Genomic DNA, 922,746 nt, shown 5'->3' on the forward strand with positions numbered 1-922,746 from the left:
TAGATGAAAGGATACCATTATCAATAGCTTCCTGACCTAATGACGGACCTACTACTTCTGACTGAACGATATCAGCAGACGCAGGAAGTTTACCAGCTCTTAGGATGTTAGCTAAATCTTTTGTTTCAGTTACGTCAAACGCACCTGATATCTGAGAGTTACCACCTGCAATAGGACCTGTAGATACACCCGGTGCAGAATATACAATGTTATCAAGAACAATAGCAATGTAACCTTGCTCCCTGTATGCTTTACCTGTCATTTCTTCCCAGGTCTGAGCACCTTTACTGTTCATCTGCATTTCTACTGACGGTTTACCCATTTGGTCAAACGCAGCATTAGCACCTGTAATTACGTTACCTGCAAGATCAGGAATACCTTCTCTATTAGTTTTAAGCGCATATAGTTCAAGAATACCTTTCGATTTTCTTGCATCTTCTTTACCCCATGCAAAACGCGCATAACGCATATCGCCTGAAAGTAATGAACGTATATCAGATCTTTTTAACCATCCGTTAATAGCAGCAGTATCTTTTACAGAAGCCATACCAATAACCGGACCTCCCTGGCTAGGGATAAGTTTATCAAATAATGGGTTAGCACCTTTAACCGGAGCAACCGCAGAATCTTTAGCTTTATTTGTAAGTAATGTATCTGTAGCAGAAGTTACAGTAGCTTCAGTTTTCACTTCAGCTTTTTCTGTTTTCTTAAGAATCTCATTAGCACCCATCAGGAAGCCCTGAAGGTCGTTAATTTTATAAGCTTCCCAGAATTCAAGCTGAGCAGTACTCTGTAATAGTTTTTTTACACGGTCGATATCTTTAGCACCTGGTAATTCTACCATGATACGTCCAGACTCACCCAATTTCTGGATGTTTGGCTGAACTACACCAAATTTATCAATACGCTCAGTTAATACACCGAAAGCACTGTCAATAGACTCACTTACTTTCTTTCTGATAACCGCTTTAACCTGGTCGTCAGTCATTTTTGTATTAACCGCTTCACCCATTATCCTGTTAGTGAATAATTCAGGAGAAGCAAGTTTCAGACCGTTAGACTCTTTATCAAACGCAATGAAAAACGCTTCAAGAAAGTCCTGGTTACCCTGCCTGTTTTTCTTAGCGTCTTCAAGAGCTTTGTTTAAAACAGGATTTTTAGAATTGTTCGCAAGGCCTTTAACGATATCTTTTACAGATATCTCAAGCATTACGTTGATTCCTCCTTCAAGGTCAAGACCTTTGTTGATTTGTTTGTTCCTTACTTCATCGTATGTATAACCTAGATATACAACTGAATCCTTCAATGATTCAAGATAAGCAACTTCTTTATCAGAGTCGCCACCTGCATGAGCCTTAGCATCATCTTCGATGCCATTTGAGACAAATGTGAAGGAAAGCTGGTAAATACATACTAACGCAAATAGTATTGCGAAAAATTTAATGAGTCCCTTATTCTGCATTATTTGTAAAAATTAATTTATGTTCAATTTTTTAAAAACGAGCAAATATATAATTTACGATAAGATTAACCAATTTATTTACTAATTATATCATAAAAAAAAGACTGCCTGTGGCAGTCTCCTTATTTTACTGGTCATTTCGTTATACAAGTACCGATTTCAGATCGGCATTCATGCTTCTTACAGCGTCTGCGCTTTTAGCAAAAAGGGCTTTTTCGTTGTCGTTAAGCTTAATATCTACAATTTCCTCAATTCCGTTTTTACCGATAATACATGGTACACCAAGGCAGATATCTTCCTGTCCATATTCCCCTTCAAGCAATACCGAACAAGCAATCATTTTCTTTTGGTCATTAAGAATACTATCCACAAGATATGCCACAGAAGCACCCGGCGCATACCATGCCGAAGTACCTAAAAGCCCTGTTAACGTAGCTCCACCAACCATAGTATCGGCTGCTACCTTATCCAGCGCTTCCTGCGATAGGAAATTAGAAACCGGACTACCATTGTACGAAGCAAGCCTTGTAAGCGGTATCATTGTTGTATCGCCATGCCCTCCTATTACCATACCCTGAACATCATTTAATGGCTTATCAAGTGCCTTACCTAAAAAGTATTTAAAACGTGAACTATCCAACGCTCCACCCATACCAATAATCCTGTGTTTAGGCACTCCGGTGGCTTTTAAGGTAAGATATGTCATTGTATCCATTGGGTTAGATACGACAACAATTATAGCTTTAGGCGAGTGTTTAAGCACATTTTCAGCCACCGACTTAACAATACCTGCATTTATCCCGATAAGCTCTTCGCGTGTCATCCCCGGTTTCCTGGGAACACCCGACGTTATCACTACTACATTACTATCTGCTGTTTTAGAAAAATCATTTGTTACTCCCGAAACACGGGTATTAAAACCTGTAGTAGTAGTACACTGAGAAATATCCATAGCTTTACCTTCGGCAAAACCTTCTTTAATATCCAGTAATACCACCTCGCTGGCAATTCCCCTGTAAGAGATCACATCGGCACAGGTAGCGCCTACGTTGCCGGCGCCTACTATTGTTACTTTCATAAAATAATCGTTTTATTAGGTTAGTTTGTTGTTGTTTTAAAATCCTAAGAACGTATTGCTTTTAAACGATTGTGCAAAAAAATGCACAACCAGGGTTTAAAAACACCAATTTACTAAATTATTTCGGCAGTTTTGTACTATTTCCTTTAAATATTTACCTTGACATATTATAAAACGAACCCAATAAAAAAAGGGCACTCTAAAATAGAATGCCCTTGTGTGTTTGTTTTGTATAATGAAGCTATTACGCGTCAATCTTAGCATAAACAGCGTTCTTTTCAATGAACTCTCTCCTTGGTGGAACTTCATCCCCCATAAGCATAGAGAACACCCTGTCAGCCTCGGCTAAACTATCGATATTAACCTGACGAAGCGTACGGAATTCAGGATCCAGTGTTGTTTCCCAAAGCTGCTCAGCATTCATCTCTCCAAGACCTTTATAACGTTGTATCGCAGAACCATTACCCAGTCTTTCTGTAGCCTGGTCACGCTGAACATCGTTCCACGCATATTCTTTCTTGTTACCTTTCTTAACCATATATAATGGCGGGGTAGCAATATAAACGTGGCCGTTCTCTATAAGCTCTTTCATGAAACGGAAGAAGAACGTAAGGATAAGCGTAGCAATGTGAGAACCATCAACATCGGCATCACACATAATAACTACCTTATGATAGCGCAGCTTTTCAAGGTTAAGCGCTTTACTGTCTTCAGCAGTACCAATGGTAACACCAAGCGCAGTAAATATATTACGAATCTCTTCGTTTTCAAAAACCTTATGGTGCATAGCTTTTTCAACATTAAGGATTTTACCCCTTAGTGGAAGAATTGCCTGAAAAGCCCTGTCACGTCCCTGTTTTGCAGTACCACCCGCCGAGTCACCCTCTACAAGGAATACTTCGCATTTTGCAGGATCCTGCTCAGAACAGTCAGAAAGTTTACCCGGAAGTCCTCCGCCACCCATTACGGTTTTACGCTGCACCATTTCACGCGCTTTTTTAGCTGCATGACGTGCCTGCGCCGCAAGGATAACCTTTTGCACAATGATACGCGCATCATTAGGGTTCTCCTCAAGATAATTTTCAAGCATTTCACTTACCGCCTGGCTTACAGGAGCTACAACCTCACGGTTACCCAGTTTGGTTTTTGTCTGTCCCTCAAACTGAGGCTCAGAAACCTTTACCGAGATAATAGCCGTAAGACCTTCACGGAAGTCATCGCCGGAAATCTCAAACTTCAGTTTTTCAAGAAGCCCGGAATTATCGGCATATTTTTTAAGAGTATTGGTAAGACCTCTTCGGAAGCCCGAAAGGTGTGTACCACCCTCATGTGTATTAATATTATTTACATAAGAGAAAATATTCTCTGAGTAACTTGTGTTGTAGATAAGTGCAACCTCAACAGGTACTTCACCTTTATCAGTCTCCATACTTATTACATGAGCAATAATAGGCTCACGGTTACCATCAAGAAACTTAACGAATTCTTTAAGACCTTCCTGAGAATGGAAAGTTTCAGAAAGAAATTCCCCTTTATCATCTTTCTCCCTTTTATCAACAAGTGTAATGCTTATTCCTTTGTTAAGGAAAGAAAGCTCACGCATACGTGCTGCAAGGGTATCATAAGAATACTCTGTAGTTTGTGTAAAGATCGTGCTATCAGGCCTAAAGGTCACCATAGTACCCCTTTTCTCTGTTTCACCTATCTGTTTTACAGGATAAATCGCTTTACCTTTTTCGTATTCCTGTTCGTATATTTTACCTTCTCTAAAAACAGTAGCCCTAAGATGGTCCGATAGTGCATTTACACACGATACACCTACCCCGTGCAAACCACCCGAAACTTTATAGGAATCTTTATCAAACTTACCTCCGGCACCAATTTTGGTCATTACAACCTCAAGCGCAGAAACACCTTCTTTTTTATGTAAATCTACCGGTATACCACGGCCATTATCTTCAACGGTAACCGAATTATCTTCATTAATGGCAACATAAATAGTATCACAATGTCCGGCAAGAGCCTCGTCAATCGAGTTATCTACTACCTCATAAACAAGGTGGTGAAGACCTCTTGTACCCACATCGCCAATGTACATGGAAGGACGCATCCTTACGTGCTCCATACCTTCAAGGGCCTGAATACTGTCTGCCGAATAATTGTTTTTCTTTATTTCTTCACTCATAAAACTATCTGTTAACGAAATTTTAAGTTTAACGAACAAATATATGAAAACAGAAGGGATAAAGCTACTAAAACAGCCTTTTTGGCACCTAAGTTATCAACAACTTATCAAAACCCTACATACCTTGCTATAAAGCCATTAAAGTGTTAAATACAGTGCATAAAAAATGCCCCAGAAAGGGGCATTTTCTTTTTACAAACAAACAAACTAAATTCCAAAATAAATTACTGAAATTATACTTCTTCCCTAATCTGGGCTATTTCTGTATCTGCCTGAACATGTGCTGCATTAGCACGTCCGCTCGGATCTGTATTTTCCTGCCATTTTGGTATCCATTTACGCACGGTCTGCGCTGCACTTACCTGCGGAAAATGCCTGTGGAACAATGTCCTGTAAAAGTAGGCTTCTTTGGTTGCAGGAGTATTGTAAGGAAAACGTTCTTCGGCAGTTTCCAGTTCCTCGTCCGATACCTGAAAAGCACAGTAGTCAATCAGTGTATCTATCCAGTTGTAGCCCACCCCATCGCTAAATTGTTCTTTTTGCCTCCAAAGTACTTCATTTGGCAGATAAGGATTTTCGGGTGTATCAAACGCTTTACGCAATATGTATTTCTCTACACCATTATATGTTTTTGGCTGCTTTTCTTCCGGCTTTATTTTTATAGCCATTTCCAGGAACTTCTTGTCCAAAAACGGTACACGAGCTTCAAGGCCGTGCGCCATGGTAGACTTGTCCGCCCTTAGTAAATCTGCAGTAAAAAGCTTTTGCACCCTTTCTATAGTTTCCTTCTGAAATTCTGCCGCAGATGGCGCGTTTCTAAAGTACAGATAGCCTCCGAAAATTTCATCGGCTCCTTCTCCCGAAAGCACTACTTTAATCCCTAAATCTGTAATTGCTTTGCTTAAAAAGTACATCGGAGTACTTGCCCTTATAGATGTAACATCATATGTTTCAAGGTGCCAAACCAATTTGTCAAGTATTTCTATGCCCTCCTCTATAGTAAAATGAATCTCGTGATGTTCTGTTCCTAAAAACTCTGCTACTTTTCGCGCAGCAACAGCATCGGGAGCATCAGGCGTAAGCCCAATAGAAAATGAATGCAGCTTCTTACCCGAATCTTTTAGCAGTCTTGAAGCTATAGACGACGTAAGCGAAGAATCCAGTCCACCTGATAGCAGTACGCCGATTGGCACATCACTCATAAGTCTTTTTTCTACAGCCTGTGTAAGTGTGTCTCTTACTACCTCATAATCTACCGCCTCAGCCGCTTTTGATGCATCTTCCCACTCCGGCCTGTAATATTTCACAAAACCTGTTTGTGGTGTATAATAATGCCCGGGAGGGAAGGTTGAAAAACTACGGCACTGATCGGTTATTGCTTTCATTTCAGATGAAAAGTAAATCCTTCCTCTTTCGTCAAGCCCGTAATAAAGGGGCTTAACACCCAGCGGATCGCGTCCTGCAATATAATCGTCGCCACTGATGACTACAAAGGCAAAGATACCGTCGAGCATATCGCAGAATTCATACCCGAATTCTTCATAAAGATGAACAATAACTTCAGAATCAGATGTTGTCCTGAACGTATGGTGGCTTAATACGGTATCTCGTAAATTCTGATGGTTATAAATTTCACCGTTGTGTACCATCCAGGCTTTAGATGTTCCCTGAATAGGCTGCCTTCCCGTATGAAGATCGATAATGGATAAACGTTCGTGGCTTAGTATATGCCCCTTTTCTGTTACAAAAAGATCACTTTCGTCTGGCCCACGGTGTGACATCCTTTTAGAAAGTTGTTTTACTAATGCCTCGTCTTTTCCTTTACCTATAATTGCTAATATTCCACACATAAAATTCCTGTTTAAAATTTATGCTAAAAAGCATATTTTCGTTATTTTCAACAAGACAAATTTGACATATTACTTTAAATTATAAAACTTAAAACAGTAATTAGGTTTTAAATTGAAACAAAATACTAAGTAATTATGTAAATCTATAAGATTAGTAGGTAATTTCTTTAGAGAGAAGTTACAAATCATAAAAAAACCATTCTTAAAAGAATGGTTTTAGGTTAGTGTATAGCTTCAATTACATATTTCGTACCGCTTATATCAAATTCGCCACCGGTTTCCATACCCATTAGCTTAGTTCCTAATGGAGACTGTGGCGACAACGCTATGACAGTAACGCTATCTATCGTTATCTTAGGCAGTGCGGCACTTACAAACAAATACATAGTATTTGCCTTTACAAGGCTGCCAACCGCCACTTTTGTATTTAACGCATCGGGATTTATTTTATCCAGAATATTTTTGTGAGCAATAAACTCTCCCAGTTTATGATTGAGTTTTTCCTGCTCCAGATGCATCATAGACAAGGCTGTTTCATGCTTATCCCCGGCTGATCCTTTTGCATCGTTAGCAGCATCTTCTGTAAGCGCAGCGATCATATCCCTGAAAGCATCAATACGGTCATCCGTCTGCTGTTTATAATAATTAAGTACTTTTTGTTTTAGCACTGATTTAATAAATTTAAGGATTGAAAATCAAAAGATTCCCTTTCCTGGATAGCTATATGGCTTCGCCGAAAAGAGAATCTCAATATAATTATTTTTAAATACCTGTTAGAAATTAAACTTATATGATGCTCCAACCAAAAACTGGAACCCCTGTACCGGATAATTCACCCAACGCTGGTAATCCTGGTTTGCTATATTGTTCAGTTTAAGGAAACCTGTAAGGCGCTCGCTGTATTTATACCCTACATGCGCATTTACATCAAAATAGTTTTTAAGGGTAACCACCTGAGTATTATATTCGCCTGCCAGTTGTACAAACGTATTATTTGGCAGCACTAAATCTTTTCTGTCTCCAACAAAGAACACATTGGCCCCTGCATACCATTTTTCTGTAATATCTACATCCAACGTGGCTCCTACCTGCAATTCAGGAAGGTTCCATGCCTCTGCCTGATTGTCCATTGAGTAGCTGTTGTAAGTACCGTTAATTCCAAAGCTTACACTTTTAGAGAAATCGGCTTTAAGCTCCCCAAAGAAGCTTACAGTTTGCACCTGATCATAGATTACACTAAAAGAGTTTCCATACTGAAATCCTTGCAGATCTGCTCCCGGACCCGGTAGTGACGAAGGGTTAAAGTTTACAAACAACGATTTGTTATCTTCATTCATATACGACCCGCGGATGTTGTACGAAACCGCATCCGCCAGTTTACCCTTTAGACCAACATAAATATCATACTGCTGGTTGGTAGGCGTAACAACCTGCATTGGAGAAATAAACTGATTCTGACTAACAAAATCGGCGTATGAATTTTGCTTTAGCGCACCTTCTGCACCAGCGTACGCTACCATAAGGTCGCCCACAACTTTGTATGATGCTTTTATCTGCGGATAAACGTAGAATTTGTTATTGGTCTCATCGCCTATTTTACCCATACTGTAGAATAAGCCTGCACCAAGCTGTACAGAGAAATCATCTTCCTGAAATACAACACTTGGCTGAAGGCCAATATTAAAGTTGCTGTATTCTGAAGGGAATTCTGTATCATCTGCCAAAGTGCCTCCAACATAATCAGCGACAAAATCAACTTTTATTCTTTGCTCTGCTACATCTACATCCAGTGACGGCTTAATAAAGAAGCGGTTTTCGGCAGATCCGTAAGCATCCCAAAAACGCTTGTACTGCGCCGATGCATCTCTGAAGAAACTATCTTCAGCAGCAATTTTACCACCTATATAAAATGTATTATAGGTCTGTTTAGGATCAATAGACCTGATAACGTCAGCATCAAATATCTGGTATTCTAACGGAAGTCCATACCAGTTATACACCTGGTTTTGGAAACCTAAATCGGTATTCCAGCTATAAGCCTTCTGGCGGTTACCATAGGTAAGGTCTATAGATGTGTTATAGTACTTATCGTCCAATGCAACCTCATCTAACCCTCCCTGCGATGAAAGGTGACGGAACATTCCGCCAACATACTCGTTACGGTTAAGATTTTCGGTAACAAAAAGTTCTGCGTTTACCGTACCATAATTACCAATACCTAATGCAGCATAGTTATTATAAAGGGTTTCGCGCTTGGCCTTGTCTACCCCTGCAGCCCTTCCTTTAGAAGGCGTAAATGTGGAAGCAACCGGAAATGAGAATATGTTATATTCTATATTTTCCTTCTGAGTGTTGTCTTCGTCCTCGATAACAGGTGTTTCTTTTACTTTAAATGCATCAGATATAGTAGGTGTGTACGGTTTTACCACATTTACCACTTCTGTACCTATGTTTTCGTCTTTCTTTTGCGCATAAGCCCCGCTTGCCGAAGCAAATGCCGCTATTATGGCTATATATTGAAATTTGATCTTCATGGCTCTAATTAATTTTGGATGGATGAATTACGTTTCGCTTCTTCGGCTTTAATAGTATCAAGTTCTTTTTGCGCTTCGGCAACCACGTCCTGGTAAGACGTAAAGTTCTTAATAACACTTTCCAGTATGTATGTTGCCTGGAAGCTGTCTTTTAATCCGTAGAAGTTTTTAGCCATTACAACAAGGCCTTTGGCACCAAAATATTTGTAGCCCGAATAATCTTTAGAAAGCTTTTGCACCGCAGTGTTAGAAGCTTCATATTTACCGTCTTTATTTTTAAAGTAAGCATCATAATACAATGCTTCCGCAGCAAGTTCGCCTTTAGCAATAGTCTGTAACTTAGCATAAACTTCTTTTGCTTTGCCTTCGTTACTTGTTTTGATAGCCGAACGCGCTACAATAATCTGCGCATCACTCTTAACCCTGTCTTCCGTTTTGTTGTTAGCAAGTACTTTATCGGCATAGACCACAGCATTAGCATAATCCTGCTGATCGTAGTACGCCTTCATAAGATTAGATTGCGCAAATGTTACGTTCTGAGGGAAGTCAGCTTCTGCCTCCAGGCGTTTTAATACCGGGGTTGCCTTAGTATAATCGTTTTTCTTTAAGAAAATCTGCGACAATCTTGCCAACGCCTGCTCTGTAAACTCACTTCTCGATTTACCAATTACAAATTCGTAATGAGGTATAGCATTGCTTTCCAATCCTTCTGCATAGTATGCCTGTGCAAGGTAGAAGTTTGCTTTAAGCGATGAAACTCCGTTAGGGAATTTACTAACATAGCCGCTAAGTGAAGAGATAGCCTGTTTGTTGTTGTTTTGCAGGTATTGTTTTTCTGCAGCTTCAAATGCTGTATTATCAAGATCGGCATCGCTTACATCAACAAAGTCAAGTGTTTTAACCCACGAAGCGTACTCATCTGTACGGCCGTTATCTACATAGATAAGACGTGCCGTAGAAACTGCTTCCATAGCCTCCGGCGTATTAGGAAATTCTGCCACTACTTTCTTGAACTTAGACAGCGCCTGTTCATCTTTTTCTGCGTTATAATAAATAAGCGCCTGACGCATAATTGCTTTAGACACATACGAACTCGTCTTATATTCGTTTATAAGCCTGTCGTAAGCCGCGATACCTTTGTCGGTTTGTTTTTCGGTTACATAGGTGTTCCCTATTTCGTATAAGGCATCGTCTGCATATTTAGATTTAGGATACGTAGCAACAAATTTGGTAAGGTCTTCTATCTTTTTCTCGTTTCTAGCCACAAAACCATAGCTGATACCTTTCTGGAAGAACGCATAATCGGCGTCAATGCCCTTCATCTCTATAGCTTTGTTGTAAGCCTCCATCGCAGGCCAGTATTTACCACCAACAAAGTTACTGTCTCCTAAACGCAGGTAGGCATCATTAAGGCGTACTGTATCAGCTTTCGCTGCTGCCGAAGACACATACTCCTGAAAATATTTAGCAGCATTGTCATACTCCTTCAGTTTAAAGTAGGTGTAAGCAATGTTGTAATTATAATTTTTAAACTCCGGAGTGTTTTTGGCTTCTGCCGATCCTCCAAACTGTTTGTAGCTTAGTAATGCTTCGCTAAACGCATTAAGCACATATTCTGTTTCGGCTTTCCAATAGGTAGCGCGTGCAGTAATCTTAGTATCGCGGGGTTCTGCTATCGATTTTTTAAACATAGCCATTGCCTCCTGATAATTACCATCAGTATACAATTCTAATCCCCTGTAGAAAGTTACCTTTTGATATGCCGGCCTGTTTGCTGCCGATTTATCTTTTTCAAGAAGCACTAGCGCCTCTTTATAATTTTTAGAAGTAATGTATGAGTTGATTAGTAATGTCTGTACTTCCTGCTTAAATGGCGTTGCAGGATATTTTTGAAGAAATGACCCCAATACTTCAGGTACACTTTGGTATGGGTTACCAATCTCGTAGCTAAGCTTAGCATAATTTAAATAAGCATCTTCCTGAATTTTCAGGTCGTATTCTTTTTCCGAAGCATTTTTAAAGGCATTGAGTGCCTCCTGCTTTTTACCCGATTTAAGGTAACTTTCTCCTAAATGATAGTAAGCATTTTGAGCTACAACATCATCTCCGCCGATAATCTTATTGAATTCGGCAATAGCATTGTTATAGTCGCCTTGCTTATAGTGAGCATACCCTAACTGATAGAAATCGGTGTTATTCCATTTTCCTTTTTTGCCACGGTATTCTTTAAGGTAAGGTATTGCCTTGTCATACTTGCCAAGGTTAAAATAGCTCTCCCCTATTATCTTGTTAAGCTCTGATTTCTCGTTAGCGTCTGACTTTGCCAGCTGAGGCACACCAAGATCTATTGCCTTTTGAAAATTGCCCAGCTTAAAGTTCATGTCTGCCTGAAAATACGACATTTTCTCTTTGTACTTATCCTGGTCTTCCACTTGCTCGAACAACTGGGTTGCCTTTTTATAATCGTCGCTTTCGTACGACATAAATCCTAGATAGTACTTTGCCTGAGAACCATACTCTTTAGAATTGATTACTTTATTCAGGTATTTTTCAGCCTGTTTTTTATCGCCTGCGCTAAAGTAGCTATAGCCTTTTTGGAAGTTATAACGCTCCCTGTCGGCCACACTCATATTGTTTTCGTCTACTTTGTCATACCACTGCAAAGCCTGCGGATATTTACCCTGGCTAAAATAATAACCCGCAACCTCAACATAGGCCTGATTTTGCTTTGTACTTGTTGGATAATCTTCTACAAAGTTTTCCATTAGCATATCGGCATTCATCTGGTCAAGGCGAATGGCACAATTGGCAATATAGTAAGCACAGTCTGCCTGTACTTCCATTTCTTTGTTTTCGCCTTTTGTCTTCTCAAAAAGTATTTGCGCGGCCTGGTATTGCTTGTCGTTATACAGCGTAACAGCCTTGTCATAATCCTTTAGTGGATGTGTGTAAATAGTAGATTGCTGTGCCGAAAGGCTTAAGCCCCAAAGGGGTACAGAAAATAGGAGTAGCCTGTTTAGTCTGCGCATGTGTGTTCTAGTTTTATGTAAGCCAAATATATCAATTCTTATTGTATTTTAACGGATGTTATTTTCGTTTAGTATTGCCGTATACAGGATAGTTTTGTACCCAAAAACCGCAAACCTGCTAATTATGTGAGGCATTACAATAAAATTTTAACCCAACTTTAACCGTTTCTGCCAACAATACGCTAAAAACAGTAAAGCATATACCCATAGCGGGAAATAAAATTTTGAATACAGGCGTTATCTTATTACTTTTACCAAAACAAACACATATATTCTTATGCCGCAACCTGTATTGTCTTTAAAAAATGTTACTATTTTTCAGGATAGCAATGCCGTTTTAACCGATATTAACCTTGAAGTTAACCACGGTGAGTTTATTTATATAATTGGTAAAACAGGATCGGGAAAAAGTAGTTTGTTAAAAACCCTGTATGCCGACCTTAAACTTAAAGAAGGCGAAGGCTCTTTTGTCGATTACGACCTAAAAACACTTAGGGAAAGAGATATCCCATACCTACGCAGAAAAATAGGTATAGTATTCCAGGATTTTAAACTTTTACCGGACAGAGATGTTCATGATAACCTTTTATTTGTACTTAAAGCGACAGGCTGGAGTGAAAAACAGGAAATGGAAGTCAAAATAAACGAAGTACTTGACAAGGTTGGACTTAAGAGCGCAGCACATAAAATGCCGCATCAGGTTTCTGGTGGAGAGCAGCAAAGAATTGCCGTTGCCCGAGCCCTGCTAAATGATGCCGAGATCATTCTTGCCGATGAACCCACCGGTAATCTTGACCCGCAAACCAGTGTAGAGATTATGCAGTTGCTTCGTGACATTAACCAAAATGGTAAAACCATTATTATGGCGACACACGATTATGCCCTGCTAATGAAGTTTCCGAGCAAAACGCTGAAATGTGAAGGTGGTAAAATATTTGAAGTAGTACAGAGAACAGTGTAAAAACAATTATTGGATTTTTAGATTCTTCATATAAAAAGGCTCCCATGGGAGCCTTTACTTTTATATTTTATCTTTATCATCTTTTTTGTACACATGAGGGTTATCCACTATACCCTTTTTAAATACTTTTCTAACCCCCATCCTTAGCCATGTATCAACCTGTAAAACTGCATCGGTCAACCTGTTTTCCGGTCTCCCCCTAAACGAGGTTACGTGAAACGTATCGGTTTCGTGTATCGGGAATTTGGAAAAATAATAATTAGACACACAACACCTGAAACCGTCCTTAATTACCGGCGAAACAGAATGCAATGATTTATTATGGGTAGCCATTACCGCAAGACGGTTAAATTTACTGTGTATTGTTACTTGTGGCTGACGCAGTCCGTCCGGCCATAATTCAAGATTACCTCCATAGCTTTCTTCCCATTCCGGAGTTACGTAGTATAGCAGGTTTAAGACACGCCATAACTCTCTATCTTTATCATGTGAATTATCAAGGTGCGGATTTAAGAACTGCTTATGCCCCATCATAGAGATACCTCCAGCATAAAGGTTGTCATCGGGAACAATATCGGTTAGGTGGCATATTTCTGAAACAAGAGCTACTATTTTATCTTCCTGGAAAGCGTAAATAATTTCTTCAAGCAACGGATTATATAAATTCATCTGGGCTGCTACATACTTATCTTCCTTCATACTTTTTTTAAGCAACATCTGGTCTGCCTTAGGAAACGCATTGGTTATTTCTAAAGCCAGTTCTTCCGGCAAAAGATTATCGAGGTAAAAATAGCCTATTTGTTTTCGGCTCAAATTATATTGTTCCTTTAATGCTTCTTTATTCTGAAGAAGGGAATTATATATAATCTCAGCGTAAAATTTTCTGTCTTTACTCATCGTTTTCAGAAATTAATTTGTCAATAAGTGTTGCGTTATGCAAATCGTTAAGATAATGCTCAAGAATATCTGCTCGTTGTTTTGCGCCATTAAAAGGTGAAAGCTTCAATCTGTTTACAGCTTCAACTAATTGGTTCTCTGTGTTGGCTCTTTCACACAAACCTGCTACCGCTGCATCATCAATAATATTATCATTGATAATACAATGCCTGCTGTGAAAAAGTGCGTTTATTAATTTAAGCTTGGTACCCGATCGCTGCAGTGACCATATTATATTTATATGAGCCTGATTTAGCAGTTCCTTTAAATGCGAAAATCCCTGCAATTTAATAAATTTTATATTCGATGCATCTCCTGCCAATCGTTTAATGTAAGCTTCGTTAGAACTGGACGCTATAATTAATGAGTAGTCTTTAATTTCTTTGAATATTGCTATTATTGCGGCAGCCGCCAGCCGGTTATCGGGCGTTTTAAGATCTCCGTGATACAGTGCGTAGCCTCCTGTTCCAGATAATTGCTCAACCTTACTATTACCGTGAAAAACGGGAATGTAGTGCGAGTTACCAAATAAATCACTTACATGCTCGTGTTCAAAATGAGATAAGGTAAGAACATCATCAAATTCAGAGATTATACTCTCATACTTTTTAAATTTAATACCTTCCAGCCTGTATAATAACTTTTTTATGGGATCTTTTTCACTGCTTGCAATTCCTTTAAAATAATCCTGCTCAACATTATGAAGACGCAAAATTTTTGTATACTCCTTTAGTTGGCCCTTTTTAACCAAGAGGGTTGTTTTTAAGCTTTCGAAAAGTATGGGTGCCTTTACTTTCTTAATATTAGTAAGTAAAGCAGTACTATTTCTTGACACTACAGAAAAAGGCAATTTACTTAAAAGCTTAAAAGGATTGTAGCTATACTTATAAAAATACACCTCAGCTGTAATTGCTTTAAGTTCCTCGGAAACCTGAGTTTCTTTTAAAATAAAGCAATGCAGATGGATAGTATAACCCAATTCGCTTAACGCCTTTATTTTATAATAAACCTCAATTGTTCCTCCATATTTAGGCGGATAAGGGTTATCAAAGCTAATAATGTGTAGCGGCTTTAAATGCATAGTAGCAAAAATACAATTATTAAAATTCTATCTCGTAAAATATAGTAATTTTGAAAACTATAATTGTAACGGATATTAAATCCTCATGAAAAACCCTTTCTTTTCTGTAATTATTCCGCTCTACAATAAAGAGAACCATATACAGGCTACTCTACAGAGTGTTCTCGCGCAAACCTTTACTGATTTTGAAGTAATTATAGTTGATGATGTTTCAACAGATAACAGCCTTAACTTGGTTGGGCAAGTTAAAGATGAGAGGATACAGATAATAAACCACCCCGTAAACAAAGGCCTTTCTGCATCACGCAATACAGGTGTAACTTATGCCAAGGCAGATATGATAGCCTTTCTTGATGCCGATGACTTATGGAAACCCCGTTTTTTAGAAAGAATATCTTTTTTAATTGATGCTTATCCTGACGCTTCAATATTTGCAACACAATATGAAGAGTTTCATCAAAGAAATATTACAGTGCCAATTAAAATTGATCGATTACCGGTTACAGAAAATAAAACATACCTGTTAGACTTTTTCCCTGTTAATATGGGAAAATTGATTGTTAGCTTTTCCAGTATCTGCATCCGAAGGGAAGTTTTTGAAAAAAGTGGTATGTTTAATGAAGAAGTTACCTTCGCTGAAGATGTAGATTTTTATATCAGGGCATTTTCTAATAATCAGTTGGCCTATTATAATGAATCATTAGCAATCTATATGATCTATGACAGCCAGCAGATGTCTTTAGCAGGTTTAGAAAATAGGGTAATCCCAGATTTCGATTCCTACGAATACATGGCACAAAACAGGCCCGACATAAAGCGATTTCTTGATTTTTACCGTTATGTAATGGCGAAACACTACAAACTTTCGGGGGATAGTGTCAACTACAGTAAAATGCTGAGAGGAATTAGATTAGATAGTCTTAATTATAAACAAAGAATACTGCTTTATGCTCCCATCTATATTTTAAAATTAATTAAAAGATTAAAAGGGGCGCTAATGAAAAAAGGTATAAGCCCTAATTCTTATTAGCTTTTACATATTTTAAATAGTCATCATAATTTCTTATGTAATCGTCTTCGGAGTAAATTTCCGATGCGACTACCATGCAAACTGCTCCTTCAGAAAAATTACTAAGTTCACTCCATAATCCTTCATGTATTAGTACTCCTTCATCCGGTTTACTTAGCTTAACAGTCTGCACATTTACACCATCATTAATCTCAACTTCAAAACTGCCTGATATAGCTATAAGAAATTGCTTTAATTCTTTATGAGCATGCCTCCCCCTGGTAGAGTTACCCTGAATGTCATATAAATAAAAGATTCTTTTAATATTAAAAGGCAAACAATCACCTTCAATTACCCCTACATTACCTGTAAAATCTTCAATTTTTGGAATCGTTATTTTTTCTATGTTCATTTTCTATTGATTAATTTTGAGGAATTTCATCCATTGCCCACCAATATTTTCTAAAGAAAATTTGGATATACTCGTTTGTGCATTTTCCTTACATCTGGCGTAAAGCTCTTGGTCTTTAAACATCATATCTATTCCTTTTATAAGTTCCTCAATATCTTGGTCTTTAATGAGTAGTCCGTTTTCCTTGTGAACAATAATTTCCGAAGGTCCGGTAAAACAATCAAAGGAAACAACGGGAGTTCCATTTGCTAACGACTCCAGCAGTACCATTGGCAATCCTTCATTTTTGCTTGAAAGAACATAAAAAAGAGCATTACGCATATAAACATACGGATTTTCCTGAAATCCTTTAAAGATTACTTTATCCTTTAGACCTAGTTTTTCAGAAAAATCCTCCAGTATATGTTTTCGGCTTCCTTCTCCCAAAATTAAAAGTTTTACATTATTTCTAGGAAGTCCAGATTTTGCATATGCTTCTATAAGCTTGTCAAATTGTTTTATGTTGTGTTCAGGCATGCTACCTGCTGCCAAAATATAATTGTAGCCTGGGTCTGTAAAAGTTTCATGAGACCTTCTGTCAATATAATTTGGATTTACAGGATTATATATATTTTTTACATTCTTAAGATGGTAATGATTTTCAATATGTGTTTTCATCCTATTGGTAATACTTATAACTCCATATGCTTTGCCATAAATTAGCTTTGTAAGCCATACTTCTTTAGGCATGTACCATTTTAAAACACCACTATGTATAGTATATATTGTTGGAACTGTGTAAACAAACTTTGATATAAGTAAATCCTGTATATATTTTTTACGCATTCTAAAGTCTATTACATAATCAAAATTATGTCCTTTTATGTAATTTCGCAGTACCCTGAAACGTTTTATTTTATTAATGATTCCGTTTTTATCATCTTTAAGCAACCCAAGGTTGAGTAGCTCTCCTGAAAAATTATAACTAATACTATCCTGAACCAACACGTTGTAAACTTCTATTCCCTTACTGCTAAAATATTCCGAAAGCAACGCATGAACCCTTTCCGCCCCCCCGCCGGAAAGAGCGTCACCTACAAGACATATTTTAATTTTTCGGGGTTGCATGGTTAGAGTTTATTGGTTATTTTCACAACAAATATAAACATTCATGCGGATTTTACTTATTGGCGAATATAGCAGGCTTCACAATTCTTTAAAGGAAGGTTTACAGGCTTTAGGTCATGAAGTTACCCTGGTTAGCGACGGCGATGCCTTCAAGAAATATCCCTCTGACTATTTTTATATCCCAAAAAGCACTACAAAAGGTATATTAAATATCGCCAGGCAGGCAATATTCAGGATATTTAAACATGATATTTCATATTGGGAAAGGGGTATCCGGTTTTACAGACTACTACCAAAACTTAAAAATTATGATGTAGTACAACTAATTAATGAAGCTCCTATAAAAACAGTTCCACGTTTTGAAAAATTTCTTTTAAATAAAGTAATAGTGCAGAACGGTAAAACCTTTATGCTTTGCTGCGGAATAGACTATACAGTAGTAAAATATATGCTCGATAAAAAGCCTAGATATTCATTAATGGATCCCTATTTTAAGGATAAATCATTATTACCTGAGTATCGATTTATTTTTGAACACATCAGTAAGTCACATAAAAAACTTCATGATTTTATTTATCAGAAAGTAAATGGTGTTATTGCTTCTGATATGGACTACACCTTGCCTTTAAAGGGAAACCGTTCTTTTATTGGTCTGATACCTAATCCGGTAAATCTTAAGAAGTTGAATTATACAGAACCCTATGTCGATGATAAAATAATTATTTTTCTTGGTTTTAACCAATGGACTTACAATCATAAAGGAATTCCTTATTTTGAAAAAGCATTAGAAACAATCAAGGAAATTTATTCTGATAAAATTGAGATTATTATTGCAAAAACATTACCATACAACGAATATATAAACATATACAATAAAGCTCATATACTTTTAGATCAGGTATATTCATACGACCAGGGCTATAATGCATTGGAAGCTATGGCTAAAGGCAAGGTAGTTTTTACAGGTGCCGAAGAGGAATTCATGCAGCATTATAACCTTGATGAAAGAGTAGCCATAAATGCATTACCTAATTTAGATGCATTGGTAAATGAGTTATCCCACCTGATAGAAAATCCTAATGAAATCATAGCCATAGGAAAAAGAGCGCATGACTTTGTAGTTAAAGAGCATGAATACGTAACAGTAGCAGGAAAATATCTAGAAAATTGGCACAATTCCTCCATATACAAACGTAATCAGAATTTGAATTTATAAAATAATCTTTCGAAATAGCGGTTACATATATAAGCAGCTATAACAGCTACTATAAAGCAAAATATATAATATAACAGACCTTGTTGCAGCTGAAAATTTCTTTTATTGATTAATTCAAAATAACGTAACACTAAATGGTGTAACATATAAAAACTAAAACTTATCCTTCCAAGCCTAGACATAAATGGAGTAGAAAGTATTTTTTTTGAGATGAACCCTTTTTCAAAATAAAAAGTTACAATTACTAGGCCAACTGGCAACCAGAGCAATAAGGAATATAAATAAGGCCGGAATAAATCTGGATAAACATTGAGTATTGCAAACCATGTAGCTAAAAAAACTAGAGCAACAACTTCTAACAAGGATCCCAATTTATAACTAACATGAATCTCCCTATATTTTATGATCCTGTATAAGTATATACCAAATATAAAATCTAATATTCTGAGGGGGCTTATATAAAAGAGAAAATGGTGATACGCTTCAGAAACGAAATTCATCAATATCACTAAAAATAATACAATGCAAATCATAACAATAGTAAAAGCCTTATTACTAAAATCTGAAAGCCATTTTATTAAAAACGGAAAACATGCATAAAAAAGCATTAGGTCTGCAGCATTCCATGATACACCATTAAATGAAAAATAGTAATTGATATCAGGAACAAATGTCTGTAAAAAAAACGCGTTTAATAAAAGTGCCGAAAACCATTTTAAATGACTCTCATTAAAAAAAAATATCGTTAACGGCAATGAAAGCAACAGCGTAAGCAGATGTAAAGGATAGATGCGTACCAATCTTTTCAAAAAAAAAGTTTTTGGTAGAATCTGTTGATTTAGTATACTAGTTTGATATACCATCGATAAGATAAACCCACTTAGGACGATAAAAAAAGCATGCCCAATTGCTACGGTAAATACCTCTATGTGTACCAAAAAAACCAGAATTGCGAAAAAAAACCTTAATGATGAAAGAGATTTAATCATGTGCAAATTTATTAAAGAAAAAACTTATTTTTGTTAAAAAAACTTTGATTTTTAACAAAATAAAATTTCAGCCCTCTGTACTTATATTACTCTGTTTGTTTAGTTGTGCACTACTTATACACATCGGAAATGGCTACCCTAAGACCACGGCGTTAATTACAGTACTAACTGCCCTGCAATTTATAAATTTTAAATTGTGGTGGCCTACACTATTTACAATTCTAATATTTCTGTCTACCGAGTTAATTAAATTTCCGCGTATTCCAAATCATGCCAATCTCGAAATTTTTATAAGCCTTATTATTATATTCTTCATTTGCCTATTGTTGTCAGGAAAAAAAACAAAGTATATAACCGCAGAAAATCTCCCTCTAATATTTAGATATTCTCTTATTACAATTTACTTTATTGCAGGTTTTCATAAGCTTAATAGTGGCTTTTTTGATGTAAATGGCAGCTGTATAACACATATAGGAAAAGAATTGAACCAACTTGTTTTTGGCAGAGATTTTATACTATCTCAAAATACGGCTTTGTTCTTTAAGGTAGCAATACTAATCATAGAAATGATTGTTCCGTTTGGACTTCTATTTTACAATACACGTAAAGCAACAGCTTATTTATTAGCAGTATTCCACATATACTTAAGCCTTTGTGGTTTCGCTAATTTTAGTTCACTGGCAGGATTTTTTCTTGCAGGATGTATACTGGATTTTTCAAATGCTAATCTTCAATCAGTTATTCTTAAAGGACTAAGATGGTATATTTTTTTTACTATCATATCCTGCGTAGCAATACATGTAGCATCCCGATTGAAAATACTTGATGATAATATGGAACTTCGTTTTCTAAACGGCATTATTTTTAACATCGGATGGTCATACTTTTTTATCAAACTGTTAAATAATCATCCATTTATAAAAGCTAAATATTTTCCCTCATTAATACCTGTAATGGCTTCTTTAGTTATTAGTTTGTGGGGTATGCAATGTTATATAGGTTTATCGTCAGCTGGAAACCTTAGTATGTTTAGCAATCTAATTACTGAAAAGAGTAGGCAAAATCATTATATAGTAAATGGTGATATAACTAAAATATGGAATTTCGAAGAAGATTTTGTTACTATTTTAGAACTTCCTGAAAATTTAAAGTGGCAGGGAATATTAGATTTAAAAGGATGTGATCTTCCTTTAATTGAATTTAAGGTGCAAACAGAGAGATGGCTGACAGAAGATTCTAAAACAATAAAGTGTAAATTATTATACAAAGGCGAAGTAGTGCAAATAGACGACCTAAGGAACTCAGAATTCGGAAAAGCCAAATGGTGGTATAAATATCTACTATATAGAAAAATACCTGCTAAAAATGAATGTTTATGGTAAATAAAAAAAGGCTGGTTAAACCTAGTCATCGTTGGAAGAAATTCCGACCATTTTCATTTGATATTTTGAATACCTTCAAAGAGTACCAACAATAGGCAAACCATAAATATCTGAGCAAATACTTACAATAAATATTTTCTAAAATAAACCGAAAGCACAATCCAGTACACAAAGTAAGTCAGTGCATATCCCATAACAGCACCTTCAGCTCCATGATTTTCTATGAGTAAAGTGCATGATATGTACAACAACAAAGAAGATAGAACTTCTGTAATTATAAAAGCTTTGGTAAGCTTCTTTGCAAAAAACTGATACGCTAAAATAAGCGACCCTACTTTGAAAAAATCGCCTAATAGCTGCCAGAAAAATAATTCTGTCATCGGTAAAAAGTCTCTTTTAAATATAACAAGTATCACAAACTCTCTGAGAATATACAGAACAATAAAGCCAACGGCAAATAATGGCAACATTGATTTATAGTAATCCCAAAAAACCTTTTTTGTTTCGGTACGGCTTTGTGCCTGAGCGAGTTTCGGTAAAAAATAAATAGAGAGCATGGTCGAAGCAAACATAAGGTAAAATGAAGCCAGCCTGTTCACAGCTTCCCAGTGCCCTGCAGTATCGAGGCTATAATTGCTCATTAAATTGCTACGTATGCTGTGGTATATAAGCGGACTCAAAAGTGCTGTAATCAGGCTCATAAAGCTATAAGCTAACAGGCTTCGCAGTATTGTGGTATCGAAATATTTTAAATTTAAAAAAGAGAATCCGGGAAATCGCTGCCATACATTATAAAATGCAAAAACAAAAAATAAGGCCTGAAAAAGTATAAGTGCCAGCAAAGCCCCATTGGTTTGAAACTTCCACATTAGCAACACCGATAACACAACTCCTATAACATTCCCGCTAATATTTAACCATATAACCTTTTTATAATCTCCAAGACCATTTAGCACCGCCATAAAAACAAGGCTGCCTGCATACCATGGTAAAGAAAGTGCCAATACTTTAAATAGCCAGGAGTACTCATCGCCCTCGGTTTTAAAAACCCATTCGCTAAAATATCCGGAAAGCGTAAGTAGCAAAACGCTTATAAAAAGTATTACACCTAACAGCGTAAAAAAAACAGTAGATAGTATAGTGTAAAGCTTCTCCTCATTTTTTTGGTTTTCTGCGGTATACTTTATAATACCATTTTGCATACCTAAGGTCGAATAGCTTTCAAGCGTGGTAAGAAAATTACGGAGATTGCCTGTAATAGCAAGTCCACCTGCACCAATATATTCTGCTATAGCTTTAGATGTCACAAGACCGCCGAGTATACGTACTATGACACTTATGCCGTTAAGCGAAAATATCTTTACTACAGGCTGTTTTAATATGTTAAACAGTAATTTCAATAGACTATATAATTACATTATCTAACAGATAATGATTGGCAGTTTCTACCTCATAAAAATCCTGTAAGACAGTACGTGCTCCATAACTCTCTTTCCAAAACGAAAGACCGTTATTGAGTTTCCGCCCACTCTCTTCGTTAGAAATTCCGAAGTCAAAATATTTTTTATGGCTGAATTCTGTTGTAATCAAATGATAGAACAGATAATCCAGGCTTCCGAGCTCATTTTTGTCGGCACCGGATGCGATATACTGTGCATGAACAACAGTATCAGTTTCAAACAATACAGTGCCTGCTGCAATCCTGCCTTCATGTTCAATTACGTACAGCTTAATATTATCCGGAAAAAGTGTTTTTAACCGTACAATTTCTTCTGCCGAATGAACAGGATTTGCATTATGTCTTTCCTTAAGGTTTGGGATAAGCAATTCATTCCAAAAACGATCAAAATCTTCTGATTGCTGAACGCTAAACGTATTGGCAATACCCTTTTTTACACCTTCCATACGGTTGGATGCAATTTTAATTTTTGATGCATTTTCGATAACTGAAAGCGCATCGCGCCTTACTGTCTTACCATGTACCAAGAATAATGCATACTCTGTTTCTTGAGAAGGTATTCTATTATAAATGTATGGCAGCTGTTTATAATGGAACTTGGTAATACCGTTATTATTTAGAAATAAAAGTAGTGCATTAAATATCTCTAATACAGCAGCCTGCTTTAATTTCTCTGTATATACAAGACCGCCATAAGTAAGTCCCTGATGCGAATAGACTTCGTTTCCCGAAATATTAGCAGGTAGTAAGGCTACCAGTTTTTTACCCTCGAACACCATTAACGAATAATCGTTAAAACGGTCGCTATGGTACTCCATGAAATCTCGCTGGAACAGGAAAGTACCATTTTTTGATTTGAGAATAAAATTGCTCCACTCCTTTTTATAGTCAGGAGAATATTTTATTATAGAATAATGCATCATTACTGGTGTTTGTGGCAATACGGTAAAAGTAAAAATAATCCTTCAGTAATTATCAACGCATTATAATAATAACGCGAATTCATAATAATGTTGTTTTACGTTAAAAAATTGAGTGTTTATAAATAATTGTTAATTTTAGAAAAAAAATGCCGTGAAAAAAAAACTACTTGTATTTTTTTTAATGATAATTTCCTTATCTGCCAATAGTCAGGTAGATGTAGCGCTATATAAACAATTTAACGGCAGGTACGATTTTACTTTTGTAGGCAATACGCTTAATTTAAAAAGTAATGGAGCAAACACTACACCCTGTACGTTACTTACAACATCATCACAATCGTTAAACCTGCCCGCAGGCAATACCATTGAAAGCGCCTATTTGTATTGGGCAGGATCCGGCACCGGCGATTTGGATATAAAGCTTAATGGACAGAATATTACTGCCGAGCGTACATTTGATGTAATTTTTGATAGCGCTGGTGACAACATTTCCCGTCCGTTTTTTAGTGCATTCGCTGATGTTTCGGCTATTGTAAAAAACCAGGGCAATGGCACGTATACAGTATCTGACCTTGATCTTACCAATGTTATTAATGAAATAGGGCAAACACCTGCACAAAATATTTATTGCAGAAATGGCACAAACTTTGGCGGGTGGGCTATTGTTGTAATTTACGAAAACAATAGTTTTGCGCTTAATCAGATTAATGTTTACGATGGCTTGCAATTTGTTCCTGACGAGGTAAATATTACACTTGATAACCTTAATGTTTATAACAGCATAGGTGCTAAGACCGGTTTTATAGCATGGGAAGGCGATAGCGCCTTAGACGATGGAGAGAGCCTGAAAATAAACGGTTCGGTTTTAAGCAATACGCTCAACCCTCCTACCAATGCTTTTAACAGCACCAACACCGTTACAGGATCAAGCAACCTGTACAATATGGATCTTGATATTTATAACGTTGAGGACTATATAATTCCCGGCAATCCTACCGCCGACATACAACTTACTTCTGATGCCGATTTTGTTATGATAAATGTTATTGTAACGAGACTAAACAGTATATCTCCAGATGCCACAATTACTATTGACGATGAATTTAAAGATTGTGTATCGCACATATTAAAACTGGATTACACCGTTCACAATGATAATGCAACAGATGTTTTACCCGCAGGAACAATTGTTGCTGTATATCTTGACGGCGACCTCATTACCACTTTTACCACACAAACAGAAATTGCTATAAACGGTAGCGAAAGCGGCACGCTTATAATACCGTTGCCTGCTAACCTAACGGGCAGCGTACAATTGCTTTTCGTAGTTGACGACGATGGAACAGGTACAGGTGCTGTTATAGAAATAGACGAGAGTAATAACTCTTATGTACACAATACAACCCTTTGGGCTTTAGAACCCATTAATCCTGCTGACATAACAGAATGCGAAACGGCAAGCAACACCAATGTGGGGATTTTTGACTTTTCTGATTATGAACAATCCTTGAAAACAGACCCCGCCCAAATGGTTACTTTTTATCATACCGAAGCAGGTGCACAGGCAGAAAATGCAGCCGACCAGATTACTACTACTTCTAGCTATCTTAGTATCCAAAACCCCGAAACCATATATGTTAGGCTGGACGACCCAAATGGCTGTTCTACCATTGCTTCTTTTAACCTTATTGCTATCGACTGTACCTTCCCGGATGGTACTATCATTATCGATACTATTGTTACTACCTGCGATTCTAAAATCTTACAGGTTACTTATACCGTAAACAATTTCAATAGTTTTGATATCCTGCCTGCTAATACTCCTGTTGCCATTTATGCAAATGGTATTTTACTAACAACTACAACAACATCGGCAGATATTACTATTGGCGGTAGCCTTACAGCAACTATTACAATTACGATACCTGATAGTGTACCCCAAAACTTCAATCTGACTTTTGTTATAGATGATACCGGCACCGGTACTGGTATTGTGGTTGAAACAAACGAAACTAACAACAGCTTTACAACACCATTCATTCTATGGGTTTCGCCTGTTTTACCTCAACCTGAAGACATTGAAGGCTGCGAAACCTTTAACGGATCGGGTATTGGAGAATTTGATTTTTCAGCATATGCCGAATCATTGAAAATTAATCCCACGGATGTAGTTACTTTTCACATTTCACAGCAGCATGCGGAAGATAATACTGACGCTATAGCTCCTACAGGTTATAACGCAACATCGGGAACTGAGATATTTGTACGACTTACCGATAGTAACGGTTGTTATGATACGGCATCGTTTCTATTGGAAATTATAGATTGTTATTTCCCTGATGCTACTGTAATAATAGATGATGTTTACAAACAATGTAACTCGCGCATACTTCACATTCACTATACTGTAAGTAACCTCAACGGAACCGATATGCTTCCTGCATTAACCCCGGTGGCCATATACGCTAATGGCCAATTAATTGCAGTAACCAAAACAATTGGCGAACTTGCTATCGGCGAAAGCGAGCCGGGCTTTATAGAAGTTACTGTCCCCATTGGCATTCCACTCGATTTTGAGCTTGGCATTACCGCCGATGATATTGGCAACGGAACAGGTATAGTTATAGAATTGGATGAAACTAATAATGGCTTTATTCAGGATGAGAACCTGCCGTTGTCTCCCGAATTAATTCAGCCGGACGATATTGAAGAATGCGATAAAGGCTTTGGGCTGGCAACTTTCGATTTTTCGCATTATGCAGAAAAGTTAAAGAATTACCCTAACGAAACAGTTACTTTTTACAGGACACAGCCTAATGCCGACCAGGATCTTGACCGAATTTACAACATTGGAAATTATAGCACAGACGAGAACCCTACACGCATATACGTTAGATTAGATAACGGAACCTGCCATACTACAGCATCGTTCCTTTTACGTACTAAAAAATGTAAACCTGTTACACACAATTACCTCACGCCCAATGGCGACGGTTATAACGACGAGTTTTTTGTGGAGGGGCTGCGTAATATTTTCCTAAACTTCAAGATGTCCATCTATAACCGCTGGGGTACGCTTGTATGGACAGGCGATCACAGCAGGGCCGACTGGAATGGCATTGCAGATGTGGCAAAAGTTGGTAGCGAGAACCTCCTCGTACCCGAAGGAACGTACTATTTTGTACTGGAGCTTAACGACCCCGATTTCCCTGATCCTATTGTAGACTGGGTATATGTAACGAAATAAAAAACATAAAATAAATTAAAAGGCCTGTAAAATTATATTTACAGGCCTTTTAAAATTTAGTTGTTTGTAACAGCTAACTTAACTTCTATATTACCGCGCGTAGCATTAGAGTATGGGCATATTTGGTGTGCCTTATCGGTAAGTTCCTGTGCCTGTTCAATAGTCACTTCCGGAATGTTTACATCAAGTTCTGCTGCAAGGCCAAAACCACCATTCTCTAATTGAAGGATACTAACGTTTGCCTTAACTGTAGTCTCTCCGGTTTTGATTTTCTGTGTTTTGATTATCAAGTTAAGTGCGCTGTCAAAACACGCCGCATAACCCGCTGCGAATAGCTGTTCAGGGTTAGTGTAATCATCGTTTGCACCGCCCAAAGCCTTTGGCATCCTCACTTCAAGGTCTAATACTCCGTTATCGCTTTTTACGTGTCCGTTTCTTCCGCCTGTGGCAGTAGCATCTGCTGTATATAGTGCTTTCATTGCTTGTATATTAAATTATGTATAATGGAATTATTCTGATTTTAAAATTTTATTGATGATGCTTCTTAGCTGTACTAATTCATCGATAGTTATAGTAAGTGAGTCCGCCAGTTGCTCAGGAACGCACACAGCTTTGCTTTTAAGCGCCTCACCTTCTTTAGTAAGCGATACATTTACAACGCGCTCATCAACAGTACTCCTATTTCTTATAACAATACCCTTTTGCTCCAGCCGTTTTAGTAGTGGCGTAAGTGTTCCACTATCAAGGCGTAGCTTCTCTCCCAATTGATTTACCGTCTGATGCTCTTCTTCCCATAATACAAGCAGTACCAGATATTGCGGATACGTAAGTCCCAATTCATCCAGTAGTGGCCTGTACATCGCGGTTATCTCACGCGATAAGGCATATATAGGAAAGCACAATTGATTTTCAAGTTTTAAGTTAGCTTTCATCATGTTCTATTTACAATGCAAAGATATATATTGTGCACAATATAATTTTGTAAAATACATTTAAATATTTCTTAAATTAAATATCAGATTAAATTGAAATCCATTTGGGGTTTTACTATTTAGAAATAAAAAGCAGGGTTTTAAGTCCAAAACAAAAAACGCAACATTGTTTTTAAAACGACTGAATATCAAACAATTGTATTGTTTTAATTTTACGCACAAAAACGTAATTTTGGAATTATAAAGTGCAACTTTAAAAGTGTTATTTTCGCTCTATAACAGGCATAGACCACTTATAATTTACAGCTAACAATCTGATGATTATAATAATACCCGAAGTTGCCAGGTACAAAACATCCTGTTGTACGTTCCATTGCTTTAAGAGAAAGAAAAAACAACCGCCAATAATACATATGGTAGCGTAAATTTCCTTCCTGAAAATAACAGGAATATCGTTGCATAAAATATCCCTCAGTACTCCTCCAAAGCAGGCTGTTATAGTACCAAGAGCGATACAGATTACCGGATGTAATCCTGTAGCAATACCTTTTTCAAGACCAATAAGTGTAAATACCCCGAGCCCAATAGTATCGAACAAAAACAGGGAAACCCTGAGTTTATCAAGCTTCTTCCTGAAAATAAGTGCTATGACAAACCCGGTCATAATAAGATAAACGTAGTTTAGGTCACGCATCCACCCTACCGGAGTGCGTCCTATAAGCACGTCACGGAGCGTACCCCCTCCTACCGATGTTACAAACGCAATAACCAGCACCCCGAAAGGATCCATTTTTTTACTCATAGCAGTAAGGGCACCCGACATGGCAAATGCCATAGTACCAAAAATATCAAGAAGGTAAAACATTACATTTTCTGGGTATAGAAGTTATAATCGTGCAGTACAGTATCTACAAAAGCAGTAGGATTTGCCGAAACCGACTTTATGCCCGTAACCGACTCTATCTTTGTCTGAAGTTTGGCTATCATCTCAAAATCAGTAGTTTTGAGGCTTATTTCATAGGTTTCTTTTATAATACGCATATCGTTATCCGTAAGCTTAATAACAAGCGGATATACAGGTACATAGCTATTGTTAATTTCTTTAAGGATAGTATGGTTTATATTAATATTATTCTTAAGGCTTATTACAGCAGTACCGGCTGCCATATCGCCAAGACGCTGTGTTTTGCCATTTATCATCATGCTGATGAGCCCGATAAAACTAAGAGGGGGTGTAACTTCGACAATGCGCAATATCCATCGGACGAGGTAATCACCAAAACCTGCCTGGTAGCCGTCTATTTTAATAACTTTTATTTTCATAATGCGTTTTCCGACAGACTGTCCTTCCATAAGTGCCTCCTGCCACAGTGCATAGAATAGAACCGGCAGCGAAATGATGCCGTGAATTGCATTTTGCGACCACATATCAAGGCCATATACCAGATCTCCCATATGCAAGAGTCCCAATAGCAGGTAATAAATTACAATGTAATAGGCAATAATAATCAAAGCGTCAAGCAGATACGCAAGTACGCGTTCTCCTACAGAAGCTGTATTAAAATTTATATTAACATTTTGCGTAGTTGTTATGGAAAGTTCTGACATATTTTATATTTTAGCTAGGTATGAGAGAAGTTGCATTCATAAAACAAAATAAAGAAAAATGGCTTGAATTTGAACAGGCTATTTTTGGTAAAGCTAAAAAAAATCCTGATGAATTGGCTAGCCTTTACATTCATTTAATTAACGACTTGTCGTACGCACAAACATATTACCCTAAAAGCAAGACGGTTATCTACCTTAATCACCTTGCATCTATTACCTATCAGAAAATTTACAAGACTAAAAGGGAGAAAACAAACAGGATTGTACACTTCTTCAAGACAGAGGTACCCCTTATTGTGTATGAAAACAGGCGTTATGTGCTATATGCTTTTCTTTTGTTTTTCATTTTTACGTTAATAGGTGTGATTTCTGCTGCTAAAGATGATTCTTTTACCCGCCTTATCTTAGGAGATGGCTACGTTAATATGACTCTGGAAAATATAGAAAAAGGCAACCCGGTGGCCGTTTATAAAAGCGGAAGCAACTGGGGAAGCGCTATCGGCATTACCTTAAATAACCTTAGGGTTGGTGCACTTTCTTTTGCTGCCGGTATTTTTGGCGGTGTAGGTACTGTATATATTTTATTTAAAAACTCTGTCATGCTGGGCTCATTCCAATACTTTTTTTATGAGCGTGGCGTATTTTGGGCAAGTGTAAGAGGTGTATGGATACATGGCTGCATGGAAATTTTCGCCATTGTTATTGAAGCCGCTGCCGGGCTTATTTTTGGTGCAGCATTGCTTTTCCCAAAAACATTTTCAAGAATGGCATCGCTTAAAAGAGGTTTTAAAAACGGACTCAAAATATGGTTCAGCACTATACCGTTTACCATTGCGGCAGGCATACTGGAGGGTTTTGTTACCCGCTATTCTCCTGTAATGCCAAGAGTTCTTAATGTATTTATAATACTGTTTACATTGGCGGTAATTTCATATTACTACTTGGTATACCCATACATTGTAAACAAAAAATCGAAGATTAATGTTCCAACTCTATAAGTCGCGCAACTTTAACGCAATAATAAACGACACCTTTGGCTTTTTTAAGACGGAGGGAAAAAACTACATAAAGAACTACATTATAATTAATGGCGGACTATTGCTTGTGCTTGCCGTGCTGGCCTTTATTATTGGTAAAGTTTTTTTTGAGAATCTTTTTTTCGGAGCTGCCGGACAGGACTCTGCCGATATGGCGGGAGAATATTTTAGCGAGAACTTTGGTTTTATGGTAGGACTTGGAGTACTCACAGGGATACTTATACTTTTAGTTACTATTATAAACTACAGCTATCCGGTAATTTACCTTAAGCTTCTTGAAACTAATGAAAAGCCCGACACCAAACAGCTTATTTCAGCAATAAAGAAAATTTTAGGCAAGGCAGTACTGTTTTCGTTATTATCACTAATCACGTTTGTACCGCTTGCTATACCGCTATTTGCAGCTTCTGCCCTGATGATAGTACTGGTAATTACAATTCCGGTTGCTATAGCCTTATTTGCTGCTTATACTTGCTGGATATATTTAACTTTTTATGATTATTTAAGTACAGACAACGGTTACTTTACCTCTATGGGTAACGGATGGAAAATGCTGTTTAAGAATTTCTGGGCACACATGGGTAGTACTGCTATATTTTACGTGATATTATACATTTTTCAGATGCTGCTTATGTTCCTTGGTTTTATAATTGAAAGCATTACAGGACTGGTGGATTCAAGTACAAATCCACTAGGTAAAATGGATTCTGCCGAAGCATTATCTTTCTTTGGTATTTTGGTACTAATAGGCTTCCTTATCTATGTTTTTGTGGCCTTTATTGTTGGTAACCTCATACTGGTAAACCAGGGTATTATATATTACAGCTGCCGCGAACAGCAGGAAAACAAATCGCTTTATAAAGATATTGACCTAATAGGATCTGACGTTGAATAAATTACTACTATACCTGCTGCTAAGCAGTGCACTTACGCTCTCTGCCCAAACTACGGCGGATACAATTCCTGTAGCTGAAAGTCTTGTTGAAGCAGAGCTTGGCGACACACTCATTCCGCCACCGCCGGTTGTGGAAAAAGTGTTTAAAGAGCGTAGTTTTGCTCCCAATTTTAAAGAAAAATATAACACTCCGGAATTTAAGTACGAAACTAAGACTGCAGCCAAATCTACCTGGGATCGTTTCTGGGAATCTATTGGCCGCTTTTTTGACAGGCTATTCGGTACAGGACAGCGATCTACCAACAGCATTAGTTATTCGATCATATTACGTATACTGGCATTTTTAATTATAGGGTTTGTAATTTATATGATCGTAAGGGTTATACTGAACAAAGAAGGTATGTGGATCTTTGGACGATCGAACAAAAGAATTAAGGTTCAGGATGCTTTACAGGAAGATATACACCAAATGGACTTCAGGCTGCTTACTGAACAGACCAAAAAAGACGGCGATTACAGACTAGCTGTACGTTACTACTACCTGTGGCTGCTAAAAAAATTATCCAACAAAGAGATTATAGACTGGCATTGGGATAAAACCAACAGGGATTACCTGTATGAAATTAAGAACGATACACTGAGAAACGATTTTGAATACCTTTCTTATGTATACGATTATAGCTGGTATGGCGAATTTCCGCTGGACAGCACTGCTTTTGCGAAGGCCGAAAAAGCATTCCTGAAAACCTTAAATACTTTATAAGATGAACAGGAAACTAATTATATATATAGTATTTATAGCATTGGTGGTTGGGCTATTGGTTATGATAGATTCTTCAAGGCCAAAACCTATAAACTGGATGCCGACCTATGCCGTAAAAGATAAAATTCCTTTAGGGCTTTATGTGTTTGATAAAGAAGCACCAACGCTTTTTAAAGGCAACGCCATAAACAAGCTTAATGTTACGGCTTACGAATATTTTGACAGCCTTTACGATTATAAGACCAAACGCTATAAAGCAAGCGGGACGTATCTTACTATCGCCGAAGAAAATAGCATGGACAGGGAATCTGTAATGGAAATTATCTATTTTGCCGATCACGGCAATACAGTGTTTTTAAGCATGAAAGATTTTCCATCTGCATTATTAGATACGCTAAAAGTACAAGTGTCGGGAGCTTTCTCTTTAAAAGATACTCTAAGGCTAACATTGCCGGGCAAGACCGGAAATAAAGCCTATAAGTTCAGCCATGGCGCAGGAGAAACGTATTTTGACTCTATCGATACTAAAAAAATAAAGGTGTTGGGCTATCAGCAGGTAGCATCTAAACAACGCCCTAATTTTATAAAAGTGCCTTTTGGTAATGGTAATTTCCTGTTGCACACGCAGCCTGCAGCCTTTAGTAATTATCATTTATTGAAAGATGATCATTCAACTTATGCAGAAGGGCTATTATCTTATATTCCGCAGGGCGATGTGTTTTGGTATTCTGATTATTTCATGAAGCGTAAAGATATATCAGATAATAGTTTGCGATACATATTAAGCCAGCCGGCGCTTAAATGGGCAATGTGGATTGGGTTGCTTACATTTATAGTGTTTGTACTGTTTAACGCTAAAAGAAAACAACGTATTATTGAGGAAATTGTTCCCCTTAGAAATACTACGGTAGATTTTGCGAGAACGGTTGGAAACCTGTATTACCAGGAAGGTAATCATCATACTATTATAGAGAAGAAGATAATTTATTTCCTTGAAAAAGTAAGGAACGATTATAATATAGACACTTATTCGCTTGACGATGCTTTTGTAGAAAAACTACATTTAAAAACCGGCAAGCCTGTAGAAGATATTGAAAAAACAGTACGTTTGATTAAACAACACAGGCATCAGTTTGTTAGCACAGAGGCTGATGTAATAGCTATTAACAAAGCAATAGAAAATTTAAGGTTATGACAGAATCTTTTGAAAACGAAAATATGGAGAATACAAATCCTGAAGGTGTAACACCACAGGCTACCAATGAAAATGAGATTGCAGGCGGTATCAATATAGAAAAAACAAAAGCACCGGAAAGTGAAAACATAAACTTTCAGTCGAGGCTTAATCTATCTGAACTGCAACAAAGCATTGCCGATGTTAAGAGGGAAATAAGCTCTGTAATTGTTGGGCAAAGCAAAATGATTGACCAGCTTTTGGTAGCTATACTTTCTAATGGGCACGTGCTACTTGAAGGTGTTCCGGGTGTGGCCAAAACCATCTCGGCAAAACTACTTTCTAAAACACTATCGTTAGATTTTAGCAGGATACAGTTTACGCCGGATTTAATGCCATCGGATATTTTAGGTACATCGGTATTTGATATGTCTAAATCGGCTTTTACCTTTAAAAAAGGACCTATATTTTCTAACTTCGTACTCATCGACGAGATAAACAGGGCGCCTGCAAAAACACAGGCTGCATTATTTGAAGTTATGGAAGAACGCCAGATAACTGTTGAGGGTACTACTTACCCTATGGAAGCTCCGTTCTTAGTTATAGCGACACAAAACCCTATTGAGCAGGAAGGTACTTACCGGCTTCCGGAAGCTCAGTTAGACCGTTTCCTTTTCAAAATCAATATAGATTACCCTAATCTTGATGAAGAGATAGCGATACTGCAAAGAGAAAACGCGCTTCAGGACAGGGAGAAACTGGATAACATCAAAAAAGTGCTTTCACAGTCGGATATCATTAAATATCAGGGCATTGTAAAACAAATTGTTATCGAGCCTCAGTTACTTGAATACATTGCTAAAATAGTTACCAATACCCGCGATAACGCGTTCCTTTACCTGGGTGCATCGCCGCGTGCATCTATTGCTATACTTAATGCATCTAAAGGATATGCCGCACTTAGGGGCAGGGACTTTGTAACTCCGGATGATATTAAAGAATCTGCCATTCCTGTACTACAGCACCGTGTTATGGTTGCACCGGAACGCGAAATGGAAGGCTTAACAAGCGAACAAATAATTAAGCAGATAATAGATACTGTAGAAATTCCGCGTTAATGAAGTGGTTTAAACGCATATACCTCAACAACTTTTTTTTCTATGTGCTCATGGGCATAATAGTATGCTTTATAGTATCTTACTTTTTCCCTTCGTTGTATCGCGCTACATGGATGCTGCTGTATATCTTCCTTGGTTTTACAGCTATAGATTTTATACTGCTTTTCCTGACAAACCAACGGTTTAATGCAGAACGTAATGTACCCGAAAAATTAAGTAACGGAGATGAAAACCCTATCCTTTTAAAACTGGATAGCGGTTACTCCTTCCCCGTTAGTATAAAAGTAATAGATGAAATACCGGTACAGTTTCAGGTACGTAACTTTGAGGTAAAACGAAAAGTTCCATCTGGCGGAAGCGACAGCTTTGAATACTTTTTACGGCCATTAACCCGCGGAGAATATTTTTTTGGCAGTCTTAATGTATATGTATCGTCTCCCCTGCACCTTGTGTGCAGAAGATTTATATATGACACAGGACACATGGTACCTACCTACCCTTCTTTTATTCAGCTTAGAAAGTACGACCTTATGGCGTTCTCGAACAGGCTGTTTCAATACGGGTTAAAAAAGATACGCCGTATTGGCCATACTATGGAGTTTGAGCAGATTAAAGATTATGTTGCCGGAGATGACATACGAACGATTAACTGGAAGGCTACCGCCAAGAAAAACCAGTTGATGGTGAACCAGTTTCAGGACGAACGATCGCAGAACGTATATATGGCCATAGATAAAGGCCGTATTATGAAAATGCCTTTTAACGGACTGAGCCTTCTGGATTACGCCATAAACTCTACACTTGTACTATCAAACATTATCCTTAAAAAACAGGATAAGGCTGGTATGTTTACCTTCTCTAAAAAAGTAGAGAACCGTGTGGCTGCCGATCGCCGTTCGGCTCAGATGCAGCGTATACTGGAAACACTCTACAATGTAAACACCAACTTTTTTGAGAGCGATTTTGGACGTTTGTATGCCGATATTAAAAAGAATATTACCCAGCGAAGTTTAATCCTACTTTATACCAATTTTGAAACACTTGACGGATTGAAACGTCAGTTACCTTATCTAAAAGGTATTGCACACAGCCACCTGCTGGTAGTAGTTTTTTTTGAGAACAGCGAGTTGGAAGAGCTTACCCAGGCTACACCTGATAATGTTCAGGAGATATACGACCAGGTGATCGCAGAAAAATTTGCTTTTGAAAAAAGGCTGATCGTTAATGAGCTTAAGAAATACGGAATTTATTCGGTACTAACAAAACCCGAAAACCTTACCATAGAAAGTATTAACAAATACCTTGAAATTAAAGCAAGGGGTATTTTGTAATAGCTGTGGTTTGTTTTTAGGGAAGTAACGGTTTTCCAACTGAAAATATTACTATGAAAACAAACCATATTCTATTGCTGGCAGCCCTTACACTGCTGGCTTCCTGCAAAAAAGATTCCGCCTCCGATGGAGCTTCACATACCGTTGCGGTAGAAGAAGCAAGAGATACCACGGCACCTGAACCTGAAATTATTATAAGAACGTATGAGCTAAAGCAGCTTGTAGATCCGTTTACGGCAGAAAAAAAGCTTGTAGAGCTACAACTTAAATCAGCCTCTCCCGAGGAAGCCAACAAACTGTACGATAGTTTTTTCGAGTCAAACAAAAAACTGTTATCTAAAATGATGGCTAAAGAGCAGAATATACTGGATAACTTTTACAGCTATTTTTATGGAGAAAAAGGCCCGGTTAGCCCGCCCGATTCTATTCAACGAAAGGTTGTGCAGCTTAAAAATGCAGGGCTTGAATTTTGCGAACAGGGCGAAGGCTACGTGGATATATGCCTTGGACATGATTTTTACTACAATATGTTCAAAAAATATGTCACAGATGATTACAAAGAATATCTTCGCATAAAAGCAGACGAAGACAAAGTGTTTTACTCGGCAGATGCAGGACTTCATGTAACATTTAAAGAAGTATCAGACAGGGTATTAAATTGGGAGAACTTTATAGCTAAATACCCTAAAAGCAAATTTATTAGCGAGGCCAAGGAAGATTACAGGATTTATCTTGACGATTATTTCTTTGGACAAGATAATACGCCTGCCCATGACGATTCGGGAAAATACTATGAAGAAAACGTGACAGAATACCACCGTTATATTGCCAAAAACCCAAACAGCTTTGCCGCAAAATTGGCTAGAATCGCCTTAGAACATACAGGAAGCGTCGATGAGCTAATAAAGATTATAAGGACAGAACATCAAAAATATATCGGCAAATAGTTTACAAGGCTTGCTAACATCGTAAATTTGCCGTATCACTTAAAAATCTCGATTTGAAACAGATAACAAGCGCACAGAATCCTTTTATAAAATCGTTAGTACAGCTTCAGGAAAAAGCAAAGGCGAGACTCCAGAGCGGTACTTTTTTAATTGAAGGCCAGCGTGAAATTCAATTGGCGCGTAAAGGCGGATACATTATAGAGACAGTATTATTTCTACCTGATATGCTAACTGAAGTTCAGGTTGCAGCGCTAGCCGGCAGAAGTACCGATATTATAGAGGTTAGCCGTGAAGTATATCAAAAACTGGCCTATCGCGATACCACCGAGGGAATCATTGCAATTGCCAAAACCAAAAGCCTAGAATTAGCTGATCTTGAACTGGGTGAAAACCCATTAATCCTGATCGCGGAAGCTCCGGAAAAACCGGGTAACCTTGGCGCACTTTTACGTACTGCCGATGCTGCAAAGCTGGACGCCGTTATTGTTGCCAATCCAAAAAGCGATATGTTCAATCCCAACGTGGTAAGATCCAGCGTTGGCTGCCTTTTTACCAACCAGATAGCTACCGGAACTACAGACGAAGTTATTGAATACCTGAAATCTAAAAACATTAGTATTTATTGTGCTACGCTTCAGGATTCTACGCAATATCATACGCAGGATTATACAACGCCGTCGGCACTTGTTGTGGGCACAGAGGCTACAGGCCTTACGCAGGAATGGCGTGATGCATCTACAAAAAATATAATTATACCTATGCAGGGCGAGATAGATTCTATGAATGTATCTGTTGCCGCTGCCATCTTAATTTTTGAAGCTAAAAGACAACGGGGATTTTAATCCCCTTAAATTTTACCTATGAGGAATATAAGCATATCTCAGAACTTTAAGCGAAGTGCCCAAAAAGCAATACTCTCAATTATCTTTTTTGTCTTTACCTATATTGTTTTAGTGGTGTTGGCAATAGGATTTACCATTGCCTGCGGATACGGAGGAATTATGCTTATTGCACTTAAGCCTTCTTTACTAACACTTATGCTTGGGTTGGGTGCAATAAGTATTGGTTTGCTGATATTGTTTTTCATGGTGAAGTTTATATTCGCCAAAAACACGACCGACCGCTCTAATCTGTTAGAAATAAAAAGAGAGGAAGAGCCAAAACTGTTTGCTTTTGTTGAGGATATTGTAAACGAAACGGGCACCGATTTCCCTAAGAAAATATACATATCGTCTGAAGTTAATGCGTCTGTATTTTACGATTCCAGTTTTTGGAGTATGTTTTTACCGGTAAAGAAGAACCTGCATTTGGGTGTAGGACTTATGAACACCGTAACTGTAGATGAGTTTAAGGGTATTGTAGCACACGAATTTGGACATTTCTCTCAGCGAAGTATGAAAGTGGGCAGCTATGTGTATAATGTCAATTATATACTTCATAACATGCTGTATGATAATGCATCTTATGATGCCATTATTGGCAAGTGGGCTAACCTTAGTGGTTATTTTTCGTTAGCCGCAGTAGTTGGTGTTAAGATTATTAGTGGTATCCAATGGGTGCTTAAGCAGGTATATGAAGTTGTAAACCTTAATTACCTGGCATTATCACGCGAGATGGAATTCCACGCCGATGAAGTTGCCGCAAATGTAGCGGGATCTCAGGCACTGGCAACCTCTTTAGTGAGAATGGATCTTGCAGCACATGCCTACAACAACACGCTTAATTTTTACAGCACACTTATAAAAGAAAACAAAAAACCGGATAATATATTCCCACAGATGGGCTTTATACTATCATACTGGGGTAATGAATTTAAGCTGCCTGTTGCTAACGGACTTCCGCAGCCTACGCTAACATCTAAAACACGCTTTAATAAGTCGAAACTTAGTTTTGATGATCAGTGGTCATCGCATCCAAGCGATAAGGATCGCATAAAAAAGCTGGATGAATTAAATATTCCGGTTAAAGCTGCTAACACTTCAATCGCAACCGTATTGTTTGCAGATGCTGAAAAAACAGAGCAACGTGTAACAAGCAGGCTTTTTGCAGAAGTACCTTATACAGCGGCAACTACCGCCCATGCCATTACAGAATTTAAGCCCGATTTCTTAAATAAGATACAAAAGAACACATTTGATAAAAAGTATAACAATTACTTTGACGATCAACCGCTATCCTCTGTAAACTTTGACGACCTGCCTGAAATAAGCGCAACTGAAAAAGAACTATTCAGTCAGCAGTCGGTGGACAGTATATATTATTCGATAGGCCTAAAAAATGATATTGCGACGTTAAACCAGATTGTAAACAAAGAATTTAAAGTAAATTCTTTTGACTATGATGAGCAGCGTTATAAAGCTTCTGATGCTTCGGAACTTATACGAAACGCCGAAGCAAAATTAGAAGAAGTAACGTTACAGATAGAACAGCACAACAAGCAGGTATTTGCCTACTATTACCAGGTTGCCAAAAAGGCGAACCAAAGCGTTACTTATTTAGAGAAGTACAGTAAATATGCCGATTTTGAGAAAGCAATCGAAAAGGAGATAGAGATTTTGACTGCGCTTTACAATTCGACTTCGTTTACGCGCCATACGTGTTCTTTTGAAATTATAAGAGCGAATATGCAGAAAGTACATCAGTGCGAAGAATCCTTCAAAGCGTCTTTAAGAACGCTCCTTGAAAATGAAGCACAAACCAAAACTCTTGACGAAGAAACGAAAGAGATCTTTACAAAGTATGTAACTTCAGAGCTGGTGTACTTTAGCAACGAAACCTATAACGAGGAAGCACTCGGACTTTTATTTGACAGTATGAGCCTGTACAATAACGCACTTAACGACATATTATTTATGTACAAAAAAGAGTTTCTTGACTTTCAGGCATCGCTAACAGAAAGTAAAGTAGTAACTATTGATGAAAAGCAAATTTTAAATTAAAATCTGCATTTGTTATAAATGCAAAACTGACGAGATGAAATCCTTTTATTTTTTAATTGCCCTTATTACTTTTTCGGCGAATGCCCAGCAAAATGAAGCTATTGACTGGAATGAAGCACGCATTAACGGAAAGCTGGAACTGACGATATCTAAACGTGACTTTGAAGCTATCTACAAAAAGGCAGATAGCATTGTTACACCAAACTATGAAGACATATGTGGCAGCGATGAAGACAGCAGGTTTCAATACTACCATTACAAAGGTTTGCAGTACGAGCTTGATAATGGCATTATGAATTTCAGGCAGATAACATTCGGTAAAAAGAACCCAATGTTTTTTACCTACAAAGGTCAGCGATTGGATGGCTCCACAAAAATGGATGATTTTGCAAAGCTGTTTCCTGAGTCTGCAAAAACTGGCGAAAAGGATCAAAAAGAAATTTATATCGTGCTGGCATCGTCAGACATTATGGATGATAGCAGCTGGAGGTTTACCTTTAGAAACGGTGTACTTGCAGCTATAGAATGCTTTTTTCCCTGCTAATGGCAGAACCCCAAACATATTACAATCCGCTTAATGGAGAATATACGAAGATACTTGAATCTTCGGCAGATACCAATGGCGAATATTCATTGCTTGAAGTATCGCTAATGCCGGGAGGTAGAAACCCGCCGCATTACCATACGCGTTTTACCGAAGAATTTATTGCTGTTAAAGGCCGCCTTGGATTACTTTACGATAAGGAAACGGTTTACCTTGAACCGGGGCAAAATAAACTGGTACCTATTGGTATTGAACACCGCTTTTTTAACGACGGAAAAGCCCCCATCCTATTCAGGATCATTTTACGTAGTGGACAGCCCGGTTTTGAGAACTTTATTAAAGGCCTGTTCGGTTTGGTTAATGATGGCAAGACCACAAAAAGCATGATGCCTTTAAATCCGCTTTACGGCGCAGCACTGCTACATTGGGGTGATACACAGTTAAAGAATACCTACTTCCGTATTTTTAGCCCGTTTGCCAAACTGGCTTACTGGTTCTCCAGGAAAACAGGCTTAGAAAAAAAACTGCTTGACAAGTATTGCAAATAGCTGTCTAACTATCGGTTATGAAACAATAGAATTATTCTATGCTGCGTTTTGTTATTGATAAAAATAATCACTAATTTTAAGCCTATAGTTACAGGCAATATATGATTGAGATAGATACAGAACAGGAAAACAAGGCGATTGCCAAAGAATACAAGGAATTACTCCGCATCAGTTACCAGACACTTAGTGAAGACGATAAAAAGCTTATACGAAAAGCTTTTGACGTTGCTGTGGATGCGCATAAAGACCAGCGAAGAAAATCGGGCGAAGCCTACATCTTCCACCCTATTGCCGTAGCTAAAATTGTAGCTTCGGAAATTGGGCTTGGTGCCACTTCTATTGCCTCTGCCCTGCTGCATGATGTTGTTGAAGATACCGATATTACCGTTGAGGATATAGAACGTATGTTTAATCCTAAAATAGCGCAGATCGTTGAAGGCCTTACCAAAATAGCACAGGTTAAGACCGATCAGGAAATATCGATGCAGGCAGAGAATTTCCGTAAAATGCTGCTTACCCTTAACGACGATGTTAGGGTTATCCTGATCAAGATTGCCGACAGGCTGCACAACATGCAGACTATGGGATCTATGGCCGAATACAAACAGGCTAAAATAGCATCTGAAACACTATATATCTATGCACCACTGGCACACCGCCTGGGGCTTTACAACATAAAGAACGAACTGGAAGACCTTGGACTAAAATATACAGAGCCCGCAGTGTATAATGACATTGTGAGCAAGATGAAGGAAACCAAGGAAGAACAGGATGCTTATATCAAGGCAATATCTGATGTTTTGCAGTCGTCCCTCGATGCCGAAGGTATTGAATACACTATTAAAGGCAGGCCAAAGTCGATCTATTCTATTCGCAGGAAAATGCTTGCACAGAACGTTACGTTTGACGAGGTGTATGATAAGTTTGCCCTTCGTATTATTTATAATTCAGACCAGCATGACGAGAAATTCGTTGCCTGGAAGATATATTCTATTGTAACCGACCATTACCGACCAAGCCCAAGCCGATTAAGGGACTGGATATCATCGCCTAAATCTACAGGATATGAGGCGCTGCACATTACTGTTATGGGGCCGAAAGGGCGTTGGGTAGAAATTCAGGTTCGGAGCGAGCGCATGGACGAGGTTGCCGAAAAAGGTTACGCTGCCCACTACAAATACAAACAGGGAGGTGCCGGCGAAGAGCACGGACTTGAAACATGGCTTAACCTGCTTAAGGAAGCCCTGGAAAACACCTCGGGCAATGCCGTAGATTTTGTTGAAGATTTTAAGTTGAACCTTTATGCGAAAGAGATTTACGTGTTTACACCGAAAGGAGAAATAAAATCGCTACCAAAAGGTGCTACATCACTGGATTTTGCTTTCAGCATTCACTCAGAGATCGGCGTAAAAACAAGGGGAACAAGGGTTAACGGAAAATTAGTGCCGTTGAACCATGTGCTTAATAGTGGCGACCAGGTAGAGGTTATAACATCGGCAAACCAAAAACCAAACCCGCACTGGCTGGATTATGTTACTACAGCACGTGCCAAGAATAAGATAAAGAATGTTCTTAACGAGAGCACCAAAAAAATTGCCGACGATGGTAAGGAGCTGCTTACACGTAAGCTTCGCCACCTGAAAATTACGTTGAGTGAAACCGTAGTTAACGAACTGGTAAATTACTTTAAGCTAAAAACCAGCCTTGACCTTTTTTACCGTGTTGGCGTAGGGACTATAGACAATCAGCAGCTTAAGGACTACGCAGCCCTTAAGAGCAATACGTTTATGAACTTCTTTAAGAACAAGATTAAACGTACGCCAAATGTTCCGCAAGAGCAGATTCAGAAAGAAGAAATAAGCCGTAATTATGACCTGCTTGTATTTGGTAAGAACGAAGACAAGCTTGACTACAAATTATCAAACTGCTGCAACCCTATTCCCGGAGATGATGTTTTTGGTTTTATCACCATAAATGAAGGAATCAAGGTTCACAAAAGGGATTGCCCTAATGCCATAAGGCTTCAAAGCAACTATGCGTACCGCATTATGCCCGCTAAATGGATAGATTCATCGCAGGAAGAATTTAAGGCTACACTAAAAATAACAGGAATGGATATACTTGGACTTACAAACGAGCTTACCAAGGTAATATCCAGCAATATGCACGTTAATATACAGAGTATATCGCTTAGTGGTAATGCCGGTATTTTTAATGGACAGGTAACCGTGGTGGTACAGAACAACACCATTCTTAAAAAACTTATAGACAACATTAAAAAAATTGAGGGCATAGATAAAGTGACGAGGATTCATAACAATTAAAAATGAACAGCCGTTTTTTAATACATAAAGCGAAATATATATTTGCGATAACTGCAAGCTTAACATTTACATTAGCTGGCATACTTTTTGACACAAAATTGGGCTGGCTTCTAACTATATTTTTCGGAATATGCAGTTCTTTGTTTATATACATGTTTTTAAATCCTAGGAAAAAGGATACACTATATGCACTATATGACGAAATGTTCTTATTGCAGGATGAAGTGGGAACTGTGCAATACTACAATTGGGGATTTTATAACAGTAGTCAGAAGACTAAATTCTATTGGAACAAAATACATGCTATAACCGCATTTAAAAGAAATCTTATAACAGCGGAGGAAATATACCTTAGCATCGAACAGGAATTTGATGTTTTAATTGTAAGCGAATTTTCTACAGAATGGGATAGATTTAAACAGGAAATCGCAAATCGGTTTGATACTGAAGACCCTGAGTGGTTTGAAAAAATGGCAAGCCATGCATTTGAAGATGACGAAATAATACTTTATAAAAAACAGATGGCAAACAAATCTTTCACTTAACGAAAATTAGATTATCTTTGCACCATCGATACAAAAACCATGGAAAATAATAAAAACCAGGACATTGTAAAAAATGTTTTTACAAAGTTTCTTGAAGATAAAGGCCACAGGAAAACTCCTGAGCGCTATGCTATACTTCAGGAAATATATGACAGCACAGAACATTTTGACATTGAATCGCTGTACATAAAGATGAAAAATAAAAACTATCGTGTAAGCCGTGCTACACTGTACAACACGATAGAGCTGCTTTTAGAATGCGGCCTGGTAAGAAGGCACCAGTTTGGCCAGAACCAGAGCCACTACGAGAAATCGTACTTTGACAAGCAGCACGACCATATTATCATGACAGACACAGGAGAAGTTATTGAGTTTTGCGACCCAAGGATACAATCTATTAAAAAAACGATAGAAGAGATTTTTGGCATTGAAATTCACAACCATTCTTTATACCTTTACGGCCATAAAAAACAACCTGTAGCAGAAACAGAACCGGTAGCGGAGCAGCCTGTTGCAGAAAATTAATAAAGGGCTCGTTTAAAGAAACGACAAACCAACCCTGAAAAGGATTGGTTTTTATTTTTATAGATTATCCGAAAAACAATTAGTTCAATATAACAAACAAATAAAAGGAATGACCGTAGATTTGCTGCTTGGATTACAGTGGGGCGACGAAGGCAAAGGAAAGATCGTTGACGTACTCACCTCTAAATATGATATCATTGCCCGTTTCCAGGGCGGACCAAACGCTGGCCACACACTGGAATTTGACGGAATTAAACACGTTTTAAGAACTATACCTTCCGGTATATTCCACAAAAACTCAGTAAATATCATCGGTAACGGTGTTGTTATGGATCCGGTTGTTTTCCAGAAAGAGATTGAAGGACTTGAAAAATTCAACATTGATATTCAGTCTCGTCTCTTTATTTCGAGAAAAGCACACCTAATCCTGCCTACCCACAGACTTTTGGATGCTGCATCTGAAGCGTCTAAAGGAAAGGCTAAAATTGGTTCTACCCTTAAAGGTATTGGCCCAACATATATGGACAAAACCGGAAGGAACGGTCTTCGTGTAGGTGATATAGAACTTGAAAACTTTGAAGAACTTTACCGCCACCTTGCTGATAAGCACCAGGCCATGATAGACTTCTACAACGTAGAGCTTGAATATGACCTTGCTGAACTTGAAGCAGAATTCTTTGCTGCGGTTAAAGAACTTAAGAAACTTAAATTTATTGATAGCGAAGAGTACCTTAACAAAGCTATGAAAGAAGGAAAAACGATACTTGCCGAAGGTGCGCAGGGATCACTTCTTGATATTGACTTTGGTACTTATCCGTTTGTTACCTCTTCTAACACTACTGCTGCCGGAGCCTGTACAGGTTTAGGCATTGCACCAAACAGGGTTAAAGATGTATTTGGTATCTTTAAAGCATATACTACACGTGTTGGTAGCGGGCCTTTCCCTACAGAACTATTCGATCAGGATGGGGAAACTATGGCACGCGTTGGTAACGAATTTGGTTCGGTTACAGGCCGTGCAAGACGTTGCGGATGGTTAGACCTTGTTGCGCTTAAATATGCAGTTCAGGTTAACGGTGTAACACAGCTTTATATGATGAAAGGTGACGTACTTTCAGGATTCGATACCCTTAAAATATGTACATCTTACAAATATAAAGGTGAAGAAATAAACCACCTGCCTTACAATATTGAACCGGAGAATGTAACTCCTGTTTTTGTTGAGAAAAAAGGATGGGCGGCAGATCTTACAGGTATGACAACGTATGAAGAGCTTCCTGTAGAACTTAAAGAATACATTGAATTTATTGAAAAAGAAGTGGAAGTGCCTATCAAAGTTATCTCTGTAGGCCCGGACAGGACTCAGACAATATTAAAATAATACTAAAGCCGCTTGAAAGAGCGGCTTTTTTTTATCCCCCTGGCTAAAGCTATTTAATTGCAAATCATTCGCACCCCTGGCTAAAGCCAGTGGCAAAACATAAAGTGCTCCAATATATACCGGTCTTACTTCGAAATGAGTCACCTCTAACATTAGTTAGGAAATAATTTAACAAACAAATTTTAACTGTTGATATGTTTTAACCTTACAATAAAACGCGGCACACCTATTGTTATAGTTTTTACGTAAATTTGTTTCAAATTTTTAAAAATTGAAAAAGCTTCTTTTCTTACTTATATCTTTCAGCTTCCTTTACAGCCCTATTACATTGGCGCAGCAGGGGAAAAAGCAGATCATCATAGAGCACGCCGATTTTACCGACAGAGATCAGACTGAGGTACCTGATGCTGTTGTGCTTACAGGTAATGTAAGGGTACTGCACGACGGTATTAAAATGAACTGTAACAAAGCCTACTACTTTACAAAAGAGAATTATATAAAACTTTTTGGAAGCGTAAAAATGAACCAAGGCGACAGTCTTTTTATGGATGGACGCTATGCTGAATATAACGGCGACAGGAAATTTGCTTATGCTACAGGTGATGTAGTTATGCGCTCTCCTGAAATGAGGCTTACTACAGACACTATAAATTTCGACAGAAATATACAACAAGCCTATTACAGAACTTACGGTACTATTGTAAACGGGCAAAACACACTGAAAAGTAAATCGGGTAGATATATCGTTGCCGAAAAGAAATATGAGTTCAGGACTGCGGTAACATTGACTAATCCGCAATATGTATTGAAATCCAATCATTTGGATTATTATACCAATTCGGGTCACGCCTATGTATTTGGACCGACAACCATAACAAGCAAGGAGGATCTTATTTATACCGAAAAAGGTTTTTACGACACTAAAAAAGACCTTGCCCATTTGCTCACCAACTCGTATATAAAATACGGCACACGGGTTATTAAAGGCGACAGCCTCTATTACAACAAACCAAAGAATTATTCTTCGGCCACAAACAATGTAAAGATTACCGATTCGATTAATAAATATGTTGCCAAGAGCCATTATGCAGAGATCTATCGTTTTGCAGAGTCGGATTCACTTATCATGACAAAGCATGCTGTAGCGATGACATTGGTGGAAACAGATACCTTATATACCCATGCAAAGCGTATGGTGATAACGGGAAAACCGGGACAAAGGATCGTGAGAGGTTTTAACGATGCCCGTTTCTACAAAGTAGATATGAGTGGTAAGTGTGACTCTATACATTCTGACGAAGCGAAAGGACTCACTAAGCTTATCAAGCGTCCCGTAGTCTGGAACGGCGATAGTCAGCTTACAGGTGATATTATCCATATTATATCGAACAGCAAAACCGAACAGATAGATTCTCTTAAAGTACTTACAAATGCTTTTATTATTCAGAAAGATACTATCGGTACCGGTTACAACCAGGTGAAAGGTAAGAACCTCTACGGTAAATTCCGGGATAACAAACTATATCAGGTAGATCTAATCGGTAATGCCGAAAAGATATTCTATATGTATGATAAAGGCGAGCTCTTTGGAATAGACAAAGGAAAAGGAAGCAGTATACGCCTTGAAATAGAAGACAATAAAATTACCACAGCGACACTTTTCAGGAAAACAGAAAGTGAAATATACCCTGATAAAGATTTCCCGGAAAGCATCCGGAAGTTTAGGGGGTTTGTTTGGCGGGGCGATGAAATGATTAAGAATCAGGATGACATTTTTCCGCAGGAAGAAAAAGACCTGCATGAAAAAATACTGCAGAGAACCAGAAACAAAAGCAAGAAGGCAGACACTCCTATGGAGCCGCTCAAGCAAACACTGGATTACGACAAGAACAATCCGCAGCCTAAGCCTAAACCGGTTGCCGAAGAGAAATAGTTTTAGTTTACAACAAAAAGAGGTTCTCCTTAAGAATGACAATTTTAGGTCATCTAGTCACGGAAAAGACGATCTCTACTATAGCATACACAATGATCAACGATTTTTTAAAGTACCAGGCGCAAACTTCCCCTTATCCATTGGGCATGGAAGTGTCTCATGCAAAAGGCTCTTATATATACGACACAAAAGATAAAAAATACCTTGACTTTGTAGCCGGCGTTTCGGCTACAACGCTGGGACATCAGTCACCAAGGGTCAACCAGGCTATTATAGACCAGCTGAACAAATACAGCCACGTAATGGTGTATGGCGAATATGCGCAACATCCTGCTACCGAACTTTGCAGGTTACTTGCAGAAAATATGCCTCCCCAGCTTAATAAGACGTATCTTGTGAATTCGGGTACGGAAGCTACAGAAGGCGCTTTAAAACTGGCACGAAGGGTTACCGGAAGAAGTCAGCTTATTTCGTGTTTCAATGCGTATCATGGTAACACTATGGGATCTATGAGCGTAATGGGCTTTGAGGAGCGTAAACAAATATTCCGCCCATTGATACCTGACGTTGACTTTATTACTTTCAACAATGAAGAAGATCTGCAAAAGATAACTACCAAAACAGCAGGTATCATCCTTGAAACCATTCAGGGCGGTGCAGGCTTTATACAGCCATATAACGACTTCCTTAAAAAAGTAAGGCAGCGTTGCGACGAAGTTGGAGCCATAATGATCCTTGACGAGATACAACCGGGCTTTGGACGTACGGGTAAGTTATTCGGGTTCCAGAATTACGATATAGTGCCCGATGTTGTCGTTATGGGTAAAGGAATGGGCGGCGGAATGCCGGTTGGTGCATTTACAGCATCTGAAAAAATGATGGATCTGTTGAGCCACGACCCGAAACTGGGACACATAACAACTTTTGGCGGACATCCTGTTATTGCTGCTGCCTGCCTTGCAACGTTGCAGGAACTGTTAGAGACTGACATAATGGCGCAGGCGCTGGAAAAGGAAAAATTATTCAGGAAACTGCTTGTACATCCATTAATAGAAGATGTACGCGGCGAAGGGCTAATGCTTGCTGCTATGACCCCAGACGCCGAAATTACAAATAAAGTAATACTTCGCGCACAGGAAAAAGGTCTTATTTTATTCTGGCTGCTGTTTGAAGGCAAAGCTATAAGGATAACTCCTCCCCTTACTATTAGCGAAGAAGAGATTGCAGAAGGATGTGGCATTATTATTGAAGTTATGAATGAGATTCTTGCCGAGCAACACAATAATTAACAATAATATTTGTTAATTAAATTGTTCAAAAGAAATCTAAATTATTTCCTTTTCACCGTTACATTTCGTAACTTTAAGAAGGATAATTTTAAACAATTGAGTATGAATTTGAGCCACGAAGAAGAAGATTACAGTTTATCCTTATCAAAGTTTGAGTCGATGTTGAAAACCAACAAAGTCCTATTCTTTGACTCTGAAGAGTTCGAGGACATTATTCTTCACTACCTCGACACCGGAAAAATCAATTTAGCTAAAAAGGCCTTAAAACTAGGCCTGGAACAACATCCCAGGTCAACAGGTTTAAAATTAGTACAGGTTGAGCTTCTTGTTTTTGACGATAAGCTTGATCAAGCCGAAAGATTATTGAATGACTTATACGCCATTGAGCCTACTAACGAGGAAATATACATACAAAAAGCAAATATTTACTCTAAAAGGGACCAACATGATAAAGCCGTAGAGCTTTTGGAAATTGCCCTTAAATATACAGACGATTTCGCCGATGTATATTCCTTAATTGGTATGGAGTACCTGTTTATGGACAATTTAGAGCTGGCAAGGGACAACTTCATCAAATGCCTTGACGAAGACACCGAAGACCACTCTGCACTATATAATGTAGTTTACTGTTTTGACTTTCTAGACCAAAATCTTGAAGCCATAGATTTCCTTAACGGATTTATTGATAAAAACCCGTATAGCGAAGTCGCATGGCATCAGCTTGGAAGACAGTACTACGCCATTAAAGATTATGAAGGGGCGTTACGCGCATTTGATTATGCTACCCTTATTGACGACAGTTTCCTTGGGGCTTTTCTTGAAAAAGCAAAGACACTTGAAAAACTGAAACGTTACGAGGAAGCTATTGAAGGCTATAACGCAACAATGGAACTTGACGACCCTACCTCTTTTGCCCTATTGCGCGTTGGTAAATGCCACGAGCGTTTAGGTAATTTTGAGCAGGCACTTAAGTTTTACCTTAAAACAGTTCATGAAGACCCATTGCTGGACAAAGCATGGATAGCGATTACAGATTTTTACATTCGCCGTAAAAATTACCAGAAAGCCCTTTACTATGTAAACAAAGCTATTGGTATTGATAACGAGAATAAACTTTATTGGAAGCGCTATGCCATCATCAACAAAGCACTGAGCTTTCACGAAGAGGCTGAGGAGGGATACCGTAAAGCAGTAGAGTTTGGTGATTACCAGCTTGATACCTGGCTGTTCTGGACTGATACACTTGTAACCCTTGGAGAGTATGACACGGCTATCACGACACTGCTTCAGGCATCGGAATATTTCCCTGAAGAGTATGAGATAGAATATCGCCTTGCAGGATTATATTTCATGCAGCAGGAAGAAGACAAAGCTGTTTTTCACCTAAGCAACGGACTAAGGCTTGGCTTTAAGCACCACACGCTTATTGAAGAGTACTTCCCCGCGATATGGTATTCTGACATCGTTCAGGATGCGATTAAAAAGCAAGAGAAGCGAAACGACACTAAATAATTTTACCTTATAATATTTTAACCTGATCATAGAAATGTGGTCAGGTTTTTTTATTTTTATGAAATGAATGTATCTTATTGGGGATGCGAACATCACAATCGTCTCCAAAATGGAAACCCCGAGTAAATATAGTGTAACTACAAGATCATCTTATATTAGACCTGTAATAATTACCTAATTTGAAATCAAAACGTTTTGGCCTAATAGGCCGCAATATAAGCTACTCGTTTTCGGCGGGTTATTTTAAAGACAAGTTCGAAAAACTTGCACTTAAAAATTATACCTATACCAATTTTGATATTGCAGACATATCACAGTTATCGGAAATAATAGAGAAAACAAAACGGCTAAAAGGGCTCAACGTGACTATTCCGTATAAAGAAGCGGTTATCCCCTTATTGGATAAGGTTTCTAAAACCGCTTCTGTTATCGGAGCTGTAAACACAATCGTTGTTACCAAAAAAGGAACTAAAGGCTACAATACTGATCATTACGGTTTTAGAAAGGCATTGACCCCCCTACTTTTACCGCATCATAAAAAAGCGTTGATTCTGGGTACCGGAGGCGCATCGAAAGGAATTGCGTTTGCTTTGCGCAGGTTGAAAATTGAATACGACTTTGTTTCAAGAACTGCCACCGATGTTATTTATGCCTACGAAGACCTTAATGAAGACATTTTTAACGAATATCAGATAATCATAAACACTACTCCACTGGGCACATTCCCTAATATAGATGAATGTCCGCCCATTGACTACAGTTTATTTACGAATAAGCACATTGCATTTGACCTGGTATACAACCCTGCGGAAACCGAATTTTTAAAGCGTGCAGCCCAAAATGGGGCTGTTATTAAGAACGGCTACGACATGCTGTTACACCAGGCAGAGAAGGCATGGGAAATATGGAACAGGCAGTAATACCTTACTTTTAATAAATCATTATTTATATCTGAAATTACTATCCAATCATTTAGAAATTAATGTTTTTCTTTGAATTTTAAACTGACTTTAGTACCTTTCGGCAATAAAGCTATTAATCCCTTAAGCATTTTTACGATGTTAGAAGAAAAGAATGATAACCTGCACCAAGCAGATGGAGAGCAAGTAAACGAAGTGAACGGTACCTTACATACCGATTATTCACCTGAAAACGACACAATTGAAAATGGCGATGCACCACTTGTGCACGAAACAGAAGGCCAGTTACCTTTTGCACCTAAAGAAATACTGGAATCGGCCAAAGTAGCTGACGAGCCTATAGATGACGCCATTGCACCTGTTGTAGTTGCCGATGAAACAAAGGCTGACGAAGTTGCCGCTGAAACCGCTGAAGTTCCTGCTGAGGAGAAGAAAAGATCGGCTGTTGAATCTATTGAAGACAGCAATGCAGAAGAAGGTGAAGACGACTCATTATCAGATAGGCACGATATACCGATGCAAAACTACGAAGAGCTTTCCATGGAAGAGCTTACTACAGAACTTGAAAAATTTGCAGCTGTAGAAAAAGTAATGTCGGTTAAAGACCATGTTGAAGAAATAAGAAAAGAATTTTATTCTAAATACAATCACTTTATAGAGGAGAAAAAAGACGAGTTTAGCCATGAAAACAATGGCGACACTACTGATTTTGAATACCACTTCCCGCTTAAAGCTAAATTTGATGCTCTTTACAACCAGTACAGGGACAAGAAAAATACGCACTTTAAAAAGGTACAGACAGATCTTAAGGGTAACCTTGAAAACAGGGTTGCAATTATAGAGGAGTTGAAAAGCCTTGTTGATGGCGAAGAAAATATTAAAGATGCCCTTAAGCATGTTAGCGAGCTTCGTGAGCGCTGGAAAAATGCGGGTCCTATTCCGCGTGATAAATACAATCACGTATGGAATAATTTCCATTTCCATATAGAGCGTTTTTACGATCACCTGCACCTAGACAGGGAAGCAAGGGATATGGACTTTAAACATAACCTTGAGCAAAAACAAAAAATCGTTGCGCGTGTTGAAGAACTTGTTCAGGAACCGGATGTAAACAAAGCTTTCCGTGAATTACAGGCGCTTCATAAAATCTGGAAAGAAGAAATAGGACCTGTATCACGCGATCACCGTGAAGAAATATGGAACCGCTTTAGCGAACTTACCAAACAACTTCATGATAAACGCGAGGCACTTGTTGCAAAAAGCAAAGAACTTGAAGAAGATAACCTTTCAAGAAAAAAAGAGATTATTGCTCAGATAGATGCAATTTCAGAAGAGAAAATTACTGCTCATAACGCATGGCAGGGACAAATAGACCGTATTGAAGCTTTAAGGGAGCAATTTTTTAAAGCTGGGAAAGTTCCGGCAGAAGTTAATGAAGAAACCTGGGCTGCGTTTAAAGCTTCGGTAAGGAACTTTAATACTGTTAAGAACTCTTTCTACAAAGACATTAAAAAAGACCAGCAGGATAACCTTAACAGGAAACAGGCATTGGTAGAAAAAGCAAGGTCGCTACAGGATAGCGAAGATTTTGCAGGCACTACACAGATCATGAAGCAAATTCAGGAGGAATGGAAAACCATTGGCCATGTACCAAGGAAATATTCTGACAGTGTTTGGAAAGATTTTAAAGCTGCATGTAATCATTTCTTTGACAGGCTGCATGCGCAGCGTAATGAAGCAAACAAAGATGAGCTAGAAGCTTTTGAAAAGAAAAAAGAATACCTTGAAAACCTTAAGGAATTTGAACTTACAGGCGATCATAAAACCGACCTTGATGCTATTAAAAAACACATAGAGAACTGGAAAGGCCTGGGCCGTGTTCCGCAGGCAAGAAGGCATATTGAGGGTAAATTCAACAAAATACTGGATGCCCTTTTTGACAAACTAAGTCTTTCCAAGAAAGAAACCGATATGGTTAGGTTTAACAACCGCTTAGAGCAACTTGCAGAAGGTGACGATAGCAGAAGACTTGAAAATGAGCAATTGTTCATTATGCGTAAAATTGATGAAGTTCAGGGTGAGATATTCCAGCTTGAAAACAACATACAATTTATCTCTAATGCAAAAGGTGACAACCCTTTTGTAAAAGAGGTTCAGAAAAGCATTGAGCGTCATAAGGAAGAACTTAAAACCTGGAAAGACAAGCTTAAACAGATTAGAACACTTAAGCAACAGCAGCAACAGGGAGAATAATAGTCTTCACTCAAAAAATATAAAAGCCTTTCGCTATAGCGAATGGTTTTTTGTTTATATGGACTACTTGGTATTTTCTGTACCGCTAAAATTTACAGGAATCCAATTATAGCCTTCGTCAGATTTCTTTAATCTCCCCAATCCCGGAAACGGAATATGATCGGCTGTGATAAGGATAAGGTAATTTTCAACCCCTGATTGTGTGTAGATCTTTCTGCAATACCGTAAATATGTCTATAACATGTAAAGAAATTTCACTGCGGTTTGAGTACCACCTGACAAAAAAAGGGCTGGAACTTTCGCCTATACTAAACCTGAGACGCTATGGAATAATAAATATTCTCCACCAGCAGAAACACAATCTGCTTCTAAATAAAAAAGCCCCCGCAATAGCGGGGGCTTTTAGTATCAACCTAATTGCTTATCGTTTTACAACTTTAAGTGTTGCAGTAGCACCACCTTCAGTTTTAATCTGCATAACATAAGTAGCCTGAGGTAGTGAAGCAATGTTCACATTACCTTTAGTACCGTTAACATCTTGGCGGATAACTTCCTGTCCAAGAAGGTTAAATACAGATACCTGAGCTATAGTTTCGTTAGCTTCTACATTAACAATATCAGAAGAAGGGTTAGGATATACTACAAGATTTTTAATATCAAAAGTATCAGTACCTAATACCAGATTTGCTTCGATAGAAAATTTAGGACCTTCGCAACCGTTAATTGTCTGGCTAACACCATAAGTATTACCATCAACAAGGATACTTCCGTTAGGAATACTTTGCCATTCACCATCTACAAGGATGTACCATTTAATAGTAGCACCTTCTGTAGCATCGATATCAAAATGGCTTAAGTTATCTCCAAAAATAAAGTCTTGTTGAGCGCTACCTGTTGGAGCAGCAGGGATCGGGTTGATAGTAACCAATACCGCTGTAAGTTCACTTTCGCAAATACCAATGCTTTGCGTTAGTATATAAGTTCCGTTAACAAGCGGAGTATCTAAAGTTAATGGTTGGCTATTAGCATCATACCAATTAGCTGTAGCGTTTTCAGAAAGTCCTGCATCAAGATCTCCAACTACTGCACTTCCACAGAAATCCTGTAAAGATTCCGGAGATGGTATTGTAATTGCCGAAGTAGTTAATACGATCTGGCTTCTCGCGCCTTCACAACCGTTTACCACCTGAGACACATAATATGTACCCGAAATTACTTCTGAAGTACTTTCAAATAGATCTGTTCCAATTTCAGAACCATACCATTTAAATGTAGCACCTTCAGCACCTTCAACAGTTACATCACCAAATGTAGAACCGTTACATGCTGTTTGCTCACCACTTACAGGAGCCGGTATTACAGATATTATTATAGCAACGGCCGCTCTTGGACCTTCGCAGCCGGCAATAGTCTGAGAAAGATATAATGTACCTGCAGACACAGCAACTGTGCTTGCTAATGGATTAATTGAAGTAGCCGTAGCATACCATTTAGCAGTAACACCTTCAGCATACTGAGGGTCAAGATCTGCTACAGTTGAATTTACACATACAGAAACACTTGTAACCGCCGGAGCCGGAGTAGGCTCATTAATTGTTACCTCTACAGCAACTTTTGCACCTTCACAATCATTATGCTGTAATGCAGCAAAATAAGTACCTGTTTCAAGTAATGCATTTGGAGATAATTTTATAGTACTTTCTTCTGTAGCATACCAGTTCACTGTATCTTCTTCAGAAACATCAGCTTCTAATGCTGCTACTGTTGATGCAGCACATAAAGTCTGATTTTCAATTACCGGAAGACCTACATTATTTATAGTTACAGTGTGTGCAGATCTACCGCTTTCACAATCTCCCATTTGTTGAGATACATAATATGTACCAGATTCAACCACTGTTGCAGCATCAAGTTGTGTTGTAGCATCGGCAGTAGCAAACCATTTGAAAGTTGCTGTAGCACCACCAAAAGCCTCAAGATCAGCTACTGTAGAACCTGCACAAAGCTCCTGCGCGTAAACCGTAGGATTAACAATTGTACCGATAGTTGCAATAACCGGTTTTCTAGCACTTTCACAACCTCTTAGCGTTTGAGTTACATAATATGTAGCAGTACCTATTGCATCTGTAGATGCTAAAGCAGTGCCACCATCTGCAGCAGCGTACCATTTGAAAACACCACCTGTTTCACCAGAAACTAGCAAGTTACCCACTGTTGCTGAAGAACAGAAAAACTGATCTGTCGCTACAGGAAGTGGAATAGTATCTACAGTTACAGCAACTGCAAGTCTTACACTTTCGCAACCTGCTACTGTCTGAGACACGTAATATGTTTTAGTAACCAATGGCGTTGTACCTGCCAATGGAGTACTATCGTTTTCTGCATCATACCAATTTAAGGTAGAACCAAAAGATCCGTTAACAGTAAGATCCTGAACTTTAGAAAGTCCACAAATAGCGATTGGACCAGATGTAGGAACCGGTGTAGGTTCAACTGTTACAGCAACGGGTCCTGTTCTCGGACCTTCACAAGTACCTGTAACCTGAGATACATAATAGTTTCCTGACACTACAAGTGTAGAATAAGGTATTTCTGTACCGCCTGAAGCCGTAGTATACCATCTAAAATAAGTATTAGGTACGCCCGTAACACTTAATTGCCCAACAACAGATCCGGGACAAATTGACTGAGTTCCGGCTACCGGAGCAGGAGGAGCCACACACGTTGCAGCAGGTGCAAGTGTAAGTCTTATTTTCCACGTACCTGCGTCTACTTTGTTATATGTAACACTACAGTTTGGCTCACCACCCTGCCATGTTCTCCATGCTCTCATCTGAATGTTGATAGTTCCTGTTAGATCATTAGCAATATTAATTCCTGAACGGTTATAGCTATAGGTACCAGATTGACCAGAACCCTGAGCTAGAGAAGCTTCTCCAACACTATTGGTTAAATTATAAAGCATACTGCGTTGTTCTGACTGGTAACCATTATTCCAGGCTGTCATAGTATACGTAGTGTTCATTCCCGCAACTTTATATCCAGCAGGAACTACAATAGCCATACTGGCAGGACAGTCTGTTACTGAATTTACGTTAGGTCCACTGTTATAGTTTGTACTGATTTCACCCCCTGTATAGGTGGTTTGTTCTGTAGAAACACCTGTAGCAGTTTGTACCATTCTCCATACACCTTTATCTGTACCACTACAATTCGATCTCACCCAGAAATAATAAGGAGATCCAACTGTTAAGCCGGAAGCATAATATGTTGAAGATGTTGAGGCAACATTTCCTAAAGGAGTTGTCGTAGTTGTAGGTGCTGTATTAGCAGTTGAATAATATATATCATAACCTCCTGCCGGCGTAGTAACAGCCGGTGTCCAGCTAATAATTGCACTGGCAAGGCCGGCAGTAGCCGTTAAATTTGTAGGAGCGGGACAGCTAGGCACTACATCTGCTGATAAAGCGAAGATATTTGTAGCTGCATCACCAGTTGCTGCCGTCTTAGTAAACTTAACACTTTTAATAGATTTACTCTGGTTACCCGGAGTAATTGATAAAGGTATTTGATACATCCTTGGGTTAGATGAATCAACATCAAGTCCGTCAGTACCTCTGTTAACACGGCCTAAGCCTTGTATAGCAGCACTTCCGCCCCAGTACCAGTCACCAACACTCACATTATTAAAATCCTGTGTAGTATCATCCGTGAAAGTAACAACAACGTTTACAGCACCACTACCGCCACCGGTTACACCTAGTACATATAATGTAACTACGGGTTTAGGCGTTGTAAGTACAAGCGTTCCCGTTAAGGTTGTTGCATTAGCTAAACGTAAAGAGTTATTACCACTTAATGGCCCCAATTGATATGTAAGACCCTGTGTACCTGTGACTAGCGTAGTTATAACTCCGCTTACAGGTACACCAAAATTTATTGCCGGACTTGATGCTGTAGGCTTAAAATCTGTAGCAACATAAGCATAGATAGCATCAACGCCATGTGTACTTGTAGTTGCGGAAGACCCCACACCATTGGCTATAACGTCGGCGTTATACCCCGATGTTATGGGGAGTGGTTGGTACTCCTGCCCACTCGCCGACACAAAGGACAAGGCGGCAATTAAGCACGATAAGTAATAAGGTAGTTTTTTTGACATGAAAGTAAATTTAGGTTAACATAATTTTTAGAAAATTAAGAATTAAATACCAAATTATCTAAAAAATTATAAGTTTTGAGATTTTATAACAAAAAACCTAATTTCAACAAAAAAAATACAATTTTAAGAACGTATTGTTAAATTTAAAACATCAATATATTCAATACAATACTAATCAGATGATTATCTTTTCACGTCAGATGACACCGGAATCATGCTTGCAACAATCTTAGGCTCCCTTATTATTTTCTTTTCATACTTTGGTGTTATCGCTTTATCTGTATACTTCTCGTCTTTATATTTTATATGCTCGATAATAGCAGAAACTTTCACATTTACATCAATGGGCTGCACATAATTGTCATTATTAAGCATAATGCTAAATTTACCCTGAAGAACATTGGCATCTACAAATCTTTTATACGACGCTACGCCTTTACCACTATCCAGCGATTTATAAGTTTTTTGCTGTGTAAAAAGCATGCTATTTGCATCGTTTAAAACTACATATTCCACATCTTCCCCATTTACAGGCATCACCAGATTCGTAAGCGCACCTGCTGCAATACCACCTAAAGGCGTAGAAAAATATGCAGCAGCACCTTGCACTGCACCCACTATCATTTTACGGTTTTGTTTCCAAAATTCATTACTTTCCTCTCCTACTCCTACCCAATATGCCCAGGCTACAACCTTTTTAGTTTCATATTTAGTAATGCTATTTACAGGAAGTGAGAACGAAATAGACGTTGTCGACTCCCCAAACGTAGCCTTAGAATCTACTCTCTGGCTTTTATCGAGTACCACTTCTTCATATTTTTTCTCTGATGCCGTTACCCTTCGTACTTTTTGTAGATATAAAGTATCGTATCCTACTACTACATCTTTTGTGATTGAAGTATACACCGTGTCCTGTGTTGTGATCCACTTTACTGAAGTAACAAAATTCTCTGTCTGCTTAGAAGCCGGCACGCGAACAATCTTTACATTACATAAACGGATGTCTTTTGCCGTATTATTAAACCTGAATTTATATACCGCCTTACGGTTTATTATAAACTCACGATTCTTTTCCTTTTTCACCTCATGACCTTTATATTTATAAACATCAGGATACTCCAAAACCGTTACTTCGTCTATCGTATTTCCATTAGCTTCCTCAACGCTTAGCAAGACTTTATCGCCTTCTGCAAAACAATAGAAAAGTTCTTCAGCAGCCGCCGGATTGATGCGAAGTTGTACTTCGGCTACATTAATTTTTTGTCCGTAACAAACACCTGCAAAAAGTAAAAACAGGATTAGAGATTTATTCATAGTAAGGGAATAATGCTATAGTTTTTTTGCTTCGTTCCAGAAAACATCCATTTCGGCAAGCGTCATATCTGCCAGGGGCTTGCCCAGTTCAGACGCTTTGCTTTCAAGATACATAAAGCGTTTAATGAATTTTTTATTGGTACGCTCAAGAGCATCTTCAGGGTTTACATTCAGAAATCTTGCGTAATTGATCATCGAAAACAAGACGTCGCCAAACTCAGCTTCTATCTTATCCTGGTCTCCATTTTTAACCTCTTCCTGAAATTCCTCAATTTCTTCCTGAACCTTATCCCAAACCTGATGTGGCTCTTCCCAGTCAAAACCAACGCCTTTGGCCTTATCCTGAATACGGCTTGCTTTAACAAGTGCAGGCAGGCTTTTAGGAACACCTTCCAACACCGACTTTTTACCTTCTTTTAGCTTTAGCTTTTCCCAGTTTTGCTTTACCTCTTCTTCATCCTGAACGACCACATCGCCATAGATATGCGGGTGGCGATGTATCAGCTTTTCGCAAATTTCGTTGGCAACATCAGCAATATCAAAATCAGCAGTTTCGCTTCCTATTTTAGCATAAAAAACAATATGCAGCAATATATCGCCAAGTTCCTTTTTAACCTCATTAAGGTCGTTATCAAGAATGGCATCGCCAAGTTCATACGTTTCTTCAATGGTAAGATGGCGAAGGCTTTGCAGCGTTTGCTTTTTATCCCACGGGCATTTTTCACGAAGCTCGTCCATTATATCAAGAAGCCTGTTAAAGGCATCAAGCTGCTGCTGTCTTGTGTTCATTATTTTTTTGTGTAAAAATAAAAAATCCTGCCACTTGATATACAAAAGGCAGGATAAATTATATAACTAAGAAAATGTACTATTCTTCGGTCTTAACTTCTTCTTCCTGTGCAGGAGCTTCTACAGCAGCAGCCGGTTTGTCTTTACTTACAAGACCTTTAGCCTGTAGCATACCGTACCAGTTAAGAATTTTTTTAATGTCAGATGCATATACCCTGTCTTCATCAAACTCAGGAAGTACTTCTCTGAAATAAGACTCTAACTTAGCATTGTCTTCTTTATGAGAAAGTGCCGGACCATTATCTTCTTTTTCTGCAATAGCGCGGAAAACTTCAGAAAGACGGATCTCTCCATCATACGTGTATACTGATATTTCAGATAAAAGGCTCACATTGCTCCTTAAACCTACAGTCACTTTTTTACCGTCGATAAGTGATTCTGCAACAAATCCTGTACGGGTTTGTAGTTTAAGTTCGTATAGTCCCGGTTTTCCGGATATGGATAATATTTTCTCTATGCTCATTGTGTTATTTTTTTAAGGAAGGCAAATATCTAATCTTTGACTTAAAAAACAAAAATTATCTGCCTTTTTTGGCGATAAATTTCATTTTATAATCAGGCCTTGTTTTCCCCTCCATTATATTTTGAAGTTTCTTCTTAATCAACGTCTTTTTAAGTGAAGATATTTTATCTGTAAACAAAATTCCCTCAATATGGTCATACTCATGCTGTATTACCCTGGCAATAAGCCCGTCGTATACATCTGTATGCTTTTTAAAGTCTTCGTCAACATATTCTATCGTAATTTTTTCTTTACGGTATACGTCTTCGCGAACCTCAGGAATACTAAGGCAGCCTTCGTTAAAACCCCATTCTTCACCTTCTTCTTTTACGATTACAGCATTAATAAAGGTCTTTTTAAAATCTTTAAGCAACTCCTGCTCTTCTTTAGAAAGATCTTCGTCATCGCTAAACGGACTAGTATCTATAACAAATAGACGGATAGCAAGGCCTACCTGTGGCGCTGCAAGGCCCACACCATAAGCATTGTACATGGTGTCATACATATTGGCAATGATTTCTTTAAGACCAGGATGGTTCTCATTTACCTCCTCACCTTTTTTGCGTAACACCGGATCGCCGTATCCTACAATTGGTAATATCATAATCGCGTAACTTTTAAAATTTGCAACGTACAGTAAACACTACTGTTTTGAGACTGCAAAAGTAATAAATTAAAATGATTTGCCACTGTCAGTATAAATGCTAAAATTTTGTGAGAATTGCTTCTGCCGTACGGCGAATGATTTTAACATTCATTACCTTTACCTCATAGTTACCAAATATGCTCCAGAGGATACGCAATTTTACCGACAGTACTAATTTTACAAAGGCCGTAATCGTAACCGTTGCCGCCGCATCTCCGGTACTTATCCTTTCTCAGCTTGGCTTTTTTGAGATAGGTTTTGCCATTGCGCTAGGTGCTTTTTTAACCTATCCGGCAGACATTCCAAGTAACCTTTTACACAGAACTAAAGGGCTCTTAACCGCCGCCGCCATTGTTGCCGGCTGCGTATTGCTTGTAAACCTGCTACATCCGTTACCTTATATATTTTATCCTGCAATACTTATATTGGTATTCTTCTTGTCTATGATATCGGTATATGGGCAACGGGCAACGATGGTTTCGTTCTCTGCCCTTTTAGCTACCGCCCTTGCAACAGGCCATATACATACCGGATGGGAAATACTGCATTACACAGGCTATGTGTTTGCAGGTGGAATGCTCTACACCTTTATATCCGTTTCGTTTAATTACCTGAGTCCGCACCGTTATACCGAACTGCAAATTGCAGAATGTATGAAGCTTACTGCTAAATACATGAAACTTAGGGGTGATTTGTGGAATGCAGATGCCGACAGGGCCTCCATTGTCGAAAAGCAATTGCATCTTCAGGTAGAAATAAACCTTACGCACGACAACCTGCGCGAAATGCTTATGCGTAGCAGGTCGAACACAGAAAATTCTAACAGGAGCCGTAAAATGCTACTGGTTTTCATCTCGTTGATGGAAATTCTGGAGATCGCATTATCCACTTCGTTTGACCATAGCAAGCTTCACCAAAAGTTCAGCGAGCATCCAAAGGTGTTAAGCACTTACCAAAACCTCGCTTATAACCTGGCTTCATCCCTTAAAAAAATATCCAAAAGCATAGAGAACCGAACTAAGTATACACCTAAACATCAGCTTTTACAGGATCTTGAAGCTTTAGAAAAAGCCATTAATACCTACGAAGAAGAATTAGGCACGGAGGCTGCTTCCGAAGGTGTGTGGATGCTTTCCAATATGCTGCACTATGCCGAAAAGCAAATTGAGAAGATTAAAATCATTGAGCGCGCCTTTACCAATAAAATCAATTTTAAAGATCTGAAGGGAAGGGATAAAGACCTTGAAAAATTCCTTACTCCGGAATATTACCCTTTCCATACATTAAAAGAGAACTTAAGCTTTTCGTCTACTATTTTCAGGCATTCGCTGAGGCTTAGTATGAGTATAGCCATAGGATTTGCCATAGGCTTGATTTTCCCACTGCAAAATATATACTGGATATTACTTACCATAATAGTTATCATGCGTCCCGGCTACGGACTTACCAAACAGCGTTCTTATCAAAGGATCATAGGTACAATTACAGGAGGTATTGTCGCTTTTGCATTCCTAAGTTTTGTGCACCAGCCGGTCATTATCGGTACGCTTGCCATTGTGTGTATGCTACTTGGTTTTACATTTACCGCTATCAATTACCGCATAGGTGCCACGTTCGTAACTATATATGTTGTGTTTTTGTATGCGTTACTTACTCCCGATATCGCCGATGTGATTCAGTACCGCATACTCGACACCACAGTTGGTTCAGGTATTGCTTTTATAGCCAACTACTTCTTATGGCCCTCATGGGAATTTTTAAACATGCCGGCATTCATCAAAAAATCTATTGAAGCAAACCGCAATTACCTTACCGAAATATCGCTATATTATAACCAAAAGGGCAATGTTACCACCTCGTACAAACTGGCGCGTAAAAACGCATTTGTAGAGCTTGGCAATTTAATGTCGTCTTACCAGCGTATGGCACAAGAGCCTAAATCCAAACAAAAGCAACAGAACCAAATGTATAAGCTTGCGGTATTAAACCACACACTGCTCTCATCTTTAGCATCATTGGGCACCTATACGCAGTCGCATAAAACATATAAAGCATCAGAAGCTTTTAATGTAGTGGTAGCTACGGTTATAAAAAACCTTGACCATGCCATCGCGTTATTAAATATGCAGGTTCAGGCAGAAGAAGCCCAACAGGCCAATAACGAAGAGCTAGCCATACGTTTTACCGAACTTAAAAACATACGCGCCCGCGAGCTCAAAGAGGCACATATAACAGATGAGGAAGAATTTCGACTTAAAATGGAAGAAGCCCACCTGATTATAGAACAATTGGTATGGCTTGGAGGAATATCTGAAAAAATTGTAAAAGCAGCCCGCACACTGGATCTTAAAAACTAATTCCAAAAAATATCCCGCCATGTTGACGGGATTGGGAGTAAGGAAATTGAAATTGGTGTTTATTTTAATCGAGGGCAATAGTAAATTTCCCTTTCGAGATTTTCAACATTTCTGCTGTAGGCAATGCTTCTCTATTATCCATTTGTACAAAAATTTCATACTCAGATTTTTTCATATTGCCTTTCTTTACTTCTTTTTTAAGAAGTTTATTCAAATCATTAAAATACCTGTTTTTGCGTATCGCAAATTAATACTCAGGCTTGGAAGATCATAAAAGCCTACATATTTAGTAATCCTCTCTTTTGAAGGATATCCATATTTCTCAGTAATTTCAATAAGCGCTTTTGCATTAGCGTTATTAGCCTTTCTGATAAATGATTTCGAATCAGAAGGAATATCTTTCTGCACGTATACTTCAAGATATTTAAGTACATCTATAGATGGCACAGGGTTGTTCGCAATAATATTCTTTTTCAAATAGTATTGAAATGTTTTTTCAACAGCAATTCTCTCGTACTCATCCATAGTATATAGATTTAGCACAGCATCCTCGAGGTAATGCATAAACTTAAGTTTCTTGTAAACTTCGTTGTAATCTTTTGCCAATAGGGAGTCTTTTTCCGCCTGTGAGTAACCGGAGAAAGCAAACATAAATACAAAAATAAGTAAAGCTTTTTTCATGCAATGCCTTTAATTACACTACAATACTATAAAAAATTTCACAAAGTAGGCTACGGAAAACTGTAAAACGGATAAAAACACAAAAAATGCCACCCTTCGCAGGATGGCATATTATGAATTTGAAACTATGTATATTACTAGCTATCTAAAACAGCAGTTAAACCAAGCATTTTATCTGAGTGTTTACGTAATTCTGCAAGCAGTTCAGGGTTGGTGTTAAGTGGTGTACCGTATGAAGGTATCATTTCCTTAAGTTTTTGCTGCCATGCTTCGGTTTTAATCTGTTCGGGGAAGCAGCGTTCTATAAGGTCGAGCATAATCGAAACTGCTGTACTTGCACCGGGAGAAGCTCCTAAAAGCACCCCAAGTGTACCGTCGGCACTGTTTATTACTTCGGTACCAAACTCAAGCTTACCGCCCTCTTTCTCGTCTTTTTTAATAACCTGTACACGCTGACCCGCTGTTTCCAGTACCCAGTCTTCTTTTTTAGCATCCGGAAGATACTCTCTTAATGCTTCAAGCCTGTCTTCCTGAGATTGTGTTACCTGCTGTATAAGGTATTTGGTTAACGACATATTATGATAACCTGCGGCAAGCATAGGCCCTATATTGTTCGCACGGATAGATGTTGGCAAATCAAGGTATGATCCCTGTTTTAAAAATTTAGTACTAAACCCTGCATAAGGGCCAAACAACAATTCTTTCTTTCCGTTTATCATACGGGTATCTATATGGGGTACCGACATTGGCGGCGCACCTACAGATGCTTTTCCGTATACTTTTGCGTTATGTTTTTCTATTACTTCTTCATTAATGCATTTTAGCCACTGCCCACTCACCGGGAATCCGCCAAAACCATTTCCTTCAGGAATGCCGGCTTTTTCAAGCAGGTGCAATGAACCTCCGCCCGCACCAATAAACACAAATTTACCATACACACGTTTTTTGTCGCCTGTAGTATGGTTTTTAATCTTAAGTTTCCATTTCGGGGTTTTGCGTGAACGCCTAATGTTGCTGACATCGTGGTTAAAATACATATTTACTCCCGGCTGATTGCCCAGCCATGCAAACATATCTCTTGTAAGCTCGCCAAAGTTAACATCGGTACCAATGCGCATGTTCGTAGCAGCAACAGCTTCATTTTTATCACGTCCCTCCATAACAAGAGGCATCCATGATTCAAGTGTAGTTTTATCCTCAGAATATTCCATTCCCTGGAACAGTGGATTTTTTGTTAGCGCTTCAAAACGCTTTTTAAGATACTCAACATTAGCTTCGCCCCATACAAAACTCATGTGCGGAATACTCCTTACAAAATCCTGCGGATTGCTTATACGCTTCTGCTCAACAAGGTAAGCCCAAAATTGTTTAGATACTTCAAACCACTCAGCGATCTTAACAGCCTTTACTGTTTCAACCGATCCGTTTGGCAATTCGGGGGTGTAGTTCAGTTCACAAAAAGCAGAGTGTCCTGTACCCGCATTGTTCCATGCATCAGAACTTTCAGCGGCAGCCACATCAAGCCTTTCATAGATGTCAATTTTCACTTCCGGCATCAGTTCTTTTAAGAACATGCCAAGGGTGGCGCTCATGATACCTGCGCCTATAAGAACCACATCCGGTTCCTGATTTATAGTTGTGGACATTGTGTAAATTTGAGTACTGCAAATTTACTTTGAATAACTTAAAATTTAATCTTAAAAAGGCAGGATTAGGCATAATTTTCAATTTTTATTAAAATTGAATTAATTATGTTTATTTTTTTCGTGATAAATAATCCTGAAGCATTATTGTTGCAGATATCTCATCAATTAACCCTTTATCCTGACGTTGCTTCTTTTTCAGACCGCTATCTATCATTGTCTGAAAAGCCATCTTACTTGTAAAGCGTTCATCTACCCTTTCCAACTGCATATCAGGAAACTGAGCAATGAATTTTTCAACAAAGGCTTCTATAATTGGCGCGCTTTCCGACGGAAGCCCGTTCATCTGCTTTGGGTCGCCTATAAGCACCTTTTCAACCTTTTCTTTAGCAAAGTAATCGGCAAGAAAATTTAATGCCGTTTCAGAGGCTATTGTAGTTAGACCCGAGGCAATAATCTGCATACTGTCTGTTACCGCTATGCCGGTACGTTTCATTCCGTAATCTATCGCGAGGATTCTTGACATATTATTCAGTTTAAAGTTCAAAGTTTAAGGTTTCCCATACAAATCTAAATCCTGGCAAATGTAACATACGCCAACCAACTTTAAACTTAAAACATCAAACTTTTAATCGTCCAATCCTCAAAAGTAAAGGAAAAGTAACTTCCCTGTCGCTTTTTTCCCAATATTGTTTTAATTCTTCCCGAACCAGGTCTACCGGATTGGTGCCATTCTTTTTAATATAATGTTGCACTGCCGACCACGTTTCGAGATAACCTGTAAGCTGTTCGAATGTCCATGTAAACTGATTAGTAAAACATTTAGTTTCTAATTCTTCAAACGGAAAAGGTATTGTAGTGTAGTTTTCGTCGAGGTAGCGGCGCTCTGCATCCCAATACGGCTCGGTGATATCATAATAAAAATGGTTCAGCAGTTTTCCTGCATCGCCATTGGCAGAAAAAAGTCCGTAACCCAATACCGCAAAAATACAGTCTGGCTTTAGTATGCGATAAATCTCTTTATAAAACGTATCAAAGTCGAACCAATGTATAGCCTGTGCCACTGTTATAAGATCGAACTGGCTGTCGCCGAAAGTGGTGACCTCTGCCCTCTCCTCTTTATATATAATATTGTCTGCCTTTACCGCATTATCAAGTTGCTTTTGGCTGATATCCGTTCCATAGACGGTTTTAAAATAGTTTGCCAATGCTCCCGCCACCTGTCCATTTCCTGTTGCTACATCCAGTGCTGCATCTTTGTTACCGACAAAAGAAACGATGTGGTCTATCATTTCCTGCGGATAATACGGCCGGTACTGCGAATAGCCTTTTGCCTGTGTAGAAAAGTTGTCTTTCATGATTAAAATATCGTGTATCGTAAATATAAATCATTATGTTTGAAAACACATACCCCATTAAGCTAATATTACTTTATGCTATCTTAAAAATCCATCTTATATTTGCCCAAACGACTTATTTAACATGCAAAATTTACAAAGTATTATAGAACAGGCCTGGGAGAACAGGGCGCTGCTACAGGAAGAGACAACAACTACCGCTATTCGCGAAGTAATTGAACTTTTAGACTCAGGAAAATTACGTGTTGCAGAACCTGTTGAAGGTGGATGGCAGGTTAACGAGTGGGTTAAGAAAGCAGTTGTTATGTACTTCCCTATCCAGAAAATGGAAACTCTTGAAGCCGGTATATTTGAATATCACGATAAAATGCTACTTAAACGCAACTATGCCGAAAAAGGAATCCGCGTTGTACCAAATGCAGTAGCGCGTTACGGTGCATATATATCTTCGGGCGTTATCCTGATGCCCAGCTACGTAAACATTGGTGCTTATGTAGATGAAGGTACGATGGTAGATACATGGGCGACAGTGGGAAGCTGTGCACAAATTGGTAAAAATGTTCACCTTAGCGGCGGTGTTGGTATTGGTGGTGTATTAGAACCGCTTCAGGCTGCTCCTGTTATTATTGAAGACGGTGCTTTTATCGGATCGAGATGTATCGTAGTAGAAGGTGTTCGCGTAGAGACAGAAGCTGTTCTTGGTGCTAACGTATGCCTTACCGCTTCTACAAAAATTATCGATGTTACCGGAGACGAACCTGTAGAAATGAAAGGTATTGTACCTGCACGAAGCGTAGTTATACCGGGAAGCTATACTAAAAAGTTCGCAGCCGGAGAATTCCAGGTTCCATGTGCACTTATTATTGGTAAACGTAAGCCATCTACCGACTTAAAGACTTCACTTAACAACGCATTGCGTGAATATGATGTAGCGGTTTAATTATCATTTATGATCGACCAGAAAATTAAAATATCTGCACTTGCAATTGTTTTTAACGAAGAACACAATATAAGGCAATACCTGGACAATATGTCTTTTGCCGACGAAATTATTGTTGTAGATTCTTTCAGTACCGACGATACTACAAAAATCATAAAAGAAGAATACCCGCAGGTGCGACTGTACCAGCGGGCATTTGACGATTTTTCATCGCAGCGAAACTATACTCTGGATTTTGCCACGAACGACTGGGTAGTGTTTTTTGATGCCGATGAAAGGGTGTCGCAAAAAGGTATTGATGAAATTTTAGCTACAGTTAATAGCAACCCCGAAGAGGCAGCTTTTTGGTTTAAGCGTATCTTTTATTACAAAGGACGCCCAATGGTTAACAATAGCTTTAATAAAGACAGGGCAATACGGCTTTTTAGAAAGTCTAAATGCAGGTACTCCGAAAAACTGGTTCATGAAACCCTTACCATCAATGGCAGAACAGGAAGCCTAAAGGAGTCCATTCACCATTATTCTTTTAAAAGTAAAGAAGAATTTTTAGAAAAAAGGCTTCAATATTCTAAACTTAAAGCAAAAGAGCTTTACCAAAAGGGCGTAAAAACTAATCTATACCACCTTTCGGTAAGGCCTGCTTTTCGTTTTTTTAAATACTATATAATAGGGCTTGGTTTTCTTAACGGTAAACGCGGTGTAGAGATAGCACGCATATTAGGCTACCATGTATACATGAGGTATGTATACCTTAAAGATTTTACTAATCATAAGCCCACCCCAAAAGTATTGGTGATTCAGCAAAAAATGATTGGCGACGTTCTTGCCAGCAGCATTATCTGTACCAATCTTAAAAACATGTATCCTGAAGGGCAGATAGATTATCTTATCTATCCGTTTACACAGCCGGTTATAGAGAACAATCCGTTTATAGACAATGTTATCCTGTTTGATAACGAATACAGGCATAGCAAAGCCAAATTCATGAAGTTTGTATTTGCGCTGCGCAAAAAGAAATACGACATTGTTATAGATGCTTACGGCATTGTAGGCAGTAATATTATGGTTGGTATGTCTGGCGCTAAAACAAAAATAGGTTTCTTTAAACCTTACACAAGTTTTGTATACACCCATACCGTTAAAGAACTAAAAACCCCTTTAACTAATGCAGGTCTTGCACTTGATAACCGTTTACAGCTTATTAAGATTCTTGATCCTGAAGTCCCTTTGGTTAACAGGCCGGTAATCTACATGACCGATGATGAAATTGCCAAAGGTAAAAAGATTCTTGATGATAAAGGCATTAGCTCTAAAGACAAAATATACATGATAAGCGTACTGGGAAGCCTTAATATAAAGACCTACCCTGCCGAATACATGGCACAGCTTCTTGACGGGATTGCGCAAAATAGCAACGCAGCACTTATATTCAATTATATTCCATCACAGCAAAGCGAAGCGGAGGCTATATACAATTTGTGTAGTGAATTTACTAAGCAGAAAATACGTATGGATATAACCCCGGGAACCATACGCGATTTCCTTTCGGTTCTATACCACTGCAATGCGCTTATTGGTAACGAAGGTGGTGCGGTAAATATGGCAAAAGCGCTGTTTATACCTACTTTTACAATATTCTCTACCTGGATCAAAAAAGAAGCATGGAACTCGTTTGAAGATGGAACCACAACGGTATCAGTTCATTTAAAAGACTTTAAGCCTGAACTGTATGGAAAAACATCTCCGAAAGAAATGAAACCAAAAGCCCAGGAATTATATCAGGAATTTACTCCCGACCTTATTATGCCTCTATTAGAAAAGTATATAGAAATTAATTAGAGTCGATCCCTATCGGGGTCTTAACCACTTTATTATCGCGGGTGTTTTTACGGATGGCGTAGTTTTTCTTCCACGTTTCTTTGTTTACATAGCCACGCGCATGGTCTAAGTGCACACATACCGCACTATAGCGTATCTGTTTTGATTTAAGCCCTTTGTTAAACAGCCTTTCCCCTAGTTCCCTGTCCTGCCCGCCATATTGCATTTCCTGGTTAAACCCGTTTATAAAAACAAGGTCGGTTTTCCAGCCCGATGCATTATGCCCGTTCCAGGTAGCTTTAGTAGGCGTAACGAGGTTAAGAAACCATGACTTAAATCCGCTTGCAGAAAGTTTGGATGTATTCTTAGAAGAAAGTCCCATGCCTTTAAGCCATTTTACGTCAAAGCATCTTTGGTTAAAGATATCGTCTTTAGAAATAGCCTGCGATATATTCATAGGCAGCTTAAAATAGCCTCCCGAAAGAAAATATCCCGGTTCCCTGAAGTTAATATGCGTTTCTACAAAATCGTTACGCGGTATGCAGTCACCATCTGTAAAAATAAGGTAGTCGCTGTTAGCAGCCGTAATGGCCTTGTTAAGTATCTGCGACTTCTGGAAACCTTTATCTTCCTGCCAAACATGCACAAGCGGCATGCTTATTTCGTCACGAAGCCTGTCCAGTAATTCTTTGGTTTTTGGGCCGGAGCCGTCATCAGCAATAATAATCTCAAAATCCCTCTCCGTTTGTACGCTAAAACCCCATATTACTTTTTCAAGCCATGCTTCGGCATTATAGGTACTCATTATAACTGATGCTTTCATTCTATTCTTTTAATAAGTGCAAAGATATTTTTTAACCGTAATCTATTTACCGAATTTAAAGTATTTCTTTATCCTTCTTTTACGCTGTAATCCGCTATGAAAACTATTAACACTTTCAATTAGTGCGTTCTTTATTTCGTCATAGCTCCTATTATATAATTTTGAATATTCATCGCTCATAGTCAAAAGCATACCTTCAACATGCGTAAGCCTTCTCATATTATTAATACGGTCTTCAAAGGTCATTGGCCCGTCGTGAAACTTCATCCTGTTAAGGTCTACAAGAAAAAACGCATACTGCCCATTCTCCAGTTTCTTTATTAGGGTATTTCCGGGTGAATGGTCTAAGAACTCTATACCTTTTTCGTGAAGCTCAAAACAAAAACGGGTAAACTGTCGTAGTATATTTTCAGCATCAGGGTAGTTAGGTATATCTACAAGTTCCCTAAAAGTAAGCTCTGTAATTAAGTGTTCACTTACATAGTAGCTTTTGTTAAGCAAACCAAATAAAGCGGTTTCTTCGGCATAAGCTATGGGATGCGGCGTACCAATTCCCTTTTCGATAAGCTTAAGCGCAAAATTGTACGAACGCTCTGCTTTAGACTTTCTAAAATACCTGTAGGCAACCTTATTAAAAATATGGGGAATTTTAAACGACTTTATATTGATAGTTATATCTCCCAAAGGATACAACTTAATTACATTTCTTTTTCCGTTGCCAAACAACTGTCCTTCAACATTAAAGTTTTGTATTTTTAAGTAGATAGCTTCTTTCTGAGACTGATAATCCGGATGGACAATGAATTTCATTAATTAAATAGGATTATGATATATTAGGCAAAATTAATCAATGATTTTTATACTTTTACAACAAATTGAATAAATGAGAAAAACGGTCATTCTGGAAACTCATAATATAAAGAACCAATATACAGGTTTCGGTGTTTTTAATCATGGACTTATTAGTGGCTTAAGCCATCATGATCACAGCAACTTAGATATTGTACTGCTAGCCTACAAACCATCTGTTCTTAAAGATAAGTTTGGAAATGCTTTCAGATATAAAAAAATTTACAGTTTTAATCGTTATAAAAATTTCAGTGTCAGGAAAAAGCATGATCTATGGCATTCTGTGAATCAGAATTTAAAATTTGAACCTAAAAAAGTTTCAAATTACCTGCTAACCGTGCACGATGTAAATTTTGCAGAAGGCTCAAGCCGCGAAGACACTACCAGTAAGCGTAAGAAGCTTTTTATTGAGAAACTCAACAGAAGTTCTGCTATTACCTATATCTCTGAATTTGCAAAAGAGCAGACACATCGTTATTTTAATGTTCCCAATGTACCCGAATATATTGTTTTTAACGGCAACCCAATAATAACTATTGCGAACACCTCCGACTACAAGCCTAATACGCCTGTAGATAAGCCCTTTTTATATTCTGTAGGCGACTTTTTGCAGAAAAAAAACTTCACCTCAATTATTCAGATGATGTTGCATGTAAAGGATTTTAACCTTATCATCTCCGGAGATTACAATAAACCATATGGTGAAGAAGTGAAAAAATGCATTTTGGATAATAATCTTTCAGATCGTGTGTTTCTTACCGGAAGAATTTGTGAAACAGGCAAACAGTACTATTTACAGCACTGCGCTGCATTTTTATTTCCATCGAGAGGAGAAGGCTTTGGGCTTCCACCAATAGAGGCAATGAAATTTGGCTGTCCCATATTTTTAGCAAACTGCACTTCGCTACCCGAAATTGGCGGGGAATATGCTTTTTACTGGGACGAATTTGATGCAGAAAGCATGGCGGCAGAATTTTACAAAGGCATGGATACCTATCACAACAACCCCGATTTATACAGGCAAAAATATGCCGAGAGGGCTAATTTTTACAACTGGGATAAGACCGCCAAACAATACCTTGACATTTATAACTCTATTTTACAATAAGCTTTACCTGAATGAATATATTAAATGTAACCACAATTACAGAATGGCGTGGAGGCGATAAGCAGATGTACACTATTTTCAAGCTACTTGAAAATACACCCAATATAAAACAGTTTATACTTTGCCCCGAAAAATCGGTGCTGGCAAAAATGTGTAAAGAAGATAATTCTGCTTATTATACATATACCAAGAACAAGCTAAAGCTTATTAATGCTACACGCAGCATTATAAACATTTGCAAAAAAGAGCATATCGATGTTATTCATCTTCATGACTCGTCTGCTTTAAATGCAGCTATACTGGCTTTACCGTTTATACCCAAATCAGTTAAGCTTGTTTTTAGCCGAAAAAGAGACAACCCTATTAAAGACAAATATTTAAACCGTAAAAAATATACGCATCAAAGAATCGTAAAAATTGTTTCGGTATCTAAAGCTGTAGAGGCTATATTTTACAATGTTGTACAAGATAGGGAAAGACTGGTTACCATTTATGATGCTATAGATGTGGATAAATATGCATCTAAAACCAACAAGCACCTGTTGCACAAAGAGTTTGACCTTGATGCAGATACGAAGATAATAGGCAATATTGCAGGGCTTACCAAACAGAAAGATATTTATACATTCGTAGATACCGCCAAACAAATACTTACCGAAAAACCGGAATCACTTAAACTTAAATTTATAGTTATTGGTGCCGGGGAAGAAAAGGAAGGGCTTGAAGCCTATACTAAAGAACTCGGAGTTGAAAATGATGTAGTGTTTGCAGGATTCCGTACTAATGCAGAGGAACTTTTACCTGAGTTTGATGTATTCTTAATGACGTCTATCTCTGAAGGGCTGCCTCTAACCATTTACGAGGCTTTTGCAAGCAGGATACCCGTAGTGAGCACTGATGCCGGCGGCATTAGGGAAGTGCTTGTTACAGGAAAAACAGGTATCTTAGCAGCTATAAAAGATACGGACACGCTAACAAAGGGTGTTTTAAAAATATTAAATGATTCCGCTTACGCTGATATGCTTAGGGAAAATGCATACCAGCTGGTAAAAGACGGTCATGACCTGGATGTGATAAAGCAAAATTATATTGCTTTTTATACGTCACTCTGAAACAAACAAACAAACAAACAAACAAACAAACAAACAAACAAACAAACAAACAAACAATTTAATTAATCTAAGAACATCTTAAAACTATGAAAATTTGCCTGATAAGCTTTGATTATTGGGGTTTTGACAGTTACATCTTAAAGGAATTACAGCGCAAAGGGCATGAGGTTTCTCATATAAACCTCAACAATTTTAGGTATGTATATCCTTCACTACCTGTGCGTTTAGGCAATGCGCTAAGTAAAATTCTATTCAAAAAGAACATTAAAAGGCTTAAGCGTCAGGAGTATGTATTGGTTGAACTGAATAAGTTGGGTACTATGGACAGTATACTTGTAATACGCCCGGACTTATTAGACAGCGACACCCACGAAAAGATACGACTAAAAACCAATCAATACATTGCGTATTTATACGACAGTACAAAACGTTTTCCAGTAGATCATTTACTGGACGGGTTGTTTGATAACGTTTTTTCGTTTGACGAAGACGATGTAAAGAAGTATGGTTTTACACATGTTACCAATTACATCTACCTGCCTAAAAAGGAAATCGTTACAGATAAAGAATATAAACAGAAGGTTTTTATCGTGGTATCTGGCGATGAAAGGCTTAAAAGCCTAAACAAAATTGCTAATGAACTGGCCAGAATTAACATCAGCTATAAATTTATAGTAAGGGCTTCCAGAAAACCTAAAGGACTTTGTAGCAGTATTGAGCATTCTAAAAGAAATATTGAATGCGATGAGCTTATGCAGAACCTGGATGAATCTGAAGTTTACCTGGACCTTATACGCTACGGGCATAATGGGCTAAGCTTTAGGGTTTTTGAATCGTTAGCCCACCAAAAAAAGCTTATTACAACTAATGCTTCTATAAAAAACTACGATTTTTATAACCCTGATAACATTTTGGTTATAGACGAAAATAATGTTAGCATTAATGCCGATTTCTTCGGAACACCTTACAATCCTCTAGATGTGGCTATTTACAATAAATATACCATAGAAAACTGGGTACATACCGTATTCAATCTTTAAAGACCGTGCAGCAGGCGGATAACTGCCTGCTCTACATTTTTTAATGAATATGGTGCTATAAAATCGGCAGAAGCATGGCTGATTTCATTCCAAAGAGTTTCATCGTTATACAATTTAATAATCAGGTTTGCCAGCTCTCCTGGAGTTTCGGCGACCATATTTCCCCTGTAGTCTGAAAAATCAAACCCCTCTGCACCAACAGCCGTTGTAACCAACGGAAGGCTGTACTCAAGGCTCTGCCCTATTTTACCTTTTATACCTGCACCATAGCGAAGTAACGCTACAAACACTTTCGCTTTAGCAAAATAAACAGAGGCATCTTCTACATAACCTACAATAACAAACTGCTCTGAGTTAAGGTCTAGTACCGCTTTGGTTGGGTTGCTGCCCACAATGTTCACTTTTATAGCTGGGTGTTTTTCCCATACCAATGGCATTACCTTATCGTGTAAAAAAAGTACGGCATCTTCATTAGGTGCATGTGCAAAGCCACCTATAAATAGAAGGCCATCTCTTTCGCTAAAAGTTTTAAAATCTGCCGGCCTGTTAATATGGTCGTGAATATTACCTATAACTTCCATCTTAGCCTCTTCATTGTAAAATTCAAGCAGAGCGTCTTTATCCATATCAGATATTACAATGATCTTATCGGCACGTTTACAGTTTTCCAGTTCTTCCTTAAGGTGTTCCTGTGCAATTTTATGCTTCGCCGGATCGTTGGTAAGTTCGGCTTCGCGTTTCATTCTCAGGTAATGAAAATCTACCATATCAAAAACAACAGGCAAATTGGGATTAATGGCTTTAACAAGAGGATAGTATTTTGTAAAAATACCCGGCCTGTGGAGCCAAACATAAGACAAGTCCCCAACAATAGTTTTAAGAAACCTTTCTTTTGTTACCAGTTTTCCATCTGGCGAAACTGCCGGCTGGTAAACGTTTACGCCCAATTTTCTAAAATAACTAACGTAAGTTGTATTAAACTTGTACTCTTTTACATTAGCTAGTAAAGAAACTTTATAGCCATTTTTAATCAGGATCTTAATGATCTCCGTCAGCCTTCTTGAACCTGAATCTTTATCAAATTCCGGTACTTTATCATCTACAATAAGTACATGCTTTTTGTCCTTTTCTTTAAGGGAAAAGTCTATAACTACATTTTGCTTTTTTAGCTTTTGCTTTAGCAAATGATGTTTAAAGAAAATCTTTACGGTATTGTACATTGTGTTGAGATATAAACTGACTGATTAAGCGAACAAAGATATTATTTTTACCTAAACCTGAATCTAAAATAGCAAGCATCAAAACCGAACTACAGAAAACCTTATTTTTATAGATTAAAAAGCAATTAATATTCCGAAATTTGCAACACCATAATCAATCGAAATGATAAAGTTTCTCGACCTTCAAAAAGTGAACCTCCTGCATCAGGAGGAGATTGAAAACCGTCTTCTTAAAACCTTTAGGAGCGGCTGGTATCTTTTAGGTGAAGAGGTAAAGCAATTCGAGAACAACCTTTCAGTTTATATTGGAGCGGAACATGCCATAGGGACTGCAAATGGCCTTGATGCGCTTCGCCTTATTTTTAAGGCTTACATAGCGATGGGAATAATGCAAGCCGGCGACGAAGTTATAGTCCCCGCTAACACCTATATAGCATCGTTACTGGCAATTACAGACAATAGTCTTGTGCCGGTTTTGGGTGAGCCGCAACTTTCCAATTACAATATTGACAGTAACCTAATAGAAGAAAAGATTACTGCTAAGACTAAAGCTATAATGATAGTCCATCTTTATGGTCAGGCCGTTTTTAATACAAGTCTTCGGGGATTTGCCGAAAGGCATAACCTTAAAATTATTGAAGATAATGCGCAGGCTGTCGGCGCGCAATGGAACGGCATAAAAACAGGTAACCTTGGCGATGCAGCAGGGTTTAGTTTCTATCCCGGTAAAAACCTTGGTGCCCTTGGCGATGCAGGTGCAGTTACCACCAATGATGCTGAATTAGCAAAAACGATAAGGGCATTGGCCAATTACGGATCGGAAGAAAAATACGTGAATAAATACCAGGGACTCAATTCGAGGCTTGACGAAATGCAGGCTGCTGTACTGGACACCAAACTGAAATACCTGGATGCTGAAAATGAACGCCGACGCGAAATTGCACAATTTTATATTGAGAACATCAATAATCCACTTGTTATTTTACCCGAATGCCCATCGGATAAAGACAGCCATGTCTGGCATCTCTTTGTTATACGCACCGCCGAAAGGGACAGGCTGAAGCAATACCTGTTAGATAACGGTATACAAACGCTAATACACTACCCTATACCACCGCACAAACAGCAAGCATATCCTCAGCTAAATGCATTATCTTTGCCCATTACGGAACAAATACACCGCGAAGTACTAAGCTTACCTATAAGCCCCGTACTTACAGATGAAGAAATTAAAACAGTGGTTAACACCATAAACAGTTACAAATAACGCATGAGCACATCTGATATAAATAACGAAGTACACAACGCTTTTGAAGTCATAAAAAATGGCGGAATAATTCTTTACCCTACCGATACGGTTTGGGGTATTGGCTGTGATGCTTCTAACCCTGAGGCGGTTAAAAAAATATATGCTTTAAAGCAACGCGAAGAATCGAAAAGCATGATCGTGCTTATGAATACCGACCGTATGATGCATACCGTATTTAGCCAGATACCCGAAGTGGCATGGCAAATACTGGATCTTTCTGAAAAGCCTACCACACTTATACTGGATAACCCGCGTAATGTAGCCGCTAACCTGATAGCTGAAGATAAAACACTGGGTGTACGCCTGGTAAAAGAGCCTTTTTGCTTTAAGCTGATGGAACGCATGAAAAAACCATTGGTTTCTACATCGGCAAACATAAGCGGCATGCCTACACCAAATTCTTTTAAAGAAATTAACCACCTTATTTTGGACGGCGTAGACTATATCGTAAATTTGCACCACGAAAAAATTGCCGCTAAACCATCTACCATTATAAAACTGGGGAATGATTTACAGGTAAAAGTGATACGACCTTAATGGAAAACAAAACTTCATACAAAGAAGCATTAAATAACAGGATATTTAACATTACCTCTCAAGCAGCTAAAGAACTTAACGTAAACAGTTATGTTATAGGCGGTTTTGTAAGGGATTTTCTTTTACAGAGAGATTTTAAAAAGGATATCGATATTGTTGCCGTTGGCAGCGGTATTGCCCTTGCCGAAAAAGTATCTTCATTATTAGCAAACAAACCTAAAGTACAGGTCTTTAAAAGCTATGGCACTGCCATGCTGCGTTTTGACGATATTGATATTGAGTTTGTTGGTGCACGTAAAGAATCGTACACACGCGATAGCCGTAACCCTATTGTAGAGACCGGCACACTGGAAGATGACCAGAACCGCCGCGATTTTACCATTAACGCTTTAGCCCTGTCTTTATCTGAGGATAATTTTGGTGAGCTGGTAGATCCGTTTAATGGTGTGGAAGACCTTCACAATAAAATTATACGCACTCCCCTTAACCCGGATATTACCTATAGCGACGACCCGTTACGTATGATGCGCGCTATACGCTTTGCGTCGCAGCTCAACTTTACAATTGAGAAAGAATCGCTAAAGGCAATCGAGAGGAACAAGGAGCGTATTAAGATAATATCGGGAGAGCGCATTGTAGATGAACTGAACAAGATATTAATGTCGGAAGTACCTTCTGTTGGTTTCAAATTATTACACCAGACAGGCTTACTGCATATTATACTGCCCGAACTTACCGCACTTCAGGGTGTTGAGGAAGTAGAAGGACAGACCCATAAAGATAATTTTTACCATACCCTTGAGGTGGTAGATAATATAGCGCCTAATACCGATGATGTATGGCTGCGCTGGTCGGCACTTTTGCACGACATCGGTAAAGCACCGACCAAGAAATTCCACAAAAAAGTGGGATGGACATTCCACGGGCATGAGTTCTTAGGCGGTAAAATGGTTAAGAAACTGTTTGAAAGGCTACACATGCCTTTGAACCAGAAAATGAAATTCGTTTCTAAAATGGTTATGCTTAGCTCCCGCCCTATTGTACTGGCGCAGGATATTGTGACCGACTCAGCGGTGCGAAGGCTTATTTTTGATGCCGGAGAAGACGTAGAAGACCTAATGATTTTGTGTGAGGCCGATATTACGACCAAGAATCCATCAAAATTTAAAAAGTACCATAACAACTTTAAGATAGTACGCCAGAAAATAGTTGAAGTTGAAGAGCGTGACCATGTTCGTAAATTTCAGCCGCCTATTACCGGAGAGGAGATTATGGAGATATTCAATCTTAAACCGGGCAGGGAAATTGGTGTACTTAAAGAAGCAATTAAAGAGGCCATTCTTGAAGGTGAGATTCATAACGACTATGATTCGGCGTATGCCTTTATGATGGAAAGAGCGAAGAAGTTGGGGTTGAGTGTAGTGAAGTAGTTGCGGGTTTAGAGTTGCGGGTTGCCTATGTTACGTGTAAGTTGTCTCTAAGAGAAACGAAATAATCTAAACAGAGGTCGACATGCTACAGTTATACTTTCTGCCATTCTGAGCGAAATGAAATGGAGTCGAAAAATCTCAATAGAGAGACTCATCCATCGTCGGGATGATAACAACACCATTCGAGAAACGAAATACCTAAATAGAGATTGCAACGCTACGTTTCACTACACTCGCAACAGAACCGGTAGCTACAAAAAACAGATAGCATCAAACCTGACATATATCATAAAATAGGTTACTGCTTTACCCGTAATTCGCAAAAAATAAAAAAATGAAACTAACCTTTCAAAAAATAACAAAAACCGCCCTCATCCTCGTTTATCTTGTAATCGTTGCCGGTGGATTGGTACGTATGACAGGCTCCGGAATGGGCTGCCCTGACTGGCCGAGATGTTTTGGCTACTATATCCCTCCAACAGATATTAAAGAGCTTATGTGGTCGCCAAACCACGAATTCAATAAGGGGCAGGTTATTATTAAAGATGAAAAGCTTTGGGTAGCCAAACAAACTTTTACGACTACCGACACCTATAACCCAGAAAACTGGGAAGTATACACTAAACACGATTACGCCGAGTTTAACCCGCTACACACCTGGGTTGAATACGTAAACCGTCTTACAGGTGCACTTGCCGGTGTTGCTGTGTTTGCAATGGCTATAGCATCCTTCCGCTTTTGGCGTAAAAAATCGAGCATCATACTAATGTCCTGGTTAACGGTATTTATGATGGGTTTTCAGGCGTGGCTTGGCGCAACAGTGGTTTACTCGGTATTAAACCCGGTTAAGATTACCGTACACATGGTTGTGGCATTACTAATTGTTGGAATGATACTTTACATCCTGGATAAATCTAAAAACCTTACAGCCACAGCTATTACTTTTAAGCAGGATAAGTTATTTAAAACACTATTGATAGTATCACTAGCGATAACTTTAATTCAGGTCGTTCTCGGTACAGAAGTACGCCAGTTTGTAGACGAACGCGTTAAGATGCTGGGCTATGAGAACATGCACCTAATTATGGACAGCCCACTTGTTACCTTCTATTTTCACCGTACGTTCTCTTTTGTGGTGTTTGGAGTAAACCTTTGGCTATACCTTCGCAACAGGAAACTGAATCTTGGTTTTTCAAAAACCAATTGGGTACTATACCTGCTGTTGGTAGAAATAGCGTCGGGTATTGGAATGTACTATTTTGACTTTCCGTTTGGTATGCAGACAACACACCTTGTTATAGCCTCGGCCCTTTTCGGACTACAGTACTATATGATACTTGAAAGCGGAAGAAAACCACAACATTTAGCATAGTTTTACATTTCTCTTACCACAAGTTTAAGAATTTTGAAGGTAACTTTACATTGTAACGAAAAATAAAGAAACCATGCCAAATTCAACTGAACTTAAAGGAAACTGGAACGAATTTAAAGGAAAACTAAAACAAAAATATGCTGAACTTACAGATGACGATGTTACCTACGAGGAAGGCAAAGAAGATGAAATGTGGGGAAAACTTGAACAGAAACTAGGCAAAGCGAAAAAAGAGATTTTATCTTTATTTCAATAGTCTGATTCCTTCAGGGTAACAACCACATATTCCGAAACTGTTCTATAAGTAGTATTCTGCTTGTCGAACAGTTTTTTTTTTATGTCATTACCTCAAGTCATTATTATGTTTTCTATTAAACACCCCACAACTCCACAAAGGCCATACAACCAGTAATGGATGCAGGAACAGGCGTGTAAGCCTTAATGTATCGGTATTTAGTCCGAAAGCGTCTACCCTGTTTACATATTGTGCATAATTACCCGGAAAGATGGCTACGAAGAATAGCGCCGCCAGCCAGCCAACCGCTATGCGATAACGTGTTAAGAATATCAGTAAAAAACCAAGTGTAATTTCTACTATTCCCGAAAGTACAACAACAAGGTCATCTTCCAGCGGAACCCAGTCAGGAACCTGGGCAAGGAAATCGGTACGAACAAAAGTAAGATGCCCTGTACCGGTAAAAATCAGAAGGCAGCCCAAAAGAATCCTAAAGATGTTTTGGGTTTTAGTGTAAGATGTTTTCATAATGTAAGTGATTGGTTTAACCAAAGTTAGAAACAAATCACTTACAAAATACTGGTTTACAGATTTTTGTCAGATTATCAAAATACTGAATTAAAATTTGTCAATTCTATTAGCGTAATGCTTTTTGCTTTTTCTTATTAAGTGCTCCCGAGCCCCACAACGCCCATCCTATAAGTACAGGCTGAAAGAACAATCGCGCAAAACGTTTGTTATCGGTATCTAATCCAAAGGCATCACGATGGTTTTTATATTGGGAGATATTTCCCGGAAACACGGCTGCAAAAAAAGAGGCTGCCACAACGCCTACGGTTTGTCTTTCTTTTTTAAGCGCAATAATTGAAGCTCCCAATGCTATCTCGGCAACACCAGATAACAATACTGTAGTATCTTTATCTACAGGAACCCAGTCGGGCACCTGAGCCTGGAATTCTTTTCTTGCAAACGTTAAATGGCTGATACCTGCTGTAACCAACATGGCACCTAGTGCTATTCTTGTAAGGTTTTGGGTTTTGGTATATTGTTTTTTCGCTGCTGTCTTTTCCATAATAATCGATTTTATTTAAAGTTACCCACTACTTTTTAATAAGTAACCGACTTTAAATCAACTTTATGAAATACGGTAGTTTAGCCTAGCCATTCCCTGAAATCACCTACACGCTCGCGGCTCACAATAACCTCATCCTCTTTGTAAGTAGGCAAGATTATTTTAAGGCGGGAATTGGTATACACTACAATATCTTGAATTGCATTAATAGAAACTATGAACTTTCGGCTAACGCGGTAAAACTTAGTCGGATCCAGTTCGTTTTCTAACTGCTCCAGTGTATTTTCCAGCAAGTAATCCCTTCCTTCTGTAGTACGAATGTAGGTTCCTTTGTTCTCACTATAAAAGCATTCCGCATCTTCAATATTTATCATTTTAAGGTGCTGCCCCATTTTAATGGTAAAACGCTGTTTATAGCTTTTCTCTGCCGGATTAGCCAGCATTCGTTTTATCTGGTCAAAATCAAGTGACAGGTTCGGCGCTTTTGGCTGGCGTGCACTGAATTTGGCAACAGCAGCTTCAAGATCATCTTCGTCTATTGGCTTTAGCAGGTAGTCGATACTGTTCAACTTAAAAGCGCGAAGAGCGTACTCATCGTAAGCTGTGGTAAATATTACCGCACTATTTATTGTTGTGCTTTCAAATATTTCGAACGAAAGGCCATCAGACAATTGTATGTCTAAGAATATCAGGTCGGGATGTTGGTTACTCTTAAACCATTCGATAGATTCCTCTACCGAATGCAGCATAGTATCTGCTTCTATCCCTAGTTTTGATAATTTACGCTGCAAAAGTCGAGCTGCCGGTTTTTCGTCTTCTATAATTAAAACGTTCATTTTTGTTTTGGTTGTCGGTTGATGGTTGATGGTTGATGGTTGATGGTTAATAACTGATCACTGTAAACTGATTACTGCTAACTGTCCACCTCTACTCCCACTGTTGTTTTTTAGTTTTTTCGCGGTCCATATATTCCTGGATTTTACGTTCCTCCCAGTTTTTACTTAACAATGAACCTGGTTTAAAAGCGCCTAGCCAATGGCAGAACAAACCAAACCCCCAGAAAAAGGCCAGTGAAAGGTTACTCCAACAAAAAAAACTCTCCCCGGCTTTTATGTCGGCAATATGCATAACCCAGAGTATTACATTGACTATAATATAAACAATAAGGTGTCTGTAAAATTCCTTCATTGCTTTTACCTTTTTTATTGCACGGTCAAGCTTTACAGTATCTTTAAATGTTTCCATGACTATTCGTATTTTGTTCTTTGTTCATCTTTTCTATCCATCTTATCCATAAGCTCTTTCAGCTTTCTGTCTTCCCAGTCCCTTCCTAAAAAAGGATAGTAACTAAATGCATTCATAGCATGGCCAATAACACCTACACCCCATCCCACCATAGAAAACCAAAACCATTGAAATTCGGGCATATATCTTAAGTTCACAAAAATAAGTATCGGCATTACCATCAGATAGCAGGTAAGGTTAGCATAAAAGCTTTTTATCTCCTTTACTTTCCGTTTCGCTTTGTCGTAAGCAATCTTATCAAAATTTTCCATAATCGTTATTTCCAGCGGTTAGACTTTTCTTTCTCCATTATTTCTTTCACCTTGCGTTCTTCCCATTCTTTATCAAGAATAGGCATGTAGTCAAATGCTTTCATACCGTGTGCAACTACACCTAATCCCCATCCCAGTGCAGGATACAAAAACCATAAATGATTCGGAGAACTAATAATATTAAGTATAGCCAGCCCTGTAATTACAACAATATAAGAGCTTAAGTTTGCGTAGAATCCTTTTATTTCTTCTACTTTTTTCTGCGCTTTAAAATAGCTGCTGTTTTCTTCTTTAAATGATGTTTCCATAACGGTAACCTGTTTTGTTAATATAGGTAATTTAACCTTAAAATATTTTTCTGTTTCTTCTACCAGTACATTTCTGGCAGTTAATATGGCATAGCGGCTTACTATATTCTGAAGACCTACACCACGCCTGTCCTGTAACACTTCTTTTTTCTGAAGGTTGTTCTCAACCACCAGATAACCATTTTCTACGAATATTTTTATGTTGAGCGGACGCTGTGGGCTTACCACATTGTGCTTAATCGTATTTTCCAGCAATAGCTGAAGTGAAAGTGGCACTACCCTGCATTCATCAGTTGGTACTGATTGAGGCAATTCGTAAAACACACTGTTCTCAAACCTCATCTTAAGCAGGTTCATATATGTTTTTGCAAACGAAAGTTCCTCTTCCACACTTACCAGTTCTTTGTCTTTCTGTTCCAAAACGTAGCGGTAAATTTTTGATAGCGATGTCGTAAACCGCTGCGCGTTATCGGGATTCTCCTCTATAAGCGAACTCAGCACGTTAAGACTGTTAAACAAAAAGTGTGGGTCTATCTGATTCTTTAATGTTTCAAACTGCGCCGAAGCTGTTCCTGCAATTATCTTTTGCTCTTTAACCCTGTTTTCCTGGTACCTCTTATAGAAAAAGATAGCATGAACAATGAGCGTAATAATAACCGTGAGTATCATGGCAAGATAATAATTGGACATCTTTTCGGTGGCCAAAAATTCGCTCAACGATTTTTCATTTACGGCAATTTCTTCAAATATCCTTAGCAGGAATATTATTAACAAAGATACTATCAGTGTACTTGCAATACCAACAGCCAGACGTTTTACGGTCATTATACCCTTTCCGTATTTTTTATCAAATGCATGAAAAAGCAACGTGTTGGCAGTGTACAATGAAACAGAATACAGCATTACGAAAGAGAAACTCATTAACAGATCTTTATTCCAGGTAAATGACTGCCCGCCTGCCATAGCTATAAATAACAGCACAATAAATATTATAGTGCCAAGGGCAATAGACCTGAATATTTCTCTATAAATTATTTTCATCGTTACTGTCTGCTTTAATACTATCTACCTTTTGCTTTACTTTTTGCATTCTTTTAGCTTTTCTGCTGCCCTGTCGGCACCCCAGTTAGGATGAAAAGCTGTTTCGGGTTTAAAGTTAGCAAAAAGTCCTACAGAACGCTCCACTTCTTTACACATTGGCGCAGTATCCTGACCAAAATAAGCTGCACTGCCAATTTCAAATTCCGCTTTTGCATACACAACCCTTGGGTTGTTTGGTGCTATAGCTAAAGCCTTTGCGTATAGCTCATTGGCTTTGCCAGAATATTTCATACCGTTGGTCATTGGGTCGTAAACTATCCAGGCTGTATAAATTAAACACTGTGTAACCATAAGTTCCGGATTATCGGGAGAGATGCCCATTGCAGCATCCTGTGCCAATTGTGCTTTGGTTAGCAGGCCATTTAGCTTCACTTTGTCCTTTGTCTGAAAAGCTTCCATTGTATTTATAAATGCAACATAATAATCAGGAAGCCAATTTTCTTTTTCTACAGTAGCAATCCTCTCGAATAATGCGGCTGCCTCAACAGGTTTGTTATCGCTCCAAAGTGTAAAGGCTTTCTGCATGCCTGCTTCATATTTAGACTGTGCGCTTACAGCGTTAGTTACCAGCAAAACGAATAATGTAATAAGTCGTATCATAATAATAATTTTTGGTTGTTATATTTTGATGAAGCAAATTTGCCAACAAAACACCTATTTAAAAAAAGTGTTTTACCGAGTTGTAGATTTTAAAGGATGAATTGTAGTTTCTATCACTTTATGCTGGCACTACATAGTTAAAACCGTAACGAGTGTGAATAAAATGAAATAAATGGTTATAACAGCTGTGGCAGATTTTATAAGACAAAAGTTTTCTAATTCGTGACAGAACCTAGACAATCCTGAACTTAAATGATATAAAAACTTAAAATAGTAAATAATACATATTTTTTTTACACGTTAAGTCACTTGAAACTAAAAACATATCGATTAAGTTATTATATTTGTTAAAACATTTGTAAAATATTTCGCTATTTGCGAATTAAATGTAAATAACGATGAAAGCAAAAACTTTACTTAAAACACTGTTAGGTACAGTCTTTTTTATTTCACTTACAGGATGTGGCAGCAGTGGCAGCGACGATAGTACCGGTGGAAATAAAGGGATAGGCTCTTCGAGCTCTGCAATAGGCGGATCGTATCATATAATATCTATGATTTCTGATAAAGGCGTAGACCTCAACAATGACGGCTTAATTTCTACTGATCTGCTTAATGAAATCGACCCTTCATTTTTTGATCCGAATAGTCCTGAATTAGTGATAAATCCGGTTATTTATAATAATCAGCTTGAAGAGATGATGAACTTTTACCTACCTCATCCTACAGTCACTGTAAACACACCCGGAAAGCTCGGAGGAGTAAAGTTTACCAGAAACGGCCTGGGATATATCTATAATATAGACGAGAATACCCAAGCTATAAATATAAACAAGGGCGGTTTAGGCTCTACAGCTACCGGAGTAATGAATAGTATAAAAGTTACAGGTAAAAATACGCTGCAGGCAGTATTGCAAAAAGATTATTACGACTTTTCAACTGCAAAATGGCAATTGCTGACAATTACCGTAATATACAGAAAAGTATAACTACATACAGTTTAAATAAAAACGGAGCCAATTGGCTCCGTTTTTATTTAGCAGATCCTACAAGGCTTCTATGTACAAAGGCACTGAGTCCTAAAGCTGTTTTTACATGTAGCCACTCTTTACTTTCGCCCAATAGTTGTACAACATCGTTAGCTTTAAGCTCGCCCAGTTTAGCCGCTTTAGCATCGGGCATAAGCCTGAGATTGGCAGTTGCCGACTTTATTTTTAATACATCGCCTTTTTGGCTCTTTGTAAATTCTTTTATCGTTACGATATCATTTTTAAAAACAAATGGCAAAGGATTCACGGCTCCGTAATTTCTGTATATTCCAAAATGCAGGTGTGCCGGTGTAAACCTGGCATTACCGGTATTGCCAACAAAACCAAGCGTATCGCCTACAGAAACCTTCGCCCCTAATGTTGTTTTAATACTATCTAAGTGAGCATAGTATAGCGAGCTCCCAAAATCTGAGTCCCGCAGCCAAACCTGTTTACCACCTATACCTTTTTCTCCTGTATAATTAACAATTCCGCTGGTTACAGCTACTACAGGCGTACCTTTTTTAGCGAAGATGTCTATACCTTCATGGCTACGTTTACCACCATCGCGTTCCATTCCCCAAAAGCTGCCAATAGCAGTATTTCCTTTTCCGGCCACAGGAAAAACACCATACAAAGGCTTTTTATTAAGGCTGATAAAAAAATTGGTATCGGCTGCCATTTCGGGCTGAATAATAACTTTATAAACGCCTGTGGTCTTTGCACTATAAACCAAACCTGAAGCGGTTAGTGATGCGCTTTCTACCTTTTGATATTCTTTATCACGCTTTTGAAATATGTCGATAAATACACGCTGATGCACAGAGTCTTTAACAATTCCCGCAATTAACACTTCACCTTCCTGTATTTGTACATTGTAGCTATACACGTGGTCTTCCACAGCATTAAAGGCGCCTCTTTCACCGTAAGGAAGCGGTACAGAAAGGCTATCACCAATTGCCGACTCGTACGCTGCATTCCAATCATTGTATACCGCCTGGTTATCTTTAAACTCCCTGGCGTACACCTGGCGCGCCGAAGGATTGGTTATAACATCGGTCACTTTTGTTATGCCTGAGCAGCCTACTGCAAAAATTAGCAACAGTAGTACTGATATTGAATATGATATGTTTTTATTTTTCACACTACTGTATATGCATATTGCGTGCCATGTTTTGTTAAAAAAAATTACGATATTTAGGTTTTAAAAATGTAAGCCATGAAGTATTTGTTTTTAGCCCTTGTTTCTATTTCCCTTATCAGCTGTAACGAGACCGAAAAAAAGGATCAGCCTTTTGATAGCTTTGTGTATACTTTTTCAGCTCAGGCACTGGATTATTCTATAAAATTCAACAATAGCGACACCGTATATTTTACCAAACGCCGACCGGAACCGGCTGCTAACAGCTATGCCATAATTGATGGTGCTCAAAAAGACAGCCTGATTGCACTTGTAGAAAAACTTGATTTTTCTAAATACCAGAGCGTTTATGAGGATAACGCCATAATGGACGCCAGTGCATTTAAACTTTACAAGCATAAAGGTGGTAAAGAAAATGCTGTATACGTTTACGGAACCAAAGCTCCCGAAGAACTTTACCGCTATGCTGCCCAGTTGAATGAATATTCAAAACGTCTTAACTTTAAGCCGTACAATGGCAAGAACCCCGATTTTGGCAACGTAGGTAAAAACTAAACCGCTGTTTAAATTTTACAACTCTTAAAGATTATCAAGCTGATTTGTTTTCTTATCGTCGCTTATGGTCCAAAAGAAGCCCACAAAGAAAAATCGGCTGGCCGGTTGTGTTATTGCCTGCCTCGCAAACTGGCCATTGGCATCTGCGTTATTGGCATATGTATAACCAAATACATTATTGCTGCCTGTAATGTTACTAACCGAGAAATACAATATTTTCTGCGGGCTCATCAACCATGCCCAACTTACACTAAGGCTATTATAGGCTTTGGTTTTACCATTCATAAATAACGTTTCGTTCGGGTTGTCGTAAGGCCTGCCGCTATTAAAAGTGTGTGTTACTCCTACCTGAGAGCGCAGGTCGTTGATCCAGTATTTGGTTACAATAGAAAAGTTATGCTTGGCAATATAGCTTGGCGTTACACTGTACTCGTAATTTTTATAATCCCTTTTGCTGTCTATGTACGAATACGACACCCAGTACTCCATATTTTTAATGGATTTATTATCTCTCCAAAACAAGTCGATACCCTTTGCAAATCCATTCCCTGAATTAGAATAATTAGAATCGTAAGCGGCTATTACACCATCATACTTTACAAGATTGTTATAATCTTTATAATAGGCTTCTGCCCTAAGCATCCTGCCATCTGTATTATATAAGTAATTGAAAATATAGTGCGATGTTTTCTCCGGCTCGAAGTTTTTATAATATTTAAGGTAGTCCTGTTTTGGGGTTTGATTAAAGTCGCCATACGCAACCGAAAATTGACTTTTAGCACTCACTTTATACGCCAGGGCAGCACGGGGCTCAACGGTTGCATTACCCAGTACACTGGTATTAGAAGCCCTCACACCTGCCTTAAAAGCTAATTGCCTTGAAAGGAAAACATCTGTCTCGGCGTATGCCGCAGCTATGGCATTATTATAGCCGCTATTGTAGGCAAATCCGGTTGGTTCTAAGTAGTCTTCGGTGAAATCGGTTATAAAGTAATCACCGCCAAAGGTAAGCTTAACCCTGTCGCTAAACTTTTTCTGAAGTTTAAGCTTTAGATGGGAACTATGCTCGCCGTTAGTAACGTTATTCTGATTCAACCCGATTTCGTTATGGCTGTAACCATAGACCAAGCCTGTATGAATTGTCCATTGCGTGCCAAACATACCTTTGTAGGACGTATTAAAGTAAAAATTATCATTTTGCATGTCGACCCTAACAGGCTGCGGCTCATTTATATCTTTCTGATCCAGGTTAAAAGTTGCGTGGTCAAAAGCGGCATACACTTTTAGCATCCCGCTATTAAATTTATAGCGATACACAGTTTCCCCTGCAAGCGACTGATAGGGTTTGTTCCAGCTTACAGCTTGTGGCACCACCCATTGATAGGGTTCAAGGTTAATATAGGACAGGTTAAAACTAAGCGAACTCTTATCCCACTTTTGGGTATGGCCAAGGCCAAGCCCTACTGTCATTAAAGAAATATCTGTTTGTTCCTGCACGGGCTCTTCAATAGTATTGAGCAATAAAACACTGGAAAGCGCCTCTCCATATTCTGCAGAATAGCCACCCGTAGAAAATGTCATACCACTAAACAAGAAGGGTGAAAAACGGCCACGGGTTGGCAGGTTGTTAGCCGTAGCCCCATAGGGCTGCGCCACACGCAGGCCATCTACAAACGTCTGTGTTTCGTCAGACTCACCGCCACGAACAAACAGCCTGCCACTCTCCCCTACTGTTTGCGTACCGGGAAGCGTGTTAAGTGCGGCTACAATATCACCTGCAGATCCGGCAGTAGTAACAATATCTAACGGCTTTAGTGCTGTTACCTTACTATTATCGCCTGCCTGAAATGTGCCGGCAGATATAACTACAGCATCGAGCGTATTTACGCTCTCTCTCATAGTAAATGATTGTGGTGTGTAACTTTCAACAACAATAGACTGCCTTACCTCTTCAAAAAACATAAGGGAGATCACTAAAACCTGAGCGCCTGTCTCAGACGTTTCAAAACTGAATTTTCCGTTTTCATCGGTAGAAGTACCATCGTACGTGCCATCAAGATATACATTTACCGATACGAGAGGCTTACCTTTGGCATCTGTAAGTGTTCCTTCAATTTTTGATTGTCCCTGCACCGCAAGCGAAGCAAAAAGGACTAATAGCGTAAATATAGATTTCATAACTGGCTGTTTTGGTTGGGTCAAAATTGCAGCAGTTATTTATTGTTTCATAAAAAAGGATTCTGAACTGTAGAATTTTAAGGATGAATCGTGTAAACTAATTTTTGAAATAATTGTGCGTAAATACTGAAAATCATCTATTTTCGCACCAACCAAAACAAACACCAACCTCACAATGAAAAAAGCTATCGCACTTCTGCTTTTGCTATGCCCTGTAATTACTTTTGCACAAATAACCTTTGAACCGGGCTATTTTATGCAGAAAGGTTCTAAAACCGAATGCCTTATTAAAAACCTGGCATGGAAAAACAACCCTGTATCTTTTGAATATAAACTTACAGAAGGTGAAGACATCAAAATAAAAACCATTAACGAGGTTACAGAATTTAATGTTGGCAGTGCCTACAAATACAAACGCTTTACAACAAATTTAGACCGTTCTGCTATTGTATTAGATCAGTTAAGTACACTTAAAGACCCACAATGGAGTAAAGAAACCCTGTTTTTAAAAGTACTTGTAGAAGGTAAAATAACCCTTTACCAGTATGAAGACAGTAACTTTGTAAAATATTTTTACAGCACAGGCGATCACACAGTGGCAGAGCAGCTTGTTTATAAAGAATATATGAAAGATGGCCGTATTGCAGAAAATAATATGTTTCGCCAACAGCTTTATAACATAATGAAAGATGATGGTAACAGCGTGAATAAATTTGAGCGTTTAAGATATAAAAAAGACGTCCTGGTTAAACTTTTTAATGATTACAATGGTACTGACGGGCAAACTGTAGTCAATCTTTCGGCAAGGCAGAATCAGGGGAGCGTAAATCTTAAATTTACTCCCGGAGCAACTTTTTCATCATTAAGTGTTGGGAATAGTTTATTACCTAGCTATAGCTATGAGTTTGAAAATGCGAGCAGCTTTAGAATAGGTGCAGAACTTGAATATATAATGCCCTTTAACAACAACAAATGGGGATTGTTTCTAGACCCAAACTATCAATCGTATAGCAAAAGTGGCAATAGCGGTAACCGGAAAATGGAAGCGAAATATAATTTCGTCGAAATTCCCGTGGGACTTAGGCATTATATGTTTCTAAATCAAAACGCAAAGCTATTTGTTGATGGTGCTTATGTTATTTCTATACCGGTAAGCGATTCATACATAGTGCATGGCGGAAATGTTCTGGATATTGAGAGAAACTCAGCACTGGCTTTGGGTGCGGGTTTTAGCTATAAAAAATATAGTGTTGAATTAAGGCATACTTTTAAACACGGACTGATAGATTTTATATACTGGGAAGGAAGTTTTAGTACAACAAGTGTAATACTAGGCTACAAGTTCCTTTAGGCGTATTTATCACGATTTTGTTACACTATTCGCAATTTGATGCGTACTTTTGCAGTAAACAATACATTTACTGCAATGTTTCATCCTGCCTTAAAAGATAAATATGCCTTTGCCAAATATTCAAAACTAATTGTTGTTTCGCTGGTTATAGGCTTTTTGGCGGCACTTCTTGCCGTTTCATTAAAACACATTACCGAAAAATACGAAAGCATGCTGTTTCACCAGACCCAGCAACATCAGCTTTACCTGATCATATTTCCGTTTTTCGGATTATCGCTAATTTATATACTAAGGCAGTATCTCTTTAAAAAGAAGGAAAACAAAGGCATAAAAGAAGTTTTTGAAAGCACTGCTACAGGCAAAAACCTGCCATCGTATAAAATTCCGTCGCACTTCATAAACGGGCTGCTTACTGTCAGTTTTGGCGGAAGCACGGGTATCGAAGTTTCTACGGTAGTATCTACAGCCGCTATAGGTTCGCTGGCACAGGAAAAAGAAAAGATATTCAGAAAATATAAAACAGAGCTTATCTGTGCGGGTATTACAGCGGGTATCACAGCCTTGTTTTGCAGCCCGCTTGCCGGATTATTATTTGCTTATGAGGTTGTTGCCAAAAAAGCCAATAAAGTATTTTTGGTAACCAATATACTGGCAGCTGCCATGGCTTTTGGTTTTATCTTCGTTATTAAAGAAGAACCATTATTTTCACTAAACATTACCCAATGGAATCTTTTTGCCCTGCCCTACTTTATACTTCTGGGGGCTATATGCGGGTTAAATTCCATTTACCTTACCAAATGCGTAATGTTCTTTAAAGCGCAGTTTACCAAAATTTCCGGGCATTATTATAAAATACTAATTGCCGCAGCCATAATAAGCACTATGCTGTTTATATTTCCGCAATTGTACGGCGACGGGTACCACGCTATGAAAGAAAGCCTGCTTACGGCTAATACCCTCAAACTAACACTTCCGCACGTATTGGTATTTACAGGGCTGTTATTATTTAAGCCTGTTATTACCTCTATAACTTTATCTGCCGGGGGCGATGGTGGTGTATTTGCTCCAAGCCTGTTTATAGGTGCTTTTGTAGGCCTGTTTCTTGCCGCTTTTCTTAACACCTATTTTGATGCAGGAATTATCCCGATAAACTTTATGGTAATAGGCATGGCTGCTATGCTTAGTGCCAGTATACATGCACCATTTACGGCATTGTTTCTGGTATGTGCTCTGGTAAATGACTATACATTGTTCCTGCCTATACTACTGGGAACATTAGTAGCAAAATATTCAGCGAAAGCTATATATCCTTATACTGTTTACTCATTAGCACCTGCAAAAAAATAATGCCGATAAAAAAGATACACCGCAGCTACCGCAAAGCCCGCTATGTAATGTACAAAGAAACACTTGTAGATTACAAAGAACACTTTTGGGCATTTATAGGATCGTTCATTGGTATGGGTACTATAGCATGGCTGCAATACAAAGCATTTCCCGAACAGGACTTTGTGTTTCTTATAGGTTCGTTTGGAGCCTCATGTGTATTGGTGTATGGCGTGATACAAAGTCCACTGGCACAACCAAGGAATCTTATTGGCGGACATGTGATATCGGCCATTATTGGAGTAACCATGCAAAAGCTGCTGCCCGATATGATATGGCTTTCGGCACCGCTGGCTGTTTCGTTATCTATAGTCATGATGCAGGTTACCAAAACGCTGCATCCGCCCGGAGGTGCAACCGCACTTATTGCCGTTACCGGGAGTCCGCAAATTAAAGCTTTAGGTTATGAGTATGTATTGAATCCTGTACTCAGCGGCGTAACTATATTGCTTATTGCAGCACTGATATTTAACAACATAACCAAAAACAGGCAGTATCCTTCGACACCTGCCGTGCATAAATTCAGGCGTTTTAAGCATCATTTTAAAAAGTCAATAAAAGGATAAAATACTACTTTCTTATAATGATAGGCTGTATCTTTATGATACAAACCAAAACCTGTTGTTATGCATATACCTCCTAACTACCTTCCCGTTATGCCTCACCTGATACTGGATAAGGCACCTGAGTTTTTAGAATATTCTAAAAAAGTGTTTGGTGCACAGGAACAAATGATTGTTCCCGGCGATGAGCAAGGTTCTATAAAACATGGCGAAATAAAAATACACAACGGCGTTATTATGTTTGCTCAAAGCACGGCAGACTGGAAACAAAAACCATCCGGGATGTTTATTTTTGTTGAAAATGTAGACCGTGTTTACAATGCAGGAATTGAACAGGGCGGCACATCGTTACAAAAACCTGCCAAACAGGACTACGGTTATTCCGCAGGGTTTGAAGATCCTTTTGGTAACCACTGGTGGATAACCGAGGCCGAATATTTATAAGAATGCTACACATAAATAAGATACACCATGTGGCTATAATCTGTTCTGATTATAATGCTGCTAGACATTTTTACACTCATATTATGGGCTTTAAAGTTCTTGCCGAAAATTACAGGGAAGAACGACAATCGTACAAACTGGATCTGGCAGTAAACGATAGCTATGCTATTGAATTGTTTTCGTTTCCAAACCCTCCGCAACGTGTATCGCGGCCTGAAGCAGCCGGACTTAGGCATCTGGCTTTTGAAGTAGATAGTATTGAAACTTCCATACAATGGCTGGAAAGTAACGCTGTAGCCTGCGAGCCTGTCCGTACCGACGAATTTACGGGTAAACGCTTCACCTTTTTTGCCGATCCTGACGGGCTTCCCCTGGAGTTTTATGAAAGATAGGCGAGCGTTTTTATAGTACTGGAATCTTTGATTTTTAGTTCCGGAAAGCTCTGTGTGCTTGTTGTAAAATTTAGCGTTGCGAATCTTCACGTCTACTTTGCGAATCTTTGCGGCATAACTTTAAAGCACTATCATACTGCTATTTAAAACAAGCACTTATACTGGCTAGGACGCTACTAAACAAAATTTCTAAAATTCCAAAATCCAAAATAGGAATTTATAGATTACCTTTGAACTTTATAAAATATTTGAATCATGGTTTACAAATTCAGAGTTATACTTGATACTGAAGAGGATATTTTCAGGGACATCGCTATAATGGATTCCGATACACTGGAAGACCTTCACAATGCCATAGTTAATGCTTTTGGTTTTGACGGCACGGAAATCGCATCTTTTTACCGTAGTGATGATGAATGGTCGCAGGGAGAGGAAATACCTTTGTTTGATACTGGAGACGTACCGGGAGAGCAAAGAACAATGGCAGAATTTATTCTTGCCGATAACCTTGACAGGGTAGACAACAAAATTATATATGTTTACGACTTTTTAAACATGTGGACCTTCTTTGTAGAGCTTGCAGCTATCGAAGAGCCGGAAAGTGGTGCAACGTACCCGGACCTGCTTTTCTCTCATGGCGAAATGCCGGCTAATGCTCCTGAGCATGCCTTCGGTGCAGACGGTGTTGAAGACGACCTTTACGGTGAGTTTGATGACGACTACGATGAGGAAGACCTGGACATGTTTGACGACGACCAGAGCTTTGGCGAAATGGACGACCATAATTGGAATTAAAACAAAGTTACAAAGTACCTGAATTTTAAGTGGCAAAGTTTTAGAGCTGCGCCTTATCCTGATTAAAAAATAACTTTTACATTCATAGTTCTAAACTGTGCAATTGTGCAACTTTGTGACTATGTACCTTAAAAACGATGATCAACTTATTTAATACGCACATAGAGAGCCTTTCTGTTCACAGGGTAGGCAACAAGAGCCGAAGCGAGGCTATTTTTTTATCTGAAAAGCCTTATAGCCCATCAGATGAGATTGTACCCCTATTAAAGGAATATTTCTTTAAACCTTTCAGGGATAAAGAAGAAAACTATTTTCAGTTTGCCCACGATGTGCATTTAGATTACCACGACATGTATAACTTTGCTACCGAGATCTTTACAAATCCGGAGACAGTACATGAGGTTTCTAAAAAAATTACAAAGCACCTTTTCGAGCAGTCTAACCACCCGCACATTAAAAACGGTGAGGTGTATGTAGCTTATCTTACCCACCTTAGTATCGACAACAACCCTGTAGATGCTATTGGTATCTTTAAGAGTGAGATTAAAACCGATTTCCTTCAGTTTGAAGAAAAAGAAGCGAATATTGAAGTAATGCTTCAACAGGGTATTAACCTGAACAAGCTTGATAAAGGCTGTATTATCTTTAATTACAAAAAAGAAGACGGCTATAAGATACTTACTATAGACAGCAACCGTTATGATGCGCGTTACTGGCTGGAGCATTTTCTTTCTGTAGATGCTTTTCAGGATGAAAATTTCATGACTAAAAAATACATGAAGTTTGTTCAGGATTTTGCTAAAGACGTGGTGTTGCCTGCCGAAGATAAGAAACAAGAGGTAATGTTCATGAACAGGGCTATTAACCACTTTGCTAAGAATGACGAGTTTGAAGAAACTAAATTCTTAAATGAAGTTATCGATAATCCTGACCTTATTCCCGAATTCAAAAACTATAAAGTAGAAAAGGCACCAAAATACAGTATTGAAGATGTTACGTCTTTCCCTATCGCCAATGCGGCGGTTACCGATGCAAGGAAAAAGATAAAGAACGTGATTAACCTTGATACCAACATACAAATTAAAATGGACTTCATTAACCCGGAAAGTGCCGAGAAATTTGTAGAAAAAGGATGGGACGAGGAAAAACAGATGTACTACTACCTTGTATACTTTAACAAGGAAGAGAAAAGCTAGACTGCAAATAGATATTAAGAGGCCTTACGGCCTCTTTTTTGTTGTTAAAACAATGGTAAAACTTATGTTCTGCCACCCTTTTATATTTTTGGTAACCTAATATTTGCTAATTTCATTCTATAATTACCTTTTACGCGCTATGGCTCTAAAATTAAGGCTGTTTTTACTGCTGGCATTATTTGCCATTGCCCCGCTATGCGCACAGGTTACCCAAAAAAAAGACACCGTTCAGGAAAGAAGGGACCAGATGTATAAAAAGCTGGAAGACTACTCCAAGCGTAAAAAGTTTACCAAGTTTATACACAAACTAATATTCAGGCCGGTACAACCCAAAAAACCTGCTAAAGTAAGGGAAAAGATCAAGGAGAAAGCTCCTGAGATGACCAACAACTTTGCCACTTTTGAAGGCAAGATCGTTAGGAAAATAAATATAGAAACCCTCGATCCGTTTGGGTATTCGGTTAATGATACTACCAAAAAAGCACAGGTATGGGTACAGGATTTTGGTAACCGTATTCACCTTAAAACAAAACAGTTCACCATACGCAACCTGCTGCTTTTTAAGCGGGGAAAACCCTTGGATTCACTACTGGTTAAAGAATCGGAACGTTTAATCAGGAGCCAGCGCTATGTGCGCCGTGTAGCTATAAAGCCCGTACCTGTATCCAGCAGTAAAGACTCCGTAGATATAGACATTAGGGTACTGGACTCCTGGAGTCTTATACCCAATGGTTCGTTTTCTACCTCGCGTACCGCCTTTGAAATTACCGAAAGAAACTTTTTAGGGCTTGGACACGAATTTAGGAATGATTTTGACAAACGCTTAAATACGGGCGAAACTTCGTATTTAGCACGCTACAGGGTACCCAACATCATGAATACCTATATCAACGCTACAGTAAACTACGAGATTTGGCGTAGCGATAACTCACTTAAAAGTTTTGGATTGGACAGGGATTTCTTCTCTGCCTATACCAAATGGGCTGGTGGTGTTTATGTAGAATCGCGTGTAATGCGCGACTCGCTGCCGGACAGGACAGGCGATTGGGAGATGCTCAACTTCAGGTCGGATGCGCAGGATTACTGGGCGGGTTATTCATTTAAGATCTATAAAGGAGATACCGAAGAAGACCGTACCACAAACCTGGTAACCACAGGGCGTTTTTTCTCGCAACACTTTAAGGAGAGGCCATCTATAGCATACGATTCGGTTGGCTATTATGCCAACGAAAAACTTTATCTGGCAAGCATAGGTTTAACCTCACGAAAGTTCGTTCAGGATAAATTCCTTTTTAATTACGATATCGTGGAGGATATCCCTATAGGAAAAGTGTATTCCCTAACTTTTGGTATGCAGCATAAAAACGATGAGCACCGGGTGTACCTCGGCGGAAGGTATGCCTTTGGAAACTATTACAACTGGGGCTATCTTGGCGTAAATACCGAGGTGGGTACTTTTTACTACAAAGACCGCACAGACCAGACAACCCTGCGGATTGACGGGCTGTACTTTACCAATATTAAAGACTGGGGAAGGTGGCGTTTTCGTCACTTTATACAACCTGTACTGGTTTTTGGCGACAACAGGATGCCTATTATTAAAGACCTTCTTAACCTTAATAACGATAACGGTATTCAGGGTTTTGACTCGCGTACGCTTTTCGGAACTAAAAAATTACTGCTCACATTGCAAACGCAATCCTATTCCCCGTGGAATGTTTTTGGCTTTCGTCTTAACCCTTTTGCCAGCTTTACAATGGGTGTAATTGGCGATGAAGCAAATAAACTTTACGAAAGCAAAGTATATACCCGCTTTGGGCTGGGGCTTCTTATTTACAATGACTACCTGATATTTAACAGCTTTCAGCTATCGTTTGCTTATTACCCAAGCATACCCGACCGTGGCGATGGCATATTTAAAACAAATTCTTTCCAGAATACCGATATTGTACTGCCTGATTTCCAGGTAGGCAAGCCCGAAGTTGTGCCTTACAAATAATACTTGTTGTATTTTCTGTAATTTGTGGTAACAAAATAAGGCAATCCTCGTCTTACTTATAGAACCATAAAACAATTCAATTATTTTGGAAACTATACTAACCATTACTAACCTGCACAAAAGGTTTGGTAAAGTACATGCCGTAAACAATGTGTCTTTCGAGATACAAAAAGGTAATGTATACGGAATCCTTGGACCTAACGGCAGTGGAAAATCGACCACGCTGGGCATCATATTAAATGTTGTAAACAAAACGTCAGGCAGTTACAGCTGGTTTAGCGGCAAACTCGAAACGCACGAAGCATTAAAAAAAGTAGGCGCTATTATAGAGCGACCTAACTTTTACCCTTACATGACGGCATATGACAACCTAAAGCTTGTATGTAATATTAAAGGCGCTGCCCTGTCTAAAATTGACGAAAAACTGGAACTTGTAGGGTTACTGGATAGAAAAGACAGCAAATTCCGCACTTTTTCTTTGGGTATGAAACAACGCCTTGCTATTGCCTCTGCCTTGCTTAACGATCCTGAAATACTTATTCTTGATGAGCCTACAAACGGACTCGACCCTCAGGGTATCAGACAGATAAGGGATATCATCAGGAAAATTGCTTCTTTTGGCACTACTATTTTACTTGCCTCTCACCTTTTGGATGAAGTAGAAAAAGTATGCAGCCATGTGCTTGTACTTAGAAAAGGACAGATCTTATATACCGGAAGTGTAAACGGAATGATATCTAACGAAGGATTCTTTGAACTTCAGGCCGATGATGCCAATACATTGAAAAACCTTATGGCCAGCCATCCTGCAACAGATAAAATAGAAGAAACTGAAGGCAAACTATTGGTTTACCTTAAAGAGCCCCTGGAACCCGCCGAGCTTAACCGCTACCTGTCTACCAATGGCTTGTACCTTAACCATCTTGTAAAAAGAAAACACAGCCTTGAAGAGCAATTTATCCAGTTAACTTCTAATCAACCGTCAAACTAACACGCCATGAAACGTCTTTTAAATATAGAACTCCAAAAATTATGGAAAAACAGGGCAAGTAAAGTACTTATACTTACCTATTTTATCCTGCTTTCTTTTATAGCATTGCTTTCGTCGGTTAACTTTAGTTTCCTGGGAATAGACTTTCGCCTTGCCGATATGGGTATTTTTAACTTCCCATACATTTGGCATCTTAATACTTATATAGCTGCACTGCTCAAATTTTTCCTGGCTGTGGTAATTGTGTCTATGATGGCAAACGAATATACCTATGGCACATTAAAACAAAACCTTATTGACGGTTTAAGCAAAAAGGAATTTATAGCATCAAAATTCATAACTGTGACCCTGTTCGCTGCGGTATCAACAGTGTTTATATTTATCCTTTCGCTTATATTGGGATACTGTTTCTCATCGTATACAGAAATTTCTATTGTTACCACAGACCTTATTTATATTCTGGCCTATTTCGTTAAGCTGACAGCATTCTTTGCCTTCTGTTTATACATTGGTATACTTATCAAAAGATCGGCTTTTGCCATAGGTTTTATCTTTGTTTGGTGGATTGTAGAAGGTATTATAAAAGGACTTTTACGCTGGAAGATATTACGCGATGGCGAACTATCAGATACTGTTATGGGCTTTTTCCCGCTGGAAGCTATGAGTAACCTTATAAAAGAACCATTTACAAGGTTACAGGCATATAAAGCAATTGAAAATCAGGTATCCGGAAAAGAGAGTTTTAAATTCTATGGGGTTCATTGGTACGAATTGGTAATTGTAGTTTGCTGGATTGCCATTTTTGTATACTTATCCTACCGCACTTTAAAGAAAAGAGACTTGTAATATTTTTAGTTCAACTACAACGTAAAAGGGAAGATTTTTAACAAAAAGTCTTCCCTTTTCTTGTTAAAGTTAATATTGTGTTAATGTAAATTAATACATTTACGAAAAAAGACTAATTGTTACACTGCTATGAAACAATCGTTATTACTTATTCTGCTGTTTATTTTAAGCATAACATCCTCTTTTGCCCAAAGTGATTGCAGCAACGCCATTACCGTATGCGGAAACACCGGCTACTCCGGCCTTACAGCTACCGGAGCCGGAGATGAGGACGAACTTACATTTATTAACAATGATTGCATGGGAACCGAAAACAATAGTATCTGGCTAAGGCTACCCATAAATACCGGTGGCACACTGGGCTTTATACTTACACCTACCAATCCTGATATCCAGGTAGATTTTGATTTCTTTATTTTTGGACCGAATGCAACCTGCAATAATTTAGGTAAGGCGATACGCTGCTCAACCTCAAACCCTTTTGAAACCAATGCGCTTAATAACCATACGGGTATGTCTGAAGACGAAATAGACGCATCTGAAGGCCCGGGAGAATTTGGAAATAATTTTGTACAGTGGCTAACGGTACAACCTGGAGAAGTCTACTTTTTAGTAATAGACCGCCCTATTGGTGCAAGCGATTTTGACTTGCAATGGACGGGAACAGCAACCTTTTTTGAAGCTCCCCAATTCAATAATCCTCAGGCTGTGGCGCTCGATATATTACAATGCGATAGCGATGCTGTTGACGACCAGAAAACAGAATTTGACCTTACCATAAACAGTCCGATGCTTATTAACAGTCAGCCGGACGTAGAGCTAACCTACCACGAAAATATAAATGATGCCATTTTGGGCATTAACGAAATTTCAAATCCGGGTGCATATACCAATACCAGTAATCCGCAAACTGTGTTTATGAGGATGCTTCGCAGTGCGACTGAGTGCTTTGAAACACAGGAATTTAATATAGAGGTGACAAATCCTGTAGTAGCAGGGCAGCCTAATGACCTGGAGCTTTGTGATATTAATGAAAACGGGAAAAGAAGATTTAACCTTACGGCAAATGATGCCCTTATAAAAGGCAGCAACACTACAGCAGCAGTTACTTATTATACTGTAGAGGCTGATGCGCAGGCTGAGAATAATCCGCTACCTTCAACATATGAATCTGCAACAGGAACAATATGGGCAAGGCTGGAAAATACCATTGGCTGCCACGGATTTGATATTGTTTCATTTAAAGTTATAGTAACACCGCTTCCTGAAATTAACTATACACTCGATGTTGTAGACTTTACCAACAACCGCAATTCCATAAATATCAACATGCCCGATCCTGAAGATTATGAATTTTCAATAAACGGCAGCATTTTTAGTGATACCCACTTCTTTGGAAATCTTGAACCGGGACCGTATACAGTTACTATTAGTGCAAAAACCGGATGTAAAGCCGTAAGCGAAGATGTGCTAATTTTAAATTACCCAAGATTTTTCACACCGAATGGCGATAATGAGAATGAGATATGGAGAATTCCGTACTTAACACTTCAGCCTCAGGCCACTGTAACCATTTTTGATAGATACGGAAAACTAATCAAAGGTTTTAAAGGTAATAGTGGATGGGATGGTACGCTTGATAGTGAGAAACTTCCTTCAACAGACTATTGGTTTGTATTACAATTAGATAGCGGTAGAACAATTAAAGGGCATTTTGCGATGATACGGTAATTTTTTTCTAAATTTATTAAAAAATTAATATTGCTATGCTGTGAGAGTTACGTATGTTCTCATATTACTGTTATTATTTTCCTTTGCCGGTAATGCTCAAAATGATTGTCCCGATGCAATAATTGTATGTGGGGATGCTAATTATTTTGACCTTGAAGCGGAAGGAGAAGGCGAATTCCCCGAGATTACGCCCGAAAACGCATGCAGTAGTGGCGAGAACAATTCTATCTGGCTAAAAATACAGATCAATCAGGGTGGTACTTTAGGCTTTATACTTACGCCCGAAGAAGATGCTATGGAGATTGACTTTGATTTCTGGCTCTTCGGCCCCATTGAAGAATGCGGTGTTATAGGCACGGCAATACGCTGTAGTACTACCAATCCGTTACAGGCGGGACTCGATTATATTACTACCGGAATGAATGAAACAGAAACAGATACCTCTGAAGGCCCCGGCCCCAATGGTAATGCTTTTGTGCAATGGATCACCGTAGAGGATAACGAGTTTTATTATCTTGTAGTAGACAGGCCGCATGGTTTTGGAAACTTCTCTATGGAATGGACGGGTTCGGCTACTTTTCATACCGTTCCTATATTTTTAAATCCGGATAATATTCCGCTGGATATTGCACAATGTGACAAAGATGGTATTGACGACCAATCTACCCCATTTGACCTTACTATATATGAGGATATGTTTATAGGCACACAAAATCCTATGGCTGTAACATATCACGACGATTTAAATGGTGCTATAACAGGGCAGGATCCGATACTTGCGCCTGAAGCGTATGCCAATACATCGCCACAGCAGACGATTTATTTACGGATGACCAATACCGTTACCGGATGTTATTCTACCCATACATTCAACATAGAGGTGACTCCCGATATAACTGCAGGATTACCGGATGACCTTTTTGAGTGCGATGTAAATAAAAACGGAATTACACAATTTAACCTGGCATTGAATGATGCTAATGTAATAAGTACAAACCCTGCTACAACCATTGTAACCTATTATACATCTGCCGAAGATGCCCTATCCGGCGATAACCCAATTGGCCCGGTTTATACCAATACTACACCTTACAGCCAGACTATCTATTCAAGGCTGGAAGATGAAGACGGTTGCTTTAGCTACGATTTTAATTCTTTTACAATAAGCACGCTTGCTCTTCCTGTTTTTAATAATCCGGACGATATTTCGCTTGACATAACGCAGTACGACACCGACGGAGTAAACGATGGCAGTTCACTATTTGACCTGACTGTAAACGAAGCTATGCTTATCGACGGAATACTAAACACATCCGTTACCTATCATAGTGCCCAGGATGACGCTAACACCGGAAATAATGCAATTGCAGTTCCTACCGCGTATCCTGGTATAGCCGATCCGCAAACTATTTACATGCGTATGTACAGTACCGAAACAGAGTGTTTTGATACACTGAATTTCCAGATCAGGCTATTACGTGTACCTGTGCCTCCCCCTCCTCCTATTGAACTCTGTGATATAGATGAAAATGGCTTTAGGGAATTTGATCTTACAGTCAACGATGATCATATAAAATATGCACCAACTGACGAGGTTACTTATTATCTTTCTGAGGCTGATGCCTTAGCTGATACAAATGCGATAGGTCCGCTATACCAAAATGCAGTAGCTTATCAGGATGAAATTATATGGGCAAGGCTTGAAAAAAATTCCGGTAATCCTGTGGGGTACGGCGTTACATCATTTACAATACATATAGCACCGCTGCCGCAGATAAACAACCCTGATGATATCTCATTTGATCAGTCAAAATGCGATCAGGATGGCATTGATGATATTTCTACAGCATTTGACCTTACGCTTTATGAGGCGATTATGATTGGAAACCAGCATAATGTTTCGGTTACCTATTATGAAAACCTGACAGATGCAGGGGGAGGTACTAATACAATTCAAACTCCTTGGGAATATCCTAATATTTCCAATCCCCAAACTATTTACATAAGGCTTTTCGATGCCGTAACAGGCTGTTACCAAACAGGAAGCTTTCAGCTAAACATAGTGCCAACAACCCATATCGGGGAGCTGCCTCCGTTAATAGCCTGTGATGACAACAACGATACCTACGGACAATTTAACCTTGATGCCGTTCTACAGAATATAGAAAACACATTTAGCAGCGATAATGCTGTTGCTACCATTTATGAAACATACAGCGATGCCTATCTTGGTGTAAACGTTATACCGGATACTAATCTGTACGACAATATCGATCCGGTAACACAAACGCTCTATATTCGTGTGGTTTCAAATTTTGGATGCTTTGTTGTCGTTCCACTACAGCTTATTGTTGTTCCGAGGCCGGAGCCTGTTACACCTGCACAGCCTTATGCATTATGCGATAATGGCGAAAGTGACACCGATGGGCAGGCACTATTCGACCTTACTGTTTTTGATGACGAAATACTTGGCAGTATGGATCCTGCATTATTTACGGTAACGTACGAAACAAATGGGACAGTAATAAACACCCCGGGTAGTTACCTCTCGCCTACCGTACAAATAATTGCACGGGTAACCAATAATGCTACAGGCTGTACATACACTGTGCCTGTTAGCCTTGTTGTCAATCCTTTACCTGTACTTTTTAATGATGAATATATTTATTCTGTTTGCGATACCAAAGAGCCTACGGATGATCGCATTGAGTTTTTTGACCTTACCTCTACAATACCTGAGTTTATTACGCCCGATAACCTTAACGGAGTCCTTGTAACTTTTCATCGTGATCTGGAAGATGCACAGGCAGGCACCAATGCCATTGACGATCCTGAGAATTATCAAAACAACCTGGTACCTGCTGTTGAAAGCCTGTTTGTACGTTTTACTATTACAAACACAGGGTGTTATAGATTGGGCTATCTGGATATAAGAGTTGAACCACTACCCGTGCTCCTTGAGCCTACTGTAGAAGACCTTACTGTATGTGATAGCAATGGACAAGGTATTAGCGAATTTAATTTGGCAACGCTTATTCCGCAAATGCAGAATGGCAATCCCGATTTGGAAATTACATTTCACCTGACCGCCGCTAATGCGCAAAGCGGGCAGGATGCTATACCCAACCCGGAAAACTATACTAACGATCAACCTTTCATTCAGCCTATATGGGTACGTGTTGAAAATCCGGATACCGGTTGTTTTAGTGCTTATGCATTTACCTTAACAGTATCCCCTGCACCGCAGGCCCCTGACCTTGAAGATATCACCCTTTGTGATGACACCGACAACAATGGGCAGGACGGGGCGCTAAGGACAGACCTTACAGTATATGAAACACAGATAAAAGAAGCAGTAGCCCCTGTGGAAGTAACCATCACCCATTACCTTTCCAAGGCTGATGCTGATGCGGGTATCAACGGTATTGCCAGCCCTGCAAGGCACATTGCCAGGGATGGGCAGGTGATCTGGGTAAGGGTAGAGAATGCCGCAGGCTGCTATAGCCTGAGTAGCTTTACCATCCATATCAACAAGCCACACCAGTTGGTAACCCCAACACCCCTTGCCGTGTGTAACGAGGCATTGCCAAATGACGGTATTGCGGAGTTTGACCTTACACAAAAAGAGGATGAGATACTGGGCCCTGATGGGGTAGGCCTGGACTACGTTGTAGACTACTTTACCACCGACCCAAAAGCAGACAGCACCGCTGTGGCAATCGCTGACCCTAAGGCCTATGTAAATACAGACAGCAATGGAGCAGCCCAAAACCCAAGGACGATCTGGGTAAGGGTAACCACCACCCAGGGGTGTGTTAGCTATACCACCTTAACCATAAGGGTGCTTCCGCTACCTGTACCCAACTTTAACCCAGCCCCACTTGAGGTATGCGACCAGGATGCTACAGTAGTAGGCAGTGAGCCCTTTGACCTTACCCTTGCACAGGATGATATCCGTAACAACGGCACTAATTATGTGTTCAGCTATTATATTACAGAAGAGGATGCGCAGGCAGGCACCAATGCGATACCTGACCCAACCAGCCACAACAGTGCCAGTGGCAATGTATGGGTAAGGGTTGAGGCCAATACTAATAACCCATCTGATTTGAGGTGCTTCCAGATAGTGGAGCTTGAACTAATAGTGAACCCACTGCCACCGATAGCCGACCTTGCCGACTATGGTATCTGTAACGACACCCCTGCATCCCCTACAGCCTTTAACCTGAAGGAGTATGTAGAGACAGCCCTTGGCGGTAATACAGGTACCATTTACACTATAGGCTACTTTAGCAATGCAGCCCTTACCACACGTGCCACGCCAATAACAGGGTATGTAGTAACAGGCAGTGCAACGGTATACATAGAAGTAGTAAACAACGATACAGGGTGCAGGATCGTAAAAGAGCTTGAGCTTATCGTAGAGCAGCAGGCAGTAGCCAACCCTGTGGCAGACCCTGCGGCGGTATGTGATACCGACGACCAGAATGACGGCAGGGCCTCAGGATGGGATTTAACCCTACTTGCACCTGAAGTACTTGGCGCTCAGGACCCGGCTGTGTTCCTTGTAAGCTATTACGATATTGACCCGTCTACAGTACCTGCACCGCAACCGATACAAGACCCTGAAAACTATACCAACCAGACTCCGGAGAGCCAGGTGATCTGGATCGTAGTAACCAACAGCGATACGGTACAGGACACTCCATGCAGTGCCACCACTACGGTAACTCTCAGGGTAGAAAGGCTTCCTGAACCCACCCTTACAGGTGGTACCATCTGTGTGGATATACTAACCGAAGCTGTTCAGCGCAGCTACACCCTTGATAGCGGCCTTGATAGCAGCTATAGCTTTATCTGGGAGAAAGACGGTGTAGTTATCAACGGCCAGAATGGCCCAACCCTGGAAGTTGTTGAAGAAGGGGAATACACGGTAACGGCAATCAGCCCGAATGGCTGCGTGTCAAAACCAATAGCCCCTGTAACCGTGCTTAAGAGTGGGACAGCTGTAGCCAGCCCATCAAACCAAAGGGGGTACTATGTAACAAATTACTTTAGCGACAACCAGACCATAACTATAAACATATCAGGTTACGGCATTTACGAATATAAACTTGATGATGGCGCCTGGCAGGAATCCCCTGTATTCATCAATGTGCTGCCGGGCTACCATACTGTAACGGTTCGGGACACTAATGAAAACGCATGTGATGAACTTGTGCTGGGAGGAGTAAGCATAGTCGACTACCCTAACTACTTTACACCTAACGGAGACGGCATCCATGACACCTGGAATATCATAGGACTGGAGCAGCCCGATGCAAAAATTTATATTTTCGACAGGTATGGCAAATTCCTGAAACAGATAAGCGCGGTAGGTGAAGGATGGGACGGTACTTTTAACGGCGAGAATCTTCCTTCTTCAGATTACTGGTTTACTGTTGAATATCGGGAGTTTGATGGCACTACAGAAGCTATGCGTGAATTTAAAGCACACTTCTCGCTTAAGCGATAAAAAAAACTTATTTTTGAAAGGCTGATTCCCCACTACTATGAAAAAGGGCTTATGCTTCATACTGTTATTCTTTTCCCTATATGCATTCGCCCAGAAAGAAGCCAATAACTGGATTTTTGGGGTGTACGCAGGTATGCACTTTGAGGACGACGGAAGCGTAACTTTATTACAGGGAAGCAAACTCGCCACCAACGAAGGATCAAGCTCTATATCTGACACTTACGGAAACCTGCTTTTTTATACCGACGGTCAGAATGTATGGGACAGAAACCACATCATAATGCCGAATGCTGATTATGAAAACGGAAAAGGACTGTTGGGCGATCCGTCGAGTGCGCAGTCTGCCATCATAGTTCCAAATAGAAATAATCCCAATCAATACTATATTTTCACAATAGACGAACCGCATCATAATAACGCAGCTGTCTATCCTAACCAGTTTACGGGCACGTATCCCGAGGGTGGCACCGTACCGGGTGAAGACAATGGCTACAATGACGGGCTAAACTACTCTATCGTAGATATTTCAGTGACAGGAGATAATGGCAGTATTGGCGACGTCATTACCAAAAATTTGCATCTTATAACCTATAACCCAAATAATGCCACAGAAGCGAGTTACAAATGTTCTGAAAAACTTACCGCTGTAAAGAACAACGATGGAAGCGGCTACTGGGTTATCACCCAATTTATAGATAAATTCTACGCCTTTGAAATAACTCCCGAAGGTGTAAATGAGACCCCGGTAATTTCAACTGCCCCGCCATTTGTTACCTTGCAGGGTTACCGTAATAATGCAATAGGCTGCTTAAAAGTATCGCCTAACGGCAAAAAAATAGTTATAGCCCATCAGCAAATGGGAAATGTAACAGGCGAGGAGAATAATCACGGATCGGTATGGTTATATGATTTTAACAGTACTACCGGGGTAGTTTCTAACTCGCTACCCATTAGCCAGGACACATCACCCTATGGTGTAGAATTTTCACGTAAAAGCAGAAAACTTTACGTGTCTTACGGCAATGGCATTAATCAGTTTGGCGGTGTACATCAATATGACCTTTTAAGCGGCAATATCCCGGCGTCAGACCTATTTATCGCGCCGACATCACGATCCGGTACGCTTCAGTTGGCACCTAACGGAAAAATATACAGGGCTGCTACAAGTTCTTCAAAACTGGATATTATTAATTTCCCAGAAGAAAGTGGTTTTGCATGCGGTTTTGCAAGCGGCGGCATTACACTTACTCCCGGAAAATCATCTTTCGGGCTTCCGAATTTTATATCCTCCTATTTTTTTGCAGAAATCATTTCACGCAACAAATGCTTCGGAGATATAACCGAATTTCAGCTGGATTCGGATGATACTTTTACCAGCATAACATGGAATTTCGGCGATGGCTCTCCTACCACTCCACCTTCCACAAATACAGAAATTACACATCAATACCCATCACCCGGAAAATACACCGTTAGAGCCACTATAACTGCCCAGGGCGACACCTATTTTGCTGCTGCAGATATTATAATTGCAGAAGTACCTGTTGCCAACATACCGAACAGGCTTACCGGGTGTGATGAAAACAACGACGGTATAACCGAGTTTAATCTTTCTGAAAACACTCCTGTGATACTTGGTTCTCAAAGCAATGTTACTAACAGGGTTACCTATTTTGCATCGGAGAGCGATGCGCTAGCCAATACCAACGTGTTGGCTTTAGCCGGGTATGAAAACAGTTCCAATCCTCAGACAATTTATGCGCGTGTGCAAAACAGCGCGAATTCGGAATGCTATAACCTTACCAGTTTCACCATACAGGCACTAACGAGTCCGGTTGTAAAAGAAGCTTTTGAAAATAAAATAGTGTGCATAGACAGCGAAGACGGACTCTGGCTAAATGCAATGGAGAATAATGCGGCTGATTTCACCTATAAATGGTCGCCGGGCAACGAGGAGACTGTGAATATACAGGTTTTCGATGCGGGGCTTTATACCGTTACAATAACAAATGCTTTGGGATGCGAAACACAAAAGCAATTTGTTGTTACCGCCTCTGGAAAAGCTATTATTGAGGATATTATAATAAACGATCTTCGCGAAAATAACGTCGTGACTATTGTAGCGTCTGCACCACAGGGCGTAGACACAAAATACACCTATAGTATAGATAGACCCAACGGCCCGTTTACCGAAAGCAATGTGTTTGAATATGTTTCAACCGGATTACATACGGTGTATGTGCATGATACTAATGGCTGCGGAATTACTTCTGAAGAAATTACGGTATTATCTTTTCCTAAGTTCTTTACTCCCAATGGTGACGACACGAATGAAACCTGGAATATTGCCGGTATAAATGCAAAATTCTATCCAAAAAGCAAAATCTATATTTTTAACCGCTACGGAAAATTGCTGGCCGATGTAGACCCAAAAGGGCTGGGATGGAATGGCATGTTTGAAAGCGCAAAGCTGCCTGCAGACGATTATTGGTTTGTTCTCGAACTGGATAATGGGCGAATAGCAAAAGGGCATTTTAGTTTGATACGGTAAAAGTTAAAGGCTCCTTATCGGAGCCTGTAGTATTAATTTACTTTGGTTAAAATGTATTCACCAAATGGTATGCTATATTCAGTAAATTCTGGTTCAGCATCATCATACGTTATGTAGCCGGATATCGTCCTGAATTTTAATTTTAGTCGCTTGATTGCACCATTATCTATTCTCTCAAAAATCATTTGTGGATCATATCCTGGAATTTCACGATTTGGTTGAGTAAAACCCACCAAGACTTTCCTGTCATTAGGTCCACAATTTAAGCAATACGGCGAATTCGGCCCTGCAATAATATTACCGACAATATTATATTGATTCGCTTCCAGATTTAAATTCAGTTGAGGCAAAGTATTAACTTTTATGTTGCCATTTTCAATATACATATACTCGCCCACAAGAATATCCTCATAAAAATCATATACTTCATCTATAAAATGTTGTTCAATCTTTTTTTGCAGTGTAATTGTTAATGAAGTTGAACCATTACTGTATTTCCATTCACCGATAAATCTATCTAGATCGTTGTACTTATCTTTATAATATGCGCCTTTAATTGCATATTCATCGTCATATAAAGACTTTACAGGTGATTGCGATCTGCATCCCCACAAGAAGAAAATCAATATCAAATACAGTTGCTTCATATTATCAATTATACAATAGTAGTAACTTTTTCACAAAGTTGTTCACGGAAAAACATAAGTAATTACCTATAATTATAATTTTTAAGCATGAAACCAGGTAAACACTGGAAAAAGTTATTTGTTAAATTTTTAAATAATTGAAGTTAACATTTCCTGACCCCGTTTTATTACGGATAAAATTTAACGCATTTACTGTAACCAAACAGAATCAGAGAACTTTACAAAACTACACTAAAATAAAAAAGCCCACGCAATGCGTGGGCTTAGTGTATATAAAGTTTATTACTTTCTGACAACCATCAACCGACAACTGTCAACTATTAATAGTAATTATGCTATTTTAAAACGTTTCCTGTCAGTTTCAGTCAGGTAGATTTTACGTACACGTAGGCTTTTAGGCGTTACTTCTACGTACTCATCTTTCTGAATGTACTCTAATGCTTCTTCAAGAGAGAAGATGATCGGAGGGATAATTCTCGCTTTTTCGTCATTTCCTGATGAACGTACGTTAGATTGTTTTTTCATCTTCGTTACGTTAACAACCATATCATCGCTACGGCTATTTTCACCAATAACCTGGCCTTCATAAATCTCGTCGTTAGCATTAACGAAGAATTTACCACGATCCTGTAATTTATCGATAGAGTAAGGAATAGCTTTTCCGTTCTCCATAGAGATTAATGAACCATTGTTACGTCCTGGAATCTCACCTTTGAAAGGTTCGTAACCAATGTAACGGTGTGACATGATCGCTTCTCCTGCAGTAGCTGTAAGCAACTGGTTTCTTAAACCGATAATTCCACGTGAAGGGATGTTAAATTTAACGATCATACGCTCTCCTTTTGCTTCCATTGAAAGTAATTCACCTTTACGGATAGTTACAAATTCAACAGCACGGCCGGAAAGTGTTTCAGGTAAGTCGATAGTTAACTCCTCGATTGGTTCACATTTTTTACCATCAATTTCTTTGATGATAACCTGTGGCTGACCAATTTGTAATTCGTAACCTTCTCTTCTCATTGTCTCGATAAGAACTGATAAGTGAAGTACACCACGACCGAAAACCATGAATTTATCAGCAGAATCAGTTTCACCTAACTTCATCGCTAAGTTTTTCTCTAACTCTTTTGTTAAACGTTCCCTGATGTGACGTGACGTTACAAATTTACCTTCTTTACCAAAGAAAGGTGAATCGTTAATCGTGAACAACATACTCATTGTTGGCTCATCGATAGCGATAGTTTGTAATGCTTCTGGGTTTTCAAAATCAGCGATAGTATCACCAATTTCAAAACCTTCTACACCAATAATCGCACAAATATCTCCGGCAACTACTTCAAGTACTTTTTTACGGCCAAGACCTTCAAAAGTATGTAGTTCCTTAATTCTTGATTTCATTACTGTACCGTCTCTTTTTACAAGAGATATCGGCATGTTTTCTTTTAAAACACCTCTCTCTAAACGACCGATAGCGATACGTCCTGTAAACGCCGAAAAGTCAAGTGAAGTGATAAGCATCTGAGGCGTACCTTCAGATACTTTTGGAGCAGGTACGTGTTCAAGTACCATGTCAAGAAGTGGCTCGATGTTTTCAGTCTGGTTTCTAAAGTCTGTAGACATCCAGTTGTTTTTAGCCGAACCGTATACAGTTGGGAAGTCTAGCTGCCACTCCTGTGCACCAAGTTCAAACATAAGGTCGAATACTTTTTCGTGTACTTCTTCCGGAGTACAGTTTTCTTTATCTACCTTATTAACAACAACACAAGGCTTAAGGCCAAGGTCGATAGCTTTTTGAAGCACGAAACGTGTTTGCGGCATTGGCCCTTCAAAGGCATCAACTAACAAAAGTACACCATCAGCCATGTTAAGCACACGCTCAACCTCACCACCGAAATCGGCGTGACCTGGGGTATCTATAATGTTGATTTTGGTTCCTTTGTACTGTACCGAAACGTTCTTAGATGTAATTGTAATACCTCTTTCACGCTCCAGGTCGTTGTTGTCCAGGATAAGGTCGCCGGTATTCTCGTTTTCACGGAACAATTGGCAGTGATACATGATTTTGTCAACCAGTGTTGTTTTACCGTGGTCAACGTGGGCAATGATTGCAATGTTTCTAATGGACTCCATTAATATATTTTTTTTGAAGGTGCAAAGGTACACATTATTTTGACAAAAAAAACATTAGTTATGAGCAAGTTAGCTTTTATTCGTTTCAGATTTTCAGCTTGTTACGTCCATTATTTGCAAAATTAAAGCCCAACCCCTTTATACACGCTGTATAATGCGCTTTTAGAGTGACCAATTTCTTAAAACCGGTTACAAAAATTTAATGTGCATTTTTAACAAAATTTAATTTTTGGATATCACTTTTATTCAAAAATCAAACTGTAAAAAATCGAAAAAGCACAAAGTGCAACATTAATTACAACACCTTAAAATTCAACAGTATAGAAAACGCTAATTTTTAGCCAAAATGCACTTTTACAAGACACAAAGCGTAACATTGAATTAAAATTATGACTACATTTGTTTAACGATTATTTAAAAAATGTCAAACAAAATAAAGAGCGTGTTTACTATTAAAGACCTTGAAAACCTTTCCGGTATTAAGGCACATACCATACGCATCTGGGAAAAGCGCTATGCTATACTGGCACCTATGCGTACCGACAGCAACATACGTTATTATGACATTCAAAGTTTACAGAAACTACTTAACGTAGCCACGTTAAACACTTTTGGCTATAAGATATCTACCATTGCAAAACTCGCTCCTGAGAAAATACCCGTATTGGTAAAGGAGATCATCTCAAGTAAAAGCCTCACCAATCACGTTATAAGCAACTTTAAGCTGGCCATGATGAATTTCGACCTGGCTTTGTTCGCTACAACCTACACCAGCCTTTTGGCGGAAAAATCATTCAGAAGCATCTTCTACGATTTCTTTATGCCGCTTTTGGAAGAGATAGGCTACCTATGGCAAACAGGAACCATATCACCTGCGCATGAGCACTTTATAAGCGCACTTATTAAACAGAAAATTTCGGCTAATGTAGAAAAGCTGCAACTCCTCCCTCCTACTAAAACAGATCGCGTTTTTGTACTCTATCTCCCTGAAGATGAAATACACGAGATCGGATTGCTTTTTGTAAATTACGAATTACTGCTTAATGGATACAAGACCATTTATATCGGCGAAAGCATGCCGCTTAACTACGTAAAAGACGTTAAGTCTTATTTCGACGATATTACATTCGTCACCTACATAACACAGCAGCCCACAATAGAAGACATCAACAAATATATAAGTAATGTTACGACAGATCTACTGGACGACAACAGTACCAAGCTTTATATATTTGGAAGGACCGCACAATATATTAAACCAATCATATTAAACGATAAGATTACGATATTTGAGAGTCTCCCTTCGTTCTCTAAAACACTCTAATTAACATAAGTTTAGTTGTTTTTGTTTAACAATTTTCTATATTTGTTAAACATGAAACAGAGAATTAATATATTAGGTAGCGGAATTTCCTCATTATCAGCAAGTTGTTACTTATCTCAACAAGGATACGACGTAACAATATACGAAAAAAATTCTACCGTCGGAGGGCGTGCCCGCCAGTTAAAAAAAGATGGTTTTACTTTTGACATTGGTCCGACCTGGTATTGGATGCCCGATGTCTTTGAACGATTCTTTGCCGATTTTAATAAAAAACCATCTGATTACTACGAACTTACACGGCTTTCGCCTGCTTATAGCGTCTATTTTGATACGCTTGACTTTGTTACAATAGCTGATAATCTGGATGTTATAGCAGAAACCTTTGAATCTATCGAGAATGGCAGCGGTGCTCAGTTAAGAGAGTTCATAGACGAAGCAAAAAGCAACTACGATATCGCTATAAAAGACCTGGTATATCGACCGGGAGAGTCTGTTTTTGAACTGGTTACTACTCAGACAATGGCAAAAGTAGGGCAGTTTTTTGGCAACATTTCTAAAGATATACGCAGGCGTTTTAAGAACAAAAGACTGGTATCTATACTGGAATTCCCTGTGCTGTTTTTGGGCGCAAAACCTTCAGACACACCATCTTTCTATAGTTTTATGAACTTCGCCGACTTTGGTCTCGGCACATGGCATCCTAAAAACGGTATGTATAGTGTAGTTCTCGCTATGGAAAAACTGGCTAAAGAACTGGGTGTTAAAATAGTTACCGATGCCAATGTATCTAAAATAAATATAGAAAACGGCACAGCAAAATCAATGGTAGTGAATGGCCAAACTATTGAGGCTGATATCATTGTAAGCGGCGCTGACTACCATCATACCGAAACATTACTTGATCCTGAGTACCGCAAGTATAGCGAGAAGTACTGGGACAAACGTACGTTTGCGCCATCATCATTATTATTCTATGTAGGTTTCGATAAGAAAATCGCTAATACAGAGCATCATACACTATTTTTTGATACTGATTTTGATGTCCATGCGAAGGATATTTACGACAACCCTAAATGGCCTGAAGAACCTTTGTTTTATGCGAGTTTCCCATCTAAAACCGATGCAGATGCAGCTCCTGAAGGCAAGGAAGCCGGAATTTTCCTTATTCCGCTGGCACCGGGTATAGAGGACACGCCGCAACTACGTGATACCTACTTCGATAAGATAATAACACGTTTGGAAAAGCTGACGCAGCAGGATGTTAGAAAAAATATTATATTTAAGGAATCCTTTTGCCTTAATGATTTTGTAAAGGATTATAATTCATACAAAGGCAACGCCTACGGACTGGCTAATACCCTGTTTCAGACTGCCTTTTTAAGACCCAAGCTAAAAAGCCCTAAGGTAAAGAACCTTTATTTTACGGGCCAGCTTACAGTACCCGGCCCAGGTGTTCCCCCTGCCCTTATATCAGGAAAACTCGTTGCCGGACTGATAGATAAACACAACCCCAAAGCAATGCCCTTAACCGTAAAGTAAACCTTATGAAAGCTATTTTCGATAAAATATCATTTGAGTGCAGCCGGAATGTAACCCGGGCTTACAGCACGTCGTTCTCCTCTGCCGTAAGGATGCTTGCCCCATCTATAAGGCAGGACATTTACAATATTTACGGCTTTGTTAGGTTTGCCGATGAGATTGTGGATTCTTTTCACGACTACGATAAAGAACAGCTTTTTAACCTGTTCGAAGGCGACCTTACCAATGCCCTACGCGATGGTATTAGCCTCAACCCCGTACTGAATTCTTTTCAGCATACTGCCAATCGTTACGCTATTGGCAACGACCTGATCAATGCTTTTATGAAAAGCATGAAACAGGATCTTATTAAGAAAGATTACAGCACTTTTGAAGAATATAACGAATACATTTACGGTAGTGCCGATGTAGTTGGCCTTATGTGCCTAAAGGTATTTGTAAATAAAGACGACGCGCGTTACGAAGAGCTTAAGCCCTTTGCTATGCGATTAGGCTCTGCCTTTCAGAAGGTTAACTTTTTGCGCGACTTAAAGGCCGATACAGAAGACCTTGAGCGCAATTACTTTCCGCTGCTGAACCTTACCGATATGGATGATGCTACCAAAGCCCATATTATCGCTGAGATAGAAGCCGACCTCGCAGAAGGATATAAAGGTATTGTACGCCTTCCGGCAGAAGCCAAATTTGGTGTATACACCGCTTATGTGTATTATAAGAAACTACTCAAGAAGCTCAAGAACACCCCTCCGATGCAGATCAGGGCTACACGTATCCGCGTACCTGATTATGAAAAGTTTGGACTCCTGGCGAAATGCTACCTTGATTACCGTTTAAACATCATTTAAAAATTTATAGCTATGTGGCTGCATATACTGGTTTTTGTACTTACCTTTTTTATAATGGAATTCATGGCCTGGTTTACCCATAAGTATGTCATGCACGGCTTTTTGTGGAGCCTGCATGCAGATCATCACCGCAAAGACCATGACTCATGGTTTGAGCGTAACGACACGTTTTTTATATTCTACGCCCTTGTAAGCATTGGCTTTTTCCTTTTATGGCAAAACGACATCCTTGAAATTGGCCTTGCCATTGGCCTTGGAATATTTGCGTACGGCCTTACCTATTTTCTTGTACACGATATCTTTATCCATCAGCGTTTTAAAATTTTCCGCAATGCCAACAGCCGTTACGGAAAAGCAGTGCGCCGCGCCCACAAAATGCACCACAAGCATATCAACAAAGAACATGGCGAATGTTTTGGAATGCTTTTGTTTCCGTGGAAGTACTGGAAGAAAAGCTAATAACCTATAATTTTATATTATCTTCGTAATAAATCATTTACGATGAAATATATTTACATATCCCTGTTATTTTCAACCATCATAAGTTGTAAAAATGGCAACTCATCGCAAGAATCGTCATCAAATTATAATGATGAAATTGGCAAAGAAGGAATGTATAACGATGGAACCTATTGCGCCGAAGTTTCTTACTATTATTCTGAAACAGGGACTAATTCTACATATACTTTAGAAGTTGAAATTGAAAACAATGACCTCACTATAATTCATTGGCCCAACGGTGGCTGGCTAGACAGTTCACATTTCACACCAATTAATATTTCTAATGGCGAAGCCATATTTACAAGTGATAAGGGTGCCGAATATACTGTTAGAATAATCGGTTCTAGCGGTGACTGCATAACCGATAATTACATTGATAATGATACGGAAGAAGAAAATCAAGAAGATGACGTTTATATCGAGGAAAATGAAGAGTATTAAAAAGTCTTAATTAAATATACGACTACATAATTGTATATATTTGTGTTTCAACCCTACTGTAACCAATGAGCCGCTATTCTCAACGGTTAATAAAATAAACACTACAAATGAAACACGTAAAAACTACTCTTTTTGCCCTATTACTTGCTTCAACAGCTTCTTTTGCGCAAACTAAAGCTAAAAAAGCCAAACCTCAACCTCAGCAAACAGCGGCTGTAAAAATTGCTGTTCCTGCGTTTAACGATTTGTACAGTAAATATGTAAATGCTCTTGAAGAAGGAAATACAGGTATCGATTATCAGGAATTCAGGTTCAGCTATGTGTATAGCGAGCAATTTAAAGTAGCCAACGAGAAATCGCAGGAATATAACCGTCTTAAGAAACTGCTTAATGAGCAGATCGAAAAACGTAATAATGCCGAGATCATTAAAACAGCAAGGCAAATGCTAAGCATTAATTATACCAGTCTACCCGCGCAGACTGCTTTATTTAATGCGTATTCTGAAACCGGAGACACAAAGAATGCTGCCAAATACAAAGCTATCCAGTCGGGGCTTTTACAATCTATCACCACCAAAGGCAATGGTTTGTCATGCGCTAACGGATGGCCGGTAATACAGGAAGAGGAAGAATATTTTATATTGGAAAAGGTAGTAGGCACAGGTATTGTAACCTCTAACTTTTACAGGACTGATGGCATATGCAATGAATTTGTAACCAATACAGATGGGAAAAGCAAAAAGTACTACTTTGAAACGTCCCGCTTAGAAGATGGAAGAAAAATACTTACGCCTGTACAGGAGTAAAAAAGCATATAAAACGCAAATCCCCGTCAGTTACCTGATGGGGATTTTTTATTTTATCTAACTCTGTTATTTATTTCTGCATCAGGCTCATCAGCGGTTTAAGCTGTCCTGTATCCAGGTTTGATTTTTGAAGAAGCCCTACCATTGTAAGTACATTTTGCGGAGTCATGTCTTCTCCCAAAACCCTTATCACTCCAAAACCGGTTTCTTTACGGTTTAAGAAAACTACAAACTCTTCTATATGCTCGCCTTCGCCTTTTGTGCTGACAGACATTCCGCCTTCGCTGGTATTCACTTTCATAAGCTCTTCGTAGTTATCTGTTTTTAGCAGTTCTTTTACGTTAGCTTTTTCTTTATCAAATTCGGCTCCGTTTGCATCATTACTCTGAAAAACAAGCACATTTAGCTTTTTCATAGACTCAAGCGCTTTGGTTTCTTCAGCCGACAATTTCATTTTATCCGCTTTAATAAAGTTAGTGCCGAGATCGAGCGTTACAAAGTTTTTAGCTTCACCTTTTTCTACAAAATACTTCTGCAGTGATGGTTTTTGCTCACACGATACCAGGGTTAGCATCAATATCGCCAGTATATACAAATTGCGTTTCATAGTCTTTATTTTTTAGAAGCTTTTTTAAGGGCTGCACCACCGGGCAGTTTCATGTAATCGGTAAGGAAAGATATCTCGCTAAGGTCAAAATTACCCGTAAGCGACATTAACACTGTACTGTCTTTTGCACCATTGCCTTCTACAAACATTAGTAACTCTTTAACCTGAGACGATGTTGCACCCGATTTTACATATATCTTTATCGCCCTTCCTCCTTCATTAATACGCATCAGTTCTTCCAGCGGATACTTTTTAAGGTAACCATCTACCGTATTCTTCATATCAGAAACCACTTTACCGCTCGAGGTGCTAAACACTTTAAGGTTATCCAGTTTCTTGATAAGATTTAGGTATTGCTGTGCCGATTTGTCTTTTGGGTCCATTTTTACATTACCCATAAGCTCAAACATCTTCTTATTCACTACTACCGCATCTACACCTTCTTTTTCAAACTTATCGAAAGCCGAGTTGGTTTGTGCAAAAATTAAAGTTGGTAAAACGGCTAATAGTAATGTGATTATAAACTTTCTCATTGTTGTAGTGTATTACTTTTGTTTTTGTGGGGGATTGTTATATAATTATTTTGAGCCCTTATCGCCTTTGCTTCCCTTAAGTCCTTTAAAATCTTTTATGTCTTTAAGGTCGTTAAGGTTTACATTACCGGTAAAAGATATTAGCACGGCATCTTCTTTTCTGTCGTCATTTTCAACAAACACAAGCCCTTCTTTTATGATCGAATCGCTGCTGCCCTGCCTAACGTATATTTTAACCTTGTTGCCTTCTGTGCTTACACTCATAAGCTCCTGTAATGTATTTTGCTTAAGATATCCGGCTACAGCTTCTTTAATCTGTTTTTTAAATTTCTTTTCAGAAGTGGTAAATATCTTAACGTTATCTACCTGTCCTGCAAGATCCATATAGGTTTTTGTTTTTTCATCTTTAGCCGATGAATCCATACTTCTGAACATATCAAACATTTCTTTGTTGATGGATACAGCCTGAATGCCTTCTACATCTTCAAATTTATTGAAAGCCGTTGTTTGTGCAAAGCTAACAAAAGGCAATACTGCCAGTACCGATGTGATTATAAATTTTTTCATGATTTCTTTATTTTTTAGTTTCTTTAAAAATTGTCGTTTTAGATTTTTCGTACTCTCCTGTAACATAATTAACACTGCTCATGCCCACATTTACATTTTTAGACAGCATATTAAGCGCTTTCTGGGTTTCTTTAAAAGCCGTTTCGGGATCGTTAAAAGTGCCCAGCTCTTCCTGCGAAGGTTGCTGCTGTGTGTTATAAAAAGTAAGCATTCCGCCAAGGAGCACAACACTTGCCGCTACCGATAGCCACGCTCCGTTGCGCTTTTTGGCTTTTAATGGCAAAGGTTTATCAAATTGTTGTTTTCCTTCGTTAGAAAAATACCCGAACAGAGGTTTATATTGCTCCAGCTGCGGCGCCACATTGGGTGAAGAGAAGTAAAGCTTTAAATCCTTTTCTTCGGCAATAGTTGTTTCTCCGTCAAAATATTTATTCAGTAATTTTTCAATTGTTTGTAATTCCATAGCTGTGTGTTTTTGTGAGTTGTTCCCTCAATGTTTTCCTTGCTCTTGAGAGCGCCACTCTTACGGCGGTCTCGTTCATGTCCATTATCTTGGCAATCTCTTCAAATTCGTATTCTTCAACATCCCTCATCTGCATGATCAGTTTTTGCTGTTCGGGCAGTGTCTCCATAATTTTTTCAACCCAGCTCCAGCTGTCGCGGTCTTCTGCCTGCTGCTGTAGTCCTGCCTGCCTGTCGGTATAGTTGCTGTGCACAATGCGCATTTCGCTGGCACGCTTAGACTTTAACTGGTCCAGGCAGTAATTTTTTGTCATGGTCATAGCCAGTGCTTCTACGCTGGAATAAGCCTCTAGCTTACCCTTGTTGTTCCACAGCTTTACCAGAACTTCCTGTGTTGCATCCTCCGCTTCTTCGGTACTTACAAGCAGCCGTTTTGCCAACCGGAATACCCGGTCTTTAAAAGGAGAGATGACTTTTATGAAGTCTGACTGATTCATAATCGGTCTTTGGTTTGTTATTGGTTATAAAAGGAAGACGAATAGTAACTATTTTTGTTACAAGCAATATTAAAAATAATTAAATTTACGTTCTTATACTAAACAAAACTGCCGGATGAAAAAGATTAAATTACTGTTAGCGAGCCTTGTACTGGCCGCTTTTGCTTTTCAGGGATGTGAGGACATGGATGATCACGCTGTTCCTGTAAACGATTTTATATGGAAAGGGCTCAATCTTTACTACCTGTGGCAGGAAAATGTACCTAATCTTGCAGACGACCGTTTTGCTAACCAGGAACAGCTAAATAACTTTTTAGAATCGTACGGCAGCCCCGAAAGCCTTTTTGAAAGCCTGTTGTACCGTAAATTTCCCGATGGCACGAATGCCGACCGCTTTAGTGTAATGTTCCCCGATTTCAGGGTGCTTGAAAATGTATTGCAGGGCGTGGCTACCAGTAATGGTATAGACTACGGACTTGCTTATGCGGATGATGCCCGTGTAAATGTATTGGGTTATGTTAGATATGTACTGCCTAATACCGATGCTGCTGCTAAAAATGTAAAAAGGGGCGATCTTTTTTATGCTGTAAACGGCACCCAGCTTACTGTTTCTAACTATCAGCAGTTACTGGCACAAGCAAACTATACCTTAAGCCTTGCCAGTTATGTAGACGGCGTACCTACCCCTACAGGTGTTACTGTAGAACTTACTAAAGCAGAATATGCAGAAAACCCTGTACATACCGTAAGGGTTGTAGAACAGGGAGGTTCTAAAATAGGATACCTTATGTATAATGGTTTCTACGGAAATTATGATGCCGACCTTAATAACGCCTTCGCGGAACTTAAAGCTGCAGGTGTGAACGAGCTTGTGCTTGACCTTCGTTATAACGGCGGCGGATCTGTAAGGACAGCTACTTACCTTGCCAGTATGATTACAGGTCAGTTTACAGGACAGCTGTTTGCAAAACAACAATGGAACAGTAAACTTGAAGCCTACTATCAGGCAAATAACCCTGCGGCGTTACAAAACCTGTTTTCAGATAACCTTAGTAACGGTGCTGCTATAAACCACCTTAACCTAAGCAGGGTATATATTATTGCAACAGGCGATACTGCTTCTGCCAGCGAACTTGTTATCAACTGCCTTACACCTTATATTGGTGTAACTGTTATCGGCGAGAAAACTGTTGGTAAGAACGTAGGTTCGGTAACACTATATGACTCTCCCGATTTCAGCAGAAATAAAATTAGCGGAAGCCACCGTTATGCCATGCAGCCTATTGTTATAAGAACAGTTAATAAAGACGGCTTTGGCGAATACAGCGCAGGTATCAATCCGTCTCCGGGTATGGTACAGGAAGAAAAAGTGGACAATATGGGCGAATTAGGAAATCCGCAGGAGCCATTGTTTGCAAAAGCTATTTCAGCTATAACGGGAGTATCGTCGGGCAGGGTTGCCAAAAGTAACCTTCGCGATAACCAACTTATAAAATTCCAGAATACTAAAAGCATGAGGCGCTTTGGTACCGATATGTACCTTGAAGAAATGCCCGAAGGTTCGCTCAACTTAATGAAGCAACTGCAATAGTTATAAATTCAAAAGGCTCCCAATGGGAGCCTTTTCTGTTAAAAAATAAATTTAGTCTAAACCCTTATTTAATAACAATATTTATGGTCTGGTTTATTAAACCTCCAGGTAATACACTCCCTGGAGATATTTTAACTAACACAAATCAGAACATAGTATAAATTAGTCGTTAAAATAGAAACCGTTCGGGCCAACACCTACAGTATAAGTAGAGATTAGTTTTCCGTCAAGTGAATAAGTGTATGCTTTACTGCTTGAAGCAAAATCGCCACCATCAGCAATATAGATTTTACCATCATTTACGTTAAATCCGTACATAGCACCCCACTGAGAAGTTGACTCATAAGAGAATAATGGCGCAGTAGGAACCGTAGTAGCATTTTTGTCCATTACGTAAACAGCTGTATCGTTTGTAAAATAGATCTTGTCATCTTCTACCGTAAGGTGAGAAGAACCGGCAAGGTTGGTTGGTAATGCAATAGTACCTGCTAATGTATTGTTAGAAAGGTTAATTTTAAAGATGTTCTCAAAACCAAGAACGTAAAGTATACCGTCTTCTTCCTCGAAAGAATTTGGAGAATCACCAAGCTCAATAACTTTTTCCACTGTGTTATTAGCAGGGTTAAATACAGTAACAGAAGTACCGTCACCATAGTATCCGTTAGCAATATATAGTTTTCCGTTCTCCTCAATAACTTTTTCAGACCAGTTGTTAAGTGCTACTTTTGTAGTAGTATAGTCTGTAAGGTTAATTACAGTAAAGAAATCGTCTGCTCCTGTGCTGTAGTCAGCATAGTTAGTAATGTATGCTTTGTTACCAACAACAGCTCCAAATCTTGGATTGTCAAAATTAGTATCAACATTAGCAATGCTTTTAAAAGAGTAACGGTCTACAATAGTAACCTTGTTAGCCTGTCCTGAAATGATAAAAATCCTGCTATCATCCATAAACATACTCTGAAGATAAGAACCGGTTCCTATAGCTGAAGGATTTTCAAGCGTAAATACATCTTCTACAATAGTACCATTATCTCCGATGAATGTTACAGATGCACTTGATGGGTTACCGTTACCTTCGTTAAGTACAAAAGTACCATTGTCATAAGTACCTTGAGATTTGTTGCCATCATTGTCGTCGTCGCTACAAGAAACGAAAAATACCGATCCTGCAACCAAAGCTAAAAATAGTCTAGTTAGTTTCATTTATTAAAAATTTAGGGTTAAATACACATTATAATTTCTTCCCGGCAGCGGCCTGCTGTCCACACTTTCATACTCTTTATTCAGGACATTAAGCACCTGTACGCCAAGGCTTGCAACATCATTTTTACCAAAACTGTATTCAAGGCCTGCATTACCAACAGTGTAGCTGTCAATGTTATATCGGGAATCGTTGTCAGACCGGGTAAATACCTCTCCGTTATATAAGAACTGGTAGTAAGCCGTAATTTTTTTATATCCGTAAGATAATGCTGCTGTAGCCTTATGGTACGGTACATAAATAAGCTGCATGCCCGAATCTTCATTTTCAGATACCGTATAGCCATACGTACCATTAATTCCCAGCTCATGATCGCCAAACCTTCTTTTATAATTTAGTAAAGCTTCCAGCCCATAGGTTTTAACCCTGTCTGTATTTACCGGCCTCCATACACCACCCGTTGATGGCAGCCATCGAAGCATGTCTTTCAGTTTTATGTAATAGCCGGTAATCGAAAGCGTTGCGCCTTTATACGCAAATTCGTTACCTATCTCTCCCTGCCATGACGATTCAGGCTTTAGGTCTGTGTTACCACTGCCTACCCAGTAAAGGTCATTAAACGTAGGTATCCTGAAATTTTTAGAGGCATTAAGCTTTAGAGTGTAAAATGAAAAAGGTTTGTATCTGGCACCTGCCGAAAATAAAACCGGACTTTCATAATTAGAGGTTATTTCTTTTCGAACTCCTGCTTCATATGAAAGCTTATTTGTCACCTGATGCTTAAGCAGAAGGCTTGCCGCGCCAATTTGCCTGTCTTTGCCTTCAATATCGCTACCAAAACCCTTATTATTCATAAAATCCAGGACAGCGTTTACTACAAATCCGTTACCTGCATTAAAGGCAAGATCGTATTTACCAATTATAGATTCTACCCTTCCATACGTATGGTTTTCGTTATCTATATTGGCGTAATATTTATATTGCTCTTTTAAGTAGGCCGCTTTAAGCTTAGATGTGAATTTGCCGTAGGCACCGTCCCATTCCAACATATTACGGGTATTGGTGTCCTGATATTTAGTTTTTACCTCTGATGGAAATATCAGCGAAAAATGCCTCTCTCCATCAAAAAAGTAACTGTAAAACTTTAGGGTATTATTGTCGTTGAGCTTGTAACCAACAGCCACATTCATACTGTTATTATAAAACTGCCCGTTTAAATTTTCCCCTTTTCCGTTACTATACTCATAGTCATTATCAGAACTATTACGGGTTAAGCTTACCGATGCTGTAAACACATCAGATGCAACATCTGCCTTATAATGCAACCCTTTAGTATTAAAGCTGCCATAGTTGAGCTTTAGGGTATTATTGAACTTTTCACCGAAAGAAATATCATTATTAAGGTGAATACTTCCTCCAATAGCGCTGGTTCCGTAAATAACACTTCCACCGCCGGCTTTTACGCTTATGGAACTAAAATCGCGTGTCGTTAATGTATTAAAGTCGGTTTGCCCTAGCAGCTGTGAATTGATGTTGATACCGTTCCACAATACTGCCGTTTGCTGTGCTGTCGTTCCCCTGAATGAGGGCGAAGACACCATACCCAAACCATTTTCTTTAAAATAGATAACAGAATTATAATTTAGCAAAGAGGTAAGCGAAGATGCATTTTTATTGATAATAGAATCATTAAGCTTTAACACCGATTGTGATGCAGAGTAATCGCGAAGCTGGGTGTCAGATACTATAACTTCTTTTAGGGTAATAGTATCTGTTTGCGCCACAGCAAGCTGGCACAATAAAAGCAATAACGGTAAAATGAATTTTCTAAGTGTCATAATCCGTAAGCCTTTTTTCCCGAAGGCCCGATATAAGTTATTCCTAAGGCAGGTCTCCTGGCTTGCGTACTGTTGTTTACCTTCCCGCCCTTTACGAACAGTGGTTGTAGTTTACAACAGCCTCCCCTTTAAGAGGATAAGCTTACAGTTGCGGGAACAGCCCAGGCGTTAAACCTGATTCCCTTTTAATGTGATGGCGTAAAAAAACATCACAACCTTAAGTGCTGCAAATATAGTACTAATGTTGATATATTTAATTTATACATTTGCATTCCGTTGAACATTTTTTATGAGAAACCTATATTACCTTCTATTTTTTGTAGCATTATCAGTTTCAGGCTGCAAAAACGACACAAAACGCACTACCGATAAAAACGTAGCGGTTATCAATACTATAACACACGCCAATGGCCTGCAGATTTACCGTTACGACGGTTACACTGTGGTAAAAGTTACTAATCCGTGGCCGGAAGCACAGCAGGGTTTCACCTATGTTATGCATAAAAAAGGAACTACCGTACCTGATAGCCTTAGGCAATATATCACCGTTCAGGTACCGCTTAAAACAGTAGTGGTAACCTCAACAACCCATATTCCGTCACTGGAACTATTTAACGCCGAAACTACACTTACAGGTTTTCCTGGAACTGATTTTATATCTTCCAAAAAAACCAGGGCTCGCATTGACAGCGGAAAAGTAAAAGAAGCAGGTGCCAACGAAACCCTTAACACCGAAGTACTTATTGACCTTGCTCCCGATGCTGTAGTAGGTTTTAGCATAAGCGGTACCAATAAAGCGCTGGCTACACTGGAACAAAGCGGACTTAAAGTGTTATACAACGGCGACTGGACAGAGCAAACACCTCTTGGCAAAGCCGAATGGATCAAATTCTTTGGTGCATTATACGACCAGGAAGATAAAGCCGACAAACTGTTTGCCGATATAGAAAAACAGTATAACGATGCCCTTAGGCTTGCACAAAAAGCAACTACAAAACCTACTGTTTTGGGTGGGGCTATGTTTCAGGATCAGTGGTATTTGCCACAGGGCGGAAGCTGGGCTGCACTCTTTTTAAAAGATGCAAAATCCAATTACCTGTGGGCTGATACCGAAGGTACAGGAAGCCTTACATTGTCTTTTGAAACAGTATTAGACAAGGCTCAGGATGCCGACGTATGGGTAGGCCCTGGTCAGTTTACCACTTACAAAGAAATGACAGATGCTAATCCGCATTATGCACAGTTTAAGGCATTCAAAACTAAAAATGTATATTCGTACAGCAGTAAAAAGGGCGCAACAGGCGGACTTTTGTATTTCGAGCTTGCCCCGACCCGTCCCGATCTGGTGCTTAAAGACCTAATCGCTATCTTGCACCCCGAATTAATGCCGGGTTACCAGCTGCACTTTTTCGAAAAACTAAAATAACACCGCTTTGCACAACAAAAAACGGAATATAGCATTGTTTACCCTATTGGGCATTGCCCTGCTATTGCTGTTTCTGGTAAATGTTAGTTTAGGCTCAATCCGTATTCCGTTTCAGGATGTAGTAAAAAGCCTTACCGGTGGCGAAGCAGGTAAAACCACCTGGCAATACATCATAGTAAATTACCGGCTTCCAAAAGCCATTACCGCTGTATTGGTTGGCATGGCACTTTCGGTGAGTGGTCTGCTTATGCAAACACTCTTCCGTAACCCGCTGGCGGGCCCCGATGTTTTAGGACTAAGCTCAGGCGCAAGCCTTGGTGTTGCCTTTGTACTACTCGGCGCAGGTCTATTGCCGGGTATACTGGCAGGCTTTTTCCTTTCGCCGTATGGCATAGTAATGGCATCAACTATAGGAAGTTGTATTGTACTGCTTGCTATACTTGTTGTTTCGCAACGATTACGGGATACAATGGCTATACTTATAATCGGGCTAATGTTTACCGGCTTTACAGGAGCTATAGTGAACGTGCTGACTTATTTTAGCAGTGCCGAACAATTACAAAAATTTACGTTTTGGGCTTTAGGAAGCCTGGGTAACCTGCCGTGGCAGCATATCATTATACTGGCTGTTACGTGCGTAATCGGGCTTTGTATGGCGGCCTTCTGCATAAAACCACTTGATGCTTTATTGTTGGGTGAACGTTATGCCAAAAGCATGGGTATTAACTTTAACAGGACAAGGCTAATAATTATACTGGCTACCAGCCTGCTTACAGGAACAATTACAGCTTTTACAGGCCCTATAACTTTTATAGGCCTGGTAGTGCCACACATAGCCAAACTTATTTTTAAAACCAGCAGCCACCTCGTTTTATACGCAGCTACAATACTACTGGGTGCTATTATAGTTTTGATTTGCGATACCTGTACACAAATGCCGGGCAGGGAATTTGTACTGCCTATCAATGCTATAACATCTATTATCGGTGCGCCAATAGTTATATGGCTGCTAATGCGTAAACAGAAAATAATGTATTAGGCTATGGAAAAAGGTAATATCATACTATCGGCACAAAACATAAGTATTGGCTATCAGCAGAAAAAAGAAAATACTGTCATTGCCAATACTATCCATGTGGCATTCGCCGAAAGCAACCTTGTTGCCCTTATCGGTGCAAATGGTATAGGAAAATCTACATTGTTACGAACACTTACAGGGATACAAAAGCCATTAGCCGGAGAGGTATTGCTCAACAATAAAAACATAACAGCCTATAGTCCGAAAGAACTGGCGCAAAACCTTGCCGTAGTACTTACCGAAAGCCTTCCACCAAGTAACCTTACCGTTTTTGAGCTTGTAGCGCTCGGCAGGCAGCCCTACACCAACTGGCTTGGATCTCTAAGCCCCGAAGACCTCAATAAAGTTAATGAGGCAATTGCACTCACACAGATTGAGCACCTTCGCCATAAAAAGCATTTCGAGATAAGCGACGGCCAATTGCAAAAAGTACTTATTGCCCGTGCACTGGCACAAGATACTCCGTTAATTGTGTTAGACGAACCTACTACACATTTAGACCTGCTTCACAAAGTAAACCTTATCAGGCTGCTACAACAGCTTGCTGCAGAAACAGGAAAATGCATACTCTACTCTACCCATGACCTTGACCTTGCCCTGCAGCTAAGCGACCAGATCGTTGTAATGACGCCCGGAAATGTAGTACAGGACACCCCTAAAAACCTTATTGCCAACAAAACTTTCGATCGCCTTTTTAACGATAAAAGCATTCGGTTTGATGCTGAAAAGGGCGGATTTACCGTAAATAACAGCCAGCTTTAACAAAAGCTAAACAGAAATATATTTTGTATTGATTAAATTTACGTATCAACACAAAATAATATAACCATGGCAAGTAAGTTTACACTTAATTATTCAGGGGACAAAGAACAGCTTTTATCGAAACTTAAAAACGCCGTAGGCGACAAAGGTTCGCTTAGCGGAGACAGCCAGCTGGGTAACTTTAAAGGTAGCACCCCTCTTGGAAGCATAGAAGGATCGTACAGCATAGAAGGTGATACTATTACTGTAAATATTAGCGATAAGCCTTTTTTACTTTCTACAGGTACGATACAAAGCGAGTTTGAAAAAGCGCTTAAAAAAGCCTAACCATGCGAAAGCTTTTATCTTTACTATTCATCTTATTCGGGCTTTCTGTGTATGCACAGCCAAAACTGGAACTTACGCCACGCGGCTTTGATCCTGTTGAAGTTACCATACCAAGCATACCGCCCGAAAAATTTATAGAACTTTCTAAATCCTGGACTACAGAGTACAACCGAAGGCTAAAAGGTGCAGATGTTACCAACGTTACAGATAGTAGCTTAACTATCAGCGCTTTTAAAAAAAATGCCTTCTTTTTCAGGAACAGGGGCGAAATGTTCGAGTATACTATTAATTACAGTATGAAGATTACTTTTAGTAACCAATCGTATACGCTTCAGTTTATAGTGAATGATATTTACACTGACGATGATACGCTGGTTAAATACAAACTGCCTGACTATTTTAATTCGTCGGGAGAACTCAAAGAGGGCTATGCCGACCTTAAGCCGTCGTTAGAAAGAACGGTAAATAGCATTGTGGCATCTCACTATAATTTTATAGCGAATTTCAAATAAAACATCAACTAAAAAAAATATAGCTATGGCACCAGGAACAGACGATCCAAAAGATCTTGGAAATAAAAAAATGAATAATCAGGAAAAGCCAAGCAATAAAAACGAAGGTTTTAGCGGCGATAACCTCCCTAAAAATTACGACCCAAGCAAAGGCAAACTTAAACCTGAACAGGATACAGATACCGATGGCGATACCGAAACCGTACAACGCGCACGCGATGTAGATGAGAAAAAAGCATCCTCTGTAAGCGATAGCGATAACACAGTACGTGATGATGGAAAAGTAGTAAATAAAAGCAGAGGCACTGCAAGTGAAGCCGAAGACAAAGAAACGGTTGAAAACCGCGATTTCAATTCGGATACGGATGAAGAACGCTATCAGGGGTCACATCCTGATAATAAGAAACATAGGGGCAACATTGATCCCGGAAAATAAATTACCTATTCTCAGTTTCGTCATTGCGGGAAACAAAGCAATCCGGAACTTAAATAATAAAAGTTATAAAAGCCACGAATTACACGAATCTCACTACCTCAAGTTGTGAAAAATTGGTATAATTCGTGGCTTTTAATTTACTCTATCTTATTTGTAAACTGCACATTGGCATGCAGCTTAATATCTTCACCTAATACAAGTCCGCCTGCTTCGGTAACGTCAGAGGCATGAATATCAAAATCATTACGGTTTATGGTTCCGGTAATTTCAAAGCCGGCACGCTCAATACCAAATCCGTCTTTAGCTTCTCCGCCAAATAACACATCAAGTGCAATACTTTTTGTTTTGCCTTTGATGGTGATATCTCCGGTGAGGAGATGCTTGTCTCCCTCTACCTGAACAAATGAAGTCGATTTAAAATGTATCTGCGGATAAAGGTCGGCACTAAAAAAATCATCCGATTTTAAATGCTCGTCCCTCTCAATATTATTGGTGTCTATACTGTAAACATCGATATTTATATCAAAAGAAGCATCGTTAAAACTGTCATGCTCTTTTGTTTCTAATGTTCCCGAAAATATATTAAACGATCCTGTAATGTTAGAAATTACAAGGTGCCTTATTTTAAAATGTACTTCTGAGTGTGCTAGATCCAGTACCCATTTGTTTGTAGCCATAATGTGCAATTAAATTAGTGAATGCTTAAAGTTACACATTAAAAGTGTTTTTGAAAAAACTTTTACGCGTAATCCCCTGTTAAACGGATACTAATTTAATTACAGTTACTACGCTGAACATAAAATGCTCCGTGAATTCTTTGTTAAACTTTAACTGCGTGATACTTACACCTTATTTAAAAACCCGCATAACCACTGCCTATTGCGCTGACTGTTAAAGGTTTTTATAACGTTTTAGCTAAAAAGTAACGTTAATTAGCGTACGCTCCCCTTACTATACTGCCGAACTTTGTAATATAACCTTTTAAAAACAAATTATCATGGCATCATCAAACCAAACACCGGCACCAAAAGTATCAAGTAAGGCTACAATAGGCGATAACGTTGAGCCAAAAGATTCTAACTTAAAGAAAACTATGGCTGAGGCCGAAAAAGGTGCGGCTAAAAAAACTACTGCTACCAAAACACCTCAGAAGATTCAGGAAGGTAAAACAGCAGAAAAAAAACGTGAATATTAACAACCAAACTATAACGTCATGCAAACAAACAATAACGACAACCGTGATTGGAACAATAACGGCCGTCACGACAGAAACGAAAACACTGGTAATCTGGGCAACGAATCACGCGACATGAGCAGCCGTGGTAACGAAGACTGGGATAATGACATGAACCGGGGAACTTCTTCACCGGGACGCAGAAATGAGTCACAAAATATGAGAAGTGACAACGACGATTTTAACGATTCGGGAATGGATCGCGACAATAGGTCGAGAGACGAAAGAAACAATGAAGATTCCCGCAATATGGATTCTAGAACCTTTAATGAGGATGAAGAAAACTGGGAAGAGGAAAAAAGAATGGGTAACGCAACATCATATAACCGCGGCACCCAAAATAACGACTGGAACGAAAACGACCAGATGCAGCGCAGCCCGGGCAAATCGGGTAGCGAAGACCAAAGAGATGCTTCTTCAGGCAGCTATTACAGCGACAGAGAAGAAGAAAGAAGACGTGGAGACGACAGTAGCCGTAGTAACAACGGCGACGACTTTTAAATAGAATAGTTTTGAGTTATGAATTAGAGGTACGAATCGCGTAAATGGTTCCGAACCTAATTCGAAAAGGGCAGTCTAAATTATTAGACTGCCCTTTGTATTTTTAAACCCTTCTGTGATCGGGCTTCCAGTTTTCTATAGATTTCTTTATGGCATCTGCCGAAAGTTCCTCGTTAATGGCTTTCTTTATCAGGAATAGTAACTGATCATCCTGTGCGAATCGCAGGGCAAATAACTGGCCTTCGCTTAACATACCTTCATACATTTCAAGGCGTTCGCCTGTAGTGGCAAAAAAGCGGTAGCGAAGCTCCAGCAATACGATCCTGTTTTGCAGCGTTAGCGCATAATGCTGGCGCAGCATAAAACTGAGCATGGTTATAGCAACAAAAGCTGCTGCAATAAACGACCAGATTACATAATCATCATCCGTCCAGGCAAAGTAAGCCGAAGCTATAATTAATACGAGCATTACAGGATAAAACACGAAGTGATGCGGTGTGTAAAAACGTATGTGGTTTTTATAGCTTTGTTCTGCCATGAGGTTTGTTTATTTTGTTTCTTTTAAGAAAATCGGCAATTATGGTAGCCATTTCCATTTGTTTTGATGTATCGGTGAGATAGTTCCTGTCAATATCGTCGCTAAGGTAACCTAATTGTACCATAAATACTATAAAATCTGATTACAACCTCTTGCCTTCTGCACTGGCTTTTAACAGCTTTTCAAAACGGGACTGCCTTGTCTTTTCCTGTTTGGCAGATACAATCAAATGGATTACCGTTTTCTTGTAGTAAGGCGCCTGTTTATTAAAAAACTCCCAGGCCGCTGCGTTGGCTTTAAATTCATTTTCCATTTCAGCGGGCAGTACGGCGTCTTCTGTACGTTCATGCGAATATACCCTAGATTTACTTTCTGTACGTTTTTCGTAAGCTTCAAGACCGGCAGGCTCGACAAGCTTCTTTGCGATAAGGTTTTCCATCTTATCGATGTTTATGGCACTCCAGATACTCGAAGCCTTTCTAGGCGTGAAACGTATAGTATAGCTATCTGTATTTAAAGATTTACGTATGCCGTCTATCCAGCCGTAACACAACGCCTGATCTACCGACTCCGGCCATGTCATAGTAGGCTTACCACTGCCCACTTTGTAGAAACCAACAAGCAATTCAGTTTCCGTTGTGTGATGTTTATCCAGCCATTGCCGGAAATCGTCTTGCGTTTCAAAAAAATGAGGTTTCATACAGCAAATAAATTACGAAAGCAGCAACGGCAACAGTTGCGCTATGTTTTCTGCTTCCTTAAAATTTTCGTGTACGATAGTGTGGTCTATCTGTTCGTGCAGCCATGTAGTGTGAAACGGAATATGGCATGCATGCCCTCCTATTTCCAGTACAGGCAATACATCTGATTTTAGCGAGTTACCTATCATCAAAAATTCCGATGGTTCAATCTCGAGTCTTTTCAGCATCTTTTCATAGTCTATCTTTTGCTTGTCTGACATTACCTCAATATGGTGAAAGTAATGTCCTAAGCCTGAATCATGTAGTTTTCTGTGCTGATCTTTTAAATCACCTTTGGTAGCAACCACGAGTTTGTATTTGCCGTGCAGGACTTTCAGGGCTTCTTCCACGCCATCAAGCAGTTCTACAGGCTTTTCCAGCATATCTTTACCGTATTCTATAATTTTGCCTATAGCGGCAACACTAATAGTGTTTTCAGAGATATGCAGGGCTGCCTCGATCATGCTTAAAATATAGGCTTTAATACCGTAGCCATAAACATCAAGATTATCAATCTCAATCTTAAAAAGTTCTTTAGCAAGGCTGTGTGCCGGGAGGTAATCTCTCATGAGCTCGTAGAATTTCTTTTCGGTTTCCTGAAAAAACGGCTCGTTTACCCAAAGGGTATCATCGGCATCAAAAGCAATAACTTTAATATTCATGTAATGGCAATTTTCTTCAAAGTTAAAAGAAACAGATTGATTTTGCAGCGTTAATTATGCCGAATAGCTTAAGCCAGTTTCATATGCAATAGCGGAAAAGGCTTACCCATACCATCTGTTTCTGACCTTCCTATTACTACAAAGCCCATTTTTTGATAAAACGATAGGGCATGCAAATTTTGCTCGTTTACATCTACGGTAACAGCATGTCTTTCTTCGATAGCAAACTGCAATAGGTGGCTGCCTATTCCGCATCCGCGGAAATCAGGATGTATAAAAAGCATTTCGACAGATCCTTCCCCAAGTCCGATAAATCCGGCGATGCGGGTTTCGATCCTTATACAGTACAGGTCTACCGCCTTTAAATATTCATTTAAAATAAGCGGACGAAAAAACTGAATGTCTTCTTCTTTCAAAAAGTCGTGGGTTGCCCTTACCGAAGCTTCCCAGACATCAGTTATTTCAATAAAATCTGCTGTAGAGGGAATCTCTATTACATACGCTTTCATAATGAATAGGCATACTGCTTAGTCTAACTGCACCTGTTCTCTGGATACCTGTGTAGAGTGCGCTGCAATTACCTGCCAGTTGCCGCCGTTGTTTTTCCATACCCTTGTAAAACGGTAAAAACCAACTTCGGTACTGCCATAGAATGAGCCGCTTATATCCAGTAAAACCGACACAATAGCAACATCGCCATCTACTTTGATCTTTTGTTCTGAAGATTCAATAGTAAATATCTCGATGTTACCCGAACTATGTGCCTCTACGTCATCCTGCTTGGTAAGCAGCTGCCCGGTGTGCGAGGTAAATATAAGGTCGTCTGCAATAAGTGCATCAAGTTCCTGCACATTGCTTGTTTTCATAGCTTCAAGAAGCCTTGCTTCCGCTGTTTGAATTTGCTGGGTCTCCATAGGGGTTATTTGGGTTGAATCATGTTAAACAATCCTGGATAGTGGGTTACAAAACCATCATCATCTACCTGTATATCGGCAGTAAAACTACCATCATTATTTTCAAAGCGATAGGTATGGTTGTCAAGGCGCTCGTAACGCTGGTTTTCTTTACGGATTTCGTTGGCTATAATATCTATATATACGAGGTCGAATCCTGCTGCATCCGTATCAGACAGTTTAAGCCAGTTAACGGGTAGCGAATTGGTAAAAGGCGACAGCGAAATATCTATGAACGTACAACCCGAAAATTCGGGAAGTGCTTTACCTGAGAGGTCGCTCCATTCACCCTCTTCATCGCAAAAAAGATGATAGCTGTGCTGGGTATCACGCAGGTGAAAATTAATCTCAAATTCCTGAACATTCCATGACAGTCCGAGCTTTAGGGTATAGTCGGCATAAACAGGCATACCCTGTGCCCAGCCTTCAATTTCCGATCGCACCATAATGGCATCCGCCAGATAATTCACTGCACAATGCTCATCGGTATCGTTCAGCAGGCCATCCCATAAAATACTCTTTTGCATAACAGGAATTTTACTGCAATTTAGTTAAAAAACCAATCGGTATTCACTACGTTTTGTTAAAGAGGGGTTATATTTTACAACATAAAAAATACCCGCATATTACTATAACGGGCATTTTTTATAACGATAAGAAAAGCATGACAAACTTATTATTGTCTCATTTTTAGAAACCCTATTTTCTTGCCATAATTATTAACCAGCGTACCACCAGATGCTATATAAATATTATTATAGTCTGTATCTGTCAGCATCATTTTATATCCCGGTTTGTTTGACTGCGAAAGGCTCCCCACCAGATATACCCTATCATTATCAACCTCAACAAGGTTTCCTTTTGCCGTAACGTAAAATTTACCGTTTGGTTTAGAAACAAAGTACGCTTCTGACACCACATTTTTATCGTGCATTGCACTTTGCGCTATTTGTTGTGAACGGTTCATTTGTTTTATAGAAGCTACAGGCTGTTGCGGTATAGCCACAACAGGTGCCTTAACCGTTACCGGTACAACAGCTGATTTATATTCTGCCACGGCAGGCTGTTGTTTACCTCCTGCTTTCCCCCACCCTGCTGCAATTGCACTTAGGCGATTGCCTTTCGGCGGATGTGTATGCGAACCTTTTACCGAAGCAATCGCCGACATTGCCGCCTGCGCATCGGTTAGTGAAGCTCCCATTTTTTGAAGCACAAAACCTGAAAACTCATCGGCTTCCAGTTCAGTTGCGGGTTTACTGCTTTCGTTATCAAGAGTGTGCCCACTTAGGTGATGCCCAATTTCATGTGCCAGTATACTAACCGCCGCCCAGTTATTGCCTGTTGCCGATATGATATTATTCATAAACTTTGGGTTGTACAGTATATACCGCTTACCCTTTTTAACCACCGCAGCAGCAGTGGGTACATTGGCAGCGCGAAGCTCAAAATTGGCGCGAAGCCCAATGACTGACATAACATCTTCTACTACTTTTTCGGCAGTAGGGCTTGCAGCGTTCATGTTGATAACGCTGGCGGTAGTTTCGCCATAATAGTTGCACATAGCGGTATATTTCTCTGAAGCAAATGTTTTTTGTGCCGATGCCGGCAGCACATAGCCAAATATGGCTACAACAATACAGATACGGATACTTTTCATAAAATAATTAAGGGTATAAAGCTGTATCAACACAACCTTATACCCTTAACGCAAACGCCCTGCCAAATAGTACATTACAATTATCGCAGAACGTGTTAAATATTTTCTTTAACGCTTCGCTTACTTCTTTACCAAAAAGTTTGCTGCAATACATCCTAATAATACTATAACACTCAGTATAAGTATTATTTTACCATGGCCGCGGTCTTTATCGCTATATGTATAAACCGTTTGCCCATTAGGTAATGTTTTCTGAGACGTCCATAACACATAACCTGTAATAACGCCAAAGAAACCACCTAGTAAGGCAAATATATAGCCAAACAGCACCCAGGTTTTCTGGTCTTTTTCCGGCTTGGCAAGTTCATTGATACGCTCTGCCCTCATGGCTCTTATATGAGCTTCGTCTATAGCGTGTCCCCTTTCATCCAATAGTTTACGTGCAAGCATATAATCGAACTCGCTCCACTCATCATGTTTTAAGATTACATCATGCAGCTCTTCATCAGTAAAAGAAAGCAGGTAGTAATCTGCCGGAAGGTCATTAATCATCGATTCTGCATCCTTTTCAAGTAGCTCTTCTGCTTTCTCAAAATTTTCCGGATGCATTTGTAATTCAAATTCCTGCATCAGATCGCCTGACAGGCTTCCTAACTGCGAAGATGAATTCACAAAAATGCATTCTATTCCTTTTTCTAATAATAATTCCTGCTGTGCTCTTGCCTGTTTAGCATCGGGATATTTTTTGAAAGTAACGTAACTGTGCGACATTGGTTATTTGTTTGCCTCAAAGATATAATTTTCATCGTAATGGTTCCAAATTGGTTATTCCTAGCTATCGAACAAAAAAATCCCCCATAAAAATGAGGGACCTATTACACTACATGGTCTAAATGAGTGAATGAGAATGCTGAAAGTCAAACAAGGTGGCCGGCAATGCCAAGCACCCTACGCCCAACAATATCTATATCTAATTTAAAACATAACGTCTTAATTTACAGTTAATTAAAACCCAAGGTTTTGACAATTAAACTATTCGTGACTATGGTTGATAATTTATGTAAGAGAGGCCGTTAAGTTGGCACATTTCGAAGTATTTTATGTATTTTTACCTCTTACAAAAACTACTTCAATGCCCGATACTATCTCTTTATTACTCGCCTTTATTATTGCCCTTGCACTAGGCACTTACATCGGCAAAGTTGTATTTTCTTCTAAGGCTGCCGCCGATAAAAAAGTGTCCGAAGAACGCAACAACAGCCTGCTTATGCAGATTGAACAACTAAAACAACAATCGCAAAACGAACTTTTAGGTATAGAAAAACAGCTTGTACAGGCACATGCCGACCGCGACAGCCTTCGCCAGGCTAAAGATTCGCTTGCTATACAGCTTACTAAAAAAGAAACCGACTTTGATAACCTTCTTGAACGTATGCGCGAGCAACGCCAGGAAACCGATGAGCTCCGTGAAAAATTCACCAAAGAATTTGAGAACTTAGCTAATAAGATACTGGAAGAAAAATCAGTTAAGTTTACCGAGCAAAACCGCGAGAACCTTAAAAATATACTTTCGCCACTTCAGGAAAAAATACATCTTTTTGAAAAGAAAGTAGAAGACACCCACAAAGAAAGTATCGATTACCATGCGGCACTTCGCCAGCAGATACTTGGTCTGCGCGACATGAACGAGCAAATGAGCAAGGAAACCATTAACCTGACGCGTGCCCTTAAAGGCGATACTAAAATGCAGGGTAACTGGGGCGAGCTTATCCTTGAGCGTGTTCTTGAAAAATCAGGGCTTGAAAAAGACCGTGAATACTACGTTCAGCAGAGCCATGTTAACGATGAGGGCAGCCGTGTACAGCCCGACGTAGTTATCAATCTGCCGGATGGCAAGAAAATGATCGTCGATTCTAAAGTTTCGCTTGTAGCGTATGAGCGTTACATTAATGAAGAAGATGATCCGTTAAAATTGGTTCACCTTAAAGAGCATGTTAACTCTATTAAACGTCACGTAGACCAGCTTAGCGATAAGAATTATCATGACCTTTATAAAATTGAAAGCCCAGACTTCGTTTTGCTTTTCATTCCGATGGAACCTGCGTTTGCCATAGCGCTTAACGAAGACGCTACCCTTTATGGAAAAGCTTTTGAGCGCAATATTGTAATTGTTACACCAAGTACGTTATTGGCTACGCTACGTACTATCGACAGTATGTGGAGCAACCAGAAGCAACAGGAAAACGCTTATGAAATTGCACGCCAGGCGGGTGCGCTTTACGATAAGTTTGAAGGTTTTGTGGGCGACCTTACCAAGGTGGGCAACAAAATGAAAGATGCGCAAAATGAATACCAAAATGCTATGGGCAAACTGGTAGACGGCCGTGGTAACATCATTACCAGCATAGAAAAACTGAAGAAGATGGGCGCCAAAGCCAAAAAATCGCTGCCGGAAAATATCCTTTCACGTGCGCTTCAGCAGGAAGAAGATGCGGAAGATAACACACCTAACCTTTTAAACCCGTAAGCAATGGATACAGTATATAAAAAAGTAAGTGCCTCTAAAGTCACGATATCAGAATTGATGCTGCCGTCGCATGCTAACTTCAGTGGAAAGATACACGGCGGATACATCCTAATGCTTATGGACCAGATTGCTTTTGCATCTGCCTCTAAATACTCAGGAGCCTACTGCGTTACAGCATCGGTAGATACAGTAGATTTTCTTAACCCTATTGAGGTTGGTGAACTGGTTACTATGAAGGCATCGGTTAATTATGTGGGCACAAGTTCTATGGTGATAGGTATCCGTGTAGATTCAGAGAACATTCAAACCGGCAAGGTAAAACACTGCAACTCTTCTTATTTTACCATGGTCGCTAAAGATAATGGCAAGAGCGTAACTGTTCCTCATCTTATTTTAGCCAACGATAATGAGGTTCGCCGTTTTTGTAAAGCGGTTATACGAATCAACCAGAAAAAAGAACACAGCAAGCACAGCCAGACGTTCGACTATATGTCGCCCGAAGCACTGGAGTCGCTATCAAAATATAATATAAGGCTGGATCTTTAATACGATCCGGCGTTTATTTTTCCTAGTCCTCTTTGAAATTTAGACAATTACTATATATTTGCGCTACATCCATTGTTTTCGCAAAGATATCGTATGAAAAAAAACTATACTTTAAAGACTTTATTAATTTTATCGCTATTTTATATTTTATCATCCTGTGGATCATCTGATGATTCATCGGAATATAAAATGGTTTCACCTGTGGTGGTAGACCTTACAACAGTGCCATACCCTAAACTTTCTGACTATAAGTTTTTTGTGGGAGACCTTAAAAATCTTAATCCTGCATATAAAGTGCTTCCATACGACCTAAACAGCTCTTTGTTTACCGACTATGCCCTTAAAAAGCGATTTGTATGGATGCCCGAAGGTTCTACCGCAACGATTAGCTCTGATGATAAGCCTCTTAACTTTCCAAAAGGTACTGTATTCATAAAAAATTTTTACTATAACAATGTACTACCTGATAACCTGACCAAAATTATTGAAACAAGGATCATGATCAAAAAGGCAGAAGGATGGATCTTTGCCAACTATATATGGAATGATGAGCAGACGGAGGCTTTTCTTGACATGACCGGAAAGACGCTAAACATTAAGTGGATGCAGGACGGTGAAGAAATGAGTGCCAATTATACAATACCATCAGAAAATAATTGTACCACGTGCCACTCAAATAGCAACAGCTTTACACCTATTGGACCAAAGCCTCAAAATTTATTTAAAAATTATACGTACAGCAGTGCCGAAATAAAAAACCAACTGCAAAAATGGAAAGAAGAAGGGTACTTAAACACTGTCCCATCTAACGTAACGTCAACTGTAGACTGGCATGACACACAACAGCCGCTTGCTGTTAGAGCGCGCTCATATCTCGATATCAACTGCGCCCATTGCCACACTCCCGGCGGCGACTGCGATGATATGCCATTAAACCTTGCATTTAGTGCTACAACAAACCCTGTTAACCTTGGCATATGCGTGGAGCCTCATGATTTTGTATCGGGTAATCAAAAGTATATTATTGCAGGACAGGATTCATGGATGTCACTACTATACTTTAAGATGAACACTCGAATAAAAGCTGAAATGATGCCTCCTATAGGCAGGACTATTACCGACGGTGATGGCTTAACTCTGATTCAGGAATGGATAGACGGTATGGAAACACCATGTCCGTAATTCTTCAAAATATATAAAACAGAAAAGCCTGCCCGCAAAACGGACAGGCTTTCTTAATTAAAAACACATTTATTTTTTTATTACTGTCACACTTTCAAAAGCGTTGCCCGTAATAACTTTTACGACATATGTACCTGCCCTGAAGCCCGACATATATACTTTATTGATCGAATTACCCGATTTAGAATCCATAATCAGTTTACCGTTTATATCGTAAACCTGAATTTTATCAACCGGATTTTCAGCGTTTATCGTAAGGATATCCGTTACCGGGTTAGGAAAATACTCAAATCCAACTTTTTTGTTGTCTTTAACTCCCGCCACAGCCGATACAGTAATTGTTCCTGCCATCATAGGGTGTACATTACATTTGTATGATGTAGCACCAATGTTGGCAAATGTATGCGAGAACGTCTGTCCGCTACCCGTTAATTGTGCACTCGTAAAATTTTCTGCACCGCCGGCATTGCTGGTTACAGTATGGGGCGCACTGTCGGCCCATGTCCATGTTACGATATCTCCCTGATCTATTGTCGGCGAAGCCTGAGTGCTCGTAGTAGCCATTGACCAGTTGATATGATGTGTAGTTTGCGCGCTTAATCCTAAAGACGCTAAAAGCATTGCAAATAGTCGTTTTCTTTTCATGATCGATTAATTTAATACTACTAAGTTCTGCTATTTAAAAACATCATTATAAAGCAATTGAGCAGGATGGCATTATGAATTAGTATTTGCTGCATGCTGTTTAGTATTCGATAAAACTAAAAAATCCTGCCGTTAAGCAGGACTTAGTTATTATAAAATCAATTGATTATCGTCTAATTACCTTTTGTGTTTTAGAACCTGAACTATCAGAGACCTTTACAAAATAGATACCTGTTGCGTAACCTGAAAATTCAACAGCGGCCTGTTCTGAAGCCATATCGATACTTTGCAGTACTTTGCCGTAAATATCAACGACCTGTATGTTTGATATAACCGATCCCGACTGGATAGTCAGCATATCATTAACCGGATTGGGATATACTTTTAAAGTAGATGTTGCCGTAAATGTTTTACCTGAAAGCGTATTCTGATCGGCTGCTGTCCAGCTTGATGCCAAAGAGTTATCCAACGTAGTATCAGTAAGCTTAAGGAAATTGCCATTACCATCTGCATTCGGCCACGGATTGCCGTCATAATAATGTACCAAATCTATCCTGTTACCAAAAGCATCGGAAAGTACAAGATTCTGATTACTGTTAGACATATTGCGCACAAACTGGTCGAAAGGCGTAATGGTGTATTTTTCTTCAAACACAGAAAGATTACTTGCAAGGTATATTTTTTCTCCGGCATCAATGGTGCTTTCAGCAGGGAACTGATACGAAACACCAAGCTCAGAAAGATAAAAACCTGTCAGGTCAACTGTTGTAGTGCCGGTATTTGTAATCTCTATAAATTCCTGGTCATCAGATTCAGGAAATTCCTCATCTTCTCCCGGATTGTAATTAATACCGCTAATAACTAACGATGGCAGCAAAACTTCAGAGCAGCCTGTAAATTCACCGATATTAGCATCTATCCACTCAATCCTTTGGTCAACGAAACTTTTAATATAATCAACCTCACCTTCAAGGTTTACAGTCCCCCAACGCAGGCTTTCCCTTTCAGCGGCCTCACTTATGTATTCTGCAGTAGCATCAATAAAATCAGAAATGCTTTGCGCATTTAAAGGTTGGTTAGGCAGTGTAAGTTCATGCCATCTTTTTGAAAAGTAGCATTTGTAGCTATCATCTGCGAAAAGGTCTGTCCAGAATTTTGCACCTTCATTATCGCCATTGCTAAACTGCCATATATCGGTTTTACTCCTGTCTGCAAACACATCGTTACCAAAGCTCAGGTTAAAATCCCACACCGGCCCTGCCCTTAGCTTACCACCCCTGTCTTTATGAAAAAAAGTACTTATTTGGTATACATCCACGTTAGACGACAATTCATTTAAAATCATAAAATCAATGAATGTAGGCACATCTATAACCGACGGATAGCCTGTTGCTACGTCATGGTTATGTGCTCCTGCCGTGGTTTCAAGACTTGTAAAGACATCGTGTATATACGTATTCTGCTCTTCTGTAACATCTTCCGGCTTTGGCAGTTCATGAATAAAATCTGTTGTACCTGCGTACGAATCCATAGTCCACGCTACTGGGTCACCACCCGTGGTCTTATCCGCTTTCGTAATGTAGCCGCCGGTAAGATTTACACCTTCGGTATCGTCTTCGGTTATCTCTTCGATATTAACACGGTTAGAATCGTCCTTGATTTTTTCCTGAAGAATATACAATCCCCTGTAATCACCATTAATAACTACCTCACAGTATTGCGTACGTGTGGCATATTGCCCAATGCTTCGTGAAAGGTTATAGCTCATATAATCCCTCATCATAGAAGGGTCAAAAGCCAGGCCGTTAAGTATCCAGTCATTTTCTTTTGGCATACCTAACAGGCTTACGTTCTGTTTCGCACCGGCGGTGTCGTAGGTTGTCCAGCCGTATTGTTTTTTAGGCAGCGATTGCGAAGTAGACCCACGAAGCTCGATCTTAATACGCCCGTTATAGTTTAAAAATTCGGTGGTATTCTGATCTGTCAGATAATTTCTTGAGCCATCCGGATGGAAAATAATCTTTAAACTTGCCCATACCTTTGGGTCGTCCGGAATTTCCGTTGGAAGTCCCGTAACCGGATCAACTTCCGTATCAATAATAAATATCGGAAGGTTACTATCGGTAAAGTTTACCTGTCCGAAAGATAAAGCACTTATAAGCAGGAAAAGGCAGAATATCCCCTTATGTACGGAAAGCGAATTTTGTTTCATATGTTTTCGTAATTTTAACAAATATATAAGTAATTTGTTTACAATAAATTATAATTAAATTAACATATAGCAACAGAACTCAATTTTGTACACTTTTGAAAGATAATTATTACATTTGAAATTTATTTTTAAAACATGATCATAAAGTACATACTACCATCAATATCAATCACATTTGGATTTTCTGTTATTGGCATGCTCATTAACAACGCCATAAAGCACAAACCGTTTTATACATCACTAACGAATTTTAATTTTGTGGAAAGTGAAAAAGTCAATAAACTCTTAGGAGTTCTTGTACTTAAGTACATTATACTGCATTCATTTTGGGGAAAATTCAACCCGCTTTTAACCATTAAAGAAAAGAACAGGGAAACACTTGTACAATTGAGAAAAGAAATGACGTATGCTGAAATAAGCCATCTCATTTGTTTTATACTGATACTGGTACTATTACCTGTTTGCTATGTCTTAAAATTTCATGACGATATAATCATCCCCCTGTTTATCTGTAATATTATTTTTCATCTTTACCCACCATTGCTGCAACAATACAACAAACGAAGGTTAGATAAAGTAATAAACAGATTCGATAGAATAACAAGCCGCGTCAGATCATAAAAAAAGCCTCCGCAATGCGGAGGCTTTTTAGTATGCTGTAAGCAGTTAATTATCTGCTAAGGTACATTTTCCTTCTTGAGTAGAGTTCGTAGAACTGGTCGTCTTTAAGATCATCTATAAACAGGATGCTTTCACCTGTAGACTTCATTTCTGGCCCCAGTTGTTTGTTAACACCGTGGAATTTACTGAAAGAGAATACCGGTTGTTTGATAGCAAACCCTTTAAGTTGCGGGTTAAAGGTAAAGTCGGTTACTTTATTGTGGCCCAGCATTACTTTAGTCGCGTAGTTTACATAAGGCTCTCCGTATGCTTTAGCAATAAACGGAACTGTACGTGACGCCCTTGGGTTAGCCTCGATAATATAAACCGTATCATCTTTAATTGCAAACTGTATGTTTATAAGACCAACTGTTTTAAGCGCTATAGCGATTTTCTTAGTATGGTCTTTAATCTGCTGCATTACAAACTCTCCAAGGTTAAATGGAGGCAATGTAGCGTTACTATCGCCGGAGTGTACACCACAAGGCTCTATATGCTCCATGATACCGATGATGTAAACATTTTCACCGTCGCATATTGCATCAGCTTCCGCTTCAATTGCTCCGTCAAGATAGTGGTCAAGAAGCAGTTTGTTGCCCGGGATACTCTTAAGAAGGTCGATAACGTGCTCTTCAAGCTCCTGCTTGTTGATTACAATTTTCATACCCTGTCCTCCAAGTACGTAAGATGGCCTTACAAGTAGTGGAAAGTCTAACGTATCTGCTAATTTAGAAGCTTCGTCTGCGCTTTCTGCGATACCAAATTGAGGGAACGGAATTCCAAGTTCGGTAAGCAGGTCAGAGAAACGACCCCTGTCTTCAGCAAGGTCAAGCGCATCAAAGCTTGTACCTAATATTTTAATGCCATACCTGTCCAGTTTTTCGGCAAGCTTAAGAGCAGTCTGCCCACCAAGCTGCACGATTACACCTTCCGGTTTCTCATGGCGGATAATGTCGTAAATATGTTCCCAGAATACCGGCTCAAAGTACAGCTTGTCTGCCGTATCAAAGTCAGTTGAAACTGTTTCCGGGTTACAGTTAATCATTATGGTTTCGTAACCGCATTCTGCAGCAGCAAGGACACCGTGTACACAAGAGTAGTCAAACTCGATACCCTGGCCGATCCTGTTAGGACCCGATCCCAGTACCACTACTTTTTTCCTGTCAGATACTACACTTTCGTTGCTCACATACCTGGTACCGTCAGCTCTCTCGATCTCAGCCTCAAAAGTTGAGTAGTAGTAAGGCGTTTTCGCCTGGAACTCCGCCGCACAGGTATCAACCAGTTTGTAAACACGCTTAACGCCCATTTCCTCACGTTTGTTGTACACCTGGCTTTCAAGGCAACCCATCATGTGGGCAATCTGCCTGTCTGCGAAACCTTTTTGTTTTGCCTCAAGAAGTAATTCTTTAGGAAGATCATCTATTTTAAAAGTAGAGATCTCTCTTTCAAGAAGGTAAAGCTCCTCATACTGCTTAAGGAACCACATGTCGATTTTTGTAATTTCATGGATGCGGCTCAACGGAATACCCATTGCGATAGCATCGTAAATTACAAACACACGATCCCAGCTTGCATTTGTAAGCTTGTCTATGATCTGCTCATAGTTTGTATATCCTTTACCGTCGGCACCAAGACCGTTACGTTTAATTTCAAGTGATTGTGTTGCTTTGTGAAGCGCTTCCTGGAACGAACGCCCGATACCCATAACCTCACCTACCGATTTCATCTGTAGTCCAAGTGTTCTGTCGGCGCCTTCAAATTTATCGAAGTTCCAACGAGGTATTTTCACGATAACGTAGTCTAGTGTTGGCTCAAATAAGGCCGAAGTAGATTTTGTTATCTGGTTTTGCAGTTCGTCAAGGTTATACCCCAGTGCAAGCTTAGAAGCAATTTTAGCAATTGGGTAACCGGTAGCTTTAGAAGCAAGAGCCGAAGAGCGCGATACCCTTGGGTTGATCTCGATGGCTACGATATCTTCTTTTTCATCCGGGCTCACCGCAAACTGAACGTTACATCCACCGGCAAAGTTACCGATGCTGCGCATCATTTTGATGGCCATATCCCTCATTTTCTGGAAGGTAGTATCAGAAAGCGTCATTGCAGGCGCTACCGTAATACTATCTCCTGTGTGGATACCCATCGGGTCCATGTTTTCGATAGAACAGATGATAACCACGTTATCATTCTGGTCACGAAGCAGCTCAAGCTCGTATTCTTTCCAGCCTAAAAGTGCTTTATCTATAAGCACTTCGTGTATTGGCGAAGCTTCAAGGCCGCGTGTAAGAAGTTCATCAAAATCTTCTTTATGGTGTACAAAAGCTGCCCCTGTACCACCCAGCGTAAACGAAGGGCGAATTACAAGCGGGAAACCAAATTCCTGAGCGATCTCTTTTCCTTTAAGGAAAGAGTTAGCTGTTTTAGCAGGTGCAGCAGGAATTCCTATTCTTTCTAGAAGCTGTTTAAATTGCTCCCTGTCTTCTGTAATATTAATTGCATTAACGTCAACGCCTATCAGCCTTACATTAAAGTCGGCCCAAATGCCTTTTTCCTCTGCTTCAAGGCAAAGGTTAAGTGCCGTTTGTCCTCCCATTGTAGGCAGTACCGCATCAATATTCGGGTGTGCCTTCAAAATCTCCACAATAGATTTTGTGGTAAGCGGTTTCAGATACACGTGATCGGCCATTGAAGGGTCGGTCATAATGGTAGCCGGGTTAGAGTTTATAAGTATAACCTCTATTCCTTCTTCCCTGATTGAACGTGCGGACTGAGATCCGGCGTAGTCAAATTCGCAGGCCTGTCCGATAACGATTGGACCTGAACCGATAATTAGAACTGATTTAATTGAAGTGTCTTTAGGCATCTTGTCTTTTGAAAAGTTGTATTAAAGTTTACCCCCTGCGGAGCGTTTGCAAATTTAGTGTTTTATTTTCAAAAAAAGGCCCCTTTCTGTACGGGGCTATTTCCTGATTAGGTATAAAAAAAGGCGTTACCTATAATAGTAACACCTTTATGTATGTTTATTCAAACATTATTTTTTATGTCTAGGTTCGCTAGATACAGTTAGCTTGTGCCTTCCTTTAGCTCTTCTACGAGCAAGTACTTTTCTTCCGTTTGGAGAAGACATTCTGTCCATAAACCCGTGTTTGTTTCTTCTTTTTCTTTTCGATGGTTGAAATGTTCTCTTGCTCATTGCTTTGTATCTTTAAATCTTAGTGAATATCTTTTCGTTGGGCATCAGGAAGACCGTCTTTCCAAAACCGCGTGCAAATATACAAAGGTTTTTTTTGTCTGCAAGTAGTTTTTGAAAAATATTTTGCAATTCGTTTTATTACGTTTTCTTACCTTTGCAAACGCAAAAATAAAACAAAAATATGTTCAATAAAAATATCAAGCTTGCAATTGCAGCTTTACTGGTTGTTACAGCCGTATGGCAATTTACAGAAGGAAACATCGGAAACGGTATCTTTATACTCCTTATTACTCTTATAGTAATATTACTTTATTTTAAAAATGAGTACATCCTGCTTGCCTTCCTTAAATTAAGGAAACAGGATTTTGACGGTGCTAAAAAACTGCTTGATAAAATTAAAGACCCCGAAGGCGCACTTGTACGCAAACAACAGGGATACTATAATTACCTTAACGGACTGATGCTTTCGCAAACCAACCTTAATGCTGCAGAGAAATACCTTAAGAAAGCAGTTGAGCTTGGACTTAGCATGGATCAGGATCTTGCAATGGCAAAACTAAACCTTGCCGGTATAGCAATGAGCAAGAACCGTAAGATTGAAGCAGAGAAATTACTTAGTGAAGCGAAAAAACTGGACAAACAGGGAATGCTGAAAGACCAGATCGTTATGATGAAGGCCCAGTTAAAGAAGGGCCCTCAGACACAAATGAGAAGATATTAATATTAACCGCCCAACAGGGCGGTTTTTTTGTTTTATATAATTAGGTATATTTGGACTTATACATAAAGACTCTTTTAAATTATTAATTATTGCTCTACTATTCTGTTTTAGCAATTATGCTTACAGCCAGGATAAAAACCTAAGGGTAAATTTCTACTTAACGGCTCAGACTGAATTCACAAAACACCCTTAAACAATCCTGACAATTCTCTATTCATTAAAAATCATTCAATCAACATACAATGACAATAACAAAACCGGCTGTAAAGCTTATAGGGGTATCCCTAGGATTTAAAACAACAAACGAAAATGGAAAAGCCGCCGAAGACTGCGGCGGATTATGGCAGCACTTTAGCGGCAGCTTTATGGCTCCGCGAATTAAAGGCAAGCTGAACAAAGATATTTACGCCGTATACTATGATTACGAAGGTGACCATACCAAGCCGTACGCTTACTTTGTAGGATGCCCGGTTGCCGACGATACCGAAGTTCCCGCCGGGATGGAAACTATAACTATACCCGAACAAACGTATGAAGTAGTTGTTGCAAAAGGACAAATGCCAAATTGCGTTGCTGATGCATGGCAGGAAATATGGAAATCTGATAATGCCAACCGCGCTTATGGTTATGACTTTGAAGTATACGACTCTAAAAGCAAAGACTGGATGAATGCTGAGATCGACATTTATCTTTCAGTTAAAAAGTAATGAACCGCCCAATGGGCGGTTTTTTTTACGCAATAAAATTTTATAAGAATCGTTTTACATAAAATCACCTTATGAAAAACGTAAAACTATTTCTTGCTGCAACCACTTTCGTAGCATTTGCTTCTTGTAAAGAACAGGAATGCGTAAATTCTAATCCTATTTTAAACACTAGCGAACCTACTTCTGAAGCATATAAGTCAGCACTGCTTAAAGAGGTTAGTGCTGTAAAAAATATTGAGTGTATACTAACCGATTATCAGGAGAAAGATGGTGTTCCGCAACTATATATTGATATTTCAGCAGATAAATTGTGCGCAAAAACAATTGTGGTAGTTACTAAGCCCGACGAGAATATCGCAAAAGTAATTGAACATAAAGGAAAAGGCTACCTAAACAGTTATATGGAAAACCTTGAATTTACATTGGATACTACTTCTAACAATTTCATCTATCAAAGCGTTTCCGGCATCGTAGATTAGCACATTATTTAATTTCGCGAAACGTATTATTAATTTAAATATTTCGTTAATTAATAAAATTTTAACTAAATTTACTTATCTATTTTGCCAATACGATGAGAAGTTTATTACGTTTTATTATAATTATTCTTTTTTCAACATCTGCTTTTTCACAGGCAGACACCACGTATTTTTCTAATGCTATAAAAATAAACTTTGCGCATTATAAAAAGGAAAGTACGCTGGCATTTGTTATGGGAGATGTAGAACGGGGTCAGTTTTTGTTTGACTCTTTGGTAGAACACCGGCTGGTAGGCACAACCTTTGACAATCTGACCCTCAAAAAAAAATCAGGCTCAAGGCTTAAATTAAGTTCTATAGAAAAACCAATGTTCCTGCTTACGTACGCTTCATGGTGTGTGCCCAATCAGGGCGAGATACCCGCATTAAACAAGCTGGCGCGCAAGTATGGTAAAGACGTAAAAATAGTAGTCCTGTTTTGGGACAGGAAAGACAAAATAAAAAAGATTGCCCGTAAATTCAGCAGCAGGATTACTGTTTGCTATGCACATGAATACTACAGAGCCGACTCTAAAATTGTTGCAGCCCTTAAGCACACGCTGGGCTTCCCTACTTCCTACTTTCTGGATGCCAACCGAAAGATCGTAAACATTCGCCGCTGTGGCATATTTAAAGACCTCGAAAAACAAAACTATCAAAAATCCTTCGACCTTAACTACAACTCATACCTCGACGGAATTTCTACTATACTTACCAGTAAAGATATCCCTCAGCTTTTGGATGATACTAAGTAGATATGAGGTAATTGATTATAGATTTACATAAAAATCCCGCTACAATATTGTAACGGGATTTTATTTATTAAATAGTCTATCTTCTATCACTATTTTCTAATACCCCTGTAACGGAATATCAAGTGTATATTTTTTACCGGCAGCTACATCCAGTTTCCTGTCTCTTAGCCACGGGTTGTGAATTTTAAGTATCTTATAGTTAATTCCCTGTTCTTTAGAGAACACAGCCAAATCGGGTATTGAAGATGTTACCTCAACCTTTTTCACAGGCAGTATTGGATACAATTCAGTTGGTGCCATTCCAAAATTGTAATCTAACGGATGCTGCATAATTTCTTTCAGCGCTAAGATCCTGAAAACATAACGGGCAGTTTCATCTGTAAGCAACAAATCGTAATAATTAGTCACTCCCTGAAAGGTGATCTGCTTGTTAACACCACCAACACCACCATTATAAGATGCTGCAGCCAATGTCCATGATCCGAACTTTTTATAAGCATCATTCAGGTAACGGCAAGCCGCCTCTGTAGATTTCTCCAGGTGGTAGCGTTCATCTACCCCATCGTTTACTTCAAGTCCGCGTTCTTTGCCTGTTTCGGGCATAAACTGCCACACTCCCCTTGCACCTGCCGGAGACACAGCATTTACCAGTCCGCTTTCTATAACAGCAAGGTATTTAAAATCGTCCGGAATTCCGTTGCGTTTCAGTATCGGTTCAATAACCGGGAACGCACGGTTAGCACGTTTAATTATAATTTTAGTCGTAGCATCAAGGTTAGCATTAACCAGCAGCTCGCGGTCAAAACGCTCACGAACGTCAGATACATTCAATGGAGCCTTTTCGCCTGCAAAATCAATCTCTGAAGGAAACGTGTATTCTTTATTAACCGTTGTTTTATCCTCTTTCATGTGAGCCGTATGTACAACCATACCACCCATAAGCATTGCCGATGTTATAATTCCGGCTTTTTTAATCAGTTCCATTATTTCTCTATTTTTTGTTCTTATTTCTAATTTATGCTAAAATGATGCCAGGTAAATTTTCGGTAAGCCATTTAGCCTTTGTAATAATCATAATATGTGTACCGCCTTTTACAGGAATATATCCTTTAATGTACTTTGGCGGAAAAACCTCATCGGCATCGCCATGAATATGCACCACATTTTCTTCCGGCGCTGCCCTGTCCCACAATATAATAGTTTTTAACGCCCAGTCGAGGTATTTCTTATTCCGGACTGACAGAAATTTTTCATATAAATTCAGCCTCCTGGTAATCATATTATTACCCACCGCTACTTTAGCCAGCCAGTCTATTTTAGTTATCATTCCTGTAGGGAAAAACCAATAGGCCCTTGTCATCTTTGCAAAGCGCATCCTTCTCGGGAATTCGGTGTTGCACTTAACGCTCGATATAATGATTACTTTTCGCGCATTGATCATACGGGCAATTTCCTGCACCAGTACACCTCCAAAGGAGACACCTATTAACACCGGGTTTTCATGTTTTATTTCCTGGGCGATACGCGCTGCATAATCGGCAATGGGTTCATTATCAATTGGCAGGCACCATTCTAAATAAAACATTTCAAACTGTTCCTGCGGCAGGTGGATATTCTCAAATATCAGCGGACTTGCCGCCAGTCCTGGCATAAAATAAACCGGTATCCTGTCCATTTGCTGTGTTTTAACGCTCTAAGGGCTGTAACAATCAATTTTTATTCCGAAATTTGTATAAAATTAAAATTTTTATCCCAACAGTTACGGGTTATACTTTTTAATTTATCAATAACTTATGAGGACACGACTTTTCCCTAAAGACCAAAGAGGTACCGCAAACCACGGATGGCTGCAAGCCAATTTTTCATTCTCTTTTGGGCAATATTATAATCCGGAAATGATACAGTTTGGTATGCTTCGCGTATTGAATGACGATACTATTGGTGCAGGTATGGGTTTTGGCACCCATCCGCACGATAACATGGAAATTATTACCATTCCGTTAGAGGGCGGACTTACACATCGTGACAGCCTGGGTAACGAAGCAACGGTTCGTTTTGGTGAAGTACAGGTTATGAGTGCCGGAACCGGAGTGCAGCACAGCGAAATGAATGCCAGCCAGACCGAGCAAGCCAAGACGCTTCAACTATGGATATTTCCTGAAGAAAATAATGTTACACCCCGTTACGACCAAAAGGGCTTTAACCTTGAAGAAAGCCGTAACAGCCTTATAACTGTAGTATCACCAGGAGATAAGAATGATGGCAATGCACTATGGATTCACCAGCAGGCATTTCTGCACATGGGTGTATTTGACGCAGGGCAAACCATAAATTACAACGTAAAGATTACCGGAAACGGAATCTATCTTTTCCTTATAGAAGGTCAGCTTGAAATTAACGGAGAAACTGTAAACGAACGTGATGCTTACGGCATTGTTGAGTTTGACACTGTTACAATTGAAACAAAATTACCTTCGAAAATACTGATAATAGAAGTACCAATGAAGTTTAATGATTAGCTATGGAAATAAAAGACAACGAATTTTCAAGACAGTTTGAAACTACCGCAGACGGCAAATTGCTGTCTATAGAATATTCTGTACAGGAGCGTAAATTATTCCTTACCAAAGTAAATCTTCCTGAAGGTTTTGATAACGAAGCGCTTTTACATGAGTTTATCAAAACCATTTTGGATGCAGCTGAAGAAAAACGCCAGAGAGTAGTACCTACCCACCCTAAAGTAGCTGCATTCTTCAGGAAAAACCCGAAGTACAAAGAAATGCTTCCTCCGGGAATACGGCTATAAATGACAGGCAATTCTTGTCCGCTATGCAGTGGAAATTCAACACATTACCATACATTCAGGCAGAGGGTGTTTTTACAATGTGCTTTCTGCCTTTCTGTTTTTACACATCCCGATCATTACCTTTCCCCAGCAGAGGAACAGGCACATTACGAATGCCATGTAAATAATCCGGATGACCTTCGTTATCAGAAATTTGTAAGCCCTATTACCAATAGTATACTTAAGGATTTCAGCACAACAGATAAAGGACTTGATTTTGGTTCAGGTACAGGATCGCCCATCGTGAAAGTCTTAGAGTATAATGGTTATGATATCAGTCAATATGATCTTTACTTTCATAATGACATTGAAAAACTAGATCAAAAATACAACTACATAGCTTGCAGTGAAGTAGCAGAACATTTTAAAGAGCCTCATAAAGAGTTTGGCCTTCTGAGAAACGTGCTTCTGCCGGATGGCAAACTCTACCTGATGACGGAAATGTTTGATGAAAACCGTGATTTTGAATCGTGGTATTATAAAACTGACCCAACCCATGTTTTCCTATATCACGCAAAAGCTTTTGAATGGATAAAAGAAAATTTTGGTTTTAAAAATGTAATTATAGACAAGAGGCTTATAACCCTGGAATTATAAACTGTAAAGAACTCAAACAACACCTACACAATGAAATTTGATAAAATAATAGTATCTGAAAATGCTTTTAACAGCACCGAAATACAAGATGTAATTAATTCTAATATTTCTGTTGTAAACCTTATGCGCGAAGAAGGGGTAAATGATGAAGACATTCATGAAGACGCCCTGCTTAGCTATTACCTGGATTATTATACCACTCAGGTTAACACCGATGGCTTTGCGCAATTTGTTTACAATTCTAAGTGGACAGAGGATTTAAACATTATTTTGGAAAAAGCATTTGAGAAAGTTGGGTCGCAAAAACACCTGGATTTCTTTTTAGCACAAACCGAAAAGATCGATGCACTTACCCGCAAAGAATTTGACGGTTTTATGGATCAGGAATTTGGAAAAAGCCCTGTTAAAGCGCTAATTGATGACGACTATTATTTTGAAATTGAGGAAGGGCTTGTTGCACTTAATGCTTCGTTTCTTAGAAATCACCCCGACCTTAAAGTGCTATCTGTTGATGACATATATGCAGAACTTGAAAAGTTTATAGGCAAAGAGATTCAGAAATAAATATTAAAAAAATATCTAAAGACACCGCTAATTAGCGGTGTTTTTTATGTATATATTGTTTCTTAGACAAAACATTGTTACGGGAAATCCGCACTTTTTCAATTATCACAAAAACAACACTTTTTGTGATACTTGTTTTTTAAATAAATAGACCCTTACAATCATTAACCATATCGAGTTTTAATCTATTTTTCAAATAATCAGATATTTACTATATAAATAACACTAAAAAATCCTAAAATATTATCGATTTAAAAATGATTTAGCTTTATAACAATTAAATCAACCAAATCATTTTTATTATGAAAAAACAAATTTACACATTAGCATTTGCACTTTGCGTATCGTTAGGTTATTCTCAAAATAGCGACCCGTGGCCAACTAACGGCTATGTAGGTATTGGCACCTGGACGCCAAACTATATATTGGATGTCGTTGACACACACTCTCTTGCCCCTACAAGCATTCCGGTAAATGTTTCGTTTCATGGCAATAGAATTCAGAATGGAAGACTTGCTGTAAGTAGCGGCCTCTTAACCCAGGTGTATAGCCATGGCAGTATTGCTACAAGACTACAGTCTGTCGTTGCTAATTCTGATCGCGCTTATATGGATTTTAATGCTATTGCAACACGAAATACGGGAACCTCTGCTGTATTATTTGGTATTAAAAATACAGAACTCATGAGAATCAATGTGGACGGAAAAGTTAGAATAAGCTCAAATAGCGATTTAGGAACCCCTGACGGCTATAAACTTTTTGTTGAAGACGGAATTCTTACAGAGAAGGTAAAAGTTGCTGTAAAAACCACCTCCAACTGGGCAGATTATGTTTTCGCAGAAGACTACAAACTTATGCCCCTTAACGAAGTAGAAAAATTCACAAAGGAAAACAAACATTTACCCAACGTGCCATCTGCAAAGGAAATGACTATTAATGGTCTCGACGTGGCTCAAATGGACTCGAAACTTATGGAGAAAGTAGAAGAACTTACTCTTTACCTGATCGAGCAAAACAAACAGATAGAATTGCTTAAGGCTGAAGTTGAAAATTTAAAAAAGAAAAACTAGGTCTCTAAACATTCTACTTATGAAAAAATCAATTATAACCCTTTCATTTGCAATGTTTGCAACGATAGGATATTCTCAACTGGGAGGTCCAACACCCAACGTATTTCCTGCAACCGGAAATGTAGGCTTAGGCACATCAACTCCCGCTTATAAATTACAGGTAGCAAGTTCTAATGGCCTGGAACTAATTGGCAATTATACTGAAACTGCCGCCGCAATAGGTAAGTTCATAGACACATCTTTACATTTTCAGGCTTTAGGTTATTCGACCGGTGGCAGATTTGAAACTGTCAACAGGGCTTTCAGGCTCCAGATGATGGAAAGAAGCAGCATCAAAACCGGTTTTATTGAATTTAGTAAACCGGCGACTGCAAATACAGCCATTGCCGCGCTCTCTTTTGGAAGCAACGACGTAGAACTTATGCGTATAAACGAAAATGGTAAAGTTAGAATAGGTAACGGTGGAAGTGATCTCAGAACACCGGACGGTTATAAACTTTTTGTGGAAGATGGAATACTTACCGAAAAAGTAAAAGTAGCTGTAAAAACAACCGCTAACTGGGCTGATTATGTTTTTAACGATAACTACAAGCTAATGCCTCTCAAAGAAGTAGAACAATTTACGAAAGCTAACAGGCATTTGCCTAACGTGCCATCTGCTCTGGAAATGACTGAAAACGGACTTGATGTTGCCAAAATGGATGCAAAACTACTTGAAAAAGTAGAAGAACTCACATTGTACCTTATTGAACAAAACAAGGCAAACGAAAAACAGGCATTAGAAATTGAAGAATTAAAGGCAATGGTGAAATTATTAGCTGACAAAAAATAATAGTATTATGAAACAAATATATATTTACTTTTCCCTGCTACTTATTAGCGCGGGTGGCTTCGCACAGGGAGAAAATAACAATTGGTATTTTGGCGATAACGCTGCATTAAATTTTGCAACTAATCCTCCCACAAGCCTAACCAACAGCCAAATGACTCAATTTGAAGGGGTAGCTTCTATAAGCAATTCAAATGGACAGTTACTGTTTTATACCGATGGTATGACAATATGGGGAGCCAATCATTTACCGATGCCCAACACCGGTGATCTTACAGGAGATTATTCTACAACACAATCTGCTTTGATAGTGCCTCACCCTGCTAATTCTAACCTGTATTACGTATTCACACTTCCTGCTTCCGACGAAATTTCACCCGGAGTACTTTCATACTCAGTTGTCGACTTAACATTAAATGGAGGTTTCGGAGATGTATTGCCAAACCAGAAAAATATACCATTACTGGATGAAAATGGTAATACGTTTGACAACACCTCTGAAGGCATCACATCTGCGGTTAACAGCAATCAGAATGGGTACTGGGTGCTATTCCCTATAGGCAATACGCTTTATAGTTATCCCGTTACCGCAGCCGGATTTTCAAATACTCCGGTTACAAGCGCAATGACCTTGCAGGCAGCTCCAATTGATGGAACATCTCATATACGTGTATCCCCTGATAACTCAAGAGTAGCTATCTCTAAAATTGGTACTCCAAGAAGATTTAGAATCTACAATTTTAATAATGCTACAGGACAGGTAAATACTTCTTACGAATTTGCTGTTGATAACGCTCTTATATATACGTCGGAGTTTTCCGGCAATAGCAATGTAGCGTATGCGAACAGCCCGTTTGGTACACTTTATGTATTTGACCTTGTAAATTTGCAGGTAAGGATTGTGAATCAAAATCTAAGATGGGGTACATTACAGCGAACAAAGTTCAATGAAATTTTTGTGCCTCATGGTAACTTCAATTCACTAAATGATGGATCCGCATTTATATCACGTATAACGAATATTGATAGCTATGCAAACAGTGTAATAAATTTAAATTATCTTACACTTAGTGCGGGCTTGGGTCAGTTAGGCTTACCACAAACGATAACGGCTTTACCAAAGCCAGACTGCCCTAACAATATAACCCTGAGTACTCCCGAAACAAACACTTCGTTCACTTATAAGTATCTGGTTAGTATTACTGCAAACAATAACTATCAGACTTCGGCAGGACAAAACATTAATTTTAAAGCTGGAGAATTTATTCTACTACAACCAAATACGGAAATTAAAACTGGCAGTGTATTTGTAGCTGAGATTGAGGCTTGTAATTCATTTGCGCCGAAATCGTCAACAGGTCCAAAAATTAACGCTCCGGGTAAATTCAGTTTAATTGTTGATGAGGATGACGAAGCAAGCCTTCAGGTATATCCAAACCCAGCTAAAGAACTGGTAAATATCACTATGGAAAACACTACGCTACAATCTGTCACTGTTATAGGAATTGACGGTAAAACAGTGCTAAATGTAAACGTACCTGTTAATGATGGTAATTATCCTCTTAATATTAGCTCACTTCCGTCGGGTGTGTATATTCTAAATATAACAACACAGAGTGGAAAAGTTATTAGCAAAAAGCTAATGGTTCAATAAACCAACATGTTTTAAATAAACAAAAACACCGCTGATTAGCGGTGTTTTTTTATGCTGAAATATCTTTAAAGACACTTGTAGTAATAGCTTCTTCCTGCGGGTTTACAAACTCCATCCGTACCATACCATCTTCGTCAATAGTGGTAAGCTTTATTTCGTGAAGCGTGTTTACCAGTTCCGGATTCCAGGGCGTTTTTACTTTTACGTAATTCTCTGTAAATCCGTGAATATAACCTTCTTTGTTTTCACTTTCAAATAAAACGGTACGGGTAGTACCGAGCTGGCTCTCATAGAAAGCACGACGCTTTTTAACCGATAGCCCTCTTAGCATCTTGCTGCGTTTAGCACGAACATTAGCAGGAACCTCACCTGGCATAGAAGCCGCAGGCGTATTATCCCTTTCAGAATACGTAAATACGTGCAAGTAAGAGATTTCCATTTCGTTAAGGAAATTATACGTCTCAAGGAAATGTTCATCCGTCTCACCGGGGAAACCAACAATAACATCTACCCCAATACAGGCATGCGGCATAACCTCGTGTATCTTGTTAACGCGCTCGGTATATATTTCACGCAGGTAACGGCGGCGCATAAGTTTAAGTATATCGTTACTACCCGATTGCAACGGAATATGAAAGTGCGGCACAAATGTGCGGCTTTGCGATACAAATTGTATCGTTTCATTTTTAAGAAGGTTTGGCTCAATAGACGAAATACGCAAACGTTCTATTCCTTCTATTTTATCAAGCTCCTGAACAAGCTCGTAAAAAGTATGCTCATGTTTCTTGTTACCAAACTCGCCTTTACCATAATCACCAATATTTACACCGGTAAGTACAATTTCTTTTATATTTTGCTGAGAGATCTCTTTAGCATTTTTAAGCACATTTTCCAGCGTATCGCTACGTGAAATACCACGTGCCAGTGGAATAGTACAATAGGTACATTTATAATCGCAGCCATCCTGCACTTTGAGGAAAGCACGTGTACGGTCGCCTATAGAATAACTGCCAACATAAAAATCGGCTTCCGATATTTCGCAGGAATGCACCTCGCCCATATCGTTTTTAGAAAGGTCGTTTATATAGTCGGTAATCTTAAATTTCTCTGTAGCGCCAAGTACAAGGTCTACGCCATCTACAGCCGCAAGCTCTTCGGGCTTAAGCTGGGCATAACAGCCAACAGCGGCAACAAATGCTTTATCGTTCTTTTTAAGTGCTTTTTTTACAATCTGCTTAAACTGCTTATCGGCGTTTTCTGTAACCGAGCAGGTGTTTATTACATAAATATCCGCTGCTTCGTCTTCAAAATCAACACGGTCAAAACCGTCATCCTGAAAACTGCGGGCGATAGTAGATGTCTCTGAAAAGTTCAGTTTGCATCCTAACGTATAAAAAGCGACTTTTTTCCTGTTTTCCATAATCATAAGCTAGTAGAAGCTTCCAAATAAGCCTGCAAATTTACATACAATTTACCAGTAAATAAAATAAGCAATTGATTATATTTGTAAATCAATACAAAGGCAAACGTTATGCAATCTGTTCAACTGCAAAAAGATAAACTAGACCTGATTGAGTGGATAACCCAATTAGAAGATCCTGCTATGATCCAAAAGATCAAACAAATTATGATTGAGGAGGATAATTATGGTTTTAGCTTATCTGATGAACAGAAATTAATTCTTGAAGAAGGAACAGAAAAATATATATCAGGAGAAGAACGTGCCTATTCATGGGAAGAGATAAAAAACAGCAGTGCGCAATTAAAGAAACTCATTAATGAGAAAAAAGCATAAGCTTATTTACATTTCAAGATCGCACAAATGCATTTTAACCGCCTTTGAATATTATGAATCTGCCCAGAAAGATCTTGGCGACTATTTTCTTTCTTCGTTAGAAGAATGTATAGTTTCAATAGATACATATCCCGAAATTTACAAGCTTATATACAAAACATACAGGCAGGCAAAAATTAAACGGTTTCCGTATGTTGTAATTTTCAGGCTTAATGAAGATGAAATTATAATTGAAAATGTTTTCAACACGTATCAAAACCCAACCAAAAAAACGAAATAGCTTTGAAGCACACGTTATATTACAGCCTATATATAATCTCCCTTTTTTTAGTTCTTTCCTGCGGAAACAAAGAAACTATAAACCACGACAATCTGGTTTTTCGTTATAACGAAAATGCGGCTGTTAACTCACTGGATCCTGCTTTTGCTAAGATCCGTCCTTCCATATGGGTGTGCAACCAGCTGTTTAACGGACTTGTACAACTCGACGACAGCCTGAATATAAAACCGGATATTGCCAAAAAATGGGAAATATCCCCCGATGGAAAGACCTATACATTTACACTTCGTAATGATGTGTACTTTCATAAAAACATTGTCTTTGGTAAAGATAGCACCCGTACTGTTACTGCTGCCGACTTTACCTATAGCCTTAACCGCCTTCGTGATGAAAACATTGCTGCTCCCGGCGGATGGATACTACAAAATGTTGACACCTTTAAAGCAGTAAACGATTCGGTTTTCGAGATAAAACTCACCAAAACATTTCCTGCTTTCTTAGGGTTGCTTACTATGAAATATGCTTCTGTAGTACCGCGTGAAGCTTTTGAGGACAAGAATCAGGATTTCAGGTCGAACCCTATAGGGACCGGGCCGTTTCAGTTTAAGATATGGGAGGAGAATGTCAAATTGGTTCTTCGTAAAAACCCTCTGTATTTTGAAAAGGATGAAAAGGGTGTGAAGCTTCCGTATTTAGAATCGGTTGCCGTTACCTTCCTTCCTGATAAGCAAAGTGGTTTCCTTCAGTTCGTACAAGGCAAGCTTGATTTTGTATCGGGACTTGACCCATCCTATAAAGACGAGATACTTACGCCAAAAGGCGATTTACAGCCTAAATACAGCAAAGACGTAAAAATGATTACCGGCCCTTACCTAAATACCGAATACATGGGATTTAGGCTTGACGGTGCAGATAAAGCAGTAAAAAACAAACGCATACGACAGGCCTTGAATTATGGTTTTGACCGTTCTAAGATGATACTCTTCCTTCGTAATGGTATGGGTACAGCAGCCACAAGTGGTATGATACCTAACGGACTGGGTGGTTTTGGCGCTAAAGGCTACACTTTTGACATTGAAAAAGCACGCAGCCTTGTGGCCGATTATAAAAAACAAACAGGAGACAGCAAGCCAAAAATACAGATGAGCACAAGTGCGTCGTACCTTGATATTGCCGAATACCTGCAACGTGAATGGCAAAAAATAGGTTTGGATGTTCAGGTTGATGTTAACCCGCCTTCTACCCTGACGCAATCTATTTCTACCGGGAAAGTATCTTTCTTTAAAGCCAGCTGGATTGCCGATTACCCGGATGCAGAAAACTACCTGTCACTTTTTTACAGCAAGAACTTTTCTCCCGGTGGTCCTAACTATACGCACTTTAAAAACGAAAAGTTCGACAAATTATACGAAGCGGCTTTCCTGGAAACAGACGACAAAAAACGCCATGAGCTTTACAAACAAATGGATGCACTTATGATAGACGAAGCCCCGGTTATACCGCTGTTCTATGATAAGGCATCACGTTTTACACGCAGTAATGTTTCGGGGTTAGGAATTAATCCTTTAAACCTGCTTGTGTTAAAGAGAGTAAAGAAATCCTGAGGCAATGGATCTTTTTAACGATAAATACCGGATTAATTCCAGCCGATTACCTAATTGGGATTACGCCTCAAATGCTGTTTACTTTATAACTATATGTACATACGCTAAACAACATTTCTTTGGAACGATTGTAGATTCAACCATGAAGTTTTCTGAAGAAGGTAAAATAGCTAAAAGCTATATTTTACAAATACCAAAGCTTTTTAGTTATACTGAAATTGATGCATTTGTAATAATGCCGAATCACATTCATATTCTCCTTGTTCTTAATAATTTGACCTCACCTTCAGAAAAATTAAACCATCAAATCTCCCAAAAGGGAATTATTGACGAGGATATTTTTATTGATGTGCGGCAGACACCTCAGTATAACGTCGCTACTGAAGAAAAAAATGAATTTATGTCTAAGATATCTCCAAAGAAAGGTTCGGTATCAACAATAATCAGATCTTATAAATCTGCAGTTTCAAAAGAAGTACGCAAAATAAATCCGGATTTCTCATGGCAGGAAAGATTTCATGATCACATAGTACGAAATCACGTATCCTACCAAAAAATAAAATACTACATCATCAATAATCCAAAAAACTGGATCAACGACAAATTTTATTAATTCTGCCTGTAGAGACGTTGCACTGAAACGTCTATTAACCGCTACCATATTATTATCAAATCATCGTTGTACTACACTAATAATGGATGCAATATCATCTAAGACGTTGCATTGCAATATCTAATATACTGTTGCCATATTATCAAATCGTAGTTGCACAAAACTAGTAACGGCTGCAATATCATCTAAGACGTTGCATTGAAATATCTAATATACTGTTGCCATATTATTATCAAATCGTCGTTGTACAACACTAATAATGGATGCCATATCATCTAAGACGTTGCACTGCAATATCTAATATACTGTTGCCATATTATTATCAAATCGTAGTTGCACAAAACTGATAACGGCTGCAATATTATCACCTGAGACGTTGTACTGCAACGTCTTATAACCGCTACCATATTATCATAACAGCTGCCATATTATCACCTAAGACGTTGCAGTGCAACGTCTCTACTGGAAATCCTATAACCAATAATTAAATTTGAACACTATTACTCAATATGATTCTTACATACATTTACTACATTATTTACAAAATTTATTTTATTAATGTTAAACCTCAATTAAAAAATCACAAAACCAATATATCGGCAGATATTTTAGCTACCTTAGAAATCAAAATTACTGAAATATGAAACTACTACTTTTAACTGCCGGATTATTTATCGCATCATTATCGTTACAGGCACAGGAAACCGTATACAGGTCGGAGATACCATCGGGAGCACGATCATTGCTTTCTAAATTCAGGAGTCCGTTTCACCACGCTGTAAAGCAGGATACCGAAGAAGCAACGATATATAATATTACGCTTAACGATAAAACAGAGATAAAATTTGCAGATAACGGCAGCCTTACAGTAGTAGATGGCAAAGGAAAACCAATTCCTTATAAATTTCTGGACAAGACTATTGTTGAATACATGAAAGAAAATTACGCCAACGATAGTATCACAAGGGTAGAAATGTGCGACTCGGAATGCAAGCTTGCGCTTAGCAATGGCAAAGCCCTTAAATTTGACAGCAGTGGCAAATTTATAGCCAATAACTAGATCTTTTTCCCAAATCTTTCCAGAATTGAACAATACCTTGCAGGCATAATCTGTATATTTGGTATACAAAGCAATGCGCTGCAGTATGAAAATTCTAATAATTGAAGACGAACAGGGACTTAGAGAGGTAATTCGCGAATCGCTGGAAAAAGAAAAATACATTGTGGAAACCGCTCACGATTTTATATCGGGGCTTGACAAAATAGGCTCGTACGATTACGACTGCGTGCTTATTGATATAATGCTTCCGCATGGCAGTGGGCTCGACCTTGTTAGTGAGCTTAAAAAGCTCCGAAAGAAAGAGGCCGTTATTATTATTTCTGCCAAAGATGCAGTAGATGATAAAGTAGCCGGGCTGGATCTCGGCGCCGATGATTATCTTGCCAAACCTTTTCACCTCGCCGAACTGCACGCACGAATAAAATCTGCCATACGCAGAAAAAGCCATGATGGCGATACTGCCATTACATGGAACAACCTCAAATTATCGCCCGAAGAAAGAACTGTTTTAGTAGATGGCACTCCTCTTGTGCTTAACCGCAAGGAATTCGACCTGCTTTACTATTTTATTATCAATCCTAACCGGCTGATAAATAAAACTGCATTGGCAGAATCGGTTTGGGGCGACTATATGGATCAGGCAGACAATCTGGACTTTGTATATTCGCAGATAAAAAATCTCCGCAAAAAATTAAAAGACGCCAATGCCGAAGCCGATGTACAGGCTGTGTACGGCATGGGCTATAAAATGAGCTAATGAAACTTCGCAACTACACACTACGCTATTTAATTATTGCCCTTCTGGGTGTTATAGCCGTGTGGGCTGCCCTTTTTTATGCCGTCATCCTCGACGAAGTATACGACAACATTGACGACGGACTTAAGAATTCTAAAATTCTTATTATCCGTGAATCGTATGCTAATGAAAAGGTTTTGGAAACACGCGAATTTGGTATCAACCAGTTTAAGATTACTGCGCTTCCTAAAGGTAAGCTATATGACTTTTCGGATAAGTTCATCAGCACGTTTGAATTCATGGAATATGATGATGATAACGAGCCTGTACGCCTTTTAGAAACCGTTTTTAACGACTCAAAAGGCAATCCGTACAAGCTTACTATCCGTGCTTCTATGGTAGAGGAAGACGAACTGATGGAAGACCTTCTTACCGCGCTAGTTGCCTTATATATAATGCTTGTAATCAGTATCGCATTAATCAACCAGGTTATTCTGCGTAAAGCATGGAAGTCATTCTACGAAATGCTTAACGGACTTAAAAACTTTAGATTAGGCACAGGAAATACCTTTACAGCACCACATTCGCCAATTACAGAGTTTAAGACATTAGGGCTGGAACTGGAAGACCTTTTAAAGCGTAACGAAGAGATCTATGCCAGCCAGAAGCACTTTATAGAAAATGCATCGCATGAGTTACAAACTCCTCTTGCAATAAGCCTTAATAAACTTGAACTTTTTGCAGACAATAACAACCTGCCCGAAGACCAGATGATGGAAATCGGTAAAATAAGCGATACTCTAAACCGGTTGGTACGATTAAACAAATCGCTGCTAATGCTTTCTAAAATTGAGAACAGGCAATATGGCGATGAAGAAATCGTGAACTTTAACGAGCTCATCACTCAGCTAACTGATGATTACCAAGATCTTGCGGAATACAAAAATATTACCCTTAATATAGATTTCCAGGCGCAGCTAAGTTTTAGCATGAACAAAGGGCTGGCACTTACGTTAGTGAGCAACCTGCTTAAAAACGCTATAGTACACAACCATACCGGCGGCATGGTAAACTTTATAATTGCAGAAAACACCATTACCATAAGCAACTCAGGCAACAGCAAACCGCTCAACGCCGATGCGATTTTTAATCGCTTTTACAGGGACACCAATAACGAGCAATCTACCGGGCTTGGATTATCCATTGTAAATTCCATCATTGCAAACTACAAGATTACAGCCGCTTACAGCTTTAACGGATTACACACCTTTACTATAACATTCCCTGAAAAAAGATAGAAAAGTTTCTGTTTTTCCCAATTGTTTCCAGATTCAGGGTATAAGTTTGTATAAGAAATTTAAATATACCTATCATGAAAACGAAATTAAACCTATTATCGGCACTTGCTTTTACCCTATTGTTTAGCCTTACGGTATCTGCACAAAAAAAGAACATTGCACTAAAAGAACTTCCTGCAAACGCACAAACGTTTCTTGCAAAACACTTCCCTAATCAGGCTGCATCTTATATCATAGAAGACAAAGGCTATATCAATACTGATTACAAAGTAATGCTTACCGGCGGAACAGAAATTGAATTTGACGGTAAAGGAAACCTTGACGAAGCCGATGGCAACAAAAAAGCAATTCCAACAAGCATACTTCCTAAACCTATCGCAACCTACATAGCTGCCAATTATAAAGGACTGGAAGTAGAGAAATTCGAAAAAGAAAAATCAGGTTATAAAGTAGAGTTCCTAAACGATCTTGAGCTGAAGTTTGATAACGCAGGTAAGTTTTTAAGAATTGACGACTAACATAAAATAACTGACTATGAAAAGAGTAATTGCATTGGCTTTTACAGCCGTACTAAGCTTTACTGCACTATCATGCAGTGACGACGACAACGATAAAACTAACGATACAATAATTGAATCGGCACAGCTTCCCCAGGCAGCAAGGGATTTTATCGCAACACACTTTCCTGATGTAACGTATACCCGTATTGAAAAAGAATCAAGACCTGATGACGATGGTTCTATTTATGATGTACATCTTTCTAATGGCTTTGAGATCGATTTTGATGTTAACGGTAACTGGACTGATATAGATGGTAATAATCAGGCAATACCAACTGCAATAATACCTGTGCCTATTACAAATTATGTAACAGCCAATTACGCCAGTACAACTGTAAACACTATCGAAATTGAGAGCTATGGTTATGATGTAGAATTATCAAACGGAATTGACCTGGTTTTTGACGTTAATGGTGGGTTTGTCAGAATAGACAATTAAGCAAATCCGATATATAAAAAAACGAGGCACCCTTTGGTGCCTCATTTTTTTATTGCTGAAATTCAGCTTTACGCTTATTTTTAAATTTCTTGTCTTTCCGCCATTGCCACGGATCTATAGGGTTATCATCAACCCAAAGCCCAACACGCTGTTCACGCGCCTGACTCTCAAAAGCGCCGTAAGCTTTCTTTTTAGAATATTTGTAACGCCAAGCATAGCCGCCGGCAATCATTTGAGCATTAACATCTATAGTATCGTCTACAAAAATAGTTCCCAGTATTCGGCCGTACCTATCCCTCCTTTTTTTAGGCAATACGCGTACTGTTTTGCCAAAGCAAAGATCTGATGCATATTTTTTAGCCGCCTTTCCAAAAGGCTGTGCACTTTCAGGCGAATCTATATCTACCAGTCGTATCTTTTCGGGTTTCCCATCACGCAGTACTTCAAAAGTATCGCCATCCTTAATTCCGGTAACTTTGCCTGTAAATTCAACAAGGGTATCGCTAACAGCATAAGGCCCAGACTGCTCCGATTCAGTATCCCGATTTTCTTTTTGCCCATCCTTTTTGTCGGGATTACAGGCTATATAAAACACGAAAGCCAGCAAAAATAGCAGGCTTCCTATTGTGTATTTCGGTTGTTTATTACGCTTCGCCAATTCCTGAAATTGCTACAATATTATATTAATCGTCTTTCCTCCATTTTTTGCTGTCTTCGAAAATATACTCCATGATAGCAGCATCCTCTTCGGTAAACTCAACATTTCTGCGCGACATAACAATCTTAGCGGTTTCAAAAGCTTTTTTGGTTACATAGGTTGTAAAGCCGGAAGCCCCACCCCATGAAAAACTAGGCACAAAATTACGCGGAAAGCCACTACCAAATATATTAGCACTTACCCCTACTACTGTTCCCGTATTAAACATAGTGTTAATACCCGATTTACTGTGGTCGCCCATCATAAGTCCGCAAAACTGAAGTCCGGTTTTCACGAAACCTTCTTTTTCGTAGCTCCAAAGCTTAACCTCTTCGTAGTTGTTCTTAAGATTAGAGTTATTAGTATCTGCACCAAGGTTACACCATTCGCCAAGAACCGAGTTCCCTAAAAATCCGTCATGCCCTTTGTTAGAATAACCAAAAAGTACCGAGTTACTGACTTCTCCGCCTATCCTGCTGTGAGGCCCAACGGTTGTAGCACCGTATACTTTGGTTGCCAGTTTAACCTGCCCCCCTTCGCATAAAGCAAATGGCCCACGAATAACAGAGTTCTCCATTATCTCGGAGTCCTTACCAATGTATATAGGCCCGGTAGAAGCGTTAAGGGTAACAAACTCAAGTTTGGCACCTTCTTCAATAAATATATTTTCGGCCGATATAACATTTACGCTCGATGGTATCGGCTGCGATGTGCGTCCTTCAGTAAGTAATTCAAAATCTTCACGGATTGCCGCATCATTCTTTTGGAAAATATCCCACGGATTTTCTATTCTCAGGCATTCTTCAGTATAATCTATAATATCATATGTATCAAAATCTACTTCTTCCTGGTTTTCATGACTGTAGAAAGCAATAACATCATCACCCTGAAAAATAGCCTGGTTTTCTTCCAGTGCGATAACCATCTCGGCAAGCACTTCATTAGGAAGAAAAGAAGCATTTATCATTACATTCTCTTCCATCTCTACCATAGGGAATTTCTCCATTAGGTATTCCTCTGTTAAAGTAGTGGTAGTATAGCCAAGGTATTTTTCCCATTTTTCACGAATGGTTAAAATTCCGACACGAATATCGGCAACCGGCCTTGTGTAAGTAAAAGGAAGCAGGGCGTTGCGCACTGTCCCGTCAAAAAGAATGTAGTTCATTTTATAGTTTGTAAGTTATAAAGACTCAAAGTTACAAAGTTTCAAAATGTATTTCGCTAGGTTTTGCAACGAATTACACAATTACCCTAATTAATAAATGTGATAATAACTTAGTGTTTTAATTTTTGATCAGCTGATTCGTGAAAATTCGTATAGTTAGTGGCAAAAAACAAAGACAAAAAAAGCCTTCCGTTTCGGGAAGGCTCTTGTATATAATGTAGAGAATAAACTACTCTTCAGTTGTAGTCTCTGGTTTGCTAAATTTAGCATATTTAGTTTTGAACTTGTCGATACGTCCTGCAGTATCGATAAGTTTAGATTTACCAGTGTAAAAAGGGTGAGAAGTTCTAGAGATCTCCATTTTCACTACAGGGTATTCAACACCTTCGTGAGTGATTGTTTCTTTTGTGTCAGCAGTAGATTTAGTGATAAAAACTTCGTCGTTAGACATGTCTTTAAATGCAACTAATCTGTAATTTTCCGGGTGAATACCTTTTTTCATCTTGATAAATTTTTATTGTTTTGGCTATACCTCACTTTGAAGCTTTCATTACGAAAGGTGTAAATGATATACAGCTTTTTGTTTTTTAAACTTTTTATTTGAGTGTGCAAAATTACATTTATTTTTTTAATATCAAATATCTAACTTACTTTTTTTTCACTGTAACACAAATACATTTTTGTATACTCATTGTAGTGGAATTAGTATATTTGTCAATTAAAATCAAACCTATCAAAACCATGAATGAAATAGTAAAGAAAAACGGATTAAACTTTGGTGTAATTCTGGGTATTGTTTCAATACTTATAACTGTAATTATTTACGTTACCGACCCTACAAAATTTGTAAGTATTTGGGTAGGTTTAGGTATAATTTTAATGAACCTTATATTTGGAATATTTGTTATTGCAAAAACAAAACAGGCTTTAGGCGGATTTATTACATTTAAAGAGGCTTTTACTGTTTATTTTATAACAATGGCATTAGCATCACTGATTAGTATAATTTTCATGTACCTGTTATTCAACTTTATTGATCCTTCGATTAAAGAAACCATAATGGTAGCAACGACAGAAATGACTGTTAACATGATGAAGAATATGGGAGTTAAAACAGAAGAAATAAGAAAGACTGTTGAAGCTATGAGAGAGGTAGACAATTTTAGTATTCTAAAACAACTTCAGTCCTACCTGGGTGGATTGTTAATTCATACTATTATAGGTCTTATTGTTGCAGCGGTGATGAAAAAAAACAATCCTTATCCTTTTACACCATCTGACGAGGAATTAAACAAAGTTGGGTCAGAACAATAATAAATGAACATATCTATAGTAATACCCCTTCTAAACGAGGAGGAATCTTTAAAAGAATTACACCAGTGGATCGTAAAGGTCATGGCCGAAAACAATTTCAGCTATGAAGTTATCTTTATTGATGACGGAAGTACCGACAATTCATGGAACACCATTGAGCAGCTTGCTGCACAAAACCCCAATATTAAAGGTATTCGTTTCCAGAGAAACTACGGTAAATCGCAGGCATTACACGCCGGTTTTGCAAAAGCTCAGGGCGATGTTATCATTACTATGGATGCCGACCTTCAGGACAGCCCCGATGAAATTCCGGGTCTGTATGCCATGATTACCGGCGAAAACTACGACCTTGTTTCGGGCTGGAAGAAAAAACGTTACGATTCTGTCGTGGCAAAAAACCTTCCGTCGAAACTGTTTAACTGGGCTGCCAGAAAAACATCGGGCGTAAAGCTTAACGATTTTAACTGCGGCCTTAAAGCCTACAAGAATGTAGTAGTTAAGAACATAGAGGTATCGGGCGAAATGCACCGTTATATCCCTGTTCTTGCTAAAAACTCGGGCTTTGCTAAAATTGGCGAAAAAGTAGTGATACACCAGGCACGTAAGTACGGTTCTACCAAATTTGGTATGGAGCGCTTTGTAAACGGTTTCCTTGACCTTATAACCATTTGGTTCCTGTCGCGTTTCGGCAAAAGGCCTATGCACCTTTTTGGCGCACTAGGCGCCCTTATGTTCTTTATAGGTTTTGGTGCATCTATATATATAGGTGCCGTAAAACTATACAGGCTGGCACAGCACCAGAGCACCATACTTATTACAGATAACCCGTGGTTTTACATTGCGCTTACCACTATGATTATTGGTACGCAGCTGTTTTTGGCAGGATTTCTTGGCGAGATAATCCTCCGCACAAAAAATAACGAGGAGCGCTATAAAATTAGCGAAATTTTATAAGTTGTATTTTGTAACTTGAATCAAAATCAATCCTCTAAAATTTAAACTTAAAATGGAAATTGAAAAATCTATACTTGATAAAGTAAATATTTGGTTAACGCCTGTTTTTGACGCTGATACACACACCGCAATTAAAAATATGATGACTTCTTCGCCTAAAGAACTTGAAGAATGTTTTTATAAAAATCTTGAGTTTGGTACGGGTGGTATGCGTGGCATTATGGGTCCGGGGACTAACAGAATTAACAGATATACCCTTGGAAAAGCCACTCAGGGCCTTTCTGATTACCTTAAAACATCATTCCCCGGCGAAGAGCTTAAGGTAGCTATTGCCTATGATTGCCGCCACAACAGCGACACGCTTGCAAAAGTGGTTGCAGATGTATTTTCGGCAAACGGAATTAAAGTTTTCCTTTTCTCCGACTTACGCCCTACCCCTGAGCTTTCTTTCGCAGTAAGAAAACTTAACTGCCACGCAGGTATTGTTCTTACAGCATCGCATAACCCGCCCGAATATAACGGATATAAAGTATACTGGCAGGATGGCGGTCAGTTGGTTCCACCGCAGGACGGTGAACTTATTGACGTAATTGAAGCCCTAAACTACGACCAGATTAAATTTGAGGCCAATGAAGGCCTTATTGAATATATTGACGATGCTATTGATAAAGCGTTTATACAAACGTCTTTACAGGCAGCAACATTCAACACCCCGCAGGAAGCAAAAGACGAACTTAAAGTTGTGTTTACTCCCCTGCACGGTACATCGGTTACGCTTATCCCCGACCTGCTTGAAAATGCAGGATATAACAACGTACATATTGTTGCAGACCAGGCAAAACCAGATGGTGACTTCCCTACAGTAAAATCGCCAAACCCGGAAGAGCCTGAGGCACTTTCTATGGCTATCGCCTTAGCGGATGAGATCAATGCTGATATTGTTGTGGGTACCGACCCCGACAGTGACCGCCTTGGTGTAGCTGTACGTAATGGAAACGGCATTATGACACTGCTTAACGGCAACCAGACAATGGTTCTTATGACGCATTTCCTTTTGGAGCAATGGAAAAAGAAAGGACTTCTTAAAGGCAATGAGTTTGTTGCTTCTACGATAGTTTCTACCCCAATGCTTATGGAACTGGCTTCTGCTTACAACGTCGACTTTAAAGTAGGATTAACCGGCTTTAAATGGATCGCTAAAATGATTGTTGACTTCCCGGAACAGACGTTTATCGGCGGTGGCGAGGAAAGTTTTGGCTATATGGTAGGCGACGAAGTACGCGATAAAGATGCTGTTACTTCTACCCTGTTACTTTGCGAAATTGCAGCACAGGCAAAAGCAAATGCAAGTTCATTATACCAGGAATTGCTTAAATTATATGAGCAGTACGGTTTCTACAAAGAATATCTTATATCAATAACCAAAAAAGGTATTGATGGCGCTGCCGAGATAAAACAGATGATGCTTGACCTTCGCGACAATCCGCTTAAAGAAATTAACGGGCAGCGCGTGGTTATGGTTGAAGATTATAATGCATCTACAGCACGTAACCTGTTTACAGATGAAACAGAAGAACTGAAGCTTCCAAAATCTGATGTATTGATTTATTACCTTGAAGACGGTACTAAAATATGTGCCCGCCCTAGTGGCACAGAACCTAAAATTAAATTCTACTTTAGCGTAAACGATACGCTTGACGACGTTAAGAACTTTAAAGCCGTTGAAGCGTCTCTGGACGATAAGATTAAAAACATCATCGAAGAGATGAACCTTATTTAATGAGTAACTTTAAAAAAATAATGCGCTATGCGCTGCCGTACAAAAAGTATGCGTTCTTAAATATATTTTTCAACGTATTATATGCTTTTTTCAGCACGCTTTCATTCATAGCGCTAATACCAATGATCTCTGTCATTTTTGGTGACACTGAAAAAGTAACGGTTGAGCCGGTGTACAAGGGGTACGAACATATTCAAAGCTATCTCGAAGAATATCTAAACTACTATGTAACCACAACTACCGCAACCAAAGGCGTAGAATATACATTGGGGGCAATGGTGGTGGTTATCATCTCCATTTTCCTTATAAAAAACCTGTGTAACTATGTAGCATTATTTTTTGCTACATTTTTACGCAACGGTGTACTTAGGGATCTTCGTGATGCCATGTACAAAAAAGTGATCGAGTTGCCTTTATCTTTCTATTCGGAAAAACGTAAAGGAGACGTTATTGCCAGGATGTCATCAGACGTAAACGAGGTACAATCTTCTTATTTATCAATTCTTGAACTTATCGTTAAAGAACCGCTTACCATTGTTTTTTCAATTTTCCTGATGCTGAAAATCAATGTTAAGCTTACCATTTTTGTGTTTATATTCATTCCGGTTTCAGGGTTTATCATTTCTAAAATTGGTAAATCATTAAAGAAAAAATCAGGACGTGCACAATTAGAGCAGGGAACATTTCTATCTATAATAGAAGAAACCCTTGGTGGACTTAAAGTGATTAAAAGCTTTACTGCCGAAGGTTACTTTTCATCAAAATTCCGTGGCTCTACCGAAAGACACTATACATTGTCCAACAAAATACTTAACCGTCAGAACCTGGCTTCTCCATTAAGTGAATTTATGGGTATCCTTGTTATCGCAATACTGTTATGGTATGGTGGTCACATGGTGCTTGTTGAAGGCACGCTTAAAGGCGCTGCATTTATCGGGTATATGGGTCTTGCTTACAATATTCTTACTCCTGCTAAAGCTATCTCTAAGGCATCATATGATATCAAGAAAGGAAATGCGGCAGCAGACAGGCTTATGGATATCCTGGAGCAGCACAACCCTATTACAGATAGCCCTAAGGCTACAGATAAAAACACGTTTGATAGCCATATTTCTATTGAGAACATAAACTTCCGTTACGATCAGGAAGATGTTCTTAAAAACTTCTCTCTTACCGTACCGAAAGGTCAGACTGTTGCCCTTGTAGGACAATCAGGAAGTGGAAAGAGTACTATTGCCAACCTGCTAACACGCTTTTATGATGTACAGGAAGGCGCAATTAAAGTGGATGGCACTGATATCCGCGATTATAAACTTGATTCCTTAAGAGGCATGATGGGTCTTGTAACCCAGGACAGCATATTATTTAACGATACTGTTCGCAATAATATATCGCTTGGTAAACAGGACGCTACCGATGCAGAAATCATCGCTGCACTTAAAATTGCCAATGCTTATGAGTTTGTAGAAGGACTTCCTAACGGCATAGATACAAACATTGGCGATAGCGGCAACAAACTTTCTGGTGGACAGAAGCAACGCCTTAGTATCGCCCGTGCCGTGCTTAAAAACCCACCGATAATGATTCTTGACGAGGCAACCTCTGCCCTTGACACCGAAAGCGAAAAACTGGTACAGCAGGCGTTAGAGAACATGATGCAAAACAGGACATCGGTTGTTATTGCACACAGGCTTTCTACCATTCAGAAAGCAGACCTTATAGTAGTCTTGCAAAAAGGGCGTATTGTAGAGCAGGGTACTCACAGCGAACTTATATCCCGCGACGGTACCTACAAAAAGCTGGTTACTATGCAGTCGTTTGAATAGACATACTCAACTTCCCCTCCTTTGGAGGGGAAGTTGAAATAATAATATTTGGTTAAGGATAGCTGCATTTTTTGCAGCTATTTTTTTATGCCGTAACTTTAAACTTTTAATTCTACACCCGATACATGCCTAAGAAAGCCATTATTTACGACCTTGATAATACTATATTCCCCGTTAGCTCTATTGGAGAGAAACTGTTCGGACCTTTGTTTGATGCAATTGCCGAAAGCGGTCAGCATAACGATAGCATGGATGCTATTAAATATGCCATCATGCGAACGCCTTTCCGCATTGTAGCACAACGCCATAATTTAAGCGATGAACTTACACAAAAGGGAATTGATATTCAGGAAACTATAGATTATAAGGATGAAATGAATACATTTGAAGACTATCCTGAAATTAAAAATATTCCCGGAGAACGCTTCCTGGTTACTACTGGCTTTAAAACCATGCAGCTCAGCAAGATCAGGCAATTAGGCATCAGCGACGACTTTAAAGAAATACATGTAGTTAACCCTGTGGAGACTACCAAAAAAGACGTTTTTGCCGATATACTGAAACGCTACAACTACCAGCCGGATGAAGTGCTTGTAGTAGGCGATGATTCTGAATCTGAAATTGCTGCTGCCAAGGCACTCGGCATACCAACGGTGCTGTATGATAAGAATGATATGCAGGATGCCTCTGCCGCAGATTTTAAGATAGAACACTTTGCACAACTTAGAGATATTTACCTAAACTCATAACCGATGTACGTTCCTGATGAACAGATAAACCAGCTACCTAACGACACCGTCGTCTGGAAATATATGGATCTTTCCAAATTTCTGGATATGCTGCTGTGCAGGCAATTGTTTATGTCAAGGTCGGACAAATTTGAAGATCAGTATGAGGGGACATTCAGCGAACCTACTTACGAGGAGCTAAAGAAATTATCGGCAAACAATCCTGAATTCCTCGACCACCATAAGCACCATCGTAAAAACGTTGTTATAAGCAGCTGGCATATTAACGAATATGAATCGTTCGCCATGTGGCAGATCTTTACAAAGAATAACGAGGGGCTGGCTATACAATCTACCATCGGAAGAATGAAAGAGGCACTGGGGCCTGAAAATCGTTATGATCAGCACATTGGCGCAGTAAAATATATCGATTATAAAAAGGAGTATGTTCCTTTGGATAATAAGTTCTTCCCTTTCCTCTTTAAAAGAAAGAGTTTTCAGTATGAGCTTGAAGTGAGGATAATATCCGACCTCTCTGAACATAACCTCAATATCAACGAAGGCTTAAAGACCAATGTTGATATCCACAAACTTATTGATAAGATCTACATTCATCCAAAATCAGAGAATTGGTACAAGAACCTGGTAATACAGCTTATGCAGCAATTGGGCTTTGATTTTGAAATAGAAAAATCTGACCTGGAAAGCGATATTTTTGTATAGTAGGTAAACTGTATAAAACAAGAATCCCGATATAGTAGCTATATCGGGATTCTTGTTTTATAAATAGACTGTCGTTCGTCTTATCTAGCATCGAAGTACTGTAAACTAGTTCACCGGTTCGTAACTAACCACTTCCAGGTCAGATGAATTTAAGTTCACAAAATAATAGTGTACTTTATCATTCTTATCAAAAGCACCATTTTTATTGATATCCTCAATTGTACGGAAATACACCCTCGCCTGCGCCTCAATAAGGTTCCAGTCGATAAGCTCCTGAACATCCTGAGATAGCTTTTTAAAACCATGCCCACTGATATCACTGATGTATAACGACCTGATATCGTTAGAATCTACCTTGCCATCCTGATTGGTATCGGCATCAACAAGGGTATACAGTAATAATTGCTTTTTATATTTATCTGAAATAGTATTCAGGTAAGTGGCAGTTTGTATCTGGATCTTCTTATCAGTTAACGGTCGTAATGCAGTAGAATCGGCATGTTGAAATTTAAGATTTTCAAAATAGCCTGTAATCTCAAAACGGTTATAATTAGATATCGCATAGCTAACAGAATTATTGGTACGGCTCGTACCGTAGCTCCTGTTACTGTCATCATAGATTCTGATATCTCCTACCGGATGTATAAGGTATTTAGTCCCTTCCATGTGTACGGGAAGGTCGGCCACTTTAATCTCGGTCGAATCTATTTTCTTTGGCTGCGCCTTAGTAGGCTGACTACCATCATAAATAACCTTTGGCTTTGCCGCTTCTTCTTTACAACTTACTAAAAATACAGAAGACAAAGTAAGTAGTGCTATTAGGGCTTTTTTCATTTTCTAAGAGATATAATACCAAAAATACGCAAAATGTTTCAAATAACTATATGCTTACGTTCAGCTTAAGGCTAAATACACGGCTGGTTAAGTAATTTGGTATACCATACTGGTTTTTGGTATATACATCGCGCACCCATGTATTGGTGATTGAGTTTTGGTTATTAAACATATTAAATATCTCAAGGCCAAGTGTCAGTTCTTTAAACACACCCAACCAGTGCCCTTTAGGATGCTGTGTTTTAGCATCGGCAAATACATAAGAGAAACCGGCATCTACACGGCGGTAATCATTAAGCCTCGACTGATATTGGTATGAATCGGCATATGAAGGCGAACCACCCGGCAATCCTGTATTGTAAACAAGGTTAAGATACGCTCTTAAACTAGGTATATTAGGTACATAATCCTGAAACAGCACGCTAAACTGAAGCCTTTGGTCTGTTGGCCTTGCAATATATCCCCTGTCGTTTATATTTTCTTCGGTTTTCATGTAGCCGATACCAACCCATGATTCGGTACCGGGAACGAACTCACCATTCATACGAAGGTCTAGACCGTAGGCATACGCAACAGCATCATTATTGGCGCGGTAACGCATACGTACGTTTTCAAGCGTATAGGTATTAACGTTATCCATCTTTTTATAGTAAGCTTCAGACACCAGTCTAAACGGCCTCTGCCATAGCTTAAAGCTATAATCGTTACCAAAAACAATATGGATAGACTGCTGTGCTTTTACATTAGGCCTAACCTGTCCTAACGAGTCACGCATTTCGCGATAAAACGGCGGCTGGTGATAAAAACCTCCCGACAGGCGGAAAAGCATATCCATTTCCCATGCCGGCTTAAGCGTTAACTGTGCACGCGGACTGATAGTAGTTTGCGCTTTGCCTTCTACTTCACCGTTAACTTGCCAGTTATGCGCTCGTACACCCGCATTCATAAACAGATCGGCTTCTCCAAGTTTTGCCCTTTGGCTCCACTGAAGGAATCCTGAAAAACGGTTGATCGTTACAAAATTGGTTGATCGAATGTTTTGATAAGGAACAAGCGCTCCTGTAAAAGGGTTGTAAGGCTGGTCGTTGCGTGGCAAGTCAATAACCGGCGGCCTGATAGAAAATCCTGCTGAGTCGATAACTTCCCACTCTGACAAACGGTCACGAATATCTTCGCGGGTATATTTTGCACCCCACTCTAACCTGCTTCTGTCAATATTATGGTAACCCTTAACTTCTACGTTTGCAATAAGCGCATCAAGGTTATTACGGGCATGATTTAATTGCGAACCGACAGCGCGGGCATACTGTATATCTCCAAAAGTATCAGAACCTATGTTGGTATCTACTTCGCCAAGATTGTATTGTGCCAGAATATCAAAATGTTCCTGCTCCTGAGTGTGGTATAACGAGCCGATCACTTTAAACATGAAATTCTCTGATACTACATAGGTAGATTTTAATGCTCCGAAATACGTAGTGTATTCGTCTTTTTCCTGTCCGTTGTAAAATATCTGTAACGCCACAGGATCATCAATAGTACCAAAATTGGTTTGCCTTGTTAATGGTTGGTACTGGTATTTATTTTGAGAAATGTTACCCAGAAAGCTTAGCTCCCACTTATCAGATGGCAAAAAGTTGATCATCGTCTGCACATCCGTAAACCTCGGCTTAAAGTTGCTTTCCGTTTCCTGGCTGTTTACTAACAGACTGTTGTCCCTGTAACGCCCACCTACTATAGCACTCCATTTCTGGTCTTTACTTACGCCTTCGGCAGTAAGGCTTCCGCCAAGAAAACTGGCCTCAGCCTGAACACCATAGCGCACTGGCCTCCTATACGTGATATCAAGGACAGATGACATTTTATCACCATACTTCGCCTGGAAACCACCGGCAGAAAACTCAACATTCTGCACCATAGCAGTGTTGGTAAAGCTTAGTCCTTCCTGCTGTCCCGAACGTATAAGAAACGGACGGTAAATTTCTATATCTTCTACATACACAAGGTTTTCGTCGTAGTTACCACCACGTACCGAATACTGCGTACTCATTTCGTTGTTTGACCTTCCCCCTAAAAGTTTGATAACTGCCTCTACCCCACCATTAGCACTTGGTATATTCCTGATAACTTCACGCGGAATCCTTGTCAAACCCTGCACTTTCTGTCGGCTTGTTTCGCCATCAATAGTAAGTCCTTCAAGCACTTTACTATGCGAAGTTAACACAGCGTTTATCTCTGCTTTTTCTTTAGCATTAAGCCTGATAGGAATAGCCGCCGGGCTATAGCTTAAGTGTGAAAAATAAATAATAATCTCTTTACCTGCAGGAATTTCCAGTTTATAAAAACCTGTTTTTTCAGACAAGGTTTGTTCTTTTAGGCCTCCATCTTCATAAAAAACAGTAACGCCTTCGGCTGGCTGGCGGTTTTCATCTAAAAGTACACCGTATATAAGGGCTTTGTCCTGGGCAAATGCAGAAACGCTGATTATAAAGAGCAGCAGCGTAAAAAGTTTATTTATTGTTTTCAACAGAGGTTTGATTTTGTGTTCTGAAAAAATGCGTTTCAAAGGTAGCAGAATTTCCCACACTATCAGTAATCGTGACTTTTAAATCGTTACGTCCTTCGGCAACAACGCCATCGCTGAAATTGTGGTATATAATTCTTGTTTTATAATCGTAATGCATAAGTGTCCATTTTCCGTTAAGCCACGCATCAATTGTTGCAATACCTGATTTATCATCGCTTATTTTAAAGCTGAACTGCTTATTTTTGGTCAGCCACTTTCCTTCGGCAAAACTAGGGCTGAATATTTTTGGCGGATTATAATCCTGCGCCAGCTTAAAATCGCCAAGTGTTTTTACTTTGGCAGTAAGCCTTCCGTCCTGCAAATAGCTTGAGTTGTAAGACACTCTTTTATCTGTAAAGCCTGCAATAAACGTTTTTTTAAGCACGTCTTTAGAAAGGTGGCTCACATCAAACGAAACGGTAACCGGGTTATGCACCGGCACCGTCGCATTATGAAGGTGAAGTACAGAATCCTGCACATCAAAATCCATATAAAAATCTTCATAGAAGGCATTCGCCGGAATAAAGACTGATACGTTATTTTTAGTATAATTATGATCATTACCCACTTTTACAAGATATGGCGTAACCCTTTTTGTTTCGGTAACCGTTGCAGGAGCATCAGAATAATCAATGCTTCCGTTAATAACGGCTTTGTTTCCGTGGAAATCACTAACCTCTATCCTGTAATTTTTTGTTTCGCCCGATACAACATCAAACTGCCCGTTTGATGTATTGTTTTTTACCAATGACAGTGAATACGGCGTCTTGATGAATAGCTTTTGGTAACGCTGCCCCGTGCTGTAATACCTTTGATAGTCGATGTAATTATTTACGTAACGCGATTCATCAAACGCAAAGGTGTTAAAGGTAACATGAAAAGAAGGACTTCCGTTATAATACGTCTGAATGTTATACAACCCGTTGTTACCAACACTTCCTGTAGATTTATCGCTGGCGTTAACCGCAAAGCCTACTTTACCCCTCGCTGAAATTTTATCGGCAAGATAAGTACCGTCCTTTTGTAGCTTTAAGGCAACAAGCGTTGGTTTAACAGAAGCATTCACGACAGCATCGTCACTTAGCGGATATGCCATTAACCCCAAAACATTTGGCGCTTTGGTATCGCCCATTTTTTTATCAAGCCCAAACAGCAACGGGTTAATTACCCATTCTGTTTTGGTATCGCGGTATTCAAAGTGAAGGTGCGGCCCACCGGAACCACCACTGTTTCCCGAATAACCTATAAGTTCGCCTTTTGTTATCTTGATTTCCTCTTTAGAAGGAAAAAGCTCAATATCGAAGGATCTTTTTTCATATTGTTTTGCCCTTACATAGGCATCTATCCTTTCAGAATACGCCTGTAAATGCCCATAAAGGGTTGTAAACCCATTCGGGTGATCAATATACAATGCAGTTCCGTAACCATACGAAGATACCCTTACGCGCGATACGTAGCCATCGGCAGCGGCATACACGGGTAAGCCCTCACGCTGCTCTGTCCTGAAATCAAGGCCTGCATGAAAGTGGTTGTTACGCAATTCGCCAAATGTACCGGAAGGATAAACCGGAATTTCCATTGGCGACCTAAAATAGTCCTGCGGATAAGGCTGCTGAGCCCACAGCATCGTAGTAAGAAACAGTAAGGGGAAAAAAAGTAATCTCATAGAGGGCTAAAATATAAAAAACCAGTAAAAAAACCGCAGTGTTTGGCTTATTCTTATAACTGTTTACCTTACAATTTATTACGCCTCTACGAAAAATTTCGCATAAATTTTATACAAAGTATTGTTTCTAATTAAAGTAATATTAACTTTGTAAAATCATGTAATGAAAGTTGACTGTTATGAACGGATTATCCGATATAGTTGATGCTCTTGAGATTAAGCTCGAAAAGCTTGCCCAGAAACTGGACACGCTACAGAAGCAAAATCACGAGCTGGAAAACGAGGTTTCCCGGTCGGCTTTGGCCTTAAGCAGGCAGAGTGAGGAGGTTGCGTTGCTTAAACAGCAAAACGAATCTCTAAGGATGGCCAACTCATTACTGGGCAGTGACGAAAATAAAAGAGAAACAAAACTCAAGATAAATTCATTGATTCGCGAAATTGATTACTGTATAGCACAACTATCTGATTAATATAAAAGATGGACGAAAAGCTTAAAATAAAGATATCAGTTGCCGACAGGGTTTACCCATTAACAGTAGATCCGTCTCAGGAAGAAGGACTAAGAAGTGCTTCGAAAAAGATTGATACCATGATTAGGCAGTTCGAAGAAAATTATGCGGTTCGCGACAAACAGGATGTACTTGCCATGTGTGCATTACAATTTGCAGCACAGGTAGAACAAAAGCAGCTGGATAAGTCTGCTAACCTTGAAGAAGCTCTGGAAAGGCTTCGTAAAATGGATGAAAGAGCAAATGAGCTTCTCTCAAAATAATTAAAAATACGTTCTTTACATACGTCAAAATACTGCCTACATTAGTCCATATTTGATAAACTCAACGCCAATACTTTAAAATGGGTGAATCGTCGCTACTATAGCAAGCTGCCTTGAGCAGATCCTTGAACAGCGGGTTAGCCCAAAACTTGTCAATACGAGTTTATACAATTACTTCTGATGTAGGCTTTTTTATTTACATACATATACACAACCAAACATAATCTATGGACATTACATTAATAATAATCATCGGGATCGTTGGGGCCGCTGCCGGATTTGGAATTGCGAAGTTCCTTGAAAAGAAAAACGTATCAACCCTGATAAAAAACGCCAAAAAAGAGGCGGGATCAATACTTAAAACGGCTCAAACTGAGGCTGAATCTATAAAGAAAGACAAATTACTGCAGGCTAAAGAAAAATTTCTTGAGCTTAAAGCAGAGCACGAACAGGTAATTTTAGGCAAAGACAAAAAGATTGCCGAAGCAGAGAAAAGAACACGTGATAAAGAATCGCAGGTATCTAATGAACTGGCTAAAACTAAAAAGGTAAACGACGAGGCAGAGGCAAAAATTGCCGATTATAATGCCCGTGTTGAATACCTTGATAAAAAACAACAGGAAATTGACAGGCTTCACAAAAGCCAGGTAGACCAGCTTGAAGTTATCTCAGGCCTTTCAGCAGATGAAGCGAAAAACCAACTTGTAGAAAGCCTTAAAGCTGAGGCTAAAACAAGTGCTATGTCTCACATTCAGGATACTATTGAAGAGGCTAAGCTTACCGCTGCACAGGAGGCTAAAAAGATCATCATCAGCACGATTCAGCGTGTTGGTACAGAGGAAGCAGTAGAAAACTGTGTATCTGTATTCAACATTGAATCTGATGACGTTAAAGGACGTATCATTGGACGTGAAGGTCGTAACATCCGTGCGCTTGAAGCTGCAACAGGTGTTGAGATCATTGTAGATGATACCCCAGAAGCTATTATCCTTTCTTGTTTTGACCCTGTAAGAAGGGAAATTGCACGCCTTGCACTACACAAACTTGTTACAGACGGTAGGATTCACCCTGCACGTATCGAAGAGGTTGTTGGTAAGACAGCAAAACAAATTGAAGACGAAATTATTGAAGTTGGTAAACGTACCGTGATCGATCTTGGTATCCACGGACTTCACCCTGAACTTATAAAAATCGTGGGAAGAATGAAGTACCGTTCTTCTTACGGACAGAACTTACTTCAACACTCGCGTGAAGTTGCTAAGCTTTGTGGTATTATGGCTGCAGAACTTGGGCTTAATGTTAAGCTTGCTAAAAGAGCCGGTTTACTTCACGATATCGGTAAAGTGCCGGATGCTGAAAGCGACCTTCCTCACGCATTATTGGGTATGCAGTGGGCTGAGAAATATGGTGAAAAAGAAGAAGTGTGCAACGCTATTGGTGCTCACCATGACGAGATAGAAATGAAGTCTTTACTATCACCTATCGTTCAGGTGTGTGATGCTATATCGGGTGCAAGACCGGGTGCAAGGAGACAGGTTCTTGACTCTTACATTCAGCGTCTTAAAGACCTTGAAGATATTGCTTACGGATTCCAGGGCGTTAAGAGTGCCTATGCTATCCAGGCAGGACGTGAGCTTCGTGTTATCGTAGAAAGCGAAAAAGTAAGCGATGATATGGCCGCTAACCTTTCTTTCGAAATCTCTCACAAGATACAGACTGAAATGACCTATCCCGGACAGGTAAAAATTACCGTAATCAGGGAAACAAGGGCAGTTAATATTGCGAAATAAGTTGCTGAGGCACTAAATTTATTAGTAGCTTAGGCTTTAAAAACATAAAAACTCCGGAGGAAACTTCGGAGTTTTTTTGTGTAGATTTATATAAAGCTCCTCAGCAACTATTGAGTATCAGGCTCACCACTTAATTGTAATGTATATTATTTATAATTGGACACGAGCGGGACGCTCGCGCCAGCAGCAAAAAGTAATTAGTATGGAAAAATTCTTTAAATATCTCCTTTACTACCTGATAGCCTTTCTATTGGTACTTTATATAACTACAATAAAAGAAGGCATGGAAGTTTTTGGTATTAAAGACTATTACATACTTAAGAGCTTTGAGTATTTTATATTTTGGGTATTACCATATTGGTTGTTTATATTAATACTTGTTGCAGCTGTATATGCAATGATTACATTTGTAATAGTAAAGCTTATAAAGAAAATTTAATACGCAGTAGAGAGGAATATATTTAAATAACAATTTAGATTTCAAAAATGAAAAAACATCAATTCTTAATTATAGCAGTATTATTCTCTTTCGCCGCGATATCTTGTGATGGCTTTTTCATAAATAAAAAGACCTCTGAAATTATTCACTTAAGTTCATGCTGCAATTCTGATTCAACATGGACAAAAATTTATAATACCCACCGGATCGAGAACTCAGAAAATGCAGAGATAAGAGAAATAATTGCCGAATTTAAAAGGCAGCCATTTTCAAATACTGTTTTATATTTTAAAGATTACCCAGAAGAATATATTGGTATTGGCGATGGAGGATCCTCTATTAGGTATGTGTATAACAAAAAAATAAGTAGTCAGGTTTTAAATGGGTTGTCTCCTGAATTAAGCGAATCTGAAAAATTGAGAATCGCCTTAAGGGTAAATTCTATTCTTTTTAATTATGTAGGTGAAGAAAGCCGAAAAGAGTCAGCTATAATTCTTAAATATCAATGTGAAGATTTAATAGAAAATTATAAAGAATAATCATCACCTCTATAGATTGGATTTGCAATCCACATCCTAGACACAAAACCCTCCCCTGAACTAACAGAGAAGGGTTTTTCCACTTAAAACAATAACACCATTACCTCCAGCCTCCGCCGAGTGACCTGTATAACTGGGCCACCGCGTTAAGCTGGTCTCTTTTTAATGCCGCCAGATCCAGTTCGCTTTGCAGCACATTGCTTTGTGCTGTTATCACTTCCAGATAATTGGCCATGCCGCTTTTAAACAGCATGTCGGCATTGGTTGTAGCTTTTTGCAGGTTGGCCACTCTTTCCGCCGCAAACTCCTGCTCCTGTTTAAGTTTTTCTACCCTCACCAGCGCGTCTGATACTTCGCCTACGGCTATTAGTACCGACTGCCTGAAGGCAATAACTGCTTTTTCGCGCTCAACTTTGGCTACCTCGTACTGTGTACGAAGCTGCCTTCTTTGCAACAATGGCTGTGTAAGGCTACCGGCCACCATACCAAATAATGAAGCTGGCATATTAAACCAGTTATCCGATTTAAACGAATTGACACCGCCTTGCGCTGTAATATTTAGCGCCGGGTACATTGAGGCTTTGGTAACCCCTACCCTTGCATTGGCTGCTGCCAGTTCATATTCTGTACCCTTTACATCGGGTCTCTGACTTACGATTGATGATGGAACTCCTGCCGACAACTGCGTATGTAGCGGTGTCAGGTCTAAAGTTGTATTGCGCACTATTTCTGCCGGAAGTGCACCGGTAAGTATACTAAGGGCATTCTCCTGAATGGTAACTTCTTTTTCAAGCTGCGGTACTATCTGAGCAGCCCTTAAGCGTTGTGCTTCGGTTTGTTGTACCGCCAATGTAGTTACCTGTCCCGAACCGAACTGCATTTTTACAATACGAACTGTATTTTCATTCAGCTCCAGGTTCTTTTTAGCGATAGCCAATTGGGCATCAAGCATTAAAAGATTGTAGTATCCCTGCGCTACAGAAGCTACAATATTGGTCTGAACCAGTTTCCTGGCTTCTTCTGTTTTTAAATAAAGGGCTAAAGCCTCTTTTTTACGTCCTCTCAATTTCCCCCAGATATCGGCTTCCCACGAAAGTGAACCTCCCGCGTTGTAATCCTCTATATGGCTTGTGTTTAGAAAGTTGGCGAGGCTTATACCGTTTAAGCTATTTTGTGACGGAATACTGGTATTTGCCGTGACGCCCATACTAAGCTGCGGAACGTTATTCCATTTTGTTTGCCTTAGCTGAAGCTGTGCCGATTCAATGTTTTTAATCGCCGTCTGCATGTCGTAATTATTAGTTACGGCCTTACCGATAAGCTCCTGAAGGTTAGCATCGGGAAAGAACTGTTTCCATTCTATCGATGCAACACTTGTAGTATCGGTACTTGCAGTGGCATTTCTGTATGCCTGCGGAAGTTCCGGCTGCGGTGTTTCTATATCTTTAGACACTTTACAACCTGTAAGTATCAGGACTGCTGTAAAGAGAAGATAAATATTATACGTTTTCATTTTTAAATGGTGGTATATTTTAAGTTGCTTGAAGTAATGTTGTTGTATGCCAGCCCCACCTCCGGTAATAGGTATGAGAGGAAGGAGCCGACAAAAAACAAACAATAACCTTTAAGTTTATTTATTTAACTAGTTCTAATTCTTCTTTCAGATGCTCTACAGCTTCTGCCCCGGTGGCTTTGAATGGCACACCCGTAACTTTTTCCTGTAAGTACTGGAACACAATGAACAATACCGGAATGATGAACAATCCAAGTATTACCCCTGACACCATTCCTCCTGCTGCACCAATACTAATTGAGTGGTTACCCTGTGCAGATGGCCCTACTGCCCCCATCATCGGGATTAGACCCACGATGAATGCAAGCGATGTCATGATGATTGGTCGAAGCCTTAGCTTAGCTGCTTCAAGCGCTGCCGATAGCAAAGTCTTGCCTGCCCTTCGGCGCTGTACGGCAAACTCCACAATAAGAATGGCATTCTTGGCGAGCAACCCAATAAGCATTACAAGCGCCACCTGTACGTAAATGTTATTCGATATTCCCGTTAGCCCTATGGCTGCAAATACCCCGAAGATACCGGTTGGTATAGAAAGGATTACCGCCATTGGAAGGATATAACTTTCGTACTGTGCTGCAAGCAGGAAGTACACAAACAATAAACTCATTAAGAACACTACTGCCGACTGTCCGCCTGAGATGATCTCTTCCCTTGTCATACCTGAGAATTCATATGAATATCCTGGTGGAAGGTGTTTGGCTGCAACTTCTTCCACAGCCTTGATAGCTGCTCCGGAACTGAATCCCGGTTTCGGAATCGCGTTTACTCCCATAGAGTTAAACAGGTTGTAACGTGATGCATTCTCCGGTCCGTAAACCCTTTGCAGTTTTACCAGTGTGTTTACCGGAACCATCTCTCCTGTTTTATTTCTAACGAATACACCTCCTAATGATTCGGCAGTAGAACGGTCGTCTTTATCTGCCTGAACCATAACACGGTAGTATTTACCAAATCGGTTAAAGTCAGATACCTGTGCACTACCATAATAGGACTGGACGGTAGACATCAATTCGCGGATGCTAACGCCAAGCTGCTCTGCTTTAACATCATCAACTTCCATTTCATACTGCGGGTAATCTGCCCTGAATGGCGTAAATGCTACAGCAATTTCAGGACGTTTCATCAACTCCATAATAAAGTTGTTACCAATAGCACTAAATTTATCCAGTTTGCCTCCGGTACGATCCTGAAGTACAAAATCAAGTCCGTCGATATTACTGAAACCCGGTACGGTTGGGAAGGTAAACACAAAGAAGTTTGCCCCTTTCACAGCCGAAAGCTTTTGGCGCACATCATTCATGATCTGGTCGATGTTCCTTACATCGCCACGTTCTTTATCTTCCTTAAGCAGTACGAATGCCACCCCAAATGAAGGGCTTGACGACTGCGTAAGCATATTGAAACCTGCCAGTATGTTTAGCGTACGTGTGTATTCTGCCGGTCTTAAAATATTTTCAACTTCGGCTAAAGCCTGTGTTGTTCTTTCAAGCGATGTACCTGCCGGCATGGAAGCCGATATTGCAATAAATCCCTGATCTTCTGAAGGGATAAATCCTGACGGCGTGGTTTTTATCAACCAGGCTGTTGCCAATACAACTACTGCAAGTCCGCCTAAACTAAACCACCTGTATTTTATAAGGAATCGTAAGCTGCCCATATAACGGTTGGTTATCTTGTCGAAACCTACGTTGAAACCTTTAAAGAACCTGTCTTTAAAATTAGGTGCTTTATATTCGGCATGTTTATCATCATGATTGTGGCTGTGCGTATCATGCCCTTTTAAGAACAATGCGGCCAGTGCAGGGCTCAGCGTTAATGCATTTACTGCCGAAATTACAATTGCAATTGCCAGTGTTAATGCAAACTGCCTGTAGAATACACCTGTTGAGCCTTCCATGAAACCTACCGGAAGGAATACTGCCGACATTACCAGGGTAATTGAAATAATTGCTCCTGTAATTTCGCTCATGGCAGATGTTGTTGCCTGTTTAGGCTGATAGCCGCGCTCTAATTTAGAGTGTACCGCCTCGACGACGACAATGGCATCATCTACTACGATACCGATAGCAAGAACTAATGCAAATAGGGTTAGCATGTTAATCGAGAATCCGAACAGTGACATGAAAAAGAACGTTCCCAGGATTGCCACCGGAACCGCAATGGCCGGAATTAATGTTGACCTAAAATCCTGAAGGAATATATATACCACCACGAATACAAGTAAAAAGGCCTCTATAAGTGTGTGCTCTACCTGCTCGATAGAAGCATCAAGCATTCTTTTTGTGTTGTAAAGCGTTAGGTATTTTACATCTTTAGGGAAGTTTTTAGACGCTTTTTCCATCAGCTCTGCAATAGATACCTGAATATCATTTGCGTTTGAGCCCGGAAGCTGCATTACCGCGATATTTACACCCGGTTTACCATCTACCCTTGTAAAGTTACCATAGGTATATGCTCCGAATTCTACTCTTGCAACGTCTTTAAGACGAAGTATAGAACCATCGGTGTTTGTACGTACAATTATGTTTTCGTAATCGGTAGGCTTGTTCAGCTTACCTTTATATTTAATAACGTATTCGAAAGATTCGCTGCTGCTTTCACCAAATTTACCCGGTGCAGCCTCTAAGTTTTTATCCTGAATAGCAGCTGTAACTTCTCTTGGCGTAATATTGTAGGTTGCCATTTGAGAAGGCTTAAGCCATACCCTCATAGAGTAATCTTTGCTACCTCCAAATATCATTGACTGCCCAACACCCGGTATCCTTTTAATGTCGGGAATAATGTTTATCTGCGCATAATTCGCAAGGAATGTCTGGTCGTATGCCTTATTGTTTTCGGTATACATAGACAATACCATGATAAGGCTGTTCTGCTGTTTTGCAGTGGTTACACCCGCCTGTATAACTTCTGACGGAAGCTGGCTGGTAGCCTGAGACACCCTGTTCTGTACGTTTACCGCAGCCTGGTCAGGATCTGTACCCAGTTTAAAGTAAACGGTAATAACTAATGATCCGTCATTACTCGCTGTAGAGCTCATATAACTCATGTTCTCTACACCGTTGATTGACTCTTCCAGCGATGGCGCAACCGACCTAAGTACGGTTTCGGCATTGGCACCCGGGTATAGCGCAGTTACCTGTACCGCCGGAGGGGCGATGTCCGGGAACTGCTGCAATGGTAATTTTACGAGGCCTAATATACCTACAATTACCAATAGGATGGATATGACCGTTGCCAGAACCGGCCGGTCTATAAATTTCTTAAACATGTTTGGTTTTGCTTAAAGTGTTAGTTTGTAATTATTTAGCAGCAACTTCTTCCTGAACTTTCTCAGGGATAATAACTGTGCCGTCCTGTAGTGTTTCAAAGCCTTTATACACAAGCCTGTCACCTGCTTTAATACCGTCTTTTACAAGATAATCGGTTCCGCTTTTACCCATTATGGTAATTGGGCTTTTGGTCACTTTATTGTCTTTGTCTACTACATAAACAAATATTTTATCCTGAACTTCTGCCGTAACAGCCTGTGGAATAAGCAATACATTGTTGTGGCTTATACCAAGGCGAACCTTTCCTGTATTGCCCGAACGTAATAAGCCCTTAGCATTAGGAAAACTTGCCCTTAGCGTGATAGCACCTGTAGTTTTATCAAACTGGCCGTCTACCATATCAATTTTTCCTTTTTGTTCATATTCGCTGTTATCAGCCAATACCAATGTAACGGGAGGCAGTTTTTTCAATTTATCATCCAGTGTGTTACCTTCAAATTTATTTTTGAAAGCAATGAAATCAGCCTCCCCAATTGAGAAATAAGCATGTATCTCCTGAATATCAGACATTAGCGTAAGTGGTATCGGGTCGGCAGCAGAAACAAGGCTTCCCTGTTTTTTAGGGAGTCTTGTAATGTAGCCATCTACCGGAGCTGTAATAAGCGTGTACCCTAAGTTAATCCTGGCAGATGCCACGGCAGCCTGAGCCTGATTTCTGTTCGCCTCGGCAATTTTAACCGATGCTTTGGCATTTTTAAGCTGAAACTCAGAGATTACTTTACCTTCTACAAGCGGTGTCATTTTTTCAACCTCAAGTTTGGCGTTTATAAGAGCACCTTCTGCACTATTAAGAGCGCCCTGTGCATTGTTTAGCAATTCGCGGTAACGGCTTTCGTTTATCTTGAAGATAGGCTGGCCTGCTTTTACAAAGGCACCTTCATCTACAAAAACTTTGTCAAGGTAACCGTCTACCTGCGGACGTATCTCTACGTTTGTTCTTCCCTCAACAGTAACAGGATACTCCTGGTACGTAACTGCATCGCGTGCTCCTATCTCAAAAACAGGAACCGAAACAGCCTGAGGTGCAGCTGCCTGTTCTGCACCACTTCCGGAAAATCCATAAAATGCAATACCGGCAACAAGTACTATAGCTATGATTAAAATTATGCGTTTCATAATGACGTTAGATTATTTAATGATGTTAAGTAATGGTTCAAAAAAATTTAAAAGAAATGATTAATGTTTGGTATTTACTTCTTATAAATCATTTAACAGCGTTAAGTGATTTCTCAAAAAAAAGCTAATGCTTAGTGTTCATGTTCAAAATATATAGTGATTAAATTATTTAATGGTGTTAAATGGATATTCAAATTTTTTTATTCTTTTATATACCGGACAATGCCCGTTATCGCGTCTGTTAATATTTGCTTATTTATTTCATCAGATAAACCGTTTCCAACAATATTTATGGAGATCAACCCATGTATTACAGAAAAGAACAGGAAATACTTTTGCTTTATAACTTCCGGCTTAGGTTCTTTAACGCCCATTATCTCTGCGATAACATTTGATATTAGAACGTAAGGAGCATCAGTTTCGGTGTTACGCTGCGCACAGCACGTCATTTCTACACCATACATTAACTGATACATTTCCTTGTTCTTAAGGGCAAAGTTCCAGTATGCCAGCCACATTGCTTCTAACTGCTCTGCCGCATCTGTAGATTCTGCCTTTGCAGCCTCCAGGTCTTTGGTCAGGATTACGAAACCTTTACAGGTTAGTTCCTGTAAAATAGCCTCTTTATTAGAAAAATATTCGTAAATTATAGGAGCTGTATATTCAATCTTGTCTGCAATCTTACGCATACTCAGGCCCTGCCATCCTTCTTCTTTTACAATCTCACGGGCAGCCTTAAGTATATTCGAACGGGTTTCTTCCTTCTGTCTTAAAATTCTCTCTTTACTTCCCATTTTATAGCTTTTAAATTACTTAACAGCGTTAAGCAAAGGTAATACGTAATGTTTTATGTTATTAGATTTTTTCTATTATTTTTATTTATAGTCACTATAAGTATATCTTATACCACTAGGAAATAAAGATTTTATCAAGGTCTTCCTTGCAAATAGGCTTTAAAAAATAACCTCTCACAGCGCCGTTAAACTCCTTAGATCTGTTAATATCTACCTCATTATTCGATGAACTTATCATATAAATAGTCGGTCGCTTTGGTAAATCTGCGAGTTTACCAAATTCGTCCAGAAACTGCCAGCCGTTCATAATAGGCATATTAACATCCAACAATATAAGATCCGGCAGATTATCCTCTGTAGCGTTGTTTTTGATATGCTCTATAGCATCATGCCCATTCAGAAAGAATGTAGATGCCACATCGATTCCATTTTGCTTAAAAAGGTTCTTAAGCAAAAAATGGTATATTTTATCGTCGTCTATAACGTACAGACTGCTAATTTTCTTCATCAAAATAAATTTTAAAAGTGGTCCCTTTGTTTAACTCGCTGCTCACTTCTATCTTGCCTCCCATTGCTTCTACCTGGTTTTTGGTTATAAATAAACCTATACCCCTTGCATTTTGGTTTTTATGAAAGGTTTTGTACATACCAAAAAGCGAATTCTTGTGCTTTTTTAAATCAATCCCCACTCCGTTATCTGAAATAGAAAGGACTTTTTTCCCGTCTACAATCTCATAATCATATGATATCATAGGCTTCCTGTCGGGGCTGGAATACTTTATGGCATTTGTGGTAAAATTAAGCAATATACTCTCAAGATAAGCAGAGTTATAATTTACTGTTACATCAAGAGGTATATTAATTTCTATATTAACACTGTGCTTTTTAATTTCGTTATGTAATATATTAAGTATGTTTTTAAGGTAATGCCTTAAATTAAGCTTCTCCTTAACGTTCTTTATTTCTGTTTGTATCTCTACAAGTTCTTTTAGATGGCTTATGGTAATGCTAAGCCCGTCTGAAATGGCTTCAAGATGCTGAAGCATTTCCTCTTTTTCCTCTTCATCTGCTGTCTTAAACAGATCCAACAGCATTTTAAGGTTACTGGCGTGCGACCTTAAGTTATGCGATACTATGTGTGCAAAGTTGTTAAGCCTGTTGTTCTGGCTTACTATAATATTAATAGTGTTGCCTAACTCTACCTCTTTTTCTTTCAACTGCGTAATATCTTTTAATGTGCCAATTGCTCTTGTAGGCTTTCCTTCCGGATTATAAGCAGATATACGCCCCCTGCTTAATACCCAGCGATATTTACCTTGTGCTGTAAGTATCCTGTAAATACTTTCGTAGGTAGCATTCTTCTTTTTAAGGTAAATTTCTTTATTTCTTATATATGTTTCTTTGTCATCAGGATGTATATGGTCTGTCCAGTACGAAATAGGACAATTGCCCTCCACCTCTCTGTTACCTAAGATTTTCATAAGTTGAGCAGAAAGATAAACGGTTTCATTAGCCATATCATAATCCCAAATGCCTTCAGATGCAGCCTTAAGCGCATAATTATAACGCTGTTCAGACACATGCAGCCTTGCTTCCTGTTCTTTATGGTCAGTAATATCGGTAGCTCTGCCGTAAAAGCTTACAGAGCCGTCTTTTTCTTTTTCCGGTTTTGCAGTAACGCGCATCCATCGCAGTCCTTTTAATGGTAGATTCAATCTATAAGTATGATCCCACTTTACATTTTTCTTTCGTGAACTTTCAAGGCTTTTTATAAAAGGAGGGATATCTTCCGGGATAATTCTCTCAAAGAAAATCTTTTCCGGGCCTGATGCTATAGTTTCCAGAGATACTTCATAAAGATCGCACATACTGCGACTTAAGTAATTAATAGCATAAGAACTTGTAGCCTTTACCCAGCGTATTTTAAAAATAAGGTCCGGCACCTGGTCCAGGAGCTTTTTATAAAATTCAATTGGGTTTTCGCCATCAGGTAAATGCGGCTCATTAAAAATCTCCATGCGTATTTGGCAACGTTAGTATACGTTTTAAAATTAAGAACTTTTTATTAAAATATTTTATGTTTTAGTACAAAATTATCGCCTTGGATGATAAGTATTCAAAACATTATTAAGGAATTTACGATCTATGTGCATATAAATCTCTGTAGTCGTGATAGATTCATGGCCCAGCATTAACTGAATTGACCGCAAATCGGCACCATTTTCCAGCAGGTGCGTTGCAAATGAATGGCGAAATGTATGCGGGCTTATAGTTTTGTTTAGTTTTATTTTAGCTGCCAGGTCCTTAATTATAGTAAAAACCATAGCACGGGTAAGGCTTTTGCCCCGGCGGTTTAAAAAAAGTGTATCCTCATGCCCCTTTTGAATGGTGAGTTTATTCCGTTCTGCGTCCATATATATAGTAATATACTTTTGCGTAAAGCTGCCAATAGGTACAAACCGCTGTTTGTTGCCCTTACCGGTAATCTTGATAAACCCTTCTTCAAAAAAAAGGTCAGATACTTTGAGGGTAACAAGTTCAGAAACACGCAACCCGCAACTATACAATGTTTCCAGCATGGCGCGGTTACGTTCGCCCTGAGATTTGCCTTCCCTGTCGGTTTTATTTAGCTCAATAGCGTTGATAAGACTGTCAATTTCGGTTGTAGAGAGTGTATCGGGTAGTTTTCTGCCAATTTTTGGCACCTCAATAAGCTCCATTGGGGTCTCTTTTCGGTAATCTTCAAAAATTAAATAGTTAAAAAAACTCTTAAGACCGGAAATTATCCGAGCCCTTGTCCGCGGATTAAGCTCTGATGCAATATGGTAAATAAACTGTTGTATAATTTCTTCATCAATTTTTACAGGAGAAACATCAATCCCATTATTATCAAGGTATTCCACGAGTCTCTGAACATCAAAACAGTAATTTTCGACAGAATTTAAGGAGAGCCCACGCTCTATTTTCAGGTATGATTTATAGTCGTTTATAAATTTAATCCAACTTTTCATACGTGGTTAAAGTTATGTGAATTAAGAATGCTTTGAGAATTACGCCAATTTTAATGCTATAATTTTGAAATACAAAACTAAAACTTATAAAAAGATGAAACTATTTAAATTATTATCAGTTTGTGCATTCGGATTAGGTGTTGCAGCAACATCTTACGCACAGGATCCTAGTGGTTCAATGTCACCAAGCTTTGGTGTAAAAGGTGGTGTTAACTTTGCAACCATAAGTGGAGATGATTTTGACAGCCCCGATTCAAGAACTAGCTTTCACGTAGGTTTGTTAGCTGAATTTCCTTTAGCAGAAATATTCTCTTTACAGGTAGAGGCATTATATTCAGGACAAGGATTTAAAAGTGATATTGACGGAGGCTTTTTAGGTGGTGAAGGTAAAGCAGAATATCAGCTTGACTATGTTAATGTACCGGTACTTGCTAAAGTATACCTTATTGAAGGTTTAAGCCTTGAAGTTGGTCCGCAATTCAGCTTTAAAGTAAACGAGGAAATTGATATTGATGCAAATGCAGATGATGGTGACTTTGATCTTAACGAAGCTAAAGATTTCGAATTTGGTGTTGCAGCAGGTTTAACGTTCCAGACTAAAGTAGGATTATTTGCATCGGGAAGGTATAACCTTGGATTAACTGATATCTTTGAAAACAGTGATGCTAAAAACTCTGTTTTCCAATTAGGTATAGGATATAAATTTTAAGAAGTAGTTTCTTTTGAAAATCAAAAAATCCCATTCGCAGCTGCGAATGGGATTTTATATTTTTATAATCTCTTCTAATTAGAATTTGCAAACAATACCAAAGTTGATATTTGTTAAATCAAAACCAATATTGAATGAATCTGTAGATTCTGCACCGTCAACATCCGGTTTAGATGTATTGTAACCTAAGAATCCGAAAGTAGCTTCAAAAGCAATATGTTCAGACACAAAATAGCTTACACCCGGAGCAAGACCAACATTAAATCCATTATTTTTGGATTCTCCCGGTAAACCTTCAACTTCTGTTTTGTCTGTAACGTAATCAACACCTAATTGTCCGAAGAAAGAAAAGTTTCTTGCAGGAGTAAAGTAATATCTTCCGAAAGCACCTACCGAAAAACTGTTTGTATCCTGATCTACTGATCCGGGACCCAAAGGATTTTCTACAGATGTAGTTCTGCTTGTGTACCCTATCTGAGCTCCGATTGCAATGTTACTTGTTACAAAGTAACCTGCTTTAGGAGAGATGTTAAACTGATCTGATTTGTTATCACCGTTTTTAGTAGTTCCAAAACCAACAGAACCTGTCATAAATACATCTCCTTCAGAGAATCCTGTTACACCTGTTGTTTCCTGTGCCTGTGCATTAAAAGCAAATGCAATTACAGCCGCAGCTGATAGTAGAATTTTTTTCATTTTTAAATTGATTAAGGTTATTTTGAATTGACCGGTCAAAAGTAGATATTTTTTTACAGGAAAAAACCTCTTAAAATAATTTAGCTTTTATTTAGGATTTGTTTAACAAAAAGCCTTCCGTTACCGAAAGGCTTTCAATATAATTGCAATTGGCTGGTTTATTAGAACTTATAAGCAGCGCCAACACCAACAGTTGATATTGTAACACCATCCTGGGAGATACCTTTGTAAGAAGCGAACACATCTATCGTTTCCATTTGGTAACCTACCTTTGGCTGGTAGTAAAAACCGCCGTCTCCGTCACCGCTTCCTGCATAAATTGCATAACCTAAGTCTGCTCCCACAAAGAAAGATTCAGTTAGAGAATATTTAGCAGTAGCTGCAACAGGAATAAATCCAAAGTCTTTTACAGTTGCAGAGAAAGTCATTGGTCCTGCCGGAGTTATGATAGTCTCGTCAATGTCTTTACCTAAAAAATGTGTGTAACCTGTAGTTGCACCAACTTTAAAATCATCAGCAACATTCCAAAGGTAAGCTACATCTACACCAAAGTTAAAAGAAGAAACATCTCCTGCATCTCCAATTGGTGCTCCTACATGTATACCTGCTGTAAAACTTCCGTCCTGAGCCTGAGCAGCAAATCCAAATGCCATAACTGCAGCAACTGATAATAAGATTTTTTTCATTTGTGTTTAAATTTAATTGGTTTTGTGTTGAGGCAAACTTATTATTTTTTTTAACAAGTACTATACCTAATATTGGGTATTTTTTGTAACTTTTTTAACACACATATAGTCTAATATTCGAATTACTATAATTCCATAATCATAAAACCACATAAAATACATTAATTATCAATAAGTTAAACCGAAATACTTTTTACCAAAAAGACTCACGATATACTTGTTAAATTCAAGAGTCTCATTTATATATTTAATAAAATTTTAACATACTAAAAAAGCTAAAATACGGTTAAAAAAGTTTTATTAGTACTACTTTTCTCTACTTTTGCTTAAGTAATTTTAGTAGTTCAGTATGAAAAAAGCAGCATTTGCAGCACTTGTGTTCTTATTAGCTTATACATCTAATGCCCAATCATTTGGAATTAAAGGCGGCGTTAATTTTAGCAGCCTCAATGGAAGTGATGATGGTAGTTTTAAAAGTCTTACAAGTTTTCATATTGGTATGCTTAAAGAGTTTATATTGTTAGACAATCTTACGCTTCAGCCAGAATTACTGTATTCTACGCAGGGAGCACAGATTAAAAACAGCGACGATGACTATAAACTAAATTATTTACTGATGCCTGTTCTTGCGAAGATCTATTTAAACGAATCGTTCAACATTCACGCAGGGCCACAGTTTGGATTACTATTAGGAGAAACAAAGAATGTTACTCCTGTAGAGAGCAAAAGTTTTGACCTTGGCATTGCGGCAGGGCTTGAGTACGAATTAACCAACGGCATTTCTATAACAGGCCGTTACATATGGGGCCAGAACAGCTTGGCCGATAACGCCGATCTTAAAAACTCGGTAATACAGTTGTCTTTAGGATTTTTATTTTAACCAATTAAATTTGATAAACATGAAAAAGATCATTTTTTTATTTGCAGCGCTAGCAGGAAGCTTTGCTATGCAGGCACAGGCAATTAACTTTGGTATTAAAGCCGGAGCTAACTTTTCAAACTTCTCAGGAGATATTGATACCGATGGTATTACTAATTTTCACGCAGGTGCTGTGTTAGAACTAAACATTGTTCCTACATTCTCTGTACAGGCAGAAGGTTTATTCTCTTCTCAGGGTGCAACTTATAAAGATACCGCACTAGACATTGCAAGAGATATCAACCTTGATTACATCTCTGTACCGGTAATGGCTAAATTTTACATTCTTCCTGAAAGATTAAGCCTTATGGCAGGACCACAATTCTCTTTCCTTGTGAGTGATGCAAAAGATGCTTTTGAAACCAAAAGCTTTGATCTTGCAGCAGCAGGTGGTGTAGAACTTAAAATTATTGCAGGTTTATTTGCCCAGGCACGTTATACTGTAGGTCTTAACAACGTATCAGACGTTAGCGAAGTAGATGTTAAGAACAACGTATTCCAACTTTCTGTTGGTTATATGTTCTAAAAATTTTATATAATATTCAAAAAACCGGTCGTCTTTAAGGCGAACCGGTTTTTTTTATTTCTAATTATGTTAAAATAATCATTAACCCGCATACACACTTACCGCCTTATAGCTACATTTACACTACAAATTACACGCATGAACATTACTATTATCAACGGCCCAAACCTTAATCTTCTGGGTACACGCGAACCCGAAATTTACGGAGGCCGTACTTTTGAAGATTACCTAGCAGAACTACAGCAAAAATATCTCGGTATTAAGCTGCACTATTACCAAAGCAACATTGAAGGCGAACTGATAACAAAAATTCAGGAAGCCGGTTTTAGCCATGATGGCATAATATTAAATGCAGGGGCTTATACCCATACTTCTATAGGTATTGCCGATGCCGTTAAGGCGGTTACCGCACCTGTTGTAGAAGTACATATATCGAATACTTTTTCGCGTGAAAGCTTCAGGCATCAATCGTACCTGTCACCTGTTTCGGCGGGCGTTATTATAGGTTTCGGACTTAGAAGCTATGAGCTGGCAATACAATCGTTTATACTTTAACATCTATATGAAAAAAGCCATCTTACTATTCGTCCTGCTTGCAGGGCTTCCTGTCCTGGCACAGGTTAAAGGCTGGGTAAACTCTAAAAACGGAGAACCTATCCCCTTTGCAAGTATAGTTGTGGCTAATACCTACAACGGAACCTCATCTAACGAAGATGGAAGCTACTCCCTTATCCTTAAAGAAAAAGGGCGGTTTACTATTGTATTTCAATCTTTGGGATATAAAACCCGTGAGGTGACTATAGATGTGGTTTCACTTCCTCATACGCTTAATGTTACGCTGGAAGAAGAAAACTTTATCCTTAACGAAGTGGTTATTTCTAACAAGGATAATCCGGCAGATGCGATTATCCGCAATGCAATTGCCAACAGGAAAATCAATTCACAAAAGATAAATGGCTTTGAAGCCGATTTTTATTCGCGCGGTATCTTCAGGCTTAAAAATGTACCTAAAAAAATATTAGGACAGGAAATTGGCGACTTAGGCTCTTCGCTTAACGAAAAAGGAAGCGGTATACTTTACCTTTCCGAAACTGTATCGCACGTAAAATACCAAAAACCGGGCAAGATAAATGAGCGTGTTATTGCCTCTAAAGTCAGCGGTGACGATAGCGGCTTTAGTTACAACAATGCCGATGCTGCCGAATTTGATTTTTATGAGAACTATCTTCCGTTTGAAGTAAATGTGGTATCACCCATTGCCGATAATGCTTTTAACTATTACAGGTATCAACTGGAAAGTACTTTTTACACCAATGAAAAGCAGCTTATCAATAAAATAAAGGTTACTCCTAAAAGAGAGAAGGAACCTGCCATGACCGGATACATTTATATTGTAGACGATAACTGGCAGATCTATGCCACCGACCTTAATATTAAAGGAAGCCAGATAGAACAGGAATTACTTAACACCCTGAATATAAAACAAAACTTTGGCTACAACGCCAAAGAAAAGCTATGGACTAAAAACGTACAAACGCTTGATTTTGATGCGGGCCTTTTTGGCATTGGTTTTTCAGGGAGGTTTACCTATGTATATAGCAATTTCAGTATCAACCCTAAATTTGAGAAAGGCGACTTTAGTGCGGAGATTCTTTCGTTTGAAGAAAACGCCAACAAAAAACCGGACTCGTATTGGAATAGCAATCGCCCTATTCCGCTAACACAGGAAGAAAGCGATGATTACAAACGTAAAGACAGCCTTCAGGATATTCGAAAAACAAAAGAGTACATGGATGAAGCCGACAAAGTGCTTAATAAATTTACATGGACTTCTATACCTGTAGGATACACCTATCATAACACTTACGAAAACTGGGAAATAAATTACACCGGTATTGCCCGAAGGCTGGCATTTAACAGTGTACAGGCATACCACCTTTCGCCAGGATTCTATTTCACGCAGTATAATGCCGACAGGACATCGTATACTACTTTTGGTACCGACCTTAGTTATGGCTTCGCCGAAAAACGCTTTAGGGCTACCGGAACCATCGCACATAAATTCAATAATTTTTCTAAGAGGATAATTACCCTTCACGGAGGTAGCAGCATCGAGCAGTTTAACCCGGAGAAGCCTGTGAACAAAATTGTAAACAGTATTAGTACGCTGTTTTTCAGGGACAACTACATGAAATTGTTCGATAACAATTTTGTACGCCTAAGCTATGAGGAAGAGGTTACCAATGGGCTATACCTGTATGGTACGTTTGAATATACCCGTAAACGTTCACTATTCAACAATACTAACTTCTCAACGCTTAAAGACAAATACAAACCGTATACGTCCAACAATCCGTTATTGTTATATACCAACGACCCGGCATTAGAGGCAAATAACGATTTGCCTGCTTTCGAAAAACACAATATGTTTAAGGCATCAATTGCTACACGTATAAGCTTCGGGCAAAAGTACCGTACAAGGCCTAACGCCAAGGAGAATATTGCCGATGAAAGATATCCGCGCCTTTTCCTGAAATACGAAAAAGGTTTTGCATCCAGCATAAGCGACTACAATTTCGATCATTTTTCCGCACGCCTTACATATGATATTACACTAGGTAACAAAGGAGAACTAGGCACGAGCTTTAGAGCAGGAAAATTCTTTGGCTCTGATAATATTGCCTTTACCGATTACAAACACTTTAACGGAAACCAAACCCATGTAGGCCGTTCTGAACGTTACCTGAATGTGTTTAACCTGCTTCCGTATTATTCGCACAGCACAAACGACTCGTATGTTGAAGTTCACGCTGAGCATAATTTCCAGGGATTCATAACCAATTCTATTCCGCTGTTAAACAAGCTGAATTACTATCTGGTTGCGGGATATCATATGCTAGCCACACCAGACCGTAGTCCGTATATGGAATTTAGCGTAGGGCTTGATAATGTTGGTTGGGGAAAAGCTCGTTTTTTGAGAATAGACTATGTACGATCGTACGAAAGCGGCTTCTTAACTGATGGGGTAATCTTCGGACTGACGTTTTTGGATATACTTGAGTAGAGTATTCAGTATTCAGTGATCAGTATTCAGTGATCAGTATTCAGTGATCAGTATTCAGTGATCAGTATTCAGTGATCAGTATTCAGTGATCAGTATTCAGTGATCAGTATTCAGTGATCAGTGTTCGATGATCAGTGTTCGATGATCAGTGTTCGATGATCAGTATAAGTTGGCAATGATCAGTATTTAGCTCTGTCATTGCGAACGAAACGCAGTGGAGTGCGGCAATCTAATACAGATTGCTTTATCGTGCCTCCTCGCAGTCACCTAGACCATGAGCCAGGGCTAACTGTAAACTGATACTGATCACTGCAAACTGTGACTGCATACTGCATACTTACTTTTTCTTCTTCCTCAACACACTATCCCTGAAACCTGCTACCGGGTCTTTTTCAAGGTAGCGCACCATGTCTTCCCATGTAGTGCATCGTGTTGGGTATTTTACGCCATCAAACTCAATTGGCAGCGTAACAGATTCTACCCCCGAAAGATCTTCGTTAATATAATCTTCCAGGTCTTCTACAGAATAAAACCATTCTTTATCAAACTGTATTTTGTTTACCGTACTATCTTTTTGCAATACAGCTTCGGTCAGCTTCTTCATAGGTAACTGTGCAATTATTTATTTTTTACAAATACGTGTTTAATCTTTCCTTTTCCGGTGTCCCTTTCATCTACAACAAAACGGTCTATGCTTTTTATCAGCGCAAGCATTTTAGGGAATCCGTAGTTACGGGAGTCGAAATCAGGTTGTTTTTTAAGCATAAAGTTACCAAGCTCGCCCAAAAAAGCCCAGCCGTTTTCGTCGGCAATGTCGTTAATGCTGCTGGTAAGTAACTTAATAAGCCTTTTATCTACTTTACTAATGCTTTCTTTAGCTGCCCTTACCGATTTTCCTTCCTTAGCATCGTCTTCATGTTCATGGTCTGTGTCGGTTTTACCTAAAATTTCTATGTAGATAAACTTATCACAGGCAGATATAAAAGGTACGAGCGTTTTCTGCTCACCAATACCAATAACCTTCATTCCTGCTTCGCGTAGACGGGTAGCCAGTCGGGTAAAATCGCTATCGGAAGAAACAATACAAAAACCATCTACCTTACCTGTATACAGTATATCCATAGCATCGATGATCATGGCGCTGTCTGTAGCATTTTTTCCGGTAGAATAGCTGTACTGCTGAATAGGCGTTATGGCATTTTCAAGCAATACCTTCTTCCATCCTGCTACAGTTGGCTTTGTCCAGTCGGCATAGATACGCTTAAAGGTAGGCGTGCCATATTTGGCAATTTCCTCAAACATTTCCTTTACGTTAGCGTAAGGCACGTTATCGGCATCAATTAGAACAGCAAGCCTAAGATCCTGTATAGTGGTCATGGTAATTTATGTTTAACCCAAAGGTAGGCAAAACAATTAGAGGAGCAGAATTTTTAATAGTAGTTTATATGATGAAAAGGCCTGCACCACATGCTAAAACAAATACACCTATGAAAGCATTAAGTTCTTTTTGAAGCATAAGATAGTTTAGATTTCTGTCGCCAACAAAACATAGCCAGCGCACAGCAGCACCCATAACCTGGAGCAGTTTATGCAATCCATTAAATATAGGATTAGTTACAATGTTAGGTATATCGTCCATATTATTTAAACTCCAATAGTATAAAATTATTGTAAGGGTTTATCTCCACTAATTATTTTAGAGATGACGCCCCTCTCCTTCCCTGCATCGGCTATAAGAACACCGAAGGTATGCAATACAATAAACGGAACGGCAAAATAAAGCGACAGCACGTGTATCTCTTCCATGATATGTTCTGTACTCTCAGGACCTAACACTTTCATAAGTCCGGTAAATAGCGATGTACCTAAAAACAGGTAAAACAAGATATATACCCACGACTTAAATTTCTCATATCGTGACAACCCACTCTTTAACGGATTGGCAAATCCCATTCCCTGTATCCAGGTAAGTATAATTCGTACCACAAAAAGGCCTGTCATTACATATCCTGCTATAATATGGGTATGCCACATAGGCTTGCGTACTTTTTTACCAATAGTAGCAGCCGTATCATTGCTGATAGTTATATTCTGTTCGGCGAGGTTATCCTGAATTATGTTTCCCATACTGCCCTTGTTCATCCACCCCATTCTAAGCAATACGGTTAGTAAGATATATAAAAATGTAAAAGCGATAGCCCAGTGTAAAACCCTGCTGGCAAGGTTGAATCTTTTTTCTCTCATGGGTGCAAATTTAAATTGTATTCGCGGCTTATTACCATTGAAATTTAAAGGAATTGTTATTATTTTTTTGGAATATTGTAAGAAAACACAACCCAATGCGTTATCTCAACATAACCAATTAATTATTTTGCCCATGATGCAACCCTTTTAAGACAAATTACGTCTTCTATTTAAATACCAATTAACCTACTATAACCAAAAAAACCATGCACAAATTACTTACCGCAATTTTTCTTTTGCTGGGCGCAGCTTCTTATGCACAGATAAAAGGAAAAATTACAAGTGCTAACGGCGAGGGCATTCCTTTTGTTAGCATTACTATTGAAAACACCTACAACGGCACCACTGCCAACGAAGAAGGACAGTATGAACTGGCCGTGAAAACTCCGGGAAAGTATACTGTTATTTTCCAGTCCATCGGATTCAAAACCAAAAAAATCACTGTAAACGCTCAGACGCTTCCTTACACCCAAGATGTTGTACTTGACGATGAAAACTACGAGCTGAAAGAAGTTACCATCTCTAACACCGAAGATCCGGCGTATGCCGTGATACGAAAAGCAATAGAGAACCGTAAAATTAACTCCGCCAGAACAGGACGCTTTGAAGCCGACTTTTATTCTAAAGGTATCTTTCGTGTAAAAGATCTCCCTAAAAGAATTATGGGTCAGAAGATCGACATGCCAGAAGGTATGGTAGATTCAACGGGAAGCGGTATTCTGTATCTTTCGGAAACAGTGTCCCACATCACTTTTGAGCAGCCCGATAAACTTAAGGAGCGCATAATTGCGTCTAAAATTAGTGGTAACGACAACGGTTTTAGCTATAATACTGCTATGGATACCTACTACAACTTCTACGAAACTTATGTGGATATGGACGAAGTTCAGATAATATCTCCCATAGGATCGGGTGCTTTAGGCTACTACCGATACAAAATGGAGGGAACGTTTTTTGACGAGAACAACAACCAGATCAACAAAATAAAAGTAACGCCACGCCGCGATAAAGAGCCGGTAGTAGAAGGTTATATTTATATTGTAGACGACAGCTATGCTATTTATGCTGTGGATTTTAACCTGAAAGGTTACAGGATGCAGGTTCCATTTCTGAACAGTATGAACATTAAGCAGAACTTTACGTTTAATACCGAAAACAGGATATGGTCTAAAAACTCGCAGATATTTGATATTGATGCCGGAGCTTTCGGGATTAAATTTTCCGGGACATTTACCCACATCTACACCAATTACATTTTTAAAGATAAGTTTGAAAAGAAAACTTTTGGCAGGGAAGTAATTGTTATTGAGGAAGAAGCCAACAAAAAAGATTCTACTTACTGGAATACCACACGACCTATTCCACTTACGCAGGAAGAAGTAGCCGATTACACCAAAAAAGACAGCATACAGGAAAAATATAAATCGGTTACCTATAAAGATTCAGTTAACAAAGCTCATAGTAAATTTAAATGGCATAGTCCGGTAACGGGTTATACCTACAGAAACTCAAATGGGACATGGTTTAATTATGATGGTGTTTTACAGCTTCCGTCTTACAACACCGTTCAGGGCTGGAGCCTTGATACCAAACTTGCTATATCTATCCCTTTGGTAAAAACCGAAGACGAAACGAAGAAAAAGAATATCTATGCCAGTGCTGCCTTTAATTATGGTATTGCCGAAGACCGACTTCGTGTAAATGGTATGCTCTATTTATATGGCGTAAGCATTACCGGTGGTAACACAATAGAGCAGTTTAACCCGCAAAATATCACACCGCTTGTCAATTCGGTAAGTACCCTTTTCTTTAAGGATAACTACATGAAGCTGTACGACAAAACCTTTGCAAGAATTGCCTACGGAAAGACTTTATGGCCAGGCAGCAGTATTGGCGCCAATGTAGAATACCTTCGCAGAAGGCCGTTGTATAATAATGCCGACTGGACATTTATTAAGAACGACCATGAGTATACATCAAACAATCCGCTTGATCCGTTTAATTACACATCAGCGCCATTCCAGACACATACTTTGTATAAAGCCGCAATTGGTGCAACGTTTAACTTCGGCGTTAACTACAGGTCGTTCCCTGACGGAAGAAAAGACATTCTTAATTACGGCGAATACCCTACCCTTAACGTGCGTTACGAAAAAGCATTTGCAGGAAGCATAAAAGAGTATGAGTACGATCATGTACAGGCAAGTGCCTCGTATAAAACTACGTTTGGCAATAAGGGCGACTTTGGCATAAGTGTAAAAGGTGGTAAATTCTTTAATGCCGATGGTATCGCCTTTACCGATTTTAAACACTTTAACGGTAACGAAACCCATGTTAACTCCGGTAATCAAAACCTGAGCAGGTTTAACATACTGCCGTATTACAGCCTAAGCACTAACAATTCGTACTTTGAGCTTCATGCAGAACATAACTTTAAAGGCTATGTAATGAACAAGATTCCGCTACTTAACTACCTGCAATGGAACCTTGTTGTAGGCTACCACAATATCGCAACGCCTGACTTTAAACCATACCATGAGTTTACTGCCGGATTTGACAACATTGGAATCGGCAGCTTCAGAATGCTCCGTGTAGACTATGTACGTTCGTACCAGGGCGGTTTCCAGAGCGACGGTATAATGTTTGGGCTTAAATTTTTAGACGTGTTGTAATCTATGAAACATGTATTTTATTTGATAACCCTGCTGATTGCATTTTCAGCAGCGGCTCAAAACCTTGACGAAACCCAAAAGCTTGCCGCTACTGCAAAAATTTGGGGATTTTTAAAATATTACCATCCGCAGGTTGCCGCAGGAAAATACAATTGGGATTACAAACTGGTTCAGCTTTTACCCAAGGTAAAACAGGCTAAAACCAAAGAAGAACTAAGCACGTTATACCTTAGCTGGATAGAAGAGCAGGGTGATGTGCCCGTGTGTAAAAAATGCGATAAGGTTGGTAAAGAGTCTTTTGATAAAAATTTTGATATGTCCTGGATGCAGGACAACAAAATATTCACTCCTGAACTTTCGACTAAACTAAAATTTATAGAAAACAACAGGCTGCTGGGCGATAAATATTATGTTTCCCAAAAAGGAAAAGGCGGATCGCTGGGCATTACCAACGAAGTTACCTATAACAATTTCGGTTTTCCACCTGAAGAAGGAAGACTGCTTACGCTTTTCCGTTTTTGGAATGCGGTAGAGTACTTTGCTCCCTACAAATACATGACCGATGTAAAATGGGATGTTGTTCTTACGCAGTTCATACCAAAATTTGCAAATGCAAAAGATGCTTTAGAATATCAATTTGCGATAAATGAATTGGTAGCAACAACAGACGATAGCCATGGCACAATATACACCGACGCCAATCTTAAATTGTATGGTGCTAACCGCCCTCCATTTGCCAGTACGCTGGTAGAAGACCAAATTATTGTAACCAAACTGAATAACGATTCATTGTGCCGTATAGATGATATAAAAGTTGGTGATGTAATTACACATTCAGACGGAAAATCGCTTACGGAAAAATTTAAGTCTCAGTATAAGTATTACTGCGCATCAAATAATGCGATAAAAAACAGGCATATCGAATACATACTAACCAGCGATAATAAAACTCATAAAATAACCTTTGAAAGAAACGGTGTTATTTCAGAAAAAGAAATTCATCAATATGCACTCAGATCATATAAATATGACACCGATAAAAATGATAAAGGATACAAGATCCTGGAGAATAATATAGGCTACGCTAACCTGAGCATTCTATCGCCAAAAGATGTTGAGGAAATGATGGCAGCCTTATCTAAATGCCCTACAATTATTTTTGATATCCGTAATTATCCGCAATGGTCTATACATGAAATTTGTACTAAACTAACTTCTGAAAGCAAAGAATTTGCAAAATATATGACGGCAGATCTTAACTATCCCGGAAAGTTTAATTGGCAACCGCCCTTAAAAACCAAATCAGGGAGAAACGCATATACAGGAAAGGTAATAGTGCTTGTTAACGAAAATACACAAAGCCGTGCCGAATTTACCACTATGGCAATTAAAGCTGCTGCCAACGCAATAATTTTAGGAAGCCAGACAGCAGGAGCCGATGGAGAACTAATTTACGTTGACCTGCCCGGTGACTTTACAGCTACCTTTACAGGAAACGGAATATTCTATCCTGATGAAAAGGAGACCCAACGCATAGGTATAATGCCCGATGTTGAAATTCGCCCCACCATTGCCGGTATAAAAGCCGGTAAAGATGAAGTATTGAACAAAGCTATTGAAATAGCGAAGAAATAAAAAGTAAAAGCGGTTGTCTTAAGAGTTTCGTCCAACGGCTACAATCGAAGGAATCTCACTTTGAGATTCTTCACTTCGCTATCGCTGCATTCAGAATGACACAGCGTTATGGATAATCGCTTTCAAAGACATCCGCTTTATATTACTTTATACTGTATTTTATATTGTACGAAAATTTGATTTTCAATTTCTTAAAATCAGGTTCATTTTCTTCTATGGATTCGCCTCCATCGTAACGATTTACAACATTAGTTTGATAAAGAAGCGTACTGGTTACATAACTATTCTCTTCAACAATCATTAGAGGTTTACCCAATTGTTCGCCTATCGCTTCCAAAAGATATACAGCCTTATCTTTTGCCGCTTTAATAGCACTGATACGCACTTCTTTTCGTAGGCTCTCCATCTGAGTGTGATCGGTTTGTGTAACCTCTGCTTCATCGATATTAATGGTATGCAGCATTTCAAAAACTTTACTAACCTCTGTTGCAGAAGACACTTTCAGTACATAATTTTTACGCTCATCAAGAACAGATTTGTCTTTTCGCCTACGCTTAACAATATCTGAACTCGCACCCGATAAAGCAAGATTTTTTACATCAATTCCTATAGATCGTAATCCTTCTTTAAGCTTGTTATCCTGAGCAGTAATAGTGTAATTATCTTTATTTACTACTTTGTCGGCAAGAGAAATAGTAATATAAATAATATCGGGCACTACTTCTTTTTCGGCAGTACCTGTTACGTTAATAAAGGGAACCTCATTTTTTTCATCAATCTGGGCATTCGCAGAAATAGCAGCAAAAAGCATCGCTGCAAGTAAAAGTCTTTTCATTTTATTGGTGATATTGGTTAAGTGAGGATAACGTAATAGTATAGCAATTTCGTTTACTGTAAGGTTACTTTTATTAAATATCTTTAAGTTTCCCTGCTTGCTCTAATGTTGCTTTTAGTTCTTCAACTTTTTGCGTTCCTATCATAAAGCTGCTGCGCTCATGAAAACGTATCAGCATACCTTTGTTGCCCGATGTATTCACACACCCCAGACGCAATCCCCAGCCCCCATATTCAGAAAGAGGACTGTATTCTTTCACTTCTACACTGCTAATGCTATCCCAGGTAAAAGTACGCCACTTACCATGATAAGGTATAAAACGGTAGTGTATCCCTTCCGTATCAACCTTTGTTAATAAATGCTGCCAAAGAAAAAAAGCCACAAACAGTGAATATGCTCCTGTAAAAACAATTAACCCGGCATCGCTCATCGGCTTATCTCCAAAGGTAATACCCATGCCAATCTGCACAATGCATCCGTAAACAAACAAGGCCAACAGCCCCAATAATAGTACATATATCCACCATTGCCTGAAATTTTGCTTTTCGAAGAATAAAGGTTTGCTTTCCATAACAGTAACGTTTTGCCTTACAAATTTACATAAAAAAAGGACTGCATAAAGCAGTCCCTTCTGGTATAATGTGTTGACTAATAATTAGTCGAAACGTTCAATTTTAGCACCAATAGCACGAAGCCTTTCGTCTATTCTTTCGTAACCACGGTCAATTTGGTCACTGTTCTGTATAGTACTTACACCTTTGGCAGAAAGCGCAGCGATAAGCAATGATATACCCGCCCTGATATCCGGTGAAGACATCATAATACCTTTTAAGGTAGACTTAAAGTCGTGTCCTATAACAGTAGCCCTGTGCGGGTCGCAAAGTATAATTTTAGCTCCCATGTCTATAAGGCGGTCTGTAAAGAACAAACGGCTTTCAAACATTTTCTGGTGAATAAGCACCTCGCCTTTTGCCTGTGTTGCCACAACAAGGATAATACTTAAAAGATCGGGTGTAAAGCCCGGCCACGGAGCATCTGCAATAGTCAGGATAGAACCGTCTATATAGTTCTGAATTTCGTAACCATCTGTGTGAGCAGGAATATAGATATCATCTCCCCTGCGTTCTATTGTAATACCCAGTTTCCTGAAGGTATTAGGTATAACGCCAAGGTTTTCCCAGCTTACATTTTTAATAGTAATCTCACTGCGTGTCATCGCTGCAAGGCCTATCCAGCTGCCTATCTCGATCATATCGGGAAGGATACGGTGATCGCATCCGCCAAGATTGTCAACACCTTCTATAACAAGAAGGTTAGACCCTATACCTGTAATTTTAGCCCCCATGCGGTTAAGCATGTTGCAAAGCTGTTGCAGGTAAGGTTCGCAGGCAGCGTTATATATTGTTGTTGTGCCTTCGGCAAGTACAGCAGCCATAACAATGTTTGCAGTACCGGTAACCGATGCCTCATCAAGAAGCATATAGGTACCTTTTAGCCTGTCGGCCTCAACACCATAAAAATGGTCTTCTTTGTTGTAACGGAATGATGCGCCAAGGCTAATAAAACCTTCAAAGTGGGTATCAAGCCTTCTGCGGCCAATTTTGTCACCGCCCGGTTTAGGAATATATCCTTTACCAAATCGTGCTAATAATGGGCCAACAATCATGATAGACCCCCTTAGCGACTTACCTTCTTCTTTAAATGCTTCAGATTCAAGATAAGAAAGGTTAACCTCATCAGCCTGGAAGCTGTATGAGCCATGAGCCAGTTTTTCTATTTTAACACCCAGGTTACGTAATAAAGTAATAAGCTTATTAACGTCTATAATATCAGGGATGTTCGTAATGGTTACTTTCTCGGGTGTAAGAAGCACAGTGCATAATACCTGTAATGCTTCATTTTTTGCGCCCTGAGGCGTAATTTCACCTTTTAGCGGTGCCCCTCCTTCAATTTTAAATGTTCCCATGCAGTGTAATAATAGAATTTATGTTTTTGGTTGTTTTACTGTTTTGGCCTACGCTTTATGTTTGTGTTTGTATTTGTTTTGTACTGCATTTTTTGCTTAGGTGCGCCAAACTGGGTTTTGTTGCTCAGTTTTTTGTTTACCCTCATAAGCTCTGTAGAATTAGAAAGCTCTTCATCTGTCGCCTGCAGGTTCATTGTACCGCCCGATAGTTCGTAAAGATGTTCAAAAATAACATCATCTTTAACGGTGTCTTTATTCCAGCTCAGGTACGATTTCTTCATATGGTTAGCAATAACCATAACAAGGGCATTCTTCATTTCGCCATCTTCCCATTTGTTGGCAACATCAATCATGTACTTAATGTTGTTTCCGTAAAAACGGTATTTCGGAAAGTTTTGCGGATACTCGAGCCTGTCCGGCTTTTGCTGCAATAGCTCTCTTGAAGGCGTTGGGTACGGAGAATCTACATCAAGTTTAAAATCAGACATAATATATATCTGGTCCCAAAGCTTATGCTGAAAATCGGGTACATCGCGAAGGTGCGGGTTAAGGCTGCCCATTACAGATATTATGTATCTGGCGGCCTTGTTGCGTTCGTTCCTGTCTTCCAGTGCCACGGCCTGCTCAATAAGTTTTTGCAGGTGGCGCCCATATTCAGGAATGATTAGGTGCGGCCTTTCGGCATTGTATTCTAGAAAGTTAACGGCTTCTCCGGGATTATGTCGCGTCATCTGTTTTCTGGTTTCTTTATAATGATATAATACCCTCAATTGCTGAGAGCTCAATATATTTATCTATAACCGATTGTGCACTTACCATTCTTACATTAATAGAAACAGCGGTGTATTTACCGGTTTTAGACTGGTTAGTTTCTATAACTGCACCCAAATTATCGAAAGCTTTTTCTACTTTCTCTACATTTTCAGGCAGCGATGGCACAATAAATTTAAATAAATATTCGGAAGGCCACAGGGTAGAATCGGTAAGTTCCTGTTTTAGCCTTGCATAAAATTCTTCGCTTTTCTTATCCATTCGTCATAAAATAAACGCAAATATACGTATATAGAACCAAGTATCTAAAAAAATATATGTTACCAATATTTTATTGAAGCATTCACATTTTTTTTGATGCCTTAGCCCTTCCGGTTAGTAATTTATCAATTTTTCAGCAACAGGCATTCTGCTGTCTGAAACCTAAATATATTACATTCTGCCGCCACTGCCAATAAAAAAATATTTATTTCAGTTTTCTACGCAACCTTTTTATTTCATGTGCATCTAGTTAGTATAGGTTTAGGTTATGAATTGGTTATTTTGAAAATCCACCCGCACTCCATGCTGGGTGGATTTTCTATTTTACAGTACTTTTATTTTCTGTAAATTAGACGTTTTGTCAAAGATCAAATAAATGAAGTACCCTCTCTCACTGCTCATCTGCCTTATTTCCTGTTCATATAACTACGCTCAGAATCAGTTAAAGGTATATGCAGATTTGCCCGCCGGTGAAGTGGTTTATGATGATCCGGAAAACGGGAAACTTATACCGATAGAGCCATTGCTTTCTCCCGAAAATAGCCCTCTGAATTATCACGTAGAACAAAACAGTGACTTTACAGTAAGGGTAAGTAAAGATAATTCTGAATGGATCGACGTATTTGAGTACACGACATACGCAAGTAACGGATTGCGTACAGAGCGAAAAAAGGCTGCTTTTGTATCTTTTGATTTTAGCGGAACCGTTTTTATTGAAGTTACTTGTAAAGAAAATGTAGATTTTAATAACCCCGGTACATTGCTTATAAGGCCGCAGTCTAAAGGCATTGTTCCGTATTATAAATACGGGAAGACTTTTAGGTTCTCGCTATCAAATCCTTTAAAATTATCGATTGAAGTTAATGGAGAAAGAGATGGAAACCTGCAAATATTTGCCAACCCCATTATTAAGTATACCCCAGCAGGCGAGACACTAAAGATATTTGGCCCCGGTGTGCATACACTAAGCGAATTAAATATTGCTAATCCTGCTGCAAGTGGTAACAAAGTCTATATACAGAGCGGAGCTATTGTAATTGGCGATATAAAAGCCAAAAGCAACGACGAAATTTATATTGAGGGCGGCGGTATACTAAAAGGAGAAATAGCTATTGTAGATAAAAGCGACGTAAAGATACATGGTCATGGCATAATAGACCTCAGCAACTTTGCGAAACAATATACCGGAGATGGTGGCAATTTTTACCATAGAAACGGTGTACTCATTATTAATTCAGATCGTATATCCGTTAGTGGTATTACCGTTAATGATTCACAGCTGGCTGGTATATTCGCCACTGATTCGGAATATATTTCTATCGACAATTATAAAATATTTACACGGGTTTTATGGGGAGACGGTATACACATGAAAGGAACAAGCAATGTAACCATAAATGATTGCTACCTGAGAACTTCGGATGATGGCATTGCCATATATGCGTCCCGCAGAAATCAAACGAATAAACCTACTGCATCACTCGAAGCTGATTATCGTAACAGGCCTGCGGTAAATATATCAGTTACAAACACTTCATTATATACAGATGCTGCCCACCCTGTAGAAATTGGATGGCACGGCAATTACAATAAAAAAAATAATGGCCTGGAAATATCAAACCTGCATTTTGAGAACATAGACATATTAGAACAGGATGTTGCTTATTTAAAATCAAATGGAAAATATGATCGCGACTACGAAGGGGCATTATCTATAAATTGTGCCGATGGCAACAAATGCAGCGATATTGTTTTTAAAGACATCAGGATAGAAGATTTTTCTAACGGAAGACTTTTTTCTGTTAAGGTAGAACCTGCAGGACTTGGCGCCGCAACTACAAAAGGAAAAAAAGTAAGCAACATACGTTTTGAAAACATTAGTTATAACGGCACCGGAGAAAGTAAGTCCGTCATATCAGGGCTTAGCAGAAGCCGCCCGGTTGATGGTGTGCATTTTGTAAATTTCAGGGTAAACGGAAAGCAAATAAAAAAGCTATCTGATTATAATGTAAATGGAGTGAACATGATAGAAACAAACAGGTATTCCCGCAACATTACTTTTGAATAAATACTTACCTCAAACTATTTATTATAAGCACAACCGATACTGCAGCAGCAGCCATAAAACAATAAGAGTATAATATGATTTTATCTAATAGTGTCCTGTTTCTAAACAACCTGATAACAATAAACAGCGCTGAACCCATAATAAGGTTGGTGGCTATCCATTCCATAAACAGCATATCTAATGCGGGGTTGCTGGCACTACCATACGTATTAACCAGTGCCATGCCCAGCAAAATTGCAAAAACCGTTATCCATATAAAATAAAGCGCTACTACCACATGAAAGGCCAGGTGCCTGCTATCAATTTTTTTCATTCTCAATTACATCCTTAAATAAAACTCTTATTTACAACGTATAGTTCGCTAATTTTATTGAATGGTACGCCCCTATCTTCAAAACTTAATGATAATTTAATAAAATGGATCTTTTTTCTGACAACAACGGGCCTCAAAATATATTGCCTTATGATGGCGAAGCGCTGTATTATGGAAATATGTTAACCGAAACGCTGGCAACGCAGTATTTTAACATCCTGCTAAACGATATTCCGTGGCAGCATGATGAGGCTGTAATTTACGGAAAAAGGATTGTTACCAAACGAAAAGTAGCCTGGTATGGCGATGACGCATACGACTACACTTATTCGCGCACCACAAAAACGGCGCTACCCTGGACTCCAGCCCTATTGGAATTGAAAGAATTGGTAGAAAAAACCTGCAATACTATATTCAACTCTTGCCTTTTAAATCTGTACCACGATGGCGACGAAGGCATGGCATGGCACAGTGATGATGAAAAAGCGTTAGGGAAAAATACGGCAATAGGTTCTTTAAGTCTTGGCGCTGTAAGAAAATTCAGTTTCAGACATAAGCAAACCAGTGAGAAAAAAGAGATAATTTTAGACAATGGCAGTCTGTTAGTAATGCAGGGCACCACGCAAACCCACTGGCTGCACAGATTGCCGAAATCCACCAAAATAAAGCATCCGCGAATAAATTTAACCTTCAGGACTATCGTGCTACGATAAAAATTATAAAAGATTACTAATATTATCTTAAAAAAAATAAAAAAGCTTTTAAATATTAGCTATATTTATCATGTTAATTCTTTATATATAAAGAGTTATGGCTCCCCAAGCCCCGACAAAAATACTTACTACTTAAATTAATTTCTGCTGATAACTATGAAGCTAAAAGATCTCAAACTCTGGCTCAGCAAACTTACTGACGAAGAACTGGAAAAGGAATTGCTTTACAATTCTATGGATTACGGTATTTCGGGCACTGTGACTGAAATAAATAAATCTGATGACAACCTTTACTATGTAGGCGACGAGCCTGTATTGTTACACACCAAAGATGAACTAAAGCAGCGCGGCTTTAGCGAAAACCAGATTTCACGCCTTGATGTTGAAATTCCCGAAGGCTGCTATTATATAGAACTTAGTAACGAATACAGCATACTGGAGCGTTTTGCCAAGTAAGCAACAGGCTTAGTATTAACACACTCTTATGGCATAGGTACATTTATAATTGGTAAATTAGCTTTTACCAACATACTTTTATTTGCAATGCCAAAACAGATTCTTACTATTACCCTTAACCCAACTGTAGACAAAAGCAGTACGGTAGAAAACATTAAACCCGAAAAAAAACTACGCTGCTCTATGCCGGTTTACGAACCCGGAGGAGGCGGTATAAATGTGTCGCGCGGACTGGAACGCCTGGGCGTACCTTCTGTTGCATTTTTTCCTATTGGAGGGCGGACTGGGGAATTGCTTACAGAGCTTCTGGATAAAGAAGGCATTACTACAAAAACTGTGAATGTTACAGCCGACACCCGCGAAAACTTTATTGTGGTAGATACATCTAACAACGAGCAGTATCGTTTTGGCATGCCCGGAGAAGATATCACCAAAGATGAAGCTACGGCTATTCATGATGCTATTATGGGCATCTCCCCTTTTCCTGAAATTGTGGTAATAAGTGGAAGCCTTCCCGAAGGTATAAGCTCCGGGTTTTTAACTAAACTGGTTAAGGAACTTAAAGCTAAAAATGTTAAGGTTATTGCCGACACGTCTGGCGAAGCTCTGGAAGAAATAGTAAAAGAAGGCGTGTTTATGCTTAAGCCTAATCTTGGAGAACTAAGCAAATTTGTTGGCAAGGAAGAACTGGATAACGAATCGGCTGATGACGCCGCAAAACAACTTATAGACGAAGGCAAAGCCGAAATTGTAGCTGTTTCTATGGGTCCACAGGGTGCTTATGTGGTTACCAAAGACGAGACGGTACATGTTGGTGCACCATCCGTCAGAAAAAAAAGCACTGTGGGCGCAGGAGACAGCATGGTTGCCGGAATGGTAAGCGTACTGGCAAACGGTGGCAGTACGCAGGAGATGGCACGAATGGGTGTTGCCTGCGGTACAGCAGCGACCATGAGCAACGGCACAGGGCTGTTTACCAAAGAGAATGCCGAAAAACTATACAAATGGTTATCAAGGTAGTGGATTTGGTTATTTGCGGATTTGATTATTTAATGAACTTTAAATCTGACAATCAGCAATCGACAGCCAACCAGATAACCAGCAACCGACAACTAAAAAACCAACTTATGAAATACCTCAACGCAAAAGACGTTTACGAAGAACTGAAAAATTTTGAAGGCAAAGCCACTTTTAAAGGCGAAGAGACAGTTATAGATTATTTTGTCCTGCTGCCTAAAAGCGAAATAGATAATTTTTCACTAACCGATTTCCTGGAACGCTACCAGGCAAGCACTAGTTTTGAGATTGAAGGCAGTCACGAAGACGAAACCTATACCCTTTTAGGCATAAGCATCCGTGAAGAAAAATATTCTAACGATGTTGATTATTTCATGAAACTGCTGGTTTGGTAATCGTTACATTATTGACAACATTCTGACAATTAATATTTTATTAATATTCCGTTAATTACTAATTCACATTGAGTTAAGTATTTTGTATAAAACACGGGATATGAAAACTTTCATTTTAAAATATCTTATTTCCTTTAGGGAGTGGCTTTTCTTAAAAGCAATGCAGTCATCTTTTATGCACTAAGATGATATCCACACAAATTATTCTGATTAGTTCTTTTGGATGGATATAGACAATGCTTTTAAAATAACGAAAGCCCATTTTGGAGACAGTTTCCAATGGGGCGTTTCTACGGCTGCCTTTCAGATTGAAGGAGGCCACGATGCCGACGGCAAAGGACTTTCTATCTGGGATGTTTTTACCGCCAAAAAAGGACGGGTAAAAAGCGGCCACCACGCCATGACAGCCTGTAACTTCTACGGCTGCTATGAAGATGACATTCAGCTCATCAATGAATTAAATATTCCTAACTTCAGGTTTTCTATAAGCTGGTCACGACTGCTACCTAACGGTACCGGGGAGATCAACCAAAAGGGAATTGACTATTACAACAATCTTATCGACCATATGCTGCAACACGGTATAGAACCTTGGGTAACCATTTACCATTGGGATTTGCCGCATGCGCTTGAACTTAAAGGCGGATGGACCAATCGCGATTGCGTTGCATGGTTTACCGAATTTGCCACACTTTGTGCCAAAAGTTTTGGCGACAGGGTTAAGAACTGGATGGTTATAAACGAGCCATCGGTATTTACCGGTGCAGGATACTTTTTAGGCATCCATGCGCCAGGCAAACGCGGGCTGTCTAATTTTTTTAAAGCGGTGCATCATGTTACACTTGCTACAGCCGCAGGCGGAAGGATATTGCGCGAATTTGTTACCCATGCCAATATAGGTACTACCTTTTCGTGTACGCATATAGAACCTGTATCCGACAAAAAAAGACACATTGCCGCTGCCAAACGTGTAGACACACTGCTTAACCGAACTTTCATAGAACCCATACTCGGCTTAGGCTATCCAATGGATGATCTACCTGTCCTGCGAAAACTTAACCGCTATATGCACCCCGAAGACAGGAACAACATGGCTTTCGACTTCGATTTTATAGGGTTGCAATGTTATACCCGTGAAATTGTACGATCGTCTATGCTTACCCCTTATATAGGTGCTGCATTGGTCTCTGCCGAAAAACGTAAAGTGCCGCTTATTACAGAAATGAAATGGGAAGTATATCCTGAAGCTATGCATCATATACTTACCAAGTTCAACCAATACGAAGGCATCAAAAAGATAATAATTACCGAGAATGGCGCTGCTTTTCCTGATATAATAGAGAACGGAAAAGTAAACGACACGCTTAGAACCCAATATATTAAGGATCACTTAGCACAAGTATTGAAAGCCAAAAACGAAGGCATTAAGGTAGATGGCTATTTTGTATGGAGCCTAACCGACAATTTTGAATGGGCAGAAGGCTACCACGCCCGCTTTGGGCTTATACATATTGATTTTGAAACCCAGCAGCGCACCATCAAACAATCGGGTCGTTGGTACAGTCAGTTTTTATCGGATGAAAAATAAATTTCCTCAAACTATAAATACTATTACAGCATGAAAATATTGTATGCCGTACAGGGCACAGGAAACGGACACCTAAGCCGTGCTATAGATATTATTCCCTGCCTTCAAAAACACGGAGAGGTAGATATATTGGTCAGCGGTATTCAGGGCGACCTGAAGTTACCCTTCCCTGTTAAGTATGAGTTAAGGGGCCTTAGCTTTATCTTCGGCAAAAAAGGCGGGGTAGACTTATGGAAAACCTTTACCAAAACCAACATACGCAAACTGGTAAAAAGCATTCAGGAACTTCCGGTAGAAAAATACGACTTAGTAATTAACGATTTCGAACCTGTTTCTGCCTGGGCATGCAGCCTTAAAAATAAACCCTGCGTTGGGTTAAGCCATCAGGCGGCAGTATTAGATTCGAGATACCCGTTACCTAAAAATTCCGACAGGACGGGTAGGTTCATCTTAAAGCACTACGCCCCTGTCGATGTAAAATACGGTTTTCACTTTAAGGGTGACGACGAAAAAATATTCACACCCGTAATACGGCAGCAGGTACGTGAGCATGAGGTTACAAACGGAGGCCATTATACGGTTTATCTTCCGGCGTACGATGACAAAACACTTATAAAAAGGCTGTCGCAGTTTAAAGATGTGAAGTGGGATATTTTTTCTAAACACAATAAGAAAGAGATCGTACAAAAGAATATTATCGTTCAGCCGATAAACAACAAACTCTTTACGGCAAGCATGGCGGCATCTGCCGGAGTGTTGTGCGGAGCAGGCTTTGAAACCCCTGCCGAAGCACTTTACCTTGGCAAGAAGCTTTTGGTTATACCGATGAAAAATCAATACGAGCAGCAGCTTAACGCTGCCGCTTTAGACCAGATGGGCGTACCGGTTATTAAAAGCCTAAAACTTAAATATGATGCTGTTATTAATGACTGGATCGAAAACGGCGAGGTTATCCCAGTGAACTATAAAGACATGACACAGGACATTGTAGACCGTGTAGTAATGAAACACAGCACTATACCGCTATTATCGATATAGTTAACACCTGAATAACAACTTGTTAAGTATTTTCTTAAAATTATTTAATGTTTTATTGGCATTCCTTTACCAAAACTTTAAAGGTTTATCGCCCATCTTTGTAAAAGATAACCACCTAAAACAATTCGCTATGAAAAAGAACATTGACTTAGCAACGATCAAAAATTTTATACTTACTAACGCCTTAAGCGAAAATGTAATGCTTATGCTACACCCTTCTAACTTTGATAAACTGGTTAGCAACAGCAAGAAAAAAGCAAAATCGCTTTGTATTTCGGGCATCAACATTATAGCTGACGACAACAACGAAATTAACGAAGGCGAAATTGATGTACTTGAAGTAAAATTTAATTAGCACTTATCATCACCTTATATGAGATACTCCATAAGCTACGACACAGTACAGGAATTTATTATTGATAACGACCTTACTGATAACGATACAATAGTTCTTCACCCGCGCGATTATGATGTACTTGCTACAGAATACGCCAATGAAAATAACAGAATGATCTTTACGTCTCTTGAAATACTGGGTGTACCCGTAGTTGAAGATACAGAAGATGAGGTTAAAAAGAACGAGATATTTGTTATGCCTTTGGCAGCATCTTAAGACAGTAACTAATAATTACTTTATTGGTAAGCCATCCGTTAGCGCGGGTGGTTTTTTTTATGCCTGAAAATTAAATCCAACTAAGGCACTAAAAAACCTCCGTACATAAAATGCAGGAGGCGTCATTTGTGTGAGTGAAATTTTTAATTGGCAGTAAGTGTTGTTACTTCAGAACCTTCTACACCTGCACCAAAAATACCGGAAAGAAAATTATCCATACACCCCATATCTTTTTGGGTGCGCGGGTCTTTCTTTACTTTATTGGCAGCATCTACAAAATACTTTTCGCAACGGTTTACAATAGTTCTTGCCTGCATTGGCCCCATCACTTCAATCACTTTAAGATTGGTCACGGTAACCACATAGTTGTCACTTTCTTTTTTCACTACAAAATCAAACTTGCAGTTGTTTCGCATTACGGGGCTTCCGTCCTCGCAGGTATTTTTTACCTTATCTGCAGAGCCTGCGTATATTTCGTTTATAAATGTATCTATTTTAAGATCGGGCTGGCTGTCCAGCATTGCCTGCACATTTGTAGCAGCAGGGTATGTACGCTGCCACACCAGGCTTCCATTTTCGTTTCTGAATCCGTCCTGCGCCATAGTTATAGCGGGCAGTGCAAACAGCAATGAGAAGAGTAATTTTTTCATAGCTTGTTGTTTTAAAGGTAAATACTGTTTGTTTATATAGGAAGGTGATACCAAAATTAATCTATAAAACAGCCTGCAACCCTTTTTCACTACCTGTTTATCATTTATTTAGCACAAACACTTAAAGTTACGTTAACAATACAATAGAACTAGAGTTGCGCAGTTGCGCAGACATCGGACTTCAAACATCGGACATCCTACTTCTTAAGAAAACCACCCCAAACCTGATAATGAAAAAATAATAGTGTTAAGAAAACGGTTTTTAGCCACTCAAAATGTTTAAAAATAAATTTATTCTGATAAATTCAATAACCACTATTTTTAATTAATCTAAATAAATACATTTGTACCGAGATAAATAATTACCATTTCATGAAAAAAAGAATACTTTTTTTTACCGCCATACTAATGTTTGGCATAGCTAAAGCACAAACCACCACATGTAACGGTACCGAACCGGGACAAAACGCAGGCGATACCGGCTGTGTAGCTTTTACGTACAACGGAGAATCTGTACAGTACGCCACAGTAAGGGCCGCCGATGGCAACATTTGGCTTCAGCAAAACCTTGGAAGCACCAGCGTTGCTACATCTGCTACTGATGCAGAGGCCTATGGAGACCTTTACCAATGGGGACGCTGGAATGATGGCCACCAAAGAAGGACATCGCCAACATCTGACGAAACACCCGAGCCCAACAACCCGGCAGGACTGCAAACCACGGCTTTCCTGATATCGGACCCGGCATGGTGGGACGAAGAAACAGAAGGACAGCAATGGACTGCCGAAACTCCCCAGGCTATTGATGATTTAACAGGCTGCGACCCTTGCAAAGCTGCACTTGGCAACGGTTGGAGAATTCCTACCGAGCAAGAATGGGGATCTATAATTGAATCTGAAGGTATCACCGACATTGCGACCGCTTACAGCAGTAGCCTAAAGTTGACAGTTGCAGGTAACAGAAGCGGTACAAACGGTACCTTTTCTAATGTAGGCGCCAGAGGCTACTATTGGAGCAGTACACAAAGCACTAGTAATTTAAGTTATGCAAAATATCTTTATTATAGTAACGCTATTGTAAATGAAAGCGCAGGAGGATTCCGCGATCAGGGGTCATCGGTACGTTGCATTAAAGGTGCATCGTCTACACCGGGGCCTGTACTTCCAACAAGCCTTGCCCTTAATGTAGCAAATAACGCCGCTGCCGAAATTACCACAGATGGCGGAACATTACAACTTGAAACCACAATTTTACCGGCTGATGCAAGTCAGAATGTTATGTGGAATATTACCGCAGGTAATGAATTTGCAACCCTGAACAGTGCAGGACTGGTTACCGCCACTGCCAATGGCACGGTGACCGTACAGGCAGCGAGTTCAGTAAATGCGAACATATTAGACAGCATTGAAATTATAATTACAAATCAGGTTGTTGTACCGGTAAGTATTGCAATTGGCGTTGCCGAAAATGCAACTGCCGAAATCACGGAAAACAATGGTACACTTCAGCTTACTGCTGCAGTGCTTCCTGCACAGACAGACCAGTCGGTGATTTGGAGTATCACAGAAGAAGAAACGGAATTTGCAACCGTTAGCGAAAGCGGACTTGTAACTGCTATTGCAGACGGTACTGTAACAGTACAGGCGGTTAGCACCGTTGATGCAACTGTTATTGATACTATTGAAATCACAATTTCAAATCAGCTTATTACTCCGGAAAGCATTGAAATTACATACGAAGAAGATGATTCTGCGATATTTTACAAAGATGGAAGTATACAGCTTTATGCTAAAATACTACCGGAAGAAGTAAACCAGGAAGTTGTATGGAGCATTATTAACGGAAGTGAGTTTGGAAGCATCAGCGCAGACGGACTTGTAACAGGCACAGACGATGGTATTATAACGGTACAGGCAGTTAGCGCAGAAGACGATACCGTTCTTGAAACAATTCAGGTTAGAGTGAAGAATCAAAACCTTGCTTCATCGGCACCGTATTGCGCAGCAGCTGTAGAATATGATGTAGAACCGATATCGCATGTAGTTTTTGCAGGTATAAATAATGCATCAAGCGCGGTAGTTAACGAGACACCTGCATACGAAGATTTTACAGACATAAGCGGCACAGTTATTAAAGGACAAACCTACATTCTTGGCGTACAGGGAAATACTGTTGGATTATTTGAGCACGATATACGCGTATTTATCGACTGGAACCAGGATGATGTTTTTGATATGGATAATGAGTATTATGCTACATCTATACAAGCCACCAACGGCGTAGACGGTACAGAGGCAATATTAAATATTACAGTTCCGCAGGATGCTGTTACGGGCACTACCCGATTAAGAATAACAAAAGACCAGTGGAACCTTCGCGAAGCAGGAGCGTTTGATTCTTGTACCAACGCTTATTACGGTCAGGTTGAAGATTATTCGCTAATAGTAAATAATTTTGTTGCAGGTCTTGATGATGTTAACGCAACACAGTTTACCCTATACCCTAACCCAACAAACGATGTCGTTACGGTACAGGAAAACCGGGACATACAATCTATAGAAGTGTACAACCTGACGGGTCAGCTTATTGCTACAGGAACGGCTAAACAGGTAAACCTTGGCAACGCCCAGGCAGGAGTATACATGATAAAAATACATTTTGAGAACGGCTCGACTGCCACTCAGAAAGTGATAAAAAAATAAGAATAATTTGAGTTATAGTTTTTTAGTAAGTAGTTTTTAATTGTAGTGAAGTAAAATTCGTTAGTTAGTTTTTGTTTATTCATATTTTTTTTTGAGAGTCGCTGGGTAAAGACAGCGGCTCTTTTTTTGTGTTTTATAAGAACCTTAAGAATACTTTATAATATCCTTACCATACCGCATTTTTTATAATGAGTAACTTTATAATCAAGTAACAAACACTAAAAAAATCAATTATGGAAGCGAGCAACAATTCTGAAAAACAAAACTTTTCTAAGTATGATGTTTCGGGTACCGACCCGAACCGTTATGCATCAGTTTCCAATCCAAAAGAAGCTGACAGTTATTTACATAAAAACAAAAAAAGCATCATCCCGGGACTAAGGGTTAATGTAAGTAAAACCGAGCGTCTGATTATGATCGCTGCAGGTACATACCTATTGTATCGTGCTCTTAAGAAAAAAGACAGCAAGCCTAAAAAAATAGCTGAAGGCGTTACTGCCGGAACTATGCTATTTAGAGGCATAAGCGGCTACTGCCCTGCTTACGATCTTCTTGATAAAACAGGAACATTAAAAGGCAGCAAAATTGGCGTAACAACTTCACTAACCGTTAACAAACCTGTAGAAGAAGTATATGGCTCATGGAGACAGCTTGAGAACCTGCCGATGTTCATGAAACATCTTAGCAGCGTTGTAGAACTTGATTCGCAAACTTCTGAATGGAAAGCCAAACTGCCTGCCGGTATCGGAAGCGTTAGCTGGAAAGCACAGATATTAGCCGATAAGCCTAACGAATTATTGACATGGCAATCGCTTGCAGATTCTACAATTCATAATGCGGGAAGGGTTAAATTTACCGCTAACGGAAACAGCACCGATATTGAAGTAAGCATTGCTTACCATGCACCGGGCGGTAAAGCCGGAGAGGTGGCAGGAAAACTGCTTACTCCTGTATTCGAAAAAATGCTGCAAAAAGATGTAGAAGGATTTAAAGAATATATAGAAGCCGGCGTTGTAGCTGCTTCGTAAAGCACAATAGTGCAATTTCTTTTGAGAAGAAAAGGGTGTAGATTACTATCTGCACCCTTTTTTGTCTTCAGTTCAAACACATCCAAAGCAACCGTGTGTTAGAGACATCTTTCATTTAGACAACAAAAAAAAGGCACAAGCCTTAGCTCATGCCTTTTTATCCCACAGATAACTAAATTTTAGCTGAAAATCTGGTATATACCAGCAGCTGCAAACAGGGCAATGGCAGTAGCCCCTACTATTTCTATATAAGTTATAATAGCATCTTTTCTTTTAAAAGAAAAGTGCTGAGCGTATCTTTTTTTACCGGCAGTAACATATTCTGCCTGGCCAAATCCTGAGTTAGGTGATGTTTGTTTCATAGTAATTTCATTTATCATTAATATCAATCCCTGTAAAGATATATAACGTATTTCCGAATAAAAAAGTGTTTAACAAAGACTTAGGTTTTTTTACCGAAGTTTAAGAAATTCGGTAAAATCCAGATCATCACACCTGCTTATCGCGATAGTTATAGCATTACATCTAACTGTATGCAAAAAAAGTACCAAATTCTTAGTAACTTCGTACTCATTTTACATCACTATGCAGCAGGCACTGGAAATCCTAAAAAAATACTGGCAGCACGATACCTTTAGAGAACCTCAGGATAAGATAATCCAACAGGTACTTGAGGGTAAAGATACTTTTGCCCTAATGCCAACTGGCGGCGGCAAGTCGGTTTGCTTTCAGGTGCCCGCCATGATAAAAGAAGGCTTATGCATTGTAATATCGCCATTGGTTGCACTTATGAAAGACCAGGTTGCCAATCTTGCCAAACGCGACATTAAAGCTATTGCCCTTACCGGAGGCATTAGTACCGATGAACTAAGCAACCTGCTGGACAACTGTAAATTTGGCGGCTACAAGTTTTTATACCTTTCTCCCGAAAGGCTCCAGGCCGATTGGGTTATTGAGCGTATAAAAGAACTTCCCATAAACCTTGTTGCTGTAGATGAAGCACACTGTGTGTCGCAATGGGGACATGATTTTCGTCCCGCATACCTTAAGATCGCCGCTTTAAAAAAGCACCTGCCCCTTGTTCCGTTCCTTGCATTAACAGCATCGGCAACACAAAGGGTACAGGATGATATTGTTACACAGCTTGCGCTGGATAAACCTGTAGTATTTAAAAAGTCGTTCGCACGCGAAAATCTCGCGTATATGGTTTTTGAAACAGAAGACAAACTGCACCGCATTCAGCAGATACTTACTAAAAATCCGGAGCCTTCTATTATATACGTCCGCAACCGTAAGTCGTGCCATGATGTATCTGCCCAGTTAAATTCTTTGGGATATAAAGCAACATTCTATCACGGCGGACTGAAAGAAAAAGAGAAAGAAACCAACATGCAGGCATGGATGACCGAAAAAGCACAGGTAATTATTGCCACCAATGCATTTGGTATGGGTATAGACAAACCCAACGTAAAAACGGTGATCCATATTCAGCTGCCCGAAAATTTAGAAAACTATTACCAGGAGGCTGGACGCGCAGGACGTAATGGGGTAAAATCGTTTGGGGTACTGCTTGTAAATCCTTCAGACGTAAACATTGGCAAACAGCAGTTTCTTGAGGTGCTTCCCGACAGGAAATTCTTAAAAGAAATATACAGCAGGCTTAACAGCTTTTTGCAGATAGCCTATGGCGAAGGTATAGACGAAACCTTTCCGTTTAACTTTAATAGTTTCTGCCAGCAATACAAACTTCCGGCAGCAAAAACATACAACGCCCTTCAGTTTTTAGACAGGCAGGGAGTGCTTACACTTTCGCAGCAATTTACAGAGAAAGTGGTTATGCAGTTTATAATAGACAGCAAAGAGATTATGCGCTACATAAGCCTTAATCCGGCAGATGAAGAAATGATGCTGGCGATACTGCGCAACTATCCGGGGATCTTTGATATGGAAACATCGCTTAACGCAGGCCTTATCACCCGCAAGGCAAAAGTATCCGAAGAACAGCTTACCAACTTACTGGAACGCCTTGCCCAAAAAGATATTATTACTTACCGCAGCAGCGGAAACGACAGCAGCATTACATTCAACGAAGTTCGGGAAGATGAGCATACTATAAACCGTATTGCTAAGTTCCTTGAAAATCAAAACGAGATAAAAACTAAGCAGTTTGATGCCATAATTGGATATGTAACTACCACAAACAGATGCAAAAGCCTTATTATTCTTGATTATTTTGATGAGGAAGAAAGTACAGACTGTGGCATATGCTCTTATTGCATTACAAAAAACCGTAAACCTGCCAGCCTTTTGGATTCGGCGAATGCCATATTAGGATTATTAAAGGCTGATGCCTTAAATTCTAAAGAATTGGAACAGCAGCTTGACCTTACTCCGGAAGAAACCGTATTTGCGCTGCAAATTCTGCTGGAAAACCAAAGGGTTACAATAGACACGAACAACAAATACACACTGAAATAAATGGAACGCTTACGAATTGTATTTATGGGTACCCCCGAATTTGCCGTGGGAATACTTGACACGATATACCAGCACAACTATGATATTGTTGGAGTTATTACTGCTGCCGACAAACCCGCAGGCCGCGGACAACAAATAAAATATTCGGCGGTAAAAGAGTACGCCCTTGAAAAAGGACTGCGCCTTTTACAGCCCACCAACCTTAAAGATGAAGTTTTTCTGGAAGAACTGAAAAGCCTTAATGCAAACCTCCAGGTTGTAGTAGCGTTCAGGATGCTACCGGAAGCCGTATGGAAAATGCCGTCGCTGGGTACTTTTAACCTGCACGCATCGCTATTACCACAGTATCGTGGTGCAGCACCTATCAACTGGGCGGTTATTAACGGCGAAACCACAACCGGCGTTACTACCTTTTTTATAGACGATAAGATTGACACCGGAGCGATGATCCTAAAAGCATCGCTTGAAATTGGCCAAAACGAAAATGCAGGCCAGCTTCATGACCGACTGATGGATCTTGGTAAAGACACCGTTGTAAAAACACTAACGCTTATTGAGAACGGCAGCGCCGAAACTACAATTCAGCCGAATGACGATGATGTTAAGACTGCATACAAGCTAAACCGCGAAAACTGCAAGATCGACTGGACAAAACCCGGTAACGAAATTCATAACCTTATACGCGGGCTTAGCCCCTACCCTGCCGCATGGTGTTTTTTTAAAGACAACGGACAGGAATGGAACGTAAAAATATACGAGACAGCCTTTACCGAAGAAACACACGATAAACCTGCCGGAACGATACTTGCCGACAAAAAAGAAATAAGTGTTGCCGTTACAGACGGTTATATAAAAATACTGGCTTTACAGTTTCCGGGTAAGAAAAAAATGACAGCGAAAGAATTCCTTAACGGAATGACATTCTCGGGCGAAGCGACAGCCTCGTAACCCCCTGAATACGGGACTTTCACAAAAAATTAAGAAAAACAAGCCCCGCTGTCAACATTTTGGTAAAAGTTATTAACAATCGGTCGTAAAATCGCCTCAAACGCTTGCGTAGTTTGGATTTCCTATTAAATTTGTAAGACAGGAATGTAAATAACACTATTTTTAACCAAACAATTAATAACAATTATTATGAACAAATCAGAATTAATCGACGCAATCGCTGCAGATGCAGGAATCTCTAAAGGAGCAGCTAAAAAAGCATTAGAGTCTTTTGTAACTAACGTGAGTGGCGCGCTTAACAAAGGCGGAAGAGTATCTCTAGTAGGTTTCGGATCTTGGTCAGTATCTGCAAGAGCTGCAAGAGAAGGAAGAAACCCTCAAACTGGTAAATCTATCAGCATTGCTGCTAAGAATGTTGTAAAATTCAAACCGGGAGCTGAGCTTGACGGATCTGTAAACACTAAATAGTCTTTACAAAGTAAAATATAGAAAAGCCTCTCTTAAACGGGAGGCTTTTTTAGTTTATATAAATCACTTCCCAGCGAAAGCCATCATTTTTTAGAAAAAAACAAGATATTACTATCCTCCTCATTGCAAATAGATTGCGAAATAATTAACTCAAAAATTAAAATTTCGTTACGTTTTTGGAGGCTATTTTTCTAAATGTTTGTGAATATTTTTGCCAGTTTATATTTTTTCTTTTAAATTTATTACAAAATGTAAGAAGATGATTTCACTTAGACCTAAAAAAGGACACCTGCTGATAGCAGAACCTTCCACAATCGGAGATCTTTCTTTTAACAGATCGGTAATACTTCTTGCCGATCATAATGACGAGGGGTCTATTGGATTTATCATGAACAAACCGTTAGGCTACACCATCCATGATCTTATCCCGGAGATTAGGGGAAATTTCAAGATCTTTAATGGTGGGCCGGTAGAGCAGGATAATTTATACTTTATCCACAATGTACCGGAGCTGATACCGGACAGCATTGAAATATCCAATGGAATATACTGGGGTGGCGACTTTGAGTCTACCAAAGACCTGATAAACCAGGGGCTTATTAAAAAGAACAACATACGTTTCTTTTTAGGCTATACCGGATGGGAGGCACACCAACTTGATGATGAACTGGAAGAAAACTCATGGATCGTAACCCAGAATGGCTATGACAATAAGATCATAGGCAAATCCAGCGCTTCGTTCTGGAAAGAAAAGATAATGGAACTTGGCGGCGAATACCTTATATGGTCTAACGCGCCGGAGAATCCTACTCTAAATTAGCTAAAACGTATTTTGGCATTAAGCCTTTTTACAAGATCAGATGCCAGGGTGGCTACAAACTCCTTCTTACGGTATTTGGTTATGGGCTGAATGCCTTTTATTACGTTTGTAATAAACAACTCATCGGCCTTTTGCAGGTCAAACGGCGATATGGAAACCTCTGATACTTCAAGGTTTTCAATTTTCTTAGCCAGTTCCAGTATTTGTTTACGCATAATTCCGTTAAGGCAGCCATCGGCAACCGGAGGAGTAACAAGCTTGTTACCTGTAAGCATAAATAAATTCCCCTGAAGGGCTTCAACTACATTCTTCTCATCGTTAAGCAGCAGGCAGTTTTGCAGGTCATTTTCGCGCGCATACACGCTTCCTGTAATCTGTACCATCTTGTTGGTGCTTTTCAGGGTAGAAAGCAACTGCTTGGTAACATAAAAATCACGGAACAGATCTACCTCATACGCACCATCTGTAATTGTATACAATGGTTGCGTTAAGGCTTCGGCAGTTACAATAAACTCAACGTCGTTGTTTATTGGCAGGTAAAAACCGCCGGGTTTCCTGAATACCGATATCCTTACCCTATAGGCAGGAGCAGCAGGCAGGGAGTTTACGAGCAGCATAACCTGTTCTTCCACATACTCCATTGTGAAAGCCATAGGAATCTCCATCCTTACAATACGCAGGGATGCCATAAGCCTGAAATAATGGTCTTCCAGAAAAAGCACCTTACCATCAAGCACCCTTAAGGTTTCAAAAATAGAGTCGCCATACAGAAAAGCCCTGTTTTCGTGAATGGATATATTAGATTCGGCAACAAGCGCACCGTTGTAGTTGATCATAAAAAAAGCCCTGAAAATTCAGGGCAAATATAACTTATATAAGAAAGAATTCCTAAACCGATCCTAAAACATGCTTAAGGTCAGATATCTGGTTTTCCCAAAGCTGTTTAGACTCCTGCATATCGTTCTGTTCGGCAAAGTCTACAACCACAAGCGACACGTCTTTGGTTATTTCATCTACCTGTATGCGAAGTTCGAAGAAATACTCTCCGTCTTTATTATCGTCATCAATCCAACGGAATTTAACCTTCTCGCCCGACTTCTTAGAAGACATCCTTGCTTTTTCTTCCGCATCATCCCAGATAAAAGTAAAGAACTCTCCTCTTGAGTTTACGTTATCTGCAAACCATTCAGAAAGGCCTGACGGAGTAGATATGTACTGATACAAAAGTTGCGGCGACGAGGTTATAGGAAACTCTAGTTCATATTTAATTTTTTCGTCCATTGGTGTTTAAAATTTTTGGAAATATATAATATTTAACATTCATAAAAAAGGGTTTTGAAAAATAATTTTTTTCTTGCTTTTTTATTTGGAACATTTAAATAAAGCCTTATATTTGCACCCGCATTGAGAGATGTAATACAAACCGAAAATGGCGAGGTAGCTCAGTCGGTTAGAGCGCAGGATTCATAACCCTGAGGTCACGGGTTCAACTCCCGTCTTCGCTACGAAAACAACCCTAACTAATAATCAAAAGGTTAGGGTTTTTTATTGCCTTATACTTTCCTTTTTAATCGGCTATTGGTTATTTTTATTGACTGTATTTACTTTAAAACCAAATGTAACGATGAGCGATAGCATTTTTTTGATTTTTATTACATGCGGATTGGTTCTCGGCTATTTTGGCTATCGTATTATGAAAAGTCATATTGATAAACAAAATCAAAGAAAAGAAGCTGAACAGCTAAAAAATCAGGATTACCAAAAAGTCGTTAAGGCCCGTGAGGAACAAAAGTTGAATCAAACTAAACATTTTAGCGTCAAAGTACTTAACAACGCTGTGGCAAAAATGTATTTTACCTCCATTATCAAACAGTATCAAATTGTTGAATTAATTCCGGAAGGCGTTTATTCAGAAGGCTCGCAAATTATCAATATATTATTTGACGCCGAGGAGGTTGGATATATCACAGCAAGCTATAAAAATAATCTAAAAGAAATATGCGAAGGCGGGAATTATCTGGCTTACATTACCTATATAGATTGGGATTACGCTGACCCTTGCTTTAGCTTTATACATGCAGACATAACTGTAGAATACAAAGAGTAAAGCCAACCTACGTTGGCTTTTTTTATTTCTTCTCTAAACTATCGTCTATACTTTTTCTGTATTTTGTTATTTCGTCCAGTTGCTCCTTTGCTTTAGTGCTGGACTCTTTACCCAAGCTTATAGTATTTCCGCAACCCGGGCAGGTAAGCGGCACGCCCATTAGTAACTGGAAGGGATCAAACGGAATGCCTGTTTTGCACACCGGGCATGGTATGGTTTGTTTTATATCTGTCATTAGTAATTCATTTTGTTAGACACTGTAAACTTAGGTCTTTCTTTTAGTATAAACTATAGAAGTCATAGCCAAACGACTGCTACGTCGCAATCGTAGCGACAAGAATAGTCATTCAATTCTGCTATCTCAAGTGCATACTTTAACAAGTTTTTAGTGTTAATACAATAATAATTAACCAACTAATAACAGTACCTTTCTGCGATGATGATGAAGAGAGATTTTATTGAAGTGTACGACAGACTTAAAGATTTAAACAATGAATTCCTAGAGAAACAGGAGATTAAATATGAGGAAGGAAAATTAAAAAAAGCTACAGATGACAAGCTTGAATACATTATATATGAAAGCGCAACAATAATATGCTCCAAAATTGAACTTGAAGATATCTTTTTTAAGGGACGGAGCGATAGGTACAGAGCAAAATATAAACTCACAAGTATATACGAAGCTGCAAATTATAACGCATATATAACAGATTATTTATGGCAGCTTAAAAAACATATTATAACGTTAAACAAATTACCTGTCTATTAATGCTTCGCTACTTTTTTGATACCTTTAATGATAACAAATCAACGGAAACCAATTAATACGCAACCAGATGACCAATACTGATTATTTTATTTTTGTAGCAGCCGGATTAGTGCTGGGCTATATCGCTTATCGTATTAAAGCGAAACAGGACGCCAAAAAGGAGGGCAATAAAAAAATTCAGGATCCGACAGTAGCCAAAAATACTGTTTCGGTCGTGGAAAAATTTGAAGACGGCGAAATTGAACGCCTGCAAACACCGGGCTTTGAAAAAGTAGCCGAAATAAGGAACGAAAAAGATTTTGATGCAACTGTCAATTTTAAATTGGAAACTACTAATACCATAGATGCACAGAGACATTTAACTGCTATTATAAAGGAGTATCAGATTATTGACATTGTACCCGAGCCTAACAGTTTCGAAAACTCATTGGTAGTAAAGCTGGAGCGTACACAGCTTGGTTATGTGCCCGAAAGCATAGCCCAAAAAGTAAATGAGATTCACGAAAGCGGCAACTACCTGGCTTATATCAGCTATATAGATTTGGACATTACAAGTACTGATTACACCTTAAATGTTGATGTTGTTATTGAGTATAAAGAATAGAAAAAACGCCTAACTAACAATCAATGACCGATCAACAAATTATTATAATACTACTTTGTAACATTCTTATAGCAGGTATTATTATTTTCATAGTGTTTAAATACATTTATAAAAATGCAAAACCTACCGTAAATAATATTGCCTACGGGTCTGCTACCGTGGGCAACCTTTCGAATGCCATAAAAATTTCATCCCGACCATTTTTATTTGGTTTAGAAAAGAAATTCATCAATAGTGAAGAACTTTATTTTGATGATCAGAATTTATATGCAGCGAATAAAGAAGGCCAGATTGCGACTTTCAGCCTCCTTACAATAAAAGAACTTAGCCGTACCAGTGTTCAGATTAATAAGCGTCCCGTCTGGCAAATTATACTTTTACAGAATAATGCCGATGACATAAACCTTAAATTCACCCATAACTATTCGCTTTGGAATAAAAGCTTCTATCACTTTTATCTGAAAGTACAGGAGATAAATCCCGATGCTGTAAAATCGAAGTGGAGCTTGTGGAGAATGTAATTATCCATAGCCTGCAAACCTAAGTCGATAATCCCTCAAACTTATACTTTTCTTAAAGTAATTGGCTTTCCACCGGCTAATTTTTAAATTAGTAACAACCAAAAAATCAATTACCATGAAAAAGTTATTTATTGTACTATGCTGTGCAGCGATAGTTTCCTGCAAAAAAGAAACTAAGGCTAATCCGGCAACTTCGCCGGCACAAAACGAAGCTACACCCGCAACACAAAACGACACTGCAACCACTACCGAAGCTACACCTATAGATGAATCCGACCCGATTGCGGCGATCCGTACAAAGGTGGAACGCATCAACACTACAGAACTGAAGAAAAAGCATTTCGAATTTATGTGCGACGAAAAAATGAAGGTCGATTATTTTTATGAAGGTAATGAGATCGTAAAAATTACTGTCGATTTCGGAACCGTAGGCGACACCTATGCGCGCGAAGATTATTATTACGACAACGGAAACCTTATATTTAACTACGAATTTGTAGAGGGTGGCCCTGCCTGCGAAGGTTGCATTAAAACCAATGAGTACAGGTCGTATATTTCCAACAACAAAACTATAAAGTACCTGAAAGACAAAACAACGCAGCCGTGCAAAAAATGCGAGTTCGGAAAATCTGCACGACAGTACAAATTACTAACGGCTGGTACAGAGAACGAAGTAAAAGCGATATTGTGCCCTTTATAAGTTGCTATCTAACCCTAAAAAGCATGATTAAAAACACAGTAACTATTATAGCCTCCTCACTAATAGTTATTTTAACGGGCTGCTCGGGAAAGCAGAACTTCTACCACGGGTATGTGTACGACCTTGACACACGGAAGCCACTTAAAAATGTTACTGTAAAGGAATGTAATTTAAAGCCATTAACCGGAAGTACCGACAGCACCGGTTACTTTAATATTGAAAACAATACCCAGGGCATTAGCGATCTGGTGTTTATTACAACTACCCACAAACAGGACACCGCCCGAACTGTATGGTCACAGCATGGCGAAAGAATTGAATATTCTTTTATAAATAAAAAGCCCGATACTATTTATCTGAAGAAGCTATAAAACACGAACGTGCTTATAGAACTACTTACTAAGTGCAGCATTTTTAGCGGTCGGTACATCATCATAGGTAGCAGTTACGACTTCTTTGCCGTTGTGGTCTATGAATCCGTATTTACCTGCTGTAGATTGTACCAATGCCAGGTTTTCGCCGTGTTCGCCAAACTTGTAAATTTTACTATAAATGGCGGGAACAACTTCTTTACCCGAAGTATCTAAAAATCCATAGCCATCGCTAACGTTTTTAACTAACGCCCAGCCTTTATGCAGCTTGTCGAATTTGTCGATTTTATCGTATATAGGGGCAACAACCTGTTTACCGTCTTTATCAATAAAACCGTAGGTTCCGCTACTGGTTTTTACCAGTGCCCATCCTTGCTTATAATCGTTGTATTTATAGGTTTTTGCATACTGTGCTGACGCCGTAAAACCCGCTATCAGCGCTAATAGTGTGATGATATTTTTCATAAGTGATTGATTGATTATACCAATATTAAGAAAAAAATAAATATGGTGTACAAAAATTGCCCCCTATATTTACTCCATCACCTCTGTACTAAATACAATCTGAATTACCGTACCGCCATCATTATAAATTCTGAATTCGCCATTTAGGTCGCCGCTTAATCCGCTGATGAGCTGCATACCCAGCGAATTACAATTCTCAGGTTCAAAATCCTGCGGAAGGCCTTTTCCGTTATCACGGATTAATAGTTCGTATTTATTGCCTTCTACCTGGCACAATGCAATTTTAATTTTGCCTTTTTCGCCCGGGGCAAAAGCATATTTAAACGAGTTGGTTATCGCCTCGTTAAGTATTAGCCCGATAGGAATGGTCTGCGCTACATCGAGCTCTACATCATCTACTTTAATATCGAACTTAATAAGAGCGCTATCATATGAATCTTTTAAGTACGACACCAATTCGCTTACATACCTGTAAATTTTTATAGCCGACACATTGTCTGACTTGTACAATTGCTGATGGATAAGCGCAATAGAATGCAAACGCCGCTGGCTGTCGCCAATGGCACTTTGCGCAGCTTTATCTGTAAGGTAAGCCGACTGTGTATTGAGCAGGCTCATAACAATTTGAAGGTTGTTTTTTACCCTATGGTGAATTTCTTTAAGCAGCCACTCTTTATCCTGAACGAGTTTGTTTAGCTTCTCATTCTTATCTGTAATTTCGCGTCTTTTCTTTTCCAGCAGTTTGTTCACCTTAAGCTTATTACGATACGCCAGGTATATAGCAACAGCTGCAATAATTGCGACGATAAGCACTACAAAGGCTATGTTTTTTTGATTATTAGATTGAGTTATCCTGTGCCTTTGCAGTTCTTTTTCTTTATTTAAAAGTGAAATGCTGTTGGCTTTTAAAAGAATATCCTTGTCCTTTTTTTCGCTTTCATATGATATCTGAAGCTGGGATATCTCTTTATTCTTTTCGATATTAAAGATAGAATCGTCTGCTGTTTTAATCTTTTTCAGGTACTCTATGGCGCGCGGTAAATTGCCCTGTGCCGAATCCAGCTGATATGCCATAGTGTAGACATTCTTCCTGGCAGCAAAGCTTCTTTTATCAATAGCATCCAAATTCGCATCAAGGTATTTTCGGGATGTAGCATAATCGCCTTTTGCTAAATAAAAACGGCATAGCGATGAAATAGCGTAGGTGTATATCTGCTGCGGCATTTCCGCTTTCCTTGAGTTTAGCAGTGCTATCATTTCACGGCAATAAGGTTCACCCTTACTATATTGCTTCAACTTACTGTAAATACGTATAAAGCACGCCTGTACCGTAATAATATCTGATATGGTTACGGGTTTATGCTTAGCATAGATATTTTTAAGAAAACGTTCTGCCTCTCTGTAATTCGATTTATTAATAAGCCCCGACACGATGTTATTGGTCGCCGTGTAAATAGATTCCAGATTGCGCGATTTTACCGCATAATCAAACGACTTCCGTATGTACTTATCGGCAAGTGCAACTTCGTTTAACGCATGGTAATTTGCCGAAAGCTGATTGTTTATATGGGTCAGCTGCTCATTGTCCTCATACTCCTTATTCTCGGAAGCAACAACTGCCTTTAGTAAATAATCTATCGACTTTTTATAATCGCCCCTACCCGCATAAAGGCTGCCTGCAACACGGTAGGCATTTACCATATTACCATGTTTCGCCGCTTTGTACAACGCCAGAGCTTCATTAATATAAGCGATTGGCTTATCGCTTTCGCCCAGATAGTTATAATGTTCTGCCGCAATGGCAAGAATTTCGGCAAGCTGGGTTTTGGTGCTTTTTATCCTATAGGCGGCTATGGCCTTATCAAGGTACGATGTTTTCTGGTCTATCTCATCGTAGTAGTTAAACTGGGCGTACAGTTCCTGATAAGCCTCGCCACATACATCCTGAAAATTTGCTGCCTGCGCTTTTTCCAGTGCTGCATTGGCATACTGCATGGCCTTTGCCCTATTTTTCCTGCCCGTATAAATTTTAGCATATAACGCAAGGCTTCGGCACGATCCGTAGGGATAGTCAATACGCTTGCTTTCCTGTTCTGCCTGTTGCGTAAATGTATACGCACTGTCGATATTGGTTTTAATTTCTCCCGGCCTTGAAAGGTATACACTGCTCAGCTTAAGCAAAGTGTTTACCTTTTCTGTACCCTTAGCCGTAACAAGCTTGTCAAAAAGCTCACGTTTACCCTGCGCATTAACCGTAAACAGCGTTACGATAAACGTAAACAGGATTGTAAGGGTGGTTTTATTGTAGATCATATTTGTGGTTCAGACATTTATGTAAATGCAAATACATTCATAAAAAGATGTTAAAGTTAGGCAATTACAGTATATGATGCCACCTGTCGCTGTTAAAGGTTTTCCACATTTAACTATCCCCTAACACGTATACCCGTCTTTTTACTGGAACTTTATGTAACTAACATAATTACAAACAGCTATGAGCAGAGTAAAAAACATTGTTGCGGGTCTTGGCGGTGCCATTGCCCTTAATATAATTCACGAATCCTTGAAAAGGCGCGATAAAGACATGCCACGCGTAGATTTATTGGGTGAGGAAGCCCTTGAAAAAAGTCTTGATTTTTTTGATGCAGAGATAAAAGATGAAGATACCCTGTACAAGGCTACACTTGCGGGCGATATTATAAGCAACGCATTATATTATAGCGCTATAGGCGCGGGCAACCCGAAGCATTTACTAACAAGGGCTGTTACTATGGGCATTACTGCCGGAGTTGGTGCCATTACCCTACCCGAACCGTTAGGGCTGGACGAAAAGCCTGTTACCAGAACCAACAAAACCAAAGCACTTACCATTGGCTATTACCTTGCAGGAGCATTGGTTACGGCTGCCCTTGTAAAGGCACTGAATAAAAACAAACCGTAACACATTTCCGGTTTAAAATTGTAACAATACTTGCGTACTTTAGCTTCTTTAGAAATTAAATTTTATACGATGGATTTTAAAGAAGCTATAGAACGATCTCATACAATAAGGGAAGCCTATCATAAATTAGAACTGGAACATCACGGCAGCAAATGGTCTGTGGAAGAAGATGCCCTTGCATTTTTAACCGATGCCGGACTCGTGGGCAGGCTTGCCATGTCGCAACAGGGACGGTGGCCTAAAGCCAATACGGCCCCCGAATTGGAACATAAGCTGGGCGAATGCATCTGGTGGCTGATGGTGCTTGCCGAAAGAATGGACATTAGCATAGAACAGGCTTTTGAAAATTTTATTTCGAAAACCGAAAAACTGGTTACAAAATAAGACATCAAAAAACCCCGGAAGCATTGAGCCTTCGGGGTTTTTCTATATATAGACGCTGCAAGGAACAGCTGGAATATTAGGCAGTATGCTGAAGATCTAATTCGTCGTACGAAGTGTGTTCGTCAGATTGCGTTTCGGGCATTTCTACATATCTAATTTTAAACATCGATTTTACTATTAACCCCGAAAAAACCAAACACATTACCAATACCGACAAATGCAGCACGATAATTGCAAGGCTGTTAGTAAGCGTTTCGCCGGATAGTTCGTTTGAAAGGTTTACGCCGGATACGGCAATAAGCACTAAATTGGGTACAAGCATCAATAGTTTCATAATCGTCGGCATTTAGAATTAAACATACCGCAATTTCTAAATTACAAATCATAAATTTTGCTAACCATATCCTAATAAATGCTTAATTTTTAAAGTGTTATCTTTGATTAGCTTTTTACCCCATCCGTATATAATAATAGAAATGTATGCGCGTTAAAAAAAGTAAGTCATGCAATTAATGAAAATGAGAACATGAAGTTATACGACTATAAAAATTTACCGGACGATATACAGTACCAGATCCTGTGGGAAGACGGCGTACTGATAGATGCTTGCATGGAAGGGCACGTTAAAAAACTGCTGTATGCAATACATAACTTTTATGTAGAACTTTGGTGCCATACAATAACCAATAAGATCCTGTGGAAGCTCAGCTTCAAGCAAGGACGTCTTTTAGAGAAATACCTCGATAAATACCCTTTTCAGTTTAACGCAAACCCAAAAGAAAAATAACCTTAAAATACCTACAGTTAGGTATTTTGGCATCCACAATCTGGTTGTAGTTTTACAGTGTAATTAAAAATCAGTTTTTTAATTACAAACAGTTGTGGTCGTCTATCTAAGTTGGGGGACGAAAGATATATACGATGATCATAAACTTGGGGGCGGGCTACTATTAGCCCGCTTTTGTATTTTACATCTTTTACCTTTCGGCTTAAATTACTGTTAACAGCAGTATACACTGTTTATATATGCAGTAACTTTCATACCAATAATTACCCTTACAGGTATATATAACTCACCCAAATGGACCTGCACCAAATAATACTAAAGGTTATGCCTCCCTTTCAGGACATCCGTAACGATGTTGCCCAGCTAAAACAGGCCAATCCGCATAAAACACCCAAAGAGCTGTCGCGGCTTTCTGCCAACAAGGCAAGGAACAGGTATGCTTCGGTTGGAGCGGTAACGGCATTGCCGGGCAGTATTCCCGGATTGGGCACCATTGCACAGGTAGCGGTAGAAACCGGTGCTGTATCGGCAGATATTGCCTTAATGCTGCGCTGGATGGCAAGCACCTGCTATGCAACCGGACTTATTTACGGACGCGATACCGAACATGATTTTGAGCAGGAATTTACCCTTGTACTGGGTTTATGGGCAGGTGTTGTACTTCCCGAAAAAATAGCCCATGCAAAGGGCGATAAAATAACTATCAGCCATTTTGATAAGCACATTACCGACAGGATTAAAAATAGGATGAACCAGAAAATAGCCCGTAAACTGGTTACCAAATACGGTTCTAAACGTGGTGGTGCCGTATTGGGCAGGCTTATACCTTTTGGAGTGGGTGCTATTGTTGGCGGCACTTTTAACTACCTTACACTGGATAAGTTTGGCAAGTATGCCGATGATTATTTCAGCTCCCCCAACCACGAATACCGACTGGAAGAAGAATAGCTAGGCGTTTTTTGATGACTGTATTATAAACCAGAAGAGCGGTATCTGTACCAGGAAAATTATCACAATAAACATCCATTTGGTATCGGCTACGCCATCTGATGAAACTGCCGCCGATGTAGTAGAATATTCAATTGCTATAAACATAACACACAAACACATTTTTAGCGTTCGCATCATTCGTACGGCATTAGTATATTGCTTTAGGGCGTTGTCCTGCGTTATTTCTGTTGGGTAATTAAACCAATGCGGCTTTCGCTGCATAAAAGCGATGAATACAAACAGCACAGTTGCAATGACGGGCGACAGGAAAGTAGTTTCTTTAGATCCGTAACCATCGGGCTTGCCCCCTGCCCCAAAATGTATGGGAACAATGTCGGGCAATGACTGGTATGATACGTAAACATAGAGCCACAATGCTGCAAGGGCAATATAGCCCGCTATTTCCAATACAACATCTGTAGGTTTTGTTTCTATTGTAAGTACGGGACGATCGGGATTCTGGTTCTTAAAAAGCTTCATCATTGCTTACTGAATTTGATATAAATAAGGCTGTATCACAAATATAAATAAATTGCATTAACAGGGAAGCCAGACAGTTGTATTACACCCAGCTTAACAATTCTTACACAAAAATAAAATTATATTTACAGTATATGAAACAAAGTGCAGGCATATTGCTGTACCGAAACACAGCTAATGAAACCGAATTTTTCCTCGTCCATCCGGGAGGGCCGTTCTTTGCCAAAAAACACGAGGGCTGGTGGACAATACCCAAAGGCGAATTACTGCCCGATGAAGCCCCGCTAGATTGTGCAGTGCGTGAATTTGAGGAAGAAACAGGCTACACGCCATCTGCCCCATTTACAGAACTGGAACCCATAACCCAAAAAGGCGGAAAGAAAGTAATGGCGTGGGCTGCCCAAGGTAACCTCAACGCCGATACCATAACCTGTAACACGTTTACGATAGAGTGGCCGCCGAGATCGGGAAAGCAAAAAGAATTTCCCGAAGTAGATAAGGCCGGATGGTTTACATTATCAGATGCCAAAGTGCTGATTAATGAAAGGCAGGTTTCCTTTTTAGAACAAGTTGCAAACTTATAAATCTGGCTGAACGCTGGCACGAGCGTCAGCGTTTGTACTATATCAAAATATAAACCTGCTTTTATAGCCCTGCCCGTTTTATTATACCTACCTTTACCTAAATACTTAAAAATGAAAAAGTTTCACATTAACGACGAGGTATACGAGGCTGGTAAATTCGGATTAAAATCGGCAATATTCGTATGGAAAATAAACCGCTCTAAAGAAGGTGAAACTACCTACACCTGTTCGGCTATAAAAGGCAGAAACGAAGAAGAATTTACCGAAAAACAAATTTATTTCCTGGCAGAATTGTGGTAGTATAATTCAGTATTATCTATCTGGCACATTCATTAGTAACTGTCTTCACGATAAGGGCCATATTCGTTTGGATATCGCCTTTTATTTCGTTGAAGCGTGCCTGTGTAAACACCTCGCCTACTTTGGCGTTCCAGTTTAGCGGTAAGATACCCACAGGCTTAAATTTAGATTCTCCCGTTTTATGGTCAAAATCATAAAAATTGTAAGCTATTGCGTTACCATTAAAGGTGAATTCAAATTTAAACGTTACCTCTCCCGCCCATAGTTCAATATCGTCAACAGCATAGGTATAACTGTATGTTCCGCTGATACTATTCTTTTCGGTCGATTCAATATCCATAAAATCGGCAAAGTCGGCAACACATTCTTTCAGGTCGTCGGCAGATTTTCCTTTTGCAGGGATTGTGCCTTTAAAGGTTAGGTTTCCCTCGGATGTAGCTTGCGGCTGAACCTGTGCAAATGTTATTGCTGCTGTGATAGATAAGAAAAGCGATAAAAGTAATTTCATGATAATTATATTAGTCTTCGTAACCACAAATGGTTTTGCCTTTTGCTTTGGCATCGCTTAGGGTTACTTTAATAATTTCGGCTTTGCAATTGCCCAGCCCCCGGCAGTCTTTGGTAAAATGGTATTTCTTACCGCCCTTGCTATTGCAAAGATAAACATCTGCCTCTGTAGTAAACGATGTTAACCCTGCCAGTATTGCTATGAGTACTAGTTTTTTCATAAGTACAACAAATATAGGGGTTTGAAATTTAACATGTCGGCTGGCGCGTGCGTCAGGCTCGTGTTCACATTATTTTTTCATTCAGGCATAGAGCTGGCGCGAGCGTCACGCTCGTGCCCATATTAATTCATATCAATTTTCAAAATTGTACTATCATCGTTTCCGTAGTTTCTGGCACTGCTATATTTCCAGTCGATAGTGTTAGTAACAAAACCTGTTTCAACCGGATTATAATGAATGTATTGTAGTTTTTGTTCAAAAACACTCAACGACCAGATTTCTATCGGCTGATTGTTCTGTTGCCAAAATTGCATATTTTCCACATTACTATTTATTTGTCCTGCCCGTTTAAACATCCATAGCAACCAATCTTTTCTACTTTCCTGCGGATTTTCAGTAATGAGTTTAATTACTTTTCTTGACGTAAACCCTTTAAAATCTCTTATAAGACCGGACGGATCATTTAATGAAGAGCGAAATATCAAATGAATATGGCTGGGCATAATACAGTACCCATAGATTTCCATCCCTTTGTTTTTTCTACAATACTTTAACGAATCTATTACGGCAGCAAAATATTCATCTCTCGTAAAAACATCAATCCAATATACAATAGCAAAACTGATAAAGTAGGCTCCATTTTTTTCTCCGAATTTGTATTTTCTGCTCATTTTTCAAATATAAAAATTTTTGTTTTACTATTCTTACATAAATGTGACTATTAAGGCACGAGCGTGACGCTCGCGCCAGCAACAACCCTCAACCCTCAACCCTCAACCCTCAACCCTCAACCCTCAACCCTCAACCCTCAACCCTCAACCCTCAACCCTCAACCCTCAAACCCACAACCCTCAACCCTAAACCCTACACCCCAACCCTCAACCATCAACCATCAACCAAACCACCAAAAAGCTTATCTTTACGTTTCTAATAATTTGCTACATGAAAACTACCTATTTACTATTGCCGCTGCTTGCCTTATTTATTGGCTGTGGATCGGCATCCGATAAAGCTCCCGAAAAATTTACCGCATCGCCTGAAAAAGGACTTGCCGTAGGCACCATAACTTTTGAAAGCAAAGCACCCAAGAACGATATTTACCGCTTCTTTTATGAGCCGACAACAGACGATAAGAAGTTCATAAAAAAGAACGACGGTAAAGTGATGATAAAGGCCCGAAACGGAAAGAACGAACGCGCCTTTAATGGTGATTTTGCCGAAGGGCAGTCGTACGTATTTGTAATTGAAGGCGAACCCGGCAAGTATGCTTTTAACCAGCATACGGTGCTAAATCATATAGGGTCTATGGGTCAGGTGAGCTACAGTAAGAAATATGCGATTCCGTTTGAGATTAAAAAAGGCGAAATAACCTATTTGGGCGAACTGTCATATAACGATTTGTCGGAACCCGGTTCACCGCGTGTTGTGGTTTACGATCGTTTTGACCGTGATTTAGCCGAATTGAAAAAGAAATATCCAAATATCGACTGGAGCAAAATTGCCGATAACACCCCTAAAACGGGCAATAACGGCGAGGGAATAATCGATTTCAGATAGTATTTCTTACATTTTGATACATTAATACCATTTAGTCAGAAATTTTATATTAATACCTACTACAGCATAGCCTGATGTGTTAAAGTTAATTTTTTTAACATATTCTATAACTATTCGTGCATACTAATACTGTAATTTTATCTCACCTAAACAACATTATTAGCATGGAGAAAATTACTTTAGACGCAATGCGTAATTACATTATCGAAAATGAATTAACTGACAGTGTAGCGATTACGCTTCACCCGGACAGTTTTGACGAACTGGTACTTGAATACATCGATACCAATGGTATGCAGATTGAGCGCCCTTTTGAGATCCTGGGAATTGAAATCCTTCAGGACGAAACAGGAAATGTTGCTAAAAACAACATCAACACGCTTGACACAGTACAGTAGTTCGCAACCAACATCTTACTTGTAAAAGAAAAACCCACGCTTACGGCGTGGGTTTGTTTTTATAGGATAACCTGATTGCTATTTGTAGAGACGTTGCACTGCAACGTCTGTTATTTAATCAACAAAAATGACGGTAGACGTTGCAATACAACGTCGCTATAGTTACAAATGCAATTACGACAATTTAGCGATCAACTCGTCAAGGCTAACACTTTCCTGTTCGCCTGAAGCAAGGTTTTTAATTTTATAGGTAGCAGAATTAATCTCTTCATCGCCACACAACACCGTAAACGGAATACCTCGCCTGTCGGCATGGGTAAACTGTTTTTGTAGCTTAGCAGCATCGGGGTATAATTCGGCTTTAATACCAGCTGAACGCAATGCAGCAATAGCTTTCATTGCATACAATGCCTCTTTACTCCCGAAGTTGATGAACAACACTTTAGTGGCTTCGGTAACCGTTTCAGGGAAAAGGTTTAGTTCTTCCAGTACAAGATAAATCCTGTCCAATCCGAAAGAAATACCCACACCACTCATATTTTTAAGTCCGAATATACCTGTAAGGTCGTCATAACGGCCACCACCGCCAATAGAACCCATTGCCACCTCTTTAGGGGCAGTAACTTCAAATATAGCTCCGGTGTAATAATTCAGTCCGCGTGCCAGGGTAACATCAAGATCAAGTTCCGATTTACCCAGTCCAATTTCAATTACATTATCGCAGATAAAACGCAGCTCCTCTACCCCTTTCATGCCTTCTTCCGAAGAAGCAAGCAGGGTAGCTAACTTTTCCAGTTTCTCGTTGATAGACCCTGTAAAGTTGAACAACGGCTGTACCTTATAGATAGCATCTTCGGTAATGCCTTTTTCAAGCATTTCCTTTTTCACGCCGTCCTCGCCTATTTTGTCGAGCTTGTCTAAAGCCACCGTAAAGTCGATAAGCTTGTCTTTTGCACCGATAACCTCAGCAATACCGCTAAGTACTTTTCTATTGTTTATTTTTATCACTGCGCCGTTAAGCCCAAGTGCTGTAAATACATTGTCGTAAAGCTGCACAAGCTCTACTTCCTGCCATAGCGATGTTGAACCTACCACATCGGCATCGCACTGAAAGAACTCTCTGAAACGGCCTTTCTGCGGACGGTCTGCCCTCCAGACCGGCTGTATCTGGTAACGCTTAAACGGAAACTCTATATCGTTCTGGTGTTGTACCACGTAACGTGCAAACGGAACCGTAAGATCGTAACGCAGTGCTTTTTCTGATATTCTTGCTGTGAATTTATTCAGGTCGATCAGCTGTTCCTTATTGATGGTTTCCGAAGAATTTACAAGTAACTGATCTAATGATTCAGGCAGTTCTAATGTCTTTTTATCGAAGAAGAAATTGCCCGAATTCAAAATCTTAAAAATAAGCCTGTCGCCTTCTTCTCCATATTTTCCCATAAGGGTTTCCGAATTTTCGAAAGATGGTGTTTCGATAGGCTGAAAACCAAAAGTCTCGAAATGATGCTTTATCGCCGACATAATATATTGACGTTTAGCCACCTCTGCGGGTGAAAAATCTCTTGTACCTTTTGGAATTCCTGGTTTTGCTGCCATTTTTAAAATTGTTTAGAGTGCAAATATAAGAATTGCTACTCAGTTTTAGTCGAAAGCCGTAAAGTCGAGGTGGGATGTTGGATGCTGACTTATCAGATTAAGAAAGACACACCCCTAACCCCTCTCAAGAGGGGAACACTCAAACCCGCTCACTCTTGCTTTGGGATTGAGTGAAGCTGGTTCCCCTCTTGAGAGGGGTTAGGGGTGTGTTGTGTCGTGACAAAGACAAAACCCTATCCAACAGACCTCCGCTATGCTAGCGCGAGCGTCACGCTCTTGCATGTTATAATTAATAAGGGCACGAGCGTGACCCTCGCACCAGCAGCAACGCTGCAACTATCATCGAACACTACATACTGATCACTGAATACTGAACACTCAAAAAACCGCCCCCCCCGGTGAATTGTATTATCCGAAGGATCTCTTTCCCATTCGGGGGCATTTTCATTCTCATTAAACATCAAAAAAGAAAAGGAGAGAAAAGAAAAAACACTTCAAAAAGTCAATCCTTTGCAATTGTAAATGCAGATGTAATTGAAATTACAGTTTTACATAATTTTTGATAGTTTGTTTTGACACTTTTTTATAGCTTTTTATAGCATACCTTTATAACATAACTTTATATAGGTCGTGATTATTCTAAAATAGAAACAAAATGCAAATTGAAAAAATCATGGAAATAAGTACTGAAAAATAGAGTGAAATATGTTGTAAAAAGGCTAACTCGCTGCTTTAATTTCCCGCAGGACTTTTTGCACAAGGGCTTTTTCTTCAAGGCGTTTTTGTTTTTCTTTACGTGCAGCACGATCAGCTTCCGCAGTTTTAATCAGGTTTTCAAGAGTCATATTAAAACTCACATAAAAGCCGCGGGTATATCGGCTGTACGACTTTAATCCCCAATGGTCTTTAAGTTCATTCTTTATTTTTTTGGTCATATACTCTCCGGAATATCTTTTTACAGCATCGGTTAATAATTCGGTATCGCAGGTCTTTGCAAAGCCATCCATGCGGGAAAGCCAGAACGCATTAGTTATTTTACAGTACGATTTATCGCCCAAAATACTTTTAATAGCCAGAAAACCAAGCAGGGTGATCTTCTCAAAATCGGTTTTTTTATTGAGAAAAAATCTCATAAAAACATCAAGGTTAATTCCGGTCGTAGGTGTCTTGTCCGGCATGAATTCATAGATTTCCTGAGCATCAAAAAACAATCCGTCTGTACTGCTTAAAGGTACATTGTAATAATCGATTGCACACTGAAACTTCTCCATTTCATCTCCCTGATCAAGCCGAAGGGTATGGGAATACAGCGAATAGTACATAATTTTTGTAAGGCAGGCACCGGTATCAGTCATGAAATCCTGCAACAGCACAACAGGAAAGTTAAAATAGCGAACATCGCTCATTTTAATGGTATATAATCAAATCTTGAAGTAGTTGTAAAGACGTAAGCCGAATTCATAATGTTGCGGTTTGAAGGCACATCGTCTGTCTGACAACCAACAACTATCAACCGGCAACAGAAATACTTTACAACTTTAAACCTGAAACCTTAAACAAATTCATTATTTTAGTGGCATCAAAAAACGAACGTATGTTTAGCCTGTTCAGGGAAAATACAAAGATAGCAATTGATTCGATCAGGAGCCAAATGCTACGAACCATTTTAACGGTATTTATTATTGGCATTGGAATTTTTGCCCTTGTGGGAATACTCGCTGCTGTTGCCGTGCTGGAAAGCACCGTAACCAGCAACTTTGCCTCTATGGGTACCAACACATTCTCTATTAGCCGTTACGACAATTCGGCACAGCTACGCCGCAACAGTGCCGATGTTAAGGTAAATCCTATCATCAGCTATCCGCAGGCCACCGCATTCCAGTCCAAATACAACTTCCCGTCGGCTACAACTTCGCTGTCATTTACCGCTGCAAGCAATGCCGAGGTAAAACACGAAGGCAAAAAGACCGATCCCGAAATTACTATTGTGGGTGCCGACCAGTATTTCCTTCCCAATTCGGGACTCGAAGTTACAGAGGGACGAAACTTTAATAATTTCGACATCAGCAATAATAACTATGTGTGTATTGTTGGGTCTGACTTTACAAAAGGGTTACTGAAAGACATGAATCCGCTTGACAAGGTTATCTCGGTTCGCGGTGCGCGTTTTAAGGTTATCGGCGTACTGAAAGAAAAGGGGTCTACCTTTGGCAACAGGCAGGATTTACGACTTATCGTCCCTATTCAGGTAGCGCGTTCGCTGTTTACAGCTCCGAATATTGATTATGAAGTAAAGGTAATGATAGGCAACCACGACATGCTTAACTCCGCCGTAGACGAAGCCATACTTGCCATGCGCCGCGTGCGTAAGCTAAACCCTGTTGAAGACAGTAACTTCGGCATAGAACGCAGTGACGAGCTTTTAAAACAGCTATTATCCGAAACACAAACGCTTAACATAGCCGCCTGGGTTATTGGTATTATCACTGTTTTCGGCTCTACTATAGCCTTAATGAATATCATGCTGGTATCTGTTACCGAGCGTACCCGCGAAATTGGTGTACGTAAATCGCTTGGCGCTAAAAAGAATACTATAGCACTTCAGTTCTTCACCGAAACACTTTTAATAAGCCTTTTAGGTGGAATTGTTGGTATACTGCTTGGTATACTGGTAGTTGCATTGCCGGTATCCATTATTCTAAAAACCAGCTTTGTAATGCCATGGATGGCTGTTTTTGCCGCTTTTACTACTGTATTTATCGTTACCATCGTTTCAGGATTATACCCTGCAGTTAAAGCCGCCGCGCTTGACCCTGTGGAGGCACTGAGATATGAGTAGTTAGTTGATGGTAAAGTTTTATCATTTCCGCTGCTAGGGTGAGGGTCACGCTAGCAGCGGAAATGAAGTAAATGTTTTATTTGAGATTTAAGGCAATGGAGATTTCTCCATTCCGCTGCGCTTCAGTCGAAATGACAGAAACTAATTCATTGCTGTTTGTCATTTCGACCGGAATGAAATGGAGTGGAGAAATCTCAGAGTAAGTATTAAATTAAGTGAATATCGTTTTATGCTAAAAACATTAGGGACACATAATTATTACGTATATATACTTACAAATAAAATTAAGAATGTGTTGTATGTGGGTTTTACCAATAGCCTTCCGGAAAGACTGCAATACCATCAAAACCCGGAAGCTAATTCCAAAGCATTTACCGCAAAATATAAATGTTGTTATCTGGTTTATTTTGAGCACTATCAAGATGCCGAAACTGGTATCGACAGAGAGACACAATTAAAAAAGTGGAGCCGTGCAAAAAAAGACGCCCTAATTTCTAATTTTAATCCAGAATGGCGTTTTTTGAATGATGAAATTTGAGATTTCTCCATTCCGCTGCGCTACAGTCGAAATGACAAATCGCAATGACTTAGATGATCTCTGCATTTAGCTTCGCTGAACCACTACGTTATGTTTCGACCGGAATGAAATGGAGTGGAGACTAGAGGCTTTAGTCGACTGGCAAGGCAAATCTCAATTTTGAAATAAAGTAAAAACCTTACCAGATATGTAGATTTGAGGCAATTGAGATTTCTCCATTCCGCTGCGCTACAGTCGAAATGACAAATCGCAATGCATTCAGCCGCGAGCACGAGCGTGACGCTCGCACCAGCAGAGGGGGAACTGAAACTGAATACTGATCACTGTAGACTCGCACCTACCATCCTATCATTACCGTATATATCCTTTTTAAGGACAACGTTGGTAAATCCAAAATTTTCGAGCATTTGTACCGTTTCGGGTCCGAGGTACTGGTTGATCTCAAAGTACAGTCTTCCGTTTGCCGAAAGGTGAGTTTTTGCGAGCAATGCTATTTTACGGTAGAAAATTAGTGCATCATTATCGTCTACAAACAGTGCCAGATGCGGTTCGTATTGCAGTACGTTTTCTTTAATTTCTTCTTTCTCAAGGTTTCGCACATAGGGCGGATTCGACACAATAACATCATAAGTCTGCGGAAGTGTTTCTGCTGCCAGTATATCCTGAAGGATAAAGTTCACCTTTGCGTCATTGTGTTCTGCATTGCGTTTGGCTGTTGACAGTGCGCCTTCGGAAACATCTATAGCCGATACCGATGCATCTGTGAGGTTCTTTGCCAGTGAAACAGCAATGCATCCGGAGCCTGTGCCAATGTCTAATAGATTAATCTGACCCATATACTGGCTGTCGCCGATGATCCATTCTACAAGCTCTTCGGTTTCAGGACGCGGAATAAGAGTGTTTTCGTTCACATCAAACTCGAGTCCATAAAAGTGGGCTTTACCAAAGATATACTGAATTGGTTTTTGGGTTTCCAGTTGGGTAACAACGGCATTCCACTTTTCGATTTCTTCACCGCTAAGTTCGGCATCAGGATTAATGGCAAGGTCTGACCGCCTCCACCCTTTCAGTTCTTCCAGGGTAATGGCAAAAAAACTCTCAGCCTCCATGCTGTCGTACAGCGGAGTCAGCTTTTCTATAAAGTATGTACGGTATTCTCTTAATTTCATTTTTGAGTTTTCAATTTTTCTGTGATTTAAACTGTATATCGGGGAAATGGAGACTAGAGGCTTTAACAGACTAATAAATCAAATTTCTTATTATGAAAATTTATCGTACGTATAAGTATGAGATTTCTCCATTCCGCTACGCTGCAGTCGAAATGACAGAACTACCAAACATAGAGCAATCCGACAACCGGCAACTATCAACCGACAACCAGTTCCGCTAACATCCACACAGGGCAGGAGTTATGGCCAGTGTCACCCATTGGAGCGTCGAGATATTCAAATCCGCTTTTGCGGTACAGCTTTTGGGCGGCTTCCATATACGGCATAGTTTCGAGGTAGCAGTGGGTGAATCCTTCTGCTTTGGCAAATGCAAGGCAGGTTTCCATCATTCTGGTTCCGGTGCCTGTGCCACGTGCTTCGGGCAAAAAGTACATCTTTTGCAATTCGCTTATGTGTGCCGGGCCATTCTCTAACGGAGCGATACCTGCACCACCTATCAGCACTCCCTCTTTATCTACCACAAAATAAGCCGAGTGTTCTGTCGAATAAGCTTCGAACATACTATCCAGCGAAGCATCAGCGTATGCCGTACCCACTTTTGGAACGTTGTGTTCTATAAGCACACTGCGTATTAAAGCTGCCATATCGGCATTGTCTTTTTGTTCAATTTTTCGGATAATGATGCTCATTATGCAAAGCTAAGGATTTGAAATTGCATTCGGAATAATTTGTAAAAGTAACAAGCGGGCGTCAGGCAACATTTGCTTTATACAGTCTTACTATACGTCAGTCCAATTTTGTAAATTTGGTGTTTCCAATACCTTATAAAGTACAGACATAGCAGTGCTACGTCTCTACAGAAAACACGTACTACCTTGAAAACACCCCACGAAAACTACATGCAGCGCTGTCTTGACCTGGCACAAAACGGACTACGTGATGCTATGCCAAACCCTTCTGTTGGTGCGGTACTGATTTATAATGACCGTATTATCGGCGAAGGCCACACCTCCCCTTTTGGCGGTCCGCATGGCGAGGTAAACTGCATTAATTCGGTTTCCGAAGCCGACAGGCACCTTATTCCGATTGCAACATTATACGTGAGCCTGGAACCGTGTAGCCATTTCGGAAAAACACCGCCCTGCTGTGACCTTATCATTAGGAATGAAATTCAGCACATTGTTGTGGGTACGGTAGACCCGAATGAAAAAGTAGCGGGCAACGGCATACGTAAGCTAAAAGAAGCCGGAAAAGACGTAACCGTTGGCGTACTCGAAACCGAATGCCGTGAATTCAATCGTAGGTTTTTTACCTTTCACGAGAAGCAGCGCCCTTACATTATACTAAAATGGGCAGAAAGTGCCGATGGGTATTTGAGTCCGAAGCACACGCTACCCAAGGGCGTTCTGGATGTTAGTGTGACAGACCGCGCAGCTATTCAGAATTTAGAAGATAAAAAACCCGTATGGATCACCAATACCTATTCGCGCCAGCTTGTGCATAAATGGCGCAGCGAAGAGATGGCAATACTGGCGGGTACGCAAACTGTATTGGATGATAATCCGCAACTGGACGTAAGAACGTGGACAGGGAAAAATCCTGTGCGCGTTATACTGGACCGTACCGGAAGGATACCCGACACCTATTCTGTTAAAAATCAAAAAATAAAGACAATTATTTTGACGGAAATGACCAATTTCGTTAACTTAGATAACCTTGTGTATGAAACAATAACGTTTAACGACGAGCTGCCACAAACCATCGCCCAAGTGCTTTTTAGGCATAACCTGCAATCGGTTATTGTGGAAGGCGGAGGCAAAACGCTGCAAACGTTTATTGATGCCGGACTTTGGGATGAAGCACGCGTGTTTAAGGGCAGTGCTGTTTTTAAAGACGGTACACCTGCACCAAAGCTTTCTGCGGATGCAGTACACAGGCAAACAATTTTGGATGACGAACTAATAACGTACAGGAATTATGGTCAACGCAATTATATTTGATTTAGGTGATGTTTTTTTAAATAAGAATAAGGACGCTAAAGTTGAAGCATTTGCAGAACTTGGCCTTACCGCATGGACGGATGAGCACGAGAAACTGGAGAAAAAATTTGAAACCGGAAAGATAGATTCTGAAGGGTTTTTAAAAGGTATTCAGCAGACGATTCCCAATGCGTCGCTTAAAGAAATTAAAGCGGCATGGAATGCGGGTATCGATGATTTTCCACTATACCGACTGGAGTTCCTTCAGAATCTTTCACACAATTACCGCCTTTTCCTGCTTAGCAATACCGACCCTATCCATATTGAAAAATTTGAACGCGATGTTGAGGCTTCTTTCTATGGCGACTTTTACCAATGTTTTGAGAAAGTGTACTTTTCGCATGAAATCGGCGTTCGTAAGCCCGATGCCAAAGCGTTTAATTTTATTATTAACAAGCACGATATTCAACCGAAGCGTACCCTTGTGGTAGACGATAAAAAGTTCAATACCGATGCCGCCGAAGAACTGGGTTTTCAGGTATGGAATTTAAAAGTAGGCGAAGAAGATGTGGTTGACCTTTTTGATAAAAAAGTAATTAACCTGGATGAGAATTAGATTTTTTTTGTTGTCGGTTTATGGTTGTTGGTGGTAATAGAACGCGGATGACACGGATCCGGGCGAACAGCCGCGGATTCAATACCTGGACAACAAATATTATCTTTTAATTGAGATTTCCAATTGCTGGTGCGAGCGTCACGCTCGTACCTACAATACAGTCAAAACGTAATGCTATAACTTAAGGGCATTATAACTTTAATCGCATCATTATATCGGTTTGTTCGTCATCACCCAGCCTGAAGATGTGTTTATCAAACTCTACGAATCCATTTTTCTTATAGAAACTTATTGCTCTGGGATTTTCTTCCCATACGCCAAGCCACACATAGTGTATACCTTTTTCTTTTGACACTTCTATTGCTTTATCATACAGTAATTGTCCAACTTTATGTCCATGAAATTCTTTCACAACATAAATTCTTTCGATCTCAAGTGCTTTACTGTCTTTTAATTCGGTTTGCGAAGCACCAAAATTTAATTTTAAATACCCGATAATTTCACCATCGGTTTCGGCAAAATAAAACACTGAATTTTCATCACTTAATTCATACAAAAGCTTTTCAGTAGAAAATCCTTCCTCTAAATACTGGCTCATATTCTCTTCTGAATTTACATTTCCAAATGTTTCAGAAAATGTTAGCCTTCCTATGTGTTGCAGTTTTTCAACATCTTGTGCAACTACTTTTCTAATCAAAATATCCCCCATGATACGTACTAGTTTATCCGTTTAAAACGAAACGTAAAATTATGAAGAATTTAAAGCACAGGTACGATCGTTGCCTGAAATTTAAAAAGCTAGAGGATTAATTTATATTCAAAAACCAAAACATAAAATTTCTGTAAAATATTATATCAGCTAATCACTTAAATTAATGTAACTTACACTATTATATTTCTATAGTGGGGGCTATGAAATATATGTACGAATATCGGCAGCAACTTAATAATAGGTTGCTGCTTTTTTTGTGTCGGAAGTTTTAGGCACGAGCCTGAGCCTCGCGCCAGCGGGCAGAACTAATTACAATATTTTTGCAACGCCCACTGCAACAGCAAATAAAACAATTACCGCAAGTGCAATATATAAGTACAGTTTATTTATTTTTTGAACATCTGAATAATCTGTCATTTGTATTGTTTCAGTACTTACTGTAATTCCGGTTCTTTTAATAATATCGTCAATCTGTAGCCTGTCTTTATCCAATAGAAAATATCGCGTATAAGTACTCTTTTCCAAATGATACTGAATACCATTTTCATACAGCTCCGACTCAAATAGCAGTTTATCTTTAAAAAGTACTTCCAGCTTAAAATGGTTTTGATATTTTACGCTTGGGTTATTCATTGGCTCTAATTTTTTCTAATTTGTAAACTTTAGCAGAGAGAGATTATATTAAAAACTTATTTTGAATTATAAATATCGCAATCAATAAAAGCATCTATAGCGCTCACAAAATGTAAAGTTTGTTTAGAAAAACCCAAACCAGGAGTTTCATCCCCAATATAAATAACAATTTCTAAAACATATTCAATTTCGGGATATGCTGTTTTAAATTGAATAAATTCGGATGAGTGCTTTTGAAGTACGCCAACCAGCCTTTCAATTTCGTCATAATAAATCGGGTTTATCATATCGTAAATTCCGTATTCCCAAATCGTACATACAGGTACGTTACCCCGGGAGCGCATAGGGTTGTATTTTGACGGCTCGATCGTTAGATACTTTTTAAAAGTATCTAAATCTAAAGTTTCATCTTCAGTTTTTATAGCAAAGTAAATTTTTCCTGTCGTATCGGTCATATTATAATTAGTTACTTAATAAGGGTAAGGGATTTACTCTTTCAACAACTTATGCAGTTCTGCATACTCCATAAATTCGCCAGTAGAATCATTTGCACCAACGAGCACAAGACCTCCACATCCAAAGCATATTTTTGCAACTCCAACTGTTTTGGACTGTCTCTTAAAAACCAGTATATCACGGTAAATATTTAGACAGGCAGTGAAAGTATAATCATCATATTTTCTCTCCCTGAAAATTTCGTTTAGAGCTGCTAATTTACTTTTGTCTATTTTTTTTGATGTGAAACCTATACGCTTCATATTGGTTTCAAAAGTTGTATCTGTTAATTTAGACGGGGCATAGTCAATCATGATTGTAGAAATAAGAGAATCTTTAACAGGACGGGTGTTATTTTTTCTTAATTTAAAGTCCCTGTCAGCTGCCCTGTAAACTGTTGAATCCAAAATCTTTATATTATAATACATTACTTCATCAAAATCGAAATAGTGCTTACCTATTGCAACCCCTTCCTTGCTTTTTTCTATTTTCTCATTACACCCGGTAAATGCCAGACCCAAAAAAAGTATCGCTATAATCTGCTTCATTTAATTTTATACTTAAAGTAGTACAAGTATAGCGAATTTTCTTATTGAATATAGGCTTGTATATAACGAGCCTGAATTATTTCCTCTCCCCACCCTTCTCCAAAGGAGAGGGAGCAGCTTCACTCATCACCCAACGAGCCTGAAAGATTCGACACACTTAACCCGGGACATCATACTGTTTACTATCGCAGCACCAAGCTTCCGACAACCAACAACCAACAACCATCAACCATCAACCAAAAAACTTTTCTACCTTTGCAGTCCCTATGGAAAACGATACCTATAAAACCCTTGCGTCACCGTCTGAAGAAACGCTTTACAAAGAAAAGAACAGTAAGTTCTTTGGCTACGCGTTTCCGATTACTACCGAAGACGAGGTTAAAGGCATCCTTGACCAATTGCGAAAGCAGCACTATTCGGCTCGCCACTGGTGTTATGCGTTTCAGTTGGGTACCGATAAGATCTATTACCGCGCTAACGACGACGGCGAACCTAACAACTCGGCAGGCATGCCTATTTACGGACAGATACAGAGTTTTGGCGTTACCAATGTGCTTGTGGTATCGGTACGTTATTTTGGAGGTGTAAAACTTGGTGTTGGCGGATTGATCTCTGCCTACAAGACATCGGCGCAAATGGCGCTGGAAGTTTCGGATATTGTAGAGAAGACTATCGATGTACACTACACCCTGAAATTCGGCTACCAGATTATGAACAAGGTAATGCGTGTCATCAAAGAAAAGAATCTGGAGATCGTTTCCCAAAAAATGGAAATGGATTGCGAGATGGTAATTTCTACCCGTAAAAAAAATGCCCCTATGGTATTAGAGGCATTTGAGAATTTATATGAGGTGCGTTTGATTGCCGATTGATGTTTTCGGTTATCGGGAACTTTTATCAACCCAGCAACTGTTAACCAAAAACCGACAATCATCCGGGACGACCAAAAGCAAAAAAATACGACGAAAAACAGCCTAAAGTAAAGGCTTAAGCTTGTCTAAAATGTATTGCGGAGGCGATGTTGGGCGACCAGTTTTCATGTTGACAAACACCAAAATTGAGTTGCCTGTTGTTAATAACTCTCCGGCTTCATTTTTAATTTCATAGTCGAATTCTATCTTAACCGACTCCTGTTTTTTGAGTATCGTACGCACTGTTAACAAATCGTCATATCGGGCCGGTTTTTTATAATTCATTGTTAAGGAAACCACCGGAAGCATAACACCTTCCTCTTCCATACTTTTATAGCTAACCCCCAGATTTCGAAGCCATTCAACACGTCCCATTTCGAAGTACTGAGCGTAATTCCCATGATATACAACCGCCATCTGGTCGGTTTCTGAGTAGCGCACTCTTACTTTAAATTCGTGAAAATTCATATTCTAAAATTGTTAATTTTTTATTAAATCTTTACTTTAATACTTACAATATTTTTTTTGTAAAATCAATACAGCAATAGTTTTTTTTTACAAAAAAATGTTACCATATTTGTTCTCCCAAACAGGAGTAGGATGACTACTCTTTCTTTTGTAAGACAACCATTAATTAAACATCTAATATTCAGTATTCATGATTAAAACTGCGCAATCGGTATGGGACAACTGTCTTGTGTTTATAAAAGACAATATTCAGGATCAGGCCTACAAAACCTGGTTTGAACCGATCAGAGCAGTTGAGCTTACTGACAACGCACTTTATATTCAGGTGCCAAGTAAATTCTTTTACGAATGGCTTGAAGAGCACTATGTAAAACTGCTAAAGGTTGCCCTTACCAAAGAGCTTGGAAACAGCGCAAAGTTACTCTATAAAATTAAGATGGAAAACACTTATGGCAATAAGCAGCCTTTTACAGAGCAGCTGCCAAGTGCCCATCGCGCACCGGTTAAACCGCAGGAGGTAGATGTTCCCCTGCAAAACAAAAACCCGGAACTTAAAAACCCGTTCATCATTCCCGGAATACGTAACCTGAAGATTGAATCTCAGCTTAATGCAAATTATAACTTTGATAATTTTTTCGAAGGTGATTCTAACAGGCTTGCACGTTCTGCAGGTATGGCTGTAGCAAACAAACCGGGCGGAACTTCCTTTAACCCACTATTGATATTTGGAGGCGTAGGTCTTGGTAAAACCCACCTTGCCCATGCAATAGGTATTGAAATTAAAGACAAATACCCCGAAAAAACAGTACTATATATAAGTGCTGAAATTTTTACCCAACAATATATAGACTCGGTAAAACGAAATACCAGAAATGACTTTATTCATTTCTACCAGTTAATAGATGTGCTGATTATTGACGACGTACAGTTCCTATCAGGAAAAACAGGTACGCAGGATGTTTTCTTCCACATCTTTAACCACCTGCACCAAAATGGCAAACAGGTAATCCTTACATCTGATAAGGCTCCTGTAGACATGCAGGATATTGAGCAAAGGCTATTGTCCCGTTTTAAATGGGGTCTTTCTGCCGAGCTTCACCAGCCCGACTACGAAACAAGGATCTCTATCCTTAATAATATACTATACCGTGACGGCGTGGTTATGCCCGATGAAATCGTGGAGTATGTTGCCAAGAATATCAAAAGCAACGTGCGTGAGCTTGAAGGCGCCATTATTTCATTAATTGCACAATCATCATTCAATCACCTTGAGGTAAACCTTGAGCTGGCAAAACAGGTAGTAGAGAAATTCGTTAAGAATGTTAAGCGCGAAATATCAATAGATTACATCCAGAAAGTTGTATCTGATTATTTCCAGCTTGATGTAGACACTTTGCAGTCTAAAACCAGGAAGCGCCACGTGGTGCAGGCCAGGCAGCTAGCTATGTTCTTCGCTAAGAAGTTCACAAAAGCATCGCTGGCAAATATCGGTTCGCAAATTGGCGACCGTGACCACGCTACCGTACTGCATGCCTGCAAAACTGTTGACAACCTTGTAACTACAGACAAGCAATTCCGAAAGTTTGTTGACGATATCAACAAAAAACTATCGATATAATGCCCGTTAAGATATTAATGGTATGCCTGGGTAACATTTGCCGTTCTCCATTGGCAGAAGGTATTTTGCAATCTAAGCTCCCGGCAGATAAATTCACTGTAGATTCGGCAGGCACAGGCAACTGGCACGCCGGTCAGGGTCCCGATCACCGTTCTGTTGCTACAGCAAAGAACCGCGGGCTAGACATCAGCTGCCAAAAGGCACGCCAGATAAAACAATCTGACTTTACCGAATTTGACCATATTTATGTAATGGACAGCTCTAACCTGCACGATGTGCAGCAGCTTGCTCCAAATGCTTCGGCGAAAGCCAAAGTAAAACTAATGATGGATGAAATTTTTCCGGGTAAAAAGATCGATGTTCCAGATCCTTACTTCGGCGGCCCCGAAGGTTTCGATAAAGTATATGATATGCTGGACGAAGCCTGTGATATAGTAGCGAGTAAGCTTTTAAAGGAGCATTCAGTATAATATTAGAAGACATCTCCATTCCGCTACACTTCAGTCGAAATGACAAAACCCATTAATGTATATCTTTTTTAATTAGCTTGACTGAACCACTTCGTTAGGTTTCTACCGGAATGACTAACGGTCACTTTAATTGCAACCTAAATTAAGTAGTGTTATCTTTACCGCCATAATTCCAAACTATAATCACTATGAACCCAATAGGCAAGCTATATTTATTACCCGTACCCCTTGGCGATGATGCCGACCCAAAAGAAGTACTTCCGGACACCATAGCGCGCTCCATTGAATTTATAGACCATTATATTGTGGAGAATGAAAAAACGGCACGCCGTTTTATAAAGGCGATCCTTCCGACGAAAAAGCAACCCGATCTAAAACTATCGGTACTTAATAAGCACACCGTAGCTTCTGACCATCAGTCATTTATTCAGCCATGTATGGAAGGAAAAAATGTTGGCTTGATGAGCGAAGCCGGGTGCCCCGGTGTTGCCGATCCCGGTGCTGCTATCGTAAAAATTGCGCACGAAAAGGGCATTCAGGTGGTGCCATTGGTAGGGCCGTCGTCTATATTACTTGCAATTATGGCGAGTGGCATGAACGGACAAAGCTTTGCTTTTAACGGCTACCTTCCGATAGATAAATCGGACAAGAAAAGTGTTTTGAAGAATTTCGAATCACTATCGCAGAACAAAAGTCAGTCACAATTATTTATTGAAACACCTTATCGTAACAACAGGATGCTTGAGGATATTCTGGCTACACTTCAGCCAAATACTCACTTATGTATTGCCTGCGATATTACCCTGCCTACAGAATACATCAAAACCAAAACCGTTGCACAATGGAAAAAAGAAACGGTAGACCTGCATAACAGGCCATGTATTTTTATTGTGCATAAGTTTTAAAGGAAGTTACTGAGTAGCTGAGTTTCTTAGATGCTTAGGTTTTGGCTTCACTCTATAATAATATAATCATACGCAACCTGCAAGGTTTTTGAAACCCTGCAGGTTTTTGTTTTACACCATCAACACATCCTAATATACCTACAAGGTCTTAAAGACCTTGCAGAATAGCTATAGGCAGCCTCGAAGGTTTTTTTAAACCTATTGCAAATTATTCTTCACGAACACTTCGCAGTATTTTTTAATCTTGTTTCTTACCCGTTCGAATTCCTGCATTACCTCATCATCTGTTCCCTGCGCTTTTGCAGGATCGGGAAAGTTATAATGAAAACGCATCGCCTCTGTTGGAAAGTACGGGCAATTTTCATTCGCATTATCGCATACGGTAATTACAAAATCAAAAGGTACGCCAATGTACTCATCCACATTGTTAGAGGTATGGTGAGAAATATCGATACCTTCCTGGGCCATTACAGCAATCGCCTTCGGATTTACACCGTGAGTTTCAATTCCGGCACTATAAATAGCTGCATTTCCTTTAGCAAAATGCCTTAGATAACCTTCAGCAATCTGGCTTCGGCAGCTGTTGCCTGTACAAAGCACTAATACATTCTTCATCTAGCAGCAGTTACCGCCGGGAGTACAGCTTGCACCCTCTGCGTTATTAATTATTGTAAACGCACTTTTCTGTTCCGGCACCCCGCAGGCATCAGTGGCAAGGCAAGCCGTTTGCTTCGCTATAAGTATAAAGTCTTTCCCATCAAAATCAAGTCCGTACTTGCCAACAGTACCTTGCTGATATTCAACCTCTATCTCGCTGTCTTCCATACCCAGCACCCTTTCAGAAAGCGCGATGATATTCAGAAGTTTTTTGGGTTTCAGGCGGTGTTCGTGATCATCTGCATTCCATAGCTGAAAGTTAGCGGTATTCTCACGCCTTACGTTTCCTCCGCAGTCAATAAAATTTTTAGTAACCACACCTACTTCGGTCACATGAAAATGTTCCGGCACATACGTACCATCCTGTAATTTAAAGTTCACCGCTTCGGCAGTGGCAAGATGATTTTTAATTTCTGATAGTTTCATGATAGTATGTTCTTAACAACAGTTATTACTCTTTTTAGCCATGGATTGCTGAATATGGTCGAAAAACAACCGAATCACGTCAAATCCTTTTTCGTCGATACAGTAGCAAATCGCTGTGCCCTCAATATTCCCTTTTATAAGCCCGGCATTCTTCAACTCCTTTAAATGTTGCGAAACTGTAGCCTGCGCCAAAGGCAGTACATCTACAATGTCGCCGCAAATACAGGCATCTACCTTAAGCAGGTATTCTATTATCGCAATACGGGCAGGATGCCCTAATGCTTTAGCCATAACAGCGAGCCTGTTTTGCTGTTCTGTAAACCCATCTGTTTTTGACGCTCCCATTTCATTTATCGTTATATTGCAATATTACGATAAATAGTTGTCCGATTTCAAAAAATTTGACGTTAATTTGTAACTGAGTTGCTGAGTTACTTAGAAATTGAGGTTCTTAGTCCGTCAGGCTACTGTCACAAACACTTATAACACTTTGTATATTTGCAGCTCAAAACCTAAGCAACTCAGTAACTAAGACCCTAAGCAACTATGCCCTTCTTCGATCTCTCCCAAAAAGTAAACTATAAAAACGAACTGCTTGCAGGGCTTACTGTAGCAATGACAATGATACCAGAGTCGCTTTCGTTTGCAATATTGGCAGGTTTTCCGCCATTGGTAGGATTGTACGCCGCTTTTATTATGGGATTGGTCACTGCCATTTTCGGCGGACGCCCCGGCATGGTTTCAGGCGGTGCGGGGGCAACTGTAATTACGCTTATCGCCCTGATGAAATCGCACGGTATCGACTATGTTTTTGCTGCCGTTGCACTTGGCGGGGTGATACAAATTATGGTAGGCCTGTTTAAATGGGGTAAATTCATCCGTCTTGTACCACAGCCTGTAATGTATGGTTTTGTAAACGGACTCGCAGTTGTAATTTTTATTTCGCAGGTAGAACAGCTTAAAACAGGTGACGGTTGGCTTTCGGGCTCTCCTTTATATATAATGCTGGGACTAATAGGGCTAACTGTAGCTGTCGTACTGCTTTTCCCGAAGCTTACAAAAGCTGTTCCGGCATCGTTGGTAGCGATTATTGTGGTGTTTTTAGTGGTACTTGGCTTTGGTATCGAAACCAAAACGGTATCCGACATTGCATCCGTGCAGGGTGGCTTCCCTCCTTTTCACATCCCAAATATTCCTTTCGATTTAAATACGCTACAGATCATCTTCCCGTATGCCCTTATCATGTCGGCTGTAGGCTTAACGGAAGGCTTGCTGACACTGAATTTAGTTGATGAAATTACCGGAACTAAAGGCAACAGCAACCGCGAATGTATTGCCCAGGGAGCTGCAAACATTACCAACGGATTCTTTTACGGTATGGGTGGCTGCCCAATGATAGCGCAAACAATGGTTAACCTTTCGGCGGGATCTCGAGCAAGGCTATCGGGTATTATTGCTGCGATAACCATACTTATTATTATACTGTTTGGTGCGCCGTTAATCGGTATGGTACCAATCGCGGCATTGGTTGGGGTAATGGCTATGGTTGCCATTGGTACGTTTGAATGGGCAAGCTTCAGGATTATTAACAAAATGCCAAGGCAGGATATTATTACCGGAATTATAGTTGCCATTATAACCATCGTGCTTCATAATCTGGCACTTGCCGTACTTATAGGCGTGATAATCTCGGCATTGGTTTTTGCCTGGGAAAGCGCCAAACGCATCCGCATAACAAGCAATGTTGACGATAATAACATAAAACATTATGAAGTATCGGGCCCGTTATTCTTTGGGTCCATCGCTAATTTTAATGAGCAATTTAGTATTGATAATGACCCGGATGAAATTGTAATCGACTTTAAAGAAAGTCGTATTTCAGACATGTCGGCCATTGAAGCTTTAAACGTACTTAGCGGAAAATATCACAAGGCCGGTAAGACTGTGCGACTAAAACATTTAAGTCCCGATTCGAGGGCGTTGCTAAAAAATGCCGAAGCAGTAATTGACATAAATATTATTGAAGATCCCGACTATAAAGTAGCTACAGAGAGAACTTAAAACCCCAATTTCAGTAGGGAAAATCGTCCGTTTTCACTAAATTTGTAACTATGGCAAAACTCATCAATCTTAAAGTTTTTAAAGCTTTTTCGGACTCTTCATCAGCTGGCGGAATGCTGCTTATATTTTGCGTAATTATCTCACTTATAATTGCAAACACAGGCATTGCTACAGGATTTGAAGATTTTCTAAACTCAAAGATAGGTTTCACCTCTAAAAGCCTTAATCTGGACTATCCAGTACTTATTTGGATTAATGACGGACTAATGGCTATTTTCTTTTTACTGGTAGGACTTGAGATAAAAAGGGAAATTGTGGAAGGGGAACTCTCATCATTAAAGCAGGCATCGTTGCCGGTACTGGCAGCCATTGGTGGGGTACTAGTTCCTGCCGTTATCTTTAGCCTTTTTAATAACGGAACACCTACTGCCAACGGCTGGGGTATTCCTATGGCTACAGATATCGCTTTTGCTTTAGGTATATTATCTTTGTTAGGTAATAACATTCCATCGGGATTAAAAATATTCCTGGCAGCCCTTGCCATTGTAGATGACCTTATGGCAATACTGGTTATCGCGATATTCTATTCATCCGAACTACACCTGAATTACCTAGCATACGCCGGAGGTTTGTTTGCCCTTCAAATAATCTTTAACCGTGCGGGCATAAAAAACATCTTTTTCTATATCATTCCCGGTATTGTAATGTGGTATTTTATTCACCATTCGGGAATACACGCTACTATAGCGGGAGTGTTAACAGCCCTCACACTGCCTACCACAGAAGATGATACAGAATCATCCCTTGAAAAACTGGAACATGCGCTACATAAACCGGTCAACTTTTTGATCATGCCTATTTTTGCTATTGCCAATACCAATATTACTTTTGAAGCCGGAATGACCGAAGGCCTAATTAGTAATCTGGGCTTAGGAATTGTACTGGGACTGTTTCTAGGAAAACCAATCGGCATCTTTGCAATGTCATGGCTATCAGTAAAACTAAAGATAGCACAACTTCCGGAAGAAACCACGTGGACTCATGTACTTGGACTCGGTATATTGGGAGGAATAGGTTTTACAATGTCAATATTTATTGCCCTACTGTCGTTTAACGACCCGGCTCTACAGGCTGAAGCCAAATTCGCCATACTTATTGCTTCTATAATGGCAGGAATTACAGGATTTACGCTTTTAAAAACATATAATAAAAGATCTTGAACCTAAAATTCAAACGGTTTAGTACTGTTAAAATTTATTTTAAGACAGGCTTAACAACGAATTAACAGTCAGCACTATACCATTGCCTTACCACATCCGTTAGTAATTATAACCCCTGCTACAGTAAATTAAATTTGCTGGCTACCCAACAAAGCAACCCCCTTGCTACCCATTTATAAATTTAACAGAACTATTACTAATATGATAGTGGAGAAATATGCATATACGTGAAAAAAAAATTAAAATATAGATAAAACAGGTATTTTTACCTGCTTAAACGGGAATTAGACCCTGTATATTTGTGTCCCCTACATTTACTTTCTTGTTTGGAATAAAATGAGTTAAGTATCAGTAAAAATCCCCCCACCATAATTTTATCGGTTAATATTCGTACAAAAACTATAAATAGTTAGTAATTAATTATTTATAAATTGAATATTATTTATTATTTGACATTTTTAACTAATTTAGCAAGATCAATCTTTAATTTATGCCTTACGAAACAGAGATTACAATCGCAGCTATTGCTGCAGTAGGTACGTTAGTGTACGCGGTGAGACCACGATATACACAACGCAAAACCGCCCTGTTAGCGAAATACAGGCGGATTAGAACCAAATCGCTGAAAATTCAGGATGTTTTGAGTAAACACGTCATGGAGAATGACACCATTAATGACAACATTACCCCCGAAATGACTTATGGACAGTTTATTAAGATTATCAAGAAACAGCATCAACAGTATCTGTCCGAGAAAACGTATGTGAAGCTTAAGAACAGCACGAACATATTTTTCCTTAACCGGACAAAACGATTACTGGAGGAACAGGAACAACGATTAATTAAGTTTGAAAGACAATTACCAGCACCAAAAGACAAGATTGCCATATAACAGAAAACCGCCTTTAAGGGCGGTTTTCTTTTTGTATTCAGTTTGTTTTGTATTATAATCTTACCTTAGGCTGTGGATGCGCTACAATACCCGAAGTATCATAACCGCCAAACCTTTTGATATAGCTTTTTAACGAAGTACCAAAACCATCTCTAAAAGCTCTTTTTCCATTACTGTTTAAAAAGTTCTTTACAGAGTTAGCACCGGCAAGGTGAGCAGCCGCAAGTAATCCCGATTCGGTAATTTTAATGCCTTTTATAACCTTTCCGTCAAAACGGTGGATCTCTTTACGAAGTTCCCATTTATTTTTAGATAACAGCGCTTTAAAAGCACGCTCCTGAAGTCTTGGGTTGTTAAGGAACTCTTTTGAATCTTTAATGCCTAACGATCGTAATGCGCTTTTACCAAACTGGTATTTGCCCATGTATCCAAATCGGTTAACCAATTTGTAAAGTCCCTGCGATTCTTTAATGGCTACTGCCTGTTTAAAGCCTACGTAAGATTTTCCGGTGAAAGGGAAGGTATAATTGACTTTTGCGGTTTCGTCAATTGTTGGTACTGTGTAGTTGGTGATTTCGTCTTCTGCTAAGTGAAATCCTTCAATTTTTCCAAATTGTTTCGCTTCATTGGCCTTAAAGCCCGAGCTGATTGTTGCGATGAATAGGGTTAACCCTAAAAAGTATATCCATTTTTTTATCATGTATGTTTATTTCTCATAAGCTGTCACCTTGATGAAATTAGCGAGGCAAATATACGAAAAAATATAGACCTGATTTACAATCAGTTACAAACACACCTTACTTTAACATAACCTTAAGGACACATTTTTAGGGAGGAAAATTCCCTAACGCCTGCAAAACGTGGTGGTTACAAAGATTATTCTGTAAGACATTTTAACGGGAAAAAATTGCGTTTTGTCGACTTAAAAAATGCCAAAACCAATGGTTACAGATGATAAAAAAGAAAGAATAAGATTACATTTACGTGTTTTGAAAGTCGAATTTTGTATAGATTTATATGCCTGCAGAATATTTTAGAAAATTGGAACACGGATTTCGCAGATTGAGCAGATAATAACTGGTAAGAATAAATTGAGATTTCCCATCGCTAGTGCGAGCGTCACGTACCCAATTGATAACTATCCTTTTTTTCTTATTACATACTTAAAAAAGCTGTATAGAATTCAATTAATTAAGACTAAAAATATCACTTTTCATTTACTTCTACAAAAAAAGGTAGCCAATTGACTACCTTTTTTCTATATATTGTAAAAGCTTATCGCTTGATACCCATCTTGTTTACCCAAGCCACATATTTCTGGCGGTTTACTTCGTGCTGTGCAGGGGTTACTGCAAACTCATGGTAGCCGAAATTGGTTACGCTAGCGCAGAAGTAAATGTAATTGTGTTTCTCTGGGTTTAAAACCGCATCTATAGCCGTGATGTCTGGCATTGCGATAGGTCCCGGAGGTAATCCTTCATATTTATACATATTATAAGGAGAGTCGATTACAAGGTCTTTAAACAATACACGCTTGATAACCTGGTCGAAATCGCCCGACTGTTTTTTCATCGCGTAGATAACTGTTGGGTCGGCTTCCAGCTTCATGCCTTTCTGAAGACGGTTTAGGTATACACCTGCAACACGTGGCCTTTCGTCTGTTTTTACGGTCTCTTTATGCACTATAGATGCGAGTGCCGATACCTGAAGCGGCGTAAGATTTAATGCTTTGGCTTTTGCCAGTCTTTCTTCATTCCAGAATTTCCTGTACTCTTTCGCCATTTTATCCCTCACCTTGGTAGCCGAAGTATTCCAGAAAAACTCATACGTATTAGGTATGATCATACTTAGCACGTTATCTTCTGTGAATCCGTTTTCGTCAAGGAACGTTTTATCGGTAAACGCCTGAAGCAGCGTAAGGCTGTCCGGTTCTATCTGGTGCGATATACGCCCCACTGCCCTTTCCAGTGTTTCCTGGTTGTTGAATGATATGTTTACCGGTAACGGCTGACGAAGCGCGTTAACAATGTCGTTGCTGTTTGCTCCGTTTTTAATAACAAATTTACCTGCCTTTACATTGGTTGGGTATTCTTTCTTTTCGGCAACAGAATTAAATTTGTCCATATCTTCAACGTACGGACTAATAAGTTTCTGTACTTCTTCATAGGTAGATCCTGTTGGTACATAAACAGCCACCTGTCTGTCGCTGAATTTTGTATTAGGAGAAAATATCTGCTTATACATCATATAGCCGAAAATGGTACCTGCCGTTACCACCACAAGGGAAAATATCCCTACAATTTTTCTTAGATTCAAAGTATTAAAGTTTTTATTGCTGACGGATTAGCTGGTATAAGCCCTCGTCGTGATAGTTATTGTATTTTTTTATCCAGTCTTTTTTGATGCCTATCAAACCGAAGCCAAAATTAGTAAAAAGGCGCACACTTGCAACATTGGCACTATCTATATTAGCATACAGCTGATGCAGTTGTAATTTATTGAATGCGTAGCGTATAAGCAGCTCTAAAGCTTCGCCGCCCAGCCCTTGGTTCCTGTGTTCGGTATCCTGAATTATAATGCCTACCCCTGCCCTTTGGTTTACAGGGTCGAAGTCGAAAAGGTCTATGAGTCCGATAGCATCAAAACTGCCGTTTTTGCAAATGGCAAGCCGCAGCTGTTTGGCTTCATAAATATCCTGATGCGAATTCTCAAGGTACTGGCGTACAAGAAAACGGCTGTACGGAGTTTGCGTATTGCTAACCTCCCAAATGTCTTCGTTGTTTTCCAGCTTGTAGATAAACTCAAGATCGTCGGGTTCAAGCGCCCTTAGGTAAATAGTATTTCCGGTTAGGGTTACCATTCTATCTCGCCGCTAAATACAAATTTTGCAGGCCCGGTAAGGTATATGTTATTGAACTGCCTCCCCTCCTGGGTAAAAGAAACCTTTAAATTGCCACCCGGAGTAATAAGCTGAACATGGTCGGCATCGGTATTGCCTAATACTTTCATAGCAATGGCAACAGCGGTAACACCGGTACCGCAAGACAAAGTTTCATCTTCAACACCGCGCTCGTAGGTACGAACTGCAAATTTGTCATCTCCCGCAGGAGCAACAAAATTTACGTTGCTTCCTTTATCGCCATACAATCCGCTGTAGCGAATGCTGGCACCCACCTTAGCCACGTCAAAAGTGTCAAGCTCTTCCACCACTTCTACATGGTGTGGCGATCCTGTATCTAAAAACACGTAGTTTTCGTATATCGAAACCGTGTTTACATCTTTCATATGCAGCGAAACTGTACCATCTTCGGCTACGGTTGCATGGTGCCTGCCGTCTACCGCTTCAAATTCGGTTTCGTCTTCGATAACGCCCAGCTGTTTGGCAAAAGCGACGATGCATCTGCCTCCGTTTCCGCACATTGTACTCTCATTTCCATCAGAATTATAATATACCATACGAAAATCGGTACTTCCGTCGTTCTCTAATAATATAAGCCCATCAGCACCAACCCCAAATTTACGGTCGCACAAATGCGCGATGAGTTTGGTATCATTTTTGGGAAATATATTATCGCGGTTGTCTACCATCACAAAGTCGTTTCCTGTGCCCTGGTATTTGTAAAAAGTGTGTTTCATCATTACTATATTACCACAAAAGTACAAATATAAATGACATGTAAAATAGTAGGCACTGCCTAAAAAAGAAGCAAAAAAACTATTCATTAACCTTAATTAAATACTGTTTAAATTATGAAAAGAATTTCAGGTTTATTCTTGGTGGCACTTATGAGTGGTGCCACAACTCTGGGAGCTTACAAACTGGTATTTGATAATGACACGCCATCATCTGCCTTATCAATAGCTCCATCATCGCCTAACTATAACAAAACAGTGGCTTACAATGGTGCAGCCGCCGAGGGTACCGATTTTACCGCTGCCGCAGACCTTGCTGTACACACCGTTGTACACGTTAAAAACACTACCTATTCTAACGCTCCGCGAAACATGATGGAATATATGTATGGCTACCGAAGCGGCGAACCAACACCGCAGGTAGGTACAGGGTCGGGCGTAATTATTACCGAAGACGGATACATAGTTACCAATAACCACGTGATAGACAAGGCGTCTGAACTGGAAGTAACACTAAACAACAACAAAACCTATAAAGCGAAACTGGTAGGAACCGATTCTAAAATGGATATCGCCCTGCTTAAAGTAGATACTCCGGACAAACTTCCGTACGCTACTTTTGGCAACAGCGACGATATTAAAGTGGGCGAATGGGTGCTTGCTGTAGGTAACCCCTACAACCTTACCAGCACCGTAACTGCCGGTATTGTTTCGGCGAAAGCCAGAAACCTAAGTAAAGACGGACTACAGTCGTTCATACAAACTGATGCTGCCGTTAACCCGGGTAACAGTGGCGGTGCCCTTGTAAATACAAGAGGCCAGCTTGTAGGTATCAACACCATGATCACGTCGATGACAGGATCATACGTAGGATATTCGTTTGCCGTACCGAGCAACATCACCCGTAAGATTATTGAAGACATCATGGAATACGGTAACGTTCAGCGTGGTGTACTGGGTGTAACAGGCGGCGAACTTAACAGTGCTGCTGCTAAAGAATATGGTGTTACAGATACCCAGGGCTTTTATGTTAACGGTGTAGCTAACAATTCGGGTGCTAAAAAAGCGGGTATAAAAGAGGGCGACATCATTGTGAAAATTGACGATAAAGCCATTAACGGATTCTCTGACATTAACGCTTCTGTGGTAACAAAACGCCCTAACGATTTGGTTAAGGTAACCGTAAAACGTGATGGCGATTTAATTACTATGCCGGTTAGGCTTTCTAAAAACGAAATTAATACGTTTACCTATAGCGGGTTTGAACTGGAAGACCTTTCTGATGCCGAGAAAAAACAATTCAAAATTAACTATGGCGTACGCGTTAAAGAGATTACCGATGAAAGATACATGCGTTACTATGATGAGCTTAAAGGCGGAATCATATTAAGTATAGGCAGCGTAAAAGCGAAAGATATAGAAACGGTATCTAAAATGCTTAACGCAAAAGGCGAAGGCCGAAGCGTTAAAGTACAAATGATTACCCAAAGCGGCGAAATAGTTAGCTTCCTGATATAATTTTCATCCTTACTTTACAACCGAAGATCCCTGCTTTTTAAGCGGGGATTTTTTTTGAATATGTTTGCTGAAAATATACCATTATGCCCACCCACTACAACATTGACTGGCTTATTGACCGATATGAAAATGGCGACAACCTAAAGTACATTTACTTTTGGGGCAATACCAGTACCGGTAATGAGATAACAAAGGCATGTTTTAGCCAATGGTATGAAAGTTCTTTCGTAGTAAAGGATATAACTTACAAGACATCTGAACATTGGATGATGGCACAAAAGGCATTGTTATTTAATGATACCGAATCTTTCAAAAAAATAGTTGAGAGCAACAAGCCTGGCGAAGCAAAAGACCTTGGCAGAGAAGTTAAAGGATTTGAAGCTGAACTCTGGGAGAGCAGGAGGTTTGACATCGTTGTAGCAGGAAATATCCATAAGTTTAATCAAAATCGTGAATTAGGTACATTTTTATTAAATACAAAAGACAGGATATTGGTAGAAACAAGCCCGGTTGATACAATTTGGGGCGTTGGGCTTACGGCTGATAGTGATAGCATACATAATCTGTACTTATGGAGAGGCACTAACTTGTTAGGATTTGCGTTGATGGAAGCTCGTGATTTTTTATCTGAAACAGGCTTCTTTGAACCTCTAAAAAATGCGTACATCCCGCAATGGGAAGCCTTTAAAGAGCATTCGCCTTATTCATTGTTTTGGCGAATGGGCGAAGGTGAGACGTATGTTATGAAGATGGGAGAATACCTTGAAAAACTTTCGGACAGGGAAAAACGCATTTACTGGCTTTATAACCTGCCGCCGGCAGAATGGCCCGTGGAATCTTTCCGTTAAACACAACCTTATCATAACTCTTTGTAAATATTGCCACAGATGGTTTTAGCTATTTTTGTTTGAAACCAACACAACGAAATGAAGAAGAAAACTTTCCGAAAGCTGGAAATACTGCTGCATTTCATTACTGCTTTTATACTTCTTATTAAAGGAGCAGATGAGTTAGGCAGGCGGCTCTATTTTCCGGGATTTATAATCATCGGGCTGGCGTTGCTTATCCTCGCTATTACCATTTTCTGGAAAACATTGTACATAAGGCCCAAGCAGGCACGACAGGTTTGTTATTACCTGGAAGCTCCCGCCCTGCTGGTTACAGCCTACGTACTTCATCTTGAAAACAAACCTTTCTTACCTTCTATATTTTTAATAGCTGCTCTGCTGTATCCCGCAATGGGGTTTATATCATCTAAGAAATTCAGGCGGATAAAAAATATTAGCGATAGTTTTTGAGGATTATTGATTTTCTGATTGTTATATCTTTTGACTGAACAGCATTCCCTTTGCTGGCGCGAGCATCACGCTCGTGCTTTTACAATTAGGTACGAGCGTGACGCTCACAGCAAAAACCACCCATACTTTTTGGGCATAAAAAAACCCCGGAGTAACCAGCTCCGGGGTTGTGTCTTTAAACTAGTTGTGTCTTAAAGACCATTCATGTTCAAAAAATTAATTAACTATCTATTTTTAATTACCTTAACTACTTTTGAAGCATTATCTGTCTGCACTTTTACCATATATGTTCCTGATGCTAACTGACCAAGATCTACCTGCGCAGAAGTATTGTTTACATTTTTAACCAATACAAGCTGACCTACAAGATTGTATACTGAGATCTGGTTGATATTTTGAGAATAACTCACGTTAAGAACATCGGTTACCGGGTTAGGGTAATAGCTGAATGAAGCAGCATCAAACGAATCTGTGCCTAATGTTACCGTAAACGTAACTGTAGAAGGTTCGCTGTAACAGCCATTCTGTAAAACTCTTACATAATAAGTCGTAGTACCCATTGGTATTTCTGTTTCCTCGCTAAGTACAGGTGTCTGGTCAATCGCCGCCTGCTCGTTAGGATAATATACAACATCACCTTCAGCCTCAAGATCGTAATCTGCTAAAGTAGTAACGTCTCCATTTTCAGCTAAGACAACAGTGAAGGTCTTATCTTCTAATGCCTCAACATTTATAATTGTAACTTCAAACGAAGATTCTGCCGAACATACAATAGCACCATTAGTTGCTGTCTGAATGTATACAGTAGTACTTGCGCTGATTGGCTGTCCCGGAGGATATGATTCTCCCTGTCCGTTTGGTCCTGAGAAATAAACAGATCCACTTGGAAGATCAGGTAATATATACTCTTTACATGCTGTAACATCCTCTATCTCCAGTGGAGTAGCATTAAGAATAGTTACCGTAAACGTACTTTCTGCACTACATGCAGTAGTTCCTGTACCTTCTTGAGCAAAAATATGAATAGTACTTGTTTCTGTAATAGCATCACCTGCTTCATACATTGTTCCTAAACCGGAAGCACCGCTATAGTAAGTACCGTTTTCAATTTCAGGAAGTATATATTCGCCACATGCCGTAACATCATCAAGCTCATCTACTTCAACATAATTTACTGTAACAGTAAAGGCATTATCTGCTGTACAAGTTTCTAGACCTGCAGCCTGGGCAAATACATACAATGTAGTTGACTCCTCTACAACGTCACCGGCAGCTAACGTTTCTCCTCCGCCATTAGCGGCAGTATGGTAAGTACCGTTTGTTAAGGCAGGAAGTGTATATTCTCCACAAGAAACAACATCGGCAGGATCATCTGCAACAGCATTAGAAATAGTAACCGTAAAGCTGTTTTCATCTGAACATACAGGAGTTGAAGTTGTAGAAGCATATACATATAATGTAGTAGTTTCTGTAACTTCGGTACCAGCTTCAACAACTGTACCTGCACCGCCAGTAGCAGTACGGTAAACATTGTTAGCACTAAGCTCAGGAAGTGTGTACGATCCACAAGCCGAAACATCGTCAGGGTTGTCTGCAACAACACCATCTGTTATTGTTACTGTAAATGCATTATCTACACTACAAACAGGCGTTGTATCAGTTTCAGCATAAACATAAAGCGTAGTTGTTTCTTGTATCACTGTACCTGAAAGCACTACTGATCCTCCACCATCAACAGCAGTGCGGTAAGTACCATTTGTTAAAGCAGGAAGTGTATAAGGCTCGCACGAAAGCACGTCAGCAGGATCATCTGCAAGAGGTGTATTTATGGTCACAACAACCGGAGTCCTTGGACCTTCGCAACCACCAGATGTTTGTGATGCATAATACGTAGTGGAAACCAGTACCGATGCCGTTGGCAAAGCATTACCGTCTGTAGCTACTGCATACCATTTAACACCCGTACCTGTAACAGCAAGATCAGTTAAAGTTGCACCCTGACAAAACGTTTGTGTAGCAGTAGCAGTCGGTGCTGTTGTAGTACATGGCTGTATGTTGATCAGGTAATCTTCTGCCTGACCGAATCCTGAACTATTACACGCTGATTCCGGGTAAGAGCTAAATTTTTTAATAACCCTCATATTTGTAACACCCGTAAGCGCGCCCGGCGGTATTGTAATAGTGCCAGTTGCAGCTTGTCCATCAGTTCCGGTAGAACCCACGATTGAGCCGATCTCAAAAGACTCGCCGTCCTCATCTAGATTACCATTCTGATTGAAATCGATAAACACTTTGAAATAATTTGTATAATTTCCTGCCGTGTTACCTTGTAATGAGATGGGGTAAGACAATCCTTTTATTACTATAGGCTGCGGAGTAGGAAAAGATTCATTCTGCAAATTTGAGCTAGGTGATGTGGTATTGTTGATTGTACCAAATGTAACATTTGTCATTGCCTCCACACCTGAAGGAAAAGTCACATTACATAGACAGTTGAGTCCCGAGCTAGTAACCTGGACTGCAGCACTGGTAGTCGAAAGCGTACTTGCTGTACAGGTTGTAATTGCCCTGTACCATCTTGTACCCGCCTGTAGTGCCGAATAGGTAGTAGCTGTAGCTCCTGCTATATTAGTATACGTTACATTATCCGTAGAACTTTGCCATTGGTATGTAAGACCCGACGCAGTTGCAAAAGGGGTTAATGATAACGAAACCTGCTCTTGGTTACATACTGTTGCCTTGGCTGCCACAGCAGTATTTGCAGCCGGTTCACCTGTGCAACCAGTCGAAGCTGCCTGAACGGCAGTGATATTATCAATATAAACATAAACATCGGCATCCTCATCCAGCTGCTCCGTATAAAAGGCTAAATATACAGGCTGACCGGCAGCAGGTGTAAAGGTTACTGTTTTAGTGACACATGTTGTGGATGGCGTATGATTAGATGAATCTACCGTTTGAACAAGGGTAAACGGCGGAGTACCTGTGTCTGAAGTACCGTAATAAACCTCTAAAAAACCCCAGTCGGCTGAGGCAGCATCTCCACCATCATAATTAATGACTTTATAACTGTATGTTAAAGTTACCGGCATACCGTTAGAGATGCCTATTGATGGCGAGATAGTTTGCGCATAGTAGTCAAATAACCAAATATTATAGCGTATTGACCCATTTGCGTCACATGCATCCTCATCAGTAAAGTTAAAGCCGTCCCAGTCTGAAGAACCGGCGAAGCTTTGGGTGTAATTAATTTGCGAATACATCCGGTCGGAGCAAACCAGAACGATTAACAGCAGCAAACTGTTAAATAACAATTGTAATTTTGTTTTCATTATAGGAAGATATTTAATTAATAGGACGAAATTTAACCAATTTTTAAGACATACAACCAATACATAGCTAATTTTTTAACTAATATTTCACAACAAAGACACAATATCAGAAATTACCAACAAATAACAATATCACAAACAACAAGTGTTAATGTTATATTTAACACAAAACCATTAAGGATTTCTAATTTTATAATTCAGTTTTATAACAATATATGCAAAGAGACCCGTTTTTTTAACATTATATTGAAAATTCAATAATCAAATTATAGATCTACTATCGTTATAGCTAAATAGTAACGATTAATTAATCCGACGCTATTTCAAGAGCAATTTATCAATATACTTTTAACTGATTTACCTAAATTTTAAAAATACGTGAAAAATCATCTCAAAAACTTTTACGAAAACGTTTGAAATCTATACTTTTGCACCACTAAACAACACACTTAAATTTTTATCTTCATGAATAACAATGTTTTGTACGAAAAAGAGCTGTCTTTTCAGGCTGACAGGCGCAGGGCCGGTGTAGAATTCATTAAAATCGTTAGTGATTTATGGTATGACAAGTCAATTGAGCTTGTACTTTTCAGGAATCAGCTGATTGACAGGAATGTAAGCGACATTATCAACCTGCACGAATATGCAGGCGAATTTGTTCAGAAACCTATCAATGTGTTTGATTCTGTGGAGATTGCACGTGCTATAGAAGCTCTTGACCTACCGCCTTCACGTATCGATATCGGCAAGCTAACGTATGAGTATCACCTTGAAGATGACAAATATAACGATGCTACAGCCTTTGTAGTCGACAAACTTAAAGGTGCTAAAGCAAGCAAGAACATACAGCCAAAAGACGTTGTTTTATATGGTTTCGGACGTATAGGCAGGCTGCTTGCCCGCGAAATGATGTCGAAAATTGGCAAGGGTAACCAGTTAAGGCTTAGGGCGATAGTTGTTCGCGACAAGGCCGACGCTACCCTACTTGAAAAACGTGCATCACTATTGCGCTACGATTCGATACATGGTGATTTTGAAGGTTCTGTAATTGCCGATCCTGAAAATAACGCACTGATTATCAACGGAACTACAGTTCATATTATCACAGCAAACAGCCCTGAGGATGTAGATTATACCTTCTACGGAATCAACAATGCGCTGCTTATAGACAACACCGGTGCTTTCACTACAGAAGAGGCTTTACGTCGTCACCTAACGTCACAAGGCATTGAAAAAGTGCTACTTACAGCTCCGGGGAAAGGCATCCCCAATATCGTTTACGGTGTAAACCACAGCGAGCACAGCCCTGACGAGGTAGATATTTTCTCTGCCGCTTCATGCACAACAAACGCTATTACCCCTATCCTTAAGGCAGTTGAGGACACTTTAGGCGTAGTAAAAGGCCATTTAGAGACAATCCACGCGTATACAAACGACCAGAATCTGGTTGACAACATGCACAAAAAATACCGCCGCGGACGTGCTGCTGCCCTTAATATGGTTATCACCGAAACAGGTGCAGGAAGCGCCGTAGCAAAGGCATTGCCTTCATTATCAGGCAAGTTAACATCGAATGCTATACGTGTTCCGGTGCCAAACGGGTCGCTTGTGGTGCTTAACCTTGAGGTGGAAAGAGCTACCAATGTGAACGAGATCAACGAGATTATGAAGCATTACGCCCTTGAAGGCGAACTGGTAGAACAGATTAAATATTCTATGAATAACGAACTGGTATCCAGCGATATAGTTGGAACCTCTCAGCCTGCTATTTACGACAGCAATGCTACAATTGTAAGTGCCGACGGTAAAAATATCGTGCTATATGTCTGGTATGACAACGAATACGGCTACAGCCACCAGGTAATCCGACTGGCTAAGTACATTGCTAAAGTTAGAAGGTACACTTACTATTAATAGTTACAAACCAACAACTATATTTCTTCTTAAAATCCGCGTGCTACAACCGCGGATTTTTTCATGTTTTTTCTGTTTGATTTTTCTGTCATTTCGACTGAAGCGCAGCGCAATGGAGAAATCTCTAATCCTGTAAATTTAAACTGACTAAAACGTGTTAATGTTACGCTTTTTGTATCTCAAATGGACATTTCGTGCGTAATATTAGACTACCCTAAACACCTAATAATAAACAAACTAAAAAATAATGTTTCTCTTTTTGGTTTTCAAAAGAAAGTCGGTTTTTGAGTGTTAACGAAATGCGTTTTCATCAATTCCATTAACATTTTGACTTTTAACAATTTCACTGATTTATTTACTGAAAGACCCGCTTCAGTAATTTTTGGTTCAGTGTGGTGTAATTTTGCAAACTCATCATTTCGAATTTCATAGGCGAGACCAAGTAAAAATACCTGATTCAAAAACAGGTGTTTTTACCTACAGGATTAACTAGGTAGCTACATACATTTATGGCTTCTGGATTATAGCAATTATTCTTTATAATCCACAACAAAGAACCATTGAATTCTATACCAGTAAAACCTAAGTCATGATTGCTACTTCCCTAGAGCCTCGCAAAGCACTTAACCAGGCATTCCGTAAAATCAAACCAAATCGCACCGAAATTGAAGTATTTAAATCGAATATGATTTCAATCCTGGATGCCATAAACCCAGCCGAAAGCGAAGAGTTTCACAAGAACTTAGTTATTGACTTTTTAAAGAAGACCTATTACGATCCTAACCATTATATAAACACCAAAGGGCGTAATGATTTAGTAATACACAACGGAAAGGATGCTAAAAGTCATGTAGGTATTATCATTGAAGCCAAAAGCCCAACTAATAGAGCGGAGATGATCACCAAAACTAATGTTAATAACAAAGCATTACACGAGTTGATATTATACTATATGCGCGAGCGTATAACACATAAGAATACAGAACTTAAATATCTGATCGTTACAAATATTCATGAATGGTTCATCTTCGACGCGATTACATTTAATAAGTTATTTGCGGATGACAAAAAATTCCAAAAGCAGTTCATTGACTTTGAACAACAGCGTCTTTCAGGAAAAACTACCGATTATTTTTATAAGGAGATCGTAAAGCCGTTCATTGCCGATCTCGCAGCAACTGTAGAATACACGCATTTTGACATCAGAAGCTATGAAAAGCCGTTACGAAACAGCAGCAAAGCCGACGACAACCAATTGATCGCATTGTTCAAATTATTATCACCGCAACACCTTTTAAAGCTATCATACGCAAATGACAGTAATAGCCTTGACAAAAACTTTTATACCGAATTACTACACATCTTAGGCCTAAGCGAAACTAAAGAAGCCGGTAAAAAAATAATTCAGCGGAATAAGGAAGGGCTAAGATATTCAGGTTCATTACTCGAAAACACTATAAACCAGCTTGACAGTTTAGATAAATTATCAAGGGTTTCTAACCTTGCGAGCTATGGTACGAATACTCAGGAACGCTTGTTCACAATAGCTTTAGAACTGACCATTACATGGGTAAACCGGATATTATTTCTGAAACTACTCGAAGCACAACTAATATCCTATCAAAAAGGAAATAAAGCATTTTCATTCTTAAACAGCGATAAGATAAAAGACTATGACGATTTAAATACTTTATTCTTTAAAGTGCTTGCAAAAAAGCACGGAGAACGTGCGCCGGAAGCCGACTTACTATTTCCGAATGTACCTTATCTAAACAGCTCATTATTTGAAATGACTGAGCTGGAACATGCAATGTTTCCTATCTCACTTTTAGAAAATAATAAAACACTGCCGCTTCTTAAAACAACCGTTATAAAAGACACCAATGGAAGAAAAGCGGCCGGAGACCTTAACGCTTTGCAATATTTTTTCTCTTTCTTAGACGCTTATGATTTTGCAAGCGAAGGTTCCGAAGAGATACAGGAAGATGACAAATCATTAATCAATGCATCTGTATTAGGCCTTATTTTCGAAAAGATAAACGGTTACAAAGACGGATCATTCTTTACACCCGGCTTTATCACTATGTATATGTGCCGTGAATCCATTCGCCGTTCTGTTATACAAAAATTTAATGAAGTGAAAGGTTGGGACTGTAAAGACTTTATCGACCTGCAAAACCAGAAATATACTATTAAAGAAGCTAATGATATAATCAATAGCCTTAAGATTTGCGACCCAGCCGTAGGCTCTGGGCACTTCCTTGTTTCTGCGCTCAACGAAATAATCAGTATTAAGAGTAAGCTTGAAGTCCTGGCCGATAAAAATGGAAGACTTTTAAAACACTCAAAAGTCATTATTGAGAATGATGAGTTGATGATCTATGATGACCGCGACGGTGCATTCTTTAAGTATAATCCGTTGAACGATGAAAGCCAGAGGATACAGGAAACACTTTTCAACGAAAAGCAGACCATCATAGAAAACTGTCTTTTTGGTGTTGATATCAATCCGAACTCTGTAAAAATATGCCGACTACGCTTGTGGATTGAACTTCTCAAGAACGCTTACTACAAAGCACCAGATTACAAAGAACTGGAAACGTTACCTAATATCGATATCAATATTAAAAATGGTAACTCGCTTATTAGTCGCTTCCCTCTTGATGCCGATTTAAAAAAGGCATTAAAGGATAGTAAACTAAATATCCAAACGTATAAAAGTGCAGTCTCGGTTTACCATAATGCAGAAAATAAAGAGCAAAAATGGGAAATGGAACGGTTAATCGAATCCATAAAAGGAAATTTTAGAAGCGAAATATCAATTAAAGACCCAAAAAAGCTCAGACTCGAGAAACTAAATGGCGAATTAATAATACACACATCACAAACAGGTCTGTTTGAACGCAGCAAAAAAGAACAAACAGAATGGAATAAAAAAGTAAAATCACTAACGGAAGAAGTAAAAAAACTGAATTCAGAGATTGAAGAAATAAAAAGTAACAAAATGTATGAAAATGCATTTGAATGGCGCTTCGAGTTTCCTGAAGTATTGGATAGTACTACTGGTGATTTTATAGGTTTTGATACTATCATTGGCAACCCGCCCTATATTCAATTGCAAAAAATGGGACAGTCAGGTATCGACCTTCAAAAGATGAATTATGAAACCTATATAAAAACAGGTGACATTTACAGCCTGTTTTACGAGCTCGGGTGTAACGTGCTAAAACCTAAAGGAATTTTAAGTTTTATCACTTCTAATAAATGGATGCGCGCCGCATATGGCGAAAGCCTTAGAAAGCATTTTGTAGAAAGATCTAATCCTCTGATACTAGTTGACTTTGGTGGCGTACAAGTGTTTGATACTGCAACTGTTGACACCAACATTTTAATAAGTGAAAAAGCACCTTACGAAAATGCTACAAATGCGTGTATTTTAGGCAAAGATTTTAGCATAAATAATATCAGCGATTATTTTATACAGAACAGCACACTTACAGCTTTTACAACAGCTAGTTGGGTAGTGTTATCTTCCATTGAGCAAAATATAAAGGAAAAAATTGAAAAATTAGGGAAACCTTTAAAAGAATGGGACATAAATATATATCGCGGAATTCTTACAGGGTATAATGAAGCCTTTATTATAGACGCAGTAACTAGAGATAAACTGGTAGCAGCTTCGCCTAAAAATGCTGAAATTATACGACCAATTTTACGTGGCAGAGATATAAAGAGATATTCTTTAGGTGGCTCAACTCAATATATTATATATCTCCCCTGGCATTTTCCTTTACATGAAGATCCTAGCATTGTTGGTGCATCAGCTGAAGCTGAGAAGCAATTTCAATTACAGTTTCCAATTCTTTATGAGTATTTATTAGATTTCAAAATTCCTTTAGAGCAACGCAATCAGGCTGAAACTGGAATTAGGTACGAATGGTATGCATTACAGAGATATGGTTCAAATTATTGGCGAGAATTTGAGAAGAGAAAAATTGTTTGGGGAAATTTAAGTTTAGGAGGTGCTTATACAATAGCTGAAAAGAATGTATTTATAAATGCTCCATCAGTTTTTATTCCTACAGATAATCTATATTTATTAGCTGTGCTAAATTCTAAAGTTGCAAATTACTATATAAAGCAACTGGGAGTTACGCGCAATGGAGGCTATTTTGAGTATAAACCGATGTTTGTCGAACGGCTTCCAATACCTATTTTAAAAGAAAGTAAACAAATTGAATTTTATCCAATTGTTCAAAGAATATTAAATGAAAAGGCAGAAAATCTTTCTACAGCAGAATTAGAAATCATTGTAGATGATATGATTTATGATCTATATGATCTTTCAAATGATGAGATTGCTTTTATTGAAAGCAGCGTTTAACAGTCTTTTCTTGTACGAACTAACAAGTTCCAGTTCTATCTCATCTAAGCCAACAATATTAGCCCAAATATTATTAATTTCGTTATGAATGTCTTCACCGTTTAGTTGCTTTTTATGTATGTTACGGAGTTCTATTATTTGTTGATGATTTGGATTAGGAATAAATGTTTCTTCTAAATATGCTTTTTTGTAGCGAAAACCAGTACTATCAAATTGTGGTCCACTATAAAATTTAGAAAAAGCATAGAAGCCTAAATCAGATATGAGAAATAAATATATTATGTCAATATTTTCACCTGTCATCACAAAATTTGTTGCTTCTGCAAAAAAATCTTTTTCATCGAAATAAAAATATGGATAACCTTTAAGCAAGTTTTCTTGTCCTGGCATCCTCATAATATCCGGATATATTAATTTTTTTTTATAAAAATCCTCTAAATAAATACAACTTCGTAAATGGTATGGAGTAATTCCTTTATCTTGTCGCTTGGATAATTGTGGATAAAAATGATTCAAATATTCTTTTATAGCAGGATAATTATCGATTTCAATTGGAGCAATTATATTTCCATGCTGACTTTTATATCCAGTATGTGTATTGATGATGTATAAACCTGCCCAATCCGCTCTATATTTTTTTATATCTCTGCCACGTAAAATTGGTCGAATAATACTATCAGCTTCTGGACATTTTTCTACTAATTCGTCTCGTTTTAACTGATCAATGATAAATGCTTCATTAAGGCCTGTTTTTATGCCATAATTCAACTGAATATCCCAATCCTTCAAAGGTGTTCCAAGTTTTTCAATCTTTGCTTTTATATCTTGTTCTATAGACGAAAGCACTACCCAGCTATCAGATTTGAAAACAAGCTTTGTAAACTGTTGATTAAAATAATCGCTGATTTGGCATATTGAAATTATGTTTACTAAAATCATATTCTTTTTCTTACCAATAATTGTACATTTAATTCATATAATAAATTTAGACATATGAATTACGGTTACATTCGAGTAAGTACTGACAAACAAACCACCCAAAACCAAAAATTTGAAATTAAGAATTTCTGTAAAGAGCGGAATATTGTAATTGATGAATGGATTGACGAAAAGATAAGTGCTACTAAAAAGCTGGATCAACGAAAATTTGGTGCCCTGCTTACTAAAATGAAAAAAGGAGATGTGCTAATTGTTTCAGAACTTTCACGGATGGGACGTAACCTCATGCAGATAATGAAGATACTACATGACTGCATGGAAAAGGATATACAAGTATTTACTATTAAAGAAAGATACGAACTAGGAAACAATATAAATTCTAAAGTGCTTGCCTTTGCTTTTGGGTTGTCGGCAGAGATTGAACGTAACCTTATTTCACAACGTACTAAAGAAGCCTTAGCAAGAAAGAAAGCAGAGGGCGTTATACTTGGCAGGCCTAAAGGGAGTAAATCATCCTCATTAAAGCTTACAGGCAAAGAGGAAGAGATCAGGAAGCTTCTTAAACGTAAAATTTCATATAGTGCAATTGGCAGGATTTTAGGCGCGCACCGTTTAACGGTTTCAACTTTTGTAGAGGCTAACGGACTAAAAAATAAAGTCGCAAAAGTTTAGCGAAACTTACATCACCCCAAGCCCCGATAGAGCCGGTATCCTCGTAACGAAGAGAAGAGATAAAGGTGAAAGCGGGTGCGATGTTTAGCAATAAGCGCTTAAACAGCTGCTCCTTGAAAAAAATTGCCGCGTCGTTCCTCCTCGCAATGACAGGACGGTTACTTAGAACATAAAAAAAACTCCCGACTTGCATCGGGAGTTCTTTATTATATAACTAAAAACGTGTATTAAGCTTGTACTTCGTTGCTTGCTGCTGCAATAAGGTTTAGTGCAGATCCTGCTACGAACCAGCCTATCTGGCCTTCGTTGTATGAATGGTTAACAAGGATTACATCTCTTGTACCATCATCGTGGATAAACTCTAAAGTCAGTTGCTTGTTAGGCGCAAACTCTTTAAGGTCAACAAAGTTAATAGTGTCGTTTTCCTGGATTTTGTCGTAATCAGCCTCGTTAGAGAACGTAAGCGCTAGCATACCTTGTTTCTTAAGGTTGGTTTCGTGGATACGGGCAAACGATTTTACCAATACAGCCTTAACACCAAGGTGGCGCGGCTCCATTGCTGCATGCTCACGAGAAGATCCTTCTCCATAGTTATGGTCACCCACAACGATAGACGGGATACCTGCTGCTTTGTAAGTACGGGCTACTGCAGGTACTGCATCGTACTCACCTGTTAGCTGGCTCTTAACCGAGTTTGTTTTCTGGTTAAATGCATTTACTGCACCGATAAGCATGTTGTTTGAAATATTGTCAAGGTGGCCACGGAAACGTAACCAAGGTCCTGCCATTGAAATGTGGTCGGTCGTACATTTACCAAACGCTTTGATAAGCAGTTTAGCGCCTACGATGTTCTCACCATCCCAAGGGGTAAACGGAGCTAATAATTGCAGACGCTCCGATTCCGGGCTAACTGCAATTTTAACACCAGAACCATCGGCAGCCGGAGCTTGGTAACCAGGATCTTCAGCATCGAATCCTTTTGGAGGAAGTTCGTTACCAGTTGGTTCGTCAAGCATTACCTCTTCACCGTTCTCATTGATAAGCTTATCAGTGATAGGGTTAAAACCAAGGTCGCCCGCAATAGCAAGAGCAGTTACAAGTTCGGGAGAACCTACAAATGCCAGTGTGTTAGGGTTACCATCGGCACGTTTAGAGAAGTTTCTGTTAAATGAGTGAACGATAGTGTTACGCTCTTCTTTTTCAGCACCTTCACGATCCCACATACCAATACATGGTCCGCAGGCATTTGCAAATACTGTAGCGCCAATTTTATCGAAAGTATCGATGAAACCGTCACGCTCTATAGTGTAACGCACTACTTCAGATCCCGGAGTGATCGTAAATTGTGCTTTAGTTTTAAGGTTTTTCTCAGCTACCTGCTTAGCAAGTGAAGCCGAACGTGAAATATCTTCGTACGAAGAGTTTGTACACGATCCGATAAGACCTACCTGAATTTGTAGAGGCCAGTCATTTTTAATAGCCTCTTCTCTCATTTTAGATATAGGCGTAGCTAAATCCGGAGTGAAAGGACCGTTTAAGTGTGGCTCAAGTTCAGAAAGGTTGATTTCGATAACCTGGTCAAAATACTGCTCAGGGTTAGCGTAAACCTCGTCATCACCTGTAAGGTAAGAAGCTACTGCGTTTGCAGCATCAGCTACATCAGCACGGTTTGTAGCGCGCAGGTAACGGTCCATAGACTCATCGTAACCAAATGTAGAAGTGGTAGCACCAATTTCTGCACCCATGTTACAAATAGTACCTTTACCTGTACAAGACATTGCTTTAGCACCTTCGCCGAAATATTCAACTACAGCACCGGTACCACCTTTTACAGTAAGGATACCCGCAACTTTAAGGATAACGTCTTTAGGAGCTGTCCAGCCTGATAGTTTACCTGTAAGTTTTACACCTATCAGTTTAGGGAATTTAAGTTCCCAGGCCATACCGCTCATTACGTCAACCGCGTCAGCACCACCAACACCAATAGCAAGCATACCAAGTCCGCCTGCATTTACTGTGTGAGAGTCGGTACCAATCATCATACCACCCGGAAATGCATAGTTTTCAAGTACTACCTGGTGGATAATACCAGCTCCTGGTTTCCAGAAACCGATACCGTATTTATTAGATATAGAAGAAAGGAAGTCAAAAACCTCGTTACTTTGTTCTTTAGCACGCTTAAGATCAGTCTTAGCGTCTACTTTTGCCTGGATAAGGTGGTCGCAGTGTACAGTTGTAGGTACTGCTACCTTAGGCTTTCCGGCATGCATGAATTGAAGAAGCGCCATCTGTGCCGTAGCATCCTGGCAGGCAACTCTGTCCGGTGCAAAGTCTACATAGTCTTTACCTCTGGTAAATTTCTGTGTAGGAACACCTTCCCATAAGTGTGAATATAAAATCTTTTCAGAAAGTGTAAGCGGACGGCCAACAAGCTTACGAGCTTCGTCAACGCGTTCTGCCATGTTCTCATACACCTTTTTGATCATTTCAATATCAAAAGCCATAGTAAGTATATTAATGTTCGTTTGTAAAAAGTCTGTAAATTTACTAATTCTTAAATCAATTAAAAAATTTTTATCGTTTCTTTAGTTTCAAAGAATTATTATTTATAAACATTCTATTTTACTGAAGAAACATCAACAACTTTAGTAATCAGAACTGTTTCTTAAGAAATCGGCAATATTTTAATTCTATATTGTCAAATCGTAAACATTCTACTTAAAAAACAAACAAAGACACACGCAAACATTTTCGTAAACGATTCATTTTCGACAATTTTTAGATTATCAATGCGTCCTATTCAATAAAAAAAGCTGCCCTAAATTAAGGACAGCCGAATGTTTTCTTGTGATTTTAGAATGTTTTTTCTTTAATAAGTTGCTGTTAGCACGCTTTCGTCGTACCTGTTTTTGGCTCTTACATATTTGTAAACCATTGCTGCAGCCATAATAATTGCTACTGAGGAAAGCGCCGCAGATTTTGTTTGTAACTCCTGAACTCCGGAAAGCATCTCTACCAGATTAAACACAGAGAAAGTACCTAAAGCAATACCGTAAACCAGACCTGCAATCCTGTTTTTGTAAAAAAACTGTAAAAACAGCAGCCAGGTAACCAGTAAAGCAAAATAGTTTACACTTCCCAATGTAAAATAATTTTCTGCTACAAAGAACAATCCTCCGCCCATGAAAAACAATTCCGGCAAGATAGTAATTGTTTTTTTCATATTTTTTATAGTTGTATTTTAAACATATAACAATAATAATACTGTTCTATTACAAATACAAATTAAATATGTTATTTTTTTTGAAGATTAACAAAAATAAAAAAGCTGTATTAAAACAGCTTTTTTATTATCATTTCTTCAGTAATACCTTCTGCATCGGCCTTATAATTCTTAATTATACGGTGACGAAGTATTCCGGTAGCCACTGCCTGAACATCTTCAATATCCGGAGAGTACTTGCCATTTAGTGCTGCGTTGGTTTTTGCAGCCAATATTAAACTTTGTGACGCCCTTGGCCCTGCTCCCCAGTCAAGATATGTTTTTACATAATCTGTCGCCAGTTCGCTTCCCGGCCTTGTTTTACCAACAAGGGTTACCGCATATTCTATTACATTATCCGCAACAGGTATTCTGCGTATAAGGTGCTGGAAATCCTGAATTTCCTGCGCTGTAAACAAAGGCGTTATCGTAACATTGTTATCAGACGTCGTGCTTTTCACCACCTGAACCTCTTCGGCAAACGTAGGATAGTCCAGCTTTATGGCAAACATAAAACGGTCAAGCTGCGCTTCCGGAAGCGGATAGGTTCCCTCCTGCTCTATCGGGTTTTGCGTTGCCAGTACAAAATAAGGTAACGACAGTTTATGGTGATGCCCCGCAATTGTAACCGCCTTTTCCTGCATTGCCTCAAGTAAAGCTGCCTGTGTTTTAGGTGGTGTACGGTTTATTTCATCAGCAAGGATAATATTAGAGAATATTGGCCCTTTTATAAATTTAAACTGCCTGTTTTCATCGAGTATCTCACTTCCCAAAATATCGCTTGGCATTAAATCGGGGGTAAACTGTATACGCTTAAAGTCAAGCCCAAGTGCTTGAGATATAGTATTCACCATAAGGGTTTTTGCCAGTCCCGGGACACCTACTAAAAGTGCGTGACCTCCTGCAAAAACACTAAGCACAATCTGGCTTATAACTTCGTCCTGACCAACAATAATTTTTGCTATTTCCTGCTTTAGCTGCTTTTGTTTCTCTACCAGGTTTTGTATGGCTGCTACGTCTGACATATATTTTATTTCTGATTGATTTAAAAATTAAGCCACGCCTGATGGCGTGGCTTCAAACTTATAAATATTTTTAGTCTTTACCTAAAAGATTAAGCATATTAACCGGAATTATTTTTTCAGCCAGTTGTTTATAAACTTACAGTTTTTGTATTCTGCATTTATCTTAACATAGGTATCTTTAATTTTGGTATCACTCCATTTACCAATTGTTTTTCTTTGCTTTTCTTTAAGCGCAAGATCTTTAATTTTGGTATAATCGGTTGCATAATCCGCAGTATGATCATTGTAACGGTTTGTTACCATCATCAGCTTATATGTTTTCTCACCTCTTTCACCAATACTTCTTATCGGCTGAGACACTTCATTATCTTTAAGGTCTGCAACTTCATTGTAAATAGACGATGGCATTTTTGTCAGTTCAAACCTTGTTCCTAAAGTTTGTGGGTTTATTAATAAACCACCGCTGTTACGTGTTTCTTTTTCGTCCGATTCAGATTTAGCAGCATCTGCAAACGTAATTGCACCGCTTACAATCTTAGCCCTTATGGCCTCTGCTTTCTCTTTTGCTTTTGCCTCTGCTTCCGGGCTAACTTTTGGCGACATAAGTATATGCCTTACATCAAGCTCCTGACCCCTTATTTTTTCTACATATATAAGGTGAAAACCAAACTCTGTTTCTACAGGATCTGATATCTCTCCTTCTGCAAGGCTAAATGCTGCTTCCTTAAATTCTTTTACAAACTGCGACTTACGGTTCATTTTCATATAACCACCGCTGGCTCCCGATGCCCTGTCTTCTGAATATAATACCGCTTTACTGTAAAAGCTGGAACCATCTATTATCTCCTGCTTTATCTGCCTGAGCTTGTCTATAACCTTTTGCTTTTCAACCTGCGATATCTCGGGTTTTATTACAATTTGTGCAATTTCCATCTCTGCACCAAATACAGGCAGGTCTTCCTTCTTAAAACTCGCAAAGTATTGTCTTACCTCTTCTGGGGTTATCTGCACCTCGTCAATGATCTTTTTTTGCATCTGCTCCGTAAGCTTCTGGTTCTTGATCATCTCGAACAGTTCAGTCCTAAAGGTTTCCATGTTCTTCTTTTTGAAGTACTGAACCATTTTCTCTTCAGTACCAAGGTTTTCCACGAAATAGTCTATCTGCTTATTCATGGTCTCGTTCACCTCTGCATCGCTAACAATAATACTATCCTGTATAGCATGGTGTGCATACAGTTTATCTTCCATAAGCTTACCTAAAAGCTCACAGCGTGAAATTTCCTGGATTGGAATATTTTGCGCCTGAAACTCCCTGTACATAAGGTCGATATCAGAATCCAGCACTACGAAATCGCCAATAACAGCGATAACGCCATCTACTTTGCTTTTTCCTCCCTGCTTTACCGGGAACGAAGGCTTAACAGTATCTTTTTTTACTTCAGGAATTATTTCCTGACCTGCTGCCATATTTATACCTAATACAGCAAGCGCTAAAAAAAAGGTAATCCTGTTATTTATAAATTTCATAGTCATTGTTTTTAATCGCGTCATCCGTTATTTCTTTTTGAAACTTCTTTATTAACTCTAGTTTCCTATTATTTATTATCAATTGCTGCAAAGTTGGCTTAATATATTCAAAAGGCGAAACCTGATTCCTTTCCAGCACCTGCTTTACTTTTACCACATACACATCTGTAGAATCGGGATATTGGTACGACATGCTTCCCGCAATATACTTATCCCTGTTTTCGGGGGTAATAAATGGCAGTTTTGTGTACACCTGATTCATATCTACCCAAACCGAATCGTTAAAGGCGAAACTTTTAAACTGTATCGACATATCGCTTAACGCTTTAATATCTTTTTTATTACCGCTTAAAAATTTACTTTTTATACTGCTAAGTTTAGGGTGGTCTTTTACCAGGCGGATGTACTTTAAACGAACCAGCGTTCCCGATGTTTTAAAGTTCTCCCTATTCGCTTTATAATACGCATTTAGTTCTTCGCTGGTAACCACAGTATCCACACTGCGCTTTACAAGTTCTTCCAGGTAAGCACCTGTGTAAAGATCTATTTCATACTGGCGGATAAGCTTTGCATACTCTGCCTGCTTGTCTTTACTTAAGTTTACCTGCGCCGCACTGTACAATAATTTTTGCGATGCCCAACGGTCTATATAGCTTTTTACTATAGCAATACTGTCTTCTTTAGAAGTCCCGGCCGGCACAATACCTTTAAGCTCTGCAGCATCAAGATATTCTTCGTTTACCCTGGCCACGGCTTCGGGTTTATCCTCTTTCTTAAAGTAGCTGCATGAGCCTACCGTAAGAACAAGCAGTAACAGTATTACCCTCTTTATCATTATTGATTAAGCTGTTGTTTAACCTTTGCAAAAACGTCTTTATTAACCTCTACGTTAAACTCATTCTTAAGATCGCCCGCCCATGTACTTTCCAGCTGTTGCTGATAATCATTAATAACACGGCCTTTACTTTCTTCAAGCGTTTTAGCACCGGCAGGAATAACTTTTCTTACCTGTAGCACATAGTAGTAGTTGCCTTCTTTAATAACGTCAGACACTCCCGCTTTCCACTGGGTTTGTTTTGGCAATACATCGCTGTCTTTTTCAAAAGTGCCCCATTTCTCAAGAATTTCTACTTTCCCGTCTTTATTAAGTTCTCCTTTAATATAATCGGTGTCTTTTCCTTTTTTAAGGAACTTTCTTGCCTTTTTAATCACATCTTCTTTAGTAGATGAGTAAATATCTGCATCAAGCCTGTCTTTCCACTGGTATTTAGCAACGTTGGCTTTATAATATCCTTCAAGTGCTACAGTATCATTTTTAGCTTTTTCCCAGATTTCTTTTTCCATAAGGTCAAATAACAACAGACCGTCACGGTACTCTGTCATTACCATAGCAAATTCAGGAAACTCTTCTTCTAAATTATCGTTGTAATATGTGTTAAGTTTCTCATCGGTATAGGTATTAAATAATACCTCTACCTGTTTAGCCAATGGCTTGATTGTAAAACCTGCCTTTTGCTGAAGGTGCGCATACGTAAGAAATTCTTTTGCTGTAAACTTCTTATCGTTATTTATGGTAAGAATAACCTGATCGTAAGAATCTATATTAGCAGGAAGTTCCCATGTCTGATAGTATACTTTATCATTAAATGCTTTAACTATTCTTGCATAAACCTTAGCATCTTTCTTAACCGAATATTTCTTTTTTAGATTATCGGTAAGCGATTTTGCTATAAGCCTTGAACGCTCATCCTTTTTAATTCTGTTCTCAAAATCAGGCTTAACTTCATCAAACGACCTGATCTTATTTTTTTCAATAAGCTTTACAATATGCCATGCATACTGCGACTGGAAAGGTTCCGAAAAATCACCTGCATTTTTAAGTTCAAATGCCTGGTCTTCAAATTCGGTAGAGCTTAATTCGCCCGATGAAAAACGGTTTAGCTTTCCACCTGCCTGCGCAGAAGCCTTATCTTCAGAGAATTGTTTTGCCAAAGTTGCAAAATCTTCACCCTGCTTTAATTTTTTGTAAATATCCTGAATGGTAGATTTAGCTTTTGCAGCTTCTTCGGGATTATCTTTTTTAGGCTTCATGATCATAATGTGGGCAACAGTAACATCTCCCCTGTTATCCCTTATGTCGTTCACCTTAATAATGTGGTAGCCAAAACGTGTTCTTGTTATTTTAGAAATCTGACCTTTTGGTGTTTCAAAAGCAGCAGATTCAAACGGATATACCATCCTAAACACAGAAAAATACCCCAGGTTACCTTTGTTTTCTTTAGCAGAAGGGTCATTGGAGAATTCCTGAGCCAGTTTTCCAAAATCTTCTCCGGCAAGAGCCCTTTTTCTTAAATCGGCAATTTTATTGTAAGCCTTAAGCGTGTCTGCAGGAAGTGCATTCTCTTCAAGGTTTATAAGTATATGCGACGCGTTAATCTCTTTCTGAACCCTTGCATATGCCTCATCAACAAGCTCTTTAGTTACTTTACTATCGGTTAGATAGTTTTTTGCCAGTTGGGCACGGTACGACTTAAGTTCTGCAATATATTTTTTGTTGTTCTGAAGCCCCAGCTTATTTGCTTTGTTTACTTTTAATTTGTAACCAATAAACAGGTTAAGGTAGTTGTCCAGGTCTTTTTGCGAATCGTCTTTTACAAGGTCAAGGTTTTTTTTATAAACCCTTACAAATTCGTCTGTGTAGTATGGCTTTCCGTCAACCGTAAACAGTACTTCTTTTTTTACTTCCTGAGAAAAAGACAGCGCTGTTACAAACAGGCTAAGCCCTAAAAGAACTTTTTTGAATTTCATTATAAAACGTAATTTATATGCTTTAATCGGTTAAGTAAACGCATAGAAACATGAAAAAGTATGTCTCGTTATTTTTTGCGACCAACAAAAGTAACAATTCGCAAAGATTATACAAGGATATATTTAATTTATGTTAATCTTGAGAGGAGTGGCAAAGTGGCAAAGTTAAGAACCTCACCCCAACCCTCTCTGAAGGAGAGGGAGTCGTAACGTGAAAATTGATTTCACTATGTTGTATTATATTACTCTTCCTCTTATTCGGAAAGGGGTCATGTCCCAGGATTCTAAATTTAGATGTTTCATAAAAAAATGGGGAAGCGTTCCCCTTCAGAACGCTTCCCCGGTAAAAAAAACTGGTAATCAAAAAAGCCTTTATTTTTTTACGATAATAAAGTCAGAACGCCTGTTCTGGAAATGCTCTTCGTCAGTACACTGCACACCGTTTTTACACTTGTTGCGCAATCTTGTTTCACCATATCCTTTCACACTCTCTATACGTGTAGGTGCTATTCCGCGCGCAACAATATAGTCGTACGTAGATTTCGCCCTTTCGTTAGATAATTTAAGGTTATATTCGTCTTTACCGCGTGAGTCGGTATGCGATTCGATCTTTATAACAATAGCAGGGAAGTTTTTCATTACATAAACTACCTTATCCAACTCTACAGCTGCCTGGTCTGTAATATCAGACTTATTGAAATCAAAAAATATAGGCTGGATGTCTACTTTCTCCACGTTATCTTCTTTCTTAATAAGATCTTCGTAGTTAGAAAGTTCAAAGTCAATATTCTTAGTTTCAATATTTGGCTTCCTGTTCGTTTCAAGTTCTTTATCGGCCTTGGTATGTTCAGGCTTAGAAGCCTCAACTTTTATCTTGCTGCCACAGGGCACTTCTACCTTATAGGTACCATCTTCTTTGGTTTTTGTAGATGCAATTACATCGCCATACTGGTCGTACACCTTAACATCTGCCAGGTTAATGGCAATCTTGTATTTAAGGTTGGTAATTTTACCCGATACCCACTGGCTGCATGCAGGCTCCTGCCTTGTAAAATAGTAAATATCATCATCGCCTTTTCCACCCGGCCTGCACGATGAAAAGTAACCGTACGTATTGTCTTTATTTACAATAAACGAAAAGTCGTCGCGGCTGCTGTTTACCGGTTTACCCAGGTTTTTAGGTTCAGAGAAATCAAAATCCTTTACCCTTCTTGTTTCAAAAACATCAAGACCTCCAAGGCCGTAATGCCCGTCTGACGAGAAATACAGTATAGAATCATTTACAAAAGGGAACATCTCCCTACCCGATGTATTAATTTTAGAACCCAGGTTTTGCGGAGTTCCTACTTTGCCATCGCTAAAAACTTCGGCAACATAAAGGTCGGTTTCGCCAAAGCCTCCCGGCATATCAGATGCAAAGTACAGCCACTTTCCGTCGGTAGATAATGCAGGGTTACCCACAGAATAATCTTTACTGTTAAACGGGAGCTTCTCTTCGCTGGTTAGCTTGTTTCCATCCAGTGTACCTTTAATAATTTCAATATTATTGGTACCTGCCTTACTGTTTTTAAGCCTGTCGCTATCAGTCACTACATTAGAGCTGTAGTATACTGTTTTTAGATCGGGCGAAAAAGTAAGTGTAGCATTATGGTAACTGGACTGATGACCCGGTATAAATTTTACATCGTTAAAAAGCGATCCGTCTGCGGCATTCCTGTCGGCTACAAAAAGGTCAAGAAAAGGCTGGTCATTCCATAAATAGGTCTTACCGCCCACCTTGGTAGTATCTTTACTTGACGAGTACACTATCTTTTCTCCAAAAAATGCCGTACCAAAGTCAGACTTGTCGGTGTTAACCGCCAAGTTGGTAACTGTATAATTTTCGGGAGCCTGTACAAGGCTGTCAAGGTACTTTTTCTGAAGGATTAGCCTATCAATAGCCGCCTGGTCACCTTTGGCTTCCAAACGTTTTTTAAGCAGCTCGTCAGCCTTAGTATAGTTGCCTTCTGCACGCAACGACTGTATGTACCTGTTAAAGTACTGGTCGTCCATTCCGCTGGCGGTAACCTCATCAAGCTTACTATACCATCGCAATGCACTGCCCGTATTACCAGTGTAATAATAGGCATCGCCCGCATGTTTAAATGTTTCAATACCCGGATCTTTAGCATCCTTCAGGTATTTCTCATACTCTTTTGCTGCATCTACATAGGCAAATTCAGCAAACAGCCTGTCGGCTTTTTTCAGCCTCGCTTGTCCAAAACCGGCTGTAACACATAGTAGCAGGCTGAATAAATATATCTTTCTCTTCATGATGTTCGTTTTTAGAAAAACCTTGGCGATTTGATTCGGGTTGATTTAGGCATTAACTGGAATCGCAATACAATTTCGTGCGATCCGTCGTTATACTTATTAAGCTCCGTTACAGAATAGTCGTAAGAATACCCCACGAAGAAGTTCCTGCTTACCTGGAAACCCAATAGTCCGCTTACCGAATCATCAAAACGATAGGCTGCTCCCAAAGTTACCCTTTCTGAAATTAGAAAGTTAGCCGAAATATCTGCCGTAATTGGTGCTCCCGAAACTATTTTAGCCATAAAAGCCGGTTTAAACTTAAGATTCTCCGAAAGGTCAAAAACATAACCTCCTATAACATAGTAATGCAACCTGTCTGAAACCGCTGCTTCCTGAATATCATCATAATAATCAGACCTGATAAAGTTAGGTACCGATACCCCTGCATACCATCTGTCTGTGTAATAATATATACCTGCGCCTATAGATGCCATAACCTGGTTGTTTACATTGGTATTAAACAATGGGTCGTTACCCTGGTAGTAGGTTCCTTTAGACCAGTCTATATTAAGTACCCTTGCCCCGGCTTTAAGGCCGAAAGCAATTTTAGAATTAAAGCTTACCGGGATGGTGTACGAGAAGTTACCGTTTACGTGTACTTCTTCAGCCGGGCCTATCCTGTCATTTACTGCGCTTAGCCCCAACCCTATCTGCTCGTTAACCGGTGCGTGCACCGTTAATGCCTGTGTAGTTGGTGCGCCATCTATGCCCACCCACTGGGAGCGGTGCTGCAATGTTGCCTCGAGGTAACCGGGAGATCCGGTGTAGCCGGGGTTCACAGTAAGTGTATTGTACATGTACTGTGTATATTGCGGATCCTGCTGTGCCTTAGCGCTTATAGCTGTAAGGATGACACATATCAGGAAATATCTATTTATAATTTTTGAAGTGATTTTCATACTAAAAATTTTTATGTTGAGAAATTTTAAAGCGGCAGGCATACTGCCGCTTTATTATATTCCCGTTTATCTCATAATATATAACCATCCTGTTTTTGCTTCGCCATCAATTTCAAGCACATAGAAGTAAGTTCCTGCAGGCAGCTGCTCGCTTCTTCTTACTACTCCGTCTACATTAGCGGTTCCGTCAAAATCATTCATATAGCCTGATTTCCTGTACACCGGCGATCCGTATCTGTTAAATACTTCCAGCTTATTATTAGGGTACGATTCTATACAGTCTACTCTAAAGGTGTCGTTTATACCATCTCCGTTAGGCGAGAACTCGTTGAATACTGTTAAACACGAAGGTATAACTGCTACTCTTGCCGTGTTGTTGCTTAAGTTAGAATCCTGTGGCGATGAGTTTAAGATGGTAACCACATTTTCGTAGTCTCCGCCAAATAACACTTTCGTCTCAATATCTAAAGTAGCATCTATTCCTGCAGGAAGTTCCGGTATACTCCAAACACCCGTTACAACGTCATAAGAACCGTGGCTCACAATAGCATTTACAAACTCATAACCGCTAGGAAGTGGCTCACTTACAATCACATCGGTAAAGGCACTTTGTCCGTCATTACTTACTGTGATGGTAAAAATAACATTTTCGTTAATATTTGGTGCAACTATGTTAACAGTTTTTGTAATGCTTAGATCTGAACAGCTAGTAACCTCAATATCAAGGTCTGCCGAAGCAACTCCCGAACATCCGTTAGCATCTGTATAAGAAACACTTACAAAGGCCTGTCCAACTTCTGTCCACCTTACGGTTACAGTATTGTCTGCAGTTGTTCCACCGGCTATAATATCGCCGCCAACAACATCCCATACATATGCCGTGTTACCAGCCTGAGTTGTATAGGTAACTTCTTCGCCAAAGCATGCTGTTGGTCCGCCACCTGTTATGGTTGCAGTGCCGCCTTGGTTTATAATTACTGTTACAGCAAGCCTTGTTGCACTTGCACATCCGTTTACTGTTATAGATGCATAATACGTAGCATTGTTAGTAAGCGGAGCGTTAGCGTTTAGAGGAATACCACCTGTTGCGGTTGTGTACCAAACTACTCCCGGCTCATTTATCTGGATGTCTGCCAATGTAGGATTGTCTCCTGCACAGAACTCCTGAGTTGTATCTGCCGTAGTTGGCGTAACACCGTTATTTATAGTTACAGTTATTGCAAGGCGTACTGCGCTTTGGCATCCTGTTGCAGGATCTGTGTACGATGCATAGTATACTGTAGCATTAGTAAGTGGTGTTGTACCAGCCAACGCTGTACCTCCTGTTGCATCGGTATAGAACACAACTCCGGTTTGGTTTACCTGAAGGCTTGCCACTGTTGGACTATCTGCCCCACAGAATTCCTGAGTTGTATCGTTCGTTGTTGGTGTAGTACCATTGCTTATAGTTATTGTTACCGCAAGGCGAACAATGCTTTCGCAGCCTGCCGGCGATACAATAGAACCATAATAGGTTGCACCCGATACCAATGGAGTTGTTGCCGCAATTGGCGTTCCTCCCGCAGAAGTTGCATACCAAACAACGCCCGGCTCATTTACCTGAATGTTAGCAACCGTAGGGTTGTCTATAGTACAGAATGTCTGAGTCGTATCGTTTGTAGTTGGCGTAGCTCCGTTCTGGATAATTACCGTTATTGCCAGTCTCACTGAACTTACACATCCGCCTGCGTTTGTACTTGCTGCGTAGTATATAATTTCGTTAGAAAGAGGTGTTGCAGGATCTACAACTGTACCTCCTACCGGAGCTGTGTACCAAACTATTCCCTGTCCGTTAACCTGGATATCTGCAACAGTTGGATTATCTGATGCACAGAACGTTTGTATTGTGTTATTTGTAGTTGGCGCTGTGCCGTTATCTACAGTAACCTGTATTGCCAGCCTTACACTGCTTGCACAGCCTGTTGCAGGATCTGTGTATGATGCATAGTAAGTTGTACCATTTACAAGCGGTGTGTTAGCTGCCAGAGCCGTACCACCTGTAGCTGTTGTGTAGAATACCACACCAGGCTGGTCTACCTGAATGTTAGCCACTGTTGGCGATGTAACCACACAGAATGTTTGTGTAGTATCTGCCGTTGTTGGCGTAACACCCGGGCTAACCGTAACGGTTACCGCAAGCCTTACTGCACTTACACAGTTTCCTACTGTTATGCTTCCGTAGTAGGTTGTTCCGTTTACAAGCGGTGCAGTTGCAGGAACTATTGTTCCGCCCGTAGCCGCAGTATACCAAACCACACCCGGCTCATTTGCCTGTAGGTTAGCCACTGTTGGTGCATCTATAGTACAGAAAGCCTGAGTAGCATTGTTAGTAGTAGGCGTTGGAGCACTGTTTACCGTAATTGTCACTGCTAAGCGTACTGCACTTGTACAGCCTGTTGCTGCATCGGTTAACGAAGCGTAGTATGTTGCACCGCTTACAAGCACTGTAGTATTAGGTACTACTGTACCACCTGTAGCTGCTGTGTACCAAACCACACCTGTTTCGTTTACCTGTATGTTAGCTACTGTTGGATTTGTTACCGAACAGAAATCCTGAGTAGTATCTAAAGTAGTTGGCGTTGGCGCATTACCTACTGTTACCGTTACCGCAAGCCTTACAGCACTTGTACAGCCTGTTGTAGCGTTAGTTAACGATGCGTAGTAAGTAGTTCCTGAAACCAGTGCCGTAGTGTTAGCAACTACCGTACCTCCTGTTGCAGCTGTGTACCAAACCACACCTGCCTCATTTACCTGTATGTTTGCTACCGTAGGATTGCTTGTTAAACAGAAATCCTGAGTAGTATCTGTGGTAGTTGGCGTTGGTGCATCGGTTACTGTAACCGTTACTGCCAGTCTTACCGAACTTGTACAACCAGATGTCGCGTTAACAAGAGCTCCGTAATAAGTGGTTCCGTTTACCAGTGCCGTTGTAGCAGGTAAAGCAGTTCCGCCTGTAGCAGTTGTAAACCATAGTACACCTGTCTGGTTCACCTGTATGCTTGCAACCGTTGGGCTGTTAGCTACACAGAAGTCCTGAGTACTATCGTTGGTTGTAGGAGTTGGCGCATCAGAAACTGTTACAGTCACTGCTAGCCTTACTGCGCTGATACAACCTGTACCTGCATCGGCTAACGATCCGTAATAGGTAGTTCCTGAAACCAGTGCTGTAGTATTCGAAACAATTGTTCCGCCTACTGCTGCGGTATACCACACCACACCCGTTTCGTTCACTTGTATATTAGCGACTGTAGGACTGTTAGCCACACAGAAGTCTTGAGTAGTGTCAGTCGTTGTAGGTGTTGGTGCATTACCAACAGTTACTGTTACCGCAAGGCGAACTGCACTGATACATCCTGTACCTGCATCGGTTAACGAACCGTAATAGGTTGTTCCGTTTACAAGTGCTGCTGTATTAGCAACTACTGTTCCGCCTGTTGCTGCTGTATACCAAACCACTCCTGCCTCGTTTACCTGTATGTTGCCTACTGTAGGGTTTGTTACCGAACAGAAGTCCTGAGTAGTATCTAAAGTTGTAGGTGTTGGCGCATTGCCCACTGTTACTGTAACAGCTAAGCGTACTGCGCTTCCACATCCTGTAGCAGGATCAACCAATGAACCGTAATATGTTGTACCAGATACAAGCGGCGTAGTATTAGCTACAAGTGTTCCGCCTGTTGCAGCAGTATACCATACCACTCCGGTTTGGTTTACCTGAATGCTGCCTACTGTTGGCGCATTTACAAAACAGAAATCCTGAGTTGTATCTGCAGTAGTTGGCGTTGGCGCATTGCCTACCGTTACTGCTACCGCAAGTCGCACTGCGCTTATACAGCCTGTACCTGCATCTGTTAATGATGCATAATACGTACCGCTTACAAGGGCTGTAGTGTTAGGCACTATCGTTCCGCCTGTAGCTGCTGTGTACCAAACCACTCCAGCCTCGTTCACCTGGATATTTGCAACGGTTGGACTTTCTGACTGACAGAAGTTTTGTGAAGCATTGTTTGTAGTTGGCGTTGGTGCGTTGCCCACGGTCACTGTAACCGCTAAACGTACTGCACTTGTACAACCTGTTGCTGCATCTGTTAATGAAGCGTAATATGTTGTACCGCTTACAAGAGCTGTAGTATTGGCTACTACTGTGCCACCTGTTGCAGCTGTGTACCAAACTACTCCGGTTTCATTTACCTGAATGTTAGCTACTGTTGGATTGTTAATAAGACAGAAGTCCTGTGTAGCATCAAGCGTTGTAGGTGTTGGAGCATCGCCAACGGTTACTGTAACCGCTAAGCGTACCGAACTTGTACAGCCTGTTGCAACATCTGTTAATGATGCGTAATATGTTGTTCCGCTTACAAGCGCTGTTGTATTCGGTACTATTGTACCACCTGTTGCGGCGGTGTACCAAACTACCCCAGCCTCGTTTACCTGTATGTTAGCTACTGTCGGGTTGTTTACCAAACAGAAATCCTGAGTAGTGTCGTTCGTAGTAGGTGTTGGTGCGTTACCTACGGTTACTGTTACAGCAAGCCTTACTGAACTGATACAACCTGTACCTGCATCGGTTAGCGATGCATAATACGTTGTTCCGCTTACAAGGGCTGTAGTGTTAGGCACTATAGTTCCGCCCATAGCTGCTGTGTACCAAACCACACCTGCCTCGTTCACCTGGATATTTGCAACGGTTGGACTTTCTGACTGACAGAAGTCTTGTGAAGCATTGTTTGTAGTTGGCGTTGGTGCGTTGCCCACGGTCACTGTAACCGCTAAACGTACTGCACTTGTACAGCCTGTCGCCGCATCTGTTAATGATGCATAATAGGTAGTCCCGTTTACAAGGGCTGTAGTATTGGCTACTATAGTTCCGCCTGTTGCAGCAGTGTACCAAACAACACCAGCTTCGTTTACCTGAATGTTAGCTACTGTCGGGTTATTTACCAGACAGAAGTCCTGAGTAGTATCAAGCGTTGTAGGTGTCGGAGCATCGCCTACGGTTACGGTTACCGCTAAGCGTACTGCACTGATACAACCTGTTGGTCCATCTGCTAATGAAGCGTAATATGTTGTTCCGCTTACAAGCGCTGTTGTATTTGGCACTATTATACCGCCCATTGCAGCTGTATACCAAACTACGCCTGTTTCATTTACCTGTATGTTAGCTACCGTAGGATTGTTTGTTAAACAGAAATCCTGAGTGGTATCATTTGTACTCGGTGTTGGCGCGTTGCCCACAGTTACTGTTACAGCCAGACGAACTGAACTAATACAACCTGTACCTGCATCTGTTAATGATGCATAATACGTACCGCTTACGAGCGCTGTAGTATTAGATACTACTGTACTGCCTGTTGCAGCTGTGTACCAAACTACACCTGCCTCGTTCACCTGGATATTTGCAACTGTTGGGTTGTTTACCAAACAGAAATCCTGAGTAGTATCAAGCGTCGTAGGCGTTGGTGCATCGCCTACAGTTACTGTAACTGCTAAGCGTACTGCACTCGTACAACCTGTTGTTGCATCTGTTAGCGAAGCATAGTAGGTTGTTCCACTCACAAGGGCTGTAGTAGTAGCGACTATAGTTCCACCCGTTGCTGCTGTATACCAAACCACTCCGGTTTCATTTACCTGGATACTTGCAACTGTTGGGTTGTTTACCAGACAGAAGTCCTGAGTAGTGTCGTTTGTAGTTGGTGTCGGTGCATCACCCACGGTTACTGTAACCGCTAGGCGTACTGCACTTGTACAGCCTGTTATTCCGTCGGTTAACGATGCATAGTATGTAGTACCGGATGCCAGTGGCGTAGTGTCAGGCACTACTGTACCACCTGTTGCAGCCGTGTACCAAACAACACCTGTTTCGTTTACCTGTATGTTAGCTACCGTAGGATTATTTGCTAAACAGAAATCCTGAGTAGTGTCTCCTGTTGTTGGCGTTGGTGCATTACCCACGGTCACTGTTACCGCAAGACGTACTGAACTGATACAACCTGTACCTGCATCTGTTAATGATGCATAATACGTACCGCTTACAAGTGCTGTAGTATTTGGCACTATAGTTCCGCCCGTTGCTGCTGTGTACCAAACTACACCTGCCTCGTTCACCTGGATATTTGCAACTGTTGGGTTGTTTACCAGACAGAAGTCCTGAGTAGTATCAAGCGTTGTAGGTGTTGGCGCATCGCCTACAGTTACTGTAACTGCTAAGCGTACTGCACTCGTACAGCCTGTTGTTGCATCGGTTAGCGAAGCATAATAGGTTGTTCCACTCACAAGGGCTGTAGTGGTAGCGACTATAGTTCCGCCCGTTGCAGCTGTATACCAAACTACTCCGGTTTCATTCACCTGGATATTTGCAACTGTTGGATTATTTACCAGACAGAAGTCCTGAGTAGTATCGTTTGTAGTTGGTGTCGGTGCATCACCCACGGTTACCGTAACCGCAAGGCGTACTGCACTGATACAGCCTGTTGGCCCATCTGCTAATGAAGCGTAATATGTTGTTCCGCTTACAAGCGCTGTTGTATTCGGTACTATTGTACCACCTGTTGCGGCGGTGTACCAAACTACCCCAGCCTCGTTTACCTGTATGTTAGCTACTGTTGGATTATTTACCAGACAGAAGTCCTGAGTACTATCTAATGTAGTTGGTGTTGGCGCATTACCCACGGTCACTGTTACCGCAAGACGTACTGAACTGATACAACCTGTACCTGCATCTGTTAATGATGCATAATACGTACCGCTTACAAGTGCTGTAGTATTTGGCACTATAGTTCCGCCCGTAGCTGCTGTGTACCAAACCACACCTGCCTCATTTACCTGGATACTTGCTACTGTTGGGTTGTTTGCTAAACAGAAGTCCTGAGTAGTATCTAATGTAGTTGGCGTTGGTGCATCGGTTACTGTTACCGTTACTGCTAAACGTACAGAGCTTGTACAGCCTGATATTGCGTTAACAAGAGCTCCGTAATATGTTGCTCCGTCTACCAATGCTGTTGTAGCAGGTAAAGCAGCTCCGCCTGTAGCAGTTGTAAACCAAATTACACCTGACTGGTTAACCTGAAGGTTGGCTACTGTAGGATTGTTTATTACACAGAAATCCTGAGTAGTATCATTAGTTGTAGGCGTTGGCGCGTCAGAAACTGTTACAGTTACTGCTAGCCTTACTGCACTTATACAACCTGTACCTGCATCGGTTAACGATCCGTAGTAAGTAGTTCCTGAAACTAGTGCCGTAGTATTCGGAACAATTGTTCCGCCTACTGCTGCGGTATACCATACCACGCCTGTTTCATTTACCTGTATATTACCTACTGTCGGGTTGTTTGTTAAACAGAAGTCCTGAGTACTATCTAAAGTTGTAGGTGTTGGCGCATTACCAACTGTTACTGTTACCGCAAGGCGAACTGCACTAATACATCCTGTGCCTGCATCGGTTAACGAACCATAGTATGTCGTTCCGTTTACAAGTGCTGCTGTATTAGCAACTACTGTTCCGCCTGTGGCAGCAGTATACCATATAACCCCTGTTTCGTTTACCTGAATATTTCCTACCGTAGGGTTTGTTACCGTACAGAAATCCTGCGTAGTATCAAGTGTTGTAGGTGTTGGAGCATCTCCAACAGTTACAGTTACCGCAAGGCGAACTGCACTTATACAACCTGATGCTGCATCGGTTAACGATCCGTAATAGGTAGTTCCACTTACAAGCGGTGTAGTGTTAGCTACAATAGTTCCGCCTGTGGCAGCGGTATACCATACCACTCCTGTTTGGTTTACCTGAATATTACCAACTGTTGGCGCATTTACAAAACAGAAATCCTGAGTTGTATCTGCTGTAGTTGGCGTTGGCGCATTACCTACTGTCACTGTAACAGCTAAGCGTACTGCACTTATACAGCCTGATACTGCATCTGTTAATGATGCATAATACGTACCGCTTACAAGTGCGGTAGTGTCTGGCACTATAGTTCCGCCTGTAGCTGATGTGTACCAAACTACTCCCGGCTCATTTACCTGGATATCTGCAACGGTTGGACTTTCTGACTGACAGAAGTCTTGCGATGTAGTATTTGTAGTCGGTGTTGGGGCATTGCCTACAGTGACTGTTACTGCAAGGCGAACTGCGCTGATACAACCTGTACCTGCATCTGTTAATGAAGCGTAATATGTTGTTCCACTTACAAGGGCTGTAGTATTAGGAACTACAGTTCCGCCTGTTGCTGCTGTATACCAAACTACTCCGGTTTCATTTACCTGAATGTTAGCTACTGTTGGATTGTTAACAAGACAGAAGTCCTGAGTAGCATCAAGCGTTGTAGGTGTCGGAGCATCGCCAACGGTTACTGTAACCGCTAAGCGTACCGAGCTTGTACAGCCTGTTGCATCGTTAGTAAGTGCGCCGTAGTATGTTGTACCATCTACAAGAGCTGTAGTATTAGGTACTACTGTACCGCCAGTTGCAGTTGTATACCAAATAACTCCTGTTTCATTCACCTGGATGCTTGCAACTGTAGGGTTGTTTACCAGACAGAAGTCCTGAGTGGCATCGTTTGTAGTTGGTGTTGGGGCATCGGTAATTGTAATAGTTACCGCAAGCCTTACCGAACTGATACAACCTGTTACCGCATCGGTTAGCACTCCGTAATATGTAGTGCCTGATACTAAAGGCGTACCAGGAAGCAATACTGTACCACCTACAGGAGCACTGTACCATGTAACATCCGGCTCATTTACCTGAATGTCTGCAATAGTTGTAGAATCTGTAACACATAAGTTTTGTGTGTTGTCCAGTGTTGTTGGCGTTGGCACATCATCTACAGTTACTGTTACTGCAAGGCGTACTGCGCTTTCGCAACCGTCTACCACTAAAGCACCGTAGTATGTGTTTCCGTCAATTAGCGAATCTGTGTTAGGAACTACAGTACCACCCGTTGACGCTGTGTACCATATAACACCCGGCTCGTTTACCTGGATGCTGGCAACGGTAGGGTTATTGGCAAGACAGAAATCCTGGGTGGTGTCTGCAGTTGTAGGTGTTGGCGCATCGCCAACTGTTACTGTTACTGCCAGTCTTACTGAGCTCGAACAGCCGTTTGCAGCTGTTACCGAAGCGTAGTAAGTTCCGGAAACTAAAGCCGCAGTAGCAGGAACAATGTTTCCTCCTGTTGCTGCATCATAGAATACTACACCCGTTTCGTTTACCTGGATGCTGGCAACCGTTGGGTAATTAGCACTACAAAATGCCTGCGGATTAGTAATGGTTGTAGGCGTTGGCGCATCGTTAAGCTGCACTGCAATCGCCAGCCTTACCGGGCTTTCGCAATTGTCAGCGGTTCTAAACTGTGCTGCATAATATGTTGTGCCGTTAACCAAAAGTGTAGTTGCTGGCAATGCTGTACCGCCTGTAGCAGCTGCATACCATCTTATATCTGTTTCTACTACTTCAAGGTCTGCTATTGTAGGTGCATCTGCAACACAAAATACCTGTGTAGGCTCTAATGTTGTAGGCGTAGCTACAGGATTTATTAAACAATCGTCGCAAATTGTACCAACGTTGTTGTAGTTTCCTTCATAATAGTTATCAAGTACAAATACATCGGCAATATAGTTATTAAAGTCACCGTTAGCCATTCCGGGATCTGTAGACTGAGGATCGCTGTCGTTATTAAATAACCTTACACCTTCCACACAGCACTGCCCGCCCGGCAATGTGAATGTAAATAACAATAACTCCTGACCTGCCTGGAAGTTTACCATAGAACCGTTTGAGGTTACAGCATGGAAATCGTTAGCAGGTGCCGCTGCCGGAGCAAATACTCTCGAAGCATCTGTCCATACACCGCCATTAACCGTTATAATTGGTAGTGCAACATCTGCTATAGTTGACGGAAGCAATATGCCTGCCTGTGTACCACCCGCTATAAAGAAGTTTGAAGCACTAAAATTAGGTCGTGCATATACTGCATACGTACATGTAGCAGGGTCAAATTTAAGTGTGTACTCAATTTGTGGCGTTATAGTACAGTTAGGGTTACCCGGATTAGGGCTGCATGGGTTAAGCGGATTGCTGCCTGCTATTACCTCATCACCATCATTTATACCATCACCATCGGTATCGGCAACTGTAGGATTGGTTCCGATAGTTGCTTCTTCCGAATTAGAAAGTCCGTCGTTATCCTGGTCACACGTAGGTGATCCCTGATTTGGAGAACATGCATCTAACGGATCGCTCGCATTGGTAACCTCATCACCATCAAGTATACCATCACCATCGGTGTCGGCTACCAGTGGGTTAGTACCTAAGGCTGCTTCCTGAGCATTGGTAAGTCCGTCACCATCCTGGTCGCAAAATGCCAAGGTGCCGTTAGGGCTACATCCGTCAAGCGGATTACTACCGTTTGCCACTTCTGTTCCGTCGTCTATACCGTCGCCATCGGTGTCGGCTACTGTAGGGTTAGTACCTAATGTAGCTTCCTGGGCATTGGTAAGTCCGTCGCCATCCTGGTCACAGCCGGCAAAGTTTAAGTTAGGGCTACATGGGCTTAACGGATTACTGCCATTCGTAACCTCTACCCCGTCGTTTATTCCATCTCCATCAGTATCGGCAAGTGTTGGGTTAGTGCCCAGCGTCGCTTCCTGCTGATTCGTAAGGCCGTCACCATCCTGATCACAGGTTGGGAAGTTTGCATTTGGTGAACAAGGACTTAACGGATTACTACCCGCAGTAACCTCATCGCCATCGTTTACACCATCGCTGTCTGTATCGGCGTTCATTGGGTTTGTACCCAAGGCAATTTCCTGTTGATTAGTAAGTCCGTCACCATCCTGATCGCAAGTTGGGAAGTTACTGTTAGGGCTACATGCGCTTAGCGGATCTGAACCAGCTGCTACCTCTGCCCCATCAAGGAAACCATCTCCATCTGTATCCGGGTTTGCAGGGTCTGTACCCAGTGCAACCTCATCTGCAAAGCTAAGGCCGTCGCCATCCTGGTCGCATGCCGGCGAATTAGGATTTGGAGAACATGGATTTACAGGATCGCTACCTCCGGCTACCTCATCACCATCATTTATGCTATCGCCATCGGTATCGGCAACTGTAGGATTTGTTCCTGCTGCTGCTTCCTCGGCATTTGTAAGTCCGTCATTATCCTGATCACACAATGGTGAAAGCAGGTTTGGAGAACAAGGGTTTAGCGGATCTGAACCTGCTGTTACCTCTGCGCCATCCAAAATACCATCACCATCGGTATCTGCAATTGTAGGGTTTGTGCCTAATATCGCTTCGTCGGCATTGCTTAGTCCGTCGCCATCCTGATCACAGGTTGGGAAGTTAGCATCCGGCGAACATGGGCTTAGCGGGTTACTGCCTGCTGTTACCTCTGCACCGTCGTTTATTCCATCTCCGTCTGTATCGGCAACCGTAGGGTTAGTACCTAAGGCAATTTCCTGAGCGTTGGTTAACCCGTCACCGTCCTGGTCGCAGCTTGCAAAGTTTGCATTTGGTGAACATGCGCTTAGCGGATCGCTGCCTGCTGTTACCTCTGCGCCATCATTTATTCCGTCGCCATCTGTATCGGCAGCGTTAGGGTTTGTCCCTAAAGCAGCTTCATCGGCGTTACTTAATCCATCATTATCCTGATCACAGGTTGGGAAGTTAGCGTTTGGTGAACATGCGCTAAGCGGATTACTGCCCGCTGTTACTTCAGCGCCATCAGGAATTCCATCTCCGTCAGTATCAGCAACGGTAGGGTTTGTTCCTAAAATTGCTTCCTGTGCATTTGTAAGTCCGTCACCATCCTGGTCACATAAAGGAGAAAGAAGGTTTGGCGAACATGGGCTTAGCGGATCTGAGCCTGCTGTTACCTCTGCACCATCTAAAATACCATCTCCATCGGTATCTGCAACGGTAGGGTTTGTACCATTTACAGTTTCCTGATCGTTAGTAAGACCATCGTTATCCTGATCACACGCAGCCGAATTTGTATTTGGCGAACATGCGTTTAACGGATTGCTGCCCGATATTACCTCTGCACCGTCAGGAATAGTATCACCATCTGTATCGGCAACTAAAGGGTTCGTTCCCAGAGCTGCTTCCTGAGCGTTTGTAAGTCCGTCACCATCCTGATCACACAGCGGTGAAAGCGGATTTGGTGAACATGGGCTTAACGGATCTGAACCCGCCGCTACCTCTGCACCATCAAGAATACCATCACCATCAGTATCGGCTACTGTAGGGTTTGTCCCGTTTGCTGCCTCGTCCTGGTTAGTAAGCCCGTCATTATCCTGATCACATAAAGCTGAATTTGCATTTGGTGAACATGGATTTAAAGGGTTACTGCCACTTGCAAATTCTGCACCATCACTAATTGTGTCACCATCGGTGTCAGCAATTGTAGGATTGGTACCTAAAGCTGCTTCCTGAGCATTGGTAAGTCCGTCACCATCCTGATCACACAATGATGATAGCGGATTTGGAGAACATGGGCTTAGCGGATCTGAACCTGCCAGTACCTCTGCACCATCAAGAATACCATCACCATCGGTGTCGGCTACTGTAGGGTTTGTTCCATTCGCAACTTCATCCTGATTGGTAAGCCCGTCATTATCCTGGTCGCACAACGGCGAGTTAAGATTTGGCGAACAAGCATTTAGCGGATCCGAGCCTGATGTTACCTCTACACCATCCGGTATAGTATCGCCATCGGTATCGGCAATTATAGGATTTGTACCTGCTGAAGCTTCTTGTAAATTTGTAAGTCCGTCATTATCCTGATCACAAAGACCCGCTAACGGATTAGGGATACATGGATTCGTATCGTCCGGATCTGTTACTGCCGGCACACCATCGTGATCATCATCTGTAGGACAGCCTGCTGAAGGAACAGGGCTGCAAGGATCTAATGGGTTACTGCCTGCTGCTACTTCTGCACCATCATTTATAGTATCACCATCAGTATCGGCTACAAGCGGATTGGTTCCGATTCCTGCTTCCTGAGTATTTGTAAGTCCGTCACTATCCTGGTCGCATGGACCGGCTGACAGATTTGGAGAACATGGGTTTAACGGATCTGAGCCCGCTGTTACCTCTGCACCATCCAAAATGCCGTCACCATCGGTATCGGCAACAAGCGGATTAGTTCCGGCTGTTATTTCCTGTGCATTGGTTAACCCGTCTCCATCTGTATCACATAAAGGTGAAGCTGCACTTGGTGAACATGGGTTTAACGGATCACTTCCGTTTACTACCTCAGCACCGTCGTTTACACCATCACCATCGGTATCTGCAACTATAGGGTTTGTACCTATAGTAGCTTCCTGAGCATTTGTAAGTCCGTCTGCGTCCTGGTCACACAGTGGTGAAAGCGGATTCGGTGAACATGGGCTTAACGGATCTGAGCCCGCTGTTACCTCTGCACCATCTAAAATGCCATCACCATCGGTATCTGCAACTGTAGGGTTGGTACCTGCTGCAGTTTCCTGAGCATTGGTTAACCCATCACCGTCCTGGTCACATAGTGAAGAGCCTACACTTGGCGAACATGGGTTCAACGGATCTGAACCTGCTGTTACCTCTGCACCGTCACTTACACCATCACCATCAGTATCACCAACAGTAGGGTTTGTGCCTATTGTAGCTTCCTGAACGTTGGTAAGTCCGTCTCCATCCTGGTCACATAATGGAGAATTAACATCCGGTGAACATGCGCTTAGCGGATCAGATCCTGCTGTTACTTCATCACCATCGTTTATACCATCGCCATCGGTATCGGCTATTGCAGGATTTGTACCTGCTGTAATTTCTTCATTATAATTAAGTCCGTCACCGTCCTGGTCACATGAAGCCGAATTGATATTAGGCGAACATGGATTTAATGGATCTGAACCTCCTGCTACTTCCGCACCATCGTTTACACCATCGCCATCCGTGTCACCAACCGTAGGGTTAGTTCCTACAGATGCTTCCTGGGTATTAGTAAGCCCGTCACCATCCTGGTCACATGGGCCTGCCGCCGGGCTTGGCGAACATGGGTTTAACGGATCGCTTCCGGCAGTAACCTCAGCACCATCAAGAATACCGTCACCATCGGTGTCGGCAACCAGCGGATTTGTTCCGGCTGTAATTTCCTGATCGTTTGTAAGGCCATCACCATCCTGGTCGCACGCAGATGAGGCAGCGTTTGGCGAACATGCATTTAATGGATTAGAACCTGCTGTTACCTCAGCACCATCAGCAATACCATCACCGTCAGTGTCAGCAACTGTAGGGTTAGTGCCTATAGCCGCTTCCTGAGTATTGGTAAGTCCATCTGCATCCTGATCACAAGGACCGGCTGCCGGGTTTGGTGAACATGGGTTTATAGGATCTGATCCTGCGGTTACCTCAGCACCATCTAAAATGCCATCACCATCGGTATCGGCAACTGTAGGATTGGTTCCTGCTGCGGCTTCCTGAGCATTGGTAAGTCCGTCTCCATCCTGGTCACACGTTGGTGAAGTAGCGCTTGGCGAACATGCATTTAACGGATCACTTCCGTTAGCTACTTCTGTTCCGTCGTTTACGCCGTCACCATCTGTATCGGCAACTGTAGGATTTGTCCCTGCCGTTGCTTCCTCATCATTGGTAAGACCGTCATTATCCTGATCGCAAACAGGCGAATTTACATCGGGCGAACACGCATTTAGCGGATCACTTCCGTTAGTTACTTCAAGTCCGTCATTGATTCCATCACCGTCAGTATCGGCAACCGTAGGGTTTGTTCCTGCTGTTGCTTCCTGTGCATTGGTTAGTCCGTCGCCATCCTGGTCGCACAAAGGCGAATTAAGGTTTGGCGAACATGGGCTTAACGGATTACTTCCGCCTGTAACCTCTGCACCATCCAAAATGCCATCACCATCGGTATCTGCGATTGTAGGGTTTGTTCCCGCTGCAGCTTCCTGGGTATTTGTAAGTCCGTCATTATCCTGGTCACATGGGCCTGCTCCCGCATTCGGAGAACATGGGTTTAACGGATCGCTGCCATTGGCAAGTTCTGTTCCGTCATTAACGCCATCATCATCGGTATCGGCCACTGTAGGGTTGGTACCTGCTGCAATTTCCTGAGCATTGGTTAGTCCGTCACCATCCTGGTCACATATTGGTGTATTGGCATCAGGGCTACATGGGTTTAACGGATTGCTACCGTTAGTTACCTCTGTACCATCGTTTATGCCATCGCCATCAGTATCGGCAACTGTAGGGTTTGTGCCTAAAGCAGCTTCCTGGGCGTTTGTTAGTCCGTCGTTGTCCTGGTCGCAGGTTGCGAAGGATGCGTTGGGTACACAGGGATTGTTGTCATCCGGGTCTGTGGGTACACCAACACCATCGCCATCGTTATCTACAATAGGACAGCTGGTACCTATGTTGGCATAATTGGTCCCGTAATTATCCTGTAGGCTGTATACGTTACTAAGATAATTCTTAAAGTCGGCACCGTTCATACCTGCTGCGCCCGATTGAGGATCGGACGTGTTATTAAATATACGTGCGGAAGCCACACAGCCTTCGGCCAATGTAAAACGGAAAAGTACAACTTCTGTACCTGCCGTAAAATTAACCGTAGAACCATTTGTGGCTATACCGTGAAAATCGTGTGCTATATCTGCAGCAGGGGCATATATCTGTGAGTTGTCTGCCCACGGGCCGCCATTAACCGAGACCACCGCAATATTTGAATTGGCTACCGATGCCGGAAGTACAACTGTTACCTGGCTACCTCCCCCAAAAAAGAAATTGTTTTGGGTAAAAGTGGGCCTGGCATATACCTCGTACACGTTGGTGCCTTGTAAATATCTCAGGGTAAGGTCAATTTGCTGCGAAAAGAGGTACTGGGTGGGCATAAAGAGCCCAGCCAATACTAGTATTTTAAGTATAAAACTTTTCATACGCTAATTGTATATGGTTTAAAAATGGTTTGATATAAAATGAAGCTTATAACTGCATTTTATTGGGGCAGCTGCTCAAACATTCCGTTGTAGTTAGGCAGTACATTTGTGTTTAGCGGATAGGTAACAATAATATTCAGCATAATCTGCCTATCATTTCCGGCACCGTCATACAGTACCCTGCCATCCATATTTACATCTCCGGATGCATACAGGTTTGCATTTGCGTAATTTAAAATCTGCGATGCATTACCCGGATGTGATAATACCTGAGATGCAGTTACCTGCCTGTCGTTTGCCAAACCATCGTATTTTACCTGGTTATCAAAGTTGGCATTACCACAGTAAAGTGCTCTTACAGCACCAACTGTTGCCATTGCCTGATCTCCTGTATAACCTGTAAGTGCAAAAAGATTAGCACTTGTTGTGGTTGTAAAATCCAGCGTTACTGCCTGGTTGGCTACCGTAAGCGCCTGGTTGTATAAAGCACCAAAGTGGTTTCTGTGTTTTATAGATACCCTAAAAGTTCCGGGAAGGTTAGCAACAAGTGCACCGCCATTTGCAGCAACAACATCGCCATCTCTTTGTACAAGCGCAGATATTGTTCTTACTACCGTTTGCGGGTTTGCCGCATCGCGAACTTCTACAAATACCCAGTCTACAATTGCATTACCCGTACCGGCATTCGCCTGAAGTACCGCTGCTGTTGTAACCTCTGTACCGCCACCGCCTACATGCGTAAACCTTGGGCTTACTGTTGCACTATAAGGCTGGTTTAACGGAATAAGCCCGGCTACACGAAGGTCGTCGCGCATTAGTCCGCCCGAATTGCCAAATAATGCACCCTGAAGCATAACTTTAAGGTTTAGCGTTACATCGCAATTAGCATTTAATACTGCCGTAATAGCAAGACGTGTTGTGCTTTGGCAACCTGTTGTAGCACTGGTTAGCGTAGCGTAGTAAATAGTGTTATTAGTTAATGGTGTTGTAGGTGGCAACAATGTACCGTTGGTAGCGGCAGAATAAAATGTTACTCCCGCCTCATTAACCTGAAGGTTTGCAACCGTTGGCGAACCAAAGCCACAAAACTGTTGTGTAGTATTATTTGTTGTTGGTGTTGCCACAGGTGTAACTGTAACTACAACCGGAACCCTTGATGATTCTTCGGGACAACCAATTTTTGCAGCTGCCACGTAAAATGTAGTTGTAGCTGCTAATTGGGCAGTTACATACGGAGTTCCTGATGCAACAGTTGTTGCTGTACCTCCTGTTGCTGTAGTATACCAATGTAGTTCATTTCCTGCCGATGTTGTTGCAACCAACGATGCTGTACCGCCAACACATGCAAAATAATTACCTCCCGCAGGTAGTGTTATTGTTGGAGGTGCTACGGTTCTTGTTACACCAAAAAAGTCCAGGTTTTGAGCCAATGATAAACCTACTAACGACGTAAAACGGATGGCAATCCTGTCTATAGGTGCACCCGGATTTACAGGAACTGTTGTAATAACATCTCCCTGGAGGTTTAACAAATTAAGTGTTAAAAGCGTATTCAGGCTTTGGTTAGAAACCTGTGTGCCTCCGTTAAAAGTTAAAACGCTTATATTATTGGCTACATTTAAATCGAGTAATGTTGACGCAAGCCGTATACGTACGCCAAACTGGTCGGTAGCATTGGATAAACCTTCAAAATAAACCGTTTGCTCTATTGTAGATATAAGCCCCAAAACACCCAAACTTAATGTAGAGTGATTGGTTGTATTAGCATCAATAGCAAACTGAGGATTCTCTACCCCTGCACCGCCAAGGCCCAGAACATCCAGAGATAAACCCGGAGAGGTAAAACTCGTAAAAGCTGGCTGTCCGCAATTGGCAGGAGCCGATACATAATAAGCATCAAAAACGTTTAATACTTTAGTAGTGCCTAATCCTAATAATGCACCGCCTGTACGGTTAGTAATCCTTATACGGTTATAAGAGGCTGCTGGTGTTATTGCAATTAAATACTCCCCCGATGCATTAATTACAATCCTAAGCCTGTCTGTTGAAAAGTCTGCCACATTCTGGCTTTGCCCGGTAAGTACCGGTGTATTGACATTCTTTGCCTCAACGGTAAATTCCTGGGCTCCTAAAAGAACTGCCCCCAGCACATTGGCTAAGAGGTTTCCAAGGCTTCCGCCGAGTAACGATGGCAATAGCTCATCCTGTGTTGTAATTTTTACATAGCTGGTTGTATTTGCCGGCAATGTAGTAGCGAACTGCAGTTCTACGTGGCCTTGATAGGCACCAAGTCCTGCTGCAAGACCAGAACTCGCCCTTACCTGGGCGGAAGTGGTCATAACCCCGTCATATGACAAAGGAACGTTGTCTGAATTAGCTGAGCTGGATGCAGACGTAGCATAAACTCTCGTTTGAGCTAGTACCTGGTAAGGAGACAGGCATAGCGCCAGCATGAACAGCAGGCAGAGAATTTTGTGATTTTTGAGAGTAGTTTTTAATACCATAAACGTTAAAGATTAATTTAATAATTCATTGGTTCACGGTATGAAATTACTCCCACACACACGTATTCTTATAGCTTTATTGCGAATATCGCAGAAGTATCGACAAAAATTCAAATTTTATCGATGAATAACATAGTTAAATTCTGATTAAATTTCATCAAAAAATTAGCTATTTATTACAAAATTTTACTTATTTTATTTAAATATTAAATAAGTATTTAAGCCCCCGATTTAATTCGCTGCCTGACCATTGGGTTAGATATAACCATGCAATTTTTTGTAGTTACTTTAATAACATTGCTGTATTGCAGACATTGAATACCACCTAATGTTCTACTACTTACTCTTCTGTAAAAAGTATCCTGTGTTAAAATCGGAGGTTGGTATACGGGAGAATTGGAGGTAGCGATTTCTGCCCAGTCGGTCTGGTTTAAAGATGATTCCCATTTGTAGGTTATATCACTTCCGGAATCGTGCGTAATACTGGTAAAAGCAATAGGCGATCTTGTAAGGCATACTGTCTGTTCCCCACTGATAGTTCCGCCCGATGGTGTATTTATTACGGTTATGGTTACAGGGGTTATTGGCCCTGCGCAGCTACCATAATTTAATCGTGAATAGTAGGTAGTTGTAGCAGTGAGAGCCGGAGTAACGATACCCTGCCCCGAAGTTGTGGTTGCCAACACAGTTCCTCCCGCCGATGATGCATACCAATTTATGGAAACACCAGCCGGAGCGGTTGCAACTACTGTTGAAGCACCCCCTTGGCATATTGCAGGATTTTGCGTTATTACAGGTTCACCAAGCGTTCTGGAAACACCATATACATTAATACTGCCCGTTACCCCAACAACAGATGAAAGCCGTATTGTTATCCTGTCTACAGGTTGTCCCGGCGTCATAAATAATGTCATGGGCTGGTTAGCCTGTGGGGTAAGAATATTTAGGGCTAGTAAACTGCTAAGTGTATAGGTTTGCACAACGGTGTTTCCGTTAGATGCAATTACAGACACACTGCCCAATACACTGGCTATTGTTTGCGGCACACTCAATCGTACAGCAATCCTGTCTGATGCAAATGACAGCCTGTCAAAATACAACACTTGCTCTATTGATGAAGCCACACTGATATTTGCCATTTTTATGGTTGAATGGTTTGTATTGTCGGTATCAATTGCATAACTTGGATTAATTACCCCTACAGACCCGTTATTCAACAGCGTCACAGTTATGCCGCTTCCTGTACCGTTGTAAGAACTATACACAGGCGTTGTGGTACAAACCGGTATATCGGTTATATAATAGGCCTCATATACATTTATTGTTTTTACAGTTCCAAGCCCAATCAATGCCCCAAGCCTGTTGGTTACCCTTATACTTTTGTATTCTTTATCGGGAATTATACGTACAAGGTATTCTCCGGCATCATTTACCAGAAGTTTCATTCTGTCGGTATTAAAATCGCCTGCCGTCTGGCTGTTCCCGGTCAGTACGGCAACGCCATCCTTATCTTTGGCTTCAACAGTAAATTCCTGATTCCCGGAAAGTATTCCACTCAGCACAGTATTTAATGTACCGCTTAGCAATCCGTTTAAAATTTCGGTACTTGCCATATTTATTTTTACATATGATACCGTATTAGCGGGTAATGGCGTAGCAAACTGTAAATCGATATGTCCTGAATATGCACCTGCTCCCAATATAACCCCCGAACTGGCACTTACAACGGCAAAGGTTGTAAGGTTACCGTCATGGGCTTTAGCAGCATCTGTAGTATGTGCCTCGCTTATTACAGACGATGCATATACCTTTGTCTGCGCATTGGCATTCGCCGAAAGGCATAGGTAAAATAATACACAAAATGTGCAAAGGTAAATGTGTTTTATAATTGGATTCCCCGTAACCAATTGATAATAAGCTTTAGTTTATAAAAAAGGCAGTAACGGGTAAAACTAACCTTCTGTATCGCGCGCGAAAAAACTTTCAAAAAAGCATCGATATAAATACCGTTTTTATCTATGAAAGGAACATGTTATCTTTGCGGCTGTAAAAAAGGAAAAGACTATTTTTGCAAATAATTTAAGAACAGAGGCAAAACGATGAATTTTAATAAAGAGATTGACAGAAGGCGTACTTTTGGTATTATTTCCCACCCCGATGCCGGTAAGACAACACTAACCGAAAAACTCCTTTTATTTGGGGGCGCTATTCAGGAAGCGGGCGCTGTAAAAAGCAACAAAATTAAAAAAGGCGCTACCAGTGACTTTATGGAAATTGAAAGGCAAAGGGGTATCTCTGTTGCCACATCGGTACTTGCCTTTAACTACAAAGACAAAAAAATAAACATTCTTGATACGCCCGGCCACAAGGATTTTGCTGAAGATACTTTTAGGACCCTTACTGCAGTAGACAGCGTTATCGTTGTTATTGACGTTGCAAAAGGTGTTGAGGAGCAGACCGAAAAACTTGTACAGGTGTGCCGCATGCGTAATATTCCTATGCTGGTGTTTATTAATAAACTTGACCGTGAAGGTAAAGATGCTTTTGACCTTATGGACGAAGTGGAGCAAAAACTGGGATTAACAGTTACTCCGTTGAGCTTCCCTATAGGTATGGGTTACGATTTTAAGGGTATATATAATATCTGGGAAAAGAACATCAACCTTTTTAGTGGCGACAGCCGTAAAAACATTGAAGAAACCATTGCCTTTAGCGACATTAGCAGCCCGGAACTTGAAAAGATAATAGGTGAAAAACCCGCAACACAATTAAGGGAAGAACTTGAACTTATTGATGAGGTATACCCTCCTTTTGACAGGCAGGCCTATCTTGACGGAAAACTTCAGCCTGTGTTCTTTGGTTCGGCATTAAACAACTTTGGTGTGCGCGAACTTTTAGACTGTTTTATTGAAATTGCACCATCGCCAAGGCCAAAAGAGTCTGATACAAGACTTGTTGAACCGGATGAAAATAAATTTGCCGGTTTTGTATTTAAGATACACGCCAATATGGACCCTAAACACCGCGACAGAATTGCCTTCGTAAAAATTGTTTCGGGTGTGTTTGAAAGAAACAAACCGTATTTGCACGTACGCCTTAACAAAAACCTTAAATTCTCGAGTCCGAATGCCTTTTTTGCCGAAAAGAAAGAAATTGTAGATATCTCCTACCCTGGCGATATTGTGGGCCTTCACGATACAGGAAACTTTAAAATTGGTGATACGCTTACCGAAGGCGAATTAATGGCCTTTAAAGGTATTCCAAGCTTCTCTCCCGAGCATTTCCGTTACATTAATAATGCCGATCCTCTTAAGGCAAAACAGCTTGAAAAAGGTATCGACCAGCTAATGGACGAAGGTGTGGCACAGCTGTTTACATTGGAAATGAATAACCGTAAGGTAATTGGTACTGTGGGTGCACTGCAATATGAAGTTATACAGTACAGGCTGGAGCATGAATATAATGCAAAATGTTCTTACGAGAACTTTCCTGCCTACAAAGCATGTTGGGTTAAGCCTGATGATGCTAAAAATGAAGAATTTGCCGAATTTAAAAGGATTAAACAAAAGTTTCTTGCCAAAGACAAGTATGGACAGCTTGTATTTTTGGCCGACTCTGATTTTTCCATCTCAATGACGCAATCTAAATACCCGAGCGTTAAGTTATTCTTTACTTCGGAATTCGACTAATCGTCAAAAAGACCAAAAAATTACTTTTAAAATGAAGGGGACTACGAAAAGTACGAAAAAAGTGATTAACTTTAGAAGCACCTTAGCTACATCTAAGTATTAATTTTTATTAGCAATTTTCGTTATGCTGCTTTGGCAGCTGCGGGCTACTGTTAAGTTTTTTTTCCTGTAATCTTACTACTTACAGGAAGACAGTTTAATAGGTGTGTATACACACCGCATATAACACCAATGGTAAAAGCGTATGCTTGCTGCCCTGTGTGTTCGTGGTTTAAATTGAAGAAATTTTATCCGTTATTACGTATACGATTAATGAAACATAAAAAATTGATATTTGCAATGTTGCTATTGGTGTTTGCTGCCTTCATGTCATGTAAAGGCAACGATGACGCATCCGGCAATACCAAACCTTTACAACCTCACAACTGCGCTTTTGAAAACAAAGCACAGGACTTTACTTATAAGCGTATTTTAGATAGTGCTTTTTATTATCATAATGAAGCCAGAAAACATCATTTAACAAATAAAGATTCTGCCCGGGCTGTAAAGAACATCGCCCTTATGGCAGAAGTTCAGCTTGCAGCAGGCGATTATTTTGGAGCCGAAAAAACAATTCTTGAAAGCATTCCCCTCATACAAGGCAAAGACAGCAACAAGCAATTAGTTACGGCATATGCATTTTTAGCAAAGGTTTACAGGCATCTTTTTGATCATAAAAATGCTTTGCTCTATTTTGAAAAAGCGCACGACACATCTAACGACAGTCTTGAAAAGCTTAACATTTTGCAGTCTATTGCTCATGTTTACATAGAAATGGGCAATTACAAAGAAGCTATAGGCATACTGCAAAGCATTAACCAATCTAAGGATATAGAAAAAGATGCTTTAACAGAAGCAAAAATTTCAGACAGGCTTGGCTATGCCATGCTTAAAGACAATAGCGGCGGACTGGATTATTTGTTATCTGCCCTGGAGATTCGTAAAAAAGAAAATGATATAAACGGATTATTTTACAGCTACACGCATCTATCTGAATACTACGATGCTAAGAATGATAGCAAAGCAGCAAAGACATATGCAAAGCTGACCTATGAAATGGCTCTTAAGCTAAGGGATCCTGAGAAAATGCTTAACGCACTTTCATGCTTAGTTAGTATAAGTACAGATGGTGAATTAAAATATTATTCTAACGAATACCTTAAATATAATACCGAACTTAAAAAAACCAGGAATGCTTTAAAAAACAGCTTTGACGACATTTTAGAAAACGACATTAAAGTAGCAAAAGCCGCCGTTAAGCAAATTGAAGCAGAAGACAGGGCACTTTTACTTGAAATAAGCAGTGATAATAACAAGTTATTATTGTTAAGCCTCATATTCACAATACTTTCATCTATAACTGTATATTATTTAATACGAACACGACATAAGAAAGAGCGTTTTATGGAGTCGTACTCCACGGAAACACGAATCGCAAAAAAAGTACACGATGAAATTGCCAATGAAATTTACGGTACGATAAACGACCTTGCTTCAGATGAAGACATTTCATTAACCGATAAAGAAAAACTTTTATCACGTTTGGATTCCATCTACCTAATGACAAAAAATATATCGAGGGAAACCAACAACATTCCAACCGGGTATGAATATCCTGAGCATCTTAAGATGATGCTTACTTCTTATTCGGGATATAACATAAATGTTATTATAAAAGGTTTAAACGATATTAACTGGGATTACATCGATTCTATTAAGAAAATCGCAACCTATCGCTCGCTTCAAGAGTTTATGGTAAACATGAAAAAACACAGCCAGGCATCGCTTGTTGTTGTAGATTTTACGGTAGATAATAAAAAGGTAGTTATAAATTATACCGATAACGGCGTTGGCGCTACCAAAGAAAAGCTGCTGACCAAAAACGGATTATTAAATGTAGAAAGCCGGATCGCTTCGGTAGACGGAAATATAAATTTTGACACAGACACCGATAAAAAAGGTTTCCATATTACATTAACATACCCAGTATATACGCCATATGTTCAGAAAAATTTTAATAACAGAAGACATTGACAGCATTAGCCTTAGCATTACTGCTATGCTGGAAAAGAATTTTGACGCCGAAATTATTAATGCAAAATATTGCGATGAAGGTTACCTTCTTATAAAAAAAGCAGCTCAGGACGAAAAACCGTTTGACCTGGTAATTACAGATCTTTCATTTAAAGATGACCATAGAGACACTACGATAAGCTCGGGAGAAGACTTTATTAAAAAAATAAGGGAAGAATTTTTTGATCTGAAAATTATTGTCTACTCTATAGAAGACAGGCCGTTCCTTATAAAATCACTTTTTAACAACAGCTATATAAATGCATATGTTGCCAAAGGAAGAGACAGCATAAGCGAACTTACTGATGCCATACATAACGTATATTATGGTAACATTTACCTTTCTCCCGAATTTGCCGATGTTTTAAAAGACCAGTCGGTTTTTGAAGTGGATAAATACGATGTGGAAGTTTTAAAATTGCTTTCGGAAGGATTTACACAAGAAGACATCAGCGTTGTGTTTAAGCAAAAAAACTACCCATCGCCCAGTACGAGCAGTATAGAAAAGAAGATTAACAAGCTGAAATTCATGTTTAAAGCTAATAATAGTATACACCTTGTCGCAATAACAAAAGACATGAGATTAATATAGGTAAGAATATACACACCGTATCCTCTGATTATTGTGTAGTTCATCGATTTTAACATAATTTTAACATTTGTTTACGGTTTTCCGTAAACAACTTTAAGCTATACCGATGTAACTTTAGTTATGTTAATTTAAAAAACTAAAAGCCCCCAATGAATTAATAACCACAGATATAAGGACAATTTTGTGCTTTTTTAGAGAAACTGCATTTTTAATGCACCTACTACAGTCAATCTTTAAAATCACAACTTTGTTTATCGCCCCAAATCATAAACGCTAACCCCCCAACCTAAAAATGCCTATGGTATAACAAAAGTCACATCCAAACTACACACCTTCGTTAAAACCAACATTAAACCTAAAAATTACTACAACAATGAAATATATAATTATCAAAGGAGCCAAAAGTGCCGGCAAAGCCGAAACTATTAACGCCGTTTGCAAACGATTAAAGCCTGAAGCTATACGTAAAGTGTACTTTTCTGAATCGGGAAAGGTATCATTAGAGAGTGTTACTCCCGCAGCAGGCATTTCGGATGGTACTTATATAGTTACCGTAAGAAAGAAAAACATTCTTATGGTATCAGGGGCACCAACAGAACAAAAGAAAAAAATAACTTCAATAATGGAATCTGTTTTACACCTTAACCTAAAACCTGATTTTGCTATTATTGCAATGCGCGGCCTTGAAAAGCTAAAGGATTTTTCGACATCTACTGAACTTGAAAAATTTGGAAAGTGCATTTATGAAACAAAGATATGGAGGATTCCTTCCTATACTTTTCATATGACAGAAGAATGGAATAAAAGGGTATCATATATTACTGCAATAACCTTGCATAACCTCTGACATTTAGCATGAACTAAACTTACTTTATACAAAAACAGCTCCCGAAAAGGAGCTGTTTCTTTTTTATGATATAATCTATTATGGAAGTAAGGTCCATACCTGAACACTGTAAGGCTTCATATTTAAACTGTTACCCCCTTTTTGAAAAGTTATATTAGGAGTTCCCGAATATAGCTTCAGCTTACTAAAGCTAAGGTCTTTATCGCGGTCTACCGTTACAAACTGCTCTTTTGCAGATAGGTTTATCATTACAAATACTTTATTCTGAACACCTGTTTTAGCGTCGGTTTGAATTCTTAAAAATGAAACTACCGCATTATTGCTATTGTGAATATCCTTATATACTCCAACAGCCAGCGCCGGATGCGCTTTAATTTTTATAAGCTCTTTGTAATAATTCCATAGTGAGTTTTTATCTTTTTGTTGCGCTGCCAATGACGAAGCCCCAGCTTCGGTATATTGATCGTATCCTGTTGTTCCCAGTTCCTGCCCGTAGTATACAGACGGTACACCGCCAATAAGCAGGTTTAATCCTGCCAGTACTTTTAGCTTGCCTGCGTCTATTTTAGGTAATGAAGCCAGGCGGCCTGTGGATGCATCTTCAAGTTCAAGTATCGGGTATTTTCCGGCAGGCAGTGCGTTAAAAGTACTGTCGGCAGCAATAATTATTTTCGACTTATCAAGGGCGGTTATCGCTTCCTGAAGTTTCTGGGCCGGCACGCCGTCTGCGCCTGCTTTAGTATACAGCGAATAGCGGAAAGATTTGGTTTCTATCGCATCGGTGATGATCTGAACGCCGGGGTTTATCTTTTTAAGATGTACAGACAAAGGCTCCCAGAATTCTTTGAACAGGTTTGCATTTTTACCCGTTGCATCTACTCTATCCTGAACAGCTTTAAAAACAAAACCATCAGCACCATCGTAAAAAACACCGTTACCATCGGGGTCTGTCCAATATTTCAGGGCTTTTTTGTAATAGTCGGCTACTTTAGCATTTTTCAGGTTAACGGCTACGGTTGCTTCTGTACCATTTACAGGTTTTTCGTTTTTAGAATCAGTATAATAAACATAATCGCTATACACTGATTTTATGTTTTTAAACGAATCTTTAAACCATAAGTTCGCTGTATTTACATACTGAAGATTGATGGTTTGATACAGCTTCATCTTTCTGTTATGTACTTCCTGTATCAGGTCGCGGTATTCTTTAAAGTTACCGTATTTAGGATTGATCTTTTCCAGTTCTCCGATAGCTGCACCATCTGAATCAGATTCATAAACGGGTGATATTACAAGTGTGGTTATACCCAGGTATTGCAGGTCGTTAAGCTTTTGCCTTAGCCCTTTTAGATCTCCATGACCGTCACCGTCGCTATCAGCGAATTTGGCAAGGTCTACATTGTATAGTACTTCGCGCTGGGCAAAAGAAGTCGTAATACACAACAGGCATACTGTGATTATAAGTAGTATTTTCATATACAAATTTTGATTGGTTTCAAATATAAGGCATTTATGCTGCAACATGATGTTATAATAACGCCGTAAGAGCGGATATTTGTTATTTTTGCCTAAGTTTAAACAACACTAGAGATGCTCATAATAGGAATTGCAGGCGGTACCGGAAGCGGAAAAACCACAGTGGTACAACAAATAATGAATGAACTTCCGTCAGATGAAGTTGGCATTATCTCGCAGGATTCTTACTATCGCCAAACCAGTGGGCTGAGCTACGAAGAACGGTCTAAAACCAACTTTGACCACCCAAACGCTATTGATTTTGAACTGTTAGCTACTCACCTGGCCGACCTCAAAGCGGGCAAGACAATAGAACAGCCTGTATATTCTTTTATTACCCATAACAGGACAAGCGATACTATTATTACGCATCCGCGGAAAGTTATGATCGTTGAGGGCATCCTTATACTATCTGACGCACACCTTCGCGATATGTTTGAAATCAAGGTGTTTGTTTATGCTGATTCTGATGAACGTTTAATCCGTCGCCTAAAACGCGATATTGCCGAGAGAGGCCGTGACATGGAAGAAGTTTTAAATCGATACCAAACCACCCTTAAACCCATGCACGAGCAATTTATTGAACCCACAAAAGCCTACGCTGATATTATTATTCCGCATGACAGGTACAACACTGTAGCTATAGACGTGGTAAGGGCTGTTATACACCAGCGCATAAAATAGTAGTTAGGCTTTTGTCTGTAAGTATTTTAAAGCTGCCAGCACTTTAGGAATTTCTTTCACTTTTGCTTCAGTCCAGAAGTATTTATCGAGATAGGCAGAGTTATTTAAAATTACCGAGAACACTTTTGTATTGTTTTGTATCTCGAACTTAAGCGTAATTTCATCTGAATTAAAGATGTATTTTACCGTCTTGTTTTTACCTGCCGATGCCTCAAGATTCGGAATTACATATTGTTCCAGCCATACTATCATGTCGTCAATTTCCTCCATACCTATCCAGGCATCTTCTTTAACCCTGAAATTATCGGCGTGCTGCTGTGTTACGTCGTACTCAGAAGTAACATTCAGCCCATACATTCTTGTGTTTTGTTTCAGGTCTATTATTTCCGCCGGGAAAAACTGTACGGTTTCGTTCCACCCCGATTTAAAAATAGCTTTTTCGTTTTCATCCAGATTGATCTGGATATAACTGGAACTGTCAATAAATTCAGATGCCGAAGACATCTTTGCGTTCTGCGCGAAAGACGCTGTACTTATTATTACTAGAAGACAGAGGTAAACATTTTTCATAGCTTGGTTATCTTATTGGGTTTTAAATTGCAAAACAAAAGTTATTCCATTAATTGAATTTAGGAGTGCAAAAGTTTGCAATTTGGAATCTGTCTTTTGGTATTTTGATGTAATTTAGCGGCATGAACGCATTCAAAAAACTAACTTCACGCTATCCTATCCTTAAAATACTAGGGAACAGGTATGTATTGGTTATTATTTTTGCTGCCGTATGGCTTACTTTCCTTGACAATTACTCTTATTTTGAAAATCGTGTACTTGATAAAAAAATAGAAGAACTGGAAGCCAACAAACGTTACTATATCCAGGAAATAAAAAAGGACAGTATTAGCATTAAACAGCTAAATAATGCTGACCAGACCGAAAAATACGCGCGTGAGAAATACTACATGAAACGCGAAAATGAAGACATTTACATCATAGAATTTGAAGATGACGTGCCCGTTGCAAAGGATGAGGATACGAAATCACTTTAAAATTTTTCTGCATGAGCGACAACCTATTTAATGAATTTGATCCGGTTTCTTCCAAACAGTGGAAACAGCAAATACAGTACGAGCTTAAAGGAGCCGACTATAATGAAACGCTTGTTTGGGAAAGTCCTGAAGGCATTAAGGTAAAACCGTTTTATCATATAGACAACTTTATGCAGGGCCCTGCTGTAGCAGGCAAAGCAGCCGAGTTTACTATCTGCCAGAATATTTTTGTACATGATGCAGAGAAATCGGCAGGAAGAGCGGCTTCTACACTTAAACGAGGTGCAGAAACAATTCGTTTTACGATTACAGACGAAACTATCGATGTAAAAACCATTCTTGCTAAAATACCAAACGGCACCTCCGTGTATTTTTATTTGGGTTTCATATCAATCGATTTCGTAAAGAGTCTCGATACTATAGCCAAAGAAAGGAATGCCGATTTTTATGTACAGCTTGACCCTATAGGTCACCTTGCAAAAGACGGAAACTGGCATAAAAATCTTGAAACAGATATTGAGGCTTTAAATACTATAGCTATTGCATGCAGCAACATTCACTTTTTAAATGTTGACGGAAGTATATACCAAAATGCCGGAGCAAATATTGTTCAGCAGATTGCCTATACACTGGCGCATGCCAACGAATATTTTAACCGTATTGCTACCATTAACAAGCCAATTGTGCTTCAGGTAGCGTTGGGTACCAACTACTTTTTTGAAATTGCAAAACTGCGTGCCCTAAGAACATTATTCGATCTTATTGCTGCAGAATACGACCATACTTTTGACTGCCATATTATTGCTACGCCAACAAAACGTAACAAGACGCTTTACGACTACAACGTAAATATGCTTCGTACCACTACAGAGTGCATGAGTGCCATACTCGGCGGAGCGAATTCGGTAGCCAATTTAGCATACGATGCACTTTACCATAAAGACAACGAGTTTGGCGACCGTATAGCACGTAACCAACTTTTAGTATTGAAACACGAGAGTTATTTCGATAAGGTAAATAACCCTGCCGATGGTGCTTATTACATAGAAGAACTTACCCAGCAGCTTGCCGAAAAAGCACTTGCCTTGTTTAAGGATATTGAGGCTAACGGCGGTTTTCTGACACAGCTTAAAGAAGGGACTATTCAGCGCAAGATCCAGGAAAGTGCAGCCAAAGAACAGGAATTGTTTGACAGCGGTAAAGAAGTACTGCTTGGCACCAATAAATACCCTAATAAGGCCGACCGTATGAGCCACGACCTGGAGTTATATCCTTTTGTAAAGGCAAACCCAAGGAAAACGCTTATTCAGCCTATTATAGAAAAAAGGCTTGCCGAAAAAATCGAGCAGGAACGACTTGAAAGTGAAAAGGCCGACGCTTAGCAGTAAAACAAAATCAGTATTTTTATGAAAGAGATACCAGATTGGCAGAAAGAGCAGATAAGAAAACGCACCGAAGCGTATAGAGGTAATCCGTCATCAGCACAAGATTTTGATGAGGCAATAAAAGATGTCGAACAAATATTAGAATCTGAGATTAATAAACTATCAACAATAAGTTTCATTACTATCCCGCGACCCTGAAAGGGTCGTACATAATAACCCATGGCTGAGTCATGGGGATAAAAAAATGAGAAAAAACATTCAACACATACAGCTTAAACCACAACAGGAAAAAGAAATCTCTTCTTCAGGAAAGGAAAACTTTTTGTTCGCCGAAGGCATAGAGGTCAAAGAAAACTATTCTGAAAAAGATATAGAGAACCTGGAGCACGTAGAATTCGGTGCCGGGTTTGCACCTAACCTGCGTGGGCCATATGCCACAATGTATGTGCGCCGCCCGTGGACAGTGCGCCAGTATGCAGGCTTTTCTACCGCAGAAGAAAGTAACGCTTTTTACAGGCGAAACCTGGCTGCCGGTCAGAAAGGGCTTTCTGTTGCGTTTGACCTTGCCACACACCGCGGTTACGACAGTGACCATGAGCGCGTTGTGGGTGACGTTGGTAAAGCCGGGGTAGCCATAGATAGTGTGGAAGACATGAAGGTGCTATTCAATCAGATACCGCTGGATGAGATGTCGGTTTCTATGACTATGAATGGTGCTGTACTGCCCATCATGGCCTTTTATATTGTTGCTGCTGAAGAGCAGGGTGTTGCCGCCGAATTACTTTCGGGAACCATACAGAACGATATTTTAAAGGAGTTCATGGTGCGTAACACATACATCTACCCTCCTGCCCCATCAATGAAAATTATCGCTGATATTTTTGAATATACCAGCCGAAAAATGCCGAAATTCAATTCGATAAGTATATCCGGCTACCACATGCAGGAAGCCGGTGCTACTGCCGATATTGAACTGGCGTATACCCTCGCCGACGGTTTGGAATACATTCGTACCGGACTTGCAGCAGGCATGAAGATCGATGAGTTTGCACCACGCCTTTCGTTCTTTTGGGCTATCGGCATGAATCATTTCATGGAGATAGCAAAAATGCGTGCAGGCCGTATGCTTTGGGCAAAACTGCTAAAACAGTTTGAGCCTAAAGACGAAAAATCGCTTGCATTGCGTACGCACTGCCAAACCAGTGGATGGAGCCTTACAGAACAGGATCCGTTTAACAATGTTGCACGAACAGCTATAGAAGCTGCTGCCGCTGCCTTTGGCGGAACACAATCATTACACACCAACGCGCTGGATGAAGCTATTGCATTGCCAACAGACTTCTCGGCACGTATTGCACGTAACACACAGATCTTCCTTCAGGAAGAAACCAAAATAACAAAAACGGTCGATCCATGGGCAGGCAGCTATTATGTAGAGAACCTTACCGACGAGATCGCTAAAAAAGCCTGGGCACTTATAGAAGAAGTAGAAGAACTTGGTGGTATGACCAAAGCCATCGAGGCAGGTATACCTAAACTCCGCATTGAAGAAGCCGCCGCACGTAAACAGGCACGTATTGACAGCGGACAGGATATTATTGTGGGCGTTAACAAATACCGCCTTGAAAAAGAAGATCCGCTGCATATATTAGACGTAGACAACCAAATGGTTCGCCGCCAGCAGATTGAACGCCTTGACCAGATAAAAGCAACCCGCGACACCCAAAAGGTAAACGAATGCTTAGCCAGGCTTACAGCATCGGCAAAATCCGGTGAAGGCAACTTACTGGAACTGGCAATTGAAGCTTCGCGCTACAGGGCTACCCTAGGAGAGATAAGCGATGCGTTGGAATCGATTTTCGGAAGGTATAAAGCACAAATTAAATCATTTAGCGGAGTGTACAGCAAAGAGATCAAAAACGATGAGAGCTTTGAAAAAGCAAAACAGCTTGCAAACGAGTTTGCAAAGCTGGAAGGCCGTCGCCCAAGGATAATGATTGCAAAAATGGGTCAGGATGGTCACGACCGTGGTGCTAAAGTAGTTGCCACAGGTTATGCCGACGTTGGTTTTGACGTGGATATTGGTCCGCTTTTCCAGACTCCGGCTGAAGCTGCAAAGCAGGCTGTTGAGAATGATGTGCATATTCTAGGGGTATCGTCGTTGGCTGCCGGGCATAAAACACTTGTGCCGCAGGTTATAGAAGAACTTAAAAAATACGGCCGTGAAGATATTATGGTTATTGTGGGCGGGGTTATTCCGGCACAGGATTACCAATACTTATTTGACAGCGGAGCCGTAGCCGTTTTTGGCCCCGGAACAAAAATCAGCGAAGCCGCTATTAAGATACTAGAAGTATTAATAGAAGGATTTGAAGAATAAAACAGGCACCTGATAAGTAATTATCAGGTGTTTTTTATTAATTTTAAATATGAAAAAATTCTTATTCTTACTTCTGGTTTGCGGTTCATGCTTTGGGCAGGTTAAAACAACGGCACTTAAAGCAGCACAAATTCCTAAAGCTATAGCGTATCATGGTAATGTTGTAACTACATTACGATACACCGATGCTTTGGGTGATAATATACTTATAACTACTCAATCCGAATTGACAGACGGTGCAGAACTTTACGCCTACCACTATACGCTAAAAGGTAGTAACTGGACACAGACCTGGAAAGTATATGATTTTGTAAAGGAATGCCCTGTAGATATTGAACTGGAATTTTTAAAATCGGCGATCACGGTTACCGACCTCAATAAAAATAATAAAGCCGAAGTATGGCTTATGTATAAAGTTGGCTGTCATGGCGATGTTAGCCCTGTGAATATGAAAATCATCATGTACGAAGATGGCAAGAAACAGGCTGTCCGCGGAGAAAATAAAGTTCAGGTAGGTGCTAACGATTATTTGGGCGGCGAATATACTTTTGATCCTCTTTTTAAAGAAGGCCCAAAACAATTCAGGGACTATGCCACACAGCTTTGGAAGAAACACATTGATGGTAAATAGCAATGGGCTGTCCCAATTTTACAATTATCATTATTCAGGTTTATAGAACTTTGAATAAATTCTATGCTCATGAATGCCAACACCTTTTTTAGCATCTTTTTATTGTCAGTTTTATTTCCTTTTTCTTCTCGTTCACAAAACAATAAAGCGCAATACCTCAAAAACAATTCATCAGTTTTAGATGATTCGTATACCTTTCCTCAAAAAGAGTTTAATGTAATCGGCTTTGGTGCCTATCATGGCAGTGCCAAAACTGAAGATGCCGAAATGTTTCTTATTAAATCAGTACTTAAAAACGGCAGTCTTCATTATTATTTTCCAGAAACTGATATCAGCATTGCTTATTATTTCAATGAGTACCTGAAATCGGGTGATGAAAAATTACTCAAAAACCTTATTGAAACCTATGGAACGCGTGTTCCGCAGGAAAGAACCATTGAGGTTTTCAATAAATGGAAGAAACTCAAAACTATAAACGACAAACTTCCTAAAAATAAAAAAATTACTGTGTTGGGTGCCGACCCGATCGTGACCTATCAATACACCTACAGGCATCTGCTTTCGATGATAAAAGACCCCATTAAATGGGCGCTGGCTAATGAACTTCAAACTACCGTTGAAAAAGATACTACCGACTTCTCCCCTTACTACAACAGTTATACTAAAGGACAGCTAAAAGCTTTTGTTTCTGATTATGAAGCAAACTCTAACAAATATCAGTCTTCGATACTCAATAAAGAAATGTTCGCACACCTTATTTCTACGATTAAGGTAAGCTTTACAAATTACAAGCGCGAAAAAGAAATGTTTAATAACTATGCACAACTTGCTAAAATTTACAAGCTAAAAGATAAGGTTCAGTTTTTCAGGTTAGGATTTGGACATCTTTTAAAAGCAAAAGAAGGTAAGCATGAAAGTTTCTTTTATATGCTGTCCAGTAACGGTATTTACCCTAAGGATAAGATCGTTTCTGTTATCGGTTATTTAACAAAATCGGAAGTTATATGGGAGGATAAATACAAAGATGGAGAGTATGTTTCGTCAGTAAATCAGGGTGATGAAGGCATCGGCGACAGCCCGAATGAATATTTTAAAGGCATAGAGCACCTGAAAAAAGCTAAGGTTGCCGACCTCACTATTTTTAGGCTTACAGGTAAAAACAGTCCGTATCAACAGAAAGGCTGCGACCTCATCGAAGTGATTGAAACTCCGCAAAAAAGGAAGGTCAATTATGGCGATAATACTACTGGCAGTTTCCTTGATTATGCTGTATTAATTAGCGGTTCTGCTGCATCAAAATCTATTTATAGCCAGCCTTAACCTTTATTTAGAAGTATTTTTAATGATTAATTCTTATTTTTGAGTTACAAAACATACTACTATGGATATAAAACAGATCTTTAAAAACAACGAAGCTTGGATTTCTAAACACAGGCAATCTAATGATCAATACTTCGAGAAATTATCAGAAGGCCAGGCTCCTTCAATACTTTATATTGGATGTTCAGACAGCCGAGTTACCGCAGAAGAGATCATGGGCTTACAGCCGGGTGATGTTTTCGTACACCGAAACATTGCTAACCTGGTTCCAAACACAGATTTAAGTGCCATGTCGGTTATTAACTATGCCGTAAGCGTACTTAAAGTAGATCATGTTGTGGTTTGCGGACACTATGGTTGTGGTGGTATAAAAGCCGCTATGGAATCATCGGACCTTGGAATACTTAACCCGTGGCTTCGTAACATCCGTGATGTATACCGTATACACCGTGCGGAGCTTGACGCTATTACCGATGAGCACCAACGTTACCAGCGCCTTGCCGAACTAAATGTACAGGAACAGTGTATTAATACGATTAAAACAGCCGAAGTACAGCGTGCCATTTCAGAAAGGCAGCTTACCGTACACGGATGGATATTTGATATTGGAACTGGTGCACTTAAAGACCTTAACATTGACTTTGTGGGAATCATGAAAGATTTCGTTCAGATCTACACCATAGGTTACAAACAATAAATTACCTACCCGCTAAGATAATTAGCGGGTTGTTTGTTATTACGCACCATGTTAAAACTTAGGTAAACAAAAATGGTTGTGGCAAATATCATTGTAACTTTAAGTATAAAATATACAATTATGCCTGAAGGACCAAGTATTGTAATTGCCAGGGAAGACATTATTGCCTTTAAGGGCATGAAAGTCATTGCCGCATCGGGTCTTGCCAAAATTGATTTTGACAGGCTGGAAGATGAGAAGATAACCGACATTAAAACCTGGGGCAAGCACCTGCTTATTTGCTTTAAAGGTTTTACCATACGCATTCACTTTATGCTTTTTGGCAGCTACCTTATTAATGAACGAAAGGCTACCAACACCAATCCCAGCCTTCGGCTAACATTCGAAGACAGCGAACTTAACTTCCACACCAGTTCGGTAAAACTGCTTGAAGGCGATATCAACTCGCACTACGACTGGAGCGAAGACCTTATGAATGACAAATGGAATGCCGATAAAGCTGCCCAAAAACTGGAGGCAATTCCAAATAAACTTATTTGCGATGCCCTGTTGGAGCAGGATATATTTTCCGGCCTTGGAAACATTATCAAGAACGAAGTATTGTACAGGGCACGGGTACATCCGGAATCTGTTGTAGGGAAAATATCAAAAGCAAAAACCTTCGAGCTTATTGAAGAAGCCCGAAACTATAGCTTTGATTTCCTGAAATGGAAAAAGGAAGGAGTTCTTAAAAAGAATTGGCTGGCGCATACCAAAAAGACCTGTATAAGATGCGACCTGCCCATGATAAAGAAATACACCGGAACAAAAAAACGAAGAAGCTTTTACTGCGAAAACTGCCAGATACTTCACCAATGAAAAAGAAAATACATATAGGCCTGTCTGCTTACAACAACAGCTATTGGAAAGGTATCTTTTATCCTGAAGACCTGCCGGCTTCTAAGCGGTTTACTTATTATTGTGAGCATTTTTCCACGTATGAGATCAATGCCACCTTTTATAAATTTCCAACAGAAAAGAGTCTTAAGGCATGGTATGATAAGAGTCCGCAAGAGTTTGTGTTTTCAGTGAAAGCGCCAAAGGTTATTACGCACCTTAAAAAGTTCATTGATGTTCAAAACGAGATTGACGAATTTTATAAGCTGTGTAGCGAAGGACTCAAACAGAAACTGGGCTTTGTGCTGTTTCAGCTTCCGCCGAGTTTTAACTATAGCGAGGAGCGACTTAACCTCATCCTCAAAAGCCTTAATCCCAAATATAAAAATGTAGTAGAATTTAGAAATGAAAGCTGGTGGAGAGGAGACGTAGCGGATGCTTTAGCCAAACATGGCATTATATTTTGCAGCGTGAGCTATCCTAAAATTTCAGATGCTATACAGGCAAACACGTCCACAGCATATGTAAGGCTACATGGCGTACCTAAATTATTCTATTCCGCTTATAGTGATGCCTACCTACAAAACCTCATCAATGCCATCGAAGATGAATCTGATGTAACCGAAGCTTACATCTATTTTAATAATACTGCCGGTAAAGAAGGCATAGCTAATGCGATTGTCCTTCAACAAATGATCTCCAATAAAAAAGCCACTGAATAAGCGGCTTCTTTGGGTATAAAGGTTTAGGTAATTTATAATTCAACAATAATAAATTCGCTTCGGCGGTTCGCAAGATGTTCGTTTTCAGAACATTTTACGCCATCTTCGCATTTATTAAGAAGCATGCTTTCTCCGTATCCTTTTCCGGTGATACGATCCTGGGAAATACCACTGTCAATAATATACTTAACAATAGCTTGTGCCCTGTTGTCAGATAGCTTCTCGTTAGACACATCAGACCCTCTTGAGTCGGTATGCGAACGCACATCAATTTTAGATGTAGGGTACTGCTTCATAAAGTTTATTACTTTATCGATCTGTACAGCGGCATCATCTTTAATATTGAACTTACCAAGATCGAAATAGATATGTTCAATATTAAATTCTTTCGCAAGGTCCATACCTACTTTTAACTTAGCATCTGTGGCAGCAACCTTGGCAACAGGTAATGGTGCAGATGGTAGTACGGCAGCCAGCGCAATAGCAACATTAGTATCGCCCCAGTCTGCCGGGATGTTAGCAGTAGCTTCTTTAGCAATATAGTTTGCAGCTTCTGCCTTAACGTAATATGTTTTACCACATTCTACGGTAAATGCATACAAACCTGCCTGATCTGTTTTAACTTCTTTTAAAAGCGCGTGAGACGCATCGTATATAGACACTTTTGCGCCTGTTAGTTCTTTATTGGTTTTTGTATCATTTACAAGCCCTACAAGATGTTGGCTACAGGCAAAATCCTGCTCCACAAGCTCGGTAAGATGGTAAACGTCGTCGAGTCCCCTACCGCTTCGCCTGTTAGACGTAAAATAACCGTTTTTGGTGGTTTCGTTAATAATGAATGAAAAGTCATCATAACGGCTATTGATAGGCTCGCCAAGATTGAATGACTTTGTAAACATGCCATTGGTGTCCATTTTGGAAACAAAAACGTCAAGCCCTCCCAATCCGGGATGTCCATCTGATGCAAAGTATAGCTTATCGCTGACGGAAAACGGAAAAGACTCTCTGGCTTCGGTATTAACAGTAGGCCCTAAATTCTCAGGTTCACCAAAAGTACCGTCTTCGTTTATAGTAACTCTGTAAATATCAGAGCCTCCATAGCCTCCCGGTTTATCGGAAGCAAAATATAAAGTCTTCTCATCGCTGCTTAGCGATGGATGCGCCGTATTAAAGTTATTACTTGTAAAAGGAAGTTCCTTTACATTTTCCCATCCGCCATCGCCATCAGCTTCGGCTTTGTATATTTTTAGCAGGATGTGTTTTTTGTCATCCATCTGTGCCTTGCCCTCATTATAATTATTACGGGTAAAGTACATAGTCTGAAGATCTTTTGTAAATGTGGGTGTAGACTCGTGTAGTTTAGTTTCTACATTCTTAGAAAATTTCTGAGGGTTCTTAAGGTTTCCCTTAGGTGTAATGTTAGCCTTATACAAAACTGTAAAAGAACGTTTTGTCCAGCTATCCCTGGTTTCGCTTAGTCCCACACTATCCCTGTTTGTTGTGTATACAATAGTGGTATCACCATAGAATGCCGGGCCGTAATCTGATAATTTTGTGCTGGCATCTGTAACTTTTATCTTATACCTGCCCGAATTATTTTTTATGGTGTTTAGATAGTTTTTATCCTGTCCATACATAGCTGCCCTAAGATCGCTGCCATTTTTGGATACGAAATCTTTAAGCAAAACATTAGCCTCGTCATATTTACCGATAGACTTAAGCGATTGCGACAAGCGATAGTAATATTCCGGCTCAAGTTCTTTTTTAAGCTTAAAAAGTTCGGTATACCAACGCACGGCGTTATATGGCTCGTTCTTAAAATAATAGGCATCACCCAGTTTTTCATAAAGGGTTACGGTGCTTTTTCCTTTTTTTATAAGATCCATGTAGGTTATTATGGCATCGTCATATTTGTATTTGTCGATGTAAACCGCAGCAGCCTCCATCTTTTTCTCTGCAACCCTCTCTGCTTTCGACGCTTTTTTCTTGGCCTTAGACTGTTTCTGGGCATGCACAGACAATGGTGCCAGCAGCAATACAAGCGAACATAGTATGTAAAGTGATTTCCTCATAGTAACGATTAAAAGAATCGGGGATTCATTACCTTTTCGTATTTTTTGAACAATTCAAAACGCAGGAATATCTCGTGCGAACCGGAGTTATAATTAGCAAGCTTGGTTGTTTCTGTATCATAGGTATATCCTATAAACAGGCCATCAGACACCTGAAACCCTGCCAGTGCACTCACGGCTGCAGACCAACGGTAAGCAAGCCCTAATGTAAACTTGTCATTGTACAGCACATTGGCTGTTAAATCTACCTGTAAAGGAGCTCCTTGTACGACTTTTGCCAAAGCAGCCGGTTTAAATTTCCAGTTGTAGGCAAGATCAAACACATGGCCCGCCATTGCATACACGTGAAAACGCTCTTTTACTACAGATATCTCGTTATCGGAATAATTATTTGTTTCTAATATATGAGGTACAGATAAACCAAAATAGCTGTTCTCAGAATACATAAATGCTCCTGCCCCAACGTTTGGTGTAAGCTTGTTATTTATATTGGCCGAAAACCTCGGATCGCTGGGATCGTAGATATTTAGCTTTGTAAAATCTACATTAAACAACTGTACAGACCCTTTGATACCTAATGATAACTTGTAATCATTGTTTACCGGAATTGTATAGGAAAAATCTGCCGCTATTACATTTGTATCTGTTGGGCCAATCTTGTCATTTACGAAAGAAACACCTAAACCTACATTTTTACCCACAGGGGCATTTAAAGATGCCGAGTTGGTAACCGGTGCACCGTCAAGGCCTACCCATTGCGCACGGTGTAAACCAAAAATAGTAGTTACACCCCTGGTTCCTGCATACGCCGGATTAATGTTTATGGGGTTGTACATGTACTGCGTATACTGGGGATCCTGCTGTGCCCAAAGTGCACTGTTGCAAACCAGTAGCAGGAGTATAGTAATACATTTAAATTGTTGCATTGTCATTACGTTTTTTAATATTAATCTGAGGATAAATAAAGGTAGCCGGCCTTTTTAATTGTACGGGGCTTAATACCCGGCTTTTCATAAACATATTCAATTACGTAGAAGTAAGTACCTGTAGGCAGTACCTTTTCGTTTGTTACGGTAGCACGACCGCTTGAACTGCCTTTAAATACATTTCCGTTAGTGTCGTAGCCAACAGTATCATAAACCCTTACACCCCAACGGTTGTAAATTTCAACCGAATTTTTAGGGAAGTCTTTAATATTGTCAATAACAAAGTGGTCGTTTTTACCATCGCCGTCCGGCGTAACACCATTGTAAATAACAATGTCGCCGGGTAAAAGAAGATCATCTTTAATTCTTGCAAGGGTAAAAATACCATAGCCTTTAACATTAACAACTGTAGTAACCGTACCTGTTGTAGAAGAAAGCTGGTTGGCAATACCGCCCTCATCTACCCAAAGGTGCTGGGCTTCATCCCATCGGACAATATGAATTTCTCCATAAGGCTCTGCGATAATTTCAGCTGGTGTGGTAGCAGTATCCCAGCTAAGGGTTAGCATAACATTTGCGTTACCGCCTTCTTTGTCTACCCTCCAGTACTCTTTGTTGTTAATTAATTCAATAACAGCAGTTTTGTTGGTGTGCGGATAAAGTTCATCTGAATTTTGAAAGTAATATTTACCTTTAAAAGCACTTGAACTCTCTGCTGGAGCAGAAATAGCAGCATACCTAAAATAACGGGCTTTGGTAATAGAGTCCTGATCTCCTATAGGATAAATAAAATCAGTTTCTCCATTTTTGATCACAAAACCGTCTACATGACTTTCATTATCCACATTGCTATGTGTTGCGTTGTTTTCAAATACAATGATTCCCCCAAATACATCATCCTTGACTGTTCCGTTTACAAAATCTGCATTGCCGCTCACCGAAATATCCCCATATAGTCGGAAAGCTGCTTCTGTAGCAGTGTTGTTTGGATTGTTAAACAATACGTTATAAAAATCTGCTGGTATGCTGCCGGTAATATTCTGCTGAGAGAATCCCTCAAAGCGGGTGTACCCGCTTCCCTTACTAGCGTTATATGTTGTTATGCCATCATTATTAAAATTTCCGTGAAAAATTACCTCTCCGTTATTTTCATACTCTCCCATGTCATCATTATCAAAATCAGACATGATGGTCATAAGCGTACCCGGGCTAACATATAATGCGCCCTGGTTTACCGTCTGACCGGTATTGTTATTGTTTTGGGCAGGTAACATTGCCGAAAACAATACACAAACGATAAGTAATATATTCCTGTTCATTGTATATCTTTTAAATGCCGTAAAGCATTAATTTTTTACTTTTTGATAGATCATTGGGTTTGTTATCACTTTACAGTTTCTGACAGTGACAACTACTGTACCAGTCGTAGATGCCGATTCGCACTTTGAGGTGAACCCGTTTATAACAGAGGTAGAAATTGTAGTACGCCTGTATTGTGTCGTTTTACGTATGACAGGTGGCAGGTAAGATGCCTCTGAAGCGCCTGCTATGACAGTCCAATTAGTACTGCCCTCTACCTGAGATTCCCATTTATAAGTAATATCACCCTGGCCTGAGCCTTGTGTACCCGGACCGATACGCGCCGGTGCCGTATCCATACATATGTTCTGATCGCCCGAGATACTACCTTCTTCCACGCGCGACATAACCGTAATTACAACCGGTGTTGCGTAGGCCTCACACGATCCTGAGATTGTTGCACGCCTGTAGTATGTTGTTTGGGTTAACGGTGCAGTGAATTTAAAATCGGCTGTCGTTACACCTGTAGGTGTCCATGTATTGGCATTACCACTTGGTGAAGAGTCCCAACGATAGTTAGTCGTGCTTGTGCTTCCCGAAGGTTGTAATGTAGCCGGAACAGTATTATAACATATGATCTGGTTTGAGCCAACCGAACCTGCTGAAACTTGCGCGGCTACTGTTATTATTATAGTATTAGAATAAGCCTCTCCAACACATGTTGTAGATATGGTTACCCTTCTATAATGAGTTGTTTGATTTAAACCTGCCGAAAAAGTATAACCTTCTGTAGTAACACCTGTATTTGACCATGAATTTGCACTACCATTAGGTGACGATTCCCATCTGTAATTTGCTACAGATCCCGGCTGACTTGATGTTAAAGGATTAGGAACTGCACCGTAACAAACTGTTTGGGCCAGAGCTATAGTTCCACCTGTTGGAGCGGCAGATACGGTTACGGTTACGGTATTTGTAAATACCTCGCCATAACATGGGCTTGATGTTAGGCCTCGTCTATATAAAGTAGTAGCCGCTATAGGGTCTGAAAATACATAGTTTTGCGCAGTTACTCCTGTAAAGTTCCACGTTGTGCCATTTGTTGAACTATACCAACGGTAAGTACCTGTACCTCCGCCAGCCCATCCGGAATCTCCTGTAAGATCTGCAGGCTTGTTACCGGTACAAACTGATTGCGTTCCTGAAATTGATCCTGAATTAGGATAAGTGTTTACTAAGATCCTAACTACGTTAGTCCCACTTGAAGGACAAGTGTTATTAATTGTTAGCCTCCTGTAAAAACGTGTATATGTAGCAACACCAGGTTGATATGTAGAGGAAGTAGCGCCAGCTATATTAGACCAACCATCTGTACCATTATCCGAAACCTGCCATTGATAACCTGTTCCTCCTGTGCCATCTTCTACAGACGTTAGTAACGCAGGTATCGCATTATTACATACATTTTGGTCATATCCAATTTTACCATTTGTTGGTACTGAAGGAACTGTCATCGTTACAACATTTGATACCTCTGTACCAGGACACAATACACCACTTGAGTTTGAAACGCCAATCCTTCGGTAAGAAGTTGTGACATTTATTATGGGAGGCTGATATGACGACGTTGTTTCTCCAGCTATATTCGTCCACGTTGGGTTAGTAACACTTGAAACCTGCCAGATATAACCACCATTAGTATCGGTACCATCTATATCATTTAAAATTCTTTGAGGAGCTGTACCATTACATACAGTCTGGCTACTTTTAATTTTTCCCGGTGTGGCTATAGGCGCAACAGTTACCTTTATAGCGTTAGTAGGCGACGAAGAGCGGCATGTTGTAGTACCCGAGTTATATGTTCCTATCGTATATCGTCTAAACCATGTGTTTTGTGTGAGAGGCCCCGGCGAATAAGTTGGCCCGTTTTGTCCGGCAATGTCTCCACTATACGTTATATTATCTGTTGACGATTGCCATGCATAAGTAATAGGAGCTGTTCCTGTACCCGGACTTTGAGATTGTATAGTTGTTGGGGTGCCGCCACTACAAACTGTTTTGTTATCATCTACAAGTCCTCCTGCACCTAAAAATGCAGCCGCAGTTACAGTAATTGTATTACTAAACACCGACTGGCATGAGGTGCCATTTGTATTAGAAAACGTTACCCTTCTGTAGTATTTATTAATCGTAAGATTATTGGGTTCCTGGTATGTTTCTAAATTTGCATTACTTATAGGGTTAAAATCAACATTATTAAACGATTCGTACCACTGATAGGTTAAATTACCCGCCCCTGTTGCGGCAAAGCCTGCGACAGTTGTAAATAACGTTGGCGCGGTACCAAAACATACCGTTTGGCTGTTTCCTATTGTTCCCGGTGTGGGAGATACAACACTTATTATCACATTTCCAGACGGAGCCTCACAAGCTTTTCCGTTCAGTGTAGAAATCGTGATCCTTCTGTAGTAAGTAGTTAGAGATACACCTCCGGAAAAAGTATAATCAATGTTGGTAGCGGTACCCGCCGCGGTACCCCATGTACCTCCCGCATTGGTAGAGGACTCCCACCTATATGTTATGGCTGCTCCTGCTGTTGAACTGCTACCTGGTGTTGTGCTCGTAAGTGCAGTTGGGGTTGCTCCCGGACATATCGACTGGTCTCCCGCAATACCTCCCGGATTTACAATGCCCTGTACAGTTATCGTTACAATATTAGACACGCCGGACGTACATGTCCTCGAATTACCTGATACTGTTGAGTTAGATACAGTAGAACGCCTGTAACGTGTAGTAACTGTTAGTACCGGTGGTAAATAACTTTCTCCCGATGTTCCGGGACCAGTTAATGTTGACCAGTTAGTTGCATTTGATGGAAAATGTTCCCATATGTATGATAATGTTCCTGCACCTGTAGGTGCGTTACCCGCACCTGATGCTGTAGTTATAGAATTTGGAGCGGTATTGTAACATACTGTTTGGTTCGTGCCAATCATACCCGGTGTCGGAGCAGAAACCGTTACAGTAACCGGATTGGAACCTGAGGATTCACAATCTTTATTTATACCATTATTAGTAAGTCTGGAAATAGTGATCCTTTGGTACTGCCTCGTAGCAGTTATCGCTGACGGAGGAGTATATTCGGGTGAATTTGAATTAGATATATCTATCCAGTTTTCCCCATTATCATCAGAATATTGCCATCTATAACGGATAGTTCCGAATGTAAGACCTGCTGCCGAACCGTTATTACCGGCAGTAACATTGCTTATCTTACCAGGCGTAGTTCCCGAACATATATTTTGGTTACCGCTTATAGTACCAGGAGTTGGGGTTGGCGACACATAAACATCTATTCTTGCTCTTGGTCCTTCACAAGTACCATTTACCTGGCTTACCCAAAAACTTTGAATACCTCCTGCTTCTGTAGAAGGTGTTGGAGCGAAATCTGATGAAAAACCACCGGATTCAGAAAAGTACCATTTTAACGTATAACCAGATGTTGAAGCGTTATTTGGATTACGCGTAGCTGTTAACTGTAAAGGTGTAGATCCTTGACAATAATAGACATTACTAACCGTAGGCGGCAGTGGAATTGCATACACATTAGCGACAGATGTATTATTTGTTGTGTTGCCTGGTGATTCTATATTATTACCGCTACTATTTATGTAACTTGATACTGCCGTAGTGGAGTAAGCAGTATATGGCGTTGTTTTATTTATAGTAAAAATAATAGGATAACTATAGGAATTACCGGATGTGATCGTTTGTGACTGGTTTGACAATAAAGTATATGTAGCCAATCCATTATTTGTTGACTGACTTACCACATCCCAACCATCAAAGTTATAAGAACCTATAGAAAATCCAGTAGATGCCGGCAAGGTTATTACCATTTTTAGTCTGGCAGAATTATTACCTGTACCTACAATTAGACCATCAGTACCAACACTCGCTGCTCTAATTGTAAAAAGATTACTCCCGTCAGAACAAGTATGGTCTACAATATTTACCGCTGTAACATCGGCTCCTTCAGCCAGCACAGGCGTTTCAACAATTGATGTATTGTTGTTCATGTCTGTATCATACTGTGGTGTAACAACAACTTTATTTTTTAAAAGATTACCTGTAGGCACACCGGTTAGCCTACCTGTTACAGTTACATAAGCAATACCATTTGCAGCAATTGATAATAAATTATGGCTTATTTTTCCCGCTGCATTATCCCTCGTGAAAGATGCGGATTGTGGATTGCCAACAAATCCAGACGGGGTAATCGATTCAATTAAAAAGCCACCCGGTGTAGTTATATTTGTTACAAACGGAACAACTCCGCCATCGGCATTGGTGAGATAATCTTCAAATTTAATATTATCCACCTGCATATCAGTATCATTATTAATTTCTATAGTGTACTGAATCTGATTGGTGGCTGAATTGGTACTCGTAAGCCCCCTTAACCATTCTTTATTTCCTCTTTTTATAACACGAATATTATTTGGTGTGGTAACAAGTAAGTTACGTATTTCATGAAAGTTAATATCACCACCTGTAGAGGCAGAAAAACCGAGTTTTAATAAAGCCGGAGGTACGTCTGTTGTTATATAACTAGTAACTAATCTAAAAGGACTATTTACATCAGGCCTAATTTTCCAGCGTACACTAATTCTATAAATTCCGTTAGCACTAAGCCGCTCAATTTCAATCTGAATCCTTCTGTAATATATGTTATCAGCAGGCCTTGTAGTTACATTCGTATTATAATCCAGTGCATTCTGTGCTCTATCATTATTAACGGACGTGCCTGCATCTGCAAAGCTAAAGCTATTGTTGTCATTATTATTATTAAGAACAGTAATCGTTGAACCTGCCAAATACCTGTTTGTAGGCTGCACACCGTTAACTACATTATCTGTGTTATTTGTTGTTGTAGGCCCTCTCATTATAACTGCGTTAGCCCTTACTGCTTCCACACCATTTCCGGCTGGTCCACCACGTTTTGGTCCATTTACAGGGTTGGCAAAGTTACCGTAAGCATCAAGGCCAATTCCAACGTAACCGCCAGCAAGACCTGTTGCCGATCCATTACCTGATGTATATCCCATCGAACCACCATTACCTCCAAGTTTAAAAGCACTTGTACCGTCAAAAAGAAACACACCAATACCGTCCGCTCCGTCGGCATTTTTATTTCTCCACATTTTAAACTCAAAATCAACCAATACACCTAATGATGATGGAAATGATTTATTTACGTAAGCAGATCCTTTCTTATAGTTATCAGAGTTAGTAAGCCTAAGCCATCCCTGATTAACCGGATCTGCATTTCCTGAAGTAAGTGCGGCATCGTCTCCAATAATAATATCCGGATTACCACTTCCGCGAAAATCTTCTGTTACAGCAAACTGTGCAAATGCTCCTGTGGTACCAAGAGCTAAAAATAACCCCAGGCAAAACAATGCTTTTTGCAGCAAACCAAAACGATATATATGTGTAATTTTTAACATAGTAGTTATATAAATTAGCAGGCAGGCGCAAAGATATAGGGCCTGCCGCCAATTATTATTATTTTACCACAAAAACAATGTTCATGTAAGAGCCTTCAGTTCCGGGGCCTACAATATTACCCGTTAACACTCCTCCTGCTGTCATCTGAAGATTTTGGAAAACAGCAGTATCATAGTATGTAATATAGTAATTAAGCTCAGTACGGCTGTGATGAGGGATTTCTGAAGGAGCACCATTACTTTTTACAAAAGTGGAGTTTCCAGCCTCGGTAAACTGCGCCAAATATTCAGCATATAAATCCCTTGTAAAAGATCCCTGAGTAGACGTATTAAATACAACAGCAGGCATGTAAAATACTTTAGGCATCGCTGCATTTGCAGATCTTAAAACACCATTAGTATCAGCTAATACAACTTTATCTGTAGCAACTGTGTTATATGCAGCTGTAACATCTTTAACTCTTACCGTTCCACCGTCTACATCTAAAGAATGCTGAGAAGTAGCTCCTGAGAAATTACCTATGGCAACTTTACCTGTCTGGTATATAGCCTGTGTATTGCTTGCAGCCTGAGTTGTACCACCCTGTACTTGCCAAGGCTCGATAGCCAGTGTAGATTTATCAACCCATGTTACAGCAGTACCAGCATTATTTGTAGCTAGTACCTGATTTGCAGTTCCATTATTTATCTTATCTACAGTAACTGCTTTGCTACCTATTTTATCGCTTGTTACAGCTCCTGTAGCAAGCTTAGATTCTGTTATTCCTCCGTTAGCAATGCTAATCGTTACATCTTTACAGTGTTGAATTTCCTCCACTTACTCTAGCTGTAGATGTCTGAAGAAGTTATTCCTCCGGAGATCCTGAACTACGTTTACTAGCAAGGTTACACTCGGTAGCTGCATGATATCTTACAGTACCATCTGCATTTGCTGTAGCAACGTTTCCTGCTGTAGCTCCTGTGGCATTAAGATTAGATGCTGTAACAGTTTTAGCAGCGATATCTTCACCAAGTATAGTTCCGTTTTCTATTTTAGCGGTAGTCACCGAATTTGATGCCAGGTCTTCCGCGATAATAGTCCCGTTTGCTATTTTAGCACTTGTCACCGCATTTTGTGCTATAGCAAGTGTTACAGTTTTAAGTGCAGAGTTCTGTCCGTTACTTACTGTAATATCGGTAGACTCTATATTTCCTGTTCCTGTTACATTTCCAGCTGTTACACTCGGTGCTGCATACGTAACACCACCATTGCCATTTGCTGTTGCAACTGTACCATTTGCTGCTGTACCTGAAGTTAGGTTACCAGCCCCTACTGTTGCAGGTGCGATATCTTCACCAAGGATAGTTCCGTTTTTAATATCTGAACTCTCTACTGCACCTAAGGCGATTTTATCTGTTGTAATTGCATCAGCTCCAAGTTTTACATTAGTTACTGCACCGGTTGCAAGTTTAGTATCGTTAATCCCTCCGGCTGCAACTGTAATACTTGTATTTCTTAATGATTGCGCCTGATCCATCTGTTACAGTGATCGATGCATCTCCTGAAAGAGTTTGAGCACCCGTTACATTGCCAGCAGTTACACTCGGTGCTGCATACGTAACACCACCATTGCCATTTGCTGTTGCAACTGTACCGTTTGCTGCTGTACCTGAAGTTAGGTTACCAACTGCTACTGTTGCAGGTGCGATGTCTTCACCAAGGATAGTTCCATTTTTAATATCTGAACTTTCTACTGCGCCTAGAGCAATTTTATCTGTTGTAATAGCGTTTTCTGCTATTGTAAGTGTAACATCTTTAAGTACTGAGTTCTCCCCATTACCTACTGTGATATCTGTAGATTCTATATTTCCTGTTCCTGTTACGTTGCCTGCTGTAACAGTTGGTGCTGCATACGTAACACCACCATTGCCATTTGCTGTTGCAACTGTACCGTTTACTGCTGTACCTGAAGTTAGGTTTGCTGCCGCTACTGTTGCAGGTGCGATGTCTTCACCAAGGATAGTTCCGTTTTCTATTTTAGCGGTAGTCACCGAATTTGATGCCAGGTCTTCCGCGATAATAGTACCGTTCGCTATTTTAGCACTTGTTACTGCATTCTCTGCTATTGCAAGTTTTACAGTTTTAAGAGCAGAATTCTCTCCATTATCTACTGTGATATCTGTAGACTCGATATTTCCTGTTCCTGTTACATTGCCGGCAGTTACACTCGGTGCTGCATACGTAACACCACCATTGCCATTTGCTGTCGCAACTGTACCATTTGCTGCTGTACCCGAAGTTAGGTTACCAGCCCCTACTGTTGCAGGTGCAATGTCTTCACCAAGGATAGTTCCATTTTCTATTTTAGCGGTAGTAACCGAATTTGATGCAAGTTTAGCTTCTGTAATTCCGCCATCGGCAACTTTTATCGAAGCCTCTTTTAGAGTAGCGCCTGTTCCGTCGTTAACAACGATCGAAGTATCTCCTATTGCAGGAGTAAGGTTACCACCACCAAACTGAACATTACTTCCGCCAGTACCGTTTGTAAATGTATATTTACCTGTAGCAACATTATAACTAAGGTCTGCCTTGTTTACTGTTCCAAGATCTGTTCCGTCAGGAGATAGTAAAGAGATCGTACCATTTTGGTTATCTTTTAACTCCAGTGAATTTACCTGGTTAGTTAAATTGGCATTCACTTCAGCAATTGCAGCCTGAACGTTTGTTGCCGTAAGTCCCGTTCCTGAATTATCAAAATTTAGTGCCGATGCATTTGTATTGATAGCCCCTAAAACAGTTCCTGCATTATTAACAAAAGTATATACTCCGCTAACTGCCTCTGTAATTTTGACATCCGCAGGGTCAAATGTTACAGGAGAACCGTTACCATTGTTAAATGTATATGTACCGTTTGCATTTAAAGTAAGTGTAGATTTATCAACAGTTACTGCATCGCCGTTTGGCTTTATAAGTGTTACCTTTCCGTCATTGTTATCAACCAGATTAATCTGGTTTAATGCGTTATTTACATCCGATTGTTTTGTTGCCAGAGCTTCAATCGCTCCCTGCACATTATTCGAACCTAAATTAGTTGTCGTATCGTTATATGCAAGCGCAGATGCATTGGTATTGATGGTTCCTAAAACAGTTCCAGCAGCATTTTTAAAGGTATAAACACCGTTTAGTTCTGATATAGAAAGGTTACTTGTGTTTATTATAACATCGCTGCCATCTCCATTAGCAAAAGTATAAGTACCATCATTATTGTTGGTAATATCTCCTTTACCTACTTTTACTTTTGTACCATCTGCTTTTACCAGTGTTACCTTACCGTCATTCTCATCAATAAGGTTGATAGCAGATGAAGCCGAATTTATTTCTACGATAGCCGCTTGAACTGTTGTAGCCGCCAGTCCTGTACCGTTATTATTAAACGGAAGTGCGTTAGCGTTAACATCAATCGATGTGATTGTAGCTCCTGCCGCATTAGTAAAAGTATAAACACCATTATTATAGGCAACGCGAACCTGAGATGGATCTATTGTTACCGGTGTTCCTCCGTTGTTAAACGTATACGTACCATCTGTATTTGCTGTTATTGTACCTTTATTAATTGTAGATACTACTGTCGAACCATCTTTTCCTATAAGAGAAAAAGTACCGTCAGCATTATCTACAAGTTTAAAGTTGTTCAATTGGTCAGCTGTAGCATAAGCAAGCGCTTCAACTGCTTCCTGAACTGTATCAACACCATTACCAAATCCTGTAGTTGCATCATTATACGTTACATTTCCTGCGGCAACGGTTTTGTAAGATACTGTTCCGTCAGCATTTACTGTCGCGACTTTGTTTACGTCTGAACCATTTGCAACAAGTTTATCAGCAGTGATTGTTTTATCAGCAATATCCTCCCCAAGAATAGTACCGTTTACAATATTTTCTGTCTGAACTGCGTCGTCTGCAAGTTTTTCGTTGGTAACTGCATCTGCTCCAATTTTTAAGGTAGTAATACCACCATCAGTTACATGTAGTTTTGTATTTTTTAATGTAGTTCCTGTACCATTTGTAACGGTAATCGAACCATCATTTTGTGTAGGTTCTAGGTTAGCTCCTTCTACACCTGTTGAAGGGAGGCTTTCATATGTAACAGTACCGTCATTCTGAGCAACAGCAACCCTAACAGGCCCTGTTGTTTGTGCCGGTGCCTTTAGCTTATCCTGAGTAACTGCTGCGGGAGCAATTTTATCTGTAGTTACAGCGCCAGTTGCAATTGCAAGGATAACATCACCAAATGCTGCATTAGTACCTCCGTTAACATCAATATCCGAAGAAGAAATCGTACCTCTTGTTATATCATCAATACTTGTAATACGTACCCATTTGTTAACACTCCAGTAGTAAAAACCAGGTGTAACGCCAGTTGCTCCTGCTCCTGCCGTAGCTGTATTATAAATCCACAATGCTTCTGCCGGAGCCGTAACCGGGGCAGCAACATTAGTTGCGGTTAGCGCTATACGCGGAATCAAAACACCACGCTTAGCAGACACCATATCAATTACTGATGACGGATCGGGGTTATTTGTTCCAAAACCTTCCTGAGCATTTGCAGCGACACTAGCAAACAACGTTACTAAAACTGCCGACAATATATATTTATTTTTCATTGTTAACTTTTAAATTAGTGGTAAAACTTATTAAATACGACTGATTATAAACCAGCTGCTTCCATTATACTGCAGCACCCAACCCTGGTAAGGTAATGCCCCCGAAATAGTGGATAAACCTTCAATAGTTTTTCCGTTACCACTAATAGTTACTTTGTTGTCCGACGTATCGATTTTTTTAATGTTATACTTTTTACCCATCACTGGCTCAAGAGGTAAAGTGATTGTAACGCTTGTCCCCGCAGCGTCTGCCAATATTGTTTCGTCAGCTAATACGGCTGAATAGTCCTGAATTTCTGTACGTATACCTGGCATAGCAGATACCGTTTTAAGTACACCCTGTGCATCTGCCACAACTACTTTATCTGTTGCTATACCCGCAGAAGCGTTAATGTCACGTACTCTAACATTTCCATCTTTAACATCAAGTTTCTGAGAAACATTTTCTCCCGAAAAATCTCCAATACCTATATTTCCTGTCTGGTAGATATTGTTTGCATTAGATGTTGCTTTATCTGTTGAATTCTGATTGTTCCAAGGCTCAATAGCCAGTTCTGATTTATCAGCCCATGTTACTGTTCCGTTCGGTGCAGTTGTCAGCACTTTATCATTACCTGTAGATGCTATATCAGCAGTAGTTATAGTTGCGTCTTTTATTTTAGCCGAAGTGATACTTTCATCTTTAACCCTAAGGCTTGTATCTGCAAGTACCGCTTTAGTTCCTCCTACTACTTCAATAGTAGCATCAGCTCCATCAGCTGCTAATAAATCTTTCTTACTTGTAATAGTCGCTTCCGTAATTTCTGCAATTGCAGCCTGTACGTTAGTCGCTGTAAGGCCTGTTCCGTTATTGTCGAACGGAAGTGCGTTTGCATTTACGTCGATAGCTGTAATTGTAGCCCCTGCTGCGTTGGTAAAGGAGTACACACCATTATTATAAGCAACATGAACCTGAGATGGATCTATCGTTACCGGTGTACCTCCGTTATTAAAGGTATAAGTACCGTCTGCATTAGCAGTTACCGCAGATTTTTCTATTGTCGACACTACTGTTGTGCCGTCTTTGCCAATTAGTGAGAACGTTCCATTAGCATTGTCTACAAGCTTGAAGTTATCCAGTGAATCATCGATTGCTGTCTGACCTGCTGCTAATTTATCAATCGCATCCTGAACAGTTGTACTTGTAAGTCTTGAAATTGTATTGTCGTAGATAAGTGAACTAGCTCTAACATCTATAGTAGTATCTACACCATCCTCATTAGTATATGTATATGTGCCATTACCGTTGTTTACGAACGTTGTAAGGGTTTCTATATCTTTGAAATCTATTACAGTACTTGTACCGTCGGTATAATTAATTGTAAGAGTACCATCACCATTGTTTACTGTAGTCGTGATACCTTTACCTGCTTCTCCATCAGTTCCATTTGTTCCGTCAGCACCTTTTAATGCAACAAGGAATTCAGCTTGTGTACCTGTGTTACCTGCATTTAACCATTCCTGGTAAGCGCTGATTCCATCAGCACCTTTTAAGTTTGATGTTGTAAATGTCGTACCGTCACTATAAGTAAAAGTGAATGTACCGTCATTGTTATCCATAGTTGACGTAATTCCGTTTCCGGTTGCGCCCTGAGATCCTACGGCACCATCAGCACCTTTTAGGTTCGATGTAGTAAATGTTGTTCCGTCAGTGTAAGTGAAAGTGAATGTACCATCATTGTTATCTGTAGTTGATGCGATGCCGTTTCCGGTTGCGCCCTGAGCACCATCATTTCCTTTTTCTCCTTTTAATGCAGCAAGAAATTCTAACTGTGTACCTGTATTACCTGCGTTTAACCATTCTTGGTAAGCACTGATTCCATCAACACCGTTGGTTCCATCTGTACCATTTGTTCCGTTAGTACCTGCAACACCTTGCTCACCTTTTAAGGCAGCAAGGAAATCCGCTTTTGTTCCTGTGTTACCTGCGTTTAACCATTCCTGATAAGCACTGATTCCATCAGCGCCTTTTAGGTTTGATGTTGTAAACGTCGTACCGTCACTATAAGTAAAAGTGAATGTACCGTCATTGTTATCCATAGTTGACGTAATTCCGTTTCCAGTTGCGCCCTGAGATCCTACGGCACCATCAGCACCTTTTAGGTTCGATGTAGTAAATGTTGTTCCGTCAGTGTAAGTGAAAGTGAATGTACCATCATTGTTATCTGTAGTTGATGCAATGCCGTTTCCGGTTGCGCCCTGAGCACCAGTAGCTCCATCAGCACCTTTTAGGTTCGATGTCGTAAATGTTGTTCCGTCAGTATAAGTGAAAGTGAAGGTGCCATCATTGTTATCCGTCGTTGATGCAATTCCATTTCCATTTGTTCCTGCAACACCATCATTTCCTTTATCTCCTTTTAACGCAGCAAGAAAGTCAGCTTGTGTGCCTGTGTTACCTGCGTTTAACCATTCCTGGTAAGCACTGATTCCATCAGCACCTTTTAAGTTTGATGTTGTAAATGTTGTTCCGTCAGTGTAAGTGAAAGTGAAAGTACCATCATTGTTATCCGTCGTTGATGCAATTCCATTTCCATTTGTTCCTGCAACACCGTCATTTCCTTTATCTCCTTTTAATGCGGCAAGAAAGTCAGCTTGTGTACCTGTGTTACCTGCATTTAACCATTCCTGGTAAGCACTGATTCCATCAGCGCCTTTTAGGTTTGATGTTGTAAACGTCGTACCGTCACTATAAGTAAAAGTGAATGTACCGTCATTGTTATCCATAGTTGACGTAATTCCGTTTCCAGTTGCGCCCTGAGATCCTACGGCACCATCAGCACCTTTTAGGTTCGATGTAGTAAATGTTGTTCCGTTAGTGTAAGTGAAAGTGAATGTACCATCATTGTTATCTGTAGTTGATGCGATGCCGTTTCCGGTTGCGCCCTGAGCACCAGTAGCTCCATCAGCACCTTTCAGGTTCGATGTAGTAAATGTCGTTCCATCAGTATAAGTGAAAGTGAATGTACCGTCGTTGTTATCCGTCGTTGATGTAATTCCATTTCCATCTGTACCTGCAACACCATCATTTCCCTTATCTCCTTTTAAAGTAGCAAGGAAATCCGCTTTTGTTCCTGTGTTACCTGCGTTTAACCATTCCTGGTAAGCGCTAATCCCGTCAACTCCGTTAGTTCCATCTGTACCGTTAGTTCCATTTGTTCCCGCAACACCGTCATTTCCCTTATCTCCTCTTAATGCGGCAAGGAAGTCAGCTTGTGTTCCTGTGTTACCTGCGTTTAGCCATTCCTGGTAAGCGCTGATTCCATCAACTCCGTTGGTTCCATCTATACCGTTAGTTCCATTTGTTCCCGCAACACCATCATTTCCTTTATCTCCTTTTAATGCAGCAAGGAATTCAGCTTGTGTTCCTGTTTTACCTGCATTTAACCATTCCTGGTAAGCGCTGATTCCATCAACACCATTTGTTCCTGTAGCGCCAATAGCTCCTGCAGGACCCTGAGGACCTGTAAGGTTAGATGTGGTAAAACTTGAACCGTTTGTGAAATTTAAAGTGAATGTACCATTACCGTTATTTACCGCTGAAGCTATACCAACACCCGCAGAACCTGGTGTACCAGCCATACCTGAAGGCCCCTGAGGTCCAGTTGCGCCCTGAGCACCTGTAAAATTCGGTGTTGTAAATGAAGTACCGTTTGTATAGTTTATGGTAAACGTACCATCGTTATTGTTTACTGTATTAGCGATACCATTTCCGTTAGCGCCGTCTGCTCCGGCAGGTCCCTGAAGACCGGCAGCACCTGCTGTACCCGCAGGCCCCTGAGGCCCTGTTAGATTAGAAGTAGTAAATGTAGTTCCGTTTGTATATATAATTGTAAATGTACCATCCCCGTTATTAACCGTTGTTGCTATACCTACACCGGCAGCGCCTCCTGCAACACTTACTGTTGTAGAAACTCCTGCTTCATTGGTGTATGTCATTGTACCGTTACCGTTGTCAACAAGTGTTGTCACAGTTTCCGCTTTCTTAACAAGCTCTACAAGATTAATAACCGTATTTATACCTTTTTCGTCTGTGTACGTTAACGTGTTAGCCGCTGGGTTGTACATTAAGTATGTAAGCGTTTGGTTGCCCGGAACGTCTATAGTTGTAACACTCCCATCCGGATTTATATACGTATACGTACCATTTCCGTTGTCTACAATTGGTGCAGAAGAACCACCGGTAGGTGCTGTATCATCGCTTGTTACCAGCCTTCTCCATTTGTTAATGTACCAAAAGTAATAACCCGGTTTTACATCGTTGTTTGTAGCGATGTTATAAACTAACAAACTCTGCACATTACCTGTAGTAATGGTAGCAGTATCGGTTGTACTTGTTAACCTAACCTGTGGTAGTAAAACACCCTTATCACTTGACGCAATCTCCAATTGTGCCGATGCATTAGGTGCAGAAGTACCTATACCTACCTGAGCGCTTGCCGTATAAGCACCCAGTAAAGTCAAGAGTGCAGGTAATAGTTTTTTCATCATCATTAAAATTTAATTATTATTGGGGGGTATACTAATTATCTTATTTCTTCAATTTCATTTAAACAATGCGTGTAAGCATCGAAACCATATATCAGCACGTTAATCGTGTCGACATGATCTAACTAAATAACAAAAATTGCCCTTGGAGTTTCTTCAATCCTTAATAGCGGATATAGCGCACTATATGCGATGCTATTAATAAGACTCTAAAACCGACTGTTCCATTATCAGAATTGATAATACAAGAATCAGAAACAAATGAAGAAGGGGTAGAAATAAAATAAGCCTCACCCGTAGTTGCCAATAAGGCAGGGTAAAGCTCCGCGCTCTTAAGCGCACATTCTCCTTTATTTGAATTTAAAATAAAGAGTAGTAAAAATAGAATAGTATACTTTGGGGGCAGCTTACTGTTCATTTTAATTAAAATATTATTGTGCAAAGTTGCGATACAAATCTTAAAAAAAGGTTAAAAATAAATGGGTTATGCGACATCCCAATAATTTGAACATACATAAACCATAGACTTTTGAGCAAAATTGCTTGTGAAAACCTTTAATTATCAACATATACGGAAAACTTATAGTGTTGGATTTATAACGTTAATTTTTTTTTATTTTTTTATATGTATGCATATATTCTTTTGGGGTTGTGCCTGTGATATTTTTGAAATGACGGTTAAATGATACCTTAGAGTTAAATCCACAGTTAAAAGCGATCTGCTCAATAGAAAGAGACACACGTCGATCCTGTAAGAGAGTACAGGCATATTCTATTCTGAACTTGTTAATATATTGATTAAAGTTTTCACCCAAGTGAACATTAAATAGCTGTGTTAAATGATGCATTGGCATTCTCATTTTCTTTGCTAATATCTCTAAAGTAAGTTCGTTATCCAGATATACTTTGTCAACAGCTATCAAATTATTTAATTTAGCCTTATAATCATCTAACGCTACAGTAGACAAAGCAGACTTATTATACTTTTGTGTCTGCTGAACACTTTGTGCAATTTCTAACTCTGTTTCGAGTTCAGAATTCATTTGTATATTATCCTGTTCACGCTTTGTGCTGAAAGATTCGATTTCAACAACTTGTAGAGACTGCACAACACTAGTACTATTCACAATATTATTTATTGTAAATGTAAAAGCAAATATAACCGACATGAAAACACCTGTATAAATGACAATGGAAGGAAGTGTGATTTTTATAAATTCGGCGTTGATATCGTTGGATAAAAGAATGACTAAGAAAACAACAACCATTACTATTAGAGAATAGCCGGATGTTTTTATTAACTGGCGACTTTCGTTTATAAAGGCATTGCCTGCTAAGTTCCGTCTGTAAAGGAAGAACCATAGAATATACCCTGTCAGACTTATCGCAACATATGCGTATTGAACAATATAAAATGACATAAGATATTCTTCCCTAAGCGCAGAATTACTTATGATTATACTATATGGGATTAGACATATTATAAATGGTGCAAAATGAAGAATTAGCTCCTGCTTTTTAATATTTACTTCGTTAAGCGATTTACAACCTATTAAAAAGAAAGGACCATACCCTAATACAAAAGGCAAAGAAATATCTACTGCAAGTAAATTGTCCGAAGATAAGCGTATGATAAACGCAAATATTGCATGCAGCAACACAAAGACGAGATAGGCATTACATACTTTATTAAATAAGGATGAATAACCTTTTTTCCATCCGGCATAAAGCGTAGCAAAGGTTAGTATTATAATACTGCATAAAATAAATTCTGGCATTTCTTATTTACTTAAGGTAATTGGTTAGCGTCTGTTCTATATTGTGAAGGTGCAAACCCTGTTACTTCTTTAAAATATTTATTAAGACTGGTCTTACTATTAAACCCACATTCATAAGCAAGTGTTTCAATAGTTACGATATTGTCTTCCGCTAGCCTTTTCTTAGCGTAATCAACTCTGTATTCTGCTATAAGCTGGTAAAAACTTTTACCAAGATACGTATTAAGAAAATTAGACAAGTGATGCTTTGGTATGTTTGTCTTTTCAGCAAGCATTTCCAGTGAAATTGCAGAATTAAGGTACAGCTGATTGCTTTCCAGAGTAAGCTTGAGCGCAAGTATTACTTCATCAGAGGTTTTGTCTCCATAAATACTATCGCGCTGTGGCAAATCAGGTTTTTTCACCTGTAATGAATGGTCTTGATCATTAAAAAGGTAAAACACGATAACTGCAGCCAGAATTAAAGGAAAGATAAAAAGAAAATCCTGAATCTTCAACGCAAGCGTTAAAACATTTATCTTTTGTAATCCCGAAAAAATGAGACCTGTAGCATACCAAATAGAAATATAACTTAAAAGAAAGAGTATTTTTCTTTGAGATGCTTCCGGTATAGTTTTTTTTACGTCGATTAACAATACAAAACCATAAATCAATAATGAAAGTGGTATAATAATATAATATTCTATATACACAAATCGGGTTAACCCATATGCCCATGAAATAGAAAACTCAATGCCAAAAAAAGTTAATACATATATAAATAATAAAACTAAAAATGGGATGATATGCAGATATGAAAACGAAAGTGACTCACCTTTTGCACTTTTAAATGAAAGGTAAAGTAAAGGCCCATAAATTATACCAAAAGGCATGGCAATACTACACAAAAGTGAAATTGTATGAGCGAGGCCAAAAGCGAAGTGAATTGCTAAACTTCTTTTAAAATCCTTTTCAGGCACTATTTCTTTCAGCATCAATCATTAGTAATTTATTTAATTATTTGGCATTTCTGGGCACACAAAGGTATTCATTCGACAAATATTTAACTATAGATTTATTGTACATTCTTTGTAGAATTAATTCTACAAAACAATCCTTTTATTATATTTGGCATAGAACTCCCCCATAAATTAATGATTTCTTACTTCAAATCTCTCCTTATAACAGCATTTTTGTTGCTTACTGGCAGCAGCGTAAGCTATTCCCAAAATAAGTACCATGCAGTATGGTATTCTTCAGACAGTAATCACTTACCTCAGAACAGCGTAAAATCTATCGTTCCTGATAAATACGGTTTTATATGGATTGCAACTGAAAATGGAGTGGTTCGTTACGATGGATTAAATTTTAGGGCTTTTACTATAGAAAACACTAAAGGTATTACCTCTAACAGGATGCTTTTATTCGACGGAAGTATCGAAAAAGACAGCATCATTATATTAAATGAACATGATGAGACATTATTAATCCAAAAAAGAACAGTTAAAAGCATTAACTCTGTTACAAGGCCTGAAAAAGATTTAAAAAATATAAATAAAAACTCTTATTTATTATACCCCGGATACCGTTATACCATAAAAGAGAAACCTTTTGGCATAACTGCCGGCAATGAAACCTATATATTTGGAAATGATAGCTTACGAATATATAATAGGCCGCTATCACTAAGAAAGCAACTGCCTTACACTTCTAAAGATTCTGCACAGTTTTTTGTCTGCTGCGGATTGTTGTACACGCTTGCAGGCAACAACGATTACATTCAGATCCCTGAACAAAATAACGTCAGCAAAAAATTTGACCGCAACTTTTCTAAGCACAAAAGAATATACAATAATATACTGGCGCAACAGTCATTTATATACTCCGGTAAAGAACTATTTTTTATAAAAAGGAAAAACGGAGTGATAACTACAAAATCTATCTATAAAGGTTTTGATTTTACAGCTAACAATATCATATCATTATACTACGATGAAAAAAATGAGGTTTTATTTCTTGGAAGCACCAATAAAGGCCTTTTAATAGTGAAACCAAAAGATTTCAGGCAGAATTCTACATCTTACTACCACAGCGCAGGCACAGATGATGTATATTATGCTTTGGCTGCATATTCAAAAAATAGTATTGTCGCTTCTACAGGTGAAATTTTTAAGACAGATAATACAACAGGTCTGCTTCCTACCGGAGCATACACCGATAAGTACTTTATCATTGTAGATAATAATGGCGATATTTGGACCAAAACTGGAGATGAGCTATATCGGTACCATAAAAAGAGTAATTACGCTACATCCGATAAATGGATAATGCGAAATCCGTTATGTTCACTTTCAAAAGGGATTGACGGAACGATATGGATTGGTCTTTTTAACGACAAGGGGAAAAAGGGTGGTTTTCTCTACAAAATAGTACCAAATGAAGTATACCCATCACCAAAACTGGTTATGGAACTTGAATTTGCGCCTTCTGAACTGACCGAAACCAACAATGGTTTTATTTGGGCGGGTTCCTGGAAAGGACTTTACAAAATCTATCCTGAAAAACACAGTTACGAAAAAATAAAAGGTGTGCCCAACACACACGTTCGCAATATTTATTCACCTTCGACAGACGAAGCATGGATATGCACCTACGGCAAAGGCTTGTATTTATACAAAAACGGCAAAACTTCAAAATTACCTATCGATAACAGCCAGCATCTGCTTACTCCCCACTGCATAATCGAAGACAAGTCTGGTTTGCTATGGATAACTACCAATAAAGGCTTATTCGCTATTAAAAAGCAGGATCTTTATGATTATACAAATCACAAAAGAGAGAAAGTATACTATCATCTGTTTAAAAAGAACGCCGGGTTTACCAATAACGAATTCAACGGCGGCTGTAAGCCTTGCGGTGTTTTTCTCGAAGATGGAACACTATTTTTTCCGTCGATGGATGGAGTTGTATATTACAATCCGGATTCAGTAAAGAAGCGATTACCAAATAATGATATCTATATTGATCAGATCGTAGTTGACGGAAAAATTCATGAGACAAAAGACACCCTTGTAATAGACCGGAAATTTGGCAGGATAAAATTCTACATCACAAGTCCTTTTTTTGGCAATTCGTACAATCAGAATATAGAAACAATGCTGGAGGGTCCCGTAACACAAGATTGGACCGCCTTGACCGAAAACAATGTATCTTTTTCAACATTGCCACCAGGGGAATACACCTTAAAAACAAGAAAACTAAGCGGCTTTGGAAGTAATTGGATATATAAAGAACTGAATTTTTGTATACCGCCAGCATTTTGGCAGACAGATTATTTTACCGCTGTATTTACATTACTGGGAATATTCTTGGCATACCTCATATACTTGTTGCGCATACGCTATATAAAACATAAAAATATACAACTGGAAAAACAGGTACTTGTTAAAACAGAACAGCTTCAAAATACAATCCTGGCACTCAGAAAAACAAAGGACGATTTGAGCAAACAGGTAACAAATCATAAGAAGCTCATAAAGACAATAACCCACGACATAAAAAGCCCGTTACGATTTCTTGCTATAACAGGAAGGTTTGTTTACAACAGCATAGAAAAAGCTGATAATGCGCTAAAAGAGGATATAAAAGCCATACACACCTCTTCTACACAGCTATACCATTTTGTAGATAATTTTCTAGAGTATGCAAAGGAGACGGATATAGACACTTATAAATCGGACTCCTATTTATTGCGTGAACTGGCAAATGAAAAGTCGGCCTTTTTTAAAAATATTGCTAACGCTGCCAAGACTACTATTATAAATGATATTGAGAAAGACATTGTTACCACCGTTAACAGGCATTTATTATCTATTATTATTCACAACCTACTAGATAATGCCATTAAAAACACATTTAACGGCATTATATCTATTAGCGCGGCAAATGTTGAAAAAAACATCTCGATTATTATCAAAGATAATGGCAACGGCATGCCGGAACAAACGGCAATGTATTATCGTGATATCCTTGAAGAAAACGATACAAATGATTTTACCCACAAGGGAATGGGGCTTTCTATGATTATTGAACTACTTGCAATAATGAATGGAAAAATGACTATTAACAGTAAAGAAAATATAGGCACGACCATCATAATATTGTTTTTACAATAAGTTTAATTATTGGCATGAAGTCTGTATTTCTCGGCAAGGGAAACAACATTACTTACTCCCAGTTTCTCAAATATCCTACTTTTATACGTACTCACGGTAGACATGCGTATGTTTAGCTTATTGGCTATTTCAAGATTTCCTTCCCCGTTTACCAGAAGTAGTGTAATTTCCATTTCCCTGTTAGAAAGCAGAAAAAAAGGGTTGTCATACAACATAGCATCCGGATGCTGGGCCAGCATATTTTTTATGGTATCGCCAATATATAGCTCTCCGTTGAGTATGGTACTTACGGCCTCGATAATTTTCTCCTCAGAGCTCAGTTTATTCAGATAACCGTCTGCACCAGCCTGTATATAACGAAGGGCATATTGGTCTTCATCATAAGCAGAAAAAACAAGTATTTTTACTTTTAGCTGTATGGCTCTTATCTTATTAATCATGCTAACACTGTTACCACCGGGTAAATTGATATCTAATAGTAGTAAATCAAACTGTTCACGGTTTAGCATATCCAGCGTACTATTAAAAGTATCAACTTGGATTACCTTCATATCAGTGAAAAATTCACGTAATATAAGAGATACTCCCTGTCGCACCACACTATGATCATCCGCAATTAAAATTTTCATTTTTAATCGATTTATAATAAAATTAGAATCTTAAAGATAAGCAGAATTTAAAAAAACACAAGCACGTCTGCCAATAAGGCTGCCAATTACAGATTCAGAATATAAAACAAAGACTACAATATACTAGTTAGCAATACATTTACGAAACGTGAAACTTTTGTTAAATCTTAATGATGCAAAAACACGAAATGCAATTATTTTTTAGAAGATTATAATCCTAAAGATACTTTTCTTACATTTAATAAAACTATGATAACAATAAGATACAAATACAATTATGGCATATACAGATAGAATGCTTCGTGATAATGCACTACAGGACAAGGTTATTGTAGTTACAGGCGGCGGAAGCGGACTGGGAAAATCTATGACTAAGTACTTCATGGAACTTGGTGCTAAAGTAGCTATTACATCCCGCGACTTGGACAAGCTTAAAACTACTGCGGCAGAACTGGAACAGGAAACAGGAGGCAAATGCCTTGCTGTTCAATGTGATGTTCGTCACTACGACCAAGTAGAAAATATGCTGGCAGAGGTATTGGCTGCCTACGGTAGAGCCGATGTACTACTTAATAATGCAGCCGGTAATTTTATATCACCTACAGAGCGTCTTTCTGCAAATGCTTTTGACACTGTAATAGATATAGTACTTAAAGGCTCTAAAAACTGCACCCTTGCTTTTGGAAAGCACTGGATAGACACCAAACAGGAAAAATCTACCATACTTAATATTGTTACTACATATGCATGGACAGGATCTGCCTATGTCGTGCCGAGTGCCACGGCAAAAGCGGGTGTGCTTGCAATGACGCGAAGCCTTGCTGTAGAATGGGCAAAATACGGAATACGCAGTAATGCAATTGCACCCGGCCCCTTCCCTACTAAAGGTGCATGGGACAGGCTTTTACCAGGCGATTTAAAGGAGAAATTCGATCTTGCTAAGAAAGTACCGCTTAAGCGTGTAGGCGACCATCAGGAACTTGCAAATATTGCAGCCTACCTTGTTTCAGATTTTTCGGCATATGTAAATGGAGAAGTCATTACGATAGACGGAGGAGAATGGTTAAAGGGTGCAGGACAGTTTAACCTTCTGGAAGATATACCCGAAGAAATGTGGGACATGCTTGAAGAAATGATAAAAGCTAAGAAAAATAAGTAATCCAAAAAGGATAATCTGTATTCCATCGGCATAATTTTGATTATACCGATGGAATATTTTTTTTAAACATCTTAAACCAAAGGCAGTAAAACTAAAATATCTCCAATAAAACAAACGCGATAATAAATAATATTCAACAAAACTGTTATTTGAAAGTAATCCTCACACAAATATCATTTTCAGCTATTTATTTAGACTTAGTATAAATTAATTTCTATATTTGCCTTGAAATTTTATTCTTAATAAATCTAAATAAAACACCATGAAGAAAAATTTACTTTTAGTAGCTTCTTTATTTGCCGGTTTTTTTGCATCTGCGCAGGAAGTTGATGCAAATGGCTACACAACTGTAGCGGTGGATATGCTACCAAACTACGCTAACCAGGTATTCTACAAACTTTCTACCAACACGCAAACTCCGGTTGCTGCCGCAAGCTGGGATATTGCTTTCTACAAGGCAGAAGGTGGACAAAAAAGTCTTGGTGCTATCCGTACTAATGATCAAAAAGTTACTGCGCTATACGAATCTGGAGTTGCATCAACATATGCTACTACAAACGTTGCAAATGTAGCACAGTGGACAAAACTTTACAATTCGGCTACATCATGGAGTACAGGGGCTTTCAATACAGCTAGCGACACATCACCATTTGGTTACAACTGGGGTGTTTACAACATGGATACGCACCATGTAGTCGGTACAAGAGTATTTGTACTTCAAACTGCTGCCGGATATACAAAACTTATCATCGAAGATCTTGACCCTGCAAACCAAGAAGTTGCTGAAGGTCCGAAAGAACCACTTTATACCATTAAATCTTCAAAATGGTCTGGTACAGAATGGTCTGCCGATGTAATATCTAAAGTAAGAATTCTTAATTCTTCAACAGCTGATGCAGCTTATTTATCTCTTGACACAAATGCACTTGTAACTGTTGCTCCTGCTGACACTGAATGGGATTTTGTATTCACAAAATACATTGACGAAGTTACAATGGGTACAACAACTGCAATGTATAATGTAACAGGTGCTCTACACAACAAAAGTGTAAAAGTATCTGCTGTAGCAGGTGAAGTTGGAGAAACAGCTACTTTCACACCTCCAGCAGGAACTACTTATTCTGCAGACATCAACAAAATTGGTGACAAATGGAAAGCATTCTCCGGAACTGCTTACACAATTCCAGCTAACACGTACTATATCAAATCAGGAGATAAATACTACAGGTTATACTTCCTTTCTTTTGAAGGCCAAGGAACAGGTAAATTAAGTTTCAAATACAAAGAAATAACAGATGATATTGTAAGTGTTGAAGATTTCAACAAAACTTCTTTCAGCGTTTACCCTAACCCAACTGCAGACAAAAACGTAACAATCAGCCACAATATAGATGCTAAAGGTACAGTAAGCGTTTACACTCTTACAGGTGCTCAGGTTTCAACTGGTGAATTAAGTGCAGGTTCTCAAAACCTAAACCTTTCTTCTCTTTCAGCTGGTATCTACATCGTTAAAATTGAAGCTGGTAACCAAACAGCTACTCAAAAACTGATCGTTCAATAAAGAACAAACCAATCAGCACAATCTTTAAGCCCTGCATAATATGCAGGGCTTTTTTATTTGTCGTTATTGTTAACAATTTCCGTTTTCATAAACCATAAATAATTGTATTTTTACGGTTCAAAATTCACAAACATAAATGGGTAAGATTATCGCCATAGCCAACCAAAAGGGCGGCGTAGGAAAAACAACAACTTCTGTAAACCTTGCGGCAGCGCTTGGTGTATTAGAAAAGAAAGTATTATTGATTGATGCCGACCCACAAGCAAATGCCAGCTCCGGGCTTGGCATTGATGTAGAGACAGTAGAAATAGGTACTTATCAGATACTGGAGCATAGCAATACTCCCGATGAAGCAACGATAGATTGCTCTGCACCCAACGTATGGGTAATTCCTGCCCACATAGACCTTGTGGCTATTGAAATAGAACTTGTAGATAAAGAAAAAAGGGAATATATGCTTAAGCAGGCATTGGAAAGCGTTAAAGATAAATATGATTACATTCTTATCGACTGCGCACCTTCTCTTGGCCTTTTAACACTTAACGCACTTACAGCGGCAGATTCTGTTGTGATACCTATTCAGTGCGAATACTTTGCACTTGAAGGACTTGGTAAGCTATTAAACACCATAAAAAGTGTTCAGAAAATACACAACGCACAACTTGATATTGAAGGCTTACTGCTAACAATGTATGATTCACGTCTTCGCCTTTCTAACCAGGTGGTTGAAGAAGTTCAGAAACACTTCCACGATATGGTTTTTGAAACGGTTATACAACGAAATGTAAAGCTTAGTGAAGCACCAAGTTTTGGCGAAAGCATTATTAATTATGATGCAACAAGCAAAGGAGCAACAAATTATATTAACCTTGCTGAAGAAATTATAAAGAAAAACACTGTAGTACAATAGGTTTATGACAAAAGCAATTAAAAAACAAGCACTGGGAAGAGGCTTATCGGCATTATTAAAAGATCCTGAAAACGATATTTCATCGGTTGAGGATAAAAATGCAGATAAAGTTGTGGGCAATATTATTGAGCTTGAACTTGATGCCATTGAAATAAACCCTTTCCAGCCAAGGACTAACTTTAACGAAGAGGCCCTTCAGGAACTTAGCACCTCTATTAAAGAGCTTGGCGTTATACAGCCAATTACAGTTAGAAAGCTTGATTATAATAAATATCAGCTGATTTCAGGTGAGCGACGTTTACGTGCCTCTAGGCTTGCCGGACTTCAAACGGTACCTGCTTATATACGTATTGCAAACGACAATGAGTCGCTTGTAATGGCTCTTGTAGAAAACATACAGCGTCATGACCTTGACCCTATTGAAATTGCTCTTTCATACCAAAGGCTTATAGACGAAATACAACTTACACAGGAGCAAATGAGCGACCGTGTTGGTAAAAAACGTTCTACAATTGCTAACTACCTTAGACTGCTAAAACTTGACCCGATTATCCAGACAGGTATTCGCGACGGCTTTATTAGTATGGGGCATGGCCGTGCTATCATCAATATTGATGATCATGATGCACAGGCAGATATCTACGAAAAAATTGTTAGCGGAAATCTTTCGGTAAGAGAGACCGAAGCTCTTGTAAAAAGCTACCATGAGAGCTTATTGCCATCGGCAGCAAAAACGGTTAAATCAAGTTCTTTTGCTGTTCAGGACGAGCAGAAAAAAGCGTTTACAGGCTTTTTCGGTGCAAAAGTAGATGTAAAAGTAGATGCTAAAGGAAAAGGAAAAATAACAATTCCTTTTCACTCTGAAGAAGACTTCAACAGAATCATTAAACTTGTCAATAGTTAGTGAAAAAGCTGTCATTCATACTCATAGCAATACTATTCCTTTCTTCTTTCGGTGCGAAGGCACAAACGACGGAGGAAAGTTTTACTATTGAAAAAGACACAATGAAGCTGCCTGTAAATTATCCTGCGCCAAATCCGCTTGCTCCTGCAAAGGCGGCGTTCTATTCGGCTATATTACCGGGATTAGGCCAAGCTTATAATAAAAAATACTGGAAGATACCCATTGTGTACGGAGGAATGGGTTTAAGCCTTTACTACTACTCTTTTAATAATAAAAAGTACCACGAATACAGGGATGCTTATAAGCTGTTACTTGCAGGCGGACAACCAGGAGGCGAACTTACAGGTATTGATGCAGATCGTTTAATAAGAGCTCAGAAATTTCACCAAAAGAACAGGGATCTTTCTATGCTTATCACTGCCGGTTTGTACATCCTGCAAATTCTGGAAGCTAACGTAGATGCACACCTTATGCAGTTTAACGTTAATGAAAACCTCTCGCTGCGCCCAAATTTGCAGCAAAATGAAATAGATAACAAACATAATATGGGGCTTAAGTTAAGCTACCAATTTTAAGATATGAAAATTGCTTTATTAGGTTATGGCAGGATGGGAAAAGTAATTGAAAGAATTGCTTTAGAACGTGGCCACGAAATTGTACTTAAAAAAGGATCTAATGATACTTTTGATGGCCTTGAGAATGCAGATGTAGCGATAGATTTTAGTATACCTGATTCGGCTGTAGGAAATATTTCGGCATGCCTTAACGGAAATATTCCTGTTATATCGGGCACTACAGGCTGGCTTGAGCATTATCACGATATGGCTAAGCTTTGCGAAGACAAGAGCGGTGCCTTTATTTATGGATCTAATTTTAGCCTTGGCGTAAATATATTCTTTGAGCTTAATGATTACCTGGCTAAAATGATGGCTAATCTTAAGCAGTACAAAGTATCTATGGAAGAGATACACCACCTACAGAAACTTGACGCACCAAGCGGAACAGCAATATCTTTAGCTAAAGATATCATTGCTAATTCCGATTATTCCAGCTGGGCACTTGAAAGCGCAAAAGAAGACGAAATTCTTATTGAAGCCAAAAGAGAAGAAGGCATACCGGGAACGCATAGCGTGTTTTATGATTCGGAAGTAGATTCTATCGAAATAAAACATACAGCACACAGCCGTGAAGGCTTTGCACTGGGCGCAGTTATTGCTGCCGAGTGGATTTTTGGCAAACAAGGTATTTTTACAATGAAAGATGTTCTTGGTTTACAGTAACATTTTTACACAATTGTATACTTATATAAAAAACTTATAGAAGATGACACTATTACAATGGTTTATATTTTTTCTTGCTGTACAGGTTGTACACTTTTTAGGAACATGGAAACTGTATGAAAAAGCAGGCAGGAAACCGTGGGAAGCAGCTGTACCCATATACAATGCTGTAGTGCTTACGCAAATAATAAACAGGCCGCGCTGGTGGGCTGTACTACTATTCATTCCTATTGTTAACCTAATTATGTTCCCCGTAATATGGGTTCAGACACTTAGGGCTTTCGGGAAAAGGTCTGCGACAGATGCAGTTATAGGCATCGTTACACTTGGCCTATATCTTTATGTAATTAATTATACCGGAGAAGCAAAATATGACCCCGAAACGGAAAGAAAAGAAAGTACATTAAGCTCTCTTTTATTTGCTATCGTAGTAGCTACTATTGTACATACGTATTTTATCCAGCCATTTACAATCCCATCGTCTTCACTTGAAAAAACACTTCTTGTTGGCGATTTCCTTTTTGTAAGCAAATTTAATTATGGTGCACGTACTCCTATGACTACTATAGCGGCGCCAATGGTTCACGATACAATTCCACTAATAAACAAACAGTCTTACAGCAAATGGCCTCAATTGCCTTATTTCAGATTTCCCGGCTTCCAAAAAGTAGAGAAAAACGATATTGTTGTTTTCAACTGGCCAGCTGATACTGTTACCAAGTTCTTCGATAGATCCTCTTATGGTATCCGCAAGCCTATTGATAAGAAATCTAACTATGTAAAACGTTGTGTAGCAACACCCGGAGATGTTTTCTCTCTTAAAGATGGTATTGTTTACATTAACGATAAAGAACTTATCTTATCTGACAGAGCAAAACCACAGTATAACCACACCATTTATTCCAAAGCAGGAATAAGTGGACAAATACTGAAAGATAATGGTTCTACTGAATTTTACAGAACCTATATCGTTAAAAACCTAAGCAGCCAGGAACAGATAAATGCTATTACTCCTTATATAGCGGCTTCTCCGCAACAAAATGCTGACGGATCTTATACTATTAGCACATCGCAGAATGGTATTCCTTTAAAAGTTATCAGGGAATTCAGAATCGATGCGCAGGAAGTACTTCAAAACAATATCGTTGCCAACCTTACTCTAAAGGGAGCTGAAAATATTCGTAATACAACGGGAGTTGATTCTGTTATACGTTATATAGACCGCACGGCTGGTAATGCTGTGTTCCCATATACTAAGCCATGGAATCAGGACAACATGGGGCCTTTCTTAATTCCTGAAAAAGGAAAAACAGTTGAACTGAATAAAGAAACAATTCCGTTCTATAAAAAGATCATCGGAGAATACGAAAAGAACGACCTTAAAGTTACCGGCGATGAAATTCGCATAAATGGACAGGTTGCAACCAGCTATACCTTTAAACAGGATTATTACTGGATGATGGGTGATAACCGTCACAGGTCTGAAGATAGCCGTTTCTGGGGTTTTGTACCTGCAGACCATATTGTTGGTAAACCGGTTTTCATCTGGATGAGCCTTGATCAAAATGAATCATGGAAAAATATCGGCGATAAAGTACGCTGGGACAGGATGTTTACAACAGTGGGAGGAAGCGGTGAACCGGTTTCTTACTTTAAATATTTTCTTGTTGCACTTGTTCTATGGTTTGCCGGAAGCTACTTCTGGAAAAAGAAAAAAGAGAAAGCAGCTAAATTTTAAAATTATTCAATTTGAAGATTTGAAGATGAAGGAAACCTCCTCATTTTCAAATCTTCAAATTTTAAAATCATACCATTTTAATGGACATCCTACTCCACCCTACATATTTTCCTTCTATTAGTCACTTCGCTGCTATGGCACAGGCCGATAGTTTTACCTTTGAAGTTGAAGACAACTTTCAGAAGCAGACAAATCGTAACAGGATGTACATTTACAGTCCTAATGGTATCCAGCTTTTAAACATTCCGGTAAAGCATGCGAGCAAGCCGTTCCAAAAATTTAAAGATACACGCCTGGAAACTGCTTTCGACTGGCAAAAACAACATTTTAAGTCCCTTGAGGCCGCCTATAGAACATCGCCCTTTTTCGAGTATTTTGAAGACGACATCAGGCCGCTATTCGAGAAAAAACATGAGTTTATGATGGATCTTAATTTTCAGGCTATGGAAATTGTTACCTCATGCCTCGGGATGGATTTTTCGTATGGTAAAACAGACGAATACTTTAAAGAGGTGGAGAATTTAAAAGACTACCGTTATTTGGTTAACGGAAAAAAAGACAACGTGCAGTTTGAACCCTACACACAGGTTTTTGAAGAGAAACACGGCTTTATAAATAATCTTAGCATCCTTGACCTTTTATTTAACGAAGGCCGTTACGCAATGGAATATCTTAAAAACCAGGAAGTCTAGTTACTTGTCCTCTTCTTTTTCAAAACACAGTCGCGTCATTACCGGAAAATGATCTGAGCAGGCAAATTTGTCAAACGTAGTATACTGCTTTACGTCGATACTCTTATCGGTAAACACATAATCTATACGTGCAGGATAATATTTGTAGTTATAGGATTTTCCAAAGCCCTTTCCTGATTCTTCAAACCCGTCTTTCATCTTCCCTTTTACCACGCGGTAGACATAAGAAAAAGCACTATTATTAAGGTCGCCGCAAATGATCATCGGGTACGGGCATTCGCTTTTATGTTTTTCAACCAGTTCTGCCTGTAGCTGCTGCTGTTTAAAGGCACCGCTTATCCTTCTAAAGATAATTTTAGATTTCTCTTCGTTGATAGTCTCATGAATATCCGGGCTTATTTTAATCGACTGCATGTGCATACTATACACACGCAATGTATCCTTGCCCTTTTTAATATCAGCGAATACAACGTTATTACCCGTATCGGGAAATTCGATATGCCCACTATCTATAATTGGGAATTTAGATAGTATCGCCTGTCCGGTCTTTCTATCGCGCCCGAAAATAAATTTATGCTTGTATCCGCTAAATCGCACATTCCCTCTTTTATGTATAGTAGAAGACGGCATACGATATCGGGATTTTGCTCTTTTACGAATTCTCGAATCTTTTCAGGGATATCCGTATCAGGAAGCCATTCGTAGAGATTGAACATCCTTACGTTATAGCTCATCAGAGTAAAATCTGACTTGTCTTCCGGAAGGTTTTTGGATGAAAACTTATAGCATTTGCTGATAAATGTTATACCCAATAAAAGCACAAGGCCGGATAGCAGCATTTGTCTTTTAGTCTGCAGCAGCCAATATATAAAGAAGATGAAATTCAGGACCAGCATTAGCGGCATTAGTAGTGTGAATACCGAAAGTATAGGGAATAGCTTAGGTGCCAAAAAAGGTAGTATATAGGCAATGAACGTCAATACAGTTAATACTATATTGAGGAAAAACATCATCTTATTGAAACCCGATAGTTTTTTCATGAATTGCCGCTTCTATCCAAAGCTACTTAATTATTTGCCAACTTTACTTAAAAATTCCTTTTCTGCTGAAGTAAGGCTATCATATCCCGATTTACTGATCTTATCAAGGATATCATCTATTTGTTTCTGGGTAATATCTTTGGTAGCCGGCTTTACAACCCTTAAAGGCGTTGGTGGTGTATTGCGATATATTTTTTTAAATGGAGTCGATTTTCTCGGCTTAAACAAATTGGTGACAAAGTCAATACCAGCCGATACACCTTTAGTAAGGTCAGTTCCGTTCTGGAGAAGTTTTATATAAATGAATCCAAACAACGCACCCGCTAAATGTGCAAGGTGTCCGCCTGAGTTACCTGCTGACGCTGATATTAAGTCTAAAAGTACAAATACAATAGCAATATGCCATAGTTTTACCCGTCCTATAAGTAATAACCTAATCTCATAAAGTGGATTGTATACTGCCGTAGCTATCAAAATAGCCATAATTGCTGCAGATGCTCCAACCATTTTTGAGGCACCGCGTTCTGCAAGCAGTGGCAATGTGTTATAACTCAGAATAAATATAAATGCTGCAAATAATGCCGAAAGCAGGTATACGCCGAACATTTGTTTCTGAGTGAAAAAAGTAAGGAAGAGCCTTCCTGCAAATACGAGCATAAGCATATTAAAAAGGATATGCATAAACCCGGCGTGAAGAAAAGCGTAGGTTAATAACGACCAGGGCTTCCAAAGTAAATCGACAGGATCTGAGCTCACACTCAACCAATCCATTGTAAACGGAATATCCCATCGAAGGAATGGAACTTCAATCTTGAACAATGAAAGAATACTGAATAATACCATCGGTATGGCAAATAGCCCGACATTCCAGAAGATAAGCTTCTGCGTAATGCCGCCTATCCTATATTCCATCTTTAAGTCGTTGAGAATACTCATAAATTAATTCCAGCGATTGTTATTAAACTGATTTTTACTCCATACCCACATCATAATAAAACCTATCAATGCACCACCTAGATGGGCAAAGTGCGCAACGCCGTCTCCACCACTTCCAAATATAGCCTGCCCTTTTAAACCAAGGAATAAATCTATCGCTAAAATACCGGGAACAAAATATTTTGCTTTAATGGGAATTGGGAGGAACAGCATCATTAATTCTGCGTTAGGCACTGTAAATGCAAACGCAACAAGTATACCGTAAATTGCTCCTGAAGCACCTACTGTAGGGGTAAGGTAAGTTCCCATGAAATTAGTAAATTGAGAAACACTCATTACCTCTTCCCACTTAGGATTATATTTCCCTTCCGCGAGCAGCTGCATGATTTCCGCTTTCGCAAAACCAGCAGATTGTAATGTTTCAAGTCCGTTATAAAAAACTATATAATTTATCCCAATATGCAATAATGCTGCTCCTAAACCACAGGAGAAATAGAAAAAAAGAAGTTTTTTAGCGCCCCACATATTTTCAAGCAGTCCCCCAAAAGAAAACAATGCAAACATATTGAATAAGATATGCATTGGTCCGCCATGCATAAACATATACGTTATAGGCTGCCAGAATTTGAATTCAGGATTCTCAGGAAAATGCAGTCCTAAAATAGAAACCGCCGTCTTTTCCCCTACAAAGTACATCCCTATAAAAAATATAACATTGATTATGATTAACTGCTTAACAGTTTCTGTAATACGCATCATATAGCAAATCGTTTATCTAGATCTTCCACACTTACTGTGATGAAAGTTGGTTTATTAAAAGGTGATATTCCCGGTTCTTTGCATGCAAAAAGGGAATTAACCATGTTTTCCTGTTCTTTTTCACCCAAAGCAATTCCGGTTTTTATAGCCAGGCTTCTCGCCATAGACTTCGCAATGCTGTCAGTCTGGCTAAAACTGCTGTCAGGCACTTCCTGCTGAAGATCGTTTATAAGCTCCTCTAAAAGTATAGAAACCTCACTTTCAGACACATTCACAGGGAGTCCGGAAACAACAACGTGATCATTGTTAAACTCAGCAAAAACAAAGCCAGTATTCTCTAAAGCACCACGCATTTCTTCAATAAGGTCAAGTTCTGTTTTATTGAAATATAACATAAGCGGAAACAACAATTGCTGGCTGGCGGCATGGTGCACCGTTATGCTTGTAAGGAACTGCTCGTATAATATACGCTGGTGTGCCCTTTTCTGGTCGATGATAACAAGGCCCGACTTAATAGGGCTTACAATATATTTTTTATGGATCTGATAGGTTTTCTGAACCAACTGCTCCACTTCATGATCGTTAAAAAGTGATCCCGTAACTTCCTCCGATTCGAAATGCATCTCGGTAGCTACTGCAATATCTTCGGCAGCTTCCGATAGTCCCGTGTACAGACTTTCCCACACCGGAGCTTTTTCTTTTTTAAACATCGGTGGTGAAGAAAACCCTCCACCCGACGATCCCGAGCCGCCTCCACTCCTGATTGGCTTCTCGTCAGCAAAAGGATTATAAGAGCGGTCTACCACAACAGTAGGCATCACCGCTTCTTTGCCTTCATACTGGTATGGTGTATCCAGGTTAGAATCACGGTCGAAATCAAGTACCGGAGCCACATTAAACTGACCCAAGCTGTGTTTTATGGCCGAACGAAGAATCGCATACAGTGCATGCTCATCATCAAATTTAATCTCCGTCTTCGTTGGGTGTATGTTGATGTCAATTGTATTCGGCGGAACATCAAGGTATAAAAAGTAACCCGGCTGGCATCCGTCTTTTAAAAGTCCTTCATAAGCAGCCATGACAGCATGGTGAAGATAACCGCTTTTAATAAAACGATCGTTCACAAAAAAGAACTGCTCTCCCCTGTTTTTCTTAGCAAATTCAGGTTTGCATACAAATCCCTGAATCTCGACAATCTCAGTACTCTCCTTAACCGGCACAAGCTTTTCATTGGTACGTCCGCCAAAAACATTTACAATACGCTGGCGCTGGTTAGAGCCCGGCAGGTTGAACATTTCGCTTCCGTTATGATACAGGATGAATCCGATATTAGCATGGGCCAGGGCAACACGCTCAAATTCATCTACAATATGGCGGAATTCAACCGTATCGCTTTTAAGGAAATTACGCCTTGCAGGGATATTGAAAAATAGATTTTTAATAGAAAATGATGTACCCCTTGGTAATACCGCTACATCCTGAGAAATGAATTTACTTCCTTCGATGATTAGGTGCGTACCCAGTTCGTCCTGCTCCTGTTTGGTTTTAAGTTCCACATGGGCAATTGCCGCGATGGAAGCCAGTGCCTCTCCCCTAAATCCTTTAGTATGCAGTGAAAACAGATCTTCAGCATGACGGATTTTAGATGTAGCGTGACGTTCAAAACACAGACGGGAGTCGGTAACGCTCATGCCTTTTCCGTTATCTATAACCTGAACAAGGGTCTTCCCGGCATCCTTAACTACAAGTTTTATCTCTGTAGCACCGGCATCAACAGCGTTTTCAAGTAATTCCTTAACGATGGAAGCCGGCCGTTGTACCACCTCTCCGGCAGCTATCTGGTTGGCAACGTGGTCAGGAAGTAATTGAATGATACTGGACATGGGAATAGGTAAAGGGATTTATTGAGTAGCTCAAAGTTAAGCAAATATTGTGGATGGGGAAAGGAAGCGGTTTTCTAAATATTCACAAAATAAAAGTGCTCAGAATGAGGAAAGTTGCATTGTGTTGTAAGAAAAAGTTTGTAGGTTTATAAAAATTATATTATATGACAAAATATCATATTCTACTAAACATATTAGATACGATTGTAACTCAAGCTAATGGGAAATTTCCAAAGAAATACCCCCCAAAAAAAAATGCGTCTGACGAAGAATTAAATCAAGCTAGATCAAGAGCATTCATACATCTATTTTTAATGGTAAAATTTGGTATTTTGGATTTTTCTGAAAGAGAGCGTTTTTTAACTGATGGATCATTTGATGGAGGTATCGATGGATATTATATTAACTCTGAAAATAAAACAATTTATTTTATTCAGTCCAAATTTAGAACTAACATCAAAAATTTTGAAACAAAGGAGATTTTGCTCGAAGAGATTTTATTGATGGATTTAAACAGAATACTTAATGGTGAGACAACCGATGAAGATGGTAATGAATATAACGGAAAAATAAAGCAATTGCAGCGTGAGATTGGCAATACAGAAAATATTGCTCGATACTCATACCAAGTAATTATTTTAGCCAATTTAAACGATGTTAAGCAATCTGATTTAAGAAAACTAACTGACGGTTTCTCATCAACTGTGTTTAATTTTGAAAAGTGCTATACAGATCTGATATTCCCAGTTATTTCTGGAACATTTTTTCAAGCCTCTGACTTAAGTATTAATATTGACTTGAGTAATAAAAATGCAGGAAGCAAAATTAGTTATACTGTTCAAACAAAGAAAGGTGAATGCGAAATTACTGTACTTTTTGTGCCGACAATAGAACTTGGAAAGATAATGTATAAATATAAAAATTCGATCTTAAAATACAACCCTAGAAGCTATTTAGGCCATGAAGGTAAAAAAGTAAATACGGCAATCAAAGAAACAATAATTGAGAAAGACACTAATGAATTCGCATTATTTAACAACGGCGTTACAATGCTATCTGATGAAACATACATAAATGAAAGAATTGGTCAAAAAAACAAAGCACAATTAATCGTAAAAAATCCTCAAATAATTAATGGCGGTCAAACTTCCTATACTTTAAGTAGAATTTACGAAGAAAATATTAATAATGATGTTGAAGCTGTATTTCAAAACAAAGAAGTATTAATTAAAATAATCACGCTACTTGATAAAAATGATGATACAAATAAAATAGAGCTAATAAATGAAATTTCAAATGCGACAAATCAGCAAACCCCAGTTATAAATGCCGATAAATTTTCTAATGACTCAATGCATGTAAACATTCAAAAAATACTATTTGAAAAATTTGGAGTATTATACGAAAGAAAAAGAGGCGAGTTTGCTGATGGAATATACAACGGATATATTCAGGAAAAACTAATAATTGAAAGGAACTTGTTTTTTAGAATGTTTTATGCTGCTAATGGCTTTATTACAACTGGTAAACAAAAAAGATTATTTGTAAATCAAAAATTGGATTTCAACCAAATAAATGAAGATAATAAATTAGAAAATGCTTATTATGGTTTTGTTGTTTTCAAGAAGCTATTCCCTACCAAAAATACAAATCAAGTATTGGGAATAATCGATTACGCTAAAGTAAGAGCTATGACGTTATTATACAAACCTGAAGATACTGCAGATTTTGAAAACTCTGTCGACAAAAATCTGCATAAATTAATTGGCCCTTGGCAAACTTTTTTAGACACTTACAAGAATAAATTTGAAAATCAAAGAATAAAAAAAAATTCGAAAACGGGTGAAATTCGCATATATCAATCTTACGATTATGGAAAATGGTTTGATAGTGAAGATTTCGACTCACATTTAATTGAATTCTATCGTATATAATACATAAAAAAACCCACTCTCTCGAGTGGGTTTTGTATTTATTAAGCCTGTCCCGCAGGACCGAAACTCAAAGGAATAGAGGGTTGCTCCGTATCACTTATAGCGCCGTGTGTGGCTTCAAAGCGGTGGATGTTTTCCCCAAGTGCCTTTAGCAGCCTTTTAGCATGCTGAGGCGTTAACACAATACGTGATTTCACTTTTGCCTTGGGCGTACCCGGCATAATGCTTACGAAATCTACAACAAACTCAGAAGCCGAATGGTTGATGATTGCAAGGTTACTGTATGTTCCCTCAGCTGTTTTTTCATCAAGTTCGATCTGTATCTGTCCCTGTTGGTTATTCTGATCACTCATTATATTAGTAGTTATATTCCTCCTTAGGAGTTAATAGCTCATTGTATTCTTCTTTAGAACCTACGATCGTGTTATCGTAATCTCTCATACCTGTACCTGCAGGTATTCTGTGACCAACGATTACATTCTCTTTAAGTCCTTCAAGTCCGTCAACTTTACCTGCTACAGCTGCTTCATTCAGTACTTTCGTAGTTTCCTGGAACGATGCTGCAGAGATGAACGATTTAGTTTGAAGTGACGCTCTTGTAATACCCTGAAGAACCGGAGTAGCCGTTGCCGGAACTACGTCTCTTGCAGATACAAGGTTTTGGTCGTTACGCTTAAGTAATGAATTTTCATCTCTTAGCTCACGTGGCGTGATGATCTGTCCAGCTTTAAGGTTTTCAGAGTCACCTGCGTCTTCAACAACTTTCATTCCATATAGTTTGTCGTTCTCCACGATAAAGTCAGACGTATGTATTAGCTGATCTTCAAGGAAAAGTGTATCTCCCGGATCCTGAACTCTTACTTTACGCATCATTTGACGGATTACAACCTCAAAGTGCTTATCATTGATCTTAACACCCTGTAAACGGTATACTTCCTGAATTTCGTTCACTAAGTACTGCTGTACTGCAGATGGGCCTTGAATCCTAAGGATATCCTCAGGAGTAATAGCACCATCTGATAACGGAAGACCTGCTTTAACGTAGTCATTCTCCTGAACAAGGATCTGGTTAGAAAGTTTAACCAAATATTTCTTGATCTCTCCGAATTTAGACTCGATAACGATCTCACGGTTACCCCTTTTGATCTTACCGAATGAAACAACACCGTCAATTTCAGAAACCACAGCAGGGTTAGAAGGGTTACGTGCTTCAAGAAGCTCGGTAATCCTTGGAAGACCTCCGGTGATATCGCCCGCTTTAGATGAACGTCTTGGTATTTTAACAAGGATCTTACCAGCCTTAATTTTCTCACCGTTGTCTACCATAAGGTGGGCACCCACCGGTAAGTTGTAAGAACGGATAAGCTCATTGTCTTTACCGTATATCAATAAGGTAGGAATTAATTTCTTGTTCCTTGCCTCAGAGATAACTTTCTCCTGGAATCCGGTTTGCTCATCGATCTCAACCATGAACGATTGTCCCTGTTCGATATCTTCATAAGCAATTTTACCCGTAAACTCAGAGATGATAACCCCATTATAAGGGTCCCATTTACATATTACAGTTCCTTGCTCTACAACATCCCCGTCTTTAACGAAAATGCTTGAACCGTAAGGAATATTGTGTGTATTTAAAAGAATGCCTGTATTCTCGTCAACAAGTTTTAACTCAGTAGAACGTGATACAACAATATCAACCTGTTCTCCTTCAGTATTTTCACCTTTAACGGTTTTAAGGTCTTCAATTTCTAACCTACCACGGAATTTAGTAATGATGCTTGATTCCTCAGAGATACCACCCGCAACACCACCAACGTGGAATGTACGAAGTGTAAGCTGAGTACCCGGCTCACCAATTGACTGTGCGGCAATTACACCAACAGCCTCACCCCTTTGGGTCATTTTTCCTGTAGCAAGGTTACGACCGTAACATTTAGCACAGATACCTTTAGTAGCTTCACATGTCAATGGAGAACGTACTTCTACTCTCTCGATTGGCGCTGCATTGATAGCTTTAACTTCAGCTTCTGTAATTTGCGTTCCGGCATGTACAAGAACCTCACTTGTAAGTGGGTTAATAACATCCTGAAGTGCAACACGGCCTAAGATACGCTCACCAAGAGATTCAACGATCTCTTCGTTTTTCTTAAGGGCAGATACTTCAATACCCCTTAACGTACCACAGTCAACAGAATTTACGATTACGTCCTGAGAAACGTCGTGCAGCCTCCTTGTAAGGTAACCAGCATCCGCCGTTTTAAGAGCCGTATCCGCAAGACCTTTACGTGCACCGTGAGTAGAAATGAAGTATTCAAGAATCGATAGACCTTCCTTAAAGTTAGAAAGAATCGGGTTCTCAATAATCTCACCACCACCTGCGGTTGATTTTTTAGGTTTTGCCATCAAACCACGCATACCTGTAAGCTGACGGATCTGTTCTTTTGAACCCCTCGCTCCAGAGTCAAGCATCATGTACACCGAGTTGAATCCTTGCTGATCCTCTCTAATGTTTTTCATAGCAAGTTCTGTAAGCAATGCATTCGTAGAAGTCCACACGTCAATTACCTGGTTGTAACGCTCGTTATTGGTAATAAGACCCATGTTATAGTTAACAGAAATCGCATCAACCTGCTCGTTTGCATCGGCAATAAGCTCCTGTTTTCTTGCAGGGATAATAATATCTCCTAAACTGAATGAAAGACCGCCTCTAAATGCGAATTTATAACCCATGTCTTTCATATTATCAAGGAACGCTGCCGTTGTAGGAACGTCGGTAACACTTAAAATGGAACCGATAATATCCCTAAGCGACTTCTTAGTAAGGATCTCATTGATGTATCCTGCCGCTTCCGGCACAACCTCGTTGAATAATACCCTACCAGCTGTTGTCTGGATAATTTTATAAACTAACTCACCGTTTTCGTTGAAATCTTTAGCACGTATTCTCACACGGGCATTAAGTTCAAGACGGCCTTCGTTTAATGCAATATTTACTTCTTCTGCAGAATAGAAAGTAAGGCCTTCACCTAAAATTTTCTTCTCCGGAGTAGAAAGACGTTCTTTGGTCATGTAGTACAGACCAAGTACCATGTCTTGAGAAGGTACCGTGATTGGCGCACCGTTAGCAGGGTTAAGGATATTGTGAGAAGCAAGCATTAATAACTGAGCCTCAAGAATAGCCTCCGGTCCTAGCGGAAGGTGAACTGCCATCTGGTCACCATCAAAATCGGCATTGAACGCCGTACATACCAATGGATGAAGCTGAATCGCTTTTCCTTCGATAAGTTTTGGCTGGAATGCCTGTATACCTAGTCTGTGAAGAGTAGGAGCCCTGTTAAGTAATACCGGGTGACCTTTAATTACGTTTTCAAGGATATCCCAAACTACAGGTTCTTTTTTGTCTATTATCTTTTTAGCAGACTTAACTGTTTTTACAATTCCACGCTCAATCAGTTTCCTGATAACAAACGGTTTGTAAAGCTCAGCAGCCATGTCTTTAGGAAGACCACATTCAAAAAGTTTCATTTCAGGTCCAACAACAATTACCGAACGTGCAGAGTAGTCAACACGTTTACCAAGTAAGTTTTGACGGAAACGCCCTTGTTTACCTTTTAATGAATCAGAAAGTGATTTTAATGGTCTGTTAGATTCTGTTTTAACAGCAGATGCTTTCCTTGTGTTATCGAATAGTGAATCTACAGATTCCTGTAGCATACGCTTTTCGTTACGAAGAATTACCTCAGGTGCTTTAATTTCCATTAACCTCTTAAGACGGTTGTTACGGATAATTACCCTACGGTAAAGGTCATTTAAATCTGATGTTGCAAAACGTCCACCATCAAGCGGCACCAATGGGCGAAGCTCCGGCGGTATAACAGGTATAACCTTAAGGATCATCCACTCAGGGCGGTTTTCCCTGTTGAAGTTAGATTCACGGAATGATTCTACAACCTGAAGCCTTTTAAGGGCTTCTGTTTTACGCTGTTTAGACGTTTCTGTATTGGCATTGTGGCGTAACTGGTACGAAAGCTCATCAAGGTCAATCCTTGCAAGCAGATCCATAATACACTCAGCACCCATCTTAGCGATAAACTTGTTAGGGTCTGTATCGTCTAAGTATTGATTTTCCTGCGGAAGTGTATCAAGGATATTAAGGTACTCTTCTTCAGTTAAGAAATCTAATCGTTTAGCATTTTCACCATCCGGTCCTTTGGCAATACCAGCCTGAATAACCACATATCTTTCATAGTATATGATCATGTCTAATTTCTTAGAAGGAAGGCCCAGGATATAACCAATTTTATTAGGAAGCGAACGGAAATACCATATGTGAGCAATAGGCACTACAAGGTTGATGTGCCCTACTCTGTCACGACGTACTTTCTTTTCAGTAACTTCAACACCACATCGGTCACAAACAATCCCCTTATAACGAATCCTTTTGTATTTACCGCAAGCACATTCAAAATCCTTTACAGGACCAAAAATACGCTCACAGAAAAGGCCGTCTCTTTCTGGTTTGTGGGTACGATAGTTAATAGTTTCCGGCTTAAGAACTTCACCTCTTGACTCAGCAAGGATAGATTCCGGCGAAGCAAGTCCGATGGAAATCTTGTTGAATCTTTTAATGGTATTTTTATCTTTTAATCTCGTCATGATATGTAATCTATCAATTTATTAAAAAAGTATAGAAGGGAATGGTGCATTGCACCATTCCCGTAGAAATTTATTCTTCTAATCTGATGTCCAGACCCAGACCTTTAAGTTCATGCATTAATACATTGAACGATTCAGGTAGTCCTGGTTCCGGCATGGTTTCACCCTTAACGATAGCTTCGTAAGTTTTAGCCCTACCGATAACGTCATCCGATTTAACAGTCAGTATCTCCCTTAGAGTACTAGAAGCACCGTATGCCTCAAGAGCCCAAACCTCCATCTCTCCAAAACGCTGACCACCAAATTGCGCTTTACCTCCAAGAGGCTGCTGCGTGATAAGCGAGTATGGACCGATAGAACGTGCGTGCATCTTATCGTCAACCATGTGTCCTAATTTCAGCATGTAGATAACACCTACTGTAGCCGGCTGGTGGAAACGTTCTCCGGTTCCTCCATCATAAAGGTAAGTGTGTCCAAATCTTGGAATACCTGCCTCATCTGTAAGTTCGTTGATCTGGTCAAGAGAGGCACCGTCGAAAATAGGAGTAGCAAATTTCCTGCCTAAGTTCATACCTGCCCATCCAAGAACCGTTTCATAGATCTGACCGATGTTCATACGCGATGGTACACCAAGCGGGTTAAGAACGATGTCAACCGGAGTACCATCCTCAAGGAAAGGCATATCTTCGTGACGAACGATCTTAGCAACAATACCTTTGTTACCGTGACGACCTGCCATTTTATCACCCACTTTAAGCTTACGTTTCTTAGCGATGTAAACTTTAGCAAGTTTTAAGATACCTGACGGAAGTTCATCACCCACAGTAATTGTGAATTTCTCTCTTCTTAGGGCACCCTGAAGGTCATTCAGCTTAATTTTATAGTTGTGGATAAGGTCGTTAACCATTGCATTGGTTTCATCGTCCGTAGTCCACTGACCTTTAGTTAAGTGAGCAAAATCTTCAACAGCGTATAACATTTTCTGAGTGTATTTCTTACCTTTTGGTAATACTTCCTCACCCAGATCATTCATAACTCCCTGTGAAGTTTTTCCGTTAACGATATTGAATAACTTGTCAATCAATCTGTCTTTAAGTTCGATGAACTTAACTTCAAAATCCATTTCAAGTTTTCCTAAATCGTCTTTATCTTTTGTACGTTTACGTTTATCCTTAACGGCACGCGCAAACAGTTTTTTATCAAGTACAACACCATGTAATGATGGAGACGCTTTTAATGACGCATCTTTTACATCACCTGCTTTATCACCAAAGATTGCACGAAGAAGTTTTTCTTCCGGTGTTGGGTCAGATTCACCTTTTGGAGTAATCTTACCGATAAGGATGTCGCCAGGTTTAACCTCGGCACCAATCCTGATCATACCGTTTTCATCAAGATCTTTAGTAGCTTCCTCACTTACGTTAGGGATATCATTAGTTAACTCTTCGTTACCTAATTTAGTGTCCCTTACTTCAAGAGAGTAATCATCTACGTGGATAGACGTAAAGATATCATCACGAACAACTTTTTCAGAAATTACGATTGCATCCTCAAAGTTATAACCTTTCCAAGGCATGAACGCCACTTTAAGGTTACGTCCAAGAGCAAGCTCTCCGTTTTGTGTAGCATAGCCTTCACAAAGAACCTGACCAAGTCTTACCCTGTCACCTTTTCTTACGATAGGTTTAAGGTTGATACTTGTACTCTGATTTGTTTTTCTGAACTTGATAAGCTGATATGTTTTCTCATCCGGATCAAAGCTTACGCTTCTCTCACGATCAGTTCTGTCATATTTAATTGTAATCTCATTAGCATCAACATACTCAACAGTACCATTGCCCTCAGCATTGATAAGTACCCTTGAGTCAGAAGCTACCTGGCGCTCCAATCCTGTACCCACAATTGGGGCTTCCGGACGTAAAAGAGGAACCGCCTGGCGCATCATGTTCGATCCCATCAACGCACGGTTAGCATCATCGTGCTCCAGGAACGGAATTAATGAAGCCGAGATAGAAGCGATCTGGTTAGGAGCAACGTCAGTATAGTGAACCACGTTAGGGTCAACCACCGGGAAGTCACCTTCCTCACGGGCAATAACCTTATCTGCAGTTATTTTACCGGTTTCATCCATAGCAATGTTCGCCTGAGCGATCATTTTACCTTCTTCTTCTTCAGCACTTAGGTAGATTGGTGTTGACTCTAAATCAACTCTACCATCAGTTACTTTACGGTATGGCGTTTCAATAAAGCCCATTCCGTTTACCTTAGCGTAAACACCAAGTGAAGAGATCAAACCAATGTTTGGTCCTTCAGGCGTTTCGATAGGACATAAACGGCCATAGTGCGTATAGTGAACATCTCGCACCTCGAAACCTGCTCTTTCCCTTGATAAACCACCTGGTCCTAGTGCAGATAACCTCCTTTTGTGGGTAATCTCTGCAAGCGGATTGGTTTGGTCCATGAACTGAGAAAGCTGGTTTGTACCAAAGAAAGAGTTGATTACCGACGACAATGTTTTAGCATTGATAAGGTCGATAGGTGTAAACACCTCGTTATCCCTAACGTTCATACGCTCTCTGATGGTTCTTGCCATACGGGCTAAACCTACACCAAACTGAGCTGATAACTGCTCACCTACCGTACGAACACGACGGTTAGATAAGTGGTCAATATCATCAATCTCTGCTTTAGAGTTGATAAGCTCAATAAGATATTTTACAATGGTAATGATATCCTCTTTGGTAAGCACCTGCTTTTCCATCGGGATGTCAAGACCAAGTTTTTTGTTCATTCTGTAACGACCAACTTCACCTAGGTTATAACGTTGGTCAGAGAAGAACAATTTATCTATAATGCCTCGAGCCGTTTCCTCATCAGGTGGTTCTGCATTACGCAGCTGACGGTAAATATGCTCTACAGCTTCTTTTTCCGAGTTTGTAGGGTCTTTCTGTAAAGTATTATGGATAATAGCATAATCTGCCTGATTATTATCCTCTTTATGAAGCAATATTGTTTTTACGTTAGAGTCGATAATTTCCTCAACATTATCTTTGTCGATGATAGTATCCCTGTCTAATATAATTTCGTTACGCTCGATAGAAACTACCTCACCTGTATCCTCATCCACGAAATCCTCGTGCCAAGTATTCAATACACGTGCAGCAAGTCTTCTGCCGATATACTTCTTAAGACCGGTTTTTGAAACTTTAATCTCTTCAGCAAGATCAAATATTTCAAGGATGTCTTTATCTCTTTCAAAACCAATTGCTCTGAATAGTGTAGTAACAGGAAGCTTTTTCTTTCTGTCGATATAAGCGTACATAACACTGTTAATGTCTGTAGCGAATTCTATCCAAGAACCTTTGAAAGGAATTACCCTTGCAGAGTATAATTTTGTTCCGTTTGCGTGGAAGGATTGGCCAAAGAAAACTCCGGGAGATCTGTGAAGCTGAGATACAACTACTCGTTCTGCACCGTTGATAACAAAAGTACCGCTAGGAGTCATATAAGGGATAGTTCCCAAATATACATCCTGTACAATAGTTTCAAAATCTTCATGCTCAGGATCTGTACAATATAGCTTCAGCCTGGCTTTTAAAGGCACGCTATAAGTAAGTCCCCTGTCTATACATTCTTCAATTGTATAACGTGGCGGATCAACAAAGTAATCAAGGAACTCCAATACAAACTGATTTCTTGTATCAGTAATCGGAAAGTTTTCCATGAAGGTGTTATAAAGACCTTCGTTGCCTCTTTCATCTGATTTGGTTTCAAGCTGGAAAAAATCCTTAAAGGATTTTACCTGAATGTCAAGGAAGTCCGGGTAATCAGGGATGTTTTTTGTTGAGGCAAAATTTAATCTTTCAGTCTGATTTGTTATCATCAATGGACAAAATTTTGATTAAAATAATTTATTAAAAACGTATAAAAATGTTATTATACGAAAAATGGTTTAGGCCTTTGAGAGTACTTCTCAAGGCCTAAACCTGGGTTTTGTAACTTATGTAAGCTTATTTAAGCTCAACAACAGCTCCAGCTTCTTCTAAAGATTTTTTAAGACCTTCAGCCTCTTCTTTAGAGATACCTTCTTTAACGTTTGTAGGAGCACCGTCTACAAGATCTTTAGCTTCTTTAAGACCTAAACCTGTAAGTTCTTTTACAGCTTTAACAACGCCTAATTTAGAAGCACCAGCATCTTTAAGAACTACAGTGAACTCAGTTTGCTCTTCAGCAGCAGGAGCATCACCTCCAGCAGCAGGACCAGCAACTACTGCAGCAGCAGCAGGCTCGATTCCATACTCATCTTTTAATATTGTAGCTAGTTCGTTAACTTCTTTAACTGTAAGATTAACTAGTTGTTCTGCGAATTGTTTCAAATCTGCCATTTTTTCTATCGTTTTAAATAGTTTGTAATATATAATTTATAAAGTGCGTTCTGCGCGTATTACCTGATTATTTCTCAGATAATGTTTTAACAAGTCCTGCGATTGTATTACCACCAGATTTAAGGGCAGAAATAACGTTTTTAGCAGGCGATTGAAGTAGACCGATGATTTCTCCGATAACTTCGTCTTTAGATTTAAGTGCTACAAGGGCGTCAAGCTGGTTGTCACCGATGAACACTGCTTCAAAGATGTAAGCACCTTTAAGAACTGGTTTATCAGATTTTTTACGGAATTCTTTGATGATCTTAGCAGGAGCGTTTCCGTTCTCAGCGATCATTATTGAAGTACTTCCTTTTAGGATAGTAGGTAGTTCACCATAGTTGTTCTCGGCACTTTCCATTGCTTTTTCAAGCAGGGTGTTCTTAACAACTTCAAGTTTTATACCAGCTTTAAAACAAGCTCTCCTTAAGTTTGAAGTATTCTCTGCATTAAGTCCTGAAATATCTGTTACATAAACAACGTTTGTACCAGCCAACTGTGCAGTTAAATCTTCAATAACTCTTGATTTTTCTTCTTTGGTCATAATAAAACTTTTTAACTACCAATTATACTGCTTTAGGATCTAAAGCGATAGCAGGGCTCATAGTAGAAGAGATATGTATACTCTTAATGTATGTACCTTTAGCTGCAGTTGGTTTCAATTTGATTAATGTTTGAATAATTTCGTGAGCGTTCTCAGTTATCTTGTCAGCATCAAAAGAAATTCTTCCGATTCCTGCGTGAACGATACCGGTTTTGTCAACTTTAAAGTCAATTTTACCAGCTTTAACTTCCTGAACAGCTTTAGCCACATCCATAGTAACAGTTCCTGTTTTAGGGTTTGGCATAAGTCCACGAGGACCTAAGATTCTACCTAAAGGACCTAGTTTACCCATAACTGCAGGCATAGTGATGATAACATCAACATCTGTCCATCCGTCTTTAATTTTTTGAAGGTAATCATCTAAACCTACAAAGTCTGCACCAGCAGCTGTAGCTTCAGCTTCTTTATCAGGAGTTACAAGAGCAAGAACTCTTACATCTTTACCTGTACCATGAGGAAGTGTAACAACACCCCTTACCATTTGATTCGCTTTTCTTGGATCTACTCCCAGACGTACTGCGATATCAACAGACTCATCAAATTTTGCAGTAGCAACTGTTTTGATTAATGCAGAAGCATCTTTCAATGAATACAGCTTGTTCTTCTCAATTTTTGAAGCAGCCTCTTTTTGTTTTTTTGTCAATTTTGCCATTTCTTCTTTTTCTTTAGATTAAAAAGGAGCTGTTCCTGATACTGTTATACCCATAGACCTTGCAGTTCCGGCAATCATACTCATAGCTTTCTCAATAGTGAAAGCGTTTAAGTCAGCCATTTTGTCTTCAGCAATAGCCCTGATTTGATCCCAGGTAACGCTAGCTACTTTCTTACGGTTAGGCTCACCAGAACCCCCTTTAAGTTTAGCAGCGTCCAATAATTGGATAGCAGCCGGTGGCGTTTTAACAACAAACTCGAAAGATTTGTCTTTATACACAGTAATTTGCACTGGTAAAATCTTGCCTGGTTTATCCTGAGTCCTAGCATTAAACTGCTTACAGAACTCCATGATGTTAACTCCAGCAGCCCCCAAAGCAGGTCCAACCGGTGGCGACGGGTTCGCAGCACCTCCCTTAACTTGTAGTTTTACTACTTTACTAATTTCTTTAGCCATTTCTTTAAAAAAAATTTAGCACATCTTCATTGGAAGCGAATGATGTGATTTATAATAAGTGTAACAAAAATTATACTTTTTCTACTTGCATAAAGCTAAGTTCAAGCGGCGTTTTTCTTCCGAAAATCTTCACCATAACTTCCAGCTTACGCTTCTCTTCATTTACTTTCTCAACGCTTCCGTTGAAACCGTTAAATGGCCCGTCAATAACTTTTACAGTTTCACCAACCGAGAACGGTATAGCTACATTGTCAGTTTTAACAGATAATTCGTCTACTTTACCAAGCATCCTGTTAACCTCAGAAAGGCGTAACGGAACCGCATCGCCACCCTTAGTCTCGCCAAGAAAGCCAATAACACCTGTAATAGACTTAATAATGTGAGGTATTTCGCCAGTTAGGTTAGCCTCTACCATCACATATCCCGGAAAATAAACCCTGTCTTTGCTGATTTTTTTACCATCACGCACTTGAACCACTTTTTCAGTAGGAACAAGAACCTGAGAGATATAATCTCCCATTCCAAGTCTGTTAATTTCCGTTTCTATGTAGTTTTTTACTTTATTTTCCTGACCGCTTACCGCTCTAACCACATACCACTTTTTGACACTGTTATCAGTCATTGCAATAAAATTAATTTTTTAGAAACTTATATATATTCGCCACAAGAACCTCAAAGCCCTTATCGATACCAAAAGTAACTAAAGCAAATATTACCGAAAAAACAGCAACAATAATAGTAAGGCGCTGTATTTCAGCCCACTCAGGCCATGTTACATTAGATTTTAACTCTGTAAATGCCTCCGATATGTAATTAGTAACCTTTGCCATTGTATTTCGTTTTTTGCACGGGTGGAGGGATTCGAACCCCCATCAACGGTTTTGGAGACCGCTATTCTACCCTTGAACTACACCCGTTTGTTAAAAAACAGTCCGGAACCGGAGCACCGGACTGTTTTATATATTTAATATACTACTATAGGATCTCAGTTACCTGACCTGCACCTACTGTACGACCACCTTCACGGATAGCGAAACGAAGACCTACGCTAAGAGCGATTGGGCTAAGAAGCGTTACCTCAATAGTAAGGTTATCTCCAGGCATTACCATCTCTACACCAGCTGGAAGAGTGATAGTTCCTGTTACGTCTGTAGTTCTTACATAGAACTGCGGACGGTAGTTATTATGGAATGGAGTGTGACGTCCACCTTCTTCTTTTTTAAGGATATAAACCTCTGCATTGAAATGAGCATGTGGCTTAACAGATCCTGGCTTAATGATAACCATACCTCTTTTGATATCAGCTTTATCGATACCACGTAGAAGTAAACCTACGTTATCTCCAGCTTCACCTCTATCAAGGATTTTACGGAACATCTCAACACCAGTGATTGTAGAAGTAAGCTTCTCAGCACCCATACCAATGATTTCAACTGCATCACCTGTATTAGCAACACCAGTTTCGATACGACCTGTAGCAACAGTTCCACGACCAGTAATTGTAAATACGTCTTCAACAGGCATAAGGAATGGTTTCTCAACATCACGTACCGGCATTTCAATCCAAGTATCAACAGCCTCCATAAGAGCTAAAACTGTATCAACCCACTGAGGCTCACCATTAAGTGCACCTAGAGCAGAACCTTGGATAACTGGTCCGTTATCACCATCATATTGATAGAAAGATAGTAGATCTCTGATTTCCATTTCAACCAGCTCAAGAAGCTCAGCATCATCAACCATATCCACTTTATTCATAAATACAACCATTCTTGGAACACCAACCTGGCGACCTAGAAGGATGTGCTCACGTGTTTGAGGCATTGGTCCATCAGTTGCAGCAACTACAAGGATAGCACCATCCATCTGAGCAGCACCAGTAACCATGTTTTTCACGTAATCCGCGTGACCTGGACAGTCAACGTGAGCATAGTGACGGTTAGCTGTAGCATATTCTACGTGTGAAGTATTAATTGTAATACCTCTTTCTTTTTCTTCAGGAGCGTTATCAATTTGATCAAATGATTTTGCTTCAGAAAAACCTGCATCTGATAATACTTTAGTAATAGCAGCAGTCAAAGTTGTTTTACCGTGGTCAACGTGTCCGATTGTACCTATGTTAAGGTGCGGCTTCGACCTATCAAAAGTTTCCTTTGCCATGATTTAATAATTTAATCTTAGTTATATAATTAGTGTTCAAATTCTTTTAACTTGAGCCAATGACGGGAATTGAACCCGTGACCTCTTCCTTACCAAGGAAGCACTCTACCCCTGAGCTACACCGGCAACGTAACAGCAGGGCTGTTTTAGTGGGGAGAGAAGGATTCGAACCTTCGAAGGTTTCCCAACGGATTTACAGTCCGTCCTCGTTGGCCGCTTGAGTATCTCCCCTAACCTTTACTTTCAGTTGCTTTTTCAAAAAACGTTTGAGCTAAAATTATCAAAGCTTTATTTTAAACATCTCATCCTCAACGGAATCACAATTTAAGAAAACCAAAACAATAAAAACTCTTTATTTGAGCCGATAGAGGGACTCGAACCCACGACCTGCTGATTACAAATCAGCTGCTCTAGCCAGCTGAGCTACACCGGCAACTTACAATAAAAAAGTCCGCTATTTCTAACGGACTGCAAATGTAGAGAATTTATTTTTTAATCAAAACATTTTTCAACTTTTTTTTCTCTTTATGAGTATGCTCTGATTTTTTGTTTTCTTTTCATAAGTAAACGTTCCATAGAATCGGCCGCTAATTCAACAGCCTCCTCAAATGTTTTACACTGTTTTTTGACTATAAACTCGTCTCCCGGGACTGCAACTTTAATCTCTGCTATCTTATTTTGTTTATCACTGGTATTATCCAGTTTAAAATAGACATCCGAACCCACTACTTTGTCATAATACTTTTCAAGCTTATCCAAACGGTCCTGAACATAGCCCACCAGTTTCCTGTCAACATTAAAGTTGACTGCATGAACATTTACTTTCATAATCTCAAACTTTTTATTCGTTAAACATTTTTAAGAATCGCCACGGCTGCGAGGATGAGAATCTCCATACACCTTTTTCAACTCAGCAAGACTGCTGTGGGTATAAATTTGTGTAGACGATAAACTCGCATGCCCCAATAACTCTTTTACTGAATTCAAATCGGCTCCATTGTTAAGTAAATGTGTCGCAAATGTGTGCCGAAGCACGTGAGGACTCTTCTTTACCTTCCCGGAGACAACACTAAAGTAACTATTTATTAACCTATAAACAAAGGATTCACTGACTTTATTGCCACGGCTGTTTAAAATTAACACATCAGGATTTGTAACCGAAGTAAGCTTCCGTCTTTCAACAAGATACCTTCCCAACAATTGAGACGTACACTCCAATACCGGGAGTATACGCTCTTTATTACGTTTCCCTAACACTTTAAGCGTGTGGTTTCCCGAATCGAAACTATTCAGCTTAAGACCAATAAGCTCCGCACGACGAATTCCCGTAGTATAAAAAATTTCGATTATCAACCTATTCCTTATCCCCTCAAAATCATCAGGATAATCAACATCAGACATAACATCCTGAAGTTCTTTTTCTGAAAAAGGAACCTGTACTTTTTTTTCTGTTTTGAGGGATTTATGCTGCAGCAATGGATTCACCGTTATTTGCCTTGAGCGAAGTAAAAATTTATAAAATGATTTTAGTGAGGATATTTTACGGTTTACTGTCTTGTTAGCCATCCCGGACTCAACCAGGCTTACCACCCACCGACGTATAAAACTATAATTAATCTCTTCTAAAGAAACACCTTCATCCTCTTCTTTTATAAATTTCTCAAAAGAAGCAACATCGTCGGTATAAGCACGCAGCGTTAATAAGGAATAGTTTTTTTCCTTTAATAGATAATCTGCATATGCTTGTTTAGAATCGACCATAAAAAAAACCGTTAACAGCAAAGTTATGAAACTTTTCTGCTAACGGTAAGTATTTTTAATCCTATGGATTGATTAATTCTCTAGAGAATCTCTTAGTCCCTGGATATAACTTGCTTTCTGAACCTGAACTCTTCTTACAACTGAAGGTTTGATGAATGCCTGACGCTTTCTTAACTGACGTACAACGCCTGTTTTATCAAATTTTCTTTTGTAACGCTTAAGCGCTCTATCAATATTTTCTCCGTCTTTAATTGGTATAATCAACATAATATAACACCTCCTCTCGTTAAGGGTGCAAACTTATATCTTTTTTTTAAACCTCACAAACTAAATTTATATTTTATTTTACCGACCAAATAGTATATCCATGAGGCGGCGCCTGAACCTTAACCCAGGTATCTGCCTGCGTTACAGGCTCCCATACCGAATTACCTGTGTAGTCTTTAATTGTAGAATTCGCCCAATTGGTATCTACCCATCGCTCCTGCCAAGAATCGCTATTATTAATATAAACTATAATTCCGGGGCTGCCATTTCTTCGTGCTACATATTCATCGTTATCTGCATACAGATATGTTGTATTACCCGATGCCTTATTGTTGTGGATCCAAATAAGATTATTTAACTTGTTCTTATCCAGCCATTCCTCATAATCCCTGTAAAACATACATGGATATCCTTCGTGGGTTAGAATATAAGCATAGGCCAGTATCTTATTATTAAATATCTCATTAGTGTCATGATTAGATACAAACGTTACCGCTCTATATGGATTACGTTTTAACAACATATCACCATTTAGCTGTGTAAGATCGGCATTATTAAGTGCATCGCGCATCTTATAATAGCAGGCAAAATCAAAAGCACTTGATTCTGCACTATTTGCCCACGTCTCTAATGTAGCTGCATTACCATCCCAATATTCTCCAACCGTAAAACCTCCCACTGCATTTTTAAAGTTTTTCACCACCCACGGCTCAAAACCTTTTACATAGTCAAATCGCCAACCATCAAAATGCATTACATTTTTATAATATTTAGCTATAGAATTAGGATTATTATAGAGCCAGTCCTGAACATAAGCCTTATCATGACATAGATCCGGATAACCTCCAAAAGAGCCGGCGTCGGACGCATGAACATCATTTGGATGAAAATCATTATATGAACGTAAAAACAATCCTGAAGCGGGCGTAAAGCTTGTCCATGTATTAGCTCCTGTATAGGGATTAAACTCAGACGCACCACCACTATTATGATTGATTACTATATCAGCAATAACATCTATATTATTATTGTGTGCTGTATTGATAAGTGATTGTATTTCTGTCAAAGAGCCAAAACGGGTTTCAACATTTCCCATTTGATTATAACTCCCAAAGTCAAAGTAATCAAACGGATCGTACCCCATCGAATAACCCCCATTTTGTGCTTTGGTAGCCGGCGGCAGCCATATTGCATCAATACCAGCGTTAGCCCATGAAGGGACTTTTCCCGATATTGTATTCCACCAGGTGCCACCACCGGGAACATCCCAGTAGAAAGCCTGCATCATAACTTTAGAACCTGCAGCCTTGGCAGGAATACGGTTTTCATTTTGGCTATTTGCCTGATTGTTTTTTTCTGATACATCAGCATCACCGGAGCAGCCCCACATAATAAAAGCAGAGACTACAATTGTAAATATGCATTTCATAATTAATAGGTTTGATTATTACCTAATTTATAAAATTCAGTATTCACAATTACTTATTTCACACCAACACATCAACTACAACGTTATAGTGTTGATAAATAAAAATAAAAAAGGCTTCTGCAGATACAGAAGCCTTTAAAGCTATTTATATTTTAATTACCTAATCTTTAAGCAAATGACGCGAAATAACAAGTTTCTGAATTTCGGTAGTTCCCTCGCCGATAGTACATAGCTTAGAATCCCTGTAGAATTTTTCTACCGGGTAATCTTTCGTATAGCCATATCCTCCGTGTATTTGTACTGCCTCGTTAGAAACCCTTACACATACCTCAGAAGAATACATTTTACCCATTGCACCGGCAACAGTCATTTTCTTATTATTGTTCTTAAGGTATGCAGCTTTGTGAAGCAATAATTCTGAAGCTTCAATTTCTGTAGCCATATCAGCAAGCTTAAAGGCAATTCCCTGGAAGTTACTTATCGGCTGACCAAACTGATGGCGCTCTTTTGAATATTTCAATGCCGCTTCGTAAGCACCTTTAGCAATACCTAATGATAACGCTCCGATAGAGATACGCCCACCGTCAAGTATTTTCATAGCCTGAACAAAACCATCCCCTACCTCACCAAGCCTGTTGGCATCCGGTATGCGGCAGTTATCAAATATAAGTTCTGCGGTTTCGCTCGCGCGCATACCCAGTTTATTTTCTTTTTTACCACTTGTAAAGCCCTGCATGCCTTTTTCAAAAACGAAAGCTGTCATTCCTTTTGAATCTCCTTTTTCTCCGGTACGTACAATCACAACCGCTACGTCTCCTGATTTTGCGTGTGTAATAAAGTTTTTAGCACCGTTTACAACCCAATGGTCACCATCTTTAACAGCAGTAGTATTCATACCTCCTGCATCAGACCCTGTGTTGTGTTCTGTAAGGCCCCAGGCGCCAATATGCTCGGCAGTAGCCAGTTTAGGCAACCATTTCTTTTTTTGCTCTTCATTACCGAAAGTAAGTATATGATTAGTACATAAAGAGTTATGAGCAGCAACAGAAAGACCGATAGAAGGATCTACTTTAGAAATCTCTTCAACAACGGTGATGTATTCGTGGTAACCAAGACCCGACCCGCCGTATTCTTCAGGAACCAATACTCCCATATAGCCCATTTCGCCTAATTGCTTAAATAAGTCTACCGGAAAATGCTGGCTTTCGTCCCAGTCCATAATGTTCGGACGGATGTGCTGCTCTGCAAAATCCCTGATCGCTTCTGCGATCATGCTTTGCGTTTCATTATATTCAAAATTCATTTTTGTTTGATTTTTTTAGAATTCCAAATATAAGGCAATTATTTTTACTTTATCAACAGGAAAATTGCTAATCTTTAACAAATCATCAATTTTATGCAATTTTCCATTCATACTGCGTTCAGTAATTATACTTTTAGCCACATCTCTATTAAAGTACGGAAAACGCGACAGTTGCAGTAATGACGCTGTATTTACATTTATTTTTTCGACATCAGGCTGACCGATAACTTTAAAACTCTTTTTCAGTCCCAATTTAGCCTCCGGTGAAAATGCTGTAAAATCATCCATCTGATCCATACTAACGAATCCACCTAACATCGCCCGCCTGCGTAAAATCTCTTTAGCATAAAACGGCCCTATACCAAATACTTTTACAAGATCTTCCTCTAGTGCGGTATTTATATCACTTACTTTTAAAGCCATTTCGGATTTCGACTCCTTATTATATACCCTGCTTTCTTTAATTAAAGATTCAGTCTTTGTATAATCCGGTTTCACGCCAAATTTAAAATAGGCCGATAATTTCGTTAAAAGCGTGTCGTGTATGTGGGTTACTTTCTGAAAATCTTTAGCAGAATTTATATAACTGCCCGTTTTACGATATGCATACAACCTGTCTAAATCTTTTACAGACAGTCCAAGCACATAGCCCTTGTAATCGTTTAGGTAATTTGGATTGAAAAGATAAATCGTGTCTTTGTGCCCACGCTTCTTCGCTTTTAATTCATCAATTTTTGATTGAAGCGCCAGCCATTGTTTTTCCTCTGCCGATTTTTCTCTTTTTGAAGTAAAATCGATCGAAGTAAAAATGAAATAAAGAACCTGCACAAAAATCAGTAATGCAAATAAGGCAAGTATTCCTTTTTGCTGACTTTTTGTAAACAGGTGAAAGAACCGGAAAGGCTTAGGCATGCTTCTGATTATTACAAGTCGAAAACAGAACTTCTTTTCGTGTACACCATATCTTTAAGGCGTAGCCAAAATGCCAGTGTAAGATAAACGCCAAACCATAGACCAACAGTGACAAAAGAAATATAGATAAAAAACAACCTTACATTTGTAGCACGCATACCCAGCCTGTCTGCAAGGCGTTGCGACACTTCAAATCCGTGTTTTTCGAAGAAATGACGTATGTTGGTTATAAAAGACATTATCGTAATATTGATTTATTCAAAAGTAATCGTTTATGGTTTAGCTTGTATAATATCTGCTTACTTTTTTAGTAGCTCTAATCCAACGGCACATTGCAGGCAGCGCTTGTTTGTACAGTATTCATTCTTAAGCTGTAATAGCGATTGTGTATCATATGCCGACTGTATATCCACCTTAAACGATCTGAATTTATCAATAATCGTATTTTTCTCAGGCGATAATTGTTGCAAAAGCTGCACAAGAAAATCGGTTTCCTCCTTCCCTACACTTCTGCTATATGCAAACTTAAAAGGTATAATTGTATTTATAATGATAAGGTCTATAAACGAAGTCGTTAACGATTTACGCTTTTTTACACTCTCTTTATCAAAAGTATAATGGGTCTGCCAGTACTCTGATGCCTGAACATCAAACACCTTATAAATAGCTTCAATAGAAGTTGCCTCTATAATTTTAGAGAACAGGTTTTGATGTTTGTGATAAAGCTGTGCCAATTGCGACAGCCTTATTGTGGGGAAATTATCAGGACGATGCTTAAAGAACTGAAGCGGATTAACATGAGCAGGCTCTACTCTATATTTATGGCAGATATAATCGTAGCGCTGTTTTAAATCTTTTACGTACATATCTTCATGATCTATATCAAACTGCCCCGCTCTCCCGAAAAACAACGCTTCCAGATTTTCAAATTCAAAACTTTCCCTTCGTACTACTGAAAAAGGCAGCGACTGCGCAATCGCGAAAAAGGTTTCACCATTTGTATTAAGTCCGAAACTTTTTGCCAGAAAGTTAAACAAAACTGCTTCCCAATCATTACCAAGGCTTGCAGCTAACTGTGTAATCGGTTTTGACTTTCGCTCAAGGCGTTCAAAAAACAAGCGTTCTTTCCAATTGTCTAAAACAAAGCCATCCATATTTTCAAGCTCTTTCTCACAATAGATCCATGATTTAGCAGAAGACAGTGAATTGTAATTGGCAAGTATATCTGTAGCAACATAGTGTTTCAGTTCGATAACCGGAATTTCCGTATTGTCTTTCCTGAAAACTTCTGTGTTGTGTTCCCAAACCACATGCAGTATTACATTATCATAAGCCGTATCTGTTTCATGGCTGTGAATATACCAATCAGACGATTTTATATGTATCTCAACATTTCCTGCCCATTTTTGATTCCCAATGGCAACTTGTGCATTAAAGAAATCCGGGCCGGCCAGTTGCAGGTATTGTCCCGAATTGAGAATAGTTATAGGCTCTCCCTGTACTGTTTTCACATTCAGCACATCAAACTTTTTAAACTGCCATACATAGTGCAGAAAATCTTCTTTCATACAAATACTCTTACAGACACGAAAGTAATAAAAAATAACAAACTAAAATGTTTGCTATATTTGCCGACTAACTTATTTATCATGAAGCAGCTTTTTGCCTTAGCAGTACTTTTAGTTTCCTTTTTTAGCTATTCCCAAAAAAAGCCAAATGCCATTAAGGTAACGTATCAAAAGGTAAACATGGGTACTCCGGTTGAAGAAAACAATCCTATTCTCGTTTTTTCAAATTCAGAAAATTCAAGGATAAGCAGTAAATCTATTCTTGACAACAAAGCTGAATTCCCAATTGAACAACTCGTAATAAACTATACTGATAACTCATACATTAATATAGCAAAACTAAGTACCGACAAAAGCGTAGCAACACGTGATAGTTTATCGCTAAAAAAGCAATCGTTCGAATTACTTCCTGATACTAAAACAATTTTAGGTTATAAATGCAAAAAAGCTAGGACAATAATAAACTCGAATACGATTGAAGTCTGGTACACAAATGAGTTAGGGTTAAAAGGATCGCCATCTTTACTAGGCCAAAACCTTGGACTTGTGCTGGAAACCATCCGCAATGGAAACTATGTTGTAACCGCTATAAAAGTTGAAAAGCTTAGGGATGCTTCCACTTATCTCGACATCATTCCTAAAAATATTAAGTTAATCGATATGGTCACGCACAGGGATATGATCTGGAAAGCCAGATTTACAACTATAGAAGTTTTTAAAGATGAAGTGATTAATTTTTCGGATGCATCAAAATCAAATGACAGTATCTTACGATTTGCAAATGGTACTATTATCCTTAAAAAAGTAAAATTCCCCGAAATAAAACCGGGAAGCCAAACTTACGTTGAGCTTACTGAACAGTCTAACGGAGACGCCTACGACAGAACAGGATCTGTTTTTGCAATTCCTGCAGATGAAGAGCATTCTTTTTTCAACGGATTAAAAAACGGTATCACGGCATTGCCTTTATATGAAAATGGCAACGGAAAGAAATATTATGGCGTGACGTTAGATGGCAATTATACTCCTCTTTTGGAATTGATACGATTTTTTACCCCTTTTGGAATAAAGCGATACAACCACGTAAAGCTTAAAGATAAAATGTGGCATGACATAGTTCCTTACAGGGAAGAAATTTCAGAGCTGCAATCAAAACTTAGTAATAAAGAATACTGGATAGGAACGTTCATTGGCAATTATGATAAAGGCGGACACAAAATAAACCTGTCTATAACTATACATCAAGACAACAACCTAAACAACAAATCTAATTTTGTATTACCATTGTTTAACACAACCAATGTTATGGAAATGGCACAGCAGGACTACGGAACCATGTTTAGCAGCGACAACGGCCTTGAAGTAAATTTCGTTTTGGATAAAAATATTAAGAATGCAACTTTACGCTATATCACGACCGGACACGGCGGATGGGAAGCAGGTGATGAATTTGTACCTAAAAAGAATACTATATTATTGGATGGACAACAGGCTTTTGCTTTTATTCCATGGAGACAGGATTGTGGATCCTACCGATTATTCAATCCGGTATCAGGAAATTTTGATAATGGTCTTTCATCTTCAGACTACAGCCGTTCTAACTGGTGCCCAGGAACTGTAACCAACCCTGAATTTATAAGCCTGGGTGACCTCAAAGCAGGCAAACACACTATAATAGTAAAAATTCCTCAGGGAGCCTCAGAAGGCAATTACTTTAGTGCCTGGAATGTTTCGGGAGTTTTGATAGGCAATGAATAGCTTTACAGCAATTCAAGCTGTCCGTTATGCAGCATATACAACTTAGCACAGGCGCGTGCATCAGACAATGCCTCATGGTGATTTAGCTGAATACCGTTACGATCACTGCAAGCTTTTAAGTTTGCAGGTTTATAGCCTTTTGCTTTATATATTTTGCACGTGCATTCCCATTTATCGGCTAACTCCAGTTCATCGTAATACAAACCATAGTACCGCATAGTTTTAGTAAGCACGCTACGATCAAAAGATTCATTGTGAGCAATCAGCTTTCTGCCAAATATGCGTTGCCTTATTTCAGGAAAAAGATCATCAAAGGTTGGCAGATGCATTGTTTCTACGGGCTTGATGCCATGAACCATAATATTACGGTACCAATATTCATTATCCGGCGGCTGAATAAGCGTGTGGTATTCTTCAACTATAACCCCGTTCTCTACGGTAACAAGGCCAACAGCGCAGGCACTGTGTGCGTACCCTGTTGCAGTCTCAAAATCTATAGCTGTAAAATTCATAATCAGGTAGTAAAAAGCCCCCGCAAGCGGGGGCTGAATATATTATTTTATTGAGCTGATAATATCATGTTTGGTAATAATATGATGCTTACCATTTCCTAAATCTACTAATACCGCCTGATTGTCTTTATTAATCAGTTTTGATATTTCTTCGATAGAAGTATTAGCTCTTACAACAGGATAAGGTTTACCCATTATCTCGCGGATCGGTTTTTCTGCAATATCTTTGTCTTCCACATAACTTCTGAAAAGATCCGTCTCATCAATAGAACCAACAAAACCGTTAGTATCTATAACCGGTATTTGAGATATCTTGTATTTACGAAGGCGTTCTATAGCGTGAGAAACCAGTTCTTCAGTTCGCACAATTACAAGTGGTTTATCAGAGTGATCTTTAATTAAGTCTTCCGCTTTAGTAAGTTCCTCATCAAGGAAACCACGCTCGCGCATCCAGTCATCGTTAAACATTTTACCTACGTAACGGCTTCCGCTATCGTGGAAAAGAACTACAACTACATCACCAGGTTTAAATTCATCTTTAAGCTGGAGCACACCTTTAATCGCAGCTCCGGCAGAGTTACCTACGAAGATGCCCTCCTCAAGAGCAAGCCTTCGTGTATATACAGCAGCATCTTTATCTGTTACTTTTGTAAAACCATCTATAAGTGAAAAATCAACATTTTTCGGAAGAATATCTTCACCTATACCTTCTGTAATATAAGAGTATATTTCGTTTTCATCAAAAATACCGGTCTCGTGGTATTTCTTAAACACTGAGCCGTAAGTATCTATACCCCAAATTTTAATATTTGGGTTTCTTTCTTTTAAATACTTTGCAACGCCGGATATAGTACCTCCCGTTCCCACTCCTACAACAAAATGCGTAATCTTGCCATCCGTCTGTTCCCAAATTTCCGGAGCAGTCTGCTCGTAATGTGCTGCGGTATTAGATAGGTTATCATACTGATTCACATACCATGAATTTGGAGTTTCTTCAGCAAGTCTTTTAGAAACCGAATAATATGAACGCGGATCAGTTGGCTCTACATCAGTAGGACAAACAACAACCCTGGCACCTACAGCACGAAGGATATCCATTTTTTCTTTCGATTGCTTATCCGAAATAACGCAAATAAGCTTGTACCCTTTTACAATAGCACCTAAAGCAAGCCCCATTCCGGTATTACCAGATGTTCCTTCAATAATAGTACCTCCCGGCTTGAGCCTTCCATCAGCTTCTGCGTCTTCAATCATCTTGACAGCCATCCTGTCTTTAACAGAATTACCCGGATTAAAAGTTTCTACTTTAGCCAGCACAAGAGCCTCTATACCTTCTGTTAGCTTATTAAGTTTTACCATTGGCGTATTACCTATGGTCTCAAGTATATTTTTTGCGTATTTCATTTTTATAAAATTAGCTGCCAAAAGCTATGGCAATCAGCTGCAAAGATAATTATTGCTATTAAAACTATAGTTAAATAATTAAGAGAAGAAATCCCAAATTACACCAAAGCGAAGCGTAAAGTCTTTATACGGCTGATTTGGTGTTGAATAATAATTATATCCTGAAAAAGCAGAGTTAAGATGTTCTGCTTTTATAAAAAGCCTGAATTCCTGAATCTTTGCATTAATAAAGAAATCAAACAATGGGAAATTTCCAATCTTTTTGGCATCCTGTACATAAAAGTCACCCACCATAGCATTGTAATCATTAGCGTAGTACTTTGTAAAATACTGGAATGTAACACCTGCCTGAAAAAACAACGCATTTTTAAATACCCTGTCTGAATAATAAAGTGTATTTCGCGTTACGAATGACGGCACGTTCAGGATATTGCCTGTTTGTTGTACATTTTGGTATAGAAAAGTATTATCAAGGGCAAAATTTCCAAATTTAAATTCTCTTGAAGCCTTAACAGACAGATAATTTATGGTATTACCATTTTGAGTAGGTGTAACATATAAAGTGTCTATACTGGTTAACCCCACCTGACGACCAGTGACCTCATGCCCATCAAAATATAAGTGATCTTTTAGGATAGTATATTGTACAGAAGCATTAAGCCATTTGGTTTTTGCTTCAAATTCAAAATTATTAATTTTTTCGTTTTTAAAGTTCCCAATTACGTTATCGCCAACTCTTCTTGGCCAATTGTAACTTTTGTAATCGCTTTGAAGAAGGTTGTAACTGTTATCAGGGAGTTTATTCATGTTCTGATAGCGAGCCGATACGATATTCTTCTCATCAAAAGTATACCGGGCAGAAGCATCTATATTCGCCAATGACTGGTTTGTGATTGAATTAGAAAACAAAACACTCCCCTTCCATTTATCTTTCTGGTACGTATAACGCGCGCCATAGGTATTGATCCTGTCGCTAAGAGAATTCGGCGTTTCTATTTTCCCGTCACTTCCAAGAATTATACTCCTGTAAAAATAATTGTAATTAAAATCTTCAAGGTAAAATTCAATATTACCGATAGTTTCATTACTGTAAGCTGCCCCAATCATATTATACATACGATTATAGCGCGTCTTATTACTTATAGATTGCGAATACGTTTCGCCGTAACGGGCTACATAAGTAGGCTGGCTATATTCAAAAAATTTATTCTCGTAATTAAATTGGTGATGAAAAACAATACTATTAGGATTATCCTTATTCAACCTGAATGTATGATCAATAAAGTATCTGTTTCCTTTTAAAATAGATTTTCCATCTCTGGAAAAAACGTCAAGCCTTTCCCTTTGTGTGTAAGGTTCCTGACCACTTTCAAAAAGTGACGGATCTATGATTCCCCCATTTTCCTGATTGGTAAAATCCTGGCCTGTAAAATGAAGCCTCAGCATGTATCGTTTATCTTTGGTATTGTAACTTGATACAAAACGAAATATACCATTGCTTGAAAGCTGATTTATATAACGCCCCAACGACCTAAGTCCTTTGTAGCCTAGCGCAAAATTAAGGTTCTCTGAAGTATTAAGAGTTATTAAAGCATCAAGTATTTGACCTTGCTCTATAACCGATCTATACATCAGGTCGGTGTATGGTGTAGCAACATGGTAATAATTTACGTCCTCTGCTTCAACATAGGCATAATGTTTTCCCTTAAAGCCCATTTCGGGGAAAGGATTAAACTTTGTGAGTCCATAATCCAGAATATTATAAGCCTGCCCGTCATTATTCAGAGGTAGAAGTCCAAAATTATCTTTTCTCAGATAATTAAGTTCATATTCTTTTTTAAGGGTAAGTGCTGTATCTACAAAAGTTGTGTCCCTGTCAAAAGTAATTATCTTATACATATCTACCGTAGCTATAGAATCTTTCGATTTTGCAGATTTCGGTTTACCTATAAGACTTTTACGAGGTTTTTCAGTATCATTTTTCTTTACCTGTGAAAAAAGGAAAAGAGGAAATAGACATAAAAAAAAGACGACACACTTTTTAAACATGTAAGTTTTAGATTTTCGCAAAGGTACTTATTTTTATATATCAGCAAATGTAAAAATAACGCAAAAAAAGAGGCTTTCTTACGAAAGCCTCTTAAAATTTATACAATTAAATATTACAATTATTCTGTAATTTTTTCCAAAATAACGCCCATAGTCTGAGATGGTATAATACCACTAGCAGGTGTTAGGTTACCGTTGATATTAATTCTTCTTACACCAGTAGTTAAATTAGTGCTGAAAGAACCTCCGCCGGTATACAATAGCGTTTGATCATTACCCTGATATGTCCAACAATCTGTACAAAGAGCTTGCTGTACAGCTGTTAATGAACCAGAGTTCTTGTTTGTCCCGGCAGGTGCCATCGTAAATTCAAGGAATCTGTCTGTTGTAAAATCTCCTAAAGTTGGGCTTGAGCCAATTGGACCAGAAATTCTTATGATATTACAATCACCGTTATCATTTACATCAACTGTAGCGATACCAAGATCGTCACCAGTTGCTGTTGACGTCACATAGAATTCTCCAACAAAATCAAAGAAGTTAGTAGTACAGTCATCGTTAACAATCAGGAATCTTTTGAATTTAGAACCTTCGTCCTCTACACCTAGAGTTATGTTAGTATCTGACACCTCAGTTAGTCTTATCTCAAACGCTTTAGAATCGTTCTGAACATCGTTATTAATAACGTTAATTTTAATAAGCCCAGAAGTAGCTCCAGCAGGAATAACAACCTCTTTAGATTCTACGGTATAATCAACATTTTCTTCTGCTGTTCCTGTAGCACCTTTATCAACAGAAAACTTAACAATAACGTCATGGTTAACCGGGAATGCAAGATTGACAGGGATTTCTGAAACACCTAAATGTTCAAAAAATGTTAATCTGTCTGTAGCAACCCTTTCCAATGTAACGAAATTCTTACCACCGTAAGTTACAGTATCTTCATCACAGCTAATCAAAGTCGCCATACCCAAAATAAGCAGGGCCGACTTTAAAATATATCTTTTCATACTATTTATTATTAATTATTATAACCTGGGTTTTGTTGGATATTAGGATTTGCAGAAAGCTCAGCCCTTGGAACTGGCAATGTCCATCTGTGATCCGTCAAATTAAGAGAACAAGCATCAAACTGCTGACATTCAGAATTAACTCTATCAATACCAGCATTAGCAAATGCACCTAAACGTTTAATGTCGATATAACGGTGTCCTTCAAATGCAAGTTCAACTCTTCTTTCGTTAAGAATTGCAGCCCAAGCTTCCTGAGCAGAAGCAGGTGTAGCAATATCTCTACCTGTAGCATTAGTGAAACGTGCCAAACGGATTCTATTGATCTGAGCAGCAACACCTGCAAAATCACCACGGCTAGCCATAGCTTCTGCTTTAATTAGATACATCTCAGAAATTCTGAACACTTTAACATCATTTAACAAGTTAATATTATCAGACCCTGCATATTTACCTACAGGTCTAACAGTAAATCCAGTTAAATAAGAAGAAGGATCAACAACAACTATACGTCTAACATCATTTTCAGCAAGCCTGTTGAAAAGTGCAGTACTTACTTCAAAGAAAGCACCACCACTTGTTGAACTGTTTACAGAAGACCATGCCTGATAGAAGTTACCAGTACTACCACTGCTAACTCTGTCAAGTTTAAAAATAACTTCACCTTGCGCAGCAGGTACAGAAAGATCTCTAAACACCCTATAATAGTTGCTATTAGCAGCTGTATTTACAGGGTTAGCAGGATTGTAAGTGCCAAAAGTAGCTAATCCATACGCTGTAGGTTTTGCAATTAGCAAGTCAGCATAACCTTCTGCCTCAGTATATTGACCTCTATAAGCAGCAAGACGTGCTCTAATTGCAGTGATAACATCCTTGGAAATATAAGTTCTTGCAGGATTAGATTGGCTTATAAGATTTGCGTCAGCAAAATCAAGATCGCTGTTTATAAGCGTATATACTTCACCATTAGTATTACGTGGAAGTTTTTGATCTGTTGTAGGAACAAAATCAACAGCAATAACACCAGGTGCATTATCATCTTTCATATCAGTTGAAAAATAAGTAAGCAATTGTATGTGTGCATAAGCTCTAAGAGCACGAGCCTGAGCAATCACATCATTAAACACACCTTGTTCTTCCTCTGTAATCTCTACATTCTGAGAACCTAATATTAACCTGTTAGCGAAGTTAATTACAGTATAATTATTCACCCATATAGATTCGGCAGAACCAGAGTTACTGTTAAGAAGAAACGATAGTCCTCCATCACCAACACCCTGACCACCATTAGCAACACCAACTCTTACTTCATCTGTGAATATAGATGTAAAAAGTATAGCACTTTCTCCTCCAACTGCACCATATACACCGTTAAGACCAAGCTGAAGATCCGCTATAGTTTCGAATGTATCCTCCGGCAAAAGTTCACTAGGCTGCTTAATATCAATAGCGTCATCACACGCAGCAAAAAGAGATGCAGCAACAACAAATAATAATATTCTAAAATTTTTCATAATCTTTCTCGTTATTTTTTAAAATTGTAATTCAAGACCTACAGAAAAGATTCTTGGAGTAGGATACTGGTATTGATCACCGCCTCTGTTACTTTCTGCATCCCATCCTCTCCATTTAGACCATGTAAGTAGATTTTCACCCTGAACGAAAGCTCTTATGTTTGTAAAAGGAGTTTTCTCAAGTAATTGTTTATTGAAATCATAACCTAAAGTAGCATATCTTAATCTTACATAAGATGCATCTTTAAGATATCTGTCTGAACTTGAATCAAGTGCCTTATTTGTTAAATATAATGAAGGTATATCTGTAACCCTGTTATCAGGTCTCCATGCATTAAACAAATCAGTTGATTTATTGAAGATACCAATATCAGTTGGATCCTGAAGACCTTCTAAATCGTAATCAAATCTGTAAATATCAGCTACATAAGAGAACTGAGTTGTAAGATAGAAACCTTTATAGTTAGCTTCAAATCCAAAACCACCCTGGAAAGTAGGTATAGGAGCTTTTCCTGTCAATCTTCTGTCTGTTTCAGGATTAGGATTCTCTGTTAACTGACCATCAGCCGTATAGAATAATAGGTTACCATTTGTAGGGTTAACACCTGCATATTTTATAGTATAGAACTGACCAAAAGCACCGCCAACTACGTTAGCTTGTAAGCCGTTATCAATAAATCCTTCTTCACTTGGGATATCAATGAATTCATTTTTGTTATATGAACCGTTGAAAGTTAAATTAAGGAAGAAATCTTTAGATTTTATAAGCTCATAATTTAATAAAGCTTCAACACCACTATTTCTTAAACTACCATTATTAGAAAGAATAGAGTAAGTACCATTGATACCTGATATTGGAGTTGACTGATAAAGATCTTTAGTGGTTCTGATATAACCGTCAAGGTTACCTCTTAACCTACCAGAGAACACTTCAAAATCTAAACCAACGTTAGCTTGCTCTGTAGTTTCCCATTTAAGGTCTGCATTACCAAGCTGTACAACAGTATAAGCAGGAAGCTGAGAATATCCAGTTGTCTGGTCAAACAAAGTCCTTGAACTGTTTGGAGCAGCAAATATACTCTGACCTGCAATGTTTTGGTTACCTGTAGTACCATAAGAAGCTCTAAGTTTTAGCATATTGAATGCTGAACCCTGCATAAAGCTTTCTTTATCAATATTCCAACGACCAGAAACTGACCAGAAAGTACCCCATTTATTAGTATCTGAGAACCTATATGATGCATCCCTACGTACGGTAGCCGCAAGACCAAATCTTTGATCATAATCATAATCTACTGAACCAAAATATGAGAATAGACCGGCAGTTGCTTTTCCTGAACCTACATTCGGAACATAGAAGTTAGGAGTATTAGGGTTAAATGGTATATAACCCGCACCGTTACCCGGCTCAAATACTTTAGTATCTAAACCATTCTGTGTAGCAGAAAACGATTTTTGATGTGCTTTATAATACTCAGTGAATATAGAAGCATCAAGTGAATGTTTTTCAGCAAAAGTTTTTCTGTAGTTAAGACTGTTATTCATTGTAAATGAAAACTCTCTTGCAAAACTCTCATTTTGGAAACCTATAAATGTCTCACCTGGGTTCTGAAAAAGGAATGCATTAAATGATTGAGGAGCTTCAACGTTAAGACCATTAGCCTCTGTAAAATCAGCACCAATTGAAGTAGCTAATGTAAGATCATCAGTAAGCTTATAGCCCGCCTGAACATTACCAATCATTTTGATTTCATTAGTACGTAACGTACCTGTTTTCATCCTGTCTAAAAGCATAAGAGGGCTTAAAGCAAGTGTATTACGACCTATATCCGGCACTCCTTCAGGACGTGCACCAGTTCTATACCAGTTAAATAAATCCTGCCCATTAGTATACCAAGACGGGCTGATATAAGGAGCACCGTTGTTAGCACCAAGAATAGGGTTAATATTAACCGCACCTGTACCTAAGTTAGCAGCCTCATTCCTTACAGAGTAGTTAATAGTTACCGCTGTATTATAAGTAAACCTGCTATCATTACTTTTTCCACTTAAGTTGTTTCTAAAGTTAAATCTTTTAAGATCAGAACCTCTTAAAACACCTTCCATATCATAATAACCAAATGAAGTAAATGACGAAAGGTTTTCTCCACCACTAGATAAGCTTAATACGTGGTTTTGTGCTAAACCTGTTCTAAATAATTCTTTATACCAATCAGTATTAACACCATAAGCAGCTATTTCTGCATCAGTCATAGGAACTTTATTTCCCGCCTCTGAAAAACCACCTGTATTACCAAGACCTGGATTTCTACGACCTACCGCAGATTGACCGTATGTTCTTTCAAGAGTTAATAACTCTCTTGAGTTCATCTTGTTATAATCATTATTCTGCATAGCAGTAAAACTAGTAGTACCAGTATATTTAATATTCAAAGAAGAGTTAAAGCTTCCTCTTTTAGTTTTAACGATAATAACACCGTTAGAACCCCTGTTACCATAAATAGATGTAGCACCAGCATCTTTAAGAACCGACACCGATTCGATATCATTAGGGTTGATACTTCTAAAGTTATCAGAATTCAAAGGCACTCCATCGATAACATATAAAGGCTCAACGTTACCATTGATAGACCCAATACCCCTAAGGATAACAGTACTGTTAGCACCCGGCTGACCAGAACCTGTTGAAATATTCAAACCAGGAACCTGCCCTTGTAGTGTCTGAATAAAGTTAGCATTTGGCCTGCCTTCTATAGTTTTAGAAGTAACAGTTGTAACAGCAATATTTGAAGTTGCTCTGGTTGTTGTTCTGTAAGCTTCAACAATTACATCATCAAGAACTTTAGCGTCATCAGCCAATTGTACCGAAACAACACTTGAAGCGCCCACAGTTTTTGTTTGTGTGGCCATACCTACATATGTAAACACAAGCTTCTGCCCAACAGAAGCAGTAATGGAATATTTCCCATCAAAATCAGTCTGTACTCCTTGCTGAGAACCTTCAACAGTTACGTTAGCACCAGGTATTGGCATACCGGTAGCATCTGAAACGACACCTGTAATGGTTTTCTCTTGCGCAAAGGAAAACTGAATAAAAAACGCCAACAAAAGCGTAAAAATCCAAGTAAACTTTGATTTCATATTTAATTAATTTGAGTTAGTTAAGTTGCAAATCTATTAATTTATTTTAATATAACAAACTTTTAACATTGCCAGGCAACGCTAAATTTCAATATTTTTTAGTGTAAATGCAAAATCCACAACATATTGACAATAATTGACCACATACTACAGCTTTTTTTAAATTATAAAGAAACGTCAACAATTTTGTTAACGTTTCTTTATAGATGCAACAATTATAAAATGGTTGCGTAGTATAGATCTTTTTTAGAATAAAAAATTATTTTATTATAATCTTCTCAACTTCAGTTCTTTCACCATTGGTAACATTAACCATATATATACCACTAGCAAGACCTTGAACATTTAAGACCGTATCAGCATTTAACAATGCGGCAGACAGAACCTGTCTTCCCTGAGCATCATATACGATAGCAGATGCATTTTTCTCCACACCACCAGGAAAAGATATATTTAACTCTTCACCTGCCGGATTAGGCCATACTACAAAAGTCTTAGCGTTCGATTCATTAATTCCAACAGTACTGTTAGTAATACCCGAAATAATTAAAGAATACGCTTGTTGCGGCGCGCCATTAGGATTCTGTAACGTTGATTTTTTATGCTTAACAGTAATGGTATAAGCGCCTACTGGATTAACAACCTCCACTTTTTCAATATTATCAACATTATTCTGCCCGCGTTCAGCATAGTTACCTGTATCATCCAGTCTCCACGGATAATTTATCTCACTTCCTTTTGTAACCGTAATATCAAGATCATTTATCAAAACAGCAGTAGTTTTATTAACTGTAATAGCGCCTGCAGGATCTGTCCATGCTATAGTAGCAACTAATGGTTCACTACCTAACGCTGAAATCGTTTTTGTATACGTTTGATTTGGAGTAAGAACTAATTCTTCAACAGACGCAGTAGTATTGTTGGCTGCAGCACCAAGAACCTGAGCTGCTTTTTTAGCGTTAAGAACACCCCATCCAAATATATTATCCGGTCCATCAGCCAAACCTGCTTCATCTGCAGTATGAGCAACAAGAGCCCTTACAGTAGATGACCTCATATAAGTTTTCACAGCCGCTCCCTCAGGAGTATGAAGATTTGCGTAATATTGCTGAACCAATGCTAAAGCTCCCGTTACTCCCGGACAAGCCATTGACGTTCCGCTTTCATTAACATATAAATTATAACCCGCATTTGTAGCAGAATATACATCTACACCTTTTGCAGAGATATCCGGTTTTACACGATTATCATTTGTTGGTCCATAACTAGTAAAGCTAGCCTGCTCAACATCCTGAGGATCTGTATAATTATTAAGTTGCCTTATAGCCGCAACAGCAATACCATTTTTTGAGGTAGACCTATCGGTTAACCTGTCAGGTTGATAATCACCAGCATTTCCTGCGGCAAAAACCGGCTGATAATATGGATTATCAAAAGTAACTTTATCTACCTCTTGAGATTCTTCAATGTAAGAACCTCTATATTCCGTTAATGTCGGCTCAGGAAGCAATCTTTCATTAATACCATAGGAATGATTTGATAGTATTAATTGATCTGCATTAGCAACCATTTCCACATAATCATCATTGTAACTAAATGAAGCCGCCAAAGCCTTTTGTGCTAAACCTTTTGCTAATGCATTGGTTGCACCTCCAATAATTGTAGCTGTTACGTGCGTAGGATGATACTGTACATCGGCAGCTCCATCATAAACTATCGCTCTATTATCAAATGCCTGGTGATTAAGCAGCGGATGTCCTCCATCCCAAACACCTATTAGCATTTGCGTACCATCTTCATATTCTCCGGTTAAATTTAAACCAGACTCACCACCTGGCTGAAGGTAATTTGCACGTGAGGTTATAGCAGAACCTGCATTAGTAGTTGTTATATATATAGGAGTACCTTCTTCGGTAACTCTAACCAAAGAAGAATGTTTACCTGCCTCATCTTCTATAACCAGGGGCCAATTATTAAGTTTAGCAAGCCTTACAGCATTTTCATAATTTTTAGTTCTTTTTTCTTTAGCTTCCTGATATTTTTTTACAGCTAATGACTCCGAAATATTAGCCTTTTTAGTAGGCAGTGCTATTTTCTGTGCGGACGCTGAAACGCCAGCCAAAGTCATTGCAAGAACAAAAATTCTCACAGTATTCTTTTTCATAATTTATTCTTTAGTTTTAATAGTAATTAATAATGTAGCAATTTCTGTAGTAAGTAGTACGTAATGTTAAATAATTTAAAAAAGCGATTGTAAATATAACAAAAACATATATCTTATAGACGTAAAACCTAGAAGAAAAAGTCATAATTTCTACGAAAACGCTTTCAAACTCAAACTTTTCCCGTTATTTTGCACTTATATATACGTTTAAATCCTGTTCTTAGATGCTTTCATTAAATTTTTCCGGCTTTAAATATGAAACTGGCACAGACGAAGCTGGTCGCGGATGCCTCGCCGGCCCTGTAACCGCTGCAGCCGTTATCTTACCGGAAGATTTTAAACTTGATCTTTTAAATGACTCAAAACAGTTATCCGAAAAAATAAGAGAACACCTTCGACCACTAATTCAGGAAAAAGCACTTTGCTATCATGTTACAAATATTGAGCCTGAAATTATAGATGAGATAAATATTCTTAACGCCTCAATAAAAGCGATGCAGGAATGTATCGTGAAACTAACTCCTATTCCGGAATACATCATCGTTGATGGCAACAGATTTAAACCTGTAAACGATATACCGCACAGCTGTATTATTAAAGGAGACGGAAAATACCTGAGCATTGCGGCAGCCTCTATACTTGCTAAAACATACAGGGATGATTACATGAATATGATACACGAGGAGTATCCTATGTATAACTGGAAGAAGAATAAGGGCTACCCAACTATGGAACATCGAGAAGCCATAAGAAAATACGGAATAACCAAATACCATCGCAAATCGTTTCGATTACTGCCGGAGCAAATGGAAATTGACTTTGGTTTTGATTATTCCGGATAATATTTTACACCTATATATATTATAGGTGTAGTGATTTTTCTTTCTGGAGAATTTCAGCATCAAAAAGTGCAGCAAAATGCTTAAGCACTTTTTCTTTTACTTCTTCTTCGTTTACAACTTCAACACCAAGCTCTGCATTTAAAGTTGCCACCGCTTTACCTTTTATACCGCATGGTATGATATTATCGAAGTAGCCCAGGTTTGCATTTACATTAAGCGCAAAGCCATGCATAGTTACCCAGCGTGAAGCCCTCACACCCATTGCGCATATTTTCCTGGCAAACGGAGTACCCGCATCCAGCCAAACTCCTGTTTCACCTTCACTGCGAACTCCATTAAGACCATATTCTGCAAGTGTAAGAATAATTACTTCTTCCAGAAAACGGAGGTACTTATGTATATCTGTAAAGAAATTTTCAAGATCAAGTATTGGATATCCTACTAACTGTCCGGGGCCGTGATATGTTATATCCCCTCCCCTGTTTATTTTGTAAAATGATGCGCCTTTTACCTCAAGCTGTTTTTCATTGAGAAGCAGATTTTCTATGTCACCGCTTTTACCCAATGTATATACATGTGGATGCTCTACGAATAGTAGATAATTTGGTGTTTCAAGCGTAAGCTCTTCCCTTCTGTTTCTTATTTTTATATCTAATACGTCCTGGAATAATTTTTCCTGGAATTCCCATGTCTCTTTATAGTCTTTAACCCCAAGGTCTGAAAACTGAACTTTTTTATTCATCGTCATTAACTCTAAAATCCATTACAAAATTACGAAACTTATCGGTCGGGATTACATAAGCCCGGATTCATAACAAATAAGCGATTTTAGCAGCTATAACACCAATTGGTTATTTGTTAATAATCATTATCTTTGCGGGCTTAAAAACATTATAAATCATGCAGCTTTCAGAACAAGAAATTATTCGTAGAGAAAAACTGGATGCGCTGAGAAACCTCGGCATCAATCCGTATCCCGCAAACCTTTATCCTGTAGACCACACATCTAAGAAGGTTAAGGAAGAATTTTCTGAAGGCAGGAAGGTGGTTGTTGCCGGTCGTTTAATGTCGATACGAGTTCAGGGTAAAGCCGCTTTCGCTGAACTTCAGGACAGCGAAGGCCGTATTCAGGTTTATGTTAACCGTGACGAGATTTGCCCCGGAGAAGACAAAACCCTTTATAATGAAGTATTTAAAAAACTTATAGATCTTGGTGATTTCGTAGGTTTTAAAGGTGAGCTTTTCACTACTCAGGTAGGTGAAAAATCTATTCGTGTACACGAGCTTACCCTTTTAAGCAAAACCCTTAGGCCATTGCCAATGCCAAAAACTGATGCCGACGGCAAAGTGTTTGACAGTTTTAGCGATCCTGAGCTTCGTTACCGCCAACGCTATGTTGACCTTGTAGTTAACCCGCAGGTTAAAGAAGTATTTGTTAAAAGAACAAAACTGTTCAACGCAATGCGTAATTTCTTTAACGAAAAAGGTTATTTTGAGGTTGAGACACCTGTATTACAACCTATTCCGGGTGGTGCAGCAGCAAGGCCTTTTGTAACACACCATAACAGCCTTGACATTCCTTTATACATGAGGATTGCTAACGAACTATACCTTAAAAGACTTATAGTTGGTGGTTTTGATGGTGTTTATGAATTCTCCAAAAACTTCCGTAATGAAGGTATGGACAGGACACACAACCCTGAATTTACCGCAATGGAAATATATGTAGCCTACAAAGACTACAACTGGATGATGGAATTTACCGAAAACCTTCTTGAGTATTGCGCAATTGAAGTTAACGGTACATCTGATGTTATTTTTGGCGAGCACCAGGTAAACTTCAAGGCACCTTATGCACGCGTAACAATGACCGATGCTATTAAGCAATTTACCGGTTTTGATATTACCGGGAAATCTGAGCAGGAGATATACGAAGCTGCCAAAGGCATGGGCATTGCTGTTGACGATACAATGGGTAAAGGAAAACTTATTGACGAGATTTTTGGTGAAAAATGTGAAGGTAACTTTATACAACCTACATTTATTACTGATTATCCGAAAGAAATGAGCCCGCTTTGTAAAGAGCACCGTGATAACCCGGAACTTACAGAACGTTTTGAACTTATGATATGTGGTAAAGAGATCGCTAATGCATATTCTGAGCTTAACGACCCTATAGACCAGAGAGAACGTTTTGAAGCTCAGCTTAAATTATCTGAAAGAGGTGATGTTGAAGCTGCTCAATTTATTGATAATGATTTCCTTCGCGCACTTGAATATGGTATGCCACCAACATCGGGATTAGGTATTGGTATGGACAGGTTAATTATGTTCCTTACAAACAATCCTTCTATTCAGGAAGTATTGTTCTTCCCACAGATGAGGCCTGAGAAAAAACAGGTTGAACTTACGGAAGACGAGAAAGCGGTTGCAGAACTTCTTAAAGTAAGCGGACAACTTGCCCTTGATGCTCTTAAAACACAAGCTGGTTTAAGCGGTAAAAAATGGGATGCTGCAATGAAAGGCCTTTCTAAACACGGACTTGTAAAAGTTACCGTAGAAGGTGATAGCAAAACAGTTGAATTTAAAGGATAATATAATCCCTTATATATAGAAAAGGCTCCTGGTAGGGAGCCTTTCTTGTTTACTGTACATTGCAAAACCTATTCAAAAATAGCTTCTATCTTATTCTGCTGTCTTACTTTAAGCGCAAACTCACCAATGGCGATCAGCAGGAATATATTACCAAACAGCTGCATGTATAATGTAATCTTTTCACTTAGGCTGATGCAAACATCATTTACCTGCACCTGCATAAACACTTCATCATTAAACATAGCGGGCAAAAGCAATACAAGAAATAATGTAAAACTGGCAAAAGCATAGCTTTTAGTCTTATAATACACCTTAAAATCACTCCACAAACTGTGTCTGTATTTATATCCCTGAAGCCCTGTAAAACACAAAATAGTTATACCTATAAATAGACACAAAATATAATCTGAACTATCATAAAAAAATATACCCTGCTCCAGCAGTAACAGATAGGCCGAAAAGCCAAATAGTATATTAAAAATACTCTGATAACTATATGCCCTTTTAGACAGCGTATACCTTAAAGAAATCCCACTACAAATAATCAACAACACCGTTTGCATGCCATCTATAAAAGAATAGGCACTGGCAGACACCCCTGTAAAAGCCTCTAAAGCATCCTGCCTTACAAGGTGTATACCCAACAATAAAATAAGCGCATACAGAATTATTTTCTCTGCATTCTGCAATACATTTTTGCGGGCATCTATCTCGCGGTTTGTATATATAATTTTAGGTTCTATCCCCTCAGTATTGGCACCAATTATCTCTTTTGCAATAACAGTTTTCTGTTCACTAACAGAAATCTTTGTAATAACCCTCATACGATTGACTGATTTAACCACTGCAAAAGTAATTAATTATCAACTTATTTTTAATACTTTAGTTAGTAATCACACTATACAAAACGATAGCACATCGATACCTTGAAACCTATTAAAGACTGTAATTAAGATTGACTGACCAACGATAATTAGCTTCTACCCTGCCCCCTGTAAGATTTTGCGAGATAGGCAGCATGCCATTTACACCTACCGAAAACCGACCTGTTCCTGCTTCTATACCCAGCTTACCAAAAAGGATATCGCCTTTGGTATCGGGAACATCTTCGTTATACTGCCTGTTGGTTTCATACAACTCCCCGGCAAGTCCGGCCTGAGGGACGATCGCAAATTTTGGAGTATCTATCTCGTAAAAAAATGTACCTGAATAGTTAAACTGGTTTCCAAAACGATAATGATCGTTATTTTCGGTCTTCATGGCGTAATTAACCATCGTATTGAGTCCAATCGCTTTATGGCGGATAACGTATTCTGCTGCCATAAGATAATCCCAGCTGCCTGTACCCACCTGAAAGCTTGGGTTTACGCTCCCTTTATTTGCAGCATCGTAAGTACCTGTAGGTGCTTTTACCCCTGCACCTGCCTGAAGCGTATGTATAAAAACAGTGCTGTCTTTATGTGTTTGGTAAACAGTATACAATCCCAACACTGTTATATCTCCTAAACCATTAATTGTTTGCTTTCCTGTAGATAACTTCCTGTTATGGAAATGGTACGGAACCAGCGCAGATACCTGAAAATTTTTAAAAACAGGGATTCTTGCCCATAGCTGAATGGTATTAAAATTTTCATCTATCCAGGGCGAATTATTAAATATGCCATCCCTGCTGGTATAGCTCTGATTGAAATAACGTAAGCCAACAAAGTTCTTGTTCAGCATAGAGCTAAAACCCATACCTCCTCCGCTTGCAGAACAGCCACAAGCATCGCAATCGTCGAGGTATTTCATAAAATTAGGTGGCGGTGTAGCTGCAAACCCAAACTGAAAGGCCAGCAGTACCAGCACTATATATTTTTTCATGTTATGTTTTGTAATAGAATAAGGGGTTTTTGATGAAGTCCTCATCAGTAAGCGTTTTTATAAAAGCGATAATAGCCGTTTTTTCGTCTGCCGAAAGTGCAATACCTAAAACTGCGTTTTGATGCAGCAAAGTATCTAACGTTTCAGAGTCTTTTACTCCTGATGCATAAAAATTAAGCACAGACTCCAGACTCCCGAAGCGTCCATCGTGCATGTAAGGTGCTGTTAATTCTGCATTGCGAAGGCTCGGCACTTTAAACTTATAGCGATCGTAACCAAAACCTGTTACGTTTTGGCGTCCGTAATCATTGAGCAGCGGATTAGCCGGCAGTCCGTTATTGCGGTAGGAATTATCAGTAAACAAATCAGTTGCGTGGCACGAAGCACATTTTTGTGCAAAAAGTTCCATGCCCTGCAATTCCTGTACAGACAAACTGCCTCCCGGTTCGTTACGGACATACTTGTCATATCGCGAATTTGCCGACACCATCATAGTCATGAATTGCCCTAATGCTTTTAAGATATTTCCGGATGTAATATCGGCACCATTAAAAGCCTTTTTAAACATCTGCACATAAGTTTTATCTTTCTGCAGCTTAAGCGCTATGTTTTCAAGTGTTTCGTCCATCTCAAGCGGATTATGAATAGGCACTATAGATAGCATCTCTATGTTATCAGATGCTCCATCATAAAAGTATTCGCCCATAAACATAAGGTTTTGTACCGCCGGGGCGTTACGTGTTCCCTCCTGATCGCGTATACCGTGGCTTAACGCATGCCCATGATGGGTAAATGCATAGCCCTGCTCATGGCAAAACGAACATGATACGGTTCCGTCAGCCGAAAGATTGGCATCATAAAACAGTCTCCTTCCTAGTTCAAAACCTTTTTGAGTTGGATGATTTAAGGATAAATCCTGTACCATTGGTGGAAAATTGGCAGGTACTGTAAATACAAGTTGTTCGTTAATTTCCTGGTATTCTTCCTCTTTATTGCATGATAACAATAGTAATGACGATACCATCATTAGAATAATTTTTCTCATATAATGTGATTATAAAGCCTGAAGCCAACCATATCAGCCTTCAGGCTTATTAAAAATTACTCGTGGTGTGAACCTGTACCGTTATGAACGTGGTCTACTTGAAAAAACTTAAGCGAGTTCGCGGCGATATTAATAAGATTCTGACCTCCCATTATAGCCGATGCATTGCCTGTACCATCAAGGTTATCCTGTAAACGTATTTTAGTATCGCCATCCAGTAATACATTAACGTTTGTTTTGATGTGGATACTTGGCTGCTCGTTTTCACGAACCCTTGCCGTAGTTGGCAGATCCAACGTCACTTCTCTGTAGTTATCGGTAGCCGTGTTGCTGCCCTGATGCACCTGGAATTTCTTTGCATCGGTATTGGCTGCCGATGTAAATGTACCTTCAAAACTGATAAACCTGTATCCTGTAGACCATGTCCATGTAAGGTCGTTAGCTGCTGCTAAATCCCAAAAGCTTTGCTGTGCCGTTTCTCCCTGAAGGTAACGTTGTTTGTCTACCCCTATACCCAAACGTACTTTTTTGTAATCGCCTGCAGGTACGTTTTCAAGATGAACCGTGAACAATTTAGCCTCCTGACTGATAACAAAATAGCTCTCTTCTTTAGGATAAACGAATTCTGAACCGTCTTCTTTTATAAATACAACATTGCTTACAATGTAGCTTAAGCGGTTAATGGTTAGCGTTTCGCTATTTGAGTTTGTGTAGCTGCTACCAAGTATAAGCGCATCGCCTGCAACGCCGTTGTCAAAGAAAAGTTCGGCATCGCCTGTTGTACCTTCTACAATTTTAGATGCATCATCATCATTACTACAAGACACAAAAAGGGCTGTTGCAGCCATTACTGCAGCTATATTTTTAAATTGGAATTTCATTTGATTTATTTATTAAAGTATACGAATTGTTACCCGATAGCCGTTAAGCCACCGGATTGTTTGTTTGCATGAAAAATCGGCGTACATAAAATGCACGGCACGAAATGTTACTTTAAGAAATAAATATGGGAGGGTGAAAAACAGCAGCGGAATTTAAGTGAGAATATAAATTATTATACGCTGTTTCGTTGATTTGAACTATTGGAAAAGCAGTCTGGGAAAAGTTAAAACCTATAACTGTTTCACAAAATAAAACTTCTGCCTGCTGTTGTGCATTTTTCCTTTCAGATTCCTGTTTTTGCTCTTCGGCTGCTTTGGCAAGTTCTTTCATAAGGTGACACTTACCGTTACAGTGCATCTCCGGTTTTGCCTTGTTTTCACAGAGTTCTTTCACGATATAATCATAATTTACAATGTAATCTAAAACAGGCATAACCGGTTTTATAAGCAGCAGTGCGACAATTATGAATATAGCTTTTTTCACACCGCAAAAGTACATACCATTCGGTATAAAAAAAATTTAACACCTATAATTTTTAAACCTTTTGCCTGTCTCAATGTCTAATAGATATAACTTTTAAATTTAAGATTATGAAAATGTGGATTTTAGCAATGACGATGATGGTAGCTGTAGCAGCAAATGCACAAGACAAAAAACACCAGCGCGAGCATTTTACAACAGAACAAAGGGCAGAATTAAAAGCAAAAAAAATGACCCTTGCACTCGACCTTAATGAAAAACAGCAAAAAGAAGTGCAGAAATTGTTTGTCGAAAATGGTAGAACACAAGACGAGTACATAAAGCAGTACAGGGAAAAACAAACCGTAAAAAAGCTTTCTACGGATGAGAAATTTGAAATAAAAAGCAGAATACTGGACAAAAGGATTGCCATGAATAACAACATGAAAAAAATCCTGAATGAGAAACAGTTTGAAAAATATGAGCAAATGAAAGCAAACGAGCATCATAAAGTATTAAAAAGGCTGGAGCTACACAAAAATCATAAGCGAAGATAATGGGAAAGTTGGTCGTTGATACGGGAAAAATGACTACATTTAATACCGTATACAGACTAAACTGTCAACACTTTACCTATGAAAACAACAATTGCCGTTTTAGCTGTAATGCTTTGTTTTGGGCTTACAGCCAATGCTCAGGATAGCACGAACAATTCTAAGCCTGTTGAGCAGAAACAATATTCTGAAGCAGAGAACACATACAGCCGCGCTGCAATAAAGGATGTGGTGACACTCTCTAAACATGTAGAGTTGACTTCGGAGCAAAAAAATAATTTAAAGGAAGTATTTACACAAAAGCACCGCATGTTTGCAAAAAACATGACTGCCGATCGTAAAAAAACACTTTCTCAAAGTCTCGAAGCAAAACTTAAATCATCTTTAGAACCGGAACAGGTTCAAAAGCTTGAAGGCAATAAAGAACTCATGAAAACGCTTACTGAGTAATCAGTGATTAGTGATAAGCAAAAAGCTCCACGTGTTACGTGGAGCTTTTTTATTTTGCATACATATATCGCTATAGTGTTGCCGCTACTTTTCCTATCGCTGCAATTGTAGTGTCAAGGTCTTCATAGCTTAATGCGTCGGTAATAAACCATGTTTCGTAGGCTGATGGCGCAATATAAATACCTTCGTTAAGCAGCCCGTGGAAAAACTTTTTAAAGGTTTCGTTATCGCCTTTTGCAGCCGATTTAAAATCGGTTACAGGGTTAGCATCAAAATGAACAGAGATCATTGATCCTGTTCTGTTTATTGTATAATCGAGCCCTGCTTTATCTAATTTATGACGGATACCTTTTTCCAGGTAAGCTGTTTTTTCAGCCAGCCTGCTAAATATTGCGGCATCAGCATCAAGTGCTTTTAGCATTTCTAATCCCGCAGCCATTGCCAGTGGATTCCCTGATAATGTACCGGCCTGGTATACCGGGCCAAGTGGCGCAAGGTAGTTCATGATCTCGTTACGTGCTGCGAAAGCACCTACCGGAAGGCCTCCCCCTATAACCTTACCAAAAGCTACAATATCTGCTTTTATATTAAAAAGTTCCTGCGCTCCGCCTTTTGCAAGACGGAATCCCGTCATAACCTCATCAAAAATAAGTAACGTACCGTTTGCATCGCAAAGCTGCCTTAAACCTTCTAAAAATCCTTTAGATGGCGGTACGCAACCCATATTTCCTGCAACAGGCTCTACAATAATGGCTGCAATTTCGTTTTGGTTTGCTGCAAATAGTTCGCTTACGTTCTGCAGGTCGTTGTAAGTAGCCAAAAGTGTATCTTTTGCAGTGCCTGCTGTAACACCCGGACTGTTAGGCGAACCAAATGTAACCGCTCCACTTCCTGCCTGTATAAGAAACGAATCTGAATGGCCGTGGTAACAGCCTGCAAATTTTATTATTTTATCGCGCCCTGTAAATCCTCTGGCAAGACGAATGGCACTCATACAAGCCTCTGTACCTGAATTTACAAAACGTATTTTATCAATATTAGGCACCATTGCTACTGCCAGCTTAGCAATCTCTGTTTCCAGTGCTGTAGGCATGCCAAATGATGTTCCTTTTTTTGCCTTTTCTATAACCGCATTTACAACAGGCTCATAGGCATGACCTAAGATCATTGGCCCCCATGAGTTGATATAATCTATGAGCTTGTTGCCATCTTCATCATACAAATAGGCCCCTTTTGCCTCTTTTACAAAAATAGGTGTTCCTCCCACCGATTTAAAAGCACGGACGGGAGAGTTTACGCCGCCGGGAATTACCTGCTCTGCTTCAGCGAACAGCTGGCTGCTTCTTTGATATAACATAATATTTATTTAACTTTTAATACCTGACCGATTGATAATGCATTACTCGACATATCGTTAAGCTGCATTAGCTGGTCTACAGTAAGATTGTGTTTTTTAGAAATAGAGTACATGGTATCGCCTTTTTCTACCGTATAAGTTCCAAACATTGGCGTCTTGGCGGGTGTGGCGGCTACTTGTGGCGTATTTTGTACCGGTTTAGGAGCTGGAGCCGTGTAGGGCTTGTTTAGAACCTCAGCATCATACTTGTCAAGCTCATATCTTTCAATAAGCCCGATAAGCTTATCCGGATATTTAGGGTCTGTAGCATAACCTGCTGCCTTAAGACCTTTCGCCCAGCCTTTATAATCGTCTTTATCTAACTTGAAAAGTGCAGCATACCTCCCTCTCGTAGTAAGAAACAATGAATGATCGTTATATGATTCTGCCGGATCTTTGTATTTCCTGAAACATTCCTGCGCTGAATCATCATCATGGTAAACGCTTTCGCCTGTCCATCCGGTATGGCATTTAATCCCAAAATGGTTATTTGCATTAATACAAAGCGTTCCCCTGCCTGCACCCGATTCTAATACACCCTGTGCAAGCGTAATACTTGCAGGCACACCGTGGTTTCGCATGTTTTGTTTTGCCGTTTCTTTAAAGTCGAGAATGTATGCTTTTACAACCTCAGCATATACAACGGTTTTTGATGTAGCTTCTAATGTTTCACTATTTCGTGTGGAGCTTGAAGCTGTACTTGTTTTAGAATCAACAGTAGTCCTGATGTTAGGTTTTGAAGTTCTGGTTGTCCTGGTTTTGGCTGTACTGTTTCTTGATGTTTTTACGCGCGACTTAGATGTTCCGCAGCTCACCAAAAAGCTCAATAAAACTAAAGCTAGAATTTTTTTAAACATTTTCTCAGGTTTTAATTATGGGTAGTTTCTTTCTTCTCAATTCGTTATTCATGCCTGCAATTCCCTGAAGGCCGCCTGTATGTATCAGCAATATATTGGAGTTTTCAGGAAAATATCCTTTGTTTACCAAATCTATAACGCCAAAAACCATCTTTCCCGTATAAACAGGATCTAAAGGAATACCAGTCTCTTTATAAAAGCCATTTATAAACTGTACCAGTTCTTCTGTTATTTTCCCATAACCTCCAAAATGATAGTCTGTTATCAGCTCCCAGTTTCCCGATGGCACAAATTTACAAATATCCTCAAACAATCCTTCACCTTTCAGGGCAGGAAAACCCATAACCTTTTGGTGCGGCAATGCCGATTTAATAAGTCCAGATACGGTTCCGCCAGTACCTACAGCACAAGCGATGTGTGTAAATTGCGCATCCTCGTCATCCAGAATTTCTTCACAGCCTTTTACGGCAAGCGCATTCGTTCCGCCTTCCGGAACCAGATAAAAATCACCAAATTCAGCAGTAAGCTCTTCGATAAAAGCAGCTTCTGTTTTACGACGGTAATCATTCCTACTAACAAATTTAAAGATCATACCGCAATCGCGGGCAAAGGACAAAGTTGGGTTATCCCCAATTTTATTAACCAGTTCTTCTCCCCTTATTATACCAATTGTAGCGAATCCGTATTCTTTTCCGGCGGCTGCCGCGGCGGCAATATGGTTAGAATAAGCACCACCAAAAGTTAGCAATGCTGTTTTATTTTCTTCTTTTGCTTTAAGGATGTTGTATTTGAGCTTCCTGAATTTATTGCCCGAGATATGAGGGTGCAGCAGATCTTCCCTTTTTATGGTGATTTTTATATTGTGCGGAAGGCTAAAATGTATGGGCTGATTCATAAGCATTGCAGATACTGCAAAGTAAGCATAAAATACAAACACAGCAAAGCCTGAGCCTGTTAAAGCCTTAAAATTAGCCTTTGTAAGCACCACAAATACTGGCAGCAAAAAAATCTTTGTGTTTTAAAATTGCGTAATTTTGCAGGATATATTGTTATTATATGAAAATGGATTGTGAACAGAATAACTGCAGTCCGCTCATTGCACGCATCTCTTTCCATAAAGTGCTTGAAACACTGGAAGAAATTGCGGAATCTGATGTAGACTACCGCTCGGATTATGCCAAAGCACTACTAAGGCATGCCGAACCTTTTCCTGAGCTGCGCGAAGGAATTACAGACCTTTCGCTGCTGGATAAACATGAGAAACTTATAAAAAACCTTCTTGCCGACTTGTTTCCTACGGCACTTACAAAAAATGAGATAAAAGCTGCGGCTATACCTTTCTTTAATTTTACCTTTAACCGTACCGACCGTTTTAACGCTATACTGGAAAGCGCCGGTAACGACTTTGGCATGTCTATACGGGATTTTGAAGACCATGAATTTTATGTTTTTTGCTGCTGCCTTGTATTGAATGGCTATTACGGCTATCATTTTGATTTTAGTAAACCCTTGTTTTATGATATACCCGATAAGGATGGTATCATGAAACATTACCGCATTTTGTACAATGCCGATTTTCTTGAAGTTATCCCTACCGATAAAGCCATACAGCTTACACCGGAAGACATAGACTTACTAATGGATAATTTTGACGACCTGGATTTGTGGAAAGAGAAATTTCCACCGGAAAGCTGGGAAATCAGAGGTTTTGGTATTATTTCTTTGTTTGATGCTACAAGCGAAATTGCTATTTCTAACCTTAAGACCAACCTGCTTACGGGTGATGAATTTAGTGAAATAACCAAAGAGAATTTTGAAGGCATATTCAGGTCTATTTATAAAATACCCGATCTTAAAATAGGTTTTACCGAAGTAAATACAGATGATAACCTGTTTAAGCTTGCCCCTTTTAAAACCATAAAGAGCCATATTCTTAAAGGCGTAAGTGAGATGGACTGCAATACTATGTTTTGCGACAAATCACTTGACAGCCTTATGGAGGGTAAAAAATTCTTCATCATATCGGATGTTGAAGCTTATATCATCAGGAACCCAACCGACAGCGCTTTTGCAGAGCATCTGCTGGCACAGAATATAAAGAGTTGTATTCTGGCACCTATTGTTAAGAATGATAAGCTGCTTGGTTTTATAGAACTTGTTTCTGCAAGGCCAAAAGAGCTGAATACTATAAACGCCAACAAACTTGATTATCTGCTGCCGTTTATTACAGATACTTTAGAACGTTATTATTCTGAACTGCAAAACGAAGTTGATGCTATCATTCAGAATGAATACACAGCTATACACCAAAGTGTTTATTGGAAATTCAGGGATGAGGCATTGCAGCATATAAACAACCGCGATAGTGCCGATCTTGCCTACAAGGAAATTGTATTTAAGGAAGTATATCCTTTATACGGGCAGATCGACATAAAAGGTTCGTCAACAGCTAGAAATGAGTCGATAGAAAAAGACCTTATCCTGCAAACCGACAAGCTTTTATCTGTGTTCAGATTTATCTACCAACAGGAAAAACTTCCTCTTATCCAGCAACACATTTTCGAGTTGGAGAAGACGGAGGAAGAACTTACCAATACACTTAAAGCCGATACAGAGTCGATCGTACAAAGCTATATTGCAAATGAGATACATCCGGTATTAAAGCATTTTGATACTACTAATGATGCTATCCATCAAAAAATAGAAACGTACTTTAAATCGCTTGATTCTAAAGTTAAGATGGTATACGAAAGCCGTAAGGATTTTGACGAGACGCTATCTATGATCAACAAGCAGATGGCAGAGGTACTGGACAGAAAACAGGTAGAAGCACAGGCATTCTTTCCTCACTACTACGAGCGTTTTAAAACAGATGGTGTAGAACATAACCTTTACATAGGTGCTTCTATATCACCCAAGCATCCTTATAGCTCAATATACCTTAGCAACCTGAGGTTATGGCAGCTTCAGTCGATGTGTGAGATGGAGAACGAATATTATAAACTTCGCCCTTCGCTTGCATACGATCTGGATGTAACGTCACTTGTACTGGTATTCAGCTCGCCCATATCTATACGTTTCAGGATGGACGAAAAACGTTTTGATGTAGATGGCACTTACAATGCCCGATACGAAGTTGTTAAGAAACGTATTGATAAATCGAACATAAAAGGCACTACAAAACGTATTACCGAAAAAGGGAAGATTACCATTGTATACTCGCAAAAACAGGAAGAAGCAGAATACAGAAGATACATTCATTACCTGCAGCACAATAATATGCTAGACACCGCTGTAGAAAACTTTGAAGTAGAAGACCTGCAGGGTGTCACCGGGCTTAAAGCGTTACGCGTGGGCATTCTTTACAATAGTGAAGATAAATCCAGCGGAACTTTAAGTTATGACGACCTTCTAAAAGAAATATCACATAAATAAACTCCTTATTTTAGAGCAAAAAGGCAGCCAATTGGCTGCCTTTTTGCTTATATAAATTTGTGTTATACCATTACTTTAAATGCATAGACAAATGCTGCAACGCTGCTTAAAATACCCACAGTAAATATAGCATATGTCATTCGCAGGAGTTTATATTTTCGGTTAAGTACTAACCCCAGGAAATATAGGTCTTTAATCATACTTCCGTATAAATACTCCCTGTCTTTCATCATTTCGTTAACAGCCCACTCATATTCTGCTAAAGGCATCTTATAAAAATTACCAAAGAAAAGCAGGTTTACTTTTCGATCTTCAATATCCTTACGGGTAAACGTTCCGCTGGTAACTTTAGGACGTGTGGAAAGTATCGCAAAAACAATTGATACCACACTAAAAAATATTAGTATAAAGGTAGGCATAACAAGGTGCGCATTACTAGGGCTATCCAGTTTTGGCACCAGTGTACTAAGCGATACTGATATAATAATGGCATTTACAGACAGCAGGATATTTGCCTTACTATCTGCAATTTCGCTTAAGCGCGTATGATTGGTAAGTGTCACCTTAAACATGGTATCTATACCCCTGTCCGGTTTTGTTTCCTTATCCAGTTTTTCTTTCTCCTTCTTTTCTTTTTTTTCCTTCTTAGCCTGATTGTCTTTTACTTCACTCTTCTTTTCGGACTGAAGCTCGTAAATTATATTCTGAAGCCTTGCAATATTGGCTTCTTTAAGTGGTTGCAAAGTCTCCTTGCCATAATCGGAATAAAAACGATGCTCGTGAATAAGCACATTCCTGTTGATAAGCGCCCACTCCAGATCGGTAAACGTTTTTCCCTGGGTAATCTTCCATTCTTCGCGAAGCAATTGCGAAAGGTTACAATAATTCTCATCAGAAAAGTGCGAACAATCAGCATCACGCATTATTTTCTCATCACGCGTCTGTGGCTCGGCACCGAGCTTGGTAACCTTTATTAAATCGGCCACATGCTGTGCATTGGTTGTAGTGTAACCGTTAGCAGTTAAAAATTCAACAGCCATAACACCGCTACGCTCTTCATGGTTTAGCGGTCCTTCAATATATCCGGCATCATGAAACCATGCGGCAAGCACCAGCGCTTCGGTATCATCTTCGCCTACACCCTCTGCTTTTGCTATACTCCGCGCATTGTTTACCACACGTAAAGTATGGTTAAAATTGTGGTAAATATAATCGGGAGATAGTTTATCTTTGAATAAACCAAAAACATGATTTTCGGCTTTTTGAACTAGATTCATAGGGCAGGAATTTAATACAACCAAATTATGAAATTCTTTTGGCGTAACATAATAGTAAAGGCAAATATAAAACTTACAATTTGTCTTTTTATTGCACTATCATTAAATTCATGTGCTACGCACCATGCCCAGTATGGAAAAAGAGCTGCAGCTCCTGTTGCTGCTAACGATACTGTAACCCAAAAAGCCGAACACAAGCTGTTTTTAATAGGCGATGCCGGCTATGCCAACGAACCCAATTCGCAGCAATTATTAAAAGTTGTGGGTGATAAATTAAAAGCATCAGGTAAGAATACTTCACTTTTATATCTTGGCGATAATATATACCCGCTGGGAATGCCTCCTGAAGATGAAGGAGACAAAAGAAACGAAGCAGAGGCATCTCTTAACAGCCAGATAGCCCTTGCTAAGGTTTTTGAAGGAAAAACTCATTTTATCCCCGGAAACCATGACTGGTACTACGGACTTAAAGGACTGGAAGAGCAGGAAAAATATATTAAAGACGCCCTTAACGACAAAAAAGCTTTTTTACCGGGCAAAGGCTGTGGTATTAACGATATTAAAGTAAGCGATAATACCGTGCTTATAGCCATAGACAGCCAATGGTTTATAGAAGATTGGGATAAATCCCCTACTATTAATGATGACTGTACACTAAAAACACGCGATGGGCTTTTTGAAGAATTAGAAAGCCTTTTAAACAAGAATCAGGATAAGACCATATTGCTTGCCATACACCATCCTTTAATGAGCAGTGGCACACATGGCGGACACTTTTCGGCAGCAAAGCAATTATTCCCGTTAAAATATAAAATACCATTGCCGGTAATCGGATCATTTATAAATATCGTTCGCAAAACATCGGGATTCAGTAATCAGGATCTGCAAAACAAAGTATACTCTACACTTTCCAACAGGATAAAAACGTTAATTCAGGATAAAAGCAATGTTATTGTTATTTCCGGGCACGACCACAACCTGCAATACATCTATAAAGATAATATTCACCAGATAATAAGCGGATCGGGCTCTAAAGAAGAAGCTGCAACAGCGATAAACCCTACCGACTTTAGTTATGGGGGTACCGGCTATGCTACGCTTGATATTTACAAAGATGGCAGCACAAAAGTTACTTATTTCTCGGTTAAGAACAGTATCGAAACAAAACTGTTTGAAACCACAATGCTAAACAAGCATGATAAAGTATTTGCGCCTTATGCCGACAGTTTTCCAACCTCTATTACAGCTTCTGTTTACACAGAGCAAATGACTAAAAAAAGTCGTTTCTATAACTTTTTGATGGGCAGGCACTACCGCAAATACTTTAGTATGCCTATTGAGGTTAAAGTAGCCAGCCTGGATACGCTTCACGGAGGTTTGACTCCGGACAGGGCTGGCGGTGGACACCAGTCGAAATCATTGCGCCTATTAGACAAAAACGGTAAAGAGTATGTAATGCGCGGACTTAAAAAGAGTGCTACCCGTTTTTTACAGGCTGTAGCTTTTAAAACCCGTTATGTAGGGGATTCTTTTGAGGGCACTTATGCCGAAGACTTCCTTTTAGATTTTTATACTACAACGCATCCCTATACACCGTTTATTCTTGATGACCTTGCCAAAACTGTAGGTATCTATCATACCAATCCGGAATTATATTATATCCCTAAACAAAATATCCTAAAAGATTATAACGGCGATTTTGGCGACGAGCTTTATATGGTGGAAGAGCGCCCTGTAAAAGAGCATAAAGACCTGGCTTCTTTTGGCAGGCCCGACGATATTGAAGGCACAGATGATGTATTGCTCAACCTGCAAAAAGATAAAAAATACATCATTGACGAAAGGGCTTACATTAAAGCACGTCTTTTTGATATGCTTGTTGGCGATTGGGACAGACACTCTGACCAATGGCGCTGGGCGCGTTTCAATGAAAAAGACAGAGTAATTTACCGCCCCATTCCCCGCGATCGTGACCAGGCTTTCGCCAAATATGACGGCACGCTTTTATCTATCCTTATGAACATTCCTCCGCTTCGCCACATGCGAAGCTACAAAATGGATTTAGATAATGTTAAGTGGTTTAATCGTGAGCCATACCCTCAGGATTTGGCATTAATTACCCAATCGGGTGAAGAGGTTTGGCAAGAAGAGGCTAAAAAATTACAGCAGGAACTTACTGACGAAAGTATAGACAAAGCCTTTGCGGGTTTACCTAAAGAAGTACAAGACAATACAACTGAAGAAATTAAGGCCACATTAAAAAACCGTAGGGAACATATTGGCGAATATGCATCAGAATACCATAAAGTTCTAGCCAAAACAGTGCTTGTTGTAGGCACAGATAAAAAAGAGAAGTTTATTATTACCCGTATGCCTGACGGCGATACAGAGGTAAAAATGTACAGCTATAAAAAAGATGGCACCGAGACTCTGGCCCTGGATAAAAGATACAACCGAAAAGAAACCCGCGAAATATGGATTTATGGCCTTGATGATAATGATACTTTTGAAGTTAAGGGTAAACCGGAAAATGCAATTATGCTGCGTCTTTTGGGAGGCCAGAATAACGATAATTACATTGTAGAAAATGGAAAAAAAGTTAAGGTATACGACTTTAAAAGTAAAGATAACACCTATACCACAGACAATAAAACACAACTGCTGTTAACCGACGATTACGAAACCAATAGCTATGACTACGAGAAACCTGCATATAACGTCTGGGCAGGATATCCATCGATAGGGTATAACCCCGATGATGGCGTAAAAGCCGGTGCTCTGATTAACTATACGGTTAATAATTTCAACAGAAGGCCTTATTCCCGTAAACATGCTATAAAAGCGAACTACTTTTTTGCAACAGATGGCTTTGAACTTGGTTATAATGGCAAATTCATGAACATAGCCAGCAAATGGAATTTCGGACTTGATATATTATTTACAAGTCCTAATTTCAGTATTAACTATTTTGGATACGGTAATGAAACCAAAAATTTTGATGACGATTTGGGTATGGATTATAACAGGGTGAAGCTTCAGGTATTCAGGGTTGCTCCATCATTTTTTAAGCAGGGAAGAAATGGAAGTACAGTAGAGTTTCAGGCACCTTTTGAGACTATTGAAGTAGATGGAACAAGCAACCGTTTTGTAAACCAGCCGGGTGCCATATCTGAAAGCCTTTTGGAACACAGGCAATACGGTGGGTTAAGTGCCAAATACAGCTATGTGAATTTCGATAATAAATCGTTACCCGGTCTGGGCATGAGCCTTAACTTTCTGGCAGGATGGAAAACAAGTTTTGATGAAATAGAGCGTAACTTCCCCTACCTTGAAAGCTTACTGAACATTGTGCATAGGCTTACAGCAGACGATGCTTTAGTATTTAGCACTACTGCTAACGGCAAAGTAATACTTAACGATGGTTATGAGTTTTACCAGGCATCAACCTTAGGTGGCGATGCCGACCTTAGAGGATACAGGCGCGAACGTTTTACAGGAAAACATTCGTTTGTACACAGCAGCGATATAAGACTTACACTTGCCAATTGGAAAAGCAGTTTCCTTCCTATGAAATTTGGCATTTTAGTCGGTTTTGATTATGGCCGCGTATGGGTTAACGATGACAGTTCACGAAAATGGCATACTGCCTACGGTGGCGCGCTATGGCTTAATACTGCAGACGCTGTTACAGCAAAGCTATCCTATTTTCATGGAGATGATGGCGGCCGTGTTGCCTTTAGCTTTTTATTTGGCCTCTAAGCCCGACAAAGTAACTTTATAAAGTCTGCCTCCGGTTTTCTTTTCTCTTTCATCAGCAATTAGCAGGGTGTCGTCATCAGTAAAGGTAAGTCCTTCTTTTTGGGAAACATGCCCGAGATCGTACCTTGTCATTGTTCCGTTTGCAAAGTTGCCGTTCTTAAAATTTGTTATTACAAAAACATTACCACCAGTAAGTAACGCTGCCTTTGTACCATCGGGACTGATATCAGCCGCAGTTACAGCACACTTTTTATAAACGTCGCAGGTAGATAATGAACCTAACAGTTCGGCTTTATGGCTCCCCTTTTTGTTCGGAATTCTGTAGATATTAAATTTACCGTCAAACTTTGCACTCCTGTTTTTCGTGAACAGGTAAAAGTTGCCTTTGTGCTCAAAAAAAGCCTCACAATCATAAATACGATTTGACTTTTTAGGAGGAAACTCGGTTTGATCCGGATAATAAAATGCTATTTTAGAAGTAGCTTCTGCTGTTTTGCTATTCAGGCTGGCTTTATCAACCTTATAGATCGCAAGATCTTTTCTATCATTATCATTGTTACCAAAATCGCCAATATAAAGATTACCTTCTGCATCGCTGGTAAGCTCTTCCCAATCGCGGTTTGCAATATTTGTAATTACTATTTCATCTTTAGATTTGCCATCTTCACCAATCCTGTAAATTTTATTCCTGTTGCCACTATCTTCCAGTGCCCAAAGTGTTTTAGAATGTGATAAGTATTCTAAACCTGATATTTCTTTAAGGTCGGTAGTTGCAATTTCGGTTAGCTGACTGTTGCCTGAACAGGAGATAAAAAAGCTGGCTGATAACGATGCAATAATATATTTTGGGTTCATAGTATCTGTTTTTTGTAAAAGTATAAAGCATTTGCTTACAAATACCTCCTTTTAAGATACTTTTTACTTGTATAGATTCAATAAAAAAACCATTGGGGTTACCAATGGTTTTTACTATTAAAAAATCAAAAGTCCTAAAAAAGCGGGGATTCATACCATGGGGTATAACTAACACATATTAACTCACGCCCGGTTTCAGATACACCCTCAAAAACAAAGCGCCATTTATAACACAAAGGGAGCTTTGAGCCGGCTACAGAAACAACCGGAGGAACAGCATTAACGTTAGTTACACTAGTTCCTGGTCCCCATATAACCCTTCCTCCTATTTCACTATTTATATCATCGCAATCAGATAATTGCTGTACTTCAACTTTTACCTTGAACTTTCTGGTAGGAGATACAGTTGCATTTACACTGGAAGTAAATTGTACCACAGGATTTCCCAGTCCGCCTGAAACATTCACCGAAACAGATGCTGTAAGATCAAAACAAGATGGTAATGTGCTTTGAGTAGACGATACACTTTCAACAGCATTAAAATCAGTGACAGATGAATTCCCATGCTCATTTTGCACAATTTCGCTGCTATCATCGACAGAACAACTAAACAAGAGGGCTAACAACGGTAATAACATAATCTTCTTCATAATCATCAGTCTTTATCCGAAACAAAAATAAAAGTGTTATATAATCTGTAGGCAATTATGCAAATAAAAACGTTGAAAAGCAATTTTTTCACGATTATTTACAACTAGCAACAGCTTTGTTAACCAAGCGTTAATTGTATTTCTGTTATGACTAGATGTTATCGTCTATTCCTAACTTTAAATAAATATCAGATTAAACAATTATGCTTCAAAACATTGCGAAAGAAAATTATGACGAGGCGCGTGAGCTTAGAGGGTTGTTTGAAAAACAGCTTAGGGAATTATATTGGGCAGAAAGTATAATGTTGCCAATGCTTGACGAAACAATAGAAAACTCTTTCTCACACGACCTTATCGCTTTGGTAGAAGCACACCGAATAACGACCGCAGGCCATATTTTCAGGCTTGAAAAAATATTTGAACTAATTGGGCTGTCACCTGAAAAACTAGCTTACGAGGGAGTACAATGCCTTATTGATGAAGCACAGAATATATCGGGGCTTATAAAACATGGGGTTGTAAGAGATGCCGCCATAATAGCAATACTTCAAAAAATAAAACATTACGAAATAGCCTGCTATGGCACTATGAGAGCATATAGTATAGCCTTAAGAGAAGAAGATGTTGTAACACTGCTTGAGGAAACATTAACTGAAGAGAAAGAAGTTGATATGGCATTTTCGCACATTGCAGAATCGCATATTAATATTGAAGCCGCCGACAAAGAAATATAAAACAAAAACAAATAGTATGTCTAAACCTGAATCTTTCCCGGAACAAACACAAAGCCAGCCGGGCTATGAATATAAGATGACACCTGAACCTGAGATAATCAGGGAAGGTTATAAAGGCAGTGATAAACTAGAAGATAAAAAGGCACTTATAACAGGAGGCGATAGCGGTATTGGCCGTAGCGTTGCTGTGCATTTTGCACGCGAAGGTGCCGATGTAGCCATTGCATATTATGACGAGCATAAAGATGCCCTTGAAACTAAAAGGCTTGTAGAAGCCGAAGGCAGGAAATGTCTGCTGATATGCGGCGATCTGAAAGACGAAAACTTTTGTAAAAAGGTATTGTCTGAAGCCCTTGAATTCCTAGGCGGCTTAAACATACTGGTAAATAATGCGGCTGTACAATTTCCGCAGAAAAAGTTTGAAGATATAACAGGCGAACAGGTGCGTGAAACATTTGAGACAAACATCTTTCCTTTCTTTTATCTTACCAGGGAAGCTTTAAAACATTTGAACGAAGGCGATGCAATTATAAATACTGCATCGGTAACGGCGTACAGGGGAAGTTTTCACCTGATTGACTACAGCAGTACAAAAGGTGCAATTGTATCTTTTACAAGATCTACTTCAGCAATGCTTGCAGAAAAAGGCATAAGGGTAAATGCTGTTGCACCGGGGCCTATCTGGACTCCGCTAATTCCTTCAACCTTTGAGCCCGACGAAGTCGCAGCGTTCGGACAGGACACACCAATGAAACGGGCAGGACAGCCCAGCGAAGTTGGCCCCGCTTATGTGTTTCTTGCCAGCAAAGATGCATCTTACATTACCGGACAAGTAATACATATTAATGGCGGTGAGATTGTGGGTGGATAAATTATGAATCATTTAAAAATAAATACTTATGAATAACAATGTAAACGACCGTAATGATCAAGGCAATCAGGACAGTCAATTTAACCGGGATATAAATAGAGATAACGATACCGTAAGGCGCAACCTCACTCCGGACAACACACTTCCGTATGAAGACCCGGCAGTAACAAATCCGGAAGAGTTGGCATCTTTCCCTAAAAAAGCAAAGATAGTAGATGCTACAGAGGTTGAACGCGAAAGCGAAAACCACCTTGTAAATAAGAGGAGTCCTGTTAGGGAAGGCCGAAATATAATACGTACAGACAATAATCCTGACACTGATGGATTTATGTAAAAAGAAAAAGGACTTAATAGTCCTTTTTCTTTTTTATTGTCAGTTTATCGATAAATTATTAATTATTCGTTAATATTCTCATCTAAAAAGGCATCATTGTAATAAATTAATTTGTACCTTTAATCTATAAATCAGACGATTATGGCAAATTACACAATGAACCGCCACGATCTGGGAGACCTTGGCGGTAACCCGCACCAAACAAACACTTCTGCGGATAACTTTACTTTTCCGTATGAAGACCCGGCAATCATCAATCCGGACGAACTAGCCTCCTTCCCAAAAACAACCTGTTCTTCAGGTGGCCATTATCATCATGAAAGCCACTTAGTAAACAGAAGGACTGCTGTCAGGGACGGAAAAAACATCACCATAACGGATAACCATCCGGACTAAATGGTTCCAAATTCCAATCAGACTTTACTAAAAAACAAAGGGGCTTACGCCCCTAATCTATTTCCGGTTATTGCCTTTTCCTTGCAGGCTCATTCATTGTGGGTTTAAGCGTATCCATTACTGCCGGCTTAGAGGTGCTTTTAGCATGGTTCTGAGTTTTTAACTCATCTTTCCTGGGTTGTACGTCGCCCTGTACTTTTTGCTGTCTGGTAACAGCATCAGTCTGCATATCCGCTTCTTTAATAGGTTTCTTAGCTTTTACTGCTGTTTTAGCAGGTTGTGCCTGTGTCGCAGTAGGCTGTGCGGGTTGCGGTACTTGTTTCGGGTCGGTTTGTGCAGCAGCTATAGTAAGACTAAATACAGCAGCCACCGTTAAAATCAGCTTTTTCATAATTATTTATTTTAGTTATGTTATCTTTTCAGCAAGTTACTAACTATCAACACGTAGCCCTGTTAATCACGCGTTAATCATGAGTTAATTTAAGATGGAAAATTTAAGGTATGCCTAACTTTATACTCGATGAAAAAGTATATAGACATAACAGGTAATTCGGGAGTTACAGCTTACAGTATCAACACTGAAAGTATAAGTGTTGAGTTTAACCATGATGCTATATACTTATACACCTATGCAAGCGCAGGAAAGAGAACAATTGAAAAAATGAAGAAACTCGCAACCGAAGGCAAGGGTCTGAGTACCTATATAAGCCAAAATGTAAAAGAAAAATTTGAAACGCAGTTGAAATAACTTTCGCTTATGGATTATATAGAAGCTCTTGGCCTGCTGGCCGCTTTTTTCACTACCGTAGCCAATATACCACAAGCTATAAAAGTTATAAAAACACGTAATGTAAAAGATCTTTCTGCCGCTACATACAGCATGCTGTTTGTTGGAATGGTACTCTGGGTAGTGTACGGAATAATGAAGGAAGACCTACCTATTATATTAGCGAATTCTATTGCCGCAGCCTTATGCGGGGTAATACTGGTAATGAAAATAGTTTGCCGCAACGATCCTCAAAACCAAAATAAAGAATAGCTAAAATGTTATAGAATTGCCAATTAGATTTTTGTTAGCATACCCCCGTTAAATTTTTAAATAAATTTAGTGTACAAACCCTTTAAACCCCAAAGTCATGAATAAGCTAACAACAATAAAACAGTTGTTTTTCGCAGGTGTTGTAATTACAGGTATGAATATTTTTTCGTCCTGTGACAGTTGCAGCCGTAAAGAGTCAACTACCGAAGGAAGCGAAACAACAACTACCGATGCAGATACAACAAGCTATGAAGATTCAGCATACGATGACTCATTAAATACCGGAGCAAGTACGAATGATGGTACAAATACATCTACTCCTATACGATCTAAATCAAGTAATGGAACTGCAACGACCAAGCCTGCAACTACATCTTCATCATCTGATAATTCGGGAACTAAAACAAGTGGAATGACTGAAGAAGAAATCACCAACAGAATTGAAAATAGCGACGCCAAAAGTGCCGTTGATAAAAATGGTAAACCCATAAGAAACAGTGGTGCTGCAGGAAGCGGTTTGGGAACCGGTACAGGCAGTACAGGAAACAACTCGAGAGTTACAACGAAAGAAGCACAAAAAGGAAATTAATATGAACACTACAGTTAAAAACGCAGTATACATGTCCATGTTTGGCACAAGTCTTTGCCTAACCGCATGCGGAAAAACTAATAATCGTGATGAAAACAACAGTAATAAGGACAGTGTAAGTACTACACAGCCCATCGAAACAGAGATGGATTCTGTAGTATCATCCGATACTATTATGCCGGCGCCTTAATTGAAAAATAATTCTATTATCAATGATTTACGACAATAACGATCCTGCAAAAGGAAACAATGACGGAAAACAATCGGGCAAAGATGCATCTGATAAAAAACAGGAAGTAAGGCCTGATGATCCTAAAAAAGAAAAGGATGAAGATAAATTCAGCCCCGGTGAGCCTGATGATTATAATGCAGAAGAATTTTCAACTGACTGATAGCCGTTTTGGTTGGCTATAATTAACCTCAACATTATGCTTTCAGAACAAATAACACTTTGCAGTAACCGGATCGCCGAAAAAAACCTTAAGATAGCGGTTGCGGAAAGCGCTACCGCCGGCTGGCTGGCATCTGAATTTGCACTGGCTCCTGATTCGGGTAAGATATTTTTGGGAGGCATTGTTTGTTATGATGTGTGTACAAAAGAAGAACTCTTTGATATTCCTAGAAAGATAATTGACGAGTTTACACCCGAATCTGCCGAAGTAACCCAACTTCTTGCCGAAAGGCTAAGCAAATATTTTAAATGTGATATTGCCATTGCCGTTACCGGGCTAACATCTCCCGGAGGCAGTGAAACAGCCGACAAACCTGTTGGCACTATGTTTATACACATAAAATTACCCGAAAACAGGTATTGTTCGCACAGAGAAGTTTTTGAGGGAACACCAAAAGACATTATTTCCCAGACGATAGAGCGGACAGGGAAATTACTCTGCGGATTGCTGGATAGTTTTGATACTAATCAGGACTCCACTACTTCTACTGCCCTATTATAATTTTAAATTGTAACACAATGGATTTACCCTGGACCGAATTATCACTGCGGCTTGCACTTGCCGCTATTTTTGGTGCAGCCATTGGACTTGAGCGCGAGCGTAAAGACTGGGCTGCAGGAATGCGTACCCATATGATGGTTTGTATGGGATCTGCGCTTATTATGCTTGTCTCCTCATTCGGATTTAACGACATAGTAGGAAAAGATTATGCAGAACTCGACCCTTCGCGGGTGGCAGCACAAATTGTAAGTGGTATCGGCTTTATCGGCGCGGGTACTATTCTGTTTAGGAAACCTGCCACAGTTCTGGGTCTAACAACAGCATCCGGTTTATGGACTGTTGCCGGAATTGGTATGGCAACAGGCGGAGGAATGTACTTCGCCGCAAGTGCTGCAACAGTTTTGTCTCTTATAATTTTATGGGGCATGCACCCGATTCAGAAAAGAATTTCTAATAAATTCCGCCAGAAAGCATTATCCATACACGCGAAGGGCGATGTAAACCCCCGAAAGATAATAAACCGCCTCTTAGAAGATAAAAATCTTGACTTTGCTAATTTTTCTATCGAAAGGCGTAAAAAAGAACTTGTATTACTTGTTACGTTAGAACAGACAGCAAGCCACAGGCTTTTAGAAATTGTAGACAAATTACAGGCTGAAGAGTATATTAAAAAGATCTCATGGAGTAAATAAAAAGAAATAGCCGGCATCTTAACAGATTGCCGGCTATTTCTTTTATTCAGAATATACTATGTATATATAAGTGTATCTTCCTGCTGTAATTTTTGAACGGTACCTGTTTCCATATAGCGTTTAAAGCCCAGGATATCTTTACGGATTGTTTTTTCGAACATAGGGTTAATCAATCTTGCAATTTCTTCTCCCGCCACACCAAACGGCGCTTCGTACGAAAACACAACGTGTACCAGTGTACCTAATTCGCCTGCATCTTTAAATGTAACCTTTCCTGCGTTTTTAATGGCCGATCCCGGCATAGATGTCCATCCTATGTGCCTGTTAGGTTCATCATATACAATCTCTGCTTTCCAGCTTACAGCACCAACACCTCCCGGCAATTGCGCTCTCCATTCAGAATGTGTTTCACCTAATACTGTAACAGCTTCAAGATGTTCCATAAACAATGGCAGGTTACCAAGATGCCTCCAGAAGTTATACACTTCATTAACCGGCTTATTAACCACCATTCTCACATGGATATTGACATTTGAATCATGCGGTTTTTCAGGCTTATTAAAAAGACTCTTACTAACATCTCCAGCAAGGCAAAAGCCACTTACTCCCCTGTATATCATGTAACCGGCCGCACCTATTTGCGGTATGCTTCGTTTCTCTTTTTTTAGCGTATCATACAATAAATATGCTCCGCCAAGTATAGATATAAGACGTTCGAGGTTACCGATATTATTTTTTTCTTTAGGTTTTGTAAGTAGAGATGACTTTTTCATAAACCGCTGATTTTAAAGTTTAGATTGTAGATTAAAAATAACAAATAGCGTATTGATTTCCTTCTGTTTTAACACTACCTTAGCCATAGCTATAAAAAAGCCCTGCATAATGCAGGGCTTTTTTTAAATGCCATTATTGCCTTGGCTGCGTTGTTGGTGTTGGCACAGCCGGTTGTGGTGTTGTTGGCGGTGCTCCCGGTGGCGGGGTTGAAACCGGCGGCGTTACCTGTGGCATTGCCGATGAGTTTGTATTTACGCTTCCCGGTGCAGATGCAGGCGGTGTAGGCGTAGCATTGATAGGTCTTTCAACAGAATTTATATTTCGCTGTGTATCGCTATTAATCTGGCTTTGAGTACGTGTATCCTGAACCGATTTTCTTGATTTTTCTGTTTTAGCTTTCTGCTTTTGAGCAGGCGTTCGTGTTGTATCTGTCTGTGCCGATGCAATACCAAATACCAGTATTGCCCCCAGCGTTAAAAACATCTTTTTCATAGTAGTATCTTTTAATTATTTATTTTATCAAGGTAGTTTTCCCTGGTTGCTTGTTGTACTTGCAGGCAGGGTTGTTGTTGGGTTATTAACCCCGTTTACAGGTTGCGTTGTAGATGTTGGCGTACCGGGCTGCATAGTCCCCTGGGCTGCCGGATAGGCCGTTGCAGCACCCGGATAACTGTTAGGATTACTTATCGGGTTTACCGGCGCAAGCTGCTGCTCTTCTCTAACTGTTGTGGTAGACGTAGATGGTGTGCTGTATACAGGCGGAGCTGATACAATGGAGGTAGAGGCCCCGTTTCTCTGCTGCTGCTGTACCTGTTTATCTGTAGATTTTTCTATTACAGGTGTACCTGGTGGAGGCGATGCCGTTGTAGAAGCTTCTATCTTATTTTCCTGTGCTGATGCAATACCAAAAGCCAGTATTACGCCCAGCGTTGTAAATAATTTTTTCATAGCTTTTTCTTTTTACTATAAAGTTACTAAACCAAATTAACCCTAACCTACTGTTTCACAATAATTAACCTTGGTTTAACCCAATTTTACAACGCTGTTAAAATAATTAGGAAACCCGTACTACTAAAACATAGGCAAAAATAAAAAGGCATTGCTTCTGCAATGCCTTTTACTAACTAACTCAAAACTTATATTTCTCTTTTTCTAAACCATAACTAATGTGATTGATGATACTATAGTTAATAGCATAATGTATGCCAAAATGAAAATTTTAGAAAATTTTATTACCTATACCATCCTTCAAGTTTATAAGCACTATCCCAGAAAGAAAATTCCAGGCGGCTGGCTGTTATAAATGCTTCTGTCATTTTTAGCTGTTGCTGAGGTGTGCTGTTTTCTGCCGCTGTATCGCAAATAGCAATAGCTTTTTGTACAAGTAACCCAAATTCTTCACCACCATAGGTAGCAATCCAGTTTTGGTAACGATTTTCGTCTTTCTGCTGAATGCTCAATATGTACTCCCCTACCTTTTGGTAGATCCAAAAACAGGGAAGCACGGCCGCCATGCCAATTGCGGCATCGGCCATATAAACAGTGCTCTGTAGATAATGTACATAATGATGGCATGTAGGCGACATAGCCACACGCTCATCTATGTTATATTCTTTAAAATAAGAATCGTGCAATGCCCTTTCTACCACTATTGCACCTTCAGAAAAGCGTATAAAGTCTAACATAATATCTACATCCTGAGCTTTGGCGGCAATAATAGCCAACGCCCTTGCAAAATACTCAAGGTAATGTGCGTCTTGCTGTAAGTAATATTTAAATTTCTCGACATCCAGCGTTCCTGCTACCAACTCTTTAATAAAAGGCATAGCTGTTATATCATTGTATATAGGCAATGCTTCTGCCCATGCATTTTCAGACCATTTCATTCTTAATCATTTTTATGGGGTTATACGAATGGTTTAGCGGGCCGTTACCTTTTCCAGCCACAACATCTGCCGCATGGTAAATAGCACCGTGTACATACTCCTGCGCTTGCGCAACAGCATCGGTAAGTGCGTATTCCCTGGCAATGAATGATGCTATAGCCGATGATAACGTACAACCCGAACCGTGTACATTTTTAGTTATTATTTTTTCGGAAGTAAATGTTTTTATTATGCCACCTGCATCTGCTAAAATAGAAGTTAGCTGTTGTGATTGAAGATGCCCTCCTTTTAGCAATAAAGCTGATACTCCAAGACCTGTAATTTTTGTTACTGCTTCCTGCATATCCTGTTCATTCACTACAGCAATTCCTGCAAGCAAAGCAGCTTCGTCCATATTTGGTGTTATAAGTGTTGACAGCGGGAAAAGTTTCTCCACAATGGCATTTACTGTATCTTCTTCGATAAGGCGATCACCACTGGTAGCAATCATAACCGGATCGAACACCACAGGAATGTCAGGATATTGAGTTAGAACCTCAGCAATGACATTTACCAGTGCTACACTGTGCACCATACCTATTTTAATGGCATCGGGGCGGATATCTTCTAAAACCGATAATAATTGGGCTTCCACAAAATCAGGCGGAACGCTATGTATCGCTTTTACGCCAGTTGTGTTTTGGGCTACCAGTGCCGTAATAACACTCATGCCATAACAACCTAATGATGCAAATGTCTTAAGGTCGGCCTGTATACCGGCTCCCCCACTCGGATCTGTACCCGCAATGGTAAGCACAGTGGGATATTTATATAGTTTTTTCATAATGCTTTCTCTATTTCATTCCTAATTGCCCAAGCTGCCTGTGCAGGATTATCTGCCCCGCAAATTGCCGATACCACTGCAAGGCAATCGGCGCCTGCTTTAATAACATCATAAGCATTCGTCATGCTCATATTACCTATAGCGACCAATGGTTTATCAGTCAGACTTCTAATATTTCGTATTCCTTCAAGTCCCCACTCTGTAACTGTGTCTGTTTTAGTAGGCGTGCTGAACACTGGGCTTACTCCGAGATAATCGGCATAATGAATCTCATTGTTAGAAAGCTGTTCTATATATTCAACAGAATAACCCAGCAAACCGCATTCAGTCCAATCCCGTTTTATTACAGATGGAGGAATATCGGTATTGCCAACATGAATTCCGAAGGCCTTGCTCTCTATCGCAACCTGAAGATTATCGTTTATAATTAGGGGAACTGCGTGTGTATCGAGCATTTCTCTCAGCCGGAGGGCTGTCGCTATAAAATCATCGGTATCAAGATGTTTTTCACGAAGCTGAATAAGGTCTACACCGCCTTTTACAGCTTGTTCGGCAACCTCAACTATATCACGGCCAAGACAGGCTTCCTGACTTATAACCAGATACAGACGGCTTAAGAATGGTCTAGACATCCTGCGAATCGATTCTTAGATTTGTAAAAAATTCTTCCCGAGTGATGTTAAACAGTTTATCCAAAATATTTAACTGAAGGCTACCGGGTCCATTGCTTATTTTTTCGGATAGTTCTCCGGCGATGCCCAATAAGGCCATTGCTGAGGCTGTAGCATAAAGTTTATCGGTTGCGTTAGCGGCAAATGCAGCTACCAGTGCCGATGCTGTACAACCAAGCCCGGTTACCTTTTGCATAAGCGGATGACCGTTGTATATATGGATTTGTTTATTTCTAGACACTACTACATCTGTAGCACCGGAAATACAAACTATACTGCCCGTATTTTCATTCAGCCATTTTGCAGCATCAATAGCCTCGGTACTTTGGTGTACACTATCTACACCTTTTGTCGCAGATGCACCGAGTTTTGCCAACGCCATGATTTCTGAAGCATTTCCACGGATAACTGTTGGTTTATAAGCTAGTAATTTTGCTGCAACACCATCACGATAGGCAGTTGCCCCTGCACCTACAGGATCTAGTATCCAGGGTTTACCCAATTCATGTGCTTTTGCAGCTGCTTTTAGCATACTTTCTACCCAATAGTCATCTAACGTGCCAATATTAATTACAGAAGCACCGCAGATAGCCACCATATCTTCAACTTCTTTATGGGCATGTGCCATAATAGGCGATGCACCAACGGCTAGTAATGCGTTGGCAGTAGTATTCATAACCACATAATTAGTAATATTGTGTACAAGGGGAGCATTTTTCCGAACGGAAAGGATTGCATTCCAAAGAGACTCTTTCATATTTTTAACGATTTAATAAATATGGCTATAGAGTCTCCAAAATGGAGTTGAAGAAATACAATGTGTATTTCCTTCGCTTTTCCCTACGTCGGTCTAATCCGTATCAGGTTCAAAGGGACTGTCTCAATTCTTTTCAGAATACCCCTAAAGCCAAAAACCAAAGATACAGATTGTATCCCGGAAATAAAAAAAGGGCAGCGATTATATGCTGCCCTTGTTATTTTGTAATAGAAAGCTTTATCTATAAAAATGTAATTTCGATATCAAAATCAAATTCCTCACCTATAACAATATGCTTTACACCCTCATGTGTATCGCGTATACCTTTTACTGACAAGATGGTTTTACCATTAATAATAGGCCTCCAGTTTTCGGTGGTAATAATTCGACCTTTATGGTCTACCTTTTCGTATAGCTTATACTTTAAATAGTTTGTTTTTCCCGACTTAACAACTTCAAAAGCTATAAAAAACAGGTCTGAAAGCTGTATCATTTTAGATCGCCTGTAATCCAGCGTTCCTTCCTTAACCAAAGGCTCCAATACCTTTTTGCCAACAGTAAGGCTTTTAATATCTAATGTATATTTATTATAGTCGGATATTTCTTTTTTACCGGTGCCGAACACAACATAGCCTTCCGTGTTTTCGATATCCTTTTTTACCTTAAGTACAGCTTCTTTAGTAAATGGAATTTCAAAAACAGTATTCAGCACCTGTTCACGACCATTATAAAAGTGTGATTCAGGACAAAGCGAAAAGTTATTCTTAATGAACTTTTCAAGACCTTTCCAGATTTTAACCTGCTTTTGTCCTTTGTCGCCATAAGCAGTAAAATATTCTGCCGTTGTGATTGCTCCGGTAGATCTAAATTCCAATTTTGCAGTTACCTTATCTTTAACCGAACTGTATTTTTTAATGGAATCCAGATTTGTAAGTACAAAATCGTAAGTATTGACCTGTAGTTGCTTTACATTGCAATTATTTTCCTGCGCCAAGCCTTTAATTGAAGAAAGGACAAGCAAAAATGACAGCTGCAATAATCGGGTTATTTTCATTATGAGATAATTATGAGATAATTAAACGCAGCAGTAACAGCAATTGTTATGCCGATTATAAAACAATAAACTAGGTATATACCCTACTTCTGTTCTCGTAAAGTCAAATATACAAAACACAAACAAAAAAGGGCCGAAGCCCTTTAATTTATAACTATTAAAACCTGTTATCGCCATCCAGTAAATTACCGAGGCCACCAAGTATACTGCCTTCATCTCTTTGTTTTCCGCCACCCTGGGGTGCCGATGCATAAATTCTACCTGCCAGCCTGCTAAACGGAAGTGACTGAATATACACTATACCCGGGCCACGAAGCGTCGCATAAAATAATCCTTCGCCCCCAAAAATGCTGTTTTTAATACCCCCAATAAATTCGATATCATAATCTACTGTCTGAGAGAACCCAACTATACAGCCAGTATCAACCTTTAATATTTCACCCGGCTGTAATTCTTTCTTAGCCAGTGTTCCTCCGGCATGTATAAAGCCCAGCCCGTCGCCTTCGAGCTTCTGCATTATAAAGCCTTCGCCACCAAAAAGTCCGCGGCCCAGCTTGCGAGAAAATTCTATGCCTACGGAAACTCCTTTTGCAGCGCATAAAAATGCATCTTTCTGACAAATGAATTTTCCACCAAATTGTTTAAGGTCAATCGGAACAATTTTCCCCGGATAGGGTGATGCAAAGCTAACCCTCCGTTTGTATTTATCCTGATTTAAAAAAACGGTCATAAACAGGTTTTCTCCGGTAAGCAAACGCTTTCCTGCAGAAAACAATTTCCCCATAATACCTTCGGTCTGGTTAGCACCATCGCCAAAAATAGTATCCATTTGTATACCGTTGTCCATCATCATAAAGCTACCTGCCTCGGCTACTACAGCCTCCTGCGGATCAAGTTCTATTTCTACGTATTGCATTTCTTCACCATAAATATGGTAGTCAATTTCATGTGCCTGCATTTTATTTGATTTTTTGATTGTGATTATTACTGAATTAGTAGTACACTGCGCTTTTGTGTTACAGCGATATAAAAAATTTATTCCGGATCAAAAGTTGCCATATCGTGATACTCCTGTAGTTCCAGCGCACGCGTGCGAAAAATATTTGTCAGCCTTACAGCATGAACAACCAGCCACGCTTCGCTTTCCATATTTTTATATAGGGAGTTCGCAAATTCCATTTCGCTATCCCTATACATTATCCATTGTTTTTGGGCTGACTTAAAAACTTTTTTTTCTGCCGGTTTAAGAACTTTCAATAAAAGATCTGAATATTTATTTACCTCCTTCTCCCATGCAATTCTTGCAGAATATTCGCAGCGTATACTATTATCAGGATCCTGATTTTCTTTAGAGTTACGGCATTCTAGCCTTTGGGCATCAATAGGATGTATATCATACTCTGTTTGTGCCGAACTGACTGCTGAATAAAGTATAAACAGCAAGAGGTAATATTTTATCATAATAGATAATTTCTAAAATGAAGGTAGGAATTTTTCCCGAAAGTAAAATAGGGCGGCTAAATTTTAATGACAACAACCGTTAAAAACGCAAAAACCTCCGATATAATCGGAGGCTTAAGTGTATGTATACTGTTTTATGCTGTTTTATTTAATTTCCAGTATGATAATATATCAGCGATAAGTTTTTTATAGCCTGAAAATGTTACCGGCTTAGAAAAATAGCCCTGTATAGATCGCTGAGATGCTTTAGATATGTAGTCAACTCGATCTGATGTAGTAAGGAACAAATATGGCGAACACCTCTCTCTTAATTCAGGATCTTTATTTATCTGGTCTCTTAGTGTAAAGCCGTCAACTTTAGGCATATTGATATCTGACAAAAGCAGGAAAGGCCTTGTTTTTGTAGATTTAAGATAATTAATGACCACCGAGCTGTCTTCGATAACTATGAGCCTGTTGTCATAATTATTTTCCGTCATAACCTGGTCAAATGCCTCTATGAGTATTTCTCTGTCGTCGGCATCGTCTTCGATGAGTATTATATCGCCATTTGTTTTCATACCCAAATGTATCTAAATTTTAACTAAATAATACATGATTGTATTACATCATAAAGGTTTATGTATAATATTGATAATACAATCATTTTAACACTACTAATTTACGATGTGCAAACGCCTGTGGTTTCAACACGATACTGAAAAATGTAAATGATCGACAACCTGCATAAATAAAACGCTGACAGATAAACGTATACTAATCAAAAAACAATGTAATTTTATTTTAATATCTTAGCTTTAAAATTTTAGAGTTTTACTCCACTACATTTATAACTATGAAAAAAATACTTTTCCTTTTTGGAGCCCTTTGCGTGATTACATTAGCCTCGGCCCAAAAAATAACTACAGCAGACCTTCAGGGGCAATGGAGATTGTCTGCAATTGATAATAATGGAGCGCATGTTAATCTGCTTACCGAAGAAATTACAATTTCGCCTGAGATGAAAGCGCAGTTAACACCCGATATGGTGAACCAGCTCAGCGATGGACTAAAACAATCGATAAGCCGTTTAAAAGCTTCTGATGTAGTTTTTGCCAGCAACACCATAAAACAAAACATGGCAGGAAAAGAAAAAAAAGGCACATATGCACTTAAAGAATTAGGAGATAAACAATATGCAGCCTTTGCGTGGGATAATAATACCACAAGTGAATCGTCTATCTGGATTAAAAACAAACAGCTTCACATTGTGAAATCTGAAGGCGGACAGGTTTTTGAATTTATATATAGCAAAGGGTAATTTCGGGTAATTATCCTCTAATACAAACCGGAAGATTTATAATGAAAAAAATATTTTTAGCAATTGCTTTCTGTTTCTGCCTCTCACTATGGTCTCAAAATGCGACAGAAAAAGATCTTCAGGGAAAATGGCAGCTTATAACCTACACTACTGCCAGCGCCAGCCTTGATGTAGAGACAGGTAAGGTTACAGTAGATAAGTCTGCAAACACTTTTGGCCCCGAAATGGCAAACAAGCTTAAAAACGATATGGAATCGTATACAGAAATGCTTAAAACAGCCTACGTTGAAATAAATGGAAACAATTTCATGCAGGTAGTGTCTGATTCTGTAAAGGCTGGAACCTTTACTCTTGGAAGTCAGGGAAACTATCAAACAATTGAAGGAGTATTTGATGATGGCACAACAGGATCAATCCGGTTTCTTGTAAAAGATAATAAACTCATGCTTAATTTTCCCATTCAAAACAAGACGTACACCTATAAAAAAGTGTAATCAAAACTTTATAAAATCAAAAAAAGCTTCCTAACGGAAGCTTTTTTATATATCGAAACCTGATTATTCAGCGTTAGCAACAATTTTAACCGCACTTCTGTAAAGGTAAGTACCGTAAATGTGGCGACGTGCAAAACGTGCCTGAGAATCTGCATTTACCATTTTAATGTAAACCTGCTTAGGCACACCAAAGTATTCGTAGCAGCTTCCGTCAACAAAGTTGATATAAAGTGCCTGATTTTCCATATAGAAATCAAGAATACCTGAAGTTGATGTAGTTTTAGCATATTCAGCGCTATTTTTCTCTGCTGTTTCAGGAGCAATACTCACTAAAAAGTGGTACGCTTCAATAATCTCCTTACTTTTTTCTTCGGCAGCGTGGCGCTCCTCATCAGTGTTGCATGTATCAGGGTGACAGTCTTTCATACTGTTCCTGTAAATAGTCTTAAGTTCTTTAAGAGTAGCTGCTTTGGTAACGTCAAGTAACTTTCTGTACTCAACAATTTTCTTCATATTCATATATTTCCTTCGGTAATATGTGCCTTTGTTAGCGGCGGCAAAAGTAGTGAATTAGAATGAATTAGCAAGCTTTAATTACAAAATATCAGACAATTAGATAATTACATGCAAAATATAACCTTGTAGTAGCTTTAACCGAACATTCTGTAAACAAGAAGAGAACCATTGCTGATTCTCTTTTTACTTTAGTAGCGCGAACAGGACTCGAACCTGTGTCCGCCGCGGCGGATAAGAGCCCTTGACTTATGAACTACTTCATTATAAGACATAAAAAAAAAGACCCATTGCTGATTCTCTTTTCACTTAGTAGCGGGAACAGGACTCGAACCTGTGTCCGCCGTGGCGGATAAGAGCCCTTGACTTATGAACTACTTCATTGTAAGACATAAAAAAAGAGAACCATTGCTGATTCTCTTTTCACTTAGTAGCAGGAAATAGGACTCGAACCTGTATCCGCCGCGGCGGATACCTGACTCATAAAATTACTTTATCATAGGGCATAAAAAAAGAGAACCATTGCTGATTCTCTTTTTACTTTAGTAGCGGGAACAGGACTCGAACCTGTGACCTTCGGGTTATGAGCCCGACGAGCTGCCTACTGCTCTATCCCGCGATCTTCGGTGCAAATATACAATCTTTTTGTTGATATTCGGTGCTTATATTATTAAATTGTTATTTTCAACACTAATCGTCCCTGAATTTCTGCCTAATATATATCTGTCTAACCTGTTACATAAAATAATATTTTACAAAAAACAAGACTAGTCGCACAAGAGATAAGTGTTTGCCAGATGTTTTAAAACAAAAAGCTCCAGATTTCTCTGAAGCTTTACTTAGTAGCGGGAACAGGACTCGAACCTGTGACCTTCGGGTTATGAGCCCGACGAGCTGCCTACTGCTCTATCCCGCGCTGTTTCGAGTGCAAATATACAACCATTACTGATAACTGCAAGGGAAAACAGAAAAAAAACTTTTATTTCTACTATTGGCCTGATATACCTACCTTTGCAGGATAATTATTTTTTTATGACACACAAAGCAGGCTTTGTAAATATTATAGGTAACCCCAATGTGGGCAAATCTACCCTAATGAATGCCTTTGTAGGCGAACGACTGTCTATCATCACCTCTAAAGCACAAACTACGCGTCACCGTATTTTGGGTATCGTAAATGGTGAAGATTTTCAGGTGGTGTTGTCTGACACTCCCGGTATCATTAAACCGGCATACGAGCTTCAGGCTAGTATGATGGATTTCGTTAAGTCGGCTTTTGAAGATGCCGATGTACTTATCTATATGGTAGAGACCGGAGAGAAAGAACTTAAAGACGAAGCCTTTTTCAATAAGATCATCAATGCCAAAATTCCGGTATTGCTATTACTTAATAAGATTGACAAAACAAACCAGGAGCAACTTGAAGAACAGGTTCAGCTTTGGACGGAAAAAGTGCCAAATGCAGAGCTATACCCTATTTCTGCCCTCGAAAACTTTAATGTAAAAGAAGTTTTTAACCGTATTCTTGATTTACTTCCCGAATCTCCTGCATATTATCCTAAAGACGCACTTACGGATAAACCGGAACGTTTCTTTGTAAACGAGACTATCCGTGAAAAAATACTTTTACACTACGATAAAGAAATACCGTATGCTGTAGAAATTGAAACGGAAGAATTTATAGAAGATGACAACATCATTCGTATCAGCGCTTTGATCATGGTAGAGCGTGAGACACAGAAAGGTATTATTATTGGCCATAAAGGTGCCGCACTTAAAAAAGTAGGTGTTGAGGCAAGGATGGATCTTGAGAAATTCTTTGGTAAACAGATACACCTTCAAATGTTCGTCAAAGTGAACAAAAACTGGAGAAGCAATGCTTACCAGTTGCGCAGGTTTGGTTACGACCAGAAGTAAGCTCTTGTTTCAGGTTTCAGGTTATATGTTTCAGGTTATCGTCGCGTCCTTGAAACTTAGTTACTCAGCGACTTAGTAACTCTGCAACTTTATACGTACTTTTGCAAAAAATTAAAAAATAGGAATGAATAATATAGTAGCTATTGTAGGAAGGCCAAATGTAGGTAAATCTACTTTTTTTAACCGACTGATACAGCGAAGAGAAGCTATCGTAGATTCTGTTAGTGGTGTAACACGTGACAGGAACTACGGTAAAAGCGAATGGAACGGAAAAGAGTTCTCTGTTATAGATACAGGTGGTTATATAAAGGGATCTGAAGATGTTTTTGAAGCCGAAATACGCCGTCAGGTTGAACTTGCAATAGACGAAGCCGACGTTATTGTATTTATGGTAGACGTTGAAGAAGGCATTACCCCTATGGACGAAGAAGTATCTAAGTTATTACGTAAAGTAACCAAACCGGTTTTACTTGCTGTAAATAAAGTAGATAACTCTATGCGTGAAAAAGATGCTATAGAATTCTACAATCTTGGACTAGGAGAATACTATACCCTTGCAGGTATGAGCGGTTCTGGTACAGGAGAACTATTAGACGCACTTGTAAAATTATTACCGGAAGCAGTAGCCCCGGACGAGAACGAAGTTGCACTGCCACGTTTTGCAGTTGTAGGTCGTCCTAATGCAGGAAAGTCATCTTTCATTAATGCACTTATTGGTGAAGACAGATATATAGTTACAGACATTGCAGGTACTACACGTGATGCTATTGATACAAGATACAACCGTTTTGGGTTTGAGTTTAACCTTGTAGATACCGCAGGTATCCGCCGTAAGGCAAAGGTCAAGGAAGACCTTGAATTCTATTCGGTAATGCGTTCTGTAAGAGCTATTGAGCACAGTGACATTTGTATTCTTGTTATTGATGCTACACGTGGTTTTGAAGGACAGGACCAAAGTATCTTCTGGCTTGCAGAAAAGAACCGGAAAGGTGTTGTTATCCTTGTAAACAAATGGGACCTTGTTGAGAAAGACACTATGAGTACCCGTGATTACGAGCGCAAAATACGTGAAGAACTTCAGCCGTTTACAGATGTGCCTATTCTATTCGTATCGGCTATCACAAAACAGCGTTTAATTAAAGCGCTTGAAACTGCTGTAGAGGTGTTTGAAAACAGGAAACAGCGTATTGCTACTTCAAAGCTTAACGAAACCATGCTACCCATTATCGAGAGTATGCCGCCACCGGCACTTAAAGGTAAGTATGTGAAAATTAAGTTCTGTATGCAGCTGCCTACTCCTACCCCACAGTTTGTGTTTTTCTGTAACCTGCCTCAGTATGTTAAAGATCCGTACAAACGTTTTCTTGAAAATAAAATGCGCGAAATATATAACTTATCGGGCGTACCGATTGACATATACTTCCGTCAGAAATAATATGAAAAACCCCGAACAAACTTCGGGGTTTTTATTTTTTTATATTCTGTCTAATTCTTTTTTAGGCATGTCTTAATACCAGTCTTTAAACGATTTATTCGTTTTAAATTTATCCGTTAATACTTTATACACGGTATAACCAACCAATACCTGCCCTGCAAAAAGAAAGCTTAAAAGCACCGGCATTGACAGTTCCAACTGCGTTAGCACCACAAAAGCAAACAGGCAGGCAGTTGTAAACCAAACGAGTGTGATAGCGTAGTTCTTCATAATAATAGCATTTATAACACTTAAAGTTAGCCCTTCATAAAGTGACTTGGGTTAACAGGGTGCTAAATGGCTAAATTTTAAAACAGCTAAATCTCTTAAATTCAAATCAATATTTTTGCTTTTACCATACTATTATGGTTATTTAGCTGTTTTTAAAGAACAACCTTACATTATACCTAACTATGCATAAAATATTTACACTACTACTATTTCTATGCGCTACAACGGCTTTCAGCCAGACCATAACTATAAAAGGCAAAGTTACAGACAATCAGGATTTTCCTTTAGAATCGGCAACAATTTACCTCACTACAGTAAAAGACTCAACAGTTATAGACTATACCATTTCCAACAAAAACGGTTTATGGGAAATAAAAACAAAAAAAATAACCGATCCCGTATCCCTTAAAGTTTCTTACATAGGCCTTGCCAACCATAAGCAAGAGTTTAAAACACTGGAAGAAGACAAAGACTTTGGCACAATTAAGCTGGAAGACATGTCTACAGAATTAAGCGAAATTGTGATACAGGGGGAAATACCGCCCATCAGGATAAAGAAAGACACGCTAGAGTTTAATGCTGCCTCATTTAAAACCAGGCCGGATGCCAATGTTGAATCTTTACTAAAGCAGTTGCCTGGTGTAAATATTGATACTGACGGAAAAATAACCGTAAACGGAAAAGAAGTTAACCAGATACTTGTAAACGGGAAACCTTTTTTTGATAAAGACGGACAGATCGCCATAAAAAACCTGCCTGCAGAAATCATAGAAAAGGTACAGGTTAGCGACACCAAAACTAAAAAAGAAGAACTTGCCGGCAAAAATGCCAGTGGCGACAATTCGAGCATTAACCTTACCATAAAAAAAGACAAGAATAAGGGCTTTTTCGGCAAAATCATGGGCGGATATGGGTCTGACGAACGCTACGAAAGCAGTGCCATTGTAAACTATTTTAAAAATAAGATGAAGGTTAGCCTTTTGGCATCTTCCAATAATATTAATGCTTCGGGGTTCTCTCTGAATGAGATATTCGACAGTATGGGCGGAGGCCGTAACAGCGGTGCTGCTTCTCTGTACCTCAATAGTGGCGGTGGTGGCGGAAACAGCACAGGTATTACCCGAAGTGATATGGTTGGCCTAAACTATGCCGATGAGTGGTTTAAAGGCTTTGATGCCGGTGCGAGCTATACATATACTGGAAGTAATACAGAAAACAACAACCGTACCTCATCTATTAATTATCTGCCGGAAGGCCCCGATGCTGACAACCCAAACACAATTATAGATAAAAGCTATAGGACAAACGCTGTATCGCGCAGCGAAAGCGACAGATATACACATACTTTTAATAGCGATTTTCAATATAAAATAGACTCTACTTCTACCCTGCATTTTGCTCCGAAGTTTGTTACTGCAAATTCACAATCGTTCAATTCGTCTACGAGGTCTTCTCAACGTCTTTTTGATGATAAGTTAATGAATGAAAGCACATCTGAAAGCTATGGAGAAAATGACAGTAACACATTTAGTAATCAGCTAACATATTTTAAACAATTTGCAGCAAAAAAAGGACGCGGTGTTAGCGTAAGCCTTACCAACAGCAACAATAAAAATGATGATACAAGCCTAAATAAGTCTAACACTAGAAAATACAGTTATCCTGATGGCATAACCGAAACCGATGTTGACAACAGAGATCAGATACTATACACAACATCTACAGATGACAGTTACAATTTTGGTGTAGAATATACAGAGCCTATTACAGATTCACTCGAAGTAAATATTGGCAGCGGATATGACTATAACAAGTCGGTAAACAGACGTAACAGCTACGACTTTGATCCGGAAACAGGTAACTATACGGTTTATAACGATTCGTTATCTAACTACTTGACATCGGAGATAGGAACGTTTCAATCGAGGGCTGGAGTGAGTTTGACGAAAGGTAAATTTTATTTAAATGCAGGCGCAGGAACAAATGTTACCTCATTTAAAAACCATGCCCTTTTTATTGGCGATGACTATAACCTTAACACCAATTATATCCTGCCCACAGCAGATATGAATTTGAGTTATCGCCCGGATAAGGGTAAGTCATTTTCATTGAACTATAATTATACTGTTGATTTTCCCCAAGCAAGGCAAATATTACCCATTGTAGATAAAACCAATCCGTTAAACACTATTGAAGGTAACCCTGATCTTGACCCTAACAAATCGCACAGGATAAGAGCCGGATACCGCAATTTCGATTTTGCTACACGATCGGGTTATAGCTTTTGGTTTAACTCTACGATCTACGATTCTCAGGTCACCCAGTTTACAGTAACAGATGACAGCGGTATAAACAATACAACGTATCGTAATATTTCGGGAGCTATGAGTAACAGTGTTAGTGCCAACTGGAACAAAACAATAAAAAAGAACGCCCACAGCTACAGATTTGGTGTTAATATGAGTACAAGCTATAATATTGACAAAGGTTTCCTTAATGGCATAATGTACGACAGCAAATCTGTCCGCTTAAGCCCTGGTGCAAACTTTACGTACGAATATGGCGAGCTATTAACCATAAGCCCATCTTACAATTATAATTACAACCAATATAATTACACAAACTACAGAATAAGCTCAAATTCTAATTACGTACACCGTGTTAACCTGCAAACAACAAGCTATTGGCCTAAGCACGTGGTTTTTGGAAATGATTTTGGCTACACGTACAACTCTAACATTGCAGATGGCTTTAAAAAAGATTTCTATTTATGGAATACCAGTATAGGCTATAACTTCCTTAAAGATCAGCTGATGTTTAAAGTTAAGGTATATGATGTTCTTAATCAAAACCTTGGAACGTCGCGTACCATAGGACCTACAACAATTACAGATCAGGAAAATACCGTACTAAAACGCTATGTAATGTTCTCCTTAACCTATAAATTACAGCAATTTGGTGGCGCACCGGCAAAGCGTGAACGCAGGTTTGAAACGATGAGGGTAAATTAATTGTAATAAATTTAGTTTTTTAACAGTAGTAATCATACTAAATTGTTTATTTAGCAGTTTTTACTGACAACCACATCATCAATCAAACCAATACTATATTACAATGCGCAAGATTTTAACGTTACTCTTGTTACTATGCTTTTCTGTATCCTTTAGCCAAACCATCACTTTAAAAGGAAAAATTACCGACAATGACAATTTTCCTTTAGAATCGGCTACAATCTATCTTACAAACGTAAAAGATTCTATAATGGTAGATTACACCATTTCTAACAAAAACGGAAACTGGGAGCTTAAAATTAAAAAGCTTGACAAACCTGTTTTTCTTAAAGTATCGTACGTTGGCCTCGCCAATCACAGGGAGCAATTGAACGATGTAGCTGCAGACCGTGACTTTGGCACTATCAAACTTGCCGATCTGTCTACAGAACTTAATGAAGTTGTAATTGAAAATGAAATTCCGCCTATCCGTATAAAGAAAGACACATTAGAATTTGATGCTGCTTCATTTAAAGTAAGGCCGGATGCCAACGTAGAGACATTATTAAAACAGTTACCCGGCGTAGAAATTGACGACGAAGGTAAAATACGCGTAAACGGCAAAGAAGTAAACCAGATATTGGTAAACGGTAAGCCCTTTTTTGATAAAGATGGTAAGATTGCACTGCAAAACCTACCCGCAGATATCATCAACAAAGTACAGGTTACCGATACAAAAACTAAAAAAGAAGAGTATACAGGAAAAGATGCATCCGGAAATAATGCAAGTATAAACCTTACCATAGACGAAGAAAAAAACAAAGGCTTCTTTGGCCGCTTTTTAGGCGGATATGGTAGCGATAAACGCTATGAAGCCAATGCATTGGTAAATTATTTTAAAGGAAGTAGAAAGCTTAGTGTATTAGCATCGTCAAACAATATAAACACTACCGGCTTTACCATGGATGAAATATTTGACAGCATGGGCGGCGGACGTAACAATACTATTTATACCAGCAGCGATGGTAGTTTTGGTATAAACGATATGCGATTTGGTGGAAACAGGGGTATTACACGTACAAATATTTTTGGAGCTACTTATTCTGATGAATTGTTTAAAGGCTTTACACCTAACCTAAATTACTTTTATACTGCTGCCGATACCGAGAATGATAACAGAACACGATCTGAATCATTCATACCGGCTACACCGGGATCTGCAGACACGAACAGGAGCCTGATAAGCGAATCATCATCGCGTACCGATACAAATAAATATGCTCATAACATGGGTGGTGAGTTTGAATTTAAAATTGACTCCACATCTACTGTTTATTTTTCACCAAAGTTTATAAAAGCCAATTCTAAAACAGCTATAAGATCTGCAAGTTCTACCCGCAATCAGGACAACGCGCTTTTAAATGAAAGTTCAGGGTCAACTTTTGATGAAACAGACAACAATGCTTTTTCAGCCAATCTTACCTATAACAAGATACTGAATAAAAAAGGCAGTTCGTTAGCGTTTGAAGTTAACATGGAAAATAAGCTTGAAGATGCTTCTTCCTACAACAATACGTCTACTTATTTTTATGGAAACCCGGACAATCCTGAAGATGAAGGCCGATCTGATATTCGAAATCAGTTACAAAAAAATATAACTACCAACGATACCTACCGATTTAACTTCGAGTTTAATGAGGCAATTACCGATTCGCTTAGCATTAGTGCCGGAGCCACCTACAGCAAAGATCTTAATACAAAAAACCGTAAAGGATATAACTTTAATGATTTTACCGGTGGCTTCACCAATATTGCCGATTCGCTTACGAATTACTTAAGAAGCGATGAGACAAGAATTACACCGTATGCAGGTATAAACATAAGTAAAAGCAAATTTTACATGGGGGCAAGCTTTGGTACTGCGATAACCAACTACGGAACCTTTGGTTCTTATTTAGGCAAAGATTATGTGGTAAATAAAAATTATATGCTACCGTGGGCTAATGCTTATGCCAATATCAGGTTTACAAAATCTATGTATATCTACTTAAATTACAGTTTTAGTGCGGATATGCCAACGGTAGACCAGATATTGCCAATAACAGATGTGAGCAGTGCCCTATATACTATTACGGGTAATGAGAACCTTACTCCAAATAAATCGCACAACACATATATTGGCTTTGGCAACTATGATTATGCAAGCCGATCGGGATATTCTATATATGTGGGCGGTAATTATTTTGAAAGCAATGTTACCCAATTTACAACAATTGATGAAAGCGGTAAACAATTTATAACATACGGCAACCTTGGCGGAACGTTTTCCAGCTACGGAGGTGGAAACTGGAGCAAACAAATTAAAACTGAAGGAGCGCACAAATACAGGATCAATGCATCTATAAATGGGGGATTCAGTAAAAATAAAGGAAAGACTAATGATGTTTTATATGAATCGTTATCCTATAACATTGGCCCTAAAATAGGTTTCACCTATGAATACGGCGATTTACTAACCATAAGCCCTATTTACAGTTTTGATTACGAAGAAACCCATTTTGACAATTTTACAACTGATTTTACGTCCAGGTTTGTACATAAGGCAGGGCTTCAAACAACAAATTACTGGCCTAAGCACGTAGTATTTGGTAATGACTTTACCTACACCTATAATTCTAATTTAGGAGATGGCTTTAAACGGGATTTCTTTTTATGGAATACAAGTCTTGGTTACAGCTTCCTAGGTGATAAAGCCATGTTTAAGGTAAAGGTATATGACGTATTTAACCAAAACCTTGGCACTACGAGGAGCATTAGCCCTACCACCATTGCAGATACACAAAACACCGTATTGAAGCGATATGTAATGTTCTCACTTAGCTTTAAGATTGATAATTTTGGCAAAAAGAAAGAAAATAATGAAAACGAACGCCGCTTCTGGCAATTTTAGTATAGAGAAAGGCTGCGTAATGCAGCCTTTCTCTATATAATTCATAACAATTGTTACCAACTTCCTCCGGCACCGCCACCACTAAAGCCGCCACCGCCGAAGCCGCCGCCAAATCCTCCACCGCCTGAACTACCGCCACCAAAGCCTCCACCTCCGCCGCTGCCACGTCCAAGGCTGCTTAGAATTATCATTGAGGCTAGGTCGCTTCCAAAGCCGCTACCGCCGCCTCTTCCACCACGACCTCCACCTTTTTTAAGTATAATGATAACGATTATAAATATAATAATGAAGAAAATAATACCTCCTCCACCGCCGCTATCATTGCCTTTTCTAAGGTTTTTACGTTCTTCTTTATACTCACCTTTCATTACACTGATAATAGCTGTTGTGCCATTATCAATACCCGAATAATAATCGCCCGCTTTAAATGAGGGCTTAATATCATTCTCAATAATAAGTTTAGCCATGGCATCAGTAAGCAAATGCTGTACACCATCTCCGGCCGCAATAAAAATTTGCCTGTCGTCTTTTGCTACAAGTAGCAGTATACCATTATCCTTGCCTTTTTGACCAATACCCCATTTGTCTGCAATATCAAAAGCAAACTTCCAGGGTTGTTCACCTTGCGTTGTAGGCACAACAACAACCACAATTTGTGTGGAAGTACTATCGGCATAATTTATAAGTTTCTGCTCAATAGATTTTTTCTGCGCCTCATCAAGCAATGTAGTTCCTATTTCGTAGTAACTGGTTTGAAAGGCAGGCTTTTCGGGTATCTTGACATCCTGGCTAAACCCTGCTAATGTAAACAGCAGCGTAAAAAGGAGTACTATATTTTTTCTAATAAGGTTTTTCATTAGCTTTTTGATATTTCGTTTGGCAGTTCATCCTTATCCTCCTCAGAAAAAGGAAAATACTGTTTAAGGCGGTCTCCTGCCCTTACAACACCTTCACTTAATCCTTGTGCAAAACGGCCATTCTTAAAATGATCAATTACAACATCGCGTGTACAATCCCAAAAGTCATTTTCGACAACTTTATCTATACCTTCATCGCCTATAATAGCAAAGGTATGATCGTCTATCCCTACATAAAAAAGCACGCCATTTCTTGAGGCTGTCTTATCCATACCCAAATTAAAAAAAACCTCCTGTGCTCTTTCGAGAGGAGGTTTTTCACTATGACTTTCTATGTGCACCCTTATCTCACCCGATGTGTTCTTTTCAGCGACAACAATAGCATTTACTATCTGCTGTTCTTCTTCCGGGGTAAAAAAATCGTTAGCTGCTGACATATATTATTTAAAATCAAAATTTACATCCGGTGCTTTCTCTGCGCCAGCTTCTGCTTTAAACCTTGGCATTTTTTCGAAACCAAAAAGTCCTGCAAAAATTGAACTTGGAAATCTTTCCGTTTTTACTTCATAAGTACTTGCTGCGGCGTTGTATCTGTCACGTGCAACATTAATCCTGTTCTCTGTACCTTCTATCTGAGATTGAAGTGCCAAAAAGTTAGAATTAGCTTTAAGGTCGGGGTAACGCTCTACATTTACCAATAATCTTGATAATGCACCCGAAACACCTTCCTGCGCCTGTTGGAACTGTGCCATCTGATCCGGAGTAATATTAGAAGGATCTATTGTTACAGAAGTAGCTTTTGCTCTTGCTTCTATAACAGCCGTTAGTGTACTTTTTTCAAAATCTGCTGCTCCCTGAACTGTTTTAACCAAATTTCCAATAAGGTCATTTCGTCTTTGGTAGCTACTTTCAACATTAGACCACGCCGTTCTCGCTTCTGCCCTTACACCTACAAGTCCATTATATGATGATATTGCCCAAATTGCAAGTATCACAACAATAACCACTGGGATAATCCATTTTTTCATTTGCGTTCTGTTTTAAAGTTCGTTTTTAAGATTTATTAAATTGGTTTTTATAGTCTCTAATTTACGGATAATTTCAAACTTATCTAAAGTTTTTTTCTGTCCTTCTTTAAGGTGCACTTTTGCACCATCCAACGTAAAACCACGCTCTTTAACGAGGTGGTAGATAAGCTGAAGGTTTGTAACATCTTCGGGCGTAAACATACGGTTACCCTTAGCGTTTTTCTTTGGCTTAAGCACATCAAACTCCTTATCCCAAAAACGGATGAGCGATGCATTTACATTAAACGCTTTGGCGAGTTCGCCTATACTGTAATATCTTTTTTCGGGAAGGTCTAAATGCATTAGTCAAGCGATTGGTTTTCCTGGTTAGCTAATTTAGAAATTAAAATGAATTCTTTCGCAGAAATGTTTCCGTAATAGAAGTTAAGCGGGTTAACCACTTCTCCATTTTTATGCACTTCGTAATGCAGGTGGGGTGCCTCACTTCGGCCTGTACTGCCTACATAACCAATAACGTCTCCCCTTTTTACCTTTTGCCCGGCTTTAGCTTTGTATTTACTCATGTGTCCATACAAGGTTTCATATCCAAAACCATGACGGATTACAATGTGGTTACCATAGCCCGAAGATTTATTATCGGCAACGGTAACTACACCATCACCGGTAGCATAAATTGGTGTCCCTGTACGGGCAGAGAAATCCATCCCTGCATGAAACTTACGTATTTTGGTAAAAGGGTCGCTTCTATACCCAAAACCCGATGCCATTTGACGCAGGTCTTCATTTTTAACCGGCTGAATAGCGGGAATAGCAGTTAGCAGCTTTTCTTTATCTTTTGCCAGTTTAGCAATTTCATCAAGCGACTTGGATTGGATCACCAGCTCTTTAGAAAGTACATCAAGACGTTTGGTAGTACCAATTACAAGATCTGAATTGTTATACCCTTCCATTTCCTTGTATCGGTTAACCCCACCAAAGCCTGCCCTACGTTGTTCTTCGGGAATTGCCGTGGCATTAAAATAAGTGCGGTATAAATTGTTATCGCGGGTTTCTATATCGCCAAGCACTTCGTCTACCTGATCCATTTTACGGTTTAGTATTTCGTAGCGTATTTTCATGTTTTCAATTTCCCTTGCCTGAAGCCTGTCTTTTGGTGTCTCAAAAAACGGCGTGTTAAGCAGGGCAACAAAACACAGGAAACCAAACAGTGCCGATGCCACCAGAAAAAGCACAATATAGCCAATGCTTCTGCCGGCTTTGGGCTTTAATATCCTGTATGCTAAGTTTTCTGCGTCGTAATAATATTTTACCTTCGCCATGTTCTAAATTATTCTATTTTTGCACCTTACAGATTTTCTATAAAGGTGCATAACTGATAAACGAACAAATGTAATAAATGTTACGGTTTTACCGCTACTTTTTTCGGTTACGCCCTTTTAAATAAACGATAAATAAAATTTCAGCCCATATATGAAATCCCAGGATATCAGGAAACAGTTCTTAGATTTTTTCAAGGAAAAAGGCCACCTAATCGTGCCTTCTGCACCTATTGTTACTAAAGACGACCCTACGCTTATGTTCAACAACTCGGGTATGGCCCAGTTTAAGGAATTCTTCCTTGGCAACGGCACACCGAAGAGCAAGCGTATTGCCGACACCCAGAAATGCCTTCGCGTATCTGGTAAGCACAACGATTTGGAAGATGTAGGTTTTGATACCTATCACCATACCATGTTTGAAATGCTTGGTAACTGGAGCTTTGGTGATTACTTTAAAAAAGAAGCCATTAACTGGGCGTGGGAACTTTTAACTGAAGTATATAAAATACCAAAAGACATTCTGTATGTGAGTGTTTTTGAAGGAAGCCCTGAAGAGAATGTACCATTCGATCAGGAAGCTTATGATATCTGGAAAGGTCTTATTGACGAAGACCGTATTATTCTTGGCAACAAGAAAGACAACTTCTGGGAAATGGGCGACCAGGGTCCGTGCGGACCATGTTCTGAAATTCACGTAGACATCCGTTCTGCTGAAGAGAAAGCACTTATATCGGGTAAATCACTTGTAAATAACGATCACCCACAGGTTGTTGAGATATGGAACAACGTATTTATGGAATTTAACCGTAAAGCTGATGGTTCACTTGAAAAACTGCCTGCTCAGCATGTTGATACAGGTATGGGCTTTGAGCGTCTTTGTATGGTGTTGCAAAATGTTACATCTAACTACGACACAGATGTTTTCACTCCGCTTATCGAGAAAATTGAAATTCTTACAGGGGCCAAATACACTATTAAAGCAGCAAACGACGCTGAAGAGAAAACCAATATTGCTATTCGTGTTATTGCCGACCACGTCCGTGCTGTAGCTTTTGCTATTGCCGATGGTCAGCTGCCATCTAACGGTGGTGCAGGATATGTAATACGCAGGATATTAAGAAGGGCTATCCGTTACGGATTTACCTTCCTTGACAAAAAAGAGCCATTCATTAATGAGCTTGTAGCTGTGCTGGCTACGCAAATGGGCGAATTCTTCCCGGAGATCAAGTCGCAGCAGTCATTGGTTACCAATGTAGTCAGGGAAGAAGAAGCTTCTTTCTTAAGAACACTGGATCAGGGATTACAACTGCTTGACAACGTTATTACACAAACAGATGGTAAAGAAGTTTCAGGCAGTAAAGTATTTGAACTATATGATACTTTCGGTTTCCCTGAAGACTTAACAGCGCTTATCCTTAAAGAAAAAGGCCTTGAATATAACAAAGCCGATTTTGATGCTGAGCTTAAAAAACAAAAAGACCGTTCGCGTGCCGCTTCTGAAGTAGCGACAGACGACTGGGTTCTTTTAGCAGAAGGCAATATTGAAACCTTTGTTGGTTATGATCAGGCAGAGAACGAAGTGAAAATTACCCGTTACCGTAAAGTAGATTCTAAAAAAGATGGTGTTTTATATCAGATCGTTTTAGACAATACTCCTTTCTATCCGGAAGGCGGAGGACAGGTAGGTGACAAAGGATCTTTGGTAGCGGCAAACGAAACTATCGAAGTACTTGACACTAAAAAAGAAAACAACCTTATACTGCACATTGCTAAAAAGCTTCCTGAAAACGTAAACGGTACTTTTATTGCAAAGGTTAATGAGAAGCTAAGAAGTGATTCTGCAAGTAACCACTCGGCTACCCACCTCCTTCACCAGGCGTTGCGCACTATACTAGGCACGCACGTTGAACAAAAAGGATCGTTGGTAAGCCCTGGCTATCTTCGTTTTGACTTTTCGCATTTTGCAAAAGTTACCGATGAGGAATTGAAACAGGTAGAAGATTTTGTAAACGCAAGAATACAGGAACACCTTCCGCTTATTGAGCGCAGGAACATTCCGTTTAAACAAGCAGTTGAAGAAGGTGCAATGGCACTTTTTGGTGAAAAATATGGCGATAATGTACGCGCCATTAAATTTGGCGAAAGCATGGAGCTTTGCGGTGGTATACACGTAAGGAACACTGCCGATATATGGTACTTTAAAATTGTAAGCGAAGGTGCGGTTGCTGCCGGTATCCGCAGGATAGAAGCAATAACCAATGAAGCTGTTAAAGCTTACTTTGCCACACAGGAAAAAGAACTTGAAGAAATTAATGCTGCACTTAAAAATCCACAGGATACGCTTAAGGCTGTAGTATCGCTTCAGGACGAAAACACAAAACTTAAAAAGCAGCTTGAAGCACTGCTTCGCGATAAGGCAAAAAACCTTAAAGGCGAACTTGCAACAGAGCTTAAAGAAATAAACGGCGTTCAGTTTCTTGCAAAACAGGTAGACCTTGACGCCACAGGCGCTAAAGATCTTGCTTACGAACTGGGAACTTTAGGCACTAACTTATTCCTTGTACTGGCTACTGCCGATGAAGGCAAGCCAATGCTTACCTGCTACATCTCTAAAGAACTTGTAGCCAATAAAGGCCTTAATGCAGGACAGGTAGTACGCGAACTGGGTAAATTTATCCAGGGCGGCGGCGGAGGACAGCCTTTCTTTGCTACTGCCGGCGGTAAAAATGCTGCGGGTATTAATGATGCATTAGCAGCAGCAGAAAATTTCATAAAATAAATTAATGAAAATTATACAAAACCCCAACTGCTTTGCTTTTGGGGTTTTGTTTTTTTAAATTTACAGTATAATAAAAACAACATGCAGTTCTCAACTCAAATACCTGTTATCCCAAGCAATAATCCGATTGATTACAACTCTAAAATTGTGTCATTAGGATCGTGCTTTGCTGTGAATATTGGGCAAAAGTTTGATTACTTTAAATTTAAAAATACGACCAATCCTTTTGGGATATTGTTTCATCCGCTGGCGCTGGAAAAGTTTATAAGCTATGCTTTAAACAATAAGCAATTTACCGAAGCTGATACTTTTGAACAAAATGGACTATGGCATTGCTTTGATGCACATTCTGATCTCAGCCATATTAATAAGGCTGCGTTACTAGATAATCTTAATGCAGCATGCTCTTCGGCGAATGCCACAATAAAAGAAGCAACGCATCTTATCATTACCCTTGGTACGGCCTGGGTATACCGTTACATTACAACAGGGAACCTTGTTGCCAACTGCCACAAAGTACCTCAAAAAGAATTTACAAAAGAGTTGCTCTCAGTTGACACTATAAACCAAAGCCTGGACAGCATTATCACACAAATACAGGAAGTCAATCCTAATGTTCACATCATATTTACTGTATCACCAGTACGCCACATCAAAGATGGTTTTACCGAAAACCAGTGGAGCAAAGCAAATCTTATAAGTGCGTTACACCAGGTACTGAAAACTGACAGCCTGAAACTAAACATTGCCTATTTCCCTTCATACGAAATTATGATGGATGAATTACGCGATTACCGCTTCTATGCCGAAGATATGATACATCCGTCGGTTACCGCTGTCGATTATATATGGGAGCGCTTTACAGGCGCTTATACCACTCCACAGACACAGGAAACCATGAAGCTTGCAGATAGTATCCGGAAAGGATTAGCTCACCGACCTTTTAACCCCGATACAACCCAGCATAAACAATTTTTAGCAAAACTGGATGATAGGATTGCAGCACTGAAAAAGCAGCATCCTCACATTAGCTTCTGATTATTTATAGCAATTATAACATACCCTCTTACAAATTCTCCTTACATTTAAAATAAAAATGGTACGCAAGATCATCATCGTTATTGCCTGCATAGTGCTTATAGTACTCGCTTTCCGCTACTGCGAATTTAAAAAAGATAACACTACTCAAATTGAGGAAACAGCCCTTATACAGGAACAGATACGCAATGTCGGCAAACTTGTAGTTACCGAAGGCCATTTCTCGGAAGTGCTTACATATAAAGATCAGCAGAAATATTTTCTGGATATGATATCTGTTGAAAAGAAAGCTTTGGTAATTGTAAATGCTGATGTAACCGTAAGCTACGATTTAAGCAAGATTGAATATGATATTGATGAGGCAAATAAGGTTATCACGATAAAAAACATCCCAAAAGAAGAGATTAAAATTAATCCCGACCTTAAGTTTTATGATGTGAAACAGAATGGCTTTAATGAGTTTACCGGCGAAGACTACAACAAAATAAATGCAACGGTAAAAAAGAACCTGGCTAAGAAAATTGAGAAATCTACACTTAAAACAAATGCACAGAACCGCCTTGTAAGCGAGCTATCTAAAATACTCATCCTAACAAACACAATGGGATGGAAACTGCAGTATAACGGCGATATTATTACCACGAATGAAGAACTGAAGCTTTAAGGTGCTTTCTTCTTGGAGAGGTTGCCTACTCCCTTCATTAAGCCATTATAGTTAAATAGGACAAAGGCCAGATACGTAATAAACATCAAGCTCCAAACCATGAACATACGTATACCGCTTACTTCGGTAAACATCATTATCATCATGGTGATAAAACCCAGTATCCATGTTGCAAAAAGCGTTAGATAAACCACATTTGCAATGGCTTGCGACGCTTTTTTAAAACCTATCTTGCTCATTATAACAAAAGGCAAGGCTAACACCAACATGAGTGCAGGCACGCCAAATGCTCCCCAAATTACCATGTATTGCGGATTTTCTTCAAGCATCTGAAGAAAGTCATATAATTTAAAACTGAACTCCATTGTATTGTTTTTCCTGTTCTGATATCTCCAGCAGCGACTTTTCTTTATACCCCATTAGTTTCGCAAGAATTACCGGGGGAAACTCTGTAATGCCAATATTATACATAGTAACACTTTCGTTGAAAAATTCACGCCTGTCGGAAATTGCATTTTCAAGTTCGGAAACCCTTGTCTGTAACTGTGTAAAGCTTTGAGCAGCTTTTAAATCGGGATAGTTTTCCGACACGGCAAAAACAGTTCGCATAGCCTTATCCATTTCGTTAGATAACTCCACCTTCTTATTTTCATCTTTAGTATTTAGAAAACGTGTCCGAACTTCCGTAAGCTTTTCGAGTAGTCCTGCTTCGTAGCTACTGTACTCTTTAACCACCTTAATAAGATTAGGTACTTCATCGGCACGCTGCTTAAGCAGTACATCTATATTGGCGAATGCTTTGCCAACATTAAACTTAAGCATAACAAGCTTATTATATGCCGAAACAATTACGCTTATAAGTCCTATTACAATAAGTATAACTATTACTAATGCTAATATCTGATTCATACTTTTTTAGTTTAAAAAATTAAAAAAACTGTTCCAATCAAAGATGGCAGCACTCAAGTGCATAACCACTTCACCATCTTTTATCTCCATAGGAGAAACAAGTAATATGGCGACCATTATCCCCAAAACTCCCGAGAAGAAGGCAAATGAATTAAGAATTGGCTTATAGGTATTGTACTCCGTTACTTTGTCGAGCGGTGCTATTCCGAAGACATTTTTAATATTTTCATGTTCTATAATTGGCGTGTTGCCTCTCAACGACGCCTTGCCTATTATAAGCACATGATCGTTTTGCCTGAGTAGAAATTGCGAATACCTTCTACCTCCGGCTGAATGGCGCGAATCAACTTCTATCCATATGAATTCAATTTTTTCAGGGTTTACTTCTATGGTTCCGGTTTCATCTGTTATAAAAAAAGGATTGCATACCGTCTCGGCAGAAATTTGCGAATAGCTTTCCCTGCCATCATCATCCCTCGATATACTTTCTACAACATATTTGTACCCTATACATTCTTTTTTCTCTATACGGGCAATTACCGGCTGGTTGGTGGTAATCTTTCCTTCAACTTCTACAAGTCCCATAGCGAGCGACCTTATCTTTGATGTCGGCAATGTAGCCTGGTATTTTTTAAACCTGTTTTTAGAACTTGGCATTATGCCTCCAAAAAATGCTATCGCAAAAATTATAAGAAAAGCATATGGCCCAGAAGCGACAAATACAACGCAAAAAACAATTACCCATACCGCAATCAGAATTCTTTTCCACAGCGGTTTTTTCGGTTTCGGGGTAATGTAGTATTGTTTGGTTTCGGGATCTCCTTTTATGGCGGAGCGTATCATACCAATTATACCCAATAAGAAAACAGACGCTACCATAAGCCCAAACGCGGCTGCCATTAGTGCGGGAAGGATAAAATACGACACTAACAACACCAACGGATTTAAAGCAAAGAAAATCCATTTCGGCTTAAGGTTAACGTTATATAAAAGGGAAAATATAGCCGTATGAAAAATGGCGATCCCCATGCTAAACAGCATGAGAAAGAAAAGAAATTGGATAGGAATGTCGAGAGCTAAAAATTCCCTTATTTCATACATAAGTAAGGCTTCAAATTTTAAATAAATTTAGAGTTAAAGCATGTAAGAATTACCCTAATTAACATTTATTTAAAACTTGAAGCCTAAAAAATTAATTCACTCTCTCTTTTTCAAAAATAAGTTCAAGTCCGCCTTCAATAAGGTGTGCAACCTCCGGGCGGTTTGCCTTTACGGCATCCAGGTGCAGCATAACCTGCTGTAATAATTCCTGGTTGTTATTTTTATGGGCAAGCTCAGCTATTTCAACAGAAAGCAGCCAGTCGTTACCATGTTTTTCTTTAAGTAATGTAAAAATTTCTTCAAGGTTTTGATTAGCCTCTTTAACTTCACGAATGTTCCTTACATTTCTGTATAAATCTTCAAGATCTTCCCTTTCAACAGATTTAACCGCTTTAATGGTTTTGCTTGATGGCACATGCGTAATCATATCAAAACTATTAACATCGGCCGGGCCCGAAAAAGCAGAAACTACTTTTTTACCTACAGCCATATCATAAATCCCCCATTCCGGTTGGAACAATACAGTCTCGTTATGGGTAACCGTACAGTCTTTAAAGCTGATAAGGATAATTTTACCCTGAATGTTTCTTGTACCGGTGATGATCTCACCACTTACGGTAATATCGCCTTCAAATTCTAGTGTTACGCGTTTACCTTCGTAAATATCGTACGCCATTAAATCGCGCGGACTCATATCTTCAACCGAAAGGTTAATACCTTTAAGCTTACCAATCGGGCTACCAAAACCTTCTGCATGGTATGATGTGCCATGCCCTACAAGTTCTTTTTCTCTATACGATAATGCAGTCTGACCTGTAGTCTGTAAATAGACAGGTTTGCCTTCGCTCTCAATAACATTAGTAAATACACCCGATATCTGTATACCTGTACTAAGTTCTACAGTACCCAACGCTTTAGACTTTATCAGTTTCTCAACACTTCTAAGTCCGCCTGTACGAAGCGCCATTTTATTAGCGAATTCTTCCAGTACAAGGCTAAGATGGGCAAAGTCTGGCGTTACAAAAAGCTGCGGCTGTGGCTTTGTAATATCAAAACCCTGGTAAGCGGCTTCAATGTCGTAAGGTACTTTCTTAACGTTGTCGGTCATACACCAAGCGCTTTCTCCAATTGATGAAAGCAATCCTGCACCATATATTTTAGGGTCTTCAACAGTCCCTATAAGGCCGTACTCTACCGTCCACCAATGCAGGTTACGTATAAGTGCCATTTCCGAAGGTTCGGCAACATCGTTCTGTAATTCGTCAACACGTTTTTCAATCGCATCAATTTCATCCTGAGGTGTGCCTTCTGCTTCTTTTAATATCGATAGAAGCCTGATAGCTTCATAAATTTCATAATCTCTTGCCGACGAAATAGCCTTACAGCCAATTTCACCGAAACGTCTTAAATATTCTGCATATTCCGGATTGGCAATTATCGGCGCATGCCCTGCCCCTTCGTGGATAATATCCGGTGCAGGCGTGTATTCGATGTGCTCAAGCTGACGGATATCTGAGGCTATAACCAATACGTTATATGCCTGGAACTCCATGAATGCATTTGGCGGAATAAAACCGTCTACCGCTACAGCAGCCCAGCCTATTTCCTGCAATATCCTGTTCATACCATACATGCTCGGGATATTATCTACCTCGATACCTGTTTTTTTAAGCCCTTCAAGATAAGAACTGTGTGCTACCCTGCTAAGATAATCTACATTTTTACGCATTACATAGCGCCATACCGCCTGGTTTATAGGCGTATAGTCGTTGTAATCCTGTGGTTTTATAAATTGCTTTAAGTGCTTTGGCAATCTGTCTATAAGCGGGTTGCTCTCAATAGGTGCATTCATATCGTACAAACGTTATTTACATGGTAAATTTACGAATTTCTCACATAATATTATTAAACTGTAAAATTTATATTTTAAATACTCTAAAATCCTGCCGCTTGTTAAATATAAAGCAACACTTACAAAAGCAAAGCCACGGCTTTAGACCGTGGCTAACAGAAACAAAGTAATAATTGAAATAACAATTGATTAAAACAGTACATATATAACTTAAGTACTTGCTATTTTAGTATACAACTCCTGAAAAATTTTCTGACAATAAAAAAACCGAAGCTTTAAAGGCTTCGGTTCAGTATATTATTTCTTTGCTTTTTTCTCCGGCGGAAATTGTTTCATGATCTCTGCAACAAATTCGTTTATACGGGCTTGTTTCTTATCGCGGTCCAGTGTTAGCACACCCGAACCTATTCCCTGCCAAACCAATTCTTTTTTATTAGCATCTATCAGGTCTATAAAAAGTGTCCCTTCGGTAGAGGTGCTTACAGATGTGTAATTACCACCCCACATTCCGGGTCCGCCCCAGCCTCCCCAGCCGTAACCCCAGCCCCAGCCAAAACCGGCGCCGTAGCCCCATTGGTTTACGTCGACTTCTTTGTGGGCTTTGGTAAACATATTTATCAGCAATGCAGGTTTATCGCTTTTGGTAAAGCCCTTTTTCTGCATTTCTGCATCAATGGCACCTAGTATCCTTTTTTTATCAAGGTCAGATATCTCAGCCTTTTCTATAGCCTTATCAAAAAAGCCATAGGTTTTATATTGGTTAAAATCGGTGTTATCATCATAATCCGTATTAACCCGTACAGAACTGCAGGAGGCTGCAATAGCCATAATAAACAGTAGCGATAGCAATTTTAAAGTCTTCATAATCTTAAAAGTTAATGGTTCATAGCAATGTGGTAAAAAGCGCTGACGATTAACTTTCGCAATTATCAGCCCAGCAACGCGTCGTCTACTAAATTAGGCAGTGTTACCTTAAGCAGCGGTTCTACTTCCATAGCTCTTTTTATGGCAAAAACAGCTTCTTCGTTACGGGCCCAGCTGCGTCGTGCAATTCCATTATTTACATCCCAGAAAAGCATTGATTGTAAACGCCTTGACGCTTCCGGAGAACCATCAAGAACCATACCAAATCCGCCATTAATTACTTCTCCCCAGCCAACTCCACCTCCGTTATGAATACTCACCCAGGTTGCCCCGCGGAAACTATCCCCAATAACATTATGAATGGCCATATCTGCTGTAAAACGGGAACCGTCATAAATATTAGATGTTTCACGGTACGGTGAATCAGTTCCGGACACATCATGGTGGTCACGGCCTAATACTACAGGTCCTATTTCTCCATTAGCTATCGCTTTGTTGAAAGCTTCAGCAATGTTTATCCTTCCCTGAGCATCTGCATATAATATACGCGCCTGAGAACCCACTACAAGTTTGTTCTCCTGTGCCCCCTTAATCCATTTTATGTTGTCCTGCATCTGTTGTTTTATCTCATGAGGTGCAGTTTTAGCCATATCCTCCAATATTTTTGCCGCAATAGCATCTGTTTTGGCTAAGTCTTCCGGTTTACCCGAAGCACATACCCAACGGAATGGTCCAAATCCGTAATCAAAACACATTGGCCCCATAATATCCTGCACATAGCTAGGATATTTAAAATCGACACCATTAGCCGCCATAACATCGGCTCCTGCGCGTGACGCCTCCAGAAGGAAAGCATTTCCGTAATCAAAGAAATAGGTTCCTTTAGCGGTGTGTTTGTTTATAGCATCTGCCTGCCTGCGTAACGACTCATGTACTTTTTGCTTGAAAAGCTCAGGATTGTCAGCCATCATTTTGTTCGACTCTTCTAATGAAAGTCCAACGGGATAATAACCGCCAGCCCACGGATTGTGAAGCGAAGTCTGGTCGCTGCCCAGATCGATATAAATATCCTGTTTATCAAAAGCTTCCCATACCTCTACTACGTTACCCTGATAAGCAATAGAAACCACTTCTTTATTGGCTTTCGCCGATTCTACCCGTTTTACAAGAGCCTCAATATCTGTAACAACTTCATCTACCCATCCCTGAGAATGTCGTGTATTTACTGCCTTAGGGTTAACCTCTGCACAAACCGTAATACAACCTGCAATGTTACCTGCTTTTGGCTGGGCACCGCTCATACCTCCAAGTCCTGAAGTAACAAATACTTTTCCTTCAAGACCTTCGCCGTTCCTGGCGATTTTCCTTCCGCCGTTAAGCACGGTGATTGTAGTACCATGAACAATACCCTGCGGACCAATGTACATGTAGCTTCCTGCAGTCATCTGTCCGTATTGCGATACACCAAGTGCATTGAATTTTTCCCAATCATCAGGTTTCGAATAATTAGGAATAACCATACCGTTAGTAACCACTACCCTTGGCGCCTCTTTGTGCGAAGGAAATAATCCAATGGGATGCCCGGAGTACATAACAAGCGTTTGCTCATCGGTCATTTCACTAAGGTATTTCATGGTAAGCCTGTACTGCGCCCAGTTAGAAAATACCGCCCCATTACCACCATATGTAATAAGCTCATGTGGGTGCTGCGCCACAGCATAGTCAAGGTTATTCTGAATCATCAGCATAATGGCCTTAGCCTGCTGCGATTTTCCGGGGTATTCGTCAATTGGCCTTGCATACATCCTGTAATCGGGACGAAGACGGTACATATAAATACGCCCGTAAGTTTCAAGCTCATGCGAAAACTCTTTTATTAGTTCCGCATGATGCTCCGGCTCAAAGTAGCGAAGTGCATTTCGCAAAGCCAGCTTTTTCTCCTCCGCCGTTAGTATTTCTTTACGCTTGGGTGCATGGTTAATATCCGTTTCATAAGGCTTAACCTGTGGTAAAACAGAAGGGATACCTTCCTGTATTTGTTGTTGGAATGTCATATTTTATATAGTGTTCAGTGTTCAGTGTTCAGTATCCAGTGTTCAGACAGGGCGTTGCTGCCCGCTGATCACCGCCCACTGTTTACTTTTTAAATGTTCCTGTTTTTTTATCATATCCGTACGGGCAATGGCGGCATCCGTTTTTACAACAGAAGCCACGCTTTAAATGAAATTTTTCGGTAAACACCTTATAGCCTTCCGGCGTAAGGTAATAATCTTCACCTTCTATTATTTTTTTTTCAGAATTTTGCCCACTCATACGCGCAAATTTATGAACTTTACATTTAATGATACTAATTGCGTCTAAATATTTAATACCGAAAGGATATACCGGCATGGCATTGTTTCCTTTTATCCTGTTACGCGATAAAAGGATGAAAACAAACCATCGGCTCATTAATCATGAGAGAATCCATTTGCGCCAACAGCTGGAAATGCTTGTTTTACCTTTTTACATTTGGTACATAGCTGAATATTTAATATTTCTGCTAAAATTTAAGGATAAGAAAAAGGCATACTACCATATAAGCTTTGAACGGGAAGCCTATGGTAATGAGGCCAATCAGAATTATTTAAAAACGAGGCGTTTCTGGCATTTTTTAAAATACCTAAACACAAAGTAAATCGAACTTTACAACACAGCGCTATTAGTATTAAGTACTTATATTTGCCAACGCAAACAGCAATAACCCTCACTTGAAAAAGGATCTTACTTTTAAGCTTTACACTTCCTCATTGCAATTACCTGAAGGATGGGATACTATTGCCACGAAAAATATTTTCCTTTCAGCCGGTTATCTTGGTATTTTAGAAAAGGCTGCTCCTCAAAATATGCAGTGTCATTTTATAGGGTTATTCAATAATGAGACATTGTGCGGTATCGCATTAGCGCAGTACATTAACCTTAGACGCATAAACACTTTTGTAGAAGAAAAAAGCTTTAACCTGAAAGACTATATTTTCAAGAAATTTTCGTCGCACATTATAGTTATTGGCAACAATACCCTAACAGGACAGAATGCCTACTTATTAAATGATTTGATTTCGGAGACCGAAGCATTACGATTATTCAGGGAAGCACTACAAGTATTGAAGAAGCATTATAGAAAACAATGCATCTACATTAACCTGCTTGCAATTAAAGATTTTAACGAAGCCGAAATGCCCGATTTTAATGCCGCGGGGTATAGTAGCTATTATAAGTTCTGCACCCAGCCTAACATGATATTTGATATCCGTGAAAACTGGCATAGTATAGACGATTACCTGGCAGACCTTACTACAAAATACCGGACACAGTACAATCGTGCACGCAAAAAAGCAGAAGGTGTAGAAAAACGAAAATTGTCATTTGCCGATATAAAACTCCAACAGGAAAGGATACATCAATTGTATATGACCGTTGCACAAAATGCATCGTTTAATACATTTCACCTACCGAAAAATCACTTCGAAGTTTTTAAGGAACAACTCAAAGACAACTTTCTCTTATATGGCTATTTCATCGATGACAAACTCGTAGGCTTCAGCACAGTTATTAAAAATGGCTGCGATGTTGACACCTACTTTTTAGGTTACGATGATGCTATTCAAAAAGAAAAGATGCTCTATCTTACTATGTTGTATGATATGGTAGGCTATGCCATTAAAAAGCAATTCAGCCATGTTATATTTGCGCGATCTGCTATGGAAATTAAAAGTTCTGTAGGCGCACGTTCTGAAGAGGTGTATGGAATGATCAAACACACCAATCCCCTTCTCAACTTTTTTATGGCGAGACTATTTCAATACTTTGACCCGAAAGTAGCATGGAAAGCACGAAGTCCTTTCAAATAGCTATGGGATTGCCACACGCATTTGCCTGTGCAGTATTTTTACATCAAGTCGGTCTTCCTCACCGCAAAACTCACCGTCTATCTGAAAACATACCGGAACATTAGTGGTTATTAACGCTTGTTCGGTAGAAATAATCACGATATCTTCAACGTTATCTACAGGCATATTACCCGTTAATATTTTCCCGATAAGAAGTACGTCAAGGCTTTTAAGAATCACGATCTCAAATTTACCATCATCCATAATACCAATAGGATTAATGGTAACTCCGGTACCATACTTTTGCGTATTGGCTATAACCACCATCCTGGCTTCCGTCTCTATTGTTTCTCCATTAGCAACAATAGTAGCTCTGAAAGGATCATCAAGGTCGGTTAGCGTGCTAATTGCTTTTAAAGCATAACCCAATTTACCACGAATAGCACTTCCTTCATAATTACGTATTAGTTCGGCATTAACACCAATGTCGCTTAAGTGAAGGCTCTTTTTTCCGTTGATGCATACCATATCCATCTCCATAACATTGCCATGAAAAGCGATCTTAAGGTTTTCCTCTAAATCCGTAGGAAGTTTAAGGTCTACTGAAAGTCCGTTTGCCGATCCCGCCGGAAGCACCCCTATCACCACATCATTATGCTCAACGGCTTCGGCCACCATTTTTACCGTACCGTCACCACCCGCCACAAGTATACGTTCGGGTCTATGCTCGGCATATAACTCCCTTATACTTTTTTCATCATCCTCCCCGGTCGTTTCAAATTCAATCAAATTGATACCTTCCGCTTCGGCATATGCCCTGCTGGCTGTAATAATTTCAGTCTTATCATTACCTCCTGCAATAGGATTAACAACCAATAAACATTTCTTTAAGGCATCCATCTGAGTTTTTTTATTAAATTTAGATAAATCCAAACGTTTAACATCTTATCAAATTTATAAATTTTCATGAAGCCAATCTTAAAACTCTATCGCGGATATGCTAATGATCAGGAACTCATAGTATTTGGGCATGTATTTAAGCCCAATACTGCGGGCGGTTATGAATTTGAAAAGAAGCGTTTTAAAAATGCGAGGTCTATGATCCGCATGTTCAGAATTAAAACCATTGCCAATGCCGACGTTTATCTTGAACATAATGGCATTCAAATACACACTAAAGCGCTTGACGACGGCTATTTTAAATTCTGCATCCCGCTTAAAGACAAAGAGCAGACAGAATACGGGTGGAGCGATTATCATGTAAGTATTTTTCATAAAGGTGAAGAAATACGTGAGAAAGGCACTTTCATCCATCCGCCGGAAGGCAATCTTGGTTTTATCTCGGATATTGACGACACTTTCCTGGTTTCGCATACGCGGAATGCATTTAAGAAACTCTACATATTACTATTTCGAAATATAAACGACCGTAAGATATTTGAAGATGTTGTGCCGCATTATCAGGCGCTGAGTACATCCGGACGTAACAAGAAAAATGAAATGAACGCCTTTTTCTACGTTTCCAGCAGTGAATGGAACCTGTATAAGTTCATTGTAAAGTTTACTGAGAAACACCAGTTACCGCGTGCCGTACTTTTGTTGAAAGATATAAAGACCAGTCTTATGGACTTTTTTGTTACAGGCCGGGGCAATCACGGGCACAAGTTTGATAAGATAAAACATATACTGGAGTTTTACCCTCACCTTCAATATACCTTGCTTGGAGATGATTCTCAGCATGACCCGTTCTTATATGAAGATGTATGTAAGATATTCCCGGTAACGGTAAAAGCTGTTTACATAAGACAGACAGGACATCATAAAAAAGAGAAAGCACTAAAAGCGATAAAGAATATAGAATCAATGGGGGTAGCTGTTTGCTATTTTAAAGACAGCAGCGAAGCTATTGAGCATTCAAAACGTATTGGTCTGATATCATAAATTTAAGTTAGCAGAAAAACAATTACACTTTAAATGCCGTAAATTTAACAGTGAACCAAGTAACACTTTTAAACATGAAGAAGCTAATTTTAATGTCAGGCCTTGCCATAGTAATGATGGCTTCCTGCAAACAAAAAGAAGAGCCGGTACCACCTGCTACACCACCACCCGTTGAAGATCCGGCACCGCCGCCAACTCCCAGACCGGTAACGCAAACGCCACCGCCAGCTGTACCGCCAACACCACCTGTTGAAGATCCAGACGGAACATCTGTGAGCGTAGGCAGTGACGGTATAAGCGTTAAAAACAAAAATGGAGACGCTAAAAATAATGTTACCATCTCGAGAAAGAAAACAGAAATGGAAATTAAAACCGATAAATAAACAAAATGCTCCCAGTTAAGGGAGCATTTTTTATGCGTTGTCTATTTCGTCCTGAACAAGAGCCCAGTCTTCCATTAGTTTATCGAGTTCTTTTTTCTTATTCTCGTATGCAGTAAAGAAAGCAGCATCTGCCATAAGCTTTTCATAATTTCCTGCAAGCAGTTTATCATCATGCTGAATGCCGCGCTCCACTTCTTTAATCTGGCTTTCAATCTTGCTCAGTTTATTTTGAAGTGTTTTATTCTTTTTCTGATCCTGATATGAAACCTGTTTGTTATCTTTTGGCGTTTCTTTAGCTATAACATCCCTTTTCTCAACTTCACGCATATTTTGCATATTACGTTGCTCAAGGTAGAAGTTAATATCGCCAAGGTATTCCCTTATTTTCTGGTCTTTAAATTCGTAAACAATATTACTCATCCCCTGAAGGAAATCCCTGTCGTGAGATACCAATAATAAAGTACCTTCAAACTTTTGAAGCGCAGCTTTTAAAACGTTCTTAGATTTAATATCAAGGTGATTGGTAGGCTCATCCATTACAAGCACATTTATCGGCTGTAATAACAGCTTACAAAGTGCCAAACGGTTACGTTCACCTCCCGAAAGCACTTTTACTTTCTTCTCCACATCATCCCCCCTAAAAAGGAATGACCCAAGCATATCGCGTACTTTAGATCGGTTTGTATCTGTAGCCGCATCCTCCATAGTCTGAAGCAGCGTAATTTCGCCATCAAGGTACTCCGCCTGATTTTGCGCAAAATATCCAAGCTGCACGTTATGACCTAGCTTAATCGTTCCTTCATAATCAATATCTTTAGTGATCGCTTTTATAAAAGTCGATTTTCCCTGACCGTTCTGTCCAACAAAAGCAATCTTACTGCCACGTTCTACAAGAAGGTCAATATCTTTAAGTATGGTCTTATCGCCATACTTTTTAGTCACATCTTCCGCTTCAACCACAACACGCCCCGGCACCACAGAAACCGGGAACGATATGTTCATTACCGAGTTGTCATCCTCGTCAACCTCTATACGCTCAACTTTATCTAGTTTCTTAATCAACGATTGCGCCATTGATGCTTTAGATGCTTTCGCCCTGAACTTTTCAATTAACTTTTCAGTCTGCTCAATTTTTTTCTCCTGGTTTTTTTGGGTCGCTAATTGCTTCTCCCTAAGTTCCTGCCTTAATTCCAGGTATTGTGAATAAGGTTTATTAAAATCGTATGCTTTACCTAACGATATTTCAATTGTTCTGTTCGTTACATTATCAAGGAACATCTTATCGTGCGATACAATAACTACAACACCGGGATAAGTCCTAAGGAATGATTCCAACCAAATGATGCTCTCAATATCAAGGTGGTTGGTAGGCTCATCGAGAAGCAACACGTCGTTATACTGTAATAGTAGCTTTGCTAACTCGATACGCATACGCCATCCCCCAGAAAAAGTATCGGTAGCTTTATCAAAGTCCTCACGCTTAAAACCAAGGCCAAGTAATATCTTCTCGGTATCTCCAACATAGTTATAACCACCAAGAATTTCATAATGATGTGTAACATCACTTAAATCTTCAATAAGCTGGGAATATTCTTCACTTTCATAATCGGTACGGGTCACTAACTGGTGGTTTATCTTATCGATTTTAGCTTCAGCCCTTTTAATTTCTTCAAAAGCCTGATACGCCTCCTCAAGAACAGTACGCCCCTTGATAAAATCGATATCCTGTTTCAGAAAGCCAAGTTTTATCTCCTTTTCGGTAGCAATAACGCCCGAATCATATTGTTGTTCGCCCGAAAGTATTTTTAGCATGGTCGATTTTCCAGCTCCATTCTTACCTACAAGGCCCACTCTGTCTCCGGCACCAAGCCTGAAAGTAACTTCCTCAAACAAATATGTCCCGCCGAAAGAAACCGATAAATTATGTATGTTAAGCATTATTCTTATGTCTTATTTAAGTCGTAAATTTGTGTAACAACAAATTTTTTGCAAATGTTAAAAAAAGGATCCAAATTATATAGCATTTTAACAGGAACCTGTCCCCGATGCCATCAGGAAAGTATGTATGTAGATAAAAATCCGTACAACATGCTCAATATCTACAAAATGCACGAACGATGCAGCCACTGCGGACAACCTTATAAAATTGAGCCATCATTTTATTTTGGTGCAATGTATGTTAGCTATGGATTAGGCGTAGCAATAGCCATTGCAGCCTTTATAGTATCCTTCGCATTTATAAAAACCAGCCTTAAAACGGCGTTTATTGTAATAATTGCTGCGCTGATTATCCCTATGCCTCTTATTATGCGAATATCCCGAAATATCTGGATAAACCTTTTTGTTAGCTATGATAAGAACTGGAGAGAACTTAAGAAACCTTAAACCGGTGCAAGCCGACTTCACGCCTAACAGGTTCCCCTGTAATAATAGAATCATATAATTCCTTAGCCATAGACGGCCCGAGCATAACACCTCTTGTGCCCAATCCATTTAGTAAGTGTACATTTTTGTGTTGCGGATGCGTACCTATTAAAGGCTTGCGGTCTTTGACTGTTGGCCTTATACCTGCCAGGTGCTCTAATATTTCATATTTACAGGTAATTAGTTCATTAAGCTTTTCAAGCAATTCATTTTTACCTGCTTCTGTAGGCGTAGCTGTTTTATCATACCACTCGTAAGTAGCGCCAACTTTATAAATATCCCCTCCAACCGGAAGAATAAATATACTAGCGTTCACAGCTATATCAAGTTTTAAATCTGGTGCTTTAATTAGCAGTAATTCTCCTTTAGTACCGTCCAAAGGCAAATGCCTAAAATATGGATTGGCATGAATACCGAAACCCTCCGCGAATAAAATATGCTTAGCTGCTATACCCTTGTATGAAACATGATCTCCTTCCACAACCAAGTCGGAATGATTAAAAGTATCATTTATAAGCAAATCAATACTAGTAAGATATTTGCGATACCCATCAAGCAAAGCTGAAGTATCTACGTACCCTGTATGCAACACTTTACCAAAACCAAATGGTGCAGGAAGGCTGCCAAATTGATCATATTGAACTTCCGGAAAAAGGAAAGGCTCTAATGAAGGTTTGTCAGCAGCCTGAAACCAGTTATTCTGTTCCTCGATAGACGCAAATTTTCTATAAACAGGTAGTGGGTAGTCAAATTTTACATTGATCCTGTTATGAACCCTCTCATAGAAAGGAATCATATAATCAAGATGTATTGCTGAATCCTGAGGTAAACTGAAACGTTTTAAAACAACAGGATTATACAACCCTGCAGCTACCCTGGAAGAGTTTTGGGAATCATCATTAATAACAACAAAAGATTTCCCGTTTTCTATAGCTGTCTCAGCAAAACTAATCCCGGCAAGTCCCGCCCCGATAATTAAAAAGTCTTTCATTGTGTAAAAATAAAAAACTCTTACCACAAGGGTAAGAGTTTTTATTATTTAGAAGATATACTAATTAGTAGTTCCACATATCCTGCTCAAAGTTACGTATCTTATCTTTGATACGTTCTGCCTCAAGCAATTGTAATTGTGAATTATCTTTCATGTAGTCTTCGATAAGCCTGTCTCCATAAACATTCTCTTCTTTAACTATGTTAGAACTAAAACGTCTAGAGTTAAGTAAGTGATCAAATGTTATAGGTAAAGCCGAGTTTTTCTCATTAAACGCTTTTGCTTTGTGAAGAACGTCTCTTGCTCCAGGGTAAAATACCCAGAAAAGCTCGATCGGTTCAGCTTCAGATCCCTGTCTTAATTTAGTAAGGGCATCTACAGCCATTGGGCAAATACCAAGAATCCTGTACTTCATTTCACCTTGTCTCTTATCAAAATACCAAGTACCAACAATTTTATATTTGGTAACATCGGCACCTGTAAGCTCAGATGTAGTATAGTGTTCGTCAGTAAGTAGACCTTTAGCTTTTAAAGCTTCTTCAGATTTACCCGGATTTTGGTTCATGATCTCACGTCCGTAATCATTTAATTCTTTAAAGAAGAAAACCGACTGGATATCATCACCTGTTTTTTTCCTGGTAAAATAAGAGTCATCATAAACCTGAGTTAATGATCCATCTTTGATAGCAGAAATTAAAACACTGAATAGTGACCTTCTATCGCTACCTATGTTATCCTCAATAGGAAAATACATAGGAAAGTTAATTCTCTGGTCAAGATCTATTACTTCCCAAACTTTTCTGGCAAGCAAAACATCCCTATCACCCACATAACCGTAAGGCAGCGGCTTATCATTATCTAACGAGTCCTGCGCTGAGGTTTTTTTACCTATCTCATCCGGCGTTTTTGCGTTTAATAGGTTAGACTGCCCAAAAGAGCTTGCCACACCAGCAAAGAATAAAGCCGCTAATAAAAAATTTCTGCTATTCATTATTTTAATTTTAAACTGTAAAAGAAAAACGTTCTTTTAGATCAAATTATTGTACTTCCCAAGCGAATGAAGAAGACCTAGGTGGTTTATAACCTCCAGCACCTGTGATTTTAGTTTCTATGTTGTTGATAACGATAACGTCACCTCTTTTAGCTTTACCGATTGCAGCAAGAGCTTGAGCACCAAATCTGGCGCCTTGGTTAATGATTGCAGGGCTTCCAGGAACATAGATTTCAAATGATTCTACAGAAGTTTGGATATCAAACACGAAGTCAGGGAATGATACATTAACTGTAGAAGAAGAAAGGTCATTTTTATTTCCTTTAGCAGAACCTACTTTACCTCTTAGCATCGGAACCGGTGCAGGAATTGGCCTTACATTAAATGTCTTTTTAGAAGATACTGAAGATCCATCAGGTAACTTACCTGTTACAGATACAATAGCAGTAGTTCCAGAAACACCTGTAACATTCCAGTTATACTGACCTGATTTAGATCCTTTACGGAAACTACCACCAGCTGTTGCATTAACATTGTTATCAGATATACCAGCAAATGAAACAGTCATTGGGTTTTCAACACCACGGTAAACCGAGTTCATTTTGTCTGCAGAGATTGTAGCCTCATTTGGACGAGGTACAACTACATAGCTTCCTTCAATTGGAATTGGCACTTCTTTACCACCTTCCATGAAAACAAATTTACCAGTAATATCATGCTCTCCAGTACCAGCAGCACCGAAAGAGAATTTAGCCTGTCCGTTTTCAATTTTAGCTCCACTACCGTTTACGCTAACTGAAGTTGGAACTGTATTCTCGTCATAACGACCAAGTACTACCCTACCAGTTACAGGCTCACCAGAGAAAAACGCTGATTTATCTGTAATAACGATAGCTTTATATTTAGTCATTGAAACTTGAGAAGTAAGGTTACCTTGTAGCATAGCTCCTAATACTTCAGACTCTGTAGTCTTAACATCAGCCTGTAATTGAGTTAATTTCGTTAAAGAGGCAACCATAGGGAAACCTTTATAATGATAATCTAACCAGTCAATTTTAACACCATCCCTGTTAGTTACTTTATCAGTATTAAATTTAGCTTTAACACTAGCAGCAACGTTAGGAACAGTTGCAGCAACACCCTCTCTGAATGCAGCTATCTTGTCAAGGAAAGCCTGACCTTCTTTAGAAATCTTATCTCCAGTGAAGAATTTGTTATCTAAGAAATCACCTTTATCCATAACCTCATAATCCTTAGGATTTTCCACTCCTTTAAGCATTTCTGCTTTAAGGCTTGTAAGGTATCCGTTAAGATCATCAGCTAATACTTTTACTTTATCAGCATTTGCTTTAAGGGCAGCATACTGTTTTGCATTTTCTTTAGCTTTATCAGCAAGACCAGACATAAAAGCCTCGTTTCTTGCAGTAGCGTCAGCATTAGATGCCTCTAATTTTTCGTTCATAAGACCGAAAGCGGATAGTACCTCTTTCGACATATTTAAAGCCAACATGGCGATGAAAACCAGATACATCAGGTTAATCATCTTTTGCCTAGGGGTTAATTTTCCTCCTGCCATTTCTAATTAGTTGTTTTGGATTTTGTTAGTTATATATAAAATACTAATTAGGCTTTGTTACCCATAGCAGAAAGCATACCACCGTAAACATTGTTTAATGAAGCAATGTTTTGAGTCATAGACTGCATTTCTTGTTTTAGTTTAGAAGCATTGTCAGCAATTTCTTTGTTAGCTTCAGCATTACGAGAAGCACTTTCTAACTGCACTTTGTAAAGGCTGTTTAGAGACTCCATCTGAGCTGCAGCTGTAGACATTTCTTCGCTGTATTTTTTCTGAGAAGCGATTGAATCCACAGTAGGAGCAATTCCTTTAGCAGCAGATTCGAAGTTTTTGATGCTGCTTCCAAGGCTTTCCATTAGCGCGCCATCAATTTTAGCTTCTTTTAAAAGGTTGTCAAGTTTTTGAGAAAGTAAACCTTGAGCTTCAGCAGGGTTTTCTTTTTTAACTTCTTTTTTCTTAGCCTCACCACCAGCTAATTCAGGGTAAACAAGAGACCAGTCCAACTCGTTATCTACAGGTTCGAATGCAGAAAGCGCAAAGATCAATGCCTCAACGATAAGACCAATAGTTAACATTAGGTTACCTGTTAACGGTCCGATCTCGATGTGTGTAATTTTGAAAAGAGCACCTAGGATTACAACAGCCGCTCCCATTCCATAAGCGAAATTCGATACTTTTTTGCTTAAAATTGCCATAAAATTTTCAGTTTTTAGTTAAGTTAATTGTGTGATTAGAAAATATTCAAAAAAATTTGAGTTGGTTTAATTTTTATTGGTTGGTACCTGTATTCTGGGTACCCATGTAATCCTGTACTGTTCTGAAACCAATATAGCTTCTTGCAGAGTCAGCATATTCCCAGTCTCTTGTACTTACCTGAAGAAAGTAAGCAACATCTTTCCAAGAACCACCACGGATTACCTTACGTTTGTTTGATTGATCTGGCACGTTAGGGTTCATAGTAGAAACATATTCGTATGAAGAAGCATCATAAGAAGAGTCTGTCCATTCCGCTACGTTACCAGCCATATTATAAAGGTTATGATCATTCGGATCGTAAGACTGAGCCTCAACAGTGTATAAAGCACCATCAGCAGCATAGTCACCTCTGTTTGGTTTAAAGTTAGCTAAGAAACAACCACGGTCGTTTTTAGCATACGGACCACCCCAAGGGAATGTAGCCGACTGAAGACCACCTCTTGCAGCAAACTCCCATTCAGCTTCTGTAGGAAGACGGAAAGAGTTCACAAACTGTCTCTTTTTAGCTTTTTGGTATGTATTCTTGTTAAGCGTTCTCCATGCACAGAAAGCTTTTGCTTTTTGCCATGTAACACCAACTACAGGATACTCACCGTAAGCTTCGTGCCAAAAGTAATCGTTATGCATAGGCTCGTTATATGAATAAGCAAAGTCTTTAATCCAAACAGTTGTATCAGGATAAACCTCAACCTGTTCATGTTTCATATACTTACTTCTTTTAGACCTTGTGTTCTTAGATTTATCTTTTGCTGCTGCATCAATATCCATCCAAGAATAACGGAATACAAGTTTAGAAACATCAATAGTCCTTAAACCATTGTATGATTCAGATTCCGGTAAGTACATAGAATCCATAACTTCAACATAATACTCATCCGGGTATTTCTGAGGATCTGCAAACAATTTCGGCTTATGGTTAAGCTTTCTTCCTGCATACATATCATCATCAGTACCTATGCTATAGTAGTTCTCGTACATGTATTTATCATACGCTGACTGATCTTCTGTATTTTCCTGATCTTTGAACGCATACTCACCTATACCACCTGAGCCAGGCTTTTGCCCCTGCTCGTCTGCAAGTATCGCAAGTCTTGTTCTAATAGTAGAATCTTTAACCCATTCGATAAACTGACGGTACTCACTATTTGTAATCTCTGTTTCGTCCATGTAAAAAGAACGAACAGTTACTGTTTTTGTAGGAGCATCCTGAACATTAGCTAAATCGTCGTCAGACTTACCCATAATGTAAGCGCCACCCGGAACTAAAGTCATACCATAAGGCTTTTCCGGCCTCCACTTTCTTCCTTTAACACCTACCAGTTCCCCTCGGTCACTGGAACCACAGCTGATTAAAAATGATAAAGTTGCTGTTAATGCAATGAACTTCTTCATAAAATTGGGTTATTAATGTAATTCTATTTTTAAGGGCGTAAACCTATTTATTTATTTTTAAAAAAACAATTTTTTTATTAAAAAAACCTAAAGAAAAAGTAAACTATTGAAGAGTTCTGCGAAAACCCTTCCTTTTTGTAACAATTACGTTAAATAATGTTTTTTCTTTGAGCTTTCCATAATCTTTCAGGATACTCGCTATTACAGGCACTCAGGTAATCCTGATAATTACACGGTAATAACGTATTCCTTTTCAATTTATTGCTGAAATCTGACACAAAAGGAACCTCAATCCACCATCTATCAGTCTTATCGCTTTTGTAAAAGATAAGTTCTTCATCTTCTAAAGGCACAATATACTTAATATAGTTCTCTTTGCTGCCAAACGGATACTCGTTAGAACGATAGTGAACCCCTTCTATAAAATACCACATAATCTGGGCAATTAAAGGAGCTTCCTGGCGGGTGTCATCATGGTTGAAAATACCAAATGAAGTAACCTTGTCACTTATTCCTGCATAGCGTGCTAATGTACAAATTTCTTTGCCATCAAAACCATTTGGTATAAATTTAACAATATTACCCGAATCACTAGACTTAACTGACGCTAAATCAACACTTACAATATCCGCGTCCCTAAAAACGGGCTCTGCAATTGTGGGATTTCCACACACTTCGCCAAGCCTGAACGCGTCAAAATAAAGCTTTTCTACAAGATCAATCTCTTCCTGCGAGTTATAATATGTCTGATAACCCAGGTTACTATAATTGAAGAGATTATTAGGCTCATCAACAATCATTCGCGTAAGATATGATGTCGCAGAAATTTCATCTTCCTGGCTGCCAAAATCAAACTTGCTGTCTATAGCGACAAAGTTAACCATCTGTTCCAGTCTGTCGTACGCCCTGTAAAGTGAATAAGACAGATCTTGTGACCCTCCAATGACTACAGGAAGTATATTCTGCTTAATCAACTCTTCTGCGATTGACTTAAGCGCAAAATAAGTATCCTGCTGTGATTCACCTGCAGGTATATTTCCAAGATCAACAACAGCTTTATGCCAGTTACCCGGATAAAGGCTATAAAACTCTTTTCTAACGTAATTAAGATGTATATGGTGATCTTTCTTATCCGAAGCCCCCCTGTTTTCTAAAACACCTATAATTGCTACAGCCACCCCCTGAAGTTCGGGAAACTCGCCTTCGGTATGAAAAACAACTTTATGACCCAATGCCTGTGCCGAACCTCCTTCAATAAACTCAAGAAGCCCGGCATCTATAGGTTGTAAAAAATCAAATATCATTTATTATTTCTTTTTAGCGGCAGTTTTCTTAGCAGGTGCTTTTTTAGCTGCCGTTTTTTTAGCCGGCGCCTTTTCTTCAATCATCGCTTTAACCTTATCAAGGGTCAATGCTGCTGCATCTACATCTTTGCTAAGTTCTATTTTCACTTTACCTTTCAGGATAACAGAACGGCCCCAACGTGCTTTTTCAACGCGGATACCTTCGTCTTCCCAATTGTGAAGCACTTTGTCAATATCTTTTTGAAGTTTATCTTCAATCAGCTCTGTTAAGTCAGACTGCGAAAGACTGTCAAAATTGTATTTTTTGCTAACGTTGATGAATATACCATTCCATTTTATGAAAGGACCAAAACGGCCAACGCCTTTTTGGATAGGCTCGTTTTTATACGTACCGATAGGTGCATCGGCCTGTTGCTTTTCATTAATAAGCTCCTGCGCTCTTTCAAAAGTCACATCAAGCGGATCTTCCCCTTTAGGAAGCGAAATGAAAGTTTTACCAAAACGAACGTAAGGGCCGAAACGACCATTATTAACCTCTACCTCTTCGCCCTGATATTCACCAAGACCCTTAGGCAACAAGAACAACCCTAGTACTTCTTCAAGTGTAATTGTTCCGATATTCTGATCCTGAAGCAAGCTTGCAAATTGTTTATTTTCGTCTTCGGCATCACCTATTTGTGCCATTGGGCCAAATTTACCCAAACGAACACTTACAGGTTTCCCTGTTTTAGGATCGGTTCCTAAAATACGCTCACCCGATTCTCTTTCTGCATTTTTCTCAACATTCTGAACCGTAGGATGGAAATGCCCGTAAAAATCACCCATCATTTTAGTCCAGTCTTCGTTACCCGAAGCGATCTCATCGAAATCCTGTTCTACTTTAGCTGTGAAATTATAATCAAGAATTGTTTCAAAATGATTCACAAGGAAGTCATTCACAATAATTCCGATATCTGTAGGCACCAGCTTACCTTTATCTGAACCAACATTTTCTGAAAGTTCCTGTTCAGAAACAGAAGCCCCTCTTAAACTTAATTGTTTGTACTTACGCTCCTGACCTTCAAAACTACCTTTCTCAACATAATTCCTGCTGATGATAGTCGAAATGGTCGGTGCATACGTAGACGGACGACCGATACCAAGCTCTTCAAGTTTTTTAACCAGTGCAGCTTCAGTATAGCGTGCCGGCGGCCTTGAAAAACGTTCGGTAGCCGTAATATAGTTATTCGCTAACTTTTCGTTTACACGTAGTGCAGGCAGCATACCTTCCTGTTCTACATCTTCATCATCACTCCCTTCAAGATATACTTTTAGGAAACCTTCAAACATTAAAACTTCACCCGATGCAGTGAACAGCTCTTTATGATTATTTGCTTCGATCTTTACATTGGTACGCTCCAGTTCGGCATCACTCATTTGAGATGCCAGCGTTCTTTTCCAGATCAGGTCATATAGTCTTGCCTGATCACGGTCTATATTCACTGTGTGGCGCGACATATCTGTAGGACGGATAGCCTCGTGAGCTTCCTGTGCTCCTTTACTCTTATTAGCAAAATTTCTTGGCTTACTAAATTCTTTACCGTACGACCTGATAATTTCAGCTTCGGCCGCAGCCATAGCATCCTGAGAAAGGTTAACACTATCCGTTCTCATGTAGGTAATAAGTCCGGCCTCATACAAACGCTGTGCAAGCATCATGGTTACACCTACCGGAAGGTAAAGCTTTCTTGCAGCCTCCTGTTGTAATGTAGATGTGGTAAATGGTGCCGCAGGTGATTTTTTAGCCGGCTTAGTTTCAAGATCTGAAACCTTATAAGCAGAACCGATATTTTTATTTAAGAAATCCTGAGCTTCCTGTTTTGTTGCAAAATTCTTTGGCAGTTTTGCTTTTAAAGTTTTTCCTGCTTCGTTTACAAACTCGGCAGTTACGCTATAAGAAGCCTCCGCTTTAAAGTTTTGTATTTCGCGTTCGCGCTCTACGATAAGGCGAACAGAAACCGACTGCACACGTCCGGCTGAAAGTCCGCTTTTTACTTTTTTCCAAAGTACCGGAGACAGCTCGTAACCCACAAGCCTGTCAAGAACACGACGTGCCTGCTGTGCATTTACAAGATTATAGTTAATATCCCTTGGGTTATCTATAGCCTTAAGTATTGCCGTTTTTGTAATTTCATGAAAAACGATACGTTTGGTTTTTGCTTTATCAAGCTTCAGTTCTTCCGCCAGGTGCCACGCAATCGCCTCACCCTCGCGGTCTTCATCGCTCGCCAGCCAAACCATATCGGCCGATTTAGAAAGATCCCTAAGTTTTTTTACCAGTGCTTTTTTATCGGGAGACACTTCATATTTGGGCTTAAAGCCATTTTCTACATCCACCCCTATTTCCTTAGACGGAAGATCAGCTATGTGTCCGTAACTGGACTCTACCTGATACCCTGCCCCCAGAAATTTTTCAATGGTTTTTGCCTTTGCAGGCGACTCAACGATCACTAAATTCTTTGCCATATTGCTTTTCTTTGTGTCGCAAAAGTATATGATTTTTTTAAATATTAGTTTTTTGACTATTTTAAAAATTAATTTTGTGAAAAACTTAGTATATATATTAAGGTGTAAAATTTGAATATCAGGCATTCGCCTGATGTGAAAAACGCATATGATAAAACTTTAATTCTAAATCTGTCAACTTGTCATAATATTGAATTAAATAGTATCTTTGCCCCTTTGAACAGGCACTACAAGAGTGAATTATGGAAAAGATTATTGAAGAAAACAAACAAGGCCAAAGCCTTGTATTAGAGCAAAAAGAAGGTAATACAAAAAAGCTTTTTATTGAAAGTTATGGCTGCCAGATGAATTTTTCTGATAGCGAAATTGTTGCTTCTATACTTGCTAACGAAGGTTTTAATACCACCCAAAACCTGGAAGAAGCCGACCTTGTACTGGTTAATACCTGTTCCATCCGTGATAAAGCGGAGCAGACAGTGCGCAAAAGGCTTGAAAAATATAATGCAGTAAAAAAAATAAATCCGGGAATGAAAGTTGGCGTTTTAGGCTGTATGGCCGAGCGTCTTAAAAGTCAGTTTCTGGAACAGGAAAAAATTGTAGACATGGTTGTAGGCCCCGATGCCTACAAAGACCTGCCTAATCTTTTAAGAGAAGTTGAAGAAGGACGCGACGCAATAAACGTTATCCTTTCTAAAGACGAAACTTATGGCGATGTTGCTCCCGTGCGACTAAACAGCAACGGCGTTACCGCTTTTGTTTCTATAACACGTGGTTGCGATAACATGTGTACTTTCTGTGTAGTTCCATTTACACGCGGACGTGAACGCAGCCGTGAACCACAAAGCATCATGGAAGAAATTACCGATCTGCATGCACGCGGCTTTAAAGAAGTTACACTTTTAGGTCAGAATGTAGACAGTTACCTTTGGTATGGTGGCGGATTGAAAAAAGACTATGAAAAAGCATCTGAAATGCAAAAAGCTACTGCGGTAGATTTTGCTCAGCTCTTAGACATTGTTGCCAGAGCCTTCCCAAAAATGCGCTTTAGGTTTTCTACCTCAAATCCGCAGGATATGCACCTTGAAGTAATTGAAGTTATGGCCAAACACCATAATATTTGCAAATACATACACTTACCGGTACAAAGCGGAAGCACACGTATACTAAAAGAAATGAACCGTCAGCATACGCGTGAGGAATACATGCAGCTGGTAGATAACATATACCGTATAATTCCTGAAATTTCACTTTCGCAGGATATGATCACCGGTTTCCCAACAGAAACAGAGGAAGACCACCAGGATACACTTACGTTAATGGAACATTGCCAGTATGATTTTGGTTTTATGTTCGCTTATAGTGAAAGGCCGGGAACACTGGCTGCAAGAAAACTGGAAGATGATATTCCTGACGAAGTAAAAAACCGCAGGCTTACCGAAATTATTAACTTACAACAGCAAATGGCGCTTAAACGCACGCAGCGTTTTATAGGCCAGGTGGTGGAAGTGCTTATAGAAAAAGAATCGAAACGATCTGCCGCACACTGGAGCGGTCGTACATCGCAAAACACAACTGTTGTTTTCCCTAAAGGAGATTACAAACCGGGCGACTTTGTTAATGTGCTAACCAGTGATTGTACTACTTCTACTTTAATTGGTGAAGCATTAGGTTACTCCGAAATGCAATCGTAAGTTTTGTTTTAAGTTTAAGGTTTAAAGTTCAGGTTCCTAAAAAGCGATAAAAATAATGGAAAGCATACAAGCCATAAAACAGCGATTCGAGATTATAGGGAACAACCCTAAGCTTAACCGTGCCGTAGAAAAAGCCATACAGGTTGCCCCTACCGATATTTCGGTATTGGTTACCGGAGAAAGCGGTGTAGGTAAAGAAAGTATTCCCAAAATTATCCATGCACTTTCGCACAGAAAGCATGGCAAGTATATAGCTGTTAACTGTGGCGCAATTCCCGAAGGAACTATTGACAGTGAGCTTTTCGGACACGAAAAGGGTGCTTTTACCGGCGCAACATCAACCCGTGAAGGTTACTTTGAAGTAGCCGACGGCGGTACCATTTTTCTTGATGAAGTAGGCGAATTGCCACTTACCACCCAGGTACGACTATTGCGTGTACTTGAAAATGGTGAGTTTATAAAAGTAGGTTCATCTCAGGTGCAAAAAACAAATGTGCGCATTGTAGCAGCTACAAACGTAAATATGTTTGACGCCATAGAAAAAGGAAAATTCAGGGAAGATCTTTACTATCGTTTAAGCACTGTAGAGATTATGCTCCCGCCATTACGCGAAAGAAAAGAAGACATTCATTTATTATTCAGGAAGTTTTCATCAGATTTTGCGCATAAATATAAAATGCCACCTATTAAGCTTGATGATGATGCTGTAACGTTGTTGCAAAAATTCCGCTGGGGCGGAAATATTCGTCAACTTCGTAATGTAGCGGAGCAAATTAGTGTTTTAGAGGCTAACAGGAATATCACACTAGCTTCCCTTCGCTCCTATTTACCTGAAGAAGGCAGTAACCTTCCGGCAGTAGTAAGGGATAAAAAACCGGAAAGTGACTTTTCTACCGAAAGGGAAATATTATACAAGGTGCTTTTTGACATGAAAAGTGACCTTAACGACCTGAAAAAGCTTACAATGGAACTGATGCAAAATGGCAACACGACCAAAGTACAGGAAAGCAACAAAGGGCTCATCCAAAAGATATATGGCTCGCAGAATGGAAGTCATGACGATTTTGAAGACCTGCCACGTACCGAAGTATTAGCTCCTCAAAAAGTAGCGCGCCCTGAACCTCCGGTTATTGAACACGAAGAAGAAGAGGATGATGATAATTATCTTTTTGCTGAAACGGTTGAGGAAGAAGAAACACTTCGTTTGGACGAAAAAGAAATAGAGCTTATTAAAAAAGCACTGGAACGTAATAAAGGAAAGCGTAAAGCTGCTGCCGATGAACTTGGAATATCCGAAAGGACTTTGTACAGAAAAATTAAACAATACGATTTATAGCACAATGAAAGCTATTATGAAACATATAAAAATTATTACACTTTTTGCCATACTGCTTACTTTTAGCGGTTGCGGTGTAAGCTACAATTTTACAGGTGCAAAACCGGTAAATGCCAAAACATTCCAGGTAAATTACTTTCAGAATAATGCCGATGTTATTGAACCCGGTATTGACCTTACCTTTACAAGGGCATTGCAGGATCTTATTCAGAACCAGACTAACCTTAGCCTTACAAATTCGGGAGGAGAACTGGTATATGAAGGAGAGATTACACAGTACCGTATATCGCCAATGACAGCGACAGCCGATCAGCGTGCTGCACAAAACAGGCTGAGCATTACCGTAAATGTGAGGTTTACCAACAAAAACAAAGAAGAAGACGATTTTGAAAAGCCGTTTAGTTTTTACTATGATTTTAGCGGTAATGACCTTCCTACAGGCGGTGTATTAAGAGATGCCCTTGATGATATTTTTGAAAGGATAACACAGGATATATTTAACGAATCGCTGGCCAAATGGTAGAACAAGTATTCAGTCGGCAGTCAGCCACTGAACACTGAACACTTAAAAAACTGAACACAAAAGACTACACATACCTGCTTAACAAGCCTTATTCGCTAAACGAAAGGCAGACGGCCGAACTGGAGAAAATCCTTTCGGAATTTCCGTTCCTGCAAAGTGCGCGCGCCATTTACCTTAAAGGTCTTTACAATCAGGACAGTTTTAGGTACAATACCGAACTAAAGAAAACCGCAGCATATACCACAGACCGATCTGTTCTTTTTGACTTTATTACTTCAGAGCAGTTTCAGAGTGTCGATAAAGATGCGTTTATAGAAAATGAAAAAGCAGTACAGTCTATCGCTGTCAATGATAGTGAAGTACTGGAAGCTGAACCGGAGATAGTTGAAGTTCCGGCGCCTCAACCTGCAGAACAAGTTGCAGTCGTTGATAAACTTGAAGAATCGATAAAGCAATCGATAAAAGCCGTAGAAGAACCAAAACCATCAGAGCCTTCCTTTTCTACAGATACAGACACAAAACTGGAAGAATCTATAAAAAAGTCTATCGAAGCTGTCGGGGAAAATAAACAGGATGAGCCAGAATTACTGTCGGCTACCCAGGAAAAACCGCAGGTAAATTCAGTAGCGACTACCAAACCGGAAGAAGTTGCTGAAGAAACAGCACAAAAACTGGAAATTGGCAAACCTCTGGAGTTTAGCAAACAGGAAACGCACTCTTTTGCCGAATGGCTGAAATTATCTAAACTTACGCCGATAAATCGTGAGGAGGAAATGCCTGAAGTGCCCAAAAAAGAAGAAAAAACGCCCGAAATTAAAGAACCGATAAGCAAAAAAATGGAATTAATTGATAAATTTATCGAGACAAATCCTAAGATTGCTCCGGTTAAAAATTCGCCGCAAAGCCCCGTAAACATTGAGCGAAGCACACAAGACAACTCTATGCTTATGACCGAAACACTGGCACGTGTTTACCTTGAACAAAAAAAATACAGCAAAGCAATACAGGCATATCAAATTTTAATTTTGAAATATCCGGAAAAAAGTGTTTTCTTTGCAGACCGTATTTCAGATATAAAGATAATTCAACAAAATAACAATTTAAAGAACGATGCTTAACTTTTCAATTTTTCTGATACTTATAACGATAGTAAGCTTTTTGCTTGTAGTGGTAATTATGGTTCAAAACCCTAAAGGTGGAGGTCTATCTTCAAGCATTGGCGGATCCCAAATGATGGGCGGCGTTCAAAAAACAACTGATTTCCTTGACAAGAGTACATGGACACTTGCTACTATATTGGTTGCACTTATCCTTTTATCAAGCCTTAGCTTCTCTTCGTTAGGAGACAATGATTCATTTATTGATGAGTCTGCAGTACCTGCAGCGGCTCCCGCTACACCGGCAGCAACAACTCCTGCAAACGGTACGGCTGCTCCGGCAGCACAGCCAGCAACGACACCGGTAACTCCGGCTCCTGCGGCACAACCACAAAATTAATTTCTTCGTAAATAACGATATTAAAAATGCCAGCATCTTTAAGCTGGCATTTTTTTTTACATATCCTGCAAATTTGTCAGACAACAGATGACTGGCATAATTTCTGAAAAACTTAAAACATCAATTTTAATAACAAACAAAAAAATAATAGTAATATGGCTTTAAACATTAAACCTCTTTCAGACCGTGTACTTATTGAGCCGGTAGCTGCAGAAACACAGACTGCATCCGGAATATTTATTCCTGATACTGCTAAAGAAAAACCGCAAAAAGGTATTGTAGTAGCTGTTGGCAATGGCACAAAAGACCATGACATGACCGTTAAAGTAGGTGACACTGTTTTATATGGTAAATATGCTGGTACTGAATTAAAATTTGAAGGTAAAGATTACCTTATCATGAAGGAAGAAGAAATCTTCGCTATCATCTAATTTTACGTTTAATAATTTAAAAAACATACAACCAAATTCACAATGGCTAAAGAAATAAAATTTGATATTGAAGCACGTGACGGTTTAAAACGTGGTGTTGACGCATTAGCTAATGCAGTAAAAGTAACTCTAGGCCCTAAAGGCCGTAATGTAATCATCAGCAAATCTTTCGGTGGACCTACAGTAACTAAAGATGGTGTATCTGTAGCTAAAGAAATTGAACTTGCTGACACTCTTGAAAACATGGGTGCGCAAATGGTTAAAGAAGTTGCTTCTAAAACTAACGACCTTGCAGGTGATGGTACTACTACAGCTACTGTACTTGCTCAGGCTATCGTTAAAGAAGGCCTTAAGAACGTAGCAGCGGGTGCAAACCCAATGGATCTTAAGCGTGGTATAGACAAAGCTGTTGAAGCTATCGTAGCAGACCTTTCTAAACAAGCTAAAGTGGTAGGTTCAGACAGTGAAAAAATCAAACAGATCGCTTCTATCTCTGCTAACAACGACGAAACTATTGGCGAACTAATCGCTACTGCTTTTGGTAAAGTTGGTAAAGAAGGTGTAATTACTGTTGAAGAAGCTAAAGGAACTGACACTTACGTTGACGTTGTAGAAGGTATGCAGTTTGACAGAGGTTACCTTTCTGCTTACTTTGTAACGAATTCAGAAAAAATGGAGGCTGAACTTGACAGACCTTACATTTTATTATATGATAAAAAAGTGTCTTCAATGAAAGACCTTCTTCCGGTACTTGAGCCTGTTGCTCAGTCTGGAAAACCATTATTAATCATCGCTGAAGATGTAGATGGTGAAGCTCTTGCAACACTTGTTGTAAATAAACTTAGAGGTGCGCTTAAAATTGCTGCTGTTAAAGCTCCCGGCTTTGGTGACAGACGAAAAGCACTTCTTGAAGATATCGCGATACTAACGGGTGGTACCGTGATTGCTGAAGAAAGAGGTTATACTCTTGAAAATGCAACTCTAGACATGCTTGGTACTTGTGAGAAAGTTGTTATTGATAAAGACAATACGACTATCGTTAACGGTGCGGGTCAGCCTGAAGATATTAAAAACCGTGTTAACCAGATTAAAGCTCAGATGGAAACTACTACATCTGACTATGATAAAGAAAAACTTCAGGAGAGACTTGCTAAACTTGCAGGTGGTGTAGCTGTACTTTACGTTGGTGCTGCATCTGAAGTTGAAATGAAAGAGAAAAAAGACCGTGTTGACGATGCACTTCACGCTACAAGAGCAGCTGTTGAAGAAGGTATTGTTGCTGGTGGTGGTGTTGCTTTACTAAGAGCTAAAGCGGTATTATCATCAATAAATGCAGAGAACGCTGACGAAGCTACAGGTATCCAGATCGTTTCACGCGCTGTGGAATCTCCACTAAGAACTATCGTTGAAAACGCAGGCCTTGAAGGATCTGTAGTTGTTGCGAAAGTTGCTGAAGGTACAGGAGATTTTGGTTACAATGCTAAAACAGACGAGTATGTAGACATGCTTGCCGCAGGTATTATCGACCCTAAGAAAGTTACACGTGTAGCTCTTGAAAATGCTGCATCGGTAGCAGGTATGATACTTACTACAGAATGTGCACTTATAGACATTAAAGAAGATAACCCAGGTGGCGGTATGCCAATGGGCGGCGGTATGCCGGGAATGATGTAATTCATTTTAAATCAATCATATTAAAAGGAGCGTTTTTCAACGCTCCTTTTTTTATATATAACATTTAACATCTAAATATGGTTTTCCGTAAACAGATTATAACATAAAAATTATATTTTTATAACATATATTTTGAAAGAAAAATTGTACCAGCCAATGCCAACCATGAAAAAAAATTTAAATTATCAATACTAATAGTATGTAATCAACAGTTAATCTTTACTGTATCAAAAAGAGATTCAGACCAACCACCAATCTACCTTATGAAAAAAAATTATACAGCCATACAACTGGTAACCTTACTTCTATTCATTACCGCTGCCAGCGCCCAAAGCAAAAGCGATGCGATAATGAAATCTGTTACCGATTATTTCACTATGGAACGCGAGAACATTCACGTACAATTTGACAAAAATGTTTTTATGACGAATGAAAGCATTTGGTTTAAGGGATATGTATTTCACCGTAAAAAGAACATCCCTTTCTTTAACACCATTAATGTTTTTGGAAGCCTGATGGATGCAGATGGCAAAATTTTAGAAACACAACTCATTTATGGTAACATAGGAAGTTTTACTGGAACCTTTAATCTGGGTAATAAATTTAAATCCGGAAAGTACTATGTTCAGTTTTATACCAACTGGATGAATAACTTCATCGAAGACGAATCTGCTGTTTATGAAATTGCCATTGTGAATCCGGCTGAAGGCGCAGGAACAGCTTTGGCTAAGGCAGATCCTTCTAAAATAACTTTTGATTTGACTCCTGAAGGCGGCACAATGTTAAGCGGCACTGCCAATACTATTGGTGTGCACGTTGCCGATTGTAACAATAATCCTATTCCAATAACTACAATAGATATTGTAGATTCATCTGGTAAAGAAATTAAGAAAGTCCAGATAAACAAATTAGGGTATGGCAAGCTAGACCTTCCCGCCAACACTCCCCAGGGATACAAAGCTGTTTTATATTTAGGCGATAAAAAACACGAAAAAGCATTACCTGCAACAGCTTATAGTGGTATCTCTCTTGAGGTTAACAATTATGCCATAGCTGACAAGACAATAATTAAGGTAAAAACCAACAAATCTACATTAGATTCATTTGGCATCAACCCGTTATATATGCTTATCCATCAGGATGAAAAAGCCCTGGTTTTAGAACTTGACCTTAATAATGCGAAACTGGAGCAATCTTTAGTTATACCTAATACAGATTTTGCTCCCGGAATGAATACAATCAGGATATTAGACAACAATCTGTCACAACTGGGAGAAAGACTATTTTTTAACTATCCTAAAACGGGTTTAAATGCTGATATTACTAAAGCTGGCGAAACTACAGAGAGGCTACAGTACACCGGAAAAGTAAATTACCCCAATATGAACCTTAGCATATCTGTATTACCGGAAAACACGATAAGCTTTGACGACACAAACGATATTTATGGTTCCTTTTATCTGTTGCCTTACCTACAGAGCAGGCAGAAAGCATCGGGAAGACATTATTTTACTACACTTGCAAAAAATAAACTTTACGAACTGGATCTTTTCCTTTTAAGCCAAAAAAGCAAATATCAGTGGATAAATATTAAACAAAATCCACCGAAGAGCAGCTATTTATTTGATATGGGATTAACTCTGAAAGGTTCATTGCCAAAAAATATAGATGGTAAAAATGCAAGGGTAAGGCTATATTCACTTACATCGGGTATAGATGAAACCACAGTAGTTGATGACAATAAAGAGTTTACGTTTAAAAATCTTATCATCACAGATTCTTCTTATGTTAATTTCACGCTGCTCAAAAAGGGAGAAAAGCCAAAAGAGCTTACACTAGCCCCGCAGTTATTTAATGCTAGTACTAAGTATAACAAGCCCTATAAACCGGAACCTCATTTCTATGCCCCTCAAAATGTAAATGACGACTTTAAAAAACCAAATATTTACAACGAGACTATTGAATTGGATGAAGTTGAAATAAAAGGTACGGTTAATGCCCTTAAATATGCCAATAGTTTTGGAAATGGAGATTTACAAGGCTATAAAATAGATAGAGATAAAGCCAACAGCTACCAAAATTTGTTGCAATTTATTAAAACGTATGGTGGCTTTTATATTATAGATGATAACCAAACCAGTGAGTTAAAAATTTATGCCCGCACGAGAAACAGTATCAATGCAGCTCAAAGTGGGCCTATTATAATTCTTGACAACGTTCAGCTTAGAGATTATAGCATGCTAAATGTAATTTTGATGAACGAAGTTGATGAAATTTATATGAGTTCTACCAAAATGGTTCCATCGGTAAATAACTATATGGGTATGATTAAGATCTACCTAAAAAAAGGCGTTTCGGTAAACGGAAAAGGCAGCTCAACACCTAATATCGTTATCAAAAATGCCTTTGAAGTAGCTAAACGCTTTCAGAATGTCACCTACAATATAGTTGATGACAAAGGCTTTGAAAACTTCGGCGTTATAGACTGGGAACCTTCTATAATGACAAATGAGAACGGGGAATTTAAATTTTCGATACCAAAAATATCTTCGAAACCGCTCAAAGTACTTATTGAGGGCTTTAGCGCCGATGGTAAGTTAATATCAGAGATTAAGACTATCAATCCTAAATAACAACAAAACCCCAACGCTTAAACGTTGGGGTTTTTACATAATAACCAAATCTAAATCTAACTAAAAACGCTGATACTGTGCTACCACAGCATTAATCCAAATAAATACTAAAATTCTGGTTGCATCACGCAGTAACGCCCGGGTTAAGAAAATTATCTTAGAATTACTTCAAAGCTATCTTCATGTTTGCAGGATTTGGAGTTGTAGCAGGAACGTCAGGCGTTACCGGTGGCGCAATATAAAATGTAAATGATAAATTTTTTACGATTAAAAAAATGGAGTGCCGGCATACAAACAGGCAGGATGCGTCCGGCACTCCGGGCAATTAACACAATTTATTTTTCTTAATCATTTTACTGTTAGTAGTAATGCAACATTTACCGATAAGACTGTGATGCTGTATGACGTTCAAATATTATTTACCCGTCAAAATCTATTATTCGGTAAACAAAAGGATATAATCAACAATCCGGCGATGGAATTATTGAACTATGCAAGATGGAATTTCCAGTTACAATACAAATCATAAAGTGTATCGCTGTGCGATTGCTGATTTATATTAACCTTAGGAAACTGATATTTTTTATGGAAGCTGAAAACTATTTTAGAAGCAAAATCTCCGAAGATTGCAATATCTGCATCGTCAGGATCGAAACCTCTGTCAAGGCTATCGAAAAGGCCTGAATCTGAATCATCATCTGAAATTGCAGTAAGATGACATTTTGAACTAGCGTCCAGATGTACAATTTCTGTTCTATCTAAACTATGATGTGTCGCAGCCGCAACATTAGTAACTAAAGCCGTTTTAAGAAACAGCATGACTAGCCAAAAGGTATAAAGACCTTTATTTTTACCAATCATTTTTCTTATTACTTTCACCTACATTAGAAATTTTAATGTTACAAAGTTTGCGAATTTATTTTACAAAATGGCATTTACCAATCATAAAATTTATAAAAAATCCCGAAAATTTCTTTTCGGGATCTGTTCATGTTTTATAGTCGCTCATATTGGCAGCAGTGGTGAAGCTTTTCATAGTCAGCATCACTCGCTTTCATTTTGTCAGTGTCATGCCCTGCTTTTGCAACAGCAGCGTGTACATCATCAAGATTACATTTAGTTTCATCTATAATTAAATGCATATCGTGATGATCCTGGTGCCATTGTGCAGATTTAACCCCCTTAACGCTGTAAGCAGCTGTCTCAATTCTTTTTTTACAGATGCCACAGTTGCCGTTTACAGCAATTTCGTATTTCGCATTTTTGTTCTTTTTTACGTCTTTTTTGTCCTGTGCCTGCACCGATAAACCTACCAGCGTAACAAGCATGATCATAATTAGTTTTTTCATTTTGTATGTTATAATTAATTGATTTGTGTTTTATTTAATTTTAAATCGGATACCGGCATAATACATCTGCCCAAAAATTGGCGCATATATAATAGAACTATCAAAATACTGGCCAAACGGATCATCTGTACCTAAAATAGCTTTTTTCTGCTGATAATTACCTAGATTCTCTGCTCCTACGTAAGCCTCAAATACACTTGAAAATGTACGGGTTACCTGTGCATTCATTAACGAGAAAGACGGCGAATAATTGCCCATTTGCTCGTTAACAGGGTTACTACCTGTATACGGTAAACGCTGTTTGCCCATCCAGTTATAGGTAAAGTCAAATTTCCACTGCCTGCCGCCATCAACAATATGAGTCTCGTATGCCAGGTTTGTAAAGAACCTGTGCTTTGCCTGTAATGGTCTTTCTTGCATCCCTGTGCTGTACTGTGTTTTAATATCGTAGTATTTATAAGCTGTACGCACATTAAAATGGTGCGTAATTTCATAATTCAGCTCCAGTTGAAGGCTGTTAGCATATGACTTACCATCAAGGTTATAGAACAACGCTTGTTGTGGAGAAGCAAACAAGTCTACCACCGCCTGGTTTTGGAAGTCTGTCCTGTAGAAATCTACAACAAACTCTGTGTTTTTTCCAAACAGGGTAAAGCCCTGCACAAAGCTTACGCCATAGTTCCACGCAATTTCAGGATCAAGTCCGTACACTTTACCACCACCGTTAATAACATTAAGTGAACGTGAGCTTCCAAAAAGCGACTGGTTTTCAGCAAAAATGTTCGCTGCCCTTTTACCTCTTCCGGCAGAAGCTCTAAACGTACCTTTTTCCCACGGATTGTAACGCAGGTGCATCCTTGGTGTTACGAACGCACCCAGACGGTTATGCACGTCAAAACGTCCGCCAAGTACTATACTGAAATCGTTTGTATTATCGTATGTGTATTCAAAAAACGCGCCAATTGAGTTATCTATTCTGCTATAATCTATTGTATTAACGAATTCGCCATACTTATCATAGGTAAAGTTAATACCCGTGGCAAACTTATTAAGCGTGTTATTAATAATCGAATTGAATATTAAATTAGAGTAGAAGCTTTTCTGGTCGATATCGTACGTTTTGAAACCAAAATAAGAATCCTGTTTGTGCCAGTTGTATGATGTTTGAAGCCCTATACTCTGAAAAGGCATTTCGGGAAATACATACCCTACTTTAGCAGACACATCAAGCTTATCGGTATTGATCTCTGACCCCCAGTGATTGGTTGTGAATTTATCCTTATCCGGATCAAAATCCAATTCACCGGTTTGTTTCTCGTCACGCATGTAACGCAGGTTGATAAAACTTACCCATCCTTTCTCGGCATCTGTATACTGCCAGCGGTTCATTACATTAATTTGCTTAGCCAGTGGATTATCAAGGAATCCGTCATCGTTCATATCATTTTTACTAACCCTGGTATTACCATGAACAAAAAGGCTGCTGCTCCATTTATCCGAAATCTTTTTATTGAAATGAGTATTCAGCTCAAAACGGCTGTCGGTAGATCCGTAAGCATTTAAAAAGAAAGGAATATCATTTATAGGTTTTAAAAGCTCATAGTTTATCTGGCCCGAGATACTCTCATAGCCATTTACTACAGGCCCTGCCCCTTTTGTTATCTGTATGCTTTCTACCCAAGTTCCCGGCACGAATGACAAACCATACGCCTGAGAAGCTCCACGCACAGAAGGTATGTTTTCTTCAGCGATCATAAGGTACGGACTCGTAAGCCCCAACATCTTAATTTGCTTGCTGCCTGTTAAGGCATCAGAGAAATTTACATCAATTGAGGGATTGGTTTCAAAGCTTTCTGCAATATTACAGCAGGCTGCCTTAAGCAACTCTTTATGCCCCATTGTGCTGACGTTAGCAGCCGAAACCTGGCTTCTTTCGAGGCTTCTTCGGGTTTTATCTACCACGACCTCTTTAAGTTCGCTGCTTTCTGCAGGTTTCAGTTTGTGGTTTATAAACTGTGGTGATGCCACATCGAGTGTATCTGACGCGTAGCCAAGATAGCTTATTACCAGTTTTGTATATTCGGGAGAATACGGCAATGTAAATGTACCGTCTTCTATAGTTGAGGCAGATAGGCTGGTATTGAGCCAGTATACACTGGAACCGGGAAGCGGAAGGTTTTGCTCATCGAGCACTTTACCACTTATGGTTTCCTGCGCCTGTACGAATGATACGCACAGCAGCAGCATTAAAAATATTTTTTGCATAAAAAAAGTTATAACATTAATAATCATTTTCATTCCCATACGTGGGAAGGAATTAAGAATGTATAACTTAGGCGTAGAAGATGTATTGACAGTATAATTTGAAGAGCGGCGGCGCATGTGCCTCGCAATAAAATGAAGGTGTTTCTGAAACTGGCACAGGTGCCAATGCAGTAAATTGTGCAGGCTTCCAGTCTTCAACAGTGTAAAATGCACTCAGGTCTAACTGAAGTGATTTTACAATTATGTTATCCTGGCTGTCGTCCTGAAGTTTTACAAGGTCGTTCTTGCAGCATTTTTTATGGCTTTCGCTTGCTGCTGCACAACATCCTTTTACTTCGGGCTTGTGGGTATCGTTGCATAGCTCTTCAATCTTATAAGCCAAAGAAACCGACGATACTTCTCCATGACAATAATGCACATTAAGCGCGAACCCCATATTGGATGCCAATATCAGGAACGTTAAGAGTATGCTTATGTGCTTATTAAACTTCATATCGTGACAAAAATATAGATTTTATCTTAACCACTAGCGATTTACGATCGCCAAAAACACAAAATGTGGGAATTTTATAGTTTTAACCATATTAAAACATAAATGAAACCACTTTATAGTAATTTTGCAGAAAATATATTTACAATGACGTTTGAAGAATTACAACCGAAAGTTATCGACATATTAAATCACGATAATGTGTTAAGGGAAGACAAACTTTTACAGCTTTGCCATTTGCTTAGCGATAATATTGATTATTACGACTGGGTAGGCTTTTATTTTCGCAATGGCGAAAAAGAAGAGCTTGTATTAGGACCCTATGTTGGCGAGCCTACAGATCATACTGTTATTCCGTTTGGAAAAGGCATTTGCGGACAGGTAGCTGTTTCTAACCAAAACTTTGTAGTGCCAGATGTTACAGCACAGGACAATTATATTGCCTGCAGCCTTACAGTAAAATCTGAAATTGTTGTTCCGTTATTTGTTAACGGAGAAAACATTGGCCAGATAGATATCGACTCTGAAGTTATTGATGCTTTCTCTGAGCGTGATGAGCGTTTCCTTGAGTTTGTAAACCAGGAGGTAGCAAAACTTTTTTAAGAATTGCTAATACCTTAGATTTTGATATAGTAAGCCTGAAAATAATTTCAGGCTTTTTTTATTGGCTGATTTTCTGGATGAAAATTTCATTTAACTAAAACGGTTTAGTAAGTTTGCTATTGCTATCTAACAGCCATTTACAAATGAAGCAATTATTCTACTTACTGGCCTTTTACTTTTGTATAAATACAGCCGTTAATGCTCAGGATAAAACTCCTGTTGATTATGTAAACCCATACATTGGTAACATAAGCCACTTGCTGGTACCCACCTACCCTACTATACATTTACCCAACAGCATGCTACGGGTGTATCCCGAAAGGGAAAACTTTACAGGAAACGAAATTTACGGCCTGCCGGTTATAGTTACCAGCCACCGAGGATCGTCTGCGTTTAATCTTAGTCCGTTTCAGGGAAAAGAGCAGGATATGAAACCTGTAATAAGCTACGGATACGATAACGAAATTATCAAGCCCTACTATTACCAGGCCGACCTTGATGATTATGGTATTACTGTAAAATATGCGCCGTCGCAGCAATCGGCGCTGTATTATATCGACTTCTCTAAAAATGAAATTCCTTACCTGGTAGTAAATTCACGCAATGGGCAGATTCAGGCAAAAGGCAATATTATAAGCGGCTTTCAGAACCTTGATAACAACACAAGGGTTTATGTTTATATGGAAACCGATGCACAGCCTCTTACATCGGGAATTTTATCTAACGGAAATATAAATACCTCAAAAACATCTGCCGAAGGCAAAGACGCCGCCGCAGTGCTAAAATATGCATTAGGCACAAAACAAATAAAGGTTCGCTACGGCATTTCGTTTATCAGTGCAGATCAGGCGAAAGCAAATCTAAAAAGAGAAATTACCGATTACAACCTTGAAGCACTTACGCAAAAAGGCAGGGACATCTGGAATGCAACACTGGGTAAAATTAAAGTAGAGGGCACAAGCGATATCGATAAAACTGTTTTTTATACCTCGCTATACAGAACATACGAAAGGATGATATGTATATCTGAAGATGGCAGGTATTTTAGCGCGTTTGATGGCAAAGTGCATAGCGACAACGGAACGCCTTTTTATACTGATGACTGGATTTGGGATACGTTTCGTGCTACGCATCCGCTAAGGATAATCATTGAGCCAAAAAAAGAAAGCGATATGATTAATTCGTACATAAGGATGGCAGAACAAATGGATAATCATTGGATGCCTACTTTCCCTGAAGTTACAGGCGACAGCCGCCGCATGAATTCTAATCATGGTGTGGCTATTGTTGCCGATGCTTATGCCAAAGGACTCCGCAGTTTTAATCTTGAAAAAGCATATGACTATTGCAAAGCAGGCATAACCGAAAAAACACTTGCTCCCTGGTCGGGTAAAAAAGCAGGAACACTGGATGCTTTCTACAAAAAAGAAGGATATTTTCCTGCGCTGCCGGCAGGTGCACCAGATCCTGTTCCCGAAGTTCACTCATGGGAGAAACGCCAGCCTATAGCCGTTACACTTGGAACGGTGTATGATGAATGGTGCCTTGGTAAGATTGCGGGGTATCTGGGCAGGAAAAATGATGAGAAGTATTTTCTTGACCGAAGCCTTAATTACCACAAAGTATTTAATCCGGACACAAAATTCTTTCACCCAAAAGATGCAGAAGGCAAATTCATACAACCTTTTGATTACAGATACTCCAGTGGTATTGGTGCACGGGAAGCCTACGACGAAAACAACGGCTACGTATACCGCTGGGATGTGATACACAATGTTAGCGATCTGGTAAGTATGATTGGCGGTAAACAACAGTTTATAGATGGCCTTGAAGATATGTACAACACCCCATTAGGCAAAGGCCGCCCGGATTTTTACCATCAGTTTGGCGACCATACGGGAAATGTGGGTCAGTTTTCTATGGGTAACGAACCCAGTATGCATATTCCGTATTTATATAACTATGCCGGGCAGCCGTGGCGAACCCAAAAAAGAGTGCGTAGCCTAATGAAACAATGGTTTAGAAATGACCTGATGGGAATACCGGGCGATGAAGATGGCGGCGGACTTACATCATTTGTTGTGTTCTCCCATCTTGGCTTTTATCCGATAACACCAGGCTTACCGATGTACGTAATAGGCAGTCCGTTTTTTAGCAAAGCATCTATCACTTTAAGTAACGGCAAAACCTTCGAGGTTATATGTCATAATTATGTTCCTGAGAATAAATACATACAGTCGGCAACGTTAAACGGCACACCCTTAAACAAATCGTGGTTTAGCCATGATGACCTGATGAAAGGCGGTAAACTGGAGTTTGAGATGGGCAGTCATCCTAACAAAAACTGGGCTGCCGGGGAAAAGGCAATTCCGCCATCGTTTGAGATGCCTTAGAAGTCGCTAAGTGGCGCAGTTGCAGAATCATCTTTCTACTTGTTTGTTACTTTGGAACTTTGCCACTCTGAAACTTAGCGACTAACAAAGTTGCAGATAAAAAAATATTGTTTAACTTTGCACCCGTTAGGATAAACCTAACATACATAATAATCATTTAAATAATATTAGCATGTACTTAACTAAAGAAGTTAAAGCGGAAATTTTCGCAAAACACGGAAAAGCAGCAACTAACACCGGTTCTGCTGAAGGACAAATCGCGTTATTCACATTCAGAATTAACCACCTTACTGAGCACCTTAAAAAAAATCGTCACGATTATAATACAGAGCGCTCTCTAGTAATGCTGGTAGGTAAAAGAAGAAGTCTTCTTGATTACCTTAAGAAGAAAGAGATTAACAGATACCGTGAGATTATCAAAGAATTAAACATCAGAAAATAATCGAGATAAGAAGAGGTGCCCGCGCGCCTCTTTTTGTTTTTTAGAATATTGCAATAAAAAGTTTTGGTTTTTCATTGGGCACTAGACAACTACACAACAACAACACACTAAACAAACCCATTGTTTAATCAAAAGAATTAATTTATGATTCCTAACGTAACAAAAGAAATCATCGATCTGGGAGATGGACGAAGCATCTCGATCGAAACTGGAAAACTTGCGAAACAGGCCGACGGTTCTGTAGTAGTAAGAATGGGTGACGCAATGCTTCTTGCTACAGTAGTGTCTGCAAGAACTGCAAGCCCGGGTATTGACTTTTTACCCCTAACACTTGATTACCGCGAAAAATTTGCTGCCGCAGGACGTTTTCCCGGTGGATTTTTTAAGCGTGAAGCAAGGCCAAGTGATGGCGAAGTACTTACAATGCGTCTTGTAGACCGTGTATTACGTCCGTTATTCCCTAAAGATTACCACGCTGAAACGCAGGTAATGATACAGCTTATGTCTCATGACGATACTGTTATGCCGGATGCACTTGCCGGATTGGCAGCGTCTGCAGCATTAGCTGTTTCTGACATTCCTTTCGCTACACTTATCTCTGAAGTACGTGTTGCACGTATCAACGGTGAGTTTATCATCAACCCAAGCAAAGCTCAGCTTGACGAGTCTGACATCGATATGATGATCGGTGCGTCTATGGACTCTATTGCGATGGTTGAAGGTGAAATGAAAGAGATCTCTGAACTTGAAATGATCGAAGCAATTAAATTTGCTCACGAAGCTATTAAAGTACAGATCGCAGCACAGGAAAGACTTCAGGCTGCTGTAGGCAAAAAAGAAGTTAGAACATACGAGGAAGAAAGAAGTGATGACACTATTCTTGCTAAAGTAAAAGAGCTTTCTTACGACAAATATTTTGCAATTGCCCGTGAAGGTTCTGCAAAACATGAGCGTTCTGAAAAATTTGCTGCTGTTAAAGAAGAAGTTAAGGCATTATTTACTGAAGAGGAATTACTTGAAAACGGTGACCTTATCAGCAAATACCTTTCTAAAGTTAATAAAGAAGCGGTTCGTAACGTTATCCTTGATCTTGGCCTTCGCCTTGACGGAAGGAAAACTAACGAAATCCGCCCTATCTGGTGTGAAGTAGATTACCTACCTTCTACACACGGGTCTGCATTATTTACAAGGGGAGAAACTCAGGCGCTTGCTACTGTAACGCTTGGTACCTCACGTGAAGCTAACATCATCGACCGCCCTACAGAACAAGGCGAGGAAAGATTTTACCTTCACTACAATTTCCCTCCATTCTCTACAGGTGAGGCTAAGCCACTAAGAGGTACTTCACGTAGAGAAGTTGGTCACGGTAACCTTGCACAACGTGCTCTTAAGAACATGATACCTGCAGAGGTTCCTTATACTGTTCGTGTTGTATCTGAAGTATTAGAATCTAACGGTTCGTCTTCAATGGCTACTGTATGTGCTGGTACTCTTGCACTTATGGATGCCGGTATACAAATGACAAAACCAGTTTCAGGTATTGCTATGGGTCTTATCTCTGATGATGCTACTGGCCGTTGGGCTGTACTATCTGATATCCTTGGTGATGAAGATCACTTAGGTGATATGGACTTTAAAGTTACAGGTACTGCTGATGGTATTACTGCTTGTCAGATGGATATCAAAATCGAAGGCCTGAAATACGAAATCATGGAGAAAGCTCTTGAGCAGGCTCGTGATGGTCGTCTTCATATACTTGGTAAACTTATCGAAGTTATTGATACTCCGAGGACTGAAGTTAAACGTCATGCTCCGAAAATCATTAAAGTTACTATTCCGGGTGCATTCATCGGAGCTCTTATCGGGCCAGGTGGAAAAGTTATCCAGGAACTTCAGAAAGCTTCAGGCACAACTATCGTTATTAACGAGGTTGATGAGCAGGGAGAAGTTGAAATTCTTGGTACAAGCCCAGAAGGTATCGATATGGTACTTAAAAAGATCGACTCTATTATATTTAAACCACAAGTTGGAGAAACTTATAGCGTAAAAGTTATAAAACTTCTTGACTTTGGTGCAGTAGTAGAATACCTTGACGCTCCTGGTAATGAAGTATTACTTCACGTATCTGAGCTTGCATGGGAACGCACTGAAAACGTAACTGATGTTGTAAACATGGGTGATGTATTTGACGTGAAATACCTTGGTATAGATCCTAAAACAAGAAAAGAAAAAGTTTCAAGAAAAGCACTTCTACCTCGTCCTCCAAGAGATGAGAATGCTCCTCAGCGTGAAGACCGTGGCCCAAGAGAAGATCGTGGCCCGCGTGACTTTAACAGAGGTGGCGGAAGAGATAATAACCGTGGAAACTCAAGAGATGACAGAAATTCACGCGATCGTGCCCCTAGGGAAGAGCGCAGGAATGATGAAGCTCCTAAAGATGAAAATAAAGGTGATGAGCCTAAAGAATCTTAATTACTGATAAGGTTAATTCATAAAAAACCTGCTGCTGAAAAGTGGCAGGTTTTTTACTTTTAGCCTATACACCAATGCTATAAATTATATATTTTTGACACAAAATAAAGCTATGATTTTTAGAGAAGCTATAACACAAGACATACCCCAAATGCAAGTTATAAGGCACCTGGTAAAAGAAAATGTGCTTTCTGACCCTGCTTTAGTATCTGATGCCGACGTAGAGGATTACATAAGCCAACGAGGAAAAGGATGGGTATGCGAAATTGAAAGTAAAATTGTAGGCTTTGCTATTGCCGACCTTGTAGATAATAATATATGGGCACTCTTTATTGACCCTGAATTTGAAGCCAGAGGTATTGGAAAGACATTGCACAAAATTATGTTAGACTGGTTTTTCGGGCAAACGCAAAACACGTTATGGCTAAGCACCGGATTTAACACAAGGGCTGATGAATTTTACCGCAGGCAAGGCTGGAAAGAAGCCGGGCTGTATGGTACTAAAGAAACTAAGTTTGAAATGACTTTTGAAGACTGGAAGAATTTCTCTCAAAAATAATTTTACTTTCCTCATTGAAAAGAAATTAAAAAGGAGCATTATTATGTGCTCCTTTTCTTTACTGCCTGTAGTTTATTCCAAAACTTAAACTATGTGCTCCAAAGTCTGACTGTACATGCTTGCTAAATTGTCCGTACGGCGTGTAGTTGTAACTCAGCTGAAAGCCTATGTTATCAATATTAAACCGCACACCCTGTCCCAAATGAAAAGTACTAAATGCTTTAAGGCTGCTGTTTTCCTGTGACGTGTTTGGCGCATAATTATCGCGGTAGCTAAACCATGCATAACCAAACGAAGATATCCAGTCGATGCTCTTTTTATAGCGTATACTTTCTAATGCATACACTTTATTTAGCCTGACGCCTGCCATACCTGACACTCCGGTTGGCTTAACCTGATACACTGCACCTCTGTCTTCATAGTCAAAATACTTTGCTGCAGATGGAACATATATCGAACCGCCAACATCTACCAAATCGCCATTTCGAAGCCGCGACCTAAACCACATTCCTACTTCTGGTGAAATACTTATCTTGTCACCTAGCTTATCTAATGGCACTCTCATTCCTGCCTCAATAAGTACCCGTTCATAATATCGTATCTCATCTACATTTTTAAATTGTATCTCATTATTTTCCTGTGCATGAGCGACGAAGCAGCATAACAGTGCTAAAATTTTAAGTGTTTTCATAAGTTATTGAATTTACCAGTTAATAAATGGGAGTGAACGTTTGTTATTTATGTTCCATAATCCTAGTTGTAGGCCTCTTGATCTTCTTGTTTTATTAAATATCCCAATCTGCATCCCCGCCATATCATCAGATTTATTATAAATTCCCAACTGAAGCCCTTTAAATACATCTGCACTGTTAACCGGTGCAATCAATAGCCCTACCGCTCTGTCTGTAGAATTTGTAATGCCTGATATGTGCAACCCGTTAAGATTTTTAGACATATTGTAAAGCGCAGTTACGGTAAGGCCGTTAGACGAGTAGGTAACACTGCAAGCCGAAATCCCGACCCCATTATGGGCGACATTTCCTAAAAAACCGAATGTTGATATATGAAGTCCGTTTTGCCTTAATGTAATAGTATCATTCTTTAATTTCTCAGGATCTAGAAAACCTATTGCCAGCACGATTATCGGATTGACTTCAAGATTAAACCCGTTAATCGTTGCCTGTTTGTCCTGATCTAACGCCTGCCCTAGACCGAAAGCCATTCCGTTTACCTTATTCACCTTTTTTGATAAAGGCGTAAGGCTAAAAATTTGCGAATGCAGACTATCCGTTTGTTGCTGCGAAAAACTTAACCCGGTTGTAAGCAGTATTACAATTAAAAGTGCTTTTTTCATATCTGTAAGGTTTTAAATTCAAATCAAAGCTATTGCGAAAACAACAATTTAATTTGCGGTTATGAATTAATATAAACCATACATTTGTGAAAATCGCAAATATGAATAATCAGGATATTTTGCTGAAAGCCATCAGAAAGCATCTTGCAGTATCGGCTTCAATAATTGAAGAAATAGCTGCTGTGCTAAGTATAAGCTATGATGCAGCGCACAGGCGTGTTTCACAGAAAAGTAAATTTTCTATTGATGAAACTATCGCGCTTTGCAGACATTATTCGCTATCAATGGATTTGCTTTTTACTGACAGCACCAAAGTAATTGTAGAGAAAACTTCCGAGATCCATTCCCTCGCAGATATGGAGGCTTACTTTCGCCATTCGGCAGAGAACATCAGCAGTTTCTTAAATTATCCGGGAGCTAAGATGTACTATTCTGCCAAAGACATTCCGCTATTCTATACCATTGGCGGTACACTACTATCTAAATTCAAGCTGTATGTATGGCTCAACTTACTTGCAGGCACTCAAAATCAGGATACATTCGAGAATTTTACTGTAGATCAATCACTACTTGAACACAGTCAGAAACTGAAAAACGTTTACCAGAATGTAGAGGTTAACGAAATATGGAATGATACCACTATAAACAGCAGCCTGCAACAGATATATTACTTTTTCCAGTCGGGTTTACTATCACTTGCAAATGCCCGTTTGTTATGTGCCGATCTAAAAACCATTCTGAAATCGGTAGAAGACAGGTGTTGTAACGAAGGCTCCCGTTTTAACCTGTATTATAATGAATTATTGATACTCAATAATAACGTATTGCTATCGGCTCCGGAAAAACAATCCCTGTTTGTGCCTTACACCATGCTGGGGTATTTTATAACCGGAGATGCCGCTACCTGCAACAATACGCTCGACTTTTTTAAGCGTCAGATAAAAAGTTCCAAATCGCTTAACCAGTCGGGTACACGCGACAGAAAGTTATTTTTTAACCGCGCTTTGCAAAAAATAGATTTTTACCTTCAGAAAATAGAAAACGAAATAGACCTTGGGTTTTAAAATTAATTCCGAAATTAGAATCGCGAAACCAACACTACTATGGCAGACACAACTCACTTTTTAGAAACCATTACAAACGGTTACCAGGCAAAAGGCGCTACAATCACCTTAGGTACCGCAATGCTTAACGGCAAGCCGGTACAGGACGCTTTTATAAAGATTCCGCTTAAAACCCTTAATCGTCACGGACTTATTGCCGGAGCAACGGGTACAGGAAAAACCAAAACACTTCAGGTGCTTGCCGAACAACTTTCTGAAAATGGTGTGCCTGTTTTAATGATGGACATAAAAGGTGATCTAAGTGGTATTGCGAAAGCAGCACAGGAACAACCCTTTATAACTGAAAGGCATGCTAAGATAGGCTTACCATATGAAGCCAAAGCGTTTCCTGTAGAGTTGATGTCGCTATCACAACAGGATGGTGTGAGGCTAAGATCTACCGTGTCGGAATTTGGCCCGGTATTGTTTTCAAGGGTATTGGGGCTTAACGACACACAGACGGGAGTGGTAAATGTAATTTTTAAATACTGCGACGACCACAATATGCCATTGCTGGATTTAAAAGACATTAAAAAAGTACTGCAATATATCACTGACGAAGGCAAAACTGAAATTGAAAAAGAATACGGCAGGATATCTACATCGTCAACAGGTTCTATACTTCGCAAGATCATTGAGCTGGAACAACAGGATGCCGATCTGTTTTTTGGAGAATTGTCTTTTGACATTAACGACCTGATGCGTATAGATGAGCAGGGACGGGGCTACATTAATATTATACGTTTAACAGATATTCAGGACAAGCCAAAGCTGTTCTCAACTTTTATGCTTTCGCTTTTAGCCGAGATATACAATACTATGCCCGAGAAAGGCGATGCCGATCAGCCGGAGCTTGTAATTTTTATAGATGAGGCACACCTTATATTTGACGAGGCTACCAAAACACTTTTAGACCAGATTGAATCTATCGTAAAACTGATACGCTCTAAAGGTGTGGGCATTTTCTTTGTAACCCAAAACCCTACCGATGTGCCCAACGGAGTATTAAGCCAATTAGGGTTAAAAATTCAGCATGCCCTGCGTGCCTTTACCGCAACCGACAGAAAAGCCATTAAGCTTACCGCTGAAAATTATCCTATTTCTGAATTCTACAAGACGGACGAGATCATTACACAATTAGGTACAGGCGAAGCTCTTGTTACAGCGCTGAGTGAAAAGGGCAATCCCACCCCTCTCGCAGCTACTATGCTCCGCGCACCAATGAGCCGAATGGACATTCTGACTTCTGATGAAATCACACAGCTTAACGCCTCTTCTAGACTGGTTAAAAAATACAGCGCGGTAACTGACCGTGAAAGTGCGTATGAGATGCTCTGCAAAAAAATTGAAGCAGCCGAAGTCCAAGAAGCAGAGGCACAACAGCAGAAAGCTGAAGAGAGATCGGCAAAAACAGCATCAAAATCTTCATCTACCGGAAGCACCATAGAAAAACAGATCATCAAAACAGTAACCAGTGCTACTTTTATAAGAGGTGTGTTTGGTGTGTTGAATAAAATGTTTAAATAATATTTTTTGTATGCTAAGAGAATATATCATCGCAGTATCCTTCATGGTTTGCTTATCGATTACTGCCTGTACTAAAAAAAGTACTTCTGAAAAAAACATAGCAGCCGCTGCTCCCACTATACCATCTGTAAGCGGTAAAGAATTTGTAACAAATCTTGAAAAGCTTGGCTACTTTAAATATGCCGAGCCTAAAGATCTTGACTCTTTAAAGGCTACTATGATAAGGCTCTACGATCCAACAAATGAACTTGTTACTATTTGGGATGATGAAACTTCTTTACCAAAAGATTACAGGCTGTACTGGTGCGACAGTGAAGCCCTTTTTGAAGCCGGGGGATTCAGAGAAATGCTTGCCAGACTACAACCGACCTTCGATAGAATTGGCTTAAAAATAAATGTTACCAGCCATATTGAGGAATGGGATGCTAAAAATAACTGGCTTAATCACTCTGTTACTATTAATGGAACTAACTATACCATATTTAAAAAGTTTACAGGTATAGGCTGGGGCGAAGCAGCGCAGACATTTGCAGATATTCTTAACAATGAACTGAAACTGCAAAACAAAGAAGACCGTATCTACCTGATACATGGCGGTAACGACGGAAGAATCATCTTTTTAAACCCCGCACAATTTAAATACATAGACAGCGTTTACAACAATAAAGAATGGAAACCTTTAGAGGTAAAAGAATGGTGCAGGGAGATGAATGTAACGCCTATAAATGTTAAATAAATATTTTTTTTACTCCCCGTGTAACTTTTTGCCTGCTTGTTACGTATAACTAATACATTTCATATAACTCAGGAATCTTTACATGAGACAATTAAAAATTACCAAGCAGGTAACCAACAGGGAAACTGCTTCATTAGACAAGTACCTTCAGGAGATTGGAAAAGTGGATTTGATCACAGCGGATGAGGAGGTAGAGTTAGCACAACGAATAAAAGCCGGAGACCAGAGAGCACTAGAGAAATTGACAAAAGCCAATTTACGTTTCGTGGTATCGGTAGCAAAACAATATCAAAACCAGGGATTAACACTTCCCGATCTTATCAACGAAGGAAACTTAGGTCTTATTAAAGCTGCACAGCGTTTCGATGAAACACGTGGTTTTAAATTTATTTCATACGCAGTGTGGTGGATCCGTCAGTCTATACTTCAAGCACTTGCAGAACAGTCGCGTATTGTTCGTTTACCGCTTAACAAGATTGGATCTATCAATAAGATCAATAAAATGTATGCTCTTTTAGAGCAGAGCAATGAGCGTGCTCCTTCGGCAGAAGAAATCGCTAAAGAACTTGACATGACTGTAAACGATGTTAAGGAGAGTATGAAAAACTCAGGCCGCCACCTTTCAATGGATGCGCCGCTTGTAGAAGGTGAAGACTCTAACCTTTATGACGTATTACGTTCTGGTGAGTCTCCAAACCCTGACCGTGAGCTTATTCATGAGTCGCTTCGTACAGAAATTGAGCGTGCTCTTGAAACATTAACGCCCCGTGAGGCAGATGTTGTCAGGCTTTATTTTGGTTTAGGTGATCAGCACCCAATGACTCTTGAAGAAATTGGAGAAACTTTTGACCTTACACGTGAGCGTGTTAGACAGATTAAAGAAAAGGCTATCAGGAGATTAAAACACACATCTCGCAGCAAGATCCTTAAAACTTACTTAGGATAAGTACCGTAAATACAAAAAACGACTGCCGAAATTTCATATTTTAAATAAAAATTGTATTTTGGCAGTCTGATTTTGTACGAACACCTCTAAAAATATTTAAAATTACAAACAGTTCAATAACTGTTCGTTTTTTGATTGATGATTGAACTCCGGCTGATTACCGGAGTTTTTTTTGGTCTAAACCTTCCGTGTTACTAAGTCTCAAATTAATTAAATACGGAAAATCTTACAGTGAAAACGTAATAGTCCTTCACTAAATTGTGTATCATGGCAACTTTTTTCATAATACCTGCTATTTTTTCACCCATCTATTTTATTCACAGGCAAATTGGCAACATTTTATCCTAAAATAGACTGATACCCTCAATCCTAAAACTTTATGACTTTGCGACTTTGCAGCTTTATGAGTTAAAGTTATCTTTGCGTAAACATACAAACTACGATGAAAAATACACTTATAGCACCTTCAGTGCTTTCGGCAGATTTTGCCAACCTGCAGCGCGATATCGAAATGATTAACAACAGTGAGGCAGACTGGTTTCACATTGACATTATGGATGGTGTATTTGTACCCAACATTTCTTTTGGAATGCCGGTACTTGAAGCTATAACGCGCCATGCTAAAAAAACGATCGACGTTCACCTTATGATCGTAAATCCGGATCAGTATATTAAAACATTTGCACAGCTTGGTGCTACCAACCTTACGGTACATATAGAGGCTTGCACTCACCTGCACCGCACACTTCAGGCTATAAAAGCAGAAGGTATGAAAGCCGGTATTGCTGTTAACCCTCATACTAACGTATCGCTTCTTGAAGACGTAATTAAAGATGTTGATGTTGTTTGCCTTATGAGCGTTAATCCAGGCTTCGGCGGACAGTCTTTCATTGAAAGAACATACGACAAAGTAAAACAGCTTAAAGAAATAATTACACGCAACGGTGCTTCTACCCTTATCGAGATAGACGGTGGTGTTAGCGATAAAAATGCTAAACAGTTAGTAGAAGCAGGTGCAGATGTACTTGTAGCAGGAAATTATGTTTTCAGGGCTGAAGATCCTGTAGCAACCATTGCAAGCCTTAAAAAGCTTACTTCTTTCTAAGAATACCCTACCCAAATAAACATCCAAAAATCGGCCTTCGGGTCAAACATCTATTCATGAAAAAAATTCCATTATTAATCCTTTTGGTTTCGGGCAGTATGCTTTGGGGCCAAAAAAAGAAACCTTTTGCTACAGATAGCAAAAAGGTGACAGTGTACACCACTGCCGAAAAAACCAATCAGAGGCTTGCGCCTGCTGCAGGAACACTTTCGTTCACAGAACTTAAACAGCCTCTGGAAACGCAAATTTCTGTATTTGTAGACCCTAACAAAACCTTTCAGACGGTTATGGGTATTGGTGGTGCTATTACAGATGCTTCTGCCGAAACTTTTGGTAAAATCCCAAAAGACAAGCAGAAAGAAATACTTGATGCTTACTATGATGTAAACAAAGGTATTGGTTACACCCTGGCAAGAACAACTATTCATAGCAGCGATTTTTCAAGCGGAAGCTATACGTACATTACCGAAGGCGACAAAGAACTTAAGTCATTCAATGTTTCGCACGACCAACAGTATCGTATACCTATGATCAAGCAGGCAATTGCCGCTGCGGGAGGTAAACTAACGTTATACGCGTCGCCATGGAGCCCACCGGCTTTCATGAAAGACAATAATAACATGCTTAAAGGCGGTAAACTTAAACCTGAGTTTTTCCAGACATGGGCTACATATTATACTAAGTTCATTAAGGCGTATGAGAAAGAAGGAATCCCGGTTTGGGGTATCTCTATCCAAAACGAGCCAATGGCTACACAAACCTGGGAGTCTTGTATTTTTACAGGCGAAGAAGAGCGTGATTTCCTTAAAAACTTCCTTGGACCAACAATGAAAAAAGAAGGCCTTGGCAGCAAAAAGATCATTGCATGGGATCATAATCGTGATATGCTCTACCAAAGGGCAAGCACAGTACTTAACGATCCTAAGGCAGCTAAATACCTTTGGGGCATTGGTTACCACTGGTACGAGAACTGGAGCGGCGGCGAGCAGATGTTCGACAACCTTAAACTGGTTCACGAAGCATATCCTGAAACCAACCTGATCTTTACAGAAGGTTGTAAAGAGAAGTTTGATATTACCAAGATCAACGACTGGAAGCTGGGTGAGCTTTACGGTACAAACCTTATCAATGACTTTAATAACGGTATCGTTGCATGGACAGACTGGAACATACTTCTTGACGAAAATGGTGGACCAAACCATGTTAAGAACTTTTGTTTTGCACCTATCCATGCTAATGTAAAAACCGGAGAGATCATGTACACCAGCGAATACTGGTACATAGGCCACTTCTCTAAATTTGTACGCCCTGGTGCTAAGCGTATTGCTTGTTCTCCAAGCAGAAGCGCAATAAGTGCAACAGGTTTTATCAATACAGATGGTAAAGTTGCAGTTATCGTAATGAACAAAGGCGAGGAGAAACTTAACTACAACCTTTGGATTGAAGGTAAAGCTGTAGAAGTAGAAAGCCTTCCGCATTCTATACAGACTTTGGTGTTTTAATACTGAATCGCATTATAGCAAAAAACCTCCGGTACTGCCGGAGGTTTTTTTTATTGTATGATTTTCTAAATCTTGAAGATTAAAAAGTAATATTACCAGCCAATTGTTTCAATGACACTTCGGATATTTTAGCCTGGAATTGTGCCGAACTGTTACGCGTACGGGCATTAACATAGTTAAGCTGAGCTGTACGTACCTCAAGTTGGGTAATGGTACCAATACGGTATTTCTCTAACGTAATATCAAGGTTTTGTTTGGCAATATCTTCATTACGTGCTTCAAGTTCTACAAGCTCAAGATTAGTAAGGTAAGTTTGATAGGCAGAAATCAGCTGTGACTTAACCGTTTGCGTCTGCTGATCGATTAAAATCTGGCTGTTGTCAATCTGAAACTTCGCGATTTTCTCGTTCCTGTTCTGTAAAAAGCCATTAAATATATTTATAGATGCCGATATACCATAGTTTAAACCGCGGCTGTTATTTTCCCTGGCAAACCCAAGACTGGATTCACTTTCATTGAAAATATAACCTGTGCTGACGCCTATTTGCGGATACCGCGACGACTTAACCTGCTTGAGGTTGAGTTCTGCCACCCGCTTATTAATAAGCGCCAATTGTATTTGTGGATTTTGCCCTGATGCTAAATTCATAAGGTCAACCAGTTTTAATCTGTCGTCTATAGCTACCGAATCTATAACCTTAAAATCTAATACAAGATTACGTGCCATAAGCTCGTTTAAATAGGTCTTTGTATTTTGATACGATTCACGCTGGCGAAGGTAATTGGTCTGGTCGGTATTAAGGTCTACCTGGGCATTAAGTACTTCGAGCTTAGCCGCTTTACCAATTTTAAATCTGTTATCGGCAGTAGTAACCCTTTGCTTTGATATCACAATTGCAGTGTCAAGTGCAGTAAGCATCTGCTGCTGCTGCACCAGGTCAAAATAGGTAGTCATAACATCGCTTACGCGGTTAAGCACCATAAGTTTCAGTTCTGTTTCCCCCTGTTTTTGCAGTTCTTTCAACTGATCGTAGCGTGCAAACATCCTGAAACCATCAAAGATAGTCCATCCTAAATTTACACCGTAACTCATGCTATTGTTACGGGCATTATCCAGTTCCTGCACAGTACCATCTGCACGAATCTGTTTGGAATATTGTTGATTATTATTCTGCGTAAACGTTCCTGAAAGATTAGGCAGCAAGCCTGCATTGGCAAGGCTTACATTCTGCTCATCAATCTTAAGGTCGTTTTTAGAGAGCTTAATATCGTAATTGTTTTCAAGCGCAATAGCAACTGCCTTTTCCGGCGTTAGTAAATCCTGTTCAGGTATAAGCACTACCTGTGCTGAAGAAGCAATTGTAAACAGGCTACATAAAATATACAGGCAAAACCTCATATAGTAATGGTTTTAGTCTTCAAGATTATCAAATTCGGGGCGGTGCTTTCTGGGCTTCGACCACATAAAATAAATAGCAGGGATAATAAAAAGTGTAAGGATAAGTGAGAACACTGTTCCTCCAACAATTACAACACCCATACCAACACGGCTGGTAGATGCAGCACCTAACGACATAGCAATAGGCAACGCACCAAGTGCAATAGCTAAACTGGTCATTAAAATCGGGCGAAGGCGCGATTCTGCGGCTTCCATAATTGCTTCGTATTTTGGTTTGCCTTCTTCGCGAAGCTGGTTGGCAAATTCTACTATTAATATACCGTTCTTGGTAACAAGCCCGATAAGCATAATCGTACCGATCTGGCTAAAGATATTCCAAGTCTGCCCGAACAGCCAAAGCGACAATAACGCCCCTGCGACCGCCATAGGTACCGTAAGGATGATAATAAACGGATCTATAAAGCTTTCAAACTGGGCGGCTAATATTAAATAGATAAGCAATAGTGCGAGTCCGAACGCAAACAACGTATTCGAGCTACTTTCTACAAAGTCACGCGACTCACCACCAAGATCGGTAGTAAATGTATCATCCAGTACTTTTTCACGAGCGCGCTCCATAGCATCAATACCATCGCTGATACTCATACCCGGCGAAAGTCCTGCCGATACAGTAGCCGACATATACCTGTTGTTGTGGTATAACTGCGGCGGACTACTTTGTTCGTCTACCGTTACTAAGTTATCAAGCTGCAATAGCTGACCAGAACTGCTTTTTACAAATGTAGATGTAAGGTCTATTGGTGCATCACGGTCTTTCAGTTCAAACTGCCCCATAACCTGGTATTGCTTACCATTCATCATAAAGTACCCAAAACGTTGTCCGCTCAATGACAATTGTAATGTCTGCGCAATATCAAGTAACGATACACCAAGGCTTTGTGCCTTTTCGCGGTCTATAGTTACATTTATCTCCGGCTTATTGAATTTAAGGTTCACATCGGTCATAGAAAAAGTTGGATCTTTACTTACCTCGTCCATAAATTCCGGAATCTTCTCCCGTAGCTTTTCAAAGTTAGGTGCCTGGATAATATACTGAATTGGTGGCCCTCCCCTTCTGTTTACAGCAATAGTAGGCTGTTCTGATACAGAGGTTCTTGCTTCGCTGTAGCGTTTTGTCCATTTGGTAAGGTCGGCAGCAATTTCTTTTTGCGAACGCTCCCTGTCTTCTTTTTCTTTTAGTGCTATCCTTACACGACCGCTATTTACAGAAGCAGATCCAAATCCGGGCGATGTAATTACAAGGCTGGCTTTCACTTCGGGAATGGAGTCCTTAATAAGCTTTTCCATCTCCTGCATAAAGCGGTCCATATAGTCATAAGATGCACCTTCGGGAGCGGTAATATTCATACCTATAAAACTCCTGTCATCATACGGTGCTGTTTCCTTTTGGATGGTAGAATAGAAAAATGCAATAAGCCCGATACATATAATAAGAATAGGGAAACTTAACCATTTTCTTTTCATGAAACCTTTAAGCGAATCGGCGTAGCCTGAATTCAGCTTTTCGAAATACGGCTCTGTAAATTCGTAAAATCTTGATTTTTTATGTACCCCTTTTATAAGGTAAGCGTTAAGCATTGGTGTAAGCGTTAACGATACAAAGGCAGATATTAAAACGGCCGCTGCAATGACGACCCCAAACTCCCGGAAGAGCCTGCCCACAAATCCTTCAAGGAAAATAACCGGAAGGAAAACGGCTGCCAGTGTTATAGAGATTGAAATGACAGCAAAGAAAATTTCGTTCGCCCCTTTCATCGCAGCTTCAATAGGGGTCATCCCCTCTTCGACCTTTTTGAATATATTTTCGGTGACCACAATACCATCATCTACCACAAGACCTGTAGCCAATACAATAGCCAATAGCGTTAATACATTTATGGAGAAGCCAAAAATGTACATGATAAAGAACGTTGCAATAAGCGATACCGGAATATCCAGCAACGGGCGCAGTGCAATAGCCCAGTCCCTAAAGAAAAGGTAAATAATAAGTGTTACCAGTATAATAGATATAGCGAGTGTTTCAGCCACCTCCAATACCGATTTTTTAATAAACATTGTGTTATCAATAACAATATTAGTTACCAAATCGCCCGGAAGCTCTTTTTTCATCTGCTCATATTGCGCATAAAAAGCATCGGCAATTTCAACATAGTTGGTACCCGGCTGCGGAATAATAGCAAGACCAACAAGCTGCTGGCCTTCATTAGTCATTTTAGTTTCGAGGTTTTCCGGGCCAAGTTCTGCACGGCCAACATCGCTAAAGCGAACAATCTTTTCACCCTCCGATTTTATAATGATATTATTAAACTGTTCCGGATTGGAAAGGTTACCCAGCGTTTTAATAGTAAGTTCTGTATTGGCACCTGTAAGTTTACCTGTGGGCAGCTCTACGTTCTGACTGTCTAATGCGGCACGGACATCACTCACGGTAACACCGTATGCATTAAGCTTTACAGGATCAAGCCACATTCTCATAGCATAACGCTTTTGCCCCCATATCTGCACGCTGCTGACACCCGGAATGGTTTGCAGCCTTTCGGCAATAACATTCTCGGCATAGTCACTTAATTCAAGCGGATTACGGGTAGCGCTCTGCACCGTCATGGTAATAATAGGTTCGCTATCGGCATCTGCCTTAGAAACCACCGGAGGTGCATCTATATCCTGCGGAAGGCTTCTAACGGCTTGTGATACTTTATCACGCACGTCGTTAGCCGCTTCTTCAAGATTTTTTTCAAGTTCAAATTCAATGGTAATATTACTGGAACCCTGGTTACTTGACGATGTAATATTCCTGATACCGTCAATTGAGTTGATGGCTTTTTCCAGCGGCTCTGTAATTTGCGATTCTATAATGTCGGCGTTAGCACCCGCATAACTGGTACGCACCGATATTTGTGCAGGGTCGATAGATGGAAATTCCCTTACCCCTAAAAAGGTATAGCCTATTATACCAAATAGTATAATTGCCACATTCATTACGATAGTAAGTACGGGACGCTTAATGCTTAGTGTAGATAAACTCATACTACTTCGCTTTTTTAGTTACCGATACTTTTACCGGGGTTTCTTTCTTAAGCGTAAGTACGCCGGTGGTAAGTACTGTATCCCCGGCTTTAAGTCCCGAAAGTATTACAATATCTTTATCGGTACGGGTTCCGGTTTCTACCATGACCTCATCGGCTTTACCGTTTCTGGATACAAAAACCTTTTTCCCATCCTGTACAGGAAAAATGGCCTCGGTAGGAATTAAAAAGGCGTCATCCGTTTTATCTAACGGAAGTAATACGTTTGCAAATGTACCCGGAAGCAGTTTCCCGTGGCTGTTATCTGCTACTGCCCTTACTCTTAACGTTCTTGTAGCTACTTCTACAGCAGGTTCTAATGCATAGATCTTAGCCTGGAATTTTTCATCTGTTCCTGCAACGGTAAAGCTGATGTTTGAATTCACCTTCATCTGCGTAGCATATTTTTCAGGAATAGAAAAAGTAATTTTTATCTGGCTGCTGTTTACCAGCGTAGAAATTATAGTTTCAGGTGTAACATAAGTTCCCGGCGATATATTACGTAAACCTACAGTACCCGAAAACGGAGCCCTTATAGATGTTTTATTTATCTGCGCGTTTATTAGTTGGGTTTGCGCCTGTGCAGTTTTAAAGTCGGCACTGGCTATATCATACTCTTCCTGGCTTATGGCTTCTTTCTGCAAAAGAAGTTTAGCACGCCTTTCGTTTTCTCCGGCAAGTGTCTGCCTTGTTTTAGCCTGACCTGCCTGGGCACGAAGCTCAATATCATTGATCTTAACAAGCACCTGGCCTTTAGCAACTTTAGAACCTTCGGTAAAATATATTTTCTCTGCTATACCCGATACCTCTGTACGTACTTCTATCTGTTCGTTGGCATCGATAGATCCTGAAAGCGATAATGTATTGGCGAACTCCTGTGGTGCAACTACTACACCATTTACTGCCATAGCCGGTTTTTTGCCGTCTTTACCGCCCCCGCCACCGGAAGCTTCCATTTTTGCTTTTTTGTTTTCAGATATCCTGTAATACACAAGGGCACCAACACCCAAAAGTAAAAGAGTATAGACAATATATTTAACCTTCATAAAGTATATAGTAAAGTTATAGCCGGGCAAAACTACTCGAATAAAACCAGCATTTTTTTACTAAATTGTAAAAAATGACCAATTGAATTCATCAATTGTATATTTTCCCTGCCAATAAGTTGCACAAAGCTAACAGAATAAATTTTCTGTTGAAAAACATAGCTCATAGTTTAACAAAAAATATACCAGTATTTTCGCTCAGCACAGGTTTACAAGCTTTATTGCGGTTAAATAACATAATAGCGTCATAATGTAGTATTATGATTCCGTAACTCAATCTATTGCTTTTTTGGAACGCATTTCTTTTTTGAAGAAGAAACGGCAATACTTATTGCTCCAACAAGTAGTAACTCACTGTGCATATCGACATCAAAAACAAGCCTGATTAAAAAGGCCAGTGCTAAGCAGGTACCCAGTACGAACAACGATCGTAAAAGATATTGCCTTACTCCTAAAACAAAAGATGACTTTAAGAGCATATACATACAATCAGAGTCTGTATAGCAGCAATTACAATAAGGATAAGTTTTGTCATGGTTAATTATTTTTTGCCAGGTAATTACTTTTCATCTTTTTATAATTCACAAATAATATTGAAAGTGGAGCCACAATTACGGGCACAAATGTATCTGTATCAAAAAGCAGGCGCATTACGTAGCCAATAAGTATACAAATAGCAATTGTAAATACTACAGCAATTGCAAATCTTGTATTGAATGACATTGTAGATTTGTTGGAAGTGTTGGTTGGATTATTCATGATTTTAATGGTTGATTAATTTTACAGTACAAAGATGAAGCAATCGATTTCTAAAAAATTGTAAAATTGGGACAACACTATCTAATCTTCAAAATGCCAGTACGTCTCCTGGCTACCAAGACGGGTAAGCTTAGACAACAATGTTTTTGGCGATTGTGTAGTAACCGATTTAAAATGTTTTATAAAATGCGCCTGGTCGTAGTAAAGGCTGTATAGCGCAACATCGGTAAGGTTCGCCTCTTCTCCTGCCTTTTGTGAATAGTTTAATGCATTGCGAAACATCACCATCTTTTTATATTCTTCCACACTGCAGCAAAGGTGTTTTTTAAACAGGCGAAGCAAGGTCTTACGGTTTACGTTAAGTAAGTCAGACAGCTCCTCAACTTTGATAGTTCCGTTAGAGTTAAGTATTTCCTGAACACCTTTTTTTACAGAAGGCTCAGTGAAACCATTATAATTATCCGCAAAAAAACTATCAAGCAAAGCGGCTTTTTGTTCAGCATTCTTTTCTGCATATACCTGTTCAAGCATATTTATATAATCCTCTCCAAAACAGTCAAGGTTATTTATCGACCGGTCAAAAAATTCACCTAATGGCTCTTTAACGAAATGATTCAGCCCAAGCGGATTAAATACAATTCCGATTTTATTAAAAGCACCGTTAAGCTCCACCTTAAAATTTTTATCGGTGTTAATAGAATAAAAAGAAGATATGGCGCTGCTTGTTGACGGAAGCACCTGCGACCCTTCGTTGGTAAGGCTTACATGAGAACCTTTATATATAGTGATAGCATGCTTGTAATTAGGATAGAAGAAAAACTTTTTACTGAATCCGGGATCGTCAGACACATGAAAATAGTAGTAGTCAATATATCTGGCTACCAACTCATTTTTGGGTTTAACTGTTACAAAGCTGCCTTTTGAATCCAAAATTGATGTTTTTGCTGAAGGTAAATATAGTAAATCGCAATTTTATTCGCTAGCAAGTTATCCCGAATTATGGTTTTTTAGTGGAAGCTCCTAAACAGCTAAAAACTACGGGAAGACCACAGCCTCATTGGAAAAACTAAAGAAATACAAAACAATAATATTAGGAGTTTCGAATAAAAATATAAAATAAACTTAAAAATAATTTTTAGACTAATCTAAATTTATACTTTTGTAAAACTAATTATAAGTTTAGATAATGAAAACATACGTTCAGTTACTACTGATCTTCGCTTCGATACCCCTGTTTGCACAAAACGGAACCGTAAAAGGAAAAATAACGCAAAATAATGATCCCGTACCTGCGGTAAGTATTATTGTTACCCCAACAGGTATATCGCTTGCTGCCGATAATGATGGCTATTACCAGATTAAAGATCTGCCATATGGTAACTATGAGATTATTTTTAGTTCAGTAGGATTAAAAACAGAACGTAAAAAAATAACCATCAACAAACCTGAAACAACGCTGAACATAGCTTTGAAAGATGATAACCAGGAAATGGAGGAAGTAGTAATTACCGGAACCATGAAGGAGATTAGCCGAAGCGAAAGCCCTATTCCTGTGGAGATAATTACTCCTAAGTTATTTAAGAAGAACCCTACCGCCAGTTTATTCGAAGCTGTGGGTATGATAAACGGGGTTCAGCCTCAGCTTAACTGTAATGTGTGTAACACGGGCGATATTCATATTAACGGAATGGAAGGGCCTTATACTATGATATTGATAGACGGCATGCCCATTGTAAGTGCGCTTTCTACCGTTTACGGCCTTAGCGGAATACCCAACAGTATTGTAGAACGTATAGAAGTTGTAAAAGGTCCGGCATCTTCGCTATATGGATCGGAAGCTATGGGTGGAATCATCAACGTTATTACAAAAACACCAACCAAAGCGCCGGTTATAAGTGCCGATTATTTCACTACAAGTTGGGGAGAGCAAAGCCTTGATGGTGCTGTAAAAATTAAAGCTGGAGAGGCAACATCATTATTAGGTGTCAACTATTTTAAATATGGCGTTCGTGCCGATAAAAACCGCGATAATTTTACCGACGTTACCCAACAGGATCGTATATCGTTATTCAACAAATGGAATTTTGAACGTAAAGAAAATCGACTTTTTAGCCTTGCCGCACGCTATGTGTATGAAGACCGATGGGGTGGAGAAATGAACTGGACAAAACAATTCCGTGGTAGCGACAGTATTTACGGCGAGAGCATTTATACCAAACGTGCTGAAGTTATCGGGTTATATCAACTTCCTACAACAGAAAGGATATTTACGCAGTTCTCGTACAACTGGCATGACCAGAATTCTTATTACGGCGACACACCGTATATGGCAACACAGCAGGTAGCTTTTGTTCAGGCGTATTGGGATAAGCAATTTGGCGAAAACCATACCTTTTTACTGGGTGCAGCGATGCGCTACACCGATTATGACGACAACACGCCTGCGACTGCAACCGAAGATGGCTTAGGTAATAGACCACAAAGGACGCCGCTTCCCGGTTTATTCATACAGGATGAATGGACCATTAACGAGAAACACAAACTATTGGGCGGTTACCGTTTTGATTATGACAAGAATCATGGTGGTGTACACTCGCCAAGAGTAGCTTATAAATATGCCCCAAACACAAACAACACCATAAGGGCAAGTTTTGGTACAGGTTTTAGGGTAGTAAATTTATTTACCGAAGACCATGCTGCACTTACAGGCGCACGCGATGTTATAATTGCCGAAGAACTAAAGCCGGAACGATCATTTAATGGTAATCTTAACTACGTACTGAAAGTGCCTACCGACTTTGCTTTTATAGGATTTGATGTTACAGGTTTCTACTCTTATTTTACCAACAAGATCGTAGGTGATCTTGATACCGATCCAACAAAGATTATTTACGACAACCTTGGAGGCCATGCCATATCTCAGGGTATATCGTTAAACACCGACCTTACTTTTACTTTTCCGCTGAAAGTATTAGCAGGGATATCATATATGGATGTTTTTCAGATGGAAGATAATGCATTTGGGAAGCTGGAGCGTACGCAGCAGTTGCATGCACCAAAATGGTCGGGGAATTTTATTGGTACCTACAGCTTTCGTAATAACTATAGCGTAGATGTTACTGGTAACTGGTACGGGCCAATGCGCCTTCCGATTCAGCTTAACGATTACAGGCCGGAATATTCGCCTTGGTTTTGTACGGCTAACATTCAGTTTACTAAAAAATTCAGTTCGGGACTTGAATTTTACGGGGGTATGAAAAACGTATTCGATTTTGTCCCTAAAGATCCGCTTATGCGTCCGTTTGACCCTTTCAACAAAAATGCGGCAGATCCTGTAAGTAACCCTAACGATTATACTTTTGACACCAGCTATAACTACGCTTCAATGCAGGGACGAAGGGTGTTTTTAGGGATACGCTATAATATGTTTTAATATGATGTTTGACGACAGGAGAAATCTCAGATGCTAAACAGAGATTCCTCAACTCCGTTTCACTTCGTTCGGAATGACGACACTGATATAAAATGAAAAAACTACTGTACATAGCAATCTTTCTCTTCACTGTTTCCATCGGCTACAGCCAGAAAAACTATGTAATAACGTTTAAAGATCTTCCTCAGAAAATGGCTGAAGAGTCCCGCCATATACTTATAAAAATGCATACCGACTGGTGTGCTGTATGCAAATTACAGGACCGGCAGATTGAAAAAGACAAAGCCCTTCAACACCAATTGGCTAAGGGCCTTTACTATATTGAATTTGATGCAGAATCGAGAGAATCTCTTGTATTTAATGGTACAGAGTATAACTTTATACCTCATGGTACCGGAGGCTTACACGCCTTAGCCGCTGAACTAAGCGAAACCAAAGCTTCTTACCCTGCCTGGATATTACTATCTCCTGATTATACTATTCTGGCTCGCTATAACGGCTTATTGAAAAGCGGGGAGCTAAGGGAGATTTTATCTAAAATCAGCCAATAATTATTTGTTTATCGGCACCGGCTCTTTGTTCTCGTTAATGGCAACAAACGTAAAGTTTCCTGTGATTGCTTTCTCGCGTGTTGGCGAATACATATCTTCCACAAAAATTTCTACATGTACCTGCATACTGGTGTTACCAATATGGGTTACTTTACCGATTAACTCAGCAAAAGTTCCCGCCGGGATAGGTTTTTTAAAATCGATACGGTCGCTGCTTACAGTAACCACTCTCTGCCTGCTGAAACGGGTAGCCGTAATAAAAGCTACCTCATCCATAAGGTGCATTGCGGCACCTCCAAAAAGGGTATCGTAATGGTTTGTAGTATTAGGAAATACTGCCTTAAATATATGTGTTTCTGCTGCGTCTATTTTTTCCTGTAAAGTCATTCTAAGTTTATTTGTTTTTAAGTTCGCCCCATACTACATAGGTACTTCCCCATGTAAATCCTGCTCCAAAGGCAGTAAGCAATATTTTATCGCCCGGGTTAAAATCTTTGTGGAAATCCCAAAGGCAAAGCGGTAAAGTTGCAGCGGTCGTGTTACCGTAACGCTCTATATTTACCTTTACTTTTTCTTTGGCAACACCAAGGTTCTGGCCTACAGCATCTATAATACGCAGGTTAGCCTGATGTGGCACCACCCAGTTGATATCGTCTGTAGTAAGGTTATTTCTTTGCAGGAGTTCGTTACTTGTACTCGTCATGCCGTTAATTGCATTTTTAAATACAGTACGCCCGTCCTGGCTAACATAATGCCTTTTACCTTCAATAGTCTGATCGCTTGTGCCTTCTGCCGATCCTCCAGCCGGAACCGAAAGGAACTGCACTCCGTTACCGTCAGATTTATAAATGGCATCCATAACAGCGGCGTCACCTGTAGATGGCTCTAACAGTACTACGCCTGCGCCATCACCAAAAAGCACGCAGGTATTGCGGTCTTCGTAGTTTACAATAGCGCTCATTTTATCGGCTCCTACCAACAGTACTTTTTTGTGCCTGCCGCTTTCAATAAACGATGCCGCTACCGACAGCGCATATAAAAAGCCGCTGCATGCCGCATTAAGGTCGAAACCCCAAGCGTTAATTAATCCTGCTTTTTGTGCTGCAAGTGGTGCAGCAGGTGCTAAGTTATGATCTGGTGTAGATGTTGCTAATATAAGGACCTCTATCTCTTCCGGCTTAACACCCGAACTTTCAAGAAGGTTTTGTATTGCCAGCGCAGCCATATCAGATGTGGCTTTTCCTTCCTCTAAAATGCGCCTCTCTTTAATTCCTGTCCTGCTTAAAATCCATGCGTCAGACGTGTCTACCATCTTTTCAAGGGCAGCATTGTCCAGCACGGTTTCCGGGACGTAACCCCCAACAGCGGTAATCGCTGCATTTATTTTGGTATTCATATAGTGTACTTGTGATTTCATCTTAAAATCATACCTGCCACTGTAACAGCAGCAGGTATAATTGCAGGCCTATAGGCTTACGTGCTGACCAACGCGCAACTGCTGCGCGGCGCCAACCATTTCAACCAGGGCCTTTTTGGTTTCATCCCAGTGGCGGGTTTTAAGTCCGCAATCAGGATTTACCCAAAGCTGTTCTGCCGGGATAACCTTTTGTGCCTTATCCATAAGCGCAACCATCTCTTCTTTTGACGGTACACGTGGCGAGTGAATATCATATACCCCCGGCCCTATCTGGTTAGGATACTTAAAATCGGCAAAGGCATCCAGCAACTCCATTTGAGAACGCGAGCATTCAATGGTTATTACATCGGCATCCATATCGGCAATGTTTTCTATTATATCATTAAATTCAGAATAGCACATATGGGTATGTATCTGGGTTGTATCGTTAACACCAGATGCAGAAACCCTGAATGCCTTAACCGCCCACTTAAGGTAATCCTGCCAACAGCTCTTGCGAAGCGGAAGCCCTTCCCTTATTGCCGGTTCGTCTATTTGTATTATTTTAATTCCTGCTGCCTCAAGATCGGTTACCTCATCCCGTATAGCAAGTGCAATCTGCATACATGTGTCACGGCGCGGCTGATCGTTCCTTACGAAAGACCATTGCAATATGGTAACCGGGCCTGTAAGCATACCTTTTACTAATTTATCGGTAAGCGATTGTGCATAGGCAGACCACTTAACCGTCATAGGTTCCGGCCTTGATACATCTCCATAAATAACCGGCGGTTTCACGCAACGGCTACCGTAACTTTGCACCCATCCGTTTTTGGTAAAGGCAAAACCCTGAAGCTGCTCACCAAAATATTCAACCATATCGTTACGTTCAAACTCTCCGTGTACCAGTACATCGATACCCGTTTCTTCCTGAAAACGTATGGTTTCTTCAGTCTCTTTTTTTACAAGCTCTTCGTAATGCTTTTGAGTGATATCGCCTTTTTTAAGCGATGCCCTCCAGCTTCTTACTTCCGGCGTTTGCGGAAACGAACCGATAGTGGTAGTTGGAAACAATGGCAGTTTTAAAGCTGTTGCCTGCAATGCTGCCCTCGTGCTGAAAGGATTGGTACGCTGCGCCTGTTCTTCGGTAATACCCGCAACCCTCTGCTTAACGTTTGTATTATGTATAAGTGCCGATATCTTTCTGGCATTAACCGCTGCAATATTTTCTTTTAGGCTGTTAGCCGCATGGGTTATATTTTCGCTGTTAGCCAGTTGTTTTATTACAGCAACCTCGTTTATTTTTTGTTTGGCAAAAGCCATCCATTGTTTTATTTCAGGCGATAATGCTTCTTCATTTGTCTCAAGATCTAAATCGTATGGAGAATGCAGTAACGAACATGAAGGCGAAATGATAACGCGATCCTTTCCTAATTTTTGTACTGCTTTATCTATTATTTTTAGCGATGCCTGAAAATCATTCTTCCAGATATTACGCCCGTCTACAACTCCTAACGACAGGCTGGTTTCCTGCGGAAGGATGTTTAATATAGCGTCTAACTGCTGCGGCGCGCGAACTAAGTCTACATGAAGCGCACATACGGGTAATAAAACTGCAAGTTCGGCATTGTCACCCAGTTCTTCAAAATAAGTAGCAAGCAATATTTTTAATGCCGGAAAAGCATTTTTTATCTCGTTGTAAACATATAAATAAGCCTCTTTATCTTTTGCGGAAAGATCCATGGCTAAGAAAGGTTCGTCAAACTGTATCCATTCAGCACCATTTGCTACAAGGTCTGAAATAATTTCCAGGTAAACCGGAAGCAGGTTTTTAATAAGGCTTATCTTTTCAAAACCTTCTTCTTTTTCTTTACCTAAAAGCAGGTAAGTAACCGGGCCTATAATTACAGGCTTAGTAAGTATACCCTGTTCTTTAGCCTCTGTAAACTCCTGAACTATTTTTTTAGAGAAGTACGAGAACTGCTGCCCTTTATAAAATTCGGGCACTATATAATGGTAATTGGTATCAAACCATTTTGTCATTTCCATTGCGGTAATATCGTTACCGTCTTTCTGATAACCGCGTGCCATAGCAAAATACAGATCGGTATCGTTTTGGCCTTTAAGGTTTTCATAACGCGAAGGGATAGCCCCCAATGCAAATGACAGGTCGAGTACCTGATCATAAAATGAAAAATCGTTAGACGGTATAAGGTCTATGCCCGCCTGTTGTTGCAACTGCCAGTTTTGCAGCTTTAATTGTCCGGCGATTTCTGCCAGCTCGTTACCGGTAATTTTACCGGACCAGTAATTTTCGCAGGCTTTTTTTAATTCCCTGCCGCTACCAATTCGTGGGTAGCCAAGATTGTTTGTGAACATTTTTTTGCTTTTAAAAATTAATAATTTTAAAAGCTCTTTTGCCCATTTCACAATGCCTTAAGAAGTATGGCAGGTCTGGGCATAGAAATTCCATGCAAAAAACCGAAACCAATTGCTTCAAACCGCGAAAGCATTGTCAAGTAAGTAATGGCAGGTCTCCTGACTTGTGCCGTTTTTACCGTCCTTCCCATACGCCGCGGCATACAGTGAACATAATTGGTAAAAACCTTGGTGTGGCACTTACAGTTGCGCGACAGTTCGTGATTTACACACGATTCCCTTTTAATTTTGGCCTTCGCCGAAAACCATTCCCGTTTGAAAGAAATTAAGTAAAGAACTTATTACGGCTGCAAATATACCAACTATAATTTATATAAAAGCCTGCATCCACCATATTGGTGAATGCAGGCAGCTAACTCAAACGTTATTGTTTATAAACGATTTTGCTCCTCGGTGGTCTGGCGTTGCTTACCCCCCTCCAGTTTCTGGTTACCAAAACGGTACCTGAACTGTATCCTAAAGCTCTGTGAATCGCCATAATCATAGGAAGTACTATACTGATTGGCATAACTAGTGGTAAATCTTTGCTTCTCTCCCCTGTAAATATCAGAGAAGATAAATGCCAGTTCTGCGCGGTTTTGAAAAAACTGCTTTTTAAAACTTACCGACATTGTAGATATTCCGCTGATGGTAAATGTGCCTATAACCCTTGGTGAGCCATAGCCAAAATTCAGCTCTCCAAAAAAATCTTTCTTTTTGTTCAGCGTAAAGCGGTTGTTGGTATCGCCGTTAAATGCTGCTTTTTTATTTACATACAGGTTACCATCTACCCCTTGAAAGGTGTTTGCAAGATGTACCACGCTAGCCTGTACCCCAAATTGCCACCATGGAAAAATTTCCAGATTGGTATTGAAATCAAGCCCAAAGGCTGTGTTCTTATCTATATTGGTTACCTGCCTAACAAGTGTATTGGTGTCATAATCCTGGTAGGCAACATCCATAGTAGGGTCTTTCTCATAGCGATAATATAAATCGAAATTGTATTTGCTGTACAGCGTATATTGTAGGTTAAAGTTATGTGTTATAGTAGGCTGCAACCTTGGGTCACCTGCACTATAAGAGTATGGCGTGTTGTACGACCTGAAAGGGTTTAACGCGCTATATTGCGGCCTTACAATTCGTTTGCCATAGGATGCGCCAATCTGGTGATTATCGGACGCTTTGTATAAAGCATATACTGTTGGAAAGAGCTTAAAATAATCCTGAGTATTTATTTCTCCCGTGCTTTGCGAATTGCCTTCAAGACGGGTATGCTCACCGCGAAGCCCGGCTTTTAATCCCCACTTGCCAATTTCTTTATCAAGCCCTACGTAACCTGCAAGTATGTGCTCATCATACAAAAAGCGATTTTCCATATCGAGGTTTGGATTCGGATTACCCGTTGTAACATCAAGGTAATTAAAATCGTTGTTGGCACTTACCGACCCATACCGTAACCCTGCTTCAACATTAGAGCCAACCAGTTGCCCTGTATAATCGGCCTGTGCCGAAAAAAGATTAATACGCCGTGTATCTCCACTGGAAATTACATTCTGCCGGTACGGTGCTTCATCAGGCAAAGAGAAATCGGCTGTTATCTGCTGATCCTGGTTATAGTAATACTGTGTAATATCAGAACCAACAGTAATTTTATGCAGGTTATTAAATTTATGTTCGTACGATCCGTTTACGGTGATATTCTTTTGCGGATAATCGCGGTGATTGTGGCTGTTGTAAAGCGAATCTAGCTGCCCCATGCCATCATAGATGTAGGTTGGATTATGTATGTTTGCCGTACTCTTTAAACTGGAAAATCCGTTTGCGCCAACCGTTACCGTGTTCAGGGTATCAATAGTATATTCGGCAGTGAGGTTATAGCTGTTTTGCTGTAATGCCCTGAAATGCGATTTCTCTCTGGTATTCCATACCGAGGCTACACTATTATCGGGATTGAAATATTTTACCGTGCTATTGCTCTCGCCATAGTAATGTCCTGACCCAAACATATAGCCACCGTAAACCGCAAAACGGTTGTGTTTATAATAATGATTGGTAGACACCACTCCTTTAGGATACATAGATTGCACATAGGCACCTGATACCCCACCCCTATAGCCAACACCTATATTTTTCTTCATCTTAATATTAAGTACCGCACTACCCTGCGCCTCATATTTAGCCGGTGGAGTCGTAATCACTTCTATCGATTTTATATCATCGCCACTGGTGTTTTCTAAAAGGTTTTTTAGCTCGGTGCCCGTTAGGTAAACTTTCCTGTCGTTTATCGTTACAAGTACACCACTGCTCCCACGGATTGACAATCCTCCCGAGGCGTCTACACCCGGGGTTTTCCTTATTATTTCCCATGCATTGTCTGACGAGAGAATGGAATTCTCAACATCAAACTCAAGGCGGTCTATCTTTCGTTTTACAACGGGCCTTTTTTGGTTGATAACAACGTTATCGAGTTCTTTTGTTCCTGCTTTCAGGGTTACATCAGGAAGTACGGTATCTGCGGTTATTGTAATTTGCTGCTTATGGTTTTCAAAACCAATGGTGCTTATTGAAAAAGTATAATCCCCATGCGGTAGATTCTTTATTTCAAAATGGCCGTTCTCATCGGTAAATGATGTTTTTACGGCAGTTGAATCCTGCACCGACTTCAGTACTACATCAGCGAATGCTATAGGCTGTTTAGCAATATCATATACATTGCCCGACACGGCGGGGTTCTGCGCCATGCCGTTCAATGAGAGTAAGACAAACAGAATTAATAACCCGTGTTTTTTGTAGCTGCTAAATACCAGATTGATGATTGAACCCATGATGATTGTTTGATGATTGACAGGGCAAATCTCTGCATTTGTTTTGGTTATGATGGTTAATGCTCGGTTAACGACAGGTTAATGACATCAACAGCTATGCTTTTAATGCAATAAAAACATAGTTTTGTACTTGCAGCACTACATTAAACTATGAAGCAAAAAATAACCTTTCTTATCTCAGGATGTATCCTTACTGTTGTGGCACTCGCCCTTATACAGGCTTATTTTATTTATAACACGTACCTTCTTAATGCCAAAGAAGCCAATCAGGCTATTAACAGCCAGCTTCTCGCCATGGAAACCACAGGAAAACTGGACACGCTAAATAATGTCTGGATGGAAAAAACCAAATGTTTTGTTGATTTGTATTATAACAAAAAAGCAACGAAGCAGGATTATGTAAAACTGATAAAAAAAACGGAAGACTCGCTTTCTGATGTGATCTCTAAATTTATTATTAAGGAAAAATTTTTTGAAGGGTATGATGTAACTTTTGCCAACTATATTGTTTCAGCAGGAATCTATAAAGACGATCCAAAAAAAGCAAAGCCGTTATTTTCAGGAAAGATGTTGCTTTATGGTAATAATCCCGACAGAAATGCCGAAACACAGGCATCGCAATCTACATGGCATGGAGACAGCAATAAACAATTTAATTTTGTAGTGGTTACAGAGCGGTACTACAGCATTGAGAACTGGGAAAAAAATGTATTCATAAAAATGTCGGGGCTGCTGATATTCTCTGTTTCCCTGTTGATATTTGTAGTCGCTTTATTTTACTTGTCTATAAAGAACCTTATTACCCAGAAAAAGATAGCCGACATAAAAACCGACTTTGTAAACAATATTACCCACGAATTCCAGACACCTCTGGCAGCACTTGATATTGCCGTAAAAACCCTGCGAAAAAAAGAAGGCGAACTCACCGAAGAACACTTTACTACATCCCTTGACATAATAGACCGCCAAAATATACGCATGCAAAAATTGTTCAGTCAGGTTACAGAGGCCTCCTTAACCGATGATACTATTACACCGTTAAATGCTCAAGCAATAGATTGCAGTACGATAAAAGAGATCATCACCGATTTTGCATTATCCCATCCGGCCATATCGGTTAACTGCGATAAGAGTTCGGCAGTGCTGCATATTGACAAACTGCATTTAACCACACTATTGGTTAACCTGTTAGACAATGCCGTGAAATATGGTGCAGATACAATATCGGTAAACCTTGAGGACACACCTGATCACTCGGTTTTAACTGTAAAGGATAATGGCATAGGTATTCCCGTAAAGGAACAAAAAGCTATATTCGATAAATTTTACCGTGTCGAAAAAGGCAATATACATACTACTAAAGGACTCGGACTTGGACTGTATTACATACAGCAGATCGTAAAGGCCTACAAGGGCAGTATATCCGTAAAAAGCGTTGAGGGCACGGGCTCAGAATTTATAATTTCAATTGCAAAGCCATGAAACATATATTATTGGCAGAAGACGATTTTGATTACGCCAGCATACTAAAGCAGTACCTTGAAATATCGGGGTTTACCGTTACATGGGCAAAAGATGGTGCCGAAGCGTTACTGCTTTTTCCACAAGCTAAACCTGACATTTGTGTGTTTGATGTAATGATGCCAAAAATGGATGGCTTTACGCTTGCTGAAAACATAATTACCGACTATCCCGAAACGTCTATTGTTTTTCTTACCGCTAAGGGTATGAAGGAAGATAAGATACGTGGTTTAAAACTGGGTGCCGATGATTATGTTGTTAAACCTTTTGAAGCCGATGAGCTTATACTCCGCATAAAAAATATCCTGAAGCGTTCGCAGCGTTCGTATAGCGCTACTCCCGAAGGCAATAACAAGCTCACCATTGGCAGTTATGCGTTTGATGGTGCTAATTATACACTTACCAACAATGATACGTTACATCGCCTGACGGAACGCGAAGCAAACCTTATCAGCTATCTCTTTGACAACAGGAACCGTGTAATAAAACGTGACGAAATACTAAGCAAGGTATGGGGTAGCGATGACTTTTTCTCAGGAAGAAGCATGGATGTTTTTATCAGCCGTTTACGGAAGTACTTTGCTGAAGATCCCTCTATTGCAATAGTAAGCTACCGTGGGTTGGGACTGGAATTTAAGATAGATAAATAGCTTGAAGGTGATTCGGAATCAGAATCAAATAATCTAACTACAGAATAAGCAGTTAAACCAGTTGCCCGCTAAATTTTTCCCTATACATTTTCGGGGTCATACCCACATTCTTTTTAAACAGGGTTCGGAAAGTTTTTAAGTCATTATACCCCGATTCCAGCATAACTTCAAGTATACTGTGGCGCGATTGTTCCAGCATTTGCTTGGCAGCCTCAATACGTGTTTTTTGCAGGTATTCTATTGGGGTTATTCCGGTTACCTGCTTAAAGCGGCGTACAAGGTTTCGCCTGCTCGACGGTACATCGGTAATAAGCTCTTCGATTGTGCTGGCAGTATTAAAATGTTTCTTTATTTCGTCCTGTGTTTTTTTAACCAGGTCGTCGCCATGGTCTTCTGCGGGTGTAAATGTGCCAAAATAGGTTTGCCTGTTTCTGTCAAGATCTATAGAAAATACTTTTGCCGCTTTTACCGCAATTTTTTTACTGCAATAAATTTCAAGCAGCAGCATTAGCAGGTGGAATGTATTGGTCGCGCCTCCGCTGGTATATACCCTGTCCTGTTCGGTAACTACCGCTTCTGCCTGCAATTGTACCAAAGGGAATAATTTGGCAAATGCACTTTCTGCGTTAATATGCGTTGTAGCAGGTTTATTGTCTAACAACCCCGAAGCACCAAGCAAAAAAGCACCCGTGCAAAAACTCGCCACAGCAGCACCTCCTTTATATTGACCCTGAAGCCACGGCACCCAGGCTATATTTGTTTTTAAGGATGTTGCCAAATCTTCTCCTTTAAAAGATGGTATCATTATCAAATCGTAATCCACATCTTTTGTTATCGCTTTCGGCGAATGCCCCGGATAAACCAATCCTTCATGTTCCGGCAAATGAATAAGGCTAATCGTAAAAGGAGCGTCTTTACCTTCCTGCGTATAGAAACGATTGGCTGTTTCAAATACATCTAATATGGCAGCGACACTTAGCAGGCGGTGGCCTTTAGTTAATAAAATTCCTAATTGCATAACGGTATAATTACAGGTAAAACAAATATAATTGCTTTTTGGCTCAAACGCCCCCTTAGATTGACTTTTTATAACAGCATATCTATAATTTTCTTAACTTAACTTTGTCATAAGACATTCATAATAAACTTTTTGACAAAATAAATCCTAAATAATTACGAAAACAGTATACTACCAATTTTAACCTGTTACACATAACCCAACACTTATAATTATGAAAAAACTAACCAGCCCCTTATCTCTTAACACCGATCTGGCCTCCCTTATTTTAAGGGTTATTTTTGGCGGGATGTTTATTTACCACGGATTGCCAAAACTTACAGGCTACAGCCAGATGGTTGAAATGTTTGGAGACCCTATTGGCATTGGCAACGAGCTATCAGTTATCCTGGTCATCTTTTCCGAATTTTTCTGCGGGCTATTTATACTCTTAGGATTTTTGACACGATTTTCGGTAGTACCGGTATTCATAACTATGCTTGTAGCTTTTTTTGTAGCGCATGGCAACGATGAATTTACCGTAAAAATGCTACCGTTTGTGTATCTGTTTTTATGCGTAGTAATATTTATTCTTGGTAGCGGAAAGTATTCGGCAGATGCGGTGCTATTTAAAAAAGGATCTCATACTACCCAATACTAGCAGACTATTCACTCAACAACACCTCAAAAAACACCCTCATGAACATACTATTTATTATACTTGGAATTATAGCTATACCGTTTATTATCGCACTGTTTGTGCCTAAAACATATGGTGTAGAACGCAGTACTTTAATCGCAAGCCCTAAACATGAAGTTTTTGAATATATAAAGATCATAAAGAACCAGGATCATTACAGCAAATGGGTGCAGACCGACCCCAATATGAAAAAAACATTTACAGGGGTTGATGGCACCATTGGTTTTATATATGCATGGAACGGAAACAGCAAAGCCGGCGAAGGCGAGCAGGAAATTACCGGCGTTACCGATGGCGAACGCATTACTACAGAAATACGTTTTGTACGCCCCTTTAAAAATGTTGGACACGTTTATATGACTACCGAAGCCGATACAGAACACAGTACCAAAGTAACATGGGGAATGACAGGCAGAAGTCCGTACCCTTTAAACCTGATGACTGCAATGATGAAAAATGTATTAGGCAATGACATTTCTTTTAGCCTGGGTCAGCTTAAAAAGATCCTGGAGCACAGATAGAAAACAAATTAATCTAAATAATTATGGCTGGTTTAAATCCATACCTAACGTTTAACGGTAAGACCGAAGAGGCGTTTAACCATTACAAAAATGTGTTTGGCGGCGAGTTCGCCATGACAATGCGCTTCGGTGATGCTAAAGAACATGTGCCAACACCTGATGCCGAAAGCAACCGCATTATGCATATTGCACTGCCTATTGGTAAAAGCGTACTTATGGGCAGCGATACAATGAACGGTGCCGATGTTAAAGAAGGTACCAACGTGACCATATCTTTTAATCCCGACAGCCGTACTGAGGCCGACAGGATTTACAAAGGCCTTGCGGAAAGCGGCAAGGAAATCATGCCAATGGAAGACACTTTTTGGGGTGACTATTTTGGTGTGGTTACCGACAAATTCGGCATCAACTGGATGGTGAATTACAGTGCGATGATGGCATAACATCTAAAACATGCAGTGTGCTTGTCATTTCGACGATAAGAGAAATCTCGTTTAATTCCAAAATCGTTCAACAAAGATTTGATCGTAAGTCGGCTTACAGCCTCGTGCCTCGATTCAAATGCATCCTGATCAAAATGAAAGAACCTTTTTAAATCAAATTAAAATCTAAAGCTATGTTTAAAGACACACAAGCATTCAGTGGTTATTCGGTAAACGATACCGCAAAAGCAAAAGACTTTTACCACGGCGTTTTAGGGCTTGAAGTAAAAGAAGCAATGGAAGGAATGGTATTGCAATTGCACATTAATGGCGGAATTCCCATTATGTTGTATGAAAAACCAAACCACGAACCGGCAACCTTTACAGTGCTTAACTTTCCTGTACAGGATATTGAAAAGGCGGTTGCCGATCTTAAAGCCAAAGGCGTAACTTTTGAAAGCTACGACTTTAAAGACCTGAAGACCGACAGTGATAATATCTCCCGAAGCGAAGGTCCAAAGATTGCCTGGTTTAAAGACCCGGCAGGAAATATTTTATCGGTACTGGAGGAGTAAAAATCAGCGGCAACTATTCAGTGTTTAGTCGCAGTTTACAGTACCAAATCATCAATCAAAAAACGAATAATTATGCCTAAAGAAATCATCCGCCAGTTAGAGTCGGCTTTAAATGACACCCTTCATTTATTGGAATCTTTTACAGAAAAAGAATTGAATATAGTACCGTTTAAAGGAAGCTGGACCGCAGCCCAGGTTGCAAGGCATCTGTACAAATCGGAAACAGGGATAGACCAAATTTTCTATGCACCATCTCAACCCGCTGACAGGGATCCCGAAGAAAAAGCGGCATGGATGAAGGAACTATTCCTGAACTTTGAAAACAAAATGAAATCTCCCGACTTTATTTTACCCGAAGAAAAACATTATGAAAAGGTAGCTCTGGAAGAGTCATTGGAAGATGAAAAAACAAAAGTGCTGGAAGCTGTACAAAACAGCAATCTGAGTGAAATAGCAATATTATCTGAGGACCATCCGTTAAATGGCAGCACCAAATTGGAGATACTCCACTTTTTAACCTACCACACCATGAGGCATAACCATCAGATACGCAAGATAAAGCAAGCGTTGAATTAATTTGAGTCGCAATTTACAGTGTTTTTGTCATTCTGAAGAAGAATATTAATACTTCACTCTGCTTCGCGAACGTTCAGAATGACAAAACCCCTGATAAATTACTTTGCGTTAAAATAATACGAGATAGTTACCGAAGTTTCAGGCGCAACCACACCCTCCTGATGACGTGCCTCTACACCATTAAGATAAATATACATATCGTAATGCACCTCTATTCCGGGAGTTGATACAAAGTCGGCTTTAAGGGTTGCTTCAAAAGGCATTTCTACAGTTATCGGCTTCTCCCATGTAAGTAATGACTGGTATTCTTCGGGAGCTTCTACCAATGCCCCAGTTGGATCTGAATAAGTAATCTTTGTTACCACAGATCTGTCAACAACCAACTTGTATTTAACATCAATAATCTGGGCAAGGCTCTCTGCCTCGTTGTCGCCGTCCCCGCTACATGAAAGTACAGAAAAAAGCAACGGAAGGGCAATCAGTATGAATACCGATCTTTGTAAAATTCTTTTCATAAACAGGTTCGCGTTTGTTTTGTTATAAAAATTAATGCCGTGTAAGACAGCCGCTAAAGTAGCTATAAATTGTTTATGTCAACAAAAAAAGAGGAAGCAGTTGCTCCCTCTTTTACTATATTATTTATGTGATAAAATTCCCTGTTTAAGAACCTGTCCAAATTCATACATATCTTCAAATGAACAGTATAGTGGTACCGGAGCAAGGCGTATAACATTTGGCTCTCTCCAATCGGTAATAACACCCTGTTTCATCAGGTAGTCAAATAACGATCTTCCCTCTCCATGAAGGAATACCGATATCTGGCTTGCCCTTTCTTTAGGATCTGCAGGAGTGATAACTTCAAAATTACCTTTAACCTCCCTGTCAATTTCATGAAGGATAAATTCAAGGTAAGCAGTTATCTGGTCACGCTTAGCGATAAGTGCCGGCATACCAACCTCATCAAACATTTCTACCGATGCCAAATACGGCGCCAGCGAAAGCACCGGAAGACAGCTAACCTGCCAGCCGTTTGCCCCACGAATAGGGTCGAAATTAGGCTCCATTAAGAAACGGCGTTCTTTGTTATGTCCCCACCATCCGGCAAAACGTTTCAGGTCCATATCGTTATGGTGCATTTCGTGTACAAATGCCCCTGACGCGTTACCCGGCCCTGAATTCATGTATTTATAACTGCACCATGCGGCGAAGTCTACATTCCAGTCGTGAAGTTCCAACGCTATATTTCCCGCTGCGTGTGCAAGATCCCAACCTACATAGGCACCGGCATCCTGACCCGCTTTAGTTATGGTTTTCATATCAAACACCTGGCCTGTATAGTAGTTTACACCACCCAAAAGCACAAGGGCAAGCTCATCACCTACTTCGTTTATTTTGGCAAGAACGTCCTCAAGGCGAATATTGTGTTCGCCTTCACGCCTTTTAATTTGTACAATGGCATCATCAGGATTAAGCCCGTGGAATTTAACCTGGTTCTGAAGCATATACTGGTCGCTCGGGAAAGCCTTCTCCTCGCAAATGATCTTAAATCGCTTAGCGGTAGGATTGTAAAATGACACCATCAAAAGGTTAAGGTTTACAGTAAGGGTATTCATTACCGTCACTTCAGATGGTAAAGCACCAACAACCTTACTAAGCGGCACTGCAAAACGTTCGTGGTAGTCCCACCAAGGCTTATCTGCATAGAAGTGTCCTTCTACAGCCAGCTTAGCCCAGTCGTCCATAATTTCGTCGATATAGGCTTTAGTACGTTTAGGCTGAAGCCCAAGTGAGTTACCCGTAAAGTAGACAACCTGTTTACCGTTTACATGCGGAAAATGAAATTCTTCTCTATATTTAGCCAGTTTGTCTTTGGCGTCAAGCTGCTGTGCGTATTCTCGTGTATTTTGAAAATCCATTGTAGTTTGTTTGTTGTGGAGGTAAAAGTAAGGAATAATTAAAAAATGGTAAAATTGAATTTTGTTATGGAATTTCAAAAATCCGATCGTTGGATTTTTCGATTTCAGAAAGTTTAAAAATCAACAAAAAACTTAAATACTAAAAGTGCAACATTAAATTTTACATCTTTGATTTTCAAACATATAACACCTTCTAATATTACGCAGCAAAATGGCGTTTTGAGAACAGAAAGTGCAATATTAAATCATAAAAAAAGCGGCTAAAAAGCCGCTCTTAACTATATTTTTACCGATTATAAAATCAGCATTGCATCACCGTAAGTGTAAAAACGGTAACCTTCTTTAATTGCTTCGTCATAGGCTTTACGCATAAGATCATGACCCATAAATGCAGAGATCATCATCAATAACGTAGATTTTGGTGTGTGGAAGTTAGTAATCATACAGTCTGCCACGCTAAAATCATATGGAGGGAAGATAAACTTGTTTGTCCATCCAACATAAGGATTAAGTGTTTTAGCAGATGATACAGAGCTTTCCATAGCACGCATTGTAGTAGTACCTACAGCACATATTTTATGCTTGGCAGCTTTAGCCTTGTTTACAATATCACATGCTTCCTGGCTAATGATAAGCTCTTCTGAGTCCATTTTGTGCTTAGAAAGATCTTCTACCTCAACAGGGTTAAAAGTACCAAGCCCAACGTGAAGTGTAATTTCAGCGAAGTCTACACCTTTAATCTCTAACCTTTTAAGAAGGTGTTTAGAGAAGTGAAGACCTGCAGTTGGTGCTGCAACAGCTCCTTCTTCTTTAGCATAGATAGTCTGGTAACGCTCAGCATCTTCCGGCACTACCTCACGGTTTATGTACTTAGGTATTGGCGTTTCTCCAAGTTCTGTAAGCTTGTTACGGAACTCTTCGTACGAACCATCATAAAGAAAACGTAATGTTCTTCCACGTGACGTTGTGTTATCAATTACCTCAGCCACAAGAGAATCGTCATCTCCAAAATATAATTTGTTTCCTATCCTTATTTTTCTTGCAGGGTCTACCAATACATCCCAAAGGCGTTGCTCAGAGTTAAGTTCCCTTAAAAGGAAAACCTCAATTCTCGCTCCGGTTTTCTCTTTGTTACCATAAAGGCGCGCAGGGAAAACTTTAGTATTGTTAAGCACCATTACATCTCCTTCATCAAAATAATCCAATACATCCTTAAACAGCTTGTGTTCAATAGTTTTAGTTTTCCTGTCTATTACCATAAGACGAGCTTCGTCCCTGTTTTCAGCAGGAAACTCAGCAAGAAGTTCTTTTGGCAGGTTGAAATTGAAGTTAGATAATTTCATGTTCTATTTTTATTTTTAAGCAATATTGGCTTATTTGCCTACTACTCTAATTGCGTGCAAATATACTATCGCCAGATAGGCGTTGTCAAGTGTTTTGCCATATATTTATTGTAATTGCAAAAACAGCCAGTAAAACCGCTGTTTTATTTTGCTATAAAGTGCTTACCGTGAAGCCCAGCGTCTGCAAATCGTCCCAGAAAGAGGGGAATGATTTAGAAACGACCTCGGCATCGTTAATAATAATGGGCACTTTAATACCAAGCGGCGCAAAAGCCATGGCCATACGATGGTCGTTGTAGGTTGCAATGGCAATATCTTCTTTACTATCGCCCGATGGTGCCAGTGTAAGGCTATCGTTTGTTACGGTTATTGCTGCACCAAGTTTTTCCAGTTCGGTTTTAAGCGCTTCCAGCCTGTCGGTTTCCTTTATCTTTAAAGTATGAAGCCCTGTAAGATGACAGCCTATTCCTAAGCCAAAGCAGGTAACAGCAATGGTCTGGGCAATGTCCGGCGTATTTATAAGATCGAGGGTTCCGTGGTTCGGGATTCTGATTTTGCTTAATGTAATTCCCGTTTCAGTAAAAACGGTATCCACACCAAAATCTATATATATACCGGCTAAAGCACTATCGCCCTGAAGGCTATTTTGCTTATAGGAGGATAACGTAACCGAAGTCCCCATTTCCGACAACGCCACTATCGAATAAAAATAGGATGCCGAACTCCAGTCGCTCTCAACTGTAATGGTTTTCGGTTGATGGTTATTGGTTGATGGCAAAACTTTTATCGTTTGTCCTTCAAAAGTAGCGGTAATACCCACTTCGCGAAGCAGCGCCAGTGTCATTTCGAGGTAAGGACGCGATGTTATTTCGCCGTCAAGGGTAATTTCAAGTCCGTTTTCCAGCTTTGCGGCGATAAGCAACAACGCAGTAATATACTGGCTGCTTACATTGGCTTTAATACTAACTTTATTAGCAGTAAGTTTTTTTCCTTTTATCCTTAACGGAGGAAAGCCCTCATTCTCTTCATACTCAATATCCGAACCAAGGCTTCGCAACGCATCAACCAATACACCTATTGGGCGTTCCTTCATTCGTGGCGATCCTGTAAGTGTAACTTCCCTGTCCTCTTGTATGGCATAATATGCCGTGAGAAAACGCATGGCAGTACCTGCATGATGAATATCTACAACATCCCCATTTCCGGCCAGTGCTTTTTGCATGGCTTCGCTATCATCAGATTCAGATGCATTATTTATGGTTATACCGTCGTACAACGCCTGCAAAAGCAAAAGCCTGTTGGTTTCTGATTTGCTCCCTGTTATTTGAAGTGAAGATGATTGAATGCCATTCGGCAGATGCAGGCGGATATTCATTTATTCGGTTTTATTTTTTGTCTTTCAGCTCTTTTTTTGGTCATTCGTACGCGCATTGGCTCCATGATAAAAACATGGGCAATGGTCATACCCATAGTCCAGAAAATGATAAACGGCCATTGCCCCTGCAATTCTTTTCCGGCCACAAGCACCATTATTACCCCAAATATGGAATAAATCATAACTCCACCGAAAAACTGGGCTATCTTTTCTCTCATTGCTATTATTTTAGCTTCTCGTTATTGTGGTGCCTGTCGTGGTCGCGTTTGGTTTTAAAGTCCATCTTTTTATCAAAAGCTTCCTGAAGGTTTACACCGGTCTGGTTTGCCAGGCACAACACTACAAAAACCACATCAGCAAGTTCTTCGCCAAGGTCTTTTGCCTTGTCGCTTTCTTTTTCACTTTGTTCGCCGTAGCGGCGGGCAATAATGCGGGCAACTTCCCCTACCTCTTCAGTAAGCTGGGCCATATTGGTAAGCTCGTTAAAATAGCGTACTCCATGCTCTTTAATCCAGTTATCTACATCCTGCTGTGCGTTTTTTATATCCATTGTATTTACTTTTAAGTCTAGAAATGTAAAATTATAACTTTCTGCCGAAACAGCATACCTTAAACTATATCTAATAAAAAACACCACAGCAAAGTGTGGTGTTTTTTACAATATTGAATGCCGGATTTTATGCTCTTTTAAGCACTATTTTTTCGTTTTGCTTGTCTATCACCATCTGGTAAAAGTCTTTAAGCGTTTTGTAATACACATTAGATACATTAGGGTAATTGATATCTAAAGTAACGCTTATCTGTATTAAATTGCCCTGTACCGCTGCATTATATTTAAAGCTGCCTATGTTTTCTTCCATAGCTACTGCGGTAGGCTTAGGAAGCGATTCTACCACATAACCTTCAGGCAATGTAATATTTATCATGTATTTATCCTGCCACGGGTATCCAAAATCTATAGGAAATTCTCTTTCATCCTGCTTAAACGGGTTCTGCTTTTCGGTAAAATAAAGCATTGGGCTAAAATATATTTTACCGCCTATTACATCGCTTACATTTTTATGCGTAAACTCATATTCTTCCAGTAAAGGCTTATCAGCTACTTTTCCATCAGTTCTTTTGTACGTTCCTATCTCTATACCTTTGTGCTTTTTTTCGAGGCTTTCGGCGTAGGTATCTTCATTCATATCAGCATAGTTTTCCCTGAATACGTAGGCATAATAATCCTGCTTCTGATTTCTTACCTTACCGGATATCGCTCCGTCTTTATCCATTGCGGCTGCTATACTCACTACTTCTTTAGAACTTTTAGTCGGCATTAAGTCGATATCTTTTGTAGAGCCATCTTTACGAATCATGCGTCCCTGCCAGTTAAGCGCTCTTAACGGTAAAAGCCCCGGATTTGAATATTTACTCGTAGCATCCAGCAATACTATACCTTTATCTGTTTCTACACCTGCCACTACGTAATTGTATGCCGAGTAGCTGGGAAACATTGCAATACCGTTAGAACGTGTACTTACGAGCACAGGGTCTGCTTTTAATCCTGCCTCGCGAAGCATTGCGGTAAGTATAAGATTAATTTCGGCAACATTTCCTGTCTTGGCAGCATACGCTTTTTTTACTCCCTTATCACAGAAATAGCTGTTATAACCGTTCCAGTTCATCGTGCTTTTTACATGGTTAAATATCTTCTGTATTTTATCGTCTGTAGACAGTGTCGATTTTAATAATTCGGTAAGATCCTGCTTATAGTACGAATCCATTTTAAGCTCACGTCCAAAATTATCGTCGTCGTATATCGTTTTTGATACAGAAGCCCAATCGGTAGAATAATTTTTCTTGCCGGAAGAACTAAAATTTGTAGAAGACAACTCATGCTTTAATATTGGCATGTAGTTTTCTATATTATTTACAAAAGCCTCATCGTTAACCGCCTTTACATTGTATGCCGAAAAGAGATCTACGTATTCTGTATAATCCTTTCCTGCCGGTCTGTTTATCATAGTTTCCGATTTGGTAACTTTAGAATAGCCTGCCATATACCTGTTGTAAATAAAATACTGAGGAATAGAAATCTTATACTCTATATAATTTGCAGGAATATCATATTGAAAATACCAGTCCGGAAAAACAGAGAAAAATGGATTTATAACAGTACTTGTAAACTCAATTATACATCTCTCCTTAACATCGGGCATCGTGATTTTTCTTTTCTCGTACTTTTCGCTTATTTTTTCTTTAAACTCACCATCGCCTTTTAGCCTGGTTCTAACTATCTCATTGCCTACCAAATTATAAGTATAAGCATCGGTATAGTTCACTTTGATATTTTTTCCACCTGTGTAATAGGCCAATTCATCGCTGGCGTATTTGTAGCCGTCTTTTTTATAAATTTTTATACGGGTTACTGTCTCTGTAACAACGTTCCAATAACCTTCGCTGGTTATCATAAAATAGGTTTTTCCTAGTTTATGCAATATTGCAGCAGATGCTGACGTATCAGTAGGGTGCACTTTTTCCTCAAGCTCTTCTTTTGTAACTTTAAAGACTCTAAAATCTTGTGCCGATGCGCCGAAAGTAAAGGCGAGCAGCAATAACAAGGTTTGTATTAATTTCATTGGTATGTAGGTTGGTGGTGATTTGTTATTTTTTTACAAGTACAACTTTGGCGTTATCAGTCCTTGCTATTTTTTCCCTGAATAGCCTGTACGCTTCATAATCTGTACTGGCATAATACCCGGAATTTATAAGCAGTGATCTCTTATATTGTAACGAACCCGTTGAAGACGTTACATATTCAACAGAATATTCGCCGAACTTATCTTTTATAGTTACATTTTCGGGTTTAGCTTCCATTACAAAGCCTTCGGGTATGGCAATTGTCATCTCATCGGTATCCAGAAAACCCCTTGATATTTCAAAAGGATTCTTCCTGCTACGGTAACGCTGCGGTATGTTTGAATACTGATTGAATGCGTTAACCGCAAAAATCAACTTGTCTCCGGTTTTAGTACAATAACCTTCGGCTTCCACAGCAATGTCCTCTGTAAATTCCTGGGTATCTTTATTATTTTTAAGATCGGCCTTCTTAATTTTCAGGTTATTTACATTAGGAAATCCAGATTTATAGTAGGTATCACGATCACTTTTAGATTTTGCTTCTAAAAAGTATTTGTTATCGTATTGTGTTCCCCTGCTTGCCATAACAAACGAAGCCGTTATACTCCCTGTTGGTGATATGCTGTAATTGCCTTTGCACACCTGCAGGTTATTTTTGGCATCATAAATTGTAGTTCTTACTAATTCGCTTTTTTCAGGTTTCACGAGTAACGCCATTCGGTCGTCTGTAAAATCGCCCTGAAATCCAAACGGCAACACCTGGCTGGTACATTCCAGCCATACAATTTTTCCATCGTTAGGTATGGCAAGTATAACGTGGTTACCCTGCATGCTTACAAAATCCTCCTTTATATCTTTTTTACTACTATCGCCATAAATAATTGTGTAGTATGAATCTACACCTACAGCTTTTAGAAGTACCCTTGTGTAATTGGTAAGTGCTTTACAGTCGCCATAGCCAAGCCTGTCAACGTCTTTTGCTTTCATAGGCTTCCATCCGCCTATTCCCAGCTGTATGCTTATATACCTGGTTTTAGACTGAACGTATTCGTATACCTTTTTAGCTTTTTTAAGCGGATCTGTTTCTGTACCTACTACGGTTTTAATTTTCGTAATTGTTTCTTCCGGCAGTTCATCGGTTCCGGCAAGAAGGCTGTTGTATACCCATGTTCCGAAAGCTTCCCAACTGTCTGCACGGCCTTCCACCCCCTCAAGGTAAAACTTATCAAGCCCAAACATTACAAAAGGAAATATTTTTTGGTAGGACGGCGAGTAATCTTCTCTTTTCATTGCGGTAATGTTCTCGGCACTATATGATAGCACATTACCATTTTGCTGCTTTGTTACCGCTGAACCATCAAAATTATATTCTTTGTATTTTAATTTTAATGATGGATTGCAGGTAATATTTACCTCGCTTTTTTGAGTACTGGTATAAGAACCTTCAATAGCAGACCACATTGGTAAAAATGCAGTTGTAGAAGTTTCTGTTTCGCTGGTAAAAACAATAGTGAAAGGATACTGAACGGCCGTATAATCAAGATAAAGCATCCTGTTATCTGTAATTATAGAACCTTCTGAAACCGCAACTTCTTTAAAATCTTTACGTTTAAATTTCTTTATCTGGTTTCCGCCCTGATCGTAAACAACAGCCTCAATAGATTGTATCGAAGTAGATTTATCAAAGTACTCTACTGCGTTAACACTCTTAAGTCCGCTTTCGTTTAAGACCGTTACAATTCTGGTCTTCTTTTCATACATCGATTTTACAGATGATATTGTAATATCAAGCCTGTCCAGACGCACCACGGCATCGGCATTTTCTCTAAGTTCTGTAGGAATAAGGGAAACCGCAAGGTTCGCTTCCTGCGCAGAAAGGCTTTGTTGTAACACAAAGAATAACAATAACGTAAATCTTAAAATCATGTTAAAAATTTTCGCAAAAGTAGGAGAATTTTTAACATACAGAAATTTATTCTTTGTTTTTTGTGTCTATAAATATAGTTACAGGGCCATCGTTAAGCAAAGCTACTTTCATGTCGGCACCAAACCGACCCGTTTGCACTTTTTTGCCCAATTCTTTTTCCATCTGCTTTATAAAATTCTCATAAAGCGGAATTGCAACATCCGGCCTGGCTGCCTTTATGTATGACGGGCGATTACCCTTTTTCGTAGCAGCGTGTAGTGTAAACTGGCTAACAATTATAATATCGCCGTTAACGTCTTCAATAGCGCGGTTCATCAGCCCTTCATCATCGCTAAAAATGCGAAGTTTTACGATCTTAGCGCAAAGCCAGTCGATATCTTCCTGATTGTCGGCATCCTCAATACCCACAAGTACAAGAAGTCCGGCTTTGATATCGGCAACACGAACACCTTCAATGGTTACAGAAGCTTCACTTACACGTTGTACAACAGCCCTCATTATTCTTCGTCGTCATTGTTTTTACCGTCACCATAAATGTCGGTACGGTAATGTTCGTCATCACCTTCCAGCATTTGCAGGTAACTTCTGTAACGCGACCATGCTATTTCATCCTGGTCCAGAGCATCTTTAACAGCACAATGCGGTTCGTCTTTATGCAGGCAGTTGTTAAACTTACACTGGTCTTTCAATGCAAAGAATTCCGGAAAGTAGTCGCCTATTTCCTGTTTCTCCATATCTACAATACCAAAGCCCCTGATGCCCGGAGTATCTATTATCCTTGCATTAAAATCAAGATCAAACATTTCTGCAAACGTAGTGGTATGTTGTCCCTGGCTGTGCTGAGTAGATATAGCTTTGGTCTTAAGGTTAAGATCGGGCTGCATAGTATTTATAAGCGTAGATTTACCGACACCGGAATGCCCCGAGAACATACTTACATTTCCTGTCATTTCGGCTTTAAGTTCCCCTATACCTTTTAAAGAAGTAGACGATACGCGAAGGCACTTATACCCAATATTGCTATACACATATTGCATATACAGTTGCTCGTCGAGCATTGCATCGTCAAACGTGTCAATTTTATTGAATACAAGTATCGCCTCAATACCATAGGCCTCGGCAGTAACAAGGAAACGATCTATAAAACTTGTGGTAGTAGGCGGATTGTTTATAGTAACCAGCAGGAACAGCTTGTCTATATTAGAGGCAATGATGTGCACCTGCTTAGACAGGTTTACCGATTTACGTATAATATAGTTTTTACGTTCCTGAATAGTGTGTATCGATCCCGTTGTGGCATCAGATGTTTCATCAAGGTCAAAATCAACCACATCACCTACGGCAACGGGGTTTGTACTTTTAATACCTTTTATACGGAATTTACCTTTTATACGGCATTCGTAAAAAGTTCCATCTTCTGCTCTCACAGTATACCAGCTTCCGGTAGATTTATAAACCAATCCTGTCATGGTGCAAAGATAGTAATTACCACTTTACTAAAACGACAATAAAAAAATGCCGATCCATTATGGAGCGGCGTTCTTCTATATAACCCTATTTGTATTTAATCTTCAAGCACCATTCTGCTTGGTTTATCTTTACTTCTTTGTGAAGAATATACAATAAACTCCCCTGCGTTTTATTTTGTAAGGCTAAAAGCCGTATAAAAAAAGCTATTTCGTTATGAAACAGCTTTTCTTTATTAAGATCTAGTATCGTTTATTATTTTTTCCTGGTGGATAATACTTTCCTGATGTATTGCTTTAAAAATATTTTTAATAAAATCCTCGCCAAGCCCCTTGCCTGCTCCCTGTGCAATCATTTTATCCAGAATCTCCGTCCAGCGCTGGCTTTGCAAAACAGCAACGTTCTTTTCTTTCTTTAAAGCCCCTATCTCATCGGCAACTGCCATCCTTTTGCTTAGTATCTCTATGATCTTGTCATCATATTCATCAATATTAAAGCGTAGGCGGCTCATTTTACTATTGTAATCATCAGCCTCATCGGTTTCTTTTCTAACCCTAAGATCTTTAAATATCTGCTTAAGCGTGTTGGGTGTTACCTGCTGTGCGGCATCACTCCATGCGTTATCCGGATCGATGTGCGTTTCAATAATAAGTCCGTCATAATTTAAATCAAGTGCCTGTTGCGACACCTGCTGAATCATGTTTCGGTTACCCGTAATATGCGACGGATCGCAGATAAGCGGTAAATCGGGGAAACGGCTTTGCAGTTCAATAGCTATCTGCCACTCCGGAATGTTACGGTATTTTGTTTTTTCGTAGGTAGAAAACCCTCTGTGAATAACACCCAGCTTTTTAATGTTAGCGTTATACAAACGTTCTACACCGCCTATCCATAAAGCAAGATCGGGGTTAACAGGATTTTTCACCAACACTATTTTATCTGTACCTTCAAGGGCATCTGCAATTTCCTGAACCGCAAAAGGGTTTACAGTTGTGCGTGCACCAATCCAAAGCACATCGATATCATGTTCTAAAGCCAGTTTTACGTGGGTGGCATTGGCAACCTCAACCGCAATAAGCAGTCCGGTTTCTGCTTTTGCCTTTTGCAGCCATTTTAATCCTATAGCCCCTACACCTTCAAACCCTCCCGGGCGTGTTCGTGGTTTCCATATCCCTGCGCGAAAAATACTTACATCGCTATCTTTAAGTTCCTGTGCAATTTTAAGCACCTGATCTTCGGTTTCGGCACTGCACGGCCCGGCTATAACCAGTGGGTGAGACAGGTTAAAATCATCCAGCCATTTCCTCATGGCGCTGCTATTTTCCATAGTGGTATTTTTTATTGTATCGCCTTTCGGCGGATGCTGTTGTATTGTGGAATGTATCATGCAAATTTACTATTTAGTTGTTCAACTTTTTCAATACGAAGCAAAGCTTCTTCTATTTGTGGTTCGGGTACACAAAGCGAAAAACGAATGTAGCCTTCGCCTGCACTGCCAAACACAGTTCCCGGTGTTATAAACACATGGCTTTCATATAATATTTCATCAACGTAGGCTTCCGCCGATGGTTCTCCTCCCGGCAGTTTTGCCCAGACAAACAGCCCTACGGCATTTTTATCATATTTACATCCAAGCGCATCAGCCAGTTTGTAAATCAGTTTTCGCCTACTGTCATACACCTTGTTGAGCGACGCAAACCAGTTATAATCGCTTTTAAGTGCAGCTATTGCTCCTTTTTGCAGGCCATAGAACATACCGCTGTCCATATTGCTCTTTACCTTCATTACCGTTTCCAGCAATTCCTGCCTGCCTGTTAGCATACCTACACGCCAACCCGCCATATTAAAGGTCTTACTTAGCGAATTCAGCTCTAACGCCACTTCTCTGGCACCGTCAACCTGAAAGACCGACAGTTGCTCATCATTAAGTACAAAACTGTATGGGTTATCATTTACTAACAATATATTATGCTTTCGGGCGAATGCCACAAGCCTCTGTAAAAGATCCAAACTTCCTTTTGCCCCTGTAGGCATATGCGGATAATTGACCCACATAATTTTTACTTTTGTAAGATCGGTTTGTTCCAATGCATCAAAATCGGGTTCCCAATTATTTTGGGCTGATAGCTCATACGGCACTGCGATCCCTCCTGCTATCTGCGCTGCCGAAGCATACGCCAGATAACCCGGATTGGGTATAAGTACAGCATCACCTTCATTTAAAAAAGCCATGCTAATGTGCATAATACCTTCTTTTGACCCCATAAGGGGGAGGATTTCTGACGACGGATTTAAAGTCACACCGAAATGCTCCTGATAAAAACCTGCCATAGCCTCACGAAGTTCTGCCAACCCCTGATAGCTTTGATATTTATGCGCACCTGCCTCGTGCAACGATGCTGTTATTGCTTCCAGTACCGATGGTGATGGTGCCATATCGGGACTGCCGATACCCATATTAATAACGTTTTTGCCCTGCGCTGCCATTTGGGCAATCTCTTTTAATTTTCCGGAGAAGTAATATTCATTTACCTGTTCCAGTCGTCGTGCTGCTATCATACTTTTCCGTTTTTATATTCGCCCAAAACTTTAAAATGAGTCGTCATCATTTCCAGTATCGCCTTTGCTTTCTCGTAGTGTTTGTACTTTAAAAAGGTTACATCTACAAAAAAGGAGTATTTAAAAGGCGTTTCTATTATGGGCATAGATTGTATCTTGGTAAGGTTCAGTTTACAGTTGTTCAGCACATTCAGAATCGTGGCCAGGTTACCTGGAGTATCGTCCAGTTCAAACTTTATCGATGCCTTGTTTATCTCCTCTTTCGGGATAACCGAATTCTGCGTCTTTACAACAACAAACCGTGTTTTGTTGCTTTTTATAGTATGGATGTCCTCCGCTACAATATCAAGTCCGAACAATTGTGCTGCTATGGGGCTGCCTACAGCCGCAATATCTTTTAGCTGATTGTTATTGATACGCTCGGCGGTCTCCGCGGTATCTACACTTTCAACCAATTTTATGTGAGGGTAACGGCTAAAAAAATCGGCACATTGCAATAGTGCTATGGGGTGAGAATGCACCTCTTTAATATCTTCCAGCTTTTGGCCTTTCAGCACCATAAGGTTCATGCTTATATTAAGGTAGTGCTCTCCTATAATATGCAGGTTGTTACGATCTATAAGCGCGTAATTGGGAATTATAGACCCTGCAATAGAATTTTCCAGTGCCATAATGCCAATTCCTGCTTTGTTATCTACGAGGCTACGTACAAGCTCGGGAAACGACATACATTCTTCCAACTCGCTATCCACGCCAAAGTACTCGCCTGCCACCTGGTGGTGAAACGAACCTCTTATTCCCTGTATTGCAATTTTTGTATTCATAAACGGGCAAAAAAAAATCCCGACGGTGAGGTCGGGATTCGTATAATTAGTTAAAAATTTCTATCTACTAAACAACAATACTTTCCCTGTCCTCTTTGTCCAAAAGAAGAAATAAAAGAAAGTTGTATAAAAAGTTGTACCTGAAGACATACTTGTATCTGTTGTTCCCGCTAATATAGGGATTTTTTTAATTGGTCGCGAAAACTATTAAAAAAAATAACAATAGCTGCAAAATATGATTTTCTTACTACTTTTGTTCAAAATCATAGGTCATGTCAATTGAGGTAAAGGATATTTCTAAAAGCTACGGCGAACAAAAAGCGCTTGATGCTGTTTCATTTTCTATAAATAAAGGAGAAATTGTGGGTTTTCTGGGGCCAAACGGTGCCGGTAAATCTACCCTTATGAAGATACTTACCACTTACCTTAATGCCGACAGCGGCACTGCACTGGTTAATGCACACAATGTTGCCGACCAGCAAAAAGCGGTTCAGAAATCGGTTGGCTACCTGCCCGAACATAACCCATTGTACCTTGACCTTTATGTTAGGGAATACCTTGCTTTTAATGCCGATGTTTACCACGTAAACAAATCGCGCATTGAAGAAATGATACAACTTACAGGACTAGCACCCGAAGCACACAAAAAAATAGGCGCTCTTTCTAAAGGATACCGCCAGCGCGTTGGCCTTGCTGCCGCACTATTGCATGATCCGGAAGTACTTATCCTCGATGAGCCGACAACAGGACTTGACCCTAACCAGTTGGTTGAGATCCGTGAGCTCATAAAGAACATTGGCAAAAACAAAACTGTTTTTCTTTCTACACACATCATGCAGGAAGTTGAAGCCATTTGCGACAGGGTCATTATTATAGATCATGGTAAAATTGTTACCGATAAGAAACTGAACAACCTTGTAAAAGATACCAAAGAAGCACAGCTTATTGAGGTAGAATTTGATCACCCAGTAACTGAAATCCTTTTACAAAGCCTACCGGAACTTACTACCGCCATTAACACAAAAGGCAATACATGGGAACTGACCTTTGTTGCCGAAAAAGATATGCGCCCGGCAGTATTCGACTTTGCACAGGCTAACAACCTGAAAACACTTCAGCTTGCCCTTAAGAGCAAAAATCTTGAAACGGTATTTAGGGAAATGACTAAAAAGAAGTAATTATGTGCGGAGGACCCTTACCCTGGTGGACTGAAGAAATGGAAAAAGACAAGGAGAAAGAAAAAGAACAGCAGGAACAAAACACGCCTGAAGATATTGAGGAATGTGATTAACTGTGCTACTATTTTCTTTAAAGTACAAAACAACAAAAGCCCGATAGTATACAAACTACCGGGCTTTCATAGTATATAACAAAACAAAAAACTCTTACTTAGAACACTTCTTTAGCGATGGCCTTAATATTTTCGGCCCTGCCCATAGAGTAATAGTGCAACACAGGTATACCCGCTTTTATAAGCTCTTTACTTTGCTCGGTACACCATTCTATACCTATTTGCTTTACAGCATCGTTATCTTTAGCTTTTACAACAGCCATAATTAAATCATCCGGTAAATCTACCTTAAAGCGGTGCGGAATCTGGTTCAGCTGTTTTTTGGTCGATATTGGCTTTAATCCCGGAATAATTGGCACAGTGATGCCTTCTTTTCGGCATTTTGCCACAAATTCGAAAAACTTCTTGTTATCAAAAAACATCTGCGTTATAATGTATGACGCACCATTTTTAATTTTCTGCTTTAAGAAATAAATATCGCTGTCAAGGCTTGGTGCCTCCATATGTTTTTCCGGATAGCCAGCCACACCAATACAGAAATTGGTAGCCGATGTATTTTGCAGGTCATCATCCAGGTAAATACCTTTATTAAGGTTTTCTATCTGCGTAACCAGTTCGGTAGCATAGCTGTTACCTTCTTTTTCGGGCTTGAAATAGGTTTCGTTCTTAACCGCATCACCTCGAAGGGCAACCACGTTCTGAATCCCTAAAAAGTCAAGGTCAATTAAAAAGTTCTCGGTATCTTCTTTAGTAAAACCACCACACAATATATGCGGAATAGCATCCAGCTGGTATTTATTTTGTATCGCCGAACAGATACCCACAGTACCCGGACGTTTTTTTACAATCTTTTTCTCTAAAAGTCCGCTTGGCAGTTCTTTATATTCGTATTCCTCCCTATGGTAGGTAACATCTATAAATGGCGGATTGAATTCCATTAACGGATCAATGCTATCAAAAATAGACTGTATGTTCTGCCCTTTTAGCGGAGGCAGTATCTCAAAAGAAAAAAGTGTTTTGCCGTTGGCGTTCTCTATGTGTTCTGTTACTTTCATGGCCCTCTCCCCAAAGGGGGAATTTATGTCGTTACTATTTAAATTCTTTTGTACCTCACTTCTCCTCCCCTTGGGGGAGGCTGGGTGGGGCTTAATCTGCTATATTTGGGTTAAGCCATTTCGTGGCTTCGTCTGTACTTATACTCCTACGTTTGGCGTAATCTATTACCTGGTCTTCTTTTATTTTACCAAGTCCGAAATACTTACTCTGCGGATTAGCAAAGTAATATCCCGATACCGATGATGCCGGCCACATGGCAAGGCTTTCAGTTAAGGTTACACCAATTTTATTATCTACATCCAGCAATTGCCAGATACCTTTTTTCTCTAAATGATCGGGACATGCAGGATAACCCGGAGCCGGGCGTATACCGTTATACTGTTCCTTTATAAGTTCATCATTACTCAATACCTCATCAGATGCATAACCCCAGATCTCCTTGCGTATCTTTAAGTGAAGGAATTCGGCGAATGCCTCAGCCAGACGATCAGCCAGTGCTTTCACCATTATAGAGTTGTAATCGTCGTGATCGGCTTCAAACTCAGCTGCTTTTTCATCTACACCAAAACCTGTGGTGACACAAAAAGCGCCCATATAATCGGGTTTATTAAGATCTTTTGGTGTAATAAAATCAGAAAGTGCAATATTAGGTGCACCTTTTGTTTTTTGCGATTGCTGCCTCAGCGTAAGGAATTTTACATTCGGCTTGCCGTTTTCGTCATACAGCTGAATATCGTCATCATTAACCTGAGCCGCAGGGAAAACACCATATACCCCTTTAGCTTCAAGCCAGTTTTCTTCCAGCATCTGCTCGAGCATTTTTTTAGCATCTGCAAACAATACCTGAGCCTGTTCTCCCACTACCTCATCGGTTAATATTGCCGGAAACTTACCGTGCAGGTCCCATGTCTGGAAAAACGGAGTCCAGTCAATAAACTCAACCAGCTCAGATGGCTTGGGTTCGATAGTCGCAACACCAATAAAGTTTGGTGTTGGCGCAGTAAAGTTATCCCAGTCCAATTTCAGTTTATTTCTTCTTGCGTCTTCAATACTCAGGAAATCCTTATCGCGCGAACGGTTAAGGTATCCTTCACGAAGCTTGTCGTATTCTTCCCTAAGGTTTTTAGAATATTCTTTTTTGGTTGTTGTATTCAACAGGTTACCCGCGACGGTTACCGCACGCGATGCATCATTAACATGCACAACGGTTTCCCTGTATTCGGGTGCTATTTTAACAGCGGTGTGAGCACGCGATGTTGTTGCCCCGCCAATCATGATTGGAATACTGATATTCAGCTTATCCATTTCTTTTGCCAGATACACCATCTCGTCGAGCGACGGCGTTATCAGTCCGCTAAGGCCAATGATATCTACCTGCTCCTTCATTGCAACTTCAATAATCCTTTCCGGCGGAACCATAACACCAAGGTCTATGATCTCAAAGTTATTACAGCCCAGTACCACACTTACAATATTTTTACCGATATCGTGAACGTCGCCTTTAACTGTAGCCATAAGCACTTTTCCTGCCGATGAACCTTTGCCTTTACCTTCTTCAATAAACGGAAGCAGGTAGGCAACCGCTTTTTTCATTACACGCGCCGATTTTACCACCTGCGGAAGGAACATCTTTCCACTACCAAAAAGGTCACCCACTACATTCATACCCGTCATCAGGTTAATTTCTATAACCTCAATAGGTTTGGCAGCCTGTAGGCGTGCTTCTTCTATATCTATTTCAATAAATTCATCTAGCCCTTTAACCAGGGCATGCGTAAGCCTTTCCTGTATAGGGTATGATCGCCATTCCTGAGCCTGCTTTTCCACAGCTTTTATGTCGCCTTTTACATTTTCTGCAAAATCTAATAAACGCTCTGTGGCATCATCGCGGCGATCAAGCAGCACATCTTCAACATGCTCTAAAAGGTCTTTCGGAATTTCATCGTAAATCTCGAGCATTTCAGGGTTAACAATACCCATGTCCATACCATGCTGAATGGCATGGTACAAAAATGCCGAGTGCATAGCTTCCCTTACCTTGTCGTTTCCACGGAAAGAGAACGATACGTTACTCACCCCTCCACTTACGTGTGCGTGAGGCAGGTTGGTACGTATCCATTTTGTAGCAAGGAAAAAGTCGAGCGCATTTTTACGGTGCTCTTCCATACCCGTTGCCACGGGGAATATATTAGGGTCGAAAATAATGTCTTCCGGAGGAAAACCTACTTTATCAACCAGTATGTCATATGATCGTTTACAAATTTCGATACGCCTGTCGTACGTATCAGCCTGCCCTACTTCATCAAAAGCCATAACAATTACAGCAGCACCGTAACGTTTTACTTTTTTAGCGTAGTGCACAAAATTCTCTTCACCCTCTTTAAGGCTAATAGAGTTTACAATACTCTTACCCTGGGTTACTTTAAGCCCGGCCTCTATTATCTCCCATTTAGAACTGTCAATCATAACAGGAACACGTGCAATATCAGGTTCAGATGCTATCAGGTTAAGGAAAGTGGTCATGGCATGTACGCCATCCAGCATCCCTTCGTCCATATTAATATCGATGATCTGGGCACCACCGTCTACCTGGGCACGGGCAACGTCAAGTGCCTCCTCGTACTTTTCTTCCTTTATAAGACGGAGGAATTTTCGCGAACCCGTAACATTGGTACGCTCGCCTATATTTACAAAGTTGCTTTCGGGTGTAACGATCAGCGGTTCGAGACCTGATAATTTCAGGTATTTTTGGTTGTTGGTTGTCGGTTGCTGGTTGCCGGAAGAAAATCCGCCTCCATCAGCCTCATCATTATCATATATGGATCTATCTACGGACATCTCACAGCTTTTTGTAATAATTAATAAATCCATTCAACAGCCTTTTACAAGCCTGTATCAGTTCAAATACTTCTGCGAATTGCGCATCATTTATATATTTCTGATCTAATGCTAAAAAGCATTGTGTCTCTAATTCATATAAGGACCCGCGGGATACATGCAGAAAGTGTATTGTATCTTTTGCCGTCTGCCTGCCACAGCCTTCGGCTATATTTGAAGGAATAGAAACGGCGCAACGCCTCATTTGATTCGTTAAGCCATATATTTCTTCCTTTGGGAATTGTTTTGATATGTTATATAAAAGATTGGTCAATTTTCTTGATTCTAACCAAACATCTAATTTTGTGTAATCCATTATTCAGTGTTTCAAAATCCGACAACCATCAACCGACAACTGACAACCTTCTAGGTTTGTAATTTGCGGAAACTTCCGCTATCAAACGAATGTGCTCCGGCGTGGTTCCGCAGCATCCGCCAATAATATTGATAAGGTTATCATCAAGATACTCTTTAATAAGAACCTGCATTTCTTCGGCAGTCTGGTCGTATTGCCCAAAAGCATTAGGCAGGCCTGCATTAGGGTGTGCCGAAATACTGAATGAAGTATTATGTGCCAGTCTTTTAAGGTAAGGCTTTAGCTGATCTGCACCTAGTGCGCAGTTGAAACCTATGCTTAATAAAGGTAAATGAGATATCGATATAAGGAATGCCTCTACCGTTTGCCCCGATAGTGTACGTCCGGAAGCATCGGTAATTGTACCGCTTACCATAATAGGAATATCAATACCTAACTCGTCCTTCACTTCCTCAATGGCAAACAAGGCAGCTTTAGCATTCAGGGTATCGAAAATAGTTTCAACTAAGAGTAAATGACAGCCACCGTCAATCAGCGCTTTTACCTGCTCTTTGTAGGCAATAAGCAAATCATCAAAGGTAACGGCGCGGTATCCCGGGTCGTTAACATCGGGGCTCATACTTGCCGTACGGTTGGTAGGGCCTATAGATCCGGCAACAAAGCGTGGTTTATGAGGTTCTTTAGCCGTAAACTCATCGGCTACCTCACGGGCAATGCGTGCCGACTCATAATTAAGTTCGTACACCAAATGTTCCATGTGGTAATCGGCCATACCAATTGTAGTTCCCGAAAAAGTATTGGTTTCTACAATATCGGCACCTGCCGCAAAATATTGGTAATGCACATCGCGAATAGCCTTTGGCTGTGTAAGCGACAGCAAGTCGTTATTTCCTTTCAGCGAATGCGGAAAATCTGCAAAGCGTTCACCGCGAAAATCTTCTTCAGAAAAATTATAGCGCTGCAGCATTGTACCCATTGCTCCGTCGAGTATAAGTATCCTTTCATTTATGGCTTGTTGTATTCCTGACATATAATTAAAATTTAGGTAGCCCTAATACATAAATTTTACGCGAACAGCGAACTATAATCAATTCGAAAAAACTGATCTAAGGGTTATGAGCCCGAAAAGCATTTGGCTGTCCGCCTAAAATTGTAATATGTCATCAAAAACGGGGAGTGGAATATTGCAGAGAAGCAATATTACTTGTGTTATCTATCCGCACGTACGCTTGGTAGAATTTAGCACCTTCTTTAAATATAAAGGGTTGCTAAGGCTTCAACGGGTCTATTCCCTCTGCCTTTCGTGATAACATATCAATGTGTTAAAGAACAGTGCAAATGTACGACATAAATTTGTAGCATACAAATTTTGTTTTAACGCATGATGATGTGGCACTTAATTCGTACACTTGTACCGAATGTGCGTATATAGTAACTGCGCAATTATTGATTAATTTTACACCTATACCAATGAAAACATTTAAATCTTTTTTAAATGAATCGCGTGCGGAAGACAGAAACCAGTTCCATATCATTATTATTGGTGATGAAACTAAAATAGAAAATACAACAGAAGACAAATGGCAGCACAGTGGTGTAATAGACTATTGGAAAAAAGTTGAGAAACCAAATACTGAAAGCAGCCAGTTACACCTTCATGTAGGCAGGCAAAAGCATGTTAATACAAAATCAGCCCGTGTTACATGGCATGTAAACGGAGTTAAGCATGACAAACTAGCTTTTAACGACAACAAAAACGGAATTACAACTGCACTAAATATCGCTAAAGCTGTTTTAAAATTACCCGCTGATAAAACATTAGAAACAGTTCCCAACGAAAATGCAGCTTCTGTTTTAAGCGCGATAGACTACTTACCGAGTAAGGCGAAGATATTTGTTTTTAGGGTTGATAGTGCTTCTTAATAAATTCCCCGTGAGCATATTTAAAATATTCGTACAATCATAGTAACAACAAATGAAATATAATCTGGATTTCAGCGGCGGAGAAAACAGCTGGTTTGATTTATGGCATATCCATACAGATTTGCATGGCGAAGGAAATAAAAGTTCGGAATTGCGAAAGTTATATCTTAGCAAACTGCTTGAAACATTTATAGAACTTAAATCTGAACTATATAGTTATCCTCACGAATTTCAGGTATGGATGATTATAAATGTAGAAGACAGTTCTGATGATGGAGTTTACATACATACTAAAAACCCGAATGATGATAATTTTCCACTCAAAGTAATCCCATCTGATAGCAATCAAGTTAACAACTCAATAATAAGAGCGTTTATAAATCAAACCGGTTTAGAACTTATAAGTGTAAATTATGATGGTAGTAATTATATTTACTTGTATGACAGTAATTTTGGTAGAATGCTACTATAAAATATTTTTAAACTCCATAACAATGCAGTAAAAAATTTTGTGTAATAAAATTACTAAGAATTTAGGACATTTATATCCGCCAAACACTTATAGCATTTACATGCATTGGCTTAAAAAAACAGGCCCTAAAGCCTGTTTTCTTATCTAATAAAGCAAACCAATTCTAAATATTGTACTGCTATGCAACAGCCTTAGTTTTTTGGGCAAGAGCAACGATGGCACTAAAAAGCGCATCGGCGGCAGCGGCATCATTGCCATTCGGCAGATTTAAAAAGGTATAATCAAGTCCGCGGTTTAAGGCAGTCCTGGATACTTCTTTTTCAAAATCGGGATGCAGCCCATTGAGCGTTTCGTTTATGGAAACCACGTTAAAACCGCTTTTTACCAAACCGGAATACTGCCTTACAAAGTCAGCACTACCTGTAGCGTCTACCGCTACAAGGTTATGCAGTTTATTATTGTGTACATAATCTACCACATCTTCCAGCTTAAACGGAATGCCAAACTGTATAATATTGGCTTCCCATGAATATTTAGCGCCTTCGGTTTCGAAAAAGGCTACTGTAGAGTTGGTAATTACCGGAAACCTTATATCAAGGTGCTCATCGAGCACAAGGTCTTTGCGATTTTTTAATGCTTTATTTATAAGAGCGCTCCCGGTTTTACCGATTCCGAAAAGCACTACGTTTATTCTTTGGGTCATGATAGTAATGGATTAAAAAAGAAACAGCCTTTAGCCCATCTAAAGGCTGTTTTCTTAACAAACAAACAAAAAACAACTGTAACAAAATTCTATTGTCTCCTCGCCCCAGCCCTCTCCAAAGGAGAGGGAACCTAACAGTTACCTGTGTCATTCCTTCTGAGTGAATCTACTACTCTCCTTTGGAGAGATCTGGGGTGAGGACTATTCTTTTGATCAATTATACGAATACTCCTTAAACAGTGTAACGTCTACCGGGGTGTTGTTTACCAGGTTATCATAAACCGGGCTGCGAAGCTGCACTTCCTGCAACCAAGCCTGCAATGATTCTAAAGAAGCTTCTGAGGCGGGTTTAAGGGTAATTTCTATATTGTGGAAACCCGGCCTTACTTTGCCCGATGGCTTTACTTCATTAAGGTTTCCTGTAATTTCAATTTGTAACGATTTAAGGCTAATGCCCTGCTCGGCAGCTACAAGCTGTCCCAGTGCATTAATGCATCCGGCAAAGCCTGCAAGTATATATTCGTAAGGGTTTGGCCCTTGTAGTTCCGGGTATTTAGCGTTTTCGCTTATGCGAAGGTTGGCATTTAAAGTCTTTACAACAAATTGGCTGTTGTTGCCTGAGTAGCCTAAAACATTGATGGAATTTGAGTTCATAACAGTAATTTTATGGTTAAAGAAAGATGGTAGCTGATTGAGTAAAAAAAAGACCCCTTTTGGATGGGAATACCAAAAGGGGCCTGACACTTGAATTGAAACTAAGACTATGTCATTCTCTTTTGGCAACACCAATGCATATATGCATACATACAACACATCCATGTAAAACAGATGCTGCAAATAATAATGTATGTTGATGTAATTGCCGTCATTGAAAATTGTAATTTAATTTTTAGTCATAAAAAAAGCCCCTGCTGTATGCAGAGGCTCTTCGTGATATAATTTTAAAATCTAAAATTAGTCAATAGCTACCTCTGCGGATGATTTCCACATAAAATAACACATATGACAAATAATTGATTTCATTTTTTCTTCAGATATTGATATGGCAAACTTCGAGACTATTTTTGACATGACCAAACAAAATTTAAAATTTTAACACTTAACAATTTCGGCTATAGTATATTAAATACTTTGTATTTAAAATTTTCAGATGGGCAGTGCAATAATTAAATCAAACAGGACTTTTTTTATTCGGATAAGGTTTTATACCTTTGTGCCATAAAAATTGAGAGGAAAGATTTGACTGATTGCAACCTCATTAAAAAAATGCTAAAGCAGGACTCCCCTCCCTTTAGCATTATCATCAGTTTCTTTACTCTACTAAACTTATAGAGAAAACTATGGCTTATTTATTTACGTCAGAATCAGTGAGCGAAGGGCATCCTGATAAAATTGCTGACCAGATCTCAGATGCACTGATTGACAACTTTCTTGCTTTTGATCCGGAGTCTAAAGTTGCTTGCGAAACGCTGGTAACTACCGGCCAGGTAATTCTTGCAGGAGAAGTAAAATCTAAAATATATCTTGATGTACAGCAAATAACACGTGAAGTTATACGTAAAATTGGCTATACAAAAAGCGAATATATGTTTGAAGCAAACTCATGTGGTGTGTTAAGCGCTATTCATGAGCAGTCTCAGGACATTAACCAGGGTGTAGACAGGGCCAGCAAAGAAGAGCAGGGCGCCGGAGACCAGGGTATGATGTTTGGCTACGCTACAAACGAAACCGAAGATTATATGCCACTGGCACTTAACCTGTCGCACAAACTACTTCAGGAGCTTGCAGTACTTCGCCGCGAAAACAGCGAGATAACGTACTTGCGCCCCGATGCAAAAAGCCAGGTTACATTAGAGTATGACAATAACAATAAGCCTGTGCGCATTGATGCTATTGTTATCTCTACACAACATGACGATTTTGATGAAGAGCCTGCTATGCTTGCTAAGATCAAACAAGATATTATTGAAATTCTTATACCAAGGATCATTAAGAATAATCCTAAGTATGCACACCTTTTCAACAACGAAATCCACTACCACATTAACCCTACAGGTAAGTTTGTTATCGGTGGCCCTCACGGGGATACCGGCTTAACAGGCAGAAAAATTATCGTAGATACTTACGGCGGTAAAGGAGCTCATGGTGGTGGTGCATTCTCGGGTAAAGACCCAAGTAAAGTAGACCGTAGTGCGGCCTATGCTACACGCCACATTGCTAAAAACCTTGTCGCTGCAGGCGTAGCCGAAGAGATTCTTGTACAGGTATCTTACGCTATTGGTGTCGCAAAACCAATGGGTATTTATATTAACACATATGGCACATCTAAATTAAGCCTTACAGATGGTGAGATCGCTAAAAAAGTAGAGGAGCTATTTGATATGCGCCCTTATTTTATAGAGCAGCGCCTTAAGCTTAGAAATCCTATTTACAGTGAAACTGCTGCTTACGGACACATGGGCCGCAAGCCAGAAACGGTTACTAAAACTTTTAAATCGCCGGGTGGTGAAGTAAAAAAGGTTACTGTAGAACTGTTTACATGGGAAAAACTTGACTATGTAGAAAAAGTAAAAGCAGCTTTCGGAATATAATTTCCTGAAACTGACCATAAAAAAAGTCCCGCTATTGGCGGGACTTTTCATTTTATAATTATCCGAAGATACTTGTAAACGCAGCATTTAGCTTCTCTTTGATATCTGTTGGAGTTTCAACTTTAGAGAAAATAAGCTTAGCTTTACCTTCAGAACTTCCTATTGAAAATACTTTAGAAAGTGTTTTTCCTCTGAAAAAATCTAAATTATCAACCCTTATTTGAAACGCAAGCGAATTGAAACTTGCTTTTTTAGACTGTAAGTCTGTAACCATGATTTGTATATTTAGCTATAAATATAATGTTTATCTATACTAAAACCTATTTATTATAAAATATATTTATAATTACAAAAATCATCAAAGTAATTTTAGGAGTAAAAATATTCAAGACTGGTATATAAAACAGTAAATGTAAGAAGTCCCGCGACTATCATTACGAAGATGTAATATCTCGCTTCCATCATTTTTTTGTTATAATGATGCATTAGAATATACACTATAGCAGTAAACATAAATACTACAGAAGCACATACAAATGCAATTACAGCATTAGAGTGTTGGGTATCTCCACTTTGCAATGCCAGCCCTAAAAGACCAACGCCCACAATAAAGGGAACGTTTTTAATAAACCTATCCATAACTACCAATAACAAATTCTATTCAACGCAGGGGGATGCATTACCGTTTTACTCGAAATTCAAAAAATCCCGGCGAAAATAGCTAAATTATCAGATTATCAAAACATTACACATTCATAACAGTTCAACTACAAAAAAAAGCTGTCGAATGACAGCCTTTTTAAACAGTATAAGATTACAAATTGTATTTTATGGTAAGTAGCAGATACCTTGGCTGCACTCTGTATCGCGACGTGTAGGTTGAAAGCTGGTTAAAGCTGTCATCATTAAGAGAGGTAGTATTAAGCAGGTTTGTGCCCCCTACTTTAAACTCCCAGTGACTGTCTTTTTTACGGTACATAATGTCTGCACTCAGGAAATCATATTCATTGTCGGATGTCCGGCTGTCATTATAATAATGATTATACTCGTAGTTTGCCGTTAATGTAAAGGCATCCAGGAAATAGTAATCGGCTCTTGCAAATGGACTGTGGTTGTAGAATTTATTATTAGCATAGTCATTAAGCGTTAACGAATACCCTACTTCAAGATTCGGAAGCGTTTTGTAGTTGGTACCTAAGCTTGCAGTATAAGTTTGCGATACCTGCTCGCTAACCTGCCTTATCGAATTTGCAATGGTAGGTTCTGTTGTTAAAGCGTTATCTGCCCTGAAGTTATTAAACTTACTCCATGAAACGTTAGCATTAAGCGATGCCTTGTAAAAGCGTGCAAAACTCCTGTTATAACCTGCAAATGCTGTTAACATCTGGTCTGCAAAATGAGAGTTCTCTACCGTGGCTATCTGGTTGATACCATCAAAGGCTGAAAGGCTTTTTATTGCATCCATCCTGTGGCTATAGCTTACACTACCAAATATCTGTGTAAAGTTGAACATATTGTATTTAAAATAGTTCAGTGAGTGGTTTTGATATAAGCCGTTCTTTAAGTTCCTGTTACCCTGAAAAAGCGACTTATAACTTGTAAGCACCAGGCCGCGGGCAAAATCGGCTACATCTGTAAAATCGGTAGTCATCGAATAATTATAGATAAGCCGTTCTGATTTTTTAATCTGGTATTGTGCAAAAGCATTTGGCAACACCCTAACAAAATTATTCTCTACCCTCGACCCTAACTGGTCGTTAAACATCTTGTAACTGTGTACGCTAACTCCCGGATTGAACTCAAACTTACCCGTTAGGAATCTGTAATGCAATCCGATAAATGCATCGTTAAATACATAATCAACATCATTTTTGGTATTACCGTTCAGGGTGTTTTCAGAATTATTATCGAGCAACTGGAACATGGAAGAATTAAAACTCTGGAACGAATAGGTATTACCCAACGTTACATTAATACTGCTCTTCTGCTTTACCATATAGTAATAATCCAGCTTTGCATCTACTTTATTGGTTCGTATAAACCGCTCCTGAGAAATATCATAACGGTCTGCCGGCAGTAATACTAATCCCGAGCCACCATTATCTACAGGAAACGGATTATTACCAAGGTTTGCATTATAGAGCGGATCTTCATCCTGGTATAAATGCTGTCCCTGGAAAGCAAAGATATTTTTATCGTTAAGGGTGTAATATAAATTCAGATTCTGGTTGAAAGAAACCGGTTTCTGTTTTTTAGTAGTATATATACTTTGGCTTTGCGATGTTTCAGGGGTTACGGTAGAAAGCAATCCGTTAGCTTCCTCCTGATCAGACAGCTTTCCGAATAAGTCGTAATCCAACTGAAAGTTTTTGTTTGGCTTATAAGTAGAACTTAATTTAAGCATCCCAAAGTCGGTCTTCTGCTGAGAAGTTTCCTCCGTGTCCTGAATAGTTTGCGGTTCGCCTGTTATGGGATCTAAAAGCGTATTACGACTTTTAGTTTCCATTTCGGTAGTATTAGAATTTACAATGGCAAATCCGCTAAGCGACCATGCCGCCGTCGGATTATAGCTAAAGTTAGCCGCACCAAATTTTGTTTCGATAGACTTAGCCCTGTTGTTACGCATCATAGAAAGACCAAGATCGTTAGACCCTACATTTATAGATGTACCGCCTTTGCTCATCATGTTTCTAAAACCTCCGCTAAACTTAAAATAATCCTGCATGGTAAGCGGCAGCTCACCCGTATTATTAATATTGCCAATAAAATTCAAACTGAATTTCGGGTTATAATAAAACACTTTAGGGTTAACAAGATAACGCTCTCCCTCTCCAATACTGGCAGCAGCACTCATATCCCCAAACCAGAAATTCTTTTTGCCCTCTTTCAGTTTAATATTCATGGCGACGTTATCCTCATTGTTTTCAACGCCTTTAAGCTGCCCAACCTCACTATAATTTCTAAGCACTTCGACCTTGCTTACAGCATCTGCCGGAATGTTTTGTACACCAAGCTTGGTATCACCATCAAAGAAGTCTTTGCCTTCTACCATCAGCTTAGAAACCGATTTTCCTTCTACCGTAATGCCACCGTCTTTATCCACCTCAACACCCGGAAGCTTTTTAAGCACATCGCCCAATTTCCGTTCGGTTCCGTTTGTAAAAGAATCTGAGTCATACACAATAGTATCACCTTTTATAGTAACCGGCATTTCATGAACAATTTCAAGATTTGCCAGTTCTACCCCCTGCTGTAATACAATGTTTTTAACCATGTTTTCAGCGCCAGTAGTAATGGTAACTTCATAGGGCGTATAACCAATATAACTTGCCTTAATGGTGTATGTTGTATTTGCCGATAACGACAGCTGGTATCTACCCGTATCATCGGTGATGGCGTAGGAGTCCATGCTGTTTGTAGCTTTATTAACGGCCATAACGTTGGCCATTTCAAGAGCTGTACCGGTAGAGTCTTTTAGCGTTCCCTGTACACGAATGTTTTGCGAATAGCCGACAGCCGAAGCTAAAAACAGCAAAGCAAGGAGAAGTTTTTTCATGAATGTATATTGGTACTTTTAATTTGTGTGCATGTGTTTTGTTGGTTTAGAGTGGCTTTCATGTTTTATAAACTAAAAATATAGTTGTCACACATACCCTTTCCTGAAATTATTACTATCCGCCAATCCTTATTGTATTACCTCGGCCTTTGCCGCCACCATACATGTCCTGCATTTCTTTCATTTTTTTCATCATGATGTCAGCAAATTGCGCCTGTGTAACCTTCTCGCCTTTTTTTAGAGGCTTGATATCGACTTTGTCTTTAGGATTAATAACAACCTTAGAGCAAAGCAATGTCGTTTTGCCATCGCTAACCTCTAAGATAAGCCCGGGAAGTCCGTAGTAATTTTCAGGCCCCATGCTTACAGGAACTTCCGGCGTGTACCATGCCGTGATAATTTTTTCTTTAGGCATTTCAACCATATCCATAAAATTGGTCGACTTCAGTTCTTCTTCCGTTTTTTTCTTAGCCTCTTCCTCTGCTCCTTTTTTAGGGCGGAAATTCATAAAATTAGATTTGTCTACCGGAACAGATGCTGTAGCCTTATAACAAGTATAATTTCCAATTTTCTTGGTTTCGGTTTCCATATTCCATTTTATCTGCGGAAGCGAATCGCTTACTAAAAACTCTTTACCAAAAATTTCCTTTTCCTGTAGCACGATCTTCTCCTTGATGTTTTTGTACTGCTTACCTCCGCCGCCCATCATAGAGCCCATCATTTTAAAACCCCTGCTCATTTCATCGCCGGCATCCAGCTTTTCTTCTTCCATATAAAGCGAAGCCGTTTTGTCAAATTTCAGCACGAAAGTTTTTTCAAACATCGACTTCATACGTTCTTCGATCATCTTACGCATTTCGGGCGTTATTTCCTTACTTTCAATCTTAGGCATATCGTCTCCTAAGCTTGTTTTCGATTCGTATACTGCCATTCCCTGAAAATCCTGCGCATTAGCCGAAAGGATCGCAGAAAAGATAACCGCAAAAGATAAAATTATTTTTTTCATAATATAGTATTGTGTCGTTTAATGAATAAGACTATCAGAACGGCTTTTTGTTACCGTGAGTATGCGTGTTTTTTAAAATAATGCCATTCTGCCTGCAAAACATAGCTTCAGATTATCTTTGCAAAAATATAACCTGCATAGCCGCGTTATTTTTGTAATTTTAACCTGAATGAAAAAGCTACTCCTACTTCTCATATTATTCTCCTTTTCTGTCGTAAGTGCACAGGAAATTGCTATACCTGTAAAGCTGTTGTCTAATGCTAAGACAGGGCCTCAACGCTATATAGGTACCGATGCTTTTGGGTGGAAATATATTATTAAAAATAGTGAGTTCAGGAAAGAAAAAGACGGGCAAATCTTAAAATACCGTGCCGTATCATTAGGAGAAGTATATACTATAGATATTCAGAACCCGTTACAGCTCGTTTTGTTTTACAGGAAATTCAATACCGTTGTATTGCTGGATAACCAGCTTAACGAAACGTCACGCATTAATTTCTCCAACCTTACGCAGCCTCTTGTTGTTGAAGCCGCCGGACTTGCGTCCCAAAACAGGTTGTGGATCTATGATATCAATTCGCAACAACTTGGTTTGTATGATTTAGCGCAGGGCAACTTTAAAACAATAACACCACCTTTTACCGACAATATTAAGTACTACCAAAACGATTACAATTATTTTTACTGGATAGATACTACAGGTAAATGCTTCATGGTAAACCTGTTTGGTAATGTAGGAAATCTTGGGCAGGCGCCAGCGTATAACCAGGTTCAGATCCTATCATCCTCAGAACTGATTATAAAAAAAGATAATGGACTGTGCTTCTACAACCTCGACAAGCAAACGCAGGCTCCTATTGCCATTGCAGAAAAAAGCTTCCAGAGTTTTCATTATGCTGCACAAATTTTGTCTATTTTTACAGACTCCGAAATCAACACATATAAAATAACTTTACCCAAATAATGCATATAGCTGTAGCAGGAAATATAGGTGCAGGAAAAACCACCCTTACCGGATTGTTAGCCAAACATTTTAAGTGGGAACCGCATTATGAAGATGTGGTTGATAACCCTTACCTCGATGATTTTTACCACCAGATGGAACGCTGGTCGTTTAACCTTCAGGTGTACTTTCTTAACACCCGTTTCAGCCAGGTAATGCAAATTCGTGAAAGCGGAAAAAACATCATCCAGGACAGGACCATTTATGAAGATTCGCATATTTTCGCACCCAACCTTCATGCTATGGGGCTTATGGCAAACCGCGATTATAACAACTACAAAGCACTGTTTGACATGATGGAAAGCTTTGTTGGCCCCCCGGACCTGCTTATCTACCTTCGCAGCTCTATACCCAATTTGGTAAAGCAAATTCACAAGCGTGGGCGCGACTATGAAAACTCTATCTCAATAGATTACCTAAGCCGCCTGAACGAACGCTATGAAGCATGGATTCAGAGTTACGATAAAGGAAAGCTTCTGATTATTGATGTAGACAAAAATAACTTTGTAGACAACCCTGAAGATCTTGGCGAAATAATAAACAGAATTAATGCTGAAGTAAACGGTTTGTTTTAGATCTTAGATTTCTCCATTCCGCTACGCTTCAGTCGAAATGACAAAGACATTCGATATTTCCGTAATATCAGATAATAACATAAAAAATGCCCCTGTAATACAGAGGCATTTTTCGGTTATAATTGGTGGTTTAGCTATTTCGTTTTAAGTGCTTCTATTTGGGCATTTACCTCTTCGTCGGTACCCCTAAATGTTTTTTGCTCTGTTTTCAACTCTTCGTTATTTGTTTTGGTCGAAATAGTAACCGTAGCGGTCACTGTTCCGTCAGCATCTTTCTGGCGGTCTATCGAAGTTTCTGTACTCGACTCCTGTCCTGTAAGTACTGGCTGCTCTATAACTGTTGCTGCCTGAACGTTTGTAATTTCTGCACCCTCGGCATGGCTTCCAATGATCGGAGCGATTACAAGCCCGATAAGGCACGTAAGCTTTATCAGGATGTTCATTGATGGCCCGGAGGTATCTTTGAACGGATCACCTACTGTATCGCCTGTTACAGCCGCTTTATGTGCGTCAGATCCTTTATAGGTCATTTCGCCGTTAATCATTACTCCCGCTTCGAAAGATTTTTTAGCATTATCCCATGCGCCTCCGGCGTTATTCTGAAATACAGCCCACAGTACTCCCGATACAGTTACACCTGCCATATACCCACCAAGCATTTCTGCTACGAGCTGGTTATTATCAGGATATACAAGCATCCCCAGTAACACAATTGCAATAGGGAAACCTATAGTCAATACTCCCGGAAGCATCATCTCCCTTAGCGCTGCTTTAGTAGATATCTCTACACATTTACCATATTCAGGTTTACCTGTGCCTTCCATGATACCCGGAATTTCGCGGAACTGCCTTCTAACCTCATATACCATATCCATCGCCGCTTTACCCACTGAGTTCATAGCCAGAGCAGAGAAAACAACCGGAATCATACCTCCAACAAAAAGCATTGCCAGTACAGGCGCTTTAAATATATTGATACCGTCGATACCCGTAAAGGTTACATATGCTGCAAATAAGGCTAATGATGTAAGTGCTGCCGAAGCAATTGCAAACCCTTTACCTGTTGCTGCCGTAGTATTACCTACAGAGTCTAGTATATCGGTACGCGTACGAACTTCTTTAGGAAGCTCACTCATTTCTGCAATACCTCCTGCGTTGTCTGATATCGGTCCGAATGCATCAATAGCCAGCTGCATTGCTGTTGTAGCCATCATAGCCGAAGCTGCCAGTGCAACACCATAGAAACCTGCCAATGCATACGATCCCCAGATAGCACCTGCAAACAACAGTACCGTTGGAAAAGTGGAGATCATACCTGTTGCAAGTCCCGCGATAATATTGGTCCCTGCACCTGTGCTCGATTTCTGTACAATAGCAAGAATTGGTTTTTTACCAAGTCCCGTATAATATTCTGTAACCGATGATATAACAGCTCCAACAAAAAGCCCTACCAAAGTAGCACCAAATACATGCATCGATGTTATTTCTTTAGCCGCTTCACCATAAAAATTCATTGTAAACGTTTCCGGAAGCATGTATTGTACAAGGAAGTAGCATGATATTGCTACCAGCACTATCGAAACCCAGTTACCTATATTCAGAGCTGTCTGCACCTGTGCTTCCTTAGCGTTATTATCTTTAATCTTAACGAGCAATGTCCCTATAATAGAAAACAATATACCAAACCCGGCAATAGCCATTGGCAGCAGTATCGGCCCTATTCCGCCAAAAGCGTCTGTAAATGTTGGATTGGCAACAATAATATCCCTAAGCACATAGTTACCCAATACCATAGCTGCAAGTACAGTAGCCACATATGATCCGAACAAATCGGCTCCCATACCTGCCACATCTCCCACATTATCTCCCACGTTATCGGCAATAGTCGCCGGGTTACGCGGATCGTCTTCCGGTATTCCTGCCTCAACCTTACCTACAAGGTCGGCACCTACATCGGCAGCTTTGGTATAAATACCGCCACCAACACGGGCAAACAAAGCAATAGATTCTGCTCCAAGAGAGAAACCTGCGAGAGTTTCAAGTACCATGGTCATATCGGCAGCGTTGGTCCACGTGCCATTCATAAAGTAGTGAAAAAAGAATATAAAAAAACCGGTAAGCCCTAAAACGGCCAAACCGGCAACGCCAAGTCCCATTACAGTTCCTCCGCTAAATGACACTTTAAGTGCCTGAGGAAGGCTTGTTCGTGCGGCCTGTGTGGTACGCACATTTGTTTTAGTGGCAATTTTCATTCCCATATTTCCGGCAAGGGCCGAAAAAATAGCACCAAATATAAAAGCTATAACTATTAGCAAATGTGTTTTTGCCCCCGGCAAAAATGTAATTCCGGCAAGAGCAGCACTTGCTATAATAACAAAAAAAGTAAGTAACCTGTATTCTGCTTTAAGGAAGGCCAGGGCCCCTTCGTAGATGTAATCTGAAATCTCTTTCATCTTACCATCTCCGGCATCCTGTTTAAGTACCCATGATCTTTTGACAGCCATAAAAAGCAGTCCCAGCACGGCCATAAGTATTGGCACGTAAATCATTATTGAATCCATAAATAAAGTTTTGGTTTGTTGTTATATTGTAAATGTAACAAAAAGCCGAACAAAAAAAGCAACATTCTTTAACAGAATATTGCTTTTTTTAATAATTATGCTATAGTAAAATTATCTAATACTGAATAATTCTTCCGGTTTGTCTTCAAGTGCTTCAAAACGGTCAACACACTGGTCGATAATTTCGCGAGCTTCTGCAGCATCACCCCATCCGCCAACGTCAACTTTTTTGTTTTCAAGGTCTTTATAAACCTGGAAGAAGTGCTCAATCTCTTTTACAAGGTGACCGTTAATTTCGTTAAGGTCATTGTATTTGTTCCAGATTGGGTCAGATACCGGCACACAGATGATCTTTTCATCCGGACCTTTTTCATCTGCCATGTGGAAAACACCAATAGGCTTAACTTCCATAACACAACCAGGGAAAGTAGGCTCAGTAACTAATACAAGTACATCAAGCGGGTCTCCATCAAGCGCTAAAGTTTCAGGAACAAAACCGTAATCAGCAGGATACATCATAGACGAGAACAGCATTCTGTCGTAACGTATTTTCTTTAACTGAAAATCATATTCATATTTATTCCTGCTCCCTTTAGGGATTTCTATAAGCACGTCAAACGTTTTTAATTTTGCTGCTGTCATTTTAGTATATCTTTTTTTCGTATTAAGCGGGTGCAAAAGTAGGATAAAAATACTGTTTTGCAAAGCTTTACCCTATTAAATACAGGACAGGGCGCTAAGTTTACATTAAATTAATGCGGAAATTTCCTTCCGCGTTTTTCCAGGTAATAATGCCACAGGAAAAAAGCAGCTGTTGTACGGTATGGGCTCCATGTTTTAGAATGCTCAAGCATATCATTTATAGCTGTAAATCCCCATACATCTTTTATAGCCGAAACTATCCCAATGTCGCCTAATGGCAAAATATCCGGTGACTGAAGGCAAAACATTAGGTAAACGTCCACCGTCCAGTTACCGATACCTTTTACCCTGAGCAATTCCTGCCTAACCTCATCAGGATGTTTAGTTGCAAAGCTGTCAAAATTAAGCGTTCCATCTAAAACTGTTTCAGCCAAAGCCCTTAAATACGATGTCTTTTGCCTGCTTACACCACATTCGCGAAATTCTAAATCGGTAACTTCAATAATATTTTGAGGAGTAAAATTTCCCATTAAACTCTTAAGCTTATTGAACGATGCCCTTGCCGACTCTAACGAAACCTGTTGCTCAAGAATAATTTTACAAAGGCTCTCAAAACCGGGTGGGCGGGTCACAAAACCCGGTTCTCCGTATAACTTTACAATTTCCGAAAAAACAGCATCTTTAGCTATAAGCAAAGAAATGGTTTCTTCCATAATACTTTTTATTAAAAAGGCCCCCTGAATGGAGGCCTATTATATTTTAATTTATTCTATTTTGTCGCAAATTGGTCCACACCCTGCCGAATCACAGTAAGGCACCCTGTCTTTACCAATTACATAATATTTAAGGAAACATCCTGAACCGCATCCTCTACATGAAACATCTAAAGGGTCACCGTCTGAAATTGGGCTGCCTAAATAGAATTTGCCTCCCATATTATTAAGTACTACGCCGGAAGATACCGCCATACCAGCATTATTATCAAAACCATTTGCGATCAAAAAGTAAGCTGTATGCAAAGAATCATTCACCGCAACTCTTTGCTGTATAGAAATTGAAGTTAACCTAACAGTTTCACCTTTCTTTGCAAGTAGTCTTTCAAATTCGTAAAGCAGGCTCGCTCTATTTGCTGTAATTGTAAGTTTCTCATCGGCAACACCTATTTCTCCCTCCCAGATACCTTGTCTATCTTTTGCAGTAAACTCTCTCGCATTGTTATCAGCATTAGACATTACAGTTTCGCTTTCGCTGTTACAGCTCCACACTGTACACATTAGCATAAGGCAGGCTAACGCTTTTAATAGATTTTTCTTCATAGCTCGTTGGTTTAGTTGGATTGAATATTTAACGAATATATTACAAAACGAAGTAAAATTAGTCAACTAAATGTTAAATTATATAACAAGAATTTTAGTATACCTGACTTGTAGTCTTCTCGCAATCAGCGCATGAAGAACACACCAAATGTTTATCATTATCACTAATTATCACCTGCGGCAGGCAACCTTCTTCCTCACAACTGCCTTTGCATATTATAATCCTGCTTCTTTTTCGTCCTGAAATATCTTCAACATCAAAATAGAATTTATCTTTTTCAAGGTGAAGTGTAGTACCTACTTTTATATTTCCTTTTGCCGCCGAAGCAATCATTATATAAATATCCTGATGAGACAGATCAATTGTCTTTGTTTTAACGATCCTGAAGTTCGTAAAAACCACCGTATCTTTTATTGCCAGCTTATTCATTACAACACCGGCCCACTTTTTTGCAATGGAGACACTATCACCTACGATAGCGTCATTACCCGATAGCGTTCCTGCAACCTCTAAATCAAAATCGGTAATAGTTTTTACTTTACCTTCATTTTTAGAAGTGCACGATGCAAGCGCCAGTAGAAAAAGCAATCCGGTTAGATATGATTTCATAAAGAGGGCATGAGGTTGTTTGTACGAATTTACAATTTTTTTGGTAATCTCAAAACTTTTTAAAAATGGAAACCAAACACGCCTTTTATCGCAAACTTATTGGCATCGGGCAAGTTAAGATAACTTCCCCTCCATGCAAAGTCAATCCTGAATACTTTGAAGATATTCCCTATACCTGCATGATATTCCCAGTACACATCCTCCGGAGCACGGTACTCTATGCTCGATGCATTAAGCCTTCTGTTACCATCAGACACCGTTCCGTAGACGCCTTTTACACCTACAATTTCCCTTAGGTTTAAATTCCTAAGCCCCGGAATCCTTGAAAACAGCCTTCCGTTAAAATTATGCTCAAAATGCAGCGACACATATTCATCGGCTACAAACTCGTAGTAATTCATAAGGTTGTAGGTGTTCTCGATAACAAAGTAGGACTGGTTACCAGGCACAATACCCATTAATCCTAATGGCACATCGCCAAATATCTTACCAGCTTCAAGCGTGGCAAACAATCGTCCGAAACCACCAACAAGTACAGGTTGGCGATAATAAAACTGTAATTTCTGATATTCAAAATCGCTACCAAACAAGCCTTTTATACCTTGCGAGAAATTAAGATACAGCCTTGAGTAGTTAAGATCTACATCGGTACGTTCCACGCCATAACCAATAGTCCTTCGTTTGGGTGTATATTCTACCATCGCACCAAACTCATATTGCTCCAGGTTTCCTTTTGTCCCTTTAGACGGGTCGTTAGGATCGATATAATAATCCATTAAGAAGGTAGGGAAAGCCGACCTTAATGTCCTATAATTAAGGCTACCCTTAAACACTAAATGTTTTACAGGCTCTATTTCTGCTGAGAAGGTAGTAAAGTTAACGTTGGTTAGCTTGCTGTTATCTCCGCTGGCAAAAACTGCCGACGACGCAAAACTCCTACCAAGCACATCACTTGTAGATGTAAGGCTCACCCCTATCTGTTCTACATCGCGCCTGTTACCTGCCGCAAGTATTACCCTTTTTTCTTTGTTAACCATCCACTTACCGGATATACCATACTTAAACTTATTATCCTTAAATCCGTATGCGGTATACCCCTCAATCCTCCAAGGGTCGTTCTGACCAAAATAGGTTCGCCCGCCCGTTCGCAGCCTTACACCTTCAACATCATTGTAACCAAAACTGGAAAATATAGGACCATAGTCAAAATTACCCATTTGGTAATAGCCACTACCAAGTGTGGCGACGAGGCTATACATCCGTTTAAATTTAGGTACCGTTTTTAAGGTATCCAGCATTTTATAAACACCCCGCTCGTCTTTATTGAGCGATTCAAATCGATTCTCCTCCCAATATTCGTCATCCTTTTTATAAATCTCTTCGTTATTAAGGTTTACGTCGGGATTATAAAACGCATCGGGTCTTTTCTTATCAAAAACATAGTCACGGAAAAGCGTGGTTCTCTTGCCATATACCCCTTTAGATGATTCTTTTTTACTAATCGCAAAGTCAGACATCATATGATCCCTTTTTAAAAGAAACACAGAGTCGTTTAAAACATCAAAGTCCTGCTCAATGTAAATATCTTTAACCCAGTTGATATTTGCCGCCTTACTGGCAGACATGGCTATTTTTTTAATCGCGTAGGTTGTATCGTTAACCCAGAAGTTTCCTTTAAACGTAAGCTCACCTTTACGCCTTGGGTAAAAAACGATATTATAGCACCATTTGTTTTCAATATAGGTACTGTCAGCAAGAACATAATTGTACACGTTAATACCAGTACGCGATAACGGACTTACAAAATCCTTATCAAAGAACTTAAGGTAATTATCGTAAATATCATATTCGGCATACAGGTCTTTTACAAAGGCAATGATCTGCTGATTATTACTAAACCCGGAGTTTTTATTGGCACGGGTAATCTCTTTTTTACGGCTGGCAACATTATCGCCATACACATTGCTCAACGCCTCGTTAATAAATATGGGCAGGTATGTTTTACCTGTTACGCTCGATGTATCAACATGGTCAAAAATAAACTCCATACCCTTAAACACTCTGCTTTTCATAAAAGCACTGTCTATGGTATTCATATCAAACTCTACCTTTTCGTATTTATCATACTCATATTGCTTGAACATCCTGAGTCCGTTCTTACGGCGGCGTTCCCATATTTTACGGAGTATATCAATAGCAGGGTTGTTTTTCTTAGATGTTTTCCCGCTATATAGCACGACTTCTTTTAACTCCTGTGCTTCGCTAAGTTTCGCCTTGATATTAAGGGTCGCGGATCTTTCAAGCTTTATTTCTTTCGCAGCAAACCCAACAAACGAGATTACAACTTCGGTATAGGTGTTTTGAGATTCCAGATAAAACTTACCGTTTTCGTCGGTAATAGTACCTTCTGTACTTCCTTTAAAGTAGATACTGGCATAAGGTATAGGCGCATTTGCATCATCTACAACTATACCGCCAATTTTGGTTTGCGCCATAAGTGAGCCGGAAAGAAGTAGAAATATCGCAGATAAAAACAGTAGTATTCTTTTCATATATGCTATAAAACAAAAAACTTCATCATATAGTATGATGAAGTTTCAAATATAGGTGTTTATTTTGTTATTTATACATAACTTTTTTCACAGCTTTTACAAGATCTCCCGCGTTAGGAAGCCACTCTTTAAGTAGTACCGGAGAGTACGGAGCCGGTGTATCTGCTGTAGTTATCCTTTGGATAGGAGCATCAAGATAATCAAAAGCCCTTTCCTGAACAATATAAGTTATTTCTGATGCTATACTTCCAAACGGCCAAGCCTCTTCAAGTATAACCAAACGGTTTGTTTTTTTAACCGAGTTAAGAATAGTCTCGTGATCCATTGGACGGATCGTTCTTAAATCGATGATCTCGATACTGATTCCTTCTTTTTCAAGTTCTTCAGCAGCGATAAAAGCTTCTTTTAATATTTTACCGAAAGATACAACTGTTACATCTTTACCTTCACGTTTAACATCAGCAAGACCTAGTGGAATTGTATATTCTCCTTCAGGCACCTCACCTTTATCTCCGTACATCTGCTCAGATTCCATGAATATAACAGGATCGTTATCACGGATAGCCGACTTAAGAAGTCCTTTAGCATCGTATGTATTAGACGGTACAACAACTTTAAGACCCGGAGTATTTGCATACCAGTTCTCGAAAGCCTGAGAGTGCGTAGCTGCAAGCTGTCCTGCCGATGCAGTTGGCCCACGGAATACCATTGGCATTGTAAACTGTCCTGCAGACATTTGGCGCATCTTAGCTGCGTTGTTAATAATCTGGTCAATACCTACTAATGCAAAGTTGAATGTCATGAACTCAACAATTGGCCTGTTACCGTTCATAGCACTACCTACGGCAATACCGGCAAAACCAAGCTCAGCGATTGGAGTATCAATTACCCTTTTAGGGCCAAACTCGTCAAGCATTCCTTTTGAGGCTTTGTAGGCACCGTTATATTCAGCAACCTCTTCACCCATTAAATATATAGCTTCGTCACGGCGCATTTCTTCGCTCATGGCTTCACAAATAGCTTCTCTAAATTGTATCGTTCTCATGTAACTTCTTATTCGTATTAAATGAATGGCAAAAATAAAGATTTAAAATTATTTAATGCGCTTATATTTCCAAATAAATAAAATGTTAGGAACTTGTTCGTAAAACCGCAACTATTCGCAATAATCAGTGTTTTAAAGCTTAATTTTTGTGATTAATAAATTTAATACCGAAAATTTTTAAAAAAATTGCATTTAATATGCGTGCATAGTTTTTTATTTAGATAAATTTCTTATTTTCGTAACGGAAAAACCTCAACTTTATAACTTTATAAAAATGAAAATATTAGTCTGCATCAGCCACGTGCCTGATACCACAGCAAAAATTAACTTTGCAAACGGCGACAGCGAGTTTGATACTAATGGCGTTCCGTTTGTAATAAATCCCAACGACGAATTTGGTTTAACAAGAGCAATCTGGTTTAAAGAACAAGCCGGCGCAAACGTTACAGTAGTAAACGTAGGCGGCCCGGATACCGAACCAACCCTTAGAAAAGCACTTGCAATAGGTGCAGATGAGGCAATTCGCGTTAACGCAAACCCAACAGATGGCTTCTTCGTAGCAAAACAACTTGCAGAAGTAGTTAAGAACGGTGGTTTTGACCTTGTAATAGCAGGTAAAGAATCACTCGATTATAATGGCGGTATGGTAGGCGGAATGCTTGCCGGCCTTCTTGGATACGATTTTATTAACTCGTGCATCAATCTTGAAATTACAGGATCTGACGTGAAAGCAGTACGTGAAATTGATGGTGGTAAAGAAACCCTTAGCGCTAAATTACCTTTAGTTATTGGCGGACAAAAAGGCCTTGTAGAAGAAAAAGACCTTAAAATTCCTGTAATGAGAGGCATCATGATGGCAAGACAAAAAGTACTTACCGTACTTGAGCCTGTAGAAGCCAACATTACTACTAAAGCGGTGAAGTTTGAAAAACCGGCACCTAAATCGGCAGTAAAACTTATAAGCCCTGACAATCTTGATGAGCTTGTAAACCTTTTACATAACGAAGCTAAAGTTATCTAAATTTGAAAATGTGCCGATGTACTAATTAAAATTACCACACAGCACGATTCACTGAATTGATTTCAATTAAAAGTTTTCAAATCTCCAAATTAAAAAAATTATGTCAATATTAATATATGCTGAGTTTGCCGAAGGCAAATTCAAAAAAACAGCTTTCGAGCTTGCTTCATACGCTAAAAAAATTGCAGGTGAAACGGGCACAACCGTAACTGCCCTTACTATAAATGCTGCCGATGCTGCTGCACAACTAGGACAATACGGCGTTGATAAAGTGCTTAATGTAAAATCTGATAAGCTTACTGCGTTCAACGCTAAGGCATATGCCGACGCTATAAAACAGGCTGCCCAGAAAGAAAGTGCTAAAATTGTATTATTCAACTCTACAACAGACAGTATTTATATTGCTCCCCTTGTAGCTGTTGCCCTTGAGGCTGGTTATGCATCAAACGTAGTTGCGCAACCAATAAGCCTTTCGCCTTTCCAGGTAAAAAGAAACGCTTTTTCTAACAAAGCATTTAATATAACAGAGATCACTACAGATATTAAAGTACTTACTATAGGCAAAAACTCTTACGGAGTATTTGAAAATGCAGTAAGCGCAACTGAAGAAGAATTCTCACCATCATTAAACGACAACGATTTTACTGTGAAAGTAGAGTCTTCTGAAAAAGTATCGGGCAAAGTAACTATTGCAGATGCAGAAGTTGTTGTATCTGGCGGACGCGGACTTAAAGGCCCTGAAAACTGGGGTATAATTGAAGATCTTGCTGCTGCGCTTGGTGCTGCCACTGCATGTTCTAAACCGGTATCTGACCTTGGATGGAGACCTCACAGCGAGCACGTAGGCCAAACAGGTAAGCCTGTAGCTGCCAATCTTTATATTGCAGTAGGTATTTCAGGAGCTATACAGCACATTGCAGGTATCAACTCATCTAAAGTAAAAGTAGTTATCAACGCCGATGCCGATGCTCCTTTCTTTAAAGTTGCAGACTACGGCGTTGTAGGTGATGCTTTTGAAATTGTTCCTAAGTTGACTGAAAAAATTAAAGCCTTTAAAGCTCAAAACTCATAATTTTATTTTAAATTGTGCCCCACAAAAGGGCTATCCGGCTACGATAGTTTATCTTTGCCCGGATAGCCCTTTTTCTATACAGGAACACCAATATGAGCTTAGTAAAACTTACTATAAAAGGAATCTCATACAGCCAGACTCAAAACGGCGCGTATGCATTGATTCTTAATGAAGTGGACGGAGAACGCAAGTTACCTATAGTGATAGGCGCCTTTGAGGCCCAGTCTATAGCTATTGCCCTTGAAAAAGAGATAAAACCGCCCAGACCACTTACCCATGACTTATTTAAAAATTTTGCCGACCGCTTTGACGTGGTCGTAAAACAGGTTATTATACACAAACTGGTAGACGGTGTTTTCTTTTCGAGCATTATTTGCGAACGCGACCGCATCGAGGAAATTATAGATGCACGCACATCAGACGCTATTGCACTGGCATTGCGTTTTAACGCACCTATATTTACCTACAAGAATATTCTGGACAAAGCAGGTATCTTCCTTAAATTGAATCCTGAAGCCGATGCCGAAGGTAATTTAACCCAACCGGAAGATGTACTTTCTGAACCTGAAACTTTCGGAACAGAAACTGTTTCGGGAGAAGGGTATTCTGCCTATAGCCTGCAGGAGCTTAACGATATGCTGGACGGTGCCGTACAGAATGAAGACTACGAGAAAGCAGCAAAAATACGCGACGAAATATCAAAGAGGGAGAGTTAAACAATGAAAAAGATTAGCGTAAAGCTACTGCCTTTTTTTGTTCTTTTACTTATGTATACAGCAACAGGGTGTTCTAAAAAACAATACCCTAAAGCCGAATACCATAAACTTACCGGACGTAAGGCTAAACTATATACAGCTCAGGGTATAAAAACCAGCAGCAATACATTGCCCTTAGGTGATAAACAAAAGTTTACACTTACAGCAACTGACTCGGTTTTAACTTACCCCGGAAAAAGCAGTGAAAAAATTTACAGTAATTACAAAGAGTTCTTTGCCGATGTAGTTCCGGGAAAAAATTATAAAGTTTCTGTACATACCCTGCCGGACACTCACACCAGCACCTATAAGTATCTGTTCGTATCGCTAGCCGACATATTTGACAAACAGGACAAAAAATTAAAGATTGAAATTGTAGAAAATAGATGGGCAACCGGTTTTGAAAAGCCCGGACTCAAAAGAGCTTTTACATTTAATAGCGGTGAGACAGACCAGGTTCGCATTGTTATCTGCGCAGACAATAGAGAACTTGACAAAAAAATATTTACTTTTACAATTAATTTCGTCAGTAAAAAATTCATGACAGCACCCACAGGTGACTTTTATATAACTATCGAAGAAATCAAGGAATAATGAAGCAGTATCACGACTTAGTTAAGCATGTTTTAGAGAACGGAGTGCAAAAAGGCGACCGTACAGGTACGGGAACAAAAAGCGTTTTTGGTTATCAGATGCGTTTTGACCTTAGTGAAGGATTCCCTTTAGTAACGACAAAAAAACTGCACTTAAAGTCGATAATATACGAACTGCTTTGGTTTTTAAATGGTGAAACCAACATTGGCTACCTTAACGACAATGGGGTTAAGATATGGGATGAATGGGCTGACGAAGATGGCAACCTGGGTCCGGTTTACGGTCACCAGTGGCGTAACTGGGACGATAAGGAAATTGACCAGATCACCGAACTTATTGAAACCCTTAAAACAAACCCTAACAGCCGAAGGATGCTAATTTCCGCATGGAACCCAAGCGTGCTGCCGGATACTTCAAAATCATTTTCAGAAAATGTAGCAAACGGTAAAGTTGCTTTACCCCCATGCCATGCTTTCTTTCAGTTTTATGTTGCAGAAGGAAAACTATCATGTCAGCTGTACCAGCGTAGTGCCGATATATTTTTAGGTGTACCTTTTAACATAGCATCGTACGCATTGCTTACCATGATGATTGCCCAGGTTTGCGGACTTGAAGCAGGAGACTTCATCCACACATTTGGTGACGCGCATATTTACAACAATCATATGGAACAGCTTGAACTTCAGTTAAGCCGCGAGCCAAAACCGCTACCTACCATGAAACTGAATGCTGATGTTAAAGATATCTTTGATTTTAAATTTGAAGATTTTACGTTAGAGAATTACGATCCTCACCCGCATATTAAAGGAGCTGTTGCAGTTTAATAATCGCTTTTAGTTAAGCATTTCTTACAGTGAGATATAATTTCTTATTTTTCATTACCTTTAGTTACCAAAACCTAAGAAATGGAAACAACTCAACAAGACCTCTATGAATATGCCCGCAAAAGGGTAAAACAGAAAAAGCGCGTTTATTTTCACTTTATACTGTTTTTCGTCAGTAGTATTTTCTTCTTTATTATAAATAAAGTTCTAAAGATAGACCCCGAACAAGACTGGTACCTTTGGGCAATAACAGCATGGGCTTTTATTTTTATAATGCACTTTATAAAAGTATTTGTTACCGAAAGCTTTATTAACAAAAAGTGGGAACAGGAGCAGATAGCCAAACTGGTTGCACGCCAGGAGCGCCGCATAGGTCAGCTGGAAAAGAAACTGGAAAACGACACTAACACAACAACAACTACTACCACTTTAGAATAATGACCCTTACCCTTATAGCGGCAGTTGCCGAAAACAATGCATTAGGCAAAGACAACAAAATGATGTGGCACCTGCCGGATGACTTTAAGCATTTTAAAAGCCGTACATCGGGTCACCATATTATAATGGGAAGAAAAACATTTGAAAGCTTCCCTTCTGCCCTGCCCAACCGCACTTCGGTAATCATTACCCGCCAGTCAGACTACAAGGCAGACGGATGTATTGTTGTGGGCAGCCTGGATGAAGCCATTGCAGTTTCACCAAAGGATGAAGAGGTGTTTATTATTGGCGGAGGCGAAATATACAACCAAAGTATTGACCGTGCCGACAAACTGGACCTTACCCGCGTACATGCCGAATTTCCCGATGCAGACGCTTACTTTCCGCAGATAGACGAATCGAAATGGGAATTATCAGAAGCTATTTTTCACCCGAGAGATGAAAAACATGCGTATGAAATGACATTTCAGACGTATTTAAAAAAGCAGTAAATGGATATCCGCTCCTATTCTCCCTCTGACAAGGGCAGTATAATAGACCTTCTCCGTTTAAACACACCTAACTACTTCTCCATTGAAGAGGAAGCAGACCTTAATGATTATTTGGACAACCAAATAGATATATATTATGTTGTAGAAGATAACGGCTTATTAATAGGGAGTGGTGGCATAAATATTACCGAAGACAGAAAGACAGCAAGAATATCGTGGGATATAGTCCATCCCGATTATCAGGGTAAAGGTATTGGGCAACTACTTACACACTATAGAATTAGAAAAATAAAAGAAATGAATGGAATTGAGAAAATTTCTGTAAGAACTTCGCAATTTGCATCCAAATTCTATGAAAAATTTGGTTTCAAATTACTTGAAGTTGTAAAAGACTACTGGGCTAAAGGCATTGATATGTACAGAATGGAACTAATGTAAACTTCTTATATTTGTTTCAAACATTATTTTATGAAACGTATTATTTTTATTTTCTCAGCATTATCAATAATCACAATAGCTTCATGCAATAAAAAGAATGAGGAGAAGATTGGAAAAGAAACACAGGCATATACCCAGCCTTCAACTCCTACCGATACTGTAATTGTAACCCCTACCGAAACTCCAAAAACAGAGCGTCCCGATAAACCTGTAATTGAAACAACATTAAACACAAAATTGTTGTTCAACACCTGGGTGAGTAATCCTGAAAACCCACATGCTGATTTTGTGCTTTCTAAAAAATCATTTTATGTAGTTGATTACGATGGCGACGCTGATATGCCCTACACACTTAACGGTGAAACTTTAACCGTGTATTATAAAGACGACACCAGACAGGCAAAAATTATTTCTGTGACAAAAGATAATCTTTTACTGCAATGGGAAGGTGTTGAAGAACCCACAACATACACAGTATGGAAAAGGTAAATGAGTTTGCACAGAAAAACATTTCTAACTCCCTATTAACAAAACTATTTCTATCTTTGTTGCGTAAATAAAAGCAATGTCGCAAAACGTAACTCCTTATAAAGATTCCGGCCTGGGCAAAAAAGAACAGGTAGCCCAAATGTTTGATACTATTTCCGGTAATTACGATGGTTTAAACCGCGTAATTTCGTTTGGTATAGATGTTTCATGGCGTAAAAAAGTATTAAAGCTTGTTTCGGCTAAAACCCCAAAAACCATACTGGATATCGCTACCGGTACCGGAGACCTTGCCATACTAATGGCTGAGACTTCTGCAACCGAAATTATTGGCGCAGATATCTCTGAAGGCATGATGGAAGTTGGACGTAAAAAAGTTACCGAAAAAGGGCTTGACGGAAAAATTAAGCTTGTATATGGCGATAGTGAGAATCTTCCTTTTGACGACAATTACTTTGATGCTATTACTGTTGCTTTTGGCGTTCGTAATTTTGAAACACTTGAAAAAGGCCTCGGTGATATTTTACGCGTTTTAAAACCAAACGGCATTTTTGTGATACTTGAAACATCGGTGCCAACAAAATTCCCGTTTAAACAAGGCTACACTTTTTACAGCAAATACCTTCTTCCGCTTATAGGGAGACTATTCTCTAAAGACAGATCGGCTTATGCTTACCTTAGTGAATCGGCTTCTGTTTTCCCTCATGGGGAAGCTTTAAACAATATTTTGCGAAAAGTTGGGTTTATAGAGGTTAAGAATATGCCGCAGACCCTTGGAGTGGCAACAATTTACTCTGCCTCAAAAAAATAAGATGAAGAAACTGTTTATATACATACTGCTATTTACCGGCCTTTGCAGCCATGCGCAGTTTGGTACGCAAATATTCAGCAAAAAGCCTATTGTTAACCTTGAAAACTTTGACAAACAAAGGGTTCACTGGGGATACTTCCTTGGCTTTAACAGCTATGATTTTAAGTTTGACTATAAAGTTGATCCTAAAGTAGACATTGCGGTAACGCGAACAACAGGCTTTAATGTGGGCCTTGTAGGTAACCTTAGACTTTTTGAATACCTGGATCTTCGTTTTGAACCGGGACTATACTATACGCAGCGCGACCTTGCCTTTAATGTCGAAGGCACAGAATCTGACAGGCTAAGAGAAGTAAAATCTACATATATACATTTTCCACTATTGCTGAAATTTTCAGCTAAAAGGACGGGAAATATAAAACCTTACCTTTTAGGTGGTGTATCGCGTTCACTTAACCTTTCGAGTAGCTTTAACTCGAAAGACGATAACATGACCGGAGACCGGTTCAGGATGAATAAATGGACTAACTTTTACGAAGTTGGTGCAGGTATAGATATTTACTTTGAATTCTTTAAGTTCTCTCCTTCAATTCGTGGCGTGTTTAGTTTTGACGATGAGATTATCCGCGACAACGACCCTAATAGCCCATACACAGGCAATGTTGCTTCTATGAAAACAAGGGGAATCTTTGTAAACTTTACTTTCCACTAAAATCTCTTCGGAACTCGCTTAAGATTATAGCAGCAGCAGTTGCTACGTTAAGGCTTTCAGTTTGTTGCAGGTCTCCAAAACGAGGTATAGCTATTTTATGCCCTACCCTGTTCTCTATACTTTGCGATATACCGTTGGCTTCGTTACCCATAACAACTATTCCATTTTCAGGAAGGTCTTCGCCATATATATTTTCGCCATCCATAAAGGTTCCGAAAACAGGCAGTGAAGTCGTTTCAAGATAGGACTCAAGATTAGTGTAAACTACATTAACACGTGTTAATGATCCCATAGTAGCCTGTACCACTTTCGGATTATAAACATCTACACATTGTTCCGAACATACAAGGTGCTTAATCCCAAACCAGTCGCATAGCCTTATAATAGTACCCAGGTTTCCGGGATCACGCACATCATCAAGTGCAACAATAAGTCCGCTGTCCGGTACAGCTTTTTCGTCTGGCATCACAAATAAAGCCAGGCAGACATTAGGTGTAGAAAGCGCACTTATTTTTTTAAGTTCTGCTTCTGTTATAAGCTCCACCTTACGTTTATCAACCTTTGTAAAGATGTCCTGGGTGGTAAATAATTGATGTAATTCAAAATTGGAATTGAGTAATTCCTGTACTACCTTTATACCTTCGGCAAAGAACAATTTATCCTGCTTTCTGTATTTTTTTTGCTGTAAGCCCGTTATTGTTTTAATTTGGTTTTTACTAACCATAAAAAATGTATTTTTGAATTACTATTTGCCCATACCGTCTTGAGAAATAAAGCAACAAAAATAGCACTAATTATATTATCGGGCTGGATTTTATATTCATGCTCTCTCGTAAAAAGGGTTCCTGACGGTAAACACCTGCTTGAAAAGGTTGATATCAATGTAAATCAGGAAAAGAAAAACGACGATGAGATAAAAGATCAGCTGTATCAAATACCAAATACAGGCATCTTGGGCTATCACCTGAGGCTGCACCTGTACAATATGGCCAAACCCAATGCCGATTCGTCATACCATGCTTGGCTGGACAGAAAACCCGGCAGGCATGAGCGCATGAGAAAACTACTTTCTGAAAAGCAGGTTCAGCGTCTTGGCAACTCTTTCGTAGTAACAGGCTTTAGCAACTTCCTTAAAAAAACAGGTGAGCCACCGGTTCTTGTGGACACCAACCGTATAAAAAAATCAAGAAACAGATTATTTGCTTACTATTACAAGCAAGGCTACTTCAGGTCGAAAGTAACTTCAAAAATAGACACGCTGCCTAACAAAAGAGCGGTGGTTACCTATGATATAGCAACAGGAACACCCTACAAACTGGACAGCATCGCTGCTTTTATAGAATCGCCTGAGTTGGATAGCCTGTACAATGCCACAAAAAGACAGTCATTATTAAAGCCAGGAGCTCAGTATAACGAGTCTAATTTTACAGGAGAACGCGAGCGTTTAACTACCTACTTTAGAAACCACGGAGCCTATTACTTTTACCAAAACAACGTTTCGTATGTTGTAGATACCGTAAACAATAACTATAAAGCCAATGTAGAACTGGTTATAGATAACGAATCGGTTCGCCGTGGCGACTCTACTTTTGTAAGGCCGTTTAAGCTTTATAAAATAAGCAAGGTTAATATCTTTACGAGCAACCCTTCGAGCGCAGACCAGTCTATAGACAGCACAACCTATAAAGGCTTCAACATTTACAGTACCGGAAAGCTAAACTACAGGCCAAAAGCAATAACCGACCCGGTATTTATTACTCCTGACAGCCCTTTTTCTGACCTTAGGATGATAGGTACTTCACGTTACCTGAGTAACCTTAGGATTTTCAACTCTCCTTCCATTAAATATGTTGAAGACCCGAACGACCCTGAAGGAAAATCGCTAATTGCCAACATTACCTTGTTACCTAAGAAGAAGTTCCGTTTTAATATGGCGGCTGATTTTACGCACTCTAACATTCAGGATTTTGGTATTTCGGGAAGTTTAGGGGTAACCATGCGAAATGTATTTAGGGGAGCCGAAACACTGGATATTACCACACGTGGAAACATTGGTTCATCAAGGGATAACGCAATTAAAGACAGATCATTCTTTAATATATTAGAGTATGGTGCCGATTTAAAGCTAACCATACCAAGGATATTCTTTCCGTTTAATACCGAAAAGATAATCCCTAAAAACCTTATACCATCAACGGTAATAAGCCTTGGTACAACCAGGCAGCAGAACATTGGTCTGGATAAGGAGAGTCTGACAGGGGTTTTAAGCTACAACTGGGCACCGCCAAGACGTAACAGGTCGAGCAAACTGGATCTTGTAAACGTGCAATATGTACGTAACGTTAACCCTGATAAATATTTTAGAGTATACGAATCGTCCTACGACAGGCTTAATGAAATAGCGGAGCGGTATGCGGGCGATATTCCGCCGGATTATTTTGACGCCAGAGGCAACCTTACCATTGATGAAGGCGGATCGGATAATTTCATTAATGATGTTCTAAACAATAACACCATTACAGTATCCGATAACGACAGGGACAACATCCGAAGCATTAATGAACGTAGAAACAGGCTGACAGAAAACAACCTTATTGTTGCTACCAATTACACATTTACTACGACAAGCAGGGAAAACCTTACCGATAATACCTTCTTTATTTTCAAGACCAAAGTAGAATCGGCAGGTGCTCTATTATCACTTTTAGGCGGAACAGTAGTAGACCCCAATAGTAACTCAGACCAGCGTACTTTATTTAACGTGGCCTATTCGCAATACGTAAAAGGCGAAGTTGATTTCATTAAACACTGGGACCTTAGACGCGGAAAAGTATTGGCTATGCGTGCCTTTTTCGGCCTTGCACTGCCTTATGGAAACTCTAACTCGATACCGTTTACACGAAGTTATTTTGCAGGGGGATCTAACGATAACCGCGGATGGCAGCCTTATAGCCTTGGCCCCGGAAGAAGCGGTGGATTAAACGACTTTAACGAAGCCAACCTTAAAATGGCATATAGTGCCGAACTTCGCTTTAATATTTTTGGAAAGCTTAACGGAGCTATCTTTGGCGACGTAGGCAACATTTGGAATGTTTTTGATTCGGAAACAGATGAAGAAAAAACTTTTAACGGTTTATCTTCCTTTAAAGACCTTGCTTTTGGGTCGGGACTTGGATTTAGGTACGACTTTAACTTCTTCGTAGTGCGTTTTGATGTAGGTTTTAAAACCTATAATCCGGGACGCGAAGAGAACAATCGCTGGTTTAAAGAGTATAATCTGTCCAAATCTGTTCTAAATGTCGGAATTAATTATCCGTTCTAATTTTAAAATATTATTTTTGTAGCTTCAATTCTAAAATTTAAAAATAATGGCTCATAATATTAAGCCCGGTGTTGCTACCGGAGATCAGGTTCAGGAGATCTTTAAATATGCTAAAGAAAAAGGGTTTGCCCTTCCAGCAGTAAACGTTACAGGATCAAGCACTATTAATGGTGTAATGGAAACTGCAGCGAGACTTAAGGCTCCGGTAATCATCCAGTTCTCAAACGGCGGATCTATTTACAATGCCGGAAAAGGCTTATCTAATGCAGACGAAAAAGCAGCTATTTTAGGTGCTGTCGCAGGAGCTAAACACATACATACACTTGCAGAAGCTTACGGAGCAACTGTTATATTACATACTGATCACTGTGCAAAAAAACTTTTGCCATGGATTGACGGTCTTCTTGATGCTAGTGAAAAACATTTCGCTGAAACAGGAAAACCATTATTCAGCTCTCACATGATCGACCTTTCTGAGGAGCCTCTTGAAGAGAACATGGAAATTTCTAAAAAATACCTTGAGAGAATGAGCAAAATGGGCATGACCCTTGAGATCGAACTTGGTATTACTGGTGGTGAAGAAGATGGTGTTGACAATTCTGACGTTGACAGCTCTAAACTTTATACGCAGCCGGAAGAAGTAGCTTACGCTTACGAAGAGCTTAGCAAAGTATCTGATAAATTTACTGTAGCTGCTGCTTTTGGTAACGTACACGGTGTATACAAACCGGGTAACGTAAAACTTACTCCGAAAATCCTTAAAAACTCTCAGGAGTTTGTACAAAGCAAATTCAACCTTGGTGAAAACCCTGTAGATTTTGTATTCCACGGAGGATCTGGTTCAACTCTTGAAGAAATCAGGGAAGCTATTGGATATGGTGTAGTAAAAATGAACATCGATACAGATCTTCAGTTTGCTTTCACAGAAGGTATCCGTGACTACGTTGTTAAAAACGTTGACTACCTTAAAACACAAATTGGTAGCCCGGATGGACCTGAGTCTCCAAATAAAAAATATTACGATCCAAGAAAATGGATGCGCGAAGGTGAACTTACCTTCAACGCAAGGCTTGAGCAGGCCTTTAAAGACCTTAACAACGTTAATACACTATAATAAAACTGCTTGCAGTAATAACTTTAACTGAATACGATGGCTTGGTTTAAAAGAACAGAAAAAGGGATAACAACACCAACCGAAGACAAAAAAGACGTACCTAAAGGTTTATGGTACAAGTCGCCAACCGGTAAAATTGTTGATGCAGAAGAACTTGCCAAAAACTTTTATGTTAGTCCGGAAGACGGCTACCACGTAAGGATAGGCAGCAAAGAGTACTTCAAAATCCTTTTTGACGATAACGAGTTTACAGAGTTTGATAAAAACATGACTTCTAAGGACACCCTTAAGTTTGTTGATACCAAAAAGTATGGCGACCGTATTAAGGAAGCTACCGAGAAGACTAAGCTTAAAGATGCAGTAAGAACTGCTGTAGGAAAGTCTAAAGGTAAAGATCTTGTTATAGCATGTATGGATTTCGCTTTTATTGGCGGATCTATGGGAGCTGTGGTAGGTGAAAAAATAGCACGTGCTATTGATCACTCTATCAAAAACAACATCCCGTTTGTAATGATCTCAAAATCTGGTGGTGCAAGGATGATGGAAGCAGCTTACTCACTTATGCAGTTAGCTAAAACATCGGCAAAGCTGGCGCAGCTGGCAGAAGCTAAAATTCCTTACATCTCACTTTGTACAGATCCTACTACGGGAGGGACAACAGCTTCTTACGCTATGCTAGGCGATGTAAACATCTCTGAACCGGGAGCCCTGATAGGCTTTGCTGGACCTCGTGTTGTAAAAGACACAACAGGTAAAGATTTACCTGAAGGTTTCCAAACCGCAGAATTTGTATTGGAGCATGGTTTCCTTGACTTCATTACACCACGTAAAGAGTTAAAAGACAAAATAAACTTATACCTGGATCTTGTATTGAACCAGCCTGTAAGATAAAGAATCATCCCCCTTTTTAAGGGGGATTTTTTTTACCCCTATACTTTCACTATCAATGCCACAACGCCTTAAAACAGCATTTAGTTGTAAACCTACAATTATTCATCCTTGATAAATATTCATCAAATTATTTATTTTATAAATATCAGATGTTGTTTTTTGATTTTTTATGATTTATTTTGCAGCGGCATTTCATCTTCGCCCCCGGATACAAAAGATGCTTATTTAAACAAATGAAACAAAAATTACTTTGTGTATTATTTTTGTTTTTACAGTTTACCTATGCACAACCCCCCGGCATGGATGTACTGGAAAAAGAACGCCAGATAAAACGCACGCTCAACACGAAGCCGGATAGCGCACGTGTTTACATTCAGCAAATTTTAAACTACAAGGGCAAGTTGCCCGATACTGTCTATGCAAACGCATATACAGCTTATGGCTACATCCACAACTTAAAGAACAACCTGGATTCTTCTATATTTTATTATAATAAAGCACTCGCTTTTACAAATGAGAAAAATACCCCCGCGATTCACGGCAGAATTTTACGCAACAAAGCAAGTACATACAAGAAAAGAGGAGACTATACTAAAGCGTTAGAATTACTGGCTGAGGCAGAACAGAACTACAAAGGTATACAGAACGAAAAAGGTCTTGCCTCAGTATACGGCGAAATAGCCTCTAATTATAATATGCTGCTACGCAGCGATGACGCTATTAAATATCTTCTTAAAGCTATTTCAATTCTCGAAAAAACAAATGACAAGACGTTAATATTAACAGTAAAGCTCAGCCTTGCAAACACCTATTTCAATATCGGTAACTACAACTTTGCATCAGATCTTTACAAAGAAATACTGCAGGGGTATAAAGACCAGAATTTCCCTAAAAATTACGCCATCACGTTAATAAATTACGGAGACTGTCTGAGCCATCTGAACGATTTAGCAGAAGCTCAAAAGATGTTTACAAGTGCATTACCAATTCTTGAGAAATTTGGAGATCAGGAACTGGTAGGCTTAACCTATTGCAAACTTGCACAGATAAAAGTAAAACAAAACAAAACCAACGAAGCTGAAAATTATCTCAAAGAAGCGTTTAAGAAAACACTGAACACCAAATCGCCAAGAACATTATACGTAGCCGCCGAATACCTGACGTTGCTTAACGCATTACACAAGACAAACGAAGCTTTACAGCTTGTAAGCACGGCTGAAAGCTCCGGCTTAATTGATAAATCAAATATTGCCGACAAAATGGCATTTGAAGGCCAGAAATCGGTAACGTTTTTACAAGCTGATAAAAAAGATGTCGCGATTCAAGCAGCAAGAGCGTCAGTTAATTTGGAAGACACGCTCAGTAAAACCATAGATTCATCAAGTGTAACGGCGATTCAACAACAATATCAAAACCAGTATCAGACCAAAAAAAGACAAAAGCTTACATCCCAAAACACATGGCTTCAGGAAGAATTATACGAAAGCAGATTGATTAAGATCATTCCACCGTTATGTCTTAGCCTATTGCTTATTATAGTTATAATCATATATGTATTTAAAAACAAGAGGCATAAGCAAAAATTATCAGTTGCCCAGGCTAAGAAAGACGCATTACTCAGAGAATATGAAAACATCAAAACAATAAACAGGCTACACAAAGAAAGTCTGGATATTAAAAAGAAAGAACTGGTATCGGGAATGATCTCAATAGCTAATCTTGAAGGAAACATAAGTAGCCTGATTAATCATTGCAGCCAAAATCCCGCGGATGTTTGCATTGAAGAAATAAATACAAAGTTAAAATCGCTGGCAAGCGATGATGACTACTGGAAATTATTCAGGAAACGTTTTAATGAAAATTACGCCGGCTTTCAGAAAAACCTTGAAAACAAATTCCCGGTTCTCACAAAAAACGATTTGTTTTTCTGCTCCTTATTAAAGCTAAATCTTCCCTACAAAGACATGGCATTACTTATGCAGGTCTCCCCGGAAAGTATCGTTAAGAAAAAATACAGGATTAAAAAACGAATGGGTATTGAGAACGAACAGGAACTCGAAAACGTTCTTACTAACACCTCTTTATAGTTTACATTTGAAAACCGATAATTTTTTTCGGAATGTACAAAAAACCAGCTTTTAAGTCGCTAAAAGCAATAAAATCAGCATTTGTCCGTGTTTTGTCTATACTAATTTTTACCTTTTTCTGACAAAAGTATTTAGTTTTGCAATGAAAATAAATGCTTGGTGCTTTTATTTTTAGAATACCGCTTACAACCTAAGCAGGTGTTTTGTAATTGTTTTTATTATTAAAATGCGGTACGTTGAAAGTGGGGGCTTAATACGTATCGCGTTTTTATTTATACACATTTACAATTAGCGCCCCTCACTTACCAATCTGGCAACGGCATAAAAAAAGCTCTCCGAAGAGAGCTAATATATTTACTGTATCATTTTTTACATTCCACTTCGTATTGCCTCAACAGGATCTAGTTTCGATGCCGATATTGCAGGTAAGATACCCGAAAGCAATCCAATAAAAGTTGCCAGCCCGGTACCGATAATAATATTAGAGAAGCCAAGCACAAACTCAAAGTCAATCATATTACTTACCAACACTGCAATACCCCAAACCATTAGCATACCAAATATTCCGCCAATGAGCGAAAGAATTACCGCCTCAAAAAGAAACTGAAATAAAATAAATCTGTTTTTAGCACCTAAGGCTTTTTGTATACCTATAAGATTAGTACGCTCTTTTACAGAAACGAACATAATATTCGCAATACCAAATCCGCCTACCAGTAATGAGAAGCAGCTAATGATCCAACCGATAATATTAAGCTGTCCTATTATATTATCAATCAGGTCGGTAAAGCCCGATAAAATATCTATAATAAAGTTATCTGTTTCGGTTGCCTTAATACCTCTATAATTACGAAGTTTTTGTGTTACTTCTGCTTTAACGGCTTCTGCATCCTCACCTGCTTTTGGCTTTATTATTATAATAGGTGTCATAAAATCGTTATGATCGCCATACATGTTGCGCAATACATTAACAGGGATAATTACAGCCGTATCGTTATTTTCGCCGAACATACCCTGCCCCTGCTTTTCGAGTACCCCGATAACGGTAAACTTCTTACCGTACATTCTTATTTTCTTTTCAAGCGGATTTGCGCCACCAAAAAGCGTCTGTGCTATCTCAAATCCTATAACTGCAACGGGAGTACCGGAATTCGATTCGGACTCGTTATAAAAACGCCCGTGCTCAATTTTTAAGCTTTGGATATCTGTAAATTCATACGACACAGGTACAACATTTACATTGCTTGCCGATTCATTTTCATAACGAACAGTTTCGCTTTTGGTAAAAATCTGAAAGGCAACTTCCTGTATTGAAGACACATTATCTTTTAAATACTGATATTCATCAAACTTAACATCAGGAAATTGCTCCCTCTTCCACCTTGGGATTTCGCTGGGCCCGAAAGAAAAACGCTTAAGGTACATCGTGTTTTTATCTACCGAGCTCATGTCTTTCTTAATTTTACGGTCCAGGGAGTCTACCGCTGCCAATACGGCAATGATAGAAAAGATGCCTATAGTAACCCCAAGCAGCGAAAGAAACGTACGCAGCTTGTTATTGGTAAGCGCATTCATGGCAAATGAAAGGCTTTCTTTGAGTAAACGCAGGTATAAAAGCATGATTGTTTTTGATTGACTTCTGTAAAATTCTGCATTTTTTTTAAATGGTGCGAACCAAATTCAAATATTTTTTAAAAATCATTAAAATTTAGTGTTCACAGCTTTTGAATGTTAGCTGTACAATAACTACTTTTGCATCTTTATTTATACACACAAAAATGAGCATCAAAAAAATTTCATCAGCACTTATTTCGGTATTTGACAAAGACGGTCTTGAACCAATTGTAAAAAAACTACATGAGCAGGGTGTAACGTTCTATTCTACAGGCGGTACCGAAGCTTTCATTAAAGACCTGGGCATACCGGTAGTGCCAGTGGAAGATGTTACCTCATACCCGTCTATTCTTGGCGGAAGGGTAAAAACCCTTCACCCAAAAGTTTTCGGAGGAATCCTTAACCGTCAGGACCACGAAGGCGACGTTCAGCAGATGCAGGAATTCAATATCCCGCAGATCGACGTTGTAATCGTAGACCTTTACCCATTTGAAAAAACTGTAGCTTCAGGAGCTTCTGAAGCTGATATTATAGAAAAAATTGACATCGGCGGTATTTCACTTATCCGTGCAGCTGCCAAAAACTTTAAGGATACTGTAATTGTAGCTTCGGTAAACGAATATGCAGATTTCCTTGATGTAATTACTAAAAACAACGGAGGCACAACTCTTGAAGAGCGTAAGCAATTCGCGACTAAAGCATTCCACACATCGTCTCATTACGATACTGCTATTTTTAATTACTTTAATGAAGACGAGACTTTCTTTAAAGAAAGCGTTAGTAATGGCCAGGTGCTTCGTTACGGAGAAAACCCTCACCAAAAAGGTTTCTTCTTTGGAGATTTCGACAAAATGTTCACTAAACTTCACGGAAAAGAGTTATCTTACAACAACTTACTAGATGTAGATGCTGCCGTTAACCTTATAGCTGAATTTAAAAACGACGGGCCTACGTTTGCTATCCTTAAACACAATAACGCTTGTGGTATCGCTACAAGAGAAACAGTAAAAGAAGCTTACCTTGATGCCCTTGCCGGAGACCCTACATCTGCATTTGGCGGTGTATTAATCTCTAACGTAAAAATTGACAAGGCTGCAGCAGATGAAATAAACAGTCTTTTCTGCGAAGTGGTAATCGCTCCCGGATTTGATGACGATGCAGCAGCTGTGCTTCAGGAGAAGAAAAACAGAATTTTATTAGTTCAAAACGAGGTAGAACTACCTACAAAACAGGTTCGTACGTGTCTTAATGGACTATTAGTTCAGGATAAAGACAATATTACCGACAATAAAGAGCACCTTACTACCGTTACAGTAACATCACCTACTACACAGGAAATTGAAGACCTGCTTTTTGCTTCTAAAATATGCAAGCACACAAAATCTAACACGATCGTGTTTGCTAAAAATAAACAGCTTTACGCTTCGGGAACAGGACAGACTTCCCGAGTTGACGCTTTAAGGCATGCTGTAGAAAAAGCCGGAGCCTTTAACTTCGACCTAAATGGCGCTGTTATGGCCAGCGACGCGTTTTTCCCTTTCCCGGATTGCGTTGAACTAGCTAAAAACGCCGGAATTACTGCGGTTATACAACCCGGAGGTTCAATTAAAGACGAACTTAGTATTAACTACTGCAACGAAAACAATGTTGCAATGGTATTTACAGGAACCCGTCATTTCAAACATTAATTTTACTATTTTTGTAAGCTTAAATATTTTTTACCAAAACCTTAATACAACAAAACCAGTATGGGATTTTTTGATTTCATGACCGAGGATATTGCCATCGACCTTGGTACCGCAAATACCCTAATCATACATAACGATAAAGTAGTTATAGACAGCCCGTCTATAGTTGCACGCGACCGGATATCGGGCAAAATAATTGCCGTAGGTAAGGAAGCTAACATGATGCAGGGCAAAACCCATGAAAACATAAAGACCATACGTCCTCTTAAAGACGGTGTTATTGCTGACTTTGATGCTTCTGAAAAGATGCTTACAATGTTCATTAAAAGCATACCGGCCCTTAAAAAGAAACTTTTCACGCCTGCACTTCGCCTGGTTATCTGTATTCCATCAGGAATTACAGAGGTTGAAATGCGTGCGGTAAAAGAGTCGGCAGAAAGAGTAAACGGTAAAGAGGTATACCTTATACACGAGCCAATGGCAGCGGCTATAGGTATTGGTGTAGACATCATGCAGCCTAAAGGTAACATGATCGTGGATATAGGTGGTGGTACTACAGAAATTGCTGTTATCGCATTAGGCGGTATTGTATGCGACAAATCGGTTAAGATTGCGGGAGACGTTTTCACCAACGATATTGTTTACTACATGCGTACACAACACAACCTTTTTGTGGGTGAAAGCACAGCAGAAAAAATCAAGATTACAATAGGTGCAGCCATAGAGGACCTTGAAACTCCTCCTGAAGATATGTCGGTACAGGGACGTGACCTTTTAACGGGAAAACCTAAACAGGTAGACGTTTCATACCGCGAGATTGCAAAAGCGCTTGACAAGTCCATTCAGCGTATTGAGGATGCGGTTATGGAAACATTATCGCAAACGCCTCCGGAACTTGCAGCAGATATTTACAACACGGGTATTTACCTTGCAGGCGGAGGATCTATGCTAAGAGGTCTTGACAAGCGTATTTCGCAAAAAACAGACCTTCCTGTTTACATCGCAGAAGACCCGCTAAGGGCAGTTGTAAGAGGAACGGGAATGGCCCTAAAAAACATACAAAAATTCAGAAGCATACTTATCAAATAAAGACGGCTTAACTAATGCAGCAAATATTTAATTTTATATTTAAAAACAGTATTTTATTACTGTTTTTGCTGCTTTTGGGCATTTCGTTATCGCTCACCATACAATCGCATTCCTACCACAGAAGCAGGGCCGTATCTTCGGCGAATGCCATATCGGGCTATGTGTATGAACAGGTGAACAATGTAGAAGAGTACTTAAGCCTCAAGAAACAGAATGAAGCACTGGCCGGAGAAAATGCACGCCTTAAAAAGATGCTTTTCAACACTCAGGACACTGCCAACCTGCCTCCTGTACAATTACCCGACGTTATAGGTAATTATGCTGTTATACAGTCTAAAGTCATCCGTAATTCATACGGCGTCCAGGAAAACTATTTTACCATTAACACAGGCCATAATAAAGGCGTAAAACCAGATATGGGCGTCGTAAGCAGCCTTGGGGTTGTTGGTATTATAGAAAACACTTCCGGCAACTATGCAACGGTTATTAGTATCCTGAACCGTAAGTTTAAACTTGACGCCAAGATCAAAAAGAACAATCACTTTGGCACCCTTACGTGGAACGGTAAAAACACCGGCTTTGCACAGCTTATTGATGTACCAAGGCTTGCCACCGTACGTAAAGGCGATACTATTGTTACCGGTGCAGAATCGAGGATATTCCCCGAAAATATACCAATCGGTACAATCGAGAAAGTATACATCGACAAAAAAACAAACTATTATACACTTGACGTTAGATTGTTTAACGACATGACTAGTCTTGGGCATGTGTACATAATAGAAAACAAAGACAGGGACGAAATAATTAAACTGGAAGAACAAACTACCAAACCGAATGAGCAGTAGCGTTATTATAAACATATTCAGGTTTATCATCCTGCTGCTATTACAAGTAGTTATTTTTAGCAGGCTGGATTTGTTTGGGTTTCTTAACCCCTACCCTTATATACTATTTATACTCCTGTATCCGGTAAACGGAAGCAAGGCGGGACTTTTGGTATCATCTTTCTTTTTAGGACTTATATTAGACATGTTCTTAAATTCTGGAGGGTCGCACGCGGTTGCCTGTGTTACGCTTGCTTATTTCCGGCCAACATTCTTTAAGTTCTCATTTGGTATAAGTTACGAATACCAAACCGTAAAAATAAACGACAGGCTTTCGCCCGAAAGATTCTCATTTATCCTTATTTCTGTTGTAACGCATCATTTTATTTTATACCTTTTGGAGGTATTTAGGTTTAGCCTTATTCTTGACGTACTGCTAAGAACTTTGCTTACAACCGTATTTACACTGATACTTTGCATCATTATAATCTACTTAATTAAGCCGGGCAAACAATGAGAAAGATCTTACTGCCAACAATTATTATTGCCGCAACTATTATTATCGTGGCAAGGCTTTTTTATTTGCAGATACTTGATGACTCTTACATCAAGAAGTCTGACAACAATGCCATCAAGATAAAATACGACTATCCTGAAAGGGGATATATATACGATAGGCACGGTAAGCTTATGGTGGCAAACCAGCCATCATACGATATCATGGTTACCCCAAAAGAAATGAAGAATCTGGACACGCTTGAGCTATGTTCACTTCTCGGCGTAACTAAAGAATATTTTATCCAGCGACTTGAAAAAGCGAATGTATACAGCCGAAGGCTACCCTCCGTTTTTTTACCTCAATTGAATAAAAAAGAATTTGCTGCATTCCAGGAAAAAATACGCCGATTTAAGGGATTTGATATTGTTAAACGTTCACTGCGCGACTATCAAACCACGGCAGGATCTAACGTGTTTGGCTATATTGCCCAGGTAAATGATGCTATCATAAAAAAACATCCTTACTACAAAAGTGGTGACCTCATCGGTAAACAAGGCGTTGAGGAAATGTATGAAGAAATTCTGCGTGGCGTAAAAGGCGTAAAATACATTCAGAAAGACCGTTTCAACAGGGAGATCGGTTCTTTTAAAGAAGGAATATACGATACGATTGCTGTTCAGGGGCAGGACATTACACTTACCCTCGATATGGAACTGCAAAAGTATGGTGAGTCACTTATGTTCGAAAAACGTGGCGGTATTGTTGCTCTTGAACCCAGCACAGGTGAGATACTGGCATTGGTTACCGCACCTTCATACGACCCTTCCCTACTTGTAGGCCGCGAGCGTTCCAAGAACTATAGTGCAATGTACAATGACAGCATCGCAATGCCTTTGTTTGACAGAGGATTACTGGCTGAATACCCTCCTGGATCGCCTTTTAAAATTCTTACCGGCCTTGTCGGTCTTCAGGAAGAAGTGGTAGACCCAAACACCACCTTTATGTGTCATCACGGTTTTTCGTACGGACGCGGTGCGTTCATGAAATGCCACGGTTTTGGCCCGCATAACCTTAACAACGGTATTTACAATTCATGTAATACTTATTTTGCAAACGTATTTAAGCTTACAGTAGATAAATATCCTAAGCCGCAGTATGGCGTTGACGCATGGGCAAGCCATCTTAAAAGTTTTGGTTTAGGTGAATTTTTAGGATACGATCTACCTCCGGGAAGACCGGGAAGGGTTCCTACCTCTAAATTCTACAAACGATTTTATCCTAACGGAGGCTGGAGAAGTTCAACGATCATTTCTAACTCAATTGGCCAGGGAGAGGTTGCCATGACGCCTATTCAATTAGCCAACATGATGGCTACTGTTGCAAATGAAGGCTGGTATTATACACCTCATGTTATTAAAAAGATTGAAGGCAAAACTATCGACAAGAAATTTACGACGAAACACCACACTTCAATTGACAAACAGCATTTTAAACCTGTTATCAACGGATTGTTTGACGTTTACAACTTCGGTACGGCAAGGTCATTACGGGTTGAAGGCATTGAAATATGCGGAAAGACCGGTACTGCCGAAAACTTTACCAAAATAAACGGCAAAAGAACACAGCTTACCGACCATTCTATATTCGTTGCTTTTGCACCAAGGGAAAACCCTAAGATCGCAATTGCGGTTTTCGTAGAAAATGGTTATTGGGGTGCGCGTTGGGCAGGGCCTATCGCAAGTTTAATGATAGAGAAGTACCTTAAAGGTGAGGCTTTAACACAAAAGCCACGTGAAGAGTGGATTAAAACCCACGGCCTGAAAGCCGAATACGAAAAACCGTTAAGCGGACAGCCATTTAAAATTAATCAAAACTATTTACCATAAAATCCTGGTTACTCCGTAATGAAAAACCAAAGCGTAACTAACAATATCGACTGGATTACCATACTGCTTTATGCAGTGCTGGTTATTGCGGGGTGGGTAACTATTTATTCGGCTTCACTGCCGGATCAGACTACCTCTATATTTGATATTGGGCAGGTTTACGGTAAACAGATCATGTTTATTGTAACCAGTATACCGCTTATTATGGTTGTGCTTACGGTAGATGCCAAGATATATGACAAGTACGCCCTTGTGTTCTATGGAGTCGGTATAGCGCTTCTTGCAGGCTTATTTGTTTTGGGGAAAACCATTAAGGGACAAACTAACTGGTATTCCTTTGGGGGATTCAGTTTACAGCCATCAGAATTTGCTAAGATCGCCACATCATTGGTGCTTTCAAAATACCTAAGTGACGTACAGATAAACCTGAAGAACATCAATCATCAACTATTAGCTTTTGCCATTATAGGTTTCCCTGTATTGCTTATTATGATGCAGCCCGATGCCGGTAGCGCCATGATATTTGCAACACTTACACTTGTATTATACCGCGAAGGATTACCAGGATGGTACTTGGCGACAGGAGCAGTAGCTATTGTACTTTTCCTTTTAGCACTATTGGTAAAGCCGTTTTATATAGTATTACTGGCTTTTATAATAATCCTCGCGCAGTTTTTTGTTAGCCGAAGAGCTTTTAGAAACCCAATACTCTCTACGCTTATATTTGTGGGGATCGTTGGCTTTGTGTATTCGGTAGATTTTGTGTATGAGAATGTACTTGAAGCCCACCAGAAAGACCGTATCAATGTATTATTTGATAAGGATGTAAACCAGCAAGCAGAGGGTTATAACCTTAACCAGAGCATGATTGCCATTGGATCGGGAGGATGGTTTGGAAAAGGATATCTTGAAGGCACACAAACAAAGGGTGGTTTCGTACCGGAACAGCATACCGATTATATTTTTACCACAGTTGGTGAAGAATGGGGCTTCGTAGGAGCTTTAGTCGTAATAGGACTGTTCGTTAGCCTGTTACTACGGATTATCTACCTGGCAGAGCGGCAAAAATCAAAGTTCAGCCGTACATATGGGTACTGCGTAGCTGCAATATTGTTTATGCACTTCTTTGTAAATATTACCATGCTTATTAAGCTATTCCCTACTATTGGGGTTCCGCTGCCGTTCTTCTCTTATGGAGGATCGAGTTTGTGGGCATTTACCATATTGCTGTTCATTTTTATTAAAATGGATGCCAACAAGGTTAATGAGTGGTAAACTAAAGTATTCAGTCGCAGTTTTCAGTTATCAATCTGACAACTTGACCAACATCAATTATTTTCGATTTAAAACTGCAGGCATACCTACTATTTATTCACTTTTCACATCCAGTGCATCTCTCAATGCATTACCTACCATCATAAATGCAAGTACTAACAATAGCATTGCTATACCCGGAGCCATTGCTAAATATGGTTTTCCTAAAATAATGTAGTTGTAATGGTCTTTTATCATTCCGCCCCAGCTTGGTATTGGCGGCTGTGCTCCCAATCCAAGAAAGCTTAGTCCGCTTTCTACAAGTATCGCAGAAGCAAAGTTAGCTGCCGAAATAACAATTACCGGCGCCATACTGTTTGGCAGGATATGATTAAAGATAATCCTGCTATTTTTATATCCTAAAGCCCTGGCGGCGGTTACAAACTGCATCTGTTTAATGCTCATTACCTGCCCCCTTACGACTCTTGCAACCTCAACCCACATAGTTAGGCCTACTGCCACAAAAACCTGCCAGAAGCCTTTGCCTAAAGCCAGCGTTATTGCAATTACCAGCAACAGTGTTGGTATACTCCAGATGATATTTACAAGCCACATTACAAAGGCGTCAACTTTACCCCCATAATAACCGGCTATAGCCCCAAAGAATATACCCACGACGAGTGATATAAACACCGCCACAAAACCAATAGCTATAGACACCCTGGAGCCAATTATAAGGCGGCTCAACAGATCCCGGCCCTGGCTATCGGTGCCCAATATGAATTTTTGTTTCGTAACATAATCTTTCGCTACTGATTCGGCTGTTGCATCTTTTCCAAAAACCGATAACGGAAGTGTTTTCGATACCGCAAGATCGGGCTCATCGGTATATTCGTAATAGGTAAGGCTGTCTTTGGTAACAGCATATTTTAATATTGGGATCTTTGACGGAGCTTCTGTTCTACCCACAAAGTAATCTGCTATGTGCGTTTTGTTATCCGAAGGAAATGAAAGCATCGTTACCGTAAATCCCGGCGATTTAGAATGTATGGAAAGATCGCCCCAATTGGCATTCTGAGTAGTGTCCGGCGCCAGTACATACGCAAAAATGGATATGAGTACTAATATTGCAATGAATACTAAACTTAAAACGCCCCAAAAATTCTTTTTGAATTTTTGGAGCGCTAAGCCAGTAAGCGAATGATTGGTTTTATCCATCAGGGGCTTATCTTGTTTTTATCTGTTTTTCTTTTTTATTCACCGTAAGTGCATTGTTCTTTGCACCTTTTGGCTGCATATCATCAAGTACATTTAACGCCTCCTCTACATAAATATCTTTAGAAAGGCTCTCATACCATCTTTTCTTTTTCTCTGCAAGCGAAGCATCTTTTTCAAAGATTGCTTTTTCGTAAGGCAGCGCATCAAAAGTCAGGTTATTTTTATAATCGCTAAGTGCTTTAAACTTCTTAGCGACAGCTTCTGTTTCGGCAACTTTTGCTTTAAACTTATCTACATTAAGATTGTATGTGTTATCGTCTTTTTTAGCAAAGATGAATTTAGCATTTTCATCCATAAGCTTAAACTGCTCGTTTTCTGCCATTCTTTTTTTGCTGTTGGCAATAGGTGCGTCAAAATTACTTTTAACAGCCTTATAGTTTGCAGCGTCTATTTTATCCCAAGGCATTGCGTTGTCAATATCACGCTCGCCCATATCGATGTAAGAATACCTGTCCGGCATTACAATATCACTTGAAACACCTTCTCTTTGTGTAGAACCACCATTAATTCTGTAGAATTTCTGTGTAGTTGTTTTAAGTGCACCAAGATCGCCAAGGTCATTACCTCTGACAAACTGGTTAAGGTCTATCAGGTTCTGAACCGTACCTTTACCATAAGTATGCTTGCTACCCACAATAATACCCCTGTTATAATCCTGGATTGCCGCTGCAAATATCTCTGAAGCCGAAGCTGAGAAATTGTTCACCATAACTACAAGAGGGCCATCCCAAAGTACTGAAGAATCAGTGTCAGCCAATACTTCTTTTTGTTTGCCTGTAGATTTCACCTGAACAACCGGCCCTTGCGGAATGAATAATCCTGTAATATCTACCACAGTTTTAAGCGATCCACCACCATTATCCCTAAGGTCCATGATAATACCGTCAACTTTTTGCTCTTTAAGCCTTTTTACTTCAAGGGCAACATCTTTTGCGGCATCACGGTTGTCTTTATTTTCGAAGTCGATGTAAAATTTAGGAAGGTAGATAATACCATAGGTTTTACCATCTTTCTTTACAACACTGGATTTTGCATACGTATCTTCAAGCTCTACCACTTCCCTTACAATAGGAATAACTTTTATAGAACCGTCTACTTTTTTAACGGTAAGCCTAACCTCTGTACCTTTAGGCCCTTTGATCTTTTTAACTACATCGTCAAGGCGCATACCTGCAATATCAACGGCATCTTTATCGCCCTGAGCAACTTTCATGATAAGGTCACCCTGCTCCAGGTCTTTACCTCTCCATGCAGGTCCGCCCGGAATAAGTTCAGAAATTTCAACGTAGTCGCTTTTCTTTTGAAGTTTAGCGCCAATACCTTCAAGGGAACCTCTCATACTGGTATCGAACTTCTCTTTATCGTCAGGTGCAAAATAATAAGTATGCGGATCGAAACGCTCTGCAATTGAGTTTAAGAATATTGTAAACCACTCATCACGTTTAAGATCATCGATCATTCCAAAGTAATCATTAAGCGATTTTAGGGTCGACTCACGTGCCTCTTTTTCAAGCTCGGCGAATGTTTTCTTTTTTCCGTCATCAGTTTTTTTCTCAACTTTAGGCTCATCGATTTTATTGTTGTTCCTATTTTTGTCTACAGGCGTTTCCTGAAGTTTTTGCTTATCAACAATTGTAGAAAGCACAGACAGCTTAAGCTGTTTTTCCCAACGGGTTCTAAGCTCCTCATCATTTTTAGGATAAGGCATTTTCTCATAATCTACGTTGTACTCTTCATCTTTAGAAAAGTCGAACGGTTTAGATAGTATGTCTTTGTAAAACCCTTCAGATTCTTTGATCCTTTTCATTAACCTATCGTATGTCAGGTCAAAAAATGTCAGGTCTTTAGCCAGGATCATATCATCGATCTTGTCTTCATATTTAGAAAACTCGTCTAAATCGGACTGTATAAAAAATCGTTTAGAAGGATCTATCGATTCAAAGTAACTTTTGTAAACAGCTTTAGAGAATGTATCGTCAATCTTAGCCGGATCGTAATGCCCTTTTTCTATAACAAACGTAATCAGTTCCATAAGGAGTTTATCTCTTCCGGGGTCGCTTTCTACCTTTTGTTTAGGCATAAAGCTCCACAGCGCAACTGCCAACAAGGCAACAAACGCTAGTATCTTATAATTTCTCTTCATATAGCTTAAAATGGCATTCATTTAAATTATCGTATATCTGTAGTACATTAAAAAGCGTGCCAAAATGCGCAGTTTCACATTTTTTATTCTCAATAGCCGCCAACAAAGGCTCCACTTTAAAATTTACGTATTTTAGCAAACGTAAATATACAATACTTATTTGATTTTTCTAAACAATGAAGAAAAAACCCTTAATACTGGTGACCAACGATGACGGCATTTCTGCACCGGGACTACGCGCCCTGATAAGTGTTATGAAAGAACTCGGAGACGTTGCCGTGGTAGCCCCGGACAGTCCGCAATCGGCTACAGGACATGCCATAACTATAAACAATACACTAACCATAAACAAGGTTGATATTGACCCGGACATAGAAACCGAATACAGCTGCAGCGGCACCCCTGTAGACTGCGTTAAGTTTGCTGTAAGCGAAATACTGCACCGTAAACCCGACCTATGTGTATCTGGTATTAACCACGGATCGAACTCTTCTATTAATGTAATTTATTCGGGAACGATGAGTGCTGCGGTTGAAGCAGGCATCGAGGGGATTCCTGCAATCGGCTTCTCGCTTCTGGACTATAACTGGAACGCCGATTTTGAGCAGATTAAATCTGCTATACGAAAAATCACGACCGAAGTCCTTGAAAACGGATTACCGGAAGGTGTAATTCTGAATGTAAACTTCCCAAAACTGAAAGAGAAAGAAATTAAAGGCATAAAAGTATGCCGACAGGCAAAAGCCATGTGGCAGGAACGTTTCGACAAACGCCAAAGCCCAATGGGTAAAGATTACTACTGGCTTACGGGCAAGTTTGTAAACCTTGACAACGGCGAAGACACTGACGAATGGGCTTTAGAGCATGGTTACATATCGGTAGTACCGGTACAATTTGATCTTACTGCGCATCATGCAATGCAAACGCTGAACACCTGGAACCTGAACGATTGAATAATGGCAGTCGATATTCAACCAATCCTTGAGAACGGAAAAGTGGCTTTGCACACTTTAGCCGAAAAAGATTTTGATGCCTTATACGCCGTTGCTTCCGACTCTAAAATATGGGAACAACACCCCAATAAAGACCGATGGAAGAAAGAGGTTTTTAAAACTTTTTTTGAAGGAGCCATAATCAGCAAAGGAGCTTTTAAGATTATTGACCAAACAACAGGCACAACAATCGGAAGTACCCGTTTTTATGATTATAATGAGCCGGACAGCAGCATATTTATAGGCTACACTTTTTACGCCACAGCATATTGGGGCACGGGTATCAATAAAATTGTAAAGGCATTGATGCTGGATTACATTTTTCAATTTGTTGAAAAAGTACATTTTCACATTGGGGCCGATAATATACGTTCGCAAATCGCTATATCCCGTATTGGTGCTGTAAAAATTGCCGAGCAGGAAGTACGCTATTTCGGCGAAGCAACAAAACTTAATTTTGTATATGAAATTACAAAACAAGACTGGCGGGAATTAAGTGATGGTAATTCTGAGACCGATTAATGTTTGACAACATCCTTAACAACTAAACACTTCTAACGGAGTGTTTTTTAGTATTTATAAATAAATAGTACTTTTGGGGAGTAAACTACGGCAAATGAAATACTACATTATAGCGGGAGAGGCTTCGGGCGACCTGCACGGCGCTAACCTGATGAAAGAACTTTATAAGCAGGATCCGCAGGCGGAGGTTCGCTTTTGGGGAGGTGACTTAATGGAACAGGCTGGCGGAACACTTGTAAAGCATTACCGCGACCTCGCTTTTATGGGCTTTGCCGAAGTAGTTCAGAATTTAAAGACCATCCTTAATAACATCAAATTCTGCAAACAGGATATTACCGCCTTTAATCCTGATGTGCTTATTTTTATAGATTACCCCGGTTTTAATATGCGTATTGCCGAATGGGCAAAAAAAGGCGGGTATAAAACCCACTATTATATCTCTCCGCAAATATGGGCATGGAAAGAAAGCCGTATTAAAGCCATTAAGCGGGATGTAGACCATATGTACATTATACTGCCGTTTGAAAAAGATTTTTACGAAAACAAACATAACTTTAACGTTGAGTTTGTAGGCCATCCGCTTATTGATGCCATACAAAACCGTACAACTACCGACGAGGCTACGTTTCGTAAGGAATATAGTCTTGATGAAAGACCTGTAATTGCCCTGCTGCCGGGAAGCCGCAAACAGGAAATTTCGAAGATGCTTAGCGGAATGCTGTCTGTTGTAAATGATTTCCCCGATTACCAGTTTGTCATTGCAGGGGCACCATCGCAGGAATATTCGTTCTATCAGCAATTTTTAGGAAGTAGTAATGTAAAGTTCATTTCCAACAGGACATACGATCTTTTAAGCATTGCCCATGCTGCATTGGTAACGTCGGGAACTGCCACATTAGAGACCGCATTATTTAAAGTTCCGGAGGTAGTTTGCTACAAAGGAAACTGGATATCGTACCAGATTGCAAAACGTATTATTACCCTTAAATATATCTCGCTTGTAAACTTAATTCTGGATAAAGAAATTGTTAAGGAATTGATTCAGGATGAATTTAACACAAAAAACATAAGGGCAGAACTACTAAAAATTTTAACACCCGAATATCGTGCAAACCTACTGAAACAGTACGATTTACTGGAAGAAAAATTAGGCGGATTTGGTGCCAGCCAGAAAACAGCAAACCTCATTATCAAACATTTAACATAATTTCCCAATTTTAAATTAAAATAAATTATCTATATTTGTAAAAACACGATTCGAAATTTGATAAAATAAAAGATTTGAAAAACCTACTGTCTATATCCCTGTTTTTGCTTTTACTGGTTTCTGCGAAATCATCAGCGCAAATAATCACCTCTAAAAAGGAAGCCCAAAAAAAGGGAGTTTATTCCTACTCTGAAAAACAAAAAGCTAACCCTTCTATTGATAAAAAAGCAGTAGTTAAAGAGGTAGCTTCGTTAAACAATAACGAAATTGTTGCTTACGAGCCGACAGTAAAAAAAGGTGGCCCAAACAAATCTGACAGCCCAAGCTTAAGAACCAACCCTGTTAAAAAAGGAAAGGTTGTTATTGAGGACAAAGAAGATCCTGATTTTACTCCTTCAGAAGAAAATTACCTTGCTACACAAATTGTAAACAATGCTATGCAGTTTGAAGGCGTTCGCTACAGAGGCGGAGGCACTACAAAAGACGGTATGGATTGTTCGGGTATGGTATATGCTTCTTTCCAGATTTTTGACAGAACACTTCCTAGAAGTTCTCACGAAATGGCAAAAATCGGTTCTGATGTTACACTTACCGATGTTAAGCGCGGCGATCTTTTATTCTTTAACAACAACCGCAGAAGAAATACAATTAACCACGTAGGAATCGTAACAGAAGTTACACCTGAAGGCGAGGTTAAATTCCTTCATTCTTCTACCAGTTCCGGCGTTATTGTATCTTCTATGAACGAAGCGTACCACTCAAGAACTTTTGTTAAGGCAAAAAGAGTTGTAGAAGACTAGTCAATATCTTTCATTTTAAAAAGTACTATGATTATTTCGAGATCCCGACCTATGCCGGTATTGAAATATCCTATTGCACCACTCACATTATTTTTAGCACTTGGTATACTGGCAGGCAATTACTTTAACCTTCCTCTACTCTATACAATTATACTAAGTGCCATTACTATTGTAACATTACTTTTTACGCACTGGCTGTCTAAAAAATCGCTCCTCAACAGGCCTTATTTTAGTATTGCAGCTTTCCTGTTTGCTTTTTGTTTAGGCATACTGACACAATCATTACATTACGCCCCTAACAACAGGCTGCATTATTCTCACTTTATAACTAACGATGTTTCTGTACTAAAAGGCGTGGTCACCGAAAGGCTAAAACCAAATAAGTACAGCGAAAAGTATTATTTTGACGTAACATCGGTAAACCAAAAGACAGCTACAGGCAGAATACTTCTATCTAAAACGAAAGACAGCTTACACTCTATTTTCAAGCCGGGCGATATTCTTATAGTTGCGGACACACCATTACCTATTACAAAACCACTTAATCCTTACCAGTTTGACTATGCTTCTTACATGCAGAAGCAGGATGTTTTTCATCAGCTAAAACTGAAAGACAATTATGTTCCGGCAGGTACCGACTATAGTTTTGCTTATTATATTGGCAGGTTAAGACATAAATTGATTACCAGCTTTGCAATCCACCACTTTAGCCCGCAGGTTCAGAACACTCTTAATGCTCTATTGCTTGGCCAGCGCCAGGATATGGACTCCGAAACCAACAACTCCTATAAAGATGCGGGGGTATTGCATATACTTGCCATATCAGGACTTCATTTTGCGGTTTTATTCTACATCCTCACCTATTTTCTGCGTCCTTTAAAGCGTTTTAGCTACAAAGGCAAACTGTTGCAGCTCATTGTAATACTAAGCCTTTTATGGGGCTTTGCATTTATTACAGGTTTATCGGCATCGGTAGTCAGGTCGGTAGTTATGTTTAGCTTTATAAGTATTGGCCAGTATTTAAACCGTAATGCCGGCATTTACAATTCGCTCGCGGTATCTATGCTGATGCTATTAATTGCCGAACCCAATTTCCTGTTCGATGCCGGTTTTCAGTTAAGCTACCTTGCTGTTTTTGCAATTGTATGGCTACAGCCTTTTTACACCGGACTAAAACTTTCAAAATATAAAGCAATTAATTACTTTGGCGACACAGTTTTAGTTTCACTCGCAGCACAAATCGGGGTATTACCGCTAAGCCTTTTCTATTTTAACCGCTTTCCGTTACTATTCCTGATTGCGAACCTAATTGTAATCCCGCTTTCGAATATAATACTTGTATTAGGGCTTTTTGTGCTAGTCTTGAATTTCATCTGGACGGATGCTGCCCTTTTGTTCGGAGAAGCGTTAGGCATGTTAACCGGGCTTATGAACAGCTTCATAGGATGGATAGCTTCCTTTGAAAATCTAATACTAAAAGAAATTCCCTTTACAGCATTACTTACTGTTGCGCTATATATAGTGATTACATCATTTGGGCTTTGGCTTTATAAAAAGACTTATAAAAGAACTGCAATTATGTTAGTTTCATTACTTATTTTTCAATGCATCTATATAATAAGCGCATCGGAGGCTAAGAACAAAACTGAAGTAGTTGTATTTAACAGTTACAAAAACACAACAATTGCAGATAAGGATGGAGAAAGCCTTCTGGTAATGACCAATGACAGCCTGTCTGCAAATAATCTTATCACTTCATATAAGAGAGCAAACTTCAATCCACAGCTAAACTACAATAACGTACCGAATGCGCTTTGGCACAACCGGCAAAAGATTCTGATTATAGACAAAGAGGTGGTTTACGATACAGAAACCAATCCCGACATACTAATCCTTACCCAATCTGCCAAAATAAACCTGGAGCGGCTTATAAAACAACTACACCCTAAAAGAATTATTGCTGACGGGAGCAATTACAAAAACAGCATTTCCTATTGGAAAACTACCTGCCTGAAACAAAAAATCCCTTTCCATGCTACTGCCGAAAAGGGATTCTGTATAATTGAATAAGATTATTTATTGTTCGCCAATATTTTATTAGCACCTTCAAGCCATGCTGATGGGCCTCCTGCAACATAGCCACTGCTGCCACGTGCGGTAAACTGAATCTTTCCGTCGTCAGTCTTCTTAACATCTGCAACCCATACCGTAGGATAACCCCTTACCTTAAAGAAACTATTAAGGTTGGCATTCTGTTGTTTTATCTCAGCGGGCTGCTCGGTTCTTTTGGGAAAATCAAGTTCCAGAAGCACAACATTCTCTTTAGCCCATTTTTCAAATTCAGGTGTTTTAAACACTTCCTTTTGAAGCTTCATGCACCATCCACACCAGTCGCTACCTGTAAAGAACATAAACAAGGGCTTATTGGTTTTTTTAGATATTGCCATTGCTTTATTAAGATCGGTATGCCATTCGGCAGATGCCTGAGCATGTGCGCTAAAACCACCTAAAACAAGCAGAAGAACTAGGATTGTCTTTTTCATTTTAATCATCATTTATAACGCCACTAATTTAGCAAAAGATTCCATAAAAAAATCCCTTTATGCCTAAATGACAAAAAGGGATCTTATATACTATCACTTAAAATTATTTTGCTTTAAGAGCCTCAAGTAGCTGATCCGGCTGATGGTAACCAACTATAGGAGCTTTAACCTCTCCTTTAGCATCAAACACCATCATAGACGGATAAGCACGCACACCTAATAATCCGGTAAACTCATGCATTCCGTTTCTACCTTTACGGTTAGCATCGTACTGAGGGTTTGTATACTTTTTACCTTTATATGTTATTTCAGAATTACCTTCTGCGTTAAACTTAACGGCATAGTAGTTAGCATTGATATACTTAACTACTTCGGGATCGTGAAACGTATTTTTATCAAGCATTTTACATGGACCACACCAGTCGGTATACACATCCATAAAAATTGGCTTTGCCTTTTTCTTCTGAGCAGTAAGGGCTTCATCCATGCTCATCCATTTGATTTCCTGAGCCTGAACAGTTATTGCGCCAAGGGTTAAAAACAGCGCTAAAAGTATTTTTTTCATAATAGTATTAAAATTTACAATTGGGTTTTCAAAAACAGTGCCGAATTTATCGTACACCGTGCATTAATTTTTTTATAAACCTGTTAGAGAATATCGCAACTATACCTACAGCTACCGCTACAATCATAATTACAAAAAAGAAAACACCTATTCCCTTCTCCTCTGCTACCGATGCAGAATTCTCACCTATTATACCTGCTACTTTATTTCCAATAGCAATAGCAAGGTACCAAACACCAAACATAAAGGCGATCATCCTACCCGGAACAAGCTTGCTTACATAAGATAATCCTACAGGTGATATACATAACTCTCCCATAGTATGGAAAAGGTAAACAAACACCAGCCAGAACATACTAACCGATGCCGTTTTAGCACCCGGGGCAATATCCATACCTCCATATGCTAAAAAGCCCATTCCAAGTCCTAACAAAATTAAACCAATACCAAATTTTGCCGTGGCAGGCGGATTGTATTTACTTTCCCACCATTTAGAAAACAGCGGTGCCAGCGTAATAATAAATAGTGAATTAAGTACATTGAACCACGATGCCGGTATCTCTGTAAGCGGTGTGGTAACTTCATCAATCATTAAGGAACTCCTAAAGCCGTCGGACAGTTCTAAATATCCCGCAGAATAGAAATCTTTAATAAGCATCCATACTGTAATTGCCCATATAATTACAAAACTTATGCTTAGCAATATATTTGCAAGTGCATATCTTTTAAATGTCTGTTTGAATAGTAAGTAAAGCACCCATGTAATTATAGCCAGCGGCCCAACAGAGATAAATGTATTTATTACTAAAAAGGTAAGGCTCGCGCCTCCTGTTAAAACGCGGTTGGTATAATCGCGTGCAAAGATAGTAAGCGAACCCGGAGCCTGCTCAAAAATTGCAAAAAAGCAAAAAGTGCAACTTGCAAAAAAGGTTACCGCAATAAGTTTTTGACGCGTTACCGTAGAATACTGTGTAAGCCTGTAAACCAAAAGGAAAAAGAAAAGCACCAACGCAGTAACAATAGCTAAATTGGAAAAATTTCTCCCTCCAAATTCAAAAAAGTTTATTGCACCTTCCGATATCTTAGATACCGGATCGTTGATTACCCATATTAGCCCCAGTAGTATACTAACTGCTATAACTCCCAGCTGCCATGAAGTAAAAGGTACTTTTTTATCACTATCTTTTGTGTCCTGAAGTTCGCTTTCTGCTGCAATATTTGTATTGATCTCCATTGCGTCAGAATTTGCCAACGCAAGATTATCTGCCATTTTAGGCTTTAATCCAATACTGCCAAAAATACTTTGCGAAAAGTAAAACTGCAATAAACCAAAAAGCATAAATATACCGGCAAGTCCAAAGCCTATGCTCCAACCCACTTTTTCTCCTAAGTAGCCACAAAGCAATATTCCAAAAAATGCACCCGCGTTTACCCCCATATAAAAAATAGTGTAAGCACCGTCTTTTTTCTCAGGGGTATCTTTATACATTTCAGATATAATAGAAGTCATATTGGGTTTAAAAAAACCAGTTCCAAAAACCAATAGTCCAAGTCCTAAATAAATAAAAAACGGCGTTTCTACAGCCATAGCGGCATGCCCCAAAGTCATTAAAAAAGCCCCAACGATAACTGCCCATCTATAACCGATAAGCTTATCGGCAAAGTAGCCACCTAACATTGTTGACAGGTATACTAACGCGGTATATGAACCAAACAATGCCATAGCGTTTTCACGCGACCATCCCCATCCCGGGTGATCGCCCATCATGGCAGCAGTTAAGAACATTACCAAAAGCGATCGCATTCCATAATACGAAAAACGTTCCCACATTTCGGTGAAGAACAAAACGAACAGCCCCGCCGGGTGCCCTAAAACATTAGATTTAAAAAAATCCTGATTAGTGGTTTGTATAGCCATCTATTTTATTTTTAAAGGCGACAAGATACTACTAAAACAGCAGAAAGCCATCGTTAAATGGCTTTCTGCTTAAAATATTTAGTTTTAAATATACCTTATCTAACGCCGTGCATCATGTGCATTAGCTTTTTACTAAGTATAAATAATATGATTGAAGCTACACCTGCCATACCTACAAACAACATAAAAAAGTCGTAAAGGTTAGCAATAGATAAGCCCATAAATTTCTTAACGTTCTCTACCTGTTTTGAAGTCAGTTCTTTTATAATCTCTGCTTTTACAGTTTCGTCTTTTGCAGCTGCAAAGTTTACTCTTTCAAAAGGAATAACTTTTTGCCCGTTAATTTCAGGTGCATTTGTTTTTTCAAAACCTTCAGGGAACAATTGAAGTGTTTTCGCAGATTCTACAGACTCTACATCTGCAATAGCTACAACTGCCTCAGGGTAAAGCTCACTTAAAGTACCTGCAAATTTGTTAGCAGCAGCAGTACTTAAAAACCATACACCCATAAGAAGAGATGCAAATTTAACCGGCGCAAGCTTATTTACCATAGAAAGTCCGATTGGAGAAAGACAAAGCTCACCAAGTGTGTGAATTGTGTATAAGCTTAACAGCCACATCATACTTACTTTAACACCCGGCTCAAGGCCTTTAACGCCAAAAGCAATTACAAGATATCCTATTGCAAGAAGAAATAAACCTACTGCTTGTTTGTATGGCGATGCAGGCTCCATGTTTTTTCTTCCAAGCACACCCCACAACCAAACAAAGATTGGAGCGAAAACAACGATCGCAATAGCATTAACCGACTGGAAGAATGATGCAGGCACAGTTGTACCAAATACATCCCTGTTAGTTTGCTCTTCTGCAAAATATGTTAATGATGCACCTGCCTGCTCAAAGGCAGACCAGAAGAATATCACAAAGAAAGCTACAATGTAAATAACCCAAATTCTTTGTTTTTCGATTTTAGTTAATCCCGGATCTGAAATAATATAACCCGGAGCAGCAAGTGTAAGAGAGAAAATAAATGCACCAATAATATCTTTATCTAATGCAAAATATAGCGACACTAAAAGTACGATCCAAATGGTAGCCCATGTTAAAAGTGTTTTCTTTGAAACAGGAACAGCTACTACATCATCCTTTTTCTCTTCTCTTGAACTGTTTGGCGCTGTACCAATCTGCTCGCCTTCAGGCGTAACAATATATTTGTTTTTAAACAGTACAAAGAATACCACACTTATTATCATACCTGCGCATGCAAGTAGGAATCCCCATTTAAAATCGGCGGGGTTTCCGGTATCACCAAATGTACCGCAAAGTAGCGGCGCAATAAATGCACCAAGGTTAATACCCATGTAGAATATTGTAAAGGCAGAGTCTACTCTTTTATCTCCTAAAGGATAAAGCTGACCTACCATTGTAGAGATATTCGGTTTAAAGAATCCGTTTCCAAAAATAAGAAAACCCAGACCTGTGTACATCATGACACTTGCGAAACCTACTTCTGTGTAAAAACTACCTGAAAGGAACATAAAAAACTGACCTATAGCCATTATAATACCACCAATGATGATAGATTTCCTGTTACCCCAATATCTGTCTGCAACATATCCTCCAATTAGCGGAGTAAGGTAAACTAAACCTGTGTAACTCCCATAAATTTGAGACCCCAGCGACTTGTCAAACAATAGTGCTTTAGTCATGAAAAGGATAAAAAGAGCACGCATACCATAATAGCTAAAACGCTCCCACATCTCTGTGACAAACAAAACATAGAGCCCTTTTGGGTGTCCTGATTTAACCTGATTTTCTGTCATCGTGTAATATTAAATAGTTATTAGTAAAATTGTTTTTATAGTTTTTCTTTAATAAAGTCTGTCATTTTAGTATACAGCTGAAGCCTTGTTTTTCCACCGTAGATGCCGTGGTTCCTGTCAGGATAAATAGCCCAGTCAAACTGTTTGTTGGCCTGCACCAAAGCTTCAACCATTCTCATAGTATTCTGCACATGCACGTTGTCATCTGCAGTTCCGTGAATCAATAAATAAGACCCTTTTAATTTACTCGCGTGGTTTATAGGGGAGTTATCATCATAACCCGATGCATTTTCCTGAGGCGTCTGCATATATCTTTCGGTGTATACCGAATCATAAAAACGCCAGTTGGTTACAGGGGCAACCGCAATAGCCATTTTAAATACATCGTCACCTTTTAAAATACAGTTAGACGACATAAATCCGCCATAGCTCCAGCCAAAGATACCAATCCTCGATGCATCAACATAATTGTATTTACCAATGGTCTTTGCTGCATCAATCTGGTCTTCTACCTCATATTTACCAAGTTCTTTATAGGTAACTTTTTTAAATTCCGCACCTTTAAAGCCCGTACCGCGGCCATCTACACAAGCCACAATATAACCTTGCTGCGCAAGCATCATAAACCAGTAATCGTCATAGCCGTTCCAGTCATTATTTACCTGCTGAGAGCCGGGCCCACTATACTGGTACATAAATACCGGATACTTTTTATTCGGATCAAAATCTTTCGGCTTAATCATCCATGCGTTAAGCTCCTGCCCTTTTTCGGTTTTAAGCACCATGAATTCTTTAACAGGCAGATTGAAGTCGGCAAGCTTAGATTTAAGCGCATCGTTATTTACGATAGATTTTACCTGTTTGCCATCTTTTGCTGTGTGTAATGTAAATGCTGTAGGATTTACAGAACTTGAATAATTATTAATGAAGTATTCAAAGTTCGGGCTAAAAGTCGCCGCGTTAGTTCCGCTATTTGGTGTAAGCCTGACTTTATTTTTACCGTTAAGTCCTATTCTGTATACGTCGCGATTAATCGAATTTATCTCTGTAGACTGATAGAATACATCACCCGTTTTACTATCAAAACCATAATAAGCAGTTACTTCCCAGTTTCCTTTTGTTACCTGTTTGATAAGCTTACCTGTTTTAGCATAATGATATATATGGTTGAAACCATCTTTCTCGCTTGTCCAGATAAAGCTGTTATCATTTAAAAAAGTAAGGTTATCGGTAATATCAACATAAGCCTTATCCTTTTCGTTAAGCACTACTTTTGCAGCACCGTTATTGGCGTCAACAAAAATAAGGTCAAGATTATTCTGGTGCCTATTGATAACCTGAACGCTTAATGTCTGCGCCTCGTTAGTCCACTTAATTCGCGGAATATAAAAGTCATTATAATTGCCAAGGTTTATCTTTTTTGTAGTTCCTGCTTTAGCATCATATATATGTAATGACACTACCGCATTTTTCTCTCCTGCCTTAGGATACTTAAACACATATTGCGTTGGATATAGTCCTGCATTATAAATATCCATAGAAAATTCAGGAACTTCGGTTTCATCAAAACGGATAAACGCTATTTTATCTCCTGCGCTATTCCAGTCGTATGCTTTTACAAAGGCGAATTCTTCCTCGTATACCCAGTCGGTAATACCGTTAATAACCGCATTCTTTTTGCCATCTGTAGTAATCTGTGTTGCTTTTTTCGCAGCAATATCAAAAACATACAGGTTATTCTGGTAAGAATACGCTACTTTAGAATTGTCGGCAGAGAAAGAAGGTTCCTGCACTTTGCCTTCGGCTAGTTTTATAAGTGATTTACCAGCTATATCATATATATAATAGTCGGCGGTAAACGAATGCCTGAAGATCTGCTCCGAATTTGTAGCGATAAGCATTCTTTTCTCATCGGCACTAAAGATGTAGCTGTCAATGCCATCTTCCAGTTCGCGGAAACTTTTAGTATCTATAAGAGTTGACACTTTATTTAAAGAAGCAAAGTCATACAGGTCTACAGTAGCAGAACCGGAAGTACGGTTAATGTTTAGCACCGTATATTGGTTGCTGTTTTTCATCGCCTGCAGATCGTCCATCATCTGGGTCCTGAAGGCGCCTCCCCATATCTGTTCAAGTGTTATTTTTTGTTGTGCAGCGACCGGCATTACAGCCAGTATAAATAAGAAAAGTGACCTTTTAATGTATTTCATTTTGCAGATGGTAAAAAACTTCCAATTTTAGTAAATTTTTATGAATAATCTGTTCTTTTTTTTGTTAAATGCAGATAGTGGAATTTTGGCCTTATTTATTTCTGGTAAATGCATTGGCTAAAGCGTATCTTTGCACCACATTATTATTTTAAGCAACTGAAAATGAGTAAAGCAATAGCGGGGTTCTCTAAACTTACCAAAGAACAAAAAATTGAATGGATTGCCAATAAATACTTTTCGGCACCAAAAGATGCGGTTACCCTGCTTAAAAATTACTGGAATACAGACGAAACACTGCAAAAACTGCACGACGAATTCATAGAAAACACCATTACCAACTTTTATTTACCCCTTGGCATAGCACCTAATTTTGTTATTAACGGCAAGGAATACACTATACCAATGGCCGTTGAAGAAAGTTCTGTTGTAGCTGCAGCGGCAAAAGCGGCTAAATTCTGGGCAAAACGCGGCGGCTTTAAAGCAACCGTTATTGATACCGAGAAAATTGGCCAGGTGCATTTTCTATTCAATGGTGATTTTGATAGGCTGACTACTTTTTTTGCTGCTATAAAATCTAAGTTCTTTGAAGGAACTCAGGATCTTACCAAGAACATGCAGGCACGTGGCGGTGGCATACTTGATATTGAATTAAGAGACAAAACCACCGATCTTGCCAACTACTTTCAGTTGCATGCTACTTTTGAAACCAAAGACAGCATGGGGGCCAATTTTATAAACTCGTGTTTAGAGCGTTTTTCTAAAATTTTAAAAGAAGAAGCCCTAAACTACAAGGCATTCGCCGAAGATGAGAAAAATATCCAGGTGATAATGAGCATCCTTTCCAACTATGTACCAAACTGTGTTGTGAGGGCTGAAGTTTCGTGTCCGGTTGAAGACCTACAGGAAGATGCTAGTATCAGCCCGAAAGAATTCGCAGAAAAATTCATTACAGCCATTAAAATTGCAGAGATCGAACCTTTCCGAGCGGTAACTCATAATAAAGGTATCATGAATGGTGTGGACGCCGTTGTTGTTGCCACCGGTAACGATTTTAGGGCCGTTGAAGCTGGAGTTCACGCTTATGCTGCTAAAGACGGTAAATATAGTAGTCTTTCGCACGCAAAGGTCGAAGATGGTATTTTTACGTTTTGGATAGATTTACCATTAGCTCTTGGCACTGTAGGCGGACTTACCACTCTTCACCCTCTTGTAAAATTCTGCCTTGAAATGTTAGGTAAGCCATCGGCTAAGGAATTAATGCAGATCGTGGCGGTGGCAGGCCTTGCACAAAATTTTGGCGCGCTACGTTCGCTTACTACAACAGGTATTCAGCAAGGCCATATGAAAATGCACCTTATGAATATCCTGAACCAGCTTGGCGCTAATGATGCCGAGAAAAAACAAGCAATAAAACATTTTGAAAAAAATACAGTGAGCCATTCTGCTGCCGCTGATTATATAACCGAATTACGCACCAATGACCCAAGCCGCATTGAAGAAGACTTTTTACAGTAACGGTAAACTACTTATTACCGCAGAATATACTGTGCTCGATGGCGCAACAGCACTTGCATTACCTACTATAGGCGGGCAGACTTTAGAAGTTGAGCCCACCACAGGCAATACTATACATTGGAAAAGTTTTGATGCCGACGGATCGATTTGGTTTGAGGCTGAGTTTCCCGTTGCTGCTATTACCGATAACACACAGAATAGCGATGAAACAACCAATAAGTTAATTGAGATTCTCCACGAATCATGGCTTACCAAACCTGACATTTTAAAAACGGGTTTGGGTTACAGAGTAGAAACAAAACTTACGTTCCCAAAACACTGGGGGCTCGGCACCTCTTCTACCTTAATAAATAATATTGCACAATGGTTCGAAATTGATGCTTTCGCCTTGCAATCTAAGACATTTGGAAGCAGCGGTTACGATATTGCCTGCGCTAAAAACAACACGCCTATATTGTACCATTTAGATCGAGGAAAACCTGTTACTGAGAGAATCGATTTTAATCCTGCATTTGCAGATAACATCTATTTTGTTTACTTAAACCGAAAACAAAACAGCAGACAGGCCATTGCAGGCTACAGAGAACGCCGTAACAGCATCGCACCAATAATTACAAAAGTAGATGCGCTTACCCAACAAACAGTTCTGGCAGAAAGCATAGAAACTTTTAGCGCTATACTAAAAGAGCATGAAATGATAATGTCGGGTGTATTGGGCATCCCAACTATGAAATCATTGGTATTTCCCGATTTTAGCGGAGCCATCAAAAGCCTTGGTGCCTGGGGTGGCGATTTTGTAATGGCAACTTCAATAGAAGACCCAACTGATTATTTTAAATCTAAAGGATTTGAAACCGTGATACGCTACCGAGACATGATCTTAAACCGAAAGGCTTAAGCATATTGTGCAGTAAACGGCTTTTCGTTCAGTATTTCTTTTATAACAGCTATCGTTTTCTCTACAGTATCTTCATTGGTGTTTATCGCAATACTACCATTGCCGTACGGTTCATATTTTACAGGATTGGTAACCGAAAACAAACCTATAGTTGGAGTTAGTGATGAAGCTGCTAAGTGCATGATTCCACTATCCGCACCTATAAAGACAGCCGTGTTAGCAATCAATGCAGCAATTTCACGTACATCTTTACTGTAAAAAGACGGGGCTTTAAATCCTATCTTAGATATATTTTCAACCGGTAGTACCTCAATAAAATTATAGTCAGGAAATGCTGTTGTCAGGCTGTTGTAATATGCACCCCACCATTCTTCCGAATAGCATTTTGCACCCGTAGCATACGTAAAAACAGCAATTGTTCTTTTAGTATCCGGAACCAGTTTATCAAGAACCTGTTTTGCATCTGCCAATTCCCCTGCATCCAATCTAAGGTTTAAAGGAGGAACCGGAGCATTGTTTTCTTTAAAACCAAGCAAGCCTAAGAAATACCTTAAATTATACACAGGCTTTTTTGCCATGTGCATATAGTCATTATATTTATTGGCAAGCGCCTCAATATTTTCTCCGAAAATTTTATTCTTTGCGGTTACATATCGCGTTGAAAGCCTTCCGGAAGAAGATCCGCTATCGATATTAATTACCATATCATAATGGTATCGCTTTAACGACACCCAAACCTTAGCATACTTAATCAGTTCCTTAAATGGCTTTTTGGGCAGCGTTATAACCCTGTCTATAGCCGGGTAGTTTTTAAACACTATCGGTGTAAGCCCCCCTTTTACAAATAGGTCTATTTTACAATCCGGAAAAGTTGCAGTGATTTCCTGAACCAACGGCGTAATAAGCAACAGATTCCCAAGCCTGTGATTCGGGCGCGTAATAAGAACACGCTTAATTACAGGTGTACCATTTTTGGAATCTATAAACGACTCACCCACATTGCCGGTAAGCGATTTCATTATTTTTCGCCTTACTGCATTAACTTTCGTTTTAAACATAGAACTATTTTAGGATATGTAACTGCCCATTTATTGGGTTATGACTAACAATTGGTAAAAATACTTTCGCAAATATATATTATTACCATAAGTCAACAATAAATAACAGAAAATTAACGACTATTTTACAATTAAAACCCTGTAAAAATCACGCACTGCAGATTTACGCACAAAAAAACCGGCGTAAAAGCCGGTTTAATTTATCTTAATGAATTCAGTTATTAGTTGAACTCAGCTCTGTTATCTTCTATATCAGCAGCATCCTGAAGCGCTTGTGAAAGTCTTCCCTGAGCCTGCATTCTGCCTTCGTTATTTAAACGTGCAGTATATGAAGTATAGTTAGGTAATGCCGGAGCTTTAGTAATAGTTTTAGTTCTTACCATGAAAACACCAAGGTTTCCTTCGATAAGTCCAGATGTTTTACCTGCTGCAAGACCAAATGCCTTACCAACAACTTTAGGTTCTGCACCTACGTTAGTAATAGCAGCACTAGCCAGGTTAGTATCGGTAGCGTTTGCAACCGTTGAACCTGTTTTCTGAGCTACAGCTTCAAGTGTAGCACCTTCCATTTTTTTCCTGATAAGTTCAGCTTTCTTCTGGTTACGAACAATTGGCAACACAGATACTTTAGCTTCTTCTATAGAAAGAAGTCCTTTTTCGTTGATGCTTTTCAGCCTTACGATAACGTGACCCTGAGGAATATCAAATTTCTTAACATCACCTTCTTTAGTATCTTTAGCATAAGCCCATTTAACGATACCTCTTTGTGCACCAACACCAGGCACAGTCTCATCATTAGCTAATATTTTGTTAGCCGGAGTAACTGTAAGGTTTAAGCTTTTAGCAAGGTCTGCAAGTGGTTTAGATTCTGCATCCATTTCTAACTTGGTAGCTTTAGTAAAGATCTCATCTGTAGTAGCTTCAGACGGCTCAATTTTCTGAGCGATAGTAGCTAATTGTACAGCTTCGTTTTTACCTGTAACTTTAATTACGTGGTAACCAAATTCAGTTTCAACTACACCTGTAGTACCTACCGGGTTATTGAATACGAAATCATTAAAAGGCTTAACCATTTGGTTAGGCGCAATATTATCATACTCACCACCTGTTTGTTTAGATCCCGGGTCATCAGTATTAGTCATTGCAAGCATAGCAAAGTTGCCAGGGTTAGCATTAACTTGTTTCAATAGGTCATCAGCTTTAACTTTAGCCTCTTCTTTAGTTCTTGTAATTGAAGGATCCGGAGCTTTACCACCTTTGTAAGCAATAAGGATATGACTAGCTTTAGCAGAAGCATTTCCTTTTTTGTTAACCATCTTAGTAAGCTTGTAATAACCGTTATCAATGTATGGTCCAAATACCTGACCTTTACCTAAACTATAAATCTGCTCAGCAAATTCTAAAGGAAGTTGTTTTTTTGTAACGTAAGTAGTATCGTATTTAATATCTGAATTCTTGTTTACAAACTCTTCAACATTTGAAACACTTGCAAAACCGGCAATAGTATCATTTGTTTTAGTTACATCATTGTATTCTACTCTTGGAGCAAGTAATGCATTGATGTCTTTTTTCATTTCAGCCTCATCAGCCTGAGATGGTTTGTTATCGATTAAAACATATTCTAAGTCGCGAGACGCCTCAGATTTATATTTTTTCTCATTTTTCTTCATGTAAGCCACAAGCTCATCATCAGATACTTTAACCTGATCATCGTTGATTGTGCTGTAAGGCACGAATACATAATCAAAAGTAGCTTTGTTTGCTTCAGACTCATATTTAGCTTTACCATCGTTATCAGTAGCAAAGAATGCTGCTTTAACCATGTTAAGGTATAATTGTTTTTTAGCTGCATTTTCAACTAAACCTTTATTTTTCTCAATCATCTGCCATTGCTGAGGATTGGTAGTTTTAAGGTTTACAAGGAATTCATTGAATTTAGCCTTGTCAAATTTACCTAATGCATTTTGGAATTGCGGATTTTGAGCAACCTGTGGATCCTGAGCATATACATTGAATATATGATCTCTACCTACTCTTAGACCTGCTTTTTCGAATCTGTCTTCAAAAAGTATGTTGTCAACCTCCTGGCTCCACACTGCGTTAGACGCCTGCGTAGGGCTTATACCCTGCTGCCTTGCCTGAACATCGTTTACTTTTTGTAAAAAATCCTGTACAGGAATATCTTTACCATTTACGCTTCCTACGTTTCGGGTAATCCCAAAACCGCCGCTGTTTACAATATCACCTATTATAAAAGCAAGTAAGCAAAAGCCTATAACTAGTATAAGAATTAATGAGCGCTGCCTAATTTTTTGTAAAACCGCCATTGTATTTCGTTTGTTAAAATTTTATATCAGTGGGCGAAAATACAATTATCTGTTTAATAATAAAAGGAGTGACGATATATTTTCTGCCGAAGTTGCATTTTTTTTTATTTATCCCGTAAAGGCTCGATTTTTACGAGCTCTATCTTTTTATTTGATGCCTGCTCAATAAAAATTTCAAAGTTTTCAAATGCCAGTTTTTCGCCTGTTTTTGGTATCTCCTTAACATTATGCACTATAAAACCACCTAGTGTTACATATGAATCACTCTCTGGAATCCCTAAATTGTAGGTTTCATTTATATATTCCACATCGAGGCGGGCAGAAAAGAGGTATGCCCCATCAGGAAGTTGTTTTTCTTCAAATTCTTCTTCATCGTCATGTTCATCTTCAATCTCACCAAAAAGCTCCTCAATAATATCTTCTACAGTAACAATACCTGCCGTACCTCCATACTCGTCCAGTATTACAGCCATGCTTTTACGCTTACGCGTTAGCGTGTTTAGCAAATCTTTTACGTACACCGTTCCCGGAGCATACTCAATACTTATCATGACCGCCTGTATTGTCTGAGGCTTTTTAAATAATTCAAACGAATGTACATAACCGATAATATTGTCGAGCGTATCCTGATACACAACTATTTTAGAATAATCGGTCTCAACAAACATATCTTTAAGTTCAGCCACAGCATCATTAATCTCGACACCCGAAATTTCGGTGCGCGGCGTCATGATATCCCTTGCTTTAACGTCTGAAAACTCGAGCGCATTCTGAAATATCTGAATTTCAGAATCTACCTCTTCCTGGTCATCTGCACCATTAAGCTGTTCCGTAATATAAGTACCCAGTTCGCCACGGCTAAAAAAGGCTTTCTGCCTGTCACCCTTAGTACCAAATACCTTTACAAGAATAAAATCGGATATAGCTATAGTAAATTTTGAAACCCAATGAAACAGGTAATAAAACAGATATGCCGGCAATGCAAAAAACTTTATAAGCGTATTTGCATAGACCTGAAAAAATATTTTCGGAAGAAATTCTGCAGTAATAAGCAGCACAAACCCTGATATTACAATTTGAAGCATCACCTGCCAGAATAGCGGCATATCGTGCCCTGAAGGATATACCCAACGCAGGACTGCATTACCCATATGATAGGAATACAGCACTAATGCAATAGTATTACCAACAAGCATTGAAGTGATAAACTGCGCAGGTTTTTCGGTTAACCGGGTAAGAATTCTGGAGATTAGGGTGGATTGCTTCTTTTCTACCTCAAGATATACTTTGTTGGAAGAAATATAAGCTATCTCCATCCCAGAGAAGAAAGCTGAAAGAAGTAAGCATACTATTATTGTTGCTGCTTCCATAACAGCCTAGTTGTCTTTGTTGCCGTTCTGGTATTTTTTTGCAAATCTCATCCTGAAGAAAAACATAAAGACCGCAAGGCCGGCAAAAAGAAAACTAATAATATAGTTTTCTCCTTTTCGCATTGCATTTACGCCGTCCACAATAAAGAAAACAGCTACTGCAAGATATAAATAAGATACAACTGTAAGATATTTCATTTTTATTCGTCTATATTATTAATAAGGCCTCGGTTTTGTTGTGCGTTAAACACTTTAAAGTCTTTACTAAAGTCAAGACCCGGGCCTTCAAGATAAGTGCCATCCTTATCTGTAAATTTAAAGTTTTTTTCGCTATAAAACCACTCATTCTTTTGGTCGTAAAAAAGCTGTTGTGTATCCAGCCTCTTACCATCATCTGTGGTGATCTTAACATTACCCTGCAAATCGATAATGTCGGGTGCCGAATATGCTTTAGCGTAATCAGCCACTACATAGGTATTTTTACCGCCTTCATCAATCAGCGTAACGTTAACACCTTTTGGGAACTCGTTAAAACCATATTGGAGATTAGAGAAATCCAGCATTAGCGGACTTATAAGTATCGCCTTTACTTTACCCGAATCGGTATATTTCAAATTAATGTTTTCGGTTTCACCGGAAGGGCTAAACGCAACACTATTAATTCGCTGCACATCTTTAAAATTACTTTCGCAAGAGCAAAATAGTACCAAAAAAAAGAGTCCCGGCAACGCATATTTATACAGTTTCATTCCTTATAAATTTGGAAGTGTAACAGTTTGATTTATCCAGCAACCATAGGTTACAGCATCACCTTTCTTTTTACCGGCAGTTTTAAGTTCAGCTTTTGTAGGCAGGTTTTTGGTAAACCTTGCCACCATAGCATCAGCAGCAGCCTTAAGCCTTGGCTCTGCAGCCTGTGCTTTTCTGGCATTTTCTATAGCAAGCAGGTTAAGCGTTTTACGTTCAAAATCTGTTAGCTTACATTCATCGTTTGCCGTAACAGACGCATACAATTCAGCAAGAAGCACATAGGCTTTCCCTGATTTAGGATTAGCCTCAGCAGAAAGCAATGCATATTTTTTAGCCGCCGCCTTGTCAGAATTTCTTATAACCGATGCAATATCATAATACACCATCGACTTTTTAAGCGGGCTCGTCTCCATAGAGGCTGCCTGGTCAAAATAAGCCACAGCCTCTTTAACTTCATTTTTCTTTTGAGAAAGAATAGCCATCCTGTAAGCCGACTCTTTTGAAGGTGATGCTTTATGAACCGCTACAGCACCATTGTACAACGTAGCCGATTTAAAGCATTTTTTCCCATACAAAGCACCAACCATAGCATCAAGCCAAGCAACATCTCCCTTATGGGCTTCGTAGTTTTTAGCGTAATATACATCCATTTTATCGCAAGAGATGTAATCGCTGCTTTGTTTAGATATAAACTTATTTACATTTTCTAACGCATCTAGACGCGCATCTGCATCTTCGATGAATTGTTTTTCACCATCAGAAATAGTCACAGTTTCCTGCTTTTTAAGTAATGCTTCTTTATCTGATGCAATCTTATTCTGAGCTGCCGAGATTTGGGCTAATATTTCAGAATAACGCTCAAAGTACTGATCGTCAGATATTCCTTTACCCGACTTATACTGATCAAAGAACAGTTGAAAATATGCATACAAAGCATTATAATCTGTAAAAGCCTGCCTGTTTTTAGTAAACGAGACATTAAATGCTTTATAGGCCTCATCAGCCTTTATAATCTTATTATCATATTGCAGCAGTGTTTTTTTGATATCACTGCCTTTGCCCGGAAAATTAGCATCCTGCTCGCCATAAAGATCAACAAGATCGTTTATATACGTTTTTTGCTTTTCTGATGTCTCTGCAATTTCTATATTATATTGTAAAAGTCCTTCACCATAAACATAAAGTGCTTCTGAGAACTTAGGACATTTTTTTCTCAATTCCCCCAAAAGCCCGTAAGCATCATTATATTCTTTTGCCAGGTATTTACTTTCAAACACTTTAAAATTATCTTCACATTTATAAGCACCCTGTGCCGAAGCCGTCAGGCTAAGCACTCCTATAAAAAAAGCAAGTAGTATTTTCATAAACCCTGTATTTTTTAAATTTAATCGTATTTTCTTTTGATAAACCACTTATCATTAAGCGAAAGGCTTATCATCACATTTACATAATTTTCCTGGATAAGGTTAGCTTTTTTAGTACCTCTGCGCCCCATTTCTAAACCAAAGTTAAGATTTGAACCTCCAATTGTACCTCCTAAAGGAAGCCCCATACCTAGTGTAAAGCCAAAGTCGTTTATATCCTGGCTGTTTACAACCAATCCCGTTTTTTCGTATTTAAGACCTGCGCGGTAGGTAACCCTGCTAAGGTAGTTGCTAAACGACATAAAGTTAGGGATATAATATCCTCCCAGTGTAAATTTCTGAGAAGATTCAAAACCTGCATTTGTAATATTATCAAATCTGTTGCCAAACTTATTACTTCCCTGTGTTGTGAACTCTAAACCTGCAAACCATTTTCTGGCTTCACCAAAACCTGTTCCAATTGAGAATTTAGACGGCATTTTTACATCAGCTTTTGCTGTTGCAACATCAAGCTGATCTACAACAGCTTCGTTACCTGCATTTGTTAGCATTATCGTCGCGAATTGTCTTTCACTGGTACTGCCAAGTGTATTTTCCGGGGAGAATGTTGCACTTGTAATCCAGTCAAGCTTTTTAAGTTTGCCTTTATAAACAGCTCCTATATTAAACGATGCCCCGCTATAATCGGTATCATTAAGCTCTCGTGTTGGATATTGTAAAACAACATCTGTAATATTTACGATCGATTTTGTCTGCGTATTTCCAAAGTTATACTGAAAATCTGCACCCACGCTAAATTTAGGTGTAATTTGGTAGGATGCTCCGGCAAAAACACGGTTAAGGCCACCGCTACCATCAAACTGCCTTGAACGGGCTAACCCATCCGTAGGGTTAATTGCCGAATTTTCAATTTTATAGCCTACTGTTGTATACGGCATTAAACCGAAAGCAACTCCTAATTTATTGAAAGGTATCGCAACAGCAATGTAGTCGAACGTTGTTCTGTTAGCGCTATCGTTACCCGAATTAGTTTTAAAACCTGTTGAAGTATTGCTGGCACCAACTGTGTAGGTGGTTAATTTAAGAGCACTGTATGTAGCCGGGTTCTGCATATTGATATGGATACTATCCGGCAGGATACTTAAACCACCCATAGACCTGTTTTCTACAGTACCTTTAAACTTAACATCTCCTATACCGTAATAAGAATATGGTGATGCACTATTTTCCTGAGAAAAACCTGCGGCCGAAACAATCAGGCAAACGCCTGCAATAATTTTTTTAATCATTTGTGATCGTATATAGATATAAAAGATTCAAACTTTCCAGTAGGAAATTTGAATTGGCAAATATGGTGTTTTTTAATCTTTTAGCCAAAAATTCAGCATCCCCGCCCGTTAATATTATTGTTAACTCCTGATACTGTTCACGATACTGCTCAACAAACCCCTCTATCTCATGCAGCATACCATTTACAACACCCGAATGCATAGATAAACTTGTGCTTGTACCTATGTAGCCGGCAGGCATTTCCGGATATAACAACGGAAGTTTTGCTGTAAAATTATGCATAGCATTATACCTTAATTGCAAACCCGGAGATATTGCACCTCCAAGATAGCTGTCTGAACTATCTGTAAAATCATAAGTTATACATGTACCTGCATCTATAACCAGCCTGTTCTTTGCAGGATATTGCAGGACGGCTCCGGCAGAAAGTACCATCCTGTCGACACCCAAAGTATGCGGAGTGCCATATTTATTATCAAATGGAAATAATGAAGAATGATCTATAGTAACTAAATTGCTCTTTTGTCCTAACTGAAATAACAGCTCCGGATAGCTGTCACTTACCGAAGAAAGTATACTTTGTTCTATTTTATTATGCCTTTCAAAAATTTCTTCGATTTTTTTCCGTGCTTCATCTTTGTTAAAAGCAACCTTTTCTAAAAGCGCAGTACCCTCAAAAACAGCTGCTTTAATTTTTGTATTACCTATATCTACCGCTAAAAGCATTTACCTTTTATTTAGACCGCAAAGATAGCGATTGATTTTTTTTATCTTTTGTTTTGGATAATATAAAAATGGTTCTATATTTGCACCCGCAATAACAACGGTACCTTAGCTCAGTTGGTAGAGCAATGGACTGAAAATCCATGTGTCCCTGGTTCGATTCCTGGAGGTACCACTGCTAAAAAGAGCCCTTGATTGTTCAGGGGCTTTTTTATTCAAAACTCGATTTTTGAATACTAAAAATAACGTTATTGCAAAAATACTTAATGGTACCTTAGCTCAGTTGGTAGAGCAATGGACTGAAAATCCATGTGTCCCTGGTTCGATTCCTGGAGGTACCACAAAGAAGCCTTTTGCTGTGCAAGAGGCTTTTTTTTTATTTTAAGGCTACAGGTTCTTCTCCAGTATTTCGTATTCAAAGCCATTTTTATCAAAAAACTTCCCGGTATGTTTAAAGCCGGCTTTTGTGTAAAATCCAATAGCACTTACCCTGGCATTACACCATAAAATTGTTGCACCTTTACTAATAGCATATTCAGTAACATGCGCAAGCAAAAGCCTGCCCACTCCTTTTCCCTGCATCGACGCATCTACAGCGAACTTCCTGAACTGACAACTGCTTCCGTCAAAGAATAATGAAATTATCGCCACAAGAATATCTCCCTCAAAAACACCAAAGTGAGTTCCTTTGATATCTTCATTCATCCCCATTTCGTTTAGTTTTCCATCAGGATACAATACTTCGTTACGTAGTTTCCATGTAGACTCGTGATTAATCTCTTTAATAATAACATTGGGCATAGCTTAATTTTTCCGTAAAATTAATTATAATCCGAATACTGCAACCGAATATTAAATGCTAAAAGGTAGTTTAATTCAAATTCTACATGAATCACCACGTAATTACACTTTATTGAAAAAGAGGTAATTACACGCATTTTATTGTTGATTTTTAATCCTAGCTTGCACCTACCAATCAATCAGTGGAGTCAGAACCCACTTTAATAAACGGGGTGTTTTCCGAAAAACCTTACGAGTAGGAAAAACAATCAATAATATTAAAATTATGTCAGATTTAGCAGCAACATTAACAGGAGGCGCATGGACTGCGTTCCACAAACTAACAGAAAACGACCAACAAGTATTTACAGAAGCACTGGAAGGTTTCGTAGGCGTAAAATACGTTCCTGAATCTGTTTCAACACAAGTTGTAAACGGAACTAACTATCGCTACAATTGTAACGCTTCGCTACCATCAGGTGGTGAATCATGGAAAGCTATTGTAGAGATTCATGCTCCACTTACCGGAAAACCTTACATTACAAAAATTGATAAGTTATAACACATACTGGTAATCAATCACCATCATGGCGCCCGGAATTTCCGGGCGCTTTTTATTTTGCCCCTTATTATCTGTATGTTTTGCAAAAAGCCTTTGAGGCCCTTTCTGCTTTTAGTAAATTTGGCATTCTTAGAAACAAATTTATGAACGAGCTACACCTTGAAACCAGTCCTTACCTGCTACAACATGCTAATAATCCAATTTACTGGAAAGCCTGGAACGAGGCCGCACTGTCAAAAGCACAGCAGGAAAATAAGCTTATAATACTTAGTATTGGCTATTCTGCCTGCCACTGGTGTCATGTTATGGAACATGAAAGCTTTGAAGATGAAGAAGTGGCTGCGGTTATGAACAAGAACTTTGTTTCTATAAAAGTAGACCGCGAAGAACGCCCCGATGTTGATGCCACCTACATGAAAGCCGTTCAACTAATGACCGGACAGGGGGGCTGGCCGATGAATGCCGTACTCCTTCCCGATGGAAGACCCGTTTGGGGTGGAACTTATTTTAGGAAAAACAACTGGATAGAATCGCTGGAACAACTACAGCAGCTATACAGTACAGAACCGGAAAAGGTTATTGACTACGCCGAAAAATTGCTGATGGGCATAAAGTCTCTGGTACTGCTTGGTGAGAATACTACAGGCGAAATTCAGCATCCTAAAAATATCGCACCCATTGTTGAAAAATGGTCTAAAAGTTTTGATTGGGAATTTGGAGGCTATGCCCGTGCCCCAAAATTCATGATGCCAAACAATTATCTTTTCCTTCAGCGTTACGGCTTTCAGGAAAAAAGGGAGGATATACTTGAATTTGTAGACATTACCCTTACCCGTATGGCATGGGGCGGATTATTTGATACTCTTGACGGCGGCTTTTCAAGATATTCGGTAGACATGAAATGGCATGTACCCCACTTTGAGAAAATGCTATATGATAACGGACAGCTTATGAGCCTGTACGCAGATGCCTACAAACGCACAAAAAACGCACTTTACAAAGAGATAATTGAAAAGACACACTCCTTTATAGAAAAAGAGCTCACTACCGACGGCGGTGCTTTTTACAGTGCCCTGGATGCCGATAGCCTTAACAGCAAAGGCCACCTTGAAGAAGGTGCATTTTATGTTTGGGAAAAACAGGAACTAATAGATTTACTTAAAGACGAATTCGCTTTGTTTGCGAAAGTTTTTAATATTAATGAATTTGGCTATTGGGAAGACGGACATTTTGTACTGATACAGAATGACTCGCTTGAAAATATAGCAGAAGCAGCAGGGATGCCTGTAGACACACTTCAGCAGAAAAAGCTGGATTGGGAAAAGACATTGTATGAAGTTCGAGAACAACGTTCTAAACCCCGTCTTGACGACAAGATACTTACCTCATGGAATGCCCTGATGCTAAAAGGCTATGTCGATGCGTATAAGGCTGTAGGCGATGAAAAATACCTGACAGCAGCCCGTAAAAACGCATTGTTTATCTGTGATAAACTTTGGCACCCTGACGGATACTTATGGCGTACCTATAAAAACGACACCGCCAAAATAAAAGCATTCCTTGAAGATTACGCACTTACAACAGATGCCTTTATCGCACTCTACGAAGCTACCCTTCAGGAAAAATGGCTCACTTATGCCAAGCAACTTACAGATTATTGCCTTGAACATTTTTATGATGAAAAACAGCAGTTTTTAGCCTACACCTCTAATAGCGAAGAGCAACTTATTGCTGCTCATTACGAAACGGAAGACAACGTAATACCGGCTTCTAATTCGGTAATGGCAAATGTCCTGTATAAACTCAGCATTTTATTTGACAATGAATACTACGAAAGAGTTGCCCTGCAGATGCTTTACCTTATCATTCCAAACCTTGATTATCCATCGGCGTTTTCAAACTGGCTTAATCTGTGGTTAGAGCTATCAAACCAAAATAAAGAACTGGCCGTTTGCGGCAGCAATGCAGCAGAAGCTATAAAAGAAATAAACAGCGCTTACCTTCCGCATGTTATTATTGCAGGCAGCGAATTACAATCTTCTATACCTTTTCTTAAAGACCGCTTTGTGCAAAACGAACAGCTGTTCTATATTTGCCAAAATAAAACCTGTGGGCTTCCAAAAAACACTATTCAAGAAACATTAAACGATTTACAAGCACTATGATTCCTTTTTTTATTGAGATTGACAAAGTAGACACATTTTTAACCCGCTTTATAGTTATTATAGCAGATTATATTCCGAATATAATTTCAGCAGTGATAACTTTGGTTATTGGTCTTATCGTTATAAAAGTGGTTAGAAGGGTCATTACCGGATTAATGACAAAAAAGAATTTTGATCCAACCTTTTTAAAGTTTGTACTTGACGTATTTACATGGATATTCAGAGTACTATTATTAATAAGTGTAATTACGAAATTAGGCGTTGAGACTACTTCCTTTATGACCGCTCTGGGAGCAGCAGGATTAGCAATTGGCCTTTCCTTACAAGGTTCACTGTCAAATTTTGCCGGAGGTCTATTAATCGTAATGTTTAAACCTTTCAGGGTTGGCGATTATATTGAGGCGCAGGGCCAGGGAGGAACAGTAAACAGCATACAGATATTCAGTACAAAAATTATTACATCAACCAATCAGGTTGTGTATATGCCTAATGGAACGCTATCGAACAACACCATTAAAAACTTCTCACAAGAGCCTTTACGCCGTGCCGACATTATACTTGGCGTATCTTATAACAGTGACCTCAAGCAGGTAAAAGACGTTATATACAAAGTAATCGAAAACGACGCTAAAATTTTAAAAACTCCTGCTCCGGGCATTGAAGTTAAGGACCTTGCAGAAAATGCGGTTAACCTTAATATAATGATCTGGGCAGAAAGAGGCAGTTATGGCGCTATGGTTTCTGACTTTTATGAGAACATAAAAACAGCATTTGAGAACGCAGGAATTGAAATTCCTTTCCCTCAGAGAGATCTTCATATTAGTGGCGGCGAAAAAACCAAAGGCCTTTTACAATAATTTTAAAGTCAGCCCGTTACTAGAAACGGCACGCTTTTTGGTTATTATATTTAACTAAAAATTATAACTTTTATACGATAAAAAAGTATATTTGCCTCCTATTAAAAAAATTGCAAAAAATTATATTCCAAAAATGAAAAGACAAAATTTATTTCACGTTGTTGCAATTGCCCTTACATCGGCACTTGCAACTGCCCAGGTTAACCAGACTCCTGTACACAGCGGTGGACAGATTACTGTAATGAAAGAAAAAAGCCAGGCAGCTACAGGCTCTATGTTTGCTAACGACAAGTACATGCCTGCTAAAGTTTCTAACAATGATAAAGTGGTTTTAGCACGTTACAATGCTTATGCTGATAATTTTGAAATCAGCGATCCACAGGCAGGAACTACAAGCATCCTGTCAATGCAAAACGGTGTTACAATTACTTTTAATTCTACCGGAGAATCGTATTCTATACAACAGTACAAAACAAATAAAGACGAAGTGAAAACGGGTTACCTTAGTGCTATAAGCGATAAGCCTAACGTAAAAATATTTAAGAGAGAAAGAGTATTCCTTCAACCGGAATCTTTCCCAGCAAGCAGCTACCAGACTTATAAACCTGCACACTACAAAAAACTTGACAATGAGTTTTACGTAAAGGTTAAAGATCAGGATGCACTTTATTTTTCAAGCAAGAAAGAGCTATCAAAAATATTCCCTGCTAAAAGCAAAGAAATTCTTGATTACATAAAAAAGAATAAACTGGATCTTGAAAAAGAATCAGACTTAGAACAATTAGGAACTTATCTTGACGGAATAATCTAAGATTATTTACCAGCGATAAAATCCTTTAGATAAAAAGGTTCAAAATAAGCGACATCTACGGTGTCGCTTTTTTTATGCTTATCATACGACAATCCTGCCATCTCAGCTGACGATGGGTATAAAATATCTTCATGGTATACAAACCTGCTTGAAGTAAGCACTTCGCGGCATTTTGCAGCACCATCGCCGGCAAGGTGTATCTCGCCTTCAAAATCGGAGAAAGACTCTTCTGTGATGATCTCTGCCTTGATTTCCCTAAGCTTATTGTAAGCAGTATCAAATACAGCCGTATAGGCTTCCATCCTGCGGGCATCTATCATCGGAATGATAACACCACTATCAATATTTATTTTACGTGCAATCAGCTCTAGGGTATCAATTGCTATTAATGGTATATTAAGCGCATAGCAAAGCCCTTTAGCAGCAGAAACGCCTATTCTTAATCCTGTATATGATCCAGGCCCTTTGCTTACCGCAACAGCCGTAAGGTCTTTAAAAGTTATGCCTGCTTTCTGAATGATTTCTTCAATAAAAACATGAAGTTTTTCTGCATGGGCATACCCCTCTCCTGCATATTCTGCTATGGCAAGAGGTTTTCCGTTTTCAGCAAGGCAAACCGAACAGTTTTTGGTTGCCGTTTCAATATTAAGAATAAAAGCCATTATTATTTTGCTGCTTTGTCTTTAGGTTTGGTTTTTACTTTATCATTAGGATTAAGTTCTTTCGATACGAGGTTATAGGGCCCAATAATAACTTCATCTCCTTTTTTAAGCCCTTTTATCACCTCTATATTAGTATCATCCTGAATACCCGTAGATATAGGCCTAAGCACTGCTTTATCTCCCGACTTTACAAATACACATTCGTGTTTTTTGGTAGTTGTACCTTCTTTAAGTTCTTTTTCTTTCTCTTCAAGCTCGGCAACTACATCACGTTTTACCGCTGTAGTATCTGCCCTTACAACTACAGAACTTATTGGCACTGCAAGAATGTTAGTTTTGTTCTCGGTTATGATATCTACCGTTGCAGTCATACCCGGCCTGAATGGTGAGTAGTTTGCAGGTTTACCCTGTACCATATCTTCATACGACTCTTTAAGGATTCTAACCTTTACTTTAAAGTTCGTTACCTGATCGGCAGTAAGGTCGCTGCTCGCTGAGTTAGATATACTTGTAACCGTACCTTTAAATTGTCTTTTAAGATAAGCATCAACTTCAATATTGGCAGCATCACCTATTTCGATCTTAACGATATCATTCTCGTTAACATCCACTTCCACTTCCATATTATTAAGGTTAGCAACCCTTAATATCTCGGTACCTGCCATTTGCTGTGTACCTACCACACGCTCACCCAGTTCTGCATCAAGTTTAGATATAGTACCATCTACAGGAGCATAAATAGTTGTACGGTTAAGGTTATCTTTTGCTTCGGTTACACTTGCGTTAGCACTTGCAACACCGTAATAAGCCGATTGCTTACCTGCAACAGCGACTTCATACGCAGAAGTAATCTTATCCCATTCCGACTTAGATATGACACCTTTTTCAAAAAGGCGTTTGTTTCTTTCGTAGTTGGCTTTCGCTTCTTTTAGCTGTGCGTCACTCTGGCTAAGGCCTGCTTTTGCCGTAGAAAGCGATGCCGCTGTCCTGCTTACGCTAGACTCATATAGATCGGGATTTATGCGCACCAAAAGGTCACCTTTTTTAATAGCCTGACCTTCTTTGATTGGCAATTCTATAATTTCCCCTGAAACTTCAGATGATATTTTAACTTCAATTTCCGGTTGTATTTTTCCGGTTGCAGAAACCGTTTCAATAAGATTTATCTCTTTAACAATGGCCGTTTCAACTTCCTTACCTTCATCTTTGTTTCCGGTAACACCTGTTTTCTTAAGTACTACAAGCAGCACTATAATAAGGGCAACTCCGCCTAATAAAAAATAAATTGTTTTTTTTGACATGGTTATTGTTTTTGGTAGATTGGAATTCCGAAGTAAAACTCCAGTATTTTTACTTTAAAGATAAAATCATATTTGGTACGCAGCACTTCGCTATTTGCATTTACTGCCAGCGTTTGCGCCTGGTTAAGGGTAAATACATCAATTAAGCCTACTTCATAGCGTTCTTTGGCATATTCAAGCGCCTGTGTCCTGGCGATCTGCGCCGATACAGCCGCATCATAGGTATTAATAGCGCCCTGCGCATCAGCGAACGCTGTATACACATTTCTTTCAAGATCTAGTTCCTGCTGCTCATAAGAAAGCTGAGAACGCTCCAGTTCTACCTTTGCACGGCTTACACTATTCCTCGTTGCTAAGCCGTTCAAAATAGGAATATTTAACTGAAAACCGTATGAATGTCCTTTATTATCCCAGAACTGATTCCAGAAAGGCGGTGGACTCTCAAGAAGGTCAAACTGCGATGTTTCAGGATTAAACTTTGGTATATCGCTATACCCTATCCTGGTATCTACACTGTAAAATCCTCTAAGTGTAGGCTGATACGCAGCTCTGGATATTTTTACATCCTGTTTTGCAACTTCAAGTTTAGCTTGTGCCAGTTTAATCTCTGTTCTGGTTTCTTTCGCTTTTTCAAATATAGCAGAAGGTGTCTGCATTAAAACTTCGCTGTCCTTCTTTTCGTAGTCGTCGTCTGCAATATCGAATTCTTTGAAATCCTCTATCTGAAGTAGCTGTGCAAGGCTTAATTTAGATATCAAAAGCTGGTTTTCGGCCTGAATAACTTTTTGCTTATCTAACGCTACTGTAGCGTCAATATCTAATAAATCTCCTTTAGGTATAAGTCCGCCTTCAAGTAATTGCGAAGACCTGTCGTACTGCTTGGTATCAATCTGCAATTGCTCCTGCTGTACTTTTAAATTTTCTTTATTGAAAAGGATATCTAAAAAGGCATTAGCAACGTTCAATGAAATATCGTCTTTCATTTTTTGCAGCTGGTACTGCCCCGCTACAATAGACATTTTTGCCTTACGGTATCGTGCCTGGTTTTGAAGCCCCTTGTAAATATCTACCTGAGTATTAAAACCGAAAGTGCTAAATGCAGTTGTCTGAATTTTATTTTGTCCCGAAATCGGATCCTGGCTAAGACCGCTGTTCCATATGTGCTGGGCATTACCATTGGCGGTTGGTAAAAAAGCGCCTATTGCGTCCAACTTATCAACTGACGTTAGCTTTAAATCAAGTTCAGATTGTCGTACCGAAATATTGTTCTTTAAAGCATATTCTACACATTCCTGTAATGTCCATTTTTTCGACTGTGCATGCGCACCGGTTGAAAAAAACACACCACCCAGAACAAGGAGTATACATAGTTTGTTTTTCATAGATTGATTGATGAGTTTACAAATTTACCTAATTTATTTAACGGTACTACACTCAATATATTTTTATTAGACTAATTCGTACCGATTTTGTTACAAATAAAATCCTAATTTTACCCCGTTATTTATACACATATCAAAAAATGAGAACCTTACTGTTTTTGGGAATTGCATCGCTATTTATGGCAACCGGATGTTCTACCGCAAAAAGAATAGAGGCTTTAAAGCCCGAACCAAGCAACAATGCACCTTTGGTATACCAAAGCACAACTTCTTTCATTAACCTGCCGGTGAGCATTACCATAGCCGATATCGAGTCGCAGGTAAATAAGCTCCTGCCGGGAATGGTTTACGAAGACAAAGTTCTGGAAGATGACAACATTGCCATGAAAGTGATAAAAACGGCTCCTATAAAATTTTCTGAGTCGAATGGAAAACTGCAATCGGTAGTACCTATCAAAATTACAGCCAATGTAAGGTACGGTACATCTGCTTTGGGAATGGACATGTATGATACACGAGAAGTAAACCTTGACGGTGTGGTTACTTTTAAAAGTAAAGTGAGCCTTACCAACTGGAAAATGAGCACTGATACTTCTATTGAATCGTTAGAGTGGAATGAAAGCCCAACAGTAACTATTGCCGGGAAAAGGGTAGCTATTACTTACCTTATCAATCCCGCTGTTAAGATGTTCAAATCTAAAATTGAGAATAAACTTGACGATGCCATAGCCAAGACTATGGACTTTAAACCACAGGTTCTTGATGCACTTGAAAAAATCAGCACTCCTTTTTTAACGAATGAACAATATGAAGCCTGGTTTAAGCTGAATCCCGTTGAGCTTTATGTAACCGATGCTGTACTTACAAAAAAACAGGTCACTCTTCAGATGGGGCTTAAGTGTACGATGCTTACAATGATTGGGCAAAAGCCTAAAAGTACTTTCAGGAAAGAAGACGTAGTTTTAAAGCCGGTATCTAAAATGCCCGATAATGTTAGCGCAGTTGTTGCTGCCGTATCTACCTACGAGAGCGCATCTAAAGTAATGACTAAAAATTTCCAGGGACAGGAATTTGGGTCGGGAGGTAAAAAAGTTACCGTTCAGAAAGTAGACCTTTGGAATAAAGACGGTAAAATGGTTATTGCTTTAGACATGACAGGCAGTATTAACGGAACGATATACCTTACCGGATACCCGAACTACAATGCTGTTACCAAAGAAATCTATTTCGACCAGATGGATTATGTACTAAACACCAAGAGCGTATTGATGCGAACTGCCAACTGGCTTGCCGAAGGTATTGTTTTACGAAAAATACAGGAGAGCTGCCGTTACTCCATCAAGACAAATCTGGAAGAAGGCAAGAAGAACTTACAGCCTTACTTAAACAACTATTCACCTATGCCGGGCATATTTGTTAACGGATCGCTGAATGATTTTGAATTCGATAAAGTAGAACTTACGGATAAAGCGATCATAGCATTTATAAAAGGATCAGGAAAAATGGACCTGAAAATCGATGGAATGAAATAACCCTCGATTTACCAACAACAAAAAAGCCACAGATACCTGTGGCTTTTTCTATTTCTATATTTAGACTTCCGTCTGTTTGTCTTTCATTTTTTTTCGCATCCTGTAAATGGCATAACCTACAAGAGCTACCAGTAAGTACGGAAATACCATAAGGTATACGATACCGTCATTCACGGCCTGTGCTTTTATGTTTCCGTCACTGCTGGCTAAAGCTGCGCGACACATAGCGCACTGTGCATTGGCTCCGGCCGAAAACACCAGCATCACTAAGGCGAAAAATATATGTTTTGATTTAAAACCCATAATTGTAATTTTTTAGTGAGCGTAATACGGAGATATCATTAGATAAACAATTACACCGGTAACTGCAACGTACAACCACATTGGATAGGTAATCCTTGCCAGTTTTTTATGCCTCACAAAGCTTTTAGACAACGCCCTCACATAAGTAAACAATACAAAAGGTATAATGATCACCGAAAGCGCAATATGCGTTATCAGGATAAAATAATACACATATTTTATAGCACCTTCGCCACCAAATTTAGTAGATTCTGATGTCATGTGATATGCTACATACATAACAAGAAAGGCAACCGATAAGCTTATAGCAAATTTCATAAGGTTTTCATGAAGCTGCTGTTTGCCGTTTTTAATAGCCCATACTGCTGTAAACAGCACAATTGCTGTAATACCGTTTATTGTTGCATAAATAGGCGGCAGAAACGATAAAGGCTTAACATCATAACCAAAATCTTTAAGCTTAACACCAAAAAGTAGTGCCACCGCCAAAGGTATAACTACCGACAAAAGGATGATCCATTTTTTATATTTCTGCTCAACTGCTTTAGCTGTATTCTCCATTGTTATTCTTCAAGTAATTTTTTAATATCTTCTTTAATTGCTTTTACCCCGCTGTCTTCAAGTCCGTCGTAGTATAAAATAGGGTTACCATACTGGTCTTTTCTGCAACGGATCTTGCCATCTTTATCTACAAGCGCAAAAAGCCCTGAATGCTGAAATCCTCCCGGAGCCGTTTTATCGGCGCCCGCATACATATTAAAACCTTTTATAGCGAGGTTATTAATATACTCGCTATCACCTGTTAAAAAATGCCAGTTATAATGCTTTACACCCAACTGTTCGGCATGCTCTTTCAGTACTTTTGGCGTATCGTATTCAGGATTAATTGTTACCGATGCCAAACCAAATTTAGGATTACCATAAAATTCCTCCTGAAGCAACAACATGTTCTGGTTCATCTTAGGGCAGATAGTTGGACAAGTACTAAAAAAGAACTCTACAACATATACTTTACCTAAGTAATCTTTGTCAGAAATCTTCTTATTATCCTGATCCGTCAGCTCAAAGGATGGAACCGGACCAATTTCTACCAAATCAGATTTCTGGAATTTAGCAACAATTTTCGGCACAGCCCATATGCCAAATATCAGCACGATAAACGAGATGCCAATGTATGAATATGATTTATTGTTCATGATTATATTTCTCTCTTAACCCCTTTTAGGTCGTTATTCTTTTTTAAGGCAAGGCGGTACTCCCTAAGCAGTATCTTAATATCATCCGTCATTTCATTGTGAAGTTCAGCCACAAGTAAGGAGTTATAAGAATCTTTATACTCATCTTTACCCGTTTTTGGGTTTTCACCTTTTCTGCCCCTAAGGCTGCGGTCTTTATCAACAATAAAAAGATTATACGTTCCAAAATCGGCATTCAAAGGTTCTTTCACTTTAAGCGTCTGGTAGAACTTAGCAATATTCTCCGGACTGGTAAATAGAAATTTCCAGTTAGAGATGTCTGCCATTACCTTAATTTCAGAAGTAATCTGTTTTACCTTTTCCTGTTCCCCTTCGGGAAGCAGCATTACCATCTGAAAATCGGTAAAGCCTTTATACTTTTCGTTGATCTTTTGGTTGATGTTAAAAATGGTTTCTTTCTTCTTAAGCATATCATTGCCAAGAAAACCAATAATGGTGATTTTACCCTGCAATCCTATCGGATTGGCATCGAGTGTTTTTCCGGCGGGAAGTTCGGCTACATTTTTAGTAACTACCGGTAAAAAAAGCTGGTTATGCTTTGCTAAAGAGAAGTAGATATATGCCGAAAGCGGCAATATAAACAGGACGATAAGAACTATCTTTTTTTTCATGATAACGGGAAAAAGTATTCCGTTGCAAAATTAAAAAAAAGGCGGTTGAAAAACCGCCTTTTTATAGTAAATGTGTTAGAAAATCCACTTGTAGTGAGATGTATGAAACACGTCAAAAACATAATTACCTTCTATAAGCAAGATGAACACTAAATAGATAATTAGGAATACCAAAGGTGCCACAATAGACCACCTTAAACTGCTTTTCTCTCCTTCAAGGTGCATGAACGCCCACATAATGTAGTACGCTTTTACAATTGTAAGGATTATAAATATCCAGTTCAATAAGTTCATCTGGAACAGATGTGAATCGTGTAGGAAAGCCGGCTTAACAATACCGAATGCAACCTCTACAATTGTTATTAGTGATAAAAGACCAAAAACAACCCAGATTCTTTTTGTATTAGATTCGTGCGAATGTGCCATGATAAAGATTCTTTTTTAATAATTAAACAAGGTAGAAGAATGTAAATACAAACACCCACACTAAATCTACAAAGTGCCAGTAAAGACCAACTTTTTCAACCATCTCGTAGCTTCTTCTTTTCTCGTAAGTACCAAGTAATACGTTAAAGAAAATAAGGATATTGATCATAACACCAGAGAATACGTGGAAACCGTGGAAACCTGTAATAAAGAAGAAGAAGTTAGCGAACAATTTGTGTCCATACTCATTTCTCACAAGGTTAGCACCTTCTACAACATAAACAGCATCTGCAATTCTTGCTAACGACTGCTCTCTTGTTAGTACTTCTTTATGCTTTTTTACAATTTTTTCAGTCCTTACCAAAACTTCAGGATGTGCCTTTAAACCTTCCTGTATCTCTTCAACAGAGTAAGTTGGTAACGCTGCATTTTCTTCAAACCAGATACCGTTGCTTCTTACTTTATCAACACGTGTTGTTGGAAGATGAGCAGCAAATTCTGCAAGGGCAACCCTTTCGTATTTACCGTTCTCTCCTGCTCTAACGAACTGAAGTATTGCACCACCTTTTGTCTCAACAGCACCAAACTCTCCTTTAATGAAGTTTTTCCACTCCCAAGCCTGAGAGCCAAGGAATATAAAACCACCCACAATAGTAAGCAACATATATATTGCAACTTTTGTTTTCTTAAGGTGATGACCTGCATCTACTGCAAGTACCATTGTAACTGATGAAAAGATAAGTATAAATGTCATCAATGCCACATAGTACATCGGTGCATCTGTACCATGCATAAACGGAAAGTGGTTAAACACTTCGTCGGCTATTGGCCAAGTTTCAATGAATTTAAATCGTGAAAAACCGTAAGCTGCAAGGAATCCTGAGAACGTAAGGGCATCTGATACGATAAAAAACCACATCATCATTTTGCCATAACTAGCTCCCATAGGCTCGTTTCCTCCGCCCCATGTTTTACCTGTAGTAGTAGCTGTAGAAGTAACTGTCGCTGCCATATAAAGTTATTGGTTAAAAAGTTTCCAAATTTACATTAATTTTTCTATTAATAGAAATAGAAAAATAAAAACAAATATACCCATAAAATATCAAGAAAGTGCCAAAACATTGCACCCAACTCTATTCCAAGGGTTTGAGAAGAACTGTATTTTTGTTTAAAATGATTATAAATTACAACAAGCAGCACAATAAGCCCTGCAAACAGGTGAACTAAGTGTACAACTGTAACAATATAAAGGAAAGAAGTAGTAACCGTACTCTCCGGACCTGTAAAATAATACCCGCTTTCTATGACTTTTCCGAAGCCGTAAATCTGAGCAGCCACAAAAGCAATACCCAATCCGAGAGTAGCAAAAAGCCACATTGTGGTACCATTCCTGTCGCCTTTTTTCATTGTGACTTTAGCCATATGAAAAGTAAGACTGCTTACTACAATTATTACAGTACTTATTATAAAAGCATCCGGCAATACAAAATCTTTAAGCCAGTCCGGCCTTGACGTACTTACCACATAAGCACTGGTAAGACCAGCAAACATCATGAACATGCTTATCATAGCGAACCAAAGCAGCATCTTTTTAGAGCGTGCATTCCTGTCGGCATGATCTTTAAGCGACATCGTTTCCATATATTAACGTATAAATTTGTCTAAAACATAAATTACCTGAAGCAGCGATATATAAGACACACTTACAAGCATCAGCTTTTTAGCCGCCGCGGCATCCATTTGCTTATAAAGCTTCACAGCATAAACAAGCATCCATAATCCTAAAAGGAAAACTATAACTGCCGAAATTATACTCAGCTTTAACTCGCCCGTAAAACCTGTTACAGGAAGCAACGAAGCCAGTATAAGCCAAACCGTGTACAGTATAGTTTGCAAAGCAGTCTTTTTATCTTTCCTGCCTGTAGGCAGCATAAAAAAACCTGCTTTTTTATAATCGTCGAATAAAAACCAGCCTATTGACCAGAAGTGAGGGAATTGCCAGAAGAACTGAATAAGGAATAAAGTTCCTGCTTCAACACCAAAATCACCCGTTGCAGCAACCCATCCTAACATGAAAGGTATAGCTCCGGGAAACGCACCAACAAATACCGCTAAAGGCGTTTTTGTTTTTAATGGCGTGTAAATACTGGTATATAAAAAGATGGAGATAGCACCAAACATTGCCGTTTTTGGGTTTATGCTATATAAAATAGCAATTCCCAATATCGTCAGCAATGATCCAAGTATAAAGGCATTCTTAGACGACATTTTACCCGAAGGAACCGGACGGTTTTTTGTCCTGTCCATTAGTGCATCAAGGTCTTTTTCTATGATCTGGTTAAAAACATTAGAAGCTCCTACCATGCAGTAGCCACCAACTGTTAGCAATATAAGCGTTGCCCAGCTAAACGGATAGTCGTCAGAAAAGCCAAGGAGGTATCCTGCCACAGATGAAAAAACAACACTTATAGCCAGCCTGGCTTTTGTAATTGCTACAAAATCTGCAAAAAGTGATTTAATAGAAAACTGATTGTCCTGAACGTTCAAAATGATTTTCATTGGGTTGTAAAAACTGGCGCAAAGATACTTCAAAAATTACTTTTACCACAAAACGAGCGTAAAAAAGAAAGAGTATAAATAATTTTTGAAAAAAATTTAACACCATCACGCAACCTTTTTAATTATGCCGCATCTAATAAGTGTAAACCTTCAAAAGTTTGCGTTTAGTTAAGTTGCTTTGAAAAAGAAAAATTTCGTTTGGGAAACATTGCTATGAAAAAGAAATAATCATCAATCGAAATTGCTATGAAAAGAAAAGCCTTCCGCTACAGGAAGGCTTTCTTGTTTTAATACCCTATGGATCCGGAAGTTCCGGCTGCTATTGCTGCTGCCGAAGATGTACCGATACGCTTTACCCCTAAGGCTATCATCTGTTGCGCTTCTTCAAGTGTGCGCACCCCTCCTGCCGCTTTTACAGACAATGGATAGGAATTCTCCAGCATAAGTTTTACTGCCGGCAGTGTCGCCCCATTAGGAATTCCGTCACGTGTTTTATAAAACCCGGTTGACGATTTTACAAAAACACGCGAATAATTACTTTCATCAAAATTAGAAAGCACTATATTTTTCACAAGGGCACTAAGCTGCACAATTTCATGGTCGTTTAATGCCGCAACTTCAATAATCCACTTTACAATCTTTCCATGCGTAAGCCCTAATCTGGTACATTCTAAAACCTGTTGTTTTACCAACTCTGTTTTACCTGCCTTAAATCCCTCATAATCCAAAACAAAATCAAGGTCATCAGCACCATTATCTATCGCCTCCTGCGCTTCCGCAAGTTTTGCTTCAAGACTGCCCTGCCCTAACGGAAAATCGATAACGGTACCTATATCAACTTTAGAACGTGCATCTGCAATCATATCTTTAGCGATGCTTACCATGTCCGGACGAATCATTATCAGCTTAAAGTTTTGTGCTATTGCCTCACCTATAAACGATTTTACCACCTCCAGGTTTTCTTCTTTTGTTAGGCCTGCCTGCTCCGGTGTTTTTAAATAGGTTGAATCTAAATATTGCCTTATATCCATTTTGCTTATACTAAAAATCCCTCCCCGTTAAACGGAAAGGGATCATGTTATTTTTTCTTATCAAAAATCCACAGTAACAGAATTGCTGTGACGCTGCCCGAGGTATTGGCTAACACATCCAGTGCATCAGGACTTCTCTCTTTGGTAAACAATCCCTGGCATATTTCTATAATGATACCGAATAAAACGGCTATTATAAAAACAACTATCCTTGCTTTTTTTGGAGAAAATCTTTTCGTCTTTATTAAATCAAGAACCCATAAAAGGGTAAACACAAGATAAAAAGTAAAATGTACTATTTTATCTTTGTGCTGAATGTTTAGCCATGCAGCTTTAGGAACATTAGCGGCAGCCGTAAGACATGCATATGTTATAAACAATGTCCAGGAGACAGCAGCTAATAAAAATATATTACGCACCTATAAGTTCCTTGTACTGCTCACTTGTAAGCAATTCACTTTCTTCAGATGAGTTTGAAATCTTCACTTTAACCATCCATCCATCTCCGTAAGGATCTGTGTTAACTTTTTCAGGAGTTGTTTCTAGTGAATCGTTAAATTCAATTATCTCACCTGATAATGGAAGGAAAAGATCAGATACTGTCTTAACAGCTTCAACTGTACCAAAAACTTCATCTTTATCAAGAGTTTGGTCTAGTGTTTCAACTTCAACATAAACGATATCACCTAACTCTTTCTGAGCAAAATCTGTAATGCCTACTGTTGCAACATCACCTTCTATTTTAACCCACTCGTGGTCTTTCGTGTACTTTAAATCTGCTGGAATATTCATGTAAGTTTGTTTTTCGCAAATGTATGTTTTATAAAAATAACTGTAAAATCTTTTTCCATTAATTTCCAAAAATATACCTGATGGTAAATCCTGCACGGATGTTAGTTAACGGATACGCTGTTGATATAACTGCCTTAGAGAATGAATGGTCATAATAGAAAATAGCGGTAAGGTTTTTACTGAAAGCGTAATCTGCCGTCATCTTAACCGACCATATGTTCTGTCCTCCACCAAGCTGGTTGTTATCATAATCAAGGTAACGCACTATCGTTTCATTTTTCCTTAAGCTGAAATCTGCTTTAAGGTTGATGTCACTTCTAATGGTATTCGTTGGGTTATCGGCCAGTGATGAATTTATGATAACATCTTTAATACGGTAACCAAGACCTACGATATATTCGTTACCCTTAACCTCGGTAAGAAGGTTATTGTCAAAACTCATGTTAAGCGTTCTGTCTTTACGTATTTCAGCCAGTACTTTTATAGAGTTCTTCATCTCAAAGTCAACACGTATGAGCGGGCTGAATTGCTCTGAGAGGTTGATGTTGGATATGATATACTTGCTATAAAAGTTACCTACCCCATTATTATCCTGACCATTGCTGCCTTCTGAAGGATTAGTGACTTCAAAGTTAGACCTGTATGAATTAACATTGTATGATGCCTTATACTGATGCTGAAGCGAGAAACGTTTGAACCTGTCCTTAAAAAATTTATAGCGCATAAGTCCTGTATACTTAATTACCCAGTTAGGCAACGGAACACTTCTAAACACACCTGTAGATACTTTACCTGCATCCTGCCCTGTATAAGCAGATGTAAATGCCGGAAGCAATACTGACTGGCTGTTACGACCAAACCCTACAGGGTAACCCGCATTGGCATTACTAAATTCACTTCCTGCATTCAGATCACCAGGCCCATTGTATCTTGGAAATTCTGTTGAACCATATCGACTAGTTGCAAGTCGTTCTGCAATAACCATTCTGTTTTCCCTCATTTGGTCAAACGCAGCAGAGCTATTTACATCACTCTTACTAAATGCCGTACCTATCATAATGGTAGATATCTCGAAATTACCAAATGTATATGGCGATAAAGAGTTATATGTACCGTCTGCACTTACATCGTATTGTTCTGAATAACTATCACTTATTCCTCTGTTTGCGGTAAGATCTATTTTAAAATCAGGGAATAAATCTACAGCTGCCGTAAGATTAAGCGTTTTGTTATTTACCTGCGTAAAGTTCTGGTTGTATTCCGGATCTTTAGTAAGATAACCTCTTTTTGCCAACTCATAACGAACATCATCATCCTGGCTACCAAAAACAAATCCCATCGTTGGTTTAGAACTACCAAAGAAACCAATAGAAGGAAGGTAACCCGGAAGCACCATACTGTTAGTTTCAGAATAAACAGCCGAAATGGTCTTAACACTTGTTACAACACCAATAAGCCCATTTACAAATGTGTTACCCGAAGCTGTCGGTTTAGGAGCAGCTGTAATTTTCTCACCCGGCTTAGGTGCAACTTTTGGCGTGTTAGGCGTTTTAGCAGGTTTTTTACCTGTTAGCCCAACGTACTTATATAGTAAATCCATATTGAATGCCGCATTTAGTTTATGCGTATTTGCATTCTGGATTATATTACCCAAATCAAAGTTAACATCTACTCCATCTACTACACGTGTTACGTTAGATAACGCATCTGACGAACGCTGCCAGTTGAAGTTACCGGTGTAATTATACGTTGCTTTCATAAAGCTTAAGAACGGTAGTTTATTCAATGGCAATTCGTAGCTAACCACATATTCTTGTGAATGCGTATTAGCTTCACCCGTGTTCCAGAAATCTTCCCAGATTGTGTAGTCCTGAATAGGTACACCGTTTTCGTCAAGATAATTCCTTACTATGTTACTTGTAGCAACTTTATAATTTAGCTTAACCGATTTGGTAAGGTTATAATTGAATCCGTATTGATAATTAAAGAAGTAATTTCTCCTGTATAGCGGACTAATCGGAATTCCTTCAACCTCAACATTTCTAAACTGTTGCCTGTTGTACTGACGTATAATGTTTGTACTGAAATTAATATTTGCCGGAAGATAATTAAAATTAAAATCCTGAAGCAGTTTCCAATACTGGCTCTTTTTCAAAAAGCCAACATTTTTAAGCGGCTCTACCGGTTTAGGTTTAAAGGCAAAGTTATAATCTACCCCTGTTCTTAATTGCTGATCTATCAGATCTTCAATTTCATAGTCGTGGTGTTCTGTCTGGTTGAAAGAGTAATTCACAGTTAAGTTTTCAGGATCGTAAATACGTTGCTTCTGCTCTGCGCCTCTTTCCTTTTTAACACCAATAAAGTTAATGCTCTTTCTTTTTGTATAGTCTATAGCCCTGTCGCGCAGATTGTCTTTCTCTGCTTGGTTTGGCGTAACATCTATAAGCTGATCCAGCTTAACATCCTGCTGGAACGGATCGTATTCAGGAGTAATAATTTCCTCTCCAACACCATAGTTAAACGGAATGTTAACGCCCCATTTCTTAGGAAGCAATTTACCCACATTAACATTGGTTACTATATCATATTGCTTAACATCTTCCCTGCTTCTTTCGTTAGGGCTTTGCTCTACCGATCCAAAACCAATAGTACTCATTCTACCTGTGGCAGAAATTGTAGCAAAATCAGCAAAGTTAGTATCCATACTTGCCACAGCAGCCATACCGCCCTGGCTATCCATATCAGATAGACGAAGTTCGTTAAACCAAACTTCACCTGTAATAGGCTGGTCGATTCCGTTTTTAACACCCAGCATCAGGGTACGTATACTTCCAAAGTTGGGATTACCTTTAATACCAATGGTCATATCAGGACTTAAAGAAGAGTCCAGCGACTGTGCGGACACAAAATTAATTCCATTTTCATCAGGTGGAGGCAATACACCGCTTAACTTTTGTATTTTAAGTTTGGTAAGCGCTTCAAGCGTTACAAGCAATTCATTCTCTACACGCCATATTTCTTCCGGAGTGTATGTAGCCTTACCAAGTATCTGAGTTACCTTAAGCGATAGCTCCACCTGATAAAAGTTATCTGTAAAATCGTTACCAAAGCGCAGGAAGGCTTTCATCTGGTCATCACCCAGTGCCCATGAAGATCCTACTAACGGCTCAGCGTGCAGGAACATTCTCAGCTTTTTAAACTGACGCATATCTACGTTTACATTCTTAAACACCGCACGTGCATCGTTAGGCTCAAGTCCGCCGCCACTTCCGGCAGGCAGTTCGTATACTCTTAATGATAACGACTGCTCATTTTGATTGATAACAGCATTATTGTTATACAACTGTTCTCTTCTTACTCCCGGAGGCGTTACATACGGTATTGGCTTACGCGAACCGTTTTCCTGTACGTTTACAGATACCACATCAAAACCTGTATTAGGGTCTGTAGGGTCTGTATCGTTAGGATCGAATACACCTGTGTATCTTCTCCACTCTCCTCTTACAAGATCAAGCGCACCAAAACGAAGTGTAATATCTTCCCTGAAGCCTTTCATCACTAACCTCATAAAACGGATAGAACGGTTGTTTATACCACCAATATTTTCTTCACCACCACCTTGTATAGGCACTTTATATAACAGCCATCTTACAGGGACAAGCTCACCGTCAGCACCTTTACCTTCAGTAACTCTCTCATCAACAAGATACCCTTGTCCAAGAGGCATACCCTGGCTAATTGGAATTGTATATTTAAAGTAAGCATCAATAGTATTCATTGTATTATCCCTATTGATGTCTTCCGTATCAGGAAGCGTAGTAGATCCCCTGTTAGTATTACCCACATCTACAGGCGAGTTGCCTTGAGTACCGTTATAATTTTTATACCTGTCTAACACATTACCTGATGCTGCAAGATAAAATTGATAGTTATCTCCTGCAGGGTCATCAAGGCCTCCAAAACCAATACTCTGGAATTTAGCGCGTTCTTCATCATCTGTTAAACCATCAAAACCAACATCCTGTACAGCACGGTTTGCTGTGTTCGTATCAAATGCATAGATAAGCGATTGCGACACCGGCACATCTCCCCATTCTGTTGAAAACACCGGTTGGTTGCCATTTGCTTCAGGAAGACCATTCTCAAACTGCTTTCTATTATCTTTAAGTATATCTTCAGAAAGTTCACCAAGGTTTATCTCTAACACACCTGTATTGTTTGGAGAAGCAACATCGCTGTCTGGTCCATAGTAAGGGTCCATAACCCAAAACTGCATATACTCAACATTGGTCTGTTCAAAATTGGTTGAGCTTATAGCACGCATAATACCTGCCCAGTTTTGTGTAGCCTGGCCTTCATTAAACGTAAAGTTTTGCGCCGGTAAAACACTGTTGTAGTTATATGGACCACGTTCCTGTGGATAATACGTTAAATCCAGTGTATTTACAACACGGGTCTGCCCCGGTGCTACATCTGTTTCCGGATATAGCTCATCATAATACACACGTCTTGTCCTGTTGGAATTCAGGTCATCAGTACTAATCCCGTCCGGTCTCTGGCTCTGTGCATAAAACACAGGGTCTATACTGTACCAGGCAAGTTTAGCCCTGTTAAATCCTGAAGGCAAACCATCCGGAACACCCTGTGGAAACAGGTCTGAAGGCACACTGGAAAGCGACCATCCCTGCGCAGAACGCATATCGATGGTAGATTGCGAACCTTCAAAATCATCTACGTAAGTAGTGGCTTCACCATCAAACTGGTCAGCTTTAGAAGCTCCCGGTTTTAAGTACGCTACCTCTCCCCTAAACGAGAAGTTAGATGGTACATCGGTATCCATATTAGGAAGCTTGTTCACTAATCGTGTAAAGAAAGGAACCTCTGTAGCAAAGTTGGTATTAAAACCGTATATCGTATTATTTACAGACTCCTGTCCGTAGTTAGTTTTATTTGTAAACGGCCTTTCAGACATATTGATCATCGTAGCACCTACGAGGAATTTATCGCTGAATTTATGCTCAACGTTAAATCCTGCAAAACGCCTTGTCTGCTGACCAAATACCGAGTTGTTTTCTACCGAAACCTCGATAGGCGTGTTTGATGCCTGAAGTGACGGATCTAATATCTGTACCTTCCCTAACTGGTAATTTACCGTATAGTCTACACCCTCTACAAGTATTCTTCCGCCTGCTGTAACAACAACAGAACCTTGCGGAACATTAAATGCACCTAGCGATATACCATCGCCACCGGTAGATTTAAAACGACCTCTAAGTTGGAATTTGTTTTTCTGGCTATCCTGTAATGCGTCAGCAGGTGTACTGTTGTACATTCTCCTGTATACATATTGTCTCTGATTAGGGTTAAATGAAGACTCAGGACCATTATAGTCCGCAGGAACTTCGCCCTCCGCTAACATTTTATCAAATAAATGCTCTCCAAAAGGTTCTACGACAGGAAATATAATACGCCCATTCTGAGGATCTATAGTTGTTCCCGGTACCCAGTCAAAGAAACCATCTCCACCCCTTTGCGGGTCGTTGGTATAGTTTAAACGGTCTACATTAAATACACGCAATAATGGTGTATCTGCAACACCTTCATCATCTTCAGTTGCAGGATCATCAACAGGCAAAGTTGTATTTGGCACGGCTGAGATATAGTTTAACGGAGACGGGTCGGTATATAATATATTAAACCTGAAATCTTCCTGTGAAAGCTGGAAACCTCCCGGAACCTGGTAGATGTTTTTCATCATCAAATCCCATGTTGGCTCATCAACATTTACAAGATTACTCTTAAGCAACTTTAGAACAAGGGTTTGCGTAATTGGAATGTTTCCTGACGGGTTAGTTTGATCTACAACTGTAGCATCTACACCATCTGTACCAAATTCACCTACCTGATACACATCATTACCTATGGTATATTGGTAAGCAACAGCTAAAACCTCATCGTTATTAAGCCTTTGGTTTAACGAAAGATACCCTAGCTTTTCATGGTAGGTATATTCGCTCGATGTAAGCTTTCTTGCATTTTCAAGTTTGGAATAATCCCGACCTTCTCTGGCAGAGACATTCGCGAAACTTGAAGCACCAACAGTAACAATTTGTCTTACGCTCTGATTTAACCACCCCGTAGTTCCAATCTGTGCAGGGTCAAATTTATTGTTCTTATTTTGAGGGGGCTGGTTTGGAGCAGCACCAGGAGTTTCAAAGAAATTAGGAATATTACCAAACTTTACAGCCTGATTTGTAATATCTGTTGTTGTACCTCTTTTTTGTAATCTACCTTCACCTAAATCCTGAATGGCAATAATATTCCTTGAATTATTTTCGGCAGCGTTTATACGGTTCTGCCTGTTGGTAACCCACACCTCCATACGGGTAATAGTTACCCTGCTATCTACTTGTGGATAACGCCTCAATGAATAATCATACTCATTCCTAAAAAACTGAGATAGGAAAAAGTGCCTGTCGGCATCGTAGTCAAGCGCAAATAGTGAGAAGTCCTGTAGTGTACCGCCACCTTGTGCCGTTACGGTCTTGGTTTGCGATTTTTGTTCCGAGAAAATACCCGTTACGGTCGTTTTACCAAACTGAAGGGCTACCTTAACACCAAAAAGGCTTTGCGCACCTCTAACTAATGAGTTAGATAGTGGAAAACTAACGTTACCTACTTCAATTTTCTGGATGATATCATCCTCTGTAGGTGTATATTCTAATTTTACAAGATTCTGGAAAGCAAAGGTAGATTCGGTATCATAATTTGCCGAAACCGCAAGCCTGGTACCTACTTTACCCTGAAGGCTCATCGAGATACGCTGGTCAAAATCAAATGTAAATGTTCTTCTGTTTCGTGGAGAAATAGACGGGTTATCCTGTTTTGTGTAGCGCATACCAAGATCTAGCTCAACAGATCCTGTAGGCTTAATGTCTATAGTATTACTACCAAATATGGTTTCAAAAAAGCTGGAATTTACGTAGTAACGGGGCAAAAGATTTTTTTGCTGTTCTTCCGTTCCCTTGCCATCCATTGCGTTAGATTTCTCCTGGAAATAACTACGCATGGAGTCTCTCAATACTAATTCCTGGTATTGTTCAGGAGTAAGGATTATCGGATAGGTTATATTAAAACCTTCAAACTTATTAGTGTAGATATAGCGATTTGTAACAGGATCATAGGTATATGCCTCTACAATGCTTTTTGGGTTAGCAATTTCTACCTTACCGGTATTATACCCTTTAATAGTATCACGACTTTCTTCTTCCTCTTCGGTAACCTGCGCCTGCAGTGCCACACCAAAAAATAAAAATACTACAGAAAGGGCGAATTTAAAGTTAATGCAAAAATCTTTAGAGTATTCTGTTTTCAAGGACTATAAATTTTTTAATGCTTGTTTGATAATTGTCTCTACACTCGCCGATGGATTTTCTTTAACAACCTTCTCCACAACCTTTTCTGCCAATTTCTTGTTAAAGCCTAATACCTCCAAGGCAGATAACGCTTCTTCTTTATTTGTATTGTAGCCTATTGCCGAAACTTCTTCTAAATCGTATAGTTTTAACACTTTATCCTTTAGATCGAGTATAACCCTTTGCGCAGTTTTTGTCCCTATACCCTTAATAGACTGTATAGTACCTACATCTCCCGAACCAATAGAATGAATAATATGCTTAGGCTCCAGAGACGAAAGCATGGTCCTGGCAGTGCCCGCACCTACCCCCGAAACGGATATAAGCAATTTAAAAAGCTCCCTTTCCGCTTTTTCGGCAAAGCCAAAAAGCGTATGGGAGTCTTCTTTTATAAGTAAGTAGGTATATAATTTTATATTTTCTGAGTCAGGCAGCAGCGAAAACGTATGCAGCGATATATTAACCTGATACCCTACACCATTACAGTCTATTACAACATCGGTAGGTGTTTTTTCCACTAATCTCCCCTGAAGGTGTGCTATCATAATTTTTTCTTAAGCCGTTCCCAAAAATAATAAAATTCTTTAACCCTTTGCTAAAAACTATTTGTTTGCCATTTTAAGGCGTTTTTCCTTCTCCTGGGCATCTACAACCGCTACTGCGGCCATGTTTACCATCTCTTCTACGCTTGCTCCAAGCTGGAAAATGTGCACCGGTTTGTCCATACCCATAATAATCGGCCCAATAGAAACCACTTTATCAAGCTCTTTAAGAAGCTTATAGGTAATATTTGCCGCCTCAAGATTAGGGAATATAAGCGTGTTTACTTTTTTACCGGCAAGCTTAGAAAATTCAAATTTATCTTTAAGCATTTCAGGGTTTAACGCAAAGTCGGCCTGTATTTCTCCATCCACAATAAGGTCGGGGTAGTTTTTATGTAAAATTGCCACGGCATCCCTTACCTTAACAGCATTTGGATGTGTTGACGACCCAAAGTTTGAGAACGATACCATTGCCAAAACAGGCTCCATACCAAACATACGTACCGTTTTAGCCGTCATCAGTGCAATTTTTGCAAGGTCTTCTGCTGAAGGATCAGGGTTAATAGCAGTATCTGAAAGGAATATCGGGCCACGCTTGGTAAGCATCATATTGGTTGTTGCAATACGGCTAACACCCGGTGCCCTGTCTATAACCTGCATAATAGGTTTAACGGTAGACGGGTAACTTCTCGAATACCCCGTAAGCATTGCATCGGCTTCACCTTCATTTACCATCATTGCAGCAAAATAGTTACGCTCCCTCATCCACTTTTGCGCATCCAGAAGGTTAACGCCACGACGCTGCCTCGATTCCCAGTACGACTGGGCATAACGCAGCCTGCGCTCGTCTTCTTCATCTGTTTTAGGATCTAATATCTGCACTTCTGCATCAAATCCTATCTCCTGCTTAAGCTCTGTAATGGTTTCACGGTTTCCTAAAAGTATAGGCGTACCAATACCTTCTTCCATAACAATCTGCGCTGCTTTTAGCACCGACAGATGATCTGCTTCTGCAAAAACAATTCGTTTCGGTTCGCTTTTAGCCCTGTTGGTAAGCAGGCGAACCATTTTATTATCGTTACCAAGACGCTCTAAAAGCTCTTCGGTATATTTATCCCAGTCAACAATAGGGTTTTTCGCTACGCCGCTATCCATAGCTGCTTTTGCAACAGCAGGTGCTACCACAGCAATAAGCCTTGGGTCGAATGGTTTAGGAATGATATAGTCGCGACCAAAATTCAGTTTCGTTTCACCATAGGCAATGTTTACCTGCTCCGGAACCGGGGCTTTGGCAAGTTCTGCAAGGGCATGAACGGCAGCCATTTTCATCGCTTCATTAATTTTAGAAGCACGTACGTCAAGTGCTCCCCTAAAAATGTATGGAAAACCAAGTACGTTATTTACCTGGTTAGGATGGTCGCTCCTACCCGTTGCCATAATAATATCGGGACGTGTAGCAATAGCCACGTTATAATCTACCTCCGGTATCGGGTTTGCCATAGCAAACACAATAGGATCGTTGTTCATGCTTAGCAGCATTTCCGGCGATAGTATATTCCCTACCGAAAGCCCAAGGAACATATCGGCACCTTTTAATGCTTCGGCAAGTGTTTTTGCCTCGCCCGGCTGCGCATATTTCATTTGCAGCGGCAAAAGGTTTTCACGGCTGGTAACCAACATACCATCTATATCAAACATGGTTATGTTCTCGGTTTTTACGCCAAGCAACACATAAAGGTTAGCACACGCCAAAGCAGCCGATCCGGCTCCCGAAACTACCAGTTTAATATCTGCAATATTTTTACCTGCAAGTTCTGCCGCATTTATAAGTGCCGCAGACGATATTATCGCGGTACCATGTTGGTCGTCATGCATTACAGGAATATTAAGTTCTTCTACCAGCCTTCTTTCAATTTCGAAAGATTCCGGTGCCTTGATATCTTCAAGGTTAATACCTCCAAAAGTCGGAGCTATGTTTTTTACGGTTTCAATAAACGCGTCAATATCTTTAGTATCTACTTCAATATCAAAAACATCTATATCGGCAAAAATCTTAAATAAAAGGCCTTTACCTTCCATTACGGGTTTAGATGCCTCCGGGCCTATATCGCCCAGGCCAAGTACTGCCGTACCGTTAGATATTACTGCCACTAAGTTACCCTTAGCGGTATATTTGTATACATTATTTACATCTTTTGCTATCTCAAGGCATGGTTCTGCAACCCCCGGAGAATAAGCCAATGATAAATCCCTTTGTGTAGCATAAGGTTTTGTTGGCACTACCTGTATTTTACCGGGATGTGGTTTTGCGTGGTAAAGAAGTGCTTCTCTTCGCTTGCTGTATTGATTCATTTGAATACGTTTTTTCTGGAACCCACAAAGGTAACCGTATCAGCGGAATTGTGAAATTTTTAACGCTATTCTTTTTACGAACGTTTTTTATGCGAAAAATGTACCTTTAAGCAAATTTTTTAATGTTTACCAACCATGAAAAAAACATTTATAGTACTCTTTGCTGCGGCAGCTATTATGTCATGCAAAAAGAAAGAAACTCAGGAAACAACACAGGCTTCCAACAAAGAAATTACACAGTTGTTTAGCGATTATCAGGAAGAGCGCCTTAAGCTTTTTCCGTGGGAAGCTACTCAGGCAGGCGACGACCGCTACAACAATATTTACCCCAATACTGTTAGCGATGCGTACATAGCTCAGGTAAAGGCTTTCTTTTCTAAATACAGGGATTCTTTATCTAAATATAATGACGACGAACTTTCTGAGAACGACAGGATAAGCAAAGAACTTCTTGCGTGGGAATGCGACATTAACCTTGAACAATGGGGACTTAACGAGCAATTATTACCGCTGAACCAGTTTACGAGCCCTATACTTACACTTGGCCAATGGGGAAGCGGTGCCGGGGCACAGCCTTTTAAAACGGTAAAAGATTATAACAACTGGCTGGAAAGGCTTGCACAGTTCAACACGTACCTTGGGTCTGCTGAGCAGCGTATGAAAGAAGGCGTGACAAAAGGTTATGTGCTGCCAAAAGTACTGACCGAAAAAATGATTCCCCAGTTAAAGGACATGGCAAATGAGAATGTAACCTCTCATTTGTTGTACAGCCCTGTTAAGCAGTTTCCTGATACTTTTACCGATGCAGAGAAAAAAGACCTGACTGCTAAATACACTGCAATACTAAAAGACAAGATCATTCCGTCTTTTAAAAGCTTATATAATTACGTTACCACCGATTACCTGAAAGCCAGCCGTACCACCAGCGGAATAGCGGCTATACCCAACGGTGCTGCCTATTACAAGCACCTTATTAAACGCTACACGACTACCGATATGACAGCCGATGAAATTCACGCATTGGGCTTAAAAGAGGTAGCACGCCTTTCGGCAGAAATGGAAAAAGTAAAAACGCAGGTTGGCTTTAAAGGGCCGCTTAAAGATTTCTTTAATTACGTTCGTGCTAAAAAGGAACTTATGCCTTTTACCCAGCCGCAACAGGTTATAGACAACTTTAATGCTATTCATGAAAAGATGAAACCTAACCTTGAAAAGCTTTTCGATATGAAGCCTAAAACTCCGTTTGAGGTTAGAAGGACAGAGGCTTTCCGCGAGGCATCGGCAAGTGCCGAGTACAACCAGGGATCGGTTGACGGTACACGCCCCGGCATTTTTTATGTACCAATACCCGATGTGAAAAAGTATAACGTTTATGCCGACGAAGATCTATTTCTTCACGAAGCTATCCCGGGTCACCACTACCAGATATCAATTCAGCAGGAGAACAAAGAGCTACCGGAATTCAGAAAAACAATATGGTTTAATGCCTACGGCGAAGGCTGGGCATTGTATACCGAATCGCTTGGTAAAGAACTTGGCCTGTATACAGACCCCTACCAGTACTTTGGAATGCTTAGTGCCGAAATGCACCGCGCCATTCGTCTTGTGGTAGATACAGGACTTCATACCAAAGGATGGACAAGGGAGCAGGCTATTACCTATTCTATGGAAAATGAAGCCGAACCGGAAGAAAGCATTATCTCGGAAATTGAGCGTTATATGGCAATACCGGGTCAGGCATTATCCTACAAGATCGGACAGCTTAAAATACGCGAACTGCGTACCAAAGCAGAAATGGAACTAGGAAATAAATTCAGTATTAAAGAATTCCACAACCAGGTACTTGACGCAGGATGCCTGCCGTTGAAAGTACTGGAAGGAAAAATTGATAAATGGATTGCGGGTAAAAAATAGTCGATCCTTAACATATCACAGTACTAAAAGGTTGTCCCTAAAAATGCTATTGAAGCCTTTTGGGATAGCCTTCTTTTATTCCACTTCACAAACCGGATTGTGCAAAATTGGAAAATTGCAGGAGTTAGCAATAAAGCATAACTGATTTGCTTTTTTATGCAATGCCAATGCTTCTTCTACCCTGTCAGCCTGAGCAATTACTACTTTTGGATTTAGTATTACTTCTGTAAATCGTCCTGAGCCATCAGCGTCTACTTCAAGAGTGGCAACAGCAGCATCGGAATAGTTCAGCACTTCAATTCCGCTTTGGGAGCAAACATATAGGTAAGACATCATATGGCAGGAAATTAGACTGCTTAATAACATATCTTCGGGATTATACAATGTTGCATCACCTTTAAAAACTTTCGCTGCCGATACATCTAAAACAGGCTTACCTTCTATAGTTACCGTATGGTTCCTGCTGTACTTCTTTATATTTTCTATATTCCTGTCTGACAGCCATAATGCTTCAGCTTTAAATATATGTTTAAATCCCATAATGTTTATTTTTAGCAGATAAGCTTATAACCAAATCCCCTGATATTTACAATCTCAACAGTTGTATCCTGTTGCAGTTTCTTGCGCAGTTTGGTTATGTAGACATCCATATTGCGGGTATTAAAAAAATTGTCATCGCCCCAAAGCTTGATTAACGCTTCTTTTCTGTCCAGTACATTGTTCTTGTTTTCAATCAGCATTTCCAGTAACCTCGATTCTTTATAGGACAGTTTTACCGCATTATTATCAACACCAATAAGCTCCTGCCTTTTCGGCAAGAAAGCGTACGTGCCTATTTTCATTTCATTCGAACCGCTGTTTTCTGTCGCTTCACTTCTGCTGAGCAATTCGGCAACCCGAAAGAAAAGTTCTTCAAGGCTAAACGGTTTACGAAGATAATCATTACCGCCACTCGCATAACCCTGTGCCACATCCTTAATATCGGCTTTTGCGGTAAGAAACATCAGGGGTATTTTACGGTTGGTTTCCCGTATTTGCGATGCCAGTGTAAAACCATCTTTATAAGGCATCATGACATCGAGAATGCAAAGCGAAAATTGGTTTTTGTTAAATAAAGTCCATGCCGCTTTACCATCGGGGGCCAAAACAACATCGTAACCTTTCTTTTCAAGGCTTTCCATGATAACCTTGCCTAAAAAAGGCTCGTCTTCGGCTAAAAGTATCTTATGTTTCATGTGGTAACCGTATTACAAAGGCACTCCCCTTCGGTTGATTATTTTTCACAGCAACAGTTCCCTTATGTACTTCTATTACTTTTTTAACGTAGCTCAACCCTAATCCATAGCCTTTTACATTATGTACATTTCCTGTCGGAATACGGTAAAACTGGTCGAATATCTTTTCTTTATAGGAATCGGGTATGCCCGTTCCGTTGTCTGCTATTTCTATGGCTATACCTTGATTTTTAATTGCAGCTGAAATAAAAACAGTCGCATTTTCATCTTCATTATTATACTTTAAAGCATTATCAATAATATTGGTCAGTGCCCTTGTAAAGTGGACTGCATTACCTTTAAATTGCAATACATCATCAATTGTAAAACCTATTACAACCTTCTCCTTATAGGCCGACACTAAATCCGCAAATAAGTCATTAAGTACAATAGTATCGTCTAGCGTTATACCTTTCTTTTCTAACTGTGCCCCTGCCAGGATTTCATCGGCCAATGCCGAAAGCTTTTTAGACTGATGCAAAATGATATCCAGGTAACTCTCACGCTCGTGTTTGTTCATATCAAACTCTTTTAGGGCTTCGGCAGTAATCATGACCGAACTTAAAGGCGATTGGATCTCATGAGTCATGTTGCTTATAAAGTCATCCTTCATTTCGCTTAATTTTTGCTGGCTCAGTAAAAGCCTTACCATGTATAAAAAACTGCCCAGTGTGATCAGTATCAATATAACCGATCCTGTTATAACCCATTTTAATTGCTGAAGCACATATAGATTGGTATCGGCAAAATAGGCTTTAACCCACACTCCATATTGCGGTCTTTTTACTGATATGTTTATTTTTTGCGTCTCGTAAACGTTAGCATTTATACTGTCTTTATTAAAAGTAAAAGGCAATTTGATATTTCTCTTTTTAAGTGACCTTTTATAAAATTTTGAAAGCTTTTTGGTTGTCAGGGGTATTTCCCACGCTTCCTTGTTTATCCTGTCGCCAAGCTTATACGTATAATACCATCCTGAACCTTTTTTAAGTTCCCTGCTTACGTAGTCTACCATATAAGCTATGAAAACATTTTTACCTGCCGGTGTTATACTATCCAGCCTTTCATGATAATCTTCCATGCTCATGCTTATCTCATTTTGCTCATTTGGAAATGGCACCACCTGCTTAATTGTAAAGACGGTATTTTTATGCTGCGAATTCCACGCACAGGAAATGGTAACGAATGTAGTATCGTTAAGCCACCCCCTTAATTTATGCAATACTTCCTGGTGCCTTTCTTCAAAAGCACTGTCTACAGCTTCTTTAAGTGCCTCATTGGTATTGCGCTCAAATACCGCCGACTCCACCTTATAGCTAGTAAAGGTAAAATACAGCTGAAGCCCGGCAACGCCAATAACGCAAACCAGCATAAGTATAAAAGCAAGGAGTATGTTCTTCTTCATCTCTGATGTCAAAAATAAAAGTTTAAAAACAGGCCTGCTATTTTTATTAACGCTAATTAACGCTAGTTAACTGCGCTTCACTTCCCTGCTTTTGTGTTCGTTCTACATTTACCAAACCTAATTCAACAATCATGAACCAAAGAATTTTATTTTTCACAGCAGTGTTATTGTGCTTTACCTATTCATTATATGCACAACAGAAGCCAACAGGCAGTATTGTTATGACAACAAAACCTTTGTCTGAACAACGGGAACTACTGGATCTTTTCCGTTTCCAGAATATCGACTATTATCAGACAACCATAAAAGGCAATATAAAGGGCAAATATTATTCTATTACTGCAAAAGAGATATGGAACGGAAAAGTTACTAAAACCGATACTATATTTGATTCGTCTAAAGGAGAGCTTGCTTTTATAGGCAAGCATAAAACGGACTCGTTGAAATTTAGCCTTATGGCGTCAAAAGCGGGTAAAAAAAAACTGAGGGTAAATTTTTCTTTAGATCGTGTTGGACTGTACAGAGAATTTAAATGCACTGCTTCTGAAAGTTACAGCCTTCGTGATGTAGGCACAGAAATGACCATAGAACCCGGAAAGCCATTTTACGCTTTCGCCTATATATTACCCTATAAACTGGATAACGGCGGAAGCTCGTGGTGTGCGGTTGAAAGCAGCGGGAAAGACATAGAGCAATGGGGACAGGAATTTGGGATTAAGCATTATATATTGTTTGAGATGAATTTCTTCGAATAATTATTTCAAAAAATCTATATTTCTTTTAAGCCCTTCAAATTTTGTTCGCTTTACAGCAGAGTTTTTAAACACAGCCCTAAAGGTGTCTTCGGTAATTTCTTCCCAGTCTTTTTTGGTGAGTGATAATAAGTCGGGATGCGGATTGAACAACGGTTCACTATGCGCTTTTGAGAATCGGTTCCAGGGGCATACATCCTGGCATGTATCGCAGCCAAAAGCCCACTCATCAAATTTGCCTTTCATTTCGTTAGGCAGATTTTCTTTAAGTTCAATGGTAAAGTACGAAATGCATTTACTGCCATCTACCACATAAGGGGCAATAATAGCCTGCGTGGGGCAGGCATCTATACAGGCAGTACAACTGCCGCAATGGTTGGTTACAGCATGGTCATAGTCAAGGTCAAGGTCGATGATAAGTTCGGCAATAAAAAAGAAAGAACCTACCTGTTTACTCAATAAATTGCTGTTCTTCCCGATCCATCCTAGTCCGCTTTTAGAAGCCCATGCCTTATCCAGCACCGGTGCCGAATCTACAAAAGCCCTTCCGCCAACCTCGCCAATTTCCTGCTGAATAGAATGAAGCAGTTCTTTTAATTTCTCTTTAATTACAAAGTGGTAATCCTGCCCGTAAGCATATTTAGAAATCTTAAAGGTAGTATCGGTCTGGGTTTCCTGCGGATAATAATTCAGCAATAGCGAGATCACACTTTTGGCATCATCAACAAGAAGGGTTGGGTCTAAACGCTTATCAAAATGGTTTTCCATATACTGCATTTTGCCATGACGGTTATCATTGAGCCATTTTTCCAGACGCGGAGCTTCCTCCTCTAAAAAACCGGCTTTAGAAATACCACACGACATAAACCCAAGGCGTTTTGCCTCGGCTTTAATAAATGATGTATATTTTTCCTTATTGTTTATCACAGCAATCTGCCAACATTATCACTTTCATTAATTGCGGGTCGCCGTTAAACGACAAGCAATTACAATTACCCAAATAAACCACCCTGCTGACCGGGATGCACCCTGCCTAAATGTTTATAAGCTTTCTCGGTAACCTCCCTACCCCTTGGTGTACGAATAATAAACCCTTCCTGAATAAGGAATGGCTCGTATACTTCTTCAATGGTCTCGCCACTTTCAGACACAGCAGTTGCCAGGGTAGATAATCCAACCGGGCCACCTTTAAACTTATCTATAATAGTGGTAAGAATCCTGTTATCCATTTCGTCAAGGCCATGTGCATCTACATGCAGTGCCTTAAGTGAATAACGTGCAATTTCAATGTCAATTTTTCCATTACCTTTAATCTGGGCAAAGTCACGCACACGGCGTAATAGTGCATTGGCAATACGAGGCGTACCACGGCTTCGGCCTGCAATTTCAATAGCTGCCTCCATAGTGATAGGCATTTTTAAAATGGCAGAACTACGTTCAACAATTGTAGTAAGCAGTTCGGTAGTATAATATTGAAGTCGGCTGGAGATACCAAAACGGGCACGCATTGGTGCGGTTAGTAATCCTGACCGTGTAGTAGCACCCACAAGGGTAAACGGGCTAAGCCCTATCTGAACCGAGCGGGCATTTGGACCCGACTCGATCATAATATCAATCTTAAAATCTTCCATCGCCGAGTAAAGGTATTCCTCTACAACAGGGCTAAGGCGGTGAATCTCGTCAATAAACAGGATATCCCTTTCATCAAGATTGGTCAACAGTCCGGCTAAATCGCCGGGTTTGTCCAGTACAGGACCCGAAGTAATTTTTATACCCACACCAAGCTCGTTGGCCAAAATATTAGCCAGCGTAGTTTTACCAAGTCCGGGAGGGCCATGAAAAAGGGTATGGTCCAGTGCTTCGCCACGCATATTGGCTGCTTGCACAAACACCAAAAGATTCTCAAGCACCTGCTCCTGTCCTGTAAAATCATCAAACGAGAGGGGTCTTAACTTTTTCTCAAGATCCAGCTCTTCGGCATTAAAATTTGTATTGGTAGGGTCTAAATTTTCATTCATACCGCAAAGATAACTGAATTTACCTTTGCATTACATCTGATAGCCATCAGATAAAACATCATTCCACTCCGGATGCTCATTAATATAATGTGCCACATAAGAACACAATGGCACAACGGTAAGTCCGTTATCTTTAGCGCACTGAAGCGTACGTTTTACCAGCTCGGCAGCAACACCCTTTCCGCGCAGGGCTTCGGGAGTTTCGGTATGTGTCAGGAATATTTTTTCGCCTTCACGGTAAAATTCCAGAAAGGCAATACCGCCCTGGCTATGCAATTCAAATTGTTTACCATCTTCGTTAACCTTAAAATTGCTGTCGGCATTATTTTTCATAGCAGTGATTTTAATTAAAGGTATAATTAATATGATAAAAACCAAACCGGGTACAATCAATATTATCAATAATTTGGCACAAACGCTAAGCAACGGATATTTTAAATATCTTTAGCCAACATAAAACCAAACACCAATTATGGAAGATCAACACGAAGACAAACACTTAAAGCGCGAATTAGGCCTGCTGGACGGAACTATGCTTGTAGTGGGCTCAATGATAGGCTCGGGAATCTTTATTGTAAGCGCCGATATAATGCGTAATGTAGGCAGTGCCGGATGGCTTATACTTATCTGGGTGATATCCGGGCTAATGACTATGATCGCTGCCGTTAGTTATGGCGAACTGAGTGCTATGTTTCCAAAGGCAGGCGGACAGTATGTTTACCTTAAAGAAGCCTATAACAAACTCATTGCCTTTTTGTATGGATGGAGTTTTTTCGCAGTGATCCAGACAGGAACAATTGCTGCCGTTGGTGTTGCCTTTTCTAAGTTTATGGCGTACCTCTACCCTCCTGTAAGCGACCAGAATATTTTGTACGAGATGGGTTCTATAAACTTTAAGCTGAATGCTGCGCAATTGGTCTCAATAGCAACTATCGTGATACTGAGCTACATCAACAGCAGAGGCGTTAAGAACGGAAAGTGGATACAGACAATTTTTACAATCACAAAAATCGCCTCGCTATTCGGGCTTATTGTATTCGGACTGATATTGGCTGCTGAAGCAGATATATGGAACGCTAACTGGTCTGACGCATGGAACGCACAGTCGTTTAATAAAGACACCGATTCGTGGCTGCCCATCGGTGGAACGGTCTTAATGTCAGCTATAGCAGCATCAATGGTAGGGTCTTTATTTTCGAGTGATGCGTGGAACGGGGTAACTTTTATTTCGGGCGAAATAAAAAACCCGCAACGCAATGTGGGGCTTAGCCTTTTCTTCGGAACACTTATCGTTACAATAATCTATATCTCTGCTAATATTATGTTCCTTGCGGTAATGCCGAATGATGCTATTGCTTTCGCGGAGTCTGACCGTGTGGCTGTGGCGGCTTCGCACCCTATCTTCGGAAACATCGGAACGTATATTATTGCCATTATGATCATGATATCTACATTTGGATGTAATAACGGACTTATTATGGCCGGTGCGAGGGTATATTATACAATGGCAAAAGACGGTCTGTTCTTTAAGAAAGCGGCGAACCTGAACAGCGCCAGTGTACCGGGCTGGGGACTTTGGTTTCAGTGCTTTTGGGCATCGGCATTGTGCTTAACGGGTAAATATGGCGACCTGCTGGACTTTGTTATGATCATCGTTGTTATCTTTTATATACTAACCATTTATGGTATTTTCATATTACGCAGAAAAATGCCAAATGCAGAACGCCCATATAAAGCTTTTGGGTATCCTGTACTACCGATGATCTACATTATCCTTGCTGCTACTTTCTGTTTCTTCCTTCTAAAAGACAGAACAAGCACCTGCGGATGGGGTGTATTGATTATGCTTGCAGGTATACCGGTTTACTATTTAACGAAGCCGAAGGAGGTTTAGAAACTATAAGATAACACAGCGTATAAAAGAAGAAATAGATGAGAAATTTAAACTATATGTATTCTGTGTGCCTTATTACAGTCTAATCCTCTTGTGCCAGCCTTAAATTGATAATGCCAATTTTAAAAATTGAACTAAATTAGTATGCGCACGAGCAAGATGCTCGCGCGAGCGGCGGCTATAGATCATTATAAAAATCATGCAGGAAAGAATGTTAGACTAAAGCAACCCATTGACGTAAAGCAACCTAAAGTTAATATGTTTTTACGTTGGCTACAATATGGTATTGATAGTGGATTTATAAAATAGTATTATGATTAGAAAATTATTACCATTTATTCTATTGGTATTTATATCATGCGATAAATATGATGGCCGTATGGCAGTCTCTAGTAAACGAGTAGACGATATCTATGTGGCAATTGCAAATGCAGACAATCTTGATAACGTTGTTGAATTGTCATTAAATAATGATGATGATAAATATTATTACACTAGAAAGATTGCTAGTAATAGCGAAGAGAGAATCCAAAAATATGGATTGAATTCTTGGTATCAATTAGCTACATCGAAAGAAAATAAATCTTTGTTCATATTTGTGTTCCCGGAAGATACAATATTAAAACACAGTTGGGAAGAAATCAAATCAAACAATGAATATGAAAGAAAGATTGAACTCTCTATTGGAGATTTAGAAAGTTTAGGATGGCATGTTGAAATTTATTAAAATAACCTTTTCGCCGCTTGCGCGAGCATCTTGCTCGTGTCCAAACAGCTAAAACAATTAAACAGATAAACAAAGGCAGCCAATATGGTTATCTTAATTGTATTATACCACCACTCGCGCCGCCCCCGGGTGAATCGTATCATCCTGACGAAGGAAGGATCTCTTCCCATTGCGAACGTAACTTCTCATTAAACATCAAAAGGAAAAAAAAGAGAAAAGAATAATTCAAAAAGTCGCCTTCCGCTTTTGAAGGACATTTTTAGATTATTTTTTTTGGGGAGATATTTAAGTTTCTTTTTAAGGGATATTTATTTAGAACCTTAGTTATAATACCTTTATATAGGCCGTAGTGTAAGTCGGAATAAAGGTAAAAACAATCTATAAGACACTGATAAAGCAATAGCTAATCACGAGTCAACAAAACTGAAACAAAACAGAAATATTTATCTAGCTCAACAACACAAAAACCTGTATTTCAGTTATTTAATATTTTTAATCAAGCGAGATTTAAAAGATATGGTGAAGCAAACCGCCAAGCAAAGTATTCATTATCAATCAATACTTCATGTTATGATAACCCAAAGCTTAACCTACCCTTATGGCTTAGTATAAGTAATTCCCAATCCAAATTTAAAATAACAAGGTGTAACCAAAAAAAATTCAGCTTTTAGCAATTACTTCGTTACTGCCAAAATCAAAAATTAGTGTAAAACAAAAATGCCCACTGTATAGTGGGCATTTTGTATATAGATTTTTAAAATCCTAGTGGTGAAGTTCTTCTTCGCCTTCTTTCATTGGCACAGTTTGCGGAACGAAGTCATCATCATGACCCGGTTTGCTATAGTCATAAGGCCATCTGTAAACTTCAGGTATTTCACCTGGCCAGTTACCGTGGATGTGTTCAACAGGAGTAGTCCACTCAAGAGTGTTAGACCTCCATGGGTTTTGAACAGCTCTTGTACCTCTGAATATACTGTAGAAGAAGTTCCATAAGAATACTAACTGGAATGCAGCACCAATAAGAGCGAACATTGTAATTAGTACGTTAACGTCAGCTAAATCATCAAATAATGGGAATGCTGTATTAGTATAGTAACGTCTTGGAAGACCTGCCATACCGATAAAGTGCATTGGGAAGAATACTCCGTAAGCACACACTGCAGTTACCCAAAAGTGGATGTAACCAAGGTTTTTGTTCATCATTCTACCGAACATTTTAGGGAACCAGTGGTATATACCGGCAAACATACCGTATAGCGCTGAGATACCCATTACAAGGTGGAAGTGAGCAACAACGAAATAGGTGTCGTGAACGTTAATATCAAGTGTACTATCACCAAGGATGATACCTGTAAGACCACCTGTTATGAATGTAGAAACGAAACCGATAGAGAACAACATTGCAGTATTCATCTGAAGGTTACCCCTCCATAATGTTGTGATCCAGTTAAACGCTTTTACAGCCGATGGTATAGCGATAAGTAGTGTTGTAAATGTAAATACCGAACCAAGGAATGGATTCATACCGGAGATGAACATGTGGTGACCCCAAACGATAGTTGATAAGAATGCAATAGCTAATATTGAAGCGATCATCGCACGGTAACCAAAGATTGGCTTACGCGCATTTGATGTCATAATTTCAGATACAAGACCCATCGCAGGAAGGATTACAATGTAAACTTCAGGGTGACCAAGGAACCAGAACAAGTGTTCGAATAGTACCGGAGAACCTCCCTGGTAGTGTAGCACCTCACCTGCAATAAAGATATCAGAAAGGAAGAATGAAGTACCAAAGCTCCTATCGAATATAAGTAGTAATGCAGCAGATAATAGTACCGGGAATGAAACGATACCGATAACAGCTGTAATGAATAACGCCCAGATTGTAAGAGGAAGCCTGGTCATAGACATACCTTTTGTTCTAAGGTTGATAACAGTTACAACATAGTTAAGAGATCCCATTAGTGATGAAGCGATGAAGATAGCCATTGAAACTAACCAAAGCGTCATACCTGTTCCTGATCCACCGATTGCCTGTGGTAAAGCACTTAATGGAGGATAGATTGTCCACCCTGCCGATGCCGGACCAGCTTCAACAAAAAGAGAGAAGATCATGATTACAGCAGAAAGGAAGAACAACCAGTATGAAACCATGTTCATAAATCCTGACGCCATATCCCTTGCACCAATCTGTAACGGAATAAGAAGGTTACTAAATGTACCACTTAAACCAGCGGTTAGTACAAAGAATACCATTATGGTACCGTGTATCGTTACTAACGCAAGATAAATATCGTTTTTCATTACTCCTCCCGGAGCAAATTTTTCGCCCAAAAGAACTTTAAATATTGTAAACGACTCTTCCGGCCATGCAATTTGCATACGGAATAATAATGACATTACAATACCGATAATCCCCATGAAGATACCTGTAATAAGGTACTGCTTAGCGATCATCTTATGGTCGATACTAAAGATATATTTCGTTATGAAAGTATCTTTATGGTGATGTTCGTGAGCATCGTGGTGACCGTGATCTTCGTGACCGTGTGCTTCGTGTCCTACTGCTGACATATTTCTTTAATTTGAATATATTTAAAAAGAATTATTTTTTTATAACCTGTGCTACCAATGTAGAATCCGGTTTAGCTGCTGCTGCCGTATCTGCGGGTTTTGCAGGTGCTGCTTCTGTTGCAGGCGCTGCCGCTGCTGCTGCAGCTTCATCTTTAGATTTCTTAACTGCTGCAGAAAGTTTTTCTTTTCCTGCTAACCACGTTTTGAAATCAGCATCATCTTCAACAACAACTTTCATTTGCATGTTGTAGTGAGACATACCACATATTTTGTTACAAAGAAGCAGGTAATCAAAAGTATAAGGATCAAGAGCCGTTTTTCCATCAGCTACAAGCTCAGCACTTTTCTTAGATCTTATTTCGTTGATGTTAGCTACTTTTTTCATGATCTTAGGATCCTGACGCATCTCATCTGTAGTCATTGTAGGTACGAATGCAAATTCTGTAACCATACCTGGAACAACGTTCATCTGAGCCCTGAAGTGAGGGAAATAAGCAGAGTGCAATACATCCTGAGAACGGAATTTGAATATTACCTGTTTCCCTTTTGGTAAGTGAAGTTCAGTAGATGTAATATCATCCTGAGCATTCGGGTCAGACATATCAACACCAAGAGTGTTTACGCCCTCAATGTATCTTACGTTAGCTTTACCAAGTACACCATCCGCGCCTGCGTAACGTGCTTCCCAGCTAAATTGTTTTGCATATACTTCAACTAAAACGCTGTCTTGTTTTTCTTCATCAATAAACATGATGTTAGTCCACGCATATAATCCGTAAAGGATAAGACCAGCAAGAACGATTACCGGGATGATAGTCCAGATAAACTCAAGTTTATCATTATCTGCATAGTAGAAAGCTACTTTACCTTGTTTACCTCTGTATTTAAAACTGAAGTAGTGAAGAAGGAACTGCGTGATAGTCTGTGTGATAAAGATAAGCCACATAGAGATAGCCATAAGGTTATCGTACTGAGGGCCGTGCTCTGAAGCAGGAGTTCCTAGTACAAGGTGACCCCATTTCCATAGCGAATAAATTGTAAACACATAGATGAAACCTAAAAAGGCAAACATCAGGTAACCATTAATATTATTATCCCTGTCGTTAGCAATCCCACTATTATCGCTAGTGTGGCCTGCCCCAACCTGTGTCAAGTCAAATATTTTAGTTAATTGCCATATTGCAATGCCTAATAAAACTAAAACTACTATTATCAATAAACTTGTCATTTGTTTATTTCTTTAAATATTAATAATGAAAATGCTTACTCTCTTCTACTAATGGGTTACGCTTAGCAAGTAACGGCGCTTTTGTAAGAGCTGTAAATATTACTAATATAAATAGTCCAAGGAAGAATAATATCGCACCTATTTCGCCTGCACCAATGAACCACTGGTCACCTACTGTAGCCGGCATGATCATGTTGAAGAAATCTACATAGTGACCCAATAGGATAACTATACCAGCCATAACAATAATCCATGATAAACGTTTGAAATCTGAGTTTATAAGGATTAATACAGGGAATACGAAGTTCATTACAACCATACCAAAGAACGGAAGGTTATAATTTTCTATACGCATTTTAAAGTAAACAATCTCTTCAGGGATATCAGCATACCAAATTAGCATGAACTGAGAGAACCAAAGGTATGTCCAGAATACACTGATACCAAACATGAATTTAGCTAAATCGTGTATGTGACTTGTATTAACATACTCAAGGTGTCCTAGAGATTTAAGGTAAAGAGTAACTAATGCGATAACAGTAATACCACTTACAAAGAAACTTGCAAATACATACCATCCGAATAGTGTACTGTACCAGTGTGGGTCAACAGACATGATCCAGTCCCAAGACATGATCGATTCTGTTATAATAAAGAATACAAGGAATCCGGCAGACGCCTTAAAATTTTTCTTGTAATATGTGTTATCTGTAGCTTCATCCTGAGCAAGAGAGTTCTTTCTTGCATACTGGCGGTAAAGAATCCACCCAGCCATAAAGATAGCAGCCCTGATAAGGAAGAAAGGTTTGTTTAAATAACCTACTTTACCTTGGATAAGATGATCTTCTGCAACAACCTTAGCATCCATCCAGATAAATATTTTATGAAGATCTAATGTTCCTGCTACAAGTAGAAGGAATACAATGATAGATCCCGGTATAAGGTAGCTTGAAATACCTTCCATAACCCTGAATAAGACAGGAGACCATCCGGCCTGAGCAGCATTTTGGATAGCATAGAAAGCAAGAGCTCCTAAAGAAATCAGCATAAAAAATAATGCAGCAACATAAACAGCAGACCATGGTTTGTTTTGTAACTGACCAAGAACGTGCTCTAAATGGTGTTGGTGCTCAGCGTGAGCATCATGTGCATCCTCTCCATGAGCAGCGTGTGCATCATGTGCAGGAACAGCAGCAGCATGACCATGATCGTCATGGTTAGCAACAGCAGCTTCTGCATAAGTTGTATCGTGTGCAACAGCAGCTGTAGTAGTATCTACAGTGTGTGCAGCGGTGTCATGAGCAGCTTCAGCGTGAGCCTCTTCTGCAGCAGGAGCGTGAGTTGTTTCAGTTGCAGCGTGAGCATCATGTGCAGCACCATCATGGTGTGCAGCATCAGCATGACCACCGTGGTGGCTGTCGGCCGCTAGTATCTTCTCTACGTCTTCAACGGTTTTTGGTGCAGTCAAAAAACTATAGCCTATCCCAAGGACACCTAATATCATCAGGACAAATGCAATTGTTTTTAATCTACTTGAAAATGTGTACATATATTTATGCTTTCAGTGTTCTACAATTATAATTCACTCCTTAGTTTCATCACGTGATGAGTAACCTGCCAACGCTCTTCCTGAGAAAGCTGATTAGCGTGAGATCCCATTGCGTTAAGACCATAAGTAATTACGTGGAATACACTTCCCTCAGTAATTTCCCTGTCTTTATAGTTAGGCACCCCAAGAAATTTCTCCCTTTTTACAAGGTTTCCTTTTCCATCACCTTTATCACCGTGGCAAATAGCACAGTAAATAGTGAATAACTGGCTACCTTCTGCATCATCAATCTGATCCGGAGCAAGAGGTGACTTAAGATTAGCTTTCGCTAAATCATAACCCGCAGTGCTGTTTTCATATTCGTATGGAGTGAATCCTCTAGGCACAGATCCTTTAGCAGGAAGCTGGCCTTCTTTACCATTAGCAAATGCAGAAGACTCAGAATACGTTTCGTATCCTACCGACTCATACATGTTTGGCATGTACTGGTAATTAGGCTCTGATTTATTAAAGCAGGCAGTAAGCGAGCTTGCCGCAACTGCTAATAATGCTATTTTATATAACGCTTTCATACTTCTGTTAATGCTTTTCAATTACTTTTACTTCCACAGCACCTGTGTTCTCAAAGAAAGAAACAAGCTGATTCTCATCGCCGTGAACAGAAACTTCCATAAGGAAATGGTCATCTGTTGTTCTTACGTCCGGGTTCTCTGCGCTTTTAAACGGCCATAATTTACTTCTCATATAAAAAGTAATAACCATTAAGTGAGCTGCAAAAAATACTGTCATCTCAAACATAACCGGAACGAAAGCCGGCATGTTCTGGATATAGCTAAAGCTCGGCTTACCACCAATATCCTGAGGCCAGTCATGGATCATGATAAAGTTCATCATTGCAGTTGCAACAGACAATCCCACTAAACCATAAAGAAAGGCACAGATAGCAAGTCTTGTCGGAGCAAGCCCCATTGCCTTATCTAGTCCGTGAACAGGGAATGGCGTATAAATTTCTTCAATGTGATGATGCGCAGCACGTGTTTGCCTTACTGCATCCATAAGGATATCATCGTCATTGTATAGTACATGTATAACTTTATTACTCATGATCTTAGTGATGATTATGTTCTGAATGTGAATGATTGTCGTGACCGCCTTGTTCTCTTAATTTCTTGTAAGTCTCACTTGAAGTTTTCATGATAGATTTAACCTCTGCCTGAGCGATTACAGGGAAGCTTCTTGAATAAAGAAGGAAAAGTACAAAGAAGAAACCAATGGTACCGATGAAGAAACCTGCATCTACAAAAGTAGGCTGGAACATTGTCCAAGAAGATGGAAGGTAATCCCTGTGAAGAGATGTAACGATAATTACGAAACGCTCAAACCACATACCGATATTTACCACGATTGAAATTACGAAAGATACATAGATGCTTGTTCTGATCTTTTTGAACCACATAACCTGCGGAGAGATTACGTTACAAGTCATCATCAGTGCATAAGCCCACCAGTAAGGACCTGTAGCCCTGTTAAGGAAAGCATACTGCTCATATTCAACACCCGAATACCAGGCAACGAATAACTCAGTGATATAAGCAATACCTACAATCGAACCTGTAATCATGATAATGATGTTCATCAATTCGATATGCTGTACGGTAATATAAGCTTCAAGGTTAGAAAGTTTTCTCATGATGATAAGAAGGGTGTTCACCATTGCAAATCCAGAGAAGATAGCTCCCGCAACGAAGTATGGCGGAAGGATTGTTGTATGCCATCCCGGGATAACCGAAGTAGCAAAGTCAAAAGATACGATGGTGTGTACAGAAAGTACAAGTGGCGTAGCAAGACCTGCAAGTACAAGAGACACCTCTTCAAAACGCTGCCAGTCTTTTGCTCTACCGCTCCATCCGAAACTTAATACAGAATATACTTTTTTAGTGAAAGGAGTTACCGCCCTGTCGCGAAGCATCGCAAAGTCAGGAAGTAAACCTGTCCACCAGAAAACCAATGATACTGATAGGTAAGTTGAGATCGCGAATACGTCCCAAAGTAGCGGAGAGTTAAAGTTTACCCAAAGCGAACCAAACTGGTTCGGGATTGGCATAACCCAGTACGCTAACCAAGGGCGACCCATGTGGAATACAGGGAACATTGCCGCCTGGATTACAGAGAAGATGGTCATCGCTTCTGCAGAACGGTTAATTGCCATTCTCCATTTTTGACGGAATAATAAAAGTACTGCAGAAATAAGTGTTCCTGCGTGACCGATACCTACCCACCAAACGAAGTTGGTGATATCCCAGGCCCAGCCGATTGTTTTATTTGAACCCCATGTACCGATACCAGTTCCAACTGTGTAACTAACACATGCTACTCCCCAAAGGAAAGCAGCAAGCGCAATTGAAAATGCGATCCACCATTGTTTGTTTGCTCTTCCCTCAACAGGAGCAGCAACATCAACGGTAACATCATGGTAATTTTTGTCACCTATAATTAAAGGTTTTCTAATGGGTGCTTCGTAATGAGACGACATAATCCTTTATAGTGTTTCTTATTAATATTAACTTCTTATTATGTATTTCTAACTTTAACGTGGTAGAATACATTTGGCTTAGTTCCTATGTGGTCAAGAAGGTGGTATGCCCTCTCATCCTCTTTAAGGGCCACAATTGGATCTTCTTTTTCATTTACGTCACCAAATACCATTGCACCGCTGCTGCATGCTGCAGAACAAGCACAAGCATCATTGAACTCACCTTTTGCAACTGTTCTTCCTTCGCGTTTCGCTTTAAGGATAACTGCCTGAGTAGACTGGATACAGAAAGAACATTTTTCCATAACACCTCTAGAACGAACGTTAACATCCGGATTAAGAACCATGCGACCAAGATCATCGTTCATGTGGTAATCAAACTCGCTGTTTTTGTTGTAAAGGAACCAGTTGAAACGACGTACTTTATAAGGACAGTTGTTTGCGCAGTAACGAGTACCGACACAACGGTTATAAGCCATGTGGTTTTGACCCTGACGACCGTGAGACGTTGCCGCTACCGGACAAACAGTTTCACACGGAGCGTGGTTACAGTGCTGACACATTACCGGCTGGAATACTACCTGAGGATTCTCAGATGGGTCTTCCATTTCATTGAAAGTAGATACAGAATCAAATAATCCTGAAGCACTTTCTTTCTTAGTAACGTCTCCTGCAAATGTATCCTGAGAAGAGTAATACCTGTCAATACGCAACCAGTGCATATCACGGCTTCTTCTTATTTCTGATTTCCCTACTACAGGAACGTTGTTTTCTGCGTGACATGCGATAACACAAGCACCACAACCTGTACAGGCATTAAGATCGATAGATAAGTTGAAGTGGTGTCCTGTAGTTCTGTCAAACGACTCCCAAAGGTCAATTGATGCAGCAGGCACTTCTTTATGGTCGTAAGATACAACCGGCATGATGTTCCATTCAGAAGCATCTTTCTCATTGAAATCTTTAAGGGTAGCTTCCTTAACGATATCTCCTCTACCCATTAATGTTTTTTGAAGCTGAACGCAGGCAAACTCATGCTCACCACTTGTTTTAGTCAGTTTCGCAGACTGGAACGAGTTAAGGTTATTATATAGTGTGTAAGCGTTAACACCTACAACCATTTCTTTTTTCATTGCTGCCTGACGGCCATACCCAAGGGCAAGACCAACAGAACCTTTTGCCTGACCCGGCTGAATGATAACCGGTACTTTTTCAAGTTTTTTACCGTTAACCTCGATAGTTACATAACTTCCGTTAAGACCACCGTTAGCAACATTCCAGTTTTCAAGGCCAAGAGCTTCAGCATCAGCTTTAGAAACAGTTACATAGTTATCCCAAGACACCCTTGTGATAGGATCTGGAAACTCTTGTAACCATGGGTTGTTAGCCTGCTGGCCATCACCCATACCTGTTTTAGTGTAAAGTACCAATTCTAATTTACCAGCTTCCGCCTTAGCAGCAGCTAGTTTAGAAGCAGCACCTGCATAATCAGCACCGGCAGCAGTTGCAACCGGAGTAGCTTCAGCCATATAAACACCATCATGAACTAACTGGTTCCATGCCTTACCACCTGCGTAAGAAGCAGAAGCAGCTTTAACGTAACCATAATAGTCCTGAGCACTTCCAGACCATGCAAGTAATGCATCCTGGAATTGTTTTGTTTTGAACAACGGACGGATAGTTGGCTGCGTAACCGCATAATATCCTTTAGCAACACTTACATCACCCCAAGACTCAAGATAGTGAGGAGCAGCAGCAGCTACAGTTGTTATAGAAGCAGTTTCATCTTCTTTAAGAGAGAAAGAAACTGATAATTTCACTTTTTTAAGACCTTCAGCAAAATCAGCGCTGTTTGCCAGTGTGTACACCGGATTCACACCACTCATGATAAGTGTATGAACGCTTCCTGCTTTCATATCTGCTACTAACTGAGCAACCGCTTTAGCATCACCCTTACGAGTAAGACGTGCACCACCAGGATTGAAAGCAGCCGATTGCAATGCATTGTTTATTGCAAGAACAAGCAATTGAGCATTAACATCATCAAGACCTGTAACAACTACACCTCTTGAACCAGCAGCTTTAACCTGAGCAGCAGCGTTAGCCACAGCATCAGCATATGATTTGTTTGCAATTGCAGGAACACTTACACCAGAACCTGTAATAGCATTGTATATAGCAACAAGAGCATATTTTTGCTCTGTAACAGTCAACGGAATACGTTTGTCTGCATTAGCACCTGAAAGCGACATATTAGCCTCAATCTGGATATGCTTAGACATTTTACCTTGTTTAGGGATACGACCGTTAGTATAACCTCCGTCAAATCCTCCACCCTGCCAATCGCCAAGGAAATCAGCACCTACGGAAAGGACAACATCAGCTTTACCAAAATCGTAATCAGCTAGAGCCCTTTCACCATACACAGCCTGGAACGCATCCAAAGCTTCAGATGAAGATACTGCATCATAAACCACATGTTTGAATCCAGGATATTTAGCACCAAATTCAGCAATTAGTTTATCAGTAGAAGGACTTGCTGTTGTACCTGTAAGCACGACAACCTGACCAGCACCTGCAGCAGCCTGAGAAAGACCTGCTTTTACTTTCGCTTCAACTTCTTCCCATGATGCAGGCTTACCCTCAATCACCGGCTGTTTTAAACGCATGCTGTCATAAAGCGACAACACAGAAGCATGAACACGAGCATTTGCAGCATACTTAGCACCTGCAAGCACATTGTTCTCTACTTTAATAGGACGGCCTTCGCGCGTCTTAATTAATATATTAGCGAAATCAAAACCATCATTCATGGTCGTTGCATAATAATCAGCAACACCCGGGATGATTTCTTCCGGCTGAACTACGTAAGGAATAGACTTGATAACCGGGCCCTCACAAGCAGCAAGCGATGCAGCCGCTGTACTGAACCCAACATATTTCAAAAAGTCACGACGGCTTGTTGATGAAGAGGCAAGAGCTTCCTTGTCGCCAAGAAATTCATCAGTAGGGATCTCCTCAACAAACTCATTGTTTCTTAGCGTCTCAACAATAGAACTATTTTCATTTAGCTCTTCAACACTTTGCCAGTATTTTTTGTTTGATGCCATGTTGTATATAGATATTAGCTTCTTAAAAATTTATTAATAGTGACATTTACCACACTCTGTACCACCCATGTTTGCAGCAGTAAGCTTAACTACGCCATATTTTTTGGCAAGTTCATCGTGGATTTTCTTGTAGTAGTCATTTCCTTCTACTTTAACATCTGTCTCACGGTGACAGTTAATACACCATCCCATTGTTAATGGAGAATGTTGCCTCATAACTTCCATAGTCTCTACAGGACCGTGACATGTCTGACATTCAACACCTGCAACAGACACGTGCTGAGAGTGGTTAAAGTAAACGAAATCCGGAAGATTATGAACTCTAACCCACTTAACTGGTTTTTGTTTTCCGGTATATTTTTGAGCCGTAGCATCCCATCCTACAGCATTATACAATTCTTTAATCTGACTAGAGTAGAATTCTTTTGAATGATCTACATATATAGAATCTTTATCACCCTGGAACTCAGAAATGTTTTTATGACAGTTCATACACACATTAAGAGATGGTATACCTGATGTTTTACTTACCCTTGCAGAAGAGTGACAGTACTTACAGTCGATACCGTTATCACCAGCGTGAATTTTGTGCGAGAAGTGAATTGGCTGAATTGGCTCATACCCCTGATCTACACCTACCTGCATCAGGTAACCGTAAAGGAAGTATGAAGACGCAAGCATTAGCAAAATAACAGTCACCAAAACAAGAAACTGGTTTTTAGCATATGCTTTCCACACAGAAATACCCGGCTCTTTAGCAACCTGAACCCCGTTAGCAGAAGATATTCTTGTAAGCGTTCTTTTCACAAGAACAAGCATTACAATAAGAACACCCAACACAACAACAAGAGCACCAAGTACTAAATTGTTAGACATTGAACCCCCTGAAGCATCAGCACCAGCACCCTGAGCACCCGCAGCTTTAGGCGGAGCAACAGCAGCCGGCTCAGATGTATACGCCATGATATTATCAATATCAGTTGTAGACAGCTGTGGGAACGGCGTCATTACAGCATTATTATTTTCAGCAAAAAGTTTTACTGCAACAGGATCACCTGCTTTAATCATTGCACTGCTGTTCTGAACCCACTTGTAAATCCATGCACGATCATGCTTATCTGCAACACCCCTTAAAGCCGGACCCGTAGATTTGGCATCAAGTTTGTGACATGCAGCACAAAGAGTATTAAACAACTCTTTACCCTTAGCAGGGTCACCAGCCCCATCAGCCGGTGCTGCCGCAGCATCAGCTGCAGGCGCAGGAGCCGCAGCATCCTGTGCATAAGATGTAATGGAAAATGACAGCGAGAACGCCAGACAGAACAATAAAATTCTTGAAAACGAAGTATGGTTACCCACTTTTTTCATATTAAAAATGATTATCGACTTAAATTGGTATAGTTTTTTCAAGACATGACATAATACACCATGCCTTTTTTAAAACTCCCACAAAAATACGACTTAAGAATTATTCTCAAACCTTAAATAAATCTTAATCTATAATTTATAAAGATTCTAAATAAATCAGGCTTTCGCCCGTAAAATAAATAGTTGTACTTTTGCGTTAAACACAGTTCATTATGAGAATTTTAAACCTACAGACTTACAAAATCGCCCTAATTTCACTTACCTTTTTCGCCACAAAAGCAATGGCACAGGAAGGTAATGTTTCTGTTTCACAGGACTCCCGCTTTGAGCAACTGCTAGCCGAAAAGCGTAAAATTAACTCATCTATTACCGTTAACGATAAATATAAGGTACAAATATTTTACGGAGACAACAGCAAAGCACGTAAAACACTAACTGATTTCAGAAGAGATTTTAAAGACCTTGATGGCACTATAATATTTGAAAGCCCAACATATAAGGTATGGGTTGGTAACTTTAAGTCGCGAATTGACGCTGAAAAACGGTTGATCGACATCAAAAAGAAATACCCGCACGCCTTACTAATTAAGCCAAACAAGTAGGTATGTACTCATAGAAAATCCCGCAAAATTGCGGGATTTTTTTATTTCACACTTTTGTAGCACTATTACATCGGAGGCAATTTTCAATTTTAATGAGTTTGTTCAGTTTTCACAAATGCTATTTTGGAACCAAAGTCTTCACTCTATTACTGTCAAAAAACAGTCATATCATGAGCTATTCGTCGTGGTAGAATACTTTACTTCATAAGAATCTTCAGACATATACTTAAACCGACACATCAACAAACATTTTACCGCATCACAGACAACAATACACAACTTCAAAAAGACTTATTATTCAATGCTTAATGCCAGAACCACAGACCCACTCAAACACCCCAAATATACCTAGTTCAAACATATATTTGAAGCTTTCAAAAAGCGTTACCGCGCCCTTTTCAATACTATTCACAACAATTTAAAAAACCAAATACTGATATCCTTATTTCGTTTTACTCCATAAAAAATCCCGCAATTGCGGGATTCTATATATAAACAAACTTATTTATTATTTAAGCTTCTTTTTAACTTCAACTTCCTGGTAAGCTTCAATGATATCAAGCTGCTGGATGTCGTTGTAGTTCTTAACCTGCATACCACAGTCATAACCTTTAGAAACTTCTTTCACGTCGTCTTTGAAACGTTTAAGAGCCGTAAGTTCTCCTGTGTATATTACAACACCTTCTCTAATTAACCTGATCCTTGAGTTCCTGAATATTTTACCATCAGTTACCATACAACCTGCAATGGTACCAACTTTAGATATTTTGAACGTTTCACGGATCTCTGCAGTACCGGTGATCTCTTCTTTAAGCTCAGGTGAAAGCATACCTTCCATCGCATCTTTAAGGTCATCGATAGCATCATAGATAATCGAGTAGTTTCTGATGTCGATCTCTTCTTTATCAGCAAGAGTTCTTGCACTTGCAGAAGGACGAACGTTAAATCCAATAATAATCGCATCAGATGCCGATGCAAGCAATACGTCAGACTCTGTAATCGCACCTACACCTTTATGTATGATATTGATTTGAATCTCTTCAGTAGAAAGTTTAGAGAATGAATCAGATAATGCTTCAACCGAACCATCCACGTCACCTTTAAGGATAATGTTAAGCTCTTTAAATTGTCCAAGCGCAATCCTACGTCCAATCTCAGCAAGCGTAATATGCCTTTGTGTACGAACAGACTGCTCACGCATTAACTGTGTGCGTTTTGCAGCAATTTGCTTCGCTTCTCTCTCATCTTCAAACACACTGAACTTATCACCTGCAGTCGGAGCACCGTCAAGACCTAATATAGATATAGGTGTAGATGGCCCTGCCTCTTTTACATTGTGACCACGCTCATCGTGCATCGCTTTAATTTTACCATGGTGCTTACCTGCAAGAACATAATCTCCCAGTTTAAGCGTACCACCCTGTACAAGCACTGTAGAAACGTAACCCCTTCCTTTATCAAGGAAAGCCTCTACCACAGTACCAACAGCTGCTTTATCAGAATTAGCTTTAAGATCTAAGATCTCTGCCTCAAGCAATACTTTTTCAAGAAGCTCTTTAACACCTAAACCTGTTTTAGCCGAAATATCGTGCGATTGTATTTTACCACCCCAGTCTTCAACAAGAAGATTCATACCGGCAAGCCTTTCCTTAATTTTCTCAGGATTAGCATTTGGTTTATCTACTTTATTGATAGCAAATATAATTGGTACACCTGCTGCCTGTGCGTGATTGATTGCCTCTTTTGTCTGAGGCATGATATCATCGTCTGCTGCGATTACAATAATCGCGATATCCGTAACCTGAGCACCACGTGCACGCATCGCGGTAAACGCCTCGTGACCCGGTGTATCAAGGAATGCAATTTTCTGGCCGTTATCAAGAGTTACCCCGTAAGCACCAATGTGCTGCGTGATACCACCCGACTCACCTGCAATTACATTTTCTTTACGAATGTAGTCAAGAAGGGATGTTTTACCGTGGTCAACGTGACCCATTACAGTCACAATCGGAGCCCTGAACGATAAATCTTCTTCTTTATCTGCAACTACCTCCATTGATTCCTCAATATCTGTAGTAATAAATTCTACTTCAAAACCAAACTCATCTGCAACAATAGTAAGAGTTTCAGCATCTAAACGCTGGTTCATGGTAACCATGATACCAAGTGACATACATACAGAGATCACTTTAGTAATAGGCACATCCATCATGGTTGCAATTTCACCTACAGTTACAAACTCGGTAACTTTGATAGTTTTGCTTCCTTCTTCAAGCATTCTTTGTTCATCATCAGATTTCTGACGGTGGCTATCACGCTTGTCTCTTCTATATTTAGCCGCTTTAGACTTGCTTCCTTTACCCTGAAGTTTTTCAAGGGTTTCACGGATTTGGTTTTTAACTTCTTCTTCGGTAGGCTCTACCTTAGATACGATAGCCGGACGTTTGTTAGGGCCAAATTTATTGCCGCCTTGTCCGCCACCTTGTGTATTAGGACGTATCTGGTGACCTCCGGGTGGCCTGGCTCCGCCTTGCCCCTGTTGTGCACCACCCTGGCCCTGAGGCTTAGGAGTAATCCTTTTACGTTTGTTTTTATCTGCGTTCTGCTGGTTGGTGTTACCCACAGCCCCGCCTGGTTTAGGAGCATCTTTTTTGAACTCCTCTTTTTTCTTCTTAGGCTTATTGAACTGCGAAAGGTCAATAGTCTGCCCTGTAAAAGTTGCACCGGTAAGCTTCTGGTACTGCGTTTTAATCCTCTCCTCTTCAGGAGCGGCGGCAGATGCTGCAGGAGCAGCGGCGTCAGCTTGCGGTTTGTTTTCTGCAGGAGCAGCCGGTTTTTCTTCGGCAGGCTTGTTAGGCTGTATAGCAGGTTCCTTTGCTTTTTGCTCAGGCACCACAGTTTCGGCTTTAGGAGCTTCCACTTTTGGTGTTTCTGCTTTTGGCGCTTCAGCTTTAGGAGCCTCTTCCTGTTTTGGAGTCTCCGCTTTTGGCGCTTCCTGCACCTTAGGCTCCTCTACAGGTGCTTTAAGCTCCTCTTTTGGAGGAGTGACTGAAGAAGGCTCTGCTTTTTTAGCATTAAGGTCTATTTTACCGACAGCAACCGGGCCGGATAGTGTAGCTTTCGCTTTGATCACTTCCTGTCTTTGTCTTTCTTCGTCCTGCTTCCTTTTATCCTCAATCTCTTTTTCTCTTTCTATACGAAGCGCTTCTTTCTCTTTACGCTTTTCTTCGCTAACCTCAAGAGAAGCTGCTTTCTTACCTTTATCGGCAGAAAACTGGTTGAAAAGGGCATTAGATTCCTCTGTGGATATCTTAGCATTTGGGCTTGACTCTATAGTAAAGCCTTTGTCCTTAAGATACTCCACGGCCCTGTCCAGCGAAATATTTAATTCCCTTAGTACTTTGTTAATTCTTATTGCTCTTTCTTCAGACATACAATCTTTTTAATTTTACTTCTGTGTTGTGTTGGTGTGCTGTAATGTAAACCTGTTTTTAATCTTCAAACTCTTCTTTTAGTATTCTCACCACCTCAAGTATCGTTTCTTCTTCAAGATCGGTTCTCCTTACAAGATCCTGCACATCCTGGTTCAATACGCTTCTTGCGGTATCAAGTCCTATTTTAGCAAACTCCTCTATTACCCATCCTTCGATTTCGTCAGAGAACTCTGTTAATTCAACGTCTTCGTCTTCAGCAGCTGTTCCTTCACGGATAACATCAAGCTCATAACCTGTTAAAAGGCCTGCAAGTTTAATATTATGACCGCCACGGCCAATTGCTTTAGAAACTTCCTCCAATTTAAGGAAAACTTCAGCTCTGTTATTTGTCTCGTCTAGTTTAATAGAAGAAACTTTAGCAGGGCTAAGTGCCCTTGAAATGTAAAGCTGTGTATTTGTAGTATAATTGATAACATCAATATTCTCATTACCAAGCTCACGAACGATACCATGGATACGAGATCCTTTCATACCAACACATGCTCCAACAGGATCTATCCTGTCATCATATGAATCTACAGCTACTTTTGCTTTTTCTCCCGGAATCCTTACAACTTTCTTAACCATAATAAGGCCGTCAAAAACTTCAGGTATTTCCTGCTCAAATAATTTCTCAAGGAACAATTCTGATGTTCTTGACATTATGATCTGAGGCTTATTCCCTTTAAGCTCTACGCTTTCAATAATTCCACGAACGTTATCTCCCTTCCTGAAAAAGTCAGACGGAATCTGTTTTTCTTTCGGAAGAACTATCTCATTTCCTTCATCATCCACCAAAATTACAGCTTTTGGTCTAACATGGTGCACTTCTGCGGTATAAATATCACCAATTATATCTTTAAACTGCTTATAAAGGTTTGTATTATCATGTTCATGTATCTTAGAAATAAGATTTTGACGAAGTGCAAGTATCGCTCTTCTACCAAGCTGTATTAGCTTAACCTCTTCCGACACATCTTCACCCACTTCAAAATCGGGCTCTATTTTTCTTGCTTCAGAAAGCGATATCTCCTGGTTTGGATCTTCCACCTCACCATCAGCAACTACCACACGGTTTCTCCAAATTTCCATATCCCCTTTGTCAGGGTTGATAATGATATCGAAATTATCATCTGAACCATATTTCTTTTTCAGTGCATTCCTGAATACATCTTCCAGGATAGCCATAAGCGTAACTCTATCTATAAGCTTATCATCCTTAAATTCTGAAAACGAATCGATTAATGCTAGATTTTCCATGCCAACTTTCTTATTTTTTTTAAAATTTTATTACAACAACTGCTTCTTTAACATCTCCATAAGGTATTTCTGCCTTTTTGGATACTGTTTCTTTTCCTTTACCTATTTGTTTAGGTTCGCGGGCGGTCCACTCCAGTGTGAAAAATTCTTCATTCGCACCTGTAACAACTGCCTCAATTTGTTCTGTAGCGGTTTTAACGCTCAGGGTCCTGCCAATATTTTTTCTAAACTGCCTTGGCAATTTAAGCGGGCTTGTAGCTCCGGATGAAGCCACTTCCAGTGAAAAATCTTCTTCTTCCCTGTCAAGATTATGCTCAATCGCCCTGCTGATATCTATACAGTCCTGAAGGTTAACTCCATTATCGCCGTCAAGCGTTACCATGATCTTGTTTGCACCGGTTATAGAAAGCTCTATAAGAAACAGCTCTGGGTGTTCCTCAAGGCCTTTATTAAGCAGGTCTGCAACTTTTTCCTTAAATGTCATATTGTATAAAAAGAGGGGACTCCCGTCCCCTCATTATTTAGTATTTGATAAATAACGATGCAAATATAGTAATTTTTTTTATATCTTGAAAATCATTGGATAATGGAAAATTAATTCCTACCTTTATCTTGTTAAATTCTAACCAAATTTTTGTTAACCATACACCGAAACTATGAAGAAAATTTTAGTTCCCACCGATTTCTCTGACCATGCAGAATACGCTTTAAAAGTTGCAGCACAAATTGCACGCAAAAATAATGGCGAGATATTCCTATTCCACATGCTGGAATTGCCTAGTCAGGAAAGCGACGCTATTAACGAGGGGAGCGATATTCCGGAAATTATGTTTTTTATGCAGAAAGCGCGCGAGCGTTTTGCAGACCTAGTAGCGTCTCCATATCTTGAAGGTATTAAAATAACAGAAGCGATTCAGTTTGAAAAAGCTTTCGACGGAATTATAAACAACAGCAAAAAACACGAAATAGACCTTATCGTAATGGGCTCTCACGGAGCAAGCGGTTTCCATGAAATGTTTATTGGTTCTAATACAGAAAAAGTTGTTAGAACATCAGACGTTCCTGTCCTTGTAATTAAAAAAGAACAAGCAGCCTTTAACCCTGCAAAATTTGTATTTGCATCTGATTTCTCAGACGAAATAAAAAAACCTTTTGCTAAAGTGGTTGAATTTGCTAACAGCTTCAACACACAGCTTCACCTGGTATACATCAATACACCAAACAACTTTAAATCTACTCACGCAGCAGAAAAAATAATTCACGATTTCGTATCTCAGTTCACCCTTGTAAACGGACACACTTCTCACGTATACAATGATGTAAACATCGAAAAAGGAGTTCTACATTTTGCCAACAGTGTAAACGCAGACCTTGTCGGGATGTGCACACACGGCAGACAAGGGCTTGCACACTTCTTTAACGGAAGCGTTAGCGAAGACCTGGTTAACCATGCCGTTAGACCTGTTGTAACCTTCAGAATCTAATTTTAGACAACAATATATAAAACATGAAGCGGTTCCTTTTGAGAGCCGCTTTTTTTTATTTCTAAAAAGTTTACAAAAGCGTTTATTTCGACAACACCCTAACCACTTTTGGCATCCTTAATAATTTTCACTTGTTAAATCAAAAAACAGTAAAAAAAGACAAACAACCACATATACAAACTAAAAAAACCTTCAGATCAATACCAAAATATTGAACTGAAGGCTTCATCAAAAACATACAATTATAAAAAAGGAAAGCCTCTCATTTCTGAGAGGCTTTTCTGTTGGTCCACAAGGACTCGAACCTTGAACGACTGCACCAAAAACAGTAGTGTTACCATTACACCATAGACCAATTGTGCTTTATTGCGGTGCAAATATACCACATAATTTATTTTTTGCAAATTTTTAAAGTAAAAAATATTAAAAAATATTTTCCCGCGTTCTTTAAGCCTCAAACCCTTTATATTTGTACGAAACATAAAACATTCCACATCAATCAAATGACCCAATTTAACTTCAAAAAATGGAACTCAATTACCGGATGGATTATTTTTACCATTGCCTTTATTATTTACTCCTTAACCGTAGAACACACCCTTAGTTTTTGGGATTGCGGGGAATATATCTCTACTTCTGCCAAGCTGGAAGTAGGCCATCCGCCAGGCGCACCCCTCTTTCAAATGGCCGGAGCCTTCTTTTCTATGTTTGCTTTTGGTAAAGAAAATATAGCCCTTATGGTAAATATGCTGTCGGTAGCATCCAGTGCCTTTACAATACTGCTTATGTTTTGGTCGATAACCATTATGCTAAAAAACCTTGTAACAGGTTTTAGCAAGTGGAATAAAAACAATGCCATAATGGTTTTGGGCAGTGCTTTTATAGCCAGTTTTGCTTTTGCAGTAAGCGACAGCTTTTGGTTTAACGCCACCGAAGCCGAAGTATACGCTATGGCATCGTTATTTATAGCTCTGCTTATGTGGGCAGGGTTGCGATGGGGTGAAGAAATGCATTCCCCAAGGGGCAACCGGTGGCTGTTGCTTATATCGCTTATAATAGGGCTATCTTTTGGGGTGCATTTTATGGCACTGCTTACCATTCCGTCAATCGGACTTATTTATTACTTTAAGAATTACAAGACTATTACGGTTAAGAACTTTATCATAGCCAACCTGGTTATGATAGCGATACTTTTTTTCGTCTTTAAATTTATGCTTCCGTACACTCTGGCGCTTGTCGCAAAAACAGAGATCTTTATGGTAAACTCGGTTGGGCTGCCCTTCAATTCAGGAACCATTCTTATGTTCGTAGTATTAGTTGCCTTCTTTTACTTTGGGCTTGCCTACACCAGAAAAAAAGGGTTGGCAACCTATAACACAATCCTGTTATGTCTTCTTTTTATACTAATAGGTTTTTCTACATGGATAATGCTTCCGATAAGAGCTAATGCCAATACGGTAATTAATGAAAACGACCCTTCGGATGCTGCCGAAGTACTTGCCTACTACAACCGCGAGCAGTATGGCGAACAAAAAACATTCTACGGCCCGCTATATACCGAGAAATATGCCGGACTTGACAAGGATAATCCGTTCTCTGACTCAAAACCCAATTATGAACGCGATTACAAAACAGGCAAGTACGTTATTGTAAACAACTACAAGAACGCCAAACAAAACCCGGACAGCAATCATAGTGCTTTCCTGCCCCGCATGTCTACGCCCGAGAGCGCAGCCAATTATATGTTCTTTAATCATCCGCCCGCATTCAGGCTTGACCCAGCCTATGATTACGGACGCGAACTCCTGAAGTACGGAATAGATATAAATACGATAAGCGAAGAAGATGCTGCACAGGCGATAAACCAGGTTAAAGGTCAGCTTGAAGGTATTGTCGGCGAATTCAGGACTGCATACAACAAAGGTGAGCTGGGCGAGGAGGAATATGATAAATTCCTGAAATCCTACAAGCAATATCTTATTGTAGAAAAACCAACTTTTAGCGAGAACATGGTATTTATGGTCGACTATCAGTTTGGTTTTATGTTCTGGCGTTACCTGATGTGGAATTTCACCGGTCGCCAAAACGATATACAAGGCGAATATGACACGCAAAACGGCAACTGGATTAGCGGCATCTCTTTTATTGATGAAGCCAGACTGGGTCCGCAAAGCAACCTGACATCAGACATGAAGAATAACAAAGGACGTAATGTTTATTATTTTCTACCGTTTATACTTGCTGTGACAGGCTTTGTTTTCCACGCAAAGAAAGATCTTAAAAGCTTTTATATTCTTTTAGTGCTTTTCCTCTTTACAGGTATAGCACTGAAAATCTTCCTTAACGAAAAACCTTTTGAAGTCAGGGAACGGGATTATGCTCTGGTTGGCGCTTTTTATGCCTTTGCTATTTGGATTGCCTTTGGCGTATATGCTATTTACGATGGCGTAAAAAAATACATCCAGCCTAAAACAGCAGTCCCGGTTGTATTAGCCGTTATCCTGCTGGCATGCCCGATTCTTATGGCAAAAGAAAACTGGAATGATCATGACCGTTCCGGAAGATATACTGCTATAGCACTTGCAAAGTCATACCTTGATTCCTGCGAGCCTAATGCGATACTATTTACCGTAGGCGACAACGACACCTTCCCATTATGGTATGCACAGGAAATTGAAGGCTACAGAACGGATGTGAGGATTGTATGCTCTACCCTGCTGCCTACCGACTGGTATATCGACCAGATGAAACGCCAGGCCTATGAGTCGGCTCCTGCACCAATATCATTTACGCACGACCAATATGTAGACGGTACCAGAGATTTTATCCTTTATGATCCTACCACAGAAGCCCGTATTGACATTGATACTTTCATGGACTTTATTAAACTGGAAGATGAAAGAGCCAAAATTGAGCTGAACAGCGGACAAAAAACTAACTTCTATCCGTCAAATAAGGTTCGCATTAAAGTAAATAAAGAAGATGTAATTAGGAATAAGGTTGTATCGCCAAAGTATTACGATTCTATCGTACCGTTTATAGATGTAGACCTTCCCAAAGAGGCATTATACAAACATAACATCATAATGCTGGACATCATCCGCAATAACAACTGGAAACGCCCGATTTATTTTTCAGGAGGAAGTCCCGATCCCGAAGACTTTGCCTGGATGAAAGACTATCTTCAGCTGGACGGACTCGTGTATAAACTCGTACCAATTAAAACAACCATTACAGACGAAGACAGTGCGATTGATGTTGGCTATATAGACACTGAGAAAATGTACAACATTGTTACCAAATGGAATTTTGGTAACAGCGGCAGCCCCGATATTTACCACGATCAGCAAACGATACGTTACAGCAGGATTTTCAGAAGGAATATGGCTTTATTGGAAGACCAGCTGCTTAAAGAGGGTAAAAAAGATAAGGCCCTGAAAGTAGCAGATATTGTGATGACCAATTATCCGCCTGAGTATTATGGGTTCTATTTTATCTACGAACCTTTTGTTAACGGCTATTACCAGACCGGCAATACCGAAAAGGCAAGAAAACTACTTACAACCCTTATAAACAAATACAAAGAAAAGCTGGAGTATTACAAATCGCAGCCGGTACAAACCCAAAACAGCCAGTACCAAAGTATAATACGCGAAATTGAGCAGTACCGCGGTTTGTTACACGCTGCCAAAAATAATAACGACACCGAACTGTACAATACACTAAAGCCCGGTTTTAATAAATTAAACAAAGCTTTCAGGCAGTTTGAAAGAGAAGCAGAATAACACTTCTTCCTATCTTAAAAAAGCAGCAATACCCTTAAAGTATTGCCGCTTTTTTGCTTTAAGGCTGTATTAAAAAAAGATTTTAGGCTTTAGCTTAACGAAAAAAATAGTTTCTTTGCATTTACTAAAAACATCACCGAACAACAATCATTACATGATAACATTCAATTTCAAAAAATGGAATACCATCTTAGGATGGTCTGTTTTTGCCATTGCTCTGCTTGTTTACTGCCTTACTGTAGAACCTACCCTTAGCTTTTGGGATTGCGGCGAGTACATTGCTACTTCTGCAAAACTTGAAGTGGGCCACCCACCGGGAGCTCCGCTTTTCCAGATGATGGGTGCTTTCTTTGCTATGTTTGCCACAGCACCGGATAAGGTAGCATTAATGGTAAATATGTTGTCGGTATTTTCAAGTGCTTTTACCATTCTTTTCATGTTCTGGTCGCTTACAATACTGCTTAAAAATCTTATAGGCAGGGTATCAGAGCTTAATAACAGTAATGCTATTGTGATTTTAGGTGCTTCGGCTGTAGCCAGCCTTGTGTATACGTTTAGCGACAGCTTCTGGTTTAACGCTGTTGAAGCAGAGGTATATGCTATGGCATCGTTGTTTATTTCGCTATTGCTTTGGCTTGGCCTTCGCTGGGAGCAGGAAATGCATACGCCACGTGGCAATAAATGGTTGTTGATCATATCGCTTGTTGTAGGTTTATCATTCGGGGTTCACTTTATGGCCCTGCTTACTATACCTTCTATAGGTTTTATTTACTACTTTAAAAACTACCAGAAAATAACAGTAAAAAGCTTTATTATTGCCAATGTGGTTATTGTAGCTGTACTACTATTTATCTTTAAGTTACTACTACCCTACACCATGGCACTCTTTGGTAAAACAGAGATATTTATGGTGAACAGCATGGGGCTTCCGTTTAACTCAGGAACTATATTTATTACCATTGCTATTGTTGCGTTTTTCTATTTCGGACTTCAATACACAAAAAAGAAAAACCTTCCGTTTTATAACACCATCCTACTGTGCGTACTGTTTATCTTTATCGGTTTCTCTACATGGATGATGCTACCTATACGTGCCAACGCTAACGTAGTTATCAACGAAAACAGGCCATCGGATGCTGCCGAAGTTCTTGCCTACTACAACCGTGAGCAGTATGGCGAACAAAAACTTTTCTACGGACCAATGTATTCTGATGCTTTTGCAGGTTTGGATAAAAACAATCCGTACGAGGATGAAAAGCCTAACTACCAAAGGGATTACAAGACTGGCAAATACGTTATTGTAAACAATTTCAAGAACGCAAAACAAAACACAGACGACAACCACAAAGGCTTTATGCCAAGGATGTGGAGCACAGAACACGCCGCTAATTATATGCGTTTTTCAAACCCGTTAGAGTTTAGGCTAGACCCGGCTCATAACTACGAAGACGACCTTAGAAAATATGGACTTCCGGTAGAGCAAATGTCTGAGGAAGATTATAATACTGCAATTACACAAGTAAGAGGTGGTATTGAGCAGGCAATTACAGAATTCCGTGCTGCTTTCCGTTCAGGGCAGGCAGACGAGGAAGAATACGAGAAATTCCTAAAAAAATACGGTGACTACCTTATTATAGAAAAACCAACTTTTGGTGACAACATGAAATACATGTTTGAGTACCAGTTTGGTTATATGTACTGGAGATACCTTATGTGGAACTTTACCGGTCGTCAGAATGATGTTCAGGGACGTTATGACAACCTTGACGGTAACTGGCTAAGTGGTATTACCCCTATAGATGAGGCTCACCTTGGCTCTCAGCAAAACCTTCCGTCAGACCGTAAAGACAATAAAGGGCGAAACACCTATTATTTCATTCCGTTTATACTTGCACTAATTGGTATTGCTTTCCATGCCAGGAAAGACCCTAAAAGTTTCTACGTGCTGCTAACACTGTTCCTGTTTACAGGTATAGCACTAAAAATATACCTTAACGAAAGGCCGTTTGAACCACGCGAGAGGGATTATGCACTTGTAGGTTCGTTCTATGTATTTGCAATGTGGATAGGCTACGGTATTTATGCCATTTACGATGGTATTAAAAAGTATGTTCAGCCTAAAGTTTCGGGGCCTGTAGTTATTGCAGTTACACTACTTGCCGCTCCGGTAGTTATGGCTTCGCAAAACTGGGATGACCACGACCGTTCTGGTAAATACACAGCGATAGCTATGGCTAAGGCTTATTTGTCGTCTTGTGATAAAAACGCAATATTGTTCACCATTGGTGATAATGATACATTCCCACTATGGTATGCCCAGGAAATAGAAGGCTACCGTACCGACGTAAGGATTGTTAATACCAGCTTATTAATGACCGACTGGTATATTGAGCAGATGAAGGCTAAAGCATATGATTCTGATCCGGTGCCGATAAACTTTACATACGACCAATACAAACAGGGAACACGCGACTACAGCCTTTACGTACCGGAAGTAGACAACCGATGGGCACTTAAAGACTTTATCAACTTCCTTAAAGAGGACAGTAATGATGTTAAGAAAGAACTTAACAACGGACACTTTGTAAACTTCTACCCTACCAACAAAATCAGGGTTCCTGTTAGTAGGAAAGAAGTACTTAAGAACAAAATAGTATCTGCTAAACAGGCTGACTCTATCGTTCCTTATATCGACCTTACAATTAAAGGCGATGCGTTATACAAAAACCGCCTTATCATGCTGGATATCATCAACAATAACAACTGGAAACGACCTATATATTTTACAGGTGGTAGTTTTGGCGATGATGATTACCTATGGATGAAAGATTACCTTCAGTTAGATGGTATGGTGTTTAAACTTGTACCGGTAAGGACAGCTATCCCTAAAGACGGAAGTCCGCTTGACATGGGTTACATCGATACCGACAAGATGTATGATATTGTTACGAAATGGGATTGGGGCAACAGCGAAAGCCCTAAAATTTACCATGATCCTGAAACACGTAAAAACAGTATTACCTACCGTACCAACCTTGCAAGGTTAATGGAAGCACTAATTAATGAAGGCAAAAAAGATAAGGCTAAGAAAATTATTGACCTTACCATGACCAAGCTTCCCGTAGAATACTACGAGTACTATACCCTTCTTGAACCGTTTGCTTCGGGTTATTACCAACTTGGCGAAAAACAGGAGGCACGCAAGCTGTTAGATAAGCTTATTAAGAAGTACCAGGAGAACCTTGTGTATTACAGAGGATTATCTGTAGGCGACCAAAGATCTATTGCTATAGATATTATAACAGCTATTGAGCGTTACAGAAGCCTTCTTTGGGTTATGAAAGACAATGGCGACACCGAATATTACGAGGCTGCCAAGGGTACATTTAATGACTTTAACCAAAAAGCAGGAAGATATAAAAGAGACAAGGAATAGTTAACCAACTATTTGTAACTTTGAGATGCAGTACTTTTTAGTACTGCATTTTTTTTAAAAAGCAATGTTATGAAATCGTACTGGGTAAAAACGAGATGGTTTATAAAAAAGGTGTTTCCGGGGTTTGTATGGGATGTTCCATCAGAGCAAAAAACCGTGTACCTTACTTTTGACGACGGCCCCATCCCTGAAATTACACAATGGGTTCTTGATATTTTACAGAGACACGATATTAAAGCAACATTCTTTTGTATTGGTGATAATATCGAAAAACATCCTCATATCTTTCAGAAAGTAATTGATGAAGGCCATACCATAGGTAACCATACCTTTAACCACATTAATGGCTGGAACACCCCCGACGCTGCTTATTTACAGAACGTAGAAGAGTGCAGGCTGTCCATTATCAAAGGCGTACGTACCGATGCAAAACTGTTTCGCCCACCATATGGCAAAATAAAGCCATCGCAAGCTACGGCAGTTAAAAAAATGGGATACAAGATAATTATGTGGGATGTTTTAAGTGCCGATTTTGACACCACAATTACGCCAGAGCAATGCCTGCAGAATGTAATAAAAAACGCCGCCAATGGCAGCGTTATAATATTTCATGACAGTATAAAGGCATTCACAAATCTGGAATATGCCTTACCTAGAGTTATTGAATATCTTAAGAAAAATGGATTTAGCTTTGGGGCTATCGCTTAGATCTGTTCCTGAACAAGACCTATAATAGTATTAGCATCAAGCTCGCCTGATTGCCTCCACACCATTTGCCCGTCTTTATAGATCATAAGCGTTGGAAGACCTTTAATCCTTAGCGCGTCGGCCAGTTCCTGGTTTTTATCCACATCGATTTTTATGACTTTGGCCCTGTCGCCAAGCGCTGCCGCCACATCTCTGATAACAGGATGCATAGATACAGATGGCTCATTCCACTCTGTATAAAAATCGATTAGTACAGGTACCTGGGAGTGTATAAGTTCTCCGAATTTTGACATAAAATGAAATTTTAAATTGAATTTAAAAACTTCTTACAAATTAATATTATACAAATATAGCATTTTTACCAAATGAGCCTACTTTTTCACTTTTTTTTAAGCTCCAACACTGTAATTTCCGGCCAGATACCTACACGCCCCGGATAGGCATGAAAGCCAAAACCACGGTTTACATAAATATAGCGACCAAGCTTTTCGTAAAGGCCTGCCCATTGTTTGTAACGATATTGCACAGGGCTCCATTTAATTACACCCGGAATTTCTATACCAAACTGTAATCCGTGAGTGTGTCCGCTAAGGGTTAACTGGTAATTACCCGGACTATCCTTAACTTCATATTCCCAATGCGACGGATCATGGCTCATAAGTATTTTAAAGTCCTGCGGCGTTGTTCCGGCAGACGCTTTTGTTAAATCGCCCGCCTGTTTAAAGCCTTCGCCCCAATTCTCCACTCCTACCAGCACAATTTGCTGCCCGTCTTTTTCGAATCTTATATTTTCATTAAGCAACAGCTTAAAATCAATCTGGCGGTGAAGGTCTTTAATATCTGCAAAATTCTTATCCTTTTCTGCCTGTGTAGGCCATGTTACATATTCGCCGTAATCATGGTTACCTAACACTGAATATTTACCCATTGGTGCTTTTTCAATGCGTTTAAAGACATCTATCCAAGGGTACATTTCTTCGGCGTGTGTATTTACAATATCTCCCGTGAAAAGAATAATATCCGACTTTTGCTCGTTGATCATGTTTATTGCATGCTCAATTTCTTCACGGTCGTCAAAACTTCCGCTGTGAATGTCGGATATCTGCGTGATCGTCATTCCGTCAAAAGCATCAGGAAGATCAGGAAAAAATATAGTTTGCTTTCGTACCTTAAAATTGTACTTCCCTTTTGTCATTCCATATAAAAGCGAAAGAAAAGGAATTGCCGCAAGGCCAAGTGCTGCCTGGCTTACAAACTTTCGCCTTTCGGGCAGGAAAGATTCATTCTTATTCCCGAGGAACTCCCTCATAAGGCCATCGAATATCCTGATAACATCTTCACCAAACATAACCACCATAACCACCATTTTAGGAAGGAAGGTTATAAGCAGCAGGCCAAGTGTGAAAAGTGTAGTTTTATTTTGCCCTACACTCCTGTCGAACTGCGTGAACTGATAGGCGATATAGAGAATTATTAGTATTGAGACTATAATATAGGTATAGTGTACCCATTTAACTTTAGTGACTGTTCGTACAGCCTGAAAAGCATAAATTTCAACAAGGGTAACAAAGACAAAGAAGAGTATCCAACGGATCATGAATGTGTGTTTATAGAGGTTAACGACTAAAGCAGCGAATTGTTACAGGCTTTAGTCAGAAGTGTTATAATTTTCAATTACACGCTGGCGGTGCTGCATGCCCCACTTACGCAATTCGATAATAACACCATCCAGCGAATGTCCATATTCGGTTACCGAATATTCTATTACAACAGGTATAGTATCGTAAACGGTACGCTTAATAAGTCCGTGTAATTCAAGCTCACGAAGCTCTTTAGAAAGCATCCTGTCGGTTATTTTAGGTATTTCTTTTGCCATTTCACCAAAGCGTTTCTTACGCAGTGTAAGGGAAATAAGTATTGGCAGTTTCCATTTGCCGTTTAATACATCGAGTGCATCACGCACGGGGAGTATCATCCCGCGGCATTCTTCATGGTCTAAGTGACTTACATCTTTCATATAACAATATCAACTGTACTATACAACGGTACAGTACTTACTTTCGTATAGCAAAGATACACACATTTGTAGCTACAAATAATTATAATTCGTAAAATAGATTAAAAATAGCACAACTTACCTGCCATAACTTTTTGTTTAAAGTTCGTTTGGCTGGTACTTCTTAATGTGCATTGGTTTGCTTATTTTTACGGCAAATCTCATTTTTCATGTCAGAACAAAAACGCCTTTTCCTTTTAGACGCTTACGCGCTTATATTTCGTGGATATTACGCCTTTATAAAAAACCCGAGGATCAACTCCAAAGGCATGGATACATCTGCAATTATGGGGTTCATGAACTCGCTGCTTGATGTTATTAAGCGTGAAAGGCCTGATCATTTAGCTGTAGCTTTTGATAAGGAAGGCAGTGCCGTGCGTACTGAGATGTTTACCGCCTATAAGGCAAACCGCGACGAAACACCTGAGGCTATTAAGATTGCCGTTCCGTATATTCAGGAGCTTTTAAAAGCAATGCACATTCCTGTTATAGAACTTGCAGGCTGTGAAGCCGATGACCTTATTGGTACTGTTGCAAAACAAGCCGAAAAGCAAGGATATAAAGTGTTTATGGTTACACCTGATAAGGATTTTGCTCAATTAGTTAGCGAAAATATATTTATGTACCGCCCTGCCCGTATGGGTAACGGTATAGAAATTTGGGGTGTACCCGAAGTTTTAGAGCGTTTTGAGATTGAACGCCCGGAACAGGTTATTGACTTTTTAGGGATGATGGGGGATGCTGTTGATAACATTCCGGGGTTACCAGGTGTTGGCGAAAAGACAGCCAAAAAATTATTGAAAGAGTACGGCTCTATGGAGAACCTGCTTGCCAATACCCATGAGCTAAAAGGTAAAATGCGTGAAAATATCGAAGCCAATGCCGAAAAAGGCATTATGTCTAAAAAACTGGCAACTATTATAATTGACTGTGATGTTACATTTAACGAAACAGATTATGAACTTACTAAACCTGATACCGAAAAGGTAGAGGTTTTATTTAATGAGCTTGAGTTTCGCCGTATGGCAGAACAGTTTCATAAACTGTTTGACGAAGGCCAGGAATTTGACAGTATCTCTTCTCAGGGCTACTCGCCAACCAAGACTATCCTTAAGAACGAACAGCAGTTTTCTTTGTTTGATGAAGGTGCCGCCGATCCTAATGCGATTAATACACCATCGGGCTTTTACAATACTATTGAAAATACCGACCATTTCTACCAGGCTGTTCAGGGAGATATGGCTATCAACTTCTTACTACGCGACCTGCTAAAACAAACCAGTGTAAGTTTCGATACCGAAACAACAGGCATCTGCGCGCTTACTGCCGAGCTGGTAGGGCTTTCTTTTTCTTGGGAGAAAGGAAAAGGATTTTACGTCCCGGTTCCTGCAGACCGCGAAGCAGCGCAGGAACTGGTAAACAAATTCATTCCGTTTTTTGAGGATGAGAATATAGAGAAAATAGGCCAGAACCTTAAGTACGACCTTGAGATACTTGCTCAATATAACATTAGTGTAAGAGGTAAGATATTCGACACCATGATTGCGCACTACCTTATCAATCCGGATATGCGCCACGGTATGGATATACTGGCAGAAACCTACCTTAAGTATTCGCCTGTACCTATCGAATCGCTTATCGGTAAAAAAGGCAAGGGACAGAAAACCATGCGCGATGTGGAACTGGAACTTATCAAGGAGTATGCTGTGGAAGACGCCGACATTACACTTCAGCTAAAGGAAATTTTCGCCCCAATGCTGGACGAAACCGATACCCGAAAGCTGTTTGATGACATAGAAATTCCGCTTATGCCGGTACTTGCTTCAATGGAGCAGGAAGGCATTAACCTTGATACAACATATTTAAAAGAACTTTCTACAGCACTATCTGACGATATAAAAAGGCTGGAACAAAAAATATACGAAACTGCCGGAGAGCCTTTTAACCTTGCATCGCCAAAACAACTGGGCGAAGTATTATTCGACAGGCTTAAAATAGGCGGTGCTAAGCAAAAGAAAACCAAAACGGGCCAGTATGCCACCGGCGAGGAAGTACTTTCATACCTGGCACTGGAAAACCCTTTTGTAGCCGAAATTTTAGAATGGAGGCAATTAGTAAAATTACAAAACACTTATGTAGATGCGCTACCGCTTCAGGTGGAAGGCAAAACCGGACGCGTACATACCGATTATATGCAAACGGTTGCCGCTACAGGGCGTTTAAGCTCTAACAACCCTAACTTACAGAACATTCCTATCCGTACGGAAAGAGGAAGACAGATACGTAAAGCATTTATTGCGCGAAATGATGAGTATACTATTGTCTCTGCCGATTACTCGCAGATAGAACTTCGAATTATTGCTGCATTAAGTGGCGACCCCGAAATGGTAAACGCATTTAAGAACGGTGAAGACATTCACGCGTCAACCGCTGCAAAAGTATTTAACGTAGCACTGGAAGAAGTTACCCGCGAACAGCGTAGCCATGCTAAAACCGTAAATTTTGGTATTGTGTATGGTGTTTCTGCTTTCGGGCTAAGCAACCAGACATCATTAAGCCGATCTGAATCGAAAGATCTTATCGATGCTTATTATAAAACCTATCCAAGGCTTAAGCAATATATTAATGAGCAGGTAGAAATTGCCCGCGAACAGGGCTATGTGCAAACCATATCGGGAAGGCGCAGGTATTTAAAAGATATCAACTCGCAAAACCAGGTGGTTCGTGGCGGCGCAGAGCGAAATGCGGTAAACGCACCTATACAGGGAAGTGCAGCCGATATCATTAAAATTGCGATGATTAACATACAGAAAAGGCTGATAAACGAGAACTGGAAGAGTAAAATGTTACTGCAAGTACACGATGAGCTTGTTTTTGACGTTCATAATAGTGAACTGGAGCAAATAAAACCAATGATAAAGCAGGAAATGGAAAGTGCATTTGTACTTGACGTACCTCTTGAAGTAGATTTGGGCGAAGGAAGAAACTGGCTTGAAGCACATTAATCAGGCACTTTATTTGCTGTAGTTTATAAGTCAATTTACTATTATGAAAAGAACACTTTTAAGCTTACTTACTATTTTTATAGCAGGGCCTTCGTTTGCCCAGCAGGCAGATCTTGCAAAATTCAGGAAGATTGACAGCCTGTTGACCTATTTAAACGCTAATAATAAATTTATGGGGTCGGTGGCTATTCAGGAAAAAGGCAAAGTTGTATTTGACAAAGCCTACGGATTTGCCAATGCCGAAAACAAACTCGCCGCAAAGCCTGATACCAAATACAAAATAGGATCGGTAACGAAGATATTTACCGCTGCCATGATATTTCAGCTTATCGAAGAGAAAAAGCTGAACCTCAATCGTCCACTATCTGAGTTTTACCCGAAAATACCGAATGCCGATAAAATTACTATTGGTCATTTACTGAACCATAAAAGCGGTATTGCCAACTATACCGACAGCTCCGATTTTGAAATCTACCGAACGCAACAGCAAACAAAGAAAGATATGCTGGCGCGACTGGAATCGGGCGAACCGGTTTTTGACCCCGGCATACGAGGAGAATACAGTAACTCTAATTATATTTTACTGGGTTACATCATTCAGGATATTACCAAGAAAAGCTATAAAGAAAACCTAAGCAAAAGGATTACAGGTAAGGCCGGACTTAAGAACACCTACTACTATACAAAAATAAACCCTAAACGAAACGAGGCTTACTCCTATACTTTTACTAACGGTAAATGGGACAGGACAGAAGAATGGCATGAATCTGTAGCAGGAGCAGCCGGTGCTATACAATCTACCGCGACTGACCTTACTAAGTTTATAAACACATTGTTTACAGGTAAAATAGTTAGTAAATCATCCCTCGACCAAATGATGACTATCGACTGGGGATTTGGCAAAGGATTACTGGCTTACCCGTTCCTGGAAAGAAAGTTCTTTGGATACAATGGCGGTATAGAATCGTTTAAATCGGTGGTGAGTTATTATCCGAAAGAGGAAATGGGCTTTGCCGTGCTGGTAAACGGCGGCGATTATAACACCAACGATATTATACTGGGCATACTGAGCATTTACTATAAAAAGCCATTCATCTTTCCTAATCTTACCAGCGTAGCTCTTGACGAAAGCGCTTTAAAAGTTCACGAAGGCATTTACAGTACCCCTTCCCTGCCTTTTAAAGTAGACATAAAATTAGTGAAGGGCGAACTCGTAGCACACGCTACAAACCAAGGATCTTTCCCGCTAAACCCGGTAAGTGAAAATGAATTTAATTATCCTCCTGCGGGTATTACAATAACCTTTAATGCAAAGGGTTTCACCCTGAGGCAGGCAGACGGTTCTATATCTCAGTTTACAAAAGAATAAAAAGAAAGGCCTCCAAACGGAGGCCTTTCTAGTATATAAATCAAGATTTTACTGTGCTGCTTCGCCTCCTAAAAATTTCAGTCCGATTATAGAAAACACCAGCGTCGATATAAAAAAGATACGCCAGAAATTAACAGGCTCTTCAAAATAAATCATACCTATAATAACAGTACCAAAAGCACCAATACCTGTCCATACCGCGTACACCGTTCCTAAGGGCAATGTCTGGCAGGCTTTATTGATACAATAAAAACTGGCTATAATACACGCTACAAATACAGCAACCCATTTATAATTGGTAAAGTTGTTAGACAGTTTCATGCTGGTTGTAAAACCAATTTCCAGTATACCGGCAATAATAAGATAAATCCAGTTCATAATGCTTTTCATTTAATTTGATGCAAAGTTAGAACCGGCATTGCGGGCAGCATTTTACATTTGTTAAATAATTAGATTATTTTATTTTTGCGCGTATACGGCTTAAAGAAACCTGACTGATACCAAGATAAGAAGCTATGTGTTTTAAGGCAACCCTATTAGGCAGAGACGGTATTCTTTCCAGAAGTTCGGTATATACTTCGGTGGCGGTTTTAAACTGTCGATAGATAAACTTTTCTTCGAGCTTAAGCATTTCGTGCTCTGCGAGTTTACGACTCCAGTTAGCAAGTTCAATATCGGTTTCAAAAAGGGAGATTAACTTTTCGGCATTAACTTCATACAAAACGCTGTCTTCTAAAACCTCAATGGTTTCATAGCCTGGCTTGTTATTAATAAAGCTTCGCATAGAAATTACATAATCACCTTCAAGCCCAAGCCAGAAAGTAACCTGGCGTTCGGGCAGATCTGAATACGCCCGTACAAGACCGGTTTCTATAAAGAACATGGATTTTTCAACCCTGCCCTCTTTCATTATAATTTCGCCACGCGGAAAATCCCTCTCAACAAAAAGTGCAGTGAGTTTTGCTAACGACGCATCGCTAACGGGGTATATAGACCTTATTTTATTTAGGGTATTTACCAATCTGTAGTCAATAAGCTGTTACAGCTTTTTGGTTGATTCGCGCTGCCTAAGTTCGGTTTTAATAACTTTAGTTACATATTCCGGTGCTTCGTCAGACTTATCTTCAAGCCTGTCGATAAGCATATCGGCGGCAGCCTGTCCGATCTCCGGAGCATGCTGGCTAACGGTAGAAAGGCTGGGCGTAAGCCTCTTAGACCATACACCATCGGCAAAGCCTATCATTTGTAGTTCTTCAGGAATTTTGATACCTTTTTTAATAGCAATTTTCATAGCCATTACAGAAGCATGCTCATCTAAAGCAAAAACACCATCTATAGCTTTAGTATCAAATGCTACCTTAAGTTTTTCATCAAACTCATCGGTATTATCGGTAAGTACCATTAAATCTTCATCAATAGTATATCCGTTATCGGCAAGTGCCTTTTTATAACCGTCTTCACGAAGTTTACTCACGCTAAGGTTATGAATGGTAGATAAAAGCGCAATATTTTTACATTTAAGCTTTATAAGATGCGAAGTAGCATCTACAGCCGAATCAAAATCGTCAACAATAACTTTATCGCAATTTACCTCATCAGATGTCCTGTCGAACATTACAATAGGAAGATCATCGGCAATTGCCTCTTTAAAATGTTTAAATTCCTGTTCCTTTTGTGTTTCTTCCGAAATAGAAAGGATAAAACCATCAATCGTTCCGTTGCTAAGCATATCCATAGCATGGATCTCTTTTTCCAGGGACTCGTTAGAGATACATGTAATAACATTGTATCCCCTGTCGTTAGCCGCTTTTTCTATCCCGCTAAATACTTTGGCAAAAAACGGGTTCAGAATATTGGGGATTATAACCCCGATAGTTTTTGTGGTTTTATTTTTAAGGTTTACAGCAATATTGTTTGGCTTATAATTTTTAAGCTTGGCAAACTCCTGTACTTTGATTTTTGTAGGCTCACTAATTTCAGGACTATTGCTCAACGCTTTAGATACTGTAGATACAGATACGTTTAACTCTTTTGCTATCTGCTTTAATGTAGCTTTTTGTTTCATGGCCTTAAAATGAATTTATATTGTAAAGAAACAAAAAATTGCTGATTTATTCGTTCTTCTTTAAATATATCTTACATTTTATAACAAAACCTGAGAAATGCACACAATTAGTAGGCAGATGTAAGTTAATTTTTAACAAAAAAATATTTTTTTATAATTTTTAAAAGATTGTAATAGTTAATTTATTGCCAAATTATACCATCAACCTATATTCTTCTATCTCTCAGGAATAAATAAAAAATCAAGCAATAATCAACACCCTACAACAATGTAGAGATAACATATTTATTAAAAATTCGTTAAATAGCAATAAAATACTTAATTGTTAAAAACCGCATCCTGATTATCACCGTATGTTAATAGTAACTTTGGTAACCAACATATTTATGTTACCACACCTACCACATTATTAACCTATTAACTTTTATACTATGAAAAAAGTACAAGTAGAGGAAGTAAGATCACTGCACAGCAGGAGAAACTTTCTTAGGATCAGCGGAATTACACTTGCAGGGGCAGGACTTGTAATGGCAGGCTGTAGCAGCGACGACGACAAAGGAAGCAACGGCAATTCGAATCAGCTGCCCGGAGTAAGAGACGGAAAATTTGATTTAGGAGGAGGCGACCTTGGCGTACTAACCTATGCTTATGCACTTGAACAGCTTGAAGCCGATTTTTACACACGTGTTGTAAACGGCAATAGTTTTGGAAGCACATTTAACGCTGAAGAAAGAGAAGTACTTGAAGACCTTTACAACCATGAGGTAATTCACAGGGAATTTTTTAAAGCGGCTATCTCAGGAGTAATATCCAGTCAGGATCAGTTACTTCCCGCTTTACAATTTGATTATGGAAGCTTAAGCTTTAGCAACAGGACACAGGTTCTTACTACAGCAAGAACATTAGAAGACACCGGGGTTGCAGCTTACAACGGAGCAGGAAGATACATTACAACTCCTGACTATCTTGTACTTGCAGGTAAGATTGTTTCGGTAGAAGCAAGACACGCATCGGCTATACGTAGCTTATTAAACCCTGGCACTGCAGCTTTTGCAGGTGATGACGTAGTAACTTCAGACACCGGACTGGGACAGGCTTTAAAACCTTCACAGGTTATTACTGCTGTTAGTGCGCTGGAAATTATTAAGACACCGTTTACAGCTCAATTCTTACCATAATCTTAACCTCTAAACTTCGACATCATGAATATTTTAAAATTTATAGAGTCATTTACCAATGAAGGTATGATAAATAGCCTTAGCGCTAAAGGCTCAAGAAGAGATAGCCTAAGCCAGTTTCAAAACATGGGTAAAGTAGCAGCTGTTGCTGCCGTACCACTTGGATTAGCTGCGTTTTTGGCACCCAATAAAGCAAATGCTAAAAATACAACGTTTTTTGGCCCTACAGAAACACCAACTGAAGCTTTACAGCTTGCATTAACACTGGAATACCTGGAAGACGAGTTTTATGACATGGCATTATCTTCTCCGGGATTACTAACAGGTACCGACAGAACTATTATTGCACAAATTTCAAAACACGAAAATGCCCACGTTGCACTACTTGCTAATGCTCTAGGCGCAAACGCTCCCGCTAAGCCAACTTTTGACTTTACTGCAGACGGTGCATTTGACCCTTTTAACGACCTGGAAACATTCTTTGCTTTAGCACAGGCTTTTGAAGACACTGGAGTACGCGCATACAAAGGACAGGCAGCTAATCTTATCTCTAACGGAGATTTACTGACTACTGCACTACAGATACACTCTGTTGAGGCAATGCACGCATCTCAGGTAAGAAGACTAAGAGGCCAGAAAGGCTGGATTGTTGGAAGTGACCGCGGCGGATTACCTGCAGCTGCACAAGCTGTATATACCGGAGAAGAGGTTACAAACCAAGCCGGCTTTAATACAGCTACAGTAAGCGGAATACCTGCACAGGCAGGACCTGAGTCTTTTGACGAACCTATTACTGGAGCAACTGCTACAAGTATAGCAAGCTTGTTTATTGTTTAATAAAACAGATAAGATTATACACAAAAGTGCCCGTAAGAAAATTACGGGCACTTTTTCATTTATACTTGCATCAATTATATGTTGCGGTACTTATTCCGCAGGAAATCGAGCCAAACCGATTCGAGTTCTTCTACAAGGTGTGGTTTAATAGCAATGCCAGACGATTGTGTAGACCAATGCTGCGCTGCCAAAGCACCGGATTTTAATGTATCTAACGACAGTATTTCTTCTTTGTAAGGATTCAGCAATCTGTCAAAATTTACCAGTATTCGCATCCTGGGCTGACCGCGATGGTTTTCGCCCATAAAAGGTTCTGACGAAATAAACCCCGACCCCATAATCCCTTTAGGCTCTTTACCAAGCTTAATAAGATAGGCTTTATCGCCTTCCCGGACTGCTTTATGGCTGGCACAACTCCAGGCATCAACAAAAACACCTGTTTCGGCAAGGTCTTTTACATCCTGTTCCAAATCCGGCCACTCCCATTTATCAGGATTCCAGGCAAATAAAAAAGCTCTCATATACGACAGTTTGAATCATGAAGATACAAAATTGATTACGATATAAATAGAGCTACTCACATTTTACCCGTTCCCTTTTATCCTCTTTTTAAGTGGGGGCTGCTCAAAATATTGAGTTAACTCTAACGAATAGATAACACTTGTAATTTTCCATTGCCCGTCCTTTTTGATAAGCCCCAAAAATTTACTTCCAAAGTTTGTCATTTTGTTTTCTGCCCAAAAGCTATAATCCATAGTTACAGAAGCCACAGTTCCATCCTCAATAATCCTGATATTATCAAATTTATCTTCGGTGGATTTATACCTGAACAAACTTCTCATGAACCCTTTGTAACTACCGGTAAAATAACCCCTCGCGGATTCATTTAATCCTTTTGCTTTAATTTCTTTACGCTGGGATTTATCTGTAACCGATGCGCACCAGGTAACATTGTCATCATTAAACAAACTATAGAACGCCACAGAATCTTTTTTGATAACAGCTTCACTATATTTTTCGATAACAGCACTGATCTGTTCTTTATCATTTGATTTTTGCTGTGCCGATAATTGCTGCGCAACAATAAGCAGCAGCACTATAAGTATCTTTGAGCTTTTCATACTATGCGTTTACTTTCTTGTTGTTGATGTATTTGTACTCAATGGTTAGCCCATCGTATCCGTAAGCGTCAGCAGGAATCTCATTGATCACAGTATAGCTTACGGGATGTATATTTTTTATAATAGCACCTATAGAATTATGAATAGCATCTATATAGGCTGCTTTATCATCTTTTAGATTGGTAGACTGGGATATCTTGATATCCAGATGAAAGCTATTCATTTGTAATTCTTCGAGCGATTGCGAATTAACAAACCAAAGCTGGTTTGGAGTAAATGAAATTGTAACAACGGTAACCTCCGGTTTTTTCTTTAAAAAGGCTTTGGTAAGATTACTAATAGTTAAAGCAAGTTCTTTAGCGAGTGCCGGGTTTTCGTTTCCGCTGACTTTTAAGTTGATTATAGGCATACTTCAAATTTTTTAATATTGAAGTACAAAGCTCTACAAAGCCATTATCTTATTTATTGATGTAGGTTAAGAGTTTTTAAACGGCTTAATGATTCGGGTTTAATACCCATATAGGATGCTATATGATATTGAGATACCTGCTGCTCTATACCGGGATACAACCCCCTTATAACGTCTAGCCTTTCAGCAGCAGAATTTTTAAGAAATGATGTTTCCCGTTTACACTTTCTTATAAAGTAATTATCTGAAATGTATTTTGCCAGCTTAAGGAATTCACTGTCTTTCAGCATTAAGGCTGTAAACTGCTTATGCGTTATTAGGCTTATATCGGCATCTGCCAACACTTCAATATTGCAATTTGTCGGCATCTGCGTTAAAAAGCTGGTATAGGCACTGGCAAAATTACCTTCAAAATAAAAATCGTTATTAAACTCTTCATTATCATTCTGTACGTACGACCGTAATGTTCCTGAATACACAAACGCAATAAAATCGCACACTGAACCTTCCTGAATAAGATGTTCTTTCTTTTTTAAGGATTTGGTTCGGAGTTCCCGCTGAAAATCGTCCAGGTGATGTGCCTGTAAACCTATTTTTTCAAAAACAGCAGCCAATGTTTCCATGAGAGGGTAAGATAAAATTTACTCAAAGATAATGGTATTTGATATGGTAAATTTATAAGGGAGAGATAAAAACAGAAAAAGCCCCTGAAAATCAGAGGCTTTTTGTTGTGCGGGTGAAAGGACTCGAACCTTCACACCGTGAGGCACCAGATCCTAAGTCTGGCGTGTCTACCAATTTCACCACACCCGCAGGTTGACAATAAAACTCAGTAGTGTTTCATTATTAGGAGTGCAAATATACAACTGTTTTTGGACTTTCAAAGAAAACCCTAAGAATATTTCAAGAAAACATTGAGTACGAAAGGTAACAAGTTTTGTTTACCTAAATAAATTAAATTTAAGATATACTTACTTAAATTTTTGTTCGTTTTACAATCAACAACCTACAACAACAACCCTTTTGAGACAATTTTTAAAGATCACCAGCATTGCAACAGTAACAATCGTTATTCTTATTATTATTCTTCTTAAAACTTATTTTTCTAACAGTGAATATTATAATGAAAAATATTCAAAAACCAGGAAAAATACACCTTTAAGCCAGTTGGTAGATAATTGGGGGAAACCTGATGAAGAATTTTATCATCGTTCTCCAAATGAAGTAATCATTTACAAATACAGAAAAGACCTTCTAGGTTGGGATGTTTACATTTTTGCCTTTAATCCAAAAGACAGTTTATTAATAAGCAAACATATAGACGACTAAAACCTACATATAAAACTCAACTATCAAAAGACTATAAAAATAAAAAACCCCTGAGACATCAGAGGTTTTTTGTTGTGCGGGTGAAAGGACTCGAACCTTCACACCGTGAGGCACCAGATCCTAAGTCTGGCGTGTCTACCAATTTCACCACACCCGCAGGTTGATAATAAAACCGATAATTTGTTTCATTATTACGGGTGCAAATATACGACTGTTTTTATACTTTCAAAGTAAATTCTGCAAAAAATTAAAATTATTTTTTCTGTATTTTTGTGCTTCAATCGTATATCACTAATTTATAATGGATAACATAAAAAACTACGTTCAGGAAAATAAACAAAGATTCCTGGATGAACTTATAGAACTATTAAAATCGCCATCGGTTAGTGCCGACAGCGCCTATTCTCAGGATGTAATTAATACTGCCGAAGCAGTTAAAGAAAGCCTTGAAAAAGCAGGATGCGATTTTGTAGAGCTTTGCGAAACACCGGGCTACCCAATTGTATATGGCGAAAAGAATATTGACCCTGCCCTCCCCACTGTATTAGTATACGGACATTATGATGTTCAGCCGGCAGACCCGATTGAATTATGGACATCTCCGCCATTTGAGCCGGTTATCAAAAAAACAGAACTTCACCCTGAAGGCGCTATTTTTGCACGTGGCGCATGTGACGATAAAGGCCAGATGTACATGCACGTAAAAGCTTTTGAATACATGATTGCCAACAACAACCTGCCTTGTAACGTAAAGTTCATGATTGAAGGCGAGGAAGAAGTAGGATCGCCAAGCCTTAGCTGGTTTGTAGAACGCAACCAGGATAAACTTAAGAATGATGTTATCCTTATCTCTGATACCGGAATGATATCTAATCAGCAGCCATCTATCACTACGGGACTAAGAGGACTTAGCTATGTAGAGGTTGAAGTTACTGGCCCTAACCGCGACCTGCACTCAGGCCTTTACGGTGGTGCTGTAGCAAACCCTATCAACATTCTTGCTAAAATGATAGCACAGCTTCATGACGAGAACAACCATATTACTATCCCCGGATTTTATGACAGGGTTGAAGAACTTTCGCGTGAGGAAAGAGATGAGATGGCTAAAGCTCCGTTCTCTCTTGATGCTTATAAAAAAGCGCTTGATATTGAAGATGTTTACGGTGAAAACACCTATACAACTAACGAAAGAAACTCTATACGCCCTACGCTTGACGTAAACGGTATTTGGGGTGGCTACACAGGTGAAGGCGCTAAAACGGTTATTGCAAGCAAAGCCTACGCTAAAATTTCGATGCGTTTGGTACCGGACCAGGACTGGAAAGAAATTACAGACCTGTTTACAAAACACTTTGAGAGCATTGCACCTAAAGGTGTAAGGGTAAAAGTAACACCTCATCATGGAGGTCAGGCATATGTTACACCAATAGACAGTATTGGTTACCGCGCCGCTGCTGCTGCATACGAAGAAAGCTTTGGTATCAAGCCGATTCCTGTACGTTCGGGAGGAAGTATTCCTATTGTGGCTTTGTTTGAAAAAGAGCTTAAAAGCAAAACTATTATGATGGGCTTTGGTCTTGACAGTGATGCCATACACTCTCCTAACGAGCACTTTGGTGTATTTAATTACCTTAAAGGTATTGAGACTATTCCTTTATTCTACAAGCATTTTACAGAAATGTCGAAATAGTAATCGCTGTTGGCCGACGATCGTTAGCCAATAGTAATTATACCATTTAATCCGCCCATTGTGGCGGATTTTTTTATGGCTCATTCCAACCCTTTTTAAAACCACCGCATCTTTGTAATAAACAGCATTACTTAAATCTATTTATCATGAAGACATTATTAACAGCAACATTACTTACGCTTAGCCTGATCGTTTGGGCACAGGAAAAAACACAATCAAAAATGCCTTCGGGGTGGACCAAAGTATACAGCGACAATAGCATTGGATATATTGACGAAACAGGATTGGAAATAATTCCTCCCGTGTATGATAGTATCGGCGATTTTGGCGAATATTGTACAGATATGGCTGTTGTAACCAAAAATGGACTTATGGGGCTTATTGATACCGATGGCAATGAAATGGTTAGCGTACAATATGAAATGATAGCGAAAACAGACAAGTTTAAAGTCGGGTGGATAATGGTGAAAAGAAACAACCTCTATGGATATATTGATTGCAGCGGTGAGGAAATTGTGAAACCCGCCTACTCTAAAATTGAAGAACTGAAAAACACACCAACGCTGGCCAAATAACATGACCGAAAAAGAAATCATAGCGGGCTGCCTCAGGCAGGACAGGCTTTCTCAACACGAGGCATACAAAGCCTATGGTGCTAAGATACTCGGTACCTGCAAACGGTATATGAAGGATCGCGAGCGTGCCGAAGAAATGGTTATGAATGCGTTTTTACTGGTCTTTCAAAAAATCGGTCAGTATAATAACGATGGTAGTTTTGAAGGATGGATACTAAAGATAGCTGTCAATTGCTGCATGATGGAACTGCGAAAGAAAACCAATTTTAATCTCGAAGTCCCCCCTGATGTTATTCAGCTGCCCGCTGCGGAAGAGCTGCCCGCTCATGATAACGACATAGAGTCGATGCTTAAAACATTACCCGAAGGCGCACGAATTGTATTTAACCTCTATGCTATTGAAGGCTACAAACACGCAGAGATTGCCAAGCAGCTGGGCATTAGTGAGGGTACATCTAAATCGCAGCTTAATTACGCCAAAGAGAAACTAAAGAAAATATTTTTTAGCACAACCACAAAAACCGCAGGCCATGACAGATAACGAATTGTTTAATCATTTTAAAAACCATAGTGCCGCATTTGATGAGATGCCGGGCGAAAACCTGTGGTCAAAAATAGAAAGCGGACTCGACAACACAAGATCAACAGGTAAATCGAACCTATTGCTTTTTACAGTATGCGGTATTTTACTAACAGCTTTAATCGTGTGGTACTTCGCCACTCCGGAATCTACAGCCAAAATTAGCCCCACGGTTAAACCTGTTACTATAAAAACATCAGGACTTAAGAATAATACAATCCACAATCCGCAGATAAATACATTGCCTTCCGCTTCGGTGGATGCCGAAAAACGAGCACCAACCCAAACGGCAGTAATTGTAAAAAATGCGGCAACCGTTGTTGCTGAGGTACAAGATTCGGTAAAAAAAGTAAAAGTCAGGACTGCTAAAATAAAACCTGTTTCCACAACCGAAAAGACCGCTACTGAACCTTATGTAAAGTTTATGAGCTATACAAAAGGAACTATAGCGCCACTAGAAGATTCGCCAACTTTTGAGGTGCAGAAAAAAGAAACTTTTGGCAATATTATAATTACAACAAAACAGAAAATTACAAATGCCGAATATAACCAGCTAATAGCCGATATGCTAAATGAGCATGAAAAATCTATTGGGGCACTACTCACCATAAAGGCACCGGGACACAAGCCGTTCAGGGTAGTAATAGGACTCAACAAGACCGAAACATTGCAGGCCATTTCAGTAAAAGATTCGCTTGTCGTGAAAGCGATGCAGCTAAATACCGTATTACCTATACTTGGACCCGGTAAGCCAACACTAAAGATTCCTAAACTAAACCCTGACACAATATCTTTCAAAAACAGAGCGACAAAAGACTCTATTACAGACACTAAAGAGAGAATTTCGGAATAATTATAAAACTCTTTAAAATATTAAAATCTGTCCTTGAGGCAGATTTTTTTATGGAAAATGTCGAACGAATATATTTTTACTCTACATTTGTAGAAACAACTCTAAAACTGTAGAGCAATGCAATTGACAAAAACAGAAGAACAGCTAATGCAATATTTATGGAAACAGGAAAAGGCTTTCATGAAAGACCTGCTTGATGCCTTTCCCGATCCGAAACCGGCAACCACTACTGTGGCTACTTTATTAAAGCGAATGGCAGATAAAGGTTTTGTAGGCTATAAAGAATATGGCAAATCGAGGGAATACTTTCCGATGGTAGAGAAGTCAGATTATTTCTCTAAACAAATGAACGGAATGATTAAGAGTTTCTTTAACAATTCGGCAGCACAGTTTGCGTCTTTCTTCACACAGGAAACCGATATGTCCTCAGCTGAATTGGAAGAGCTAAAAAGGATCATTGATAAAGAGATCCAGAAAAAGAAAAAATGATGTTCTGTTAAACCAAATCAACCAATCATGACAGACTTTCTTATCAAATCGACCCTGGCAATGGGAGTATTGCTCGGCATTTACTACATCTTATTTGAAAGAGAAAAAATGCACCGTTTCAACAGGTTTTATTTACTTGGATCACTCCTATTTTCTTTCATAGTTCCTTTTATTAGCCTGAGTACTAACACACCATCTGTTGTAAATACTGCGTCGATTACTTTAGAAGAAGTAGTAATTGGCTCTCCGGTTACTGTAAAACCGACACTCAATGCCAGCAATAATTACACACAAGCACTATGGTTTGGTTATTTGACTATCTGTATTTTACTGTTATTCCGTTTTACTAAAAACTCGCTGTATCTTATCGGTAAAGCAAAAAAGAACCAAACGGTTAAGTATCAAAAAGCTACATTAGTATTAGTTGGGGAAACTACTTTGCCATATACCTTTTTCAACTACATTTTCGTCAACAAAGATGATTATATGCAGCAAAAAATAGAGTGCGAACTCTATACACACGAATTGACACACATAAGGCAAAGACATACTCTGGATATCGTATTCATTGAAATCCTCAAAGTAATCTTCTGGTTTAATCCGGTGCTTTATATATACAAAAAAGCCATACAGCTTAACCATGAATTCCTGGCAGATGAAAGCGTGGTAATCACTCATGATAACGTGATTTCTTATCAAAATCTGTTATTGAAAAAAGCCGTAGGCGCACGAAGCTTGCCCCTGGCGAGTAACCTGAATTTTTCCATAACTAAAAAACGATTAATTATGATGACAAAAACCACCAGCCGCTTTAACGCTCTATTGAAAAAAATAATAGTTTTCCCTTTACTTGCAGGGGTTGTATTCATAACCTACTCCCATACACCTGCACTTAAAAATATCGAAATAGATGCACTACCTACAGCAGCACAGGATGCGTACAACAAACTAACAGAAGACAAGCCTACACAATCTGACACTAAGCCGGCTATTTCATCCGTTGAAGAGCAAATTCCCTTAAAACAACCTCTGGTTAAACAGGACACAGTAAAAGACCATATATACAAGGTAAACGAACTTACCAGAAAAGCAGAATATCCCGGAGGCTTAGGAGCATTTTACCGATATATAAATCAGAATTTCAGAATTCCGGAAAACCTTGACGGCACAGCCCATATCTATGTTAGTTTTATTATAGAAAAAGATGGACGCCTTTCTGATATAAAAATAATGCGATCACCGAATATGGATCTAAGTGTAGAAGCCATTAGATTACTGAACGAATCTGAAAAATGGATCCCGGCAGAATTAAACGAGAAAAAAGTGAGGACGATTTACAATCTACCTATAACGGTTAATGGCTCAAAACCCAAATCTACTTTCCTTTCAGACTCAAAGATTGACAGTGACAAAATGAAAGCAATTGAGGTAAACCATCTGACAGAATTTGAAAAGAGCACTTTAAAAAACCTTGATCCTGAAAAATACAATGACAAGACACTTAAAGAATATAAATCTGTAAAAATTAGTTATGTAAACGAGAATGGTAACCTAGTCTCTCAAACCACTTACGAAAAACATCCCGATAAGTAATTTGTTGTTCAGCTGCTATCAATAACCCAATATCTATTTATAATTTGTTTAGTTAAATTGAAATCCGTCCACTGTGGCGGATTTTTCTTACCCTAAAGCAAAACATATCAGTCGGTTATACCATTCTATAAAAAAACGCGTTACCTTTGTACACATCATCATCAAAAAACACTAATCATGTTAAAACGTTTTTTTATTACCTGTTCCGGGGCCGACAAAGACCTCGTGTACAGCTGTTCTAACGGCGAACAGAACAAGTATGCCGGTATTGGTGCAACAGTATTTTTTACAGCACTTATGGCCTGGCTTGCCGCCTCCTATGCCCTTTACACCGTTTTTGATAACGCGTATACTGCAACCTTTTTTGGTTTGCTATGGGGCCTGCTTATTTTTAACCTGGATCGTTTTATTGTGTCTACCATTCGTAAGCGCGACCGCATTGGGCAGGAATTCCTTCAGGCTACACCACGTATTATCCTGGCGATGATCATTGCTATTGTAATCTCTAAACCCCTTGAAATAAAGATCTTCCAAAAAGAAATTGACACCGTTTTGCTTAAAGAGAAAAATGATATGGCTATGGCTAATAAAAAGCAGGTAGCTAATTTTTTCCAGGGCGATCTTGCCAAAAATAAGGCGGAGACAGATAGCTTAAAATCGGCTATTTCTAAAAAAGAAAAAGAAGTAAACGAGCTTTACAGTACCTACATTACGGAAGCCGAAGGAACAAAGGGAACCATGAAACTCGGTAAAGGCCCCGTGTATGGTGAAAAACGCCAAAAACACGATGCTGCCCTTTTAGAGCTTGAGACTTTACGAAAAACAAATCTCGAAAAGATAGCCGCTAAAGAAAAGCAGGGCGAAACATTACAGGCCGACCTTGATAAAAAAGTAACCGAAACGCAGCCCATTATTGACGGCTTTGACGGACTTATGGCACGTATCAATGCGCTAAACAAATTGCCCTGGTTACCATCCTTCTTTATAATGCTTTTATTCCTGGCGATAGAAACATCACCTATAATCGCCAAACTGCTTTCGCCTAAGGGAGAATATGACTTTAAACTGGAAGATGCCGAGATGGCGGTTAAAACGAACCTGTCGCAAAATAATTACCAACGCGAACTTCTACGCACTACCGATGCGGGTATTTATGACGATGTCTATGCCGAAATACGAAACGACCGGGAACTGTATAACTACAAAAAGAAAAAAGCTATTGAACTTTTAGAACTACAGGCCGACAGCTTTAGCAACAAGCAAAAAGATGTAATGTAAAATAAAAAATGCCCCACAATGTGGGGCATTTTAGTATATACTATTTAAGCAACCGATTATAGGTAACTTAAGATTTCTTTTTTAAGCGTGTCGTACTCACCCTGAAGAATAAGTCCGTTATCAAGTAGTTTTTTATAATTCTGAAGTTTGTCAAAAAGTTCTTCTTTGCTTAGTTCAGCAAGCGATTTGTCTTTATTGCTTTTTTCTTCAGCTACCGGAGCAGGCTCGTTATAAACAGGTATTGCAGGTTGCGGCACCGGGCTTATTATCTGGGCATAGTCATTTACTTCTTCTGTCTCTACCTCTTCAACTTCTTCTTCCTGAACTGGCTCAGCCTCAACAGGCGGATGCTGTTCTGCCGATGGCTCAGCAAAAAATGTTTCCGGCTTAGCAGGAGCATTAGCTTCTTTAAGCAGTTCTAATTGCTCTTTAGCAAACGTATTTATTTTTCTTGCCTGTGTTTTTGGGATATAGTCTATAGAAACAGTAATATCTGTATTGGTTGTAAAAGAGAATTCAGAACCAAGAATATTTTCTTTTACAAATGTAGCCGTAACAATGTTCCAGCCGTAATCGATAAAATCCATAGAAAGCCCAAGATTTTTAGGCTTACAGATAATAATTCTTTTATTGGTAAGCACTATACTGTCTGGAAAAACATTGATAGCAGGTTTCTTTTGAACACCTATATAGCCAATCTCTTCGTTTCTCATTAAGATATCGCTAAGTTTAGAGGTGATTTTCTCAACCGCTTTAGGGTCCTGTTCTTCGTTAAGGAAGTTTTTTATATGCTCTTTCATATTGGTTTACAAAGTGATTATAGGTTCAAAGTTACAAAGTCGGCTTTTAATTTGCTAATTAATTATGAGCTTCCGTAATTTCTGCCTGAAGCTTTTTCGTCAGGCTTTTAAATACCAGCTCATACGAATGGTCTATCAGTTCACGTAGAAGCTTTGCCGGAACATCGCTATTTACGGCAATCGTATTCCAGTGTACCTTGCTCATATGATAGCCCGGTTCTATACCATCGTATTCTGCACGCAGCTCCAAAGCCTTTTCAGGATCACATTTAAGATTGATAGACGGATCGCCTTTTTCCCACTGCGATAACGATGATAAAGAAAACATCTTTCCGCCTACTTTAAAAACAAGGGTGTCCTCGTCAAACGGAAAATGTTCTGTTACACCTTTTTTTGCAAGGCAGTATTCGTAAAAAGCCTGTATATTCATTTTAAAAAAAGTTACTGAATTACTAAGCGACTTAGGTTTTTAGCTTTTTGGTTTACCTAATATCTCACTTTTATTATCTGTCATCTAAAGTCTACTTTCCTATCTCGTCAAGGTGCGTAAATTTAAATCCTTTTTCATATTTAAGTCCGTAGCCGAACATCCTGTCCATGCTGGAATGTGCAAACAGAATTGTACTCGTTAACAGCAAAGCATTATTTTCAAGGTAGAAACCTAATAAATAAGCAACAATTGCCAGCCCTCTGTGGTGAGCTACGTTGTAGATCCAAGCACCGGTCTTGTTACCAAAAGCATAACCAATCATTGATAGATCGGGGGCGAGTAGTAATGCAGGAAACCACCACCATGCGTAATCTAAAAGGCTAAACAGGAAAAAACCCAAAGCAAATAGTGCCGCCTCTTCTAATTTAATTAATGTATTCATGATAACTGGTATAAAACAGGTTTACTTGGACTGGCATCATTTTCAAAAGATGCTATCTGTAAATTCAGCAGGTAGCTGCCATCAATAACAGTATCATTTACATAAATCATTTCGGTTATGGTAGCATCATGACGGGCATCGGCGTTGAGGTTGTTAACATCAGTTACATTCCAAAACGCTTTATGGGCAACAAGTTTACCTTCGTCCTGTTCGCGGTCTACACTTGGCAGGTCTATCAGTAAATGTTTTATACCGCATTCGCGGATGAATAACGCAGCACCTTCTTCAAGATAGGGCGGATTAGTATTGCTGTAATTTTTTGACGTTTTAGCAGCTGCATTTGGAAGCGTACGGATAACTATAGCTTCGGGTGTTTTACCACTTAGTGCCTCTTCAATCTGACTTTTGGTGATAACAAAATCCTCACCCTGTTCTTCCGGCTGAACCGAGACCACTTCAGTAGTAAAAAAAAACTGTTTTAAAGCCTGGTTGATACTAAAAAACGCGCGGGTTATATGTCCCAGGCATTCGGTATGCGTAGCGTGCCCATGCGGGTTAAAAAATATATTATTAAAATTGGTAGACGCCCCTTCGCTTACCTTCCCTACCCAGTCGCCCATAGTAACAGGTTCTATAACGGGTTTGTCCAGATACCAGGCAATTGGGTTGCTTTCGTTATCGGTAAGCGGAATAGATATATCTATAGGCTGAGAAAGGTCGGCCGATAAGGCTTCCCCATTATAGTGTACGGTTGCTTTCATTACATAGAGTTTCAGTCCAAATTTATAAAAAACAAGTCGCTTGCAATACCATCGGCTAAAAACTTTCCTTCGCGGGTCGTTTTTATAATACCGTTATCGTTAGTAAGCAGTCCCTGTGCTATAAATTTAGCCGACTCTTTCATTAAATAATCGCTGAAAAGTTTACCCAATTCGTTGTGTACCCTTTGTACAGATACACCCCAAATGGTACGCAGCCCGGTCATAACATATTCATTATACCTGTCGGCCGGGGTAAGTTTTTCGGTTTCGGCAGGTAGTGTGTTTTCTTCAATTCCTTTAAGGTACAGCGCATTATTTGCAATGTTCCAGCTCCGGTGAATACCGTCATAACTATGCGCCGATGGGCCAACACCTACATATTTTTTACCGAGCCAGTAGGCTGTATTGTTCCGCGAGAAAAAGCCTTCTTTACCAAAGTTAGAAAGCTCATAATGCACAAAGCCATTCGCTTCAAGTGTATCTACCAGTAACAAGAAATGTTCCTGCGCGGCCTCATCGCTGGGTTGGGCTATAACACCTTTCTTTACGAATTTGTCCAGTGCTGTTTTTGGCTCAACGGTAAGTGCATAACTAGATATATGCGGTACACAAAACGACAGTGCTTTGTTTACATTATGCATCCAGCGCTCGTTTGTCATACCCGGAACGCCGTAAATAAGATCTATAGATATATTGTTGAAATATTTTACCGCTTCAGCAAGACATGCTTCGGCCTCGGTAGCATTATGGGCACGGTTCATCATCTTAAGATCATCTTCAAAAAATGACTGTATACCAATACTCAGACGGTTTACCGGACTTTCAGACAGTTGGATTATTCGCTCGGCAGACAGATCATCCGGATTAGCTTCAAGTGTAATTTCGGGACTAGCCGCTACATCATAATGGCTGTATACGGCATCTATTAAAAACTGTATTTCGGCATTCGTCAGCACCGACGGGGTTCCTCCTCCAAAATAGATAGTCTCCACCATATCATTAGCAAACTCATTTTTGCGCATGGCAATTTCTTTGGCTATTGCCAAAACCATATCGTCTTTCTTTTTCATAGAAGTAGAAAAATGAAAGTCGCAATAGTGGCATGCCTGCCTGCAAAAAGGTATGTGGATATAAATGCCCGCCATGATATTGTTAGTAACCGATGCCTATTTTATTCTGTTTTCATTCTGCTTTACAAAAGCATCCCATCCTGTATAGCTTTTACCGGCTACAATTTTGCCTGAGTTAAAGAAATGGCATACCGCCGCAGCAAGGCCATCTGTACTATCCAGGTTTTTAGGAAGTTCTTTTAACCCCAATAGCTGTTGCAGCATTTTTGCAACCTGCTCTTTGCTGGCGTTACCATTTCCTGTTATTGCCATTTTTATCTTTTTGGGTTCGTATTCGGTAATAGGTATCTGGCGCGATAAACCCGCAGCCATAGCCACTCCCTGTGCCCTGCCAAGCTTTAGCATAGACTGTACATTTTTACCAAAAAAAGGCGCTTCAATAGCGATTTCATCTGGGTGATGGGTTTCTATAAGCTCAATAGTACGCTCAAATATAATCCTGAGTTTTACATAATGATCGTCATACTTGTGCAGCTGCAACTCGTTAAGCTGCAGGAATTCCATTTTTTTATTAATAACCTTAATAAGGCCAAAACCCATAATGGTTGTACCCGGATCTATCCCTAATATAATACGCTCGTTTGCCAATTTTATTTCTTTACTTTTGCAGCCATGTCTGGTACCCGCAAAGCTAAGCAATTACTCGTTGCCATTATCAAAGTTTTGATAGTGGGCGGGTCATTTTATTTTATATACGACAGGCTTGCCAATAATGAGCAGCTCGACTGGCAACGCTTTGCCGATACCCTCAATAGGCCGCATGCGTATAGCATTATAGCGCTTTTGCTATTTCTTACCTTTTTAAACCGATTCCTGGAAATTGTAAAGTGGAAGAACCTGGTATCTGTAGTAAAACCTGTATCTCTTGGCAGATCGGCTAAAGAAGTACTGGCAGCTGTCACAGTGGCCTTATTTACACCCAATGGCATTGGTGAATATGCAGCAAAAGCTATGTATTACAAAAAGTCGGAAGCAGGCGAAATTGTTTTCCTTAACCTCATCTGCAACGGCATACAGTTAATAATTGCAGTAGCAGCGGGATTAACCGGTTTGTTCTTTTTCAACTATAATTACCCCGCAGTGCCTGCCGGTTTAGCTTTAGCGATTCTTGGGGTTATTTTTCTAGTAATTATCATATTGGCATTCGCCCGAAAAATTACTGTAAAAGGATATTCATTACAAAAGCTGGGAGAAAAAATAAACGCCATGCCTAAAACAGTACACCGTAAAAATATGGTATTGGCTGTTTTGCGTTACTTAACAATAGTGCACCAGTATTATTTATTTTTCTTACTGTTCGATATTCAGTTACCTTATCCAATACTTGTAAGTACTATAGCAGCAACTTATTTTCTGGGGTCATCACTACCAAGTTTTCAATTCTTAGATTTTGCCGTAAAGGGAAGCGTAGCTGTGTTCTTTTTCGGAATACTGGGCGTAAACGAATGGATCGTGGTTTTCACTGCAACATTAATATGGTTGCTTAACACAGTTATTCCGGTAACAATAGGGAGTTATTTTGTATTTACTTTTAAACCTGAAGTCGAAACTGTTACTTCACATCAAGAATAACAGGCAGTATAAATTGCGTAGTTACAGGCACACCTTCTTTTTGCGCCGGTTCAATTTTAGGAAAATCGACAAGCCTTGCTTTGATGATGCTGTCTACCTGAACCCTATTGTAATTCACGCTGTCTGTAGGGATTTCGGGTTCAAACTTTAAAGTAGCATTAGAAAACACAGTTACTTTTACCTGTATAGTATCCATTTCGGGATATAACATGGCAATGGTATCTATATCCAGCTTTTGCTGAATAAGCGCTGCCATAGATGAGAAAAAACATTCTTTTTTCATGTCCTTATCCAGTATAGCATCACACTCGGCTATCGAAGGATAACTGCTTACTTCTTTCCAATTGATTTCCTTTAAACGTTTTTGCAGCAACTCTTCCTCATTAGGCACCTGTCCGTCAAAGAACCTACAGGAGCTAAAAAATGTAAGGATAAATAATACTGCGATTTTTTTCATTAAAGAATTGGATAACAAACGTGTCTTAAACCCCAAAAATAAGGAAAATAAGTATATTTGGCACATCTTAAAAGAAAAACCAAACCAAACCAAATTATAACTTCCTGACACTAATGGCGCTACTATTGTCTTTTGTAATACTCGGCATCTATTTTTTTACCATTTTTAAGTTCTCCGTAGAAATAAGGAGTGCTGTATTTAATGTAAAAACAAAATTATTCTATGCGCCATACGGTGCGGCACTTTTACTGCCCGGCTTATTATTGTTTTTTTTACTTAAAGATGAGAAATTTATTTATTTTTGGGACTATTCCGGTTACTGGCACAGGGCAATATCATTCACAAACGAGTTTTTCGAATCGCCATTTAAGGCATTAAAAGGCGTTTATCAATCGGTAAGGCATGAAGAGTACAACTCTCTCCCTAATGTTCTACTGGCTCCTGCAAACCGTTTGCTTGGCCTTAATTTCAATAATTACGTTTTTTCAATATACCTTATATACCTGGTTCCTTTTGCGCTGGTACTATCTTCACTGATCATCAAAATGCATCCGGAAATCAGCAACAGGCTAAAACTTGCCCTTCCCTTTTTCATACTATGTTTTGCGCCATGTCTGTTACCAATCCGTTACGGATTCCTAGATGCTGTAGGCCTTGTGTTTATCGCTTTAGTATTATCAACTCTTATCCGAAGCAATTATTTAAGAGAGCGAAAAATAAAGCAATCGGTATTTATCGGGCTAATGTTACTACTGCTGATATTCAACCGCAGATGGTATGCCTTCTGGTTTGTAGCTTTTTATGTTTCGGTTTTTGCTGTAAATGTGATTGCAGCTGTTAAATATAAGGATCGTAAAATTGTAATCAACAGTATTATCAATCTGGGAGTAGCGGGAGTTGTACCTATGGTAATTATGTTAACCCTTTTTTACCCGTATTTTAAAATGACGGTATTAAAAGACTATACCGATATTTATTCTGCATACCGCAGTGCCGGGTTTCTGCATCAGGCCAATAACTTTAATCTTTTCTTCGGAATGTTTATCATTCTTACAGCCCTAGCCGGATTAGTGCTTTCGTTTAAAAAAGAGAAATCGTTACTGGGCTTCTTCTGTATCAGCTCTGTAATTGTAGTTGTGCTATTTATGAGGGTTAACGACTTTGGAGGATTACAACATTACTATCTTCTTGTCCCGTTCTTCCTTATATTTTTCCTTCAGGCAGTTATTTATGCATCCCGAAAAAAATATATAGCACCGGCACTTTTTGTCGTCTTATTGATAAACAGCTTTTTTGTTTTTGCCCTGAATCCATACGACGGAAATGCCTATGTGTTTTCTACTATAGAAGGAAAAGCATTTTCAAGGCCGGACTACGATCAAATTGAACGAATTGCAGATAAAGTTATCGAATTACATAATAAGGGTAACTATGTCTACTGCCTTGCCAGCGCAGGGGCGCTTAACGAAGACATTATCAAAAACATCAAATTGCCCGACCTTAGCAACCCTGTATTTAAACTACAGCGCACACAGCATCTTGACAAACGCGACCGTTTTCCTAACGAATTGTTTTTAGCCGATTATGTTATAACCACTTTACCGGCAGAACTTCACCTTGGTGCAGAAAGCCAAAAAGTTATAGCATATTTCAACAATGCGATTATGGAAGGCGACCTCAAACAACATTACGAAAAAGTAGAAGAATACACGCTTCAGAATAACGTTACCGCCTACCTGATGAAAAAAACATCATCACTAAACAATGCTGAGATTCAAACGATACATGATTATTTCCGGACTGCGTACCCGGAGTATGAGCAGATGTTTGCCATAAACAGGACTATACTTAAAACATCTGGTATTACTGTTGGCAACGGCTATGGCGCTGTATCTTTTGAAAACGAAAACACCCTAAATCTTTGCCCCGGTGCAACCAGGCCAAGCGAGATAAGCTTTATGTTTGATGAGAACGATACAAACCTAAGTTTTACTGCCACATTTAACAACAAGGAAACTATTGCCAGCGAGTGCAATTCGGCTAAAGACGGAGAGGTTAACCTGATAATTAAAGAAAATGGTGCCGTTATAAAAACCTTATACCTTACACACAAAAAGGAAAAGAATATAAACCTTGATGTATCGGGCAAAAAACAAATTACTATTATAGTAAACAAAGGCAAAAATGAAGACTATTGCGATTGGTTTAAACTAACTAACATTATTATCAAATAATATATAACCAAAAAACAGCCTTACGGCTGTTTTTTTTTATGTAGTCTGCTTGGTAATCCACTTCCCAACCTCGGGAGCCTTATAGTTTTCCATAAGCAATAATAACTCGTCGATATCGCTGCTAACAATAAGCATATCGCGGTTTATTTCCTTCAGGAAACCATTGTCTACCATATTCTGTATAAAAGCTACCAGAGCGTCGTAAAATCCGTTTACGTTTAAAATAGCAATCGGTTTCCTGTGAAGCCCGAGTTGCGCCCAGGTAAGCATCTCAAAAAACTCTTCTAATGTACCAAAACCACCAGGTAAGGCGATTACACCATCGCATAAGTCATTCATCTTTGTCTTCCTCTCATGCATAGATTCTACAAGGATAAGTTGCGACAGCCCTGCATGTGCAATTTCTTTTTGCTGTAAAAAATGCGGCAATACCCCAATAACTTCTCCGTTGCCCTCTAACGCACCATTTGCAACAGCACCCATAAGGCCAACGTTGGCACCACCATACACCAGCCCAATGCCTTTTAAGGCTAAGGCCCTGCCTAATTGGTATGCTTTTTCTTCGAAGAGGGGATTTGTTCCGAAGCTGGAACCGCAAAACACAGTAACTCGTTTCATAATCATCATTTTTTCAATTTATAAATTTACTTCAATAATTCTTACCTGTATGTTATGTGTAGTAATAGAAAGTATAAAATCAAAAAAGCCCTCCAATTAAATGGAAAGCTTCTCATCGGTCTAACTACTAAACCTTGTTATGCCCGAAGCATAACGTAAACAACACAACTATCTTAAATATTTTAGGCGAAAAAAGCCCCGCAAATTGCGAGGCTGTTTTTTCCTTTACTGGCGGTCTGGACGGGACTCGAACCCGCGACCCCATGCGTGACAGGCATGTATTCTAACCAACTGAACTACCAAACCAGCGTTTCTAATGTCTCACATAATGTGTTATTGTGTGTGTCATTATTACGAGTGCAAATATACGGCAGTTTTCCATATCTGCAAGTGTTTCGCAAACTTTTTTTTAATTTTTTTTGGCGTTTTTAGCCAAACTTTTGTTTCTCAACAAGGTAAGTCGTCAAAATTTTTTCAAATTTTTCATCGACTGAAACCGGGACATACTTAATTCGGTACAGCATACAGGTCTCCTCTACTTTTTTAAAGTAGGCATCTACCAATTTTTCATACTCCGATTTTACATTTTCTGCAAAAAGGTTCACTTCTTCCCCCGATTCAAGGTCAATAAATTTCCTCGGAGCGTTATCAAAATCAAAATTAAACTCGGTTTTCTTGTCCATTACATGAAACAAAACCACTTTATGCTTATTATGTTTTAAATGTTGCAGTGCATTAAATAGTGCCTCGTCATTTCCGGGCTGAAACATATCGGTAAATAATATGATCATAGAACGGCGGTGCATTTTTTGTGCAATCTGGTGTAAAAAGGTTGTTGTATCGGTAGCCTTGCTTCTGCCCGGCGATTCCAAGACACCTTCAAGTTTATTCAACAGCATACGATGATGTCTTCCGCTGCCTTTTTCGGGCGCGTAGAACTCATAACTATCAGAATACACACTTAGCCCTACTGCATCGCGCTGGTGCTTTAGCAGCTCCATTAACACCGCCGATGCCAAAACCGAAAATCCTATCTTGTTTTCATAGAACTGCTGCCCCTGCTTAAGCTTAGGATAATGCATAGATGATGAATTATCTACTATTATATGACAGCGCAGGTTGGTTTCTTCCTCATAGCGCTTGGTATACAACCTGTCGGTACGGGCAAAAAGCTTCCAGTCGATATGCCTGGTGCTTTCTCCCGGATTATATACCTTATGCTCGGCAAACTCTGAAGAGAATCCGTGAAACGGACTCTTATGCATACCCGATATAAAACCTTCCACGATTTGGTTGGCTAATAATTCGAGATGCGAAAAACTGGATATTTTTTGTAACTGGCCTTCTAACTTCATAATTTCAAATGTAAGGAATTGACTCAAATTAAACTAATGGATTTGCAAGCCCAAATCGGTGTAAACAAAAAAGATCTGCATGGCTTTAACCACACAGATCTTTCTATAATCGATTTTAGTATCCTTTAGTATAACTGTTGAAGGCTTGCGGTATCAAACGCTTTCAATTCATCAAAACGCTGCAGTTTTACTTTCTGCACCCATTCCGGATCCTGAAGCAATGCACGCCCTATGGCAACCATATCAAAATCGCCACGCTCAAAACGGCGAAGCATATCGCTCATCTCGGCAGTTTCAGATCCTCCACCTTTTGTAAACAATTCCATTACATCACTGTTCAGGCCGACAGACCCTACGGTTATGGTAGGCTGGCCTGTAACTTTTTTAATCCATCCGGCAAGATTAAGGTCGCTGCCTTCAAATTCGTTTTCCCAATACCTTCTCTGTGATGCATGAAAAATATCAACACCCGCATCAACCAACGGTTTTAGCCATTCTTCCATTTCTGACGGATTATCAACAAGCTTTACAGCATAATCCTGTTGTTTCCATTGCGAAAGGCGGAAAATAATAACCATATCCGGCCCCACTGCCGCACGCATCGCTTTTACAACATCTACAGCAAAACGGCTTCTTTCTTTTAATGTTTTACCACCATACTCGTCTGTACGGTTATTGGTGGTCTCCCAGAAAAACTGATCGATAAGGTAACCGTGTGCTCCATGTATCTCAAAAGCATCAAATCCAAGATTCTTAGCATTAAGGGCAGCATCGGCAAAAGCTTTAATTGTAACTTCTATATCCTGAAGCGTCATTGTATCGGGGCTTTCAAATGGGGCAGGTGCTTCCCATCCCATTGGTGTATTACCAACATGCCATAACTGAGGCGCAATTTTACCATTGGCAGCGTGAACATCCTGCACTACCTTTTTCCATCCGTTAAGGGCAGCTTCTCCATGAAAGTCGGGGATATCCTTTTGATTTTTAGCTGATGGGCGATTAATAACTGTACCTTCTGTAATAATAAGGCCAACTTCCGCCGCTGCTCTACGTGCATAATAATCGGCAACAAGCTGGGTTGGTACGCCGTCGGTAGCAAAAGTACGTGTCATAGGAGCCATTACAAACCTGTTTCTCAGGGTTAGGCCTTTGTATTGAAAGGGAGCAAAAAGCGATTCGAAATTCATTGTATACATTATTTAATTAGAGACAGCAAAGTGCTATCTGTCTTATTTTATTTTAGCATTGCAAAGTAAAGCATAATAGTCTACATTTGTAACTATCAATAGTATATTGTGGTAACCTCCAAGTAACCTGACATGAAAAACGACGTTTTTAGATATAGCAATTGTCCGATGCACCGGTCTATGGCAATACTCGGCACCAAATGGAAACCGATAGTTATTTATGTTTTAAGGTCACGCACCGCCCGTTTCGGACAAATACATGCTGCCATAGGATCAATCTCTAAAAAAGTTCTTACTTCTACTTTAAAAGAGCTGGAAGCAGATGGTATCCTATTAAGGAAAGAATTTAAAGAACTTCCGCCAAGGGTAGAATACACACTGACCGAAAAAGGAAAAACGCTTTTACCAATAATTATAGAGCTTGCCAAATGGGATAATGAACATTATGAGCACAACAAACTGTCTCACCCAAAAGCAACAGAAGCTGCTGTTGCCGATTTATAATAAAAGAGCCCACTAATAATTAGTGGGCTCTTTTATGTTGAAAGGCTTTGTGCTTATGATAATAAAGCGTCAATAGCATCTGTGTATGTCTTTTTAGGAGCAACACCTACCTGACGGCCTACTACTTCTCCGTTTTGGAAAACCAATACCGTAGGGATGTTTCTAACACCATATTTAGCAGCAAATTCCTGGTTAGCATCTACATCTACTTTACCAACTACAGCTTTACCTTCGTACTCTGTGTTGATTTCATCGATGATTGGACCAACCATACGACATGGTCCGCACCATGCTGCCCAAAAGTCTACTAATACAGGTTTGTCTGATTTTAATACTACATCTTCAAATGTAGCATCGGTTATTGCTTGTGCCATTATATTTTTTCTTTAAAATTAGTTTTAGATAACAAATTTACGATTTAATATTAATTTTTCTGTTAAAGATATATTAGTTTTAGCTATACACAGATAGACGTAATTTATCCGGAATTTTAATTCAGTTTAAAGTTCAACTGAAGTTTTTCCAGCTCCTGTAGTAACTCATTGCTAATCTTGACCTTTAACCTGCGGCTTGGCATAACCAGTTTGGTTACCACCTGTATATCTTCAACGTCTGTCATTACAGGTTCTACAACTTCCTGATCAAACTCGTCTACTTCGTCAGTTGCTTCTTTTGGCGGCGCAGCCGAAGCAGCAACTTCAACCTGCCTGATAACTTTTTTAAGTTCCATTACCTCAAAAGTTACATTATTGTCTCCGGTATTGGCCCTGAATAATTCATTAAGTGTTGCTATAACCTGCTCCTGAAGCTCTGCTATATTAAACTGAATAATAAGTTTCTTAGCAAAGGTGGTTAATACATCCTGAAGATACTGTATCGCAATAAACTGCAGCCTCGGTTCTCCTTTTTTACCTTCGGCATTCGTCCACCCTTCCTTAACAAGCACACGCATATAGGTAAAGTTATTACCAATAAGGAAATGCCTGAACTTAAGGTATTCTTCGCCGTATATCCTAAATTCGTAACTCTCGTCATAACCTTCCAGCATAAACGATGCCCAGCCCTTGCCGTTTTTGGCAACCCTGTGCATAACGTTAGATATAATACCTCCAAAACTAAGCGTCTTGGTAACGTGCTGGTCCAGGTTTTTAAGTGCTTCCAGCCTGGCATTACAGAAGTATTTCATCTCGAACTTATAATCGTCAAGCGGATGCCCCGATATATAAATACCAACCACTTCTTTTTCTTTCGCCAGTTTTTCCATTGTACTCCATTCTTCGCATGGCGGCACTACAGGCTCCGGAATCTGAACCTCACTGGCTTCGCCGAATAAACTTACCTGCGAGGAGTTTTCGTTCTCCTGGAATTTATTACCATACCGCACGGCTTTCTCAAGGAAAGAAATATTCTCACTGGCATCCATGTGGAAATACTGCGCCCTGTGCGTTGCTGTAAAGCAATCGAAACCACCTGCGAGCGCAAGGTTTTCAAATGCTTTTTTATTAGCTGCACGAAGGTCTATACGTTTAGCAAGGTCAAATATCGATTTGTAAGTCGCGTCTTTTCTGTTCACTACAATGGTATCTACAGCACCTGCACCCACACCTTTAATAGCGCCCATACCAAAACGTACCGCACCCCTGTCGTTTACCGTAAATTTATAGAACGACTCGTTAACGTCCGGCCCAAGAACTTCAAGTCCCATACGTTTACATTCTTCCATGAAGAAGGTAACCTGCTTAATATCGTTCATGTTATTGGAAAGTACCGCCGCCATGTATTCTGCCGGATAATGTGCCTTAAGGTAAGCCGTTTGATAAGCCACCCATGCATAACACGTAGAGTGCGACTTGTTGAAGGCGTAACTTGCAAAGGCCTCCCAGTCTTTCCATATTTTTTCGAGTACTTTAGGGTCATGCCCTTTTTCAGCAGCCTGTTCTACGAACTTAGGCTTCATCTTATCCAGTACGTCTTTTTGTTTTTTACCCATCGCTTTACGCAAAACGTCGGCCTCACCTTTGGTAAAGCCAGCCAGCTTTTGCGACAGAAGCATTACCTGCTCCTGGTATACCGTAATACCATAGGTCTCCTTTAGGTATTCTTCGCAGGCATCAAGGTCATACTTAATCTCTTCCTCGCCATTTTTTCTTCGTACGAAACTCGGAATATACTCCAAAGGCCCCGGACGGTAAAGGGCATTCATGGCAATAAGGTCGGCAAATACAGTAGGCTTAAGATCCTTCATGTATTTCTGCATGCCGGGCGATTCGTACTGAAACACCCCTACCGTTTCACCACGCTGGAACAGCTCATACGTCTTAACATCATCAATAGGGAACGACTCAGGGTCGAGATCTATATTGTGCTTATATTTTACAAGCTTAACCGTATCTTTAATAAGGGTAAGGGTCTTCAGACCCAGGAAGTCCATCTTAAGCAATCCGGCACTTTCTACGACCGAGTTATCAAACTGGGTAACATAAAGGTCGGAGTCTTTTGCGACCGATACCGGAACGAAATTGGTAATATCATCAGGTGTAATAATTACACCACATGCGTGGATACCTGTATTACGTAACGACCCTTCCAGAACTTTTGCCTGCTGGATGGTTTCACCGGTAAGGTCGCCGCCATCGGCAAGGGCAATAAGCTCAACAACTTTTTCGTATTCCTCGGCGCGCAATGCAGCTTTAAGCGCATTGGCATCGAGGTTAAATATTTTAGCAAGCTTAAGGTTAGGAATAAGCTTAGCAATTTTATCAGCTTCAAACAATGGCAGGTCAAGCACCCTTGCTGTGTCACGAATAGACGATTTTGCCGCCATGGTACCATAGGTAATAATCTGCGCTACCTGGCTTGCGCCATATTTATTGATAACGTAGTCCATAACACGCCCACGCCCCTCGTCATCAAAGTCGATATCAATATCGGGCATTGATACACGGTCAGGATTAAGGAAACGCTCAAAAAGGAGGTCGTACTTAATAGGGTCAATATTGGTGATTCCTAAACAGTAGGCCACCGCAGATCCCGCAGCCGATCCCCTTCCCGGCCCTACCGAAACACCCATATTACGGGCTTCGGCGATAAAATCCTGTACAATAAGAAAGTATCCCGGGTAACCACTGTTCTCAATGGTCTTTAATTCAAAATCAAGACGCTCACGAATATCATCTGTAATTTCAGGGTAACGCCTTGCAGCACCTTTATAGGTAAGATCCCTCAGGAATTTGTTCTCACCACGTTTACCACCATCGGCTTCATCTTCAACAACAAGAAACTCTTCCGGAATATCAAATTTAGGAAGCAGTACATCCCTGTACAGGGAATAAATTTCAACTTTGTCAACTATCTCCTGAATGTTAGCAATAGCCTCGGGTATATCTTTAAAAAGATCCTTCATCTCATCGCCCGACTTGAAATAGTATTCGTTATTTGGAAGCCCGTAACGGAAACCACGGCCACGGCCAATTGGCGTTGCCTGTTTTTCACCGTCTTTTACACACAGTAAAATATCGTGTGCATGCGAGTTCTCCTTATCTACATAATAGGTATTATTAGTAGCTATAAGCTTAACATTATTTTTACGGGCCAGCGATATAAGCGTTTGGTTAACACGGTTTTCATCTTCCTGCCCGTGGCGCATTAATTCTATATAGAAATCATCGCCAAACATGTTTTTCCACCATAACAATGCTTCTTCAGCCTGGTTTTCACCAATATTCAGGATTTTATTAGGCACCTCGCCATATAAGTTACCCGACAGTACCATGATATCTTCCTTGTACTGCTCTATAACTTTTTTGTCGATCCTCGGTACATAATAAAATCCGGCAGTATAGGCTATAGACGACATTTTAGCCAGATTATGATAGCCTTTTTTATTCTTGGCCATCAATACTATCTGGTAACCGTTGTCTTTACGGGTTTTGTCCTTGTGGTCTTCGCACACAAAAAATTCAACCCCAACTATAGGCTTCATAACAACCTCTGTAGGTTGTTCACCATTTTCTACAGCAGCTTTATTCTTTGCTTCGGCAGCCTTATTGTGGTTTAAAACATTACTAACAAAATGAAACGCCCCCATCATATTACCGTGATCGGTCATGGCTACAGCTGGCATTTTATATCTGGCAGCAGCTTTTACCAATTCGGGCACCGAAATGGTAGATTGTAATACCGAAAACTGTGTATGGTTGTGCAGGTGTACAAAATCTACATCGGCAATATTAAGCGAAACACCCGGCGACTGTGGCTGCTGTACCGCCTGTGCAGATTGCAGTTTCTCAAGGCGTTTTCTAACTTCCTCTGATGCCTGCTTAAGATTTATGTGTTTTAAACCAATAAGCTGAATAGGTTCAGGGTTGGCTAAAGCAAAATCCTGAAAATAGGCTGATGGCACATCAAGCTCCTGAGGTGTAAACACCTGCTTTTTTATCAGCTCCAGGAAACAGCGTGTTGTAGCCTCAACGTCGGCAGTTGCATTGTGGGCTTCGCCGAATGGCACTCCAAATAAATACTGGTGCAGCTCGGTTAGCGTTGGAAGTTTAAATCGACCACCACGACCACCCGGCAGCTTAAGTAAATCGGCAGTAACCTCGGTACAGGTATCCAGTATTTTCATAGACGCCATAGGGCTGTCTACACCCATGCGGTAAAACTCAGACCCCATGATGTTAACGTCGAAACCTACGTTCTGCCCAACTATAAATTTAGATTTAGAAAGTGCTATATTAAACTTCTCTAATACCTCGGCAAGATCTACACCCTGCTCTATGGCAAGATCTGTAGAAATACCATGAATACGCTCGGCATCATACGGAATATTAAAGCCATCGGGCCTTACCATATAATCCTGGTGCTCTACCAATCTACCCATCTCGTCATGCAGCTGCCATGCTATCTGTATACAGCGCGGCCAGTTATCAGTGTCGGTAATTGGGGCATCCCAGCGTTTGGGTAATCCGGTTGTTTCAGTGTCAAATATCAGGTACATACCAACTTAAGGATTTTATTGTGGAAGTTTTATTGTAAAGCATATACTTAGCAGCATACACCCCAAAAATACGATTTTTTAAAAAATAAGGAAGCATTAAGTTATGAACAAACGCCGACATAGAAACACAGGACTTTTCTTTCATTATATCAGTAAAGCTTATTTTTTTTTTAAAAGGCAGAAAACCGATTTATTTTACTTTAGGAGTAGGCATAAAAAAATCCCGACTCAAAAGAGCCGGGATAAAATATATATATCGTATTTGGAATATCTATTTTTAGTTACTTACTAGTAACGTCCTCCACGGTTGTAATCTCCACCACCACGGTTGTTGTCTCTGTTAAAGCCACCACCACCGCTACGGTTGTTGTCTCTGTTGAAACCACCACCTGTACGGTTATTGTTGAAGCTTCTTCTTTCACCTTCCGGTTTCGGCTCAGACTTATTTACAACAATAGTTCTGCCTGCTACAGTAGCACCGTTAAGTTCATCGATAGCTTTTTGAGCCTCATCGTCGTTTGACATCTCTACGAAGCCAAAACCTTTACTTCTACCTGTAAATTTATCAGTAATAATTTTCACTGATTCTACAGCGCCATAAGCCTCAAAAGACTCTCTTAAATCTGCCTCCTCTAAACTGAACGGAAGGCTACCTACGAATATGTTCATAAAAAAAAAATTTGTTCGGTGTTTATACTTCTTACAAATGTAACCTTATTTAGTTATAAAACAACTTATTATTTTTTTTTAATACAAATTTAAGACTTAGCCTTGGTTATGTACTAAAAAAGCCACCTAAAGGGTGGCTTATCTATTATATTATAATATGTTACATTATTGTTGCACTGTAAGAGGCACTTTATAAAATACCGCTCTCTGATAGTTTACAATTTCACCAAGGCTGTTTACAGCGTTGAAGTAAAATGACCCCGAAATATATCCGTTTCCATCTGTAGCAGCAAGATTATTATCACCCGGCATACCCATTGTAATTTGTCCGTTACCTAACTGCGCGCCTGTCTGGTAAAGCTCAGTTATACCGTCAACATCCAGCGAATATGTTGCTTTATTAAGCTCATCGTTCCCTAAAATATGTACAGACGCCACAGGAATACCATCCTGAGGTTTATCTGCCGGAGTACCCGGAACAGGGTTAGCTATTCTAAGTGTTATTGTTTCGAAGCCGTTTGTAGCTGTAATACTTACCGAATTACCCGATTTAGCCGCCGAAAATTCTGTCGCTTTCCACAGCTCATCATCTTTAAAGCCCTGCACTGCCGGGTTGTTGAACTTTACATCTTCTTCACATGAGGCAAATGCAACCAGCAATACTAAAAGTGATAAAATTTTTTTCATTATTAAATAGTTAGAAAGGGTCATTCAAATTTTACAACGACAAAAATAGTTTTTTATAGAATATATCCTAATCAAAATAGAATAAATCACAATAAAAATTAAAAAACAGGATTAAATTAAGGCTACTAAATCATAAAAAAACAGTTTACACATTATAGTATAGTAAAGTTTTATATATTTGCACCCTAATTTTAACGAGGTCGGGAACCTCACATTAATCACAAGATTATGCCTGTAAAAATCAGATTACAAAGACACGGTAAAAAAGGAAAACCTTTTTACTGGGTAGTAGCAGCGGACAGCCGCTCTAAAAGAGATGGTAAATTCCTTGAAAAACTAGGAACTTACAATCCAAACACTAACCCTGCAACGATTGACCTTAATCTTGACAGCGCTGTACAATGGCTTCACAACGGAGCTCAGCCCACAGATACTGCAAGAGCAATCCTTTCTTATAAAGGTGCTTTACTTAAACACCACCTTGATGGAGGTGTTCGTAAAGGTGCACTTTCTCAGGAGCAGGCTGATGCTAAATTAGCACAGTGGCTAGATGAGAAAGCTGGAAAAGTTGACGCTAAAAAACAAGGACTTTCTCAAGCTGAAGCTGATGCTAAAGCTAAAGCATTTGCTGCTGAACAGAAAGTTAACGCAGATCGTATTGCTGCTGCTAAACAAGCTGAAGCTGACGCTATCGCTGCTGCAACGCCAGCAGAAGAGGCTCCGGCTGAAGAAGTTGCTGAAACAGAAACTACGGAAGAAAACAACGAAGAAACTCAAGCTTAATTATAGTTAGCGATATATGCGTAAAGAAGATTGTTTCTATTTAGGTAAGATCGCTAAAAAATTTAGCTACAAAGGTGAAGTCCTTATCTGGTTAGATACGGACGAACCCGAGTTGTATGAAGACATGGAATCGGTGTTTGTTGAACAAAACAAACACCTGGTTCCATTTTTTATTGTTAGCTCCTCACTACACAAAGGCGATTTCCTAAGAACCCGCTTTGAAGATATAGACAGTGAAGAAGATGCCGATAAAATTATGGGTTCTGCAGTTTACCTACCCCTTACTGCATTACCAAAACTGGAAGGAGATAAATTTTATTTCCATGAAGTTATTGGCTTTGATGCCGAAGACGAACGCTTAGGTAACATTGGCAAGATCGTATCTATAAACGACAGCTCTGCACAACCACTTTTTGAAATACTTAAAGGAGAAGTAGAAATACTTATCCCGATGATAGACGACTTTATCGTTAAGATAGACCGCGAAAACAAAAAAGTTGTACTTAACACTCCGGAAGGATTAGTAGACCTATACCTTAATAGTTAATATTTAGGTTACCGGTTCATAGTTGTAAGTTGCTGGACATAGTATTGTATCTAGTATTGAAGTCTGTCATCTATCCTCCCCTGTGTATTATCTCAATTCTAACATCTCATTTAAAAAATGTTCCAATTCAAGCAATTTACAATCCAGCAGGATAAATGTGCAATGAAAGTAGGCACCGATGGTGTATTGCTTGGCGCATGGGCTCCTATAGACCATACTCCTTACAGCATACTGGATATTGGCGCAGGCACCGGGGTAATAGCACTTATGCTTGCCCAACGCAGCTATGCCGAACAAATTGATGGTATTGAGATTGATGAAGATGCTTACGAACAGGCAGTAGATAATTTTGAGAATTCACCGTGGGCTGACCGTCTGTTTTGCTACCACGCAGGACTGGACGAATTTATGGATGAGCCGGAAGATGAATACGACCTTATAGTAGCCAACCCTCCTTTTTATACCGATGGGTATTTTTCTGATGACGAACAACGCAACAAAGCTCGCTTTACAGAATCGCTCCCCTTTGAAGACCTTGCAGAAGCATCAGGGCTATTACTTTCTGAAAATGGCGTACTGGCAGTTATCATTCCGTTTAAGGAAGAAGAAAAATTTATAGAACTCGCTAAGGAAGAAGAACTATATCCTTTTAAAATAACCCGTGTAAAAGGAACTCCCACTACCGAAGTTAAACGCAGCCTTATGGCGTTTAGCAGGGATAAAAAGGCAATAGCAATCGATGAGCTTACCATAGAAATTGAACGCCACAATTATACCGATGCCTATATTTCCCTTACCAAAGATTTTTACCTGAAAATGTAATTACTTACGCACCACTTTTAACCCAAAGTTTGGCGCTACAAGTATACTTTTCGAAGGCTCCTTTTTAAAGCTATATTTAAAATCAGCCTTTATAGACTTATTGCAGTTTTTCCAAAAACCACTGTCTTTTCTTCCATATACTTCTGCCCAACCGCAATAATTTTCTTTAGTTGTAGGATGAAAATCAATCCTGGTTAAATCTTTAAATTTAATCCCTTTTTTCGCATTACCACTATCATCAAAATACCCCACAAGTTCAAGACTCACAAAAAGTCCGTTTTGAGGCATTATTATTACATATTCGGATAAATCAACTTCAACCACACCTTTTTGTCCCGGATCAATATTTACTGTAATTTCTTTTGTCTTAATCTCGTTACCCGGAATATAAGACGGATATGAAATAGTATCATTATCAACATAGATATCCTGCATATACCCTTTCTTTTCATAAAAACGCACGTGCAGTTTTGTATTGTATTTAGCGCGATCTACTTTAAAAAGAAACGCTTTCAGAGCGGCACCCTCCCCTATAGTATTCTCAAAATAATATGCCTCTTTGCCCAACCCCTGCCTTTTCCTTGATTTATCATTAAATTCTCCCAGTAAAATTTCACCCGGAGAATTTACCACAACCTCATTAAGTGAATAGGTAGTCATTTTTTCGCTGTTAGCGATTTCGGCTGCAGCCAAAACATTGCCCTGGGCATACAGACCCAGACTAAAAAAAATAGCGGAAATAAGTAGCGCTTGTTTCATAATGTAATTGGATTTGGTTGAGACATATAAAACTACAAATTACATTCACATAATGTACATAAATTTTTACACCTCATTTTAACCAAGTTTCAAACCAACGCAAGCTATAACGATATAGCTTTAAAAATTACAACATTTTTTTATTGAATTGTTAGAATACTTAGTTACTTTTGTTCCCGTTAAAACATCAAGCAAATGAGACCCGATCTTTTCCAGGCACCCGATTATTACCTGTTAGACGAACTTTTATCTGACGAACATAAAATGGTGCGCGACGCTGCCCGCGAATGGGTTAAGCGTGAAGTATCTCCTATTATAGAAGACTATGCCCAAAAAGCAGAATTCCCTAAACAAATTATAAAAGGCTTAGCAGACATTGGTGCTTTTGGCCCTTATATACCCGAAGAATATGGCGGCGCAGGCCTTGACCAGATTTCGTACGGACTAATAATGCAGGAAATTGAGCGCGGCGACAGTGGTGTTCGTTCTACTGCATCGGTGCAATCATCTCTTGTTATGTACCCAATCTGGAAATACGGTAACGAAGAGCAACGAATGAAATACCTTCCTAAACTTGCTTCAGGCGAGTTCATGGGGTGTTTTGGCCTTACCGAACCTGATTACGGATCTAACCCCGGCGGTATGATTACCAACTTTAAAGACATGGGCGACCATTATCTTTTAAACGGTGCAAAAATGTGGATATCTAACGCTCCGTTTGCCGACATTGCAGTAGTATGGGCTAAAGATGAAGCAGGCCGTATTCACGGACTTATTGTGGAACGCGGTATGGAAGGATTTACAACTCCGGAAACACATAATAAATGGTCGCTTAGGGCTTCGGCAACAGGTGAGCTTATTTTTGACAATGTAAAGGTACCTAAAGAAAACCTGCTGCCTAACAAATCGGGACTGGGCGCGCCACTTGGCTGCCTTGATTCTGCACGTTACGGTATCGCATGGGGCGCTATAGGTGCTGCTATGGACTGTTACGATACTGCGCTTCGTTACGCTCAGGAACGCGTTCAGTTTGACAAGCCCATTGCCGCAACGCAGCTTCAGCAGAAAAAACTTGCCGAAATGATTACCGAAATCACTAAAGCACAACTACTTACATGGAGGCTGGGTGTACTCCGTAACGAAGGCAAAGCTACAACAGCACAGATATCTATGGCAAAACGCAACAACGTAGATATGGCTATAAACATAGCACGAGAGGCCCGCCAGATATTAGGTGGTATGGGTATTACCGGCGAATATTCTATCATGCGCCATATGATGAACTTAGAAAGTGTTATTACCTATGAAGGTACACACGACATACACCTTCTTATTACAGGTATGGATATTACAGGCCACGCCGCGTTTAAATAAAATACAACCTAACCTATTTTCTATACCACACCGCAATTTATCCTGCGGTGTTTTTTTTGCAATAAAGTTGTTAACAGAAAACCTTTTCGGTACACAAAACGTATATTTTAAAAACGGCAATCCTCAATAATCCAGCTTAGATTGCGTTAGTATTATGTTAGGCAAATAATCGGGCATTATCTTTGTATTGATAAAATTGATATAAATAATCGGACATTTCGCCGAAGCTTTTTTAATTTTGTAAAAAATATCGCTATGAACACCGCTACTATTAACAGTAGTATCAATCCCCAAAAGGAGCTGCTGTTACAACACTCACTTTACGGCAAAGTAAGAACAATTGAAGATCTTAGACATTTTCTTGAAGGGCATGTATATGCCGTTTGGGATTTTATGTCTTTACTTAAAGCGTTGCAGTCTAAACTTACCTGTACTTCTACACCGTGGCTGCCCGTTGGCAATCCCGAGATACGCTATCTTATAAACGAGATAGTGCTTGCCGAAGAGACAGACATTAATGCCGACGGAAAAAGGCAGAGCCATTATGAAATGTATGTAGATGCTATGGATGCCTGCGGGGCAGACACAGCCACTATTGCTGCTTTTCTTGACGATGTAGAAACAACCCAGAATATTTTTGTTTCTATTAAACAAAGCGGACTTAATGATAACATTAAAGCTTTTCTCGATTTTACATTCAGGGTTATAGAACAGGGCAAACCGCACGAAATTGCCGCCGCATTTACGTTTGGGCGCGAAGACCTTATACCATCTATGTTTACAGAGATACTAAGAAATTTTCAGAATAATTTTCCCGAAACAAACTTGGATAAGCTTATTTACTATTTTGAAAGGCATATTGAGCTGGACGCTGATGAGCATGGCCCTATGGCAATGCAGATGATAGCCGAGCTTTGTGGTAGCGATGCCCAGAAATGGAAAGAAGTGGAAGATATATCTATACTTGCACTAGAAAAGAGGATAGGCCTCTGGAATGGTATAGAAGAAAATATGATGCAGCACGATATGGCATCTATATAATAAAAACCGGCTTAGGCCGGTTTTCTTTTTCTTACAAAATATCTCAAACTTTAACAGTCCTGTATTTTTTATTTGATGTTTTTTAGCTTGTTTTGTAGCTATTTAGCTAATCAATGTGAAATTTGATAATTTCATATAAACCATTTAAAAAAACCACGAATGAAAAAAATTACTTTTAAGGTTTCATTTCTTGTTTTTGCCGGTATGTTTGTCTTTACTGCTAGCGCACAGCAAAAACAAAACGGAACCAAAAAATTCGGGAAACCTTTTACAGCAGTTTCAAATTATTGTGCAACCCAGGAGTACGAAGAACAACTACGTTTAAAAGACACTAAAAGAGCTTCAGCACAAGAATTTGAACAATGGCTTGCGCCAAAAATTACAGAAGCAAAAGCAAAAAGACTTCAAAAAGATGGACAAGGGACTAATGAGGTTGTTACCATCCCCGTTGTTTTCCACGTCATTCACAATGATAAAGCCATTGGTGTAGATGAAAATCTATCAGAAGAACAATTGTTATCTCAAATACGTGTTCTTAATGACGATTTTAGAAGAGCCGCAGATACTCCCGGATTTAATGACCATGCAGATGGAGGCGATATGGAAATTGAATTTGGTCTTGCCAAACGTACTCCTAACGGCCTACCTTCTACAGGTATTGTGCGTTATAATATTGGAGATGATAACGGATGGCTTCAGGAAGAAGTTGAACTCATAAAAACACAAACACAATGGGACCCTTCTAAATATCTTAATATCTGGATATTTGACGAAATAAATATCGCTGGTGGTTACCTTGCAGGGTACGCACAATTTCCTACAGAATCCGGACTTGACGGACTTGAAGGCCAAACAGAGACAGCTAATACAGATGGTGTTGCCCTGGGCGCAAAATATGTAGGATCTCAAGTATATTATCCGGAAGGTATTTATGACGAAGCAAGGAATATGGGACGCACTGCAAGCCATGAAATTGGTCACTTTTTTGGTTTAAGACACATATGGGGCGATACGAATAACTGCACAGGTTCAGATTATTGTGATGATACTCCGTTTGCATTTACTGCAACACAAGGATGCCCTGAAGGACCTGTAGACACATGCCCTACTCAACCGGGTAACGACATGATACAAAACTACATGGATTACACTAACGACTCGTGCCTTAATATCTTTACTAAAAATCAGAAAGACAGGATGCAGGCCGTTTTAAATGCATCTCCACGAAGAAAGTCATTAACTACATCGGATAGCTTTGTACCGGGTACAGCCAGTCTTGATAATGATGGAGCAATTTATCTGCTACCTTTCGCTACAAACTGTGGAAATACTTTCTCACCGGTAATTTCGGTTGCTAACACAGGTTCAAACGAAATAACATCTGCTATTATTAGCTACCAGGTAGATAATAATCCTGCTGTAACATACAATTGGACAGGCTCGCTTAACACTGCAACTGATGCCAGGATAGAATTGCCACAATTATCAGTATTTGCCGAAGGCGAACATACTTTCTCTGCAACTTTGGTTTCAGTTAACGGCAACATGGCCTTGGTGAATAATAACACCAGAACCAATGAATTTTATTACGAGCCTATAGATGAAAATTCTATATATGATACAGAAACGATTAAAATTACCGTTCAGCCTGACTTAAAAGGGTCTGAAATACAATGGTTCTTTATGGATAGCAATCAGGAGATCCTTGCTTACGGATTTGGATATCCGGACTCTGAAGACGGAGAACTTCCTGCTGCCGATGTACAGACGATAACTGTAGACAACAATGCCTGTTATGCCTTTGTTATTATTGATATGGCTGAAAACGGAATTTGCTGTACAAATGGCAACGGTTTCTTTAGAGTAGAAACAAGTGATGGAACTGTTATAACAGAAGGTAGCGACTATGGTTTTTATTCTGAGGCATTAATTGGTATCAATGTTGTCTTGGGCAATAAAAACTTTGAAAAAGGCAATGGCATCGTATTATACCCTAACCCGGCAAATAACATCTTAAATATTGCAACTGCCAACTCAGCGGATATGCCCGAAAACTATACAGTATATAATAGTCTTGGACAAGTGATGGGCAGCGGCACAGTAACATCTGAACTTCAAGCATTGGATATTGCGAAATATGCACAGGGCGTTTACTTTGTTAAGCTTACTAAAGGCAGCGAAACTAAGACGCTTCAGTTTATTAAAAACTAAAATTATACATTGATACTTAAGCCCCATAGTTAATATATGGGGCTTTTTATTTGTAGAATCTTTTAACAACAAATTATCGCGAGATATTAAGCAATCTGATTTACCGCTAAAAAAATAGGGTTTACCGCAATTATTCTACAGAACAGGGTTTTCTGAGTAGTTTTGGTGATTATGCAAACACCTAACAAAAAAGTTCCTTTTTACCTTCTTCATATTTTAGGAAGCGTTCTTTTTATAAGTATACCTATATTTTCATCGCCCGATTTTGGGAGATCTTCTCATTTGTTTGATATTGCTCCTTTTCAAAGAAATTTCCTTAATTACATTTTGTTACTGGTGTTTTTCTACGCCAACTATTCCTATTTTTTGCCAAGGTTTTATTTTAAGGAAAAAAAGATTGTATTTATCGTCTGTATTGCCTTTAGCTACGCAATCATAACTTTTGCACCCGCGTTGCTTATTCATGATGGCCTCTCATCTCGCCAGCCTTTGCTTCCGCCTCCCGGCACACCTGTACATACTGTAATACCGATGCTGCAAAACGGATCGATATTCAATTTCCTTTTGGTATTTACACTTGGCTTTCTGCTAAAAATAAACAAGCGTTTGGAATACATTCAAAATGAAAAATTAAAATCAGAAGTATCCTATTTAAGAGCGCAGATAAAACCTCATTTTTTGTTTAACACACTTAACAGCATTTATGCCTTAACGCTTGAAAAATCAGATTCTGCTCCCGAAGCCGTTCTTAAACTTTCGTCAATGATGCGTTATGTAGTTACCGAAAGCAGCCGTAAAAGTGTATCGCTTGACAAGGAAATAGAATACATAAAAAATTATATAAGCCTGCAGCAGTTAAGAATGGATGATAGTTTGCCATTGTCTTTTAAAATTACCGGAAGCGCTATTGGTAAAAGCATTTCCCCGCTTGTACTCATACCCTTTATAGAAAATGCTTTTAAATATGGCATAAATGCAGAGGAAGATTCTGCTATAGCAATAAACATAGATATAAATGATAACGGCATCGATCTCACTATAAAAAACAATAAGGTAAACATACAGATTACTGAAGATGAAAAAACCGCCAACGGTATAGAAAACACCCGCCAACGGTTAGCATACCTTTACCCGAATAAACATAAATTGCTTATCTTTGATAAAGAAACTACATTTACAGTTAATTTATCTATAAATCTGTCATGATAAAAGCAATTGCTATAGACGATGAACCCCTGGCGTTAAAAATTATTGAACATTTTTGCAAGCAGGTAGATTTTATCGAGCTTGAAAAAACTTTTACAAAAACCGATGAAGCACTTAAGCATATAAAAAAATTCCCTGTAGACCTTCTTTTTCTTGATATACAGATGCCCGGTAAAAACGGCATCGATTTTTACCGACAATTAAATAACGAGGTTATGGTTATATTCACTACAGCGTATAGCGAATATGCGGTGGAAGGATTTAACATCAATGCATTAGATTATTTATTGAAACCTTTTTCTCAGGAAAGATTTATGCAGGCTGCCGAAAAAGCAAAGAAAGAAGTTAACGGCAGAAAAAACACTATAGAGCACAATCATTTACTTATAAGGGCAGATTATAAACTTCACAGAATAGAATTTGAGGATATAATGCTTATTGAAGGGTTAGATGACTATATACGGATACATTTGAAAACCAAATCTGTTATTACGGCCAGGCTTTCAATGAAAGGCATCCTCGAAAAACTGCCACCGGCACTCTTTATACGAGTTCACCGATCGTACATTATACCTATTAAAAAAGTAAAAACTCTTTACAATAAGACGATTCAGATTGAAGATTTTGTAATACCAATCGGAGACACGTATAAAGACGAAGTAAACAAACATCTTTAAACACACTGTTAGCAGGCTACAAATTATTTGTTTCAATTAATTTTCCATCTTACGTTATTAAAGAAATTCTTAATATAACCATGTTTTACAGAATAAAAAATGGATTAGATTAACAAAACTTTAATATTTAACAGTAAATACTTTTACATTACGCTGAATTTAAATAAATTGCGCAAAAATTTACCTTTGAAATGAGAAAAACTATTACTCCAAAAAGCATGCTGCTTACTATGTTCCTGGCTGCATCTTTCTTATCTAATGCTCAGGAACAGCCAAAAGCATTTGGAAAATACCCAATAACTCCCGGTCCTGATGGATTTGTTCGTTGTGCAACTGTTGAAAATGAACTCCACCTTAGAGACAAGTTTGCTAAAAGAGCCAGTGAGTTAGAATTTGAAAAATGGATTGATACAAAAATCGAAGAAGCAAAAGCGGAAAGGTTGGCTAACCCAAAATCCGGCAATGCTGTAAAAATGATTCCTGTTGTTGTTCACGTAATACATAATGGCGATGCATTAGGATCAAACGAAAATATTTCGTTAGCACGTGTGCAAACTCAGATTGAGGTTCTTAACGAAGACTATTCACAGGCAGCAGGAACAAACGCTGAAAACCTTTATGAAATACAGGCAGCTGTAAATACAGGAGTACAGTTTTGCCTTGCAAAAATAAGGCCCGATGGCTCAACATTTGACGGTGTAGACAGAGTATATGTGAATGTTCCCCAATATACAACTATGCAACAAGTTGATCAGATGAAAAGTGAAACACAGTGGGATCCTAACAAATATCTTAATATCTGGACTGTTAACTGGAATTTAGAAGATGTACCCGGATTACTAGGATATGCACAGTTTCCAACAAATTCAACTTTACAAGGCCTTACTGGACAAGCAAATGACGAGACTACTGATGGGGTAGCCGTTGACTGGAAAAGTTTTGGCTCGAGAGATAAGATGTCAAATCCTAACTCACAAAATTTTAACCCTACATATAGATATGGACGAACTACAACACACGAAGTAGGACACTTTTTAGGATTAAGGCATATTTGGGGCGATGAGATACAGTGTGCGGGTAACGACTATTGTAATGACACACCTGTACAAAGCAACAAAAGTTCAGGATGTCCTGATATCACAACTGATACATGTCCGCAAGCGGGTCAGGATATGTGGCAAAACTTCATGGATTATACTGATGATCTTTGCATGAGTGTATTTACAAAAGACCAAAGAACGAGGATGGAAACAGTTCTTGCAAACTCTCCAAGAAGAAAATCGCTACTTACATCTACAGTGTGCGGAACTTTGGGAACTCCTGATTTTAAATCATTACAAGGAGTATTTGTATCTCCAAACCCTGCACAGGACGTAATTAATATTACAACAGAAACTGAAACACCGGACAGCTATACTATCTTTAACAACTTAGGACAAGTAATAACTACCGTTTCAAACGTATCTGACGCTAATTTAAGCATCAATATCTCTAGTTATGCTAATGGTATCTATTTCCTTAAAATAGATAAAGGAAGCGAAACTAAAACAATCAAATTCATCAAAAACTAATTTGATATAAGAATATGAAAAGGCATCCCAATGGATGCCTTTTTTGATATGCCGCCTATATTAAATCCTAATAACAGGAAAGCCCCGCAAGTGCAGGGCTTTCCTGTTATACATTATATCCTATTATTCTGGAGCAAGTTCAAGTTCGAGGCCTTCCAGTTCGGGCGTAATAGCCAGCTGGCAGCCAAGCCTGCTGTTTGGCTTTACATTGAAAGCTTCACTAAGCATAGCATCTTCATCAGGCCCCATTTCAGGAAGTTCAACATCGTTAAGAATGTAGCATTGGCACGATGCACACATTGCCATACCGCCACAGACGCCTATGGTACCATCTGGAGCAAGCTCGTAAGCCCTGCAAAGCTCCATTATGTTCATAGACATATCTGTAGGTGCCTGCACTTCGTGAGTTACCCCTTCACGATCGGTTATTTTTATTGTAACGTCCATTTTCTTTGTTTTGTTCCACGTTTAAAACTTAAGGTTTAAGGTTGCTTATCACTCTATAAATCATACGAGGGCAACATAAACTTTAAACATTAAACAGATCACTACTCTATCGCTTTAACAACCTGTTTTTCGGCTTCCTTACGGGTACCGTCAAAACCGTCTACACCACTTACGGTAGTATATTTAAGCACATATTTTTTACCCGGATTAAGCTTATTGAAAACACTTTGGCACATTAACGTAGCCTCGTGGAATCCGCACAGGATAAGTTTTAATTTTCCTGGGTAAGTATTAATATCGCCAATAGCGTAAATACCTTCTATATTGGTCTGGTAATCCAGCGCATTGTTAACTTTAATAGCGTTCTTTTCTATTTCAAGTCCCCAATCGGCAATAGCACCCAATTTAGGCGTAAGGCCAAATAACGGAATAAAATAGTCTGTCTCGATTTTCTGGTGTGCACCGTCAATCTCCACATCCAGCGCTTCTACCCTTTCGGCACCGTGAATACCGGTAACCTCTGCAGGTGTAACTAAGTGAATTTTACCCGCTTTTTTAAGTTCCTGTACTTTTTCTACAGAATCCAGCGCACCTCTAAATTCATTCCTGCGGTGAATAAGCGTAACATGAGAAGCCACATCGGCAAGGAAAATACTCCAGTCCAGTGCCGAGTCGCCCCCGCCTGCAATGACTATTTTCTTATCGCGGAAAAGTTCCGGATCTTTTACAAAGTACTCTACACCCTTATCTTCATAAAACGCAATATCTTCTATGATAGGCTTACGGGGCTCGAAACTACCAAGTCCGCCCGCAATAGCAATAGCTTTAGCGTGGTGCTCTGTACCTTTATTTGTTGTTACGATAAAAGTACCGTCTTCCAGTTTTTGTATCGTTTCTGCCTTTTCGTTAAGGGTAAAGCCCGGCTGAAACTGTTTTATCTGTTCCATCAGGTTTGTTACCAGGTCACCCGCAAGTACCGATGGGTATCCCGGGATATCGAAAATAGGCTTTTTAGGATATAATTCTGTAAGCTGTCCGCCCGGTTGCGGAAGTCCATCTATAATGTGACATTTTAATTTTAGGAGTCCGGCTTCAAAAACGGCAAAAAGGCCTGTAGGGCCTGCGCCAATAATTAGTATATCGGTTGTAATCATTGTGAAGTAATAAGATAAACAGTTTTAAAGCACAAATGTCTTTAAAACTGTTTTTAATATTTATGATAATTATCAGCTAATACCTTAGCTGTATGCCAGCAGGTTTAAGCAACGTTTACAACCGTTTCTATCTGTGGCACATATTTTTTTATTGTGGTTTCTACACCGGCTTTAAGCGTCATCTGGTTAACACTACAGCCTACGCATGCACCTTCAAGGCGCACTTTTACGTGCTTATCGTCTTCTATACCAATAAGTGTAATATTACCACCATCTGACTCTAGGAACGGGCGGATTTCATCCAATGCCTTTTCCACACTAAGTGTAATTTCTTCTGTAGTCATTATTATTTCTTTTTAACAGCCGAACATCCGGCCATTGTAGTTATTTTAATCGCCTCTGTAGGCGGAAGGCTGTCGTTTCTGTTTACAGTTTCCTGAACCACATTACGCGCCAGTTCTTCAAAAGCACCCTCTAGCGGGGTTGCGGTTTGAAGGGCAGCAGGGCGGCCATAGTCACCCGCTTCACGTATACTTTGTACAATCGGAATTTCACCTAAGAAAGGTACATCAAGATCTTCGGCAAGGTTACGTGCACCTTCTTTACCAAAGATGTAATATTTATTATCCGGCAATTCGTCTGGAGTAAAGTAAGCCATGTTTTCTATGATACCCAGTACAGGAACATTGATGGTCTCCTGCTGGAACATTGCAACACCTTTTTTGGCATCGGCAAGTGCAACAGCCTGCGGCGTGCTCACTACAACCGCGCCCGTAATAGGTAGCGACTGCATAATAGAAAGGTGAATATCTCCCGTTCCCGGAGGAAGGTCGATAAGCATAAAATCAAGATCGCCCCAATCGGCATCAAATATCATTTGGTTTAAGGCTTTAGAAGCCATTGGCCCACGCCATATAACTGCCTGCTCAGGGCTTGTAAAAAATCCTATTGAAAGTATCTGTACGCCGTAGCTTTCAATCGGTTTCATTTTAGACTTTCCGTCTACCTGAATTGATATTGGGCGTTCGCGCTCAACATCAAACATCATAGGCATAGACGGTCCGTATATATCGGCATCAAGTACACCTACCTTAAAGCCCATTTTGGCTAAAGTAACAGCAAGGTTTGCCGTTACGGTAGATTTACCTACACCACCTTTACCCGACGATACAGCAATAATATTGCTGATGCCCGGTATGGCTTTACCTTTAATCTCAGGTTTTTCAGGCGTTTCAACTTTTACGTTTACCTTAACCTTAGCATCGGCATATATTTTTTCCTGGATTGTTTTTATAATATCGGCTTCTGCCCTTTTTCTGATGTGCATTGCAGGAGTACTCATTGTAAGTTCTACCACAACCTCATCGCCAAACGTTAGCACGTTTGTAACAGCTCCGCTTTCTACCATGTTTTGCCCTTCTCCGGCAAGTGTTATAGTTTCAAGCGCGCTTAGTATCTCTTTTCTATCTAACTTCATGATTTATATTAATCTAACAGTCGCTTATTCAGACTGATTTCAAATTACAAAGATAGTATGAAAAGTTTATATGGTAAAGTTTTATGGACGCATACTTTGCGCCAAAACAGGTATAAAATTATTTAGACAGAAAAAGAATACTATTTAAGATGTATTTTTTTATACAAATAATTATAATTGGTTTTATTTACCGTGTCGCTCTGCATTTTATCAAATTCGTCTCCTGGTAAAACTTTTAATAAAATGGTGTTATTATCCTTCCATCGTATCTCGCAGGGAATATAATCGTACGTTTCTCTGTGCAGCGTTATCAGTCCGTTTTCTGTCAAATCATAAATTTCAATATCTGCGCTTAGTAAGTATTTGCGCTCGTTATACGGATTGATGTAATAACAGATCATTTTTCTTGCATCGGGCGAAAAATCAGGCAATCCGTTAATAGTGTCTGTTTTAGTCGTTGTATTATCAATCAGAAAATAATCATCCCCTTCATAATACTGGGCATGTAATAAATGCCTATTTATTTTTTTACTATAACCAAGATCGGTGTAAATCAGCTCATCTTCGTCATAATATCCCTTTTGCATAGCCGGATTGATATTTTTAAAAGTAAGCTTTTGCTTTTGAGTATTAATTACGACAAAGGGTTTTTGCAGGGTATCGCCACCCGGATTGTCTTTTTTAAATCCTTCTAATAACGCAACAGGTGTTCCGCCTCCGAACTCTTCTACGCTGCTCTCTTCAACCTTTACAGCAAAAGCAGGACTAACAGAATCTTTAGGTGTAGCCTCCGGCTGAGTATTTTGTGCTGCGGGAACATCTTTTTTACAACTTACAAGCAACGTAAAAAACAAAACGAGTGTTAGTAGCTTTTTCATAAACTTATGCATTAGGATGTAGCATCCAGTTCCTTCGCCGGATCCCAAAAGTACTTTTCAAATTTTACGATCTTGTTCTCCTTCACCTTTACGCCTTCGCTTTCTAACAGCTGCTGCATAAGGTTAGTCCCTTCAAAATGATGCTTGCCCGATAATAAACCCACACGGTTTACCACGCGGTGCGCAGGAACATCTTCCCTACCGCCACAGGCATTCATAGCCCAGCCCACCATTCGTGCCGAACGTGCCGCTCCCAGAAATTTTGCTATAGCGCCATAAGACGTAACTCTTCCGTAAGGAATAAGCCTTGCTACATTGTACACCTTTTCAAAAAAATTATCTTTGTCAGGCATGGCACGAAAATTACTGGTTACGGAGAATCTTTATAAGTGTTATTATAGAAATAAGCCCGGTTACAGAACCTAGAAGATAGTTGATGTTTCGCATGAAGAAATCGGCCCTGTGCTGAATCTTTTTAAAGAATACTATATACAGGTAAAACACACCAAACGAACCCAATACTACCCCCATTACAAAAAGGAACACAAATAGTGGCGTGAACGAAAAGTATCCGTTTGCCCCCAATGAAACGCTTACAAATACATAATACGGAATCGGGAAAAAGTTTAACGCCGATAGTAATGCTCCCAGAAAATAGTTACCGGTAAAACTTTTTTGCTTTATGATATCTTTTTCTGCTTTGGGTTTCTTTTTCTTGGCTATAAATAAAAAGAAGATGGTTAGCAATGAAAAAATCACCAGCCCCGTTTCCTGTAAAAGGGAGATAACGTCGGGCCTGCTATTTATGAATTTAGCAAATGATACTGCAATATAGGTCTGAAAAAACACTATAGTTGTAGCGCCAAGTGAAAAAACCACAGCCCTTCTCCTGCCTTCTTTTATAGCTATTTTTGCAGCTGTCATGTTTATGAGCCCCGGCAGCATTATACCGGCAGCAGAAATAACTATACCTAAAAGCAGAGGAAGGATTATATCCATAAATTTATTTTATTTTAAACCTTATGTAGGTTATAGGCTTGTTTTGTTCAAGGTATTGCTGCTCATAAAATGTTTGTATTGCCGTAACAACTTCGGGCGAACCCTCGTTACGGTATACATTATGGTTAGCATAAACCACCTCATGCCCTTCACCATGAAGCAAGCCAAGGGTATAACCGTGCATAAATTCGCTATCGGTTTTAAGGTTCATAAAACCGTCTGCTTTTAATATCTTTTTATAACGCTGAAGGAATTCGCTATTGGTAAGCCTGTGTTTAGTACGCTTGTATTTTATTTGCGGATCTGGGAAAGTAATCCATATTTCAGACACTTCACCTGCCGCAAAAAAATGCTCTATAAGCTCAATCTGCGTGCGAAGAAAAGCCACATTGTGCAGTCCGTTATCAACAGCGGTTTTAGCACCTCTCCAAAAACGGGCACCTTTAATATCTATACCAATAAAATTAGTATCGGGGTAACGCTCTGCAAGCCCTACCGAATATTCACCTTTACCGCAGCCAAGCTCCAGTACTATTGGGTTATCATTCTTAAAAAATTCATTCCATTTGCCTTTCAGGTGAAAATCTCCCGCTACAGCTTCTTCTCTTGAAGGCTGCATTACATTGCCAAATGTTTCGTTTTCCCTAAACCTTTTTAGTTTGTTCTTGCTTCCCACTTCTTAATTTAAATTTTTGGTAAAATTAGGGAAATATACGACAATGGAAATAATTTTAGATTGCACTTATTAAATAGTTATTAAAAAACACCACTTTGCTGCTACGAAAAAGAATACTTGTTGCTCCTCTTAACTGGGGTCTTGGGCATGCCACACGATGCATACCTGTTATTGAAGCTTTAGAAAACCACGGATACGAACCCATTATAGCATCTGATGGCGTAGCATTAAAATTATTAAAGAAAGAATTTCCGCATCTTACCGCGTTAGAACTTCCGCATTATCATATAGAATACACTAAAAAAGGTGTTTTCTGGAAACTGAAGCTCTTTAGGTTATTGCCCAAAATGCTCCGCGCCGTTCGTGAAGAAAAAAGAGCGGTACGACAGATCGTAAAAGACCATACCATTTCGGGGATAATATCAGATAACAGACTTGGCGTAAGATCTAAAAACATACCCTCTGTATTTATAACCCATCAGCTTAATGTTCTTACGGGTACTACTACATTTATTACCACTCCGCTGCATCAGCGATTCATTAAAAAATACAACGAATGCTGGGTTCCCGATGTAGAGCATGCTCCAAACTTATCGGGTAAACTCGGCCATACCGAAGACGATTCGCTCAACATTAAATACATTGGGCCGCTTAGCCGCCTGCACAAAAATCCAGTTGCAAAAAAATACGACCTTATGGTCATGCTTTCGGGGCCCGAACCTCAGCGTAGTTTGCTGGAACAAAAAATAAAGAAAGAACTTACCAACTACAACGGAAAGATAGTTTTTGTACGAGGTATTATTGAGCCCGAAGAAAAGGTTACAGAAGAAGGCAACATTACCTACTATAACTTTATGAACAGTACCGCCCTGGAAGAAGCCTTTAACCAAAGCGAAATGATACTGTGCCGATCGGGTTATAGCACCATTATGGATTTGGCACAAATGGGTAAAAAAGCTTTTTTTATACCCACACCGGGACAGTATGAGCAGGAATACCTTGCCAAGAAACTAAAAAAATCGGGACTTGTGCCGTATGCTACCCAAAACGATTTTAAAATAAAAGATCTGCACAAGGCAGATCAGTATAAGGGATTAAAGCATATCGCCGGCGATATGAAGTGGAAAGACTTATTTTGTCTTTTCGAGTGTAAATGAAAACTCCGATCCTTCGCCGAATTTACTTTCTACGTACATTTTTTCGTCGTGTGCCTCAATAATGTGCTTTACAATGGCAAGGCCAAGGCCCGAACCGCCTTCGGTACGTGCACCGCTTTTATCAACACGGAAAAAACGCTCAAAAAGACGTGGGATATTCTTTTTTTCTATACCCTCGCCATTATCGCGAACTCTTACAATAACTTTGTTATTTACAAGGTCTTCTATGCCAACCTCGGTAGTACCATTTTCTTTACCGTATTTTATTGAGTTTACCACTAAATTGGTTACCACCTGCTGTATCTTCTCCTGATCGCCATATACCATTATTGGCCTTATGTATTTCATATCAAACATAAGCATGATGCCTTTTTTATCGGCTTTCATCTCTAACAGGTCGAACACATTCTGAATAACCTCTATAATATTGAACTTGGTAGATGTAATATTAAGGTCGCCCACCTCCATTTTAGTGATCATATCCAGATCCTGAACAATGTAAATAAGCCTTTCAACACCTTTTTCGGCACGTTGCAGGTATTTTTTACGAAGTTCTTTATCGTTCATGGCACCATCAAGCAGGGTGAGTATGTACCCCTGAACGGTAAACAAAGGCGTTTTAAGTTCGTGCGATACATTACCCAGAAACTCCCTTCGGTACTCTTCACGAATTTTAAGGGTTTCGATCTCTATCTTTTTATCGCGGGCAAATTTTTCTACTTCACGTGTAAGGGTAGCCATATCTGTAGTAATGGCCTTATTCCTGAAGCTGCTGGATTCCAGCAGCGATACATCGTCGTATATTTTTTTTACCCTGCGGTAGATAAAACGCTCTACCCTGTATTGCAGTACAAAAAACGAGAATATGAATAATGATATAGAAAACAGTATTACAAAATTCCAGTTTAACGTAAGGAAATAATACAACATAACCGCCAGGAAGGCGGTTGAGAAAAGTGAAATATAAAGCGCCGATTTAACGGCGAACTTATATGTTTTTTTAAAGCTTATTGACACTAAATTTCGAGCTTGTAGCCCACACCTTTTATTGTTTTAAATAATTCGTCTCCAATCTTTTCGCGAAGTTTTCTTATGTGAACGTCTATTGTCCTGCCGCCCACTACTACTTCGTTACCCCAAACCTTATCAAGAATTTCTTCTCTCTTGAATACTTTACCCGGTTTAGACGCTAAAAGATAGAACAGTTCAAACTCTTTTCTTGGAAGAACAATCTCTTTATCTTCCATAACGATCTTGTACTCTTCACGGTTGATCTCGATAGTTCCTACACGAAGTACATCTTCTTTTGCCTCATCATCCTTAAGCCTTCTAAGTAATGCTTTTACTTTGCTTACAAGCAATTTCGGTTTAATAGGTTTAGCAATGTAATCGTCTGCCCCTGCATCAAATCCTGCAACCTGCGAATAATCTTCGCTTCTTGCAGTAAGGAAAGTAATGATAACGTTGCTAAGCTCCGGAATCTTCCTGATGTTCTCTACAGCTTCCATACCATCCATTTCGGGCATCATAACATCTATAATAATAAGATGCGGAAGCTCTTTTTTAGCCTTGGCTACTGCCTCCCTGCCGTTTACAGCAGTAGAAACCTGATAGCCTTCCTGCGTTAGATTATAGCCCACAATTTCCAGGATATCCTGCTCATCGTCAACCAATAAGATCTTAATCTCTTTTTTCTTCATAATGACAATCCATGTATGTTTTCGGGCTCAAAGGTAAAGATAATACAAAACCAACAAACGTGTTAACAATTATTTAATGCCTTAACAATTTAATAATAAATAGTAAATCCAGACATAACGATTAAGTAACACAGCATCCAAATCGCGGAGGTTACTTTGCACCAAAATTATAACACACGAAATGAAACTTAAATTTTTATTAATTGCACTGTTTACCTTATCGTTAGGCTTTGCCCAAACCAAAGGTACGATTACCGGTACAATTACCGACAAAGACATGAATAACGAAACGCTTCCATTTTCAAGCGTGGCAGTTAAAGGTACAACGAACGGCACAAATGCAGACGAGAACGGAAAGTACTCGTTAAGCGTAGAACCGGGAAACATTACTTTAGTATTTGGATTTCTTGGTTACGAAAGCAAAGAAGTACAGGTAAGCATTAAAGCCGGAGAAACTAAGACCATTAACCAGGGATTAGCATCTACCAGCGTTCAGTTAGAAGACGTAGTAATAGAAAAAACCGTAAGCCGCGAAAAAGAGACAGCACTTTTGCTTGACCAGAAAAACGCTGCGGTTATAAAACAAAGTATTGGCGCGCAGGAGTTAACCCGTAAAGGTGTTAGCGATGCTGCTGCAGCTGTAACCAAAGTAACAGGTATATCTAAAACAGAAGGTAACAGCGGAATTTTTGTTCGTGGCCTTGGAGACCGTTACAACAGTACAATGCTAAACGGTTTACCGTTACCATCTAACGAGCCGGAAAACAAAAACATTGCACTTGACCTTTTCTCTACAGACATTATCCAGTCGGTAGGCATCAGCAAAACGTATGATGTAATGCAGTACGGAGATATGGGTGGTGCTAACGTAGATATCGCATCTAAAGAGCACACCGGAGACGGCAAACTTCAGGTTGAAGTTGGGAGCGGGCTTAACAACAAAGCATTCGACTCTAACTTTAAAATGGCCGATGGTGCTAACAAGTCGGGTTTTTACAATGTAAACGCTCCTACATCTATAAGAGAATACCAATTTGGCACAAAATGGAGCCCGGTTACAGAATCTAGCCCGGTTAACGGAAGCCTTGGTTTAACAGGCGGAAAAAACTTTAACGTAGGTGAAGAAGGACGCATTAGCGTTTTCGGAACGGCTAACTACGGAAATGGCTATACGTACAGAACAGGTTCTCAAAGAAACATTGCAGCTAACGATGAGATTGTTATAGATTTCTTTGACGTGAACAAATATGAGTTCTCTACAAAAACTACCTTAATGGCAAATGTTGCTTACAAAATAAACAGCAATAACACCATTAAAGCTAACAGTGTTTTTGTAAATGCATCTAAAAGTTCGGTAAACGAATATGACACCTTCCTAGGGCAGGGAGATAACCGTACCGAATTTAACAGACAGACACTTACCGAACAAAACAAACTTTTTGTAAATCAGTTACTAGGTAAGCACGTTCTTAACGAAAGGCTTGATCTTGACTGGGGAGCATCGTACAGCACTGTAAATGCAGATATGCCGGACAGGATTACAAACAACCTTGTAGCAAGAACTGACGGATTATACATTTTCAACACGGCATCGCCAACTGCAAACAACCGTTACTTCCAGTATATAAAAGAAGACGAGTATGCTGCCAAGGCAATCGCAACTTTAAAAGTACTTAAAGGTGATGACGATCTTTACAAAGGCAAATTAAGCTTTGGTTATAATGGAAGAATGAAATCGAGAGATTTTGAAGCTACACAGTTTAACTTCAGGGTATCTCAGGCAGAAAACATTCCGGTAGACCGTAATAATGTTGATACTTTTCTTAATGCTTCTAACCAAGCACTTACACAAAACATACCGGGTACTTTCTACATCAATACCGGAAGACAACAAAACCTTTCACCGTTTACATACAACGGAGACCTTAGCATACATGCAGGTTTAGTTAACTTTGAACATTCTACATCAGACAAACTTACGTACACTGTAGGTTTAAGAGCAGAAAAAGTACTTCAGGAACTGGAGTGGGACACTAACATTCAATTACCGAACGTAAACTTTGAAAATGCAAAAATAGACAAGGTATATGTGCTTCCTGCTGCTACATTAAAATACAGCCTTAACGAAACATCTAACCTTCGCGCTGCTGCAAGTAAAACATACACACTACCTCAGTTTAAAGAAAAAGCACCTTTCCGTTACGAAGGTGTAGGTGAAAACTCTGTAGGTAATGCATTTGTTCAGCCATCAGACAACTACAACCTTGATATTAAATGGGAGATGTTCCCTAAAGGAGACGAAGTTATATCGGCAGGTGTTTTTGGTAAATACATCAACAACCCAATAAGCCAGGTATTACTTAACTCTGCACTTAATGACAATACTTTTGTTAACGCAGGTAAATATGCATACGTTGCCGGTTTTGAATTTGAGATAAAGAAAAACATCTGGCAGGTAGACTACGTAACAAAACAAACACTTAGCGCAGGCCTTAACGGTACAGTTATGTACTCTAAGCAGGAACTTGATACAGACAAAGTTGCACAAGACAGTAACAACACATTGAGTGTAAACTTTAATGATAAAAGCGATGCATTACAGGGAGCTTCTCCGCTACTACTTAATGCCGACCTTACTTACCGTATAGAAAGTGGAGTTTTCAGACCGACAGTATCTATAGTAGGAAATTATTTCCATGACAGGATTTACTCTCTTGGATCATTCGGAAGAGGTAACCTGGTAGAAAAAGGCATCATGATGCTAAACTTTGTATCTAATACTACCATCAACGAAAAATGGAGCATAGGCTTTACTGTAGAAAACATTCTTAACAGCAAAATAAGAAGAGTACAGGAAAACCAGAACGGCGATCTTGACGCTTACAACTATAAAGCAGGTACAGATTTTAGCCTTGGTATTAAATACAATATCTTCTAATAAACAAACACTTATATACAAGCAAAGGGCAGCCATATGGCTGCCCTTTTTTTTACATCTATTCTGTTAACATTCATAACATTAAATTAACCAAAAGTATATGTTACAGTAAAGATTATATAACACGTGCTTAACCGCTAAAACGACCTGCTGAACCATCTTTGCAATACAAAAATTAAACAACATTAATTATTCAAGACAATGAAAAAATTAGTTCTTAGCCTAGCGATTGTAGCTGCAATTTTCACAAGCTGTTCAGATGATGATTCAAAACCAAATGATGGTGGTACAAAAGAAGCAACGCTTTCTGGAAACATCTCTGCTAACATGACATTAGACGCAAACACAGTATACACTATAGATGGTCCTGTATATGTAGGTGATGGTGTAACTCTTACTATTCCTGCAGGAACAAGACTTGAAGGTAACGTTAATGGTTCTCAGGTTTCTGTACTAGCTGTAAGACAAGGTGGTAAAGTTAATGCTCAGGGAACTGCACAAAACCCAATCGTATTTACTTCAAACTCTGCTACTCCTGCACCTGGTGACTGGGGTGGAATTGTAATCTGTGGAAAATCGCTTACAAACCTTGGTGTTAACGTAGCTGCTGAAGTTACAGGTTTAACTTACGGTGGTACTAACGCTGCTGATAACTCTGGTGTTTATTCTTATCTTAAAGTGGAATATGCTGGTGCACTTATCAACAAAGATGCTGAATTTAATGGTGTTACTTTCTACGCTGTTGGTACAGGAACTAAAGTTGACAATATCCTTGTATACCAAGGTTCTGATGATGCTTTCGAATGGTTTGGTGGAACTGTAAACGCAACTAACCTTGTAGGTATAGGAAACCAGGATGATACTTTTGACTGGACTGAAGGATGGAATGGTACAGTTTCTAACATGTACTCTGATCAGTCTTCTGCTCTTGCATTCTCTTCTGATAGCCGTGGTATGGAAGCTGACAGTAACTCTACAAACCCAACTATCGCTCCAATATCTAACCCTACACTTTCTAACATTACCCTTATCGGTCGTAACAGTGCAGATGTAACAAGTGAAGCTGGTATCATGCTAAGAAGAGGTACTCACGGTAAAATATCTAACGTATTCATCAAAGACTTCAAAGGTACAGGAAGTGCTGCTATCAAATTTGATGGTACAGATTCTCAGGCTTGGTTCCTTGCTAACCCTGTAACAGGTGTTCAGATTACAAACGTAGTTGCTAACACAAATACTTTTGATGGTTCTGCTAACGCATTAACAGTTGTTACAAGTGCTACAGGTGCTGGTAACGGTGCTGCTCTACCAACTTGGGCTTCTTGGATGAATATCAAATAATCCAAAAAAAATATAAAATTAAGCCCCTCATTATGAGGGGCTATTTTTTTGGTATAATATTTGAATTATATTTTATATATTTACACAATCATTTAACTATATGGCAAAAAAATACTTTTATACCGCCTTACTTCTATTCTGCCTGTTTTCTCTTGGCGCTGTTGCCCAGGAAAACAAGCAAACCTTTGCCGCAGGTAAAGAACCTATAGAAGGACTTAATATCTATCCTAACCCTGCAAAAGCAGACAGGATTTATATTAATACTGCTAAGCCAACCCTAAGCAAGGAGATAGAAATATTTGATATGGTTGGAAAAAAGATAATCCAGACAACACTTAACGGTAAAGAGCTTAACATTTCGAGCCTTACACGCGGTGTGTACATCATTAAAATTAAAGAAGGTGATGCTTCTGCCACAAGAAAGCTTGTTGTAGAATAATCCCGAAACATATAATTTACCAAAGCACTGCAATCGCGGTGCTTTTTTTATTTGTATTTTTGCTAAAACTTTTACCCTTTGGTTACCTCACAAGACATATTTACAATTGCCTCTAAAAAAGAATTTGAAAAGATAACCCTTAAGGTTTTCCGCCATCAGTATGACAACAATACTGTGTACCGCGATTTCTGTACTTTTTTAAAGAAAGACAAGCATAATGTAAAATCGGTAAAAGAAATTCCGTTTTTGCCTATACAATTCTTTAAGAGCCATGAAGTAATAAACTCTGCCGATGCTGTACAGGAAACCTTTACCAGCAGCGGCACCACCGGCATGGTTACAAGCCGCCATCTGGTAACCGACCTTACTTACTACGAACAAAGTTTCCGCTTAGCATTCTCTCAGTTTTACGGCAATATAGAAGACTATGCTGTGCTAGCCCTTCTGCCCTCTTACCTGGAACGTGAAGGCTCTTCTCTAATCTATATGGTAGAAGACCTTATAGAAGGCTCCAACAACCCTGATAGCGGCTTTTACCTGCACAACTACGACGAACTTATAGCAAAGCTTACCGCACTCGATAAAGCCGGGCAAAACGTACTGCTAATTGGCGTTACCTATGCCCTACTGGACTTAGTAGAAAAACAAAACTTTGACCTGCGAAACACTATTATCATGGAAACCGGAGGTATGAAAGGCCGCCGTAAAGAGATGATACGCGAAGAACTGCACGATGTGCTTTGCAAAGGTTTTGGCGTAAGCAAGATCCATTCGGAATATGGTATGACAGAACTATTGTCCCAGGCCTATTCTTTAGGTGATGGTATTTTTGAGTGTCCGCCGTGGATGGATATCCTTGTACGCGATACCGAAGATGCCCTTAGCTATATTGATTACGGCAAAACAGGCGGCATTAATGTTATTGACCTTGCCAATATTAACTCCTGCTCGTTTATTGCAACACAAGACCTCGGCAAAAAATACCCAAACCAGTCTTTTGAAGTTTTGGGACGATTTGACAATTCTGATATTCGTGGTTGTAACCTGATGGTATATTAGTTATCGGGTTGCTGAGTTGCGGGTTAGATCATTGCGAGGCGGCAATACGAAGCAATCTTTTTTTTACCTGCAACACAACTTTACTATTCACTCTGTAATCCCGAACAGAGTGAAGAATCCCTTATAAATACACTAGCCATACAAATGAGCTTTCCCCTTCATTGGAGGGGAAACTTACTCCTGCCAACAAACCAGAGGTATGAATGAAGCTGACTCCCCTCCCCTTCAAAGAGCCTGTCTCGCGGTGGCGGAGGGCTGGGGTGAGAATAAAAAAAGGAGCCATAAAGCTCCTTTCATATCTAAATTTCCTGATTGACTATCCTTCAACCGGAATTACAAAATTCTTTTTCTTTCCAAAAGATACCAGAACAAACTTACCTAATAATGCATCGCTTGCTGTAAGCTGAAAAGCATCGGTAATTTTCACTTTATTTATAGCAACTGCATTGGCAGCCAATGCCTTTCTTGCTTCACCACGTGAAGGGAAAATACCGGTCTGATCAGCAAGGATATTGATAATATCAGTATCTGCCGAAAAATCCGTAAGGCTAATGCCTTTTACAAAAAACTCACCAAAAATATCGGTAAAGAATTCTTCACTAAGCCCCTGTAGATCTTCACGTGTGTAGTTAGAGAATACAAATTCAGTTTTCTTGACAGAATCCTCTAAACTAGCTTCCCCATGAACAAACGTTGTTACTTCGGCAGCAAGCCTTTTTTGCAGCACTCTTAAATGAGGTGCTTCGTTGTGCTGTGCAACAAGTGCATCTACTTCTTCTGCAGTAAGCAGTGTGAATATCTTAATATATTTTTCAGCATCTGCATCAGATGTATTTATCCAGTACTGGTAAAATGCATACGGCGAAGTCCTTTTGGCATCAAGCCAGATGTTTCCACCTTCAGATTTACCAAACTTTGTACCGTCTGCCTTTGTAATAAGCGGGCAGGTTAAGGCATATGCCTTTCCACTTTCTTTTCTGCGCACAAGCTCTGTACCCGTAGTAATATTACCCCACTGGTCGCTACCGCCCATCTGAAGCGTACATTGCTTATGTTTATATAAATGAAGGAAGTCATACCCCTGAACCAGCTGATACGTAAACTCCGTAAAAGACATACCTTCTGCCGCTTCGGACGAAAGTCTCTTTTTAACCGAATCTTTAGCCATCATATAATTCACAGTAATGTGTTTTCCCACATCACGAATAAAATCAAGGAATGAAAACTCCTTCATCCAGTCGTAATTATTAACAAGTTCTGCTGCATTCGGCGCATCGCTTGTAAAATCGAGAAAACGGGCAAGCTGTTCTTTAATAGACTCCTGGTTATGGCGTAGTGTAGCCTCATCAAGCAAATTCCTTTCGTTGGATTTTCCTGACGGATCGCCAATCATACCTGTAGCACCTCCTACAAGAGCCAACGGTTTGTGGCCGCTAAGCTGAAAATGCTTTAACAGCATTACACCAACTAAATGCCCTATATGCAGTGAGTCTGCTGTTGGGTCTATACCCACATACGCTACACGCATCTGTTCCAAAAGATGTTCTTCAGTACCCGGCATAACGTCGTGAAGCATACCCCTCCAGGTTACTTCTTCAATAAAATTTTTCATGATTCCCGATTAATGTCGTGCAAAAATACAAACCTGCGCAACATTTTTGATTAACATTTGTAAAATATTCTCCACTAAAATCTACATTTGCATATATGATACTAGTTACAGGCGGAACAGGATTGGTTGGGGCTCATTTACTGCTACACTTGGCAGGCAATGATAAAAAAGTACGTGCGCTTTACAGAAGTGATGCAACGGTTGCCAAAACCCGTAATCTTTTTACACTTAAAAACAACCCGAATTTTGAAAAAATCGAATGGGTGAAAGGCGATATTAACGATATCCCTTCGCTTGAAGATGCTTTTTTAGGTATAGATACCGTATACCACTGTGCAGCATATATTTCTTTTGAACCGAAAGACGAGGACATTCTCCGTAAAGTAAATATTGAGGGTACTGCCAACATGGTAAACTGTGCTTTAGATTTTGGCGTTACAAAATTTTGCCATGTAAGCTCTATTGCCGCCCTTGGCGATGCAAAAGACAGTAGTGAAAGAATTACCGAAGAAACCGAATGGAATCCCGAAGTACGCCACGGCGACTATGCTATTAGTAAATATGGTGCCGAAATGGAAGTTTGGCGCGCCTGGCAGGAAGGCCTTAATGTGGTAATTGTAAATCCGGGGCTTATTTTTGGCGAAGGCTTCTGGGATGCCGGCAGCGGCAAAATATTTAAGGCTGTACACGGTGGCCAGTATTTTTACACCAAGGGAACCTGCGGTATTGTAGCCGTTGAAGATGTGGTAAAAGCCATGATACAGCTTGTTGCTACCGATACGAACGGCGAGCGTTATACTATTGTTGCCAACGATGTTTCATACAAAGAAATGCTGGATACCATTGCCGACGGCATGAAAAAATCACGCCCGGGAGTGTATGCATCTCCATGGCTAACATCTGTTGCATGGCGCATGGACTGGCTGTTTTCTAAATTATTGAGGCAAAAGCGTAAGCTTACGCGCAGTATGGCAAAATCATCGCACAATTTTGAGAATTACGATAATTCTAAAATTGTTTCAAAGCTCAATTTTACTTTTTTAGAGGTTGTCTCTTACCTAAGGCAGCTTTCCGAACGCTATCCCTCCTAGCCTGTGCACCCGGCACATCTGTTACAGGTGGCGTAAGTGAGTCTTTTTTAGGAGCAAGAATCTCTTTTTGCTTATTAAGCTTTTCGGTTACCCTTTGCTGAATTTTCTCGTATTGCTCTAAATTACCGGCATACCATGTGTTATTTTGTGCAAAAGTAAGGCTGTCTATCTTGTACTTTTTGTAGATGTAATTCTTGCTATCAACCTTATTATCGTCTAATGCCTGTGGTTGGTACGATTTAATAGCCTGAATTAACGAAAGATCATACGATATATTCACCATCTCATCTTCAGTAAGAAAGCGTTTTGGTTTTTCTGCGGCACCATCACCACAGGAAAACAATATAACCGATGCTAAAAGCAAAATGACCTTTTTCATTCTTTTATTATTTAAACACTTCCCTCCTAAAAAAGAGGGAAGCGAATATACTTTGTTATTCTCTTTCAAATAAAAGTCTTTCGCCACAACGAACGTCTTTTACTTTAAAGTTGTTGTATACTAAAGATCCGTTTACAAAAGTATGGGTAATCCTCGATTTAAAGTTTACACCTTCAAACGGAGACCATCCGCATTTGTAAAGGATGTTTTCTTTCTTAACATTCCAAGGCAAACCCGGGTTAACAATAACAAGATCGGCATAGTAGCCTTCTTTTATAAAACCACGTTTCTCGATTTTAAAGATCTTGGCAGGGTTATGTGCCATTTTCTCTACGATCTTCTCTACCGATATTTTCTTTTGGTGATATGCCTCAAACATAGCTACTACAGCATGCTGTACCAGCGGCCCTCCTGAAGGCGAGCTTGTGTAAGGATTTTTCTTTTCGTCAAGAGTGTGAGGCGCGTGGTCTGTAGCCACAACGTCTATCCTGTCATCAAGAAGGGCATTCCACAATGCCTGACGGTCTTCGGCAGTTTTAACTGCGGGATTCCATTTTATAAGCGCGCCTTTCTTTTCATAATCGGCATCGCTAAACCAAAGATGGTGTACACATACTTCGGCAGTAATCATTTTATCTTCAAGCGGAATCTTGTTGGTAAACAAATCGGTTTCAATTGCTGTAGACACGTGGAAAACGTGCAGCCTTGCGCCTGTTTTCTTTGCAAGCTCTATAGCTCTTGAAGACGATATGTAACAAGCCTCTGCACTGCGGATAAGCGGGTGGAATTTCACAGGGATATCATCGCCATACTCTTCCTTGTATTTCTCCAGGTTCTGACGGATGGTAGCTTCATCTTCGCAGTGTGCGGCGATAAGCATTTTTGTGCTCGAGAAAATTTTCTCCAGTACAGCCTCATCATCAACAAGCATATTACCTGTAGACGAACCAAGGAAAAGCTTAATACCTGCAACATTTCTTGGATTGGTTTTTAATACCTCTTCCAGATTGTCGTTTGTACCGCCCATCATAAATGAGTAGTTGGCATACGATGATTCTGACGCCCTTTGGTACTTCTGCTCAAGAAGTTCCTGGGTTACCGCATTGGGTACCGTGTTAGGCTGCTCTATAAAAGATGTTATACCACCGGCAACAGCAGCACGCGATTCGGTTTCAATAGTACCTTTGTGGGTTAACCCCGGCTCACGAAAGTGCACCTGGTCGTCAATAGCACCCGGTATAAGGAAACTTCCTTCGGCATCTATAATTTGCACATCAGAAGATTTAGGGCTTATTTTCTCGGCAATTTCCTTGATGAATTTATCTTCCACCAAAACATCACCTTCAAAAATGGTCCCTTCGTTTACAATCCTGGCATTTTTTATTAAAATCCTGTTCATTAATTCTTTTCTATAGTCTATTTAGCATTCGTTTTATCCTCAACGCAATTACCCCAAAGATAGCTTCTTTGATAATAGCATTACTCATTTTCGACTCGCCTTTTGTGCGGTCTGTAAATATAATTGGCACCTCTGTAATGTTAAAGCCATTAGCATAGGCGCGGTATTTCATTTCTATCTGAAAAGCATAACCTACAAACTTAATCCTGTCAAGGTTAACGCTTTCCAGCACTTTACGGCGGTAACAGATAAAGCCTGCCGTTGCATCCCTGATTGTCATACCTGTAATGGTACGTACATAGCTCGACGCATAATATGACATAAGCACCCTGTTAAGCGGCCAGTTTACCACATTCACTCCCGTAACATAACGCGACCCTATAGCCACATCTGCACCGTTTACACAGGCAGCATACAGTTTTTCGAGATCGTTGGGGTTATGCGAAAAATCGGCATCCATCTCAAAAATGTAATCATACTTTTTGGCAATTGCCCATTTAAAACCATGTACGTAAGCAGTACCAAGCCCGGATTTACCCGCCCTTACTTCCAGAAAAAGCCTGTCGGGATACTCAGCCTGTAGCTCACGCACCTTCTGGGCAGTGCCATCGGGTGAATTATCATCTACTACAAGCACGTCAAAAGCTTTATCCAGCACAAAAACTGCCCTGATAATAGCTTCAATATTTTCAATTTCGTTATAAGTAGGAACTATAACTATGCCGTCGCTCATGTGATGCAGTAAATTTTTGTGCAAAAATAATGTATTTCTAACGCCTGACACATAATTAAATTATAATTAAAATAAGAGAATGCAAAAAATATTACTTTTGCACCATGATGGAACTGTTTTACAGCGATAGGATTATAGGAGGCAAAGACTGGGCAACAATACTTTTTGTAGCCTGTTTTGCGCTTATTGCTATAAACCGTACCGTATTTGAGAATCGTTTTGCCGAATTTATCAAACTGGCAGTATCCGACAAATACACCAAAATATATAAGGACAGCGGTAACATGATGAGCGGTTTTACCATCTCCTTCTTTTTCATCCAGGTAATCTCGTTTACATTCCTGCTTCAGTTCTTACTGAGCTATTTTGGCCTTGCAGAAAAAACCAGCTGGGTAGCATTTATAAAATATTTCACCTTAATAGCGGCTTTTATCCTCTCTAAGTACCTTATAGAGAAAATTATCGCCACATCGTTCAACATTGAAGAGTTTAACGAACAGTTCAATTTACACAAAGTTAACTACAGAACCTATATTGGCCTACTGCTTTTTCCCGTAAACATTTTCCTGTTTTACAACGATAGCCAGCACCCTATTATCATATACACAATTATAGGCCTTATAATTGCCGCCAGTATCGTTTCTTACATTGTTTCATTAAGGATTTATCAAAATTTGATCATCGGCAAATTATTCTACTTTATTTTGTATCTTTGCACACTTGAAATAGCACCCTATTATTTCATGTATTATTGGTTTACAAAAAGTTAGATATAACATGTCAAATATGAAAGTGAAAACAATTTTGGTTTCGCAGCCGGAGCCTAAAGTAGAAAATTCACCATACTTCGAAATTCAGCAAAAACTAAAAGTAAAAGTTGATTTCAGGTCATTTATTCACGTAGAGGGTGTAAGCGCTAAAGATGTTAGGGCTCAGAAAATAGACCTTAACAATTACACAGCAATTATCCTTACTAGTAAATACGCCGTAGATCACTTTTTTCGCGTAGCAGAAGAGATGCGCTATAAAGTGCCGGAAACCCTTAAATACTTCTGCCAGAGCGAGGCTATTGCCTTCTACCTGCAAAAATATGTGGTATACCGTAAGAGAAAAATCTATGTTGGCCAGAAAGACTTTGCTGATATGGCACCGCTGATTAAGAAATATAAGGATGAAAAATTCTTATTACCATCGTCAGACCAGCTGAATCACGATATCCCACCGGTTCTTGATTCCCTTAAGATAGACTGGACACCGGGAACGTTCTACAAAACAGTAATGAGCGACCTAAGCGACCTTAAAGACGTATACTACGATGTACTTGCATTCTTTACACCAACAGGAATTAAGTCGTTGTTTAAAAACTTCCCCGATTTTCAGCAGAACAACACACGTATAGCTGTTTTTGGAAGCACAACACAAAAGGAAGCCCTGGAACACGGACTTAGAATAGACATTATGGCTCCAACACCGGAAACACCGTCTATGACTATGGCTCTTGAAAAATACATTACTAAAGTTAATAAAGAGATTAAGGAAAAATAGAACTTTACTTTACAATATAAACAGCCGCTCAATGAGCGGCTGTTTTTGTTATAGTGAAATACATAAGACCTCACCCCTCAACCTGCTGTCGCCGGGAGATAGGCTCTGGATCAGATAGGTAAAATCGAAGCAAAAGCTGTACTTAAGCGAAGCTGATCCCTCTCCTTCGGAAGGTCGGAGGGCAAGGCTAAGTCACTTCCTGACTGCACCTAAACAAAAAAGCTGCCTCATTTCTGAGACAGCCTTCTTTCCAAAAAACATCTATTCTAAAATTCACATTATGCCAACGGTCCGCCGGACATAATTTCTTCATTTGCAAACTCCTCAAATTTTGCAAAATTATTTTTAAATGCGGCTGCCAGTTCAAGGGCTTTAGCATCATAAGCATCTTTATCTTCCCATGTATTCCTTGGGTTTAATATCTCCGAAGGCACATTAGGACAGCTTTGCGGTTTAGCAAGTCCAAATACAGTATGATTTTCATACTCTACATTATCAAGCTCACCGTTAAGCGCAGCCGTGATCATGGCACGGGTATATTTAAGTTTCATTCTTTGTCCTGTACCGTATGCACCACCAGACCAGCCGGTATTGATTAACCATACATTCACATCGGCATCCTTCATTTTCTTAATTAGCATCTCTGCATATTTTGCAGGGTGCAATGGCATAAAAGGTGCTCCAAAACACGCTGAAAAGTTAGGCTGTGGTTCGTTTACTCCTGCTTCGGTACCCGCAACTTTAGCGGTATAGCCTGAAATAAAGTAGTAAGCAGCCTGACCCGGTGTCAGCTTAGAGATTGGAGGCAGGATACCAAACGAGTCGGCACTCAAAAAGAAAATATTCTTAGGGTTATGCCCTACTGAGTCCGGCTGAATGTTATCAATATGGTAAATAGGATAACTAACACGCGTATTAGGTGTGATAGAAACATCTTCGTAATCTACCTCGTTAGTACCTTGTTTGAAAATCACATTTTCAAGTATCGCTCCTCTTTTAATAGCCCTAAAGATATCCGGCTCATGCTCTTCGGTAAGGTTAATTACCTTTGCATAGCAGCCACCTTCAAAGTTAAACACAGTGTTATCGCTTGTCCATCCGTGCTCATCGTCGCCAATAAGCTTACGGGCAGGATCGGCAGAAAGCGTCGTTTTTCCCGTTCCCGAAAGACCAAAGAAAATAGCCGTATCGCCATCTTTACCTACGTTAGCACTACAGTGCATTGGCAATGTGTTCTTATCTACAGGAAGGATAAAGTTAAGTGCAGAAAAAATTCCTTTCTTCATCTCACCGGTATATCCTGTACCGCCTATCAAAGCAATTTTCCTTGTAAAATCCAGTATCGCAAAGTTAGACTGACGTGTACCGTCTACAGCAGGATCTGCCATAAAGCCCGGAGCACATACTACGTGCCAGTCGGCTGTAAAATCATCAAGCTCAGAATCTTCAGGACGAAGAAACATGTTATAGCAAAACAGGTTAGACCATGCAGTCTCTGTTACCACCCTTACATTAAGCCTGTAATCTTCATCTGCGCACACATAACTGTCGCGCACAAATACCTCTTTGTTAGACAGGTAGTCTGTAACTTTGTTGTAAAGTGCTTCAAATTTAGCACTGTCAAACGGTATGTTTACATTTCCCCACCATACTTTGTCCTCAGTAATACTATCACGAACGATGAATCTGTCCTGAGGAGACCTTCCGGTAAACTCCCCGGTATTGATTGCAAGTGCACCCGTACTGCTTTCAACACCCTGTCCTTTTTCAATCGTGATATCATGTAACTCGTCGGGAGTCAACTGATATCTCACATTCGCATTCTTTATTCCCAAGTTCTCCAACGAAATCGTTTTCGTAGAAAGGCCGTAGTTATCCATACTTTTGATATAAGTTGCATTGTTACAAGGCACAAAAGTAAAAATATTTTTGTTACAAAGTATTAATTTGCAAAAAAATTATCGTTTTTGCCTAATTAAATGTAAAAATAACACAACCCAACCCAGTATTAATAATAATCCTCCAATTGGCGTAACAAAGCCAATTTTCTTAAAATCAAAAGAAAACAGGTCATTACACGCCAAAAAATAGACCGATCCTGAAAAAAGCACAACACCCGATACAATCAGCAATAAAATTGTATTTTTTACTTTGTCCGACACTAAGGGCGTAGAACCAAGAAATAACAAAAACAGCGCGTGGTACATTTGGTATTTAACACCCGTCTCAAATACTACGATAGATTCAGGAGAAATAAGTTTCTTCAGTCCGTGCGCACCAAAAGCGCCTAATACAATGGCTATTGCCCCTAGTACAGCGGCAACAGTAATAATTTTCTTATTCATTCGTTGTAATAATATCCTGTAAAATTAAAAACTTTATGCAATTTTTCATCGATTATATTTTGACTTTTATAACAAATTGCTACTTTCGTGTGATAATTACCCAACGCTATGAGGAAAATTCTAATAATCGGGGCTGGCCGTTCGGCATCATCATTAATTGATTACCTGTTGAATAAATCGGTTTCCGAAAACCTTCATCTTACTATAGGCGACCTGTCTGTCGAGCTTGCAGCGCGAAAAACCAAAGGCCACGCCAATGCTACAGCTATTGCTTTCGACATTTTTAACGAACAGCAACGCCAACAGGAAATAAGCAAAGCAGATATTGTAATTTCCATGCTTCCGGCGCACCTGCATTTTGAGGTCGCCAAAGATTGTATTGCCTTTAAAAAGCACATGGTTACAGCATCTTACATTAGCCCTGCCATGCAGGAGCTCGATAAACAGGTAAAAGAAAACAATCTGGTTTTTATGAATGAGATTGGCCTTGACCCGGGTATCGACCATATGAGTGCCATGAAAATTATAGATGATATTCGCGACAAAGGCGGAAAAATACTGCTGTTCGAATCGTTTTGCGGCGGACTTGTAGCTCCAGAAAGCGACACCAATCTGTGGAATTATAAATTTACCTGGAACCCCAGAAACGTAGTACTTGCGGGTCAGGGTGGTACAGCCAAATTCATTCAGGAAGGCACGTACAAATACATTCCGTACAGTAAACTTTTCAGGAGGACAGAATTTATGGAAGTAGAAGGCTATGGCCGGTTTGAGGGCTATGCCAACCGCGATTCGCTTAAATACCGCAGTGTTTACGGACTTGATGATGCTCTTACCCTTTACCGCGGAACGCTGCGCAGAGTAGGTTTCTCCAAATCATGGAATATGTTTGTTCAGATGGGTATGACAGACGACTCCTATATCATGGAAAACTCTGAGACAATGAGTTACAGGGAATTTACTAACTCTTTCCTGCCCTATCACCATACCGATTCTGTTGAGCTGAAGCTTAGGCATATGCTTAACATTGAACAGGACGATATTCAATGGGATAAGTTAGTGGAACTAGATCTGTTTAATCCGAACAAGATCATAGGTTTACGCAACGCTACCCCTGCCCAGATACTCGAAAAAATCTTAGCCGACAGCTGGACATTAAGCCCTGAAGATAAAGACATGATCGTTATGTACCACAAGGTAGGTTACGAGCTGGATGGCATTAAAGACCAGATAGATGCCACTATGGTTTGCATAGGCGAAGACCAAACGTATACTGCTATGGCTAAGACCGTTGGGCTTCCGGTGGCTATTGCAGCCCTGCAAATACTTAACGGCAATATTACAACTCCGGGCGTTCAGTTGCCTATAACCAAAGAAGTTTACCAACCCATACTGGAAGAACTTGAACAATTTGGAGTTGTATTTCACGAAAAACAACGCAGCTACATGGGATACAATCCCTACAACGTAGCCATATAAAAAGCCTTCAATAACTAACCAAATGCTGCAGAACCTTTCCCTTATCGGAAAGGTTTTGTTTTTGTAATTACTATCGTAAAGCAAAATTGGTATATTTGGTTATATTTAGTAAGTTATGAAAATCAATTCGCTACAGATAGAAATAGATGGTATAGACAAAGAAATTCTGCGCTACCTTATGGAAGATGCCCGTAAGCCCATATTACAAATTGCGGGTAAAATAGGCATATCGGGAGCGGCTATACATCAACGGCTGCGAAAGCTGGAGCAGTCGGGTGTTATAGCAGGGTCTAAATTTGTAGTGAACACAAAAGTATTGGGCTACAGTACTATGGCTTTTGTGGGTATTTTTCTTGAGAAAGCCGCCAGTAACCTTGAAGCAGTGAAGGAACTCCGCAAGATTCCCGAAGTCCTGGAATGCCACTATACTACAGGAAACTGGTCGATACTCATAAAGATTATCTGCCGCGACAACGAGCACCTTATGCAGCTGCTTAACACCAAAATACAGCCTATTGACGGTGTTTCGCGCACAGAGACATTCATCTCGCTGGAACAGCAGATAGAGCGGCAGATACAGCTTTAAGTAGCTTACAGTTTACACTTAAATTAAGCTTATTAGCTATAATAATGTAAGCTGCTTTTATTGCACTTTTTATTCTCAAAATGCGGTTTTTATGCGTAAAATTAGACACACTTAATTAACTAAAAATCAAAGATGTAAAAAACAATGTTACGCTTTTGGTTTTTGAGGTGAACGGCAGTTATGAGTCGGTTTTTGAAATACTATTCTATCGTATATTTCGTTTTTTAATAAACTTGCTCCCCCTCATGAAAATCGAAAAACAAATTATACTGTCGGCATCATTTTTACTTTTTACACTTTTTGGATGCAGCCAGAACGATGACACTAAAACACCGACACCTTCGGCAACGAAAGATTTCGACCTGGACGAATCGGCTTTAGCGGCATCGGGGTATTCTAAAATTTATGAGGAGAATTTCACGGGCGACCTGAGTCAGTGGCAGGTGTGGGAAGGAGGCGCTTTTAACGAAGAGCTTCAGCTCTACCAAAGGCAAAACCTTATTGTTTCTAACGGAATATTACAGATAAAATCGGTTAAACAAAACGTTACAGGTCCCGTATTACCCCACAGTGATGAGCTTTCAGACTATGCTTATACATCAGGCAGGATTGAGTCGAACTTCGCAATTGCTGCTTCTCAAACAAATCCAAAGATAAGGATCAGTGCACGTATAAAACTCCCCGAAGCCTACAGGATGTGGCCTGCCTTCTGGAGTTATGGCAATCCGTGGCCTACGCACGGTGAGATTGATATTCTGGAAGCCACGGGAGAAAAGAATGGCTATACGACTAACTACTATTATGGCGACCAACCTGATGTACCTATTACCAATGACGATTTGACATCCGAAGAGATAACTACCCAAAAAGATCTTGCCAATAGTTACCATGTATACGAACTGATATGGACAAAAAGCAGCATTACTTTTTTACTTGATGGCGAAATTGTTGAAACCAGAGCAGCATCAGAACCCGGGCAGCAATACATACCTTACATGTTCGGAAAAACACAAAACATAGTACTAAATCTTGCTGTTGGCGGAACAATGTTTGAGAATCTCGACCCGTCAAAAATTCAGCCATCGTCTATGTATGTGGATTGGGTAAAGGTGTTCAGGGCAGATTAAATATTGTTAATTAATCCCCACGAAAATCCTTCTGGTGAATTTACCTCTCATAATTTGGGTCAAATTCAATGATCCATTCAATGCCGTATTTGTCCCTGAACATTCCTGCATAAGTACCCCACGGGCTGTCGCCGATAGGTCCTTCCACGTCTCCACCGGCTGAAAGTCCGTTAAATAGCTGGTCGGCTTCTTCACGGCTTTCGGCAGCTATTGCTATTTTAGACCTGTTTTCGTTCTCGCTAACCCTTCCCATAAATTCGGGAACATCATTGGCAATTAATATATTCTGTTTACCAATAGGCAACGCAATGTGCATTATTTTATCGGCTTCACTTGCCGGTACCGGAAATTCAGCGCTTGCTAAATCCTTAAAGCGAATAACTTTTGTGAACTCTCCGCCAAAAACTGATTTATAGAAATGAAATGCCTCTTCGGCATTGCCGTTAAAGTTGATCCATGGGTTAATTGCTCTCATAAGTGGTATGTATAAAAGTCATCGTGAAATTTGCATTGTCATTTTATTACAATACTACAAAAAAAGAGTGTATGATTATGACTTTCAACACCCCACAAAAAAAATCCGCCCGGTATACCAAAGCGGATTTTTATAACTACTATCGTTGCTGTACTTATTTCCTGACGTATAAAACACCGTTTTTGCATTTCTTTATATTCAAATTGCCTTTACGATAATGGTCGTCCAGTATAGTTTTAGCCTTATCTGTGCTCATATCAAGAATCACAGCATATTCTTTAACCGCCAAAGTAGGATAAACATAAAATATACTAAGCGGATCATCAGACACAATCGGTTTCTTTTTCACGTCGGGATATAACGCACGGATAGCATTCTCGTACGATTCATAAGGCTTAGATCCATACACCTTTAATTGATTGTTATCATTATCCGAAAAGAACAAGGTAGGAAACCCTCTTACACCGAGGTTTTTTGCCATTTGTAAATCTTCTTCAAAAAGTTTCTTCGCGTCACCCTTATAATCTGTTTCGAGATTTTTGGTATCCAGTCCGGAAAGTTTAGCTGCCTCAAGAATATTTTCCCATTTCGCAATGTTTTTCTTATCGAGGTATACCATCTCCCTGAGAACGCGCATAAACACCACTGCCTTTTGTTTATCCTGAAGCTGTACTGCCTTCATAGCAATACAGGAAGGATAAGAAGAGTCTAAAGGATCTTCCAGCCACACATCACCATCAATTGGCATTTCATAATGCAGGCTCGCTTCATCCCAATGATGGGCAACGTCCGAAGGCTTGCTTATTCCGCCGCTATTATAACTCCAGTCGGGAAGAAGGCCGCCCATGCGGTAATCTATTTCAAGATAGTCGCCATACTCAAGCTTTAGTTTTCGTAGCTGGGGCTCAATTCCCCAGCAGGAAGAACAAATAGGGTCGGTATAATATATTATTTTCACAGGCTTGTTTACAGGCACAATTGTTACTTTTTCTGCGGACTGCCCTTCGGGTAAAATTTCGCATGTACCGGTTACAGGGTCGCATAGCAACGGGTTTACTCTAGTATCGTTCATTTCATTTTTTATTTGAGACTGGCATCCATAAGAGCACGTCAGTAATATAGTAAGCGCAATTATTTTCATTACTACTAATTTTCACTATCGGCACCATCACCAATAGCCTTTCAAATTTATACAAAGGTGGCTCCAATTTATATGCGAGTCAATTAGTCAAAATAATATGACTATAAAAACAACTACCAGTTACTTGAGATGAAAGCATAAAAAAAATCCGCCCGGTGTACCGGAGCGGATTTTTCCACTTCTATATATAGAAAGGAGTTTTACCTCCTTGATCCGCCAAATACCTGAAGTGCCCAATACAACAGCGTAGCAAGCGCGCCAATTGCAGCAACCACATACGTACGTGCAGCCCATTTAAGGGAATCTTCGGCACCATTATATTCCTGAGGCGTAAGCATATTTTTATTCTTTAACCAGGCAAGCGCACGGTTACTGGCATCATACTCTACCGGAAGGGTAATAAAGCTAAACAGCGTTACAAATGCCATAAGCACAAGCCCCGCAATGGCAATGTAATACCCAATGCCTATTTGCGCAGCCGCCCCCATAACAAGCCCAATAACAATAACCAGTGGCGCAAGGTTAGACCCGATGTTTACCACAGGTACAAGGCTGGAACGCAGCTTAAGCATATTGTAAGCCGTAGCGTGCTGTACAGCATGACCTACCTCGTGAGCAGCAACAGCAGCGGCAGCGGCATTTCGTTCATTATAAACGGCCTCACTAAGGTTAACGGTTTTATCGGTTGGGTTATAGTGGTCGGTTAAACGACCCGGAGTAGAAATTACTCTTACATCATAAATTCCGTTATCATCAAGCATTTTCTGTGCTATCTCTGCCCCGCTCATTCCGTTGCGAAGACGCACCTTAGAATAATACTCAAACTTTGATTTTAGCTTTGAACTTACCGCAAAGCTTACCAGTGCAATTAGTCCTAATAATATATAATATCCTATCATTTTCTTTTAAGTTTTGGTTTACTAGCTATACATCAAAAAGAAAGCCAATCTTTTACGACCAGCTTTATATATGAAATATTGACAGTAGAGACGCCTAATCGTCATAACCTACCTTTCAGTATATTGGTACATGAGTACACCTTGAGATTCTCCGTTAGTCGTGATAGCTGCTTTTGTAAGGAACCCATCAGAATCGTATGTGTTTTCAAGAGTATAGGTGTTTTCAAACACTGAAATTCCTGTCATTGGCCTTACAGATAAATATTGATAAAATTCAGAGAAAAGACTCAGTACAAACAGATTATCGCCCTTAACATTGTATAGCGCCCCCTTTTTTGAGTCATCATAATTAAAAGTATACATGTTTTCTCCGTCTACATCGTTTACAACACCTATATCTCTACCTTTAAGCCCAATTTCCCTATCAGAATCGCCAATAACATACATTTTAGTCTGATCATTATAGGTTATAGCAGTTGTTGTACCGCTATATACATCTGTATAGCCAGACAGCCTTCCGTTTGTATACTGAAATGTGTATTCCGCATCAGAATTAAACCCTCTACTCATAGATATCAAGTTATTGTCCGAGTCATATTTGTAAGCAAAAATAATATCGTCGTCGGCTACAAAAGCTTTAATATTATCATTATCATCATATATAACAGTAACAACTTCAGATTGCTCCGTTCCGTCGTCACTACCAATGCTAAATGAAGATAGATATTTATTACTGCCGTTGTTTACATCATTATTATCGTCACTGGAGCAAGACGCCAGGATGATTAATGCTAAAAGGGTAACTATTTTTTTCATAATTATATGGATTGGTTTCCCGCAAAGTTATAATTACCGATGTTAACACTTTACCAGTATTTCTAAAATTCGCTGTTAAATTTAAGAACCAAAAATGCCAGCTTTTTAAAGCTGGCATTTTTATAACATTGCTGACTGAATCTACTAGTTTAAGATCAACGACATTTTTGCGTAAAAACGTCCTTGCCCGTTTTCTTTTACGCTGTTATCTACTTCGGCAAATTCCGATTTCCATTTACCGCTTACAACAGCCCACTCATAACCGGTATTAAATTTTAATGCCCAGTCTGTATTTCGAAGCAGGCCAATTGCTATTGATGGCCCAACAAAAAGCTGTTGATTATTAAGGCTGATAACGCCCGGGTTAGCAGATGGGTCGAGGTCATTAAGATCTATCCTGCTGCCACGGTTATACAGGTTAAAACTGTTGAACATATACGAAACATCGGCACCCGCAGTAAGCGCAAAACGTTTGCTTTTTGTAATTACATAGTGAGGACGGAATTTTAATCCTGTATTAATGGTCTTAATCCTGGCGGTACTTGTTTTTTCGTCCATGTAATTGGTAGCCCACTCTAAATCGAAAGTAAACTTTTCATACAGAACGTTGAAGCCAAGAGAACTCTCAAAAGCTGCCCCACCAATTTCGGGCATTCCTGCTGCTTTTAGCTTGTCATTAATTTTGTAGCCGTCGTTTACCGCAGCACCAAACCCTACGTAAAAATAGGACTCATGACTCTTTCCTGAAGTTATTGTGTCGTTTTCCTGTGCAGTTACTACCGCGTTTAGCCCGAAAAAGGCAAGTAAAGTAAGTGTGATTTTTTTCATGATTGTGTAGATTAATTGATTGAAAAACTGAAACCAAAGAGCGTGCCAAAAATTTCTTATAAAACCAATACAAAACCTTTAAAGTAAAGACCTTACACCGTTGCGGCTATTGTTTCATGCCGCAAATTTAAACGGAAAAAACGTATAAAAATTGTACAATTGGGACAGGTGGATATTTTTATTAAAAAATATAAATAGGTGAGGAAATAATCACTTGGTAAGCTCCGGAGGAGCGATATATTTATGGAACATAAAAGCGTAACGAAAAGAGCTCCGAAGGGGCGACATATACTATGCCGCTCCTCCGGAGCTCAATATAAATTAATCTTATGCGCTATAAATATGCTGCCCCTCTGGGGTTAAGCCTTTACATTACAATATTAATAATCCTGCCCGGTACAACGATAACCTTTTTAGGGGCACCGCCGTTAAGCTGCTGCGCTGTACGCTCATCAGCAAGGATTACTTTCTCAATGTCCGCAGCACTCATATCCATTGGCAGCTCTATCATAAAACGGGTCTTACCGTTAAAAGATACCGGATATTCCTTACTGCTTTCTACCAGATATTCAGGATTGAAAAGCGGGAACGGAACACGCGATACACTACCCTGGTGACCCAGCCTGTGCCAAAGCTCTTCCGCAATATGCGGCGCATACGGAGAAATAAGTACAGCTAGTGGTTCAAGTATAGTGCGCTCATGGCAATTCATAGCTGTAAGCTCGTTAACCGCTATCATAAACGAACTGACAGATGTATTGAACGAGAAATTTTCTATATCTTCCTGAACCTTTTTAATGGTTTTGTGCAGCGTTTTGTAGGCTTCTTTGCTTCCCGGGTTAGCGGTAACAATAAGTCCGTTATCATCAAAATACAATTTCCAAAGCTTTTTAAGGAACCCGGATACCCCCGTAATACCGGCAGTATTCCACGGTTTTGCCTGCTCTAACGGCCCAAGGAACATTTCGTAAAGGCGAAGTGTATCGGCACCATATTGCTCGCAGATATCATCCGGTGTTACCACATTGTATTTGGACTTCGACATTTTTTCAACTTCGCGGCTAACAGTAAATTTATCGTTATCTTCTAACAAGAAAATAGCGTTTTGATAATCTGACCTCCAGTTTTTAAATGCGTCAATATCCATTTCATCCGATGCGTTTACAAACGATACATCGACGTGAATATTGGTAAATATCTTTTTAGCTTCTGCTATATCTTCTGCCGATGCATATTGCGAAAGTATATCTTCAACCTGCTTACGGTAAGCCGGTGTAGCCTCATCTCTCTCAGCATAATATTTTTTAGAGGATATAAATATTGGAGGAACGTTTTTGTTTATTTCACCCTCAAAGTTTATACGTACTGCAAAAGCACTCATCCCCAGTATCATTCCTTGGTTGATAAGCTTTTTAAACGGCTCATCCTGGTTGATATGACCTCTGTCTTTAAGGAATTTATTCCAAAAACGGCTGTATAATAGGTGACCTGTAGCGTGTTCGCTACCACCAATATAAAGGTCAACATTCTGCCAGTAGGCTTCTGCTTTTTCACTTACAAATGCATCGCTGTTGTGTGGGTCCATATAACGCAGCCAGTACCATGAGCTACCCGCCCAGCCTGGCATTGTATTTAGTTCTAATGGAAACACGGTAACCTCATCTATAAGGTCGTTAGCAACCACTTTACTCTCAAGAGTGCTCCAAGCCCACTCTTTCGAGTTACCTAATGGTGGCTGTCCGTCTTCGGTAGGTAAATATTTTTCTACATCCGGCAAACGCACAGGCAGGTGTTCTGTAGCGATCATATTCGGCGTACCATTTACGTAATATACCGGAAACGGCTCTCCCCAATACCTTTGGCGGCTGAATACAGCATCTCGAAGGCGGTAATTGGTCTTGCCCCTGCCCTGTTTTAAATCTTCAAGCGATTCAATAGCTTTTTTAGTCGCCTCCTTATACCCCATTCCGTTAAGGAAATCAGAGTTTTGAAGTTTTACATTATCCTTAGATGCAAATGCCTCTTCCGAAAGATCGGCACCATCAAATATGTTTTTTATCTCGATACCAAAATGCTTCGCAAAGTCAAAATCACGCTGATCGCCCGCAGGTACAGCCATAACGGCACCTGTACCATAGCCCGCTAATACGTAATCGCCTATCCAAACCGGAATTGGCTCTTTAGTAAAAGGATGCTCTGCATAGGCTCCCGTAAACACACCCGATATGGTTTTAACATCGGCCATACGCTCGCGCTCACTACGCTTAGATGTTGCTTCAACATAGGCATCAACCAATGGTTTTTGCTGTGCTGTTGTAATTTTAGAAACAAGGTCATGCTCAGGCGCAAGTGTCATGAACGTAACGCCAAATATTGTATCAGGGCGTGTAGTAAATACTTCAATCGTATGTCCTTTTTCCTCTTCGCCAACTTCGCTGAAGATATCATCAAGAAAAGCCCTTACGCCTAAACCTTTTTCGGTATCCTTTGCATCTTCTGCCTCTTCAGGAGTAAGCACTTTAAATGTAACGCTTGCCCCAACCGATTTACCTATCCAGTTTCTCTGGCTTTCTTTAAGCGATTCTGTCCAGTCGATAGATTCAAGTCCGTGTAATAACCTTTCGGCATACGCCGAAATACGCATGCTCCACTGGGTCATCTTTTTACGGATAACCGGGTAGCCTCCCCTTTCTGAAACTCCGTTGATGATCTCATCGTTGGCAAGAACAGTACCCAATGCCGGGCACCAGTTAACTTCTGTTTCAGCCAGGTAGGTAAGCCTGTATTTTAAAAGTATTTTTTGCTGTTCGGCTTCGCTGTAGGCTTTCCAGTCTTCGGCGGTAAATCCCGCAATATTGTCGTCGCTTACTGCATTTATGTTAGCGTTACCTGTTGCTTCAAACTTAGCCACAAGCGTGCTAATATCTTCTGCCTTATCGGTATCGTTATTGTACCATGAGTTGTACAACTGGATAAATATCCACTGTGTCCATTTATAATATTCAGGGTTAGAAGTTCGCACTTCCCTGTCCCAGTCAAACGAAAAACCTATCCTGTCAAGCTGTCCGCGGTAGCGTGCAATATTATCTTCGGTAGTAACGGCAGGGTGCTGCCCTGTTTGTATGGCATACTGTTCTGCCGGAAGGCCAAAACTGTCATACCCCTGAGGGTGAAGCACATTAAACCCCTGGTGACGCTTGTAGCGCGCATAAATATCAGATGCTATATAGCCGAGCGGGTGACCCACATGCAGCCCCGCCCCCGATGGGTACGGAAACATATCAAGTACATAGTACTTTGGTTTATCCGATATATCTTCTGCACTAAAAGTGCCGTTCTCTGCCCAGTATTTCTGCCATCTGGCCTCTACTTCGTTAGGGTTGTATCTCATCGCTGTAATTAAGTTCTTTATCGTAGGTTCTAAGTTACTTAGTCCCTGAGTTGCTTAGGCTTACCACCCGAATCTGAGAAAACCTCAGAAACTAAGCACCTAAGTACCTCAGCTCCTCAAAGGAAAGCAAATTTACGTTTATTGTACGAAAGTCAAAACTTTGACTGTTATAAACTACGCATAAACAAAATACTTTATTTATTTTTACGCCTAAAAACTAATCTATGGCTCCATCTTTTGAAAAGTTCCAGAAAAGAAGGCTTATTTCTTCTTATTTTTCTGTTATCCTTTGCATCTTTATTGTGCTTACCCTATTGGGCGCACTGGGGCTGTTTGTAATCAACACCGAAAAAATATCCAGCCATGTTAAGGAAAACATTCCTATGACGGTATATTTTAAAAGGGAAGCTACAGACAGCGTTAAGCAAGCATTTGGCACTCAGCTTACCAACTCAGCGTACATCAAGGACAGTAAATATGTTTCTAAAGAAGATGCCGCTAAAAACAACCCCGACATTGTAGGCGACCACGAAACCCTGCTGGACTACAACCCTCTTTTAGATTCTTACGATATTCGTATTAAAGGCGAATATGTATCGCCAAAAAAAATAAAGGAAATTGAGGTTGAACTACGCTCTAACCCTTTTGTGGGCGATGTTAGCTACGACAGCGCGCTGGTTGAACTTGCCAACGAGAACATAAAAAAAATCACGTACTGGATACTTATCATAAGCGGTGTACTTGTATTTGTATCTATGCTTTTAATAAATAGTTCGCTTAGGCTGTCTATTTACAACCACCGTTTTACCATCAAAACCATGCAGATGGTTGGTGCTACCAAATCATTTATACGCAGGCCGTTTGTATGGAGAGGCATTAAGCTGGGTATTATTGGTTCGGCACTTGCTATGGCTGCCCTTGTATGGCTGGTATATTACCTGGACGGTGCTTTCCCTGTACTAAACATCTGGGAAGACTGGATGCCAACTGCTATTGTGCTTTCGGGCGTACTGGTTTTCGGTATCCTTATAAGCATTATAAGTACCTTCTTTGCTACACAGCGTTTCCTTAACTTAAGGACAGACGATCTTTACTAGGCAACAAGAGGTAAGATTTTAGATAACAGAAGATAGATAATAGATTTAAGACAGAAGTTGCGGTACGATTGGCAGCTTTAAACCTTAACCTTAAACAAAAAAACGATGAGATCGGATAACGAAATAAAAACACATTTCCTTTTTGAAAAGGTAAACTACAAGATATTACTTATTGGCATTGCTGTTATTGCCCTTGGTTTCATACTAATGTCGGGCGGAGGCAGCGATGACCCTAACGTATTTAGTGAAGATATTTTTAACTGGAGAAGGATAAGGCTTGCTCCTACCGTGGTGCTTATTGGTTTCGGAATTACCATTTATGCCATACTTAAAAATCCGGCACCGGCTGTAAACCCTACAGGCGAAATTTTCCCCGAAGAAAAACCAATTAAGAATTTTACCAACAAAAAGAACTAAATAAATGGATTTTATCCAAAGCATTTTCCTTGCCATTATAGAAGGGCTAACCGAGTATTTGCCTATATCGTCTACCGCACACATGATCTTCGCCAGTTCTTATTACGGCATTCAGGAAGACGATTTTGTAAAACTATTCCAGGTATCTATACAATTTGGTGCCATACTTGCAGTAGTCGCTTTGTACTGGAGAAAATTCTTAGATTTCAGTAAATTCAGCTTTTATGTAAAACTAGCCTGCGCAGTAGTTCCCGCACTTTTATTGGGCTATTTATTTGATGATTTAATAGACGATGCATTAGGAAATCCTATTCCGATTGCTATTGTACTGATAGTCGGAGGATTCGTTTTATTATTCATTGACAGGTTCTTTAAAAACCCCGAAGTATATACCGAAGAACAGATAACCCTTAAAAAAGCGATAACTATCGGCTTTTGGCAATGCCTTGCCATGATGCCTGGTACCAGCCGTGCAGCAGCCTCTATTATTGGTGGTATGCAGCAAAAGCTTACCCGCGAAAATGCTGCCGAGTTCTCTTTCTTCCTTGCTGTACCTACTATGGCTGCGGTTACGGTATATTCGGTTTTTGTAAAGACCTACCACCAAACCGGACTTAAAGGCTACGAATTACTTATGCAGAGCAACGATAATATTAAGATGTTCCTAGTGGGCAACGTTATTGCTTTTGTAGTAGCTATTGTTGCCATTAAAGGCTTTATAGGTGTTATTAAAAAATACGGTTTTAAGCCGTGGGGATATTACAGAATAGTAGTTGGCGCACTGCTATTGGCTTATTTTTCAATCAACAAATAATTTTATTTTGACGGCACCCGAAGATTTCCAGGAAGGAAAAGTTTTACTGATAGACAAGCCATTGCACTGGAGTTCTTTTCAGGCAGTGAATAAAGTAAAATGGGCTCTTAAGAAACATCTGGGGCTTAAAAAAATAAAAGTAGGCCACGCCGGAACATTAGATCCCCTGGCAACCGGACTATTGATTGTCTGCACCGGAAAATTTACCAAACGCATTATGGAACTTCAGGGCATGCCCAAAGAGTATACAGGTACTTTTATGCTGGGCGGCACTACCCCATCATACGACCTGGAGACCGAAGTAAATATTACTTACCCTACCGAACATATTACCGAAACACTGGTGCACGACACCGTAAATCAGTTTATGGGCGAAATAGACCAGCAGCCACCTGTATTTTCGGCTATTAAAAAAGATGGCAAAAGGCTGTACGAACACGCCCGCGCCGGAGAAGAAGTTGAAATTGCTTTCCGCAAAACTACCATATACGAATTTGAAATTACCCGCATTGCCCTACCCGAAGTTGACTTTAGGGTGGTATGCAGCAAAGGTACTTATATACGATCGCTGGCAAACGATTTTGGTAAAGCATTAAATTCGGGCGCACACCTTACCGTATTACGCCGTACCAAAATTGGCGAATTTTCTGTTGAAGGTGCTATATCTCCACAAGACTTTGAAGATGAAGTTACGCCAACTGCATAAACTACTAATCGCAGTACTTTTAGCGGGGTTTTACGGCCATGCCCAAACCGTATTTGTAACCCGTGAAATTGAAGATACTAAAGAACTAAAAGGACTTTTTAGTGAAGTCGGAGCGTTTTCTAATTTCTCATTTTCTGCGCCCTTCAGAGCAAATCCTGCCTATGGCACGAACGACCCTTATAACGAAGGCAATGGCACCTGGTTTATACCCGACGGTATTAACATTCAGGGCGGCTTTGGAGTTCACGCTACCAAAATTATAGCTTTAAGCATTAACAGCGGCATCGACGGACTTATTAGCCCGAAGCTTGTGGCAGTTCCCGTATATGCTTCAATTATTATTAATCCACACCTTAACGAAGATACTTCCCTGTTCTTTCAGGCCGGCGTAGGCCATAGCTTTGCATTGGGGCGCGGCGACCTTTCCGGATTATACCAAAAATACCGCTTTGGTGTTGGCGATACCGAAGGCATTGGCTTTTTTATAGAAGCCAACTATTATGGATTTGGGCTATATGACATTAAACAGATAAGCTCCCTTAACCTGGGAATCTGCATATTTAATTTTAACTGATATGAAAAAACTAACCCTGCTTTTATGCTTCTGCATTATGAGCGCTTTTGCTCAGGACAGGCAGCCTGTAAAAATAAAACTTAAAGATGGCGACCTGCTTTTTCAGGATCTGGACTGCGGTCCGCTTTGCGATGCCATAGAAGCTGTAACCCAAGGCTACAAAGGGAAAGACTTTAGCCATATGGGTATGGTAGTGCACCGCAATGATTCTATTTTCATTATAGAAGCAGCCGGCAGTGCCGTACGTCTTACGCCGTTAGAAAAATTCTCTAAGAATAGTAAAAAGCAAATGCTTATAGGCCGGTTAAAGAAGAAATACCAGCCGCTTATTCCACAAGCTATTTCTTTCTCATTACGACAGGTTGGTGTTCCGTACGATCAGGAGTATATATACGATAATGGCAATTATTATTGTTCGGAACTGATATACGATGCATTTAAATCGGCCAACCATAAAAAACCATTCTTTGAGCTTTTCCCTATGACCTACAAACAACCGGGAACCAACGAGTTTTTCCCTGCATGGGTAGACTACTATAAAAATATTGGCAAAGATATACCCGAAGGCAAGCCGGGCTGTAACCCGGGTGGTATGTCAACTTCAGACAAGATTGATATTATCGGGGCGTTGTAAGTTTGGTTGATGGTTGATGAAATTAACAATTGGTAATATGTTTGAAAAGGTATTGGCTTATGACACATATAGCAATTCTCCCCTGCAAATTGCAAGCATTACTATACTGGAATCTATCTTCCACGGAAGAAGCATTCACAATCTTGTTATAGACAACTATTATTTTAAAGGATTTAGTGGTACATACGACGGAAAAACAAATTACACGCTCCATTCTACCTTTGAATGCAACTGCTTTAACTTTGAATTTCTATTATCATACGACAACTGGAATTTTATATCTCCGAAAATAGTAAAGAATTGAAAAAATTCAATCTTGAAGACACCGTTGAAGAGAATGAAATGCTTTCAATATTTAAAAGAGTTCTTATTAACAACATTAACCAACTTACATTGAAACAGATATCAAGCAAAATCGAGCCATTCGTCAGAAAAACTTTAAGTATTGCTGCACTTACAATAGCATTGATTCTTACCTATTTAATTATCTTTCAAAGAAAAGAAAATTCACCCCCAATCGCCGCTGTAGTATTTTTACTAATCATGGCCGCATTAGTTTATTTTAGAAAAAGTGAAGTTGTCTATATTGATAAAAATGACTTTGTCGTAAGAGGTAAGAAAATTTTAATAAAAGATGTAATTTCAATCACCAAAAAGCCTTTATTGCATCGATATGATGTTCAGTATTATGACGATGAAGGTGCCATTAAAAATTTCACCTTCCAAGTGGATTCCTTTTTGTTCTTTTCGCATGAATACATGAGAAAGTTGCAGTTGTTGGTTGAGAAGAATAGGAATAAGAGCGTATGAAAGAAATATCCAGTAACTCTACATATACCACAAAGTACTTACTTCCGTTAATTTTAGCAGTAGCTGCAATTATTCTTATTGGCTATATGATTTTTAGCAACCATAATATTAAGGACTTTACCGCACCTGTTGTTATCCTTTTATTAGCAGCCTTTGTTTGGTTTGTAAAATATAGAAAACTTGAAGTTGTTTACATTGACAAGAACGACCTTATAGTTAGAAATAAGAAGATACTAATTGAAGATATAATTTCAATGAAAAGAATTCCCCCAAATTACATTTATACTGTAAAGTACCGTGAAGGAAACGAAATAAAGAGTTTCCGCTTCGTAATCGACTCGATGTTTCTTCGTACTCCTGAATACATGAAAAAACTTGAGGTATTGGTTAAGGAGAATAATAAGTAAGATATTCTTCGCTCCAATGTGTTTCGTTCAGACTGACACTCGGCGCGTCATTGCGAGGCACGAAGCAATCTGAAAGAGATTTCTCCATTCCATTCGATCGAAATGAACAGTGTTTCTAATCGTATAAATATCAACAATACATTTATCCAAATTAATAAAACATCATGTTAAAAAGCGACGAGTTCAAATTGAAAGGAAATTGGGTAATCGTGAATGATGAAATTTTAGAAGATGAAGTTACTAGTAGAATTAAATTTTTAACAAACAACCACCTCTTAAAATTAGGAACATCACATGATGGGTGGTGCACTTTGTATCAGGATCCAAAAGACAGTCGCTTATGGGAACTTGTTTATGAAAAAAGTGAATTACAAGGAGGAGGCTCACCGTCTTTATTAAACATAAGCGAAGAAGTGGCACAGAGAAAATATATGTATTAGAAATTCGTGAGATTCCTCAATTCAGCTGCCCTGTATCGGAATGACACAGCGGCTCGGCATTGCGAGGCAGGAAGCAATCTAAAAGAGAGATTGCCTCGCTCCGTTTCACTCCGCTCGCAATGACAGAACGTATTAACTGTGAATTATAGCTAAAATCCGCGTCAATCTGCCCATATCCGCGTCATCCGCGTTCCAATAAACATAAACCCCCAACCAAAGTCAGGGGCAATTATATTGAAGTGGATATATCCGGCAACCAACAACCGTTAACCGGCTTCCATATTACATATTCTCAGAGTTCTCCAATAGCAATGTTATTTCTTCCATAGTGCTGTGTCCCTTATCGTGAAGGTACCATTTTTGAAGTGCGGTTTTAGCCTCTTCGTTAATAACACCATGAGCCGCTTTAAAGTCGGTTATCAGCTTAGCAGCATCGTGAGGGCGCGGCCCCCAGCTACCGCGGGCAGTAAGCGATTCTTTTTCTACTAATACTAATTTTGGGATAGAACGTGCACCGTTGGTAAGGTAATCGTTCATTAGTTCGTCGTTCTCATCACGAAGTACGATCTTAAGCTCTAAGGCACTTGTTTCTTCGGCTATTTTATTAATAACCGGAACAATCTGTGCAGCATCGCCACACCATCCTTCAGAGATTACTAACAATATATGCTCCTTTTTAAGCTTACCCAGTTTATGTTTTACTTCATCGGGTACTATGATCGTCTTATCAAGACGGTTCATACGTACCTCGTTAAGGGTTGTATAATGGTGCAGGTCTTCGCTTTGTGTGTTGCCTGTAGACAGTCCTTTTTCAAGAAGGTCTGTTATATGGCTCCTGTACTGATTGTATGAAAAGCTGTTTTTTAAGCTGTTTTCAATTAAAGATGTCGTCACATTCATATCCGTCAATTTTTAGCAAAATTAATCTAACTTTTAATATATCAAAAAAAACGCCATTCAACAAAAAACTGTAATTTAGTCAGTAAATAATCAAACCAATGAAAATTGACGGTGGTACTATAGGCCTTGTACTTTCGGGCGGGGGCTCTAAAGGCATAGCACATGCAGGTGTTTTAAAATATTTTGATGAGATTGGCTTACAGCCTTCGCACATTGCAGGAACCAGTTCGGGTGCCATTGTGTCGTCATTATACGCTTGGGGAAAACAACCCGAGGAAATACTTGAATTTTTTAAATCGATATATTTTTTCCACTGGAAGCACTTTACCTTCCGTAAGGCCGGGTTTATAGATTCTGAAGCCTTCCGCGATTATTTTTCATCGGTATTTAAAGATGCTACCCTCGGCGATATGCCGTACAAGATGCACCTTACTGCGACCGATCTGGTATCGGGCAAGCTGAAAATTTTTGGCGCAGAAACCAAAGTAGCCGATGCCGTACTGGCTTCGTCGGCATTTCCGGGGATTATCTCTCCGTATGAAATTGACGGAAGGCTGTACAGCGATGGCGGAATTATCAACCACTTTCCTACCGATATACTACAGGGGCGCTGCGATAACCTGATTGGAATTTATGTGAGTCCGATCCAGAAAATCGACGCGGGCGACCTGCGTACTATACGTTCGGTAACCACACGTGCGTACGATTTACTTTCTGCTAATACTAACATGCAGAAGTTTACGCTGTGTGACTGGGTTATTGCGCCCGATGAACTGGCTTTATACAGTACTTTCGAGACAAATAAGAACAAAATGGATGAGATATTCCAGATTGGATATGAGGCGGCTAAAAAATCGTACGAGGAACTTATCCCTGTAGAACACCATCCCTGACACGGCTCTGTTAAAATGGTTGTAATGAGCTGTAAATTTGTATTTCTCGAAAAACATTTATTACTATATTTGCACCATTCTAAATTTACCCTATGAAATACAAAAGAATCCTGTTAAAGCTGAGTGGCGAAGCTCTTATGGGCGACAGGCAATATGGCATTGATCCTAAAAGACTTGCCGAATATGCAGCGGAAATCAAGCAAATACACGATAAAGGTGTAGAAATAGCTATTGTTATTGGCGGAGGCAACATTTTTAGGGGTGTAGCAGGAGCCAGCAATGGTATGGACAGGGTTCAGGGAGATTATATGGGAATGCTTGCTACCGTTATTAACGGTATGGCTTTACAAGGCGCCCTGGAAGATGCCGGTATGCCAACACGACTGCAAACTGCTCTTAAAATTGAGGCTATTGCCGAACCATACATTAAAAGAAGGGCTGTACGCCATCTTGAGAAAAGAAGGATAGTAATATTTGGTGCCGGTACAGGTAACCCCTATTTTACTACCGATACAGCTGCCGTACTTAGGGGTGTAGAAGTACATGCCGATGTTATTCTTAAAGGTACACGTGTAGATGGTATTTATACTGCCGATCCGGAGAAAGACCCTACGGCTGTAAAATACGACACGCTTACTTTTAACGATGTACTGCAAAAAGGCCTTAATGTGATGGATACTACTGCCTTTACACTAAGCCAGGAAAACGAACTGCCAATTATTGTTTTTGATATGAACAAAGAAGGCAACCTGGTAAGAATTTGCGAAGGCGAACTTATAGGAACCACTGTAAACGTTTAATTTTTTAGCATAAAATTACACCATGGAAGAAATTGATTTCATTTTAGATAGTGCAAAAGAATCAATGGACGGGTCTATTGCCCACCTTGAAAAAGAATTTCTTAATATCCGTGCCGGAAAGGCAACACCTGCTATGCTTGGCGGTGTATTTGTAGACTACTACGGTTCTGCAACACCACTTTCTCAGGTTGCAAACATCAACGTTCCCGATGCAAGGACAATTACCATCCAGCCGTGGGAAAAAAGCATGCTGCAGCCAATTGAAAAAGCGATCATGATCGCTAATCTTGGTTTTAACCCAATGAACAATGGTGATAATATAATCATCAGTGTACCTGCCCTTACAGAAGAGCGTAGGAGAGATTTGGCAAAACAGGCAAAAGCCGAAGCTGAAGACGCTAAGATTGGCGTACGAAATGTTCGTAAAGATGCTAACACAGATATCAAAAAGCTGGAAAAAGACGGTGTATCTGAAGATGCCTGCAAAGGTGCTGAAGAAAGCGTTCAGGAACTGACAAATAGCTACATCAAGAAAATTGACGAACTGCTAGTTGTTAAGGAAGCTGAGATAATGAAAGTATAATTGAATCCGCCCACTGTGGCGGATTTTTTTATAATACACTATCTTTGCAGTAACAAAATCAAGCTTCTATCGTTTAGCTATAAAGTCTTCAATGAGAATCCTTACGTTTTTGCTTTTCTTTATTACCACGATTTGCGGGGCACAATCTGCCATTACCGGCATTGTGAAAGACAGCGGAACGGAGCAGACACTACCCTTTGCAACCGTTTATACCCAAAATGGTAAAAGTATTATTGCCGATATGGATGGCAAGTTTGTTATTGAACATGCCACACTTCACGAAATTTTTACGGTAGCCTACATCGGTTACGAAAAACGGTCTTTTAAAATTACACCCGGGAGAATATTTTACTCTGTTGCACTGGAACCAAAACCCGAACAGCTTAACGAACTGGTTATAGAAGGTGAAAATCCTGTACTTGGCATTATAAAACGTGCCATTCGCGGAAAAATAATAAACGACCCTCAGCAAAAACTAAGCAGCTTTAGCTATAAGACTTACGAGCGCCTTATTGTTACCGCCAACCCCGACTCTATTGCCGGAACACTCGACTCTATTTACAAATATGAAAAAGCAGGACGCATCTTTAAAAAGATAGATTCTACCGAATATAAATTCAAAAAACTTATAGAAAAAAGACACCTGTACCAAACCGAAAAGGTATCGGAGTACTTGTACAACCGAGAGCAGGGACTTAAACAAAATGTACTCGCCACCCGCATGGCAGGCTTTAAACAGCCTTTATATGAATTTATAGGACTTAAATTACAGTCGTATTCGGTTTACACGGATAATATCGATCTGATGGAAACGAAATACGCAGGCCCGTTAGCTTCTGATGCATTAAAAGAATACAATTACAAAATACTTGACACTGTATCTATAGACAACCGTGACGTATATATGATTCACTTTTTCCCTAAAAACAGAAAAAAGAAGAAAAAGCTGGAAGGTGTTGTATACATAGACACTAAAAATTACGGCATGGCGAAAGCCGTATTCAGGGTCAACAACGTACTTGACATTACCTCTACCCACTTTTTTAGCTATGAGAAAGAGAAAGGCCTTTGGTTCCCCGACAGGAAAACACTTAGAATCACAAAAGGAACGGGGAAATCTGATATTAAAATCTTAGGTGAAACCATAAAGTTCGATGAACAAAGCACGGGCAAACGCAAACGCGACACAGAACCGTCTGACCTTGTATACGTATATATGGAAGCAGGTAATTTCGACAAGAAATTTGATATTCCGGTTACTATCAGGCGTGCGGCTGTTGCCATAGACATTACCAAAGATGCTATTAACAGGCCTGAGAGCTACTGGCAGAACTTTCGCCCGGAAACACTTGACAACCGAAGCATAACCACATATAGCGCAATGGATAGCCTTGTTACCAAAGAAAACTGGGAGCAGATTATCATTAAAGGAAAAAAGATCATAAACGGTTATTATCCGGCGGGCCCTATTGATATTGACCTGCAAAGGATTATCCGTTATAATAACTATGAAGGCTTTAGGCTGGGTGCCGGTTTTATTACCAACAATAAATTTGCCGAAACCTTCAGGATCAGCGGTTATGGTGCTTACGGTACGAAAGACGGTATGTTTAAATATGGTATGGGTGCCGCGGTGCGACTTGGCAATTTCTCTAATTCATGGATAGGTGTATCGTATGCCGATGACATTACAGAGATTGCGAGTACTTCTTTTGCCACCGATAAAAAGACATTCAAAATATACGACCCACGACTTATTAACCTTTTGACGTTTTACAACCATCAAACGTATCAGGCGTATATAGAAACAAAGCTACTGCCAAAAACATCGAGTGTATGGCAGCTGACCCGCAGCCGTATCGATCCTAAATTTGGTTATGTTTACATACCGGACGATCAGCCTGTCACGCTGTTTAACCTTACAACCGCAACCGTAGCCATACAATGGAATCCGTTTAGCGACTATATGCAGACGCCTGAGGGAAGAATAGAGTCGGAGAAGCGTTTCCCTAAGTTTGCTTTTCAGTACACACAATCCTTATCCAATATCCTTGATAGCGACTTTACCTTCAGTAAGCTTGATGTCAGGGCAGAATACGAAAAGAAATACCTTAACGGACAAAAGTCATCGGCACTGGTACAAACCGGTGTAGCTGTTGGTGATACTCCATTAACACATCTTTACAGTACATCGCCCAACAACCTTAATAAAGATGGTGTACTGGCACGTGTTACGTTTGCAGGCAAGAACAGTTTTGAGACGATGTATTTTAATGAATTCTTCTCAAGTCAGTATATTATGGGGCAGGTAAAACATGCCTTCAGGAAATTTACTATTTCGGGTAAATTTAAAATGGCCCCTGTTTTAGTTACACGTGCAGCATGGGGTAACATGCACGATAAGAGTCAGCATTTGGGTATTGAATACAACACCCTCGAAAAAGGTTATTACGAAAGTGGTGTAGAGCTTAATGAAATTTTCAGCATCGTAGGCATATCTGCATTTTACCGTTACGGGCCGTATAACCTACCCCAGTTTGATAAGAACATTTCACTTAAACTGTCGTTTGTGTTGAACTTGTTTTAGAAGACTACATTACCTCTCTGAGAAGAATTGATACCTTATTAAACCTTAGGGTGAGGACTAAGCAATAAATAAAACACTTAATGCGACACAAACTTTAGCCCAATTATCGAAGCAATAAGCGTAGTAACAAAAAACAGTCTCCAGAAATCTGCGGGTTCTTTAAACACGAAAATACCTACCAGCACCGTACCAACGGCACCAACGCCTGTCCATACCGCATAAGCAGTACCAATAGGCAGTGTTTGCGTAGCCTTATACAATAACACCATACTGATAGTCAAGCAGGCGAGAAAACCACCCATCCAGTAGTTAGATTCCGCCCCCGAAGTTTCTTTGGCTTTGCCAAGGCATGAAGCAAATCCAACCTCGAAAAACCCGGCGATAATAAGCAATATCCAGTTCATGATTATATTTTTTACAAAGTTAGCTGTACTGCGAATAATAACATTTTACATATGTTAAATATGAATTAATCAAGTTCGGTTGACCTCCTAATAACAATTTTGTGAAAATTAGTGTAATTCGTGGCGCAAGTACACTACACCTTTTATGCTTTTTAGTACATTTGCAGGCATTTGCATCCTGCAACACTTGGGTGCATATCCACTAAAACAAGTTTAAATTTTTAAAAAATGAAGCACACAAAAGTTAAAGACCTGCTAAACAGCGCGAAGCCTGTTGATGATGTATTAGTTAAAGGATGGGTAAGAACTTTTAGGAATAATCAGTTTATAGCCCTTAACGACGGTTCTACTATAAATAATATTCAGTGTGTTGTTGATTTTGAAAATACGCCTGCCGAAACACTAAAACGCATTACAACCGGTGCTGCTGTAGCTGTAAAGGGTAACCTTACAGAAAGCCAGGGCGCAGGACAAAAATATGAAGTTCAGGTTAAAAGCCTTGAAATATTGGGAGACAGCGATCCGGAGAAATTCCCGATGCAACCTAAAAAACACTCACTGGAATTTTTACGTGAAAACGCTCACTTACGTGTACGTACCAACGTATTTGGTGCAGTAATGAGGGTGCGTTCAGTACTCTCATTTGCTATTCACCAGTACTTTCAGGAAAAAGGATTTGTATATGTAAACACGCCTATTATTACCGGAAGCGATGCTGAAGGCGCAGGAGAAATGTTCCAGGTAACATCTTTCCCTTTGAACAACGCTCCGTTGAATGAAGAAGGTCAGATTGATTACAAACAGGATTTCTTCGGTAAAGAAACTAACCTTACCGTATCGGGTCAGCTTGAGGGCGAAACTTTTGCAATGGCATTGGGTCAGATCTATACATTCGGACCAACATTCCGTGCAGAGAACTCTAACACATCGCGCCACCTTGCAGAATTCTGGATGGTAGAGCCGGAAGTTGCCTTCAATAACCTTGACGACAACATGGATCTTGCGGAGGACTTTATCCAGTATGTTATTAAATATGCGATGGATAAATGTAAAGACGATCTTGCTTTCCTTAACCAGCGCTTAACAGACGAGGAGAAAACAAAACCGATGGCAGAACGCAGCGAAATGGGCTTATTAGAGAAACTTCAGTTTGTACTGGAGAACAACTTTAAGCGTGTAAGCTATACAGAGGCTATCGACATCCTTAAAAACTCTAAACCGAATAAGAACAAGAAATTCAACTATATTATTGAAGAATGGGGTGCCGACCTACAGAGTGAGCACGAGCGTTTCTTAGTAGAGAAACACTTTAAGTGTCCGGTAATTCTTTACGATTACCCGGCAAACATTAAAGCATTCTACATGAGGCTTAACGAAGACAAGAAAACAGTACGCGCCATGGATATTTTATTCCCGGGTATTGGTGAAATTGTTGGAGGATCTGAAAGGGAAGAACGCCTTGACGTACTTCTTGAAAAAATCGCTGAGTTAGGTATCGACGAAAAAGAATTATGGTGGTACCTTGATACCCGTCGTTTTGGTACGGCAACGCACGCAGGTTTCGGACTTGGGTTTGAGCGCCTTGTACTTTTCGTAACAGGTATGACAAACATCCGTGACGTAATTCCTTTCCCAAGGACACCACAAAATGCAGAATTTTAATCTCAGCATTGAGAATTAAGATATTAATATTGAGAGCCTCGCAGCAATGTGAGGCTTTTTTATATCGTAGAGACGTTGCATTGCACAGTCTGCCACAAAACGCAGAATTTTAATCTCAGCATTGAGAATTAAGATATTAGTATTGAGAGCCTCGCAGCAATGTGAGGCTTTTTTATATCGTAGAGACGTTGCATTGCAACGTCTGCCATAAGACACAGAATTTAATCTAATTCCCACAATATATAAAAGACATCACAGTTTTAATTGTGATGCTTTTTTGTTACACAATTTCAATAGAGAGTAAAAACTAATCCGTAACCCTAAAATCCTCAATAAAATAGAAGGTTTTAACAGCCTTATAAAACGTCCGATATTAATTTTATCTAAAAAGCATCAATAAGTGTGCCTTCTTTTTGTAACTTTATACTGTAAAAATGACCGTGTTTACTTATGCTTAAGCAGAACTTACAATTAAAATTATCCCAGAAATTATCGCCTCAGCAAATTCAGCTGATGAAGCTGATACAACTTCCTACGCAGGCTTTTGAACAGCGCCTGAAAGAAGAAATGGTTGAAAACCCTGCTCTTGAATCTGGCGTTGAGGACGAGTATGAAAAGGACGAATACGATACTACAGAGGATTTTGACGACTATGATGACTATGATAACGAAAGGATAGATGCCGACGAGATTAACATAGACGAATACCTTAGCGACGACGAAATTCCGGGTTATAAGACTCAAGCTAATAATTATAGTGACGATGATGAAGACCGCACTATGCCTTTTGCCGCGCCTGTTAGCTTTCACCAGAGCCTTATTGACCAGCTGAACACTTTTATACTTTCTGACGGAGAACGCGAGATCGCGGAATTCTTAGTAGGAAGCATAGACGATATGGGCTACATCCGCCGAAGCATCCCGGATATTGTAGATGATATGGCGTTTACTCAGGGTATTTACACCGACGAGAAAACGGTAGACCGTATTCTGCACATTATCCATGAGTTGGAACCATCGGGTGTGGGCGCACGCGACCTGCAGGAATGCCTGCTGCTTCAGCTAAAGCATAAAACCCCTACCGCAGCGGTAGACCTTGCTATTAATATACTCGAACAGCAGTTTGATGCCTTTACCAAAAAGCATTATGACAAGCTGTTGCAAAAATATGATATCTCACAGGATCAGCTTCGTGCCGCGATTGACGAGATTGAACGACTGAACCCTAAACCGGGAGGTGCTTACGAAAGCAGTTCTAAAGCGGTAGAACATGTTGTGCCCGACTTTGCCATACGCATTGTTGACGGCGAACTTGAACTTACCCTTAACGGAAGGAATGCACCCGAACTGCATGTGTCTAAAGATTATCAGGAAATGCTGCAAACCTACAAGGACAGCCGTGAAAAGAACAACGCACAGAAAGATGCGGTGCAGTTCATCAAACAAAAACTGGATTCTGCCAAATGGTTTATCGATGCGATACGCCAACGCCAGGAAACCCTTTTTGTAACTATGAATGCTATTATGCACTATCAGGAAGAGTATTTTCTTGATGGTGAAGAAGCCAAACTGAAACCGATGATCTTAAAGGATATCGCAGATATGGTTGGCCTTGATATCTCTACCGTTTCGCGTGTAGCGAACAGCAAGTATGTAGAAACGCCATACGGGACGAAACTGATAAAGGAATTCTTCTCTGAAGCGATGAAAAACGACCAGGGAGAGGATGTTTCTACTATTGAGATCAAGAAAATACTGGAAACAGTTATACAGGAAGAAGACAAACGCAAACCCCTGCCCGATGATAAACTGGCAGATATACTTAAAGAAAAAGGTTACCCTATTGCACGCCGTACTATTGCCAAATACCGCGAACAGCTAGATATTCCCGTTGCAAGGATGAGGAAGAAAATATAAACGGCATGAAAAAATTTCTTGCCATATTTTCCTATTTGTTTCATCCGTTATTTGTACCGGTGTATGCCACCCTGTTTTATTTTCTGGTAGCCAATACTTTTTTCTATAAGCATGAAATTTACCTGGCTTTTATACAGATACTTATTGTAACCGTATTATTGCCACTGTCTATATTCTACCTGCTGCGATCGCTCGGCATGATGAAAACCCGGATGTTCGAGAAAAAAGAACGCAGGCTGCCACTGGCTATTTATGCCATGCTCCTGCTCTTCCTTATTAAGTACAGCCTTTCGATAGTTGTAATACCCGAGCTATACTATTACTTTACCGGATGTCTTATAAGTACTGTGCTCGCATTGGCATTGGTTTTAACGGGACATAAAGCCAGCCTTCATATGGTTGCTATGGCTTCATTTACCGTATTTATAATAAGTATCTCGGCCTATTACCATATAAGATTTCTCAACCTCATCGCGTTTTTTGTATTATGTTCGGGTGTTGTAGCCACTTCAAGGCTACAGGCGAAAGAACACAGCATGGGCGAGGTTGTTTTGGGAACACTATTAGGCATAATTCCGCAAATAGGGTTATGGTTTGTGTGGTTGTTGCCGTCGGTTTAGCAAATTAATTTCCTACTACGCGATAACCTCCAAAGCAAATAACCGCAACACCTTATTTTCTTAGGGAATCTTCACGTTAATTAAAAGTTAAACCTGCACAAGGCCAATCGCACTCAAAACTCATAGAATATGGTTACAAAAGCTTTTTTTTAATTTCCTTAACAAATTTAACAGCGCGTAAGAATTGCCTTTAACAATCGCGATTTTGACGCTGCAAAAATTGTAGCTACTTTTAAGAAATATATACAATTTTTACTACATGAAACCGCTTAAATTAATTATTAAGAAGGCATTTATTTTACCATTGTTTATTGCCGCATTAACTCTTGCAGGCTGTAGCGATGATGATGGCGGAAGCACGAATAATCCCGCTGAACAAGGCACATTAACTTGTAAAATAAATGGCGAAGAACACAACTTCAGCTATCTAGTAAGCGCAAACGACCCACCTTCAGAAGAAACTATACATTTTGTTACGATTGGCGGACATGAAACCAACGACTTTACATCGCCCGGATTCGGTTTCCAGTTAGTATCAACAGAAGGTGCAACTGCCACTACATATACTTCAGCAGATTCTGAACTGCATGGCAATTATTATATTCAGAATCTGGACAGTAATGGTAACATTACAGGAACTACTACCTATCATGGCAACGGAAGCGATGGCACAAGCTTTGTCTTAAACATTACCGGCCTTCATGACTGGGGCGTTGAAGGAACATTTTCGGGTGTGTTGCAACTCACAGGCGGTGAAGAGTACATCACCGTAACCGACGGCAAATTTTCTGCCCCTTACAACTACAGAAATTAATTATTTTGAGGAGTTATTTATATTCAGAAAAGGCTTTATACCGTGGTATAAAGCCTTTTTACTTTTATTGAAGTCATCTTAATTATTTTACCACAGTAGCTTCAAATTCTACTTTAAGTGTTTCGAAAAGGCTTTTCACCTGAAATACCGTACTCGCCTGTTTCACGCCATGTTTGGCTACCCATGCCTGGAAGATATCGAAATGAGCGAAAAGCTCCTCCTCCGAAGTTGTGTATATATTAAGCCTTACGATATTTTTATTCTCGTATCCTGCAGTACTAATTACCAGTTCTAAATTCTGAAGTGCTTCAATTATCTGATCTTTCATTGGGGCAGTACTCGACGTGCCATCGGCATGAACCGCAGCCTGGCCTGCGCAATATAATGTTCCCTGAACATTCTTTACTTCAACAGCCTGAACATAACTACGCTGATCCTGCCATTGCCATGGGCTAAATTCTCTCTTTTCCATTTGTTTTTCTTTTTTTGTTTGTGCCGCTGCCGACACAAAAGTTAATAGTGTAAATACTAAAATTGTTGCTGTGTGCTTCATAATCGTATTAAAAATGTACACTACAAAGTTCTGAAGAATGAAAGACAACAGGCATGACAAACGTCACGGATACCAAGTGAGGTTTGTCACATTAATTGGAAAGGCGACTGAGTGTTTCGCGCGAAACGCCCAGGTAAGAAGCAATAAGGGTTTTAGATACCCTTTGAAATAAAGAAGGATAACGTTGCAGTAGTTGGTCGTAGCGGTCTTTTGCGGTGCTGGTTATAAGAGAAAGTATTCGCTGTTGCGAACCAATATGCCCGCCATTGGCTTTTGCCAGAAAAAAATGTTCCATTTTATGCAGGCCTGCGCAAAGCTTTTGATAGTTTTCTAACGATAGGCAAAACACCTCGGTATCTTCAAGGCAGTCGAGCGACATAGTAGCATTGGTACGGTTATGAAAAGCCTGAAAATCGCTTTCCCACCAGTCTTCCATCGCGAAAGAAACTATGTGCTGTTTGCCAGAAGCATCGGTATGTACCAGTTTTAAAAGCCCCGAAACTACAAAATAAGAGTAATTTACAGGCTCGCCTTCCTGTATAAGGAACTGGTGCTTTTTATATTTTTTGGTCGAAAAATGTGCACGTACAAAGTCAAATTCCGCATCGGTAAGCGGTACTATCTTTTCTATATGTGCACGCAATACAGCATCCATGCGTCAGAGGATATAGAATATGAGCCCGAAGTTTAGCGACTTCATGGTGAGTTTCTGGTCGCTGTCTACAATCGGTGCATTGTTGTATATAGGAGTGAGTCCGTAATAGGCATAAAAATTCCATGTATTCCACCCTGCCGATATGTAAGCCCCATACACAAAATCGTTTAGATTCTTGTCGTTCTTAATTTTTATAGGCGGACTGTCGCCTGGTTTGTATAACGCTTTATCCGCAAACAGGTAGCTTACCTTAAAACCCAGGTATACCCTCCAGAATTTATGGCTTATAGAATCACTGTTTCTCCAGCGTAGCTCGATAGGCACTTCAAGGTAATGCAGCACAAGCTTGTTCTTATCAAAACTTCCTTCTTCCACAGGCTGATAGCTGTTAACGCCATTTTCTATAGGCTGAACAACCATATTATGTTTGATATTATTATACGAATAGCCCAATCCCGCCGCTATGGCGTAGGTGCGGCTTTTATTAATAGGCATATCCCTTAAAAAGCCTGCCGTAAGATTCGTGGAAAATGAATACTGCGAATAATTACCCGGTTTGCTCTGTATCATATTATATGCAAAAGAAGCATACATTTGGTCTTCACGGTATTTGGTATCAACAACAGGTGCCACACTATCCAGTTCGATAGTATCTTTTACCTTAGGCTCAAAAACCTGCGCCGTTGCAAAAAACGACATAAAACAGCATATAAACAGTAGCGGGAACCTCATAGTGGTATATTCGGGATTCTTGTCTTACAAAGATGCAAAAAGTTTAGGCAATACCTTTAGCATGTATAAAAAAATTAACCCTTAGTTACACCTAGCTAATCCCACAAAAAAACCACTGCATTTACAGTGGTTCAGGATAAATATAGTGACGGCATACGCCGGAAGTTCTTTAGTCAAGTCCATTCATTACCAATACGGCATGCGCCGGATCTGCAAGGCTAAGCCTGTAAACGTCTTCGGTCTGACCGGTGCGTATTTCAAACCTGTCGTTTTTCATAGCATCAATCAGGTCTTCTGTCAGTACAGACGGTGCGATGCCTTTTTCGCCTCCAATTTCGGCAGAGAATTGTGTGTTCACTAAAGGTGGCATAAGCTCAAATACTTTTACAGACGTATCTCTTAATGCAAGGCGAAGCGATTGGGTGTACGAGTGCAATGCCGCTTTACTGCCAGAATACGTTGGAAGATGCTGCGTAGGTGCAAAAGCCACAATTGAAGAAACCGTTACTACTGCACTTTCTTTCTGAGCACTAAGCAGCGATAGTAACTTCTCGGTAAGACGGATCACCGAAAGGTAATTGGTTGCAATCTCGTCGGCAGCAATTTCGTAAGCACCACTACCCTTTCCAAGATTATGCACAGCTGCGCTACCCGCATTGTTTATAAGCACATTAAGATCGGGAAATTCATTTGTAATCCGGTCTACAAGACTGTTAACACTGTCGGCATTGCTAACATCAAAAGGAATAGCGGTTACGTTGCCTAATTCGGCAGCAGCTTTATTAAGTCGCTGTTCGTCCCTTCCCGTAATTATTACTTGGTTGCCTAATGCCACAAACTGGCGTGCCATTTCCAAACCTATACCTGCGCTACCGCCGGTTATTAATATTGTATTTGCTGTTGTTTTCATTTTTATTGATTTATTTATAATGCTGATTTTTTAAATATAGATGTTGCGGTATGCCCGCCAAAGCCAAACGTGTTGTTAAGAGCGTAGTTGATTATGCGCTTCTCTGGAGTATTCTTAACCAAATGCAGTCCCTGTGGAATATTCGGGTCCGGATTTTCAAGGTTTACAGTTGGCGGAACAACATCATATTTAACCGCCAGCACACTAATGATGCTTTCTATAGCACCCGCTGCGCCGAGAAGATGCCCGGTCATAGATTTTGTAGCACTAATGGCCACATCCTGCCCACCAAAAACCGAGTGTATCGCATTGAGCTCGCTTAGGTCGCCAACAGGTGTAGAAGTAGCATGCGCATTAATATAGTCTATAGCCTCAGGTAATAATCCTGCATCTGCCAGGGCTTTCTGCATACCTAGGGCAGCACCCAGACCATCGGCAGGTGTACCGGTAAGATGGTAGGCATCGGCAGCCATGCCACCGCCTACAATCTCTGCATAAATGTTTGCGCCTCTTGCTACGGCATAGTCCCAGTCTTCCAGTATCAGTGCGCCGGCACCTTCGCCTGCCACAAAACCATCCCTGTCGGCATCAAAAGGGCGGGATGCTGTTTGCGGACTGTCATTTCTTTTTGACAATGCCTGCGAAGCATTAAATCCTCCTATCGAAGCAGGTGTTAATGCCGCCTCGCTACCTCCGGCAATCATAATTATTGCTTTACCAAGACGTATCGTATCAAAAGCGGAAATAATAGCCGTATTGGAAGATGCACATGCCGATACTGTCGCATAGTTTGGCCCATGCAACCCGTAACGTATAGACAATACACCAGCAGCTATATCCACTATCATTTTAGGAATAAAGAACGGGTTGAAACGTGGTGTGCCATCGCCTGAATAAAATTCTTTCAGCTGTTCTTCAAATGTACCGATGCCTCCGTTGCCCGATGCCCATATTACGCCAACATCAAAACGTTCCGTTTGTGGCATAGTTGCAAAATCGAGCCCTGCATCTTTTATGGCTTCATCGGCAGCAGCAATGGCGTACTGGGTAAAGACATCGTATTTTCTAATCTCTTTTCTTTCAATATAATCTTCAGCATTAAAGCCTTTTACCTCGTGGGCAAAATGAGTTTTAAATTTAGAGCTGTCAAATTTGGTTATAGGCCCTGCACCGCTTTTTCCGGCAAGTATATTTGCCCAGAATTCGGCTACTGTATTGCCCAGTGGCGTTATCGCCCCAAGCCCTGTTATTGCTACTCGTTTCATTTTTATTTCTTTATCTCTGTTTTAAGCAGGTTGGTATACCCTTTGGCAATTAATTTTGAGCGGTCGGCATTCCAAACCTCGCATTGGGCATTAACAATCTGGCTGCCTTTTTTAATGATGGAAGTCTGCGCCAGTATAATATCGCCCTCACGTGCTGCCGATAAATAATCGACCACCAGGTTAACCGATACATAGAAATACGGCTCACCATAGGATATAAGCGTAGCACCAATGGCATCGTCTATAATGGCCGCGGTAATGCCGCCATGCAATGTGCCGAACGGGTTGGTCATTTCTTTGCGGATAGTGTGCTGAAATGTCAGGCTACCGTCTTCTACCGCCAGTATAACAGGCTTTAGCCACGCCATAAAGGGTGAGGGCGAGTCGGTAATTTCTTTGCCTATGTGGCTTTTTAAGTATTCTGCTGCTTTAGAAAACATAATTTTATATTTATTTTATACCGATCGGTATATTTTTGTTAAAAAAATATTCTTTGCGCCTCCTTTAAAATTCCTTTTTTCCGCTACGCATCATAAAAAATAATACTCGTTATACAGAATATACCGATCGGTATATTTTATCTCAAAAAAAAATCACACCGTGATCTCCTTTATCATTTTTTCTCCCTGTTTAACGGCAGCTTTAATACCGTGCATTTTCCCGGTAACCTTAGCCAGCATAATACCGCCTTCTATAAGGGCAATAAAAGCTCCGGCAAAATCTTTACCATTAGTACCCTGCTGTATCTGTCCAGCATCGATACCGTCTTTGATGATCGTCTCAATTTTAGCGTACCAGTTTTCAATCGCATTTACAGCCTTCGCCCTTAGTTCTCCATGAGTATCATCTGCTTCTATAGCAGTGTTAAGCACAGGGCATCCGCCATGCAGCATTGGCATGTTTACAAAATCTGAAAATACCGAAAGGTATACTTTAAGTTTATCTATACTGTGCGGCTTTAAAGCCATCTTTGTTCTTATCACACCCGATATTGCACTATAGTTATAATCGAAAGCTGCCAGGGCAACCTCATCTTTATTTTCAAAATTACCATAAATGCTTCCTTTAGTAAGGCCTGTAACCTCAACAATATCATTCATAGACGTCCCGGCAAAACCCTTACGGTTAAATACGGGTGCTGTTTTCTCTATAATGTATTGTTTGGTTTTTTCGGCTTTCGTCATCATGGCATTATCACTTTTTATACTACAAAAATATACCAATCGGTATATTCCAACAAATAAAACTCGATTTATTTTTTCTATGGTGCAATAGACGATTAATTGCTAATCTTAACCTAATAAATTTCTCTTTCAAATGAAATTTAGGTAAATTTACGTAGATATAAACCTAAAAAACGACAATTATGCAGATCCAGTTTAGTATAGATTGTGCCGATGAAGGCCACGAAAGAATTGAAAACTATTTTACAACAGTAATAAACGATAACCTAAAAAGATACGACGATAAAATAACGGGCATTACAGTACACCTTGCCGATGAGAACGGAGCTAAAACCGGCCCGGACGACAAACGCTGTACTATGGAGGCCCACGCACAGGGACTTAAACCCCTTGCTGTAACCAATCACGCTGATACGGTAGAGAAAGCCATTAAAGGCGCTATCGACAAACTTAAAAATGCACTGGAGCACAGCTATGGCAAACTTCAGAAAAGCCATTAAAAACAAAAGACTTTTTATATACAAAAGCCCTGCGGTACGTACCACAGGGCTTTTGCTTTTTTAGTATGTTTGTAGCACCAAATCATTATTTATGAGTGCTCTTAAAAACTTATATTCTCTTGCTTTTTATGATAGATTATCTGCAGTGCTTGCTATGTCACTGACCGGTTTTGACAAGGCAAAATTTATCGGTCTTATCAATTCAGACGGATTTGAGGATAAGGAGCTGAAAGCACGCATGCGGCATACTGCCGTAGTATTGCATCAGTTTATGCCACAGGATTTCGGCAAAGCAGTTACAGCGTTGCAGGTAATCATAGGGAATTTAAGGGAAGATAATTTTGGGGAAGACAGCCTTGCATGCATGTTCCTGCCCGATTATATAGAAGTGTATGGACTTGATCATTACGACGATGCCATAAAAGCTTTAGAATATGTTACACAGTTTACCAGCTGCGAATTTGCCGTTCGCCCGTTCCTGCTGAAGTATGAGGACAAAATGCTGGAACAGATGCTGGCCTGGTCGCTTCATAATAATTATAAGGTACGCCGTTTTGCCAGTGAAGGTGCACGTCCGCGTTTGCCCTGGGCTATGGCAATTCCGTCACTTAAAAAAGATCCGTCGCGTTTACTGCCCATACTGGAAAACCTAAAAAATGACCCGTCTGATTTTGTGCGCCGAAGTGTTGCCAACAACATTAACGACATTGCCAAAGACCATCCTGATGTGGTTGTAGCTATCGCAAAAAAATGGAAAGGAGCAGGCAAAGAAACCGATGCTATTGTTAAACATGGCAGCCGTACTTTGCTAAAGCAGGGACATACAGAAATACTGAAGCTTTTCGGGCTTGATGCTGCTGCCATTGTATTTTCCGGTTTTGAAGTATTTACGCCAACGGTAAAAATGGGCGACAGCGTAGAATTTACTTTCGCTATACAAAACACTTCAGTTGAACCGCAAACCGTTCGTTTGGAATATGGCTTGTACTACATGAAAGCCAAAGGGCACCTTGCTAAAAAGGTTTTTAAAATAAGTGAGCGAATTTACCAACCCGCAGAAAAGGCGGTGATTGTTAGAAAGCAATCATTCAGGGCCATCACCACAAGGGTTTTTCATGCCGGAGAACATAAGGTTTCCATCATTATTAACGGTGAAGAAAAAGCCCCTCTACTGGCTTTTGAACTTATTTAGCTTTATTGCCCCTTTTTGTAAACGGATTGTAGGAGAAGCCAAGGCTAAAATAGCCTGTACCGTTTTGCGTTGTAGAGAAAATATAATCGTTGGTATTCTCTCCCCTTTCGGTAATCCTTGAGTTAAATACATTGGCAAGACCAACTTTAAAGGTACCAATAAGCCCGTCGCCAAACCAATGCTCGTACGTAGCTCCCGATCGTGTTTCAAGCTGGCGGTAGTCATACACTTTCGCGAAGCCGGGTTGCGATGTATTTAGATAAAACCCATCGGCAATGAGCTCTGTACCTAGCGATAACCTGCCATTAGCAAACACATCGTGTTTAATAAAAATGCGCTGCGGTAGTATGATATCTACAATCCAACCTGAATTAAATTTATGCTCTAACGTAAAAACAGGCGCGGCCGGAACCGGAGACGCTGGATCAATAAGGATAATCAATCCCGTTGCAATCTTGGTTTTTGCATTGGCTTTAAGTACAATAGTACCTCCTACAAAACCTTTTATACGCTGGGCGGCACGCTCATCTCCATCTGCAATAAAGCTCGCATTATAAATAAACGGTTTACCAAACAACTTCGAAAAATACGTAAAGCTCAATGCCGCTGAAAGGTAATGGAACTCCTGTTTCTTATCGAAAAAAGGCTGCGCTATGCCTTCAGGATTTTTAACGCCTTCAATATCTGCAAATTCATATTTGTAGGCCGCAGAGGCTGTAATATTCCACTTGGGTTTCATTATTACAGGTACGTTAGCCGCAATATTCAGCTTACCCTGGCTTTTGATACGCCCATCGATAAAGTTTTCATCAAACAATTTGCTGTCAAAATCTTTGGGCAGGTATTGCACATACTTTACATCGAACACCCTTGCAAACGGAAATTTATCGGCTATGGCCGACTGGAACTTCTGCTTACCGGTTGGCTCCGTCTCCTGAGCACTTACATTTAGGCATAGCAATGCCGATGAAAATAAAAACAGCGTTTTTTTCATGGTTGATTTTTGATTTGGTCCCAATTAAGGGTATTTGATTATTGATGACTGAACTCCTAAAATTTATCCGACAGGTTTTTTCCTAAATAAAGTTCAAGGAAATCTTTTCTAAACACATCGCCTATAGGCACTTCTGTATTCTTTATGTATATGGTATGATTATCAAATGAGTCGATGTGGTTTATATTCACCAGGTACGATTTACTTACCCGTGCAAACATTGCAGGGTTAAGGTGGCTGTGAATAGTTTTAAGGTTCATTGCTGTAATTACCTTATTGTCTTCAATATAAATAACAACATAATCTTTAAGTCCTTCTACATATAATATGTCTTTAAATAATATCTTATGAAAGCGCCTTTCTGATTTTATAAGCATAAACTCGGCATCAATGCTTTCCATAGAAGCGTTTTGCCCGCTTAAAAGGTTTTTATACACCACAGCCTTTTGTACCGATTTTACCAGGCGCTCCTTATTTACCGGCTTAACCAGATAATCTATAGCTTCTACTTCATAGCTTTGCAATGCATACTGCGAATAGGCCGTTGTAAATATTACCAGAGTTTCCCTCGGAATAGTCGCTGCAAATTCCAGCCCCGTTATGCCCGGCATTTGTATGTCAAGGAATATAAGGTCAACCGGGTTATCCTTCATAAACTCGCGTGCCTTTTTTACCCCGTTAAAACTTCCTATGACGGTAACATCGGGTATATCCTGCAATTGCAACAGCATACCTTCGCGTGCCAGTGGCTCATCATCTACAATTATACAATTCACAGCGGTAATGTTAGGTTAACTTCATATTCGTACTGGGTATCTTTTATATTGCAAACAAAGCTATTGCCATATAAAAGTTCAAGCCTCCGGTTAATGTTTATCAGCCCCAGGCCTCCGCTTCCGCTAAATTCTATCGGCTCTTTGGCTTTACTGTTTATACATTTAAAATGTAGGCTGTTATTCGTAATGGTAAAACCGGCATGAACGTATGACGGATTATCCAGGTCTATACTATACTTAATAGCATTTTCTATAAACACAATAAACAGGCTGGGCGGCAGGCTTATCGATTTAAATTCGTCTTTATTATACGCCTGGTCGTTTACTGTAAGCCGAAACGTAAAATCGTCACGCCTTATTTTTTCCAGTTCCATAAAATCATTAAGGAATTGAATTTCCGACGATAATTGTACCGATGCAGCATTGTTTTCATACAGCTGATAGCGCAAAAAGTCGGACAATTTCATGATGATCAATGATGCCTTTGCGGGGTCTTTGGTCACCAGCACATTTACATTGTTGAGCATGTTGAACAAAAAATGCGGATTGATCTGGTTCTTCAGCTCTTTCAGTTCCATTGCAAGGGTCGTCTGTTCCAGCTCTGCCATTTTTAAAATATCTTCCTGCCAGCGCTGGAAAAGCTTTATTGCTGTAGAAGAAAATACAACCATAGTAAGAATATTTGCCGCCGCAAGTATCTCTCTGAAAACGCCCATTCTCACAGATCTTGGAATGATACGGTGCGGATCGAAATAAATAACGTGTACCTGCCTTATCATCGCAAATGTTACCGAAATAATACCCACGAGTATAAGAAGGTAATTGATATATTTACCTCTAAATAAATAGCGGGGTATAAGCACATACATATTGAGGTATACCATGATAAGAAAATATATCATCCACATGATACGTATGTACAAATTGTACGGATCTTCAAATTCTTTAGGATCACCGCTATCAAAAAGTGTTATGCCCAGATAGACCCATATTAGTAAATGGCGATATACCCTGTACTTTTTATCTACAAGGAAATCTACAAAACCGTTTTGAGGACAATTCATGGCAACCATTTACAACTCTCATTTTTATGCATTGCGAAATACGGTATAAACAATCTATAATGAAACTTATTTATACCAAACCCTGTTTATTTTATACAAAGCCCTAATTCATTAAAAATACATATTCAATAAATGCCTTTAGTATAAAATAGTATGGCTTTGGTATAAAAACCAATTGTACATGACATCTGAAAAGTACATTTGAGCAAACTATTGTACTTATGGATGCCGTAACGATTGAAAGATGGATAAGCGTAATTGAAGATAACGATTTTATTACCGATAAAGACAAGCGCATTGAAAACCTTATTAATTTATGGAAGTTTTCAAGCTGCTGCAATTACGAAACCCAAATTACAGACGACTCTTTACTGGATACTGCTTCGCAAAATAATATATCGGTAACCTTTACCGATATGTGCCTAAGAGCTGCGCCTAAGAGTAATTATATTCATAATATATTCAACACCATAACGCCTGTACTCGACAAAAAGCGGGATGATGCCTATTATATAGAGCTACATGAGCAGAAAAACAATTTCACTGCCAACAGGCTTTTGCAGCTTGAAGAAGAAATAATCAATGCTATACAAGGTAAACTAATCACCTACAATCAGGTTAAAAAAATAACCAAGCTAAATGCTACAGCCGGCATTTACACCAATGTTGTAGTGAAAGACTGCACCCGAAACGACATTCACCACGCCATCGGCAAGTCGCAGGCTAATGAAACCGGAAACAAAAACTGGCTGGTACTGGTGTTGGACAGGCTTGTAAGCCAGTGCGACAGCTTTTACATAAGCGATGATATACTTCACTTGCCCTTTGAAACCGATTATGATAAAATCTTTCTGTTCGATTTCTACAAAGGCGAAGTAATCGAGCTTTCCACAGGTTTATAAAAGGTAAAAATCCTTTAAGCATTGCTGCCTAAAGGATTTTCTTTTTACCCAAAAATCACAAAAATATTTTACCAGAAGAATATATACAATGCAGCAATTAAAGCTGTTACAATGATAGACCCTACTGCGAAGCCAGGTGTTACCTTAAACATGGCTGTATCTATTTCAAGGCCATTAGTGCGTACACCTTTCTGGCTTTCTTTCATACTAATAAAGAACATACCTGTTACACAGATAAGGAACACAAAGCCCATCCTGTCGATAAATGGTATTTCGTAGATCCCATCGGCATTTGCCACGGCAAAGCCCCAGTCGTAAAGGAACGACAGATCTATAAAGCCCGGAAGGAATTTAAAGAATATTGAGAACAGGAAGCCGCCTATCATACCAAACAAGGCAGCATTTGACGTTGTTTTTTTCCAGAAGAAACCAAGAATAAACATCGCGAAGATACCCGGGCTAAGGAAGCCTGTAAACTCCTGTATGAACTGGAACCCACCTTTTTTATCGATACCCATAAACGGAGCGATCAGTATAGCAATTGCCATAGCCGCTACCACAGTGATTTTACCCACTTTTACAAGTTTCTTTTCGCTGGCATCTATATTAAGGCGCTGCTTGTAGATGTCAAGCGTAAATATGGTTGCAATACTGTTTGCCTTACCCGCAAGCGATGCTACGATAGCTGCTGTAAGTGCTGCAAACGATAGTCCTTTTAATCCTGAAGGAAGCAGGTTAAGCAGTACCGGATAAGCACGGTCTGGATTTAACTCACCACCCTGAAGCATTTCTGCCTGAAATCCACCCTGCTGGTGCAGCACATAGGCCGCAATACCCGGAAGCACTACGATTATAGGCATTAACAGCTTAAGGAACGATGCAAATAAAATACCGCTACGTGCTGTTTTAAGGTCGGCACCAAGGGCGCGCTGCGTAATATATTGGTTACATCCCCAGTAGTTAAGGTTAATAATGATCATACCCCCCACAAGCACCGATAACCCCGGAAGGTCGGCATAATTGGAATTTGTTTTGTCAAATATCATTTCAAAGTGGTCGCTCGCATGGGTTGTCATCAGGTTAAAGCCATCTACAACACCAGATCCGCCAAAATGGTCGGCCACAAGGTTAAGAGCTAAATATGTAGTTGCAAGACCACCTAATATCAGGAAGAATACCTGTATAACATCCGTAAATCCAATAACCTTCATACCGCCAAGGGTAATCATAATAGAGAAGAATGCAAGGAACGCCATACATAAATTAAGGTCGAAACCGGAGATACTGCTTATAGCGAGTGCACCAAGGTAAAGTATCGACGTAAGGTTTACCACCACATAAAGCAACAGCCAGAATACCGCCATGATCATGGCTACCGTACCGTTGTACCGCTGGTTAAGAAACTGCGGCATGGTAAATATCTTGTTTTTAAGGTACACCGGTATAAAAAATACCGCGACCACGATGAGCGATATTGCCGCCATCCACTCATAGGTTGCAATAGCAAGACCCATTTTAAAGCCCGAGCCACTCATACCGATAAATTGTTCGGCACTAATGTTACTGGCAATAAGCGATGCACCAATAGCCCACCATGTAAGTGAACCTTCGGCTAAAAAGTAATCGTTGCTGCTTGCGCTTTCTTTCTTTTTGCGGTTGTATATCCAGAATCCGTATCCTACAATAAGTATAAAGTAGAATAAGAAAACGATATAGTCGGCAGTAGATAATGCTTTCATAGAATCGTGTTTGTTGGGATTGTTGGGAAATCCGGGGTTAGAGTTGTTTTATTGGAGTTTGTAATGTGTTTCGGGAAGGTCTCTTAAAATCTGGGCGCTTTTTTCGGCAGAGATATCCCTTTGGGCTTCGGCCATCATTTCGTAGCCTACCATAAATTTCTTTACTGTGGCAGAACGCAATAACGGCGGGTAAAAATGCATGTGAAAATGCCACTCCGGATGAGGCTTACCATCCGTAGGCGTTTGGTGTATACCCGATGAATACGGGAATGAGGTGTTAAAAAGATTATCGTATTTTACAGTTACCCTTTTTAGTATTTCGGCGAACGCCTGCGTTTCTTCATCAGTCATTTCGGTTATGTTTCCAAAATGCCTTTTGCTGATGATCATGGTTTCGTAAGGCCACGTAGCCCAAAACGGAACCACAACCGCAAAATGATCGTTTTCTATGACTAAACGTTCCTGCTTTACAAGCTCTTCGGCAAGGTAATCGGCTAAAAGGCTGGTACCATTCTTTTCGTAGTGTGCTAACAGATTGGCCTGCGTTTTTTCTACCCGTGTAGGCAGCGACGACTGTGCCCATATCTGTCCGTGCGGATGCGGGTTGCTGCACCCCATTACGGCACCTTTGTTCTCGAATATCTGAACGTGGTTTATAAAGTCCTTGCTGCCAAGCTCTTTGTATTGCTGTTTCCAGGCTTCTGCTACCTTAACAAGCGCGCTTACCTCCATTTCGGGAATGGTAAGGTCGTGCCTTGGCGAAAAACATATTACTTTATTAATGCCTCTTTCCGGTTTTAGCTGAAACAGCGAACTGCTCTCGGGAGTAGTCACTTCGTCTGTAAGCAGCGACGGGAAATCGTTATCAAAAACAAATACATCGGTATACTGTTCGTTAGTCACCCCGTTAGATCGGGTGTTGCCTGCACACAGGTAACATTCCGGGTCATACTGCGGCAACCGGGTATTGTTTGCAGCCTCCTTTTGCCCCTGCCACGGCCTTTTATTGCGGTGCGGAGAAACCAGTATCCATTCGCCCGTTAAGGGGTTATAGCGCCTGTGCGGATGTTCGTTATTATCAAATGACTGCATATTCTTATTTTGTATAAAGGGTTGTACCTTTTGAAATTTTAATTTTATACGCCTTTAGGCTGATGCCGAATTTTGCTTTATATGTAGCGCTTACACGCTCTATAATAGCATCTTCATATCCTTTTTTTACAAGATTGATAGAGCATCCGCCAAAGCCTCCGCCCATCATTCGCGATCCAAGTACATTTTCATCGTTACGAACTTCACCTACCAGAAAATCAATTTCTTCGCAGCTTACTTCGTATTCTTTTGAAAGTCCGTCGTGGGTAGCAAACATATGCGCACCAAGACCTGCAAAATCTGAGGCTTCCAGCGCATCAACAGCATCAAGTACCCTTTGTATTTCCTGTACTACAAACAGGCAGCGTTTAAAAATAGTCTCACCCAAATTTTCGCGCTGTGCAAGCACCTGTTCTTCACAGCAATCGCGGAAAGTTTTTACTTCAGGATAAGCTTGTTTTAATATAGCCAATCCCTGCTCAACCTCCTGTCTGCGGGTATTGTAGCCCGAGGTAAGGTGCGTGTGCTTTACGTTACTATCCAGCAATAATAGTGAATATTCTTTAAAATTCGCCTTATGGTATTCATATTCCAGTGTATTGCAGTCCAGCTTTATCACACTGTTCTTTTTACCGAACACGCTGGCAAACTGATCCATAATACCACAATTTACCCCCACAAAGGTATGTTCAGATTTTTGTCCTATCAGTGCAATTTCTTCTTTCGTAAGACCGATACCAAAGATGTGGTTATACAGATAACCTATACCGCACTCCAACGCCGCCGAAGACGATAACCCTGCTCCCATTGGTATGGTACTGCTGAAAACAATATTTAACCCTTTTAGGTTAGTACTGAGGCTTTTAAGCTGGTGTACTACGCCCAAAATATAGTTAACCCACATTATATCTGTAGGTTTTAGTTCGTCATTGATATCAAACGTATAGGTTTCGCCCAGGTCTTTTGCAATGATGGTAGATGTGGCACTACCCGACTCTGACACTGCAAAGCAAATGTATTTGTTTATGGCTGCCGGAAGCACAAAACCATCGTTATAATCTACGTGTTCGCCAATAACATTTATTCTTCCCGGCGAAAGGAATGTGTACTTAGGTTCTGCACCAAAAGCAGTCTTAAAATGACTTGTAACCTGTTTTACTAATTTCTTTTTCATTATGCTGTAAGCGTCTTATATCGTTTCAAATTTCCACGTTGTTTCCTGGCGGTACGTGTCGCCTTTACGAAGTACCGAATTAGGAAAGTTAGTATGGTTTGGTGCATCGGGGTAGTTTTGCGTTTCAAAGCAGATACCACTTTGCGGATGGTAGGCAGCACCTTCTTTTCCGGCAACTTTACCAAAACAATTGCCTCCAACATAAATATGCACCGACGGCTGATCGGTATACACCGTCATTTTAATTCCGGTGTTTTTACTAACCAGTATTGCCGCAGGTAAAGTAGCATCAGTCAGCGCGAAAGAATTATCTATTGATGAAGGGCAGCTGGCAGGAGATGTAAAATCGTACCCTTTATCTGCCGCTTTTATGTATTTACCTGTTGGTATTCCATTTTCTTTAAGTTCCAGTATTGCCGGAGAATTTACTGTAAGCTGCTGGCTTAGAACATCGGCCGTATGGCCATCAAGATTAAAGTAACTGTGCTGCGTAAGGTTGATAACCGTATCTTCTGTTGTGGTTGCCGAATAGCTTATCTTAATTTCATTATCTGCCGTAAGCGTATAGGTAACATTTACCTGTAACTCCCCCGGAAAATGTTCTTCGCCCTCAGGGCTTGTGTAGCTAAAGGTTATAAAAGCATTATCTGCATTTTGCTCTAAAGCTGTTACCTCCCAGAATTTTCTGCAAAAACCTTGCTTACCACCATGTAGCGTATTGTTTTCGTGGTTGCTATCTAAAGCAACATCGTTACCGTCTATACTAAATCGTGCATTGGCAATTCGCCCTGCGTAACGCCCTATAACCGCACCAAAATAAGGGGGGCTGGGCAGCGCGTACGATTCTATATAATCAGTGATAGTTTCAAATCCCAACACCACATCAGTTGTATTTCCGTTGCTGCTTTTTACGCGTAACGCCGTTATTGTCGCCCCGTAATTTATAAAGCTAACCTCAAGTTTGCCGCCATTCGTAAGGGTATATTCCTGCACCTCTTTACCATCCGGAAGCACCCCAAATAATTTCGCAACAGTACTATCGCTAAAATGTGAAATGTGATTTTTTTCCATTATATTTTTATAGAATCAGCACCAAATGTAAAAGTAATTGTCAATTAAGCATACCAGTACCTACCAGTTTTTGTATATTAGCCACCAGTTTGAATTTGTATGAAAATAATAGATATAGACAACAGGCACAGCCTGCCAAAGTACAAACAGATAATTTTATCGGTAGAAACTGCCATATCTGAAAAACGCATGAAACGTGGCGATAAGCTCCCCTCGGTCAATAAAGTAGCCCTTGAATTTTCGCTTTCGCGGGATACCGTATTACAGGCCTACGACGAACTTAAAAAACGTGGGATCATCTACGCGCGTCTCGGCAAAGGCTACTACATAAAAAGCGAAGAGTTTAGTTTTGAGCAGCGCATCTTTTTGCTGTTTGATGAATTTAACTCTTTTAAGGAAGACCTCTACAATGCCTTTATGGAGACTATGGCAAACAATGCTCAGATAGATATCTTCTTTCACTACTTCAGTATTGATGTATTCAGGAAACTGATAAACGAAAACAACGGCGATTATTCTAAATATATTATTATGCCTACTACCTTAAAGGGTGTGGCATCTATTATAAAAACACTGCCAAAGAATGATGTATACATTTTAGACCAGACCAATGCCGAACTGAAAGACTATCCATCTGTCCATCAGAATTTTGTTAGCGATATGTACAATGGACTTTGTGCCGGTAAAGACAAACTACGCAAATACAAAAAGCTTATACTAATATTCCCTGCCTTTAAGCAACCTCCCGGCATGGCAGAAGGTTTTATTAAATTCTGCGATGAGCATAGCTTTGCTTACGAGATCATTGCCGATTTTGAAAACCGCACCATAACCCCCGGTGAAGTTTATGTTATACCTAACGACCGCCACCTGGTTAGCGTTATGGAACAGGCGAAGATTCAGAAACTAAAAATTGCAAAAGACATAGGCGTGATATCGTATAACGACACTCCGCTAAAAAAAGTAGTTGGCGACGGCATTACCACAATATCGACCGATTTTAGAGAAATGGGACAATTATTAGCACAAATGATAATTAATAACGATAAGGGCGACATTGAAAACAAAAGTAGACTGATCGAGAGGGGATCGTTGTGACATTCAAAAGATTCGTTAAGTAAAAGTAAGCTTCCCATCCTTTGGAGGGGTGGCTGAAAGCCGGGGTGGTTTATTATAACTTTTAACTACCCCGCCCTGCGGGCACCCCTTCAAAGAAGGGGAAGACTTATGCCGACTTAATCATTCTCTAATATTCCAAAGTGAAGCTCGCTCCCCCTCCTTTAGAGAAATTTGAGATGAGGCCAAAAAAAAGAGCCCTGGGGCTCTTCGTATATTTTAAAACTCAAAATTGAAACCTTTTTTGGTGAGCTTCTCATAAATTTTAGGATCAAACTCATAAAGCTCTGCGGCGCGGTGCGAAACATCCTTTTGTTTTTCGCCCAGGGCAACGAGCAGTTTCATACGAAGTATCTTTCTACGAAAGTTTGACTTATCCATTTCCACTCCAAGTATTTCTTCATACAGCTGCATCAGCTCAAACAAAGTAAATTTCTCAGGAAGCAGGTTAAACCCTATTGGCGCCTGTTTTACACGGGTACGAAGGTTAGACAGGCTGTAATTTAAAATTTCGTTGTGGTCGTAAATAAGATTAGGCACATCGGCAATTTTATACCATTTCGCATCAGATGCGGTAAAACCGGCACGAATGTTATAATCTTCTCTTTTCACCAATGCATAATAGCCAATTGTAATAACACGCCCAAGAGGGAAACGGTCTACTTCACCAAAAGCTTTTAGCTGTTCAAGGTAAATGTTATCAAGTCCGGTAAGGTCGGCAAGCAGTCGGTGGGCGGCAGTATCTATACTTTCATTTTCTAATATCCATCCCCCCGGTAAACCCCAGTCTCCTTTACGAATACCTTCGGCGTGCTGCACCAGCAGCACTTCAAGACTCCCTTTATCAAAGCCAAAAATAACGCTGTCAATTGTAATGGCATTCATTACAGATCTTTCGCTACTTCTACCCGATTCCTTGTCGATAACTTTCTTAACCATCACTTCATTTAAAATCTCAACGAATATAGGCATTTTTTTAAAATAACTAACATGCTGCATTTTTTTAAGAATATACCTAATATTCTAACCTACAAATGGTAATAGCATTTTTTTTGACTTAATATTTTGTTAATATGAAAATAATGTTCTATACTTGTGGTCAAATTAACCATAAGGAAAAACGTTGTAGTATATTTGCCCCGGAATTTTGCTCATGATTGGTTTATAAAACAAACAAAACACACGTTATGTATTTTTTAGGGATAGATTTAGGAAGCTCATCAATTAAACTTTCGGTATTGGATGCCGAAAAAGGAAGCATTATAGCTTCGGTAAGCGTCCCAGATTTTGAAATGGAGATGGTTGCCCCAAAATTTGGCTGGGCAGAACAAGACCCTAACCAATGGTGGGAATATGTAAAAACCGGAATTGGCCAACTGGGCAGCAAACACAATGTAGACCTAAAACGCATAGCAGGTATAGGCATCGCCTACCAGATGCACGGTTTGGTTTTAACCGATAAAGATCTTAACCCGGTACGCCCTTCAATCATATGGTGTGATAGCCGTGCTGCTGAAATTGGCGACGCTATTTACAGTCAACTGGGTCATTTAAACTCTCAGAAACTTATTTTAGGAAGCCCCGGCAACTTTACAGCATCTAAACTTAAGTGGGTTAAAGATAACGAACCCGAAGTATTTGCTAAAGCAGCACACTTTATGCTTCCCGGCGATTTTATTGCCGCAAAACTTTCAGGCAAAGCACAAACCAGCACATCCGGACTATCTGAAGCTACCCTTTGGAACTTTACTAAAGGACAACTGGCTACAGAAGTACTCGACGCTATGGATATACCTTCGAGCCTTGTGCCCGAAGTGGTACCCAACTTTGGTCATCAGGCAGACATTAGCGCTTCAGTCGCTGTAGACCTTGGTCTTAGCCCATCTGTAAAAATCACGTATAGAGCGGGAGACCAGCCTAACAATGCATTATCGCTTAATGTTCTTCGCCCGGGCGAAATAGCTACTACAGCAGGAACATCGGCAGTAGTATATGCTGTTAGCGAAAACGACACGTACGATGCGAACAACCGCATCAATACCTTTTTACACGTAAACAACACCGAAACCGAAAAACGTAATGGCGTGATGCTTTGCATTAACGGCTCGGGTATATTATACCAATGGCTGCGCAGGATAATGTCTCTGGGCGGCAACGAACTTATATCATACGAAAGGCTTAATGCCGAGGCTGCTAAAGCGCAACCGGGCAGCGAAGCACTTCGTTTTTACCCGTTTGGCAATGGCGTTGAACGCATTTTTAACAACAAACAGGCTACATCGGGCATACAAAACCTGAATTTCAACATACACCAGTCGTCACACCTGGTACGCTCTGCTTGCGAGGGTATCGTGTTTGCAATGAACTATGGTTTTGATGTCATGAAATCGGTAGGTGTATCGGGTACTGTAGTACGTGCCGGTAAAGCCAACCTGTTTTTAAGCCCTGTGTTCCGTGAGATATTTGCCAACACTACACAAACAACGGTAGAGCTTTACAACACAGCGGGTGCCGATGGTGCAGCGCGTGGAGCGGCTTATGGTTTCGGCTACTACAACTCGCTTAACGAAGCGTTTGAAAGCCTTACCTGCCTTGACCGCATAGAGCCAAACCCTGCTTTGATCCAGCAGTATGCTGAGATCTATGAATTATGGAAGAACAATATTAATATAATGCAACCAAATGAGTACAACGACAAATCAATCATTCTTTAAAAACATAGATAAAATACAATACGAAGGCAAAGGAAGCAATAACCCTCTTGCCTTTAAATGGTATGACGAAAACCGTGTGGTAGCGGGCAAAACACTTAAAGACCACTTTAAGTTTGCAATGGCTTACTGGCACACGCTTAACAATAAAGGCGGAGATCCTTTCGGAAGCCCTACTGAAACTTTTTCATGGGACAGCCACGAAAATGTTATAGCAAGAGCTAAAGAAAAAATGGATGCCGGTTTTGAATTCATGTCTAAACTTGGAATTCCTTACTACTGTTTCCATGATGTGGATATGGTAGATGAGGCTTCCACGCTTGCTGAGTTTGAAAGACGTATTCAGGAAATGGTTGAGTACGCTAAACAAAAACAACATGAAACAGGTATAAAACTGCTTTGGGGTACTTCTAACCTTTTTAGCAATCCTCGTTACATGAACGGTGCTGCTACCAACCCTAACTTTGATGTTTTGGCTTATGCAGGTGCACAGGCTAAAATTGCTATTGATGCTACTGTTGCACTTGGCGGAGAAAACTATGTATTCTGGGGTGGCCGTGAAGGTTATATGAGCCTTTTAAACACTAACATGAAACGCGAGCAGGACCATATGGGTCAGTTTTTAGCAACGTGCCGTGACTATGCAAGGAAACAAGGGTTTACAGGTAACTTTTTACTTGAGCCAAAACCTATGGAGCCAATGAAACACCAGTATGATTTTGATGCTGCTACATGTATTAACTTCATTAACACATACGGACTTCAGAACGACTTTAAATTAAATATCGAGGTAAACCACGCTACACTGGCAGGCCATACTTTTGAGCATGAACTTTTAGTTTCTGCTAATGCAGGTATGTTAGGTAGTATTGATGCTAACCGTGGTGATTACCAAAACGGATGGGATACAGATCAGTTCCCTATAGATGTTTACGAAATTACGCAGGCTATGCTTGTTTTCCTTGAGCATGGAGGAATGCAGGGCGGTGGTGTAAACTTTGATGCTAAAGTACGCCGTAACTCTATTGATCTTGACGATAAATTCATTGCCCACATTTCGGGTATGGACACTTTTGCACGTGGCCTTATATGTGCAGACCATATATTACAAAATACAGACTACAAGAAGTTACGCACAGAGCGTTACAAATCATTTGACGGCGGTGAAGGCGCTAAGTTTGAAAAGGGAGAGCTTACTTTAGAAGGACTTAACGACATTGCCCGTAGAAATGGAGAACCTACACCTATAAGCGGAAAGCAGGAATTATTTGAACAGCTTGTTGCCAACGCTTACTAGGAGATTACCCAACATTTAACAAACTATAACCTAACAACTCTAATTAATTATGAAAAGTAAAATTTGCGTTTCGCCTAAAATGGCTACCTTTTGCTTATCATTTCTATTTATGCTAAGCTTTTCATCGGTTTTTGCCCAACAAAAAACCGTGAAAGGCGTGGTAACCGGTGCCGATGATGGCATGGGTTTACCGGGAGTAAGCATTTTAGAAAAGGGCACACAAAACAGTGCATCAACAGACATTGATGGAAATTATCAAATTGCAGTTAGCCCAAATGCAACATTGGTTTTCAGCTTTGTTGGCTACGCGCCACAGGAAGTTGCTGTAAACAATCAGTCGGCTATCTCAGTAATTTTAAAAGCTGAAGCTTCAGAACTATCAGAAGTGGTAGTTGTGGGCTACGGAACCCAAAAAAGAAAAGTATCCAGTGCGGCTACTACTGTTGTAAACGGTAAAGATTTACAGCAAACAAACAGTATAGATGCTACAAGTGCTTTACAAGGGCAGTCTTCGGGTGTTAACATTACATCTTCATCAGGTCAGCCGGGTGCAGCTATGGTGGTAAACATTCGTGGTGCAGGTACTACAGGTAACAGCAACCCACTTTATGTGGTAGATGGTGTTATCGTAGATAACGGTATTGGCTATCTTGACCCGTCTATCATTGAAAGGATGGACGTTCTTAAAGATGCTGCTGCTGCTTCTATTTATGGTGCTCGTGCTGCTAACGGTGTAATTTTAGTAACTACTAAAAGAGGAGCCGAAGGCAAAATGAATGTAGCATTTAATAGCTACACAGGTTTTCAAAGCGTATACAAAAAACTGGATCTGCTTGATGCAAGAGAGTATGGCATTATTATGAATGAGGCTCGTGTAAACAGCGGTATGGCACCACTTTACACTCAGGAGCAAATTAATAATGCAAAAACAAACGACTGGCAGAAAGAACTATTTAAAGATGGTGCTGTAAAACAAAACCACTCTTTAGTAATTTCGGGTGGGGATAAAAAAGCTACTTACAACGCAGGACTTTCTTACTACGGCCAGGAAGGCGTTATAGGCGGAAACACAGGTCAGTCGCAATACGACCGTGTAAGTTTTACAATGAACAGTACATATAACATAAAAGACAATTGGAGATTTGGAGAAAACTTTACTTATAGTAACGTAAAAAGCAGTGGTATTGCTGATGATGGTATATATAACAACTCAATAAGAGGGTTCTTAAATACACCTCCAAACTTCCCTACGTACAACGCAGACGGTTCTTACGGTTCTTCAGACATTAGCTCTGACATTACCAATCCTGCAGGATTGTTATACTACAACAACTTTAACGAGACTAAAACAAACCGTTATGTTGGTAATTTATTTACAGAAGTAGATCTTGTAAAAGGACTTACTTTCAGGACATCGTTTGGTATAGATGTAAACGACACTTCTTATCGTTCGTTCTTACCAATATATCAATTATCTACAGTGTCTTACAACACTATATCTTCGGTTACACAAAACAACACCAACAATTTTTCATGGACATGGGATAACACCCTACAGTACAAAGTTAGCCTTGGAAAACATAACTTTGATATCCTTGCAGGTACTTCTGCCCGTTCATTTATCTCAGAATATGCAGGTGGTACAGGTAAGAACCTGATCTTTGATGATTTTAAACATGCTTACCTTAGCAATACTACCGACAGAACACAGAACACTGTAACAGGTGGAAAAACACCATACAATATTGCTTCATTGTTTGGAAGGCTATTATATGACTTTGACAATAAATATATTGTAACAGCTACAATAAGAAGAGACGGTTCATCAGAATTTGGACCTAACAATAAATATGCTGTTTTCCCTGCATTCTCGGGTGCTTGGAACGTAGATCAGGAAGGTTTCTTCTCTGATGATCCGAAATTACTCAACGCACTTAAAATCCGCGGTAGCTGGGGTCAGAACGGTAACGACCAGTTTCCAAGAAGGTTCGCGTATATGTCTACCATCAGTTCCTTCGATAAAAACTACCACTTTGGTACAGGCGATAACGAAATCCCTCTGCAAGTTGGTGCCAGCCCGGATTACATTAGCAACCCTGACTTGAAATGGGAAACATCTGAGCAGTTAAACATTGGTTTTGACGCTACACTGTTCCAAAACTTTAGCCTTACTGTAGATTACTACAACAAGAAAACAAAAGACTGGTTAGTACAGGCAATTGCTCCGCAATATGCGGGTGCATTAGCTCCGTTCATCAATGGTGGAGACGTAACCAACAAAGGTTTTGAAGTTGCACTTGGCTACACAAAAAGCTTTGGCGAAGACTGGAGACTTTCTGTAAATGCAAACTTCTCTCATAACAAAAATGAGGTGACACGTATTGCCAACCAAAATGGTATCATCAATGGAGAATCTAACCTTCTTTTCCAGGGAATTGATGAGATGAACCGTGTTCAGGAAGGTCAGCCTATCGGCTTCTTCTACGGACTTCAGACAGATGGTATCTTCCAGAACCAGGCAGAAATTGATGCCTACGCTCAAAACGGCAACCCTGTACAGCCAAGTGCTGCACCCGGCGATGTTAAATTTGTAGACCGTAATGGCGATGGCGTTATCAACGCAGATGACAAAACTAAAATTGGTGACCCGAATCCTGATTTCTATTATGGACTTAACTTCACATTAAACTATAAAGCTTTTGACCTTTCTGTATACACTTACGGTGTTGGCGGTAACCAGATTGCTTACGGTGTACGTGATTACGGAAGACCTTTCTTTAACTATACTACAGATGTATTTGACAGATGGACCGGAGAAGGTACATCTAACACTACACCAAGGGTTACATATGGTACAACAGATAATGGTAACCAGACGAAATTCTCTGACCTTTATATGAAAGATGGTGATTTCTTCAGGATAAAAACTGTTACCTTAGGATGCGATCTTGCTAAACTAAGCGATGTTATAGGTGACACCTTCAGCCAGTTGAGACTTTATGTATCTGCAAACAACCTGTTTACTTTTACTAAATATCCTGGTATGGATCCTGAGGTTGGTTTTGGTAACGTAAACCAAAGCTGGGCAAGAGGAATTGATGTTGGTTTTTACCCACAGCCAAGAACATTTATGTTTGGTTTAAGTGCTAATTTCTAAAAAGTTTTGAAAATGAAAAAGTATATTAAAATAGTATGTTTGTCGTCAGTGCTTGCTTTAGGGGCGTGTTCTGAAGAATTTATAACAAATGAACCTTATACTGATAAAGTAGAGGAGAACTTTTACAAAACACCAAAGGATGCTTATCAGGGACTTGTAGCCGTTTATGACGTGCTTCAGCGTGAAGGCTACGGAGGGTTTTTACTAAACACAGAAACAGCATCTGATGACTGTTACGGTGGTTTTGGTACAGCCGATAGTAACGTTGCTTTAGATCTTGACCGTTTTCAGTTTTCAACGGATAAAGAGATGAACGGCCCAATCTGGCAAACATGCTACCTTGGTATTTACAGGGCTAACATCTTGCTTGAAAACCTTGACAAGGTAGAATGGGGTAGCGATACAGCACTTAAAACTCGTTACGAGGCAGAAGCCCGTTTTTTAAGAGCGCACTTTCATTTTGAACTTGCAAGGGTATTTGGAGACATCGTTCCTTTAGACCACACGGTTTCTAAAGACCAGTTTAAACTTCCAAGAGAATCGGCAGAAGTAACGTATGCACTTATTGCAAGCGATTTTAAATTTGCTGCAGATAACCTGGGTACAGAAAATTACTCTCAGCCTTCTAATGCTAATTACGGACGTGTAACAAGATGGGCTGCAGCGGCATACCTTGCCAAAGCCTTTATATTCTACACTGACTATTATGAGAAACCGGATCTTGCAGGTGTAATTACTAAAGCAGATGCTGTAACCTATATTAATGATGTTGTAACTAACAGCGGTCATGACCTTATTGGCGACTTTAGAAGCCTTTGGCTTGCGTCGGCTGCTTCTGCGGGAGTAGAATATGCCGGAGAAGGCAACAACGAAATGCTGTTTGCTATTCGTTACAATGCTTCTGGTAACGCAATATGGGATCTTCATGAAGGTAACCGTTTTGCTGTAAACATCGCTATTAGAGGTGGAGACCTAAAACCGTATGCACAAGGATGGGGTGGCGCTCCTGTAACACCTGCTTTGTTTAACGCTTATCAGCCTGGAGACGTTCGTAAAAGCGCTACAATCATTGATTTCGAGGCAGAAAACCTTGGATTCGAAGCAGATGCACGCGGACAACGCCAGTACACAGGTTACGCCTGGAAAAAAATGATGCCTATTACTAACGAAGCCGGACAAGGTCTTGTGGTAGCAGGTGGTGGTGATTTCCAGATTGATAACTACGAAGATTATCCTGTAATCCGTTTCGCTGACGTACTTCTTATGGCAGCAGAGCTTAACCTTGACACTAATGCATCTTTTGCACAATTATGTCTTGACAGGGTTCGTGAACGTGCATTTGGTAACGACACAAACAATGTTCCTGTAAGCAAAGCTTCTATTATGAACGAGCGCAGGCTGGAACTTGCACTGGAAGGACACCGTTGGTTTGACCTTATCAGACAGGATATGGCTACTACAAAAGCTGCTGTAGATGCTACAAGCATGCCGAATGGTTTTGAAGTAAACTTTAGAACAGAAACTTTGGGCTGGTTTGGTTTACCGCAATCTCAGGTACTTATTTCAGGCGGAACTATACAGCAAAACCCGGGTTGGTAATAACAACTAAAAATTTTAAATGATCATGAAGAAAATAATAAAATTACTCGCAGCTTTTGTAGCAATGGCAACCGTAGTTGCATGCGAGCCGGTTGAAGATCGTGAGAGCCTTCCTGCTGTAACACTTAAACCTTCAGACATAAATATAAACGTAACTACTAATGGTAACGTGGTTACTATGACAAATACTACAGAAGGTATTACACCTTACTGGAGTTATGTAGATGCTAAAGGCAATGATCTTGGGCATTCTAACCAAAATCAAAACCAGGTTACTTTACCTTTTGCAGGTAAATACAATATTAACTTTACCGCTTTTACAAGAGGCGGAAGGGTTGATGCTGCTCCTGTTGAAGTAACTATTGCAGAAAATGATGAAGAATTTTTCAGCGCTGAAGAATGGGGCTGGCTTACTAACGGTGCCGATGGTAAAACATGGGTACTGGATATGGAAAGCCCTGTGGGATGGGCAAACCCTGGATATCCTGAAACTACAGAAGACCACTGGTACCCTGACTATGCAGGCAATAGCTGGGTAATGGAAAATAAGAACTGGGGCGAAATGACTTTTGACCTTGACGGTGGTTACAACATGAGTGTAACACAAACCGCTCTTACAGGTAATGCTCAAACAACTAAAACAGGTACATTTAACTACAACCTAGAAGGTAAAACCATGAATTTTAGTGGTGGTGCAGAACTTCTTTACGGAGGTAACTACTACCTGGATGTAAGCAACTGGAAATCTGTTAGGGTATTGGAGATAAGCGAAAACTCAATGCGACTTTCTGTTATGCGTGACCAAAGTAGGTCTGGCGAAGGATTATGGCAAATCGTTTTCCACTTTAAACCAAAACAATAAGCATACTGCCGGTAAGCGAATCCAAAAAACCGCTTACCGGCATTTTTTCCAAAACAACTATGACTAAAACCAAATCTATATTCGCAGCATTTGCTATTGCCGGGCTACTTACCATAGCCGGTTGCAGCAGTACAGATACTAAAGAAGCAAACAACCGCAAAGTAGCCTTTAATAAAGACTGGCAGTTTCATTTAAATGATGCTGCTAAAGATAAAGATACTATTAGCACTGCCACACAGTGGCGAACCCTCTCTGTTCCCCATGACTGGAGTATAGAAGGTAAATTTGATGAGAATAGCCCAACGGGCACCGGCGGAGGCGCACTTGTTGGCGGACTTGGCTGGTACAAAAAAACATTTACCGTTACCGCTGCCGACAGCACTAAAATTACATCTATAGTGTTTGATGGCGTATACTGCAACAGCGAGGTATATATAAACGGACACTATTTAGGCAAACGCCCTAATGGCTATATAGGTTTTGAATATAACCTTACCCCCTACCTTAACTATGGCGATGCCAAAAATGAAATTCTTGTAAAAGTAGACAACTCAAAACAGCCTAACTCACGCTGGTATTCGGGTTCGGGTATATACCGTAATGTATGGCTACAGACTACCGACAAACTACACGTAGGACAATACGGAACGTTTGTTACTACACCACAGGTTTCTGCAGAAAAAGCAACTGTTGCTTTAGAAACTACTATTAAAAATGAGTATGCCAATGCTAAAGAGGCTACGGTTACTACTACTTTATATAAAGGAGATAAAGAGGTAACATCTGCAAGCCAGAAAGTTTCTCTTCCGGCGAATGCCGAAAAAACCATTAAACAGGAAAACAATGTAAACAACCCGGTACTATGGAATGTAGAATCGCCGGAACTTTACACCGCTATAACCGAAATTAAAATAGGTGACGATGTTGTAGATACTTACAGCACACCTTTCGGTATCCGTAATTTTAAATTTGACCTTGATAAAGGCTTTTTACTAAACGGAAAACAACTTAAAATTAAAGGCGTTTGCCTTCATCACGATCTGGGTCCGTTAGGAACTGCCATTAATACAAGGGCTATAGAACGCCAGCTTGAAATCATGAAGGAAATGGGCGTTAACGGCATACGTACATCGCACAACCCTCCTGCTCCCGAGTTACTAGACCTTTGCGACAAAATGGGCTTTATTGTTATGGATGAAGCTTTTGACATGTGGGAACAGTCAAAAAACAAAGACGACTACAGTACTGCATGGGCAGAGTGGCATAAAATTGACCTTGAAGCACAAATTTTAAGGGATAGGAACCACCCAAGTGTATTTGTTTGGAGTATTGGCAACGAAATTCCGGAACAATGGAATGAGAATGGCGCAAGGATAGGTAAAGAATTAACTGCTATTGTAAAAGCACTTGATACGACCCGCCCTGTAACGGCAGCTATGAATCCGCCGATTATTGTAAATGGCGACATTAATATTCAGTTTGCAGAAACGGCCGCACAGCCTAATGCATTGGCAGGATCTGGAGCACTTGATCTTATAGGTTACAATTACGCACACCAAACCTATGCCAACCATAAGATCAACTTCCCTAAGACTCCGTTTATTGCTACCGAAACAACTTCGGGTTTACAGACAAGAGGGTATTATGATGAAAAGTCGGATACTATAAAGCTATGGCCTAAACGTTGGGATATTCCGTTTCATGATGGTAACCCGGGCAATACTGTTTCGGCGTACGATCAGGTGCAGACACCATGGGGCTCAACACATGAAGCTACGTGGAAAGTAATTAAGAAACACGACTACCTTTCAGGTTTTTACATCTGGACAGGTTTTGATTATATAGGTGAACCAACGCCATACCTATGGCCATCTATCAGTTCTTATTTTGGTATAGTAGATTTAGCGGGCTTCCCGAAAGATGTATACTATATGTATCAGAGTGAATGGACTAAAAAAGATGTACTGCACATTTTACCGCACTGGAACTGGAAAGAAGGTCAAACGGTTGATGTTTGGGCTTACTATAACAATGCCGATGAAGTAGAGCTTTACCTTAACGGAAAATCGGTAGGGAAGCAAAGCAAAAAAGGAGACGACCTGCATGTCATGTGGCGTGTGCCTTATGCTCCGGGAACGTTGAAGGCAGTATCGCGTAAAGGTGGAAAAACAGTTCTTGAAAAAGAGGTTAAAACTGCCGGCGCACCCGCTGCCCTTAAACTTACTGCCGACCGTACCAACATTAAGGCAGACGGTAACGACCTTAGCTTTATAACGGTTGATATTTATGATGCTAAAGGTGTTTTTGACGCAACAGCAAACAACGAAATAAACTTTAGTGTAAATGGTAATGGCAAAATTGTAGGTGTTTGCAGTGGCGACCCTGTGAGCCATGAATCGTACAAAGGCACAAAACATACTGCGTTAAACGGTAAATGCCTTGTTATTGTACAGTCTACAGACAAAAAAGGAAGCATTGAGCTTACCGCCAGTGCAAACGGACTAAAAAGCGAAACGATTAAAGTTTCGGCAGAATAAATTGTAAATAAAGACGGTTTCGAAAGTCTAAATCCATTCAACGGAAAACAATATCGCAACTGAGTTAATAAAATAATTTTTGTGACTATTTGGGTTAGTTCTTAAGTTCCCCGGGAACCGCTTGACTTCCGGTTCCCGGGTTTTTAAAAAATCACCCGCATAAACCAATAGTATGGCATTAAAACACATTATACTTCCTGCACTTTTAATTTCGGCAATTGCCGGAATTGCGCAGAACAAAAAAAGCGCTTACGAGCTTAAATCGCCCGGAGGCAAAAACACTATTAATTTCGAATTGGTTAATAACACACCTACCTATGCGGTTAAGCACGGTAAGACAGATGTCATTACGCCATCGGCAATGGGTTTTGTACTAAAAGACGAAAACCTTACCAAAAACTTTGAAATTGCCGACGTAAAAACGACATCGCACGATGATACCTGGACACAGGTTTGGGGCGAAAAGAAAAACATACGTAACCATTATAACGAGCTGGTTGTTATGCTAAACAGCAAAGATGCCAATAAACGTAAGCTTGAAATTCAGTTTCGCGCGTTTGATGACGGTGTGGCTTTTAGATACGTATATCCTGAACAGGGCATTAAAGACAGCATTTTTGTAATGGATGAAGTTACCGCTTTTAATCTAAAAGAAGATGGTAAAGCATGGTCTATACCTGCATATCAGGAGAACAGATACGAATACTTATATACTGCATCTGCGGTGAGCAAACTGGGGTCGGTACATACACCAATGACCGTTGAAAACAAAAATACTGTAATAAGTTTTCACGAAGCTAACCTTGTAGACTGGCCTAGTATGGTCCTTGAGCATACTAAAGGTTCAAACTTAAAATCTGACCTTGTGCCATGGGCAGATGGAATTAAAGCACGTTATAAAGGGAGTTTTACATCTTCTTGGAGGACTATACAGATTGGCGAAAAGCCAGGTGATCTTATTGACTCCTATATTATATTGAACCTTAACGAACCTAACAAACTTAAAGACCTTTCTTATATAAAGCCATTTAAATATTTAGGTATATGGTGGGGTATGCACATTAGCAAGTATACCTTTTGGGAAGGTGAAAAACAGGGTGCCACTACCAAAAATGCAAAAGAATACATAGACTTTACGGCAAAAGAAGGTTTTCAGCACTTATTGATTGAAGGATGGAACAAAGGATGGACTCCTGCATGGTACGAAAACAGGATGCACATGTTTAGCTTTACGAAAAGCGCCGATAACTTTAACCTGGAAGAGGTAGTAAAATATTGTAACAAAAAAAATGTTCACCTTATAGGGTATCATGAAACAGGGTCTAACATTGTAAACTACCTTAAAGAGATTGACGAAGGTTTTGCATTGTATAAAAAATTAGGAATACATGATATCAAGATAGGTCAGGTTGGTTCTAAACTAAATATGAAAGAATGGCACCACGGTCAGTTCGGGGTGCGCTATTATCGTTTTGTATTAGAGAAAGCGGCAGAGTACGGCCTTGCCGTAAACTTTCATGAACCTATAAAAGATACAGGAGAACGCAGGACATACCCCAATATGATGGCACGTGAAGGTGCACGCGGTATGGAATATAATGCGTGGAGTGAAGGTAACCCGCCTAGCCATGAAGCAATACTGCCATTTACACGTATGCTTGCAGGTCCTATGGATTTTACACCGGGTGTTATTGATGTTGAAGAAAAAAAGGGCTTTAATAACAGGCGCGTACACACTACAGCTGCCAAACAGTTATCATTGTATGTTGTACTATATTCGCCAATACAAATGCTTGCCGACCTTCCTGAAAACTATGAAGGACAGCCGGAATTTCAATTCCTGAAAGATGTGCCTACCGATTGGGAAGATACTAAAATCGTGAATGGTGAAATTGGCAAATACATTACTACTGCCCGTAAAGACCGCAACAGCGACGACTGGTATTTAGGGAGCTTAACGAATGAAGAAGCACGTACACTTGATGTTTCGTTGTCTTTTCTTGATCCGAAAGCAAAATACGAAGCCCAGATATATGCTGATGCGCCGGGTACAGATGAAAACCACAACCCGGGCGATGTAGCAGTATCTAAAAAGAATGTTACCGCTAAAGATAAACTTACGCTGAAACTGCCAATTTCGGGTGGTACGGCTATCCGCTTTAAAAAACTATAATCCATGAAACAGTATGCCTTATACATATTGTTACTGGTAACGGCATCGGTATCGGCGCAGCAGAAATATCCATTTCAGAATCCAAATCTGGATACCGAAAAGCGTATTGACAACCTGCTTTCGCTTATGACGCTGGATGAAAAGATACAGGTATTAAGCACCAACCCTTCAATTCCACGCCTGGGTGTTAAAGGCACCGGGCATGTAGAGGGCCTGCATGGATTGGCACTTGGCGGAGCTCCGGGAAACTGGGGTGGTAAAGGCAAAGAGCCGCTTACTACTACAACATTTCCGCAAGCTTACGGACTGGGCGAAACCTGGGACACCGAACTGCTTGAAAAAGTAGCCAATGTAGAGGCTTTTGAAACCCGCTATGCATTACAAAAGTATAACCGCGGCGGACTGGTAGTGCGTGCACCAAACGCAGACATTGCCCGCGACCCTCGCTGGGGACGTACCGAAGAAAGCTATGGGGAGGATGCCTTTTTTAACGGCACTATGACAGTAGCTTTTGTAAAAGGGCTTCAGGGTAAACATCCTAAATACTGGCAGACTGCATCGTTAATGAAACATTTTTTAGCCAACAGCAATGAAGACGGGCGTACGTATACCTCATCTGATTTTGATGAACGTTTATTACGTGAGTACTATGCCCTACCTTTTCAGATGGGTGTTGTAGACGGCGGATCGCGTGCGTACATGGCGGCTTATAATAAGATCAACGGTATTCCAGGAATGGTTCACCCTATACTTAAAGACATTACCGTTAAAGAATGGGGGCAGAACGGTATTATTTGTACTGATGGTGGTGCTTTTACACTATTATTATCTGATCATAAATATTATGCCGATAAATACCTGGGTGCTGCTGCAGCCGTAAAAGCGGGCATCAACCAGTTTTTAGACGAATATATAGATGCTGTGTATGGTGCTGTGGCGAACGGCTACCTGAAAGAAAAAGAGATTGATGAAGTTATTCGCGGTGATTTCCGTGTAATGATAACACTGGGAATGCTGGATCCGGCAGAAGGTAATCCGTATGCAGCAATAGGCACCGATAAAAATGCTGTTGACCCGTGGACTACCGATGCACACAAAAAACTGGCATTGGAAGCTACGCAAAAATCAATCGTACTTTTAAAGAACGATCCGGTGAAGCAATTGCTTCCGATAGATAAAAAGAAAATAAAACGTATTGCTGTCATCGGCCCCCGTGCCGATGAAGTACTTTTGGATTGGTATAGCGGAACACCTCCTTATACCGTTACACCACTTGCAGGCATTAAAGCCAAAGCCGGTGAAACCATAGAGGTAACGTATGCACTTAACAACATTGACGGTAAAGCCGCTAAACTGGCAAAGGAAGCCGATATTGCCATTGTAATTGCAGGTAACCACCCGTGGTGCGATGCGGGCTGGGCAGATTGCCCTGTGCCGAGCGATGGTAAAGAATCGGTAGACAGGCAATCGATAACACTGGAGTATGAAGACCTTATTAAAGTAGTACATCAGGCGAACCCTAACACGGTTGTGGTACTAATGAGCAGTTTTCCGTATGCTATAAACTGGACACAGGAGCATATACCTTCTATTGTGCACATGACGCACAACAGCCAGGAGACGGGTACTGCACTAGCCGATGTTTTATTTGGCGACTACAACCCTGCCGGAAGGTTAACCCAGACATGGGTAAGCGATATTACTGACCTGCCTACCCTATTGGATTATAACATAAGGAACGGGCGTACTTATATGTACTTTAAAGGGAAACCTTTGTATAACTTTGGTTTCGGCTTAAGCTATACTACTTTTGGGTACAAAACGATTAATACCAATAAAGATGTAATCAAAAAAGGGGAAAACCTTACCGTAAATGTATCGGTTACCAATACAGGCAGCCGCGATGGCGAAGAGGTGGTTCAGCTTTATGTAAAGCACATTAACTCTAAAATAGAGCGTCCTGCTAAAGAGCTTAAAGCATTTAAGCGTGTTGCACTAAAAGCGGGTGAAACCAAAACCGTGGTACTTACCGTAAGAGCCAAAGACCTTGAATACTGGAATCCCAAAAACCATCGCTTTGAGCTGGAAAACGGAACTTTAGAATTACAGGCGGGCGGAGCATCAAACGCTATTGAAGTAACAAAAACAATTAAGACACAATAAACTTCTATACTTATGAAAAATAAAATGGTATGCCTTTCGGCAGCACTTGTGCTGGTTGTGGCATCATGTAAAAAAGATGGTGATGCCGTAGAGGCAGACAGCGGAACTATTGCTGCAAACTATGAGGGTACTCCTATGAGTGACGAGTATGATGCAGAGATCGACAAGATCGTTTCTCAAATGACACTTGAAGAAAAAATTGGCCTTCTGCATGGTTACAGTATGTTTACCAACAAGGGCATAGAGCGTCTTGGCGTTCCTGAAGTACACATGGCTGACGGTCCCCTTGGTGTTCGTGAAGAAATATCGCGTAACAGCTGGGCACCTGCCGGAAATACTGATGATTTTGCGACTTACTACCCTGCCGGTGGTGGACTTTCTGCTACATGGAACCCAGAAATGGCACATACATTTGGTAAAAGTATAGGTGAAGAAGCACGCGCACGTGATAAAGACGTTTTGCTTGCTCCTGCATTCAATATCATCCGTACACCTCTTGGAGGACGTACATACGAGTACATGACCGAAGACCCGTTCCTGAACAAAACACTTGTTGTTCCTTATGTAACAGGTGTTCAGCAGAATGACGTTGCGGTATGTATAAAGCACTATGCGGTAAACAACCAGGAAACGAACCGTGGTACTGTTGATGTACTAACAGACGACCGTACGCTTCGCGAAATTTACCTGCCCGCATTCCACGATGCTATTGTTAAAGGACATGCGTATACTGTAATGGGCGCTTACAATAAATTTAGAGGTGATTACCTATGTGAAAACCCATATATGCTTCAGAACATTCTTAGGGATGAGTGGGGCTTTAAAGGAATTGTAATTTCTGACTGGGCTGCTGTACACAGCACTAAAAAAGCCCTTGAAGCAGGAACCGACCTTGAAATGGGAACACCAACTGCTTCGTTTGATGATCATTTCTTTGCTAATCCACTTCTTAAAGCTGTAAAAGATGGCTCTGTTAGTGAAGCAGAAGTTGACAAGCATGCAAAAAGAATACTAAAACTGCTTTACAATGTTAAAGCAATGGGTAAAAAAAACGGCCGTGCTAAAGGAAGCATTTCTACAGATGCACATTATAAAGATGCGTATAACATCGCTTCTGAGTCGGTTGTACTTCTTAAAAACACAGAAAACCTTTTACCATTAAATACTTCTGATTTAAAAAGCGTTGCTATCATCGGTGCTAATGCAACACAAAAACACGCTCAGGGTGGTTTTGGTGCAGGTGTTAAGACAAAACATGAGGTTACGCCGCTTGATGCATTAAAAGCGAAATTGCCTAAATCGGTTGCTATTAATTATGCCGAAGGTTACAAAACGCTTTTCAAGCCTAAAAAAGAAATGAAATTTGGCGAGGTAACACAGGAAGTAAAAGAAACTGTAACAGACCTTGACCCTAAATTAGTTGCGGAAGCTGTAGCTGCTGCTAAAAAATCGGATGTAGCTGTATTATTTGTTGGAGCAAACCGCGATTACGAGACAGAAGCTTCTGACCGTACTGACCTAAGCCTGCCTTTTGGACAGGAGAAACTTATTGCTGCCGTTAAAGCTGCTAACCCTAAAACTATTGTTGTTTTTGTTGCAGGTGCTCCTTATGACATCAACAACGTAGTAGCTCAAAACTCCGCTATTGTTTGGGGATGGTACAACGGGTCTGAAGCCGGAAATGCTATAGTGGATGTATTATTAGGTAAAGTAAACCCGTCGGGTAAACTGCCTTGGACTATGCCTAAGAAAATTGAAGATTCTCCGGCACATGCTACAAAAAGTTTCCCTGGTGGTGCAACTGTAGAATACAAAGAAGGTATTCTTGTTGGTTACCGTTGGTTTGATACTAAAAACATAGCACCGCTTTATCCTTTTGGTTACGGACTGTCATACTCTACATTTGAATTTGCTAATGCAAAAGCAGATAAGAAAGAATACAATAACGATGCTACCATCACAGTTACTGTTGACGTTAAAAACACAGGCAAGGTAGATGGTAAAGAGGTTGTACAGTTGTATGCTGCAAAAACAGGATCTAAAGTAGAGCGCGCTACGCAAGAGCTTAAAGGCTATACTAAAGTACTTGTAAAAGCAGGAAGCTCAACGAAAGCTACAATTATTGTACCGGTTAAAGAACTGGCATACTACGATAACGCTACTAAAAAATGGACGGTTGAGCCAGGTGCTTACACGTTTAAATTAGGTAGCTCATCAAGAGATATCAAACAGGAAGTTACGGTAAACGTAAAATAATTTTTTCAGCCACGAATTACACTAATTTTCACAAATCATTGAATTTGTGCCGTTCGTGTAATTCGTGGCTTTTACTTTATACTAAATGAGAAAAACAATATTGATCGCTTTAGCAGTAACAAGTTTTACAGGCTTTGCACAAACCAAAGATGTTACTTACCAGCCCAACTGGGAATCACTTGCTAAATACGACGAAACTGCCGAATGGTTTAAGGACGCCAAGTTTGGTATTTATGCACACTGGGGCGTACTGTCAGTCCCTGCATATGCCAACGACTGGTATCCGAGAAATATGCACATAGAAGGTACCGACGAGTACAAACATCATGTTGCTATTTACGGACATCCTTCAAAATTTGGATATCATGATTTTGTGCCGATGTTTCATGCCGAGAAATTCAATGCTGATGAATGGGCAGAGCTATTTAAAAAAGCAGGGGCTAAATTTGCAGGTGTAGTTGCCGAACACCACGATGGGTGGAGCAACTGGAACAGCAAAATAAACCCGTGGAACAGTATGGCTATGGGTCCGCACCGCGATATTGTGGGCGAGCTTGAAAAAGCCATACATGGCAGGGGAATGAAACTGATAACGTCTTTTCATAAAGACCGTAACCAACAGATCAACAAGAACAATAAGGACAAGTGGCTGGACGATATCTCGTACTTCCCTTATAACCCCGATATGCCAACCTCATCTGAAGACCCTAAACTGGCGCAGATGTACGGTAACATTCCGGCAGAGAAATTCTATCAAAACTGGTATGGTGAGCTAAAAGAACTGATTGATAACTATTCTCCCGACCTTATTTATTTTGACAGCAAAATGAGTAAGATTCCCGAGAAAACAAAACAAGAATTTGTAGCCTACTATTTTAACCATTCGGTGAAAGAAGGCAAACAGGTTGTTATTACACACAAAGAAGGCGAATTGCCAAAATCTGTTAGTGTGGAAGATTTTGAAAAAGGCCGTCAAAATGCCATTACCAAAGAATTCTGGCTTACCGATGAAACTGTTTCTGTTGGCAGCTGGAGCTATACGAATGATCTGGGGCTAAAATCGGCCAATGATATTGTTGACCTGCTTGCCGACATTGTCAGTAAAAACGGTGCTTTGATGCTTAATGTATCGCCAATGGCAAACGGAATTATTCCGCAAAACCAGCAGGACATATTGTTAGAGATAGGCAAATGGCTTGATGTAAATGGTGAGGCTATTTATGGTACACGTCCGTTTAAGGTTTTTGGCGAAGGCCCAACCAAACAGGAAAAAGCAGGAATGTTCCTGGACAAAATAACCTATGGTGCACAGGATATCCGCTACACCCGAAAAGGCAATACAGTTTATGCTATAGTACTGGGCTGGCCAGGCGAGAATGTTGCAATAACATTATCGGTTTTAGGTACAGCAGATAAAAAAGCGCCTAAAGTAAAAAGGGCGTCGATACTGGGTAGTACCGAAAATACCGTCTTTACACAAGATGCAATAGGTGTACATTTAAAAACACCATCCAAAAAAATAGATGAAAAGGCTTTTGTTATTAAATTAGAATTGAAATAATTACAGCCCACAACCTTCAGGCTCCCTGTGACCCTGAAGGTTTTTTATTTTGGCGAATTATGCCTCTACCTCTTCCAGCGTTTTTAAAAGTGCTACAACCTCATTCCAGTGACTTACCCTTTGGTGATGGTCTTTATCTACATTATGAAATGCGGTAAACATTAATGGTTTGCCTTTACAGAAATCAAGGTTCTTGCAGTGGTCATCAATAAGGTAATCGGTATCTATAATGCTCTTATCACCACAGAAAACGATGTTCTTCCAGCCTATTGCAGGAAAATGCTCTGTTAGCCATTCACGTTTTTCAAATAATGATAACGGAAACTCCATCGCAGCCGACACTATATAGATCTCATACTCTTCCATTAGTTTCTCAACGGCTTCTTTTGCGCCTTCCATTACAGGCAGTGTCCTGAAAAATCCCGGTTTGTTTAAAATTTTTCTTAGTATCGTTCTGTCAGGAAAAAGCTCTTCTTCCTGCTTGCCTTTCATGTCCTGCCTGGTCATGATAATACCCGTTTCTTCTTTGTACCAGTTTAGTATCTGGTCTTCTACATCGGCTAATACGCCGTCCATATCAATGGCAATTGTTTTTCTCATATTTGCTATATTTTGCAACAAAATTACATAACCTTGCAATATGTTGCGAATTATTGCACTAAATATTTGCAAACAAATTGTTATATTTGCAATATATTGCAGTTAACATGGTAAAAGAAGAACGACTACAGGTAATAATAGATACACTGGAGAAAGATAATAAGGTAAGGCTGGATCAGTTAAGCAGCCTGCTTAATGTATCGGAAGATACCGTGCGCCGTGATATTAAAGAGCTCGATACACAAGGCCTGCTAAAAGCGGTGCGTGGCGGAGCGATAGCACACTCCCCCATTCCGCAGCATTACAGGGACAGGGAAAAATATAATCAACCGCATAAAATAACGGTAGCCCATAAAGCGATTCAATTTTTAAAAGACGGACAGGTAGTATTTTTTGACGGAGGAACATCGGTAGTAGCACTCGCAGCTGTATTGCCAAAAGAACTTAAGATTACGGTAGTGACGAATAGCTTCCCTGTAGTGAACGTTTTGGAAGACCACCCTAATGCCGAAGTTATTTTTGCAGGCGGAAGATTGCACAAAACTGCATTCACCACTATGGGACAGGAAACGATAGATACCTTTAAGAATGTACGTGCCGATATTTGTATTCTGGGAATTTGCAGCCTTCACCACACTATGGGCATAACATCTATGATCTATGAAGATGCGCAGATAAATAAAATCATGATAGACCGTGCCGAGAAAACCATCGCTTTATCTACTCTCGAAAAAACCAATACGGTAGAATCTTTTTACGTTTGTCCGGTTACCGATGCCGACGTGATTATCACCGAAGCAGATCCCGATCACGCATCGTTAAAAGCATATAAAAATTTAGGGATAGAAGTTGTATAATTATTGTACTACTGCTTTAAGCTCATTACGGTAGGCCGAAGCATTCTTACCCGTGAACTCCCTGAACGATTTATTGAAATGGCTGAAGTTATTAAACCCACTTTCATAAGATACATCAGCAATACTAATTTGCTTTTCGGCAAGTAGCTTGCAGGCATGCACAATACGGTATTCGTTTACAAACTTTGTAAAAGTCTTATTAGTCACTTTTTTAAAGTAACGGCAAAACGATGGCACCGTCATACTTGCCATATTCGCCATATCTTCCAGTACTATGGGTTCCCTGAAATTATCTTTTACGTAATTAAACACCATATTAATACGGTCGTTATCCTGTAATTGTGTTTCCAGGGCAAAACCTTCTGCGTTTAATATCTTATAATCGTTTGCTTTTTCGAGTTGTTTTAGTACAGTGATAACGGTTAACAATCGTTCCAAAGGAGTCTGCTCTGACATAGCTTCCAGCTTTTCACCTAAAAGAGCTTTTGTTTCTTCACCAAAGGCAATACCCCCTTTTGCCCTTTCAAACAATTGCAGGATACTCTTAGTTTCTGGGAGTGCCAGAAACACTTCTCCCAGAAAGTCGGGCTTCATTTGAATTACCGTTTCGTTTTTATTACCTGTATGGTCATCGGTAAATCCGCAATGAGGTAAATTACTACCTATAAGTATAAGGTCGCCATCTGTATAATAGGATATATGACTCCCAATCTGACGCTTGCCTGTACCACCATTCACAAAGACAAGTTCAACTTCGGGGTGGTAATGCCACACGTGAGCCTTAATGTTAGCATTCTGTACATATTTAGAATAGGCAAAAGAACTCCCAAAAGAAGGTTCGATAACTTCGTAGGTTGCATTTAGATTTTTCATTTTTTAATGATGATTTCTATTACCAAAGTTATGCAAAAATAGCCAATATTTACATTAAAATAACCTATATCGTTTTCGAAAGGTTAATATAGCATACATATTAGAAAATATAGGAGTATATACTATTAGAGGTTATATATAATTTAGCACCATAGAAATTTGTTAACCTGCAAAAAATAGAATAGTATGAAAAATGTAGCGAAATTAGGTTTAGCCCTTGTAGTGTTTTTAACTGCGTTTGGTGCAAGAGCAAATGATGCAGATTTTACTGTAAGTGTAAAGAGCGGTCTTGGAAAAATGATCAATTTTTCGATTAATAATACAAAAGCACACGTATCTATCTCAAAAAGAGATGGTGAAGTACTTTTTGAAGAAAACATTAAATCTAAAGATGGTAAAATAAGTAGAACTTATGACCTGAATGCATTTCCTGCAGGAAGCTACTTCCTTGAAGCAGAAAACGGCGCCAAAGTTTCGCGTTACGAAATTACTATTGATGCTAAAACAGCGGTAGTTTCTCAAAAAGCAATTGCTCAGGTATTAAAACCGGTACTTACTTCTAAAGGTGGATTTGTTACTGTAAACATTAAAGATGTTGCTAACACGCCGGTAGAAATTAAATTATATGACGAAAATAACGTTGAACTATACAACGAGACCTTTACAGGTGAAGCTAATCTTGCAAAACGTTTTGACATTAACAAAACTAAGGCTGAGAAATTCACATTTGTAATGAAGTACAATAACAAAATGTTTGTTGAGACTGTTGCCGCAAGGTAACAGCAAAAGGTTAGGTTTGTTCTACAAAAAAGGCTTCTGTTGGGGAAGCCTTTTTTTTGTTCTATAGTATCCCGGAAATACTGTCCAGTATCCAGTTGGTATGTGCTCCGCTGCGCCCTAATGACGGATGCTGACCCTTGCCTGCCAGGTGTTGCTGCATATTCTTAACGTGGTACAGTTGTATATTTTCAGGATGTTCAATACTCAGTTCCTCCCTGTTATCTGCAGTTGTAAGTACAAGCGGTACATCTTCGAAAACGGCGAATTCAATTTTACCCTTACTGCCAATAATTTCTACCCTGTCGGCTCTTTCAAAACTTCCAAAATTCCAGCTTCCGGTACCCGTTACACCCGATTCGTGCTGCCACGATGCCGAAAGGGCATCTTTAGCAGAATACAATCCCTGCTGGTTAAGCGAAGTTCCCGATACTTCTTTTACATTCCCAAAAAGGAAAGTAAAGAAGTCCAGCCCATGGCTGGCAAGGTCTTCAAAGTAGCCCCCCGCAGCAATTTTAGCATCAGTACGCCAATTGTATTCTCCCGAGATATCTACCGGCGAAGGTATTTTACTAAGATACCAATTTATGTGTCGTACGTCGCCAATCCTGCCTTCATCAATCCATGATTTTATCTTTAGAAAGCGTGGTAAAGAACGTCGGTAATACGCCACGAACAACGGCAAGCCCTTCGCCTCAAAAGCAGCACAAATGTCAAGGCATTCCTGATAGGATGGCGCCATAGGTTTTTCTATACAGCAAGGCTTACCTGCTTCGGCTACTTTTAGTGCATATAGCTTATGGCTATCAGGTGGCGTAGCAATATATACAGCATCGATTTCAGGATCGTTTATTAACGCATCAGCATCTGCGTAGTATTTAGGTACGTTATGTCTTTCTGCATAATCTTTAGCTTTTTCGGCATCGCGGCGCATAACGGCATGTAACGCAAAACCTTCGGTTTTTTGGTAGGCAGGTCCGCTTTTGCGTTCGGTAACATCGCCACAGCCTATAATGCCCCAGCGTATAAATTCAGATTGGTTTTCCATTGGTCGGTTTGTTATCAGATGCTAAAAATAAAGAAGTTTTTTCGCAGAAGCAACTTATAGTCAAAAAGACTATATAAGTTTGTTTCTTTTTTTTAAATAAGCAAACCCCAACGATATGATCATTGGGGTTTGCAGGATAGTTTATGTAGTATATTTAGAATGCTGTACTAATAGCTAGCGTAAAACCGGTACTCTCGGGCACAAAACGGCATACACCGCCCACACATACAAGCCCGCCACGCTGTCTTCCGTAGTTGGCAGCGATACGCGTAGCACCTACACGGTAAGCACCACCTACATTGTAGTAATGCGTTTGCTGGCTGCTATCGTCGTTACCGTAATTATAAATATCCCATACATAGAACGAATATTTATCGTTCAGGTTAAGCTCGATTGTACCTCCAGCCCAGTTTTTCTTATCGGCATCAGCCCACATGTGCTCTGCCTCTATTCTAATCGATTTATTTTCGGTAAAGTTATAAGTAGCCTCTCCGGTAACTATGTTGGTTTTAACGATCTCACCACCTTCAAGCCATTTTTTATTATAATACTGGTTGATGTAGTAAAACCCGGTAAGCCAGCTGTCAGAGAGCCTCTTTTTAATTTCGATGTTATAATCCGAGAAGTATTTTTCGCCAACACCAAAAAAGTCTGTACTGTAATCTGCCGGAACCGATCTGTATGACCCCGGAAGGTTATACCAGCTGGACATATTAACCGCTACTTTGGTTCCGTACTTACCTCCAACTGCAGTTCCTTTTGCGAAATCATAAAAAACATCGATCTGACCGCCTGTTTCCCCTGCCTTCATAATTGTAGGATCTACATAGTCTACCTTACTCTGCGCCTGGAAAACATAAATGTTTGCAAGGTTAGAGTGATGCTGTTTAGTTAACGCCGGTGTAAAATTTAGTACCTTATCGTTAAAATTAAGGCTGGTAGTTAATAAATCGCCTGTAGAAGTTGGCACCCTTTCTGAAAGGTATTTCATGTTTTCCATTCTTCTAAGGGTTGCATCTATACCCAGTCCTGACTTAGAATATCCAAAGTTAAGCAATACTGCATTTCCGGACTTCACGAAGATATTGGTCAGATTATTTTGCGTACCTAATACTCCGTCCTTGTCTTTATAGCTGTATTCTGCAGAAGCATAAAATGCATCATGAATAAAATTCAGCCTTCCGGAAAAAGCATTTGTAAGGGCATCAAAAGTAGGATCGGGCAATTTTATTTTTTCATAACGACCTACGTAGCTTGCACCAAAAGAAAGATCGCTAACTTCAAACTTAAATAAGTTGCTTAGGTTAAAATCAGAGTCAAATCCATAAATATCGCCGGCTGCAACACCAAAACCACTTCGCTGCCTGCCGTAAAGTGCTGTAAGCCTTACATTATCGCTGGGGCGAAATATAATGCGCCCACCCCTTAATGCAGTATTTATGCCCAGTGCCCTGTCTTCCCATGCACGAAGCAGCATACCACTACCAAATTGTTCGTAAAAATATCCGGCAGTAAATTCAAACTTACCTGTTTTATAAGCAGCGTAGTAGGTTCCGAGGTCTGTTCCTTTAAAACCGGGGTTATAATTTAATAATGCATTTGGCTCATACGATTCTACCTGCACTCCTGCAGAAAATCCTTTTAGCTGATAGTTAACAAGCAAGTAGTTGTTAGAACGCACCGGATCTTCGGGATGCTGAAGGTTACGCCCTTTATCATTTAAATACCATTGGGCATTAGATTCGAAACCACCGTAAATTTTGCCGTAATCTTTCTTTTCAATAGTATCATTTTCCTGAGCATATACCGAACCGGCTGCAAATGACAACAGCAACAAAAGTAATTTTTTCATCAATCTATAGCGACTTCAGTTTGTTATAAAGCTCTTTTTCGGCACCCTGGCTGTAACCATTGTGTATGTAAACTATTTTTTTGTTCTTAACTACTACTGTATAAGGTACGTTAGCAACAGAAAGCGCTCTTTTAAGATCCTGGTTAGTATCAAGCAATACTGTGTATGGCCATTTTTTACCATTAAGTAAAGGCTTTACTCTTTTCTGAGTACGTGAATCGTCAATAGAAACAGCCACAACCTCCATATTAAGCTCTTTTGTCCATTTTGAATAGTTATCGTTAATGGCATCAAGTTCATTAATGCATGGAACACACCATGTAGCCCAAAATGAAAAAACATAAAGTTTGTCTTTTTCGGCGAAATCACTTTTTACATTAAACGATTTGTTGTCTACCGACTTAATCGATACAGATGGCATCTCTTTTTGGGCATACAATGAAGCTGAAAGAAATAAAAACAGCACTACTAATTTTTTCATGTTTGGAAATTTTATTGACTAACTTTTGAGTTGCGTGGGCAATATTAAAAAAATTTTAACAGCAATTAAGAATGTATCCGTTAAAAAATAAAAAATACAGCATAAAAAGTCAAAAAACATCAAATTTTCGCACTAAAAGTCTATCGGAATAGTAGAATTATCAGGCATTTTATCGAAAAACAACACATTTGGTAACGATTTTTGAAAAAAAATTTCATAGTGTCATTTTTTTACATAATTTCGGAAAAATTTAAACACTTAATCTTAACCTATTTATAGTTTAAAGATTTTAACCGAATAACATTATACCTACTAACTATGAAGAAAAAATTACTTATGGGCATGATGCTTCTTGGAAGCATTTATGTAAATGCACAAATTGACAATGTTGCGGCTCCAAACTTTACGGGAACAGATGTACTTACCGGAGAAGAAGTATCACTTCAGGCTTACCTGGACCAGGGAAAAACTGTAGTTGCTTACATGTCTGCTGCATGGTGTGGGCCATGTTGGTCTTTTCACAACACTCATTATCTAACGGACATTTATAATGCGTTTGGAAAAAATGGTAGTGATGAAGTAGTAATTGTATATATTGAGGCCGACTGGAGAACTCCGGTAGACCACATTAAAGGAATACCTACTCCTGTAACCGGATTACCTGCCGGTGTTCCTGCACCTCCTATGCCTCTTGGCGACTGGACTGAAGATACCCCTTATCTAATTATAAACAATGATCAGGTAGCTGAACAATATGATATTCCAGGATTTCCAACAATGTTTGCAATATGCCCAAGCGGTGTACCAGGACAACCCGGAATAGCCAAAGAAATAGAGAGAGGAACACCTGCGCAACTTACAGAATCTATGACTACCGCTTGTGGCGCTATAGAAGGACTTGACCATTGGGCAAAAGTAACAACTCAGGATCTTAGATATTGTGATGCTGAAGCACCTGTATCTGCATACGTGGAAAGCTACGGACATGCACTTTCAAGTGTGCAGGCTCAACTTACAAAAGATGGTGAAGTTGTAGCTACACAAACTTTTAGCGACCTTAACGCGAAAGGTTTCCAAACAGTTAAAATAACATTTGACGATGTACAGGGAGAAGCTAACGCTGATTATAAAGTTACTCTTTTAAATATAAATGATGGTGCACCGGTTACAACATTCCCTGAGTTTAATACCTCAGAAGAATTTAATATATCGCCTTTAGCATCAGTAGAGTCATATAATAATGTGAAAATCACCCTTAACACAGACGAATATCCTGAAGAAATTGCACTTTATATCATCTATTATGATGGCGATGTAGCCAAAGTTGCATACCAGACTCCTAGTTATCCGGCAATAGCAGCAAACAGGGAGAAAACATTTACTTATTACACAACGCTTAATGCAAACGAATGTTATGGTGTTGTACTACAAGATGCTTACGGCGACGGATGGAATTATAACCAATCAGGTCCGGAAGTGCCTCATGGCGTTAAAATAGAATCTAATGGTGTTACTCTATTTTCTCACGACGGTTCTTCTTTTGGACAGCAACTATGGCAGGATGCTACCTTCAAAACAAACGGATTACTTGATAACGAGAAATTTGAAGCTTCAACATTTGCTGTGTATCCAAACCCTTCAACTGGAGTATTCAACTTTACAACAGAGGAAACTATTGACGTAGTAGTTTTAGATATTACAGGCAAAACAGTTCATACTGCAAAAGGAATTGAAAACGGTGGCTCTATTAATCTTAGTGCATTACAGTCAGGTATGTACATTGCTAAAATTAAAGGAGAATCTGGCGAAAGAGTTGAAAAACTTATCATCAAATAATTTCAAGCCGGTTTAAATCCGCAATAAAATTTAGCTATCAGTAAACGGGTTACCGGTTACTGATAGCCTTTTTAATAAAACACATTACACTATTAAATTTAAAAAAAATGAAAAAGATTATTCTTGCAACTGCTTTATTCTTAACTGCTTTAACACAAGCTCAGGTGGTTGAAGTATACAATGGAGAACAAAAACTTGAAAATAACGAGACATATAAATACAGTGTTCTTAATGGAAATGGTACCGGAAGCGAACTTGCAAAACTTCATTTAAGGGTATTTAATGTATCTTCAAATGCTATAAACATCAAGTTGAAGATGATAGACATTAAAAACAACGATGGAGGCAATAATGTTCAGTTTTGTTTCGGGGAATTATGTTATAATGATGCTCCTATAGGACAGGTTGCGCCTCCGGGAAGTACAGGAATAGCGCTATCTCCAGGGGGAGCAAGTGGTCTTCAAGATTACTTCTTTAATAACCACGCAGGTGATATACCGGGACAAGCGGTTGAATATAAACTGGGAATTATTCAGATAGACGGCACGGGCGCACAGGTAGGAGAACCGCTTATTACATTTACATATGTGTATGATGCTACAGCTGGCCTGAGTGATTTTGCACTTTTACAAAAAATGGGAATAAGCCTAAATAGCACTGTAATTAAAAACACACTTGACATTAACGCTACACAAAACGGAACTGTAGAACTAATTAACATTAACGGACAGTCTGTAAAAAAAACAGCTATCGTTAGCGGTTCTCAGTCGGTAGATGTATCTGGTACTGCATCGGGAATTTACTTTGCAAAATTCACAAATGCAGAAAACAAAACAGCTCAAATTAAGATCGTTAAGAACTAATACTCCGCAGTTAGTATTCCGCACAAAAGGATACAACAGCAATGATTAAGAATTACAATGAAAAAGATTTTTATCCTGATAGCTGCAACTCTTTTAGTTGCTCTGGGTTGCTCTTCTGACTATGAAATACTGAAATCTCAGGAAAACATAAGTCTGACGGCAGATAGCTCGGTAAAAAAAATGGGGTCTACAATAACCTTTAAGGTAACAGACAGCAACGGTAACGACGTTACTGAAGACGCAGCCATATATGTAGACGACGTACTTGTAGAAGATAAGTCTTTTACATCTGAAAAGGCCGGAAGTTATATTGTTAAGGCTGTGTATTTTTCTATTGAATCGGTTCCGTCATTGATCTATTTTCATGATGGTACAGAAATAAACTTTAGGAAAAATGTCCTGATAGAAGATTATACAGGTGTCTGGTGCGGATGGTGTCCAAGGGTGGCTTATGGTATTGAAAAAGTACATAGCCAAACCGAAAACACGGTTGCAGTTGCTTTACATGGACCCGGTAAAAATCCGTCTGATACCGGTTATGACCCGTATACTTATGATTCTTCAGAGCTTGAAAAAACACTTAGCGCACAAGGCTACCCTAAAGGTTTTCTAAACAGGACCATACAATGGGAATTTCCTGAACCGGACAAGATAGACCAGATTATCGCCCTTACACAGGGTGTTAATCCTAAGTTGGGACTTTCTATGGAATCTAAAGTAAATAACGGAAATATTAACCTTGATGTAAATGTAACGTTTGGTAAAAACTTTGCCAACAACATTAAACTGGTAGTGTATGTACTTGAAAATGGACTTATTCATGATCAGCATAATTACACTTCGTACTATGAAGGCAAGAAACTTCTGGTAGACTTTGAGCACAACCATGTATTACGAGCCTGCCTTACGCCGATATTAGGTGAAGATATCGCAGCCGATCAGACTGTATTTTCAAATACGTACACAAAATCGTTTAATGTACCTGTACCACAATCTGTAGAAAACGCTTCAAAAATTGAATTTGTTGCTTTTGTAATAGATGAAACCGGTACGGTAATTAACGTAAGAAAAGCGTCTCAGGGAGAAACTCAGGATATGCAGCTTTTATAAAATTCTTTCCTTTAAAATATTCAGAACCATCCGCTACAACGGATGGTTTTTTTATAGAAAAGCCTAATAGCCCAGCCTGCCGAAATGCCAAATACTTAACAAAAAAGAGTCTTATTCTTATAAAGGGGTTTACTATATTTGCCTACTTACTATTATTCGCGGCATAAAACTATTAGATCCTCATGATTAAAGTTAACCATCTAAAAAAGCTATTCTTTATTATTGCTTTTTTTACTTCCTGCCTTTTTGCTGCTGCTTCTGAGCACATTAATACGGAAGAGGAGTGTCAACGGTTAATGGATAAAGGTGAAAAAGAAAATCTAGCCGGAAATTATGTAAAAGCGCTCGAGTATTATACACAGGCAGAAGTAATTGCCCAAAACAAGCAACTAAACGACAAACTTTTTTATATAGAACTAAATATAGGGGTTATGTATGTTAACCTCTCTAATTATGAAGAAGCACTCGGATACTATTTCCTGGCACTGAACATTGCGAAAGACGATCGTAAAAAAGCATCTATAGCTATTAACAACATTGGTAATGTTTACGGCTACAAGAAAGATTATAAGAATGCAATAAAATATTACAAGAAGGCTTATTCTGAAGATAAGAGTAAACAATCCGGGCAAAGCAGGTTATTTTTAGCTATCAATATGGCCGACAATTATAATAAACTTGGCGATTTTAAAGAGGCCAGGCAATACCTTGTTGATGTAAAAGATATGCATATGCCTACCGCCTTCTACAGGTTTTGGAAGCTAAATTATGCTGAGACCTTTTTACTGGAAGGCAATATAGCCGAAGCTAAAAACATACTCGAAAAACTTCTTATAGAAATAGGCCCGGAAAAGGACAACGACGCCTACCCTTATGTTATTGAACTTCTTACACGCATTTATGCAAAGCAAAATGATATAGACCGAGCTATTGCTTTTGCAAAACAGGGTGTAAAATATACACCAAAGCTTCAGGGAAGGATGGATTTATACAACCAGCTTTCGCAATTATACATTCAGAAAAAAGATTTTGGCGCTGCTTTTCAATATAAAGATTCGGTAATCGCCACAAAAGATTCGGCTGCAGGCCTTAAGGACAAAGGCTTTTTCGAAATAAATAAGATAAAATCGAAAGTTCAGGAATACCAGAATGAATTAAAGATCAATAGAGAGAAACAGGTTGCCGAGCGTAACATCTTTATCATACTCATTATTTTTGGACTGTTGTTATTCTTCTTTATTTACAGATCTCAAAAAGGAAGAATCATTAAGCAGAAACAGGAAAAAATTATTGCCGAAAATCAGCAAAAGATTTACACCCTGGAACTGGAAAATCTTAATAATAGCATTGCAGAAAAGAACAGAAAACTAAGCGCGAAGGCACTTTACCTTTCCGGTCGTAACGAACTTATACAGGAAGTTATCAATTCGCTGTCTGAAATTCCGGATATAACCAAGAGCAAAGATGTCTCTAAAGGAATGGCTGCACTTAAAAATTACATTAAAACCGATAGCGAATGGGATGATTTTATTGCCTATTTCGAAATGGTTAATCCAGCTTTTTTAAGTACCCTTAAAGAAAAACACCCAAACCTTACTGCAAAAGATATTCGCTTTATCTGTTATGTGTACATGAACCTGGATGCGAAAGAACTTTCTATGGTTTTTAACATTACACCAGATGCGTGCAGAAGGAGAGAAAAAAGATTATTACAAAAAATGAACCTAAGTTCGGATGAATCACTTTTTGATTATCTGTTAGCTATTTCTTAATTCAGATTCCTCTTGAAATCTATTTAAATCTTAAAATTCATATTTAAATAGTATCTACTCATGTTATTACAGAACAAACAGTATAATAATTTTATTATCAACCCATTAGGAATAATAAAATTACACTTGTCTTATTATTACCAAACGTTTGTCTTGTTTTTTCCGCGGCTTTTTTAACGAAGGGTTAATTATATATTAATATTTGTTGAACAAACAAAAGGTATTTGGCCTTCTTGGCGGCAAACTCAAAACTAACTACATTTTATGAAAAAACTTTTACTAATCAAATTATGCGGATTGTGCATGCTGTTAGGCGGGCAAGTTCTGCATGCCCAGTTTCAGAGCGGACTATGGACAGGTAAAGAAGCATACCGCTGGTATATGGGCAGACCAAAAGCGTTCGATTTTGCTACAACACCGCCGGCAGTTTCTGTAGATGGTGTATCGTATGGAGACAAAGGAGGAGGGACAGTATCAGATGCTAACGGTCAACTTCTGTTTTATACGGACGGGCAGCAGATTTGGAATAAAAACCATGTTACTATGGTTAATGGTACAGGTATAACAAATGGTGGTGCACAAGCTACACAAAGTGGCCTTATTGTGAAAGACCCCGGTAACCCAAATTTATATTATGTGTTTACTGTAGCCAAAAGCAACAGTAATGGCGGTATATTTTACTCTATAGTAGACATTACCCTTGATAACGGACTTGGTGCCGTAGTTAGCGGACAAAAGAAAAAAACATTACAACCCAAAGGAGTAGCCGAAAAGCTATCTGCTGTATACCACGCCGATGAAAAACAGGTATGGGTTGTTGGCCATAAGGCAAACAACGCCATTCCGGCAGAAAATGATGAGTTTGTAGCTTTTCTTGTTACAGAAACAGGTATTACAACTACACCTGTTGTAAGTAAACTGGGTCAGGCTTTCCATCAGTTTAAAGACGGGCAAATGAAAATTTCGCCCGACGGATCTAAAATAGCATTGGTTCACAGCCAGGGTAGCGTTGGTCCGAATGTATTTGAAGTTTTCAATTTTAATAATACAACAGGTGCTATAACAGGCCCGATACTTTCTATTGCTGACAGGTTTTCTTCTTTTTCGAGTGTTTGGGGTCTGGAATTTTCGCCAAATAGCAAACTAATTTATGTAACAGAAATAGAATCCCGCTCAAGGTTATACCAGTATGACCTTACAGCAGGCAGCGATCAGGAAATTAGAGATACCGAAGTTATTCTGGGAGAAGTAGAATTCCTGGAAACTTTTTACGGTTTGCAGGCAGGGCCTGATGGCAAAATTTATATGGCGCACAATAACAGGGATTATCATAGCGTAATCCAGTATCCTAATAATGCAGGTGTAGCAGCAGGGTTTTCATATCAGAATTCAAGTCCGGTATCAGCTACATCAACACAGGCTTTTCCTAACTTTATACAAACGTATTTTGAATCGGGTATTTTATTCGAAAATACTTGTATAGGCGATGCTACTACCTTTTCGCTTATCCGTATTCCCGGTGTAACTGCCATAACATGGGATTTTGGAGACACGGCAAGTACCGACAATACATCTACAAATTTATTGCCTACACACGTATATAGCGCTGTTGGAACTTACACAGTAACAGCTACCATTACCAGTAATGGCGGTACACAAACAGCCACAAACCAGGTTGTAATCACAGAACTGCCTACCGCTACAGCGCCTGCCGATGTTAACGGTTGCGACCCGCAAAGCACAGGCACTTACAATTTTGATCTTTCTGCACAAAATGCGGTAATTCTTGGAACACAGGACGAAGCAGACTTTACAGTAACATACCACAACACCCAAGCTGATGCTGATGCAGGCGATGCAGCAATTACAGGAGATCTTACAGCTTACCCGTCTCAGGGAGAAACTATCTATGCAAGGGTAACAAACAATGCAACAGGATGTCACGCAGTAACAAATTTTGATCTTATTATTGTTGCCCCTATAGTGCCCACTGCTCCACTGGAAGCTATAGGTTGTTCACCTATAAACCTTACTCAGGTTAGCAACGACTTAGGAGTACCCGCAACAGATGTAACACTAAAATACTATCCTACCCTGGCAGATGCAGAACAGGATACCAATGAAATAACAGCTCCGGAAGCTTATACGCTTGTGGGACAAACTGCTGGAATTTATATTTCCGTAACACAAACAGCTACAGGATGTATTACCTATTTACCGATAACGGTAAACCTTAACCCGGGTGTTACACCTCCCGCTCCACTTGAAGTAGTTGGATGTTCACCTATCAACCTTACATCTGTAACAACGCAGCTAGGCGTACCCGCTACAGATGTTACAGTAACGTATTATGCTAATGAAGCTGATGCTATGGCAGGAACAGACGCTATCGACGGGACAGCTTATACTTTGACAGGACAAACAGCGACGGTTTATATTCGTATTGTACAAACGTCAACAAATTGTATCAGTACTGCTCCCGTAACAGTAAACCTAAACCCTGGCGTTACACCTCCTGCCCCGCTTGAAGTAGTTGGGTGTTCACCTATCAATCTTACAGGCGTAACAACTCAGCTAGGCGTACCTGCCACAGATGTTACAGTAACGTACTATACTAATGAAACTGATGCTATAGCAGGAACCGACGCTATCGACGGAACAGTTTATACTTTAACAGGCCAGACAGCTACGGTCTATATTCGTATTGTACAGACGTCAACAAACTGTATAAGCACTGCTCCGGTAACAGTAAACCTGAACCCCGGCATTACACCTCCTGCCCCGCTTGAAGTAGTTGGATGTTCTCCTATAAACCTTACATCAGTAACAAATCAACTTGGAGTACCTGCAACAGATGTCATTGTAACCTACTACGACAATGAAGCTGATGCTATTACGGGAACCGGTGGTATGGATGGTACTGATTATACTCTAACAGGCACTACAGCTACAGTTTACATTCGCATTGTACAAACTGCTACAAACTGTATCAGTACAGCTGCGGTAACGGTAAATCTTAATCCTGGTATTACACCTCCGGCAGCCTTAGCGGTAGAAGGATGTGAAACTGTGAATCTTACCAATGTTGTTTCTCAACTTGGTGTTCCTGCAAATACAGTAGAAGTAACCTACTATAACAGCCAGGATGATGCTTTAGCACAAACAAATGCAATAGCTGATGCAGCTGACTTTGGTATTGCCAATGACGGACAGCTGCTATACGTACGCGTACGCGGAATAAATACAAACTGTATTAACGTATTCGAAGTTACCATCAATAAATCGGCAGGCGTTGAACTTCCTTCAGATCTAGCCATTGCAGGATGTTCGCCTTTCAACCTTAATGATGCTATTGAAGCGGAATCGGGTATTACCTATACATTCTACACCTCCGAAGCTGATGCTGCTACAGCAAATAATACAATTTCTAATCCTGAAGAGTACAGCCCAGATACGGCCAACGGTATTACATATGTACGTGCAGAAAATGCTTCGGGATGCTTTGCTTTAGCAGGTATTACTCTGACAAGAGATTGTGATATCCAAAAAGGTATATCGCCGAATGGTGATACTAAAAATGACAACTTTGACCTTACACACCTTGAAGTAGCTAAGCTTATTATCCTTAACCGATATGGTAAAGAAGTATACAGCCTGGCAAACTATACCAACCAGTGGGAAGGGCAACAGAGTAACGGAAAAGAATTACCTACCGGCACCTATTTCTATATGATAGAGCGCAAAAATGGTGAAAGCAAAACAGGATGGATTTACATTAACAGGGAGAATTAATACTGTTATAATAAGACATATAAAACAATACACCCAATAGTATTGCTTTAGACTGCCGTATAAAGCGGGCAGGTATAACAAAGAAATGGTTCCTTTTTTACAGTGAGAAATTGCAGTAGGTTTTAGGAAGCAGCCTGGATTGATTTATCAGTCCAGGTTTATGCGTTATATAATTGATAAAAAAAGCTATGAAATCAGTTACAAAAAATGTTGAACGATTCCGCATTTACCTTTGCTTTTTAGCGGTACTATGCTCTTGTGGAGCATTCGCCCAAAAAGAAGCAGCCAATTGGTATTTTGGAATAAATGCAGGATTAAGCTTTAATACTTCACCGCCAACACCTCTTTTAGATGGTCAATTGGTTACAAAAGAAGGCTGTGCTACGATCTCTACAGGAGATGGGGCACTACAATTTTATTCTGATGGCACTACCGTTTATAACCGTAATCACGGGGTAATGATGAATGGCACAGATTTACTAGGCCATAATTCAAGTACGCAATCGGCCATGATTGTGCCTGCCCCAGGAAATATAAATAAATATTATATTTTCACTGTACCTGCAGAGGCAGGAAACGCCGGATTTAACTATTCCGTAGTAGATATGACACTTGATGGCGGACTTGGCGGTGTTACATCAGAGAAAAATATTCGCCTGGATAATCCTAATCTGGTTGCCGAAAAAGTTACGGCTGTTAGGCATGCCGATGGTGAAAGCATATGGGTTATAAGCCACAGGATGGACAGTAATAGATTTATCGCATTTTTAGTTTCTCCTTCGGGGCTTAACCCAACACCTGTAATTAGTGCTACAGGATCGTTTGTAGGTATTGGAGGATCTTCTGCAATAGGCTATTTAAAAGCATCTCCGGATGGAAAAAAACTGGCCTCTGCCAAACAAAATGTAGTTACAGACTTTGAATTGTTTGATTTTAATAATGCAACGGGCGTGGTTTCAAACCCGATGAAACTAAGCAGCACAGATGCAGGTTATGGGGTTGAATTTTCTCCCGATAGTAAGCGGGTTTATTTTACCACATTTTCAAATGATATATTTCAGTATGATATTACACCAGGAACATTAGAAGCCATTAAAGCAACAAGAACTGTTATTGCCGCAGGTGGTCAGTATGTTTCTCTACAAGTGGCACTTGACGGGAAAATTTACGTTACAAAAAACGGCTCCGGCAGAACCAGCCTTGCCGTTATAAATTCACCTAATAACTTAGGTGCAGCATGTAATTTTCAGGATATTGGTGTAACTCTGGGAGGCAGGAACAGTGATTTAGGACTGCCTCCATTTATACAATCTTTCTTTAAACAAGATATTGAAGTTGAAAATTTATGTGTCCAGACCCCAACCAATCTTTCAGTTACCATAAATGCTAATATAGTTAGTGCCCAATGGAATTTTGGCGACGGAACAACTTCTGCCGATATTAATGCAACACATACATATGCCTTGCCGGGAACCTATACTGTTGAAGTCGACTTTTTTATTGATGCCAATAGTACTGTTATACATCTTAGTAAAGATATAACGATATTACCCGTACCCGTTGCTAACCAGCCAGCAGAAATGGTTGCATGCACAACAGGCGGCCCAACAACTTTTGACCTTACACAGCAAACCACCTCTATTTTAAACGGGCAGAGCGCTATAGATTTTGCCGTGACTTATTATGCTTCACAGGAAGATTTAGATAATGATACTGCAGTTACTTCTATTACACATTCGCTCGATTCGCAAACTATAATTGCTAAAGTTACCAATACATTTACAGGATGTTTTTCTTTTACAGAGTTTGAGACGATACGAAATGCTTCGCCTGTTATTGATGGCAAAGAAAATTTAAAAGCTTGTGGTATCGGCAGCACTGCCCTATTTGATTTAACTGCAAACACCCCTCTTATACTTGGCAATCAGGATCCTGCTGTTTTTGATGTAAAATATTACACTACGTCAGCTCTTGCCGATGCCGGTACAACAGGCACAGAAATAACAACACCGGAAACTTACACTTCCGGCGATACTACGATCTATGCCCGCATTTTTAATAGTACAGCAACCGATTGTTACCAAACAACTTCTATTACCCTTACTACTACGCAAAACCAAATAATAAACCCTGCAGGCAACCCGTTTTACTATACAGTATGCGCTACCCAGGGTAGCAACACTGCACCTGTAACTATTGCTGGTATTGCAAGTAATTTGACAAATCAGGCATTGCAGCCGCTAGCATTATTTGATCCTGCAGTGACTCAGGACACTGATTTAGCCAATTACACTATTACCTACCATTTATTACAGGCTGATGCCGTTACGGGAGATAATGCTATTGCCGATGGATATAGCGCAACTAACGGGCAGATTATATACATTAGGGTGAGTTACAATCTTGCTCAATCTTGTGTAGCAGTTGGTCAGGTACGATTTAATGTAGTATCTCCTCAGGCCAACACACCAACCCCATTAGTTGAATGCAGTGATTCTCTCACAGGAGCTACCTTTAACCTGTTGTTAAAAAATGATGAAATATCGCTTAATCCTGCTTATACTATAAGTTATTACGATAATCAGGCTGATGCATTAAGTGGTACAACAGCACCTGTAAGCAGTACCGCATTTGAAGGAATTGACAATCAGATTGTATATACAAGAGTTGAAGATACCCTCACAGGATGTGCTACAGTGGTTGAGCTTCTTTTACGGGTCATCCCGGCACCTATAGCCACCACCCCTGCACCCATTGCAGAGTGTGACGATAACAACGACGGCTTTGCAAGGTTTAACCTTGTACCTACAATGCAGGCTATTGAGGCTGCTATTGCCGATGTAACGGTAAGTGCCTTTGAGACCCAGAGCGATGCCGACCTAAATGTAAATGCGATACCGTCGCCCCAGGCCTATGACAATATCGTAGTAGGTACCCAGACCCTGTACCTAAGGGTACAGTCGGACCTTACGGACTGCTATGATACTCTAACCCTTGTGCTGATCGTAAACCCAAGGCCTGATGCACACAGCCCTGCGCAGCCTTATGCGCTGTGTGATGACGGTACCAGCGATAGTGATGGCATAGCCCATTTTAACCTGAACAGCCAGAGTGCTGAGATACTTGCAGGCTTAGACCCTGCGCAGTACACGGTAGACTATTACACCGACGCTGCAGCTACACCTGCCAGCCTTATCGGTACACCGGGCAACTACCCATCGGCAACAGCTATAGTATATGCCAAAGTAACCAATACAGCCACAGGCTGTTTCTATATCGTACCGGTACGCCTTGTGGTGAATGCACTTCCGGTGCTTATCACCAATGAGTACAGCTACTCGCTGTGTGATACCACACTGCCGGCCAACAAAGAGACCTTTGACCTTACTACTACCATCGATAATTTCATCACCGATGAAAACCTAAACGGAGTAAAGGTAAGCTTCCATACCACCCTTGCCGATGCGCAAGGGAACACCAATGCCCTTACCGACCAACAGACACAGGCGTATGAGAACACCTCACAGGTACAGAGCCTTTATGTGCGCTTTACGGTAACCACTACAGGCTGTTTTAGGCTTGGCTACCTTGATATCAGGGTAGAGCCCCAGCCGGTATTAACCCTTCCCTCACAGGATGATCTAACGGTATGTGATACCGATGGCAACGGTATCGGTGAGTTTAACCTTGAAGCCTTAAAAGAGGTCCTTGCCAATGGCGATGCGAGCCTTGTGATTACCTTCCACCTAACGGCGGAGGAAGCACTATCGGGGGCCAACCCGATCGGCAACACGACCGACTACAGGAATGACCACCCGGGCACACAAACCCTTTGGGTAAGGGCAGTGAGTGGTACCACAGGCTGCTTTAACACCACGCCATTCCCGGTTACCCTTATAGTAACCCCTGCACCGCAGGCACCAAAGCTACAGGATATCACCCTTTGTGATGATACCGACAACAATGGGCAGGACGGGGCGCTAAGGACAGACCTTACAGTATATGAAACACAGATAAAAGAAGCAGTAGCCCCTGTGGAAGTAACAATCACCTATTACCTTTCCAAGGCTGATGCTGATGCGGGTAGTAACGGTATTGCCAGCCCTGCAAGGCACATTGCCAGGGATGGGCAGGTGATCTGGGTAAGGGTAGAGAATACCGCAGGCTGCTATAGCCTTACGAGCTTTACCATCCATATCAACAAGCCACACCAGTTGGTAACCCCAACACCCCTTGCCGTATGTAACGAGGCACTGCCAAATGACGGTATTGCAGAATTTGACCTTACACAAAAAGACGATGAGATACTGGGCCCTGATGGGGTAGGCATGGACTACGTTGTAGACTACTTTACCACCGACCCAAAAACAGACAGCACCGCCGTGGCAATCGCTGACCCTAAGGCGTATGTAAATACAGACAGCAATGGAGCAGCCCAAAACCCAAGAACGATCTGGGTAAGGGTAACCACCACCCAAGGGTGTGTTAGCTATACCACCCTAACCATAAGGGTGCTTCCGCTACCTGTACCCAACTTTAACCCAGCCCCACTTGAGGTATGCGACCAGGATACTACAGAGGTAGGCAGTGAGCCCTTTGACCTGACCCTTGCACAGGATGATATCCGCAACAACGGTACTAACTACCTGTTCAGCTATTATACCACAGAAGAGGATGCCCAGGCAGGCACCAATGCGATACCTGACCCAACCAGCCACAACAGTGCCAGTGGCAGTGTATGGGTAAGGGTTGAGGCCAATACCAATAACCCATCTGATTTGAGGTGCTTCCAGATAGTGGAGCTTGAACTAATAGTGAACCCACTGCCACCGATAGCCGACCTTGCCGACTATGGTATCTGTAACGACACCCCTGCATCCCCGACAGCCTTTAACCTGAAGGAGTATGTAGAGACAGCCCTTGGCGGTAATACAGGTACCATTTACACTATAGGCTACTTTAGCGATGCAGCCCTTACCACACGTGCCACGCCAATAACAGGGTATGTCGTAACAGGCAGTGCAACGGTATACATAGAAGTAGTTAACAACGACACAGGGTGCAGGATCGTAAAAGAGCTTAGCTTATCGTAGAGCAGCAGGCAGTAGCCAACCCTGTGGCAGACCCTGCGGCGGTATGTGATACCGACGACCAGAATGACGGCAGGGCCTCAGGATGGGATTTAACCCTACTTGCACCTGAAGTACTTGGCGCTCAGGACCCGGCTGTGTTCCTTGTAAGCTATTACGATATTGACCCGTCTACAGTACCTGCACCGCAACCGATACAAGACCCTGAAAACTATACCAACCAGACTCCGGAGAGCCAGGTGATCTGGATCGTAGTAACCAACAGCGATACGGTACAGGACACTCCATGCAGTGCCACCACTACGGTAACCCTAAGGGTAGAGCGCAGGGCAGAGCCTGTTATCACCACAGCAGATGGCAGCGATACAGTATGTATCGAATGGGGGGCAAGCGAAGGCGAGCTGGAACTTAACAGTGGTGTAGTACCAAACGGGCACACCTATCTTTGGTACAAAGACGGGGTACTGCTAACCGATAGTGATGACTCAGGAAGCTACATCGCCAAAACAGGCGGCGTATACACCGTAGTAGTAACGGGCCCTGCGCCACTGGAATGTGTGTCGGATGAATCGGCAGGCTTTACGGTAATCGAATCAGGGCAGGCATCAGCAATAGGCCAGGGGTACTATGTAACCAACTACTTTAGCGATAACCAGACCATAACGGTAACCATAGAAGGAAACGGGGAGTACACCTACCAGCTGGATAACGGCCCAAGGCAGGAATCTCCTGTATTCACCAATGTATCCCCGGGCTACCACAGTGTAACGGTATGGGATGAGAAAACAGATTTTCCATGCCAGGAGCTGGTCTTAAATGGAGTAAGCATTGTAGACTACCCTAACTTCTTTACCCCTAACGGTGATGGTTTCCATGACACGTGGAACATCATAGGCTTAAGCGGTACAGGATCGGTGATCTATATCTTTGACCGCTACGGCAAGCTTATCAAACAGATAAGCCCGGACCTTGAGAGCAGCGGATGGGACGGAACACTAAACGGTACCCCGGTACCGGCAACGGACTACTGGTTCACGGTGACCTACCCTGAGTTTGATGGCACCACAACGGCAACCAAAGAATTTAAATCGCATTTCTCACTGAAGAGATAAACAAAGAGAAAACCACAATAACTAAGAACCCCGGGCAGCTTTCGCTGCCCGGGGTTTGTTTTTTATAATTTTAAAGAAAACGCTAACGTTTATGCCTAGCCCTGATAGAGGCGGCATCCTACCCGGCAAAGCCAAAGGGCAGATACAGTCGATAGCAGGAAATAGCCTAAATAAATGCGCTTAGATTGGGTTTATGAATACTATTATTCACGACACCACAAAAAACATTTCACCTAATTGATTATTTCCGACAATTAACAAGTTATTAAACTATGTACTAAAATAGTTTCATTATTAAAATTTACTACAGTACTCAACCTTATATTATTATGATAATATAAAGAGGTAAATTCTTTCATTATTTTTTATTATGTTTGCACGAAAATAAAAAAAATCTTACAATGAAATATTTACACTTCTTTGTGTTTCTGTTAATTTCAACAGTATCGTATTCGCAACACACATTATCCTTTAGCTATGATAACGCTGGTAATCAAACAAAGAGAGAATTGATTTGTATTAGTTGTAGAACCTCTAATTCTGAATCTAATTCAACATCTTCTGTTGAAAACACAAGGGAATTAACCAAAAGTTCAGAATACGCAGACATTATGTATTATCCCAATCCGGTACTGGAAGAACTTTATATTAAATGGCAAAATGAGAATTCTCATGTTACCGAAATAATGGTGTATACAAATACAGGTCAGATAATTTTCAGTTATAAAGATTTATTGGATACAGATAATACTAAAATTTCTTTCCAGAATCTTTCCGAAGGAATGTATAATGTAGTTATGATATATAGTAACGGTGATCAAAAAAATTTACAAGTCATTAAAAAATAATTATGAAGGCAAAATACTTTTTATTAGCACTTATTCTTATAAGCCTAAATTCTTATGCTCAAAATTTTTCCGATACTAAGGGAGAATTGCAGATATCTGATATGGGAAGCGCTTCCTATTCGCTTCCTATTGCTGTACCTCCAAGTGTAGGAGATCTTGCACCAACTGTTAGCCTTATATATAGCAGCGGCACTCAGGGGGGAATAGTTGGAGAGGGATGGAATATTAGCAATATCTCATCTATTAGTCGTATCTCAACCAGGATAGATATAGATGGATTTAAGGACGGGGTAGATTTTGACAGCAATGATAAATATGCATTGGATGGACAAAGGCTAATTCCGTCTACAGGTACTGGAGGCAGAGATACTGCCGTTTTAAGAACAGAAATGGACTCGAATATAAAAGTGCTTGGTATGACCGATGGGACTGGCATATTGACAAACTTCAAGGCAATTAGTCCGGATGGAAGTATATCAAATTATCTGAATGTGTCGGAGAATTACAACACTACAGATTTCTATATAGTACGCCATACTGATATTAATGGTAATTATATGACCTATCATTATACCAATATCGCAGGAGCTACACGATTATCTGAAATTAAGTTTAGTGGCAATAACAATGGAACGCTGGCAAACAGCATCAAGTTTAATTATAAAACAGCTAAAAGATCAAACTTCACCTTCGTAAATAATCTTAGATATGAAAAAGTATCGCTGTTGAGCAGTGTTGAAGTTCTTACTAATGGAACATTGTTTAGAAAATATGTAATATCTCATATTGCAGACACTGTATTAGGATATGAAAGAGTTTCTCAAATACAGGAATTTAACGGGCAAAATGAGGCTTCAAACCCGATTGTTTTTACTTACAACACCACTCCTAATACTGTCGATTTTACAATGGGTACTTATATGGACCATATAAATTTTGGAGATGTAGACCTTTCCGGAGATTTTGATGGTGATGGACGTATTGATTTTTTAAGCGATACTAAGCTATACAGTAAACTATTTGTTAGCAATCAGAATCCTACAATTACAAATTTAAATTTTCCGTCCGTTATATGGCAAAAAGAACGTAAGCGACTGTTAACCGGAACAACATTAACCGGTTCTAAAATTAACCAGTTCCAGTCTCTTCTGTTTGTACATGAAAAAGAGACTACCACCGATTTTAAGGTCTACAATCTACAGGGAAACAGCATGGTAAATAGCTATACAAAAACTATACCTTTTGACAATACGGCGCCCTGTATTGATAACTGTGGCGAGGGAAAATGTGACACCTATGACTTGAAAGGTTCAGAGATGATAGAAGGTGACTTTAATGGTGATGGAATCTCTGAAATCGTTGTTTTTTATGACACAACTAAACGTGTTTTTAATTGGGTTACATATACTGTTCCTCCTGAGGGCCAGCCTTGGGATCCGGGATTATTCCCTGCATTACCAGGAGGTGGTACCTATAACCCTGGCACACAATATAATTTCTGTCACCTTGAGCTTGAAATTGACAGAAAATATAGGGATATTAACATTATAGACCTAAATCCAACAGCGTCAACGACGTTTGGAAGTGCCGGCTATACCTACCTGATACCAACAATACTTAATAATGCAGGATTTGATTTAACAGCGAAAAAGCACGTTATAGATTACAATGGTGATGGTAAATCGGATATCTTGTTTATTAATGAAGACACAAAAGCTTATATAGTATTAGGGTTACGACAGACAACTACATCGCCTTTTCATGCATTTGAAAAGCTGGCTGAAGGTGTGCTTACCGATTATGATAAAGATAATATAATGCTTTTTGGCGATTTTAATGGCGATGCTAAAACAGACCTTATAATGCCGGTTGCTGTAAATAGTTCAAACTGGGTTATTTATTTCGCAAAGCCGTCTTCAACTGTAGGAAGCTTCTATACCGAAACCCACAATATAACCAATTATAAACCGGACTCTTACGAGGACGATTTAAAAACAATGGTATATTTCAACGATTATTATACATCAGACCTAAACAATGATGGAAAAACAGACATAGTTCAGGTATTTAGAAAAAAATATAAGGAAGGTTATTTAAATAACGACACAGAATTTAGTATTACAGCATATAGTAATAATATTGGCAATACTACCGTTACCAATAAATTTACAAATTCATTTAGCTCCACCCCTAATACTAGTGGTTCGCCTGAGTTACCGGTGCCTATTGTATCGCAATACCGCCATAATCGTCGCGATTCACATGTGATATTTGTGAGAAACCACCATAATGGGCTTTATCATTTCCAGTTCAATAAAGATGTAATAAAAGATTACCAGCTTAAATCTGTTTCCGAAGCATCGGGAAATATAGTACATACTATAGATTACCTTCCAATGGAACCGGGAACTAATGCTGCTACTGATTTTTATTCATCTTCAAATGCTCAATTGTACCCGTATGTAGAATTAAGCAAAGCACCAACAATGTATTTGGTATCAAAATTAACAGCAACAGTTAATGGAAGGTCTAAATTTCAGGATTTTAAATACCGTGGGCTTGTAACACACCTTCGTGGCCTTGGAATAATAGGCTTTACAAAAACGGCAAGAAGCAGTTGGTATACAGCCGGAGCAACTACCAAAACATATACTGTAAATAATAATAATCCGTTGTTAAGAGGTGCTAATACAATTACCTGGACAACTACAGATACTAACACTCTGTTTAATACCACCCCATTAGGTATTTTAAATAAAAAAACAAATACCTACGAGACTATAAATGGTGCAAACAGCCTTTATACAATAAGGCTTAAAACACAGACGTTTTTAGATTACCTTACTAATGTATCTAACATTACAACATATACTTACGATACGTATAGTAATCCGTTAAAAACCTCTACCGTAACTTATTTGAGCAATGTTGCTAAGGGTTCTCAGGTTATTGACAAACTATACGATAACACGGTTAATGAAATAGACAGTAATTATTTTATTGGTAGAATCTCCTCATTAAAAACAACCAACACTATCAATTATGGAATTGCCGATACTAGGAGTTCATCTGTAAAATATACCTACATGAATGGCGCTGCCGCCAAAGGAAATTTAAAAACAGTTGAGAGAACAGGGAATCAGACTACAGCTATTACCGAAGAAATGACCTATGATGCTTTTGGTAATGTACTAACAAAAACAACGTCTGCACCCGGTGTAGCATCAAGGACAATCAGCAGCGAATATGATCCTACAGGACGATTTGTGCTTAAGGAAACAGATCATCATGGCTTTATAACAAACTTAGAATATAATAATGCCGGTCAGGTAAAAAAATCTACAAACCATGTTGGGATAGTTACAACATTTACCTACGATAACTGGGGTAAGTTAACCGAAGAATTAATAACCAATGCTTCAACATCTGCCCAAAAAACAACGTTCAATTATATCAAGCTGGCTCACGGAGGGTATAATATCATTAAGCATAACCAGGCATTAAACGATTATAATGTAACTACACTAGATGTATTAGGCCGTCAGATAAAAAAATCTACTTATGGCATGGCCGCTAATACATCTATCGCAACGTCTGTAGAATATGATGTTTTAGGCAGACAAATTAAAGAAAGCCTTCCGTATTACGAACTTACTGGTACTCCTAAATGGAAGACCTTTGAATATGATTATCTACACAGACCAACCAAAATAATAACACCGGCAGGTAAAATAGAAACGCTGACATATAGCGGGCTTACTGTTTCTGTAAATGATGGCTCGAGATTTAAAACTATTCTTAAAGATGCTTTTAACAGGGATGCTTCTGTAACCGATAATGGAGGTACAATAAATAATACGTATTACGCTACAGGGCAGCTAAGAGAAGCCGATTATGGAGGTCACAAGCTAATAAGCGCAATAGACGGATGGGGTAATAAGGCATCGCTATTGGACCCAAGTGCAGGTCTCTACAGATATTTCTATGATGCTTTTGGTCAAATAACAAAAGAAGAAACTCCCAAAGGCAATTATGAATACACTTATGATGATAAAGGCAAATTAACGACTAAAAAGGTATCAGGTGATGAGGCGGATTTTATAACCGAATATACCTATAATGCAAACGCGCAGGTTACTCAGGAATATTCGTACAAGCCAATAAGCAACGAGCTGATTAATCTTCAGGCAATTATGTATGACCAATACCGTAGACCCTACTTTATAAGTAACTTTTATGGCAACGATATGTCGCAGTATAAAACTTTTCTTTATGATGCTTTGGGAAGGCTTATTTCAAAGGATATTCAGGCATCTGAAGACGGATTTGAAGCTGCCCATACAGCATACGTTACCGAGAAATATTCATACAATGCCTACAATGGTGTGATGGATAAAATTACTGACGCAAACGGATTAGTTTTATGGCAGTTAAATAGTGTAACAGCAGGAGGAAGTCCGCTTTCTGAAACATTAGGAAACGGCGTTACCATTGCGAACACGTATGACGATTATGATTTCTTTACATCGCAAAGACATAGTAAGAACAGTACTAACGTATTGTATAATACATATAATTTTAATGCACAGCGCGGTTTGCTTAACAGTAGGACTAACAACGTTTTGGGAATAAGCGAAACTTTTAGCTTTGACACGCTTGACAGGCTTACGCAATGGACTAACCCTGTAACCGGGACAAATGATTACAACACTTACGACAACCGTGGAAGGATTACGGAGAACAACGCCATAGGACAAATTGGCTATGATCAAATTAAGCTTTATAGAAAAAGCAGTGTAAACCTTACACCGGAGAGTTTGGCCTATTACCAGCAAAGGCCGGTACAGGCAATTACTTATACCATGTTTAAAGCTCCCAATGAGATAACCGAGGGTGATAAAAAACTGAAATTTTCATATTACGGCAGCAGCCTTAACCGTGCAAAACTAGAATATGGCTATGCCGAGATGACACCCGGTGCCGGCAAAGAATTTACGAAAAGAAAACTGTATAGTGATGATGGCAAAAATGAAATTGTTGTAGACAGGGTTGCAAAAGTTGTAAAAATTCGTACTTTTATTGGTGGAGATGCGTACAGTGCACCATTGTATTATGAAAGCTCGTACAACTGGCAAACGGGTATAGAAACCAATAAGAAGTATTATATACACCGTGATTACCTGGGAAGTATACTGGCAATAACAGATGAAGCCGGAATAGCAAAAGAAAAAAGGCACTTTGATGCGTGGGGCAATCTTTCTAAAATAGTAAATGAAAACAATGTTGCCTTAAATATAGAAAATGGGCTTCAGTTTTTAGACAGGGGCTATACAAGCCATGAACATTTAGATGAAGTAAAGCTAATCCATATGAATGGCAGGCTGTACGATCCAAAATTACGTTCTTTCCTTCAGCCGGATAACTTTATACAGAATCCTGAAGATACACAAAACTTTAACCGCTATAGTTATGCGTTAAACAACCCTCTGTTATATGCAGACTACAATGGAGAAGAGTTATCTGCACTTGCAATAATAGGCTTTAGTGCATTAATATCTACGCTTACATATACTGTTACGGCTATTGCTAATAATGTACCCATCACCGCAGGTGGTATTATAACCGCAGCCTTTGTAGGCGCAGCCAGTGGTGCAATAACGTTTGGAATTGGTGAGGCAACACAGGCTATATCTAATTTTATGCTCAAAACAACAGTGCAGGCAGCGGCACACGGGCTAGCACAGGGCACATTAAGCGCTATTCAAGGAGGTAGTTTTAAAAATGCATTTACGGCAGGTGCAGTGTCATCTTTAGCATCTTCGTTCTATTCAGGAGACGGCAAAATTGCTGGTCTAGGTGGAGAATTTTCTAAAAGTACTGCTGGCATAATATCGTTTGGTACTGTATCTGGAGGGGTTGGTGCCGAATTATCTGGCGGTAATTTTTGGCAGGGTGCTGCAATAGGTTTAACAGTTAGTACATTTAATCATGCAATGCACGGTGGTTTCTCAAAAAAATATACTGTCGGAATTTATATGGATGATGATGCAGCGGCTAATATGGGACATGAAGGGGTAGGTATACAGCAAAAGGAGGGGAATGTTCGATATTTCTCTCGAGATGGCGGCGAATTTGGAGCTTTTGGAAAGACAGATTTTACGGACGTCACCCTACCCGATTTTGAGTCAATTGAAAGATATTATACAAACAAAACAGGTAATAAATATGATAGAGTTGCTTTTTATAGAGCTACAAAAAGTCAGATAATAAAAGGCACTCAATATGCACATAATAACGTAGGAAATACATATATGTTGTTAGGAGGAAATTGTTCTACATTTGTATCAAATACAATGCGCACTATGTTCACGAATTATATAAGTCCAGCAGTTGAAGGCAATATTCCGAGAATTAATTTTTTAATTAGGAAATTTACATATAGTGAATATGAAAGAACTAACAAATTATAAGAAATATCGTTGCTTTTTGTTGATTATAATATTAGTGTTAACAGCGAATTCATGCACTGGAATCGATACCGCTCGCCCTCCAAAGACAAGTGCAGAATCAGAACAAAAAGGTTTATTGCTTTCCAGATACAAGGCATCACAAGATACTGTTTTGGTTAAAGGAGAGAGGTATATAATCAAGGATGCCTGGACTACACATTGGTTAAAATCGAGGACATCAAAAGAAATTAATACAGAATTTTATGAATTCTACGTCTCGATTGAAAATATGGAAACCGGTAAATTTTCAAAAACACATGATGGAAAAGCACTTCCCGTAGAAAACATTAAATACAAGGGAGAAACATATGGTTATACAAATGGTGTGGGTATCTCATCGGGATTACTATCAATAAATTTTCTTACAAAAAACAAACCAATTACACCTGATACGATCATATTATCTTTTAGAAATTTCAATACTGTTAGAGATATTTATTTTACAAAACAATAAGCTATAATCCATCTGTATTTAAGTCAGTAATATATTATCTTAAGAAAATGAAACTCGCTCTACTCTATACCCTATTGTTCACACTTACAATTTCGTTTGCCCAGCAAAAAACAACATCGGTTGGTTTTGTTGAGAATAAGGGCCAGATAGTAGACGAAAAGGGTAAAAAAAACGACAAGGTTTTATACCTTTTAAATACCAATGGGCTAAATGTACAACTAAGAAAAAGTGGTTTTTCTTATGATGTATATGAGGTTGCAAAACATATTGATAAAAAACAGGAAACAAAAAAGCAAACAGGAAACAGCCCGGGTGAAGAGGCATTCGGTTATAAATTTCAGCGCGTAGATATCGATTTTCTAGGTAGTAATAAAAGTGCATTTGTTACTGCCTCAGGAAAATCTACAGACTATGATAATTATTACACCACTTCTCATGCACCCGAAGGCATTTTATATGTTTATAAATATGAAAAAGTAACGTACCGTAACATCTACCCGAACGTAGATGTTATATTTTTTATTCCTAGTGACAAGTCTAAGCCGGTAGAATATAATTTTATTATTCACCCCGGAGGCAAGGTGTCAGATATTAAAATGTGCTTTAAAGGTGCGGCTACAGAACTTAGGGATAATAAAATAAAAATGAACTTTCGTTTCGGAGTAATGGAGGAAACCCTTCCTTTAAGCTGGCAGGAAGATGGCGGTAGTAAGCAGGAGGCTCAGGTTTACTATAGAAAAATTAAAAATAATGTATATGGTTTTGCTGCGATAAACAACCCTCAGAAAACGCTTGTAATAGACCCTGTACCAGATAGGCTTTGGGGTACCTATTATGGTGGTGGCCTACTGGATTATCCCCTGGATGTTGCTAACGGCCCTAACAATAGCGTATATATGTGTGGCATTACGAGCAGTACAAATAATATAGCCACGACAGGTTCATTTATAGAACCAATCTATATCTACAATGGTTTTGTAGTGAAATTCAACACCAACGGAGAACGCCTTTGGGGTATATACTACTTAGGGCGGGCAGACGTTATGAACGTGGATATTAACGGAAACGTTTATTTTACAGGTAGTACATTTCTGGAAGATAATCTGGCTACTCCAGGCAGCCATCAGCCGGAAAGGCTCAGTATAACCAATTCTTATTTAATAAAATTTAACAATAGCGGTATAAGAGAGTGGGGAACTTATTACGGAGGATCTGATTCGACGTATGGTAGATCAATTTGTTTTGATGATGCAAACAATGTTTACCTGGCAGGAGATACATATAGCCCTACCAATATAGCTACTCCGGGATCGCATCAGCCTCAAGATGGGGGAAGTACTAATCCCGACGGATTTTTAACTAAATTTAGTCCTACGGGTACTCAATTATGGGGTACCTATTACGGAGGAACAGGTACAGACAGAATAACCTCCGTTGTATTTTCTAACGGTTTTATTTATTTATCAGGAAATACAATAAGCACCGATAAAATTGCCACACCCGGCGCTTACATACCCACCTATACATTAGGGCAAAAAGGAATGGTGGTAAAGTTTAATACAAACGGGGAAAGAATATGGGGTACTTACTTTGGTAAAACCGGGAATATAAATATACGGGGCTCCTCAATTATTGGAGACAACCTCTACCTTCACGGAGTTACAACCAATACCGACCTAAAAAGTGCCGGCACCTTTAACCCTGACTATATGCCACTTGCTCTCGGACTTGAGTCGGGTAGCAGTTCTTATATTATAAAATTTAATGTTGCAAATCAGGAAGAGCTGTGGGGAACCTATTTTAACGAATACATTCAGGATATAGCTGTTAATAATGATGACTATTTATTATTTACAGGATGTACCAACTTAAATGAGGGCATCGCAACGCCTGGTAGCTATTCTGAGCAAAAAAAATATGGAGATGCCTATTTTATAAAACTAAGCCCGGACGGGCAACGGGTATGGGGTACGTATTACGGTGGTAATGGCGACGAAGACAATCAGAATCAGGAAATATATTGCAACCACATAAGCCTGGATTCAGATAATAACATTTACATCACTGGTGATACATTTAATAGTACAGAAGGATTAGCCTCACCAGGTGCACACCAAACGAATTTTGGAAATGATTACAGGGATTGCTTTCTTGCAAAATTTAGAGACTGTGATACCCCTGTAATAGCAGGAAGTAATAGCCCGGTTTGCGTAGGAAAAACCATTGAGCTTAAAGCTACCGGAGGAATAAACTATAGCTGGATAGGACCAGATGGATTTACTTCAAATCAGCAAAACCCAATTATAGATAATGCGGGGGTTGTAAACAGTGGCGAATATAAATGCCTTATTACCGGCAACGGTAAATGCGACGGTACAATATTGGTAAATGTAACGGTTGGTGATAATATTTCTCCCCTGCCTAATGTAGTAAACTTACCCGTTCTATCCGGTAATTGTAATAATCTGGTCATAACATTTCCTACTGCGACAGACAATTGCATGGAAGAAGTCACAGCAACAACAATGTCTCCGTTAAACTATACGACAAGTGGAACATACACTATTGTATGGGATTATCAGGATAACAATAATAATATTTCGCATCAAAATCAGACAATAATTGTCACAGCGCAACCGCTTCCTATAGCACAGCCGAGCCAATCGTTTTGTTATGAATCATTATTAAGTATAAGTGATATTTTAATTACAGGCGAAAATATAAAATGGTATGACGCAGTATTAAATGGAAATATGCTGCAATCATCTTCGTTACTAACATCCGGCATGACGTATTATGTTTCGCAAACTATCGGGGGATGCGAGAGCGAAAGAATACCAATTACTATTACAATACATTCAACCCCAAAACCTACAGGCAATCCTGAGCAACATTTCTGTAATGACCAAAATCCTTCTTTAGCTGATTTAATTGTAAATGGTTCTAATATAGCATTCTATGATTCTGAAACAGGTGGAAACATCCTGCCACTATCAACCGCACTTACCAATGGCAATAACTATTGGGTAACTCAAAAGTTAAATAGCTGTGAAAGTACAGAAAGGCTCGTTATTAAGGCCAGCATTACAAATGAATTTCCTGCTAGTAATTATGATGTATCTGTATGTGATGATTTAAACGACGGATTCGAAAGTGTAGATCTTACTTTATATAACAACTCCCTCGTTAGCAACAGTGCAAACTACAATTTTACGTACTACAAAAGTTTGTTGGGAGCCGAGAACGAATCTGTCTCAGAATTAATTAATGGCAGTAATGGTTTTTCACTTCATCCTGGTATTAATATAATATACGTACATATAAGGTTAAACGCTGTGTGCTATAAAATTGTAGAACTGAAAATGCAATTAATTTCCTCACCCGATATTAATCTAAAAGATATTTACGGAATTTGCGAGGATGGCTCTGTTACAATAAATGGTTTCGGTAATTATGATAGTTATGAATGGTCAAATGGATCTGAATCTTCTTCGACAACAATTTATGAACCCGGTGATTATTGGCTAACTGTAACTAAAAACAATGAAGGGATTGTCTGTTCCGACACGAAAAATTTTGAAGTTGTTCTATCTGAAAAACCGCGTATAAAAACTATCGAAATAAAGGACTGGACAGATAGTGACAATACAATTGCGGTATTTACTTCTGAAATTGGAAACTTTCAATATTCTTTAGATGGGCTGAATTATCAGGATAGTAATTACTTTTACGGATTGCCTACCGGTAAGTATAAAGTTTATGTAAAAGATAAAAACGACTGTGGAGTAGACTACGAGGAAATATTTTTATTATCTTATCCCAAATTTTTTACACCTAATGACGATGGACAAAATGATGTTTGGAAAATTGAATTCTCATTTTGGGAGCCGGGTTTAATTGTAGAAATTTATGACAGATACGGAAAGACTATCAAATCACTGTCGCATAAAGATAGTGGATGGGATGGAACGCTTAAAGGACATCATCTACCTTCTACAGATTATTGGTTTGTAGTTAAACGAGCCGATGGAACTGAGCGTAAGGGACATTTTTCTTTGATAAGATGATTTAAGCTTTGTGTTTTAATTCGTGTTTTGTGGCGAAATTTCTAAAATATTTTGGTTATGATTTGCCACAAATTTTATCTATTTTGAAAATTTGAGGACAGCATAACAAAATAAAAACCCCGAAAAATCAACATTTTTCGGGGTTTACGAAGTTTTTTGAAAATTTTGCTTTGTTTTGAAAAGCTAAAAATAAACGTCTCAGCAGGCTGAGAGGGACTCCAGTCGAACACCTTATAGAAGTTTTAATATTTTTAAATACTATTAAACATACCCTATAATATACTTTTTAGTATATTTGTAACATAAACAATTAACCATGTTGACAAAAGCAGAAAAGACAAAACAGTTTATACTTGAAACAGCAGCACCTCTTTATAATAAAAAGGGTATTTCTGGCGTAAATATAGATGACGTGCTTGCGGAAACTAAATTAACAAAAGGATGCCTGTATGGCCATTTTGAAAACAAAGACGATCTTACCGTACAGGTTGTTGACCTGATGCTGAAAAAGGTTTCTGATAGAGTGTACCAGGCCGTAGCAAATGCTAAAACTGCAAGGGCTAAAGTTTTTGCTTTTCTTGACTTCTATAAAGACCCAATTGATACTTATATATCAGGGGGTTGCCCAATATTTAACACTGCAGTTGAAGTAGATGATAATTTTCCGTTGATTAAAGAAAAAGTAGCTGCTGTATTTCGACTGGGACAAGAGGGCCTTACCAATATATTAAAAGAAGGTATTGAAAATGGAGAATTTTCTACTCAGCTTGACCCTGTTGTTATGGCATTTAAACTTGTTGCTGCTACCGAAGGTGGCATTGTAATGTGCCGTACATTGAATACCATGAAACCAATGCAATCATTAATAAAAAATTTAAAGGCAGAATTAGATCAATATAAGGCTTGATTTTTTTTATTTTAAAATAGACCAAAAAGTATATTTTAAAATAAAAATTTTTTATGCAAAACAATAACTGAACGCTTACTGATTAGTAATAATATTAAAAACACAAGAATATGAATTTAAAGGATAAAACAATATTGATAACTGGTGGGGCATCGGGTATAGGCCTTGAAGCCACCAAACAATTTTTAGCAATTGGTGCTAAAGTAATTATTACCGGAAGAAACCATGCCAAACTTGATGCTGCTAAAAAAGCACATCCTGCTATTACTGCCATACAAAGTGATGCAGGAAATAAAGACGATGCACAGTCGCTTTTTAATAAAGTAAAAGAACTTGGCGGTATTGACATTCTGTATAATAATGCAGCCGTACTAGTCCCGCCATTAAATTTAGGCATTGCCAATGACAAACATATTGATGGTGCGGCCCACGAAATGGAAGTTAATTACCTGGGTGTACTAAGGTTAAATAACCTTTTTATGGGCATGCTGCAATCAAGAAAAGAAGCTGCAATAATAAACACAACATCGATACTGAGCCAGGCTCCATCTTTAATTGAAGCCACATACTCTTCTTCTAAAACAGCTTTAGCTTTTTATACCATATCACTCCGTGAACATTTAAAAATCATTGGCAGTAACGTGAAAGTATTTGAACTGATTCCGCCACTTGTTGCTACAGAAATGACCGCAGACAGAAACGATAAAAAATATCTCCGCAGGAAATGGTAAAAGGCCTTATTAACGGTTTGCAAAAAGAACATTATACAATTAGGGTGGGCGACGCAAAACTGTTTAACCTGGTTAACAGGTTTTTTCCTAAAACTGCCTTTAAGATAATTAACCCAAAGAAAAGTCATCAACTTTTAAAAAAATAAGATGAAAGCATTTACAATAAATAAGTATACCAAAGGCGACCTGCAACTTGCAGATGTTGCTACTCCAAAAGTGGGCGAAAATGAAGTTTTGGTAGAAATTCATGCGGCAGGGGTTAACCTTTTGGATTCAAAAATTAAAACAGGAGAATTTAAACTGATACTCTCCTATAAAATGCCTTTAATCCTAGGGCATGATGTGGCCGGTGTAGTTACCAAAGCAGGTAAGAATGTCAAAAAATTTAAAATTGGCGACGAGGTATATTCACGCACACCAGACCACCATATAGGCACTTTTGCCCAATACATTGCCATAAATGAAAAGGATGTAGCTTTTAAACCTAAAAACCTGAGTATGGAAGAAGCCGCTTCCATTCCGCTAGTAGCACTTACCGCATGGCAGGCACTGGCTAAAAGGGCCAATTTAAAAAAAGGCCAGAAAATATTTATCCAGGCAGGTTCTGGTGGCGTAGGCACTATAGCCATCCAGCTGGCAAAATATTTAGGCGCAACCGTTGCTACAACTGCCAGTAAAAAAAGCTTTGAACTACTTAAAAGCCTGGGCGCTGATGTATTGATTGATTATAAAACTCAGGATTTTGAAAACGTTCTTAAAGATTATGATGTAGTACTTAATAGCCAGGATACCAAAACACTCGAAAAATCACTTAAAATCCTGAAATCCGGTGGCCATGCTATTTCTATTTCAGGTCCGCCCACACCAGAATTCGCTGCTGAAATAGGATTACCATGGTATCTGAAAGCAATTTTATCATTACTTAGTTTTAGTATTAGGAGTAAAGCTAAAAAAAACCTTATTGATTATTTTTTCCTTTTTATGAAAGCTGATGGAAACCAGCTACAGGAAATTACCAAACTGATTGAAGCTAACACCCTTAAACCGATAATAGATAAAGTATTTACTTTTGAACAGACTAACGATGCAATACAGTATGTGGAGAGTGGCCGGGCCAAAGGCAAAATAGTTATCAAAATAAAATAACAGCAAACAATATTAAAACACAAAACATGAAGTGTTACCTGGGGCCAGCCCAAACACATTAAGCGCTTAAACAAAAAATGCTCCCTTATCCAGGAGCATTGATTTTCTTTTGCAGAGAGGAAGGCTCTCGAATAACTACACATGCTTATTTTCTTTTACTCAATATTAAACAGCAAAATCTTTATATACAAAGGGATTAGCAAGTATTCTATACACAACATTATACATCTATGTATAGCTATATACAATTAATGTTGACTATATGTTGACTAATTTTTAGCAACTATTATTATATTTGCCATGAAATATACTCAACATGGCTACTATAAAGTTCCTGCTTCAAAGCACCACTGCAACAGCTCCTATATATGTAAGACTCTCACTCGGCAGGGGAGCTACACCAAAACGAAAGACAGGCTACATAATAGACTCCAAAGCTTGGAGCAGTACCACTGGCTTCCCAAAAGAAAGATCAGTTACTCAAAAAAACTTAAAAAGCGATCTGGGCACATTATCAGCCCACATTATAGCCCAATACAATAATGACAATGCTAAAGGTCTCAAGATAGATGGGATTTGGCTTGCAAATGTAATCGAGAGTTTTCATGACAGAACAGAGCCTGAACAAAAGGACTTTCTCACCGTATATGGCGATGCATACATTGCAGCAATGAAGTCATCCTCTGGCTCCGTAAAAGCAGATACTATAGGTAAATATCAGACTATAGTAGATAAGCTTAAGGGCTTTGAAGACTATAACGAGAAACGATACCTTCTGAAGGATGTTGGAATCAATTTCAGGAATGAATTCATTAGATACCTTATCGATGTTGAAAATATAAGCAGCAATACTGCTGGAAGATATATAAGTTTTGTCAAGACTATAATACTTGATGCTCGAAGGAACGGATATGAGATAAGCCATCAAATTGCAGATTTTCGTGGATACACAGTTGCAGCCCCTATCGTAACACTCTCATTTGACGAAATAGGCACCATCAAGGAAGCAAAGCTATCAAACCCTAAGCATGAAATAGCACGAGATTGGCTTATAATCGGATGCTACACTGGACAAAGAGTTGGTGATCTTTTGAGAATGAACAAAAGAATGATCACTAAAATTGGTCGTTTCAATCTAATAACCTTAAAACAACAAAAAACAGGTAGCACAGTACAAATTCCAATTCACATGGAGGTTCAGCAGATACTTGATAAACGTAACGGAGAATTCCCTCCAGTCTTTGCAAATACTCCGGACAGCAATAGTGCTATGTTTAATTTATACATTAAAGATGTTTGCAAAGAGGCGAAGATTGACTCCCCTACAATTGGCAACCTCAAAGATCCTGACTCCGGAGTGTATGGCACAGGTACATACGCCAAGCATTTATTAGTATCCTCTCATATTTGCCGTCGTAGTTTTGCAACAAACTTTTACAGTCAACAACAATACCCAACACCATTGTTAATGAGCGTAACTGGGCATACTACCGAAAAGATGTTCTTAGTGTACATCGGTAAAAAGCCTGTGGATTATGCGTTACAACTTGCAGCTATATGGGAAAATTTGTCACAGTCGACCCCAGCAAAAAAAACCAAGAAAAATCAACCTTCGTAAACAACTTAACACCTTAGAACAATTTTATGATCCCTGAACAATTTGTTAAAACAGCTATACTTTATCAAAGATACAAAGAGTTTATGCTGACATTCCCTGACGAATATTACGAACAACTTTCCGACATGGACTTAGAAGACACTATAGAAGATCCATTGACTGGCGAGAGATGGGATATGCTACTTTCTAATACTTTCGCACAAGAATACACTGATCTCATCAAAGAAAAGGAATACTTTACGGGATGCCCCGTTCATATATATCAAGAGGACTTCCATCGTAGAAAAAGAAACTATTTGGTTAGTAATCCTGACACATTAGATATTGACTTTTTTCTATCGGAGTACGAAAATCTTGCACTGCCAGTATTTGACCTCACACTTCCAAACGTAGTGAAGTCCATTCAGCATTCAATAATAAGGACAAGAGAATTTCTTGATACAGAAGTAGCCAAGACAAGTTACACTGTTTTAGCATCTATCAATGACTCCGGCAAACCTCAATACACTTATAAAAAAAAGGATATAGTAGAGATCTCCCCTACCTTATACAGTCCAGACTATAGTGACAATAGTAAAATTGAGCGTGTTGCTTATTTGGAGATTTTAGGGGTTATCGAATTCATCAAGAAGAAGACCGATAACATTTCAGAAACAGCATTATCCTCTGTCCTGTCGGGATTTACAGGAGTCGACGGAACAACTTTAAAGAGTTACTTAACTGGAATAGACCATCCCGAAAGTAAAAACAATCCTTTGAGAGATCCAAAGAAAGTAAAGGCAATTAAAGACAAACTACAAAAATTAGGAGTAAAGCTAACCAACTAAGGTTAGCTTTTTCATTTCGTGGGATTCCCCCTGTATTCCCCCATAGAATTTTGCATCAGTAATAACTTAAACATGCAAACCTATGGGAACAGTGCAAATGGTTCAGGTAACCCCTGAAGAATTAAAGACAATGATTGTCGATGGAGTAAAAGAAGTTTTAAATAGTATTGTTGCTTACATAAAGCCAGCGTACGAGCAAGAACTTTGGACAAAAAAAGAGGCAGCCAATAGGCTTAAGATTAGTCTCAGTACATTAAACAACTGGTTGAAACAAGGTAAAATCGAATCTTTTGGAATCGGCAATAGGGTCTACATTAAGGCAGAAGACTTGGAGGCAGCTCTATTAGTAAGAAAGCATGTCGAATGGTAGATAACATTAAATTCTTCATTAAGGACTTTAAGAATTTCGAAGAAAATCTTTGCAAAAATGCAATTATTGATTTAAACACCCTCTACAGCCCTATAACCTCCGAGGTGGCAGATTATCCAAAGACTGGAAAATTCTATAACATGAACGTCCGGATAACCGAGCAGCAGGCTTTCTTTCAAGGGAGCCTGCACAAGCTCATCAACATGTTCCTTGACGACGAGGAACATAACTATAATGACTTTGATATACGTGACATCCGGTTTGCTACAGATGAGATCACCAATACTTTTGGAATCTCCCCTGAAATGACTTCTATAACAAACTTGGAATTTGGCTTGAATATCCCACTTGATGAAGACCCTCAAATAATTATAGACCATCGGCTATTGATGAGTAATTTCAAAAACCATAGTAAGGACTTAAAGTTTAGAGGGGAGGGCGATTATAAGGAGTTTATTAAAACCGATTATAGTATCAAGATCTATAACAAATCCAAACAGTACGGACAGGATAAGCATATACTCAGAGTTGAAGTAAAATTCACAATGAAGAGAAAACTTGAATCCTTAGGTGTCCAGACCCTCGAAGACCTCAAGAGTACTTCAGTACTTCAAAATCTTTTCGAATTCCTCATGAAGCAATTTGATAAACTTGTGATAGTGGATAGCTTCTACAACAGGCAAAATATATTAAAGAGAGACGTAGCACGCCTTACCCAGTTCACTAACCCTAACTATTGGATAGATGCTGCCGAAACTAAGCATCCCCTTACAAGGGATAAACTAATTAGAAAGTTCGCCAGTCTTATCAGAAAGTACCGACTGGATTCAACAAAGAAAATGCTGATTGGGAAACTTGAGGCTAAGTACTATACTTTGCAAGGACTCACAGATGCTATTCCCGTATAGTCAAACCTAAAATGCAAACTATAATACTGCTTGCAAAAATAAAGTTCATGCTGTATCAGCATGAACTTTATTTTTTTTAAAAATTACATTCTACTATATAAATTCACAGATCCTCCGGGGTAATTTGTGTAAATATGCTGGTACACATTCGCTGTCCTCTCTCCTACCTCCTGGTCAGAATAAGTCTCTTGAGGAAGCCACTGTAGGCTATCATAGATAATAGTCTTTACCTGAGCCCTAATTTGCCTGCTCTCCCTCCAACGGTCAACTTTTAGCTTCTCCGCCTTTAGTCGTGCTAACACCTCAACAGCTACTTTCTTCACCTCTTTTAGCTCCGGAGTGCTTAAGGTTTTATCATTGCGTAAAAGATCGAATATAGCCAGTGATTCCTGATCAAGTTGCTCACGGTAAGCCCTTGCATCTTCAAAAGTAAGATCACGAATGAAATTGCTAAGATTATCAAATGCCTTTACGGTATCTTCAAGGCTTTTACCTTTGTTATATTCATTAATGATTTCCTGATAACGATCATAGAATGTAACCCTAGTCGGATTTTCCTTCAGCATTTGCTCGAGTTGATTTTCAACAGCCTGTTGCAAATCATATAGCATGGTATTCTTTTTCTTTACCTTGTTGAAAGCAGCTTTTAACTTTTCAAAATCTAAAGTTGAAAGATCCACATATATATCTTCAGGCTCGGATACTTGAGTAACAGTGATGCTATCGTTTACAATTCGTTGCAGCTCCATGATTATTGATGTCACATCTGCTGATTTCGTTTTCTGATTTAGCTGCTGATATATTGCTTCAATAGCATTAAACTGTCTAATATATTTTTTTACCTGTTCCTCAGGATACAATGCATGGTATTTCCTAAATACATCCCTGGCATAAACCTCAAATTGAATTCTTGTAGTTTCATTTAGGCAAATACAATCTGAAGCTTTCTTCACACTTGCAATCTTACCCATAGGAGTAGCATTAACTTTGCTCAGATCTGCTAGGTCGAAACCAAGTTGCATGAGGTAATCCTTAGTTATTTTAATAGTCTTAGCGAGTTCCTCAGCTAAACCTTCTAGTAATTCGAATGGCCGTTCGATTCCCTTGTCTTTCTCTCCCTTTTTACCATTCCCATTTCCTCCCTCTCCATATATTGAATAAGCCTTCTCAAGTTGGGTATAAACGTTGCCATAATCAACTATTAGTCCATTCTCTTTCTCATCATCGTAGACTCTGTTAGCTCTTGCTATAGTCTGCATCAGCGTATGTCCTTTAATGGGTTTATCAAGGTACACCGTGGAGATGCAAGGAGCATCAAACCCTGTGATCCACATCGCACAAACGATAGCAAAGCGGAAAGGATTTTCCTCATCCTTAAATTCTTTCTCAAGATCCCTTTCCACCATCTTTTTTCGATGAGGAGCGATTTCCAATTTCATCTTTCTAAACTTCTCAACTTCATTTTGCTCCGGGCTGACAATTACACAAACCTCGGTCTCCTGTACCTTTATCAGCTTACGTTTTAAGTCCTGCTGCTCTTCAATGTCAGCAGCCTTCGATATCCTTAGCTTAAGCTCTTCGATGTACGAATCCCAATGCCTCATAATCATATCGTACATTGTGACAGCAGTAGGTTTATCAAGAGCTACAAGCATAGCTTTACCCTGATAACCTCTTTCGTTAAAATGCCAAACAATATCTTTAGCAATCGACTCTAACCGTGACTTAGCAGTAAGAATTGGATAATTTTTCTGAAACAAGTATGATAACTTACTTCTTTGATCTTCATCGATATTTTCATCTTCTAGCACCTCAGCCATCTGATCGTCAATAGCCGGATTTTCTAGACCTAATTTTTCACCTTTATTGAGGTACCGGAGGGGAAGTGTTGCTCCATCTTCGATAGCACGTTTAAAATCATAAACGGATACATACTCTCCAAAGATGTTCTTGGTAAGCTCCTCCTCTTCCTTTATAATTGGTGTTCCGGTAAAGCCTAGGTATGAAGCATTAGGTATACCCTGGAAACGCATATTTCTGGCGAATGTCCCTGACTGTGTCCTATGTGCTTCATCGGATATCACAATAATATTCTGTCGGTCTGTGATTAAAGGATATTCACTTTCCTTTTTAGGATCGATAGAGAACTTATGAATAAGGGTAAAAACATAACGGTGATTGACCTTCAGCAACTCCCTTAAATGGTCTCTACTCTTTGCCACAACTTCTTTACCTGAAACTGCTCCTACTCCGGTGTATGTATCGTATAGCTGTCGCTCAAGTTCACTCCTGTCCACTACAATTAAAAAGGTATATGCCCCACCAAACTTCCTATGAATCTTTTGGCTAATAAAAACCATTGAATAGGACTTACCACTGCCTTGAGTATGCCAAAACACCCCTAGCTTCCCTTTAAGCTGCTCTATGCTGTTTGCTTTGTCAATAACTTTGTTAACCCCAATAAATTGGTGATTCTTCGCCATGATCTTTACAACATCGCCTCCACTGTCATCAAACAGCAAGAAGTTTTCAAAGATATCCATGACATTGTTGATTGCACATGTACCTCGTAGCATCGCGTCTAAGCTAACGATTCCTTCCTCTTCCTCCGTTATACGTTTCCAATCTAAAAAGTACTTGTAAGGGCTTGTAATCGTCCCTACCTTGGCATCTGTTCCATTACTTAGCACAATGAATGCATTGCAGTGGAAAGCATGTGGTATTGTATCCTTATAATCGGTAATATTATCTGAGTATGCATTTCGTAAATCAGTATGATGAGCCTTAAGTTCAAAGAAAATCAATGGAATGCCATTTACAAATCCTATTACATCCGGCCTGCGACTGTATAGCTCTCCTACAACTTCAAGCTGACGAACTGCTAAAAAATGGTTTTCAGCATATTGATCAAAATTAAAAACCTTTAATCGCTTCTTTTCTAAAGAACCATCAACATTCGTAAAACTTACAGGAACACCTTCCTTTAGCAACTCATACTTTTCTTTATTGACAGTTTCTCTCGATTTATCAGCACTTCTTTGCTCAAGTTGTTCAATTGCTTGTTGATATGCCGTATACGGTAACCCTGGATTAAACTTTGTTAATGCAGCTAACAGATATCGCCTTAGAATAACTTCAGATTTGTTCTCACGACCTAACAGACCATCCTCCCCAAAAGTTTCTTTTCTCCAGGCTGTCTTGATCTCCCATCCCAAGTCTTCAAGAACCTCAACGGTAGCACTTTCTATAAGTCCGTCTTCAGAGTATTCGTAGCTCATACTTATCTAATTTTTAATCCAAGTCTCTATATCAATATTTATCCTTTCCTGCCATTCTCTAATATTTTTCTCAACAGGTATTTTAATGACTGCACACTCCTCTGTCTTTTCTTCAATACCTCTAAGATCATGAGTTCTCTCAATGTATTTACCTTTTTTTACTCCCGGTTTCCCTGGATAAACTAAGGCAGTTTTTGGAGCATTATAGTAATGCAGGTAGGCAAACATCTGCCGGAGGTCTTCATTTGAGGGGTACCCATCCTCAATATTTTTCCATTTAGTATCTAACACATAATTCTTTTTCTCATACTGAATATGAACGTCTGCCTTGAAATAGGAATGGCAGACACCATCTGTACTCCAAAAATCAGTCTTCTTCTGATCCTCGACTTTAAAGCTTGGATTAGATTTAATGCTGTAATATACAAATTGTTCCCAAAGTGCGTTCATATTAAACATAATAGTAACCACGTCATCCTTGCCACGGGACACATCCGGATGAAAATTTAGCAATATCATTTTAGCAATTAGAAGAGCTGTCTGATATGATTGCGACTTCCTGTTAAAAACAATCTTGTCAAATGTGCTACTGTATACATTGATATCTTTTAGCTCCGGAAAACTGAGTAAAAGCCTATTGACCCTACTACTAAGGAGCTTAATGTTGTTGTTATGTTGAAGTACCTTTAGAGCCTTATAAAGTATCACATGGAGCTGGTGCTGAGTATCATATTCAGTTGTATGAACATAGAAACGTTCCTTATGAACCAAGTTTTGCTGTATTTGTTTGGAGAAAATAAGATTACCACTCAATGCTTTTCTATTTTCTTCAATCTCCCTATAACGCTTTATCAATCCCGCATGCAGCAGAGCTTCTACCTCAGCAACAAACAGCTCGTAATAAACATCCAGGAAGCTATTGGGGGCTAATTTAAGAGCACTAAAACTCGTAGCCTGAACATCAAACGCTCGCACGGTCTGCAACATCTTTACGAGCACAGAACGCCAGTTTGACTGCTCCTCCTTAACACTACCTCCCCACCCTTTGTCTGCCTTTGGGAGTACTTCAATAATAAGATCGTCCAATTGTAGCACACCAACAAAATGGCAAAACTTCACACCATTTCGTATCAGGCTATAAAAAGAGAATACCCTATCCTTAGTAAACTTAGATTTAACTGTTAGATTTAGAAATTGATTAGACCTATGAGTTCCGTCTCCAAAGAATTTCTCTAAGGCTTCGAGATGTCTCTTTTCAAATTCTATTCCATCATAGTGTTCACCTAAAACTAGGGTACCATGTTCATATATGGTTATTTGGCTTTTAGGCTTCATCAGTTGTTACAGTTGAAACCTTATCCATCAATACATCAATAGCTTTCTGGAAATCAAAATCATCTTTACTTATATCTTCAATGCAGTAGATAAAATTATCTCCAATGTAGTCACTACCTCCAAATTCTTTATCACTGGCAAAAAGAGTAGCTGCTTTTTCAACATCTTTTTTAGAGACAAATTTTGAACCAAGAACTAATCCAATCTTGTTATAATCTCCGTAGAAATACTCCTGGAGCAATGGTATGATATTTTTATGAAAAGCATTTACCACTTTTTTCTCCAGTACCTCGCCATTGTTTTGATCTTTCTCATCAACCATAAAGAAGGAGTGCCCTATTAGGTTATCTTTATTAAGTAGTACTTCAATACGCTTGTTTAGCTTTATCAAAATCTCCTTTACCTCATGACCAAATGCTCTTGCATATCCATTTAGCAACTCCGGTTGTGGCGGAAACTCTTCAAAATCAAACCTTCGCCTCAACGCTGTATCTAATGCTTCAACGCTACGATCTGCTGTGTTCATTGTTCCAATAATATGGAGATTAGGAGGAACACTAAACTCATCTTTACTATACGGAAGTTTTGCTGTAATTGCCTCCGGCTTTCCTAATCGCTTACTTTCTTCTATCAGAGTTATAAGCTCCCCAAATATTTTTGAAACATTTCCTCTATTTATTTCATCAATGATAATCACAAAATTATCTGCTTTTAACAACAGTTCATCCTGCTGTACTTTTTCAATATTATCCCAGTCCTCTTTTAGTTCTACGAAAGATCTATCGTTACTTATATCTTCTATTTCCTCTGCATCATAATGTTCTTTAGCAAAGTCATAAAACTTTTTATAGACAGCATAATAAACAGATAGATTATGCTTAAAAAAAGGACGAAATGTTTCTCTTAATGTCTTTACATTATCAGGATCAACCCCTGCCTCAAATAGCTGTTTTAATTTATCCTTAGTAATGGTAAATTCCTCGGTTGCTGCAACCTTGCTCTTAGCATTTGTGTACCTGAACTTTACTTTAATACTTGATCCTTTTAGATCAACATATTTAAGTTTACTTCCTTGTAATGTGGAGAAAATATAATCTTCTGTTCCTTTACAAGGTTCAATCTCTTTCAGAAATTCTTGGTGGAGAGTATCGAATGTAAGCGCAGGAACAACTGCATTCTTAGAAAGGATATTATTAAAAGCCTTTCTTGCTATAATCTTAAAAATTCCTTCCTCTGTACGATAGATTACCCCCCCGTTTACCTCCTTCGGCTTTATGCCTTCAATGAAATCCTCATAGCTCATGTTTTGATGAAAGGTAGTAAACACAATCTGTCCCTGCTCTAACTTTTCATCAAACATCTTCTTAACTTCAGGTCTTTCTATCGCCTCCAGTTTTCCACCAGTAATCTCCAGTGCCCTATTAATTGTGTTGAAAGTCTTCCCGGTACCCGGAGGTCCGTATAAGATTTGATTCAATGAGCTATTCAAATTAGATCTATTATCACTTTGAAACGTATCCGTCGGATGATTATAAATTAAATCTCTTACATCATTTCCCAGGACTTCTTCCATGTAATCTAATGCTTTCACAATATTTTCTACAATTTTAGGGTCATTTAAAGAATAGTTATCTACATAGCTAATACTTTTGGAGTTTTGCCAATCAATCCAGTTTAAATCTTTTGGCAATTGCAAATTTTGATAAAATATATCTTTCTGCTTTTGAGAACCCTCGAAGTGCAATTCAACATAAACTCTTCTATACCTCATTATAACCTCATAATGAGCTTCATTATTACCGATAAAGCTAGGATTTGAGTTGTTTCTAATCCAAACCCATCTTGTTCCAGGTTTATGAGGTAATACTCTAAAATGAATACTTTGGTTCTCTCTTAGGTTAGTTACAAGTTCATCAAAAGTCATAGGCAGATGTTTTAAACTCTGTAAAAAAGCGGGGTAGTGCTTATTTATTATAGAGTTTGGAATACCATTCTCAGTATTTTTATTAAATGTGATATAAGATTCATTACTGGCTTTCAACTCTTCAAAATCCTCCATGACGTATCTAGTCAAGTCATCTACATTAGATAGATCCGATTCAACCTGCCATATGTCATAGCCAAAGTACCCCGAAATTCTATTAATTATCCTATCGAACTTACTCCTATCAGCTTCAAAATTGTATAAAGATTCATGATCTTTGTTACTATTTCGTTTACCTGTTAGGTACTTATAAAACTCCTCCTTAAAATCAGTTCTTCCCATACCGCATTATTAGTTACACACTTCCTCTTTAACAACTCTCTCTAACTTCTCCTCCGGAACATCCTCAACATTTATCTCCCCACTCATTAATCTTGGCAATAAAATATCACGAGCCTCTCTTAACTTTTGATTTTGAATTATCAAGTATCTGATCATCTCAAACATCGGTTCTACATGAGCTGTAAATAAGTCAATTATATCCTCACTGGGCCTGATGAAAGACAAGTATTTAAACGTATCTACTACAATAGTATCAAATACGCCTCCATTTGCAGCACTTTTAATGTGATCAATTGTATCCAATAAACTACAGTATAAGAAGACTTGGCTTATACCATGCTTCCCTTGTAGAGCATAACATGACTGATTCATTGCCATTGGCTCTAGAGCCATATTCAATTTTCCGACGGTTCCACGGGCTGTTACAAAGATAGTATTTGTGGGATACAATTTTGAGTTACATTTCTGTAGTCCAAGTTTCGAAATTTTTTTTTCTGTCCCATTTGTATAAGCGTAGGGACTCGCATCTTTAGGTGTAAAAAACTGAATTTCGTCATGCCAGTAATCTGAAATTGTCGTTTTAGGGGTTCCCCCACTAAACACTTCTACTGCATCAGCACATGAAATCTTCTCCCAGAACTTGGGCAAGCCCGTATTTTCGTTAATCTCTAAGTGCTGTTCAAATATTTTAAACTTCACAAACCATTCATGATAGATTGTTCGTACACTTTCATCTAATAGCTTAACACGTTGAAGATTATTATCAATTAGATCGTCGTAAGAGGAAAGTATACTTGCTATTTTTCCTTGTTCTGTTAACTCCGGGATCAAAAAATTAAAATTTCTTATAGTGTTGAGTGTGATGCTCGCTTGATTTGCAGCACCCTGGGCCCGCCCGAGAAGATAAAATTTAAAGTCATCATTCTTCAACCTATAATATAAGAATCTAGGGTGGATTTCCTTTGGAATTATCTTTACTGCATTCTGATTTAAAAGAGCATACTGTAGCTCTTTAGGCACTCTTACGACCTTTCCCACTATTGATGCAGGATTATGTTGCCAAGACCCAACTGTTTGTATTATGATGTCCCAATGAAGGAGTTCGTGTTTCTTATAAAGTTTTGCATATTCAGAATCAATATATTTTAAGCTTTCACTAGAAATCGAATTGTCAGTGAAATCGGAAACTCGAACGATTGGCACGCCGATGTCCACATAATTTGAACTCTTAAAAGCGTTTCCTTTCAGAGTATCTATAATAGATCCAAGCTCGACATTTTTCCATTCTCTCATATTAGCTTATTCAAATTGGTAGATATTTCCTGGCTTAGAAATTGAGCTTCTTGATTTAAAATATCAAGTTCAATACTTATCTCTTTCAAACGTAATTTATAATTTACATCCTCATTCTCAACAATCGTTACTCCAACATACCTGCCAGGCGTGAGGCTATAATCATTTTCAGCTACTTGATCAACGGTAACAATTCTACATAGTCCTTCAATATCTGTATATTGACCTGAAGGGAATAGTTCTCTAAACCATTTATTATCTGGGCTTACTTCAGGAACATCCCCTCTATAAAGTTTCATGATTGCAGTAAGACCTTCTAATTGATCTTCACTAAAATCATTGATGGTTGTTGTCACTTTTCTAAAAATGTTCCTAGCATCAATCATTAATATCTTTTCATTGTTCTCAGGCTTTTTACCCTTATCGTAAAACCAAACATGGCAGGGTAGTGAGCGAGTATAAAAGAAATTGTTACTGACAGACACTATACAATCTACAACTCCACTTTCAATAAGCTTTTTGCGTATTAACTTCTCGCTATGACCAGCATCTGTTGCTGAACTTGCCATAACAAATCCTGCACGTCCTGTAGCATTAAGATAGCTATAGAAATACTGCATCCACATATAGTTTGCATTGTCACTCTTTGGCAGCCCAAAGGGTAGCCTTCGGTCATTCTTTACAAAGTCTTTGCCCTTGTCGACCTTACTAACATTGAAGGGAGGATTAGCCATGACAAAATCACACCTCTCATAAAGGTCATGAGGATCACTATAAAAGCTATTAGCCTCTCTAATTTTCCCTTCGATACCATGTATTGCTAAGTTGATCTTAGCCAGTCTTGTATTATTGGTTTTTTGTTCAGTACCGTAGCAAGTAATTGCTTCGTTTATTTCTTTATTCGTATGATCTTTTACAAAGTATCCGGTCTGCACAAACATACCTCCGGAACCACATGCCGGATCATGTATAATACCATGATCAGGTTCAATAAAGTTAACTATAAGCTGCACCAAACTTGGAGGCGTGAAGAATTCACCACCCTCCTGGGCACCTGCTCCCTGCATCGAAAATTTCATCAGGAAGTACTCATAAATCCTACCAAAAACATCCCCTGTAGCTTTACGCACAGCATCTTTATTAAAGACACGTATTAGCTCTCTCAGAAGGTCTTTTTCAAACTCCTGATAGTTTTTAGGCAGGTTACCCTCAAGGTCGGGATATTCAGCCTCTATAGTCTTCATTGCATTGTTAATTGCATCTGCTATATCAGCACCTTCCGGTAGATTTGCCAGGTATTCATATTGTGCCACCTCCGGCAGCATGATAGCTCCGGCACCCAGGAAATCCTCTTTTGTTGCTGATCTCTTACCCCTTGGGTTATCAGGAATTCTACTCTCGACAATAGGTTTAGCCTCCTCATATTTGTTTTGGGCAAATCGTAGCAGAACTAATCCTAACACAGGATCTTTATATTCAGCTGCCGTAAGCTTACTGTTAGCCCTTAAGGAGTCAGCAGCATCCCATAATTCTTTCTCGAGTTCCTTTATTTGATCATGCGTCATTTCAAACTATTTATTTAAGTCGGCAAGTTAAAATTATCTATTCAGAAGATAATATTTTTTATTTAAAATCTTAATCATTTTCTTCTCTGACCTCTTAGGCAAACCAACTATAACATGGTCTGAGAAAGCTATAATTTTAAGAATTGATCGCTGTTTAATATTAATAAGAATTTTATTTAAGTTTTATCTTGATTCTTAACTGATTCAATTTTAATTTCTTAAATTCGATTCTTAAATTTATCGTATGGCTGAATCAGGATTTTTCGCGTATGGATCAGAATACCACTCTAGTGGTGAGTGTATTGAAGAAGCAATCTTACAAATTAACGAAGGTGGTGAAGTACATATCTCTTCTTGGAAAGAACTACAGGTCTCTGGAAAGTTTATTATATCTGAGGTTCTAAAAGCTATTGATAAAGCATATTTTTTCTGTTGTGATCTAACAGGTATGAATGACAATGTTTTGTTTGAGTTAGGATATGCGTTAGCTAAGAAGAAACCAATTTTTATAATCAATGATGTATCTCATGAAGAATCGATCAGAAGATTTAAGGAACTTAATTTACTTACAACTGTTGGTTATTCTAGCTATACAAATACACACGATATAGTAAAAGCCTTTTATAAGGAGAAACCATATGACCCAATAGGTAATATTTGGGTTGATCTAACTAAAACCGTCGTTAAAAACAAAGATTCAAAGGCAATCTTAATTATCAATAGTCAAGTTGAAACTAATTACAATTTGGAAATTATTAATCAGGTTGAATATTTTAAATTTCCAAAAGTAGTTGATGATTCGAGCGAAAATGTCATCCTCCCTTTGAGCTGGTATATACAGCAATTATACTCAGTTCCTGCGGTATTAATACAATTCTCCTCAACGTCGAGAAGAGGTTATGAAATACATAACTCTAAATCAGCATTAGTAGCCGGAATGGCAGTTGGATTGGACTTGAGAACACAATTGATTGCAGAGAAACCCTATGATTCTCCATTAGACTATAAAGATCTCCTTAAAAAATTTAGTAATCGGGCTGAGTGTTCAAGTCAACTAGTAGATTTTTTAGAGTCCTTACAAAAAGACATTGCCACACTGCTCATACGAGAGAAGGAACGTACTGATACAAAGAAAAAAATAAGTGAATTACAAAGCATTGATTTTGGGGAAGCAATCGCTGAGCATGAAAGTAATAAACTTTATAATTATTATGTTGATACTGCACACACAAGACAATTGATAAAGAATGAGTACAACATCGTTGTTGGGAGAAAAGGATCAGGAAAAACTGCAACTCTATATTACCTGTATGAAGATTTAATTCAAGATAAGAGAAATTATGTGGTGCTTATTAAGCCAATAAATTTTGAGGTGGATGGGTTAGTAGAATTAATGGAGGCTTCAAATAGTGAATTTGAGAAGGGCTTCCTTATAGAAACAGTATGGAAATTTTTAATATACACCCAAATTGCAAAGTTCCTTTATGACACTGTAAAACAGAAACCTCTTTACGCAATATCCGACGAGGAAGATAAATTTCTTTCATTTATCGAAGCAAATTCTAGTATGTTTCTAACCGACTTCTCTACTCGGTTAGAAGAACAAATGAAAAAACTTAAGGAAGCAGAGATATCAAAAATTGGCACCGGAAATAATAATGACTTTAGACTAAAAGTTTCGGAAATACTTCATCTAGGAATTTTCAATGAAATGAAGGAATTCTTCGGAGTACTCATCCCTAAGAATCACAAACTTATCGTCCTAATAGACAATTTGGACAAATCGTGGAAAAAAGATGCTCGTATTAATCTTTTGAGTACATATATTCTTGGACTACTGGGGGTTTCCGGAAGAATTTACCAGGAATTGTCACATATCAAATCAGTCCATACAAACATCTCTTTCCATCTAACAATTTTTTTGAGAAGCGATATTTTCAAACATATAATTACCTTTGCACGGGAACCCGACAAAATCGAAGTTTCAAGACTTAAGTGGGAAGATGAAGAGATACTATTTAGAATCATAGAAGAAAGATTTGTAGAGTTGTGTTTCGGCAAATATTCCAAAAGCGATTTGTATTCTAAATTCTTAGTAGATAGTATTGACGGAATTGAGATCAGGCAATACATTAAACAGTGTATTTTCCCCCGCCCTAGAGACCTTATATATTTCTTTAAAAGCTGTAAGGACACCGCAGTATCACGAGGTCATGAAATGATGCAAAAAAGTGATGTTGTACAAGCATATAAGGATTATTCAAGTTGGGTATTTAAGGCTCTACTTGTAGAGAACAATATTGCAAGTAAACAAATGGAAGATTTTCTTTATGAACTTGTCGGCAGCAATCAAGTTATAGCACAGGATGAAATAGTGTCAGCAATGATTAATTCAGGGATTCCTGTACAAACAGATGAAGACATAGAAAGATTTGTTGATCACTTAGTTGATCTAACTATTTTAGGAAGAGAGATAAAAGATAATACTTTTGAATATGAATATGATGTTGACAACTTCAAAAAGATAAAGTTGCTAGCTCAAAAGCTAAATTCAAAAAGATATAGGATACATAATGCATTAGTGCCATATTTAGAATGTAATTGATAAAAATGAAATATAGTATTTAAAAGTTGAATAAAATATTATAGTAGCGTTAGCTATGTTCTTGTATCACAGAAACTGGTAATTTTAAAGATACTCCAAGAACAAAGTTCAGTGTCTACGCCTTCAAAGGCGTGGGCTACTGCTTTGTTTGGAGTATGGGTATACCAGTGCCTTGTGAACGAATAAAGTTAGTTAGTCCCACGCTTCTTTTGTTTATATAAACTTCACTTAGGGACTGGGTGATTTCTTTAACCCATGAAACAATTTTTCTTAACGGCTTTTGCTGCCGTAACCCTACTGGCCTGCTCAGGTGATGACAGTGTCTCCCCTGTACAAAACGATTCTATCTTAGGCGCATGGCGATTGCAAGCCAGCTCGTTAAACAATCAAGATTTCACCCTAAGTAACTGCCAACAAAAGAATACTGTGAAGTTTACCGACAATGGTCGTGTCGAGTTCACGTACTACCTCGGTAGCAGTGCTTGCACAGTGGATGCTGTTGAGAAGGGTGACTGGACAAAAGATGGCAACAACGTTACTATATCATGGGACGATTCAGATGCAGGAAAGGAAACCTACTACCTAACTGTTACCGACCTGTCGGCAACCTCCTTAAAATGGAGTACAAACATCAGTGGAGAAGGAAATTTGAAAGAGACTTACCAAAAGCAGTAAGACATGAATGATCAACCAAAGTATCAAGAAGGTCTATCTCCGGAGCAAGTTGAGTTCCTAAAGAAACACAAGATTCATCCCCGATACGTTTTTGACGGTACAGGCATGAATCAGGCTCAGTACCGCCCAATCATGAAACAATTGAATAAGGGAGTAACCTTCAACGTTTCCGCCTGTAAAGTAGCCGGACATACCCTGCGAACAAGAACTGGGCATTGTTGCCAGTGTGATACTACTCGCTTAGCATTTCAGACAAGACACGACTCCGAAGGGATGGTTTATATTGCTGGATCGGTTACTGGACAGATTATAAAAGTTGGCTTCACTAAAGCCATAGAAGTACGTGCAGAATCCCTCAACAGGACAAGGTATGCAGGATTCAATGATTGGGAGATTTTATATGCCATTTCAGGTAAGGATGCTGGGCGAATTGAAACTATGACAAACGTACTGCTACAGCCGTATGAATTAGAAATGCCGTACACGCATGATGGACATTGGCAGGATTCTTTCGAAACGTTCAAATGTTCGGCAACCAACGCAAAGGACATTCTTTTAAGTGTCTGCACTGCCAACAAATATGCATACTCTGTGGAGTTAGAACACACCTATCAGACCAAGTATGAATTTAAGAACCTAATAAAGCTACACAAATGACATTATTAGAAAAAATCTTTTTACCGAAAGAAACATAACAAACCTACTTATTTTAGATGAGTATACTGATGAGTTCCAATCTCTTTATGAAAAGAGCCTGAATCCTTTATGATTCGGTGCTACTCTACAGAAGGTGATTGCCAGCGTTGAGAAAGTTTTGAGGAATGGTTCAAAAGAGATTATAGAATCTGTTAAAACTTACCTCATACTTGAAGGTAGCCTTAAAGTTCTAACACAGCCTGGAGAATTAAATAAAGTAGACTTTAAGCCATGAAAGGAAATTATGAACAGCATCTGACATTTAAAGAGACCTTTCTAAGCCTCCTAAAACAAAAAGAAGCTGAAGTCAGCAACTAAAAGTAATCGCTTAATTCTCACCCATACCAGTCTATGATAATATAAAAGCTGCTATGGCAGGAGATTTCTATTTCTAACTGCTATTTTCTTACAGAGTCTAAACTCTTTATATAAGCTTCAACTTTAACATCCGTAATACTATCCATTTGTTTCCATTTAGCCCTCATACTATCGAGTTGAACCTTAAACTTTGCAACATCGCCAGCTTCCCTATAGCTCTTAGTTTCAAAAAAAACATCTGTCTTAATAATTTTTACCGCCTGAACAGTCGTATCTTCCTTGCGCTCAACATTAACAAAAACATAGAGGTCATTTAGATAGGCGATACGATATATGCAAGTAGAATCTTCTTCTTTCATACTTTCCAACAAGTTATGAGCATTTTCAATGTTCTGAGGCAGTACAAACGCCTTATTAAAGTTAGATAACACATTAAAGAAAGCATATAAGACATATAGTGTAGTTAAAATGGATAATACACTCGTGCTGAATTTAAGCAACTTACTGGCATGAATGTCTTCAGCTTTTAAATTGAATATTGCCATTAGAGCGGAAGAGAAAAAAAGCATAAAAGTTATGACAATTGCAATAATGATTGGGATCATTACAACTTTAACAAAGTCTAAGTCATGGTACATAAACCTGTCTAACTTAATTAAGAAAAGCACTATACCACCACACAAACCAAGATAGCCAATAGTAGTAGCAATTCTTTCCCCTCTCGTTTTTTCCGAACTCTGTTCTATCTTCTCTTGGTTATCATTTTTTTTGAAGAATCTGTAGCCTATGTATATGAACATACCCCACAAACAAAGCCAAATCATTAATATAATACCATCGGAAAGAAGTTGGCTAATTGAAAAAAACCTTATATATGAAATAGACGTAGTTCCTAATGAGACAACCTGCCATAGTCCACCTAACAAGGTTGGAATTAAGAGAATAATCGTTATATGTTCACTGACGAATTTAATATAACTTTTTATTTTTCCAATAAATCCGGAATCCTGTATTACTCCGGAAACTTCTTTATTTTCCTGACCACTCATAGACATATATTTACATTTACAATAATACAAATAATCTTACATTATTATAAAAATATCCCATCCTAAATATCTATTATCATACAGAATAAGTTATTTCTTGTCATTTCTTACTATCCTTCCACACAAAAAAAAATACAAAAAAAAATATATAACGCACCTGCGTTATATACTGTATTGAAATACACGCCTCCACCTCAAAAAGGAAAATGACAATAATTTGACTAGGTGGGTCAATTTAGAACAAAACTGCAAAAGAGTTTTGAACTTTTTTATATTGCCTCCGGCATGTGTGAGATACCCTATACAACAATATATACATTAATAGTTTGACATTCCCATAAAGACATATCCAACTACGGGGATTTAACACAATAATACTTAAGCAAACACATTGTATCATAATATTTAAGCAATCGCGATATAATTCTATTTGCTGCCGTTCATACGTATATAACAGAACGTTGACTATATGTTGACTAATTTTAAATAAAAAAGCCCGCAATTAGCTATAAATAAGCTTAATGCAGACTTTTAAAGCAGAGAGGAAGGGATTCGAACCCTCGATACCCTTGTGGAGTATACACACTTTCCAGGCGTGCGCCTTCGACCACTCGGCCACCTCTCTAATTATGCGGGCAAAAATAGGTTATATATATGGATATAAAAAACTTAATTATGACAATTCACCACGCAGCGATGATTCGAAAAGTGGTTTAAATTGTGCATCCGGTATTTGCTGTCCTAACAGGTACATCATTTTTGTAATGGCTGCTTCGGTCGTTATATCTGCACCCGATATCACTCCTATTTCCTTAAGCATAGTGCTAGTTTCGTAATGCCCCATATTTACGCTGCCTCCGGAACATTGGGTTACGTTTACAACATGAAGTCCGGAATTAATAGCCTTTTGAAGTATGTTTATAAACCAGTCTTCAGATGGCGCGTTACCGCTACCGTAGGTTTCTAAGACCAGTCCTTTCAATCCTGGTATAGCTACAATGGCAGACAATACTGCCTCGCTTATTCCCGGGAACATTTTCACAATAACCACATTAGAATCCATATCCATGCTAACTTTAAAGTCGGCATCGCCACTTGCAGGCAGCAAAAGGTCGTTGCTTACTTTAAGGTGAACGCCGCTTTCGGCAAGGGCAGGATAATTGGGTGCAGTGAAAGCATTAAAATGTTCGGCACTTATTTTTGTGGTACGGTTACCACGATACAGCTTGTACTCAAAGTAAAGGCATACTTCCTGAATTACAGGTTGATTCTTATGCCTTAACGAGGCTATCTGTATAGCTGTAATAAGATTCTCTTTAGCATCGGTACGCAAATCGCCAATGGGCAATTGAGAACCTGTAAACACAACCGGTTTCTTAAGGTTCTCCAGCATAAAGCTGAGTGCTGATGCCGAGTATGACATGGTATCTGACCCATGAAGGATAACAAAACCATCGAAATAATCGTAGTTGTTTTCTATTATAGAAGCGATCTTAACCCATTTAGACGCATCCATGTTTGATGAATCTATTGGCTTATCAAAAGATACTGTTTGTATAACGCAGTCCAGCTGTTTAAGTTCGGGGATGCGCTGAAGCAATTTTTTAAAATCGAATACCTTTAAGGCTCCGGTTTCAAAATTCTTAACCATACCAATGGTTCCGCCTGTGTAAACAAGTAAGATGTTTGGCTTAGATTGCATTCTCGTATTTCATTTTATTAACCACAGGATTTGCATACATAGCAAGAAAACCGTCTCTAATTATCTTGTTTTCTATGTCTATACGCATTTCAAGCCTTCTTTCAAAAAGCATCTTCTCCTTTTCGGTATAATGAGCCGCGAAATGATTGGTATCATTAAGCAGATCGTAAGCAATATAGTTGGTAGGCCAAAGCTTGTAGGTCGTAATAATAGAGTCGTCTATTACCTGAGCCAGTGCCTGTATTTGTTTGTTCTGATTCTCGTTTTGAGCGGTAATGGCATCAAGCTCTTCTTCCAGTACTTCGCCAACAGAAATATGTATACGTTTCTTTTGCCCCATAATACCACTAATAAGTGTGGTAAAATCTTCGTTTTTCTCTTTAATGTATACTTCGTCGTTAGCTTCTGCTATAAGCCTTGGCATCTTCAGCATATCGGTTGGGTCGTATTCGTAAGAAATTGAAACCGGAACAATTTTGATTTTCTTAAAATAGTCCATCAGGTTTTTTTCGTCAGATGCCATAGCAAGCATCTTAAGAACACCCTGCTGGGTAGTATCGTTACCATCTTTAGTACGCCCCTCACGCTGTGCTATCCATACCGAACGGTTTTCGCGCGATAGCAACTGGTAAATATACTCAGACATTAGTTTAGAACTTTGCAGCAATTCCCTTGGTGTAAGGCTGCGTTGTACCAGGAAGTTCCTGTTTAGGCGCGATAATGTATGTAAAAATGCTTTTTGCACAAGATTATCGCCAATTGCAGAAGCCGTCATTATTAATCCGTGATCGTAAAGCGATACATTGATTAAAGACGTGTCTAATATGATATCCCTGTGGTTGGAAATAAACAGGTACGGAGTATGTTTGTCCAGCTTTTCGAACCCCGAAGTAGTAAGCCCGTCAGAACTTTTTTGCAATACCTGCTGAATGGCAGGATAAATAAAATTAATCTGGAAATCTCTCTTAGAGTGTGTCTTCTTTAGCTGGTTAGCCCATACCTCATCTTCCACGTCCGGGAATGTGAAGCTCATGAGCGCCTTCATCATAGGGTGTTGTACTACACTGCATAGAGCCTCGTTAACCTCACTATCATAAAAAGGCCTTATATGATCAAATTTCGACATGTACTTCTTTATGGTTAAAACAATTCACAAATGAACAAAAAAATTATGAATTTAACGGATATTCTTTGTTAAATCCCGTAAACCTCTTTCGAGTTTTGGGTGGTAATTTCGGCGATCTTTTCTACCGGCAAATTATAAATTTCGGCAAGTTTTTCTGCCACCAGTAATGTATAGCTGCTCTCATTTCGTTTGCCCCTGTACGGCACAGGCGAAAGGTATGGCGAATCTGTCTCTAATACAATGTGTTTCAGATCTATATCTGCTAAAAACTGATCTATCCTTCCGTTTTTAAAAGTAGCGACCCCTCCTATCCCTAATTTCATGTTGTAGGAGATGGCTTTTTGTGCCTGCTCAAAATCGCCCGTAAAGCAATGGAATATTCCATACAAACCGTCTCCCTTTTCACACTCCAGCACCTCAAAAACCTCGTTAAAAGCGTCGCGGCAGTGAATATTTATTGGCAGCTTATATTTTTTAGCCAGTTGAATCTGGTATTTAAACGCATGCTGCTGTTCTGCAAGTCGGGTTTTATCCCAATACAGGTCAATACCAATTTCCCCTACGGCAGCAAATTTACGGCTTGCCAATTCGCGCTCTACATGTGCCAGCTCTTCTTCATAATTTTCTTTTACATAAGTCGGGTGTAGCCCCATCATAAGAAAAACATTCTCTGGGTACTGTTCCTGCAGGCTGTACATCTGCTGTGTGTACGACGAATCTATAGAAGGCACAAACAGGCGTGTAACACCTGCATCAAAAGCGCGCTGCATCATGGCATCGCGGTCCTGCTGAAATTCTTCACTGTAAATATGGGTATGGGTATCGGTAAGGATCATCATTGCAATTTTGGTCTGCTAAATTACAAAGTTGACCTGTCTTTTAATATAATTATATGATAATTTAAAGTATTTTTGAAATAAAGCAAACCCTGAAAAATGGAAAATTTATACGCCACATTACAAGATAAGGGCTACACCCGAATAAAATTTAAGCTATCTAAAACCCAGCATTTGCTGATTAAAGGAAAAATAAACGGTATTGAGGGCAATTTTATATTAGACACCGGAGCCTCTAACAGCTGTGTAGGATTTGAAGGCATTGAACACTTTGAGCTTTCGGCTACCGATTCTGACACTAAAGCGGCAGGCGCCGGAGGAACAGGTATGCTTACTCAGACATCCTTAAAAAACAAGCTTAAACTGGGACGGTGGGCCAGCAAAAACTTCGGACTGGTAATTTTTGATATGTCGCACGTAAACGAGGCACTTCGCCAGTATAAGGCCAAACCTGTGCATGGCATTATTGGTGCCGATATACTTATGAAAGGCAAGGCAATTATTGATTATTATAATCATTGCGTTTATCTTAAATAGCATAAGAGTGTAAATAATCAAAGAATGATACTCCGGAACCCGCTATACTATTTAGCGGGTTCTTTTTTTCGTTAGATTTGTAACCAACCTTAAAATCAATAAATTATGAAAAAACTTTTACTTTTTCTGCTTTTATCTACAGCAGGCTATGCACAATTAAATATCCCCGAGTCACCAGACATTGTAGTGTGCGATACAGATGGAGATGGCATTACTACTTTCGACCTGACAATTCAAGATGCAGCTTTACTTGGCGGATTACCGCCTTCGCAATATAGTGTTGCTTATTTTGAAACAGAGAGTGAGGCTAATTTTAATGCAAACGCAATTTTCACTCCTGAAAACTATGTGAACACAGTAGCTTTTTCACAATCGATCTACGCAAAAGTGCAAAGTATAACCGATGCCGATGAATTTGCAACTACCGAATTTAAGCTTATTGTGAACACCGCACCTGTTTTAGTGAATATACAGCCATTAATAGCTTTCGATAACGAACTGCCTTACGAAGACTTAACAACACAGGTAAACCTTACAGCTTATATTGAAGAATTGGCAAGCGACATGAATATTGAAGGAGTAATTATTAATTTTTATACTTCATTAGAAGATTCTCAAAATAACACCAACCCAATTTTAAGTGCTAATACTTATTCAGTTACCGAAGAAGACACCATATTTTACGTGATACAAAACGCTGAAGGGTGTTCTTTTAGTAGCAGCTTTACGTTAATAGTGCTTCCCGGAGATTATGAGACTCCTGCCCCTATTGCTCCTGTAGCATTGACATTTACCGAAGGCGATACTCTTGGAGATATTGAACTTGAGGGGGAAAACATACTATGGTACAGTACCGATGGCACAATCACATTACCTCCTGACCCTGACGCAGACGCGCTACCATCTACTACAGTACTTGAAGACGGAAAAACATATTATGCAACTCAAACTGTCTATGGAATAGAAAGCAACGACCGCCTGCCTGTAACAGTAAACTTTACACTGGGACTTGATAATATTGCTTTCAAAGAACTTCAATATTTTCCTAATCCGGTTAAAAATAGTATCACAATTAACAATAACAATGAAATTGAATCTGTTACAATACTTAACAGTTTAGGGCAGACATTAAATTCTACAATTGTTAGAGGCGGTAATATAGAAGCGGATCTATCTTATTTATCAAGCGGAATTTATTTTATAAAACTCGCTTCGGGCAATCATTACAAAACCCTTAAGATAATTAAAGAATAACACACTAAATTGTAAGAAATCCCGTTTTAAAACAACGGGATTTTTTTATACCTTATAATCATCAGCCAATTACCCCACTACTAATTTCATTCCCACCATGAAAAAGTTACTTAAAAACCTCTTTCAAAAAGGTAGCTGTACAGCTACTTTTAAAATAGGCAACCCAAAAAACCTTACCGCAATAGATAACAACAGTGACGGCTTTGCTGTTTTTAACCTTTACACTAACAACGATGCCGTACTAGAGGGACTTGACATTACGCAGTATACGGTACATTATTTTGAGTCGGAAGAAATGGCTATAACTAACATAGCACCACTTGAGGAAGCATGGAGCTACTACAATATAAAACCACATACAGAAATTATCTATGTTAGGGTGACTGATTAAAAAAATCGTTCTGCTTATGCAGTAAGCTCATTTACTATTACAACACTAACTGATAAAAAAGTTAACAAATATGAACTTTTGTTCTAATATAACAAATCCAATATTAATTAAAAGTTAATTATTCACTTCTTGTGATAAAATGATCGTTTTTCAACAAAAAACTCATCATCAACAACTTAACCAAACAACCAATGTTAAGAAAATTTTAACTTAAGACTTTACTTACATCGGTTTTATGTGTCATTCAAAGAATATTTAGAGATTGTAAACTTTACTTTTTTACATTCGTCAGGCAGTTAAACAACAGTAAAATGCTAGCTATCTGACGTTTATCTACAAAAGAATTGAACCAATCAAAATCTAATTATTTTATGAAACCAATCTTACTTTTTAAAGCTGCAATCGTGGCTTTACTCTTTGCCGCATGTAGCAGCGAAGAAAATGTGGCCAACTCGCCAGATTCAAGAAAAATACCTACTAAAGCGAATTCGCAACTGGGAGAGCTACAACGAAAAGCCAATCTAAATCTTACTCAAAAGTTTTCCTTTAATGCTAAAGAGAAAGCGGTAAAGTTCGAAACTAAAAAAGGAGTTGTTATTAGCCTTAATCCACAGGAATTACGTTTAAACGGACAGCCTGTAACAGGAACAGTAAATGTTGAATTTATCGAGATATTTAGTGTTGGAAATATGGTTACTGCCAATAAAACTACAATGGCTTATGCTCCGGGAAGCTCGCGCGAGCCGGCAGAAAGAAGATTAAACGCTTTAGTTTCCGGCGGGGAGTTTTTCATTAACATGACAAACGAACAAGGGGTAAAACTAGATGACGGAACACCCATTACACTAACAGTTCCGGTAAAACTTACCGAAAATCCAGATAATCCAAGAGATCCAGGGTCAGAGGGTATGTTAGGATGGGTATCTACGGGAGAAGATACTAATGGTGACGGCGCACCAGATCTTGAAGGAGATGTAACATGGGAGCCACCAAGAGAAGGGGAAGTTGTAGTACCTGTTGTAGATGAAAAATATATATTTGAGATCTTAAGCTTCGGCTGGTGTAACATTGACAAGCTTCGCCAGGTTCCCGGCCCAACAACTACACTTTCTATTAAAGTACCTGCTGCATATAACATTGGTAATTCTAAATGTTACCTGGCGTATCAGGCCATTAGTAACTCTTTAGCGCCAATGGATGAATTTGATTACAGCACAAACAGCTTTAAAGAACATTACGGGCAAGTGCCAATTGGACTAAACTGTTATGCAATATTAGTGTCAGAACAAAATGGCCAGTGGGCTTACGCTGTAAAACCTGCAGTAGTTGCCGCTAACGGCGTAATTACAATCAACCAGTCTGACATATCGTTTACCACAGAAGCTTCGCTTATCGCTGCTCTGGACGCGTTACCATAAGACGTACAAACCAACCAACCCCGAAGAAGCCTCATGTACACATGGGGCTTCTTTATTTTACATAGTAAACTATTGAACATTATAAAAAACAAAACCCGCTCAATGAGCGGGTTTTGTTTTTTATAATCGGGCCTGAAAACTATAGTTCAAGCGCTTTTTTAGGATTGTTGTCCATAAGCAGTTCTACAGGGTTTTCTAAACCTTCTTTAACCGCTACAAGGAAACCAACTGACTCACGTCCGTCGATGATTCTGTGGTCATACGATAATGCAACATACATCATTGGGTGAATTTCAACCTTACCGTTTACAGCGATAGGGCGCTCAATGATATTGTGCATACCAAGGATACCAGACTGCGGAGGGTTGATGATTGGCGTAGATAACATACTACCAAATACACCACCGTTAGTAATTGTAAAAGTACCGCCTGTCATATCGTCAACAGTAATCTGGCCGTCACGTGCACGAAGTGCAAGACGTTTGATTTCTGCTTCGATACCACGGAAAGTTAGTCCTTCAGCATTTCTTACAACCGGTACCATTAGCCCCTTAGGACCCGATACTGCGATAGAAACGTCAACGAAATCGTAAGCCACTTTATAGTCGCCATCCATCATTGAGTTAACATCAGGGAATAACTGTAAAGCTCTTACAACTGCTTTAGTGAAGAAAGACATATAACCAAGGCTTACACCACCGTGTTTAGCTTTGAATGCATCTTTAAATTCGTTTCTTACATTGTTAACAGGCGTCATGTTTACTTCATTAAATGTAGTAAGCATTGCTGTTTCGTTTTTAGCCGACACCAAACGCTCTGCAACCTTCCTGCGAAGCATAGAAAGCTTAGTACGCTCAGAACCACGGTTACCACCTGTTGGTGTTCCCATAGACGGTACTGCATTTACAGCATCATCTTTAGTAATCCTTCCGCCTTTACCTGTACCGGAAACGCTTGAAGAATCTATGTTTTTCTCGTCTAATATTTTTCTTGCAGCCGGAGAAGGTGTACCTGTAGCATACGTTTTCTCAGCAGCAGGGGCAGCTTTTGGCTCCTCTTTCTTTTCTTCTTTCTTAGGCTCTTCTTTTTTCTCTTCCTCTTTAGGAGCTTCAGCAGCTTTTTCTGTTGCAGCACCGTCCGGTTTAGCTCCTTCAGTGTCAATAAGGCAAACTACCTGCCCAACTTTTACCGCGTCACCTTCTTCTGCCTTAAGTGTAATAATACCGCTTACTTCGGCAGGAAGCTCAAGGGTTGCTTTATCTGAATCAACTTCGGCAATAGCCTGGTCTTTCTCTACATAATCTCCGTCTTTTACCAGCCATGTTGCAATTTCAACTTCTGTAATTGACTCCCCCGGTGAAGGGACTTTCATTTCTAAAATCATGTCAGTATAATTTTATTGGTGTTCCTATCTTTTTTGAAATATCAAAAGTACGATAATTAATTAAATAAGTTTTTATCAAAAACCATTGCTATAGCAGCTGCATGACGTTTTTTAGAACGTGTGTAGCTACCTGCTGCCGGTGCACTGTAAGCTTTAAGGGCTGCAAGCCTGAATTTCACTTCCGTAAAGTTCATAAGCATGTAGCTGTAAGCACCCATGTTTCTTGGCTCTTCCTGTGCCCATACATAATCATCGGCATTAGGATATTTAGCTATAATTTCTTTAATCTGTTCTACCGGTAATGGGAATAACTGCTCTATCCTTACAAAAGCTACATCATCACGGTTAAGGTTTTCCCTTTCTGCAATAAGGTCGTAGTAGAATTTACCTGTAACAAATACAAGTGTTTTTACTTTGTTAGCATCTGCTGCAGGATCGTCAAGCACTTCCTGGAAGCTTCCGTTTGCAAATTCATCTACTGTAGAAACTACAAGCGGATGACGTAGTAAGCTCTTAGGTGTAAACACGATAAGCGGCTTACGGAAGTTTGTTTTCATCTGCCTTCTTAAAAGGTGGAAGAAGTTTGCCGGCGTTGTACAGTCTGCCACATACATATTGTGGTTTGCACAAAGCTGAAGGTAACGCTCCATACGTGCAGAAGAGTGTTCTGCACCCTGGCCTTCGTAACCGTGAGGCAATAACATTACAAGTCCGTTCTGGTTGTTCCATTTGTCTTCGGCAGCAGATATATACTGATCCAGCATGATTTGCGCACCGTTAGAGAAGTCACCAAACTGGGCCTCCCAAATGGTAAGTGTTTTAGGGCTTGCAAGGGCATAACCATAATCAAAACCTACAACACCATATTCTGAAAGCAGTGAATTGTAAATATGGAATTTACCTTTCTGGTCTTTCAGGTTATTAAGAAGAATTACTTCTTCTTCAGAATCTTCAACTTTAACTACCGCATGACGGTGAGAAAAGGTTCCCCTCTCTACATCCTGTCCTGAGATACGCACGTCATAACCCTCTGTAAGCAATGATCCGTAAGCAAGAAGCTCGGCCATAGCCCAGTCCAGTTTATCCGTTTCAAAGTACATGTTCTTTCTATCGTTTATAAGCTTTTGAATCTTGTTTATAAACTTTTTATCAGAAGGAAGCTCTGTTATAACTTTAGCGATATCGGTAAGTATATCTTTAGAGAAAGCAGTGTTTACTTTTTTAAGCATTTCCTGCTCGTCAGCCTGCTCATATCCTTCCCACTCGTTCAGCATGAACGGAGTAATGATGGTAAGGTCTTTTTTTCTTGATGCTTCAAGGTTTTCCTCAAGTTTGGCTTTGTATTCTTTTTCAAGTCCGCCAACGTAATCAGCAGCAATAACTCCGGCTTCTACCAGCTTTTCAGCATAGATATCCCTTGGATTTTTGTGCTTAGCGATAATCTTGTATAGTTTAGGCTGCGTAAAACGAGGCTCATCACCTTCGTTGTGACCGTATTTTCTGTACCCTAAAAGGTCAATAAATACATCGCTGCCAAATTCCATCCTGTAGTCTAAGGCAAACATCATAGCATGAACTACCGCTTCTGCATCGTCTGCATTTACGTGAAGTACCGGTGATAATGTTACTTTAGCAACGTCTGTACAATAGGTAGACGAACGTGCATCAAGATAGTTGGTTGTAAAACCTACCTGGTTATTTACCACAAGGTGAATTGTACCTCCGGTTTTGTAACCGTCAAGCTTAGCCATCTGAACAATTTCGTAAACAATACCCTGACCGGCAACAGCGGCATCACCGTGAAGCGCGATAGGTAACACTTTAGAGAAATCGTCGGCATAGTGCCTGTCCTGTTTAGCCCTTGCAATACCTTCTATAACTGCACCTACAGTTTCAAGGTGCGAAGGGTTTGGAGCAAGGTTAATGTTTATATGTTTACCGTTCCTTGTTTGTTTGTCTGCCGTAAGGCCAAGGTGGTATTTTACGTCGCCATCAAAAAGAGCATCGTCATCGTAGTCTTTACCGTCAAACTCGCTGAAGATATCAGAAGTTGACTTACCAAATACGTTTGCAAGTACGTTAAGGCGACCCCTGTGCGCCATACCCATAACAAATTGCTCTACACCTTTATCCGCAGCTGCCTCAATAAGTGCATCAAGTGCAGGAATAAGCGATTCTCCACCCTCAAGTGAGAAACGTTTCTGTCCAACGTATTTTGTATGAAGGAAGTTCTCAAAAGAAACAGCCTCATTAAGTTTGCCCAGAATGTTTTTCTTCTGCTCTGCAGAGAAATCCGGTTGGTTATTGTTAGCAGAAAGTTTGTTCTGAATCCATTTGCGTACTTCCGGGTCACGGATGTACATGTACTCGATACCAATGTGCTGGCAGTATACCTGCCTTAAATGGTCAACGATCTGTTTAAGGGTTGCGTTTTGAAGCCCTACCTCTTTACCTGCATCAAACACAGTATCAAGATCGGCATCAGAAAGGCCAAAATTGTCAAGTGCTAACGATGGGGTAAAAATCCTCCTGTCCCTAACCGGATTGGTTTTGGTAAACAGGTGGCCGCGTGTACGGTAACCTTCGATAAGGTTTAAAACCTTAAATTCTTTTTGAAGTTTTTCGGGAATACCCGAGTAATCAGAAACAGGCTGGGCCGCTACTGTAGCTGCCTGACCTGGCACATCCAGCGTTTCGAAACCAGACCCGTAGCTCTCACTACCAAAATCAAACCCCTGGAAAAAACTTCTCCAGCTTGGTTCAACACTGTCGGGATTCTCTATATATTGATCGTATAAATCTGCAAAAAAAGCAGTATGTGCTGCGTTTAAAAAGGAAAACCTGTCCATACTTATGTCTTTTATGACCTTGTTTTTAAAAAATTTACTGCAAAAGTACAATAATTGTAATAATCTTTCAGTGTTTTTTATACTTTTATATTTACAACTATTCACAATACGCATCATGAAATCAGGCATTTTCATTTTTTTAACAAAACGTTCACTATTAGTGTGTTTGCTATTGTTTTCTGTCATTTCTAATGCGCAGGACAGTGATTTTTGGGATAGGGTTCGTTTCGGCGGCGGATTAGGCCTTGGTTTTGGCAGCGGATATACCGATGTTACGATTGCTCCCGGTGCTATTTATCAGTTTAACGAATATGTTGCGCTTGGCGCAGGATTGCAGTTTAGTTATGTAGACCAAAAGAACTTTTATTCCGCTAAGATGTATGGTGCCAATGGTATAGTTTTATTTAACCCTATACCCGAAGTACAGCTTTCGGCAGAAGTAGAACAACTAAGGGTTAACCTTGATGTAGACACTGACCGCTTTGGACAATACGAAGGCTACAGCAGGGATTTCTGGAATACCGGATTGTTTTTAGGCGCAGGATATAACGTAGTAGATAACGTTACAATTGGCATACGCTACAACGTATTATATAACGATAATGACTTTGTATATAGCCAGGCATGGATGCCGTTTGTAAGGGTGTATTTTTAAGTACTAAAAAATGAAGAATACACTCTTGTTACTAACTACAATGTTTTCTCTTAGCCTTCTTTCTCAAAACACAAATATAATCCTTCAGGTAAATGAAAAAACGCTTGATTATGGAGAAGTGAGCAATCTTTATATTGATATTTTAAATTCAGATATTCCTGAAAAATATTATTTAAAATATTACCCAGGTGATTTAATTTTTGATGAAAAAATCTGGAATAAAATTAACTCCGACAGCATAGGAAAAGTCAGGCTTAATTTCGACTATTATACTTATAAAAAAGGAAAACAGCAGATTGCGAATTTTCACGTTGAATTAAACAAGAAATTATTGAATCAACATTATTTAATTATCGATGTATATGACTTTAGGGATAAAAAATATAAAAGATGGTATCAATACATAACCAAAGAAGATTATCTCGTTGAATTAATATATCCACAGAGTGGGCGCTATATTCGCATGGAAAACTAATACCTATTCCTAAACCATACTTTTTGCCACTCCCTTTTTAAAACTAAAAAGGCAACCTGTTCGGCAAGTTCACCAATATCTCCACCGCTTAAGGCTTTAATGTCTTTTTCGGGAACATCTATAATATACAGCAGGTTTAAATACTCTGCAAATTTATGCTGAATGAGGTTATACACCTTGTCCTGCACACCCAGCTTTAAATTAATAGGCGAAATGTCGGTATCAAAATCTACCGATTCGTTGGCAAGGGTAAAATCTTTATTAAGCTGCTCTACCAGCTTTACATAAAGCTGTTCTTTTTGCGCCTCAGATAATAAAAGGTCTGTATTAAGGGGTGCTGTAAACGTCATTATACATTTCTTTGCATTAGGCTTTCTCCAAAGTTCTTAAGAAGCAATTTGTTAGCGTCGGTAATATTTAGTTTTTCAAGTGTAGCAAAAGCTTTAAAAGTATAATCTTCAATGGCTTTTTTGGTAGCATCATCTGCACCTGTATGCCTGAATATATTTTTTACCGCCACCACTTTATCATCATGATCTTCCGGCTGCACAGCAAACCACTGTAAAAGATTTTCTCTTTCGAACTGGTTACCCTGTTCTAACGCTTTTAGATATAAGTATGTTTTTTTGTTTTCTATAATATCGCCACCAATCTGCTTCCCAAAAGTAGCCGGATCGCCAAAGGCATCAAGATAGTCGTCCTGAAGCTGGAAGGCAATACCAAGATTAAGTCCAAAATCATAGATAAGGTCACAGTTCTCTTCGGAAGTCTGTGCCACTATACCACCCATTTTCATGGCAGCAGCAACAAGCACCGCTGTTTTATATTCTATCATCTTAAGGTATTCTGCCTGAGAAACATCGTTACGTTGCTCAAAGTCAACATCCCACTGCTGGCCTTCGCAAACCTCTAATGCTGTTTTGCTGAACAATTTTGCAAGCGATCTGAAAACCTGCGGCTCATATTCTTCAAAATACTGGTACGCCAATATCAGCATAGCATCTCCCGAAAGTATAGCCGTATTAAGGTTCCACTTTTCATGCACTGTCTGATTGCCGCGCCTTAGCGGGGCATCATCCATAATATCATCATGCACTAAAGAAAAGTTATGAAACATCTCTACTGCAACGGCAGCCGGTAATGCCTCGCGGCAATCGGCACCAAAAATATCGGCAGTCATAAGTGTTAGCACAGGCCTCATACGCTTACCGCCAAGCGATAATATATACTGTATAGGGTTGTAAAGATTTACAGGTTCTTTTACTATAGATGTGTTTGCAAAATAATCGGAAACGATTTGCTGGTAGTGCACTATGGGCTGCATGTAGTATTTTTTTTTGCTAAAGTACCTCTTTTCTTTCTCTTACCAAAAGTTTATTACGCTACAAAAATCATAAAAAAACTTTGGAAACTTTTTTGGTTTTAAAAGTTTCCTGAACTACTTTTGCACCCGAATCATGATAATGAAAGAGACAATTTTACAGAAAGCGAACGATATGTTCCTTACACTTGGTTTTAAAAGTGTAACGATGGATGATATAGCCAATGAAATGAGCATATCTAAAAAAACAATCTATCAGCATTTTGCCAACAAGAATGAATTGGTAGAAGCCAGTACGACATCACTTTTTATAACTATTTCTGAAGGGATAGATGAAATATGCACTTTCGGACACAATTCTATTGAAGAGATTTTTATTATTCGTCAGTTTTTAATGAAGCACCTGAACAACGAAACAGCGTCGCCATTTTTTCAGCTTCAGAAGTTCTTCCCTCACACTTTTTCGGCATTAAGGCAAAAACAATTTGAGAAAATGCACGGCTGTATGATGGCGAGTATCGAAAAAGGTGTAAAGGCCGGTTTATACCGAAATGATGTCGATATAGATTTTGCATCACGAATTTACTTTACCGGACTTAGCGGCATTAAAGACACCGACATATTTCCCGACACACATAACATTAACGCAGTTACACGACAGTTTTTAGAATATCATGTAAGAGCTATTGCAACAGAAACCGGTATTGCCGAGCTAAAAAACGCACTTATAAAATATTAACAAAATATTAACATTTGTTGATTTAAAAAAGGATGTAAATTTGCATTGACAAAAATGTCAAACAAAATAGTTAAACAATATGTCAGCAAAAGTTACAGATCAGGATACTGAGAAACTGATAAAAGATACAGCCAAGCAATTGTTCTTCGGAGAAGGTAAATTTAACGCCACCACACAGGAGATTGCCGATGCAGCAGGAGTTAACCGCACACTAATTAATTATTACTTTAGATCGAGAGATAAACTGTTCCAGATTGTTTTTGACGATGCACAAATAAAAGAACAGGAATTAACAGAACAGATTGTATTCTCTGACCTTCCATTCAAAGAAAAGATTTCACGCCATTTAGATATTTTTTTAGAACAGGCAAAACAATACCCTTACCTGGAAATTTATATGGTAACGCAAATGAACCAGGGATGCATCTGGAAAGATCAGGAAAAGATGTCTCTCCTTCTTGATAAATTTTACCTTGAAATAGCCCTTGAAATGGAAAGAGGAACCATAGACCGCATGAGGCCCGAGCAATTTGTACTGAATTTTATCTCGTTATTGTCGTTCCCCACTTCTATGCGTCCACTATTGCAGGAAACGATGGGGCTGTCAACAGAGCTTTACGACACACTGCTGGAGGAGCGTAAGGAAATTATACTTAGAACACTTTTTAAACAATAATCATCATTCAATAAACACAGTTAGACCATGAGAATCATCACTGATTTCAAAAGCTTCTCTGCAAAAGGCCTTGCCTTGCTAATGGTGCTTTTAGCTGTTTCTTCGCTGCAGGCGCAAACCCTGCCCGCAAAAGAAATTACCCTAAAAGATGCCGTTAACTATGCGCTGGAAAATAAAGTAGAAGCCAGAAAAGCAAAATTGGAGGTAGAAAACAGCCAGTACCAGATAGAAGAGGTACGCGCAAGGGCTTTACCTACTATTAGTGCAAACGGTAATTTAACCTACAACCCGATACTACAGCAAAATGCATTACCGGGCGACTTTTTTGGTGCACCGGGAACTACAATACTTGCACCGTTAGGGCAAAAATGGACATCTACTGCGGGTGTAAACCTTACGCAGAACCTTTTTGACCAATCGGTTTTTACCGGACTAAAAGCGGCGAAAACTACCCGTGAGTTTTACCGTATTAACGCCCAGCTTACCGACGAGCAGGTTATAGAGCGTGTTGCCAACAACTACTATCAGGTATATGTTCAGCGACAAAAGCTTGTAGTTATAGACAGTAACTATGTTAACACTACAAAAATAAGGAACATCATTAAAGGACAATTTGATAACGGCCTTGCCAAAAAGATAGACCTTGACAGGATGAATGTTAACCTAAACAACATCAGCACACAGCGCCAGCAACTTATTAATGCTGTTCAGCAGCAGGAAAATGCCCTGAAGTTTTACATGGGTATGCCAATTGAAACTCCTATAATGCTTCCGGAAACAGAATTTCAGGTTACCCCGGTTGCTTTAAACGAAGCGTCTAACAGCACTTTAAGAACAGAATACCAACTCCTTAAAAAACAGGAAGAGTTATACTTTTTTAATAAAAAAGCTGCCATAGCCGAATACTACCCTAAACTTAGCCTTAGCGCAGGATATAACTATCTTGGTCAGGGGCCTGAAATGCCGTGGTTTAAGAAACCGGCTGACGGTGTATACTGGACCGATTATTCTGCCATAGCGTTGAACCTTAGCGTACCTATTTTTAACGGGTTTGGTACACGTGCCAAAGTAAGACAGGCTGATGTAACGCTTAGAAAAACACAGGAAGACCTGATAGACACTAAACTGTCGTTAGACCTTGCTTTTGAAAATGCTAAGACTCAGATAAACAATAGCATCATTACCATTAACAACCAGAAAGAAAATGCAAAACTGGCACAGGAAGTACTGGACGATACCCAGAACAACTACCAAAACGGCCTTGCAACACTTACCGACCTGCTTGATGCTGAAAACTCATATATAGAAGCTCAGAATAATTATACCTCTGCCCTGCTTGACTTTAAGCTTGCAGAAATTCAATTGATAAAAGCAAAAGGAGAACTTAAAAACCTAACAAACTAATTACGATGAAAAAAGTATTATATATAGTAGCCGGTATTGCCGTTTTAGGCCTTATCGCTTTTGTACTGACGAACAATAAAAAGAAGAACGAAAACGAAACCGAACAGATATCTAAAACAAACAGCTCTGTAGCTGTTCGTATAGATACTGTAAAAACAGAAGTCCCTAACCTTGATTACGTTGCTAACGGAACTTTTGCCCCTTCTCAGGAACTTGAATTTCCCGCTGAAAATTCGGGCAGGGTTGTAAAAGTATTAGTAGATGAAGGCAGCCCTGTTCGCATTGGCCAGACCCTTGCAATTATTAAAGGCGATCAGCTTTCTATCGAGGTATCAAACACTCAGGCAGCATACCAGAATGCAGTTACTAACAGCCAGCGTTACGAAAACGCTTTTAAAACAGGTGGTGTAACAAAACAGCAGTTAGACCAGGCCAAACTTGACCTTGTAAATGCTAAAGCAAGATTAGACCAGGCGAAAATTAACTACGGTGATGCTACGATCAAATCGAGCATTAACGGTATTGTAAACAAACGTAATATAGAGCCAGGATCTGTAGTGGCTCCGGGAACTGTATTGTTTGAACTTGTAAATGTATCTACCCTTAAGCTTAAAGTTAATGTAGATGAGCAGCATGTTGCAGGCCTTAAAAAAGGCAACACTATTAAAGTAAAAGCAAGTGTTTACCCTGATAAAGAATTTACAGGTAAAATATCTTTCATCGCTCCTAAAGCAGACGGCTCGTTAAACTTCCCTGTAGAGATAGAAGTTGCTAACAATCCTGACAATGAAATTAAAGCCGGTATGTACGGTACTGCAAACTTTACTGCTGGTACGACACAAGCAACACCTATTAAAACAATACCTCGTATTGCATTTGTTGGCGGTGTAGCCGGAAACCAGGTATTTGTGGTTAAAGACAGCGTTGTAAGCTTAAAGAAAATTGTTTCAGGCAGAATTTTAGGCGACCAGGTAGAAGTGCTTGACGGCCTTAACGAAGGTGAGATTGTTGTAACCAGCGGACAGATCAATCTAACCAACGGTTCTAAAGTAACTCCTATTAAATAAGTTGGTTTACTGTTTTACAGTAGCTTAAACTTTAAAAACATAATTAATGAAAATAGCAGAAATATCCATAAAACGGCCAACGCTTATTATAGTGTTGTTCATTATACTTACGCTGGGTGGGCTTTTTAGCTACAGCAACCTGAGCTATGAGCTTATCCCTAAGTTCGAGATCAACGTAGTTACAATATCTACGGTATATCCCGGTGCATCGCCCGGCGAGGTAGAAAACACTGTAACCAAGAAAATAGAAGACGCGGTATCATCGCTGGAGCTGGTTAAAAAGGTAGAATCTAAATCGTACGAAAGCCTTTCGGTTGTAATGGTTACGCTTCAGCCGGAAGCCGATGCCGATTACTCCCTTAATGATGCACAGCGTAAAATTAATGCCATTGAAAAAGATTTACCGGAAGACGTAGATCCGCCTTCATTGAGTAAATTCTCATTAAGCGACTTACCTATTATTACCATTGGCGCTACGGCAAAAATGGACGAAGTTGCTTTTTATGACCTTCTTGACAAAAAGATTGAGCCTATTCTTGCACGTGTAAACGGTGTGGCACAGGTAAACCTTGTTGGTGGTGAAGAAAGAGAAATTCAGGTAAGCCTTGATCAGGAAAAACTAAAAGGTTACGGCCTTTCAATTCCGGAAGTTCAGTCGGCTATATTAAGCTCTAACCTTGACTTCCCTACAGGTAATATCCAGACAAGGGAAAGTTCGATGCTAGTACGTTTATCGGGTAAATACCGTAACGTAGAAGAAATGCGTAACCTTGTTATATCGTCTAAAAATGGGATACAGATACGCCTAGGCGAAATTGCCGATGTTCAGGATTCACAAAAAGAAGTTGAGAAAGTATCGCGTGTAGACCGTAAGAACGCTATAGTTGTACAGATCATTAAACAGACTGATGCGAACGCGGTATCAGTAAGTGAAGATGTTAAAACTGCTATAGCTAAAATTGAACAGGACTATAAAGGCAACGGACTTAAACTACAGATTGCCGATGACAGCAGTGACTTTACATTAGAGGCTGCCGACGGTGTAATACACGATTTATTTATCGCGGTGTTCCTTGTGGCATTTGTAATGTTGTTCTTCCTTCACAGTTTACGTAATGCACTTATTGTGATGGTGTCTATACCGGCATCGCTAATAGCAACCTTTATTGGTATATACCTAATGGGGTACACGCTAAACTTAATGAGCTTACTTGGACTGTCGCTTGTGGTTGGTATTCTTGTGGATGACGCCATCGTTGTACTTGAAAATATTTACCGCCACATGGAGATGGGTAAAAACAGGGTGCGTGCTGCCTTTGATGGTACTGCCGAGATTGGATTTACCGTTACCGCTATTACCATTGTAATTATAGTGGTGTTCCTGCCAATTGCAATGAGTACAGGGCTTGTATCTAACATTATATCACAGTTCTGTGTTACCGTAGTAATTGCAACTGCCCTATCGTTATTATCATCATTTACATTAATTCCGTGGTTATCTTCACGTTTTGGTAAACTGGAGCACCTTACAGGTAAAAATTTCTTCGAAAAAATTATCCTTGCGTTTGAAAGAGGCCTTGATAAATTTACACATTGGGTTACAGGCATTCTTAAATGGTGTCTTGGACATAAAAGATGGACACTGCTAATTGTAGTACTATTATTTGTATCATCATTAGGATTATTGTTCGCAGGATATATTGGTGGTGAGTTTTTCCCTAAAATGGACAGGGGCCAGTTCCTTGTACAAATGGAGCTACCTAAAGATGCATCGGTAGAACAATCGAATCTTTTAACGCAAAAAGCAGAAGATTATCTTAGCGGGCAAAAAGAAGTTGAAGGACTTATTACTACCGTTGGACAAACCAGCGAGGGTATGGGTGCTACGCAGTCTACCGCCTATAAAGCAGAAATAAAAGTAACATTGGTAGACCGTAAAGAACGTGCTGACAACACTTTTATATTTGCCGCAGAGGTAAAACGAGCACTCGAAAAGAAACTTGTTGGCGCCAAAATTAAAACCGTACCGGTAAGTATTATGGGTGGAGCCGATGATGCGCCAATTGCCCTTACCATTACCGGCCCTGATTTAGAGAGCGCGATGAAGTTTGCTAATGAAGCTGCCGCTAAACTGGCTACAATTAATGGTGCAACGGCTATCAAGCTGACATCTGAAGGTGGTAGCCCCGAGGTTAATGTTCAGGTAGACCGTGATAAAATGTCGTCTCTTGGTTTATCATTACAAACAGTTGGTATGACCATGCAGACTGCCTTTAACGGTAATACCGATGGTAAATTCCGTGCAGGTGAATATGAATATGACATCAACATTCGTTTTAATGAATACAACCGTTCAAGCGTTAGTGATGTAAGAGACCTTGTGTTTATTAACGACCAGGGACAACAGATAAAACTGTCTCAGTTTGCAACCGTAACCGAAAGTTCTGGGCCTAGCTTCCTGGAGCGTAGAGATAAGAGTGCATCTGTAACTATACAGGCTCAGGCAGCGGGTGTATCTAGTGGTACGGTGGCTGACAACTGGGAACTGGAATTCAGCAAAATGCCGCGACCAACAGGTGTAAACTATGTTTGGGGTGGTGATAAGGAAAACCAGGCCGAAGGTTTTGGTACATTATTTATTGCACTATTTGCCGGTATTATATTGGTATACCTTGTAATGGTAGGTCTTTATAACAGTTTTGTGTATCCGTTTGTGGTACTGTTCTCTATACCGCTGTCGTTTATTGGTGCGCTCCTTGCACTTGCGCTTACCAACAACACGCTTAACATATTTACCATATTAGGGGTTATTATGCTTATCGGGCTTGTGTGTAAGAATGCGATATTACTTGTAGACTTTACCAATCATCGTAAAGAACAGGGTGAAACTACATTTAATGCCTTGGTACAGGCCAACCACGCGCGTCTTCGTCCGATTCTTATGACAACTATCGCGATGGTATTTGGTATGCTTCCTATTGCATTGGCAACAGGTGCTGCTGCCGCAATGAACAACGGACTTGCATGGGTAATTATCGGTGGACTTACAAGTTCATTATTCCTTACCCTGATTATTGTACCGGTGGTTTATATGATATTCGATATTTTCATAGCTAAGTTCTCTAAAGGCAAACCAACAGACTACGAAAAAGAAATGGTTGCTGATTATGAGCACCGTGAAATTAGTGAAGATGGCTTTACAGCTAAGCACTAAAAAACTAATATAATTTGTACTTAAAAATCCCGCTTTATTCAAGCGGGATTTTTTTTATCCCAAAATTTTTTAAAATTGTTAAAATGTTTTATTTACAACAAAACCTGTAAGTATTTACAATTACACGTTGCTATATGACGGATATTTTAAGTTTTCCGAAAAAAATAACCAAATATTATAACAAAACATCAGTATCAAACGACGTTATTCTTATTTAGAACAAGTAAAAATAATTTGGATTATAATATATGCATACCTACTTTTGCCGCACATTTAACTCCAAACAAAATGAACACGATTAATTTAAAAAAAATCTCCCTTTTACTTATGTTGCTATGCAACATAACGTTATGGGCACAAGAGAAGGGCCATATTAATGGTTCGGTTTCTTTAAACGGGACTACTCCCGCAGAAAATATTTCTGTAATACTAACAGGAACTTCTTACTCTGCTGTTACTAATGAGTACGGCCACTATGAAATTAGAAACATAGAGCCAGGCACCTACACACTACGCATTTCTGCTGTTGGCGCAAGATCTCAGGAACAAAGCGTATCACTTAAAGCTGGTGAAACACTTACTAAAAACTTCAACCTTGCTGAAAAACAGGAAGAGCTTAAAGAAGTAGTTATTGATGGTAACGGAAATAAATTTACCAGAACAAAAAGCGACGTTGTTTCTAAAATGCCTTTAAAAGACATTGAGAACCCACAGGTATACAACACGATCACTGCTGAAATTTTAAAAGAACAGGTAATTACAAATTTTGACGATGCTCTTAAAAATGCACCCGGCATAGATAAACTTTGGGAATCTACAGGCCGTGGCGGAGATGGAGCTGCTTATTACTCTTTAAGAGGTTTTGCAGTTCAGCCAACTATGACAAATGGCGTACCGGGACTTACAAACGGAAGTCCTGACCCGGCAAACATTGAAAGAATTGAAGTTATTAAAGGGCCATCAGGAACTTTATTCGGAAGCAGCCTTATTTCTTACGGTGGTTTAATTAACGTATCTACTAAAAGACCGTACGACTATTTTGGCGGAAACATCTCTTATACATCGGGAACGTATGGCCTTAATAGGACGACACTAGACATTAACACACCATTAAGCAAAGAGAAAAAGGTAAACCTAAGGCTTAATGCTGCATACCATACTGAAGACAGTTTTCAGGATACAGGATTTAAAAAATCATTATTTGTAGCTCCTTCGCTTTCTTACGAAGCAAGTGACAGGCTTTCATTCCTAGTTAACACCGAATATTACAACGGAAGAAGCACTAACCAGACAATGCTTTTCCTTGACAGGGGTAATCCATTAAGGGTTAACAACATGAAAGAACTGGGCTACGACAATAAACGCTCTTACACTAGCAACGACCTATATGTTGATACACCTTCTTTCAACATGCAAGCTTTTATGAACTACAAGCTTTCTGATAAATGGACTTCTCAAACCATTCTATCAAGAAACTCTGCAAAATCTAACGGATACTATTCTTATCTTTATGAAGCGACAAGCACTATTGAGGGTGCATTAGCTACAGCCCTACCTGGTGGCTTACCCGAAGGTATTATTCTTGCGCGCTACACAAGCAAACAGGATTCTGAAACATCAGGTACAGATATTCAGCAAAACTTTATCGGAGAGTTCAACATTGGTTCTGTTAAAAATAAATTTGTTGGTGGACTTGACTACTTTACCAGATATATAAAAAATAACAGCACAGAATACGGAAATCATGGCTTTGTAAATATTGGTGTGAATGCTGATATATTCGCAACCATAGCTCCCATGCTTAACGCCGCCTACAATATACCTTTAAGTAATAGCAATCCTGATGATACAGGAGTACTTACTCAGGCAGGAGCAGATGCAGGTATAAATAACCGTGGACCTTACTATAGCAAAGCTACTCAGGAAATATTTAGTGCTTACGTATCAGACGTTGCCTACCTGTTACCAAACTTATCTGTAATGGCAAGTTTGAGAATAGACCATTTTACTAATGACAACGGAAAACAGACCGGGCTTTCTCCAAAATTCGGTATGGTATACCAACCAATTCCTGAGAAACTGGCTTTATTTGCCAACTACATGAATGGTTTTGTTAATACAGATCCTGCTACAAACATTAACCGCAACGTACAAACTGTTCTTTCTTTTGACCCTACACAGGCTAACCAGTTAGAGTTTGGTATTAAGGCAGATTTATTTGACAACCGTCTATCTGGTAGTGTAAGTTATTATCAGACTAAAGTTAAAGACATGGTTTATACATTGTATTCAACAGAACAAGTCGATCTGGATGGAAACGGTGAAATAGGCCTTGGAGAAACATTCTACAACCAGGACAACTTTAATAATGGCGCACAAACCAACAGAGGTATAGAGTTTAGCCTTACTGCTAACCCGGTTGAAGGACTTAACATACTTGCAGGTTACAGCTATAATGATAGTAATGCAAGCGCAGGTGATCCTGACTTTGTTAACAGAAGACCGGAAAGCGCAGGTCCACAAAACCTGGCAAACCTTTGGGCAAGCTATAAGTTTATCGGTGGTAAACTGAACGGTTTCGGAGTAGGATTTGGTGGAAATTACGGTTCTGAAAGCAGAATCTTTAACAGAAACCTTGGTGGTACATTTGCCCTTCCGGAATATACTGTACTTAATGCATCTGTATTCTACAACGTAAATTCTTACGCAATCACTCTTAAAGTAGATAACCTTACCAACGAAGAGTATTATAAAGGATGGTCTACAATTAACCCGCAAAGGCCAAGAATATTCGCTGCAAACTTAACATACAATTTCTAAAAAATATAAAGGCATCTTTCTCTTTACCGGGAAAGATGCTCTATTTTTGCGCCTGAAAAAAAATAGTTTCAGGTACGTGTATCAGAAAGAATATCATTTATCCGGAATAATGCATATAACCGGAAAAATCTAAGTGTCGATGACAAAACCTAAGAAAAAAAAGACCTTTAAACAATGGATAGGTGTCGCTCACCTTTGGCTCGGACTAACATCCGGGCTTATTGTTTTATTCCTTAGCATAACCGGGTGCATATATGTATTTAGCGTGGAGATACAGGACTGGCAACGTGAGGAAGCCATATATGTTCCCCAGGTAAAGGAAACAAGGATACCGCTAAGCACTATCTGGAAGGATACTAAAAAAGCACTCGGCGACACCATTGTAATGAACGATGTGCACGTTTATAAAGACCAGACAAAGTCATTGGAATTTCATTGCTATAAAGCCAGTGAAAATACCGATGCCTTTTGGTATTCTGATGCCATAGACTATTACTATAAAGTATATGTAGATCCTTACACAGGGAAAGTGCTTGCCATTTATGATGAGGAGAGAGATTTCTTTAACATCGTAAAAATGCTGCACTGGAGCTTTATGATCAACCACCCTATCGGTCAGCAGATAACGGGATGGGCAACCTTTATTTTTGTTATCATGCTTATTACTGGCATCATTTTATGGTGGCCAAAAAACAAGGCCGCTAGAAAACAGCGTTTTTGGTTTAAATGGAAAGACAGCACAAAATGGAGGAGAAAAAACTACGATCTGCATAACATCTTTGGTTTCTATGTAGCATCAGTAGCAATAATAATGGCATTTACTGGAATGGTATGGGCGTTTACATGGTTTCAGTCCCTAGTATATGTAGCAGGATCGTTAAGCATCACCCCTCCTGAAGCATTAGCTGAAAAATCGGTAGTAACCAATGGCGACAAAGACATTGCCTTTGATAAAGCAGCCGAATTTACAAAACTGAAATACAAAGATGCAGACGCTTTTAGTATCGGTAAACCGGCAGATACCGCTACTACAGGCGTAATTGATGTTTACATACAGCAATATCCCGGCAAGTACTATGTGTACCACAGTGCCCAATTTGACCAGTACACGGGCAAGTTCCTTAAAGAAAAACTGCATAAAGACAAGAACTTCGGAGAGAAGCTTATTACGGCTAACTACGATATTCATGTAGGTGCCATATTGGGTCTTCCGGGTAAAATACTTGTGTTTATTGCCAGCTTTATATGCATGCTGCTGCCAATATCAGGCTTTTTAATATGGTGGGGCCGTACCAATAAAAAAAAGGCTAAGAAAGCCTAAAACAATACAAAATAAAAAAGGCTGTAAGTTATCTTACAGCCTTTTCCAAAATAAATAATAGTTATACTATTTATTTACCACAACAGCATCTGGTGCCCACTTCTTAACTTCAGCAACTCTGCTGTCGGCAAAGTCCACTTCGTTTAAAACAGCTCCCGTCCAAAAAAACCATTTCCCGGTCTTTTGTCCGTTAGCATATTCTCCCATGGATTGTTTTGTTCCGTTTTCGTTAAAAGCAGTCCAGCTTCCGTGCAGTTTACCGTCTTTGTAAAAACCTTCTTGTTTAATGTTACCGTTCTCGTAATAATAAGTGGCTTTTACTATATTGTTCTCTACAGAGAATTTATGATCGTTTGTTTGAGTTTGGGCAGATAACACACCTGCTGACAGCAGCAATCCGGCAAATAATATCTTTTTCATATCAGTTTTGTGTTTTAAAGTTGTAATTAGTATCAATCTCTATAACAAATTTATAGAATTAAATTTACACAAAAGACACAATTACGTAACAATTTGGTAACATACATGAAAACTTAACATTGGAAAATTGTAAAATCTGCGTAAACACCAATAATAACTAGTGTTTACAACGATATGCGCAAAATAGCATTTTTCTAATTTTTCCGTTTTTATGCTGTATAAAATGCACTTCAAAGACTGTTATAAAACAAAAAACCACGCCTGAACGTGGTTTGGTAACATTAACTTAACATTGTATTTTTCTTATTTAAGCAGTGTATCAAGTTGTGCTGTAAGTTCCGGATCTGATGGGCGTTTAGCATTAGCATCAACAACTTTTCCATCAGGGCCTATAAGAATAAATCTTGGTATAGAGGTAACCCCGAATGCCTGAGCAAATGATGAACTCCAGTCTTTATCTGCAAAAAGCTGAACGCCGCCAAGAGATTTCTCAGTTACCATTTTTTTCCATTTCTCATGGTCTTTAACCTGGTCGATAGAAATACTAACGAACTCGATTTTCTTACCGTGGTACTTCTCTTCTACTTTTTGTAAAAAAGGAATTTCCTGACGGCATGGTCCACACCATGTAGCCCACATATCGATGTAAACATATTTACCTTTAAAATCTTCTAGTTTTGTAGTACCGCCTTTAAAGTTTTCGTAAGCGAAAGAAGGTGAAGGCTGACCTATCATTTTAGCTGCTTTAGCCGCCTGCTCTGCTTCTGCAGCTATCTGCTGTTTCTGACCTGCTAATTGCTGTGTAAGTACCGTACGGAAAGTTAAATCCAATGCTGGGTCTTTAAGGTCACTTTCGCTTTTCGTCAAAAAGTCATTGATCAATTTAGTTTGTTCTGCCGGATCGGTAACTTTACCTATCTTCTCACCAAAAGCTTCCTGGTCAAGCGCCATTTTAGCTAAAAGGTTGTTTTCTTTTTCACCTTTACCTTTATACTTGATAGATTCATCAAACATCTTGGCATCCATTGTAAGGGCAAGGTCAAAACCTGGCTTAAGGTACAATGATGTTGTTTCGGCACCGTCAAATAACTGGTAGAAACCAGGGTCTGCAGGAAACTCACCCTTAAATTCGCCTTTAGCGTTAGATGTCATTACCTTAATAATATTACGCTGGCCGCGTATTTTTAATGTGTCGCTGTTACGGTTCTGTATTTTCGCCGTAAATTTTACGTCTTGTGCGTATGCTCCACCTGCAAAAGCAAAAAGAAGCAGCAATGCAATTTTTTTCATGTTTTAGGTTTTTGTTGATGGTATAAAGATATTCAATAGCATTAAAAGTATAACACGAGGTTAATATTTTAACAATCTTATCTAAAAAGCTCAAATTGGGCAGACTTTTTGTGCATTTACACTTAAATTGCTATGCCTGCCAAAACTTTATAAACGGAATAAAGCATTATTTATGAAAACACTGCCTTACTATTTTATTAAAGAAAAAGCATTATACCTTGTTTTTACCATTGTATTTTTAGTTTCCTGTAAAGGAAAAGTTGAAACTGTAAATGTAGAAAACAGGTATTCTCTTGATGTGCCGGCCGACTTTAAACAGGTAAAAGACCTTAATGAAGAAGCATCATTACAATATCAGAATGCATTAAAGGAACTATACGTAATCGTAATTGACGAACCCAAATCGCAACTTACAAAGGCTATTGACGAAAATGAGCTGCAAGACACCTACAGTAATACACTGGAAGGCTATTCTAAATTGATTACAGATGGAATGGATGCTTCTATCTCCATTAAAAAGATGCCCGATTTTGTAAACAAGACTATCAATGGGTTAAAAGCACGGGAGCTTTCTTTTGAAGGGCTTTCATCGGGTAACCGTGTGTACTGGAAGCTTGCTTTTATTGAAGGCAATAACCGGTATTATCAAATTATGGTATGGACGCTCGCCGACAATCACAAGAAACATGAAAAAGAAATGCAGGCTATTATAAACTCCTTTAAAGAGACCGATAAAAGCAAAAATTAATACTAGGCAATGTTTTTTGTGCTTTGTAAACATTAGTTGCTAAATTTGCACTTCAAAATTTTATCAAGTAATGTATAGAAGCCATAATTGTGGAGAGCTTACAGCTTCACATATCAACCAGGAAGTAACATTAGCCGGATGGGTGCAAAAATCGCGTAACAAGGGGTTCCTTATATGGGTAGACCTACGAGATCGTTACGGTGTAACACAATTAATTTTTGATGAGGCACGTACACAAAAAGAAGTTTTTGAAAAGGCCGCTACATTAGGACGTGAATTTGTTATTCAGGTTAAAGGTACTGTTATAGAGCGTGAATCTAAAAACGCAGGCATGGCTACCGGAGATGTAGAGATCCTGGTAAGTGAGCTTACTATACTTAATGCATCAATTGTACCTCCTTTCACTATAGAAGACGAAACCGATGGTGGTGAAGATATCCGTATGAAATACCGTTATCTTGACATTCGCCGTAACCCGGTAAAAAATAGCCTTCTTTTCCGTCACAAAGTGGCTATGGAAGTAAGGAACTATCTTTCGACACAAGGTTTTGTAGAGGTAGAAACACCTGTACTTATTAAGTCTACACCGGAAGGCGCACGTGACTTTGTTGTGCCTTCACGTATGAACCCGGGTCAGTTTTACGCGTTACCGCAATCACCACAAACATTTAAGCAATTGCTTATGGTAGGTGGTATGGATAAATATTTCCAGATCGTGAAATGTTTCCGTGATGAAGATTTACGTGCCGACCGCCAGCCTGAGTTTACACAGATTGACTGTGAAATGGCTTTTGTTGAGCAGGAAGATATTATTGGTGTATTTGAAGGGCTTGCCAGCCACCTTCTTAAAGAAGTTAAAGGTATTGACACCGGAAAATTCCCGAGGATGACCTATGACGAAGCCATGAGAAAATATGGTAACGACAAACCGGATATCCGTTTCGGAATGGAATTTGGAGAACTAAACGAAGTAACACAACATAAAGATTTTGCAGTATTTAATACTTCAGAACTTGTAGTTGGTATTGCAGTACCGGGCGCTGCTACTTACACACGTAAGGAAATAGACGGGCTTATCGAGTGGGTAAAACGCCCTCAGGTAGGTGCAAGCGGTATGGTATATGCAAAATATGAGGCAGATGGCTCAATAAAATCATCTGTAGATAAATTCTACGATCAGGAAGACCTTAAGAAATGGGCAGAGATTACAGGTGCGCAACCGGGCGACCTTATATTAGTACTTTCGGGAGATGCGTTTAAAACACGTACCCGCCTTAGCGCATTGCGTATGGAACTTGCTACACGCCTTGGCCTAAGAAACCCTGAAGTATTTGCTCCGCTATGGGTTGTAGATTTCCCTCTGTTAGAGTGGGATGAAGACAGTGAGCGTTTCCACGCGATGCACCACCCATTTACGTCGCCTAAGCCGGAAGATATTGCACTTCTTGAAACAAACCCTGGCGCTGTAAGGGCTAATGCGTATGACCTTGTACTTAACGGTAACGAAATAGGCGGAGGATCTATCAGGATTCATGATAAAGCTACGCAGGCACTTATGTTTAAATACCTGGGCTTTACTGAAGAACAGGCTAAAGCACAGTTTGGTTTCCTTATGGATGCCTTCCAGTACGGAGCACCGCCACACGGTGGTCTTGCCTTCGGTTTTGACAGGCTTGTTGCGATACTTGGCGGACAGGAAACTATTCGTGATTTTATTGCATTCCCTAAAAACAATTCGGGCCGTGATGTAATGATCGATGCACCATCTGTTATTGATGAAGCACAGCTTACAGAACTTAGCATTAAAACGAATGTAGCGCAGTAAGCTATTTTATGATATTACAAAGGCAGCACAATGTGCTGCCTTTTCTTTTTATAGGTTCTCAGTATCTTCGAGATTAATTTCTTTTTGGATGATTTTACCAGAATTCTTTCTTTCTGATTTAAGTTCTCCGGCCTTCCATTTCCCATAATAATTAGCTCCCCTTAAACTCCTTTCAGCCAAACCGGAACCCTGCCGAACCATCATGCCATTGAACCGGCAATCTTCATATGGACAATTGTGTTTAGAATAAACACCAAAATTACGGTGCTTAATACGTTTGTCTTTTAGTGTCTTTTCCTGATAACTCCACAAATCTACCCACATCTGGTGAGTATCACCTTCTGTCAACTCCTGCCCTATAGTACTAACACCAATATACGTTTCAGGATCTTTTATCTGTAAGAAATCAAACTGCTTTTTAAAAAAAGAATGTGCATACTCCCTAACCTCAATTTTTTGTTCTGTATCCAGCTTTTCATTTTCTGTTAGCGAACGATAAAGACCCAGCGTATTAAAGTCGGTATATTTTTTATGGTTCTCTATACAATCAAAGTACTCTTTAAAAGTAAACGTGTTGAATTTTCTATCTATTTTCATACATCATATTTTTTTCCAGATTGTAAAAATAGTAATACTTTCGCCTCGTAATTCAATCAATCATAATCAAATGAAAAAACTATTACTTACCCTGGCGCTTTCAGCATCGTTCTTTGCATCGGCACAAAACAATCTAAAATTTAGCTTTAATGCCGGGGCTACATTATCTGATGTTAGAGGTAATGAAGAACTTGACCGTTACAAAAACGCATTAGACTACCTTGTTGGCTTGTCTTTAGAACTTCCTTTAAATGATAACTTTTCGGTATTTGCTAATGTAAACTACGAAAGGAAAAGTTTTGTACAAAAGATACAATTTGAGTCCGGAGGGTTTGATCCTGTAATAAACCCTGATAATATTGACAAAGCTAATTTAAGAGGAACACTTCAATACATATCTGTTCCGATAAACGTTAAGTATTACTTTGGCACTAAGAAAAACTTTTATGTTCATGCAGGACCATATACAGCCGTGTTTATAGATGATAAATTTAAATTTAACGGTGACGAAGTACGGGAACTTACCGGCAGCAGCGATTTTAAAACGCTTGATTTTGGAATTACAGCCGGAGCAGGCGCACAATTTAGCCTCGACCCGAAACATAACCTAAGTATTGGCGTGAGAAACAACCTGGGCCTTGCTAACGTTAGTAAGATGGGCGCAGATGTACGAACAAATGCATTAAATCTGGTTATTATATTCGAATCTATACTGTAACAATTTCTTTAAATAAGAAGACTCGCAATTGAGGAGCTTTTCTTGCAATTTTGACAACTTAAGTTTCGATATAAACCTGCAAATAAGCCTAATTTACAAAAGCATCTGCTATAATCGAAAACTGGAAAACCAAAAATACCTTATTGCTTACAAATGAAGAATAGTAAATTCAGGAATATTTTGAATGATTGACAAAATACTATCAATACTGTTTTTAATTATCAGTTAAACAAATTTATATTAACTTTTTTAACTCATAATTTCATTATATCATAATTAATTTTATCTTTGATTATTATTAATTATTTTTTATTATACCAAATGCGAACAGGCAAAGTTAAATTTTTCATTGAATCCAAAGGTTATGGATTCATTACTGACGACGAAACAGGAAAAGACATTTTCGTTCATGCTACAGGTCTAAACGCAGAAAATCTGCAGGAAGGCGACAAAGTTAGTTTTGTAGAAGAAGAAGGAAAAAAAGGCAAAGTAGCTGCTAAAGTCGCAGCACTTTAAGCCATATATAGTATCTACCAACCAACCTTTAAGCTAAATTAAACCGCCCTATTGGACGGTTTTTTAGTATAAAATCATTTCGAAATATAATTTTTTTACTCTTTTATTAAGATATCCTTAACAATCTTAAATTTATAGGGTAAGTTCCTTAGCAAGTCTGCAATTATTACCAAATCCAAATTTATTTAGAACCAATAAAAATTAAGGTTTTATTCCTTTTCTCTCAAAAAAACGTTGAGTTTCTTCATCAGCGAGCGTTATATTTGTGAATTGTTTTTAAATTAAACATTAGCTATGCAGACAAATCAGGCAGATTATTTTCCAATATTAATGCAAATGCTTCTTGCAGTTGGATTTGTGGCCGGCACCATATTCGTGTCTGGCAAACTGGGACCTCAAAGAAATTCGGTTAACAAAGACAAGAATTTTGAGTGTGGTATAGAATCAGTTGGTAATGCGCGTATACCGTTCTCGGTAAAATACTTCCTGGTAGCTATACTTTTCGTATTATTTGATGTTGAAGTAATATTCATGTACCCATGGGCGGTTAACTTCCGTACAATGGGTGTGGAAGGACTTATAAAAATGGGAATCTTTATGACGCTTCTTGTAGTAGGATTTTTCTACGTGATGAAGAAAAAAGGTTTGGAGTGGGAATAAATGAAGGAGGAATGGGTATGATTTTTGAAATTAATACCCTGATAATCAAAAACTAAATTTACAATGAGCAATTCATCAGACATAAAATTAGTCGACGCTCCCGACGGATACGAAGGGAACGGCTTTTTTGCAACTAAACTGGATACGGTTGTAGGTATGGCACGTGCCAACTCACTTTGGCCACTGCCTTTTGCAACTTCATGCTGTGGTATAGAATTCATGGCAACAATGGCGGCACACTATGATGTGGCGCGTTTCGGATCGGAACGTATGAGTTTTTCGCCACGCCAGGCAGATATGCTTTTGGTTATGGGAACCATCGCTAAAAAAATGGCACCAATTTTACGCCAGGTATACGAACAGATGGCTGAACCAAGATGGGTTATCGCTGTAGGCGCATGTGCATCTTCAGGTGGTATTTTTGATACGTACTCTGTACTTCAGGGTATAGACAAAGTAATTCCTGTAGACGTTTATGTACCGGGATGCCCTCCAAGGCCGGAGCAGATATTGGACGGTATCATGAAACTTCAGGATATTGTACGATCTGAATCAGTTAGAAGAAGAAGCTCTGAAGAGTACAAAGAACTATTGGCTTCTTATAATATTTCATAAGTTAAAAATGGCTTTAGAAACAACAGTTATACAGGATAAACTTACCGGACAGTTCGGTGAACATGTTACCGGCTTTATCCAGCAACACGATATATTTTCTTTTGAAGTAGCTCCGGACGCAATGTCTGAAGTTATGGGTTTCCTTAAAAACGACACTGTGCTTCGTTTCAACTTCCTTACTGATGTTTGCGGGGTACACTACCCAGATTCTGAAAAAGACAGGCAGTTTGCTGTTGTATACCACATGCACAACTGGTATGACAACGTAAGGATTCGCTTTAAATGTTTCCTTAACGGAGATAACCCTGAAATTGCTACGGCTACCGAGCATTTTTTAGGTGCCAACTGGCAGGAGCGCGAAACGTATGATTTCTTCGGGATTATATTTAAAGGCCACCCTCAGTTGAAAAGAATTTTGAACATGGATGAGATGACCTCTTTCCCGATGCGTAAGGAATTCCCGATGGAAGACGGAGGAAGAACCGACAAAGATGACCGTTTCTTTGGCCGTACGCAGGATAACTGTTAATTAATGAAGAACAAGGAACAAATTTTTATATAAAATGTCAGACCTGTTATTACCACCAGAGCATCGCTATGCCAAGATGATCGAGCAGAAGCAGAATGAAGACGGCAGCGAGCTTTCTATACTTAACCTTGGGCCTACACACCCTGCAACCCACGGTATCTTTCAGAACATCCTTTTAATGGATGGTGAGAGGATTCTTGATGGCGAAGGAACTGTTGGCTACATTCACCGTGCGTTTGAGAAAATTGCCGAAAACAGGCCGTTTTACCAGGTTACCCCGCTTACCGACAGGATGAACTACTGTTCTTCTCCTATCAACAATATGGGATGGTGGATGACACTTGAAAAAGTTCTTGATATTGAAGTTCCTAAAAGAGTGCAGTACCTAAGGGTAATTGTAATGGAGTTGGCGCGTATTGCCGACCACATTATCTGTAACTCGGTATTGGGTGTAGATACGGGTGCCCTTACGGGTTTCCTTTACGTGTTTCAGTACAGGGAAAAAATTTACGAAATTTACGAAGAGATATGCGGTGCACGCCTTACCACTAACATGGGAAGGATTGGCGGTTTTGAAAGAGACTGGAGCCCTGCTGCTTTTAGAAAAATAAACGAATTCCTAGACGAATTCCCTAAAATATGGACGGAGTTTGAAAGCCTGCTTTCACGAAACAGGATCTTTATGGACCGTACCATTGATGTTGGACCTATATCTGCCGAAAGGGCAATGAGCTACGGCTTTACAGGGCCTAACCTTCGTGCTGCCGGTGTAGATTATGACATTCGTGTTATGCAGCCGTACAGCTCTTACGAAGATTTTGAATTCAACGTTCCTGTTGGAAAATCGGGCGATACGTATGACAGGTTCTGCGTTCGTAATGCCGAAGTTTGGGAAAGCTTAAGCATTATCCGCCAGGCTCTGGAAAAACTTCCAGAAGGGCCTTTCCATGCTAACGTGCCTGATTATTACCTTCCTCCAAAAGAAGAGGTTTATAACAACATGGAAGCACTTATCTATCACTTTAAAATTGTAATGGGCGAAGTGCCGGTACCTAAAACCGAAGTATACCACGCGGTAGAAGGCGGTAACGGAGAACTTGGCTTTTACCTTATAACAGACGGAAGCCGTACTGCCTACAGGCTACACTTCCGCAGGCCTTGTTTTATTTATTACCAGGCCTTTAACGAAATGGTAAAAGGACAGATGCTTTCTGATGCCATTGCAACATTATCCAGCCTGAATGTTATTGCAGGCGAACTAGACGCTTAAGATTATGGAAATTTCACACGCAAAACAGGTTATAAATATAGATGCTAAGCTTACTGAGCGTATCAATGAGCTGATTAGCCACTATCCTGAAGATAAAAGAAAATCGGCATTGCTGCCTGTGCTTCACGAAGTGCAGGATGCGCACGAAAACTGGCTGAGCATTGAGCTTCAGGACAAAGTTGCCGAAATTCTGAATATCAAGCCAATTGAGGTATACGAGGTTGTATCGTTTTACACCATGTACAACCAAAAGCCTATTGGTAAATATATGTTTGAGTTTTGCAGGACTTCATGCTGCGCGATACGCGGGGCAGAAAACCTGATGGACTATACTTGTGAGAAACTGGGCGTTAAAGAAGGCGAAACAACTTCCGACGGTATGTTTACCGTTGTTGGTGTTGAGTGCCTTGGCGCATGCGGCTATGCCCCTATGCTTCAGCTGGGTGATTATTACAGGGAGAACCTGACAAAAGAGAAAGTAGATGCGCTTATTGACGAGTGCAGAAACGGACAGGTTAATTTACACTAATTAGAGACCATTCCAAGAAACAATGGCTATGAAAATATTATTAGAGCACGCAAACGTACCGGGGATAAAAACCTACGAAGTGTACCGCCAGCATGGCGGCTACCGATCGGTAGAGAAAGCACTTAAGGCTATGACCCCTGATGAAGTGGTTGAAGAAGTTAAGACTTCGGGACTTAGAGGCCGTGGTGGAGCAGGTTTCCCTACAGGTATGAAATGGAGTTTTATCGACAAAAAATCGGGTAAGCCAAGACATTTGGTTTGCAACGCCGATGAGTCTGAACCGGGCACGTTTAAAGACCGTTTCCTTATGGAGTACATTCCGCACCTTTTAATTGAAGGTATGGTTACTTCAAGCTACGCTCTTGGATGCAACTTATCATATATCTACATCCGTGGTGAATATATGTGGGTTTACCGCATATTAGAGAAAGCCATTAAAGAAGCATATGCTGCCGGATGGTTAGGTAAAAACATACTGGGTACAGGTTACGACCTGGACCTTCACGTTCACTGTGGTGCAGGAGCTTACATTTGTGGTGAGGAAACTGCCCTTATAGAATCGCTTGAAGGCAAAAGAGGTAACCCAAGGATTAAGCCACCATTCCCTGCTATCAGCGGATTGTGGACTAACCCTACTGTGGTAAACAACGTAGAGTCTATCTCTGCTGTGCCATGGATCGTGAACAACACAGGTGCAGAATATGCTAAAGTTGGTGTGGGCCGTTCTACAGGAACGAAACTTATATCGGCTTCAGGGCATATTAAAAACCCGGGGGTTTACGAAATTGAGATGGGTCTTACTGTAGAGGAGTTTATGAACTCTGACCAGTACCTTGGCGGGATGATGGATGACAGGCCTTTAAAGGGACTTATTCCGGGAGGTTCTTCGGTGCCGATTCTTCCTGCACACCTTATTTATAAAACAGCAGCAGGCGAAGACCGCCTTATGACATATGAATCGTTAGCCGACGGTGGCTTTGCTACCGGATCGTCTATGGGTTCGGGAGGTTTTATAGTGTATAACGACACTACTTGTGTAGTGCGTAACACTTGGAACTTTTCACGCTTTTACCATCACGAAAGCTGTGGGCAGTGCTCACCATGCCGTGAAGGTACAGGATGGATGGAAAAAGTACTGCACCGTATTGAAAACGGCCATGGCCGTGAAGAAGATATTGATCTTCTTTGGGATATACAGCGCAAAATTGAAGGTAATACGATATGCCCTCTTGGTGATGCAGCAGCATGGCCGGTAGCAGCAGCGATACGCCACTTTAGGGACGAGTTTGAATACCACGTTCGTTTCCCTGAAAAAATAAAAAACAGAGACCACTTTGTTGCAGAGCCTTTTGAAAAGGTAAAACACCTGGTGGCGAAACAAGTAGTTTAAGGAGTATAAAGTTAAAAGTCGAAAGTCATAAAGTCACGCGCTTTACAGCTTTCAAACAGCATAAAGATGAAAGTATCAATAGACGGACAGGAGATAGACGTAGAACCGGGGACCACCATCCTGCAGGCTGCGCGAATGATAGGCGGGGAATCTGTACCGCCCGCAATGTGCTACTACTCTAAACTTAAAGGGAGCGGTGGTAAATGCCGTTGCTGCCTTGTAGAAGTTTCTAAGGGTAGTGAAGCAGATCCACGACCTATGCCAAAACTGGTAGCATCATGTGTTACAGGTGTTATGGACGGTATGGAGGTAAAAAGCATTACTTCTGAAAGGGTTATAGATGCCCGTAAATCGGTTACAGAATTCCTTTTAATAAACCACCCGTTGGATTGCCCTGTGTGCGACCAGGCCGGTGAGTGCGACCTGCAGAACCTAAGCTTTAAGAACGGTTCTTCTAAAACGCGCTTTATTGAAGAGAAACGTACGTTTGCACCCGAGAACATTGGCGACAAGATTCAGCTTCATATGAACCGTTGCATCCTGTGCTACCGTTGTGTCATGACTGCCGACCAGCTTACCGATAACCGTGTACACGGTGTATTGAACAGAGGCGATCATTCGCAAATTTCTACAGCTATATCTAAAGCTATTGATAATGAGTTTTCAGGAAACATGATCGATGTGTGCCCTGTTGGAGCTCTTACAGATAAAACATTCCGCTTTAAGCAAAGAGTATGGTTCAACAAACCATACAACGCGCACAGGGATTGTGATAAATGCTGCGGAAAAACAACACTTTGGATGTTTGGTGAAGAGATACAAAGGGTTACGGCACGTAAAGATGTTTACCACGAAGTGGAAGAATTTATCTGTAACGAATGCCGTTTTGACCACAAAGACCCTAAAGACTGGGTAATTGAAGGCCCGAGGAAATTTGAGAAAGATTCTGTTATCAACCAAAATAACTATACACGTAAACTGGATACAGTAACTATTGAAACTGAGAAAAATATCCTATTAGGCCGTGACCAGGACAGGAAGAAAATAAGTATGCCTGCCATTCCGCTTAAAAAAGACGAAGTACAGGTATTTAAAGAAGGAAATATATAACTATGGATCAGGCAATAATTATAGAAAAAGGTATTTTCATCATAGTAATCTTTGCAATCACTATGCTTTTTGCCATGTACGAAACACTGGCAGAACGTAAAATTGCTGCATGGCTTCAGGATCGTATAGGTCCTAACCGTGCCGGTAAAGGCGGTATCCTTCAGCCCTTGGCCGATGGTTTGAAACTTTTCTCTAAAGAAGAGTTCTTTCCTAACACGCCAAACAGGTTCCTTTTCATAGCAGGGCCTGCTATATCTATGAGTACAGCACTTATGACGAGTGCCGTAATACCGTGGGGTGACAAATTGCACATTTTTGGGCGTGATGTTATCCTTCAGGCTACAGATATTGATGTTGCCATGCTTTATGTATTTGGCGTACTGTCTGTTGGTGTATACGGAATCATGATTGGCGGATGGGCTTCTAACAACAAATTCTCGCTTATGAGTGCTATGCGTGCTTCATCACAAATGATATCGTATGAGGTGCCTATGGGTCTTTCGCTTATTGCACTTACAATGATGACGGATTCATTAAGCCTTCGCGAAATATCGGCAGGTCAGCATGGGATGGACTGGAATGTATTCTACCAGCCTGTTGGTTTTCTAATCTTCCTTGTATGTTCTTTCGCAGAAACTAACCGTACCCCGTTTGACTTAGCCGAATGTGAGGCTGAGCTTATCGGCGGTTACCATACCGAATATTCATCAATGAAAATGGGCTTTTACCTGTTTGCTGAATACGCAAGTATGTTTATATCGTCTACCATATTAGCAGTACTTTACTTTGGTGCCTATAACTATCCTGGTATGGACTGGGTTTCTGAAACGCTTGGTGCTAACACTGCTAACGTTATTGGAATATTTGTATTGTTCGCTAAAATATGTGCTTTCATATTCTTTTATATGTGGGTACGCTGGACAATACCTCGTTTCCGTTATGACCAACTGATGCGACTGGGCTGGAAAATGCTTATTCCTCTAGCTATAGCAAACATTATCATTACAGGAATTGTAATATTAATAAGCGACGGTAAACTTTAATTAAGTACGAAGAAACGCCTTAGGGCAAAAAAAATAGTATAATGTCAATAGAAACCATATCATTATCGGGAAGGAAAAAGGAGGTATCTAACAAAAAGATGACCTTTTTGGAAAGCCTTTACCTTGTAGCGATCTTTAAGGGATTGTTTATTACGATCCGACATTTATTTACAAGGAAGGTAACTATTAAATACCCTGAACAGACAAGGGAACTTAGCCCTGTATACCGCGGACAGCACATGCTTATGCGTGATGACGAAGGCCGTGAGCGTTGTACTGCATGTGGGCTTTGTGCTCTTTCATGCCCTGCGGAAGCAATTACCATGAAAGCAGACGAAAGAAAGCCGGATGAAATGCACCTTTACAGGGAAGAGAAATATGCTTCTATCTATGAGATAAACATGCTTCGCTGTATTTTTTGCGGATTGTGTGAAGAGGCTTGCCCTAAACAGGCAATCTACCTAACCAAATCTAGGGTAATGGTAAAATCAAGCAGCGACAGGGAAGACTTTATTTATGGTAAAGACAAACTGGTTATGCCTCTTGATATGGCTATTAACAACACTAAACCTCAAATGGCGAACTAAGATGCTTCTAACTATATTTTATATTCTATCGGCCATTACATTAGCAACTGCGTTTTTGACCATCTTTAGCAAAAACCCTATTCACAGTGCTATTTACCTTGTAATATGCTTCTTTTCTGTTGCCGGGCATTACCTAATGTTCAATGCACAGTTCTTAGCAATTGTACACGTTATTGTGTACTCGGGAGCTATCATGATCCTTATGCTGTTTACGATAATGCTTATGAACCTTAATAAGGAAGACGAAAAAAATAAATCCATGCTTTCGCGTATTGCTGCTGTAGTTTCTTTTTGCCTTGTGGCATTTGTGTTACTGGCAACCTTTATGAAAGCACAGCCCGCTATTACAAAATATGAAGTATCGGGTCAGGATTACCAGTCGATAAAAGTATTGGGTCAGGTATTGCTTAACGAATACATGGTTCCGTTCGAGTTTGCATCGGTACTATTGCTTGTATCTATGATAGGAGCGGTATTGTTATCTAAAAAAGAACACATCAATAACTAATATGGAAAATATATTACAGGAAATAGGCATTGAGAATTACATCTATCTTTCCACATTATTGTTTTGTGTAGGTGTATTCGGTGTACTTTTCAGAAGGAATGCTATCGTAATGTTCATGTCTATAGAGATTATGCTTAATGCAGTTAACCTATTACTGGTTGCTTTCTCTACATACCATCAGGATGCGCAGGGCCAGGTATTTGTATTCTTCTCTATGGCAGTTGCCGCAGCAGAGGTTGCAATAGGACTTGCCATACTTGTAGCGGTTTACAGGAATCTGAGCAATATTGATATAGATAATTTAAAAAATTTAAAAGGATAGCGCCTAATGGATACAAATTTGGCTTTACTATTATTATTAGCCCCGTTCGCCGGCTTCTTGCTTAATATTTTCTTCGGAAAAAAACTGGGCAAAACCGCTTCGGGAACATTAGGAACTCTTGCAGTTACGGCATCTTTTGTTGTAACCCTAACTTTTTTCCTTCAGGTAATCAATACAGGAAAACCTGTAATACTCGACCTTTTTGAGTGGCTTACGTTAGCCAACTTTAAGGTAAACTTTGGTTTCCAGTTAGATCAGCTTTCACTATTATGGTTAATGTTTGTTACCGGTATTGGTACGCTTATCCATATTTACTCTATAAGCTATATGCATGACGATGAAAACATGCATAAATTCTTTGCTTACCTAAACCTGTTCGTTTTCTTTATGATTACGCTTGTAATGGGAAGCAACTTACTAATAATGTTTATTGGCTGGGAAGGCGTTGGGCTTTGCTCCTACCTTCTTATCGGGTTTTGGTACAAAAACCAGGATTATAATGATGCTGCCAAGAAAGCATTTATCATGAACCGTATTGGCGACCTTGGTTTCCTTATCGGTATCTTCATAATCGGTTACCTTTTCCATTCGGTAGATTATAACACTATCAACGCTGCACTTTCTTCAGGACAGAAAATAGATATGGCATGGTTAAGCGTTGCCGCATTGTGCCTTTTCATTGGTGCTTGTGGTAAAAGTGCGCAGATACCATTATATACATGGTTACCCGATGCGATGGCAGGACCAACACCTGTGTCGGCACTTATTCACGCTGCAACGATGGTAACAGCTGGTATCTTTATGATCACAAGGATGAACTTCCTTTTCAACCTGGCCCCGGATGTTCAGGACATCATTGCTATTGTGGGCGCGGTAACATCGCTTATTGCGGCAGCAATCGGACTGGTTCAGAATGATATTAAAAAAGTACTGGCATATTCAACAGTATCTCAGTTAGGTTTAATGTTCCTTGCTCTTGGGCTTGGGGCTTATGAAATTGCTGTTTTCCACGTAATAACACACGCATTCTTTAAAGCGTGTCTTTTCCTTGGATCGGGATCTGTTATTCACGCACTTCACGGAGAACAGGATATGCGTAATATGGGCGGACTGAAAAAAGTAATGAAAATTACATTCATCACCTTCCTTATCTCTACACTTGCTATTTCCGGTTTACCGCCATTCTCAGGTTTCTTCTCTAAAGACGAGATCTTAATGACGGCTTTCCACCACAATAAAGCACTTTGGGTTATTGCTTCACTGGCATCCATTATGACGGCTTTCTATATGTTCCGTTTACTTTACCTTACTTTCTTTAAAGAATTTAGAGGTACAGATGAACAAAAACATCATCTGCATGAATCTCCGGCACTTATAACTTTACCGCTAATCATCCTTGCTATACTGGCTCTTATTGGTGGTGCAATTAGCCTTCCTACCGGAAGCTGGTTAAACAGTTACCTGGCGCCTGTACTGGCAAAGCCGGCAGAACACCATCATTTAGACGGAACTGCTTATATGCTTATGGGTATTGCTGTTGTAGGGGCACTTGTAGGTATTGGTATTGCGTATGCTAAATACATTAAACAAACTAGTGTTCCTGAGCAAGACAGCGAGATTACAGGATTTACAAAAGTATTGTATAACAAATTTTATGTAGACGAGATTTACACCGCCATAATTGTAAAACCAATTTATGCAATAGGCAGCTTCTTTAAAAATGTTACCGAAGCCGCTTTCTCCGGGTTCATCTTTGGACTTGGCAAAGCCGCAAATTCGCTTGGTAACGAAGGAAAAACACTTCAGAACGGTAGTATAGGTTTTTACCTGTTTAGCTTTGTTTTGGGTGTATGCGCAATAATTGTTTATATTTTTCTGGCAAAATAATTCATAACTGATGGACATATCATTTGTACTTATTATCTTATTATTCGGGGCAGCAGCTACTTTCTTTGTAGGCGATAAGTGGGCCTCTAAAGCAGCACTTATTTTTAGTACTGCCGCTTTTGCAGCCTCTGTTTACATTGGCTACCTATACTATCAGGGCGAAATTGTTAGTTTTACACACGAGTGGATAAGGCTTCCACGTATTGT

The 922,746-nt window shown here is 39.5% G+C and carries 774 protein-coding genes, 14 tRNA genes, 34 pseudogenes and 3 other annotated features (2 of these 825 only partly in view); of the genes and pseudogenes, 408 read left to right on the top strand and 414 right to left on the bottom strand.

Going from position 1 to position 922,746, the window contains the following annotated elements:
• The 7 genes from ALW18_04730 to ALW18_04760 all read right to left on the bottom strand — a co-directional run.
• Positions 1 to 1,462, bottom strand: partial view of a preprotein translocase subunit SecD gene (locus ALW18_04730; protein AOE51883.1) — the start only. Its footprint begins 1,484 nt before the window's first position; only the first 1,462 of its 2,946 coding nucleotides appear in the window; it begins with the start codon at positions 1,460 to 1,462; its stop codon lies beyond the left edge, outside the window.
• Between the two features lie 142 nt (positions 1,463 to 1,604).
• Positions 1,605 to 2,540, bottom strand: a complete 936-nt coding sequence (locus ALW18_04735) for a malate dehydrogenase (protein AOE51884.1) — start codon at positions 2,538 to 2,540, stop codon at positions 1,605 to 1,607.
• A gap of 244 nt (positions 2,541 to 2,784) precedes the next feature.
• Positions 2,785 to 4,725 (bottom strand): DNA gyrase subunit B, encoded by a 1,941-nt coding sequence (gene gyrB, locus ALW18_04740; protein AOE51885.1) that lies wholly within the window; start codon positions 4,723 to 4,725, stop codon positions 2,785 to 2,787.
• A gap of 233 nt (positions 4,726 to 4,958) precedes the next feature.
• The gene (locus tag ALW18_04745) at positions 4,959 to 6,575 is read right to left on the bottom strand and encodes an asparagine synthetase B (GenBank protein AOE51886.1); all 1,617 of its coding nucleotides are present in this window, start codon (positions 6,573 to 6,575) and stop codon (positions 4,959 to 4,961) included.
• 221 nt (positions 6,576 to 6,796) lie between these two features.
• Complete coding sequence (locus ALW18_04750; GenBank protein AOE51887.1) at positions 6,797 to 7,243, bottom strand: hypothetical protein; 447 nt, start codon at positions 7,241 to 7,243, stop codon at positions 6,797 to 6,799.
• A 105-nt stretch (positions 7,244 to 7,348) separates the two neighbouring features.
• Complete coding sequence (locus tag ALW18_04755; protein ID AOE51888.1) at positions 7,349 to 9,109, bottom strand: TonB-dependent receptor; 1,761 nt, start codon at positions 9,107 to 9,109, stop codon at positions 7,349 to 7,351.
• A gap of 8 nt (positions 9,110 to 9,117) precedes the next feature.
• Positions 9,118 to 12,138: a hypothetical protein gene (locus tag ALW18_04760; GenBank protein AOE51889.1), complete on the bottom strand. Its 3,021-nt coding sequence runs from the start codon at positions 12,136 to 12,138 to the stop codon at positions 9,118 to 9,120.
• Between the two features lie 277 nt (positions 12,139 to 12,415).
• On the opposite strand from ALW18_04760, the gene ALW18_04765 reads away from it, so the two are divergent.
• The gene (locus ALW18_04765; GenBank protein ID AOE51890.1) at positions 12,416 to 13,099 is read left to right on the top strand and encodes a phosphonate ABC transporter ATP-binding protein; all 684 of its coding nucleotides are present in this window, start codon (positions 12,416 to 12,418) and stop codon (positions 13,097 to 13,099) included.
• Positions 13,100 to 13,159: 60 nt separating this feature from the next.
• Here ALW18_04765 and ALW18_04770 read toward each other — a convergent pair whose 3' ends face one another.
• The gene (locus tag ALW18_04770) at positions 13,160 to 13,996 is read right to left on the bottom strand and encodes a 2OG-Fe(II) oxygenase (GenBank protein ID AOE51891.1); all 837 of its coding nucleotides are present in this window, start codon (positions 13,994 to 13,996) and stop codon (positions 13,160 to 13,162) included.
• Positions 13,989 to 15,116, bottom strand: a complete 1,128-nt coding sequence (locus ALW18_04775; GenBank protein ID AOE51892.1) for a hypothetical protein — start codon at positions 15,114 to 15,116, stop codon at positions 13,989 to 13,991. The genes ALW18_04770 and ALW18_04775 overlap by 8 nt, the downstream gene beginning before the upstream one ends.
• 85 nt (positions 15,117 to 15,201) lie before the next feature.
• On the opposite strand from ALW18_04775, the gene ALW18_04780 reads away from it, so the two are divergent.
• A complete protein-coding gene (locus ALW18_04780) occupies positions 15,202 to 16,146 on the top strand; it encodes a hypothetical protein (protein AOE51893.1) in 945 nt (314 codons plus the stop codon).
• On the opposite strand, the gene ALW18_04785 is transcribed toward ALW18_04780, so the two are convergent.
• The gene (locus tag ALW18_04785; protein ID AOE51894.1) at positions 16,133 to 16,537 is read right to left on the bottom strand and encodes a hypothetical protein; all 405 of its coding nucleotides are present in this window, start codon (positions 16,535 to 16,537) and stop codon (positions 16,133 to 16,135) included. The genes ALW18_04780 and ALW18_04785 overlap by 14 nt on opposite strands.
• Before the next feature lie 3 nt (positions 16,538 to 16,540).
• Positions 16,541 to 17,644 (bottom strand): hypothetical protein, encoded by a 1,104-nt coding sequence (locus ALW18_04790; protein ID AOE51895.1) that lies wholly within the window; start codon positions 17,642 to 17,644, stop codon positions 16,541 to 16,543.
• Between the two features lie 43 nt (positions 17,645 to 17,687).
• On the opposite strand from ALW18_04790, the gene ALW18_04795 reads away from it, so the two are divergent.
• A complete protein-coding gene (locus ALW18_04795) occupies positions 17,688 to 18,860 on the top strand; it encodes a hypothetical protein (GenBank protein AOE51896.1) in 1,173 nt (390 codons plus the stop codon).
• On the opposite strand, the gene ALW18_04800 is transcribed toward ALW18_04795, so the two are convergent.
• The gene (locus ALW18_04800; GenBank protein AOE51897.1) at positions 18,842 to 19,849 is read right to left on the bottom strand and encodes a hypothetical protein; all 1,008 of its coding nucleotides are present in this window, start codon (positions 19,847 to 19,849) and stop codon (positions 18,842 to 18,844) included. The two genes, ALW18_04795 and ALW18_04800, sit on opposite strands and share 19 nt — an antisense overlap.
• A 44-nt stretch (positions 19,850 to 19,893) precedes the next feature.
• On the opposite strand from ALW18_04800, the gene ALW18_04805 reads away from it, so the two are divergent.
• On the top strand, positions 19,894 to 21,231 hold the full coding sequence (locus ALW18_04805) for a hypothetical protein (protein AOE51898.1): 1,338 nt from the start codon (positions 19,894 to 19,896) through the stop codon (positions 21,229 to 21,231).
• A gap of 122 nt (positions 21,232 to 21,353) precedes the next feature.
• Here ALW18_04805 and ALW18_04810 read toward each other — a convergent pair whose 3' ends face one another.
• Both ALW18_04810 and ALW18_04815 read right to left on the bottom strand, forming a co-directional pair.
• Positions 21,354 to 22,571, bottom strand: coding sequence for a hypothetical protein (locus tag ALW18_04810; GenBank protein AOE54310.1), 1,218 nt, complete (start codon positions 22,569 to 22,571; stop codon positions 21,354 to 21,356).
• Between the two features lie 64 nt (positions 22,572 to 22,635).
• The gene (locus ALW18_04815; GenBank protein AOE51899.1) at positions 22,636 to 23,613 is read right to left on the bottom strand and encodes a hypothetical protein; all 978 of its coding nucleotides are present in this window, start codon (positions 23,611 to 23,613) and stop codon (positions 22,636 to 22,638) included.
• A gap of 151 nt (positions 23,614 to 23,764) precedes the next feature.
• On the opposite strand from ALW18_04815, the pseudogene ALW18_04820 reads away from it, so the two are divergent.
• Positions 23,765 to 25,318: pseudogene (locus ALW18_04820) on the top strand (hypothetical protein).
• Positions 25,319 to 26,916: 1,598 nt separating this feature from the next.
• Here the strand turns inward: ALW18_04820 and ALW18_04825 are convergent.
• The 4 genes from ALW18_04825 to ALW18_04840 form a co-directional block, all read right to left on the bottom strand.
• Entirely contained in the window at positions 26,917 to 27,339 is a 423-nt protein-coding gene (locus ALW18_04825) for an organic hydroperoxide resistance protein (GenBank protein ID AOE51900.1), read from the bottom strand.
• Between the two features lie 30 nt (positions 27,340 to 27,369).
• Positions 27,370 to 27,792 (bottom strand): MarR family transcriptional regulator, encoded by a 423-nt coding sequence (locus tag ALW18_04830; GenBank protein ID AOE51901.1) that lies wholly within the window; start codon positions 27,790 to 27,792, stop codon positions 27,370 to 27,372.
• 262 nt (positions 27,793 to 28,054) lie between these two features.
• A complete protein-coding gene (locus ALW18_04835; GenBank protein AOE51902.1) occupies positions 28,055 to 28,657 on the bottom strand; it encodes a hypothetical protein in 603 nt (200 codons plus the stop codon).
• Entirely contained in the window at positions 28,657 to 29,400 is a 744-nt protein-coding gene (locus ALW18_04840; protein AOE51903.1) for a transporter, read from the bottom strand. Before ALW18_04840 ends, ALW18_04835 begins: the two co-directional genes overlap by 1 nt.
• Positions 29,401 to 29,420: 20 nt before the next feature.
• On the opposite strand from ALW18_04840, the gene ALW18_04845 reads away from it, so the two are divergent.
• The 20 genes from ALW18_04845 to ALW18_04940 all read left to right on the top strand — a co-directional run bounded on the left by ALW18_04845 (position 29,421) and on the right by ALW18_04940 (position 53,378).
• A complete protein-coding gene (locus ALW18_04845) occupies positions 29,421 to 30,398 on the top strand; it encodes a hypothetical protein (GenBank protein AOE51904.1) in 978 nt (325 codons plus the stop codon).
• Positions 30,382 to 31,332, top strand: coding sequence for a hypothetical protein (locus ALW18_04850; GenBank protein ID AOE51905.1), 951 nt, complete (start codon positions 30,382 to 30,384; stop codon positions 31,330 to 31,332). Before ALW18_04845 ends, ALW18_04850 begins: the two co-directional genes overlap by 17 nt.
• Positions 31,325 to 32,095 (top strand): hypothetical protein, encoded by a 771-nt coding sequence (locus ALW18_04855; protein ID AOE51906.1) that lies wholly within the window; start codon positions 31,325 to 31,327, stop codon positions 32,093 to 32,095. The genes ALW18_04850 and ALW18_04855 overlap by 8 nt, the downstream gene beginning before the upstream one ends.
• Position 32,096: 1 nt before the next feature.
• Positions 32,097 to 33,290, top strand: a complete 1,194-nt coding sequence (locus ALW18_04860; GenBank protein ID AOE51907.1) for a hypothetical protein — start codon at positions 32,097 to 32,099, stop codon at positions 33,288 to 33,290.
• 95 nt (positions 33,291 to 33,385) lie between these two features.
• Entirely contained in the window at positions 33,386 to 34,387 is a 1,002-nt protein-coding gene (locus ALW18_04865) for a magnesium chelatase (GenBank protein ID AOE54311.1), read from the top strand.
• Positions 34,387 to 35,718, top strand: coding sequence for a cell division protein FtsB (locus ALW18_04870; protein ID AOE51908.1), 1,332 nt, complete (start codon positions 34,387 to 34,389; stop codon positions 35,716 to 35,718). The genes ALW18_04865 and ALW18_04870 overlap by 1 nt, the downstream gene beginning before the upstream one ends.
• A gap of 53 nt (positions 35,719 to 35,771) precedes the next feature.
• Positions 35,772 to 36,665, top strand: a complete 894-nt coding sequence (locus tag ALW18_04875) for a hypothetical protein (GenBank protein AOE51909.1) — start codon at positions 35,772 to 35,774, stop codon at positions 36,663 to 36,665.
• Between the two features lie 53 nt (positions 36,666 to 36,718).
• Positions 36,719 to 37,507, top strand: coding sequence for an rRNA methyltransferase (locus tag ALW18_04880; protein ID AOE51910.1), 789 nt, complete (start codon positions 36,719 to 36,721; stop codon positions 37,505 to 37,507).
• Positions 37,508 to 37,525: 18 nt separating this feature from the next.
• Entirely contained in the window at positions 37,526 to 39,604 is a 2,079-nt protein-coding gene (locus tag ALW18_04885) for a hypothetical protein (GenBank protein AOE51911.1), read from the top strand.
• 34 nt (positions 39,605 to 39,638) lie between these two features.
• A complete protein-coding gene (locus ALW18_04890) occupies positions 39,639 to 40,148 on the top strand; it encodes a hypothetical protein (protein AOE51912.1) in 510 nt (169 codons plus the stop codon).
• The gene (locus ALW18_04895; GenBank protein ID AOE54312.1) at positions 40,148 to 40,696 is read left to right on the top strand and encodes a cupin; all 549 of its coding nucleotides are present in this window, start codon (positions 40,148 to 40,150) and stop codon (positions 40,694 to 40,696) included. The genes ALW18_04890 and ALW18_04895 overlap by 1 nt, the downstream gene beginning before the upstream one ends.
• A 101-nt stretch (positions 40,697 to 40,797) precedes the next feature.
• Entirely contained in the window at positions 40,798 to 43,020 is a 2,223-nt protein-coding gene (locus ALW18_04900; GenBank protein AOE51913.1) for an MFS transporter, read from the top strand.
• A 2-nt stretch (positions 43,021 to 43,022) separates the two neighbouring features.
• Positions 43,023 to 43,565, top strand: a complete 543-nt coding sequence (locus tag ALW18_04905) for a hypothetical protein (protein AOE51914.1) — start codon at positions 43,023 to 43,025, stop codon at positions 43,563 to 43,565.
• Positions 43,566 to 43,604: 39 nt separating this feature from the next.
• Positions 43,605 to 44,090, top strand: a complete 486-nt coding sequence (locus ALW18_04910) for a Fur family transcriptional regulator (protein ID AOE51915.1) — start codon at positions 43,605 to 43,607, stop codon at positions 44,088 to 44,090.
• 109 nt (positions 44,091 to 44,199) lie between these two features.
• Positions 44,200 to 45,471 (top strand): adenylosuccinate synthetase, encoded by a 1,272-nt coding sequence (locus ALW18_04915; protein ID AOE51916.1) that lies wholly within the window; start codon positions 44,200 to 44,202, stop codon positions 45,469 to 45,471.
• A gap of 271 nt (positions 45,472 to 45,742) precedes the next feature.
• The gene (locus tag ALW18_04920; GenBank protein ID AOE51917.1) at positions 45,743 to 47,404 is read left to right on the top strand and encodes an OstA-like protein; all 1,662 of its coding nucleotides are present in this window, start codon (positions 45,743 to 45,745) and stop codon (positions 47,402 to 47,404) included.
• Between the two features lie 92 nt (positions 47,405 to 47,496).
• Positions 47,497 to 48,693: an aminotransferase class III gene (locus tag ALW18_04925; GenBank protein AOE54313.1), complete on the top strand. Its 1,197-nt coding sequence runs from the start codon at positions 47,497 to 47,499 to the stop codon at positions 48,691 to 48,693.
• 102 nt (positions 48,694 to 48,795) lie between these two features.
• Complete coding sequence (locus ALW18_04930; protein AOE51918.1) at positions 48,796 to 50,205, top strand: hypothetical protein; 1,410 nt, start codon at positions 48,796 to 48,798, stop codon at positions 50,203 to 50,205.
• Between the two features lie 179 nt (positions 50,206 to 50,384).
• Positions 50,385 to 51,125, top strand: coding sequence for a shikimate dehydrogenase (aroE, locus tag ALW18_04935; GenBank protein AOE51919.1), 741 nt, complete (start codon positions 50,385 to 50,387; stop codon positions 51,123 to 51,125).
• A gap of 138 nt (positions 51,126 to 51,263) precedes the next feature.
• Entirely contained in the window at positions 51,264 to 53,378 is a 2,115-nt protein-coding gene (locus tag ALW18_04940) for a chromosome segregation protein (protein ID AOE51920.1), read from the top strand.
• A 421-nt stretch (positions 53,379 to 53,799) separates the two neighbouring features.
• Here the strand turns inward: ALW18_04940 and ALW18_04945 are convergent, their stop codons facing one another.
• The 5 genes from ALW18_04945 to ALW18_04965 form a co-directional block, all read right to left on the bottom strand.
• Positions 53,800 to 57,540, bottom strand: a complete 3,741-nt coding sequence (locus ALW18_04945) for a hypothetical protein (GenBank protein ID AOE51921.1) — start codon at positions 57,538 to 57,540, stop codon at positions 53,800 to 53,802.
• A 183-nt stretch (positions 57,541 to 57,723) separates the two neighbouring features.
• Positions 57,724 to 58,854 (bottom strand): hypothetical protein, encoded by a 1,131-nt coding sequence (locus ALW18_04950; protein ID AOE51922.1) that lies wholly within the window; start codon positions 58,852 to 58,854, stop codon positions 57,724 to 57,726.
• A gap of 15 nt (positions 58,855 to 58,869) precedes the next feature.
• Positions 58,870 to 59,643, bottom strand: coding sequence for a pyrophosphatase (locus ALW18_04955; protein ID AOE51923.1), 774 nt, complete (start codon positions 59,641 to 59,643; stop codon positions 58,870 to 58,872).
• A 79-nt stretch (positions 59,644 to 59,722) separates the two neighbouring features.
• Positions 59,723 to 60,166: a hypothetical protein gene (locus ALW18_04960; protein ID AOE51924.1), complete on the bottom strand. Its 444-nt coding sequence runs from the start codon at positions 60,164 to 60,166 to the stop codon at positions 59,723 to 59,725.
• A gap of 55 nt (positions 60,167 to 60,221) precedes the next feature.
• A complete protein-coding gene (locus ALW18_04965; protein ID AOE51925.1) occupies positions 60,222 to 60,809 on the bottom strand; it encodes a peptide deformylase in 588 nt (195 codons plus the stop codon).
• A 179-nt stretch (positions 60,810 to 60,988) separates the two neighbouring features.
• Between ALW18_04965 and ALW18_04970 the strand changes: the two genes are divergently transcribed.
• A complete protein-coding gene (locus ALW18_04970; protein ID AOE51926.1) occupies positions 60,989 to 63,208 on the top strand; it encodes a hypothetical protein in 2,220 nt (739 codons plus the stop codon).
• 210 nt (positions 63,209 to 63,418) lie between these two features.
• Here ALW18_04970 and ALW18_04975 read toward each other — a convergent pair whose 3' ends face one another.
• The 4 genes from ALW18_04975 to ALW18_04990 form a co-directional block, all read right to left on the bottom strand.
• Entirely contained in the window at positions 63,419 to 63,889 is a 471-nt protein-coding gene (locus ALW18_04975) for a hypothetical protein (protein AOE51927.1), read from the bottom strand.
• Between the two features lie 137 nt (positions 63,890 to 64,026).
• Positions 64,027 to 65,535 carry a malate:quinone oxidoreductase gene (locus tag ALW18_04980; protein AOE51928.1) on the bottom strand — a complete coding sequence of 503 codons (1,509 nt, stop codon included), beginning with the start codon at positions 65,533 to 65,535 and terminating at the stop codon, positions 64,027 to 64,029.
• Positions 65,536 to 65,644: 109 nt separating this feature from the next.
• On the bottom strand, positions 65,645 to 66,058 hold the full coding sequence (locus tag ALW18_04985; GenBank protein ID AOE51929.1) for a Holliday junction resolvase: 414 nt from the start codon (positions 66,056 to 66,058) through the stop codon (positions 65,645 to 65,647).
• Positions 66,059 to 66,152: 94 nt separating this feature from the next.
• Complete coding sequence (locus tag ALW18_04990; GenBank protein ID AOE51930.1) at positions 66,153 to 66,890, bottom strand: SAM-dependent methyltransferase; 738 nt, start codon at positions 66,888 to 66,890, stop codon at positions 66,153 to 66,155.
• Positions 66,891 to 67,014: 124 nt separating this feature from the next.
• On the opposite strand from ALW18_04990, the gene ALW18_04995 reads away from it, so the two are divergent.
• Together ALW18_04995 and ALW18_05000 are read left to right on the top strand one after the other, a co-directional pair.
• Positions 67,015 to 67,830, top strand: coding sequence for a 2,3,4,5-tetrahydropyridine-2,6-carboxylate N-succinyltransferase (locus tag ALW18_04995; GenBank protein ID AOE51931.1), 816 nt, complete (start codon positions 67,015 to 67,017; stop codon positions 67,828 to 67,830).
• Positions 67,831 to 68,637: 807 nt separating this feature from the next.
• Complete coding sequence (locus ALW18_05000) at positions 68,638 to 69,669, top strand: hypothetical protein (GenBank protein AOE54314.1); 1,032 nt, start codon at positions 68,638 to 68,640, stop codon at positions 69,667 to 69,669.
• Here ALW18_05000 and ALW18_05005 read toward each other — a convergent pair.
• Both ALW18_05005 and ALW18_05010 read right to left on the bottom strand, forming a co-directional pair.
• A complete protein-coding gene (locus ALW18_05005) occupies positions 69,662 to 70,471 on the bottom strand; it encodes a glycosyl transferase family 2 (GenBank protein AOE51932.1) in 810 nt (269 codons plus the stop codon). The two genes, ALW18_05000 and ALW18_05005, sit on opposite strands and share 8 nt — an antisense overlap.
• 42 nt (positions 70,472 to 70,513) lie before the next feature.
• The gene (locus tag ALW18_05010; GenBank protein AOE51933.1) at positions 70,514 to 71,281 is read right to left on the bottom strand and encodes a Kdo domain containing protein; all 768 of its coding nucleotides are present in this window, start codon (positions 71,279 to 71,281) and stop codon (positions 70,514 to 70,516) included.
• A gap of 73 nt (positions 71,282 to 71,354) precedes the next feature.
• Between ALW18_05010 and ALW18_05015 the strand changes: the two genes are divergently transcribed.
• The 3 genes from ALW18_05015 to ALW18_05025 all read left to right on the top strand — a co-directional run bounded on the left by ALW18_05015 (position 71,355) and on the right by ALW18_05025 (position 74,580).
• Positions 71,355 to 72,428 (top strand): glycosyl transferase family 1, encoded by a 1,074-nt coding sequence (locus tag ALW18_05015; protein ID AOE51934.1) that lies wholly within the window; start codon positions 71,355 to 71,357, stop codon positions 72,426 to 72,428.
• Positions 72,429 to 72,439: 11 nt separating this feature from the next.
• On the top strand, positions 72,440 to 73,540 hold the full coding sequence (locus ALW18_05020; protein ID AOE51935.1) for a hypothetical protein: 1,101 nt from the start codon (positions 72,440 to 72,442) through the stop codon (positions 73,538 to 73,540).
• Between the two features lie 86 nt (positions 73,541 to 73,626).
• On the top strand, positions 73,627 to 74,580 hold the full coding sequence (locus ALW18_05025) for a hypothetical protein (protein ID AOE51936.1): 954 nt from the start codon (positions 73,627 to 73,629) through the stop codon (positions 74,578 to 74,580).
• Here the strand turns inward: ALW18_05025 and ALW18_05030 are convergent.
• Positions 74,577 to 75,800: a group 1 glycosyl transferase gene (locus tag ALW18_05030; GenBank protein AOE51937.1), complete on the bottom strand. Its 1,224-nt coding sequence runs from the start codon at positions 75,798 to 75,800 to the stop codon at positions 74,577 to 74,579. The genes ALW18_05025 and ALW18_05030 overlap by 4 nt on opposite strands.
• A 163-nt stretch (positions 75,801 to 75,963) precedes the next feature.
• On the opposite strand from ALW18_05030, the gene ALW18_05035 reads away from it, so the two are divergent.
• From ALW18_05035 to ALW18_05055, 5 genes are all read left to right on the top strand, one after another.
• Positions 75,964 to 77,067 carry an aminotransferase gene (locus ALW18_05035; protein AOE51938.1) on the top strand — a complete coding sequence of 368 codons (1,104 nt, stop codon included), beginning with the start codon at positions 75,964 to 75,966 and terminating at the stop codon, positions 77,065 to 77,067.
• A 3-nt stretch (positions 77,068 to 77,070) separates the two neighbouring features.
• Positions 77,071 to 77,646: a translation factor Sua5 gene (locus ALW18_05040; GenBank protein AOE51939.1), complete on the top strand. Its 576-nt coding sequence runs from the start codon at positions 77,071 to 77,073 to the stop codon at positions 77,644 to 77,646.
• Entirely contained in the window at positions 77,646 to 79,076 is a 1,431-nt protein-coding gene (locus tag ALW18_05045; protein ID AOE51940.1) for a tRNA nucleotidyltransferase, read from the top strand. Before ALW18_05040 ends, ALW18_05045 begins: the two co-directional genes overlap by 1 nt.
• A gap of 334 nt (positions 79,077 to 79,410) precedes the next feature.
• Positions 79,411 to 80,448 (top strand): cytochrome oxidase assembly protein, encoded by a 1,038-nt coding sequence (locus ALW18_05050; GenBank protein AOE51941.1) that lies wholly within the window; start codon positions 79,411 to 79,413, stop codon positions 80,446 to 80,448.
• 73 nt (positions 80,449 to 80,521) lie between these two features.
• Entirely contained in the window at positions 80,522 to 80,704 is a 183-nt protein-coding gene (locus ALW18_05055; protein ID AOE51942.1) for a general stress protein CsbD, read from the top strand.
• Between the two features lie 87 nt (positions 80,705 to 80,791).
• Here ALW18_05055 and ALW18_05060 read toward each other — a convergent pair whose 3' ends face one another.
• The 7 genes from ALW18_05060 to ALW18_05090 all read right to left on the bottom strand — a co-directional run bounded on the left by ALW18_05060 (position 80,792) and on the right by ALW18_05090 (position 85,320).
• Positions 80,792 to 81,211 carry a hypothetical protein gene (locus tag ALW18_05060; protein ID AOE51943.1) on the bottom strand — a complete coding sequence of 140 codons (420 nt, stop codon included), beginning with the start codon at positions 81,209 to 81,211 and terminating at the stop codon, positions 80,792 to 80,794.
• Between the two features lie 109 nt (positions 81,212 to 81,320).
• Complete coding sequence (locus ALW18_05065) at positions 81,321 to 81,755, bottom strand: hypothetical protein (GenBank protein ID AOE51944.1); 435 nt, start codon at positions 81,753 to 81,755, stop codon at positions 81,321 to 81,323.
• A gap of 80 nt (positions 81,756 to 81,835) precedes the next feature.
• Entirely contained in the window at positions 81,836 to 82,591 is a 756-nt protein-coding gene (locus ALW18_05070; protein ID AOE51945.1) for a LytR family transcriptional regulator, read from the bottom strand.
• A 91-nt stretch (positions 82,592 to 82,682) separates the two neighbouring features.
• Positions 82,683 to 83,000: a hypothetical protein gene (locus tag ALW18_05075; protein ID AOE51946.1), complete on the bottom strand. Its 318-nt coding sequence runs from the start codon at positions 82,998 to 83,000 to the stop codon at positions 82,683 to 82,685.
• A gap of 2 nt (positions 83,001 to 83,002) precedes the next feature.
• Positions 83,003 to 83,326, bottom strand: coding sequence for a histidine kinase (locus ALW18_05080; GenBank protein ID AOE51947.1), 324 nt, complete (start codon positions 83,324 to 83,326; stop codon positions 83,003 to 83,005).
• Positions 83,317 to 84,660: a histidine kinase gene (locus ALW18_05085; GenBank protein ID AOE51948.1), complete on the bottom strand. Its 1,344-nt coding sequence runs from the start codon at positions 84,658 to 84,660 to the stop codon at positions 83,317 to 83,319. The genes ALW18_05080 and ALW18_05085 overlap by 10 nt, the downstream gene beginning before the upstream one ends.
• Positions 84,661 to 84,696: 36 nt before the next feature.
• Positions 84,697 to 85,320 carry a hypothetical protein gene (locus ALW18_05090; GenBank protein ID AOE51949.1) on the bottom strand — a complete coding sequence of 208 codons (624 nt, stop codon included), beginning with the start codon at positions 85,318 to 85,320 and terminating at the stop codon, positions 84,697 to 84,699.
• Positions 85,321 to 85,718: 398 nt separating this feature from the next.
• Between ALW18_05090 and ALW18_05095 the strand changes: the two genes are divergently transcribed.
• On the top strand, positions 85,719 to 86,309 hold the full coding sequence (locus tag ALW18_05095) for a hypothetical protein (GenBank protein AOE51950.1): 591 nt from the start codon (positions 85,719 to 85,721) through the stop codon (positions 86,307 to 86,309).
• Positions 86,310 to 86,352: 43 nt separating this feature from the next.
• Here the strand turns inward: ALW18_05095 and ALW18_05100 are convergent, their stop codons facing one another.
• Positions 86,353 to 87,492 (bottom strand): hypothetical protein, encoded by a 1,140-nt coding sequence (locus ALW18_05100; GenBank protein AOE51951.1) that lies wholly within the window; start codon positions 87,490 to 87,492, stop codon positions 86,353 to 86,355.
• A 75-nt stretch (positions 87,493 to 87,567) separates the two neighbouring features.
• Here ALW18_05100 and ALW18_05105 point away from each other — a divergent pair, with 75 nt between their 5' ends.
• Positions 87,568 to 88,044 (top strand): hypothetical protein, encoded by a 477-nt coding sequence (locus ALW18_05105; GenBank protein ID AOE51952.1) that lies wholly within the window; start codon positions 87,568 to 87,570, stop codon positions 88,042 to 88,044.
• Between the two features lie 24 nt (positions 88,045 to 88,068).
• On the opposite strand, the gene ALW18_05110 is transcribed toward ALW18_05105, so the two are convergent.
• Positions 88,069 to 90,222 carry a TonB-dependent receptor gene (locus ALW18_05110; GenBank protein AOE51953.1) on the bottom strand — a complete coding sequence of 718 codons (2,154 nt, stop codon included), beginning with the start codon at positions 90,220 to 90,222 and terminating at the stop codon, positions 88,069 to 88,071.
• Positions 90,223 to 90,397: 175 nt separating this feature from the next.
• On the opposite strand from ALW18_05110, the gene ALW18_05115 reads away from it, so the two are divergent.
• The 13 genes and pseudogenes from ALW18_05115 to ALW18_05175 all read left to right on the top strand — a co-directional run bounded on the left by ALW18_05115 (position 90,398) and on the right by ALW18_05175 (position 109,982).
• Positions 90,398 to 91,573: a hypothetical protein gene (locus tag ALW18_05115; protein AOE51954.1), complete on the top strand. Its 1,176-nt coding sequence runs from the start codon at positions 90,398 to 90,400 to the stop codon at positions 91,571 to 91,573.
• Positions 91,574 to 91,648: 75 nt separating this feature from the next.
• The gene (locus ALW18_05120) at positions 91,649 to 92,920 is read left to right on the top strand and encodes a chloride channel protein (GenBank protein AOE54315.1); all 1,272 of its coding nucleotides are present in this window, start codon (positions 91,649 to 91,651) and stop codon (positions 92,918 to 92,920) included.
• Positions 92,920 to 93,525 carry an HPP family protein gene (locus ALW18_05125; protein ID AOE51955.1) on the top strand — a complete coding sequence of 202 codons (606 nt, stop codon included), beginning with the start codon at positions 92,920 to 92,922 and terminating at the stop codon, positions 93,523 to 93,525. Before ALW18_05120 ends, ALW18_05125 begins: the two co-directional genes overlap by 1 nt.
• A gap of 60 nt (positions 93,526 to 93,585) precedes the next feature.
• Positions 93,586 to 93,966, top strand: coding sequence for a transposase (locus ALW18_05130; GenBank protein ID AOE51956.1), 381 nt, complete (start codon positions 93,586 to 93,588; stop codon positions 93,964 to 93,966).
• 2 nt (positions 93,967 to 93,968) lie between these two features.
• On the top strand, positions 93,969 to 94,358 hold the full coding sequence (locus tag ALW18_05135) for a hypothetical protein (protein ID AOE51957.1): 390 nt from the start codon (positions 93,969 to 93,971) through the stop codon (positions 94,356 to 94,358).
• A 255-nt stretch (positions 94,359 to 94,613) separates the two neighbouring features.
• Positions 94,614 to 95,153, top strand: a complete 540-nt coding sequence (locus ALW18_05140) for a hypothetical protein (protein ID AOE51958.1) — start codon at positions 94,614 to 94,616, stop codon at positions 95,151 to 95,153.
• A 137-nt stretch (positions 95,154 to 95,290) separates the two neighbouring features.
• Positions 95,291 to 96,349, top strand: coding sequence for a nucleoid-associated protein NdpA (locus tag ALW18_05145; protein ID AOE51959.1), 1,059 nt, complete (start codon positions 95,291 to 95,293; stop codon positions 96,347 to 96,349).
• A gap of 103 nt (positions 96,350 to 96,452) precedes the next feature.
• A complete protein-coding gene (locus tag ALW18_05150) occupies positions 96,453 to 98,348 on the top strand; it encodes a hypothetical protein (GenBank protein ID AOE51960.1) in 1,896 nt (631 codons plus the stop codon).
• An 85-nt stretch (positions 98,349 to 98,433) separates the two neighbouring features.
• Positions 98,434 to 99,339, top strand: coding sequence for an ABC transporter ATP-binding protein (locus tag ALW18_05155; GenBank protein AOE51961.1), 906 nt, complete (start codon positions 98,434 to 98,436; stop codon positions 99,337 to 99,339).
• Between the two features lie 6 nt (positions 99,340 to 99,345).
• Positions 99,346 to 100,185: an excinuclease ABC subunit B gene (locus tag ALW18_05160; protein ID AOE51962.1), complete on the top strand. Its 840-nt coding sequence runs from the start codon at positions 99,346 to 99,348 to the stop codon at positions 100,183 to 100,185.
• Positions 100,186 to 100,314: 129 nt separating this feature from the next.
• Complete coding sequence (locus tag ALW18_05165) at positions 100,315 to 101,916, top strand: hypothetical protein (GenBank protein ID AOE51963.1); 1,602 nt, start codon at positions 100,315 to 100,317, stop codon at positions 101,914 to 101,916.
• A gap of 40 nt (positions 101,917 to 101,956) precedes the next feature.
• Positions 101,957 to 103,051 (top strand): annotated as a pseudogene (locus tag ALW18_05170) (hypothetical protein).
• 4,417 nt (positions 103,052 to 107,468) lie between these two features.
• Positions 107,469 to 109,982 (top strand): hypothetical protein, encoded by a 2,514-nt coding sequence (locus tag ALW18_05175; protein ID AOE51964.1) that lies wholly within the window; start codon positions 107,469 to 107,471, stop codon positions 109,980 to 109,982.
• 32 nt (positions 109,983 to 110,014) lie between these two features.
• Here ALW18_05175 and ALW18_05180 read toward each other — a convergent pair whose 3' ends face one another.
• Positions 110,015 to 110,629: a hypothetical protein gene (locus ALW18_05180; GenBank protein AOE51965.1), complete on the bottom strand. Its 615-nt coding sequence runs from the start codon at positions 110,627 to 110,629 to the stop codon at positions 110,015 to 110,017.
• Positions 110,630 to 110,959: 330 nt separating this feature from the next.
• On the bottom strand, positions 110,960 to 112,759 hold the full coding sequence (locus ALW18_05185) for a GTP-binding protein TypA (GenBank protein AOE51966.1): 1,800 nt from the start codon (positions 112,757 to 112,759) through the stop codon (positions 110,960 to 110,962).
• A gap of 421 nt (positions 112,760 to 113,180) precedes the next feature.
• On the opposite strand from ALW18_05185, the gene ALW18_05190 reads away from it, so the two are divergent.
• The 6 genes and pseudogenes from ALW18_05190 to ALW18_05215 all read left to right on the top strand — a co-directional run bounded on the left by ALW18_05190 (position 113,181) and on the right by ALW18_05215 (position 118,215).
• Positions 113,181 to 114,083, top strand: coding sequence for a MerR family transcriptional regulator (locus ALW18_05190; protein ID AOE51967.1), 903 nt, complete (start codon positions 113,181 to 113,183; stop codon positions 114,081 to 114,083).
• Between the two features lie 51 nt (positions 114,084 to 114,134).
• Positions 114,135 to 115,622 carry a phytoene dehydrogenase gene (locus ALW18_05195; GenBank protein AOE51968.1) on the top strand — a complete coding sequence of 496 codons (1,488 nt, stop codon included), beginning with the start codon at positions 114,135 to 114,137 and terminating at the stop codon, positions 115,620 to 115,622.
• Between the two features lie 5 nt (positions 115,623 to 115,627).
• Positions 115,628 to 116,467 (top strand): phytoene synthase, encoded by an 840-nt coding sequence (locus ALW18_05200; protein ID AOE51969.1) that lies wholly within the window; start codon positions 115,628 to 115,630, stop codon positions 116,465 to 116,467.
• Between the two features lie 12 nt (positions 116,468 to 116,479).
• Entirely contained in the window at positions 116,480 to 116,926 is a 447-nt protein-coding gene (locus ALW18_05205; protein AOE51970.1) for a beta-carotene hydroxylase, read from the top strand.
• Between the two features lie 42 nt (positions 116,927 to 116,968).
• A pseudogene (locus ALW18_05210) lies at positions 116,969 to 117,304 on the top strand (hypothetical protein).
• Positions 117,305 to 117,516: 212 nt separating this feature from the next.
• Positions 117,517 to 118,215 (top strand): hypothetical protein, encoded by a 699-nt coding sequence (locus ALW18_05215; GenBank protein AOE51971.1) that lies wholly within the window; start codon positions 117,517 to 117,519, stop codon positions 118,213 to 118,215.
• A gap of 70 nt (positions 118,216 to 118,285) precedes the next feature.
• Here the strand turns inward: ALW18_05215 and ALW18_05220 are convergent, their stop codons facing one another.
• The 5 genes from ALW18_05220 to ALW18_05240 are packed head-to-tail and all read right to left on the bottom strand — an operon-like array spanning position 118,286 to position 120,881.
• Entirely contained in the window at positions 118,286 to 118,822 is a 537-nt protein-coding gene (locus ALW18_05220; GenBank protein AOE51972.1) for a hypothetical protein, read from the bottom strand.
• A 5-nt stretch (positions 118,823 to 118,827) separates the two neighbouring features.
• Positions 118,828 to 119,355, bottom strand: a complete 528-nt coding sequence (locus ALW18_05225; GenBank protein ID AOE51973.1) for a hypothetical protein — start codon at positions 119,353 to 119,355, stop codon at positions 118,828 to 118,830.
• 45 nt (positions 119,356 to 119,400) lie between these two features.
• Positions 119,401 to 119,922, bottom strand: coding sequence for a hypothetical protein (locus ALW18_05230; GenBank protein AOE51974.1), 522 nt, complete (start codon positions 119,920 to 119,922; stop codon positions 119,401 to 119,403).
• A 7-nt stretch (positions 119,923 to 119,929) separates the two neighbouring features.
• A complete protein-coding gene (locus ALW18_05235; protein AOE51975.1) occupies positions 119,930 to 120,385 on the bottom strand; it encodes a hypothetical protein in 456 nt (151 codons plus the stop codon).
• Complete coding sequence (locus ALW18_05240; GenBank protein AOE51976.1) at positions 120,366 to 120,881, bottom strand: RNA polymerase subunit sigma-70; 516 nt, start codon at positions 120,879 to 120,881, stop codon at positions 120,366 to 120,368. Before ALW18_05240 ends, ALW18_05235 begins: the two co-directional genes overlap by 20 nt.
• A gap of 115 nt (positions 120,882 to 120,996) precedes the next feature.
• Between ALW18_05240 and ALW18_05245 the strand changes: the two genes are divergently transcribed.
• Entirely contained in the window at positions 120,997 to 122,472 is a 1,476-nt protein-coding gene (locus ALW18_05245) for a peptidase S41 (GenBank protein ID AOE51977.1), read from the top strand.
• Positions 122,473 to 122,634: 162 nt separating this feature from the next.
• On the opposite strand, the gene ALW18_05250 is transcribed toward ALW18_05245, so the two are convergent.
• Positions 122,635 to 123,675, bottom strand: coding sequence for a hypothetical protein (locus ALW18_05250; protein ID AOE51978.1), 1,041 nt, complete (start codon positions 123,673 to 123,675; stop codon positions 122,635 to 122,637).
• A 3-nt stretch (positions 123,676 to 123,678) separates the two neighbouring features.
• Positions 123,679 to 125,511 (bottom strand): TonB-dependent receptor, encoded by a 1,833-nt coding sequence (locus tag ALW18_05255; protein ID AOE51979.1) that lies wholly within the window; start codon positions 125,509 to 125,511, stop codon positions 123,679 to 123,681.
• A 29-nt stretch (positions 125,512 to 125,540) separates the two neighbouring features.
• Positions 125,541 to 125,746: a binding site (cobalamin riboswitch), on the bottom strand.
• Positions 125,747 to 125,800: 54 nt separating this feature from the next.
• Between ALW18_05255 and ALW18_05260 the strand changes: the two genes are divergently transcribed.
• The 6 genes from ALW18_05260 (at position 125,801) to ALW18_05285 (ending at position 130,052) form a co-directional block, all read left to right on the top strand.
• Positions 125,801 to 126,937 carry an ABC transporter substrate-binding protein gene (locus ALW18_05260; protein ID AOE51980.1) on the top strand — a complete coding sequence of 379 codons (1,137 nt, stop codon included), beginning with the start codon at positions 125,801 to 125,803 and terminating at the stop codon, positions 126,935 to 126,937.
• A gap of 7 nt (positions 126,938 to 126,944) precedes the next feature.
• A complete protein-coding gene (locus ALW18_05265; GenBank protein ID AOE51981.1) occupies positions 126,945 to 127,976 on the top strand; it encodes an iron ABC transporter in 1,032 nt (343 codons plus the stop codon).
• A 3-nt stretch (positions 127,977 to 127,979) separates the two neighbouring features.
• Complete coding sequence (locus ALW18_05270; GenBank protein ID AOE51982.1) at positions 127,980 to 128,777, top strand: ABC transporter ATP-binding protein; 798 nt, start codon at positions 127,980 to 127,982, stop codon at positions 128,775 to 128,777.
• 66 nt (positions 128,778 to 128,843) lie between these two features.
• Positions 128,844 to 129,104, top strand: coding sequence for a hypothetical protein (locus ALW18_05275; GenBank protein ID AOE51983.1), 261 nt, complete (start codon positions 128,844 to 128,846; stop codon positions 129,102 to 129,104).
• 2 nt (positions 129,105 to 129,106) lie between these two features.
• Complete coding sequence (locus ALW18_05280) at positions 129,107 to 129,616, top strand: hypothetical protein (GenBank protein ID AOE51984.1); 510 nt, start codon at positions 129,107 to 129,109, stop codon at positions 129,614 to 129,616.
• Between the two features lie 25 nt (positions 129,617 to 129,641).
• A complete protein-coding gene (locus tag ALW18_05285) occupies positions 129,642 to 130,052 on the top strand; it encodes a hypothetical protein (protein AOE51985.1) in 411 nt (136 codons plus the stop codon).
• Positions 130,053 to 130,189: 137 nt separating this feature from the next.
• Here ALW18_05285 and ALW18_05290 read toward each other — a convergent pair whose 3' ends face one another.
• Positions 130,190 to 130,729 (bottom strand): hypothetical protein, encoded by a 540-nt coding sequence (locus ALW18_05290; GenBank protein AOE51986.1) that lies wholly within the window; start codon positions 130,727 to 130,729, stop codon positions 130,190 to 130,192.
• A gap of 320 nt (positions 130,730 to 131,049) precedes the next feature.
• On the opposite strand from ALW18_05290, the gene ALW18_05295 reads away from it, so the two are divergent.
• The gene (locus tag ALW18_05295) at positions 131,050 to 131,247 is read left to right on the top strand and encodes a hypothetical protein (protein ID AOE51987.1); all 198 of its coding nucleotides are present in this window, start codon (positions 131,050 to 131,052) and stop codon (positions 131,245 to 131,247) included.
• Positions 131,248 to 131,265: 18 nt separating this feature from the next.
• Positions 131,266 to 131,787 (top strand): hypothetical protein, encoded by a 522-nt coding sequence (locus tag ALW18_05300; protein ID AOE51988.1) that lies wholly within the window; start codon positions 131,266 to 131,268, stop codon positions 131,785 to 131,787.
• A 103-nt stretch (positions 131,788 to 131,890) separates the two neighbouring features.
• Here the strand turns inward: ALW18_05300 and ALW18_05305 are convergent, their stop codons facing one another.
• The 8 genes and pseudogenes from ALW18_05305 to ALW18_05340 all read right to left on the bottom strand — a co-directional run bounded on the left by ALW18_05305 (position 131,891) and on the right by ALW18_05340 (position 137,108).
• A complete protein-coding gene (locus ALW18_05305; protein AOE51989.1) occupies positions 131,891 to 132,325 on the bottom strand; it encodes a hypothetical protein in 435 nt (144 codons plus the stop codon).
• Positions 132,326 to 132,467: 142 nt separating this feature from the next.
• Positions 132,468 to 133,025, bottom strand: coding sequence for a bacteriocin-protection protein (locus ALW18_05310; protein AOE51990.1), 558 nt, complete (start codon positions 133,023 to 133,025; stop codon positions 132,468 to 132,470).
• Between the two features lie 12 nt (positions 133,026 to 133,037).
• Positions 133,038 to 133,727: an HAD family hydrolase gene (locus ALW18_05315; protein AOE51991.1), complete on the bottom strand. Its 690-nt coding sequence runs from the start codon at positions 133,725 to 133,727 to the stop codon at positions 133,038 to 133,040.
• A 68-nt stretch (positions 133,728 to 133,795) separates the two neighbouring features.
• On the bottom strand, positions 133,796 to 134,236 hold the full coding sequence (locus ALW18_05320; GenBank protein AOE51992.1) for a hypothetical protein: 441 nt from the start codon (positions 134,234 to 134,236) through the stop codon (positions 133,796 to 133,798).
• Between the two features lie 18 nt (positions 134,237 to 134,254).
• The gene (locus ALW18_05325) at positions 134,255 to 134,641 is read right to left on the bottom strand and encodes a hypothetical protein (protein AOE51993.1); all 387 of its coding nucleotides are present in this window, start codon (positions 134,639 to 134,641) and stop codon (positions 134,255 to 134,257) included.
• A 5-nt stretch (positions 134,642 to 134,646) separates the two neighbouring features.
• Positions 134,647 to 134,970 (bottom strand): annotated as a pseudogene (locus ALW18_05330) (hypothetical protein).
• Between the two features lie 788 nt (positions 134,971 to 135,758).
• Positions 135,759 to 136,337 (bottom strand): annotated as a pseudogene (locus ALW18_05335) (hypothetical protein).
• Positions 136,338 to 136,457: 120 nt separating this feature from the next.
• Positions 136,458 to 137,108 carry a hypothetical protein gene (locus tag ALW18_05340; protein AOE51994.1) on the bottom strand — a complete coding sequence of 217 codons (651 nt, stop codon included), beginning with the start codon at positions 137,106 to 137,108 and terminating at the stop codon, positions 136,458 to 136,460.
• 361 nt (positions 137,109 to 137,469) lie between these two features.
• On the opposite strand from ALW18_05340, the gene ALW18_05345 reads away from it, so the two are divergent.
• The 3 genes from ALW18_05345 to ALW18_05355 all read left to right on the top strand — a co-directional run bounded on the left by ALW18_05345 (position 137,470) and on the right by ALW18_05355 (position 140,592).
• The gene (locus ALW18_05345) at positions 137,470 to 138,864 is read left to right on the top strand and encodes a DNA polymerase V (GenBank protein ID AOE54316.1); all 1,395 of its coding nucleotides are present in this window, start codon (positions 137,470 to 137,472) and stop codon (positions 138,862 to 138,864) included.
• Between the two features lie 3 nt (positions 138,865 to 138,867).
• Positions 138,868 to 139,410, top strand: a complete 543-nt coding sequence (locus tag ALW18_05350; GenBank protein AOE51995.1) for a thioesterase — start codon at positions 138,868 to 138,870, stop codon at positions 139,408 to 139,410.
• A 93-nt stretch (positions 139,411 to 139,503) separates the two neighbouring features.
• Positions 139,504 to 140,592 (top strand): hypothetical protein, encoded by a 1,089-nt coding sequence (locus ALW18_05355; GenBank protein AOE51996.1) that lies wholly within the window; start codon positions 139,504 to 139,506, stop codon positions 140,590 to 140,592.
• A 327-nt stretch (positions 140,593 to 140,919) separates the two neighbouring features.
• Here ALW18_05355 and ALW18_05360 read toward each other — a convergent pair.
• Together ALW18_05360 and ALW18_05365 are read right to left on the bottom strand one after the other, a co-directional pair.
• Positions 140,920 to 141,135: pseudogene (locus ALW18_05360) on the bottom strand (hypothetical protein).
• A gap of 268 nt (positions 141,136 to 141,403) precedes the next feature.
• A complete protein-coding gene (locus tag ALW18_05365; protein AOE51997.1) occupies positions 141,404 to 143,449 on the bottom strand; it encodes a hypothetical protein in 2,046 nt (681 codons plus the stop codon).
• Positions 143,450 to 143,644: 195 nt separating this feature from the next.
• On the opposite strand from ALW18_05365, the gene ALW18_05370 reads away from it, so the two are divergent.
• Positions 143,645 to 144,070, top strand: coding sequence for a hypothetical protein (locus ALW18_05370; GenBank protein AOE54317.1), 426 nt, complete (start codon positions 143,645 to 143,647; stop codon positions 144,068 to 144,070).
• Positions 144,071 to 144,119: 49 nt separating this feature from the next.
• Here ALW18_05370 and ALW18_05375 read toward each other — a convergent pair whose 3' ends face one another.
• Both ALW18_05375 and ALW18_05380 read right to left on the bottom strand, forming a co-directional pair.
• The gene (locus tag ALW18_05375; GenBank protein ID AOE51998.1) at positions 144,120 to 146,972 is read right to left on the bottom strand and encodes a carbamoyl phosphate synthase large subunit; all 2,853 of its coding nucleotides are present in this window, start codon (positions 146,970 to 146,972) and stop codon (positions 144,120 to 144,122) included.
• A 168-nt stretch (positions 146,973 to 147,140) separates the two neighbouring features.
• Positions 147,141 to 147,302, bottom strand: coding sequence for a 50S ribosomal protein L34 (locus tag ALW18_05380; GenBank protein ID AOE51999.1), 162 nt, complete (start codon positions 147,300 to 147,302; stop codon positions 147,141 to 147,143).
• A 181-nt stretch (positions 147,303 to 147,483) separates the two neighbouring features.
• Here ALW18_05380 and ALW18_05385 point away from each other — a divergent pair, with 181 nt between their 5' ends.
• The 4 genes from ALW18_05385 to ALW18_05400 all read left to right on the top strand — a co-directional run bounded on the left by ALW18_05385 (position 147,484) and on the right by ALW18_05400 (position 150,003).
• Positions 147,484 to 148,023, top strand: coding sequence for a hypothetical protein (locus ALW18_05385; protein ID AOE52000.1), 540 nt, complete (start codon positions 147,484 to 147,486; stop codon positions 148,021 to 148,023).
• Between the two features lie 242 nt (positions 148,024 to 148,265).
• Positions 148,266 to 148,730 carry a transcriptional regulator gene (locus ALW18_05390; GenBank protein ID AOE52001.1) on the top strand — a complete coding sequence of 155 codons (465 nt, stop codon included), beginning with the start codon at positions 148,266 to 148,268 and terminating at the stop codon, positions 148,728 to 148,730.
• A gap of 71 nt (positions 148,731 to 148,801) precedes the next feature.
• Positions 148,802 to 149,209, top strand: a complete 408-nt coding sequence (locus ALW18_05395; GenBank protein ID AOE52002.1) for a hypothetical protein — start codon at positions 148,802 to 148,804, stop codon at positions 149,207 to 149,209.
• A 95-nt stretch (positions 149,210 to 149,304) separates the two neighbouring features.
• Entirely contained in the window at positions 149,305 to 150,003 is a 699-nt protein-coding gene (locus ALW18_05400; GenBank protein ID AOE52003.1) for a hypothetical protein, read from the top strand.
• A 96-nt stretch (positions 150,004 to 150,099) separates the two neighbouring features.
• On the opposite strand, the gene ALW18_05405 is transcribed toward ALW18_05400, so the two are convergent.
• Positions 150,100 to 150,987: a murein transglycosylase gene (locus ALW18_05405; protein ID AOE52004.1), complete on the bottom strand. Its 888-nt coding sequence runs from the start codon at positions 150,985 to 150,987 to the stop codon at positions 150,100 to 150,102.
• A gap of 31 nt (positions 150,988 to 151,018) precedes the next feature.
• Complete coding sequence (locus tag ALW18_05410; GenBank protein AOE52005.1) at positions 151,019 to 151,678, bottom strand: alpha/beta hydrolase; 660 nt, start codon at positions 151,676 to 151,678, stop codon at positions 151,019 to 151,021.
• A 118-nt stretch (positions 151,679 to 151,796) separates the two neighbouring features.
• On the opposite strand from ALW18_05410, the gene ALW18_05415 reads away from it, so the two are divergent.
• The 7 genes and pseudogenes from ALW18_05415 (at position 151,797) to ALW18_05445 (ending at position 157,562) form a co-directional block, all read left to right on the top strand.
• Positions 151,797 to 152,522 (top strand): pirin, encoded by a 726-nt coding sequence (locus tag ALW18_05415; protein AOE52006.1) that lies wholly within the window; start codon positions 151,797 to 151,799, stop codon positions 152,520 to 152,522.
• 2 nt (positions 152,523 to 152,524) lie between these two features.
• On the top strand, positions 152,525 to 152,809 hold the full coding sequence (locus tag ALW18_05420; protein AOE52007.1) for an acetyltransferase: 285 nt from the start codon (positions 152,525 to 152,527) through the stop codon (positions 152,807 to 152,809).
• Positions 152,810 to 153,445 (top strand): hypothetical protein, encoded by a 636-nt coding sequence (locus tag ALW18_05425; protein ID AOE52008.1) that lies wholly within the window; start codon positions 152,810 to 152,812, stop codon positions 153,443 to 153,445. It begins immediately after the preceding gene.
• 30 nt (positions 153,446 to 153,475) lie between these two features.
• Entirely contained in the window at positions 153,476 to 154,009 is a 534-nt protein-coding gene (locus ALW18_05430) for a hypothetical protein (GenBank protein AOE52009.1), read from the top strand.
• A 392-nt stretch (positions 154,010 to 154,401) separates the two neighbouring features.
• Positions 154,402 to 155,079, top strand: a pseudogene (locus ALW18_05435) (hypothetical protein).
• Between the two features lie 118 nt (positions 155,080 to 155,197).
• A pseudogene (locus ALW18_05440) lies at positions 155,198 to 155,911 on the top strand (hypothetical protein).
• Between the two features lie 7 nt (positions 155,912 to 155,918).
• The gene (locus ALW18_05445; protein AOE52010.1) at positions 155,919 to 157,562 is read left to right on the top strand and encodes a hypothetical protein; all 1,644 of its coding nucleotides are present in this window, start codon (positions 155,919 to 155,921) and stop codon (positions 157,560 to 157,562) included.
• Between the two features lie 49 nt (positions 157,563 to 157,611).
• On the opposite strand, the gene ALW18_05450 is transcribed toward ALW18_05445, so the two are convergent.
• Positions 157,612 to 158,982, bottom strand: a complete 1,371-nt coding sequence (locus ALW18_05450) for a 2-methylthioadenine synthetase (protein ID AOE54318.1) — start codon at positions 158,980 to 158,982, stop codon at positions 157,612 to 157,614.
• A 111-nt stretch (positions 158,983 to 159,093) separates the two neighbouring features.
• On the opposite strand from ALW18_05450, the gene ALW18_05455 reads away from it, so the two are divergent.
• The 9 genes from ALW18_05455 (at position 159,094) to ALW18_05495 (ending at position 165,947) form a co-directional block, all read left to right on the top strand.
• Positions 159,094 to 159,357, top strand: coding sequence for a hypothetical protein (locus tag ALW18_05455; protein AOE52011.1), 264 nt, complete (start codon positions 159,094 to 159,096; stop codon positions 159,355 to 159,357).
• Complete coding sequence (locus tag ALW18_05460) at positions 159,341 to 159,637, top strand: hypothetical protein (GenBank protein ID AOE52012.1); 297 nt, start codon at positions 159,341 to 159,343, stop codon at positions 159,635 to 159,637. Before ALW18_05455 ends, ALW18_05460 begins: the two co-directional genes overlap by 17 nt.
• 2 nt (positions 159,638 to 159,639) lie before the next feature.
• Positions 159,640 to 161,241 carry an ABC transporter substrate-binding protein gene (locus ALW18_05465; GenBank protein ID AOE52013.1) on the top strand — a complete coding sequence of 534 codons (1,602 nt, stop codon included), beginning with the start codon at positions 159,640 to 159,642 and terminating at the stop codon, positions 161,239 to 161,241.
• Positions 161,242 to 161,245: 4 nt separating this feature from the next.
• Positions 161,246 to 161,854, top strand: a complete 609-nt coding sequence (locus ALW18_05470; GenBank protein AOE52014.1) for a hypothetical protein — start codon at positions 161,246 to 161,248, stop codon at positions 161,852 to 161,854.
• 640 nt (positions 161,855 to 162,494) lie between these two features.
• Positions 162,495 to 162,914: a hypothetical protein gene (locus tag ALW18_05475; GenBank protein AOE52015.1), complete on the top strand. Its 420-nt coding sequence runs from the start codon at positions 162,495 to 162,497 to the stop codon at positions 162,912 to 162,914.
• An 85-nt stretch (positions 162,915 to 162,999) separates the two neighbouring features.
• Positions 163,000 to 163,671, top strand: a complete 672-nt coding sequence (locus ALW18_05480) for a transcriptional regulator (GenBank protein AOE52016.1) — start codon at positions 163,000 to 163,002, stop codon at positions 163,669 to 163,671.
• Positions 163,671 to 164,948 (top strand): hypothetical protein, encoded by a 1,278-nt coding sequence (locus ALW18_05485; protein AOE52017.1) that lies wholly within the window; start codon positions 163,671 to 163,673, stop codon positions 164,946 to 164,948. Before ALW18_05480 ends, ALW18_05485 begins: the two co-directional genes overlap by 1 nt.
• Before the next feature lie 74 nt (positions 164,949 to 165,022).
• Positions 165,023 to 165,466, top strand: a complete 444-nt coding sequence (locus ALW18_05490; GenBank protein ID AOE52018.1) for a hypothetical protein — start codon at positions 165,023 to 165,025, stop codon at positions 165,464 to 165,466.
• Between the two features lie 16 nt (positions 165,467 to 165,482).
• The gene (locus tag ALW18_05495) at positions 165,483 to 165,947 is read left to right on the top strand and encodes a hypothetical protein (protein AOE52019.1); all 465 of its coding nucleotides are present in this window, start codon (positions 165,483 to 165,485) and stop codon (positions 165,945 to 165,947) included.
• A gap of 49 nt (positions 165,948 to 165,996) precedes the next feature.
• Here ALW18_05495 and ALW18_05500 read toward each other — a convergent pair whose 3' ends face one another.
• The 3 genes from ALW18_05500 to ALW18_05510 all read right to left on the bottom strand — a co-directional run bounded on the left by ALW18_05500 (position 165,997) and on the right by ALW18_05510 (position 168,311).
• On the bottom strand, positions 165,997 to 166,572 hold the full coding sequence (locus ALW18_05500; GenBank protein AOE54319.1) for a hypothetical protein: 576 nt from the start codon (positions 166,570 to 166,572) through the stop codon (positions 165,997 to 165,999).
• Positions 166,573 to 166,630: 58 nt separating this feature from the next.
• Complete coding sequence (locus tag ALW18_05505) at positions 166,631 to 167,809, bottom strand: glucose-1-phosphate thymidylyltransferase (GenBank protein AOE52020.1); 1,179 nt, start codon at positions 167,807 to 167,809, stop codon at positions 166,631 to 166,633.
• Positions 167,810 to 168,038: 229 nt separating this feature from the next.
• A complete protein-coding gene (locus tag ALW18_05510; GenBank protein ID AOE52021.1) occupies positions 168,039 to 168,311 on the bottom strand; it encodes a 50S ribosomal protein L31 in 273 nt (90 codons plus the stop codon).
• 239 nt (positions 168,312 to 168,550) lie between these two features.
• Here ALW18_05510 and ALW18_05515 point away from each other — a divergent pair, with 239 nt between their 5' ends.
• From ALW18_05515 to ALW18_05540, 6 genes are all read left to right on the top strand, one after another.
• Complete coding sequence (locus ALW18_05515) at positions 168,551 to 169,123, top strand: hypothetical protein (protein AOE52022.1); 573 nt, start codon at positions 168,551 to 168,553, stop codon at positions 169,121 to 169,123.
• Positions 169,124 to 169,126: 3 nt separating this feature from the next.
• On the top strand, positions 169,127 to 170,077 hold the full coding sequence (locus tag ALW18_05520; protein ID AOE52023.1) for a glycosyl transferase family 2: 951 nt from the start codon (positions 169,127 to 169,129) through the stop codon (positions 170,075 to 170,077).
• A gap of 52 nt (positions 170,078 to 170,129) precedes the next feature.
• On the top strand, positions 170,130 to 171,857 hold the full coding sequence (locus ALW18_05525; GenBank protein ID AOE52024.1) for a phosphoglucomutase: 1,728 nt from the start codon (positions 170,130 to 170,132) through the stop codon (positions 171,855 to 171,857).
• On the top strand, positions 171,857 to 173,683 hold the full coding sequence (locus ALW18_05530; GenBank protein ID AOE52025.1) for an antibiotic ABC transporter ATP-binding protein: 1,827 nt from the start codon (positions 171,857 to 171,859) through the stop codon (positions 173,681 to 173,683). The genes ALW18_05525 and ALW18_05530 overlap by 1 nt, the downstream gene beginning before the upstream one ends.
• A gap of 125 nt (positions 173,684 to 173,808) precedes the next feature.
• Positions 173,809 to 174,432: a haloacid dehalogenase gene (locus tag ALW18_05535; protein AOE52026.1), complete on the top strand. Its 624-nt coding sequence runs from the start codon at positions 173,809 to 173,811 to the stop codon at positions 174,430 to 174,432.
• A 3-nt stretch (positions 174,433 to 174,435) separates the two neighbouring features.
• On the top strand, positions 174,436 to 175,134 hold the full coding sequence (locus ALW18_05540) for a hypothetical protein (GenBank protein ID AOE52027.1): 699 nt from the start codon (positions 174,436 to 174,438) through the stop codon (positions 175,132 to 175,134).
• Between the two features lie 105 nt (positions 175,135 to 175,239).
• Here ALW18_05540 and ALW18_05545 read toward each other — a convergent pair whose 3' ends face one another.
• From ALW18_05545 to ALW18_05555, 3 genes are read right to left on the bottom strand one after another with little or no spacing between them, the layout of a single operon-like run.
• Entirely contained in the window at positions 175,240 to 175,968 is a 729-nt protein-coding gene (locus ALW18_05545; GenBank protein ID AOE52028.1) for a hypothetical protein, read from the bottom strand.
• 46 nt (positions 175,969 to 176,014) lie between these two features.
• Positions 176,015 to 178,486 carry a TonB-dependent receptor gene (locus ALW18_05550; GenBank protein ID AOE54320.1) on the bottom strand — a complete coding sequence of 824 codons (2,472 nt, stop codon included), beginning with the start codon at positions 178,484 to 178,486 and terminating at the stop codon, positions 176,015 to 176,017.
• Positions 178,479 to 180,200 (bottom strand): peptidase M23, encoded by a 1,722-nt coding sequence (locus tag ALW18_05555; GenBank protein ID AOE52029.1) that lies wholly within the window; start codon positions 180,198 to 180,200, stop codon positions 178,479 to 178,481. The genes ALW18_05550 and ALW18_05555 overlap by 8 nt, the downstream gene beginning before the upstream one ends.
• A 179-nt stretch (positions 180,201 to 180,379) precedes the next feature.
• On the opposite strand from ALW18_05555, the gene ALW18_05560 reads away from it, so the two are divergent.
• The 5 genes from ALW18_05560 to ALW18_05580 all read left to right on the top strand — a co-directional run bounded on the left by ALW18_05560 (position 180,380) and on the right by ALW18_05580 (position 183,740).
• The gene (locus ALW18_05560) at positions 180,380 to 180,670 is read left to right on the top strand and encodes a hypothetical protein (GenBank protein AOE52030.1); all 291 of its coding nucleotides are present in this window, start codon (positions 180,380 to 180,382) and stop codon (positions 180,668 to 180,670) included.
• An 8-nt stretch (positions 180,671 to 180,678) separates the two neighbouring features.
• A complete protein-coding gene (locus tag ALW18_05565; GenBank protein ID AOE52031.1) occupies positions 180,679 to 180,972 on the top strand; it encodes a cell division protein ZapA in 294 nt (97 codons plus the stop codon).
• A gap of 227 nt (positions 180,973 to 181,199) precedes the next feature.
• The gene (locus ALW18_05570) at positions 181,200 to 182,762 is read left to right on the top strand and encodes a ribonuclease (protein AOE52032.1); all 1,563 of its coding nucleotides are present in this window, start codon (positions 181,200 to 181,202) and stop codon (positions 182,760 to 182,762) included.
• A gap of 139 nt (positions 182,763 to 182,901) precedes the next feature.
• Positions 182,902 to 183,201 (top strand): hypothetical protein, encoded by a 300-nt coding sequence (locus ALW18_05575; protein AOE52033.1) that lies wholly within the window; start codon positions 182,902 to 182,904, stop codon positions 183,199 to 183,201.
• A 47-nt stretch (positions 183,202 to 183,248) separates the two neighbouring features.
• The gene (locus ALW18_05580; GenBank protein ID AOE52034.1) at positions 183,249 to 183,740 is read left to right on the top strand and encodes a hypothetical protein; all 492 of its coding nucleotides are present in this window, start codon (positions 183,249 to 183,251) and stop codon (positions 183,738 to 183,740) included.
• Positions 183,741 to 183,840: 100 nt separating this feature from the next.
• Here ALW18_05580 and ALW18_05585 read toward each other — a convergent pair whose 3' ends face one another.
• The 7 genes from ALW18_05585 to ALW18_05615 form a co-directional block, all read right to left on the bottom strand.
• A complete protein-coding gene (locus tag ALW18_05585; protein ID AOE52035.1) occupies positions 183,841 to 185,253 on the bottom strand; it encodes an RND transporter in 1,413 nt (470 codons plus the stop codon).
• Between the two features lie 121 nt (positions 185,254 to 185,374).
• Positions 185,375 to 188,581 carry a multidrug transporter AcrB gene (locus ALW18_05590; GenBank protein ID AOE52036.1) on the bottom strand — a complete coding sequence of 1,069 codons (3,207 nt, stop codon included), beginning with the start codon at positions 188,579 to 188,581 and terminating at the stop codon, positions 185,375 to 185,377.
• Positions 188,582 to 188,612: 31 nt separating this feature from the next.
• Positions 188,613 to 189,758 carry an RND transporter gene (locus ALW18_05595; GenBank protein ID AOE52037.1) on the bottom strand — a complete coding sequence of 382 codons (1,146 nt, stop codon included), beginning with the start codon at positions 189,756 to 189,758 and terminating at the stop codon, positions 188,613 to 188,615.
• 200 nt (positions 189,759 to 189,958) lie between these two features.
• The gene (locus ALW18_05600) at positions 189,959 to 190,552 is read right to left on the bottom strand and encodes a TetR family transcriptional regulator (GenBank protein AOE52038.1); all 594 of its coding nucleotides are present in this window, start codon (positions 190,550 to 190,552) and stop codon (positions 189,959 to 189,961) included.
• Positions 190,553 to 190,667: 115 nt separating this feature from the next.
• The gene (locus ALW18_05605) at positions 190,668 to 191,060 is read right to left on the bottom strand and encodes a hypothetical protein (protein AOE52039.1); all 393 of its coding nucleotides are present in this window, start codon (positions 191,058 to 191,060) and stop codon (positions 190,668 to 190,670) included.
• Positions 191,047 to 192,570, bottom strand: coding sequence for a hypothetical protein (locus ALW18_05610; GenBank protein ID AOE52040.1), 1,524 nt, complete (start codon positions 192,568 to 192,570; stop codon positions 191,047 to 191,049). The genes ALW18_05605 and ALW18_05610 overlap by 14 nt, the downstream gene beginning before the upstream one ends.
• A gap of 75 nt (positions 192,571 to 192,645) precedes the next feature.
• The gene (locus tag ALW18_05615) at positions 192,646 to 193,563 is read right to left on the bottom strand and encodes an integrase (GenBank protein AOE52041.1); all 918 of its coding nucleotides are present in this window, start codon (positions 193,561 to 193,563) and stop codon (positions 192,646 to 192,648) included.
• A gap of 94 nt (positions 193,564 to 193,657) precedes the next feature.
• Between ALW18_05615 and ALW18_05620 the strand changes: the two genes are divergently transcribed.
• The gene (locus tag ALW18_05620) at positions 193,658 to 194,272 is read left to right on the top strand and encodes a hypothetical protein (protein AOE52042.1); all 615 of its coding nucleotides are present in this window, start codon (positions 193,658 to 193,660) and stop codon (positions 194,270 to 194,272) included.
• Positions 194,273 to 194,350: 78 nt separating this feature from the next.
• Here ALW18_05620 and ALW18_05625 read toward each other — a convergent pair whose 3' ends face one another.
• Together ALW18_05625 and ALW18_05630 are read right to left on the bottom strand one after the other, a co-directional pair.
• On the bottom strand, positions 194,351 to 194,968 hold the full coding sequence (locus ALW18_05625; GenBank protein AOE52043.1) for a hypothetical protein: 618 nt from the start codon (positions 194,966 to 194,968) through the stop codon (positions 194,351 to 194,353).
• A 161-nt stretch (positions 194,969 to 195,129) separates the two neighbouring features.
• Complete coding sequence (locus tag ALW18_05630; protein AOE52044.1) at positions 195,130 to 195,654, bottom strand: hypothetical protein; 525 nt, start codon at positions 195,652 to 195,654, stop codon at positions 195,130 to 195,132.
• A 349-nt stretch (positions 195,655 to 196,003) separates the two neighbouring features.
• On the opposite strand from ALW18_05630, the gene ALW18_05635 reads away from it, so the two are divergent.
• From ALW18_05635 to ALW18_05650, 4 genes are all read left to right on the top strand, one after another.
• Positions 196,004 to 196,534, top strand: coding sequence for a hypothetical protein (locus tag ALW18_05635; protein ID AOE52045.1), 531 nt, complete (start codon positions 196,004 to 196,006; stop codon positions 196,532 to 196,534).
• Positions 196,535 to 196,553: 19 nt separating this feature from the next.
• Positions 196,554 to 197,099 (top strand): hypothetical protein, encoded by a 546-nt coding sequence (locus ALW18_05640; GenBank protein ID AOE52046.1) that lies wholly within the window; start codon positions 196,554 to 196,556, stop codon positions 197,097 to 197,099.
• Positions 197,100 to 197,237: 138 nt separating this feature from the next.
• Positions 197,238 to 197,654, top strand: a complete 417-nt coding sequence (locus ALW18_05645) for a 3-dehydroquinate dehydratase (protein ID AOE52047.1) — start codon at positions 197,238 to 197,240, stop codon at positions 197,652 to 197,654.
• A gap of 7 nt (positions 197,655 to 197,661) precedes the next feature.
• Positions 197,662 to 200,163 (top strand): hypothetical protein, encoded by a 2,502-nt coding sequence (locus ALW18_05650; protein ID AOE52048.1) that lies wholly within the window; start codon positions 197,662 to 197,664, stop codon positions 200,161 to 200,163.
• Positions 200,164 to 200,500: 337 nt separating this feature from the next.
• Here the strand turns inward: ALW18_05650 and ALW18_05655 are convergent, their stop codons facing one another.
• The 4 genes from ALW18_05655 to ALW18_05670 form a co-directional block, all read right to left on the bottom strand.
• Positions 200,501 to 200,767 (bottom strand): hypothetical protein, encoded by a 267-nt coding sequence (locus tag ALW18_05655; GenBank protein ID AOE52049.1) that lies wholly within the window; start codon positions 200,765 to 200,767, stop codon positions 200,501 to 200,503.
• 14 nt (positions 200,768 to 200,781) lie between these two features.
• Entirely contained in the window at positions 200,782 to 201,540 is a 759-nt protein-coding gene (locus tag ALW18_05660) for a Maebl (GenBank protein ID AOE52050.1), read from the bottom strand.
• A 64-nt stretch (positions 201,541 to 201,604) separates the two neighbouring features.
• On the bottom strand, positions 201,605 to 201,802 hold the full coding sequence (locus tag ALW18_05665; protein AOE52051.1) for a hypothetical protein: 198 nt from the start codon (positions 201,800 to 201,802) through the stop codon (positions 201,605 to 201,607).
• 26 nt (positions 201,803 to 201,828) lie between these two features.
• Positions 201,829 to 202,407: a cytochrome B gene (locus tag ALW18_05670; protein AOE52052.1), complete on the bottom strand. Its 579-nt coding sequence runs from the start codon at positions 202,405 to 202,407 to the stop codon at positions 201,829 to 201,831.
• Between the two features lie 206 nt (positions 202,408 to 202,613).
• Between ALW18_05670 and ALW18_05675 the strand changes: the two genes are divergently transcribed.
• Complete coding sequence (locus tag ALW18_05675) at positions 202,614 to 205,079, top strand: hypothetical protein (protein ID AOE52053.1); 2,466 nt, start codon at positions 202,614 to 202,616, stop codon at positions 205,077 to 205,079.
• Positions 205,080 to 205,175: 96 nt separating this feature from the next.
• Positions 205,176 to 206,714 (top strand): annotated as a pseudogene (locus ALW18_05680) (hypothetical protein).
• A 142-nt stretch (positions 206,715 to 206,856) separates the two neighbouring features.
• Here ALW18_05680 and ALW18_05685 read toward each other — a convergent pair.
• From ALW18_05685 to ALW18_05705, 5 genes are all read right to left on the bottom strand, one after another.
• Positions 206,857 to 207,549 carry a hypothetical protein gene (locus ALW18_05685; GenBank protein AOE52054.1) on the bottom strand — a complete coding sequence of 231 codons (693 nt, stop codon included), beginning with the start codon at positions 207,547 to 207,549 and terminating at the stop codon, positions 206,857 to 206,859.
• Positions 207,550 to 207,622: 73 nt separating this feature from the next.
• Positions 207,623 to 208,120, bottom strand: coding sequence for a hypothetical protein (locus ALW18_05690; GenBank protein AOE52055.1), 498 nt, complete (start codon positions 208,118 to 208,120; stop codon positions 207,623 to 207,625).
• Between the two features lie 84 nt (positions 208,121 to 208,204).
• Entirely contained in the window at positions 208,205 to 209,515 is a 1,311-nt protein-coding gene (locus ALW18_05695) for a UDP-N-acetylglucosamine 1-carboxyvinyltransferase (protein AOE52056.1), read from the bottom strand.
• A gap of 35 nt (positions 209,516 to 209,550) precedes the next feature.
• A complete protein-coding gene (locus ALW18_05700; GenBank protein ID AOE52057.1) occupies positions 209,551 to 210,246 on the bottom strand; it encodes a hypothetical protein in 696 nt (231 codons plus the stop codon).
• Between the two features lie 16 nt (positions 210,247 to 210,262).
• A complete protein-coding gene (locus ALW18_05705; protein AOE52058.1) occupies positions 210,263 to 210,547 on the bottom strand; it encodes a hypothetical protein in 285 nt (94 codons plus the stop codon).
• 376 nt (positions 210,548 to 210,923) lie between these two features.
• On the opposite strand from ALW18_05705, the gene ALW18_05710 reads away from it, so the two are divergent.
• Positions 210,924 to 212,615 carry a hypothetical protein gene (locus tag ALW18_05710; protein AOE52059.1) on the top strand — a complete coding sequence of 564 codons (1,692 nt, stop codon included), beginning with the start codon at positions 210,924 to 210,926 and terminating at the stop codon, positions 212,613 to 212,615.
• Positions 212,616 to 212,619: 4 nt separating this feature from the next.
• On the opposite strand, the gene ALW18_05715 is transcribed toward ALW18_05710, so the two are convergent.
• A complete protein-coding gene (locus ALW18_05715) occupies positions 212,620 to 212,928 on the bottom strand; it encodes a hypothetical protein (protein ID AOE52060.1) in 309 nt (102 codons plus the stop codon).
• A gap of 104 nt (positions 212,929 to 213,032) precedes the next feature.
• On the opposite strand from ALW18_05715, the gene ALW18_05720 reads away from it, so the two are divergent.
• From ALW18_05720 to ALW18_05755, 8 genes are all read left to right on the top strand, one after another.
• Positions 213,033 to 213,641 (top strand): DNA methylase, encoded by a 609-nt coding sequence (locus ALW18_05720; GenBank protein AOE52061.1) that lies wholly within the window; start codon positions 213,033 to 213,035, stop codon positions 213,639 to 213,641.
• Between the two features lie 156 nt (positions 213,642 to 213,797).
• Positions 213,798 to 214,097: a hypothetical protein gene (locus ALW18_05725; GenBank protein ID AOE52062.1), complete on the top strand. Its 300-nt coding sequence runs from the start codon at positions 213,798 to 213,800 to the stop codon at positions 214,095 to 214,097.
• An 87-nt stretch (positions 214,098 to 214,184) separates the two neighbouring features.
• On the top strand, positions 214,185 to 215,117 hold the full coding sequence (locus tag ALW18_05730) for a phosphofructokinase (GenBank protein ID AOE52063.1): 933 nt from the start codon (positions 214,185 to 214,187) through the stop codon (positions 215,115 to 215,117).
• Positions 215,102 to 215,509 (top strand): hypothetical protein, encoded by a 408-nt coding sequence (locus ALW18_05735; GenBank protein ID AOE52064.1) that lies wholly within the window; start codon positions 215,102 to 215,104, stop codon positions 215,507 to 215,509. Before ALW18_05730 ends, ALW18_05735 begins: the two co-directional genes overlap by 16 nt.
• A gap of 223 nt (positions 215,510 to 215,732) precedes the next feature.
• Positions 215,733 to 217,097, top strand: a complete 1,365-nt coding sequence (locus tag ALW18_05740) for a beta-galactosidase (GenBank protein AOE52065.1) — start codon at positions 215,733 to 215,735, stop codon at positions 217,095 to 217,097.
• 30 nt (positions 217,098 to 217,127) lie between these two features.
• Positions 217,128 to 218,135 carry a glycosyl transferase gene (locus tag ALW18_05745; protein AOE52066.1) on the top strand — a complete coding sequence of 336 codons (1,008 nt, stop codon included), beginning with the start codon at positions 217,128 to 217,130 and terminating at the stop codon, positions 218,133 to 218,135.
• 55 nt (positions 218,136 to 218,190) lie between these two features.
• Positions 218,191 to 218,490, top strand: a complete 300-nt coding sequence (locus tag ALW18_05750) for a hypothetical protein (protein ID AOE52067.1) — start codon at positions 218,191 to 218,193, stop codon at positions 218,488 to 218,490.
• Between the two features lie 18 nt (positions 218,491 to 218,508).
• On the top strand, positions 218,509 to 218,748 hold the full coding sequence (locus tag ALW18_05755; GenBank protein ID AOE52068.1) for a hypothetical protein: 240 nt from the start codon (positions 218,509 to 218,511) through the stop codon (positions 218,746 to 218,748).
• Positions 218,749 to 218,891: 143 nt separating this feature from the next.
• On the opposite strand, the gene ALW18_05760 is transcribed toward ALW18_05755, so the two are convergent.
• Positions 218,892 to 219,398, bottom strand: coding sequence for a hypothetical protein (locus tag ALW18_05760; protein AOE52069.1), 507 nt, complete (start codon positions 219,396 to 219,398; stop codon positions 218,892 to 218,894).
• A gap of 372 nt (positions 219,399 to 219,770) precedes the next feature.
• Here ALW18_05760 and ALW18_05765 point away from each other — a divergent pair, with 372 nt between their 5' ends.
• Both ALW18_05765 and ALW18_05770 read left to right on the top strand, forming a co-directional pair.
• The gene (locus ALW18_05765; GenBank protein ID AOE52070.1) at positions 219,771 to 222,101 is read left to right on the top strand and encodes a hypothetical protein; all 2,331 of its coding nucleotides are present in this window, start codon (positions 219,771 to 219,773) and stop codon (positions 222,099 to 222,101) included.
• Between the two features lie 365 nt (positions 222,102 to 222,466).
• Positions 222,467 to 223,129: a hypothetical protein gene (locus ALW18_05770; GenBank protein AOE54321.1), complete on the top strand. Its 663-nt coding sequence runs from the start codon at positions 222,467 to 222,469 to the stop codon at positions 223,127 to 223,129.
• A gap of 179 nt (positions 223,130 to 223,308) precedes the next feature.
• Here ALW18_05770 and ALW18_05775 read toward each other — a convergent pair whose 3' ends face one another.
• Positions 223,309 to 223,509, bottom strand: a complete 201-nt coding sequence (locus ALW18_05775) for a hypothetical protein (GenBank protein AOE52071.1) — start codon at positions 223,507 to 223,509, stop codon at positions 223,309 to 223,311.
• Between the two features lie 205 nt (positions 223,510 to 223,714).
• On the opposite strand from ALW18_05775, the gene ALW18_05780 reads away from it, so the two are divergent.
• From ALW18_05780 to ALW18_05795, 4 genes are all read left to right on the top strand, one after another.
• Positions 223,715 to 225,607, top strand: coding sequence for an ATP-dependent DNA helicase RecQ (locus tag ALW18_05780; GenBank protein AOE52072.1), 1,893 nt, complete (start codon positions 223,715 to 223,717; stop codon positions 225,605 to 225,607).
• Positions 225,608 to 226,555, top strand: coding sequence for a methionyl-tRNA formyltransferase (locus ALW18_05785; protein AOE52073.1), 948 nt, complete (start codon positions 225,608 to 225,610; stop codon positions 226,553 to 226,555).
• Between the two features lie 189 nt (positions 226,556 to 226,744).
• Positions 226,745 to 227,023: a DNA-binding protein gene (locus ALW18_05790; protein ID AOE52074.1), complete on the top strand. Its 279-nt coding sequence runs from the start codon at positions 226,745 to 226,747 to the stop codon at positions 227,021 to 227,023.
• A 259-nt stretch (positions 227,024 to 227,282) separates the two neighbouring features.
• Positions 227,283 to 227,843, top strand: a complete 561-nt coding sequence (locus tag ALW18_05795; protein AOE52075.1) for a transcriptional regulator — start codon at positions 227,283 to 227,285, stop codon at positions 227,841 to 227,843.
• Here ALW18_05795 and ALW18_05800 read toward each other — a convergent pair.
• Positions 227,840 to 228,679, bottom strand: coding sequence for an aminotransferase class IV (locus tag ALW18_05800; GenBank protein AOE52076.1), 840 nt, complete (start codon positions 228,677 to 228,679; stop codon positions 227,840 to 227,842). The genes ALW18_05795 and ALW18_05800 overlap by 4 nt on opposite strands.
• 52 nt (positions 228,680 to 228,731) lie before the next feature.
• Positions 228,732 to 229,124 (bottom strand): hypothetical protein, encoded by a 393-nt coding sequence (locus ALW18_05805; GenBank protein ID AOE52077.1) that lies wholly within the window; start codon positions 229,122 to 229,124, stop codon positions 228,732 to 228,734.
• Between the two features lie 150 nt (positions 229,125 to 229,274).
• Between ALW18_05805 and ALW18_05810 the strand changes: the two genes are divergently transcribed.
• Both ALW18_05810 and ALW18_05815 read left to right on the top strand, forming a co-directional pair.
• A tRNA-Met gene (locus tag ALW18_05810) sits at positions 229,275 to 229,351 on the top strand.
• Positions 229,352 to 229,467: 116 nt separating this feature from the next.
• Positions 229,468 to 229,950: a hypothetical protein gene (locus ALW18_05815; GenBank protein AOE52078.1), complete on the top strand. Its 483-nt coding sequence runs from the start codon at positions 229,468 to 229,470 to the stop codon at positions 229,948 to 229,950.
• A gap of 22 nt (positions 229,951 to 229,972) precedes the next feature.
• Here the strand turns inward: ALW18_05815 and ALW18_05820 are convergent, their stop codons facing one another.
• Entirely contained in the window at positions 229,973 to 230,185 is a 213-nt protein-coding gene (locus ALW18_05820) for a hypothetical protein (protein AOE52079.1), read from the bottom strand.
• A 207-nt stretch (positions 230,186 to 230,392) separates the two neighbouring features.
• On the opposite strand from ALW18_05820, the gene ALW18_05825 reads away from it, so the two are divergent.
• The 5 genes from ALW18_05825 (at position 230,393) to ALW18_05845 (ending at position 232,915) form a co-directional block, all read left to right on the top strand.
• Positions 230,393 to 230,719 (top strand): hypothetical protein, encoded by a 327-nt coding sequence (locus ALW18_05825; protein AOE52080.1) that lies wholly within the window; start codon positions 230,393 to 230,395, stop codon positions 230,717 to 230,719.
• A 67-nt stretch (positions 230,720 to 230,786) separates the two neighbouring features.
• Positions 230,787 to 231,323, top strand: a complete 537-nt coding sequence (locus ALW18_05830) for a hypothetical protein (protein AOE52081.1) — start codon at positions 230,787 to 230,789, stop codon at positions 231,321 to 231,323.
• 92 nt (positions 231,324 to 231,415) lie between these two features.
• Positions 231,416 to 231,844, top strand: coding sequence for a hypothetical protein (locus tag ALW18_05835; protein ID AOE52082.1), 429 nt, complete (start codon positions 231,416 to 231,418; stop codon positions 231,842 to 231,844).
• 115 nt (positions 231,845 to 231,959) lie between these two features.
• Positions 231,960 to 232,544: a hypothetical protein gene (locus ALW18_05840; protein ID AOE52083.1), complete on the top strand. Its 585-nt coding sequence runs from the start codon at positions 231,960 to 231,962 to the stop codon at positions 232,542 to 232,544.
• 23 nt (positions 232,545 to 232,567) lie between these two features.
• Positions 232,568 to 232,915, top strand: coding sequence for a hypothetical protein (locus tag ALW18_05845; GenBank protein ID AOE52084.1), 348 nt, complete (start codon positions 232,568 to 232,570; stop codon positions 232,913 to 232,915).
• 21 nt (positions 232,916 to 232,936) lie between these two features.
• Here ALW18_05845 and ALW18_05850 read toward each other — a convergent pair.
• Both ALW18_05850 and ALW18_05855 read right to left on the bottom strand, forming a co-directional pair.
• Positions 232,937 to 233,305, bottom strand: a pseudogene (locus tag ALW18_05850) (hypothetical protein).
• A 144-nt stretch (positions 233,306 to 233,449) separates the two neighbouring features.
• A pseudogene (locus ALW18_05855) lies at positions 233,450 to 234,475 on the bottom strand (hypothetical protein).
• Positions 234,476 to 235,874: 1,399 nt separating this feature from the next.
• Here ALW18_05855 and ALW18_05860 point away from each other — a divergent pair.
• Both ALW18_05860 and ALW18_05865 read left to right on the top strand, forming a co-directional pair.
• Positions 235,875 to 236,321: a hypothetical protein gene (locus ALW18_05860; GenBank protein AOE52085.1), complete on the top strand. Its 447-nt coding sequence runs from the start codon at positions 235,875 to 235,877 to the stop codon at positions 236,319 to 236,321.
• A 69-nt stretch (positions 236,322 to 236,390) separates the two neighbouring features.
• A complete protein-coding gene (locus tag ALW18_05865) occupies positions 236,391 to 236,705 on the top strand; it encodes a 30S ribosomal protein S15 (GenBank protein ID AOE52086.1) in 315 nt (104 codons plus the stop codon).
• 76 nt (positions 236,706 to 236,781) lie between these two features.
• Here the strand turns inward: ALW18_05865 and ALW18_05870 are convergent, their stop codons facing one another.
• Positions 236,782 to 237,051 (bottom strand): hypothetical protein, encoded by a 270-nt coding sequence (locus tag ALW18_05870; protein ID AOE52087.1) that lies wholly within the window; start codon positions 237,049 to 237,051, stop codon positions 236,782 to 236,784.
• Between the two features lie 180 nt (positions 237,052 to 237,231).
• Between ALW18_05870 and ALW18_05875 the strand changes: the two genes are divergently transcribed.
• Both ALW18_05875 and ALW18_05880 read left to right on the top strand, forming a co-directional pair.
• Complete coding sequence (locus ALW18_05875) at positions 237,232 to 237,492, top strand: hypothetical protein (protein AOE52088.1); 261 nt, start codon at positions 237,232 to 237,234, stop codon at positions 237,490 to 237,492.
• A gap of 294 nt (positions 237,493 to 237,786) precedes the next feature.
• Entirely contained in the window at positions 237,787 to 238,440 is a 654-nt protein-coding gene (locus ALW18_05880; GenBank protein AOE52089.1) for a hypothetical protein, read from the top strand.
• On the opposite strand, the gene ALW18_05885 is transcribed toward ALW18_05880, so the two are convergent.
• Positions 238,441 to 238,962, bottom strand: coding sequence for a hypothetical protein (locus ALW18_05885; protein AOE54322.1), 522 nt, complete (start codon positions 238,960 to 238,962; stop codon positions 238,441 to 238,443).
• Positions 238,963 to 239,096: 134 nt separating this feature from the next.
• Between ALW18_05885 and ALW18_05890 the strand changes: the two genes are divergently transcribed.
• Both ALW18_05890 and ALW18_05895 read left to right on the top strand, forming a co-directional pair.
• Entirely contained in the window at positions 239,097 to 239,546 is a 450-nt protein-coding gene (locus tag ALW18_05890; protein AOE52090.1) for an NUDIX hydrolase, read from the top strand.
• A 111-nt stretch (positions 239,547 to 239,657) separates the two neighbouring features.
• A complete protein-coding gene (locus tag ALW18_05895; protein ID AOE52091.1) occupies positions 239,658 to 239,846 on the top strand; it encodes a hypothetical protein in 189 nt (62 codons plus the stop codon).
• A 16-nt stretch (positions 239,847 to 239,862) separates the two neighbouring features.
• Here ALW18_05895 and ALW18_05900 read toward each other — a convergent pair whose 3' ends face one another.
• From ALW18_05900 to ALW18_05910, 3 genes are all read right to left on the bottom strand, one after another.
• Entirely contained in the window at positions 239,863 to 240,354 is a 492-nt protein-coding gene (locus tag ALW18_05900; GenBank protein ID AOE52092.1) for a hypothetical protein, read from the bottom strand.
• Positions 240,355 to 240,364: 10 nt separating this feature from the next.
• On the bottom strand, positions 240,365 to 240,574 hold the full coding sequence (locus ALW18_05905; protein ID AOE52093.1) for a hypothetical protein: 210 nt from the start codon (positions 240,572 to 240,574) through the stop codon (positions 240,365 to 240,367).
• A 122-nt stretch (positions 240,575 to 240,696) separates the two neighbouring features.
• Entirely contained in the window at positions 240,697 to 241,245 is a 549-nt protein-coding gene (locus ALW18_05910; GenBank protein AOE52094.1) for a transposase, read from the bottom strand.
• 271 nt (positions 241,246 to 241,516) lie between these two features.
• Between ALW18_05910 and ALW18_05915 the strand changes: the two genes are divergently transcribed.
• Both ALW18_05915 and ALW18_05920 read left to right on the top strand, forming a co-directional pair.
• Positions 241,517 to 242,131 carry a hypothetical protein gene (locus tag ALW18_05915; GenBank protein AOE52095.1) on the top strand — a complete coding sequence of 205 codons (615 nt, stop codon included), beginning with the start codon at positions 241,517 to 241,519 and terminating at the stop codon, positions 242,129 to 242,131.
• Positions 242,132 to 242,295: 164 nt separating this feature from the next.
• Positions 242,296 to 242,529 (top strand): hypothetical protein, encoded by a 234-nt coding sequence (locus tag ALW18_05920; protein AOE52096.1) that lies wholly within the window; start codon positions 242,296 to 242,298, stop codon positions 242,527 to 242,529.
• A gap of 174 nt (positions 242,530 to 242,703) precedes the next feature.
• Here the strand turns inward: ALW18_05920 and ALW18_05925 are convergent, their stop codons facing one another.
• The 3 genes from ALW18_05925 to ALW18_05935 all read right to left on the bottom strand — a co-directional run bounded on the left by ALW18_05925 (position 242,704) and on the right by ALW18_05935 (position 245,534).
• Positions 242,704 to 244,128, bottom strand: coding sequence for a histidyl-tRNA synthase (locus tag ALW18_05925; GenBank protein ID AOE52097.1), 1,425 nt, complete (start codon positions 244,126 to 244,128; stop codon positions 242,704 to 242,706).
• Between the two features lie 251 nt (positions 244,129 to 244,379).
• The gene (locus ALW18_05930) at positions 244,380 to 244,589 is read right to left on the bottom strand and encodes a hypothetical protein (GenBank protein AOE52098.1); all 210 of its coding nucleotides are present in this window, start codon (positions 244,587 to 244,589) and stop codon (positions 244,380 to 244,382) included.
• A 258-nt stretch (positions 244,590 to 244,847) separates the two neighbouring features.
• The gene (locus tag ALW18_05935; GenBank protein AOE52099.1) at positions 244,848 to 245,534 is read right to left on the bottom strand and encodes a hypothetical protein; all 687 of its coding nucleotides are present in this window, start codon (positions 245,532 to 245,534) and stop codon (positions 244,848 to 244,850) included.
• 188 nt (positions 245,535 to 245,722) lie between these two features.
• Between ALW18_05935 and ALW18_05940 the strand changes: the two genes are divergently transcribed.
• A complete protein-coding gene (locus ALW18_05940) occupies positions 245,723 to 246,967 on the top strand; it encodes an ABC transporter permease (protein ID AOE54323.1) in 1,245 nt (414 codons plus the stop codon).
• Between the two features lie 229 nt (positions 246,968 to 247,196).
• Complete coding sequence (locus ALW18_05945; GenBank protein AOE54324.1) at positions 247,197 to 247,505, top strand: endonuclease; 309 nt, start codon at positions 247,197 to 247,199, stop codon at positions 247,503 to 247,505.
• 320 nt (positions 247,506 to 247,825) lie between these two features.
• Here the strand turns inward: ALW18_05945 and ALW18_05950 are convergent, their stop codons facing one another.
• Complete coding sequence (locus tag ALW18_05950; GenBank protein AOE52100.1) at positions 247,826 to 248,674, bottom strand: protein-(glutamine-N5) methyltransferase; 849 nt, start codon at positions 248,672 to 248,674, stop codon at positions 247,826 to 247,828.
• Between the two features lie 197 nt (positions 248,675 to 248,871).
• Entirely contained in the window at positions 248,872 to 249,366 is a 495-nt protein-coding gene (locus ALW18_05955; protein AOE52101.1) for an acetyltransferase, read from the bottom strand.
• 207 nt (positions 249,367 to 249,573) lie between these two features.
• Between ALW18_05955 and ALW18_05960 the strand changes: the two genes are divergently transcribed.
• Positions 249,574 to 250,674, top strand: coding sequence for a riboflavin biosynthesis protein RibD (locus ALW18_05960; GenBank protein AOE52102.1), 1,101 nt, complete (start codon positions 249,574 to 249,576; stop codon positions 250,672 to 250,674).
• Positions 250,652 to 251,269 (top strand): haloacid dehalogenase, encoded by a 618-nt coding sequence (locus tag ALW18_05965; GenBank protein AOE52103.1) that lies wholly within the window; start codon positions 250,652 to 250,654, stop codon positions 251,267 to 251,269. The genes ALW18_05960 and ALW18_05965 overlap by 23 nt, the downstream gene beginning before the upstream one ends.
• A 190-nt stretch (positions 251,270 to 251,459) precedes the next feature.
• On the opposite strand, the gene ALW18_05970 is transcribed toward ALW18_05965, so the two are convergent.
• The 4 genes from ALW18_05970 to ALW18_05985 form a co-directional block, all read right to left on the bottom strand.
• A complete protein-coding gene (locus ALW18_05970; GenBank protein AOE52104.1) occupies positions 251,460 to 251,978 on the bottom strand; it encodes a GNAT family acetyltransferase in 519 nt (172 codons plus the stop codon).
• A gap of 312 nt (positions 251,979 to 252,290) precedes the next feature.
• Positions 252,291 to 252,614, bottom strand: a complete 324-nt coding sequence (locus ALW18_05975) for a hypothetical protein (GenBank protein ID AOE52105.1) — start codon at positions 252,612 to 252,614, stop codon at positions 252,291 to 252,293.
• 56 nt (positions 252,615 to 252,670) lie between these two features.
• Positions 252,671 to 253,069, bottom strand: coding sequence for a hypothetical protein (locus ALW18_05980; protein AOE52106.1), 399 nt, complete (start codon positions 253,067 to 253,069; stop codon positions 252,671 to 252,673).
• A 33-nt stretch (positions 253,070 to 253,102) separates the two neighbouring features.
• Positions 253,103 to 253,657, bottom strand: a complete 555-nt coding sequence (locus ALW18_05985) for a hypothetical protein (GenBank protein AOE52107.1) — start codon at positions 253,655 to 253,657, stop codon at positions 253,103 to 253,105.
• A gap of 266 nt (positions 253,658 to 253,923) precedes the next feature.
• Here ALW18_05985 and ALW18_05990 point away from each other — a divergent pair, with 266 nt between their 5' ends.
• Positions 253,924 to 254,529 (top strand): hypothetical protein, encoded by a 606-nt coding sequence (locus ALW18_05990; protein AOE52108.1) that lies wholly within the window; start codon positions 253,924 to 253,926, stop codon positions 254,527 to 254,529.
• Positions 254,530 to 254,631: 102 nt separating this feature from the next.
• On the opposite strand, the gene ALW18_05995 is transcribed toward ALW18_05990, so the two are convergent.
• Positions 254,632 to 255,036, bottom strand: coding sequence for a thioesterase (locus ALW18_05995; GenBank protein AOE52109.1), 405 nt, complete (start codon positions 255,034 to 255,036; stop codon positions 254,632 to 254,634).
• Positions 255,037 to 255,226: 190 nt separating this feature from the next.
• Between ALW18_05995 and ALW18_06000 the strand changes: the two genes are divergently transcribed.
• The 3 genes from ALW18_06000 (at position 255,227) to ALW18_06010 (ending at position 258,029) form a co-directional block, all read left to right on the top strand.
• The gene (locus ALW18_06000) at positions 255,227 to 256,654 is read left to right on the top strand and encodes a chromosomal replication initiation protein (GenBank protein ID AOE52110.1); all 1,428 of its coding nucleotides are present in this window, start codon (positions 255,227 to 255,229) and stop codon (positions 256,652 to 256,654) included.
• Positions 256,654 to 257,124, top strand: a complete 471-nt coding sequence (locus tag ALW18_06005) for a protein tyrosine phosphatase (GenBank protein AOE52111.1) — start codon at positions 256,654 to 256,656, stop codon at positions 257,122 to 257,124. The genes ALW18_06000 and ALW18_06005 overlap by 1 nt, the downstream gene beginning before the upstream one ends.
• Before the next feature lie 188 nt (positions 257,125 to 257,312).
• On the top strand, positions 257,313 to 258,029 hold the full coding sequence (locus ALW18_06010) for an SAM-dependent methyltransferase (GenBank protein AOE52112.1): 717 nt from the start codon (positions 257,313 to 257,315) through the stop codon (positions 258,027 to 258,029).
• 198 nt (positions 258,030 to 258,227) lie between these two features.
• Here ALW18_06010 and ALW18_06015 read toward each other — a convergent pair whose 3' ends face one another.
• The 3 genes from ALW18_06015 to ALW18_06025 are packed head-to-tail and all read right to left on the bottom strand — an operon-like array spanning position 258,228 to position 259,457.
• Positions 258,228 to 258,644 carry a protein tyrosine phosphatase gene (locus ALW18_06015; protein AOE52113.1) on the bottom strand — a complete coding sequence of 139 codons (417 nt, stop codon included), beginning with the start codon at positions 258,642 to 258,644 and terminating at the stop codon, positions 258,228 to 258,230.
• The gene (locus ALW18_06020) at positions 258,645 to 259,112 is read right to left on the bottom strand and encodes a hypothetical protein (GenBank protein ID AOE52114.1); all 468 of its coding nucleotides are present in this window, start codon (positions 259,110 to 259,112) and stop codon (positions 258,645 to 258,647) included. It abuts the gene before it with no gap.
• Positions 259,113 to 259,124: 12 nt separating this feature from the next.
• Positions 259,125 to 259,457: an ArsR family transcriptional regulator gene (locus ALW18_06025; protein ID AOE52115.1), complete on the bottom strand. Its 333-nt coding sequence runs from the start codon at positions 259,455 to 259,457 to the stop codon at positions 259,125 to 259,127.
• 201 nt (positions 259,458 to 259,658) lie between these two features.
• On the opposite strand from ALW18_06025, the gene ALW18_06030 reads away from it, so the two are divergent.
• The 3 genes from ALW18_06030 (at position 259,659) to ALW18_06040 (ending at position 263,285) form a co-directional block, all read left to right on the top strand.
• A complete protein-coding gene (locus ALW18_06030; GenBank protein AOE52116.1) occupies positions 259,659 to 261,173 on the top strand; it encodes a sulfate permease in 1,515 nt (504 codons plus the stop codon).
• Between the two features lie 50 nt (positions 261,174 to 261,223).
• The gene (gene nhaA / locus ALW18_06035; GenBank protein AOE52117.1) at positions 261,224 to 262,393 is read left to right on the top strand and encodes a sodium:proton antiporter; all 1,170 of its coding nucleotides are present in this window, start codon (positions 261,224 to 261,226) and stop codon (positions 262,391 to 262,393) included.
• A 490-nt stretch (positions 262,394 to 262,883) separates the two neighbouring features.
• The gene (locus ALW18_06040) at positions 262,884 to 263,285 is read left to right on the top strand and encodes a hypothetical protein (GenBank protein AOE52118.1); all 402 of its coding nucleotides are present in this window, start codon (positions 262,884 to 262,886) and stop codon (positions 263,283 to 263,285) included.
• Positions 263,286 to 263,337: 52 nt separating this feature from the next.
• Here ALW18_06040 and ALW18_06045 read toward each other — a convergent pair whose 3' ends face one another.
• From ALW18_06045 to ALW18_06060, 4 genes are all read right to left on the bottom strand, one after another.
• Positions 263,338 to 263,985, bottom strand: coding sequence for a peptidoglycan-binding protein LysM (locus ALW18_06045; protein AOE52119.1), 648 nt, complete (start codon positions 263,983 to 263,985; stop codon positions 263,338 to 263,340).
• Between the two features lie 575 nt (positions 263,986 to 264,560).
• Positions 264,561 to 265,601, bottom strand: coding sequence for an aminodeoxychorismate lyase (locus ALW18_06050; protein AOE52120.1), 1,041 nt, complete (start codon positions 265,599 to 265,601; stop codon positions 264,561 to 264,563).
• A 13-nt stretch (positions 265,602 to 265,614) separates the two neighbouring features.
• Positions 265,615 to 266,145: an acetyltransferase gene (locus tag ALW18_06055; protein ID AOE52121.1), complete on the bottom strand. Its 531-nt coding sequence runs from the start codon at positions 266,143 to 266,145 to the stop codon at positions 265,615 to 265,617.
• Positions 266,139 to 266,921, bottom strand: coding sequence for a diaminopimelate epimerase (locus ALW18_06060; GenBank protein ID AOE52122.1), 783 nt, complete (start codon positions 266,919 to 266,921; stop codon positions 266,139 to 266,141). The genes ALW18_06055 and ALW18_06060 overlap by 7 nt, the downstream gene beginning before the upstream one ends.
• A gap of 114 nt (positions 266,922 to 267,035) precedes the next feature.
• Here ALW18_06060 and ALW18_06065 point away from each other — a divergent pair, with 114 nt between their 5' ends.
• From ALW18_06065 to ALW18_06075, 3 genes are all read left to right on the top strand, one after another.
• On the top strand, positions 267,036 to 268,436 hold the full coding sequence (locus ALW18_06065; protein AOE52123.1) for a serine protease: 1,401 nt from the start codon (positions 267,036 to 267,038) through the stop codon (positions 268,434 to 268,436).
• Positions 268,437 to 268,519: 83 nt separating this feature from the next.
• Positions 268,520 to 269,284 carry a hypothetical protein gene (locus tag ALW18_06070; protein ID AOE52124.1) on the top strand — a complete coding sequence of 255 codons (765 nt, stop codon included), beginning with the start codon at positions 268,520 to 268,522 and terminating at the stop codon, positions 269,282 to 269,284.
• A 78-nt stretch (positions 269,285 to 269,362) separates the two neighbouring features.
• Complete coding sequence (locus ALW18_06075) at positions 269,363 to 269,734, top strand: hypothetical protein (GenBank protein ID AOE52125.1); 372 nt, start codon at positions 269,363 to 269,365, stop codon at positions 269,732 to 269,734.
• Between the two features lie 224 nt (positions 269,735 to 269,958).
• On the opposite strand, the gene ALW18_06080 is transcribed toward ALW18_06075, so the two are convergent.
• Positions 269,959 to 272,997: a hypothetical protein gene (locus tag ALW18_06080; protein ID AOE52126.1), complete on the bottom strand. Its 3,039-nt coding sequence runs from the start codon at positions 272,995 to 272,997 to the stop codon at positions 269,959 to 269,961.
• A 534-nt stretch (positions 272,998 to 273,531) separates the two neighbouring features.
• On the opposite strand from ALW18_06080, the gene ALW18_06085 reads away from it, so the two are divergent.
• The gene (locus ALW18_06085) at positions 273,532 to 274,980 is read left to right on the top strand and encodes a glyceraldehyde-3-phosphate dehydrogenase (protein AOE52127.1); all 1,449 of its coding nucleotides are present in this window, start codon (positions 273,532 to 273,534) and stop codon (positions 274,978 to 274,980) included.
• Between the two features lie 589 nt (positions 274,981 to 275,569).
• Positions 275,570 to 279,364, top strand: coding sequence for a hypothetical protein (locus ALW18_06090; protein AOE52128.1), 3,795 nt, complete (start codon positions 275,570 to 275,572; stop codon positions 279,362 to 279,364).
• A gap of 156 nt (positions 279,365 to 279,520) precedes the next feature.
• Here ALW18_06090 and ALW18_06095 read toward each other — a convergent pair.
• Positions 279,521 to 280,270, bottom strand: a pseudogene (locus ALW18_06095) (hypothetical protein).
• A gap of 87 nt (positions 280,271 to 280,357) precedes the next feature.
• Here ALW18_06095 and ALW18_06100 point away from each other — a divergent pair.
• The gene (locus ALW18_06100; GenBank protein ID AOE52129.1) at positions 280,358 to 280,975 is read left to right on the top strand and encodes an invertase; all 618 of its coding nucleotides are present in this window, start codon (positions 280,358 to 280,360) and stop codon (positions 280,973 to 280,975) included.
• A 227-nt stretch (positions 280,976 to 281,202) separates the two neighbouring features.
• On the opposite strand, the gene ALW18_06105 is transcribed toward ALW18_06100, so the two are convergent.
• From ALW18_06105 to ALW18_06155, 11 genes and pseudogenes are all read right to left on the bottom strand, one after another.
• The gene (locus tag ALW18_06105) at positions 281,203 to 283,479 is read right to left on the bottom strand and encodes an aconitate hydratase (protein ID AOE52130.1); all 2,277 of its coding nucleotides are present in this window, start codon (positions 283,477 to 283,479) and stop codon (positions 281,203 to 281,205) included.
• A 365-nt stretch (positions 283,480 to 283,844) separates the two neighbouring features.
• On the bottom strand, positions 283,845 to 284,198 hold the full coding sequence (locus ALW18_06110; protein AOE52131.1) for a hypothetical protein: 354 nt from the start codon (positions 284,196 to 284,198) through the stop codon (positions 283,845 to 283,847).
• Between the two features lie 110 nt (positions 284,199 to 284,308).
• Positions 284,309 to 285,262 carry an AAA family ATPase gene (locus ALW18_06115; GenBank protein AOE52132.1) on the bottom strand — a complete coding sequence of 318 codons (954 nt, stop codon included), beginning with the start codon at positions 285,260 to 285,262 and terminating at the stop codon, positions 284,309 to 284,311.
• A gap of 108 nt (positions 285,263 to 285,370) precedes the next feature.
• Positions 285,371 to 286,768, bottom strand: a complete 1,398-nt coding sequence (locus ALW18_06120; protein AOE54325.1) for a peptidylprolyl isomerase — start codon at positions 286,766 to 286,768, stop codon at positions 285,371 to 285,373.
• Positions 286,769 to 286,772: 4 nt separating this feature from the next.
• Positions 286,773 to 287,600: a hypothetical protein gene (locus ALW18_06125; protein AOE54326.1), complete on the bottom strand. Its 828-nt coding sequence runs from the start codon at positions 287,598 to 287,600 to the stop codon at positions 286,773 to 286,775.
• A 23-nt stretch (positions 287,601 to 287,623) separates the two neighbouring features.
• Positions 287,624 to 289,597, bottom strand: coding sequence for a peptidylprolyl isomerase (locus ALW18_06130; GenBank protein ID AOE52133.1), 1,974 nt, complete (start codon positions 289,595 to 289,597; stop codon positions 287,624 to 287,626).
• A gap of 372 nt (positions 289,598 to 289,969) precedes the next feature.
• Positions 289,970 to 291,910 (bottom strand): flagellar motor protein MotB, encoded by a 1,941-nt coding sequence (locus tag ALW18_06135; GenBank protein ID AOE52134.1) that lies wholly within the window; start codon positions 291,908 to 291,910, stop codon positions 289,970 to 289,972.
• 11 nt (positions 291,911 to 291,921) lie between these two features.
• Complete coding sequence (locus tag ALW18_06140; protein ID AOE52135.1) at positions 291,922 to 292,851, bottom strand: hypothetical protein; 930 nt, start codon at positions 292,849 to 292,851, stop codon at positions 291,922 to 291,924.
• A gap of 66 nt (positions 292,852 to 292,917) precedes the next feature.
• Positions 292,918 to 308,814, bottom strand: coding sequence for a hypothetical protein (locus ALW18_06145; GenBank protein ID AOE52136.1), 15,897 nt, complete (start codon positions 308,812 to 308,814; stop codon positions 292,918 to 292,920).
• A gap of 59 nt (positions 308,815 to 308,873) precedes the next feature.
• Positions 308,874 to 311,153 (bottom strand): hypothetical protein, encoded by a 2,280-nt coding sequence (locus ALW18_06150; protein AOE52137.1) that lies wholly within the window; start codon positions 311,151 to 311,153, stop codon positions 308,874 to 308,876.
• A 782-nt stretch (positions 311,154 to 311,935) separates the two neighbouring features.
• Positions 311,936 to 313,195, bottom strand: a pseudogene (locus ALW18_06155) (hypothetical protein).
• 222 nt (positions 313,196 to 313,417) lie between these two features.
• Here ALW18_06155 and prfC point away from each other — a divergent pair.
• The 4 genes from prfC to ALW18_06175 all read left to right on the top strand — a co-directional run bounded on the left by prfC (position 313,418) and on the right by ALW18_06175 (position 318,558).
• The gene (gene prfC, locus ALW18_06160; GenBank protein AOE52138.1) at positions 313,418 to 315,007 is read left to right on the top strand and encodes a peptide chain release factor 3; all 1,590 of its coding nucleotides are present in this window, start codon (positions 313,418 to 313,420) and stop codon (positions 315,005 to 315,007) included.
• Between the two features lie 366 nt (positions 315,008 to 315,373).
• On the top strand, positions 315,374 to 317,080 hold the full coding sequence (locus ALW18_06165; protein ID AOE52139.1) for a hypothetical protein: 1,707 nt from the start codon (positions 315,374 to 315,376) through the stop codon (positions 317,078 to 317,080).
• Positions 317,046 to 317,711: a transcriptional regulator gene (locus ALW18_06170; GenBank protein AOE52140.1), complete on the top strand. Its 666-nt coding sequence runs from the start codon at positions 317,046 to 317,048 to the stop codon at positions 317,709 to 317,711. Before ALW18_06165 ends, ALW18_06170 begins: the two co-directional genes overlap by 35 nt.
• 373 nt (positions 317,712 to 318,084) lie before the next feature.
• On the top strand, positions 318,085 to 318,558 hold the full coding sequence (locus tag ALW18_06175) for a hypothetical protein (GenBank protein AOE52141.1): 474 nt from the start codon (positions 318,085 to 318,087) through the stop codon (positions 318,556 to 318,558).
• A 78-nt stretch (positions 318,559 to 318,636) separates the two neighbouring features.
• Here the strand turns inward: ALW18_06175 and ALW18_06180 are convergent, their stop codons facing one another.
• Positions 318,637 to 320,034, bottom strand: a complete 1,398-nt coding sequence (locus ALW18_06180) for a hypothetical protein (protein ID AOE52142.1) — start codon at positions 320,032 to 320,034, stop codon at positions 318,637 to 318,639.
• Between the two features lie 114 nt (positions 320,035 to 320,148).
• On the opposite strand from ALW18_06180, the gene ALW18_06185 reads away from it, so the two are divergent.
• The gene (locus tag ALW18_06185; protein AOE52143.1) at positions 320,149 to 320,757 is read left to right on the top strand and encodes a uridine kinase; all 609 of its coding nucleotides are present in this window, start codon (positions 320,149 to 320,151) and stop codon (positions 320,755 to 320,757) included.
• Between the two features lie 3 nt (positions 320,758 to 320,760).
• On the opposite strand, the gene ALW18_06190 is transcribed toward ALW18_06185, so the two are convergent.
• A complete protein-coding gene (locus ALW18_06190; protein AOE52144.1) occupies positions 320,761 to 321,327 on the bottom strand; it encodes a hypothetical protein in 567 nt (188 codons plus the stop codon).
• Between the two features lie 122 nt (positions 321,328 to 321,449).
• Here ALW18_06190 and ALW18_06195 point away from each other — a divergent pair, with 122 nt between their 5' ends.
• The 8 genes from ALW18_06195 to ALW18_06230 all read left to right on the top strand — a co-directional run bounded on the left by ALW18_06195 (position 321,450) and on the right by ALW18_06230 (position 329,814).
• On the top strand, positions 321,450 to 321,803 hold the full coding sequence (locus tag ALW18_06195) for a septum formation initiator (GenBank protein ID AOE52145.1): 354 nt from the start codon (positions 321,450 to 321,452) through the stop codon (positions 321,801 to 321,803).
• An 11-nt stretch (positions 321,804 to 321,814) separates the two neighbouring features.
• The gene (locus tag ALW18_06200) at positions 321,815 to 323,185 is read left to right on the top strand and encodes a methylmalonyl-CoA mutase (GenBank protein AOE52146.1); all 1,371 of its coding nucleotides are present in this window, start codon (positions 321,815 to 321,817) and stop codon (positions 323,183 to 323,185) included.
• Positions 323,186 to 323,432: 247 nt separating this feature from the next.
• On the top strand, positions 323,433 to 325,568 hold the full coding sequence (locus tag ALW18_06205) for a methylmalonyl-CoA mutase (GenBank protein AOE52147.1): 2,136 nt from the start codon (positions 323,433 to 323,435) through the stop codon (positions 325,566 to 325,568).
• A 49-nt stretch (positions 325,569 to 325,617) separates the two neighbouring features.
• Entirely contained in the window at positions 325,618 to 326,199 is a 582-nt protein-coding gene (locus ALW18_06210; protein ID AOE52148.1) for a hypothetical protein, read from the top strand.
• Positions 326,200 to 326,268: 69 nt separating this feature from the next.
• Entirely contained in the window at positions 326,269 to 327,519 is a 1,251-nt protein-coding gene (locus tag ALW18_06215; GenBank protein AOE52149.1) for a hypothetical protein, read from the top strand.
• Positions 327,520 to 327,580: 61 nt separating this feature from the next.
• Positions 327,581 to 328,216 carry a carbonate dehydratase gene (locus ALW18_06220; GenBank protein AOE52150.1) on the top strand — a complete coding sequence of 212 codons (636 nt, stop codon included), beginning with the start codon at positions 327,581 to 327,583 and terminating at the stop codon, positions 328,214 to 328,216.
• Between the two features lie 120 nt (positions 328,217 to 328,336).
• Positions 328,337 to 329,074 (top strand): endonuclease, encoded by a 738-nt coding sequence (locus ALW18_06225; protein AOE54327.1) that lies wholly within the window; start codon positions 328,337 to 328,339, stop codon positions 329,072 to 329,074.
• A complete protein-coding gene (locus tag ALW18_06230) occupies positions 329,071 to 329,814 on the top strand; it encodes a hypothetical protein (GenBank protein ID AOE52151.1) in 744 nt (247 codons plus the stop codon). Before ALW18_06225 ends, ALW18_06230 begins: the two co-directional genes overlap by 4 nt.
• Before the next feature lie 32 nt (positions 329,815 to 329,846).
• Here ALW18_06230 and ALW18_06235 read toward each other — a convergent pair whose 3' ends face one another.
• The 11 genes and pseudogenes from ALW18_06235 to ALW18_06285 form a co-directional block, all read right to left on the bottom strand.
• A complete protein-coding gene (locus tag ALW18_06235; GenBank protein AOE52152.1) occupies positions 329,847 to 331,886 on the bottom strand; it encodes a hypothetical protein in 2,040 nt (679 codons plus the stop codon).
• Between the two features lie 8 nt (positions 331,887 to 331,894).
• Positions 331,895 to 332,818, bottom strand: coding sequence for a hypothetical protein (locus ALW18_06240; GenBank protein ID AOE52153.1), 924 nt, complete (start codon positions 332,816 to 332,818; stop codon positions 331,895 to 331,897).
• 14 nt (positions 332,819 to 332,832) lie between these two features.
• Positions 332,833 to 334,131, bottom strand: coding sequence for a hypothetical protein (locus tag ALW18_06245; protein AOE52154.1), 1,299 nt, complete (start codon positions 334,129 to 334,131; stop codon positions 332,833 to 332,835).
• A 27-nt stretch (positions 334,132 to 334,158) separates the two neighbouring features.
• Positions 334,159 to 339,621, bottom strand: coding sequence for a hypothetical protein (locus ALW18_06250; GenBank protein ID AOE52155.1), 5,463 nt, complete (start codon positions 339,619 to 339,621; stop codon positions 334,159 to 334,161).
• 58 nt (positions 339,622 to 339,679) lie between these two features.
• Positions 339,680 to 340,012, bottom strand: a pseudogene (locus ALW18_06255) (hypothetical protein).
• Between the two features lie 454 nt (positions 340,013 to 340,466).
• Entirely contained in the window at positions 340,467 to 341,138 is a 672-nt protein-coding gene (locus ALW18_06260; GenBank protein ID AOE52156.1) for a hypothetical protein, read from the bottom strand.
• A 2,362-nt stretch (positions 341,139 to 343,500) separates the two neighbouring features.
• Positions 343,501 to 343,698 (bottom strand): annotated as a pseudogene (locus ALW18_06265) (hypothetical protein).
• 597 nt (positions 343,699 to 344,295) lie between these two features.
• Positions 344,296 to 344,553 (bottom strand): annotated as a pseudogene (locus ALW18_06270) (hypothetical protein).
• 4,399 nt (positions 344,554 to 348,952) lie between these two features.
• Complete coding sequence (locus ALW18_06275) at positions 348,953 to 349,207, bottom strand: hypothetical protein (protein ID AOE52157.1); 255 nt, start codon at positions 349,205 to 349,207, stop codon at positions 348,953 to 348,955.
• Between the two features lie 184 nt (positions 349,208 to 349,391).
• Positions 349,392 to 349,775, bottom strand: a pseudogene (locus tag ALW18_06280) (hypothetical protein).
• A gap of 803 nt (positions 349,776 to 350,578) precedes the next feature.
• A complete protein-coding gene (locus ALW18_06285) occupies positions 350,579 to 351,439 on the bottom strand; it encodes a hypothetical protein (protein AOE52158.1) in 861 nt (286 codons plus the stop codon).
• A 261-nt stretch (positions 351,440 to 351,700) separates the two neighbouring features.
• On the opposite strand from ALW18_06285, the gene ALW18_06290 reads away from it, so the two are divergent.
• Positions 351,701 to 354,721: a hypothetical protein gene (locus tag ALW18_06290; GenBank protein ID AOE52159.1), complete on the top strand. Its 3,021-nt coding sequence runs from the start codon at positions 351,701 to 351,703 to the stop codon at positions 354,719 to 354,721.
• A gap of 2 nt (positions 354,722 to 354,723) precedes the next feature.
• On the opposite strand, the gene ALW18_06295 is transcribed toward ALW18_06290, so the two are convergent.
• Positions 354,724 to 355,350, bottom strand: a complete 627-nt coding sequence (locus ALW18_06295; protein ID AOE52160.1) for a hypothetical protein — start codon at positions 355,348 to 355,350, stop codon at positions 354,724 to 354,726.
• A gap of 277 nt (positions 355,351 to 355,627) precedes the next feature.
• On the opposite strand from ALW18_06295, the gene ALW18_06300 reads away from it, so the two are divergent.
• From ALW18_06300 to ALW18_06335, 8 genes are all read left to right on the top strand, one after another.
• Positions 355,628 to 356,509 carry a short-chain dehydrogenase gene (locus ALW18_06300; protein ID AOE52161.1) on the top strand — a complete coding sequence of 294 codons (882 nt, stop codon included), beginning with the start codon at positions 355,628 to 355,630 and terminating at the stop codon, positions 356,507 to 356,509.
• A 262-nt stretch (positions 356,510 to 356,771) separates the two neighbouring features.
• Entirely contained in the window at positions 356,772 to 358,070 is a 1,299-nt protein-coding gene (locus ALW18_06305) for a hypothetical protein (protein AOE52162.1), read from the top strand.
• A gap of 136 nt (positions 358,071 to 358,206) precedes the next feature.
• Complete coding sequence (locus tag ALW18_06310) at positions 358,207 to 358,980, top strand: chromosome partitioning protein ParA (protein ID AOE52163.1); 774 nt, start codon at positions 358,207 to 358,209, stop codon at positions 358,978 to 358,980.
• A 4-nt stretch (positions 358,981 to 358,984) separates the two neighbouring features.
• Entirely contained in the window at positions 358,985 to 359,884 is a 900-nt protein-coding gene (locus ALW18_06315; GenBank protein ID AOE52164.1) for a chromosome partitioning protein ParB, read from the top strand.
• Positions 359,884 to 360,459 carry a hypothetical protein gene (locus ALW18_06320; protein ID AOE52165.1) on the top strand — a complete coding sequence of 192 codons (576 nt, stop codon included), beginning with the start codon at positions 359,884 to 359,886 and terminating at the stop codon, positions 360,457 to 360,459. The genes ALW18_06315 and ALW18_06320 overlap by 1 nt, the downstream gene beginning before the upstream one ends.
• Positions 360,460 to 360,462: 3 nt before the next feature.
• A complete protein-coding gene (locus ALW18_06325; GenBank protein AOE52166.1) occupies positions 360,463 to 361,164 on the top strand; it encodes a dihydrodipicolinate reductase in 702 nt (233 codons plus the stop codon).
• Between the two features lie 43 nt (positions 361,165 to 361,207).
• Entirely contained in the window at positions 361,208 to 362,902 is a 1,695-nt protein-coding gene (locus tag ALW18_06330) for a signal peptidase I (protein AOE52167.1), read from the top strand.
• 80 nt (positions 362,903 to 362,982) lie between these two features.
• Entirely contained in the window at positions 362,983 to 363,594 is a 612-nt protein-coding gene (locus ALW18_06335; protein AOE52168.1) for a hypothetical protein, read from the top strand.
• Here the strand turns inward: ALW18_06335 and ALW18_06340 are convergent.
• From ALW18_06340 to ALW18_06355, 4 genes and pseudogenes are all read right to left on the bottom strand, one after another.
• A pseudogene (locus ALW18_06340) lies at positions 363,595 to 364,634 on the bottom strand (endonuclease).
• A gap of 30 nt (positions 364,635 to 364,664) precedes the next feature.
• A complete protein-coding gene (locus tag ALW18_06345) occupies positions 364,665 to 365,570 on the bottom strand; it encodes a transmembrane rhomboid family protein (GenBank protein ID AOE52169.1) in 906 nt (301 codons plus the stop codon).
• Positions 365,571 to 365,573: 3 nt separating this feature from the next.
• Entirely contained in the window at positions 365,574 to 366,326 is a 753-nt protein-coding gene (locus tag ALW18_06350) for a protease (GenBank protein ID AOE54328.1), read from the bottom strand.
• On the bottom strand, positions 366,326 to 368,212 hold the full coding sequence (locus tag ALW18_06355; protein AOE52170.1) for a DNA mismatch repair protein MutL: 1,887 nt from the start codon (positions 368,210 to 368,212) through the stop codon (positions 366,326 to 366,328). Before ALW18_06355 ends, ALW18_06350 begins: the two co-directional genes overlap by 1 nt.
• 164 nt (positions 368,213 to 368,376) lie before the next feature.
• Here ALW18_06355 and ALW18_06360 point away from each other — a divergent pair, with 164 nt between their 5' ends.
• Positions 368,377 to 370,146, top strand: coding sequence for an AIPR protein (locus tag ALW18_06360; GenBank protein ID AOE52171.1), 1,770 nt, complete (start codon positions 368,377 to 368,379; stop codon positions 370,144 to 370,146).
• A gap of 41 nt (positions 370,147 to 370,187) precedes the next feature.
• On the opposite strand, the gene ALW18_06365 is transcribed toward ALW18_06360, so the two are convergent.
• From ALW18_06365 to ALW18_06470, 22 genes are all read right to left on the bottom strand, one after another.
• The gene (locus ALW18_06365; GenBank protein ID AOE52172.1) at positions 370,188 to 370,499 is read right to left on the bottom strand and encodes a hypothetical protein; all 312 of its coding nucleotides are present in this window, start codon (positions 370,497 to 370,499) and stop codon (positions 370,188 to 370,190) included.
• A gap of 4 nt (positions 370,500 to 370,503) precedes the next feature.
• Complete coding sequence (locus tag ALW18_06370; GenBank protein AOE52173.1) at positions 370,504 to 374,802, bottom strand: DNA-directed RNA polymerase subunit beta'; 4,299 nt, start codon at positions 374,800 to 374,802, stop codon at positions 370,504 to 370,506.
• A gap of 70 nt (positions 374,803 to 374,872) precedes the next feature.
• Positions 374,873 to 378,685: a DNA-directed RNA polymerase subunit beta gene (gene rpoB / locus ALW18_06375; GenBank protein AOE52174.1), complete on the bottom strand. Its 3,813-nt coding sequence runs from the start codon at positions 378,683 to 378,685 to the stop codon at positions 374,873 to 374,875.
• 127 nt (positions 378,686 to 378,812) lie between these two features.
• Positions 378,813 to 379,187: a 50S ribosomal protein L7/L12 gene (locus tag ALW18_06380; GenBank protein ID AOE52175.1), complete on the bottom strand. Its 375-nt coding sequence runs from the start codon at positions 379,185 to 379,187 to the stop codon at positions 378,813 to 378,815.
• Positions 379,188 to 379,254: 67 nt separating this feature from the next.
• On the bottom strand, positions 379,255 to 379,770 hold the full coding sequence (locus ALW18_06385; protein ID AOE52176.1) for a 50S ribosomal protein L10: 516 nt from the start codon (positions 379,768 to 379,770) through the stop codon (positions 379,255 to 379,257).
• Positions 379,771 to 379,792: 22 nt separating this feature from the next.
• On the bottom strand, positions 379,793 to 380,482 hold the full coding sequence (locus ALW18_06390) for a 50S ribosomal protein L1 (GenBank protein AOE52177.1): 690 nt from the start codon (positions 380,480 to 380,482) through the stop codon (positions 379,793 to 379,795).
• 18 nt (positions 380,483 to 380,500) lie between these two features.
• Positions 380,501 to 380,938, bottom strand: a complete 438-nt coding sequence (locus ALW18_06395) for a 50S ribosomal protein L11 (protein AOE52178.1) — start codon at positions 380,936 to 380,938, stop codon at positions 380,501 to 380,503.
• A 70-nt stretch (positions 380,939 to 381,008) separates the two neighbouring features.
• Entirely contained in the window at positions 381,009 to 381,560 is a 552-nt protein-coding gene (locus tag ALW18_06400) for an antitermination protein NusG (protein AOE52179.1), read from the bottom strand.
• Positions 381,561 to 381,570: 10 nt separating this feature from the next.
• Positions 381,571 to 381,768 carry a preprotein translocase subunit SecE gene (locus ALW18_06405; GenBank protein AOE52180.1) on the bottom strand — a complete coding sequence of 66 codons (198 nt, stop codon included), beginning with the start codon at positions 381,766 to 381,768 and terminating at the stop codon, positions 381,571 to 381,573.
• A gap of 13 nt (positions 381,769 to 381,781) precedes the next feature.
• Positions 381,782 to 381,855, bottom strand: a tRNA-Trp gene (locus ALW18_06410).
• Positions 381,856 to 381,913: 58 nt separating this feature from the next.
• Positions 381,914 to 383,098: an elongation factor Tu gene (gene tuf, locus ALW18_06415; GenBank protein AOE52181.1), complete on the bottom strand. Its 1,185-nt coding sequence runs from the start codon at positions 383,096 to 383,098 to the stop codon at positions 381,914 to 381,916.
• A gap of 51 nt (positions 383,099 to 383,149) precedes the next feature.
• Positions 383,150 to 383,224, bottom strand: a tRNA-Thr gene (locus tag ALW18_06420).
• Between the two features lie 21 nt (positions 383,225 to 383,245).
• Positions 383,246 to 383,329, bottom strand: a tRNA-Tyr gene (locus ALW18_06425).
• 125 nt (positions 383,330 to 383,454) lie between these two features.
• Positions 383,455 to 383,531 (bottom strand) — tRNA-Thr (locus tag ALW18_06430).
• 92 nt (positions 383,532 to 383,623) lie between these two features.
• Complete coding sequence (locus ALW18_06435) at positions 383,624 to 383,926, bottom strand: RNA polymerase subunit sigma-54 (GenBank protein AOE52182.1); 303 nt, start codon at positions 383,924 to 383,926, stop codon at positions 383,624 to 383,626.
• Positions 383,927 to 383,956: 30 nt separating this feature from the next.
• Positions 383,957 to 384,859 (bottom strand): integrase, encoded by a 903-nt coding sequence (locus tag ALW18_06440; protein AOE52183.1) that lies wholly within the window; start codon positions 384,857 to 384,859, stop codon positions 383,957 to 383,959.
• 72 nt (positions 384,860 to 384,931) lie between these two features.
• The gene (locus ALW18_06445) at positions 384,932 to 385,126 is read right to left on the bottom strand and encodes a 30S ribosomal protein S21 (protein ID AOE52184.1); all 195 of its coding nucleotides are present in this window, start codon (positions 385,124 to 385,126) and stop codon (positions 384,932 to 384,934) included.
• Positions 385,127 to 385,199: 73 nt separating this feature from the next.
• Positions 385,200 to 386,555, bottom strand: coding sequence for an alpha-amylase (locus ALW18_06450; protein ID AOE52185.1), 1,356 nt, complete (start codon positions 386,553 to 386,555; stop codon positions 385,200 to 385,202).
• A gap of 160 nt (positions 386,556 to 386,715) precedes the next feature.
• A complete protein-coding gene (locus ALW18_06455; GenBank protein AOE52186.1) occupies positions 386,716 to 387,858 on the bottom strand; it encodes an acyl-CoA dehydrogenase in 1,143 nt (380 codons plus the stop codon).
• A 15-nt stretch (positions 387,859 to 387,873) separates the two neighbouring features.
• Positions 387,874 to 388,770, bottom strand: a complete 897-nt coding sequence (locus ALW18_06460; protein ID AOE52187.1) for a hypothetical protein — start codon at positions 388,768 to 388,770, stop codon at positions 387,874 to 387,876.
• 11 nt (positions 388,771 to 388,781) lie between these two features.
• Positions 388,782 to 389,009 carry a PspC family transcriptional regulator gene (locus ALW18_06465; GenBank protein AOE52188.1) on the bottom strand — a complete coding sequence of 76 codons (228 nt, stop codon included), beginning with the start codon at positions 389,007 to 389,009 and terminating at the stop codon, positions 388,782 to 388,784.
• Between the two features lie 60 nt (positions 389,010 to 389,069).
• Positions 389,070 to 390,338, bottom strand: a complete 1,269-nt coding sequence (locus ALW18_06470) for a hypothetical protein (GenBank protein AOE52189.1) — start codon at positions 390,336 to 390,338, stop codon at positions 389,070 to 389,072.
• Between the two features lie 81 nt (positions 390,339 to 390,419).
• Between ALW18_06470 and ALW18_06475 the strand changes: the two genes are divergently transcribed.
• Positions 390,420 to 392,096, top strand: a complete 1,677-nt coding sequence (locus tag ALW18_06475) for a peptide-N-glycosidase (GenBank protein AOE52190.1) — start codon at positions 390,420 to 390,422, stop codon at positions 392,094 to 392,096.
• A 2-nt stretch (positions 392,097 to 392,098) separates the two neighbouring features.
• Here ALW18_06475 and ALW18_06480 read toward each other — a convergent pair whose 3' ends face one another.
• The 7 genes and pseudogenes from ALW18_06480 to ALW18_06510 all read right to left on the bottom strand — a co-directional run bounded on the left by ALW18_06480 (position 392,099) and on the right by ALW18_06510 (position 403,728).
• On the bottom strand, positions 392,099 to 392,614 hold the full coding sequence (locus ALW18_06480) for a DNA polymerase III subunit epsilon (GenBank protein ID AOE52191.1): 516 nt from the start codon (positions 392,612 to 392,614) through the stop codon (positions 392,099 to 392,101).
• Between the two features lie 36 nt (positions 392,615 to 392,650).
• A complete protein-coding gene (locus ALW18_06485; protein AOE54329.1) occupies positions 392,651 to 394,012 on the bottom strand; it encodes a cystathionine beta-synthase in 1,362 nt (453 codons plus the stop codon).
• A gap of 78 nt (positions 394,013 to 394,090) precedes the next feature.
• The gene (locus tag ALW18_06490) at positions 394,091 to 396,061 is read right to left on the bottom strand and encodes a hypothetical protein (GenBank protein AOE52192.1); all 1,971 of its coding nucleotides are present in this window, start codon (positions 396,059 to 396,061) and stop codon (positions 394,091 to 394,093) included.
• Positions 396,062 to 396,180: 119 nt separating this feature from the next.
• Entirely contained in the window at positions 396,181 to 397,071 is an 891-nt protein-coding gene (locus ALW18_06495; GenBank protein AOE52193.1) for a hypothetical protein, read from the bottom strand.
• A gap of 11 nt (positions 397,072 to 397,082) precedes the next feature.
• A complete protein-coding gene (locus tag ALW18_06500) occupies positions 397,083 to 398,585 on the bottom strand; it encodes a hypothetical protein (GenBank protein AOE52194.1) in 1,503 nt (500 codons plus the stop codon).
• An 18-nt stretch (positions 398,586 to 398,603) separates the two neighbouring features.
• Positions 398,604 to 401,474 (bottom strand): hypothetical protein, encoded by a 2,871-nt coding sequence (locus tag ALW18_06505; GenBank protein AOE54330.1) that lies wholly within the window; start codon positions 401,472 to 401,474, stop codon positions 398,604 to 398,606.
• A gap of 754 nt (positions 401,475 to 402,228) precedes the next feature.
• A pseudogene (locus ALW18_06510) lies at positions 402,229 to 403,728 on the bottom strand (hypothetical protein).
• Between the two features lie 386 nt (positions 403,729 to 404,114).
• On the opposite strand from ALW18_06510, the gene ALW18_06515 reads away from it, so the two are divergent.
• Positions 404,115 to 404,732 (top strand): ribonuclease HII, encoded by a 618-nt coding sequence (locus ALW18_06515; GenBank protein AOE52195.1) that lies wholly within the window; start codon positions 404,115 to 404,117, stop codon positions 404,730 to 404,732.
• Positions 404,733 to 404,751: 19 nt separating this feature from the next.
• Here the strand turns inward: ALW18_06515 and ALW18_06520 are convergent, their stop codons facing one another.
• Positions 404,752 to 405,474, bottom strand: a complete 723-nt coding sequence (locus tag ALW18_06520) for an octanoyltransferase (protein AOE52196.1) — start codon at positions 405,472 to 405,474, stop codon at positions 404,752 to 404,754.
• 158 nt (positions 405,475 to 405,632) lie between these two features.
• Between ALW18_06520 and ALW18_06525 the strand changes: the two genes are divergently transcribed.
• Positions 405,633 to 407,327 (top strand): lysyl-tRNA synthetase, encoded by a 1,695-nt coding sequence (locus ALW18_06525; GenBank protein ID AOE52197.1) that lies wholly within the window; start codon positions 405,633 to 405,635, stop codon positions 407,325 to 407,327.
• 68 nt (positions 407,328 to 407,395) lie between these two features.
• Here ALW18_06525 and ALW18_06530 read toward each other — a convergent pair whose 3' ends face one another.
• The 5 genes from ALW18_06530 to ALW18_06550 form a co-directional block, all read right to left on the bottom strand.
• Positions 407,396 to 408,151 (bottom strand): hypothetical protein, encoded by a 756-nt coding sequence (locus tag ALW18_06530; GenBank protein AOE52198.1) that lies wholly within the window; start codon positions 408,149 to 408,151, stop codon positions 407,396 to 407,398.
• A gap of 112 nt (positions 408,152 to 408,263) precedes the next feature.
• On the bottom strand, positions 408,264 to 409,190 hold the full coding sequence (locus ALW18_06535) for a hypothetical protein (GenBank protein AOE54331.1): 927 nt from the start codon (positions 409,188 to 409,190) through the stop codon (positions 408,264 to 408,266).
• A 1-nt stretch (position 409,191) separates the two neighbouring features.
• Complete coding sequence (locus ALW18_06540) at positions 409,192 to 410,235, bottom strand: cytochrome C peroxidase (GenBank protein AOE52199.1); 1,044 nt, start codon at positions 410,233 to 410,235, stop codon at positions 409,192 to 409,194.
• A 56-nt stretch (positions 410,236 to 410,291) separates the two neighbouring features.
• Complete coding sequence (locus ALW18_06545) at positions 410,292 to 411,116, bottom strand: hypothetical protein (GenBank protein ID AOE52200.1); 825 nt, start codon at positions 411,114 to 411,116, stop codon at positions 410,292 to 410,294.
• A gap of 112 nt (positions 411,117 to 411,228) precedes the next feature.
• Entirely contained in the window at positions 411,229 to 411,588 is a 360-nt protein-coding gene (locus ALW18_06550) for a hypothetical protein (protein AOE54332.1), read from the bottom strand.
• 119 nt (positions 411,589 to 411,707) lie between these two features.
• Between ALW18_06550 and ALW18_06555 the strand changes: the two genes are divergently transcribed.
• Together ALW18_06555 and ALW18_06560 are read left to right on the top strand one after the other, a co-directional pair.
• A complete protein-coding gene (locus ALW18_06555; GenBank protein ID AOE52201.1) occupies positions 411,708 to 412,133 on the top strand; it encodes a hypothetical protein in 426 nt (141 codons plus the stop codon).
• A 78-nt stretch (positions 412,134 to 412,211) separates the two neighbouring features.
• Positions 412,212 to 412,580 carry a hypothetical protein gene (locus ALW18_06560; GenBank protein ID AOE52202.1) on the top strand — a complete coding sequence of 123 codons (369 nt, stop codon included), beginning with the start codon at positions 412,212 to 412,214 and terminating at the stop codon, positions 412,578 to 412,580.
• Positions 412,581 to 412,650: 70 nt separating this feature from the next.
• Here the strand turns inward: ALW18_06560 and ALW18_06565 are convergent, their stop codons facing one another.
• Genes ALW18_06565 through ALW18_06575 form a run of 3 tightly spaced genes read right to left on the bottom strand, consistent with a single transcriptional unit; the run spans position 412,651 to position 415,734 of the window.
• The gene (locus ALW18_06565; protein AOE52203.1) at positions 412,651 to 413,937 is read right to left on the bottom strand and encodes a glutamate-1-semialdehyde aminotransferase; all 1,287 of its coding nucleotides are present in this window, start codon (positions 413,935 to 413,937) and stop codon (positions 412,651 to 412,653) included.
• 5 nt (positions 413,938 to 413,942) lie between these two features.
• Positions 413,943 to 414,833 (bottom strand): hemagglutinin, encoded by an 891-nt coding sequence (locus ALW18_06570; GenBank protein ID AOE52204.1) that lies wholly within the window; start codon positions 414,831 to 414,833, stop codon positions 413,943 to 413,945.
• Positions 414,834 to 414,837: 4 nt separating this feature from the next.
• On the bottom strand, positions 414,838 to 415,734 hold the full coding sequence (locus ALW18_06575; GenBank protein AOE54333.1) for a 1-aminocyclopropane-1-carboxylate deaminase: 897 nt from the start codon (positions 415,732 to 415,734) through the stop codon (positions 414,838 to 414,840).
• A gap of 161 nt (positions 415,735 to 415,895) precedes the next feature.
• Here ALW18_06575 and ALW18_06580 point away from each other — a divergent pair, with 161 nt between their 5' ends.
• The gene (locus tag ALW18_06580) at positions 415,896 to 418,268 is read left to right on the top strand and encodes a hypothetical protein (protein ID AOE54334.1); all 2,373 of its coding nucleotides are present in this window, start codon (positions 415,896 to 415,898) and stop codon (positions 418,266 to 418,268) included.
• Between the two features lie 62 nt (positions 418,269 to 418,330).
• On the opposite strand, the gene ALW18_06585 is transcribed toward ALW18_06580, so the two are convergent.
• Positions 418,331 to 419,545 (bottom strand): phosphohydrolase, encoded by a 1,215-nt coding sequence (locus ALW18_06585; GenBank protein ID AOE52205.1) that lies wholly within the window; start codon positions 419,543 to 419,545, stop codon positions 418,331 to 418,333.
• Positions 419,546 to 419,572: 27 nt separating this feature from the next.
• On the opposite strand from ALW18_06585, the gene ALW18_06590 reads away from it, so the two are divergent.
• Positions 419,573 to 423,304 carry a metallophosphoesterase gene (locus tag ALW18_06590; GenBank protein ID AOE52206.1) on the top strand — a complete coding sequence of 1,244 codons (3,732 nt, stop codon included), beginning with the start codon at positions 419,573 to 419,575 and terminating at the stop codon, positions 423,302 to 423,304.
• Here ALW18_06590 and ALW18_06595 read toward each other — a convergent pair.
• Both ALW18_06595 and ALW18_06600 read right to left on the bottom strand, forming a co-directional pair.
• Positions 423,290 to 424,159 (bottom strand): hypothetical protein, encoded by an 870-nt coding sequence (locus ALW18_06595; protein AOE52207.1) that lies wholly within the window; start codon positions 424,157 to 424,159, stop codon positions 423,290 to 423,292. The genes ALW18_06590 and ALW18_06595 overlap by 15 nt on opposite strands.
• A 134-nt stretch (positions 424,160 to 424,293) precedes the next feature.
• Positions 424,294 to 424,809 carry a hypothetical protein gene (locus ALW18_06600; GenBank protein ID AOE52208.1) on the bottom strand — a complete coding sequence of 172 codons (516 nt, stop codon included), beginning with the start codon at positions 424,807 to 424,809 and terminating at the stop codon, positions 424,294 to 424,296.
• 203 nt (positions 424,810 to 425,012) lie between these two features.
• Here ALW18_06600 and ALW18_06605 point away from each other — a divergent pair, with 203 nt between their 5' ends.
• From ALW18_06605 to ALW18_06620, 4 genes are all read left to right on the top strand, one after another.
• The gene (locus ALW18_06605) at positions 425,013 to 425,543 is read left to right on the top strand and encodes a hypothetical protein (protein ID AOE52209.1); all 531 of its coding nucleotides are present in this window, start codon (positions 425,013 to 425,015) and stop codon (positions 425,541 to 425,543) included.
• A gap of 16 nt (positions 425,544 to 425,559) precedes the next feature.
• The gene (locus tag ALW18_06610) at positions 425,560 to 426,414 is read left to right on the top strand and encodes a short-chain dehydrogenase (protein ID AOE54335.1); all 855 of its coding nucleotides are present in this window, start codon (positions 425,560 to 425,562) and stop codon (positions 426,412 to 426,414) included.
• 28 nt (positions 426,415 to 426,442) lie between these two features.
• Entirely contained in the window at positions 426,443 to 426,748 is a 306-nt protein-coding gene (locus tag ALW18_06615) for a hypothetical protein (GenBank protein AOE52210.1), read from the top strand.
• A 141-nt stretch (positions 426,749 to 426,889) separates the two neighbouring features.
• Entirely contained in the window at positions 426,890 to 427,144 is a 255-nt protein-coding gene (locus tag ALW18_06620) for a hypothetical protein (GenBank protein ID AOE52211.1), read from the top strand.
• Between the two features lie 67 nt (positions 427,145 to 427,211).
• Here the strand turns inward: ALW18_06620 and ALW18_06625 are convergent, their stop codons facing one another.
• The gene (locus ALW18_06625) at positions 427,212 to 427,535 is read right to left on the bottom strand and encodes a hypothetical protein (GenBank protein AOE52212.1); all 324 of its coding nucleotides are present in this window, start codon (positions 427,533 to 427,535) and stop codon (positions 427,212 to 427,214) included.
• A gap of 129 nt (positions 427,536 to 427,664) precedes the next feature.
• Between ALW18_06625 and ALW18_06630 the strand changes: the two genes are divergently transcribed.
• The 7 genes from ALW18_06630 (at position 427,665) to ALW18_06660 (ending at position 430,417) form a co-directional block, all read left to right on the top strand.
• Positions 427,665 to 427,892: a hypothetical protein gene (locus tag ALW18_06630; GenBank protein ID AOE52213.1), complete on the top strand. Its 228-nt coding sequence runs from the start codon at positions 427,665 to 427,667 to the stop codon at positions 427,890 to 427,892.
• A 9-nt stretch (positions 427,893 to 427,901) separates the two neighbouring features.
• Complete coding sequence (locus ALW18_06635) at positions 427,902 to 428,183, top strand: hypothetical protein (protein AOE52214.1); 282 nt, start codon at positions 427,902 to 427,904, stop codon at positions 428,181 to 428,183.
• Positions 428,184 to 428,280: 97 nt separating this feature from the next.
• Positions 428,281 to 428,772: a hypothetical protein gene (locus tag ALW18_06640; protein AOE52215.1), complete on the top strand. Its 492-nt coding sequence runs from the start codon at positions 428,281 to 428,283 to the stop codon at positions 428,770 to 428,772.
• 1 nt (position 428,773) lies between these two features.
• Positions 428,774 to 428,962 carry a hypothetical protein gene (locus tag ALW18_06645; GenBank protein ID AOE52216.1) on the top strand — a complete coding sequence of 63 codons (189 nt, stop codon included), beginning with the start codon at positions 428,774 to 428,776 and terminating at the stop codon, positions 428,960 to 428,962.
• Positions 428,963 to 428,984: 22 nt separating this feature from the next.
• Complete coding sequence (locus tag ALW18_06650; protein AOE52217.1) at positions 428,985 to 429,164, top strand: hypothetical protein; 180 nt, start codon at positions 428,985 to 428,987, stop codon at positions 429,162 to 429,164.
• A 36-nt stretch (positions 429,165 to 429,200) separates the two neighbouring features.
• Positions 429,201 to 429,725 carry a damage-inducible protein CinA gene (locus ALW18_06655; protein AOE52218.1) on the top strand — a complete coding sequence of 175 codons (525 nt, stop codon included), beginning with the start codon at positions 429,201 to 429,203 and terminating at the stop codon, positions 429,723 to 429,725.
• A gap of 17 nt (positions 429,726 to 429,742) precedes the next feature.
• Positions 429,743 to 430,417, top strand: a complete 675-nt coding sequence (locus tag ALW18_06660) for a magnesium transporter MgtC (protein AOE52219.1) — start codon at positions 429,743 to 429,745, stop codon at positions 430,415 to 430,417.
• 56 nt (positions 430,418 to 430,473) lie between these two features.
• Here ALW18_06660 and ALW18_06665 read toward each other — a convergent pair whose 3' ends face one another.
• The 11 genes from ALW18_06665 to ALW18_06715 form a co-directional block, all read right to left on the bottom strand.
• A complete protein-coding gene (locus ALW18_06665) occupies positions 430,474 to 431,190 on the bottom strand; it encodes a hypothetical protein (protein ID AOE52220.1) in 717 nt (238 codons plus the stop codon).
• 133 nt (positions 431,191 to 431,323) lie between these two features.
• Positions 431,324 to 431,683: a hypothetical protein gene (locus ALW18_06670; protein ID AOE52221.1), complete on the bottom strand. Its 360-nt coding sequence runs from the start codon at positions 431,681 to 431,683 to the stop codon at positions 431,324 to 431,326.
• Positions 431,684 to 431,710: 27 nt separating this feature from the next.
• The gene (locus ALW18_06675) at positions 431,711 to 432,139 is read right to left on the bottom strand and encodes a hypothetical protein (protein AOE52222.1); all 429 of its coding nucleotides are present in this window, start codon (positions 432,137 to 432,139) and stop codon (positions 431,711 to 431,713) included.
• A gap of 284 nt (positions 432,140 to 432,423) precedes the next feature.
• A complete protein-coding gene (locus ALW18_06680; GenBank protein AOE52223.1) occupies positions 432,424 to 433,077 on the bottom strand; it encodes a transcriptional regulator in 654 nt (217 codons plus the stop codon).
• Positions 433,064 to 433,900 carry a hydroxymethylpyrimidine kinase gene (locus tag ALW18_06685; GenBank protein AOE52224.1) on the bottom strand — a complete coding sequence of 279 codons (837 nt, stop codon included), beginning with the start codon at positions 433,898 to 433,900 and terminating at the stop codon, positions 433,064 to 433,066. Before ALW18_06685 ends, ALW18_06680 begins: the two co-directional genes overlap by 14 nt.
• Positions 433,897 to 434,532, bottom strand: a complete 636-nt coding sequence (locus ALW18_06690) for a thiamine-phosphate pyrophosphorylase (GenBank protein AOE52225.1) — start codon at positions 434,530 to 434,532, stop codon at positions 433,897 to 433,899. Before ALW18_06690 ends, ALW18_06685 begins: the two co-directional genes overlap by 4 nt.
• Positions 434,525 to 435,328 carry a hydroxyethylthiazole kinase gene (locus ALW18_06695; protein AOE52226.1) on the bottom strand — a complete coding sequence of 268 codons (804 nt, stop codon included), beginning with the start codon at positions 435,326 to 435,328 and terminating at the stop codon, positions 434,525 to 434,527. The genes ALW18_06690 and ALW18_06695 overlap by 8 nt, the downstream gene beginning before the upstream one ends.
• A gap of 241 nt (positions 435,329 to 435,569) precedes the next feature.
• A complete protein-coding gene (locus ALW18_06700) occupies positions 435,570 to 436,382 on the bottom strand; it encodes a hypothetical protein (GenBank protein AOE52227.1) in 813 nt (270 codons plus the stop codon).
• A gap of 157 nt (positions 436,383 to 436,539) precedes the next feature.
• On the bottom strand, positions 436,540 to 437,340 hold the full coding sequence (locus ALW18_06705; GenBank protein AOE52228.1) for a hypothetical protein: 801 nt from the start codon (positions 437,338 to 437,340) through the stop codon (positions 436,540 to 436,542).
• A 77-nt stretch (positions 437,341 to 437,417) separates the two neighbouring features.
• Entirely contained in the window at positions 437,418 to 437,843 is a 426-nt protein-coding gene (locus ALW18_06710; GenBank protein AOE52229.1) for a hypothetical protein, read from the bottom strand.
• A gap of 134 nt (positions 437,844 to 437,977) precedes the next feature.
• Positions 437,978 to 438,403, bottom strand: coding sequence for a histidine kinase (locus tag ALW18_06715; protein ID AOE52230.1), 426 nt, complete (start codon positions 438,401 to 438,403; stop codon positions 437,978 to 437,980).
• Between the two features lie 275 nt (positions 438,404 to 438,678).
• Between ALW18_06715 and ALW18_06720 the strand changes: the two genes are divergently transcribed.
• On the top strand, positions 438,679 to 439,143 hold the full coding sequence (locus ALW18_06720; GenBank protein ID AOE52231.1) for a hypothetical protein: 465 nt from the start codon (positions 438,679 to 438,681) through the stop codon (positions 439,141 to 439,143).
• A 41-nt stretch (positions 439,144 to 439,184) separates the two neighbouring features.
• Positions 439,185 to 439,637 carry a hypothetical protein gene (locus ALW18_06725; GenBank protein AOE52232.1) on the top strand — a complete coding sequence of 151 codons (453 nt, stop codon included), beginning with the start codon at positions 439,185 to 439,187 and terminating at the stop codon, positions 439,635 to 439,637.
• Positions 439,638 to 439,700: 63 nt separating this feature from the next.
• On the opposite strand, the gene ALW18_06730 is transcribed toward ALW18_06725, so the two are convergent.
• The 3 genes from ALW18_06730 to ALW18_06740 form a co-directional block, all read right to left on the bottom strand.
• Positions 439,701 to 440,150 (bottom strand): molecular chaperone DnaJ, encoded by a 450-nt coding sequence (locus tag ALW18_06730; GenBank protein ID AOE52233.1) that lies wholly within the window; start codon positions 440,148 to 440,150, stop codon positions 439,701 to 439,703.
• Between the two features lie 543 nt (positions 440,151 to 440,693).
• Positions 440,694 to 440,769 (bottom strand) — tRNA-Met (locus ALW18_06735).
• 221 nt (positions 440,770 to 440,990) lie between these two features.
• Positions 440,991 to 441,066, bottom strand: a tRNA-Met gene (locus tag ALW18_06740).
• 116 nt (positions 441,067 to 441,182) lie between these two features.
• Here ALW18_06740 and ALW18_06745 point away from each other — a divergent pair.
• Together ALW18_06745 and ALW18_06750 are read left to right on the top strand one after the other, a co-directional pair.
• Positions 441,183 to 442,067 (top strand): GTPase Era, encoded by an 885-nt coding sequence (locus ALW18_06745; GenBank protein ID AOE54336.1) that lies wholly within the window; start codon positions 441,183 to 441,185, stop codon positions 442,065 to 442,067.
• Positions 442,068 to 442,191: 124 nt separating this feature from the next.
• Entirely contained in the window at positions 442,192 to 443,502 is a 1,311-nt protein-coding gene (locus ALW18_06750) for a GTP-binding protein Der (GenBank protein AOE52234.1), read from the top strand.
• A 72-nt stretch (positions 443,503 to 443,574) separates the two neighbouring features.
• Here the strand turns inward: ALW18_06750 and ALW18_06755 are convergent, their stop codons facing one another.
• Positions 443,575 to 443,772 (bottom strand): hypothetical protein, encoded by a 198-nt coding sequence (locus ALW18_06755; protein AOE52235.1) that lies wholly within the window; start codon positions 443,770 to 443,772, stop codon positions 443,575 to 443,577.
• 182 nt (positions 443,773 to 443,954) lie between these two features.
• Here ALW18_06755 and ALW18_06760 point away from each other — a divergent pair, with 182 nt between their 5' ends.
• Together ALW18_06760 and ALW18_06765 are read left to right on the top strand one after the other, a co-directional pair.
• Positions 443,955 to 446,783 carry a hypothetical protein gene (locus ALW18_06760; protein AOE52236.1) on the top strand — a complete coding sequence of 943 codons (2,829 nt, stop codon included), beginning with the start codon at positions 443,955 to 443,957 and terminating at the stop codon, positions 446,781 to 446,783.
• Between the two features lie 103 nt (positions 446,784 to 446,886).
• A complete protein-coding gene (locus tag ALW18_06765; GenBank protein ID AOE52237.1) occupies positions 446,887 to 449,712 on the top strand; it encodes a hypothetical protein in 2,826 nt (941 codons plus the stop codon).
• 53 nt (positions 449,713 to 449,765) lie between these two features.
• On the opposite strand, the gene ALW18_06770 is transcribed toward ALW18_06765, so the two are convergent.
• The 5 genes from ALW18_06770 to ALW18_06790 are packed head-to-tail and all read right to left on the bottom strand — an operon-like array spanning position 449,766 to position 452,916.
• A complete protein-coding gene (locus tag ALW18_06770) occupies positions 449,766 to 450,569 on the bottom strand; it encodes a hypothetical protein (GenBank protein ID AOE52238.1) in 804 nt (267 codons plus the stop codon).
• Positions 450,569 to 451,006: a hypothetical protein gene (locus ALW18_06775; protein ID AOE52239.1), complete on the bottom strand. Its 438-nt coding sequence runs from the start codon at positions 451,004 to 451,006 to the stop codon at positions 450,569 to 450,571. Before ALW18_06775 ends, ALW18_06770 begins: the two co-directional genes overlap by 1 nt.
• A 3-nt stretch (positions 451,007 to 451,009) precedes the next feature.
• Positions 451,010 to 451,597 (bottom strand): LemA family protein, encoded by a 588-nt coding sequence (locus tag ALW18_06780; GenBank protein AOE52240.1) that lies wholly within the window; start codon positions 451,595 to 451,597, stop codon positions 451,010 to 451,012.
• Positions 451,598 to 451,609: 12 nt separating this feature from the next.
• Positions 451,610 to 451,939: a transcriptional regulator gene (locus ALW18_06785; protein AOE52241.1), complete on the bottom strand. Its 330-nt coding sequence runs from the start codon at positions 451,937 to 451,939 to the stop codon at positions 451,610 to 451,612.
• Complete coding sequence (locus ALW18_06790) at positions 451,939 to 452,916, bottom strand: peptidase M23 (protein AOE52242.1); 978 nt, start codon at positions 452,914 to 452,916, stop codon at positions 451,939 to 451,941. Before ALW18_06790 ends, ALW18_06785 begins: the two co-directional genes overlap by 1 nt.
• A 151-nt stretch (positions 452,917 to 453,067) precedes the next feature.
• On the opposite strand from ALW18_06790, the gene ALW18_06795 reads away from it, so the two are divergent.
• The 3 genes from ALW18_06795 (at position 453,068) to ALW18_06805 (ending at position 457,397) form a co-directional block, all read left to right on the top strand.
• Positions 453,068 to 455,695 (top strand): alanyl-tRNA synthetase, encoded by a 2,628-nt coding sequence (locus ALW18_06795; protein ID AOE52243.1) that lies wholly within the window; start codon positions 453,068 to 453,070, stop codon positions 455,693 to 455,695.
• An 81-nt stretch (positions 455,696 to 455,776) separates the two neighbouring features.
• Positions 455,777 to 456,733: a GSCFA domain-containing protein gene (locus tag ALW18_06800; GenBank protein AOE52244.1), complete on the top strand. Its 957-nt coding sequence runs from the start codon at positions 455,777 to 455,779 to the stop codon at positions 456,731 to 456,733.
• A 58-nt stretch (positions 456,734 to 456,791) separates the two neighbouring features.
• Positions 456,792 to 457,397 (top strand): hypothetical protein, encoded by a 606-nt coding sequence (locus ALW18_06805; protein ID AOE52245.1) that lies wholly within the window; start codon positions 456,792 to 456,794, stop codon positions 457,395 to 457,397.
• Here ALW18_06805 and ALW18_06810 read toward each other — a convergent pair.
• From ALW18_06810 to ALW18_06835, 6 genes are all read right to left on the bottom strand, one after another.
• The gene (locus ALW18_06810; protein ID AOE52246.1) at positions 457,394 to 457,726 is read right to left on the bottom strand and encodes a hypothetical protein; all 333 of its coding nucleotides are present in this window, start codon (positions 457,724 to 457,726) and stop codon (positions 457,394 to 457,396) included. The genes ALW18_06805 and ALW18_06810 overlap by 4 nt on opposite strands.
• Before the next feature lie 19 nt (positions 457,727 to 457,745).
• Complete coding sequence (locus tag ALW18_06815; GenBank protein AOE52247.1) at positions 457,746 to 458,306, bottom strand: hypothetical protein; 561 nt, start codon at positions 458,304 to 458,306, stop codon at positions 457,746 to 457,748.
• Between the two features lie 6 nt (positions 458,307 to 458,312).
• Entirely contained in the window at positions 458,313 to 459,335 is a 1,023-nt protein-coding gene (locus tag ALW18_06820; protein ID AOE52248.1) for a hypothetical protein, read from the bottom strand.
• A 163-nt stretch (positions 459,336 to 459,498) separates the two neighbouring features.
• Positions 459,499 to 461,259, bottom strand: coding sequence for a phenylalanine 4-monooxygenase (locus tag ALW18_06825; protein ID AOE52249.1), 1,761 nt, complete (start codon positions 461,257 to 461,259; stop codon positions 459,499 to 459,501).
• A 297-nt stretch (positions 461,260 to 461,556) separates the two neighbouring features.
• Positions 461,557 to 462,123, bottom strand: coding sequence for a hypothetical protein (locus ALW18_06830; protein ID AOE52250.1), 567 nt, complete (start codon positions 462,121 to 462,123; stop codon positions 461,557 to 461,559).
• Positions 462,124 to 462,188: 65 nt separating this feature from the next.
• Positions 462,189 to 464,177, bottom strand: coding sequence for a urocanate hydratase (locus ALW18_06835; protein ID AOE52251.1), 1,989 nt, complete (start codon positions 464,175 to 464,177; stop codon positions 462,189 to 462,191).
• Between the two features lie 287 nt (positions 464,178 to 464,464).
• Between ALW18_06835 and ALW18_06840 the strand changes: the two genes are divergently transcribed.
• Positions 464,465 to 464,800, top strand: a complete 336-nt coding sequence (locus ALW18_06840; GenBank protein AOE52252.1) for a hypothetical protein — start codon at positions 464,465 to 464,467, stop codon at positions 464,798 to 464,800.
• A gap of 73 nt (positions 464,801 to 464,873) precedes the next feature.
• Entirely contained in the window at positions 464,874 to 466,013 is a 1,140-nt protein-coding gene (locus ALW18_06845; protein ID AOE52253.1) for an 8-amino-7-oxononanoate synthase, read from the top strand.
• On the opposite strand, the gene ALW18_06850 is transcribed toward ALW18_06845, so the two are convergent.
• Positions 466,014 to 466,892, bottom strand: a complete 879-nt coding sequence (locus tag ALW18_06850; GenBank protein AOE54337.1) for a diacylglycerol kinase — start codon at positions 466,890 to 466,892, stop codon at positions 466,014 to 466,016.
• 66 nt (positions 466,893 to 466,958) lie between these two features.
• On the opposite strand from ALW18_06850, the gene ALW18_06855 reads away from it, so the two are divergent.
• Positions 466,959 to 467,933, top strand: a complete 975-nt coding sequence (locus ALW18_06855; GenBank protein ID AOE52254.1) for a hypothetical protein — start codon at positions 466,959 to 466,961, stop codon at positions 467,931 to 467,933.
• Between the two features lie 92 nt (positions 467,934 to 468,025).
• On the top strand, positions 468,026 to 468,316 hold the full coding sequence (locus ALW18_06860; GenBank protein AOE52255.1) for a hypothetical protein: 291 nt from the start codon (positions 468,026 to 468,028) through the stop codon (positions 468,314 to 468,316).
• Positions 468,317 to 468,346: 30 nt separating this feature from the next.
• On the opposite strand, the gene ALW18_06865 is transcribed toward ALW18_06860, so the two are convergent.
• On the bottom strand, positions 468,347 to 470,254 hold the full coding sequence (locus tag ALW18_06865) for a glycosyl transferase family 2 (protein ID AOE52256.1): 1,908 nt from the start codon (positions 470,252 to 470,254) through the stop codon (positions 468,347 to 468,349).
• A 54-nt stretch (positions 470,255 to 470,308) separates the two neighbouring features.
• On the opposite strand from ALW18_06865, the gene ALW18_06870 reads away from it, so the two are divergent.
• Complete coding sequence (locus ALW18_06870) at positions 470,309 to 470,701, top strand: hypothetical protein (protein AOE52257.1); 393 nt, start codon at positions 470,309 to 470,311, stop codon at positions 470,699 to 470,701.
• Here ALW18_06870 and ALW18_06875 read toward each other — a convergent pair.
• From ALW18_06875 to ALW18_06905, 7 genes are all read right to left on the bottom strand, one after another.
• A complete protein-coding gene (locus ALW18_06875) occupies positions 470,688 to 471,731 on the bottom strand; it encodes an FAD-dependent oxidoreductase (protein ID AOE52258.1) in 1,044 nt (347 codons plus the stop codon). The genes ALW18_06870 and ALW18_06875 overlap by 14 nt on opposite strands.
• 64 nt (positions 471,732 to 471,795) lie before the next feature.
• On the bottom strand, positions 471,796 to 472,722 hold the full coding sequence (locus ALW18_06880; protein ID AOE52259.1) for a gliding motility protein GldO: 927 nt from the start codon (positions 472,720 to 472,722) through the stop codon (positions 471,796 to 471,798).
• Positions 472,723 to 472,768: 46 nt separating this feature from the next.
• Positions 472,769 to 474,298: a gliding motility protein GldM gene (locus ALW18_06885; GenBank protein ID AOE52260.1), complete on the bottom strand. Its 1,530-nt coding sequence runs from the start codon at positions 474,296 to 474,298 to the stop codon at positions 472,769 to 472,771.
• A gap of 47 nt (positions 474,299 to 474,345) precedes the next feature.
• Entirely contained in the window at positions 474,346 to 474,993 is a 648-nt protein-coding gene (locus ALW18_06890) for a gliding motility protein GldL (GenBank protein AOE52261.1), read from the bottom strand.
• A gap of 73 nt (positions 474,994 to 475,066) precedes the next feature.
• Entirely contained in the window at positions 475,067 to 476,446 is a 1,380-nt protein-coding gene (locus tag ALW18_06895) for a gliding motility protein Gldk (protein ID AOE52262.1), read from the bottom strand.
• Between the two features lie 149 nt (positions 476,447 to 476,595).
• Positions 476,596 to 477,750, bottom strand: coding sequence for an arginase (locus tag ALW18_06900; GenBank protein ID AOE52263.1), 1,155 nt, complete (start codon positions 477,748 to 477,750; stop codon positions 476,596 to 476,598).
• 3 nt (positions 477,751 to 477,753) lie between these two features.
• Positions 477,754 to 480,255 carry a DNA topoisomerase I gene (locus ALW18_06905; GenBank protein ID AOE54338.1) on the bottom strand — a complete coding sequence of 834 codons (2,502 nt, stop codon included), beginning with the start codon at positions 480,253 to 480,255 and terminating at the stop codon, positions 477,754 to 477,756.
• Between the two features lie 242 nt (positions 480,256 to 480,497).
• Between ALW18_06905 and ALW18_06910 the strand changes: the two genes are divergently transcribed.
• The 8 genes from ALW18_06910 (at position 480,498) to ALW18_06945 (ending at position 490,040) form a co-directional block, all read left to right on the top strand.
• A complete protein-coding gene (locus tag ALW18_06910) occupies positions 480,498 to 481,946 on the top strand; it encodes a (dimethylallyl)adenosine tRNA methylthiotransferase (GenBank protein AOE52264.1) in 1,449 nt (482 codons plus the stop codon).
• Between the two features lie 55 nt (positions 481,947 to 482,001).
• On the top strand, positions 482,002 to 483,282 hold the full coding sequence (locus tag ALW18_06915; protein AOE52265.1) for an AAA family ATPase: 1,281 nt from the start codon (positions 482,002 to 482,004) through the stop codon (positions 483,280 to 483,282).
• A 16-nt stretch (positions 483,283 to 483,298) separates the two neighbouring features.
• Entirely contained in the window at positions 483,299 to 483,805 is a 507-nt protein-coding gene (locus tag ALW18_06920) for a hypothetical protein (GenBank protein AOE54339.1), read from the top strand.
• Positions 483,806 to 483,855: 50 nt separating this feature from the next.
• Positions 483,856 to 484,923, top strand: coding sequence for a hypothetical protein (locus ALW18_06925; GenBank protein AOE52266.1), 1,068 nt, complete (start codon positions 483,856 to 483,858; stop codon positions 484,921 to 484,923).
• On the top strand, positions 484,916 to 485,302 hold the full coding sequence (locus ALW18_06930; GenBank protein ID AOE52267.1) for a preprotein translocase subunit SecG: 387 nt from the start codon (positions 484,916 to 484,918) through the stop codon (positions 485,300 to 485,302). The genes ALW18_06925 and ALW18_06930 overlap by 8 nt, the downstream gene beginning before the upstream one ends.
• Before the next feature lie 155 nt (positions 485,303 to 485,457).
• Positions 485,458 to 485,733 (top strand): molecular chaperone GroES, encoded by a 276-nt coding sequence (locus ALW18_06935; GenBank protein AOE52268.1) that lies wholly within the window; start codon positions 485,458 to 485,460, stop codon positions 485,731 to 485,733.
• 42 nt (positions 485,734 to 485,775) lie between these two features.
• Complete coding sequence (gene groEL, locus ALW18_06940) at positions 485,776 to 487,407, top strand: molecular chaperone GroEL (GenBank protein AOE52269.1); 1,632 nt, start codon at positions 485,776 to 485,778, stop codon at positions 487,405 to 487,407.
• Positions 487,408 to 487,670: 263 nt separating this feature from the next.
• Entirely contained in the window at positions 487,671 to 490,040 is a 2,370-nt protein-coding gene (locus ALW18_06945) for a hypothetical protein (protein AOE52270.1), read from the top strand.
• 489 nt (positions 490,041 to 490,529) lie between these two features.
• On the opposite strand, the gene ALW18_06950 is transcribed toward ALW18_06945, so the two are convergent.
• The 4 genes from ALW18_06950 to ALW18_06965 all read right to left on the bottom strand — a co-directional run bounded on the left by ALW18_06950 (position 490,530) and on the right by ALW18_06965 (position 494,147).
• Positions 490,530 to 490,919, bottom strand: a complete 390-nt coding sequence (locus ALW18_06950) for a hypothetical protein (GenBank protein AOE52271.1) — start codon at positions 490,917 to 490,919, stop codon at positions 490,530 to 490,532.
• 116 nt (positions 490,920 to 491,035) lie between these two features.
• Positions 491,036 to 491,389 carry a metal transporter gene (locus tag ALW18_06955; protein ID AOE52272.1) on the bottom strand — a complete coding sequence of 118 codons (354 nt, stop codon included), beginning with the start codon at positions 491,387 to 491,389 and terminating at the stop codon, positions 491,036 to 491,038.
• Between the two features lie 30 nt (positions 491,390 to 491,419).
• Positions 491,420 to 493,417 carry a TonB-dependent receptor gene (locus ALW18_06960; protein AOE54340.1) on the bottom strand — a complete coding sequence of 666 codons (1,998 nt, stop codon included), beginning with the start codon at positions 493,415 to 493,417 and terminating at the stop codon, positions 491,420 to 491,422.
• A gap of 304 nt (positions 493,418 to 493,721) precedes the next feature.
• Positions 493,722 to 494,147, bottom strand: a complete 426-nt coding sequence (locus ALW18_06965) for a hypothetical protein (protein ID AOE52273.1) — start codon at positions 494,145 to 494,147, stop codon at positions 493,722 to 493,724.
• Between the two features lie 144 nt (positions 494,148 to 494,291).
• Here ALW18_06965 and ALW18_06970 point away from each other — a divergent pair, with 144 nt between their 5' ends.
• The 5 genes from ALW18_06970 to ALW18_06990 all read left to right on the top strand — a co-directional run bounded on the left by ALW18_06970 (position 494,292) and on the right by ALW18_06990 (position 500,613).
• On the top strand, positions 494,292 to 494,747 hold the full coding sequence (locus ALW18_06970; GenBank protein AOE54341.1) for a histidine kinase: 456 nt from the start codon (positions 494,292 to 494,294) through the stop codon (positions 494,745 to 494,747).
• A 143-nt stretch (positions 494,748 to 494,890) separates the two neighbouring features.
• The gene (locus tag ALW18_06975) at positions 494,891 to 497,140 is read left to right on the top strand and encodes an alpha-mannosidase (protein ID AOE52274.1); all 2,250 of its coding nucleotides are present in this window, start codon (positions 494,891 to 494,893) and stop codon (positions 497,138 to 497,140) included.
• A gap of 172 nt (positions 497,141 to 497,312) precedes the next feature.
• On the top strand, positions 497,313 to 497,582 hold the full coding sequence (locus ALW18_06980; GenBank protein ID AOE52275.1) for a 30S ribosomal protein S15: 270 nt from the start codon (positions 497,313 to 497,315) through the stop codon (positions 497,580 to 497,582).
• A 144-nt stretch (positions 497,583 to 497,726) separates the two neighbouring features.
• On the top strand, positions 497,727 to 500,054 hold the full coding sequence (locus ALW18_06985; GenBank protein ID AOE52276.1) for a polynucleotide phosphorylase: 2,328 nt from the start codon (positions 497,727 to 497,729) through the stop codon (positions 500,052 to 500,054).
• Positions 500,055 to 500,166: 112 nt separating this feature from the next.
• A complete protein-coding gene (locus tag ALW18_06990; GenBank protein ID AOE52277.1) occupies positions 500,167 to 500,613 on the top strand; it encodes a GCN5 family acetyltransferase in 447 nt (148 codons plus the stop codon).
• A 58-nt stretch (positions 500,614 to 500,671) separates the two neighbouring features.
• Here ALW18_06990 and ALW18_06995 read toward each other — a convergent pair whose 3' ends face one another.
• Both ALW18_06995 and ALW18_07000 read right to left on the bottom strand, forming a co-directional pair.
• Entirely contained in the window at positions 500,672 to 501,304 is a 633-nt protein-coding gene (locus ALW18_06995; GenBank protein ID AOE52278.1) for a hypothetical protein, read from the bottom strand.
• A gap of 12 nt (positions 501,305 to 501,316) precedes the next feature.
• The gene (locus tag ALW18_07000) at positions 501,317 to 501,967 is read right to left on the bottom strand and encodes a hypothetical protein (GenBank protein ID AOE52279.1); all 651 of its coding nucleotides are present in this window, start codon (positions 501,965 to 501,967) and stop codon (positions 501,317 to 501,319) included.
• A gap of 101 nt (positions 501,968 to 502,068) precedes the next feature.
• On the opposite strand from ALW18_07000, the gene ALW18_07005 reads away from it, so the two are divergent.
• From ALW18_07005 to ALW18_07030, 6 genes are all read left to right on the top strand, one after another.
• Positions 502,069 to 503,031: a hypothetical protein gene (locus ALW18_07005; GenBank protein ID AOE52280.1), complete on the top strand. Its 963-nt coding sequence runs from the start codon at positions 502,069 to 502,071 to the stop codon at positions 503,029 to 503,031.
• Between the two features lie 39 nt (positions 503,032 to 503,070).
• Positions 503,071 to 504,597, top strand: a complete 1,527-nt coding sequence (locus tag ALW18_07010) for an ATPase (protein ID AOE52281.1) — start codon at positions 503,071 to 503,073, stop codon at positions 504,595 to 504,597.
• A 43-nt stretch (positions 504,598 to 504,640) separates the two neighbouring features.
• On the top strand, positions 504,641 to 505,333 hold the full coding sequence (locus ALW18_07015; GenBank protein AOE52282.1) for a hypothetical protein: 693 nt from the start codon (positions 504,641 to 504,643) through the stop codon (positions 505,331 to 505,333).
• Between the two features lie 82 nt (positions 505,334 to 505,415).
• Positions 505,416 to 506,279: an RNA polymerase subunit sigma gene (locus ALW18_07020; protein AOE52283.1), complete on the top strand. Its 864-nt coding sequence runs from the start codon at positions 505,416 to 505,418 to the stop codon at positions 506,277 to 506,279.
• Positions 506,280 to 506,721: 442 nt separating this feature from the next.
• On the top strand, positions 506,722 to 507,384 hold the full coding sequence (locus tag ALW18_07025) for a ribulose phosphate epimerase (protein ID AOE52284.1): 663 nt from the start codon (positions 506,722 to 506,724) through the stop codon (positions 507,382 to 507,384).
• Positions 507,385 to 507,440: 56 nt separating this feature from the next.
• The gene (locus ALW18_07030) at positions 507,441 to 508,886 is read left to right on the top strand and encodes a glycosyl hydrolase (protein AOE52285.1); all 1,446 of its coding nucleotides are present in this window, start codon (positions 507,441 to 507,443) and stop codon (positions 508,884 to 508,886) included.
• A 79-nt stretch (positions 508,887 to 508,965) separates the two neighbouring features.
• Here the strand turns inward: ALW18_07030 and ALW18_07035 are convergent, their stop codons facing one another.
• The 5 genes from ALW18_07035 to ALW18_07055 all read right to left on the bottom strand — a co-directional run bounded on the left by ALW18_07035 (position 508,966) and on the right by ALW18_07055 (position 516,145).
• On the bottom strand, positions 508,966 to 510,285 hold the full coding sequence (locus ALW18_07035; protein AOE52286.1) for a transporter: 1,320 nt from the start codon (positions 510,283 to 510,285) through the stop codon (positions 508,966 to 508,968).
• Between the two features lie 12 nt (positions 510,286 to 510,297).
• On the bottom strand, positions 510,298 to 513,372 hold the full coding sequence (locus tag ALW18_07040) for an acriflavin resistance protein (GenBank protein ID AOE52287.1): 3,075 nt from the start codon (positions 513,370 to 513,372) through the stop codon (positions 510,298 to 510,300).
• A gap of 1 nt (position 513,373) precedes the next feature.
• Entirely contained in the window at positions 513,374 to 514,456 is a 1,083-nt protein-coding gene (locus ALW18_07045; protein AOE52288.1) for a cation transporter, read from the bottom strand.
• A gap of 537 nt (positions 514,457 to 514,993) precedes the next feature.
• Positions 514,994 to 515,215, bottom strand: a complete 222-nt coding sequence (locus ALW18_07050; GenBank protein AOE52289.1) for a hypothetical protein — start codon at positions 515,213 to 515,215, stop codon at positions 514,994 to 514,996.
• An 81-nt stretch (positions 515,216 to 515,296) separates the two neighbouring features.
• Positions 515,297 to 516,145: a hypothetical protein gene (locus ALW18_07055; GenBank protein AOE52290.1), complete on the bottom strand. Its 849-nt coding sequence runs from the start codon at positions 516,143 to 516,145 to the stop codon at positions 515,297 to 515,299.
• A 256-nt stretch (positions 516,146 to 516,401) separates the two neighbouring features.
• On the opposite strand from ALW18_07055, the gene ALW18_07060 reads away from it, so the two are divergent.
• Both ALW18_07060 and ALW18_07065 read left to right on the top strand, forming a co-directional pair.
• Entirely contained in the window at positions 516,402 to 518,648 is a 2,247-nt protein-coding gene (locus ALW18_07060; GenBank protein AOE52291.1) for a TonB-dependent receptor, read from the top strand.
• 92 nt (positions 518,649 to 518,740) lie between these two features.
• Positions 518,741 to 519,199 carry a hypothetical protein gene (locus tag ALW18_07065; GenBank protein ID AOE52292.1) on the top strand — a complete coding sequence of 153 codons (459 nt, stop codon included), beginning with the start codon at positions 518,741 to 518,743 and terminating at the stop codon, positions 519,197 to 519,199.
• On the opposite strand, the gene ALW18_07070 is transcribed toward ALW18_07065, so the two are convergent.
• From ALW18_07070 to ALW18_07085, 4 genes are all read right to left on the bottom strand, one after another.
• On the bottom strand, positions 519,200 to 519,586 hold the full coding sequence (locus ALW18_07070) for a cytochrome C oxidase subunit II (protein ID AOE52293.1): 387 nt from the start codon (positions 519,584 to 519,586) through the stop codon (positions 519,200 to 519,202). It abuts the gene before it with no gap.
• Positions 519,587 to 519,593: 7 nt separating this feature from the next.
• Complete coding sequence (locus ALW18_07075) at positions 519,594 to 520,595, bottom strand: 3-oxoacyl-ACP synthase (protein ID AOE52294.1); 1,002 nt, start codon at positions 520,593 to 520,595, stop codon at positions 519,594 to 519,596.
• A 69-nt stretch (positions 520,596 to 520,664) separates the two neighbouring features.
• On the bottom strand, positions 520,665 to 522,974 hold the full coding sequence (locus ALW18_07080; protein AOE54342.1) for a 5-methyltetrahydropteroyltriglutamate--homocysteine methyltransferase: 2,310 nt from the start codon (positions 522,972 to 522,974) through the stop codon (positions 520,665 to 520,667).
• A gap of 131 nt (positions 522,975 to 523,105) precedes the next feature.
• Positions 523,106 to 523,299: a binding site (cobalamin riboswitch), on the bottom strand.
• Between the two features lie 106 nt (positions 523,300 to 523,405).
• A complete protein-coding gene (locus ALW18_07085) occupies positions 523,406 to 525,838 on the bottom strand; it encodes a hypothetical protein (protein ID AOE52295.1) in 2,433 nt (810 codons plus the stop codon).
• Between the two features lie 150 nt (positions 525,839 to 525,988).
• On the opposite strand from ALW18_07085, the gene ALW18_07090 reads away from it, so the two are divergent.
• Positions 525,989 to 527,320, top strand: a complete 1,332-nt coding sequence (locus ALW18_07090; protein ID AOE52296.1) for a hypothetical protein — start codon at positions 525,989 to 525,991, stop codon at positions 527,318 to 527,320.
• On the top strand, positions 527,317 to 528,009 hold the full coding sequence (locus ALW18_07095; protein ID AOE52297.1) for a transcriptional regulator: 693 nt from the start codon (positions 527,317 to 527,319) through the stop codon (positions 528,007 to 528,009). Before ALW18_07090 ends, ALW18_07095 begins: the two co-directional genes overlap by 4 nt.
• Before the next feature lie 52 nt (positions 528,010 to 528,061).
• Here ALW18_07095 and ALW18_07100 read toward each other — a convergent pair whose 3' ends face one another.
• Entirely contained in the window at positions 528,062 to 529,027 is a 966-nt protein-coding gene (locus ALW18_07100; GenBank protein ID AOE52298.1) for an AraC family transcriptional regulator, read from the bottom strand.
• Between the two features lie 214 nt (positions 529,028 to 529,241).
• Here ALW18_07100 and ALW18_07105 point away from each other — a divergent pair, with 214 nt between their 5' ends.
• The 5 genes from ALW18_07105 to ALW18_07125 all read left to right on the top strand — a co-directional run bounded on the left by ALW18_07105 (position 529,242) and on the right by ALW18_07125 (position 531,800).
• Positions 529,242 to 529,667 (top strand): hypothetical protein, encoded by a 426-nt coding sequence (locus ALW18_07105; GenBank protein ID AOE52299.1) that lies wholly within the window; start codon positions 529,242 to 529,244, stop codon positions 529,665 to 529,667.
• A gap of 38 nt (positions 529,668 to 529,705) precedes the next feature.
• Positions 529,706 to 530,227: a polyketide cyclase gene (locus tag ALW18_07110; protein ID AOE52300.1), complete on the top strand. Its 522-nt coding sequence runs from the start codon at positions 529,706 to 529,708 to the stop codon at positions 530,225 to 530,227.
• A 23-nt stretch (positions 530,228 to 530,250) separates the two neighbouring features.
• Positions 530,251 to 530,670, top strand: a complete 420-nt coding sequence (locus tag ALW18_07115) for a glyoxalase (protein AOE52301.1) — start codon at positions 530,251 to 530,253, stop codon at positions 530,668 to 530,670.
• A gap of 173 nt (positions 530,671 to 530,843) precedes the next feature.
• On the top strand, positions 530,844 to 531,224 hold the full coding sequence (locus ALW18_07120; GenBank protein ID AOE52302.1) for a glyoxalase: 381 nt from the start codon (positions 530,844 to 530,846) through the stop codon (positions 531,222 to 531,224).
• 72 nt (positions 531,225 to 531,296) lie between these two features.
• A complete protein-coding gene (locus ALW18_07125; GenBank protein AOE52303.1) occupies positions 531,297 to 531,800 on the top strand; it encodes a hypothetical protein in 504 nt (167 codons plus the stop codon).
• A 98-nt stretch (positions 531,801 to 531,898) separates the two neighbouring features.
• Here ALW18_07125 and ALW18_07130 read toward each other — a convergent pair whose 3' ends face one another.
• The 13 genes from ALW18_07130 to ALW18_07190 all read right to left on the bottom strand — a co-directional run bounded on the left by ALW18_07130 (position 531,899) and on the right by ALW18_07190 (position 545,833).
• A complete protein-coding gene (locus tag ALW18_07130) occupies positions 531,899 to 532,315 on the bottom strand; it encodes a hypothetical protein (GenBank protein ID AOE52304.1) in 417 nt (138 codons plus the stop codon).
• Positions 532,316 to 532,435: 120 nt separating this feature from the next.
• Entirely contained in the window at positions 532,436 to 533,716 is a 1,281-nt protein-coding gene (locus ALW18_07135; protein AOE52305.1) for a kynureninase, read from the bottom strand.
• Positions 533,717 to 534,009: 293 nt separating this feature from the next.
• A complete protein-coding gene (locus ALW18_07140) occupies positions 534,010 to 535,059 on the bottom strand; it encodes an S-adenosylmethionine tRNA ribosyltransferase (GenBank protein AOE52306.1) in 1,050 nt (349 codons plus the stop codon).
• 151 nt (positions 535,060 to 535,210) lie between these two features.
• A complete protein-coding gene (locus ALW18_07145; GenBank protein AOE52307.1) occupies positions 535,211 to 536,434 on the bottom strand; it encodes a 3-phosphoshikimate 1-carboxyvinyltransferase in 1,224 nt (407 codons plus the stop codon).
• Positions 536,431 to 536,652 carry a hypothetical protein gene (locus tag ALW18_07150; GenBank protein ID AOE52308.1) on the bottom strand — a complete coding sequence of 74 codons (222 nt, stop codon included), beginning with the start codon at positions 536,650 to 536,652 and terminating at the stop codon, positions 536,431 to 536,433. Before ALW18_07150 ends, ALW18_07145 begins: the two co-directional genes overlap by 4 nt.
• 5 nt (positions 536,653 to 536,657) lie before the next feature.
• Positions 536,658 to 536,984: a pyrophosphatase gene (locus ALW18_07155; protein AOE52309.1), complete on the bottom strand. Its 327-nt coding sequence runs from the start codon at positions 536,982 to 536,984 to the stop codon at positions 536,658 to 536,660.
• Between the two features lie 127 nt (positions 536,985 to 537,111).
• Positions 537,112 to 539,055, bottom strand: a complete 1,944-nt coding sequence (locus ALW18_07160) for a transglutaminase (GenBank protein ID AOE52310.1) — start codon at positions 539,053 to 539,055, stop codon at positions 537,112 to 537,114.
• Between the two features lie 25 nt (positions 539,056 to 539,080).
• The gene (locus ALW18_07165) at positions 539,081 to 540,982 is read right to left on the bottom strand and encodes a transglutaminase (protein AOE52311.1); all 1,902 of its coding nucleotides are present in this window, start codon (positions 540,980 to 540,982) and stop codon (positions 539,081 to 539,083) included.
• Between the two features lie 46 nt (positions 540,983 to 541,028).
• Positions 541,029 to 541,481 carry a D-tyrosyl-tRNA(Tyr) deacylase gene (locus ALW18_07170; GenBank protein AOE52312.1) on the bottom strand — a complete coding sequence of 151 codons (453 nt, stop codon included), beginning with the start codon at positions 541,479 to 541,481 and terminating at the stop codon, positions 541,029 to 541,031.
• Positions 541,481 to 542,452 (bottom strand): GTPase RsgA, encoded by a 972-nt coding sequence (locus ALW18_07175; protein AOE52313.1) that lies wholly within the window; start codon positions 542,450 to 542,452, stop codon positions 541,481 to 541,483. Before ALW18_07175 ends, ALW18_07170 begins: the two co-directional genes overlap by 1 nt.
• 233 nt (positions 542,453 to 542,685) lie before the next feature.
• Positions 542,686 to 543,777, bottom strand: a complete 1,092-nt coding sequence (locus ALW18_07180) for a cytochrome C4 (protein ID AOE54343.1) — start codon at positions 543,775 to 543,777, stop codon at positions 542,686 to 542,688.
• A gap of 56 nt (positions 543,778 to 543,833) precedes the next feature.
• Complete coding sequence (locus ALW18_07185; protein ID AOE52314.1) at positions 543,834 to 545,009, bottom strand: aminotransferase; 1,176 nt, start codon at positions 545,007 to 545,009, stop codon at positions 543,834 to 543,836.
• Positions 545,006 to 545,833, bottom strand: coding sequence for a prephenate dehydratase (locus ALW18_07190; protein AOE52315.1), 828 nt, complete (start codon positions 545,831 to 545,833; stop codon positions 545,006 to 545,008). Before ALW18_07190 ends, ALW18_07185 begins: the two co-directional genes overlap by 4 nt.
• 272 nt (positions 545,834 to 546,105) lie before the next feature.
• Between ALW18_07190 and ALW18_07195 the strand changes: the two genes are divergently transcribed.
• The gene (locus tag ALW18_07195) at positions 546,106 to 547,011 is read left to right on the top strand and encodes a gliding motility protein GldA (protein AOE52316.1); all 906 of its coding nucleotides are present in this window, start codon (positions 546,106 to 546,108) and stop codon (positions 547,009 to 547,011) included.
• A gap of 211 nt (positions 547,012 to 547,222) precedes the next feature.
• Here ALW18_07195 and ALW18_07200 read toward each other — a convergent pair whose 3' ends face one another.
• The 4 genes and pseudogenes from ALW18_07200 to ALW18_07215 form a co-directional block, all read right to left on the bottom strand.
• Positions 547,223 to 548,179, bottom strand: coding sequence for a 5,10-methylenetetrahydrofolate reductase (locus tag ALW18_07200; GenBank protein ID AOE52317.1), 957 nt, complete (start codon positions 548,177 to 548,179; stop codon positions 547,223 to 547,225).
• Between the two features lie 91 nt (positions 548,180 to 548,270).
• Positions 548,271 to 550,961 (bottom strand): annotated as a pseudogene (locus ALW18_07205) (methionine synthase).
• Positions 550,962 to 551,019: 58 nt separating this feature from the next.
• Positions 551,020 to 551,373, bottom strand: coding sequence for a 30S ribosomal protein S23 (locus ALW18_07210; GenBank protein ID AOE52318.1), 354 nt, complete (start codon positions 551,371 to 551,373; stop codon positions 551,020 to 551,022).
• Positions 551,374 to 551,401: 28 nt separating this feature from the next.
• On the bottom strand, positions 551,402 to 552,403 hold the full coding sequence (locus tag ALW18_07215; GenBank protein ID AOE52319.1) for a 5-methyltetrahydrofolate--homocysteine methyltransferase: 1,002 nt from the start codon (positions 552,401 to 552,403) through the stop codon (positions 551,402 to 551,404).
• A 176-nt stretch (positions 552,404 to 552,579) separates the two neighbouring features.
• Positions 552,580 to 552,686: a binding site (SAM riboswitch), on the bottom strand.
• A 157-nt stretch (positions 552,687 to 552,843) separates the two neighbouring features.
• Between ALW18_07215 and ALW18_07220 the strand changes: the two genes are divergently transcribed.
• Together ALW18_07220 and ALW18_07225 are read left to right on the top strand one after the other, a co-directional pair.
• Positions 552,844 to 553,296: a hypothetical protein gene (locus ALW18_07220; GenBank protein ID AOE52320.1), complete on the top strand. Its 453-nt coding sequence runs from the start codon at positions 552,844 to 552,846 to the stop codon at positions 553,294 to 553,296.
• 52 nt (positions 553,297 to 553,348) lie between these two features.
• Positions 553,349 to 553,639 (top strand): annotated as a pseudogene (locus ALW18_07225) (hypothetical protein).
• 397 nt (positions 553,640 to 554,036) lie between these two features.
• On the opposite strand, the pseudogene ALW18_07230 reads toward ALW18_07225, so the two are convergent.
• Positions 554,037 to 554,471: pseudogene (locus ALW18_07230) on the bottom strand (hypothetical protein).
• A 213-nt stretch (positions 554,472 to 554,684) separates the two neighbouring features.
• Entirely contained in the window at positions 554,685 to 555,125 is a 441-nt protein-coding gene (locus ALW18_07235) for a hypothetical protein (protein ID AOE52321.1), read from the bottom strand.
• 686 nt (positions 555,126 to 555,811) lie between these two features.
• On the opposite strand from ALW18_07235, the gene ALW18_07240 reads away from it, so the two are divergent.
• Positions 555,812 to 557,062 carry an S-adenosylmethionine synthase gene (locus ALW18_07240; protein AOE52322.1) on the top strand — a complete coding sequence of 417 codons (1,251 nt, stop codon included), beginning with the start codon at positions 555,812 to 555,814 and terminating at the stop codon, positions 557,060 to 557,062.
• A 58-nt stretch (positions 557,063 to 557,120) separates the two neighbouring features.
• Here the strand turns inward: ALW18_07240 and ALW18_07245 are convergent, their stop codons facing one another.
• From ALW18_07245 to ALW18_07260, 4 genes are all read right to left on the bottom strand, one after another.
• Positions 557,121 to 557,336 (bottom strand): hypothetical protein, encoded by a 216-nt coding sequence (locus ALW18_07245; protein AOE52323.1) that lies wholly within the window; start codon positions 557,334 to 557,336, stop codon positions 557,121 to 557,123.
• Positions 557,337 to 557,431: 95 nt separating this feature from the next.
• Entirely contained in the window at positions 557,432 to 557,701 is a 270-nt protein-coding gene (locus tag ALW18_07250) for a hypothetical protein (GenBank protein ID AOE52324.1), read from the bottom strand.
• Between the two features lie 175 nt (positions 557,702 to 557,876).
• Positions 557,877 to 560,618: a TonB-dependent receptor gene (locus ALW18_07255; protein AOE52325.1), complete on the bottom strand. Its 2,742-nt coding sequence runs from the start codon at positions 560,616 to 560,618 to the stop codon at positions 557,877 to 557,879.
• A gap of 115 nt (positions 560,619 to 560,733) precedes the next feature.
• Positions 560,734 to 561,624 (bottom strand): hypothetical protein, encoded by an 891-nt coding sequence (locus ALW18_07260; protein AOE52326.1) that lies wholly within the window; start codon positions 561,622 to 561,624, stop codon positions 560,734 to 560,736.
• 169 nt (positions 561,625 to 561,793) lie between these two features.
• Between ALW18_07260 and ALW18_07265 the strand changes: the two genes are divergently transcribed.
• Both ALW18_07265 and ALW18_07270 read left to right on the top strand, forming a co-directional pair.
• A complete protein-coding gene (locus ALW18_07265; protein ID AOE52327.1) occupies positions 561,794 to 562,588 on the top strand; it encodes a hypothetical protein in 795 nt (264 codons plus the stop codon).
• The gene (locus ALW18_07270) at positions 562,588 to 563,202 is read left to right on the top strand and encodes a deoxynucleoside kinase (protein ID AOE52328.1); all 615 of its coding nucleotides are present in this window, start codon (positions 562,588 to 562,590) and stop codon (positions 563,200 to 563,202) included. The genes ALW18_07265 and ALW18_07270 overlap by 1 nt, the downstream gene beginning before the upstream one ends.
• A 134-nt stretch (positions 563,203 to 563,336) precedes the next feature.
• Here ALW18_07270 and ALW18_07275 read toward each other — a convergent pair whose 3' ends face one another.
• The 7 genes from ALW18_07275 to ALW18_07305 all read right to left on the bottom strand — a co-directional run bounded on the left by ALW18_07275 (position 563,337) and on the right by ALW18_07305 (position 571,928).
• Positions 563,337 to 565,763 carry an inorganic pyrophosphatase gene (locus tag ALW18_07275; protein ID AOE52329.1) on the bottom strand — a complete coding sequence of 809 codons (2,427 nt, stop codon included), beginning with the start codon at positions 565,761 to 565,763 and terminating at the stop codon, positions 563,337 to 563,339.
• A gap of 111 nt (positions 565,764 to 565,874) precedes the next feature.
• Entirely contained in the window at positions 565,875 to 566,405 is a 531-nt protein-coding gene (locus tag ALW18_07280; protein AOE52330.1) for an inorganic pyrophosphatase, read from the bottom strand.
• A gap of 110 nt (positions 566,406 to 566,515) precedes the next feature.
• On the bottom strand, positions 566,516 to 567,130 hold the full coding sequence (locus ALW18_07285; protein AOE52331.1) for a Fe-S cluster assembly protein HesB: 615 nt from the start codon (positions 567,128 to 567,130) through the stop codon (positions 566,516 to 566,518).
• Between the two features lie 39 nt (positions 567,131 to 567,169).
• Entirely contained in the window at positions 567,170 to 567,679 is a 510-nt protein-coding gene (locus tag ALW18_07290) for a hypothetical protein (GenBank protein ID AOE52332.1), read from the bottom strand.
• A 136-nt stretch (positions 567,680 to 567,815) separates the two neighbouring features.
• Positions 567,816 to 568,331 (bottom strand): hypothetical protein, encoded by a 516-nt coding sequence (locus ALW18_07295; GenBank protein ID AOE52333.1) that lies wholly within the window; start codon positions 568,329 to 568,331, stop codon positions 567,816 to 567,818.
• 59 nt (positions 568,332 to 568,390) lie between these two features.
• Complete coding sequence (locus ALW18_07300) at positions 568,391 to 570,883, bottom strand: hypothetical protein (GenBank protein AOE52334.1); 2,493 nt, start codon at positions 570,881 to 570,883, stop codon at positions 568,391 to 568,393.
• Between the two features lie 67 nt (positions 570,884 to 570,950).
• Positions 570,951 to 571,928 carry a pyruvate dehydrogenase gene (locus ALW18_07305; GenBank protein ID AOE52335.1) on the bottom strand — a complete coding sequence of 326 codons (978 nt, stop codon included), beginning with the start codon at positions 571,926 to 571,928 and terminating at the stop codon, positions 570,951 to 570,953.
• Between the two features lie 274 nt (positions 571,929 to 572,202).
• Between ALW18_07305 and ALW18_07310 the strand changes: the two genes are divergently transcribed.
• The 11 genes from ALW18_07310 (at position 572,203) to ALW18_07360 (ending at position 579,570) form a co-directional block, all read left to right on the top strand.
• Complete coding sequence (locus tag ALW18_07310) at positions 572,203 to 572,949, top strand: electron transfer flavoprotein subunit alpha (GenBank protein AOE52336.1); 747 nt, start codon at positions 572,203 to 572,205, stop codon at positions 572,947 to 572,949.
• 100 nt (positions 572,950 to 573,049) lie between these two features.
• Positions 573,050 to 574,021: an electron transfer flavoprotein subunit alpha gene (locus ALW18_07315; protein ID AOE52337.1), complete on the top strand. Its 972-nt coding sequence runs from the start codon at positions 573,050 to 573,052 to the stop codon at positions 574,019 to 574,021.
• A 92-nt stretch (positions 574,022 to 574,113) separates the two neighbouring features.
• Complete coding sequence (locus ALW18_07320; GenBank protein ID AOE52338.1) at positions 574,114 to 574,737, top strand: hypothetical protein; 624 nt, start codon at positions 574,114 to 574,116, stop codon at positions 574,735 to 574,737.
• 3 nt (positions 574,738 to 574,740) lie between these two features.
• Positions 574,741 to 575,370 (top strand): hypothetical protein, encoded by a 630-nt coding sequence (locus ALW18_07325; protein ID AOE52339.1) that lies wholly within the window; start codon positions 574,741 to 574,743, stop codon positions 575,368 to 575,370.
• Complete coding sequence (locus ALW18_07330; protein AOE52340.1) at positions 575,370 to 576,194, top strand: thymidylate synthase; 825 nt, start codon at positions 575,370 to 575,372, stop codon at positions 576,192 to 576,194. The genes ALW18_07325 and ALW18_07330 overlap by 1 nt, the downstream gene beginning before the upstream one ends.
• An 81-nt stretch (positions 576,195 to 576,275) precedes the next feature.
• A complete protein-coding gene (locus ALW18_07335) occupies positions 576,276 to 576,632 on the top strand; it encodes a hypothetical protein (protein AOE52341.1) in 357 nt (118 codons plus the stop codon).
• Positions 576,632 to 577,123 (top strand): diacylglycerol kinase, encoded by a 492-nt coding sequence (locus ALW18_07340; protein ID AOE52342.1) that lies wholly within the window; start codon positions 576,632 to 576,634, stop codon positions 577,121 to 577,123. The genes ALW18_07335 and ALW18_07340 overlap by 1 nt, the downstream gene beginning before the upstream one ends.
• Entirely contained in the window at positions 577,124 to 577,561 is a 438-nt protein-coding gene (locus ALW18_07345) for a GNAT family acetyltransferase (GenBank protein ID AOE52343.1), read from the top strand. It abuts the gene before it with no gap.
• A gap of 30 nt (positions 577,562 to 577,591) precedes the next feature.
• Positions 577,592 to 578,050, top strand: a complete 459-nt coding sequence (locus tag ALW18_07350; GenBank protein AOE52344.1) for a hypothetical protein — start codon at positions 577,592 to 577,594, stop codon at positions 578,048 to 578,050.
• 76 nt (positions 578,051 to 578,126) lie between these two features.
• Positions 578,127 to 578,858, top strand: coding sequence for a ubiquinone biosynthesis methyltransferase UbiE (locus ALW18_07355; GenBank protein ID AOE52345.1), 732 nt, complete (start codon positions 578,127 to 578,129; stop codon positions 578,856 to 578,858).
• 1 nt (position 578,859) lies between these two features.
• Positions 578,860 to 579,570, top strand: a complete 711-nt coding sequence (locus tag ALW18_07360; GenBank protein ID AOE52346.1) for a PorT protein — start codon at positions 578,860 to 578,862, stop codon at positions 579,568 to 579,570.
• Here the strand turns inward: ALW18_07360 and ALW18_07365 are convergent.
• Positions 579,557 to 580,294, bottom strand: coding sequence for an RNA methyltransferase (locus tag ALW18_07365; protein ID AOE52347.1), 738 nt, complete (start codon positions 580,292 to 580,294; stop codon positions 579,557 to 579,559). The two genes, ALW18_07360 and ALW18_07365, sit on opposite strands and share 14 nt — an antisense overlap.
• Positions 580,295 to 580,333: 39 nt before the next feature.
• Between ALW18_07365 and ALW18_07370 the strand changes: the two genes are divergently transcribed.
• The 4 genes from ALW18_07370 (at position 580,334) to ALW18_07385 (ending at position 586,984) form a co-directional block, all read left to right on the top strand.
• Positions 580,334 to 582,892, top strand: a complete 2,559-nt coding sequence (locus ALW18_07370; GenBank protein AOE52348.1) for a hypothetical protein — start codon at positions 580,334 to 580,336, stop codon at positions 582,890 to 582,892.
• 46 nt (positions 582,893 to 582,938) lie between these two features.
• On the top strand, positions 582,939 to 584,006 hold the full coding sequence (locus ALW18_07375) for a fructose-bisphosphate aldolase (GenBank protein AOE52349.1): 1,068 nt from the start codon (positions 582,939 to 582,941) through the stop codon (positions 584,004 to 584,006).
• A 36-nt stretch (positions 584,007 to 584,042) separates the two neighbouring features.
• Entirely contained in the window at positions 584,043 to 584,897 is an 855-nt protein-coding gene (locus ALW18_07380; GenBank protein AOE52350.1) for an acetyl-coenzyme A carboxylase carboxyl transferase subunit beta, read from the top strand.
• A gap of 299 nt (positions 584,898 to 585,196) precedes the next feature.
• A complete protein-coding gene (locus ALW18_07385) occupies positions 585,197 to 586,984 on the top strand; it encodes a hypothetical protein (GenBank protein ID AOE52351.1) in 1,788 nt (595 codons plus the stop codon).
• 369 nt (positions 586,985 to 587,353) lie between these two features.
• Here the strand turns inward: ALW18_07385 and ALW18_07390 are convergent, their stop codons facing one another.
• Positions 587,354 to 588,604 carry an ABC transporter permease gene (locus tag ALW18_07390; protein ID AOE52352.1) on the bottom strand — a complete coding sequence of 417 codons (1,251 nt, stop codon included), beginning with the start codon at positions 588,602 to 588,604 and terminating at the stop codon, positions 587,354 to 587,356.
• 158 nt (positions 588,605 to 588,762) lie between these two features.
• On the opposite strand from ALW18_07390, the gene ALW18_07395 reads away from it, so the two are divergent.
• Genes ALW18_07395 through ALW18_07420 form a run of 6 tightly spaced genes read left to right on the top strand, consistent with a single transcriptional unit; the run spans position 588,763 to position 595,862 of the window.
• Positions 588,763 to 590,286 (top strand): phosphoribosylaminoimidazolecarboxamide formyltransferase, encoded by a 1,524-nt coding sequence (locus tag ALW18_07395; protein ID AOE52353.1) that lies wholly within the window; start codon positions 588,763 to 588,765, stop codon positions 590,284 to 590,286.
• A 60-nt stretch (positions 590,287 to 590,346) separates the two neighbouring features.
• Entirely contained in the window at positions 590,347 to 591,375 is a 1,029-nt protein-coding gene (locus ALW18_07400; GenBank protein ID AOE52354.1) for a rod shape-determining protein MreB, read from the top strand.
• A 14-nt stretch (positions 591,376 to 591,389) separates the two neighbouring features.
• Positions 591,390 to 592,223, top strand: a complete 834-nt coding sequence (locus tag ALW18_07405) for a rod shape-determining protein MreC (protein ID AOE52355.1) — start codon at positions 591,390 to 591,392, stop codon at positions 592,221 to 592,223.
• Positions 592,213 to 592,719, top strand: coding sequence for a rod shape-determining protein MreD (locus ALW18_07410; GenBank protein AOE52356.1), 507 nt, complete (start codon positions 592,213 to 592,215; stop codon positions 592,717 to 592,719). Before ALW18_07405 ends, ALW18_07410 begins: the two co-directional genes overlap by 11 nt.
• Positions 592,716 to 594,587, top strand: a complete 1,872-nt coding sequence (locus tag ALW18_07415; protein ID AOE52357.1) for a penicillin-binding protein — start codon at positions 592,716 to 592,718, stop codon at positions 594,585 to 594,587. Before ALW18_07410 ends, ALW18_07415 begins: the two co-directional genes overlap by 4 nt.
• Positions 594,588 to 594,605: 18 nt before the next feature.
• A complete protein-coding gene (locus tag ALW18_07420) occupies positions 594,606 to 595,862 on the top strand; it encodes a rod shape-determining protein RodA (GenBank protein AOE52358.1) in 1,257 nt (418 codons plus the stop codon).
• 93 nt (positions 595,863 to 595,955) lie between these two features.
• On the opposite strand, the gene ALW18_07425 is transcribed toward ALW18_07420, so the two are convergent.
• Positions 595,956 to 597,059: a peptide transporter gene (locus ALW18_07425; protein ID AOE52359.1), complete on the bottom strand. Its 1,104-nt coding sequence runs from the start codon at positions 597,057 to 597,059 to the stop codon at positions 595,956 to 595,958.
• Between the two features lie 7 nt (positions 597,060 to 597,066).
• Positions 597,067 to 599,283 (bottom strand): peptidase S41, encoded by a 2,217-nt coding sequence (locus ALW18_07430; protein ID AOE52360.1) that lies wholly within the window; start codon positions 599,281 to 599,283, stop codon positions 597,067 to 597,069.
• A 155-nt stretch (positions 599,284 to 599,438) separates the two neighbouring features.
• Between ALW18_07430 and ALW18_07435 the strand changes: the two genes are divergently transcribed.
• The 5 genes and pseudogenes from ALW18_07435 to ALW18_07455 all read left to right on the top strand — a co-directional run bounded on the left by ALW18_07435 (position 599,439) and on the right by ALW18_07455 (position 604,853).
• Positions 599,439 to 600,215: a stationary phase survival protein SurE gene (locus ALW18_07435; protein ID AOE52361.1), complete on the top strand. Its 777-nt coding sequence runs from the start codon at positions 599,439 to 599,441 to the stop codon at positions 600,213 to 600,215.
• A 3-nt stretch (positions 600,216 to 600,218) separates the two neighbouring features.
• Positions 600,219 to 600,776 (top strand): acetyltransferase, encoded by a 558-nt coding sequence (locus tag ALW18_07440; GenBank protein ID AOE52362.1) that lies wholly within the window; start codon positions 600,219 to 600,221, stop codon positions 600,774 to 600,776.
• Positions 600,777 to 600,870: 94 nt separating this feature from the next.
• Complete coding sequence (locus ALW18_07445) at positions 600,871 to 601,983, top strand: lipid-A-disaccharide synthase (GenBank protein ID AOE52363.1); 1,113 nt, start codon at positions 600,871 to 600,873, stop codon at positions 601,981 to 601,983.
• Between the two features lie 419 nt (positions 601,984 to 602,402).
• Positions 602,403 to 602,783, top strand: a pseudogene (locus tag ALW18_07450) (hypothetical protein).
• Between the two features lie 51 nt (positions 602,784 to 602,834).
• Complete coding sequence (locus ALW18_07455; protein AOE52364.1) at positions 602,835 to 604,853, top strand: hypothetical protein; 2,019 nt, start codon at positions 602,835 to 602,837, stop codon at positions 604,851 to 604,853.
• A 2-nt stretch (positions 604,854 to 604,855) separates the two neighbouring features.
• Here ALW18_07455 and ALW18_07460 read toward each other — a convergent pair whose 3' ends face one another.
• The 5 genes from ALW18_07460 to ALW18_07480 all read right to left on the bottom strand — a co-directional run bounded on the left by ALW18_07460 (position 604,856) and on the right by ALW18_07480 (position 611,842).
• Positions 604,856 to 605,326, bottom strand: a complete 471-nt coding sequence (locus tag ALW18_07460; GenBank protein AOE54344.1) for a thioredoxin — start codon at positions 605,324 to 605,326, stop codon at positions 604,856 to 604,858.
• A 103-nt stretch (positions 605,327 to 605,429) separates the two neighbouring features.
• Positions 605,430 to 605,891, bottom strand: coding sequence for a thioredoxin (locus tag ALW18_07465; protein AOE54345.1), 462 nt, complete (start codon positions 605,889 to 605,891; stop codon positions 605,430 to 605,432).
• Positions 605,892 to 605,937: 46 nt separating this feature from the next.
• On the bottom strand, positions 605,938 to 607,809 hold the full coding sequence (locus ALW18_07470) for an amino acid permease (GenBank protein AOE52365.1): 1,872 nt from the start codon (positions 607,807 to 607,809) through the stop codon (positions 605,938 to 605,940).
• A 95-nt stretch (positions 607,810 to 607,904) separates the two neighbouring features.
• A complete protein-coding gene (locus ALW18_07475) occupies positions 607,905 to 609,632 on the bottom strand; it encodes a peptide ABC transporter (protein ID AOE52366.1) in 1,728 nt (575 codons plus the stop codon).
• Positions 609,633 to 609,667: 35 nt separating this feature from the next.
• A complete protein-coding gene (locus ALW18_07480) occupies positions 609,668 to 611,842 on the bottom strand; it encodes a peptidase S9 (protein ID AOE52367.1) in 2,175 nt (724 codons plus the stop codon).
• Positions 611,843 to 612,004: 162 nt separating this feature from the next.
• Between ALW18_07480 and ALW18_07485 the strand changes: the two genes are divergently transcribed.
• Together ALW18_07485 and ALW18_07490 are read left to right on the top strand one after the other, a co-directional pair.
• A complete protein-coding gene (locus ALW18_07485; GenBank protein AOE52368.1) occupies positions 612,005 to 613,357 on the top strand; it encodes a hydroxymethylglutaryl-CoA reductase in 1,353 nt (450 codons plus the stop codon).
• Positions 613,335 to 614,255 (top strand): GHMP kinase, encoded by a 921-nt coding sequence (locus ALW18_07490; GenBank protein AOE54346.1) that lies wholly within the window; start codon positions 613,335 to 613,337, stop codon positions 614,253 to 614,255. Before ALW18_07485 ends, ALW18_07490 begins: the two co-directional genes overlap by 23 nt.
• On the opposite strand, the gene ALW18_07495 is transcribed toward ALW18_07490, so the two are convergent.
• The 8 genes from ALW18_07495 to ALW18_07530 form a co-directional block, all read right to left on the bottom strand.
• The gene (locus tag ALW18_07495) at positions 614,252 to 615,313 is read right to left on the bottom strand and encodes an ADP-heptose--LPS heptosyltransferase (protein AOE52369.1); all 1,062 of its coding nucleotides are present in this window, start codon (positions 615,311 to 615,313) and stop codon (positions 614,252 to 614,254) included. The genes ALW18_07490 and ALW18_07495 overlap by 4 nt on opposite strands.
• A 221-nt stretch (positions 615,314 to 615,534) precedes the next feature.
• A complete protein-coding gene (locus ALW18_07500) occupies positions 615,535 to 617,640 on the bottom strand; it encodes a peptidylprolyl isomerase (protein AOE52370.1) in 2,106 nt (701 codons plus the stop codon).
• A gap of 104 nt (positions 617,641 to 617,744) precedes the next feature.
• A complete protein-coding gene (locus ALW18_07505) occupies positions 617,745 to 619,010 on the bottom strand; it encodes a hemolysin (protein AOE52371.1) in 1,266 nt (421 codons plus the stop codon).
• 6 nt (positions 619,011 to 619,016) lie between these two features.
• Positions 619,017 to 619,208, bottom strand: coding sequence for a hypothetical protein (locus tag ALW18_07510; protein AOE52372.1), 192 nt, complete (start codon positions 619,206 to 619,208; stop codon positions 619,017 to 619,019).
• Positions 619,209 to 619,210: 2 nt separating this feature from the next.
• A complete protein-coding gene (locus ALW18_07515) occupies positions 619,211 to 619,759 on the bottom strand; it encodes a hypothetical protein (protein AOE52373.1) in 549 nt (182 codons plus the stop codon).
• Between the two features lie 3 nt (positions 619,760 to 619,762).
• Positions 619,763 to 621,124, bottom strand: a complete 1,362-nt coding sequence (locus tag ALW18_07520) for a hypothetical protein (GenBank protein AOE52374.1) — start codon at positions 621,122 to 621,124, stop codon at positions 619,763 to 619,765.
• Between the two features lie 20 nt (positions 621,125 to 621,144).
• Positions 621,145 to 622,413 carry a hypothetical protein gene (locus tag ALW18_07525; protein AOE52375.1) on the bottom strand — a complete coding sequence of 423 codons (1,269 nt, stop codon included), beginning with the start codon at positions 622,411 to 622,413 and terminating at the stop codon, positions 621,145 to 621,147.
• Positions 622,406 to 623,140 (bottom strand): pantothenate kinase, encoded by a 735-nt coding sequence (locus ALW18_07530; protein AOE52376.1) that lies wholly within the window; start codon positions 623,138 to 623,140, stop codon positions 622,406 to 622,408. The genes ALW18_07525 and ALW18_07530 overlap by 8 nt, the downstream gene beginning before the upstream one ends.
• A 99-nt stretch (positions 623,141 to 623,239) precedes the next feature.
• On the opposite strand from ALW18_07530, the gene ALW18_07535 reads away from it, so the two are divergent.
• Both ALW18_07535 and ALW18_07540 read left to right on the top strand, forming a co-directional pair.
• A tRNA-Phe gene (locus ALW18_07535) sits at positions 623,240 to 623,312 on the top strand.
• Positions 623,313 to 623,405: 93 nt separating this feature from the next.
• Positions 623,406 to 623,481 (top strand) — tRNA-Phe (locus ALW18_07540).
• A 43-nt stretch (positions 623,482 to 623,524) separates the two neighbouring features.
• Here ALW18_07540 and ALW18_07545 read toward each other — a convergent pair.
• Positions 623,525 to 623,938 (bottom strand): GCN5 family acetyltransferase, encoded by a 414-nt coding sequence (locus ALW18_07545; GenBank protein AOE52377.1) that lies wholly within the window; start codon positions 623,936 to 623,938, stop codon positions 623,525 to 623,527.
• A gap of 265 nt (positions 623,939 to 624,203) precedes the next feature.
• Here ALW18_07545 and ALW18_07550 point away from each other — a divergent pair, with 265 nt between their 5' ends.
• The 4 genes from ALW18_07550 to ALW18_07565 all read left to right on the top strand — a co-directional run bounded on the left by ALW18_07550 (position 624,204) and on the right by ALW18_07565 (position 628,312).
• A complete protein-coding gene (locus ALW18_07550) occupies positions 624,204 to 624,479 on the top strand; it encodes a hypothetical protein (GenBank protein AOE52378.1) in 276 nt (91 codons plus the stop codon).
• Between the two features lie 143 nt (positions 624,480 to 624,622).
• Positions 624,623 to 626,644, top strand: a complete 2,022-nt coding sequence (locus tag ALW18_07555) for a thioredoxin (protein ID AOE54347.1) — start codon at positions 624,623 to 624,625, stop codon at positions 626,642 to 626,644.
• Complete coding sequence (locus tag ALW18_07560) at positions 626,641 to 627,501, top strand: mechanosensitive ion channel protein MscS (protein AOE52379.1); 861 nt, start codon at positions 626,641 to 626,643, stop codon at positions 627,499 to 627,501. The genes ALW18_07555 and ALW18_07560 overlap by 4 nt, the downstream gene beginning before the upstream one ends.
• 91 nt (positions 627,502 to 627,592) lie before the next feature.
• Positions 627,593 to 628,312, top strand: coding sequence for a hypothetical protein (locus ALW18_07565; protein AOE52380.1), 720 nt, complete (start codon positions 627,593 to 627,595; stop codon positions 628,310 to 628,312).
• 2 nt (positions 628,313 to 628,314) lie between these two features.
• On the opposite strand, the gene ALW18_07570 is transcribed toward ALW18_07565, so the two are convergent.
• Genes ALW18_07570 through ALW18_07580 form a run of 3 tightly spaced genes read right to left on the bottom strand, consistent with a single transcriptional unit; the run spans position 628,315 to position 631,657 of the window.
• Positions 628,315 to 628,974: a peptidase M22 gene (locus tag ALW18_07570; protein AOE52381.1), complete on the bottom strand. Its 660-nt coding sequence runs from the start codon at positions 628,972 to 628,974 to the stop codon at positions 628,315 to 628,317.
• 2 nt (positions 628,975 to 628,976) lie between these two features.
• Positions 628,977 to 630,275, bottom strand: coding sequence for an RND transporter (locus ALW18_07575; GenBank protein ID AOE52382.1), 1,299 nt, complete (start codon positions 630,273 to 630,275; stop codon positions 628,977 to 628,979).
• A gap of 2 nt (positions 630,276 to 630,277) precedes the next feature.
• Complete coding sequence (locus ALW18_07580) at positions 630,278 to 631,657, bottom strand: transporter (GenBank protein ID AOE52383.1); 1,380 nt, start codon at positions 631,655 to 631,657, stop codon at positions 630,278 to 630,280.
• A 140-nt stretch (positions 631,658 to 631,797) separates the two neighbouring features.
• Between ALW18_07580 and ALW18_07585 the strand changes: the two genes are divergently transcribed.
• The gene (locus tag ALW18_07585) at positions 631,798 to 633,189 is read left to right on the top strand and encodes a hypothetical protein (protein AOE52384.1); all 1,392 of its coding nucleotides are present in this window, start codon (positions 631,798 to 631,800) and stop codon (positions 633,187 to 633,189) included.
• Positions 633,190 to 633,249: 60 nt separating this feature from the next.
• On the opposite strand, the gene ALW18_07590 is transcribed toward ALW18_07585, so the two are convergent.
• The 14 genes from ALW18_07590 to ALW18_07655 all read right to left on the bottom strand — a co-directional run bounded on the left by ALW18_07590 (position 633,250) and on the right by ALW18_07655 (position 650,476).
• Positions 633,250 to 633,492 carry a hypothetical protein gene (locus ALW18_07590; protein AOE52385.1) on the bottom strand — a complete coding sequence of 81 codons (243 nt, stop codon included), beginning with the start codon at positions 633,490 to 633,492 and terminating at the stop codon, positions 633,250 to 633,252.
• 12 nt (positions 633,493 to 633,504) lie between these two features.
• Positions 633,505 to 634,053, bottom strand: coding sequence for a hypothetical protein (locus tag ALW18_07595; protein ID AOE52386.1), 549 nt, complete (start codon positions 634,051 to 634,053; stop codon positions 633,505 to 633,507).
• 2 nt (positions 634,054 to 634,055) lie between these two features.
• Complete coding sequence (locus ALW18_07600; GenBank protein ID AOE52387.1) at positions 634,056 to 634,688, bottom strand: photosynthetic protein synthase II; 633 nt, start codon at positions 634,686 to 634,688, stop codon at positions 634,056 to 634,058.
• Between the two features lie 2 nt (positions 634,689 to 634,690).
• On the bottom strand, positions 634,691 to 635,359 hold the full coding sequence (locus ALW18_07605; GenBank protein ID AOE52388.1) for a hypothetical protein: 669 nt from the start codon (positions 635,357 to 635,359) through the stop codon (positions 634,691 to 634,693).
• A 75-nt stretch (positions 635,360 to 635,434) separates the two neighbouring features.
• On the bottom strand, positions 635,435 to 635,785 hold the full coding sequence (locus ALW18_07610) for a cytochrome C oxidase subunit IV (protein AOE52389.1): 351 nt from the start codon (positions 635,783 to 635,785) through the stop codon (positions 635,435 to 635,437).
• Positions 635,786 to 635,807: 22 nt separating this feature from the next.
• Positions 635,808 to 636,797, bottom strand: coding sequence for a cytochrome oxidase subunit III (locus tag ALW18_07615; GenBank protein ID AOE52390.1), 990 nt, complete (start codon positions 636,795 to 636,797; stop codon positions 635,808 to 635,810).
• A gap of 47 nt (positions 636,798 to 636,844) precedes the next feature.
• Entirely contained in the window at positions 636,845 to 637,426 is a 582-nt protein-coding gene (locus ALW18_07620; GenBank protein AOE52391.1) for a cytochrome oxidase subunit III, read from the bottom strand.
• 3 nt (positions 637,427 to 637,429) lie between these two features.
• A complete protein-coding gene (locus tag ALW18_07625; GenBank protein AOE52392.1) occupies positions 637,430 to 638,344 on the bottom strand; it encodes a protoheme IX farnesyltransferase in 915 nt (304 codons plus the stop codon).
• Positions 638,345 to 638,631: 287 nt separating this feature from the next.
• Positions 638,632 to 639,375, bottom strand: a complete 744-nt coding sequence (locus tag ALW18_07630; protein AOE52393.1) for a deoxyribose-phosphate aldolase — start codon at positions 639,373 to 639,375, stop codon at positions 638,632 to 638,634.
• A gap of 47 nt (positions 639,376 to 639,422) precedes the next feature.
• Complete coding sequence (locus ALW18_07635; protein AOE52394.1) at positions 639,423 to 639,794, bottom strand: hypothetical protein; 372 nt, start codon at positions 639,792 to 639,794, stop codon at positions 639,423 to 639,425.
• Positions 639,787 to 640,167, bottom strand: a complete 381-nt coding sequence (locus tag ALW18_07640; GenBank protein AOE54348.1) for a glycine cleavage system protein H — start codon at positions 640,165 to 640,167, stop codon at positions 639,787 to 639,789. Before ALW18_07640 ends, ALW18_07635 begins: the two co-directional genes overlap by 8 nt.
• A gap of 58 nt (positions 640,168 to 640,225) precedes the next feature.
• Positions 640,226 to 647,542, bottom strand: coding sequence for a SprA protein (locus tag ALW18_07645; GenBank protein AOE52395.1), 7,317 nt, complete (start codon positions 647,540 to 647,542; stop codon positions 640,226 to 640,228).
• A 3-nt stretch (positions 647,543 to 647,545) separates the two neighbouring features.
• Positions 647,546 to 648,127 carry an ATP-dependent DNA helicase RuvA gene (locus ALW18_07650; protein AOE52396.1) on the bottom strand — a complete coding sequence of 194 codons (582 nt, stop codon included), beginning with the start codon at positions 648,125 to 648,127 and terminating at the stop codon, positions 647,546 to 647,548.
• Positions 648,128 to 648,184: 57 nt separating this feature from the next.
• Positions 648,185 to 650,476, bottom strand: a complete 2,292-nt coding sequence (locus tag ALW18_07655) for a malic enzyme (protein ID AOE52397.1) — start codon at positions 650,474 to 650,476, stop codon at positions 648,185 to 648,187.
• 135 nt (positions 650,477 to 650,611) lie between these two features.
• On the opposite strand from ALW18_07655, the gene ALW18_07660 reads away from it, so the two are divergent.
• Positions 650,612 to 652,390, top strand: coding sequence for a hypothetical protein (locus ALW18_07660; protein AOE52398.1), 1,779 nt, complete (start codon positions 650,612 to 650,614; stop codon positions 652,388 to 652,390).
• Positions 652,391 to 652,465: 75 nt separating this feature from the next.
• On the opposite strand, the gene ALW18_07665 is transcribed toward ALW18_07660, so the two are convergent.
• The 3 genes and pseudogenes from ALW18_07665 to ALW18_07675 form a co-directional block, all read right to left on the bottom strand.
• On the bottom strand, positions 652,466 to 652,930 hold the full coding sequence (locus ALW18_07665; GenBank protein AOE52399.1) for an osmotically inducible protein OsmC: 465 nt from the start codon (positions 652,928 to 652,930) through the stop codon (positions 652,466 to 652,468).
• An 11-nt stretch (positions 652,931 to 652,941) separates the two neighbouring features.
• Complete coding sequence (locus ALW18_07670) at positions 652,942 to 653,625, bottom strand: transcriptional regulator (protein AOE52400.1); 684 nt, start codon at positions 653,623 to 653,625, stop codon at positions 652,942 to 652,944.
• A pseudogene (locus ALW18_07675) lies at positions 653,615 to 654,391 on the bottom strand (hypothetical protein). The gene ALW18_07670 and the pseudogene ALW18_07675 overlap by 11 nt, the downstream one beginning before the upstream one ends.
• Positions 654,392 to 655,200: 809 nt before the next feature.
• Between ALW18_07675 and ALW18_07680 the strand changes: the two are divergent.
• Positions 655,201 to 655,824 carry a hypothetical protein gene (locus ALW18_07680; protein AOE52401.1) on the top strand — a complete coding sequence of 208 codons (624 nt, stop codon included), beginning with the start codon at positions 655,201 to 655,203 and terminating at the stop codon, positions 655,822 to 655,824.
• Here ALW18_07680 and ALW18_07685 read toward each other — a convergent pair whose 3' ends face one another.
• From ALW18_07685 to ALW18_07695, 3 genes are all read right to left on the bottom strand, one after another.
• Positions 655,825 to 656,748 carry an epoxyqueuosine reductase gene (locus tag ALW18_07685; protein AOE52402.1) on the bottom strand — a complete coding sequence of 308 codons (924 nt, stop codon included), beginning with the start codon at positions 656,746 to 656,748 and terminating at the stop codon, positions 655,825 to 655,827.
• Between the two features lie 65 nt (positions 656,749 to 656,813).
• The gene (locus ALW18_07690; GenBank protein AOE52403.1) at positions 656,814 to 657,839 is read right to left on the bottom strand and encodes an ATP-dependent DNA helicase RuvB; all 1,026 of its coding nucleotides are present in this window, start codon (positions 657,837 to 657,839) and stop codon (positions 656,814 to 656,816) included.
• Positions 657,840 to 657,869: 30 nt separating this feature from the next.
• Complete coding sequence (locus tag ALW18_07695; GenBank protein ID AOE54349.1) at positions 657,870 to 658,172, bottom strand: acetyltransferase; 303 nt, start codon at positions 658,170 to 658,172, stop codon at positions 657,870 to 657,872.
• 139 nt (positions 658,173 to 658,311) lie between these two features.
• Here ALW18_07695 and ALW18_07700 point away from each other — a divergent pair, with 139 nt between their 5' ends.
• Positions 658,312 to 659,733, top strand: coding sequence for an amino acid transporter (locus ALW18_07700; GenBank protein AOE52404.1), 1,422 nt, complete (start codon positions 658,312 to 658,314; stop codon positions 659,731 to 659,733).
• A gap of 313 nt (positions 659,734 to 660,046) precedes the next feature.
• Positions 660,047 to 660,460, top strand: coding sequence for a hypothetical protein (locus tag ALW18_07705; GenBank protein AOE52405.1), 414 nt, complete (start codon positions 660,047 to 660,049; stop codon positions 660,458 to 660,460).
• A 762-nt stretch (positions 660,461 to 661,222) separates the two neighbouring features.
• Here the strand turns inward: ALW18_07705 and ALW18_07710 are convergent.
• From ALW18_07710 to ALW18_07745, 8 genes are read right to left on the bottom strand one after another with little or no spacing between them, the layout of a single operon-like run.
• Positions 661,223 to 663,037 carry a cytochrome C oxidase gene (locus tag ALW18_07710; protein AOE52406.1) on the bottom strand — a complete coding sequence of 605 codons (1,815 nt, stop codon included), beginning with the start codon at positions 663,035 to 663,037 and terminating at the stop codon, positions 661,223 to 661,225.
• Between the two features lie 31 nt (positions 663,038 to 663,068).
• Positions 663,069 to 664,265, bottom strand: a complete 1,197-nt coding sequence (locus tag ALW18_07715; protein ID AOE52407.1) for a cytochrome C oxidase subunit II — start codon at positions 664,263 to 664,265, stop codon at positions 663,069 to 663,071.
• A gap of 19 nt (positions 664,266 to 664,284) precedes the next feature.
• Positions 664,285 to 665,814 carry a quinol:cytochrome C oxidoreductase gene (locus ALW18_07720; GenBank protein ID AOE52408.1) on the bottom strand — a complete coding sequence of 510 codons (1,530 nt, stop codon included), beginning with the start codon at positions 665,812 to 665,814 and terminating at the stop codon, positions 664,285 to 664,287.
• A gap of 26 nt (positions 665,815 to 665,840) precedes the next feature.
• Positions 665,841 to 666,386 (bottom strand): cytochrome C, encoded by a 546-nt coding sequence (locus tag ALW18_07725; protein ID AOE54350.1) that lies wholly within the window; start codon positions 666,384 to 666,386, stop codon positions 665,841 to 665,843.
• 7 nt (positions 666,387 to 666,393) lie between these two features.
• Positions 666,394 to 666,918, bottom strand: a complete 525-nt coding sequence (locus ALW18_07730; GenBank protein ID AOE52409.1) for a hypothetical protein — start codon at positions 666,916 to 666,918, stop codon at positions 666,394 to 666,396.
• 4 nt (positions 666,919 to 666,922) lie between these two features.
• Positions 666,923 to 668,347 carry a hydrogenase gene (locus ALW18_07735; GenBank protein ID AOE52410.1) on the bottom strand — a complete coding sequence of 475 codons (1,425 nt, stop codon included), beginning with the start codon at positions 668,345 to 668,347 and terminating at the stop codon, positions 666,923 to 666,925.
• Between the two features lie 38 nt (positions 668,348 to 668,385).
• Entirely contained in the window at positions 668,386 to 671,457 is a 3,072-nt protein-coding gene (locus tag ALW18_07740) for a quinol:cytochrome C oxidoreductase (protein ID AOE52411.1), read from the bottom strand.
• A gap of 33 nt (positions 671,458 to 671,490) precedes the next feature.
• Positions 671,491 to 672,825 (bottom strand): cytochrome C, encoded by a 1,335-nt coding sequence (locus ALW18_07745; GenBank protein AOE52412.1) that lies wholly within the window; start codon positions 672,823 to 672,825, stop codon positions 671,491 to 671,493.
• A gap of 212 nt (positions 672,826 to 673,037) precedes the next feature.
• On the opposite strand from ALW18_07745, the gene ALW18_07750 reads away from it, so the two are divergent.
• Positions 673,038 to 673,427, top strand: a complete 390-nt coding sequence (locus ALW18_07750) for a sporulation protein (GenBank protein AOE52413.1) — start codon at positions 673,038 to 673,040, stop codon at positions 673,425 to 673,427.
• Between the two features lie 508 nt (positions 673,428 to 673,935).
• Here ALW18_07750 and ALW18_07755 read toward each other — a convergent pair.
• Genes ALW18_07755 through ALW18_07765 form a run of 3 tightly spaced genes read right to left on the bottom strand, consistent with a single transcriptional unit; the run spans position 673,936 to position 678,644 of the window.
• Positions 673,936 to 676,860, bottom strand: coding sequence for a translation initiation factor IF-2 (locus ALW18_07755; GenBank protein AOE52414.1), 2,925 nt, complete (start codon positions 676,858 to 676,860; stop codon positions 673,936 to 673,938).
• A gap of 58 nt (positions 676,861 to 676,918) precedes the next feature.
• Complete coding sequence (locus tag ALW18_07760) at positions 676,919 to 678,160, bottom strand: transcription elongation factor NusA (protein AOE52415.1); 1,242 nt, start codon at positions 678,158 to 678,160, stop codon at positions 676,919 to 676,921.
• A 19-nt stretch (positions 678,161 to 678,179) separates the two neighbouring features.
• The gene (locus ALW18_07765; protein AOE52416.1) at positions 678,180 to 678,644 is read right to left on the bottom strand and encodes a hypothetical protein; all 465 of its coding nucleotides are present in this window, start codon (positions 678,642 to 678,644) and stop codon (positions 678,180 to 678,182) included.
• A 172-nt stretch (positions 678,645 to 678,816) separates the two neighbouring features.
• On the opposite strand from ALW18_07765, the gene ALW18_07770 reads away from it, so the two are divergent.
• Positions 678,817 to 679,644 (top strand): universal stress protein UspA, encoded by an 828-nt coding sequence (locus tag ALW18_07770; GenBank protein ID AOE52417.1) that lies wholly within the window; start codon positions 678,817 to 678,819, stop codon positions 679,642 to 679,644.
• Positions 679,645 to 679,928: 284 nt separating this feature from the next.
• Here ALW18_07770 and ALW18_07775 read toward each other — a convergent pair.
• Positions 679,929 to 679,999 (bottom strand) — tRNA-Gln (locus ALW18_07775).
• A 148-nt stretch (positions 680,000 to 680,147) separates the two neighbouring features.
• On the opposite strand from ALW18_07775, the gene ALW18_07780 reads away from it, so the two are divergent.
• The 3 genes from ALW18_07780 to ALW18_07790 all read left to right on the top strand — a co-directional run bounded on the left by ALW18_07780 (position 680,148) and on the right by ALW18_07790 (position 687,573).
• Complete coding sequence (locus ALW18_07780; GenBank protein ID AOE52418.1) at positions 680,148 to 683,429, top strand: hypothetical protein; 3,282 nt, start codon at positions 680,148 to 680,150, stop codon at positions 683,427 to 683,429.
• A gap of 154 nt (positions 683,430 to 683,583) precedes the next feature.
• On the top strand, positions 683,584 to 686,865 hold the full coding sequence (locus ALW18_07785; protein AOE52419.1) for a hypothetical protein: 3,282 nt from the start codon (positions 683,584 to 683,586) through the stop codon (positions 686,863 to 686,865).
• 69 nt (positions 686,866 to 686,934) lie between these two features.
• Positions 686,935 to 687,573, top strand: a complete 639-nt coding sequence (locus tag ALW18_07790; protein AOE52420.1) for a polysaccharide deacetylase — start codon at positions 686,935 to 686,937, stop codon at positions 687,571 to 687,573.
• Here the strand turns inward: ALW18_07790 and ALW18_07795 are convergent.
• The 3 genes from ALW18_07795 to ALW18_07805 form a co-directional block, all read right to left on the bottom strand.
• Positions 687,570 to 687,866, bottom strand: a complete 297-nt coding sequence (locus ALW18_07795; GenBank protein AOE52421.1) for a thioredoxin — start codon at positions 687,864 to 687,866, stop codon at positions 687,570 to 687,572. The two genes, ALW18_07790 and ALW18_07795, sit on opposite strands and share 4 nt — an antisense overlap.
• A gap of 86 nt (positions 687,867 to 687,952) precedes the next feature.
• A complete protein-coding gene (locus ALW18_07800; GenBank protein AOE52422.1) occupies positions 687,953 to 689,170 on the bottom strand; it encodes a phosphoesterase in 1,218 nt (405 codons plus the stop codon).
• A gap of 51 nt (positions 689,171 to 689,221) precedes the next feature.
• A complete protein-coding gene (locus ALW18_07805; protein AOE52423.1) occupies positions 689,222 to 689,590 on the bottom strand; it encodes an HxlR family transcriptional regulator in 369 nt (122 codons plus the stop codon).
• A 209-nt stretch (positions 689,591 to 689,799) separates the two neighbouring features.
• Between ALW18_07805 and ALW18_07810 the strand changes: the two genes are divergently transcribed.
• Both ALW18_07810 and ALW18_07815 read left to right on the top strand, forming a co-directional pair.
• Complete coding sequence (locus tag ALW18_07810) at positions 689,800 to 692,634, top strand: DNA polymerase I (protein ID AOE52424.1); 2,835 nt, start codon at positions 689,800 to 689,802, stop codon at positions 692,632 to 692,634.
• 40 nt (positions 692,635 to 692,674) lie between these two features.
• A complete protein-coding gene (locus ALW18_07815; protein ID AOE52425.1) occupies positions 692,675 to 694,003 on the top strand; it encodes a D-alanyl-D-alanine carboxypeptidase in 1,329 nt (442 codons plus the stop codon).
• Positions 694,004 to 694,051: 48 nt separating this feature from the next.
• Here the strand turns inward: ALW18_07815 and ALW18_07820 are convergent, their stop codons facing one another.
• From ALW18_07820 to ALW18_07830, 3 genes are all read right to left on the bottom strand, one after another.
• A complete protein-coding gene (locus ALW18_07820) occupies positions 694,052 to 694,381 on the bottom strand; it encodes a cation transporter (GenBank protein AOE54351.1) in 330 nt (109 codons plus the stop codon).
• Between the two features lie 76 nt (positions 694,382 to 694,457).
• Entirely contained in the window at positions 694,458 to 695,024 is a 567-nt protein-coding gene (locus tag ALW18_07825) for a cyclic nucleotide-binding protein (protein ID AOE52426.1), read from the bottom strand.
• Positions 695,025 to 695,042: 18 nt separating this feature from the next.
• The gene (locus ALW18_07830; GenBank protein ID AOE52427.1) at positions 695,043 to 696,068 is read right to left on the bottom strand and encodes a LacI family transcriptional regulator; all 1,026 of its coding nucleotides are present in this window, start codon (positions 696,066 to 696,068) and stop codon (positions 695,043 to 695,045) included.
• Between the two features lie 431 nt (positions 696,069 to 696,499).
• Here ALW18_07830 and ALW18_07835 point away from each other — a divergent pair, with 431 nt between their 5' ends.
• Both ALW18_07835 and ALW18_07840 read left to right on the top strand, forming a co-directional pair.
• Positions 696,500 to 697,246: a hypothetical protein gene (locus ALW18_07835; protein ID AOE52428.1), complete on the top strand. Its 747-nt coding sequence runs from the start codon at positions 696,500 to 696,502 to the stop codon at positions 697,244 to 697,246.
• A gap of 24 nt (positions 697,247 to 697,270) precedes the next feature.
• The gene (locus ALW18_07840) at positions 697,271 to 698,083 is read left to right on the top strand and encodes a hypothetical protein (protein AOE52429.1); all 813 of its coding nucleotides are present in this window, start codon (positions 697,271 to 697,273) and stop codon (positions 698,081 to 698,083) included.
• A gap of 80 nt (positions 698,084 to 698,163) precedes the next feature.
• Here ALW18_07840 and ALW18_07845 read toward each other — a convergent pair.
• From ALW18_07845 to ALW18_07865, 5 genes and pseudogenes are all read right to left on the bottom strand, one after another.
• Positions 698,164 to 698,604: pseudogene (locus tag ALW18_07845) on the bottom strand (HNH endonuclease).
• Between the two features lie 63 nt (positions 698,605 to 698,667).
• Positions 698,668 to 699,204, bottom strand: a complete 537-nt coding sequence (locus ALW18_07850) for a hypothetical protein (protein ID AOE52430.1) — start codon at positions 699,202 to 699,204, stop codon at positions 698,668 to 698,670.
• 1 nt (position 699,205) lies between these two features.
• Positions 699,206 to 699,613, bottom strand: a complete 408-nt coding sequence (locus tag ALW18_07855; GenBank protein AOE52431.1) for a 4-oxalocrotonate tautomerase — start codon at positions 699,611 to 699,613, stop codon at positions 699,206 to 699,208.
• A 53-nt stretch (positions 699,614 to 699,666) separates the two neighbouring features.
• On the bottom strand, positions 699,667 to 700,206 hold the full coding sequence (locus ALW18_07860; protein ID AOE54352.1) for a cyclic nucleotide-binding protein: 540 nt from the start codon (positions 700,204 to 700,206) through the stop codon (positions 699,667 to 699,669).
• 135 nt (positions 700,207 to 700,341) lie between these two features.
• Positions 700,342 to 700,426 (bottom strand) — tRNA-Leu (locus ALW18_07865).
• Between the two features lie 210 nt (positions 700,427 to 700,636).
• Between ALW18_07865 and ALW18_07870 the strand changes: the two genes are divergently transcribed.
• Entirely contained in the window at positions 700,637 to 700,942 is a 306-nt protein-coding gene (locus ALW18_07870; GenBank protein ID AOE52432.1) for a hypothetical protein, read from the top strand.
• Between the two features lie 72 nt (positions 700,943 to 701,014).
• On the opposite strand, the gene ALW18_07875 is transcribed toward ALW18_07870, so the two are convergent.
• Positions 701,015 to 701,099, bottom strand: a tRNA-Leu gene (locus ALW18_07875).
• Between the two features lie 144 nt (positions 701,100 to 701,243).
• Here ALW18_07875 and ALW18_07880 point away from each other — a divergent pair.
• The 7 genes and pseudogenes from ALW18_07880 (at position 701,244) to ALW18_07910 (ending at position 708,000) form a co-directional block, all read left to right on the top strand.
• Positions 701,244 to 702,632, top strand: a complete 1,389-nt coding sequence (locus ALW18_07880; protein AOE52433.1) for a peptidase dimerization domain protein — start codon at positions 701,244 to 701,246, stop codon at positions 702,630 to 702,632.
• A gap of 230 nt (positions 702,633 to 702,862) precedes the next feature.
• Positions 702,863 to 703,174: pseudogene (locus ALW18_07885) on the top strand (hypothetical protein).
• Positions 703,175 to 703,208: 34 nt separating this feature from the next.
• A complete protein-coding gene (locus ALW18_07890) occupies positions 703,209 to 703,748 on the top strand; it encodes a hypothetical protein (GenBank protein AOE52434.1) in 540 nt (179 codons plus the stop codon).
• A complete protein-coding gene (locus ALW18_07895; GenBank protein AOE52435.1) occupies positions 703,738 to 704,640 on the top strand; it encodes a hypothetical protein in 903 nt (300 codons plus the stop codon). The genes ALW18_07890 and ALW18_07895 overlap by 11 nt, the downstream gene beginning before the upstream one ends.
• Positions 704,641 to 704,757: 117 nt before the next feature.
• Positions 704,758 to 705,129 carry a penicillinase repressor gene (locus ALW18_07900; protein AOE52436.1) on the top strand — a complete coding sequence of 124 codons (372 nt, stop codon included), beginning with the start codon at positions 704,758 to 704,760 and terminating at the stop codon, positions 705,127 to 705,129.
• Positions 705,130 to 705,156: 27 nt separating this feature from the next.
• Positions 705,157 to 706,014, top strand: a pseudogene (locus ALW18_07905) (hypothetical protein).
• An 885-nt stretch (positions 706,015 to 706,899) separates the two neighbouring features.
• Positions 706,900 to 708,000 carry a hypothetical protein gene (locus ALW18_07910; protein ID AOE52437.1) on the top strand — a complete coding sequence of 367 codons (1,101 nt, stop codon included), beginning with the start codon at positions 706,900 to 706,902 and terminating at the stop codon, positions 707,998 to 708,000.
• 56 nt (positions 708,001 to 708,056) lie between these two features.
• Here the strand turns inward: ALW18_07910 and ALW18_07915 are convergent, their stop codons facing one another.
• The 6 genes from ALW18_07915 to ALW18_07940 form a co-directional block, all read right to left on the bottom strand.
• Positions 708,057 to 708,800, bottom strand: a complete 744-nt coding sequence (locus ALW18_07915) for a hypothetical protein (protein AOE52438.1) — start codon at positions 708,798 to 708,800, stop codon at positions 708,057 to 708,059.
• Between the two features lie 58 nt (positions 708,801 to 708,858).
• A complete protein-coding gene (locus ALW18_07920) occupies positions 708,859 to 709,230 on the bottom strand; it encodes an MmcQ-like protein (GenBank protein AOE52439.1) in 372 nt (123 codons plus the stop codon).
• 91 nt (positions 709,231 to 709,321) lie between these two features.
• Complete coding sequence (locus ALW18_07925; GenBank protein AOE52440.1) at positions 709,322 to 709,672, bottom strand: hypothetical protein; 351 nt, start codon at positions 709,670 to 709,672, stop codon at positions 709,322 to 709,324.
• Positions 709,669 to 710,433, bottom strand: coding sequence for a metal-dependent hydrolase (locus tag ALW18_07930; GenBank protein AOE52441.1), 765 nt, complete (start codon positions 710,431 to 710,433; stop codon positions 709,669 to 709,671). The genes ALW18_07925 and ALW18_07930 overlap by 4 nt, the downstream gene beginning before the upstream one ends.
• 11 nt (positions 710,434 to 710,444) lie before the next feature.
• The gene (locus tag ALW18_07935; GenBank protein AOE52442.1) at positions 710,445 to 711,578 is read right to left on the bottom strand and encodes a coproporphyrinogen III oxidase; all 1,134 of its coding nucleotides are present in this window, start codon (positions 711,576 to 711,578) and stop codon (positions 710,445 to 710,447) included.
• 21 nt (positions 711,579 to 711,599) lie between these two features.
• The gene (locus tag ALW18_07940) at positions 711,600 to 712,151 is read right to left on the bottom strand and encodes a crossover junction endodeoxyribonuclease RuvC (GenBank protein ID AOE52443.1); all 552 of its coding nucleotides are present in this window, start codon (positions 712,149 to 712,151) and stop codon (positions 711,600 to 711,602) included.
• A 24-nt stretch (positions 712,152 to 712,175) separates the two neighbouring features.
• Between ALW18_07940 and ALW18_07945 the strand changes: the two genes are divergently transcribed.
• Entirely contained in the window at positions 712,176 to 713,135 is a 960-nt protein-coding gene (locus tag ALW18_07945) for a hypothetical protein (protein AOE52444.1), read from the top strand.
• Here the strand turns inward: ALW18_07945 and ALW18_07950 are convergent.
• A complete protein-coding gene (locus tag ALW18_07950) occupies positions 713,116 to 713,592 on the bottom strand; it encodes a hypothetical protein (GenBank protein AOE52445.1) in 477 nt (158 codons plus the stop codon). The two genes, ALW18_07945 and ALW18_07950, sit on opposite strands and share 20 nt — an antisense overlap.
• A gap of 113 nt (positions 713,593 to 713,705) precedes the next feature.
• Between ALW18_07950 and ALW18_07955 the strand changes: the two genes are divergently transcribed.
• Entirely contained in the window at positions 713,706 to 715,826 is a 2,121-nt protein-coding gene (locus ALW18_07955; protein ID AOE52446.1) for a hypothetical protein, read from the top strand.
• A 36-nt stretch (positions 715,827 to 715,862) separates the two neighbouring features.
• Here the strand turns inward: ALW18_07955 and ALW18_07960 are convergent, their stop codons facing one another.
• From ALW18_07960 to ALW18_07975, 4 genes are all read right to left on the bottom strand, one after another.
• On the bottom strand, positions 715,863 to 716,450 hold the full coding sequence (locus ALW18_07960) for an LOG family protein YvdD (protein ID AOE52447.1): 588 nt from the start codon (positions 716,448 to 716,450) through the stop codon (positions 715,863 to 715,865).
• A 223-nt stretch (positions 716,451 to 716,673) separates the two neighbouring features.
• Positions 716,674 to 716,750: transfer RNA gene (locus tag ALW18_07965), tRNA-Asp, on the bottom strand.
• Positions 716,751 to 716,872: 122 nt separating this feature from the next.
• Positions 716,873 to 717,799: a hypothetical protein gene (locus ALW18_07970; GenBank protein AOE52448.1), complete on the bottom strand. Its 927-nt coding sequence runs from the start codon at positions 717,797 to 717,799 to the stop codon at positions 716,873 to 716,875.
• Between the two features lie 125 nt (positions 717,800 to 717,924).
• Positions 717,925 to 718,986, bottom strand: coding sequence for a 1,2-oxophytodienoate reductase (locus ALW18_07975; GenBank protein ID AOE52449.1), 1,062 nt, complete (start codon positions 718,984 to 718,986; stop codon positions 717,925 to 717,927).
• 132 nt (positions 718,987 to 719,118) lie between these two features.
• Between ALW18_07975 and ALW18_07980 the strand changes: the two genes are divergently transcribed.
• Positions 719,119 to 719,490 carry a hypothetical protein gene (locus ALW18_07980; GenBank protein AOE52450.1) on the top strand — a complete coding sequence of 124 codons (372 nt, stop codon included), beginning with the start codon at positions 719,119 to 719,121 and terminating at the stop codon, positions 719,488 to 719,490.
• A gap of 53 nt (positions 719,491 to 719,543) precedes the next feature.
• On the opposite strand, the gene ALW18_07985 is transcribed toward ALW18_07980, so the two are convergent.
• The 4 genes from ALW18_07985 to ALW18_08000 all read right to left on the bottom strand — a co-directional run bounded on the left by ALW18_07985 (position 719,544) and on the right by ALW18_08000 (position 725,866).
• Positions 719,544 to 719,864: a thioredoxin gene (locus ALW18_07985; protein AOE52451.1), complete on the bottom strand. Its 321-nt coding sequence runs from the start codon at positions 719,862 to 719,864 to the stop codon at positions 719,544 to 719,546.
• Positions 719,865 to 719,980: 116 nt separating this feature from the next.
• A complete protein-coding gene (locus ALW18_07990) occupies positions 719,981 to 724,486 on the bottom strand; it encodes a DNA polymerase III subunit alpha (protein ID AOE52452.1) in 4,506 nt (1,501 codons plus the stop codon).
• A gap of 288 nt (positions 724,487 to 724,774) precedes the next feature.
• On the bottom strand, positions 724,775 to 725,155 hold the full coding sequence (locus ALW18_07995) for an RNA-binding protein (GenBank protein ID AOE52453.1): 381 nt from the start codon (positions 725,153 to 725,155) through the stop codon (positions 724,775 to 724,777).
• Positions 725,156 to 725,320: 165 nt separating this feature from the next.
• Positions 725,321 to 725,866, bottom strand: coding sequence for a hypothetical protein (locus ALW18_08000; protein AOE52454.1), 546 nt, complete (start codon positions 725,864 to 725,866; stop codon positions 725,321 to 725,323).
• Positions 725,867 to 726,070: 204 nt separating this feature from the next.
• Between ALW18_08000 and rpsP the strand changes: the two genes are divergently transcribed.
• The 3 genes from rpsP to ALW18_08015 all read left to right on the top strand — a co-directional run bounded on the left by rpsP (position 726,071) and on the right by ALW18_08015 (position 727,994).
• Complete coding sequence (gene rpsP / locus ALW18_08005) at positions 726,071 to 726,625, top strand: 30S ribosomal protein S16 (GenBank protein AOE52455.1); 555 nt, start codon at positions 726,071 to 726,073, stop codon at positions 726,623 to 726,625.
• A gap of 16 nt (positions 726,626 to 726,641) precedes the next feature.
• The gene (locus tag ALW18_08010) at positions 726,642 to 727,172 is read left to right on the top strand and encodes a ribosome maturation factor RimM (protein AOE52456.1); all 531 of its coding nucleotides are present in this window, start codon (positions 726,642 to 726,644) and stop codon (positions 727,170 to 727,172) included.
• Between the two features lie 117 nt (positions 727,173 to 727,289).
• A complete protein-coding gene (locus tag ALW18_08015) occupies positions 727,290 to 727,994 on the top strand; it encodes a tRNA (adenine-N6)-methyltransferase (GenBank protein AOE52457.1) in 705 nt (234 codons plus the stop codon).
• On the opposite strand, the gene ALW18_08020 is transcribed toward ALW18_08015, so the two are convergent.
• Positions 727,995 to 728,753, bottom strand: coding sequence for a hypothetical protein (locus ALW18_08020; protein ID AOE52458.1), 759 nt, complete (start codon positions 728,751 to 728,753; stop codon positions 727,995 to 727,997). It lies immediately after the preceding gene.
• Positions 728,754 to 728,948: 195 nt separating this feature from the next.
• Between ALW18_08020 and ALW18_08025 the strand changes: the two genes are divergently transcribed.
• The 6 genes and pseudogenes from ALW18_08025 to ALW18_08050 all read left to right on the top strand — a co-directional run bounded on the left by ALW18_08025 (position 728,949) and on the right by ALW18_08050 (position 736,575).
• Complete coding sequence (locus tag ALW18_08025) at positions 728,949 to 730,127, top strand: acyl-CoA dehydrogenase (GenBank protein ID AOE52459.1); 1,179 nt, start codon at positions 728,949 to 728,951, stop codon at positions 730,125 to 730,127.
• Between the two features lie 255 nt (positions 730,128 to 730,382).
• Positions 730,383 to 731,168, top strand: coding sequence for a heme oxygenase (locus ALW18_08030; GenBank protein ID AOE52460.1), 786 nt, complete (start codon positions 730,383 to 730,385; stop codon positions 731,166 to 731,168).
• Positions 731,169 to 731,327: 159 nt separating this feature from the next.
• A pseudogene (locus ALW18_08035) lies at positions 731,328 to 732,446 on the top strand (hypothetical protein).
• A 1,455-nt stretch (positions 732,447 to 733,901) separates the two neighbouring features.
• Positions 733,902 to 734,585: pseudogene (locus ALW18_08040) on the top strand (hypothetical protein).
• Positions 734,582 to 735,262 (top strand): LytTR family transcriptional regulator, encoded by a 681-nt coding sequence (locus ALW18_08045; protein ID AOE52461.1) that lies wholly within the window; start codon positions 734,582 to 734,584, stop codon positions 735,260 to 735,262. The pseudogene ALW18_08040 and the gene ALW18_08045 overlap by 4 nt, the downstream one beginning before the upstream one ends.
• A 296-nt stretch (positions 735,263 to 735,558) precedes the next feature.
• Positions 735,559 to 736,575 (top strand): annotated as a pseudogene (locus tag ALW18_08050) (hypothetical protein).
• A 381-nt stretch (positions 736,576 to 736,956) separates the two neighbouring features.
• On the opposite strand, the gene ALW18_08055 reads toward ALW18_08050, so the two are convergent.
• The 8 genes from ALW18_08055 to ALW18_08090 all read right to left on the bottom strand — a co-directional run bounded on the left by ALW18_08055 (position 736,957) and on the right by ALW18_08090 (position 742,464).
• Positions 736,957 to 737,280 carry a ferredoxin gene (locus ALW18_08055; GenBank protein ID AOE52462.1) on the bottom strand — a complete coding sequence of 108 codons (324 nt, stop codon included), beginning with the start codon at positions 737,278 to 737,280 and terminating at the stop codon, positions 736,957 to 736,959.
• Between the two features lie 101 nt (positions 737,281 to 737,381).
• Positions 737,382 to 738,434 (bottom strand): ferredoxin-NADP reductase, encoded by a 1,053-nt coding sequence (locus tag ALW18_08060; protein AOE52463.1) that lies wholly within the window; start codon positions 738,432 to 738,434, stop codon positions 737,382 to 737,384.
• Between the two features lie 104 nt (positions 738,435 to 738,538).
• Positions 738,539 to 738,778, bottom strand: a complete 240-nt coding sequence (locus tag ALW18_08065; GenBank protein ID AOE52464.1) for a nitrogen fixation protein NifU — start codon at positions 738,776 to 738,778, stop codon at positions 738,539 to 738,541.
• 2 nt (positions 738,779 to 738,780) lie between these two features.
• Positions 738,781 to 739,911 carry a chromosome partitioning protein gene (locus ALW18_08070; GenBank protein AOE52465.1) on the bottom strand — a complete coding sequence of 377 codons (1,131 nt, stop codon included), beginning with the start codon at positions 739,909 to 739,911 and terminating at the stop codon, positions 738,781 to 738,783.
• Positions 739,912 to 740,051: 140 nt separating this feature from the next.
• Positions 740,052 to 740,801, bottom strand: coding sequence for a hypothetical protein (locus tag ALW18_08075; protein ID AOE52466.1), 750 nt, complete (start codon positions 740,799 to 740,801; stop codon positions 740,052 to 740,054).
• On the bottom strand, positions 740,801 to 741,142 hold the full coding sequence (locus tag ALW18_08080) for a cysteine methyltransferase (GenBank protein AOE52467.1): 342 nt from the start codon (positions 741,140 to 741,142) through the stop codon (positions 740,801 to 740,803). The genes ALW18_08075 and ALW18_08080 overlap by 1 nt, the downstream gene beginning before the upstream one ends.
• A 10-nt stretch (positions 741,143 to 741,152) precedes the next feature.
• A complete protein-coding gene (locus tag ALW18_08085; protein AOE52468.1) occupies positions 741,153 to 741,788 on the bottom strand; it encodes a lysine transporter LysE in 636 nt (211 codons plus the stop codon).
• 4 nt (positions 741,789 to 741,792) lie between these two features.
• Entirely contained in the window at positions 741,793 to 742,464 is a 672-nt protein-coding gene (locus ALW18_08090) for a tRNA (guanine-N7)-methyltransferase (protein ID AOE52469.1), read from the bottom strand.
• A gap of 95 nt (positions 742,465 to 742,559) precedes the next feature.
• Between ALW18_08090 and ALW18_08095 the strand changes: the two genes are divergently transcribed.
• On the top strand, positions 742,560 to 743,621 hold the full coding sequence (locus ALW18_08095; protein ID AOE52470.1) for a glycosyltransferase: 1,062 nt from the start codon (positions 742,560 to 742,562) through the stop codon (positions 743,619 to 743,621).
• Here the strand turns inward: ALW18_08095 and ALW18_08100 are convergent.
• Together ALW18_08100 and ALW18_08105 are read right to left on the bottom strand one after the other, a co-directional pair.
• Positions 743,595 to 744,638, bottom strand: coding sequence for a histidine kinase (locus tag ALW18_08100; protein ID AOE52471.1), 1,044 nt, complete (start codon positions 744,636 to 744,638; stop codon positions 743,595 to 743,597). The two genes, ALW18_08095 and ALW18_08100, sit on opposite strands and share 27 nt — an antisense overlap.
• Positions 744,638 to 745,321 carry an ArsR family transcriptional regulator gene (locus tag ALW18_08105; protein AOE52472.1) on the bottom strand — a complete coding sequence of 228 codons (684 nt, stop codon included), beginning with the start codon at positions 745,319 to 745,321 and terminating at the stop codon, positions 744,638 to 744,640. Before ALW18_08105 ends, ALW18_08100 begins: the two co-directional genes overlap by 1 nt.
• Before the next feature lie 181 nt (positions 745,322 to 745,502).
• Between ALW18_08105 and ALW18_08110 the strand changes: the two genes are divergently transcribed.
• From ALW18_08110 to ALW18_08125, 4 genes are all read left to right on the top strand, one after another.
• A complete protein-coding gene (locus ALW18_08110) occupies positions 745,503 to 748,259 on the top strand; it encodes a hypothetical protein (protein AOE52473.1) in 2,757 nt (918 codons plus the stop codon).
• A gap of 201 nt (positions 748,260 to 748,460) precedes the next feature.
• Positions 748,461 to 749,600 (top strand): hypothetical protein, encoded by a 1,140-nt coding sequence (locus ALW18_08115; protein AOE52474.1) that lies wholly within the window; start codon positions 748,461 to 748,463, stop codon positions 749,598 to 749,600.
• 100 nt (positions 749,601 to 749,700) lie between these two features.
• Positions 749,701 to 750,039: a secretion protein gene (locus tag ALW18_08120; GenBank protein AOE52475.1), complete on the top strand. Its 339-nt coding sequence runs from the start codon at positions 749,701 to 749,703 to the stop codon at positions 750,037 to 750,039.
• A gap of 78 nt (positions 750,040 to 750,117) precedes the next feature.
• Positions 750,118 to 751,098: an acyl transferase gene (locus ALW18_08125; protein AOE52476.1), complete on the top strand. Its 981-nt coding sequence runs from the start codon at positions 750,118 to 750,120 to the stop codon at positions 751,096 to 751,098.
• A 316-nt stretch (positions 751,099 to 751,414) separates the two neighbouring features.
• Here ALW18_08125 and ALW18_08130 read toward each other — a convergent pair whose 3' ends face one another.
• Positions 751,415 to 752,710 carry a tyrosyl-tRNA synthetase gene (locus ALW18_08130; GenBank protein AOE52477.1) on the bottom strand — a complete coding sequence of 432 codons (1,296 nt, stop codon included), beginning with the start codon at positions 752,708 to 752,710 and terminating at the stop codon, positions 751,415 to 751,417.
• A gap of 95 nt (positions 752,711 to 752,805) precedes the next feature.
• Here ALW18_08130 and ALW18_08135 point away from each other — a divergent pair, with 95 nt between their 5' ends.
• Positions 752,806 to 753,801 (top strand): NAD-dependent epimerase, encoded by a 996-nt coding sequence (locus ALW18_08135; protein ID AOE52478.1) that lies wholly within the window; start codon positions 752,806 to 752,808, stop codon positions 753,799 to 753,801.
• Here the strand turns inward: ALW18_08135 and ALW18_08140 are convergent.
• From ALW18_08140 to ALW18_08150, 3 genes are read right to left on the bottom strand one after another with little or no spacing between them, the layout of a single operon-like run.
• Positions 753,743 to 754,180 carry a hypothetical protein gene (locus ALW18_08140; GenBank protein ID AOE52479.1) on the bottom strand — a complete coding sequence of 146 codons (438 nt, stop codon included), beginning with the start codon at positions 754,178 to 754,180 and terminating at the stop codon, positions 753,743 to 753,745. The genes ALW18_08135 and ALW18_08140 overlap by 59 nt on opposite strands.
• A 55-nt stretch (positions 754,181 to 754,235) precedes the next feature.
• Positions 754,236 to 755,579, bottom strand: a complete 1,344-nt coding sequence (locus tag ALW18_08145) for a dihydroorotase (GenBank protein ID AOE52480.1) — start codon at positions 755,577 to 755,579, stop codon at positions 754,236 to 754,238.
• A 10-nt stretch (positions 755,580 to 755,589) separates the two neighbouring features.
• Positions 755,590 to 756,312 carry a dolichyl-phosphate beta-D-mannosyltransferase gene (locus tag ALW18_08150; protein AOE52481.1) on the bottom strand — a complete coding sequence of 241 codons (723 nt, stop codon included), beginning with the start codon at positions 756,310 to 756,312 and terminating at the stop codon, positions 755,590 to 755,592.
• 104 nt (positions 756,313 to 756,416) lie between these two features.
• Here ALW18_08150 and ALW18_08155 point away from each other — a divergent pair, with 104 nt between their 5' ends.
• Positions 756,417 to 757,082, top strand: coding sequence for a hypothetical protein (locus tag ALW18_08155; protein ID AOE52482.1), 666 nt, complete (start codon positions 756,417 to 756,419; stop codon positions 757,080 to 757,082).
• A gap of 16 nt (positions 757,083 to 757,098) precedes the next feature.
• Positions 757,099 to 757,857: a uroporphyrinogen-III synthase gene (locus ALW18_08160; protein ID AOE52483.1), complete on the top strand. Its 759-nt coding sequence runs from the start codon at positions 757,099 to 757,101 to the stop codon at positions 757,855 to 757,857.
• Positions 757,858 to 758,135: 278 nt separating this feature from the next.
• On the opposite strand, the gene ALW18_08165 is transcribed toward ALW18_08160, so the two are convergent.
• Both ALW18_08165 and ALW18_08170 read right to left on the bottom strand, forming a co-directional pair.
• Positions 758,136 to 759,737 (bottom strand): phosphoenolpyruvate carboxykinase, encoded by a 1,602-nt coding sequence (locus ALW18_08165; GenBank protein AOE52484.1) that lies wholly within the window; start codon positions 759,735 to 759,737, stop codon positions 758,136 to 758,138.
• 78 nt (positions 759,738 to 759,815) lie between these two features.
• Positions 759,816 to 760,202 carry a hypothetical protein gene (locus ALW18_08170; GenBank protein ID AOE52485.1) on the bottom strand — a complete coding sequence of 129 codons (387 nt, stop codon included), beginning with the start codon at positions 760,200 to 760,202 and terminating at the stop codon, positions 759,816 to 759,818.
• A 108-nt stretch (positions 760,203 to 760,310) separates the two neighbouring features.
• Between ALW18_08170 and ALW18_08175 the strand changes: the two genes are divergently transcribed.
• The 3 genes from ALW18_08175 to ALW18_08185 all read left to right on the top strand — a co-directional run bounded on the left by ALW18_08175 (position 760,311) and on the right by ALW18_08185 (position 763,394).
• On the top strand, positions 760,311 to 761,681 hold the full coding sequence (locus tag ALW18_08175) for a saccharopine dehydrogenase (protein ID AOE52486.1): 1,371 nt from the start codon (positions 760,311 to 760,313) through the stop codon (positions 761,679 to 761,681).
• 115 nt (positions 761,682 to 761,796) lie between these two features.
• Positions 761,797 to 762,267, top strand: coding sequence for a transcriptional regulator (locus ALW18_08180; GenBank protein AOE52487.1), 471 nt, complete (start codon positions 761,797 to 761,799; stop codon positions 762,265 to 762,267).
• A 245-nt stretch (positions 762,268 to 762,512) separates the two neighbouring features.
• Positions 762,513 to 763,394, top strand: a complete 882-nt coding sequence (locus ALW18_08185) for a hypothetical protein (GenBank protein AOE52488.1) — start codon at positions 762,513 to 762,515, stop codon at positions 763,392 to 763,394.
• 40 nt (positions 763,395 to 763,434) lie between these two features.
• Here ALW18_08185 and ALW18_08190 read toward each other — a convergent pair whose 3' ends face one another.
• The 6 genes from ALW18_08190 to ALW18_08215 form a co-directional block, all read right to left on the bottom strand.
• Positions 763,435 to 763,869 carry a glyoxalase gene (locus tag ALW18_08190; protein ID AOE52489.1) on the bottom strand — a complete coding sequence of 145 codons (435 nt, stop codon included), beginning with the start codon at positions 763,867 to 763,869 and terminating at the stop codon, positions 763,435 to 763,437.
• A gap of 154 nt (positions 763,870 to 764,023) precedes the next feature.
• Positions 764,024 to 764,941, bottom strand: a complete 918-nt coding sequence (locus ALW18_08195; GenBank protein AOE54353.1) for a dithiol-disulfide isomerase — start codon at positions 764,939 to 764,941, stop codon at positions 764,024 to 764,026.
• Between the two features lie 269 nt (positions 764,942 to 765,210).
• Positions 765,211 to 765,909 carry a hypothetical protein gene (locus tag ALW18_08200; GenBank protein AOE52490.1) on the bottom strand — a complete coding sequence of 233 codons (699 nt, stop codon included), beginning with the start codon at positions 765,907 to 765,909 and terminating at the stop codon, positions 765,211 to 765,213.
• Positions 765,910 to 766,017: 108 nt separating this feature from the next.
• The gene (locus ALW18_08205; protein AOE52491.1) at positions 766,018 to 766,725 is read right to left on the bottom strand and encodes a hypothetical protein; all 708 of its coding nucleotides are present in this window, start codon (positions 766,723 to 766,725) and stop codon (positions 766,018 to 766,020) included.
• A 144-nt stretch (positions 766,726 to 766,869) separates the two neighbouring features.
• Positions 766,870 to 767,553 carry a hypothetical protein gene (locus ALW18_08210; protein AOE52492.1) on the bottom strand — a complete coding sequence of 228 codons (684 nt, stop codon included), beginning with the start codon at positions 767,551 to 767,553 and terminating at the stop codon, positions 766,870 to 766,872.
• 367 nt (positions 767,554 to 767,920) lie between these two features.
• Positions 767,921 to 770,944, bottom strand: coding sequence for a leucyl-tRNA synthetase (locus tag ALW18_08215; GenBank protein AOE52493.1), 3,024 nt, complete (start codon positions 770,942 to 770,944; stop codon positions 767,921 to 767,923).
• Between the two features lie 224 nt (positions 770,945 to 771,168).
• Between ALW18_08215 and ALW18_08220 the strand changes: the two genes are divergently transcribed.
• The 10 genes and pseudogenes from ALW18_08220 to ALW18_08265 all read left to right on the top strand — a co-directional run bounded on the left by ALW18_08220 (position 771,169) and on the right by ALW18_08265 (position 776,843).
• Complete coding sequence (locus ALW18_08220) at positions 771,169 to 772,041, top strand: cell division protein FtsX (protein AOE52494.1); 873 nt, start codon at positions 771,169 to 771,171, stop codon at positions 772,039 to 772,041.
• 105 nt (positions 772,042 to 772,146) lie between these two features.
• Positions 772,147 to 772,371 (top strand): annotated as a pseudogene (locus tag ALW18_08225) (hypothetical protein).
• Between the two features lie 91 nt (positions 772,372 to 772,462).
• Positions 772,463 to 773,272 carry a UDP-diphosphatase gene (locus ALW18_08230; protein AOE52495.1) on the top strand — a complete coding sequence of 270 codons (810 nt, stop codon included), beginning with the start codon at positions 772,463 to 772,465 and terminating at the stop codon, positions 773,270 to 773,272.
• Between the two features lie 4 nt (positions 773,273 to 773,276).
• Entirely contained in the window at positions 773,277 to 773,978 is a 702-nt protein-coding gene (locus ALW18_08235) for a pseudouridine synthase (protein AOE54354.1), read from the top strand.
• Positions 773,956 to 774,552 carry a hypothetical protein gene (locus ALW18_08240; protein ID AOE52496.1) on the top strand — a complete coding sequence of 199 codons (597 nt, stop codon included), beginning with the start codon at positions 773,956 to 773,958 and terminating at the stop codon, positions 774,550 to 774,552. Before ALW18_08235 ends, ALW18_08240 begins: the two co-directional genes overlap by 23 nt.
• 1 nt (position 774,553) lies before the next feature.
• Positions 774,554 to 775,186, top strand: a complete 633-nt coding sequence (locus ALW18_08245; GenBank protein ID AOE52497.1) for a hypothetical protein — start codon at positions 774,554 to 774,556, stop codon at positions 775,184 to 775,186.
• 16 nt (positions 775,187 to 775,202) lie between these two features.
• Positions 775,203 to 775,490: a hypothetical protein gene (locus ALW18_08250; protein ID AOE52498.1), complete on the top strand. Its 288-nt coding sequence runs from the start codon at positions 775,203 to 775,205 to the stop codon at positions 775,488 to 775,490.
• The gene (locus tag ALW18_08255; GenBank protein ID AOE52499.1) at positions 775,487 to 775,996 is read left to right on the top strand and encodes a hypothetical protein; all 510 of its coding nucleotides are present in this window, start codon (positions 775,487 to 775,489) and stop codon (positions 775,994 to 775,996) included. The genes ALW18_08250 and ALW18_08255 overlap by 4 nt, the downstream gene beginning before the upstream one ends.
• Positions 775,993 to 776,403 (top strand): hypothetical protein, encoded by a 411-nt coding sequence (locus tag ALW18_08260; protein AOE52500.1) that lies wholly within the window; start codon positions 775,993 to 775,995, stop codon positions 776,401 to 776,403. Before ALW18_08255 ends, ALW18_08260 begins: the two co-directional genes overlap by 4 nt.
• Before the next feature lie 164 nt (positions 776,404 to 776,567).
• Positions 776,568 to 776,843, top strand: a complete 276-nt coding sequence (locus tag ALW18_08265; GenBank protein ID AOE52501.1) for a hypothetical protein — start codon at positions 776,568 to 776,570, stop codon at positions 776,841 to 776,843.
• Between the two features lie 282 nt (positions 776,844 to 777,125).
• Here ALW18_08265 and ALW18_08270 read toward each other — a convergent pair whose 3' ends face one another.
• The gene (locus ALW18_08270) at positions 777,126 to 777,743 is read right to left on the bottom strand and encodes a thioredoxin (protein ID AOE52502.1); all 618 of its coding nucleotides are present in this window, start codon (positions 777,741 to 777,743) and stop codon (positions 777,126 to 777,128) included.
• 98 nt (positions 777,744 to 777,841) lie between these two features.
• Between ALW18_08270 and ALW18_08275 the strand changes: the two genes are divergently transcribed.
• From ALW18_08275 to ALW18_08290, 4 genes are all read left to right on the top strand, one after another.
• Positions 777,842 to 778,636, top strand: coding sequence for a patatin (locus ALW18_08275; GenBank protein ID AOE52503.1), 795 nt, complete (start codon positions 777,842 to 777,844; stop codon positions 778,634 to 778,636).
• Positions 778,637 to 778,728: 92 nt separating this feature from the next.
• On the top strand, positions 778,729 to 779,436 hold the full coding sequence (gene pyrH / locus ALW18_08280) for a uridylate kinase (protein AOE52504.1): 708 nt from the start codon (positions 778,729 to 778,731) through the stop codon (positions 779,434 to 779,436).
• 22 nt (positions 779,437 to 779,458) lie between these two features.
• The gene (locus ALW18_08285) at positions 779,459 to 780,019 is read left to right on the top strand and encodes a ribosome-recycling factor (protein ID AOE52505.1); all 561 of its coding nucleotides are present in this window, start codon (positions 779,459 to 779,461) and stop codon (positions 780,017 to 780,019) included.
• Positions 780,020 to 780,110: 91 nt separating this feature from the next.
• Positions 780,111 to 782,606: a hypothetical protein gene (locus tag ALW18_08290; GenBank protein AOE52506.1), complete on the top strand. Its 2,496-nt coding sequence runs from the start codon at positions 780,111 to 780,113 to the stop codon at positions 782,604 to 782,606.
• Between the two features lie 77 nt (positions 782,607 to 782,683).
• On the opposite strand, the gene ALW18_08295 is transcribed toward ALW18_08290, so the two are convergent.
• Positions 782,684 to 783,010, bottom strand: a complete 327-nt coding sequence (locus ALW18_08295) for a cation transporter (protein ID AOE52507.1) — start codon at positions 783,008 to 783,010, stop codon at positions 782,684 to 782,686.
• A gap of 228 nt (positions 783,011 to 783,238) precedes the next feature.
• Between ALW18_08295 and ALW18_08300 the strand changes: the two genes are divergently transcribed.
• From ALW18_08300 to ALW18_08315, 4 genes are all read left to right on the top strand, one after another.
• Positions 783,239 to 784,672, top strand: a complete 1,434-nt coding sequence (locus tag ALW18_08300) for an asparaginyl-tRNA synthetase (protein ID AOE52508.1) — start codon at positions 783,239 to 783,241, stop codon at positions 784,670 to 784,672.
• A gap of 450 nt (positions 784,673 to 785,122) precedes the next feature.
• Positions 785,123 to 786,589: an RNA polymerase subunit sigma-54 gene (locus tag ALW18_08305; protein AOE52509.1), complete on the top strand. Its 1,467-nt coding sequence runs from the start codon at positions 785,123 to 785,125 to the stop codon at positions 786,587 to 786,589.
• A gap of 5 nt (positions 786,590 to 786,594) precedes the next feature.
• Complete coding sequence (locus ALW18_08310; GenBank protein AOE52510.1) at positions 786,595 to 787,209, top strand: hypothetical protein; 615 nt, start codon at positions 786,595 to 786,597, stop codon at positions 787,207 to 787,209.
• Positions 787,210 to 787,468: 259 nt separating this feature from the next.
• The gene (locus ALW18_08315; GenBank protein ID AOE52511.1) at positions 787,469 to 788,023 is read left to right on the top strand and encodes a hypothetical protein; all 555 of its coding nucleotides are present in this window, start codon (positions 787,469 to 787,471) and stop codon (positions 788,021 to 788,023) included.
• Positions 788,024 to 788,105: 82 nt separating this feature from the next.
• Here ALW18_08315 and ALW18_08320 read toward each other — a convergent pair whose 3' ends face one another.
• The 7 genes from ALW18_08320 to ALW18_08350 form a co-directional block, all read right to left on the bottom strand.
• On the bottom strand, positions 788,106 to 788,495 hold the full coding sequence (locus ALW18_08320; protein ID AOE54355.1) for an endoribonuclease L-PSP: 390 nt from the start codon (positions 788,493 to 788,495) through the stop codon (positions 788,106 to 788,108).
• A gap of 172 nt (positions 788,496 to 788,667) precedes the next feature.
• A complete protein-coding gene (locus ALW18_08325) occupies positions 788,668 to 789,231 on the bottom strand; it encodes a Crp/Fnr family transcriptional regulator (GenBank protein ID AOE52512.1) in 564 nt (187 codons plus the stop codon).
• A gap of 3 nt (positions 789,232 to 789,234) precedes the next feature.
• The gene (locus ALW18_08330) at positions 789,235 to 789,930 is read right to left on the bottom strand and encodes a hypothetical protein (protein ID AOE54356.1); all 696 of its coding nucleotides are present in this window, start codon (positions 789,928 to 789,930) and stop codon (positions 789,235 to 789,237) included.
• Between the two features lie 202 nt (positions 789,931 to 790,132).
• Positions 790,133 to 790,873 (bottom strand): short-chain dehydrogenase, encoded by a 741-nt coding sequence (locus ALW18_08335; GenBank protein AOE52513.1) that lies wholly within the window; start codon positions 790,871 to 790,873, stop codon positions 790,133 to 790,135.
• A gap of 14 nt (positions 790,874 to 790,887) precedes the next feature.
• On the bottom strand, positions 790,888 to 792,138 hold the full coding sequence (locus tag ALW18_08340; GenBank protein AOE52514.1) for a 3-oxoacyl-ACP synthase: 1,251 nt from the start codon (positions 792,136 to 792,138) through the stop codon (positions 790,888 to 790,890).
• A gap of 2 nt (positions 792,139 to 792,140) precedes the next feature.
• Positions 792,141 to 792,578: a thioesterase gene (locus tag ALW18_08345; protein AOE52515.1), complete on the bottom strand. Its 438-nt coding sequence runs from the start codon at positions 792,576 to 792,578 to the stop codon at positions 792,141 to 792,143.
• Positions 792,579 to 792,731: 153 nt separating this feature from the next.
• A complete protein-coding gene (locus tag ALW18_08350) occupies positions 792,732 to 793,322 on the bottom strand; it encodes a transcriptional regulator (protein ID AOE52516.1) in 591 nt (196 codons plus the stop codon).
• A gap of 182 nt (positions 793,323 to 793,504) precedes the next feature.
• Between ALW18_08350 and ALW18_08355 the strand changes: the two genes are divergently transcribed.
• Together ALW18_08355 and ALW18_08360 are read left to right on the top strand one after the other, a co-directional pair.
• Positions 793,505 to 793,822 carry a hypothetical protein gene (locus ALW18_08355; protein ID AOE52517.1) on the top strand — a complete coding sequence of 106 codons (318 nt, stop codon included), beginning with the start codon at positions 793,505 to 793,507 and terminating at the stop codon, positions 793,820 to 793,822.
• 91 nt (positions 793,823 to 793,913) lie between these two features.
• Positions 793,914 to 795,014 (top strand): DNA alkylation repair protein, encoded by a 1,101-nt coding sequence (locus ALW18_08360; GenBank protein AOE52518.1) that lies wholly within the window; start codon positions 793,914 to 793,916, stop codon positions 795,012 to 795,014.
• On the opposite strand, the gene ALW18_08365 is transcribed toward ALW18_08360, so the two are convergent.
• The 3 genes from ALW18_08365 to ALW18_08375 are packed head-to-tail and all read right to left on the bottom strand — an operon-like array spanning position 795,007 to position 797,848.
• A complete protein-coding gene (locus ALW18_08365) occupies positions 795,007 to 796,008 on the bottom strand; it encodes a hypothetical protein (protein ID AOE52519.1) in 1,002 nt (333 codons plus the stop codon). The genes ALW18_08360 and ALW18_08365 overlap by 8 nt on opposite strands.
• 56 nt (positions 796,009 to 796,064) lie before the next feature.
• Entirely contained in the window at positions 796,065 to 796,784 is a 720-nt protein-coding gene (locus ALW18_08370) for a transcriptional regulator (GenBank protein ID AOE52520.1), read from the bottom strand.
• Positions 796,781 to 797,848 (bottom strand): hypothetical protein, encoded by a 1,068-nt coding sequence (locus ALW18_08375; GenBank protein AOE54357.1) that lies wholly within the window; start codon positions 797,846 to 797,848, stop codon positions 796,781 to 796,783. The genes ALW18_08370 and ALW18_08375 overlap by 4 nt, the downstream gene beginning before the upstream one ends.
• A 221-nt stretch (positions 797,849 to 798,069) precedes the next feature.
• Between ALW18_08375 and ALW18_08380 the strand changes: the two genes are divergently transcribed.
• Positions 798,070 to 798,750, top strand: coding sequence for a hypothetical protein (locus ALW18_08380; protein AOE52521.1), 681 nt, complete (start codon positions 798,070 to 798,072; stop codon positions 798,748 to 798,750).
• A gap of 68 nt (positions 798,751 to 798,818) precedes the next feature.
• Here ALW18_08380 and ALW18_08385 read toward each other — a convergent pair whose 3' ends face one another.
• Genes ALW18_08385 through ALW18_08400 form a run of 4 tightly spaced genes read right to left on the bottom strand, consistent with a single transcriptional unit; the run spans position 798,819 to position 803,826 of the window.
• Positions 798,819 to 800,489: a sodium transporter gene (locus ALW18_08385; GenBank protein ID AOE52522.1), complete on the bottom strand. Its 1,671-nt coding sequence runs from the start codon at positions 800,487 to 800,489 to the stop codon at positions 798,819 to 798,821.
• Between the two features lie 48 nt (positions 800,490 to 800,537).
• Complete coding sequence (locus tag ALW18_08390; protein ID AOE52523.1) at positions 800,538 to 801,581, bottom strand: galactose-1-phosphate uridylyltransferase; 1,044 nt, start codon at positions 801,579 to 801,581, stop codon at positions 800,538 to 800,540.
• Between the two features lie 4 nt (positions 801,582 to 801,585).
• On the bottom strand, positions 801,586 to 802,755 hold the full coding sequence (locus ALW18_08395) for a galactokinase (GenBank protein AOE52524.1): 1,170 nt from the start codon (positions 802,753 to 802,755) through the stop codon (positions 801,586 to 801,588).
• A 15-nt stretch (positions 802,756 to 802,770) separates the two neighbouring features.
• Positions 802,771 to 803,826 (bottom strand): aldose epimerase, encoded by a 1,056-nt coding sequence (locus ALW18_08400; protein AOE52525.1) that lies wholly within the window; start codon positions 803,824 to 803,826, stop codon positions 802,771 to 802,773.
• Positions 803,827 to 803,925: 99 nt separating this feature from the next.
• Between ALW18_08400 and ALW18_08405 the strand changes: the two genes are divergently transcribed.
• The gene (locus ALW18_08405) at positions 803,926 to 804,924 is read left to right on the top strand and encodes a transcriptional regulator (GenBank protein ID AOE52526.1); all 999 of its coding nucleotides are present in this window, start codon (positions 803,926 to 803,928) and stop codon (positions 804,922 to 804,924) included.
• Positions 804,925 to 805,161: 237 nt separating this feature from the next.
• Here the strand turns inward: ALW18_08405 and ALW18_08410 are convergent, their stop codons facing one another.
• The gene (locus ALW18_08410; GenBank protein ID AOE54358.1) at positions 805,162 to 805,881 is read right to left on the bottom strand and encodes an NUDIX hydrolase; all 720 of its coding nucleotides are present in this window, start codon (positions 805,879 to 805,881) and stop codon (positions 805,162 to 805,164) included.
• Positions 805,882 to 806,129: 248 nt separating this feature from the next.
• Between ALW18_08410 and ALW18_08415 the strand changes: the two genes are divergently transcribed.
• The 10 genes from ALW18_08415 to ALW18_08460 all read left to right on the top strand — a co-directional run bounded on the left by ALW18_08415 (position 806,130) and on the right by ALW18_08460 (position 825,258).
• Entirely contained in the window at positions 806,130 to 807,656 is a 1,527-nt protein-coding gene (locus ALW18_08415) for a carbohydrate kinase (GenBank protein ID AOE54359.1), read from the top strand.
• Complete coding sequence (locus ALW18_08420) at positions 807,625 to 808,950, top strand: xylose isomerase (protein AOE52527.1); 1,326 nt, start codon at positions 807,625 to 807,627, stop codon at positions 808,948 to 808,950. The genes ALW18_08415 and ALW18_08420 overlap by 32 nt, the downstream gene beginning before the upstream one ends.
• Positions 808,951 to 808,999: 49 nt before the next feature.
• Positions 809,000 to 812,107 (top strand): TonB-dependent receptor, encoded by a 3,108-nt coding sequence (locus ALW18_08425; protein AOE52528.1) that lies wholly within the window; start codon positions 809,000 to 809,002, stop codon positions 812,105 to 812,107.
• A gap of 12 nt (positions 812,108 to 812,119) precedes the next feature.
• Positions 812,120 to 813,706 carry a carbohydrate-binding protein SusD gene (locus ALW18_08430; protein AOE52529.1) on the top strand — a complete coding sequence of 529 codons (1,587 nt, stop codon included), beginning with the start codon at positions 812,120 to 812,122 and terminating at the stop codon, positions 813,704 to 813,706.
• 25 nt (positions 813,707 to 813,731) lie between these two features.
• Positions 813,732 to 814,568 (top strand): hypothetical protein, encoded by an 837-nt coding sequence (locus ALW18_08435; protein ID AOE52530.1) that lies wholly within the window; start codon positions 813,732 to 813,734, stop codon positions 814,566 to 814,568.
• 59 nt (positions 814,569 to 814,627) lie between these two features.
• The gene (locus ALW18_08440; GenBank protein AOE52531.1) at positions 814,628 to 817,105 is read left to right on the top strand and encodes a glycoside hydrolase; all 2,478 of its coding nucleotides are present in this window, start codon (positions 814,628 to 814,630) and stop codon (positions 817,103 to 817,105) included.
• A 172-nt stretch (positions 817,106 to 817,277) separates the two neighbouring features.
• Positions 817,278 to 819,278 (top strand): alpha-glucosidase, encoded by a 2,001-nt coding sequence (locus ALW18_08445; protein AOE52532.1) that lies wholly within the window; start codon positions 817,278 to 817,280, stop codon positions 819,276 to 819,278.
• Between the two features lie 3 nt (positions 819,279 to 819,281).
• Positions 819,282 to 821,441, top strand: a complete 2,160-nt coding sequence (locus tag ALW18_08450) for a glycosyl hydrolase family 3 (protein ID AOE52533.1) — start codon at positions 819,282 to 819,284, stop codon at positions 821,439 to 821,441.
• 108 nt (positions 821,442 to 821,549) lie between these two features.
• Positions 821,550 to 823,697, top strand: a complete 2,148-nt coding sequence (locus tag ALW18_08455) for a glycosyl hydrolase family 3 (protein AOE54360.1) — start codon at positions 821,550 to 821,552, stop codon at positions 823,695 to 823,697.
• Positions 823,698 to 823,782: 85 nt separating this feature from the next.
• A complete protein-coding gene (locus tag ALW18_08460) occupies positions 823,783 to 825,258 on the top strand; it encodes an alpha-L-fucosidase (protein AOE52534.1) in 1,476 nt (491 codons plus the stop codon).
• A gap of 57 nt (positions 825,259 to 825,315) precedes the next feature.
• On the opposite strand, the gene ALW18_08465 is transcribed toward ALW18_08460, so the two are convergent.
• Entirely contained in the window at positions 825,316 to 825,858 is a 543-nt protein-coding gene (locus ALW18_08465; protein AOE52535.1) for a 5'-nucleotidase, read from the bottom strand.
• 107 nt (positions 825,859 to 825,965) lie between these two features.
• On the opposite strand from ALW18_08465, the gene ALW18_08470 reads away from it, so the two are divergent.
• A complete protein-coding gene (locus ALW18_08470; GenBank protein AOE52536.1) occupies positions 825,966 to 826,715 on the top strand; it encodes a DeoR faimly transcriptional regulator in 750 nt (249 codons plus the stop codon).
• On the opposite strand, the gene ALW18_08475 is transcribed toward ALW18_08470, so the two are convergent.
• On the bottom strand, positions 826,716 to 827,588 hold the full coding sequence (locus tag ALW18_08475; GenBank protein ID AOE52537.1) for an AraC family transcriptional regulator: 873 nt from the start codon (positions 827,586 to 827,588) through the stop codon (positions 826,716 to 826,718). It lies immediately after the preceding gene.
• A 186-nt stretch (positions 827,589 to 827,774) separates the two neighbouring features.
• On the opposite strand from ALW18_08475, the pseudogene ALW18_08480 reads away from it, so the two are divergent.
• Positions 827,775 to 828,134: pseudogene (locus tag ALW18_08480) on the top strand (hypothetical protein).
• Positions 828,135 to 828,429: 295 nt separating this feature from the next.
• Here the strand turns inward: ALW18_08480 and ALW18_08485 are convergent.
• The 3 genes from ALW18_08485 to ALW18_08495 all read right to left on the bottom strand — a co-directional run bounded on the left by ALW18_08485 (position 828,430) and on the right by ALW18_08495 (position 831,746).
• Positions 828,430 to 829,413 carry an oxidoreductase gene (locus ALW18_08485; GenBank protein ID AOE52538.1) on the bottom strand — a complete coding sequence of 328 codons (984 nt, stop codon included), beginning with the start codon at positions 829,411 to 829,413 and terminating at the stop codon, positions 828,430 to 828,432.
• Between the two features lie 154 nt (positions 829,414 to 829,567).
• Positions 829,568 to 831,265, bottom strand: a complete 1,698-nt coding sequence (locus ALW18_08490) for a hypothetical protein (GenBank protein ID AOE52539.1) — start codon at positions 831,263 to 831,265, stop codon at positions 829,568 to 829,570.
• Positions 831,266 to 831,269: 4 nt separating this feature from the next.
• Complete coding sequence (locus ALW18_08495) at positions 831,270 to 831,746, bottom strand: thiol:disulfide interchange protein (GenBank protein AOE52540.1); 477 nt, start codon at positions 831,744 to 831,746, stop codon at positions 831,270 to 831,272.
• A 318-nt stretch (positions 831,747 to 832,064) separates the two neighbouring features.
• Between ALW18_08495 and ALW18_08500 the strand changes: the two genes are divergently transcribed.
• From ALW18_08500 to ALW18_08585, 18 genes and pseudogenes are all read left to right on the top strand, one after another.
• Positions 832,065 to 833,582, top strand: coding sequence for a hypothetical protein (locus tag ALW18_08500; GenBank protein ID AOE52541.1), 1,518 nt, complete (start codon positions 832,065 to 832,067; stop codon positions 833,580 to 833,582).
• Positions 833,583 to 833,689: 107 nt separating this feature from the next.
• Positions 833,690 to 834,445, top strand: a complete 756-nt coding sequence (locus tag ALW18_08505; GenBank protein ID AOE52542.1) for a hypothetical protein — start codon at positions 833,690 to 833,692, stop codon at positions 834,443 to 834,445.
• A 57-nt stretch (positions 834,446 to 834,502) separates the two neighbouring features.
• Complete coding sequence (locus tag ALW18_08510) at positions 834,503 to 835,555, top strand: hypothetical protein (GenBank protein ID AOE52543.1); 1,053 nt, start codon at positions 834,503 to 834,505, stop codon at positions 835,553 to 835,555.
• A gap of 182 nt (positions 835,556 to 835,737) precedes the next feature.
• Positions 835,738 to 837,327, top strand: a complete 1,590-nt coding sequence (locus ALW18_08515; protein ID AOE52544.1) for a hypothetical protein — start codon at positions 835,738 to 835,740, stop codon at positions 837,325 to 837,327.
• 303 nt (positions 837,328 to 837,630) lie between these two features.
• Entirely contained in the window at positions 837,631 to 841,119 is a 3,489-nt protein-coding gene (locus ALW18_08520; GenBank protein ID AOE52545.1) for a hypothetical protein, read from the top strand.
• A 188-nt stretch (positions 841,120 to 841,307) separates the two neighbouring features.
• Positions 841,308 to 846,212, top strand: coding sequence for a hypothetical protein (locus ALW18_08525; protein ID AOE52546.1), 4,905 nt, complete (start codon positions 841,308 to 841,310; stop codon positions 846,210 to 846,212).
• A 23-nt stretch (positions 846,213 to 846,235) separates the two neighbouring features.
• Positions 846,236 to 847,321, top strand: coding sequence for a hypothetical protein (locus ALW18_08530; GenBank protein AOE52547.1), 1,086 nt, complete (start codon positions 846,236 to 846,238; stop codon positions 847,319 to 847,321).
• Positions 847,322 to 847,722: 401 nt separating this feature from the next.
• Positions 847,723 to 848,169 (top strand): hypothetical protein, encoded by a 447-nt coding sequence (locus tag ALW18_08535; protein AOE52548.1) that lies wholly within the window; start codon positions 847,723 to 847,725, stop codon positions 848,167 to 848,169.
• A 2-nt stretch (positions 848,170 to 848,171) separates the two neighbouring features.
• On the top strand, positions 848,172 to 854,639 hold the full coding sequence (locus ALW18_08540) for a hypothetical protein (GenBank protein AOE52549.1): 6,468 nt from the start codon (positions 848,172 to 848,174) through the stop codon (positions 854,637 to 854,639).
• Positions 854,617 to 855,132, top strand: coding sequence for a hypothetical protein (locus ALW18_08545; GenBank protein AOE52550.1), 516 nt, complete (start codon positions 854,617 to 854,619; stop codon positions 855,130 to 855,132). The genes ALW18_08540 and ALW18_08545 overlap by 23 nt, the downstream gene beginning before the upstream one ends.
• Before the next feature lie 47 nt (positions 855,133 to 855,179).
• A complete protein-coding gene (locus tag ALW18_08550) occupies positions 855,180 to 859,199 on the top strand; it encodes a hypothetical protein (protein AOE52551.1) in 4,020 nt (1,339 codons plus the stop codon).
• Positions 859,200 to 859,515: 316 nt separating this feature from the next.
• Entirely contained in the window at positions 859,516 to 860,106 is a 591-nt protein-coding gene (locus ALW18_08555) for a transcriptional regulator (protein AOE52552.1), read from the top strand.
• 110 nt (positions 860,107 to 860,216) lie between these two features.
• Positions 860,217 to 860,983 (top strand): annotated as a pseudogene (locus tag ALW18_08560) (short-chain dehydrogenase).
• Position 860,984: 1 nt separating this feature from the next.
• Complete coding sequence (locus ALW18_08565; GenBank protein ID AOE52553.1) at positions 860,985 to 861,983, top strand: NADPH:quinone oxidoreductase; 999 nt, start codon at positions 860,985 to 860,987, stop codon at positions 861,981 to 861,983.
• A 316-nt stretch (positions 861,984 to 862,299) separates the two neighbouring features.
• Positions 862,300 to 863,601, top strand: coding sequence for a hypothetical protein (locus ALW18_08570; GenBank protein AOE52554.1), 1,302 nt, complete (start codon positions 862,300 to 862,302; stop codon positions 863,599 to 863,601).
• Between the two features lie 26 nt (positions 863,602 to 863,627).
• Positions 863,628 to 864,428, top strand: coding sequence for a hypothetical protein (locus ALW18_08575; protein AOE52555.1), 801 nt, complete (start codon positions 863,628 to 863,630; stop codon positions 864,426 to 864,428).
• A gap of 82 nt (positions 864,429 to 864,510) precedes the next feature.
• Positions 864,511 to 864,798: a hypothetical protein gene (locus ALW18_08580; GenBank protein ID AOE52556.1), complete on the top strand. Its 288-nt coding sequence runs from the start codon at positions 864,511 to 864,513 to the stop codon at positions 864,796 to 864,798.
• A complete protein-coding gene (locus ALW18_08585; GenBank protein AOE52557.1) occupies positions 864,792 to 865,706 on the top strand; it encodes a hypothetical protein in 915 nt (304 codons plus the stop codon). Before ALW18_08580 ends, ALW18_08585 begins: the two co-directional genes overlap by 7 nt.
• 83 nt (positions 865,707 to 865,789) lie before the next feature.
• Here the strand turns inward: ALW18_08585 and ALW18_08590 are convergent, their stop codons facing one another.
• Genes ALW18_08590 through ALW18_08610 form a run of 5 tightly spaced genes read right to left on the bottom strand, consistent with a single transcriptional unit; the run spans position 865,790 to position 875,443 of the window.
• The gene (locus ALW18_08590) at positions 865,790 to 868,984 is read right to left on the bottom strand and encodes a deoxyribonuclease HsdR (GenBank protein ID AOE52558.1); all 3,195 of its coding nucleotides are present in this window, start codon (positions 868,982 to 868,984) and stop codon (positions 865,790 to 865,792) included.
• A gap of 6 nt (positions 868,985 to 868,990) precedes the next feature.
• Positions 868,991 to 870,319 carry a hypothetical protein gene (locus ALW18_08595; protein ID AOE52559.1) on the bottom strand — a complete coding sequence of 443 codons (1,329 nt, stop codon included), beginning with the start codon at positions 870,317 to 870,319 and terminating at the stop codon, positions 868,991 to 868,993.
• Positions 870,309 to 872,585 carry a hypothetical protein gene (locus ALW18_08600; GenBank protein ID AOE52560.1) on the bottom strand — a complete coding sequence of 759 codons (2,277 nt, stop codon included), beginning with the start codon at positions 872,583 to 872,585 and terminating at the stop codon, positions 870,309 to 870,311. The genes ALW18_08595 and ALW18_08600 overlap by 11 nt, the downstream gene beginning before the upstream one ends.
• A gap of 9 nt (positions 872,586 to 872,594) precedes the next feature.
• Positions 872,595 to 873,878: a hypothetical protein gene (locus ALW18_08605; protein AOE52561.1), complete on the bottom strand. Its 1,284-nt coding sequence runs from the start codon at positions 873,876 to 873,878 to the stop codon at positions 872,595 to 872,597.
• A complete protein-coding gene (locus ALW18_08610) occupies positions 873,875 to 875,443 on the bottom strand; it encodes an N-6 DNA methylase (protein AOE52562.1) in 1,569 nt (522 codons plus the stop codon). Before ALW18_08610 ends, ALW18_08605 begins: the two co-directional genes overlap by 4 nt.
• A gap of 244 nt (positions 875,444 to 875,687) precedes the next feature.
• Here ALW18_08610 and ALW18_08615 point away from each other — a divergent pair, with 244 nt between their 5' ends.
• From ALW18_08615 to ALW18_08625, 3 genes and pseudogenes are all read left to right on the top strand, one after another.
• On the top strand, positions 875,688 to 878,048 hold the full coding sequence (locus tag ALW18_08615) for a hypothetical protein (GenBank protein ID AOE52563.1): 2,361 nt from the start codon (positions 875,688 to 875,690) through the stop codon (positions 878,046 to 878,048).
• A 255-nt stretch (positions 878,049 to 878,303) separates the two neighbouring features.
• Positions 878,304 to 878,723 carry a hypothetical protein gene (locus tag ALW18_08620; protein ID AOE52564.1) on the top strand — a complete coding sequence of 140 codons (420 nt, stop codon included), beginning with the start codon at positions 878,304 to 878,306 and terminating at the stop codon, positions 878,721 to 878,723.
• Positions 878,724 to 878,882: 159 nt separating this feature from the next.
• Positions 878,883 to 879,380, top strand: a pseudogene (locus tag ALW18_08625) (hypothetical protein).
• A gap of 437 nt (positions 879,381 to 879,817) precedes the next feature.
• Here the strand turns inward: ALW18_08625 and ALW18_08630 are convergent.
• The 5 genes from ALW18_08630 to ALW18_08650 all read right to left on the bottom strand — a co-directional run bounded on the left by ALW18_08630 (position 879,818) and on the right by ALW18_08650 (position 884,450).
• Positions 879,818 to 880,786, bottom strand: a complete 969-nt coding sequence (locus ALW18_08630) for a hypothetical protein (protein ID AOE52565.1) — start codon at positions 880,784 to 880,786, stop codon at positions 879,818 to 879,820.
• A gap of 537 nt (positions 880,787 to 881,323) precedes the next feature.
• A tRNA-Ser gene (locus tag ALW18_08635) sits at positions 881,324 to 881,411 on the bottom strand.
• A gap of 48 nt (positions 881,412 to 881,459) precedes the next feature.
• A complete protein-coding gene (locus ALW18_08640; protein AOE52566.1) occupies positions 881,460 to 882,488 on the bottom strand; it encodes a 1-alkyl-2-acetylglycerophosphocholine esterase in 1,029 nt (342 codons plus the stop codon).
• Positions 882,478 to 883,614 (bottom strand): glycerol acyltransferase, encoded by a 1,137-nt coding sequence (locus ALW18_08645; GenBank protein AOE52567.1) that lies wholly within the window; start codon positions 883,612 to 883,614, stop codon positions 882,478 to 882,480. Before ALW18_08645 ends, ALW18_08640 begins: the two co-directional genes overlap by 11 nt.
• Positions 883,615 to 883,682: 68 nt before the next feature.
• Entirely contained in the window at positions 883,683 to 884,450 is a 768-nt protein-coding gene (locus ALW18_08650; protein AOE52568.1) for a hydrolase TatD, read from the bottom strand.
• Between the two features lie 99 nt (positions 884,451 to 884,549).
• Between ALW18_08650 and ALW18_08655 the strand changes: the two genes are divergently transcribed.
• The 4 genes from ALW18_08655 to ALW18_08670 all read left to right on the top strand — a co-directional run bounded on the left by ALW18_08655 (position 884,550) and on the right by ALW18_08670 (position 888,050).
• Complete coding sequence (locus ALW18_08655; protein AOE52569.1) at positions 884,550 to 884,987, top strand: acid protease; 438 nt, start codon at positions 884,550 to 884,552, stop codon at positions 884,985 to 884,987.
• A 105-nt stretch (positions 884,988 to 885,092) separates the two neighbouring features.
• Positions 885,093 to 886,241: a hypothetical protein gene (locus ALW18_08660; GenBank protein AOE52570.1), complete on the top strand. Its 1,149-nt coding sequence runs from the start codon at positions 885,093 to 885,095 to the stop codon at positions 886,239 to 886,241.
• Positions 886,242 to 886,338: 97 nt separating this feature from the next.
• Positions 886,339 to 886,632: a hypothetical protein gene (locus ALW18_08665; protein ID AOE52571.1), complete on the top strand. Its 294-nt coding sequence runs from the start codon at positions 886,339 to 886,341 to the stop codon at positions 886,630 to 886,632.
• A gap of 371 nt (positions 886,633 to 887,003) precedes the next feature.
• Positions 887,004 to 888,050 (top strand): hypothetical protein, encoded by a 1,047-nt coding sequence (locus ALW18_08670; protein ID AOE52572.1) that lies wholly within the window; start codon positions 887,004 to 887,006, stop codon positions 888,048 to 888,050.
• A gap of 139 nt (positions 888,051 to 888,189) precedes the next feature.
• On the opposite strand, the gene ALW18_08675 is transcribed toward ALW18_08670, so the two are convergent.
• Both ALW18_08675 and ALW18_08680 read right to left on the bottom strand, forming a co-directional pair.
• The gene (locus ALW18_08675; protein AOE52573.1) at positions 888,190 to 889,434 is read right to left on the bottom strand and encodes a 2-oxoglutarate dehydrogenase; all 1,245 of its coding nucleotides are present in this window, start codon (positions 889,432 to 889,434) and stop codon (positions 888,190 to 888,192) included.
• Between the two features lie 56 nt (positions 889,435 to 889,490).
• Complete coding sequence (locus tag ALW18_08680; protein ID AOE54361.1) at positions 889,491 to 892,283, bottom strand: 2-oxoglutarate dehydrogenase; 2,793 nt, start codon at positions 892,281 to 892,283, stop codon at positions 889,491 to 889,493.
• A 127-nt stretch (positions 892,284 to 892,410) separates the two neighbouring features.
• Here ALW18_08680 and ALW18_08685 point away from each other — a divergent pair, with 127 nt between their 5' ends.
• Positions 892,411 to 892,938, top strand: a complete 528-nt coding sequence (locus tag ALW18_08685) for a hypothetical protein (GenBank protein AOE54362.1) — start codon at positions 892,411 to 892,413, stop codon at positions 892,936 to 892,938.
• 10 nt (positions 892,939 to 892,948) lie between these two features.
• The gene (locus ALW18_08690; GenBank protein AOE52574.1) at positions 892,949 to 893,413 is read left to right on the top strand and encodes a hypothetical protein; all 465 of its coding nucleotides are present in this window, start codon (positions 892,949 to 892,951) and stop codon (positions 893,411 to 893,413) included.
• Here the strand turns inward: ALW18_08690 and ALW18_08695 are convergent.
• Positions 893,410 to 893,763 carry a hypothetical protein gene (locus tag ALW18_08695; GenBank protein AOE52575.1) on the bottom strand — a complete coding sequence of 118 codons (354 nt, stop codon included), beginning with the start codon at positions 893,761 to 893,763 and terminating at the stop codon, positions 893,410 to 893,412. The two genes, ALW18_08690 and ALW18_08695, sit on opposite strands and share 4 nt — an antisense overlap.
• Complete coding sequence (locus ALW18_08700; protein ID AOE52576.1) at positions 893,763 to 894,737, bottom strand: polyprenyl synthetase; 975 nt, start codon at positions 894,735 to 894,737, stop codon at positions 893,763 to 893,765. The genes ALW18_08695 and ALW18_08700 overlap by 1 nt, the downstream gene beginning before the upstream one ends.
• Positions 894,738 to 894,876: 139 nt before the next feature.
• Here ALW18_08700 and ALW18_08705 point away from each other — a divergent pair, with 139 nt between their 5' ends.
• The 7 genes from ALW18_08705 (at position 894,877) to ALW18_08735 (ending at position 905,975) form a co-directional block, all read left to right on the top strand.
• Positions 894,877 to 895,473, top strand: coding sequence for a TetR family transcriptional regulator (locus tag ALW18_08705; GenBank protein ID AOE52577.1), 597 nt, complete (start codon positions 894,877 to 894,879; stop codon positions 895,471 to 895,473).
• A 79-nt stretch (positions 895,474 to 895,552) separates the two neighbouring features.
• Positions 895,553 to 896,149, top strand: a complete 597-nt coding sequence (locus ALW18_08710; GenBank protein AOE52578.1) for a TetR family transcriptional regulator — start codon at positions 895,553 to 895,555, stop codon at positions 896,147 to 896,149.
• An 81-nt stretch (positions 896,150 to 896,230) separates the two neighbouring features.
• Positions 896,231 to 897,553: a transporter gene (locus ALW18_08715; GenBank protein AOE54363.1), complete on the top strand. Its 1,323-nt coding sequence runs from the start codon at positions 896,231 to 896,233 to the stop codon at positions 897,551 to 897,553.
• A gap of 5 nt (positions 897,554 to 897,558) precedes the next feature.
• Positions 897,559 to 898,620, top strand: a complete 1,062-nt coding sequence (locus ALW18_08720; GenBank protein AOE52579.1) for an RND transporter — start codon at positions 897,559 to 897,561, stop codon at positions 898,618 to 898,620.
• Between the two features lie 46 nt (positions 898,621 to 898,666).
• Positions 898,667 to 901,834 (top strand): acriflavin resistance protein, encoded by a 3,168-nt coding sequence (locus tag ALW18_08725; protein AOE52580.1) that lies wholly within the window; start codon positions 898,667 to 898,669, stop codon positions 901,832 to 901,834.
• A gap of 288 nt (positions 901,835 to 902,122) precedes the next feature.
• A complete protein-coding gene (locus ALW18_08730; GenBank protein ID AOE52581.1) occupies positions 902,123 to 904,654 on the top strand; it encodes a TonB-dependent receptor in 2,532 nt (843 codons plus the stop codon).
• Between the two features lie 139 nt (positions 904,655 to 904,793).
• Positions 904,794 to 905,975, top strand: a complete 1,182-nt coding sequence (locus tag ALW18_08735; protein AOE52582.1) for a hypothetical protein — start codon at positions 904,794 to 904,796, stop codon at positions 905,973 to 905,975.
• 66 nt (positions 905,976 to 906,041) lie between these two features.
• Here ALW18_08735 and ALW18_08740 read toward each other — a convergent pair whose 3' ends face one another.
• Together ALW18_08740 and ALW18_08745 are read right to left on the bottom strand one after the other, a co-directional pair.
• Positions 906,042 to 906,395 carry a membrane-binding protein gene (locus ALW18_08740; GenBank protein ID AOE52583.1) on the bottom strand — a complete coding sequence of 118 codons (354 nt, stop codon included), beginning with the start codon at positions 906,393 to 906,395 and terminating at the stop codon, positions 906,042 to 906,044.
• A gap of 303 nt (positions 906,396 to 906,698) precedes the next feature.
• Positions 906,699 to 907,685 (bottom strand): thioredoxin, encoded by a 987-nt coding sequence (locus ALW18_08745; GenBank protein ID AOE52584.1) that lies wholly within the window; start codon positions 907,683 to 907,685, stop codon positions 906,699 to 906,701.
• Positions 907,686 to 907,857: 172 nt separating this feature from the next.
• Here ALW18_08745 and ALW18_08750 point away from each other — a divergent pair, with 172 nt between their 5' ends.
• Positions 907,858 to 908,433 carry a hypothetical protein gene (locus ALW18_08750; GenBank protein AOE52585.1) on the top strand — a complete coding sequence of 192 codons (576 nt, stop codon included), beginning with the start codon at positions 907,858 to 907,860 and terminating at the stop codon, positions 908,431 to 908,433.
• Positions 908,434 to 908,503: 70 nt separating this feature from the next.
• Entirely contained in the window at positions 908,504 to 910,258 is a 1,755-nt protein-coding gene (locus ALW18_08755; GenBank protein ID AOE52586.1) for an aspartyl-tRNA synthetase, read from the top strand.
• Between the two features lie 48 nt (positions 910,259 to 910,306).
• On the opposite strand, the gene ALW18_08760 is transcribed toward ALW18_08755, so the two are convergent.
• Complete coding sequence (locus tag ALW18_08760) at positions 910,307 to 910,855, bottom strand: hypothetical protein (GenBank protein AOE52587.1); 549 nt, start codon at positions 910,853 to 910,855, stop codon at positions 910,307 to 910,309.
• 70 nt (positions 910,856 to 910,925) lie between these two features.
• Between ALW18_08760 and ALW18_08765 the strand changes: the two genes are divergently transcribed.
• The 15 genes from ALW18_08765 to ALW18_08835 form a co-directional block, all read left to right on the top strand.
• The gene (locus tag ALW18_08765) at positions 910,926 to 911,573 is read left to right on the top strand and encodes a hypothetical protein (protein AOE52588.1); all 648 of its coding nucleotides are present in this window, start codon (positions 910,926 to 910,928) and stop codon (positions 911,571 to 911,573) included.
• A gap of 321 nt (positions 911,574 to 911,894) precedes the next feature.
• Complete coding sequence (locus ALW18_08770; protein ID AOE52589.1) at positions 911,895 to 912,089, top strand: cold-shock protein; 195 nt, start codon at positions 911,895 to 911,897, stop codon at positions 912,087 to 912,089.
• A 294-nt stretch (positions 912,090 to 912,383) separates the two neighbouring features.
• Complete coding sequence (locus tag ALW18_08775; protein ID AOE52590.1) at positions 912,384 to 912,749, top strand: NADH-quinone oxidoreductase subunit A; 366 nt, start codon at positions 912,384 to 912,386, stop codon at positions 912,747 to 912,749.
• A gap of 63 nt (positions 912,750 to 912,812) precedes the next feature.
• Positions 912,813 to 913,364: an NADH dehydrogenase gene (locus ALW18_08780; protein ID AOE52591.1), complete on the top strand. Its 552-nt coding sequence runs from the start codon at positions 912,813 to 912,815 to the stop codon at positions 913,362 to 913,364.
• Positions 913,365 to 913,371: 7 nt separating this feature from the next.
• The gene (locus ALW18_08785) at positions 913,372 to 913,893 is read left to right on the top strand and encodes an NADH dehydrogenase (protein AOE52592.1); all 522 of its coding nucleotides are present in this window, start codon (positions 913,372 to 913,374) and stop codon (positions 913,891 to 913,893) included.
• Positions 913,894 to 913,927: 34 nt separating this feature from the next.
• Positions 913,928 to 915,163, top strand: coding sequence for an NADH dehydrogenase (locus ALW18_08790; GenBank protein ID AOE52593.1), 1,236 nt, complete (start codon positions 913,928 to 913,930; stop codon positions 915,161 to 915,163).
• Positions 915,164 to 915,167: 4 nt separating this feature from the next.
• Entirely contained in the window at positions 915,168 to 915,692 is a 525-nt protein-coding gene (locus tag ALW18_08795; GenBank protein AOE52594.1) for an NADH dehydrogenase, read from the top strand.
• A 22-nt stretch (positions 915,693 to 915,714) separates the two neighbouring features.
• Positions 915,715 to 917,082 (top strand): NADH dehydrogenase, encoded by a 1,368-nt coding sequence (locus ALW18_08800; GenBank protein AOE52595.1) that lies wholly within the window; start codon positions 915,715 to 915,717, stop codon positions 917,080 to 917,082.
• Positions 917,083 to 917,148: 66 nt separating this feature from the next.
• Positions 917,149 to 918,192, top strand: a complete 1,044-nt coding sequence (locus ALW18_08805; protein ID AOE52596.1) for an NADH dehydrogenase — start codon at positions 917,149 to 917,151, stop codon at positions 918,190 to 918,192.
• Between the two features lie 2 nt (positions 918,193 to 918,194).
• Entirely contained in the window at positions 918,195 to 919,235 is a 1,041-nt protein-coding gene (locus tag ALW18_08810; protein ID AOE52597.1) for an NADH:ubiquinone oxidoreductase subunit H, read from the top strand.
• Between the two features lie 41 nt (positions 919,236 to 919,276).
• Positions 919,277 to 919,822 (top strand): NADH-quinone oxidoreductase subunit I, encoded by a 546-nt coding sequence (locus ALW18_08815; GenBank protein AOE52598.1) that lies wholly within the window; start codon positions 919,277 to 919,279, stop codon positions 919,820 to 919,822.
• Between the two features lies 1 nt (position 919,823).
• Entirely contained in the window at positions 919,824 to 920,330 is a 507-nt protein-coding gene (locus tag ALW18_08820) for an NADH dehydrogenase (GenBank protein ID AOE52599.1), read from the top strand.
• A gap of 1 nt (position 920,331) precedes the next feature.
• Positions 920,332 to 920,652, top strand: coding sequence for an NADH-quinone oxidoreductase subunit K (locus tag ALW18_08825; protein AOE52600.1), 321 nt, complete (start codon positions 920,332 to 920,334; stop codon positions 920,650 to 920,652).
• Positions 920,653 to 920,658: 6 nt separating this feature from the next.
• Positions 920,659 to 922,539: an NADH:ubiquinone oxidoreductase subunit L gene (locus ALW18_08830; GenBank protein AOE52601.1), complete on the top strand. Its 1,881-nt coding sequence runs from the start codon at positions 920,659 to 920,661 to the stop codon at positions 922,537 to 922,539.
• A 10-nt stretch (positions 922,540 to 922,549) separates the two neighbouring features.
• A protein-coding gene (locus ALW18_08835) for an NADH-quinone oxidoreductase subunit M (protein ID AOE52602.1) crosses the window boundary here: on the top strand, positions 922,550 to 922,746 show its beginning. The gene runs 1,240 nt beyond the window's last position; 197 of the gene's 1,437 nt are visible here — the first part of the coding sequence; its start codon is at positions 922,550 to 922,552; its stop codon lies off the right edge, out of view.

The sequence above is a fragment of the Flavobacterium psychrophilum genome, assembly GCA_001708385.1.
Lineage (GTDB): Bacteria > Bacteroidota > Bacteroidia > Flavobacteriales > Flavobacteriaceae > Flavobacterium > Flavobacterium psychrophilum_A.

Excerpts from the sequence above, each read along its gene's own strand:
- ALW18_06710 (AOE52229.1), bottom strand. The coding sequence starts at position 437,843 with ATGATAAAATATTACCTCTTGCTGTTTATACTTTATTCAGCAGTCAGT.
- ALW18_05530 (AOE52025.1), top strand. The coding sequence starts at position 171,857 with ATGAGTAACTTTAAAAAAATAATGCGCTATGCGCTGCCGTACAAAAAG.
- ALW18_07030 (AOE52285.1), top strand. The coding sequence starts at position 507,441 with ATGAAAAAAATTCCATTATTAATCCTTTTGGTTTCGGGCAGTATGCTT.
- ALW18_05120 (AOE54315.1), top strand. The coding sequence starts at position 91,649 with ATGTTTCATCCTGCCTTAAAAGATAAATATGCCTTTGCCAAATATTCA.
- ALW18_07420 (AOE52358.1), top strand. The coding sequence starts at position 594,606 with ATGAAAAACCAAAGCGTAACTAACAATATCGACTGGATTACCATACTG.
- ALW18_06785 (AOE52241.1), bottom strand. The coding sequence starts at position 451,939 with ATGCATTTAGACCTTCCCGAAAAAAGATATTACAGTATAGGCGAACTC.
- ALW18_06725 (AOE52232.1), top strand. The coding sequence starts at position 439,185 with ATGAAAAAAATATTTTTAGCAATTGCTTTCTGTTTCTGCCTCTCACTA.
- ALW18_06225 (AOE54327.1), top strand. The coding sequence starts at position 328,337 with ATGCCTGAAGGACCAAGTATTGTAATTGCCAGGGAAGACATTATTGCC.
- ALW18_05070 (AOE51945.1), bottom strand. The coding sequence starts at position 82,591 with ATGAACGTTTTAATTATAGAAGACGAAAAACCGGCAGCTCGACTTTTG.
- ALW18_08310 (AOE52510.1), top strand. The coding sequence starts at position 786,595 with ATGAAAAAATTTCTTGCCATATTTTCCTATTTGTTTCATCCGTTATTT.
- ALW18_06780 (AOE52240.1), bottom strand. The coding sequence starts at position 451,597 with ATGAAAAAATGGATTATCCCAGTGGTTATTGTTGTGATACTTGCAATT.
- ALW18_05125 (AOE51955.1), top strand. The coding sequence starts at position 92,920 with ATGCCGATAAAAAAGATACACCGCAGCTACCGCAAAGCCCGCTATGTA.
- ALW18_08595 (AOE52559.1), bottom strand. The coding sequence starts at position 870,319 with ATGAAGCCTAAAAGCCAAATAACCATATATGAACATGGTACCCTAGTT.
- ALW18_06975 (AOE52274.1), top strand. The coding sequence starts at position 494,891 with ATGAAGCAATTATTCTACTTACTGGCCTTTTACTTTTGTATAAATACA.
- ALW18_07525 (AOE52375.1), bottom strand. The coding sequence starts at position 622,413 with ATGATTAAAAAAATTATTGCAGGCGTTTGCCTGATTGTTTCGGCCGCA.
- ALW18_06200 (AOE52146.1), top strand. The coding sequence starts at position 321,815 with ATGAGCGACAACCTATTTAATGAATTTGATCCGGTTTCTTCCAAACAG.
- ALW18_06020 (AOE52114.1), bottom strand. The coding sequence starts at position 259,112 with ATGAAACTATCAGAAATTAAAAATCATCTTGCCACTGCCGAAGCGGTG.
- ALW18_08460 (AOE52534.1), top strand. The coding sequence starts at position 823,783 with ATGAGAAAAACAATATTGATCGCTTTAGCAGTAACAAGTTTTACAGGC.
- ALW18_05600 (AOE52038.1), bottom strand. The coding sequence starts at position 190,552 with ATGGGAAGTAAAGAGAGAATTTTAAGACAGAAGGAAGAAACCCGTTCG.
- ALW18_07590 (AOE52385.1), bottom strand. The coding sequence starts at position 633,492 with ATGGGTTTTAAATCAAAACATATATTTTTCGCCTTAGTGATGCTGGTG.
- ALW18_06350 (AOE54328.1), bottom strand. The coding sequence starts at position 366,326 with ATGCGTATTACAGAAACTGTTAAGCAGTTAATCATAATCAATGTTATA.
- ALW18_06455 (AOE52186.1), bottom strand. The coding sequence starts at position 387,858 with ATGAATTTTGAATATAATGAAACGCAAAGCATGATCGCAGAAGCGATC.
- ALW18_07160 (AOE52310.1), bottom strand. The coding sequence starts at position 539,055 with ATGAAATTAATACAAACCTTGTTATTGCTGCTCGCCTTTACTTTCGGC.
- ALW18_08105 (AOE52472.1), bottom strand. The coding sequence starts at position 745,321 with ATGAAGAAAAAAGAGATTAAGATCTTATTGGTTGACGATGAGCAGGAT.
- ALW18_05270 (AOE51982.1), top strand. The coding sequence starts at position 127,980 with ATGGAAAAAGGTAATATCATACTATCGGCACAAAACATAAGTATTGGC.
- ALW18_06055 (AOE52121.1), bottom strand. The coding sequence starts at position 266,145 with ATGGTAACCCTAACCGGAAATACTATTTACCTAAGGGCGCTTGAACCC.
- ALW18_08725 (AOE52580.1), top strand. The coding sequence starts at position 898,667 with ATGAAAATAGCAGAAATATCCATAAAACGGCCAACGCTTATTATAGTG.
- ALW18_07360 (AOE52346.1), top strand. The coding sequence starts at position 578,860 with ATGAAGAAACTGTTTATATACATACTGCTATTTACCGGCCTTTGCAGC.
- ALW18_07105 (AOE52299.1), top strand. The coding sequence starts at position 529,242 with ATGAAAAAACTAACCAGCCCCTTATCTCTTAACACCGATCTGGCCTCC.
- ALW18_05575 (AOE52033.1), top strand. The coding sequence starts at position 182,902 with ATGTATATTATTTATAATTGGACACGAGCGGGACGCTCGCGCCAGCAG.
- ALW18_06110 (AOE52131.1), bottom strand. The coding sequence starts at position 284,198 with ATGAAAAAAACAATTACTATCTTGCCGGAATTGTTTTTCATGGGCGGA.
- ALW18_05485 (AOE52017.1), top strand. The coding sequence starts at position 163,671 with ATGAAACTTCGCAACTACACACTACGCTATTTAATTATTGCCCTTCTG.
- ALW18_08830 (AOE52601.1), top strand. The coding sequence starts at position 920,659 with ATGGATACAAATTTGGCTTTACTATTATTATTAGCCCCGTTCGCCGGC.
- ALW18_05515 (AOE52022.1), top strand. The coding sequence starts at position 168,551 with ATGAATGAAATAGTAAAGAAAAACGGATTAAACTTTGGTGTAATTCTG.
- ALW18_05235 (AOE51975.1), bottom strand. The coding sequence starts at position 120,385 with ATGGAATTACAAACAATTGAAAAATTACTGAATAAATATTTTGACGGA.
- ALW18_04785 (AOE51894.1), bottom strand. The coding sequence starts at position 16,537 with ATGAACATAGAAAAAATAACGATTCCAAAAATTGAAGATTTTACAGGT.
- ALW18_08165 (AOE52484.1), bottom strand. The coding sequence starts at position 759,737 with ATGGATAACTACGGCCTTTCTACGAAAACGATTTCGTTGGAGAACTTG.
- ALW18_07155 (AOE52309.1), bottom strand. The coding sequence starts at position 536,984 with ATGGATATAAAAAACGCACAGCAGGATGTAGATAACTGGATTAAAGAG.
- ALW18_05290 (AOE51986.1), bottom strand. The coding sequence starts at position 130,729 with ATGGCTACAAACAAATGGGTACTGGATCTAGCACACTCAGAAGTACAT.
- ALW18_08030 (AOE52460.1), top strand. The coding sequence starts at position 730,383 with ATGAACACCGCTACTATTAACAGTAGTATCAATCCCCAAAAGGAGCTG.
- ALW18_08345 (AOE52515.1), bottom strand. The coding sequence starts at position 792,578 with ATGTTTTCTAAAGCAGCAGAATACTTAAAAAGCCACATAGGCAAAGAA.
- ALW18_07520 (AOE52374.1), bottom strand. The coding sequence starts at position 621,124 with ATGAAAATACTACTTGCTTTTTTTATAGGAGTGCTTAGCCTGACGGCT.
- ALW18_06755 (AOE52235.1), bottom strand. The coding sequence starts at position 443,772 with ATGAAGAACTACGCTATCACACTCGTTTGGTTTACAACTGCCTGCCTG.
- ALW18_07790 (AOE52420.1), top strand. The coding sequence starts at position 686,935 with ATGAAATCGTACTGGGTAAAAACGAGATGGTTTATAAAAAAGGTGTTT.
- ALW18_04870 (AOE51908.1), top strand. The coding sequence starts at position 34,387 with ATGAAGTGGTTTAAACGCATATACCTCAACAACTTTTTTTTCTATGTG.
- ALW18_08705 (AOE52577.1), top strand. The coding sequence starts at position 894,877 with ATGAAAGAGACAATTTTACAGAAAGCGAACGATATGTTCCTTACACTT.
- ALW18_07255 (AOE52325.1), bottom strand. The coding sequence starts at position 560,618 with ATGAAAAAACTTCTCCTTGCTTTGCTGTTTTTAGCTTCGGCTGTCGGC.
- ALW18_07515 (AOE52373.1), bottom strand. The coding sequence starts at position 619,759 with ATGAAACTGTATAAATATGCGTTGCCGGGACTCTTTTTTTTGGTACTA.
- ALW18_08275 (AOE52503.1), top strand. The coding sequence starts at position 777,842 with ATGAAAATTGACGGTGGTACTATAGGCCTTGTACTTTCGGGCGGGGGC.
- ALW18_05190 (AOE51967.1), top strand. The coding sequence starts at position 113,181 with ATGTCAAACAAAATAAAGAGCGTGTTTACTATTAAAGACCTTGAAAAC.
- ALW18_07130 (AOE52304.1), bottom strand. The coding sequence starts at position 532,315 with ATGAAAAGAATTTTACAAAGATCGGTATTCATACTGATTGCCCTTCCG.
- ALW18_05970 (AOE52104.1), bottom strand. The coding sequence starts at position 251,978 with ATGGGGGATATTTTGATTAGAAAAGTAGTTGCACAAGATGTTGAAAAA.
- ALW18_06285 (AOE52158.1), bottom strand. The coding sequence starts at position 351,439 with ATGCCTTTTGGTATAATTTATGGGCCTTTACTTTACCTTTCATTTAAA.
- ALW18_08610 (AOE52562.1), bottom strand. The coding sequence starts at position 875,443 with ATGACGCATGATCAAATAAAGGAACTCGAGAAAGAATTATGGGATGCT.
- ALW18_05560 (AOE52030.1), top strand. The coding sequence starts at position 180,380 with ATGAACGGATTATCCGATATAGTTGATGCTCTTGAGATTAAGCTCGAA.
- ALW18_05980 (AOE52106.1), bottom strand. The coding sequence starts at position 253,069 with ATGACCGATACGACAGGAAAAATTTACTTTGCTATAAAAACTGAAGAT.
- ALW18_05350 (AOE51995.1), top strand. The coding sequence starts at position 138,868 with ATGGATACAGTATATAAAAAAGTAAGTGCCTCTAAAGTCACGATATCA.
- ALW18_06440 (AOE52183.1), bottom strand. The coding sequence starts at position 384,859 with ATGGTCGATTCTAAACAAGCATATGCAGATTATCTATTAAAGGAAAAA.
- ALW18_05710 (AOE52059.1), top strand. The coding sequence starts at position 210,924 with ATGAAGTACCCTCTCTCACTGCTCATCTGCCTTATTTCCTGTTCATAT.
- ALW18_08450 (AOE52533.1), top strand. The coding sequence starts at position 819,282 with ATGAAACAGTATGCCTTATACATATTGTTACTGGTAACGGCATCGGTA.
- ALW18_07025 (AOE52284.1), top strand. The coding sequence starts at position 506,722 with ATGAAAAATACACTTATAGCACCTTCAGTGCTTTCGGCAGATTTTGCC.
- ALW18_08180 (AOE52487.1), top strand. The coding sequence starts at position 761,797 with ATGAAAATCAATTCGCTACAGATAGAAATAGATGGTATAGACAAAGAA.
- ALW18_06105 (AOE52130.1), bottom strand. The coding sequence starts at position 283,479 with ATGGCTTTTGATATTGAAATGATCAAAAAGGTGTATGAGAACATGGCA.
- ALW18_05195 (AOE51968.1), top strand. The coding sequence starts at position 114,135 with ATGAAACAGAGAATTAATATATTAGGTAGCGGAATTTCCTCATTATCA.
- ALW18_05675 (AOE52053.1), top strand. The coding sequence starts at position 202,614 with ATGCACAAATTACTTACCGCAATTTTTCTTTTGCTGGGCGCAGCTTCT.
- ALW18_06910 (AOE52264.1), top strand. The coding sequence starts at position 480,498 with ATGGAAAAGATTATTGAAGAAAACAAACAAGGCCAAAGCCTTGTATTA.
- ALW18_06965 (AOE52273.1), bottom strand. The coding sequence starts at position 494,147 with ATGAAGTTTAATAAGCACATAAGCATACTCTTAACGTTCCTGATATTG.
- ALW18_04835 (AOE51902.1), bottom strand. The coding sequence starts at position 28,657 with ATGTTTTACCTTCTTGATATTTTTGGTACTATGGCATTTGCCATGTCG.
- ALW18_07975 (AOE52449.1), bottom strand. The coding sequence starts at position 718,986 with ATGAATTTCGAATCGCTTTTTGCTCCCTTTCAATACAAAGGCCTAACC.
- ALW18_07210 (AOE52318.1), bottom strand. The coding sequence starts at position 551,373 with ATGGATTACACAAAATTAGATGTTTGGTTAGAATCAAGAAAATTGACC.
- ALW18_07460 (AOE54344.1), bottom strand. The coding sequence starts at position 605,326 with ATGAAAAAGACAATCCTAGTTCTTCTGCTTGTTTTAGGTGGTTTTAGC.
- ALW18_07665 (AOE52399.1), bottom strand. The coding sequence starts at position 652,930 with ATGGGATTTAAACATATATTTAAAGCTGAAGCATTATGGCTGTCAGAC.
- ALW18_06580 (AOE54334.1), top strand. The coding sequence starts at position 415,896 with ATGGATTGTGAACAGAATAACTGCAGTCCGCTCATTGCACGCATCTCT.
- ALW18_05910 (AOE52094.1), bottom strand. The coding sequence starts at position 241,245 with ATGAGCAGAAAATACAAATTCGGAGAAAAAAATGGAGCCTACTTTATC.
- ALW18_05725 (AOE52062.1), top strand. The coding sequence starts at position 213,798 with ATGAAGCTAAAAGATCTCAAACTCTGGCTCAGCAAACTTACTGACGAA.
- ALW18_07615 (AOE52390.1), bottom strand. The coding sequence starts at position 636,797 with ATGGCAGCGACAGTTACTTCTACAGCTACTACTACAGGTAAAACATGG.
- ALW18_07600 (AOE52387.1), bottom strand. The coding sequence starts at position 634,688 with ATGAACAATAAATCATATTCATACATTGGCATCTCGTTTATCGTGCTG.
- ALW18_07425 (AOE52359.1), bottom strand. The coding sequence starts at position 597,059 with ATGGATAAAACCAATCATTCGCTTACTGGCTTAGCGCTCCAAAAATTC.
- ALW18_06645 (AOE52216.1), top strand. The coding sequence starts at position 428,774 with ATGAACACTACAGTTAAAAACGCAGTATACATGTCCATGTTTGGCACA.
- ALW18_05135 (AOE51957.1), top strand. The coding sequence starts at position 93,969 with ATGCTACACATAAATAAGATACACCATGTGGCTATAATCTGTTCTGAT.
- ALW18_05405 (AOE52004.1), bottom strand. The coding sequence starts at position 150,987 with ATGGAACTGATTAAAAAAGCCGGAATTATAACATCGGCAATGCTTATG.
- ALW18_06315 (AOE52164.1), top strand. The coding sequence starts at position 358,985 with ATGACAAAAGCAATTAAAAAACAAGCACTGGGAAGAGGCTTATCGGCA.
- ALW18_07660 (AOE52398.1), top strand. The coding sequence starts at position 650,612 with ATGAAAAAAACATTTATAGTACTCTTTGCTGCGGCAGCTATTATGTCA.
- ALW18_07950 (AOE52445.1), bottom strand. The coding sequence starts at position 713,592 with ATGAAAAAAATCGCAGTATTATTTATCCTTACATTTTTTAGCTCCTGT.
- ALW18_06145 (AOE52136.1), bottom strand. The coding sequence starts at position 308,814 with ATGAAAAGTTTTATACTTAAAATACTAGTATTGGCTGGGCTCTTTATG.
- ALW18_06795 (AOE52243.1), top strand. The coding sequence starts at position 453,068 with ATGAAATCCCAGGATATCAGGAAACAGTTCTTAGATTTTTTCAAGGAA.
- ALW18_08170 (AOE52485.1), bottom strand. The coding sequence starts at position 760,202 with ATGAATAAGAAAATTATTACTGTTGCCGCTGTACTAGGGGCAATAGCC.
- ALW18_04800 (AOE51897.1), bottom strand. The coding sequence starts at position 19,849 with ATGATTAAATCTCTTTCATCATTAAGGTTTTTTTTCGCAATTCTGGTT.
- ALW18_05390 (AOE52001.1), top strand. The coding sequence starts at position 148,266 with ATGACAATAACAAAACCGGCTGTAAAGCTTATAGGGGTATCCCTAGGA.
- groEL (AOE52269.1), top strand. The coding sequence starts at position 485,776 with ATGGCTAAAGAAATAAAATTTGATATTGAAGCACGTGACGGTTTAAAA.
- ALW18_05425 (AOE52008.1), top strand. The coding sequence starts at position 152,810 with ATGACAGGCAATTCTTGTCCGCTATGCAGTGGAAATTCAACACATTAC.
- ALW18_07050 (AOE52289.1), bottom strand. The coding sequence starts at position 515,215 with ATGAATAATCCAACCAACACTTCCAACAAATCTACAATGTCATTCAAT.
- ALW18_06830 (AOE52250.1), bottom strand. The coding sequence starts at position 462,123 with ATGAAGACTTTAAAATTGCTATCGCTACTGTTTATTATGGCTATTGCA.
- ALW18_05250 (AOE51978.1), bottom strand. The coding sequence starts at position 123,675 with ATGAAACTAACTAGACTATTTTTAGCTTTGGTTGCAGGATCGGTATTT.
- ALW18_05685 (AOE52054.1), bottom strand. The coding sequence starts at position 207,549 with ATGAAAAGACTTTTACTTGCAGCGATGCTTTTTGCTGCTATTTCTGCG.
- ALW18_05785 (AOE52073.1), top strand. The coding sequence starts at position 225,608 with ATGGAACGCTTACGAATTGTATTTATGGGTACCCCCGAATTTGCCGTG.
- ALW18_07320 (AOE52338.1), top strand. The coding sequence starts at position 574,114 with ATGAGCTTAGTAAAACTTACTATAAAAGGAATCTCATACAGCCAGACT.
- ALW18_06605 (AOE52209.1), top strand. The coding sequence starts at position 425,013 with ATGCTTCAAAACATTGCGAAAGAAAATTATGACGAGGCGCGTGAGCTT.
- ALW18_08485 (AOE52538.1), bottom strand. The coding sequence starts at position 829,413 with ATGGAAAACCAATCTGAATTTATACGCTGGGGCATTATAGGCTGTGGC.
- ALW18_07195 (AOE52316.1), top strand. The coding sequence starts at position 546,106 with ATGTCAATTGAGGTAAAGGATATTTCTAAAAGCTACGGCGAACAAAAA.
- ALW18_04955 (AOE51923.1), bottom strand. The coding sequence starts at position 59,643 with ATGAACACAAGACAGCAGCAGCTTGATGCCTTTAACAGGCTTCTTGAT.
- ALW18_06655 (AOE52218.1), top strand. The coding sequence starts at position 429,201 with ATGCTTTCAGAACAAATAACACTTTGCAGTAACCGGATCGCCGAAAAA.
- ALW18_06470 (AOE52189.1), bottom strand. The coding sequence starts at position 390,338 with ATGAAAGAAGATTTTCTGCACTATGTATGGCAGTTTAAAAAGTTTGAT.
- ALW18_05340 (AOE51994.1), bottom strand. The coding sequence starts at position 137,108 with ATGTCGCACAGTTACGTTACTTTCAAAAAATATCCCGATGCTAAACAG.
- ALW18_07630 (AOE52393.1), bottom strand. The coding sequence starts at position 639,375 with ATGGATATAAGGCAATATTTAGATTCAACCTATTTAAAAACACCGGAG.
- ALW18_08510 (AOE52543.1), top strand. The coding sequence starts at position 834,503 with ATGAAAAAGATTTTTATCCTGATAGCTGCAACTCTTTTAGTTGCTCTG.
- ALW18_08720 (AOE52579.1), top strand. The coding sequence starts at position 897,559 with ATGAAAAAAGTATTATATATAGTAGCCGGTATTGCCGTTTTAGGCCTT.
- ALW18_06640 (AOE52215.1), top strand. The coding sequence starts at position 428,281 with ATGAATAAGCTAACAACAATAAAACAGTTGTTTTTCGCAGGTGTTGTA.
- ALW18_06815 (AOE52247.1), bottom strand. The coding sequence starts at position 458,306 with ATGAATCAGATATTAGCATTAGTAATAGTTATACTTATTGTAATAGGA.
- ALW18_05590 (AOE52036.1), bottom strand. The coding sequence starts at position 188,581 with ATGTTTAAGAAATTTATAGACCGGCCGGTTCTGGCAACGGTCATATCC.
- ALW18_08065 (AOE52464.1), bottom strand. The coding sequence starts at position 738,778 with ATGACTACAGAAGAAATTACACTTAGTGTGGAAAAGGCATTGGATGAA.
- ALW18_08045 (AOE52461.1), top strand. The coding sequence starts at position 734,582 with ATGATAAAAGCAATTGCTATAGACGATGAACCCCTGGCGTTAAAAATT.
- ALW18_06610 (AOE54335.1), top strand. The coding sequence starts at position 425,560 with ATGTCTAAACCTGAATCTTTCCCGGAACAAACACAAAGCCAGCCGGGC.
- ALW18_07280 (AOE52330.1), bottom strand. The coding sequence starts at position 566,405 with ATGACAGCAGCAAAATTAAAAACGTTTGACGTGCTTATAGAAATCCCT.
- ALW18_05640 (AOE52046.1), top strand. The coding sequence starts at position 196,554 with ATGAAAAAGATCATTTTTTTATTTGCAGCGCTAGCAGGAAGCTTTGCT.
- ALW18_07850 (AOE52430.1), bottom strand. The coding sequence starts at position 699,204 with ATGAAAAGCTCAAAGATACTTATAGTGCTGCTGCTTATTGTTGCGCAG.
- ALW18_05930 (AOE52098.1), bottom strand. The coding sequence starts at position 244,589 with ATGTTTAATGAGAATGAAAATGCCCCCGAATGGGAAAGAGATCCTTCG.
- ALW18_08240 (AOE52496.1), top strand. The coding sequence starts at position 773,956 with ATGAAGTTACGCCAACTGCATAAACTACTAATCGCAGTACTTTTAGCG.
- ALW18_06990 (AOE52277.1), top strand. The coding sequence starts at position 500,167 with ATGATTTTTAGAGAAGCTATAACACAAGACATACCCCAAATGCAAGTT.
- ALW18_06345 (AOE52169.1), bottom strand. The coding sequence starts at position 365,570 with ATGAGTATTCTCAACGACTTAAAGATGGAATATAGGATAGGCGGCATT.
- ALW18_08395 (AOE52524.1), bottom strand. The coding sequence starts at position 802,755 with ATGAAAAAGAAATTAGTAAAACAGGTTACAAGTCATTTTAAGACTGCT.
- ALW18_05995 (AOE52109.1), bottom strand. The coding sequence starts at position 255,036 with ATGAATTTTCACGAATTTAAAGTAAGAGTGCGCTACTCAGAAACCGAC.
- ALW18_07235 (AOE52321.1), bottom strand. The coding sequence starts at position 555,125 with ATGAACTCAAATTCCATCAATGTTTTAGGCTACTCAGGCAACAACAGC.
- ALW18_05655 (AOE52049.1), bottom strand. The coding sequence starts at position 200,767 with ATGAAGAAGCTGACCGAAGCTGTATTGCAAAAAGATAGTACGGTAAAC.
- ALW18_05565 (AOE52031.1), top strand. The coding sequence starts at position 180,679 with ATGGACGAAAAGCTTAAAATAAAGATATCAGTTGCCGACAGGGTTTAC.
- ALW18_07315 (AOE52337.1), top strand. The coding sequence starts at position 573,050 with ATGTCAATATTAATATATGCTGAGTTTGCCGAAGGCAAATTCAAAAAA.
- ALW18_06985 (AOE52276.1), top strand. The coding sequence starts at position 497,727 with ATGATTCCTAACGTAACAAAAGAAATCATCGATCTGGGAGATGGACGA.
- ALW18_08270 (AOE52502.1), bottom strand. The coding sequence starts at position 777,743 with ATGAATGTGACGACATCTTTAATTGAAAACAGCTTAAAAAACAGCTTT.
- ALW18_05005 (AOE51932.1), bottom strand. The coding sequence starts at position 70,471 with ATGAAAGCATCAGTTATAATGAGTACCTATAATGCCGAAGCATGGCTT.
- ALW18_08380 (AOE52521.1), top strand. The coding sequence starts at position 798,070 with ATGGATGCCGTAACGATTGAAAGATGGATAAGCGTAATTGAAGATAAC.
- ALW18_05815 (AOE52078.1), top strand. The coding sequence starts at position 229,468 with ATGAGCGATAGCATTTTTTTGATTTTTATTACATGCGGATTGGTTCTC.
- ALW18_08145 (AOE52480.1), bottom strand. The coding sequence starts at position 755,579 with ATGAACAGGATTTTAATAAAAAATGCCAGGATTGTAAACGAAGGGACC.
- ALW18_04900 (AOE51913.1), top strand. The coding sequence starts at position 40,798 with ATGATTGAGATAGATACAGAACAGGAAAACAAGGCGATTGCCAAAGAA.
- ALW18_06630 (AOE52213.1), top strand. The coding sequence starts at position 427,665 with ATGAAAAAGTATATAGACATAACAGGTAATTCGGGAGTTACAGCTTAC.
- ALW18_05630 (AOE52044.1), bottom strand. The coding sequence starts at position 195,654 with ATGAAAAAAATCTTATTATCAGTTGCTGCAGTTATGGCATTTGGATTT.
- ALW18_05875 (AOE52088.1), top strand. The coding sequence starts at position 237,232 with ATGAAGTTATACGACTATAAAAATTTACCGGACGATATACAGTACCAG.
- ALW18_05700 (AOE52057.1), bottom strand. The coding sequence starts at position 210,246 with ATGACGCGACATAATCCCGGAGAAGCCGTTAACTTTCTAGAATACAAT.
- ALW18_05415 (AOE52006.1), top strand. The coding sequence starts at position 151,797 with ATGAGGACACGACTTTTCCCTAAAGACCAAAGAGGTACCGCAAACCAC.
- ALW18_07655 (AOE52397.1), bottom strand. The coding sequence starts at position 650,476 with ATGAATCAATACAGCAAGCGAAGAGAAGCACTTCTTTACCACGCAAAA.
- ALW18_06030 (AOE52116.1), top strand. The coding sequence starts at position 259,659 with ATGCCCTTCTTCGATCTCTCCCAAAAAGTAAACTATAAAAACGAACTG.
- ALW18_07220 (AOE52320.1), top strand. The coding sequence starts at position 552,844 with ATGAAAACATTTAAATCTTTTTTAAATGAATCGCGTGCGGAAGACAGA.
- ALW18_08150 (AOE52481.1), bottom strand. The coding sequence starts at position 756,312 with ATGAGCGACGGCATAGTTATAGTTCCTACTTATAACGAAATTGAAAAT.
- ALW18_07740 (AOE52411.1), bottom strand. The coding sequence starts at position 671,457 with ATGGCATCAAACAAAAAATACTGGCAAAGTGTTGAAGAGCTAAATGAA.
- ALW18_06555 (AOE52201.1), top strand. The coding sequence starts at position 411,708 with ATGAAAATGTGGATTTTAGCAATGACGATGATGGTAGCTGTAGCAGCA.
- ALW18_08540 (AOE52549.1), top strand. The coding sequence starts at position 848,172 with ATGAAGGCAAAATACTTTTTATTAGCACTTATTCTTATAAGCCTAAAT.
- gyrB (AOE51885.1), bottom strand. The coding sequence starts at position 4,725 with ATGAGTGAAGAAATAAAGAAAAACAATTATTCGGCAGACAGTATTCAG.
- ALW18_05520 (AOE52023.1), top strand. The coding sequence starts at position 169,127 with ATGAACATATCTATAGTAATACCCCTTCTAAACGAGGAGGAATCTTTA.
- ALW18_08800 (AOE52595.1), top strand. The coding sequence starts at position 915,715 with ATGGCTATGAAAATATTATTAGAGCACGCAAACGTACCGGGGATAAAA.
- ALW18_08060 (AOE52463.1), bottom strand. The coding sequence starts at position 738,434 with ATGATTACAACCGATATACTAATTATTGGCGCAGGCCCTACAGGCCTT.
- ALW18_05015 (AOE51934.1), top strand. The coding sequence starts at position 71,355 with ATGAGAAAAACGGTCATTCTGGAAACTCATAATATAAAGAACCAATAT.
- ALW18_05635 (AOE52045.1), top strand. The coding sequence starts at position 196,004 with ATGAAAAAAGCAGCATTTGCAGCACTTGTGTTCTTATTAGCTTATACA.
- ALW18_05960 (AOE52102.1), top strand. The coding sequence starts at position 249,574 with ATGCAGCGCTGTCTTGACCTGGCACAAAACGGACTACGTGATGCTATG.
- ALW18_08365 (AOE52519.1), bottom strand. The coding sequence starts at position 796,008 with ATGAAAAAAACGCTGTTTTTATTTTCATCGGCATTGCTATGCCTAAAT.
- ALW18_06615 (AOE52210.1), top strand. The coding sequence starts at position 426,443 with ATGAATAACAATGTAAACGACCGTAATGATCAAGGCAATCAGGACAGT.
- ALW18_04960 (AOE51924.1), bottom strand. The coding sequence starts at position 60,166 with ATGAGCATAGAGAAAATATTATCCATATCCGGAAAACCGGGACTATAC.
- ALW18_05230 (AOE51974.1), bottom strand. The coding sequence starts at position 119,922 with ATGAAAAAATTTATAATCACATCGGTACTGGCAGTATTGCCTTTTGTT.
- ALW18_06905 (AOE54338.1), bottom strand. The coding sequence starts at position 480,255 with ATGGCAAAGAATTTAGTGATCGTTGAGTCGCCTGCAAAGGCAAAAACC.
- ALW18_06650 (AOE52217.1), top strand. The coding sequence starts at position 428,985 with ATGATTTACGACAATAACGATCCTGCAAAAGGAAACAATGACGGAAAA.
- ALW18_06840 (AOE52252.1), top strand. The coding sequence starts at position 464,465 with ATGATACTAATTGCGTCTAAATATTTAATACCGAAAGGATATACCGGC.
- ALW18_08805 (AOE52596.1), top strand. The coding sequence starts at position 917,149 with ATGAAAGTATCAATAGACGGACAGGAGATAGACGTAGAACCGGGGACC.
- ALW18_05475 (AOE52015.1), top strand. The coding sequence starts at position 162,495 with ATGAAACTACTACTTTTAACTGCCGGATTATTTATCGCATCATTATCG.
- ALW18_08490 (AOE52539.1), bottom strand. The coding sequence starts at position 831,265 with ATGAAAAAATTACTTTTGTTGCTGTTGTCATTTGCAGCCGGTTCGGTA.
- ALW18_08580 (AOE52556.1), top strand. The coding sequence starts at position 864,511 with ATGGGAACAGTGCAAATGGTTCAGGTAACCCCTGAAGAATTAAAGACA.
- ALW18_07670 (AOE52400.1), bottom strand. The coding sequence starts at position 653,625 with ATGAAACATAAGATACTTTTAGCCGAAGACGAGCCTTTTTTAGGCAAG.
- ALW18_08760 (AOE52587.1), bottom strand. The coding sequence starts at position 910,855 with ATGAAAATAGATAGAAAATTCAACACGTTTACTTTTAAAGAGTACTTT.
- ALW18_07045 (AOE52288.1), bottom strand. The coding sequence starts at position 514,456 with ATGAAGGTTAAATATATTGTCTATACTCTTTTACTTTTGGGTGTTGGT.
- ALW18_08230 (AOE52495.1), top strand. The coding sequence starts at position 772,463 with ATGGATTTTATCCAAAGCATTTTCCTTGCCATTATAGAAGGGCTAACC.
- ALW18_05445 (AOE52010.1), top strand. The coding sequence starts at position 155,919 with ATGAAACAAATATATATTTACTTTTCCCTGCTACTTATTAGCGCGGGT.
- ALW18_07715 (AOE52407.1), bottom strand. The coding sequence starts at position 664,265 with ATGACAAGTTTATTGATAATAGTAGTTTTAGTTTTATTAGGCATTGCA.
- ALW18_07270 (AOE52328.1), top strand. The coding sequence starts at position 562,588 with ATGCATATAGCTGTAGCAGGAAATATAGGTGCAGGAAAAACCACCCTT.
- ALW18_06355 (AOE52170.1), bottom strand. The coding sequence starts at position 368,212 with ATGTCCAGTATCATTCAATTACTTCCTGACCACGTTGCCAACCAGATA.
- ALW18_08220 (AOE52494.1), top strand. The coding sequence starts at position 771,169 with ATGGCTCCATCTTTTGAAAAGTTCCAGAAAAGAAGGCTTATTTCTTCT.
- ALW18_07735 (AOE52410.1), bottom strand. The coding sequence starts at position 668,347 with ATGTCGTCTCATTACGAAGCACCCATTAGAAAACCTTTAATTATAGGT.
- ALW18_05870 (AOE52087.1), bottom strand. The coding sequence starts at position 237,051 with ATGCCGACGATTATGAAACTATTGATGCTTGTACCCAATTTAGTGCTT.
- ALW18_05460 (AOE52012.1), top strand. The coding sequence starts at position 159,341 with ATGAGAAAAAAGCATAAGCTTATTTACATTTCAAGATCGCACAAATGC.
- ALW18_06305 (AOE52162.1), top strand. The coding sequence starts at position 356,772 with ATGAAGAAAAATTTACTTTTAGTAGCTTCTTTATTTGCCGGTTTTTTT.
- ALW18_05140 (AOE51958.1), top strand. The coding sequence starts at position 94,614 with ATGGTTTACAAATTCAGAGTTATACTTGATACTGAAGAGGATATTTTC.
- ALW18_07550 (AOE52378.1), top strand. The coding sequence starts at position 624,204 with ATGTCAGATTTAGCAGCAACATTAACAGGAGGCGCATGGACTGCGTTC.
- ALW18_05010 (AOE51933.1), bottom strand. The coding sequence starts at position 71,281 with ATGAAATTCATTGTCCATCCGGATTATCAGTCTCAGAAAGAAGCTATC.
- ALW18_05775 (AOE52071.1), bottom strand. The coding sequence starts at position 223,509 with ATGATAAATGAAATTACTATGAAACAAACATCACCTAACTCAGGATTT.
- ALW18_06620 (AOE52211.1), top strand. The coding sequence starts at position 426,890 with ATGGCAAATTACACAATGAACCGCCACGATCTGGGAGACCTTGGCGGT.
- ALW18_06335 (AOE52168.1), top strand. The coding sequence starts at position 362,983 with ATGGACATCCTACTCCACCCTACATATTTTCCTTCTATTAGTCACTTC.
- ALW18_05110 (AOE51953.1), bottom strand. The coding sequence starts at position 90,222 with ATGAAATCTATATTTACGCTATTAGTCCTTTTTGCTTCGCTTGCGGTG.
- ALW18_08535 (AOE52548.1), top strand. The coding sequence starts at position 847,723 with ATGAAATATTTACACTTCTTTGTGTTTCTGTTAATTTCAACAGTATCG.
- ALW18_05945 (AOE54324.1), top strand. The coding sequence starts at position 247,197 with ATGCTAAAAACATTAGGGACACATAATTATTACGTATATATACTTACA.
- ALW18_04790 (AOE51895.1), bottom strand. The coding sequence starts at position 17,644 with ATGCAACCCCGAAAAATTAAAATATGTCTTGTAGGTGACGCTCTTTCC.
- ALW18_08465 (AOE52535.1), bottom strand. The coding sequence starts at position 825,858 with ATGAGAAAAACAATTGCCATTGATATGGACGGCGTATTAGCCGATGTA.
- ALW18_04950 (AOE51922.1), bottom strand. The coding sequence starts at position 58,854 with ATGAATAAATCTCTAATCCTGTTTTTACTTTTTGCAGGTGTTTGTTAC.
- ALW18_06100 (AOE52129.1), top strand. The coding sequence starts at position 280,358 with ATGAATTACGGTTACATTCGAGTAAGTACTGACAAACAAACCACCCAA.
- ALW18_05420 (AOE52007.1), top strand. The coding sequence starts at position 152,525 with ATGGAAATAAAAGACAACGAATTTTCAAGACAGTTTGAAACTACCGCA.
- ALW18_05935 (AOE52099.1), bottom strand. The coding sequence starts at position 245,534 with ATGAGCGATGTTCGCTATTTTAACTTTCCTGTTGTGCTGTTGCAGGAT.
- ALW18_05840 (AOE52083.1), top strand. The coding sequence starts at position 231,960 with ATGAAAAAGTTATTTATTGTACTATGCTGTGCAGCGATAGTTTCCTGC.
- ALW18_08440 (AOE52531.1), top strand. The coding sequence starts at position 814,628 with ATGACTAAAACCAAATCTATATTCGCAGCATTTGCTATTGCCGGGCTA.
- ALW18_05160 (AOE51962.1), top strand. The coding sequence starts at position 99,346 with ATGAAACGTCTTTTAAATATAGAACTCCAAAAATTATGGAAAAACAGG.
- ALW18_08330 (AOE54356.1), bottom strand. The coding sequence starts at position 789,930 with ATGTCGTTTTTTGCAACGGCGCAGGTTTTTGAGCCTAAGGTAAAAGAT.
- ALW18_06220 (AOE52150.1), top strand. The coding sequence starts at position 327,581 with ATGGATATAAAACAGATCTTTAAAAACAACGAAGCTTGGATTTCTAAA.
- ALW18_04990 (AOE51930.1), bottom strand. The coding sequence starts at position 66,890 with ATGAAAGACAACTTTTCTACACAGGCAAAAGGCTATTCGCAGTACCGG.
- ALW18_07365 (AOE52347.1), bottom strand. The coding sequence starts at position 580,294 with ATGGTTAGTAAAAACCAAATTAAAACAATAACGGGCTTACAGCAAAAA.
- ALW18_06400 (AOE52179.1), bottom strand. The coding sequence starts at position 381,560 with ATGACTGATAACAGTGTCAAAAAGTGGTATGTGGTTAGAGCGGTAAGC.
- ALW18_07385 (AOE52351.1), top strand. The coding sequence starts at position 585,197 with ATGGATGTACTGGAAAAAGAACGCCAGATAAAACGCACGCTCAACACG.
- ALW18_08120 (AOE52475.1), top strand. The coding sequence starts at position 749,701 with ATGGCAAAAAAATACTTTTATACCGCCTTACTTCTATTCTGCCTGTTT.
- ALW18_05220 (AOE51972.1), bottom strand. The coding sequence starts at position 118,822 with ATGAAACGCAATTTGTATATACTGGCGATATTGATGCTAACCCTGGTA.
- ALW18_06575 (AOE54333.1), bottom strand. The coding sequence starts at position 415,734 with ATGCTTATGAATCAGCCCATACATTTTAGCCTTCCGCACAATATAAAA.
- ALW18_08735 (AOE52582.1), top strand. The coding sequence starts at position 904,794 with ATGACAAAACCTAAGAAAAAAAAGACCTTTAAACAATGGATAGGTGTC.
- ALW18_08130 (AOE52477.1), bottom strand. The coding sequence starts at position 752,710 with ATGAAAAATTTTATTGAAGAAGTAACCTGGAGGGGTATGCTTCACGAC.
- ALW18_08585 (AOE52557.1), top strand. The coding sequence starts at position 864,792 with ATGGTAGATAACATTAAATTCTTCATTAAGGACTTTAAGAATTTCGAA.
- ALW18_08780 (AOE52591.1), top strand. The coding sequence starts at position 912,813 with ATGAGCAATTCATCAGACATAAAATTAGTCGACGCTCCCGACGGATAC.
- ALW18_06010 (AOE52112.1), top strand. The coding sequence starts at position 257,313 with ATGAACCCAATAGGCAAGCTATATTTATTACCCGTACCCCTTGGCGAT.
- ALW18_05305 (AOE51989.1), bottom strand. The coding sequence starts at position 132,325 with ATGGCAGAACAAAGCTATAAAAACCACATACGTTTTTACACACCGCAT.
- ALW18_05470 (AOE52014.1), top strand. The coding sequence starts at position 161,246 with ATGGATCTTTTTAACGATAAATACCGGATTAATTCCAGCCGATTACCT.
- ALW18_07560 (AOE52379.1), top strand. The coding sequence starts at position 626,641 with ATGATTCCTTTTTTTATTGAGATTGACAAAGTAGACACATTTTTAACC.
- ALW18_08695 (AOE52575.1), bottom strand. The coding sequence starts at position 893,763 with ATGACGTTTACAGCACCCCTTAATACAGACCTTTTATTATCTGAGGCG.
- ALW18_07290 (AOE52332.1), bottom strand. The coding sequence starts at position 567,679 with ATGTGTACAGTGTGGAGCTGTAACAGCGAAAGCGAAACTGTAATGTCT.
- ALW18_07145 (AOE52307.1), bottom strand. The coding sequence starts at position 536,434 with ATGAATATCCGCCTGCATCTGCCGAATGGCATTCAATCATCTTCACTT.
- pyrH (AOE52504.1), top strand. The coding sequence starts at position 778,729 with ATGAAATACAAAAGAATCCTGTTAAAGCTGAGTGGCGAAGCTCTTATG.
- ALW18_04970 (AOE51926.1), top strand. The coding sequence starts at position 60,989 with ATGCTCCAGAGGATACGCAATTTTACCGACAGTACTAATTTTACAAAG.
- ALW18_05745 (AOE52066.1), top strand. The coding sequence starts at position 217,128 with ATGAAAATATTGTATGCCGTACAGGGCACAGGAAACGGACACCTAAGC.
- ALW18_05975 (AOE52105.1), bottom strand. The coding sequence starts at position 252,614 with ATGAATAACCCAAGCGTAAAATATCAAAACCATTTTAAGCTGGAAGTA.
- ALW18_08630 (AOE52565.1), bottom strand. The coding sequence starts at position 880,786 with ATGAGTGGTCAGGAAAATAAAGAAGTTTCCGGAGTAATACAGGATTCC.
- ALW18_07690 (AOE52403.1), bottom strand. The coding sequence starts at position 657,839 with ATGAATGAAAATTTAGACCCTACCAATACAAATTTTAATGCCGAAGAG.
- ALW18_07150 (AOE52308.1), bottom strand. The coding sequence starts at position 536,652 with ATGAGAGAAAAGATAGCCCAGTTTTTCGGTGGAGTTATGATTTATTCC.
- ALW18_07250 (AOE52324.1), bottom strand. The coding sequence starts at position 557,701 with ATGGATAGGTTTATTAAAAACGTTCCCTTTATTGTGGGCGTTGGTCTT.
- ALW18_06955 (AOE52272.1), bottom strand. The coding sequence starts at position 491,389 with ATGAAAAAACTAATTATGATCATGCTTGTTACGCTGGTAGGTTTATCG.
- ALW18_06765 (AOE52237.1), top strand. The coding sequence starts at position 446,887 with ATGCGCAAGATTTTAACGTTACTCTTGTTACTATGCTTTTCTGTATCC.
- ALW18_06865 (AOE52256.1), bottom strand. The coding sequence starts at position 470,254 with ATGCTTAACATACATAATTTATCGGTTTCTTTCGGCGGGACATATTTG.
- ALW18_06065 (AOE52123.1), top strand. The coding sequence starts at position 267,036 with ATGAAAAGAATTTCAGGTTTATTCTTGGTGGCACTTATGAGTGGTGCC.
- ALW18_08730 (AOE52581.1), top strand. The coding sequence starts at position 902,123 with ATGAACACGATTAATTTAAAAAAAATCTCCCTTTTACTTATGTTGCTA.
- ALW18_04850 (AOE51905.1), top strand. The coding sequence starts at position 30,382 with ATGTTCCAACTCTATAAGTCGCGCAACTTTAACGCAATAATAAACGAC.
- ALW18_08300 (AOE52508.1), top strand. The coding sequence starts at position 783,239 with ATGAAGCACACAAAAGTTAAAGACCTGCTAAACAGCGCGAAGCCTGTT.
- ALW18_07910 (AOE52437.1), top strand. The coding sequence starts at position 706,900 with ATGTTAAAACGTTTTTTTATTACCTGTTCCGGGGCCGACAAAGACCTC.
- ALW18_07810 (AOE52424.1), top strand. The coding sequence starts at position 689,800 with ATGTCAGAACAAAAACGCCTTTTCCTTTTAGACGCTTACGCGCTTATA.
- ALW18_05490 (AOE52018.1), top strand. The coding sequence starts at position 165,023 with ATGAAAACGAAATTAAACCTATTATCGGCACTTGCTTTTACCCTATTG.
- ALW18_05915 (AOE52095.1), top strand. The coding sequence starts at position 241,517 with ATGAAAACTACCTATTTACTATTGCCGCTGCTTGCCTTATTTATTGGC.
- ALW18_05735 (AOE52064.1), top strand. The coding sequence starts at position 215,102 with ATGGTTATCAAGGTAGTGGATTTGGTTATTTGCGGATTTGATTATTTA.
- ALW18_04980 (AOE51928.1), bottom strand. The coding sequence starts at position 65,535 with ATGTCCACAACTATAAATCAGGAACCGGATGTGGTTCTTATAGGCGCA.
- ALW18_06545 (AOE52200.1), bottom strand. The coding sequence starts at position 411,116 with ATGAAATTCCAATTTAAAAATATAGCTGCAGTAATGGCTGCAACAGCC.
- ALW18_05045 (AOE51940.1), top strand. The coding sequence starts at position 77,646 with ATGGAAAACAAAACTTCATACAAAGAAGCATTAAATAACAGGATATTT.
- ALW18_07990 (AOE52452.1), bottom strand. The coding sequence starts at position 724,486 with ATGTACCTGATATTTGACACTGAAACAACCGGATTACCCAAACGCTGG.
- ALW18_08645 (AOE52567.1), bottom strand. The coding sequence starts at position 883,614 with ATGTCGAAATTTGATCATATAAGGCCTTTTTATGATAGTGAGGTTAAC.
- ALW18_06390 (AOE52177.1), bottom strand. The coding sequence starts at position 380,482 with ATGGCAAAATTGACAAAAAAACAAAAAGAGGCTGCTTCAAAAATTGAG.
- ALW18_05895 (AOE52091.1), top strand. The coding sequence starts at position 239,658 with ATGAAAAAGTTTCACATTAACGACGAGGTATACGAGGCTGGTAAATTC.
- ALW18_07920 (AOE52439.1), bottom strand. The coding sequence starts at position 709,230 with ATGAATATACAGGCTTTTTACGAATACTGCCTTGCAAAAAAAGGTGTA.
- ALW18_07650 (AOE52396.1), bottom strand. The coding sequence starts at position 648,127 with ATGATAGCACACCTTCAGGGGAGATTAGTGGAAAAAACACCTACCGAT.
- ALW18_07375 (AOE52349.1), top strand. The coding sequence starts at position 582,939 with ATGGCTCATAATATTAAGCCCGGTGTTGCTACCGGAGATCAGGTTCAG.
- ALW18_05225 (AOE51973.1), bottom strand. The coding sequence starts at position 119,355 with ATGAGAAAGTTTATAATCACATTACTATTAGCCGTTTTACCAACTTTA.
- ALW18_06980 (AOE52275.1), top strand. The coding sequence starts at position 497,313 with ATGTACTTAACTAAAGAAGTTAAAGCGGAAATTTTCGCAAAACACGGA.
- ALW18_05320 (AOE51992.1), bottom strand. The coding sequence starts at position 134,236 with ATGAAAGCGTATGTAATAGAGATTCCCTCTACAGCAGATTTTATTGAA.
- ALW18_08260 (AOE52500.1), top strand. The coding sequence starts at position 775,993 with ATGAAAGAAATATCCAGTAACTCTACATATACCACAAAGTACTTACTT.
- ALW18_08785 (AOE52592.1), top strand. The coding sequence starts at position 913,372 with ATGGCTTTAGAAACAACAGTTATACAGGATAAACTTACCGGACAGTTC.
- ALW18_05180 (AOE51965.1), bottom strand. The coding sequence starts at position 110,629 with ATGAAGCAACTGTATTTGATATTGATTTTCTTCTTGTGGGGATGCAGA.
- ALW18_07430 (AOE52360.1), bottom strand. The coding sequence starts at position 599,283 with ATGAATGCCATTTTAAGCTATATGAAGAGAAATTATAAGATACTAGCG.
- ALW18_08745 (AOE52584.1), bottom strand. The coding sequence starts at position 907,685 with ATGAAAAAAATTGCATTGCTGCTTCTTTTTGCTTTTGCAGGTGGAGCA.
- ALW18_06745 (AOE54336.1), top strand. The coding sequence starts at position 441,183 with ATGACACACAAAGCAGGCTTTGTAAATATTATAGGTAACCCCAATGTG.
- ALW18_04925 (AOE54313.1), top strand. The coding sequence starts at position 47,497 with ATGATCAACGATTTTTTAAAGTACCAGGCGCAAACTTCCCCTTATCCA.
- ALW18_07855 (AOE52431.1), bottom strand. The coding sequence starts at position 699,613 with ATGCCTATAATCAACTTAAAAGTCAGCGGAAACGAAAACCCGGCACTC.
- ALW18_05555 (AOE52029.1), bottom strand. The coding sequence starts at position 180,200 with ATGAGATTACTTTTTTTCCCCTTACTGTTTCTTACTACGATGCTGTGG.
- ALW18_08375 (AOE54357.1), bottom strand. The coding sequence starts at position 797,848 with ATGAATTGTCCTCAAAACGGTTTTGTAGATTTCCTTGTAGATAAAAAG.
- ALW18_06175 (AOE52141.1), top strand. The coding sequence starts at position 318,085 with ATGAAATATATAATTATCAAAGGAGCCAAAAGTGCCGGCAAAGCCGAA.
- ALW18_07215 (AOE52319.1), bottom strand. The coding sequence starts at position 552,403 with ATGTCAGGAATACAACAAGCCATAAATGAAAGGATACTTATACTCGAC.
- ALW18_08820 (AOE52599.1), top strand. The coding sequence starts at position 919,824 with ATGCTTCTAACTATATTTTATATTCTATCGGCCATTACATTAGCAACT.
- ALW18_05535 (AOE52026.1), top strand. The coding sequence starts at position 173,809 with ATGCCTAAGAAAGCCATTATTTACGACCTTGATAATACTATATTCCCC.
- ALW18_05860 (AOE52085.1), top strand. The coding sequence starts at position 235,875 with ATGAGCAGAGTAAAAAACATTGTTGCGGGTCTTGGCGGTGCCATTGCC.
- ALW18_07475 (AOE52366.1), bottom strand. The coding sequence starts at position 609,632 with ATGACAGAAAATCAGGTTAAATCAGGACACCCAAAAGGGCTCTATGTT.
- ALW18_07395 (AOE52353.1), top strand. The coding sequence starts at position 588,763 with ATGAGCATCAAAAAAATTTCATCAGCACTTATTTCGGTATTTGACAAA.
- ALW18_05660 (AOE52050.1), bottom strand. The coding sequence starts at position 201,540 with ATGACCACTATACAGGATCTTAGGCTTGCTGTTCTAATTGATGCCGAT.
- ALW18_08085 (AOE52468.1), bottom strand. The coding sequence starts at position 741,788 with ATGGATATAATCCTTCCTCTGCTTTTAGGTATAGTTATTTCTGCTGCC.
- ALW18_05595 (AOE52037.1), bottom strand. The coding sequence starts at position 189,758 with ATGAAACGCATAATTTTAATCATAGCTATAGTACTTGTTGCCGGTATT.
- ALW18_07760 (AOE52415.1), bottom strand. The coding sequence starts at position 678,160 with ATGGAAAATCTAGCATTAATCGATTCGTTTTCAGAATTTAAGGATGAT.
- ALW18_08740 (AOE52583.1), bottom strand. The coding sequence starts at position 906,395 with ATGAAAAAGATATTATTTGCCGGATTGCTGCTGTCAGCAGGTGTGTTA.
- ALW18_07995 (AOE52453.1), bottom strand. The coding sequence starts at position 725,155 with ATGAACATATTCGTAGGTAGCCTTCCGTTCAGTTTAGAGGAGGCAGAT.
- ALW18_06700 (AOE52227.1), bottom strand. The coding sequence starts at position 436,382 with ATGAAAATAACCCGATTATTGCAGCTGTCATTTTTGCTTGTCCTTTCT.
- ALW18_06215 (AOE52149.1), top strand. The coding sequence starts at position 326,269 with ATGAATGCCAACACCTTTTTTAGCATCTTTTTATTGTCAGTTTTATTT.
- ALW18_06525 (AOE52197.1), top strand. The coding sequence starts at position 405,633 with ATGCAGCTTTCAGAACAAGAAATTATTCGTAGAGAAAAACTGGATGCG.
- ALW18_05605 (AOE52039.1), bottom strand. The coding sequence starts at position 191,060 with ATGAAGAAAATTAGCAGTCTGTACGTTATAGACGACGATAAAATATAC.
- ALW18_06260 (AOE52156.1), bottom strand. The coding sequence starts at position 341,138 with ATGGATCAGGCGCAATCATTAAGAAATACAAGTATTACAGTTGCAGCC.
- ALW18_07625 (AOE52392.1), bottom strand. The coding sequence starts at position 638,344 with ATGAAAATCATTTTGAACGTTCAGGACAATCAGTTTTCTATTAAATCA.
- ALW18_08175 (AOE52486.1), top strand. The coding sequence starts at position 760,311 with ATGAGGAAAATTCTAATAATCGGGGCTGGCCGTTCGGCATCATCATTA.
- ALW18_05325 (AOE51993.1), bottom strand. The coding sequence starts at position 134,641 with ATGGAGACCCAGCAAATTCAAACAGCGGAAGCAAGGCTTCTTGAAGCT.
- ALW18_08415 (AOE54359.1), top strand. The coding sequence starts at position 806,130 with ATGTATTTTTTAGGGATAGATTTAGGAAGCTCATCAATTAAACTTTCG.
- ALW18_06850 (AOE54337.1), bottom strand. The coding sequence starts at position 466,892 with ATGGATGCCTTAAAGAAATGTTTATTGGTTGTTAATCCTATTGCAGGA.
- ALW18_07955 (AOE52446.1), top strand. The coding sequence starts at position 713,706 with ATGGCGCTACTATTGTCTTTTGTAATACTCGGCATCTATTTTTTTACC.
- ALW18_07880 (AOE52433.1), top strand. The coding sequence starts at position 701,244 with ATGGATAACATAAAAAACTACGTTCAGGAAAATAAACAAAGATTCCTG.
- prfC (AOE52138.1), top strand. The coding sequence starts at position 313,418 with ATGAATTTTAATAAAGAGATTGACAGAAGGCGTACTTTTGGTATTATT.
- ALW18_05185 (AOE51966.1), bottom strand. The coding sequence starts at position 112,759 with ATGGAGTCCATTAGAAACATTGCAATCATTGCCCACGTTGACCACGGT.
- ALW18_06665 (AOE52220.1), bottom strand. The coding sequence starts at position 431,190 with ATGAAAAAGTCATCTCTACTTACAAAACCTAAAGAAAAAAATAATATC.
- ALW18_06135 (AOE52134.1), bottom strand. The coding sequence starts at position 291,910 with ATGAAGAGAAAGATATATTTATTCAGCCTGCTACTATGTGTTACAGCC.
- ALW18_05965 (AOE52103.1), top strand. The coding sequence starts at position 250,652 with ATGGTCAACGCAATTATATTTGATTTAGGTGATGTTTTTTTAAATAAG.
- ALW18_06915 (AOE52265.1), top strand. The coding sequence starts at position 482,002 with ATGGAAAGCATACAAGCCATAAAACAGCGATTCGAGATTATAGGGAAC.
- ALW18_08305 (AOE52509.1), top strand. The coding sequence starts at position 785,123 with ATGCTTAAGCAGAACTTACAATTAAAATTATCCCAGAAATTATCGCCT.
- ALW18_04795 (AOE51896.1), top strand. The coding sequence starts at position 17,688 with ATGCGGATTTTACTTATTGGCGAATATAGCAGGCTTCACAATTCTTTA.
- ALW18_07750 (AOE52413.1), top strand. The coding sequence starts at position 673,038 with ATGAGAATTTTAAACCTACAGACTTACAAAATCGCCCTAATTTCACTT.
- ALW18_08340 (AOE52514.1), bottom strand. The coding sequence starts at position 792,138 with ATGAAACGAGTAGCAATAACAGGGCTTGGGGCGATAACGCCACTGGGC.
- ALW18_06880 (AOE52259.1), bottom strand. The coding sequence starts at position 472,722 with ATGAATAGCAGAAATTTTTTATTAGCGGCTTTATTCTTTGCTGGTGTG.
- ALW18_06385 (AOE52176.1), bottom strand. The coding sequence starts at position 379,770 with ATGACCAAAGAAGAAAAATCAAGAGTTATTGAAGATTTAACTGCACAG.
- ALW18_07620 (AOE52391.1), bottom strand. The coding sequence starts at position 637,426 with ATGGAAACGATGTCGCTTAAAGATCATGCCGACAGGAATGCACGCTCT.
- ALW18_05990 (AOE52108.1), top strand. The coding sequence starts at position 253,924 with ATGGAAAACGATACCTATAAAACCCTTGCGTCACCGTCTGAAGAAACG.
- ALW18_07305 (AOE52335.1), bottom strand. The coding sequence starts at position 571,928 with ATGAGAACGATACAATTTAGAGAAGCTATTTGTGAAGCCATGAGCGAA.
- ALW18_05295 (AOE51987.1), top strand. The coding sequence starts at position 131,050 with ATGGCATCATCAAACCAAACACCGGCACCAAAAGTATCAAGTAAGGCT.
- ALW18_08615 (AOE52563.1), top strand. The coding sequence starts at position 875,688 with ATGGCTGAATCAGGATTTTTCGCGTATGGATCAGAATACCACTCTAGT.
- ALW18_07765 (AOE52416.1), bottom strand. The coding sequence starts at position 678,644 with ATGACATTTAAGGAAAAAGTTGCAGACCTGCTTAATAAAGGCCTTGAG.
- ALW18_05375 (AOE51998.1), bottom strand. The coding sequence starts at position 146,972 with ATGCCTAAAGACACTTCAATTAAATCAGTTCTAATTATCGGTTCAGGT.
- ALW18_07555 (AOE54347.1), top strand. The coding sequence starts at position 624,623 with ATGAACGAGCTACACCTTGAAACCAGTCCTTACCTGCTACAACATGCT.
- ALW18_06970 (AOE54341.1), top strand. The coding sequence starts at position 494,292 with ATGACGTTTGAAGAATTACAACCGAAAGTTATCGACATATTAAATCAC.
- ALW18_08285 (AOE52505.1), top strand. The coding sequence starts at position 779,459 with ATGGAAGAAATTGATTTCATTTTAGATAGTGCAAAAGAATCAATGGAC.
- ALW18_08775 (AOE52590.1), top strand. The coding sequence starts at position 912,384 with ATGCAGACAAATCAGGCAGATTATTTTCCAATATTAATGCAAATGCTT.
- ALW18_05525 (AOE52024.1), top strand. The coding sequence starts at position 170,130 with ATGGAAATTGAAAAATCTATACTTGATAAAGTAAATATTTGGTTAACG.
- ALW18_06600 (AOE52208.1), bottom strand. The coding sequence starts at position 424,809 with ATGAAGAAGATTATGTTATTACCGTTGTTAGCCCTCTTGTTTAGTTGT.
- ALW18_06685 (AOE52224.1), bottom strand. The coding sequence starts at position 433,900 with ATGAAAAAACTATATAAATATCCCACTGTGCTTACCATTGCGGGTACA.
- ALW18_05365 (AOE51997.1), bottom strand. The coding sequence starts at position 143,449 with ATGAAACAAAATTCGCTTTCCGTACATAAGGGGATATTCTGCCTTTTC.
- ALW18_06820 (AOE52248.1), bottom strand. The coding sequence starts at position 459,335 with ATGGGGATCGCCATTTTTCATACGGCTATATTTTCCCTTTTATATAAC.
- ALW18_08765 (AOE52588.1), top strand. The coding sequence starts at position 910,926 with ATGAAAAAACTATTACTTACCCTGGCGCTTTCAGCATCGTTCTTTGCA.
- ALW18_06825 (AOE52249.1), bottom strand. The coding sequence starts at position 461,259 with ATGAATGCACCTATTGAGAGCAACCCGCTTATAGACAGATTGCCAAAG.
- ALW18_06165 (AOE52139.1), top strand. The coding sequence starts at position 315,374 with ATGTCATGTAAAGGCAACGATGACGCATCCGGCAATACCAAACCTTTA.
- ALW18_05570 (AOE52032.1), top strand. The coding sequence starts at position 181,200 with ATGGACATTACATTAATAATAATCATCGGGATCGTTGGGGCCGCTGCC.
- ALW18_04745 (AOE51886.1), bottom strand. The coding sequence starts at position 6,575 with ATGTGTGGAATATTAGCAATTATAGGTAAAGGAAAAGACGAGGCATTA.
- ALW18_06360 (AOE52171.1), top strand. The coding sequence starts at position 368,377 with ATGACAAAATATCATATTCTACTAAACATATTAGATACGATTGTAACT.
- ALW18_06075 (AOE52125.1), top strand. The coding sequence starts at position 269,363 with ATGAAGAAGAAAACTTTCCGAAAGCTGGAAATACTGCTGCATTTCATT.
- ALW18_05665 (AOE52051.1), bottom strand. The coding sequence starts at position 201,802 with ATGGACGATATACCTAACATTGTAACTAATCCTATATTTAATGGATTG.
- ALW18_05205 (AOE51970.1), top strand. The coding sequence starts at position 116,480 with ATGTGGCTGCATATACTGGTTTTTGTACTTACCTTTTTTATAATGGAA.
- ALW18_06040 (AOE52118.1), top strand. The coding sequence starts at position 262,884 with ATGCCTTACGAAACAGAGATTACAATCGCAGCTATTGCTGCAGTAGGT.
- ALW18_07465 (AOE54345.1), bottom strand. The coding sequence starts at position 605,891 with ATGAAAAAAATACTTTTAGCGCTGTTTTTAACCCTTGGCGCAATAACT.
- ALW18_05260 (AOE51980.1), top strand. The coding sequence starts at position 125,801 with ATGAGAAACCTATATTACCTTCTATTTTTTGTAGCATTATCAGTTTCA.
- ALW18_08385 (AOE52522.1), bottom strand. The coding sequence starts at position 800,489 with ATGAAAGCATTATCTACTGCCGACTATATCGTTTTCTTATTCTACTTT.
- ALW18_06705 (AOE52228.1), bottom strand. The coding sequence starts at position 437,340 with ATGCAGGCACATGAAATTGACTACCATATTTATGGTGAAGAAATGCAA.
- ALW18_07140 (AOE52306.1), bottom strand. The coding sequence starts at position 535,059 with ATGAAATTATCTAACTTCAATTTCAACCTGCCAAAAGAACTTCTTGCT.
- ALW18_08110 (AOE52473.1), top strand. The coding sequence starts at position 745,503 with ATGAAACTTAAATTTTTATTAATTGCACTGTTTACCTTATCGTTAGGC.
- ALW18_08710 (AOE52578.1), top strand. The coding sequence starts at position 895,553 with ATGTCAGCAAAAGTTACAGATCAGGATACTGAGAAACTGATAAAAGAT.
- ALW18_07180 (AOE54343.1), bottom strand. The coding sequence starts at position 543,777 with ATGGAAAATAGCAGCGCCATGAGGAAATGGCTGGATGATTTTAACCTG.
- ALW18_06660 (AOE52219.1), top strand. The coding sequence starts at position 429,743 with ATGGATTTACCCTGGACCGAATTATCACTGCGGCTTGCACTTGCCGCT.
- ALW18_05885 (AOE54322.1), bottom strand. The coding sequence starts at position 238,962 with ATGAAGCTTTTTAAGAACCAGAATCCCGATCGTCCCGTACTTACAATA.
- ALW18_05215 (AOE51971.1), top strand. The coding sequence starts at position 117,517 with ATGAAACACGTAAAAACTACTCTTTTTGCCCTATTACTTGCTTCAACA.
- ALW18_06465 (AOE52188.1), bottom strand. The coding sequence starts at position 389,009 with ATGTCTTTTATAACCAACATACGTCATTTCTTCGAAAAACACGGATTT.
- ALW18_07510 (AOE52372.1), bottom strand. The coding sequence starts at position 619,208 with ATGAAATATCTTACAGTTGTATCTTATTTATATCTTGCAGTAGCTGTT.
- ALW18_08600 (AOE52560.1), bottom strand. The coding sequence starts at position 872,585 with ATGGGAAGAACTGATTTTAAGGAGGAGTTTTATAAGTACCTAACAGGT.
- ALW18_08140 (AOE52479.1), bottom strand. The coding sequence starts at position 754,180 with ATGAAAAAGGTCATTTTGCTTTTAGCATCGGTTATATTGTTTTCCTGT.
- ALW18_04910 (AOE51915.1), top strand. The coding sequence starts at position 43,605 with ATGGAAAATAATAAAAACCAGGACATTGTAAAAAATGTTTTTACAAAG.
- ALW18_05865 (AOE52086.1), top strand. The coding sequence starts at position 236,391 with ATGGATTTTAAAGAAGCTATAGAACGATCTCATACAATAAGGGAAGCC.
- ALW18_06565 (AOE52203.1), bottom strand. The coding sequence starts at position 413,937 with ATGTTATATCAAAGAAGCAGCCAGCTGTTCGCTGAAGCAGAGCAGGTA.
- ALW18_05020 (AOE51935.1), top strand. The coding sequence starts at position 72,440 with ATGAATATATTAAATGTAACCACAATTACAGAATGGCGTGGAGGCGAT.
- ALW18_05720 (AOE52061.1), top strand. The coding sequence starts at position 213,033 with ATGGATCTTTTTTCTGACAACAACGGGCCTCAAAATATATTGCCTTAT.
- ALW18_07245 (AOE52323.1), bottom strand. The coding sequence starts at position 557,336 with ATGGTTACAGACTTACAGTCTAAAAAAGCAAGTTTCAATTCGCTTGCG.
- ALW18_08350 (AOE52516.1), bottom strand. The coding sequence starts at position 793,322 with ATGACGAAAGCCGAAAAAACCAAACAATACATTATAGAGAAAACAGCA.
- ALW18_04760 (AOE51889.1), bottom strand. The coding sequence starts at position 12,138 with ATGCGCAGACTAAACAGGCTACTCCTATTTTCTGTACCCCTTTGGGGC.
- ALW18_05410 (AOE52005.1), bottom strand. The coding sequence starts at position 151,678 with ATGGACAGGATACCGGTTTATTTTATGCCAGGACTGGCGGCAAGTCCG.
- ALW18_07935 (AOE52442.1), bottom strand. The coding sequence starts at position 711,578 with ATGGCGGGCATTTATATCCACATACCTTTTTGCAGGCAGGCATGCCAC.
- ALW18_07610 (AOE52389.1), bottom strand. The coding sequence starts at position 635,785 with ATGGCACATTCGCACGAATCTAATACAAAAAGAATCTGGGTTGTTTTT.
- ALW18_05385 (AOE52000.1), top strand. The coding sequence starts at position 147,484 with ATGTTCAATAAAAATATCAAGCTTGCAATTGCAGCTTTACTGGTTGTT.
- ALW18_08290 (AOE52506.1), top strand. The coding sequence starts at position 780,111 with ATGAGAATCCTTACGTTTTTGCTTTTCTTTATTACCACGATTTGCGGG.
- ALW18_05035 (AOE51938.1), top strand. The coding sequence starts at position 75,964 with ATGATAAAGTTTCTCGACCTTCAAAAAGTGAACCTCCTGCATCAGGAG.
- ALW18_06300 (AOE52161.1), top strand. The coding sequence starts at position 355,628 with ATGGCATATACAGATAGAATGCTTCGTGATAATGCACTACAGGACAAG.
- ALW18_08675 (AOE52573.1), bottom strand. The coding sequence starts at position 889,434 with ATGATTTTAGAAATGAAAGTCCCTTCACCGGGGGAGTCAATTACAGAA.
- ALW18_05540 (AOE52027.1), top strand. The coding sequence starts at position 174,436 with ATGTACGTTCCTGATGAACAGATAAACCAGCTACCTAACGACACCGTC.
- ALW18_04830 (AOE51901.1), bottom strand. The coding sequence starts at position 27,792 with ATGAAAGCTAACTTAAAACTTGAAAATCAATTGTGCTTTCCTATATAT.
- ALW18_05200 (AOE51969.1), top strand. The coding sequence starts at position 115,628 with ATGAAAGCTATTTTCGATAAAATATCATTTGAGTGCAGCCGGAATGTA.
- ALW18_08190 (AOE52489.1), bottom strand. The coding sequence starts at position 763,869 with ATGAGAGCAATTAACCCATGGATCAACTTTAACGGCAATGCCGAAGAG.
- ALW18_05000 (AOE54314.1), top strand. The coding sequence starts at position 68,638 with ATGATTGGCGACGTTCTTGCCAGCAGCATTATCTGTACCAATCTTAAA.
- ALW18_08360 (AOE52518.1), top strand. The coding sequence starts at position 793,914 with ATGAGTGCTCTTAAAAACTTATATTCTCTTGCTTTTTATGATAGATTA.
- ALW18_08205 (AOE52491.1), bottom strand. The coding sequence starts at position 766,725 with ATGAAAAAAATAGTTACCCTTTTAGCATTAATCATCCTGGCGTCTTGC.
- ALW18_05705 (AOE52058.1), bottom strand. The coding sequence starts at position 210,547 with ATGGATAAGAAAAGCGAAGAATTTTATGCAAGGCTAAAACAGGAACTT.
- ALW18_06890 (AOE52261.1), bottom strand. The coding sequence starts at position 474,993 with ATGGCAATTTTAAGCAAAAAAGTATCGAATTTCGCTTATGGAATGGGA.
- ALW18_07000 (AOE52279.1), bottom strand. The coding sequence starts at position 501,967 with ATGAAAAAAGCACTTTTAATTGTAATACTGCTTACAACCGGGTTAAGT.
- ALW18_06325 (AOE52166.1), top strand. The coding sequence starts at position 360,463 with ATGAAAATTGCTTTATTAGGTTATGGCAGGATGGGAAAAGTAATTGAA.
- ALW18_06060 (AOE52122.1), bottom strand. The coding sequence starts at position 266,921 with ATGAAACACACTTTTTACAAATACCAGGGCACAGGAAACGACTTTGTG.
- ALW18_06310 (AOE52163.1), top strand. The coding sequence starts at position 358,207 with ATGGGTAAGATTATCGCCATAGCCAACCAAAAGGGCGGCGTAGGAAAA.
- ALW18_06210 (AOE52148.1), top strand. The coding sequence starts at position 325,618 with ATGAAAAAATTCTTATTCTTACTTCTGGTTTGCGGTTCATGCTTTGGG.
- ALW18_05300 (AOE51988.1), top strand. The coding sequence starts at position 131,266 with ATGCAAACAAACAATAACGACAACCGTGATTGGAACAATAACGGCCGT.
- ALW18_06230 (AOE52151.1), top strand. The coding sequence starts at position 329,071 with ATGAAAAAGAAAATACATATAGGCCTGTCTGCTTACAACAACAGCTAT.
- ALW18_08335 (AOE52513.1), bottom strand. The coding sequence starts at position 790,873 with ATGAAAACAACAGCAAATACAATATTAATAACCGGCGGTAGCGCAGGT.
- ALW18_08525 (AOE52546.1), top strand. The coding sequence starts at position 841,308 with ATGAAATCAGTTACAAAAAATGTTGAACGATTCCGCATTTACCTTTGC.
- ALW18_08815 (AOE52598.1), top strand. The coding sequence starts at position 919,277 with ATGTCAATAGAAACCATATCATTATCGGGAAGGAAAAAGGAGGTATCT.
- ALW18_07780 (AOE52418.1), top strand. The coding sequence starts at position 680,148 with ATGACCCAATTTAACTTCAAAAAATGGAACTCAATTACCGGATGGATT.
- ALW18_04825 (AOE51900.1), bottom strand. The coding sequence starts at position 27,339 with ATGAAAGCACTATATACAGCAGATGCTACTGCCACAGGCGGAAGAAAC.
- ALW18_08185 (AOE52488.1), top strand. The coding sequence starts at position 762,513 with ATGAAAATCGAAAAACAAATTATACTGTCGGCATCATTTTTACTTTTT.
- ALW18_05585 (AOE52035.1), bottom strand. The coding sequence starts at position 185,253 with ATGAAAACGTATAATATTTATCTTCTCTTTACAGCAGTCCTGATACTT.
- ALW18_06490 (AOE52192.1), bottom strand. The coding sequence starts at position 396,061 with ATGTTTAAAAAGTGTGTCGTCTTTTTTTTATGTCTATTTCCTCTTTTC.
- ALW18_07725 (AOE54350.1), bottom strand. The coding sequence starts at position 666,386 with ATGAAAGCGTTATATAAAATAGCATTATTAGCAGTTGCGGCAAGCTCG.
- ALW18_06395 (AOE52178.1), bottom strand. The coding sequence starts at position 380,938 with ATGGCTAAAGAAATTAGTAAAGTAGTAAAACTACAAGTTAAGGGAGGT.
- ALW18_07095 (AOE52297.1), top strand. The coding sequence starts at position 527,317 with ATGAAACATATATTATTGGCAGAAGACGATTTTGATTACGCCAGCATA.
- ALW18_05030 (AOE51937.1), bottom strand. The coding sequence starts at position 75,800 with ATGTACAATACCGTAAAGATTTTCTTTAAACATCATTTGCTAAAGCAA.
- ALW18_06140 (AOE52135.1), bottom strand. The coding sequence starts at position 292,851 with ATGAAAATCACTTCAAAAATTATAAATAGATATTTCCTGATATGTGTC.
- ALW18_06875 (AOE52258.1), bottom strand. The coding sequence starts at position 471,731 with ATGAAAGACTTTTTAATTATCGGGGCGGGACTTGCCGGGATTAGTTTT.
- ALW18_08660 (AOE52570.1), top strand. The coding sequence starts at position 885,093 with ATGAAAAAACTTTTACTTTTTCTGCTTTTATCTACAGCAGGCTATGCA.
- ALW18_06090 (AOE52128.1), top strand. The coding sequence starts at position 275,570 with ATGATTGCTACTTCCCTAGAGCCTCGCAAAGCACTTAACCAGGCATTC.
- ALW18_07570 (AOE52381.1), bottom strand. The coding sequence starts at position 628,974 with ATGGCTTTTATTCTTAATATTGAAACGGCAACCAAAAACTGTTCGGTT.
- ALW18_07890 (AOE52434.1), top strand. The coding sequence starts at position 703,209 with ATGACCGAAAAAGAAATCATAGCGGGCTGCCTCAGGCAGGACAGGCTT.
- ALW18_06205 (AOE52147.1), top strand. The coding sequence starts at position 323,433 with ATGAGAAAAAACATTCAACACATACAGCTTAAACCACAACAGGAAAAA.
- ALW18_06800 (AOE52244.1), top strand. The coding sequence starts at position 455,777 with ATGCAGTTCTCAACTCAAATACCTGTTATCCCAAGCAATAATCCGATT.
- ALW18_06080 (AOE52126.1), bottom strand. The coding sequence starts at position 272,997 with ATGTATTCGCAAATTAATTACACCCAAAGCTTCGCCGGTTCTTCAGAC.
- ALW18_06530 (AOE52198.1), bottom strand. The coding sequence starts at position 408,151 with ATGAGGGTTATTACAAAGATTTCTGTTAGTGAACAGAAAACTGTTATT.
- ALW18_05370 (AOE54317.1), top strand. The coding sequence starts at position 143,645 with ATGCTCATTAACAACGCCATAAAGCACAAACCGTTTTATACATCACTA.
- ALW18_04905 (AOE51914.1), top strand. The coding sequence starts at position 43,023 with ATGAACAGCCGTTTTTTAATACATAAAGCGAAATATATATTTGCGATA.
- ALW18_04890 (AOE51912.1), top strand. The coding sequence starts at position 39,639 with ATGAAATCCTTTTATTTTTTAATTGCCCTTATTACTTTTTCGGCGAAT.
- ALW18_05645 (AOE52047.1), top strand. The coding sequence starts at position 197,238 with ATGAACATTACTATTATCAACGGCCCAAACCTTAATCTTCTGGGTACA.
- ALW18_05090 (AOE51949.1), bottom strand. The coding sequence starts at position 85,320 with ATGATACGACTTATTACATTATTCGTTTTGCTGGTAACTAACGCTGTA.
- ALW18_05780 (AOE52072.1), top strand. The coding sequence starts at position 223,715 with ATGCAGCAGGCACTGGAAATCCTAAAAAAATACTGGCAGCACGATACC.
- ALW18_07755 (AOE52414.1), bottom strand. The coding sequence starts at position 676,860 with ATGTCTGAAGAAAGAGCAATAAGAATTAACAAAGTACTAAGGGAATTA.
- ALW18_07470 (AOE52365.1), bottom strand. The coding sequence starts at position 607,809 with ATGGCTATACAAACCACTAATCAGGATTTTTTTAAATCTAATGTTTTA.
- ALW18_06570 (AOE52204.1), bottom strand. The coding sequence starts at position 414,833 with ATGTTTAAAAAAATTCTAGCTTTAGTTTTATTGAGCTTTTTGGTGAGC.
- ALW18_06195 (AOE52145.1), top strand. The coding sequence starts at position 321,450 with ATGAACGCATTCAAAAAACTAACTTCACGCTATCCTATCCTTAAAATA.
- ALW18_05450 (AOE54318.1), bottom strand. The coding sequence starts at position 158,982 with ATGGAAAACAGGAAAAAAGTCGCTTTTTATACGTTAGGATGCAAACTG.
- ALW18_06670 (AOE52221.1), bottom strand. The coding sequence starts at position 431,683 with ATGAAAAAGATGTTTTTAACGCTGGGGGCAATACTGGTATTTGGTATT.
- ALW18_05165 (AOE51963.1), top strand. The coding sequence starts at position 100,315 with ATGAAACAATCGTTATTACTTATTCTGCTGTTTATTTTAAGCATAACA.
- ALW18_06750 (AOE52234.1), top strand. The coding sequence starts at position 442,192 with ATGAATAATATAGTAGCTATTGTAGGAAGGCCAAATGTAGGTAAATCT.
- ALW18_08015 (AOE52457.1), top strand. The coding sequence starts at position 727,290 with ATGTTCCAATTCAAGCAATTTACAATCCAGCAGGATAAATGTGCAATG.
- ALW18_08025 (AOE52459.1), top strand. The coding sequence starts at position 728,949 with ATGAGACCCGATCTTTTCCAGGCACCCGATTATTACCTGTTAGACGAA.
- ALW18_06190 (AOE52144.1), bottom strand. The coding sequence starts at position 321,327 with ATGAAAAATGTTTACCTCTGTCTTCTAGTAATAATAAGTACAGCGTCT.
- ALW18_05805 (AOE52077.1), bottom strand. The coding sequence starts at position 229,124 with ATGGACGAAAAAATTAAATATGAACTAGAGTTTCCTATAACCTCGTCG.
- ALW18_08770 (AOE52589.1), top strand. The coding sequence starts at position 911,895 with ATGCGAACAGGCAAAGTTAAATTTTTCATTGAATCCAAAGGTTATGGA.
- ALW18_05055 (AOE51942.1), top strand. The coding sequence starts at position 80,522 with ATGCCAAATTCAACTGAACTTAAAGGAAACTGGAACGAATTTAAAGGA.
- ALW18_07925 (AOE52440.1), bottom strand. The coding sequence starts at position 709,672 with ATGAATACATTAATTAAATTAGAAGAGGCGGCACTATTTGCTTTGGGT.
- ALW18_06680 (AOE52223.1), bottom strand. The coding sequence starts at position 433,077 with ATGAAATGGTCTGAAAATGCATGGGCAGAAGCATTGCCTATATACAAT.
- ALW18_06445 (AOE52184.1), bottom strand. The coding sequence starts at position 385,126 with ATGTTGATTATACCAATTAAAGACGGAGAAAATATTGATAGAGCGCTT.
- ALW18_06560 (AOE52202.1), top strand. The coding sequence starts at position 412,212 with ATGAAAACAACAATTGCCGTTTTAGCTGTAATGCTTTGTTTTGGGCTT.
- ALW18_06585 (AOE52205.1), bottom strand. The coding sequence starts at position 419,545 with ATGAATCTAGTTCAAAAAGCCGAAAATCATGTTTTTGGTTTATTCAAA.
- ALW18_04780 (AOE51893.1), top strand. The coding sequence starts at position 15,202 with ATGAAAAACCCTTTCTTTTCTGTAATTATTCCGCTCTACAATAAAGAG.
- ALW18_08320 (AOE54355.1), bottom strand. The coding sequence starts at position 788,495 with ATGGAAAAGAGAGAATTTAGCCCATGGCAATGGCAGGATCAGCGTAGT.
- ALW18_05025 (AOE51936.1), top strand. The coding sequence starts at position 73,627 with ATGAAAATTTGCCTGATAAGCTTTGATTATTGGGGTTTTGACAGTTAC.
- ALW18_08605 (AOE52561.1), bottom strand. The coding sequence starts at position 873,878 with ATGAGAGAATGGAAAAATGTCGAGCTTGGATCTATTATAGATACTCTG.
- ALW18_04875 (AOE51909.1), top strand. The coding sequence starts at position 35,772 with ATGAAAACAAACCATATTCTATTGCTGGCAGCCCTTACACTGCTGGCT.
- ALW18_06520 (AOE52196.1), bottom strand. The coding sequence starts at position 405,474 with ATGAATAAAAAAGTTCAGTTTTCAGACCTTGGGGTTAAAGACTATAAA.
- ALW18_08515 (AOE52544.1), top strand. The coding sequence starts at position 835,738 with ATGATTAAAGTTAACCATCTAAAAAAGCTATTCTTTATTATTGCTTTT.
- ALW18_05040 (AOE51939.1), top strand. The coding sequence starts at position 77,071 with ATGAGCACATCTGATATAAATAACGAAGTACACAACGCTTTTGAAGTC.
- ALW18_08545 (AOE52550.1), top strand. The coding sequence starts at position 854,617 with ATGAAAGAACTAACAAATTATAAGAAATATCGTTGCTTTTTGTTGATT.
- ALW18_08405 (AOE52526.1), top strand. The coding sequence starts at position 803,926 with ATGAAAATAATAGATATAGACAACAGGCACAGCCTGCCAAAGTACAAA.
- ALW18_06485 (AOE54329.1), bottom strand. The coding sequence starts at position 394,012 with ATGAAATACGCAAAAAATATACTTGAGACCATAGGTAATACGCCAATG.
- ALW18_08555 (AOE52552.1), top strand. The coding sequence starts at position 859,516 with ATGTTGACAAAAGCAGAAAAGACAAAACAGTTTATACTTGAAACAGCA.
- ALW18_08590 (AOE52558.1), bottom strand. The coding sequence starts at position 868,984 with ATGAGCTACGAATACTCTGAAGACGGACTTATAGAAAGTGCTACCGTT.
- ALW18_05755 (AOE52068.1), top strand. The coding sequence starts at position 218,509 with ATGAGATACTCCATAAGCTACGACACAGTACAGGAATTTATTATTGAT.
- ALW18_05145 (AOE51959.1), top strand. The coding sequence starts at position 95,291 with ATGATCAACTTATTTAATACGCACATAGAGAGCCTTTCTGTTCACAGG.
- ALW18_06500 (AOE52194.1), bottom strand. The coding sequence starts at position 398,585 with ATGAAAAATTTTAGAATATTATTATTTGTTGTTGCTGCATCTCTTTTT.
- ALW18_08135 (AOE52478.1), top strand. The coding sequence starts at position 752,806 with ATGATACTAGTTACAGGCGGAACAGGATTGGTTGGGGCTCATTTACTG.
- ALW18_05505 (AOE52020.1), bottom strand. The coding sequence starts at position 167,809 with ATGAACTACATTCTTTTTGACGGGACAGTGCGCAACGCCCTGCTTCCT.
- ALW18_06690 (AOE52225.1), bottom strand. The coding sequence starts at position 434,532 with ATGTCTAGACCATTCTTAAGCCGTCTGTATCTGGTTATAAGTCAGGAA.
- ALW18_08315 (AOE52511.1), top strand. The coding sequence starts at position 787,469 with ATGAAACCGCTTAAATTAATTATTAAGAAGGCATTTATTTTACCATTG.
- ALW18_05315 (AOE51991.1), bottom strand. The coding sequence starts at position 133,727 with ATGAATATTAAAGTTATTGCTTTTGATGCCGATGATACCCTTTGGGTA.
- ALW18_07485 (AOE52368.1), top strand. The coding sequence starts at position 612,005 with ATGAGTAAAGCAATAGCGGGGTTCTCTAAACTTACCAAAGAACAAAAA.
- ALW18_05510 (AOE52021.1), bottom strand. The coding sequence starts at position 168,311 with ATGAAAAAAGGTATTCACCCGGAAAATTACAGATTAGTTGCATTTAAA.
- ALW18_07705 (AOE52405.1), top strand. The coding sequence starts at position 660,047 with ATGATTAGAAAATTATTACCATTTATTCTATTGGTATTTATATCATGC.
- ALW18_04775 (AOE51892.1), bottom strand. The coding sequence starts at position 15,116 with ATGCATTTAAAGCCGCTACACATTATTAGCTTTGATAACCCTTATCCG.
- ALW18_06920 (AOE54339.1), top strand. The coding sequence starts at position 483,299 with ATGAAACATATAAAAATTATTACACTTTTTGCCATACTGCTTACTTTT.
- ALW18_07440 (AOE52362.1), top strand. The coding sequence starts at position 600,219 with ATGGCAGTCGATATTCAACCAATCCTTGAGAACGGAAAAGTGGCTTTG.
- ALW18_05285 (AOE51985.1), top strand. The coding sequence starts at position 129,642 with ATGGCACCAGGAACAGACGATCCAAAAGATCTTGGAAATAAAAAAATG.
- ALW18_08790 (AOE52593.1), top strand. The coding sequence starts at position 913,928 with ATGTCAGACCTGTTATTACCACCAGAGCATCGCTATGCCAAGATGATC.
- ALW18_07190 (AOE52315.1), bottom strand. The coding sequence starts at position 545,833 with ATGAATACAAAAATTGCAATACAGGGAATAAGAGGTTCGTTTCACCAC.
- ALW18_07100 (AOE52298.1), bottom strand. The coding sequence starts at position 529,027 with ATGCAATTAGGAATTTTATTAACTAAAGGCCACCGCCTGCTAAGTGTC.
- ALW18_07945 (AOE52444.1), top strand. The coding sequence starts at position 712,176 with ATGTCTGGTACCCGCAAAGCTAAGCAATTACTCGTTGCCATTATCAAA.
- ALW18_04755 (AOE51888.1), bottom strand. The coding sequence starts at position 9,109 with ATGAAGATCAAATTTCAATATATAGCCATAATAGCGGCATTTGCTTCG.
- ALW18_04930 (AOE51918.1), top strand. The coding sequence starts at position 48,796 with ATGAATTTGAGCCACGAAGAAGAAGATTACAGTTTATCCTTATCAAAG.
- ALW18_05880 (AOE52089.1), top strand. The coding sequence starts at position 237,787 with ATGGACCTGCACCAAATAATACTAAAGGTTATGCCTCCCTTTCAGGAC.
- ALW18_08470 (AOE52536.1), top strand. The coding sequence starts at position 825,966 with ATGGTAAAAGAAGAACGACTACAGGTAATAATAGATACACTGGAGAAA.
- ALW18_05130 (AOE51956.1), top strand. The coding sequence starts at position 93,586 with ATGCATATACCTCCTAACTACCTTCCCGTTATGCCTCACCTGATACTG.
- ALW18_08795 (AOE52594.1), top strand. The coding sequence starts at position 915,168 with ATGGAAATTTCACACGCAAAACAGGTTATAAATATAGATGCTAAGCTT.
- ALW18_06185 (AOE52143.1), top strand. The coding sequence starts at position 320,149 with ATGCTCATAATAGGAATTGCAGGCGGTACCGGAAGCGGAAAAACCACA.
- ALW18_06810 (AOE52246.1), bottom strand. The coding sequence starts at position 457,726 with ATGCTTGAAGAAAATCCGCAATACATGGTAATTTGGGGAGCATTTGGC.
- ALW18_06870 (AOE52257.1), top strand. The coding sequence starts at position 470,309 with ATGTTAAAAAAAGGATCCAAATTATATAGCATTTTAACAGGAACCTGT.
- ALW18_08400 (AOE52525.1), bottom strand. The coding sequence starts at position 803,826 with ATGGAAAAAAATCACATTTCACATTTTAGCGATAGTACTGTTGCGAAA.
- ALW18_07415 (AOE52357.1), top strand. The coding sequence starts at position 592,716 with ATGAGAAAGATCTTACTGCCAACAATTATTATTGCCGCAACTATTATT.
- ALW18_05105 (AOE51952.1), top strand. The coding sequence starts at position 87,568 with ATGAAGTATTTGTTTTTAGCCCTTGTTTCTATTTCCCTTATCAGCTGT.
- ALW18_07745 (AOE52412.1), bottom strand. The coding sequence starts at position 672,825 with ATGAAAAAAGTGGGTAACCATACTTCGTTTTCAAGAATTTTATTGTTC.
- ALW18_07010 (AOE52281.1), top strand. The coding sequence starts at position 503,071 with ATGGCAGACACAACTCACTTTTTAGAAACCATTACAAACGGTTACCAG.
- ALW18_05760 (AOE52069.1), bottom strand. The coding sequence starts at position 219,398 with ATGAAAAAATTACTCTTCTCATTGCTGTTTGCACTGCCCGCTATAACT.
- ALW18_07400 (AOE52354.1), top strand. The coding sequence starts at position 590,347 with ATGGGATTTTTTGATTTCATGACCGAGGATATTGCCATCGACCTTGGT.
- ALW18_05245 (AOE51977.1), top strand. The coding sequence starts at position 120,997 with ATGAAAAAGATTAAATTACTGTTAGCGAGCCTTGTACTGGCCGCTTTT.
- ALW18_05900 (AOE52092.1), bottom strand. The coding sequence starts at position 240,354 with ATGAAATTACTTTTATCGCTTTTCTTATCTATCACAGCAGCAATAACA.
- ALW18_07445 (AOE52363.1), top strand. The coding sequence starts at position 600,871 with ATGAAATACTACATTATAGCGGGAGAGGCTTCGGGCGACCTGCACGGC.
- ALW18_07070 (AOE52293.1), bottom strand. The coding sequence starts at position 519,586 with ATGACTTTACAGGAAAAAATAGACGCAGCAGAAACACATATATTTAAG.
- ALW18_07530 (AOE52376.1), bottom strand. The coding sequence starts at position 623,140 with ATGCTTTTAGCGGTAGATATAGGTAATACAAAAATTAAAGCAGCTGTT.
- ALW18_06450 (AOE52185.1), bottom strand. The coding sequence starts at position 386,555 with ATGAAATGCATATTTACAATTGTAGTCTCTGCTTTTATTATGTGGGGC.
- ALW18_08755 (AOE52586.1), top strand. The coding sequence starts at position 908,504 with ATGTATAGAAGCCATAATTGTGGAGAGCTTACAGCTTCACATATCAAC.
- ALW18_05670 (AOE52052.1), bottom strand. The coding sequence starts at position 202,407 with ATGAGAGAAAAAAGATTCAACCTTGCCAGCAGGGTTTTACACTGGGCT.
- ALW18_06330 (AOE52167.1), top strand. The coding sequence starts at position 361,208 with ATGACACTATTACAATGGTTTATATTTTTTCTTGCTGTACAGGTTGTA.
- ALW18_07830 (AOE52427.1), bottom strand. The coding sequence starts at position 696,068 with ATGAAACAAAAAGCTACATTAAAGCAGATAGCAAAAGAGTTAAACGTA.
- ALW18_06945 (AOE52270.1), top strand. The coding sequence starts at position 487,671 with ATGAAAAAAAATTATACAGCCATACAACTGGTAACCTTACTTCTATTC.
- ALW18_04975 (AOE51927.1), bottom strand. The coding sequence starts at position 63,889 with ATGAAAAAAGCTTTACTTATTTTTGTATTTATGTTTGCTTTCTCCGGT.
- ALW18_08325 (AOE52512.1), bottom strand. The coding sequence starts at position 789,231 with ATGGATGCTGTATTGCGTGCACATATAGAAAAGATAGTACCGCTTACC.
- ALW18_06235 (AOE52152.1), bottom strand. The coding sequence starts at position 331,886 with ATGAGGAAATCACTTTACATACTATGTTCGCTTGTATTGCTGCTGGCA.
- ALW18_07345 (AOE52343.1), top strand. The coding sequence starts at position 577,124 with ATGGATATCCGCTCCTATTCTCCCTCTGACAAGGGCAGTATAATAGAC.
- ALW18_07435 (AOE52361.1), top strand. The coding sequence starts at position 599,439 with ATGAAGAAAAAACCCTTAATACTGGTGACCAACGATGACGGCATTTCT.
- ALW18_08160 (AOE52483.1), top strand. The coding sequence starts at position 757,099 with ATGAAAGTGAAAACAATTTTGGTTTCGCAGCCGGAGCCTAAAGTAGAA.
- ALW18_05740 (AOE52065.1), top strand. The coding sequence starts at position 215,733 with ATGGATATAGACAATGCTTTTAAAATAACGAAAGCCCATTTTGGAGAC.
- ALW18_04945 (AOE51921.1), bottom strand. The coding sequence starts at position 57,540 with ATGTCAAAAAAACTACCTTATTACTTATCGTGCTTAATTGCCGCCTTG.
- ALW18_08245 (AOE52497.1), top strand. The coding sequence starts at position 774,554 with ATGAAAAAACTAACCCTGCTTTTATGCTTCTGCATTATGAGCGCTTTT.
- ALW18_08825 (AOE52600.1), top strand. The coding sequence starts at position 920,332 with ATGGAAAATATATTACAGGAAATAGGCATTGAGAATTACATCTATCTT.
- ALW18_07730 (AOE52409.1), bottom strand. The coding sequence starts at position 666,918 with ATGAGTAATAAAGTTATACATGTACTATACAATGACGATGATATCCTT.
- ALW18_05650 (AOE52048.1), top strand. The coding sequence starts at position 197,662 with ATGAAAAAAGCCATCTTACTATTCGTCCTGCTTGCAGGGCTTCCTGTC.
- ALW18_07840 (AOE52429.1), top strand. The coding sequence starts at position 697,271 with ATGAATATTTTAAAATTTATAGAGTCATTTACCAATGAAGGTATGATA.
- ALW18_07895 (AOE52435.1), top strand. The coding sequence starts at position 703,738 with ATGACAGATAACGAATTGTTTAATCATTTTAAAAACCATAGTGCCGCA.
- ALW18_07295 (AOE52333.1), bottom strand. The coding sequence starts at position 568,331 with ATGAAATCATATCTAACCGGATTGCTTTTTCTACTGGCGCTTGCATCG.
- ALW18_04965 (AOE51925.1), bottom strand. The coding sequence starts at position 60,809 with ATGATATTACCAATTGTAGGATACGGCGATCCGGTGTTACGCAAAAAA.
- ALW18_05715 (AOE52060.1), bottom strand. The coding sequence starts at position 212,928 with ATGAAAAAAATTGATAGCAGGCACCTGGCCTTTCATGTGGTAGTAGCG.
- ALW18_08640 (AOE52566.1), bottom strand. The coding sequence starts at position 882,488 with ATGCAATCTAAGCCAAACATCTTACTTGTTTACACAGGCGGAACCATT.
- ALW18_06000 (AOE52110.1), top strand. The coding sequence starts at position 255,227 with ATGATTAAAACTGCGCAATCGGTATGGGACAACTGTCTTGTGTTTATA.
- ALW18_06170 (AOE52140.1), top strand. The coding sequence starts at position 317,046 with ATGTTCAGAAAAATTTTAATAACAGAAGACATTGACAGCATTAGCCTT.
- ALW18_06045 (AOE52119.1), bottom strand. The coding sequence starts at position 263,985 with ATGATAAAAAAATGGATATACTTTTTAGGGTTAACCCTATTCATCGCA.
- ALW18_05985 (AOE52107.1), bottom strand. The coding sequence starts at position 253,657 with ATGAAGCAGATTATAGCGATACTTTTTTTGGGTCTGGCATTTACCGGG.
- ALW18_04940 (AOE51920.1), top strand. The coding sequence starts at position 51,264 with ATGTTAGAAGAAAAGAATGATAACCTGCACCAAGCAGATGGAGAGCAA.
- ALW18_08425 (AOE52528.1), top strand. The coding sequence starts at position 809,000 with ATGAAAAGTAAAATTTGCGTTTCGCCTAAAATGGCTACCTTTTGCTTA.
- ALW18_07135 (AOE52305.1), bottom strand. The coding sequence starts at position 533,716 with ATGGATTTTCAAAATACACGAGAATACGCACAGCAGCTTGACGCCAAA.
- ALW18_08495 (AOE52540.1), bottom strand. The coding sequence starts at position 831,746 with ATGAAAAAATTAGTAGTGCTGTTTTTATTTCTTTCAGCTTCATTGTAT.
- ALW18_07500 (AOE52370.1), bottom strand. The coding sequence starts at position 617,640 with ATGGCGGTTTTACAAAAAATTAGGCAGCGCTCATTAATTCTTATACTA.
- ALW18_08575 (AOE52555.1), top strand. The coding sequence starts at position 863,628 with ATGATCCCTGAACAATTTGTTAAAACAGCTATACTTTATCAAAGATAC.
- ALW18_08520 (AOE52545.1), top strand. The coding sequence starts at position 837,631 with ATGCTGTTAGGCGGGCAAGTTCTGCATGCCCAGTTTCAGAGCGGACTA.
- ALW18_06885 (AOE52260.1), bottom strand. The coding sequence starts at position 474,298 with ATGGCAGGAGGAAAATTAACCCCTAGGCAAAAGATGATTAACCTGATG.
- ALW18_06290 (AOE52159.1), top strand. The coding sequence starts at position 351,701 with ATGATTTCTTACTTCAAATCTCTCCTTATAACAGCATTTTTGTTGCTT.
- ALW18_08390 (AOE52523.1), bottom strand. The coding sequence starts at position 801,581 with ATGCAGTCATTTGATAATAACGAACATCCGCACAGGCGCTATAACCCC.
- ALW18_06015 (AOE52113.1), bottom strand. The coding sequence starts at position 258,644 with ATGAAGAATGTATTAGTGCTTTGTACAGGCAACAGCTGCCGAAGCCAG.
- ALW18_08505 (AOE52542.1), top strand. The coding sequence starts at position 833,690 with ATGAAAAAGATTATTCTTGCAACTGCTTTATTCTTAACTGCTTTAACA.
- ALW18_07300 (AOE52334.1), bottom strand. The coding sequence starts at position 570,883 with ATGAAAAGAATACTACTGTTTTTATCTGCGATATTTCTACTTCTTTCC.
- ALW18_07350 (AOE52344.1), top strand. The coding sequence starts at position 577,592 with ATGAAACGTATTATTTTTATTTTCTCAGCATTATCAATAATCACAATA.
- ALW18_07595 (AOE52386.1), bottom strand. The coding sequence starts at position 634,053 with ATGGAGAATACAGCTAAAGCAGTTGAGCAGAAATATAAAAAATGGATC.
- ALW18_06900 (AOE52263.1), bottom strand. The coding sequence starts at position 477,750 with ATGATATTTGATTTTTTACAACCTATAGATGCCGGGCTTCTTGAGTTT.
- ALW18_06240 (AOE52153.1), bottom strand. The coding sequence starts at position 332,818 with ATGACAATGCAACAATTTAAATGTATTACTATACTCCTGCTACTGGTT.
- ALW18_05620 (AOE52042.1), top strand. The coding sequence starts at position 193,658 with ATGAAACTATTTAAATTATTATCAGTTTGTGCATTCGGATTAGGTGTT.
- ALW18_08055 (AOE52462.1), bottom strand. The coding sequence starts at position 737,280 with ATGGACGTTACAATAAAAATAACCGATCGTGAAGGGGTAACTCACGAA.
- ALW18_08020 (AOE52458.1), bottom strand. The coding sequence starts at position 728,753 with ATGAAACAAGCGCTACTTATTTCCGCTATTTTTTTTAGTCTGGGTCTG.
- ALW18_06475 (AOE52190.1), top strand. The coding sequence starts at position 390,420 with ATGAAGCAGCTTTTTGCCTTAGCAGTACTTTTAGTTTCCTTTTTTAGC.
- ALW18_07260 (AOE52326.1), bottom strand. The coding sequence starts at position 561,624 with ATGAAAAAAATAATTTTATCTTTTGCGGTTATCTTTTCTGCGATCCTT.
- ALW18_08655 (AOE52569.1), top strand. The coding sequence starts at position 884,550 with ATGGAAAATTTATACGCCACATTACAAGATAAGGGCTACACCCGAATA.
- ALW18_07200 (AOE52317.1), bottom strand. The coding sequence starts at position 548,179 with ATGAAAGTAACAGAACACATAGAGAACGCCAACGGCAAAACACTTTTT.
- ALW18_07125 (AOE52303.1), top strand. The coding sequence starts at position 531,297 with ATGCCTAAAGAAATCATCCGCCAGTTAGAGTCGGCTTTAAATGACACC.
- ALW18_05380 (AOE51999.1), bottom strand. The coding sequence starts at position 147,302 with ATGAGCAAGAGAACATTTCAACCATCGAAAAGAAAAAGAAGAAACAAA.
- ALW18_06635 (AOE52214.1), top strand. The coding sequence starts at position 427,902 with ATGGATTATATAGAAGCTCTTGGCCTGCTGGCCGCTTTTTTCACTACC.
- ALW18_06025 (AOE52115.1), bottom strand. The coding sequence starts at position 259,457 with ATGGGAGCGTCAAAAACAGATGGGTTTACAGAACAGCAAAACAGGCTC.
- ALW18_08700 (AOE52576.1), bottom strand. The coding sequence starts at position 894,737 with ATGCAGCCCATAGTGCACTACCAGCAAATCGTTTCCGATTATTTTGCA.
- ALW18_05790 (AOE52074.1), top strand. The coding sequence starts at position 226,745 with ATGAACAAATCAGAATTAATCGACGCAATCGCTGCAGATGCAGGAATC.
- ALW18_08355 (AOE52517.1), top strand. The coding sequence starts at position 793,505 with ATGCAGATCCAGTTTAGTATAGATTGTGCCGATGAAGGCCACGAAAGA.
- ALW18_04840 (AOE51903.1), bottom strand. The coding sequence starts at position 29,400 with ATGTCAGAACTTTCCATAACAACTACGCAAAATGTTAATATAAATTTT.
- ALW18_08010 (AOE52456.1), top strand. The coding sequence starts at position 726,642 with ATGCGTAAAGAAGATTGTTTCTATTTAGGTAAGATCGCTAAAAAATTT.
- ALW18_06860 (AOE52255.1), top strand. The coding sequence starts at position 468,026 with ATGTCAGGCCTTGCCATAGTAATGATGGCTTCCTGCAAACAAAAAGAA.
- ALW18_07980 (AOE52450.1), top strand. The coding sequence starts at position 719,119 with ATGAAAAACGACGTTTTTAGATATAGCAATTGTCCGATGCACCGGTCT.
- ALW18_05280 (AOE51984.1), top strand. The coding sequence starts at position 129,107 with ATGCGAAAGCTTTTATCTTTACTATTCATCTTATTCGGGCTTTCTGTG.
- ALW18_06760 (AOE52236.1), top strand. The coding sequence starts at position 443,955 with ATGCATAAAATATTTACACTACTACTATTTCTATGCGCTACAACGGCT.
- ALW18_05400 (AOE52003.1), top strand. The coding sequence starts at position 149,305 with ATGAGAAGTTTATTACGTTTTATTATAATTATTCTTTTTTCAACATCT.
- ALW18_04815 (AOE51899.1), bottom strand. The coding sequence starts at position 23,613 with ATGATGCATTATTCTATAATAAAATATTCTCCTGACTATAAAAAGGAG.
- ALW18_05580 (AOE52034.1), top strand. The coding sequence starts at position 183,249 with ATGAAAAAACATCAATTCTTAATTATAGCAGTATTATTCTCTTTCGCC.
- ALW18_08475 (AOE52537.1), bottom strand. The coding sequence starts at position 827,588 with ATGAAAAATCTAAATGCAACCTACGAAGTTATCGAACCTTCTTTTGGG.
- ALW18_07580 (AOE52383.1), bottom strand. The coding sequence starts at position 631,657 with ATGAAAAACAAACTATGTATACTCCTTGTTCTGGGTGGTGTGTTTTTT.
- ALW18_04985 (AOE51929.1), bottom strand. The coding sequence starts at position 66,058 with ATGTCAAGAATCCTCGCGATAGATTACGGAATGAAACGTACCGGCATA.
- ALW18_07700 (AOE52404.1), top strand. The coding sequence starts at position 658,312 with ATGGAAGATCAACACGAAGACAAACACTTAAAGCGCGAATTAGGCCTG.
- ALW18_07455 (AOE52364.1), top strand. The coding sequence starts at position 602,835 with ATGCCGGTATTGAAATATCCTATTGCACCACTCACATTATTTTTAGCA.
- ALW18_07575 (AOE52382.1), bottom strand. The coding sequence starts at position 630,275 with ATGTCAAAAAAAACAATTTATTTTTTATTAGGCGGAGTTGCCCTTATT.
- ALW18_07335 (AOE52341.1), top strand. The coding sequence starts at position 576,276 with ATGGAAACAACTCAACAAGACCTCTATGAATATGCCCGCAAAAGGGTA.
- ALW18_05495 (AOE52019.1), top strand. The coding sequence starts at position 165,483 with ATGAAAAGAGTAATTGCATTGGCTTTTACAGCCGTACTAAGCTTTACT.
- ALW18_07060 (AOE52291.1), top strand. The coding sequence starts at position 516,402 with ATGAAAACATACGTTCAGTTACTACTGATCTTCGCTTCGATACCCCTG.
- ALW18_08200 (AOE52490.1), bottom strand. The coding sequence starts at position 765,909 with ATGATAGGATATTATATATTATTAGGACTAATTGCACTGGTAAGCTTT.
- ALW18_07770 (AOE52417.1), top strand. The coding sequence starts at position 678,817 with ATGAAGAAAATTTTAGTTCCCACCGATTTCTCTGACCATGCAGAATAC.
- ALW18_06540 (AOE52199.1), bottom strand. The coding sequence starts at position 410,235 with ATGAGAAAAATTATTCTAATGATGGTATCGTCATTACTATTGTTATCA.
- ALW18_07915 (AOE52438.1), bottom strand. The coding sequence starts at position 708,800 with ATGAAAGAGCATATAAAAAACTTCCTTAACGAAGAACAGGACCCTAAA.
- ALW18_08445 (AOE52532.1), top strand. The coding sequence starts at position 817,278 with ATGGCATTAAAACACATTATACTTCCTGCACTTTTAATTTCGGCAATT.
- ALW18_06935 (AOE52268.1), top strand. The coding sequence starts at position 485,458 with ATGGCTTTAAACATTAAACCTCTTTCAGACCGTGTACTTATTGAGCCG.
- ALW18_08665 (AOE52571.1), top strand. The coding sequence starts at position 886,339 with ATGAAAAAGTTACTTAAAAACCTCTTTCAAAAAGGTAGCTGTACAGCT.
- ALW18_06625 (AOE52212.1), bottom strand. The coding sequence starts at position 427,535 with ATGAAAAAGCTGATTTTAACGGTGGCTGCTGTATTTAGTCTTACTATA.
- ALW18_08620 (AOE52564.1), top strand. The coding sequence starts at position 878,304 with ATGAAACAATTTTTCTTAACGGCTTTTGCTGCCGTAACCCTACTGGCC.
- ALW18_08750 (AOE52585.1), top strand. The coding sequence starts at position 907,858 with ATGAAAACACTGCCTTACTATTTTATTAAAGAAAAAGCATTATACCTT.
- ALW18_05950 (AOE52100.1), bottom strand. The coding sequence starts at position 248,674 with ATGAAATTAAGAGAATACCGTACATACTTTATAGAAAAGCTGACTCCG.
- ALW18_08500 (AOE52541.1), top strand. The coding sequence starts at position 832,065 with ATGAAGAAAAAATTACTTATGGGCATGATGCTTCTTGGAAGCATTTAT.
- ALW18_07330 (AOE52340.1), top strand. The coding sequence starts at position 575,370 with ATGAAGCAGTATCACGACTTAGTTAAGCATGTTTTAGAGAACGGAGTG.
- ALW18_04915 (AOE51916.1), top strand. The coding sequence starts at position 44,200 with ATGACCGTAGATTTGCTGCTTGGATTACAGTGGGGCGACGAAGGCAAA.
- ALW18_05940 (AOE54323.1), top strand. The coding sequence starts at position 245,723 with ATGTTTAGCCTGTTCAGGGAAAATACAAAGATAGCAATTGATTCGATC.
- ALW18_07165 (AOE52311.1), bottom strand. The coding sequence starts at position 540,982 with ATGATTTTAAGATTTACGTTATTGTTATTCTTTGTGTTACAACAAAGC.
- ALW18_07175 (AOE52313.1), bottom strand. The coding sequence starts at position 542,452 with ATGACAGGATTGGTTTATAAATCTACCGGAAGCTGGTATACTGTGAGA.
- ALW18_04845 (AOE51904.1), top strand. The coding sequence starts at position 29,421 with ATGAGAGAAGTTGCATTCATAAAACAAAATAAAGAAAAATGGCTTGAA.
- ALW18_07090 (AOE52296.1), top strand. The coding sequence starts at position 525,989 with ATGAAGCAAAAAATAACCTTTCTTATCTCAGGATGTATCCTTACTGTT.
- ALW18_06435 (AOE52182.1), bottom strand. The coding sequence starts at position 383,926 with ATGAAAGTAAATGTTCATGCAGTCAACTTTAATGTTGACAGGAAACTG.
- ALW18_06405 (AOE52180.1), bottom strand. The coding sequence starts at position 381,768 with ATGGCAAAGGTTACTAATTACATATCGGAGGCATTTACAGAGTTAAAA.
- ALW18_06730 (AOE52233.1), bottom strand. The coding sequence starts at position 440,150 with ATGAAGAAAATTGTTGAGTACAGAAAGTTACTTGACGTTACCAAAGCA.
- ALW18_07410 (AOE52356.1), top strand. The coding sequence starts at position 592,213 with ATGAGCAGTAGCGTTATTATAAACATATTCAGGTTTATCATCCTGCTG.
- ALW18_07310 (AOE52336.1), top strand. The coding sequence starts at position 572,203 with ATGAAAATATTAGTCTGCATCAGCCACGTGCCTGATACCACAGCAAAA.
- ALW18_05060 (AOE51943.1), bottom strand. The coding sequence starts at position 81,211 with ATGAAAACATCTTACACTAAAACCCAAAACATCTTTAGGATTCTTTTG.
- ALW18_05800 (AOE52076.1), bottom strand. The coding sequence starts at position 228,679 with ATGATCAACTACAACGGTGCGCTTGTTGCCGAATCTAATATATCCATT.
- ALW18_05175 (AOE51964.1), top strand. The coding sequence starts at position 107,469 with ATGAAAAAGGGCTTATGCTTCATACTGTTATTCTTTTCCCTATATGCA.
- ALW18_06930 (AOE52267.1), top strand. The coding sequence starts at position 484,916 with ATGCTTAACTTTTCAATTTTTCTGATACTTATAACGATAGTAAGCTTT.
- ALW18_08215 (AOE52493.1), bottom strand. The coding sequence starts at position 770,944 with ATGAGATACAACCCTAACGAAGTAGAGGCCAGATGGCAGAAATACTGG.
- ALW18_05890 (AOE52090.1), top strand. The coding sequence starts at position 239,097 with ATGAAACAAAGTGCAGGCATATTGCTGTACCGAAACACAGCTAATGAA.
- ALW18_05095 (AOE51950.1), top strand. The coding sequence starts at position 85,719 with ATGAAAGCAAAAACTTTACTTAAAACACTGTTAGGTACAGTCTTTTTT.
- ALW18_08680 (AOE54361.1), bottom strand. The coding sequence starts at position 892,283 with ATGGACAGGTTTTCCTTTTTAAACGCAGCACATACTGCTTTTTTTGCA.
- ALW18_06535 (AOE54331.1), bottom strand. The coding sequence starts at position 409,190 with ATGAAAAAATATATAGTGCTGGTACTGCTGGCCTTTCAGTTTGGGTTT.
- ALW18_07065 (AOE52292.1), top strand. The coding sequence starts at position 518,741 with ATGAAAAAACTACTGTACATAGCAATCTTTCTCTTCACTGTTTCCATC.
- ALW18_05925 (AOE52097.1), bottom strand. The coding sequence starts at position 244,128 with ATGGCAGCAAAACCAGGAATTCCAAAAGGTACAAGAGATTTTTCACCC.
- ALW18_07275 (AOE52329.1), bottom strand. The coding sequence starts at position 565,763 with ATGGATTCAATAATGATTTACGTGCCAATACTTATGGCCGTGCTGGGA.
- ALW18_08650 (AOE52568.1), bottom strand. The coding sequence starts at position 884,450 with ATGATCCTTACCGATACCCATACCCATATTTACAGTGAAGAATTTCAG.
- ALW18_05820 (AOE52079.1), bottom strand. The coding sequence starts at position 230,185 with ATGACAGATATAAAACAAACCATACCATGCCCGGTGTGCAAAACAGGC.
- ALW18_08430 (AOE52529.1), top strand. The coding sequence starts at position 812,120 with ATGAAAAAGTATATTAAAATAGTATGTTTGTCGTCAGTGCTTGCTTTA.
- ALW18_07495 (AOE52369.1), bottom strand. The coding sequence starts at position 615,313 with ATGTTTAAAACGAAAGTTAATGCAGTAAGGCGAAAAATAATGAAATCG.
- ALW18_05115 (AOE51954.1), top strand. The coding sequence starts at position 90,398 with ATGAAAAAAGCTATCGCACTTCTGCTTTTGCTATGCCCTGTAATTACT.
- ALW18_06005 (AOE52111.1), top strand. The coding sequence starts at position 256,654 with ATGCCCGTTAAGATATTAATGGTATGCCTGGGTAACATTTGCCGTTCT.
- ALW18_07355 (AOE52345.1), top strand. The coding sequence starts at position 578,127 with ATGTCGCAAAACGTAACTCCTTATAAAGATTCCGGCCTGGGCAAAAAA.
- ALW18_07930 (AOE52441.1), bottom strand. The coding sequence starts at position 710,433 with ATGAAAGCAACCGTACACTATAATGGGGAAGCCTTATCGGCCGACCTT.
- ALW18_05690 (AOE52055.1), bottom strand. The coding sequence starts at position 208,120 with ATGGAAAGCAAACCTTTATTCTTCGAAAAGCAAAATTTCAGGCAATGG.
- ALW18_07185 (AOE52314.1), bottom strand. The coding sequence starts at position 545,009 with ATGATAGCAGCACGACGACTGGAACAGGTAAATGAATATTACTTCTCC.
- ALW18_07120 (AOE52302.1), top strand. The coding sequence starts at position 530,844 with ATGTTTAAAGACACACAAGCATTCAGTGGTTATTCGGTAAACGATACC.
- ALW18_07005 (AOE52280.1), top strand. The coding sequence starts at position 502,069 with ATGAATAATCAGGATATTTTGCTGAAAGCCATCAGAAAGCATCTTGCA.
- ALW18_06370 (AOE52173.1), bottom strand. The coding sequence starts at position 374,802 with ATGACGAGATTAAAAGATAAAAATACCATTAAAAGATTCAACAAGATT.
- ALW18_07405 (AOE52355.1), top strand. The coding sequence starts at position 591,390 with ATGCAGCAAATATTTAATTTTATATTTAAAAACAGTATTTTATTACTG.
- ALW18_07015 (AOE52282.1), top strand. The coding sequence starts at position 504,641 with ATGGTTTGCTTATCGATTACTGCCTGTACTAAAAAAAGTACTTCTGAA.
- ALW18_07085 (AOE52295.1), bottom strand. The coding sequence starts at position 525,838 with ATGGGTTCAATCATCAATCTGGTATTTAGCAGCTACAAAAAACACGGG.
- ALW18_07075 (AOE52294.1), bottom strand. The coding sequence starts at position 520,595 with ATGAATACCAAAATAAATGCAGCGATTACCGCTGTTGGGGGTTACGTC.
- ALW18_05085 (AOE51948.1), bottom strand. The coding sequence starts at position 84,660 with ATGAAAATAATTTATAGAGAAATATTCAGGTCTATTGCCCTTGGCACT.
- ALW18_07340 (AOE52342.1), top strand. The coding sequence starts at position 576,632 with ATGACCCTTACCCTTATAGCGGCAGTTGCCGAAAACAATGCATTAGGC.
- ALW18_04995 (AOE51931.1), top strand. The coding sequence starts at position 67,015 with ATGCAAAATTTACAAAGTATTATAGAACAGGCCTGGGAGAACAGGGCG.
- ALW18_07785 (AOE52419.1), top strand. The coding sequence starts at position 683,584 with ATGATAACATTCAATTTCAAAAAATGGAATACCATCTTAGGATGGTCT.
- ALW18_06070 (AOE52124.1), top strand. The coding sequence starts at position 268,520 with ATGCCCACCCACTACAACATTGACTGGCTTATTGACCGATATGAAAAT.
- ALW18_07480 (AOE52367.1), bottom strand. The coding sequence starts at position 611,842 with ATGAAATACATTAAAAGGTCACTTTTCTTATTTATACTGGCTGTAATG.
- rpsP (AOE52455.1), top strand. The coding sequence starts at position 726,071 with ATGCCTGTAAAAATCAGATTACAAAGACACGGTAAAAAAGGAAAACCT.
- ALW18_07720 (AOE52408.1), bottom strand. The coding sequence starts at position 665,814 with ATGTACACATTTTCAAGTAGATTAAAAACAATTGCATTTGTCCTGATG.
- ALW18_07960 (AOE52447.1), bottom strand. The coding sequence starts at position 716,450 with ATGATTATGAAACGAGTTACTGTGTTTTGCGGTTCCAGCTTCGGAACA.
- ALW18_08410 (AOE54358.1), bottom strand. The coding sequence starts at position 805,881 with ATGGTTAAGAAAGTTATCGACAAGGAATCGGGTAGAAGTAGCGAAAGA.
- ALW18_06150 (AOE52137.1), bottom strand. The coding sequence starts at position 311,153 with ATGACCACTTCCGCCCAGGTAAGGGCGAGTTCTGGTCTTGCAGCAGGA.
- ALW18_06495 (AOE52193.1), bottom strand. The coding sequence starts at position 397,071 with ATGAAAAGATATATTTTAAAGTCGGCCCTGCTTATTTTGGGTATGGCG.
- ALW18_05240 (AOE51976.1), bottom strand. The coding sequence starts at position 120,881 with ATGAATCAGTCAGACTTCATAAAAGTCATCTCTCCTTTTAAAGACCGG.
- ALW18_06515 (AOE52195.1), top strand. The coding sequence starts at position 404,115 with ATGCTTTCATTAAATTTTTCCGGCTTTAAATATGAAACTGGCACAGAC.
- ALW18_07115 (AOE52301.1), top strand. The coding sequence starts at position 530,251 with ATGGCTGGTTTAAATCCATACCTAACGTTTAACGGTAAGACCGAAGAG.
- ALW18_08075 (AOE52466.1), bottom strand. The coding sequence starts at position 740,801 with ATGCATAAGTTTATGAAAAAGCTACTAACACTCGTTTTGTTTTTTACG.
- ALW18_06790 (AOE52242.1), bottom strand. The coding sequence starts at position 452,916 with ATGGCGAAGGTAAAATATTATTACGACGCAGAAAACTTAGCATACAGG.
- ALW18_05825 (AOE52080.1), top strand. The coding sequence starts at position 230,393 with ATGAAGAGAGATTTTATTGAAGTGTACGACAGACTTAAAGATTTAAAC.
- ALW18_07020 (AOE52283.1), top strand. The coding sequence starts at position 505,416 with ATGAGACAATTAAAAATTACCAAGCAGGTAACCAACAGGGAAACTGCT.
- ALW18_07605 (AOE52388.1), bottom strand. The coding sequence starts at position 635,359 with ATGAAAAAAAAGATAGTTCTTATCGTCCTGTTTATATTGCCGCTTTCG.
- ALW18_07585 (AOE52384.1), top strand. The coding sequence starts at position 631,798 with ATGAGAACCTTACTGTTTTTGGGAATTGCATCGCTATTTATGGCAACC.
- ALW18_04735 (AOE51884.1), bottom strand. The coding sequence starts at position 2,540 with ATGAAAGTAACAATAGTAGGCGCCGGCAACGTAGGCGCTACCTGTGCC.
- ALW18_05310 (AOE51990.1), bottom strand. The coding sequence starts at position 133,025 with ATGAAACCTCATTTTTTTGAAACGCAAGACGATTTCCGGCAATGGCTG.
- ALW18_05830 (AOE52081.1), top strand. The coding sequence starts at position 230,787 with ATGACCAATACTGATTATTTTATTTTTGTAGCAGCCGGATTAGTGCTG.
- ALW18_06250 (AOE52155.1), bottom strand. The coding sequence starts at position 339,621 with ATGTTAAAAATTACACATATATATCGTTTTGGTTTGCTGCAAAAAGCA.
- ALW18_06115 (AOE52132.1), bottom strand. The coding sequence starts at position 285,262 with ATGTCAGACGTAGCAGCCATACAAAACCTGGTAGAGAAACAAAAGCAG.
- nhaA (AOE52117.1), top strand. The coding sequence starts at position 261,224 with ATGGCAAAACTCATCAATCTTAAAGTTTTTAAAGCTTTTTCGGACTCT.
- tuf (AOE52181.1), bottom strand. The coding sequence starts at position 383,098 with ATGGCAAAGGAAACTTTTGATAGGTCGAAGCCGCACCTTAACATAGGT.
- ALW18_05065 (AOE51944.1), bottom strand. The coding sequence starts at position 81,755 with ATGGAAAAGACAGCAGCGAAAAAACAATATACCAAAACCCAAAACCTT.
- ALW18_06995 (AOE52278.1), bottom strand. The coding sequence starts at position 501,304 with ATGAAAACACTTAAAATTTTAGCACTGTTATGCTGCTTCGTCGCTCAT.
- ALW18_08715 (AOE54363.1), top strand. The coding sequence starts at position 896,231 with ATGGTGCTTTTAGCTGTTTCTTCGCTGCAGGCGCAAACCCTGCCCGCA.
- ALW18_07800 (AOE52422.1), bottom strand. The coding sequence starts at position 689,170 with ATGATCCGTTGGATACTCTTCTTTGTCTTTGTTACCCTTGTTGAAATT.
- ALW18_08810 (AOE52597.1), top strand. The coding sequence starts at position 918,195 with ATGGATCAGGCAATAATTATAGAAAAAGGTATTTTCATCATAGTAATC.
- ALW18_05615 (AOE52041.1), bottom strand. The coding sequence starts at position 193,563 with ATGAAAAGTTGGATTAAATTTATAAACGACTATAAATCATACCTGAAA.
- ALW18_07835 (AOE52428.1), top strand. The coding sequence starts at position 696,500 with ATGAAAAAAGTACAAGTAGAGGAAGTAAGATCACTGCACAGCAGGAGA.
- ALW18_07240 (AOE52322.1), top strand. The coding sequence starts at position 555,812 with ATGGCTTATTTATTTACGTCAGAATCAGTGAGCGAAGGGCATCCTGAT.
- ALW18_08115 (AOE52474.1), top strand. The coding sequence starts at position 748,461 with ATGAAAAAATTAGTTCTTAGCCTAGCGATTGTAGCTGCAATTTTCACA.
- ALW18_04765 (AOE51890.1), top strand. The coding sequence starts at position 12,416 with ATGCCGCAACCTGTATTGTCTTTAAAAAATGTTACTATTTTTCAGGAT.
- ALW18_04885 (AOE51911.1), top strand. The coding sequence starts at position 37,526 with ATGAGGAATATAAGCATATCTCAGAACTTTAAGCGAAGTGCCCAAAAA.
- ALW18_05345 (AOE54316.1), top strand. The coding sequence starts at position 137,470 with ATGCCCGATACTATCTCTTTATTACTCGCCTTTATTATTGCCCTTGCA.
- ALW18_07265 (AOE52327.1), top strand. The coding sequence starts at position 561,794 with ATGAAAAAGCTACTCCTACTTCTCATATTATTCTCCTTTTCTGTCGTA.
- ALW18_05255 (AOE51979.1), bottom strand. The coding sequence starts at position 125,511 with ATGACACTTAGAAAATTCATTTTACCGTTATTGCTTTTATTGTGCCAG.
- ALW18_08670 (AOE52572.1), top strand. The coding sequence starts at position 887,004 with ATGAAACCAATCTTACTTTTTAAAGCTGCAATCGTGGCTTTACTCTTT.
- ALW18_06275 (AOE52157.1), bottom strand. The coding sequence starts at position 349,207 with ATGAACAGTAAGCTGCCCCCAAAGTATACTATTCTATTTTTACTACTC.
- ALW18_07325 (AOE52339.1), top strand. The coding sequence starts at position 574,741 with ATGAAAAAGATTAGCGTAAAGCTACTGCCTTTTTTTGTTCTTTTACTT.
- ALW18_07110 (AOE52300.1), top strand. The coding sequence starts at position 529,706 with ATGAACATACTATTTATTATACTTGGAATTATAGCTATACCGTTTATT.
- rpoB (AOE52174.1), bottom strand. The coding sequence starts at position 378,685 with ATGATAACAAATCAGACTGAAAGATTAAATTTTGCCTCAACAAAAAAC.
- ALW18_05355 (AOE51996.1), top strand. The coding sequence starts at position 139,504 with ATGAAAAAAAACTATACTTTAAAGACTTTATTAATTTTATCGCTATTT.
- ALW18_06805 (AOE52245.1), top strand. The coding sequence starts at position 456,792 with ATGGTACGCAAGATCATCATCGTTATTGCCTGCATAGTGCTTATAGTA.
- ALW18_06715 (AOE52230.1), bottom strand. The coding sequence starts at position 438,403 with ATGAAAACAAATGGCGATATAATACTCATCGAAGACGATGCCGACGAC.
- ALW18_05795 (AOE52075.1), top strand. The coding sequence starts at position 227,283 with ATGATTTCACTTAGACCTAAAAAAGGACACCTGCTGATAGCAGAACCT.
- ALW18_08420 (AOE52527.1), top strand. The coding sequence starts at position 807,625 with ATGAGTACAACGACAAATCAATCATTCTTTAAAAACATAGATAAAATA.
- ALW18_04895 (AOE54312.1), top strand. The coding sequence starts at position 40,148 with ATGGCAGAACCCCAAACATATTACAATCCGCTTAATGGAGAATATACG.
- ALW18_08565 (AOE52553.1), top strand. The coding sequence starts at position 860,985 with ATGAAAGCATTTACAATAAATAAGTATACCAAAGGCGACCTGCAACTT.
- ALW18_05275 (AOE51983.1), top strand. The coding sequence starts at position 128,844 with ATGGCAAGTAAGTTTACACTTAATTATTCAGGGGACAAAGAACAGCTT.
- ALW18_07970 (AOE52448.1), bottom strand. The coding sequence starts at position 717,799 with ATGAAGTTAGAAGGCCAGTTACAAAAAATATCCAGTTTTTCGCATCTC.
- ALW18_06380 (AOE52175.1), bottom strand. The coding sequence starts at position 379,187 with ATGGCAGATTTGAAACAATTCGCAGAACAACTAGTTAATCTTACAGTT.
- ALW18_07900 (AOE52436.1), top strand. The coding sequence starts at position 704,758 with ATGCAATTGACAAAAACAGAAGAACAGCTAATGCAATATTTATGGAAA.
- ALW18_06770 (AOE52238.1), bottom strand. The coding sequence starts at position 450,569 with ATGAAAAACCTTATTAGAAAAAATATAGTACTCCTTTTTACGCTGCTG.
- ALW18_05695 (AOE52056.1), bottom strand. The coding sequence starts at position 209,515 with ATGGGAACATTTAAAATTGAAGGAGGGGCACCGCTAAAAGGTGAAATT.
- ALW18_07380 (AOE52350.1), top strand. The coding sequence starts at position 584,043 with ATGGCTTGGTTTAAAAGAACAGAAAAAGGGATAACAACACCAACCGAA.
- ALW18_06855 (AOE52254.1), top strand. The coding sequence starts at position 466,959 with ATGAAGCCAATCTTAAAACTCTATCGCGGATATGCTAATGATCAGGAA.
- ALW18_06835 (AOE52251.1), bottom strand. The coding sequence starts at position 464,177 with ATGACATTCCAACAACAAATACAGGAAGGTATCCCTTCTGTTTTACCA.
- ALW18_06460 (AOE52187.1), bottom strand. The coding sequence starts at position 388,770 with ATGCCTAAGCCTTTCCGGTTCTTTCACCTGTTTACAAAAAGTCAGCAA.
- ALW18_05430 (AOE52009.1), top strand. The coding sequence starts at position 153,476 with ATGAAATTTGATAAAATAATAGTATCTGAAAATGCTTTTAACAGCACC.
- ALW18_05905 (AOE52093.1), bottom strand. The coding sequence starts at position 240,574 with ATGAAAAAACTAGTACTCATAGCAATACTGGCAGGGTTAACATCGTTT.
- ALW18_08155 (AOE52482.1), top strand. The coding sequence starts at position 756,417 with ATGATGGAACTGTTTTACAGCGATAGGATTATAGGAGGCAAAGACTGG.
- ALW18_05480 (AOE52016.1), top strand. The coding sequence starts at position 163,000 with ATGAAAATTCTAATAATTGAAGACGAACAGGGACTTAGAGAGGTAATT.
- ALW18_08570 (AOE52554.1), top strand. The coding sequence starts at position 862,300 with ATGGCTACTATAAAGTTCCTGCTTCAAAGCACCACTGCAACAGCTCCT.
- ALW18_05455 (AOE52011.1), top strand. The coding sequence starts at position 159,094 with ATGCAATCTGTTCAACTGCAAAAAGATAAACTAGACCTGATTGAGTGG.
- ALW18_06895 (AOE52262.1), bottom strand. The coding sequence starts at position 476,446 with ATGAAGAAGTTCATTGCATTAACAGCAACTTTATCATTTTTAATCAGC.
- ALW18_07795 (AOE52421.1), bottom strand. The coding sequence starts at position 687,866 with ATGTCAAAATTCGGAGAACTTATACACTCCCAGGTACCTGTACTAATC.
- ALW18_07040 (AOE52287.1), bottom strand. The coding sequence starts at position 513,372 with ATGAGTTTATCTACACTAAGCATTAAGCGTCCCGTACTTACTATCGTA.
- ALW18_07080 (AOE54342.1), bottom strand. The coding sequence starts at position 522,974 with ATGTTCACAAACAATCTTGGCTACCCACGAATTGGTAGCGGCAGGGAA.
- ALW18_06590 (AOE52206.1), top strand. The coding sequence starts at position 419,573 with ATGAAATTCTTTTGGCGTAACATAATAGTAAAGGCAAATATAAAACTT.
- ALW18_05050 (AOE51941.1), top strand. The coding sequence starts at position 79,411 with ATGAAACTAACCTTTCAAAAAATAACAAAAACCGCCCTCATCCTCGTT.
- ALW18_06085 (AOE52127.1), top strand. The coding sequence starts at position 273,532 with ATGAATAACAATGTTTTGTACGAAAAAGAGCTGTCTTTTCAGGCTGAC.
- ALW18_08550 (AOE52551.1), top strand. The coding sequence starts at position 855,180 with ATGAAACTCGCTCTACTCTATACCCTATTGTTCACACTTACAATTTCG.
- ALW18_06695 (AOE52226.1), bottom strand. The coding sequence starts at position 435,328 with ATGAAAGAGTCTCTTTGGAATGCAATCCTTTCCGTTCGGAAAAATGCT.
- ALW18_08250 (AOE52498.1), top strand. The coding sequence starts at position 775,203 with ATGAAATTAACAATTGGTAATATGTTTGAAAAGGTATTGGCTTATGAC.
- ALW18_08000 (AOE52454.1), bottom strand. The coding sequence starts at position 725,866 with ATGACCCTTTCTAACTATTTAATAATGAAAAAAATTTTATCACTTTTA.
- ALW18_06720 (AOE52231.1), top strand. The coding sequence starts at position 438,679 with ATGAAAAAAATACTTTTCCTTTTTGGAGCCCTTTGCGTGATTACATTA.
- ALW18_06775 (AOE52239.1), bottom strand. The coding sequence starts at position 451,006 with ATGTCAGCAGCTAACGATTTTTTTACCCCGGAAGAAGAACAGCAGATA.
- ALW18_07820 (AOE54351.1), bottom strand. The coding sequence starts at position 694,381 with ATGAACTGGATTTATCTTATTATTGCCGGTATACTGGAAATTGGTTTT.
- ALW18_08080 (AOE52467.1), bottom strand. The coding sequence starts at position 741,142 with ATGCCTGACAAAGATAATTTTTTTGAAAAGGTGTACAATGTAGCAAGG.
- ALW18_05545 (AOE52028.1), bottom strand. The coding sequence starts at position 175,968 with ATGAAAAAAGCCCTAATAGCACTACTTACTTTGTCTTCTGTATTTTTA.
- ALW18_07640 (AOE54348.1), bottom strand. The coding sequence starts at position 640,167 with ATGAATATTCCAGCAGATTTAAAGTACACGAAAGACCACGAGTGGGTT.
- ALW18_07695 (AOE54349.1), bottom strand. The coding sequence starts at position 658,172 with ATGAAAAATAATGCCGACAGCAATTTTAAGGTTAACGAAGATGGTAAA.
- ALW18_06180 (AOE52142.1), bottom strand. The coding sequence starts at position 320,034 with ATGAAAATACTACTTATAATCACAGTATGCCTGTTGTGTATTACGACT.
- ALW18_08295 (AOE52507.1), bottom strand. The coding sequence starts at position 783,010 with ATGAACTGGATATTGCTTATTATCGCCGGGTTTTTCGAGGTTGGATTT.
- ALW18_04770 (AOE51891.1), bottom strand. The coding sequence starts at position 13,996 with ATGAGTAAAGACAGAAAATTTTACGCTGAGATTATATATAATTCCCTT.
- ALW18_05765 (AOE52070.1), top strand. The coding sequence starts at position 219,771 with ATGAAAAAAAGAATACTTTTTTTTACCGCCATACTAATGTTTGGCATA.
- ALW18_05610 (AOE52040.1), bottom strand. The coding sequence starts at position 192,570 with ATGGAGATTTTTAATGAGCCGCATTTACCTGATGGCGAAAACCCAATT.
- ALW18_07710 (AOE52406.1), bottom strand. The coding sequence starts at position 663,037 with ATGTCAGCAGTAGGACACGAAGCACACGGTCACGAAGATCACGGTCAC.
- ALW18_07805 (AOE52423.1), bottom strand. The coding sequence starts at position 689,590 with ATGAAAGATGTAAGTCACTTAGACCATGAAGAATGCCGCGGGATGATA.
- ALW18_07170 (AOE52312.1), bottom strand. The coding sequence starts at position 541,481 with ATGAGGGCTGTTGTACAACGTGTAAGTGAAGCTTCTGTAACCATTGAA.
- ALW18_06675 (AOE52222.1), bottom strand. The coding sequence starts at position 432,139 with ATGAAAAAATTATTTACAACGCTGGGCGTAATACTGGCTTTTGGTATT.
- ALW18_05845 (AOE52084.1), top strand. The coding sequence starts at position 232,568 with ATGATTAAAAACACAGTAACTATTATAGCCTCCTCACTAATAGTTATT.
- ALW18_05920 (AOE52096.1), top strand. The coding sequence starts at position 242,296 with ATGGAGAAAATTACTTTAGACGCAATGCGTAATTACATTATCGAAAAT.
- ALW18_08210 (AOE52492.1), bottom strand. The coding sequence starts at position 767,553 with ATGAAAAAAATCACACTTACTTTACTTGCCTTTTTCGGGCTAAACGCG.
- ALW18_06130 (AOE52133.1), bottom strand. The coding sequence starts at position 289,597 with ATGAAATTCAAAAAAGTTCTTTTAGGGCTTAGCCTGTTTGTAACAGCG.
- ALW18_07545 (AOE52377.1), bottom strand. The coding sequence starts at position 623,938 with ATGCCCAATGTTATTATTAAAGAGATTAATCACGAGTCTACATGGAAA.
- ALW18_05625 (AOE52043.1), bottom strand. The coding sequence starts at position 194,968 with ATGAAAAAAATTCTACTATCAGCTGCGGCTGTAATTGCATTTGCTTTT.
- ALW18_08195 (AOE54353.1), bottom strand. The coding sequence starts at position 764,941 with ATGAACGATACTAGAGTAAACCCGTTGCTATGCGACCCTGTAACCGGT.
- ALW18_06595 (AOE52207.1), bottom strand. The coding sequence starts at position 424,159 with ATGAACCCAAAATATATTATTGCATCGTTATCAGCCAGCTTTTTTATC.
- ALW18_07680 (AOE52401.1), top strand. The coding sequence starts at position 655,201 with ATGAACCAAAGAATTTTATTTTTCACAGCAGTGTTATTGTGCTTTACC.
- ALW18_08690 (AOE52574.1), top strand. The coding sequence starts at position 892,949 with ATGAAGAATACACTCTTGTTACTAACTACAATGTTTTCTCTTAGCCTT.
- ALW18_08070 (AOE52465.1), bottom strand. The coding sequence starts at position 739,911 with ATGAAGTTAGATAGAAAAGAGATACTAAGCGCGCTTGAAACTATAACA.
- ALW18_08435 (AOE52530.1), top strand. The coding sequence starts at position 813,732 with ATGAAGAAAATAATAAAATTACTCGCAGCTTTTGTAGCAATGGCAACC.
- ALW18_07035 (AOE52286.1), bottom strand. The coding sequence starts at position 510,285 with ATGAGGTTTTGCCTGTATATTTTATGTAGCCTGTTTACAATTGCTTCT.
- ALW18_07505 (AOE52371.1), bottom strand. The coding sequence starts at position 619,010 with ATGGAAGCAGCAACAATAATAGTATGCTTACTTCTTTCAGCTTTCTTC.
- ALW18_05730 (AOE52063.1), top strand. The coding sequence starts at position 214,185 with ATGCCAAAACAGATTCTTACTATTACCCTTAACCCAACTGTAGACAAA.
- ALW18_06245 (AOE52154.1), bottom strand. The coding sequence starts at position 334,131 with ATGAACAGGAATATATTACTTATCGTTTGTGTATTGTTTTCGGCAATG.
- ALW18_07390 (AOE52352.1), bottom strand. The coding sequence starts at position 588,604 with ATGCTTTTATACCTGCGTTTACTCAAAGAAAGCCTTTCATTTGCCATG.
- ALW18_08265 (AOE52501.1), top strand. The coding sequence starts at position 776,568 with ATGTTAAAAAGCGACGAGTTCAAATTGAAAGGAAATTGGGTAATCGTG.
- ALW18_06365 (AOE52172.1), bottom strand. The coding sequence starts at position 370,499 with ATGAGTGATCAGAATAACCAACAGGGACAGATACAGATCGAACTTGAT.
- ALW18_06295 (AOE52160.1), bottom strand. The coding sequence starts at position 355,350 with ATGAAAATTTTAATTGCGGATGATCATAGTGTGGTGCGACAGGGAGTA.
- ALW18_04860 (AOE51907.1), top strand. The coding sequence starts at position 32,097 with ATGAACAGGAAACTAATTATATATATAGTATTTATAGCATTGGTGGTT.
- ALW18_05395 (AOE52002.1), top strand. The coding sequence starts at position 148,802 with ATGAAAAACGTAAAACTATTTCTTGCTGCAACCACTTTCGTAGCATTT.
- ALW18_07985 (AOE52451.1), bottom strand. The coding sequence starts at position 719,864 with ATGGCACAAGCAATAACCGATGCTACATTTGAAGATGTAGTATTAAAA.
- ALW18_05075 (AOE51946.1), bottom strand. The coding sequence starts at position 83,000 with ATGGAAACATTTAAAGATACTGTAAAGCTTGACCGTGCAATAAAAAAG.